The 922746-nt window shown below is 46.1% G+C and carries 974 protein-coding genes, 2 tRNA genes, 2 other RNA genes, 20 pseudogenes, 7 riboswitches and 8 other annotated features (2 of these 1013 cut by a window edge); of the genes and pseudogenes, 779 read left to right on the top strand and 219 right to left on the bottom strand.

Features of this window, described 5'->3' with window-relative positions; all coding sequences use genetic code 11:
* From menB to menC, 3 genes are all read left to right on the top strand, one after another.
* Positions 1–107, top strand: partial view of a 1,4-dihydroxy-2-naphthoyl-CoA synthase gene (menB, locus tag MKY62_RS16055; RefSeq protein WP_003184637.1) — the end only. It extends 712 nt beyond the left edge of the window; only the last 107 of its 819 coding nucleotides appear in the window; its start codon lies beyond the left edge, outside the window; the stop codon is at positions 105–107.
* Between the two features lie 77 nt (positions 108–184).
* On the top strand, positions 185–1621 hold the full coding sequence (locus MKY62_RS16050) for an o-succinylbenzoate--CoA ligase (RefSeq protein WP_003184634.1): 1437 nt from the start codon (positions 185–187) through the stop codon (positions 1619–1621).
* Between the two features lie 12 nt (positions 1622–1633).
* Positions 1634–2743 carry an o-succinylbenzoate synthase gene (gene menC, locus MKY62_RS16045; RefSeq protein WP_009329428.1) on the top strand — a complete coding sequence of 370 codons (1110 nt, stop codon included), beginning with the start codon at positions 1634–1636 and terminating at the stop codon, positions 2741–2743.
* A gap of 158 nt (positions 2744–2901) precedes the next feature.
* Here the strand turns inward: menC and MKY62_RS16040 are convergent, their stop codons facing one another.
* From MKY62_RS16040 to MKY62_RS16025, 4 genes are read right to left on the bottom strand one after another with little or no spacing between them, the layout of a single operon-like run.
* Complete coding sequence (locus MKY62_RS16040; RefSeq protein ID WP_003184632.1) at positions 2902–3093, bottom strand: hypothetical protein; 192 nt, start codon at positions 3091–3093, stop codon at positions 2902–2904.
* Positions 3094–3119: 26 nt separating this feature from the next.
* On the bottom strand, positions 3120–3281 hold the full coding sequence (locus MKY62_RS16035) for a DUF1540 domain-containing protein (RefSeq protein ID WP_003184630.1): 162 nt from the start codon (positions 3279–3281) through the stop codon (positions 3120–3122).
* A gap of 44 nt (positions 3282–3325) precedes the next feature.
* Positions 3326–4369 carry a cytochrome d ubiquinol oxidase subunit II gene (locus MKY62_RS16030; RefSeq protein WP_025806211.1) on the bottom strand — a complete coding sequence of 348 codons (1044 nt, stop codon included), beginning with the start codon at positions 4367–4369 and terminating at the stop codon, positions 3326–3328.
* A gap of 38 nt (positions 4370–4407) precedes the next feature.
* Positions 4408–5733 (bottom strand): cytochrome ubiquinol oxidase subunit I, encoded by a 1326-nt coding sequence (locus tag MKY62_RS16025; RefSeq protein WP_003184626.1) that lies wholly within the window; start codon positions 5731–5733, stop codon positions 4408–4410.
* A gap of 191 nt (positions 5734–5924) precedes the next feature.
* Between MKY62_RS16025 and MKY62_RS16020 the strand changes: the two genes are divergently transcribed.
* Complete coding sequence (locus MKY62_RS16020; RefSeq protein WP_003184624.1) at positions 5925–6170, top strand: type B 50S ribosomal protein L31; 246 nt, start codon at positions 5925–5927, stop codon at positions 6168–6170.
* A gap of 85 nt (positions 6171–6255) precedes the next feature.
* Here MKY62_RS16020 and MKY62_RS16015 read toward each other — a convergent pair whose 3' ends face one another.
* Positions 6256–7251 (bottom strand): zinc ABC transporter substrate-binding protein, encoded by a 996-nt coding sequence (locus MKY62_RS16015; protein ID WP_003184622.1) that lies wholly within the window; start codon positions 7249–7251, stop codon positions 6256–6258.
* A gap of 98 nt (positions 7252–7349) precedes the next feature.
* The gene (locus MKY62_RS16010) at positions 7350–8531 is read right to left on the bottom strand and encodes a GTP-binding protein (protein WP_003184620.1); all 1182 of its coding nucleotides are present in this window, start codon (positions 8529–8531) and stop codon (positions 7350–7352) included.
* A gap of 126 nt (positions 8532–8657) precedes the next feature.
* Here MKY62_RS16010 and MKY62_RS16005 point away from each other — a divergent pair, with 126 nt between their 5' ends.
* A complete protein-coding gene (locus tag MKY62_RS16005; RefSeq protein WP_003184618.1) occupies positions 8658–9227 on the top strand; it encodes a carbonic anhydrase in 570 nt (189 codons plus the stop codon).
* Here the strand turns inward: MKY62_RS16005 and yidD (MKY62_RS16000) are convergent.
* The gene (yidD, locus tag MKY62_RS16000) at positions 9224–9451 is read right to left on the bottom strand and encodes a membrane protein insertion efficiency factor YidD (protein ID WP_003184617.1); all 228 of its coding nucleotides are present in this window, start codon (positions 9449–9451) and stop codon (positions 9224–9226) included. The genes MKY62_RS16005 and yidD (MKY62_RS16000) overlap by 4 nt on opposite strands.
* Positions 9452–9588: 137 nt before the next feature.
* On the opposite strand from yidD (MKY62_RS16000), the gene MKY62_RS15995 reads away from it, so the two are divergent.
* Both MKY62_RS15995 and MKY62_RS15990 read left to right on the top strand, forming a co-directional pair.
* On the top strand, positions 9589–10062 hold the full coding sequence (locus MKY62_RS15995) for an S-ribosylhomocysteine lyase (RefSeq protein ID WP_003184615.1): 474 nt from the start codon (positions 9589–9591) through the stop codon (positions 10060–10062).
* Positions 10063–10193: 131 nt separating this feature from the next.
* Entirely contained in the window at positions 10194–10637 is a 444-nt protein-coding gene (locus MKY62_RS15990) for a FixH family protein (RefSeq protein WP_003184613.1), read from the top strand.
* Here the strand turns inward: MKY62_RS15990 and ytzI are convergent.
* A complete protein-coding gene (gene ytzI, locus MKY62_RS15985; protein WP_003184611.1) occupies positions 10631–10774 on the bottom strand; it encodes a YtzI protein in 144 nt (47 codons plus the stop codon). The two genes, MKY62_RS15990 and ytzI, sit on opposite strands and share 7 nt — an antisense overlap.
* 133 nt (positions 10775–10907) lie before the next feature.
* Here ytzI and MKY62_RS15980 point away from each other — a divergent pair, with 133 nt between their 5' ends.
* From MKY62_RS15980 to ytkD, 4 genes are all read left to right on the top strand, one after another.
* Entirely contained in the window at positions 10908–11345 is a 438-nt protein-coding gene (locus tag MKY62_RS15980) for a Dps family protein (protein ID WP_003184609.1), read from the top strand.
* Between the two features lie 151 nt (positions 11346–11496).
* Positions 11497–11901: a phage holin family protein gene (locus tag MKY62_RS15975; RefSeq protein WP_003184607.1), complete on the top strand. Its 405-nt coding sequence runs from the start codon at positions 11497–11499 to the stop codon at positions 11899–11901.
* Between the two features lie 47 nt (positions 11902–11948).
* The gene (locus tag MKY62_RS15970; RefSeq protein WP_003184604.1) at positions 11949–12272 is read left to right on the top strand and encodes a hypothetical protein; all 324 of its coding nucleotides are present in this window, start codon (positions 11949–11951) and stop codon (positions 12270–12272) included.
* Between the two features lie 194 nt (positions 12273–12466).
* Positions 12467–12943, top strand: a complete 477-nt coding sequence (gene ytkD, locus MKY62_RS15965; protein WP_003184602.1) for an RNA deprotection pyrophosphohydrolase — start codon at positions 12467–12469, stop codon at positions 12941–12943.
* A gap of 30 nt (positions 12944–12973) precedes the next feature.
* On the opposite strand, the gene MKY62_RS15960 is transcribed toward ytkD, so the two are convergent.
* Genes MKY62_RS15960 through MKY62_RS15950 form a run of 3 tightly spaced genes read right to left on the bottom strand, consistent with a single transcriptional unit; the run spans position 12974 to position 15518 of the window.
* A complete protein-coding gene (locus MKY62_RS15960; RefSeq protein ID WP_009329424.1) occupies positions 12974–13798 on the bottom strand; it encodes an ABC transporter permease in 825 nt (274 codons plus the stop codon).
* Positions 13761–14549, bottom strand: a complete 789-nt coding sequence (locus MKY62_RS15955; protein WP_003184598.1) for an ABC transporter ATP-binding protein — start codon at positions 14547–14549, stop codon at positions 13761–13763. Before MKY62_RS15955 ends, MKY62_RS15960 begins: the two co-directional genes overlap by 38 nt.
* A 12-nt stretch (positions 14550–14561) precedes the next feature.
* Positions 14562–15518 carry an ABC transporter substrate-binding protein gene (locus MKY62_RS15950; protein ID WP_223307122.1) on the bottom strand — a complete coding sequence of 319 codons (957 nt, stop codon included), beginning with the start codon at positions 15516–15518 and terminating at the stop codon, positions 14562–14564.
* Positions 15519–15661: 143 nt separating this feature from the next.
* Here MKY62_RS15950 and MKY62_RS15945 point away from each other — a divergent pair, with 143 nt between their 5' ends.
* Positions 15662–16462 (top strand): prolyl oligopeptidase family serine peptidase, encoded by an 801-nt coding sequence (locus MKY62_RS15945; RefSeq protein ID WP_003184595.1) that lies wholly within the window; start codon positions 15662–15664, stop codon positions 16460–16462.
* 24 nt (positions 16463–16486) lie between these two features.
* Positions 16487–16729 (top strand): DUF2584 domain-containing protein, encoded by a 243-nt coding sequence (locus MKY62_RS15940; RefSeq protein ID WP_003184592.1) that lies wholly within the window; start codon positions 16487–16489, stop codon positions 16727–16729.
* A gap of 40 nt (positions 16730–16769) precedes the next feature.
* Here MKY62_RS15940 and MKY62_RS15935 read toward each other — a convergent pair whose 3' ends face one another.
* Both MKY62_RS15935 and pckA read right to left on the bottom strand, forming a co-directional pair.
* The gene (locus MKY62_RS15935; protein ID WP_003184590.1) at positions 16770–17954 is read right to left on the bottom strand and encodes a dicarboxylate/amino acid:cation symporter; all 1185 of its coding nucleotides are present in this window, start codon (positions 17952–17954) and stop codon (positions 16770–16772) included.
* A 249-nt stretch (positions 17955–18203) separates the two neighbouring features.
* Positions 18204–19787: a phosphoenolpyruvate carboxykinase (ATP) gene (gene pckA / locus MKY62_RS15930; protein ID WP_003184588.1), complete on the bottom strand. Its 1584-nt coding sequence runs from the start codon at positions 19785–19787 to the stop codon at positions 18204–18206.
* 194 nt (positions 19788–19981) lie between these two features.
* Positions 19982–20119: riboswitch (SAM riboswitch) on the top strand.
* Positions 20120–20510: 391 nt separating this feature from the next.
* Between pckA and metK the strand changes: the two genes are divergently transcribed.
* Both metK and asnB read left to right on the top strand, forming a co-directional pair.
* A complete protein-coding gene (gene metK, locus MKY62_RS15925; RefSeq protein ID WP_003184586.1) occupies positions 20511–21713 on the top strand; it encodes a methionine adenosyltransferase in 1203 nt (400 codons plus the stop codon).
* Between the two features lie 229 nt (positions 21714–21942).
* Positions 21943–23841, top strand: a complete 1899-nt coding sequence (gene asnB / locus MKY62_RS15920; protein ID WP_003184584.1) for an asparagine synthase (glutamine-hydrolyzing) — start codon at positions 21943–21945, stop codon at positions 23839–23841.
* A 43-nt stretch (positions 23842–23884) separates the two neighbouring features.
* On the opposite strand, the gene MKY62_RS15915 is transcribed toward asnB, so the two are convergent.
* The 3 genes from MKY62_RS15915 to MKY62_RS15905 all read right to left on the bottom strand — a co-directional run bounded on the left by MKY62_RS15915 (position 23885) and on the right by MKY62_RS15905 (position 26298).
* On the bottom strand, positions 23885–25021 hold the full coding sequence (locus MKY62_RS15915; RefSeq protein WP_003184583.1) for a glycosyltransferase family 1 protein: 1137 nt from the start codon (positions 25019–25021) through the stop codon (positions 23885–23887).
* 58 nt (positions 25022–25079) lie between these two features.
* Positions 25080–25604 carry a phosphatase PAP2 family protein gene (locus MKY62_RS15910; protein WP_003184580.1) on the bottom strand — a complete coding sequence of 175 codons (525 nt, stop codon included), beginning with the start codon at positions 25602–25604 and terminating at the stop codon, positions 25080–25082.
* A gap of 142 nt (positions 25605–25746) precedes the next feature.
* A complete protein-coding gene (locus MKY62_RS15905; protein ID WP_003184578.1) occupies positions 25747–26298 on the bottom strand; it encodes a gamma carbonic anhydrase family protein in 552 nt (183 codons plus the stop codon).
* A 43-nt stretch (positions 26299–26341) separates the two neighbouring features.
* On the opposite strand from MKY62_RS15905, the gene MKY62_RS15900 reads away from it, so the two are divergent.
* Entirely contained in the window at positions 26342–27121 is a 780-nt protein-coding gene (locus tag MKY62_RS15900) for an alpha/beta hydrolase (protein WP_021837661.1), read from the top strand.
* 14 nt (positions 27122–27135) lie between these two features.
* Positions 27136–28215, top strand: coding sequence for a tetraprenyl-beta-curcumene synthase family protein (locus MKY62_RS15895; protein WP_003184575.1), 1080 nt, complete (start codon positions 27136–27138; stop codon positions 28213–28215).
* A 40-nt stretch (positions 28216–28255) separates the two neighbouring features.
* On the opposite strand, the gene gltP is transcribed toward MKY62_RS15895, so the two are convergent.
* From gltP to MKY62_RS15880, 3 genes are all read right to left on the bottom strand, one after another.
* Complete coding sequence (gltP, locus tag MKY62_RS15890; protein WP_003184573.1) at positions 28256–29506, bottom strand: glutamate-aspartate/proton symporter GltP; 1251 nt, start codon at positions 29504–29506, stop codon at positions 28256–28258.
* Between the two features lie 180 nt (positions 29507–29686).
* The gene (locus tag MKY62_RS15885) at positions 29687–30271 is read right to left on the bottom strand and encodes a class I SAM-dependent methyltransferase (RefSeq protein ID WP_003184571.1); all 585 of its coding nucleotides are present in this window, start codon (positions 30269–30271) and stop codon (positions 29687–29689) included.
* The gene (locus tag MKY62_RS15880; RefSeq protein WP_339613789.1) at positions 30268–31236 is read right to left on the bottom strand and encodes a TIGR01212 family radical SAM protein; all 969 of its coding nucleotides are present in this window, start codon (positions 31234–31236) and stop codon (positions 30268–30270) included. The genes MKY62_RS15885 and MKY62_RS15880 overlap by 4 nt, the downstream gene beginning before the upstream one ends.
* A gap of 152 nt (positions 31237–31388) precedes the next feature.
* On the opposite strand from MKY62_RS15880, the gene MKY62_RS15875 reads away from it, so the two are divergent.
* From MKY62_RS15875 to MKY62_RS15845, 7 genes are all read left to right on the top strand, one after another.
* Positions 31389–31661 (top strand): YtzC family protein, encoded by a 273-nt coding sequence (locus MKY62_RS15875; protein WP_003184568.1) that lies wholly within the window; start codon positions 31389–31391, stop codon positions 31659–31661.
* Positions 31662–31786: 125 nt separating this feature from the next.
* Positions 31787–31915 carry a hypothetical protein gene (locus MKY62_RS15870; RefSeq protein WP_016885611.1) on the top strand — a complete coding sequence of 43 codons (129 nt, stop codon included), beginning with the start codon at positions 31787–31789 and terminating at the stop codon, positions 31913–31915.
* 42 nt (positions 31916–31957) lie between these two features.
* Positions 31958–32350, top strand: coding sequence for a GntR family transcriptional regulator (locus MKY62_RS15865; protein WP_003184565.1), 393 nt, complete (start codon positions 31958–31960; stop codon positions 32348–32350).
* Positions 32343–33221 (top strand): ABC transporter ATP-binding protein, encoded by an 879-nt coding sequence (locus tag MKY62_RS15860; RefSeq protein WP_003184563.1) that lies wholly within the window; start codon positions 32343–32345, stop codon positions 33219–33221. Before MKY62_RS15865 ends, MKY62_RS15860 begins: the two co-directional genes overlap by 8 nt.
* Entirely contained in the window at positions 33215–34192 is a 978-nt protein-coding gene (locus tag MKY62_RS15855) for a permease (protein WP_003184561.1), read from the top strand. The genes MKY62_RS15860 and MKY62_RS15855 overlap by 7 nt, the downstream gene beginning before the upstream one ends.
* Positions 34193–34217: 25 nt before the next feature.
* Positions 34218–34916, top strand: a complete 699-nt coding sequence (locus tag MKY62_RS15850; RefSeq protein ID WP_003184560.1) for an ABC transporter ATP-binding protein — start codon at positions 34218–34220, stop codon at positions 34914–34916.
* Positions 34906–36237 carry an ABC transporter permease gene (locus MKY62_RS15845; protein WP_003184558.1) on the top strand — a complete coding sequence of 444 codons (1332 nt, stop codon included), beginning with the start codon at positions 34906–34908 and terminating at the stop codon, positions 36235–36237. Before MKY62_RS15850 ends, MKY62_RS15845 begins: the two co-directional genes overlap by 11 nt.
* 27 nt (positions 36238–36264) lie before the next feature.
* On the opposite strand, the gene MKY62_RS15840 is transcribed toward MKY62_RS15845, so the two are convergent.
* On the bottom strand, positions 36265–36945 hold the full coding sequence (locus MKY62_RS15840; protein ID WP_003184556.1) for a hypothetical protein: 681 nt from the start codon (positions 36943–36945) through the stop codon (positions 36265–36267).
* 131 nt (positions 36946–37076) lie between these two features.
* A riboswitch (SAM riboswitch) is annotated at positions 37077–37184 on the top strand.
* Positions 37185–37240: 56 nt separating this feature from the next.
* On the opposite strand from MKY62_RS15840, the gene MKY62_RS15835 reads away from it, so the two are divergent.
* The 5 genes from MKY62_RS15835 to MKY62_RS15815 all read left to right on the top strand — a co-directional run bounded on the left by MKY62_RS15835 (position 37241) and on the right by MKY62_RS15815 (position 43287).
* Positions 37241–38065 carry a MetQ/NlpA family ABC transporter substrate-binding protein gene (locus MKY62_RS15835; RefSeq protein ID WP_003184554.1) on the top strand — a complete coding sequence of 275 codons (825 nt, stop codon included), beginning with the start codon at positions 37241–37243 and terminating at the stop codon, positions 38063–38065.
* A gap of 119 nt (positions 38066–38184) precedes the next feature.
* Positions 38185–39366 (top strand): MFS transporter, encoded by a 1182-nt coding sequence (locus tag MKY62_RS15830; protein ID WP_003184551.1) that lies wholly within the window; start codon positions 38185–38187, stop codon positions 39364–39366.
* A 220-nt stretch (positions 39367–39586) separates the two neighbouring features.
* A complete protein-coding gene (locus MKY62_RS15825; RefSeq protein ID WP_016885609.1) occupies positions 39587–39916 on the top strand; it encodes a DUF4257 domain-containing protein in 330 nt (109 codons plus the stop codon).
* 102 nt (positions 39917–40018) lie between these two features.
* Positions 40019–40225: a binding site (T-box leader), on the top strand.
* A 112-nt stretch (positions 40226–40337) separates the two neighbouring features.
* Complete coding sequence (gene leuS / locus MKY62_RS15820) at positions 40338–42752, top strand: leucine--tRNA ligase (RefSeq protein WP_003184546.1); 2415 nt, start codon at positions 40338–40340, stop codon at positions 42750–42752.
* A gap of 127 nt (positions 42753–42879) precedes the next feature.
* Entirely contained in the window at positions 42880–43287 is a 408-nt protein-coding gene (locus tag MKY62_RS15815) for a VOC family protein (RefSeq protein ID WP_009329411.1), read from the top strand.
* Positions 43288–43292: 5 nt separating this feature from the next.
* Here the strand turns inward: MKY62_RS15815 and MKY62_RS15810 are convergent, their stop codons facing one another.
* Entirely contained in the window at positions 43293–44186 is an 894-nt protein-coding gene (locus tag MKY62_RS15810) for a LysR family transcriptional regulator (RefSeq protein ID WP_021837660.1), read from the bottom strand.
* A 128-nt stretch (positions 44187–44314) separates the two neighbouring features.
* On the opposite strand from MKY62_RS15810, the gene MKY62_RS15805 reads away from it, so the two are divergent.
* The 5 genes from MKY62_RS15805 (at position 44315) to MKY62_RS15785 (ending at position 49807) form a co-directional block, all read left to right on the top strand.
* On the top strand, positions 44315–45565 hold the full coding sequence (locus tag MKY62_RS15805) for an amino acid permease (RefSeq protein WP_003184540.1): 1251 nt from the start codon (positions 44315–44317) through the stop codon (positions 45563–45565).
* 31 nt (positions 45566–45596) lie between these two features.
* Complete coding sequence (locus tag MKY62_RS15800) at positions 45597–46484, top strand: acetylxylan esterase (RefSeq protein WP_003184538.1); 888 nt, start codon at positions 45597–45599, stop codon at positions 46482–46484.
* A gap of 17 nt (positions 46485–46501) precedes the next feature.
* Positions 46502–47266, top strand: coding sequence for an NAD(P)-dependent oxidoreductase (locus MKY62_RS15795; protein WP_003184536.1), 765 nt, complete (start codon positions 46502–46504; stop codon positions 47264–47266).
* Between the two features lie 146 nt (positions 47267–47412).
* Complete coding sequence (locus tag MKY62_RS15790; RefSeq protein ID WP_171003035.1) at positions 47413–48285, top strand: carbohydrate ABC transporter permease; 873 nt, start codon at positions 47413–47415, stop codon at positions 48283–48285.
* A gap of 16 nt (positions 48286–48301) precedes the next feature.
* The gene (locus MKY62_RS15785) at positions 48302–49807 is read left to right on the top strand and encodes an extracellular solute-binding protein (protein WP_003184532.1); all 1506 of its coding nucleotides are present in this window, start codon (positions 48302–48304) and stop codon (positions 49805–49807) included.
* Between the two features lie 233 nt (positions 49808–50040).
* On the opposite strand, the gene MKY62_RS15780 is transcribed toward MKY62_RS15785, so the two are convergent.
* Entirely contained in the window at positions 50041–52350 is a 2310-nt protein-coding gene (locus MKY62_RS15780; RefSeq protein ID WP_003184530.1) for a helix-turn-helix domain-containing protein, read from the bottom strand.
* Positions 52351–52565: 215 nt separating this feature from the next.
* Between MKY62_RS15780 and MKY62_RS15775 the strand changes: the two genes are divergently transcribed.
* The 11 genes from MKY62_RS15775 to MKY62_RS15725 all read left to right on the top strand — a co-directional run bounded on the left by MKY62_RS15775 (position 52566) and on the right by MKY62_RS15725 (position 59628).
* Positions 52566–53531 carry a sugar ABC transporter permease gene (locus MKY62_RS15775; protein WP_003184527.1) on the top strand — a complete coding sequence of 322 codons (966 nt, stop codon included), beginning with the start codon at positions 52566–52568 and terminating at the stop codon, positions 53529–53531.
* Between the two features lie 28 nt (positions 53532–53559).
* Entirely contained in the window at positions 53560–54681 is a 1122-nt protein-coding gene (locus MKY62_RS15770) for a glycoside hydrolase family 105 protein (RefSeq protein WP_003184524.1), read from the top strand.
* A complete protein-coding gene (locus MKY62_RS15765; RefSeq protein WP_003184522.1) occupies positions 54678–55172 on the top strand; it encodes a hypothetical protein in 495 nt (164 codons plus the stop codon). The genes MKY62_RS15770 and MKY62_RS15765 overlap by 4 nt, the downstream gene beginning before the upstream one ends.
* A gap of 19 nt (positions 55173–55191) precedes the next feature.
* A complete protein-coding gene (locus tag MKY62_RS15760; protein ID WP_003184520.1) occupies positions 55192–56469 on the top strand; it encodes a Gfo/Idh/MocA family oxidoreductase in 1278 nt (425 codons plus the stop codon).
* A 16-nt stretch (positions 56470–56485) separates the two neighbouring features.
* Positions 56486–57133 carry a YesL family protein gene (locus MKY62_RS15755; RefSeq protein ID WP_003184518.1) on the top strand — a complete coding sequence of 216 codons (648 nt, stop codon included), beginning with the start codon at positions 56486–56488 and terminating at the stop codon, positions 57131–57133.
* Positions 57134–57169: 36 nt separating this feature from the next.
* Complete coding sequence (locus tag MKY62_RS15750) at positions 57170–57529, top strand: DUF1992 domain-containing protein (protein WP_003184516.1); 360 nt, start codon at positions 57170–57172, stop codon at positions 57527–57529.
* 95 nt (positions 57530–57624) lie between these two features.
* Positions 57625–58014 (top strand): hypothetical protein, encoded by a 390-nt coding sequence (locus MKY62_RS15745; protein WP_025806233.1) that lies wholly within the window; start codon positions 57625–57627, stop codon positions 58012–58014.
* The gene (locus MKY62_RS15740; protein ID WP_003184514.1) at positions 57936–58742 is read left to right on the top strand and encodes a tetratricopeptide repeat protein; all 807 of its coding nucleotides are present in this window, start codon (positions 57936–57938) and stop codon (positions 58740–58742) included. The genes MKY62_RS15745 and MKY62_RS15740 overlap by 79 nt, the downstream gene beginning before the upstream one ends.
* Entirely contained in the window at positions 58739–58873 is a 135-nt protein-coding gene (locus tag MKY62_RS15735; protein WP_016885607.1) for a hypothetical protein, read from the top strand. Before MKY62_RS15740 ends, MKY62_RS15735 begins: the two co-directional genes overlap by 4 nt.
* A gap of 79 nt (positions 58874–58952) precedes the next feature.
* A complete protein-coding gene (locus MKY62_RS15730; RefSeq protein WP_003184512.1) occupies positions 58953–59270 on the top strand; it encodes a rhodanese-like domain-containing protein in 318 nt (105 codons plus the stop codon).
* 175 nt (positions 59271–59445) lie between these two features.
* Positions 59446–59628 (top strand): sporulation protein Cse60, encoded by a 183-nt coding sequence (locus MKY62_RS15725; RefSeq protein ID WP_003184510.1) that lies wholly within the window; start codon positions 59446–59448, stop codon positions 59626–59628.
* A gap of 35 nt (positions 59629–59663) precedes the next feature.
* Here the strand turns inward: MKY62_RS15725 and MKY62_RS15720 are convergent, their stop codons facing one another.
* Complete coding sequence (locus MKY62_RS15720; RefSeq protein WP_025806236.1) at positions 59664–61199, bottom strand: BCCT family transporter; 1536 nt, start codon at positions 61197–61199, stop codon at positions 59664–59666.
* 230 nt (positions 61200–61429) lie between these two features.
* Entirely contained in the window at positions 61430–62704 is a 1275-nt protein-coding gene (locus tag MKY62_RS15715) for an NAD(P)/FAD-dependent oxidoreductase (RefSeq protein WP_003184506.1), read from the bottom strand.
* 234 nt (positions 62705–62938) lie between these two features.
* On the opposite strand from MKY62_RS15715, the gene MKY62_RS15710 reads away from it, so the two are divergent.
* Together MKY62_RS15710 and MKY62_RS15705 are read left to right on the top strand one after the other, a co-directional pair.
* Complete coding sequence (locus MKY62_RS15710) at positions 62939–64567, top strand: polysaccharide biosynthesis protein (RefSeq protein WP_003184504.1); 1629 nt, start codon at positions 62939–62941, stop codon at positions 64565–64567.
* A 39-nt stretch (positions 64568–64606) separates the two neighbouring features.
* Complete coding sequence (locus MKY62_RS15705; protein WP_003184502.1) at positions 64607–65329, top strand: pseudouridine synthase; 723 nt, start codon at positions 64607–64609, stop codon at positions 65327–65329.
* Positions 65330–65449: 120 nt separating this feature from the next.
* Here the strand turns inward: MKY62_RS15705 and MKY62_RS15700 are convergent, their stop codons facing one another.
* Positions 65450–65671, bottom strand: coding sequence for a DeoR family transcriptional regulator (locus MKY62_RS15700; RefSeq protein WP_003184500.1), 222 nt, complete (start codon positions 65669–65671; stop codon positions 65450–65452).
* Positions 65672–66003: 332 nt separating this feature from the next.
* Positions 66004–67311 (bottom strand): NCS2 family permease, encoded by a 1308-nt coding sequence (locus MKY62_RS15695; RefSeq protein WP_003184498.1) that lies wholly within the window; start codon positions 67309–67311, stop codon positions 66004–66006.
* A 107-nt stretch (positions 67312–67418) separates the two neighbouring features.
* Between MKY62_RS15695 and pepV the strand changes: the two genes are divergently transcribed.
* The 3 genes and pseudogenes from pepV (at position 67419) to MKY62_RS15680 (ending at position 69622) form a co-directional block, all read left to right on the top strand.
* On the top strand, positions 67419–68810 hold the full coding sequence (gene pepV / locus MKY62_RS15690; protein WP_003184496.1) for a dipeptidase PepV: 1392 nt from the start codon (positions 67419–67421) through the stop codon (positions 68808–68810).
* A gap of 16 nt (positions 68811–68826) precedes the next feature.
* Positions 68827–69298: pseudogene (locus tag MKY62_RS15685) on the top strand (DUF2691 family protein).
* Positions 69299–69412: 114 nt separating this feature from the next.
* Positions 69413–69622 (top strand): hypothetical protein, encoded by a 210-nt coding sequence (locus MKY62_RS15680; protein ID WP_003184490.1) that lies wholly within the window; start codon positions 69413–69415, stop codon positions 69620–69622.
* Positions 69623–69768: 146 nt separating this feature from the next.
* On the opposite strand, the gene cysK is transcribed toward MKY62_RS15680, so the two are convergent.
* Entirely contained in the window at positions 69769–70701 is a 933-nt protein-coding gene (gene cysK, locus MKY62_RS15675; protein WP_003184488.1) for a cysteine synthase A, read from the bottom strand.
* 137 nt (positions 70702–70838) lie between these two features.
* Between cysK and thpR the strand changes: the two genes are divergently transcribed.
* The 5 genes from thpR to MKY62_RS15650 all read left to right on the top strand — a co-directional run bounded on the left by thpR (position 70839) and on the right by MKY62_RS15650 (position 76493).
* On the top strand, positions 70839–71444 hold the full coding sequence (gene thpR / locus MKY62_RS15670; RefSeq protein WP_003184486.1) for an RNA 2',3'-cyclic phosphodiesterase: 606 nt from the start codon (positions 70839–70841) through the stop codon (positions 71442–71444).
* Positions 71428–72369, top strand: coding sequence for a hypothetical protein (locus MKY62_RS15665; protein ID WP_003184484.1), 942 nt, complete (start codon positions 71428–71430; stop codon positions 72367–72369). The genes thpR and MKY62_RS15665 overlap by 17 nt, the downstream gene beginning before the upstream one ends.
* A 52-nt stretch (positions 72370–72421) precedes the next feature.
* Positions 72422–73342, top strand: coding sequence for a YegS/Rv2252/BmrU family lipid kinase (locus tag MKY62_RS15660; RefSeq protein ID WP_003184481.1), 921 nt, complete (start codon positions 72422–72424; stop codon positions 73340–73342).
* A 26-nt stretch (positions 73343–73368) separates the two neighbouring features.
* On the top strand, positions 73369–75501 hold the full coding sequence (gene pulA, locus MKY62_RS15655) for a type I pullulanase (RefSeq protein ID WP_003184480.1): 2133 nt from the start codon (positions 73369–73371) through the stop codon (positions 75499–75501).
* 188 nt (positions 75502–75689) lie between these two features.
* Positions 75690–76493: a phosphotransferase family protein gene (locus MKY62_RS15650; protein WP_009329393.1), complete on the top strand. Its 804-nt coding sequence runs from the start codon at positions 75690–75692 to the stop codon at positions 76491–76493.
* On the opposite strand, the gene MKY62_RS15645 is transcribed toward MKY62_RS15650, so the two are convergent.
* The gene (locus MKY62_RS15645; protein WP_003184475.1) at positions 76488–76766 is read right to left on the bottom strand and encodes a YtzH-like family protein; all 279 of its coding nucleotides are present in this window, start codon (positions 76764–76766) and stop codon (positions 76488–76490) included. The genes MKY62_RS15650 and MKY62_RS15645 overlap by 6 nt on opposite strands.
* A gap of 180 nt (positions 76767–76946) precedes the next feature.
* On the opposite strand from MKY62_RS15645, the gene trmB reads away from it, so the two are divergent.
* The 3 genes from trmB to MKY62_RS15630 all read left to right on the top strand — a co-directional run bounded on the left by trmB (position 76947) and on the right by MKY62_RS15630 (position 80299).
* Positions 76947–77588, top strand: a complete 642-nt coding sequence (gene trmB / locus MKY62_RS15640) for a tRNA (guanosine(46)-N7)-methyltransferase TrmB (protein ID WP_003184473.1) — start codon at positions 76947–76949, stop codon at positions 77586–77588.
* Positions 77589–77683: 95 nt separating this feature from the next.
* Positions 77684–78529, top strand: a complete 846-nt coding sequence (locus tag MKY62_RS15635) for an MBL fold metallo-hydrolase (protein WP_003184471.1) — start codon at positions 77684–77686, stop codon at positions 78527–78529.
* A gap of 72 nt (positions 78530–78601) precedes the next feature.
* A complete protein-coding gene (locus tag MKY62_RS15630) occupies positions 78602–80299 on the top strand; it encodes an NAD-dependent malic enzyme (protein WP_009329392.1) in 1698 nt (565 codons plus the stop codon).
* 36 nt (positions 80300–80335) lie between these two features.
* Here MKY62_RS15630 and MKY62_RS15625 read toward each other — a convergent pair whose 3' ends face one another.
* Positions 80336–80650: a PepSY domain-containing protein gene (locus MKY62_RS15625; protein ID WP_003184468.1), complete on the bottom strand. Its 315-nt coding sequence runs from the start codon at positions 80648–80650 to the stop codon at positions 80336–80338.
* Between the two features lie 136 nt (positions 80651–80786).
* Here MKY62_RS15625 and MKY62_RS15620 point away from each other — a divergent pair, with 136 nt between their 5' ends.
* The gene (locus MKY62_RS15620; protein ID WP_003184466.1) at positions 80787–81860 is read left to right on the top strand and encodes a M42 family metallopeptidase; all 1074 of its coding nucleotides are present in this window, start codon (positions 80787–80789) and stop codon (positions 81858–81860) included.
* A 52-nt stretch (positions 81861–81912) separates the two neighbouring features.
* On the opposite strand, the gene MKY62_RS15615 is transcribed toward MKY62_RS15620, so the two are convergent.
* A complete protein-coding gene (locus tag MKY62_RS15615) occupies positions 81913–82359 on the bottom strand; it encodes a YtoQ family protein (RefSeq protein ID WP_003184464.1) in 447 nt (148 codons plus the stop codon).
* A gap of 289 nt (positions 82360–82648) precedes the next feature.
* On the opposite strand from MKY62_RS15615, the gene MKY62_RS15610 reads away from it, so the two are divergent.
* From MKY62_RS15610 to motS, 13 genes are all read left to right on the top strand, one after another.
* Positions 82649–82969 (top strand): thioredoxin family protein, encoded by a 321-nt coding sequence (locus MKY62_RS15610; RefSeq protein WP_003184462.1) that lies wholly within the window; start codon positions 82649–82651, stop codon positions 82967–82969.
* A 19-nt stretch (positions 82970–82988) separates the two neighbouring features.
* Positions 82989–83798 (top strand): DUF1444 domain-containing protein, encoded by an 810-nt coding sequence (locus MKY62_RS15605; protein WP_003184460.1) that lies wholly within the window; start codon positions 82989–82991, stop codon positions 83796–83798.
* 18 nt (positions 83799–83816) lie between these two features.
* Positions 83817–84422 (top strand): YtpR family tRNA-binding protein, encoded by a 606-nt coding sequence (gene ytpR, locus MKY62_RS15600; RefSeq protein WP_003184458.1) that lies wholly within the window; start codon positions 83817–83819, stop codon positions 84420–84422.
* Positions 84423–84606: 184 nt separating this feature from the next.
* Entirely contained in the window at positions 84607–87285 is a 2679-nt protein-coding gene (locus tag MKY62_RS15595; protein ID WP_003184457.1) for a DNA translocase FtsK, read from the top strand.
* Positions 87286–87550: 265 nt separating this feature from the next.
* On the top strand, positions 87551–88849 hold the full coding sequence (murC, locus tag MKY62_RS15590) for a UDP-N-acetylmuramate--L-alanine ligase (protein WP_003184455.1): 1299 nt from the start codon (positions 87551–87553) through the stop codon (positions 88847–88849).
* A gap of 166 nt (positions 88850–89015) precedes the next feature.
* Positions 89016–89438: a DUF948 domain-containing protein gene (locus MKY62_RS15585; protein WP_003184453.1), complete on the top strand. Its 423-nt coding sequence runs from the start codon at positions 89016–89018 to the stop codon at positions 89436–89438.
* 3 nt (positions 89439–89441) lie between these two features.
* Complete coding sequence (locus MKY62_RS15580; protein ID WP_003184452.1) at positions 89442–89858, top strand: YtxH domain-containing protein; 417 nt, start codon at positions 89442–89444, stop codon at positions 89856–89858.
* 20 nt (positions 89859–89878) lie between these two features.
* Positions 89879–90205 (top strand): bacillithiol system redox-active protein YtxJ, encoded by a 327-nt coding sequence (gene ytxJ, locus MKY62_RS15575; protein WP_003184451.1) that lies wholly within the window; start codon positions 89879–89881, stop codon positions 90203–90205.
* 149 nt (positions 90206–90354) lie between these two features.
* Positions 90355–90804, top strand: a complete 450-nt coding sequence (locus MKY62_RS15570) for a hypothetical protein (protein ID WP_003184449.1) — start codon at positions 90355–90357, stop codon at positions 90802–90804.
* 210 nt (positions 90805–91014) lie between these two features.
* Positions 91015–92091, top strand: a complete 1077-nt coding sequence (locus MKY62_RS15565; protein ID WP_003184447.1) for a bifunctional 3-deoxy-7-phosphoheptulonate synthase/chorismate mutase — start codon at positions 91015–91017, stop codon at positions 92089–92091.
* Between the two features lie 316 nt (positions 92092–92407).
* Complete coding sequence (ccpA, locus tag MKY62_RS15560; protein ID WP_003184445.1) at positions 92408–93409, top strand: catabolite control protein A; 1002 nt, start codon at positions 92408–92410, stop codon at positions 93407–93409.
* A gap of 95 nt (positions 93410–93504) precedes the next feature.
* Entirely contained in the window at positions 93505–94323 is an 819-nt protein-coding gene (gene motP / locus MKY62_RS15555; RefSeq protein WP_009329389.1) for a flagellar motor protein MotP, read from the top strand.
* A complete protein-coding gene (gene motS / locus MKY62_RS15550; RefSeq protein ID WP_003184438.1) occupies positions 94313–95002 on the top strand; it encodes a flagellar motor protein MotS in 690 nt (229 codons plus the stop codon). The genes motP and motS overlap by 11 nt, the downstream gene beginning before the upstream one ends.
* Before the next feature lie 61 nt (positions 95003–95063).
* Here the strand turns inward: motS and MKY62_RS15545 are convergent, their stop codons facing one another.
* From MKY62_RS15545 to MKY62_RS15535, 3 genes are read right to left on the bottom strand one after another with little or no spacing between them, the layout of a single operon-like run.
* Complete coding sequence (locus tag MKY62_RS15545; protein WP_011198197.1) at positions 95064–96224, bottom strand: acetoin utilization protein AcuC; 1161 nt, start codon at positions 96222–96224, stop codon at positions 95064–95066.
* Positions 96221–96865: an acetoin utilization AcuB family protein gene (locus MKY62_RS15540; protein ID WP_003184434.1), complete on the bottom strand. Its 645-nt coding sequence runs from the start codon at positions 96863–96865 to the stop codon at positions 96221–96223. Before MKY62_RS15540 ends, MKY62_RS15545 begins: the two co-directional genes overlap by 4 nt.
* Before the next feature lie 21 nt (positions 96866–96886).
* Entirely contained in the window at positions 96887–97519 is a 633-nt protein-coding gene (locus tag MKY62_RS15535; protein WP_003184432.1) for a GNAT family N-acetyltransferase, read from the bottom strand.
* A 155-nt stretch (positions 97520–97674) separates the two neighbouring features.
* Between MKY62_RS15535 and acsA the strand changes: the two genes are divergently transcribed.
* The 3 genes from acsA to MKY62_RS15520 all read left to right on the top strand — a co-directional run bounded on the left by acsA (position 97675) and on the right by MKY62_RS15520 (position 101279).
* Complete coding sequence (gene acsA / locus MKY62_RS15530; RefSeq protein ID WP_003184430.1) at positions 97675–99393, top strand: acetate--CoA ligase; 1719 nt, start codon at positions 97675–97677, stop codon at positions 99391–99393.
* A 53-nt stretch (positions 99394–99446) separates the two neighbouring features.
* Positions 99447–99687: a binding site (T-box leader), on the top strand.
* Between the two features lie 47 nt (positions 99688–99734).
* Positions 99735–101000 carry a tyrosine--tRNA ligase gene (gene tyrS, locus MKY62_RS15525; protein WP_025806244.1) on the top strand — a complete coding sequence of 422 codons (1266 nt, stop codon included), beginning with the start codon at positions 99735–99737 and terminating at the stop codon, positions 100998–101000.
* Positions 101001–101132: 132 nt separating this feature from the next.
* Complete coding sequence (locus MKY62_RS15520; RefSeq protein WP_003184427.1) at positions 101133–101279, top strand: hypothetical protein; 147 nt, start codon at positions 101133–101135, stop codon at positions 101277–101279.
* A gap of 50 nt (positions 101280–101329) precedes the next feature.
* On the opposite strand, the gene MKY62_RS15515 is transcribed toward MKY62_RS15520, so the two are convergent.
* Entirely contained in the window at positions 101330–101749 is a 420-nt protein-coding gene (locus MKY62_RS15515; protein WP_009329380.1) for an Lrp/AsnC family transcriptional regulator, read from the bottom strand.
* A gap of 132 nt (positions 101750–101881) precedes the next feature.
* Between MKY62_RS15515 and MKY62_RS15510 the strand changes: the two genes are divergently transcribed.
* Entirely contained in the window at positions 101882–102643 is a 762-nt protein-coding gene (locus MKY62_RS15510) for an MBL fold metallo-hydrolase (RefSeq protein WP_026080842.1), read from the top strand.
* A gap of 495 nt (positions 102644–103138) precedes the next feature.
* Positions 103139–103576, top strand: a complete 438-nt coding sequence (locus tag MKY62_RS15505; RefSeq protein ID WP_003184421.1) for a DUF805 domain-containing protein — start codon at positions 103139–103141, stop codon at positions 103574–103576.
* Between the two features lie 289 nt (positions 103577–103865).
* Here MKY62_RS15505 and MKY62_RS15500 read toward each other — a convergent pair whose 3' ends face one another.
* A complete protein-coding gene (locus tag MKY62_RS15500; protein WP_003184419.1) occupies positions 103866–104096 on the bottom strand; it encodes a hypothetical protein in 231 nt (76 codons plus the stop codon).
* Positions 104097–104396: 300 nt separating this feature from the next.
* Positions 104397–104999 carry a 30S ribosomal protein S4 gene (rpsD, locus tag MKY62_RS15495; RefSeq protein WP_003184416.1) on the bottom strand — a complete coding sequence of 201 codons (603 nt, stop codon included), beginning with the start codon at positions 104997–104999 and terminating at the stop codon, positions 104397–104399.
* A 329-nt stretch (positions 105000–105328) separates the two neighbouring features.
* On the opposite strand from rpsD, the gene MKY62_RS15490 reads away from it, so the two are divergent.
* On the top strand, positions 105329–107029 hold the full coding sequence (locus MKY62_RS15490) for a GGDEF domain-containing protein (RefSeq protein ID WP_003184414.1): 1701 nt from the start codon (positions 105329–105331) through the stop codon (positions 107027–107029).
* A 13-nt stretch (positions 107030–107042) separates the two neighbouring features.
* Here MKY62_RS15490 and MKY62_RS15485 read toward each other — a convergent pair whose 3' ends face one another.
* Positions 107043–107537: a GAF domain-containing protein gene (locus tag MKY62_RS15485; protein WP_003184413.1), complete on the bottom strand. Its 495-nt coding sequence runs from the start codon at positions 107535–107537 to the stop codon at positions 107043–107045.
* Between the two features lie 128 nt (positions 107538–107665).
* On the opposite strand from MKY62_RS15485, the gene refZ reads away from it, so the two are divergent.
* Entirely contained in the window at positions 107666–108304 is a 639-nt protein-coding gene (gene refZ / locus MKY62_RS15480) for a forespore capture DNA-binding protein RefZ (protein ID WP_003184411.1), read from the top strand.
* On the opposite strand, the gene hisJ is transcribed toward refZ, so the two are convergent.
* The gene (gene hisJ, locus MKY62_RS15475; RefSeq protein WP_003184409.1) at positions 108297–109109 is read right to left on the bottom strand and encodes a histidinol-phosphatase HisJ; all 813 of its coding nucleotides are present in this window, start codon (positions 109107–109109) and stop codon (positions 108297–108299) included. The genes refZ and hisJ overlap by 8 nt on opposite strands.
* Positions 109110–109297: 188 nt before the next feature.
* On the opposite strand from hisJ, the gene ezrA reads away from it, so the two are divergent.
* Positions 109298–110992 carry a septation ring formation regulator EzrA gene (gene ezrA / locus MKY62_RS15470; protein WP_003184408.1) on the top strand — a complete coding sequence of 565 codons (1695 nt, stop codon included), beginning with the start codon at positions 109298–109300 and terminating at the stop codon, positions 110990–110992.
* 102 nt (positions 110993–111094) lie between these two features.
* Here the strand turns inward: ezrA and brnQ are convergent, their stop codons facing one another.
* Positions 111095–112432, bottom strand: coding sequence for a branched-chain amino acid transport system II carrier protein (brnQ, locus tag MKY62_RS15465; protein ID WP_003184402.1), 1338 nt, complete (start codon positions 112430–112432; stop codon positions 111095–111097).
* Positions 112433–112625: 193 nt separating this feature from the next.
* Here brnQ and MKY62_RS15460 point away from each other — a divergent pair, with 193 nt between their 5' ends.
* The 7 genes from MKY62_RS15460 to MKY62_RS15430 all read left to right on the top strand — a co-directional run bounded on the left by MKY62_RS15460 (position 112626) and on the right by MKY62_RS15430 (position 119886).
* The gene (locus MKY62_RS15460) at positions 112626–113771 is read left to right on the top strand and encodes a cysteine desulfurase family protein (RefSeq protein ID WP_003184401.1); all 1146 of its coding nucleotides are present in this window, start codon (positions 112626–112628) and stop codon (positions 113769–113771) included.
* A gap of 7 nt (positions 113772–113778) precedes the next feature.
* Positions 113779–114984, top strand: coding sequence for a tRNA uracil 4-sulfurtransferase ThiI (thiI, locus tag MKY62_RS15455; RefSeq protein ID WP_003184398.1), 1206 nt, complete (start codon positions 113779–113781; stop codon positions 114982–114984).
* Positions 114985–115095: 111 nt separating this feature from the next.
* Positions 115096–115308 (top strand): alpha/beta-type small acid-soluble spore protein, encoded by a 213-nt coding sequence (locus tag MKY62_RS15450; RefSeq protein ID WP_003184396.1) that lies wholly within the window; start codon positions 115096–115098, stop codon positions 115306–115308.
* Between the two features lie 133 nt (positions 115309–115441).
* A complete protein-coding gene (locus tag MKY62_RS15445) occupies positions 115442–117040 on the top strand; it encodes an acyl--CoA ligase (protein WP_031314684.1) in 1599 nt (532 codons plus the stop codon).
* A 25-nt stretch (positions 117041–117065) separates the two neighbouring features.
* Complete coding sequence (locus tag MKY62_RS15440; protein ID WP_003184392.1) at positions 117066–117494, top strand: MarR family transcriptional regulator; 429 nt, start codon at positions 117066–117068, stop codon at positions 117492–117494.
* A gap of 137 nt (positions 117495–117631) precedes the next feature.
* Positions 117632–119248 (top strand): MFS transporter, encoded by a 1617-nt coding sequence (locus MKY62_RS15435; protein ID WP_003184390.1) that lies wholly within the window; start codon positions 117632–117634, stop codon positions 119246–119248.
* A gap of 2 nt (positions 119249–119250) precedes the next feature.
* Entirely contained in the window at positions 119251–119886 is a 636-nt protein-coding gene (locus MKY62_RS15430) for an HlyD family efflux transporter periplasmic adaptor subunit (protein ID WP_003184388.1), read from the top strand.
* 61 nt (positions 119887–119947) lie between these two features.
* Here the strand turns inward: MKY62_RS15430 and MKY62_RS15425 are convergent, their stop codons facing one another.
* A complete protein-coding gene (locus MKY62_RS15425; protein ID WP_035334100.1) occupies positions 119948–120745 on the bottom strand; it encodes an NAD kinase in 798 nt (265 codons plus the stop codon).
* Between the two features lie 192 nt (positions 120746–120937).
* Between MKY62_RS15425 and sppA the strand changes: the two genes are divergently transcribed.
* The 15 genes from sppA to MKY62_RS15350 all read left to right on the top strand — a co-directional run bounded on the left by sppA (position 120938) and on the right by MKY62_RS15350 (position 134258).
* Entirely contained in the window at positions 120938–121945 is a 1008-nt protein-coding gene (gene sppA / locus MKY62_RS15420) for a signal peptide peptidase SppA (RefSeq protein WP_003184383.1), read from the top strand.
* Positions 121946–121960: 15 nt separating this feature from the next.
* Positions 121961–122479: an RDD family protein gene (locus MKY62_RS15415; protein WP_003184381.1), complete on the top strand. Its 519-nt coding sequence runs from the start codon at positions 121961–121963 to the stop codon at positions 122477–122479.
* Between the two features lie 121 nt (positions 122480–122600).
* Positions 122601–123284, top strand: coding sequence for a DUF2953 domain-containing protein (locus MKY62_RS15410; RefSeq protein WP_003184379.1), 684 nt, complete (start codon positions 122601–122603; stop codon positions 123282–123284).
* Positions 123285–123296: 12 nt separating this feature from the next.
* Entirely contained in the window at positions 123297–123755 is a 459-nt protein-coding gene (gene ytfJ, locus MKY62_RS15405) for a GerW family sporulation protein (protein WP_003184377.1), read from the top strand.
* A gap of 145 nt (positions 123756–123900) precedes the next feature.
* The gene (gene tpx / locus MKY62_RS15400; RefSeq protein WP_011198194.1) at positions 123901–124404 is read left to right on the top strand and encodes a thiol peroxidase; all 504 of its coding nucleotides are present in this window, start codon (positions 123901–123903) and stop codon (positions 124402–124404) included.
* A gap of 85 nt (positions 124405–124489) precedes the next feature.
* A complete protein-coding gene (locus MKY62_RS15395) occupies positions 124490–125476 on the top strand; it encodes a class I SAM-dependent methyltransferase (RefSeq protein WP_003184373.1) in 987 nt (328 codons plus the stop codon).
* A 229-nt stretch (positions 125477–125705) separates the two neighbouring features.
* The gene (locus MKY62_RS15390; RefSeq protein WP_003184371.1) at positions 125706–126893 is read left to right on the top strand and encodes an acetate kinase; all 1188 of its coding nucleotides are present in this window, start codon (positions 125706–125708) and stop codon (positions 126891–126893) included.
* Positions 126894–126991: 98 nt separating this feature from the next.
* On the top strand, positions 126992–127510 hold the full coding sequence (locus tag MKY62_RS15385) for a molybdenum cofactor biosynthesis protein B (protein WP_011198193.1): 519 nt from the start codon (positions 126992–126994) through the stop codon (positions 127508–127510).
* A gap of 192 nt (positions 127511–127702) precedes the next feature.
* Complete coding sequence (locus tag MKY62_RS15380; RefSeq protein ID WP_003184365.1) at positions 127703–128914, top strand: argininosuccinate synthase; 1212 nt, start codon at positions 127703–127705, stop codon at positions 128912–128914.
* Entirely contained in the window at positions 128911–130290 is a 1380-nt protein-coding gene (gene argH, locus MKY62_RS15375) for an argininosuccinate lyase (protein ID WP_003184363.1), read from the top strand. Before MKY62_RS15380 ends, argH begins: the two co-directional genes overlap by 4 nt.
* 74 nt (positions 130291–130364) lie before the next feature.
* On the top strand, positions 130365–130508 hold the full coding sequence (locus tag MKY62_RS15370; RefSeq protein ID WP_003184361.1) for a hypothetical protein: 144 nt from the start codon (positions 130365–130367) through the stop codon (positions 130506–130508).
* 178 nt (positions 130509–130686) lie between these two features.
* On the top strand, positions 130687–131448 hold the full coding sequence (locus tag MKY62_RS15365) for an SDR family oxidoreductase (RefSeq protein WP_009329371.1): 762 nt from the start codon (positions 130687–130689) through the stop codon (positions 131446–131448).
* A 34-nt stretch (positions 131449–131482) separates the two neighbouring features.
* Positions 131483–132169 (top strand): metal-dependent hydrolase, encoded by a 687-nt coding sequence (locus MKY62_RS15360; protein WP_339613782.1) that lies wholly within the window; start codon positions 131483–131485, stop codon positions 132167–132169.
* 116 nt (positions 132170–132285) lie between these two features.
* A complete protein-coding gene (locus tag MKY62_RS15355; RefSeq protein WP_003184355.1) occupies positions 132286–132843 on the top strand; it encodes a PadR family transcriptional regulator in 558 nt (185 codons plus the stop codon).
* Positions 132844–132935: 92 nt separating this feature from the next.
* Positions 132936–134258, top strand: a complete 1323-nt coding sequence (locus tag MKY62_RS15350) for a CBS domain-containing protein (RefSeq protein ID WP_025807568.1) — start codon at positions 132936–132938, stop codon at positions 134256–134258.
* Between the two features lie 28 nt (positions 134259–134286).
* Here the strand turns inward: MKY62_RS15350 and MKY62_RS15345 are convergent, their stop codons facing one another.
* Positions 134287–134589: a YtpI family protein gene (locus tag MKY62_RS15345; protein ID WP_003184352.1), complete on the bottom strand. Its 303-nt coding sequence runs from the start codon at positions 134587–134589 to the stop codon at positions 134287–134289.
* Between the two features lie 146 nt (positions 134590–134735).
* On the opposite strand from MKY62_RS15345, the gene MKY62_RS15340 reads away from it, so the two are divergent.
* A complete protein-coding gene (locus tag MKY62_RS15340; protein ID WP_011198191.1) occupies positions 134736–135680 on the top strand; it encodes a bifunctional oligoribonuclease/PAP phosphatase NrnA in 945 nt (314 codons plus the stop codon).
* Between the two features lie 115 nt (positions 135681–135795).
* Here the strand turns inward: MKY62_RS15340 and MKY62_RS15335 are convergent, their stop codons facing one another.
* From MKY62_RS15335 to MKY62_RS15325, 3 genes are all read right to left on the bottom strand, one after another.
* The gene (locus MKY62_RS15335) at positions 135796–135975 is read right to left on the bottom strand and encodes a hypothetical protein (protein ID WP_003184347.1); all 180 of its coding nucleotides are present in this window, start codon (positions 135973–135975) and stop codon (positions 135796–135798) included.
* Positions 135976–136087: 112 nt separating this feature from the next.
* The gene (gene ytrI, locus MKY62_RS15330; RefSeq protein ID WP_003184345.1) at positions 136088–136591 is read right to left on the bottom strand and encodes a sporulation membrane protein YtrI; all 504 of its coding nucleotides are present in this window, start codon (positions 136589–136591) and stop codon (positions 136088–136090) included.
* Positions 136588–136929, bottom strand: coding sequence for a YtrH family sporulation protein (locus MKY62_RS15325; protein WP_003184343.1), 342 nt, complete (start codon positions 136927–136929; stop codon positions 136588–136590). Before MKY62_RS15325 ends, ytrI begins: the two co-directional genes overlap by 4 nt.
* Before the next feature lie 139 nt (positions 136930–137068).
* On the opposite strand from MKY62_RS15325, the gene dnaE reads away from it, so the two are divergent.
* From dnaE to MKY62_RS15290, 7 genes are all read left to right on the top strand, one after another.
* Positions 137069–140413 carry a DNA polymerase III subunit alpha gene (gene dnaE, locus MKY62_RS15320; protein ID WP_011198190.1) on the top strand — a complete coding sequence of 1115 codons (3345 nt, stop codon included), beginning with the start codon at positions 137069–137071 and terminating at the stop codon, positions 140411–140413.
* A gap of 142 nt (positions 140414–140555) precedes the next feature.
* Positions 140556–141791 carry a malic enzyme-like NAD(P)-binding protein gene (locus MKY62_RS15315; RefSeq protein ID WP_003184340.1) on the top strand — a complete coding sequence of 412 codons (1236 nt, stop codon included), beginning with the start codon at positions 140556–140558 and terminating at the stop codon, positions 141789–141791.
* A gap of 360 nt (positions 141792–142151) precedes the next feature.
* Entirely contained in the window at positions 142152–143027 is an 876-nt protein-coding gene (accD, locus tag MKY62_RS15310) for an acetyl-CoA carboxylase, carboxyltransferase subunit beta (protein WP_003184337.1), read from the top strand.
* Positions 143012–143989: an acetyl-CoA carboxylase carboxyl transferase subunit alpha gene (gene accA, locus MKY62_RS15305; RefSeq protein WP_003184335.1), complete on the top strand. Its 978-nt coding sequence runs from the start codon at positions 143012–143014 to the stop codon at positions 143987–143989. The genes accD and accA overlap by 16 nt, the downstream gene beginning before the upstream one ends.
* 242 nt (positions 143990–144231) lie before the next feature.
* Positions 144232–145191, top strand: coding sequence for a 6-phosphofructokinase (gene pfkA, locus MKY62_RS15300; protein ID WP_003184332.1), 960 nt, complete (start codon positions 144232–144234; stop codon positions 145189–145191).
* Positions 145192–145215: 24 nt separating this feature from the next.
* Positions 145216–146973 (top strand): pyruvate kinase, encoded by a 1758-nt coding sequence (gene pyk, locus MKY62_RS15295; RefSeq protein ID WP_003184329.1) that lies wholly within the window; start codon positions 145216–145218, stop codon positions 146971–146973.
* A gap of 311 nt (positions 146974–147284) precedes the next feature.
* Positions 147285–147671, top strand: coding sequence for an FxsA family protein (locus MKY62_RS15290; protein WP_016885592.1), 387 nt, complete (start codon positions 147285–147287; stop codon positions 147669–147671).
* A gap of 40 nt (positions 147672–147711) precedes the next feature.
* On the opposite strand, the gene ytvI is transcribed toward MKY62_RS15290, so the two are convergent.
* On the bottom strand, positions 147712–148827 hold the full coding sequence (gene ytvI / locus MKY62_RS15285) for a sporulation integral membrane protein YtvI (RefSeq protein ID WP_016886356.1): 1116 nt from the start codon (positions 148825–148827) through the stop codon (positions 147712–147714).
* A 101-nt stretch (positions 148828–148928) separates the two neighbouring features.
* Between ytvI and MKY62_RS15280 the strand changes: the two genes are divergently transcribed.
* From MKY62_RS15280 to coaE, 10 genes are all read left to right on the top strand, one after another.
* Entirely contained in the window at positions 148929–149393 is a 465-nt protein-coding gene (locus MKY62_RS15280; RefSeq protein ID WP_003184322.1) for a DUF441 domain-containing protein, read from the top strand.
* A 422-nt stretch (positions 149394–149815) separates the two neighbouring features.
* Positions 149816–150934: a citrate synthase gene (citZ, locus tag MKY62_RS15275; RefSeq protein WP_003184320.1), complete on the top strand. Its 1119-nt coding sequence runs from the start codon at positions 149816–149818 to the stop codon at positions 150932–150934.
* Positions 150935–151101: 167 nt separating this feature from the next.
* Entirely contained in the window at positions 151102–152373 is a 1272-nt protein-coding gene (icd, locus tag MKY62_RS15270) for an NADP-dependent isocitrate dehydrogenase (RefSeq protein ID WP_011198189.1), read from the top strand.
* Between the two features lie 48 nt (positions 152374–152421).
* A complete protein-coding gene (gene mdh / locus MKY62_RS15265; protein ID WP_003184317.1) occupies positions 152422–153360 on the top strand; it encodes a malate dehydrogenase in 939 nt (312 codons plus the stop codon).
* A 343-nt stretch (positions 153361–153703) separates the two neighbouring features.
* A complete protein-coding gene (locus MKY62_RS15260; RefSeq protein WP_009329363.1) occupies positions 153704–154426 on the top strand; it encodes a response regulator transcription factor in 723 nt (240 codons plus the stop codon).
* Positions 154419–156164: an ATP-binding protein gene (locus MKY62_RS15255; RefSeq protein WP_003184312.1), complete on the top strand. Its 1746-nt coding sequence runs from the start codon at positions 154419–154421 to the stop codon at positions 156162–156164. Before MKY62_RS15260 ends, MKY62_RS15255 begins: the two co-directional genes overlap by 8 nt.
* Positions 156165–156419: 255 nt before the next feature.
* Positions 156420–159059, top strand: a complete 2640-nt coding sequence (polA, locus tag MKY62_RS15250; RefSeq protein WP_003184310.1) for a DNA polymerase I — start codon at positions 156420–156422, stop codon at positions 159057–159059.
* 18 nt (positions 159060–159077) lie between these two features.
* Positions 159078–159905, top strand: a complete 828-nt coding sequence (mutM, locus tag MKY62_RS15245) for a DNA-formamidopyrimidine glycosylase (protein ID WP_009329360.1) — start codon at positions 159078–159080, stop codon at positions 159903–159905.
* Positions 159906–160083: 178 nt separating this feature from the next.
* Positions 160084–160758 carry a sporulation membrane protein YtaF gene (gene ytaF / locus MKY62_RS15240; protein ID WP_255220632.1) on the top strand — a complete coding sequence of 225 codons (675 nt, stop codon included), beginning with the start codon at positions 160084–160086 and terminating at the stop codon, positions 160756–160758.
* 17 nt (positions 160759–160775) lie between these two features.
* Positions 160776–161381 carry a dephospho-CoA kinase gene (gene coaE, locus MKY62_RS15235; protein ID WP_003184302.1) on the top strand — a complete coding sequence of 202 codons (606 nt, stop codon included), beginning with the start codon at positions 160776–160778 and terminating at the stop codon, positions 161379–161381.
* A gap of 26 nt (positions 161382–161407) precedes the next feature.
* Here the strand turns inward: coaE and MKY62_RS15230 are convergent, their stop codons facing one another.
* Entirely contained in the window at positions 161408–162628 is a 1221-nt protein-coding gene (locus MKY62_RS15230) for a pectate lyase (RefSeq protein ID WP_238588258.1), read from the bottom strand.
* 515 nt (positions 162629–163143) lie between these two features.
* Here MKY62_RS15230 and MKY62_RS15225 point away from each other — a divergent pair.
* The 9 genes from MKY62_RS15225 (at position 163144) to thrS (ending at position 172193) form a co-directional block, all read left to right on the top strand.
* Entirely contained in the window at positions 163144–164166 is a 1023-nt protein-coding gene (locus MKY62_RS15225) for a glyceraldehyde-3-phosphate dehydrogenase (protein WP_003184298.1), read from the top strand.
* Between the two features lie 236 nt (positions 164167–164402).
* Positions 164403–164789: an adenosylmethionine decarboxylase gene (gene speD / locus MKY62_RS15220; RefSeq protein WP_003184296.1), complete on the top strand. Its 387-nt coding sequence runs from the start codon at positions 164403–164405 to the stop codon at positions 164787–164789.
* A gap of 181 nt (positions 164790–164970) precedes the next feature.
* Positions 164971–165363 (top strand): hypothetical protein, encoded by a 393-nt coding sequence (locus MKY62_RS15215; RefSeq protein WP_016885585.1) that lies wholly within the window; start codon positions 164971–164973, stop codon positions 165361–165363.
* Positions 165364–165378: 15 nt separating this feature from the next.
* Positions 165379–165837 (top strand): transcriptional regulator NrdR, encoded by a 459-nt coding sequence (gene nrdR, locus MKY62_RS15210; protein WP_003184292.1) that lies wholly within the window; start codon positions 165379–165381, stop codon positions 165835–165837.
* 116 nt (positions 165838–165953) lie between these two features.
* Positions 165954–167378 carry a replication initiation and membrane attachment family protein gene (locus tag MKY62_RS15205; RefSeq protein WP_003184290.1) on the top strand — a complete coding sequence of 475 codons (1425 nt, stop codon included), beginning with the start codon at positions 165954–165956 and terminating at the stop codon, positions 167376–167378.
* Positions 167379–167395: 17 nt separating this feature from the next.
* Positions 167396–168328 (top strand): primosomal protein DnaI, encoded by a 933-nt coding sequence (gene dnaI, locus MKY62_RS15200; RefSeq protein WP_011198187.1) that lies wholly within the window; start codon positions 167396–167398, stop codon positions 168326–168328.
* Between the two features lie 38 nt (positions 168329–168366).
* Complete coding sequence (locus tag MKY62_RS15195) at positions 168367–168999, top strand: TVP38/TMEM64 family protein (RefSeq protein ID WP_003184286.1); 633 nt, start codon at positions 168367–168369, stop codon at positions 168997–168999.
* Between the two features lie 76 nt (positions 169000–169075).
* A complete protein-coding gene (gene ytxC, locus MKY62_RS15190; protein ID WP_003184284.1) occupies positions 169076–169918 on the top strand; it encodes a putative sporulation protein YtxC in 843 nt (280 codons plus the stop codon).
* A 343-nt stretch (positions 169919–170261) separates the two neighbouring features.
* Positions 170262–172193, top strand: a complete 1932-nt coding sequence (gene thrS, locus MKY62_RS15185; RefSeq protein ID WP_003184282.1) for a threonine--tRNA ligase — start codon at positions 170262–170264, stop codon at positions 172191–172193.
* 31 nt (positions 172194–172224) lie between these two features.
* Here the strand turns inward: thrS and MKY62_RS15180 are convergent, their stop codons facing one another.
* Positions 172225–173037, bottom strand: coding sequence for an HAD family hydrolase (locus MKY62_RS15180; protein WP_003184281.1), 813 nt, complete (start codon positions 173035–173037; stop codon positions 172225–172227).
* A 252-nt stretch (positions 173038–173289) separates the two neighbouring features.
* Between MKY62_RS15180 and MKY62_RS15175 the strand changes: the two genes are divergently transcribed.
* The 3 genes from MKY62_RS15175 to MKY62_RS15165 all read left to right on the top strand — a co-directional run bounded on the left by MKY62_RS15175 (position 173290) and on the right by MKY62_RS15165 (position 176158).
* Positions 173290–173517: a DUF3923 family protein gene (locus MKY62_RS15175; RefSeq protein WP_003184279.1), complete on the top strand. Its 228-nt coding sequence runs from the start codon at positions 173290–173292 to the stop codon at positions 173515–173517.
* Positions 173518–173676: 159 nt separating this feature from the next.
* Positions 173677–175461, top strand: a complete 1785-nt coding sequence (locus tag MKY62_RS15170; RefSeq protein WP_003184277.1) for a sensor histidine kinase — start codon at positions 173677–173679, stop codon at positions 175459–175461.
* Positions 175436–176158 carry a LytTR family DNA-binding domain-containing protein gene (locus MKY62_RS15165; protein ID WP_003184275.1) on the top strand — a complete coding sequence of 241 codons (723 nt, stop codon included), beginning with the start codon at positions 175436–175438 and terminating at the stop codon, positions 176156–176158. The genes MKY62_RS15170 and MKY62_RS15165 overlap by 26 nt, the downstream gene beginning before the upstream one ends.
* 55 nt (positions 176159–176213) lie before the next feature.
* Here MKY62_RS15165 and MKY62_RS15160 read toward each other — a convergent pair whose 3' ends face one another.
* The gene (locus MKY62_RS15160) at positions 176214–177770 is read right to left on the bottom strand and encodes an alkaline phosphatase D family protein (RefSeq protein WP_003184274.1); all 1557 of its coding nucleotides are present in this window, start codon (positions 177768–177770) and stop codon (positions 176214–176216) included.
* Positions 177771–178006: 236 nt separating this feature from the next.
* Here MKY62_RS15160 and lrgA point away from each other — a divergent pair, with 236 nt between their 5' ends.
* The 6 genes from lrgA to MKY62_RS15130 all read left to right on the top strand — a co-directional run bounded on the left by lrgA (position 178007) and on the right by MKY62_RS15130 (position 180973).
* Positions 178007–178420: an antiholin-like murein hydrolase modulator LrgA gene (lrgA, locus tag MKY62_RS15155; RefSeq protein ID WP_003184272.1), complete on the top strand. Its 414-nt coding sequence runs from the start codon at positions 178007–178009 to the stop codon at positions 178418–178420.
* A gap of 23 nt (positions 178421–178443) precedes the next feature.
* Positions 178444–179127 carry an antiholin-like protein LrgB gene (gene lrgB, locus MKY62_RS15150; RefSeq protein WP_003184270.1) on the top strand — a complete coding sequence of 228 codons (684 nt, stop codon included), beginning with the start codon at positions 178444–178446 and terminating at the stop codon, positions 179125–179127.
* Between the two features lie 135 nt (positions 179128–179262).
* Positions 179263–179395 (top strand) — a sequence feature (ribosomal protein L20 leader region).
* Between the two features lie 67 nt (positions 179396–179462).
* Positions 179463–179981, top strand: a complete 519-nt coding sequence (infC, locus tag MKY62_RS15145) for a translation initiation factor IF-3 (RefSeq protein ID WP_111304963.1) — start codon at positions 179463–179465, stop codon at positions 179979–179981.
* A 17-nt stretch (positions 179982–179998) separates the two neighbouring features.
* The gene (rpmI, locus tag MKY62_RS15140) at positions 179999–180199 is read left to right on the top strand and encodes a 50S ribosomal protein L35 (RefSeq protein ID WP_003184267.1); all 201 of its coding nucleotides are present in this window, start codon (positions 179999–180001) and stop codon (positions 180197–180199) included.
* Positions 180200–180232: 33 nt separating this feature from the next.
* Positions 180233–180592, top strand: a complete 360-nt coding sequence (rplT, locus tag MKY62_RS15135) for a 50S ribosomal protein L20 (protein WP_003184266.1) — start codon at positions 180233–180235, stop codon at positions 180590–180592.
* A gap of 117 nt (positions 180593–180709) precedes the next feature.
* Entirely contained in the window at positions 180710–180973 is a 264-nt protein-coding gene (locus tag MKY62_RS15130; RefSeq protein WP_003184264.1) for a DUF1294 domain-containing protein, read from the top strand.
* Between the two features lie 16 nt (positions 180974–180989).
* Here MKY62_RS15130 and MKY62_RS15125 read toward each other — a convergent pair whose 3' ends face one another.
* Positions 180990–181391 carry a hypothetical protein gene (locus tag MKY62_RS15125; RefSeq protein WP_003184262.1) on the bottom strand — a complete coding sequence of 134 codons (402 nt, stop codon included), beginning with the start codon at positions 181389–181391 and terminating at the stop codon, positions 180990–180992.
* Between the two features lie 173 nt (positions 181392–181564).
* Here MKY62_RS15125 and MKY62_RS15120 point away from each other — a divergent pair, with 173 nt between their 5' ends.
* The 12 genes from MKY62_RS15120 (at position 181565) to cstA (ending at position 196179) form a co-directional block, all read left to right on the top strand.
* Positions 181565–182650 carry a M42 family metallopeptidase gene (locus MKY62_RS15120; RefSeq protein ID WP_003184261.1) on the top strand — a complete coding sequence of 362 codons (1086 nt, stop codon included), beginning with the start codon at positions 181565–181567 and terminating at the stop codon, positions 182648–182650.
* Between the two features lie 157 nt (positions 182651–182807).
* On the top strand, positions 182808–183770 hold the full coding sequence (locus MKY62_RS15115; protein ID WP_003184259.1) for a glycoside hydrolase family 43 protein: 963 nt from the start codon (positions 182808–182810) through the stop codon (positions 183768–183770).
* A 264-nt stretch (positions 183771–184034) separates the two neighbouring features.
* Complete coding sequence (gene araA / locus MKY62_RS15110) at positions 184035–185516, top strand: L-arabinose isomerase (protein WP_003184257.1); 1482 nt, start codon at positions 184035–184037, stop codon at positions 185514–185516.
* A gap of 14 nt (positions 185517–185530) precedes the next feature.
* Positions 185531–187222, top strand: a complete 1692-nt coding sequence (gene araB / locus MKY62_RS15105) for a ribulokinase (protein WP_026699137.1) — start codon at positions 185531–185533, stop codon at positions 187220–187222.
* Positions 187223–187237: 15 nt separating this feature from the next.
* Entirely contained in the window at positions 187238–187924 is a 687-nt protein-coding gene (gene araD / locus MKY62_RS15100; RefSeq protein ID WP_003184252.1) for an L-ribulose-5-phosphate 4-epimerase, read from the top strand.
* Between the two features lie 16 nt (positions 187925–187940).
* The gene (locus MKY62_RS15095) at positions 187941–189140 is read left to right on the top strand and encodes a sn-glycerol-1-phosphate dehydrogenase (RefSeq protein WP_003184251.1); all 1200 of its coding nucleotides are present in this window, start codon (positions 187941–187943) and stop codon (positions 189138–189140) included.
* A gap of 30 nt (positions 189141–189170) precedes the next feature.
* A complete protein-coding gene (locus MKY62_RS15090) occupies positions 189171–190448 on the top strand; it encodes an ABC transporter substrate-binding protein (protein ID WP_061576903.1) in 1278 nt (425 codons plus the stop codon).
* A 30-nt stretch (positions 190449–190478) separates the two neighbouring features.
* Positions 190479–191423: a sugar ABC transporter permease gene (locus MKY62_RS15085; protein WP_003184249.1), complete on the top strand. Its 945-nt coding sequence runs from the start codon at positions 190479–190481 to the stop codon at positions 191421–191423.
* Complete coding sequence (locus tag MKY62_RS15080; RefSeq protein WP_003184247.1) at positions 191423–192265, top strand: carbohydrate ABC transporter permease; 843 nt, start codon at positions 191423–191425, stop codon at positions 192263–192265. The genes MKY62_RS15085 and MKY62_RS15080 overlap by 1 nt, the downstream gene beginning before the upstream one ends.
* A 35-nt stretch (positions 192266–192300) precedes the next feature.
* Positions 192301–193809, top strand: coding sequence for an alpha-N-arabinofuranosidase (locus MKY62_RS15075; RefSeq protein WP_003184245.1), 1509 nt, complete (start codon positions 192301–192303; stop codon positions 193807–193809).
* A gap of 93 nt (positions 193810–193902) precedes the next feature.
* Complete coding sequence (locus MKY62_RS15070; protein WP_003184237.1) at positions 193903–194178, top strand: hypothetical protein; 276 nt, start codon at positions 193903–193905, stop codon at positions 194176–194178.
* A gap of 204 nt (positions 194179–194382) precedes the next feature.
* Positions 194383–196179: a carbon starvation protein CstA gene (cstA, locus tag MKY62_RS15065; RefSeq protein WP_003184236.1), complete on the top strand. Its 1797-nt coding sequence runs from the start codon at positions 194383–194385 to the stop codon at positions 196177–196179.
* Between the two features lie 31 nt (positions 196180–196210).
* Here cstA and sspI read toward each other — a convergent pair whose 3' ends face one another.
* Positions 196211–196423: a small acid-soluble spore protein SspI gene (gene sspI, locus MKY62_RS15060; RefSeq protein WP_011198181.1), complete on the bottom strand. Its 213-nt coding sequence runs from the start codon at positions 196421–196423 to the stop codon at positions 196211–196213.
* Positions 196424–196540: 117 nt separating this feature from the next.
* Between sspI and MKY62_RS15055 the strand changes: the two genes are divergently transcribed.
* From MKY62_RS15055 to pheT, 3 genes are all read left to right on the top strand, one after another.
* On the top strand, positions 196541–197287 hold the full coding sequence (locus MKY62_RS15055; RefSeq protein ID WP_339613780.1) for an RNA methyltransferase: 747 nt from the start codon (positions 196541–196543) through the stop codon (positions 197285–197287).
* Positions 197288–197648: 361 nt separating this feature from the next.
* The gene (pheS, locus tag MKY62_RS15050) at positions 197649–198683 is read left to right on the top strand and encodes a phenylalanine--tRNA ligase subunit alpha (protein ID WP_003184229.1); all 1035 of its coding nucleotides are present in this window, start codon (positions 197649–197651) and stop codon (positions 198681–198683) included.
* Positions 198684–198698: 15 nt separating this feature from the next.
* Positions 198699–201113, top strand: a complete 2415-nt coding sequence (pheT, locus tag MKY62_RS15045; RefSeq protein WP_003184226.1) for a phenylalanine--tRNA ligase subunit beta — start codon at positions 198699–198701, stop codon at positions 201111–201113.
* Positions 201114–201284: 171 nt separating this feature from the next.
* On the opposite strand, the gene MKY62_RS15040 is transcribed toward pheT, so the two are convergent.
* The 5 genes from MKY62_RS15040 to MKY62_RS15020 all read right to left on the bottom strand — a co-directional run bounded on the left by MKY62_RS15040 (position 201285) and on the right by MKY62_RS15020 (position 204851).
* A complete protein-coding gene (locus tag MKY62_RS15040) occupies positions 201285–201833 on the bottom strand; it encodes a hypothetical protein (RefSeq protein ID WP_003184223.1) in 549 nt (182 codons plus the stop codon).
* A 10-nt stretch (positions 201834–201843) separates the two neighbouring features.
* Entirely contained in the window at positions 201844–202380 is a 537-nt protein-coding gene (locus MKY62_RS15035; RefSeq protein WP_003184221.1) for a stage II sporulation protein M, read from the bottom strand.
* Positions 202337–203029 (bottom strand): ABC transporter ATP-binding protein, encoded by a 693-nt coding sequence (locus MKY62_RS15030; protein ID WP_009329341.1) that lies wholly within the window; start codon positions 203027–203029, stop codon positions 202337–202339. The genes MKY62_RS15035 and MKY62_RS15030 overlap by 44 nt, the downstream gene beginning before the upstream one ends.
* Positions 203030–203037: 8 nt before the next feature.
* Positions 203038–204480, bottom strand: coding sequence for a hypothetical protein (locus MKY62_RS15025; RefSeq protein WP_003184216.1), 1443 nt, complete (start codon positions 204478–204480; stop codon positions 203038–203040).
* A 71-nt stretch (positions 204481–204551) separates the two neighbouring features.
* On the bottom strand, positions 204552–204851 hold the full coding sequence (locus MKY62_RS15020) for a hypothetical protein (protein ID WP_003184214.1): 300 nt from the start codon (positions 204849–204851) through the stop codon (positions 204552–204554).
* 249 nt (positions 204852–205100) lie between these two features.
* Here MKY62_RS15020 and MKY62_RS15015 point away from each other — a divergent pair, with 249 nt between their 5' ends.
* A complete protein-coding gene (locus MKY62_RS15015) occupies positions 205101–205241 on the top strand; it encodes a hypothetical protein (RefSeq protein WP_016885570.1) in 141 nt (46 codons plus the stop codon).
* Positions 205242–205349: 108 nt separating this feature from the next.
* A protein-coding gene (locus tag MKY62_RS15010) for an IS3 family transposase (RefSeq protein WP_085959889.1) occupies positions 205350–206512 on the top strand; the annotation gives its coding sequence in 2 pieces (ribosomal slippage) (positions 205350–205626 and positions 205626–206512; 1164 coding nt in all).
* A 77-nt stretch (positions 206513–206589) separates the two neighbouring features.
* Here MKY62_RS15010 and MKY62_RS15005 read toward each other — a convergent pair.
* Entirely contained in the window at positions 206590–207393 is an 804-nt protein-coding gene (locus MKY62_RS15005) for a hypothetical protein (RefSeq protein WP_009329340.1), read from the bottom strand.
* Positions 207394–208140: 747 nt separating this feature from the next.
* Positions 208141–209082, bottom strand: a complete 942-nt coding sequence (rnhC, locus tag MKY62_RS15000) for a ribonuclease HIII (protein WP_003184208.1) — start codon at positions 209080–209082, stop codon at positions 208141–208143.
* A 149-nt stretch (positions 209083–209231) separates the two neighbouring features.
* On the opposite strand from rnhC, the gene zapA reads away from it, so the two are divergent.
* From zapA to MKY62_RS14935, 13 genes are all read left to right on the top strand, one after another.
* Positions 209232–209489 (top strand): cell division protein ZapA, encoded by a 258-nt coding sequence (gene zapA / locus MKY62_RS14995; protein WP_003184205.1) that lies wholly within the window; start codon positions 209232–209234, stop codon positions 209487–209489.
* Positions 209490–209497: 8 nt separating this feature from the next.
* The gene (locus MKY62_RS14990; protein ID WP_003184204.1) at positions 209498–210034 is read left to right on the top strand and encodes a CvpA family protein; all 537 of its coding nucleotides are present in this window, start codon (positions 209498–209500) and stop codon (positions 210032–210034) included.
* A 143-nt stretch (positions 210035–210177) separates the two neighbouring features.
* A complete protein-coding gene (gene polX / locus MKY62_RS14985; RefSeq protein WP_003184202.1) occupies positions 210178–211893 on the top strand; it encodes a DNA polymerase/3'-5' exonuclease PolX in 1716 nt (571 codons plus the stop codon).
* 16 nt (positions 211894–211909) lie between these two features.
* On the top strand, positions 211910–214267 hold the full coding sequence (locus tag MKY62_RS14980) for an endonuclease MutS2 (RefSeq protein WP_003184200.1): 2358 nt from the start codon (positions 211910–211912) through the stop codon (positions 214265–214267).
* An 18-nt stretch (positions 214268–214285) separates the two neighbouring features.
* Complete coding sequence (locus tag MKY62_RS14975) at positions 214286–214690, top strand: DUF350 domain-containing protein (RefSeq protein ID WP_003184198.1); 405 nt, start codon at positions 214286–214288, stop codon at positions 214688–214690.
* 210 nt (positions 214691–214900) lie between these two features.
* A complete protein-coding gene (locus tag MKY62_RS14970) occupies positions 214901–216580 on the top strand; it encodes an AMP-binding protein (protein WP_003184197.1) in 1680 nt (559 codons plus the stop codon).
* A 141-nt stretch (positions 216581–216721) separates the two neighbouring features.
* Positions 216722–217324 carry a TetR/AcrR family transcriptional regulator gene (locus MKY62_RS14965; RefSeq protein ID WP_003184196.1) on the top strand — a complete coding sequence of 201 codons (603 nt, stop codon included), beginning with the start codon at positions 216722–216724 and terminating at the stop codon, positions 217322–217324.
* Positions 217325–217326: 2 nt separating this feature from the next.
* Complete coding sequence (locus tag MKY62_RS14960; protein WP_003184194.1) at positions 217327–218103, top strand: enoyl-CoA hydratase; 777 nt, start codon at positions 217327–217329, stop codon at positions 218101–218103.
* A gap of 31 nt (positions 218104–218134) precedes the next feature.
* Complete coding sequence (locus MKY62_RS14955) at positions 218135–218908, top strand: electron transfer flavoprotein subunit beta/FixA family protein (protein ID WP_003184191.1); 774 nt, start codon at positions 218135–218137, stop codon at positions 218906–218908.
* A 49-nt stretch (positions 218909–218957) separates the two neighbouring features.
* Positions 218958–219935 (top strand): electron transfer flavoprotein subunit alpha/FixB family protein, encoded by a 978-nt coding sequence (locus MKY62_RS14950; RefSeq protein ID WP_003184190.1) that lies wholly within the window; start codon positions 218958–218960, stop codon positions 219933–219935.
* Between the two features lie 212 nt (positions 219936–220147).
* Complete coding sequence (gene trxA, locus MKY62_RS14945; protein WP_003184189.1) at positions 220148–220462, top strand: thioredoxin; 315 nt, start codon at positions 220148–220150, stop codon at positions 220460–220462.
* A 142-nt stretch (positions 220463–220604) separates the two neighbouring features.
* Positions 220605–222377 carry an excinuclease ABC subunit UvrC gene (gene uvrC, locus MKY62_RS14940; protein ID WP_016885566.1) on the top strand — a complete coding sequence of 591 codons (1773 nt, stop codon included), beginning with the start codon at positions 220605–220607 and terminating at the stop codon, positions 222375–222377.
* A gap of 64 nt (positions 222378–222441) precedes the next feature.
* Positions 222442–222621: riboswitch (Lysine riboswitch) on the top strand.
* A 149-nt stretch (positions 222622–222770) separates the two neighbouring features.
* Entirely contained in the window at positions 222771–224000 is a 1230-nt protein-coding gene (locus MKY62_RS14935) for an aspartate kinase (protein WP_003184185.1), read from the top strand.
* Positions 224001–224044: 44 nt separating this feature from the next.
* On the opposite strand, the gene MKY62_RS14930 is transcribed toward MKY62_RS14935, so the two are convergent.
* On the bottom strand, positions 224045–224488 hold the full coding sequence (locus MKY62_RS14930; RefSeq protein ID WP_003184184.1) for a YslB family protein: 444 nt from the start codon (positions 224486–224488) through the stop codon (positions 224045–224047).
* Between the two features lie 301 nt (positions 224489–224789).
* Here MKY62_RS14930 and MKY62_RS14925 point away from each other — a divergent pair, with 301 nt between their 5' ends.
* The 15 genes from MKY62_RS14925 to MKY62_RS14855 all read left to right on the top strand — a co-directional run bounded on the left by MKY62_RS14925 (position 224790) and on the right by MKY62_RS14855 (position 235285).
* A complete protein-coding gene (locus MKY62_RS14925) occupies positions 224790–225398 on the top strand; it encodes a succinate dehydrogenase cytochrome b558 subunit (RefSeq protein ID WP_003184182.1) in 609 nt (202 codons plus the stop codon).
* 33 nt (positions 225399–225431) lie between these two features.
* Entirely contained in the window at positions 225432–227195 is a 1764-nt protein-coding gene (gene sdhA, locus MKY62_RS14920; protein ID WP_003184180.1) for a succinate dehydrogenase flavoprotein subunit, read from the top strand.
* Positions 227192–227956 (top strand): succinate dehydrogenase iron-sulfur subunit, encoded by a 765-nt coding sequence (gene sdhB, locus MKY62_RS14915; protein ID WP_003184177.1) that lies wholly within the window; start codon positions 227192–227194, stop codon positions 227954–227956. The genes sdhA and sdhB overlap by 4 nt, the downstream gene beginning before the upstream one ends.
* Before the next feature lie 62 nt (positions 227957–228018).
* Positions 228019–228489: a thioesterase family protein gene (locus MKY62_RS14910; RefSeq protein ID WP_003184175.1), complete on the top strand. Its 471-nt coding sequence runs from the start codon at positions 228019–228021 to the stop codon at positions 228487–228489.
* 17 nt (positions 228490–228506) lie between these two features.
* Positions 228507–229205 carry an SDR family NAD(P)-dependent oxidoreductase gene (locus MKY62_RS14905; protein WP_003184174.1) on the top strand — a complete coding sequence of 233 codons (699 nt, stop codon included), beginning with the start codon at positions 228507–228509 and terminating at the stop codon, positions 229203–229205.
* Positions 229206–229380: 175 nt separating this feature from the next.
* Positions 229381–229605 (top strand): spore germination transcription factor GerE, encoded by a 225-nt coding sequence (gene gerE, locus MKY62_RS14900; RefSeq protein WP_003184172.1) that lies wholly within the window; start codon positions 229381–229383, stop codon positions 229603–229605.
* A gap of 163 nt (positions 229606–229768) precedes the next feature.
* Positions 229769–230212, top strand: a complete 444-nt coding sequence (locus MKY62_RS14895) for a MarR family transcriptional regulator (RefSeq protein WP_003184148.1) — start codon at positions 229769–229771, stop codon at positions 230210–230212.
* Between the two features lie 7 nt (positions 230213–230219).
* The gene (racE, locus tag MKY62_RS14890; protein ID WP_009329331.1) at positions 230220–231038 is read left to right on the top strand and encodes a glutamate racemase; all 819 of its coding nucleotides are present in this window, start codon (positions 230220–230222) and stop codon (positions 231036–231038) included.
* 151 nt (positions 231039–231189) lie between these two features.
* Positions 231190–232299: a GerMN domain-containing protein gene (locus tag MKY62_RS14885; protein ID WP_003184146.1), complete on the top strand. Its 1110-nt coding sequence runs from the start codon at positions 231190–231192 to the stop codon at positions 232297–232299.
* Between the two features lie 125 nt (positions 232300–232424).
* Positions 232425–233165 carry a ribonuclease PH gene (gene rph / locus MKY62_RS14880; RefSeq protein WP_003184144.1) on the top strand — a complete coding sequence of 247 codons (741 nt, stop codon included), beginning with the start codon at positions 232425–232427 and terminating at the stop codon, positions 233163–233165.
* A gap of 21 nt (positions 233166–233186) precedes the next feature.
* Positions 233187–233777 (top strand): XTP/dITP diphosphatase, encoded by a 591-nt coding sequence (locus MKY62_RS14875; protein ID WP_003184143.1) that lies wholly within the window; start codon positions 233187–233189, stop codon positions 233775–233777.
* 16 nt (positions 233778–233793) lie between these two features.
* Complete coding sequence (locus MKY62_RS14870) at positions 233794–234315, top strand: metallophosphoesterase (RefSeq protein WP_003184142.1); 522 nt, start codon at positions 233794–233796, stop codon at positions 234313–234315.
* A gap of 119 nt (positions 234316–234434) precedes the next feature.
* Positions 234435–234508: transfer RNA gene (locus MKY62_RS14865), tRNA-Arg, on the top strand.
* A gap of 133 nt (positions 234509–234641) precedes the next feature.
* Complete coding sequence (locus tag MKY62_RS14860) at positions 234642–234788, top strand: hypothetical protein (protein WP_011198176.1); 147 nt, start codon at positions 234642–234644, stop codon at positions 234786–234788.
* A gap of 113 nt (positions 234789–234901) precedes the next feature.
* Complete coding sequence (locus MKY62_RS14855) at positions 234902–235285, top strand: ArpU family phage packaging/lysis transcriptional regulator (RefSeq protein ID WP_003184139.1); 384 nt, start codon at positions 234902–234904, stop codon at positions 235283–235285.
* A 94-nt stretch (positions 235286–235379) separates the two neighbouring features.
* On the opposite strand, the gene MKY62_RS14850 is transcribed toward MKY62_RS14855, so the two are convergent.
* On the bottom strand, positions 235380–235511 hold the full coding sequence (locus tag MKY62_RS14850) for a Phr family secreted Rap phosphatase inhibitor (RefSeq protein ID WP_003184137.1): 132 nt from the start codon (positions 235509–235511) through the stop codon (positions 235380–235382).
* Positions 235508–236698 carry a tetratricopeptide repeat protein gene (locus tag MKY62_RS14845; protein WP_003184134.1) on the bottom strand — a complete coding sequence of 397 codons (1191 nt, stop codon included), beginning with the start codon at positions 236696–236698 and terminating at the stop codon, positions 235508–235510. The genes MKY62_RS14850 and MKY62_RS14845 overlap by 4 nt, the downstream gene beginning before the upstream one ends.
* Positions 236699–236892: 194 nt before the next feature.
* Between MKY62_RS14845 and MKY62_RS14840 the strand changes: the two genes are divergently transcribed.
* The 10 genes and pseudogenes from MKY62_RS14840 to MKY62_RS14795 all read left to right on the top strand — a co-directional run bounded on the left by MKY62_RS14840 (position 236893) and on the right by MKY62_RS14795 (position 245443).
* Positions 236893–238812 carry a T7SS effector LXG polymorphic toxin gene (locus MKY62_RS14840; protein WP_016885557.1) on the top strand — a complete coding sequence of 640 codons (1920 nt, stop codon included), beginning with the start codon at positions 236893–236895 and terminating at the stop codon, positions 238810–238812.
* Positions 238813–238828: 16 nt separating this feature from the next.
* Complete coding sequence (locus tag MKY62_RS14835; protein WP_003184127.1) at positions 238829–239284, top strand: YrhA family protein; 456 nt, start codon at positions 238829–238831, stop codon at positions 239282–239284.
* Positions 239285–239391: 107 nt separating this feature from the next.
* Positions 239392–239853: an SMI1/KNR4 family protein gene (locus MKY62_RS14830; protein ID WP_003184126.1), complete on the top strand. Its 462-nt coding sequence runs from the start codon at positions 239392–239394 to the stop codon at positions 239851–239853.
* A 475-nt stretch (positions 239854–240328) separates the two neighbouring features.
* Positions 240329–240685 carry a hypothetical protein gene (locus MKY62_RS14825; protein ID WP_003184124.1) on the top strand — a complete coding sequence of 119 codons (357 nt, stop codon included), beginning with the start codon at positions 240329–240331 and terminating at the stop codon, positions 240683–240685.
* A 110-nt stretch (positions 240686–240795) separates the two neighbouring features.
* Positions 240796–241722 carry a DNA (cytosine-5-)-methyltransferase gene (gene dcm, locus MKY62_RS14820; protein WP_003184121.1) on the top strand — a complete coding sequence of 309 codons (927 nt, stop codon included), beginning with the start codon at positions 240796–240798 and terminating at the stop codon, positions 241720–241722.
* Between the two features lie 127 nt (positions 241723–241849).
* The gene (locus MKY62_RS14815) at positions 241850–242098 is read left to right on the top strand and encodes a hypothetical protein (RefSeq protein WP_003184119.1); all 249 of its coding nucleotides are present in this window, start codon (positions 241850–241852) and stop codon (positions 242096–242098) included.
* 46 nt (positions 242099–242144) lie between these two features.
* A complete protein-coding gene (terS, locus tag MKY62_RS14810) occupies positions 242145–243005 on the top strand; it encodes a phage terminase small subunit (protein WP_003184117.1) in 861 nt (286 codons plus the stop codon).
* Complete coding sequence (locus MKY62_RS14805) at positions 243002–244297, top strand: PBSX family phage terminase large subunit (protein ID WP_003184115.1); 1296 nt, start codon at positions 243002–243004, stop codon at positions 244295–244297. The genes terS and MKY62_RS14805 overlap by 4 nt, the downstream gene beginning before the upstream one ends.
* Positions 244298–244300: 3 nt before the next feature.
* Positions 244301–244553, top strand: a pseudogene (locus MKY62_RS14800) (phage portal protein); the annotation flags it as partial.
* Between the two features lie 398 nt (positions 244554–244951).
* The gene (locus MKY62_RS14795) at positions 244952–245443 is read left to right on the top strand and encodes a hypothetical protein (RefSeq protein ID WP_003184110.1); all 492 of its coding nucleotides are present in this window, start codon (positions 244952–244954) and stop codon (positions 245441–245443) included.
* Between the two features lie 43 nt (positions 245444–245486).
* Here MKY62_RS14795 and MKY62_RS14790 read toward each other — a convergent pair whose 3' ends face one another.
* Positions 245487–245741, bottom strand: coding sequence for a hypothetical protein (locus MKY62_RS14790; protein ID WP_003184108.1), 255 nt, complete (start codon positions 245739–245741; stop codon positions 245487–245489).
* A 412-nt stretch (positions 245742–246153) separates the two neighbouring features.
* On the opposite strand from MKY62_RS14790, the gene gdhA reads away from it, so the two are divergent.
* On the top strand, positions 246154–247536 hold the full coding sequence (gene gdhA, locus MKY62_RS14785) for an NADP-specific glutamate dehydrogenase (RefSeq protein WP_003184106.1): 1383 nt from the start codon (positions 246154–246156) through the stop codon (positions 247534–247536).
* A gap of 42 nt (positions 247537–247578) precedes the next feature.
* On the opposite strand, the gene MKY62_RS14780 is transcribed toward gdhA, so the two are convergent.
* A complete protein-coding gene (locus MKY62_RS14780) occupies positions 247579–247806 on the bottom strand; it encodes a hypothetical protein (protein ID WP_003184104.1) in 228 nt (75 codons plus the stop codon).
* A gap of 456 nt (positions 247807–248262) precedes the next feature.
* On the opposite strand from MKY62_RS14780, the gene ilvE reads away from it, so the two are divergent.
* The 14 genes from ilvE to yihA all read left to right on the top strand — a co-directional run bounded on the left by ilvE (position 248263) and on the right by yihA (position 266777).
* A complete protein-coding gene (ilvE, locus tag MKY62_RS14775) occupies positions 248263–249177 on the top strand; it encodes a branched-chain-amino-acid transaminase (protein ID WP_003184102.1) in 915 nt (304 codons plus the stop codon).
* Between the two features lie 4 nt (positions 249178–249181).
* Positions 249182–249443: a binding site (T-box leader), on the top strand.
* Between the two features lie 158 nt (positions 249444–249601).
* Positions 249602–251326: an acetolactate synthase large subunit gene (gene ilvB / locus MKY62_RS14770; RefSeq protein WP_003184100.1), complete on the top strand. Its 1725-nt coding sequence runs from the start codon at positions 249602–249604 to the stop codon at positions 251324–251326.
* Positions 251323–251841 (top strand): acetolactate synthase small subunit, encoded by a 519-nt coding sequence (gene ilvN / locus MKY62_RS14765; RefSeq protein ID WP_003184097.1) that lies wholly within the window; start codon positions 251323–251325, stop codon positions 251839–251841. The genes ilvB and ilvN overlap by 4 nt, the downstream gene beginning before the upstream one ends.
* A gap of 23 nt (positions 251842–251864) precedes the next feature.
* Positions 251865–252893, top strand: coding sequence for a ketol-acid reductoisomerase (gene ilvC / locus MKY62_RS14760; protein WP_003184095.1), 1029 nt, complete (start codon positions 251865–251867; stop codon positions 252891–252893).
* A complete protein-coding gene (locus MKY62_RS14755; protein WP_003184093.1) occupies positions 252880–254436 on the top strand; it encodes a 2-isopropylmalate synthase in 1557 nt (518 codons plus the stop codon). Before ilvC ends, MKY62_RS14755 begins: the two co-directional genes overlap by 14 nt.
* 27 nt (positions 254437–254463) lie before the next feature.
* Positions 254464–255576, top strand: coding sequence for a 3-isopropylmalate dehydrogenase (gene leuB / locus MKY62_RS14750; RefSeq protein WP_003184091.1), 1113 nt, complete (start codon positions 254464–254466; stop codon positions 255574–255576).
* A gap of 33 nt (positions 255577–255609) precedes the next feature.
* Complete coding sequence (leuC, locus tag MKY62_RS14745) at positions 255610–257028, top strand: 3-isopropylmalate dehydratase large subunit (protein ID WP_003184089.1); 1419 nt, start codon at positions 255610–255612, stop codon at positions 257026–257028.
* A 12-nt stretch (positions 257029–257040) separates the two neighbouring features.
* On the top strand, positions 257041–257640 hold the full coding sequence (gene leuD, locus MKY62_RS14740) for a 3-isopropylmalate dehydratase small subunit (protein ID WP_003184088.1): 600 nt from the start codon (positions 257041–257043) through the stop codon (positions 257638–257640).
* 129 nt (positions 257641–257769) lie between these two features.
* Positions 257770–258777 carry a DNA damage checkpoint antagonist DdcA gene (gene ddcA / locus MKY62_RS14735; RefSeq protein WP_003184086.1) on the top strand — a complete coding sequence of 336 codons (1008 nt, stop codon included), beginning with the start codon at positions 257770–257772 and terminating at the stop codon, positions 258775–258777.
* 226 nt (positions 258778–259003) lie between these two features.
* Positions 259004–260278 carry a trigger factor gene (tig, locus tag MKY62_RS14730; RefSeq protein ID WP_003184085.1) on the top strand — a complete coding sequence of 425 codons (1275 nt, stop codon included), beginning with the start codon at positions 259004–259006 and terminating at the stop codon, positions 260276–260278.
* 268 nt (positions 260279–260546) lie between these two features.
* Positions 260547–261812 (top strand): ATP-dependent protease ATP-binding subunit ClpX, encoded by a 1266-nt coding sequence (clpX, locus tag MKY62_RS14725; protein WP_003184083.1) that lies wholly within the window; start codon positions 260547–260549, stop codon positions 261810–261812.
* Positions 261813–261994: 182 nt separating this feature from the next.
* Positions 261995–263650: an ATP-dependent protease LonB gene (gene lonB / locus MKY62_RS14720; protein WP_003184080.1), complete on the top strand. Its 1656-nt coding sequence runs from the start codon at positions 261995–261997 to the stop codon at positions 263648–263650.
* 218 nt (positions 263651–263868) lie between these two features.
* Positions 263869–266193 (top strand): endopeptidase La, encoded by a 2325-nt coding sequence (gene lon, locus MKY62_RS14715; RefSeq protein WP_009329308.1) that lies wholly within the window; start codon positions 263869–263871, stop codon positions 266191–266193.
* Positions 266190–266777, top strand: a complete 588-nt coding sequence (gene yihA / locus MKY62_RS14710) for a ribosome biogenesis GTP-binding protein YihA/YsxC (RefSeq protein WP_003184076.1) — start codon at positions 266190–266192, stop codon at positions 266775–266777. Before lon ends, yihA begins: the two co-directional genes overlap by 4 nt.
* Before the next feature lie 48 nt (positions 266778–266825).
* On the opposite strand, the gene MKY62_RS14705 is transcribed toward yihA, so the two are convergent.
* On the bottom strand, positions 266826–267311 hold the full coding sequence (locus MKY62_RS14705) for a hypothetical protein (protein WP_003184074.1): 486 nt from the start codon (positions 267309–267311) through the stop codon (positions 266826–266828).
* Positions 267312–267499: 188 nt separating this feature from the next.
* Here MKY62_RS14705 and hemA point away from each other — a divergent pair, with 188 nt between their 5' ends.
* The 8 genes from hemA (at position 267500) to ysxE (ending at position 276414) form a co-directional block, all read left to right on the top strand.
* Positions 267500–268861, top strand: a complete 1362-nt coding sequence (hemA, locus tag MKY62_RS14700; RefSeq protein WP_009329306.1) for a glutamyl-tRNA reductase — start codon at positions 267500–267502, stop codon at positions 268859–268861.
* A gap of 5 nt (positions 268862–268866) precedes the next feature.
* Positions 268867–269697, top strand: a complete 831-nt coding sequence (locus MKY62_RS14695) for a cytochrome c biogenesis protein (RefSeq protein WP_011198166.1) — start codon at positions 268867–268869, stop codon at positions 269695–269697.
* A gap of 39 nt (positions 269698–269736) precedes the next feature.
* Positions 269737–270678 (top strand): hydroxymethylbilane synthase, encoded by a 942-nt coding sequence (hemC, locus tag MKY62_RS14690; protein ID WP_003184068.1) that lies wholly within the window; start codon positions 269737–269739, stop codon positions 270676–270678.
* Complete coding sequence (locus tag MKY62_RS14685; RefSeq protein ID WP_003184065.1) at positions 270668–271459, top strand: uroporphyrinogen-III synthase; 792 nt, start codon at positions 270668–270670, stop codon at positions 271457–271459. The genes hemC and MKY62_RS14685 overlap by 11 nt, the downstream gene beginning before the upstream one ends.
* A gap of 3 nt (positions 271460–271462) precedes the next feature.
* A complete protein-coding gene (hemB, locus tag MKY62_RS14680; RefSeq protein WP_003184063.1) occupies positions 271463–272437 on the top strand; it encodes a porphobilinogen synthase in 975 nt (324 codons plus the stop codon).
* Between the two features lie 25 nt (positions 272438–272462).
* Positions 272463–273758: a glutamate-1-semialdehyde 2,1-aminomutase gene (gene hemL / locus MKY62_RS14675; RefSeq protein WP_003184061.1), complete on the top strand. Its 1296-nt coding sequence runs from the start codon at positions 272463–272465 to the stop codon at positions 273756–273758.
* Between the two features lie 148 nt (positions 273759–273906).
* Complete coding sequence (locus MKY62_RS14670) at positions 273907–275364, top strand: LysM peptidoglycan-binding domain-containing protein (RefSeq protein ID WP_063906779.1); 1458 nt, start codon at positions 273907–273909, stop codon at positions 275362–275364.
* A gap of 27 nt (positions 275365–275391) precedes the next feature.
* The gene (ysxE, locus tag MKY62_RS14665; protein WP_003184059.1) at positions 275392–276414 is read left to right on the top strand and encodes a spore coat protein YsxE; all 1023 of its coding nucleotides are present in this window, start codon (positions 275392–275394) and stop codon (positions 276412–276414) included.
* Between the two features lie 19 nt (positions 276415–276433).
* Here the strand turns inward: ysxE and MKY62_RS14660 are convergent, their stop codons facing one another.
* Positions 276434–276625 carry a hypothetical protein gene (locus tag MKY62_RS14660; protein ID WP_003184058.1) on the bottom strand — a complete coding sequence of 64 codons (192 nt, stop codon included), beginning with the start codon at positions 276623–276625 and terminating at the stop codon, positions 276434–276436.
* A 167-nt stretch (positions 276626–276792) separates the two neighbouring features.
* Positions 276793–277026: a binding site (T-box leader), on the top strand.
* A gap of 60 nt (positions 277027–277086) precedes the next feature.
* Here MKY62_RS14660 and MKY62_RS14655 point away from each other — a divergent pair.
* The 11 genes from MKY62_RS14655 to minD all read left to right on the top strand — a co-directional run bounded on the left by MKY62_RS14655 (position 277087) and on the right by minD (position 288787).
* Positions 277087–279729: a valine--tRNA ligase gene (locus MKY62_RS14655; RefSeq protein ID WP_003184055.1), complete on the top strand. Its 2643-nt coding sequence runs from the start codon at positions 277087–277089 to the stop codon at positions 279727–279729.
* Between the two features lie 81 nt (positions 279730–279810).
* Positions 279811–281109, top strand: coding sequence for a folylpolyglutamate synthase/dihydrofolate synthase family protein (locus MKY62_RS14650; RefSeq protein ID WP_009329287.1), 1299 nt, complete (start codon positions 279811–279813; stop codon positions 281107–281109).
* A gap of 112 nt (positions 281110–281221) precedes the next feature.
* The gene (locus tag MKY62_RS14645) at positions 281222–282001 is read left to right on the top strand and encodes an A24 family peptidase (RefSeq protein WP_016885544.1); all 780 of its coding nucleotides are present in this window, start codon (positions 281222–281224) and stop codon (positions 281999–282001) included.
* 203 nt (positions 282002–282204) lie between these two features.
* The gene (locus tag MKY62_RS14640; protein WP_003184050.1) at positions 282205–283236 is read left to right on the top strand and encodes an SPOR domain-containing protein; all 1032 of its coding nucleotides are present in this window, start codon (positions 282205–282207) and stop codon (positions 283234–283236) included.
* Between the two features lie 153 nt (positions 283237–283389).
* Complete coding sequence (locus tag MKY62_RS14635) at positions 283390–283962, top strand: Maf family protein (RefSeq protein ID WP_003184048.1); 573 nt, start codon at positions 283390–283392, stop codon at positions 283960–283962.
* A 54-nt stretch (positions 283963–284016) separates the two neighbouring features.
* Entirely contained in the window at positions 284017–284691 is a 675-nt protein-coding gene (gene radC / locus MKY62_RS14630) for a DNA repair protein RadC (protein ID WP_003184045.1), read from the top strand.
* Between the two features lie 87 nt (positions 284692–284778).
* On the top strand, positions 284779–285789 hold the full coding sequence (locus tag MKY62_RS14625; protein ID WP_003184042.1) for a rod shape-determining protein: 1011 nt from the start codon (positions 284779–284781) through the stop codon (positions 285787–285789).
* A gap of 30 nt (positions 285790–285819) precedes the next feature.
* The gene (mreC, locus tag MKY62_RS14620) at positions 285820–286728 is read left to right on the top strand and encodes a rod shape-determining protein MreC (protein WP_003184040.1); all 909 of its coding nucleotides are present in this window, start codon (positions 285820–285822) and stop codon (positions 286726–286728) included.
* Positions 286725–287243 carry a rod shape-determining protein MreD gene (gene mreD, locus MKY62_RS14615; RefSeq protein WP_003184039.1) on the top strand — a complete coding sequence of 173 codons (519 nt, stop codon included), beginning with the start codon at positions 286725–286727 and terminating at the stop codon, positions 287241–287243. The genes mreC and mreD overlap by 4 nt, the downstream gene beginning before the upstream one ends.
* Before the next feature lie 54 nt (positions 287244–287297).
* Positions 287298–287978 (top strand): septum site-determining protein MinC, encoded by a 681-nt coding sequence (minC, locus tag MKY62_RS14610; protein ID WP_011198163.1) that lies wholly within the window; start codon positions 287298–287300, stop codon positions 287976–287978.
* A 2-nt stretch (positions 287979–287980) separates the two neighbouring features.
* Positions 287981–288787, top strand: coding sequence for a septum site-determining protein MinD (gene minD / locus MKY62_RS14605; RefSeq protein WP_003184035.1), 807 nt, complete (start codon positions 287981–287983; stop codon positions 288785–288787).
* A gap of 44 nt (positions 288788–288831) precedes the next feature.
* Here the strand turns inward: minD and MKY62_RS14600 are convergent, their stop codons facing one another.
* Both MKY62_RS14600 and MKY62_RS14595 read right to left on the bottom strand, forming a co-directional pair.
* Positions 288832–289152: a metalloregulator ArsR/SmtB family transcription factor gene (locus MKY62_RS14600; RefSeq protein WP_003184034.1), complete on the bottom strand. Its 321-nt coding sequence runs from the start codon at positions 289150–289152 to the stop codon at positions 288832–288834.
* On the bottom strand, positions 289152–289580 hold the full coding sequence (locus MKY62_RS14595) for an SRPBCC domain-containing protein (RefSeq protein WP_003184032.1): 429 nt from the start codon (positions 289578–289580) through the stop codon (positions 289152–289154). Before MKY62_RS14595 ends, MKY62_RS14600 begins: the two co-directional genes overlap by 1 nt.
* A gap of 145 nt (positions 289581–289725) precedes the next feature.
* Between MKY62_RS14595 and MKY62_RS14590 the strand changes: the two genes are divergently transcribed.
* From MKY62_RS14590 to pheA, 9 genes are all read left to right on the top strand, one after another.
* Complete coding sequence (locus tag MKY62_RS14590; protein WP_003184030.1) at positions 289726–290517, top strand: M23 family metallopeptidase; 792 nt, start codon at positions 289726–289728, stop codon at positions 290515–290517.
* Positions 290510–291376 carry a M50 family metallopeptidase gene (locus MKY62_RS14585; protein WP_003184028.1) on the top strand — a complete coding sequence of 289 codons (867 nt, stop codon included), beginning with the start codon at positions 290510–290512 and terminating at the stop codon, positions 291374–291376. Before MKY62_RS14590 ends, MKY62_RS14585 begins: the two co-directional genes overlap by 8 nt.
* Before the next feature lie 69 nt (positions 291377–291445).
* Positions 291446–291520, top strand: a sequence feature (ribosomal protein L21 leader region).
* 12 nt (positions 291521–291532) lie between these two features.
* Positions 291533–291841: a 50S ribosomal protein L21 gene (rplU, locus tag MKY62_RS14580; protein ID WP_003184027.1), complete on the top strand. Its 309-nt coding sequence runs from the start codon at positions 291533–291535 to the stop codon at positions 291839–291841.
* 12 nt (positions 291842–291853) lie between these two features.
* On the top strand, positions 291854–292195 hold the full coding sequence (locus MKY62_RS14575; RefSeq protein WP_003184025.1) for a ribosomal-processing cysteine protease Prp: 342 nt from the start codon (positions 291854–291856) through the stop codon (positions 292193–292195).
* Positions 292196–292207: 12 nt separating this feature from the next.
* Complete coding sequence (rpmA, locus tag MKY62_RS14570) at positions 292208–292489, top strand: 50S ribosomal protein L27 (protein ID WP_003184023.1); 282 nt, start codon at positions 292208–292210, stop codon at positions 292487–292489.
* 225 nt (positions 292490–292714) lie between these two features.
* Positions 292715–293293: a sporulation initiation phosphotransferase B gene (locus tag MKY62_RS14565; protein WP_003184022.1), complete on the top strand. Its 579-nt coding sequence runs from the start codon at positions 292715–292717 to the stop codon at positions 293291–293293.
* A 32-nt stretch (positions 293294–293325) separates the two neighbouring features.
* Positions 293326–294612, top strand: coding sequence for a GTPase ObgE (gene obgE, locus MKY62_RS14560; RefSeq protein ID WP_003184021.1), 1287 nt, complete (start codon positions 293326–293328; stop codon positions 294610–294612).
* A 113-nt stretch (positions 294613–294725) separates the two neighbouring features.
* On the top strand, positions 294726–295169 hold the full coding sequence (locus tag MKY62_RS14555; RefSeq protein WP_003184018.1) for an ACT domain-containing protein: 444 nt from the start codon (positions 294726–294728) through the stop codon (positions 295167–295169).
* A 26-nt stretch (positions 295170–295195) separates the two neighbouring features.
* Positions 295196–296047: a prephenate dehydratase gene (gene pheA, locus MKY62_RS14550; protein ID WP_025805050.1), complete on the top strand. Its 852-nt coding sequence runs from the start codon at positions 295196–295198 to the stop codon at positions 296045–296047.
* A 43-nt stretch (positions 296048–296090) separates the two neighbouring features.
* On the opposite strand, the gene MKY62_RS14545 is transcribed toward pheA, so the two are convergent.
* Both MKY62_RS14545 and MKY62_RS14540 read right to left on the bottom strand, forming a co-directional pair.
* Positions 296091–296633 carry a transcription repressor NadR gene (locus tag MKY62_RS14545; RefSeq protein ID WP_003184015.1) on the bottom strand — a complete coding sequence of 181 codons (543 nt, stop codon included), beginning with the start codon at positions 296631–296633 and terminating at the stop codon, positions 296091–296093.
* On the bottom strand, positions 296602–297780 hold the full coding sequence (locus MKY62_RS14540) for an IscS subfamily cysteine desulfurase (protein WP_003184013.1): 1179 nt from the start codon (positions 297778–297780) through the stop codon (positions 296602–296604). The genes MKY62_RS14545 and MKY62_RS14540 overlap by 32 nt, the downstream gene beginning before the upstream one ends.
* Before the next feature lie 100 nt (positions 297781–297880).
* Between MKY62_RS14540 and nadB the strand changes: the two genes are divergently transcribed.
* From nadB to MKY62_RS14505, 7 genes are all read left to right on the top strand, one after another.
* On the top strand, positions 297881–299455 hold the full coding sequence (nadB, locus tag MKY62_RS14535) for an L-aspartate oxidase (RefSeq protein ID WP_003184010.1): 1575 nt from the start codon (positions 297881–297883) through the stop codon (positions 299453–299455).
* Entirely contained in the window at positions 299436–300275 is an 840-nt protein-coding gene (nadC, locus tag MKY62_RS14530) for a carboxylating nicotinate-nucleotide diphosphorylase (RefSeq protein WP_009327769.1), read from the top strand. The genes nadB and nadC overlap by 20 nt, the downstream gene beginning before the upstream one ends.
* A gap of 21 nt (positions 300276–300296) precedes the next feature.
* On the top strand, positions 300297–301406 hold the full coding sequence (gene nadA / locus MKY62_RS14525; RefSeq protein WP_003184007.1) for a quinolinate synthase NadA: 1110 nt from the start codon (positions 300297–300299) through the stop codon (positions 301404–301406).
* Between the two features lie 117 nt (positions 301407–301523).
* On the top strand, positions 301524–302576 hold the full coding sequence (gene safA, locus MKY62_RS14520; protein ID WP_003184005.1) for a SafA/ExsA family spore coat assembly protein: 1053 nt from the start codon (positions 301524–301526) through the stop codon (positions 302574–302576).
* A gap of 172 nt (positions 302577–302748) precedes the next feature.
* On the top strand, positions 302749–303384 hold the full coding sequence (locus tag MKY62_RS14515; RefSeq protein ID WP_003183997.1) for a YhcN/YlaJ family sporulation lipoprotein: 636 nt from the start codon (positions 302749–302751) through the stop codon (positions 303382–303384).
* 126 nt (positions 303385–303510) lie between these two features.
* A complete protein-coding gene (locus MKY62_RS14510) occupies positions 303511–304233 on the top strand; it encodes a YebC/PmpR family DNA-binding transcriptional regulator (RefSeq protein ID WP_003183995.1) in 723 nt (240 codons plus the stop codon).
* A gap of 147 nt (positions 304234–304380) precedes the next feature.
* Positions 304381–304707, top strand: a complete 327-nt coding sequence (locus MKY62_RS14505) for a hypothetical protein (RefSeq protein ID WP_003183994.1) — start codon at positions 304381–304383, stop codon at positions 304705–304707.
* A gap of 91 nt (positions 304708–304798) precedes the next feature.
* Here the strand turns inward: MKY62_RS14505 and MKY62_RS14500 are convergent, their stop codons facing one another.
* Positions 304799–304978 (bottom strand): hypothetical protein, encoded by a 180-nt coding sequence (locus tag MKY62_RS14500; protein ID WP_003183993.1) that lies wholly within the window; start codon positions 304976–304978, stop codon positions 304799–304801.
* A gap of 413 nt (positions 304979–305391) precedes the next feature.
* Here MKY62_RS14500 and MKY62_RS14495 point away from each other — a divergent pair, with 413 nt between their 5' ends.
* The 3 genes from MKY62_RS14495 (at position 305392) to MKY62_RS14485 (ending at position 306902) form a co-directional block, all read left to right on the top strand.
* Positions 305392–306102 carry a poly-gamma-glutamate hydrolase family protein gene (locus MKY62_RS14495; RefSeq protein ID WP_003183992.1) on the top strand — a complete coding sequence of 237 codons (711 nt, stop codon included), beginning with the start codon at positions 305392–305394 and terminating at the stop codon, positions 306100–306102.
* A 60-nt stretch (positions 306103–306162) separates the two neighbouring features.
* A complete protein-coding gene (locus tag MKY62_RS14490) occupies positions 306163–306627 on the top strand; it encodes a DinB family protein (RefSeq protein WP_003183991.1) in 465 nt (154 codons plus the stop codon).
* Positions 306628–306722: 95 nt separating this feature from the next.
* A complete protein-coding gene (locus MKY62_RS14485; protein ID WP_003183990.1) occupies positions 306723–306902 on the top strand; it encodes a small acid-soluble spore protein H in 180 nt (59 codons plus the stop codon).
* Between the two features lie 277 nt (positions 306903–307179).
* On the opposite strand, the gene MKY62_RS14480 is transcribed toward MKY62_RS14485, so the two are convergent.
* A complete protein-coding gene (locus MKY62_RS14480; protein WP_003183988.1) occupies positions 307180–307830 on the bottom strand; it encodes a protein kinase family protein in 651 nt (216 codons plus the stop codon).
* Positions 307831–308072: 242 nt separating this feature from the next.
* Here MKY62_RS14480 and MKY62_RS14475 point away from each other — a divergent pair, with 242 nt between their 5' ends.
* The 7 genes from MKY62_RS14475 (at position 308073) to yajC (ending at position 313082) form a co-directional block, all read left to right on the top strand.
* Entirely contained in the window at positions 308073–308594 is a 522-nt protein-coding gene (locus tag MKY62_RS14475) for an intercompartmental signaling factor BofC (RefSeq protein WP_003183987.1), read from the top strand.
* A 122-nt stretch (positions 308595–308716) separates the two neighbouring features.
* Complete coding sequence (gene ruvA, locus MKY62_RS14470; RefSeq protein WP_003183986.1) at positions 308717–309322, top strand: Holliday junction branch migration protein RuvA; 606 nt, start codon at positions 308717–308719, stop codon at positions 309320–309322.
* A 9-nt stretch (positions 309323–309331) separates the two neighbouring features.
* A complete protein-coding gene (ruvB, locus tag MKY62_RS14465) occupies positions 309332–310336 on the top strand; it encodes a Holliday junction branch migration DNA helicase RuvB (protein ID WP_003183985.1) in 1005 nt (334 codons plus the stop codon).
* Positions 310329–310529 carry a DUF2905 domain-containing protein gene (locus MKY62_RS14460; protein ID WP_003183984.1) on the top strand — a complete coding sequence of 67 codons (201 nt, stop codon included), beginning with the start codon at positions 310329–310331 and terminating at the stop codon, positions 310527–310529. The genes ruvB and MKY62_RS14460 overlap by 8 nt, the downstream gene beginning before the upstream one ends.
* A 40-nt stretch (positions 310530–310569) precedes the next feature.
* Entirely contained in the window at positions 310570–311598 is a 1029-nt protein-coding gene (gene queA / locus MKY62_RS14455; RefSeq protein ID WP_003183982.1) for a tRNA preQ1(34) S-adenosylmethionine ribosyltransferase-isomerase QueA, read from the top strand.
* A gap of 28 nt (positions 311599–311626) precedes the next feature.
* Entirely contained in the window at positions 311627–312772 is a 1146-nt protein-coding gene (tgt, locus tag MKY62_RS14450) for a tRNA guanosine(34) transglycosylase Tgt (RefSeq protein WP_003183980.1), read from the top strand.
* A gap of 46 nt (positions 312773–312818) precedes the next feature.
* A complete protein-coding gene (yajC, locus tag MKY62_RS14445; RefSeq protein ID WP_085959518.1) occupies positions 312819–313082 on the top strand; it encodes a preprotein translocase subunit YajC in 264 nt (87 codons plus the stop codon).
* Between the two features lie 196 nt (positions 313083–313278).
* On the opposite strand, the gene MKY62_RS14440 is transcribed toward yajC, so the two are convergent.
* Positions 313279–313662, bottom strand: coding sequence for a TIGR04086 family membrane protein (locus MKY62_RS14440; protein ID WP_003183976.1), 384 nt, complete (start codon positions 313660–313662; stop codon positions 313279–313281).
* Positions 313663–313817: 155 nt separating this feature from the next.
* Here MKY62_RS14440 and MKY62_RS14435 point away from each other — a divergent pair, with 155 nt between their 5' ends.
* Positions 313818–314468 carry a DUF421 domain-containing protein gene (locus MKY62_RS14435; RefSeq protein ID WP_003183974.1) on the top strand — a complete coding sequence of 217 codons (651 nt, stop codon included), beginning with the start codon at positions 313818–313820 and terminating at the stop codon, positions 314466–314468.
* An 8-nt stretch (positions 314469–314476) separates the two neighbouring features.
* On the opposite strand, the gene spoVB is transcribed toward MKY62_RS14435, so the two are convergent.
* Entirely contained in the window at positions 314477–316030 is a 1554-nt protein-coding gene (gene spoVB / locus MKY62_RS14430) for a stage V sporulation protein B (protein WP_003183973.1), read from the bottom strand.
* 117 nt (positions 316031–316147) lie between these two features.
* Here spoVB and MKY62_RS14425 point away from each other — a divergent pair, with 117 nt between their 5' ends.
* The 7 genes from MKY62_RS14425 (at position 316148) to dtd (ending at position 324932) form a co-directional block, all read left to right on the top strand.
* The gene (locus MKY62_RS14425) at positions 316148–316444 is read left to right on the top strand and encodes a post-transcriptional regulator (RefSeq protein ID WP_003183971.1); all 297 of its coding nucleotides are present in this window, start codon (positions 316148–316150) and stop codon (positions 316442–316444) included.
* A gap of 36 nt (positions 316445–316480) precedes the next feature.
* Positions 316481–318706 (top strand): protein translocase subunit SecDF, encoded by a 2226-nt coding sequence (gene secDF, locus MKY62_RS14420; RefSeq protein ID WP_003183969.1) that lies wholly within the window; start codon positions 316481–316483, stop codon positions 318704–318706.
* A gap of 153 nt (positions 318707–318859) precedes the next feature.
* On the top strand, positions 318860–319153 hold the full coding sequence (locus MKY62_RS14415; RefSeq protein ID WP_003183967.1) for a lipopolysaccharide assembly protein LapA domain-containing protein: 294 nt from the start codon (positions 318860–318862) through the stop codon (positions 319151–319153).
* A 71-nt stretch (positions 319154–319224) separates the two neighbouring features.
* Positions 319225–321573 (top strand): single-stranded-DNA-specific exonuclease RecJ, encoded by a 2349-nt coding sequence (gene recJ / locus MKY62_RS14410; protein ID WP_003183965.1) that lies wholly within the window; start codon positions 319225–319227, stop codon positions 321571–321573.
* A gap of 17 nt (positions 321574–321590) precedes the next feature.
* Positions 321591–322103 (top strand): adenine phosphoribosyltransferase, encoded by a 513-nt coding sequence (locus MKY62_RS14405; protein WP_003183964.1) that lies wholly within the window; start codon positions 321591–321593, stop codon positions 322101–322103.
* A gap of 170 nt (positions 322104–322273) precedes the next feature.
* Entirely contained in the window at positions 322274–324475 is a 2202-nt protein-coding gene (locus tag MKY62_RS14400; protein ID WP_003183962.1) for a bifunctional (p)ppGpp synthetase/guanosine-3',5'-bis(diphosphate) 3'-pyrophosphohydrolase, read from the top strand.
* 13 nt (positions 324476–324488) lie between these two features.
* Positions 324489–324932, top strand: a complete 444-nt coding sequence (dtd, locus tag MKY62_RS14395) for a D-aminoacyl-tRNA deacylase (RefSeq protein WP_003183959.1) — start codon at positions 324489–324491, stop codon at positions 324930–324932.
* A 27-nt stretch (positions 324933–324959) separates the two neighbouring features.
* On the opposite strand, the gene MKY62_RS14390 is transcribed toward dtd, so the two are convergent.
* Entirely contained in the window at positions 324960–326531 is a 1572-nt protein-coding gene (locus tag MKY62_RS14390) for an SH3 domain-containing protein (RefSeq protein WP_011198158.1), read from the bottom strand.
* Positions 326532–326673: 142 nt separating this feature from the next.
* Between MKY62_RS14390 and MKY62_RS14385 the strand changes: the two genes are divergently transcribed.
* The 5 genes from MKY62_RS14385 to MKY62_RS14365 all read left to right on the top strand — a co-directional run bounded on the left by MKY62_RS14385 (position 326674) and on the right by MKY62_RS14365 (position 331464).
* A complete protein-coding gene (locus tag MKY62_RS14385; RefSeq protein ID WP_003183953.1) occupies positions 326674–326838 on the top strand; it encodes a YrzK family protein in 165 nt (54 codons plus the stop codon).
* Between the two features lie 54 nt (positions 326839–326892).
* Positions 326893–327132: a binding site (T-box leader), on the top strand.
* 80 nt (positions 327133–327212) lie between these two features.
* On the top strand, positions 327213–328487 hold the full coding sequence (hisS, locus tag MKY62_RS14380) for a histidine--tRNA ligase (RefSeq protein WP_003183951.1): 1275 nt from the start codon (positions 327213–327215) through the stop codon (positions 328485–328487).
* 14 nt (positions 328488–328501) lie between these two features.
* Positions 328502–330280 carry an aspartate--tRNA ligase gene (gene aspS, locus MKY62_RS14375; protein WP_003183949.1) on the top strand — a complete coding sequence of 593 codons (1779 nt, stop codon included), beginning with the start codon at positions 328502–328504 and terminating at the stop codon, positions 330278–330280.
* 68 nt (positions 330281–330348) lie between these two features.
* A non-coding RNA gene (ssrS, locus tag MKY62_RS14370) (6S RNA) lies at positions 330349–330545 on the top strand.
* A 154-nt stretch (positions 330546–330699) separates the two neighbouring features.
* Complete coding sequence (locus MKY62_RS14365) at positions 330700–331464, top strand: tRNA threonylcarbamoyladenosine dehydratase (protein WP_003183947.1); 765 nt, start codon at positions 330700–330702, stop codon at positions 331462–331464.
* An 80-nt stretch (positions 331465–331544) separates the two neighbouring features.
* Here MKY62_RS14365 and MKY62_RS14360 read toward each other — a convergent pair whose 3' ends face one another.
* Positions 331545–332810: a replication-associated recombination protein A gene (locus MKY62_RS14360; RefSeq protein ID WP_003183945.1), complete on the bottom strand. Its 1266-nt coding sequence runs from the start codon at positions 332808–332810 to the stop codon at positions 331545–331547.
* Between the two features lie 638 nt (positions 332811–333448).
* Here MKY62_RS14360 and cymR point away from each other — a divergent pair.
* From cymR to MKY62_RS14255, 21 genes are all read left to right on the top strand, one after another.
* Positions 333449–333865 (top strand): cysteine metabolism transcriptional regulator CymR, encoded by a 417-nt coding sequence (gene cymR, locus MKY62_RS14355; RefSeq protein WP_003183943.1) that lies wholly within the window; start codon positions 333449–333451, stop codon positions 333863–333865.
* A gap of 20 nt (positions 333866–333885) precedes the next feature.
* Positions 333886–335025, top strand: coding sequence for a cysteine desulfurase family protein (locus MKY62_RS14350; RefSeq protein WP_003183940.1), 1140 nt, complete (start codon positions 333886–333888; stop codon positions 335023–335025).
* 105 nt (positions 335026–335130) lie between these two features.
* Positions 335131–336249: a tRNA 2-thiouridine(34) synthase MnmA gene (gene mnmA, locus MKY62_RS14345; protein ID WP_003183938.1), complete on the top strand. Its 1119-nt coding sequence runs from the start codon at positions 335131–335133 to the stop codon at positions 336247–336249.
* Between the two features lie 93 nt (positions 336250–336342).
* Positions 336343–336993: a tetratricopeptide repeat protein gene (locus tag MKY62_RS14340; protein WP_003183935.1), complete on the top strand. Its 651-nt coding sequence runs from the start codon at positions 336343–336345 to the stop codon at positions 336991–336993.
* A 50-nt stretch (positions 336994–337043) separates the two neighbouring features.
* The gene (locus MKY62_RS14335; protein ID WP_003183932.1) at positions 337044–339440 is read left to right on the top strand and encodes an ATP-dependent RecD-like DNA helicase; all 2397 of its coding nucleotides are present in this window, start codon (positions 337044–337046) and stop codon (positions 339438–339440) included.
* A gap of 88 nt (positions 339441–339528) precedes the next feature.
* The gene (locus MKY62_RS14330) at positions 339529–339993 is read left to right on the top strand and encodes a PRC-barrel domain-containing protein (RefSeq protein ID WP_003183930.1); all 465 of its coding nucleotides are present in this window, start codon (positions 339529–339531) and stop codon (positions 339991–339993) included.
* A 15-nt stretch (positions 339994–340008) separates the two neighbouring features.
* The gene (locus tag MKY62_RS14325; RefSeq protein ID WP_003183928.1) at positions 340009–340200 is read left to right on the top strand and encodes a hypothetical protein; all 192 of its coding nucleotides are present in this window, start codon (positions 340009–340011) and stop codon (positions 340198–340200) included.
* Between the two features lie 15 nt (positions 340201–340215).
* Entirely contained in the window at positions 340216–340347 is a 132-nt protein-coding gene (locus MKY62_RS14320; RefSeq protein WP_003183926.1) for a YrzQ family protein, read from the top strand.
* Positions 340348–340437: 90 nt separating this feature from the next.
* On the top strand, positions 340438–341496 hold the full coding sequence (locus MKY62_RS14315) for an AI-2E family transporter (RefSeq protein WP_003183924.1): 1059 nt from the start codon (positions 340438–340440) through the stop codon (positions 341494–341496).
* 350 nt (positions 341497–341846) lie between these two features.
* On the top strand, positions 341847–344483 hold the full coding sequence (alaS, locus tag MKY62_RS14310; protein ID WP_003183922.1) for an alanine--tRNA ligase: 2637 nt from the start codon (positions 341847–341849) through the stop codon (positions 344481–344483).
* An 83-nt stretch (positions 344484–344566) separates the two neighbouring features.
* Positions 344567–344833: an IreB family regulatory phosphoprotein gene (locus MKY62_RS14305; protein ID WP_003183920.1), complete on the top strand. Its 267-nt coding sequence runs from the start codon at positions 344567–344569 to the stop codon at positions 344831–344833.
* Between the two features lie 6 nt (positions 344834–344839).
* A complete protein-coding gene (ruvX, locus tag MKY62_RS14300) occupies positions 344840–345259 on the top strand; it encodes a Holliday junction resolvase RuvX (RefSeq protein ID WP_003183918.1) in 420 nt (139 codons plus the stop codon).
* A gap of 10 nt (positions 345260–345269) precedes the next feature.
* On the top strand, positions 345270–345554 hold the full coding sequence (locus MKY62_RS14295) for a DUF1292 domain-containing protein (protein WP_003183915.1): 285 nt from the start codon (positions 345270–345272) through the stop codon (positions 345552–345554).
* A 194-nt stretch (positions 345555–345748) separates the two neighbouring features.
* Positions 345749–346861, top strand: coding sequence for an endolytic transglycosylase MltG (mltG, locus tag MKY62_RS14290; protein WP_003183913.1), 1113 nt, complete (start codon positions 345749–345751; stop codon positions 346859–346861).
* A 147-nt stretch (positions 346862–347008) separates the two neighbouring features.
* Positions 347009–347671: an O-methyltransferase gene (locus tag MKY62_RS14285; protein WP_003183911.1), complete on the top strand. Its 663-nt coding sequence runs from the start codon at positions 347009–347011 to the stop codon at positions 347669–347671.
* A complete protein-coding gene (locus MKY62_RS14280) occupies positions 347668–348597 on the top strand; it encodes a peptidase U32 family protein (protein ID WP_003183909.1) in 930 nt (309 codons plus the stop codon). The genes MKY62_RS14285 and MKY62_RS14280 overlap by 4 nt, the downstream gene beginning before the upstream one ends.
* A gap of 14 nt (positions 348598–348611) precedes the next feature.
* A complete protein-coding gene (locus MKY62_RS14275; RefSeq protein ID WP_003183907.1) occupies positions 348612–349880 on the top strand; it encodes a U32 family peptidase in 1269 nt (422 codons plus the stop codon).
* Between the two features lie 4 nt (positions 349881–349884).
* On the top strand, positions 349885–350520 hold the full coding sequence (gene udk / locus MKY62_RS14270) for a uridine kinase (protein WP_003183905.1): 636 nt from the start codon (positions 349885–349887) through the stop codon (positions 350518–350520).
* 239 nt (positions 350521–350759) lie between these two features.
* On the top strand, positions 350760–351236 hold the full coding sequence (greA, locus tag MKY62_RS14265) for a transcription elongation factor GreA (protein WP_003183903.1): 477 nt from the start codon (positions 350760–350762) through the stop codon (positions 351234–351236).
* A gap of 54 nt (positions 351237–351290) precedes the next feature.
* Positions 351291–353045 carry a penicillin-binding protein 2 gene (locus MKY62_RS14260; RefSeq protein ID WP_003183901.1) on the top strand — a complete coding sequence of 585 codons (1755 nt, stop codon included), beginning with the start codon at positions 351291–351293 and terminating at the stop codon, positions 353043–353045.
* A gap of 58 nt (positions 353046–353103) precedes the next feature.
* Complete coding sequence (locus tag MKY62_RS14255) at positions 353104–353796, top strand: YrrS family protein (RefSeq protein ID WP_003183900.1); 693 nt, start codon at positions 353104–353106, stop codon at positions 353794–353796.
* 38 nt (positions 353797–353834) lie between these two features.
* Here the strand turns inward: MKY62_RS14255 and MKY62_RS14250 are convergent, their stop codons facing one another.
* On the bottom strand, positions 353835–354038 hold the full coding sequence (locus MKY62_RS14250) for a YrzA family protein (RefSeq protein WP_009327794.1): 204 nt from the start codon (positions 354036–354038) through the stop codon (positions 353835–353837).
* Positions 354039–354227: 189 nt separating this feature from the next.
* Here MKY62_RS14250 and MKY62_RS14245 point away from each other — a divergent pair, with 189 nt between their 5' ends.
* The 7 genes from MKY62_RS14245 to MKY62_RS14215 all read left to right on the top strand — a co-directional run bounded on the left by MKY62_RS14245 (position 354228) and on the right by MKY62_RS14215 (position 358905).
* Positions 354228–354869: a class I SAM-dependent methyltransferase gene (locus tag MKY62_RS14245; protein WP_003183896.1), complete on the top strand. Its 642-nt coding sequence runs from the start codon at positions 354228–354230 to the stop codon at positions 354867–354869.
* A 21-nt stretch (positions 354870–354890) separates the two neighbouring features.
* The gene (gene mtnN / locus MKY62_RS14240; RefSeq protein ID WP_003183892.1) at positions 354891–355586 is read left to right on the top strand and encodes a 5'-methylthioadenosine/S-adenosylhomocysteine nucleosidase; all 696 of its coding nucleotides are present in this window, start codon (positions 354891–354893) and stop codon (positions 355584–355586) included.
* A gap of 51 nt (positions 355587–355637) precedes the next feature.
* Positions 355638–356561, top strand: a complete 924-nt coding sequence (locus MKY62_RS14235; RefSeq protein ID WP_003183889.1) for a cysteine synthase family protein — start codon at positions 355638–355640, stop codon at positions 356559–356561.
* 1 nt (position 356562) lies between these two features.
* Positions 356563–357705, top strand: coding sequence for a bifunctional cystathionine gamma-lyase/homocysteine desulfhydrase (locus MKY62_RS14230; RefSeq protein ID WP_003183885.1), 1143 nt, complete (start codon positions 356563–356565; stop codon positions 357703–357705).
* Between the two features lie 88 nt (positions 357706–357793).
* A complete protein-coding gene (locus tag MKY62_RS14225) occupies positions 357794–358027 on the top strand; it encodes a YrhC family protein (RefSeq protein ID WP_011198155.1) in 234 nt (77 codons plus the stop codon).
* Positions 358028–358434: 407 nt separating this feature from the next.
* Positions 358435–358584 carry a YrzI family small protein gene (locus tag MKY62_RS14220; RefSeq protein WP_003183880.1) on the top strand — a complete coding sequence of 50 codons (150 nt, stop codon included), beginning with the start codon at positions 358435–358437 and terminating at the stop codon, positions 358582–358584.
* Positions 358585–358755: 171 nt separating this feature from the next.
* A complete protein-coding gene (locus MKY62_RS14215; protein ID WP_228767653.1) occupies positions 358756–358905 on the top strand; it encodes a hypothetical protein in 150 nt (49 codons plus the stop codon).
* Positions 358906–359001: 96 nt separating this feature from the next.
* Here the strand turns inward: MKY62_RS14215 and MKY62_RS14210 are convergent, their stop codons facing one another.
* A complete protein-coding gene (locus tag MKY62_RS14210; RefSeq protein WP_003183876.1) occupies positions 359002–359151 on the bottom strand; it encodes a YjcZ family sporulation protein in 150 nt (49 codons plus the stop codon).
* A gap of 276 nt (positions 359152–359427) precedes the next feature.
* On the opposite strand from MKY62_RS14210, the gene MKY62_RS14205 reads away from it, so the two are divergent.
* The 4 genes from MKY62_RS14205 (at position 359428) to MKY62_RS14190 (ending at position 367446) form a co-directional block, all read left to right on the top strand.
* Positions 359428–360033 carry a class I SAM-dependent methyltransferase gene (locus MKY62_RS14205; protein WP_003183874.1) on the top strand — a complete coding sequence of 202 codons (606 nt, stop codon included), beginning with the start codon at positions 359428–359430 and terminating at the stop codon, positions 360031–360033.
* 171 nt (positions 360034–360204) lie between these two features.
* Complete coding sequence (locus MKY62_RS14200; RefSeq protein WP_003183872.1) at positions 360205–363348, top strand: Ig-like domain-containing protein; 3144 nt, start codon at positions 360205–360207, stop codon at positions 363346–363348.
* Between the two features lie 263 nt (positions 363349–363611).
* Positions 363612–364187 (top strand): TetR/AcrR family transcriptional regulator, encoded by a 576-nt coding sequence (locus MKY62_RS14195; protein ID WP_003183871.1) that lies wholly within the window; start codon positions 363612–363614, stop codon positions 364185–364187.
* 34 nt (positions 364188–364221) lie between these two features.
* Complete coding sequence (locus tag MKY62_RS14190) at positions 364222–367446, top strand: bifunctional cytochrome P450/NADPH--P450 reductase (protein ID WP_003183869.1); 3225 nt, start codon at positions 364222–364224, stop codon at positions 367444–367446.
* A 24-nt stretch (positions 367447–367470) separates the two neighbouring features.
* Here the strand turns inward: MKY62_RS14190 and MKY62_RS14185 are convergent, their stop codons facing one another.
* Positions 367471–367854 (bottom strand): YoqO family protein, encoded by a 384-nt coding sequence (locus tag MKY62_RS14185; RefSeq protein WP_003183867.1) that lies wholly within the window; start codon positions 367852–367854, stop codon positions 367471–367473.
* A 148-nt stretch (positions 367855–368002) separates the two neighbouring features.
* On the bottom strand, positions 368003–369220 hold the full coding sequence (locus MKY62_RS14180; RefSeq protein WP_003183865.1) for an MFS transporter: 1218 nt from the start codon (positions 369218–369220) through the stop codon (positions 368003–368005).
* A 120-nt stretch (positions 369221–369340) separates the two neighbouring features.
* On the opposite strand from MKY62_RS14180, the gene MKY62_RS14175 reads away from it, so the two are divergent.
* Together MKY62_RS14175 and MKY62_RS14170 are read left to right on the top strand one after the other, a co-directional pair.
* Positions 369341–370240, top strand: coding sequence for a LysR family transcriptional regulator (locus tag MKY62_RS14175; protein ID WP_003183862.1), 900 nt, complete (start codon positions 369341–369343; stop codon positions 370238–370240).
* A gap of 77 nt (positions 370241–370317) precedes the next feature.
* Complete coding sequence (locus MKY62_RS14170; protein ID WP_003183861.1) at positions 370318–371274, top strand: ABC transporter substrate-binding protein; 957 nt, start codon at positions 370318–370320, stop codon at positions 371272–371274.
* A 42-nt stretch (positions 371275–371316) separates the two neighbouring features.
* Here the strand turns inward: MKY62_RS14170 and MKY62_RS14165 are convergent, their stop codons facing one another.
* Entirely contained in the window at positions 371317–372261 is a 945-nt protein-coding gene (locus tag MKY62_RS14165; protein WP_003183859.1) for a hypothetical protein, read from the bottom strand.
* A 107-nt stretch (positions 372262–372368) separates the two neighbouring features.
* On the opposite strand from MKY62_RS14165, the gene MKY62_RS14160 reads away from it, so the two are divergent.
* A complete protein-coding gene (locus MKY62_RS14160; RefSeq protein ID WP_003183857.1) occupies positions 372369–373196 on the top strand; it encodes a uroporphyrinogen-III synthase in 828 nt (275 codons plus the stop codon).
* A 310-nt stretch (positions 373197–373506) separates the two neighbouring features.
* Here MKY62_RS14160 and MKY62_RS14155 read toward each other — a convergent pair whose 3' ends face one another.
* Together MKY62_RS14155 and MKY62_RS14150 are read right to left on the bottom strand one after the other, a co-directional pair.
* Positions 373507–374172 (bottom strand): peptidase E, encoded by a 666-nt coding sequence (locus tag MKY62_RS14155; RefSeq protein WP_003183855.1) that lies wholly within the window; start codon positions 374170–374172, stop codon positions 373507–373509.
* Between the two features lie 19 nt (positions 374173–374191).
* Positions 374192–374569: a helix-turn-helix domain-containing protein gene (locus MKY62_RS14150; RefSeq protein WP_003183854.1), complete on the bottom strand. Its 378-nt coding sequence runs from the start codon at positions 374567–374569 to the stop codon at positions 374192–374194.
* Positions 374570–374725: 156 nt separating this feature from the next.
* Here MKY62_RS14150 and MKY62_RS14145 point away from each other — a divergent pair, with 156 nt between their 5' ends.
* On the top strand, positions 374726–375961 hold the full coding sequence (locus tag MKY62_RS14145) for an MFS transporter (RefSeq protein ID WP_003183852.1): 1236 nt from the start codon (positions 374726–374728) through the stop codon (positions 375959–375961).
* 32 nt (positions 375962–375993) lie between these two features.
* Positions 375994–376839 (top strand): aldo/keto reductase, encoded by an 846-nt coding sequence (locus MKY62_RS14140; protein ID WP_025805018.1) that lies wholly within the window; start codon positions 375994–375996, stop codon positions 376837–376839.
* Between the two features lie 33 nt (positions 376840–376872).
* On the opposite strand, the gene MKY62_RS14135 is transcribed toward MKY62_RS14140, so the two are convergent.
* Positions 376873–377400: a methylated-DNA--[protein]-cysteine S-methyltransferase gene (locus MKY62_RS14135; RefSeq protein WP_003183848.1), complete on the bottom strand. Its 528-nt coding sequence runs from the start codon at positions 377398–377400 to the stop codon at positions 376873–376875.
* A gap of 4 nt (positions 377401–377404) precedes the next feature.
* Positions 377405–377967: pseudogene (locus MKY62_RS14130) on the bottom strand (bifunctional transcriptional activator/DNA repair enzyme AdaA).
* Between the two features lie 216 nt (positions 377968–378183).
* Between MKY62_RS14130 and catA the strand changes: the two are divergent.
* A pseudogene (gene catA / locus MKY62_RS14125) lies at positions 378184–378833 on the top strand (type A chloramphenicol O-acetyltransferase).
* Between the two features lie 67 nt (positions 378834–378900).
* Here the strand turns inward: catA and MKY62_RS14120 are convergent.
* Entirely contained in the window at positions 378901–379161 is a 261-nt protein-coding gene (locus tag MKY62_RS14120) for a YrhK family protein (RefSeq protein WP_003183841.1), read from the bottom strand.
* A gap of 120 nt (positions 379162–379281) precedes the next feature.
* On the opposite strand from MKY62_RS14120, the gene MKY62_RS14115 reads away from it, so the two are divergent.
* The 7 genes from MKY62_RS14115 to MKY62_RS14085 all read left to right on the top strand — a co-directional run bounded on the left by MKY62_RS14115 (position 379282) and on the right by MKY62_RS14085 (position 387884).
* A complete protein-coding gene (locus MKY62_RS14115; RefSeq protein WP_003183839.1) occupies positions 379282–379746 on the top strand; it encodes a hypothetical protein in 465 nt (154 codons plus the stop codon).
* 396 nt (positions 379747–380142) lie between these two features.
* The gene (locus tag MKY62_RS14110; protein WP_003183837.1) at positions 380143–382929 is read left to right on the top strand and encodes a sigma-54-dependent transcriptional regulator; all 2787 of its coding nucleotides are present in this window, start codon (positions 380143–380145) and stop codon (positions 382927–382929) included.
* 201 nt (positions 382930–383130) lie between these two features.
* Positions 383131–383568, top strand: coding sequence for a mannose/fructose/sorbose PTS transporter subunit IIA (locus MKY62_RS14105; protein WP_003183836.1), 438 nt, complete (start codon positions 383131–383133; stop codon positions 383566–383568).
* Entirely contained in the window at positions 383568–384059 is a 492-nt protein-coding gene (locus tag MKY62_RS14100) for a mannose/fructose/sorbose PTS transporter subunit IIB (RefSeq protein WP_003183833.1), read from the top strand. Before MKY62_RS14105 ends, MKY62_RS14100 begins: the two co-directional genes overlap by 1 nt.
* Before the next feature lie 18 nt (positions 384060–384077).
* The gene (locus MKY62_RS14095; RefSeq protein WP_003183832.1) at positions 384078–384881 is read left to right on the top strand and encodes a PTS mannose/fructose/sorbose transporter subunit IIC; all 804 of its coding nucleotides are present in this window, start codon (positions 384078–384080) and stop codon (positions 384879–384881) included.
* 21 nt (positions 384882–384902) lie between these two features.
* Positions 384903–385730: a PTS system mannose/fructose/sorbose family transporter subunit IID gene (locus MKY62_RS14090; protein ID WP_003183830.1), complete on the top strand. Its 828-nt coding sequence runs from the start codon at positions 384903–384905 to the stop codon at positions 385728–385730.
* Positions 385731–385850: 120 nt separating this feature from the next.
* Positions 385851–387884: a glycoside hydrolase family 32 protein gene (locus tag MKY62_RS14085; RefSeq protein ID WP_003183827.1), complete on the top strand. Its 2034-nt coding sequence runs from the start codon at positions 385851–385853 to the stop codon at positions 387882–387884.
* 37 nt (positions 387885–387921) lie between these two features.
* Here the strand turns inward: MKY62_RS14085 and MKY62_RS14080 are convergent, their stop codons facing one another.
* Positions 387922–388716 carry an SDR family oxidoreductase gene (locus MKY62_RS14080; protein WP_011198151.1) on the bottom strand — a complete coding sequence of 265 codons (795 nt, stop codon included), beginning with the start codon at positions 388714–388716 and terminating at the stop codon, positions 387922–387924.
* 204 nt (positions 388717–388920) lie between these two features.
* Complete coding sequence (locus MKY62_RS14075; RefSeq protein ID WP_003183823.1) at positions 388921–389301, bottom strand: hypothetical protein; 381 nt, start codon at positions 389299–389301, stop codon at positions 388921–388923.
* Positions 389302–389609: 308 nt separating this feature from the next.
* On the opposite strand from MKY62_RS14075, the gene MKY62_RS14070 reads away from it, so the two are divergent.
* From MKY62_RS14070 to MKY62_RS14055, 4 genes are all read left to right on the top strand, one after another.
* Positions 389610–390497 carry a TSUP family transporter gene (locus MKY62_RS14070; RefSeq protein ID WP_003183822.1) on the top strand — a complete coding sequence of 296 codons (888 nt, stop codon included), beginning with the start codon at positions 389610–389612 and terminating at the stop codon, positions 390495–390497.
* Between the two features lie 397 nt (positions 390498–390894).
* Entirely contained in the window at positions 390895–392130 is a 1236-nt protein-coding gene (locus MKY62_RS14065) for a cytochrome P450 (protein WP_003183820.1), read from the top strand.
* A 425-nt stretch (positions 392131–392555) separates the two neighbouring features.
* Positions 392556–393383: an alpha/beta hydrolase gene (locus MKY62_RS14060; protein ID WP_003183818.1), complete on the top strand. Its 828-nt coding sequence runs from the start codon at positions 392556–392558 to the stop codon at positions 393381–393383.
* Between the two features lie 279 nt (positions 393384–393662).
* The gene (locus tag MKY62_RS14055) at positions 393663–395447 is read left to right on the top strand and encodes a phosphatase PAP2 family protein (protein WP_025805010.1); all 1785 of its coding nucleotides are present in this window, start codon (positions 393663–393665) and stop codon (positions 395445–395447) included.
* Between the two features lie 111 nt (positions 395448–395558).
* On the opposite strand, the gene MKY62_RS14050 is transcribed toward MKY62_RS14055, so the two are convergent.
* The 9 genes from MKY62_RS14050 to nikA (MKY62_RS14010) all read right to left on the bottom strand — a co-directional run bounded on the left by MKY62_RS14050 (position 395559) and on the right by nikA (MKY62_RS14010) (position 405353).
* Positions 395559–396353, bottom strand: coding sequence for an SDR family oxidoreductase (locus MKY62_RS14050; RefSeq protein ID WP_003183814.1), 795 nt, complete (start codon positions 396351–396353; stop codon positions 395559–395561).
* A gap of 17 nt (positions 396354–396370) precedes the next feature.
* Positions 396371–397378: an AraC family transcriptional regulator gene (locus tag MKY62_RS14045; RefSeq protein WP_003183812.1), complete on the bottom strand. Its 1008-nt coding sequence runs from the start codon at positions 397376–397378 to the stop codon at positions 396371–396373.
* Between the two features lie 313 nt (positions 397379–397691).
* Positions 397692–399047 (bottom strand): MATE family efflux transporter, encoded by a 1356-nt coding sequence (locus tag MKY62_RS14040; RefSeq protein WP_003183810.1) that lies wholly within the window; start codon positions 399045–399047, stop codon positions 397692–397694.
* A 56-nt stretch (positions 399048–399103) separates the two neighbouring features.
* Positions 399104–399940 (bottom strand): MerR family transcriptional regulator, encoded by an 837-nt coding sequence (locus MKY62_RS14035; protein WP_003183808.1) that lies wholly within the window; start codon positions 399938–399940, stop codon positions 399104–399106.
* Between the two features lie 312 nt (positions 399941–400252).
* On the bottom strand, positions 400253–401071 hold the full coding sequence (nikE, locus tag MKY62_RS14030) for a nickel import ATP-binding protein NikE (RefSeq protein ID WP_003183807.1): 819 nt from the start codon (positions 401069–401071) through the stop codon (positions 400253–400255).
* A gap of 41 nt (positions 401072–401112) precedes the next feature.
* On the bottom strand, positions 401113–401931 hold the full coding sequence (gene nikD / locus MKY62_RS14025; protein ID WP_003183804.1) for a nickel import ATP-binding protein NikD: 819 nt from the start codon (positions 401929–401931) through the stop codon (positions 401113–401115).
* A 15-nt stretch (positions 401932–401946) separates the two neighbouring features.
* Positions 401947–402780, bottom strand: coding sequence for a nickel ABC transporter permease subunit NikC (gene nikC, locus MKY62_RS14020; protein ID WP_003183802.1), 834 nt, complete (start codon positions 402778–402780; stop codon positions 401947–401949).
* A complete protein-coding gene (nikB, locus tag MKY62_RS14015) occupies positions 402777–403721 on the bottom strand; it encodes a nickel ABC transporter permease subunit NikB (protein ID WP_003183800.1) in 945 nt (314 codons plus the stop codon). The genes nikC (MKY62_RS14020) and nikB (MKY62_RS14015) overlap by 4 nt, the downstream gene beginning before the upstream one ends.
* A gap of 9 nt (positions 403722–403730) precedes the next feature.
* The gene (nikA, locus tag MKY62_RS14010) at positions 403731–405353 is read right to left on the bottom strand and encodes a nickel ABC transporter substrate-binding protein (RefSeq protein WP_003183798.1); all 1623 of its coding nucleotides are present in this window, start codon (positions 405351–405353) and stop codon (positions 403731–403733) included.
* Between the two features lie 289 nt (positions 405354–405642).
* Here nikA (MKY62_RS14010) and MKY62_RS14005 point away from each other — a divergent pair, with 289 nt between their 5' ends.
* Positions 405643–406692 (top strand): NAD(P)/FAD-dependent oxidoreductase, encoded by a 1050-nt coding sequence (locus MKY62_RS14005; RefSeq protein ID WP_003183797.1) that lies wholly within the window; start codon positions 405643–405645, stop codon positions 406690–406692.
* 75 nt (positions 406693–406767) lie between these two features.
* On the opposite strand, the gene desR is transcribed toward MKY62_RS14005, so the two are convergent.
* The 3 genes from desR to desE all read right to left on the bottom strand — a co-directional run bounded on the left by desR (position 406768) and on the right by desE (position 409676).
* A complete protein-coding gene (gene desR / locus MKY62_RS14000; protein ID WP_003183795.1) occupies positions 406768–407367 on the bottom strand; it encodes a two-component system response regulator DesR in 600 nt (199 codons plus the stop codon).
* Between the two features lie 17 nt (positions 407368–407384).
* Positions 407385–408497, bottom strand: coding sequence for a sensor histidine kinase (locus tag MKY62_RS13995; protein ID WP_003183793.1), 1113 nt, complete (start codon positions 408495–408497; stop codon positions 407385–407387).
* A gap of 120 nt (positions 408498–408617) precedes the next feature.
* Complete coding sequence (gene desE, locus MKY62_RS13990) at positions 408618–409676, bottom strand: fatty acid desaturase DesE (RefSeq protein WP_003183791.1); 1059 nt, start codon at positions 409674–409676, stop codon at positions 408618–408620.
* A 278-nt stretch (positions 409677–409954) separates the two neighbouring features.
* Here desE and MKY62_RS13985 point away from each other — a divergent pair, with 278 nt between their 5' ends.
* The 3 genes from MKY62_RS13985 to hxlB all read left to right on the top strand — a co-directional run bounded on the left by MKY62_RS13985 (position 409955) and on the right by hxlB (position 411674).
* Entirely contained in the window at positions 409955–410302 is a 348-nt protein-coding gene (locus tag MKY62_RS13985) for a winged helix-turn-helix transcriptional regulator (protein WP_003183789.1), read from the top strand.
* Positions 410303–410487: 185 nt separating this feature from the next.
* Positions 410488–411114: a 3-hexulose-6-phosphate synthase gene (gene hxlA, locus MKY62_RS13980; RefSeq protein WP_003183787.1), complete on the top strand. Its 627-nt coding sequence runs from the start codon at positions 410488–410490 to the stop codon at positions 411112–411114.
* 2 nt (positions 411115–411116) lie between these two features.
* Positions 411117–411674, top strand: a complete 558-nt coding sequence (gene hxlB / locus MKY62_RS13975) for a 6-phospho-3-hexuloisomerase (protein WP_003183785.1) — start codon at positions 411117–411119, stop codon at positions 411672–411674.
* 314 nt (positions 411675–411988) lie between these two features.
* Here the strand turns inward: hxlB and MKY62_RS13970 are convergent.
* Positions 411989–413323: pseudogene (locus tag MKY62_RS13970) on the bottom strand (gluconate:H+ symporter).
* A gap of 316 nt (positions 413324–413639) precedes the next feature.
* Here MKY62_RS13970 and MKY62_RS13965 point away from each other — a divergent pair.
* Positions 413640–414029: a tautomerase family protein gene (locus tag MKY62_RS13965; protein ID WP_003183782.1), complete on the top strand. Its 390-nt coding sequence runs from the start codon at positions 413640–413642 to the stop codon at positions 414027–414029.
* Positions 414030–414114: 85 nt separating this feature from the next.
* On the opposite strand, the gene MKY62_RS13960 is transcribed toward MKY62_RS13965, so the two are convergent.
* The 4 genes from MKY62_RS13960 to MKY62_RS13945 form a co-directional block, all read right to left on the bottom strand.
* Positions 414115–414978 (bottom strand): 23S rRNA (adenine(2058)-N(6))-methyltransferase Erm(D), encoded by an 864-nt coding sequence (locus tag MKY62_RS13960; RefSeq protein WP_003183781.1) that lies wholly within the window; start codon positions 414976–414978, stop codon positions 414115–414117.
* 595 nt (positions 414979–415573) lie between these two features.
* A complete protein-coding gene (locus MKY62_RS13955) occupies positions 415574–416398 on the bottom strand; it encodes a metal ABC transporter permease (RefSeq protein ID WP_021837598.1) in 825 nt (274 codons plus the stop codon).
* On the bottom strand, positions 416344–417051 hold the full coding sequence (locus MKY62_RS13950) for a metal ABC transporter ATP-binding protein (RefSeq protein WP_025808056.1): 708 nt from the start codon (positions 417049–417051) through the stop codon (positions 416344–416346). Before MKY62_RS13950 ends, MKY62_RS13955 begins: the two co-directional genes overlap by 55 nt.
* A 42-nt stretch (positions 417052–417093) precedes the next feature.
* Complete coding sequence (locus MKY62_RS13945; protein ID WP_003183774.1) at positions 417094–418047, bottom strand: metal ABC transporter substrate-binding protein; 954 nt, start codon at positions 418045–418047, stop codon at positions 417094–417096.
* A gap of 332 nt (positions 418048–418379) precedes the next feature.
* Here MKY62_RS13945 and hemB (MKY62_RS13940) point away from each other — a divergent pair, with 332 nt between their 5' ends.
* The 4 genes and pseudogenes from hemB (MKY62_RS13940) to MKY62_RS13925 form a co-directional block, all read left to right on the top strand.
* Positions 418380–419366 carry a porphobilinogen synthase gene (gene hemB, locus MKY62_RS13940; RefSeq protein WP_003183772.1) on the top strand — a complete coding sequence of 329 codons (987 nt, stop codon included), beginning with the start codon at positions 418380–418382 and terminating at the stop codon, positions 419364–419366.
* On the top strand, positions 419363–419608 hold the full coding sequence (yidD, locus tag MKY62_RS13935) for a membrane protein insertion efficiency factor YidD (protein ID WP_003183770.1): 246 nt from the start codon (positions 419363–419365) through the stop codon (positions 419606–419608). The genes hemB (MKY62_RS13940) and yidD (MKY62_RS13935) overlap by 4 nt, the downstream gene beginning before the upstream one ends.
* Positions 419609–420116: 508 nt before the next feature.
* Positions 420117–420959: a sialate O-acetylesterase gene (locus tag MKY62_RS13930; protein WP_003183768.1), complete on the top strand. Its 843-nt coding sequence runs from the start codon at positions 420117–420119 to the stop codon at positions 420957–420959.
* A pseudogene (locus tag MKY62_RS13925) lies at positions 420956–421030 on the top strand (PadR family transcriptional regulator); the annotation flags it as partial. The gene MKY62_RS13930 and the pseudogene MKY62_RS13925, both read left to right, overlap by 4 nt.
* A gap of 68 nt (positions 421031–421098) precedes the next feature.
* Here the strand turns inward: MKY62_RS13925 and MKY62_RS13920 are convergent.
* A pseudogene (locus MKY62_RS13920) lies at positions 421099–421472 on the bottom strand (iron chelate uptake ABC transporter family permease subunit).
* A 72-nt stretch (positions 421473–421544) separates the two neighbouring features.
* Complete coding sequence (locus tag MKY62_RS13915; protein ID WP_003183762.1) at positions 421545–421802, bottom strand: hypothetical protein; 258 nt, start codon at positions 421800–421802, stop codon at positions 421545–421547.
* Between MKY62_RS13915 and MKY62_RS13910 the strand changes: the two are divergent.
* The 14 genes and pseudogenes from MKY62_RS13910 to MKY62_RS13845 all read left to right on the top strand — a co-directional run.
* Positions 421800–421955: pseudogene (locus tag MKY62_RS13910) on the top strand (L,D-transpeptidase family protein); the annotation flags it as partial. The gene MKY62_RS13915 and the pseudogene MKY62_RS13910 sit on opposite strands and share 3 nt — an antisense overlap.
* Before the next feature lie 373 nt (positions 421956–422328).
* On the top strand, positions 422329–423036 hold the full coding sequence (locus tag MKY62_RS13905) for a DNA alkylation repair protein (RefSeq protein ID WP_003183759.1): 708 nt from the start codon (positions 422329–422331) through the stop codon (positions 423034–423036).
* 44 nt (positions 423037–423080) lie between these two features.
* Positions 423081–423677, top strand: a complete 597-nt coding sequence (locus tag MKY62_RS13900) for a methyltransferase domain-containing protein (RefSeq protein ID WP_003183757.1) — start codon at positions 423081–423083, stop codon at positions 423675–423677.
* A gap of 474 nt (positions 423678–424151) precedes the next feature.
* Positions 424152–424412 (top strand): metal-sensitive transcriptional regulator, encoded by a 261-nt coding sequence (locus MKY62_RS13895; RefSeq protein ID WP_003183755.1) that lies wholly within the window; start codon positions 424152–424154, stop codon positions 424410–424412.
* Positions 424413–424574: 162 nt separating this feature from the next.
* Complete coding sequence (locus MKY62_RS13890; RefSeq protein WP_003183753.1) at positions 424575–425057, top strand: DsrE/DsrF/DrsH-like family protein; 483 nt, start codon at positions 424575–424577, stop codon at positions 425055–425057.
* Between the two features lie 106 nt (positions 425058–425163).
* Positions 425164–425736 carry a sulfurtransferase TusA family protein gene (locus MKY62_RS13885; RefSeq protein ID WP_003183752.1) on the top strand — a complete coding sequence of 191 codons (573 nt, stop codon included), beginning with the start codon at positions 425164–425166 and terminating at the stop codon, positions 425734–425736.
* A 100-nt stretch (positions 425737–425836) separates the two neighbouring features.
* Positions 425837–426967, top strand: coding sequence for an MBL fold metallo-hydrolase (locus tag MKY62_RS13880; RefSeq protein WP_009327832.1), 1131 nt, complete (start codon positions 425837–425839; stop codon positions 426965–426967).
* A 31-nt stretch (positions 426968–426998) separates the two neighbouring features.
* Positions 426999–427226, top strand: a complete 228-nt coding sequence (locus tag MKY62_RS13875; RefSeq protein ID WP_003183749.1) for a sulfurtransferase TusA family protein — start codon at positions 426999–427001, stop codon at positions 427224–427226.
* Positions 427227–427280: 54 nt separating this feature from the next.
* Complete coding sequence (locus tag MKY62_RS13870; protein ID WP_003183747.1) at positions 427281–428063, top strand: sulfite exporter TauE/SafE family protein; 783 nt, start codon at positions 427281–427283, stop codon at positions 428061–428063.
* Between the two features lie 21 nt (positions 428064–428084).
* Positions 428085–428420 (top strand): thioredoxin family protein, encoded by a 336-nt coding sequence (locus MKY62_RS13865; protein ID WP_003183745.1) that lies wholly within the window; start codon positions 428085–428087, stop codon positions 428418–428420.
* A gap of 18 nt (positions 428421–428438) precedes the next feature.
* A complete protein-coding gene (locus MKY62_RS13860) occupies positions 428439–429521 on the top strand; it encodes a PAS domain-containing sensor histidine kinase (RefSeq protein WP_003183743.1) in 1083 nt (360 codons plus the stop codon).
* Positions 429496–430140 carry a response regulator transcription factor gene (locus MKY62_RS13855; protein WP_003183741.1) on the top strand — a complete coding sequence of 215 codons (645 nt, stop codon included), beginning with the start codon at positions 429496–429498 and terminating at the stop codon, positions 430138–430140. Before MKY62_RS13860 ends, MKY62_RS13855 begins: the two co-directional genes overlap by 26 nt.
* A gap of 160 nt (positions 430141–430300) precedes the next feature.
* Positions 430301–431500: an FAD/NAD(P)-binding oxidoreductase gene (locus MKY62_RS13850; RefSeq protein WP_003183740.1), complete on the top strand. Its 1200-nt coding sequence runs from the start codon at positions 430301–430303 to the stop codon at positions 431498–431500.
* Positions 431501–431572: 72 nt separating this feature from the next.
* Positions 431573–433006 (top strand): MBL fold metallo-hydrolase, encoded by a 1434-nt coding sequence (locus tag MKY62_RS13845; RefSeq protein WP_003183739.1) that lies wholly within the window; start codon positions 431573–431575, stop codon positions 433004–433006.
* A gap of 55 nt (positions 433007–433061) precedes the next feature.
* On the opposite strand, the gene MKY62_RS13840 is transcribed toward MKY62_RS13845, so the two are convergent.
* Positions 433062–433229, bottom strand: coding sequence for a hypothetical protein (locus MKY62_RS13840; protein ID WP_017474352.1), 168 nt, complete (start codon positions 433227–433229; stop codon positions 433062–433064).
* 113 nt (positions 433230–433342) lie between these two features.
* On the opposite strand from MKY62_RS13840, the gene MKY62_RS13835 reads away from it, so the two are divergent.
* On the top strand, positions 433343–434005 hold the full coding sequence (locus MKY62_RS13835) for a hypothetical protein (RefSeq protein WP_017474351.1): 663 nt from the start codon (positions 433343–433345) through the stop codon (positions 434003–434005).
* 661 nt (positions 434006–434666) lie between these two features.
* Complete coding sequence (locus MKY62_RS13830) at positions 434667–435977, top strand: hypothetical protein (protein ID WP_017474350.1); 1311 nt, start codon at positions 434667–434669, stop codon at positions 435975–435977.
* Positions 435978–436054: 77 nt separating this feature from the next.
* On the opposite strand, the pseudogene MKY62_RS13825 reads toward MKY62_RS13830, so the two are convergent.
* Both MKY62_RS13825 and MKY62_RS13820 read right to left on the bottom strand, forming a co-directional pair.
* A pseudogene (locus MKY62_RS13825) lies at positions 436055–436448 on the bottom strand (sigma factor-like helix-turn-helix DNA-binding protein); the annotation flags it as partial.
* A gap of 91 nt (positions 436449–436539) precedes the next feature.
* Positions 436540–437889: a hypothetical protein gene (locus tag MKY62_RS13820; protein WP_003183736.1), complete on the bottom strand. Its 1350-nt coding sequence runs from the start codon at positions 437887–437889 to the stop codon at positions 436540–436542.
* 55 nt (positions 437890–437944) lie between these two features.
* On the opposite strand from MKY62_RS13820, the gene MKY62_RS13815 reads away from it, so the two are divergent.
* The 3 genes and pseudogenes from MKY62_RS13815 to MKY62_RS13805 form a co-directional block, all read left to right on the top strand.
* Entirely contained in the window at positions 437945–438319 is a 375-nt protein-coding gene (locus MKY62_RS13815; RefSeq protein ID WP_003183734.1) for a UPF0715 family protein, read from the top strand.
* Between the two features lie 1250 nt (positions 438320–439569).
* On the top strand, positions 439570–440094 hold the full coding sequence (locus tag MKY62_RS13810; protein WP_003183733.1) for a GNAT family N-acetyltransferase: 525 nt from the start codon (positions 439570–439572) through the stop codon (positions 440092–440094).
* A 55-nt stretch (positions 440095–440149) separates the two neighbouring features.
* Positions 440150–440572: pseudogene (locus tag MKY62_RS13805) on the top strand (hypothetical protein); the annotation flags it as partial.
* Between the two features lie 186 nt (positions 440573–440758).
* Here the strand turns inward: MKY62_RS13805 and MKY62_RS13800 are convergent.
* Positions 440759–441061, bottom strand: a pseudogene (locus tag MKY62_RS13800) (sigma-70 family RNA polymerase sigma factor); the annotation flags it as partial.
* Positions 441062–441400: 339 nt separating this feature from the next.
* Here MKY62_RS13800 and MKY62_RS13795 point away from each other — a divergent pair.
* Positions 441401–441616 carry a YolD-like family protein gene (locus MKY62_RS13795; RefSeq protein WP_225315882.1) on the top strand — a complete coding sequence of 72 codons (216 nt, stop codon included), beginning with the start codon at positions 441401–441403 and terminating at the stop codon, positions 441614–441616.
* A gap of 243 nt (positions 441617–441859) precedes the next feature.
* Here the strand turns inward: MKY62_RS13795 and MKY62_RS13790 are convergent, their stop codons facing one another.
* The gene (locus MKY62_RS13790; protein ID WP_153915838.1) at positions 441860–442018 is read right to left on the bottom strand and encodes a hypothetical protein; all 159 of its coding nucleotides are present in this window, start codon (positions 442016–442018) and stop codon (positions 441860–441862) included.
* 20 nt (positions 442019–442038) lie between these two features.
* On the bottom strand, positions 442039–443196 hold the full coding sequence (locus MKY62_RS13785) for a stage II sporulation protein P (protein ID WP_003186689.1): 1158 nt from the start codon (positions 443194–443196) through the stop codon (positions 442039–442041).
* A gap of 730 nt (positions 443197–443926) precedes the next feature.
* Between MKY62_RS13785 and MKY62_RS13780 the strand changes: the two genes are divergently transcribed.
* From MKY62_RS13780 to MKY62_RS13770, 3 genes are all read left to right on the top strand, one after another.
* The gene (locus MKY62_RS13780; RefSeq protein WP_017474332.1) at positions 443927–444472 is read left to right on the top strand and encodes a thioredoxin-like domain-containing protein; all 546 of its coding nucleotides are present in this window, start codon (positions 443927–443929) and stop codon (positions 444470–444472) included.
* A 30-nt stretch (positions 444473–444502) separates the two neighbouring features.
* Positions 444503–444673: a hypothetical protein gene (locus MKY62_RS13775; RefSeq protein ID WP_003186691.1), complete on the top strand. Its 171-nt coding sequence runs from the start codon at positions 444503–444505 to the stop codon at positions 444671–444673.
* A 296-nt stretch (positions 444674–444969) separates the two neighbouring features.
* Complete coding sequence (locus MKY62_RS13770; protein WP_225315877.1) at positions 444970–446529, top strand: ABC transporter ATP-binding protein; 1560 nt, start codon at positions 444970–444972, stop codon at positions 446527–446529.
* Between the two features lie 491 nt (positions 446530–447020).
* On the opposite strand, the pseudogene MKY62_RS13765 reads toward MKY62_RS13770, so the two are convergent.
* Positions 447021–447323, bottom strand: a pseudogene (locus MKY62_RS13765) (sigma-70 family RNA polymerase sigma factor); the annotation flags it as partial.
* Positions 447324–447909: 586 nt separating this feature from the next.
* Between MKY62_RS13765 and MKY62_RS13760 the strand changes: the two are divergent.
* From MKY62_RS13760 to MKY62_RS13710, 11 genes and pseudogenes are all read left to right on the top strand, one after another.
* Positions 447910–447993 (top strand): annotated as a pseudogene (locus MKY62_RS13760) (TetR family transcriptional regulator); the annotation flags it as partial.
* Between the two features lie 120 nt (positions 447994–448113).
* Positions 448114–448419, top strand: a pseudogene (locus tag MKY62_RS13755) (zinc-binding dehydrogenase); the annotation flags it as partial.
* A 10-nt stretch (positions 448420–448429) separates the two neighbouring features.
* Positions 448430–449434 (top strand): NADP-dependent oxidoreductase, encoded by a 1005-nt coding sequence (locus MKY62_RS13750; RefSeq protein ID WP_098407874.1) that lies wholly within the window; start codon positions 448430–448432, stop codon positions 449432–449434.
* Positions 449435–449641: 207 nt separating this feature from the next.
* Positions 449642–449856, top strand: a pseudogene (locus MKY62_RS13745) (tryptophan--tRNA ligase); the annotation flags it as partial.
* A 167-nt stretch (positions 449857–450023) separates the two neighbouring features.
* A complete protein-coding gene (locus tag MKY62_RS13740) occupies positions 450024–450599 on the top strand; it encodes a TetR/AcrR family transcriptional regulator (protein WP_087635064.1) in 576 nt (191 codons plus the stop codon).
* Positions 450600–450709: 110 nt separating this feature from the next.
* Positions 450710–451558, top strand: a complete 849-nt coding sequence (locus tag MKY62_RS13735; RefSeq protein ID WP_087635063.1) for an alpha/beta hydrolase — start codon at positions 450710–450712, stop codon at positions 451556–451558.
* Positions 451559–451572: 14 nt separating this feature from the next.
* Positions 451573–452631, top strand: coding sequence for an alkene reductase (locus MKY62_RS13730; RefSeq protein ID WP_098407868.1), 1059 nt, complete (start codon positions 451573–451575; stop codon positions 452629–452631).
* A 342-nt stretch (positions 452632–452973) separates the two neighbouring features.
* Positions 452974–453759 (top strand): SDR family oxidoreductase, encoded by a 786-nt coding sequence (locus MKY62_RS13725; protein WP_087635062.1) that lies wholly within the window; start codon positions 452974–452976, stop codon positions 453757–453759.
* 328 nt (positions 453760–454087) lie between these two features.
* Entirely contained in the window at positions 454088–454840 is a 753-nt protein-coding gene (locus MKY62_RS13720; protein ID WP_087635061.1) for an SDR family NAD(P)-dependent oxidoreductase, read from the top strand.
* A 37-nt stretch (positions 454841–454877) separates the two neighbouring features.
* Complete coding sequence (locus MKY62_RS13715) at positions 454878–455030, top strand: hypothetical protein (RefSeq protein ID WP_255265631.1); 153 nt, start codon at positions 454878–454880, stop codon at positions 455028–455030.
* A 428-nt stretch (positions 455031–455458) separates the two neighbouring features.
* Positions 455459–456472: an NADP-dependent oxidoreductase gene (locus MKY62_RS13710; protein ID WP_087635060.1), complete on the top strand. Its 1014-nt coding sequence runs from the start codon at positions 455459–455461 to the stop codon at positions 456470–456472.
* Between the two features lie 267 nt (positions 456473–456739).
* Here MKY62_RS13710 and sigK read toward each other — a convergent pair whose 3' ends face one another.
* Positions 456740–457465 (bottom strand): RNA polymerase sporulation sigma factor SigK, encoded by a 726-nt coding sequence (gene sigK / locus MKY62_RS13705; protein WP_003183729.1) that lies wholly within the window; start codon positions 457463–457465, stop codon positions 456740–456742.
* Positions 457466–457699: 234 nt separating this feature from the next.
* Here sigK and MKY62_RS13700 point away from each other — a divergent pair, with 234 nt between their 5' ends.
* Positions 457700–457936: a hypothetical protein gene (locus MKY62_RS13700; protein WP_003183727.1), complete on the top strand. Its 237-nt coding sequence runs from the start codon at positions 457700–457702 to the stop codon at positions 457934–457936.
* Between the two features lie 75 nt (positions 457937–458011).
* On the opposite strand, the gene MKY62_RS13695 is transcribed toward MKY62_RS13700, so the two are convergent.
* The gene (locus tag MKY62_RS13695) at positions 458012–458491 is read right to left on the bottom strand and encodes a DUF1641 domain-containing protein (protein WP_003183725.1); all 480 of its coding nucleotides are present in this window, start codon (positions 458489–458491) and stop codon (positions 458012–458014) included.
* A gap of 21 nt (positions 458492–458512) precedes the next feature.
* On the bottom strand, positions 458513–461452 hold the full coding sequence (fdhF, locus tag MKY62_RS13690; protein WP_003183723.1) for a formate dehydrogenase subunit alpha: 2940 nt from the start codon (positions 461450–461452) through the stop codon (positions 458513–458515).
* A gap of 306 nt (positions 461453–461758) precedes the next feature.
* Here fdhF and MKY62_RS13685 point away from each other — a divergent pair, with 306 nt between their 5' ends.
* The 4 genes from MKY62_RS13685 (at position 461759) to MKY62_RS13670 (ending at position 464031) form a co-directional block, all read left to right on the top strand.
* Positions 461759–462130, top strand: a complete 372-nt coding sequence (locus MKY62_RS13685; protein WP_011198135.1) for a DUF2294 domain-containing protein — start codon at positions 461759–461761, stop codon at positions 462128–462130.
* A 31-nt stretch (positions 462131–462161) separates the two neighbouring features.
* The gene (locus MKY62_RS13680; protein WP_016885485.1) at positions 462162–462923 is read left to right on the top strand and encodes a GNAT family N-acetyltransferase; all 762 of its coding nucleotides are present in this window, start codon (positions 462162–462164) and stop codon (positions 462921–462923) included.
* Between the two features lie 161 nt (positions 462924–463084).
* Positions 463085–463798: an SGNH/GDSL hydrolase family protein gene (locus tag MKY62_RS13675; protein ID WP_009327860.1), complete on the top strand. Its 714-nt coding sequence runs from the start codon at positions 463085–463087 to the stop codon at positions 463796–463798.
* 77 nt (positions 463799–463875) lie between these two features.
* The gene (locus tag MKY62_RS13670) at positions 463876–464031 is read left to right on the top strand and encodes a hypothetical protein (protein ID WP_003183715.1); all 156 of its coding nucleotides are present in this window, start codon (positions 463876–463878) and stop codon (positions 464029–464031) included.
* Between the two features lie 116 nt (positions 464032–464147).
* Here the strand turns inward: MKY62_RS13670 and MKY62_RS13665 are convergent, their stop codons facing one another.
* Entirely contained in the window at positions 464148–464288 is a 141-nt protein-coding gene (locus tag MKY62_RS13665; RefSeq protein WP_003183713.1) for a sporulation histidine kinase inhibitor Sda, read from the bottom strand.
* 368 nt (positions 464289–464656) lie between these two features.
* Here MKY62_RS13665 and MKY62_RS13660 point away from each other — a divergent pair, with 368 nt between their 5' ends.
* The 8 genes from MKY62_RS13660 to MKY62_RS13625 are packed head-to-tail and all read left to right on the top strand — an operon-like array spanning position 464657 to position 469682.
* Complete coding sequence (locus MKY62_RS13660) at positions 464657–465175, top strand: YqeG family HAD IIIA-type phosphatase (protein WP_009327861.1); 519 nt, start codon at positions 464657–464659, stop codon at positions 465173–465175.
* A 3-nt stretch (positions 465176–465178) separates the two neighbouring features.
* On the top strand, positions 465179–466279 hold the full coding sequence (yqeH, locus tag MKY62_RS13655) for a ribosome biogenesis GTPase YqeH (RefSeq protein ID WP_003183708.1): 1101 nt from the start codon (positions 465179–465181) through the stop codon (positions 466277–466279).
* A 19-nt stretch (positions 466280–466298) separates the two neighbouring features.
* A complete protein-coding gene (gene aroE, locus MKY62_RS13650; RefSeq protein ID WP_003183706.1) occupies positions 466299–467135 on the top strand; it encodes a shikimate dehydrogenase in 837 nt (278 codons plus the stop codon).
* Positions 467129–467419: a ribosome assembly RNA-binding protein YhbY gene (gene yhbY, locus MKY62_RS13645; RefSeq protein ID WP_003183704.1), complete on the top strand. Its 291-nt coding sequence runs from the start codon at positions 467129–467131 to the stop codon at positions 467417–467419. The genes aroE and yhbY overlap by 7 nt, the downstream gene beginning before the upstream one ends.
* An 18-nt stretch (positions 467420–467437) precedes the next feature.
* Positions 467438–468007, top strand: a complete 570-nt coding sequence (locus tag MKY62_RS13640) for a nicotinate-nucleotide adenylyltransferase (protein WP_003183702.1) — start codon at positions 467438–467440, stop codon at positions 468005–468007.
* Positions 467997–468560 carry a bis(5'-nucleosyl)-tetraphosphatase (symmetrical) YqeK gene (gene yqeK / locus MKY62_RS13635; protein WP_003183701.1) on the top strand — a complete coding sequence of 188 codons (564 nt, stop codon included), beginning with the start codon at positions 467997–467999 and terminating at the stop codon, positions 468558–468560. The genes MKY62_RS13640 and yqeK overlap by 11 nt, the downstream gene beginning before the upstream one ends.
* Positions 468561–468573: 13 nt before the next feature.
* Entirely contained in the window at positions 468574–468930 is a 357-nt protein-coding gene (gene rsfS / locus MKY62_RS13630; protein WP_003183699.1) for a ribosome silencing factor, read from the top strand.
* On the top strand, positions 468927–469682 hold the full coding sequence (locus tag MKY62_RS13625) for a class I SAM-dependent methyltransferase (protein WP_003183697.1): 756 nt from the start codon (positions 468927–468929) through the stop codon (positions 469680–469682). Before rsfS ends, MKY62_RS13625 begins: the two co-directional genes overlap by 4 nt.
* A gap of 69 nt (positions 469683–469751) precedes the next feature.
* On the opposite strand, the gene comER is transcribed toward MKY62_RS13625, so the two are convergent.
* On the bottom strand, positions 469752–470573 hold the full coding sequence (comER, locus tag MKY62_RS13620) for a late competence protein ComER (RefSeq protein WP_003183696.1): 822 nt from the start codon (positions 470571–470573) through the stop codon (positions 469752–469754).
* Positions 470574–470656: 83 nt separating this feature from the next.
* Here comER and MKY62_RS13615 point away from each other — a divergent pair, with 83 nt between their 5' ends.
* The 3 genes from MKY62_RS13615 (at position 470657) to MKY62_RS13605 (ending at position 474315) form a co-directional block, all read left to right on the top strand.
* Positions 470657–471286 (top strand): helix-hairpin-helix domain-containing protein, encoded by a 630-nt coding sequence (locus MKY62_RS13615; RefSeq protein ID WP_003183693.1) that lies wholly within the window; start codon positions 470657–470659, stop codon positions 471284–471286.
* A gap of 68 nt (positions 471287–471354) precedes the next feature.
* Complete coding sequence (locus tag MKY62_RS13610) at positions 471355–471924, top strand: ComE operon protein 2 (RefSeq protein WP_003183690.1); 570 nt, start codon at positions 471355–471357, stop codon at positions 471922–471924.
* 3 nt (positions 471925–471927) lie between these two features.
* A complete protein-coding gene (locus tag MKY62_RS13605) occupies positions 471928–474315 on the top strand; it encodes a DNA internalization-related competence protein ComEC/Rec2 (protein WP_009327865.1) in 2388 nt (795 codons plus the stop codon).
* 24 nt (positions 474316–474339) lie between these two features.
* Here MKY62_RS13605 and MKY62_RS13600 read toward each other — a convergent pair whose 3' ends face one another.
* Positions 474340–474471 carry a YqzM family protein gene (locus MKY62_RS13600; RefSeq protein ID WP_003183686.1) on the bottom strand — a complete coding sequence of 44 codons (132 nt, stop codon included), beginning with the start codon at positions 474469–474471 and terminating at the stop codon, positions 474340–474342.
* 229 nt (positions 474472–474700) lie between these two features.
* Here MKY62_RS13600 and holA point away from each other — a divergent pair, with 229 nt between their 5' ends.
* Positions 474701–475744: a DNA polymerase III subunit delta gene (gene holA / locus MKY62_RS13595; protein WP_025804972.1), complete on the top strand. Its 1044-nt coding sequence runs from the start codon at positions 474701–474703 to the stop codon at positions 475742–475744.
* A 61-nt stretch (positions 475745–475805) separates the two neighbouring features.
* Here holA and rpsT read toward each other — a convergent pair whose 3' ends face one another.
* Entirely contained in the window at positions 475806–476072 is a 267-nt protein-coding gene (gene rpsT / locus MKY62_RS13590) for a 30S ribosomal protein S20 (protein ID WP_003183682.1), read from the bottom strand.
* Between the two features lie 204 nt (positions 476073–476276).
* On the opposite strand from rpsT, the gene gpr reads away from it, so the two are divergent.
* From gpr to deoC, 13 genes are all read left to right on the top strand, one after another.
* On the top strand, positions 476277–477383 hold the full coding sequence (gene gpr / locus MKY62_RS13585) for a GPR endopeptidase (protein ID WP_009327867.1): 1107 nt from the start codon (positions 476277–476279) through the stop codon (positions 477381–477383).
* Between the two features lie 118 nt (positions 477384–477501).
* The gene (locus tag MKY62_RS13580) at positions 477502–478707 is read left to right on the top strand and encodes a stage II sporulation protein P (protein ID WP_003183678.1); all 1206 of its coding nucleotides are present in this window, start codon (positions 477502–477504) and stop codon (positions 478705–478707) included.
* Between the two features lie 15 nt (positions 478708–478722).
* Complete coding sequence (locus tag MKY62_RS13575) at positions 478723–479046, top strand: YqxA family protein (RefSeq protein WP_003183676.1); 324 nt, start codon at positions 478723–478725, stop codon at positions 479044–479046.
* 145 nt (positions 479047–479191) lie between these two features.
* A complete protein-coding gene (gene lepA, locus MKY62_RS13570) occupies positions 479192–481030 on the top strand; it encodes a translation elongation factor 4 (protein WP_003183674.1) in 1839 nt (612 codons plus the stop codon).
* Between the two features lie 59 nt (positions 481031–481089).
* Positions 481090–482229 (top strand): radical SAM family heme chaperone HemW, encoded by a 1140-nt coding sequence (hemW, locus tag MKY62_RS13565; RefSeq protein ID WP_003183672.1) that lies wholly within the window; start codon positions 481090–481092, stop codon positions 482227–482229.
* Between the two features lie 80 nt (positions 482230–482309).
* Positions 482310–483341, top strand: a complete 1032-nt coding sequence (gene hrcA / locus MKY62_RS13560) for a heat-inducible transcriptional repressor HrcA (protein WP_016885483.1) — start codon at positions 482310–482312, stop codon at positions 483339–483341.
* A gap of 78 nt (positions 483342–483419) precedes the next feature.
* Positions 483420–484004 carry a nucleotide exchange factor GrpE gene (gene grpE / locus MKY62_RS13555; protein ID WP_003183669.1) on the top strand — a complete coding sequence of 195 codons (585 nt, stop codon included), beginning with the start codon at positions 483420–483422 and terminating at the stop codon, positions 484002–484004.
* A 23-nt stretch (positions 484005–484027) separates the two neighbouring features.
* Complete coding sequence (gene dnaK / locus MKY62_RS13550) at positions 484028–485866, top strand: molecular chaperone DnaK (RefSeq protein ID WP_003183668.1); 1839 nt, start codon at positions 484028–484030, stop codon at positions 485864–485866.
* Positions 485867–486048: 182 nt separating this feature from the next.
* Positions 486049–487176 carry a molecular chaperone DnaJ gene (gene dnaJ / locus MKY62_RS13545; protein WP_003183667.1) on the top strand — a complete coding sequence of 376 codons (1128 nt, stop codon included), beginning with the start codon at positions 486049–486051 and terminating at the stop codon, positions 487174–487176.
* A gap of 23 nt (positions 487177–487199) precedes the next feature.
* A complete protein-coding gene (gene prmA, locus MKY62_RS13540) occupies positions 487200–488135 on the top strand; it encodes a 50S ribosomal protein L11 methyltransferase (RefSeq protein ID WP_003183664.1) in 936 nt (311 codons plus the stop codon).
* Between the two features lie 23 nt (positions 488136–488158).
* On the top strand, positions 488159–488926 hold the full coding sequence (locus MKY62_RS13535; protein ID WP_003183662.1) for a 16S rRNA (uracil(1498)-N(3))-methyltransferase: 768 nt from the start codon (positions 488159–488161) through the stop codon (positions 488924–488926).
* Between the two features lie 2 nt (positions 488927–488928).
* Complete coding sequence (mtaB, locus tag MKY62_RS13530) at positions 488929–490284, top strand: tRNA (N(6)-L-threonylcarbamoyladenosine(37)-C(2))-methylthiotransferase MtaB (protein WP_016885482.1); 1356 nt, start codon at positions 488929–488931, stop codon at positions 490282–490284.
* 90 nt (positions 490285–490374) lie between these two features.
* Positions 490375–491046 (top strand): deoxyribose-phosphate aldolase, encoded by a 672-nt coding sequence (gene deoC / locus MKY62_RS13525; RefSeq protein ID WP_011198130.1) that lies wholly within the window; start codon positions 490375–490377, stop codon positions 491044–491046.
* A gap of 19 nt (positions 491047–491065) precedes the next feature.
* Here deoC and MKY62_RS13520 read toward each other — a convergent pair whose 3' ends face one another.
* On the bottom strand, positions 491066–492001 hold the full coding sequence (locus MKY62_RS13520) for a Na/Pi symporter (protein ID WP_003183656.1): 936 nt from the start codon (positions 491999–492001) through the stop codon (positions 491066–491068).
* Between the two features lie 185 nt (positions 492002–492186).
* Here MKY62_RS13520 and rpsU point away from each other — a divergent pair, with 185 nt between their 5' ends.
* From rpsU to MKY62_RS13345, 35 genes and pseudogenes are all read left to right on the top strand, one after another.
* Positions 492187–492360 carry a 30S ribosomal protein S21 gene (rpsU, locus tag MKY62_RS13515; protein ID WP_003183654.1) on the top strand — a complete coding sequence of 58 codons (174 nt, stop codon included), beginning with the start codon at positions 492187–492189 and terminating at the stop codon, positions 492358–492360.
* A 14-nt stretch (positions 492361–492374) separates the two neighbouring features.
* Positions 492375–492821 carry a GatB/YqeY domain-containing protein gene (locus MKY62_RS13510; protein WP_003183651.1) on the top strand — a complete coding sequence of 149 codons (447 nt, stop codon included), beginning with the start codon at positions 492375–492377 and terminating at the stop codon, positions 492819–492821.
* 144 nt (positions 492822–492965) lie between these two features.
* Positions 492966–494285 (top strand): nodulation protein NfeD, encoded by a 1320-nt coding sequence (locus tag MKY62_RS13505; RefSeq protein WP_003183649.1) that lies wholly within the window; start codon positions 492966–492968, stop codon positions 494283–494285.
* 23 nt (positions 494286–494308) lie between these two features.
* A complete protein-coding gene (floA, locus tag MKY62_RS13500; protein WP_003183647.1) occupies positions 494309–495301 on the top strand; it encodes a flotillin-like protein FloA in 993 nt (330 codons plus the stop codon).
* A gap of 29 nt (positions 495302–495330) precedes the next feature.
* Positions 495331–495780: a hypothetical protein gene (locus tag MKY62_RS13495; protein WP_003183645.1), complete on the top strand. Its 450-nt coding sequence runs from the start codon at positions 495331–495333 to the stop codon at positions 495778–495780.
* A 55-nt stretch (positions 495781–495835) separates the two neighbouring features.
* Positions 495836–496117, top strand: a complete 282-nt coding sequence (yqfC, locus tag MKY62_RS13490; protein WP_003183644.1) for a sporulation protein YqfC — start codon at positions 495836–495838, stop codon at positions 496115–496117.
* 17 nt (positions 496118–496134) lie between these two features.
* The gene (yqfD, locus tag MKY62_RS13485) at positions 496135–497331 is read left to right on the top strand and encodes a sporulation protein YqfD (protein WP_003183642.1); all 1197 of its coding nucleotides are present in this window, start codon (positions 496135–496137) and stop codon (positions 497329–497331) included.
* Positions 497328–498287: a PhoH family protein gene (locus MKY62_RS13480; protein ID WP_003183639.1), complete on the top strand. Its 960-nt coding sequence runs from the start codon at positions 497328–497330 to the stop codon at positions 498285–498287. The genes yqfD and MKY62_RS13480 overlap by 4 nt, the downstream gene beginning before the upstream one ends.
* Positions 498288–498451: 164 nt before the next feature.
* Positions 498452–500506 carry an HD family phosphohydrolase gene (locus MKY62_RS13475; protein ID WP_237562993.1) on the top strand — a complete coding sequence of 685 codons (2055 nt, stop codon included), beginning with the start codon at positions 498452–498454 and terminating at the stop codon, positions 500504–500506.
* On the top strand, positions 500503–500979 hold the full coding sequence (gene ybeY / locus MKY62_RS13470; protein WP_003183635.1) for an rRNA maturation RNase YbeY: 477 nt from the start codon (positions 500503–500505) through the stop codon (positions 500977–500979). The genes MKY62_RS13475 and ybeY overlap by 4 nt, the downstream gene beginning before the upstream one ends.
* The gene (locus MKY62_RS13465; protein WP_003183633.1) at positions 500957–501337 is read left to right on the top strand and encodes a diacylglycerol kinase family protein; all 381 of its coding nucleotides are present in this window, start codon (positions 500957–500959) and stop codon (positions 501335–501337) included. Before ybeY ends, MKY62_RS13465 begins: the two co-directional genes overlap by 23 nt.
* A 131-nt stretch (positions 501338–501468) precedes the next feature.
* On the top strand, positions 501469–501879 hold the full coding sequence (locus MKY62_RS13460) for a cytidine deaminase (RefSeq protein ID WP_003183631.1): 411 nt from the start codon (positions 501469–501471) through the stop codon (positions 501877–501879).
* On the top strand, positions 501860–502765 hold the full coding sequence (era, locus tag MKY62_RS13455; protein WP_009327871.1) for a GTPase Era: 906 nt from the start codon (positions 501860–501862) through the stop codon (positions 502763–502765). Before MKY62_RS13460 ends, era begins: the two co-directional genes overlap by 20 nt.
* 161 nt (positions 502766–502926) lie before the next feature.
* A complete protein-coding gene (locus tag MKY62_RS13450) occupies positions 502927–503070 on the top strand; it encodes a YqzL family protein (RefSeq protein ID WP_003183626.1) in 144 nt (47 codons plus the stop codon).
* Positions 503071–503107: 37 nt separating this feature from the next.
* Entirely contained in the window at positions 503108–503878 is a 771-nt protein-coding gene (gene recO, locus MKY62_RS13445) for a DNA repair protein RecO (protein ID WP_016885480.1), read from the top strand.
* A 332-nt stretch (positions 503879–504210) separates the two neighbouring features.
* Positions 504211–505098, top strand: coding sequence for a glycine--tRNA ligase subunit alpha (gene glyQ / locus MKY62_RS13440; protein ID WP_003183621.1), 888 nt, complete (start codon positions 504211–504213; stop codon positions 505096–505098).
* Complete coding sequence (gene glyS, locus MKY62_RS13435) at positions 505091–507130, top strand: glycine--tRNA ligase subunit beta (protein WP_009327872.1); 2040 nt, start codon at positions 505091–505093, stop codon at positions 507128–507130. Before glyQ ends, glyS begins: the two co-directional genes overlap by 8 nt.
* A 197-nt stretch (positions 507131–507327) precedes the next feature.
* Entirely contained in the window at positions 507328–507966 is a 639-nt protein-coding gene (locus MKY62_RS13430) for a helix-turn-helix transcriptional regulator (protein WP_025804968.1), read from the top strand.
* A 25-nt stretch (positions 507967–507991) separates the two neighbouring features.
* A complete protein-coding gene (locus tag MKY62_RS13425; protein ID WP_003183615.1) occupies positions 507992–508804 on the top strand; it encodes a pyruvate, water dikinase regulatory protein in 813 nt (270 codons plus the stop codon).
* Positions 508805–509068: 264 nt separating this feature from the next.
* Positions 509069–509560, top strand: a complete 492-nt coding sequence (locus tag MKY62_RS13420) for a YaiI/YqxD family protein (protein WP_003183612.1) — start codon at positions 509069–509071, stop codon at positions 509558–509560.
* A gap of 32 nt (positions 509561–509592) precedes the next feature.
* The gene (gene dnaG / locus MKY62_RS13415; protein WP_003183611.1) at positions 509593–511416 is read left to right on the top strand and encodes a DNA primase; all 1824 of its coding nucleotides are present in this window, start codon (positions 509593–509595) and stop codon (positions 511414–511416) included.
* A 206-nt stretch (positions 511417–511622) separates the two neighbouring features.
* Positions 511623–512744, top strand: coding sequence for an RNA polymerase sigma factor RpoD (gene rpoD / locus MKY62_RS13410; RefSeq protein ID WP_003183609.1), 1122 nt, complete (start codon positions 511623–511625; stop codon positions 512742–512744).
* Positions 512745–513100: 356 nt separating this feature from the next.
* Complete coding sequence (gene cccA / locus MKY62_RS13405; RefSeq protein ID WP_003183607.1) at positions 513101–513460, top strand: cytochrome c550; 360 nt, start codon at positions 513101–513103, stop codon at positions 513458–513460.
* 370 nt (positions 513461–513830) lie between these two features.
* Positions 513831–514265, top strand: coding sequence for a DUF5082 family protein (locus tag MKY62_RS13400; protein ID WP_003183606.1), 435 nt, complete (start codon positions 513831–513833; stop codon positions 514263–514265).
* On the top strand, positions 514265–514528 hold the full coding sequence (locus tag MKY62_RS13395) for a YwqI/YxiC family protein (protein WP_003183604.1): 264 nt from the start codon (positions 514265–514267) through the stop codon (positions 514526–514528). The genes MKY62_RS13400 and MKY62_RS13395 overlap by 1 nt, the downstream gene beginning before the upstream one ends.
* Positions 514529–514552: 24 nt before the next feature.
* The gene (locus MKY62_RS13390) at positions 514553–516562 is read left to right on the top strand and encodes a T7SS effector LXG polymorphic toxin (protein WP_016885926.1); all 2010 of its coding nucleotides are present in this window, start codon (positions 514553–514555) and stop codon (positions 516560–516562) included.
* Positions 516563–516578: 16 nt separating this feature from the next.
* Positions 516579–517088: an Imm6 family immunity protein gene (locus tag MKY62_RS13385; protein WP_003183600.1), complete on the top strand. Its 510-nt coding sequence runs from the start codon at positions 516579–516581 to the stop codon at positions 517086–517088.
* 318 nt (positions 517089–517406) lie between these two features.
* Complete coding sequence (locus MKY62_RS13380) at positions 517407–517742, top strand: hypothetical protein (RefSeq protein WP_003183595.1); 336 nt, start codon at positions 517407–517409, stop codon at positions 517740–517742.
* 232 nt (positions 517743–517974) lie between these two features.
* Positions 517975–518484, top strand: a complete 510-nt coding sequence (locus tag MKY62_RS13375; protein ID WP_009327873.1) for an Imm6 family immunity protein — start codon at positions 517975–517977, stop codon at positions 518482–518484.
* Positions 518485–519005: 521 nt separating this feature from the next.
* On the top strand, positions 519006–519410 hold the full coding sequence (locus tag MKY62_RS13370; RefSeq protein ID WP_003183588.1) for a hypothetical protein: 405 nt from the start codon (positions 519006–519008) through the stop codon (positions 519408–519410).
* Positions 519411–519678: 268 nt separating this feature from the next.
* Positions 519679–520338: a hypothetical protein gene (locus MKY62_RS13365; RefSeq protein WP_223307053.1), complete on the top strand. Its 660-nt coding sequence runs from the start codon at positions 519679–519681 to the stop codon at positions 520336–520338.
* Between the two features lie 222 nt (positions 520339–520560).
* Positions 520561–520785 (top strand): hypothetical protein, encoded by a 225-nt coding sequence (locus tag MKY62_RS13360; protein ID WP_003183583.1) that lies wholly within the window; start codon positions 520561–520563, stop codon positions 520783–520785.
* A 213-nt stretch (positions 520786–520998) separates the two neighbouring features.
* A pseudogene (locus tag MKY62_RS13355) lies at positions 520999–521723 on the top strand (endonuclease V).
* A gap of 155 nt (positions 521724–521878) precedes the next feature.
* On the top strand, positions 521879–522526 hold the full coding sequence (locus tag MKY62_RS13350; RefSeq protein WP_025804967.1) for a tRNA (adenine(22)-N(1))-methyltransferase TrmK: 648 nt from the start codon (positions 521879–521881) through the stop codon (positions 522524–522526).
* A complete protein-coding gene (locus tag MKY62_RS13345) occupies positions 522523–523644 on the top strand; it encodes a Nif3-like dinuclear metal center hexameric protein (protein WP_003183574.1) in 1122 nt (373 codons plus the stop codon). The genes MKY62_RS13350 and MKY62_RS13345 overlap by 4 nt, the downstream gene beginning before the upstream one ends.
* A gap of 27 nt (positions 523645–523671) precedes the next feature.
* Here MKY62_RS13345 and MKY62_RS13340 read toward each other — a convergent pair whose 3' ends face one another.
* Together MKY62_RS13340 and vrrA are read right to left on the bottom strand one after the other, a co-directional pair.
* On the bottom strand, positions 523672–524616 hold the full coding sequence (locus tag MKY62_RS13340; protein ID WP_003183572.1) for a 4-hydroxy-3-methylbut-2-enyl diphosphate reductase: 945 nt from the start codon (positions 524614–524616) through the stop codon (positions 523672–523674).
* 120 nt (positions 524617–524736) lie between these two features.
* The gene (gene vrrA, locus MKY62_RS13335) at positions 524737–525384 is read right to left on the bottom strand and encodes a VrrA/YqfQ family protein (RefSeq protein WP_003183571.1); all 648 of its coding nucleotides are present in this window, start codon (positions 525382–525384) and stop codon (positions 524737–524739) included.
* A gap of 256 nt (positions 525385–525640) precedes the next feature.
* Between vrrA and MKY62_RS13330 the strand changes: the two genes are divergently transcribed.
* Entirely contained in the window at positions 525641–526960 is a 1320-nt protein-coding gene (locus MKY62_RS13330; RefSeq protein WP_003183569.1) for a DEAD/DEAH box helicase, read from the top strand.
* Positions 526961–526971: 11 nt separating this feature from the next.
* Entirely contained in the window at positions 526972–527865 is an 894-nt protein-coding gene (locus MKY62_RS13325; protein WP_003183567.1) for a deoxyribonuclease IV, read from the top strand.
* 27 nt (positions 527866–527892) lie between these two features.
* On the opposite strand, the gene MKY62_RS13320 is transcribed toward MKY62_RS13325, so the two are convergent.
* Complete coding sequence (locus MKY62_RS13320; protein WP_009327878.1) at positions 527893–528147, bottom strand: DUF2624 domain-containing protein; 255 nt, start codon at positions 528145–528147, stop codon at positions 527893–527895.
* A 129-nt stretch (positions 528148–528276) separates the two neighbouring features.
* Between MKY62_RS13320 and MKY62_RS13315 the strand changes: the two genes are divergently transcribed.
* The 4 genes from MKY62_RS13315 (at position 528277) to MKY62_RS13300 (ending at position 531350) form a co-directional block, all read left to right on the top strand.
* Positions 528277–529161 carry a YitT family protein gene (locus MKY62_RS13315; RefSeq protein WP_003183563.1) on the top strand — a complete coding sequence of 295 codons (885 nt, stop codon included), beginning with the start codon at positions 528277–528279 and terminating at the stop codon, positions 529159–529161.
* Between the two features lie 143 nt (positions 529162–529304).
* On the top strand, positions 529305–530081 hold the full coding sequence (locus tag MKY62_RS13310) for an ABC transporter ATP-binding protein (RefSeq protein ID WP_025804964.1): 777 nt from the start codon (positions 529305–529307) through the stop codon (positions 530079–530081).
* Positions 530081–530941 (top strand): metal ABC transporter permease, encoded by an 861-nt coding sequence (locus MKY62_RS13305; RefSeq protein ID WP_003183557.1) that lies wholly within the window; start codon positions 530081–530083, stop codon positions 530939–530941. Before MKY62_RS13310 ends, MKY62_RS13305 begins: the two co-directional genes overlap by 1 nt.
* Positions 530919–531350 (top strand): Fur family transcriptional regulator, encoded by a 432-nt coding sequence (locus MKY62_RS13300; protein ID WP_003183555.1) that lies wholly within the window; start codon positions 530919–530921, stop codon positions 531348–531350. The genes MKY62_RS13305 and MKY62_RS13300 overlap by 23 nt, the downstream gene beginning before the upstream one ends.
* 70 nt (positions 531351–531420) lie before the next feature.
* On the opposite strand, the gene MKY62_RS13295 is transcribed toward MKY62_RS13300, so the two are convergent.
* Positions 531421–532005, bottom strand: coding sequence for a nucleotidase (locus tag MKY62_RS13295; protein ID WP_009327882.1), 585 nt, complete (start codon positions 532003–532005; stop codon positions 531421–531423).
* A gap of 133 nt (positions 532006–532138) precedes the next feature.
* On the opposite strand from MKY62_RS13295, the gene MKY62_RS13290 reads away from it, so the two are divergent.
* The gene (locus MKY62_RS13290; protein WP_003183551.1) at positions 532139–532510 is read left to right on the top strand and encodes a hypothetical protein; all 372 of its coding nucleotides are present in this window, start codon (positions 532139–532141) and stop codon (positions 532508–532510) included.
* 39 nt (positions 532511–532549) lie between these two features.
* Here MKY62_RS13290 and ispG read toward each other — a convergent pair whose 3' ends face one another.
* The 3 genes from ispG to MKY62_RS13275 form a co-directional block, all read right to left on the bottom strand.
* Positions 532550–533662 carry a flavodoxin-dependent (E)-4-hydroxy-3-methylbut-2-enyl-diphosphate synthase gene (gene ispG, locus MKY62_RS13285; RefSeq protein ID WP_003183549.1) on the bottom strand — a complete coding sequence of 371 codons (1113 nt, stop codon included), beginning with the start codon at positions 533660–533662 and terminating at the stop codon, positions 532550–532552.
* Positions 533663–533774: 112 nt separating this feature from the next.
* A complete protein-coding gene (locus tag MKY62_RS13280) occupies positions 533775–534080 on the bottom strand; it encodes a LysM domain-containing protein (RefSeq protein WP_025804958.1) in 306 nt (101 codons plus the stop codon).
* Positions 534081–534164: 84 nt separating this feature from the next.
* On the bottom strand, positions 534165–534923 hold the full coding sequence (locus MKY62_RS13275; RefSeq protein ID WP_003183545.1) for a DUF1189 domain-containing protein: 759 nt from the start codon (positions 534921–534923) through the stop codon (positions 534165–534167).
* Between the two features lie 157 nt (positions 534924–535080).
* Between MKY62_RS13275 and MKY62_RS13270 the strand changes: the two genes are divergently transcribed.
* The 9 genes from MKY62_RS13270 to pstB (MKY62_RS13230) all read left to right on the top strand — a co-directional run bounded on the left by MKY62_RS13270 (position 535081) and on the right by pstB (MKY62_RS13230) (position 544684).
* Positions 535081–535563, top strand: a complete 483-nt coding sequence (locus tag MKY62_RS13270) for a DUF456 domain-containing protein (protein ID WP_009327884.1) — start codon at positions 535081–535083, stop codon at positions 535561–535563.
* 184 nt (positions 535564–535747) lie between these two features.
* The gene (sodA, locus tag MKY62_RS13265) at positions 535748–536356 is read left to right on the top strand and encodes a superoxide dismutase SodA (RefSeq protein WP_016886720.1); all 609 of its coding nucleotides are present in this window, start codon (positions 535748–535750) and stop codon (positions 536354–536356) included.
* Between the two features lie 179 nt (positions 536357–536535).
* A complete protein-coding gene (locus tag MKY62_RS13260) occupies positions 536536–537822 on the top strand; it encodes an MFS transporter (protein ID WP_003183539.1) in 1287 nt (428 codons plus the stop codon).
* Between the two features lie 101 nt (positions 537823–537923).
* On the top strand, positions 537924–540044 hold the full coding sequence (locus tag MKY62_RS13255) for a penicillin-binding protein 2 (RefSeq protein WP_003183537.1): 2121 nt from the start codon (positions 537924–537926) through the stop codon (positions 540042–540044).
* A gap of 193 nt (positions 540045–540237) precedes the next feature.
* Positions 540238–541155 (top strand): phosphate ABC transporter substrate-binding protein, encoded by a 918-nt coding sequence (locus tag MKY62_RS13250; protein ID WP_003183534.1) that lies wholly within the window; start codon positions 540238–540240, stop codon positions 541153–541155.
* Positions 541156–541228: 73 nt separating this feature from the next.
* A complete protein-coding gene (gene pstC, locus MKY62_RS13245) occupies positions 541229–542158 on the top strand; it encodes a phosphate ABC transporter permease subunit PstC (RefSeq protein ID WP_003183532.1) in 930 nt (309 codons plus the stop codon).
* Positions 542158–543045 (top strand): phosphate ABC transporter permease PstA, encoded by an 888-nt coding sequence (pstA, locus tag MKY62_RS13240; RefSeq protein ID WP_003183530.1) that lies wholly within the window; start codon positions 542158–542160, stop codon positions 543043–543045. The genes pstC and pstA overlap by 1 nt, the downstream gene beginning before the upstream one ends.
* A 19-nt stretch (positions 543046–543064) precedes the next feature.
* On the top strand, positions 543065–543892 hold the full coding sequence (pstB, locus tag MKY62_RS13235; protein WP_003183527.1) for a phosphate ABC transporter ATP-binding protein PstB: 828 nt from the start codon (positions 543065–543067) through the stop codon (positions 543890–543892).
* Positions 543893–543904: 12 nt separating this feature from the next.
* Positions 543905–544684 (top strand): phosphate ABC transporter ATP-binding protein PstB, encoded by a 780-nt coding sequence (gene pstB, locus MKY62_RS13230; protein ID WP_016886719.1) that lies wholly within the window; start codon positions 543905–543907, stop codon positions 544682–544684.
* Between the two features lie 91 nt (positions 544685–544775).
* On the opposite strand, the gene MKY62_RS13225 is transcribed toward pstB (MKY62_RS13230), so the two are convergent.
* Positions 544776–545255: an endolytic transglycosylase MltG gene (locus MKY62_RS13225; protein ID WP_003183520.1), complete on the bottom strand. Its 480-nt coding sequence runs from the start codon at positions 545253–545255 to the stop codon at positions 544776–544778.
* Positions 545252–545602: a hypothetical protein gene (locus MKY62_RS13220; protein ID WP_011198121.1), complete on the bottom strand. Its 351-nt coding sequence runs from the start codon at positions 545600–545602 to the stop codon at positions 545252–545254. The genes MKY62_RS13225 and MKY62_RS13220 overlap by 4 nt, the downstream gene beginning before the upstream one ends.
* A 175-nt stretch (positions 545603–545777) precedes the next feature.
* Here MKY62_RS13220 and MKY62_RS13215 point away from each other — a divergent pair, with 175 nt between their 5' ends.
* From MKY62_RS13215 to MKY62_RS13145, 15 genes are all read left to right on the top strand, one after another.
* On the top strand, positions 545778–546275 hold the full coding sequence (locus tag MKY62_RS13215) for a hypothetical protein (RefSeq protein ID WP_003183503.1): 498 nt from the start codon (positions 545778–545780) through the stop codon (positions 546273–546275).
* Entirely contained in the window at positions 546272–547384 is a 1113-nt protein-coding gene (locus MKY62_RS13210) for a glycosyltransferase family 4 protein (RefSeq protein ID WP_003183501.1), read from the top strand. Before MKY62_RS13215 ends, MKY62_RS13210 begins: the two co-directional genes overlap by 4 nt.
* Before the next feature lie 103 nt (positions 547385–547487).
* Positions 547488–547637 carry a 50S ribosomal protein L33 gene (rpmG, locus tag MKY62_RS13205; protein ID WP_003183500.1) on the top strand — a complete coding sequence of 50 codons (150 nt, stop codon included), beginning with the start codon at positions 547488–547490 and terminating at the stop codon, positions 547635–547637.
* Positions 547638–547686: 49 nt separating this feature from the next.
* Positions 547687–548259 (top strand): 5-formyltetrahydrofolate cyclo-ligase, encoded by a 573-nt coding sequence (locus MKY62_RS13200; RefSeq protein ID WP_003183499.1) that lies wholly within the window; start codon positions 547687–547689, stop codon positions 548257–548259.
* Positions 548260–548308: 49 nt separating this feature from the next.
* A complete protein-coding gene (locus tag MKY62_RS13195) occupies positions 548309–548482 on the top strand; it encodes a hypothetical protein (RefSeq protein WP_003183498.1) in 174 nt (57 codons plus the stop codon).
* Between the two features lie 95 nt (positions 548483–548577).
* On the top strand, positions 548578–550116 hold the full coding sequence (locus tag MKY62_RS13190; RefSeq protein WP_003183497.1) for a rhomboid family intramembrane serine protease: 1539 nt from the start codon (positions 548578–548580) through the stop codon (positions 550114–550116).
* 76 nt (positions 550117–550192) lie between these two features.
* Complete coding sequence (locus tag MKY62_RS13185; protein ID WP_003183496.1) at positions 550193–551647, top strand: spore germination protein; 1455 nt, start codon at positions 550193–550195, stop codon at positions 551645–551647.
* A gap of 102 nt (positions 551648–551749) precedes the next feature.
* Positions 551750–551947 carry a YqgQ family protein gene (locus MKY62_RS13180; protein ID WP_003183495.1) on the top strand — a complete coding sequence of 66 codons (198 nt, stop codon included), beginning with the start codon at positions 551750–551752 and terminating at the stop codon, positions 551945–551947.
* A 24-nt stretch (positions 551948–551971) separates the two neighbouring features.
* Positions 551972–552946 (top strand): ROK family glucokinase, encoded by a 975-nt coding sequence (locus MKY62_RS13175; protein ID WP_003183494.1) that lies wholly within the window; start codon positions 551972–551974, stop codon positions 552944–552946.
* 181 nt (positions 552947–553127) lie between these two features.
* Positions 553128–555026, top strand: a complete 1899-nt coding sequence (locus MKY62_RS13170; RefSeq protein WP_003183491.1) for an LTA synthase family protein — start codon at positions 553128–553130, stop codon at positions 555024–555026.
* Between the two features lie 25 nt (positions 555027–555051).
* Positions 555052–555198 carry a hypothetical protein gene (locus tag MKY62_RS13165; protein ID WP_016885934.1) on the top strand — a complete coding sequence of 49 codons (147 nt, stop codon included), beginning with the start codon at positions 555052–555054 and terminating at the stop codon, positions 555196–555198.
* Positions 555195–556142: an iron-hydroxamate ABC transporter substrate-binding protein gene (locus MKY62_RS13160; RefSeq protein ID WP_003183490.1), complete on the top strand. Its 948-nt coding sequence runs from the start codon at positions 555195–555197 to the stop codon at positions 556140–556142. The genes MKY62_RS13165 and MKY62_RS13160 overlap by 4 nt, the downstream gene beginning before the upstream one ends.
* Before the next feature lie 141 nt (positions 556143–556283).
* Positions 556284–557408 (top strand): M14 family metallocarboxypeptidase, encoded by a 1125-nt coding sequence (locus tag MKY62_RS13155; protein ID WP_003183489.1) that lies wholly within the window; start codon positions 556284–556286, stop codon positions 557406–557408.
* Between the two features lie 54 nt (positions 557409–557462).
* Positions 557463–558572 (top strand): hypothetical protein, encoded by a 1110-nt coding sequence (locus tag MKY62_RS13150; protein ID WP_003183488.1) that lies wholly within the window; start codon positions 557463–557465, stop codon positions 558570–558572.
* Positions 558573–558587: 15 nt separating this feature from the next.
* Positions 558588–558902: an MTH1187 family thiamine-binding protein gene (locus MKY62_RS13145; protein ID WP_003183487.1), complete on the top strand. Its 315-nt coding sequence runs from the start codon at positions 558588–558590 to the stop codon at positions 558900–558902.
* Positions 558903–558962: 60 nt separating this feature from the next.
* Here MKY62_RS13145 and MKY62_RS13140 read toward each other — a convergent pair whose 3' ends face one another.
* The gene (locus tag MKY62_RS13140; RefSeq protein WP_003183486.1) at positions 558963–559136 is read right to left on the bottom strand and encodes a DUF2759 domain-containing protein; all 174 of its coding nucleotides are present in this window, start codon (positions 559134–559136) and stop codon (positions 558963–558965) included.
* Positions 559137–559291: 155 nt separating this feature from the next.
* Here MKY62_RS13140 and MKY62_RS13135 point away from each other — a divergent pair, with 155 nt between their 5' ends.
* The gene (locus MKY62_RS13135; protein ID WP_003183485.1) at positions 559292–559930 is read left to right on the top strand and encodes an MBL fold metallo-hydrolase; all 639 of its coding nucleotides are present in this window, start codon (positions 559292–559294) and stop codon (positions 559928–559930) included.
* Positions 559931–559967: 37 nt separating this feature from the next.
* Here the strand turns inward: MKY62_RS13135 and MKY62_RS13130 are convergent, their stop codons facing one another.
* Positions 559968–560213: a DUF2626 domain-containing protein gene (locus MKY62_RS13130; protein WP_003183483.1), complete on the bottom strand. Its 246-nt coding sequence runs from the start codon at positions 560211–560213 to the stop codon at positions 559968–559970.
* A gap of 208 nt (positions 560214–560421) precedes the next feature.
* On the opposite strand from MKY62_RS13130, the gene MKY62_RS13125 reads away from it, so the two are divergent.
* Entirely contained in the window at positions 560422–560799 is a 378-nt protein-coding gene (locus MKY62_RS13125) for a Spx/MgsR family RNA polymerase-binding regulatory protein (RefSeq protein WP_003183482.1), read from the top strand.
* Between the two features lie 62 nt (positions 560800–560861).
* Here the strand turns inward: MKY62_RS13125 and MKY62_RS13120 are convergent.
* Positions 560862–560933: transfer RNA gene (locus MKY62_RS13120), tRNA-Gln, on the bottom strand.
* Between the two features lie 107 nt (positions 560934–561040).
* On the opposite strand from MKY62_RS13120, the gene MKY62_RS13115 reads away from it, so the two are divergent.
* The 9 genes from MKY62_RS13115 to MKY62_RS13075 all read left to right on the top strand — a co-directional run bounded on the left by MKY62_RS13115 (position 561041) and on the right by MKY62_RS13075 (position 566252).
* Positions 561041–561880, top strand: coding sequence for an STAS domain-containing protein (locus tag MKY62_RS13115; protein ID WP_003183480.1), 840 nt, complete (start codon positions 561041–561043; stop codon positions 561878–561880).
* A 156-nt stretch (positions 561881–562036) separates the two neighbouring features.
* A complete protein-coding gene (gene comGA, locus MKY62_RS13110) occupies positions 562037–563101 on the top strand; it encodes a competence type IV pilus ATPase ComGA (protein WP_003183477.1) in 1065 nt (354 codons plus the stop codon).
* Complete coding sequence (comGB, locus tag MKY62_RS13105; protein WP_011198115.1) at positions 563091–564125, top strand: competence type IV pilus assembly protein ComGB; 1035 nt, start codon at positions 563091–563093, stop codon at positions 564123–564125. The genes comGA and comGB overlap by 11 nt, the downstream gene beginning before the upstream one ends.
* A gap of 13 nt (positions 564126–564138) precedes the next feature.
* Positions 564139–564432 (top strand): competence type IV pilus major pilin ComGC, encoded by a 294-nt coding sequence (gene comGC / locus MKY62_RS13100; protein WP_003183466.1) that lies wholly within the window; start codon positions 564139–564141, stop codon positions 564430–564432.
* 5 nt (positions 564433–564437) lie between these two features.
* Positions 564438–564875: a competence type IV pilus minor pilin ComGD gene (gene comGD / locus MKY62_RS13095; protein WP_009327905.1), complete on the top strand. Its 438-nt coding sequence runs from the start codon at positions 564438–564440 to the stop codon at positions 564873–564875.
* The gene (gene comGE / locus MKY62_RS13090) at positions 564859–565206 is read left to right on the top strand and encodes a competence type IV pilus minor pilin ComGE (protein ID WP_009327907.1); all 348 of its coding nucleotides are present in this window, start codon (positions 564859–564861) and stop codon (positions 565204–565206) included. Before comGD ends, comGE begins: the two co-directional genes overlap by 17 nt.
* Positions 565115–565603 carry a competence type IV pilus minor pilin ComGF gene (comGF, locus tag MKY62_RS13085; protein ID WP_011201694.1) on the top strand — a complete coding sequence of 163 codons (489 nt, stop codon included), beginning with the start codon at positions 565115–565117 and terminating at the stop codon, positions 565601–565603. The genes comGE and comGF overlap by 92 nt, the downstream gene beginning before the upstream one ends.
* A gap of 12 nt (positions 565604–565615) precedes the next feature.
* Positions 565616–565981 carry a competence type IV pilus minor pilin ComGG gene (gene comGG, locus MKY62_RS13080; RefSeq protein WP_003183459.1) on the top strand — a complete coding sequence of 122 codons (366 nt, stop codon included), beginning with the start codon at positions 565616–565618 and terminating at the stop codon, positions 565979–565981.
* An 88-nt stretch (positions 565982–566069) separates the two neighbouring features.
* Positions 566070–566252: a YqzE family protein gene (locus tag MKY62_RS13075; RefSeq protein WP_003183456.1), complete on the top strand. Its 183-nt coding sequence runs from the start codon at positions 566070–566072 to the stop codon at positions 566250–566252.
* Between the two features lie 23 nt (positions 566253–566275).
* Here MKY62_RS13075 and MKY62_RS13070 read toward each other — a convergent pair whose 3' ends face one another.
* Positions 566276–566563, bottom strand: coding sequence for a YqzG/YhdC family protein (locus MKY62_RS13070; protein ID WP_223307118.1), 288 nt, complete (start codon positions 566561–566563; stop codon positions 566276–566278).
* A 309-nt stretch (positions 566564–566872) separates the two neighbouring features.
* On the opposite strand from MKY62_RS13070, the gene tapA reads away from it, so the two are divergent.
* The 3 genes from tapA (at position 566873) to MKY62_RS13055 (ending at position 569050) form a co-directional block, all read left to right on the top strand.
* Positions 566873–567601 (top strand): amyloid fiber anchoring/assembly protein TapA, encoded by a 729-nt coding sequence (tapA, locus tag MKY62_RS13065; RefSeq protein ID WP_003183451.1) that lies wholly within the window; start codon positions 566873–566875, stop codon positions 567599–567601.
* Positions 567598–568182 (top strand): signal peptidase I, encoded by a 585-nt coding sequence (locus MKY62_RS13060; RefSeq protein ID WP_003183449.1) that lies wholly within the window; start codon positions 567598–567600, stop codon positions 568180–568182. Before tapA ends, MKY62_RS13060 begins: the two co-directional genes overlap by 4 nt.
* 73 nt (positions 568183–568255) lie before the next feature.
* Complete coding sequence (locus MKY62_RS13055) at positions 568256–569050, top strand: TasA family protein (protein ID WP_003183447.1); 795 nt, start codon at positions 568256–568258, stop codon at positions 569048–569050.
* Positions 569051–569154: 104 nt separating this feature from the next.
* On the opposite strand, the gene MKY62_RS13050 is transcribed toward MKY62_RS13055, so the two are convergent.
* The 4 genes from MKY62_RS13050 to MKY62_RS13035 all read right to left on the bottom strand — a co-directional run bounded on the left by MKY62_RS13050 (position 569155) and on the right by MKY62_RS13035 (position 572371).
* Positions 569155–569490 (bottom strand): helix-turn-helix domain-containing protein, encoded by a 336-nt coding sequence (locus tag MKY62_RS13050; RefSeq protein ID WP_025804940.1) that lies wholly within the window; start codon positions 569488–569490, stop codon positions 569155–569157.
* A gap of 33 nt (positions 569491–569523) precedes the next feature.
* Positions 569524–569700: an anti-repressor SinI family protein gene (locus MKY62_RS13045; protein WP_003183444.1), complete on the bottom strand. Its 177-nt coding sequence runs from the start codon at positions 569698–569700 to the stop codon at positions 569524–569526.
* Positions 569701–569890: 190 nt separating this feature from the next.
* Complete coding sequence (locus MKY62_RS13040; RefSeq protein ID WP_003183441.1) at positions 569891–570685, bottom strand: YqhG family protein; 795 nt, start codon at positions 570683–570685, stop codon at positions 569891–569893.
* A 6-nt stretch (positions 570686–570691) separates the two neighbouring features.
* A complete protein-coding gene (locus MKY62_RS13035) occupies positions 570692–572371 on the bottom strand; it encodes an SNF2-related protein (RefSeq protein ID WP_003183439.1) in 1680 nt (559 codons plus the stop codon).
* A 243-nt stretch (positions 572372–572614) separates the two neighbouring features.
* Positions 572615–572719: riboswitch (glycine riboswitch) on the top strand.
* 244 nt (positions 572720–572963) lie between these two features.
* Between MKY62_RS13035 and gcvT the strand changes: the two genes are divergently transcribed.
* The 6 genes from gcvT to MKY62_RS13005 all read left to right on the top strand — a co-directional run bounded on the left by gcvT (position 572964) and on the right by MKY62_RS13005 (position 580234).
* A complete protein-coding gene (gene gcvT, locus MKY62_RS13030; protein ID WP_003183436.1) occupies positions 572964–574058 on the top strand; it encodes a glycine cleavage system aminomethyltransferase GcvT in 1095 nt (364 codons plus the stop codon).
* A 30-nt stretch (positions 574059–574088) separates the two neighbouring features.
* Positions 574089–575435, top strand: a complete 1347-nt coding sequence (gcvPA, locus tag MKY62_RS13025; protein ID WP_003183435.1) for an aminomethyl-transferring glycine dehydrogenase subunit GcvPA — start codon at positions 574089–574091, stop codon at positions 575433–575435.
* Positions 575428–576885 (top strand): aminomethyl-transferring glycine dehydrogenase subunit GcvPB, encoded by a 1458-nt coding sequence (gene gcvPB / locus MKY62_RS13020; protein WP_003183434.1) that lies wholly within the window; start codon positions 575428–575430, stop codon positions 576883–576885. Before gcvPA ends, gcvPB begins: the two co-directional genes overlap by 8 nt.
* 363 nt (positions 576886–577248) lie before the next feature.
* Complete coding sequence (opuAA, locus tag MKY62_RS13015) at positions 577249–578496, top strand: glycine/proline betaine ABC transporter ATP-binding protein OpuAA (protein WP_003183433.1); 1248 nt, start codon at positions 577249–577251, stop codon at positions 578494–578496.
* Positions 578496–579350 (top strand): proline/glycine betaine ABC transporter permease, encoded by an 855-nt coding sequence (locus MKY62_RS13010; RefSeq protein WP_003183431.1) that lies wholly within the window; start codon positions 578496–578498, stop codon positions 579348–579350. Before opuAA ends, MKY62_RS13010 begins: the two co-directional genes overlap by 1 nt.
* The gene (locus MKY62_RS13005; RefSeq protein ID WP_003183430.1) at positions 579350–580234 is read left to right on the top strand and encodes a glycine betaine ABC transporter substrate-binding protein; all 885 of its coding nucleotides are present in this window, start codon (positions 579350–579352) and stop codon (positions 580232–580234) included. Before MKY62_RS13010 ends, MKY62_RS13005 begins: the two co-directional genes overlap by 1 nt.
* Positions 580235–580399: 165 nt before the next feature.
* Here MKY62_RS13005 and MKY62_RS13000 read toward each other — a convergent pair whose 3' ends face one another.
* Positions 580400–580786, bottom strand: a complete 387-nt coding sequence (locus tag MKY62_RS13000; protein ID WP_003183429.1) for a rhodanese-like domain-containing protein — start codon at positions 580784–580786, stop codon at positions 580400–580402.
* A gap of 186 nt (positions 580787–580972) precedes the next feature.
* Between MKY62_RS13000 and MKY62_RS12995 the strand changes: the two genes are divergently transcribed.
* The 3 genes from MKY62_RS12995 (at position 580973) to MKY62_RS12985 (ending at position 583538) form a co-directional block, all read left to right on the top strand.
* Complete coding sequence (locus MKY62_RS12995; protein ID WP_003183428.1) at positions 580973–581809, top strand: biotin/lipoate A/B protein ligase family protein; 837 nt, start codon at positions 580973–580975, stop codon at positions 581807–581809.
* 91 nt (positions 581810–581900) lie between these two features.
* Complete coding sequence (gene mntR, locus MKY62_RS12990; RefSeq protein WP_003183427.1) at positions 581901–582329, top strand: transcriptional regulator MntR; 429 nt, start codon at positions 581901–581903, stop codon at positions 582327–582329.
* A 333-nt stretch (positions 582330–582662) separates the two neighbouring features.
* Positions 582663–583538: a patatin-like phospholipase family protein gene (locus MKY62_RS12985; protein ID WP_003183423.1), complete on the top strand. Its 876-nt coding sequence runs from the start codon at positions 582663–582665 to the stop codon at positions 583536–583538.
* Here MKY62_RS12985 and MKY62_RS12980 read toward each other — a convergent pair.
* Both MKY62_RS12980 and MKY62_RS12975 read right to left on the bottom strand, forming a co-directional pair.
* Entirely contained in the window at positions 583535–583921 is a 387-nt protein-coding gene (locus MKY62_RS12980) for an SA1362 family protein (RefSeq protein WP_003183421.1), read from the bottom strand. The two genes, MKY62_RS12985 and MKY62_RS12980, sit on opposite strands and share 4 nt — an antisense overlap.
* A 38-nt stretch (positions 583922–583959) precedes the next feature.
* Positions 583960–584913: a DUF1385 domain-containing protein gene (locus MKY62_RS12975; RefSeq protein ID WP_003183418.1), complete on the bottom strand. Its 954-nt coding sequence runs from the start codon at positions 584911–584913 to the stop codon at positions 583960–583962.
* A 251-nt stretch (positions 584914–585164) separates the two neighbouring features.
* Here MKY62_RS12975 and MKY62_RS12970 point away from each other — a divergent pair, with 251 nt between their 5' ends.
* The 29 genes from MKY62_RS12970 to MKY62_RS12830 all read left to right on the top strand — a co-directional run bounded on the left by MKY62_RS12970 (position 585165) and on the right by MKY62_RS12830 (position 609336).
* Complete coding sequence (locus tag MKY62_RS12970; protein WP_003183417.1) at positions 585165–585701, top strand: YqhR family membrane protein; 537 nt, start codon at positions 585165–585167, stop codon at positions 585699–585701.
* 79 nt (positions 585702–585780) lie between these two features.
* On the top strand, positions 585781–586218 hold the full coding sequence (aroQ, locus tag MKY62_RS12965; protein ID WP_003183415.1) for a type II 3-dehydroquinate dehydratase: 438 nt from the start codon (positions 585781–585783) through the stop codon (positions 586216–586218).
* 15 nt (positions 586219–586233) lie between these two features.
* Positions 586234–587295, top strand: coding sequence for a Xaa-Pro peptidase family protein (locus MKY62_RS12960; RefSeq protein ID WP_003183414.1), 1062 nt, complete (start codon positions 586234–586236; stop codon positions 587293–587295).
* Between the two features lie 31 nt (positions 587296–587326).
* Positions 587327–587884 carry an elongation factor P gene (efp, locus tag MKY62_RS12955; RefSeq protein WP_003183413.1) on the top strand — a complete coding sequence of 186 codons (558 nt, stop codon included), beginning with the start codon at positions 587327–587329 and terminating at the stop codon, positions 587882–587884.
* 162 nt (positions 587885–588046) lie between these two features.
* The gene (locus MKY62_RS12950) at positions 588047–588328 is read left to right on the top strand and encodes a YqhV family protein (protein WP_003183412.1); all 282 of its coding nucleotides are present in this window, start codon (positions 588047–588049) and stop codon (positions 588326–588328) included.
* A gap of 91 nt (positions 588329–588419) precedes the next feature.
* Positions 588420–589343, top strand: a complete 924-nt coding sequence (gene spoIIIAA, locus MKY62_RS12945) for a stage III sporulation protein AA (RefSeq protein ID WP_003183411.1) — start codon at positions 588420–588422, stop codon at positions 589341–589343.
* Positions 589337–589852 carry a stage III sporulation protein SpoIIIAB gene (spoIIIAB, locus tag MKY62_RS12940; protein ID WP_003183410.1) on the top strand — a complete coding sequence of 172 codons (516 nt, stop codon included), beginning with the start codon at positions 589337–589339 and terminating at the stop codon, positions 589850–589852. The genes spoIIIAA and spoIIIAB overlap by 7 nt, the downstream gene beginning before the upstream one ends.
* A gap of 22 nt (positions 589853–589874) precedes the next feature.
* Positions 589875–590081: a stage III sporulation protein AC gene (spoIIIAC, locus tag MKY62_RS12935; RefSeq protein ID WP_003183409.1), complete on the top strand. Its 207-nt coding sequence runs from the start codon at positions 589875–589877 to the stop codon at positions 590079–590081.
* Between the two features lie 12 nt (positions 590082–590093).
* Positions 590094–590489, top strand: a complete 396-nt coding sequence (spoIIIAD, locus tag MKY62_RS12930) for a stage III sporulation protein AD (RefSeq protein ID WP_254926369.1) — start codon at positions 590094–590096, stop codon at positions 590487–590489.
* Positions 590490–590510: 21 nt separating this feature from the next.
* Positions 590511–591716: a stage III sporulation protein AE gene (gene spoIIIAE / locus MKY62_RS12925; RefSeq protein ID WP_003183394.1), complete on the top strand. Its 1206-nt coding sequence runs from the start codon at positions 590511–590513 to the stop codon at positions 591714–591716.
* An 11-nt stretch (positions 591717–591727) separates the two neighbouring features.
* The gene (spoIIIAF, locus tag MKY62_RS12920) at positions 591728–592357 is read left to right on the top strand and encodes a stage III sporulation protein AF (RefSeq protein ID WP_003183393.1); all 630 of its coding nucleotides are present in this window, start codon (positions 591728–591730) and stop codon (positions 592355–592357) included.
* On the top strand, positions 592350–593045 hold the full coding sequence (gene spoIIIAG / locus MKY62_RS12915) for a stage III sporulation protein AG (protein WP_003183392.1): 696 nt from the start codon (positions 592350–592352) through the stop codon (positions 593043–593045). The genes spoIIIAF and spoIIIAG overlap by 8 nt, the downstream gene beginning before the upstream one ends.
* Before the next feature lie 3 nt (positions 593046–593048).
* Positions 593049–593684: a SpoIIIAH-like family protein gene (locus tag MKY62_RS12910; protein WP_025804877.1), complete on the top strand. Its 636-nt coding sequence runs from the start codon at positions 593049–593051 to the stop codon at positions 593682–593684.
* 173 nt (positions 593685–593857) lie between these two features.
* Entirely contained in the window at positions 593858–594337 is a 480-nt protein-coding gene (accB, locus tag MKY62_RS12905) for an acetyl-CoA carboxylase biotin carboxyl carrier protein (RefSeq protein ID WP_003183390.1), read from the top strand.
* A gap of 11 nt (positions 594338–594348) precedes the next feature.
* Positions 594349–595701, top strand: a complete 1353-nt coding sequence (accC, locus tag MKY62_RS12900) for an acetyl-CoA carboxylase biotin carboxylase subunit (protein WP_003183389.1) — start codon at positions 594349–594351, stop codon at positions 595699–595701.
* A 47-nt stretch (positions 595702–595748) separates the two neighbouring features.
* Positions 595749–596132, top strand: coding sequence for an Asp23/Gls24 family envelope stress response protein (locus MKY62_RS12895; protein WP_031314658.1), 384 nt, complete (start codon positions 595749–595751; stop codon positions 596130–596132).
* Between the two features lie 292 nt (positions 596133–596424).
* Complete coding sequence (nusB, locus tag MKY62_RS12890) at positions 596425–596814, top strand: transcription antitermination factor NusB (protein ID WP_003183384.1); 390 nt, start codon at positions 596425–596427, stop codon at positions 596812–596814.
* A 16-nt stretch (positions 596815–596830) separates the two neighbouring features.
* Entirely contained in the window at positions 596831–597685 is an 855-nt protein-coding gene (gene folD, locus MKY62_RS12885; protein WP_003183381.1) for a bifunctional methylenetetrahydrofolate dehydrogenase/methenyltetrahydrofolate cyclohydrolase FolD, read from the top strand.
* Between the two features lie 76 nt (positions 597686–597761).
* On the top strand, positions 597762–599111 hold the full coding sequence (xseA, locus tag MKY62_RS12880) for an exodeoxyribonuclease VII large subunit (RefSeq protein ID WP_003183378.1): 1350 nt from the start codon (positions 597762–597764) through the stop codon (positions 599109–599111).
* Positions 599104–599364: an exodeoxyribonuclease VII small subunit gene (locus MKY62_RS12875; protein ID WP_011198110.1), complete on the top strand. Its 261-nt coding sequence runs from the start codon at positions 599104–599106 to the stop codon at positions 599362–599364. The genes xseA and MKY62_RS12875 overlap by 8 nt, the downstream gene beginning before the upstream one ends.
* Positions 599354–600244, top strand: coding sequence for a polyprenyl synthetase family protein (locus MKY62_RS12870; RefSeq protein WP_003183374.1), 891 nt, complete (start codon positions 599354–599356; stop codon positions 600242–600244). The genes MKY62_RS12875 and MKY62_RS12870 overlap by 11 nt, the downstream gene beginning before the upstream one ends.
* A gap of 233 nt (positions 600245–600477) precedes the next feature.
* Positions 600478–602379: a 1-deoxy-D-xylulose-5-phosphate synthase gene (dxs, locus tag MKY62_RS12865; protein ID WP_003183372.1), complete on the top strand. Its 1902-nt coding sequence runs from the start codon at positions 600478–600480 to the stop codon at positions 602377–602379.
* Positions 602376–603221 (top strand): TlyA family RNA methyltransferase, encoded by an 846-nt coding sequence (locus MKY62_RS12860; RefSeq protein ID WP_003183371.1) that lies wholly within the window; start codon positions 602376–602378, stop codon positions 603219–603221. The genes dxs and MKY62_RS12860 overlap by 4 nt, the downstream gene beginning before the upstream one ends.
* 165 nt (positions 603222–603386) lie before the next feature.
* A complete protein-coding gene (gene argR, locus MKY62_RS12855; protein ID WP_003183369.1) occupies positions 603387–603836 on the top strand; it encodes a transcriptional regulator ArgR in 450 nt (149 codons plus the stop codon).
* 31 nt (positions 603837–603867) lie between these two features.
* On the top strand, positions 603868–605598 hold the full coding sequence (gene recN / locus MKY62_RS12850) for a DNA repair protein RecN (RefSeq protein ID WP_003183366.1): 1731 nt from the start codon (positions 603868–603870) through the stop codon (positions 605596–605598).
* Positions 605599–605780: 182 nt separating this feature from the next.
* Positions 605781–607064, top strand: a complete 1284-nt coding sequence (spoIVB, locus tag MKY62_RS12845) for a SpoIVB peptidase (RefSeq protein WP_011198109.1) — start codon at positions 605781–605783, stop codon at positions 607062–607064.
* A gap of 289 nt (positions 607065–607353) precedes the next feature.
* A complete protein-coding gene (gene spo0A, locus MKY62_RS12840) occupies positions 607354–608154 on the top strand; it encodes a sporulation transcription factor Spo0A (protein ID WP_003183361.1) in 801 nt (266 codons plus the stop codon).
* 464 nt (positions 608155–608618) lie between these two features.
* Positions 608619–608822: an LCI fold-containing protein gene (locus MKY62_RS12835; protein ID WP_231082760.1), complete on the top strand. Its 204-nt coding sequence runs from the start codon at positions 608619–608621 to the stop codon at positions 608820–608822.
* Between the two features lie 130 nt (positions 608823–608952).
* Positions 608953–609336, top strand: a complete 384-nt coding sequence (locus MKY62_RS12830) for a serine acetyltransferase (RefSeq protein ID WP_003183357.1) — start codon at positions 608953–608955, stop codon at positions 609334–609336.
* 154 nt (positions 609337–609490) lie between these two features.
* Here MKY62_RS12830 and MKY62_RS12825 read toward each other — a convergent pair whose 3' ends face one another.
* Positions 609491–609823, bottom strand: a complete 333-nt coding sequence (locus MKY62_RS12825) for a hypothetical protein (RefSeq protein WP_223307051.1) — start codon at positions 609821–609823, stop codon at positions 609491–609493.
* Between MKY62_RS12825 and MKY62_RS12820 the strand changes: the two genes are divergently transcribed.
* The 3 genes and pseudogenes from MKY62_RS12820 (at position 609822) to MKY62_RS12810 (ending at position 611658) form a co-directional block, all read left to right on the top strand.
* A complete protein-coding gene (locus MKY62_RS12820) occupies positions 609822–610142 on the top strand; it encodes a hypothetical protein (protein WP_003183355.1) in 321 nt (106 codons plus the stop codon). The two genes, MKY62_RS12825 and MKY62_RS12820, sit on opposite strands and share 2 nt — an antisense overlap.
* 80 nt (positions 610143–610222) lie before the next feature.
* Positions 610223–610799 (top strand): annotated as a pseudogene (locus MKY62_RS12815) (N-acetylmuramoyl-L-alanine amidase).
* A gap of 133 nt (positions 610800–610932) precedes the next feature.
* A complete protein-coding gene (locus tag MKY62_RS12810) occupies positions 610933–611658 on the top strand; it encodes a glycerophosphodiester phosphodiesterase (RefSeq protein ID WP_003183351.1) in 726 nt (241 codons plus the stop codon).
* Positions 611659–611708: 50 nt separating this feature from the next.
* Here MKY62_RS12810 and MKY62_RS12805 read toward each other — a convergent pair whose 3' ends face one another.
* Positions 611709–611963: a DUF2627 domain-containing protein gene (locus MKY62_RS12805; RefSeq protein WP_003183348.1), complete on the bottom strand. Its 255-nt coding sequence runs from the start codon at positions 611961–611963 to the stop codon at positions 611709–611711.
* 153 nt (positions 611964–612116) lie between these two features.
* Here MKY62_RS12805 and MKY62_RS12800 point away from each other — a divergent pair, with 153 nt between their 5' ends.
* From MKY62_RS12800 to MKY62_RS12765, 8 genes are all read left to right on the top strand, one after another.
* Complete coding sequence (locus MKY62_RS12800; protein WP_339614143.1) at positions 612117–614183, top strand: sigma-54-dependent Fis family transcriptional regulator; 2067 nt, start codon at positions 612117–612119, stop codon at positions 614181–614183.
* Between the two features lie 126 nt (positions 614184–614309).
* Complete coding sequence (gene yqiS, locus MKY62_RS12795) at positions 614310–615221, top strand: phosphate butyryltransferase (protein WP_003183343.1); 912 nt, start codon at positions 614310–614312, stop codon at positions 615219–615221.
* Between the two features lie 3 nt (positions 615222–615224).
* Entirely contained in the window at positions 615225–616319 is a 1095-nt protein-coding gene (gene bcd, locus MKY62_RS12790) for a branched-chain amino acid dehydrogenase (RefSeq protein ID WP_003183340.1), read from the top strand.
* A gap of 38 nt (positions 616320–616357) precedes the next feature.
* On the top strand, positions 616358–617464 hold the full coding sequence (buk, locus tag MKY62_RS12785) for a butyrate kinase (RefSeq protein ID WP_009327926.1): 1107 nt from the start codon (positions 616358–616360) through the stop codon (positions 617462–617464).
* The gene (gene lpdA, locus MKY62_RS12780) at positions 617454–618875 is read left to right on the top strand and encodes a dihydrolipoyl dehydrogenase (protein ID WP_003183335.1); all 1422 of its coding nucleotides are present in this window, start codon (positions 617454–617456) and stop codon (positions 618873–618875) included. Before buk ends, lpdA begins: the two co-directional genes overlap by 11 nt.
* Positions 618876–618897: 22 nt before the next feature.
* Positions 618898–619890 (top strand): thiamine pyrophosphate-dependent dehydrogenase E1 component subunit alpha, encoded by a 993-nt coding sequence (locus MKY62_RS12775; protein WP_003183334.1) that lies wholly within the window; start codon positions 618898–618900, stop codon positions 619888–619890.
* Positions 619891–619902: 12 nt separating this feature from the next.
* The gene (locus MKY62_RS12770; protein WP_003183332.1) at positions 619903–620886 is read left to right on the top strand and encodes an alpha-ketoacid dehydrogenase subunit beta; all 984 of its coding nucleotides are present in this window, start codon (positions 619903–619905) and stop codon (positions 620884–620886) included.
* 23 nt (positions 620887–620909) lie between these two features.
* Positions 620910–622190 (top strand): dihydrolipoamide acetyltransferase family protein, encoded by a 1281-nt coding sequence (locus tag MKY62_RS12765; RefSeq protein ID WP_016886717.1) that lies wholly within the window; start codon positions 620910–620912, stop codon positions 622188–622190.
* A gap of 20 nt (positions 622191–622210) precedes the next feature.
* Here the strand turns inward: MKY62_RS12765 and MKY62_RS12760 are convergent, their stop codons facing one another.
* Complete coding sequence (locus MKY62_RS12760; protein ID WP_003183328.1) at positions 622211–623113, bottom strand: YegS/Rv2252/BmrU family lipid kinase; 903 nt, start codon at positions 623111–623113, stop codon at positions 622211–622213.
* Between the two features lie 181 nt (positions 623114–623294).
* Here MKY62_RS12760 and MKY62_RS12755 point away from each other — a divergent pair, with 181 nt between their 5' ends.
* The 6 genes from MKY62_RS12755 (at position 623295) to MKY62_RS12730 (ending at position 627221) form a co-directional block, all read left to right on the top strand.
* The gene (locus MKY62_RS12755; RefSeq protein ID WP_003183325.1) at positions 623295–623732 is read left to right on the top strand and encodes a BrxA/BrxB family bacilliredoxin; all 438 of its coding nucleotides are present in this window, start codon (positions 623295–623297) and stop codon (positions 623730–623732) included.
* Positions 623732–623905, top strand: a complete 174-nt coding sequence (locus MKY62_RS12750) for a hypothetical protein (RefSeq protein ID WP_003183323.1) — start codon at positions 623732–623734, stop codon at positions 623903–623905. The genes MKY62_RS12755 and MKY62_RS12750 overlap by 1 nt, the downstream gene beginning before the upstream one ends.
* A gap of 50 nt (positions 623906–623955) precedes the next feature.
* A complete protein-coding gene (locus tag MKY62_RS12745; protein WP_003183321.1) occupies positions 623956–624723 on the top strand; it encodes a transporter substrate-binding domain-containing protein in 768 nt (255 codons plus the stop codon).
* Positions 624724–624811: 88 nt separating this feature from the next.
* Positions 624812–625474, top strand: coding sequence for an amino acid ABC transporter permease (locus tag MKY62_RS12740; protein ID WP_003183320.1), 663 nt, complete (start codon positions 624812–624814; stop codon positions 625472–625474).
* On the top strand, positions 625467–626189 hold the full coding sequence (locus MKY62_RS12735) for an amino acid ABC transporter ATP-binding protein (RefSeq protein WP_003183318.1): 723 nt from the start codon (positions 625467–625469) through the stop codon (positions 626187–626189). Before MKY62_RS12740 ends, MKY62_RS12735 begins: the two co-directional genes overlap by 8 nt.
* Positions 626190–626261: 72 nt before the next feature.
* On the top strand, positions 626262–627221 hold the full coding sequence (locus MKY62_RS12730; protein WP_003183315.1) for an aromatic acid exporter family protein: 960 nt from the start codon (positions 626262–626264) through the stop codon (positions 627219–627221).
* A 141-nt stretch (positions 627222–627362) separates the two neighbouring features.
* Here the strand turns inward: MKY62_RS12730 and prli42 are convergent, their stop codons facing one another.
* Complete coding sequence (prli42, locus tag MKY62_RS12725) at positions 627363–627455, bottom strand: stressosome-associated protein Prli42 (protein WP_003183312.1); 93 nt, start codon at positions 627453–627455, stop codon at positions 627363–627365.
* A gap of 100 nt (positions 627456–627555) precedes the next feature.
* Here prli42 and MKY62_RS12720 point away from each other — a divergent pair, with 100 nt between their 5' ends.
* The gene (locus tag MKY62_RS12720) at positions 627556–629085 is read left to right on the top strand and encodes an acyl-CoA carboxylase subunit beta (protein ID WP_339613684.1); all 1530 of its coding nucleotides are present in this window, start codon (positions 627556–627558) and stop codon (positions 629083–629085) included.
* A 20-nt stretch (positions 629086–629105) separates the two neighbouring features.
* Positions 629106–630224, top strand: coding sequence for a tripeptidase T (locus MKY62_RS12715; RefSeq protein ID WP_003183307.1), 1119 nt, complete (start codon positions 629106–629108; stop codon positions 630222–630224).
* A 160-nt stretch (positions 630225–630384) separates the two neighbouring features.
* Here MKY62_RS12715 and MKY62_RS12710 read toward each other — a convergent pair whose 3' ends face one another.
* Positions 630385–631209 carry a membrane protein insertase YidC gene (locus MKY62_RS12710; protein ID WP_003183305.1) on the bottom strand — a complete coding sequence of 275 codons (825 nt, stop codon included), beginning with the start codon at positions 631207–631209 and terminating at the stop codon, positions 630385–630387.
* Between the two features lie 48 nt (positions 631210–631257).
* Positions 631258–631545 carry a hypothetical protein gene (locus MKY62_RS12705; protein ID WP_003183303.1) on the bottom strand — a complete coding sequence of 96 codons (288 nt, stop codon included), beginning with the start codon at positions 631543–631545 and terminating at the stop codon, positions 631258–631260.
* An 80-nt stretch (positions 631546–631625) separates the two neighbouring features.
* Here MKY62_RS12705 and MKY62_RS12700 point away from each other — a divergent pair, with 80 nt between their 5' ends.
* The 12 genes from MKY62_RS12700 to MKY62_RS12645 all read left to right on the top strand — a co-directional run bounded on the left by MKY62_RS12700 (position 631626) and on the right by MKY62_RS12645 (position 645311).
* Positions 631626–632882 (top strand): DNA polymerase IV, encoded by a 1257-nt coding sequence (locus MKY62_RS12700; protein WP_016885947.1) that lies wholly within the window; start codon positions 631626–631628, stop codon positions 632880–632882.
* Positions 632883–632968: 86 nt separating this feature from the next.
* Positions 632969–634378: an NADP-dependent phosphogluconate dehydrogenase gene (gene gndA / locus MKY62_RS12695; RefSeq protein WP_016886716.1), complete on the top strand. Its 1410-nt coding sequence runs from the start codon at positions 632969–632971 to the stop codon at positions 634376–634378.
* Between the two features lie 117 nt (positions 634379–634495).
* Complete coding sequence (locus MKY62_RS12690) at positions 634496–635281, top strand: SDR family oxidoreductase (protein WP_003183296.1); 786 nt, start codon at positions 634496–634498, stop codon at positions 635279–635281.
* 139 nt (positions 635282–635420) lie between these two features.
* Positions 635421–637082: an alkaline phosphatase gene (locus tag MKY62_RS12685; RefSeq protein WP_003183293.1), complete on the top strand. Its 1662-nt coding sequence runs from the start codon at positions 635421–635423 to the stop codon at positions 637080–637082.
* Positions 637083–637231: 149 nt separating this feature from the next.
* Positions 637232–637540: a PTS sugar transporter subunit IIB gene (locus MKY62_RS12680; protein WP_003183291.1), complete on the top strand. Its 309-nt coding sequence runs from the start codon at positions 637232–637234 to the stop codon at positions 637538–637540.
* 5 nt (positions 637541–637545) lie between these two features.
* On the top strand, positions 637546–637878 hold the full coding sequence (locus MKY62_RS12675) for a PTS lactose/cellobiose transporter subunit IIA (RefSeq protein ID WP_003183289.1): 333 nt from the start codon (positions 637546–637548) through the stop codon (positions 637876–637878).
* A 39-nt stretch (positions 637879–637917) separates the two neighbouring features.
* On the top strand, positions 637918–639234 hold the full coding sequence (gene celB / locus MKY62_RS12670; RefSeq protein WP_003183287.1) for a PTS cellobiose transporter subunit IIC: 1317 nt from the start codon (positions 637918–637920) through the stop codon (positions 639232–639234).
* A gap of 15 nt (positions 639235–639249) precedes the next feature.
* Positions 639250–640665 carry a glycoside hydrolase family 1 protein gene (locus tag MKY62_RS12665; protein ID WP_003183285.1) on the top strand — a complete coding sequence of 472 codons (1416 nt, stop codon included), beginning with the start codon at positions 639250–639252 and terminating at the stop codon, positions 640663–640665.
* 119 nt (positions 640666–640784) lie between these two features.
* Positions 640785–641498 (top strand): GntR family transcriptional regulator, encoded by a 714-nt coding sequence (locus MKY62_RS12660; RefSeq protein WP_003183283.1) that lies wholly within the window; start codon positions 640785–640787, stop codon positions 641496–641498.
* 246 nt (positions 641499–641744) lie between these two features.
* The gene (locus tag MKY62_RS12655) at positions 641745–642734 is read left to right on the top strand and encodes a TAXI family TRAP transporter solute-binding subunit (protein WP_003183281.1); all 990 of its coding nucleotides are present in this window, start codon (positions 641745–641747) and stop codon (positions 642732–642734) included.
* A 101-nt stretch (positions 642735–642835) separates the two neighbouring features.
* Entirely contained in the window at positions 642836–643354 is a 519-nt protein-coding gene (locus MKY62_RS12650; RefSeq protein WP_011198098.1) for a DUF1850 domain-containing protein, read from the top strand.
* Complete coding sequence (locus tag MKY62_RS12645; protein WP_009327932.1) at positions 643347–645311, top strand: TRAP transporter permease; 1965 nt, start codon at positions 643347–643349, stop codon at positions 645309–645311. Before MKY62_RS12650 ends, MKY62_RS12645 begins: the two co-directional genes overlap by 8 nt.
* Positions 645312–645346: 35 nt before the next feature.
* Here MKY62_RS12645 and zwf read toward each other — a convergent pair whose 3' ends face one another.
* A complete protein-coding gene (gene zwf, locus MKY62_RS12640) occupies positions 645347–646810 on the bottom strand; it encodes a glucose-6-phosphate dehydrogenase (protein ID WP_031314657.1) in 1464 nt (487 codons plus the stop codon).
* Positions 646811–647043: 233 nt separating this feature from the next.
* Here zwf and rnz point away from each other — a divergent pair, with 233 nt between their 5' ends.
* Entirely contained in the window at positions 647044–647967 is a 924-nt protein-coding gene (rnz, locus tag MKY62_RS12635) for a ribonuclease Z (protein WP_009327934.1), read from the top strand.
* Positions 647968–648086: 119 nt separating this feature from the next.
* Entirely contained in the window at positions 648087–648236 is a 150-nt protein-coding gene (gene rpmG, locus MKY62_RS12630; RefSeq protein WP_003183271.1) for a 50S ribosomal protein L33, read from the top strand.
* A gap of 33 nt (positions 648237–648269) precedes the next feature.
* Here rpmG (MKY62_RS12630) and MKY62_RS12625 read toward each other — a convergent pair whose 3' ends face one another.
* Positions 648270–649031, bottom strand: coding sequence for an alpha/beta hydrolase (locus MKY62_RS12625; protein ID WP_009327935.1), 762 nt, complete (start codon positions 649029–649031; stop codon positions 648270–648272).
* 116 nt (positions 649032–649147) lie between these two features.
* On the bottom strand, positions 649148–650218 hold the full coding sequence (gene namA, locus MKY62_RS12620; RefSeq protein ID WP_085959520.1) for an NADPH dehydrogenase NamA: 1071 nt from the start codon (positions 650216–650218) through the stop codon (positions 649148–649150).
* Between the two features lie 135 nt (positions 650219–650353).
* Between namA and MKY62_RS12615 the strand changes: the two genes are divergently transcribed.
* A complete protein-coding gene (locus tag MKY62_RS12615; RefSeq protein WP_011198096.1) occupies positions 650354–651958 on the top strand; it encodes a M20/M25/M40 family metallo-hydrolase in 1605 nt (534 codons plus the stop codon).
* 58 nt (positions 651959–652016) lie between these two features.
* On the opposite strand, the gene proC is transcribed toward MKY62_RS12615, so the two are convergent.
* Positions 652017–652838 carry a pyrroline-5-carboxylate reductase gene (gene proC / locus MKY62_RS12610; protein WP_003183264.1) on the bottom strand — a complete coding sequence of 274 codons (822 nt, stop codon included), beginning with the start codon at positions 652836–652838 and terminating at the stop codon, positions 652017–652019.
* A gap of 42 nt (positions 652839–652880) precedes the next feature.
* Positions 652881–653082, bottom strand: a binding site (T-box leader).
* Between the two features lie 145 nt (positions 653083–653227).
* On the opposite strand from proC, the gene MKY62_RS12605 reads away from it, so the two are divergent.
* The 4 genes from MKY62_RS12605 (at position 653228) to MKY62_RS12590 (ending at position 656687) form a co-directional block, all read left to right on the top strand.
* Positions 653228–654181 (top strand): MBL fold metallo-hydrolase, encoded by a 954-nt coding sequence (locus MKY62_RS12605; protein WP_011198095.1) that lies wholly within the window; start codon positions 653228–653230, stop codon positions 654179–654181.
* 9 nt (positions 654182–654190) lie between these two features.
* The gene (locus MKY62_RS12600; protein WP_003183261.1) at positions 654191–654973 is read left to right on the top strand and encodes an SDR family oxidoreductase; all 783 of its coding nucleotides are present in this window, start codon (positions 654191–654193) and stop codon (positions 654971–654973) included.
* 431 nt (positions 654974–655404) lie between these two features.
* On the top strand, positions 655405–656127 hold the full coding sequence (locus MKY62_RS12595) for a poly-gamma-glutamate hydrolase family protein (RefSeq protein ID WP_003183259.1): 723 nt from the start codon (positions 655405–655407) through the stop codon (positions 656125–656127).
* Positions 656128–656180: 53 nt separating this feature from the next.
* Entirely contained in the window at positions 656181–656687 is a 507-nt protein-coding gene (locus tag MKY62_RS12590) for a DUF3189 family protein (RefSeq protein WP_003183257.1), read from the top strand.
* A 151-nt stretch (positions 656688–656838) separates the two neighbouring features.
* On the opposite strand, the gene MKY62_RS12585 is transcribed toward MKY62_RS12590, so the two are convergent.
* Both MKY62_RS12585 and MKY62_RS12580 read right to left on the bottom strand, forming a co-directional pair.
* Complete coding sequence (locus tag MKY62_RS12585) at positions 656839–656967, bottom strand: hypothetical protein (protein ID WP_254926366.1); 129 nt, start codon at positions 656965–656967, stop codon at positions 656839–656841.
* 25 nt (positions 656968–656992) lie between these two features.
* Positions 656993–657253 (bottom strand): hypothetical protein, encoded by a 261-nt coding sequence (locus MKY62_RS12580; protein WP_003183255.1) that lies wholly within the window; start codon positions 657251–657253, stop codon positions 656993–656995.
* Between the two features lie 421 nt (positions 657254–657674).
* Here MKY62_RS12580 and MKY62_RS12575 point away from each other — a divergent pair, with 421 nt between their 5' ends.
* From MKY62_RS12575 to MKY62_RS12555, 5 genes are all read left to right on the top strand, one after another.
* A complete protein-coding gene (locus MKY62_RS12575; protein ID WP_003183253.1) occupies positions 657675–658163 on the top strand; it encodes a hypothetical protein in 489 nt (162 codons plus the stop codon).
* A 115-nt stretch (positions 658164–658278) separates the two neighbouring features.
* Positions 658279–658941 carry an ATP-binding cassette domain-containing protein gene (locus MKY62_RS12570; RefSeq protein WP_003183252.1) on the top strand — a complete coding sequence of 221 codons (663 nt, stop codon included), beginning with the start codon at positions 658279–658281 and terminating at the stop codon, positions 658939–658941.
* Positions 658919–659884 (top strand): ABC transporter permease, encoded by a 966-nt coding sequence (locus tag MKY62_RS12565; RefSeq protein WP_003183250.1) that lies wholly within the window; start codon positions 658919–658921, stop codon positions 659882–659884. Before MKY62_RS12570 ends, MKY62_RS12565 begins: the two co-directional genes overlap by 23 nt.
* A gap of 260 nt (positions 659885–660144) precedes the next feature.
* Positions 660145–661104: a type I pantothenate kinase gene (coaA, locus tag MKY62_RS12560; protein WP_003183248.1), complete on the top strand. Its 960-nt coding sequence runs from the start codon at positions 660145–660147 to the stop codon at positions 661102–661104.
* Between the two features lie 14 nt (positions 661105–661118).
* The gene (locus tag MKY62_RS12555) at positions 661119–661502 is read left to right on the top strand and encodes a VOC family protein (RefSeq protein WP_003183247.1); all 384 of its coding nucleotides are present in this window, start codon (positions 661119–661121) and stop codon (positions 661500–661502) included.
* A 50-nt stretch (positions 661503–661552) separates the two neighbouring features.
* On the opposite strand, the gene MKY62_RS12550 is transcribed toward MKY62_RS12555, so the two are convergent.
* Positions 661553–662791 (bottom strand): MFS transporter, encoded by a 1239-nt coding sequence (locus MKY62_RS12550; RefSeq protein WP_009327942.1) that lies wholly within the window; start codon positions 662789–662791, stop codon positions 661553–661555.
* A gap of 127 nt (positions 662792–662918) precedes the next feature.
* Positions 662919–663131 carry a YqzH family protein gene (locus MKY62_RS12545; RefSeq protein ID WP_003183240.1) on the bottom strand — a complete coding sequence of 71 codons (213 nt, stop codon included), beginning with the start codon at positions 663129–663131 and terminating at the stop codon, positions 662919–662921.
* 272 nt (positions 663132–663403) lie between these two features.
* On the opposite strand from MKY62_RS12545, the gene MKY62_RS12540 reads away from it, so the two are divergent.
* The 3 genes from MKY62_RS12540 (at position 663404) to MKY62_RS12530 (ending at position 665872) form a co-directional block, all read left to right on the top strand.
* Entirely contained in the window at positions 663404–664666 is a 1263-nt protein-coding gene (locus MKY62_RS12540; protein WP_003183238.1) for a UV-damage repair protein uvrX, read from the top strand.
* A 15-nt stretch (positions 664667–664681) separates the two neighbouring features.
* Entirely contained in the window at positions 664682–665020 is a 339-nt protein-coding gene (locus MKY62_RS12535; RefSeq protein ID WP_003183237.1) for a YolD-like family protein, read from the top strand.
* Positions 665021–665230: 210 nt separating this feature from the next.
* Complete coding sequence (locus tag MKY62_RS12530; protein WP_016886715.1) at positions 665231–665872, top strand: elongation factor G-binding protein; 642 nt, start codon at positions 665231–665233, stop codon at positions 665870–665872.
* A gap of 22 nt (positions 665873–665894) precedes the next feature.
* Here MKY62_RS12530 and MKY62_RS12525 read toward each other — a convergent pair whose 3' ends face one another.
* Genes MKY62_RS12525 through nikA (MKY62_RS12505) form a run of 5 tightly spaced genes read right to left on the bottom strand, consistent with a single transcriptional unit; the run spans position 665895 to position 671823 of the window.
* Positions 665895–667694, bottom strand: coding sequence for an MATE family efflux transporter (locus MKY62_RS12525; protein ID WP_003183232.1), 1800 nt, complete (start codon positions 667692–667694; stop codon positions 665895–665897).
* The gene (locus MKY62_RS12520) at positions 667694–668536 is read right to left on the bottom strand and encodes an ABC transporter ATP-binding protein (protein WP_003183230.1); all 843 of its coding nucleotides are present in this window, start codon (positions 668534–668536) and stop codon (positions 667694–667696) included. Before MKY62_RS12520 ends, MKY62_RS12525 begins: the two co-directional genes overlap by 1 nt.
* A 1-nt stretch (position 668537) precedes the next feature.
* Positions 668538–669359, bottom strand: a complete 822-nt coding sequence (nikC, locus tag MKY62_RS12515) for a nickel transporter permease (protein ID WP_003183227.1) — start codon at positions 669357–669359, stop codon at positions 668538–668540.
* Positions 669356–670297 carry a nickel ABC transporter permease gene (gene nikB / locus MKY62_RS12510; protein WP_003183226.1) on the bottom strand — a complete coding sequence of 314 codons (942 nt, stop codon included), beginning with the start codon at positions 670295–670297 and terminating at the stop codon, positions 669356–669358. Before nikB (MKY62_RS12510) ends, nikC (MKY62_RS12515) begins: the two co-directional genes overlap by 4 nt.
* Positions 670294–671823 carry a nickel ABC transporter substrate-binding protein gene (gene nikA, locus MKY62_RS12505; RefSeq protein WP_003183224.1) on the bottom strand — a complete coding sequence of 510 codons (1530 nt, stop codon included), beginning with the start codon at positions 671821–671823 and terminating at the stop codon, positions 670294–670296. Before nikA (MKY62_RS12505) ends, nikB (MKY62_RS12510) begins: the two co-directional genes overlap by 4 nt.
* 269 nt (positions 671824–672092) lie before the next feature.
* Between nikA (MKY62_RS12505) and MKY62_RS12500 the strand changes: the two genes are divergently transcribed.
* On the top strand, positions 672093–672305 hold the full coding sequence (locus MKY62_RS12500; RefSeq protein ID WP_003183222.1) for a hypothetical protein: 213 nt from the start codon (positions 672093–672095) through the stop codon (positions 672303–672305).
* Positions 672306–672450: 145 nt separating this feature from the next.
* Here the strand turns inward: MKY62_RS12500 and MKY62_RS12495 are convergent, their stop codons facing one another.
* A complete protein-coding gene (locus tag MKY62_RS12495; RefSeq protein ID WP_003183220.1) occupies positions 672451–673065 on the bottom strand; it encodes a triacylglycerol lipase in 615 nt (204 codons plus the stop codon).
* 567 nt (positions 673066–673632) lie between these two features.
* Between MKY62_RS12495 and MKY62_RS12490 the strand changes: the two genes are divergently transcribed.
* Both MKY62_RS12490 and MKY62_RS12485 read left to right on the top strand, forming a co-directional pair.
* Positions 673633–674001: an antibiotic biosynthesis monooxygenase gene (locus MKY62_RS12490; protein WP_003183218.1), complete on the top strand. Its 369-nt coding sequence runs from the start codon at positions 673633–673635 to the stop codon at positions 673999–674001.
* Positions 673998–674969, top strand: coding sequence for a bifunctional GNAT family N-acetyltransferase/GrpB family protein (locus MKY62_RS12485; protein WP_003183216.1), 972 nt, complete (start codon positions 673998–674000; stop codon positions 674967–674969). Before MKY62_RS12490 ends, MKY62_RS12485 begins: the two co-directional genes overlap by 4 nt.
* Before the next feature lie 15 nt (positions 674970–674984).
* Here the strand turns inward: MKY62_RS12485 and MKY62_RS12480 are convergent, their stop codons facing one another.
* Positions 674985–675182 (bottom strand): CDGSH iron-sulfur domain-containing protein, encoded by a 198-nt coding sequence (locus MKY62_RS12480; protein ID WP_003183215.1) that lies wholly within the window; start codon positions 675180–675182, stop codon positions 674985–674987.
* 108 nt (positions 675183–675290) lie between these two features.
* Here MKY62_RS12480 and MKY62_RS12475 point away from each other — a divergent pair, with 108 nt between their 5' ends.
* Positions 675291–675614 carry an iron-sulfur cluster biosynthesis family protein gene (locus tag MKY62_RS12475; protein WP_003183213.1) on the top strand — a complete coding sequence of 108 codons (324 nt, stop codon included), beginning with the start codon at positions 675291–675293 and terminating at the stop codon, positions 675612–675614.
* A gap of 13 nt (positions 675615–675627) precedes the next feature.
* Positions 675628–675867, top strand: coding sequence for a YqkC family protein (locus tag MKY62_RS12470; protein WP_003183211.1), 240 nt, complete (start codon positions 675628–675630; stop codon positions 675865–675867).
* A gap of 23 nt (positions 675868–675890) precedes the next feature.
* On the opposite strand, the gene MKY62_RS12465 is transcribed toward MKY62_RS12470, so the two are convergent.
* Positions 675891–676820, bottom strand: coding sequence for an alpha/beta hydrolase (locus MKY62_RS12465; RefSeq protein ID WP_003183209.1), 930 nt, complete (start codon positions 676818–676820; stop codon positions 675891–675893).
* Between the two features lie 156 nt (positions 676821–676976).
* On the opposite strand from MKY62_RS12465, the gene MKY62_RS12460 reads away from it, so the two are divergent.
* Positions 676977–677210 carry a YqkE family protein gene (locus tag MKY62_RS12460; RefSeq protein ID WP_003183207.1) on the top strand — a complete coding sequence of 78 codons (234 nt, stop codon included), beginning with the start codon at positions 676977–676979 and terminating at the stop codon, positions 677208–677210.
* Positions 677211–677252: 42 nt separating this feature from the next.
* Here the strand turns inward: MKY62_RS12460 and MKY62_RS12455 are convergent, their stop codons facing one another.
* The 4 genes and pseudogenes from MKY62_RS12455 to mciZ all read right to left on the bottom strand — a co-directional run.
* On the bottom strand, positions 677253–678173 hold the full coding sequence (locus MKY62_RS12455) for an aldo/keto reductase (protein WP_003183205.1): 921 nt from the start codon (positions 678171–678173) through the stop codon (positions 677253–677255).
* A gap of 73 nt (positions 678174–678246) precedes the next feature.
* A complete protein-coding gene (locus MKY62_RS12450; RefSeq protein WP_003183202.1) occupies positions 678247–678594 on the bottom strand; it encodes a DoxX family protein in 348 nt (115 codons plus the stop codon).
* Between the two features lie 5 nt (positions 678595–678599).
* Entirely contained in the window at positions 678600–679205 is a 606-nt protein-coding gene (locus MKY62_RS12445; protein WP_016885959.1) for a TetR/AcrR family transcriptional regulator, read from the bottom strand.
* Positions 679206–679316: 111 nt separating this feature from the next.
* A pseudogene (gene mciZ, locus MKY62_RS12440) lies at positions 679317–679433 on the bottom strand (Z-ring formation inhibitor MciZ); the annotation flags it as partial.
* Between the two features lie 76 nt (positions 679434–679509).
* Between mciZ and MKY62_RS12435 the strand changes: the two are divergent.
* From MKY62_RS12435 to MKY62_RS12425, 3 genes are read left to right on the top strand one after another with little or no spacing between them, the layout of a single operon-like run.
* On the top strand, positions 679510–680067 hold the full coding sequence (locus MKY62_RS12435) for an NUDIX hydrolase (RefSeq protein ID WP_025804832.1): 558 nt from the start codon (positions 679510–679512) through the stop codon (positions 680065–680067).
* Complete coding sequence (locus MKY62_RS12430) at positions 680064–681227, top strand: TIGR00375 family protein (RefSeq protein WP_003183196.1); 1164 nt, start codon at positions 680064–680066, stop codon at positions 681225–681227. Before MKY62_RS12435 ends, MKY62_RS12430 begins: the two co-directional genes overlap by 4 nt.
* A gap of 21 nt (positions 681228–681248) precedes the next feature.
* Complete coding sequence (locus tag MKY62_RS12425; protein ID WP_003183195.1) at positions 681249–681701, top strand: GNAT family N-acetyltransferase; 453 nt, start codon at positions 681249–681251, stop codon at positions 681699–681701.
* 272 nt (positions 681702–681973) lie between these two features.
* Here the strand turns inward: MKY62_RS12425 and MKY62_RS12420 are convergent, their stop codons facing one another.
* Positions 681974–682534 (bottom strand): GNAT family N-acetyltransferase, encoded by a 561-nt coding sequence (locus MKY62_RS12420; protein ID WP_011198089.1) that lies wholly within the window; start codon positions 682532–682534, stop codon positions 681974–681976.
* 216 nt (positions 682535–682750) lie between these two features.
* Positions 682751–684108, bottom strand: a pseudogene (locus MKY62_RS12415) (NCS1 family nucleobase:cation symporter-1).
* A 381-nt stretch (positions 684109–684489) separates the two neighbouring features.
* Here MKY62_RS12415 and MKY62_RS12410 point away from each other — a divergent pair.
* The 19 genes from MKY62_RS12410 (at position 684490) to MKY62_RS12320 (ending at position 699025) form a co-directional block, all read left to right on the top strand.
* A complete protein-coding gene (locus tag MKY62_RS12410) occupies positions 684490–684789 on the top strand; it encodes a PTS sugar transporter subunit IIB (RefSeq protein ID WP_003183185.1) in 300 nt (99 codons plus the stop codon).
* A 19-nt stretch (positions 684790–684808) separates the two neighbouring features.
* On the top strand, positions 684809–686155 hold the full coding sequence (locus tag MKY62_RS12405) for a PTS sugar transporter subunit IIC (protein WP_003183182.1): 1347 nt from the start codon (positions 684809–684811) through the stop codon (positions 686153–686155).
* A 113-nt stretch (positions 686156–686268) separates the two neighbouring features.
* Complete coding sequence (gene spoIIM, locus MKY62_RS12400) at positions 686269–686925, top strand: stage II sporulation protein M (protein WP_003183180.1); 657 nt, start codon at positions 686269–686271, stop codon at positions 686923–686925.
* A gap of 118 nt (positions 686926–687043) precedes the next feature.
* Complete coding sequence (fur, locus tag MKY62_RS12395) at positions 687044–687493, top strand: ferric iron uptake transcriptional regulator (RefSeq protein WP_003183178.1); 450 nt, start codon at positions 687044–687046, stop codon at positions 687491–687493.
* 120 nt (positions 687494–687613) lie between these two features.
* Positions 687614–687838, top strand: a complete 225-nt coding sequence (locus MKY62_RS12390) for a YqzK family protein (protein WP_003183175.1) — start codon at positions 687614–687616, stop codon at positions 687836–687838.
* 6 nt (positions 687839–687844) lie between these two features.
* Positions 687845–688735, top strand: a complete 891-nt coding sequence (gene xerD, locus MKY62_RS12385) for a site-specific tyrosine recombinase XerD (RefSeq protein WP_003183174.1) — start codon at positions 687845–687847, stop codon at positions 688733–688735.
* 193 nt (positions 688736–688928) lie between these two features.
* Complete coding sequence (gene deoB, locus MKY62_RS12380; protein ID WP_003183173.1) at positions 688929–690113, top strand: phosphopentomutase; 1185 nt, start codon at positions 688929–688931, stop codon at positions 690111–690113.
* A gap of 20 nt (positions 690114–690133) precedes the next feature.
* The gene (locus tag MKY62_RS12375) at positions 690134–690940 is read left to right on the top strand and encodes a purine-nucleoside phosphorylase (RefSeq protein ID WP_035316189.1); all 807 of its coding nucleotides are present in this window, start codon (positions 690134–690136) and stop codon (positions 690938–690940) included.
* A gap of 157 nt (positions 690941–691097) precedes the next feature.
* The gene (locus MKY62_RS12370) at positions 691098–692270 is read left to right on the top strand and encodes a D-alanyl-D-alanine carboxypeptidase family protein (RefSeq protein WP_011198088.1); all 1173 of its coding nucleotides are present in this window, start codon (positions 691098–691100) and stop codon (positions 692268–692270) included.
* 93 nt (positions 692271–692363) lie between these two features.
* On the top strand, positions 692364–692717 hold the full coding sequence (gene spoIIAA, locus MKY62_RS12365) for an anti-sigma F factor antagonist (RefSeq protein WP_003183167.1): 354 nt from the start codon (positions 692364–692366) through the stop codon (positions 692715–692717).
* Positions 692714–693154 carry an anti-sigma F factor gene (gene spoIIAB, locus MKY62_RS12360; protein WP_003183165.1) on the top strand — a complete coding sequence of 147 codons (441 nt, stop codon included), beginning with the start codon at positions 692714–692716 and terminating at the stop codon, positions 693152–693154. Before spoIIAA ends, spoIIAB begins: the two co-directional genes overlap by 4 nt.
* A 12-nt stretch (positions 693155–693166) precedes the next feature.
* Positions 693167–693934: an RNA polymerase sporulation sigma factor SigF gene (gene sigF / locus MKY62_RS12355; RefSeq protein ID WP_003183162.1), complete on the top strand. Its 768-nt coding sequence runs from the start codon at positions 693167–693169 to the stop codon at positions 693932–693934.
* Positions 693935–694101: 167 nt separating this feature from the next.
* Complete coding sequence (locus tag MKY62_RS12350; protein WP_003183159.1) at positions 694102–694722, top strand: stage V sporulation protein AA; 621 nt, start codon at positions 694102–694104, stop codon at positions 694720–694722.
* Positions 694712–695137, top strand: coding sequence for a stage V sporulation protein AB (locus MKY62_RS12345; protein WP_003183156.1), 426 nt, complete (start codon positions 694712–694714; stop codon positions 695135–695137). The genes MKY62_RS12350 and MKY62_RS12345 overlap by 11 nt, the downstream gene beginning before the upstream one ends.
* Positions 695138–695150: 13 nt before the next feature.
* Entirely contained in the window at positions 695151–695600 is a 450-nt protein-coding gene (gene spoVAC, locus MKY62_RS12340; RefSeq protein WP_003183155.1) for a stage V sporulation protein AC, read from the top strand.
* Between the two features lie 12 nt (positions 695601–695612).
* Positions 695613–696632 carry a stage V sporulation protein AD gene (spoVAD, locus tag MKY62_RS12335; RefSeq protein WP_003183153.1) on the top strand — a complete coding sequence of 340 codons (1020 nt, stop codon included), beginning with the start codon at positions 695613–695615 and terminating at the stop codon, positions 696630–696632.
* Position 696633: 1 nt separating this feature from the next.
* Positions 696634–696984, top strand: a complete 351-nt coding sequence (gene spoVAE, locus MKY62_RS12330) for a stage V sporulation protein AE (RefSeq protein ID WP_003183151.1) — start codon at positions 696634–696636, stop codon at positions 696982–696984.
* 6 nt (positions 696985–696990) lie between these two features.
* Positions 696991–697593, top strand: a complete 603-nt coding sequence (locus tag MKY62_RS12325) for a stage V sporulation protein AE (RefSeq protein WP_003183148.1) — start codon at positions 696991–696993, stop codon at positions 697591–697593.
* Positions 697553–699025 (top strand): spore germination protein, encoded by a 1473-nt coding sequence (locus MKY62_RS12320; protein ID WP_003183145.1) that lies wholly within the window; start codon positions 697553–697555, stop codon positions 699023–699025. Before MKY62_RS12325 ends, MKY62_RS12320 begins: the two co-directional genes overlap by 41 nt.
* Before the next feature lie 44 nt (positions 699026–699069).
* Here MKY62_RS12320 and MKY62_RS12315 read toward each other — a convergent pair whose 3' ends face one another.
* Complete coding sequence (locus MKY62_RS12315; protein ID WP_003183143.1) at positions 699070–699399, bottom strand: hypothetical protein; 330 nt, start codon at positions 699397–699399, stop codon at positions 699070–699072.
* A gap of 363 nt (positions 699400–699762) precedes the next feature.
* On the opposite strand from MKY62_RS12315, the gene lysA reads away from it, so the two are divergent.
* On the top strand, positions 699763–701082 hold the full coding sequence (lysA, locus tag MKY62_RS12310) for a diaminopimelate decarboxylase (protein ID WP_003183141.1): 1320 nt from the start codon (positions 699763–699765) through the stop codon (positions 701080–701082).
* Between the two features lie 238 nt (positions 701083–701320).
* Positions 701321–702181: a poly-gamma-glutamate hydrolase family protein gene (locus MKY62_RS12305; RefSeq protein WP_003183139.1), complete on the top strand. Its 861-nt coding sequence runs from the start codon at positions 701321–701323 to the stop codon at positions 702179–702181.
* Here the strand turns inward: MKY62_RS12305 and MKY62_RS12300 are convergent.
* Positions 702178–703074 (bottom strand): DUF1002 domain-containing protein, encoded by an 897-nt coding sequence (locus tag MKY62_RS12300; RefSeq protein WP_011198086.1) that lies wholly within the window; start codon positions 703072–703074, stop codon positions 702178–702180. The two genes, MKY62_RS12305 and MKY62_RS12300, sit on opposite strands and share 4 nt — an antisense overlap.
* 336 nt (positions 703075–703410) lie before the next feature.
* Between MKY62_RS12300 and MKY62_RS12295 the strand changes: the two genes are divergently transcribed.
* The 11 genes from MKY62_RS12295 (at position 703411) to MKY62_RS12245 (ending at position 713321) form a co-directional block, all read left to right on the top strand.
* Positions 703411–703848: a peptidylprolyl isomerase gene (locus MKY62_RS12295; protein WP_003183133.1), complete on the top strand. Its 438-nt coding sequence runs from the start codon at positions 703411–703413 to the stop codon at positions 703846–703848.
* A 230-nt stretch (positions 703849–704078) separates the two neighbouring features.
* Positions 704079–705209, top strand: a complete 1131-nt coding sequence (locus tag MKY62_RS12290) for a Rap family tetratricopeptide repeat protein (RefSeq protein ID WP_009327959.1) — start codon at positions 704079–704081, stop codon at positions 705207–705209.
* The gene (locus MKY62_RS12285) at positions 705199–705504 is read left to right on the top strand and encodes a hypothetical protein (protein WP_003183128.1); all 306 of its coding nucleotides are present in this window, start codon (positions 705199–705201) and stop codon (positions 705502–705504) included. Before MKY62_RS12290 ends, MKY62_RS12285 begins: the two co-directional genes overlap by 11 nt.
* Positions 705505–705662: 158 nt before the next feature.
* On the top strand, positions 705663–706100 hold the full coding sequence (locus MKY62_RS12280) for an Hsp20/alpha crystallin family protein (protein ID WP_003183127.1): 438 nt from the start codon (positions 705663–705665) through the stop codon (positions 706098–706100).
* Between the two features lie 126 nt (positions 706101–706226).
* Complete coding sequence (locus MKY62_RS12275) at positions 706227–708413, top strand: RNA ligase (RefSeq protein ID WP_003183125.1); 2187 nt, start codon at positions 706227–706229, stop codon at positions 708411–708413.
* A 262-nt stretch (positions 708414–708675) separates the two neighbouring features.
* Positions 708676–709020 carry a hypothetical protein gene (locus MKY62_RS12270; protein ID WP_003183123.1) on the top strand — a complete coding sequence of 115 codons (345 nt, stop codon included), beginning with the start codon at positions 708676–708678 and terminating at the stop codon, positions 709018–709020.
* 101 nt (positions 709021–709121) lie between these two features.
* A riboswitch (FMN riboswitch) is annotated at positions 709122–709272 on the top strand.
* A gap of 108 nt (positions 709273–709380) precedes the next feature.
* Positions 709381–710469 (top strand): bifunctional diaminohydroxyphosphoribosylaminopyrimidine deaminase/5-amino-6-(5-phosphoribosylamino)uracil reductase RibD, encoded by a 1089-nt coding sequence (gene ribD / locus MKY62_RS12265; protein WP_003183120.1) that lies wholly within the window; start codon positions 709381–709383, stop codon positions 710467–710469.
* Between the two features lie 11 nt (positions 710470–710480).
* The gene (ribE, locus tag MKY62_RS12260) at positions 710481–711128 is read left to right on the top strand and encodes a riboflavin synthase (RefSeq protein ID WP_003183118.1); all 648 of its coding nucleotides are present in this window, start codon (positions 710481–710483) and stop codon (positions 711126–711128) included.
* Positions 711129–711149: 21 nt separating this feature from the next.
* A complete protein-coding gene (locus tag MKY62_RS12255; protein ID WP_003183117.1) occupies positions 711150–712346 on the top strand; it encodes a bifunctional 3,4-dihydroxy-2-butanone-4-phosphate synthase/GTP cyclohydrolase II in 1197 nt (398 codons plus the stop codon).
* Between the two features lie 34 nt (positions 712347–712380).
* Entirely contained in the window at positions 712381–712845 is a 465-nt protein-coding gene (gene ribE / locus MKY62_RS12250; RefSeq protein ID WP_003183115.1) for a 6,7-dimethyl-8-ribityllumazine synthase, read from the top strand.
* 101 nt (positions 712846–712946) lie between these two features.
* Positions 712947–713321: a GNAT family N-acetyltransferase gene (locus MKY62_RS12245; RefSeq protein ID WP_003183113.1), complete on the top strand. Its 375-nt coding sequence runs from the start codon at positions 712947–712949 to the stop codon at positions 713319–713321.
* Positions 713322–713331: 10 nt separating this feature from the next.
* Here the strand turns inward: MKY62_RS12245 and MKY62_RS12240 are convergent, their stop codons facing one another.
* Complete coding sequence (locus MKY62_RS12240) at positions 713332–713853, bottom strand: DUF309 domain-containing protein (RefSeq protein WP_003183111.1); 522 nt, start codon at positions 713851–713853, stop codon at positions 713332–713334.
* Positions 713854–713973: 120 nt separating this feature from the next.
* The gene (locus tag MKY62_RS12235; protein ID WP_003183108.1) at positions 713974–714069 is read right to left on the bottom strand and encodes a YjcZ family sporulation protein; all 96 of its coding nucleotides are present in this window, start codon (positions 714067–714069) and stop codon (positions 713974–713976) included.
* 182 nt (positions 714070–714251) lie between these two features.
* Here MKY62_RS12235 and MKY62_RS12230 point away from each other — a divergent pair, with 182 nt between their 5' ends.
* The 20 genes from MKY62_RS12230 (at position 714252) to MKY62_RS12135 (ending at position 734307) form a co-directional block, all read left to right on the top strand.
* The gene (locus MKY62_RS12230) at positions 714252–715007 is read left to right on the top strand and encodes a segregation/condensation protein A (protein ID WP_009327962.1); all 756 of its coding nucleotides are present in this window, start codon (positions 714252–714254) and stop codon (positions 715005–715007) included.
* Positions 714997–715590, top strand: coding sequence for an SMC-Scp complex subunit ScpB (scpB, locus tag MKY62_RS12225; RefSeq protein ID WP_003183104.1), 594 nt, complete (start codon positions 714997–714999; stop codon positions 715588–715590). The genes MKY62_RS12230 and scpB overlap by 11 nt, the downstream gene beginning before the upstream one ends.
* A gap of 114 nt (positions 715591–715704) precedes the next feature.
* Complete coding sequence (locus tag MKY62_RS12220) at positions 715705–716196, top strand: YpuI family protein (protein ID WP_003183101.1); 492 nt, start codon at positions 715705–715707, stop codon at positions 716194–716196.
* Positions 716197–716348: 152 nt separating this feature from the next.
* Positions 716349–717503, top strand: a complete 1155-nt coding sequence (locus MKY62_RS12215) for a D-alanyl-D-alanine carboxypeptidase family protein (RefSeq protein WP_003183098.1) — start codon at positions 716349–716351, stop codon at positions 717501–717503.
* Positions 717491–718078, top strand: a complete 588-nt coding sequence (locus MKY62_RS12210) for a nucleoside recognition domain-containing protein (RefSeq protein ID WP_003183096.1) — start codon at positions 717491–717493, stop codon at positions 718076–718078. Before MKY62_RS12215 ends, MKY62_RS12210 begins: the two co-directional genes overlap by 13 nt.
* A gap of 4 nt (positions 718079–718082) precedes the next feature.
* Positions 718083–718619, top strand: a complete 537-nt coding sequence (locus MKY62_RS12205) for a spore maturation protein (RefSeq protein WP_003183094.1) — start codon at positions 718083–718085, stop codon at positions 718617–718619.
* A gap of 158 nt (positions 718620–718777) precedes the next feature.
* A complete protein-coding gene (rluB, locus tag MKY62_RS12200; RefSeq protein WP_003183092.1) occupies positions 718778–719512 on the top strand; it encodes a 23S rRNA pseudouridine(2605) synthase RluB in 735 nt (244 codons plus the stop codon).
* Between the two features lie 84 nt (positions 719513–719596).
* Complete coding sequence (locus MKY62_RS12195; protein WP_025804811.1) at positions 719597–720133, top strand: thiol-disulfide oxidoreductase ResA; 537 nt, start codon at positions 719597–719599, stop codon at positions 720131–720133.
* The gene (locus tag MKY62_RS12190; RefSeq protein ID WP_025804809.1) at positions 720133–721761 is read left to right on the top strand and encodes a cytochrome c biogenesis protein ResB; all 1629 of its coding nucleotides are present in this window, start codon (positions 720133–720135) and stop codon (positions 721759–721761) included. The genes MKY62_RS12195 and MKY62_RS12190 overlap by 1 nt, the downstream gene beginning before the upstream one ends.
* Positions 721762–721786: 25 nt before the next feature.
* Positions 721787–722962, top strand: a complete 1176-nt coding sequence (gene ccsB, locus MKY62_RS12185) for a c-type cytochrome biogenesis protein CcsB (protein ID WP_003183086.1) — start codon at positions 721787–721789, stop codon at positions 722960–722962.
* A 144-nt stretch (positions 722963–723106) separates the two neighbouring features.
* Positions 723107–723829, top strand: a complete 723-nt coding sequence (locus MKY62_RS12180) for a response regulator transcription factor (RefSeq protein ID WP_003183084.1) — start codon at positions 723107–723109, stop codon at positions 723827–723829.
* Positions 723826–725607: an ATP-binding protein gene (locus tag MKY62_RS12175; protein ID WP_003183082.1), complete on the top strand. Its 1782-nt coding sequence runs from the start codon at positions 723826–723828 to the stop codon at positions 725605–725607. Before MKY62_RS12180 ends, MKY62_RS12175 begins: the two co-directional genes overlap by 4 nt.
* A gap of 452 nt (positions 725608–726059) precedes the next feature.
* A complete protein-coding gene (locus tag MKY62_RS12170) occupies positions 726060–726761 on the top strand; it encodes a response regulator transcription factor (protein ID WP_003183080.1) in 702 nt (233 codons plus the stop codon).
* Between the two features lie 3 nt (positions 726762–726764).
* Positions 726765–728216, top strand: coding sequence for a HAMP domain-containing sensor histidine kinase (locus MKY62_RS12165; RefSeq protein ID WP_003183078.1), 1452 nt, complete (start codon positions 726765–726767; stop codon positions 728214–728216).
* Positions 728213–729346 carry a WD40 repeat domain-containing protein gene (locus tag MKY62_RS12160; protein ID WP_003183076.1) on the top strand — a complete coding sequence of 378 codons (1134 nt, stop codon included), beginning with the start codon at positions 728213–728215 and terminating at the stop codon, positions 729344–729346. Before MKY62_RS12165 ends, MKY62_RS12160 begins: the two co-directional genes overlap by 4 nt.
* A gap of 331 nt (positions 729347–729677) precedes the next feature.
* Complete coding sequence (locus MKY62_RS12155; protein WP_003183075.1) at positions 729678–730508, top strand: polysaccharide deacetylase family protein; 831 nt, start codon at positions 729678–729680, stop codon at positions 730506–730508.
* 34 nt (positions 730509–730542) lie between these two features.
* Positions 730543–731457 (top strand): LCP family protein, encoded by a 915-nt coding sequence (locus tag MKY62_RS12150; protein ID WP_003183074.1) that lies wholly within the window; start codon positions 730543–730545, stop codon positions 731455–731457.
* Between the two features lie 274 nt (positions 731458–731731).
* Complete coding sequence (gene sigX, locus MKY62_RS12145; protein ID WP_003183073.1) at positions 731732–732316, top strand: RNA polymerase sigma factor SigX; 585 nt, start codon at positions 731732–731734, stop codon at positions 732314–732316.
* The gene (locus MKY62_RS12140; protein ID WP_009327984.1) at positions 732252–733358 is read left to right on the top strand and encodes a GerMN domain-containing protein; all 1107 of its coding nucleotides are present in this window, start codon (positions 732252–732254) and stop codon (positions 733356–733358) included. The genes sigX and MKY62_RS12140 overlap by 65 nt, the downstream gene beginning before the upstream one ends.
* 124 nt (positions 733359–733482) lie before the next feature.
* Positions 733483–734307 (top strand): M23 family metallopeptidase, encoded by an 825-nt coding sequence (locus MKY62_RS12135; RefSeq protein WP_003183070.1) that lies wholly within the window; start codon positions 733483–733485, stop codon positions 734305–734307.
* Positions 734308–734355: 48 nt separating this feature from the next.
* Here the strand turns inward: MKY62_RS12135 and serA are convergent, their stop codons facing one another.
* Entirely contained in the window at positions 734356–735933 is a 1578-nt protein-coding gene (serA, locus tag MKY62_RS12130; protein ID WP_003183068.1) for a phosphoglycerate dehydrogenase, read from the bottom strand.
* A gap of 253 nt (positions 735934–736186) precedes the next feature.
* A riboswitch (FMN riboswitch) is annotated at positions 736187–736320 on the top strand.
* A gap of 155 nt (positions 736321–736475) precedes the next feature.
* Here serA and MKY62_RS12125 point away from each other — a divergent pair.
* Complete coding sequence (locus MKY62_RS12125) at positions 736476–737054, top strand: ECF transporter S component (RefSeq protein WP_003183066.1); 579 nt, start codon at positions 736476–736478, stop codon at positions 737052–737054.
* Between the two features lie 153 nt (positions 737055–737207).
* Here the strand turns inward: MKY62_RS12125 and MKY62_RS12120 are convergent, their stop codons facing one another.
* Positions 737208–737456 (bottom strand): ferredoxin, encoded by a 249-nt coding sequence (locus tag MKY62_RS12120; RefSeq protein ID WP_003183064.1) that lies wholly within the window; start codon positions 737454–737456, stop codon positions 737208–737210.
* 263 nt (positions 737457–737719) lie between these two features.
* Here MKY62_RS12120 and MKY62_RS12115 point away from each other — a divergent pair, with 263 nt between their 5' ends.
* From MKY62_RS12115 to fni, 17 genes are all read left to right on the top strand, one after another.
* A complete protein-coding gene (locus MKY62_RS12115) occupies positions 737720–738778 on the top strand; it encodes a helix-turn-helix domain-containing protein (RefSeq protein WP_003183062.1) in 1059 nt (352 codons plus the stop codon).
* Entirely contained in the window at positions 738771–740267 is a 1497-nt protein-coding gene (locus MKY62_RS12110; RefSeq protein ID WP_003183060.1) for an ATP-dependent DNA helicase RecQ, read from the top strand. The genes MKY62_RS12115 and MKY62_RS12110 overlap by 8 nt, the downstream gene beginning before the upstream one ends.
* Positions 740261–740905 (top strand): CPBP family intramembrane glutamic endopeptidase, encoded by a 645-nt coding sequence (locus MKY62_RS12105; RefSeq protein WP_003183057.1) that lies wholly within the window; start codon positions 740261–740263, stop codon positions 740903–740905. Before MKY62_RS12110 ends, MKY62_RS12105 begins: the two co-directional genes overlap by 7 nt.
* Positions 740847–741626 carry a LysM peptidoglycan-binding domain-containing protein gene (locus MKY62_RS12100; RefSeq protein ID WP_011198078.1) on the top strand — a complete coding sequence of 260 codons (780 nt, stop codon included), beginning with the start codon at positions 740847–740849 and terminating at the stop codon, positions 741624–741626. The genes MKY62_RS12105 and MKY62_RS12100 overlap by 59 nt, the downstream gene beginning before the upstream one ends.
* A gap of 67 nt (positions 741627–741693) precedes the next feature.
* A complete protein-coding gene (locus tag MKY62_RS12095; RefSeq protein WP_011198077.1) occupies positions 741694–742137 on the top strand; it encodes a YpbF family protein in 444 nt (147 codons plus the stop codon).
* A 78-nt stretch (positions 742138–742215) separates the two neighbouring features.
* A complete protein-coding gene (locus MKY62_RS12090; RefSeq protein WP_003183052.1) occupies positions 742216–743001 on the top strand; it encodes a metallophosphoesterase in 786 nt (261 codons plus the stop codon).
* Between the two features lie 153 nt (positions 743002–743154).
* A complete protein-coding gene (locus MKY62_RS12085; protein ID WP_003183050.1) occupies positions 743155–743739 on the top strand; it encodes a genetic competence negative regulator in 585 nt (194 codons plus the stop codon).
* A gap of 195 nt (positions 743740–743934) precedes the next feature.
* Entirely contained in the window at positions 743935–745209 is a 1275-nt protein-coding gene (locus tag MKY62_RS12080; RefSeq protein WP_003183047.1) for a Glu/Leu/Phe/Val dehydrogenase, read from the top strand.
* An 89-nt stretch (positions 745210–745298) separates the two neighbouring features.
* Positions 745299–746264: a YpdA family putative bacillithiol disulfide reductase gene (locus MKY62_RS12075; RefSeq protein ID WP_011198076.1), complete on the top strand. Its 966-nt coding sequence runs from the start codon at positions 745299–745301 to the stop codon at positions 746262–746264.
* 109 nt (positions 746265–746373) lie between these two features.
* A complete protein-coding gene (locus MKY62_RS12070) occupies positions 746374–747342 on the top strand; it encodes an asparaginase (protein WP_003183042.1) in 969 nt (322 codons plus the stop codon).
* 79 nt (positions 747343–747421) lie between these two features.
* Positions 747422–748090, top strand: coding sequence for a glutamic-type intramembrane protease PrsW (gene prsW, locus MKY62_RS12065; protein WP_003183040.1), 669 nt, complete (start codon positions 747422–747424; stop codon positions 748088–748090).
* A gap of 138 nt (positions 748091–748228) precedes the next feature.
* Complete coding sequence (sleB, locus tag MKY62_RS12060; protein WP_003183038.1) at positions 748229–749194, top strand: spore cortex-lytic enzyme; 966 nt, start codon at positions 748229–748231, stop codon at positions 749192–749194.
* Positions 749195–749210: 16 nt separating this feature from the next.
* On the top strand, positions 749211–750563 hold the full coding sequence (gene ypeB, locus MKY62_RS12055; protein WP_003183036.1) for a germination protein YpeB: 1353 nt from the start codon (positions 749211–749213) through the stop codon (positions 750561–750563).
* A 161-nt stretch (positions 750564–750724) separates the two neighbouring features.
* Positions 750725–750901: a YpfB family protein gene (locus MKY62_RS12050; protein ID WP_003183034.1), complete on the top strand. Its 177-nt coding sequence runs from the start codon at positions 750725–750727 to the stop codon at positions 750899–750901.
* Positions 750902–750980: 79 nt separating this feature from the next.
* Complete coding sequence (gene cmk, locus MKY62_RS12045) at positions 750981–751661, top strand: (d)CMP kinase (protein ID WP_003183032.1); 681 nt, start codon at positions 750981–750983, stop codon at positions 751659–751661.
* 217 nt (positions 751662–751878) lie between these two features.
* Positions 751879–753027: a 30S ribosomal protein S1 gene (rpsA, locus tag MKY62_RS12040; RefSeq protein WP_003183030.1), complete on the top strand. Its 1149-nt coding sequence runs from the start codon at positions 751879–751881 to the stop codon at positions 753025–753027.
* 15 nt (positions 753028–753042) lie between these two features.
* Positions 753043–754092: a type 2 isopentenyl-diphosphate Delta-isomerase gene (gene fni / locus MKY62_RS12035; protein ID WP_011198074.1), complete on the top strand. Its 1050-nt coding sequence runs from the start codon at positions 753043–753045 to the stop codon at positions 754090–754092.
* Between the two features lie 29 nt (positions 754093–754121).
* Here the strand turns inward: fni and MKY62_RS12030 are convergent, their stop codons facing one another.
* Positions 754122–754253 (bottom strand): YpzI family protein, encoded by a 132-nt coding sequence (locus MKY62_RS12030; protein WP_003183025.1) that lies wholly within the window; start codon positions 754251–754253, stop codon positions 754122–754124.
* A 72-nt stretch (positions 754254–754325) separates the two neighbouring features.
* Here MKY62_RS12030 and MKY62_RS12025 point away from each other — a divergent pair, with 72 nt between their 5' ends.
* From MKY62_RS12025 to ypjB, 37 genes are all read left to right on the top strand, one after another.
* Entirely contained in the window at positions 754326–754928 is a 603-nt protein-coding gene (locus MKY62_RS12025) for a hypothetical protein (RefSeq protein WP_003183023.1), read from the top strand.
* The gene (locus MKY62_RS12020; RefSeq protein WP_003183021.1) at positions 754925–755824 is read left to right on the top strand and encodes a YIEGIA family protein; all 900 of its coding nucleotides are present in this window, start codon (positions 754925–754927) and stop codon (positions 755822–755824) included. The genes MKY62_RS12025 and MKY62_RS12020 overlap by 4 nt, the downstream gene beginning before the upstream one ends.
* Complete coding sequence (locus tag MKY62_RS12015; RefSeq protein ID WP_003183019.1) at positions 755821–756015, top strand: hypothetical protein; 195 nt, start codon at positions 755821–755823, stop codon at positions 756013–756015. The genes MKY62_RS12020 and MKY62_RS12015 overlap by 4 nt, the downstream gene beginning before the upstream one ends.
* 162 nt (positions 756016–756177) lie before the next feature.
* On the top strand, positions 756178–757488 hold the full coding sequence (gene der, locus MKY62_RS12010; protein WP_003183017.1) for a ribosome biogenesis GTPase Der: 1311 nt from the start codon (positions 756178–756180) through the stop codon (positions 757486–757488).
* Positions 757489–757503: 15 nt separating this feature from the next.
* On the top strand, positions 757504–758544 hold the full coding sequence (locus tag MKY62_RS12005) for an NAD(P)H-dependent glycerol-3-phosphate dehydrogenase (protein WP_003183015.1): 1041 nt from the start codon (positions 757504–757506) through the stop codon (positions 758542–758544).
* 327 nt (positions 758545–758871) lie between these two features.
* Positions 758872–759075 (top strand): DUF2768 domain-containing protein, encoded by a 204-nt coding sequence (locus MKY62_RS12000; protein ID WP_003183013.1) that lies wholly within the window; start codon positions 758872–758874, stop codon positions 759073–759075.
* A gap of 22 nt (positions 759076–759097) precedes the next feature.
* Positions 759098–759814 (top strand): hypothetical protein, encoded by a 717-nt coding sequence (locus MKY62_RS11995; protein WP_003183010.1) that lies wholly within the window; start codon positions 759098–759100, stop codon positions 759812–759814.
* A 201-nt stretch (positions 759815–760015) separates the two neighbouring features.
* On the top strand, positions 760016–761494 hold the full coding sequence (spoIVA, locus tag MKY62_RS11990; protein WP_003183009.1) for a stage IV sporulation protein A: 1479 nt from the start codon (positions 760016–760018) through the stop codon (positions 761492–761494).
* 417 nt (positions 761495–761911) lie between these two features.
* Positions 761912–762190, top strand: a complete 279-nt coding sequence (gene hbs / locus MKY62_RS11985; protein WP_003183006.1) for a non-specific DNA-binding protein Hbs — start codon at positions 761912–761914, stop codon at positions 762188–762190.
* 206 nt (positions 762191–762396) lie between these two features.
* Positions 762397–762966, top strand: a complete 570-nt coding sequence (gene folE, locus MKY62_RS11980; RefSeq protein ID WP_003183004.1) for a GTP cyclohydrolase I FolE — start codon at positions 762397–762399, stop codon at positions 762964–762966.
* A gap of 27 nt (positions 762967–762993) precedes the next feature.
* Entirely contained in the window at positions 762994–763224 is a 231-nt protein-coding gene (gene mtrB / locus MKY62_RS11975) for a trp RNA-binding attenuation protein MtrB (RefSeq protein WP_011198073.1), read from the top strand.
* Positions 763225–763366: 142 nt separating this feature from the next.
* Entirely contained in the window at positions 763367–764143 is a 777-nt protein-coding gene (locus tag MKY62_RS11970; protein WP_003183000.1) for a heptaprenyl diphosphate synthase component 1, read from the top strand.
* A gap of 2 nt (positions 764144–764145) precedes the next feature.
* Positions 764146–764844: a demethylmenaquinone methyltransferase gene (locus tag MKY62_RS11965; protein WP_003182998.1), complete on the top strand. Its 699-nt coding sequence runs from the start codon at positions 764146–764148 to the stop codon at positions 764842–764844.
* A 29-nt stretch (positions 764845–764873) separates the two neighbouring features.
* Positions 764874–765836, top strand: coding sequence for a heptaprenyl diphosphate synthase component II (gene hepT, locus MKY62_RS11960; RefSeq protein WP_003182996.1), 963 nt, complete (start codon positions 764874–764876; stop codon positions 765834–765836).
* 124 nt (positions 765837–765960) lie between these two features.
* Positions 765961–766407 carry a nucleoside-diphosphate kinase gene (ndk, locus tag MKY62_RS11955; RefSeq protein ID WP_003182994.1) on the top strand — a complete coding sequence of 149 codons (447 nt, stop codon included), beginning with the start codon at positions 765961–765963 and terminating at the stop codon, positions 766405–766407.
* Positions 766408–766546: 139 nt separating this feature from the next.
* A complete protein-coding gene (locus tag MKY62_RS11950) occupies positions 766547–767314 on the top strand; it encodes a protein-glutamate O-methyltransferase CheR (protein WP_009327996.1) in 768 nt (255 codons plus the stop codon).
* Positions 767315–767385: 71 nt separating this feature from the next.
* The gene (gene aroC, locus MKY62_RS11945) at positions 767386–768558 is read left to right on the top strand and encodes a chorismate synthase (RefSeq protein ID WP_003182989.1); all 1173 of its coding nucleotides are present in this window, start codon (positions 767386–767388) and stop codon (positions 768556–768558) included.
* Positions 768558–769646: a 3-dehydroquinate synthase gene (gene aroB / locus MKY62_RS11940; RefSeq protein WP_016886706.1), complete on the top strand. Its 1089-nt coding sequence runs from the start codon at positions 768558–768560 to the stop codon at positions 769644–769646. Before aroC ends, aroB begins: the two co-directional genes overlap by 1 nt.
* Entirely contained in the window at positions 769643–770026 is a 384-nt protein-coding gene (gene aroH, locus MKY62_RS11935; protein WP_003182984.1) for a chorismate mutase, read from the top strand. The genes aroB and aroH overlap by 4 nt, the downstream gene beginning before the upstream one ends.
* 246 nt (positions 770027–770272) lie before the next feature.
* Positions 770273–771820: an anthranilate synthase component I gene (gene trpE / locus MKY62_RS11930; RefSeq protein WP_003182982.1), complete on the top strand. Its 1548-nt coding sequence runs from the start codon at positions 770273–770275 to the stop codon at positions 771818–771820.
* Positions 771792–772808 (top strand): anthranilate phosphoribosyltransferase, encoded by a 1017-nt coding sequence (gene trpD, locus MKY62_RS11925; RefSeq protein ID WP_009327998.1) that lies wholly within the window; start codon positions 771792–771794, stop codon positions 772806–772808. Before trpE ends, trpD begins: the two co-directional genes overlap by 29 nt.
* A complete protein-coding gene (trpC, locus tag MKY62_RS11920) occupies positions 772801–773559 on the top strand; it encodes an indole-3-glycerol phosphate synthase TrpC (RefSeq protein WP_003182978.1) in 759 nt (252 codons plus the stop codon). Before trpD ends, trpC begins: the two co-directional genes overlap by 8 nt.
* Entirely contained in the window at positions 773559–774215 is a 657-nt protein-coding gene (locus MKY62_RS11915; protein ID WP_003182976.1) for a phosphoribosylanthranilate isomerase, read from the top strand. Before trpC ends, MKY62_RS11915 begins: the two co-directional genes overlap by 1 nt.
* On the top strand, positions 774196–775422 hold the full coding sequence (gene trpB / locus MKY62_RS11910; protein WP_003182974.1) for a tryptophan synthase subunit beta: 1227 nt from the start codon (positions 774196–774198) through the stop codon (positions 775420–775422). The genes MKY62_RS11915 and trpB overlap by 20 nt, the downstream gene beginning before the upstream one ends.
* Positions 775391–776194 carry a tryptophan synthase subunit alpha gene (gene trpA / locus MKY62_RS11905; protein ID WP_003182972.1) on the top strand — a complete coding sequence of 268 codons (804 nt, stop codon included), beginning with the start codon at positions 775391–775393 and terminating at the stop codon, positions 776192–776194. Before trpB ends, trpA begins: the two co-directional genes overlap by 32 nt.
* A gap of 12 nt (positions 776195–776206) precedes the next feature.
* Positions 776207–777289 (top strand): histidinol-phosphate transaminase, encoded by a 1083-nt coding sequence (gene hisC / locus MKY62_RS11900; RefSeq protein ID WP_011198069.1) that lies wholly within the window; start codon positions 776207–776209, stop codon positions 777287–777289.
* Positions 777290–777342: 53 nt separating this feature from the next.
* Positions 777343–778458, top strand: coding sequence for a prephenate dehydrogenase (locus MKY62_RS11895; protein ID WP_003182968.1), 1116 nt, complete (start codon positions 777343–777345; stop codon positions 778456–778458).
* Between the two features lie 10 nt (positions 778459–778468).
* Positions 778469–779755, top strand: coding sequence for a 3-phosphoshikimate 1-carboxyvinyltransferase (gene aroA / locus MKY62_RS11890; protein ID WP_003182964.1), 1287 nt, complete (start codon positions 778469–778471; stop codon positions 779753–779755).
* 233 nt (positions 779756–779988) lie between these two features.
* Entirely contained in the window at positions 779989–781263 is a 1275-nt protein-coding gene (locus MKY62_RS11885) for a tetratricopeptide repeat protein (protein ID WP_003182961.1), read from the top strand.
* A gap of 68 nt (positions 781264–781331) precedes the next feature.
* Positions 781332–781871, top strand: a complete 540-nt coding sequence (locus MKY62_RS11880) for a ReoY family proteolytic degradation factor (RefSeq protein ID WP_003182958.1) — start codon at positions 781332–781334, stop codon at positions 781869–781871.
* Positions 781872–781952: 81 nt separating this feature from the next.
* Entirely contained in the window at positions 781953–782399 is a 447-nt protein-coding gene (locus MKY62_RS11875; protein ID WP_003182956.1) for a YpiF family protein, read from the top strand.
* A 146-nt stretch (positions 782400–782545) separates the two neighbouring features.
* Positions 782546–783052 carry a ubiquinol-cytochrome c reductase iron-sulfur subunit gene (locus MKY62_RS11870; protein WP_003182954.1) on the top strand — a complete coding sequence of 169 codons (507 nt, stop codon included), beginning with the start codon at positions 782546–782548 and terminating at the stop codon, positions 783050–783052.
* A 2-nt stretch (positions 783053–783054) separates the two neighbouring features.
* Positions 783055–783729, top strand: a complete 675-nt coding sequence (gene qcrB / locus MKY62_RS11865; protein ID WP_003182952.1) for a menaquinol-cytochrome c reductase cytochrome b subunit — start codon at positions 783055–783057, stop codon at positions 783727–783729.
* Positions 783730–783761: 32 nt separating this feature from the next.
* Complete coding sequence (locus MKY62_RS11860; protein ID WP_003182950.1) at positions 783762–784529, top strand: menaquinol-cytochrome c reductase cytochrome b/c subunit; 768 nt, start codon at positions 783762–783764, stop codon at positions 784527–784529.
* A gap of 35 nt (positions 784530–784564) precedes the next feature.
* Positions 784565–784714: a hypothetical protein gene (locus MKY62_RS11855; protein ID WP_016885970.1), complete on the top strand. Its 150-nt coding sequence runs from the start codon at positions 784565–784567 to the stop codon at positions 784712–784714.
* A 52-nt stretch (positions 784715–784766) separates the two neighbouring features.
* A complete protein-coding gene (locus MKY62_RS11850; RefSeq protein ID WP_025804778.1) occupies positions 784767–785351 on the top strand; it encodes a DUF1405 domain-containing protein in 585 nt (194 codons plus the stop codon).
* A gap of 74 nt (positions 785352–785425) precedes the next feature.
* Positions 785426–786226 carry a sporulation protein YpjB gene (ypjB, locus tag MKY62_RS11845; RefSeq protein WP_003182945.1) on the top strand — a complete coding sequence of 267 codons (801 nt, stop codon included), beginning with the start codon at positions 785426–785428 and terminating at the stop codon, positions 786224–786226.
* Positions 786227–786268: 42 nt separating this feature from the next.
* On the opposite strand, the gene MKY62_RS11840 is transcribed toward ypjB, so the two are convergent.
* Positions 786269–787141, bottom strand: coding sequence for a YitT family protein (locus MKY62_RS11840; protein WP_003182943.1), 873 nt, complete (start codon positions 787139–787141; stop codon positions 786269–786271).
* A gap of 137 nt (positions 787142–787278) precedes the next feature.
* Here MKY62_RS11840 and MKY62_RS11835 point away from each other — a divergent pair, with 137 nt between their 5' ends.
* From MKY62_RS11835 to MKY62_RS11750, 18 genes are all read left to right on the top strand, one after another.
* Complete coding sequence (locus tag MKY62_RS11835) at positions 787279–787617, top strand: nucleotide pyrophosphohydrolase (protein WP_003182941.1); 339 nt, start codon at positions 787279–787281, stop codon at positions 787615–787617.
* Between the two features lie 12 nt (positions 787618–787629).
* Positions 787630–788433 carry a 4-hydroxy-tetrahydrodipicolinate reductase gene (gene dapB, locus MKY62_RS11830; protein ID WP_003182939.1) on the top strand — a complete coding sequence of 268 codons (804 nt, stop codon included), beginning with the start codon at positions 787630–787632 and terminating at the stop codon, positions 788431–788433.
* A 19-nt stretch (positions 788434–788452) separates the two neighbouring features.
* Positions 788453–788866 carry a methylglyoxal synthase gene (gene mgsA / locus MKY62_RS11825; protein WP_003182935.1) on the top strand — a complete coding sequence of 138 codons (414 nt, stop codon included), beginning with the start codon at positions 788453–788455 and terminating at the stop codon, positions 788864–788866.
* Positions 788853–789560, top strand: a complete 708-nt coding sequence (gene bshB1 / locus MKY62_RS11820; RefSeq protein WP_223307117.1) for a bacillithiol biosynthesis deacetylase BshB1 — start codon at positions 788853–788855, stop codon at positions 789558–789560. Before mgsA ends, bshB1 begins: the two co-directional genes overlap by 14 nt.
* Positions 789560–790741: an N-acetyl-alpha-D-glucosaminyl L-malate synthase BshA gene (gene bshA, locus MKY62_RS11815; RefSeq protein ID WP_009328002.1), complete on the top strand. Its 1182-nt coding sequence runs from the start codon at positions 789560–789562 to the stop codon at positions 790739–790741. The genes bshB1 and bshA overlap by 1 nt, the downstream gene beginning before the upstream one ends.
* Positions 790701–791894: a CCA tRNA nucleotidyltransferase gene (locus tag MKY62_RS11810; protein ID WP_009328003.1), complete on the top strand. Its 1194-nt coding sequence runs from the start codon at positions 790701–790703 to the stop codon at positions 791892–791894. The genes bshA and MKY62_RS11810 overlap by 41 nt, the downstream gene beginning before the upstream one ends.
* Entirely contained in the window at positions 791879–792862 is a 984-nt protein-coding gene (locus tag MKY62_RS11805; protein ID WP_009328004.1) for a bifunctional biotin--[acetyl-CoA-carboxylase] synthetase/biotin operon repressor, read from the top strand. The genes MKY62_RS11810 and MKY62_RS11805 overlap by 16 nt, the downstream gene beginning before the upstream one ends.
* A gap of 249 nt (positions 792863–793111) precedes the next feature.
* Positions 793112–793945: a 3-methyl-2-oxobutanoate hydroxymethyltransferase gene (gene panB, locus MKY62_RS11800; protein ID WP_003182922.1), complete on the top strand. Its 834-nt coding sequence runs from the start codon at positions 793112–793114 to the stop codon at positions 793943–793945.
* A gap of 2 nt (positions 793946–793947) precedes the next feature.
* Positions 793948–794814 (top strand): pantoate--beta-alanine ligase, encoded by an 867-nt coding sequence (panC, locus tag MKY62_RS11795; RefSeq protein WP_003182920.1) that lies wholly within the window; start codon positions 793948–793950, stop codon positions 794812–794814.
* Entirely contained in the window at positions 794814–795197 is a 384-nt protein-coding gene (gene panD / locus MKY62_RS11790) for an aspartate 1-decarboxylase (protein WP_003182918.1), read from the top strand. The genes panC and panD overlap by 1 nt, the downstream gene beginning before the upstream one ends.
* A 137-nt stretch (positions 795198–795334) precedes the next feature.
* Complete coding sequence (dinG, locus tag MKY62_RS11785) at positions 795335–798127, top strand: ATP-dependent DNA helicase DinG (RefSeq protein ID WP_339613631.1); 2793 nt, start codon at positions 795335–795337, stop codon at positions 798125–798127.
* Between the two features lie 152 nt (positions 798128–798279).
* A complete protein-coding gene (locus MKY62_RS11780; protein ID WP_003182913.1) occupies positions 798280–798450 on the top strand; it encodes a YpmA family protein in 171 nt (56 codons plus the stop codon).
* Between the two features lie 9 nt (positions 798451–798459).
* Positions 798460–798945: a cell wall elongation/penicillin-binding protein regulator TseB gene (gene tseB, locus MKY62_RS11775; protein WP_003182911.1), complete on the top strand. Its 486-nt coding sequence runs from the start codon at positions 798460–798462 to the stop codon at positions 798943–798945.
* A gap of 21 nt (positions 798946–798966) precedes the next feature.
* On the top strand, positions 798967–800151 hold the full coding sequence (locus MKY62_RS11770; protein ID WP_003182909.1) for a pyridoxal phosphate-dependent aminotransferase: 1185 nt from the start codon (positions 798967–798969) through the stop codon (positions 800149–800151).
* A 149-nt stretch (positions 800152–800300) separates the two neighbouring features.
* A complete protein-coding gene (asnS, locus tag MKY62_RS11765; RefSeq protein WP_003182907.1) occupies positions 800301–801593 on the top strand; it encodes an asparagine--tRNA ligase in 1293 nt (430 codons plus the stop codon).
* A 74-nt stretch (positions 801594–801667) separates the two neighbouring features.
* Entirely contained in the window at positions 801668–802366 is a 699-nt protein-coding gene (locus MKY62_RS11760) for a DnaD domain-containing protein (RefSeq protein ID WP_003182905.1), read from the top strand.
* A 16-nt stretch (positions 802367–802382) separates the two neighbouring features.
* Positions 802383–803045, top strand: coding sequence for an endonuclease III (gene nth / locus MKY62_RS11755; RefSeq protein WP_003182903.1), 663 nt, complete (start codon positions 802383–802385; stop codon positions 803043–803045).
* A gap of 35 nt (positions 803046–803080) precedes the next feature.
* Complete coding sequence (locus MKY62_RS11750) at positions 803081–803545, top strand: YpoC family protein (protein WP_202604373.1); 465 nt, start codon at positions 803081–803083, stop codon at positions 803543–803545.
* A 20-nt stretch (positions 803546–803565) separates the two neighbouring features.
* Here the strand turns inward: MKY62_RS11750 and MKY62_RS11745 are convergent, their stop codons facing one another.
* Positions 803566–806253 carry a PBP1A family penicillin-binding protein gene (locus MKY62_RS11745; protein ID WP_003182898.1) on the bottom strand — a complete coding sequence of 896 codons (2688 nt, stop codon included), beginning with the start codon at positions 806251–806253 and terminating at the stop codon, positions 803566–803568.
* Positions 806254–806310: 57 nt separating this feature from the next.
* A complete protein-coding gene (gene recU, locus MKY62_RS11740) occupies positions 806311–806907 on the bottom strand; it encodes a Holliday junction resolvase RecU (RefSeq protein WP_003182896.1) in 597 nt (198 codons plus the stop codon).
* 80 nt (positions 806908–806987) lie between these two features.
* Here recU and MKY62_RS11735 point away from each other — a divergent pair, with 80 nt between their 5' ends.
* Positions 806988–807920, top strand: coding sequence for a DUF2515 domain-containing protein (locus MKY62_RS11735; RefSeq protein ID WP_026080760.1), 933 nt, complete (start codon positions 806988–806990; stop codon positions 807918–807920).
* Between the two features lie 32 nt (positions 807921–807952).
* Here MKY62_RS11735 and sspM read toward each other — a convergent pair whose 3' ends face one another.
* Positions 807953–808057 (bottom strand): acid-soluble spore protein SspM, encoded by a 105-nt coding sequence (gene sspM / locus MKY62_RS11730; RefSeq protein ID WP_009328007.1) that lies wholly within the window; start codon positions 808055–808057, stop codon positions 807953–807955.
* Between the two features lie 199 nt (positions 808058–808256).
* On the opposite strand from sspM, the gene MKY62_RS11725 reads away from it, so the two are divergent.
* On the top strand, positions 808257–808484 hold the full coding sequence (locus MKY62_RS11725) for a YppD family protein (RefSeq protein WP_003182890.1): 228 nt from the start codon (positions 808257–808259) through the stop codon (positions 808482–808484).
* A 57-nt stretch (positions 808485–808541) separates the two neighbouring features.
* Entirely contained in the window at positions 808542–808913 is a 372-nt protein-coding gene (locus MKY62_RS11720; protein ID WP_003182887.1) for a YppE family protein, read from the top strand.
* 32 nt (positions 808914–808945) lie between these two features.
* Here MKY62_RS11720 and MKY62_RS11715 read toward each other — a convergent pair whose 3' ends face one another.
* Positions 808946–809146 carry a YppF family protein gene (locus MKY62_RS11715; protein ID WP_011198064.1) on the bottom strand — a complete coding sequence of 67 codons (201 nt, stop codon included), beginning with the start codon at positions 809144–809146 and terminating at the stop codon, positions 808946–808948.
* A 179-nt stretch (positions 809147–809325) separates the two neighbouring features.
* Here MKY62_RS11715 and MKY62_RS11710 point away from each other — a divergent pair, with 179 nt between their 5' ends.
* Positions 809326–809769: a YppG family protein gene (locus MKY62_RS11710; RefSeq protein ID WP_003182882.1), complete on the top strand. Its 444-nt coding sequence runs from the start codon at positions 809326–809328 to the stop codon at positions 809767–809769.
* Between the two features lie 18 nt (positions 809770–809787).
* Here the strand turns inward: MKY62_RS11710 and MKY62_RS11705 are convergent, their stop codons facing one another.
* Positions 809788–810207: a hypothetical protein gene (locus MKY62_RS11705; protein ID WP_003182880.1), complete on the bottom strand. Its 420-nt coding sequence runs from the start codon at positions 810205–810207 to the stop codon at positions 809788–809790.
* Positions 810208–810382: 175 nt separating this feature from the next.
* On the opposite strand from MKY62_RS11705, the gene MKY62_RS11700 reads away from it, so the two are divergent.
* From MKY62_RS11700 to MKY62_RS11665, 8 genes are all read left to right on the top strand, one after another.
* Positions 810383–810889 carry a PTS glucose transporter subunit IIA gene (locus MKY62_RS11700; protein ID WP_003182879.1) on the top strand — a complete coding sequence of 169 codons (507 nt, stop codon included), beginning with the start codon at positions 810383–810385 and terminating at the stop codon, positions 810887–810889.
* A 104-nt stretch (positions 810890–810993) separates the two neighbouring features.
* The gene (locus MKY62_RS11695; RefSeq protein ID WP_003182878.1) at positions 810994–813261 is read left to right on the top strand and encodes a DEAD/DEAH box helicase; all 2268 of its coding nucleotides are present in this window, start codon (positions 810994–810996) and stop codon (positions 813259–813261) included.
* Between the two features lie 5 nt (positions 813262–813266).
* Entirely contained in the window at positions 813267–814580 is a 1314-nt protein-coding gene (locus tag MKY62_RS11690; protein WP_003182877.1) for a ribonuclease H-like domain-containing protein, read from the top strand.
* A gap of 241 nt (positions 814581–814821) precedes the next feature.
* Positions 814822–815091 (top strand): CotD family spore coat protein, encoded by a 270-nt coding sequence (locus MKY62_RS11685; protein ID WP_003182875.1) that lies wholly within the window; start codon positions 814822–814824, stop codon positions 815089–815091.
* A gap of 115 nt (positions 815092–815206) precedes the next feature.
* Positions 815207–815758 (top strand): DUF1273 domain-containing protein, encoded by a 552-nt coding sequence (locus tag MKY62_RS11680; protein ID WP_003182874.1) that lies wholly within the window; start codon positions 815207–815209, stop codon positions 815756–815758.
* 80 nt (positions 815759–815838) lie between these two features.
* Positions 815839–816135: a cell division regulator GpsB gene (gpsB, locus tag MKY62_RS11675; RefSeq protein ID WP_003182873.1), complete on the top strand. Its 297-nt coding sequence runs from the start codon at positions 815839–815841 to the stop codon at positions 816133–816135.
* Positions 816136–816187: 52 nt separating this feature from the next.
* Positions 816188–816574: RNase P RNA component class B (gene rnpB, locus MKY62_RS11670), an RNA gene on the top strand.
* 95 nt (positions 816575–816669) lie between these two features.
* Positions 816670–817821 carry a class I SAM-dependent RNA methyltransferase gene (locus MKY62_RS11665; RefSeq protein WP_003182872.1) on the top strand — a complete coding sequence of 384 codons (1152 nt, stop codon included), beginning with the start codon at positions 816670–816672 and terminating at the stop codon, positions 817819–817821.
* Positions 817822–817948: 127 nt separating this feature from the next.
* Here MKY62_RS11665 and MKY62_RS11660 read toward each other — a convergent pair whose 3' ends face one another.
* Positions 817949–818359 (bottom strand): hypothetical protein, encoded by a 411-nt coding sequence (locus tag MKY62_RS11660; RefSeq protein WP_003182871.1) that lies wholly within the window; start codon positions 818357–818359, stop codon positions 817949–817951.
* Positions 818360–818636: 277 nt separating this feature from the next.
* Here MKY62_RS11660 and MKY62_RS11655 point away from each other — a divergent pair, with 277 nt between their 5' ends.
* From MKY62_RS11655 to MKY62_RS11595, 13 genes are all read left to right on the top strand, one after another.
* On the top strand, positions 818637–818813 hold the full coding sequence (locus tag MKY62_RS11655) for a hypothetical protein (protein ID WP_003182870.1): 177 nt from the start codon (positions 818637–818639) through the stop codon (positions 818811–818813).
* A 108-nt stretch (positions 818814–818921) separates the two neighbouring features.
* Positions 818922–820841 (top strand): ATP-dependent DNA helicase, encoded by a 1920-nt coding sequence (locus tag MKY62_RS11650; RefSeq protein WP_003182868.1) that lies wholly within the window; start codon positions 818922–818924, stop codon positions 820839–820841.
* A 113-nt stretch (positions 820842–820954) separates the two neighbouring features.
* Positions 820955–822457 (top strand): carboxypeptidase M32, encoded by a 1503-nt coding sequence (locus tag MKY62_RS11645; protein ID WP_339613622.1) that lies wholly within the window; start codon positions 820955–820957, stop codon positions 822455–822457.
* 138 nt (positions 822458–822595) lie between these two features.
* Positions 822596–822695, top strand: a riboswitch (purine riboswitch).
* 118 nt (positions 822696–822813) lie between these two features.
* The gene (xpt, locus tag MKY62_RS11640) at positions 822814–823398 is read left to right on the top strand and encodes a xanthine phosphoribosyltransferase (protein ID WP_003182865.1); all 585 of its coding nucleotides are present in this window, start codon (positions 822814–822816) and stop codon (positions 823396–823398) included.
* Positions 823395–824711, top strand: a complete 1317-nt coding sequence (locus MKY62_RS11635; RefSeq protein ID WP_003182864.1) for a nucleobase:cation symporter-2 family protein — start codon at positions 823395–823397, stop codon at positions 824709–824711. The genes xpt and MKY62_RS11635 overlap by 4 nt, the downstream gene beginning before the upstream one ends.
* 84 nt (positions 824712–824795) lie before the next feature.
* Entirely contained in the window at positions 824796–825347 is a 552-nt protein-coding gene (locus MKY62_RS11630) for a GNAT family protein (protein ID WP_003182862.1), read from the top strand.
* Between the two features lie 41 nt (positions 825348–825388).
* Positions 825389–826486: a 3-oxoacyl-[acyl-carrier-protein] synthase III C-terminal domain-containing protein gene (locus MKY62_RS11625; RefSeq protein ID WP_003182860.1), complete on the top strand. Its 1098-nt coding sequence runs from the start codon at positions 825389–825391 to the stop codon at positions 826484–826486.
* A 7-nt stretch (positions 826487–826493) separates the two neighbouring features.
* Positions 826494–826997, top strand: a complete 504-nt coding sequence (locus MKY62_RS11620; RefSeq protein ID WP_003182859.1) for an isoprenylcysteine carboxylmethyltransferase family protein — start codon at positions 826494–826496, stop codon at positions 826995–826997.
* Positions 826998–827060: 63 nt separating this feature from the next.
* Positions 827061–827156 (top strand): Fur-regulated basic protein FbpC, encoded by a 96-nt coding sequence (gene fbpC, locus MKY62_RS11615; RefSeq protein WP_003182857.1) that lies wholly within the window; start codon positions 827061–827063, stop codon positions 827154–827156.
* Between the two features lie 143 nt (positions 827157–827299).
* The gene (locus MKY62_RS11610; RefSeq protein ID WP_003182855.1) at positions 827300–830860 is read left to right on the top strand and encodes a dynamin family protein; all 3561 of its coding nucleotides are present in this window, start codon (positions 827300–827302) and stop codon (positions 830858–830860) included.
* 74 nt (positions 830861–830934) lie between these two features.
* Positions 830935–831204 (top strand): YpbS family protein, encoded by a 270-nt coding sequence (locus MKY62_RS11605; RefSeq protein WP_003182854.1) that lies wholly within the window; start codon positions 830935–830937, stop codon positions 831202–831204.
* Positions 831205–831283: 79 nt separating this feature from the next.
* Positions 831284–831433 (top strand): hypothetical protein, encoded by a 150-nt coding sequence (locus MKY62_RS11600; RefSeq protein WP_003182852.1) that lies wholly within the window; start codon positions 831284–831286, stop codon positions 831431–831433.
* A gap of 81 nt (positions 831434–831514) precedes the next feature.
* Positions 831515–832405: a 5'-3' exonuclease gene (locus MKY62_RS11595; protein WP_085959521.1), complete on the top strand. Its 891-nt coding sequence runs from the start codon at positions 831515–831517 to the stop codon at positions 832403–832405.
* A gap of 10 nt (positions 832406–832415) precedes the next feature.
* Here MKY62_RS11595 and sspL read toward each other — a convergent pair whose 3' ends face one another.
* Genes sspL through MKY62_RS11580 form a run of 3 tightly spaced genes read right to left on the bottom strand, consistent with a single transcriptional unit; the run spans position 832416 to position 833694 of the window.
* Positions 832416–832562, bottom strand: a complete 147-nt coding sequence (gene sspL / locus MKY62_RS11590; RefSeq protein WP_003182847.1) for a small, acid-soluble spore protein L — start codon at positions 832560–832562, stop codon at positions 832416–832418.
* A 42-nt stretch (positions 832563–832604) separates the two neighbouring features.
* Positions 832605–833003, bottom strand: a complete 399-nt coding sequence (locus MKY62_RS11585; protein WP_003182846.1) for a reverse transcriptase-like protein — start codon at positions 833001–833003, stop codon at positions 832605–832607.
* A complete protein-coding gene (locus tag MKY62_RS11580; RefSeq protein ID WP_003182844.1) occupies positions 832993–833694 on the bottom strand; it encodes a queuosine precursor transporter in 702 nt (233 codons plus the stop codon). Before MKY62_RS11580 ends, MKY62_RS11585 begins: the two co-directional genes overlap by 11 nt.
* Before the next feature lie 75 nt (positions 833695–833769).
* Between MKY62_RS11580 and MKY62_RS11575 the strand changes: the two are divergent.
* A pseudogene (locus MKY62_RS11575) lies at positions 833770–834451 on the top strand (ribonuclease H family protein).
* Positions 834444–834629, top strand: coding sequence for a zinc-finger domain-containing protein (locus MKY62_RS11570; RefSeq protein WP_003182841.1), 186 nt, complete (start codon positions 834444–834446; stop codon positions 834627–834629). Before MKY62_RS11575 ends, MKY62_RS11570 begins: the two are co-directional and overlap by 8 nt.
* 83 nt (positions 834630–834712) lie before the next feature.
* On the opposite strand, the gene MKY62_RS11565 is transcribed toward MKY62_RS11570, so the two are convergent.
* Positions 834713–834979: a DUF2564 family protein gene (locus MKY62_RS11565; RefSeq protein WP_009328020.1), complete on the bottom strand. Its 267-nt coding sequence runs from the start codon at positions 834977–834979 to the stop codon at positions 834713–834715.
* Between the two features lie 159 nt (positions 834980–835138).
* On the opposite strand from MKY62_RS11565, the gene MKY62_RS11560 reads away from it, so the two are divergent.
* Positions 835139–835321 (top strand): hypothetical protein, encoded by a 183-nt coding sequence (locus tag MKY62_RS11560; RefSeq protein WP_003182837.1) that lies wholly within the window; start codon positions 835139–835141, stop codon positions 835319–835321.
* 55 nt (positions 835322–835376) lie between these two features.
* Here the strand turns inward: MKY62_RS11560 and cspD are convergent, their stop codons facing one another.
* Positions 835377–835577, bottom strand: a complete 201-nt coding sequence (gene cspD, locus MKY62_RS11555) for a cold-shock protein CspD (protein WP_003153604.1) — start codon at positions 835575–835577, stop codon at positions 835377–835379.
* Positions 835578–835861: 284 nt separating this feature from the next.
* Between cspD and MKY62_RS11550 the strand changes: the two genes are divergently transcribed.
* On the top strand, positions 835862–836551 hold the full coding sequence (locus MKY62_RS11550) for an AIM24 family protein (protein WP_003182834.1): 690 nt from the start codon (positions 835862–835864) through the stop codon (positions 836549–836551).
* Positions 836552–836600: 49 nt separating this feature from the next.
* On the opposite strand, the gene MKY62_RS11545 is transcribed toward MKY62_RS11550, so the two are convergent.
* Together MKY62_RS11545 and metA are read right to left on the bottom strand one after the other, a co-directional pair.
* Positions 836601–837752 (bottom strand): diglucosyl diacylglycerol synthase, encoded by a 1152-nt coding sequence (locus MKY62_RS11545; protein WP_003182832.1) that lies wholly within the window; start codon positions 837750–837752, stop codon positions 836601–836603.
* A 270-nt stretch (positions 837753–838022) separates the two neighbouring features.
* The gene (gene metA, locus MKY62_RS11540) at positions 838023–838931 is read right to left on the bottom strand and encodes a homoserine O-succinyltransferase (RefSeq protein ID WP_003182830.1); all 909 of its coding nucleotides are present in this window, start codon (positions 838929–838931) and stop codon (positions 838023–838025) included.
* A gap of 151 nt (positions 838932–839082) precedes the next feature.
* Between metA and MKY62_RS11535 the strand changes: the two genes are divergently transcribed.
* The 11 genes from MKY62_RS11535 (at position 839083) to MKY62_RS11485 (ending at position 849342) form a co-directional block, all read left to right on the top strand.
* On the top strand, positions 839083–840762 hold the full coding sequence (locus MKY62_RS11535; RefSeq protein WP_011201679.1) for a formate--tetrahydrofolate ligase: 1680 nt from the start codon (positions 839083–839085) through the stop codon (positions 840760–840762).
* Between the two features lie 15 nt (positions 840763–840777).
* Positions 840778–841257, top strand: coding sequence for a glutathione peroxidase (locus MKY62_RS11530; RefSeq protein ID WP_003182827.1), 480 nt, complete (start codon positions 840778–840780; stop codon positions 841255–841257).
* A complete protein-coding gene (locus MKY62_RS11525; RefSeq protein WP_003182825.1) occupies positions 841245–841916 on the top strand; it encodes an HD domain-containing protein in 672 nt (223 codons plus the stop codon). The genes MKY62_RS11530 and MKY62_RS11525 overlap by 13 nt, the downstream gene beginning before the upstream one ends.
* Positions 841917–841946: 30 nt before the next feature.
* A complete protein-coding gene (locus tag MKY62_RS11520) occupies positions 841947–843083 on the top strand; it encodes a conserved virulence factor C family protein (RefSeq protein WP_003182823.1) in 1137 nt (378 codons plus the stop codon).
* A gap of 329 nt (positions 843084–843412) precedes the next feature.
* On the top strand, positions 843413–845089 hold the full coding sequence (gene ilvD, locus MKY62_RS11515) for a dihydroxy-acid dehydratase (protein ID WP_003182821.1): 1677 nt from the start codon (positions 843413–843415) through the stop codon (positions 845087–845089).
* A gap of 91 nt (positions 845090–845180) precedes the next feature.
* Positions 845181–845615, top strand: a complete 435-nt coding sequence (locus MKY62_RS11510) for a BrxA/BrxB family bacilliredoxin (RefSeq protein WP_003182820.1) — start codon at positions 845181–845183, stop codon at positions 845613–845615.
* Positions 845616–845651: 36 nt separating this feature from the next.
* Positions 845652–846422, top strand: a complete 771-nt coding sequence (locus MKY62_RS11505; protein WP_003182817.1) for a class I SAM-dependent methyltransferase — start codon at positions 845652–845654, stop codon at positions 846420–846422.
* Between the two features lie 271 nt (positions 846423–846693).
* Positions 846694–847296 carry a YpjP family protein gene (locus MKY62_RS11500; protein ID WP_003182812.1) on the top strand — a complete coding sequence of 201 codons (603 nt, stop codon included), beginning with the start codon at positions 846694–846696 and terminating at the stop codon, positions 847294–847296.
* Between the two features lie 15 nt (positions 847297–847311).
* Positions 847312–847860 (top strand): phosphatidylglycerophosphatase A, encoded by a 549-nt coding sequence (locus MKY62_RS11495; RefSeq protein ID WP_003182809.1) that lies wholly within the window; start codon positions 847312–847314, stop codon positions 847858–847860.
* A 355-nt stretch (positions 847861–848215) separates the two neighbouring features.
* Positions 848216–848704 carry a dihydrofolate reductase gene (locus MKY62_RS11490; RefSeq protein ID WP_003182807.1) on the top strand — a complete coding sequence of 163 codons (489 nt, stop codon included), beginning with the start codon at positions 848216–848218 and terminating at the stop codon, positions 848702–848704.
* A 14-nt stretch (positions 848705–848718) separates the two neighbouring features.
* Positions 848719–849342 carry a hypothetical protein gene (locus tag MKY62_RS11485; RefSeq protein ID WP_003182806.1) on the top strand — a complete coding sequence of 208 codons (624 nt, stop codon included), beginning with the start codon at positions 848719–848721 and terminating at the stop codon, positions 849340–849342.
* A 40-nt stretch (positions 849343–849382) separates the two neighbouring features.
* Here MKY62_RS11485 and MKY62_RS11480 read toward each other — a convergent pair whose 3' ends face one another.
* Entirely contained in the window at positions 849383–850024 is a 642-nt protein-coding gene (locus tag MKY62_RS11480) for a hemolysin III family protein (protein ID WP_003182805.1), read from the bottom strand.
* 15 nt (positions 850025–850039) lie between these two features.
* Positions 850040–851041 carry a sigma 54-interacting transcriptional regulator gene (locus tag MKY62_RS11475; RefSeq protein ID WP_003182804.1) on the bottom strand — a complete coding sequence of 334 codons (1002 nt, stop codon included), beginning with the start codon at positions 851039–851041 and terminating at the stop codon, positions 850040–850042.
* A gap of 233 nt (positions 851042–851274) precedes the next feature.
* Between MKY62_RS11475 and ilvA the strand changes: the two genes are divergently transcribed.
* The 7 genes from ilvA (at position 851275) to ypmT (ending at position 856186) form a co-directional block, all read left to right on the top strand.
* A complete protein-coding gene (gene ilvA, locus MKY62_RS11470) occupies positions 851275–852543 on the top strand; it encodes a threonine ammonia-lyase IlvA (protein WP_003182803.1) in 1269 nt (422 codons plus the stop codon).
* Between the two features lie 92 nt (positions 852544–852635).
* Positions 852636–852887 (top strand): YpmP family protein, encoded by a 252-nt coding sequence (locus tag MKY62_RS11465; RefSeq protein ID WP_003182800.1) that lies wholly within the window; start codon positions 852636–852638, stop codon positions 852885–852887.
* A 147-nt stretch (positions 852888–853034) separates the two neighbouring features.
* On the top strand, positions 853035–853877 hold the full coding sequence (locus MKY62_RS11460; RefSeq protein WP_003182798.1) for a DegV family protein: 843 nt from the start codon (positions 853035–853037) through the stop codon (positions 853875–853877).
* Between the two features lie 17 nt (positions 853878–853894).
* Positions 853895–854476: an SCO family protein gene (locus MKY62_RS11455; RefSeq protein WP_003182796.1), complete on the top strand. Its 582-nt coding sequence runs from the start codon at positions 853895–853897 to the stop codon at positions 854474–854476.
* Between the two features lie 142 nt (positions 854477–854618).
* Positions 854619–855371, top strand: coding sequence for an SGNH/GDSL hydrolase family protein (locus MKY62_RS11450; RefSeq protein ID WP_003182794.1), 753 nt, complete (start codon positions 854619–854621; stop codon positions 855369–855371).
* 10 nt (positions 855372–855381) lie between these two features.
* On the top strand, positions 855382–855954 hold the full coding sequence (locus MKY62_RS11445; protein WP_003182793.1) for a YpmS family protein: 573 nt from the start codon (positions 855382–855384) through the stop codon (positions 855952–855954).
* A gap of 31 nt (positions 855955–855985) precedes the next feature.
* A complete protein-coding gene (gene ypmT, locus MKY62_RS11440) occupies positions 855986–856186 on the top strand; it encodes a protein YpmT (protein ID WP_003182792.1) in 201 nt (66 codons plus the stop codon).
* A 96-nt stretch (positions 856187–856282) separates the two neighbouring features.
* Here ypmT and MKY62_RS11435 read toward each other — a convergent pair whose 3' ends face one another.
* On the bottom strand, positions 856283–856987 hold the full coding sequence (locus MKY62_RS11435) for a DUF4397 domain-containing protein (RefSeq protein WP_003182790.1): 705 nt from the start codon (positions 856985–856987) through the stop codon (positions 856283–856285).
* Positions 856988–857082: 95 nt separating this feature from the next.
* Between MKY62_RS11435 and MKY62_RS11430 the strand changes: the two genes are divergently transcribed.
* Positions 857083–858414: an MATE family efflux transporter gene (locus MKY62_RS11430; RefSeq protein WP_003182788.1), complete on the top strand. Its 1332-nt coding sequence runs from the start codon at positions 857083–857085 to the stop codon at positions 858412–858414.
* 133 nt (positions 858415–858547) lie between these two features.
* A complete protein-coding gene (locus MKY62_RS11425) occupies positions 858548–859636 on the top strand; it encodes a diguanylate cyclase (protein WP_003182786.1) in 1089 nt (362 codons plus the stop codon).
* Between the two features lie 60 nt (positions 859637–859696).
* On the opposite strand, the gene MKY62_RS11420 is transcribed toward MKY62_RS11425, so the two are convergent.
* The gene (locus MKY62_RS11420; RefSeq protein WP_003182784.1) at positions 859697–859948 is read right to left on the bottom strand and encodes a hypothetical protein; all 252 of its coding nucleotides are present in this window, start codon (positions 859946–859948) and stop codon (positions 859697–859699) included.
* A 65-nt stretch (positions 859949–860013) separates the two neighbouring features.
* Positions 860014–860448 carry a MarR family transcriptional regulator gene (locus MKY62_RS11415; protein WP_003182782.1) on the bottom strand — a complete coding sequence of 145 codons (435 nt, stop codon included), beginning with the start codon at positions 860446–860448 and terminating at the stop codon, positions 860014–860016.
* Positions 860449–860822: 374 nt separating this feature from the next.
* Between MKY62_RS11415 and msrA the strand changes: the two genes are divergently transcribed.
* The 14 genes from msrA (at position 860823) to MKY62_RS11345 (ending at position 872215) form a co-directional block, all read left to right on the top strand.
* Positions 860823–861368 (top strand): peptide-methionine (S)-S-oxide reductase MsrA, encoded by a 546-nt coding sequence (gene msrA, locus MKY62_RS11410; protein WP_003182781.1) that lies wholly within the window; start codon positions 860823–860825, stop codon positions 861366–861368.
* Positions 861355–861810 carry a peptide-methionine (R)-S-oxide reductase MsrB gene (gene msrB / locus MKY62_RS11405; protein WP_003182780.1) on the top strand — a complete coding sequence of 152 codons (456 nt, stop codon included), beginning with the start codon at positions 861355–861357 and terminating at the stop codon, positions 861808–861810. The genes msrA and msrB overlap by 14 nt, the downstream gene beginning before the upstream one ends.
* A gap of 117 nt (positions 861811–861927) precedes the next feature.
* Positions 861928–862698, top strand: coding sequence for a GNAT family N-acetyltransferase (locus MKY62_RS11400; protein WP_009328051.1), 771 nt, complete (start codon positions 861928–861930; stop codon positions 862696–862698).
* An 80-nt stretch (positions 862699–862778) separates the two neighbouring features.
* On the top strand, positions 862779–862907 hold the full coding sequence (locus tag MKY62_RS11395; protein ID WP_003182774.1) for a YjcZ family sporulation protein: 129 nt from the start codon (positions 862779–862781) through the stop codon (positions 862905–862907).
* 139 nt (positions 862908–863046) lie between these two features.
* The gene (locus tag MKY62_RS11390; protein ID WP_016886699.1) at positions 863047–864282 is read left to right on the top strand and encodes an MFS transporter; all 1236 of its coding nucleotides are present in this window, start codon (positions 863047–863049) and stop codon (positions 864280–864282) included.
* A gap of 166 nt (positions 864283–864448) precedes the next feature.
* Positions 864449–865789 carry an aspartate aminotransferase family protein gene (locus tag MKY62_RS11385; RefSeq protein WP_003182770.1) on the top strand — a complete coding sequence of 447 codons (1341 nt, stop codon included), beginning with the start codon at positions 864449–864451 and terminating at the stop codon, positions 865787–865789.
* Complete coding sequence (locus tag MKY62_RS11380) at positions 865786–866478, top strand: CoA transferase subunit A (protein WP_003182769.1); 693 nt, start codon at positions 865786–865788, stop codon at positions 866476–866478. Before MKY62_RS11385 ends, MKY62_RS11380 begins: the two co-directional genes overlap by 4 nt.
* A complete protein-coding gene (locus tag MKY62_RS11375) occupies positions 866460–867113 on the top strand; it encodes a 3-oxoacid CoA-transferase subunit B (RefSeq protein WP_003182767.1) in 654 nt (217 codons plus the stop codon). The genes MKY62_RS11380 and MKY62_RS11375 overlap by 19 nt, the downstream gene beginning before the upstream one ends.
* Before the next feature lie 13 nt (positions 867114–867126).
* Positions 867127–868395: a peptidase gene (locus tag MKY62_RS11370; RefSeq protein WP_003182765.1), complete on the top strand. Its 1269-nt coding sequence runs from the start codon at positions 867127–867129 to the stop codon at positions 868393–868395.
* Positions 868396–868423: 28 nt separating this feature from the next.
* Complete coding sequence (gene ablB, locus MKY62_RS11365; protein ID WP_003182763.1) at positions 868424–869257, top strand: putative beta-lysine N-acetyltransferase; 834 nt, start codon at positions 868424–868426, stop codon at positions 869255–869257.
* Positions 869258–869355: 98 nt separating this feature from the next.
* On the top strand, positions 869356–870765 hold the full coding sequence (ablA, locus tag MKY62_RS11360) for a lysine 2,3-aminomutase (protein WP_016886698.1): 1410 nt from the start codon (positions 869356–869358) through the stop codon (positions 870763–870765).
* Complete coding sequence (locus tag MKY62_RS11355; RefSeq protein WP_003182761.1) at positions 870762–871043, top strand: YokU family protein; 282 nt, start codon at positions 870762–870764, stop codon at positions 871041–871043. The genes ablA and MKY62_RS11355 overlap by 4 nt, the downstream gene beginning before the upstream one ends.
* Before the next feature lie 107 nt (positions 871044–871150).
* On the top strand, positions 871151–871372 hold the full coding sequence (locus MKY62_RS11350; protein WP_003182759.1) for a YozE family protein: 222 nt from the start codon (positions 871151–871153) through the stop codon (positions 871370–871372).
* 162 nt (positions 871373–871534) lie between these two features.
* Positions 871535–872215: a hypothetical protein gene (locus tag MKY62_RS11345; protein WP_016886696.1), complete on the top strand. Its 681-nt coding sequence runs from the start codon at positions 871535–871537 to the stop codon at positions 872213–872215.
* Here MKY62_RS11345 and MKY62_RS11340 read toward each other — a convergent pair.
* Complete coding sequence (locus MKY62_RS11340; RefSeq protein WP_003182756.1) at positions 872208–872342, bottom strand: hypothetical protein; 135 nt, start codon at positions 872340–872342, stop codon at positions 872208–872210. The two genes, MKY62_RS11345 and MKY62_RS11340, sit on opposite strands and share 8 nt — an antisense overlap.
* Positions 872343–872464: 122 nt before the next feature.
* On the opposite strand from MKY62_RS11340, the gene MKY62_RS11335 reads away from it, so the two are divergent.
* The 3 genes from MKY62_RS11335 to MKY62_RS11325 all read left to right on the top strand — a co-directional run bounded on the left by MKY62_RS11335 (position 872465) and on the right by MKY62_RS11325 (position 873731).
* Positions 872465–872635: a YozD family protein gene (locus tag MKY62_RS11335; protein ID WP_003182754.1), complete on the top strand. Its 171-nt coding sequence runs from the start codon at positions 872465–872467 to the stop codon at positions 872633–872635.
* A gap of 109 nt (positions 872636–872744) precedes the next feature.
* The gene (locus MKY62_RS11330; protein ID WP_016886695.1) at positions 872745–873356 is read left to right on the top strand and encodes a phosphatase PAP2 family protein; all 612 of its coding nucleotides are present in this window, start codon (positions 872745–872747) and stop codon (positions 873354–873356) included.
* Positions 873357–873419: 63 nt separating this feature from the next.
* Positions 873420–873731 carry a YodL domain-containing protein gene (locus MKY62_RS11325; protein ID WP_031314648.1) on the top strand — a complete coding sequence of 104 codons (312 nt, stop codon included), beginning with the start codon at positions 873420–873422 and terminating at the stop codon, positions 873729–873731.
* 37 nt (positions 873732–873768) lie between these two features.
* Here MKY62_RS11325 and MKY62_RS11320 read toward each other — a convergent pair whose 3' ends face one another.
* The 3 genes from MKY62_RS11320 to MKY62_RS11310 form a co-directional block, all read right to left on the bottom strand.
* The gene (locus tag MKY62_RS11320; RefSeq protein WP_011198055.1) at positions 873769–873900 is read right to left on the bottom strand and encodes a hypothetical protein; all 132 of its coding nucleotides are present in this window, start codon (positions 873898–873900) and stop codon (positions 873769–873771) included.
* 70 nt (positions 873901–873970) lie between these two features.
* Positions 873971–874843 carry a TIGR03943 family protein gene (locus tag MKY62_RS11315; RefSeq protein ID WP_339613605.1) on the bottom strand — a complete coding sequence of 291 codons (873 nt, stop codon included), beginning with the start codon at positions 874841–874843 and terminating at the stop codon, positions 873971–873973.
* Between the two features lie 16 nt (positions 874844–874859).
* Positions 874860–875867 (bottom strand): permease, encoded by a 1008-nt coding sequence (locus MKY62_RS11310; protein WP_003182744.1) that lies wholly within the window; start codon positions 875865–875867, stop codon positions 874860–874862.
* Between the two features lie 209 nt (positions 875868–876076).
* Between MKY62_RS11310 and deoD the strand changes: the two genes are divergently transcribed.
* A complete protein-coding gene (gene deoD / locus MKY62_RS11305; protein ID WP_003182742.1) occupies positions 876077–876775 on the top strand; it encodes a purine-nucleoside phosphorylase in 699 nt (232 codons plus the stop codon).
* A gap of 33 nt (positions 876776–876808) precedes the next feature.
* On the top strand, positions 876809–877630 hold the full coding sequence (locus tag MKY62_RS11300; protein ID WP_003182740.1) for a M15 family metallopeptidase: 822 nt from the start codon (positions 876809–876811) through the stop codon (positions 877628–877630).
* A 35-nt stretch (positions 877631–877665) separates the two neighbouring features.
* On the opposite strand, the gene MKY62_RS11295 is transcribed toward MKY62_RS11300, so the two are convergent.
* Entirely contained in the window at positions 877666–877920 is a 255-nt protein-coding gene (locus tag MKY62_RS11295; protein WP_003182737.1) for a hypothetical protein, read from the bottom strand.
* A 94-nt stretch (positions 877921–878014) separates the two neighbouring features.
* Positions 878015–878725: a class I SAM-dependent methyltransferase gene (locus MKY62_RS11290; RefSeq protein WP_003182736.1), complete on the bottom strand. Its 711-nt coding sequence runs from the start codon at positions 878723–878725 to the stop codon at positions 878015–878017.
* A gap of 159 nt (positions 878726–878884) precedes the next feature.
* Between MKY62_RS11290 and MKY62_RS11285 the strand changes: the two genes are divergently transcribed.
* Positions 878885–880282 (top strand): S41 family peptidase, encoded by a 1398-nt coding sequence (locus MKY62_RS11285; RefSeq protein WP_003182733.1) that lies wholly within the window; start codon positions 878885–878887, stop codon positions 880280–880282.
* 44 nt (positions 880283–880326) lie between these two features.
* Here MKY62_RS11285 and MKY62_RS11280 read toward each other — a convergent pair whose 3' ends face one another.
* Both MKY62_RS11280 and MKY62_RS11275 read right to left on the bottom strand, forming a co-directional pair.
* On the bottom strand, positions 880327–881808 hold the full coding sequence (locus MKY62_RS11280; protein ID WP_003182732.1) for a sodium:solute symporter: 1482 nt from the start codon (positions 881806–881808) through the stop codon (positions 880327–880329).
* On the bottom strand, positions 881808–882011 hold the full coding sequence (locus tag MKY62_RS11275; protein ID WP_003182729.1) for a DUF3311 domain-containing protein: 204 nt from the start codon (positions 882009–882011) through the stop codon (positions 881808–881810). Before MKY62_RS11275 ends, MKY62_RS11280 begins: the two co-directional genes overlap by 1 nt.
* A 364-nt stretch (positions 882012–882375) precedes the next feature.
* Here MKY62_RS11275 and MKY62_RS11270 point away from each other — a divergent pair, with 364 nt between their 5' ends.
* A complete protein-coding gene (locus tag MKY62_RS11270) occupies positions 882376–882981 on the top strand; it encodes an alpha/beta hydrolase (RefSeq protein ID WP_003182727.1) in 606 nt (201 codons plus the stop codon).
* A gap of 44 nt (positions 882982–883025) precedes the next feature.
* Here the strand turns inward: MKY62_RS11270 and MKY62_RS11265 are convergent, their stop codons facing one another.
* Positions 883026–883646, bottom strand: coding sequence for a nitroreductase family protein (locus MKY62_RS11265; RefSeq protein WP_003182726.1), 621 nt, complete (start codon positions 883644–883646; stop codon positions 883026–883028).
* Positions 883647–883780: 134 nt separating this feature from the next.
* Here MKY62_RS11265 and MKY62_RS11260 point away from each other — a divergent pair, with 134 nt between their 5' ends.
* The 3 genes from MKY62_RS11260 to MKY62_RS11250 all read left to right on the top strand — a co-directional run bounded on the left by MKY62_RS11260 (position 883781) and on the right by MKY62_RS11250 (position 885197).
* Positions 883781–884101, top strand: a complete 321-nt coding sequence (locus tag MKY62_RS11260) for a winged helix-turn-helix transcriptional regulator (RefSeq protein WP_003182724.1) — start codon at positions 883781–883783, stop codon at positions 884099–884101.
* 5 nt (positions 884102–884106) lie between these two features.
* On the top strand, positions 884107–884853 hold the full coding sequence (locus MKY62_RS11255) for an SDR family oxidoreductase (protein WP_003182722.1): 747 nt from the start codon (positions 884107–884109) through the stop codon (positions 884851–884853).
* Between the two features lie 65 nt (positions 884854–884918).
* Entirely contained in the window at positions 884919–885197 is a 279-nt protein-coding gene (locus tag MKY62_RS11250; protein ID WP_003182720.1) for a hypothetical protein, read from the top strand.
* A 111-nt stretch (positions 885198–885308) separates the two neighbouring features.
* Here the strand turns inward: MKY62_RS11250 and MKY62_RS11245 are convergent, their stop codons facing one another.
* Together MKY62_RS11245 and MKY62_RS11240 are read right to left on the bottom strand one after the other, a co-directional pair.
* Positions 885309–886007 carry an expansin EXLX1 family cellulose-binding protein gene (locus MKY62_RS11245; protein ID WP_003182719.1) on the bottom strand — a complete coding sequence of 233 codons (699 nt, stop codon included), beginning with the start codon at positions 886005–886007 and terminating at the stop codon, positions 885309–885311.
* A 228-nt stretch (positions 886008–886235) separates the two neighbouring features.
* Complete coding sequence (locus MKY62_RS11240; RefSeq protein WP_003182718.1) at positions 886236–886688, bottom strand: germination protein GerT; 453 nt, start codon at positions 886686–886688, stop codon at positions 886236–886238.
* Positions 886689–886770: 82 nt separating this feature from the next.
* On the opposite strand from MKY62_RS11240, the gene rarD reads away from it, so the two are divergent.
* The 4 genes from rarD to bshB2 all read left to right on the top strand — a co-directional run bounded on the left by rarD (position 886771) and on the right by bshB2 (position 889088).
* Positions 886771–887703 (top strand): EamA family transporter RarD, encoded by a 933-nt coding sequence (gene rarD / locus MKY62_RS11235; protein WP_011198052.1) that lies wholly within the window; start codon positions 886771–886773, stop codon positions 887701–887703.
* A 74-nt stretch (positions 887704–887777) separates the two neighbouring features.
* On the top strand, positions 887778–888053 hold the full coding sequence (locus MKY62_RS11230) for a hypothetical protein (RefSeq protein ID WP_003182714.1): 276 nt from the start codon (positions 887778–887780) through the stop codon (positions 888051–888053).
* Between the two features lies 1 nt (position 888054).
* The gene (locus MKY62_RS11225; RefSeq protein ID WP_003182712.1) at positions 888055–888405 is read left to right on the top strand and encodes a YojF family protein; all 351 of its coding nucleotides are present in this window, start codon (positions 888055–888057) and stop codon (positions 888403–888405) included.
* Positions 888406–888422: 17 nt separating this feature from the next.
* Positions 888423–889088, top strand: a complete 666-nt coding sequence (gene bshB2, locus MKY62_RS11220) for a bacillithiol biosynthesis deacetylase BshB2 (RefSeq protein WP_003182711.1) — start codon at positions 888423–888425, stop codon at positions 889086–889088.
* A gap of 43 nt (positions 889089–889131) precedes the next feature.
* Here bshB2 and MKY62_RS11215 read toward each other — a convergent pair whose 3' ends face one another.
* The gene (locus tag MKY62_RS11215) at positions 889132–890490 is read right to left on the bottom strand and encodes an MATE family efflux transporter (RefSeq protein WP_009328059.1); all 1359 of its coding nucleotides are present in this window, start codon (positions 890488–890490) and stop codon (positions 889132–889134) included.
* Positions 890491–891621: 1131 nt separating this feature from the next.
* On the opposite strand from MKY62_RS11215, the gene MKY62_RS11210 reads away from it, so the two are divergent.
* From MKY62_RS11210 to odhB, 6 genes are all read left to right on the top strand, one after another.
* Positions 891622–892929 (top strand): peptidoglycan endopeptidase, encoded by a 1308-nt coding sequence (locus MKY62_RS11210; RefSeq protein WP_003182704.1) that lies wholly within the window; start codon positions 891622–891624, stop codon positions 892927–892929.
* Between the two features lie 109 nt (positions 892930–893038).
* Positions 893039–893632, top strand: a complete 594-nt coding sequence (locus MKY62_RS11205) for a superoxide dismutase family protein (RefSeq protein WP_003182702.1) — start codon at positions 893039–893041, stop codon at positions 893630–893632.
* 94 nt (positions 893633–893726) lie between these two features.
* Positions 893727–894617, top strand: coding sequence for a MoxR family ATPase (locus MKY62_RS11200; protein WP_003182700.1), 891 nt, complete (start codon positions 893727–893729; stop codon positions 894615–894617).
* 9 nt (positions 894618–894626) lie between these two features.
* Positions 894627–896540 carry a VWA domain-containing protein gene (locus tag MKY62_RS11195; protein ID WP_003182698.1) on the top strand — a complete coding sequence of 638 codons (1914 nt, stop codon included), beginning with the start codon at positions 894627–894629 and terminating at the stop codon, positions 896538–896540.
* A gap of 385 nt (positions 896541–896925) precedes the next feature.
* Positions 896926–899760, top strand: a complete 2835-nt coding sequence (sucA, locus tag MKY62_RS11190) for a 2-oxoglutarate dehydrogenase E1 component (protein WP_003182695.1) — start codon at positions 896926–896928, stop codon at positions 899758–899760.
* A 14-nt stretch (positions 899761–899774) separates the two neighbouring features.
* Positions 899775–901055 carry a 2-oxoglutarate dehydrogenase complex dihydrolipoyllysine-residue succinyltransferase gene (gene odhB, locus MKY62_RS11185; protein ID WP_003182692.1) on the top strand — a complete coding sequence of 427 codons (1281 nt, stop codon included), beginning with the start codon at positions 899775–899777 and terminating at the stop codon, positions 901053–901055.
* Positions 901056–901084: 29 nt separating this feature from the next.
* On the opposite strand, the gene MKY62_RS11180 is transcribed toward odhB, so the two are convergent.
* A complete protein-coding gene (locus MKY62_RS11180) occupies positions 901085–902065 on the bottom strand; it encodes a bile acid:sodium symporter family protein (RefSeq protein ID WP_003182690.1) in 981 nt (326 codons plus the stop codon).
* 214 nt (positions 902066–902279) lie between these two features.
* Between MKY62_RS11180 and MKY62_RS11175 the strand changes: the two genes are divergently transcribed.
* Positions 902280–903620 carry a sodium-dependent transporter gene (locus tag MKY62_RS11175; RefSeq protein ID WP_003182687.1) on the top strand — a complete coding sequence of 447 codons (1341 nt, stop codon included), beginning with the start codon at positions 902280–902282 and terminating at the stop codon, positions 903618–903620.
* Positions 903621–903844: 224 nt separating this feature from the next.
* Here the strand turns inward: MKY62_RS11175 and MKY62_RS11170 are convergent, their stop codons facing one another.
* The 3 genes from MKY62_RS11170 to MKY62_RS11160 form a co-directional block, all read right to left on the bottom strand.
* Positions 903845–904375, bottom strand: coding sequence for a hypothetical protein (locus tag MKY62_RS11170; RefSeq protein ID WP_003182685.1), 531 nt, complete (start codon positions 904373–904375; stop codon positions 903845–903847).
* A gap of 608 nt (positions 904376–904983) precedes the next feature.
* Positions 904984–905829: a superoxide dismutase gene (locus MKY62_RS11165; protein ID WP_003182683.1), complete on the bottom strand. Its 846-nt coding sequence runs from the start codon at positions 905827–905829 to the stop codon at positions 904984–904986.
* Positions 905826–907715, bottom strand: coding sequence for a prenyltransferase/squalene oxidase repeat-containing protein (locus tag MKY62_RS11160; RefSeq protein WP_003182681.1), 1890 nt, complete (start codon positions 907713–907715; stop codon positions 905826–905828). The genes MKY62_RS11165 and MKY62_RS11160 overlap by 4 nt, the downstream gene beginning before the upstream one ends.
* Positions 907716–907985: 270 nt before the next feature.
* Between MKY62_RS11160 and MKY62_RS11155 the strand changes: the two genes are divergently transcribed.
* On the top strand, positions 907986–908387 hold the full coding sequence (locus tag MKY62_RS11155; protein ID WP_003182679.1) for a cytidine deaminase: 402 nt from the start codon (positions 907986–907988) through the stop codon (positions 908385–908387).
* Positions 908388–908404: 17 nt separating this feature from the next.
* Entirely contained in the window at positions 908405–908941 is a 537-nt protein-coding gene (locus MKY62_RS11150) for a GNAT family protein (RefSeq protein WP_003182677.1), read from the top strand.
* Positions 908942–909126: 185 nt separating this feature from the next.
* Here MKY62_RS11150 and MKY62_RS11145 read toward each other — a convergent pair whose 3' ends face one another.
* Both MKY62_RS11145 and MKY62_RS11140 read right to left on the bottom strand, forming a co-directional pair.
* Positions 909127–910407: an MFS transporter gene (locus MKY62_RS11145; protein WP_003182675.1), complete on the bottom strand. Its 1281-nt coding sequence runs from the start codon at positions 910405–910407 to the stop codon at positions 909127–909129.
* A 90-nt stretch (positions 910408–910497) separates the two neighbouring features.
* A complete protein-coding gene (locus MKY62_RS11140; RefSeq protein WP_009328061.1) occupies positions 910498–911985 on the bottom strand; it encodes an aldehyde dehydrogenase family protein in 1488 nt (495 codons plus the stop codon).
* 268 nt (positions 911986–912253) lie between these two features.
* Here MKY62_RS11140 and MKY62_RS11135 point away from each other — a divergent pair, with 268 nt between their 5' ends.
* The 4 genes from MKY62_RS11135 (at position 912254) to MKY62_RS11120 (ending at position 914556) form a co-directional block, all read left to right on the top strand.
* Entirely contained in the window at positions 912254–912463 is a 210-nt protein-coding gene (locus MKY62_RS11135) for a DUF6501 family protein (protein ID WP_003182671.1), read from the top strand.
* 400 nt (positions 912464–912863) lie between these two features.
* Entirely contained in the window at positions 912864–913208 is a 345-nt protein-coding gene (locus MKY62_RS11130; RefSeq protein WP_003182669.1) for a PH domain-containing protein, read from the top strand.
* A 113-nt stretch (positions 913209–913321) separates the two neighbouring features.
* Positions 913322–913810: a TraR/DksA C4-type zinc finger protein gene (locus MKY62_RS11125; RefSeq protein ID WP_003182667.1), complete on the top strand. Its 489-nt coding sequence runs from the start codon at positions 913322–913324 to the stop codon at positions 913808–913810.
* 119 nt (positions 913811–913929) lie between these two features.
* Complete coding sequence (locus tag MKY62_RS11120) at positions 913930–914556, top strand: FMN-dependent NADH-azoreductase (protein WP_003182665.1); 627 nt, start codon at positions 913930–913932, stop codon at positions 914554–914556.
* 43 nt (positions 914557–914599) lie between these two features.
* Here MKY62_RS11120 and MKY62_RS11115 read toward each other — a convergent pair whose 3' ends face one another.
* The 4 genes from MKY62_RS11115 to MKY62_RS11100 form a co-directional block, all read right to left on the bottom strand.
* The gene (locus MKY62_RS11115; RefSeq protein ID WP_003182663.1) at positions 914600–915115 is read right to left on the bottom strand and encodes a DinB family protein; all 516 of its coding nucleotides are present in this window, start codon (positions 915113–915115) and stop codon (positions 914600–914602) included.
* Between the two features lie 120 nt (positions 915116–915235).
* Positions 915236–915700, bottom strand: coding sequence for a YndM family protein (locus MKY62_RS11110; RefSeq protein WP_003182661.1), 465 nt, complete (start codon positions 915698–915700; stop codon positions 915236–915238).
* Positions 915701–915721: 21 nt separating this feature from the next.
* Positions 915722–915847, bottom strand: a complete 126-nt coding sequence (locus MKY62_RS11105; RefSeq protein ID WP_003182659.1) for a hypothetical protein — start codon at positions 915845–915847, stop codon at positions 915722–915724.
* A gap of 101 nt (positions 915848–915948) precedes the next feature.
* Positions 915949–916554 (bottom strand): TetR/AcrR family transcriptional regulator, encoded by a 606-nt coding sequence (locus MKY62_RS11100; RefSeq protein WP_003182658.1) that lies wholly within the window; start codon positions 916552–916554, stop codon positions 915949–915951.
* A gap of 272 nt (positions 916555–916826) precedes the next feature.
* Here MKY62_RS11100 and MKY62_RS11095 point away from each other — a divergent pair, with 272 nt between their 5' ends.
* Positions 916827–919493: a phosphoenolpyruvate synthase gene (locus MKY62_RS11095; protein WP_003182655.1), complete on the top strand. Its 2667-nt coding sequence runs from the start codon at positions 916827–916829 to the stop codon at positions 919491–919493.
* A 192-nt stretch (positions 919494–919685) separates the two neighbouring features.
* Positions 919686–920159 carry an NUDIX hydrolase gene (locus tag MKY62_RS11090; protein ID WP_339613594.1) on the top strand — a complete coding sequence of 158 codons (474 nt, stop codon included), beginning with the start codon at positions 919686–919688 and terminating at the stop codon, positions 920157–920159.
* A gap of 83 nt (positions 920160–920242) precedes the next feature.
* Here the strand turns inward: MKY62_RS11090 and MKY62_RS11085 are convergent, their stop codons facing one another.
* Entirely contained in the window at positions 920243–920428 is a 186-nt protein-coding gene (locus MKY62_RS11085) for a type Z 30S ribosomal protein S14 (protein ID WP_003182651.1), read from the bottom strand.
* Positions 920429–921168: 740 nt separating this feature from the next.
* A complete protein-coding gene (locus MKY62_RS11080; RefSeq protein ID WP_003182649.1) occupies positions 921169–921792 on the bottom strand; it encodes a LysE family translocator in 624 nt (207 codons plus the stop codon).
* Between the two features lie 173 nt (positions 921793–921965).
* Here MKY62_RS11080 and MKY62_RS11075 point away from each other — a divergent pair, with 173 nt between their 5' ends.
* Positions 921966–922202, top strand: a complete 237-nt coding sequence (locus MKY62_RS11075) for a CotD family spore coat protein (protein WP_003182648.1) — start codon at positions 921966–921968, stop codon at positions 922200–922202.
* Positions 922203–922279: 77 nt separating this feature from the next.
* Here MKY62_RS11075 and MKY62_RS11070 read toward each other — a convergent pair whose 3' ends face one another.
* Positions 922280–922746 carry the 3' portion of a hypothetical protein gene (locus tag MKY62_RS11070; RefSeq protein ID WP_003182646.1) on the bottom strand. It continues 25 nt past the right edge of the window, so only the last 467 of its 492 coding nucleotides appear in the window; its start codon lies off the right edge, out of view — the gene reads right to left on this strand; the stop codon is at positions 922280–922282.

Genomic DNA, 922746 nt, shown 5'->3' with positions numbered 1-922746 from the left:
GAGATGCGACACTGCTTTATTACACAACAGATGAAGCGAAAGAAGGCCGCGATGCGTTTAAAGAAAAACGCCGTCCAGACTTCGGACAGTTCCCGCGTTTTCCTTAAAAATCGGAAGAGAGAAACAGCTTGGTGCGACTGAGCTGTTTCTTTTATCATTCAAGACATTTTTTGGAGATGATGATATGCTGATGGACCATCCGAATTGGCTTAAACAGCGAGCAGAACTGACACCTGACAGGATGGCTGTGATTCAGGGAGATCACAAGCTGACTTTTATTCAATTATTTCATGAAGCAAAAAAAACGGCCAGCCGGCTGAAGAGCTTTGGTCTGAAGAATGGGGATACAGCGGCTTTACTTCTCACAAACCGGATGGAGATGGTCATCGCCGTCCATGCCTGCTTTCTTCTCGGCGTTCGCATCGTTTTGCTGAATACGAAGCTGTCAATGGCCGAACGATCATATCAAATTGAACATTCTGAAGCAAAGCTATTGCTTACAGAGAAGCCTTTCATAGAAGAGCATAGAGGGGGACAGCCGGCTCGCGCTGTTGACATTGAAGACGTTCAAAACGCCGCTTGCCCGCCGGTTACAGAAATCGAAAGCATTCATTTGGACGATGCGGCAACAATCATGTATACGTCTGGAACGACCGGACGGCCGAAAGGGGTTATGCAGACATTTGCAAACCATTATTTCAGCGCGGTTTCATCCGCCTTGAATTTGGGGCTCCAAGAACACGACCGCTGGCTGATCGCCTTGCCGCTTTTCCATATCAGCGGCTTATCGGCGCTTTTTAAATCGGTCATTTACGGAATGACTGTCGTTTTGCATCAAAGGTTTGACGCGGAAGAAGTTCTTCGTTCGATCAAAGACCAGCAAGTAACGATTGCATCGGTCGTTCAGACGATGCTGTCGAGGCTTGCGGCAAAAGTCGACAGATGCCCCGGATCATTAAGGTGCCTGTTATTGGGCGGAGGGCCAGCACCGCTTTCTCTCCTTGAGGAATGCAAAAGAAAGCGGCTGCCCGTCGTACAGTCGTACGGAATGACTGAAACGTGCTCACAGATTGCGACCCTCGCCCCGGAATACTCGATTGAAAAGCTCGGTTCAGCCGGCAAACCGCTGTTTGCATCAAGCATCAAAATCGAAAAGAACGGAACGGAATGCCAACCCGGAGAACATGGTGAAATAACCGTAAAAGGGCCGACCGTTATGAAGGGCTACTTGAAAAATGAGGCGGCAAATAAAGACTCATTCAATGACGGCTGGTTTAAAACCGGTGATATCGGGTATTTTGACGATGACGGATTTTTATATGTGCTGGACAGGCGTTCAGACTTAATCATATCAGGAGGAGAAAACATCTATCCGGCTGAAGTCGAGGCCGTTCTTCTGTCACACCCCAATGTCGCGGAAGCGGGGGTGAAAGGAGTCGATGACAAAACTTGGGGAAAGGTTCCCCACGCCTATCTCGTCGCCGACAGCCCCGTTGATGAAGAGGAGCTGAGCGAATTTTGCAAAGAACGGCTTGCTTCATATAAAGTGCCTAAAGCATTTCATTTTGTCGATAGGCTGCCGAGAAATGCTTCAAATAAACTGATGAGACATAAATTGTAGAGGGAGAGCGCCATGATTCAAATCAAACAGCTGACATTGTACCATCTCAGCATGCGGCTGAAAAAGCCTTTTAAATCAAGCTTGGAAACCTTTCAGGATCGCAAGTTTATCATCGTTGAAGCTGCTGATCAAGAAGGTGTGACAGGCTGGGGGGAAGTATCCGCTTTTTCATCTCCGTGGTACACCGAAGAAACAACGGAGACATGCTACCACATGCTCAAAGATTTTTTGATTCCGGCTGTGCTGCGCGAATCATTCACACACCCTTCCGAAGTGCCCGAGGCGCTTCGCGGATTCAAAGGCAACCGAATGGCAAAGGCCGGCCTTGAAGCCGCCTTTTGGGACATTTACGCCAGGAAAAAAGGGATCTCTTTAAGAGAGGCGCTGGGCGGAGTAAAAACAGAAGTTCCTGCCGGAGTCGTCGTCGGTCTTGCCCCATTGGATGATATGCTTCAGGAAATTGAACAATATGTAAAAGAAGGATATCAAAGAATAAAAATCAAAATTCAGCCCGGGCAGGATATAGAGCTTTTAAAAGAAATACGCCGGCATTTTCCGAAGGTGCCGCTGATGGCAGATGCCAACTCTTCTTATGAATTAAAAGACATCAGCCGGATTAAAGAGCTTGACGCATTTAAATTAATGATGATCGAACAGCCGCTGGCTGATGATGATATCGTTGACCACCGCCATCTGCAAAAACATATCAAAACATCAATTTGTCTTGACGAAAGCATCCGTTCGGCTGCTGATGCGCGAAAGGCAATTGAGCTCGGCAGCTGCAAAATTATCAATATAAAGCCGTCCCGAGTCGGCGGTTTGACAGAAGCTCTGAAAATCCACGACATCTGCAAAGAACATCAAATGCCTGTCTGGTGCGGCGGCATGTTTGAAACCGGCATTTCAAGAGCCCATAATCTTGCACTGAGTTCTCTTCCGCAGTTTTTGATTCCCGGGGATCTTTCTTCATCCTCAAGGTATTGGGAAGAGGATATCGTAAAACCGGAAATCCGGATCGAGGGCGGCTATATTCAGGTTCCAACCTTACCGGGAATGGGATTTGAAGTCGATACTCATATTTTAAGAAAGAATTCATCTAAAATAGACGTTTTTAAGCAGTAAAGGCTGTTTTAAACGCCGATTTCCAGATTTTCAAGCTTTGTTAAATAGGCGGCCTCTCATGTATATTAAAGCTGTACATTATTCCCTTCTCGTTTGGACCGGCTTTCTAGCCGGTTTTTTTAACATAAAAAGAGCTGCCTTTATGACAGCCCTTTCCTTTAATCGCCCAAAAGCAAATCTTCGTGCACGATCTGTCCGATCACCCGGTCCGCTTGATCCGGCAGCCCGTCGAGACAGCCGTATTCATAATCCCATAAGTTCATGAAGGAGCGGGCGGCTTTTTGAAATGCGGTTTCATCCGCCCCGTGGATTTCCTGATAAAAAGCCTGTAACAGCGACTCTTTATTCACGACTGTCCCTCCTTCATTCATCCGTTTTAATGATGTTCAGGTTTAAAGGTTTTGCAATCCGTTTCTTCACTATTAGAAGCTTTTTCACCTTCAGCATGGCTGACGACATAGATGGCGTCGGCTGTGCATTTGTTACCCTCTTCCCAATAGGTGCAGTTGCTGACTTCACACAGTATTTTTTGCTCCATTTAGTTTGGGCCCCCTTTAAAAGTTGTACACATTTAGCTTAACCTTATTCATGCTGTTTGATGTACCGCTTGTCCTTCATGAACAATTTCCAGAAATAATAAAAGCCGGGGAATAAAATAATAAAACCGACGATGTAGGAGATGAACAGCGCCCTGAATGTCTCCGGTGCGGTGAAGCCCGATTGAATCGTGACATCAGGATAGACCATGTAAGGAAGGTGCGCCCTCCCGTACACATAGCTCGCCGTAAAATACTGCAGCGTAATGGCGATGACAGCCAGGCGCGGCTTTCCCAGCCGGTCGCTGTTATGTCTGTTTGGCAGAAACAGAGCCGCAAATGCGACGAGAAACAGCAAAAACGATAAAATCAGCCATGGAAGCCCGTCCATCATTTTTGTATAAAGCCAGCTGGCTTCCGTCCTCATGGTCATCATGATGCTGAACGACATGAGCAGTGCGAGCGGCCCGGTAATTAAAGCGTTTCGGCGGTAGACCTGATACGCGTCTTTTTCTCCGGCTACATTTGAAAAATCAGCCAGCAGCAGTGAAGACAGAAACAGCGTACTGAAAATGGCGAAGCCCATAAAAGAATAGGCATGAGGGCTTAAAAACAAATTGACAAAGTCCAATTGGTGGCTTCCGTCTACCTGGTATACGAAATTGCCGTGTGTCACAGGCAAGACAAGGATTAAAACAGCCGGAATGATAAAGCCGCTGATCCCTGAAACGTAAGTCAGCGCCCTTTCATAATCTTTTGCAGCGTGGGAGAAGACCAAAAATCCGCTTCGAATCGCCAAAAGCAATAAAATGATGCTGCCGGGAATCAAAAGCACAGTCCCCAGCACAAAAGTGCCGCCCGGGAAAAAGCTGAAAAGGGCTACGACGATTCCGACGATGAAAACATTGGTTACTTCCCAGGTCGGAGAAAGATAGCGGTTTGCAATATTGGTTGCTTTCAGCTGTTTTTTGTTCATATAAATCATCGACCAAAATCCCGCTCCAAAATCCATCGACGCCATAACGGCGTATATAAATATAAATCCCCAGACGATCGAAATAGCCAGCAGGGCATCTGTTGTTCCATCCAGTTGCATCATATGACTTCCCTTCTGTTTTTTTTGTGCATTCAGCTGCTTTTTAAGTCCTCTTCGACAGGATGGCGTTTAAAGTAATATTGCAATACGAACACCACCGCTGCTCCTAAAATGATATAGACGATAAAGAACAAAAGAAACAATATGCCGATCGAGCCGGAGGTGGTCACTACTTCCGACGTTTTCTGCATATGGTAAATGACCCAAGGCTGCCTTCCGGTGCAAGCGAATACCCAGCCAAGTTCGATTGCGAGCAATGCGAGCGGGCCGCCGGTTATGAACACGGCCAGCATCCAGCGGGGAAAGCGGTCTTTTTTCATGACTTTTCTCCAAATAAAACCCACAGCGGCATAAACAATCAAAAGGCTGCCGATAAAAACCATGCCGTTAAATAAGGTATGAATGAACAGGGGAGGCCACTCATCCCTTGGAAAGTCATTCAGCCCTTTTACGACGGTGTCAAAGCGGTTGTCGGCCAAAAAGCTTAAAGCCCACGGAATCTCAATCGCCCATTTCACCGATTGCGTCTTTTCATCAGTAAATCCGCCGATCGCAAGAGGAGCATGGGACTGGGTTTCAAACAGCCCTTCTGCGCCCGCCAGTTTTTCAGGCTGGTAGCGGTGAAGTAGCTGTGCGGATTCGTGCCCGCTCAGAGCCGTGACCAGAGAAAACGCTCCTCCGACAATCAGCCCGAGCAGCAGCGCTTTCCTATGAAGGGCGTAGACTCTATCATCGCCGCGGTTTCGGAGCATTTTGTAGGCGGCTATCGTCGCAATAATAAACGCACCTGTCATAAAAGCGGAGACGACAACATGTCCTGCTGTGGCCACAAAGCTTTTGTTGAAGAACGCCGTCCACGGCTGAACATCCGTAATTTCACCGTTTACAATTTTGAAGCCTTCTGGCGTTCCCTGAAAAGCGTGCACATTTGTAATCAAGATGGCCGATGCGGCTGCTCCGATAACGATAAAAATGACGGCTGTAATTCTCATAAGTGGAGTCAGCCGATCGGCTGCGTAAACATAAATGGACATAAATAAAGCCTCAATAAAAAAGGCGTAGATTTCAATTTGAAATGGAAGGGACATGACTTTTCCGATCACTTCCATGAATCCCGGCCAGAGCAGGGCTAGCTGCGTGCCGGCAATGGTTCCGGTCGGTATGGCGACCCCGAGCAACACGGCCTGCGCCTTCGTCCATCTTTTGGCCATAATGGCGTAGTGGGGATCTTTCGTTCTTTGATAGATCAGCTCGGCCAGCAAAATCATCAAAGGAATTCCGACACCGAGCGAGGCAAAAATAATATGGAATCCCATCGTTGTTCCGAAAAGGCTTCTTGCAAAAATCAAGTCATTCATCCGGAAAACCACCTTTCATTTACACCATTTTGCTTTTTATTGTTTACCGCCTTTTTTAGATTATTCTTCCTGTAGGAGGTTAAAATGGATAAAGGGATTAAGTATGGCAAATGAACATTCATTTTTGACACAGGGATTTGAAAGGCATATAATAAAACGTAATTATTACGTTTTGATAGGAGGAATGGCATATGAAACCAAATATTCATCCGAAAACTTATCAAGTGATCTTTCAGGATGTAAACAGCGGGTACCGTTTTTTAAGCCGCTCAACTAAAACTTCCGATGAGACGGCCGAGTGGGAAGACGGCAAGACGTATCCCGTTATAAAAGTTGAGGTGAGCTCTGATACCCATCCGTTTTATACCGGAAGACAGAAATTCAATGAAAGAGGCGGAAGGGTCGAACAGTTCAAGAAAAGATTTAATATGGATTAATAAATTAAAAAGACCGGATGTTTCCGGCCTTTTTTTTCGTCCATTTAAAAAACAAGCGCATGACATCTCATGCGCTTGTTCTCTGTTATTTGCTTGATAAAGCTTTTTTCAAGACGTCCAGGTTTTCTTTCATGATGGCGGTATAATCTTTGCCGCTTTCAATGTCTTCTTTTGTTACAGATTCAAGGTTTTTCATCGTCAGACTTTCCGCTCCGATTTCTTTTTTGATGATCTCGGAGATTTTGCTGCTGACATTGCTTTCAAAAATGATATATTTAATATTATGTTCTTTCGCTGTTTTAACAATGTTTTCAAGCTGCTTTTGTGAAGGTTCCTCAGTAGGCGAAAGGCCGAGAACGCTTATCTGCTTAATGCCGTAGCGTTTTTCCCAGTAGCCGTAGGCGGCATGTGAGACGAGAATTTCTTTTTTATCAGCTTTGTCGACTGTTTGTTTGAAGTCTTTGTCAAGCTGCTCCAAGTCTTTTTTTAATGACTCATAGTTTTTCGTAAACGTTTTTTCGTGTTCAGGTTCTAATTTTACGAGTTGGTCTTTAATGTTTTCGGCCATTTTTTCAGCAAGGACAGGATCAAGCCATGCGTGCGGGTCATGATCTCCATGGTCGTGATGATGATCGTGGCCTTCGGCTTCTCCGTGTTCGTGTTCTTCTCCATGTGCATGCTCATCATGTTCGCCTTCTTCTTCACGTGACAGAAGGTCAATGCCCTCCCCGGCTTTGACGATTTTGACGTCGCTGTTTTTAAGTGTGCTTACAGCTTTGTCTGCGAATCCTTCAACACCGACTCCAGAGTATATAAAGGCATCCGAGTCGGAAATTTCCGCCATCGTTTTTGAGCTTGGCTCGTAAGTGTGCGCTTCAACGTTTGGCGGGTAAACACTTTTAACGTTCACATATTCTCCGCCGATCTTTTTGGTGAAGTCTTCAAGCGGATAAATGGTTGTATAGATGTCCAGCGTGTCTTTATTTTCTTTTTGTTCACTGGAAGCTCCATTGCTTGAGCAACCCGCTGTTAATCCGGCAGCAAGAATGAATGCAGATGCTATTCCGAATGTTTTTTTCATGGTATTTCTCCTCTCAATGTAAAACTGAAATGGTTCCGATTTAATGGTCCTGTATCATTGTATCGTAATAATTACGATTTGAAAAGAGGAAATGATAGTTAAATATACTCAGGCAGTGAATCAAGTAAGGCCGACCAGTCTGAATTCATTTCTTTATCTGTAAGAAGGGTCTGATCCAGGGAGCGGATAATGTCTTCCTGATTCATGTCAATGCCGATAAAAACGATTTCCGTTTTCCGGTCTCCGTATGTTTCATCCCAGTCCGCTTTCAAATTAGGGTCCTCTTCAAACGCGAGCTTTTGTTCTTCCTCGGTAGACGCTGCAATCCAGGGGCCCGCGCTTTGGATCATCAGGGAAGAGCCTGCCTGGGACAGAAGGCCTGCTGTGTCATTTCGAGAAGCAAGCCAGAAGAAGCCTTTTGCTCTGATAATTTGCGGCGGCCAGTTTTCAAGCCAGCGCTTCAGTCTTTCAGGATGGAAAGGCCTTTGCTTTTGATAGACGAAAGAAGAGATTCCGAATTCCTCTGTTTCAGGTGTGTGCTCTTCATTCAGCTCTTTGATCCATCCCGCTGATTGACTTGCTTTTTCAAAATCGAACGATTTCGTATTCATGATGGCCGAAAGCGGCACTTTTGCGAATGCCGCAGAAATGATTCCGCAGTCCGGATTCAGTTTTCTCAGGGACCAGAACAGCTTTTCCTGCTCTTCTTCATTGAGTAAATCAGTTTTATTCAAAATGAGGACATCGGCAAATTCAATTTGCTCAATTAAAAGGTCGGCCACTTCCCGGCTGTCCGTTTCATCTGCCGCCTGCTTCCGTTCCAATAGGCTCTCGCCCGAAGCGAAGTCCTCAAAAAAACGGCTGCCGTCGACGACGGTGACCATTGTATCAAGCCTGCAATATTTGCCTAAATCAATATTCAGCTCCTCATCTTTGTACGTAAAGGTTTGGGCGACGGGAATCGGCTCGCTGATACCGGAAGATTCAATGAGAATATAATCGATTCCGCCGTTCTCCGCCAGCTTTTTGACTTCGATGAGCAGATCGTCTCTCAGCGTACAGCAAATGCAGCCGTTCTGCATTTCGACAAGCTTTTCATCCGTGCGGATGAGGTCACCTTTTTTCACGAGGGAGCCGTCGATATTAATCTCGCTCATATCATTGACGATCACGGCGATTTTCAAGCCGTGCGCTTCATGCAGGACATGCTGCAGCAGCGTCGTTTTCCCGGACCCAAGATAACCGCTTAAAACAGTGACCGGAATCAGGTTTTCCTTCATGTTTTTCACCTTCCTTAAAACGTAATTGTTTCGATTTGCACAAAGGAAATCTTACTGGACTTGTGAAAAAAATACAAGAAATATGTTATATTTAGATATAAAAAGCGTTTAGAAAGGAAATGAGCCATGAAACTTTTGGATAATATTCTACAGTTCAATCAACAGTTTGTTGAACGGCAGGACTATCAAAAATATCAAACAAGCAAGTTTCCCGATAAAAGAATGGTGATTCTGTCTTGCATGGACACAAGGCTTGTCGAGCTGCTTCCTCATGCCATGAATATGCGGAACGGAGACGTGAAGATCGTTAAGAGCGCGGGCGCACTCGTGGCTCATCCTTTCGGAAGTATTATGCGGAGCATTCTCGTTGCGGTATACGAACTGAACGCTGATGAAGTATGCGTGATCGGCCATTATGACTGCGGCATGAGCAAGCTGAGCTGCGACAGCTTTTTGGACAAAGTCGTCAAGCGCGGCATTCCAAAAGAACGGATTGAAACGCTTGAGTACTCCGGCGTCGATTTTGAACAATGGCTGAAAAGCTTTGATTCTGTAGAGGACAGCGTCAGGGACAGTGTAAGCGTTATTCGGAACCATCCGCTGATGCCGGAGGAAGTACCTGTTCACGGACTTGTCATTGATCCGGAAACAGGCAGACTGGATCTCATTGTCAACGGATATCCGGAAGAGCGCTAATCCTTTTGCTTTTTTTCCGGAACGGGATCTATTCCGCCGGGATGAAACGGATGGCATTTTAGAATCCGCTTGATGGTGAGCCATCCGCCTTTAAATGCGCCGTGCTTTTCGATCGCTTCAAGACCGTAATTGGAGCATGTCGGATAAAAACGGCAGGTCGGCGGAAGAGCCGGTGATATCCATTTTTGATAAAAGCGGATGAGCAGCAGGAATACGGTTTTCATGTTTTTCGCACCTTTTTTGTTTTGATCTTATTATAATATAAGCAAAAAACGCATAAAAAGGAAAAGCATTCACCTGAAAACTTATCGGTAAAGTATGATATAATACAAAAAGACCGATTAGAGGGGAGAGAGGAACCATGCCTTCAGTTGAAAGTTTTGAGCTTGACCATAATGCGGTAAAAGCGCCTTATGTCAGACACTGCGGCGTCCACAAAGTGGGAACGGACGGCGTCGTCAACAAGTTTGACATCCGTTTTTGCCAGCCGAATAAACAGGCAATGAAACCTGATACGATTCATACTTTAGAGCACCTTCTTGCATTTACAATCCGCACATATGCGGAAAAATATGACCACTTTGATATTATCGACATTTCGCCGATGGGCTGCCAAACGGGCTATTACCTGGTGGTAAGCGGTGAGCCGAAAGTGGAAGAAATCGTTGATTTGCTTGAGGATACGTTCAAAGAAGCCGTTGAAGTGACTGAAATTCCTGCGGCTAACGAAAAACAGTGCGGCCAGGCAAAGCTTCACGATCTTGAAGGCGCAAAGCGCATGATGCGTTTTTGGCTTTCGCAAAATAAAGAAGACCTGCTCAAGGTGTTTGGGTAAAATGATTGAAAAAAACCGGCTCATAAGAGAGCCGGTTTTCATTTTTTGTTCACAAAGAAAATAATGCCATTTATCCCTGAACTTTGCTACACTTTATATTGTAATACATATCATAGAAGAAGGGTGATAGGATGCGTTTTGGAAAATGGTTCATTCTCTTATGTTTAGCGGTCGGTCTTTCCGCCTGCAGCCAGGGGGACAAGCAGGCGGCATCGGATGAGGAGCCCAAAGTGCTGACGGCAAAACTGGCGGCGCCTGAATCGGCGGCCAAAAATGAAAAGGCTGTCATAAAAGCGACCGTCCTCTACGGGGAAGAGCCGGTTGCAGATGCCGATGAGGTGGAGTTTGAATGCTGGAAGGCCGGGAGCAAGGAAGATAGCGAGCTAATCAAAGCGAAGAATGAGGGAAAAGGCGTATACAGCATGGAAAAAGCGTTTCCTGAAGACGGCCATTACAAAGTCCAAGTCCATGTCACGGCGAAAAAACAGCATACAATGCCTGTTGCAGACATTAAAGTAGGGAAAGCGACGGATGAGACCGATGAAGATGAAAAAGAAGAAGCCCACCATCATTGATGGGGCTGTTCTTCTTCCCGCGACGGGAGGGGATCGACTTCATGCTTGAAGTCATAAGCTTTTGATGTTGTGACAAGCGATATGGACAGAACGGCGCCGGTGATCAGAATTCCTACAATAATCCAAAAGAGGATCATCACTTACCTCCGAATAGCTTTTTCCAACAGTTTACCATATCAGGCAAAGAAAATCATGATAAAGAGTAAAAGAAATGTTTCCTGCACAAGCTAAACGGGTAAATCAAAAGTAAACGAAAAGGAGGACGATCTAATGTCTGAAAAATTGAAAGCAACCGTCAACAAACAAGTCGCGAACTGGACCGTTCTATATGTGAAGCTACATAATTATCATTGGTATGTGAAAGGGAAAGATTTCTTTACGCTGCATGAAAAATTCGAAGAGCTTTACACAGAAGCGGCAGAGCATATCGATGATTTGGCTGAACGCCTATTGGCCATACAGGGCTCTCCGGTCGGAACGATGAAGGAATGCCTGGAAATGTCCGCGATTAAAGAAGCGGACGGAAGCGAGTCTGCTGAACAAATGGTGCAAAATATTTATAATGACTTTTTAACGGTGGCTGAGGAGCTGAAAAGCGGAATGGAGCTTGCCGATGAAGTCAACGATGAAACGACGGGAGACATGCTGCTCGCGATTCATCAATCGATCGAAAAACACAACTGGATGCTGAAAGCCTACTTAGGGTAAGGAAAAGCTCGGGCAATGCCTGAGCTTTTTTGTGTTTTCGTTCTTTTTAAAGCCTTTTTTAGAAATTGTCAAACAATTCATCCAAGCCTTTCAAAGTCTTTTTTCATAGGATAAGCTATGAAAAGTCTTTTTTGAAAGGATGTTGAAGCATATGTTTAAGGACTTAAGCATCTTTTCGCTCTTTACAATTGGTTTATCGGCCATCGGATTTTTGTTTGGCCGAATCGAATATTTATTTATGATCTTAATTACGCTGATGGGCATTGAATTTGTCAGCAAAAGCTTGAACGAATGTGTGGAAGATCGATTTACAATTAAGAGGCTGTTTACAAGGCTGGCGAAAAAATTGGTTACGCTCTTTCTGATATCCGTTGCCCACCTTTTTGATCAAATGCTGCAAACAGGCAGTTCGATCCGCGATTTTTCTATTATGTTTTATATTTTATATGAAGCGTTTCAAATCGTGAGCACGGCTCATTCGTTAGGAATCCCCGTGCCGCAGATGTTATTGGACATTTTAAATACCATAAAGGAAAAACTCCGGGGAAAGCCGTAACATTTTAAAACAACTGGTCATACTAACACGAAAAAGGATGATTGGCTTTGGAAAAAAAGACATACTATGTTTCGGTGCAAGATGGAATGATTTCGCAGAGCTCTGACGCTTCCCCGTGGGAATTTCAAATTTCGGCGACAGATGATGACATCATCATTTTAAGGGAATATTTTGATCAGCTGTATTCAGAAGACTGGGTCAACTTTTTCAGAGCTCACGTGCCTGCGGTCGAATATCACAATGACAGTGCAAATGATAAAATGGACGAACTGCGCAAAGACATTTACTCGATGCTTTACCGTCTGGGCAATGAAGAAACCAAGTCATTTATCAGTGAAAACGGCCTTGCCGAACTCAATTCAGCAGATTAAAAAATGCTGCTTTTGAAAAGCGCCCGCAGGCGCGGAGTCATCCAGCCTTGCCGCCTTCTCACTCAGGAATGGACAATGAAGTTCTTTAGGGAACGATAAAATTACTGAACTGAACTGGACAAAAACTCTACCGAAAGAACCAATATATGATATGATGAGTGGAAGAAGCAAGGAAACGGATAAGAGGGATTAGGATGTACGAATTTAAAGATTTTTACCGTAATACGGTTCAGCTTTCTTTTGAGAAGGAACCTTTTTCAAAAGAACCAAAGCATGTATGGGTGATCTGCCGTTACGAGGATCAATGGCTGCTGACAAATCATAAGGACAGGGGCCGTGAATTCCCCGGCGGCAAAGTCGAACCGAGCGAAAACGCTGAGGAAGCGGCTTTGCGGGAAGTGAAGGAAGAAACGGGCGCTGTCGTAAGAAAGCTGACCTATCTCGGACAATATAAAGTTCTTGGCAGGGAGAAAGTGATCGTCAAAAATATTTATTTTGCCGATATCGAAAAGATAGAAAAACAGCAGACGTACTATGAGACGAATGGTCCTGTTTTGCTGAAGAGCCTCCCGAAGGATATCGCAAAAAACAAAAATTACAGTTTTATTATGAAAGATTCCGTCCTGACGATCAGTCTTGAAAAGCTGAAAAAGGCCGGCATCATCAAATAAAAAGCCCTGCATTTGCAGGGTTTTTTCATGTTATACTCTGCCTTTCATCCACTTTCTTTCCAACAGCTCGACACCTTGATACATCAATGTTGCGAAGACGGCGATGATCAGGAGGCTCAGCATGACGAGGTTGAAATTAAAGACTTGAAAGCCGTAGATGATCATATAGCCGAGGCCTTGAGCCGATACTAAAAATTCTCCTACGATGACACCGACCCAGCTCAAGCCGACATTGACCTTCAGTGTAGATATGATCGTCGGAATGGAAGCGGGCAAAATGACTTCTTTGAAAATCTCGCGTTTCGTAGCGCCGAATGTTTTCATCACTTTTAAATAGTTTTCATCAATTTCTTGAAAGGACGTATAGACGACGATAGTCGTAATGATAACGCTGATGATGGCGCCCATTGCAATAATGCTCGTCAAGCTGGGGCCGATCGCAACGATGAGAATGGGACCCAGCGCCACTTTCGGCATCGCATTTAAGACGACAAGATACGGATCTAATATTTTGGAGAGCCTCGGGAACCACCATAAGAGGGCGGCTAGAAAAGTTCCAAGCAATGTTCCGGCCAGGAAGCCGAGGATGGTTTCAAATACGGTTACACCGATATGTCCCGGCAATGATCCGTCTCCCATTTTTTCGAGGAAAAGCGCCCAGACGGCTGAAGGAGAGCTGAAGATCAGCGGATCGATCCATGCCAGACGGCTTGCGGTTTCCCACAGCGAAAAGAAAACGATGAAAATCGCGATTTGAAAAAAGCGGACCCGCCTTTTTTCGGCCTGCTGCTCCTTTAAAAAAGCCTCATGAAGGAAGTCAACTTTTGGTTTCGGATGTTTGTTGTTCAAGGTCATTGAGCTCCTTCCATATGTTCTGAAAGAGGGGCTGAAATTCCGGTTCCTGCCTCGCTTCAAACGGTGTCAGCTTCCTGATCGGTTCAGGAACGGCAAATGTTTTATGGATAGTGCCCGGCTGCTTTGAAAATAGCAGAATCCGGTCGCTCATCGCTATCGCTTCACCGATATCATGGGTCACGAGCACCGCTGTTTTTTGATACGTCTTTAACGTGTTGAACACTAAATCTTCGAGGTTCAATTTTGTCTGATAGTCAAGGGCTGAAAAAGGTTCATCAAGCAGAAGGATATCGGGGTCGACAGCGAGAGTGCGGGCAAGCGCCGCCCTTTGCCTCATGCCGCCCGAGAGCTCTTTTGGATACTTTTTTTCAACCTCGTAAAGCCCGAATTTTTTCAGCAGGCCGAGAGCGGTTTCCTTCGTTTCCGGGCCTAGTTTTTTGGAAATGTGCAAACCGATTAAGACGTTTTCCTCAATGGTTTTCCAGGGAAATAAATAATCCTGCTGGAGCATATAACCGATGTGCCGATCCTTTCCATCAGGTGTGCGCCCTTCAACCAAGACGCGTCCTTCCGTGGGGGAAACGATGCCGGCGATGATCGATAAAAGCGTTGTTTTGCCGCATCCGCTTGGGCCGAGAAACGAAACAAATTCGCCTTTTTCGACTTCAATGCTGACGTTTTCCAGCGCCGCTGTTTTTTCCTTCAATGAAAAGTAAGTATGTGTGACATCCTGAACTTGCAGAAAAGACACTGCGGCCACCTCCTAGTAATTTTTTGTGACCTTTTCGGCGATCTTTGTATTGACCAGCTTTTGATGAGGGGTGCGCTTCGGCAGCTCGCCGGCTTCATCCATGATGGTTTGAAGCTGGTTCCATTCTTTTTCATCCAAAACAGGATCAAGAGCAAAAGACTGTTGTTGTTTATACCGTTCGATTGAAGATGCAATGATTGAAAGCTCGGTATCTTTAAAATAATCTTGAATGCTTTCGGCTGCTTCTTTTGCAGAGTGCGTCTCAACCCACTGTTGCGCTTTGTAAACCGCGCGGGTGAACTTTTCGACCGCTTCTTTGTTTTTCGTTAAATAGCTTTGTTTGGCCATAAAAGTTGTATATGGGATTCGGCCCGATTCTTTTCCGAAGGAGGCGACAATGCGGCCGATGCCTTCTCTTTCAAAAATGGATGCCTGGGGTTCAAATAATTGAACATAATCACCTGTACCAGATGCAAAGCTGTTTGCGATATTCGCGAAATCAATCGTTTGGATCAGATCCACATCCTTTTTAGGATCGATGCCTTTCTGTTTGAGGACAAATTCGCCTGCCATCTGCGGCATTCCGCCTTTGCGCTGGCCAAGGAACGTTTTGTCTTTCAAATCATCCCAGCTGAAATGCCCCGAATCGTTCCTGGAGACGAGGAAGGTTCCGTCCGTCTGGGTAAGCTGTGCAAAATTAATCACCGGATCGCTTGCGCCCTGGGCATTTACGTATATTGACGTTTCCGAGCCGACAAGCGCAATATCGGCGCCGTTTGACAGAAGGGCAGTCATCGTTTTATCTCCGCCCCAGGTCGTTTTCAGTTCAACATCAAGGCCTTCTTCTTTAAAAAAACCTTCAGATAAGGCGATATATAAAGGCGTATAGAAAACGGAACGGGTCACTTCCGCCAGACGGATCTTTTCGGTCTTTTGTCCGCCGCATGAAGCGAGGATAAACAGCATCATGATGAAGGATAATATGGTAAAAAAGAAACGCTTCAAACCGATTTCCCTCCTTTGATTTCGGTTATTTTCGGCATAAAATAGTTTATGTTATATACTAAACAGGTGTGAGGGACAGCTGCGGATTAAAAGAGGTGACGTGACGAATGTGGATAGAAAAAAGAAGGTTTCCATCGCCGAACAAAGAGGTGCGTCTGTTTTCCGTCACATACCTTTCACAAGGACTCAAGGTTAAGGGGCTTTTGGCCGAACCGGCCGCTCCCGGAAATTATGACGGGTTTTTGTATTTGCGCGGCGGAATTAAAAACGTCGGGATGGTCAGACCGGGCCGAATCGTCCAGTTCGCTTCACAGGGCTTTGTCGTTCTTGCTCCGTTTTACAGGGGCAATCAAGGAGGAGAAGGCGATGAGGATTTTGCAGGTAATGACCGGGAAGATGCTTTTGCCGCTTTTCGTCTTCTTCAGAAGCACGAACTGGTAAAGGACGGACGCGTTCACATTTTTGGCTTTTCCCGCGGCGGAATCATGGGCATCTTAACGGCAATCGAAATGAAAGCAGCGGCCGCTTCGTTTGTGTCTTGGGGCGGTGTCAGCGACATGGTCATGACCTATCGCGAACGAAAAGATTTGCGGCGGATGATGAAGCGGGTCATCGGCGGGACGCCTGAAAAGGTTCCCGAAGCGTATGAATGGAGGAAGCCTTTTGACGAGCTGGAGAAGATTGAAGCGCCCGTGCTTTTGATCCACGGAGCAAACGATGAAAATGTCTCCATCGAGCATGCGCGGCGTCTTGAGCGTGAACTTCTGCGAAGGAACAAGTCTGTGGATACGTGGTATTTCAGCCAATATACCCACTATTTTCCTCCGCGCGAAAACAGGCGGATTGTTAGAGAATTATCCCAATGGATGAAAAGCCGTCCTTGGACAAGTTATGGTAAACTAAAGTAAAAGAGAAAAGGAGGGGGACTTTAGGTGGGAATGCCAGTTGAATTTAACACGATGATTGTGACAAAAGGAAAAGAAACGCGGGTTGAGGAAAATGTGTTTACACTCGAGAAAGAAGGTTATCGGGTTTACCCTCTTCATGTGCCGCTTGAAGTCAGAAAGACCAAGCGGGGCGACATTACCGGCACCGCGAAGGCGGAGCGCCTTGAATGGTCAGACGGACGGACTCATTTAACATACAGGCTCGTATCATTAAATTCCACGAATTAAAAAAAGCCAAGGCGCGGATAGCGTCCTTGGCTTTTCTGTATTATGCAGGCACATTTTCCTCTTTTCCGATTCCTTTTTTGGAAGTCAGCCTGTGAATCAGCATGGTGAGAGCGCCGTCTCCTGTTACGTTCGTTGCTGTGCCCAAGCTGTCCTGGGCAAGGTAAAGAGCGATCATCAACGATACGCTAGTTTCATTAAAGCCGAGCATCGACTGCAACAATCCGGCAGCGGCCATGACGGCACCGCCTGGTGCACCGGGCGCTGCGACCATTGTGACGCCAAGCATTAAAATGAACGGCATCATGACCGAAAAAGTCGGCGTTTGACCGTTTAGAATCATCACGCCCATTGCACAGCTTGTCAGTGTAATTGTGCTTCCTGACAAATGAATGTTGGCCAGGAGCGGAACGGCGAAGTCAGCCACTTTTTGGCTTGCCCCCGTTTTTCTGACTTGTCTCAGCGTAACGGGAATCGTTGCCGCTGACGATTGTGTGCCGAGCGCGGTGAAGTATGCCGGTGCTACGATTTTCAACAGCGACAGCGGATTTCTGCCGTTTGCAGCACCCGCAACGGAGTACTGAATCAAGAGTATGACAAGGTGAAGCACGATAATCATCACGAAAACTTTCGCAAATACGGATAGAATCGTCTGCACCTGACCGCCGAACGTCATATTGGTGAAAATACCGAAAATATGAACAGGCAGTAACGGAATAATAATATATGATATCAGCTTTTCAACGATCGTTTGAAATTCATCAAACGCGTTTTTTAATGTTTTTCCGGGCAGATAAGCGATGCCGATCCCCATGATGAAAGCAAAAATCAGTGCGCTCATCACGCTCATAAACGGCGTCATTTCAATGGTGAAAAATCCTGCTTGCAGTACTTCTTCCGGATTTTTAAACTCCTGCAGCTGATGGCCGGAAATGATCGCGGGAAGAAGGTTTGAACCGACAAGGTACGCCAGGAGGCCTGCAAAAATGGTTGACGTGTAGGCGATACCTGCCGTAATGCCGAGGATTTTTCCGGCGCCGCTGCCGATTTGTCCGATGCCGGGAATAATAAAAGCGATAATAATAAAAGGAATGACAAATTTAATGAAGCTTCCAAAAATATCATTGAAAGTAGCTGCCGTTTTGACGAACCAAAGCGGAGCAAAGCTTCCGACGATAACACCAAGAACAATTGCCGTAATGATCCTTGGCAGTAATCCAAATTTCATAGATGTGTCCTCCTGAAATATACAAATGTTTTTATAATATTAACATATGAAAGATTTCTTTTGTTAAAAATAAAAAAAGTCTGTATTTTCAAATAATAATACTTGCAAATTGGAATCGTTTTATCTGAGGCGGTGCTTGACTGTCATCTTGATCATTGCCCAGGAAATGGCATCGGCCGCTGATAGGCGAAGAGGTTTTCGATAAACTGGATCAGCGCAGAAGATCTGCGCTGATGCAAGCAGGCTGAGTTAAACGAGCGGTCCTCCGGCTTTTTCGATGTTTTCCGTATTGGAGAACTTTTTGAAATTCTGTTTGAATGCTTTCGCCAGGTGGATCGCTTTTTCCTCGTATTCGTTTTCATCTGTCCAAGTTTTGGCCGGGTCAAGCACTTGATCAGGCACACCCGGAACGTGGACAGGTGAATGAAGTCCGAAAATGCGGTCAGTCCTCATTTCGGCTTTATCCAGTTCTCCTTCTATTGCGGCCTGAACCATCGCTCTCGTATATGCGAGGCTCATTCTTTCCCCGGTTCCGTATCCGCCGCCGGTCCAGCCTGTATTGACGAGAAAGACGCCGACCCCGTGCTCATCGATTTTTCTTCCGAGCATTTCAGCGTACACATGTGCCGGAAGCGGGAGGAACGGTGAACCGAAGCAGGTCGAGAATGTGGCTTCAGGAGTGGTGATCCCGCGTTCGGTGCCGGCGAGCTTGCTTGTATATCCGCTCAGGAAATGATACATGGCTTGTTCTTTCGTTAACTTGCTGATCGGAGGAAGCACGCCGAAAGCATCTGCGGTCAAAAATACGATGGTCTGCGGGTGCGCTGCGATGCTCGGCTTGACGATGTTGTCAATCGCGTCAATCGGGTAAGCCGCTCTCGTGTTTTCCGTGTAGAATGAGTCGGAATAGTCCGGCTCTCCGGTTTTGCTGTCAACCACGACATTTTCGAGAACGGAACCGAAGCGGATCGCATTGTAAATCTGCGGTTCTTTTTCTTCGCTTAAGTTAATGCATTTGGCGTAGCAGCCTCCTTCAATGTTGAAAACGCCTGTGCTGGACCAGCCGTGTTCGTCGTCGCCGATCAGCTTCCGCTTCGGATCGGCGGAAAGCGTCGTTTTGCCTGTACCTGACAATCCGAAGAAGAGAGCAGTTCCGCCTTCCTCGCCAATGTTTGCCGAACAGTGCATCGGTAGAATGTTTTGTTCAGGCAGAAGAAAATTCATAATAGAAAAAATCGATTTTTTCATCTCTCCGGCATATTCGGTGCCTCCGATTAAGATCGTCCGCTTCTCAAACGACACGATGATAAACGTTTCAGATCTGGTTCCGTCAACGAGCGGATCGGCTTTGAAATGCGGAGCTGAAAGAATCGTAAACGGCTGTTCTTCAGGTTTTTTATCATGTTCTTCAGGTCTGATGAACAACTGTCTTGCAAACAGGTTGTGCCAGGCGAACTCGTTGACAACAGTAATCGGAAGCCGGTATTTTTCGTCTGCTCCTGCAAACCCTTCAAATACATACAATTCATCGCGTTCCTTTAAATAGCCGAGCACTTTTGCGTACAGCCGGTCAAAGGCGGCTTCTGAAATCGGCTGGTTTACTGCGCCCCAATCGATTTTGTCCTTTGTGCTCGCTTCTTCCACAATGAATTTGTCTTTTGGCGAGCGGCCGGTGTATGTACCGGTTGTTGCCCGCACGGCTCCGGAAGATGTCAAGACTCCTTCTTTGCGCTCAAGGATCTTTTCAACCAAATGGGGAACGGATAAGTTCATCTGAACGTTTTCGCCCGTTAATAGCGTTTGTAAGTCAGTTGTTAAATCTACAGAATTCATAAAAAACCTTCCTTTGCGTGTTTTTTAATGTGTATAACATTAATGTAGAATTAGTATAACACATTTACTCTTATAGTCTATACCGTTTCTTCATTTTTCGTTCGGGTTTTTTCTCGTAGGACAAGTTCAAATTTATTTCGGCCGATATTGACATAACAAGCCATTTTAAGATAAGATATTTCATTGAGCGGATACTCTTATCCCGAGCTGGTGGAGGGACAGGCCCAATGAAACCCAGCAACCGGTTTCTCTTATTAATGGAAAAAAACAGTTTCTGAGACAACTACGGTGCTAACCTGATGCAAGGTGTTCAATACCTTGAGCGATAAGAGTGAAAGGCACGCAATACCAGACCCTTTCCTCACCGAATAGGAAAAGGTTTTTTTATTGCATAAATCGAGATCCAAAAATTGCTAAAAAAACTGCCTTCAGGAGGAAGGTACTGGGCGTTTTTCACAGGACGTGAAAGGTTTTAGCCGAGTATCAAGCAGGAGGAAGGTACTGGGCGTTTTTCACAGGACGTGAAAGGTCTAGCCGGGCAACCAGTCAGGAAAAATTCTGCTAAGGGGAATTTCGACTCAGAATCTCGTCAAGAATAGCATAATGGAAATTGTTTCAAAACGAGAGCGTATGAAGCCCGAGTATCGTCATATAATCAAGAGGGACGAGTTCCGTATCATACTTAAGATCACGGCTGATCTTCATATACAGGAGGAAACATAAATGAGCAAAAACCGTCGGTTATTTACATCAGAGTCAGTTACGGAGGGACATCCGGACAAAATTTGCGACCAGATTTCGGATAGTATATTAGACGAAATTTTAAAGAAAGATCCGAATGCCCGCGTTGCCTGTGAAACATCTGTGACAACCGGATTGGTGCTGGTAAGCGGTGAAATCACGACGTCCACATACGTCGATATTCCGAAAACAGTCCGCGAAACGATTAAAGAAATTGGCTACACACGTGCAAAATACGGTTTTGATGCCGAAACTTGCGCGGTCTTAACGTCTATAGATGAACAGTCTCCAGACATTGCAATGGGAGTCGACCAGGCGCTTGAAGCGCGTGAAGGAGCAATGAGCGACGCTGAAATTGAAGCGATCGGAGCCGGAGACCAAGGTTTAATGTTCGGTTTTGCCTGCAACGAAACAAAGGAACTTATGCCGCTGCCGATTTCGCTTGCCCATAAATTGTCTCGCCGTTTGACAGAAGTCCGCAAAGAGGAAATTCTGCCGTATCTGCGTCCGGACGGAAAGACACAGGTAACCGTTGAGTATGATGAGAACAACAAGCCGATTCGCATCGATACAATCGTCATTTCGACTCAGCATCATCCTGAGATTTCGCTTGAACAAATCCAGCGCAATCTGAAAGAGCACGTCATCAATCCGGTAGTTCCAAAAGAGCTGATCGATGAAAACACGAAATACTTCATTAATCCTACGGGCCGTTTTGTTATCGGCGGACCGCAGGGGGATGCCGGTTTAACAGGGCGCAAAATCATCGTTGACACCTATGGCGGCTATGCCCGTCACGGAGGCGGAGCGTTTTCCGGCAAGGATGCGACAAAGGTTGACAGATCTGCAGCTTATGCAGCGAGATATGTAGCGAAAAATATCGTCGCCGCAGGCCTTGCTGATTCCTGTGAAGTACAGCTTGCCTACGCGATCGGTGTCGCTCAGCCGGTGTCCATTTCAATCGATACATTCGGTACAGGCAAAGCGAGTGAAGAAACATTGATCGAAGTGGTTCGCAAAAACTTTGATCTAAGACCTGCCGGCATTATTAAAATGCTCGATCTTCGCCGTCCGATTTACAAACAAACGGCAGCTTACGGACATTTCGGCCGCCTCGATCTCGATCTGCCTTGGGAGCGCACAGACAAAGCAGATCAGCTGAAGAAAGATGCATTAGGAGAATAACAACCGCATAGCCGCTTTAATAAGCGGCTTTGTTTTTCGATGGCAAAATGCGGGCGGATGTTGAAACTTGAAAAATATCCAGATTTAATATTGATGTGATATTGCCAGATACAAATATTTTAATATGAACATTTTTCAAGTTTCTTGAAACGTTTTTCTTTAAACACTTGTCTAATCAAGAAGCAGACTTTGATTTCTGCACGAAATTTAAAAAATCGGAGGCAATACTATGTGTGGATTTGTAGGGGTATTCAATCATCGCCCATCATCCGAGACAGCAGCACAGGAAGAACTGATTAAACAAATGAATGAAATGATTGTACACCGCGGTCCGGACGATGATGGGTACTATCATGATGAGCATGTAGGCTTCGGATTTAGAAGGCTCAGCATCATCGATGTGGAAAATGGAGGACAGCCTCTGTCTTATGAAGACGACTCCTATTGGATTATTTTTAATGGAGAAATCTATAACTATATAGAACTGAAAGACGAACTTCTTTCTAAAGGATACGAGTTCAAAACCGATTCAGATACGGAAGTTTTGCTTGCGACTTACCGCCACTACAAACAGGAAGCCGCTTCAAAGCTGCGCGGTATGTTTGCTTTTTTAATCTGGGATAAAAAAGAGCAGCTTCTATACGGAGCGCGCGATCCGTTCGGCATTAAGCCGCTCTATTTTACGAAAACGGACGGCCACGTTTATTTTGCGTCAGAAAGAAAGAGCCTGATGGCTGTCGATGCTGACTTGGAATTGAATGAAAAAGCGCTTCAGCAGTATACATCGTTCCAATTCGTTCCGGAGCCTGAGACGCTGGACAAAAAGGTGCAAAAAGTAGAGTCGGGCCATCAGTTTACCGTCCGCCCGGGTGAGGATATTCAATTTAAAACATACTGGAAAGTTCAATTCAAGCCGGTTCAGACAGAAGAAGACAAGCTTGTTCAGGAAGTAAGAGACGCGATCTTTGATTCTGTAAAAGTTCATATGCGAAGCGATGTGCCTGTAGGTTCCTTCCTTTCCGGGGGCATTGACTCGTCCTTTATCGTGTCAGTGGCGAAGCAATTCCATCCCAACTTAAAGACGTTCTCTGTCGGCTTTGAACATGAAGGCTTCAGCGAAGTTGACGTTGCGAAAGAAACCGCTGATAAGGTCGGCGTGGAAAACTTCAGCGCGATCATTTCCCCTGAGGAATATATGAACGAGCTTCCAAAGATCGTCTGGCATCTGGATGATCCTCTGGCAGACCCTGCTGCGATTCCTTTGTATTTTGTCGCGAAGGAAGCGAAGAAGCAAGTTACGGTTGTTTTGTCAGGAGAAGGGGCAGATGAGCTGTTCGGCGGTTACAATATTTACCGAGAGCCGCTTTCATTAAAGCCGTTTGAGCGGATCCCGTCCCCGCTGAAAAAGATGCTTCTGCGCGTAGCTTCAGCGATGCCGGAAGGAATGAAAGGGAAAAGCTTTTTAATGAGGGGCTGTACTCCTCTTGAAGATAGATATATCGGCAATGCAAAGATTTTTGAAGAAGGCATGAAATCAAAACTTCTTCGCCAATATGACAGCAACCTGTCTTACTGTGACGTGACAAAGCCATATTTTGAAGAAAGCAGGTCCTACAGCGAAATCAATAAAATGCAGTATGTCGATATCCACACATGGCTGCGCGGCGATATTTTGCTGAAGGCCGACAAAATGACGATGGCCAATTCGCTGGAGCTTCGCGTTCCGTTTTTGGACAAAGTCGTATTTGAAGCGGCTTCCAAAATTCCCGAAGAGCTGAAAACGAAAAACGGCACGACAAAATATCTTCTTAGAAAAGCGGCGGAAGGCATCGTTCCAGAACACGTGCTAAACCGCAAAAAACTAGGGTTCCCTGTGCCGATCCGCCACTGGCTGAAAAACGAAATGCATGACTGGGCCGTGAACATCATTAAAGAGAGCGAGACAGATGCATATATCCATAAAGATTACGTGCTTCAGCTTCTTGAAGACCACTGCGCCAACAAAGCGGATAACAGCCGCAAAATCTGGACGGTTCTCATCTTTATGATCTGGCACAGCATTTTCGTTGAAAAACGCTTTGTACCGGAAGAGCTGAACCATCAGCCAAAAGAGGTCATTATTGTTTAAGCCAAAAAAAGAAGGTTTTCGATTAACCGGAAACCTTCTTTTTTTATGCCGTTTTTTCTGCTGATAAATCTGCAAGCACGCTTTCACATTCGGAGAGGAGATTGTCAAAGATCACGTCCCACGACTGGGTAAGGGCATAGCTTCTCGCTTCGTATGCCATCCGTTTTTTTAACGATGGGTTGGAGAGGACGCGCAATATATTTGCGGTGAATGCTTCCGGATTTCTAGGTTCGGAAAGAAAACCGTTTCTTCCGTTCTGTATAAAATCTTTCAGGCCGCCGGAGTCTGCCCCGATAACAGGCGTCCCACAGGCGAGCGCTTCAAGGGCGGAATTTCCGAAGGTTTCCGTCGGAGAAGGAAAGACGAACAAATCTGAGCTCGCATAGATGCTTGCCAGCTCTTCTCCTTTGACATAGCCGGCAAAAGTCATGTTGAGGGGAGCTCGCTTCTCAAGCTCTTTTTTTAACGGGCCGTCTCCGGCGATCAGCCAGTGGACGTCATCTTTCAAAGCGGGGTGACTTGCGATCTTGAGCAGCGTCTCCAAGTCTTTTTCAGGTGCAAGCCTTCCGACATAGCTGAGGATATAGGTTTCCTTTATGCCGTATCGCCTGCGGATGTGTTCGGTTTGATGCGCCGGACTGAACTGCGAGCAGTCCACGCCGCGCTTCCAGATGGAGAGGTTCCTGAATTGTTTGGCTTTAAGCTGCATAAATGTTTCGCGCGAAGGCACAAAAACTTTTCGAAAATCTTTATGAAACCAGAGCATATATTTCCATAAGAGTTTGGAAAACATTTGAAGATCATAATATGAAAGGTACTGGTCAAAATCGGTATGGTAAGAGCCTACGACGGGGATGTTCCATTTCTTCGCAAGCTTGAGCCCCGCCAGGCCGATATTAAAAGGAGTCGCGATGTGAATGAGATCGGGATGGAATTCGCGGAGTTCTGATTTCATTTTGATGAGATTAGGAAGAGCGATTCTGCACTCGGGGTATAAGAAGAACGGCATGCTCGTAAAACGGCGGATGCGGCTCGAAAATTGTGTTTCATGCGTGCTTTCCGGCGCAAATACTTTATAGGGCATCCCGTTTTTTTCAAGATAATCCGTATACCTTTTCAGCGTTCTGGCGCAGCCGTTCACATCTGGTGTGAACGTGTCCGTAAATATCGCAATTTTCATCGTTTCCCCTCCTGTTTGTGTGTGAAAAATCAGTGACGCTTTGGAAGAAACGGCCGGCTTAGAAGATCATCGCCGACAAGGTTCCGACTGAAATCCCGAGGGCTGTGCCTGCCAGAACATCCGATGGATAATGAAGACCGAGATAAATCCTGGAGAGCCCCACACTGACGCCAACCGGTATTAATAAAAGCGCGAGTATCGGAAAGAATATCATTAACGGTGTAATAACAGAAAATACAGCTGTCGTATGTCCGGATGGAAAAGAATGATCCTTGAGCGGATTTTGCAAAACCTGAGTTTCCTTTAGCGTTAAATACGGCCGCTTTCTCGGATACAGCTTTTTGATCAGCATGACTTGAAGGTGGCTGACCAAAAGTGCAAGGGCGCTGGCCATCCCCGCTGTACGAACACTTCCCGAGCCGAACAGCAAGAGAGACAGGCAGGCAGAAATCGTGCACATAGCCCCTCCCAAATGAGTTGAGGAACGAAAATAACGGTTGAGTGTTTTTTGATGAAATAATCTGTTCATACCGAGGAAAATCCGGCATTCAAAGTTGTAAATGCCAACCATCAGTTTATTCAAATGTCCTAACCCCCTTTACATGTATGGCTGCTTCATTTTTTATTGTAAAAAATGAATGTTTAGCAAATGATAAGTATTTGTAAAGATTTCGGAAAAAGAAAAAAGCCGCAGACGCGTGCGGCCGAAAAGGTTTTTGCTTAAATTATCGGTGGAAAAATGGTAAAGTTGTAGCAAAGCTAATCTTTTTTTGCAAGGATTTGTAGTATTGTCCTTTTTCAATATATTCTTTGCGTATTCTTTCTATTTCCTGTTTATCTTTGTCGGTTAACGGACGGATGACTTTGGCGGGCCTGCCGAATGCGAGGTGCCCGGACGGGATCTTTTTGCCAGGCGGGACAAGGCTGCCCGCCCCGATAAAAGCGCCTTCCCCGATCTCCGCTTCGTCAAGAATAATCGACCCCATTCCGATAAGGGCATGCTTTCGAATCACGGAGCTGTGCAATGTAACCTGATGGCCTACCGTCACACCGTCTTCAATCACGAGAGGGCGTTCAGGGCTTTGGTGCAGACAGGAAAGGTCTTGAATGTTCACACCTTTTCCAATTCTGACCGGGGCGACATCGCCGCGGATAACAGAAGAGAACCAAATGCTTGATCGCTCTCCGATTGTTACATCACCGGTGATGACCGCGTTGTCGGCGATAAACGCCGTTTCATGAATAACGGGTTCCGTTTTTTTATAAGGGTAGATCATAGGTTTCATCCTTTCATTTATAAAATTGTGTGAGGTGGTCAGCATGTGGTGCATGGAAGCGGAAAGACCTGTTGCTACAATCGTCATCATTCACGGTGCATGTGAGCATCACGGGCGGTATAAATGGCTGTCCGAAATGTGGCGTTCATCCGGCTTTAATGTCGTAATGGGGGATTTGCCCGGCCAGGGAACTTCGACAAGAGAAAGAGGACATATACGCTCTTTTCAAGAATATATTGATGAAGTGGACAAATGGGTCGCCAGGGCGAAAGCATTTGAACTGCCTGTGTTTATGCTCGGGCACAGCATGGGCGGCCTGATTGCGATCGAATGGTTTAAGCAGCAGCAAAGCGGCATTGCCGGTCTCATTTTATCATCCCCTTGTCTCGGGCTGCAATTAAAGCCGAACAAATTTCTGGACTTGATTTCCAAGGGGCTCAACGTTTTGGCGCCGTCTATGCGGTTTGAATCCGGGATCACGCCTGATAAAGCGACGAGAAACAAAGAAGTCATCGAAATGGACATCAACGATTCATTATATATCACAAAAGTTTCTGTCAGATGGTATCAAGAAATGTTAAAAGCGTTGAAAAGCGCGATGGAGCCGACGGACGCCTTTCTCAACATCCCGCTCTTTGTCATGCAGGCGGGCACCGACTGGCTTGTCGACAAAAAAATGGTCGTCAAGTGGTTTAACCAGCTTGCTTCCCACAATAAGACGTACAGGGAATGGGATGGCTTGTACCACGAAATTTTCAATGAGCCTGAACGGGAAGACGTTTTTAAAGCGGCCAGAGCGTTTGCGGAGCAGTATATAACATAATGGAGGTGCATTCTTTGGCAGTACCGGAGCATCCTTTTGGATTAATGGCTAAAGTATACAGAGAGGTTTTTCCCCTTGTTCATCAGGAATTGGACAAGTGGAAACGAAAAGCTGAAACGATTCAAAATCCCGAACTGAAAACGCAGGCGAAAGCCAGCATCAGGGATAAAACCTTTCACTGTGAAGGCGGCGGCATTATGGCCCTTCTTTCAGGAGACAAAATCGAGCAGTCGATCCGGTTTATTACGGCGTATCAGACGATAAGCGACTACCTCGACAATCTATGCGACCGGAGCACCTCGCTTGATCCGGATGATTTCACCATGCTTCACCAGTCGATGAAAGACGCGCTGACAGTCGGGGCTGAATTGAAAAACTATTACAGGTTCAGGGAAGATCAGGATGATCAAGGCTATTTGCACGACTTAGTGAAAACATGTCAAGGCGTGCTTGCGGAAATTGAGAACTATGATCTGATCAAGGAGCATCTGATTGAGCTTTGCAGCTACTATTGCGACCTGCAAGTTCATAAACACGTAGTGGAGCATGAGCGTGTTCCCCGGCTCGAAGCGTGGTTTGAGAATTATAAATCGGCTCTGCCGAAAATGGAATGGTATGAGTTCTCGGCCTGTGCGGGTTCAACGCTCGGCATCTTCTGCCTCGTATCGTATTCCGTCCGTCCCGATTTTACTGAATCGATGGCCGGAAAGATCCGCGACAGCTATTTTCCGTACATACAGGGACTGCACATCCTGCTCGATTATTTAATTGACCAGGAGGAAGATTTAATCGGCGGGGATTTGAATTTCTGCACTTATTACCCATCACATTCAGATATGATGGAAAGGCTCGAATATTTCATCGAAATGGCGGATGAACATTTGCGCGGGATTCCGCACGAAAACTTTCACCGTTTGATCAACAGAGGACTGTTAGGCGTTTATTTGTCGGATGACAAAGTAGCGGGCCAGAAGGAAATCGGCCGGCTTGCGAAAAAGCTGATTAAAGCGAGCGGCAAAACATCTTTCTTTTTCTATATTAACGGCAGGGCATACCGCAAAATTCAAAAAATGCCGTGGATGAAAAGCTCGTAAAGAAAAGCTCAAACCGTTTATCGGCTTGAGCTTTTGCCGTTTATAAGCTTTCCGTCCGGTATTGTTTTTCAAGCACAAAGCGCTTATTATACCGGAAGCTTTTTTCCCATTTAGAAACAACGATGCAGGCGACAGCATGACCCGGCACGTTCACGCCTGTTCGCGCCATGTCCATCACGCGGTCCACTCCCGCGATAATCGCGACTCCTTCAGCGGGAAGGCCGACTGCGTTGGCGGTAGCCAGAAGGACGACGAGCGAGCCAGATGGCACGGCGGCGATCCCTTTGCTTGTCATCACTAGCACGAGCATCATGAGCAATTGCTGGGAAATGCTCATGTCTATATTGAAAGCCTGCGCCAAAAAGATACAGGCGACCGATAAATATAGGCTGGAGCCGTCGCAATTCAGAGATAAGCCTGAAGGAACCACGAAGGAAACGACCCGTTTTGGGCAGCCGTATTTCTCCATGCGGTCCATCAGCTGCGGCAAGACTGTTTCTGTGCTCGTCGTGGAGAACGCGATCAGAAACAAATCCCAAATCATTTTCAGGACTTCGAAGTATTTAATTTTAAAAACAAGACCGACGATCGGAAATAAAACAAAAAGAACGAGAAACAGTCCGAGAAAAACAGTGCCGACTAATTTTAACATAGGAAGCAGGAGCTCGATGCCGTATTGCCCGACGGATGCGGCCATAAGAGCAAGCACGCCGATAGGCGCTGTGACCATCACCATCTGCGTCAGCTTGAACATGATGTTGGCAACAGATTCAAAAAACTTCATGACAGGTTCCGAGGCTTTGCCGATCCCGGCAGCTGCAACGCCGAACAATATCGCAAAGAAGATCACGGCGAGCAAATCATTTCTGGCCATGACGTCAACGATGTTGGTAGGAATGATATCGAGGATCATTTGTTTAATATCGACCACTTTTTCCGTGTAGCCCGAGAGTTCGTCGATATCCTTTTTGGCCAAATGGGAAAGGTCAAGGCCGACGCCGGGCTTTAACACATTAGCCAAAAGCAGCCCGAGTCCGAGCACGAACGTCGTAATCACTTCAAACCAAATAATCGTCTTGATGCCGAGGCTGCCCATTTTTTTCATGCTTCCGCTTCCGGCCGCTCCGATGACAATTGTAGAAAAAACGATTGGAACGACGATCATTTTAATCAGACGGATAAATCCGTCTCCGACGGGGCGCAGCGCCATTCCGAAATCAGGGAAGAAATGTCCGATAACTGCTCCAATGGCGAGTGCGATCAAAATTTGATAAGCGATAAATTTTTTCAAAGCGAAATCCCTCCGTATTTTCCATGAGTTTTCAATAATTTCGCGACAAAGAGTGAAACCACCTCCATTATTTGGTGTTTTTTAGAAAATTCCGAAATCTAAAGTGTTCATATTTTATTTTGATATCGCTTACATTATGTTTGAATGAAAAAAATCCTCCAAACGGAGGATTTCAGGCTGTCACTTTTGGACCGCTTCTTTCTTTTCGATCGCAATGATAAACGGCGGATCGTTTCGCTGGTTTAAATATTGGTAACAGAGGACACGGGCCGTATCCTGGTCGAGCGATGCACAAAATTCGAGCAGGGCGTCTTTTTCCCGCTTTCCTTCGGGATGGCCATGGTAGACGACAAGCACGATCAGCCCCTCATTTTTCAGGATTTTGAGAAGCTGCTTGATGCTGGCGATGGTCGAATCGCTTTTTGTCGTCACCGATTTGTCGCCTCCCGGAAGATATCCGAGGTTAAACACGGCTGCTGCCACCTTGCCTGAGATGTCGTCAGGAAGCGAAGTGGTGAGCTCATCATGGCTTTTTTGAATCAATGTCACCCGGTCTTTATACTCGTTTCCAAGTCTTTCGGCAGTATTCATAAGAGCTGCTTCTTGAATGTCAAAGGCATAGACATGCCCGCTTTCACCGACAAGTTCAGCTAAAAAGTGAGTATCATGTCCGTTTCCCATTGTCGCATCAATGACGATGTCTCCTTCGCCTGCGGCTGTTTTCAGCAGTTCTTTCGCATACGGGAGGATTTTCTTGAGCTTCATGTGGCCATGCCTTCTTTCGCCTTGTTGAACCATTTCCCCTGATGGCTGCCGCGCCTTTCCAATTCCCCGTTGATGGCGTTTAAGACTTCCCATTTATTGACGCTCCACATCGGTCCGACCATCAATTCGATCGGTCCGTCACCCGTAATCCGGTGAATGATCATTTCCGGCGGAAGAATTTCAAGCTGATCGCAAACAAGCTGGACATATTCATCTTGAGAAAGGAACGTTAATTTTCCTTTTTCATACTGCTTCACCATTGGTGTCCCTTTTAACAGGTGGAGCAGATGGATTTTAATCCCCTGCACGTCCAAATCGGCGACGGCTTTTGCGGTTTCCATCATCATGCTGCGGTCTTCGAGAGGCAGTCCGTTAATGATGTGGGAGCAGACCCGGATGCCGTGTTTCCTCAGCTTGTTCACGCCTTCCACGTAGCAGTCGAAATCATGGGCGCGGTTGATCAAATCAGCCGTCCGTTCATGAACGGTCTGAAGGCCGAGCTCCACCCAGAGGTATGTGCGTTCATTAAGCTCGGCAAGATATTCGACAACATCGTCAGGTAGACAATCCGGCCGGGTAGCGATTGAAAGGCCGACTACGCCGTCAAGGCCGAGGACGGTCTCGTATTTTTCGCGAAGAACGCTGACGGGAGCGTGCGTATTCGTAAATGCTTGAAAGTACGCCATGTATTTGCCGTCTTTCCATTTTTCATGCATTCTGTCGCGCACTTCATTAAATTGGGTAATCAGATCGTCGGCGCGGTTTCCCGCAAAGTCTCCGCTCCCTGCGGCGCTGCAAAATGTGCATCCGCCGTGTGCGACCGTACCGTCGCGGTTCGGGCAGTCAAAGCCTCCGTCAAGGGCGACTTTAAACACTTTATGACCGAAATGATTTCTTAAATGATAATTCCATGTATGATATCGTTTTTCACTGTTCGTATATGGAAAAGGGTTGTTCTGATGCAAACAAAAGGACCTCCTTTTAGTATCACGCATCCTAAAATTGTAGCAAATAAACAAGATAAGAACAAACCGATTCCCAATTATTTTCTTCAATGATCACAGCTGTGATGGCCAAACTAATCACGATGGATTTTTCCATTAAGGAGGGGTTTTCTTTGGCTACAAGACAATCCGTCGGAGAGCACATCCAAAGAAGCGAAGATGCTTATGATTATGCTTTATCTCAATTTGAAACTGCAAGCAGGCAGGAACATTACAATGAGACAGAGTACAGCGATGCGCAGCTGATGCTTGAAAACGCGGTCAATGAATTAAACAAGCTTTCGCTGTTTGCCAATGAGCAGCAAAGGGAGGAAATTCACCGCAAAAGGCTCCAGCTGCAAACCCTTCAAAACAATATGATTCTGCAGAGATCGTATGAAAGATGAACCCTTTTTGAAAGGGTTCATTTTTTTGAAAAAAGCGATTGACAAAAAAGGACGATGTCTATATTGTATTAAGTGTACTACATCGAGTAATACAGTTAACACACACATGTAAAGGAGCAATACTCATGAGTGATAAACATAAAAAAGTAACGCCAATGGTTGTCGTGGCGTTTATCATTGCCTGTTCGTTCTTGTTTGTACTTGCGAAGCTGGGCTTTATGATTCAAGAAAATTTGGGATATGTGTTTTTTTAAAAGTGAATAACGCTGAGATTGAACGAGAAAGAAGGGAGATAGATGATTCAAATCGATCCGAGAAGCTCAACCCCAATCTATGAGCAGATCATCCAGCAGATGAAAGAGCTGTGCTTAAAAGGGATAATCAAGCCTGGAGATAAACTTCCTTCTGTCAGAGAGCTTGCAACCATTATCATTGCAAACCCGAATACGGTCAGCAAAGCCTATAAAGAACTTGAACGGGAAGGGATTATTGAAACGTTGAGGGGAAGAGGAACGTATATTTCAGAAAACGCGAAAGTTACGCTTGATGAAGGGAAGATTGCGATGATTAAAGAGCAGTTAAAGCAGCTGATCATCGATGCGCATTACGCGGGGATCGACACCAAAAAGCTGCAGGAGTGGATGGCGGAAATCGACGAAGAAGTGAGAGGAGGCGAAGTGAATGATTGAGCTCAAATCTGTTTCAAAAACGATTGACGGAAAACAAATACTTAAAGACATCTCCTTTAAGCTGGAGGAAGGAGAGATTTTCGGACTTCTCGGAAGAAACGGCTCAGGAAAAACGACGCTTCTTCGCCTGATTCAGCAAATCCTGCTGCCTGATGAGGGAGATATCTTTTTCGGCAGCGTCAAGGTGAAGGATCATCCGCTCGTCAAGCGCAACATCGTCTATATGCCCGTTCAAAACACCTATTTCGAAAAATACAATTACAAACAGCTCGTCAATATTTTGCGTAACATTTATCCGGACTTTGATGTTACATATGCAAATGAATTAATGAACCGATACGATATTCCCGAAACAAAAAAGTACAGGGAATTGTCTACAGGATTGAAAAAGCAAATGTCGCTGATCCTGTCATTTGCGATCCGGCCGGCGGTCATCCTGCTTGATGAGCCGACAGACGGCATTGATGCCGTCACAAGACAAGACGTTCTTCAGCTGATGGTCGATGAAGTGGCTGAAAACAACACGACGATTCTCATCACATCTCACCGGCTTGAGGACATTGAAAGAATGTGCAACCGAATCGGTTTTCTCGAAGACAATACATTGTCGAACATCATGGATCTTGATGAACTGAAAGGCGATTTTATTAAAATTCAAATGGCATTTGAAGAAGATGTCAATTTAAAAATCAGGGAAAGGGAAATCCCTGTTTTGGACCACACCGGCGTCTTTTATACGGTATTGGTTCCGAAAGAAGACAATGTGAGCAAACAATTTCTTAAAAGTTTGTCTCCGAAAGTTTGGAACGAGCTTCCGGTCAGTCTTGAGGAAGTATTCATCGCGAAGTATGGAGGTAAGCGAAGATGGTAGACCGCGGACTTTTATATAAAGAATGGAAACAGCATTTCTGGATTTTTTTAGTTGTTTTTGCAGCGGTGTTGCTGAGTGAACCGCTTGCGATTTTGAATGATTATTTCCAGTACCAGGGATGCCTTGCAGAACAGAAAAAATTTCCCGATATAGAGTGCGTTTTATATAAAGATTATGGGGTAAGCGGGGCCATGAGAATGTTCTGGGTTGGCGGAGTCGCGCTTGCGATCAGCCAGATCGGGTTTGAACGGAGCAGAGGAACGCTTGACTTTACACTCGGCCTCCCTTACAAGCGCGGCGTCATTTTCAATACTAAATATTTCTTCGGCATTTCAATTCTTATAACAGCCCAGCTATTATCTTACTTGTTATCTTACGCTTTGATTATTTTGTATAACGTTGACGTTGTCTTTTTCCATGAGTATTTTATCGGGGCGGTTATCTTCTGCTTTATGGTCTACTCGCTTGTCATGGCGGCGGGCGCGATGACCGGCAATCCGCTGGCCCAGATGATCGTTGCTTTTTCAGCGTCGATTCTGCCGTATTTGCTGATCGGCCTTCCGCTGGCCAACTTACGAATCATCCTGGGTTTCTTTGGGCATGACCCTGCTTTCTTTTATGGTGAAACAGAACTACTAGATTATATAACGCCGATCATATACCTCAACAGTTTCGGCATTCAAGACGGCAGCCTGGCCTTTACGCTTATTCCGCTCGCCATGGGGATCTTGTTTTATATAATCGGCTATTTCTGCTTTATCAAACAGCAGCTTGAACGGAACGGACATTTTTTCCTTTGGAGAAAAATGGATCGTCCGATCCAGATTCTCGTGATTTTATTCGGCATCTGGGGATTCGGCACAGCCGCTGCTTCGAGTCTGTTCAGCTATATATTCGGTATGTTGATCGGTTCGGCAGTCGGATTTTTAATCAGTTACTTCTTGATTTTCAAAAAAATAAAACAGCTGTAATCATTAATGGAGAGGAGATTTACAAATGATCAGTGTAAAGCATATTCACCACTCGTTTAAAGTCGGCAAAAAGGGAAGGGAAAATGAAATTAAGGTGTTAAAGGACGTCTCGCTTACCGTTGAAAAAGGAGAAATCGCCTGTATTGTCGGACGGAGCGGCTCCGGAAAGTCGACACTGCTGAACTTGATTTCCGGCTACATCGCCCCGACAAAAGGGAAGATCATGATTGACGGCACGGATGTCACGAAGTACAGCGAGAAAGAATGGGCCGCATTCAGGCTTGAACATTTCGGCTTCATCTTTCAAAGTTTTCAGCTGATTCCGAGCTTGACGACTTTCGAAAATATCGAACTTCCCCTGACTTTAAAAGGTGTTCATCCGTCGGAGCGGAAGCAGCGCGTCAACGAGATGCTCCACCGCGTCGGCCTTGAAAACCACGCCGGCCACTATCCGAATGAGCTTTCAGGCGGACAGCAGCAGCGCGTCAGCATCGCCCGCGCTTTGATTTTGAATCCTTCAATCATTTTAGCCGACGAGCCGACCGGAAGCCTGGATTCCGAAACAGAGCAGGAAATCCTTGAATTCATTCGGCAGCTGAACAGGGAACGCGGCATTACATTTGTCATCATCACGCACGATGACGAGGTGGCATCGATCGCCAATACGAAATTTCATTTATCTGACGGCGTGTTAGAGAAAGGGGAAGAGACTGTTGAAGTTTAAGGACCAGTTGAAGTTCATTAGAAGAAATATGAGGAAAAACCGCCTGCGTGTATTCATGACCATTCTCGCAACAACGGTGGCCTGCGCGTTTTTAATCGTGCTCGCATCGGTCGGATTCGGACTGCAAAAATCAATGACTGAACAGCTGATGAAAGAGCAGATCGTAACCGAGATAAATGTTGTCGGAAAAGAAGGGCAAAGCGATCAAAAGGTTCAAAAGAAAGACCTGAAAGAATTTGAAAACCGCAAAGATGTGTCCGCGATTATCGAGCGCACAAACGTGTTCGCACCTGCTGAAGCAAAATTGGGCAACAGGACCAATAATCAAATGTCGAATATTACAATTACCGACATGGCCGCTGAGCAAAAAGCCAATATCAAACTCGATCGCGGCCGCGTAGCGAAAACACCGAATGAAATTGTCGTCGGCTACCATTTCGGGAAGAACCTCTGGACGAAAAAGGAAGCCGCAGATTATGAAAAGCAGATGGAAAATAATGCTGAGGAAGCAAAAGAGCCGAAAGGATACGAAGAAGATATTCTCGGCAAAACGATTGAATTAAAGATCTCAAAAATGGATGAAAAAACAGGAGAAGAAGGGGAAGCGAAAACATATGATCTGAAAGTTGTCGGAGTGACAAAAAAACCTTCGTATGAATGGGCGAGCGATTCAACAGTCTATGTCAGCAACGGCATGCAAAAAGACATCACCGGCTTTCTGAAGTCGGAAAAAGACAGCGGCATGATCGAAAAAACGCTTTCGGTTTACGCGGATAACTTTGAACATGTCGGACAGCTGACAACAGATTTGGAGGATGAAGGCTACTACGTCGATTCAATAACGAAAAAGCTCGATAGCATCAATCTTTTTTTCATGGCTTTTAAAATCGGTCTGATCTTTGTCGGAGTCATTGCCGTCTTGATTTCAGCGATCGGGATTTTCAACACGATGACAATGGCGGTTACAGAGCGGACGCAGGAAATCGGCATTATGAAAGCGATCGGTGCAAGCCCGAATGTGATCCGAAAAATGTTCCTGCTGGAAAGCGCCTATATCGGCATCTTAGGATCTGTTTTAGGTATTATCATTTCATACGGTGTCAGCTTTTTAGTGAACAAGATTATACCTGTCATTTTATCATCGGTTTCAGAAGGAGAAGCGAGTGCGGCAGAGCTCAGTATCACCTTCTCGCATATTCCGGTCAGTCTTGTCCTCATCGCGACATTGATCAGTGCGGGTGTCGCCATTCTTTCCGGCCTGAATCCGGCCATTAAAGCGACAAGAACGAACGTGCTGACAGCATTAAGAAGAGAGCTTTAGGAAAAAAGCCGGCGGTATGCCGGCTTTTTAACGTTTTGGCGGTCTGTACCCCGCATCACGCGCCTCCTGTTCTGTGCAGAACCAGCGAGCGACGTTTTTCGTGCGGTCATAATATGTACTGCCCGGTGTATGATAAATATGGTTGACGCTTCCTTTGATTTTGCACTCCTGTTTGCTTTCAGCGCTGCTTTTCTTGGCGGCGGGCGTGCTGTGTGACGCTTCGGCCTGAGCGGCGGCGCTCTTTTCTTTTACAGAGGTTTCGGCACTGCCGCTTTTTTCTTCAGCCTTGGCCAGTTTTTCTGTCAGCGATTTTGTTTTTTTCGTAAGCGAATCTTTTTCTTTTGTCAGTTTTTCGTTTTCTTTTTTTAATGTGTCATTCTCCGCTTTGACTGCCTTCAGTTTTTTGTTTGCCTGTTTGACCTGCTGCTTTAATGCGGTTTGCTCCTTTTGCAAAGCGCTGTGTTCAGTTTTCAGTTCCTGAAGCTCGGTTGTCAGATCCTCCGTTTTTTTCTCATCGGCGGCATATGTTTCCTCATCGTAATAAGGTGCAGAGATGATCAGGAGGAGAAGTCCGCCGGCAAAACAAGGATAAAAGAGTTTCCTGGAAAACCTTTTGCCTGGAGAAAAAATCCTTCTGATTAAATGAAATACAAGATAGCAGATGGAAAAAAGGAAGGATAAAAACCCGATCAGCATGATAGATTCCATGATTCGTCTCCTTTCTTAATTGATAACTATATTTTAGCTTAAAAAGAAAAAAATGTTTATACCGAAAAAACTTCTTGCAAATCTAAATATTCAAACGTAAAATAAAGAAATCATTTAAAAACCGAATATGCAGCTTATAAAGAGAGATGGAGGGACTGGCCCGGTGAAATCTCAGCAACCTGCAGCAGTGCAAGGTGCTAAATCCAGCAGAATGTCAGGCGCATTCTGAAAGATAAGTTGAACAACTCTTTCAGGCGGCTGAAAGAGTTTTTTTATTTTGAAGGAGGAGATCAACATGAACAAGTTATTAAAATGGACTTCTGCGCTGGGACTGGCCTTGAGCCTGGCGCTTCTGGCCGCGTGCGGAAACAATGCCGCAAGCGACGGCAAAACGATCAAAATAGGCGCCACTGCAGGACCGTATTACGATATGGTCAAAAAAGCGATTCAACCTGAGCTTGAGAAAAAAGGCTACAAAGTGGAGGTGATCGAATTCACCGATTATGTACAGCCGAATACTGCGTTAAGTGAAGGCGAGCTCGACGCGAATTTGTTTCAGCATGAGGTTTTTATGAAATCATACAATCAAGAAAACAATAAAAATCTTGCGGCTCTCATTTCTGTGCCGACTGCTCCGATGGGGCTCTATTCTGCCAAATATAACGACTTGAACGATGTCAAAAGCGGAGCGGAAGTGGCTGTTCCAAACGATCCGGCCAATGCTGCCAGGGCATTTTTAACCCTTCAGGATCAGGGGCTGATTCGGCTGAAAAGCGATGTCGACACATTGAAAGCCTCTGTGCAGGACATTGCGGAAAATCCGAAAAAGCTGACATTTAAACAGCTTGAATCCGCCAATCTTCCAAGAGCTGTCGATGACCTGGATATCGCGGCCGTCCCGGGAAATTTCGCTCTCTCCGCCAATATGAAGCTGCAGGACGCCCTAGCGCTTGAGAACATGCCCGACCGCTACCGCAACCAAGTGGTAGTGGATGAAAAAAACAAAGACAAGCCATTCGCCAAAGATCTCAAAGAAGCGGTAAAATCCAAAGCTTTCGAGGAGACGATCGATCGGGAATTCGCCGGTTTCGGAAAGCCGAAATGGATGACGCAATCATAAAAAAATTCCCCCTTTAAAAAGGGGGTTTTTATGTTGAAAATCGAAAACGTGTCAATTGAAAAAAATGGGCAAAACGAATAGAATCTAGAGGGAATGATAAAGAGAAAGAAGGAAACGCTATGCCGCGCACATTATGGCTTTTGGTCATCGGAATGTTTATCAATGTCACGGGGGCATCTTTTTTATGGCCGCTGAATACCATCTATATCCATCAGCATTTGGGAAAGTCGCTGACAGCGGCCGGATTTGTGCTGATGCTGAACTCAGGGGCAAATGTGCTGGGCAACCTGTTCGGGGGATATCTATTCGATAAAATCGGCGGATTTAAAACGGTTGTTCTTGGAATTGTGATCACGTTTGCGAGCCTTTCTGGCCTCGTCTTTTTTCACGATTGGTTCCAGTACATTCTTTTCTTAACGTTGGCCGGTTTTGGATCAGGGATCGTTTTTCCGGCATGCTATGCAATGGCCGGATCAGTTTGGCCGGAAGGCGGCAGAAAGCCGTTCAACGCTGTATACGTGGCCCAAAATGCAGGTGTGGCAGTTGGCTCAGCGCTCGGCGGAATTGTCGCTTCTTTTTCATTTACGTATGTTTTTCTCGCGAATGCGATGCTGTACGCCGTCTTCTTCATGATTGCGTTTTTCGGATTTAAACGCATCCGGTCTGAAAAAGCCATGCAGTCATCTGTTTTGGATCATGCCGATTCAGTCAGCGGGAAATCGAAATTTTCTGCGCTTTTGGTCATATGTACGGGCTACCTGCTCGGCTGGATCGCTTATTCGCAATGGTCCTCGACCATCGCTTCACATACCCAGGAGCTGGGGATATCTCTTGGGCAGTACAGCGTGCTTTGGACAGTGAACGGGGCGCTCATCGTTTTCGGTCAGCCGCTGATCGGTTTTTTTGTGAAACGGTTTGCCGAATCGCTGAAAAACCAAATCGTGATCGGATTTGTCATTTTTATGATGGCATACGGAATTTTGTTTGGCGCTGAACGGTTTCCGGCTTTTCTTGCTGCGATGGTTGTGCTGACCATTGGCGAAATGCTTGTATGGCCGGCTGTGCCGACGATTGCAAACCGTCTCGCACCGAGAGGGAAAGAAGGGTTTTATCAAGGGTTTGTCAACAGTATGGCGACCGGCGGAAGAATGATCGGACCGCTTTTTGGCGGAATGCTGGTTGATTATTTTAGTATGCAGCTTTTGCTCGCGGTTCTGCTCGCATTGCTGCTGATTGCAATAGGAACGGCGTTTTTATACGACAGGAAGGAAAAGCAGCTCTCCGCTCAGTCAGATGCATGAGTAATATAGAAAAAATAGGTAATTGTAATTATTCGAAAATGAATCGAAGGAATCAAGATTATCAACCAAATCTTCACATATAATGGAAGAAACAAGCTTTTTTTCTTCTCAGACAGAACACATTTTCTGTATGGTAGTATCGAATATCATCGCAAGGGGTCTAGGGGGGCTGCTCGATGGCCTGAAGTCGCTTGACTAAACTAAGGGCTTTAGGAAGGTGATGAAGATGCTGCATCAAGTTTTGGTTGCTTGTTTGATTGGAGGGATTATGGGGGTTCTCGGGCACGTTAAAAAAAGAGGACGACTCGAGAAACCGAGAACAACGAAACGATTCATTTACCTTGGATTTTTTGAAGATATTCTTGTCGGAATGGTTGCTTCTATTTTGCTTGTTTTATCTGCGGAACCTGATTCGGGAATTCAGCTTGTCGTGTTATCGATCATTGCCGGCTACGGCGGTGAAGCTGTATTGAGAAGCTTTGACTTTGTCAGAGAACAGCAGGCAAATGTACAGAACTCCGAACGGCAAAACAAATCTCCACACGATTAAGATCCTCACTCTTACCCTTTTTTCAGCACATTCCCATTGTATACAAACCTGCTTGCACTTATGAACAGAATTCTATAAAATACAGATAAGATTACGGTTACGGCAAGAACAGTGAAGAGGAGCAGTAAGAAGCCCATTTTGTTTCAGAGAGTTGACGGCTGGTGAAAGTCAATCAAATGAGCTTCCGAACTCGCCTCAGAGTTGCAGCAGTGATAAGCTGCTGCCGCGTATCTGCGTTACAGATATCAAGTGAGTGTGCCGCGTGCACACTAACAAGGGTGGTACCGCGGGAAATCTCTCGTCCCTTCTTAGGGATGGGAGAGTTTTTTTGATTTTAGAATAATCTGAATATAACGCTGCCAGTCCCGTCCATACTTGAAGACAAAGAAGCCGTACACATATTCAAAGGAGGTTTTTACAATTGAGCTTTGACCATCAAACAATCGAGAAAAAGTGGCAGGACTATTGGCTGAAAAATAAAACGTTTGCCACTCGTGAAGATAAATCCAAACCTAAATTTTATGCATTGGACATGTTTCCGTATCCGTCGGGCGCAGGCCTTCACGTCGGACACCCTGAAGGCTATACAGCAACTGACATTTTGTCCCGCATGAAACGGATGCAAGGGTACAATGTCCTCCATCCGATGGGCTGGGATGCATTCGGGCTTCCTGCCGAGCAATATGCGCTAGATACGGGAAACGATCCTGCCGTCTTCACCGAGCAGAACATTGACAACTTCCGCCGCCAGATCAGAGCGCTCGGCTTTTCGTATGATTGGGACAGAGAAGTCAACACAACAGATCCGGACTACTATAAATGGACGCAGTGGATTTTCTTAAAGCTTTACGAAAAAGGTCTCGCTTATGTAGATGAGGTCCCTGTAAACTGGTGTCCTGCGCTTGGAACCGTTCTTGCCAATGAAGAAGTCATCGACGGCAAAAGCGAACGCGGCGGACATCCTGTAGAACGCCGTCCAATGAAGCAGTGGATGCTGAAAATTACCGCTTATGCCGACCGCCTGCTTGAAGACCTGGAAGAACTCGACTGGCCGGAAAGCATTAAAGAAATGCAGCGCAACTGGATCGGCCGTTCTGAAGGGGCGCATGTTCATTTTGCGGTCGACGGCACCAATGAAACGTTTACGGTTTTCACCACGCGGCCTGACACATTATTCGGTGCGACATATGCCGTGCTGGCTCCGGAGCATGATTTGGTTCAAAAAATCACAACGCCTGAACAGAAAGACGCAGTCAACGCCTATATTGAAGAAGTTCAATCAAAGAGCGACTTGGAGCGGACAGACCTTGCCAAAACAAAGACAGGCGTCTTCACAGGTGCATATGCGGTTAATCCGGCAAACGGAGAAAAAATTCCGGTCTGGATTGCGGACTATGTCTTGGCTACATACGGGACCGGGGCGGTCATGGCCGTTCCTGCCCATGATGAGCGGGACCATGAATTTGCATCAGCATTCGGGCTGCCGATCAAAGAAGTCGTCAAAGGCGGGGATGTTGAGAAAGAAGCATATACAGGCGACGGCGAACATATCCATTCAGATTTTCTGAACGGTCTTGATAAAGCGGCTGCGATCGAAAAAATGATCCAGTGGCTTGAGGAAAACGGGAAGGGCGAGAAAAAAGTAACATACCGCCTCCGCGACTGGCTGTTCAGCCGTCAGCGCTACTGGGGCGAGCCGATCCCGATCATCCATTGGGAAGACGGCACATCGACTCCGGTTCCTGAAGAAGAGCTGCCGCTGATCTTGCCGAAAACGTCGGAAATCAAACCGAGCGGAACGGGTGAGTCCCCTCTTGCGAATATTAAAGAATGGGTGGAAGTGACAGATCCTGAAACAGGCAAAAAGGGAAGACGCGAAACGAATACGATGCCGCAATGGGCGGGAAGCTGCTGGTACTTCCTGCGCTACATTGATCCGAAGAACCCGAACGAGCTGGCTTCCCCTGAAAAATTAAAGGAATGGCTTCCTGTCGATATGTATATCGGAGGGGCGGAGCACGCCGTTCTTCACTTATTGTATGCGCGCTTCTGGCATAAATTCCTTTATGACATCGGGGTCGTTCCGACGAAAGAGCCGTTCAAACAGCTTTATAACCAAGGGATGATTCTTGGCGAAAACAATGAAAAAATGAGCAAATCCAAAGGCAATGTCGTCAATCCGGACGAAATTGTGGAGACGCATGGCGCGGACACGCTCCGGCTGTACGAAATGTTCATGGGACCTTTGGATGCATCGATCGCCTGGTCAACGACAGGGCTTGACGGAGCCCGCCGCTTCCTTGACCGCGTATGGCGTTTGTTTATCGATGACAATGGCGGGTTAAACGAGAAGATCGTTGAAGGAGCCGGCGAAACGCTTGAGCGCGTCTACCATGAAACGGTCATGAAAGTAACGGACCATTTCGAAGGTCTGCGCTTTAATACAGGCATTTCACAGCTGATGGTCTTCATCAATGAAGCATATAAAGCTGATCAGCTTCCGAAAGAATACATGGAAGGCTTCGTGAAATTGCTTTCTCCTGTCGCGCCTCATTTGGCTGAAGAGCTCTGGAACCGCCTCGGTCATGAGGAAACGATCGCGTATGAAGCATGGCCTGTCTATGATGAAGCGAAGCTCGTGGATGATGAAATTGAAATCGTCGTTCAGCTGAACGGAAAGGTGAAAGCGAAGCTGAACGTTCCAGCCGACGCGGACAAAGAACAGCTTGAAGAGCTGGCGAAAAACAATGAAAAAGTAAAAGAACAGCTAGAAGGAAAAACGATCAGAAAAGTGATCGCTGTGCCTGGAAAGCTTGTAAATATTGTTGCAAATTAATGGCGAAAGCCCCTTCAATCCGAAGGGGCTTTTTCTGTCATTCCGCCGAAAGGATGATAATATTTCAGACGATCGCTTCGTTTCAAATGATCCATGACCGCTTAAAATGGGAAAAAAGGAGATGATCATGATGCATTTTTCCGATTTTTCCGCCGTACAGGTCAGAATCGCCCGGCCTACAGACCGTTTTGACGAAATCGTTGCATTTTACGAAAAGGGGCTGGGGCTGAAAAAGCTTGGCGGTTTTTCCGGCCACCACGGGTATAATGGCGTCATGTTCGGCCTGCCGAATGTCCAATACCACCTTGAATTCACCTCACATATCGAAGGAAGCCCTTGTCCGGCACCGACTAAAGACAATCTGCTCGTTTTTTATATTCCTGATCCGGAGGAAATCAGGAGCATATTAAATAGGCTCGCTGACATGGGCTATGACGAAGTGCCGCCTGAAAATCCGTATTGGAAGGAAAAAGGGGCAACGGTGGAAGATCCGGACGGCTGGCGGATCGTGCTGATGAATACCGAAGGCATATAGGGATGTTATGTCTGTTCCCATTCTCTTGCCTTCCTGCGGACGATATCCGTAAAAGCCGCCATAGCAGGAGAAAGCCATTTGTTTTTATGATAAACCATTTGAGTGGAAAACAGGGCGTCGCGGACCAGCGTGCCCTGAAGCTTTCCTTCTTCGATATCAGTGCGCGTTGTGATCAAAGGAAGAAGGGAGACGCCCAAACCGCACATTACGCATTGTTTAATCGCTTCGACACTCCAAAACTCCATCGTATGGTCGGCAATGACTCCCCTTTGACGTAAATATTCCTCAAAAAAATCACGGTAGCTGCAGCCGTGCTCGGTATATAAAAACGTTTCATTTGCGTTAAAAGTCAAATCATCAAGAGCTTTTTGTCCTGCCGGGTGTTCTTTGGGAAAGATGAACACCATCGGCTCATTGACCAGCTTTTCAACATGAAGGTCGTTTTCTTTCCGGTCGTTGTCCAAAAGAAAAGCGACATCGATTTTTCCCTGTTTCAATTCGTCTCTCAGCTGCCAGCACGTGGAAGGCTTTAAAGTGACCGTGACCTGCGGATATTTGCTTGTAAATTCGTGAAGAATGGCGGGCAGCCTGTATACCGTTAAAGATTCCGAGGCGCCGATGATCAAGTTTCCCGACGGCTCCTGGTCGTTTTCCGGAATGTGCCTCGCTTTTTCATACAGCTCGACCATTTCTGCGGCATAAGGGAGAAGGTGCTTTCCCGCTTCTGTCAGCATCATTTTTTTCCCGAGCCGGTAGAACAGCGGCTTTCTTAATTCTTGTTCGATTGCTTGAACGTGCGAAGTCACAGTGGACTGTGCATATCCTAAATAATCGGCAGCACGGGTAAAACCGCCGATATCCACGATTGTTTTAAATGTTTTCAAGTGTCGGATCTCCATCTCGTCCATCTCCCTTTTTTATCTTATATCGAAAAATTCGAAGTTGCAGATCGATAATATCTATTTTACTGATGAATCGAACATGATTACAATCATTTTAAACGACTTTGTGAAAGGATTGTATTCGTATGAGAGAAAAAAAGCTTGGTCCTTTATTGTTAAGCGGGCTGATGACGGGGCCCATTTTAGGATCCGGAATCATTCTGCTGCCTCCGATGATTCATCAGACAGCTGGAGACTACGCGATTTTTGCGTGGCTGTTGATGCTGGGAATCGGTTTTTTATTTGCCTGGGTTTTTGCCAGATTAAGCGTCGAGTATCCGAATGATGCCGGGATTGCTTATGCGGCTGAAAAAGCGTTCGGGTCGCGTGTTAAAAAGTTGGCAGTCTTTTATTTTATCATGGCTGCGAGCTTCGGCCCCGCCGCCGTATTAATGACGGCCGGCGAATATATTCATTCTCTTGCGGCAGGCACGGCATTCCCTGCTGAACTGTACGGCTTTGTTTTTTTCATCTTTTGTATGGTTATCCTTTGCTTTAATCTTTCATTTGTCGGCATGGTTGCACTCATTTTTTCCACTGCCGCGGCGCTTATCCTGTTTGGAAGCAGCGCGGCTTCCGTGCCTTACTTCCGTGAGGGGCCTCTCGTAGACGGAACATTTCAGTTTACCGATTTTGGCCGCGGATTGCTGCTCCTGTTCTGGGCATTGGTCGGATGGGAAATCGTCGGCAACTACAGCATGGAAGTGAAAAACCGCGGGAAAACGATTCCACGGGCTGTCGTGATCAGCAGCCTGACGGTAACGGTCATATATTTGGCGACCGCGGCAGCTGTTCAGTGGATTGATCCTGGATTCTCCGCAAACGGACAATTGAAGCTGGCGATGATGCTGACGCCGTTGTTCGGATCTTTTGCATTGCCGGTGATCGCAGTGCTCACCGCTGTCCTCTGTATGTGTGCTTATTTTCAGGTGACAGGCGGAGCAGCCAGGCTGGTGGCCTCGCAGGCCGGCGGGCTGTTTGCCTACAGATCAAGGGGAAATCAGCCGACTGCAGCGCTGGGGCTTATATTTCTCATCCATACGATCGTTTTCGTCTGCCTGATGTTTCACTTTCTTAATGTTGAGACGCTGGTTCTGATCGCAAACGCCTTTTTCATCTGCAACTCGCTGTGCGGTCTTGCCGCAGCTTACAAGCTGTTATCAGGCCGCATTTACAAAAAAGTATGCCTCTTTCTCATGGGGGGCTTCACGCTGCTTCTTTTGTTTTCATCATCGTGGGTATTACTGTTTATCATGCTTGCCAGCGCATTGTTTGTTGTGAACTTCCGCCAACTTAACATCTGGAAAAAGGTAAAACGCCCTTTCAAATCGTATTAATGAATCAAACGAAAAAAGAAAGGGGAATACGATGCGCAGTCAACTTTTCAAACTGCTCGGCGATTTGCCGGGGAAAAAAAGCATTGATGCGAGCACTCTTAAAATCGAAGAAAAGTCATCTTTTATTCTCGAAACGCTTTTGCTTGATTTAAACGGAATTGAAGCGGTGCCGGCCTATTTTGCAAAACCGAAACAGATGAACGGCAAGCGGCCGGCCGTGCTTTACTGTCATTCACACGGAGGGCGCTACGAAAGGGGAAAGGAGGAGCTGGTTGAAGGAGCGGAGTACTTGCAAGCGCCGCCGTTCGCCGAGGAATTGACGGCTTTGGGATTCTCCGTGCTTGCGATTGATCATTGGGCTTTCGGAGACAGGCGGGGCAAAACGGAGAGTGAGATATTTAAAGAAATGCTTTGGACAGGGCGGGTGATGTGGGGAATGATGGTTTTCGACAGCATCAGAGCCATCGATTATCTGAAAATGAGGGAGGACATAGACGAAAGCCGCATCGCTTCACTCGGCATGTCGATGGGAGGTCTGATGGCCTGGTGGACCGCTGCATTGGATGAGCGGGTCAGCGTATGCGTTGATATATGCGCTCAGGTGGACAGCGAAACATTAATCAAGACGCAGAATTTGGACCGCCACAATCTCTATTCTTATGTTCCAGGGCTGGTCAAACACTTTTCAACCGCTCAAATCGAAAGCTTGATCGCTCCAAGGCCTCATTTAAGCCTGGTCGGAACCGCAGATAAACTGACGCCGGTTCAAGGGATTGACATTATTGAAGAAAAGCTGTCCGATGTGTATATAGAAAAAGGCGCAGGTGAACGCTATGAAGTGTTTCGTTCTCATTCAGGGCACCTCGAGACAGCCGGAATGAGGCATAAAGCGGTCGGTTTCTTAAAAACATGGCTGTAAAACAGGAGGCGATAACCGTGAAAAAGGTGACGATCGTCGGAGGGAACGGCACGGTCGGCCGCGTATTAGCGGGCGGATTGGCAGGCGAAGGGTATGAGGTGACAGTGCTGGATTTAAAAGAACCGGATGACAAACAGGCTGTCCGTTTTATCCGGGTGGATGCGACAGATTACAACGAAGTCGTCAAAAGCATTCCTGCACAGACGAATGCGCTGATCAATCTTTTGGCTGTAAAGCCGTCGGGCGATTTGCTTGACCGGCAGGAGTTTGCGAAAATGACGGATATCTTTTTTAAAGCGACATATACGATTTTGCGGGCGGCGGCGGAGCTCGGCGTGCCGAAAGTGGTATTTGCCAGCAGCAACCATGTGACAGATGTATATGAAAAGGGCGGCGATTCTCTGTTGGGGAGGCAGATCAACACAAATGACTACCCGCAGTCCAAAAGCTTGTACGGCTTGCTAAAATTGGCGTCCGAAAATCTCGGCTACCTTTTCTCGCACCAATTAGACGCCAAGGTTTCCGTCATCAATCTGCGGATCGGGACAGCTGCTGAAAATGAGCTAGAAACGCTGCACGCAAAACCGAGAAGCAAAAAAACGCTTTTATCCCACCCCGACCTCATCGGAATCTTTAAAGCCGCTATCGAATCCGGCAAAACATATGGTACATATTATGCTGTCAGCGACAATAAGGGGCGGCCGTGGTCGATCGATTCCGCCATTCGGGAACTGGGGTACAGGCCGCAAGTCAGCGCCTCTGACATCCTTGATGAAGACTGACGTATCATCTTCTAAGGTGATGATCTTTTTCTCCGCTTTCCTGCTCCTGCTTAAAAAATGATTATAGACGCTCTCCTTTCTGTCTGCTACATTTTAGACACGATATCGTAATATTTTGACAGCGCTTACAAGGAGGGGGAATAACGATCAGGCATTCTGCTGGAAGCCGCGTGTTTGACATATTGAATTATTCATTTTTAACAGGGTTCGGATTGGTTTGTGTGCTGCCGTTCATCCACGTTATTGCAGCCTCTTTTGCGACAGTCGAGGAGGTTATTTCGAAAAAGTTTATTTTAATACCGACGACTTTTTCGCTGGATGCGTACAGGTATATTTTTTCAACTGACATTGTGTACAGGAGCTTAATCGTTTCTATTCTTGTCACAGCCGTAGGGACGGCGGTCAGCATGTTTCTTTCCTCTTTAATGGCATACGGGCTGTCGAGAAAGGAGCTGATGGGAAGGCGCGTCCTGATGTTCTTGGTCGTGTTCACGATGCTGTTCAGCGGAGGGATGATCCCGACCTTTCTCGTCGTAAAATCGCTCGGATTGCTCGATACCTATTGGTCTCTGATTCTTCCGACCGCCATCAATGCGTTTAACTTGATTATTTTAAAGAACTTTTTTCAAAACATACCGTCAAGCCTCGAGGAATCCGCCAAAATCGACGGCTGCAATGACATCGGCATCTTCTTCCGCATCATTCTTCCGTTGTCTTTGCCGGCGATCGCGACGATTTCGCTGTTTTACGCCGTCACCTATTGGAATACGTACATGCAGGCGATTCTGTACTTGAGCGATGCGACAAAATGGCCGATACAAGTTTTGCTTCGCCAGATTGTCATCGTATCAAGCGGTATGCAAGGGGATATGACGGAAATGGGAGCAGCCGCGGCGCCGCCGGAACAAACGATCAAAATGGCGGTCATTGTCGTTGCAACCATACCTGTGCTGCTCGTGTATCCGTTTATTCAAAAACACTTTGCAAAAGGCGCTCTTTTAGGGTCAATTAAAGGATAAAAACGGAGGGGACAATATGGGGAAAAAATGGCTGATCCCGATTTTTGCGTTCGTGCTTTTGGCCGGCGGACTGCTTGGCTGTTCGAACAGCGGAGCAGACCAGGCTTCTTCGAAGGAGGAGAAAGTCGATTTGAACTCGCCTTTGGACTTGAGCTGGATGGTGATCCTTTACCATCAGCAGCCGCCGAAGGACACGGCGATTAAAAAAATCGAGGAACTCACCAATACTAAGCTCGATTTAATGTGGGTGCCTGATGCGGTAAAAGAGGACCGTTTAAACTCAGCGCTCGCCGCCGGAAACCTGCCGAAAGTCGTCACCATTCAGGACATTAAAAATTCATCTGTCATGAATGCATTCAGATCGGGGATGTTTTGGGAAGTCGGACCTTATTTAAAGGATTATCCGAATTTAAGCAAGATGAACAAGCTGATCAATAAAAACGCTTCAATCGACGGAAAGCTTTATGGCATCTACAGGGAGCGCCCGTTATCAAGACAGGGGATCGTCATCCGTAAAGACTGGCTTGACAACCTTGGACTCGATATGCCGAAGACAGTTGATGAACTTTACGAAACAGCGAAGGCATTTACAGAAAAAGATCCTGATCAAAACGGGAAAAACGATACGATCGGCTTTGCCGACAGAAACGATTTGATCTACGGCGCCTTTAAAACATTGGGGTCCTATATGGGCATGCCGACTGATTGGGAGGAAAAAGACGGCAAGTTCACGCCTGACTTCATGACAAAAGAGTACATGGATACGATGAAATATATGAAAAAGCTGTATGATGAAGGGCTGATCAACAAAGACTTTCCGGTGACGAGCAAAACGCAGCAGCAAGAAATGTTTTCACAAGGGAAGGCCGGCATTTATGTCGGAAATATGGTTGATGCCGTCAATCTAAGAGACCAGTCTGTCGATGATAAAATGGAACTTGAGATCATCAATCGGATCAAAGGGCCGGACGGAAAGGAACGCGTCTGGGCATCAGGCGGGCATAACGGAATCTTTGCCTTCCCGAAAACTAGCGTCAAAACAGAAAAAGAGCTGAAGAGGATTCTGGCCTTTTTCGACCGGATCGCCGAAGAGGATGTTTACAGTCTGATGACATACGGGATCGAAGGCGTTCACTATAAAAAAGAAGGGAATAAACAATTCAAACGGATCGACGAGAAACTGAAAGACTGGCAGGCGGAAATTCAGCCGCTCGTTTCTCTCGTCGGCATTGATAAGCAATATTTGAAAAATACGGGCGATCCGCTCCGCACAAAATATGAAGAGCTGACAGAGGACAATAACGAAATCATCGTCTCAAACCCGGCCGAAAGCCTGTACTCACCGGCCGCATCTGAAAGAGGCGATGAACTGCAAAAGATCATTGATGATGCCACATACCAATTCATTCTCGGCAAAATCAATGAAAGCCAGTTCGAGAAAGCGGTTGAAAAATGGCGCACGAACGGCGGAAATCAAGTCATAGAAGAATATGAGGAGTCATTTAAAAAAGCAGAAAAATAGAAGACAATCCCGGGGAGCCGGGATTGTCAGCGTGTCGACAAACCCTCGCATTCGTTGTCAGGCCTGCGCGTCGGTGCTCACGAATTCCAACATTCGCTGCGCTCCGATGCTCGGCCTTCCTAGACTGCAAGGGTTTTCATTCACGCTGAAAGGATGACAAAATCCCAAAACTAAAAGTCGTTTTGGGATTTTGTCAACAATGTAGACAATCCCGAGGAGCCGGGATTGTCTTTTTATGCCGAATGGTTTTTCAGCTCGCGGTATTTGCCGGGTGTGATTCCTTCCAGCTTTTTAAATGAACGGATGAAATTCTGCGGATTTTTGTATTTCAGTTTTTCGGAAATTTCTTTTACGGACATAGTCGTTTCCGTCAGCCAGTTTTTCGCGATATGATGCCTGTATGATGACAAGTATTCGCTGAACGATATTTTCATTTCCTTCCTGAAGATGCTGCTTAAATAATTGGGGTTGTAATGAAGCCTTCCTGCGATCGATTCGAGCGTCAAGTCCGTGTCGAATTCCTGCTGGATAATATGGACGATTTTTTCTGAGATGTTTTTGTATTGCGATTCTTCTCTGATGCTGAGTGTATCGATCATTTTAATGATAATCTGCGCGTTCAGCCAGCTTTCAATTTCCTCGATGGTCGTCAGCTCAAAGACGTCGTCGTACAGCATCGTATTTTCGTTCGGTTCAAAAATCTCGATTCCGAGCAAATGCATAAATTCAATCAAGTTGTTCAACAGCCTTGCAATCGCAATCTGGCAGTGATGCGGATTCATGTTTTCAGAACAAATCGACTCAAGAAGAAGGTGAAGCTGTTCGGCCGCTTGTTTACGGTTGCACGTTTTAATGGCTTCAAACAGTTCATTTTGAATCTGCTTCGGAAACTGGGTTAAAAACGCTTTGTTGCGGTCAAGGTGTTCATAGAAAATCACCGCGTGTTTTCCGGATTTCAGACGGTATGTCAGTGCTTCAAGCCCTTCCAAATAACCGCGCTTTGACATTGCAAGACTTGTAAATGGCTGGCTGATGCCGATGCTGACGAACAACCCAAGCTCTTCATGAATTTTATCCTTAATGGCTGATGCGGTATGCTCTAAGTCTTCCTGAAACCTTTCCAGCGGCTGTCCGCGATTCAGCATGATGATGGTCTGCGTTTTATCAATGACAACCGGCGGAAGGCGCTTATTCTTGGGCACAGATCGTTCGACAAGGCTGTTGATCGCAAACAGCAGGACATCAAGATCCTTTTTTTCGTATGATGTGTCTTTCAATGTATCAATTTGCAGTGTGAATACCGACAGATGGCTCCAATCTTCAGGGAAGCCGAGCCCAGTAAAGCGGTCTTTGATTTCTTCTTCGCTCAGCTTGCCGAGCAATAGCCTTGTTAAAAAATACTGCTTCAGCTGGGTGACCTGCTGTTCGACGCGCACCTTCAGATCATGGTTTTTATTTTTCATTTCTTTAATGTTCCGTTCAATCAGTTCAAATTCGTTTTTCGGTTTCTCTTGGACGGAATCGGCTCCTGGAGGAAAGCCGGAGACGGATTCGTATAAAACCTTGATCGGCCTGTAAAAATGGCGTGAACCAAACCAGGAGAATAAATATGAAAGCGTTAACAAAATGAGGCAGATCGTAAACGTGAACCAGCCGATTGATGCCGTCTGCTGATAGAGTTCCGGAATGGTCGTTAACGAAACGTATATCCAATTATTATAATCTGATTTCTGGTATGTAATGTTATAGGCGGTGTCGCTGACTGTTGTATCAAACTGGCCGTTTTTTTCTTGGTGCCGGCGGATCGTTTTGAAGTAATTTTCTTGTTTGATCGATTGCCCGATCATTGACGGGTCTGAGTGAAGGATGATCCGTCCGTTGTCATCAAGCACCATCATGCTGTTTGTTTTTGAATGATCCGGCATGCGCTTGACAAGCGAACAAGAAGGAATGCTCGCGATCGCAAGGCCTCTGTTTTCCATGCTGTTCAGGGGAAGCTGTTTGACCAGATTGACGTTGTACAGGCAGTTTCCCGAAGCCCCTTCTTTTGTGGCGACAAGGCCGTTGTTTTTTTCAAGCACCCAGCTGGAACGGCTTTTTAAAGCGTTGTAAAGCGAGAGCGTGATGGCTTGTTTTCCCTGATCTAAAGGGTATAAACCGGAGTTGTTGATATACCACTTTTTTTCTTGGCTGATCAGCGTGATATCCGACAGATCGGTATCGAATGTCTGGAGTTCGTTTAATTCCTTGTTGATTTGGTTATACAGCTGAAAGCGTTCTGGTGTAATGGTGCGGCTGAGCGTCTGAATTAAAGGATAGGAACGGACGTAATTGGTGAAGGAATGGTCAACCGTTTTTAAAATATGTTCAATATTTAGCTGTGTCTGGCTAACGGTTTGGAGCTTTTCGTTTGTAACGTTTTGTTCAATCGTTTCCGCTGATCTCTGATAGGAAAAAAAGCCGACGATGATGACCGGAATGGTGCTCAGAATGAGAAAGAAGGTCACCAGTTTATAGTAAAACTTATATTGTTTTCTCTTCATAAATTCCCCCCCAACAAATCTTCGTTTGAGTTGTTCATATATAATTAATCCGACTTTTGTGTGAATTTGTCAATAATCATTTTCTAACCATCGTTTCATTTTATTAGGTTTTGCCGGCTGCCGGGCGAGGTGCGGCCGATGTGATGATATGATTGTAGATTTATTTTTTCATGGTGGGATAAAGTGAAAGCAAACATCACGAAGGGAGGCCGTTTATGAAAGCAGCCGATGTCCAGACCGGAAAAAATCCGGCCCTTGTTGTTGGAAAAAAACGAAAGACGCGTTTTTGGGAAAAGCTTCTCCAGCAAAAATATTTATATTTGATGATTTTGCCGGGACTGATTTATTTTTTGCTTTTTAAGTATGTGCCGATGTGGGGGATTGTCATAGCGTTTCAGGATTACCAGCCGTTTCTCGGCATAACGGGGAGCGAATGGGTGGGCTTTAAGCATTTTGAAAGGCTGTTTACCGAACCGACGTTTTTTATGCTGTTGAAGAATACATTGATTTTGTTTTTTCTCAACCTTGTTGTATTCTTTCCGATACCGATTATTTTGGCGCTTTTATTGAATGAAGTCAGAGTCGCATTGTTCAAAAAGTTTGTCCAGACGCTGATCTATATTCCGCATTTTATGTCATGGGTCATTGTGGTATCGCTTTCTTTCGTCCTGTTGACTGTTGACGGAGGATTGATCAATGAGATTATCGCCTACTTCGGCGGAGAAAAGATCAATTTTTTGCTGAATGAAAGCTGGTTCAGGCCGATGTACATTCTTCAGGTCATCTGGAGGGAAGCCGGCTGGTCGACGATCATCTATTTGGCGGCGATTACAGCTGTCGATCCGCAGCTTTACGAAGCGGCGAAAATGGACGGGGCCAATCGCCTGAGGAGGATGTGGCATGTCACACTTCCCGCGATCAGAAGCGTCATCGTCGTTTTGCTGATCTTGAAAATCGGCGATACGCTCGAACTCGGCTTTGAGCATGTGTATCTGCTTTTGAATGCAACGAACCGCGAAGTGGCCGAAATCTTTGATACGTATGTATACACGGCCGGGTTAAAGCAGGGACAGTTCAGCTACAGTACAGCCGTCGGTTTATTTAAAGCAGCTGTCGGTCTCATTCTTGTCGTATTTGCAAACAGGATGGCGAAGAAATTTGGAGAAGAAGGGATATATTAATATTTTTTGATGAAAGGAATTGAATGACATGAATCAATCTCTCATCACAAAATCGCCTCTTTACATTGCTGAAGAAGCGGCCAAAACAATAATGAAAGCGTATACACCGAAAGAGCTGCCACCGGCCGGGCGCTGGCACTACCATCAGGGCGTATTTCTGTGCGGCCTGATTCGCCTTTGGGAAGAAACGGGGAAAGAAGCATACTTCAAATATGTAAAAGAATATGCCGATGATCTCATCGATGACTGCGGCAATTTTTATTTCAGGAGGGATGAGCTGGACGCTATACAAGCCGGACTTCTCCTTTATCCTTTGTACGAGGAGACGGTCGATGAACGCTACCGCAAAGCTGCAAAAAAGCTGAGGGGCCTTTTTGAAACGCTGAATCAAACAGAAGAAGGCGGTTTTTGGCATAAAGATAAATACCCTTACCAAATGTGGCTTGACGGGTTGTACATGGGAGGGCCTTTCGCACTCAAGTATGCAAGGGCGTTCAATGAGCCTGAACTTTACGATAAGGTCATCCTCGAGGAAAAACTAATGAGAAAGCATACGAAAGACTGCAGGACGGGATTATATTATCACGCGTGGGATGAAAAGAGGCAGATGCCTTGGGCCGACCCCGTCTCAGGCTGTTCTCCAGAATTTTGGGGAAGGTCAATCGGCTGGTACGCGCTTGCACTGAGCGACATGATCGAACTGCTCCCGCAGGGGCATAGCACAAGACAGGAGTGGACCCGGACGCTTCAAGAGATGGTCAAAAGCATTGCTGATTTTCAAGATGAAAGCACAGGGCTATGGCACCAGGTTGTCGATAAAGGCGGACTTCCGGACAATTGGCTCGAAAGCTCCTGCTCGTGTTTGTATATGTACGCGATGGCCAAAGGGGCTCGCATGGGCTATATTGATTCATCATATATTGATAGAGCGGCAAAGGCTTTCAAAGGACTCGTCGAAGAAAAAATCGAGATGAGCGCAAAAGAAGGCTTGCTTTTAAAAGATATCTGCGTCGGAACTTCTGCAGGGACATACGATTATTATGTCGGACGGGAAAAAAGCACCAACGATCTTCACGGTGTCGGCGCCTTGGTTATGGCTCTTGTAGAACTTGAAAAGACCGGCCGTTTTTCCTGCGGGGAAGCGAAGTGAAAAACTTCGCTTTCTCCGTCCTTCTAATAGCAGCAGTGCTTCTTCTTACCTCATGCGGAAAGGATGGTAGCCGGGGAACAGACGTATTGATTTTTTCGGATGCACCGGCTGAAGTAAAGGAAAACGTGCAGCGCGCTGTCGGGAAAGAACAGCTCAACATCACCGTTTTCCCGGCAACCCCGGAAAAACTCCTTGTTGAAATTGCGGCGAAAGAAGGAGATCTGTTTATCGTTCCAGAAGACATGTTTAAACCTTTTTACGATCCTGAAGGACTTCAGCCATTGAATGCTGCTTCGGAAGAAAAAGAGCCGTACAGCGCTCCGGGCAAAAACGGGGAAGTACAGCTGTATGCGGCTGTCATCGAAAAAGGAGAAAAACGTTTGAACGGCTATACGGTTCAGTTGAATACAGATATGGCAGCTTTCATACCGGTTTATGCGAAGAAAACCCCTGAAGCGACGGAACTCATCGAAGCGCTTCAAGCAAAATGAATGAAAGGGGGAGGAGCCGATGAAAAAATATGCGATATGCGGTCTGAGCGGCCGCGCTTTTAACATGTTTATCGAGCCTCTGGTGGGAAAATACGGGAAAGAAAACCGCATCGCTGCGCTCTTGGACATCGATCCGCTGAGGGAGGAAGTCTGCAAAGAAAGGTTTCCGGCGCTTCGCCCCGTCCCGTTTTTCGAAGAGAAAGCGTTTACCGAAATGCTTGACAAAATCAAGCCGGACGCCATTATTGTAGCAGGCCGTGATGATACGCATGTCCGCTATATATTGGGCGCTTTACGGGCAGATATTGACGTGATCACTGAAAAGCCGATGGTGACAACGGCACGGGATGCGGCAGCCGTGTTAAAAGCCGAAGCCGAGAGCAAAGGAAAAGTGACCGTTACGTTTAACTATCGCTACAATCCGTACCACCGCAAGATCAAAGAGCTGATACTTGACGGAAAGCTTGGCACGATTACGTCGGTTGATTTGAACTGGTACATCGATACGTATCACGGCGCAAGCTATTTTAAACGCTGGAACAGGATGAGAGCATTCTCAGGCGGTCTTTCCGTCCATAAGTCAACCCATCATTTCGATCTTGTCAATTGGTGGCTTGATCAAACGCCCAGCGAGGTTTTTGCCTACGGCGGTCTGTACTACTACGGACCCGGCGGCGAAATGAATCCTGAAAAAGGGGAAAACCGCTATTGCGGAACATGCCATGTCAAGAAGAAATGCCGCTATTATATGAGGTGGCAGGCAGGCGACCCGCAGGACGACCATGTCAAGACCAATGAAAGCCAGCATCTGCTCTATACCGATTACAGGCCTGACGCGTGTATTTTCGATGAAGAAATCGACATCGAGGATACGTATGCAGCCGTTTTGAAATACGGCAAAGGGGCGCTGCTGAATTACTCCGTTCATTTTTCAGCCCCGTATGAAGGCTACCGGCTTGCAATCAACGGGACAATGGGAAGGCTTGAAACACAGGAATATCATGCTCCGGCAAGAGTCCCATTTGAAGTTCCCGAACAGACCATCGATTATTATCCGCTGTTTGAATCGAAAGAAACGATTCGCGTCGTCAGGCAGCCCGGCGGGCATGGCGGAGGAGACCCGCTGCTTTTGGAGGAGCTGTTTGGCGGAGGAGACCCTTTGAGGAATTACGACATTCTGGCCGGTGCCGAAGCAGGCGCCTATTCAATTGCAGCCGGCGAGGCATTGTGGCGCTCCATCAAAGAAAAAAAGCCGATAGGAATCAGTGAACTTCTGCATACCCGGCAATATACATAAAGGGGGAGAGAAATTCATGGAACAAAACGTCTCCATGGGAAGGGTGCTGAGCTTTTGTGAATGGGTGCTGAAGTTTTTTTACGCCAATCTGCTGTGGTTTGTTTTTACTATGCTCGGCCTTGGCGTCTTCGGGTTTATGCCGGCGACGACTGCATTGTTTTCAGTGACGAGAAAATGGATCATGGGCAAAACCGATATTCCGATATTCAAAACGTTCTGGCAGGCGTACCGCGGCGAGTTTTTTCGTTCCAACGCCATCGGTCTCATTCTGGCGGCGGCCGGCATCATCATTTATGTAGATCTTGCTTTTATTTATCCGGATCATCTCCTATTGCACGTTCTCCGGTTCGTCATTATGGTTTTTGGATTTTTGTTTTTGATCATGCTGTTTTATATGTTCCCGCTGCTCGCCCATTTCGATTGGAAGAAGCGAATGTATTTCAAGTTTTCGCTGATTCTGGGCATATCGTATTTGCAGTATACATTAACGATGATGGCGGTCACTGCAATGCTTTATATCGCTTTTGCGTTTCTGCCCGGGATCGTTCCTTTTTTCAGTGCCAGTCTGCTTAGTTATGCGGTTATGTGGCTGGCATATCAAGTGTTGAAAAAAGCGGAAGCCGCAGAACAGAAGGAAACCGTCATAACGACAAGACACACTTAATCCTTTGTTTTAGGTGTGTGAAAGGAGCTGGCCCATATGGGTGAAGAATTTGAAAAACGATATCTTTACTGGATTGATGAAGCCGTGAAGGAGAGCGAAAAGAAAGACGATTTCAAGTCCCTCCCCGGTTATGGAAAACCGCTCAGCAAAGAGATGCTCGAGGGGGATGCGCTTTCGTCAACCCTTAAAAACGCCCGATATCTGCCGGAATGGCTGAAGCTGCAAAAGGAAATTAAACAAGAGATTGAAAAAGCGATCAAATCGAATCAGCGCGAAACGCTGATTGATGCCATCAACCAAAAAATTAAAAAATACAACCTCACCTGTCCGAACCAATTCCAAAAAGGCCTTGTTTCAGCCAAAAACCTCGAAAGTCAGCTCAAATATTGGAGCTGATGCCATTCCCTGCACTTATTCATAAAAATAATTGCCAATAACAATCATCTTATGTAAAATAAAGGTAATATTTATGCTTTTAAAAAGGAGAAAGGATGAATGAAGAAGTGGAAGCGAAAGCGGCATACGAAAAAGCGGCCTGGCTCCTGAATCAGTGGTACACCATGATCAAGCGCCATGAAGCGCTCCAGGCTGTATCTTTGAGGTACGAGATCCAAAACCTGCTTTCTAAAATGGAGAAAAGCGGAGATCTGGAGCTTTATTTTCAGCTGTTGGACTATCGCTGCAAATTGATGATGGAGCAGTTTCAGAATCAGCCGAGCTTTTCCGGAAAATTAAAAGGCAGAAGGAAACGGTTAAGAGCGCGGATGACATCATTCAGTACTATTTTTTCTTTTTTTCAGGCATGTATGAGTTTTATGAGAAAAACTATCTTGAGGCGATCAGCTGTTACAAGAAAGCGGAAGCGAAGCTGCATAAACTGACCGATGAAATTGAAAAAGCGGAATTTTATTATAAAATCGCGACCGCCTACTACCAAATAGACGATCATTTCAGATCGTTGAACTACTCCGAAAAAGCGCTCTCACTTTTCAGCAAGCATAAAGAATACATAGACAAAACGATCGGATGCGAAATGATACTCGGATCGGTGCAGTTTGAATTGTTCCGCATCAAACAAGCTGAGGAGCACTACGGGCGGGCGCTTGATCAGGCCGTTGCCCTTCAAAACCGGCGAATCATCGGGCTGATCTATCATAATATGGGACTGAACTATGCCAAATGCGGCATGCCGCTTTTGGCGGAGGAGCACTTTAGAAAAGCCCTTTCAATCGGTGTCCATGAGCAATCGGTTTTTGGCATTAACACCCTTTTCGAGCTGTCTCACCTCATGTACAAAAACGGTTCTCCCGAAGAAGCGAGACGTCTCTGCAAAGAGGGATTTACCAGATCGGCCGAATTAGGAGAGGATGAATACGCAGCGAAGTTCAGGCTGATTTTCGCCCTGTATGACGCTGGCCATCCGCTCGATATTGAATTTTCGCTTGAATATATGAGTGATAAACGGCTATGGCCGCATGTTGCTGAACTGACAAAAGATATTGCCGACTATTACATGAAGTCAGGCGACCATGAAAAAAGCGCGCTTTACCTGGAAAAATCGCAGCATGCGAAAAATCAAATATATAAAATGAAGGAGGGGATTATATGAAAAAAAACATTTGTTTTTTCGCCGTCATGCTTGTTTGCCTGATGGGGGGAAGCTTCACAGCTGATTCTGCAGCACAGGACGGATCGTTTCAGCCATTGGGAAAGTCGGTGTTTCCTGACAGCGGACGATAGAGAAAACATGCCGAAATAGAAATGGCCTCCCGACTTTTGCTATAATAGTCTCACCTAAAGGCAATTGAAGGGAGCAGTAATGATGACGATAAAAGAGATTTCGCCTGATGAACTGAAAGACAGGCTTGCAAAAGGAGAAACGCTGAACATTATCGACGTCAGAGAAGATGAAGAGGTGGCTGAAGGAATGATCCCTGAAGCCGTCCACATTAAAATGGGGGATATCCCTGAAAAACTCGACGTCTTTCAAAAGGATCAGCCTTATATTTTTGTGTGCCGATCAGGCAAACGAAGCGAAAATGTCTGCCTCTATTTGCAGGATAAAGGCTTTGATGTCACCAACATGGTCGGCGGCATGCTCGAATGGACCGGAAACACGAAGCCGAAAACAAAATAAGCGGATTTGACTTCTTATCTGTACAGGTAAGAAGTTTTTTTATTTAAAATGGAGCACCAAATGCCAGGTAACGTTCGGAGCGTCTGCTGCCAATGTTGAAGGCTCTTTTGCTAAGGATTTTAAGCATAACTTCGGCTGTGTGCGAATACCTTTCATTATAGAAAGGAGAGAGCGTATGCTGAAGGTGGCCGTATTTGATGAAGAACACGAAAAAGATTTGCAGCATGAAATCAATGAATTCTTAAAAAAGCTGTCGGAAGACCAGCTGGTCGATATAAAATATGACGTATCAGCCGCATGCGATCCTCAAGGCGAACAGCTTTACTGTTTTTCAGCGTTAATCTTATACAGGACATAAAAAAACAGCTCTTCAGAGAGAAGAGCTGTTTTCATTTATGCTTTTTTCACCCTCGGGCTTCTTGGCTTCTGGAATTTCTCGGCTTGTTTAATCTCTTTTCGTTCTTGTGACAGAGATTTATATAACGATACAATCATGAGAATCACGACGACTGAGAACGGCAGTGCGGCCAGGATGGCGGTGTTTTGCAGCGCCGATAGTCCGCCTGAATACAGGAGCGCCCCAGCCATTGCTGACTGGATGATGCCCCATGATATCTTGACCGAATTCTCAGGATTCAGTGAACCGTAAGTCGTTTGCATTCCGAGAACAAATGTTGCCGAGTCTGCAGAAGTGATAAAGAATACGGCAATGAGCAACAAGGCAACGATAGATGTAATCATAGCCAGCGGGTAGTGGTCAAACATTCCAAACAGCATCGTGTCTGTAGACAGTTTTGCAACGTTGAAAATCCCTTTTTGCTGAAGATCCATCGCTGAAACCCCGAAAATTGAAAACCATAGAAACGCCAGCACAGTAGGCGCAAACAAGACGGCAATCAAAAATTCCCTGATTGTGCGCCCCCTTGATACGCGGGCGATGAAAATACCGACAAACGGCGACCAGGAGATCCACCAAGCCCAGTAGAAAATCGTCCATGAATTGATCCATTCACGGCTGTCCGGATCATTAGGCGCAAGGCGGAAGCTCATTTGCACCACATTGGAGATATACGTTCCGATCGTGTCCGTAAACGAGTTCATAATTAACACCGTCGGTCCGACAAACAGCATAAAGATCATCAGGACGCCGGCCAGCACCATGTTCGTATTGCTCAAATACTTGATGCCTTTTCCGATTCCGCTCCAAGCGGAAATTAAAAACAGAACGGTGATGACTGCAATGATCGCCAGCTGCACCTGGAAGCTGTTCGGCACTCCGAATAGATAATGGAGTCCGCCGTTGATCTGCGTGGCGCCGATTCCGAGACTAGTCGCTACACCGACGACGGTTGCAAATACAGCGATGCAGTCAATCCCTTTTCCAAGCGGTCCGTTGACTCTGTCGCCGAAGACCGGAAACAGCGTCGCGCTGATCAAGCCAGGCGCGTCTTTTCTGAATTGAAAGTATGCGATGCAAAGGGCAACGATCGCATAGATCGCCCAAGCATGCAATCCCCAGTGGAAAAATGTATACCTCAGAGAATCTCTGAAGGCCTGGGCTGTTTCTGTTTCACCTGATGGAGAGCTAATGGCATAATGGCTGATCGGTTCAGCCGCGCCATAAAATACGAGACCAATGCCCATACCTGCGCTAAAAAGCATGGCAAACCAAGATAATCGAGAGAATTCAGGTTTTTCTTCAGGTTTCCCTAATCTGATCTTTCCAATCGGACTGAAGATCAAAAAGATGCTGAATGCGACAAACAGAGAAACCACCAATAAGTAATACCATCCGAGTGTGTTTGTAACATAACCTTGAATCGAAGTCGTTAACGCCTGAAGGTTATCCGGAGCAACGATTCCCCATAATACAGCTGCTGCTGTGATAACAATCACAATCCAAAAAACGCTTGAAATATTTTTCAAAATCATCCTCACCCTCTAATCATTTTTCGTCCTTACTCCCATCATTATGTTTAGTATGAGTTGCACATATAAAAATCATTCTCTCTCAGGAAGTTTGACCTAGCTTCCCCTATTACCCCACAATCAGGTGAAACAAAACTCTTTAACCGTAACATACTTTTCAAAAAAGGCACAAGTCTCAGCACTGGGCTGAAACTCTGCCATTCCACATTTGTCAAGGGTTTGGAGCAATTTTATTTTTTTCTCCGGCAAAGCGAAAATTCGCCTGCATTCAAGCCTGCAAGTCTGCCTGTGACAAGCGCGGATGTGATATTATACCCACCCGTATAGCCGTGAATATCGAGGATTTCCCCGCAGAAATAAAGCCCTTCCTTTTTTTTGGACGCCATTTTTTTAGGATCGATTTCTTTTACGGAAACCCCTCCGCCGGTCACAAAGGCTTTGTCAAGCGAAAGGGTGCCGTTCACGTTGACAGTAAACTCTTTACAGTCTTTGACGAAAGCTCTGAAACGGTCTTTGGAAAGGGAAGAGAAGGTTTCAGAAGGATCAATCTTGTTGCGCTCGAAAAGAAACAGCAGATACCTTTCCTGCATCCAAGGCTTCAGCACGTTTTTGAGTGATTTCTTCGGAGCGTCCTTCAATTCTTTATGCATGCGTTGAAAAAGCTGTTCCTCATGAATATCAGGGAACAAGTCGATTTTCAGCCTGACTTTTTCCTGCTTTTTCAACTCTTTGACGACAAATTGGCTGCATCTGAGGACTGCGGGTCCGGACAGTCCAAAATGGGTAAAAATCATATCCATTTGGTGGGTGATGACCGGCTTTCCTTTTTTGTTCAATACGCTGAGGGCGACGTTTCTCAGTGATAGGCCCTGCAATGTTTTCTGATTGATAAATGGCTCGTCAGACGTAACCGGAACCTCTGTAGGAAACAGTTCCGTAATCGTATGGCCGGCTTTTTCCGCCCATTCATAGCCGTCTCCGGTCGATCCCGTATGGGGGACGCTTTTCCCGCCGACAGCAATAACGACAGATCCCGCTGCAATTTCTTCACCGCTGCCCGTCACGATCCCGAACGCTTTTTCTTCATTGTATAGGACAGTTTTCACTTTTTCGTTTGTACGTACGCTTACATGAAGCTGTTCGAGCCTTGTTAAAAGTGCATCCACTACGCTTTGCGCCTTGTCGGAGACAGGAAACATTCTTCCGTGATCTTCCTCTTTCAGCTTGACGCCCAGACGCTCAAAAAACTTGATGATGTCCTCATTGTTAAATTCAGAAAAAGCGCTGTACAAAAAGCGTCCGTTTCCGGGAATATGCCGGATGATCTCATCAACCGGCAAGCGGTTCGTCACATTGCACCGTCCGCCTCCAGAAATGGCCAGCTTGCGTCCGAGTTTGTTTCCTTTGTCGATTAAGAGAACGTCCGCCCCCTGTTCACCGGCCGCGATTGCGGCCATCAATCCTGAGGGGCCTCCGCCGATGACGATGACATCAAAATACTTCATACCAATATCCTCAACTTTCCTGTCTTGTAAAGCCTGCATTCTGTGCAGGCGGGGCAGATTGCATCAGACAACAACCGCGCTCCATCTTCTTATTATAACGAAAGAACGGCATGATGAAAAAACGATAAAACAAAGCCATGTTAAAATTTAGCCATGTTATTATTACCTGAGTGGAGCGCCTGTATGTTAAAATAGAAAAGTTGAATCTATTGAAGAAAAATGGTGATTGGGAACATGTCAAGCAAACTGTTAAGAGGCACATTTGTATTAACGCTTGGTACCTATATTTCAAGGATCCTCGGAATGATTTATTTGATTCCGTTCGGAGCCATGGTCGGTGCCACCGGCGGTGCCCTGTTCCAGTACGGTTATAATCAATATACGATTTTTTTAAGCATTGCGACCATGGGGTTTCCGGCGGCCGTGTCCAAGTTTGTTTCGAAATATAACTCGATGGGTGATTATGAAACAACGAGAAGGATGCTGCGCGCCGGAATGTCGATGATGCTCGTCACAGGCATCATTGCTTTCTCCATTCTATATTTGTCCGCCCCGTTTTTTGCAGAGATGGCCCTTGGCGGAACAGAAAACAACGGGCTGACGCTTGAACATGTCGTGTATGTCATTCGCATGGTCAGTCTCGCGCTACTGGTTGTGCCGATCTTGGCGCTGATCAGAGGCTTTTTCCAAGGTCACCAGATGATGGGGCCGACAGCCGTTTCACAGGTAGTTGAACAAATTGCCAGAATCGTCTTTCTATTAACGGCCACTTACTTGGTGATCAAAGTATTAAACGGCGGGCTTGTCGTCGCTGTCGGCTATGCGACTTTTGCGGCTTTGATCGGAGCGTTCGCCGGACTGTTCACTCTTTACTTTTCCTGGCAGAAAAGAAAAGGGGCGCTCCTGGCGCTGAAGCCGAACCTTGTTCCTTCAGCCGATATTACGTACCGGCAAATGTTTAAAGAGCTGTTCAGCTATGCCGCCCCTTATGTCTTTGTCGGGCTGGCGATACCGCTTTACCAGTACATTGATACGAATACGTTTAATAAAGCGATGATTGCAGCCGGCTATCAAAACATCAGCCAGGATTTGATGGCGATCGTGACGCTGTACGTGCCAAAGCTTGTGATGATTCCGGTATCTCTCGCGACGGCATTCGGGCTGACATTGATTCCGGCGGTGACTGAAAACTTTACCAACAAAGATTTCCCTGCTTTAAACAAACAGATTGATCAGGCGATGCAGATCATTCTCTTCATCGTTCTTCCGGCATCAGTCGGTATGGCTCTTTTGTCGGGGCCGGTTTACACGTTTTTTTACGGCTCGGAAAGCCTGCTCCCTGAAATGGGACGAGATATTTTGTTCTGGTACGCGCCTGTGGCGCTGTTATTCTCGCTCTTCACCGTCAACGCTGCAATTTTGCAGGGGGTGAACAAGCAGAAATTTGCGGTTGTCAGCTTGATGATCGGGATTGTGATCAAAATCGCGCTTAACGTTCCGCTCATCAAGCTGCTTCAAGGCAGCGGGTCGATTTTGGCAACGGCGCTCGGCTATTCAGCTTCACTCCTATACGGATTTATCATGATTAAACGCCATGCCGGCTATTCGTATCGCAAACTGTTTAAACGGTTTTTGCTGATGCTGATCCTGACGGCGGTCATGGGCATCATTTTGCTGCTTGTCCAGGCGCTTCTAAGTATTTTTATTTCATACGAAGGCGGGCAGATCAGGTCTGCTGTCGTCATTTTCATCACAACCGCAGTGGGCGGGTCAGTTTATCTGTACTTGGCTTACCGTGTGAAACTGCTCGAAAAAATCTTCGGTCAGCGATTGAATCGCTTTTTCAAAAGAAAGGCCTCCTAAAAAGGGCTTTTCTTTTTATGTAAAAAAAGGGGTGTCTTCATGAGATTGGATAAACTGTTGTCAAACAGCGGCTATGGTTCGAGAAAAGAAGTCAAAAAAATGCTGAAAAACGGCGCGGTGCGCGTCAATGATCAATTAGTCAAAGACGCCAAAAAGCACGTTGACCCGGAATCAGACGACATCACGGTATACGGGGCACCCGTCATGTACCGGGAATTTATTTACTTAATGATGAACAAGCCGCAAGGAGTGCTGTCAGCAACAGAAGACAGCCGGCAGGAAACGGTTGTCGATTTGCTCGACCCGGAGCTGCTGAGGTTTGAGCCGTTTCCTGTCGGAAGGCTTGACAAGGATACTGAGGGACTGCTGCTTCTGACGAATGACGGACAGTTGGCACACCAGCTTTTATCTCCGAAAAAACACGTACCTAAAACGTATGAAGTCCATGTCAATAAGCCGATTGATCAAGCGGCACTTGATCAGCTTGAAAAAGGGGTCGATATCGGTGAAGGATATGTCACGAAACCTGCTGAAGCATCGCTTCTGGCAAGCGAAAACGGCGTAGAACGCCTGCTTTTGACAATAACGGAAGGAAAATTTCATCAGGTGAAAAGAATGCTGAAGGCGGTCGGCCATGACGTCATCTATTTAAAGCGGCTGAAAATGGGGGATGTCGATCTCGATGAAGAGCTATTGCCAGGGGAATACAGGGAGCTCTCTGAACACGAGCTTGCCGCATTGCAAAACAAAAAGACACTCTGATTCATCGAGTGCCTGAAATGGGTTTGTGGAGCATCGAACTTAACCAAGTTTGATGCTTTTTATGTTTGATGGCTTTCTTATATGATATTCAGCGCTAAAGTTCAATTTTTCAGAATACTGCTATGAGGAGATTTTCACTTTTTTTCTTGTAGTCTCCCATTTGCCTCTGCTGGGGCTGTGTACTAGATCGTTGTATGCCAACACATTCAGATCACGCTGGATTGTTCTCGGTGTAGTGCCAAATTCATCAACCAGTTCCTGGGTTGTAACGAGTCCCTTTTCTTGAATGAACATGTAGACTGATTTGATCCTGGTTAGCATTCGGTTTGTTGAAGGTTTCAAACAACCACTCCCTATCGTATGATCGAATGGACTTGACTACCACAACTTACGACTCCAAAATGCAGCATGGACGGTTAGCGACCATTTCTTGAAAATGATCAATAAATATTATACACGATCCCTTTGCCAAATATCCAGAAAAAAGGCGGAGCCAAATTATTGAAAAAACGAAAATCGCGAGCAGAACATGCAGTGCGAACACGTTTTTTTGATGAAAAAATTTAAACTTTTTCTTTCTTCATACGTAATAAAAGAAAGGTGGTGAAGATGATGAAGTTAAAAGTACATATTGAAAAAACCCCGTCTTTTTAAATAAGACGGGGTTCAGTTGATTAATGCCCTTCCAAAAAGAAAAGGTGTATGAAAAAGAGAACAGCAAACACGAAGACAAGCGGATGAATCTCGCGCCATTTGCCTTTCGCGGCTTTCACAATCGGATAAGCGATAAACCCGAGGGAAATGCCTGTCGCAATAGATGATGTCAGCGGCATTGTCAAGATGACGAGAAAGGCCGGAAATGCTTCGTCAAGTTCTTTCCAGCGGATGTTCGTCACGGCGCCGATCATCATGCTTCCTACAATGATCAATGCCGGCGACGTAATCGCTGCGATTCCGGAGACCGCACTGACAAGCGGGCTGAAAAACAGGGCCGCGCCGAAAAGCACAGCGACTGTTAAAGACGTAAGCCCCGTTCTTCCGCCTGCGGCCACCCCGGCGGATGATTCGATATAGGCGGTCGTCGGACTTGTCCCGAACATTGCACCGACTGTCGTCGCTGTAGAATCGGCAAGGAGGGCTTTTCTTGCATTCGGCAGTTTGTTGTTTTTCATGAGTCCGGCTTGCTCAGCGACACCGATCATCGTTCCTGTCGTATCAAAAATCGTCACGAGCAGAAACGAAAAGACAACCGAATAAAGGCCGTAGTGGATGACATCGCCAAAAGCGGCGAAAGGGTTTGTGACGATCAGTTTTTCCGGCAGATGAGGCATCGACATAATCCCTTTGGTAAACTCAAGCTGGCCGGTAAAAAAGGCGATCAGCCCGGTTAAGATCATACCGAAAAATAGAGCGCCGCTCACATTCATCACCATCAAAACGACAGAGAAAGCCAAGCCGATTAATGCCAGTATCACTCCGGGCGAGTGCAGATTGCCGAGTCCGACCAAATTGGCTTCGTTCGCGGTAATGATGCCGGCTCCTCTCAGACCGACAAAAGCGATAAACAATCCGATTCCGGCGGTAATTCCGTATTTTAAATTAGCCGGAATCGCTTCGATCAGTTGTTTTCTAAGAGGTGTTAGCGATAAGATAATAAAGAGAATGCCGGCCGCGAAGACTGTGCTGAACGCCGTCTGATAAGAAATTTCGCCGTTGGATGAGCCGACGACTGACACTGCAAAATACACGTTCAGTCCCATCCCGGGTGCAATCGCGATCGGAAAGTTGGCGGCAAGCGCCATCCAAAGCGTTCCGACGACTGCAGCGATGATTGTGGCAGTGAACACTTGATCAAACGGGACGCCTGTGCCGGAAAGGATACTCGGGTTGACCACGACGATATAAACCATTGTAAAGAAGGTTGTAATACCGGCGAGGATTTCTTTTTTGACTGTGGTTTGGTTTTCTTTTATGTTAAACATCATTTCCTCCAATAACGAACATTATAGCAAAACAATATCTATATTATTCGTTATCGGGTGTTTTTGCAAGGGTTTTTGGCTAAACTGAAAAAAGAAGGGGCGAAATTATGAACTGGGAACAGGAAGTTTTAAAAAGACGGAATGAGATCGTTGAGGATATTCAGGGTTTTTTAAAAATCAACAGCGTCCTTGACGAAGAGACGGCGGGTCCGGGACGGCCGTTTGGAAAAGGGATTCAAGAATGCCTGACAGCGCTTCTGAATAAAGGGGAGGAAAGCGGGTTTACGGTAAAAAACCTTGACGGTTATGCAGGCCATATCGAATGGGGGAAAGGCGAGGAGATTATCGGCGTGCTTTGCCACATTGATGTCGTTCCTCCCGGCGATGGATGGACGAGCGACCCGTTTGCAGCTGAAATAAGGGGCGGCCGAATCTATGCAAGAGGAGCGCTTGATGATAAAGGGCCGACAATGGCCGCGTTTCATGCATTAAAAATTGTCAAAGACTCGGGCCTCCCTTTATCAAAACGGATCAGAATGATTATTGGAACCGATGAAGAAAGCGACTGGCGCTGTGTGGAGCATTACTTTAAACACGAAGAAATGCCTTCGGCCGGTTTTGCGCCTGATGCTGATTTTCCGATTATCTATGCAGAAAAAGGCCTGATTGACGCAGCTTTAAAAATTGAAACTTATCAGGCGGAAACAGGTGCGGACTTAGTATTGGAGGCATTCCGGTCCGGCCGGCGCCTGAACATGGTGCCTGATGATGCGGAAGCCGTCCTGGCAGGGGCCGTCCCGTCAGAATTTGAAGAGTCATTTGCCCGGTTTGTAAAAGAAAAACGCGCAGAAGGGCGTATTCTTCAAGAAGGCGGCAGACTGACATTAACCGTGCACGGCAAATCGGCTCATGCCATGGAACCTAATAACGGAGTCAATGCCGGTCTCATTTTGGCCGAGTTTTTACATACACAATCCCTTGACAGAGCCGGGCTCCATTTTGTTCAAACGGTTAGCGGGGCTTTTGCCGGAGATACGAGAGGGAAAAAGATCGGCATCGGCTGCCGCGATGACATCAGCGGAGAGCTGACGCTGAATGTCGGCCGGCTGCAGTATGAACAAGGAAAAGGCGGGGAGGCCCATATTAACATCCGCTATCCTGTTACTGAAGAGAGCGGCCGGGTGAAATCCGGGCTTTCACAAATAAAGGGCGCCCGGCTCATCAGCTTTAAAGACAGCAAGCCACATCATGTAGCAAAAGACCATGAACTGATCAAAACGCTGCAGCGGGTCTATGAAGAGCAGACAGGGGAAACGGCACAATTAATTTCCATCGGCGGGGCGACATATGCACGATCACTGAAAGCCGGCGTGGCATTCGGCCCGCTGTTTCCAGGCCGTCCTGACGTTGCCCATCAGAAAGACGAGTATATGGAAATCGACGATTTGCTGAAGGCTGTATCGATTTATGCACAGGCCATTTATGAATTGGCGAAGTAGCAAAGAGAGTGATGGCATGAGTCATAAGCGAGGCGTTTTATTTGAAATCCCGAACGGGTACGGGCGCTTTCTTCTCGATATACTGAAGCCGGTTGAACCGGCCGATTTCAATTGGCTGCTTGCCGATGGCGAATGCTATCTCGTGGAACGGTGAATTGTCAGATGAAAATCTTTTTCCTCAAGATCCGCAGGTGATGACAGGAGAAGCATTTAAAAAAAGGCTGGAAGACGCAAGGTGCTATCTCATCTTCGCCGATCTGAAGGCTTTTCCGAAGGATGGCCATCCCGAAGATGTCAGCACATATGAATCATATATGAAAAGCAGCTGCGAGCTGATTGTGCTTACAGCCGATTCGAGTTTTGTCACGATATACTGCAAAGATCAAAAAAAACTGGAGCTTCTATATCAAAATGCAAAGGACTGCGGTTTCAAGCGGATTGAATATATAACGGATCACAACGATGCCAGAACAGGAATGCATGTGTAGCACAACATAGACGGCCGCTCTAGAGAGCGGCTTTTTTGCTGTTAAACATTGCTGTTTTCAGGGATAACGAATATAGTGAAGGTGCGTACAGGCGTCCGGGAGGAGAGGGGCTTTTTGAAGCAGGAAAAGGAATTGAAACGGTTTTATTCATTTTATTTTTGTTCTTTTTCGGTTGCGGGGCGTTTTATCCGCTTCTTTCCGTGTCGGCAAACCATAGCATTCGTTGCCAGGCCTGCTAAGTCGATGCTCACGAACAAAAGAGAAACGGCGGCTAACGGAGCGGGCGTCGTCCTGCCTGAACACTGCCGTCATCACATCCTGTGAAAACCAGCTCCAATGCTCGGCCTTCCTAGACTGCAAGGGTTGCGTTCACGCTGAAAGGATGAAAAAATCCCAAAACGTCTCTTAGCTTTGGGATTTTTTCAACAATCTGAGCCTGATTTCAAAACAGAAATCCAGGCTTTTCTCTCTTAATCAAATTGAAATAAATCGCTTGATAAATAGCGTTCCCCTGTATCGGCCGTCATGCAGACGACCACTTTGTCGGAAGGGAGCTTCTTGGCCGTTTCAACAGCAGCGAAGCAAGCGGCTCCTGAAGAAGGGCCGACAAGGATTCCTTCTTCCCGCGCCAATCTGCGCGTCATCTCATAGGCTTCTTCATCCTTGATCTTTAAGATTTCGTCATAGACGTTTTCGTTTAAAATGTTTGGGATAAATCCCGGGCTTGTCCCGACAAGCTTGTGTTTTCCGGGTTTGCCGCCGGATAAAACAGGCGACCCTGCAGGTTCTGCCACGTGAACGGTTATTCCCGGAAATAAAGCTTTCAGCTTTTCGCCTGTTCCGGTAATCGTTCCCCCTGTCCCTGCTGTTGCAACAAATGCAGCGAGCGGTTTGCCGATTTCTTCTATTGCCCGGGCAATTTCCAGAGCGGTTGATCTCCGGTGAGCCTCCGGATTGGCTTCATTATCAAACTGCATCGGAATAAAGCTGCCTGGTATTTGCCGAGCGAGCTCCTGCGCTTTTTTGATGCTGCCCGGCATTCTTTCATCCCCCGGCGTCAGGACGACTTCGGCTCCGTACGCTTTCAGAAGATTGATACGCTCCTTTGTCATCGTATCAGGCATGACAAGAATGGCTTTGTAGCCTCTTGCCGCCGCGTTCATCGCAAGGCCGATGCCGGTGTTCCCGCTCGTCGGTTCGATGATGGTTGAACCCGGTTTCAGCAGGCCTTTTTCTTCGGCATCCAGGATCATTTGATAGGCCGCGCGGTCTTTTACGCTTCCGCTCGGATTAAAAGATTCAAGCTTGATATAAATTTGGGCCGCGTTTTCGGGCTGAACGCGGTTCAACTTGACAAGGGGCGTTTCCCCGATTAATTCTGCAATATTTTGAACGGCTCTCACAACTGTGCACCCTTTCTGAAAAACATGATTCTGTCAATATCCTATCATAAGGCCTTGGAAAGTGGAAAATAGAGAGGTTATAAGTCCATATTTTTTGTTAAAATATAGAGAAGACGAATGAGGAGGAAGCCATACATATGTCAGTCAAACCGCATTACTTTATTGGAATTCCAATTCCGGCGGAGCTTAGTGAGCCGCTTTATCAAACGGTCAGCAGCCGTCCGGAATTTTCTTTTCATAGATGGGTGCATCCTTTGGACTACCACATCACCCTCGTGTTCCTCGGCTCTGCTGAAAAGGAGCAGCTGGCGATGCTTGCTGGCAGCCTCAAGCTGATCTCTGATGAGACGGCTCCGTTTCAGCTTGCGATAAAACGTTTCGGAACCTTCGGAAAGCCGTCGGAGCCGAGAATTCTTCATGTGGAACCGGAATACTCAGCCGCTCTCTTCCATGTGAGGGAACAGGTGAAGCATGCAGCGGATGAGGCGGGCTTTGAAATTGAAAAACGGCCTTTTCATCCACATGTGACGGTCGCCAGAAAGTGGAATGGATCGGCCTCTTTTAACGGACGCCTGGAGCCGCTTGAAGACGCGGTGTCTTTTACGGCCCTGCATTTCACCATCTTTCAAACCCATTTAGACAGGCTTCCCAAATATGAGCATCAAGCCGTTTTCCATTTCGGCGAACGGCCGGCTGCAGAAAAGCAAGATTCGGAGATGAACGCAGATGGCACAGATTATTAAAATACAGGACTGTATTTCAAGGTATGAACAGGATCCTTATCATTATATCAACCAGTTTATCCGCTTGAAAAAGCAGCGCTGGCAGTCAATTAAAGAGATGTCTGAAAAAAAGAAAGAAAGCTTTCATCACGATAAAGGAGCCGCCGGTGATGAAACGTTCGGAAAAAGAAAGAATACATTTACATTAAAGAGAAAAAAAGAAGCATCCGATATTAATAAAGGAAAAGAAGCCGATGAATGGTTTAACGGACTGGACGGAGAAACGGATGAAAGCTTGATCGCAAGAATTCCTGCGGCAGGGGAAGAACTCGTACCGTTTTTTAAGGAATACGTGTACGAGTTTCAGCTGAAATGGGCAAGCTCGACAATCTCTGACATATCCAGGCTTTCCCGGGAAATAAAAAGCGATAAAATCCTGCACATTTTGGCACAGCAGCTCCCGGATTCATATTTCATCATGTATCGGCCGGTGCTGCAGGTGAATCAGGCTGCGGTAGAGCTCAGCGTCTTGATTCTCACTCCCCTTGAAATCTACTGTATGTCATTTCTTGAAGGTGAGAGGGACAGCGCATTTATCGGTTCCAAAGATCGTTTTTGGAAAGAAAAAACGGTAAGGGGCAAGGAACGGTCATTGTTAAATCCGGCTGTCGAGCTCCTCAGGACAGGCAAGGTTCTTTCCGGTTTGTTAAAGGGATCGGGAGTTGAACTGCCTGTGCGCAAAGTCATCGTCAGCCGTACATCGTACATCGATTATCCGGAACCACCATACGGAATCGGCATTTGCGACAAGAGACACTGGAAAGAGTGGCTGGAGAAACAGCAAAAAAACTTCGCCCCGATTAAAAGCCAGCAGCTGAAAACGGCGAAAATTCTTTTGTCGCACGGCGTCTCCGACTCGGTGCGGAGGCAGGAATGGCTGAGCTGACCGACAGAACGTTATCCCGGCTTTTTCATACTATAAAATGGAGAATGGAATCATGAGCGATTGGTATATCATCATAAATCCAAAGGCGGGAAACTCGACGGCCTTCAGAGCATGGAAATCATTGCAGAAAGACCTCCAAAAGGCAAATATATCGTACCGCTCGTTTATGACTCAGCATCCCGGGCATGCTGAGGTGTTGGCAAGGCAAATATCAACGATGCAGGATGACAGGCTGAAGCGTCTTCTGGTGATCGGCGGGGATGGAACCGTCCATGAAGTGCTCAATGGTTTAGTCAGCTTGCGGGACATTCAGCTGAGCGTCATCCCGTCAGGCATAAGCAATGATTTTAAACGCGGCTTTGGCGTGAAAAAATCGAATGTCATCAAAGAAATGAAGCGAAAAGGGCAATCGCTGACCCGGACCTATGCCCTTGGAAGCTTTCATACGAAAGACAGTGATAATGAACTTTATTTTGCGAATCATCTCAGCCTCGGATTTGATGCATGCACCGCCAAGAAGATGTCAGCTTTGCCGAAATGGACGGCTGCTCTCAGGCTGAATCATTTGATTCATCCGCTGATTTTCTTTGTCACGGCGTTTACGTCTAAACCGTTTGTTCTTTCGTATGAAAACGGGGATGACAAGCGTACGTTTAAAAAAATCTGGTTTGCGTCGGTTTCAAACCATCCTTACTATGGCGGAGGAATGAAGATTGCACCGAATGCGAATCCGCGGGATGAGCTTTTAGACGTGATCATTATTGAAGACCTGCCCGTCTTGAAAAAAGCCGGCCTCTTGTTTGCGATGATATTCGGCAAACACGTCGGCAAAAACGGTGTTACGGCATTTAAGACGAAAGACATCTATTTTCATACGAATGAGCGGGTGCTCTTTCAAGCGGATGGAGAGGTGATCGGCTGGGCGCCCGTTTTCATTAAAACAGGGACTGAATCCCTTCGATTAAGAGCATAAATCTTTCGAATGAAGGAGAGACTGAAATGCCGGGTATCAGCCGCCCTTTTGAAGCTTATCTCGATGAAATGAGAACGATCACTGTTTTAGTTCCGAAGAGCCGTGCGTCAAGCTGCAGCCCTCCTTTTCTGCTTGAAGATGATCAAGGAGAGAGGATAGAGCTTTCGGTAAAAGCGCAGGTGGAGCTTGAGGAACAATTCAAGTATGTTCTTGAAAGCAGCTGCAATGTTCCATTCGGAAGAGTTCACAAAGTATGCTGTGAAGAAAGCGTCTGGACAGACCTGCAAATCGGCTCTGTTACGAGAAGCGCGGCGTTTGACAAGGCTTTTTTTTATGACGGCCGCCTCGGCGCTTTTTATTCAAAAGGAAGTACTTTATTTAGGGTATGGGCGCCGACCGCGAGTGCGGCAACGATCAAGCTGGAGAACCCTGATTCGCTTCAAACAAATACTTTTCAAATGATGCGCAGAAAAAAGGGCGTTTTTGAGGTAACGGTCGAAGGCGATCTAAACGGCTGGTCCTATTTATATGAGCTTTATGTAAATGGGAAGCCGTTATTGACAGTCGATCCTTATGCAAAAGCCGTTACGGCAAACGGGGAAAAAGGCGTTGTATTAGATCCAGAGGAAGTCAAGGTGGAAAAACACCGCGCTCCAAGACTTCACAGTCCGTGCGATGCGGTTATATATGAGGTTCACATCCGCGATTTCTCGATTCATGAAGACAGCGGTATGCGCCATAAAGGCAAATATGTTGCTTTTACAGAGGACGGAACTGAAACATCCGGCGGCTTCTCAACGGGAATCGCCTATTTGAAAGAGCTCGGCGTCACCCACATCGAGGTTCTGCCCTTTCACGATTTTGCCGGAGTGGATGAGCTGTCTCCTGATCAATCTTATAATTGGGGCTATAACCCCCTCCATTTTAATGCCCCGGAAGGAAGCTATTCGCTCGATCCGCAGAACCCCAAATGCAGAATCACCGAGCTGAAAACGATGATTCAGTCGCTGCACAAACACGGCTTCTCCGTGATTATGGACGCCGTATATAATCATGTGTACAAGAGGGAAACGTCCCCTTTTGAAAAAACGGTTCCCGGGTATTTTTTCAGACATAATGTATACGGTTTTCCATCCGACGGAACAGGCGTCGGAAATGACATTGCTTCTGAGCGGCTGATGGTGCGAAAATATATTCTCGATTCTGTCCGCTATTGGCTGGAAGAATATGATGTCGACGGCATCCGTTTTGATTTAATGGGCATTCTTGATATTGAAACCGTCCGCCAAATCAGTACGCTTGCCGAGAATATAAAGCCGGGCGTGCTTCTGTTCGGAGAGGGCTGGGATTTAAATACCCCGCTTGACAGCGGGCAAAAAGCAACATTGCAAAATGCCGGAAAAGTTCCGGCGGTCGGCTTTTTTAATGATCGGTTCAGGAACGCAGTCAAAGGGAGTACATTCGAGCTTAGCGACCGCGGATATGCTTTAGGGGACACCGGAAAAAAAGCGGCGCTTCAGCACGGTATTGCCGGTTCACCCGGATTCTTGCAGCCGGCACAGTCAATCAATTATGTGGAATGCCATGACAATCATACATTTTGGGATAAAATGGCCTTATGTTTTGAAGAAGATGCGGACACTAAACGGCTTAGGCAAAGGCTCGCGGTGTCGATCGTCCTGCTTTCGCAAGGCGTTCCATTTCTTCACGCCGGTCAGGAATTTTGCCGAACAAAGAATGGGGACAGCAACAGCTACAGGTCCGGAGATGACATCAATAAGCTTGATTGGGAAAAGCGTGCGGAGCTTTGCGAGGATGTCGAATATGTGCGCCAGCTGATCCGGCTGCGAAGAAGCCATCCCGCTTTTCGTCTGCAAAAAGAGGAAGAAGTCAAGGAGCATCTTTCTTTTATGGACGGTACAGGAGAGGTAACGGCCTACAAGCTGAAGAACATTGCAGCAATTGATCCCTGGAACGAAATCATAGTGGTGCATTGTCCGTTTGCAAAAAAGGAGACGCTTAAGCTGCCCGATCAGAAACAGTACTTGCTGCACTGCGATCCTTTTACGTTCTTCAATGGGAAGGTTCAAGCGGAAAAAAGGCTTCGGCTGAACGGCATCGGGACCTATGTTTTATACGAACCAAAAGGGATTTTTTAGTTTTGCTTGACGAAGTTTGGCGTCTAGCGCTAAAATTTAAAAGACGGCTATTGTTTAGCACAAATGACTCTCAATAGCCGTCTTTTTATTTGAATATAAAGAGACGACAATACAAGCAGTTTGCTGCCCGCTCTAGGGGGCAGATGCTTTTTAAAATCTTTTAATGAAATGATGGGTTGAAAATCGATATGAACTGGTTGGGACAATTACTAGGTAGCGAATGGGAGATTTCCCCCGCAGGAGGAGCTACAGGAGACGCATATTATGCAGAACATAATGGACAGCAGCTTTTTTTAAAGCGCAACAGCTCTCCTTTTTTGGCTGTCCTGTCCGCGGAAGGAATTGTTCCTAAGCTCGTTTGGACAAAACGAATGGAAAACGGGGATGTGATTACGGCACAGCACTGGCTCAAGGGAAGAGAGCTGAAGCCGAAGGATATGAACAGCCAGGCGGTGGCTGAGATGCTTCGGAAAATTCACAGCTCCAAAGAGCTTTTGGATATGCTGAAGAGACTCGGCAAACAGCCTTTTCAGCCAAGCTCTGTAATCACTCAATTGAAGCAGTTTATCCAGGCCCGGCAATATCCGATACCGCAGCTGGACCAGGCCCTTTTGTATCTGGAGCACCATCTTGAAGATGTACAGTCCGGAGAAAAGGTCGTCTGTCACTGCGATGTCAATCATAATAATTGGCTTCTTACAGATCAGAACCAGCTTTATTTAATCGATTGGGATGGAGCGATGATTGCAGACCCCGCGATCGATCTGGGGCCGCTTCTTTATCATTACGTTGAAGAGCGGGAATGGGGAAGCTGGCTCGAACGCTACGGCTCTTCTCTTACAGACAATCTCAGGCTGAGAATGGCCTGGTACGTATTGGCGGAAAAAGCAATGACGACACTCTGGCAAAAAGCGAAAGGCAATCAGGAAGGCTTTCACCAGGGGCTGGAACAGCTGCATGAATTAATGGAGCGTCTCGCCAGGTCCTCATGAAAATGAGTCGATATCTTCCACCCATTGCGTGAGATAATCCTGGTGCTCCTGAATGTGGTTGTTGATCGAAGCGGAAGATCTTCCCTTCTGGCTGTACAAATAAATGTCTTCCAAAACGCCTTTCAAGCCGGCGTCAAGATTCGTGTTTGCCATTAAAGACTTGATAATCCGCTCCATCTGTTCGCATTCAGCGACGGTTCCGGTGCAGTCTGCTTGATGGTCTGAGAGAATGTCTTTTAATAGATGAATCTGATTTTGCTGATTTAAGCCCATAATATTGGCACTTCCCTTCATTCTCGGAGTATATGGATTAAAATGTTCAGAAAGCTGTAATTTATACGCGAAAGACCCGGAGGCCGATCTTCGGTCTTTTTTGCTTTGGAAGAGGCCTTGCGGGATTCCTGCGTTTCATGGTATGTTGTAAGACGATATAACAGATAGAGGTGTAAGTACATGCGAATGCGTCACAAGCCATGGGCGGATGACTACCTGGCTGAAAACTCTCATATTGTGATCAGCGAGCCGTCTCAATACAAAGGGAAATGGCATTCCGTTTTTGGAAATGACAACCCGATCCACATCGAAGTAGGAACCGGAAAAGGGCAATTTATTTCAGGAATGGCCCTGCAAAACCCGGATGTAAACTATATCGGAATCGAACTATTTAAAAGCGTCATCGTAACCGCTGTTGATAAAGTAAAGCAGACAGAGGCGCCGAATGTAAAGCTCTTGAACATCAATGCCAATATGCTTTCAGACGTTTTTGCAGACGGGGAAGTCGACCGGGTCTATTTGAATTTTTCCGACCCGTGGCCGAAAAAGCGCCACGAAAAGCGCCGTCTGACCAATCATGCGTTCTTGAAAAAGTATGAGCAGGTGCTCGGAGGCAAGGGAGCGATTCATTTTAAAACCGATAACCGCGGGTTGTTTGAGTACTCCCTCACCAGTTTTTCCGAATACGGACTCGTTTTGACATTCGTCAGCCTTGACCTGCATCAAAGCGATTTTGAAGGAAATGTGATGACCGAATACGAAGAAAAGTTCGCCGCTAAAGGCCAGCCGATCTACAGAGTCGAAGCTGAATGGCGAACATAAAAAAACAGACTGCTTCCTGCAGTCTGTTTTTTTGCTTTCAAATGAAGCTGATTCAGGTTGCATTTTTTGCTACGATAGGAAGAGGAGGGATGATCATGGAAACTTTAACAATCGGACGAATCAAGCTGACATGGCTGAACGGAGGCGTCACGCACATGGACGGAGGCGCCATGTTCGGCGTTGTTCCCAAGCCGCTTTGGTCAAAAAAGTATTACGCCAATGAGAAAAATCAAATCGAACTTAGAACAGATCCTATACTAGTTCAGAAAGACGGCACGAACCTGCTGATCGATTCCGGTATCGGGCTCGGCAAACTGACGGATAAGCAAAAACGAAATTACGGAGTCACCGAAGAATCGTCAATTGATGACTCGTTAAAAGCACTCGGGCTCTCAACGGAAGATATCAAAGCCGTTTTGATGACTCATCTCCATTTTGACCATGCATGCGGATTGACGCGCTATGAGGGAGAAAGCCTTGTTTCCGTGTTTCCAAATGCGGCGATTTACACGTCTGCAATCGAATGGGAAGAGATGAGAAACCCGAATATCCGCTCCAAAAATACATATTGGAAAGAGAACTGGGAAGCGGTTCAGCATCAAGTGAGAACCTTCGACGAGAAGCTTGAAGTTTTGCCCGGAATCACGATGCATCATACAGGCGGCCACAGCGACGGCCATTCCGTGATCGTTCTCGAAGATGCCGGTGAAACGGCCCTTCATATGGCTGACATTATGCCGACGCACGCCCATCAAAATCCTCTCTGGGTGCTGGCGTACGACGATTATCCGATGACATCGATTGCCGCGAAGCAAGCATGGCAGGCGAAGGCCGCCGAGAAAAACGCCTGGTACATTTTTTACCACGATGCCCTTTACAGAGCATTAAAATGGGATGAAAACGGCGATATTGCAGAGTCAGTAAAAAGAGAAAGCCGCTAGCTATTTTGGTGAATGGTTTGCTTTGTTGTTATCCATTCTAAGGGTAACTAACTTTTGAAAGGAAGACGACGGGTGAGCCACAATAAATTAAATGAACAAGTGATCGAGACGCGGTTAAGAGGATTTGAAGTCCTTGCGACTCCCCTGTTGAACAAAGGGGTTGCCTTCCCTCCGGAGGAAAGGGATGCTCTCGGCTTGACAGGATTGCTTCCTCCCAAGGTGCTGACGCTTGAAGAACAGGCAAAACGGGCGTATAAACAGTTCCAATCACAGCCTGATGATTTGAGCAAAAACGTCTATTTAACGGCGCTTCATGATCGAAATGAAGTGCTGTTCTACAGGCTTCTGAACGACCATATGACAGAAATGCTGCCGATTGTCTATACCCCGACTGTCGGAACGGCAATACAGCAATACAGCCATGAATACAGAAAGCCGCGGGGGCTGTTTTTGTCGGTTAATGACCCTGAAGGCATGAAAACGGCATTTGAAAATCTGGCCGCTAAAAGAAGCCGGATCGATTTGATCGTGGCCACTGATGCTGAAGGAATTCTCGGAATCGGGGATTGGGGAGTCGGCGGCATCGCCATTTCGATCGGAAAGCTTGCTGTTTATACTGCAGCTGCGGGCATCGATCCTAACAGGGTCCTGCCAGTAGTCATTGATGCGGGGACGAACCAGGAAAGGCTTCTGAACGATCCGCTTTATGTCGGGAATCAGCATTCGAGGATCAGGGGCGAGCGTTATGAATCGTTTATTGATCAATACGTTCAAATCGCAACCGAGACGTTTCCGGGCGTTTTGCTGCACTGGGAAGATTTCGGAACGCAGAACGCGCGTCAGATTTTGAAAAAATACAAAGACAAAATTTGCACCTTTAATGATGACATTCAAGGCACAGGAGCTGTTACCCTCGCAGCGGTGCTTGCGGCCGTTAAAATATCAAAAATGCCGCTGAAGGATCATAAAGTGGTCATATTTGGAGCGGGGACGGCCGGAATCGGCAATGCTGAGCAAATTCGCGCCGCACTCGTTCAAGAGGGAGTGTCGGAAGAGGAATCATACCGCCGTTTTTGGTGTGTTGATCGGAACGGTTTGCTGACAGATGATATGAACGACTTGCAGGACATTCAACAACCGTATGCAAGGCCTGCTGACGAGGTAAAAGACTTCAGCCGGAACGGCCCGGGGGATGCAATTGATCTGCTCGAGGTGGTTAAAAGAGTGCAGCCTACCATTTTGATTGGAACCTCGACGGTATCGGGCGCATTTACAGAGGAAATTGTAAAAGAAATGGCAAAGCATGTGAAACGGCCGGCTATATTCCCGATGTCCAATCCGACGCCGTTATCTGAAGCAAGGCCTGAAGATTTGATCAATTGGACGGAAGGGCGGGCGCTCGTCGCCACAGGAAGCCCGTTTGCGCCTGTGGAATACAGCGGCACCCGTTATGCGATCGGCCAGGCGAATAATGCCTTTGTATTCCCCGGCCTTGGGCTCGGAACGCTCGTATCAAAAGCAAGACTGATTACGGACAACATGTTTTACGCCAGCGCGGCTGCGATCGCGGGTATGGTTGATACGGGCCGGCCCGGCGCCGCGCTTCTTCCGGAAGTTGAGGATTTGCGCACGGTTTCCGCAACCGTGGCAACGGCTGTCATCAAAGCAGCCATAGAAGACGGAGTTGCAGAAAACGAGCCGGACGATGTGATTCAGGCGGTGCAGGATGCGATGTGGCATCCGGTCTACCGGCCGATTCGCGCCATATAAAAAGATGCGGCCCTGATGGCCGCATCTTTTTTGATGCTATGCTGCTGTATCAATCACATCTACGATCATGCCTGTTTTTGCATCAACCATGACTTCGTACTGTTCGAGCTCTCCGAAAGCGGAACGCGTAATGCCTGTTTTGTACACCATGACGGTTTCGCCGTTTACGGTATAGGCTTCCGGAACGGTATATATCCATGAACCGTCGATCGGGCCTCTCTGTTTAAAAGCGGACTTGACGATGCGCAGCGCTTTTTCAGAAGAAATGTAAGGCTGCATGACATATTGTTTGACAACGACGGCCGCGGCAATGCCGATGCCGGCTCCAATAAGAAAGTGGCGCAGTTTCATCCTTTCAGCACCTCCAAAGCTTGTTTTTTTCATTATACAGAACATGTCCGTCCGTGTTAAGGATGGGCTCTCTTCTGGAAACACATCGCACACTTATGTAAAATGTAGAGAGATACATAAGAAAAGAGGGAAACAGATGAATCAGGAAACGAGAACGCTTTTTCAAACGCTTACGGAGCTCCCCGGCGCCCCGGGAAACGAACATCTTGTCCGTCGCTTCATGAAAAAAGAGCTTGAAAAATATGCTGATGAGATCATCCAGGACAGACTTGGAAGCGTGTTCGGCGTTAAACATGGACCTGAAGGCAGTCCAAAAATTATGGTGGCCGGCCATATGGATGAAGTGGGGTTTATGGTCACATCAATTACAGATAACGGCCTGCTTCGGTTTCAAACGCTGGGCGGCTGGTGGAGTCAGGTTTTATTGGCCCAGCGGGTGGAAATCCACACGGACAACGGACCGATCCCCGGCGTCATCGCGAGCACGCCTCCTCATCTTTTGACAGATGAGCAGAGGAGACGTCCGATGGATATCAAAAACATGATGATTGATATCGGGGCGGATGACAGGGAAGATGCCGAACGCATCGGTGTCAAACCAGGCCAGCAAATCGTACCGATCTGTCCGTTTACCCCGATGGCAAATGAAAAGAAGATCCTTGCGAAAGCATGGGATAACCGCTACGGCTGCGGACTCAGCATTGAATTGCTGAAAGAACTGCAAGGAACAGAACTTCCGAACAATCTTTACTCAGGTGCGACCGTCCAGGAAGAGCTCGGAACAAGAGGCGCGCAAACTGCGGCCAATATGATACAGCCTGACTTGTTTTTCGCGCTTGATGCAAGTCCGGCAAACGATTCGAGCGGCGACAAAAATCAATTTGGCCAGCTTGGCAAAGGAGTGCTGTTGAGGATTTTCGACCGGACCATGGTGATGCACAGCGAAATGAGAAATTTTGTGCTGGATACGGCAGAGACAAATGACATCCCGTATCAATATTTTGTTTCTCCGGGAGGAACCGACGCCGGCCGTGTTCACATCTCAAATGAAGGCGTTCCTTCGGCCGTGATTGGCATTTGTTCAAGATACATCCATACATCTGCTTCCATTATCCACGTTGATGACTACCTTGCTGCAAAAGAATTGCTGATCAAGCTTGTCAAAGCTTGCGACAGTTCTGCCGTCCAGTCGATTTTGCGAAATGAGTGAACAAAGAAACCCTGTGCTGCTTAACGCCCAGGGTTTCTTTTTGGAAAAACAACTACCGGCTTTCAAATACGTATGACAACGATTTAATTGCCTGATTTACAGTTTCCACAGTAATGTTCGCTTTGTTTGACAGTTCTTTTAACGGATGATGGAGTGATTCGGGTCGGATGATGATCAGCGGTTTGCCTTTGGCGATCGCGTATGATGCATCCATTGCCGTGTTCCATTGCTTGTATTTTTCCCCGAAAAGAGCGATGACAACATCCGCCTTGTTCATTAAAACGGAAGTTCTAAAATTGTTCAAATCCGAGGCTGCATCATCCTTTGCGATTGAATCAGCCTGCTTGCCCATAATTTCTTCACCGATGTTGTCGGAGCGCTCGTGATTTTCCATCGGTCCGACAAATGTGATCGGCAGCTTGAGCGATTTTGCTTTTTCCTTCACCTCTTCGCGCCAATTGCTATGTATTTCTCCGGCAAGATAAACGATAAATTCCATACATGCTCCTCCTGACTGTCATGGGATCACGGCGCGAGGCGCCTTAACGGATATTTTTACCCTATTACTTATAATGTTAAACGAGAATGGCTTGATAAAGCAAAAAAATTATGCTTATGATATGAAAGAGGTTCGGATCCTTAAGATTTTCCCTTTTTAAAACGGGTAAGATACATAAGAATCGTCCATCTTTTAAAAAAGCCGGCAGGCAGCAAAAGGCTGGCTATAGAGCCGGCAGTCTGGTATGATCCGAATGGATGATAAGAACTTATATTGGAGGCGTTGAGTGATGAAAACGATCGAGACGAATGAAGAATTGCAAAAAGTTGTGAAAGACGATTTATCCTTGTTGATGTTTTCGGCTGACTGGTGTCCGGACTGCCGTTTTGTAGAACCTTTTTTGCCCGAGCTTGAAGCGAACTATCCGGAATTTACATTCTATTATGTTGACCGCGACAAATTTATAGACACGTGCGCGGAGTGGGATATTTTCGGAATCCCAAGCTTCCTCGTATTTAAAGAAGGAAACGAAATCAGCCGCTTTGTCAGCAAAGACCGGAAAACGAAAGAGGAAATCGAGCAATTTTTGACCGATTCACTGAATAAGTAGCCGAAAGGAGAGTTCCTCTATGAAAATGACCTCAAGGAAACTTTCCGATATATTAAAAAAACGTTTGCAAAATGACAGCTGGTCCTTTCATTTCGACAGGGAAAAGGACAGCTTGAGAATCGAAGATAAAAACACTGGAAAAGGCATTACACTCGAGCTCCCGGGGATCATCGCGAAATGGGAGCAGAAAAAAGATGATGCGATTGACGAAGTCGTCTATTATACTGAGGAAGCGCTCAACGCCATGAAAGGCCAGTCGCAGGAAATGGAAGGACGGGAAAGCCTGATCTATCCCGTCATCCGCTCAACTTCCTTTCCCGAGAAGTCCAGCGCAGGCGTTCCCTTGGTTTTTGACGGCCACACGGCTGAAACACGAATTTACTATGCGCTCGACCTTGGCAACACATACCGTCTGATCGACGAAAAAATGCTTGAAAAAGAGGGCTGGACAAAAGAAAGGATTCGGGAAACAGCTTCCTTTAACCTTCGCTCGCTCCAGACCGTTGTCAAAGAAGACGAAGTCGCAGGCAATCACTTCTACTTTTTCAGAGCGAATGACGGCTATGACGCCAGCAGGGTGTTGAACGAATCGATTCTCGCAGAGTATGAGAAAAACGCGGAAGGGACCCTCGCCGTGTCAATTCCGCACCAGGATGTGCTGATTATTGCCGACATCCGCAATAATGCCGGATACGATATACTCGGGCAAATGTCGATGAGCTTTTTTGCAAACGGCACAGTGCCGATCACTGCGCTTTCTTTCCTGTATGAGGATGGAAAGCTTGAACCGATCTTTATTCTGGCTAAAAACCGCCCTAAAAAGAAATGATAGAAAGGAATTTTTCTCATGAACGCATTTTATAATCCAGAAGGCGTAGGCGATACGCTGCTCATCTCATTGAACGATATTCCACGTGAAGAGATCGCTTTTGAGCGGTACGGAGACGTCGTGAAAATTTTTCATAAAGACACAAAGGAAACAGCAGGCTATAACATTTTTAATGCCTCCTCATATTTGAGCATTGAGGAAAGCGGAGCTATTGCGCTTTCCGAATCCTTTGTCCAGGATGTGAATGAAATTCTGGTCCGCAACGGTTTGAAAGACGAGCTGACCGTCGACCTTTCTCCGAAGTTTGTGGTCGGATATGTTGAAGAAAAAGAAAAGCATCCGAATGCCGATAAATTAAGTGTTTGCAAAGTGAATGTAGGGAGCGAGACGCTGCAAATCGTCTGCGGAGCTCCCAATGTTGAAGCCGGCCAAAAAGTCGTCGTTGCCAAAGTCGGCGCCGTGATGCCTAGCGGTATGATCATTAAAGATGCGGAACTTCGCGGAGTGGCGTCAAGCGGCATGATTTGTTCTGCCAAGGAGCTGAATCTCCCAGACGCGCCGAAGGAAAAAGGCATTCTTGTTCTTGACGACGGCCGTAAAGCAGGAGAAGCCTTTACATTTTAACGGCATAAAATGAACAAAACTTTCGAATAGATGTAAAAAGAAGCCGCTGGGTAGACAAACTTGGCGGCTTTTTTATTCGGAGGGCGGACGCTTGGAGAAGGACTTGTCCTTTTCTGGGTGGGGAAGCAGTGGTATACTTAAAACCGTCCCCGAAAAATTTAAGGGAGTTAGAGAGTGATGATTCATGAGCTGGTTTAATAAAATGTTCAGCCTGTTTTTAGGCGATGATGAAGATAATGAAAAACAAAAAAAGCACATAGACGAATTTGAGGCGGATTCATCTTCAGAGGACGAAGAGATGCCGCAAATAACCGACGCAAAAGTCGTATATGAATATCCAAAAGGGAAATTCCGCTTTCCGGTTATACCTGATCAAAACACGCGGCCGCGGGAAAAGGACGACAGCCGCGAACAAAGGACCCGCCGCCCGGCGAGCCGATATTCAGCTTCTCAGCCGAAACCCGGCAATTCATATCATTATGAAGAGAAAGCGGCGGCGAAAAAACCTTTTAGGCCGTCCGTCATCCCATCACCGGTTTACGGCTTTCATGAGCAGAAAAGAGCCAAGCCGGAAAATCATACATATCGTGCAAAAAAACAAACTGAAGCGCGTGTCACGCTGTTTAACGAAGAAATTGAAAAAGAGCAGAAGTCTGCAGAACATAAGCAGCCGGTACGAGAAGAAGCTTCCGTGCAAACTGAAAAGAACGGCCGTCCGCTGATCAAAAGCGAGAGCCGCAATCCTGCATTGCGCGCCGAATTCGAAGATGTCCCGCAGGCATCCACGGAGATTCCAAAAGAAACGGAAATCCGTCCAGAGCGAATGACAGAAGGCGCGGGACTCGCAGAGGAAAAAGCGCTGCGAAATGAAGCTGTAGAAGAGACCGCCTCCGCATCACAAAACATAACGGAGGAAGACGCAATCCCCGCTGAGCAAACACCGGAACAAATCGAAAAGCTTTTGGATAAGATTGAGGAAACCGGAGAAGAGATGGTACTGGCAGAGGACGCAGAAGCCGCCACGGAAGAACAAGGGAAGACTTACGGTTCGGGCAAAACGCATCCCGACCCGGAAGCTTCAGTTCCGGAAGAGCCGCACACTCATGGCCGCGCCTCTGAAATAACCGTCCAGAGCGATGAATCTTCCCATAGGACAGATTCAAACACCCCGGCTGACGCTCTTGAAGAAACAAGCGGAAGCCGCCAGACTGGCTGGAGACAAGAGCAGGCGTCATGTTCACCGGAAACGGCAGCGCCAAGCGCGGGTGAACCCGAAAGCAGGCAAGAGAACCGGGAGACTACAAGGATAAACGAGGATCGGCCGGAAGCTCCGCGGAAGCGGGAAGCAGGAGCCGCTCCGGGATCGAAGAAAGGCTCTGTTCCGTTTAATGTCATGATGTTTGCCTCAGATAAACAAAAAGAAAAAGCGCCTCAAGGGTATCAGTTCCCGAATATGTCTTTACTTGATGTGCCGCCGGCGCAAAAGCAGGATGATCAGGACTGGATACACGAGCAGCGGGAGCTGTTGGACGTCACGCTTGAGAACTTCAATGTTAAAGCAAATGTCGTTCATGTCACCCAAGGGCCTTCTGTGACAAGATTTGAAGTTCATCCTGAACCCGGAGTGAAAGTCAACAAAATTACAAATCTGTCAGATGATATTAAACTCAGCCTGTCAGCGAAAGATATTCGGATCGAGGCACCGATCCCGGGAAAAAATACGATCGGAATTGAAGTGCCGAATCTGCACAGCAAAATGGTTTATTTACGCGAAATGATCAGAAGTTCGGAATTTAGAACGAATCCGTCTCCTCTGACAGCAGCTCTCGGACTCGACATATCCGGAAAGCCCGTCGTGGCTGATCTGAAAAAAATGCCCCACGGTTTGATTGCCGGTGCTACGGGATCAGGAAAAAGCGTATGCATCAACACGATCTTAGTAAGCCTGCTGTTTAAAGCGTCGCCTAGGGATGTAAAGCTTCTGCTTATCGATCCTAAGATGGTGGAGCTTGCTCCGTATAATAATATTCCTCATCTCGTCAGTCCTGTCATCACAGATGCAAAAGCGGCAACCGCCGCATTAAAATGGGTTGTCGAGGAAATGGAACGGCGCTATGAATTATTTGCTCATTCCGGTGTTCGGGAAATTGAGCGTTTTAATGAAAAAGTCCGGGAACAGAACATGGGTGAAAAACTTCCTTATCTTGTTGTCGTGATTGATGAACTTGCCGATTTAATGATGGTCGCTCCGAATGAAGTGGAAGAGAGCATCTGCCGAATCGCACAAAAAGCAAGAGCGTGCGGCATCCATCTTCTGATTGCGACGCAGCGGCCTTCAGTTGATGTCATTACCGGCTTGATTAAAGCCAATATCCCAACAAGAATAGCGTTTTCTGTTTCAAGCGCTGTCGATTCAAGAACAATTATCGATATGGCGGGAGCTGAAAAGCTTCTTGGAAAAGGGGATATGCTGTTCTTGGAGAATGGTTCAGGCAAACCGGTCCGCCTGCAAGGCAACTTTGTGTCCGACCGGGAGATTGATCGTGTCGTTTCACATGTCAGACGGCAGCAGGAGCCGAACTATTTATTTGAACAGGAACAATTGGTCAGACAAAATCCGGCCGGATTTGACCACGATGAACTGTTTCTTGAAGCGTGCGAATTTGCCGTGGAACAAAACAGCGCCAGCACTTCAAGCCTGCAGCGGCGCTTCCGCATCGGCTATAACAGAGCTGCCAGATTAATCGATATGATGGAAAGGGAAGGCATGATTTCTGAAGCGAAAGGGAGCAAGCCGAGAGAAGTCCTGATTACAAAGGCTGATCTGGAACAGTTAATAGAAAGTAGTTCACTTTTCGGCTAAACATGGTATGATAGCTGATGGGCGTGTTTTTTTAGAGCGCCGTATATTAAAGCGCCGCCAGCGGCGTTTTAATCCGTTTTTAAGAGCACTTCCGTGAAAGGGGTCAAAAAAATCCTTTCCGCAGGAGGTTTATTCGCTCTTGAAAATGCCTGATACTGAATATAATTATGACTTTGAAGAAAACGATGCGGCCGGGCTTTAGGTTGCAAATTGAAATAAGCGTCATATACTGGGAAGCAGATAGACGTTTGTTGGAGGTACTATTATGACTGTTTATCATTTTGTCGGAATAAAAGGGACAGGTATGAGTCCGCTTGCCCAAATTCTCCATGATAATGGATATAATGTCCAAGGATCGGATATCGAAAAGTACATTTTTACACAAACCGCTTTAGAGGAGAGAAATATCCCGATTTATCCGTTTGATCCGGAAAATATCAAGCCGGGAATGACTGTTATTGCCGGAAATGCTTTTCCCGACACTCATCCCGAAATTGAAAAAGCGCAAGCTGAAGGCCTGCCAGTCGTGCGGTATCATAAATTTCTCGGCGATTATCTGAAGAAGTTTACGAGCATTGCCGTAACAGGGGCACACGGCAAAACGTCAACGACGGGCCTTTTGTCACATGTCATCAAAAAAGCAAAACCGACTTCTTATCTGATTGGAGACGGAACTGGAAAAGGCTGCGAAAACAGCGAGTACTTTGTGCTTGAAGCCTGTGAATACAGAAGGCATTTTCTGAGCTATCAGCCCGATTATGCAATCATGACAAATATTGATTTTGATCATCCCGATTATTTCGCGAATATCGATGATGTATTTGATGCATTTCAGACGATGGCATTACAGGTGAACAAGGGAATTATCGCATGCGGTGACGACGAGTATTTGATGAAAATCCATGCGAACGTTCCAGTCGTATACTACGGCTTTGCCGAGGAAAACGATTTTCAGGCGAGAAATGTCATCAAAAATACTGAGGGCACAACGTTCGATGTTTTCGTCAGGAACACATTCTACGACACTTTCTATATACCGGCATACGGCAGCCATAACGTTCTGAACGCTTTGGCCGTCATCGCCCTCTGCCATTATGAACAGGTCGATGTCGACATCATTAAAGAAGGATTGCAAACCTTTGGCGGCGTTAAACGCAGATTTAACGAAAAACATGCCGGCAGCCAAGTGCTGATTGACGATTATGCCCACCATCCGACTGAAATCACGGTGACGATTGAAGCAGCCAGACAGAAGTATCCGGAACGGGACATTGTTGCAGTATTTCAACCGCATACATTTACGCGCACGCAGTCATTCCTGAATGAGTTTGCCGAAAGCCTCAAGAAAGCCGATTATGTATATCTTTGCGATATATTCGGATCTGCCCGGGAAAACGCAGGAAAGCTGACGATCGGTGATTTGCAGGAGAAAATTCCGCAGGCGAAGCTGATCGATGAAAATGACACATCAATTTTAAAGGAGCATGAAAATGCGGTGTTAATTTTCATGGGCGCAGGTGACATTCAAAAGTATTTAAGAGCATATGAAAATGTATTAGCATAACAAGAAAAAGGCAGTGTGAGTCAATCCGCTGCTTTTTTGTACATATGAAGCGGGAGTTTCTGTTAAAGGAATTCACCCGTGCGTATAGAAAAAGTAAATATAGAGGTTTACGATTTAAACAATTGGGTATACATCAATTGTAAGCCCTTAGCTGAAGGAGGATAAGATGATTATTATTCTGTATTTAAGCGCTGCACTCATCGCTGTTAGCTTTCTTATTTTGGTTATCTATTTATCAAAAACATTAAAATCGCTTCAAGTCACACTTAATCATGTTGCATCAACGCTGGAAGGTGTGGAAGGACAAATGAAAGGCATCACCGCTGAAACAACGGAGCTCCTGAATAAGACGAATCGGCTCGCTGATGATATTCAGGAAAAATCTTTGAAGCTGAATACGGTCGTGGATGCCGTTCAGGAAGTCGGCACATCGGTCAGGCAGTTTAACAACTCCATTCAGCAGGTTTCACAGTCCGTCACATCAGCCGCAGAGCAAAACCGTGAAAAAATTTCTCAAGTTGTCAGCTGGAGCAATGCAGCTTTGGAAATTTGGAATAGATGGAAACAAAAGAAGATGAGGGAGGAATAATAAATGAGTAAAGACGGAATGAATACTAAGGATTTTTTAATCGGCACGTTTGTAGGCGGAATCATCGGGGCGGCTGCAGCTTTATTTTTAGCGCCGAAGTCGGGGAAAGAGCTTCGCGATGACCTTGGAAATCAGGCCGTCGTTTTAAAGGATAAGACCGGAAAGCTCACAAGCGAAGCGAGGGAGAGAGGCTCTGAGTACGTCAGCATCGCCAAAGAGAAGACATCTTCGATTTCACAGCTTGTTGCCGACCAGTCTTCACAGATTATGGATAAAGTCAAAGACTTGCGAAGCAAGGGTGCCGAAAAAGCTGGTGAACTAAAGGAAGAAGCATCGTCTGCAATCGAAGAACAGGCTGAAGAAGCCAAAAATGAAATAGAAGATGAAGCAAGGAAAACAGCAGATACCGCTCAGAAATAACTGTGGAAAGGGAGATCACCGTGTCGAAACAGCTCATTCAAACAGAGGATGAATTTAAAAGGCTTGCAGAAAACAATGATACATTTATCTTTTTGAAACACAGCGTGACATGCCCGATCAGCAGGCGCGCGTTTGAAGAATTCGAATCATTCGCCAATCAGCATGAAGACATACCGGCTTATTATTTAAAAGTGCAGGAAAGCCGCCCGCTGTCAAACTATATCGCTGAGCAATACGGGATTAAGCACGAAAGTCCTCAAGCCTTCATTTTTACAAACGGGAATGTGAAATGGCATGCCTCCCATTCGCAAATTACCGCACAAGCACTTGCGGAAAACAGCAGATAATCCGCTGCTAAAAACGGCCAAGACGTATAGCGTTTTGGCCGTTTTCTATGTTGTTATGATGCTTTTGCCTCATGGAAATGCCTTTTTAGGAAAATGTATCGTTTGATCCATTGGTGTGCGTTATAATTAATAAAACGGGAGGTGATCAGTTGAACACTGAATTAAAGGACATGCTTCAATCCGTTCTAAAAGAAGAATTGAGTCCGATCAATCAGCGCCTTGATGGAATCGACAAGCGCTTAGACAAAATCGACGCACGCTTCGTTGAGATAGACAAGCGCTTCGATGAAGTGGACGCACGCTTCGTTGAAGTAGATAAGCGCTTTAACGCAATCGACAAGCGCTTCAAAGAAATAGACGGGCGCTTAAACAAAGTAGAAAACCGCTTAAACGCAATGGACAAGCGGCTGAATCGGCTTGAAACAGATATAGATGAACTGAAAAGAGGGCAGGAGAGGCTCCCGAAAACGATCATCGAGAACATCGGACAATTTACGGAGAACATTGTCGAACATGCCGATGATAAGGCGGCTGCCTTGAATGACAGGGTTTTTAGCGTCGAAACCGCAATACAGAGAATATACAGGTTATCAAGTTAAAGAATCAAACATGATTCTTTTTTTTATTCTTCCGATAAACACCCGCACAGCAAGGGATAAACTGCATATAATGCTTTATCACTTAAAAGCGTTTGGGTAATAAAGAATTTTTTCGTGACATTTTAAGAAACATTGTTTATAATAAACCCTAATCAATTGAATCATTCTTATTTTCATAGAGGGTGAAGTTAAAAGAAAGGATGGATTACCATGAGCAACACTGAACTTGATTTGCTGAGGCAGCAGGCGAATGAATTAAACTTGCAAATATTAAAGCTGATTAACGAGCGAGGAAGAATCGTTCAGGAGATTGGAAAAGCGAAGGAAGCACAAGGCATCAACCGCTACGATCCTGTCAGAGAAAGAGCGATGCTGAACGAAATTATTGAAAATAACGACGGACCGTTTGAAAACTCGACGATCCAGCATATCTTCAAAGAGATTTTCAAAGCCGGGCTTGAACTGCAGGAAGACGATCACAGCAAAGCGCTGCTCGTTTCTCGCAAGAAAAAGCCTGAAAATACAATCGTTGATCTGAAAGGCGAAAAAATCGGCGACGGAGAACAAAGATTTATCGTCGGTCCGTGTGCGGTTGAAAGCTACGAACAAGTAGCGGAAGTCGCAGCGGCAGCTAAAAAGCAAGGCTTGAAACTGCTTCGCGGCGGAGCTTTCAAACCGCGTACAAGCCCGTACGACTTCCAAGGCCTCGGCGTGGAAGGCCTGCAAATCTTAAAGCGTGTTGCTGATGAGTATGATCTGGCCGTCATCAGTGAGATCGTGAATCCGCAGCATATTGAAGAAGCCATTGATTACATCGATGTCATCCAAATCGGCGCCCGCAACATGCAGAACTTCGAGCTCTTAAAAGCGGCCGGTTCAGTGAAGAAGCCGGTTCTGCTGAAGCGCGGACTTGCCGCAACGCTGAAGGAATTCATCAATGCAGCGGAGTACATCATGTCGCAGGGCAATGATCAAATCATCCTTTGTGAACGCGGAATCAGAACGTATGAAACAGCGACTAGAAATACGCTTGATATCTCAGCTGTGCCGATCCTGAAGCAGGAAACTCACCTTCCTGTATTCGTGGATGTCACTCATTCAACCGGACGCCGCGACCTGCTTCTTCCGACAGCAAAAGCAGCGCTTGCGATCGGAGCTGACGGTGTCATGGCCGAGGTCCATCCTGATCCTTCTGTCGCGCTTTCCGACTCAGCTCAGCAAATGGATATCCCGACATTTGAAAAATGGTTAAATGAACTGAAGCCGCTCGTTCAAGTAAAAGCATAAGATTTGTTTATGGACCGCTCGCGAGCGGTCCTTTTTTTACGTTGTCATCAAAAATTGTCGAAAAAATTTCTTATTTTTAAGTAAAAAGCTGTTTATTCTTATTTAAATTAATTATAAAAATAAAGGGAACGTTTTCATATTAGGTAAAACCGTGTATAATTTCAGAGAGCCCCTTTTGTTTTGGCAGGTTATGAAAAATAATGTAAACTGGTGTTCTGTTTATTTTACATAAAGTTTTACATTTTGACATTTCTCTACATGAAAATGTTTATGCTATAGGAAAAGAAAAGTGTACCCAGTTGAAGGAGTGGTAAAAATGAGTAATGTGACAATATATGATGTAGCACGCGAAGCAAATGTAAGTATGGCAACCGTTTCCCGGGTCGTCAACGGGAATCCGAATGTCAAGCCGACGACGAGAAAGAAGGTGCTTGAAGCGATCGAGCGTCTTGGCTATCGTCCAAACGCCGTGGCAAGAGGGCTGGCAAGCAAAAAGACGACGACTGTCGGCGTGATCATTCCCGATATTTCCAGTATCTTTTATTCAGAGCTGGCGAGGGGAATCGAAGATATCGCAACGATGTACAAGTACAATATTATTTTGAGCAATTCCGACCAGAATATGGACAAAGAACTTCATCTTTTGAATACGATGCTAGGAAAGCAAGTTGACGGTATCGTCTTTATGAGCGGAAATGTGACTGAAGAGCATGTGGAGGAATTTAAGCGATCGCCAGTTCCGATCGTGCTTGCGGCATCTGTTGAAGAAAAAGGGGAAACGCCGTCGGTTGCGATCGATTATGAACAGGCGATTTATGATGCGGCAACCATGCTGATTGAGAAAGGCCATAAGCGCCTTGCGTTCGTCTCAGGACCTATGGCTGAACCGGTTAATCAAGCGAAAAAACTGCAAGGCTTTAAAAGAGCGCTTGGGGATAAGGGGCTGCAATTTAAGGAAGAGTATGTTGTAGAAGGCGATTATACGTACGATTCAGGAATGGAAGCGCTGGAGGCTTTAATGAAGCTGGATGAAAAACCGACAGCCGTCCTGTCAGCGACAGACGAAATGGCGCTCGGCGTTATTCACGCAGCACAGGATAAAGGACTGGCTGTTCCGGATGACCTTGAAGTGATCGGTTTTGACAATACAAGGCTTTCATTAATGGTTCGGCCGCAGCTGTCGACTGTCGTCCAGCCTACGTATGATATCGGTGCCGTGGCGATGAGGCTTCTGACAAAGCTGATGAACAAAGAGGAAGTCGAAGAGCATATTGTCCAGCTGCCGCATCGCATTGAACTCAGACAATCAACAAAATGATCATCATTAAATAAACGAGAAAGAAAGCAAGTGTTCACAGCTTTTTTCGTGAATTGCTTGCTTTCTTTTCCTTGAGCTGGAGAGATTATGAAAAAATGAAACGATTTGATTATCTGACACCGGTCGGTTTTATTCTGGGTATTTTCATTTTAGTGCTCGGCGTTGTCTCTGGAGCGGGGCTTTCCGGTTTTTATTCGTTTATCGATTTGACGTCTTTTTTTATTGTGACGGGTGGATTGTGTGCAGCTGTATTCATCAGCTTTTCCCCGAAAGATTTAAAAAGAGCGCCGGCTGTGCTGAAGCAGGTCTTTATTTCGGAGGAAGATGATGTGCGCGAATTGGTCAAAACCTTTGTCAGCCTGTCTGAACAGGCGCGCAAACAAGGAATTTTATCATTGGACGCCAATGTCAATGAAATGAAAGACCCGTTTTTGAAAAAAGGCCTGCTCCTTGCCATCGACGGATGGGATGAGGAGACGATCCGCAATGTGATGAACTCGGAAATTGCCGCGATGGAAGAACGACACAGAAAGGGGAGAAGGATCTTTGAAAAAGCAGGAGAATTTGCGCCTGCATGGGGAATGATCGGAACGCTTGTCGGTCTCGTCATGATGCTCAAAAACCTGAACAAGCCGGAAACGCTCGGTCCGAATATGGCAATCGCCCTTTTGACGACGCTTTACGGATCACTTTTAGCCAACATGCTGTTTATACCGATCGCCGCGAAGCTTGAAGAAAAGACGGAGAATGAAATCTTTAAGAAGCAAGTCATGATCGAAGGCATCATCGGCATCCAGTCGGGAAGAAATCCGCGAAATCTTGAAAGTCAGCTTGTCGTTTTCAGTTCAAAAGAAGAATGGACAAAAAAGCGGGCGGACCGCATGAAACAAAAGGACAGGTCTCATGAAGCTTAGACATGAACGAAGGAAGCGCGAGCAGGGCCGCAAATCGCCAAACTGGATCATCACGTTTTCGGATTTGATTACGCTCATCCTCGTGTTCTTTATTTTACTGTTTTCGATGTCGCAAATCGATTTAAACAAATTCAAAGCAGCAGTCGGTTCATTTCAAGACAGGGCCGACGGCAAATCCGCCGCAGAGTTGAAAAAAGACGCGGGCGATCAGAAGGCTGAAAAAACGGCTAAAAGCCAAGATGATTTATTAAAGAAAATCAATGACTATATTGAAAAAAACGAACTGTCAAGTTTGATTGCGGCCAAGCGTGACGAACGGGGCGTCATTCTCGTCCTTCAGGAAGCGGTTTTGTTTGATTCAGGGAAAGCGGATCTGAAAGACCAAGCTCACCCGCTTTTGCATAAAATCGCCGTCCTTCTCAAATCGGTGTCCAACCCGATTCGTGTGGAGGGGCATACGGACAGCCGCCCGATTTCGACTTACCGTTTTCCATCCAATTGGGAGCTTTCTGCAGCAAGGGCGAGCACTGTGATCGGCTACTTTACGTCGAAGGAAAAGCTCGACTCGTCGCGTTTTCTTGCCATCGGTTATGCGGATACAAAACCGGTCAGGGACAACCGCACTGAGAGCCATATGAAGGAAAACAGGCGCGTCGAGATTGTCATCGCAAAACAATAATGAGAAGAAAGCAAGGTCTTGCACAAAAGCAAGGCCTTTTCTGTGTGCCGCAATTTTCATATTAAGTGGTACGCTGGGCAGAGCGAATCGGATAAAGGGCTTTGGCAACGGTTTGTGCGTTTTTTTCCGTTATTTCGGTTTTTCTTGGAATTGGAGGATACAAATCTTCCGGGTCGGACCAGTTGGCAGGAAGCCGGACAGATGCCTGTTTCCCCCATTTTTTCAGCCATTTTTCAGGCATTTTCTCCTCTGGTTCCATCCCTTTCATTTCAAGCCAGATTCTTGCCCATGCCCTCGGTACGACGCGCCAAATGTCGTAGCCGCCTCCGCCGACAGCGATCCATCTTCCGCTGCAATAGGTGTGTGCAAGTTCGTGAGCGAGCTTTGGAATCTCTTCGTAAATCTTCATCGTCGTGCACAAGTGTGTCAGCGGATCGTAGTAATGTGCGTCAGCTCCGTTTTGCGACAAAATGACATCCGGTTTGAAAAACTCGGCTATTTCAGAAACAGCCGTCCGGTAGGAATCAAGAAAAGACTCATCTTCTGTGAAGGCATCGAGCGGGATATTAAAAGCATAGCCGTAGCCTTCGCCATGACCTCTTTCCTGAACCTGCCCCGTTCCCGGGAATAGGTAGCGGCCTGTTTCATGTATCGAGACGGTGCAGACGGAAGGATCATCATAGAACGTAAACTGCACCCCGTCGCCGTGATGGGCGTCTGTATCAATATATAAAACTTTCGCATGATATTTTTTCTGCAAGTAACGTATCACAACTGAACTGTCATTATAGACGCAAAAGCCTGAAGCCCTTCCTCTGAACCCGTGGTGAAGCCCGCCTCCAAGATTGAGGGCGTGTCTAGCTTTGCCCGTCATGACATAGTCTGCAGCCGTCAGCGTTCCGCCTACCAAAAGGGAGGCGGCTTCATGCATCCCGGCAAAAACAGGGGTATCCTCCGTTCCAAGCCCGTAGTTTTCGCTTTCGGCTGCCGGGAGCTTTCCCGCCCCTGCAAGCTGGACGGCCCTGATATAATCGCCCGTGTGAACAAGCTCGAGCTCGGTTTCTGTCGCTGCGCGCGGGGCAATCGTTTCTCCCGGTTCAAATGCGCCGACCGTGTTCAAAAGATCGTATGTTACATAGACTCGCAGCTGATTAAACGGGTGGTCTTGATGAAATTGATAGGTTTGATATGAGGGAGAAAAAATAAATACGCTGTCCTTCATGGCAAATCCCTTTGAACAGCCGGCCAAAGAACCTGATACCCTTTGGATTTTACGTCTTTGATGATAGAGGCGGGATTCATCGTTTGAACGCGAAACACGAGTATTTTCGAATCATCTTCATCACCGGGATATACGAGCACGCTCAATATGGCGATTTGGCGCCTGCTGAAGATGGCGCTGATATCAGCGAGGCTTCGGGCGATATGATCGGTTTTAATTTCGATTTGGGAGCCTGGAAAATGGGCTCCTGTCAGCTGAACGAACGTATGCAGCAAATCGGATTTTGTCACGATGCCGACAAGCTTTCCGTTTTTTACGATCGGGAGGCAGCCGATTTCGTGTTCAAAAAAGACGGCTGATATTTCTTCGGCAAAATCAAGCGGGTGACCGGTGATCACTTCTTTGGACATGATCAGTTCCACCGGCTTTTTTAAATCTTCGTTAGATCTGTTTTGGGCAAAGATACTCGGACTTGCTGTTTTGACGTCCCTGTCCGTGACAATGCCTATGACCGTTCCCCGTTCATTGATGACGGGAAGGTGCTTTATGTGGAATGTTCGCATGCGTTTGATCGCTTCTTCAATCGTATCGGTTCTGGATAGTGTCACAACATCCCGTTTCATGATTTTTTCAACAATCATATTCAGGTCCCCTTTGCTCCCTTAATACATAAAACGATTGTGGAATCTGAGTCTGTCAAAACGCTCGATCGATTCCTGACTGACCTCTTTTCCGATGCGTGCCATTAAACAGTTGGCGGGATGGGAGCTGATTTCCGGATCGTCTGTCGCAAACCAGACAAGTCCTCCGGCATTCATCATCTTCTCCATCATCTTTCTGTATTCCCAAACATCTTTGTTAGTCCCCTTTAGATCCCAATGCCAGTAATATTCAGTCGTGATGATAATATATTTTTCCATCTGCGGATCCATCATGCTGACCGCAAGCAGCGTCTTCCCGACAGAGTGACCTCTGAACGCCGGAATGACTTCGATGGCTCCAAGCTCGATTAAATTTTCCATGTTTCCTTCAGACCATCTTTCAAGCGGGTCTGGATAAACATATGTCACATAGCCGACAATGGTTTGCCGGAAACGGGCGATGATGATTCGTCCTTCGGGAAGCCCTGCGATTTCGATTAATGCTTCATGTTGTTTTTGTGATGGGCGAAAGGCTGTAAGCTCGTCGTGAAATTCATATTCTGCGAGTTTTTCGGGACTGATAGGGCCCTCTATCAGCACAGAGCCTTTCTCGGTCTGCAATTCTTTGGCATGATAAGTTTTGTGATGCTCCACGTATCCACCGCCTTACATCTTAGTTGAAGTCTTTTATACATAACATACCAAAATATTAAGCGTTTTCATAGGAGAGAAGAGTATTTTTTAAAAATTGAGAAAATAAAAAATCTATACTATAATATATTTTGATGATCGAACAAAGGGGGATGGGCATGGAATTGAAAGCGCTGCCAGCAGAAAAGGGAAATTACAACTTGAAAGACTATGATGAAACATACCGGACATTTGACTGGAAGGATGCCGAAAAGCATTTTTTATGGCACAAAACGGGAAAAATCAATGCAGCTTATGAAGCTATCGACCGCCACGCTGAGTCAAATTTGAAAAACAAAGTGGCATTTTACTACAAAGATCCGGTCCGCGAAGAAAAGTACACTTTCAGAGAGATGAAAAATGAAACCAACAAAGCCGGGAATGTCTTAAAGCAGCATGCCGATGTGGGAAAGGGAGACCGTGTGTTTGTTTTTATGCCGAGATCGCCCGAGCTTTATTTTATTCTTCTCGGCGCCATCAAATTGGGAGCGATCGTCGGGCCGTTATTTGAAGCGTTTATGGAAGGTGCCGTCAAAGACAGGCTTGCAAACAGCGGAGCGAAGGTCATCGTGACGACGCCGGAATTGCTTGAACGGGTGCCGGCCGATGAACTTCCGGATCTTGAATCAATCATTGTCGTTGGAGAAGGCGTAAAGGAAGAAGGACCTGTCATTGATTATTACGCGAAAGCGGCGGAAGCAGACACTGATCTTGAGATTGAATGGGTGGATCAGGAAGACGGGATGCTGCTTCACTATACGTCGGGTTCGACCGGCGCGCCAAAAGGGGTTCTCCACGTCCATAAAGCAATGATCCAGCATTATCAAACAGCCAAATGGGTTCTTGATCTGCATGACGATGACATCTATTGGTGCACCGCTGATCCCGGCTGGGTCACCGGAACGGTTTACGGGATTTTCGGTCCGTGGCTGAATGGAGCTACGAATGTTGTCGTAGGCGGCAGATTCAGTCCTGAGGCATGGTACGAAACGATTGAAAAAATGGAAGTGACGGTATGGTACAGCGCGCCAACGGCTTTCCGGATGCTGATGGGTGCAGGCGACGATCTTGTGAATAAATATAATCTAAGCTCCTTGCGGCATATTTTAAGCGTAGGGGAGCCGTTAAATCCCGAAGTCATCAGGTGGGGGCATAAAGTCTTCGGCAACCGGATTCATGATACTTGGTGGATGACTGAAACAGGATCGCAGCTCATCTGCAATTACCCGTGCATGGAAATTAAACCGGGATCAATGGGCAAGCCGATTCCCGGTGTAGAGGCTGCAATCGTCGACAACCAGGGAAATGAACTGCCTCCTTACAGAATGGGAAATCTCGCCATTAAAAAAGGCTGGCCGTCGATGATGCATTCGATCTGGAACAATCCTGAAAAATATAGCTCCTATTTTATGCCGGGCGATTGGTATGTGTCAGGAGATTCCGCCTACATGGATGAAGACGGGTACTTCTGGTTCCAGGGACGGATCGACGATGTCATCATGACATCGGGCGAACGCGTCGGCCCGTTTGAAGTCGAGAGCAAGCTTGTTGAGCATCAGGCCGTCGCTGAAGCAGGCGTCATCGGCAAACCGGATCCCGTCCGGGGTGAAATTATTAAAGCGTTCATCGCCTTGAGGGACGGTTATGAACCGTCAGATGCGTTAAAAGAAGAAATCAGGCAGTTCGTGAAACAAGGCTTGGCCGCACATGCCGCGCCAAGGGAAATCGAATTTAAAGATAAACTGCCGAAGACAAGAAGCGGAAAGATCATGAGACGCGTCCTGAAAGCATGGGAGCTGAACCTTCCGGCAGGCGATCTCTCATCGATGGAAGACTGATGTCTCATTGACAATGCAAAAATATTATGTTAAAAAAGATTTAGTCGAATATTCAAAAGGTGAAGACTGAGATCAGTAGAACGCATCCTTCCCTGTCTTAGAGAGCTGATGGCCGGTGAAAATCAGCACATATGGATGGTTTGAATTACACTCATGAACCGCTTTTGCGAAAAAAGCCTTCCGGGCTTTCTGTAGCAGAAGAACGGAAGCTTTTCCGTTATCAACGAGAGTGAAAAGAGCGCGGCCATGCGTTCTTTTAAGCAGGGTGGTACCGCGATTTTTATCGTCCCTTCGTTTTTGCGAAGGGGCGTTTTATTTTGGAAAAAAGGAGCTAATTGATGATGACACACATACTTGATGATTTGTCCTTCAGGGGACTGATTCAGCAGCAAACCGATGAAGCAGGCTTGAGAGAACTGCTCGATAAAGAGAAAATCAGCTTATACTCCGGATTTGATCCGACAGCTGACAGTCTGCATATCGGCCACCTGCTGCCGATTTTAATGCTTCGCCGCTTCCAGCTGGCCGGACATCGTCCGATTGCGCTCGTAGGCGGGGCGACGGGCCTTATCGGCGATCCGAGCGGAAAGAAAGCGGAGCGCACGCTGAACAATGAAGAAATCGTCCGCGAATGGTCGCAGAAAATCAAAAACCAGCTTTCGCGTTTCCTTGATTTTGAAGCTGAAGAGAACCCGGCGATCATGGCGAACAACTATGACTGGATCGGCAAAATGAACGTCATTGATTTCCTGCGCGATGTCGGCAAAAACTTCGGAATCAATTACATGCTTGCCAAGGATACGGTAAGCTCCAGAATCGAGACAGGCATATCTTATACTGAATTCAGCTACATGATCCTGCAGTCTCTCGATTTCTTGAATTTGTACAGAAACCAGGAATGCAAGCTTCAGATCGGCGGAAGCGACCAGTGGGGCAACATCACATCAGGTCTCGAACTCATCCGCAAATCCGAAGAGAATGCAAAAGCTTTCGGATTGACGATTCCGCTTGTGACAAAAGCAGACGGCACGAAGTTCGGAAAAACGGAAGGCGGCGCGATCTGGCTTGATAAAGAGAAAACGTCGGCGTATGAGTTTTATCAGTTCTGGATCAATACCGACGACAGGGATGTCGTGAAATACTTAAAATACTTCACTTTCTTATCAAAAGAAGAAATTGAAGATCTCGCTGAAAAAACAGAGACGGCGCCTGAAAAACGCGAAGCGCAAAAGCGCCTCGCCGAAGAAGTGACCGTTCTTGTACACGGCCGTGAAGCGTTTGAGCAGGCCGTCAACATCTCAAAAGCACTGTTCAGCGGAGATATCAAACAATTGACAGCTGAAGAAGTAAAAGTCGGCTTTAAAGGGGTTCCTTCCCTGGAGGTCGAGAAAGCGGATGAACTTCCTCTTGTTGAAATACTCGTCCAATCAAAGCTGTCTCCGTCTAAACGGCAGGCGCGCGAAGATATCACGAATGGCGCGGTATACGTTAACGGCGAGCGCCGCACCGATGTTGCGGACGTCCTCACCGCCGACGACCGCATCGAAGGACAGTTTACCGTCATTCGCCGCGGTAAAAAGAAATACTTCCTGCTGACTTATAAGTAATCAAAAAAACTCTTGCCAAACGGCAAGGGTTTTTTTGTGTCAACATGTTTAATGCATGTTCATTCAGGAAATGTCAAAAATATAGATGTAATAGGTAAAGCGTTTCCATCGTTGAAGAGGGAGGAATGTAGCATGAACCTGTTCATTGCAGCCAAAGAAAAATTTATGGAAGATTACCACAAGCAGCTGGAAACGGAACGAAAACAAGAGGTGCAGCAGTCGGCTGACGGATACAATCAATTGAATCAGACGGAAAATGCAGCAAAGCGGCTGAAGTAGAGGGTCTTTAGAGGCCCTCTTTTTTATCAATAAAACGGCCGGCAGTCTCTTTACCCACCCGTTTTATTGATAACGATCGACAGTTTATAATTTGCATGATGGTTTAAGTCTATTAAAAATTGGTCCAACTGTTGATTTGACGGAAACTTGCATTCAAGAAGATAACAGCCGTCTCCGCTGATTTTATAGTTATGAATGATGTATTTCTGCTGTGCTTTAATAAATGAAAGATAAGGCTTATGATAAGTGCTTTTTGTATAGATATTGATAAAAGCGTGAATAAAACACCCGAGTTTCACTTGATTCACTTGTATGGTATAACCTTCAATCACTCCTTGATCCTCTAATTTAGCAACCCTTGCTGAAGCCGCCTGACCTGTCAAATGAACTTTCTCTCCTAATTCCTTCATGGTCATCCGGCTGTTTTTTGATAATTCCTCTATGATTTGCTTGTCTGTATGATCCAGCATTTCATCAAATCCTCTCAAATGAACGTTTTTCAAAAATCAAGTCAAACGCTGTAAAGACTTGATTTTATCTATTTAAATGTTGATCGGTCATAGTATAAACTAATCGTAAATGAAAGGAAAGGCATGATAACTATGAATATTCAACAAATTCGAAATGCAACATTGGCCGTCAAATATGCGGGCAAAACATTTTTAATAGATCCGATGCTGGCTGAAAAAGGCGCTTACCCTCCTTTCCCGAACTCAGCAAGACAAGAGCAAAACAACCCTTTGGTCAGCCTGCCTGTGCCAACCGACGAGCTCGTCAAGAATACAGACGCAGTCATCGTCACTCATCTGCATTTAGATCATTTTGACGATGCTGCCAAAGATCTGCTTCCGAAAGAAATCAAACTGTTTGTCCAAAATGAAGCAGATGCTGAGGAAGTGAGAAAAGCCGGTTTTCATAATATAGAGGTCTTAACAAAAGATACGGTGTTTGAGGGGATTCAATTAATCAAAACAAAAGGCGAGCATGGGAGGGGAGAGATATTAAAGCTTGCCGGAGAAGTGTGCGGCGTTGTCTTCAAACACTCAAAGGAGAAAACGCTGTATGTGGCAGGGGATACAGTTTGGTATGAAGGTGTCCGGGAAGAAATCGCTGCGCATCAGCCGGACGTCATAGTCGTTAACGGAGGAGACAATCAGTTCTTTGAAGGAGGGTCTCTTGTGATGGGAAAAGAGGATATTGCTGAAGTCTATCAAGCTGCACCTAAGGCCACAATCATTTCCAGTCATATGGAGGCTGTCAACCATTGGACTTTATCACGAAAAGAATTGAAGAGCTTCATTCAGGAAAAAGGAATGTCCTCGCGCGTACTTGTGCCGGATGACGGCGAATCTTACACATTTTAATATATGACAGGTCAAAGCCGTAAAAAACAGACAGTGAACTTCTGTCTGTTTTTTAATTCTTCTTCGAGACCAGAGATGTAATCAATGCCTCCGGCGGGATTCGAACCCGCACTCCTTCCGTAAGCATAGGCTAGGGGAGAACACGCTTCCCTACGGACTTTCACCGACAGGAATTCCACCTGTCTCAGCTATTTGCTTTTCGGTGCTTCTGAAACCCTTGCCTTGCGACCCGTTCCTACAATGTTTAACGGCGCTCTTCCCTTCTAGAGCTACGGAGGCGAAATGAATGATTCATATTATACAGAAGCAATGGTTAAATGGAAACTGTATATTGTTTTTCCTATGATATGAATGTAAGCTCAAAGCCCATAGAAAAAATGTTCTTTCCGAACAGGCATCAAAACATCCCTTCAAGTAAATGGTCGAAAATGATATTTTATGGTATAATTCATATGTTTTTCGCAAATTTATAGATTTGGCAGTGGAGGAAATTGTATGAAGTGGTATTGGAGAGGCTTGAAGAATTATGCGAATTTTGAAGGGAGAGCAAGACGAAAGGAATACTGGTTGTTTCATGTATTTAACGGCATCATATGCTTTATATTATTTATCTTATCATTAATGGTAGTAAGTTTATTTATTTCAGGAATCATGACAGCAGAAGGATATGACAGATATCAAGTAGGATATATCATTGGGTATGGCGGGGGGTTCCTCGGATACATTCTCATCTTTATTTATCAGTTGGCTGTTTTGGTGCCTTCTTTGGCTGTCAATGTCCGCAGGCTGCATGATACCGGGAGAAGCGGCTGGTGGATTTTAATTGGCTTTTTGCCGATTATCGGTGCTGTCATTCTGCTTATTTTTTACTGTCAGGCTGGCGAAGCAAAAGAAAATCAATATGGACCAAATCCAAAAGTAAATGTATCGTAAATTGGCCCCCAATTGTTAGAAAATCATCTGGCGATTGGGGTTTTTTTATATACTGAAGCAGACCTGAATTTTTAATTTTATTGAGCAACCCTTCAATAATATCATCGGAGCTTTGTTCAATGTGCCAGCAATACCGAAGAGTGTTTGGCGGTATCACTCTCAGCAGCGATTGAGGATCGTATGGTGATACCGGAGAACAGTCAAATCGGCGAGACTAAATAAAAGCAGTCGCTGAAGTTCAGTTGTGGCTGCATCGCGACACGGATCTCGGTCCTTTTTCGGAAGCTTTTTATAAATAAATCGCACACCATCCCGCTAAAACCCCCATAACAAAGCAGTCGTTGCTGTCCATTTTTTTGCCGTGTTTAAGAAAGACATTCAAAGCCCAATTCAGTTTAGTGCCCTCCGCCGTCTTTGTAACCCATTTTTTGCTGATATTGTAGTACATGACTTTGAAAAGGGCGAATGCAACTGAACAGAATACGTAGAACAAGACAAACTTAGCAAAAAACAAAAGCATTTGTCGGCCACTCCTCCGCTTTCATTGTCTAACCAACGATTTAATTTTACCGAAGATGTTTAAAGGAGAAAAGGAGATGTTTGCTTGTGAGAAGGTACCTTACTCTTATGAGGCGGGTCTGTTTTATTTCGGCGGGCGAATTTCGAACCAGGATGAATGTGATCACAGATATCATTTGAAAGTGAATCATCAGATCTATCAGCAGCCAGAATCAACGGGGAGTAAACAAAAAACCCTAGAATCGTTGGGATGTCAACAATTCTAGGGTTTTTGCCCATGCTCTTTAAAGAGCATTTTCTATTAACGAGAGTAGAACTCAACGATCAGCGCTTCGTTAATCTCAGCAGGAAGCTCAGAACGCTCTGGAAGGCGAGTTAGTGAACCTTCAAGCTTTTCAGCGTCAAAAGTCAGGTATTCAGGAACAAAGTTGTTCACTTCAACCGCTTCTTTAACGACAGAAAGGTTTTGAGATTTTTCACGAAGTGAAATCGTTTGGCCAGGTTTAACTTGGTAAGACGGAATGTCAACGCGGCTTCCGTCAACAAGAACGTGACCGTGGTTTACCAATTGGCGTGCTTGGCGGCGAGTGCGCGCCAGGCCAAGACGGTAAACGATGTTGTCAAGACGTGACTCAAGAAGAATCATGAAGTTTTCACCGTGTTTACCGGCCATTTTCGCAGCTTTGTCAAAAAGGTTGCGGAATTGGCGTTCGTTCACACCGTACATATGGCGAAGCTTTTGCTTTTCTTGCAATTGCAAACCATATTCTGATAGTTTTTTACGCTGTCCCGGACCGTGAGGACCTGGTGCGTAAGGACGTTTTTCTAATTCTTTACCCGTACCGCTTAAAGAGATGCCTAAACGGCGGGATAATTTCCAGCTTGGACCTGTATAGCGAGCCATAATGTGACTCCTCCTTTGGTTTTATTTTTGTGAAAATAAAACCCATCTGTTCAATTCAGCCATGTCCATTTTGTTTTCATGTATCCTCGCTCCAGCAGCAAAGAGTTACACGATACACCTTAATAAATAAGGAACAAAATGAAACATAGAAGCAGAACAAAAAGGCTGCATTATTTCACACAAAGAAGATTATATAATGTCCGCCGGGCAAAGTCAACCATTCATGGATCGTCCCGAAAGGAACGGACTGTTTATAAGTATATAGTCCTGTTTTTGTGATATAGTCAGGAAAATAAAATACAAAAAACGGATTTTTTAAGGTGATGACCATGAATAAACAAACTGAAGACCTATATCTGTCTTTTCATCAAAAGCTGTTTCAATTTTTTTTAAAAAAGCCGGCCGTCTCGTACGACGACTCTGTTGCCTGGCTAAAAGCGGCAGCAGAGTCATTTTTTTCGTTTATATCTCTAACAGTGCAGCCTTCTTCAAGACTGCAGGGATCGAGAGGCGACGGTGATCCGATCAGCCGAGTGAGCGATTATCATACCATTATAACAATAGAAGAAAACAGCAAATATATAGAACTTTCATGTCAAAAGAAACATAAATTACCAGAACGTCTCGCGGAATCCATTCATCTGTTTTTGGTGCATTGTCTGGAGCTTGACGCATTATTTCGTGATGAGCTTAAGAAAACAAAGATTTATGAAAAGACGGAGCTGCTGCATGAGCTGATGGATCAGGAGCAGGTGCTGAAGACAATGCTCGAAAGCTTAAGGAGTGTGTTTCCTTTTTTAACGTATTGTCTTTTCTTGTCATACGATGAGGATCAATACATCAACCTCCCTGCGATAGAGTTGGATGTGCAAAGCGAATCGACCGATTCTTTTGCCTTGGAGGCATACTTATCAGGACAGGAGAAGAGCAAAAATGAAGCGGAAGTATACATTCCGATTAAAGGCCGGCAGGGAACGTACGGCGTTTTGAAAGCCTTTGGACCAGGCGCTGCCGATACGGCAGCGGATATATGCATTATTTCGAATGCGGCAGGGAAAGCATTTGAAAATTCACGGCTTTACGAACAGTCGCAGAATATGATTTCAAATTTGGAGCTGATTAATGAAACATCGCATCAGCTGAACCGGACGAAACGCCTTCCGGATATGATGAAGAGCTTGTCCGAAAGGCTGATCAGTTCATTCGGCGCCGAAGAGGTGGGCTTTTTTTATAAAAATCACTTAGGCAAGGAAACCCTGCTGCCGGAAAGCACTAGTTTTTTTCAGACGGATGAGGCCCTTCCATACATCCGCTATGTCAAAGAGAAGATATCAGAGGAAAACGGGGTGTTTGTCGGAAACGGTTCTTCGCTTTTTGGGAATGAAGGATATGCTTCATTAATGGGCGTTCCGATGCTGGAAAATAATGAAAACAAAGGATTTGTCATCGTGTTGAAAAAAAATGTCTGCTCCTTTTCGTTTGAGATGTTTAAGCTGTTTCAGACGCTGATCAGGCATTCCACGCTCGCCGTATCGAATTTGATGCTGCGCGACCGGCTGAAGTATCTTGTTCAGACAGACCGTTTGACAGAGCTCTACTCGAGAAGCCATCTCGATGAGAAAATCGGGTACAGTATGAAATTGGACGAGAGCGGCGTCCTTGTATTGATCGATATTGATGATTTTAAACAGATTAACGATACGTACGGCCATCAGAAAGGCGATGATATTCTTATACAAGTCGCCCGGGTGATCCAGCGAAACATCCGCGATCAGGATGTCGCAGCAAGGTGGGGAGGAGAAGAGCTTGCGGTATACTTGCCGAAAGCAAGGCTGAACGCCGGTGAAATGCTTGCCGAAAGGCTCATAATGCTTGTCAGGGAATGTACGGATCCGACGGTGACGATTTCGTGCGGGGTATCCCATTGGTCTCAGGATCGTCCGAAATCTTTATCCGACCTTTTTAAAGAAGCGGATGTCGCGCTGTACAATGCAAAGCGGAACGGGAAAAACAAGTTTATGACACATTAAAAAAGAGCCGGAATTACCGGCTCTTTTCGCTTAAACGCTCTCCAAGCTTCTCCGTGAACTTTTTCAAATAATACTCATCAGTTTCATCGAAGCGGTTTTTAATCGGGCTGTCGATATCGAGCACTCCGATGATGCTCCCGTCAACTTCAAGCGGAACTACGATTTCGGATTGGGACGCTGCATCACACGCAATGTGTCCGGGGAATGCGTTCACATCTTCAACGCGCTCGACCCGGCCGTTTGTATAAGCGGTGCCGCAGACGCCTTTCCCGAACGGGATTCTTACGCATGCAGGAAGTCCCTGGAACGGCCCGAGCACAAGCTCACCGTCTTTGGCAAAATAAAAGCCCGCCCAGTTGACGTCTTCCAATGATTGATACAAAAGAGCGGAAGCGTTTGCTGTATTGGCGATCATATCAGGTTCGCCTTCTGTCAGCGCATCGATCTGTTTGAGGAGAAGCTCGTATTTTTTTTCTTTACTGCCTTCTGTTTTTTCGACATGAAACATTATATTTCCCTCGCTTTTTCTTTGAAATGGCAAAAACGCGCTTGCCGTGATGCTATTTGTCGAGCGCTTTTTACAGGAACAACTCCGCTTGAAGTGGAATTGTTTTAAGTAAGAAGGGGTGAAACAAGATGGGATCAAACGCTACTCCAACCACGAAGGACAGGATCATCGAATCTGCCGTGGAACTGTTCAACCAAAAAGGTTTTTCAGGAACATCAGTCCGCGAAATTGCCCGAGCAGCCAATGTCAATGTCGCCCACATCTCCTATTATTTTAATGGAAAAGGCGGGTTAATGGAGCATTTAGTATCCCGTTTTTATGAAGGATATTTAAGAATCCTTGAAAAGGGCCATGAACGCCTTCAGGATGCAGGTGCAACGGATTGCCTTCTTCAATTGGTTTTTGATATTCTATCGTATCAGCATGAACATCGTCAATTAACTCGGTTTGTCTATCGCGAAGTCACGATTGATTCCACACTGAATCGTGAAGTGATGTCGACATATTTAACGAAAGAAAAGTACATTCTCCATCTGATCATTGAAAAGGGAAATGAGGACAACGAATTTTCCCGTTTTCCCCTTTCCCATTTTATGATTCAGCTGAAGTCGCTTTTAATGATGCCTTATCTGCAGCCTCAATATATTTCAGAAGTGCTTTATGTACAGCCGCACGAGCCGTACTTTTATCAGGCGTATTACAAGGAAGTCAAAACATGGCTTCTCAGTCTGTTGTACAGAGAGCGTCGGCAAGCCGCCGTTATTTAACAAAGCGGCTCTCAAAATGTTCGTAACCAAATCCGGCATCCTCTGCTTGGTGGGCGTCAGACCCAAAGACAAGCGGGATGTTTTTTTGTTCCGCTTCTTTTATCATCCATTCTTCCATATAGACGTTGCCTGCATAAGGCTTGCGGAGGCCGGCCGTATTAAAGTCAAGTTCAAGTCCGCGTTTTGCGGCTTCATCCAGACAGGAGGAGACCGATTTTCTAACGCTTTCCGACATCGTATACGGAAACAGCTTCACAAATTTTTTCGCAAGCGTGATGTGGCCGATTCGTTTTGGCTTAAATGCTCCCAACGGTGATACAATGGAAGAATAGATTTCGTCATAATAGGCGAGATAAACCTGCTCTGTGCTGCCGTAGCAGTCGATCAGCTGCTGAAACGCTTTTTCATCGTAGTCAAGACAGATGTATGAAGATCCAGCCGGCAAAAAATGAACGGACAGGATGCTGTCGTCAAGATGTGTGCCGTACTGATCGAGAAAAGCTTTCGTTTCATGTTCAAAGGCGCGGATATAATCGACTTCAAGACCGATCAAAATGTCAAGCTGTCCTCTGTATTCTTCCTTCAGTTCGGTCAGCCGTTCAATATAGCGGCCCAGCTGGGAGATCGGCATGGCGCTGTCTTTCTCCGGAGTCGGATCAATAAATGAAGGCGGAAGCGGCGCGTGCTCAGTAAAGGATACGGATTGGAAGCCTTTTTTGCACAATTCTTCTATATAATATCTGAATTCGTCTTTTGATCCGTGCGGACAAAAGGGAGAATGAACATGACCGTCTCGTTTCAGCATGATGTCACCCCGTAAAAAAATAGTCAGATGTTGTCACTTTGATGTAAAAAAATTAAAAATTCTGCTCAAAAAATGTTGGTTACATGGTATCATAAGAACAATGAAAACGATAGTTTAACTTCATTTTTACATAACAATTTCAAATATCATACCCTGACAGAACAAGATAAACAGCAAGGGGGCTCATTATGGAGTTTGTCATTGGCTTACTGGCGTTATTTTTAATCTTATTCGCTACGGGCTACTTATTCAGAAAAAATATATATAAAGAGATCGACCGTTTAGAAGCTTGGAAAATCGAAATCATGAACCGTTCGATTGTGGAAGAGATGTCAAAAATCAAGCATCTGAAAATGACGGGGCAGACTGAGGAATTCTTTGAAAGATGGCGCCGGGAATGGGATGAAATCGTCACCTCGCATATGCCCAAAGTCGAAGAGCTTCTGTTTGAAGCCGAGGATTGCGCCGACAAATACCGTTTTCAAAAATCGAAACAGGTGCTCGCGCATATTGAGAATCTTTTATCAGCGGCTGAGTCCAACATTGAAGACATCTTAAAGGAAATCGCCGATCTTGTCTCAAGCGAAGAGCAGAACCGCAAAGAAATCGAAGAGGTAAAAGAACGTTATACAAAAGTGCGGAAAAACCTTTTGGCATACAGCCACCTGTACGGAGACCTCTATGCGAAAATTGAAGCCGACCTCGATACCGTGTGGGAAGGCATTAAACAGTTTGAAGAGGAAACAGAAGGCGGAAATTACATAGAAGCCAGAAAGGTGCTGCTTGCCCAAGACCGTTTGCTTGAAGAGCTTCAATCATACATAGACGATGTGCCGAAACTGCTTGCCAGCTGCAAGCAGACAGTTCCGCAGGAAATCGCAAAATTGAAAGCCGGCTATCAGGAAATGATCGATAAAGGGTATAAGCTCGATCATATTCAAGTGGAGAAGGAGCTCGAAAACCTTTTGAAAGAATTGAAGCGCGCTGAAGATGCGCTTTTGGACGAGCTTGATTTAGAGGAAGCCGCCGCAATCGTGCAGATCATTGATGAAACGATCCAGACGCTGTATAACCAGCTCGAGCATGAAGTCGAAGCAGGGCAGGAAATTTTGGGCAAAGTGCCTGAGCTTGCCGCTGCATTGGAAAAGCTTGAAGCCTCCAAAAAGGATACCGAAGCTGAAACCGAGCTCGTCAAGAAAGGCTACAGACTGACTACCGGCGAACTGGAGAAGCAGCAGTCATATGAAAAGCGCCTTGAAATGATCGAAAAGCAGTTCGAACAAGTGAGAGAAAGGCTTGATCAGAAACATGTCGCCTACTCGCTGTTAAAAGAAGAGCTTGCCGATATCGAAAAGCAGATGGAAGCCGCGCAACGGGAGCATGACGAATACAGGGACATGCTGCAAATGCTGAGAAAAGAAGAGCTTCAGGCAAGAGAGCTTCTCAAGCAATTGAAGCAGACAATCAAGGATACGGCGCGCAGCCTGGAGAAAAGCAATGTTCCAGGCATCCCGGAGGCCATAACCGAAAAGATCCGACAGTCGCAGACGACTGTGCAGAAAGTGACAGAACAGTTGAATGAGCTGCCGCTGAACATGGATGCGGTGAACGAACGTCTTCAAGAGGCGGAACAGCTTGTCACGGAAGTGAAAACAAAGACGGACGAACTGGTTGAACTGGTTTTGCTGATCGAACGCATCATTCAATATGGCAACCGCTTCAGAAGCCAGGACCGTATCCTTTCCGAACAGCTGAAAGAAGCAGAAAACTGTTTTTACGCATATCAGTATGAAGAGGCTTACGACATAGCCGCCAGAGCGGTGGAAAAAGCGTCGCCTGGAGCAGTGGCCCGGCTTGAAGCGGACGCGAAGCAGCCTGAATAAAGCAAAAACCCGGCATGTAAAGATGTGTGCCGGGTTTTTTGTCTAAAGAAATGAAAGATAAAAAAACAGCCCTGTTTTAAACAGAGCTGTTTTTTGCAAAGGTCAGCTGACGTTCTTTAATTTGTCCTCCGGCAAAGCGATAAAAAATGTCACAATGTAACCGATCACTGCGCCGATAACAGCCGGAACGACCCAGCCGACACCCATGCTGAACAGCGGGATGTTCGCTTTTAAGATATCGTTAACCGGCCCCAGCGGGATTTTCGCCGCGTTTAATCCGTCGATGATGCTCAGAATTCCTGTCGGGATAAGGGCGCCGATATAGACCTCGCGCCGTTCATTAAACAGCTTATCAATGAATGAGAGCAAAACGACGACGATCGCAAGCGGATAAATCGCAGACAGAATCGGTACTGAAAACGAGATGATTTCTGTCAGTCCGAAATTGGCAATCACAAGGCTGAAAAGCGTCACAATGATGACAACTGCTTTGTAAGAGAGCTTCGGAATCAGATTTGAAAAATACTCTCCGCAAGAAGAAACAAGTCCTACGCTTGTCGTCAGGCAGGCGAACAAGATCGCGATGCCGAGCACGGCATTTCCAAGCGAGCCGAACAAATATGCGGAAGCTTTGGACAATATTTCGCCGCCGTTGTCGAGCGAACCGACGGTTTCAACGCTTGTCGCCCCTAAATAAGCGAGTGAAACGTAAACGAGTCCGAGACCGACTGCAGCGACTATCCCCGCTTTGATGCATGAAGCGGCGATTGACTTTGGATTTGTGACTCCGCGGTCTTTAATTGCCGTAATGACGACAATTCCAAAAACAATTGAAGCGATCGCATCCATCGTTTTATACCCTTCTAAAAATCCGACAAACAGCGGTGCGGATTGGTAAGCCTCTGTCACAGACCCGATGCTGCCCATCGGGGTGATAAACGCTTTGATGACTAAGATTGCGATTACAGTCAATAATATCGGTGTTAAAATTTTACCGATGCGGTCAACAAGCTTGCTTGGGTTTAACGCCAAGAAATAAGTGATCCCGAAAAAGATCAGGGTAAAGATGAACAGATAAAGACTTGACGAATGTTTTCCTAAAAACGGCTCAACCGCTATGACGTATGAAACGTTTCCCGTCCTCGGAATGGCAAATAAAGGTCCGATCGTTAAATAAATGCTGACGATTAATATCGTGCCGAAGACCGGGTGGGCTTTGTCAGCTAGGCCTTTTGCACTCCCTTTTAAAGCAACCGCGATGACGCCGAGCAGAGGAAGACCAACGCCCGTCAGCAAGAATCCGATGATAGCCGGCCAAATATTCTCTCCGGCAGCTTGACCAAGCTGGGGAGGAAAAATCATATTTCCCGCTCCGAAAAAGAGGGCGAACAGCATAAGCCCAATCGCCGTCGTTTCCTTAGCGGATAGTGAAGTTTTCATTAAAAAGAACCTCCTGGCATTTTGTTTAAATTTTCTGTCAATTTATTTTCGTGATATAATATGACAAAAGTCCAAAGACTATTATATTTTAAAAATCAGAGAAGTCAAACATTTATTTTTAATTTTCAATTACAAGTTGATATGATAACATATACAGTCATGAAAAAGAACGTTCATTTTAAAGGAGTAGATCATGATTTATCTTGATAATAGTTCAACAACAAAACCATATCCTGAATTATTACAAATTTATGAACAAGTAAATCAGCGCTTCTTCGGCAACCCGTCGTCTCTGCACCGCCACGGCGTTGAAGCGGATCAATTGCTTTCTGAAGCGCGGAAACAGATTAAATCGGCGCTTTCGCTAAAAAATCATGATATCGTGTTTACGTCCGGCGCTTCAGAAGCCAATAACATGGCGCTTAAAGGCATTGCTTTGGCACATGCGCAAAAAGGAAAGCATATCATTGCTTCCTCCATTGAACACCCGTCTGTGACGGAATCCTTGGAGCAGCTGAAGACGGCCTTCGGCTTTGAGGTTACATATCTTCCTGTCGACGGCCATGGCTTTGTTTCTCTTGAAGACTTGAAACAAGCGCTCCGCAAAGACACGATTCTTGTAAGCATCATGCACGTCAACAATGAAACAGGCGTCATCCAGCCTCTGGAAGAAATCGGGAAAATCGTAAAAGAAAACACAAGGGCATACTTTCACGTTGATCATGTTCAGGGCATCAACAAGGTTCCGCTGGACATCTCCGGGGCAGCCATTGACCTTTGTACAATCTCGGGTCACAAATTTCACGGCTTAAAGGGAACAGGAGCCCTCATTCTAAACGAACGGATCTCGCTTTTTCCTTTGATTTCCGGAGGAGAACAGCAGAACAACAGGCGTGCTGGAACTGAAAATACCGCCGGCGCCGTTACACTTGCAAAAGCGATCAATTTGTCAAAACAGGATTATAACCATTATATAGAAGAAATAAAGGCGGCAAAATCAGCTTTTATCAAGGAGCTAAAAGAGCTGAAAGGTGTTATATTAAATACGCCGGAAGAAAACAGCGCGCCGCATATCATCAATTTTTCCGTTCCGGGATTGAAGGCTGAGGTCCTTTTGCATATGCTAGAGGAGCGGGATATTTTCGTATCGACGACATCAGCATGCTCTTCAAAACAGCATAAGCCGAGCAAGGTGCTTTTAGAAATGGGAAAAGGTGAAGGTGCGGCCTCAAGCAGCATCAGAATCAGCATGACGTACCGGGATAATCATGAGATTGTCGGCCCGTTTATGACGGCCTTAAAAGAAAGTTTACACAAACTAAAAGGAATTATGAGGTAGAGGCACAATGAATGAGGACTACATTTTAATCAGATTTGGCGAAATTTCAACAAAAGGAAAGAATAGAAAGCTTTTTGTCGATCGCCTGAAAAGAAATATCAAAATGGTCTTGCGCGATTTCCGCAACGTCCGTTATGAATCAACACGCGACAGAATGACTCTCGTATTAAACGGAGAAGACGCTGAAGCTGTAATGGCTCGTCTGAAACACGTTTTCGGCATCCAATCGTTCAGTCTTGCCGTGAAGTGCCGGACAGATCTGGAAAGCATTAAAGAGACGGCGCTCGCTTCTGTTCAAGAACAATACAAGCCCGGGGATACCTTTAAAGTATCGACGAAAAGGGCTTATAAGCAGTTTGAATTAAATACAAATGAGATGAATGCCGAGATCGGAGGACACATTTTGCGCAACACCGACGATCTTACCGTTGACGTCCACTCCCCGGACATCCATTTGCGTATCGAAATTCGGGAAGATGCCACGTATTTGACATTCCGGGATGAAAAAGGTGCGGGCGGACTGCCGGTCGGAAGCGGAGGAAAAGCGATGCTTATGATATCCGGCGGAATCGACAGCCCTGTTGCCGGGTTCTATGCCATGAAGCGCGGACTTGAGATCGAAGCCGTTCACTTTTTCAGCCCGCCATATACAAGCGAGCGGGCCAAGCAAAAAGTGATCGATCTTACTAAGCGGCTTACGGCTTTTGGCGGAGACATCAAGCTTCATATCGTTCCGTTTACAAAAACTCAAGAGCTCATTCAAAAGCAGATTCCCGAGAACTATTCCATGACGGCGACCAGAAGGCTGATGCTCCAGATCGCCGACAAACTGCGCGAACGCCATAACGCGCTTGCGATCTTTACAGGGGAAAGCCTCGGCCAGGTGGCAAGCCAGACGCTTGAAAGCATGTATGCCATCAACGCGGTCACGAGCACGCCGGTTTTGCGCCCTTTAATCGGCATGGATAAGACGGAAATCATCGAAAAAGCGAAGGAAATCGATACGTACGATATCAGCATACGTCCGTACGAAGACTGCTGCACGATCTTTACGCCTTCTGCGCCGAAAACGCGTCCGAAAAAAGAGAAAATCGAACACTTTGAAAGCTACACAGATTTCGAACCGCTTATCAACGAAGCTGTGGAAAACACGGAAACGATTGTTTTGAGCAGCAAAGCGGAAACGAAAGATCAATTTGCGGATTTTTTCTAAAGGAATATTCAATCAAACATCTTTGTCTGTTTTTGCATACAATTACCAAACATTCTTTGTATGAAGTCATGTGTTTTTACACAATCTATACTCACAAGGAGGTGAGAACACATGGCTCAAAACAACAGACAAAGCAGTTCTAACCAACTATTGGTTCCTGGTGCTGCTCAAGCTATCGACCAAATGAAATTCGAAATCGCTTCTGAATTTGGCGTTAACCTTGGAGCAGAAACTACTTCTCGTGCAAACGGTTCAGTTGGAGGAGAAATCACTAAGCGTTTAGTTTCTTTCGCTCAACAGCAAATGGGTGGAACACAACAATAATTAAAATTAAAAAGCAATGGATAATGGGTGGGGTTTAATCCCCACTCTTTTTTATGTTCTGCAAAATAGGCATTTCGGAATACAATTGTATGAAAGGATTATGTATAATAAAAAGATGGCACAAGACAAGGAGATGGAAGGGTTGAGAAGAGAAGATTTGATTGCGCCGGAGAAGTATAATGCGGTTGATGAAATTGAAAAATTTAAATCTTCCCGCGATAAGACCGCATTGATCTGGGAAGATGAATCAGGGCGTCAAGTGTCATGGTCCTATGAAAAATTGATTGAAAAGGCTTACAAAATCGGCAGCATATTGACCCGTTCTGGACTGAAAAAAGGTGACAAGCTTATCGTGATGATGCCGCGGATACCGGAAACGTATGCCGTGTACATGGCCATTTTAAAAGCTGGAATGGTGGTCATCCCATGTTCCGAAATGCTTCGGGCGAAAGACTTGGATTACAGGATCAAGCATGCAGGCGTCAAAGGAGCCGTCGTATATTCAGCATTTCTTGATGCTTTTCTAGATGTTCGTTCAAAAGAGGCACTGTCGTTATTTGCCGTCGGAGAAAGCAGCGAAGGGTGGATCAATCTGCTCGAAAAAATGAATCAGGCCATTGCAGCGGATTTTCAAGCGGCGGATACCTCTCGCGATGACATCGCATTTTTATCTTACACATCCGGCACGACCGGTCAGCCAAAAGGGGTTGTACATACACACGGCTGGGCTTATGCTCACTTAAGAACGACAGCTTCCGCATGGCTTGACATTTCGGAAGGGGATCTCGTCTGGGCGACAGCAGGGCCGGGCTGGCAAAAATGGGTATGGAGCCCGTTTTTAGCAGTGCTCGGTAGCGGTGCAACCGGCTTTATCTATCATGGAAAATTCACGCCGGAAACGTATTTGCGGCTGATTGAGCGCCATCAAGTCAATGTGCTGTGCTGTACGCCGACAGAGTACCGGTTCATGGCGAAAGTCAATGATTTGTCCCGATTTGACCTGTCTTCTCTGCACAGCGCTGTTTCGGCCGGAGAGCCGTTGAACAGGGAAGTCATCGATACATTTAAAAAGCATTTTCATATTGCTGTGCGGGACGGATACGGACAAACGGAGAGCACGCTGTTGGTGGGGATTTTAAAAGGTATGAAAATCAAGCCTGGAAGCATGGGAAAACCGACGCCTGGAAACTTGGTTGATATTATTGACGGGAATGGAAAGAGCTGTCCCCCGGGCGAAACAGGCGATATTGCCGTTCACTTAAGCACGCCGGCTCTTTTTAAAGAATATTACAAAGATCAAGAACGAACGCTCCGACAAAGAAGAGGGGATTACTTTATAACAGGGGATAAGGCGCGAAAGGATGAAGACGGCTATTTTTGGTTTGAAAGCCGCAATGACGATGTGATCATCAGCTCAGGATATACAATCGGCCCGTTTGAAGTTGAAGATGCGCTGATCAAGCATCCTGAGGTCAAAGAATGTGCTGTTGTGGCAAGCCCTGATGAAATCAGGGGATCGATCGTGAAAGCATACGTTGTCTTAAAGGACCCATCCCGCGGAAATGAACACCTGACAAAGGAATTACAAGACCATGTAAAAGCCATGACGGCCCCTTATAAATACCCCCGGGAGATAGAATTCATCGAAGAACTGCCGAAAACGCCTTCGGCGAAAATCAAGCGCTTTGAACTAAGACAACGGGAAATCGCACTTAAAACGAAAGCTGAATAACCACACAAAGAGGAGGGAATATCCGTTGGGTCATGACTCACTCCGAAACATAGAGAAAGAAATCGCGCTTTTGGTCCGTCTGACGACGGCCTACAGCCCGCGCTTTGGAAGTCTGGACCGCTCGGAATATCTGCTGTTAAGCGAGCTTGATAAGCAAAGTCCTCTCGCCATCAACTCGCTGGCTGAAACCTTAATGCTGAATCTGTCGACAGCAAGCAGACAAGTTTCAGCCTTGGAACGGAAAAAGCTCATCAGACGTTTTCCTGATCCCAACAACGGCCGGATCAGCCTTGTGGAGATGACTTCGGAGGGCATTGATGCTCTGAAAAAAGTGCAAAAGGCCCGCTATCATGTATACACGGAGGTTCTTCAAGACTGGACAACAGAAGAACTGAACACGTTGGAAACCCATTTGATCAGACTGAATCAGGATTTTAAAAAGTGGAGCAAATAAGCGGCTAAAGGCTGGTTGGTCAGACGATCATCAGCCTTTTCTTTTTCTTTCGGTTGATTTATTGCGGGAAGGATGTATAATTTAACTTGCATAATACAACTTGTAATATGAAATATATAACTAAAGGAGGAGCGCTTATGAGTCAATCTGATGTGGCGATCCCGAGCTCTAAAAAAATCGGCATTCCGAAGTATTTGATCATTTCGGTTTTAACGATACTGGCCATTGGGCCGCAATATTTTCTTAATCTTTCCTATACGCTCAGTCAAGTCGTCATTCAAAACGGACTTCATTTGTCACCGGACGATATGCGGATTCCGTCCATTTTGACAAATCTTGCTTTTGCTCTCGGTGTTCCGCTTGGACGTATATTTTCAAGGAGGTTCGGCATTCGGAACAGCTACCTGACACTCATCACCTTATTTTTATGCGGCTCGCTGATCGACGCATTTTCAGCAGGCTTGTTTTCGCTTCTTATCGGAAGGGTGATACAAGGATTATGCTCCGGAATGTTATTTTTGACGATTCTTCCTGTCAAATTGATTTCGTTTCCGAACAAGGTCCGCAATTTGTTTTTCGTCATTAGCGGATTGTTCGGCGCTTCTGCCATCGGAGCGGTTTTTGGTTCCCTGTCACTCAGCGCGGATGCATGGCGCTGGGTGTTTATATTAAATATTTGTTCGCCTGTCCTTTGCCTTGTGATCGGCTTCTTCTCTTTGCCGAAACAAGCAGCGGAAGAGCGGGAGCATCATTCGATTGATAAGACGGGCGTTTTTATGCTCTCATTGCTCATGGTTGTTTTGACGGTGCCGCTTATCAATTTGCAGAAGACGGGTGTTCATTCTTTTTATGTGTGGCCGTTCTTTTTGGCCGGATTCATCATTTTGGCGTTGTTTGTCATTACAGACTTGCGCGCCCGGGAACCTCTTGTGCCGTTTCGTTCACTGTGGTCCGCAAAAGCTGTTTCCGGGACAGTCATGGCCGTTGCTTCACACATTGCACTCATTGTTTCCCTTGCCGTGATAAACGGATTTTTGAAAAACATTGCAGAGGCTTCTTTTGAAAGCATGACACGCTTTTATTTGTGTTTTTTCGCAGGGATTTTAGCTACTGCCGTGCTCAGCACGCTTTTGTATGATCATTTTGGCGCCGGATTGCTCGGCTGTATCGGCGCTTTGGAAATGATCATCGTCGGTATGGAATGGAGATCGGTTCAACCCGGTGTTTCGATGGAGTCGTTATATCTTCATGCTGTTTTGCTGGGCAGCGGCGTCAGCATGGTATTGGTATCGGGAGCGCTGGGCACGGCGCTTGCCGGAGATATTCACCAAGCTTCAAAACGCTCGGTTTCGCTTCACTTTATCCGCAATTTCGCCGGTGCCTGGGCTGCACCGGTGATCGGCTGGTTTGCTTCAATGAAGAATGCGGTGCACTACGAGATGATAAGAGGACATATCAGTGAAGCTGATCCTGAAATTCAGCTGGAATTGTCAAAAATGATTCGTGATTTTGTCAGCAGCGGGCTTTCTGTTGGTGATGCGAAGAACATGGCGGCCTATACGATTGTTGCAAATGCCAGAAAAGCTTCAGCCCTTGGCGCATATCACGATTTGTTTACGATACTGCTCTGGCTAAGCATCATCATGCTTGCGGCTTCAATTGGAAAGGCAGCGACCGGAAAAGGAAGATCGCTCGTTCAGAAGCGCCTTCGCCTGCCAGACCCTTCAGCAAGTCAACAAAAGGAGATAGGATAAACATGAGTAAAGGACGTTTGATGATCATCAATATGATTGGTATTATCGCAACTTTAGCGCTTGTCGCTGTATGCGGATATTACTATTATCAAAATAAACATTATGTCACGACGGATGAAGCAAGGGTTTCCGCAAATATGACAAAAATAACGGCGCCTGCTTCCGGAAAATTAAGCGGCTGGGATGCAAAAGAAGGCGACCATATATCAGACGGCGACAACCTCGGAAAAATATCGGACGGGCAGCAGTCGGTAGCTGTCAAAGCCATTTCCGACGGAACACTGGTCAAAAATACAGCCGTCAATCATAAAATCGTAAATGCGGGGGTTGTCATCGGTCAAACTGCCGATATGGATAACATATATATTACGGCTCATATTAAAGAAACGGAATTACGCGATATCGAAAAAGACGACAAAGTGGACATCAAAGTCGACGGGGACCCTGATACAACGTTTGAAGGGAAGGTCGAAGAGATCGGATATGCGACAGATTCGGTATTTTCAATGTTTCCGGAAATGAACCAAAGCGGAGACTATACGAAAGTCACCGAGAAAGTTCAAGTCAAGATTTCGATTCAAAATCCGTCCGCCAAATTGCTTCCCGGCATGAATGCGGAAGTGAAAATTTCGTTATAGGCATTCGCAAAAAAGAGCAAGACGATCGTCTTGCTCTTTTTTAATGAAAAGGTTTTCAAAATTATAGAAATGTGCGCCTTACTTTTTCCCAGAACGAATTATCTTTTAATTTAATGGTTTTGATCATCTTGCCGGAGAGGCTGACTTCGACTTCTTTCACATTCATCGTACTGAAGGCTTCGTTATCAAGGCCGATGATCGGATAGTCGTTCCCGTCCTGGACGATTTTTAATGTCAGCTTTCGATCCGCGCTTAAAATAAACGGCGAGCCGAGGGTTCTGTATGTGTTGTTGTTCAATGAAGCGAGCTCTGTCACCTGTATGCATGGAATCAGCGGATCAACGATTGCCCCATCAACCGATTTGTTATAAGCGGTGCTTCCGGTCGGAGTGGACACGATCATTCCGTCCCCCCGGAATGTTTCAAAATGAAGATCATCTATATAGACGTCCATTACAAATGTTTTAATAATGCTTGAACGGATGGATACTTCATTTAGACATTGAAAGCTGGTCCCGTCAACGGTTACATCGATCAGAGGATATTTTCTGACCTCGATTTGCTCCGAGTTTGTCGCTTCAATCATTTTATCGGTATCATATATATTAAAATCCGCATACAAATGAGCTTTCCCCTTTTTGGCCACGCCTACGTACAGGCAGTCATCCCTGAAGTTCGTCTTTCGAACAGCCTGCAAAAATGTCCCGTCGCCGCCGATGCTTGCGATAATATTGGCTTCATTGTGATGGTGAACGACGCGAAATCCGTGTTCTTCGGCAAGCGGTTTCAGTTTTTTGCACTGCTCGTCGGTTTCTTCGCTTTTTTTGTAAAAGAAATAAATGTTTCGGCGGTCTGTCACAATCATTCTCCCCTTTGTCTGTTAAGTTTAGATTTTTCTGCCATCTAACATATATGTTAAAATGACCTGTGACCCTTAGTTTACCATGTCCAAAAACTTCTTGTATATGAAGCGGCATCATAATGAACTTTTTCTCTTCATATACGTACTAAGACATGCAGCTTTTTTATTCAAAGGAGGAGAACAGACAAAATGAATGCGAAAAGATGGATCGCACTTGTCATCGCGCTGGGCGTTTTTGCGTTATCTGCGGTGATGAGCCTTTTGCTTGCAGTATTTGACACGATGGGGAATGACGGAAAGATGCAGTTTGGCCTCAATGACACCCAGGAAGAAACGGTGCTTGAACAAGGAAACAGCTCAAGAAAAATCGCCGTTCTTGAAGTGAACGGAACGATTTCCGACAATGGCGGCGCTTCAGGCCTGTTCAGCTCTGAAGGCTACAACCACAGATCGTTTTTGCAAATGCTTGAAAAAGCAAAAGACGATTCTGCCGTAAAGGGCATTGTTCTGCGCGTCAATTCTCCGGGTGGCGGAGTATACGAGAGCGCTGAGATACATAAGAAGCTTGAAGAGATCAAAAAAGATACGAAAAAACCGATTTACGTATCAATGGGATCGATGGCTGCGTCCGGCGGCTATTACATTTCAACGCCTGCCGACAAAATCTTTGCAGCGCCTGACACGCTGACGGGTTCACTCGGGGTCATCATGGAAAGCCTTAACTACAGCAAGCTTGCAGAGAAGCTTGGATTAAAAACGGAGACGATTAAAAGCGGTGAGTTTAAAGATATCATGTCACCGACGCGCGATATGACGAAAAAAGAAAGAGAAATCATGCAGTCAATGGTAGATGACGCGTACGAAGGGTTTGTAGATGTTATTGCCGAAGGGCGCGGCATGTCCGAAAATGACGTGAAAAAAATTGCCGACGGACGTGTCTATGACGGCCGCCAGGCGAAACAGAACCATCTCATTGATGAGCTCGGCTATTATGAAGATGCGGTCAAAGCGATGAAAAAGGACCACAAAAACCTTGCCGGCGCATCTGTTGTCAGCTATGAAGAATCAGCCGGCCTTGCCTCGCTGTTTTCAATGACTGCAAATAAGATGTTTAAAAGCGAAGCTGATTTCTTAAACATTAAAGAAGCGATTTCTCAATCCGGTGCACCGAGACTCATGTATTTATATGCCAAATAGGAGGGGACCGAAAAAATGGATGTGACTTATGATGGAAAGGATCATAATGAATTATCGCCGAATGTCGGCGTTTCCAGGGAAGAATCGGCCCCGCATGTAGAGCATGCCTATGCCGGTTTTTGGATCAGGCTGTTTGCTTTTCTGCTTGACGGGGTTGTTATCGGCAGCATCAACAACTTAGCGGTTTCACCCGTTTTCAGCCTGCTGAACCTCCCTAAAGAATCAGGGTTTTTCACCTTTTCGCTTTATTCTTTTGTGACGGCGGCAGTATTTTTTGCTTACTTTGTCCTGATGACGAAGTATTTCGGACAGACGTTGGGCAAGATGGTATTCGGGCTGAAGGTCGTGTCGCTTGTCCCGGAAAAAGGGCTGACATGGGATGTGGTCCTGTTTAGGGAGTTTATCGGCCGCTATATCAACAGTTTATATATTACGTATCTCGTAGCAGCGTTTTCGCCTAAGAAACAAGGGATTCACGATTTCTTTGCGGACACTGCGGTTATCCATGAAAAACTGTATCGAAAAAAAGACTGAGAGTTTTAAACCCGGCTGAAGACTGCCGGGTTTTTTTATTCCTTTGTATCGGCGGAATTCCGGCTATGTTTATTTTTCCAGTTTTCTTCCTATAATGCTTAGTATAAGAGGAAGTGAAATCATGATTTACATATGGATTGCGGGAGTATTCATTCTTTTGGCAGCATTGATGATAATGAAAATCCGCGTAGCGATCGAGTATCTTCATACAGACGATGACGACCGGCTGACCGTCAAAGTTCGGACGGCTTTTGGCATTCTGCGCATTAAAAGGGAGATTCCGGTGATTAAAATCAACCAGGAGGATATGACCGTTGATGTGAAAGAACAGACGAATTCGGCTCTGAAAAAAGATAAAAAGAGGAGAAAAATCGGCTATCGGGAAGTGTTCGATAGTACGAAGCAAATCAAAAAATTGGTGGAACAGATCATCAATATGCAGCCGATCATCCGCCGGTTTATGAAGCGGATTCACGTCACGAAGCTCGAATGGACCTCTGTCCTCGGCTTTCCTGACGCGGCTTTAACCGGGATTGTCACAGGCGGCGCCTGGTCCCTGAAAGCCGGCACGGTGGCTCTCTTGCATCAGCTTTTTTGCTTTGACAGCCAGCCGGAATACGAGGTGATTCCAGCCTTTAACAGCCGTTCCTCCAAAACGCATCTGACATGTATATTCCATTTTCGGGTTGGACATGCTATAACCGCAGCTTTCAGAATCGTGGTGAACTGGAAAGGGAAAATGCGCGGCTTATTTAAGCTGCCAAAAAATCTGTCAGGTTCAACAAAGAATGATTCATCAGTATAGGAGGAATAGAATATGGCTGAACATCCAATTCAAGGTTTGATGAAAACCGCAATGGAAAACTTAAAAGAAATGATTGATGTCAATACCATTATCGGAGATCCTGTGGAAACACCTGACGGCAGCGTCATCCTAACCGTCTCCAGAGTGGGATTCGGCTTTGCGGCTGGCGGAAGCGAGTTCGGCGGCAATAAACCGGCCGAATCCAAAGCGAGCGATGGAGACCGCGAACGAAAAGAATCGAAGCTCCCGTTTGGCGGGGGAAGCGGAGGAGGCGTATCGATTACGCCGATTGCTTTTTTGATTGTCGGATCATCAGGCGTTAAAGTACTGCATTTGGATGAAAACACGCACGTCATCGATAAGATTTTAGACTCAGCTCCGCAAACGATCGAACGGATTCAGCATATGTTTAAGAAAAACGATAAGCAGAAGCAAAATATGAACCGTCAAAACCAGACGCCTCCTTTTTAAAAGCCCCGGCTTTCCGGCAACAGAGTCCCAGAAGTTAACTGTTCCTGCAGCAGTTAACTTTTTTTGTCTCTGCCGGACTTAAGCTTTGCAGTTTGTCCTAAACTCTTTTATAGTAGAGTCATACATAAATGAAGGAGGAATGATGATGGCTTCAATTACATTTAAGGGAAACCCGGTGACACTGGTGGGTTCAGAAGTGAAAGTCGGAGACCAGGCGCCTGATTTCACGGTTTTGTCCAATTCGCTTGAGGAAGTCACACTTCAGGACATCAAAGGCAAACCGGCGGTTATTTCGGTGATTCCGTCTATCGATACAGGTGTTTGTGACGCACAGACCCGCCGCTTTAACGAAGAAGCCGCAGGCCTCGGTTCGGTGAAAGTGTATACGATCAGCGCTGACCTGCCGTTTGCACAGGCGCGCTGGTGCGGAGCAAACGGAATTGAAAATGTGGAAACATTGTCAGATCACAGGGAGATGTCTTTTGGGGAAGCATTCGGGGTTTACATTAAAGAATTGAGATTGCTTGCCCGCGCCGTATTTGTTTTAGATGAAAACGGAAAAGTTGTCTACACTGAATACGTCAGCGAAGCGACAAACCATCCGGACTACGACAAAGCCATCGAAGCTGCCAAATCACTCGTTAAGTAAATTCAACTCATAAAAGGGCTCCAGGTGTTCATCTTGCCGGAGCTCTTTTCATGGCTTTGATTTTTTGATAAGGAGAGACATCATCATGCAAAACTATCCAGTCGAAACGATTTATGAATGGCTTGACAAAGGAGCGGAAGTCATCGCACGCGATCGGCAGATCCCTTACATAGAAGGATTGGCGGAAGCCGGAGAGGCATTCTTTACAGGTTCTGCGGACCGCGGGCTTTCCGAAGAAGCCGAACAAAAGGTGAAGGATCTGATCGGCCGTGCGCGCTTTTCAGAGTGCAGTCATGAGTCGATACGGAAAGCCTTCCAGCTTGCCATACTGAAAGGCCAGAAAGATATTCCTCATCCGAACAGGCAGATGACGCCCGATACGATCGGATTATTTATCGGATATCTTGTGAACAAATTTATGGAGCGGAAAAAAGGATTGACGCTGTTTGATCCGGCGGTCGGCACTGGAAACCTGCTGCTTGCCGTTTTGAACCAGCTGGCTGAGGAAGCGGGAAAAGCGTTCGGCTCAGAGATTGATGACGTCCTGATCAAGCTGGCCTATGTCCAGGCAAACCTGCAGGAAAAGGAAATCGAGCTTTTTAACCAGGACAGCCTGCAGCCGATTTTTATGGAACATGCCGATGCGGTCATCTGCGATCTTCCTGTCGGATATTATCCTGATGACGAAAGTGCGCGCGCTTTCGAATTAAAGGCAGATGAAGGCCACTCTTTTTCACACCATTTGTTTATTGAACAAAGCTTGACCTATACGAAACCGGGCGGCTATTTATTTTTTATGATTCCGAACCATTTGTTTGAAAGCGGTCAAAGCGAAAAGCTGCGTACCTTTTTAAAGAACAATGCGCATATTAATGCAGTGCTTCAGCTTCCGCTGTCCATTTTCAAAGATGAAGCACACGCGAAGAGCATTTTGGTTTTACAAAAGCATGGGGAACAGGCGAAAGCGCCTAAACAGGTTCTGCTCGCGCAAGTCCCGTCATTCGCCAATCAGGATGCGATGCTGAACATGACAGCCAAACTCGACAGCTGGTTCCAGGCTGAAAAAAGATAAGCAGATCAGAGAAGATATATTCTCTGATCTATTTTTATATTCAGAAAATAATAATTTCTTAGTGAAAGCGTTAACATGTCGGATCGTGACTTGAAATGCACTCTTTTGAGTGTTTAAATGAGAAAGGCAGATATTTTTTGAATTTACTAAGAACGATTTTATACATATTTTTTATGTTCCGGGTTGAACATAATGTCACCGGACTATAGGTAAAAAGGAGCGTCATTTTATGTCCAAAATTATTGCAATCAATGCTGGAAGCTCATCACTGAAATTTCAACTGTTCGAAATGCCCAGCGAAAAAGTATTAACAAAAGGCCTTGTTGAGCGAATCGGGCTGGATAACGGCATCTTCACGATTTCCGTCAACGACGAAAAAAAGACTGAAACAACAGATATTCCGGATCATTCCGTAGCTGTAAAAATGCTGCTGGATAAACTGACAAAATTCGGCATTATCAAGGATTTAAATGAAATCGACGGAATCGGTCACCGCGTCGTACACGGCGGCGAAAAGTTCAGCGACTCCGTTTTATTGACGGATGAAATGATCCATGAGATCGAAGAGATTTCAGAGCTTGCACCGCTTCATAACCCGGCCAATATTGTCGGAATTAAAGCGTTTAAAGAAGTTCTTCCGAATGTTCCTGCCGTGGCCGTTTTTGATACGGCATTCCATCAAACGATGCCGGAACAATCTTATCTGTACAGTCTGCCATATGAATATTATGAGAAATTCGGCATCCGTAAATACGGTTTCCATGGTACATCTCATAAATATGTGACTGAACGCGCGGCAGAGCTGCTTGGCCGTCCGATTGAAGAACTTCGCCTGATTTCCTGCCACCTTGGAAACGGAGCGAGCATCGCAGCTGTTGAAGGCGGCAAATCAATCGATACATCAATGGGCTTCACACCGCTTGCAGGTGTAGCGATGGGTACGCGTTCAGGTAACATCGATCCTGCGCTTATCCCGTTCATTATGGAAAAAACGGGTCAAACAGCCGACGAAGTCCTGAACACGCTCAATAAGAAGAGCGGTCTTTTGGGTATTTCTGGATTCTCAAGCGATTTGCGCGATATCGTTGAAGCAACTAAAGAAGGCAATGAACGTGCGGAAACAGCACTCGAAGTATTCGCAAGCAGAATTCATAAATACATCGGTTCTTATGCAGCGCGAATGAGCGGAGTAGACGCGATTATTTTCACTGCCGGCATCGGGGAAAACAGCGTTGAAGTCAGAGAGCGCGTTCTTCATGGTTTGGAATTCATGGGCGTCTATTGGGACCCTGCCTTGAATAACGTCCGCGGAAAAGAAGCGTTTATCAGCTACCCGCATTCGCCTGTAAAAGTCATCGTCATTCCGACGAATGAAGAAGTAATGATTGCAAGAGACGTCGTCAGACTGGCACACTAAAAATAAAAAAACAGCCTTCTCTTTTCAAGGAGGGCTGTTTTTTTATACATTTTCCCCTTTATAATGAAAAAAGACTGTATAAAGGAGGCTGTATGGCCATGAGTGTTGAAGAGCATAAAAAAGAAGCGCCGGACTGCGTCAACTGCAAAGTCATTACCGTCAGCGATACAAGAACGGAAGACACGGATAAAAGCGGCCGGCTCATGAAAGAGTTTTTAGCGGAAGCCGGTCATGAGATCGTTTCCTATGAGATTGTAAAGGACGAAAAGGAAATAATTCAAAAAGCTGTGCTGAAAGGCTGTCTCGACGACCGGATCGATGCCGTCCTATTAAACGGAGGGACTGGCATTGCCTCAAGAGATGTAACAATCGAGTCGATCGTTCCTCTTTTTTCGAAAGAAATTCCGGGGTTCGGGGAGATATTCCGCATGCTGAGTTATACAGAGGATATCGGAGCGGCTGCGATCCTCTCAAGGGCTGCAGCAGGTGTTATTCAAAACAAAGCCGTATTTGCAACACCGGGTTCAAGCGGTGCCGTAAAGCTTGCAATGTCAAAGCTGATTGTGCCTGAGCTTGCCCATGTCATCAGAGAACTGAGAAAAGATATGAAAAAGTAAGGCCGGAAAGCCTTCCGGCCGAACGCTGAATATGCACTGAACTTCATTCATAAAAAATGAATGAAGTTTTTTTTATAAAAAGGTTGAAAAAACAAGACTTCCTTGTTAAAGTGTATACATATTAAATGTATTTTTATTAAATAAAACTTATTTTTATACAAAAGAGCACCGAGATGAGAGGAGTTTTTCGAAATGACGCAAAAGAAAAAAGTGGTATTAGCATATTCAGGAGGACTTGATACTTCTGTCGCGATAAAGTGGCTTCAGGAACAGGGATATGATGTAGTGGCCTGCTGCCTTGACGTCGGAGAGGGAAAGGATCTCGCCTTTGTTCAGCAAAAAGCGCTTCAAGTCGGAGCCTCTAATTCTTATGTTATCGATGCAAAAGAAGAATTTGCGAAAGAGTTTGCGCTGACCGCCCTCCAGGCCCACACGCTTTATGAAGGAAAGTATCCGCTCGTATCAGCCCTGTCCAGACCGCTGATCGCCAAAAAGCTCGTCGAAGTGGCTGAGAAAGAAAACGCGCAAGCCGTGGCTCACGGCTGCACAGGCAAAGGGAATGACCAAGTGCGCTTCGAGGTGTCGATTAAATCGCTCAATCCGGATTTGGAGGTGCTGGCACCTGTGCGCGAATGGAAATGGTCTCGCGACGAAGAGATCGCGTATGCAGAAAAGCATGGCATTCCAATTCCGATCAATCTTGACAGCCCGTATTCAATCGACCAGAACCTGTGGGGCAGAAGCAATGAATGCGGAGTCCTAGAAGATCCTTGGGCCGCGCCTCCTGAAGGAGCGTATGATTTGACGAAGCCTCTTGAAAAAACACCGGATACTCCTGATGTGATCGAAATCGCTTTTGAAGAAGGCGTTCCCGTATCCATTGACGGGACTCACTACCCGCTGTCAGACTTGATTTTAAAGCTGAATGAACTGGCGGGCGCACATGGAGTGGGGCGCATCGACCATGTTGAAAACCGCCTTGTCGGCATCAAATCGCGCGAAGTTTACGAATGCCCGGGCGCGATGACTTTGATTAAGGCGCACAAGGAGCTTGAAGATTTGACATTGGTAAAAGAAGTGGCGCATTTCAAACCTATAATCGAACAAAAAATGGCTGAAGTGATCTATAACGGCCTCTGGTTTTCTCCGCTTAAAGACGCGCTTTCCGGTTTCCTGAAAGAAACGCAGAAGCATGTCACGGGCGTCGTCCGCGTCAAGCTGTTTAAAGGCCATGCGATCGTTGAAGGGCGTAAGTCCGAATACTCCCTGTATGATGAAAAGCTTGCGACGTATACAAAAGACGATGCATTCGATCATCACGCTGCAGTCGGCTTTATCGAGCTGTGGGGACTGCCGACGAAAGTAAACAGCATCGTCCAAAAAAAGGAGCAGATTAAAGCATGAAAAAGCTGTGGGGAGGCCGGTTCCAAAAAACACCGGAAAAATGGGTCGATGAGTTCGGCGCATCGATCCACTTTGACAAAACGCTTGTAAAAGAAGATATCGCAGGGTCTCTCGCTCATGCTTCCATGCTTGAAAAATGCGGCATTTTAACCGAAGCAGAAGCGGTCAAAATAAAGGAAGGCCTGACATCCCTTTTGCACAAAGCGGAAAAAAACGAACTCGATTTTTCAGTCGATTGCGAAGATATTCACCTCAACCTAGAAAAAATGCTCATTGATGAAATCGGGCCGCTCGGCGGAAAGCTTCATACGGCCAGAAGCCGAAACGACCAGGTGGCGACGGATATGCACCTGTATTTAAAAGGGCACACTGAGCATATCATCGAGCTGATTACGGCTTTTCAACACGTTATGATCGAAAAAGCGGAAGAACACGTGGAGACGATACTGCCGGGATACACCCATTTGCAGCGGGCCCAGCCGATCTCGTTCGCGCATCATTTGCTGGCTTACTTCTGGATGCTGGAGCGCGATAAAGAACGCTATCATGATTCATTCAAGCGGATTAACAAGTCTCCTCTCGGATGCGGGGCGCTCGCCGGAACGACGTTTCCGATCGACCGTGAATATTCCGCAGACCTGCTCGGCTTTGATTCGATATATGAAAACAGCCTGGACGGCGTCAGCGACAGGGATTTCATCCTTGAATTTTTAAGCGCGAGCAGCATTCTGATGATGCATCTGTCAAGATTCTCCGAAGAAATCATTCTTTGGTGCTCGCAGGAATTTAAATTCATTGAGCTTGATGACACCTACGCGACGGGAAGCAGCATGATGCCGCAAAAGAAAAACCCGGACATGGCGGAGCTCATCCGCGGGAAAACAGGACGCGTATACGGTGATCTGATCGGACTCCTCACGATTATGAAGGGGCTCCCGTTAGCATACAATAAAGATTTGCAGGAAGACAAAGAAGGTATGTTTGATACTGTGAAAACGGTCGAAGGAAGCCTTGAGATTTTTGCCGGCATGATTAAAACGATGACAGTGAACAAAAATATGATGAAAAAAGCAACGGAGCAGGATTTTTCAAATGCAACTGAACTTGCCGACTATCTGGCGAAAAAGGGCATGCCCTTCAGAGAAGCGCACGAAGTCGTCGGAAGACTTGTCTTCACCTGCATCGAAAAGGGCATTTATCTCAGCGGCCTGCCGTTTGAAGAGTTCAAAAAGGCAAGCGGGCTGTTTGAAGAAGACGTCTACATCGTGCTCGACCCGCACCATGCCGTCGAAAAAAGAATGAGCGAAGGCGGGACGGGATTCAAAAAGGTGACAGAAGCCATTCAAAAGGCGAAGCAGTGTTTGAACAATTTTTAACACTTCCCGATTCGATTCATAACTGTGCGGCTTCATACGCAAAATAAATTTGTGAATCGAAAAGGGGTGTGGCAATGAAACAAGATCAGTCAAAACACGGATATATGTATGATGCCGACGGAGATAAAGAAACCGTTCAGCAGATCTCTGATGCTTATTTCAGCGGGTTTGTCGCGCACGATGACGCACAGCCGTTAGCTGACGCAGATAAACAATAGAAAGCTGGAGCCCGTAAGAGCGGGCTTCAGCTTTCTTCCGTCTGTCGATTGTATTCCAGCGGCGATTGAAACTTCCCGATGCTCCAAATGTGATATCCTAAGGGTTTTGTAGTAAAGTATAGGTAGATTAATGCAATCATTTGCGAATACCGAGAACCAATGCCTGGGAGGGAAAGATGTGCGCCATGCGTTAATTACTGCCGGTTCAAAAGGTTTGGGGCGTAAAGTGACGGAAGCCCTGCTTGAAAAAGGCTACTCAGTGACGGTGAATTACAGGCAAGACGAAGAAGCTGTCCGCCGCCTCAAAGAAAAATGGCGGTCATCCCTTGACCGTTTGCAGTTTGTTAAGGGTGATGTCACCAGGAAAGAAGACCTGCTCCGGATGGTGAATGCCGCTCTTGAGCGATTTGGAAAAATTGATCTTCTGATCAATAATGCCGGCCCATACATATTTGAACGAAAAAAGCTTGCGGATTATACTGATGATGAATGGTATGACATGCTTGAAGGCAACTTAAGCTCTGTCTTCCATCTGTTTAAAGCGGTTGTTCCGATCATGAGGCGCCAGCGGTTCGGCCGAATCATCACTTACGGATTTCAGGGGGCCGACCATGCGCCTGGCTGGCTGCATCGTTCCGCTTTTGGAGCGGCAAAAGTAGGGCTGGCTTCTTTAACAAAGACGATCGCCATTGAAGAAGCGGGCTCCGGCATCACAGCCAACATGGTCTGTCCAGGCAACATTGTCGGGGATATGAAAGAGGCCTCGATTTCAGAAGCGAGGGCGTCACTTGATGAGGAAACGCCGATCGGCAGGTCGGGAACCGGTGAAGACATCGCAAGGATCATCACTTTTCTATGCGATGAACATTCCGACTACATTACGGGAACAGTCATTGAAGCCACAGGCGGCTTGAATGTGATTAACCGTCATTCTCTCTAGACGTGCGAAATTAAAAAAATCAGGGGTGGATATGATGAAAGTGGCATATCATGGTCATTCAGTGGTAACAGTTGATACGGGAGATCATCAGTTGATCTTCGATCCGTTTATTACAGGAAACTCATTAACCGATTTAAAGCCCGAAGATGTCAAAGCGGACGTCATCTTGCTGACTCACGGACATAACGTTCATGTCGGCGATACCATCGAAATCGCCAAGCGAAACAATTCGCTCGTTGTAGCTCCGAATGAACTCGCGGTCTATCTAGGATGGAAAGGCCTGAATGTACATCCGATGCACATCGGCGGCTCCCACCAGTTCGATTTTGGAAAAGTCAAGCTGACGCAGGCTTTCCACGGATCGGCTTATACGGAAGAAGACAGCCAAAAGATCGTCTATACCGGCATGCCGGCGGGGATCCTTCTGACTGTGGAAGGAAGGACGATTTTTCATGCCGGCGACACCGGGCTTTTCTCAGATATGAAGCTGATCGGTGAATTAAATCATATCGACCTTGCCTTCTTGCCGATCGGCGATAATTTTACGATGGGCCCTGAGGACGCCAAACTGGCCGCAGAATGGCTCAGAGCGAAACAGGTTGTCCCGGTTCACTACTCGACGTTCCCCGTCATCGAACAGGATCCGCATGCATTTGCGGACAGCCTTCCTGGAGGCGTCGGAAAAGTGCTTGAGGTCGGTGAGTCAATCGAATTTAAGTAAATTTGTTTTAGAGGGCCCGAATCCGGGTCCTTTTTTCGGTTGAACCGGTTATGCGCCTATCAAAACATGTCCACCATGATATAATGTAGGAATCGGATTCATCTTGGAGGGTGATTATGAGGGTATTGAAATACGCGATTTTGGGGCTCCTTGATCATGGGAGTTTGAGCGGCTACGATATGACAAGCCGGTTTAAAGCCGAATTGGGCCAATTTTGGAGCGCCAAGCACAGCCAGATTTATCCCGAGCTGAAAAAGCTGACGGATGAAGGATTTATCGAATTTGAAACGGTGATCCAAGGCTCAAAATTAGAAAAGAAAATGTATTCCATCACAGAAGCCGGAAAGCGTGAACTTCACGGGTGGCTTACGGAATTTAAGCCGGTTCCAGATACGGTAAAAGATGAATTTATGCTGAAAGCTTATTTTATCTCTTCGATGGAACCTGATGAAGCGAAAAGGCTTTTTAACGATCAGCTTCAAAAGAGACAGGAAAAAGCTGCTTTTTTAAACACCAAGCTCGATGAATTGAAGCGCGAAGCGGGTGATTCAATAACGTTCCGCTCGCCTCATTTCGGCCATTACCTTGTATTGACCCGGGCGCTTGAGCGGGAAAAAGGCTATTGCTCATGGCTTGAAAAAGCGCTTCTCCTGATGGAGGATGATAAGGCTTAGGCGGGCATGATGTTGTGAAGGCGGATTGCGGTTCAATCGCACAACGATTTATAATAAATATATCTAGCAGTCAGAGGATGAAGGTGAAACGATTGGCGACAAAACACGAACAGATTTTAAAATATATTGATTCTTTGTCTGTCGGCGAAAAAATCTCCGTCAGGCGGATTGCCAAAGAAATGAAAGTCAGTGAAGGAACTGCTTACAGAGCGATAAAAGAAGCCGAGAATAAAGGGTTTGTCAGCACGATTGAAAGGGTCGGAACGATCAGGATCGAGCAAAAGAAAAAAGAGAATATTGAAAAACTGACATATGCTGAAGTGGTGAATGTCATTGACGGCCATGTGCTTGGCGGAAAAGCAGGGCTTCATAAAACGCTCAACAAATTCGTCATCGGAGCGATGAAGCTTGATGCGATGATGAGATATACCGGAGCGGGCAACCTGCTGATTGTCGGCAACCGAATCGATGCGCACCGCCAGGCTTTGGAAGCGGGTGCTGCCGTACTGGTGACGGGCGGTTTTGATACGGAGCCGGAGATTATTGAGCTTGCCGACAGGCTCGAGCTCCCGGTCATTTCTACAAGCTATGATACGTTTACTGTAGCGGCGATGATCAACAGGGCGATTTATGACCAGCTCATCAAAAAAGAAGTCGTGCTTGTTGAGGATATTTTGACTCCTTTAGAAAAAACAGTCTGCTTATCACCTCATGAAAAGCTGGAAAGATGGTATGAGAAAAACTTTGAAACTGGGCACGGACGCTTTCCCATCGTTGACGAGCAGATGAAAATCCACGGCATTTTAACTTCGAAGGACGTTGCCGGATATGACCGCAGTGTATTGATTGAAAAAGTCATGACGAAAAACCCGATTACAGTGATCGGAAAAACGTCTGTTGCTTCAGCCGCGCAGATGATGGTCTGGGAAGGGATCGAAGTGCTTCCCGTCGTTGACGAGCGGCAAAAGCTGATCGGCATGATCAGCAGGCAGGATGTATTAAAGGCGCTTCAAATGATCCAAAAACAGCCGCAGGTCGGAGAAAAACTCGATGACATCGTGACCGGCGGTTTCAAAGAATCGGACAATGACAAAAACAAGCCGGCTCCGGTCTATCAATACGAAGTAACGCCGCAAATGACAAACCACTTGGGGACGATTTCCTACGGCGTGTTTACGACGATTTTGACCGAAGCTGCAAACCGCTTTTTGCGGTCGCGCAAAAAAGGCGAGCTCGTGATAGAGAGCATGACGATTTATTTTTTAAAGCCTGTGCAAATGGAGTCTGTCATTGAAATAAAACCGAACATTCTCGAAGCCGGGAGAAAGTTCGGGAAAATGGATATAGAAGTTTTTCACCAGGGTGCTCTAGTCGGCAAAGCGATGATGATGGTTCAGCTGATGGAAAGAAGCTAAGGGACGCGGTCGGTGTCCCTCTTTTCGCTTATGCGTTCTCCCGTTCGTTTTCTTTCGCAAGCAAAGGGACATAGTGCTTATAGGCCTTGTAGCCGGCCCACATGCTCCCGAGCCCGGTCAGCATAAAAATAACGCCGATGACGACAGCCAGCGTGCCGCGGTTTAAAATCAGCTGATTGGCGCCGAAGAACATGATAAACAGGCCCAGACTCATGCTTGACTTGGCCGAATAGTATTCCCGTTCAACCGCTTTTTTGGTGCGCACATACCTTACTTTGAAGTACACATAAGCTATCGCTGAAACCACAATAAAAAAAACAAAAAACGGCATAATCGACATCCTCCATTGTAAGTTTTACAAACCCATTGTATACATAATCGGGTTCGCTTTCTACAATAAAAAGTCATAACTTTCACTTTCCACCAACAACAGATTATGATTTAATGGTTAAAAACAAAGTAAAGAAGGGGCGCGTCATGAAAAAAGAAATCATCAGAACCATATCATTATATGACACGATCATTATACATAGACATGTGAGACCGGATCCTGACGCCTACGGATCCCAATGCGGCCTTACGGAAATCCTGAGGGCAACCTACCCCGAAAAAAATATTTTCGCGGTCGGAGCTCCTGAACCTTCTCTCGCTTTTTTGTATACCCCAGATGTGATTGAAGACCCGGTGTATGAAAATGCACTTGTCATCGTTTGCGACACGGCAAATCAAGCGAGAATTTCAGATTCGCGCTACAACCTGGGCGACAAGCTGATCAAAATCGACCACCATCCGAATGAAGACCGGTACGGCGACCTTTTATGGGTGGATACGAGTGCGAGCTCGACGAGCGAGATGATTTACGAACTGTATTTAGCGGGTAAAGAACAAGCGGGATGGGCGCTTCCAACAAAGGGCGCCGAACTGATCTATGCCGGCATTGTGGGGGATACAGGGCGCTTCTTATTTCCGAACACGACAAAAAAGACATTGAAATATGCCGGAGAGCTGATCGAGTATCCTTTTTCTTCCCAGGCGCTTTTTGATCAATTATATGAGACGAAATTAAATGTTGTGAGGCTGAACGGCTATATTTACCAGAATGTTTCTCTGTCCGAAAACGGTGTTGCGTCGGTTTTCATCACCCGCGATATTTTACATCAATACAATATTACGCCGTCTGAAGCTTCACAGCTTGTCAGCACGCTCGGCAATATTTCGGGGATCAAAGCATGGGTGTTTTTTGTGGAGGAAGCCGATCAAATCAGGGTAAGGCTTCGTTCAAAGGGGCCGATTGTCAATGAAGTCGCTAAAAAATACAACGGCGGGGGCCATCCGCTCGCAGCCGGCGCTTCCATCTATGACTGGAAAGACGCTGATCTTGTCATCGCTGACCTGGAGCGTATATGCAAAGAAAACAAATAAGAGGGGAAGTCCCTCTTTTTTGTGCAGTTTAACTGCAAACGTTTGCATTACATCTTGCAAAAAAGTAAACAGCAGCAAAGTGTAAGCGGATCATTTTACGCACGACAGCTGCTGTTTATTCAGGTATAAACCATGATCCGATATCTGTTACATCCTCATAAACATGGATGTTTTGGGCCTTTAACTCTTTTTTGATAAGGGACGCGAGACTTTCAGTTTCCGCATAAGCCGAGTAGCCCAGCTTGATCCGGTTGACTTTATCTCTTGCCAGCTGATGGTAACTGTAAATGTACATTCTGCTTTCCTCCCTTTTTAAAAAAACTTACATATCGCTTACTGTCAGTTTAAATTAAAATATGGAAAAAAGCGACGAATGCATGTGAATCGTAAAAAAAAATCCATAATTTTTATTCGGAAAAAGAGATTTTGATTTCAACGGAAAGCCGCGTATAAATCGTCAGTTCGGTGACTTTCGCCTTGTACTTTTTATCGTTTATCGTATACTCTTTATTTTCAATCGTCCGCTTTAAAAGCTCCTTCGTCCGGTAGACGCTTTCGATATCCTTTGTAATGACATCTGAAATGTTATCCCGGATATGCTCCTCAAAGTTCATCATGTCCGGCTGTGACAGCTTGTATTGCTTGCCGTTGATCAGCTTGACGTCGACGCTTTGAATCAGCAGTTTTCTTTTATTGTCTTCATTCAGCTTATGCAGATCCTCGCGGTAAATGGTGATCTGGTCATTTAAATCATTGATGCGCTCTTTCTGTTCCCTGATCAAGACGACCTGCTTCTCCTGAAAGGTTCCGTATGTAAACAGGAACACGAACCAGCTGATGATGGCTCCGCACATCATTCCCGCAAAAAAACGCTGCCACCCAGGCTTTTTATAATATGGAGGGATTCTCATGAGGAAATATGCTCCTGTGTGAGCCAGTTGATGATCAGATAACCGGTCTGCGCTCCTCCCATCGCCGAAAGAATCAGGAGAAGCTGTTTTACGATGTCTCTCGTATTGCCTTCGATAATGCCCCTTTCAAAGCTGTAGACCGCATCAAACGTGCCGCCGATTGCCGCAACCAGCGCCCAGATTTTCAGGCGGTTTGCGAGACTTGTAATGATCGTTAAAGGCGGCTGCCCCGACAGATAGGCGCCGATCCCCCCGATTAAACAACCGCCGAGAAGCACTCCAAGCGCAATAAAATAACAGCTGATAAAGTTTGGGAAAAAGGGCTGTTCAGGATCCATTCCGATCACCTCACCTTATCACACTATATGGATAAAGAAAGACAAGTATGATTGTTGATCAAAGAAAGAACATTTGTTTCTCATTCGATCCCATCATATAATGAAAAGAGACGGCTCGAAAAAGGAAGGGGTGACAGAAATGCCTTTTGTTCACCTGCAAGTACATAGCGGTTACAGCTTATTAAACAGCGCCGCTTCCGTAGAGGATCTCACGGCCAAAGCCAAAGAGCTGGGCTACAGCGCAATGGCGCTGACGGATGACGAGGTCATGTACGGGGCGGTGGAATTTTATAAATCATGCAAAAAACGCGGCATCAAGCCGATTATCGGGCTGACGGCTTCTGTTTTAACAGATGAAAAAGAGCAGCTATCATATCCGCTCGTTCTTTTGGCGAAAACAAACAAAGGCTATCAAAACCTGCTGAAAATCAGCAGCGTGTTGCAGTCAAAATCAAAAACCGGCATCAAGGAAAAATGGCTCAAAAGCTATCATGAAGGCCTCATCGCGCTGACAACGGGCGGGACAAGCCATGTTGAAGCGCTGTTGAAAGAAGGGCTGATCGAAGAGGCGAAGGACGCTGCCCTCCGCTGCCTTTCGATCTTTGGAGAGGGCAGCTTCTATTTGTCGTATCAGCCGTACAAGGGAGACCCGCTTCTTTCTGAACGCATTTTAGAGCTAAGCGAACATACGGGAATTCCGATTGCCGCAACCGGCGATGTACGCTACATCGAAAAGGAGGACGCGGCAGCTTACACGTGTTTAAAAGCGATTAAAGCGGGCGAGAAGCTGAACGAAGACATGAAGGCCGAAGGAGATCTGCATCTTGAGCTCAAGCCGCCCGCTGAAATGCTGGACATTTACAGAGATCGTCCGGACGCGTTGGAGAATACAGTCAAAATCGCGGACCGATGCCAGGTGGACCTGAGCCTTGGCCAGACGCGCCTGCCGAAATATCCGGCGCCTTCCGGCAAGAATGCCGACGATTATTTGGCCGAGCTTTGCTTTCTCGGACTGAAAAAACGGTTCGAAGCCGCTCCGAAGGAGTATGTCGAGCGGCTTAAGTATGAGCTGAAAGTGATTCGCGACATGGCTTTCAGCGACTATTTTTTGATCGTCTGGGATTTCATGAAGTTCGCCCACGATAACGGCATTATCACAGGGCCGGGGCGCGGATCGGCGGCCGGTTCTCTCGTCGCTTATACGCTGTTTATCACAGATGTCGATCCGCTTAAGCACAAATTGCTGTTTGAACGGTTTTTAAATCCGGAGCGCATCAGCATGCCCGATATCGATATCGATTTTCCCGATACGAGAAGGGATGAAGTTATTCAGTACGTGAAAAATAAGTACGGGGCACTGCACGTAGCACAAATAACCACGTTCGGTACATTGGCCGCAAAAGCGGCGCTCCGAGACGTCGGCAGGGTGATGGGCATCAGTCCGAAAGAAGCCGACCAGCTGGCGAAGCTGATTCCCTCCAAACCCGGAGTGACGCTGAAAGAGGCGAGAGCACTTTCACCTGAACTTGACAAGCGCCTAAACGGCTCAAAAAAGCTTCAGGACATATTTAAAACGGCGCAGAAAATCGAAGGGCTTCCCCGGCATACGTCCATTCATGCGGCTGGCGTCGTATTGAGCGAGGAGCCGCTGACGAATATCATACCGGTACAGGAAGGTCATGGCGGCGTATATTTAACGCAATATTCGATGGGCTATCTCGAAGACTTGGGACTTTTGAAAATGGATTTTCTCGGCTTGCGCAATTTAACGCTCATTGAATCGATCAAAACGCTGATCGAAAAAAGCGAGCGGGTCACTATCGATTTCTCGGCGATTCCCTATGATGATGAACAGACGTTTAAGCTGCTGGCTGAAGGAGACACGACAGGTATTTTCCAGCTCGAATCAGCCGGCATGAGAAACGTTTTAAAAAGGCTCAAGCCATCGAGCCTTGAAGATATTGTCGCCGTCAATGCCTTGTACCGCCCGGGCCCGATGGAAAACATCCCGCTGTATATCGAAAGGAAGCACGGACGGGTTCCTGTGTCTTATCCGCACGAGGATTTGGCCGATATCCTGAAAGATACGTACGGCGTGATCGTTTATCAGGAACAAATCATGATGATCGCATCCCGGATGGCGGGTTTCAGGCTTGGAGAAGCCGACCTTTTGCGAAGGGCGGTCGGCAAAAAAAACAAGGAAATTCTCGATACAGAGAGAAATCATTTTATTAGTGGATGTTTGAAAAAAGGATATTCCGTACAGGCGGCTAATGAAGTATACGATCTGATTGTGAAATTCGCCAATTACGGTTTTAACCGGAGCCATGCCGTTGCATACAGCATGATCGGCTACCAGCTCGCTTATTTAAAAGCGCATTATCCCCTCTACTTTATGTGCGGCCTCTTGACGAGTGCGATCGGAAATGAGGAAAAGCTTGCTCAGTACATCTATGAAGCAAAAGGGAAAGGGCTGAATGTTCTAGGTCCTTCCATCAATAAGAGCGGCTATCCGTTTGTCGTGGAAAACGGGGCGCTGCGCTACAGTTTAAGAGCTGTTAAAGGCGTCGGGATAGCGGCTGTAAAAGAGATCTACAGAGCCAGAAAAGAAAAGCCGTTCGCAGATTTGTTTGATTTTTGTGTGAGGACTTCTGTGAAAAGCGTAAATCGGAAAACGATTGAAGCCTTAATTTTTGCCGGAGCAATGGATGAATTCGGTGAAAACCGGGCTACTTTGCTCGCTTCTGTCGATGTCGCGCTGGAGCATGCCGAATTGTTTGCAGGAGACAATGATCAGCTAGGCTTCTTTCTCGATGAAGGCTTGACAATCAAGCCGAAGTACGCCGAGACGGAGGAAATGCCGCTCGTCGACCTGCTGGCACACGAGAAGGAAACGCTTGGCATTTACTTTTCTGACCATCCGCTGAGCGTCCACCGCAAGAAACTGGACCGTGCAGGTGCGCTGCCGATTATTCAGCTGCTCGCCTCCGGCCGCAAAAAAGCGGCTCTGGGCGGACTTTTGACGAGGATGAAGACGATCCGCACAAAAACGGGACAGACGATGGCTTTTCTGGAGCTGAGCGATGAAAGCGGGGAAATGGAGGCGGTTGTTTTTCCTGAACAGTTCAGGCAGCTTTCCCCGATCCTGGAAGAAGGCGTATCGCTTTTTGCAGAAGGACGCCTTGAGACAAGGAATGAAAAACGCCAGCTGATTATTTCCGGGGCATCGCTCGTCGAATCGCTTCATGCGAAAAAGCAGCCGTCCGTCTATATTAAAGTGGAGGAAAGCCAGCACACCCACGATATTTTCAAGAAGATCAGCAGCATCCTGCTTGAACACAAAGGGGAAACGCCGGTCTGCGTCTATTATGAAAAACGGAAGCAGACGATGCAGCTGCCGGAAAGCTATAATATCAAGGCTGATCACGCTGCTCTATACAGGCTTAAAAGCGTTGTAGGTGAGAAAAATGTCGTGCTCAGATAGCAGGTATCCTGAGCATTTTTGATCAAAAATGCGGTCAGTTGTGTTATCATTTTTAAGATTCTGGGGTTCGTCTTACAAGAATCTTAAGCAGAAAACGAAGCAAAGTTTTTGGCAAAATTCCCTTGAAGGAGTGTTTGTTAACATGTCATTGAAAGAAAAAGCACTGCATATGCACAAAGTAAACCAGGGCAAATTGGAATCAAAATCAAAAGTGCAGGTTCGCAATGCGGACGATTTAAGCCTTGCATATTCTCCGGGTGTGGCTGAACCCTGCAAAGCGATTTACGATGATAACAGCAAAGTATATGATTATACAATGAAGGGAAACATGGTAGCAGTCGTCTCGGACGGAACGGCTGTGCTCGGCCTCGGCAATATCGGCCCTGAAGCCGCCCTCCCTGTGATGGAAGGAAAAGCGGTTCTTTTCAAAAGCTTTGCCGGTGTGGACGCTTTCCCAATCTGTTTAAATACATCTGATGTCGATAAAATTGTTGAGACGGTCAAGCTGCTTGAGCCGACATTCGGCGGCGTCAACCTTGAAGACATTGCAGCTCCAAACTGTTTTGTCATTGAAGAACGCCTCAAAAAAGAAACGAAAATTCCGGTGTTTCACGATGACCAGCACGGTACAGCAATCGTAACGGTAGCCGGTCTCGTCAATGCGCTTAAGCTGTCCGGCAAAACGATGTCTTCCGTCAAAGTTGTGGCGAACGGCGCCGGCGCAGCGGGAATTGCCATCATTAAGCTTCTTTATCATTTCGGCGTGCGCGACATCATCATGTGCGACACGAAAGGCGCGATCTACGAAGGCCGTCCGAACGGCATGAACGCAGTTAAAGAAGAAGTCGCAAAATATACGAACAAAAACCGCATAGACGGTTCGCTCAAAGACGTGATCAAAGACGCCGATGTCTTTATCGGGGTTTCCGTCGAAGGCGCTCTGACAAAAGAAATGGTTGAAAGCATGGCTGACAAACCGATCATCTTCGCCATGGCGAATCCAAATCCTGAGATCATGCCTGCCGAAGCGCATGAAGCCGGAGCAAGCGTCGTTGGAACGGGACGCTCTGACTTCCCTAACCAAGTGAACAACGTTCTCGCTTTTCCTGGCATCTTCCGCGGGGCGCTCGACGTCCGCGCGACACATATCAACGAGGAGATGAAAATCGCCGCGGTTGAGGCGATCGCGTCACTCGTTTCCGACGAAGAGCTGAGACCTGAATATGTCATTCCGGCTCCGTTCGATCCAAGGGTCGCACCAGCTGTTGCCAAAGCGGTAGCCAAAGCCGCGATGGAAACAGGCGTTGCACGAATCGATGTCGATCCAGAAGAAGTCGCTGAAAAAACAAGAAAGCTTGCAGTGATTGAAGGGAAATAAAAGTCCATTTTTGATCAGCGCGTGATTGCTCTGGCCTAAAGAGCCGTCACGCGCTGTTTATCGAATATGATGTTCGGTTTTTCCTCTTATTGGGGACACTTGTAAGGAAATATTCGGGCTGTGAAAATTTTTTTCAAATCGCTTTTCCGGACTTTTGTATCCGCTCTCAAGGCTGATATATCAATTTGTCAGTCTCTAACCGCATAAAGTGCGATTCGGCTGTTTGCCGGTCAAAAATGTCGAATTGAGGATGACACCGTTTGACAAAAAAAGTACAATAGTTTCGGTATAGTGATGTTCTAGTCTATAAACAGGACAGGCATACATGAAGAAAACCCTTCAGAAAAGGGAGGTAATCTTTTGTTAAAAGATATATTCAGCAAAAAGAAAAAAAAATACGCTTCCGTTCCCGCGGAATCAGCGAAGCAAGATGTACCGGAAGGGATCATGACAAAGTGCCCGGATTGTAAAAAAATCATGCTCACAAAAGAGCTGGATAAAAATTTAAGGGTCTGCATGAATTGCGGTTACCATCTTCAAATGAACGCGAAGCAGCGTATAAAAAGCCTGCTGGACGATGGCTCCTTTGAAGAATTCAATCAGGATATGATGTCTGAAAACCCGCTGGAGTTCCCGGGATACCTTGAAAAATTGCAAAAAGACCGGGAAAAAACGTCGCTGAATGAAGCGGTTGTTACCGGGAAAGGGACGATTGACGGATCTCCGGCGGTCGTGGCCGTGATGGATTCATCTTTCAGAATGGGAAGCATGGGATCTGTCGTTGGCGAAAAAATTACGCTTGCAATCGAAAAGGCAAGAGAAGAAAAAGTACCTTTCATCATTTTTACCGCATCAGGCGGTGCAAGAATGCAGGAAGGCCTTCTCAGCTTGATGCAAATGGCTAAAACAAGCTCCGCTTTGAAGCTGTTCAGCGAAGAGCAGGGCTTGATCATTTCAGTGATGACGCATCCGACAACAGGCGGCGTATCCGCAAGCTTCGCATCCCTCGGCGATTACAACCTTGCCGAACCGGGCGCGCTGATCGGCTTTGCCGGAAGAAGAATTATCGAACAAACCATCCGTGAAGAACTGCCCGAGGATTTTCAGACTGCGGAATTTCTGTTAAAGCATGGCCAGCTTGATTCCGTCGTTCACAGAGCTGACATGAAAAAAACGCTCGGCAGCATTTTGAAAATGCACCAAACTGGAGGTGATCTCGAGTGGCTGGAGAATTAGAATTTGAAAAACCGGTGGTCGAACTGCGTGAAAAGATCTCCGAATTGAAAAAGTTCACACAGGATTCCGATATGGATTTGAGCTCTGAAATTACGAAGCTTGAAGCTCGTCTTGAAAGGCTTGAAGAAGACATTTATACAAATCTGAAAGCCTGGGACAGAGTCCAGATTGCAAGGCACCCGAACCGTCCGACAACGCTCGATTATATCGAACATCTCTTTACCGATTTTTTTGAATGCCACGGAGATCGTTATTTCGGTGATGATGAAGCAATTGTCGGCGGAATTGCCAAGTTCCGGGGTCTTCCTGTGACAGTAATCGGTCAGCAGCGCGGCAAGGATACAAAAGAAAACATCCGCCGCAATTTCGGAATGCCGCATCCTGAAGGCTACCGCAAAGCGCTCAGGCTGATGAAGCAGGCCGACAAATTTAACAGGCCGATCATCTGCTTTATTGATACAAAAGGAGCATACCCGGGCAAAGCAGCTGAAGAGCGGGGGCAAAGCGAAGCGATTGCCAAGAATCTTTTTGAAATGGCGGGACTCTCCGTGCCGGTCATCTCGATCGTCATCGGGGAAGGCGGCAGCGGGGGAGCGCTTGCGCTCGGCGTCGCAAACCGCTTATTGATGCTGGAAAACTCAACTTATTCGGTGATCTCTCCCGAGGGAGCTGCTGCTATCCTCTGGAAGGATTCAGGACTCGCGAAAAAAGCGGCAGAAACAATGAAAATCACCGCTCCGGACCTTAAAGAATTGGATATTATAGATCATGTTATAAAAGAAGTAAGAGGCGGAGCACACCGCGATGTGGAGCAGCAGGCTGCCTACATCGACGAAGCGCTGAAAGGCGAGCTTAAATCCCTGCTGAAACTGGATAAGAACGAGCTGATCCAACAAAGATATAACAAGTATAAGTCAATTGGAAAAATTTCGACTGAAAACCAATATGTTGGGATAAAATAAATAAACGTGAGGCCTTTGGCTCACGTTTATTTTTTATGGGTGAAGGTGAAAAGTGAAAGGATTGTGTCTGCCGCCCGCGATTTTTCAAAGAGTTTGCTTAAAATTTATTTAAAAACTTTTTGTTTAATTGTATAATGAGTAAGGTTTTATAGGGATTTTCGGAAAACTTTCATCCCTTTTTCATTGTTTTAGCGGCAATGAACGTGTTAAGGTAAATTATATATGTTTTCGAGGTGAAAAAGATGAAACGTATCGGAGTATTGACAAGCGGCGGAGATTCCCCGGGAATGAACGCGGCGGTCCGCGCGGTTGTCAGGAAAGCGATCTACCATGACGTAGAAGTATACGGAATTTACAACGGGTATTCAGGTTTAATCAGCGGAAAAATAGAAAAGCTTGAAATCGGTTCTGTCGGAGATATCATTCACCGCGGAGGAACGAAGCTATATACAGCAAGGTGTCCTGAGTTTAAAACGGTAGAAGGACGGGAAAAAGGAATAGCGAATTTAAAAAAATATGGTATAGAAGGATTAGTCGTCATTGGCGGCGACGGTTCTTATATGGGAGCCAAAAAGCTCACAGAACACGGTTTTCCTTGTGTGGGAGTGCCGGGAACGATCGACAATGACATCCCAGGCACAGATCTGACGATCGGATTCGATACGGCGCTAAATACCGTTATCGACGCCATCGATAAAATCAGGGATACAGCTACATCCCATGAACGTACATACGTGATTGAAGTAATGGGCCGCCATGCCGGGGACATTGCTTTATGGTCAGGTTTGGCCGGAGGCGCGGAATCCATTTTGATTCCTGAAGCCGACTACGATATGGAAGAAATTATTGCAAGGCTGAAAAGAGGGCATGAGCGCGGCAAGAAACACAGCATCATCATTGTGGCGGAAGGCGTCGGCAGCGGCGTTGAATTCGGAAAAAGAATTGAAGAAGCCACAAATCTCGAAACTAGAGTATCGGTGCTTGGACATATCCAGCGCGGCGGTTCCCCGACTGCAGCAGACCGCGTATTGGCAAGCCGTCTAGGGGCATTTGCGGTTGAACTGCTTCTTGAAGGAAAAGGCGGACGTTGTGTAGGAATTCAAAATAACCAGCTTGTGCATCATGATATCATTGAAATACTCGAGCAAAAACATACAATTGATCAAAGCATGTACCGCTTGTCTCAAGAACTGTCAATCTAGTGTAAAACCCGAGGAGGAAGCAATATGAGAAAGACTAAAATAGTTTGTACAATTGGACCGGCCAGCGAAAGTGTTGAAAAGCTCACCCAGCTGATGGAAGCCGGAATGAACGTGGCGCGCCTGAACTTTTCCCATGGAGATTTCGAAGAGCACGGCGCAAGAATTAAAAACATTCGTGAAGCAGCCGGCAAGCTGGGAAAAGATATCGGCATCCTTCTTGACACGAAAGGGCCTGAAATCCGCACGCACACAATGGAAAACGGTTCGATCGAACTGGCAGCGGGTTCTCAGCTGATCGTTTCAATGGACGAAGCCATCGGTACGCCTGATAAAATCTCAGTTACATATGATGGGTTGATTCACGATGTGTCAGTCGGTTCAACGATTTTGCTTGACGATGGATTGATCGGACTTGAAGTCACTGACATAAACAAGGACAAGCGTGAAATCGTCACGAAAGTGATGAACAGCGGAACGTTGAAAAACAAAAAAGGCGTGAATGTGCCGGGCGTCAGCGTCAATCTTCCGGGAATTACGGAAAAAGATGCAAACGACATCGTATTCGGCATCGAGCAGGGCGTTGATTTCATCGCGGCATCCTTTGTGCGCCGTCCGTCGGATGTCCTTGAAATCCGCGAACTTCTTGAAGAGCACAATGCGGCAGATATTCAAATCATTCCAAAAATCGAAAACCAGGAAGGCGTTGACAACATCGATGCCATTCTTGAAGTATCAGACGGTCTGATGGTTGCGCGTGGAGACCTGGGTGTAGAAATCCCTGCCGAAGAAGTGCCGCTCGTTCAAAAAGAACTGATCAAAAAATGCAATGCGCTTGGCAAGCCTGTCATCACGGCTACCCAAATGCTCGACAGCATGCAGCGCAATCCGCGTCCGACACGCGCGGAAGCGAGCGACGTTGCCAATGCGATCTTTGACGGAACTGACGCAATCATGCTTTCAGGTGAAACGGCAGCGGGAAATTATCCTGTTGAAGCCGTTCAGACGATGCACAATATCGCTTCCCGTTCAGAAGAAGCGCTCAACCATAAAAAAATCCTTTCCGCACGAAGCAAGCAAGTCAGCATGTCAATTACGGATGCGATCGGCCAATCTGTGGCGCATACGGCAATCAACCTTGATGTGAATGCCATCGTCACACCGACGGAAAGCGGCCATACGGCGAGAATGATTTCCAAATATCGCCCGCAGGCGCCGATTGTTGCAGTTACGGTAAACGATGCGGTGTCAAGAAAGCTGTCACTTGTGTTCGGGGTTTTCGCAACAAGCGGACAAAACCACAGCTCCACTGACGAAATGCTTGAAAAAGCGGTGCAAAAATCACTCGATACAGGCATCGTACGCCACGGCGACTTGATCGTTATCACGGCCGGAGCTGTCGGTGAAGCCGGTACAACAAACTTGATGAAAGTGTATGTTGTCGGAGACGTGGTCGCAAAAGGCCAGGGCATCGGACGCAAATCCGCGTTTGGTGAAGTGGTCATCGCTCAAAACGCACAAGAAGCGGCCAAAAAAATGAAAGATGGCGCCGTTTTAGTTACAAAAAGCACGGATCGTGACATGATGGCATCCCTTGAAAAAGCGGCTGCGCTGATTACGGAAGAAGGCGGCTTAACAAGCCACGCGGCAGTCGTAGGCTTAAGCCTTGGCATCCCTGTCATCGTCGGAATGGAAAATGCGACTTCCATTCTGAAAGAGGGAGAAGACATCACGGTCGACTCCGCCCGCGGAGCTGTTTACAAAGGACGTGCAAGCGTGCTTTAATCGCTTATTGAAGAAGAAGGGAAGCTTTCCCCTTCTTTTAGATTTATGACAAAATCCTAAAACGTTTTTCAGTTTTAGGATTTTGTCATCCTTCAATTCAGCGTGATTGAAAACCCTTGCAGTCTAGGAAGGCCGAGCATCGGAGCGGAGCGAATGTTGGAATTCGTGAGCACTGACGCGCAGGCCTGACAACGAATGCGAGGGTTTGACAACACGCTGGAAGAAGGGAAGCTTTCCCTTCTTTTTTTGCAGGCGGCACAAGAAAATAGGGCGGCCGTTCGCTTCCAATTTAGAATTATGAGGTGAAAAAAATGAAGTTTTTCTTATTATTTCTCGTCATTTTTCCAGCGAGTGAAATCGGTCTGTTCCTCTTGTCCGCTAATTGGATCGGTGTGCTGCCGACCGTTTTGCTGATCATTTTGACGGGCTTTCTCGGGGCCGCTCTCGCCAAAAAACAAGGAATCGAAGTCTACTACAAAGTCCAGCGCGATCTTCAGTACGGAAAGATGCCTGGGGACGCGATTTTGGACGGGCTTTGTATTTTCATAGGGGGCATGCTGCTTTTGCTGCCCGGTTTTTTATCGGATATCATCGGTTTACTGCTGCTGCTGCCGGCAACGCGCGGCCGTTTCAAACCATTTATCTCCCGCAAGCTGAAGAGAATGTCTGAAGGCAGGCGGATCAACATTATCAAATAACCCGATAAGCGGCAGCCCGCATGGAAAAGCAGGCTGCCGCTTATTTTTCATTTCCTTTAATAAACAGCCATATGTCTCTAAAAATACCTGTTGTAAAGAGAGCCTGAATGAGAACGAGAAGGGCGGGGCCCATGACCAATCCGAGAAAGCCAAACAATTTGAAACCGGCAAACAGCGCGATTAATGTTCCCAAAGGATGAAGTCCGATTGACCGGCTTAAAATCTTCGGTTCGGCAAGCTGCCTGAAGACAAGTACGACGATGTACAGAATTCCAAGGCCGATCGCCAGCGGCAGCTGCTTGGCCGCTGCTAAATAGACAATCCACGGCACAAATACAGACCCGGCCCCCAAATACGGCAGCAGGTCGACCAGCCCGATCAGAAAAGCGATCGCCACAGCATGATTGACTTTCAACACGGAAAGCCCGATCAACACGAGCACCATGGTCATCGCCACAAGGGTAAGCTGGGCCTTCACAAAGCCTGCCAGCGCTTTTTTCAATTCCGCATAGACAGCCGCTGCACCCGAGATCAGCCGATCAGGAAGCACAGACCGCGCCTTGTTTTGTATTTTATGCAGATCTTTGCTGATAAAAAAAGTGGCCAGGAGCGAAAAGATCAGCACGGCCGCCATATTCGGCAGAAAGGCGAAAAAAAGGGGCACCGTCTCAAGAATTTTTGAAAGCAATAAAGCCGTGCCTGAAGCGAGTTCACTGCCCAAATTTTGGACCTGTGTAATGATCGATTCCTGCTGGGCGGCTTCAAGGCCGTCAAAAAAAGCGGCCAGCTGATTATACAGCGGCATGATCTGATCCGTAAAAAACGATTCGATATAAAGAGCGGCTTTATTAAACTGGAGGGGAAGTATTTTAGCCAAATAGGCCGTTCCAGAGACGATCTCGGCAACGACCAGTGTCAAAAAGCCGGCTCCGGCGGTCAAAAAGCCGAACAGAACGATTCCGACATTGACGCCTCTCGGGAACCCGGTCAGCTTATCGAGCCATTCCACAAAAGGATTGATCATGATGGCGAGAATAAGCGCAATCACAAAAGGATAGGTTAACGGAAAAGAGTAGTAGCCGACCGCTCCGCAAACAGCGGTCAAAAACAGCACATACACTGCCCGAAGCGCAGCTGTAAGATAGGATTGGTTCAATTCTGCATCCTCCTGATATTAGAAAGCATGTCCTTATTTCATTTTATTCTTGAGTCCTGTTATTATGAGAAAGGTCATAAAAAAATGGAGTTGAATACAGCATGTTTACTCAAGCTAATTTATTTTTGATCCTGCTTTTGGCCATCGCTTTAATCGCGAAAAATCAGTCGTTGATCATCGCTGTATCCGTCCTGCTTTTGATCAAGCTGATCGGCCTCGATCAAAAGCTGTTTCCAGCCATCCAATCCAAAGGGATCAACTGGGGCGTTACCGTTATTACAATTGCGGTTCTTGTGCCGATCGCAACAGGAGAGATCGGCTTTAAACAGCTTGGCGAAGCGATGAAGTCATATTACGCATGGATCGCACTCGGAGCGGGCATTCTCGTAGCATTGATCGCCAAAAACGGGATCACATTGCTTGCAGAAGACCCGCATATCACGACCGCTCTTGTATTTGGAACGATTTTAGCGGTCGCTTTATTCAAAGGCGTTGCCGTCGGCCCGCTGATCGGTGCCGGGATTGCCTATCTTGTCATGCAGGCCGTCCAGCATTTCACATCTTAGAAATGTGCGCGCTCCCCCTGTTTCAGGGGGTTTTTTAGTTTGAAAAAAACTTTCGCTACTAAAAAAATTTCAGCCCCGTATTTTTTTAAAAAAACATAATTAAATGTAAATAATACAGTTAAAACTACTAAGAATCTGTAAATAGAAGTCAGCTGGGCCAAAAAATAAGAAAAAAAAACTATAGTTAAACATTTAACAAATGTCTGATAATTGTTTATAATATAAATATGCTTAATCTTTATTAAGCATATCGGAGTATCGAACGGTATATAGAAACGCACGATTGTTTTATTTGAAAAACGATTTAATGTAAGCATTTTCTTTTTGGATTAAAGAAGATGTATACGTCATGCGTTGTTTTTGCTCCTGGGTTTTGGTTTAATTTTAAAAGGGGAAATTTTTAAAAAAAGGGAGAGATGAGTATGACAGCAACACGCGGCCTTGAAGGGGTAGTCGCCACTACATCATCAGTAAGTTCAATTATTGATGATACTCTTACATATGTAGGGTATAACATCGATGATTTGACAGAAAAAGCTAGCTTTGAAGAAGTTGTTTATCTGCTTTGGCATTTAAAGCTGCCGAACAAAGAGGAGCTTGCCGAGCTTAAAAAACAGCTTTCTGAAAATGCCGGCATCCCCAAAGAAGTCATTGACCATTTCAAATCCTACCCGAATGGAAAAGTCCACCCGATGGCAGCTCTTCGGACAGCCGTTTCTTTACTCGGGCTGTTTGACGAAGAAGCAGATCAAATGGATGCGGAAGCAAACTACAGAAAAGCGGTGCGTCTCCAAGCGAAGATGCCTGCGCTTGTCGCTGCTTTTTCAAGAATCCGCAAAGGGCTTGAGCCGATCGAGCCGAATCCGGAACTCGGCTTTGCAGCCAACTTTCTCTACATGCTGAATGGAAAAGAACCTTCACCTGTCGAAGTGGAAGCGTTTGACAAAGCATTGATCCTTCATGCGGATCATGAGCTGAACGCATCTACGTTCACAGCCAGAGTATGCGTCGCGACGCTTTCAGACGTTTACTCAGGGATAACGGCCGCAATCGGAGCCTTGAAAGGTCCGCTTCACGGCGGAGCAAACGAAGCAGTTATGAAAATGCTTTCAGAGATTGGCGAGGTTGAAAACGTAGATTCATATATCCACGCCAAGCTTGAAAAGAAAGAAAAGATCATGGGGTTCGGCCACCGCGTATACCGCCAGGGCGATCCCCGCGCAAAACATTTGAAGGAAATGAGCAGGCGTTTGACGAATTTAACGGGTGAAAGCAAATGGTATGAGATTTCAGAGCGGACTGAGGAAATCGTCACGTCTCAGAAAAAGCTGCCGCCAAACGTAGACTTTTATTCTGCGTCGGTTTATCATAGCTTAGGAATCGACCATGATCTGTTTACGCCGATTTTTGCGATCAGCAGGGTATCAGGCTGGCTCGCTCACATTCTTGAACAGTATGAAAATAACCGCCTGATTCGTCCGCGGGCTGACTACACCGGCCCTGACATGCAGACGTTCATTCCGATTGAAGAAAGAAGCTGACCGTTTGAAAAGAGGCTGCTCGAGCTTCGTTCGGCCGGCCTCTCAACGGCTTTTCTATGGAAGCAATGAATTAATGAATCTATGAAAAAACATGTTTGTCCCCCGCCAAACGGGGGAAACAAATGTTTTTCTATATTGAAGAATTACATATTATGGGAGGTTTTATTGTGGCACAAGGCGAAAAAATTACAGTCTCCGGCGGAGTATTAAACGTTCCAAACAACCCGGTCATCCCGTTTATTGAAGGGGACGGAACAGGTCCTGATATTTGGAGAGCGGCTTCCAGGGTTCTTGAAGCGGCTGTGGAGAAAGCGTATAACGGCGAAAAGAAAATCACTTGGAAAGAAGTCTACGCCGGGGAAAAAGCGTACAACAAAACCGGCGAATGGCTTCCGGAAGAAACGCTTGATACGATCCGCGAATACCTGATCGCGATTAAAGGTCCTTTAACAACTCCTGTAGGCGGGGGAATCCGCTCATTAAACGTAGCGCTCAGACAAGAGCTTGACTTGTTTACATGCCTGCGTCCTGTCCGCTATTTCACAGGCGTTCCTTCACCGGTTAAGCGCCCTGAAGATACGGACATGGTCATCTTCCGTGAGAATACTGAAGATATCTACGCCGGCATCGAGTATGCGAAAGGCTCTGAAGAAGTGCAAAAGCTGATTTCATTCCTGAAAAACGAGCTTGGCGTCAACAAAATCCGCTTCCCTGAAACATCGGGCATCGGCATCAAGCCGGTTTCTGAAGAAGGAACATCAAGGCTTGTCAGAGCTGCGATCGAGTATGCGATCGAGCACGGCCGCAAATCTGTGACGCTCGTCCATAAAGGAAACATCATGAAATTCACGGAAGGCGCCTTTAAAAACTGGGGCTATGAAGTGGCTGAAAAAGAATTCGGCGATAAAGTATTCACCTGGGCCGAATACGACCGCATCGCTGAAAAAGACGGCAAAGACGCTGCAAACAAAGCGCAAAGCGAAGCAGAAGCTGCCGGCAAAATCATCATCAAAGACAGCATCGCCGACATCTTCCTGCAGCAGATTCTGACACGTCCTGCCGAGTTTGACGTTGTGGCGACAATGAACCTGAACGGGGACTACATTTCAGATGCGCTGGCTGCCCAAGTCGGCGGAATCGGCATCGCACCTGGAGCAAACATCAACTATGAGACAGGACATGCCATCTTTGAGGCGACACATGGCACAGCGCCTAAATACGCCGGCCTCGACAAAGTAAACCCGTCTTCAGTCATCCTATCCGGCGTGCTGCTTCTTGAGCATTTGGGCTGGAATGAGGCGGCCGACCTTGTCATTAAATCAATGGAGAAAACAATCGCATCCAAAGTCGTCACATACGATTTCGCTCGTTTGATGGACGGCGCGACTGAAGTCAAATGCTCTGAATTCGGTGATGAGCTTATCAAAAACATGTCTTAAACGGCTGTTTTGGGGTAAAACAAACAACAATTAAAAGGGGTAGAAAAAATGGGAAAGAAGCGAAATAAAGTATCTGTCATCGGAGCGGGTTTTACAGGTGCAACAACTGCGTTTTTAACGGCTCAAAAAGAATTGGCCGACGTCGTATTAGTCGACATTCCGCAGCTCGAAAACCCTACAAAAGGGAAAGCGCTCGATATGCTGGAAGCGAGCCCTGTCCAAGGATTTGACGCGAATATTACAGGAACGGCAAACTATGAAGATACGGCTGGTTCAGATATCGTCGTCATCACGGCGGGGATCGCAAGAAAGCCGGGAATGAGCCGGGACGACCTCGTGGCTACAAATGAAAAGATCATGAGGAGCGTAACGAAGGAAGTTGTTAAATACTCACCTGATTGTATCATCATCGTTCTGACAAACCCTGTAGATGCGATGACATACGCCGTCTATAAAGAATCGGGCTTCCCGAAAGAGCGGGTCATCGGCCAGTCGGGAATTTTGGATACGGCAAGATTCAGAACGTTTGTCGCTCAGGAGCTCAACCTTTCCGTCAAAGACATTACAGGTTTTGTACTGGGCGGACACGGGGACGATATGGTTCCGCTCGTTCGCTACTCTTATGCAGGCGGCATTCCGCTTGAAACGCTTCTTCCGAAAGACCGGATCGATGCGATTGTTGAAAGAACGAGAAAAGGCGGGGGAGAAATTGTCAACCTGTTAGGAAACGGAAGCGCGTACTATGCGCCGGCCGCTTCCCTGACAGAAATGGTTGAAGCAATCTTAAAAGACCAGCGCCGCGTGCTGCCGACCATTGCCTACCTTGAAGGCGAATACGGCTATGAAGGCATTTATCTCGGCGTTCCGACGATTATCGGCGGAAACGGTCTTGAACAGATCATTGAACTTGAACTGACTGAAACCGAAAAAAGTCAGCTCGATAAATCCGTTGAATCAGTCAAAAACGTCATGAAAGTATTATCATAATAAACACGGCAGGAAGGCTTTATACAAGCCTTCCTGTTTTTGAATGCGAACCTTTTACATAAGACGGTATGAAAATCAAGACATAAACACGGGCTGTCAGCATATACCTAATCATAATCATCTGCCCGGACATTTTCATTCTTTTTGATGGAGGCCGCTGGCTGCATGGGGATTCCATCACTTAAAACAGCGGATTATGGCCGAAAAAGAGAGATTTTAAGCAAAACACTGAAAAATCAAATTGTCGAACGGATAGGCTTTCGTTAAAATAGGAGTGAAAACGTTTATTTAACAAAAGATAGAGAAAGAGATGTCGGGGAAATCTGAAGCCTGGAGGCATGTCATGAGCAAAAAGATATTAGTTGTAGATGATGAGGAATCGATTGTTACCCTTCTAAAATATAACCTTGAACGGTCGGGCTATCATGTGGTGACCGCCATGGACGGAGAGGCCGGCTTATTAAAGGCGATTGAAGAGAAGCCGGATCTGATCGTGCTCGATCTGATGCTTCCTAAAATGGACGGCATTGAAGTATGCAAGGAACTCAGACAGAAGAAGCTGATGTATCCGATTTTGATGCTGACCGCAAAGGATGATGAATTTGATAAAGTGCTCGGTCTCGAGCTGGGTGCCGATGACTATATGACAAAGCCGTTCAGCCCGAGAGAGGTGACGGCAAGGGTCAAAGCGATTTTAAGAAGAACACAGACGCTGTCCGTTCAGCCGGAGGAGACGGAAGAACCGGATGCAGGCGAGCTGATCATAGGCGAACTGAAAATACTGCCTGAACATTATGAGGTTTATTTTCAAAACGAACGCCTCGAGCTGACGCCGAAGGAATTCGAACTTCTCTTATATTTGGGAAGGCATAAAGGGAGGGTGCTGACGAGAGACCTTCTCCTCAACGCTGTCTGGAACTACGACTTCGCGGGCGATACGCGCATCGTCGATGTCCACATCAGCCACCTTCGCGATAAGATCGAAAAAAATACAAAAAAACCGGAATACATTAAAACAATCAGAGGTCTTGGCTACAAAATGGAGGAGCCGAAACTGAATGATTAAATTCCGGACCCGGCTTTTAGCTGCCCTGCTGACGCTTTTGATTCTCGTATTTGCTTCACTCGGTTTTCTGCTCGTTCACTTGTTTCACTCCTCTTACGATGCCAAACTGAGCAGCCATATTGAAAAAGAGGCCGCTTTGGTCGCTTCATTGGCAAATGGTGAAAACATGAAGTCTTCGGAGCAAGGAGCTATTTTAGAGAAGGCAAGCCGTGAACTGGACAGTCGTGTATCGCTTATTGATACAAAAGGTCAGGTTCTTTTTCATTTTGGGGGCCGCGCCGAAGAGCAATCCGTTATCAAGGAAGCGCTTGAGTCGGATTTAAACGGTGAAGGAGGAGGCTTCAGGATCAACCCTGATGACGAGTCCGTTTACCGTTACGTGCAGCCGCTCAAAGATGACGGGAATGTGAATGGATATATTCTGATCAGCACTCCTGTCGATTCATTGCAAGACATCAATCAAAAGATCTGGATTCTCCTCGGCGTGAGCCTTGGAACGGCCTTTTTAATCATCGCCGGGCTTGGGGCGAGAATAACCTCTCAATATACGAATCCGATTGAGTCTGCGACACAAGTGGCGATTGAGCTTGCCAAAGGAAACTATAAAGCAAGAACATTCAACGAAGATGAAACGATGCTGAGCCAGTCCATCAATATGCTGGCGCAGAACCTGCAGGACATGACAAGAGCCCAGGAAATGCAGCGCGACCGTCTGCAAACCGTCATCGAAAATATCGATTCCGGTCTGATCTTAATCGACGGAAAGGGTTATATTCACCTTGTGAACCGCGCTTATCAAAAGCAATTTCACGTAGAAGCCGATCAGCTTCTTTACCATTTCTATCACGAAGTGCTCGAACACGAAGAGATCATTAATCTCATTGAAGAAATTTTTATGACGGAAACAAAGGTCCGCAAAATGTTTAAACTGCCGATCAAAATTGAAAGAAGGTATTTTGAAGTCGACGGGGTTCCGATTATCGGCATCAATGATGAGTGGAAAGGCATCGTTCTCGTTTTCCATGACATGACGGAAAGAAAGCAGCTTGAAGAAATGAGGAAGGACTTTGTCGCCAATGTCTCCCATGAGCTGAAAACGCCGATTACATCAATCAAAGGGTTCACCGAAACGCTTCTGGACGGAGCGATGAACGAACGGGAGACGCTGTTGCAGTTTCTATCGATCATCTTAAAAGAGAGCAGCCGTCTGCAAACCTTGATCCAGGACCTGTTGGATCTGTCGAAAATCGAACAGCAAAACTTCACCCTGAATATTCAAAATTGCAATATCGGTGAAATCCTCGCCGAAATTGAGATGCTTTTGAAGAATAAAGCGGAGGAAAAAGGAATCACCTTGACACTGGAAAAGCCGGATAAGCCGGCCGTTGCTTCCGGAGACCCGCACAGACTAAAGCAGATCTTTTTGAATTTGGTGAACAATGCGCTCACATATACGCCTGAAGATGGAAGCGTGACGATTTCGGCTGATGTTCTGGAAGATGCAGTGCAAGTCAAAGTGAGGGATACGGGCATCGGGATCAAGCAGTCCGAAATCCCGAGGATATTTGAACGGTTCTACAGGATCGATAAAGACAGGAGCAGAAATTCAGGAGGAACCGGTCTCGGTCTTGCGATCGTCAAGCATTTAGTCGAAGCCCACCAAGGCGAAATCGACGTCGAAAGCGAGCGGGGAAAAGGCACCGAATTCACGGTCCGCTTAAAACGCGCATCCGAGTAGCTTCATTTAGCAAACTTTACAAAGGCTTAACAACTTTTAGATATATGGTTAAAACTTGGCTGATAGGATCATTAGTGAACCCCTTCATCCAAGGAGCCATATGGACGGACGCGATCAACAGCGCGTCCCTTTTTTTATTTTTCTGCGAAATCACTCTCATTTTCCTTTCAAAATGAACTTTGCTAAAATAAAATAAGCAAATATGATCACGAAGTTGAATGGAAGCTGACGAATCGGCTCCTTAGGAGGATAAAGATGACTGAAAGAAAAAAATTAGTATTGGTTGACGGAAACAGCCTGGCTTACCGTGCGTTTTTCGCCCTGCCTCTTCTCAGCAATGAAAAAGGGATACATACAAACGCGGTGTACGGTTTTACCACGATCTTAATGAAGATGCTTGAAGAGGAAAAACCGACCCACATGCTCGTCGCTTTTGATGCGGGGAAAACGACATTCAGACATAAAACGTTTAAAGAATATAAAGGCGGCAGACAAAAAACGCCGCCGGAGCTGTCAGAGCAATTGCCGTTTATCCGCGAGCTGCTCGACGCATATAGAATCTCAAGGTATGAGCTTGAAAACTACGAGGCCGATGATATTATCGGTACCCTTGCCAAATCAGCGGAAAAAGACGGATTTGAAGTGAAGATTTTTTCCGGCGACAAGGACCTGACACAGCTGGCTACAGAAGGAACGACGGTCGCCATCACAAAAAAAGGCATTACAGATGTCGAATACTATACGCCTGAACATGTCCGGGAAAAGTACGGACTTACCCCTGAACAGATCATTGATATGAAAGGGCTGATGGGAGACTCGTCAGACAATATTCCAGGCGTGCCGGGAGTCGGCGAAAAGACGGCGATCAAGCTTTTGAAACAGTTCCATACAGTAGAGGAGCTGCTGTCGTCAATAGACGAAGTCAGCGGAAAAAAACTGAAAGAAAAGCTTGAAGAATTTAAAGAACAGGCTTTGATGAGCAAAGAGCTTGCGACGATTACGACAGAAGCGCCGCTTGAAGTCAGCCTCGATTCCCTCGGATATGAAGGTTTTGACAGGGAAGCGGTCGTCAAGATTTTTAAAGATCTCGGCTTTCATTCTTTGCTCGAAAGGATTGGCGAAGAGGCGGGAGAGAAAGAAGAAGAACAGTTGGAAGAGATCGATGTCATGATCAAAACAGACATCACGGATGACTTGTTTGCGTCACCGGCTTCACTCGTAGTCGAACAGCTCGGCGACAATTATCACGAGGCGCCGATCCTCGGTTTTTCGATCGTCAACGAACACGGCGCTTTCTTCATTCCGGAAGAGACGGCCGTTCAGTCGGACCGTTTTAAAGAATGGGCCGAAGATGAGTCGAAAAAGAAATGGGTGTTTGATGCAAAACGTGCGGCGGTCGCTTTGCGCTGGCGGGGCATTGAACTGAAAGGCGCTGAGTTTGACGTTCTTCTTGCGGCCTATATCATCAACCCGGGGCACTCCTACGATGATGTGGCAAGCGTTGCGAAAGAACATCAATTACACATCGTTTCAGCAGATGAAGCGGTCTACGGAAAAGGAGCGAAACAGGCGGTTCCGGATGAGAAGGAGCTTGCCGACCATTTAGCCAGAAAGGCGAAGGCGATATCGCTGCTGCGCGAAAAGCTCCTTGATGAACTGGAAGAAAACGAGCAGCTCGAACTGTTTGAAGCGCTCGAAATGCCCCTCGCCCACATTCTCGGTGAGATGGAATCGATCGGTGTCCAAGTCGATGTCGACAGACTGAAAAAAATGGGTGAAGAACTGTCCGCTAAATTAGCGGAATACGAGAAAAAAATCCACGAGTCAGCAGGTGAAACCTTCAACATTAATTCACCAAAGCAGCTCGGTGTGATTTTGTTTGAAAAACTCGGGCTGCCTGTCGTCAAAAAAACAAAAACGGGCTATTCAACTTCAGCCGATGTGCTTGAAAAGCTGCGCGATAAACATGTCATTATCGAAGATATCCTGCACTACAGGCAGATTGGCAAGCTCCAGTCCACATACGTAGAAGGGCTTTTGAAAGTGATCAAAAAAGACAGCCATAAAGTGCATACCCGCTTTAATCAAGCTTTAACACAGACGGGAAGGCTCAGCTCAACCGATCCGAATCTGCAAAATATACCGATCCGCCTTGAGGAGGGCCGCAAAATCCGGCAGGCGTTTGTCCCTTCGCAAAAAGGCTGGCTCATATTTGCGGCGGATTACTCACAGATCGAGCTGAGGGTTCTCGCCCACATTTCAAAGGATAAAAATTTGATTGAAGCGTTCACGAACGATATGGACGTTCACACAAAAACGGCGATGGACGTTTTTCATGTATCAGAAGAAGAAGTCACCCCTGCGATGAGAAGGCAGGCGAAAGCAGTCAATTTCGGAATCGTCTACGGAATCAGCGACTACGGCTTGTCGCAAAACCTGGGAATTACAAGAAAGGAAGCGGCAGCGTTTATTGAACGCTATTTCCACAGCTTCCAGGGAGTCAAAGAATACATGGAAGAGACCGTTCAGGAAGCGAAGCAGCGAGGCTATGTAACGACTCTTTTAAGCCGGAGGCGGTATATACCGGAATTGACGAGCCGGAATTTCAATCTGCGCAGCTTTGCCGAACGGACGGCGATGAACACACCGATCCAGGGAAGCGCCGCAGATATTATTAAAAAAGCGATGATCGACATGGCGGACAAGCTGAAAGAAAAAAATCTCCAGGCCAAACTGCTGCTGCAGGTTCATGACGAATTGATTTTTGAAGCGCCTGAAGATGAAATCAAAGTGCTTGAAAAACTGGTTCCGGAAGTCATGGAACATGCATTGGAGCTCGATGTTCCACTGAAAGTGGACTGCGCTTCAGGGCCTTCATGGTACGATGCAAAATAGAGAAAAGGAAGTGATGATGTGCCGGAATTACCAGAAGTCGAAACGGTCCGGCGCACTCTTGCCGGGCTTGTAAGAGGGAAAACGATCGATGCGGTTGATGTCAGATGGACAAAAATCATAAAACGTCCGGAGGAGCCTGAGGAATTCGCAAGACTCCTGGCCGGCCAGACGATTCAGTCGATCGGAAGAAGGGGAAAATTCCTGTTGTTTCATCTTGATGACTGTGTCATGGTTTCCCATTTGAGAATGGAAGGAAAGTACGGGCTTCATCAAAACGATGAACCCCTTGATAAACATGTGCACGTCATTTTCAGGTTCACGGACGGAAGCGAGCTGCGCTACCGGGATGTCAGAAAGTTCGGCACCATGCATTTGTTTAAGCCGGGAGAGGAACTGACAGAGCTGCCTCTCAGGCAGCTCGGCCCCGAGCCCTTCAGCAGCGAATTTACAGCCGATTACTTAAGAGAGCGCCTGAAGAAAACAAACCGCTCGGTGAAAACCGCGCTGCTCGATCAGCGGACAGTCGTCGGACTGGGCAATATTTATGTCGACGAGGCTTTGTTCAGAGCCGGTATCCATCCCGAGGCAACAGCGAACAAGCTCACAAAAAAACAGACGGTTCTTCTCCATAAAGAGATCATTCAAACGTTAAAGGAAGCTGTTGAAGCAGGGGGAAGCACAGTCAGATCTTACATCAATTCACAAGGTGAGATCGGCATGTTCCAGCTCAAACTTTTCGTTTACGGCAGGAAAGACGAACCTTGTAAAAAATGCGGATCTCCAATTGAAAAAACAGTCGTTGGCGGAAGGGGCACGCATTTTTGCATAAAGTGCCAGAAAAAATGACAATCGCATAGAAGGACAAAAGCAAGCCGTATCATGGTTCAAGCTGTCGGTGCATACGCTCCATATAGCTGTTAAAAGCAAGCTTTAAAGTGTGATGTTTCTTTTTCGGGTGAACAACACACGGATGGTTTTCTTCTTTCATATATATAAGAAGCCTAGAAAGCTGCCTTTAGGCTGCATGACTTACACTGCTCGCATCAACAGAAAGGAAGAGCCTGATATGATGTTTGCATCTTTCTTGCTGCTGGCATTTGCCGTCAGCTTGGACAGTTTTTCAGTCGGATTTACTTACGGATTGCGAAAGATGAAAATCCCATTTAAAGCGATTTTGATTATTGCTTTTTGCTCTGGTGCCGTGATGTATATTGCCATGATGATCGGAACCCTTTTGGCGAAATTCCTGCCCGTTGTCGTAACAGAAAGGCTCGGAGCCGTCATCTTAATGGGAATCGGCGCATGGGTGCTGTATCAGTTTTTCCGGCCGGAGAAAGAACAGGATCTCGTCTTCTCTGAAAAAACGCTTATTAACCTTGAATTGAAATCGCTCGGAATCGTGATACACATTTTAAGAAAACCGACAAGCGCCGACATTGATAAATCAGGAATCATTACCGGTATAGAAGCTTTCCTTCTCGGTTTCGCCCTCTCTATTGACGCGTTCGGCGCAGGGATCGGCGCGGCCGCGCTGGGCTTTTCCCCTGTACCGATGAGCATTACGGTAGGCATCATGAGCTCATTGTTCGTATTTTGCGGAATACAGGCAGGCCGATTTTTATCGAAATGGAACTGGATGGATAAACTGACCTTTCTTCCCGGTATATTGCTGATTATGATCGGCATCTGGAAACTGTAAGAAGGAGGTGCAGGCCTTTGACATTGGTCATCGGATTAACCGGGGGGATTGCCAGCGGCAAAAGCACTGTCGCGCAAATGTTCCAGCAGTGCGGCATCACGGTCGTCGATGCGGACGTGATCGCGAAAGAGGCCGTTGAACAGGGGATGCCCGCTTATCAGAAAATCGCTGAGACATTTGGTGAAGGCGTGCTGCTTGAAACAGGCGATATCGACCGGAGAAAACTTGGAGAAATTGTTTTTGCTAATGAAGAAAAAAGGCTGCAGTTAAATGCAATCGTCCATCCCGAAGTGAGAAAAATGATGATCAAGCAGCGCGACGAAGCCATCCGGGCCGGTGAACGGTTTGTTGTTCTCGATATTCCGCTTTTATATGAAAGCGGGCTCGAACATTTGACAGATAAAGTGATCGTTGTCTGGGTTCCGATGGAGCTTCAGCTTGAGCGGCTGATGAAAAGAAACCGGCTTAATAAAGACGAGGCGCTGAACAGAATTCACGCCCAGCAATCTCTTGACGAAAAAAAGAAAAGGGCAGACGCGGTGATCGATAACAGCGGCAGTCTGAAAGATACAGAAGCGCAGCTTCATCAGCTGCTTGATACATGGTCAAATATTGAAAAGTGAGCGCAATGTCGCGCTCACTTTTTTGATTAGTCTTTTTTAAACTGGCTGTAATTCGCATAGTACAGAGCGGTGCGCTGCGCACCTGCGTACCGTTTGGCAAAAGCTTTGGCATTGCCGGCCTTCATCGTCCGATAGCTGTAGTTGGATGAAGGTGTCCAGCTTGTCTCAGGCGATTTCTGCCCCTTTATCGCCGGATATGACCCGACATCTTTAAACGCGCCGTCTCCGTAATCATCCAGTATGCCTTTCTCATTGCCCGTGCCGAAGTAATTGGCTTCAGAATATATTTTCGCCAATGTCGTAATCGTGAAGCCAAGGTGGTAATTGTTGATATAATTGTTTTTCACGTGATAATAGCCGTAACGCATCAACCCGGGCGCCCTGACATAGAGATTCTCAAAGCGATTGTGGCTGATTGTCATCCGCGGATAGCCATTATATATACTGTGGTATTGCTTGTCATCTTGAGGCCAGCCGAGAATCAGGCCGTACCTGTGGTCTGTGAATGTGCTGTGCGACAGTGTGACGTAATCGGCTTTAGCGCCGACGTATAAGAGCTTGTCGAGATCGTGGCCGTTTGCCGTATAGCTGTGGCCTTGGAATGTGACGTGGTCAATCCAGTAGTTTCTCGAATCGGTAATGTAAACAGGGATGTCATTGTTTTCATTTATGGATGCATCATGTGCAATGACCAGATTTTTGAAAATAACGTTGCCAGAGTCCGCTTTTGTTTTAAAGTAAATGTTATTCAGCTTATGTTTTTCATACGAGCCGATGATTGTTTTATTGGCGCCCACCGTTAATACCGTTTTGGCTGAAGCGCCGATATTGCTGGAGACGACAATCGTGCGCGGCGTTGAATCTTCAATATTGGCCTTCAGTTCGTCCAGATTATTGACATAGACGACTTTTCCAAGCAGGCCGCCGGTTGTGCCTGTTTTCTGCTTGCCGTTCGTTTCCCTTGCATAGCCTGCGAAACCTTCGAGCCCGTCGCTTGGAAGCTTCCACTTTTGGACGGAGCTGCCCGTATATTTGGCAAGCTTCACTCCGCTGCCGTCCAGTGTCAGTGCAAGGCTGCTGTTTTGTGCACTGACGATTTTATACGTGATAAAATCTCCGTTTCCGTCTTTGTCGGCCCCGATGATATTCCACAACTCTTCCTTCCGTGAATTGTCATAGTAGACCACAGCCGGATTATTGTCTGACAGTGCGTAATGGGCAGGGATGATAATTTTGCCGCTATCCATATTTCTGATTTTGAATTGTTTGCCGTCAGACGTATCAAGCCTCCATCTTTCTTCTTTTTCTCCGCTCGTCTGTTTTGCTGTTAGCGGTGCGTTGTCTTGATTCCCGGCGGGCGTAATATTTAAGCCTGATGAGCTTTCCAGCCTGATCATCTGTTCCGGATAATCTTCGTTTGCCGCAGAAGCAGCGACTGTACCTAATAAAAAATAAATGCCGGCCGCAGCCAAAAAAGAAATGATAAAAGATGCGTTTTTGATCAGTTTCATGGTTGTCCTTCCTTGAAGACACTGCCTTCTGTCGGTGAAAATTTAGCGCTGTTGCAAATTGTAGCACCAAAGGTGTATTTGAAATATATGCTTTAGGGCCGATTTTTTTTAGTCTTTTGTTCACGATTTCACAAAAGTGCGTAAATTTGCTGTGAAAGCAACAAATGGTATGGCTAATTAAAAATAATGTGTTATACTTATTTTGAATAAATCATGATGTGGAATGACATAAAATAAGGGGTGCATATTTGATGAAAGTGAAAGTTGCGATAAACGGATTCGGCCGAATCGGCAGAATGGTGTTTAGAAAAGCGATGCTTGATGAACAGATTGACATTGCGGTGATCAATGCGAGCTATCCTCCGGAAACGCTCGCTCATTTAATAAAGTATGACACAAATCACGGCCGTTATGAACTTGATGTAAAGGCTGGAGACGACTGCCTGTTCGTTAACGGTAAAAAGGTCATGCTGACCAATCAGAGGGACCCTAAGCTTCTTCCATGGGGACAATACGGGATCGACATCGTCGTGGAAGCGACGGGGAAATTCAACTCAAAGGAAAAAGCGGAAGCACATATTGAAGCCGGCGCGAAAAAAGTTATTTTGACGGCGCCGGGCAAAAATGAAGACATCACAATTGTAATGGGTGTCAACGAACGCGATTTTGATGCGGAGCGTCATACGATTATTTCAAACGCTTCCTGTACGACGAATTGTCTCGCTCCAGTCGCAAAAGTGCTTGATGATGCATTCGGCATTGAAAACGGCCTGGTGACAACCGTACACGCTTTTACAAATGATCAAAAAAATATTGATAATCCGCACAAAGACTTGAGGAGGGCGCGCGCCTGCGGATCTTCGATCATTCCGACAACGACAGGCGCCGCGAAAGCGCTGTCACTTGTCATGCCCCATTTAAAGGGTAGAATGCACGGCCTGGCCCTGCGCGTTCCCGTCTCAAATGTGTCGCTCGTTGACCTTGTGGCTGATTTGAAAAGCGATGTGACGTCGGAGGATATTAATGAGGCGTTCCGCATGGCGGCGGCAGGCTCCATGTCCGGGATCATCGATGTATGCGATGAACCGCTCGTTTCATCCGATTTTAATACGAATCCATACTCGGCGGTGATCGACAGTCTTTCGACAATGGTGCTTGAAAACAGAAAGGTGAAAGTGCTCGCATGGTATGACAATGAATGGGGATATTCGTGCAGGGTTGTCGATTTGATCAGATACGCGGCTTCAAGAATGAAACACCCCTCAGCTGTATAAAATAAGAGCATGGACGGATAAAAAAATAAATACCCCTTAACCATCAAATGATAAAACCGCCTTGCAAAAAATATTCAAACAAAGTATACTATTTTTCGTGAACTTCTAGTTCGTGAGCGCTTCGGCATTACTTAAAGGGTTAGGACCTCTCCGGACTAACTTTCCCCCGTGGTAATTGACCGGTTCAGTTGCTTGGAAATTCACTTTTTTAATTCTTGTTAAGGGGGGTCCATGCTATGGAAACAATGGGGCGTCACGTTATCTCCGAACTGTGGGGATGCGATTTTGATAAGCTGAATGACATGGATTTTATTGAAAAAACGTTTGTAAATGCGGCACTGAAGTCAGGTGCTGAGGTACGTGAGGTAGCCTTTCATAAGTTTGCGCCTCAAGGTGTAAGCGGAGTCGTGATTATTTCAGAATCTCACTTGACCATTCACAGTTTTCCTGAACACGGATATGCCAGCATTGATGTTTATACTTGCGGAGATTTAGATCCGAACGTAGCTGCCGATTATATCGCAGAAGAGTTAAGAGCGGAAACAAGAGAGAACATTGAAATACCGAGAGGCATGGGACCTGTTCAGGTGAAACAGGCCAAAGCCAAAGCACAGGCACTTTAATGCCGATAGAGGAGCTGGATGAAAAAGCGGACACCGCTTTTAAAATCCGCTCCTTTTTCTTTCCTCTCCCGAAAATCCCCAAACCATATTCCCCGGCATTCTCTTGCTGTTTTGTTTTCCCTTGGAAATCAACCATTTTTTTAATAAAATATAGAGAAGAAAGACAAAGGGGACAGGGGATATGAGTCTTTTTCAAAACATTCAACGGTTTTTTTCTACACACGCCGAAACGTCTGACCGCCATCCTTCGGAAGAGCTGAAGAGCCGCTATTATAAAGCGGCGTCAAAAGAAGCGCTCAATGCTGTAAAGGAAGTGATGGAAGGCCTTGACGGCTGCAAGGTGACATCGGTGTCGGAGGAAAGAGGAGAAATCAGCGCCGAAATTAAAAAAACGAGAAAAGCTTTTGTGGTGGCGACAGTCGTTTCGATTCGGCCTTTTGATACAGCGGTGGACTTTAATGTGTCAACTGAAACGTTTTTGCCGACCGATTTTGGCTACAGCCGCGGGCTTGTCTCGACGCTATACAGCGAACTGGACGGAAAGCTGCAGGAATCTGTACATTCAAACAATTGAATAGGAGCTGAAAAAATGAAATGTCCAGCATGTCAGCATAATGGGACGAGGGTTTTGGACTCCCGTCCGGTTGACGAAGGCAGATCGATTCGCAGAAGACGCGAATGCGAATCGTGCAACTATCGATTTACTACATTTGAAAAAGTGGAAGAAATTCCGCTCATCGTCGTAAAAAAAGAAGGAATCCGGGAAGAATTCAGCCGCGAGAAAATGCTCCGCGGTTTGATCAAAGCGTGCGAAAAGCGCCCTGTCGCCTTGAAGCAGCTTGAGGATATTTGCTTTGAAATTGAAAAAGAGCTTAGAAATCAAGGCGTTTCTGAAGTGAAAAGCGACATGATCGGAGAAATGGTGATGGACAGGCTTGCGAAAATCGACGAAGTCGCATATGTACGGTTTGCTTCAGTATACCGCCAATTTAAAGATATTAACGTATTTATCGACGAGCTGAAAGATTTAATAAAGAAAGAACGGTAAAGAGCTGTAAATTGATCCAGCTCTTTTCTCATGACAAAAACACAGTCGTGTGACATGAAAGCCTGAAAAAGGTGTAAAATGAGGACAAGAAACAAAGTGGAAGGTTGACAAAAGATATGAGTAATTATTGGAAAGATTTGCTTCCTGTCGATCCGTATGTTGTCAAAAGCAGCGGATTGCTGCAGGACTTGGACCGGCAAATTGTCACGCTATTGTATCAGCCTTTAATCGGCTCTTTTTCGTTCAGCTTGTTTCTCACGCTGTGGGGAGAGCTGGAGCAAAACAGAGTCTGGGGAAAAAGCTCGACTCACAGACAGCTGATGGCGGCGATGCAGACCAGCCTGAAGACGATTCACTCAGAAAAGGAAAAGCTTGAGGGGATCGGACTGTTGAAAACTTATATAAAAGAAACGGAACACGAACGTTTGTTTATATATGAATTGATTCCGCCGCTCAGACCGGACGAGTTCTTTCAGGACGGCATGCTGAATGTCTTCTTGTACAACCGCGTCGGAAAGGCGAGGTTTCAGCAGCTGAAAGAATATTTTTCCCACCCGTCTGTTCCTGAAGAAGCACGGGACATCACCCGTTCTTTCAATGAAGTTTTTGCATCTGTCCAGCCGAGCGAATGGAAGATGTCCGACGATATGATCGAAGCGATGGAGCTTCGCGAAGATCATGAATGGATGAAAGAAGGGAATAGCCAACCGGCAGCAGTCACAGACGGCGCCTTTGACTTTCAACTGTTTCTCGCCGGTTTATCTGACACGCTTATCCCGAGAAAAGCGCTGACAGACCAAGTAAAGGAAACGATTAAAAAGCTGGCCTTTCTCTACGGTATCGAACCGCTTCAGATGCAAAACGTCGTCATGTCAGCCGTTGACGAACACGATATGATCACGACAGAGGCGCTCAGAAAAGCGGCGAGCGACTGGTATCAGATCGAGCGCGGCGGCCCGCTTCCGGAACTCGTCGACAAAGTGCAGCCGATGAATCTCCGCGAACAGCCGAATCAACAGTCGTCCACAAACGCCAAGGAAGACAATTTGATCGCTTTGCTTGAGCAAGTATCGCCAAGAAAGCTGCTGCAGGATATTGGCGGCGGAGCGGAACCATCCAAAGCCGATCTGAAAATTATAGAAGAAATTATGCTTGACCAAAAATTAGAGCCCGGCGTCATCAATGTTCTGATTTATTATGTCATGCTGAAAACCGATATGAAGCTTTCGAAAAATTACACGCAAAAAATCGCTTCCCACTGGGCCAGAAAAAAAGTTCGTACGGTTAGAGAGGCCATGAAGCTTGCGAAAGAAGAAAACCGCCAATATCTTGAATGGGCGGAAGGGAAGAAAAAGACTTCCCGGAACAAGAAAGTCATCAGAGAAGAAAAGCTGCCTGATTGGCTTCGGGAAAGTGACGATGCTGACAGCAAACCGCTGGAAACAGAGCAGGCTGGTCCTGCAACCAGAGAAGGCTTTGACCAGCAGAAACAGAAGCTGCTCGAAGAAGTAAAAAAACTGAAAAACCATTCCGCTCTTTAATGTGAGGTGACAAGATGATGGAGCCGATTAAACGCGCTTTGCAAGGCGTGACGACGAGACCCGATTTTAAAAAACGCCTTGAAGATATGAAAGAAAAAGTGCTCTCTGACAAGGATGTTCAGGCGTTTTTAAACAGCCGCCAGTCAGAAGTGGATCAAGGAATGATCGACAGGAGCCTTAACAAGCTTTATGAATATACACAGCAAAGCAAAGCATGCCAAGACTGCCCGGGTCTGAAAGAATGCAAAAACCTGATACAGGGTTATCATCCAAAGCTTGTGCTGAACGGAAAAACAATCGATGTTCAATACGATAGGTGTCCGGAAAAAAAGAAAGCGGACGAGAGGGAAAGACAGAGGTCGCTGATTAAAAGCATCTATATTCAACAGGATCTTCTGAATGCTACGTTTGCCGATATTGACGGAGATGACCCGAGCAGATTGAAGGTCCTTCAGCTTGTGACGGGATTCTTGCATGACTATAACGAAACGGGAAAGGGAAAAGGCATTTACGTCTACGGGAAGTTCGGGGTCGGAAAGACCTTTATGCTGGCCGCCATTGCAAATGAGCTTGCCGCAAAGGATCATCCGTCCATTCTCGTCTATGTCCCTGAATTTGTCAGGGAGCTGAAAAATGCGATACATGATCAGTCGCTTGAGGAAAAGCTTGATATGGTCAAGTCTACGCCGATTCTGATGCTCGATGACATCGGTGCGGAGTCCATGTCAAGCTGGGTGAGGGATGAGGTGCTCGGCGCCATCCTTCAGCACAGAATGTCCCAGCAGCTGCCGACGTTTTTCTCTTCAAACTTTGATCCTGATGAACTGAAACACCATTTCACCTATTCGCAAAGGGGAGAAAAAGAAGAAGTAAAAGCGGCAAGGCTGATGGAAAGGGTGCTGTATTTAGCGACGCCTGTCCGGCTGGACGGGAAAAACCGGCGTCAGTAATCATTTGACACCGAGCTTCAATCACGGAGATGAAGAAGATGCGAAAAAGAACCTTGGCCAAATGGACGGTAATCGCCGTAATCGCGGCGGCCGGACTATGGCTGAATGCGAAATACCTGAATCTGAGCCCTGCTCATATAAGAGAAGGCGTCTTATCCTTTGGGATTTTCGCCCCGTTGATCTATATCGGACTATTGATGATCCGGCCGTTTTTGCTGCTTCCTGCTTCCGTTTTCGCCGTCAGCGGCGGCCTCGCATTCGGTCCGCTGTTTGGCTCTTTGTATTCTTTTATCGGTGCGGCAGGCGGTGCATTTTTATCATTCGCTCTTGCATACAGGCTCGGCGGATACTTTCAGCACATGCCGCTGAAGCTCGACAGCCTGCGGACGCTTTTGCGGAAAAACGGCTTTTTCTGCATTTTGCTCTTGAGGCTGGCGCCGATTCATTTTGACGCGGTCAGCTATGCGGCAGGCGTTTCCAAAGTGAAGCCTCTGTCGTTTGCCCTGGCGACGGCCGCGGGTATCATACCGGGCACCATTATTTTAAACGTGCTCGGGTCAAGCCTCTTGACCGGCGACATCCTAGCGATTGCGGTTACAGCCGCAATTTACCTGATATTCATTACAGTGCCGCTTTTGTTCAGAAAAAAAGTGCAGGCGCTCCTCGATTAAGGGCTCATCCTTTTTTACGTCTATTTTATTTGTCACCCCCATATACATGTAACAGATGTTGTTAGGGGGGACAAACATGCTTGAAATTACATTTGAAGATGATTATGATACAGCCGCGTTTTTGCATCTCCTTCGCAATGCGGATGCGAATCGGCATATCAGGATTCACGAAGCGCCAGGGAAGATCGGAATTGAAAAGACCCATTCCTCTGTCAGTATTCAGGCCTATATTGAGCCGGTTCTGACGAGATTTTTTACAGAATGCAAAGAAGATGAATACATGCTTTCGGTCATTGAAGGCGATTATTACTTTTTGGACCGGGATGAACAGCAGCAGATTCTTCAATTGGCCCACAGCATTATGGAGGGCGAACTTGAAGGGCTTCCTCTCAACAAGGACGACACCCCTCGCGAACATTTCATCATTCAGGAGCTCCAAGCGATCTGTCTTGAGGAAAACGTCTTTTCGATTCGGTCATTTATGACGTTTCGCCTTGCGAAGTATTATGAACGCCTCAGATCTTATGTGGAGGCGGCGATCGACGAGTATAAAATGGAGCAGGAATATCAGACATTCATTCAATCGCTGAGAGACTACGTCATGTCGAAAGAGCCGATGCTTGACCATGTCCACATTGTGCACGACGGTTACTTTGTATTGTGGGAATTAAAGTATATTTCTGAACGGGAACAAAAAAAATACATAGACAGGCGGTTCGTAAGAGAACACCCAATGTATATTGATTCCCATCTCCTGGCTCCGCTCGTATCGATTGCGCCGGAAAAAATAGACCTCTATACAGAAGACCGGGAACACGCCATGGTTCAGACCATTCAAAATATTTTTCAGGAGAGGGTGCGGATTCTTCCGCTTGGCGCCTTTCATCCGCGGGAAAACATTTTGGAAGAGCATTCTTGATTTTGCGTGAAAAACAATTTATAATACGGTATAAACTTAAAGATATCATGTATTGATAAGGACATGAAAAGATGAACACCGGTTTGACAGAGAGGGAGACCATGGCTGAAAGTCTCTTATGCCAAGGATCATTTTTTTACCGCCTTTGAACATCAGTTGTGAACGGCAATTTGTCTAGTAATGACTGACGGGACTTCCCGTTACAGAACCGAAAGCCGAGAGCGCGCCGGGTTTTTTGCGTTTTCGGGAAAAAGGGTGGAACCACGAATTCCGTTTATTAATCCTCGTCCCTTTCTTAGGGGGACGGGGATTTTTTATTTTGTAAAAAAAAGGAGTGACTAGGATGTCAGATATGGTAAAAATCAAATTTCCTGACGGAGCGGTTAAGGAGTTTGCAAAAGCGACGACAACAGAAGATATCGCGGCATCAATCAGTCCCGGCTTAAAGAAAAAAGCGATAGCGGGGAAATTAAACGGCAAAGAAATCGATCTGCGCGCACCGATCCTTGAGGACGGCGCCATCGAAATCATTACAGAAGGCAGCGAAGAAGCGCTTGAAATCATGCGCCACAGTACTGCACACTTAATGGCCCAGGCGATCAAGCGCCTGTATAAAAACGTGAAGCTCGGGGTCGGCCCGGTTATCGAAAACGGCTTCTACTACGACGTGGATTTGGAAGAAGCGCTGACTCCGGAAGACCTTCCGAAGATTGAGAAGGAAATGAAAAAAATCGTCGGGGAAAATCTGCCGATCGTAAGAAAAGAAGTCAGCCGAGAGGAAGCCAGAGCCCTGTTTGCCGAAATCGGCGATGATCTGAAATTGGAACTGCTTGATGCGATTCCGGAAGGCGAGACGGTATCGATCTATGAGCAGGGCGAATTCTTCGATCTGTGCCGCGGTGTTCACGTTCCTTCGACGGGCAAAATCAAGGAGTTCAAGCTGCTGAGCCTTGCGGGGGCATACTGGCGCGGAGACAGCAACAACAAGATGCTCCAGCGCATCTATGGGACGGCTTTCTTCAAAAAAGCCGAGCTTGAAGAGCATCTTCGCCTCCTTGAGGAAGCGAAAGAACGCGACCACAGAAAACTCGGAAAAGAACTGAAGCTGTTCGCCAATTCGCAAAAAGTCGGCCAGGGTCTGCCGCTTTGGCTGCCAAAGGGTGCGACCATCAGACGCGTCATCGAGCGCTATATCGTTGACAAAGAGCTCGCGCTCGGCTATGAGCACGTGTACACCCCTGTCCTCGGCAGCAAAGACCTGTATGAAACATCAGGCCACTGGGATCATTATCAAGACGGCATGTTCCCGCCGATGGAGATGGACAATGAAACACTTGTGCTTCGTCCGATGAACTGTCCGCACCATATGATGATTTATAAAAACGACATTCACAGCTACCGTGAGCTTCCGATCCGGATCGCCGAGCTCGGAACGATGCACCGCTATGAAATGTCAGGGGCTCTTTCAGGGCTGCAGCGCGTCCGCGGAATGACGCTGAATGACGCCCACATTTTCGTCCGTCCAGATCAAATCAAAGACGAGTTCATTCGAACTGTCCGCCTGATTCAGGATGTATACGAAGACTTCGGACTGGAAGAGTATTCATTCCGCTTGTCTTACCGCGACCCTGAAGATACAGAGAAATACTACGATGACGATGAAATGTGGAACAAAGCGCAATCGATGCTGAAGGAGGCGATGGACGAGATCGGCCATGATTATTACGAAGCTGAAGGGGAAGCGGCCTTCTACGGACCGAAGCTTGACGTTCAGGTCAAAACAGCAATCGGCAAAGAGGAAACTCTGTCAACTGTTCAGCTGGACTTCCTTCTTCCTGAAAAATTCGATCTGACATATGTCGGGGAAGACGGAAAACCTCATCGTCCGGTCGTCATTCACAGAGGTGTCGTATCGACAATGGAACGCTTTGTCGCTTTCTTAATTGAGGAGCATAAAGGCGCATTGCCGACATGGCTTGCCCCTGTTCAGTTCCAGGTCATCCCTGTATCGCCGTCTGTGCATCTTGACTACGCCAAAAAAGTTCAAGAGCGCCTGCAGCGTGAAGGGCTTCGCGTTGAAGTCGATACCCGCGACGAGAAAATCGGCTATAAAATCCGTGAAGCGCAGATGCAAAAAATCCCTTACATGCTTGTCGTCGGCGACCAGGAAGTTGAAAACGAAGCCGTCAACGTCCGCAAATACGGAGAGCAAAAATCAGAAACGGTTGCAATTGCAGACTTTATCAAAAAAGCCGTTGCTGAAGCAAAGAAATAAACAAGAAAAAAGCATGATTCCCGCCCGGGAGTCATGCTTTTTTGCTTAGCTTGTCCGCTGCTTGTCCGCGGAGGATATCGAACAGTTCGCTTAAATGGCTGATTTCGTGATCAGGTGCAACATCAGTTTCATTCTTTTTGCCTTTGCGGTTGACCCAGACGGTTTGGATGCCTGCTCTGGAAGCCCCGAGAATGTCGGTGTTCAAGTTGTCTCCGACCATCACGGCATCATCTTTTGTCATGCCGAGGAGGGTGAGGCAGTGTTCAAATATGCTTGGATCAGGCTTTCCTTTTCCAAATTCACCGGAAATCACGATTTCATTAAAATAAGGAGCAAGTTCCGGTACGCCTGCCAACTTTTCTTTCTGCAGGCTCGGATCGCCGTTTGTCAGCAAAAGAAGCTCTACTTTTCCTTTCAGCTCATCTAAAACGGCAAATGTTTCTTCATAAACAAAAGGGCTCTTTCGGCGCACTGCCGCAAAATATTCGCCGAGTTCTTCCCCGAAGGCGGGATCGTCGATGCCAAACGCCTTCAATCCGTTTGTCCATGCGTTTCTTCTGTATTCGGGAACAATTTTGTTCAGTTTTTGAAACCCTTCGCTGATCGGCTCGCTGAAGTTTGACCACAGTCCTTCAAATGGGTTGATGCCGATCATGACGGTGTATGGATATGTTTCATAAGACATGTAAAGCTTTCGCGCTGCTTCGCGCACGGCTGCTTCAAATTCTTCCGCATGGATTCCGTATTTTTCTTCAGCTTTAAGGCACGTTTTGGAAAATGCTGTGCTGACGCTTTTTTCATCCCAGAGCAATGTATCGTCTAAATCAAAAAATACGGCTTTCATCATCTTCTCCTCTGCCATTAATTTATAGAATTCTCTCATTTATTTTACAATAGATCAAAGGGATGTGAAAGAAATGATTTAAGAATGTGATGTAATGCAGTATCAAAGTATGAAAGCTTCTTGAATATGATAAAATGAAACGAAATCTATTGTTTGGAAAACGTTTCTAAGATCTATTTGATGATGGTGATGCTGGCCCATGCGCGGGAGGAAGAATCGTTTTATAGTTGAGGAGATGGAAGGAATGGTATTGTGAAAAAACGCTGGGTATTTTGGTGGATTTGCAACATATTGTGGACGGCCGTTTTTGTAATCGGAGCAGCTGTTGTTTGGCTGAGAGATGTTGATGGCGCTGGTGTTGCTCAAACACCTGAACTTAAATTAATAGCATTTATCGTTTTGTTAATTGCATTTATATTTCCATTCATCATTCAAGTTGTGTGGCTGATTGTTAATTTCAAAGTGGGAAGCAGCAAATAAGTAAACGGCGGCAGACAATTGCTGCCTTTTTTATTTTGCTCATGAAGCGGTTTTGGCCGTTAAAAGGTTTTAAAGCCATGCCGTCTCAAAGAGTGAATAAAGAGAGGTATGATAGAATAAGAGCAGATTCCGATTCAGAAAGAAAGCAAGGGGAAGTACATGGTCCAACTCATGATTATGATGCTGGAGAGAGTGGGGATCATCGTCATTCTGGGCTTTATGTTGGCCCATATGAAGGTGTTCCGTCAGCACCTACAGCATCCGGAAGGGTATAAGGGCAAGGGAGTTCTCATCTTTATTTTTTCCTTGTTCAGCATCATCAGCAACTATACAGGCATTGAAATCCGGGAGCGCGAGATTTTGAACAATGACTGGATTTTCGCAATCGACCCGTCAAGCTCGATTGCCAATACGAGAATTCTCGGCGTCGAAATCGGCGGCTTGATCGGAGGGCCGTTTGTCGGAGCGGGTGTCGGACTGCTCTCAGGCATTCACCGTTTTTCACTGGGAGGGACGACGGCTTTGAGCTGCGCGGTTTCTTCACTGCTGGCAGGTGTCATTGCGGGTTATATCGGCAGCTTTTTCAGGAATCGGCACCAGATGGTGACACCGCGGGTAGCCGCTCTTGCGGGCATTTGTATGGAGGGCCTGCAGATGCTTATGATTCTCGTGCTTGCAAAACCGCAGGCTGAGGCACTTGCGCTTGTTCAGATGATCGGCATTCCAATGACGATTGTCAACGGGACGGGCAGCTTTATTTTTCTATCGATCATTCAGTCTATTATCCGCAAAGAGGAACAGGCGCGGGCCGTTCAGACCCATAAGGTATTTTCGATAGCGGATCAGACGCTTCCTTTTTTCCGCCGGGGACTGAATGAGGATTCCTGCAAAAGCGCCGCTCTCATTATACACCGCATGACAGGGACGGATGCCGTATCGATTACGGATAGAGAGAACATTCTCGCTCATGTCGGAGATGGAGCAGATCATCATATTCCTTCGAAAAATCTGATCACCGGTTTATCGAAAAAAGTCATTCAAACCGGAAAGGTCATGAAAGTGAAGTCGCGCGATGAAATCGAGTGTGCGCACCGTTCCTGTCCGCTGCAGGCGGCGATCGTACTGCCGCTCTTCTCCAACCGCGAAACAATCGGCACGCTGAAGCTGTACTTCAAGCACCCGTCCGGTCTTAACCGTGTGACGGAAGAGCTGGCCGAAGGGCTTGCCATGCTTTTTTCCACTCAGCTAGAACTCGGTGAGGCTGAGCTGCAAAGCAAGCTTTTGAAAGATGCCGAAATCAAGGCGCTTCAGGCGCAGGTCAATCCGCACTTTTTATTTAATGCCATCCATACGATTTCTGCTCTGTGCAGGACAGATCCGGAAAAAACGCGAAAACTTCTCTTGCAGCTGAGCGTTTATTTTCGTTCCAATCTGCAGGGAGCCAGGCAGCTGATGATTCCGCTTTCAAAAGAGCTGAACCATCTGGAAGCCTATTTATCATTGGAGCAGGCCCGATTTCCGGGCAAGTATCATATTGATTTTCATATCGAGGACGGCCTTGAAAATATGGAAATCCCTCCTTTTATCTTGCAGCTGCTCGTTGAAAATGCGCTTCGCCATGCATTTCCGAGAAAACAAAAGGTATGCACGGTAAAAGTATGCGCTGTGAGAGAGCGGGACGGCGTTTTGATGAAGGTGTCAGACAACGGCAGGGGAATTAATCCGGAGATGCTTGGACAGCTGGGGCAGGCGCCCGCCCCTTCAAAGGAAGGAAATGGGACGGCGCTTTACAATGTGAACCAGCGGCTCACCGGTTTGTTCGGGCACCAGGCTGCTCTGCAGATTGCCAGCGAACTTGATAAAGGAACAGAGATATCCTTCAAGATTCCTTTTCAAACCGAAAGAGAGGGGAACAGAGATGCTCAAGGTATTAATCGTGGATGATGAAATGTTTGCGCGGGACGAGCTGAGATATTTACTAGAGCAGACTGAAGAAGTGGATGCGATTGACGAAGCTGAACATATCGAAGAAGCGTTTGACAAAATGGCGGATCGCAAACCCGATATCCTCTTCCTGGACATCGATCTGTCAGGGGAGAACGGTTTTGACATTGCGCAGCGGCTGAAAAAAATGTCGGCGCCTCCGGCTGTCGTTTTTGCGACCGCTTATGATGAATATGCGCTGAAAGCATTTGAAGTGGATGCGATTGATTATTTGACAAAGCCGTTTGATGAGGAGCGAATCAGACAGACAATCCACAAATATAAAAGGATGCGCCCCGGCAAACAGGAGGAGCGGCAGCTTGCAGGCCACCACAGGCTGGCTCTCAGCATTGACGAATCGATCGTCGTGCTCGATCCCGATGAAATCGTATATGCCGGGTTAGAAGGCGGACACGTCACAGTGAAGACTTTTGATCAGGCATACACGGTTCACGATACATTGGTTGTACTCGAACAAAAGCTTTCGCAGACGGCATTGATCAGGGTGCACAGAAGTTTTCTCGCAAATATGGATCATATTAAACAGGTCAAACCCTGGTTCAATTCGACATACAACCTCCTGATGAAAGACGGCTCCACGATCCCTGTCAGCCGTACATACGCGAAAGAGCTGAAAAAACGGCTGCATATGGTGTGAAAAAATGATCAGCGGCGGTGAAGGGCTTAATTCGTCTTTCACCGCCGTTTTTTAGCTAAAACATGCGCTGGAGCCCGGGGCGTCCTGCTTCAACGGCGAACTTGGCATAAGTTGAGGCTGGAGCGCCGGGACGTGTGATATAAGGAAGAACCTGAAAGTCGGCTTCGAGCTGCCGGGGCGTCAAGCGGCAGCGAACATAGCCGCGCTGTGCATTGTACAGTTTGACATGCGGGTTTCCGAGCCAGATCGGCGCCAAAGAATCGGTCTCGCTGCCGTCAGCGTCCGAAGATATCGAAGTTGTGATCAGCTCGGTTCCGATTGTCGCTGACCCCGCATCATCGAAGTCCGCTTTTAAGTCGGCGGCGGCATGTCTGTGGATATCCCCTGTCAGTACAACGGGGTTTTGGATGCCGTATGCCTTGTATGCGGAAAAAAGCCTGTCGCGGCAAGCGGGAAAGCCGTCCCACTGGTCTGTGCTGTACTCAACTCCAGGACCTGTGTCGCGGTCGATTTGAGCCAGCACGACTTGCTGGACTAAAAAGTTCCAAATCGTGTCAGACCGGCTCAAGCCGTGAAAAAGCCAGCGCTCCTGGTCAAATCCGAGTATGGAGCGGGATGGCTCAAGCCGTTCAGCCTCATTTGCCGGAAAATTATTGCGGTACTGCCGGGTGTCCAAAACATTGAATTCAGCCAGGTTTCCATAGCGGAACCGCCTGTACATCAGCATGTCAGGCCCCTTTGGAATCGATGTGCTGCGGATCGGGATATTTTCATAGAAAGCTTGATACGCCGCTGCGCGCAGCCGGAGAAAATCGTCCGGAGAAGCATTGTATTGCGAATGGATGCCGGCATAATTGTTTTCAACCTCATGGTCATCCATCGTCACAACCCAGGGAGCCAGCGCATGAATGGCCTGAAGGTCCGGATCTGTCTTAAAAAGAGAATATCTGAGTCTGTATTGGCTGAGGGTAACGGTTTTTGCGTTGTGGGTAGCGGATAAAGTCACATCGCGGAAAAGATTTTTAGCATTAATGGCATATTCATAAATATAGTCTCCGAGGAAAAAAACAACGTCCGGATGGTCTTCGGCCATATGCCGGTAAGCCGTAAAATACCCGTGGTACCAAGCTTGGCACGAGGCGAGGGCGAACGACATCCCCTTGATGTCGGCGTGCGGGGCAGGCGCGGTTTTTGTACGGCCTGTCCGGCTGATTTCCCTGCCCGCTTTAAACCTGTACCAATAATAGCTTCCCGGCTTTAAACCGTGCACTTCAACATGAACGGAGTGGGCAAGCTCAGCGAGCGCAGAGGACGTCCCGCGCTTCACCACTTTGTGAAAATGTTCATCTTCAGCTACTTCCCACTGAACAGGGACAGCTTTGTCAGGCATTCCCCCTAATCCGTCTTCGGCAAGCGGATCGGGGGCAAGCCTCGTCCAGATGACAAACCCGTCGGGATGCGGGTCTCCTGAAGCCACTCCAAGCTTGAATGGATAATCTGCAAATCGGGGCGCGCCTGCGGCGATTGAAGCGTCTTCAGGCATCAAGCCGCGCCTTGCCAAAGATGCAAATTCGCCAGACGGAACAAAGCGGCCTCCTCTTGAATGGTCCATGGGTCAGGGCCTCCTCATCAATTTCTCATTAACCACTATACGATCAGCTTAGCTTCATTAGCACATTCTGGAATTTAAATAATTGTGAAGAATTTGCAAAGCCGGAAGAGTGATTTGCATTTCAGCTTCCCATTTCTGCAATTGAGGGGCCGTATCCGGCAAGTTATTTTGAAAACGCTTTTTTGGGGAGGCTCTTTTTATATAATGAACCCAACACAGCCAAAGAGGTGAACGAAATGAAGGGTAAAAAAGAATACGGCTTTTTAACTCAGGCATTTATTTTTGCTGTTATGATGTTTATTTCAAACGGAATCGCCGCGGTTCTGCCCATCCCGATTCCTCCATCTGTCATCGGTTTGGTGCTGTTGTTTGCATTGCTGTGTACGAAAGTGCTGAAGCTTGAACAAGTTGAATCGCTCGGCACGGCGCTCACTTCGCTGATCGGCTTTTTGTTCGTTCCGTCGGGAATATCAGTGATGAATTCGCTCGGCGTCATGGAGAAATACGGATTGCCGATCGTCCTCGTGATTTTCCTGGCCACCGTCATTCTGCTTGCAGCGACAGGATTGTTTTCACAGTTCATTCTGTCTGTCGGCAAAAAGGACCGTCAAGACACACGAGTTGAACCAGCCAAAAAAACAGCATCTTGAATCAATAGGAGGTTCTTTACGCTATGACACCTTATTTCGGTATCGTCGTTTCACTGGCCGCATTTGGCACCGGCACTTTTTTATTTAAAAAATCAAATGGTTTTTTCTTATTCACGCCTCTGTTTGTCGCGATGATTCTTGGGATCGCGTTTTTAAAAATCGGCGGTTTTTCATATGAGGACTACAAGAGCGGCGGAGACATCATTAAGTTCTTTTTGGAGCCCGCCACAATTGCGTTCGCCATTCCTTTATATAAACAGGCGGACAAGTTGAAAAAGTATTGGCTGCAAATCCTTGGTGCCATTATTGCAGGCTCCGTCTGCTCGGTTGCCGTCGTCTATCTGATCGCAAACGCGCTCCATCTTGACGGAGCCGTCATGAAAAGCATGCTGCCCCAGGCCGCCACAACGGCGATTGCTCTTCCTTTATCAAAAGGGATCGGCGGGATTCAAGATATTACGGCCTTCGCCGTCATCTTTAACGCAGTGATCGTCTATGCGCTCGGCGCGCTTTTTTTGAAAATCTTCAAAGTGCAGCATCCGATCGCCAAAGGGTTGGCGCTCGGAACATCAGGACATGCCCTCGGCGTCGCCGTCGGAATTGAAATGGGGGAAGTCGAAGCGGCAATGGCGAGTATTGCAGTTGTCGTCGTCGGCGTCGTGACCGTGTTTGTCGTTCCGTTATGTGTTCAAATGATCGGCGGATAGAGCGGCTGAAAGAAAAATAAAAAAATAGCATTGCTATTTGAAATGTGTCCTGATATAATAGCAAATGTTGTGATAAATTTTATATCTTGACTTGCAGGATTTGTTTATGTAAGATGGATAATGAATTGAATATATATCAACAAGCAGAAGCACCCGCTTCTCACCTGATTGACACATTCTTGTAGTTGGCAGGTTAAACGTACATTTCTTATTTTTCTATGCAATGTTCGCAGTGTGGGTGTTTCGATGCCCGCACTTTTTGTTTGCCTGTGGAATGCAAAGAAACGGTCAAAATGAGTTGTGAAATCAATTCAAAGATTCTATGGAGGTGGCTCATTATTAGCAAAGATCAATTGGTTAATGAGGGTATCCGTGCGCGTGAAGTTCGTTTGATCGGACAAAATGGCGATCAGCTTGGGATCAAATCCCGCCAGGAAGCACTGGAAATTGCGGGTCGCGCAAATCTTGACCTTGTGTTGGTTGCAGCGAATGCAAAACCGCCTGTCTGCCGGATCATGGACTATGGAAAGTACAGATTCGAGCAGCAGAAGAAGGAAAAGGAAGCACGCAAAAATCAAAAAATCATTAACTTAAAAGAAGTTCGGCTGAGCCCTGGTATTGAAGAACACGACTTCAATACAAAGCTTCGCAACGCCATCAAGTTCCTGCAAAAAGGGGACAAAGTGAAAGCGTCCATCCGCTTTAAAGGCCGTGCGATCACGCATAAAGAAATCGGGCAGCGCGTGCTGGACCGTTTTTCAGAAGCCTGCGCGGAAGTGGCGACTGTTGAAACGAAGCCGAAAATGGACGGCCGCAGCATGTTCCTGGTGCTCGCGCCTAAAACTGAAAAGTAATTAAGGAGGAAACATCCATGCCAAAAATGAAAACTCACCGCGGATCTGCGAAACGTTTTAAAAAGACAGGTTCCGGGAAACTGAAACGTTCTCATGCATATACAAGTCACTTGTTCGCAAATAAATCTCAAAAACAAAAGCGCAAGCTTCGCAAAAGCGCAGTCGTAAGCGCCGGCGATTTCAAACGCATCAAGCAGCAGCTTGCCAACATTAAGTAATTTCGGAAAAGGTATAATTAGGAGGGAAATCTAATGCCAAGAGTAAAAGGCGGAACTGTTACACGCAAACGTCGTAAAAAGGTTCTCAAATTAGCAAAAGGTTATTTTGGTTCAAAACATACATTATATAAAGTAGCTAACCAGCAGGTTATGAAATCAGGAAACTACGCTTTCCGCGACCGTCGTCAGAAAAAGCGCGATTTCCGCAAACTTTGGATCACTCGTATCAATGCTGCAGCGCGCATGAACGGTCTTTCTTACAGCCGTTTAATGCACGGTCTTAAGCTTTCCGGTATCGAAGTAAACCGCAAAATGCTTGCTGACCTTGCTGTAAACGATCTGAACGCATTCAATCAGCTTGCAGACGCTGCTAAAGCGCAATTGAATAAATAATTGAAAAAAGGCCGGGCTCCGGCCTTTTTCTTTTGTTCTTCGAGCAGGATGTAAAACGATTCGGGGAGGCCGGCCGCAGCAGGCGCCCAAACCGAAAAACAAGGGGAAAATGAACAATTGACTCTCATATGGATATACATGATCCTCATAAACGGATACGGTTTTTTCTTAATGAAAGCCGATAAGCAAAAAGCGGTCAGAGGCAAATGGAGGGTGTCTGAGCGCCGCATCTGGCTCGTTGCGGCTGCTTTTGGCTCCGCAGGCGTCTGGTTCGGGATGATGCGGTTCAGACATAAGACAAAACACCTTTCCTTCAGGCTCGGCATTCCTTTTTTGCTCGGCGTGCAAGCTGTTTTGACCGGCTTTTATATGATGAATTAAAAAAGCAGACGAGGCTTTATTGCTCTTCTGCTTTTTTGTTTTTCCACTTTTGGATGTTCGAATCCCAGTCGATTTTGCAATCGGGATAGTGCTCTTTAATATTTTCTTCAAGTTCCGCGAAGTCTTCTTCCGTAAAAGAGCTGAGCTTTTTTTCAGGCGCTTCCGTCCATACAAAAATCGTATGGATGAACAGCGGATGGTCTTTTGAAGGAATGTGTTTTTCTCCTTCGAAAAGCACGCCTTTAAATGTCAGCTTGAGATTTTTGCGTGTATTCTTTTGTTCGTCCAAAACATAAAAGTGCTTTTTTGCCTGTGCTGATTTCAGCCTTCTGTCCGGGCTCCCCAAAAATTGAACGGCCCTGTACACGACGTAGACCAAAAGCGCCAGCAAAGCCAGTCTCAATATGATGACAATCATGTTAAAACAGAACCTCCCTTGAAAGTAATTTTGAGTATATCCCAATATATACGAACCAGTTCCCGCAAGGTTTCATTTTTTAACCAAAAAAGCTGTAAACGATATTGGTCGTATTGAAAAGGGATGTTTCTGTATAATAGTAAATGAGGGTTAATTAAGGAGGCTGTATAGAGATGGCAAAGCTTGATGAAACATTGATGATGCTAAAGGAATTAACTGATGCAAAAGGAATTCCGGCGAATGAAAAAGAACCCAGACAAGTCATGAAATCGTACATAGAACCGTTTGCCGACGAGGTTACGACAGACAGACTGGGAAGCTTAATCGCAAAAAAGACCGGACAGGCTGACGGACCGAAGATTATGATTGCCGGCCATCTTGATGAGGTCGGTTTTATGGTTACGCGGATCGATGACAGGGGCTATCTCCGCTTTCAGACGGTCGGAGGCTGGTGGAGCCAGGTCATGCTGGCGCAGCGTGTGACGGTCGTGACAAAGAAAGGCGACATCACCGGTATCATCGGTTCAAAGCCTCCTCATGTCCTGTCTCAGGAGGCGAGAAAAAAATCGGTCGATATTAAAGATATGTTTATCGACATCGGGGCGTCGAGCAGGGAGGAAGCGATGGAATGGGGCGTTCTTCCGGGAGACCAGGTCGTCCCTTACTTTGAATTTACGGTGATGAATAATGAAAAAATGCTGCTTGCCAAAGCATGGGACAACCGTATCGGCTGCGCGATCGCAATCGACGTGCTGAAAAACCTGAAAGGAGCCGATCATCCGAATGTCGTCTACGGCGTCGGAACCGTACAAGAGGAAGTAGGGCTGAGAGGCGCGAAAACAGCCGCGCATACGATCAAGCCTGATATCGCTTTCGGTGTCGACGTGGGAATTGCGGGTGATACGCCTGGTATTACCGAAAAAGAGTCGGCAAGCAAAATGGGAAAAGGCCCGCAGATCATACTTTATGATGCATCAATGGTGTCCCATAAAGGGCTTCGCGACTTTGTAACGAATGTGGCAGATGAAGCCGGCATTCCGTATCAATTTGACGCCCTCTCAGGCGGAGGAACAGATTCAGGATCAATCCACCTTACCGCGAACGGAGTGCCTGCCCTGTCGATCACGATCGCGACGAGGTATATCCATACGCACGCGGCCATGCTTCACCGGGATGACTATGAACATGCGGTAAAATTAATTACCGAAGTCATTAAACGACTGGATAAAGAGACGGTTCAAAACATTACGTTTGACTGATGAAAGAGCAGGCTGACAGCTTATCTTACAAGCTGTCAGCTTTTTTTGTTTTTTGGAATGTTAAAGACAGCGCTTACATATATAAACATTGTTCGAAAAATTGACAAAGAAAGGGAGGCATTGTTTTTTTCATTACAAGAACAGGAGTGTGAGCTGAATGAAAAATGTGTTGCGGAAAATGTCTTTGGCGGCCTTGATATTCGGACTGCTGCTGTCTTTTTCGATGCCTGAATCAGGCAAAGCGGCGTTTTGGGACACAAAAGGGGACAATTTCATCCATGACCCTTCTATCATTAAAGAGGGAAATACATGGTATACATTTGGAACAGGGCTCGGCACAGGGCTGCGTGTCATTAAGTCAACAGACGGGAGAAACTGGAGTGCTGCCCCGAGTATTTTTCCAACTCCATTGTCATGGTGGAAGATGTACGTACCAAATCATGAACCGCATCAATGGGCACCGGATATCAGCTACTATAACGGCCGGTATTGGCTGTACTACTCGGTTTCGTCTTTCGGTTCAAACACATCAGCGATAGGGCTCGCATCGACAGACCGGATTTCATCCGGCCAATGGCGGGATGACGGGCTGGTCATCAGGTCGACATCCGGCGATCAGTTTAATGCCATTGACCCTGATCTGGTCATTGACAAAGACGGAAACCCCTGGCTCTCATTCGGTTCCTTCTGGAGCGGCATTAAGCTGACAAGGCTTGATAAAAACACGATGAAACCGACGGGAAGCCTGTATTCGATCGCCTCAAGGCCGAATAACGGAGGAGCGGTTGAAGCCCCGAACATTACCTACAAAGACGGCTACTATTACTTATTTGTCTCGTTTGACAGCTGCTGCAAAGGGGTGGACAGCACATATAAAATAGCCTATGGCCGTTCAACGAGCATTACGGGACCCTATTATGATAAAAGCGGCAAAAATATGATGAACGGCGGAGGGACGATCCTGGACTCCGGCAATGACCGCTGGAAAGGGCCGGGACATCAGGATGTTCTGAACAACTCGATCCTTGTCAGGCATGCTTACGACGCGCTGGACAATGGTGTATCAAAGCTGCTCATCAATGACTTGTACTGGGATTCCCAAGGGTGGCCGACTTATTAACAGCAGATGACGGGCGGTTTCCGCCCGGTTTTTTTGTTCTGAAATCTGTCAAAAAAAATAAAAAACATACCGGAAATTAAATTGACAGTTTTTTTCATAATGATATAATGAAGTTGTTCGTACAAATATGTTTTTGATGTTAGTTGTACGTACATATAATCGCGATACAGTTTGAGATCAAGGTATGATTTATGTTTTTTTGTAAGCGTTTTAATAGTTTGCTATTCTACACAGACACCATAAAGACGAGGAGGAGGAAGCTATTTGATTCAGGCAAAGACGCATGTGTTTTGGTTTGTGACAGGCAGCCAGCATTTATATGGCGAAGAGGCGGTACAAGAGGTAGAAGAGCATTCCAAAATGATCTGCAACGGATTAAATGACGGAGATTTAAGGTTTCAAGTCGAGTACAAAGCGGTGGCCACTTCGCTGGACGGCGTCAGAAAACTGTTTGAAGAGGCGAACCGGGACGAAGAGTGCGCAGGCATCATCACCTGGATGCATACGTTTTCACCGGCCAAAATGTGGATTCCCGGCCTTTCCGAGCTGAATAAGCCGCTGCTCCATTTTCATACCCAGTTTAACCGGGACATTCCGTGGGATAAAATCGACATGGATTTCATGAATATTAATCAGTCTGCCCACGGCGACCGCGAATACGGTTTTATCGGAGCGAGATTGGGCATTCCTCGAAAAGTAATCGCCGGATATTGGGAAGACAGAGAAGTAAAGCGCTCGATCGACAAATGGATGAGCGCAGCGGTCGCATATATTGAAAGCCGCCATATCAAAGTCGCCCGATTTGGGGACAACATGCGGAATGTGGCGGTAACAGAAGGAGATAAGATTGAAGCGCAGATTCAGCTTGGCTGGTCTGTCGACGGATATGGAATCGGCGATCTCGTCACGGAGATCAATGCTGTATCAGAACAGAGTCTAAGCGAGCTCATCTCCGAATATGAGGAGCTTTATGAGTGGCCGGAAGGCGAAGCGGCAAGGGAATCCGTCAAGGAGCAGGCGCGGATTGAGCTTGGATTAAAGCGCTTTCTTTCGAGCGGAGGCTATACGGCCTTTACGACAACCTTTGAAGACCTCCACGGCATGAAGCAGCTTCCGGGTTTGGCTGTTCAGCGGCTGATGGCTGAAGGCTATGGCTTCGGAGGAGAAGGAGATTGGAAAACGGCTGCGCTTGTCAGGATGATGAAAATGATGGCCGGCGGAAAAGAAACGTCATTTATGGAGGATTACACGTACCATTTTGAACCGGGCAATGAAATGATCCTCGGCTCCCACATGCTTGAAGTGTGCCCTTCGATTGCCGAACACAAACCGAGAATTGAAGTCCATCCGCTGTCAATGGGTGCAAAGGATGATCCGGCGCGGCTCGTGTTTGACGGAATTGCAGGTCCTGCGGTCAATGTCTCCCTTATTGATTTGGGCGGACGTTTCAGGCTTGTCATCAATAAAGTGGAAGCTGTGAAGGTTCCGCATGATATGCCGAATCTTCCGGTGGCGCGCGTACTTTGGAAGCCTCAGCCGTCTCTGAGAACATCGGCTGAAGCGTGGATTTTGGCTGGCGGTGCTCACCATACATGCCTTTCGTACCAGCTGACAGCCGAGCAGATGCTCGATTGGGCCGAAATGTCGGGCATTGAAGCGGTGTTGATCAATCGTGATACAACGATTTTAAATCTTCGCAATGAACTCAAATGGAGTGAAGCTGCATATCGGCTTCGCAAGTTTTAAGGGGGTGAGGACTTATCCCTTACACAATCGGAGTTGACTTTGGAACATTGTCAGGGCGTGCAGTTCTCGTCGATGTCCGGACAGGTGAGGAAATCGCGACAGCTGTCAAAGAGTACACGCACGGGGTGATAGACCGGGAGCTTCCGGTCTCAAAGCGAAAGCTTCCGAGAGACTGGGCGCTCCAGCATCCGGCCGATTACATTGAAGTGCTGGAGGAAACGATTCCGAGCCTTTTGAAACAGTCAAAAGCGGATCCGAAAGAAATCATCGGAATCGGAATCGATTTCACGGCTTGCACGATTTTGCCCGTTGACGAGAACGGGACTCCTCTTTGTATGAGGGAAGAGTATGCGTCGGAACCGCACAGCTATGTGAAGCTTTGGAAGCACCATGCTGCACAGGAGCAGGCGAATCGCTTAAATCAAATCGCGGAAGAAAGAAATGAACCTTTTCTTCAAACATACGGCGGGAAAATTTCTTCCGAGTGGCTCGTTCCAAAAGTGATGCAAATCGCGGAAGAAGCGCCTGACATTTATGATGCCGCAGCCGAGATCATGGAAGCGGCCGACTGGATCGTCTATATGCTGTGCGGAACCAGAAAGCGCAACAATTGCACAGCGGGTTATAAAGCGATTTGGAACAATAAGAGCGGCTATCCTTCCGACGATTTCTTCGCAAGCCTGCATCCGAAGCTGAAAAATATCGTTCGGGAAAAACTAACGGAGGATATTTATTCTGTAGGCGAAAAAGCGGGCGGACTGACTGAAGAAATGGCCGGGAAGACAGGGCTTCTGGCAGGTACGGCGGTCGCTGTCGCAAATGTTGATGCTCATGTGTCGGTTCCGGCGGTCGGCATCACAGAGCCGGGCAAGATGCTGATGATCATGGGAACGTCTACCTGTCACATGCTGCTCGGCGAGGATGTCAGGATGGTGCCGGGAATGTGCGGCGTCGTTGAAGACGGGATTCTGCCGGGCTATGTCGGCTATGAAGCGGGCCAATCGTGCGTTGGCGACCATTTTCATTGGCTGATTCAACACTTTGTTCCAGAAGCGTATTTGAAAGAAGCCGAAGCCGAAGGGATTTCCATTTACGAACTGCTGTCTCAAAAGGCCGGCAGTCTCCAAATCGGTGAAAGCGGTTTGCTTGCATTGGATTGGTGGAACGGAAACCGTTCAACACTCGTTGATGCCGATCTGACGGGAATGCTGCTCGGTATGACCCTTGCCACTAAGCCTGAAGAGATATACCGTGCATTGGTTGAAGCGACTGCCTGCGGGACGAGGATCATTATTGAAACGTTCAGACAAAGCGGCGTGCCGATCGAGGAGCTGTATGCCGCAGGAGGAATCGCCGAAAAAAATCCGTTTATCATGCAGGTTTACGCGGATGTCACCAACATGGAAATCAAAATTTCCGGATCTCCGCAGGCGCCGGCTTTAGGTTCAGCGATATTCGGAGCGCTCGCGGCCGGAAGCATGAACGGCGGTTACGACCATATCGAAGAAGCAGTCGCACATATGGGCAAGATCAAGGATAAAACGTACAAACCAATTCCTGAAAACGTTTCCTTATACGATCAGCTTTATGCGGAATATAAGGAGCTTTACACGTACTTCGGAAAGCAAAACAATGTGATGAAACGCCTTAAAAAATTGAAAAACATCCAGTCCCTTAGTTCTGACCCCGGTAAAGCGATGGCTTAGAGGGAGGAGAAAACTGTGCTGGAATCTTTGAAAGAACAAGCATTAAAAGCGAATTTGCAGCTTGAAGAATACCGGCTTGTCACCTTTACATGGGGAAATGTCAGCGGTATTGACCGGGAGAATAAGCTGGTCGTCATCAAGCCGAGCGGTGTCAAATACAGCGATTTGAAAGCCGAAGATTTAGTGGTTCTGAATATGGACGGCGAGATTGTGGAAGGGGATCTGAAGCCATCTTCCGATACGCCGACACACCTCTATCTTTACCGGCAGTTTCAATCGATCGGCGGGATCGTCCATACGCATTCCCCGTGGGCGACAAGCTGGGCTCAGTCAGGGAAGGACATTCCGTCGCTCGGAACGACTCATGCCGACTACTACCACGGCGACATTCCGTGTACACGGGAAATGGATCCCGATGAAATCAGGAGTCAATACGAGCTGAATACAGGAAAAGTGATTGTAGAGACGTTCCGGCATCTTGACCCCCTGGAGGTGCCCGCCGTTCTCGTGAACAATCACGGGCCGTTTTGCTGGGGAAAAGACGCCTTAACTGCCGTACACAATGCCGTCGTCCTGGAAGAAGTCGCCAAGATGGCGTACCGCTCCCTGATGCTGAATCCGTCTCTTAAGCGGATTAAGAGCGCTTTGCAGGATAAGCATTATTTTCGAAAGCACGGGGCAGACGCCTATTACGGCCAATAGAGGAGGGAAGCTGCCAATGAATGACTTGATCTCTTATGTGAAAAAAACTTTGGGCGCATGCGAATGCGGAACCGTCCACCACCCGCTTACAGTCGAAAAAATCGCGATCGGCGACAATGCTGTTGAGCAAGAGCTGCCCGCTTTCGTGAAATCGGCTTCCTATAAAAAAGCCGCTGTCATTTATGATGAAACAACCGGACGGTTAGCCGGCAAGCGGATTGCCTCTCTTCTTGAGGAAACGGCTGAAACGGTTCCGGTGCTGCTGGAAGCTAATGAAGCGGGCGATGTGACGGCGGATGAGCAAACATTGGTGAGTGCATTGATCGGTGTACCGATTGATGCGGATGTACTAATTGCGGCCGGAGCGGGCACGATTCACGACATCGTCAGGTTTTGCGCCTATCAGCGCGGCATTCCGTTTATTTCAGTTCCTACGGCTCCGTCGGTTGACGGTTTTACTTCAGCCGGCGCACCGCTGATTTTAAAAGGAAAGAAACAGACGGTTCAAACGACAGCGCCGATCGCGCTTTTTGCCGATTTGGAGCTCTTGTGTCAAGCGCCGCAGAACATGGTAGCCGCAGGTTTTGGCGATATGCTCGGCAAGGTGACGTCGCTTGCGGATTGGGAGATTTCCCGCTTGCTTGCCGGCGAGCCGTATTGTCCGGCCGCCAGCCGGCTCACGAGGGAAGCGCTTGATCAATGTCTTGACCGAAAAGATGACATCGCCGCCAAGATGCGGGATGGGATTGAGAAATTGATGGAATCGCTGATCCTTTCTGGCCTAGTCATGCTGGTTCTCGACCATTCAAGGCCGGCTTCCGGCGGCGAGCACCATCTTTCCCACTACCTTGAAATGAAAGCGCTGGAGAACAATAAGCGGCAAGTGCTCCACGGTGCTAAAGTCGGCTGCAGCGCGATTATGCTGACTGACATTTACCGATCTCTTATCGGTGCAAGCCTGGGTGATCAACACGCTGAGCAAGCGATTCGCTCCGTTTATGAAAAGCTCCCTGACGGTAAGAAAATGGCAGAGTGGATGAGGCGTATCGGCGGGCCTGTATCATTCAAAGAACTCGATGTTGAAGAAGAGCTGGTGAGAGAAGCGCTCGCATACGCCCATCAGCTCAGAGACCGGTATACGGGACTGAAAATCATCAATCAATACGGCCTTTTGCCGGGGCTTTTAGGCAAAGGACCAGGCGTGAAAGGGGGTTAAAATGTGAAAAGGTTCCTTTCATCTATCTTTATGGTCACGGTCGCTGTATGTTTGCTTTTATCGGGGTGCAAGGCGAGTCCTGCCTCCGATCAAGCGGACGGCACCGAACTGACATTTTGGACATTCAACGGCCTTCATGAACAGTTTTATGCTGAGATGGTGAAAGAATGGAACAAAAAGTATCCCGAGCGAAAAATCAAATTAAATACAGTGGTGTATCCGTATGGACAGATGCATGACAATTTATCTATCTCGCTTTTAGCCGGGAAAGGGGTTCCAGATATTGCCGATGTTGAGCTGGGGCGCTATTCGAACTTTTTGAAGGGCTCTGACATTCCTCTTACCGATTTAACGCCGCTTGTGGAGGACGAACGCGACAAGTTTGTTGAAGCGAGGCTGACGCTCTACAGCAAGAACGGCAAGCTTTACGGACTTGACACACATGTCGGAACAACCGTGATGTATTACAACATGGAAATGATGAATAAAGCAGGCGTTGATCCGGACGACATCAAAACATGGGAAGATTACAGGGAAGCGGGCAAAAAGGTCGTCAAAGCTCTCGGAAAGCCGATGACGACGATTGAAACGACCGACCCGAATTCATTTCTGCCGCTGGTTTCCCAGCAGGGATCCGGTTACTTTGATGAGCAGGGGCGGTTGACATTAAACAATGAGACAAACGTGAAAACGCTCGAATTTTTAAAGACTTTAATTGAGAAAGACAAAATTGCCGTCACAACGCCCGGAGGCAATCATCACAGTGAAGAGTATTACGGATTTATGAACCAAGGCGGCGCGGCGTCTGTCTTAATGCCGATCTGGTATATGGGCCGTTTTTTGGATTATATGCCTGACTTGAAAGGGAAAATCGCGATCAGACCGCTGCCGGCATGGGAAGAAGGGGGAGACCGCTCAGCGGGAATGGGCGGAACGGCCACCGTGATTCCAAAACAGGCGAAACAGGTCGATCTGGCCAAGGATTTCTTGAAATTTGCCAAAGCGTCAAAAGAAGGCAACATCAAGCTGTGGACCGTGCTCGGGTTCGATCCGCTCAGATGGGATGTGTGGGACTCGGACGAATTGAAAAAACCAAATCAATATACAGAATACTTTCAAAACGGACAACACATCTTTTCCGTGCTTCTTGACATAAAGGATGAGATCAATCCGCTTTACCTTACTGAGGATTATGCGAAGACTTCCGATCTCGTCAACAGAAACATACTGTACGAAGCGCTCAAAACGAAGAGCAAAACACCGAAAGAAGCATTGGACAAAGCAGCAGCTGAAGTGAAAGGGCAATAGTCTTTCATTACTGTAAAGCGAGGCGATAACTTGAAGACTGTTAAAACAGATACAGTGCATTCGTTTCCGCCGGTGAGCAGAAAAAGAAAGATCAGACGTTTATTATATTCAGCAAAAGCCGCACCCTACATTTTTACAGCACCTTTTGTACTCTCCTTTTGCATATTTTTTCTTTATCCGCTTATCAGCGTCGTCATCATGAGTTTTCAAAGCATTCTCCCCGGGGAAGTCCGCTTCATCGGGACGGAGAACTATAAAGCATTAAACAATCCTACATTTTATACCGCACTATTCAACACCGTAAAATACACCTTTTGGACATTGCTGATTTTAATACCTGTTCCTCTTATTCTGGCAGTCTTTTTAGATTCTAAACTCGTAAAGGTTAAAAACGTGTTCAAATCGGCTTTATTCATCCCGGCTCTGACTTCAACCATTGTGGCGGGGATTATTTTCAGGCTGATTTTTGGAGAAATGGATACATCCCTGGCGAATTCGATATTGGCTAAGCTCGGAGGTTCGCCGTACAACTGGCTGAACAATGAACATACCGGCATGTTTTTAATGGTGATGCTCGCATCTTGGAGATGGATGGGGATCAATGTCCTGTACTTTTTGGCGGGCTTGCAGAACGTTCCGAAAGAATTGTATGAAGCTGCCGAAATCGACGGGGCAGGCACGTTCAAGAAGTTTTACCATATTACGCTTCCGTTTTTAAAGCCCGTCAGCGTCTACGTGCTGACGATCAGCATCATCGGCGGCTTCCGGATGTTTGAAGAAAGCTACGTGCTGTGGCAGAACAACTCTCCGGGCAACATCGGCCTGACGATGGTCGGATACATTTATCAGCAGGGGCTTGCCTATAACAACATGGGCTACGGATCGGCGCTCGGCATCGTGCTCTTGATCATCATTTTCATCTGCAGCCTCATTTCATTAAAGCTGTCTGGATCTTTTAAAAAGGAGGGCTATTAATGCGTCCTGCCGGAGGCCTCAACATTGCGAAAGCAGCTCTGTTTCTGCTGTTTGCGATATTAAGCTTTTTGTTTGTGTTTCCGCTCTTCTGCCTTGTACTCGGCTCGCTCAAGCCATCTTCGGAATTGCTGCGCTTCGGCCTGAATTTAAAGCTGAGCCCTGAAATCCTGAGCCTTGACAATTACACTTACTTGTTTAACGGAGGCAGCATTTATTTTCAATGGTTTTCGAACAGCTTGATTCTCGTGGTGATATCCACCGTGCTGACGCTCTTGTTTTCTTCAATGGTCGGATACGGGCTTGCCGTCTACGACTTTAAAGGAAAAAATCTCTTGTTCGTAGCCGTGCTCCTGATCATGATGGTGCCGATCGAAATTCTCATGCTGCCTTTATTTAAAATGACGGTTTCTCTTCATATTGTCGACACATACGCCGGTGTGATCCTGCCGTTTATCGTCTCGCCTGTAGCCGTGTTTTTCTTCAGACAGTATGCGCTCGGCCTGCCGAGAGATTTGCTTGATTCCGCGAGAATGGACGGCTGCACAGAGTTCGGCATTTACTTCAGGATCATGGCGCCCTTGATGAAGCCGGCATTTGGAGCGATGATCATTCTTCAATCCTTAAACAGCTGGAACAACTTCTTATGGCCGCTGATCGTTTTGCGATCGAAAGAAATGTTTACGCTCCCAATCGGACTGTCCGCTTTGCTCAGTCCGTACGGGAACAATTATGACATGTTGATTTCGGGTTCTGTGCTGGCGATTCTGCCCGTGATTCTCATCTTCCTGTTCTTCCAGAAGTACTTTATATCAGGTTTGACGGCGGGCGGAATCAAAGGCTGATCCACTATATATCATCTTGAAAGGAATGATTTAACATGACTGTACACAAAGCGAAGATGACGATTGACAAGGAATATAAGGTGGCAGAGATTGATAAGCGAATTTACGGCTCCTTTATCGAGCATCTCGGCAGAGCCGTTTATGAAGGCATTTATGAGCCTGATCATCCTGAAGCTGACGAATCAGGCTTTCGGAAAGATGTCATTAAACTAGTCAGAGAACTAAAGGTGCCGTTTATCAGGTATCCCGGCGGAAACTTTGTATCTGGATATAACTGGGAGGATGGAGTCGGACCTGTCGAACAGCGGCCGACAAGACTTGATTTGGCGTGGGCGACAACCGAGCCGAACTTAATCGGTACGAACGAATTTATGGATTGGGCAAAGCTTGTCGGGGCAGAGGTGAATATGGCCGTCAACCTCGGAACGAGAGGAATTGATGCCGCACGCAACCTAGTAGAATATTGCAACCATCCGTCAGGATCGTACTACAGCGACTTGAGAAAATCCCACGGATATAAGGAACCGCATAAAATTAAAACATGGTGCCTCGGCAATGAAATGGACGGTCCATGGCAAATCGGCCATAAAACAGCGGCCGAATACGGAAGACTTGCTGCTGAAGCCGCGAAGGTGATGAAATGGACGGACCCGTCGATCGAGCTTGTCGCCTGCGGAAGTTCGGGAAGCGGAATGCCGACATTCATCGACTGGGAAACGACCGTGCTTGACCATACGTACGAACACGTCGAGTACATCTCGCTTCACTCGTATTACGGCAACCGCGACAATGATCTTCCAAACTATTTGGCGAGATCGCTAGACATGGATCACTTTATCAAAACGGTCATCTCAGTCTGCGACTATATGAAAGCGAAAAAGAAAAGCAAGAAAACGATTCACCTTTCATATGATGAGTGGAATGTCTGGTATCACTCGAATGAAAAAGACAAAGAAGCTGAACGCTGGGCGAAAGCGCCGCACCTTCTTGAAGACATCTACAACTTTGAGGATGCGCTTCTCGTCGGCTGTATGCTGATTACGATGCTCAAGCATGCCGACCGCGTGAAAATCGCCTGTCTGGCTCAGCTTGTCAATGTCATCGCGCCGATTATGACAGACAAAGGGGGAGAAGCATGGCGTCAGACCATTTTCTATCCGTTTATGCACGCTTCCGTCTACGGCAGAGGAACGGTACTGCAGACGGCGGTATCGTCTCCAAAGTATGATGCGAAAGACTTTACGGATGTGCCGTACTTGGAGTCCGTGTCTGTTTTCAATGAAGAAGCCGAGGAATTAACCGTTTTTGCCGTCAACCGCGCAACAGACGCCGGCCTTGAAATGGAAGCCGATATGAGAAGCTTTGAAGGGTACAGTGTCTCTGAGCACATCGTTCTGGAACACGAAGATCATAAAGCGACGAATGAAAAAGACCGCAACAACGTCGTTCCGCACAGCGGCGGAGACGCCAAAGTATGTGACGGCAGGCTGACGGCTCACCTTCCGAAGCTTTCCTGGAATGTGATCAGAATGAAGAAACAATGATTGAAAAACCGGCCCGAAGAGGCCGGTTTTTTCAGATGAAAAAAAGGCTTCAGCAAATATGCCGAAGAATAAGTTAAAACGGGAGGAGGATTTATGAAGACGTTTTTTTCGGCTGCGTACTGTTTTTTGATGTACGCATTTTTAGCATACCTTTGGCTTCTGTTTATCACGGCGATCCTTGACCGGCCCCGGTTTCTTAATCACTCACTTTTAGAGGCGGGCGTCATCTTGATCGGCACCATTTTGTTTTTTTCGCTGTCCCACCATTTCTCAGCTTCGCTTGTCAAAACAAATGTCAATCGAATCGCGGGGACCGCCGCTTTTTGTCTAGTGATGGCCGTTCATTTTTTTATCGTTCCGTTATGCTGACAGAAAAAAGGCGGATATCCGATGATACCCGCCAATTACGCCTTAAAAAAGGCAGCAGATGAAGCTTGTGTCTATTTTATTCTTATTATTCCTATTAGTCAACTATGTTTTAATTATCGGGACTGAAAAAACGCGCAAAAGATGATTGCGCTTACAAAAAATATGAGCTATGTTAAAAAAGAGACAAAGGGGGGGAGGAATTGGATGAATGCAATAACAATTGTGATCGCTTCCATCTGTATTTTGGCGATCGCCTATCGTTTGTACGGAACATTTATGATGGTGAAAGTGTTGAAGGTTGATGACGACAAGCCGACTCCTGCCCATCTTCAGAAAGACGGCAAAGATTATGTGCCGACGAACAAATGGGTGTCTTTCGGCCACCACTTTGCGGCCATCGCAGCCGCGGGGCCGCTTGTCGGGCCGATCTTGGCGGCGCAGTTCGGCTACTTGCCGGGGCTGTTGTGGCTCCTGATCGGAGCGGTCATCGGGGGCGCCGTGCATGATATTGTTGTTCTATTTGCGTCGATGCGGAGGAAGGGAAAGTCGCTTTCAGAAGTGGCGAAAGAAGAGCTCGGGCCTGTTGCGGGATTTTGCACGGGGCTTGCGATGCTGTTTATTATTACAATCACGATGGCGGGGCTGTCGATGGTTGTGCTTCATGCGCTTGAACGCAATCCGTGGGGGACGTTCGCCGTTGCGATTACAATTCCGATCGCGATGGGGGTCGGCTTATTTTATAAAAAGACAGGCAACTTAAAATTAGCGTCTACCGGCGGATTTATTTTGCTGATGGCCGGTGTCTTCATCGGGCCCTCCATTGCAGAGACGCCGCTTGGAGACGCCTTGACGCTCGATACGAAAACGCTTGCTGTCGCACTTCCTGTCTATGCATTTTTTGCAGCGGCGCTGCCTGTATGGCTGCTGCTCGCACCGCGCGATTATTTGAGCAGCTTTATGAAAATCGGGGTGTTTATCGCTTTGATTGCCGGGGTTTTCGTTGTCAATCCGGCGATTCCGTTTCCGGCGTTTACCGAGTTCACGGGCGGAGGGGGACCTGTTTCGCCTGGTCCGGTCTGGCCGTTCATTTCAATTACGATCGCCTGCGGTGCGATTTCCGGTTTCCATGCGTTTGTCGGTTCAGGCACGACGCCGAAGATGCTTGACAAGTGGAGCGACATGAAATTCGTCGGCTTCGGAGCGATGCTCGTTGAGTGTCTTGTCGGCATCATGGCTTTAATCGCGGCAACGGCGTTGCAGCCGGGCGATTATTTTGCCATCAACAGTTCGCCAGAAGTCTTTCGGACGCTTGGCATGAATGTCGTCCATCTGCCTGAACTCAGCCGCGAAATCGGTCTCGATCTTGAAGGAAGAACAGGCGGAGCTGTTACCCTTGCCGTCGGCATGGCTTATATTTTCACGGATATTCCGTTTTTCAGCCATTTGGCCTCTTACTTTTTCCAATTTGTCATCATGTTTGAAGCTGTCTTTATTTTAACGGCGATCGATGCCGGTACAAGGGTGGCGCGTTATTTGATTCAAGACTTTTTCGGGGAAGTGTACAAACCGCTGAAAAAAACGGACTGGCTTCCGGGTTCGGTCGCAGCGAGCGCCCTTGCCTGTTTCATGTGGGGATATTTGCTGTACTCAGGCGATATCAGCTCGATTTGGGCGCTGTTTGGCGTATCCAACCAGCTGATGGCATCCGTCGGTTTAATTATCGGAGCGACGGTCATTTTAAAAATTGCGGACAAACGGCGTTATATGCTGACATGTCTCATTCCGCTCGCTTATTTGTATGTGACGGTCAACTATGCGGGATACTGGATGATCAAAAACGTTTATTTTAATGCGGAAGCTGCCGGTTTCAGCGTTTTAAACGGCATTTTATCGATCATTATGCTTGTGTTGGGACTTGTGATCATGGCTGCAGCCATTAAAAAATGGACGGAGATTTGGCGCGATCCGGCATTGCGGATGGAGCCTTCTATACCTGGATGATCAAATAAACCGGGGCCGTTTGGCCGCCGGTTTATTTCGCTTTTAATCCTTGTTCCAATGTCTCGAGCATTTCGGTTTTGTCTGATTCAGTTGCGTGCTGCCAGATGACCTCGAACAACACACCCAATCCCGGAAGCATTTTTTCTTCACCGCTTTGGATCGCATCGACGATCGTATGTTCAAGCTCTTCTTGCGAGTTCCCTGATACATTGGCAATAACGGCATGGCGCAAATTCAAATCCATCATTTTTCACTCCATTTCATCATCTGTTTTTCTATATTCTGCCTCGCTTTCGGGTTTATTATGTATCATTGATGAGATATAATGTGACTATTGCGAGACAAAAGGAGTCAAAACGATTTGAAACGAATTGAATCAGCCAAAAATCAAAAAGTGAAGGACTGGAAAAAACTTCATGCAAAAAAAGAGCGGACAAAAACGAATACTTTCTTAATAGAAGGCGAGCATCTCGTTGAGGAAGCGCTGAAGACACCGGGTGTTGTGAAAGAAATCATGGTCGCAGACGAAGCGGACTTCCCGGCTATGATTGATGAGTCTGTTGCCCGCTATGTTTTGAGCGCCGATGCTTTTTCAGCGATTGCCGAAACGGAGACACCTCAGGCGGTCGCCGCTGTATGCCGAATGACCGAAAGCGGACCTTTTCAATACGAAAAGCTGCTGCTAGCTGATGCTGTGCAGGACCCGGGCAATTTAGGGACGATCATCCGGACGGCAGACGCGGCGGGGATCGATGCCGTTGTTATCGGACAAGGGACTGTCGACCCTTACAATGCCAAAACGCTCAGGTCGGCTCAAGGCTCGCATTTTCACATCCCGATTTTAAAACGCGAGCTTTCAGAGCTGATTGAAGAGCTGAAGGGAAAAAGCGTCCCGGTTTACGGCACAGCGCTGCAGGGTGCCGTGCCATTTAGAGAAGCGGAGCCGTCGCAGTCGTTTGCGCTATTGATCGGAAACGAAGGATCTGGGGTCGATCCGGCCCTCCTCGCACAGACCGACCAAAATCTGTACGTTCCGATCTACGGAAAAGCGGAGTCGCTCAATGTGGCGGCCGCAGCCGCGGTCCTTCTTTATCATCTCCGCGGATAACCGGTTGCACAGGATCATGTAATTCACTATAATGAATTTAATATGTTTAAAAACAGTGATAGAGGCTCCGTTTTTTCACATGCCGCCATTCAGGGAGAAAATGCCTGAGACTGCAAGCATTTTTATGGCAGGCCGGAAAAACGCTTCACCTCTTGAGTTGTCACCGGGACCACGTCCCTCGAGGGATGTGTAAAGGTGAACCGGATTTATTCCGTTATGCCAATGAAGTAAGCAGCAAAGCTTTTTTGCTTTGTTTTAAAAAAGGGTGGTACCACGGCCACGATTCGTCCCTTTCATTATAAAAGGGGCTTTTTTTATTGCCTAAAAAACAGGTTGCTACATAAAAGGAGGAGTTTTTAAGATGCAGGAAGAGCTGAAACGGCTTGAAAAAGAAGCGGTTGAAAAAGTGGAAGCCGCTGGTTCATTAAAAGAAGTCAACGATGTCCGCGTTGCGTATCTGGGAAAAAAGGGACCGATCACAGAAGTGCTTCGGGGAATGGGAAAGCTGTCCGCTGAAGAAAGGCCGAAAATGGGGGCCTTGGCGAACGAAGTAAGAGAGAAAATCGCCGCGGCGATCGCCGAAAAAAATGCCCGCCTTGAGGAAGAAGAGGTGAAAAGGAAGCTGAAAGAGCAGACGATTGACGTGACGCTTCCGGGAAGCCCTGTGAAAACAGGAGCGCGGCATCCGCTGACGATCGTTATTGAAGAAATCGAAGACTTGTTTATCAGCATGGGATATTCGGTGGAAGAGGGGCCTGAAGTGGAAACCGACTATTATAACTTCGAAGCGCTCAACCTTCCGAAAGAGCACCCGGCCCGGGATATGCAAGACAGCTTTTATATTACGGAAGATACGCTGATGAGAACACAGACATCTCCTGTTCAGACGCGCACGATGGAAAAACATAAAGGCAAAGGCCCTGTCAAAATCATCTGCCCCGGCAAAGTGTACCGCCGCGACAACGATGATGCGACACATTCCCATCAGTTTATGCAGATTGAAGGGCTCTGCGTTGACCGTGATATCAGCATGAGCGACTTAAAAGGAACCCTGGAAACGGTCGCGAAAAAGATGTTCGGCGAAGAGCGCGAAATCAGACTGCGTCCAAGCTTCTTCCCGTTTACAGAGCCGTCTGTCGAAGTCGATGTTTCCTGCTTTAAATGCGGAGGCAAAGGCTGCTCCGTTTGTAAACAAACGGGCTGGATCGAAATTCTCGGCGCCGGAATGGTGCATCCGAACGTGCTCGAAATGGCCGGATTCGATTCCAAACAATATCAGGGATTTGCTTTTGGGATGGGCGTTGAACGGATCGCAATGCTGAAGTACGGCATTGACGACATTCGTCATTTCTATACGAACGATGTCAGATTTTTATCTCAATTTAAACAAGCTTAAAGAGGAGGACGCGTGATGTTTGTTTCATATAAATGGCTGCAAGAATACGTGAATTTAGACGGGATGACTCCCGAGATTCTCGCTGAAAAGATTACAAGAAGCGGAATTGAAGTGGAAGGCATCGAATATAAGGGAGAAGGAATTAAAGGTGTTGTCATTGGACATGTGCTGGAGCGCGAACAGCATCCGAACGCCGACAAATTAAACAAATGCCTCGTCGATATCGGCGAAGAAGAGCCTGTCCAGATCATCTGCGGGGCTCCGAATGTGGACAAAGGGCAAAAAGTAGCCGTCGCCACGGTTGGCGCGGTATTGCCCGGCGATTTTAAAATCAAAAAGGCTAAGCTCCGCGGGGAAGCGTCTAACGGCATGATCTGCTCTTTGCAGGAGCTTGGCATTCAAGGCAAGCTTGTGCCGAAAGAATATGCGGAAGGCATCTTCGTTTTCCCGGGCGATGCTGAAACCGGTGCGGACGCCCTTCAAAGCCTGGCGCTCGACGATGCGGTTCTCGAACTGGGACTGACGCCAAACCGCGCCGACGCCATGAACATGCTCGGCGTTGCCTATGAAGTGGCTGCGATTCTCGGCCGCGAAGTCAAGCTCCCTGAGACGGCTTATCAGGCAGGCGCCGAAAAAGCGGCGGACTATATTTCCGTCAAAATTGAAGATACAGAAGCCAATCCTTTATACGCGGCGAAAATCATTAAAGACGTCAAAATCGGCCCGTCGCCGCTTTGGATGCAGACGAAGCTGATCAACGCCGGCATCAGACCGCACAACAATGTCGTCGACATTACGAACTTTGTGCTGCTCGAATACGGCCAGCCGCTCCACGCGTTTGATTATGACCGCTTCGGCTCAAAAGAGGTCGTCATCCGCAAAGCGTACGAGAACGAAACGATAACGACGCTCGACGAACAAGAAAGAACGCTGACCACTGAGCACCTTGTCATCACAAACGGCTCTTCTCCGCAGGCTGTCGCAGGCGTAATGGGCGGAGCGGAATCAGAAGTCCGCGAAGATACTGCGACAGTGCTGCTGGAAGCGGCGTATTTCAACGGCCAGACCGTTCGCAAAGCATCAAAGGACCTAGGTCTTCGCAGCGAATCAAGCGTCCGCTTTGAAAAAGGCATCGATCCTGCACGGGTGCGCCTCGCTGCAGAACGCGCGGCAGATTTGATCAGCCGGTATGCCGGAGGAACCGTCTTGGAAGGTACGGTCGAAGAAAACCATCTTGACATCAAAGAGAATGTCATCCGCCTTTCCGTTGATAAAGTGACGAAGGTTCTCGGCATGTCCATCAGCAAAGAAGAAATGGTCAACATTTTTGAAAGGCTCGGCTTTGCAGTTGAAGACGCTGAACGTGAACTGGTCGTGACGGTTCCGTCAAGAAGAGGCGATATTGCGATTGAAGAAGATTTGATCGAAGAGGTCGCAAGACTGTACGGATATGACAACATTCCGTCGACACTGCCGGAAGTAACAGGCTTTGCGGGCGGACTGACACCTTATCAGGACAAGCGCAGAAAAGTAAGACGCTTCCTGGAAGGAGCAGGGCTTTCCCAGGCGATCACATACTCATTAACAAACGATAAAAAAGCGACGGCTTACGCATTGGAAAAATCGTTTAAAACGATCCTTTCACTGCCGATGAGCGAGGAAAGAAGCGTGCTGAGGCACAGCCTGCTCCCTAATCTGCTCGATTCGGTTGCATACAACTTGGCAAGGCAGGCCGATTCAGCTGCTTTTTATGAAATCGGTTCTGTTTTCTTGAAAGCCGAAGAACATACGAAACCGGTCGAAAAAGAACACGTCGCCGGAGCCGTGACAGGCCTGTGGCACAAAAACCTCTGGCAGGGCGAGAAAAAGCCGGTTGATTTCTTCGTCGTAAAAGGCATCGTCGAAGGTCTGTTGGAAAAGCTCGGAATCACCGAAGGCATCGAATTCGCTCAATCTGAAAGAAAAGAGCTTCATCCTGGGCGGACAGCCAATATTTTGCACAACGGCTCATTAGTCGGCTTCATCGGCCAGCTGCATCCGTCAGTTGAAAAAGAGCTGGACCTGAGCGACACGTATGTGTTTGAACTGGACCTGCACGAGCTCCTCCGATTGGATGTACCGGAGATCACGTATACACCAATTCCGAAGTATCCTTCTGTTACAAGGGACATCGCGCTTGTTGTAGACAAACAAACAACGGCCGGCCAGCTTGAGGACGTCATCAAAACAGCAGGCGGCAAATGGCTGAAAGAAGTCCATGTCTTTGACGTCTATGAAGGCGAGCACATGGAAGAAGGCAAGAAGTCCGTCGCCTTCAGCCTGCAATATTTGAATCCTGAACAGACATTGACAGAAGAAGAAGTGACAAAAGTCCACGACCAAGTGCTGAAAGCGCTGGAAGATAAATATCAGGCTGTATTGAGAGGATAAAGAAAAACCGGTCCCCGATCATTCGGGAACCGGTTTTTTTGCATTGGAAAAATTGTCGGCCTATTGTAAGTTTTAATTATTTTAGGATGGCAAGAATATTTATGTAAAATATTTTGAATTAAGTTGTATCGAATTCTCATATGTTATTTAATGAGTCTATACGAAGGTAATCTATGCAAGAATATCGGAGAAAATAGATATGGCAATAGAAAATAAAAACAATATGAAAAAAGAAAAAGAGTATTTAATTTTTAGTGAGTTTTCTTTCTTTTCTAGACATAAATAGCACCAAAAAAATAACGAAATTAAAGAAAAAATGTTTAAATTTCTTAAAAAAGGAATAGAAAAAAGACTTTCAGCATCTTTTAAGCCAAATAGATAAAAGACAATAACTAAGACACTGCCTACAAGATTGAAATAGTAGGAAAGAACACCTTTTGAAAAAATGTTTTTAAAGGAATCCTTTGCTCCAAAAATCATAATAGCGAGCCAAATGATTAAAGTGAAAAATAAAAGCTCAAGAAGGGGTTTTATCGCTTCGCCAATTACTGCTATTGTAATGCCAATCCATTTACTGATAGTAATAAGATTTCCATATTCATCTTCGTTTAATTCATGTAAGCTAGCATCGATCTCATTCATTTTTAAAATGGAAACACATAAGGCTGCAGCTCCAGATAATAGACAAATACATATCAAGTTGAATTTAGTCTTCTTCATATTGAACTCCTTATTTTAGTAATATTACGTAGTATTCGACAATAGATGCTAAGATTAGAAGGCCTACTGCACTTATCATTATTATTGTGTACTCTTTTACTTTCGGCTTAATCATTAGGTTTATTTCAGACTTTTTTAGAAATCTTAAAAAACGGGAAGAAATATCAAGAGATATTACATAAAAAGCAAGAAGGGCAAGGATTTCAAAGGGGCCGTGAAATAAGAGATATTGTAGTGATTTCCAAAAACCTAAAGACTTCTCATATGAAAAGAAAATTGCCCCTGAGAAATAACCGTTTAAAAACACTACTACACTAGATAGGAAACCAACACTGATTAATCCAAGAAAGAAAATAGTTAGTCCTACAATTAAGTTATTTGTAAAAATCTCTAAAGCGTTGGATATTTTAAAGCTATCATAGTAAGTCTCGTGTATTTCTTGAAATACAAAAAAGCTAAGAGAAAAACCGAAACCAAAAATAATAATGAACAAAATAGAGTATTTAGCATAGGTATTCAAGGAATTTTTTTTCAAGGCTGGCTTCATTAAATGTCTCCCCGGCTAATTTTTTTTCAGTGTGGATAATATTTCCGTTATTAATAAATAATATCTCATCACAAAGATCTGCTGCAAACTGTAAGATATGCGTGGATAAAATAATAATTCTATTTTGATTTCTAATATTAATTAAAATCTTTTTCATATCCGCCATGTTTTTTGGATCAAGTCCTGTAAAAGGCTCATCAAGCAAGATAACATCAGGTTGATGCAAAGTGGAAAGAATAAAAGACATTCTTTGACGCATTCCTCTTGATAGCGAAGATGCCATTTGGTCTTTTTGTTCTTTTAGACTGAACATGTCTAAGGTTTCAATGATTTGTTCTTGGGATAATGGTTTTTCAATTAATAAAGATTGGTACTTGATTAATTCATAACACGTTAAATTCTCAAATAATTTTGGATCGTCTTCTAGGTATCCGATTTTCTCTAAATAATTGGTAAGATGTCCATCAACGACTACCTCACCGCTATCCGGAGGAATGAGGCCTGCAATAATTTCTAATAGGGTCGTTTTTCCTGCTCCGTTTTTACCGAGCAATCCAATAATCTGATTTCGCCCGCAAGCGAATTCTAAATTCTTCATGCTAAAATTGGATTGAGGATATTCTTTTGATATATTTTGCAGTTTAAGCATATAATCACTCACTCGAATAAAGATTTTATTGATATGTAATTTTTGTTGATTGTTGATTTCCATATTTGCTTGTTTATGGAGTGCAGTAGCGTTATGATACATAACAAAGTGATAAAAATAACAACATACAAAACTTTGTTGTAAGTTGAAACAATGGCTAACCCTATTAGTAATCCAAATACTAAATTAAGAAAGATTTTGCTTAAAGTACTGGGAACTTGATAAATGTAATCCCATTTAAAATATGGAAACAATATAGTTGAAGTGAGACAGCTTAACCCCAAAGTAACAGCTATCATCAATAAGATAATGGATAATGCAATAAAATGATCCGGTTTTATATAAAAATTTGAAATCGCAGCATAGATTAAAACAAATAACACATGTGCTAAGACAGAGATTTTGGTTTTTGCTTTTATTTTGTTTTTAATAAAGTTTGGCTTGTGCTGATTCAAAGGTATAATAAGACCATCAATATCAAAAGAAACCAATGATTGAATCATGATAGAGATAAAGACTAACGGGAACAGCACGCTGAACATAAAGCTGAATTCGTTGGAAATTCCAGTGTCTGCAAATCGATCAGTGTTAAAACCATACAAAATGATTGTTAGTAAACCTGCTGATAAACTTAAAATAAATAATAAAACCGACCACCTTACAGGCGGGTTCCTATATAGAAGGATCAGCTCGTAATATAGAAGGCTTCTGCTCTCTCTAGACTTCTTCAAATTTGTATCAGTCTTGCTATTTAAATGATCATTAAAAATGGAAAGGTTTCTTAAACTTTTATACCACACTATAATTAACAGGATTGTTAAAGATACCATTATTGGTATAGATATTGAAAAAATTCGCATATTATTGATGTTTAGAAATAACAAATTATATTTGAGTATAAAAAAGATCCAAAGAATTAAAATTCCATTTGTGAAAAAGCCAATAATGCTTGAGACATTTATGAATTTAGGCAATACTAATAGCCTTATAAAATGAAGTCTAAGCAAATATCCTAGTATAGCGGACAATAAACCAATCACAGCAATCGCGAAGACTTCTTCCAAAGACTGATGAATGAGATAATATACAATCGATGAACCAACATAAAAAGATATTAAAGATAAAAATGAACTATAAAATTTACTAATATCTTTTCCTAATATAAATTGATCTAATTTGATTCCCAGAATGGCCATTTGTTTTTTGTCAGAGGAAAACATAACTCTGAAAATACTTTTATCAATATTTACAGTAAGGATAAACAGAAAAAAAGAAAGATGAATGATGACTAGATTTTTAATGATGTACCCAGCAAAGCTGCCAATTATTAAAGGGAAAACAACGAATGACAATATCAATACGAATAATGCAAGCCATTTGCTTTTAGTATTAAATTTTCGAATGTCGTTGGTTAAAAGAATTTTTGAATAAATTAAGTATTTATTATTCATTGAAAACCATCCTGACTTAAATGTGGAGGAAAGGGCATTTTAAATAATACCCTTTCCTAAATTAAAACTTATTAGTAAGCGATAGCATATCTAATTCCGTATTTTTTTGCATAGGAAAAAACTAGGGATGCAATCGCTCCGAGTCCAAAAGTCCCTAGAACCGCTGCAATTGCTCCAACAGTGCCAGCAGCATTTAAGATGGCACTAATTGAAGTAAGAGCCCATCCCGGAATCTGAGGATAGGTTGCTGCTAGGTCTGCAATCGGTAAAACTGGTGCTGTTGTTGCGTATAACATTGTGAAAAATGTAAGTGTAAAAAGTAGACCTAAGGCTAAAGAAGCGTTGATGCGTTGTTTTTTAGAAATTGTCATATTTTCACCCCCTTTGTCTCTTGTAGGGCTATTATTACACTTATGGTTATTTTAGTAAATAGAACGGATTATCTATTCTATTTTTATTGATATATAAATCAAAAGTTTCTTTTTAGAAAGGAATTACAATCTCATTTTCTTATTTTTATTGGTTGAATATATCGAATATACTGTGTTTAGATAGAATGTTAGTAGTTTAATATAGTCTTGTTAGGGGGGGCGATATCTCCTCTGTATAGAACGAAATTCATGACTCAATTCTCAAGAATTCTGGAAAAAGGCATTTATAGCCCGCATATTAAAATCCTAGCCAAGGAAGAAGTGACAAAAGTTCACGACCAAGTGCTGAAGGCACTTGAGGATACGTATCAGGCTGTATTGAGAGGATAAAGAAAAACCGGTCCCCGATCATTTGGAGAGACCCAAATAAATGAGACAAGGAAAAAACACCCCCTGAATCGTATTAATACAATATGATTCTTAGGAGGGTGTTTTTCTATGGGCACAAGAGTACATTACGCAGAAGAAGTAAAATGGGAAGTAATTAAAATGAAACAAGCTGGAATGACAAACAAAGAAATAATGGAACAACTGGGGATAAAAAATAAGACTCAAATTAAAACATGGATGCGATGGTACAAAACAGGCCAAACCTATCGATTTTCGCAACAAGTTGGAAAACAATATTCCTACGGTAAAGAATCGGAGGAAATGAGTGAGCTAGAAGAATTAAAACTAAAGAATAAACAGCTAGAGGCTCAATTGGCAATTATAAAAAAGTACCAGGAGATCGAAAGGAGTTGGAGCCACGAGTCATTGTCCAAGTTGTAGAAGAACTCTCAGCCACTTTTAAAATAATTGATATTCTTGGAGTATTAGGCATACCTAAGTCAACATATTACCGTTGGAAAAAGAAGTATAAAAAAGTTGAGCTAACTTCATTAGAAGAGCTAGTAATCAAGCTGTGTAAGAAAAACTTCTATCACTATGGTCATCGTAAAATTAAATCCATCTTAAACAGAAAGTATGGGATAAATGTAAACCGCAAAACTGTACAAAAAATTATGCAAAAGTTTGAGATTCAGTGTCAAGTTAAGAAGAAGCGACAAAAGTACATTTGTGGTGAGAGTAATATTATTGTGCCGAACACTCTCAATCGTAATTTTAAAGCAAGCCGATTAAATGAAAAATGGGTAACCGACATTACCTACTTACCTTATGGCTCGACTATGTTATATTTATCAACGATTATGGACTTATATAACAACGAAATAGTGGCTTACAAAATAGGTACGAGCCAAGATATTAACCTAGTATTAGACACATTGAGGGAAGCTGTAGAATTACGTAAACCAGTAGGGTTACTTCTTCATAGCGACCAGGGATCTGTCTATACTTCACATGCATATCAGAATTTGGCCAAAGAAAAAGGCATTACCACAAGCATGTCTCGAAAAGGAAACTGCCATGATAATGCCGTCATTGAATCCTTTCACTCCTCGCTAAAGTCGGAAGGATTTAACGCTCAAAGTAGAGCATCTATATCCAATTCTAAAGTAGTACAAATTGTAAATCAATACATGTATCGATATAATCATGTACGAATTCAGGCAAAATTAAACTACCTGTCCCCACTGGAATACAGGGGACAGGCAGCATAGGTGTTTTTTCTAAGTCTCATTTTAACGGGTCAGTTCACATTCGGGAACCGGTTTTTTATCTTCAACATGGTCATAAGCTATTGACGCTTCAGCATCCGTTCGATTTTCTCTTCATCGGAGTCTAAAGCTCCGTACAGTACACCGGGCATGCTGTATTGATTCCGCTTCCCTGCTGCAGTATAACGTAAAACAGGGGTGACCGTATAAAAATCATATTCGCCTGTCATATGAAAAGACGGGACGACGATGTGTTTGCTTTGTTTCGCTTGAATGGCGGTCCCCTTGTCAAATGTATACGCCATGACGCCGTTTAGATCGGTGATCTTTTCAAGGGAAATATCTTTTGCGAGATTGTTTTTCAGCCGAACGTCCAAGGACGGTTTTGGATATCCTGCAGTATATTGACCGGCAGGCGACAGATCGCCGCTTCGAACATTGTGATGGTTTTGAAGGGTGATCTTTCCGATTTGAAATGCTTCTCTATCACGTCCGTTAAAAGATATCAGCAGCTGATCCGCTTTTTCCGGTTTATCGCTTGAGACCCGGACATCTACGATGATGTTGACGAGCGTATAGCCTTTATGGCGAATCCCTGTTTCAACCTTGTAATCGCTGATTTGTATATGATTGTTATCAAAAGCGAGCGACGTAACCGTCTCACCGCTTAGAGGAACGCCGGCGTTTGCTTTTTGCAGGCCGAAAATGTTAAACGACATCGTCTCGTTTTCCATCATATGGCTGATGTAGTTTCGGGCAAAGAAAAGCCCGGTTTCTTTATTTTCGCTGGCCTCTGTAAAGTTCGCCTTGTTGAAGAAAATAAAGAGAGAAAATGCCAGAGCTGTGCATATGGTGAGCGTGATGATCCATTTTATTTTTGACATGGTGATTCCTTTCTGAGTCTGTCGATTTGTATGAGAAGGAATGCGGAGATATTCGCAATAATCATCCATAGAGGTCCAATGATTTCGCCATATAAAGAAGAGAAGGTTCAAACATTTCACAGCCGGTCAAAATTCAGCAGGGTGTCTGAATTTCAGTTTGCTTGAAAAAAGGTGTAGCAAATATATTAAAGATTAGCTCGATTAAGCTAATCTTTTTTATTTAGAAGAAAATATCCCAATTTAGAAAGTAAGTACAAAGTGAACACAATCATTAAAGTTCTTGAAATCACGAGATTCCATGAATGGCTAAGTCATATCCTGAAGATCAAAGCCTTTGTATTTAACATAAAATACATTGATATTATGAGAGCTGAAATAATTAAAAGAATGCCAAATGAACCTGATTTCTTCATCCAAATCCCCGCCTTATATCTTAGAAGTATCCAGAAACAAAGGAGTACACATTCAAAAGCCATCTGGTGTGCAGTAAGCTGAAAATTGAGATAATTGAATATGGGCCATATTAAAAGACAATATCATGAAGCAATTCAGCCTAGCGCTTGATATCGCTTTGCCTCTGTTGGAACAATTAAAGCCCCTGTATATGGGGCTTCAATTCTAAGTTTGTTCAATATACTACAATTAATTTGAATTTTCAATCCTTATTTTTCATTTATTGTTAATGTTTTAGTGAAATATGCGGGTCTAGTTGCAACGGACCCGCTTATCCAGCCTAGTCCGCACCGCTTACCGTTTCGACGCAATCCGCTTCGCCTTCTGCGTATTGGCAAAATGCAGCTTTGTGAATACCCGCAATGCGTCTTCGCCGTGTTTCTTGATCAGCTTGGCGCCGGCTTCATCGACGAGCGGGCCCGCTCCTTTCGGAAGCGTAATGCCGGCTTGTTTTGACAGCTTATCCATTTCCATTAAAAATGAATAGCGTGCAATGATCGAGGCTGCTGCAACTGAAAGATGGATGCCTTCCGCTTTTGTGCTGAAATATGTACGTTCTTTGACGGCGGTTTTGCCTGCCAGATGCTTGAAGTATACGGCCGGTTCGGCGAACTGGTCGATTAAAATCGCTTCAGGCCGGGTTCCGTCCAATTTTTTGAGAAGGTTGCCGATCGCCTGGTTGTGGAGAAGAGCTTTCATTTTTCCTTGGCTCATCCCTTTTTCCTGCATTTCATTATACTTTTCGTTTCTTAAAACGAGCAGGCTGTAAGGGACTGTCTTGATTAAGTCGCGCGCGATCTGAACGATTTGCGGATCTTTTAAGTTTTTCGAGTCTTTAACACCGAGTTCTTTTAACAGCGGAAGCTTCGCCTTGTCAGCGTATACGCACGCGACGGTGATCGGGCCGAAATAATCGCCTGTCCCGACTTCATCGGAGCCGATCACAGACATGGAACCGATGCCTTCAGGCGGCTGATAGACGGACGGGATGCTTTTTTTCGATGCGGGCTTTTTGGGAGCCGGTGTTTCAGCATCCGCCGTCCAGCGCTCCGCTTCCTTTTCCGCGTTTTTTCCTTGGAACAGCACCTTCCCCGACCGGTATGCTGTAATGGTGCACCCTTGGGGTTTGGCTTGGAAAACTGCGCCCTGTACGGAAAGTGAAGTAATGTCAGGCCCGTAGTGGCTTTGCATCCGTTCAATAACAGACGGGGGAACTTTTAAAACAGAATGTGACACGTTCTAATCTCCTTTATTAGCTTTAAATACGCTAAATCATTGTTTTCATAAGTGTATCATAACAGCGGAGGGCTCGTCTTTCCATTCAATCTGTAAACATGTTATGATATAGACTAGGATTCTCGCATAATTGGAATGGAGGAGAAACGTTGTCTGATGGTCAAAAAACGAAAACAACAGTTGACATCTACGGTCAGCAATTCACAATTGTCGGCGATGAGAGCAAGAGCCATATGAGGCACGTTGCCTCGATTGTGGATGATAAAATGAGAGAAATCAACGAAAAAAATCCGTATCTTGATATAAATAAACTGGCCGTTTTGACGGCTGTAAATGTGGTTCACGATTATTTGAAGCTTAAGGAAGAGCTTGAGAGATTAAAAGGACAAATAAAAGAAAAGGATTGAACATCACGATGTTAGATATCATCATTATCATTTTGCTTTTGTCCGGTTTGTTTATTGGACTCAAAAGAGGGTTTATCCGCCAGTTTATCCGTTTGGTTACGTTTATCGCAGCGATCGCTGTGGCCGCAACCTATTACGGCGACCTTGCGCCTAAGCTCGGCTGGATTCCGTCTCCCGACTTTACGGGCGGCCAGGCTGCGCTGGCGTTTGTAAACGGAAGCCTTGAAGGCGCTTATTACAATATGATTGCGTTTTTGATTCTCTTTATCCTGACGATTATCCTTTTGAGAGTTGCCGCATCGTTTTTGGATGCCGTCGCAAGCATACCGGTTCTCAAACAGATCAACCAAATACTCGGAGCCGTGCTCGGTTTTGCGGAAATCTATCTGTTCGTGTTTGTCGTTCTGTTCATCGGAACGCTTCTGCCGATTGATGTCCTGCAAAGCATGATGGCCGGTTCAGTCATGGCTGATTTGATCATTCATAAAACACCGTTTTTATCAAACATGTTAAACAATCTGCTGCATCAGTACGGATCTTTGTAAAAACTTCTCTGTTTGTAGGGAAGTTTTTTTTCGGGGCTCTTGAGAACCCCGGAAGCTGTCGGATATGCCTGTTTGTTGTAGGATCAGCCAAAAATTTGTATGATTGAAGCAGGATGAACGAGGGGAAACAAGAGGTGAACAACATGCATAAAAAAGATATCATCAAATTGCTTGAAACGATTGCGATATATATGGAACTAAAAGGGGACAACCCGTTTAAAATCTCCGCTTTCAGAAAGGCTGCGGCAGCTCTTGAACAAGACGACCGGAGCCTCTCGGAAATCGATGATATGACGTCCCTGTCCGGGATCGGCAAAGGCACATACGCTGTCATCAAGGAATATATGGACACGGGAGCATCCGGAACGCTGGAACGATTAAAGGAAGAGGTTCCGGAAGGACTTGTCCCGCTTTTGAAGCTTCCGGGTCTCGGCGGCAAAAAAATCGCCAAGCTGTATCAGGAGCTCGGCGTCTGTGATGCGGCATCTTTAAAAGAGGCCTGCGAACAGCAAAAGGTTCAGGGGCTTGCCGGATTCGGCAAAAAGACGGAGGAAAAAATCCTGCAGGCTTTGGGTGAAGCGGGAAAACGCCCTGAACGGTACCCGATCGCGGTCGCTTTGGCCGTCGCTGACATCATCGAAGAGCAGCTTGAAGGGCTCCCGGGCCTCATTAAGTTTTCACGGGCCGGAAGCCTGCGCCGCGCCAAAGAAACGGTGAAAGACCTCGATTACATTATGGCTGTCACTGATCCGGAACTTGTCCGGGAAGGGCTCTTAAAGCTTTCGAACATCAAGGAGGTCATTGCCGCAGGAGATACGAAAGTGTCTCTCACATTTGCGTTTGAATACGAAATCAGTGCGGATTTCCGGCTGGTGACAGAGGAACAGTTCCCAACGACGCTTCATCATTTTACCGGATCAAAAGACCACAATATCAAAATGCGCCAGCTTGCCAAAGAAAAAGGCGAAAGAATCAGTGAATACGGCGTCGAAACCGTTGAAACTGGAGAAATTAAAACTTTCTCAAGCGAAAAAGAGTTTTTCGCCCATTTCGGGCTTCCGTTTATTCCGCCCGAACTGCGGGAGACAGGAAGAGAAGTCGAGGACTACAGCGTTGACATCGGACTCGTTTCCGCCGAGGATATTCAAGGAGACCTTCACATGCACTCGGCTTGGAGCGACGGTGCTTTTTCGATCAGGGAAATGGCGGAAGCATGCATGGCAAAAGGGTACCGCTATATGGCGATCACAGACCATTCCCAATATTTAAAAGTCGCAGGCGGTTTGACGCCTGAGCGCCTTCGCATGCAGGCGAAGGAAATTGATGAACTGAATAAGGAATTTACCGATTTTCATATTTTTAAAGGCGTGGAAATGGACATCCTGCCTGACGGAACACTGGATTATGACGACGAGCTGCTGGCGGAAATGGATCTTGTCATTGCTTCCATCCATTCAAGCTTTTCACAGCCGCAGCATGTCATCATGAAGCGGCTTGAAACCGCGCTGCTGAATCAGCACGTTGACATTATCGCTCATCCGACCGGCCGTCTGATCGGAAGAAGGGCGGGGTATGAAGTCGATATTGACCAGCTGATCGAACTTGCGAAAAAAACGAATACAGCATTGGAGCTGAACGCAAATCCAGCGCGGCTCGATCTCAGAATGGAGCACTTGATCAAAGCGAATGCTGCCGGAGTGACACTCGTTATTAATACGGATGCCCACAACACAGCGATGCTTGATGATATGAAAACGGGCGTTACGGCAGCGAGAAAAGGATGGACGCCAAAGGCCAATGTATTAAACACCCGCTCCTTTGAAGAAGTCCAGGCATTTTTGTCGCGCCATCGATCTTAAGGAGGTTTAATGGACGTTGCAGCAAAAAGCGCTATCAGCACTTGAATTTCATAAAGTAAAAGAACAGCTCACAGAGCATGCGGCATCTTCTTTGGGGAAGGAAATGCTTTTGGAACTCAAACCTTCCCGTTCGCTCGAAGAAGTTAAAAAGCTGCAGGAAGAAGTCGATGAAGCAGGAACCGTCCTGCGTTTAAAAGGAAGCGCCCCTTTCGGCGGCCTTACGGACATTAGAAAAGCGTTAAGAAGGGCAGAAATCGGCAGCATTTTAAGCCCGGCGGAATTGACTGAAATATCGGGTCTGCTATACGCAGCAAAACAGATGAAGCACTTTCTTGAAGGCCTGTTCGAAGACGGGGTTGAGATTCCTTATCTTCATCAATATGCAGAAAAGCTCATACCGCTTTCCGAATTGGAAAGGGACATCAATTCGTGCATCGATGATCATGGGGAAGTGCTTGATCATGCATCAGAGACGTTAAGGGGAATCAGGACCCAGCTGCGGACGCTTGAATCAAGAATCAGGGACCGGCTGGAATCGATGCTGCGTTCTTCATCTGCGCAAAAAATGCTGTCGGATACGATCATCACGATTCGCAACGACCGCTTCGTCATCCCTGTCAAACAGGAGTACAGATCAAGCTACGGAGGAATCGTGCACGATCAGTCTTCTTCCGGTGCGACATTGTTTATCGAGCCTCAGGCGATTGTCGATATGAACAATGCGCTTCGCCAGGCAAAAGTAAACGAAAAACAGGAGATTGAACGGATTTTGCGCGTCCTGACAGAAAAGACGGCAGAGCACACAAATGAGCTCTTTCACGATGTCAAAGTGCTTCAGACGCTGGACTTTATTTTTGCAAAAGCAAAATATGCAAAAGCGACAAAAGCGGTTAAACCGGCTGTCAACGCTGACGGCTATGTCCGCCTGATTCAAGCCCGCCACCCGCTTTTGCCCCTGGATGAGGTCGTTCCGAATGATATTGAGCTCGGCGGAGAGTATACGACAATTGTCATCACGGGCCCGAACACGGGGGGGAAAACGGTGACGCTCAAAACGCTCGGGCTTTTGACCATGATGGCGCAGTCGGGATTGCACGTACCGGCGGAAGAAGGATCAGAGACCGCCGTATTTGATCAAGTATTTGCCGATATCGGCGATGAACAGTCAATCGAACAAAGCTTAAGTACGTTCTCGTCGCATATGGTCAACATCGTCGATATTTTGAAAGACATGACGGAAAACAGCCTTGTGCTTTTTGACGAGCTCGGTGCCGGAACAGACCCGCAGGAAGGCGCGGCCCTTGCGATCAGCATCCTTGATGAGGTGTGCCAGACAGGCGCACGCGTCATTGCCACGACCCATTACCCGGAGCTGAAGGCATACGGCTACAATCGCGAAAATGTCATTAATGCAAGCGTCGAATTTGATATCGATACACTATCACCGACATACAAGCTTTTAATTGGAGTGCCCGGCCGAAGCAATGCGTTCGAAATCTCGAAGCGCCTCGGGCTGCCTGATTACCTGATCGGCCGCGCAAAAGCGGAGATGACGGCCGAACATAATGAAGTTGATACGATGATCGCATCGCTGGAAGACAGCAAAAAGCGCGCAGAAGCGGAGCTCAAGGAGACCGAAGCCATCCGCGCGGAAGCTGAAGCCCTTCACCGCGACCTGCAGCAGCAGATCAGCGAATGGCAGGAGATAAAAGACAAGCTCTACGAAGAAGCGGAGCAAAAAGCGGCTGAAAAAGTCAAAGCAGCGATGAAAGAAGCAGACGACATCATCCAGTCGCTCCGCATGATCAAAGAAGACCATAAAGCATTTAAAGACCATGAGCTGATCGAGGCGAAAAAGCGCCTTGAAGAAGCCGTGCCTTCGTTTGAAAAAGCGAAAAAGCCGGCTCAGAAAAAAACGGACAAGCGCGAATTAAAACCGGGCGATGAAGTCAAAGTTTTAACCTTTGGCCAAAAAGGGACGCTGCTCGAAAAAACGGGTGCGGCCGAATGGAATGTGCAAATCGGCATCCTGAAAATGAAGGTCAAGGAAAAGGATCTGGAATTCCTGAAATCGGCACCCGAACCCGAGAAACAAAAAACGATCGCCGCCGTCAAAGGGAAAGATTATCACGTCTCGCTCGAACTCGACCTTAGGGGGGAGCGGTTTGAAAATGCGCTTCACCGGGTTGAAAAATACTTGGATGATGCGGTGCTTGCGGGCTATCCGAGAGTCTCGATCATTCACGGAAAAGGAACCGGCGCCCTCCGAAAAGGCGTCCAGGACCTATTGAAATCCCACCGCAATGTGAAAAACTCCCGGTTCGGCGAAGCGGGAGAGGGAGGATCAGGAGTCACCATTGTCGAATTAAAATAATAAAGGGAGTCTAAAAGGATGAAAGAGTTTTGGGAGAACAACCTTGTGGAAATCGCCGCGTACTACAGTGTTTCCGTTTTGTGTCTTGTGATATTTTTATCTGTGTTTGAACTCGTCACCACGTATAAAAATTGGGAGGAGATTCAAAAAGGAAACATGGCGGTTGCGATGGCAACAGGCGGAAAAATTTTAGGCATCGCCAACGTGCTGCAAAAATCGATCAGCCAGCATAATTCCCTGCTGCAAATGATGGGGTGGGGGCTGTTCGGTTTTATCCTGCTTTTGATCGGCTACTTCATTTTTGAATTTCTGACGCCGCGCTTTAAAATTGACAAGGAGATTGAAAACGACAACCGCGCAGTCGGCTTCATTTCATTCGTCATTTCAGTAGGCCTGTCATTTGTCGTGGCTTCGGGTATCTAAAGGGGATCAACATGGAGAAATTAGCGAAAGTCCTGTTTTTTACAGCTGGGGTATTTGTGGTTATCGGCCTGATTTATATGATCTTTTATGCTTGAAAAAAGGTGTCCTAAAAAAGGGGCGCCTTTTTAAAAATGAAAAAATATCATTACTTTCTGAATATTGTTTTGATATACTCAAATCAAGAATATATTGTTTAAAAGGGGGGAGCTTATGCCGACTGAAAAACCGTGGCTGCGTCATTATCCCGAACAAATTCCTCACGAGCTGCAATTTGAAGATCAAACACTCCATTCCATCCTGCAACAATCCGCCCAGCAGTTTTCAGAAAAAACAGCGATTCATTTTCTAGGAAAAAAACGTTCGTACCGGGAAGTTTACGAGGATGCTTTAAAAATGGCAGATTACCTGCTGTCGCTCGGCATTCAAAAAGGAGACAGAGTATCGATCATGCTGCCGAACTGCCCGCAGGCGGTTATCGCGTATTACGGCGTTCTTTTCTCCGGCGGCATCGTCGTCCAGACAAATCCGCTGTATACGGAAAGGGAGCTTGAACATCTGCTTCATGACAGCGGGGCAACCATCATCATTACGCTCGACATGCTGTACCCGGCGGCATATAAAATGAAAGCGCTAACAAGCATTAGGCACATCATTGCGACAAGCATAAAAGATTACCTGCCTTTCCCTAAAAATCTGCTGTACCCGATCGTTCAAAAAAAAGAGAATCAAATGTCCGTTGAGATCAATGAAAATGAGACGACCCACCTTTTCCGCACCATCATGAAACGCCCCGTTCCAAGCGGACCGCCCGGTATTGAAATTGATCCGGCCCACGACATTGCCGTCCTGCAGTATACCGGAGGAACGACAGGCACGCCAAAAGGCGTCATGCTCAGCCACCGCAACATACTAGCCAACATGGAGATGTGCGCCGCCTGGTTTTATCAATTGAATAAAGGGGAGGAGAAGGTGCTGGGGATCGTTCCGTTTTTTCACGTCTACGGAATGACGGCCGTCTTGAATTTCACGATCAGGCAGGGGTATGAAATGATCCTGCTGCCGAGATTTGACGCGCGCGCAGCGCTGAAAACGATCGATAAAGAAAAGCCGACGATATTTCCGGGGGCGCCGACGATTTATATCGCCCTGTTGAACCATCCCGACCTTCACCAATACGATCTGTCATCGATTAAGAGCTGTTTGAGCGGATCTGCGGCGCTTCCTGTTGAAGTCAAACAGCAGTTTGAAAAGGTGACGGGCGGAAGGCTTGTCGAAGGTTATGGAATGTCTGAAACGTCGCCGGTCACTCACGCCAATTTTATTTGGGATTTGAATAAAGCGGGCAGTATCGGGTGTCCTTGGCCTGGTACAGACGCTGCTATCTATTCGGAAGAAACCGGCGGTTTTCTCGGGCCTTATGAGCATGGAGAAATCGCCGTCAAAGGACCGCAGGTGATGAAAGGCTACTGGAACAATGATGAAGAAACCGCTCAGAGTCTAAGGGACGGCTGGTTTTTTACCGGAGACATCGGCTACATGGATAAAGACGGCTTCTTTTATATCGTCGACCGCAAAAAAGACGTGATCATTGCCGGGGGATACAACATCTACCCGCGCGAAATCGAAGAAGTGCTCTACGAGCATGAAGCAGTTCAGGAGGCGGTCGTTGCCGGCATCCCTGATGAATACAGGGGGGAAACGGTTAAGGCTTTTGTTGTGCTGAAAGATCATGTTACAATAACGGAGAAGGAATTGGACGAATATGCCAGATCGCGTCTCGCTCCTTATAAAGTGCCAAAAGTATACGAGTTCAGGGACGAACTTCCGAAAACGGCGGTCGGAAAGATTTTAAGAAGAGCGCTCGTTCAAGAGGAAAAGACCGGCGTCTGAAAAAGCAAAGTCTGCCGTCGATTTTGACGGCATGCTTTTGTGATGCGATTTACTTTTAGCTTCTTGACAAAGCGTCCATTTTTATTTACGATTAACTCATGAATGAGTATTCATTCATTAATTTGAAAGGAACGAAGCCAATTGAAACAAAAGAGACCAAAGTATATGCAGATTATCGACGCAGCTGTCATTGTGATTGCAGAAAACGGATACCATCAGGCGCAGGTTTCAAAAATCGCCAAGCAGGCCGGGGTGGCGGACGGCACCATTTATCTTTATTTTAAAAACAAAGAAGACATTCTCATCTCATTATTCAAAGAGAAAATGGGACAGTTTATCGAGCAGATGAGCGAAGAAATGACAGCGAAAAATTCGGCGACAGAAAAGCTTTCGCTGTTCATCAAAAAGCACTTTGAACTGCTCAGCAGCGATCGCCACCTCGCGATTGTCACCCAGCTTGAGCTGAGGCAGTCGAATCTTGAGCTGAGGCTGAAAATCAATGAGATTCTCAAAGGGTACTTAACGATCCTGGAAGACATCATCACCGAAGGAAAAGAAGCTGGAGAATTTAAAAGCACGCTTGACGTCCGCCTTGCGAAGCAGATGATTTTCGGTACGGTGGATGAGACGGTTACAACCTGGGTGATGAATGATCAAAAATACGATCTCCCAAACCTGGCAGACAGCATTCATGAATTGCTGATCCACGGGTTCAGCAGCCAAAAGACGAAGGAGGAGGAATAAAAATGGCAGCATTATCATACGCCGTAGACGGCCATGTTGCGACGATTACGATTCAGCACCCGCCGGCAAATGCGCTATCGACGCAAGTGCTTGAAGATCTTTCTGCATGCCTTGATGAACTTTCAGAACGTCAGGATGTCAGAAGCGTCGTTATTCACGGGGAAGGAAGATTTTTCTCGGCAGGCGCTGATATTAAAGAGTTTACATCATTGATGGACGGGTCTGATTATGCAAATTTGGCTGATAAGGGCCAGCAGATTTTCGAAAAAGTAGAATCTTTTCCAAAACCGGTGATCGCCGCGATTCACGGGGCCACTCTTGGAGGCGGTCTTGAGCTAGCGATGGCATGCCACATCCGGATTGCCGAGGAAAGCGCAAAGCTCGGCCTTCCCGAACTGAATCTCGGAATCATTCCCGGCTTTGCGGGAACGCAGCGCCTTCCCAAGTATGTGGGCACCGCCAAAGCGCTTGAAATGATCGGGACATCAGAGCCGATATCCGGCAAGGAAGCTTTTGAATACGGTCTTGTCACGATTTTGGCGGCGAATGAAGAAGAAGTGCTGCAAAAGGCAAAAGAGCTCGCACAAAAATTCGCTGAAAAAAGTCCGCAGACGATGGCTTATGTCATTGAACTCCTGAATTCGAGCAAAGTGTATTCGTATGAAGGAGGCCTCAAGCTAGAAGGGAAATACTTCGGCGAAGTGTTCCAATCCGAGGATGCGAAGGAAGGGATTCAGGCATTTCTTGAAAAGCGGAAGCCGCATTTTAAAGGGAAATAACAAACGTGAAAACAAAGGGGATGAACAGAACATGAACATTTATGTCTTAATGAAGCGCACGTTTGATACAGAGGAGAAAATTCAGATCGAACAAGGGGAAATCAACACGGACGGAGCGGAATTCATCATCAATCCGTACGATGAGTACGCCATTGAAGAAGCGCTCCAGTTGAAAGAGAAGCACGGCGGTGAAATTACGGTCGTGACAGTCGGCGAGGAAGAAGCTGAAAAAGAACTCAGGACGGCTCTGGCGATGGGGTGCGACAAAGCCGTTCTGATCAACATTGAAGACGACGTGGAAGAAGCGGACCAATATACGGCTTCAGCCATCCTTTACAACTATTTGAAAGACCGCGAGTACGACATTATACTCGGCGGGAATGTGGCGATCGACGGGGGATCGGGACAGGTTGCGCCTCGTTTGGCCGAACTGCTGGGCATTCCTTGTATTACGACGATTACAAAGCTGACGGTAAACGGCGGAGATGTTGAAGCGGAACGCGACGCCGAGGGCGATCTTGAAGTGATCCAAACATCGCTTCCAATCGTAGCGACTGCACAGCAGGGGTTGAACGAGCCGCGTTATCCGTCTCTTCCGGGAATCATGAAGGCAAAGAAAAAGCCTCTCGAGGAGCTTGAGCTTGATGATCTCGACATCGACGAAGAAGACGTGGCTGCGAAAACAAAAACGATCGAACGGTTCCTGCCTCCGAAAAAAGAAGCCGGGAAAATCCTTGAAGGGGAGCCGGAGCAGCAGGCGGCAGAACTTGTATCACTGCTGAGAAGCGAAGCAAAGGTCGTATGAAGCCGAAGGGAGAAATAACACGGTCATTAAAATACAGGGGGAAATGGACATGAGCAAAAAAGTTATCGTATTGGGAGAGTTCAGAGACGGTTCGTTGAGGAATGTGACTTTCGAAGCGATAGCCGCAGGAAAAACGGTTGCCGAAGGGGGAGAGGTGATCGGCGTACTGTTCGGTGAAAGCGTTTCAAGTCATGCGGCAGAACTGATCCATTACGGCGCTGACAGAGTGCTTACAGCCGAAAACCCGCTCTTGAAAAACTATACGTCTGACGGCTATGTTCAAGCCTTGTTGCCGATCATAGAACGCGAGAATCCGGACGTCATCATTTTCGGACATACGTCAATGGGAAAAGACTTGTCGCCGAAGCTTTCAGCCCGTATGGGAACAGGGCTGATATCGGATGCCGTCGATGTCGAAGTGGCCGGCGGCAACATCGTGTTTACAAGGCCGATTTACTCGGGCAAAGCGTTTGAACGGATCATTTCCGAAGATGAAACGATTTTTGCAACGATCAGACCGAATAATATCGCCCCGCTTGACAAAGATGAGACGCGGACAGGAGCGGTCGAAAGCATCGAAGCAGATATTCGGGACATCAGAACGGTCATCAAGGATATTGTCAAAAAAACGTCCGAAGGCGTCGATTTGTCTGAAGCGAAAATTATCGTAGCCGGCGGTCGCGGCGTCAAAAGCGAGGAAGGCTTTAAACCGCTGCAGAAGCTCGCCGATGTATTGGGCGGGGCGGTCGGCGCTTCAAGGGGAGCCTGTGACGCAGACTACTGCGACTATTCGCTTCAAATCGGCCAGACCGGCAAAGTTGTGACACCTGACTTATATATCGCCTGCGGCATTTCAGGAGCGATTCAGCACCTCGCAGGGATGTCAAACAGCAAAATCATCGTTGCCATCAACAAAGATCCGGAAGCTGATATATTTAAAATTGCCGACTACGGGATCGTCGGCGACTTATTTGAAATCGTTCCGCTGCTCACGGAGGAATTTAAAAAGCTGAGCGTCAGCACATGATCAAAAGCCGGCCTGAAATGGCCGGCTTTTGACATAGGCACATTTCCGCCTTCTGCAAAATAACATGGGATATGGACATTTTCAGAAAGGCTAAAATCCCGATGTGTAAAACTGTGCAGATAGGGAAACGTATAATCAAGCATTATGTTAGCGTGAACCAAAGGGAGATGCTATACTAAAAAGCATAATTTCACAATTGGAGGAATGAAAGAATGGCTATCGTAAAAGCAACTGATCAAACATTCTCATCTGAAACAAGCGAAGGCGTAGTTCTTGCCGACTTTTGGGCTCCTTGGTGCGGACCTTGTAAAATGATCGCGCCGGTACTTGAAGAGCTTGATCAAGAAATGGGAGACAAACTGAAAATCGTAAAAATCGATGTTGACGAAAACCAAGAAACTGCCGGCAAATACGGCGTGATGAGCATCCCGACTCTCCTCGTACTAAAAGACGGCGAAGTGGTCGAAACATCTGTCGGCTTTAAACCGAAAGAAGCGCTTGAAGAACTGGTCAACAAACATTTGTAAAATAGAAACCTGTGAAAAAGGCGATTCCAAAGGGATCGCTTTTTTCTTACAAGTCATCTTCTTTCTCCATTTGTGGCGAACGTACGGTCGGTCATGGTAAACTTAAATGAAGGAAAAACGCCGAAATAAGGAAGGATTTTTGATGAACAAAAAAATCAAAGAAAAGCTGGCCCTTCTTCCGGATCAGCCTGGCTGCTACTTGATGAAAGACAGGCAGGATACCGTCATCTACGTCGGGAAAGCGAAAATCTTAAAAAACAGGGTCCGCTCCTATTTCAGCGGGTCCCATGATGCCAAAACACAGCGTCTTGTCAGTGAAATTGAAGACTTCGAATACATTGTCACATCCTCGAACATCGAAGCGCTCATTCTTGAAATGAATTTAATCAAAAAGTACGACCCGAAATATAACGTGATGCTTAAAGATGATAAAAGCTACCCGTTCATTAAAATCACGAACGAGCGGCATCCGAAGCTGATTGTCACAAGGAAGGTCAAAAAAGACAAAGGCCGCTATTTCGGGCCGTACCCCAATGTCCAGGCTGCGAGGGAAACAAAAAAGCTGCTGGACCGCCTCTATCCGCTCAGAAAGTGCGCCAAGCTGCCTGACCGCGTCTGTTTGTACTATCATCTCGGACAATGTCTGGCGCCATGCGTATATGATGTGTCTGAAGAGACAAACAGACAGCTCACAGAAGAAATTACCCGCTTTTTAAAAGGCGGCTACAATGAAGTGAAGAAAGAGCTTGAAGCAAAAATGCTCGAAGCCTCGGAAAACCTGCAGTTTGAACGGGCGAAAGAATTCCGCGATCAAATTGCCCATATCGAGTCAACGATGGAAAAACAGAAAATGATGCTGAATGACATGGTTGACCGCGATGTATTTGCCTATTCGTATGACAAGGGCTGGATGTGCGTCCAGGTCTTCTTCATCAGGCAGGGCAAATTGATTGAAAGAGATGTCAGCATGTTTCCTTTATACAGGGAAGCAGACGAGGAATTTCTGACATTCATCGGGCAATTTTACTCCAAAAACAACCATTTTCTTCCGAAGGAAATTTTGGTGCCTGACAGCGTCGACAAGGACATGATTGAGGAGCTTTTGGACGTGAACGTGCGCCAGCCGAAAAGAGGAGCGAAAAAAGACCTGCTGCTCCTTGCCCATAAAAATGCAAAGCTCGCTTTGAAGGAGAAGTTTTCGCTCATTGAACGGGATGAAGAGCGGACGATCGGCGCGATTGAAAAGCTCGGAAAAGCGCTGGACATCTACACGCCATACAGAATTGAAGCGTTTGATAACTCAAATATTCAAGGAACGGACCCTGTTTCGGCCATGGTTGTATTTCTCGATGGAAAACCGCATAAAAAAGAGTACCGCAAATATAAGATCAAGACGGTTGAAGGTCCTGACGACTACGGATCAATGCGCGAAGTCATCAGAAGAAGATATACAAGGGTGCTGAAAGAGAATCTGCCGCTGCCTGATTTAATTTTGATCGACGGCGGAAAGGGGCAGGTGTCTGCCGCCCTTGACGTTCTGGAAAATGAACTGGGTCTCGATGTCCCTGTTGCCGGTCTGGTGAAAGACGATAAGCACAGAACATCCAACCTTTTGATCGGCGATCCCCTTGAGATCGTCCAGCTTGAGCGGAACAGCCAGGAATTTTACCTGCTTCAGCGCATTCAGGACGAAGTGCACAGGTTTGCGATCAGCTTCCACAGGCAGCTCAGGGGAAAAAGCGCATTTCAATCGGTGCTGGACGGCATACCGGGCGTCGGCGAACAGCGGAAAAAACTGCTGTTAAAACATTTCGGTTCCGTTAAGAAAATGAAGGAAGCGAGCGCCGAAGATATCCGCAAGCTCGGCATACCTCTGAAAACGGCGCAGCTGATCGAAGAGGCATTGAAAAAATAATGTTGAACTTTTAAAAAGAATCTGATAGAATTTGTACTAATTTCATAATAAGATCGTGTGATATGGTGAAGATAGAGGTGCGAACTTCAAGAGTAGGCTTGATGAGGAAGATGGATTCCGATGAAGAAAGCCGAAAGGGGAGCGTCGCCGAAGCGGGGAAAAATCCACTCGTTTTTCCTGCTGGCTTTACATTGAATAAATGTGAGGCTGTCAAGAAATCATTTCTTGGAGAGCTATCTCGTTGTTTAAGATCATCGGCATTTTTGTTGGTTAAAGCAATGAGGGAATTCTCTCGTTGCTTTTTTTGTGCAAAAAAAACCGTACAGGCCGCCGGTCAAGCTTTCCTCTTCATACATAAACAAACACGAACGAAAACAAAAAGGGTGGTATTTGATGGGTCTCATCGTCCAAAAATTTGGCGGAACTTCCGTAGGGTCAGTGGAAAAAATATTGAATGTCGCAAACCGCGTCATCGAAGAAAAACAGCGCGGTCATGATGTTGTCGTCGTCGTTTCGGCGATGGGCAAATCGACGGACTCCCTCGTCGCGCTTGCCAAGGAAATCACCGAGCAGCCGAGCAGCAGGGAAATGGACATGCTGCTGACAACAGGAGAGCAGGTGACGATTTCGCTGTTGACAATGGCTTTGCAGAACAAGGGGTATGATGCGGTTTCCTATACAGGCTGGCAGGCCGGCATCGAAACCGAAAATATTCACGGCAACGCAAGAATTACGAACATTGATACAGCCAAGCTGAAAGAGCGCCTGAATGAAGGGAAAATCGCCGTTGTCGCCGGATTCCAGGGCGTCACAGCGGAAGGCGAAATCACAACGCTCGGCAGAGGCGGATCAGATACGACAGCCGTTGCCCTCGCAGCAGCCCTGAAAGCTGATAAATGCGACATTTACACCGATGTGCCGGGGGTTTTCACGACGGATCCCCGCTATGTGAAAACAGCGCGGAAGCTGGCCGGAATCTCCTACGATGAAATGCTGGAGCTTGCCAATCTTGGAGCAGGCGTCCTTCATCCGAGAGCTGTTGAATTTGCGAAAAACTACCAGGTGCCTTTGGAAGTCCGTTCAAGCACCGAAAAAGAAGCCGGCACATTAATCGAGGAGGAATCATCAATGGAACAGAATTTAATCGTAAGAGGCATTGCATTTGAAGATCAGATCACACGCGTGACCGTATGCGGCCTGGCGAGCGGCCTGACGACGCTGTCAACGATTTTTACAACGCTCGCCAAACAGAACATCAACGTTGACATCATCATTCAATCGGTGACAGGCACAAGCAAAACGTCGATTTCTTTCTCAGTGAAAACGGAAGACTTAAAACGGACGGTTGAAGTTCTAGAAGAATACAAAGACGCGCTCGACTATGAACAGATTGAAACGGAAAACAGGCTTGCCAAAGTGTCGATCGTCGGTTCTGGCATGATCTCCAACCCGGGAGTAGCAGCGGAAATGTTCGCTGTGCTGGCGGAAAAAAACATCCAGGTCAAAATGGTCAGCACATCCGAAATCAAAGTTTCGACTGTCGTCAACGAAGGCGATATGGTGAAAGCCGTTGAAGCGCTGCATGATGCTTTTGAACTGTCGAAGCAGACAGCAGTCATTTAAAAAGAAAAAGGCGGGACTTTTGCAGTCTCCGCCTTTTTGCATAGTTATGCCGGGTCTTTCAAATCCCATTTCACCGTTAAAACCACTTTTCCGGCTCTTTTTTTCACCTGTTCATAAGATTCGGCAATTTGTTCGTTCATCAGCTGGATTTGCTCGGCGATAAACCCGGCTTCAAGCTGAAAGCAGGGCTCCTTTTGATACTTGAGGCGGTTTGAAACCAGCGGGCCTTCGAGTTCAAACTCAAGCTCCTGTTTTTTTGAATGGACGATCGCAAGCGTTCCCCAGCCTGCATCCTGAAAGAAAGCGGGAAGATCCTCCCGGGATTCAAGCGGGAACTTGCGGGCGAGCTTTTTTCCCGCCCAGTACATCATATCTGCGTAGTCTTGTCCCAGCATATCGGGAAGCAGCACTTCCCTGATCAACTCATAGCCATATGCGGAGACTTCCAGCTCTTTTAATTGCGCTAAGTTTGCTTCATATTTATTCATATCCAATGTCTCCCCTCTTTTCTCCGTTTATTATAGCTTAAATGGGGTGAAAGATTACAGCGGAGACATGCATTTAGGAAGAAAAAAATCTGATATATTTATATTTTGATAAAATAAAATTTTCAAAAATATGATTAAATTTTAGAAAATTTCAATTTATGTACGCGTTTTCTTGACGCCTATTTCTCATAGGAGTAAAATGAAATTGTCATAAAAACTTAACAAAGTGCGATATTTGAAACAGGACGGGGGATAGGAGACCTTTCATTTTTACTGCACTTTTCAACTAGGGGGTAAAGCAATGGCCGGGAACAGAGAGTTTGTTTATCGAAGACTGCATTCTTTGCTTGGCGTCATACCGGTGGGCATATTTTTAATCCAGCATTTGGTTGTCAACCATTTTGCGGCAAGCGGAGAAGAGGCGTTTAATAACGCCGCTCACTTTATGGAAAACCTGCCGTTCAGGTACGCTTTGGAAATCTTCGTGATTTTCCTTCCGCTGATTTATCATGCTGTTTATGGAGTATACATAGCTTTTACAGCGAAAAACAATGCGAACAGATTCGGCTTTTTTAGAAACTGGATGTTCGTTCTGCAGCGGATTACAGGAATCATTACCTTGATTTTTGTCAGCTGGCACGTGTGGGAAACACGGATTGCCGCCCAAATGGGGGCAGAGGTGAACTTTGACATGATGGCTGATATTTTGAGCTCCCCGATCATGCTCGGCTTTTACATTGTAGGTGTCCTCTCAACAATCTTCCACTTTTCAAACGGTTTATGGTCGTTTGCTGTCACTTGGGGAATCACTGTTTCTCCTCGCTCACAGCGAATCGCCACGTTTGTGACAATGGGAGTCTTTGTTGTGCTGTCCTATGTAGGGCTGAGAGCGATTTTGGCATTTGTGTAAAAGAACTAGATTACTAGAGGGAGTGGGGCAGGCATGAGCAATTCAAGCATCATCGTTGTCGGCGGAGGACTAGCGGGTCTGATGGCGACCATTAAAGCTGCGGAAGCAGGAACAAATGTAAAACTATTTTCGATCGTTCCCGTTAAGCGCTCACATTCCGTATGTGCGCAGGGCGGAATCAACGGAGCGGTCAATACAAAAGGTGAAGGAGACTCCCCATGGGAGCATTTTGACGACACGGTGTACGGAGGCGACTTTCTGGCGAACCAGCCGCCGGTCAAAGCGATGTGTGAAGCGGCGCCGTCGATCATTCATTTGCTTGACCGCATGGGCGTCATGTTTAACAGAACGCCTGAAGGGCTGCTTGACTTCCGGCGCTTCGGAGGAACCCAGCATCACAGAACGGCATATGCGGGGGCGACGACCGGACAGCAGCTCTTGTACGCGCTGGATGAGCAGGTTCGCCGCTTCGAAGTTGAAGGGCTCGTTTCGAAATATGAAGGCTGGGAGTTTCTCGGAGCCGTTCTTGATGATGACAATACGTGCAGGGGCATCGTCGCCCAAAACTTAACGACGATGGAAATCGAGTCGTTCCGTTCGGACGCAGTCATCATGGCGACCGGGGGGCCGGGCATCATCTTCGGAAAATCGACGAACTCGATGATCAATACCGGATCAGCCGCTTCGATCGTTTACCAGCAGGGTGCTTACTATGCGAACGGAGAGTTCATCCAGATCCATCCGACCGCCATTCCTGGAGACGACAAGCTGCGGCTGATGAGCGAATCGGCGCGCGGTGAAGGCGGACGAGTCTGGACGTATAAAGACGGCAAGCCTTGGTATTTCCTCGAAGAGAAATATCCGGCATATGGAAACCTTGTGCCGCGTGATATTGCGACGCGTGAAATATTTGATGTGTGCGTCAGACAAAAGCTCGGCATCAACGGCGAAAACATGGTTTATCTCGATCTTTCCCACAAAGATCCGAAGGAATTGGACATCAAGCTGGGCGGAATCATTGAAATCTATGAAAAATTCATGGGTGACGATCCGCGCAAGCTGCCGATGAAAATCTTCCCTGCGGTTCACTACTCAATGGGCGGACTTTGGGTCGACTACGATCAGATGACCAACATTCCTGGACTGTTTGCCGCGGGAGAATGCGACTATTCGATGCACGGCGGAAACCGCCTGGGAGCGAACTCGCTCTTGTCAGCCATTTACGGCGGCATGGTGGCAGGTCCGAAAGCCGTTGAATACATTCAAGGTCTCGAAACATCCGCAGAAGATCTGTCTTCTTCCGTTTTCGATGCATACGTCAAAAAGGAAGAAGAAAAGTGGGCTGACATAATGAAAATGGACGGCAATGAAAATGCTTATGTCCTTCATAAAGAGCTCGGCGAATGGATGACAGACAACGTGACGGTCGTGCGCTACAATGACAAGCTGCTGAAAACGGATGAAAAAATCCAAGAGCTTGCCGAGCGCTACCGAAACATCAATATCAACGATACGGCAAAATGGAGCAACCAGGGCGCCGTATTCACGCGCCAGCTGCACAACATGCTGCAATTGGCACGGGTGATCACGCTCGGTGCATACAACCGGAATGAGAGCCGCGGCGCCCATTATAAACCGGATTTCCCTGAACGTAATGACGAGGAATGGCTGAAAACAACAATGGCGAAACATGCAGGCGATTTTGAAGCCCCGAAATTCCATTATGAGGATGTCGATGTTTCATTAATCGCACCGCGTAAACGGGATTACTCGAAGAAAAAGGTGGCGAAATCATGAGTGAAAATAAGACAATCAAGTTTATCATCACTCGTCAGGATACATCGGATTCTAATCCTTACCAGGAAGAGTTTGAAATTCCATACCGTCCGAATATGAACGTGATTTCCGCTTTGATGGAAATCAGAAGGAACCCGGTGAATGCAAAGGGAGAAAAAACGTCGCCGATTGCTTGGGATATGAACTGTCTCGAGGAAGTGTGCGGCGCTTGCTCCATGGTGATCAACGGCAAGCCGAGACAGTCCTGTACAGCGCTGATCGACCAGCTTGAGCAGCCGATCAGCCTTGAACCGATGAAAACATTCCCGGTTGTCCGCGACCTTCAAGTGGATCGGAGCCGCATGTTTGATTCGTTAAAGAAAGTCAAAGCATGGGTGCCGATCGACGGCACATATGATCTCGGACCGGGACCGAGAATGCCTGAAAGAAGACGTCAGTGGGCTTATGAGCTGTCAAAATGCATGACTTGCGGCGTGTGTCTTGAAGCTTGTCCGAACGTGAACGATAAAACAAACTTTATGGGACCTGCACCGCTCTCGCAAGTTCGCTTATTCAACACCCATCCGACGGGAGCGATGAACAAATCTGAACGGCTTGAAGCGATTATGGGAGACGGCGGACTGGCCGAATGCGGCAACTCGCAAAACTGCGTGCAGTCGTGTCCGAAAGGCATCCCGCTCACAACCTCAATCGCTGCATTAAACAGGGATACGACCGTTCAGGCGTTTAAAAACTTCTTCGGAAGCGACAACACGGAATAACACGAAAAAACGCACCTCTTCAAACCGAAGAGGTGTTTTCATGATCAAAGGGGATGAAAACATTGAAATTGCCGGGATATATCGAAGAACCGTTTGACACATGGTGTCAGTCATTTTCTTTTTTTGATGAAGTTTCCGTCCGTTTTTCAGAAACGGACATGTTCGGTCATATGAACAATGTCACACCGTTTGTCTACTTCGAAGAAGCGAGGATTTCCTATTTCAAGCACCTGGGCGTCATGGACCGCCTTTCAGACGGGAAGAGCGCGGCCATTCCCGTCGTGGCGAGCCAGCAATGCGACTATTTTCAGCAGGTCATGCTTCATGAACGTTTAAAAATCGGCGTCAAAACAGCATCTGTCGGCAACGCCTCGCTCACCCTCCATTACGCAGCGAAAAATGGGGAAGGCGGCCTTTGCTTTACAGGACTGGCGGTTATGGTGCAAATTGCGAAAGATACGGGTAAACCCGTGAAATGGACAGACGAACAAAAAGCAAAACTGCTTGGCAATAACTCATTTCCTGAGAAATAATTGACAGGGAGAGGAAAATGAAAAAAGCGATAATCATCGGCGCGAGTTCCGGAATTGGCAATGCGCTTGCCAAGCAGCTGTCAGCCGGAGGAGTGGAGGTCGGTCTTGCTGCAAGACGGTATGAGCTGCTAGCCAAATTGCGCGACGACCTCCCTGGACCTTCATACATTAAAAAGATCGATACAGCCGACAGCGAACACTCGCCTATACTGTTGAAAGAACTGCTTGATGAGATGAATGGGGCAGACGCAGTCTTCATCTGTTCAGGTGTTGGATATTTGGAAAGCGAAATGGATTGGAGCAAAGAAAAGGAAACGATCGATGTCAATGTGACGGGATTTGTGTCCTGCTCGAACGTGTTGATGGAGCATTTTATCAAAAACGGGAGAGGGCATTTAGTCGGCATTTCATCCATCGCCGCGCTGAGAGGAAACGGAGGGGCCGTCACCTACGCCGCTTCAAAAGCATTCGTTTCAAATTATTTAAAAGGACTTCGTCAAAAAGTGAAAAAACTCGGTTGCGATGAAATTGCGGTCACCGAAATTCAGCCCGGCTTCGTGGACACGGCTCTTGCAAAAGGTGATCATCTGTTTTGGACGGCTTCGCCCGAAAAAGCGGCTGCACAAATCATCAGCGCTGTGCAGAAGAAGAAGACGCACGCATATATTACGAAGAGATGGCGGCTGATCTCCTGGATTTTAAAATGTCTTCCTTAGAAGTTCAGCCCTGAAACGATGCCTGTGTCATGATTTGAAAAATAGGTGTTTGAGGGAACCCTTTTCTCCGTCAGAAACGTCACCGACCTTGCGTATGTTTCATATGATATCACGACTATATCGAAACCCATTCGTTTCAGATCAGCTCTCACCTTAGCAAGGAGGGTTACAATACTTGAAGGAGAAAGAGTTTCAATCAAAGCCGCTGCTAACAAAAAGAGAAAGAGAAGTGTTCGAATTGCTCGTTCAAGACAAGACAACAAAGGAAATCGCAAGCGAGCTCTTTATAAGTGAAAAGACTGTACGTAATCACATTTCCAATGCAATGCAAAAATTGGGAGTGAAAGGCCGTTCGCAAGCTGTTGTTGAACTTCTTCGAATGGGTGAGCTAGAGCTCTAAATTGAGCCGGTGTTCCTTCTTGTATCAAGAAGGGAACCGGTTATTTGTTTTTTCAAGAGCAATTTGTATATTCATGTTGAAGTCTTGCAATTTGTGTAGAAAAGAAGGAAAATAGACTCAAGTGTTTTGAAAACAAAACAACGAGTCGAGCGAGGTAGAGAAAATGAATTCGAATGCTTCTTTGAATCACATAGCGGACATTGAAAAATCACTCCGCCATATTGCGGGCATCATTAAACAAAAAGGAAGAGAAATTCTCACCCAATATACGATTACCCCTCCCCAGTTTGTCGGTCTTCAATGGCTGTATGAATACGGGGATATGACGATCGGCGAGTTATCACAAAAGATGTACCTGGCGTGCAGCACCACAACGGATTTAATTGACCGAATGGAGAAAAACAACCTCGTTGAACGGGTTAAAGATCCGTCCGACAGGCGCGTAGTCCGCATTCATCTTTTATCGGAAGGAGAGCGGATCATCCAGGAGGTCATTCAAAAAAGGCAGGACTATTTAGAAGACATGTTAGAGGCGTTTTCCGAGGAAGAAACAGCCGCGTTTGAAAAATTATTAATTAAACTTCAGCAGGAAATGAACAGAAAATGAGGCGATTTTGTTGGATCAACCGATAGGAGTCATTGATTCGGGAGTCGGCGGTTTAACCGTTGCAAAAGAAATCATGAGGCAGCTGCCGAAAGAAAAAATTATATATCTTGGAGACACGAAAAGGTGTCCATACGGACCGAGGGACAGAAAAGAAGTCCTGTCATATACATGGGAAATGACAAATTATCTGTTATCCCGCCACCATATTAAAATGCTCGTGATCGCCTGCAATACAGCAACGGCCATCGCGCTAGAGGAAATCAGCAGGGAAGTTGCGATACCCGTCATCGGCGTGGTGCAGCCCGGAGCCAGAACCGCGATTAAAGTGACGGAAAACCAGCGAATCGGCGTAATCGGAACGGAAAACACGATCAAAAGCGGCGCATACGAAGAAGCGCTTCTTTCGTTGAACGGAGATTTAACGGTGGAAAATCTGGCTTGCCCAATGTTTGTCCCGTTTGTGGAAAGCGGCAAATTTTTGGATGAGACGGCTGATGAAATCGTCAGGACGTCACTGCACCCGCTCAGAGATTCATCAATCGATACGCTGATTCTCGGATGTACGCATTATCCGATTTTAAAAGAGCCGATTCAGCGCTATATGGGAGAGCGCGTCAACATCATTTCCTCCGGAGATGAAACGGCCAGGGAAGTCAGCACGATCTTGTCATACAACGGTTTATTAAGCAAAACGGCGGAACCGCCGGAACACTTGTTTTTAACAACTGGGGAGCGCGCCCGCTTCACAAAAATTGCAAACGATTGGTTTGGATACGAAGTGAAAAATGTGGAAAGCATTTCTCTTCAGGAGACCGCTGTAAAATAAAGCTGCCGCACATGCAAACGGCAGCTTTTTTCATGGCCTTTTCTTTTAAAGAAAAGGTTTTTTGTATTCAGAGGGATTTTTTTAAAAAGCGGTCTAATTCAAAAACGGGCTCGTATACATAATAGTACAAACTGCCTTAGGAGGGAAAAGTATGCTGAAAAAAGGAATGAAAGGAATCGCGGTTACGGTTACGGCCTCCGCGCTGCTTCTTTCCGGGTGCGGAATATTTCAGTCAGATCAAGCCTCAGAGGAGATAGATCCGCCGCAGGACATCACATATGTAAAAGAGGAGAAGGAGCAAGACAAAACAGACAAAACCAAAGATAAAACAGAAGACAAAGGCAGCAAAACGACAAGCGACGATAAAGCCGCTCAAACGGGCGATACGGTCATGAGAGAGCTTTATCTCATTGATAAGAACGGCTATGTGACAGCGCAGACGCTGCCGCTGCCAAAGCAGGAAGGGACGGCTAAACAAGCGCTTGAATACCTCGTTGAAGGCGGCCCTGTTTCAAACATCCTGCCAAACGGATTCAGAGCCGTGCTGCCGGCGGATACAACGGTCAATGTTGATATTAAAGAAGACGGAACAGCGATCGCTGATTTCTCAAATGAATTTAAAAACTATAAAGCTGAAGATGAGCAAAAAATCGTACAGGCGATTACATGGACGTTAACGCAGTTTAACTCGATTGATAAAGTGAAGCTCCGCATGAACGGCCATGATTTGAAAGAAATGCCTGTTAACGGCACGCCGATTTCAGAAGAACTCAGCCGCGAGGACGGCATTAACCTCGACACGGCGGGTGTGACAGATATAACGGCGACACAGCCGGTCACCGTCTATTATTTGGCTGAATCAGATAAAGGCACATATTACGTTCCGGTGACAAAGCGGACGTCTGCAAAAGAAAAAGATCAGGTGACGGCGGCGATTAAAGAGCTGACTGAAGGACCGGACAATAAAAGCGGCCTGCTCTCCGATTTCCAGGGCGACGTCAAGCTTGAAAACAAGCCGAAGATTGAAGACGGCCATGTAACCCTCGACTTTAACGAAGCGATCTACGGAAGTGCCGACGGCCAGAAAAAAGTGATATCGGATGAAGTGTTAAACAGTATCGTGTTGACATTAACCGAACTGCCTGATGTGAAAAGTGTGTCGGTTACCGTGAACGGAAAATCCGAGCTCGTGAATGAAAAAGGAGAAAAGCTTTCCAAGCCGGTTTCAAGACCGAGCAAGGTGAACACAGGTAGTTTTTAAGCCGAAATTTTTGATATACTATAGAAAAAGAGGTGAGCGATCAAAGCTGCCTCTTTCTTTATTCAGCTTTTTGGAAGAGCGGAATGATTGTGAAAGGTTTATGTACATACAATCGGAGGTAAAAAATGAGATACGATGGAAGAAAAAACAATGAACTGCGCCCTGTCACAATGGACCTCGACTTTATTACGCATCCCGAAGGATCGGTCCTGATTACAGTCGGCGGGACAAAGGTGATATGCAACGCGTCTGTGGAAGACCGCGTACCGCCCTTTTTGAGAGGAGAAGGGAAGGGCTGGATCACCGCGGAATACAGCATGCTGCCGCGGGCCACGAACCAAAGGACGATCAGGGAATCGTCAAAAGGGAAAATCTCCGGGCGGACGATGGAAATCCAACGGCTGATCGGAAGAGCTCTTCGGGCGGTTGTTGATTTGGAAAAGCTCGGTGAGCGGACGATCTGGATCGACTGCGACGTCATTCAGGCGGACGGAGGTACGAGAACTGCGTCGATTACCGGAGCATTCACCGCCATGGCGCTTGCCGTCGGAAGACTCGTCGAAAAAGGCGCGCTGAAGGAGATGCCGATCACCGACTTTTTGGCTGCCACTTCAGTGGGCATCGATAAGGAAAAAGGATTGATCCTTGATTTGAACTACCAGGAAGATTCTGCAGCTGAGGTTGATATGAACGTCGTCATGACAGGCGAAGGCCGCTTTGTCGAACTTCAGGGAACAGGAGAGGAAGCGACATTCTCAAGAAGTGAACTGGACGGGCTTTTAGAGCTGGCTGAAAAAGGGATCGCCGAACTCATCGAAAAGCAGAAAGAAGTGCTCGGCGACGTTGCATTATCTATTCAACAATAACATGAGAAAGGCTGATACACGATGAAGGAAGTCATCATTGCCACGAAAAACGAAGGGAAAGTCAGGGAATTCAAAGCGATGCTTGAACCGAGGGGCTACGATGTCAAATCTTTACTGGACATCGGCTATACACCCGAAATCGAAGAAACCGGGCAGACTTTTGAAGAAAACGCTGTGATTAAAGCGGAAACAATTTCGAAAGAAACCGGAAAAATCGTGATTGCCGACGACTCCGGCCTGTCTGTCGACTATCTCGGCGGCAGCCCCGGCGTATACTCGGCCCGCTATGCAGGAGAAGAGAAAAACGATCTCGCCAATCTGAAAAAGCTATTGAAAGAGCTCGAAGGGGTGGAAAAAGAAGACCGTTCCGCGAGGTTCAGATGCGCGCTCGCAATATGCATTCCCGGACAGGAAACGAAAACGGTCGAAGGTTCTGTGGAAGGGTACATTACCGAAGAGCCGTGCGGCACAAACGGCTTCGGCTACGACCCGGTTTTTCTCGTCAAAGACAAAGATCAAACGATGGCCGAGCTCTCAAGCGGCGAAAAGAACAAAATCAGCCACAGAGCGGAAGCGCTGAAAAAGCTGTCCGCTTTATTGGATCAAGCGTAAAGGAGGAGGGCCGATCATGAAGGTTCTGATTGTCAGCGACAGCCACGGCCTTGAAGACGAACTGGAAATGATCGCTGAGCGGCACGGGAAGGAAACAGATCTCATCATCCATTGCGGGGATTCTGAATTGGACCCTTCCCATCCCGCGCTTTCCTCTTACTTAACGGTAAAAGGAAACTGCGATTTTTACGGGGAGTTCAAAGACGAAATCGTCGTTCCCGCCGGATCGAGAAAGCTTTTTTTCACACACGGGCATTTATACGGCATTAAACAGTCGCTTTTAAATGTGTACTGCCGGGCTGAAGAGCTCGGCGCCGATATCATCTGTTTCGGCCATTCCCACATCGCGGGAAGCGAGCTGATGGACGGAAAACTGCTGATCAACCCCGGCAGCATCCGCCTTCCGCGGGTGCGGAAAGAAAAAACTTATGCTATACTAAACATTGACAAAGACAATGCAACGGTTCGCTATTATGACTTGGACGGCCGGGAAGTCGAAAGCCTGACGAACCATGTACAATTGCCAGCACATTCATGAGGAAGAATTTTTTTCTTCCTCGTGAAGAAAAAAATTCTAAAAAGTTGTTGACTTTATGTCCCGATCCGCATATAATAAATCTTGTCGCTGATAGTTAAAGCGAAACAAAACAACATCATGTCCCAGTAGCTCAGCTGGATAGAGCAACGGCCTTCTAAGCCGTCGGTCGGGAGTTCGAATCTCTCCTGGGACGTCACGTAATGGGGCGATAAAGCCCGTCATCATACGCTTTCTACTCGTTAAATGTAACGGTCAATGTATCGGTCAATTAAAAAACCGACGCAATTTTGAACCGTTCAATTTAACGAAGTAGGAGGCGTTTTTTGTTGACGAAAAAGAAACCGATTTTCACAATCGACGAAGATTTTTCCGATTTGACTACGGCGCAGAAGCCTCCGGTAAATACGCCGAAAAAGCGAGTGAGGGATCGAATTACCATCGAAATGAAATTATTTGAGAGAAACAACAATTAAGTCTGATGGATTCAGGAATTTATATTGGTCCAAGACGGAGAGCCTGCGGACACCAAATTGACGTTGTATATACGTTTATTTGGTGTCTAATTTGTTTTTAGGAGGGATTTAGCATGTCAGCTACACAACTGACTTTTCTGCCGCCTATAGACGAAAAAGAAGTCAGAAATACGATTATAAGGGAGCTAAAAAGATATAAGGCTTTAAAGGTTCAGCTTGAAAACCGGAAAGAACGGGAAGCGGCCGGGATGAATAACCTTTTCCCGCAGCTCAGGGATCAGCACTCTTTAAATGAATTGAAAGTTTGTCAGATGGACAGGGCGCTTAAACAAAGCCTTGATGGTGATGAATTAAAGATCATAAAGGCCAAGTATCTCTCTCCCCAAAAAATAAAGGACATTGAGATTTATATGGAGATGGGGTTGAAAAAGGACAAATGCTATCAGGTCAAACGGCGGGCCATTTACAATCTTGCGACAGCTCTCGGGATAATCTGAGGGCTGTTGTGAACAAAAAAGCAGACTCCCAGGAGTCCGCTTTATCAAAGTGTACTTTTTTAATCTTAAGGGCCGAACTGAATCACGTTATGATTTAACCAAAAAACGCATTTTCAGCAACTTTAAAGTCTCCAGTACCGAATTCAGCTTTTCCTTGAGTAGTAAAGTTTAAAATACCAGTTAAAAATACACCTGTTATTACTGCACCTAAAAGTAATTTTTTCATGAGACAAGTTCCTCCGTCCATGTTTGAATTTTGTCGCGAGCGACTACTCCTTCATCGAAGTATTTCGCCGCTAATTCATGATATTCCTTCTTTTTGAAGTGTCTTGCTGCAATGATAGCTAAATCTGCTACGTCTGACCAAAGCTTTTTGTCTCTTAGCATATTCAATCCTTTATCTAATAAGGTCTTATCCAACTCTTTATATATTGAGTGTATGGCTAATAACTTGGCTTCGTACGTTTTTTCGTTTATTTCTTTTGCGAGATTGAGGGCTTTTTGATACCAATGTGTCCCTTCTTCGAATAAACCTTTCTTGAATAAAACCCTTGCCAGCATATAAGAAGTTCTGATGATTGCGATTTTGGAATGTAGATTTTCAAAAATGTCGAGAGCTATTTCGAAGGATTCACGCGCTAAATCGAGTTTTTCTTGTCGTTCGTAAGCAAGACCGAGATTGTGATGTCCGAGTCCCTCAACGTAATTTTGTCGGGTATCAGCAGCCATTTTTATTGCTTTTTTATATACGGACTCAGTTAATTCGTATTGATGTAGATCCAGTCTGTTTGCCGCAATTATCATTTGAGTGGTTGCTGCCCTATTTTCATAATTTCCAAGGGCTAAAAAGCTTTCGAGCGCTTTTTCTGCGTGTGTTAACGAGAAAAAATTTTGGTGAATTTCATAATATGCAATAGCAATTTGATAATTGAATTCTGCTCGTTCTGCTTCGTCTGGTATTTTATTTATCCAATTTTCAGCAATGCGATAAAAATTAATGGCTTTCGTAAAGTTCTTTATGTAAAACTGATACAGCCCGCTGAAAAAGTAAAAGTAATACTGAAGCATGTCGTCCGTCTTCTTTTCTTCAGCTCTATACTTAAGACTTTTTAAGATGCTTCCGGATTCGTTATATTTTTCGATCAATAATTTATACCGAGAATCTATCATATTGAAATAAAGCAAAACATCTTGATTCTTCTCCATATTATCAATAGCCTTCTGAATTTCTTTCTTCATTTGAGTTGCTTTATGAACTTGCTGTAACTTAATTGTTGCATACCATTGATTCAACATATTCCCGACCTTTTCGGATCGTATTTTAACAACCAATTCCCACCATTCCTTTCGTATAATTGATTTGAAATATTCAAAAAAATAAGTATCCATTTCCTTTTTCTGCATACCTTTCATTTTACAGAAAGGATCATTTTTTTACAATGATTTTCCTTTTTTGGAATTCAAAAAAAGCCTGTCGACTGTGTTGGGTTTTAAGACCTGATCAATAAGATTCATTTTCATGGATAGACAGGATTTATTCACCAATTTCTTTCCGTAAAGTGGTAAAATCTATACTGATTGTAACTTTAGTATTAGAGGGGAATGCCATGAAGACTCTTGATGTCCATGCGTTGCACCATGCAATTGATCAAACGCTGGAACAATTAAAACAGCAGTCAGACGAATTATCCAAAGTCAAAAAAGCCGTAGAGGGCATTACATCACTTGATGATGCTTTAAAAGGAAAAGGCGGCGACGCGATCCGCGCCTTTTACGAGGAATGCCACACCCCTTTTCTACAGTTCTATGATACTTTCATAGAGGAATACAGTTCCACGCTGAAGAAAATGAAAAGCGCGCTGAATTCGCTGGAACCAAACCACAACGGGTTTATTTCGCAAAGCTTTCTTGAGCACGAGCTGGAACAAGGATTGAATGCGGCCGACCGCACTACGAAGCGTTTGGTTTCTAAAACAAATGCCACGATCGCAAAAGTCAGCCACATTGTCGATTTGCCTGATTTGAATGACAGCGGTTTTCACGAACAGAATCAGAAAGCTTTAAAGGAAATCAATCAGACAATTGAAAAGCTGCACGCCTTCGACCGCGAACAGACAAGCGCTCTTAAAACCGCTGAAAACGACCTGGAAACGATGCAGAGATACATAAGCCGGCTTGAAAAAATGTACACAGGCCCTAAAATTGAAATTACCGGTTACCAAAAAGGCTCGATTTTAAAGCCGGATGAGATGGATGCTTTGCGTGGTGGACAAGACACAGCGATGGGCGTCATGTTGGATAAGCTGGATAAGAGATCAAAGCTTGAAAAAGAGGCCAGCAAAATAGAACCTATGAGTCATACTGATACGTTGAAGAAAAAACTTGAAAAGTTGTATGATGATCCGGATGAGTTTCTCAAAGTTGCTAGAGAGATTGGATATGATAATCTTACATCTGAACAGATGAATTATGTTACTGCCATTGAAGAAGCTTATGAGTTCAGAGCAGATCCAATTAAAGGAACTCTGGAAGATGGAAAACATGTCTTAGAAAGTATGAAAGGCTTTGTGGTTGGAGGATATGAATTTGCAAAAGATACGATCCAAGGAACGATTGAAACAGGTAAAGCTCTTATTGGACAAGCAGACGACTTTATTAAAAACCCAAAAGCAACTGTAAATTCAGTACTTGAGTATGATTACAAAGCCGCTTTTGAAAGTATGTTGCAATCAATCGCAGATTCGTGGGACGAAAAAATGGTACATGGGGATTCATATTCTCGCGGACACTATATTGCTTATGCGATTGGGACGATATGGGGGTTGGCAGAGGCCGGTCCTACTGTCGTATCAGGCTCAAAAAGTCTTGGCAAAGCTGGCAAGGCTGCAGCCCAAACAGCAAAGAAAAGTGTTAACTCTGTTAAACAACATTTCAGCCCGCCTAAAAATCGCTATACTCCTGCATTAGAAGGGATGCTCCAAAGAGCGGGAGAGGCCCCTAATGTGAAAAATACGCCTTTGCTGAAGGAGCTGCTTGAGGATAAAAAGAAAAGTGTGCTTTTCAAATCAATCGATAAGAATGGTGACTTTGTGGGCTCCTTAAAAGGAGAACAGATCCATCTGAAAAATGTGAAAGTTAAAGAAATAAGCTATACTAAAAGAGATCCTGCAGAGACAAAAAAACTTAGAAGCACTTTTAATGGCTCTGTTAAAAAGAAGTTTTTAAAAAGCCTAGTTAATGACCCTCAAAAATTGAAACAGCTTAAGAACGCCGGTTTGTCTGATTCAGATATAGCAAGAATGCAGGATGGATTAAATCCAAAAGGTTGGCAAGTTCATCATAAACTTCCATTAGATGATGGGGGTACAAATTCTATGGATAACTTAATTTTAATGAAAAACGATCCTTTCCATAAAGCAATTACTAATGAGCAGAATGCTTTAACAAGAGGATTGACTCCTGGACAAACAAAGAAAATAAAAAACTGGCCAATACCAAGTGGGGAAATTTATCCTATTGAAAAGTAACGGGAGGGAAGTCTTAATGTGGAAAGCGCATTTAGAAGAGATTCGGAAAATAGAGAAAAAATATGGAGATGATCTCAATAAACCAGCCTCTATTGACGCCATAAAAGAACTGGAACAAAGCGTTCAAGAAAAATTTTATAGTGCAGTGCTACCTGAGGGATATAAACAGTTCCTCAGCGCTGTCAATGGACTTGATTTTAATGGGTTGGTGATATATGGGGTAGACAGTTCTATAAGTGAACATGAAGCAGATGAAGAAATACATGGACTTATAGAAACAAATGAACTTTGGCATGAGAATGATTGGAAAAAAAAGTATCTTTTCTTTGGAGATTCAGATGTCTCATTGTACTGTCTAGACACTGCCCAAGGGAAATATTTAGAATTAGATAAGCCTTCAGGAACCACAATGAGCGAATACGAAAATTTCAATTCAATGTTAGAAGAAGCGTTAAGAACAAGTCTTTCCTGAGCAATTGGCGCCTTTTCTCTTTTTGTGGTATATGGATTGTGGGGAAATTCTTTAGACTATCAACATAGTTGGCCAAGACACACTACCCGTAAATGCGGAGGTTAATTATGCAGAATATTCACTGGAGAAAGCGCAGTACGTTTAAAGAGGCAACTCCTGAGCAAATTCATAGTCTTGAAGAAACTCTTAACATTAAATTTCCATTAGATTATAAAGAATACATAAAAGAATCCAATGGATGCTCTCCAGTAGATAAACGTGTTGTTGTTATTGCGGGATTTAGAGAATCGATTAATAACCTGCTAAGCATTAGAGACCCAGAGAGGCCAATTGATCTTTATAAAACATTCAATAATGTTAAGGATAGATTAGTTGACAACATTATTCCCTTTGCAACTGATGCAGGAGGCAACTTATTTTGCTTTGATTATAGAAATTCTGAAACAAGCCCAACTGTGGTTTTTTGGGATCACGAAGAAGCATTTGAGAATCCAGAAGCAGCGGTAACCTATGTCTGTGATAATTTCACTGAATTAATTAACAGTCTAAGAGAGTATGAAGAAGAATAAAGGGAAGTTTTTTTATGATGAATTTAAATTTTTAGACCATCTTTACGTTGGTATAGCCTTCTCTGGATAGTAGAAATAATTATTAAGCACTTAACTTTGGTTGAGTGCTTTTTTTATGTTTCAAATCCGATAAAAATCCGACAAAAAGGGGGATAAAATGGGGGACTTTTTCTACTCCACTTTGTCATACGATAGAGACAAGAAAAACGAACGTGAATATCGAGTCCAAGAAGGAGAGCCTGCGGACACTGATCATTTGCACACGGATGTTGTGCAGCTGATTGGTGGCCGCTTTTTTATTGGCCAGAATGGGAGACGCACCTTTCCCTTATCAAGTGTGTACCCGGATGTATCGAATGATGATGAAGGTCGTCAGCTTCACAGGAGGAGCGGCTGGAGTCTATGCAGGATTGCGCGCGATAGTCGCGGGGAACGCAAGCGGTGAGATCCCGTTTGCACAGGAAGTCATTTTTATATGGCTTCCTATAATCTTTGCGTCCTCATGGAAGAAAATCCAAAGACTCTCCTGGTTTCAGTTGTAAATTTTGATGAGGCTGAGGAAAAAGCGCTCAACCTGGCTTTAAATAAGATCAGCGGTGACTGGGATGATTACAAACTTGAACAGGTTTTGGAAGACCTGCAGCACAATAATTTTGATCTATCCCTTACAGGCTTCTCAGAAAGTGAAATAGATGAAATCTTGGGAGAGCTGGCTGAGCATGAAGGCAACGAAGGAAAAATCAATGACAGCCAGGAATTAGACCTGGATGATTATGAAGATGATCATTTCCAACATACCTGCCCCAAATGCGGATTTTCATTTAATGAATAGATGATTACACGGAAAAGAAAGAGTACCGTTGGAAGTTGGCCGATTTAAAAAACATCAAGAAAAATGGCCTTAAAGTATTCAGCACATTCTCTTGCGGCGGGGGTTCCTCTATGGGCTATAAGCTCGCTGGCTACGATCTTTTGGGGAACTGTGAGATCGATCCGCAAATGATGAAGATTTACAGGAAGAATCATAACCCGAAATATCCTTTTCTTATGGACATCAGAGACTTTAACAAAATGGAAAATCTGCCTGATGAATTGTTCGATTTAGATATTTTTGATGGTTCCCCGCCCTGCAGCGTGTTTTCTATTGCGGGGGATCGGGAAAAGGCTTGGGGAAAAGAAAAAGCCTTTCGTGAAGGACAGGCCAAACAGTCACTTGATGATCTATTTTTTCATTACCTTGATGCTGTTGAAAGGCTGCGGCCAAAAATCTTTGTGGCCGAGAATGTCAAAGGAATGGTCAGTGGAAATGCAAAAGGTTATGTGAAGCTGGTGATTGAACGAGCCAAGGAAATTGGATATGATGTTCAACTGTTCTTGTTGAATGCTGCCACAATGGGAGTCCCGCAACGTAGAGAGCGGGTCTTTTTTATTGGCCGAAGGAAGGACTTGAATTTACTACCGTTTAAATTGTCCTTCAATGAGCCACCGATTGTATATAAAGAATTCAGAAGCGGCCATGGTGCAAGGCTTAAAGAAATATCAAAGCTTTATAAAAGATGGGTGAAGCGACGGCCGTCGGATAATAATGTGGGAGACATCACGAAAAGGATTGAAGGGAAAGAATCTAATTTCAATACGATTTTAGTGAAAAATAGCCTTGTCCCGCCTACTCTCGCGAGTGGTTCGGTCTTTGTCCGTTATGATGAGCCCTACTATATCTCTGAACGAGATATCATTTTGATGCAATCTTTCCCACTGGATTATGATTTTATGGACGCATCTGTTCAATATGTTTGTGGGATGAGTGTTCCTCCGGTCATGATGAAAAAAATATCGGAACAGATTTACAAACAGTGGTTTGAAAAATAAAAAAGAGGGTGCTGAAAAACACCCTCCCCTAACCAAGGCCATTGACCTGGTAAGAGCGTGATGAAGACGCGGCCGCGTTTGTGGGAATATCACGCTCTCATCTCTATTTTATGGGAGGACCAGGCAGATGGCAACAGAAAATACAAACATACGTTCCTGCGATGATAAAGAAAAAGAGAAACTGCTTCTCCTGCATAGCGCTGAATTGCTTGAAAACATCAGTCAATCTAAAGAGAAATACCGAAAAATTATTCAGGCAGGTATCACCCAATGGGTCAAAGATTTTCAAAGCGGCCATATTAAGGTGAACACTGTTGAAGATTTAAAAAAGCTCATCGAGCTCGATATACAGCTGCAGAAAGATGAAGAAATTTAAAAACAAACTCAAACTCAATTCAGGTTGCGGAGGTGGGTGAAATGTAATGGCGAGACCGCGTGATCCAAGACGTGACGAAGCGTTCCGTTTATGGAAAGAAAGCAGCGGAACCAAGAAATTAAAAGACATCGCAGATGAATTGGGCGTCTCAAGCAGCACCGTCCGCAAGTTGAAAGCAACAGGTAAATGGGAAGATGAATTCAAAAGGAGCGCGAATGGGAGCGCTCCTTTTCGTCCCGGCGCTCCAATAGGCAATAAAAACGCCAAAGGAAACAAGGGCGGGAATGCACCGCCTGGAAACGAAAATGCGAAAGGGAATAGGGGTGGTGCTGCTCCAAAAGGGAATAAAAATTCCGTCCGTACCGGCGAATATGAAACGATCATGTGGGACTTTTTAAATGAGGACGAGCGACAGCTATTTGGAGAAATTGAAACCGATCCGCTTTATCAAATTGATTTAACGATCAGGGAGTTGAGTCTTCGGGAGCGGCGGATGATGCAGCGAATAAATAGAATCCAGAACGGTTTATCTGAAAAGCAGCGCCGCGTGCTTCAGCAAATGCGCAAGGTCAAGGACATCGTTCAAACCCCGGATAAGAATGGACTAGTCAAACCTGTTCCGGTTATGAATGAGCGTCTTGTTGTGACTGAAATTGAAGAAACCGAGATGCGGGCTATTGATGATATTTTGAATATCGAGGAGGCGCTCACTCGTGTAACGGATAAACGGTTGAAAGCCATTCGCCAGAAATACGATATGATCCGCTTAATGGATGAGCAAGAATTGAAGCTCCGCGGCATCTATCTTTCAAACGAGACGAAACAGGCAGAGCTTGAACGCCTTACCGCCCGCCCTGTGGACAATTCTGTGAATATCACAATTACTCGTAAGGGTGACGGCAAATGACGGTAAAAGAAGTCAATCCGCATTTTGAAGATTTTCTCTTTGACTGGAACCAAAAATTTCAGCTGCTCGTTGGCGGTTACGGATCATCCAAAAGCTATCACATTGCTCTCAAGCTCATTTTGAAGCTTCTTGAAGAAAAACGGACAGTCTTAGTCATTCGTGAAGTGTACGACACTCATCGGGATTCTACATTCTCTCTTTTTGAAGGGATTATCAATGACTTAGAGATTGATCATATTGTGAGGTGTATGACATCTCCGATGCAAGTCAGGTTCCCAAATGGCAGCCGGATCATCTTCAAGGGGCTGGACAAACCGGCCAAACTGAAATCGATCAACAACATCTCAATAATATGGATTGAGGAATGTTCAGAGGTCAAATATGAAGGCTTTAAAGAGCTTCTCGGCCGTCTGCGGCATCCTACACTGCCGCTTCATATGATTTTTTCCACGAACCCGGTCGGGGAAGACAACTGGACATACAAGCATTTCTTTAAAGACGATCTGAACAATCGATTTGTCCTAGATGATAAGGAGCTGTACGAAAAGCGAACGATCGTCTTAAATGACACATACTATCATCATTCCACGGCGGAAGATAATTTGTTTCTGCCAGAAAGCTATGTAAGGCAGCTGGATGAACTGAAAGAATACGATCCAGACCTTTACCGCATCGCCAGGAAAGGTCATTTTGGCGTGAATGGGGTTCGGGTTTTTCCTCAGCTTGAAGAGTGGCCACACGATGAAGTAATGCAGGCCGTCTCGAACATTGACTGCCCCATCAAGCGGGTAGGAATGGACTTTGGTTTTGAAGAATCCTATAACGCCGTTGTCCGGCTTGCGGTGGATCATAAGAAAAAGTACCTCTATATCTATTGGGAGTATTACAAAAGAGGAATGACGGATGACAGGACAGCAGAGGAGCTCCAAGAATTTAAGAACACCCAAGAGCTTATCAAAGCTGATTCAGCGGAGCCTAAAACGATTCAGTATTTCCGACAGCATGGTTTCAATATGGTGGGAGCTCATAAGTACCAGGGTTCGCGCCTGCAGTATACGAAAAAGATCAAGCGGTTTAAAAAGATCATTTGTTCCGACCAATGCAAGAACACCATTTTTGAACTCAAGCCGCTGACCTATAAAAAGGACAAGCTGGGTAACATCATTGAAGATGAATTCAAGATCGATCCCCACACTCTTTCGGCCATCTGGTATGCCCTCGATGATTACGAGGTCACCGATCTGAAGGAGAAACCGAAAATCCGGCAGCGGCCAAATAGAGAGAGGAGGTAAAGCATGGCTCAACAATCTGTGAAAGCCACCGTGTTCAAGGCAAATGCCCCAAGTGAAACGACCAAACAGATTTACGAAGATCAATTCGACTATAAAGGAAATGACATCATCGAGCCGCCTTATAGTTTGAAGGAATTGAAAAGCACCGCAGAGTATTCAACGATCCTGCAGCAGTGCATCCATGCCTATAAGACCAAATATTCTCGGTTTTGGTTTTGATGTAGAGTACACCTTTGATATTAACGGAGATGATGTAAAACCTGGATTTTGCTTTTGGCAACAGGGGAACGAATGTCCACTTTTTAAACTTACGAATTAATTGGAAAATTGGGAGCGAGCGGGGAGCGGATTCGCTCCCAATCAGGTATTTTTCGTTCCTCCAGAAAACAAAAAAGAGCAAAGAACCTTGATATCATGGGCTTTCGGTTAAGTGGTGTCACATGCTGTCCATAAGGGTCATCGGCCTTCTAAGCCATCGGTCTGGAGTTCGAATCTCCCCTGGGACGTCACTGAAAAAAGCCTCAAACTTCTTGGCATACAAGGGTTTGAGGCTTTTGGTGTTGCAAAACAACAACATCCTAAAAATTCCCTTTCATCATTTCAAACAAAATGAAAAAGCTAAAGGGTGTGATCAATTTTAAGGAGGATGTTGTAATGACAAAACAACAGCAAAATCAGCAGCAAAAGCAGAAGCAACAAAAACAAAAGCATGAGCAGCTGCTCGGGGCCAACATCACAGATACCGAACTTGCTCAGGAATTCGGAAATATCCAGCAGCAGCTTGCCCAGCTGGAGCAAACTGTTAATCAAATGGGGTCACAGCAGCAGGGCCAAAGCGGCCAGCAGAGCTCTCAATTGAGCCAGGGAATCAATCAGCTGAAACAGCAAATTCAGCAGTTCAGCTCCCAATCTCAGCAGCAAATGCAGCAGACGGATCAGCAAATTCAGCAAAGCATTCAGCAGGCTGTCCAGCAGCTGAATCAGGCTCTTCAAGGGATCCAGACAAACCAGGCCATGAACCAAATGAGCCAGGCGCTTCAGCAGGCGCAGCAGTCATTTAACCAGCAAGGGCAGCAAGGACAACAGGGTCAGCAAAATCAACAAAACCAGCAGCAAAATCAAAATTTTCAACAGCCTCTACAATAAAAAGCTGTAAAGAGCCGTTTAGCACGGCTCTTTTTTATATCGGTCATTCCTCGTTTTGATCCTCTTCGTCATGGGTTGGATGCGCTCCGGGATATTGACGCGGCGTTCCTTGATGAAGATTGCGGAATTCGTATGCGAAATTGCTGTAGTATTGCTGGCCTTCCTTCCATGGCGTGCTTTTGTTCTCAACGGGCTCGTCTTTGCCCTGTGCAGCTCCATACGCACCTTCAGGAAATTCTTCAGCTGTTAAAAAGTTTCTTTGCGTTTCAACGTTCGAAATTTCTTTTTTGTCGTCCATCAGATCACCCCTGTTTTAGTTTTATTGTTGCCATGAAAAAGGGGAGCTATGTGTTTTCGTTTTGTATGCAGTAGGTTTCATTTTAAAAACGGGATAAGATGCTCATTCTCTGCCGGGAGTACAAGGGGGGAAATGCGCCGATCACAAAGAAAATAGACATTTTGTACAGAAAGAACCTGTCAGATAAAGTGGTATTTTATGGTTTATTGGTCCTTTTCTCCTCAGCTTTTAAGAGCTGTCCTTCTATCTTATGACCCGTCTATTCTCGCTTTTTGTTATACATCTCAATTCAGCAATGGTTTTATCTGTTTTCCAGATTGATGTAAATGGGGCATTGGTTGTAAAATTTACCATGAGAGAAAATCTTACAATGTTCGTTCTGCTTTTATTTTAGAAAGGGAGCTGAAAAAAGGTGCATACGCTAGAAAAAATGGAGCAAACAAATTTCCAGACGGCGAGAGATTATGTGACACAAGCATACGAGACAGTACAGAAGCGAAATTTTTACGAAAGCGAATTTCTTCAAGCTGTAAAGGAAATATTTGATTCCCTTGTCCCTGTATTGGCAAGGCATCCAAAGTATATCGAACACCGCATTCTTGAGAGGATCGCAGAGCCGGAACGGATGATCACCTTCAGGGTGCCGTGGGTCGATGATGAAGGCAATATCCGGGTTAACCGAGGGTTCCGGGTTCAATTTAACAGTGCAATCGGTCCGTATAAAGGCGGCATCCGCTTTCACCCTTCTGTGAACGCGAGCATTATTAAATTTTTGGGTTTTGAGCAGATTTTTAAAAATTCTTTGACCGGACTGCCGATCGGAGGCGGAAAAGGCGGGGCTGATTTTGATCCGAAGGGCAAATCGGACAGGGAGATTATGAGTTTTACGCAGAGCTTCATGAATGAACTGTACAGACATATCGGACCGGACACGGATATCCCTGCCGGCGATATTGGTGTCGGAGCAAGGGAAGTCGGGTTTATGTTCGGACAGTATAAAAAGATTCGGGGCCGCTATGATGCAGGCGTGTTAACAGGCAAAGGCCTTGAATACGGGGGCAGTTTAACGAGGAAAGAAGCGACAGGGTACGGTCTGGTTTATTTCGTGGAAGAAATGCTGAAGGATCAGGGGCTGCGCTTTGAAAACAGCACCGTTGTCGTCTCCGGTTCAGGGAATGTGGCGCTGTACGCGATGGAAAAAGCCGCTCAATTCGGTGCGAAAGTGGTGGCCTGCAGCGATTCTGACGGCTATGTCTATGACGAAAAAGGCATCTGTCTTGAGACGGTGAAGCGGCTCAAAGAAGACGGGAACGGAAGGATTCGCGAGTATGTCAGCGAGCATCCGGAAGCACACTATTTCGAGGGATGTACCGGCATTTGGTCTATTCCATGCGATATCGCGCTTCCGTGCGCGACCCAGAACGAAATTGACGAAGAGGCGGCCGAAGTGCTCATTTCAAATGGGGTCAAAGCTGTCGGAGAAGGAGCAAATATGCCGTCTGAAGAGGGCGCCGTCAAACGCTTTTTGGATGCGGGAGTTCTATTCGGACCGGCTAAGGCTGCAAATGCCGGCGGTGTAGCCGTTTCAGCGCTCGAAATGGCGCAGAACAGCGCACGGCTTCACTGGACGGCGGAAGAAACGGATGCGAAGCTCAGGGCGATCATGGCTGATATTTACAAGAGAAGCGTTGAAGCGGCTTCAGAATACGGACGGCCCGGAAATCTGCTCGACGGCTGCAATATAGCCGGATTTATCAAAGTGGCGGATGCGATGATCGCTCAGGGAGTCGTTTAACGGTAAAAAGAGAGAGCATGATGCCCTCTCTTTTTTTGTGCTTTATTCATTGTCTCTGAATCCACCGGTAAAGGCGTGTACAGCCGGAACGGAAATTCCCGGGTAGCCGATGCCGAATCCGAGCGTCGGAGTGGTGAACACCCCGCCGTACGGATAATAGGTATATGGCCCGTGTGCTGAAGGATTATAGACATAAGTAACCGGGTAGCCGAAGTATCCCGGGTATTGGCGCACGCGGGGAACAGAGTGCGCAGGAAATGTGCGGTACATCATATTCACCTGTTTCTTTTTGATTAACACCAGTTTATGTAAAAAATCGTAAAATGGAGTCTGTACATATATGTGGCAAAAAATCTAACCGGCGGGGATGAAATTATAAAAAATTGTCGGGATAAAATCTAACAAAACTGTATAAAACGCCAGTTTTTTTATGTAATCTTTATAGATTACATAAAAAATTTTAAATTGTTTTTCAATTTTACATTTCCTTTTATATCAATCATGTAAGCGTATACAAATAGATTGATTAATCAAAATTGTCTAATAATTTTAAAAAATACGGTTGACACTGTATGTAAAGGGGCGTAATATGAGTTCAAACAAAAGAACAAATCACTTGAAAACTTTTCATCTTTCCCGGGAATGACAGCGGGAAAACGGGTTCCCGCATCATGAATTTTTAATCGTTTAAAGCGTTCATTTACAACAGAAAGGTGTGCTTGAGGGATGGGGGACCAGAAAGACCAGTGGATCTTCCTAAACGACAAACTCGTTAAAAAAGAAGACGCTAAAATATCAGTCTATGATCACGGATTTTTATACGGGGACGGCGTGTTTGAAGGGATCAGGGTATACGACGGCAACATCTTCAGAATGCAAGAGCACATGGACCGCCTCTACGATTCTGCGAGATCGATCATGCTGGAGATTCCATATCCACAGGAAGAACTGACACAGCACGTACTCAAAACAGTCGAAAAAAACGGGCTGAAAGACGCTTACATCCGCTTGGTCGTTTCAAGAGGAGCAGGTGACCTCGGACTCGATCCAAACAATTGTTCAAACCCGAGTGTCATCATAATTGTCGAACCATTGGCAATATTCCCGAAACATTTATATGAAACGGGGATTGACATTGTTACGGTTCCGACAAGAAGGAACAGACCCGATGTGCTGAGCCCTAAAGTAAAATCGCTGAACTACTTAAACAATATTCTTGTCCGGATCGAGGCGCATATGGCGGGTGTGACGGAAGCGCTCATGCTCAATGATCAAGGCTATGTCGCCGAAGGGTCTGCGGATAACGTATTTATTTATAAAAACGGAAAGCTCTTGACGCCTCCGGGCTATATCGGAGCGCTTGAAGGAATCACCCGGAATGCCATCATCGAAATAGCGCGAGAGCTCGGCTATGAAGTGAAAGAAGAGCCGTTTACCCGCCATGACGTATACACAGCCGAGGAAGTGTTTTTAACCGGAACGGCTGCAGAAGTCATCGCGGTCGTAAAAGTTGACGGCCGCAAGATCGGGGACGGCAAACCGGGAGTCCACACAAACCGGATGCTTGAAAAGTTCCGCGAGCGCGTCGTCCGTGAAGGGTTAAAAGTCAGCCTCAAAGATCAAAGCTTAAGTGTCAGCTGAATAAAGATAAACGTTGAAGAGGATAAGTAGCAGCGGAAACGCCGCCTGCAGAGAGCCGGGATTGCTGGGAACCGGTGACGGCCTCCGCTTGTGAACTCCCCTCTGAGTGTCAGTCTGAACGATTTCCATGTTTAGTAGGGCTGGCCGGGTGAACATTACGAAGGTTCACTCGTTATTAAACCGGATAAGCGATTATCCATAAGGCGGCTTTCAAAAGCCGCGAACAAGGGTGGTACCGCGGAAAGAAAAGCCTTTTCGCCCCTTTGGCCTGCAAGGTGTGCAGCGTCAACAGTGGGCGGGAAGGCTTTTTTTAGCTGCAAAAGCAGATTGGATACATGCTTTGCGGCACATATATATTGATTATTTTTTGAAAAACAATTGTGAATGAACAGTGATGATGATCACTTGATAAGGAGGAAGAAAAATGGGGACGAATGTACAGTTGGATGCTGAAAATGCCCAATGTACACAAACAATGGCAGGGGCGTCAATGCTGATCGAGGCTTTAAAACAGGAAAATGTTGAAGTGATCTACGGGTATCCGGGCGGTGCGGTCCTGCCGATTTATGACAAACTCTACGGATCGGGAATGTTTCATGTGCTGACGCGCCATGAACAAGGCGCCATCCACGCAGCCGAAGGATATGCAAGGATTTCCGGGAAACCGGGTGTCGTCATCGCTACATCCGGACCGGGAGCGACCAACCTTGTAACGGGTCTGGCCGACGCGATGATCGATTCATTGCCTCTCGTCGTATTCACCGGTCAGGTTGCGACATCGGTTATCGGATCTGACGCATTCCAAGAAGCGGACGTCATCGGAATTACGATGCCGATTACAAAGCACAGCTACCAGGTACGCAATGCCGAAGATTTGCCGAGAATTATTAAAGAAGCATTCCATATCGCAACAACAGGAAGACCGGGCCCCGTTTTAATCGATATTCCTAAAGACATCGCCGTTGTAGAAGGAGAATTCCGCTATGACCACGACATTCACCTTCCGGGCTATCAGCCGACGAAGGAACCGAATTATCTGCAGATCAGAAAGCTTGTGGAAGCGGTCAGTGCAGCGAAAAAGCCGGTTATTTTAGCGGGTGCGGGCGTCTTGCACGGGAAAGCGTCAGAAGAATTAAAAAATTATGTCGAACAGCAGCAGATTCCGGTGGCACATACGCTGTTAGGCTTGGGAGGATTTCCGGCCGATCATCCGCTTTTCCTCGGGATGGCCGGAATGCACGGAACGTATGCGGCCAACATGGCTCTGTATGAAAGCGATCTGTTAATCAGCATCGGTGCCAGGTTTGATGACCGGGTCACAGGGAACTTGAAGCATTTTGCAAAATATGCGAAAGTCGCTCACATTGACATCGATCCGGCTGAAATCGGCAAAAACGTTCATACGCACATTCCGGTTGTCGGCGACAGCAAGCTTGTACTGACGGAGCTGATCAAGCAAAACGGCAAGCCGAGCGCTTCTGATGAGTGGAAAAAGCAGCTTGCGGCATGGAAAACCGAATATCCGCTCTGGTATGAAGAAAATGAAACAGAAGGATTCAAACCGCAGAAGCTGATCGAATATATCCACCGCTATACAAAGGGCGAAGCTATTGTAACAACAGACGTCGGACAGCATCAAATGTGGGCCGCGCAATTTTATCAGTTCCAAAAAGCCGACAGATGGGTCACTTCCGGCGGGCTCGGCACAATGGGCTTCGGACTTCCGGCGGCAATCGGAGCACAGCTTGCGGATAAGGATGCGACGGTTGTATCGATACTCGGCGACGGAGGATTCCAGATGACGCTGCAGGAGCTGTCTGTTATTCACGATCTGAACCTTCCGATCAAGGTCGTGGTCTTAAACAACCGCTGCCTCGGAATGGTCCGGCAATGGCAGGAAATCTTTTACGATGAGCGCTATTCGCACTCCAAGTTCACATCACAGCCTGATTTCATCAAGCTGTCTGAAGCTTACGGCATCAAAGGCGTCCGAATCACATCCGAAGAAGAAGCGGAAGAAAAGCTGGAAGCGGCGCTAACGTCGAATGAACCGATGGTCATTGATGTTCAAGTTGCACAAGCTGAAAAAGTATTTCCAATGGTTGCGCCTGGAAAAGGGCTGCACGAAATGGTGGGGGTGAAACCTTGAAAAGAATCATCACGCTGACGGTTTTGAACCAAAGCGGCGTCTTAAACAGAATCACAGGGTTGTTTACAAAACGGCATTACAACATTGAAAGCATTACGGTCGGCCACACCGAAACCGCGGGAATTTCCAGAATCACGTTTGTCGTTCATGTGGCAGATGAAAAAGAAACGGAACAGCTGACAAAACAATTAAACAAGCAGATTGATGTACTGAAAGTCACGGACATTACGAATCAATCGATCGTCCAAAGAGAGCTGGCGTTAATCAGGGTGGTTTCCCCTCCGTCGAGCAGGACGGAAATAAACGGCGTCATCGAACCGTTTCGGGCGTCTGTCGTCGATGTCGCAAAAGACAGCGTCGTGATTCAAGTGACAGGGGAATCGAGCAAGATCGAAGCCCTGATCGAACTATTGAAACCATACGGGATTAAAGAGGTAGCCAGAACAGGCACCACGGCCTTTGCGAGGGGAACTCAGCAAAAGCCGGCCTCTATTAAAACAATATCTATTGTATAAATCATAAAAAGGGAGAGATTGAAATGGTAAAAGTATATTATAACGGTGATATCAAAGAAAACGTATTAGCAGGCAAAAAAGTAGCGGTGATCGGATACGGCTCACAAGGCCATGCGCACGCACTGAACCTGAAAGAAAGCGGAGTGGACGTCATTGTCGGCGTCAGAAAAGGGAAATCCTTTGCAAAAGCAGAGGAAGACGGCCATCAAGTTTTCACGGTAAGAGAAGCGGCAGAACAGGCCGACATCGTCATGGTGCTTCTTCCGGATGAACAGCAGCAAAAAGTGTATGAAGCGGAAATTAAAGACGGACTTCAAGCTGGCAATTCACTTGTATTCGCCCACGGATTCAACGTTCATTTCCATCAGATCGTGCCTCCGGCGGATGTTGACGTATTCCTTGTCGCTCCTAAAGGACCGGGACATCTTGTCAGAAGAACGTTTGAACAAGGTGCGGGGGTTCCGGCGCTGTTTGCGATCTATCAGGATGTGACAGGGGAAGCGAAAGACAAAGCCCTTGCTTATGCTAAAGCGATCGGCGGCGCAAGAGCCGGTGTTCTTGAAACAACATTTAAAGAAGAAACTGAAACCGATCTTTTCGGAGAACAGGCGGTGCTGTGCGGAGGATTGACTTCCCTTGTCAAAGCCGGGTTCGAAACGCTGACAGAAGCGGGCTATCAGCCTGAACTCGCATACTTCGAGTGTCTGCACGAGCTGAAGCTCATCGTCGACTTGATGTATGAAGAAGGTTTGGCAGGGATGAGATATTCGATTTCCGACACAGCGCAGTGGGGAGACTTCGTATCAGGTCCGCGCGTTGTCGATGAGAAGGTAAAAGAATCAATGAAAGAAGTATTGAAAGACATCCAAAACGGTACATTCGCAAAAGAGTGGATCGTCGAAAACCAAGTCAACCGTCCGCGTTTCAACGCCATCAATGCAAGCGAAAACGAACACCAAATCGAAGTGGTCGGCAGAAAGCTTCGCGAAATGATGCCGTTTGTCAAGCAGGGCAAGAAAAAGGAAGCGGTGGTAGCCGGTGCGAAAAATTAACTTTTTTGATACGACACTCCGTGACGGTGAACAGTCGCCGGGCGTTAATTTAAACACGCAGGAGAAGCTGGCGATCGCCCAGCAGCTTGAAAAACTCGGGGTCAACATTATGGAAGCGGGCTTTCCCGCTTCATCCCCCGGGGATTTCAATGCAGTAAAAGAAATCGCAAGGACGATTAAAAACTGTTCGGTAACAGGGCTTGCCCGCTCTGTCAAAGGAGATATCGACTCGGCGTGGGAAGCGCTCAAAGACGGAGCTGAACCAAGGCTTCACATTTTTATCGCCACTTCTGACATCCACTTAAAATATAAGCTGAAAAAAACGCGCGAACAGGTTCTGGAACAGGCGGTCGCAATGGTGAAATACGCCAAAGAACGCTTCCCGATCGTCCAGTGGTCTGCCGAAGATGCGTGCCGGACTGATCTTCCGTTTTTAGCCGAGATTGTAAGCGAAGTGATCGCCGCGGGAGCGGATGTCGTCAATCTGCCGGATACGGTCGGTTATTTAGCGCCTGCCGAGTATGGAAATATCTTCCGCTATATTAAAGAAAATGCCCGCAATGCCGACAAAGTCCAGCTTTCAGCCCATTGCCACGATGACTTGGGCATGGCTGTCGCCAACTCTTTGGCTGCGATTGAAAACGGAGCGGATCAAGTCGAATCGGTCATCAACGGCATAGGCGAAAGAGCGGGGAACGCCTCGCTTGAAGAAATCGCCGTCGCCCTCCATATCCGAAAAGATTTCTACCAGGCGGAATCAACGATTCAGCTGAATGAGATTAAACGGACAAGTGATTTAGTGAGCAAGCTGACCGGCATGGCCGTGCCGCGGAACAAAGCGGTTGTCGGCGATAATGCCTTTGCCCACGAATCAGGCATTCACCAGGACGGCTTCTTAAAAGAAAAAACAACATATGAAATTATTTCTCCGGAACTTGTCGGCGTGAAAACGGATGCGCTTGTGCTCGGAAAGCATTCAGGGCGCCACGCATTTAAAGATAAGCTGCAAAACCTCGGATTCCAGCTTGGAGAAGAAGAAATCAATAAATTCTTCAACATTTTTAAAGAGCTTACCGGAAAGAAAAAGGAATTTACGGATGAAGATCTCATCTCGCTGATACTCGAAGAGAAAACGGCAGACCGCAAAATCGGCTATGATTTTATTTCACTGCAGGTTCATTACGGCACCTCCCAGGTTCCGACAGCAACAGTCTCCCTTAAAGATCAGGAAACGGATCAGGTCATCCAGGAAGCGGCGACCGGAGCGGGAAGCGTTGAAGCGGTGTACAACACGCTGAAGCGCTGTATGGATAAAGAAGTCCAGCTCCTTGATTACCGGATTCAATCCAACCGCAAGGGACAGGATGCATTCGCGCAAGTATACGTCAGGGTGATGATCGATGGAAAAGAATCGGGAGGACGCGGGGTTGCCCAGGATGTTCTCGAAGCATCTGCCAAAGCCTACTTGAATGCTGTGAACCGCTATCTCGTATTGAAGACGAATACGGAAGGATTGTCAAAACAGGCGGCTGTAGGATCATAACAGTAAGAAGGAAGGAGTTTGTTGAATTTGAAAAAACGAATCGCACTTTTGCCCGGTGACGGAATTGGTCCCGAAGTATTGGACGCGGCTGTTGATGTGCTGAAAAGCGTTGCTGAACATTATCAGCATGAATTCGAATTTGAATACGGCCTGATCGGCGGGGCGGCAATTGATGAGGCAGGAGCGCCGCTTCCTGAGGAAACTGTCGCCGCCTGCAAAGCTGCGGACGCCATTTTGCTCGGAGCTGTAGGCGGGCCGAAATGGGATCAAAATCCTTCTGAGCTGCGGCCTGAAAAAGGGCTGCTCGCCATCCGCAAGCAGCTCGATCTTTTTGCCAATCTGCGGCCTGTTAAAGTATTTGAAAGCCTTGCGGGAGCTTCTCCGTTAAAAACCGAATATATCGAAGGTGTTGACTTTGTCATCGTTCGCGAGCTGACGGGCGGCTTGTATTTTGGAAAGCCGAGCGAGCAGTACGTCAATCAGAACGGCGAGGAAGAAGCGGTTGACACGCTGTTTTATAAAAAGTCGGAAATGGAAAGGGTCATCAGGGAAGCCTTCCAAATGGCGCAGAGTCGAAAAGGCAAAGTGACCTCCGTTGATAAAGCCAACGTTCTTGAGTCAAGCAAACTATGGCGCAAGACGGCGGAAGAAGTGGCGAAAGAGTTTCCTGACGTCAAGCTTGAGCACATGCTCGTCGACAATGCAGCCATGCAGCTCATCTATGCGCCTGGACAGTTTGATATTATCGTGACAGAAAACATGTTCGGCGATATTTTAAGCGATGAAGCATCGATGCTGACCGGATCGCTCGGCATGCTGCCGTCGGCCAGCTTATCAAGCTCTGGACTTCATTTATACGAACCTGTGCACGGCTCGGCTCCTGATATCGCGGGACAGAACATTGCCAATCCGCTTGCGGCGATCTTGTCCGCGGCTATGATGCTCAGGACGTCATTCGGTCTTGAAGCTGAAGCGCAAGCTGTTGAACATGCAGTCGATCAAGTTCTCCGGGCAGGAAAACGGACGAAGGACCTGGCAAAAGGCTCGGAACATTGCACAACTCAATCGATTACAGGGGAAGTAAAAGCCGCGCTGGCAGACGACAATGCCATTTCAAACATCATGACCGCTTACGTTTAAGGAAAATGGATATTGGTAGAGGGAGGAAGAAAGATGATGCCTCGAACGATCATCGAAAAAATTTGGGATCAACACGTGATTAAAAAAGGTGAAGGGAAGCCTGACCTTCTCTATATCGATCTGCATCTGATACATGAGGTAACGTCGCCTCAGGCCTTTGAAGGCCTGAGGCAAAAGAACAGAAAAGTCAGACGGCCTCAAAATACGTTTGCCACGATGGACCACAACATTCCGACTGTCAATCGGTTTGAGATTAAAGATGATGTCGCTAAACGGCAGGTCAGTGCGCTCGAACGGAATTGCGAAGAATTCGGCATCCGCCTTGCAGACTTGTCAAGCGTAGACCAGGGGATCGTCCATGTCATCGGGCCTGAACTGGGATTGACGCTCCCGGGCAAAACGATCGTTTGCGGAGACAGCCATACATCCACACACGGAGCGTTTGGCGCGCTCGCTTTCGGAATCGGAACGAGCGAAGTCGAACACGTCTTGTCAACGCAGACGCTTTGGCAGCAAAAACCGAAGACGCTGGAAATCCGCGTTGACGGCAAACTGCAAAAAGGAGTGACGGCTAAAGACGTCATTCTGGCGATCATCGGAAAATACGGGGTTAAATTCGGTGCGGGCTATGTCATTGAATATACCGGCGAAGTGTTCCGAGACATGTCGATGGACGAACGGATGACGGTTTGCAACATGTCAATCGAAGCTGGGGCAAGAGCTGGATTGATTGCACCGGATGAGACGACGTTTGAATATGTCAAAACAAAAAAATATGCGCCAAAAGGCGAGGATTTTGAGAAAGCTGTAGAAGAATGGAAGAACCTGAAAACCGATCCGGGGGCGGTCTACGACCGGACGATCGTGATGGACGGAAGCGCCATTTCTCCGATGGTGACGTGGGGCATCAACCCTGGCATGGTGCTGCCGGTTGATGAAACGATTCCGGGGCCTGAGGCTTTCTTGCAGGAAGACGATAAAAAAGAAGCGCAGCGCGCATATGAATATATGGGTCTTGAACCATATAAAAAAATCGAGGACATTACAATTGAGCATGTCTTTATCGGTTCATGCACCAACTCGCGTATGACAGATCTTCGCCAGGCGGCCGAAATGATTAAAGGTCAAAAAGTCGCCGACGGCGTCAGAGCGATCGTCGTACCCGGCTCGCAAAGCGTCAAAATCCAAGCGGAAAAAGAAGGGCTTCACAAGATTTTCATCGAAGCGGGCTTTGAATGGAGAGAATCGGGATGCAGCATGTGTTTGAGCATGAACAATGATGTTGTCCCTGAAGGAGAGCGCTGCGCTTCGACTTCCAACCGCAATTTTGAAGGCAGGCAGGGCAAAGGAGCCAGAACGCATCTCGTCAGCCCGGCGATGGCTGCGATGGCCGCGATTCACGGCCGCTTTGTCGATGTCAGAAAATATTACCAAGAGACAACAGCTGTATAGAGGAGTGACAAGATGGAGCCATTAAAGACCCATAACGGAATAGCGGCGGTGCTAAACAGAATCAACGTAGACACGGACCAGATCATTCCGAAGCAATTTTTAAAAAGGATCGAAAGAACGGGATACGGCCGTTTTGCTTTCTTTGACTGGCGCTATCTGGATAACGGCGATCCCAATCCTGATTTTGAACTGAACCGGCCGGAATACAAAGGCGCTTCGATTTTAATCGCCGGCGAAAACTTCGGCTGCGGCTCTTCAAGGGAACACGCGCCATGGGCGCTTGACGACTACGGATTTAAAATCATTATCGCGCCGTCTTTTGCCGATATCTTTCACCAAAACTGTTTTAAAAACGGCATGCTGCCGATCCGCCTTCCTTATGAGGCGTGGAAAGAGCTTGCTGAACAGTATGAGTATCAATCTTTGACGATGACGGTCGATCTCGAAAAACAGACGATAACAGATCATGCCGGGCGGCAGATTGCCTTTGAGGTCGATCCGCATTGGAAAGAGATGCTGCTGAACGGTTACGACGAAATTTCTTTAACATTGCTCCTTGAAGAAGAAATCGAACAATTTGAGAAACAGAGAAGTTCTTGGCTGCAAGCATAAAAAAGCTGTCCGATGTAGATCGGAGGCTTTTTTTGCTGGCCGCAGCATACTGCCGCCGGTTCTTTCTTGTGTTTAGCGGGCCGGGTTGATACACTTGTTAAAAAATAAGTGCCTGAAAGGAACTTAGAAATGAAGCATGACAAGAAGAACTCGAAGATCATACCGTTCCCGAACGTAAAGGAGCGTTTAGTGCACAAAGGGATGGGTGCGCTCAAAGAAAAGAATTACCATGAAGCGCTCAGGCTGTTTTCTGAAGCGAAGCGCTATGATGATGAGGAATCTGATATTTATCTGGGAATGGCCATCTGCCTGCTTGAAATCGGCGAGCTTGAAGAAGCGAAAGGCATCTGCGAAAAAATGCTGAAGGAAGGCCACGGCCACTATTTTACCGTTTTACAAGTCTATATGACGATTTTAATCCAGCTCAGACAATACGAAAAAGTTAAAGAAACGATCGAAGCTGTACTCGAAGAAAACAAGCTTCCTCCTGAAAGCGCGGAACAGTTTTATAAACTGCTTGATTTCAGCCGCAAGATGACGGAAGACCCGGGGCCTGAGGACATCACCGAAGACCTTCCCGAGACGGAGGAGGTTGATCAGGAAAGGCTTTTGAATGACACGGAAGAGCAGGTTAAGCTTCTTCACGGGCTGAAGGACCGCAATCTGACAAGCTATATCGGCTTGTTGAAAACGATTCTGCAAAATCCGAGCGCACATCCTGTCGTAAAAACGATGATTCTTCAGCTTTTAGCCGAGTCAGACCATGAAAAGCCGACGCTTGTCGCAAAATTTGGCGATTCGATGACAATTAATCCGACAGAGACGGTCAAGCCTGATGACATGCCGATATTAAAGCATGTTCTGAGCGTGCTCGATGATACGCTGGGGAATGAAAATCCCACGCTGTACCAGGCGGTCGAAGAGCTGTGGAGAAGGCATATTTACGTCCTCTATCCGTTTCAGCCGAAATACTCAAACCGCGAGCTCTGGGCTGCTGCACTGCATAAAGTCGGATATGAGATGCACGGGATCGACATCGATAAAGAGGAGCTTCATATTCTCTATGAATTCAATGACAGACAGCTTGACGAAGCCTGCGCGCTGATCAAAGACATAGAAGAAATTTCTTATTTGTAAATGTTGAAAGCAGCAGGCATTGTGTTATAATATAGTGGTTGCATTTGTGAAAAACGGAAGTTGATCCGTTTGCCGCTAAAGATTCATTATTTATCTTTGTATACATAATGATGGCTGTCAGAAACACATGAGCTGCACTCAGTCGGCAGCTTGCGATGGACGTAGCCGTTTGCTTGTTTTAAAATGGAAAACCGACACAACCTGAATAGATTTTGGAGGGAAACACATGTCAGTAAAATGGGAAAAGCAAGAAGGAAACGAAGGCGTTTTAACGGTTGAGGTAGATGCCGATACCTTTAATAAAGCCCTTGATGATGCATTTAAAAAAGTAGTAAAGCAAGTATCCATTCCTGGATTCCGCAAAGGGAAAGTGCCGCGCGGTTTGTTTGAACAGCGTTTTGGCGTAGAGGCGCTTTATCAGGATGCGCTGGACATCCTGCTTCCTGTCGAATATCCGAAAGCGGTAGAGGAAGCAGGCATTGAGCCTGTTGACCGTCCGGAAATCGATGTGGAAAAAATCGAAAAAGGCGAAAACCTGATCTTCACTGCGAAGGTAACGGTTAAGCCTGAAGTGAAACTTGGCGAATACAAAGGCCTTGGCATTGAAAAAGACGATACTGCCGTAACGGATGAGGACGTTCAAAACGAACTTAAGTCTCTCCAAGAGCGCCAGGCTGAACTCGTTGTAAAAGAAGACGGCAAAGTTGAAGAAGGGGACACTGTTGTTCTTGACTTCGAAGGATTCGTAGACGGCGAAGCATTCGAAGGCGGAAAAGCGGAAAACTATTCCCTTGAAGTCGGTTCAGGCTCTTTCATCCCGGGCTTTGAAGATCAGCTTGTCGGACTTGAAGCCGGTGCTGAAAAAGACGTTGAAGTGACATTCCCAGAGGAATACCACGCGGAAGAGCTTGCGGGCAAACCTGCGGTATTCAAAGTGAAAATTCACGAAATCAAAGCGAAGGAGCTTCCTGAGCTTGATGACGAGTTTGCAAAAGATGTCGACGAGGAAGTTGAAACGCTTGCCGAGCTGACTGAAAAAACGAAAAAACGTCTCGAAGAAGCAAAGGAAAACGAAGCGGACGCTAAACTTCGCGAAGAGCTTGTCTTGAAAGCAGCTGAAAACGCTGAGGCTGACATTCCTCAAGCGATGATCGACACAGAGCTTGACCGCATGATGAAAGAATTCGAACAGCGTCTTCAAATGCAGGGCATGAACCTTGAGCTTTACTTCCAATTCTCAGGACAGGATGAAAACGCGCTGAAAGAGCAAATGAAAGAGGATGCTGAAAAACGCGTGAAATCCAACCTGACACTGGAAGCGATCGCCAAAGCGGAAAACCTTCAAGTCACTGACGAAGAAGTCGAAGAAGAGCTTTCTAAAATGGCTGAAGCATACAACATGCCTGTTGAAAACATCAAACAAGCAATCGGTTCTACAGACGGAATGAAAGAGGACTTAAAAGTTCGCAAAGCAATTGATTTTCTTGTAGAAAACCGTTAATATGTTTCATAATCATACTTTATATAAAACAGGGCGCGAATGTTTCGTGCCTTGTTTTATACAATTTTGACTTATCATCTTTTCTTTGGGAAAGGATAGATAATGTCGTTTTGATCAACATACATATTGAATATGCCGGACGGCAAACACAACGTTATCGCCTTTTTGGAAAGTGTGGTAAAATGCAATACATAATGGAACGAATGTTTTCAAGCGATGTTTCTTTTAACGAAGAAACAGGAATGACAAGGATATAAGGGGTGAAAGAATGTTTAAATTCAACGAGGAAAAAGGACAATTGAAATGCTCGTTTTGCGGTAAAACACAAGATCAGGTACGCAAGCTTGTCGCCGGACCAGGCGTATATATATGTGACGAGTGCATCGAACTTTGCACTGAAATTGTAGAAGAGGAACTCGGCTCTGAAGAAGAAGTGGAGTTCAAAGATGTTCCGAAGCCAAAGGAAATCCGCGAGATTCTTGATGAATACGTCATCGGCCAGGACCAGGCAAAAAAATCCCTTGCCGTGGCCGTCTACAATCATTACAAGCGGATCAATTCGAACAGCAAAGTCGACGACGTCGAGCTGTCAAAAAGTAACATTTCCATGATCGGACCGACTGGAAGCGGAAAAACGCTTCTTGCTCAAACGCTTGCCCGCATCCTGAATGTGCCGTTCGCCATTGCGGATGCCACGTCGCTTACTGAAGCAGGCTATGTCGGTGAAGATGTGGAGAACATTTTGCTTAAGCTGATCCAGGCAGCTGACTACGATGTTGAAAAAGCGGAAAAAGGCATTATCTACATCGATGAAATCGATAAAGTGGCCAGAAAGTCCGAGAACCCTTCGATTACACGCGATGTATCAGGCGAAGGCGTTCAGCAGGCATTGCTTAAAATTCTTGAAGGTACGGTTGCCAGCGTTCCTCCACAAGGCGGAAGAAAGCATCCTCATCAAGAGTTCATCCAAATTGACACAACCAACATCCTGTTCATTTGCGGCGGAGCTTTTGACGGAATCGAGCAGATCATCAAGCGCCGTCTCGGCCAGAAGGTCATCGGCTTCGGCTCTGACAACAAGCATGAAGACCTTGAAAAAGAAGCGCTTCTTTCCAAAGTGCTTCCGGAAGACTTGCTTCGCTTCGGGCTGATCCCTGAATTCATCGGCCGTCTCCCGATCATCGCAAGCCTTGAGCCGCTGGATGAAAAAGCGCTGGTTGAAATTTTAACAAAACCGAAAAACGCGCTTGTTAAACAATATAGAAAAATGCTTGAATTGGATGATGTGGAGCTTGTGTTTGAAGACGAAGCGCTCACAGAAATCGCTAAAAAAGCAATTGAACGTAAAACAGGAGCACGCGGACTTCGTTCCATTATCGAAGGAATCATGCTCGACGTGATGTTTGATCTGCCGTCTCGCGAGGATATTGAAAAATGCGTGATCACAGGCAAAACCGTCACTGACGGCGAACCGCCGCGTCTCATTATGAAAGACGGCACGGTCGTCAATAAAGACAAAAAAACTTCAGCATAATGCAGAGAACCTCCTGGCCTAAAGGAGGTTCTTTTTTTGCATCCGGAAACCGTCGGCATCCCGGAGCAGAGTGACGGCTTCAAAAGCAAAATAATCCCTTTCTGTACGTTTATTCCCTCCCTGATCAGGAAATACTATCTGACATACTAAAGATACGAAACCATTTCAGGAGGGACCATCAGTTGAGCTGGACGAGCATTGCACTTTTTGTACAACTATTTTTCGGGATCATCATCGGATTATATTTTTGGAATTTGCTCAAAAATCAAAGAACCCAAAAGGTTACGATAGACAGAGAGTCCAAAAAAGAGATGGAACAGCTCCGGAAAATGAGATCAATCCATTTATCAGAACCTTTATCGGAAAAGGTGAGGCCGACGGCTTTTAAAGACATCGTCGGCCAGGAGGACGGCATTAAAGCCCTGAAAGCCGCCCTTTGCGGACCGAATCCGCAGCATGTCATTATTTACGGCCCTCCAGGTGTGGGAAAAACGGCAGCTGCAAGGCTTGTCCTTGAAGAAGCGAAAAAGAACAAGCGCTCACCGTTCCAGGAACATTCCGCCTTTGTCGAGCTTGACGCGACAACGGCCCGTTTCGACGAGCGGGGAATCGCCGACCCGTTGATCGGTTCGGTCCACGATCCGATTTATCAGGGCGCCGGAGCGATGGGGCAGGCCGGAATTCCCCAGCCAAAGCAGGGAGCCGTCACGCATGCACACGGTGGAGTATTATTCATCGATGAAATCGGAGAGCTTCATCCGATTCAAATGAATAAAATGCTGAAGGTGCTCGAAGATCGGAAAGTTTTTTTGGAAAGCGCCTATTACAGTGAAGAAAACACGCAAATCCCCAAGCATATTCACGACATTTTTCAAAACGGGCTGCCGGCGGATTTCAGACTGATCGGCGCGACGACAAGGATGCCTGATGAAATCCCGCCTGCCATTCGGTCGAGATGTTTGGAAGTGTTCTTCCGCGACCTTGAAAAGCACGAATTAAAAACGGTCGCCAAAAAAGCGGCAGATAAGATTCAAAAGAAAGTCGCAGAGGAAGGACTCGACCTGTTGACGCGGTATGCGAGAAACGGCCGCGAAGTCGTCAATATGATGCAAATCGCCGCCGGAATGGCTTTGACTGAAGAGCGCGACGAGGTGACGGTTGAAGATATCGAATGGGTGATCCATTCGAGCCAGCTGACACCGAAATACGAACAAAAAATCGCCTCTAAACCGCAGGTCGGCATCGTCAACGGACTTGCCGTCCACGGGCCTAACAGCGGTTCGCTGCTCGAAATTGAGGTCACAGTCAATCAGGCGGCTGATAAAGGATCGATTAATATCACAGGCATTGCAGAAGAAGAGAATATCGGCAACCAGTCAAAATCGATCCGCCGGAAAAGCATGGCGAAAGGATCGGTCGAAAACGTCATGACTGTATTGCGGACAATGGGAGTCAAAGCTTCGGATTATGATATTCACGTGAATTTCCCCGGCGGTATCCCGGTTGACGGACCATCTGCAGGGATTGCAATGGCGGCGGGCATATTCTCCGCTATTCATAAGATTCCGATAGACCATACTGTCGCCATGACGGGTGAAATCAGCCTGAACGGCCGGGTAAAGCCGATCGGCGGCGTGATTCCGAAAATCAAAGCGGCCAAGCATGCGGGGGCAAAAACAGTCATTATTCCGCACGAAAATGTTCAGTCGATTTTAAAGCGGATAGAAGGCATACATATCGTTCCCGTCAAAACCTTGCAGGAAGTACTCGACCTCGTATTGGTCAACCCTCCTTCAGAAATGCCCGACGGCGTTCAAATGAAAAGAGAATCCGTTTAAATCCCCATCGTTTCAGATGGGGATTTTTTTCGGGGCGGTTTCTCCGAAGCCGGGAGCCGGCATGTTTTCTTAGCGGAGGACATCTTTTCCTTTTTCAGAACTGAAAGAAAGGGTATACTACAGGAGACCCTTTTTATTTCGCCGGGCTTACAATTGTACAGGAATAAAAAAAGTATATTATAATGGTTCATACTAAAGTTACGGAGGTGTCAGTCAAAATGGCAGATGAAACGAAACGAAACATCCCGCTCCTCCCTTTAAGAGGTTTACTCGTCTATCCGACGATGGTTTTGCACCTTGACGTCGGGCGTGAAAAGTCGGTTCAGGCACTTGAACAGGCGATGATGAATGATCATATGATCTTTTTGGCAACGCAAAAGGACATATCCATAGACGAACCGGATGAAGACGAGATTTTTACATTCGGAACCTATACGAAAATCAAGCAGATGCTCAAGCTGCCGAACGGAACAATCCGCGTTTTGGTGGAGGGGTTGCAGCGCGCCCGCATTCTTGAGTACCATGACTTAGATGAATATACGTCTGTAAAAATCGAGCGAATCGATGAAGAGACTGAAAAAGATGTTGAAGATGAAGCACTCATGCGCACATTGCTTGACCACTTCGATCAATACATAAAGATTTCGAAAAAAATATCGGCGGAAACATTTGCCGCTGTGACAGATATTGAAGAGCCGGGAAGAATGGCCGATATTGTCGCCTCCCACCTCCCGCTCAAGCTGAAAGACAAGCAGGAAGTGCTGGAAACGATCGATGTCAAAGCCAGATTGAACAAAGTAATCGACCTGATTCACAATGAAAAAGAAGTCCTTGAGATTGAAAAGAAGATCGGGCAGCGCGTCAAGCGTTCAATGGAAAGAACACAAAAGGAGTATTACCTGCGCGAGCAGATGAAAGCCATCCAAAAAGAACTTGGCGATAAAGAAGGAAAAACGGGCGAGGTCCAAAAGCTGACCGAAAAAATCGAACAGGCAGGAATGCCTGACAATGTGAAAGAAACCGCGCTTAAAGAGCTGAACCGGTACGAAAAAATTCCGTCCAGCTCAGCTGAAAGCTCTGTCATCCGCAATTATATCGAATGGCTTATTTCTCTCCCATGGAACGATGCAACAGAAGACAGGCTGGATTTAAAGCTCGCCAGTCAAATTCTCGATGAAGAACACCACGGCCTTGAAAAAGTGAAGGAGCGGGTTCTCGAATATTTGGCTGTCCAGAAGCTGACCCGCTCGTTAAAAGGACCGATCTTATGCTTGGCCGGCCCTCCGGGTGTTGGAAAAACCTCTCTGGCGAAATCGATCGCCAAATCGCTCGGACGCAAATTCGTCCGCATTTCCCTTGGCGGCGTGAGGGATGAATCTGAAATCCGCGGTCACCGCCGCACATATGTAGGCGCCATGCCGGGCCGCATCATTCAGGGGATGAAAAAAGCAGGCAAGAACAATCCCGTATTCCTTTTGGACGAGATTGACAAAATGGCGTCGGATTTCAGGGGAGATCCCGCTTCAGCGATGCTGGAAGTGCTCGATCCTGAACAAAACCATACGTTCAGCGACCATTATATTGAAGAGACATTTGACTTATCAAAGGTTTTGTTTATCGCAACCGCGAACAACCTGGCCACAATCCCCGGCCCGCTCAGAGACCGCATGGAGATCATCACGATCGCCGGCTATACGGAAGTGGAAAAGGTCGAAATCGTCAAAGACCATCTGCTTCCAAAACAGCTGAAAGAACACGGTTTGAAAAAATCCAATCTGCAAATACGGGAGCAGGCTGTCCTGGACGTCATTCGCTATTATACGAGGGAAGCCGGCGTCAGAAATCTTGAACGCCAAATCGCAGCGATATGCAGAAAAGCGGCGAAGCTGATCGTATCAGGGGAAAGAAAAAGAATTACGGTCACAGACAAAAACCTTGAAGACTATTTAGGAAAAAGAATGTTCAGGTACGGACAGGCTGAGCTCGACGATCAGATCGGCGTTGTCACAGGTCTTGCCTACACGACGGTCGGCGGTGATACGCTGTCCATCGAAGTGTCTCTTTCCCCCGGGAAAGGCAAGCTCATTTTGACCGGAAAGCTCGGCGATGTCATGAGAGAGTCGGCGCAGGCCGCATTCAGCTATGTCCGTTCAAAGGCGGAAGAGTTGAACATCAGCCCTGATTTTCACGAAAAACACGATATTCACATTCACGTGCCGGAAGGAGCCGTTCCGAAGGACGGCCCATCCGCGGGGATCACAATGGCGACGGCTCTTGTCTCGGCGCTGACGGGCCGACCTGTTTCGCGAAATGTCGGCATGACCGGCGAAATCACGTTAAGAGGCCGCGTTCTTCCGATCGGCGGCTTGAAGGAAAAGGCGCTCGGCGCACACCGTGCCGGCTTAAAGACTGTCATTATGCCGAAAGATAATGAAAAAGACATTGAGGACATTCCAAACAGCGTGCGGGAAGGCTTGACCTTCATTCCCGTCGCTCACCTGGACGAAGTTCTAAAGCATGCGCTAGTAGGAGAAGAGAAATGAAAGTAACGAAATCAGAGATTGTCATCAGTGCGGTGAAACCCGAGCAGTACCCTGAAGGGGGACTGCCGGAAATCGCCCTTGCAGGGAGATCTAATGTCGGAAAATCGTCATTCATCAATACAATGATCAACCGTAAAAACTTAGCGAGGACATCTTCAAAACCGGGCAAAACACAGACATTAAACTTTTATATCATTAACGATGTCCTTCACTTTGTCGATGTGCCCGGCTACGGATTTGCAAAAGTCTCCAAAACGGAGCGCGAGGCTTGGGGCCGTATGATAGAGACGTATTTGACATCCCGCGAAGAACTGAAAGCGGTCGTTCAAATCGTCGACCTCAGGCATGCTCCTTCACAGGATGATGTGATGATGTACGACTTTTTAAAGCATTATGAAATTCCTGTGATCGTGATTGCGACAAAAGCGGATAAAATCCCTAAAGGCAAATGGGAAAAGCATGCCAAAGTCGTCAAAGAGACGCTTAATATAGAAAAAGAAGACCGGCTCATATTGTTTTCCTCCGAAACGAAAAAGGGTAAACAAGAAGCATGGTCGGCGATCGAGCAAATGATCGCGAGATAAAAGAAAAAGCACTTGCGGGATTGATGCAAGTGCTTTTTCTTGAATAAACTATTTTCTTTTTAAGAATAATAAGAGCAGACTAACCGCGATAAAAGCGGCCGGCCAATAAGCTTCTACATATGCCGTCTCGATATTCACCGACTTCAGCCAGGCGGCAATTTGCCGGAAAAAGTAAAGATAGAGGGCGACCGCGATCATCAGCAGACTTTCATATTGATATTCTTTTGTCTTAAACGATTTGACAAGCAGCGCCGCACCGAAGATCAGCACGATGACCGCAAAATCATCCGCGCGGCTGAAATAGTCCTCTTTAAATGTGAAATAAACGCCGATCGCTGTCATTAAGAGCCCTGCAAAGGAATGGGCGGAATCGGCTTCCTTCTGTCCCTGATAAAAAAGAGCCAGTCCGACGAGACCTGCAAGTACAGACCATTCTTCCTGGCCGTCAAACAGGCTGATCCGGCCCGACCGCAAAAAGGCGTAGACAGCAACGGCTATCAACAGCAATGGAAGCAAAACAGATTTCTTTTTCAAAGTATCACCTTCTTGATGTAGTGAAAGAAATAGAAACACATTTTCTACTATATCACATCAATTTTTTAAAATCTGTTCACATTTTGGGAAGAGAAAATAGTGAATATATGTTATAATCGTTTTGAATAATAAATTCTATATTATAATCATTCTAATTTAGATAGATGTTGGGGGTGCAAGCAAGAGTTATGCATATACTTGTCGTGGGATTGGATTACAAATCAGCCCCTGTTGATATACGTGAAAAGTTAACCTTTCAGCCGGATGAGCTGGGGCAGGCGATGGCGCAATTGAAAGAAGAAAAAAGCATACTTGAGAACATCATCGTGTCGACATGCAACCGGACAGAGCTGTATGCAGTCGTTGATCAGCTGCACACCGGACGTTATTATATGAAAATGTTTTTGGCGAACTGGTTCGGATTAAGCAAAGAGGACATTTCGCCTTACTTGAAGTTTTATGAAAACGACGGGGCCGTTGAACACCTGTTCCGCGTATCGTGCGGATTGGATTCGATGGTTATTGGAGAAACGCAGATTTTGGGCCAAGTGCGTACAAGTTTTAAGCTGGCTCAGGAAGAGAAGACAATTGGTACCGTTTTCAACTATTTGTTTAAGCAGGCGGTCACGGTCGCAAAGCGCTGCCATGCCGAAACGGACATTGCTTCAAATGCTGTATCCGTCAGCTATGCCGCCGTCGAGCTTGCCAGGAAAATCTTCGGCGACCTTTCCGATAAACACGTGCTGATTCTCGGGGCGGGCAAAATGGGTGAGCTTGCGGTTCAAAACCTGCACGGCCACGGAATCGGACAGGTTACGGTGATCAACAGAACATTTTCAAAAGCGAAGGAGCTTGCCGGCCGTTTTTCAGGCGCGGCGAAAAGCTTGAATGAGCTGCAATGCGCTTTGATGGAAGCCGATATTCTCATCAGTTCGACCGGCGCCAGCGGCTATGTCGTCACAAAAGAGATGATCGAACATGTCAATAAGCTTCGCAAAGGCTGTCCGCTTTTTATGGTGGACATTGCCGTGCCGCGGGATCTTGACCCGGCTCTCAGCGAAGTGGAAGGCGTCTTCCTGTACGATATTGACGATCTTGAAGGGATCGTCGAAGAAAATTTGAAGGAACGCCAGGCCGTTGCCGAAGAGGTGGAGCTGATTATTGAAGCTGAGATCGTTTCTTTTAAACAATGGCTGAATACGCTCGGCGTCGTGCCGGTCATCTCGGCTCTCAGGGAAAAAGCCTTGACGATCCAGGCGGAAACGATGCAGAGCATCGAACGGAAGCTCCCTCATTTGAGCACAAGGGAGAAAAAACTTTTAAACAAGCATACGAAAAGCATTATCAACCAGCTTTTGCGCGACCCGATTTTAAAAGTGAAGGAGTTTGCGTCAGAAGCTGATGCCGAAGAAAAGCTTGCACTGTTCACGCAGATTTTTGATATTGAAGAAGCGGCTTTTCCTGACGGTGAGAGACAAGACGAACGTCAGCCGGTTCATGCGTTTAAGCGGCAAAATCCGCAGGGTTTGACTTCTATCGCGAGCGAGTGACAGACATGACAGACACATTGTTAGCAAGGCTTAACGAAGTTACAATCGTGTTGTACGCGTTCACCGTTCTCTTTTATTTTATAGACTTTTTACAGCACAACCGGAAGGCGGGAAAAGCGGCCTTCTGGTTGCTTTCTATTGTCTGGATTCTCCAGACGGTATACCTTTTTTATTTCATGCAGTACACAGATCAGTTTCCTGTTTTGAATAATGCGCAGGGGCTTTATTTTTACGCGTGGGTGCTCGTCACGCTGTCTCTCGTTTTGACGAAGCTTTTGAAAGTGGAATTTCTCGTTTTTTTCACCAATCTCATCGGCTTCTCAATGGCGGCGATCCACACATTTACTCCAACGGCTCAGCAGTCGGCGGAGCTTTCGGGCAGGCTCGTGTCCGAGCTCTTGATCATCCACATTACAATGGCGATTCTTTCGTATGGAGCATTTTCATTGTCCTTTGTCTTTTCCGTGCTGTATCTTTTTCAGTATCGCTTATTGAAAAAGAAGAAGTGGGGGAAATGGCTCTTGAGAATCGAAGATTTGTCAAAACTTGATCATATGGCTTATGTCCTCAATATCATCGGCGTTCCCATGCTTCTGCTGAGCCTGATTCTGGGGATTATCTGGTCGTATGTATCGCTTGAAACCCTGTATTGGGCCGATCCGAAAGTGCTCGGATCGATCGTGCTGCTTTTTTTATACGGATACTATTTATTTATCAGGATTGTCAAAGAGCTGCAGGGAAGGATCGCGGCCATGTGGAATGCCGCGTCTTTTCTTGTTCTTTTAATCAATTTCTTTTTGCTCGGCAGCTTTTCGCAGTTTCATTGGTTTAGTTAGTTAAAACGGTTGCCCGTGACGGATTGGGAGGAAGAAAACATGAGAAACATCATTGTAGGCTCAAGAAGAAGCAAATTGGCGATGACCCAGACAAAATGGGTGATCAAAAAGCTGGAGGAATTAAATCCGGATTTCACGTTTGAAATAAAAGAAATCGTTACAAAAGGCGACCGGATTTTGGATGTTACGCTGTCAAAGGTCGGCGGGAAAGGCCTGTTCGTCAAAGAAATCGAACAGGCGATGCTTTCCGGGGAGATTGACATGGCCGTTCACAGCATGAAGGACATGCCGTCGGCGCTTCCTGAAGGGCTGATGGTCGGCTGCATTCCAAAACGGGAAGACCCCAGGGACGTTCTCATTTCAAAAGGCCGTCAAAAGCTGGCTGACTTGAAACAAGGCGCAGTTGTCGGAACGAGCAGCCTCAGAAGAAGCGCACAGCTTTTGCAAATGCGCCCCGACCTTGAGATCAAGTGGATCAGGGGAAATATCGATACAAGGCTGAAAAAACTTGAAACCGAAGATTACGACGCGATTATTTTAGCTGCGGCCGGCCTGTCAAGAATGGGGTGGAAGGACGATGTCGTCACTGAATTTCTTGATCCGGAAAGCTGCCTTCCCGCCGTTGGGCAAGGCGCTTTGGCGATCGAGTGCAGAGGCTCTGATGAGGAGCTGCTGTCTCTCTTTTCGCGCCTGAACGACCGCTACACACAGCTGACCGTCACGGCTGAGCGCGCTTTTCTTCATGCGATGGAAGGCGGCTGCCAAGTGCCGATCGCAGGATTTGCAAAGATGGACGAAGACGGCGTCATCGAACTGACCGGTCTGGTGGCATCGCCTGACGGAAAAACCGTATACAGAGAAACCGTAAAAGGAAAAGATCCGGGGGCTGTCGGCAGAGAATGCGCGGCGGTCATGTCGGAAAAAGGAGCGAAGGCACTGATTGACCGGGTGAAACAGGAGCTGGAAGATCATGAAGCATGATCTTCCTCTACAGGGAAAGAAAGTGCTCGTCACCCGCAATAAAGCGCAAGCCCAATCCTTTAGGGAAAAGGTGGAGGCTTTGGGCGGAGAAGCTGTTTTAACGTCATTGATTTCGTTTCGGCCCGCCCTTCCGCCAGAGGCGGCCCAGCGCTTTCAAGCGGATCTTGAAAGCGCGGACTGGCTTGTTTTTACAAGCGTGAACGGGGCAAAATTCTTTTTTTCTTATTTAAAGGACGCCGGGGCCAGTGCTCCTCTCGCGTCCGAGGCGAAGGTTGCTGCAGTCGGTGAAAAAACAGCCCGGTATTTGCGCGACAGGGGTCTTTCTGTCGATCTGATGCCGGAGTTATACGTGGCTGAACATTTGGCGGAGGCACTTAAGCAAAATGCCGGACGTCATGACAAAGTGGTCGTTTTAAAAGGGAATTTATCCCGGGACGTCATCAAGAAAACCCTCTCTCCTCTCGGAATTCAAGTTTCGGAATGGATTTTGTATGAAACCGTGCGTGATGAAAGGGGAATTCTGGACCTGAAGGAAGCAGCAAAGCACGCGTCTTTTGATTTTGTGACGTTTACCAGTTCTTCGACGGTACATACATTCATGTCCATTCTGAAAGAGGAGAGCTTAGCGTGGGCCGAAAAGAACCGGACGGCTTTTATTACGATCGGGCCTTTGACAAAGAAGGCGCTGTCGGACTACGGAATTCCATCATATATGCCGGACGTCTATACAATCGACGGAATGCTGCGCGAAATGTGCCGCATTTCAAGAAAGGGAGAATGACTAATGGAAGCATCATTTCAAAGACACCGCCGCCTGCGGACGACAGCAGGTATGCGGAAATTAGTAAGGGAAACCGAGTTAAGAGCATCTGATTTCATTTATCCGATATTTGTTACCGAGGAAGAGAACGTCAAAAGCGAAGTTCCTTCTATGCCGGGCGTGTACCAGCTGTCTTTGGACCGTTTGAAAGAGGAGATGGAGGAAGTCGCAAGCCTCGGCATTCAATCTGTGATCGTCTTCGGCGTGCCTGAGCACAAAGATGATGTGGGAAGCGGAGCCTATCACGATCACGGCATCGTCCAAAAAGCGATTGCACAAATTAAACAGGACTTTCCTGAACTTGTCGTTATCGCCGATACGTGCCTATGCGAGTACACGGACCACGGTCACTGCGGCCTGGTGGAAAACGGTGAAATTTTAAATGACGAATCGCTTGTTCTTTTGGCAAAAACCGCTGTCAGCCAAGCCCGTGCAGGCGCTGACATTATTGCGCCGTCAAACATGATGGACGGTTTCGTTGCCGCTATCAGGGAAGCGCTTGATCAGGAAGGATTTACAAATGTGCCGATCATGTCGTACGCTGTAAAATATGCGAGCGCTTTTTACGGACCGTTCCGCGATGCTGCGGGAAGCAGTCCGCAGTTTGGCGACCGCAAGACGTACCAAATGGATTATGCCAACCGCAGGGAAGCTCTCCGGGAGGCAAAATCCGATGTGGAAGAAGGCGCCGATTTTCTGATCGTCAAGCCGACGCTTTCATATCTTGATATCGTCAGAGAAGTGAAGAACGAATTTAACCTGCCTGTTGTCGGATACAATGTGAGCGGGGAGTATGCTATGGTCAAAGCCGCCGCCCAAAACGGATGGATTGAAGAAAAAGCTCTTGTTCTCGAAATGCTGACAAGCATGAAGCGGGCTGGCGCCGATTTGATCATTACGTACTTTGCAAAAGACGCGGCAAAATGGATTTCGGAATAAGAATTTGAACTGGGGGTTTTAGAGGATGCGGAGCTATGAGAAGTCTAAAGCGGCATTCGAAGAGGCGCAACGAGTCATGCCGGGCGGGGTGAACAGCCCGGTCAGAGCCTTTAAATCAGTCAACATGGACCCGATTTTTATGGGGCGGGGAAAAGGATCAAAAATCTATGATATTGACGGAAACGAATACATCGATTATGTCCTGTCATGGGGACCGCTTATTTTGGGCCACAGCAATGAAAAAGTGGTGAAAGAGATTCAAAAGGCGGCAGAACACGGGACAAGCTTCGGTGCGCCGACAGAACTGGAAACCGAGCTTGCCGAGCTTGTCATCGACCGCGTTCCTTCCATAGAAATCGTCCGGATGGTGAGCTCCGGTACGGAGGCGACGATGAGCGCCTTGCGGCTGGCGCGCGGATACACAGGCCGTAACAAAATCGTAAAATTTGAAGGCTGCTACCATGGACACGGTGATTCCCTGCTGATTAAAGCGGGCTCGGGAGTAGCGACACTCGGCCTCCCTGACAGCCCCGGAGTTCCGGAAAGCATTGCAAAAAACACGATTACCGTTCCTTACAATGATCTGGAAAGCATGAAACTTGTCTTTCAAGAATTCGGAGATGACATTGCAGGCGTCATCGTTGAACCTGTCGCTGGCAATATGGGCGTCGTACCGCCGGTTAAAGGGTTCCTCGAAGGGCTTCGCGAGCTGACTGAGACGCATGGCGCCCTGCTGATATTTGATGAAGTGATGACAGGATTCAGGGTGGATTACAACTGTGCCCAAGGCTATTTCGGGGTGACGCCTGATTTGACATGCCTCGGAAAAGTGATCGGCGGCGGTCTTCCTGTCGGCGCTTATGGAGGAAAGGCGGAAATCATGGAGAAGATCGCGCCGAGCGGTCCGATCTATCAGGCCGGGACGCTGTCCGGCAACCCGCTTGCCATGACAGCCGGACTTGAAACGTTGAAACAGCTGACCCCTGAATCCTACCGGGAATTCTCCCGCAAAGCTGACCGCTTGGAAAAAGGAATTTCTGAAGCTGCAGAGAAAAATGGCATTCCGTGTACATTCAACAGGGCGGGGTCTATGATCGGCTTTTTCTTCACAAATGGACCGGTCATCAATTATGATACAGCGAAACAGTCTGACCTCGGACTGTTTGCCGAATATTATAAAGGAATGGCCGATGAAGGCGTGTTTCTGCCGCCTTCACAGTTTGAAGGGCTGTTCTTGTCAACCGCTCATACGGATGACGACATTGAGCATACGATTAAAGCTGCTGAACGCGTATTCGAAAGAATCAGCCGCTCCAGATAAAGAAAAGGGCTGCCGGACATTGCCGGCGGCTCTTTTTTGCATGGTGCCGAAAACGGCTGCTGATTTTTCTGTTCATATTCTGCCTGCTTTTCACATACATCTTTACTGACATCTAATTTTAAAAATTAGGTGAAGGGAGGATATCAGTTTGCCGCAAAACAATCGTTTGCAATTTTCTGTAGAAGAGTCAATCTGTTTTCAAAAAGGACAGGAAGTATCCGAATTATTATCGATTTCATTGGATCCTGACATTACTGTTCAGGAAGTAAATGATTATGTATCCATACGAGGGTCATTAGAGCTGACAGGCGAATACAACATAGATCAAACCCGGGAGTATGCAGAGCTGCCTGCGACAAGCCGATTTGTAGAAGATGTAAAGCTGAAAGGGGACGGCAGCGCAGAGCTGACGCATTGTTTCCCAGTGGATATCACCATCCCGAAAGACAAAGTCAATCATTTAAACGACGTATTTGTTTTTATTGACGCTTTCGATTATCAGCTGACAGATGCGAGGATGCTGACGATTCAGGCTGATTTGGCGATTGAAGGCCTCTTGAATGTGAGCGGTGAAGCGGGTGAAGAAGAACCGCGCACTATGCCTGCGGCCGTCCATCCGGAAGAGGAGCTCGAACCTGCCTACAGATCACCTTCAAACGACGAAGATCAGGGTGAAGAGAAAGAATATTTGATCCAGCTTGACAGACCTTACGAAGAGCAGGACGAAGAACAGGCGGAAGAACATGATACCGGTGAGGAAACGGTTCCGATTTACCAGTCGTTTCTCGGAAACGACACAGAGGAAGCTAAACCGTTTTTTACAGCGTCTTTGTCGGCGGCAGAGCGTACGAAGCGCGAAATAGAAAATCAAAAAGAAGCCTCTCTTGAACAGCCGGAAGAAGAATATAAGCTGAAAAGAGAGAAAGTGGAAGAGGAACCGGAAGAATATGAGCTGAAAAGAGAGAAAGTGGAAGAGGAACCGGAAGAATATGAGCTGAAAAGAGAGAAAGTGGAAGAGGAACCGGAAGAATATAAGCTGAAAAGAGAGAAAGTGGAAGAGGAACCGGAAGAATATGAGCTGAAAAGAGAAGAAGCGGAAGAAGAGCCGGAGCTGTCGCACAGCTCTTATCAACCTCACGAGGAACTGAAAGAGAACCCGTTCTACAGTGTTCCTCCTCTTCTGAAGGAAGACCAGAATGACAGGGAGCCTGAGGCTTTTGAGGTTGAGGTGACACAGGAAGCAGAAGCGATTGATGAAGAAGAGGAAGCCGGGCATACGATTGAAATCCCGGAATATTCGTTTCATGAGCAGACGGAGCCCGAAGAAGAAAGAGATGAAATGCAGGCAGCGGATGAACAGGAAGTGTCAGCAAAGGAAAACGACAACGCACTCTATTTGACAAAGCTGTTTACAAAGCAGGGAGAGGAGGAGTTTACTCGAATGAGGATGTGCATCGTTCAGCAAAATGATACGATTGATCTTCTGTGCGAGCGCTATGATATTAACGTCCAGCAGCTCATCCGGATGAATTCCCTTTCCCTTGACGAGGAATTAAAAGAGGGACAGATCCTTTATATACCGGATTATCAAAACAGCCATGCCTAATGCATTGATAAAAATGTGGTGAAGCCGATGGAAGGCATCCAGTCTGTTTTAAATGAGTACGGTCTTACGCCTGAATATATGGAGTCCGTCAGTTCAAAGGTGTGGAAAGTGTATACGGATCACGGTGTATTTGCTCTGAAAAAATTGGCGGCTTCAAGAAACACCCGCTTCACGGAACAGATGATCATGCTGGAGGAAAAAGGCTACAGGCAGTTCGTTCCTGTCTATCGAAACCGCACAGGCGAATTTTTAACGCAAGCCGGAGAAGATGTCTGCTATCTCATGCCCTGGCTTACTCTTGAAAGGGAGGAAGAGCGGGATCAAAAACACGAATATATGTTTAAAGAAATCGCTCTTCTTCACCAGCGGACGGAAAAAGAGCTCGGCGTGAGGCGGGAAGAAATACTCGGACACTATGAACGGACAAAACGGAAATGGGAACAGCAAAAACAGAAATATGAAGCATTCATCATGAAAGCGGAAAACGAATGGTATATGTCCCCGTTCCAGCTTCAGGCGGCCATGTATTTCAAAGAGACGATATCAGCTGCCGACTTTGCGATCGCCCGCCTTGAAGATTGGCATGAAGCCATGAGAGAAAAAGAGTCTGCCAGAATGGTCTTAAACCACGGGCACCTGTCCGTTCGGCATTTTCTCTATAACGATACCGGAACGGGTTACTTTACGAACTTTGAGAAAGCGGGACATGCGCCGCCTGCAAATGATCTCATCGTATTTTTTACTAGAATGTTTAAGACGAACCCCGTTATGTGCACGGAATGTGTAAACTGGTTTTATACGTATCACAATGTCTATCCTTTGCGGGAGGAAGAAATCAGCTTATTCCTCAGCTATATGGCTTACCCGGGGCCTGTATTCGGCGTACTGAACCGCTACGAACATGAGAAGGGGCTCGGGGAAAAAGAAGCCTGTACAAGGCTTTTAAAGGCGTACTGGCAAATGAAAAACGCTGAGCCGCTTGTGATGAGCATTCACGAGACGGAAGAAAACAGAAAACTGCAGGAAGAAACAGAGTCCCCATCATCATGATGCGGACTTTTTTTCGTGCTTAAATCCAGTCAAGGTGAAAGGCGCACGCAAGGAATATGAGAATGCCCAAAAGGAGGACATCAAATGTGGTAGGAAAGATGATCGTGCGGATGCCCTGGAATATCGTAATCGGGAGGACGACTTGAACAGCAACAAGCCTGACTTGCTTCAGCCACGGCTGGAATGAATATGTGTTGAATTTTTTTCGCATCTTATGCCTCCTCTCCTTTTCGTTACAGCATCATATGAGGAAAAGGAGCTTGTGTGCATGGCCCAATCTCGTATAAAACAACAGAAAAACGGAAAAGATGATTGACGAAAATGAAAAAGATTTAGTAATATAAGAAAAAGAAAAAGTACGTGCTGAAAAGTCAATGATCACCCGCTTTGAATGGGAAGAGTACAAAAACAGACGCTTGCAGAGAGGGAAGCCGGTTCGCTGAAAGGCTCCCAGTCAGTCTTTTTTGGAAGGTCGCCCAGGAGCGCAATTTCTCGAACAAAAAAGTAGAGAAATTCGGGAAAGTCCCGTTATCCCATTTAAGTGCGTGAATGCGTTTTTTTTGCATTCATGAAAAAAGGTGGTACCGCGAGAGAGTTCTCTTCGTCCTTTTAACAGGATCAAGAGGACTCTTTTTTATTGTTCAGCCGTTTAATACTGTTGGAGGTTTGAAAATGGATAATCAAGAACTGACGATGCCGACAAAATACGATCCGTCTGCAGTTGAAAAAGACCGATACGACTATTGGGTGAACGGCAAATTTTTCGAAGCGAAAAACGATCCAGAAAAAGAACCGTACACCGTTGTCATTCCCCCGCCGAATGTGACGGGTAAGCTGCACTTGGGGCATGCTTGGGATTCCACCTTGCAGGATATCGTGACAAGAATGAAACGGATGCAGGGCTATGACGTGCTCTGGCTGCCGGGTATGGACCACGCCGGTATTGCAACCCAGGCAAAAGTAGAAGCGAAGCTTCGTGAAGAAGGAAAAACGCGCTATGATCTCGGACGCGAAAAATTCCTTGAAGAAACATGGAATTGGAAAGAGGAATATGCCGATTTTATTCGCAGCCAGTGGGCAAAGCTCGGTCTCGGCCTCGATTATTCTAGGGAGCGGTTCACCCTCGATGAGGGGCTTTCTAAAGCGGTGCGCGAAGTATTTGTAAAGCTTTATGAAAAAGGGCTGATTTACCGCGGAGAATATATCATTAACTGGGATCCGGCAACCAAAACGGCTTTGTCAGACATCGAAGTCATCTATAAAGACGTACAAGGTGCGTTCTATCATATGCGATATCCGCTGAAAGACGGTTCAGGCTCGATTGAAATTGCGACGACCCGTCCGGAAACAATGCTCGGCGATACAGCGGTTGCGGTGCATCCGGAAGACGAGCGGTACAAACACCTAATCGGAAAAACGGTCATTCTGCCGATCACGGGCAGAGAAATCCCGATTGTCGGAGACGACTATGTCGATATGGAATTCGGTTCAGGCGCCGTCAAAATTACGCCTGCCCATGATCCGAACGACTTTGAAATCGGAAACCGCCACAACCTTGAACGCATTCTCGTCATGAATGAAGACGGCACGATGAATGACAATGCCCTTCAATATAAAGGCATGGACCGTTTTGAATGCCGCAAGCAGATCGTGAAAGATCTTCAGGAAGAGGGCGTGCTGTTCAAGATTGAAGAACATACGCATTCGGTCGGCCACAGCGAACGAAGCGGAGCAGTCGTTGAGCCGTATTTGTCAACACAGTGGTTCGTGCAAATGCAGCCGCTTGCCGACGCCGCCATCGAATTGCAAAAAAGCGAAGGCAAAGTCAACTTCGTCCCTGACCGTTTTGAAAAAACGTATCTGCACTGGATGGAAAATATCCGCGACTGGTGCATTTCCCGCCAGCTCTGGTGGGGCCATCGGATTCCGGCATGGTACCATAAAGAAACCGGTGAAATCTATGTCGGCGTTGAAGCGCCGGAAGATGCAGAAAACTGGGAGCAGGACAAAGACGTTCTTGATACATGGTTCAGTTCCGCTCTTTGGCCGTTTTCAACGATGGGCTGGCCTGATATCGATGAGGAAGATTTCAAGCGCTACTATCCGACGAACGTCCTTGTCACAGGCTACGATATTATTTTCTTCTGGGTATCGAGAATGATCTTCCAAGGTATCGAATTTACCGGAGAACGTCCGTTTAAAGATGTCTTGATCCACGGGCTCATCCGCGACGACCAGGGCCGCAAAATGAGCAAATCGCTCGGAAACGGCGTCGATCCGATGGATGTAATCGACAAGTACGGAGCGGATTCGCTGCGCTACTTCCTTGCAACAGGAAGCTCTCCGGGTCAGGATTTACGCTTCAGCTTTGAAAAAGTAGAGTCAACATGGAATTTTGCGAACAAGATTTGGAACGCATCAAGGTTCGCTCTGATGAACATGGACGGCATGACATACGAAGAGCTTGACCTGTCAGGGGAAAAATCCGTTGCCGATAAGTGGATTTTAACAAGGTTGAATGAAACGATTGAAACCGTGACACAGCTGGCCGACAAGTACGAATTCGGCGAGGTTGGCCGCCATCTCTACAATTTTATCTGGGATGATTTCTGTGACTGGTACATCGAAATGGCTAAACTTCCGCTTTACGGCGAAGATGAAGCGGCGAAGAAGACAACCCGCTCCATTTTAGCGTATGTGCTGGATCAAACGATGCGCCTCCTGCATCCGTTTATGCCGTTCCTGACGGAAGAGATTTGGCAGCATCTTCCTCACGAAGGGGAATCCATTACAGTCGCCAAATGGCCTGAGGCCGTCAAAGAATATACGGACACCGAGGCCGCGGCGGATATGAAGCTTCTCGTTGAAGTCATCCGCGCCGTACGGAACATCCGCAGCGAAGTTAACACGCCGCTCAGCAAGCAGATTGAACTTTATATTAAAACGAGCACGCCGGAAATCGCTGAACGACTTGAAGAAAACCGTTTGTACGTAGAACGCTTTACGAATCCGAGCCTTCTTCAGATCGGAACGGATATTCAAGCGGTCGATAAAGCGATGACCGCTGTCGTATCTGGCGCCGAGCTGATCTTGCCGCTCGAAGGTCTGATTAACATTGACGAAGAAATCAGCCGCCTTCAAAAAGAACTCGATAAGCTGACGAAGGAAGTTGAACGGGTTCAGAAGAAATTAAGCAATGAAGGATTTATGAAAAAAGCACCTGCACATGTCATTGAAGAAGAGCGGGCGAAAGAAGCCGATTATACGGCGAAGCGTGAAGCTGTAGAAAAAAGAATCGCCGAATTGAAAAACTGATAACACGAAAAAGGAGGTGTTTTCCAGGTCTTTCTAAAGCTGCTGGAAAACACCTTCATCAATTGAAGGGAAGGAATGCGCTTGTTCAAAACGTTTGATGAAGCACTCAGCTGGATTAACGGAAGGCTTAAATTCGGCGTGAAGCCGGGTTTGGAACGAATGGAATGGCTGCTGAGAAAGCTCGGGCACCCCGAGAAAAAGCTCAATGCGGTTCATGTCGCCGGAACAAACGGAAAAGGTTCAACGATCGCTTTTCTCCGTTCGGTATTAAATGAAGCCGGTTATACAGCAGGCACCTTCACATCACCGTATATCATCACCTTTAACGAACGGATCAGCGTTGACGGCGCCCCGATCTCAGATGAAGAATGGACGGCGCTCTTTAATGAGGTCGGGCCTCTTGTCCTTGAGCTTGAAAAAACCGAATTCGGAGCCGCCACAGAATTTGAAATTATTACGGCATGCGCATTTTTATATTTTGCTAAATACAGGCGGACAGATTTTGTTATTTTTGAAACGGGCTTAGGCGGCCGTTTGGATTCGACAAACGTCGTGAAGCCGATGTTAACGGTCATCACTTCGATCGGCCATGACCATACGGCGATATTAGGCGGTACATTGAAAGAGATTGCCGCGGAAAAGGCAGGGATCATCAAACGCGGCGTTCCTGTTATCACAGCCGTTCATCAGCATGAAGCGGCTGAGGTGATAAAGCGAAAGGCGATGGAGACAGAATCTGCTTTTATATCCCTTCACGAGGATTGCCAGCTGTACGGGGAGCTTTCATTGCCTGAGGGAGAGCAGTTTTCGTTGAAAACACCGTTACATCATTATGAAGGAATTGAAACAAGCCTGATCGGCACCCATCAGCGGCAAAACGCGTCTTTGGCCATACTTGCGGCCGAATGGCTGACAGCCGAAAAACATGCGGCGATCGGCGAAAAAGAGCTGAAACGCGGCATTCGTAACGCGGGATGGCCCGGCCGGTTTGAGAAGGTATTGAACAAGCCTCTTGTTTATATCGACGGCGCTCATAACAAAGAAGGGATGGAGCGGCTGGCCGAGACGATCTCCTCCCACTTCGCCGGGCGGAATATTCACGTATGCTTCAGCGCTCTTAAAGATAAGCCGTACAGAGACATGATCCGCAAAATCGAGTCGTTTGCGTCATCGATTCACTTCACATCCTTTGATTTCCCGAGGGCGGAATCCGCTCAAAAGCTGTTTGAGCAAAGTACCGCTGATTATAAAACATTTGATGAAGACATCGCCTCTGTTTTCCGGTATATCGAAGAAAAAGCTGAAGAGGAAAAAGCGGTGGTCGTTATCACCGGGTCGCTTTATTTTATTTCCGCCGTCAGGGCAGCTTTAACTGAATAAAACATAAAAATGCGCTTTTGGCCACCGGCTGACGGCGCATTTTTATGTTTTAGGAAAAGCGGAGGCGCTTCATATTTGCTAAAATAACAGCCGCTAGGCAGCAGCTTTTTTCATGAAATTTGATTCTGCGAGGTTGATAACGATGTTCATCTTTTACCTTTTTACGGCAGGTTTAGTGCTCGGCTCTTTTTTTAATTCGGCCGGGCGCCGCATTTCTGAAAAGATATCATTGATTGCTCCGCGTTCCCTCTGCCGCGTCTGCAAAAGGCAGCTGGGCTTCTCGGAGCTGATACCGGTTTTGTCCTATTTGATGCAGCGGGGGAGGTGCAAAGGATGTCAAACCCCGCTCTCGATCGTGTATCCGGCAGTTGAGCTCTCCGCCGCCATCCTGTTTGCGTTTGCCGGCATGCACGTTGGGCATGAGGGGGAGCTGGTGATTGTGCTTGCTCTTATATCTCTGCTTTTGATCGTCTTTGTATCTGATGTGACACACATGATCATTCCGGATGCTGTTCTTTGTTTTTTCCTGCCTGTCTTTGCCGTCGGACGATTCCTTGTTCCTCTGGAACAGTGGCACTCAAGTTTGAGCGGTGCGATGGCCGGCGGTATGCTGCCCCTCTTGACGCTGCTTTTGACGAAAGGGGGGATCGGCTGGGGAGACGTAAAGCTGTTTGCGGTAATCGGCATGGCGCTCGGCAGCCGCCTCCTCGTTCTCGCTTTTTTCCTCTCGGCAGCCGCAGGAACGGTGCTTGGTCTTATTGCACTCCTGGCAGGCAAACTGAAGAAAAATGAACCAATGCCGTTTGCTCCCGCGATTCTGGCCGGGACGCTGACGAGCTGCTTCTATGGCGAACCAATGATCGAGTGGTACCTTCAAACGGCATGGTGGTGAAAAATTTGACGAAACCTTTTTGGGCAAGACGACAAAAGTCTTGTTCTTTTTTTTTGAGGCTGTGATAAAGTGTGGACATTAAGAGGGACAGCCTTTAGGAGAACTCCTCCTTCCTTCTGGCTTCCCTCTGCCGAGCGTATAGAGAGCGGCCAAGCTGCCGCCTAAATCAATATAAAACAATTAACAGAAAGCGAGGGAAGCATATGAAAAAACGGAAAAGCAAGAAAAACTCAGCTAAAAAAGCGCCCGAACAAGACCCGCTTAAAGTGATGATCAACGGCAGAGAAGAGACTATCTACGGAAATGAAAAAGAGTTTTCCAACAGAAATGAAGAAAAGAAGTTTACCTTTTCGAACTGGGAAGAAAAGAGAAAGGCAGAACGGGAAATATCGGCTTCAAAAGAGGACGGCACACATGAAACAGGTGAATTTACATGGACGCCACCGGACGAAGAAGAAACCGTCTACAAAGACGATCCTAAAGTGGTGGCGCCTTATCAAAAGAAAAACGAGCCCAAAAACAACCGCAAAACGAAAACGTCTCTTACGTATCCTGTGAAGCGATTTGCCGCGACCATCGTCTTTGCTGTTTTGCTCGGGACGGGACTTGGTCTGTTTGCGCTGAATCTCGCAACGCATAAAGAAGGAGTGCCGGCTTCCGGCAGTCTTGGGGCGGATGCTGAAAACGGCCAGACCGTTAAAGCCGGTGACTCCGGTGCCGAGGAGAAAAAGAGCGGAGAAAAAAATAGCGGACAAGCGGGAGAATCTTTTAACAGCTTCGCCGTTCAGGCCGGAAAGTTTTCGTCTAAAGAAGGAGCGGATACGCTGGCCTCTCAAATCGCAGACAAGGGGTATGCCGCCGTGTCGATTGCCAAGGACGACGGGTTTTATGTAATCGCCGGAATAACGGGAGAAAAGCAGATGACATCTGAACTTGGCAAAATATTAATCGAAAACGATTTTGAAGCGTGGGGCGGAAAAGAGCTTCCGGTTGCAATCGAGTCCGGTTTGCTGGAGCCTTTTAAAGAAGCGGCTGAGCTGTCGGCAAAAGCGATTCTCGGCGCGGAGGTTACATCTCAAAACATAGCCGATGTCAAAGCTCAACTTGACGGGGCCCAATCAAAAGGATCTGAAGAGGTAAAGAAGAGCATACTGGAAGCCGTCAACCTTCTGGAGAAACCGACCGCAGCCAACGGCTGGAAGAGCCAGCAGCTATTGCTGGGCCAAATTAAATAAATAGAAAACCAGCAGACGTGCTGGTTTTTTTATTTTCGCGATTTTTGTCATTAAAAAGTTATTTTTCTGAAATTGTGGCGGCGGCGTTCTTTTGGTAGGATAAAACAGGTATCTTTTTTTCCTATGCAAAAACCTTTGAAAGGATGGCTTCTTATGACCCGACAGCTCATATTGGCTTCACAATCACCCCGCAGAAAGGAACTCCTCGATCTCCTGCAGATTCCGTACAGCATCGTTACGAGCAATGCGGAAGAAAAATTAATTCGAAACTTTTCACCAGCAGAAAACGTCAAATGGTTGGCGGAACAAAAAGTGCGTGCAGTAGCCGAACAATATCCTGATGCCGTCGTGCTTGGCGCCGACACCATTGTTTATTATGACGGAGCTTATTTGGGCAAGCCCAAAGATGCCGAAGATGCAGAACGGATGCTGAGCATGCTTTCGGGACAGACCCATTCAGTGCTCACCGGCGTCTGCATTAAGGACGGCGAAAGATGCGAAACATTTTTTGAGGAAACCGAAGTCTCTTTTTGGCCTCTTGAAGAAAAGGAAATCAGCGCTTACATCGCTACGGGAGAACCGTTTGATAAAGCCGGTTCATACGGAATACAAGGAAAAGGCGCGCTTTTTGTCAAACAGATAAAAGGAGACTATTATACAGTTGTGGGCCTTCCGATTTCCAAAACGATGAGAATGCTGAAAACGTTTGATCTCCACTCCTTTTGATGTACCGAACGAGAAGGGAATCAAAAGGGAGGGTTTATCATAAGCGATCTGCCATTGAAATTAAAAGATTTTCCTGATGAAGAAAGGCCAAGGGAGCGCCTTCTCAACACAGGCGCCGAAAGTTTGTCAAACCATGAACTGCTTGCGATACTGCTCAGAACCGGTACGAAAAAAGAATCGGTTCTTCAGCTTTCAAGCCGGCTGCTTCAAACGTTTGACGGCCTCCGTTTGTTAAAAGAAGCATCCGCCGAGGAGCTTTCAAGCATTTCCGGGATCGGCCGCGCAAAAGCCGTGCAGATTTTGGCGGCCCTTGAGCTTGGCCGGCGCATTCACAGTCTGGCTTGCAAAGACCGTTATGTGATTCGTTTTCCCGAAGATGCGGCCAATTTTTTAATGGGGGATATGCGCTTTCTCTCTCAGGAGCACTTCGTATGTGTGTATCTGAACACGAAAAACCAGGTGATCCACAAGCGCACGGTTTTTATAGGGAGCCTGAACTCTTCAATCGTCCATCCGAGGGAAGTGTTTAAAGAAGCTTTAAAGCGCTCCGCAGCTTCATTCATCTGCGTCCACAATCATCCGTCCGGAGATCCGGCTCCAAGCCGCGAAGACATAGAAGTTACACAGCGCCTTCACGAGTCCGGACAGCTGCTCGGAATCGAATTGCTCGATCATATCATCATCGGTGATCAAAAATTTGTGAGCTTAAAAGAAAAAGGATATTTGTAACACTTTTTTTTTCATTAAATTAAGCTATAATAGAATTTATGGGTTTTTGCTTAGGAATATTGTTTTAAGAAAGGAAGATACATACAAATGTTTGGAATTGGTGCGAGAGACCTTGGAATAGATTTAGGAACGGCGAATACGCTTGTTTTTGTGAAAGGTAAAGGAATTGTCGTCAGGGAGCCTTCTGTCGTTGCACTGCAAACAGACACAAAGCAGATTGTCGCAGTCGGAAATGATGCGAAAAACATGATCGGACGTACGCCCGGCAATGTCGTTGCCCTCCGCCCGATGAAGGATGGCGTAATCGCTGATTATGAAACAACAGCGACAATGATGAAGCATTATATTAGCAAAGCAGTTAAAAACAAAGGCTTATTTGCGAGAAAGCCGTATGTCATGGTCTGTGTCCCGTCGGGAATTACGGCTGTCGAGCAGCGTGCGGTTATCGACGCCACGCGCCAGGCCGGAGCGAGAGATGCATATCCGATTGAAGAACCGTTTGCAGCGGCGATCGGTGCAAACCTTCCTGTTTGGGAGCCGACTGGAAGCATGGTGGTCGACATCGGAGGCGGAACGACCGAAGTCGCGATTATTTCCCTCGGCGGCATCGTCACATCCCAGTCTATCCGCGTTGCCGGAGATGAAATGGATGAAGCAATCATTACTTATATTAGAAAAACATATAACTTGATGATCGGTGACCGGACTGCAGAAGCGATCAAACTTGAAATCGGTTCTGCCGAAGCTTCTGAAAACGGAGAAAGCATGGAGATCCGCGGCCGCGATCTTTTAACAGGCCTGCCGAAAACGATTGAAATCACTGAAAAAGAAATTACAGCGGCTCTTCGCGACACTGTGACCGCCATTGTCGATGCCGTAAAAAATACGCTTGAAAAAACTCCGCCTGAACTCGCGGCTGATATTATGGACCGCGGAATCGTCCTTACGGGAGGCGGCGCACTGCTGCGCCACCTGGACAAAGTCATCAGCGAAGAAACGAAAATGCCGGTTTTAATTGCGGAAGACCCTCTTGACTGTGTAGCGATCGGAACAGGCAAAGCTCTCGAGCAAATTCATCTATTTAAAGGCAAAAATTAAGGACACAGGGAATAGAAGAGGTGTATAATCATGCCGCAGTTTTTTACAAATAAACGGTTGATGCTTTTACTCCTTTGTATCATCATTTTAGTGGCAATGATTGGATTTTCGTTAAAGAATGACCGGAATGCAACTTGGCCCGAAAAATTTATTGGCGATACAACTGGTGTATTCCAGACGATTTTTCATACGCCCGCTCAATTTTTTGCGGGCTTCTTTGAAAATATCGAAGACTTAAAAAATACGTACAGCGAAAATGAGCGCCTGCGGAAAAAGCTCGACGGCCAGACACAATACGAGGCAAAGCTGCAGGAGCTTGAAAATGAAAATAAGTCTTTAAGAAAAGAGCTCGGCCATCTGAAATCAATTAAAGACTACACGCCGATTCTGGCGACCGTTATCGCCAGAAATCCCGATAAGTATGAGTGGTGGAACCTGATTACGATCAACAAAGGTTCAAAGCACGGCGTTGAGAAGGATATGGCGGTAACAGATGAAAACGGCAACTTGATCGGAAAAATCAAAAGCACAAAAGTGAACAATTTCACTTCCACCGTCCAGCTTTTAAGCGCAACAGACAGAAACAACAGAATCTCCACAGTTATCGCTGCAGATAAAGGCAAGAAAACGGTGAACGGAATCATCAACGGCTACGACTCAGATAAAAAGGCGCTTTCCATGGAAATCATCGAGCCTGATGAAGACAGGGAAGTGAAAAAAGGTGACCTCGTCGAAACTTCCGGTGCGGGCGGCGTTTTTCCTAAAGGCCTGACAATCGGAAAAGTGACAGAGGTTGAACCAGATTCCTACGGTTTGACGAAAATCGCTTATGTAGAGCCGGCAGCCGATATGTATAACCTTGATAACGTCATCGTCGTCGACAGAACGCTTGATACGGTGGATGTCGACAAGATGGACGATGAGGAGGAAGGGTCGTGAAACGCTTCCTTCTTCCCGTCGTCATGATGTTTGTTTTAGTATCTGACAGCGTCTATGCGGATTTTGTCAACTTGCCTTTTGTGACGGAAGAACAGCAGCTCATCCCGCGTTTTCTGCTGCTTGTCTTAGTTTTTATGACGGCTTATGTCAATCAGCCTTTTGCCATTACATATGGATTTATTTTCGGACTGTTATATGATATTAATTACACCGACCTTTTAGGTGTATATATGTTTGGTTTTGCCGGTATTTGCTATTTATCGTCAAAAGCGTTCAAAGTATTGCAGACAAACGCGCTGGTCGTCATTTTTATTTCGCTGCTCGCCGTCTGTGTTCTTGAATTTTACCAATATGGCGTGCAGATGCTGATACGTCCGGAAATTATGCCGTTCCATCAATTTGTGCTCGGCAGGCTCCTGCCCACGCTTGCGCTGAACGCCGTTGGCGGCCTTCTGCTCATTTACCCGTTCAAATGGTTTTTTACCAGTCTTAAGAAAGAGCTGAGGAATGAGTAAAAAGAGGATTTTATGAGCCGATGTCGAAAAGAGTATGATGTTGAGGTGAACACCGTGAAGACCCAAAAGCAGCAATACGTAACAATTAAAGGAACGAAAAATGGATTGACGCTTCATCTTGATGACACATGCTCTTTTGAAGAATTATTGTACGGTCTTCAGGATATGCTGTCACTCGAACATTATATGGATGGAAAAGGCCAGAAAATCAATGTTCTCGTTAAGCTCGGCCACCGCTATGTGACCGAGGAGCAAGAACAGATCCTGACCGATGTGATCACTGAGAAACAAAATCTGTTCATCCACTCCATTGAAAGTGAAGTCATGACCAAAGATGAAGCAAACCGCTTAAAAGCGGAAAGCGAAATTATTTCTGTCGCTAAGATTGTCCGTTCCGGGCAAGTCCTTGAAACGGAGGGTGATTTGCTTCTCATTGGGGATGTGAATCCGGGAGGAATGGTGAAAGCCGGAGGGAATATTTTCATCCTCGGCTCATTAAGAGGGATTGCCCACGCCGGTTTTAATGGAAATAAACGAGCTGTTATTGCGGCTTCGGATATGAGACCGACTCAATTGCGTATCAATCATGTGCTCAATCGCTCCCCAGACAACATCCAAGAAGGGAACGACATGGAATGTGCTTATTTAGATGAAAATGAGAATATGGTCATTGACCGCCTTCAGCAATTAGCTCATTTAAGACCTAGTTTAACAAGGCTTGAGGGAGGAATGTAAAATTGGGTGAAGCTATCGTAATAACCTCGGGGAAAGGCGGAGTAGGCAAAACGACGACGTCCGCAAATCTTGGCACCGCCTTGGCCATTTTGGGGAAACGGGTATGTCTCGTTGACACGGATATCGGCCTGCGCAATCTTGATGTTGTCATGGGCCTTGAAAATAGAATCATATATGATTTGGTGGATGTCGTTGAGGAACGATGCAAAATCCATCAGGCGCTTGTGAAAGATAAGCGCTTTGATGATTTGCTTTATTTGCTGCCGGCCGCTCAGACAAGCGATAAGTCGGCTGTTTTGCCCGAGCAGATGGTCAAGCTGATCCAGCAGCTCAAACAAGACTTCGACTACATTGTCATTGACTGCCCTGCAGGGATTGAGCAAGGTTATAAAAATGCGGTCTCGGGCGCAGACAAGGCGATTGTCGTGACAACACCGGAAATCTCCGCTGTTCGTGACGCTGACCGGATCATCGGCCTGCTTGAAAAGGAAGAAAATATTGAGCCGCCGAGACTTGTCGTCAACCGGATCCGCAACCACTTAATGAAAAACGGCGATACGCTGGATGTTGATGAAGTCATTCAGCACTTGTCGATCGAACTGATCGGTATTGTTGCGGATGATGATGAAGTGATTAAAGCTTCCAATAACGGGGAGCCTGTCGTCATGGACCCGAATAATAAAGCTTCAATCGCATACCGGAACATCGCCCGCCGCGTGCTGGGCGAATCTGTGCCTTTACAGTCGTTTGAAGAAGAAAATAAAGGCGTTTTCGCAAAGATTAAATCATTTTTCGGCGTACGCGCTTAACTGCAAAAAGCAATCTCCAAAGCGAGATTGCTTTTTTTGCAGTTTTATTGATCGTTTTCTACTTTATGCTTTAGCAAGGAAAGCTTATTGTCCCAATACATGTCGAAGTAGGCGAGCCACTGCTGCAGCTCGGCGAGAGGTTCGGGATGAAGCCTGTACAGTTTTTCTCTGCCCGCTTTTCTCCCGCTGACTAGGCCTGCTTCGGACAAAACTCTGAGATGCTTTGAAACAGCCGTCCGGCTCATCGGGAAATGGCTGCTGATATCTGTGACAGGCAATTCTTTGCCGGCGAGGAGCTCCAGCATTTTTCGCCGGGAGGGATCGGAAACGGCTTGGAACACATCATGTTTTGCGGCGGATGTCACTAGCCCTCAACTGCCTGACGCAGCTTTTGATTGACGATTGTTTCCCAGCCGCCATTCATCCGATTGCGGACATCCGCTTGCTTTTCTCCCGCTTTTGAAACCGTTTCTTCCGGCGCACCCCATCCTGAATGAATCAGGGTAAATTCGGTTTTTTCTGCAGAAAGCTCTTTCAATTCAAATGTGACGATCCATCCCGACGTATCCCAGCTGAAAGCGAGTCGATGCGGCGCATCAAGCTCGATCACTTTGCACGGGGAGGGGCCGAAAGGAGACTGCAGGGTGAATTCGCAGCCGATCTCCGGGCGGAAATCATTAGGCATAAACCAGGCGGCGATGCCTTCACTGGTGGCGACGGCCTCCCACACTTTTTCTATCGATGCGTGAAAAACAGCCTGTTTATGTATATCAGGCACTAGTTGATTGCTCATAATAGACCTCCTAGAAAAAAGTAAAACCAAATGGTTTCCTTTCTATTATATGAAACCTTTTAGTTTTATGTCAATGTTCCGTCATAATTCCCTGGGACAAGGCATATCATTGAACAAACGAACCTGAATGTAAAGGATGAGGGTTATGAGTCATAGAGCAGATGAGATTCGAAAAAGAATGGCCAGGAAAAGAAAGCGGAAAACACCGGACAAACAGCCCTTTTCATCAGACGGCAAAAAGCGGCCGCTCAAGCCGCCTGCATGGACAGCCTTTTCGGAAGATGAAAAAGGAGGAGACTTCCCTCCGCCTGAAGGAAGTTCCCTGCTGATAAACGGGAAGCACCCGCTTGTCAAGGCGGATGCGCTCATCTTGAAATGTCTTCTGTCGGCATGCCTTGTTCTTGTGTCCGCCATTGCCTACAAAGGCCAGTTTGAACCCGCAAACCAAATCAAACCGGTTATCAGCCAGGTGTTTACTGAAGAGTTCCAATTTGCGGCCCTCCAGAATTGGTATGAATCCAAGTTCGGCGATCCCCTCGCATTCTTTCAGCCGAAAGGCGCCAAACCGTCCGGCCAGGTCGAGGTGAATCAGGATCTCGCTGTACCTGCCGTAGGAAAGGTTCAGGAGAAATTCTCAGGGCAGGGCATTAAGGTAGAAACAGAAGACGAAACGATCCGCAGCATGAAGGAAGGCTATGTCATTGAAGTGGACAAAAATCCGGAAACAGGCCTGACGGTGGTCTTGCAGCATGCGGACAACAGCTATACCTACTACGGCCAGCTGAAAAAAGCGGATGTCGCTTTATACGATTATATAGATAAAGGAACGAAGCTCGGAACGATTGAGCAGGATAAAAATCAAAAAGGCATCTATTACTTTGCGATCAAACAAGGAGAGGAATTTGTTGATCCGATACAGGTGATCACATTTGAGTAAATGGACGGAGCTCTTCACCAAGCTTCACATTCATCCGCTGCTGTGGCTTGTCATGGCGATCGGTATCATGACAGGACATATTAAAGCGCTGTTTTGTTTAATGATCATTATTTTGATCCACGAGCTTGGCCACGCTGCTGCTGCCGTTTATTTTTCATGGAGAATTAAAGGCATTTTCCTGCTGCCTTTTGGAGGAACGCTGGAAGTCGATGAACACGGCAACAGACCGTTAAAGGAAGAGCTTGCCGTCATCGCCGCGGGGCCTGTTCAGCACATTTGGCTTCAATTTGCAGCCTGGCTTTTGGCGGTCAATTCGCTCATCAGCCCTCATATATTTGAAACGTTTACTTTTTACAATCTGACCATCCTCTTGATAAATCTGTTTCCTATTTGGCCGCTTGACGGCGGGAAGCTGCTGTTTCTGCTGTTTTCAAAACACCTTCCGTATCAGAAAGCGCAGCGGATGATGCTGGCTGTATCGTGCTTTTGCTGCGCTGTTCTAATCGCGGCGACTCTGCTGGTCTCCCCGTCGCAGCTGAGCGCTTGGGTGCTTCTCGTATTTTTGGCTGCATCCCTTTACCAGGAATATCGCAATCGGCATTACGCCCATATCCGTTTTTTGCTTGAGCGCTACTATGGAAATGAGAGGGAAGTGCGGCGACTCGCACCGATCACGGTGTGCGCCGAACAGCAGATTTATGAGGTCATGCTCATGTTTAAAAGGGGCTGCAAACACCCGATCATTATTGAGAAGGACGGACAAAAACTGAGCCAGCTGGATGAAAATGAAGTTCTCCACGCTTATTTTACAGACAAGCGCACGACTTCCTCAATGGAAGATCTGCTTCTGGTTTATTGACCATCCTTCTAAAAGACATTGACACTCGGGCTCTTTTCTGGTATATTTTTTAATGTTATGGATGTAGCACCCGTGCTACAACCGCTCAGCACAGGCGTTAAGTGCTTTCTTAGCCCCCTGTGACTGGCGAGTCTTAGTTTATTAGGAGGTGCAGAGATGTACGCAATTATTCAAACAGGCGGAAAACAAATCAAAGTTGAAGAAGGCCAAACTGTATACGTCGAAAAGCTTGCTGCTGAAGCCGGCGAAACAGTTACTTTTGACAACGTATTGTTTGTCGGCGGTGAAAATGTTAAAGTTGGCAGCCCTACGGTTGAAGGTGCTACGGTAACAGGCAAAGTTGAAAAACAAGGCCGCGCTAAAAAAATTACCGTATTTAAGTACAAGCCGAAGAAAAACCAACACAAAAAACAAGGTCATCGTCAACCTTACACTAAAGTTGTTATCGAAAAAATCAACGCTTAAGGCGTGTATGATATGATTCATGCAAAGATTACAAGATCCCGATCGAACAAAGACATCTTGGGCTTTGAAATGTCGGGACATGCGAATTTTGCTGAACATGGTCAGGATCTCGTTTGCGCAGGGGCGTCGGCGGTCGCCTTTGGAGCCGTCAATGCCGTAATGAAGCTGACGGGCATTGAGCCGGTCATTGACCTCGGGGAAGACGGCGGGTTTTTATCTTTCCGCTTCCCGGACGGTACGGATCGTGAGGCTTTTGAAAAGGCGCAGCTCCTTCTCGAAGGCATGATCGTCTCCCTTGACACGATCGAACGAGACTACAAAGGTTACTTAAAAGTAACGACGAACAAAATATAGGAGGTGAGCTACATGCTAAGATTAGATCTTCAGTTTTTTGCATCTAAAAAAGGAGTAGGTTCAACGAAAAACGGACGTGACTCTGAGGCGAAGCGCCTAGGTGCTAAACGTGCAGACGGTCAATTCGTATCTGGCGGTTCAATCCTTTATCGTCAGCGCGGAACAAAAATCTATCCAGGTGAAAACGTTGGGCGCGGCGGAGATGACACTCTATATGCAAAAGTCGACGGAACTGTTAAATTCGAACGTTTCGGCCGTAACCGCAAAAAAGTGAGCGTATATCCTGTAGCCTAACCTTTAAACGAAACTCCGGTCGTTCTGACCGGAGTTTTTTACATTCAGCACCATGACTTGCTTAAAACACCTTCCCGACGCCTAAATAAGGCCGGGTTTCCGCTCTGATTCTGCTTCGTTAAAGTATATAAACGTGTTTCATTTATACTGCCTTCTCTGTTATAATTCAAAGTACAAACTGAATCAGACTCCTAAAAGAGAGACCAAACGATTGGGAGTGCCAAAATGGAAGAAACTTCGAAAAAACGAGAAAAGAATATGGACGATAAGGCTTTGACCCATGAGCTTATCCATCTGCTCAGCCACTCAAGGCACGACTGGATGAATAAACTGCAATTGATTAAAGGAAACTTAACATTAAAAAAGTATGACCGCGTATTTGAAATTATCGATGAAGTGGTCATCGAAGCTCAGCATGAATCAAAGCTTTCAAACCTTAGAATCCCGCGCGCGGCGTATGAGCTGCTTACATTTAACTGGATGGCCCATTCGCTGACGCTTGAATATGAGGTGATCGGTCAAGTCAAGGATTTGTCAGCTTATGAAGAAAGGCTCGTCGTTCTCATCAGAAAGCTGTTTGGGATTTTTGACGATGCCGTTTTGAAAGGCAGCGACAATCATCTGACGATCACGCTGCAGACGGACGGTCCGGACGACCGCCTCGTCATCTTTCTCGATTTCCACGGCGTATTCACAAAGCTGACCGGTATCAAAGACTTTCATCATTCACTGGCCGACTTTTATGAAATCAAGCGGTTTGATGTAACAGACCGTGAGTGCATCGCCGAAATTCATATCAAGTAAAGCGGTTTTTTAGGAATAGAACGGAGGACATTATGTTTGTTGATCAGGTGAAAATATACGTAAAAGGCGGAGACGGAGGCAACGGTATGGTTGCTTTCCGCCGCGAAAAATATGTGCCAAAAGGAGGCCCTGCCGGAGGTGACGGCGGAAAAGGCGGAGACGTCGTTTTCAAAGTTGACGAAGGTCTCAGCACGCTGATGGATTTTAGATATCAAAGACATTTTAAGGCAGCGCGCGGAGAACACGGCATGTCTAAAAACCAGCACGGCCGAAATGCCGAAGACATGGTTGTGAAAGTCCCGCCCGGCACGGTTGTCATTGACGATGATACAAAACAGGTCATCGCTGATTTAACGGAGCACGGACAGGAAGCCGTCATCGCAAAAGGGGGACGCGGCGGACGGGGCAATACACGTTTTGCGACGCCTGCCAACCCGGCGCCGCAGCTTTCTGAAAACGGCGAACCCGGCAAGGAGCGCTATATTGTTCTCGAGCTGAAAGTTTTGGCAGATGTCGGTCTTGTCGGCTTCCCAAGCGTCGGAAAATCAACGCTCCTGTCTGTCGTGTCTTCGGCCAAGCCGAAAATTGCCGATTACCACTTTACAACGCTGAACCCGAATCTCGGAATGGTCGAAACGGAAGACGGCCGCAGCTTTGTAATGGCGGATCTTCCGGGACTGATTGAGGGGGCGCACGAAGGAGTTGGCCTCGGACACCAATTCCTCAGGCATATCGAAAGAACGCGCGTCATCGTGCACGTTATTGACATGTCGGGTCTTGAAGGGCGCGACCCGTATGAAGATTATGTGACCATTAATAAAGAGCTTGAACAGTATAATCTCAGGCTGACAGAACGTCCTCAAATTATTGTCGCCAATAAAATGGATATGCCGGATGCGGAAGAAAATCTGAAGGCTTTCAAAGAAAAGCTCACAGATGATTATCCTGTTTTTCCAATCAGCGCGGTGACCAGACAAGGCTTGAGGGATCTGCTGTTTGAAATTGCCGACCGTTTGGAAACGACGCCGGAATTCCCGCTCTACGACGAAGAAGACATGGCTGAAAACAGAGTCATGTATAAGCTTGAGGATGAGGAAGCGCCGTTTGAGATCAGCCGTGATCCTGACGGCACCTTCGTGCTCAGCGGAGCCAAGCTTGAACGCTTATTTAAAATGACGGACTTTTCAAGAGATGAGTCTGTTAAGCGTTTTGCCAGACAGCTTCGCGGAATGGGCGTCGATGATGCGCTTCGGGCCCGCGGTGCAAAAGACGGGGATACGATCCGTCTTCTCGAATTTGAATTTGAATTTATCGACTGATCATACCGGAGAGTTTGCCAAGCAAGCTCTCCGACTTTTAGCTGAAAGGAACGCCCTTCCTTTCGCAGGATCAATGTAAAGGAATCAGGGTTTTTAAAAGGAGAGAAAAGTCTGTGAAAGAGGAGACCTTTTATCTTGTCAGGGAAGACGTGCTGCCGGAGGCAATGCGGAAAACACTTGAGGTCAAAAAGCTGATTGAGCGGAAAAAAGCGGAATCTGTAGCTGAAGCCGTACAAAAGGTAGATTTGAGCCGAAGCGCTTTTTATAAGTACAGAGATGCGGTTTTTCCTTTTTATACGATGGTCAAGGAACAGATTATCACGCTTTTTTTTCATTTGGAGGACCGCTCAGGAACGCTGTCCCATCTGCTGCAAGTGGTAGCTGAATCGGGCTGCAATGTGCTGTCGATCCACCAGACCATCCCTCTTCAAGGAAGAGCGAATGTCACGCTCTCTGTCAGTACGAGAGGCATGGATGAAAATATCGATTTGCTGATGAACAAATTAAGAAAGCTGGAATTCGTAGAAAAGGTCGAAATACTAGGTTCGGGCGCTTAAGGGAGAGAATGACATATATCATGAGTATGAGAGTAGGTTATTTAGGTCCAGAAGCAACTTTTACGCACCTTGCCGTCTGCTCCTGCTTTTCAGATGCAGACCAGCAAGCATTTAACACGATACCGGCCTGCATGGATGCGGCGATGAACGGGGAGATCGATCTGGCTGTCGTCCCGCTTGAAAATGCGATTGAAGGATCGGTGAATCTGACAATAGACTACTTAATTCACGAACAGCCTCTTTATATTGTCGGAGAAATCACCGCTCCCATCCGTCAGCATTTGCTTGTGCATCCTACCAGAAAAGAGGCTTGGGAAGACATTCAGAAGGTTTATTCCCATTCCCATGCCATCGCGCAATGCCATAAATTTTTGCACAGCCGGTTCCGCTCCATTCCGTTTGAATATGCGACATCCACCGGAGCAGCTGCAAAATACGTGAGCGAAAATCCGGAAGAGAACATCGGCGTGATCGCCAATGAAATGGCAGCAGATACTTACGGATTAGACATCGTCAAAAGAGATGTGCATGACTATGAATACAATCACACGAGATTTGTGATGCTTCATCCGGATCGCGAGGCATCCCCTCCGGTCAACCCTCAACTCAAGGGAAGACCGAAAACGACTTTGCTGGTGACCCTTCCTTCGGACAGATCGGGAGCTCTCCACCAAGTGCTGTCGGCTTTCGCCTGGAGAAATTTGAATCTTTCTAAAATTGAATCGCGGCCGACAAAAACCGGTCTCGGCAATTATTTCTTCATTATTGATATTGAAATGGCCCTGGATGACGTGCTGATTCCAGGTGCAATAGCTGAGCTTGAAGCTTTGGGCTGCAAGGTGAAAATGCTCGGTGCCTACAACGCATATACACTATAAAAGAAAGGTCCTTTGCGCTGATAACGGCAAAGGACCTTTTCTTTTATTCGGGAATGAGGATGCCCGCTTTTTGCAGGGCGCCGCAAGCTTGTTCGATCTTCTCTTCATCATCTGCCTCCAATGTGTGGAGATGGATGCCGTTTGTCAGCTGAGACAGATAAGCGGCGTTTGTCGAAGAGATTTTTTTGACGAAATCCGCGACTTCTTTTCTTGTGCTGACCCTGATCGAAGCTGTTAAGTCTCCGTAGACCGGATGTTCAATCGTTACATCTTTCACCGTTACGCCAAAGTCGACGATCAGATTCAGCTCTTCTTCCGTTTTTTCGGGTTCGTGGTCACAGGCGATGATCCGCTGAACCGGCTGTTTTTTGCCGAGGGCTGACCGCAAATACATGTACCCTTGGCTTGTTGCGATGATCGGTTCGTTTTTTGCTTTTAATAAAGAAATATCCTGTACGATGACCTGCCGTGAAACAGATGCTCTTTTGGCCAGCTCGCTTCCTGTAAGCGGAGCCTCTGACTCCTTCAGCCAAGCCAGCAGCTGCTGGCGCCGCTCAGCTCCCGTAAGTTTTAATCCGTCTGTCAATCCGATGGTCTCCTTTCTCATTCATCATATCTTCAAGAACGTCCAACAGCCTATCAACATGTTCGCTTGTCGTATCGCATCCGAATGAAATCCGGACGAATTGAAGCGCGAGCTCCCTAGGGATCAAAAGGGCTTTCATCGTATTCGAAGGCTCATGATAGCCCGCTGAACACGCGCTTCCGGTAGAAATGCAAATTCCTCTCCGATTACATTCCAGCATAGTATATTGTCCTTCAAAGGAATGAAAAAAACAACCTATAATATGCGGCAGAACATGCGAATTTGCCGAATCGGGCACAGCAAGGGAGACGGGAAGCTTCCGGTCTTTTACTCCTTCCAGAAAACCTGCGCGCAGCTCCTGGAATTTGAGATGCGCGGCATCCATGCGGTTTATTGTCGACTCTGCAGCGGTAATGAAAGCGCCGATTCCGGGGACATTGACGGTGCCGCTTTTAAAGCCGTTTTCATGCAAAGTGCCCGGGTAGACGGGTTTCCAGTTTACACCCGGCCGAATATAGACAGCCCCAACTCCTTTTGGGCCGTATACTTTGTGGCTTGAGACCGATAAGGCATCAGCGCCGAGCTCATCAATGCGGACCGGAATCTTGGCAAATGTCTGTACGCAGTCGCTGTGCAAGAGCACGTCCCGCTTATGCAGGTAAGCCGAGAGCTTTGCCAGAGGCTGGATGACGCCTGTTTCTGAATTGGCATGCTGAATCGAAACCAGACCCGTATCCGGGCGGAGGTGCCGTTCAAGTATATCCCTTGTAATGATGCCTGAAGCATTCGGCTTCATCAAGTCGACATCAAATCCCAGCATCTCGAGATGCCGTTTCAAAATATGGATCGACTGATGCTCCATTTCTGTCATTAAAAAGCGCTTTTTCCCGGCGGGAAGTCCATTTAAGATGGAGTGAATCGCTAAAAAGTTGGCTTCGGTGCCTCCGCTCGTAAAATAAACGCCTTCTTCTTCTCCGGATAAAAGTTCTGCCATCCTTTGGCGGCAGCAGCGCAAAATGTTTTCGGCTTTCCCTCCTGCATCGTGCAGACTGCTCGAATTTCCGTATACGTCTGTGCTAAGTTTTTGAAACGCGTCCAAGGCTTCTTTTGATGCCGGTGTCGTCGCTGCATAATCAAGATAAATCACGGCGCTCGTCTCCCATTCTTTATAAAAAATACTTGAGTTTATTTTATCGATGTGTAAATATAGGTGTCAAGACACATGTAAACTTACAGGAGGAGTCGACATGTCTCATCAGACGATTATTGTTGTCGGAGCAGGTGCCGCAGCGTTGTCTTTTGCTGCATCCATTCCGCCGTCTTATGAAGTGGTTGTGATGACAAAAGCATCTGTAAAAGACAGCAATTCAACCCTCGCTCAGGGAGGAATTGCATCTGCTGTATTGCCTCGCGATTCCTGGTCGCTTCATGCGGACGACACGTTGTATGCCGGGTGCGGCCACAATCAAATCGAAGCGGTCCATGATGCCATTAAAGACGGACAGCGCCTTGTTGATGAGCTGATCCTTCAGCATTTCCCTTTTGATACTGACGAATCAGGAAAGCTGAGCCTCGGAAAAGAAGGCGCGCATTCGGTGAACAGAATTTTGCATGCCGGGGGAGACGCAACAGGACAGGAGTTGATCCGGCACTTAATCGGACGGCTCGGTCCGCACGTCGTGCTGAAAGAATACGAAACGGCGGCGGATTTATGGATTGAAGACGGACGCTGCTGTGGCGTCTGGACGAAAGACAGCCGTGGGAAGACGTTTCTCAGAAAAGCCGATTTTGTCGTGCTGGCGGCAGGAGGCTGCGGAAATCTATTTCAAATCAACACGAATAACCGTTCTGTGACAAGCGATGCGATTTCTTTGGCGTATCGGGCAGGAGCAGAGCTCGCAGACTTGGAATTCGTTCAATTTCATCCTACATTGCTTGTCAAAGACGGGCGCGCGCACGGACTTGTTTCAGAAGCTGTGCGCGGAGAAGGTGCTGTGTTGATTGATGAAAACGGACAGCGGGTGATGGAAGGCATACATTCTTTGCTGGATTTAGCGCCGCGGGACGTTGTATCTCGGGCGATACACCAAAAGCTTGCCTGCGGAAGCAGCGTATTTTTAGATATTTCCCGCATATCAGACTTTAAAAGCCGCTTCCCTACGATTTCTTCTCTTTGCGAAAAAGCCGGTATTTCCATTGAAGAGGGCCGGATTCCGGTTTCACCGGGCATGCATTTTTTAATGGGGGGCGTTTCTGTGAATAAATGGGGAGAAACGGCTGTTCCAAACCTTTTTGTGATCGGGGAAGCCGCTTGCACCGGCTTTCACGGTGCCAACCGTCTGGCAAGCAATTCTCTCTTGGAATGCATCGTCTTCGGAAGGAGAGCGGCGGAGCGGATTCAAGCCTGCCAAAAACCGGAGCCTGTCAGAGGCCAATCTCCTCAGCCTGAGAATGTGACGTATTCTGTTCCTTTGACAGATGTGAAGGATATTCAGAAACAAATGACAGATTATGCGGCGATCGTGCGGACGGAGGATGAATTGACGAAGGTGAAAGAATGGCTTGAGCGAATGCCGGTTCAAATCGTAAATGTGAAAGAAATCACAATAGAACAGCTCGAGCTAGCTCATTTATGGCAGACTGCCAAACAGATGACGGCCTCGGCACTGCTTCGTACAGAAAGCAGGGGCGGCCATTACCGTTCGGATTGTCCGGCGCCTGATGATAAAAACTGGCACGGCAAGCAAATCGTTCACACAAAAGGCGGGATCAAGATCAGACAAAACGAAGGGATTGTGAAATATGCAGCGGTTCATACTTAGGAACATGCTTAAGGAATTTTTCAAGGAAGATATCGGCCGGGGGGATCTCACTTCAGAAGCCGTTTTTGATGACAATCATCAATGCGAAGCTGTCATCACAGCGAAGGATGACGGCTTGTTTGCAGGAGAATTAGTGATTCTGGAAGGCTTTCGGCTGCTTGATGAAACGATCGCCGTCCACATGCTGAAAACAGATGGCGAAGCGGTTCGTAAAGGGGAAACGATCGCGCGACTCAAAGGCCGTGCAGCTTCCCTCATGACCGGTGAACGGGTTGTGCTGAATCTCATTCAAAGAATGTCCGGGATCGCCACATTAACAAAGCAGTCCATTATCAGGCTGAATGATCCGAATATCGCGATTTGCGATACGAGAAAGACGACCCCGGGCCTGCGCATCCTTGAAAAATACGCGGTCAAAACCGGCGGGGGCAGCAATCACCGCTTTGGATTGGACGGCGGCATCATGATTAAAGACAACCATATTGCCGCCTGCGGCTCGATTTCAAAAGCGGTTGAAAAAGCGCGGTCAGCGTGCGGCCATATGGTCAAGATCGAAGTGGAGATCGAATCTGAACAAGAGCTTCATGAAGCGATTGAGGCCGGCGCCGATATCATTATGTTCGACAATTGCCCGCCCGAGACGGTGAAAGCATTTGCTGAAATGACACCCGCCGGCATTATAACGGAGGCTTCAGGCGGAATTTCATTTGAAAATCTCCCCGCTTACAGGGGAACAGGGGTGCACTGTATTTCATTGGGCTACTTGACTCATTCGGCGAAAAGCCTTGATATCAGCATGAATGTTGATCTGAAAAAATAAGCGGGATTGGAGAGGGTACAGATGTCTATTTTAAAAGTGATTCATGACAGGAACGCCGGCATGATGCCGGAGGTGTATAAAGAATTGACTGAGGAAGAAATGGCCGGAAGGATTTTGAAAATCAAAAAGAAATTCGGAGCAAGGCTGTTTATCCCGGGGCATCACTACCAAAAAGACGAAGTGATTCAATTTGCGGACGCGACGGGCGATTCGCTCCAGCTGGCACAGGTCGCCCAAAAAAATAAAAAAGCGGAATATATCGTGTTCTGCGGCGTACATTTTATGGCGGAAACAGCCGATATGCTCACTTCGGACGAACAGATTGTCGTTTTGCCGGACATGCGCGCAGGCTGTTCGATGGCCGATATGGCCAATATGCGGCAGACAAATCGCGCCTGGGAAGAGCTGACGAAGCTGTTTGGCGATACGGTCATTCCCCTCACATATGTCAATTCGACAGCTGAAATTAAGGCTTTTGTGGGAAGAAACGGAGGAGCGTCCGTGACATCCTCAAATGCGGCGCGCATGTTGACATGGGCGCTATCGCAAAAGGAGAGGATTTTATTTCTTCCGGATCAGCACTTGGGACGCAACACGGCATTTGACCTCGGCATTCCTCTAAGCAGGATGGCGGTATGGGATCCAATTGCAGAAAAACTTGAGTATAACGGCGATATGAAAGACATAATAATCATTTTGTGGAAGGGGCATTGTTCAGTTCACGAAAAATTTACCGTGGCGAATATCAAAAGTGTTAAAGAGCGGGATCCGGACATCAATGTTATCGTTCATCCGGAATGCACCCACGAAGTCGTTGCGCTCAGCGATTTCAGCGGATCTACAAAAAAAATCATCGACTCCATTAATGAAGCAAAACCGGGGAGCAAATGGGCGATTGGAACAGAGATGAACCTTGTTTCACGCATCATTCAAGAACATCCTGATAAACAAATCGAATCCCTTAACCCTGATATGTGTCCTTGTTTGACAATGAACAGAATCGACATGCCGCATTTGCTGTGGTCGCTGGAGCAGATCGACAAAGGTGAACCGACAGGCGTGATCAAAGTGGATCAAGATATTGCAAAAGATGCCATTCTTGCGCTGAATCGGATGTTAACGATCCGTTAACTTTTTGGAGAACAAGTTTTTATCATAACCCCTCCGCTATGCGCATAAATTTGTGGAGAAGCATATTTGTTATTCTCATCTGTTCGTTCTCACGTTTTTGCATAGGAGGGGAAAACGTTGAAAATTCATATTGTCCAAAAGGGCGATTCTCTGGAAAAAATCGCGGAAAGATATGAAGTGGACTTTGAAGAACTGAAAAAGCTGAATTCGCAGCTGAGCAATCCAGACTTGATCATGCCGGGCATGAAAATCAAAGTACCGTCAGGGGGAGTGCCGGTCAAAAAAGAAGAACAGCTCAATATGCGAAAGGAATTACCGAAAAAACAGCAGGAACATCCATTTGCAAAAGAAAAGCCGAAAAGCAAGCTTGATGTTGAAGATATAAAACCGAAAGAAAAGCCTTCGGTTCCTTATGTTCCGCCTGTCCCGAACATCGGACAATCAAGTTTGCCTGAAGGCGACATTTCGAATTTGTATCAAAGCGTCAATCAGCTTCATCAGCCGTACGTACCTCCAAAACCTTATGAACATCAAGAGAAAGGCCCCAACATGTATAATCCATGGACAAATGAGGAGGAAAACCATATGGAAAATGTCAATTATCCGAATGTTCCGCAGCCGCCAAATGTCGGTGCAGCAGGTGATGAAAATAAGCAGTTTCACGGCATGCCGAATGTAGCTGCAGCGGGATATCATCACCATCCATATCCTTATCCGTTCTATCCTGGAGGCTGCTGGATTCCTGTTTCACCGGTGCTGCCTGGATCGGGATTGTGCCATCCTTGGTATCCATATCCTGCTCAAATGCCTTATATGCATCAGCCTAGCTATGTATCTCCTGCTGAATATGACGATGATGACAACATGGGGCATGACAATGCCGGTCATCACGGATACCATCATCAGCCGATGACTGCCCCGGCATATGCGCCTTACCAGCCGTTCCCGGGATTTGCACCGCCAAACGTCGGTCACGCCGGGGACCCTAATATGGCACACGGCAAAGAAGATGACTGCGGGTGCGGGCCGGGCCAATTCCCGGGAGGTTTTCCAGGTGCGGCGCCATATGGACAGATGCCGCAAATGGGAGCTCCGTACGGTATGGGGGGATACGGACAGCAGCCTGCAGGGGGACAGATGTTTAACAGACCGGAAGATGATGAAGACTGATTCGGAATGGGACGATGATCTATCGTTCCTTTTTTATTGTGGACCGCTATAAACATTTTCATGCTATTTAACGGGAATGTCTATAACTGTCAAGGGTAACTCTTCGCATCCCGCACATCCTAAAAAAGAGCGCAATGCTCAAATTCAGCGGTTTTCACGGGGGGTACTACCATTGGACAGCAAGCTGAAAGTGTTTTCGGGGATTTTGCTTTTGACAGCAGGTCTATCTGCATGCGGAACGAACGACGCTATAGATAATGGAAACAATACGCGCCCGATCGGATATTATTCAAATGATGCAGATCGTAATGCAGGTCTTGATAATGACGGTCCTGTTACAGAAATGCTTGAAAACATGAACGGGAGAAACGGTGCAACAAACGTAAACAATCGAGCGGGCAACGGCAATCCCGTTCCAACAGGCGATGGAACTTACAGCCGGGGAGACATGAATTATCACAACCATTTGGTGAATACGGCGGATACAGGCTATGACAGACCGGAAAACCGTAAAATCTCAAGGAATATCACTGGGCGCGTCAACAAATTGAATTATGTTGACGAAAGCCAGGCAGTCGTAACGAATGAAACGGTCATCATCGCCGTACGGTCTGATAAAAGGCTGACAAATAACGAGAGAACTCAAATTAGAAAAGCAGCCAAAACATTTGCCGAAGACCGGACCGTTCAAGTTGTCGAGGACGACGGCGCATTTACAAGGCTGCGCGAAATGAACGATGATCCTCAGAACATTAGGGATCGCGGAGACACGACGAATAACAATTTGAACCGCTTGCGGAACCAATAACAAGCAGGGAATTGCCGGGGATTCCCCGGCAATTTTTTATAAGCGCTCGGCCGATTCCTTTACAAAAACGGGGAAAACCGTATAAAGTGTACATAGAGACGAGAATTATTTTGGAGGTAGAAAGTTATGGCTGGCCATTCTAAATGGAAAAATATTCAGAGACGAAAAAATGCCCAAGATGCTAAACGCGGCAAAATTTTCATGAAGCTTGCCAAAGAAATATATGTAGCCGCGAAAGAAGGGGGACCAGATCCCGAATCTAACGCAAGTCTGCGTCTCGTCATCGATAAAGCCAAAAATGCAAACATGCCAAATGACAACATCGACCGCGCCATCAAAAAAGCTTCCGGCAGCCAGGATGGAAAAAGCTATGAGGAAATTACGTATGAGGGCTACGGACCAAGCGGTGTGGCTGTCATGGTCAAATGTTTGACAGATAATAAAAACCGGACGGCGACAAGCGTCAGAACCGCTTTCAGCAAAAACGGCGGCAGCTTGGGAGAAACAGGATGCGTTTCTTATATGTTCGACCGGAAAGGATATATTGCAATCGAACGTGAAGATCTTGAGATAGATGAAGAAGAGTTTATGCTTGAGGTCATTGATGCCGGTGCTGAGGAGCTTGAAACGAGCGAAGAGCTGTTCGAGATTTATACAGAGCCCGAACAGTTTGAAGAAGTGAAGAAAAGCTTGGAGGAGCGCGGCTACAAGCTGGCAACATCCGAAATTACAATGGTTCCGCAAACCTATGCAGAAGTCGATGAAGCGCTTCAGGAAAAAGTCGAAAAGCTCATTGACGTGCTTGAAGATGATGACGATGTGCAGGAAGTGTATACGAACGTTCATTAAAGAAAAGGGCGCCGCTCAAGATTAGCGGTGTCCTTTTATGCTTCATCAAACCATTTAGCAGCCGTATCAAGCTCCAGCGGAAACATGATTTGATTTTTGATCATATATTGTGAAGGAATCTGTCATCTATGAGAGGAGGATCTATAAATGGCTGAACAGCAAGGAAATGAGAAGCCTTTCACGGCTATGGGCGCCGGTGCGCAAGATCAGGAAACCGCTCAAATCATCGAGAGAGTCGGCAGCCTTATCACCGGATTTGGCGAATCCATCTATGAGCTGGTACAGAAAAACAGCGGCATCGATCTGAGAGAGGCTGACTTCACAAAAAGCGAGAATGCGGAACTGAATCAAGCGATCCAAAATATTATCAGCGAATACATTCAAAATCTCAACAATCTGAATGCCGATCTCAGCGGAAAGATCGGTGAATCGATCCAAGGCATCGTCACAAGCAAAGATCAAAAAGACGCTTAAATATTGGACAGCATGATAATATTGTCGGCAAAGCTGCATTCAGCCTTGTCGACAAGTTTTTTTTATACATACGAAAATTTTGCTGTAACGGTCAAATGCTTTTTTTCATCCCGCAGCGCCGGCATTCGCGCAAAAACTGCCCGTTTTTCACAGAGCTTTTAAAAAGGGTGTAATCGCAATTGTCGCACCGTCCGTGGCGGACATCCGGATATTGATTGTAATCATAAACTTTTGTCAGGTCGTAGCCTTTTGTTTCATATTCTGTTTCCATGTTTTATCACCTGCACTTTTATTGTCGGTTATAGGATAACAGAACGGGGGAGAAAAGAAAATATAACATCTGCCGGTGGCGGCCGCAGATGATTCTCACTTTTATCAAACCGTATACCCCGTTCCTGATAGAATGCTTCATTCTCAAGCTGGATGGGCTTTTGGGAAAAACCTGCAACCAGAGGAGCCCATTCTTATGAGATTTTCTTCTTAAAATTTATCGATCTTTTAAACTAAAGAAAAAGTATTGTTTTAATAAAAATATTTAAATTTTTATTTTTTATCAAACTTATTCATAATTGAACGCGTCATGTCTAAAGCGTAAAATAACTGTGTCACAAAAAAGCCAAATATACAATGAGGCATGGAGGACATGCCTATAAATCGAAAGGTAGTGTAAAAGGGGAATAACCAATGAAGAAAAAAGTACTCATCTACTTGGTGATCGCAGCAGTGATGATAAATGGTGTATACAGGTGGTCCGAAAAAACAACCCGGGAAAGCTATCAGATCCAGGCCGGGGACAAATACAAGAACTTCAAGGAATTGCAGGAAAACGAAAAAAGCGGCTATGACATTGATTATCACGAAAAAGCGGGAAGCGACTGTTTAATCTTTTCGCCCCATGGAGGAAGAATAGAAGGCGGAGTGAGCGAGCTTGTCCGAGCTTTTAATGATGATTATTCAACTTATTTATTCGAAGGAAAAAAGGATGAGAACAACTCCGATCTTCATATTACCAGCACAAACTTTGACGAGCCTCTGGCATTGCAGAAAATAAAAGAACACCGCTATACCATCGCATTCCACGGCTATTCGGGCGACCGTCCGCACACGCTTGTGGGAGGAACGGACAGAAAGCTGGCAAAAGCCATCGTCAAATCTCTGAAAAAGTCTGACTTTTCCGCAGAATTGGTCAAAGTGGACGGGAAATTTGCCGGAACTGCTGAGGAAAACATCAATAATGAAAGCCAGACAGGAATGAGCGTGCAGCTTGAAATCAGCACGGCTCAGAGGAAAGAGTTTTTCGAAGACTTTTCCTATAAAGAGAGGGAAGAGACAAAAACGAGAACATTCCGAAAATATGTCAAGGCGGTCCGCAAGGTGCTGCAGGACAGATGCTGAAAATGGAAACTCATGTTATTCTGTGTATGAACTGCTAAAACATGAAGGAGGAATAAAAGAATGGAACGGAAAGACCGCATCGTTCAGGAATTTATGTCCCACCGCCTTGTGACAGAAGAACTCATTCAAAAAATTGATGAAAAACATCTCGATTACAAACCGACTGAAACGTCGATGCCAGCAAAGGAACTTGTCACGCATATGCTGCAATCTTTCTATACCTTTGCTTCGGCGGCAAAGGAAGGGAACGGAGAGCCTTTTAAAAAGAAGCCCGAAGAAACAGGGACAAGCTTGAGCGAGCTTGCCAAAACGTATACAGAAAAAACAAAAACGCTGCTTGAATCCTTTACGGATGAAGAATTGGATCGTGAAGTCGATTTGACCGGCGTCTTCGGACGAAAAGTAGCCGGCGAACAGCTGCTGCAGCTCGCGATCGGACACGAAATACACCACAAAGGCAATCTGTTTGTTTATGTCCGTGAAATGGGACACACGGATCTGCCTTTGTATGTAAAGATTCATTGATCCTGAGAGCCCTCCTTGAAAGAAAACCGGTTAAAAAGGAATACGAAAGCACCCGGGAGTACACATTATGAGTAAAAGCTAAAGGAGGGTGTCAGGTGAATACGCAGCGTGCCCAGGAAATCGTCGAATCACCCGATATGGTTGATGTTACTTATAACGGCAGGCCGATTTATATTCAGCGTGTCGACGAACAAAATGAAACCGCAAGAATCTTTCCGCTCGGCCAGCCGGAGAACGAGCAGGAAGTGCCGCTCGCAAATTTGAAAGAACATTAAAAAGAAACCCCTTCTGAGGAAGGGGTTTTGTTTTGGATTTGCCTGCCACACAGCCATCAAAAAAACACCCGAAAGACCGAGTGTTTAATTTATAATTTTCGCAAGTCCTCTTACTGCCAGCCTCAGCACATAAAACAATGGCTCAAGCAAATCGACGAGATAAAGATAATCCCATTTGTCATCATTACGTTTATTTTTTTTCTTCAACGAATGTTTCTCCTTTCTTGACGGTAATGGGGTTATTTCATATACGAGCATGCTTCCTATAAGTTTCAGATTACGGGTGAAATTTGTTTTTTCTGGAGGCCCATTGTTTTTGAAGCCAGCTTTTTTTATAAAGATAAGCGATCAATTCCATCCACATCTTAGGAAGCCTCTGCGGGAAACGGCTTTTTTTGTAAAGGGTTTGATAGGCTGTTTTTAAGTCATCCCACTGCCTGCATTCTTTCGTCTGCAAAAATCTGGCGACATCGATGACTTTGATTGTTCCAGACGGCGTCAGTATCAGGTTTCGGAGGTGGATATCGGATGGATTCAATCCTTTCCGCCTCGCATCGTTCAATGCGCGGTCGACCTCGCAGATCATGTCATCATCGATCCGAATGCCTTTGTTTAAACACTCATAAAAAGTATATCCTTTAATATACTCCATTAAAATATATGATGGCCCTGTTTCATATATATCAGGATAATAATTCGAATCAGAAAGCTTTTTGTAAATCTCCGCTTCCCTTGCGGCGATGTTCTTAAATTCGGGAAAAAAGACTTTAAGAGCCATTTCCCTGCCGCCCTCTTCAGTCAGCTTAAAAACGTATGCGCTCCTGCCTTTCCCGATCAATTCCAAGTCATCGGGTTTTTGGATAAGCTTGTTGAACTTTTTTTTCGTATCATACTTTACGGCTTCTGCATAGGTATGCGCCTTTTTCACGCTGAGCTCACCTTCTTTTTAAGGGCTGGTCAAACGAAAAACTCTCTATAATGTTGTTTATACATGAGAATGGGCTGTTTTGCACCTTAAATGCTTTTGAGTTCTTCATATTGGTTTGAAAATGTAACATTCGTAAACCGGTTGTCATCTAAAAAGAGATCGCTTGCTTTTTTAGATTAATTTTTAAAAGCGTTGGTCAAACTAAGGATATGATCGTTAAGGCAAAAAAGAAGGTGATATTGATGTACAGCCGAAGCAAGTTCAAAATCGGTTTATTGCTTATTGGAAGTCTGCTGGCCGCGCTCAGCTTTCACCTGGAGGCCTTGGCCGAAAAGCCGGCTAAAGTTCAAATCCAGCTTGAAAAGGTTTATCTGGACGGAGACGTTGGAATTGAGAATAAAGTAGAGGCCGCTCGCACACTGGAAGACTTTAAAGCTGCTTATAAAGGGTGGCAGCTCATCGATCAGAAAAAGGGGTTTATTCTGTTTCGCAAACAGGTGGACGACATTTCTCCCCTCAGCAAAACAAACGGTTATATCGGAGTGACTGAAGATGGCGTGATTTCGACTTTTCACGGTCGCCCGGGCATCTTATCAGAACCCATTCAATCGTTTTTTCAGATTGATATAAAGCGGCTGGAAAGCCGGATGGCGGATGATCTGCGCAAAGGGATACCATACCGCACGAAAAAGGAATTTGAACATGTCATTGAAGCCGTAAAATCATCCGGAAGCCAACATCATGTAGAAGATATGAAGACATGACGCTGTTATGTCTTTTTTCAGCTGCAGACAGAAGCTTTTTTAGCGAACATATGTTAACTTTTTCATTCTAGCTTTGCCTGTTTTGTGTTACAATGAAGAGCAGTCAAAGAGGTGAATGAACGTTGATCGAATTCGTAAAAGGGACGATTGATTATGTATCGCCCCAATATATTGTCATTGAAAACGGCGGGATCGGCTATCAGATCTTCACGCCAAATCCGTTTATTTATAAGAAAAACAGCAAAGAAACAATCTATACATACCATTATGTAAGAGAAGACACGAATGCGCTGTACGGCTTTTCGACAAGGGAAGAAAAAATGCTGTTTACGAAAATGCTGAATGTTACGGGGATCGGCCCAAAAGGAGCGCTTGCGATCCTCGCTTCCGGCGATCCGGGAGCGGTGATTGAAGCGATCGAGAATGAGGACGAAGCATTTCTCGTCAAATTTCCCGGCGTAGGCAAAAAAACGGCAAGGCAGATCATCCTTGACCTGAAAGGGAAGCTTGCGGATGCCGTTCCTGAAATCGCTGCCGATCTGTTTAACCATGAAGAGCGGGAGCAAATTCATGAAGCGGCAACGGCTCTTGAGGAAGCGCTTGAAGCATTGAGGGCGCTCGGCTATTCCGATCGGGAAATTAAAAAAGTCCAGCCTCATTTGAAAAAGGAAGAGGCGCTTTCGACAGATCAATACGTTAAAAAAGCATTGCAAAAATTGTTAAAGTAAGGTGATATCATGGATGAGCGGCTTGTATCAAGTGAACTAGACAACCATGAATCAGCGATTGAGCAAAGTCTGCGTCCGCAAAGACTTGCTCAGTATATCGGCCAGGAAAAAGTGAAAGATAACCTCAAGGTTTTCATCGAAGCTGCGAAAATGCGGGAGGAAACCCTTGACCATGTCTTATTGTACGGGCCGCCGGGATTGGGAAAAACGACGCTCGCCGCGATCATCGCCAACGAAATGGGAGTCAATCTCAGAACGACGTCAGGTCCGGCGATCGAGCGCCCCGGCGATTTGGCGGCGATATTAACGGCTCTGGAGCCAGGTGACGTTTTATTTATAGACGAGATCCACCGCCTGCACCGTTCGATCGAAGAGGTGCTGTATCCTGCGATGGAAGATTTCTGCCTTGATATCGTGATCGGCAAAGGACCGTCGGCACGTTCTGTGAGGCTCGATCTTCCTCCTTTTACCCTCGTCGGCGCGACCACAAGGGTTGGGCTTTTAACCGCGCCTCTCAGGGACAGGTTCGGCGTTCTGTCGAGGCTTGAGTATTACACGCGTGATGAGCTTTCAGAGATCGTGATCAGAACGGCAGAGCTGTTTGAAGTCGACATCGATTCGCTCTCGGCTCTCGAAATCGCGAGACGGTCAAGAGGGACGCCGCGGATTGCCAACAGGCTTTTAAGGAGGGTCAGGGATTTTGCCCAGGTGCTTGGAAACAGCTCCATCACAGAGGAAGTGGCGGTTGATGCGCTTGAACGCCTCCAGGTTGATAAACTCGGGCTTGACCATATCGACCGCAAGCTTTTGATGGGCATGATCGAAAAATTTGGCGGCGGCCCCGTCGGCATCGATACGATTTCGGCTACTATCGGTGAGGAGTCTCACACGATTGAGGATGTGTATGAGCCGTATCTTCTTCAAATCGGTTTTATTCAAAGAACGCCGCGGGGGCGCATCGTAACCCCTGATGTTTACAGCCACTTTAAAATGGAGGTTCCGAACCATGACTGAATTTCCAAAGATTTTAATGGTGCTGGGCGCCGTCATTTTTGGCATCGGTTTATTCATGCAAGTCATCGGCAGGCTTCCCGGCGACATTTTTGTGAAAAAGGGAAACGTGACGTTTTTCTTTCCGGTTGTTACATGCATTGTCATCAGCATCATTCTGTCCGTCGTGTTTTCATTCTTCGGACGAATGAAATGATGCGATATTCAAGTCTATAGATAGAGTAAGGTGAAAAAAGATGAAAGTAGAATTATTCGATTTTGACTTGCCTGAACGCCTCATCGCACAGGTTCCTTTAAAAGAGCGGGATGCGTCCAGGCTGATGGTGCTGGATAAAAAAACAGGGGAGATCACTCACAGCACGTTTAAGCACGTGATTGATTTTCTGAACGCGGGCGATTGCATCGTTCTGAACGATACGAGGGTGCTGCCGGCCCGCTTGTACGGAGTCAAGGAAGAGACGGGAGCAAAGGTTGAAGTTCTTCTGTTAAAACAGGAGGAAGGGGACGTCTGGGAAACGCTTGTCAAGCCCGCAAAGCGGGTCAAGCGCGGAACTGTTCTTTCGTTCGGTGACGGCCGTCTAACGGCGGTCTGCACAGAAGAGCTCGAGCACGGCGGCAGAAAAATTGAATTCCGCTATGAAGGGATTTTTTACGAGGTGCTCGAGTCGCTCGGTGAAATGCCTCTGCCTCCTTATATTAAAGAACAGCTCGATGACAGGGAGCGCTATCAGACGGTTTACTCAAAGAAACAAGGATCGGCGGCTGCGCCGACGGCCGGGCTGCATTTTACGGAAGAGATTCTCGATGCGCTCAGGGAAAAAGGCGTGCATATTGCGTTTATCACCCTTCATGTCGGTCTTGGGACATTCCGGCCTGTCAGTGCGGAAAATGTAGAGGAACACGACATGCATGCCGAGTTTTATGAAATGTCGGAAGAAACGGCAGCATTGTTAAACCGCGTCAGACAGGAAGGCGGAAGGATCATTTCCGTCGGCACGACATCGACGAGAACGCTTGAGACAATCGCTTCCGAGCATGACGGCCGCTTCCGGGAAGCGAGCGGCTGGACATCGATTTTTATCTATCCCGGCTACACATTCCGGGCAATAGACGGGATGATTACCAATTTTCATCTTCCGAAATCGTCCCTCATTATGCTTGTCAGCGCGCTCGCAGGCAGAGAGCATGTGCTTTCCGCCTACCGGACCGCAGTGGAACACGAATACCGCTTCTTCAGCTTTGGAGACGCCATGTTGATCAAATAAAATTCAAAAAGATTGGAGGGCTCATAATTTGTCGCAGCAACCGATACGCTATGAGTTCATAAAAGCATGTAAACAAACAGGAGCAAGGCTGGGGAGAGTGCACACCCCGCACGGCTCTTTTGAAACGCCGGTGTTTATGCCCGTAGGAACGCTCGCCACCGTTAAAACGATGTCGCCGGAAGAGCTGAAAGAAATGGGTGCAGGCATTATTTTAAGCAATACGTACCACCTTTGGCTGAGACCGGGCCATGACATCGTCAAAGAGGCGGGGGGGCTTCATCAGTTTATGAATTGGAACCGCGCCATCTTGACGGATTCAGGCGGCTTTCAGGTGTTTTCCCTGAGCGAGTTCCGCAAAATCGAAGAGGAAGGCGTTCATTTCCGCAATCATTTAAACGGAGACAAGCTGTTTTTATCTCCTGAAAAAGCGATGGAAATCCAAAACGCCCTCGGCTCGGATATTATGATGGCGTTTGACGAATGCCCGCCATACCCGGCAGAGTACGATTATATGAAGAAGTCTGTTGAACGCACGAGCCGCTGGGCGGAAAGGTGCCTGAAAGCTCACAATCGCCCTGACGAGCAGGGGCTTTTCGGAATCGTTCAAGGCGGCGAGTACGAAAATTTGAGAAAACAAAGTGCGAAAGACTTGATTTCATTGGATTTCCCGGGATATGCTATAGGTGGACTATCCGTCGGAGAGCCAAAAGACGTGATGAACCGTGTGCTGGAGTTTACAACTCCGCTGCTTCCAGCGGATAAACCGCGCTACTTAATGGGTGTCGGTTCACCGGACTCACTGATTGACGGAGCCATCCGCGGAGTGGATATGTTCGATTGCGTGCTGCCGACAAGGATAGCGAGAAACGGTACGCTCATGACGAGCGAAGGGCGCCTCGTCGTCAAAAATGCAAAATATGAAAGAGATTTCAGGCCGATTGATGAGCAGTGCGACTGCTATACGTGCCGCAATTACTCGCGCGCTTATATCAGACATTTAATCCGCTGCAACGAAACGTTTGGAATTCGTTTAACTTCTTATCATAATCTTTATTTTCTGTTAAAATTAATGGGGCAAGTGAGAGATGCCATTCGTGAAGATCGTTTAGGTGATTTCCGGGAAGAGTTTTTTGAGCGCTACGGTTTTAATAAACCAAATGCTAAAAGTTTCTGACACATAAACGAAGAAAGCGATAAAGCCATTTGAAAGGGGTGAAAAAATAATGGAGATGCTTGGAACATTACTTCCGATTATTTTAATGTTTGCGGTTCTTTATTTCCTTTTGATCCGTCCGCAGCAAAAGCAGCAGAAGGCTGTCCGCCAGATGCAGGAGGAGCTGAAAAAAGGGGATAAGGTCGTAACGATCGGCGGCCTGCACGGCATCGTGGATTCAATTGACGAAAGCAAGGTTGTCATCAAAACAGGCGACAATACCCGTCTGACATTCGACCGCCGCGCAATCAGAGAGGCGTCAGCAGAATAGCCGAAAGATACATAAACATCGGAAATCGGGCTTTCACACGACGTGACGGCGGCGCTGTTCGGACGGGGACGTCCGCGCGCTATAAGCGCCGTTCCTTATTGTTTTAGGAAGCTGCATTTGTTTCTGATGTGAATGACGAAAGAAGCCTGCGGGCACTGGGAAAAGGGAGCGGACATCCGCTCCCTTTTTGCTGCCTTTATGCACGGCTCCCCTGCAGATTGACCCCGAAAACCCCGCCCAGCATGCTGACTCCCAAAAAGCCGGAATGATAGAGGAGCTGCTTCAAATTGAAGGCCTCTCCAAAGCCGAGATATTGAAACAAAAGCACCGTAAGGGAGAAGCAAAGCGCTGTCAACCCTCCGCTCAGCCACCCCTTTTCCTTCGATTTTCCTCCCGCAATAAAACCGCCGATGAACAAGGTAATAAAAGATATGGCGGTAATCAACCAGCTGAATGAACTTTCGGTTAATGATGTGAAGGTAAGGAGCAGCGAAATAAGCAGGCTTCCTGCAAACATCAAAGCGAAAATGACCACCAAGCTGTATAAAATCCCTTTGCCGACTTGTTTTGGTTCGTTCATCACGATCCTCCTTTCAAAATAGACGGGCTCGTCTTTTTAAATGTATTCTGCATGTTTCGCAAATAGACTAGCTCCCCCGACCTTTTATACATAAAAGACTCAAATTAACAAAGGCTATGTTTATGATCATGATAGGCGGAAGGAGGCGGGCCGTAATGGATGAAATCTTAGCTCTTACGTTTCGGACGATCGTTTTGTATTTCATCATCTTTATTTTGTTTCGCTTGATGGGGAAGAGGGAAATAGGCGAGCTGAGCATACTGGATCTTGTCGTTTTTATCATGATGGCCGAAATCGCGGTTTTGGCTATTGAAAATCTCGATGACCACCTTCTCCATACGATCATCCCGATTCTCGTTTTGACGCTGATCCAGGTTATATTTGCATATCTGTCATTGAAAAATCAAAAAATCCGCCGGCTTCTCGATGGAAAACCGACGATTATCATAGACCGCGGAAAAATTGATGAACACGCCATGAGGACACAGCGCTATAATTACGATGATTTGATGACGCAGCTGAGAGATAAGAATGTGGAACGAATCGGGGATGTTTCATATGCGATTTTGGAGCCGACCGGGAAGCTTTCAGTGTTTACAAAAGACGGGCCGAACAAAATGATCGAACTGCCGTTGATTGTTGACGGAGTTGTTCAGAAAGAAGAATTGGAAAAGATCGGGAAGGATCAAGAGTGGCTTGAGCAAAAGCTTGAAAAAAGAGGACACCGCGATCTTTCCAAAATTTCTTATTGCACTTACAATAAAGGTTCTTTTTTTATTGACATAAAGGATGAATTCAAGCCTTAAAAAGAAAGCTATGAAATCCAGCGGCCGAACAGCGGAAACCGCTGGATTTCTTCCTTTTTGACCAGCTTGAAGGCAATCAGAAGGAAAACGTAGAGACAGCTTGTAACCGCGATACATAAAAGCAGGCGCATCGGCTCGGACTGGGCTAAAAAAAGGTGTTCTTTCATCAGAAGGCTGCCCCACCCTGATATCAAAATGACGCCGAAGGATACGATATATTCTTTCAGGTTAATGCTGATGGGAAGCACTTTGCTGACGGTTGCAGCGTGCAGCAAAGTGACAAGGATGATTCCCGTCAAGATCGCAAGCGCAGCCCCCATAATGCCAAGCGAAGGCCGTGAAGCGAGAACAAAAATGAGACCGGTTTTCACAACGGCGCCGACCAAGCTGTTCATCATTGCCGCGCCGGCCAGGTTTAAAGCCTGCAGGACGGCCTGCAGGGGGCCTTGGAAATAGTAGAACAAAAAGAATGGAGCCATGATTTTGACGTAAATGGCGGCATTTGACGACCCGTACATCACGCTGACCAGCTCATCAGCATACGAAAATAAAATGACCGCTGATATTCCGCCGCTTAATAGGCAAAGCCTCATCGCCTGCTCAAGCCTGTATTCCACAACCTGCATTTTTTTCTGCTCGATTCCTTCGCTGATGGCGGGAACGAGCGCGGTAGACAGCGAATATGTGATAAAGCTCGGGAGGGTGAGAAGCGTCAGGGCAAAGCCGGTCAACTCCCCGTACTGGCTCGTTGCGGCGGAAGCGGCGACCCCTGCTATCGCAAGGCTTTGCGCTACGACAATCGGCTCAAAAAACCATGACAGGTTCCCGATAAAACGGCTGCCCGTCGTTGGGAGCGAGACGCTCATCAGCTCGAAAAAAGTCGTTCGCCCCGCTTTAAGCGATTGGAAAAAACGTTTTCTGATGCGGATTTTCTTTTTGTATTTAAAGGCGACGAACAAATAAAGGAGTGAAGCCAATTCGCCAAACACGGAAGACAGCATGGCGCCCGCTGCTGCATACTCGATGCCGAGCGGAAGGAATGCTGTCGTGCAGACGGCGACGAGCGATATCCGGACAATTTGTTCGAGAACCTGGGACACGGCAAGCGGCCGCATATTTTGCTTCCCTTGAAAATAGCCCCTCAGCACGCTGGAAACGGCAATGATCGGCACGACCGGCGTAACCGCCAAAAGCGGATAAAGCGTTCTTTTGTCTGTGAGCAGCGTATCGGCCATCAGCGGGGCGTAATTGAGAAACACCGGAGTGATGATGGCGCTGAGCGTCCCGGTGATCGCAAGAGACATCACTAAAATCTGTTTTGTCTTCCTATGGTCTCGGCGCGCTTCCGCTTCAGCGACCAGCTTGCTGATGGCGACCGGGAGGCCGAACTGGGTGAGGGTGACGGCCAGAAAAAAAGTCGGGGCCGCCATCATGTAAAGCCCGACGCCTTCACCACCGATGAACCTTGCGATGACAATCCGGTTGATAAAGCCGAGCATTCTCGTAATCAAACCCGCCGCTATTAAAATGAGCGTTCCTTTTAAAAACGTCTGCTTCGTCATTTCTAGAGTCCCCTGCCTTCTCAAACAACCTTTAATCATATACAATAAGATATGCGCATACATCGTCCAAGCATGACAAGTCTCTCTGAAAAAATGTGAAAGGAGCGTGGCTTTGGCATGGGCAAACATCCGGCTGATCTGTACAAGGATCATTTAAAACCCTTTCTTCGCAGCAAGACGGAAGAGTTTAGAATACTCGGTTATGACGATATTGAAATAGAGGAATTGTGGTCATACTTATTGAATAAGAAATGGAAGAACCGGAAGGATGTTCAAATTCACCAGCTGGCCGGTGACATTTTATCTGTGAAAATTGGCGAATTTATGAACTATGCAACCGTAGAATCGTTTAAAACGTCTAATTTACTCGACAGCAAAGAAGGGCAGGATATGCTCGATGAGCTGCTGAGGTAGCCGTTGATTTTGGTTGATTTAAGGAGGAAATACATAATGAAAAAAGGACGCTTGATTGCGTTTTTCCTTACCGTTCTCTTGATCGGTACAGGACTGGGAATGTTCACGAAGCCGGCTGCAGACAACATCAGCCTCGGCCTTGATCTTCAGGGCGGTTTTGAGGTTCTGTATGAAGTCCAGCCTGCCAAACAGGGCGACAAAATTGACAGGGATGCCCTCATCAGCACGGTTGAAGCGCTGAACCGCCGGGCGAATGTATTAGGCGTCAGCGAGCCGAACATTCAAATTGAAGGAAACAACCGGATCAGGGTTCAGCTTGCCGGCGTCGACAACCAGAACAGGGCGCGGGAAATCTTATCGACACAGGCTCAACTTACGTTCAGGGATACGAATGACAAAGAGCTTTTGAACGGTGCGGATCTTGTCGAAAACGGCGCCAAACAGTCGTTCAAGCAGGATACGAATGAGCCGATCGTGACGATCAAGCTGAAGGATGCCGATAAATTCGGCGAAGTGACGAAGAAAGTGCTCGATATGAAGCCGAACAACCAGCTCGTCATCTGGCTTGATTACAAAAAAGGCGACTCTTTTAAAAAGGAATCGCAAAAAGCGGATCATAAATACATTTCCGCTCCGAATGTCAGCCAGGTGCTGAATACGTCAGACGTGATGATTGAAGGCAACTTTACGATTCAGGAAGCAAAAGACATGGCGAGCATTTTAAATGCGGGAGCTCTTCCTGTCAAACTCGTTGAAAAGTATTCGACATCCGTCGGAGCGCAGTTTGGGGAGCAGGCTTTGAATGATACCGTGTTTGCGGGAATCATTGGTATTGCTATTATTTTCTTATTTATGCTTCTTTACTATCGCTTGCCTGGTTTTATTGCGGTCATTACGCTTTCGGTCTACATCTACATTACACTGCAGATATTCGACTGGATGAATGCGGTTCTGACCCTTCCGGGGATCGCGGCTCTTATATTGGGCGTCGGGATGGCGGTTGACGCCAACATCATTACGTATGAACGCATAAAAGAAGAGCTGAAGCTCGGCAAATCGGTCCGTTCGGCTTTTAAAGCAGGAAACAGAAGATCGTTTGCAACGATTTTTGATGCCAATATTACGACGATGCTTGCCGGAATCGTGCTTTTCATATTTGGTACAAGCTCTGTCAAAGGCTTCGCGACCATGCTGATCCTATCCATTTTGACAAGCTTTATTACAGCTGTCTTCCTGTCGCGCTTCCTGCTCGGCCTGCTGGTCGAAAGCCGCTGGCTTGACCGGAAAAAAGGCTGGTTTGGGGTGCGCAAAAAAGACATTTTGGATATCAGAAAGACAGACGAAAATACGGAGCCTCCGAACCCGTTTTCCAAATGGGATTTCGTCGGGAAGCGCAAATGGTTCTTTGCATTTTCGGGCGTTCTTCTGGCCGCTGGTCTTATCGTCTTGCTTGTGTTTAAGCTGAACCTCGGCATCGATTTCTCAAGCGGATCGAGAATCGAAGTTCAAAGCGATCATAAGCTGACAACCCAGCAGCTCGAAAAGGACTTTGAACAAGTCGGGCTTGATCCTGACTCGATCGTTCTTTCAGGCGAAAAAAATGATCATGGCGTCGCCAGGTTTGTCGGCGTGCCGAATCAGAAAAAGATCGCTGAAGTGAAAGATTATTTTAAAGACAAATACGGAAGCGAACCAAATGTCAGCACCGTATCGCCTACCGTCGGCAAGGAGCTGGCGAGAAATGCGCTTTATGCGGTGATCATCGCGTCAATCGGGCTCATTTTGTATGTCTCGATCCGCTTTGAATACAAGATGGCGATTGCGGCTATTACTTCATTGCTGTATGACGCGTTTTTCATCATTGCCGTCTTCAGCCTGACAAGGCTTGAGGTTGATGTTACTTTCATTGCTGCCGTGCTGACGATCATCGGCTATTCGATAAATGATACAATTGTAACGTTTGACAGGATCAGGGAGCATATGAAAAAGCGCAAACCGAAAACCTTCAGCGACTTGTCGCATATTGTGAATTTGAGCTTGCAGCAGACGTTCACGCGTTCGATTAATACGGTGCTGACTGTCGTCATTGTCGTCATTGCACTTCTCATCTTCGGCGCTGCATCGATTTCGAACTTCTCTGTTGCGCTGTTGGTCGGACTTTTGAGCGGAGTATATTCATCACTCTACATCGCAGCTCAACTATGGCTTGTCTGGAAAGGGCGCGAACTGAAAAAGCCGAAGCGCAAGCCTGCAGAAGAATAAATAATGGACTGCCCGCACTGCCGGGCGGTCTTTTTTTGATTTGAATAGAAAAAAAGTTGTTTTGGCGGCTTTCTATCGATCTTCTTTTTGTTTAAAATTGGAGCAGAGCGGGAAAATAACGCTAGAAAACGACGCGAATGGAGAGAGTATCTCATGAACAAACAATGGACGTTAATTGCTGCACTTATTTTTACATTAATTGTTGCTGTTTTCGCGGTCATTAATGTTGAACCGGTGAAGGTTGATTTTCTTTTTGGTACAGCAGAATGGCCTTTGATCCTGGTGATTTTGGTGTCGGTATTGATGGGGGCGCTTATCATCGGCTCGGCCGGCGCTTTCCAGATCATGCGGCTGAAAAAAGAGCTCAAGACGCTCAAGAAAGAAGAACGGGCAAAGCATCCTGAACTCGAAGCCGAACCGGCGGCGCCCGAAAATCAGAAAGACTAGAAAGATTGTACGAAATAAATTGAATCCCCTCATGCCGCTCTAGTATAATAGTGTGGTTGAGGGGTGAATTTATGTTAGCGTCAAAAATGCGTTGGGACGTGCAAACGCCCGACAAAGAAAAGGTGGAGCAGCTCGCCGGAAGGTTAGGCATTACTCCCCTTGCCGCCTCATTGCTTGTCATGAGAGGTTACGATACAGCCGACAAAGCATCTTCATTTTTATATGGCAATGATGCACGTTTTCACGATCCTTATCTGCTGAAAGATATGGAAAAAGCTGTACGGCGAATCAAACAGGCAATTTCAGATCAAGAAAAGATTATGATTTACGGCGATTATGATGCGGACGGTGTGACAAGCACGACTGTCCTTTTGCAAATGTTGAAAAAATGTTCAGCACAAGCCGATTTTTATATACCTGACCGCTTTAAAGAAGGGTACGGTCCGAATGAAGCGGCCTTTCGCGGGATCAAAGAATCAGGCTATTCATTGATCATTACAGTTGACACAGGCATTGCCGGCGTTCATGAAGCTGAAGTCGCTAAAGAGCTCGGCATCGACCTGATCATTACGGATCACCATGAGCCGGGTCCCGTTTTGCCGGATGCTTATGCGATCATTCATCCGAAACAGCCGGGCTGCGGCTATCCATTTAAAGAGCTTGCCGGCGTCGGTGTGGCATTTAAGCTTGCCCATGCCTTGAACGGAGAGCTTCCGGAAGATTTGCTCGACCTTTGTGCGATCGGTACGATTGCCGATCTTGTGCCGCTTCATGATGAAAACAGGCAGATAGCCAAGCGCGGCATGGAACAGTTCAGGAAAACGAAGCGTCCAGGATTAAAAGCGCTGGCGAAAATTGCCGGAGCGGAGATACATAACGCGGATGAAGAGACCATCGGTTTTCAAATCGCGCCCCGCTTAAACGCGGTCGGCAGAATTGAACAGGCTGACCCGGCCGTTTACCTCCTGAACACAGAAGACGAAAGAGAAGCGGAAGAGCTTGCTGAGGACATCAACGCCTTGAACAAGGAGCGCCAAAAAATCGTCAATCAGATGACAGAGGAAGCCGTTCAGATGATCGAGGAGGAAGGCCTTGACCAGCCTGTGATCGTCGTAGCGCGGCCGGGCTGGAATCCTGGCGTCGTGGGAATCGTGGCTTCAAAGCTTGTCGAGCGGTTTTACAGGCCCGCCATCGTCCTTGGCGTCGATGAAGAAAAAGGAATTGCCAAAGGATCTGCGCGCAGCATCAAAGGATTTGATTTATTTCAAAACCTTTCCGAGTGCCGGGATATTCTCCCGCACTTCGGCGGCCACCCGATGGCAGCCGGAATGACGCTCAACCTGGAAGACGTTTCGGCTCTGAGGGAGAGAATCAACCGTCAGGCTGAAGCGGTTCTGACCGAGGCAGATTTTATCCCCGTCCAAGACGTCGATTTGTGCTGCCGGCTCGAAGATATATCGGTTGACAGCATTGCCGAAATGAACTTGCTGGCGCCGTTCGGCACGGGAAACCCGAAGCCGTTCGTTCTTGTCAGCGACGTAAAAATTGATGACGCCAGAAAAATCGGCGCCAACAAGAATCATTTGAAGCTTGTGCTTGCAGACGACGGGAACAAGCTCGATTGCATCGGATTTTATAAAGGCGATATCGAAGAAGGAATCGTTCCTGGAGCAAAGATCTCGATTGTCGGGGAACTGTCGATTAACGAATGGAATAACAGAAAAAAACCGCAGCTGATGATCAAAGATGCGGCCGTCAATGAATGGCAGCTGTTTGATCTGCGGGGAAAACGGTCATGGGAAGAAAAAATATTGAAGCTGGACCCTGCGAAACGGGCGTGCATCTGCTTCCGCGAGGAAACAAAAGCAAAGCTGGCAGGGACAGGCCTTGAAGAAGAGCTGACCGTCATCAGCGGCCCTGAAGATGCAGAGCGGCTCGACCTTGAGAGCCGTTATGCGGTATTTATAGATATTCCGCAGTCGCTCGACATCTTTGATCATGTAATAAACGGCAAAAAGCTGGAGCGCATTTATCTGATTTTTTATCAATCAGACGAACATTTTTTCTCAACATTCCCAACAAGGGAATATTTTAAATGGTACTATGCTTTCCTCCTGAAAAGAGGTTCTTTTGACTTGCCGAAATACGGCGGAGAGCTTGCCAGACATAAAGGCTGGACAAAAGACACAATTGATTTTATGACAAAGGTGTTTTTTGAGCTCGGTTTTGTTACAATAGAGAATGGTGTTTTATCTGTTGTTTATCATGCCGAAAAGCGCGATTTAACAGATTCTGAAACCTACCGGGAAAAACAGCGCCTGATTGAATTGGAGCAAAAGCTCATTTATTCTTCGGCGGATGAGCTTAAACAGTGGCTGGATAAGCGGATGGCGGAAAAAGCCGGCGCTTATAAAGTATGAGGAGGACATGAAGACAGATGGATTTGAAGAAGTATGTGACAATTGTGCCGGATTACCCGAAGGAAGGCGTACAATTTAAAGATATTACAACATTGATGGACAAAGGCGACGTCTATCGCTACGCGACAGATCAAATTGTAACGTATGCGAAGGAAAAAGAGATCGATCTCGTCGTGGGACCTGAAGCGAGAGGATTTATCATCGGCTGCCCTGTCGCATATGCGCTTGGGGTAGGGTTTGCGCCTGTCCGCAAAGAAGGCAAACTGCCGCGCGAAGTCATCAAAGTCGACTACGGATTGGAATATGGAAAAGATGTCCTGACCATCCATAAAGATGCCATTAAACCGGGGCAGCGCGTCTTGATCACTGACGACCTGCTTGCAACCGGCGGGACGATTGAAGCAACGATCAAGCTTGTTGAAGAGCTCGGCGGCGTCGTGGCCGGAATCGCTTTCCTGATCGAACTGACATATCTTGAAGGAAGAAATAAACTGGACGGATATGATATTTTAACCTTGATGCAATACTAAACAAATTTTATACTATAAAAAGCACTCATAAAAAGCGGGTGCTTTTTTTCCTATTCATAAAAGTATTCCGGGGCCGGCAAAAGCCCTTTTGAATTTCTTCTCTTTACATCTGTGACATTTTTCTTGATAATAATTACAATACAGTTTTCAATTATAAAAAAGGTGATTCCATGGCGAACGAACAAGTATTAACCGCTGAGCAAGTCATTGAGAAGGCGAAAAGTTACCTTTCCGATGAACATGTTGCTTTTATAAAAAAGGCTTATCAGTACGCGGAAGACGCACATCGCGAACAATACCGCAAATCGGGCGAGCCGTATATTATCCATCCGATCCAGGTCGCGGGAATCCTCGTCGATTTAGAAATGGACCCCGCCACAATAGCGGGAGGATTTCTCCATGATGTGGTGGAAGATACGAGCGTAACGCTTGAAGATTTAAAGGAAGCATTCAACGAAGAAGTTGCGATGCTTGTCGACGGCGTCACGAAGCTTGGGAAAATTAAATATAAATCACAGGAAGAACAGCAGGCAGAAAATCATCGGAAAATGTTTGTGGCTATGGCTCAGGACATCCGCGTCATTTTGATCAAGCTGGCGGACCGCCTTCACAACATGAGAACCCTGAAGCATCTGCCGCAGGAAAAGCAGCGCAGAATTTCAAATGAGACGCTTGAAATATTTGCTCCGCTGGCTCATCGCCTTGGGATTTCAAAAATAAAGTGGGAGCTTGAGGATACCGCTTTACGGTATTTAAATCCGCAGCAATATTACCGGATCGTCAATTTGATGAAGAAAAAGCGGGCCGAAAGGGAATTGTACGTCGAAGAGGTCGTAAACGAAGTGAAAAGCCGCGTCGAAGAGGTCAATATTAAAGCGGACTTTTCCGGCCGGCCGAAGCATATTTACAGCATCTACAGAAAAATGGCGATGCAAAACAAGCAATTCAACGAAATTTACGACTTGCTCGCAGTCCGGATCCTCGTCAACAGCATCAAGGACTGCTACGCGGTTTTAGGCATCATTCATACGTGCTGGAAGCCGATGCCGGGCAGATTTAAAGACTATATCGCAATGCCGAAGCCGAACATGTACCAATCGCTCCACACCACGGTCATCGGTCCGAAGGGCGATCCGCTGGAAGTCCAGATCAGGACGTTTGAAATGCATGAAATTGCGGAGTACGGAATCGCTGCCCACTGGGCTTACAAAGAAGGCAAAAATGCCAATGAAGATTCAAGCTTTGATAAAAAGCTTTCCTGGTTCCGCGAAATTTTGGAATTTCAAAATGAGTCGAGCGATGCCGAAGAATTTATGGAATCTCTTAAAATCGATTTGTTTTCCGACATGGTATTCGTTTTTACGCCGAAAGGGGACGTCATCGAATTGCCGTCAGGATCCGTGCCGATCGACTTTTCGTACCGAATCCATTCAGAAATAGGCAATAAAACGATCGGGGCCAAAGTAAACGGCAAAATGGTCACCCTTGATTACAAGCTGCGCACAGGGGATATCGTAGAAATTCTGACGTCCAAGCATTCGTACGGTCCGAGTCAGGACTGGATCAACCTTGCGCAGACATCTCAAGCGAAGCATAAAATCCGTCAGTTCTTTAAAAAGCAGCGCAGAGAGGAAAATGTCGAAAAAGGCAGAGAACTGGTTGAAAAAGAAATTAAAAACCTGGACTTTGAAGTGAAGGACGTCTTAACAGCCGAGAATCTGCAGAAGGTCGCCGACAAATTCAACTTTGCCAATGAAGAAGACATGTATGCCGCTGTCGGCTATAACGGCATTACAGCCGCTCAAGTTGCAAACCGCCTTACGGAAAAAGAACGGAAGATCAGAGATCAGGAAGAACAGGTGAAAAGCGTTCAGGACGTAACGCCTGAAGTGAAACCTTACCAAGGGAAGAAACGCGAAGCGGGTGTTCGCGTCAAAGGCGTTGACAACCTTTTGATCAGGCTGTCAAAATGCTGCAACCCTGTTCCGGGAGATCCGATCGTCGGATTCATTACAAAAGGCAGGGGCGTATCCGTCCATCGCGAGGACTGCCCGAATGTTTTAACAAATGAAGCGCTCGACCGGCTCATTCAAGTAGAATGGGAGCATGAACCGCAGACCCAGCGGAGAAAAGAATATAACGTCGAAATTGAGATTCTCGGCTATGACCGCCGCGGTCTTCTTAATGAAGTTCTACAGGCAGTTAATGAGACAAAAACAAATATTTCATCTGTTTCAGGTAAATCGGACCGCAATAAAGTGGCGACGATCCATATGGCGATCTTCATTCAAAATATTAACCATTTGCATAAAGTAGTTGAACGGATTAAGCAGATCAAAGATATTTACTCCGTGCGCAGGGTGATGAATTAGGAGGAAAAGCGTCATGAGATTAGTTGTTCAGCGCGTCACAGATGCAAGCGTTTCGGTAGGAGGCGAGACTGTCGGCGAAATCGGCCTCGGCTTGATGGTGCTTGTCGGCGTGACGCACGAAGATACGAGCGAGGATGCCGCATATTTGGCGGAGAAGCTTGTCAATCTGCGAATTTTTGAGGATGAAGGCGAAAAGATGAACCTGTCGCTTTTAGATGTCGGGGGCTCCGTTTTATCGGTTTCTCAGTTTACCTTGTACGGCGACACGAAAAAAGGAAGACGGCCGAATTTTACAAAAGCGGCAAAGCCCGATCAGGCGCTTCAATTGTACGAAGAGTGGAACAGCATGCTTCGCGCAAAAGGCGTCACTGTCGAAACGGGAAGATTTGGAGAAATGATGGATGTCAAGCTGACAAATTCGGGTCCCGTCACGTTTATTATGGATTCGAAAGCATAAAAAGCTCCCGATTGGGAGCTTTTTAAATTAGTCAAAATAGTTTTCTAGACCGCTTCTGATGCCGTCTGTCACTCTTTCTCTGTAAGCGTTCGTGCTGACTACCGCTTCTTCTTGAGGATGGCTCAAGTAGCCGAGTTCAAACAATGCGGCGGGCTGTTTATTTTCTCTTAATACGAAGTAGTCCCCGAATAGTACGCCGCGGCTTGGCAGAGGCGAGTGCCTTTCGATCTCGGACTGCACGTCTGCTGCGAGCTTCCGGTCTTTGGACGGGCTGTAGTAATAGGCCGTATTTCCCCTGACGGACGCATTTGGAAAGCTATCATAATGAATGCTGATAAAAGCGTCGGCGTTTCGGTAATGAGAGGTCGCGACCCGCGACTGAAGGCTGACGAAAGAATCGTCATTCCGCGTCATATAGACGTTGACGCCATCGGCTCTCAGTTTCGCGGCAAGAAGCGTTGCCGTTTTGATGGTCAGCCGTTTTTCGAGCGTCCCCCGCGTTCCGATTGTCCCGCTGTCATGTCCTCCATGTCCGGCATCGATGACAACCGTTTTATTTTTGATTGTGCCTCCCGAGCTTGACCGCTTTGCCAAAGGCGGTGCTGCGCTTTTCGAATCTCCGGCTGAGCCTGCCTGGTCAACAGTCTGAACGACCCAGCTTGCGACATAAGCGGAATCGCCGTTTGACAGTTTGATTTCATACCAGTCTCCTTTTGTAGAGACGATCGGGTAAGACTCGCCTTTTCCCGTGCGTTTGACGATCGCTGAGGATGTCGAAGGCCCGCTTCTAACATTTGTGCCTTCATACACGATGGTGGCCTGCCGTTTTGCTTCGGAGCTGCTGCTTGTTTCCGAGGTTCCGCTGTTCTGTTTGTTTCCTTCGAGAATATAGTGGCTTGCGGCCCAGCCTTTTTGTCCATTAAATTCGATTTCATACCAGCCGTGCTGTTCGTTTAAAATCGTCACACTTGCATTCCGTTGGAGCGTGGCAATAATCCGGCCTTGATGGGAAGCTGTGCTCCTGACATTTAAGGTGGATACGCCGACCGTTCCCGATTTTGATGATGAAGCATGTGATGAAGACGATTGAGACTGTTTCGCGCCTGAACCTTGATTGACATAATCTGAATAGACCCAGCCTGTGATGTTCTGATAGGAAATCTTTATCCATTTTCCGTCGGTCTTTAGCAGGTCAGCCTGTTCTCCTTCAGGGAATACGCCTTGGACTTCATATGAAGTGCCGGGGCCTTTTCTGATTCTCAAGTTTGCTTCGGAAGATGTGACTTTTCCCGATGCGGAATCAGATCCGCTGGAGACTTGGCTCTTTTTCTTGATCAGCCAGGATACGACCCAGCCTTTTTGCCCGCCGTTCAGCTGGATTTGCACCCAATCCCCGCGTTCTTCAAGAATCGGATAGCTTTCATTCCTGCTGACGACGCTGACGATTTCGTGGCTCAGTCCAGGCCCGCTTCTGACATTGATTTCATCGGTGGCAATCACGGCTTCCCCGATGGCTGCAGAAGCTGTGTTTGACGATGTATAAAAGGCTGCTTGTGCTGCCAGCATCATCGATAGGATCAATACCGCTCTTTTTTTCATATTGATTCCCATCTCCTCCTTTCGGTAAAAAACTTGGAACACTACTTCTTCTTCTATATCGTATATTCCTTGCCGTTTTTTTAATAAAATGAAAATGATTTGTTTATACTATAGAAAAAAGATATCAAAAGGATGTTGCTGCATGAGGTATAATCAAAGAATGGGCAGGGCGATCCATGAGCAAGATGCCAATCTGCATCTAAAGGAGCATGCGGACCCGGAGCGCGCCGGCTTCATGGAAGAAACGGCCACTGAGCTGGGGCTGACGTCCAAAGAATCAATTCAGAATAAAAAGAACCGCAAATAGGGTTGACATGCAAACGTAACACTCGTATTATAATATAAATTAGTGTACATATGAGCTGAACTGAAGATGGAGAATAGTAGGCAAGAGTACGTGAAAAGAGAGGAACCGCCCTGGGCTGAAAGCGGTCTGCACGGTATCTTGACCGAATGAACACTCCGAAGGTTTCCCGCTGAAAGCCCGGCATAACATGCGAGCAATTAGGCGGCGGACGTGAACCTGCGTTAAAGGCATGAGCGGGAACGGATTTATCGTTCCAACTAGGGTGGCACCACGGGTATAACTCTCGTCCCTACTATTGGTTTTATAGTAGGTTCGGGGGTTTTTTTATTTCCATAAATGAGAAAAGCATTTAAGTCATGAGGAGGATTTTAAAAATGGGATTTAATATTCCAAGGGGAACACAAGATATTCTCCCCGGAGAATCGGAACGCTGGCAATATGTCGAAAAGATTGCGAGAGAAACGTGTCATGCGTATCAATATAAAGAAATCCGGACGCCTATTTTTGAACATACAGAACTATTTTCCCGCGGGGTGGGAGAATCGACCGATATTGTGCAAAAAGAAATGTATACATTCGCAGACAAAAAAGGAAGAAGCCTGACGCTTCGTCCTGAAGGCACTGCATCTGCAGTACGCTCTTTTGTGGAAAACAAACTTTTTGCAAATCCGGTTCAGCCGACGAAGCTTTACTACATTGGACCGATGTTCCGCTATGAAAGGCCGCAGACGGGCCGCTACCGCCAATTTTATCAATTCGGCATCGAAGCGATCGGTTCGAACGATCCGGCGATTGACGCGGAGGTCATTGCTTTGGCGATGAGTGTATACCGGAAAGCGGGTCTCAGCAACCTGAAGCTTGTCATTAACAGCCTCGGCGACAAAGAGAGCCGAACCGCTCACAGAGAAGCGCTGATCCGCCACTTTGAGCCGCGGATCGACGAGTTTTGTTCAGACTGTCAAAAACGGCTCCGGCAAAACCCGCTGCGGATTCTGGACTGCAAAAAAGACAGGGATCATGAACTGCTGAAAACGGCTCCGTCGATTCTTGACTACTTAAATGAAGAATCTAAAGCATATTTTGCAAAGGTACAGCAATATCTGACGGACATCGGCATTGCATTTGAGGTCGATCCGAATCTGGTGAGAGGGCTTGACTATTACAATCACACGGCCTTTGAAATCATGAGCAATGCCGAAGGCTTCGGAGCGATTACGACGCTTGCCGGCGGGGGGCGCTATGACGGCCTTACCGAGGAGTTCGGCGGTCCGAAAGCGCCGGGCATCGGCTTTGCGATGAGCATCGAACGCCTTCTCGCCGCACTGGATGCTGAAAATGTAAAAGTCGGAGCGGATGAAGGCATTGACTGCTATATCGTGACACTTGGCGACAAAGCCAAAGACTATTCCGTATCCCTTCTCTATAAACTGAGAGAAGCGGGGATATCCGCGGAAATCGACTATGAACAGAAAAAAATGAAAGGCCAGTTTAAATCCGCCGACCGTCTCAATGCGAAATATATCGCTGTTTTGGGCGAGGATGAACTGAACCAAAATCAAATTAATGTCAAAGATGGGAAAACAGGAGATCAACAGGCCATCGGCCTTGATGATTTCATCCGTTTTTTGAAAACAAACACTGAAAGTTAAAGGAGAGGACCGCTTTGTTTGGACGAACGTATTATTGTGGCGAAATAACGGAGAAGGCGATCGGAGAAACCGTCGTTTTAAAAGGATGGGTTCAAAAAAGACGCGATCTCGGAGGCTTGATTTTTATTGATTTGAGAGATCGTACCGGCATTGTGCAGGTCGTATTTAATCCAGACGTTTCCAAAGACGCCCTGGAAACAGCTGAAAGCATCCGCAGCGAATATGTGCTTGACATTACAGGCAAAGTCGTTGCCCGTGAAGAAGCAACAGTCAATCCAAACTTGAAGACCGGAAGGATCGAAATTCAGGCGGAATCGGTCGATGTGCTGAGTGCGGCCAAAACGCCTCCTTTTGCGATCAGCGACCAGGCTGCAGAAGTATCTGAAGACATCAGATTAAAGCACCGCTATCTCGACTTGCGCCGTCCGGAGATGTTCAACTCCCTGAAAATGCGCCATAACGTCACAAAAGCTGTCCGCCGCTTTTTGGATGACAACGGCTTTCTTGATATTGAAACGCCTGTTTTAACAAAAAGCACGCCTGAAGGCGCGCGCGACTATCTTGTACCGAGCCGGGTGCATGAAGGGGAATTTTATGCGCTTCCGCAATCTCCGCAAATCTTTAAGCAGCTCTTGATGGTGTCAGGGTTTGACCGCTATTATCAAATCGCCCGCTGCTTCAGGGATGAGGACCTGCGCGCCGACCGTCAGCCTGAGTTTACGCAAATCGATATCGAAATGTCATTTATGAGCCAGGAAGACATCATGAAGCTCTCAGAAGAAATGATGGCGCATGTGATGCGTGAAACGCACGGCATTGAAATCTCGCTTCCGCTTCCTAGAATGTCGTATGAGGATGCAATGAACCGATACGGCTCAGACAAACCGGATACGCGCTTCGGCATGCTGTTGACGGATGTGTCAGAAGCAGTGAAGGATTCGGACTTTAAAGTGTTCGCTTCGGCTGTGGCGAACGGCGGAGCGGTCAAGGCGATCAATGTAAAAGGAGCCGCTGCAAACTACTCTCGCAAAGATATCGATGCGCTTGGAGAGTTCGCTGCAAACTATGGAGCAAAAGGGCTGGCTTGGCTGAAAACAGAAGCGGATGGACTTAAAGGACCGATTGCGAAGTTTTTTGCCGGCGAAAAACAGGAGGCACTTGTTCAGGCGCTTGACGCCGCAGACGGGGATCTGCTTCTCTTTGTGGCCGACAAGCTCGAAGTCGCCAATGACGCGCTGGGAGCGCTTCGTTTAAAGCTTGGTAAAGAGCTGAACCTGATCGATGAAAGCTTGTTTAACTTCTTATGGGTTGTCGACTGGCCGCTTCTTGAGTACGATGCTGAGGAAGGCCGCTACTATGCCGCACACCACCCGTTCACAATGCCTGTCAGAGAGGATCTCAAGCTGATCGAGACGAATCCGCAGGACATGAAAGCGCAGGCTTACGACCTTGTCCTAAACGGCTATGAACTTGGCGGCGGCTCGATCCGTATTTTTGAAAAAGACGTTCAGGAGAAAATGTTTGGCCTTCTCGGCTTTTCAGAAGAAGAAGCGAAGGAGCAATTCGGGTTCCTGCTCGAGGCTTTTGATTACGGGGCTCCTCCGCATGGCGGAATTGCGCTCGGTCTTGACAGGCTGGTGATGCTGCTCAGCGGCCGTACGAATTTGAGGGATACGATCGCATTTCCGAAAACGGCCAGCGCAAGCTGCCTGATGACCGAAGCGCCAAGCGAGGTCGACAATGCTCAGCTTGATGAGCTGCACCTTGAAATCAAACGCAAAATTCGACAGTAAATTGTAAAATATACGGCTGTACATCCCATTGAAAATCAAAGGGACGTATGATATCATTTTTAACAAATAAAGTCCTGATGTGTTTGTTGTACACCTAGTTTTGACCGAACATTTTTTTACTTGGGAGTTCGATGTTTCCGAATGGAGCAAATGCCTCTTATCACTCGTGTGCTCAGGAGGACTTGCAAAGTTTGGAACAGAACACCCACCTGCCGAGAGCGGGATCAAAACGAAGGAATACGACAACGGCACAATCGGGACTTTTTTGTGCTTGAAAAGGCCGTTTTTCGGCCATACATAGGATAATCTATGAGGCGAAGCGAAAAAATATGACGGCAAAATGAAATAGACCGCTTGTTTAATCACCCGATTATGATAAGATACTATCGGTAACTGTTTATAAAGATGGAGTGAGATTCTTGTTACATCAGTTTTCACGCAACGAATTAGCGATTGGAAAAGAAGGTTTAAATATTTTAAAAAACAGCACGGTCGCCGTTTTGGGCGTCGGCGGGGTCGGTTCTTTCGCCGCGGAAGCGCTCGCCCGTTCAGGTGTCGGCAGAATCGTGATGGTCGATAAAGACGATGTTGACATCACGAATGTCAACCGTCAGCTGCCTGCTTTACTTTCAACGGTCGGACAGCCGAAAGTTGACTTAATGAAAGCGAGAATCGCCGATATTAATCCGGAATGCGACGTCATCGCTTTAAAAATGTTCTATACCGAAGAGACGTATGAACAGTTTTTTGCATATGAACCGGATTATGTAATCGACGCTTCAGACACGATTCATTATAAAATCCACTTAATGAAAGAGTGCCTGAAGCGCGGCATCAACATCATCTCAAGCATGGGAGCGGCCAATAAAACAGATCCGACAAGGTTTCAAGTGGCCGATATTTCAAAAACCCACACCGATCCGATTGCAAAAGTCATCCGGACGAGGCTTCGCAAGGAAGGCATTACGAAAGGCATTAAAGTCGTCTTTTCTGACGAAAGTCCGATCGTGATCCGTGAAGACGTACGCCAAGTCGTCGGAAATGATGAAGCGAAAATCCGCAAAGCGCAGATGCCGCCGTCTTCAAATGCTTTTGTTCCGTCAGTCGCAGGCTTGATTATGGGCGGCCATGTGATCATGGAGCTTTTGAAAGATATTCCGATCAAAAGGGTGAAAGATAAGTAATACAAAAACGACAGCAGAGGTGCTGTCGTTTTTGGTTTCAAGACAAACGGCCTCCTTAATGAAAAGAAACAGGCCGTTTATTATTTTTGTTTCATCAGCTTGTCGTATACTTGTTTCAGTGCGAGTTCAAATTTTCCCGTCTGCTTCGGCTGATAGTAAACTTTGTTTTTCAGCGGATCAGGCAGGTACTGCTGTTTGACCCAGCCGTTCTCGTAATCGTGCGGATATTTGTATTCCACACCTCTGCCAAGCTCAGCGGCTCCTTTGTAATGGGCGTCCTTTAAATGGTTCGGCACATCGCCGATCTTTCCGGAGCGGACGTCTGACAGCGCTTCGTCAACTGCAAGGATCGCCGAGTTCGATTTAGGAGACAGGCAGAGCTCAATCACGGCGTTGGCCAGCGGAATCCTCGCTTCCGGAAATCCGATTCGTTCCGCCGTTTGAATGGCTTGAAGCGTTCTTCCACCAGCCTGCGGACTCGCCAGCCCGACATCCTCATAGGCGATAACAAGCAGCCTCCGTGCAAGGCTTTCCAAATCCCCCGCTTCAATAAGCCTTGCCATGTAGTGCAGTGCAGCATTGACATCAGAGCCTCTGATTGATTTTTGGAAGGCGGAAATGACATCATAATGCGCGTCTCCATCTTTGTCATGGACAAAGCTTTTTTTCTGCAGGCATTCTTCTGCGATTTCCAATGTAATGCGTATCGCTCCCTCACTGTTTTCCTTTGTGGACAATACGGCAAGTTCGAGCGCATTCAAAGCTGAGCGGACATCTCCGCCGCAGCCGCGGGCCAAATGGTCAAGCGCCTCATCATCGACGGCAACGTCATACGAACCGAGGCCTCTGTGTTTATCTTCAAGCGCCCGTTTAATGGCCGTTTTGATTTGTTCAGGGTCTAACGGATGCAGCTCGAAAATCTGCGTTCTGCTTCTGATCGCCGGATTGATCGCATGGTACGGGTTGGCTGTCGTCGCCCCGATCATGATAATCATGCCGTTTTCCAAATACGGAAGGAGAAAGTCCTGCTTGCCTTTGTCAAGCCGGTGCACCTCATCAAGGATTAAGATAACCTGCCCCGACATTTTTGCTTCGGCGGCAATGGCTTCCATATCCTTTTTATTATTGATGACTGCGTTCAGCTTTCGGAAAGCGATGCTCGTGCTGCCGGCAATCGCCGTGGCGATCGACGTTTTGCCGATGCCCGGGGCGCCGTACAGAATCATCGATGAAAGGTGTTTGGCCTGCACCATCCGATGAATGATCTTTCCTTCCCCGACCAGGTGATCCTGGCCGAGAACCTCTTCGATTTTTGTAGGGCGCATTCGAAATGCGAGTGGTTTCATGATTGATCTCTCCCGAATGTATTCTTTTTATAGAGTAACGGAAAAAAGACGATTAGAAAAGAAATGAATATGGCAAGCTGAATATAAGGCCGAAAATGAAAGTTTATATAAAGTGTGCTATAATAACCTGTAATCTATCAGACGGACAAGGCCGGAACCTTGTCCCAACCGAGTTTTTAATATATAACAGACGCTTGAATCCGACAGCCGGCTTCCTGCCGGTGTTTCAATCTTGGAGATCGGCTTATGCCTTATGAGGATGCACCGCGGCGCTTTCTGCGCCTGAACGGGACTCGGCTTAAGGGCTTTTGTTTGCTGTGAGGAACGCCGAGCACCTTTGTTCTGGTGTGAAAAGGACTCGGCTAAGGGCTTTCACATCCTGTGAAAAACGCCGAGTACCTTCGTCCTGGTGTGAAAGGAGACTCGGCTAAGGTCTTTCGCGTCCTGCGAAAAACGCCGGTCACCTTCGTCCTGGTGCAAAAGGAGACTCGGCTAAGGTCTTTCGCGTCCTGCGAAAAACGCCGAGTACCTTCGTCCCGGTGTGAAAGGAGACTCGGCTAAGGTCTTTCGCGTCCTGCGAAAAACGCCGAGTACTTCGTCCTGAAGGCATGATTTATTATAGGTTAGAGGTGTTTATTTTGAAAATATCAACTAAAGGCAGATACGGGCTGACGATTATGATTGAGCTTGCGAAAAAGCATGGGGAAGGCCCGACTTCTTTGAAAAGTATTGCTCAGACAAACGATTTATCGGAACATTATTTGGAACAGCTTGTTTCACCTTTGCGGAACGCCGGGCTTGTGAAAAGCATTCGCGGGGCCTACGGCGGCTACATTCTTGGTGACGAGCCTGCGGCGATTACGGCGGGCGATATCATTCGCGTCCTGGAAGGGCCGATCAGCCCGGTGGAAGTGCTTGAAAATGAGGAGCCGGCAAAGCGCGAACTGTGGATCAAGATTCGCGATGCTGTCAAGGAAGTGCTGGACTCCACGACGCTTGAAGACTTGGCCAGCTATACAGAGGGCGAGCAGGAAGCGTATATGTTTTACATTTAAGATCGAGGTGTAATGGTAGGATGGAACGGATTTACTTAGACCATGCAGCGACTTCTCCGACTGACCCCCGGGTAGTGGAAAAAATGCTGCCTTACTTAACGGAAAACTTCGGAAACCCTTCAAGCATTCATTCCTTTGGAAGGGAGAGCCGGAAATGGCTTGACAGCACGAGGGAGCTGATCGCTCAGGAAATCGGAGCGCATCCCAATGAAATCGTTTTTACGAGCGGGGGAACCGAAGCCGACAATATGGCGATTCTCGGAAGCGCGCTGGCGAGAGAGAAGCAGGGCCGCCACATCATCACGACAAAGATCGAGCACCATGCCGTTCTGCATACGTGCAACAGGCTTGAAGAAATGGGATTTGACGTCACATATCTAGACGTCGACGAAAGCGGAAGAATCTCCGCCGAGCAGGTGAAAGACGCACTGCGAGACGATACCATCCTGGTGACGGTTATGTATGGGAACAATGAAGTGGGAACGATTCAGCCGATAGATGAGATCGGCGATCTGCTAAAGGACCATCCCGCGCTGTTTCATACAGATGCGGTTCAAGCCTTCGGTTTTTTGCCGATTGATGTGCAAAAAAGCCGTATCGATATGATGTCTGTCTCCGGACATAAACTTAACGGGCCGAAGGGAACAGGCTTTTTATACGTCAACGAAAACGTGAAGCTCAGCCAGCTTCTTTTCGGAGGAGAGCAGGAACGCAAACGCCGGGCGGGAACGGAAAATGTCCCGGGAATCGCGGGGCTCGGTGAAGCTGTTTTGCTCTCGGGTCGGGAAAGAGAAGAAAAATCGGATCTTTACCGCCGGTTTAAAGACATCATCACCCGTACGCTGGAAGCAGAAGGCGTCTCATTCGATGTGAACGGCAGCAGGCGGCACAGTCTGCCGCATATTTTGAATTTGTATTTCCCGGGAGTATCTGTTGAATCGCTGCTCGTCAATCTCGATATGGCGGGAATCGCAGTATCGAGCGGATCGGCGTGCACGGCCGGGTCTGTGCTTCCGTCTCATGTTCTCTCCGCCATGTTTGGCGAAGAAGACGATCGGCTCACGTCATCCATCCGGATCAGCTTCGGCTTTGGCAATACAGAGGAACAGGTTGAGCGCGCCGCGAAAGAACTTGCTAAAGTTGTTAAGCGTCTGTCATAAATTTCGGGAAGCCATGCTCCGAGCTAAAGATTCGCATCCTGCCCGAAAATGATGATATGATCTGAAAGGACAAGTTTTTGAATTGATTTATTGGAGTTGATGAAAATGGCGAAGCGGCCTGAAGATACACGGGTGGTCGTCGGAATGTCCGGAGGCGTTGATTCCTCTGTGGCGGCTTTGCTTTTGAAAGAGCAGGGCTATGATGTCATCGGAATTTTTATGAAAAACTGGGATGACACAGATGAGAACGGTTTTTGCACAGCGACGGAAGATTACGAAGATGTCATAAAGGTATGTAATCAAATCGGCATACCGTATTATGCGGTGAATTTTGAAAAGCAGTATTGGGAAAAGGTTTTTCAATATTTCCTTGATGAATATAAAGCGGGCAGAACGCCGAATCCAGATGTCATGTGCAATAAAGAAATTAAATTCAAAGCCTTTTTGGAGCATGCTTTGTCGCTTGGAGCCGATTATTTGGCCACCGGCCACTATGCGCGGGTCGACCGTACGGACGGGCGTGTTAAAATGCTCAGAGGGCTTGATGAAAATAAAGATCAAACCTATTTTCTAAACCAGCTGACAGAAGAGCAACTGAGCAAAGTGCTGTTTCCGATCGGGCAGCTTCAAAAAAGCCGCGTCAGGGAAATTGCAAAAGAAGCGGGGCTTGCGACAGCTGCCAAAAAAGACAGCACAGGCATCTGCTTTATCGGGGAACGGAATTTCAAAACGTTTCTCAGCCAGTACCTTCCAGCACAGCCGGGAGATATGCGGACGATGGAAGGCGAATTTAAAGGCCGCCACGACGGTTTAATGTACTATACGATTGGACAAAGGCACGGCCTCGGCATCGGCGGAAGCGGAGAGCCGTGGTTCGTCGTCGGAAAAGACCTTGAAAAAAACATCTTGTATGTAGATCAAGGTTTCGACAATCCGCTGCTTTTCTCCGATAAGATTACGGCGACAAACGTAAGCTTTGTGCATAAGGGCGTCTTCGGCGGCGAAGAGGAGCTCGCCTGCACGGCCAAATTCCGCTACCGCCAAGCCGATCATGAAGTCACTGTCAGAATGACCGGGACGGATGAAGCGGAGGTCGTCTTTAAAGAGCCGGTCCGCGCCGTGACGCCGGGACAAGCGGTTGTCTTTTACAAAGGCGAAGAATGCCTCGGCGGCGGAACGATTGATGATGTGTTTAAAGACGGACAACAACTTTGGTATGTATAAAACCGGGGCTCTGGATACACCCCGGAGCTTCTCGAACGGCTGCCGGCAATGTCGGCGGCCTTTTTAAAATAGTTCGTGAAAGGGAGAGGGCTTTTGGATTACAATCAAATTGGAATAGATGCAATGCAAAAAGGCGACTTTGAAAAAGCCGCTGAAGCCTTTACAAAGGCAATTGATGAAAACAGCGGAGATCCGGTGCCTTATATCAACTTTGCCAACCTGCTTTCTGCAGTCGGCGAATTGGACAGGGCGCTTAAGTTTTACGACAGGGCGGCTGCTTTGGATGAGAAAGCAGGAGCGGCTTATTATGGAGCAGGGAATGTCTATGTCATGAAAGAGCGGTATCAAGAAGCGAAGGACATGTTCGAAAAAGCGCATCGGACGGGCATGGAAAACAGCGACTTATATTATATGCTCGGAACCACGCTCGTGAAGCTTGAGCAGCCGAAGCTCGCAATGCCGTATTTGCAAAGAGCCGCCGAGCTGAACGATGCGGATGTCGAAGCCCGTTTTCATTACGCGATGTGCCTTGCCAATGAAGGGATGCTGGACGAAGCGATCACGGAATTTTCAAATGTAACGGAGCGCGACCCGTCCCATGCCGATGCATTTTATAATTTAGGCGTTGCCTATGCGTTTAAGGAAGATCGGAAAACAGCGCTCGACATGCTGAACAAGGCGCTGGACATTCAGCCGGATCATATGCTCAGCATTCGCGCCAAGCAGCTTTTAGAAGAAGCTTGATTGATCAAGGGCCGTCATGACCGATTTTGAATGGAGGGGGGATAACAGTGATGCAGCGCCATAACCCGGACCAGATCGAAATGGAAGAAGCTTCATTTGTAAAAGGAACGGTAACGGCTGTCATATATCATAATGAAACAAACCTGTATACCGTACTGAAAGTAAAAGTGGAAGAAACATCAGAGTCTTTTGAAGACAAAACCGTTTCTGTCACCGGTTACTTTCCTTTGATCCATGAAGACGATATCTACACATTTTACGGAAAAACCGCCTCCCATCCGAAATTTGGCCTGCAATTTCAAGCGGATCATTTCAAAAAGGAAGTGCCGACAACGAAAGAAGGCGTGATCCAATACTTGGCCAGCGATTTATTTGAAGGAATCGGCAAGAAAACGGCCGAGGAAATTGTCAATAAGCTGGGGGAAGGGGCAATCAACAAAATTTTAAGCGACGGCGCCGTCCTGTATGATGTCCCGAAGCTCTCCAAAAAAAAGGCGGATAAGCTTGCCGCTGCCCTTCAGCAGCATCAGGGGCTCGAGCAGATTATGATCTCCTTGAGCGAATTCGGCTTCGGCCCCCAGCTGTCCATGAAAATTTATCAGGCGTACGAAGCGGAAACGCTCGATAAAATCCGCGAAAATCCGTACCAGCTTGTCAAAGATGTTGAAGGAATCGGCTTTATCAAAGCAGACGAACTGGGCGGCAGAATGGGGATCTCAGGCAAACATGAAGAGCGGATCAAAGCGGCGATTTTATACACGGTTGAAGCGACATGCCTTCAAGAAGGGCATACGTACATAGAAACGAGACAGCTCATCATCGAGACGCAAAAGCTGTTAAACCAGTCAGCAGGCGATGAAAAAGTAACCGAGATGGATGTGGCGGACGCGATCATTTCCTTAGGGGAGCAAAAAGAGCTGTTCATTGAAGATGAAAGGTGTTATTATCCGTCCCTTTACTACGCTGAACAAAGCTTTGCCAAAAGGGTGCAGAAAATCGCCGGACAGACCGAATACGATGACCAGTTTCCCGAATCGGAATTCCTGCTCGCTTTAGGGGAGCTTGAAGAACGGATGAAAGTGCAGTACGCGCCAAGCCAAAAAGAAGCCATACAAAAAGCGCTGATGTCGCCGATGCTGCTTTTGACGGGCGGACCGGGAACCGGGAAAACGACCGTCATCAGGGGAATCGTCGAGTTGTACAGCGAGCTGCACGGCTTAAGCTTAAATCCGGCTGATTACAAAAAAGATGAAACGTTTCCGTTTGTGCTGGCAGCACCGACCGGCCGGGCCGCTAAGCGGATGAGCGAGTCGACCGGTCTGCCGGCCGTTACGATTCACAGGCTTCTCGGCTGGAACGGAGCCGAAGGATTTACGCACGATGAAGACAATCCGATTGAAGGACGGCTGCTCATTATTGATGAAACGAGCATGCTTGATATATGGCTTGCCAACCAATTATTCAAGGCGATCCCCGATCGGATACAGGTGATCATGGTCGGAGATGAAGACCAGCTTCCGTCCGTCGGTCCCGGACAGGTGCTAAGGGATCTGTTGGCATCGAATGTGATTCCTTCTGTCAGATTAACCGACATTTACAGACAGGCTGAAGGCTCTTCAATCGTTGAACTGGCGCACGAAATGAAACAGGGAAAGCTTCCGGAAAACTTGGCCGCCCCGACAAAAGACCGTTCTTTTATTCGCTGCCGCCAGCAGCAGATCAAAGAAGTCGTCGAAAAAGTCGTCAAAAACGCGCTGCAAAAAGGATATTCGGCCAGGGATATTCAGGTTTTGGCTCCGATGTACAGAGGAGCGGCCGGCATCAATGAGTTGAACGCCCTTTTGCAGGGCATACTGAATCCGCCGAAGCCGAAAGGCAGGGAAATGAAGTACGGAGATGTCGTGTACCGTACCGGAGATAAAGTGCTCCAGCTCGTCAACCAGCCGGAGCATAACGTGTTTAACGGTGACATGGGCGAGATCGTCTCGATTTTTTATGCGAAAGAAAATACGGAAAAAGAAGATATGGCCGTTGTCTCTTTCGACGGGAATGAAATCACGTTTGCAAAAAAAGATTTCAACCAGTTTACGCACGCCTATTGCTGTTCGATCCACAAATCGCAAGGCAGCGAATTTCCGATCGTCATCCTTCCGGTCGTCAAAAGCTATTACCGGATGCTGAGAAGGAACTTGCTTTACACGGCTATTACAAGAAGCAAAAAATTCCTGATTCTGTGCGGCGAAGAGGAAGCCCTTGAATGGGGCGTGAAAAATAAGGAATCATCAGAAAGGCAGACATCGCTTAAAAGACGGCTTCAGCAGGCGGCACATGAAGAGGATGAAGAGCTCATGGCGCTTCAAAAAGAGCTGCCATTCAGCGTCTATGACGCCAATATCGGGATGGAAGGCATTACACCTTTTGATTTTATGGAAAAGGAAGCAGAATAAGTGTTTTTCATGGAATCCATTTCATCGTATGAGTCGCGGCGCAACAGCAGATCATAAGAGTGTTCGTAAAAAGGTGGTTGATCACACTTTGAGAACATGCAATGAGCTGGAAGGACTCAATGTTTACGACAGACAGTCTTCTCTCCCGCTTGGGGTGGTAACGGATATCTGTTTTTCTCACGAAGGGACATGTCTCGGATTGATTATGGAAGAGAAGCGGCGCTTTTACAATCCCCGTTCGCTTCTTCCGCTTCCCGCGGTCACCGAAATCGGACGTGACGGCGTATACGTTGATTTCACCGAGTTCAAGCCGATGCAAGTTCCGAAGCAGAGTCTTTCTTATGACCAGATGAAGCAAAAAATGGTCAAAAACGGAGCAGGAGATACGCTGGGCATGCTGGAAGATGTATACTTTTCTTCCGACACGGGCATAATCGTAGCATATGAACTATCAGACGGTTTTTTTGCCGATTTGTCAGGCGACAAAAAGCAGATTCACTCATCTGGGGAACCGCTTGAAGTAGGCAGAAGCACAATCGTCTTGAACGAATAAGAGGTGTGTGTTCAAATGCTCGTTTGCCCGAATTGCAAAAGCAAAAACATCGGCAAAATCGGTGTAAATCAATATTACTGCTGGGGATGCTTTATTGAGCTGACCCTATCAAAAGGAAAAATTTCGACCCATCAAGTCGAAGAGGACGGAACATTGAGCAGCCTGGACGATCTGTTTACAGATGACGAACGAACGATCAACCTTTGAATGGAGGTTAGAAAGTTGAATCGTACAATGACTTCTCTCATTTCTTTAGGAGCCGGGGCTTTAATGTACTACATGGCGTCTCAGAACGATATGATGAACAAGCGAAACATGAGAAAGCTGAGAAGACGCGTCATGAAAATGTTTTAAGCAGAAAGGGATACCCTTAAAAGGGGTGTCCCTTTTTTTCTTAGGGAATAATTACAAGCAGAAATCAAAAGCTAACAAGGGGTGAAAAACATGCTGAAAAAACCGCTGCAGCTTTTAATGTGGGTCTCGATCTTTATGCTTTTGCTATTAACCGTCTATATCTTTTTGCAGCTGAGAATGATTTGGGAGCCTGTCTGCGTGCTGCTCAAGTCGATTCTGATCCCGCTGGCGATCGCGGTTTTTATCACCTATCTGCTTTTGCCTGTCGTGGAAAAGATACACCGGGCAGGCGTGCCGAGAACATTGAGTATTTTGCTGATTTATTTTCTGTTTTTTGCAGGTCTCGGCTACGCTTTTTACAAAGGGGTGCCGATCCTCATTAAACAGCTGACAGAGCTTTCAGAGGGAATTCCGGTTCTTGCCGCATCATACGAAAACATGCTGGATCAGCTGCATCATCATACAGACGGCTGGCCTGACGGCATGCACGACAGAGTCGACAGGTTCGTCAATCAGACGGAAGAATTCGTTGCAAGTTGGGTAGAACGGACGATACGAAGCATCCGATTCGTTTTTGATTATATGCTCTTGGCGGCGATCATTCCGTTTTTAGTATTCTACATGGTGAAAGATATTGATACGATGAAAAAGGCGGTATGGTATTTGACGCCTTCTTCATGGAGAGCAAGAGGCAGCGAATTCATCCGGGATGTCGATGATTCTCTCGGGGACTACATCAGAGGCCAGCTTTTTGTCTGCCTTGTCATCGGCTTGGGAGCGAGCCTGTCATTTTGGTTTTTTGACCTGCCCTATCCGCTGATCCTCGGCCTTGTCATCGGCGCGACAAATGTCATTCCGTATTTCGGCCCTGTCATCGGCGCGATTCCGGCTGTCATGGTAGCAGCCGCTTTATCGACGAGGCTCGTTTTCGTGGTGATCATTACGATTTTGATTCTTCAGTTTATTGAAGGCAATATCCTCGGGCCCCTTGTCGTCGGCAAAAGCCTGCATATGCATCCGGTTGTCATTATGCTTGGATTGCTGGCGGGCGGGGAGCTTGCCGGCATCATCGGCATGATTCTGGCTGTGCCTGTCATGGCTGTTATCAAAGTGATGCTCGTCCATTTTTTAGCGGCAAGAAAAGCGTAAGCGGCAGAAGTTTGACATAACGGCTTCCGTTGTCTATAATTTCGAAATAGACATACATACGTATCTCGATTGACGGATCCGAGTATACTGAAGCCCTGTTTTATAGAGAGAAGCTCCATAGCGGTGAAAGAGCTTTAACAGAAGATCAGTAGAAGCTAATCCTGAGTGCAGGCGAAAACCTGCCGTCTTCATCCGGCGTTATTCGGATATCAAGGTGATGGGCGTTTCGTTTTGTTACGCACATAATCAGGGTGGTACCGCGAGAGGAGCTCTCGTCCCTGTGTAAACGTTGTTTGCATGGGGCGGGGGCTTTTTAATTTGCATGTGCATCATTAAAGGAGGAAAAAATAATGAAGACATTAACATCCGCACAAGTGCGCCAAATGTTTTTAGACTTTTTTAAAGAAAAAGGGCATGCCGTTGAACCGAGCGCCTCTCTTATTCCGCATGAAGATCCCTCCCTGCTTTGGATCAACAGCGGAGTCGCGACGCTGAAAAAATATTTTGACGGACGGGTTGTGCCGGAGAATCCGCGCATCTGCAACGCTCAAAAATCAATCAGGACGAACGATATTGAGAATGTCGGGAAAACAGCCCGCCACCATACGTTCTTTGAGATGCTCGGCAACTTTTCGATCGGCGATTATTTCAAAGAAGAAGCGATCGAGTGGGCATGGGAATTTTTAACCGATCAAAAATGGATCGGCTTCGATCCCGAACGCCTGTCAGTCACGGTGCATCCGGAAGATGACGAAGCGTATGAATTATGGTCAAAAAAAATCGGCATACCTGAGGAACGGATCATCAGACTGGAAGGAAACTTCTGGGATATCGGCGAAGGCCCGAGCGGACCAAATACCGAAATCTTCTATGACCGCGGTGAAGATTATGGAAATGATCCGTCTGATCCGGAGCTTTACCCGGGCGGGGAGAACGAGCGTTACCTAGAAGTATGGAACCTTGTGTTCTCCGAGTTCAACCACAATCCTGACGGAACATACACACCGCTTCCGAAGAAAAACATTGATACCGGGATGGGTCTTGAACGGATGGTATCTGTTATTCAAGACGCCAAGACGAACTATGATACGGATTTGTTTATGCCGATCATCAAGGCGACAGAAGCCATTTCAGGAGAAAAGTACGGCACATCTGCTGAAAAAGATACGGCGTTTAAGGTTGTGGCCGATCATATCCGGACGGCTGCGTTTGCGGTCGGCGACGGAGCGCTTCCGTCAAACGAGGGGCGCGGCTATGTCATCAGAAGGCTGCTTCGCCGCGCTGTCCGCTATGCGAAGTCCATCAATATCAACCGTCCGTTTATGTATGAGCTCGTACCGGTAGTTGCCGACATCATGGCCGCTTTCTACGGCGAAGTCAAAGAAAAAGCGGACTTTATCGCGAAAGTCATCAAAACAGAGGAAGAACGCTTCCATGAAACATTGCACGAAGGCTTGGCGATTCTCTCAGAAGTTATTCAAAAGGAAAAAGCAAAAGGAAACCGCATCATTTCCGGGGAAGATGTCTTTAAACTGTATGATACGTATGGATTCCCTGTTGAACTGACCGAAGAATACGCCGAAGATGAAGGCATGGAAGTCGATCATGAAGGATTTGAGCGCGAGATGGACAAGCAGCGCGAACGGGCCCGGCAGGCGCGCCAGGACGTCGGCAGCATGCAGGTTCAAGGCGGCGCTCTCCGCGATATCATGACAGAAAGCGAGTTCATCGGCTATTCCGATATCAAAACGGAAACGAAAATCGCCGAGCTTCTTCAAGACGGAGAACTTGTCGATCTCGTTCAGGAAGGCCAAAAGGTTCAGTTCATTCTGGAAAAAACGCCGTTCTATGCTGAAAGCGGCGGACAAATCGGTGATAAAGGCTGGGTTAAAAGCGGTGATGCGGCTATTCGCGTCACAGACGTTAAAAAAGCGCCAAACGGCCAGCACCTGCATGACGGGATCGTGGAAAGCGGCGCAATTAAAAAAGGCATGAGCGTGACCGCAGAAGTCACGGAGCGGCTCAGAAAAGACATCGTCAAAAACCATACCGCGACACACCTGCTTCACCAGGCGCTGAAAGATGTGCTCGGTACGCATGTCAACCAGGCCGGCTCGCTAGTCACTGACAGCCGTCTGCGCTTTGACTTCTCTCACTTTGGACAGGTGACAAAGGAAGAACTCGAACAAATCGAAACAAAAGTGAACGAGAAAATTTGGGCATCGATTCCGGTTCAAATCGACTTAAAACCGATTGATGAAGCGAAAGCGATGGGAGCCATGGCACTGTTCGGCGAAAAATACGGGGACATCGTCCGCGTTGTTCAAGTCGGCGACTACAGCATCGAGCTGTGCGGAGGCTGCCATGTGAGAAATACGGCTGAAATCGGCCTCTTTAAGATCGTATCCGAATCAGGCATCGGGGCTGGCACCCGCAGGATCGAAGCGGTAACAGGGCAGGGCGCTTACGAAGAGATGAACGCCAAACTGGAGCTTCTCGAACAGGCGGCAGAAGTCCTGAAAACCAACGTGAAGGAAGTGCCGAAACGGATCGAAGCGCTCCAGTCTGATCTGAAAGAAGCTCAGAGAGAAAACGAATCTTTATTGGCGAAACTGGGCAATAAAGAAGCCGGAGAGATTTTGGAAAAAGTAAAAGAAATTGACGGAATCAAACTGCTCGCAGAAAAAGTGAATGCCAAAGATATGAATCACCTGCGCACAATGGTTGACGATCTGAAGGCGAAACTGGGCTCAGCCGTTATTGTTCTCGGGGCGGTTCAAAATGAAAAAGTGAATATTTCCGCCGGAGTTACAAAAGATTTAATAGAGCGGGGTTTCCATGCAGGCAAGCTTGTCAAGCAAGTCGCAGAAGCATGCGGAGGCGGCGGAGGCGGCCGTCCTGACATGGCGCAGGCGGGAGGAAAACAGCCTGAGCGGCTGGCTGAAGCATTGGCATCTGCGGAAGAATGGGTAAAATCCGTTTTATAAATAGCGATTGTGGTGTAGAATGGTGATTAGAAGGTAATCAGGCTGAAACTTTGCCTGCGAATTTGGGAAAGAGGTGCAAAACGGTGAGCTCATTTGATAAGACGATGAAATTCAACTTTTCCGACGATTCGATGGAAACCAATGTAAATGAAGTGCTGATAACCGTCCATGACGCGCTTCAGGAAAAAGGCTACAACCCGATCAACCAAATTGTCGGATATCTGCTGTCAGGAGATCCCGCTTACATTCCAAGGCATCGAGATGCACGCAACCTGATTCGGAAAATAGAAAGAGACGAGATAATCGAAGAATTGGTTAAATCGTACTTAGAACAGCATAAAGAGGCGTAAACAAGCATGCGAATATTAGGTCTGGATTTAGGTTCGAAAACGCTCGGCGTAGCGCTGAGCGATGAAATGGGCTGGACGGCTCAAGGGATAGAAACGATTAAAATCGACGAGGCGGGCGGTGACTACGGCTTGAACCGCCTTGCCGAATTGACGAAAGACTATGTAATAGACAAGATTGTACTCGGTTTTCCCAAAAACATGAACGGAACCGTCGGCCCGAGGGGGGAAGCGAGCCAGAAGTTCGCGGAAGTGCTTGAAGAAACGTTTCAAGTTCCCGTCGTGCTTTGGGACGAGCGCCTCTCGACAATGGCGGCCGAAAGAATGCTGATTTCAGCAGATGTAAGCAGGCAAAAGAGAAAAAAAGTAATTGATAAAATGGCGGCCGTGATGATCCTTCAAGGATATCTCGACAGCCTAAACTCATGAGGTGATTACGATGGAACACGGAGAAAAAAACATTACAATTGTAGACGATAAAGGGAATGAACAGCTGTGTGAAGTGCTCTTTACATTTGACAGCGACCAGTTTAACAAGTCATACGTGCTTTATTATCCGATTGAAGCACAGGACGATGAAGAGATCGAGATCCATGCTTCAAGCTTCGTACCGAATGAAGCAGGAGAAGACGGCGAACTGATGCCGATTGAAACAGAAGAAGAGTGGGATATGATTGAGGAGACGCTGAACACGTTTTTAGCGGATGAAGACGAAGAAGAATAAAGAAGCGGCTAGACTGCTTGACAAAATCCTAAAACGATTGAAGTTTTAGGATTTTGTCATTCTTTAAAGCGTGATCTGCAATTTTTCTCACCCGGCTGCCGACAGGCGGCTTTTTTTATTAAAACATTTTGTAATAAATTGCCGAATGATAACGAATCATGTAGTATATACCATGGGAGGAGAGGAGGACACCAATGTTTGAAGATCAGACAAAGAAACCGTTTATAAAAAGACTCCTTAAACATAAAATAAAGTTTTGGCTGACTGTGGTTGCGGTTCTGCTGATTTTAACCGCAGGCGCTGTTTCGCTCTACGTTAAATCGGCGCTCGAACCGGTCGATAAAAATAATGCAAAAACGGTCAATGTCTATATTCCGGAAGGATCGACCGTTACGTCCATCGCCGCCAAACTAAAAAAAGAGGACCTAATTAAAAACGAAAAAGTATTTATCGCTTATGTGAAATTTAAAAATGCCTCCGGCTTTCAAGCGGGGAACTTTCAGCTCAGCCAGTCGATGGATGCGGCAGGCATGATTAATAAGCTGACAACCGCTTCACATGTGCCGGCATTTAAAATTACCGTTCCTGAAGGAAGGCAGCTCCAGGAAATCGCAGACATCATCGCCGGACAAACGAACTACTCGGCAAAGGACATTATGAAAAAGCTGGATGACAGGGAATTCATCAGCCGATTAAAACAGAAGTATCCGAAACTGATCACAGACGACGTGTTGAACAAGAACATCAAGCATCCGCTCGAAGGATACCTGCATCCTGCGACATATCTATTTTACGACCCTGAGACGAAGCTTGATGCCATTATCGAAGCGATGATCAAACAAACAGATCAGCTGGCTGAAAAGTATGAAAAGCAGATGAAAGACAAAAAGATGTCCGTCCACAAAGCCTTGACGATGGCTTCGTTAATTGAAGAAGAAGCTACCGAAAAAGCGGACCGGCACAAAATCTCAAGCGTTTTCTACAACCGCATCAGCAAAAATATGCCATTGCAAACGGATCCGACCGTCTTATATGCACTGGGAGAACATAAAAACCGCGTCATGTACAAAGACCTTGAAGCGGATTCCCCATATAATACGTACAAACATACCGGTCTTCCGCCCGGGCCGATTGCAAACGCTGGAGAGACTTCCTGGGAGGCGGCATTAAATCCGGAGCAAACAGACTATGTTTATTTTCTTGCAAAGAAAAACGGGGAAGTCGTCTTTACAAAAACGCTTGAAGAACACAATAAAGCAAAAGCCAAATATATTACGAACACGCAGGACGAGGAAAAAGGAGAGTAAAAAATACTCTCCTTTTATTCGCAAATACAAAGGTTTTATGATAAAATATATCGGGTTGTTTATTGGAGAAAAGACAGTCAACTGCTTTAGGAGAGTGCTGAACACCTGACCTAAGGCTCTTTTTTATGAAAGGGAGGCCATCTGCCCGTGAAGATTGGACACGAAGAATTGACCGGCTATCTTGAAAAGCTGCTAAAGCCGCGGCCGGCTGAAATTATGAAACTGGAGGCCTATGCCGAAGAGCATGGCGTGCCCATTATGGAACCGACAGGAATCGAAGTGCTCCTGCAGCTTCTTTCATTCAAAAATCCGAAAAAAATTCTTGAAATCGGTACCGCCATCGGCTATTCGGCGATTCGGATGGCGCTTGCCCTTCCCGAAGCCGAGATTTTTACAATCGAGCGCGATGAGGACAGGTATCGGGAAGCGCTGAAAAACATCCGGTCATTCCAGCTTGAAAACAGAATTCACGTGTTCTTCGGCGATGCGCTCAGCGAGTCTGACCCCGTTCAATCGATGGCTCCCTATGATGCGCTGTTTATCGATGCCGCAAAAGGCCAGTATCAGAAGTTTTTCAGTATATATGAAAAAATGCTTGCCGATGACGGCATCATTTTTACGGACAATGTCCTTTTCAAAGGCCTTGTCGCATCAGAATACAATCAGATCGAAAGCAAGCGCATCAAAAAGCTTGTATCGAAAATAGATCATTACAATCATTGGCTGATGGAGCATCCTGACTACCACACGGCGATCCTGCCTGTGGGCGACGGATTGGCCGTCAGTCAAAAAAGAGGTGAACGGATATGAAAAAGCCTGAACTGCTTGTGACGCCGACTTCTGTTTCGGATATTAAGCCTTTGGCAGAGGCGGGCGCCGATGCGTTTATCATCGGTGAACAAAGGTACGGTCTGCGTTTAGCCGGGGAGTTTTCCAGAGAAGAAGTAAAAGAAGCCATCATTCAGGCTCATGAAAAAGGCGCAAAAGTATATGTTGCTGTGAACGCGATTTTTCACAATGACCGGGTTCCGGAACTGAATGACTACCTTTCATTCTTGGACGAGGCAGGCGCGGATGCGGTTGTCTTCGGCGATCCCGCCGTACTGATGGCTGCACGGGAATCAGCGCCGAACATGAAGCTTCACTGGAATACGGAAACGACCGCAACCAATCATTATTCCTGCAACTATTGGGGGCGCAAGGGCGCGAAGCGCGCGGTGCTTGCAAGAGAGCTCAACATGGACAGTATCGTTGAGATTAAAGAGAAAGCAGACGTCGAGATTGAAATTCAGGTTCACGGCATGACATGCATGTTCCAGTCAAAGCGCTCCCTGATCGGCAACTATTTTGAATACCAGGGAAAAGTCATGGATATCGAAGGCAAGAAAAAAGAAAAAGGCATGTATCTCCATGATAAAGAACGCGGAAATAAATATCCGATTTTCGAAGACGAAAACGGCACGCACATCATGAGTCCGAATGACGTCTGCATCATTGATGAGCTTGAAGATTTAATCGATGCCGGCATCGATTCATTTAAAATCGACGGAATTTTAAAATCGGTCGAATACATGACTGAAGTAACGGCCATGTACCGCGAAGCCATCGACCTTTGCATCGCAGACAGGGAAGCATATGAAGACAAGAAAGAACAATGGATCGAGCGGATCGAACAGCTGCAGCCTGCAAACCGCAGCATCGATACCGGATTCTTTTTCAAAGAAACAGTATACTAAAAGGAGGGATAGCCATGTCTGCAGTAAAAGATAAAATTTCCAAAATCGTTAATGGAAAACGCGTCATTACGAAAAAGCCAGAACTTCTTGCTCCGGCGGGGAATTTGGAAAAACTGAAAATCGCTGTCCACTATGGAGCAGACGCTGTATTTATCGGCGGACGTGAATATGGACTCCGCTCAAACGCAGATAACTTTTCAATTGAAGAAATGGCTGAAGGTGTCGAATTCGCGAAAAAATACGGCGCAAGAATTTATGTCACGACAAACATTTTTGCGCATGAAGAAAATATCGACGGACTGGAAGACTATTTGCGCGATCTCGAGGGAGCAGGCGTGTCAGGCATTATCGTCGCTGATCCCCTGATCATTGAAACGTGCCGCAGGGTTGCGCCGAAGCTGGAAGTGCATTTGAGCACACAGCAGTCCCTTTCAAACTGGAAAGCCGTTCAGTTCTGGAAGGAAGAAGGCCTTGAGCGGGTTGTGCTCGCACGTGAAACGAGCGCACTTGAAATCAGGGAAATGAAAGAAAAAGTGGATATTGAAATCGAAACGTTTATTCACGGTGCGATGTGTATCGCTTATTCCGGCCGCTGCGTGCTCAGCAACCATATGACGGCAAGGGACTCCAACCGCGGAGGCTGCTGCCAGTCATGCCGCTGGGACTATGATTTGTATCAGACGGACGGGACGAATGCACTGCCGCTATATGAAGAAGGCGATGCTCCATTTGCGATGAGCCCGAAAGATCTGAAGCTGGTCGAATCGATACCGCAAATGATTGAAATGGGCATCGACAGCCTGAAAATCGAAGGCCGGATGAAATCGATCCACTACATTGCGACAGTCGTCAGTGTGTACAGAAAAGTGATCGATGCTTATTGCGCTGATCCTGAAAACTTCGTCATCAAAGAAGAATGGCTGAAAGAACTGGACAAATGCGCCAATAGAGACACGGCGCCTGCTTTCTTTGAAGGAACGCCAGGATATGAAGAGCAGATGTTCGGCGTCCACGGCAAAAAGACAACATACGACTTTGTCGGACTTGTCCTTGACTATGATGAAGAGACAAAAATGGTCACGCTCCAGCAGCGGAACTTCTTTAAATCCGGAGACGAAGTCGAATTTTTCGGTCCGGAAATCGAAAATTTCACATGCAAAATTGACACGATTTGGGACGAAAAAGGCAATGTGCTTGACGCAGCCCGCCATCCCCTGCAGATCGTCAAATTTAGAGTGGACAACAAGATTTATCCTAGCAACATGATGAGAAAGGGGCAGTAATGGCATGGGGAAAAAACCGGTAGTTATCGGCATAGCGGGAGGCTCCGGATCAGGAAAAACGAGCGTCACCAGATCCATTTATGAACAGTTTAAAGGTCATTCGATCTTAATGCTCGAACAGGATTTATATTATAAAGATCAGAGCCATCTGCCGTTTGAAGAGCGGCTGAATACGAACTACGACCATCCGCTTGCATTTGACAATGACTATTTGATCGAGCATTTAAACGAATTGCTCGCGTACAGGCCGATCAAAAAGCCGATTTACGATTACAAGCTGCATACGCGTTCAGAGGAAGTCGTGCACGTCGATCCGAAAGATGTTATTATTTTGGAAGGAATCCTTGTTCTCGAGGATGAAAGGCTCCGCGACTTAATGGACATCAAGCTGTATGTCGATACGGACGCCGACCTGCGGATCATCAGAAGGATGCTCAGAGACATAAAAGAAAGGGGACGTTCGATCGATTCTGTCATCGAGCAGTACATCTCAGTCGTCAGACCGATGCATAACCAGTTTGTCGAACCGACGAAACGCTATGCCGATATCATTATTCCGGAGGGCGGCCAAAACCGCGTCGCCATCGACCTGATGGTAACAAAAATACAAACTATTCTTGAACAAAACGCGATTTTATAATAACATAGCATAGACAAACACAACTCTGACCATATTATGTATAGAAATTGAAGGGTTCTCATCCTGAGCCCTTCTTTAACTGTATAAGCACCATTTACCGGAGCCTTCCATCCGGTTTATATGATACTTTACAAATATGGGAGAGAAGAAGGGGACAAGGGTTGTCCTCATTCTTGTATATTCAAGTCTATACTCTCACATACAAGTGATGAGGAACCAACTAGAAGGAGTGAAGGAACATGGCACAAGAGAAAGTATTTCCTATGACAGAAACGGGAAAGAAAAAACTGGAAGAAGAACTTGAGTATTTGAAAACGGTTAAACGTAAAGAAGTTGTTGAACGTATTAAAGTGGCAAGAAGCTTCGGAGACCTTTCCGAAAACTCCGAATACGATTCAGCAAAAGAAGAACAAGCTTTTGTAGAAGGGCGCATCACAACCCTTGACAATATGATCCGCAACGCAAAGATCATCGAAGATGACGGTGCAAACTCAGACATCGTCAGCCTTGGAAAAACCGTTACATTTACGGAGCTTCCTGACGGTGAAGAAGAATCTTATACGATTGTGGGCAGCGCGGAAGCCGATCCGTTTGAAGGAAAAATCTCGAACGATTCCCCAATCGCGAAAAGCCTTCTCGGCAAGCAGGTTGGAGACGAAGTAACCGTTCAAACACCTGGCGGCGAAATGCTTGTAAAAATTGTGAAAATTTCATAAAATTTGTTTAGCAAACGATGACCTCGTCCACAATGTGGATGAGGTGTTTTTATAATGAAATGGCAAAAGCGTATGAAGTGGGTATCGATTATCATTTCGGCTGCTCTTTTATTTCTGCTGATCAGGCTGGCTGAAATTCAACTGTTTTTTACCGAGTCCTTTTCTAAACGGAATGTGAACTTAATCCAGGAAAGCGTCAAACAGCGCACGGAGGAAGTTCGGATTTCAGACGGGAGAGGATCTTTTTTAGATCGGAACGGCGAACATTTGTCCGTCAGCCAAAGACCGGCCATCGTCTTGTTCCCTTTTTTAAAAAATCAGCCGTGGCCGGCCAAAGAAGCAGCCGAAATTTTAAACATGACAGAAGATGAGCTTGGAAGCAAGCTGGACCATGCAAAAAAACCCGTGATTCTCACAAAACATGACGGAGCGTCCGTTTCAAAGACGGCTCTCGAAAAAATCAATAAACTGAAATATCCGGGCGTTTACGGCGTATACATAGAAGAAACAGAAAAGAACAGGCTGGCTTCGCATACGCTCGGTATGACCAATCAAGACCCGGACCTCCTCAGACGCAAATATCCCGATAAAGAGGGCCTCTCCATCAGCACGAAAATCGGCACCTTCGGCATGGAGCGGACGTTTGATGAATTCCTGCTGCCTGAACAAGACACAAAACTGTTGTATCATGTGGACGGATTGGGAAACCCTTTGTTCGGCATGGACGTCAAATATACAGCAGACGCAAATCCGTTTTACCCGCTGCAAGTCAAAACAACGCTCGATAAAAAGGTTCAGCAGGCAATGGAAGATGTACTTGATGACCATCAGCTCGATAAAGGCGGGGCGGTCCTGCTTGACATCGAGACGAACGGCGTGGTGGCGATTGCGAGCAAGCCCGACTTAAACATGGCTGCGCAAAAAACAAGGCAGAACTATATGCTGACTCCGGTATATCCCGGCTCGGTTTTTAAAACCGTGATTGCCGCTGCAGCGATTGAAAACGGCTTGGATCATCCGTCTAAAACCTTTAACTGCAATTTGAACCTGTACGGTGAGGCCGGAGAGGACAAAGGAAAGCTCAGCCTGGAAGACAGTTTTGCGGAAAGCTGCAACTACACGTTTACAAATCTTGCCGGACAGCTCGTAGAAAAAAACAGCTCCGTGATCGAAGATACTGCTGCAAAGCTTGGGCTGACCGGACGGGTCGGCTGGGAAGGAAAGCTGTATCATGAAGATGAGTTCAGACAGTTTTATCATGAAACTGCAGGATCAATCTGGGGGGATGAAAAGGACAAAAAAGTTAAAAAAGCTGTAGCCCAGACCGCTATCGGCCAAAAGAATGTGAAGCTGACTCCGTTGGAAATCGTCAACATGATGGCGACCATCGCAAGAGGCGGAGAGAAAAAACAAGTCAAGATCGCAGACCAGATCGAATATAAAAACGGCACATTGATGACGGCTTTTAAAGATCACGAGCTCCCAGGAGAGAAAATCGACCAGTATACAGCGCAAAAGCTGCAAAAACTGCTCAGAAAAGTTGTCACATCTGAAAAGGGGACGGGCCGGCGCTTCAGCGATCTTCCGTACGATGTAGCGGGAAAATCGGGCACAGCGCAGACAGGCAGGACGACAGATGACAAAAAAACGCTCTATCATAAATGGTTTGCCGGTTATTTTCCGGCGGACAAGCCGAAATATGCGCTCGTCGTCGTCCATATGGATACGCCGGATAGCAAGGCTGCGACAAATGCCGTATTTTATGATATTGTTAAAAAAGTATATGAAATTGAAAAGAACCAGACATAGAAGAATGCCTCAGGTGATGATAAAATAGGAAGCGAGGCAAGAGGGAAAAAGGAGTGCAATGAACTTGAGCGAAACAAGGGAATCTCGTTTTGAAAATCGTGATAAGCGCAGGAAAGCGAATCTTGTGCTTAACATTTTAATAGGCATCGTATTGGTATTAATCGTTGTCGTTGCCAGCAGTCTGATGATGAACAGTCCGAAGGAGCAGGCGCAGCAAGATGTCTCGAAAAACGATTCTGAACAGACGACAGAAGCGCCTGCTTCCGACAATAAGAAACAAACATCTGATGAAGATGTAAAAGATGAGGACAAAGGAAAAAGCGATTCTGCCGATAAAGAAGACAGCGATTCCGACTCAGACAAGAATAAAGAATCTGCTTCAGACGAGGACAAGTCAACATCAGATGATCCGTTTGAAGGAGCCGAAGTGACAGAAGGCGGTTCAAGCGCCAATGTTGAAAAAACGATCATCAATCCTGACTGGGAGCCTGTCGGCACACAACAGAGCGGACAGCATACCGCAACATATGATTCCTCTTCACAAGACTGGAAGGAAATGCTTGAAGCCATTTCATATGCGACAGGGGTTTCTAAGGATAACATGACGGTGATCTGGCTCGGAAACAACGGCAGCCCGCAAGATGCGAAAGGAACCATTCGGGCGAAGGACACTGGCGTCAAATACCAGGTAGCCATTACTTGGGTTGACGGAAAAGGCTGGAAGCCGACAAAAGTTGAACAATTGAAATAAAGAAAAAAGCGGCCGGTTGCTAAAACCGGGCGCTTTTTTTATGATTCGGCTTTAAAATGAACGACTGCGCTGTAGTGGATCCGTCCGTCAATAACCGCCGTATGGTGGGAAACCGAATGGACCCTCAGCAAAATCGCCTGGTTGTTTTCAATCTGCTGACTGATCTTTTTTTCAAGCTCCTCTAAGCTCAGTGCCTCAAAAAACTCAATTTTATCTTTGATCAGATCGAGGCCGAAGTTCATAAACCAATCCTCCATTCGTTTCAAGTCATTTTTTATTAAAGCAGAGAAGCGGCCGGGTGACAAGGGAAATATAACCAAGCCTTTTTTGTACCCAAAACGAATGACTTGTGGTAGGATAAGAACTAATCAATCGAATAAATCATACTATACTTATAGGAATTGTAAAAATAGATGGAGAGTGACGACAAAATGGGAAGAGAGTTCATTCCTTTATTTGAGAACTGGGCAAATTCTTATGATGATACAGTAGTTGGCCGCGATCTTCAATACAAAGAAGTGTTTCGCGACTACGACGGCATTTTGGATGATGTCGTCAGCCGCTCGGGGCATAAAGTTCTTGAATTCGGCGTCGGCACAGGCAATCTGACTGCAAAATTGCTGGCGGCCGGAAAGGCAGTCACCGGTGTAGAGCCTTCAAAAGCGATGAGGGAAATTGCCGAGGCAAAGCTGCCGGAGAATGCAGTGATCGTTGACGGAGACTTTCTTGACTTTCCGGACCCTCCGTTTTCTCCCGACACGATTGTCAGTTCTTATGCGTTTCACCATCTGACAAACGAAGAGAAGCGGGAAGCTGTGAAGCGATATGGAAAAATGCTCGGGAAGCATGGTAAAATAGTGTTTGCTGATACCGTCTTCAAGGATCGGGAAGCCTTCTCTGCCGCTGTTAAAAAAGCGAAGGAAAACGGGTTTCTGCAATTGGCGGAAGACCTTGAAACGGAACATTATCCGACGATTTCGGAGATGGAAACGATCTTTACCTCAGAACATTTCAGTATCGCCTTTCAAAAGCATAATGATTTTGTCTGGGTAATGGAAGCGGCAAAATTGTAATTTGAAGGGAAGTTTTAAGATATGAAAATCGCAGTTATCGGAGCAATGGAAGAAGAAGTCACGATTTTGCGAAGCAAACTCGAACAGACGAACCGGGAAGTCATCGCAAACTGTGAATTTACCAGCGGGTTTTATGAAGGAAAAGAGGTCGTGCTTTTAAAGTCCGGCATCGGCAAAGTCAATGCAGCCATGAGCACGACGATTCTGCTTGACCGCTTTAAACCGGACGTTGTCATCAACACCGGATCAGCCGGCGGCTTTCATCATTCGCTTAATGTCGGAGACATCGTCATCTCGACCGAAGTCCGCCATCACGATGTCGATGTCACGGCATTTGATTATGAATATGGACAGGTTCCGAATCTGCCGGCTGCATACAAAGCCGACAGTGCATTGATCCAAGCGGCGGAAGACGAAGCGTCTGAACTGGGGCACATTCAGGTTGTCAAAGGAACGATAGCAACAGGCGATTCCTTTATGAGCGATCCTGACCGCGTCGCATTCATCCGCGGCAAGTTTGAAGACCTTTACGCGGTTGAAATGGAAGCTGCGGCTGTCGCGCAGGTTTCTTATCAATTTAATACGCCGTTTGTTGTCATCAGGGCGCTCTCAGACATCGCCGGAAAAGAATCTGAAATTTCATTTGACCAATTTTTGGAACAGGCTGCCAAGCATTCGACAGATCTTGTGCTTCGCATGATTAAAAGAATCAATTAAAACAGGGGGAGGCTCCCCCTCTGTTTTGCACCTCTTGAAGGAGGAAGGAACATGAATGTGATCAAGGATATCACCGAATTGATCGGCAAAACGCCGCTTCTGCAGATTTTGGATTTTCGAATCCCTAAAGGCGTTAACATATATGCAAAACTTGAAATGATGAATCCGGGAGGCAGCATTAAAGACCGGCTCGGAGAAGTGCTGATTGCTGAAGCGATCGGTTCGGGAAAGCTGAAACCCGGTGGAACGGTCATTGAGGCAACAGCAGGCAATACGGGAATCGGTCTGGCTCTCGCCGCCAGAAAGCACGGCATTCGACCCGTTTTTTGCGTACCCGAGCATTTCAGCATGGAAAAACAGTCGATTATGAAAGCGCTCGGCGCTCGGATAGTTCATACCCCCAGAAGTGCCGGGATGAAGGGTGCGATTGAAAAAGCACTTGAACTTGAGAAGGAGATTCCCGATTCTTATTGCGTTTTGCAGTTTAAAAACCCAGTAAATCCATTGGCTTACTATAAAACGATTGCCCCGGAAATATGGAATGATCTTGGCGGCCGGATTGACGTCTTCGTCGCCGGAGCGGGGTCAGGCGGCACATTTGCGGGAACCGCCAAGTTTCTGAAAGAAAAAAATCCGTCCATTAAAACGGTTATTGTTGAACCGGAAGGCTCGATTTTAAACGGAGGGGAACCGCATGGGCATAAGACCGAAGGAATCGGAATGGAATTCATCCCGGAATACATGGAGGAAAGCTATTTCGATGAGATTTACACAGTGCTTGACGAAGATGCGTTTCGACTCGTAAAAGAAGCCGCGGAAAAGGAAGGGCTTCTGATTGGAAGCTCATCAGGCGCCGCGTTGTTTGCCGCATTGAAAGAAGCCGAAAAAGCGAAAGCCGGCACAAACATTGTGACGATTTTTCCCGACAGCAGCGACCGCTATTTAAGCAAAAAAATTTACGAAGGAGGAATATGATATGAAGCCAAAAACGAAAATGATTCACGGCGGAATTACAGGAGACGAAAAAACAGGAGCGGTATCGGTTCCTATCTATCAGGTCAGCACGTACAAACAGCCTCGCGCCGGCCAGCATACAGGATACGAATATTCCCGGACGGGAAATCCGACGAGAACGGCGCTCGAATCCTTGATCGCGGATGTTGAAGGCGGTGCAGCAGGCTATGCGTTCGGCTCTGGGATGGCGGCGATCACAGCCGTCATGATGCTTTTTAAAAGCGGCGATCACATCGTATTGACAGATGATGTATACGGCGGCACCTACCGCGTGATGACAAAGGTATTGAATCGCATCGGCATTGAAGCGACCTTCAGTGATACGAGCAGCATCGAAGACATCGAAAAAGCGATCAAGCCGAATACAAAAGCGATTTATGTTGAGACGCCGACAAATCCTTTATTGAAAATCACTGACATCAAGAAAACTGCTGAAACAGCGAAAAAGCACGACTTATTGCTGATTGTCGACAACACCTTCTACACGCCGTACTTTCAAAATCCAATCTCGTTGGGAGCCGATATCGTCCTCCACAGCGCGACGAAGTACTTGGGCGGACACAGCGATGTCGTCGGCGGACTTGTCGTAGCAGCCTCGAAGGAACTCGCAGAAGAGATCCATTTCATTCAAAACTCTACAGGCGGGATTCTCGGGCCTCAGGATTCCTGGCTCTTAATGAGGGGGATGAAAACCCTTGGCTTGAGAATGGAAGCCCATGAGCAAAATGCCCGGAAAATCGCGGCGTTTTTAGACGATCATCCCGCCGTCAAAAAGGTTTATTACCCAGGGCTGCCGTCCCATCCGGGACATGAGCTTGCCAAGCGGCAAAGTACGGGCTTCGGAGGCATGATCTCGTTTGATATCGGAAAAGAAGAGAACGTGGACCTTGTCCTTGGCCGTTTGAAATGGTTTACGATCGCCGAAAGCCTTGGTGCGGTTGAAAGTCTGATATCGGTGCCGGCGCGAATGACTCATGCTTCGATCCCGCCTGAACGCAGGCTGGAGCTTGGCATCACAGACGGATTAATCCGTATTTCCGCCGGGGTTGAGGATATTGACGATCTGTTGGAAGACTTGCAGCAAGCGCTGGCCCCTCTTTCTTAAAATGGCTGAATTTACATGTCTGGTCATCTGTCAATCTATGTTATTCTCAAATCATATCCATTATGAAACAAAAGCAGGTGATCATGACATGCAGAAGAAAAAAGTCAAATCGCTGATGGAAGACTATAAGCAGTTTGCTTTTACGCTTCTCAGCGTAAGCGCATTTTTATATATCGGATCTGTCATTCCGGGACAAGGTTTGGAAACAGGCCAAAAGATGACAATGATGCTCGCGACGTGCGGCTTTTTAGGAGGAGCTTTCTATTGTGTGAAGCGCTCGCTCAAATATAAAAGACAATTAGACGAAATGGAAGAATCATAAGCAGAGAGACTCCTGAAGGGGTTCTCTGCTTTTTTTTGCTCGATCAATCCGTCCATTTTTAAAAAAAACGGTTTACAAACAGGAATTTGATGGATATACTTACAAAGTAAACAAAAAGCAAAGGAGGTTGATGAACATGAAACCAGCACTGACTACATACATTAGACTTTGTGAATGCCAATACCATGATTCATCAAACCTGTGGGAGAGATTGTGCACTTCCTTAACCGATGCTTTTACAGCACAGCCGATACGTTAGGAAGTTAGGCATAATAATACGCTGCTCCTCCCGCAAGATAAAGACTCGATTCGTTTTTATCTGGCGGTTTTTGTTTGCGCCCGCAGGTTTGTCAGATGATCTGCGGGCTGTTTTTGTTTTTTAGCGAACTTGAAAGGGGGTGAGCGATGTGACCATTAATCTATTCTTCTTAACACTAACCATTGAGAGACGATTTAAAAGTCCGGAAGAGTACGAGCGAGAATACGAAATTGAACAAATGTACAATGAAATGAAAGATCTGCAGCTAAAATATCTTTACCTGAACAGCCAGCGCTAACTTAAAGCGCGAAAAAAAATAAAGGAGGAGATCATGATGATTTATAGAAGGGAACTGTTGGCACATTACACTCGGGAGAAGGACCAGGTTTAGCCGGGGCAAAACGAGTTCCGCATCTCCGCTTTTCTGCATAATATGAAGCAAGCAATTCAAGGAATGCAGGTGAAAAGCATGCAGAAAAACGGCAGAATGCCTTTTATCGGCCACGGGTATACATCGATGCCCCATTCTTTCAAGCACGGATACGGTAATCCGTACCGGCGCCAAAGAATGGAGATGGCGCGCCACTTCGGGTATTGGCCGCATTATTGGTATTATTGAGAAAGAGCAGAAAACGGTTTGTTTTCTGCTCTTTTTCATTTGAACAAACTAAATGGCAAAATGAAAGGGGAGCTTTAAAGCCCCCCTCCTGTTCATTTAGCAGACGTAACAAGCGCCGATGATAATTAAAAGAATGAATAGAACCACAACAAGCGCGAATCCGCCTCCATAGCCGTATCCGCCGCCGTATCCGCCAGGGTAGCCACCCCAGCCGCCGCAGCATCCGCCGCCGTAACCAAAGCCCATAAATAGCACCACCTTTTAGTGAAAATTCCATATATACTATGCATGGGATTAAGTTGTGGAAAGGGCGGATAGACCAATTCATTAAAAAAACAGTTTTCTTAAAGCGAAACTTTTCAAAGCTGAAGCCGTCTAGTTATGGAATGTAACAAAACAATGCAGTTATTTTTGCAAATGCTTTTAATATTCGGTTCATTGGCCGATATGAGTGGAGAAAGGCCCGTTTGTACGATTTGCAGCAAAAATCGGGCTAATTAGAATTAAAGCAGGTGTTTTAACGTGTTTGAACAATGGCTTGGAAAACAATTGCGGAGCCCGAGAGGCATTTTGTCGAAATGGGTCGCGTCATATATGGAAAACGGGAATCATGATATAAACGAATGGACCATCAACTTGATGGATATCTGTCCGCATGAGCGCATCCTTGAAATCGGAACGGGAAGCGGAGCGGCACTTTATCGGATTGCGGAGATGCTTGAGGGCGGCAAGGCCTGCGGCATAGACGCATCAAAAAGCATGGTCAAGCAGGGAATGCGGCGAATCCGTCATGTGAAAGAAGAAGGAAAAGCCGAATTAAAGCTTGGCCATGCCGAACAAATTCCTTATCCGGATCGTTCTTTTCATAAAGTATTTTCAGTCCACACCATTTATTTTTGGACGGATTTCAAACAGGCATTAAAAGAAATTTACCGTGTTTTACAGGTTGACGGCACGCTGTTTCTCGCTGTGCATCTGGAAGGGCAAATGAAAAAATCGAAAAAAACAAAAGGCTTTTCCTTATACTCAGAAGAGCAAATCAAGCAACTGCTTGAGGAAAGCCATTTCAGAGACATCACGGTACATATGAACAAAAATTACTGCTGCATTTCTGCGGTAAAATCATGAACTTTGTATGATCATCCCTTTCAATACGGAAGGGATTTTTTATGTTTGATAGAGTTGAAACTGGATCTTAAATATCATATTTTTGATTTTTAAAGAAAAGTATTCCATTAACATAGCAAACATGGTTTAATATCAAAGTGAACGTTTTTACTATATTTTCCGGAGGTATTTATGAACAAAAGGATCGTGAAAAGTTCAATTGTTTTCTTTCTCCTTGCCGCATTAATTTTTGGCCAGCTGCCTTTACCGAAGACAATGGCAGCCGAAGACAGCGTTCCGAATAACGAAACCACATTGACCAGCGCGTCCCCTGTTGAAGCTTCGTTTCAAAGCGATGACGAGGTGCATTGGTATAAAGTCAATCCTTCAAATCAGGAAATCGCAAACTATACGCACTTCCGCGTCAAATTGAAATCAGATGCAGAGCTGAACATTTCCGTCTACTCCAGCCTGGAAAATGCAACTGGTCATCAAACGTTTGACCGATACAACGGCTACTCCTATGAAAATAATCCTGCTTTAATCGATTTTCCGATTGCCTGGAAAGGTCCTTACTACATAAAAGTAGAAAATCACCATGATGAGGAAAACGAAACCACTTCAATTACAGATATTTCTTACACCATCAGCTATGAAGGCGTCACCCTGCCTCCGTCAATCCAAGAGGCAGAAGAAGAGTGTCCGGCAGAATTAAGCGTTTCCGAAAGGGAAACAGGCAAGGGCATATTAAAACAGTTAAGAACGATCAGGGATGAAGTTCTTTCAAAAACTGAAAAAGGAAAAGAGCTGTCTTCCCTTTACTATAAAGCAGCTCCATTCATCAGCGCAAAAATGCTCTTTAACAAATCGATGAGAGACAGTGTCTACAAAGACCTGGTGCAGCTGAAGCCGCTGTTTGCAGATGTCGCTAAAAACGGACAAGTGAGCGCATACTCGATTACGAATGATGATCAAAAAGCGATCAGTCGCCTGTACGAAACAGCTCGCGCGTCCGTTCCCGAGCCGTTGAAAAAACAGCTGGATCAAGTCGCGAAAGACATCGGCATCGAACAATTAACAGGCAGCAAAGTATCGGCTGTGCTTGAAAAAGCGGGGATGGCGACAGCTTCATCAAGCGCGCCCGAAAACCGTTACATCGTAAAATTGAAAGAAGGCAAAAAACCGGGATCTTTCAAATCTAAAGCCCAATCATCCGGCGTCCAGGCATTAGAGCCCCTCGGTAAAAGCAAAACGGCATTTAAAGATGTGTACGTTGTGGAAATGAAGGAAAGCCGTTCTTCCGGATTCAAAGCGGCGGCAAAGCAATATCAGGCGGCAGCCTCCAAGATCGCCAAGATGCCTGAAGTGGAATTCGTCGAACAGGTTCAGCAATATGAAGCACTGTCAAGAGACACCCAATATCCATATCAATGGTCGCTCAAAAATAACGGCAAAAACCGTGCTGCGAATGCTGACATACAATTTGAACAGCTTCAGAAGCTGATGAAAGGCAAAAAGCTGAAAGATACAGTAATCGCCGTCGTTGACACAGGCGTTGATCATACCCTTGCGGATTTAAGCGGCAGCGTCAAAAAAGACGAAGGCTATAACTATGTCGGCCGCACGGCGGATGCGATGGATGACAATGGCCACGGCACACACGTGTCAGGCATCATTGCAGCCGCGCAAGACAACCATTTTTCGATGGCGGGAATCAATGCTTATGCCAAAATTCTGCCTGTCAAAGTGCTGGATTCTTCAGGCAGTGGAGATACGGAACAGATTGCAAACGGCATCATCTATGCCGCCGACCACGGTGCAAAAGTCATCAATTTAAGTCTTGGCGGGCCATACAGCCGGGTGATGGAATATGCGCTTAAATATGCGGCTTCCAAAAATGTGACGATCGTTGCCGCCACCGGAAATGACGGAGTATCGGAGATTTCCTACCCTGCATCTTCGAAATATACGCTTTCAGTCGGGGCGACCAATAATCTCGATCTTGTCTCGGACTACTCCAATTATGGAAAAGGTCTCGATATGGTGGCGCCGGGAACCGATATTCCAAGCCTCGTTCCGGACGGGAATGTCACTTATATGAGCGGAACATCGATGGCGGCGCCGCACGTGGCAGCTGCAGCAGGACTTCTTTTGTCACAGAATCCGTCCTTGAAACCAAAGCAAATCGCAAGCCTATTGACCGAGACGACAGCAGATGTGGCATTTGAAGAGCAGGATAATCCCAACCCGGATTATGACCTGGATATAGAACCGGCTGCACAAATTCCCGGATATGACTTCGTCTCCGGGTGGGGAAGGCTGAATGTTTTTCATGCAGCCAGCGTTTTTGAGCTGAACATGAAGGTTCATCCCGTTTTAAACCGCCATACGGCAGTGACAGGCACAGCCAAAAGCGGTGTGACGGTCACAATCTTGCGAGGGAAGCAAGTATTGGGGACGGGCACGGCCGGAAAATCAGGCGCGTTTTCAGTGAAAATTCCGGCCCAGAAGGCGGGGCAAGTTCTTCATGTCGCGGCATCGGGCCATCAGGCGGAAACCTCGCTCAGAACCGTCGTGGAAAAAGCGCCGAAAAACCCGTCCGTCAAACGCATCACGAACAAAGATACTGCCGTAACGGGTAGAACGGCAGCCGGCTACACGATCAAAGTGAAAAACGCGTCCAAAAAAGTGATCGCGCAAGGCAAAGCGGATGCATCCGGAGCGTTTAAAGTGAAAATCAACAAGCAAAAAGAATATGCCGTTTTGTATGTCTCCGCATCTGCTGATGACCACAGAGAAAGCGGCGATGTCAAAATGACGGTGGCTGACGTCATCCCGCCAGGCGCCCCGAAAGTTTATCAGGTTTCCGATAAAAGTACGGTGATTCAGGGAAAAACAGAAGCAAACGCGCAAGTCAGCGCAAAAGCTAAAGGAAAGACGATCGCTTCCGGCAAAGCGAACGGAAAAGGTGAATACAAGCTGAAAATCAGCAGGCAAAAAGCCGGAACCGTCATCAGCGTAACAGCAAAGGATAAAGCCGCAAATATCAGCAAAGCGACAGATGTCACTGTGCTTGACAAAACCCCGCCGTCTGCGCCGAAGGTGAATCCGGTGACAAACAAGAGCACGGCCGTTAAGGGGAAAGCAGAAGCGAACGCCGCCATCATCGTCAAATCAGGAAAGAAAACGATCGGAACCGGCAAGGCCGATAAAAAAGGCGCGTTTTTTGTCAAAATAAAAAAACAAAAGGCAAACACCGTTTTAGCGGTCACTGCAAAAGATAAAGCCGGCAATACGAGCAAAGTGAGCAAAATAAAAGTCAAAAAGGCAAAATAATCCGATGGCGGAGGAACTGATGACATATCAGTTCCTCTTTTTTTCATCAAAATTAATATATAAGAATATTATTAAATCTGCACTGTCTATTTTCAATTTGTGATTTTCAGCTCATATCGCCAATTGGTCCTATTATCCCTTTTTTCATTTTCCCTTAAAAATTTTTATATTAAAAAAGGAATCTTCGGGTGTTCTGTCAAAAAGTGAATGTATTGGAAACAGCGGAATGAACGTTCATTCCGCTGACTTGGAGGGCAAAATCAATGGAATCGGAAAGCAAATATCAGAAGATTATCGAGGCTTCGCTCGTCCTTTTCGCGGACAGAGGCTTTGACGCCGCAACCATTCCGATGATCGCCGATAAGGCAAACGTCGGTGCAGGCACCATCTACCGCTACTTTGACAGCAAGGAAGCACTTGTAAACGTCTTGTTCCAAGACAGTGTGAAGAGATTTAAAGAAAAGATAGAGGAGGGCTATCCTGAAGATTCAGCAGGCATAAAAAAACAATTTCAGCACATTTTCCGCTGCCTTTTCGAGTTTTCTCAGGAAAATATCCATGCGCTGTATTTTTTGGAAATTGACAAGACCTCTCATTACTTGACTGAGAAAAGCCGCGAGGTCTTGAACGAACTGCTGGATTTCATCTATTTATTTTTTGAAAAAGGGAAAGCGGCCGGCATGATTCGCCCTTTGCCTTCCCACATTTTGTCTGCTGTTGTATTCGGAGCGTTCGTTCATATTCAGAAGTTGGTAAGAGCAGGGGAATTCGAGGACCCTACCGAACTGATGGAGGAGATTGAAGAATGTTCCTGGGATGCTGTTAAACATCATGGATGAAAAGCTTTTTTCCAAAACAGAAAGGATGATTTTCATGAACAAGTTAGATGGAATTCCAATCCCTAAAACTTACGGGCCGCTCGGCAACCTGCCTTTGCTTGACAAAAACAGGGTCTCCCAGTCACTTTGGAAAATCGCGGATGAGATGGGGCCTATCTTTCAATTTAAGTTTGCGGATGCGATTGGGGTTTTTGTGTCCAGCCATGAACTGGTTAAAGAAGTCTCTGAAGAATCCCGTTTTGACAAAAACATGGGGAAGGGGCTATTGAAAGTTCGCGAGTTCAGCGGAGACGGGCTCTTTACAAGCTGGACGGAAGAACCCAATTGGCGGAAAGCCCACAACATCCTTCTGCCGAGCTTCAGCCAGAAAGCGATGAAGGGATACCATCCCATGATGCAGGATATCGCCGTCCAGCTCATTCAAAAGTGGTCCCGTCTCAATCAGGATGAAAGCATTGATGTGCCGGACGATATGACGCGGCTGACGCTGGACACGATCGGCTTATGCGGGTTTAACTACCGCTTTAACAGCTTCTACCGTGAAGGGCAGCATCCGTTTATTGAGAGCATGGTCCGGGGTTTGAGCGAAGCGATGAGACAGACGAAGCGCTTCCCGCTGCAGGATAAGCTGATGATTCAAACGAAGCGCCGGTTTAACAGCGATGTCGAGTCGATGTTTTCTCTTGTTGACCGGATCATCGCTGACCGGAAGCAGGCCGAGAGTGAAAGCGGAAATGACCTCTTGTCGCTTATGCTTCATGCGAAAGACCCTGAGACCGGCGAAAAACTGGATGATGAGAATATCCGCTATCAAATTATTACATTTTTGATTGCCGGACACGAGACGACGAGCGGTTTATTATCGTTTGCAATCTATCTGCTCCTGAAGCATCCGGATAAGCTTAAGAAAGCGTATGAAGAAGCAGACCGCGTGCTGACCGATCCCGTCCCATCCTACAAACAGGTTCAGCAGCTGAAATACATCCGAATGATTTTGAATGAATCGATAAGGCTTTGGCCGACGGCACCGGCTTTCTCTCTTTATGCAAAAGAAGAAACGGTTATCGGGGGAAAATATTTGATTCCAAAAGGACAGAGCGTTACAGTGCTCATCCCAAAACTGCACAGAGATCAAAGCGTCTGGGGAGAAGATGCCGAGGCATTCCGGCCTGAACGGTTCGAGCAGATGGACAGCATTCCGGCGCACGCATACAAACCGTTTGGCAACGGCCAAAGGGCATGCATCGGCATGCAGTTCGCCCTTCATGAAGCGACGCTTGTGCTCGGCATGATTCTTCAGTACTTTGATCTTGAAGATCATGCAAACTACCAATTGAAGATCAAAGAATCGCTGACATTAAAACCGGATGGTTTCACAATCCGGGTGAGGCCGAGGAAAAAAGAAGCAATGACGGCGATGCCGGGCGCTCAGCCTGAAGAGAACGGACGGCAGGAAGAACGGCCTTCCGCACCGGCGGCGGAAAATACGCACGGAACCCCTCTTCTTGTGCTCTACGGTTCAAATCTCGGCACAGCCGAAGAGATTGCGAAGGAGCTTGCTGAAGAAGCGCGTGAGCAAGGGTTTCACAGCCGGACGGCGGAGCTTGATCAATACGCAGGCGCCATCCCGGCAGAAGGGGCTGTTATCATTGTGACGGCTTCCTATAACGGAAACCCGCCCGATTGCGCAAAGGAATTTGTCAATTGGCTTGAGCATGATCAGACAGACGATTTGCGTGGTGTCAAATATGCGGTATTCGGCTGCGGTAACCGCAGCTGGGCCAGCACCTACCAGCGGATTCCGCGCCTGATTGACAGCGTATTGGAAAAAAAAGGCGCCCAAAGGCTGCACAAGCTTGGAGAAGGGGATGCAGGCGATGATTTTGAAGGACAGTTTGAGTCATGGAAATATGATCTGTGGCCGCTTTTAAGAACCGAATTTTCATTGGCCGAACCCGAGCCGAATCAAACAGAAACAGACAGGCAAGCCTTATCTGTCGAGTTCGTAAACGCACCTGCGGCTTCGCCGCTGGCTAAAGCTTATCAGGTGTTCACAGCGAAGATATCGGCAAACCGAGAACTGCAGTGTGAAAAGAGCGGGAGAAGCACAAGGCATATTGAAATATCGCTTCCTGAAGGCGCCGCATATCAGGAGGGAGACCATCTCGGTGTGCTACCGCAAAACAGCGAAGTGCTGATTGGCCGCGTTTTTCAGCGGTTTGGGCTGAACGGAAATGAACAAATTCTGATTAGCGGCCGGAATCAAGCATCACATTTGCCTTTGGAGAGGCCCGTTCATGTCAAAGACCTTTTTCAACATTGCGTCGAGCTCCAGGAACCGGCCACAAGGGCCCAGATACGCGAGCTGGCGGCTCATACTGTTTGTCCGCCTCATCAGCGCGAGCTTGAAGACCTGCTGAAAGATGACGTCTATAAGGATCAAGTGTTGAATAAGCGGCTGACAATGCTTGACCTGCTTGAGCAATACCCGGCCTGTGAACTGCCGTTCGCCCGTTTTCTGGCGCTTCTTCCTCCGCTAAAACCGAGGTACTATTCGATTTCCAGTTCGCCGCAGCTTAACCCGCGGCAAACAAGCATCACCGTCTCTGTCGTAAGTGGCCCGGCGTTGAGCGGCCGCGGGCATTATAAGGGAGTTGCATCGAACTATCTCGCCGGCCTTGAGCCGGGAGACGCGATTTCGTGTTTCATCAGAGAGCCTCAGTCAGGCTTCCGGCTTCCCGAAGATCCTGAAACACCGGTGATCATGGTCGGGCCGGGCACCGGAATCGCCCCTTACCGCGGATTTCTTCAGGCGCGCCGCATCCAGCGCGATGCCGGTGTGAAGCTCGGTGAAGCGCATTTGTACTTCGGCTGCCGCCGTCCGAACGAAGATTTTCTGTATCGAGACGAGTTGGAGCAAGCGGAAAAGGACGGAATCGTCCATCTGCATACAGCGTTTTCCCGGCTTGAGGGCCGGCCGAAAACATATGTGCAAGATTTGCTCAGAGAGGATGCAGCCTTGCTGATTCACTTGTTGAACGAAGGCGGCCGCCTGTATGTGTGCGGAGACGGAAGCCGCATGGCTCCAGCTGTTGAACAAGCTTTGTGCGAGGCGTATCGCATAGTACAGGGTGCGAGTCGGGAAGAGTCGCAAAGCTGGCTGTCCGCACTTTTAGAAGAAGGGCGCTATGCAAAGGATGTATGGGACGGCGGCGTTTCCCAACATAATGTGAAGGCGGACTGCATTGCAAGAACGTAAACAAAAAGAGGCATTCTGAATTGATCAGGATGCCTCTTTTTTAGAGTTTGTTATTTTTTCATTGATATAGATGAAAAGGTTTGATCCCAAGAACAAAACGAGCAAAATATACACCCATTTTGCCGGCGTTTCCCAACCCTCGAAAAAAGGCAGAGAAGCAATGAATGTTTGTCCTTTCATGATGACAAACACCAATAACGCCACAAAGATGATGAGAGTGATTCCCTGTAAGATGAGCGTTTTTGCACTTCGTTTTTTCAAGTCGTCCCATACGTACACCAGCACGAATACGAGGGAGGCCGTTGAGATGATATCATTCGCTGTGCCGTTTATCTTGAGCCCAAACCTGAGAAAAAGATTTAAACATACAGATGCCAAAAATCCATAAAATCCGATTGTTTTAAGCAAGGTGATTCCCCCCCTCAAACCATTATAGAGGGAGATAAAGGAAAAGCCAACATGACAGGCTGTGTTCAATCATTCTAAAAACGGCTGATCTTCAGGAGGAATCGCCATGCTGGCTTTGATTTAAATATCGGCATGCGGTGAAGAAAGTTTAGCTTTTATTTCGGACCTGTGAATTGTCTTGCCGTTTGTTTCTTTTGGCTTCGGCAAAGAAAATGACCGGATAAGCGATCAAAAGCAGCCCGATAATGAATGAGATGATTCCCGGCCATTTAAAATGGGTCCAGAAGAAGCCTCCGAAAGACCCCGCTAAGCTTGAGCCGAGATAATAGCTCAGCAAATAAAGGGAGGAAGCTTGAACGCGCTGTTCGCCGGCCGTCTGCCCGACCCAGGAGCTTGCGATCGAATGCGACCCGAAAAATCCAAATGTAAAAACAGCGATTCCGGCAATTTTAAGAGGAAGCTGAGGCAGAAGCGTAAGCAATGCGCCTCCTGCGATAATGGCAATCCCGATTTTCAGCATCAACGGGCTGCCAAAACGATCGGCTTTCTTCCCCATATAGACAGAACTGAGCGTCCCCGCCAAATAAACGATAAAGATGAACCCGATGACAGTTTGAGAGAGTCTGTACGGAGGTCCCATCAACTGAAACCCGATATAATTGAACAGCGTAACAAAGCTTCCCATTAATAGAAATCCAAGTGAAATGATTGACAGCAGCCGTTTGTTCATCAAGACGGCGCCGTAGGCCAAGCTCGCTTTTTTCACACTTGTTTTTCGCTTAGCGGAGTGCTGCGGCCGGGGCAGCAAAATCCAAAACAAATAGCTTAATAGTACTGATAATGCCCCGATGATTCCTAGCGCCGCGCGCCAGCTGAACAAGTCTGTCAAAAGGCCGGTCAAAAGCCTTCCGCTCATTCCTCCGAGGCTTGTGCCGCTAATGTATAGCCCCATCATTTTGCCGAGCCCTCGCGGATCAAATTCCTCTCCGACATAAGCCATGGCGATCGCGGGCACGCCTGCAAGGAAAAAGCCAAGCAGCCCTCTCATCGCCAAGAGCGCCGCGAAGTTCGGACTAAAGGCGGTCAAGAGGCCGAGCACTGATGTCGCAAACAGGGATATTGCCATAATCGTTTTCCGGCCGAACCCGTCAGATAAAGCTGCTGCCGTGAGCAATGCAAAAGCCAATATGCCTGTTGAAATGGATAAAGTTAAGCTTGCAGCTGCCGCCGATATGCCGAATTCCTCCGCAAACAGAGGCATGAGCGGCTGTGTGGTGTAAAGTGTGGCAAATGTCACAAAACCGCTGATGAATAAGGCGATGCTCGCTTTGTGATAATCCTTCGAATGCGGCTGTATGTAGGTCATGGCAGCTCCTCTTTTCTAGAATGACAATCTATGTTTCATGGTACGCTTTCATTTGTGATGTGTCTAATTTATAATAACTATCATCATCATGCGTTTTATTTATGAAGGAGCGGATGAGCATTGGAACTCTATCAAATTGACCATTTTATTGCCGTGAGCAGGCATAAACACTTTACAAAAGCAGCCTTGGAACAACGGATTTCCCAGCCGGCTTTGAGCAGGTCGATCAAAAAGCTTGAAGAAGAATTGGGCGTCCCGCTGTTTATTCGAAAAACAAAATCGATCCGCCTGACAAAGTACGGCGAGCAGTTCCTCATCAAAGCGAAGCAGGCCCGCCTTGCCCTTGACGAAGGCGTTCAGCAAATCAGGGAAAGCGTCAATCCGAATGCCGGGGAAATCTCGGTATCATTTTTGCATACGCTTGGTTCGCGGCTCATGCCGCAGCTGATTGCCGAATTTAAAAAGAAATACCCGAATGTTGCTTTCCGTCTGTATCAGGCCGCAAATGAACATCTTCAGCACATGGTGGAGACGGGCGAAGCTGATATCTGCCTCAGCTCTCCGCCGCTTCCAAACGAGCATCTTGAATGGACGGTGTTGGATACTGAGCCGCTTTATCTGGTGCTTCCAGCCGACCACCCGCTTGCAGATCGGAAAGAAGTCGCGATCCGGTCGATTGCACACGAAGACTTTGTCTGTTTTAAGCCGGGCTATGGTCTTCGATATGTGTTTGATCAAATGTGCCGGGGACTGTCCATCAGCCCGAAGCTTGCTTTTGAAGGGGAAGAAGTGTCGACGATTTTGGGACTAGTATCAGCAGGGCTCGGTGTAGCAATCCTGCCGAAAACGGCGGAGCACGTCCATTCTCCAGTGGCATTTTGCCGAGTGTCAGACTACCGTTCTGAGAGGACGATCGGTCTCGCCGTCCTGAAAGACCATTATTTGTCGCCGGCGGCACGCAACTTTAAAGAATTTGTAATTGAATACTATCGCCGGAACGAACGGTCTGATCAGCCGTAACTCAAATAAGGACTTCTCAAGATGACAAATATCCTGTATATTGATAATGATAATTATTATCAATTGGAGGATTAAATATGACGAAAAAGCAATATTCTTATATATTCACCCTTTTACTCGCTTTCGCTGTATTTCTTTCAGGTTGTCAAAGCGGCCAGAAACAGGCTGCATCAGAGAAAAATGAAGAGAAAACAAGAGTGGTGAAAACCATCAACGGAAATGTCACTGTACCGGCTAATCCGAAGCGCGTCGTGACGATTGGCTATGCGGGAACCATGCTTGCATTCGGGATCAAGCCGCTTGGAGAAACGGGAAAGTACCTCGGAAGTCCTTATATTAAAGATCAAGTTTCAGGAATAAAGGATATCGGGGGAAAAGACGGTTTTTCAGTATCTGTGGAAAAAGTTCTTGAACTTAAACCCGATTTAATCGTATCGATGACGAACGATTCAAAAGAATATGAAAAGCTGTCAAAAATCGCTCCCACTGTCGTCTATCCGTTCGGCACATTTAAAGATGCACGCGATGAAATGAAAACGTTTGGCAAGCTGCTCGGCAAGGAAAAGGAAGCTCGGGAGTGGACGAAAACGTTTAATCAAAAAATGAAAGCCGCCCGCGCGAAAATTAAAGATGCATCTGTAAAAGGTGAAACGTTCTCTTTAATCGGCGCATATGCAAAATCTTTATATGTCTACGGGGCATACGGGTATCGGGGCGGAGAAGCGATCTATACGCAGCTGGGACTGACGCCGCCTGAATCTGTTAAAAAGGATGCCATTGATACAGCTGACGGATATAAAGCCATATCTTTCGAGGTCCTGCCGAAATATGCCGGAGACTACATATTTGTCGACGAATCATACAACGGAAAGCTTGATCAGGACAATCCGGTTTGGGCATCGCTTGACGCGGTGAAAAAAGGCAAGGTCTTTTTCCTCGATCCGGACAGATTTTGGCCGTATGATCCAAACGCTGTTCAGGCACAGGCCGAAGAAATCGCCGACATGATTTCCAAGAAAGCGAAAAATAAATAGAAAAGCGGGGAGCCGAAAAGAATGATCCGGCTTCCCGCTTTTTCATTTTTCATAATGCTGAAATTGAATATCCAGTGTCCGGAGATACGTTTGCAGGCCCGCATCTTGGATGGGGATGATATAGGCGGCTTCATCTGACTCATTATGGTGGGAATGCCATAATCCCGGCGGTGTAATGAAGGCTTTTCCGGTTACCCAGTCAATTCGTTTCGGATCAATGATTTCCTTTGTGGCCGGATCGATTTTGCTTCCGACTAATGTATACGTGCCGGGTGCGGCATAGGCGACAAAATCGAGAGCCACCGACTTGTGGCTGTGAGGAGCTTGATTGGAGCCGGGAGGCACGATGCCGAACATTGCCCACAATACATGGGTGATCGTCAGCGTTTGATCGAATATTTCATTGTTCAAGAGAACGGAAATGCGGTTGCGATAACGGGCGTCAGGAGCGGCGGCCGCTTCAGCCAATTTTGCTTTTGACTGTTCAGCGGTGTAGAGAGTTGGTTGAAAGCGGGATTCCGACGGCTTTACGCCCAAATAATTCAGGAGAGGTGAATCGGTGATGTAATAAATGGCTGCATCTTCTGCTGCGGTATGCCGGCTGCCTGAACCGGCAGGCAAAGTCAAAAAATCGCCTTTCTGCCAGTGAATCGTATCTTCGCCCGTTTCGGTTTTCCCTGCGCCGCTGACAATGTAATATAGTTCGCTTGTCGCACGGGGGGCAGTGTGTATCGTGTCGCCTGAACGAATCTTGATGAAGTGGGCGAGAAGGGAAGGGCTTGAAGCGGGATAATCCGTCTTCAGTTCTTCGGAAATGTCCAGCGGGATGATCCGCGTTTCACCTGTCTCATACAATTCAGGCCCGAACTCTTTCACAGGAACCGGGCTGATTATTCCGCTTCCAATCGGGTCAGAGGCAGTGGTATACTCGAAAAAACGGGCATGTTTCGTCAAATGCTCGGCTCGGGTTTCGAATTGAGAATGCATTGAAAAAACCTCCTGTTATTTTTAGATAATTCAATCATATCTCATTTGGAAGATGCTAGTAAACAGTTGCATTGACAAAAAACAGATTACGGAAAAGAGGGATTGCATTGGGAAAAGGATTGAACGGCAGAAGAATTGCCATCGGAGCATCGCGAAAAACGGATGAAATGAGCACGCTGATCAAAAAGCAAGGCGGGGTTCCCCTCATTCGCTCCCTTCAGGGTACCGTGTTTTTGGCCGAAAAAGAAGTAGGCCCTGATTTGCGTGCCTTCGTTGAAACGGGAGCCGACTGGGTGATTTTCACGACCGGAATCGGGACGGAAACGCTTGTCAGCCTAGCTGAGAAACTTGGGATCGGAGAGCGCTATTTACAAGCGATCCGCAGGGCGAAAGCGGCATCGAGAGGCTACAAAACAATCGCCGCTTTAAAAAAGCTCGGCATTACGCCCGTTGCGGCGGATGAAGACGGCACGACCAAGGGACTGATCGACTCGCTCCAATCCCACGATTTTTCCGGCAAACGGGTGATGGTTCAGCTCCACGGCGAAAACGCTCCGTCACTGCTTCAGTTTTTGGAAGAGAAAGGTGCAGACGTTGTTCCGCTTCTGCCGTATCGGCATGTTGCTCCAGACCGGGAAACCGTCGCTTTATTGTGCAGCGAGATCATCAACCGTGAAGTGGATGCGGTTTGCTTTACAACGGCTGTCCAAGTCCGCTCGCTTTTTCATTTCGCGAAAGAAAACGGCTATGCGGAGAAAATTGTTCAATCTTTTCAAGACAGCGTGTTGGCGGCCGCTGTCGGAAAAGTGACGGCAGAAGCTTTAAGAGAAGAAGGAGTCGAACGCCTTCTCGCTCCGGATCTCGAACGGATGGGAGCGATGATTGTGGAGCTGGCGCGGTTTTATGAAACGGAAGAGGGGATAAGAACACAGTAAGTGCGAAAGAAATCAGCAGATTGGGGTGTGGGAGTCTCCTTGGGGGCGTTGTGATGTTTTTTAAAGATGCAGACCCAAAAGGAAAAAAGCCGAAGATGCAGCTTGCCGTGCGGCTTTTATTTTCTGGGCCGTGATACTTTTTGGAAATAGTACTTTTGAATATTTTGATCATGAGCCGTTGATTGCGAATTTTTCTTTTTTGCTAGGCTTAGGCTTAGCCGTGTTTTTTCTGACGGAACGCCTGGTCAAACGGCTTGCATCCGCAAAAACAAGAAAAACGCTTCGCTGATGAGCCGAAGCGTTTTTTGCTTTATAAAACAAATTGATCTGAGACGAATACTGCGCCGTCTTCTTTAAACATACGGGCGGGCTTTGTTCCGATGACCCGGATGTCTGAAGTGCTTGCTGCGATTCCTGTTTCCTCTGGCAAGGCGATGACGGGAGTGCCAAAAGCATTCCTAAACCTTTTAATCAGCGGATCATGTTCAGCCTTGTAGTGGCACCAAACCGAATAGTCTCCGAGGAGCTTTAAGCCGTTAAAATCCCGCAATCCGCAAGCGTTGCGATCCATATAAGAGCAAGTCATAATGTTCTTTCCGAGAATGACGGCGCCGGCGCTTCCGCCGTAAATGGCGCCGCCGCTTTCGGCACAGCGCTTTAAAACCGCGGTAAAATGCGATTCGATGAATTGTTTTAGCAGACGAAACGTGTTTCCTCCGCCGATATATACGGCAGAAAACACGTCTAAATCGTGTACGGTTTTACCTTTGACATCCGTCCACATGACAATGTTTTTGATGCCGAGCGGGTGAAAGAGCCGGCTGATCCAGTCGAAGCCGTCATCATACCTGTCGGCGTCCATGGCAATCGGAATATACAATAATGGCTTATGAGGACAGATGCTCCGGGCAAAATGCCGATCCAGCTGTTCGGTTTGGTGTGCATCTCCGCCTCCGGAAAGAAACCATTTTCCCATCCTGACCTCCACTTATTTATCATGTTTCCTGTAATTGTTCATTCAGCACGCTGTCCTCCAAAACAGCAAATTTGTCTCCATACACTTTTGTAATGTGTTTTTCGCCCCAGGAGCACAGCGAATCCAAAATGTCTTTAAGCGTCCATCCGTATTCGCTGAGTTCGTATTCGACCTTCGGCGGCACCTGCTGGTACACGATCCGGTTGATGACGCCGTCCTCCTCCAGTTCGCGCAGCTGCTGGGTCAGCATTTTCTGCGTAATGTTCGGCATCAGCCGCTTGAGCTCGCTCGTGCGTTTTTTGCCGTGCGTCAAGTGACACAAAATCACGCATTTCCATTTCCCGCCGATCACTTCAAGTGTAGCTTCGACAGATATATTATACTTTTTCGGCTTCATGTTCTCCTCCAATCCATAGGTACCGAAAAGTACCTATCTCACTTTTTGGTTCCTATCACACTTAAAAGTGCGTACTTTTTTTCGCAGATGATATGTACCATAATATCATTAGCCGGCAGCCATTTGCTATACCTTAAAAAAGAAAGGAGAAAAAGAATGACCTCTGTTCATGATAAAAAACGCAGTATATTAGCGCTTTTAGCCTTGGCGGCCAGCGCATTTGCCATCGGCACGACCGAATTCATCAGCGTGGGGCTTCTGCCTTTAATTGCTGAAGACATGAATATTTCGGTGACGACGGCAGGACTGACCGTATCATTATACGCACTGGGCGTAACAGTCGGCGCACCTGTTCTGACGTCTGTCACATCCAGTATGCCGAGAAAAGCGCTGCTGCTGGTGATTATGCTCATTTTTATGATCGGCAACGGGCTTGCGGCATGTGCCGGAAGCATCGGTGTTTTATTAACCGCCCGCGTGATTTCGGCGTTTTCTCATGGCGTATTTATGTCAATCGGTTCAACGATTGCGGCAAGCCTAGTCCCGGCGGATAAAAGAGCCGGAGCGATATCGATCATGTTTACCGGGCTGACGATTGCAATGATTACCGGAGTTCCCATCGGCACGTTCCTCGGTCAGCAGTTCGGCTGGCGGATTGCTTTTGCGGCGATCGTCGCTGTCGGCGCACTGGCGTTTATCGCCAACAGCTTACTTGTTCCGGGCGATTTGCCGAAAGGCGTCCGAACGTCTTTCAAGAGCCAGTTGAAGCTTGTGACCAATGGGCGGCTGCTGCTTTTATTCATCATTACGGCGCTTGGTTATGGAGGGACATTTGTTGTCTTTACGTATTTATCCCCGCTGCTTCAGCATGTGACGGGCTTTAAACAGGAAGCTGTTGCCGTCATTTTGCTTGCTTACGGCATTGCCGTCGCGCTCGGAAATATTATCGGAGGTAAAGCGGCCAACAAAAAACCGCTTACTGCATTATTCTATATGTTCATCGCCCAGGCGGCTGTGCTTCTCATCTTAACGGCGGCTGCTCCTTATCAGGCAGCGGGCTTTATCGTCATCATGCTGATGGGATTTTTAGCCTTCATGAATGTCCCCGGGCTCCAGTCCTATGTGGTGATTCTGGCTGAACGGTTTGTTCCAGGGGCGGTTGATGTCGCATCAGCTGTCAATATTGCGGCGTTCAACGCCGGTATAGCGATCGGTTCTTATACAGGAGGCGCCATCACACAATCGATCGGATTGATTCACACTCCATGGGTGGGAGCTTTGATGGTGCTCGGCGCCGTCGTGCTGACAGGCTGGAGCAGGGCGCTGGAACGAAATGATCAAAAACAAAATGATCAAAAACAAAATCAAGCTTTAAAGGAAAACTGCGCATGACGCATACAAAATATAAGGAGGCCAATTAAATGATGACAGCAAAAAATTTGCAAGATCGAATCAAATTGAATAACGGGACAGCTATGCCTTGGTTTGGACTTGGCGTATTTAAAGTAGAAGAAGGGCCCGAACTGGTACAAGCCGTAAAAACGGCGATTAAACACGGCTACCGCAGTATTGATACCGCAGCCATCTACGGTAATGAAGAGGGGGTTGGGCAAGGAATCCGCGAGGGGTTGAAAGAAGCCGGCATTTCAAGAGAAGACCTGTTTGTTACATCAAAGGTCTGGAATGACGATTTAGGCTATGACGAAACGATTGCAGCCTATGAGGCGAGTCTCGAAAAGCTCGGACTTGACTACCTTGATTTATACCTGATCCACTGGCCTGTTGAAGGACGCTACAAAGCGGCGTGGAAAGCGCTTGAAACACTTTATGAACAAGGACGCGTAAAAGCAATCGGAGTGAGCAATTTTCAGATTCACCATCTGGAAGACTTGCTGAAAGATGCCGCCGTCAAACCGGCGATCAACCAGGTTGAGTATCATCCGCGGCTGACGCAGAAAGAGCTGCAAGCGTTTTGCCGTGCGCACGGCATCCAGCTGCAAGCATGGTCGCCGCTGATGCAAGGCCAATTGCTCAGCCATCCACTGCTGAAAGATATCGCGGACAAGTACGGCAAGACACCGGCCCAAGTCATTTTGCGCTGGGATTTGCAAAACGGGGTCGTTACGATTCCGAAGTCGACTAAAGCGGAGCGGATTGCCCAAAACGCGGACATATTTGATTTTGAACTGACCACCGAGGAAATGAAGCAAATTGACGCGCTGAATGAAAACACCCGTGTCGGCCCTGATCCCGATAACTTTGACTTTTAACAAAACGGCCCCGTTCGACATTCGAACGGGGCTTTAATTGAATTGTGCGGTTACACCGCCGGACTCCATCATCATCAGTTCTTTTTTCATATCCAATCCGCCCCGGTATCCCGTGAGCTGCCCGCTTTTACCGATAACCCGATGGCAAGGCACCACCATTAACAGCGGATTTGCGCCGATCGCCGCGCCTACTGCCCGCACAGCGGCCTGCTTTTCAATATGCTCGGCGATATCGGAATAGGAGCAAGTGCTGCCGTAAGGGATTTCGGAGAGCGCCTTCCACACTGCCAGCTGAAAAGGCGTGCCGGCAAGGTCGACAGGAAAGCTGAAATGAGTTCGCTTGCCGTTCAAATACGCCTGCAGCTGCTCGGCGTATTCTGCCAATCCTTTGTCATCCCGAATGAAAACTGGCTGTGTAAATCTTTTTTCAGCCCAAGCGGCCAAATCCTCGAAGCCTTGATTCCATCCCCCTGTAAAACAGAGCCCGCGGGCAGTCGCCCCAATGTGAATCTGCCAACCTCGGCAAATAAGCGTACGCCAGTATACGATTTGATCGTCCATATGTTTACCTCCGTTTCATTTGCCGGTACGACGTCGGCGATTGCCCAGTCTTCTTTTTAAACAAAGAGGCAAAATATTCCGCATTCGCAAAATGCCTACCATTGAAGCGATTTCTGCGATCGATCGTTCTGAATGAGCAAGCAAATCGACCGCTTTCTCAATCCTTTTCTGCAGGATGTATTCTGCCGGCGAGACGCCTTTGATTCGTTTAAATGTCCGCTGCAGGTGAAAAGGGCTGATATGGCACCTGTCAGCCAAAGCTTGCAGAGACAGCGGATCGCGATAAGATTCCTCGATGATTTCCACCACACGCTGTGCCAGCTCTTCATCCGGCAGCAGCGCCCCGGCCGGATTGCAGCGTTTGCAGGGGCGGTACCCTTCTGATAAAGCATCTTTTGCATTGAAAAAGATCTGCACATTGTCGATTTGCGGAACTCTCGATTTGCAGGAAGGGCGGCAAAATATGCCGGTCGTTTTGACCGCGTAATAAAAAACTCCGTCATAGGCGGAATCGTTTTCCGTAATCGCCCGCCACATTTCAGGCGTCAATCGTGATTTGCTGTTCATATCTTCACCCCGATCTATGTCAGTATAACCTATATGACAGCCGGAGGTGGAGAGGCGGAGAACGGCACAGCAAGAAGACAAAGAAGAAGAGAGACTGTTGCCTGGACCTCCGAAACGCGCTACAATTCATTTACAACACAGGATGGGGTGAGAATATTGCCGGAATCAGTGAAGCAGGCCTCCTAAAATAAAAATCTATATTTTAGGAGGTAAAACATGAATTTTCAAACAATCGAGCTTGACACATGGTATAGAAAATCTTATTTTGACCATTACATGAAGGAAGCGAAATGTTCTTTCAGCATCACGGCAAACGTCAATGTGACAAATTTGCTCGCCTTGCTCAAGAAAAAGAAGATCAAGCTGTACCCGGCTTTTATTTATATCGTATCAAGGGTCATTCATTCGCGCCCTGAGTTTAGAACAACTTTTGATGACAAAGGACGGCTGGGTTATTGGGAACAAATGCATCCGTGCTATGCGATTTTTCATCAGGACGACCAAACGTTTTCCGCCCTCTGGACGGAATACTCAGACGATTTTTCGCAGTTTTATCATCAATATCTTCTGGACGCTGAGCGCTTTGGAGACAAAAGGGGCCTTTGGGCTAAGCCGGACATCCCGCCCAATACGTTCTCAGTTTCATCTATTCCATGGGTGAGCTTTACAAACTTCAATTTAAACCTTGATAACAGCGAACACTTGCTGCCGATTATCACAAACGGGAAATACTTTTCAGAAGGCCGGGAAACATTTTTGCCCGTTCCCTGCAAGTACACCATGCCGTGTGTGACGGCTATCATGCCGGCGCCTTCATGAACGAGTTGGCACGGCTTGCCGCCGATTGTAAGGAGTGGCTTGTGTGACAGAGGAAAGGCCGATATGATTCGGCCTTTTTTATATGCGCTGCTTAGCGGTCTTACTGTGGTGTGTTTACTCCCGGCATTTGGAACGCCGGCTCTCAACAAACTTTCTGTAGTGAAAATCATGAACCAAACGGATCGTCGGCCTGATTAACAGCTGAAAGCTGCCGATCACAAACATCCATAGTCCCGCCGGCTTCAGTTCCTCGGAGAAAAAGCAGAAGCTCCCGACAAGGAATAAAAGGCCGATGAGAAAATCGTTTAATGTATGTAGAACTTTGTATCTTTTTTTGAAAAAGAGTTCATATCGATTGTTATTGTTTTGCGGCATTGCTTGATCACTCCAATCCTTTTATTTACCCTGCCGGAAGCCGGAGTGAAACGCCGGTATACATAGGATTTATGAATTAGGAAAACATATGGGGAAATAAACCATCCAGGAGTGAAAAATATGCGGTTATTCATATGTGCATCGTGCCTGTTCGGCTTGATTGTTCCGTCATTTGAAACGAAAGCGCTGACGTTTGAAGAATTGCCGGTTAAACAAGCTTCAAAACAATGGGAAGTTCAAATCGGTAAAGCCGAAGCCGGAAACGGAATGGCGAAACCGGAAAAAGGAGCGTTTCATACTTATGCTGTCGAAATCAAAAACATTGGACACGATGTGGCTTCGGCGGAAATTTTTGTCTATCGGAACGAGCCTAATTCTTCAACGAAATTTTCGCTTTGGAACATTCCTCACGAAAATCCGGTTTCTTTAGCCAAAAGCTTAAATCACGGAAGCTCTGTCAAGCACCGCAATCTGCTTATGGCAGAGAATGCGACCGAATTGGAAGTGGACATGATTTGGACGGAAAAAGGAAGCGAAGGCAGACTTTTAAAGGAAACGTTCATTTTCAAGGGAGATGAATCATGAAGAAAAAATGGCCGTTCATCGTCAACGGTCTTTTTTAATGACTTAGGCAGCCGATCGTTCGGCCATACGATATCGAAGCGACCTCGAACCAGCAGAGCTCGTCACAAAACATTTGCATTTAAAGAAAAATACAGGATGTTTTCACCAATATTTTTCTCAATGATGATACACTATTGACAAGCTGCTACTTTGGGAGGGTGTTTCCATAGATGCCGATGAAGCAAAAACACCAAATGTGTCATGAGAGCTCTCTCTAATCGATATAAAAGTAGGGTGAACCGGGGTTGTCAATCTGTAAAAGATCTTTTTTTATCCCGTGATACGCTTTTGGAATTCTGAATCTTCAAGAAAGTCCCCAGCCTTTTGCTGATCAATCGAGAACAAAGGATGATACATATGAAAAGAATAGATAAAATCTACCATCAGCTGCTGGATAATTTTCGCGAAAAGAATATCAATCAGCTTTTAAAGATACAAGGGAATTCGGCTAAAGAAATCGCCGGGCAGCTGCAAATGGAGCGTTCCAATGTCAGCTTTGAATTAAACAATCTCGTTCGGGCCAAAAAGGTGATCAAGATTAAAACGTTCCCCGTCCGCTACATCCCGGTGGAAATTGTTGAAAACGTCTTGAACATCAAATGGAATTCAGAGTTGATGGAGGTTGAAGAACTGAGGCGGCTGGCTGACGGCCAAAAAAAGCCGGCGCGCAATATATCCGCCGATCCCCTCGAGCTCATGATCGGGGCTAAAGGGAGCTTGAAAAAGGCAATTTCTCAGGCGAAAGCGGCAGTCTTTTATCCTCCGCACGGCTTGCATATGCTGCTGCTCGGGCCGACGGGTTCGGGGAAATCGCTGTTTGCGAATCGGATCTACCAGTTCGCCGTTTATTCTGACATATTGAAGCCCGATTCCCCGTTCATCACATTCAACTGTGCAGATTACTATAACAACCCTCAATTATTGCTCTCTCAATTGTTCGGACATAAAAAAGGGTCTTTTACAGGTGCGGGTGAAGACAAAGCAGGATTAGTCGAGCAGGCGGACGGGGGCATTCTGTTTATGGATGAAATCCATCGCCTCCCGCCGGAGGGGCAGGAAATGCTGTTTTATTTCATAGACAGCGGCACATACAACAGGCTTGGTGAAACAGAGCATAAACGAACGGCAAAAGTCCTGTTTATCTGTGCGACAACAGAAAATCCGAGCTCTGCATTGCTGAAGACATTTTTGCGGAGAATTCCGATGACCGTACATATCCCTTCGCTCAATGAACGGTCCCTTGGAGAAAGAGTGGAGCTGACAACGTTTTTATTGGGGAAAGAAGCAGAGCGGATCAAAAAAAACTTAAATGTGCACATCGATGTCTATAATGCACTGATTCATTCTGCAAAATTCGGAAATGTCGGGCAGCTGAAATCAAATGTACAGCTGGTCTGTGCGCACGGGTTTTTAAATAACCTTGACAAAGACGAGGTTGTTGAACTGACCGTCCGGGATCTTCCGGACGAGATCAAAGAGGACTGGATGTCCAGCAGCAAAAATATTGAACGGAGCAAAATGATTTCTGAATATGTCAACATTACAACGATCATCTCTCCGATTGTGGAAGATGAAGCAACGAAAATCGATGACTCCTTTAACTTGTATCATGTCATAGAAGAAAAAGCGAAAATCCTCAATAAAGAAGGCTTAACAAAAAAGCAAATCAATCAATATATATTAACGGATATTCATTTGCACGTCAGAAGCTTTTTTAATCAGAAAATGCTTCAAAACCACAGTTTACTCAAATTCGTTGAAGACGACGTGATTCAGATGACGAAAGAATTAAAGGGAGTCGCCGAACATGAGCTTGACTGCAAGTTCGACCGTAAATTCATCTATTTCCTGAGCATGCACATCGCCGCATTTTTAAAGCGCGGAAAGCAGATTGATGTCTTAAATTCGCAGGAAACAGATGAAATCAGGGAAACCCATGTGAAAGAATACGAGGTCGCACTCATTTTCAAAGATAAAATTCAAGCATATTTCAAAGTAACCGTTCCGGAAATCGAAGTCATCTACTTGACGATGCTCATTCAGTCGATTAAATCATGGAAAGAAAACAAAAGGACGGGCATTGTCGTGGCCGCCCATGGAAACAGCACGGCAAGCTCTATGGTTGAAGTAGCCACTGAACTGCTGGGAAGCACCCCGATCGCTGCGGTTGATATGCCTTTGACCGTTTCACCCTCGGAAATCGTCAGCTGCCTAGCGGAGAAAGTGAAGCAGGTTGATGAAGGAGAAGGCGTTTTAATGCTTGTCGACATGGGATCGCTTGCGATGCTGGAAAGCAGGCTTGAACAACAAACGGGCGTTAAAATAAAAACGATCAGCAATGTTACGACATCTATGGTGCTCGATGCCGTCCGCAAGGTGAATTATTTGAATTTGAATTTGCACGCCATCTACGATTCGGTTACAAAGGATTTCATCGATTTATGGGCCGATAAACCGCGGGTCTCAGGCAAAAAGAAGGCGATCGTCTCCATTTGCACAACAGGCGGCGGAACGGCGAAGAAGCTCGAAGAGATTTTAACATCAATCGTGAGCAGGACATCTGATGAACAAATCAGCATTTTGACGGTGCCATCGATCAAATTAGCAAGCCGCATCAAAGAAATTGAAAAAGCGTATGAGATTCTTGCCACGGTTGGCACGAAGAACCCTAAAATCGATGCTCCGCACGTCCCTTTAGAAGTATTGATTGAAGGGGAAGGGGAAAAAGTGATTCAGCAGGTGATTGCAACCGGCGATATCCCGATGAGCGGCGGATTATCCGGTGAAAATGTGGTTGTAAAGGAGCTTTGCGAAGACAGCCTGAAGAAGTATCTTGTCTTTTTGAATCCCTATCATGTGATAGACATGCTGTTGGAGTGGCTTCAGACGGTTCAAGACGAACTGCGTATGACATTCAGCAACGCTGTGCTGATCAAAGTCATCATGCATACCGCTTTTGCTTTTGAAAGGGTGATCAAACAGAACCCGATCGCTTTTCCGGAGGAGGAAGAGATGAATGATCAGCTTGAAAACGTTCTTCACATCACAGAGAAAACATTAAAGCCTTACGAAGAAAAGCTTGGTCTTGCGATCAGCGAAGATGAAAAAATGTTTATCGCGTCCATCTTTGCTGAAGAGTTATAGCTGTTTCCCATCGGCAATTTTTTCATGTAAACCTGTATTAAGTGGACCCCCATTTTAATACAGGTTTATTTTTATGCTTAAACGTGTTTCAAATATGAAAATAATTCGTCTTGAAATACAATGAAAGCGCTTAATACAGCTTTGTTGGCACGATACTTGCATTATAAATAAGCGAACGAAAAAAGAAAGGAGCAAATGTACATGATTACAGTCATTATCAGCGGCCACGGAAACTTTCCCATAGCATTAAAAGAATCTTCAGGGATGATATTCGGAGAAGAGGAGAGCCTGATCGCGGTGCCGTTTCTGAAAGGGGAAGGCATTCAGACACTGCAAGAAAAATATCATCAGACGCTGAAGGATGTTCCGGAGGAACACGAGGTGCTTTTTTTAGTGGATATTTTCGGCGGGACGCCATATAACGCAGCGACCCCTTACATCGCGAAAGAGCGGAGATTCGATATGGCAGCCGGAGTGAACCTGCCGATTTTGTTAGAGGCATTGAGCTTGAGGGAGCATATGCCGCTCAAACAACTGCTGAACCAGTTGAAAAAGATGAGCCGGGAATGCTTCCAAATATGCAGCGAGCAATTGGAAAAATTCAGTCAGTCCAATCAGGGAAGAGAGGATGAATTGTAATGAAAATCGTTTTGGCAAGAATTGATGACCGCTTTATTCACGGCCAAGTATTAACAAGATGGATCAAAATCCACGCTGCTGATCGCATTATCGTTGTCTCCAATGAGGTGGCACAGGACGAAATGAGAAAAACGCTGATCCTTTCTGTTGCACCTTCAAATGTAAAAGCCAGCGCCGTTTCGATTTCCAAAATGGCCAAAGCGTTCCACAGTCCGCGGTACGAAGATACGACGGCAATGCTGTTATTCGAAAATCCGGGCGACATTGTTTCCTTAATCGAAGCAGGCGTTCCGATCGAAACAGTCAATGTCGGCGGGATGCGTTTCGAGAATAACCGCAGGCAAATCACGAAATCGGTAAGCGTTACTGAAAAGGACATCAAAGCGTTTGAACAATTGCAAGAATTGGGCGTAAAGCTTGAATTGAGGCAGCTGCCGTCAGATTCGAGCGAAGACTTTATGCAGATGTTAAGAAACGCAACAAAATCCTAGAAGGAGGGTTCTAAAGGCATGTCAACGATTCAAATTATTTTGCTGCTCGTCATTGCAGCTATAACAGGTATCGGTAGTGTATTGGACGAAGGGCAGACACACCGTCCGCTGATTGCCTGCACTTTGGTCGGCCTTGTCCTCGGGGATCTGAAAACAGGCATCATTCTCGGCGGAACGCTGGAGCTGATGGCGCTTGGCTGGATGAATGTCGGTCTTGCAATGGCCCCCGATACGGCCATCGCTTCCGTGATTTCGACTATCTTAGTGATTACCGCCGATCAGGGAATCGGCGAAGGGATCGCCGTCGCGGTGGCTTTGGCAGCTGCGGGTCAGGCGCTGACGATTTTCGTCCGGACGATCACCGTATTTTTAATTCACCGCGCCGACAAATACGCAAAGGATGGCAATTTTAAAGGAATTGAAATTATGCATATAACTGCCATGGCGTTTCAGGCGCTGCGCGTTATGATTCCGACATTGATCGTGGCTCTGATCAGTGTCAGCGCTGTTCAGGCGTTTTTGGGAAATATTCCGGAAGTCATCACAAAAGGCTTGCATATAGGCGGAGGCATTATCGTTGTTGTCGGGTATGCGATGGTCATCAACATGATGAACATTCCGTATTTGAAGCCGTTTTTCTATATCGGTTTTTTGCTGGCCGCGTTTACCGATTTCAATTTAGTCGGCTTCGGCGCCCTCGGGCTCTGTCTGGCATTTTTATATCAGCAAGTGATGCAAAAAAATCATGCTCAAGGGGCGGTTGCTGCCGCCAGTGACGGCAGCATGGCCGCTTATGATGATGACGATGATCTGGATGCTTAAAAATTAAAGGAGGGACGAATAATGGGCACAGAAAAAAGATTAACGAAGAGAGAGATTTTCAGTATGTTTATCCGCTCAAACTTTTTGCTCGGATCTTTTAACTTTGAGCGTGTACAGGCGCTCGGCTACTGCTACGTCATGATTCCGGCGATCAAAAAACTGTACGGTCCGGGAGCAAAACGGAGCGAAGCGCTCCAGCGCCATTTGGAATGGTTTAATACACATCCGTGGCTGACAGCGCCGATATTTGGCGTAACCGCTGCGATGGAAGAAGAAATGGCCAACAATAAAAAGATTGATGCCAAAGCAATTAATGGAATGAAAATCGGCTTAATGGGCCCGTTGGCAGGCGTGGGCGACCCGATTTTCTGGGGGACGTTGCGCCCGGTTTTGGCGGCCTTGGGAGCGTCGCTTGCTTTAAGCGGAAACATCGCCGGCCCGCTTTTGTTTTTCTTTTTAATCAACGCCGTCAGATTAAGCACTAAATACTACGGATTAAAGTACGGCTATGTGAAAGGCATGGAAATATTGCAGGACTTGGTGGGGAACCGCATTCAAAAACTGACGGAAGGCGCTTCAATACTCGGGCTGTTTGTGATGGGAGCTCTCGTTTCCAAGTGGACCACAATCAATATCCCGATCGTCGTGTCGAGAATTAAGGATGATGCAGGCAAAGTCGATGTACAGACCGTGCAAAACATTTTAGACAGCATCATGCCTGGTGTGCTGCCTTTAGGATTGACATTGCTCGCTGCCTGGATGCTTCGCAAAGGGGTGAATCCTCTGCTCATGATTTTCGGTATTTTTATCATCGGGATTGTCGGCTATTGGGCAGGTTTTTTGGCATAACATGTTTTGGGTGTTCTTTTCTTAGCTTTTGAGAAGCAGGTCCATTCGGCCGCAAAAAAGGGGGCGGCTGTTTGGACTTCCTGCCTAAAAAACCGAGTGAAGAAGAGGGGGGGAAAAGTCATGAAAAAGAGAATGATTCAGATGGGGATCATAGGGGCTATGATGTTCCCGGAAGCCTTTTCCGCAGCTGCTGCCGACCCGGACTACTATAACGAGGATCATCGGCCCAAGTATCATTTCACGCCGGAAGCAAACTGGATGAATGACCCGAACGGGATGGTGTATTACGCGGGGGAATATCATCTGTTTTATCAATATCATCCATATGGCTTGCGCTGGGGGCCAATGCATTGGGGGCACGCGGTAAGCAAAGATTTAGTCAAGTGGGAGCATTTGCCGGTCGCACTGTATCCGGATGAAAAAGGAACGATTTTTTCGGGCAGCGCTGTCGCCGATCGGCATAATACTACAGGGTTTCAAACAGGGACGGAGAAGCCGCTCGTTGCCATTTATACGCAGGACCGGAGCGGGGAACAAGTGCAAAGCATCGCCTACAGCAATGACAAAGGCAGGACATGGACGAAGTACTCAGGCAACCCTGTCATTCCAAATCCGGGAAAAAGAGATTTCCGCGATCCGAAAGTCATTTGGCATGAACAGACAAAAAAGTGGGTGATGTTGCTTGCGGGGGGCGATCGAATTCTGATCTATACATCGCCTGACTTGAAGCGGTGGACATATGCGAGCGAATTCGGCGAAGGAGAGGGCAGCCATGGAGGCGTGTGGGAATGTCCGGATCTGTTTGAGCTTCCTGTAGAGGGCAGGCCGAATGAAACGAAATGGGTGATGCAAGTCAGTGTTGGAGACGGTGCTGTCTCAGGAGGATCAGGCATGCAATATTTCGTCGGCAGTTTTGACGGAACAACCTTTAAAAATGAAAACCCGCCGAATCGCGTACTATGGACAGATTACGGCAAAGACTTCTACGCAGCTGTCAGCTGGTCTGATATCCCGAAGTCAGACGGACGAAGGCTTTGGTTAGGGTGGATGAGCAATTGGCAATACGCAAACGATGTTCCCACTTCCCCGTGGAGAAGCGCAATGTCGATCCCGAGAGAAGTAAAATTGAAAGCGTTTTCCGAAGGGCTTAGAATGATTCAAGCTCCGGTAGCGGAGCTGCAGTCGATACGGGGAGCATCGCAAACGTGGAAAAACAAGATCATTTCGCCTCGAAACGGAAATTTGCTGAAAGGGCTGTCAGGCGATGCTTATGAAATCAATGCGGAATTTCAAGTAAATACCGGAGCTGCGGCCGAATTCGGCTTTAAAGTCCGAACAGGGGAAAACGAGTATACGAAAATCGGCTACAGCAAAAACAGCGCTTCACTGTTCGTCGACCGGAGCCAATCAGGAAACGTCTCCTTTAATCCGAACTTTAACACTGGAAAGCATGCGGCCCCGCTGGAACCGGTCGCTGGGAAGGTGAAGATGCGCATTTATGTCGACCGCTCTTCAGTCGAAGTATTCGGCAACGACGGGAGGCAGGTGATCACCGACATTATTTTGCCGGACCAATCCAGCAAAGGGCTAGAAGTATACGCATCAAACGGGTTTGTCAAGCTGAATTCCATGACGGTTCATCCTCTGAAAAAAGTATGGGGAGCGTCGCCCTTTCAATCAAATTTGACCGGCTGGACGACCGTAAACGGTGTATGGGCCGATACGATTGATGGAAAACAAGGGCGCTCTGAAGGAGATTCGTTCATTTTATCTTCAGCAAAAGCAACAGATTTCACATATGAAGCAGATGTCGCGATAAAGGATGGAAATGGAAGAGGGGCAGGGGCTCTCGTGTTTCGGGCCGATCAGGATGTTAAAAACGGATACCTTGCCAATGTGGATGCCAAGCATGACGTGGTGAAGTTTTTCAAATTTGAAGACGGCTCGGCCTCTGTTATTGCCGAACACCGCACACCGATAGAAACCGGCCGGAAATATCACCTGAAAACGGTGGCCCGCGGTGCAAACTTTTATATTTACCTTGATGATCAATTGGTGATAAGCGCCCGGGATTCAACGTTTGCCGATGGAGCCTTCGGTTTGAATGCATGGGATGCGACCGCAGTCTTCCAACATGTTTATGCCAAACGATGATCATGTGGCTGGAATGCCGGGCATTCCAGCCTTTCCTTTAAAAGACGCTGCGGACCAATCCGCCGTCCGCACGCAAGGCTGCACCATTGATCGGCGAAGAAAGCGGACTGCTTAAAAATGTGACAAAGTGCGCGATTTCTTCCGGCCGAATCAGCCTTTGTATGATAGAGGTCGGCCGGTTTTCTTTCATAAACCGCTTTTCCGCTTCTTCGACTGTCAGGTTTTCATCCGGATAGAGGGTCTTCAGCATCGTTTCAACGCCTTCGGTTAAGGTTGAGCCCGGCATGACCGTATTGACGGTCACATTTGTACCTGCCGCTAGCTCTGCCAGGCTCCGGGAAATCGAAAGCTGCATCGTTTTTGTTGCGCTGTAATGAGCCATTTCCTGTGACGGCATAACCGCGGCTTCGCTCGCAATAAAAATGACCCGGCCTTCTTTTTTCTCGATCATGCTTTGCAAATACCTCCGCGAGAGCCTTACCCCGCTCATAATATTCACTTCGAAAAAGCGGAACCAATCCTCATCCGGTATCTCGAAATATTCCGCCGGTTCAAAGATCCCTAAATTATTGACCAGAATATCAACATCCGGGAATGCTGCTAATAGGCTTTGACACCCTTTTTCAGTGCCAAGGTCATAAGGGGCCGCTTGAAGAACAGCCTCGGGAAATTGGCCTTTCAATTCGTCTATTGTTTGGTTGACCTTTTCTTGCCGGCGTCCGTTAATGATGACAGACGCACCTTCTTTCGCAAGTGAAGCGGCAATCGCTTTGCCGATTCCGGACGTCGATCCGGTCACCAACGCTCTTTTTCCCCGTAAATCCAAGTTCATCATTGATCCCTCCGTTTTCTTTTCATTATAAACAGAACAATGTCAAACAAAACATCAATTATGATTATGGAACAGAAGACACCAAAACGGAAGTACGCACTTTTAAGTCATATAGGCACTTTTTTGTGCCTATAGGTATAAGGAGGGAACTTGATCAAAAAAACCCGCCGGCTGTAAACGGCGGGCTTGCTGTTTATGGGAAATTCAATCATAACAAGTAACGGTGATATATGTATCATTCCCTTTAAACAGGACGAGTTCTGCTTGTTTATTCGCACCATCTGTAAAACTGCTGACATCGATCGCCGGACTGTTGCTTTTCGGTCCGACGTAGAAATTTTTTCTTGCGATTTCAGGCGTGCTTCCCGCCCCGTCAACTTCATACAGCGTAAATGTAAAGCCGTAAAAGCTGTTGTTGTGAAAATAAAATTTCCCTCCGCTTGATTTGATGATCGGAGTTTGCGACGTCATGCCGTATGTGCCGATATTATCCCATACACCGGCACCTGCTGCAGTCGCCGAAGAAAAAGGCAAAAGCAAACACGCCAAAGTGAGCAGTAAGGCACCGATTTTGCTGAATTTCATGGCTTGAGCCTCCTTTTGAAGTCATTACATGGGGGATTATATCATCATTGCCAATGAAACGAATGAGGCGTTACTCCCCGACGCCTTTTCTGCACGATGCATTTTTTGTAAGCAGCATCCATAAACTGTCTTTCATTAAGACAAAAGACCGGGGGATAGGCGCTCATTTTGCATGCATATGCTCTTTTTTGCTGGTGTCGATGAAAAATACAAAAAATTTATATTTTTTAAAATTCGCACTTTACAGGTAGGCATAGTATAGATTATATTTAACAATAAAAATAAACCAATTGAAGTGGGAGGCCAACATGAAAAAGCTGATTGTGTTTGTCTTGATAGGATTATTTGCGCAGCTGATAGATGGCGCCTTAGGGATGGCGTACGGGGTGACATCGTCATCATTGCTGCTTGCCTTCGGCATCGCACCGGCGGTTGCGTCAGCATCCGTTCACCTGGCGGAAGTCGTTACAACCGCGGCATCTGGTGTGTCGCATATAAAGTTTGGAAACGTCGATAAACAAACGGTCAAACGACTCGTCATCCCAGGATCGCTCGGGGCATTTCTCGGCGCTTCCTTTTTAAGCAACATTCCGGGTGAGCTTGCGAAACCTTATATTTCAATGTTTCTGCTTGTTCTCGGCGTGTATGTGCTCATTCGATTTCTATTCATGTTTAAAATAGGAGAGCAAAAAAACAATATCAGCCTTTCGGGAAAAAAAGCCGTTCCCCTGGGATTGATCGCGGGTTTTGCCGATGCAACCGGAGGGGGCGGCTGGGGGCCGATTGCCACTCCTGTTTTGTTATCCAAAAAAGGCGTCAGTGCGAGAAAAGTAGTGGGAACTGTTGACACAAGCGAGTTTGCCATTGCCGTTTCGGCAACGTTAGGATTTTTCATTTCGCTCGGCTGGGAAGAAGTCAATTGGCTGTGGGTTGGTGCATTGATGATTGGCGGAATTATTGCGGCACCGATTGCCGCCTGGCTGGTGCAGAAGGTGCATGCCCGATTAATGGGCGTTCTGGTCGGCGGGCTGATCATCCTCGTCAACACAAGAACGCTTATCCATTCGTGGATCGATCAAACAGCATTATATCCGGTTATTTATATTGGAATTATCGCAGTTTGGATATCAGCTATTGTCTATATTGTTGTAAAAATAAGAACAAGTGATCAAACTGCTCAAGCGTTCAATCAGTAACTCTGCGACGGCTTTAGGCTTTCATGGACGTCGCCGTCAACAAACGAATAGATTCCGATCGGACAACCGAAGGGCTCCTGTTAGACTGCCGTTCCTTAAAAAGGAACTGTTAACTAAGAGGATTTTTTATTTTTAAATTTACTTATAGCGAGATCGGCATAGCACCGGTCTCAGCTTGTTTTCATTCCTTTTTTACATCTCTCCGTCTCATTTCTATACAAGGAATGCGGAAGGTGTTCATTAATGAACACCTCCCGCTTGATTGCCGATTGAATGTGGATTTTCCTGGAATTATAATATTTGTGAATGAGTGGATGTGAACAGCCTAACGCATTATTTCGGTATACAATTCCGATGCAGGCTGTTATTTACAAAAACAGAGATGGAGGTTGGATGTATGTCTTCAAAACAAGAGGAGAGCTTCGCCATATTAACTGAGAGAGAATTGTCTTCTGCAGCATTTAAAGATGAGGCGTATGAATTTTACAAGCGATTACGCGCTTCCCGTCCTGTCTGTCCCGTATCGATGGGGGAGCTGGGCGAAGGCTGGCTCATTACGAGGTACGATGATGCGGTCCATATATTAAAGGATGCAAGAGTGAAAAAAAATTACGAAAATGCGTTTACCGAAGAAGAATTAGAGAACTTCTCCGCTCTGGAAAATGAAGAACCTTTATCAAAGCATATGCTCAACGCAGATCCCCCCGACCACGGCCGTTTGCGGTCTCTTGTTCAGAAAGCATTTACTCCCCGGATGGTTTTACAGCTCGAAAACAGAATCCAAAAAATAGCTGATTCCTTATTGGATCAAGTAGAACCGAATCATTCCATGAATCTTGTAGACGACTTCGCTTTCCCGCTGCCGATCATTGTCATCAGCGAGATGCTTGGTATTCCGCTTGAAGATCGGCAAAAATTCAGAGTTTGGTCCCAGGCGGTTATTGATTTTTCTGACACGCCCGAAAGCCTGGAGGAATACAAGTATAAAATAGGCGAATTCGCTGAATACCTGGAATATTTGGTACGCAAAAAAAGGGACGAGCCGGCTGAGGATTTAGTCAGTGCATTAATTCAGGCAGAAAGCGAAGGAACGAAATTAAGCATAGAAGAGCTGTATGCGACGATTATGCTTCTTATCGTCGCAGGACATGAGACAACGGTAAACTTAATAACCAATATGACCTTGGCCTTGCTGAACCACCCTGAGCAACTGGAAAAGCTTCGCCAAAACGCAGATTTAATCGACTCAGCCATTGAAGAGGCGCTCAGATTTTACAGCCCCGTGGAATTAACCACCCTCCGCTGGGCGGCCGAACCGTTTACATTGCACGGCCAGGAGATTAAGAGAAAAGATGTGGTCATCATTTCATTAGCCTCGGCCAACCGCGATTATATGGTCTTTTCGAATGCCGACCGCTTTGATATTGAAAGAAAGGATAACCGCCACCTAGCCTTTGGCCATGGCAGCCATTTTTGCCTGGGCGCACCGCTTGCCCGATTGGAAGCCAAAATCGCCATTCAAACCTTGCTGCGCCGCTTTGAACATATAGAGATTAAAGGCGAAAGGGAGCAGATCAAATGGAAAGGCAACTTTTTGATGAGAGCTTTAGAAGAGCTGCCATTATCTTTTTAAATGATGGGATTTGCGATCAGCTGTGATGTGCTATCTGCCATTTTGGCAAGAGAAGGTATGGAATGTTTTCATCTTGAAAATAGAACATCAGACGATGAGACGTTCATCTCTATCACAAGGCTCATAAAAAAATCGTACTCCCCGATATGACGGGGAGTACTCCTCTTGCCGGCTTAATCTTCTATTGTTATTCAGGTTCGCTTTCACGAATGCCTCCTCTCATATTTTCCTCGCAGGTTTACCGCACAACAGCTTTAACTTTCTTATTGATTTTAATATTTGTAAGTTTCTTGTTTCTGTTTATAATTAGAAACATATGTTAATGTTCCGGCACCTGTTGAAACCGCTTGACAGATGGGCATTCCCGGAATATTATGTGAGGCTCTTTAAAATATACTGGCTAAAGAAGAAAGGTGTTTTTTAATTTGAGAGGATTCATCAAATGGGCAGGATTGGCGATTCTGTGTATTGGCTTGTTTGCGTGTACTTCTAACAGGAATGCCGAAAATGTTCATTATGCAAAAGACGACAGACAAACATTGGATATTTATACACCGCAGTCAAACGAGGGCGAAAAACATCCCGTTCTCATCTACCTTCACGGCGGAGGATGGACAAGCGGCGACAAAAGCAGGGCTGCTTCGAAGCCGGCATTTTTTACGGATAACGGCTATGTTTTTGTATCTGTCAACTATCGGCTTCATCCCGATGTTCAGTATGATGAAATGGCTGATGATGCGGCCAAGGCCGTAAAATGGGTGATGGATCATGCGGACGAGTATCAAATCGATCCGTCAAAAATCAACGTCATGGGACATTCGGCAGGGGGACACTTGGCCGGATTAATTGCCGCAGATTCAACATATTTAAATCGTGTCGGCCTCACGCCGGCCGCACTCAATTCGATTGTTGTTTTAGATGGCCCCTTGGATATGAAACGATTCATCGAAGCGATCCCGTCTTATAAAGAAGTGTTTGGCACAGACGAAAAGGTGTGGACAAAAGCATCGCCGCTCTCATACATAAACAACTCAAAATTGCCGCCGGCCTATCTTGTGACCCGCTGGGAAGACCCTGCCGTTTACAAGTTCGCGGAAACCGCAAACAAAGCGAAGGCAACGGAATTTGTGTATCAAGTCAACAGCTTATCTCACAGTGATTTAAACAAGATGTTCGGCTCTCCAGATGCACCGGCAGAAGCGCAGAATCTGACAAAAGCGGTTATGGCGTTTTTAGAGAAGGAAAATAAATAGATCAAACGGCCGACTCGGCTTCCTACATGTACTTGCTGAAAGGATATAAACAGCTGTTAAACTAGCAGAGAAAGGCCGAAAATGTTAAATTCGGCCTCTTCTCACACTTGGCACCCCCTTACTCATAAGACATCGATCTGAAAATTCCCAAAATATAAACAAAACATTAATAAAATCAAGCCATTTGATTAACAAATTTACGATACGATCATATAGAACTTGATGATTGGGAAAAGCATTTTGAGAGAAGATTAAGAGCAAGGGAGATATGATGTGAGAATGAAACGATTAAGGATGAGGAAGCATTTACTGATAGCTGTCTGTACTTTGGCACTTCTTCTAAGTTCCCCGATTGTAAGCGATGCGAGCCCGGCAACTAAACCAACAACTGCAGATTCGCCGCAATCTTCCGGATTTTTCGTAGACCATTACAAAAATAATATCTCTGCCAATACGACGGCGGAATCCAATCCTGTCATCGGCCTGCTTTCCGAATTTAATAAACTTTGGACTCCCGGAAAGACATGGAATACCGGTACTAAACTGAACAGCAGGGTGCTGGATGCCAACATTCAAAAAGTCGTGGATATTGCTGAACGCCGCACGATGCTTGAGGAAAATGCTGCCTATTTTGATGATCGGCGGAGCCAGAGCTACAGTATAATTGACGGCCTCGGCAAGCTTGCCGGCGTCTATCGAATGAACGCGGGAGCGACGACAACGATCACCAGCATTCCGGCAGATGCCTCGATTAGAAAATACAATGATGAAGGAACCAATTCGGGCAGCACCAGCTCTGAACTTGGAAATGTCGTAAGTTTGGTCAATACTTTACGCGGCAACTATTCTTCATCGAATCCGGCTAAAAGCTATTTCAACTATCCCCGCCCGTTTCGCTGGAAAGACAATTCGATCATTGTTCCAACGCTTATCCCCGTCATCAATCCTGATCCGAACAAAGACGGAGGTTTTCCAAGCGGACACACGAACGCCGCATATCTCAGCGCTTTTGCTATGGCCTATGCGATACCGGAGCGTTATCAGGAGCTGCTGACTCGCGCTTCAGAACTCGGTCATAACCGGATTGTTGCCGGTATGCATTCCCCGCTGGACGTCATGGGGGGACGAGTAATGGCAACAGCTTTGTCTGCAGCAATCCTGTCTGACCCCGCAAATGAAAGATTGAAGAAAACGGCTTTTGATGAAGCCCGCCGTAAATTATTAACGCAAACCGGTACAGCTGAAGACAGATACAGCGATTATGAGAAGAATAAAAAACAATATACGGAACGATTGACATATGGATTTCGACAAATGAACAAAACCGCCAAACCAATGGCAGTTCCAAAGGGAGCCGAAGTCCTGCTGGAAACACGTTTTCCTTACCTTGACAAAAAGCAGCGCCGTTCGGTTTTAGCCACTACCGGTCTTCCGGCCGGCTACCCTGTTCTTGATGATCGAGAAGGATGGGGAAGGCTTAATCTCTTTTCCGCGGCAGATGGGTATGGGGCTTTTACCAAAAATGTTACCGTGACCATGGATTCCGCAAAAGGCGGCTTCCATACAGCCGATCGCTGGCGCAACGACATCTCCGGCACCGGAAAGCTGACCAAAAAAGGGACAGGCGCTTTGAAGCTGGAAGGGGATAATACATATTCCGGCGGTACACGGATTGATCAAGGAACACTTGAGGGCGGTTCGGAGACAGCTTTCGGGAGAGGTGATGTTGCACTAAACGGAGGCATCCTTAAGGAAGATGCGCCGGGAAAACTGATCATCGAAGGAGACTACAAACAATCTGCTAAAGGAATACTTGAACTTCAGCTCAGCGGCAAAAAAGATCAGTTGAAAATTAAGGGAAAAGCAAGATTGAAAGGGACATTGCGTCTCAATTTTACGGACAATTACGTACCGGCTGACGGATCGGCGATCATAACCTTCCGCAAGCGTCATGGATCATTTTCTTCCGTCGAGACCAGTGGATTGCCAAGCAAGTATAAAGTGAAGATCATCTATAAATCCAACAGTATTCAGTTGAAAGTTGAGCAAAAGGGGAGAAGCTGATCTGCAAGAGGATTCACTCAAAAGCTGCAAGCTGGCGCATACTGCCGCCAGCTTGCTTTTAGTTTTGATGAAATCACAGCCAGAATGGCTGTACATCTTGAATGGGGAATCTTAAAAAATAGTCGGCACCATTCCCCCGTCCATACGGATCGGGGACCCTTTAAATGCGGATGCATAGGGACTGCATACAAATGCAGCCAGTCTGCCGATTTCAATAGGCTTGATAAATCGCTGTATTTCGGATTGAGGCAGGTTTGTCGTCATAAATTTCTTCTCTTTTTCTGAAAAAGTCATCCCTTCATCGGGGTACATTCCCTCAATGATTTGCTTCACATTCTCAGAGAGCGTCGGCCCCGGCATGATCGTATTGACTGTCACTTCTGTTCCGATTGTTAATTTTGATAAGCTTTTTGACAATGATAATAGCATTGATTTTGTCATACAATACTGAGGCATCTGGCCTGAAGGCATCATCGCTTCTTCACTTGCGATAAAGATGATGCGGCCAAAATCACTTTTCAGCATTTTAGGCAAATAAAATTTAGATAAACCGTTTGCAGCCAGCACATTGGTGCGGAAGTATTTTTCCCATACTTCATCGTCAACGTCCTCATATTGCATCAGTTCATAAATGCCCATATTGTTTACTAAAATATCGATTTGAGGGTGTTTTTTAAATAAAGCTTCCCTTTGCCTAATATCCACAATATCAGCCGCGGCGTTTTGGGGAAAGGTGTCAGGAAAAGCTGATTTTATTTCATTGACTGTTCGTTCTGCCTCTTCCTCATTTCGTCCGTTAATGAGTACATGAACACCTTCTTTGGCAAGTTCAATAGCGATGGCTTTTCCTATACCTTTCGTCGATCCGGTAACTAAAGCTGTTTTATTTTTTAATCCCATATCCATTAAACATTTCTCCTATTCTAGTTAAATCCATTCAGCCGGGTCTTCTTACGCCAATTAGAAGGAGTCTCGCCTTCCCAAAGGCGGAAGGCCCGGTAGAACGAGTTCTGATCTTCATATCCGATCAGAATGGCCACTTCTTTAATATCGAGCGAAGGGTCTGCCAAGTACTCCCGCGCCTGCTCATGTCTGACTTGGATCAACAGCTGTTTGAAGCTAGTGCCTTCGTCAGTAAGCCGGCGCTGCAAGGTGCGGCCGCTCATTCCCAACTCGCTCGCAACAGTCTGAATGTCGGGGTGCCCTCCTGGAAGCGTGCGTTTCATGATCCACTTGACCGCTCCGCTGATTGAAAGGCTATTTTGCTGATCATTCAACGATTGATCCAGCACGGGAGTCAAAATCTCCAGCAACTCCGCGTTATACGAGACAAAAGGGCGGTCAAGATCTCCTCGATTCAGCGTCAGCCGGTTCCGAGCTGCACCGCTCCGGATGCGGCAGCCGAAGTATGCTTCAAGCGCCTGCATGTCGCCCATTGGGTGTGCAAACTCGACCGACTTCGCTGTCAACGGCTGACCTGTGCCCCGGCGCCCGAGTTCCAGAAGAAATGCCAGTGTAATGCCAATCAAGAGCGGCGGACCGGGTAGCTTATCATCCAACCATTCCAGTTCGATTGCGCAGTGCTCATCTTCTTCGGTGATACGCAGGCTTTCAGGAGGGCATAATTGTTTGTAGCGGGCCATTCGTTTTAGCGCGCCGCGGTAGTCACGGGCATGGTAAGCCGCTAATACGGCCGGAGGGTAATGTGCCGGCTCAAAGCCGGTCGCAAGCTTGATGATTCCTTTGGAAACGTCATCAACAAGGTCGGAATACGCCTGCCAGATCGCGAAGTATTGGGCGGCGGTGACAACTGGTTCAGTCATCACGGTGAGCGGCAGCCGGGCTTTTCGAAGCACATCAGGGGCGTTAATTCCTAATTGACGCAATCCTGCCCAAAATCCTGCCGGGAATTTAATTCGAGTATGAGACATCTTGAGCACTCCTTTAACTTTCTGCACCTTCGCTCGTTTGGTCGTCATTCTGTCCAGCCTTGTTGGCGGGACAGTTATAACTTTACCTAACCATTGTCGATCTGTAACTAGCAAAGAGCGACATTTAACTTGCCGATCACGCCGAACGTGTCAGCCCGCCATATGCGTACGAAGGCTGTGACAGGCAGGCGCCTTTAATCTATCATGTCCTTCGAATAGGAGGGGATTCAAACAGCACAAACATTTCTTTTCCTTGAATGGACAAATTAAGTTCTATAGGACAACAAGCGGGGAAAATCTCCCGGCTGTAAAATCATCCCTTCCCGATAGCGGGATTTCCTTTTCCCATCACATGTTTTCTTGCAATGAAAAAGAGGAGGACGGCAACAAAAAACTCGGAAAGCGGCAAGGATAGCCAAACTCCCGTGACGCCAATAAACTTTGGCAAAATCCAAAGCAGGATGAACAGGGACACGAAGCTTCGCAATATAATGATAACAACCGATGAGCCGGCCCGGCCAATAGATTGAAAGTAACTCATATAGACAAAGTTATAGCCAAGGAAGGTATAGCCGATAAAAAACAGGCGGATTCCATCGATGGCCAGCTGCTGGATTTCGGTTGATTCTATTCCGAATAAGCCTACAAGGAATGGGGCAGCCCCCCAGCCGATAACGAGCAAAAGTATGCCCAGGATTACGGCGGTCTTCTCCCCAATCTTCATGCTGCTTTTGATTTGTTCGGTTTCTTCAGCACCATGATAATAGCTAATCATGGGCTGAAGTGCCATTTCAATGCCGAAGAAGGACAGGAACATGAACCCGTGAAGGTAGTTAATGACCGAGAAGGCAGCGACTCCTTCCGTGCCTGCCAGGCTTGCCATTGCCAAGTTGTATCCTGTAACAAATACGAGGAGCCCGGCCTCTGCCAGAAAGCTTGGAAACCCGATGGCAAAGATGTGCATAAGGGATTTCCAAGACCACTGAAACGCCGGCCTTCTCAGTTGCGCTTGACGGTTGAAGAAGTGCAGGGATAATACAAGCAGTCCGGCGAATCCGCCAAGCACCGTTGAAATCGCAGCGCCTGTTACCCCCATGTCCAAAATCATGATCGTATAAAAATTCAGAATGATATTCACAATCGATGTCGTTGCAAGAGCCATCATCGAAAGCTTCGGACTGCCGTCATTCCTTACAAAAATACTTAAGACCTGTTCTAATGTAATGACCCAGCCGAATAAAAACATGACACTTAAGTACTCTATGACAAAAGAAGAGGTGTCGGAGTTGGCACCAAGCCATATCGAAATGGTTTGAATGTTGAGAATCCCGAATACTCCTAAAAGCACGCTGATGATAAGCGCCAAGAAGAGAGCCAATGAAAAAATGCTGCTGGCCTTCTTGGGGCGATTCTCCCCGATGCTGATGGAGTACTTTGTTGCTCCGCCTATCCCAATCCAAAGAGCGATGGCCATAATGAGTGAAATAACCGGATAGGAAAGGTTCACTCCAGCCAGTGCTGCGGTTCCAATGCCATTGCCTACGAACAGGCCATCAATTAAAATATTCGCTGACATCAGGATTAATCCAAGCGTTGCAGGGACGAAATATTTAAAAAACACTTGATTTACTGGTAATTTCATGAGCTGCTGATGTGTTTCTGTCATCATGTATTCCTCCTATAATGAGCTACAGGAGTATTCTAAACCTTCAAGTTACTTGAAGGTCAATCAAAACTCTTTGTTACCGGAATTTGGATTAAAGTGACATAACGAGCTGACTCCTTGATCACAGCATCATCAAGAAATGAGATTTCAACAGGGATTCCCGCCAGCTCGTATTCCTTCTCTTTCAGCTGGCTTAAAACGAGCTGATAACTTTTCCTGATGTCCTCGTAGGGACCAATATGGGGGTAACTCGCATACAACCCTTCGTTTAAATAGTCTTCACTGTCTTCCTCGTGCAGCAATTCAAATACGCCGATATATTTTACCGGTCCTTCTTGCTTCAAGCTCTCCATATCAACGATTGTTCCAATGTCTCCGGTGAAGAAGCCGTTATTCTCAATCGACTGGCTTGAAAGCGTTTCTTTATCCTTTAAATAAATGTCGTCGCCTTCCTCCATCAGGTCGACAGGCTTGTCAAAATACAGGTAGGAAATAGCCCGTTTTGGGAAATACTGAAATGTTAAAGCAGGATGTTCGGCAAGTTTTATTCCTTCTTCGATTGTGGAAATTTTGTTCTCGATTCTCGCCGCGTTGCGTTGGAGACGAAAAATTTCCGCTCTGACTTCCTCAAGCTTTTTCTTCAAAATTTCCATCGTTGTTTCCGGAGTCCTTTGATCTAACTGATGCTGAATATCTTTTAACGAAAATCCATTTTTCCTTAAAAAAATAATCGTATCCAGGATCTGAAATTGTTCAACACCATAATATCGATAAGATGTTTCAGGATCGGTATACTTTGGCCTGAACAGCCCGATTTCATCATAGTAACGCAGAGTCGATGCAGGCAGCTTGAAAAGTCTTGCTACTTCTCCTACACGGAATCGATTGTTCATCATGTTTCACCTCATCTGTTCGTTTTAGTGATATCACCAAATACAGAGCTATTCGGTTATCGGAATTATGTATTAAGTCTACTATTGACATTAGGTGAAAATACATGCCTGGTCAATAAGGAGGCCCAGTATCCCTAAGCAATCTGTTCGATGCAAAACAATTCTTTTTGCCAAACCAATCTATTGAGGATTTTTAAAAATAAATGAGGGCTCCATCATTGGAAGCCCTCATTTGCCATATTTTTTTCACTGCGAATAAAAAAATCTGTATACAGTTTGATTAAAGAAGCTCATTCAGGAAAGCTCCCGGCTAATTTATTGCCGAACCGCTCTTGTTCTGATCGAACGAAAGCGCGGGTGTTCTGCCAGTATGGAACGCTTCATTTCTTGTACAACCGGGTGGTCTGACTTTAAAAAACGATGTTTATCGTAAAGTCCGGCCAATTGGCCGTGGTCTAATACACCTAGTGTATCACTCAATTGATAGGCGGCTTTTAAATCATGTGTGATAAAAAAATAAGACATTCCGAAATCGTCTTTGAGCTCTTTTAATAAACCCAATATAAGCGTTTGGGTTACCATGTCCAGGCTGCTGACAGACTCGTCTAATACGATCAGCTTCGGCTTGAGCGAGACCGCTCTTGCAATATTAATCCGCTGCAATTGGCCGCCGCTGAACTGGTGCGGATATTTTGTTAAATCCTTTTCAGTTAAGCCTACTCTTTCCAAGAGCTCGATAATGGTCCGTTTTTTCTCAGCGATTGTGAGCCTTTCATAGTTTTCTAGCGGTTCTGCTAGAATTTGTTCAGCCGTCATTCTCGGGTTGACGGAAGAATAGGAGTCTTGAAAAACAGCTTGAAGGTCGCGGCGGATTTTCCGCCGGATTGACTGATCTGCTTTATAGAGATCATGTCCTTGAAAAAAGATTTGCCCCGATTGCGGCCGCTCCAAACCAAGCATCACTTTTCCCAATGTGCTTTTCCCGGCTCCGCTCGGTCCAACCATGCCTAAGCATGCGCCTTCCTCAATCGAAAAGCTGACATTGGAAAGGACTTGTTTCGATTGAATTTTCCACTTGAATAATTTGCGCGCTGTATAATGATGAGTGACTTCTTTCACTTGTAATAAACTCACTTGTTCACCCCATCTCAAATGCCGGCCTTCCTCATACTGACTCAAGTCGCAAGTTGATCCACCGGCAATGTCAACCGTGCACTTAATAGCTTCTTAGTATATTCATGCTTTGGTTCATCAAACAGCTGAAACACATCTCTATTTTCTACAATTCTCCCATTCTGCATCACAGCAACTTCATCCGCCATTTCAGCAATAACGCCGAGGTCATGAGATATAAGCAAAATCGCCGTGCCGAAGTCAGAACGCATGCCGTCTAAATATTTCAGCACCGTCTTCTGATTATACACGTCGAGCGCAGTGGTAGGCTCATCCGCGATGAGAATGGCAGGCTTTAAGCATGATGCAATTGCAATCATGACCCGTTGAAGCATTCCGCCGCTTAATTGAAAAGGATAAGAATGTAAAAGTTTAGCAGGGTGGGGTAGGTTCACATGATGCAATGCTTCGGTCGCAAGCTCTTTCGCCTGTTTCTTGCTAAAAGATGTATGAGAGCGAATCGATTCGGTCATTTGCTGTCCTATCGTAAAAACGGGTGTAAAAGCGTTCATCGGATTTTGCATGATATAGGCAATATCTTTGCCGCGGATTTTACGCATTTCCTTATCTGCTAATCCGTTCAATTCACGGCCTCGCAATGCAATACTTCCTTCCACCTTAGTTGTTTTTGGATCAAGCGTCTGAAGAATAGACATGCTTGTTACCGTTTTTCCGCAACCGCTCTCACCAATCAGACCAAGGACTTGGCCGCGCTTCAAATCAAAATTGATGTCTTGCACAAGGGTTGAATGTCCTTTTTGGTTGTTAACCTGTACATGCAAATCTCTGACTCGAAGCACCGTTGATTGTTCTGTTCCCAACTTCCTCATTCCTTTTTAAAATCGACGTTTGACACCGTATTGATCTGATAAGGCTTCGCCCAATAAATTGAATGTCACAACCACAATCATGATCATCACCCCTGGATAAATCATTAACTCGGGATTCGACCGAATATACGATTTACCTTCATGAATCATCGCTCCCCATTCAGCCGCCGGGGGCTGGACGCCCAAGCCGAGAAAAGACATAGCCGAGATATCCATAATGGCCCAGCCCATTTCCAACGTACCGATGACGACGAGGGGAGGGAGGACATTAGGGATGATATGATTTTTAATGATTTTCCATTGTGAAGATCCATTGATTTTTGCCGCCGCAATAAAGTTCTCCTCTTTCAGACTCAGCACCATTCCTCTGAAAATTCTCGCATAATAGACCCATTGCACAAGCATGAGGGCCAGAATGACTTGAGGAAGTCCGGGGCCGAAAATGCCCACGAGGCCAAGAACTAAAATTAAGTTCGGAAAGGCCATTACACCATCGCAGCATCTCATTAACAGCTGGTCAATCCAGCCGCCTTTATACCCTGAAATCGTCCCGACAATGAGGCCGATAACGAGGGAGGAAATGAAAATAAGCATCGCGAATCCCAAAGAAATCCGGGCGCCGTACAAAAGGCGGGATAAGTTGCATCTTCCCAGATGATCAGTTCCTAAAGGAAATTCCCAGGATGGAGGCTGCAGCTTATATACCATATGGACATCAGCAGGATGGTGCGGCGCAATCCAAGGGGCGAATACAGCGATAATAAAAAGGATGGTTAATATAGTGGTGCATACCGTAATCACTTTTTGGCCTTTGAATATCCTGCGTATACTTATCATCATCGATGCTGCCCTTCTTTCCTTGAAATGCGCGGGTCAATATACATTTGAATGAGATCAACAATTAAGTTGCTCAATATAAAAAAGGTAGCGGCTAAGAACACATAGCATTGAATGACAGGGATGTCCCGATTGAAAATGGCCTCAATAAAATAACGGCCAAAGCCGGGCCAAGAAAAAACGACTTCAACAATAATTGTGCCGGTAAGCAGCTTGCCAAGATTCATTCCCAGACCCGTAATCATCGGAGAAATGGCCATTCGCAATACATGTTTGGCCATAATGTTCAACTTCGCTATTCCTCTTATGCGTGCAAATTGAACATATGGTTCCTGCAGGTTTTCGATGACGCTTGCACGGAGCAGCCTTGTATACATCGCAATTAAAGGAAGCGCCAATGTCATAGACGGCAGTACGAGATGCTGCCATGTCCCAGCGCCCTCTACCGGGAAAAGGTCTAATTGAACAGAAAAGAAAAAAACCAGCATATACCCTAACCAAAAAGTTGGGATGGATGCCCCGAAAAAGGAAATGAAGCGGCTGATATGATCAACTGCACCATTTCTTTTGATTCCCGCTAAGAAGCCGAGCGGCACACTGACAAGCACCGCAATCAATAAACTCCCAAGCGCAAGTTCGACCGTTGCCGGCATTCGGTGTGCCACTTCGTCCCAAACCGGCTGGTTTGAAACATAAGATATGCCAAAATCAAGCTGGCATATCTTCAAAACAGAGTTTACATATTGAATAAAAAATGGCTGATCCAAGCCAAACTCATGTCTTTTTTGCGCTAAAATTTCATCAGTTGGCTGGATATGCGCTGCGGCTAAGTATGCTTCAGCTGGGTCAACCGGCGAGAGATGAATCATTCCAGTTGTCAGAAGTGCAGCTAAAAGAAAAACTGGAATAATCGACATGATTCGTTTCAATATATAGTTGCCCATAAAAGCCTCCTAGTGTTGCTGCTTGACGCGAATGCCTGTAAATGGATGTTCGTCACGGTTAGCAGGGAACGTAAAGTCGGTGATATTCTTTTGATATATCGCCGTCTTTTTAATGTAAGAAACAGGTACGATGGCTCCCTGGTCTTGAAGTGATTTTAAAATAGATGAGTAATGCTCCTGCCGCTCTTTTTCATCAGTCGTTTGAGGCACCTTTGCCATCTGTTTGATTAGCTCGTCCTTGTTTGGATAGGCTGAGATCGCTTCATTAAATCCGAATCCTTTGGACGCGACAATGTTTAAAAATGTATGCGGGTCATAAGGCGCACCATAGTTGCTAAAGAAGTTCATATCAAACTCATTTGCCTTAAACCGTTTGACTTGGGTTGCCAATTCTACGCCTTCAAGATTCAGCTTTACCCCGATCGCTGCCCATTCTGCCTGCAGCGTTTCAGCCATTGTTTTTTGAATGGATTCAGCTGAATCATACATTAAACTAAATTCAAGAGGCTTTCCGTCTTTCTCGCGCACGGTCTTGCCATTCGGAAGCTTCCAGCCGGCCGCATCTAATAACTCTTTTGCTTTTTCTGTATCATAGTTGATTTGCTTTACATCAATATCAGACGTGTATGGGAAGTCTGTCGGCAAAATATGATCTGCTTTTTCTTCTAACCCTGAGGTGATGCCTTTCACCATGGCTTCTTTGTCAAAACCGTATTGCAGGGCCTGCCGCACGCGCTCATCAGAAAGCTGTTCTTTTTTCGTATTCATGACGAGCTGTCTCGTCGCCACGGGTTCAGAAAGGCTTGTTTCATATTGACCTGTCGATTGCAGCTGCTTGTATGCATCCAAACTGATAACGCCTTCGCCGTAAATGAGGTCAAGCTCGCCTTTTTCAAATGCTAGCACCCTTGTTTCGGCATCTGGGATAACTTTCACTTTGATTTTCTCGACTTTTGGCTTTTCACCCCAATAATGTTCATTGCGTTTAAAAACCGCATATTCATCAGCTTTATGCTCTTCCAATACCCATGGGCCCGTACCAACCGGTTTTTCGACACCCTTTGATGTATCGCCGTCCTCAGGGAAGCCCGCTTCTCCCAAAAACCGGACCGGCCGTACAACGGCTAGTTCCTGAATGGTCGGGTAGTATGGTTCAGTCAATTTTAATTTAAATGTATGGTCATCGATCACTTCTGTTTGGGCTATTTTTGAAATAAACCCTAACCAGCTATGTAATTCAGTATGTTTTAAAATGGAGTCAAAATTCTTTTTCACAATTTTCGCATCAAACTTCGTTCCATCTGAAAATGTTACATTCTTACGCAAATGAAACGTATATACTTTACCGTCACTTGATATATCCCAAGATTCGGCTAAATGCGGTTTAAGCTTTCCTCCCGCTTCATAGGTAACCAAAGGTTCATATACCATCGACTGGGCAAATAATTGGGAAGGATTATACACATGCGGATTCATTTCGCCTATATCTCTAGGCCAAGCCATTGTGACCAAGTTTTCATGAGTTTTCTCTGTTGAATTTCCTGAGGTTGTACATCCGGCTAATAAAATAGAAAAGGCGAGCATTAATATAAAAATAATTTTAATTTTCAAACTAATCCTTCCGCTCATCATGCTTTGTTTCCTCCTAAATGAAGTTGATAATCATTTTCATTTTATGCAGGGGGCATACCCTTGTCAATGTAAGATATAGGAACTATCTAAATGCTGCGGAATAGGGAGCGGCGGCAACCCATGAAGAACGAGCGGAAAGGGGGAAGCGGCAAAATCGAAGTGGGCGAAGCATGAACTTTTTATTAAAATGGATTGTAAAAATGGAGCAATCAAAGTACACTTAATGATAATGATAATCATTTGCGTTTGGTGTTTGTGAACTCATGACATATACCGGGAGTGAAGAGCGATGAGCAGAAATGAATTGTTTGATGTGACCGTTATCGGCGGAGGTCCGGCTGGGTTATATTCCGCCTTTTACAGCGGACTGCGGGGAATGAAGGCAAAGATTATTGAATATCAGCCGATGCTGGGCGGAAAGGTTCACGTTTATCCTGAAAAAATGATCTGGGATGTCGGGGGATTAACGCCTATTTCCGGAGCCAAGCTGATAGAACAGCTGGTGCAGCAGGGGTTAACGTTTCATCCTGAAGTGCTGCTGAATGAGAAAGTCGAATCGATTGCCCGCAATGAAGAAGGGTTGTTTGAATTACATACGGCTGCCTCAGGTGTGCATCTTTCCAAGACGGTCATCGTTGCCGTGGGCGGCGGCATCCTCAATCCGCAAAAGCTTCAGATAGAAGGCGCAGAGCGTTTTGAAGTGTCCAATCTGAATTATACGGTTAAGTCACTGCAGCATTTTAAAGATAAAACGGTCATTGTATCCGGCGGCGGCAATTCGGCTGTCGATTGGGCCAACGAACTCGAACCTGTAGCGAAAAAGGTCTACCTCGCTTACCGCAAAGATGCGCTCAGCGGGCATGAGGCCCAGGTGGATCAGCTTCTGAACAGCTCGGTGAGCTGCTTCTTTCATACAGAGATTACCAAGCTGATCGCTTCGGAAGATCATGAGGTGATCGAACGGGTCGAGCTCACGAACGCTCAAACAGGTGAGGTGATGGAACTGCCTGTCGACGAGGTGGTTATCAACCACGGATATGAACGCGACACCTCACTTCTGGAGAACAGCCGCCTTGATGTTACCCGAGTGGATGACTATTATATTGCAGGTACTTCCAACTGCCAGTCTTCCGTGCCCGGTCTGTATGCGGCGGGGGATATTGTGCATTACGAAGGCAAGCTGCACCTGATCGCCGGAGCGTTTCAAGATGCGGCAAACGCGGTCAACAGCGCCAAGCGATTTATCGATCCCGAAGCGCACAAGAGTGCGATGGTGTCGTCGCATAATGAGGTTTTCAAAGAGCGCAACCGCGAGCTTGTCAAGAAGATGTTCGTGTAGATAAGGAATATTTTTCACCCGCGGGAGCGGCTGATTCGTCAAAGAGGATCTTGGACATATGGCAAGATCCTCTTTTTATTTAAACCAGCCTTTTTCCTTTGAACGAGTAATGGCTTCAATCCGATTTTTCACCTCAAGCTTTTCAAGAATCATTGAGATATAATTTCGCACGGTTCCGCTTTTGATGCTGAGTTCTTGGGCGATTTCTTTTGTGTTTTTTCCGTCAGCCACAAGTTCAAGCACTTCTTTTTCTCTATCTGTGAGGGGATTGGCCTCACTGTACATGTCTTCCATCAGTTCAGGCGCATAGATCCGCTTTCCTTTCATGACGCTGCGGATGGCGCTCGCAAGCTCTTCGCTTGGGCTGTCCTTTAACAAATAGCCTTTAACACCTGCTTTAATGGCTCGCTGAAAATAGCCGGGGCGGGCAAAAGTGGTTAAGATAATAATGTTGCAGCCTGTATCCTTTAATTCCTCAGCAGCTTCAAGCCCCGTCTTTCCGGGCATTTCAATGTCCATAATGCATATATCAGGCCGATGTTTTTTTGTGAAATCAACGGCATCTTGTCCGGTAGTGCCTTTGCCGACGACTTCCATATCATCTTCTAAGTTCAGAAGCGATCCTAAAGCGCCCAAGAGCATCTGCTGATCTTCCGCAATAAATATACTAATCATGTAAGCCATCCTTTTTTTTATTTTGAGTTGTTAGGAATTGACATGGTAAGCTTGGTGCCGTTTTTTGTATCAATGTGTAGGCTTCCGTTTGCAAATTCAAGCCGTTCTCTCATGCCAAGCAAGCCGTGTCCTTTTGAAAAGCACTTCTCTTCACCTTGAAACGTTCCATCGTCAGTCACTGTAATGACAACCTCCTTCCAGAGCTGCTGGATGTCAACGCGGCAGGTCTTAGCCTGGCTGTGTTTGACGACATTAGTGACAGCTTCCTTCAAGCACATGCTCAATATGTTTTCATTAAGCAATGAGATATTTTCCGGCAATTTATCTTCTTCATAGATGAACGCAATGCCGGCTGCTTCAAGAATTTGTTTGATGTTTATGATTTCATCCTTGAGCCGGATGCCTTTCATGGAGGATACGATTTTTCTGACTTCATTTAAAGAAGTTCTCGCAGTTTGCTGAACGCTTTTCAGTTCACGCGCGGCTTGATCGGGATCTTTGTAAATTAATTTTCTCGCCAAGTCGCTTTTTAAACCGATAAGAGACAGCTTTTGTCCAAGTGTATCATGGAGGTCGCGGGCAATCCGCTGCCGTTCTTCTAATTTTACCAAATTGGCAATCCGTTCATTAGCATACTCGAGCTTTTCTTCCAGGCGTTCACGCTCCTTGCGGCTTCTAATGCTGAACGGCAATAAAATCGCACTGATGAGGGTGATGACCACAAAGGGAATTTGTGTCAGAAAAAATTCCTTTTTTAACACGAGACTGAAGTTGGCAGCGACGGCTGCGCTTATTAAGTGGACGTAATATAAAATATGAAAAGGGGCCCGTTTTTTAATGTTCCCTATAAAATATGCGATAAAAAAAGCAAAATAAATATAACTGAACATCATAATCGAAGCGGTTGAAATGCCGATTAAAATAAACGCCCACAAATAAACGTCCCAGCCTTTTGAGACAAAAGCAAATCTGTATACCGCAAAAAATAAAAGCGTCAAAATGATGCCGACGACGATAACAAGTGTAGATGATGATTGCATGATAAAGTAGAAGGGAAGGATGAAAAATATTGTCCATATATACGGCGAGATCCCGTTCAGTTTTTGAAATGTAAAATGTTTTTTGAACATGTTATAACCTCATTTTCAGCTTTTCATCTTTAGAGTAACTTTACCATTGCCGGAGCCTGATTGCATCATCGGACAATAAAAAGGAAGTCTTCTTGTTGATATAAGAAGACCTCCTTATCGTCAGGCGTTCTTCCGCAGCTTCTGTTTTTTCGTTGAATCCGGCGAAGGATGGGAAGATGTTTGTTTCATGTCCCGAAAGGTTACAAATTGCTTTTTTTCTTCATCCCAAAGCCGGAACGCGAGTGATTGCAGGCTTGTTTTCAAAGTGATGGTCGGGACGTTTTTTAAAGGTTCGTGCTGTTCATGTGCGGTTTCAAGTTTATAGTTAGGCACCTTTGGACTGAGATGGTGAACATGGTGGTACCCGATATTGCCTGTAAGCCATTGAAGCAGTTTCGGGAGTTTATAAAACGAACTTCCTTCCACAGCGGCCTGAACATAGCTCCAATTTTCATCCGCTTCAAAATAAGAATCTTCAAATGTGTGCTGAACATAAAACAGCCAAACGCCGATCGAACCTGAGATCAGAAAGATCGGACCTTGTACGAGCAAAAATGATTGCCAGCCAAAAATCAGGCAGCAGACAGCAGCCAATGCCGCGATTGCAAGGTTGGTGAGGTATGTGTTCACACGCTCTTTCCGTCTTGCTCCTTTTTTGTTAAAGCGGTTTGTGATCAGAAAGACATAAATCGGTCCGAGAATAAACATGATAAACGGATTTCTGTAAAGTCTGTATGCGATTTTTGTGCGCAGAGGTGCGGCTTTATATTCATTTACCGTCAGCAGCCAGATATCGCCTGTTCCGCGTTTATCCAGGTTGCTGCTTGTCGCATGATGAATCGAATGGCTGTGCTGCCATTGAAGATAAGGAAATAAAGTCAGAACGCCTGTTAAAAAGCCAAGAATGTGGTTAAGGCGTTTTTGTTTAAAAAAGGAAAGATGGCAGCAGTCGTGAAAAATAATGAAAATTCTCGTCAAAAACCCTGCGGCAATCACCGTTATTCCTAATGTAAGGAGGTAGGAGACATCGAGGCTGAGGTAGGCAAGAAACCACAGTCCGAAGAAAGGAATAAACGTATTGAAGAGCTGAATCAGACTGTTTTTGGTATCAGGCTGGGCAAATGCAGCAACCTGTTTTGTTAACTGTTTTTGTTTGTGTGTGGTGGTTTGTTCAGTCATAGTAAAGTTATCCTCTCATAAATGGGTCTTAAGTTAAGTTTACGGCACAGAGAGATGTCTTTGTAGTAGCACACATCATGCTTCAAACATGACACTTGTCATGTTTCCTTCACCAAATGGATAAGAAGATTGACAATGACATGATGGGCAAATCCGCATGATGATATGGTGAATAATGGAATCTGCAAAAACGCGATGATTGATTAGTTAAACAAAGTTCTTTTACAATGATGTGATAGATGTTCATTGTTTAGTCATTTCATAAGGGGAGAATTCATATGTCACGAATGGAAAATAAAACATTTAATTGTGAGAAGGAGCTGACGCTCAACATTATCGGCGGAAAGTGGAAAATGCTGATTTTGTGGTTTTTAGGAAAAGAAGGTACGAAAAGGTTCGGAGAATTAAAAGCTTTGATGCCCGGCATTACGCAAAGAATGCTGGTGAATCAGCTGCGTGAATTAGAAGAGGATCATATTGTACATAGGGAAGTATATCCGGTTGTCCCCCCAAAAGTTGAATATTCCCTAACGAAACAAGGAGAAAGTTTAATGCCTATATTAGAGGCGATGTATGAATGGGGTAAAAATTATATAGAAACGAACTTTTCAAAAGATGATGAATAGAATGGTTGACTTTAAGATACTGTTTTGGAGACAGTATCTTTTTCTATACCATATGAGGAAAAGTATAGTATGTAAAAAAAAAGTGCGTACTATTAATGGAATTTTCCCCTTGTTATACTCTTGATGTAACAAAATATGAAAAGAATAATCCGCGGAATTCTTAATTCAAACAGGAGTGATTGTAAGTGGAATTACAGTTAGCATTAGATTTAGTCAATATACCGGAAGCCATCGAAGTAGTAAAAGAAGTAGAAGAATACATTGATATTGTAGAAATCGGTACGCCGGTTGTGATAAATGAAGGACTCCGTGCAGTGAAAGAGATGAAAGCCGCTTTCCCGAATTTGAAAGTGCTGGCAGACCTTAAAATTATGGATGCGGCGGGGTATGAAGTGATGAAAGCATCAGAAGCGGGAGCCGACATCATCACCATTTTAGGGGCTGCTGAAGATATGTCTATTAAAGGCGCTGTAGAAGAGGCGAAAGCGCAAGGGAACAAAATCCTGGTGGATATGATTGGGATTAAAGACATCAAATCGCGTGCTAAGGAATTGGATGAGCTTGGTGTCGATTATATTTGTGTCCATACCGGTTATGACCTTCAAGCCATTGGCCAAAATTCATTTGAAGACTTAATGACGATTAAAAATGTTGTGAAAAACGCTAAAACGGCTATTGCAGGCGGAATTAAATTAGACACACTGCCCGAAGTCGTTAAATTAAAACCTGATTTGGTTATTGTCGGGGGCGGTATTGCAAATCAAGACGATAAAGCTGCGGCAGCCGCAAAAATGAAGCAGATGATCCAATAAACATGAAGACTTATGATTATGTAAAAGCGATCATCGCAGAGCTTGATCATGCAACGTCTCAAGATCAATCGGAAGGAATAGAAGACTTAATATCCACTATCATGTCTTCTGAAAAAGTGTTTGTTTCCGGTGCAGGCCGCTCTGGTTTAATGGGGAAATCATTTGCTATGCGATTAATGCACATGGGGATCAATGCGTTTGTAACAGGGGAAACCGTAACACCGGTATTTACCGAAAAAGACTTGCTTATCGTGGGCACGGGATCAGGGAAAACGGAAAGTTTGCTTCATATGGCGGAAAAGGCAAAAGATATCGGAGGCACTGTAGCAACAGTTACGATCTCTCTAGATTCGCCGATAGCTGAAATATCTGACCTGATACTGCAGCTGCCCGGCTCCCCAAAAGATCAAACGACAGGCAATAAACAGACGATACAACCGATGGGCTCGCTTTTTGAACAGACTCTTTTATTGTATTATGACGCTATCACATTGCGAATCATGGAAATAAAAGGGCTGAATACTCATAACATGTATGGAAATCATGCCAACCTTGAATAAACAGGCCTTCATGTAAAGAAAGTCACCATCCGCTATCTCGGGTGGTGATCTTTTTTTAAACATATAATTTACATCTTTATTATGATTTTAAAATATGAATATCGTAAAATAAAATTCCGGTGGTACAGGGATTCTAAATGATATATGAAGAAAGGAGCTTATCATGCTTACAAGTTTTAACCTGATTGGGTTTATCCCTTTAATTGTTTTTGCAGCTTTGATCATATTCGGGTTGAGAAAGCTTGTACTTTCTTTAAGAAATAAGTAGAGTCAGAATGCGGTTCTTCGCAATTTCCGCTTCAACCGCATTCCATTCAAATCAATAACCCCGCAAACAGGACACAGCCAAGCCCGGTGACAGAAAGTACCGTCGTTAATAGCGTCCAAGTTTGAAAGGTTTCCTTCATACTCAGTCAGAAAAATTCTTTTACCATCCAAAAGCCTGCATCATTGACATGGCAGGCAATCACGCTTCCCGCGCCGGTTGCCAGCACCATCAAGGCCGGATTTACATTCCCTGTCGTCATGAGGGGAGCAACCATTCCCGCAGTGGTGAGCGCCGCCACGGTTGCAGAGCCTAAACACAGGCGGAGAACGGCAGCAATCATCCATGCAACAAGAAGAGGCGACATATTGGTTTGGCTGAACAGATCCGCAACATAATCACCAACGCCGCCGTCAATCAGCACCTGTTTAAACGCTCCGCCGCCTCCGATAATTAACAGCATCATGGCAATCTGTGAAATGGACTGAGATAAAGACTGACCAATATCCTGCATGGGAATCTTCCTCGCATATCCCATTGTATAAATGGCAAGCAAAAGAGAAAGCAGCATCGCACTCCCCGGTGTACCGATAAATTCAATGATTTCCTTGCCTTTCGAATCTCCTTTAAATACGAAAGAAAAAATAGTCGTAATGGCCATAAAGATAACCGGAAGTAATGATGTGACAACACTGATTGCAAAACCCGGTGTTTCATCTAGCTGAAATTCCTTTCTCGGCCCCAAAGCTGATAAATTTCCGCTTTTGAGATATGCATTCGGAAACCTCTTCATTGCGAATTGATTAAATAGCGGGCCGGCGACCACTGTCGTCGGAATCGCAATCATGATACCGAGCAGCAGCACCTGCCCGATATCGGCGCCGTAAGCGACTGAAATAGCGGTGGGAGCCGGATGCGGGGGCAGGAATCCATGAGTGACATTTAAGGCGGCTGCCATCGGAATTCCAAGGTAAAGAAAAGGCACATTTAATTCTTTCGCGATCGCATATACGATTGGAATTAACAAAACGAGGCCCACTTCAAAAAACAGGGCGATTCCGATGATGAACGAGGCAGTGACGACAGCGGCCTGAATTCTTTTTCTTCCGAATTTGTCAATGAGTGTAATGGCAATCCGGTAGCCGCCTCCTGCATCTGAAACAAGCCTTCCTAACATCGCGCCCAATCCGAAAACCAGAGCTAAGTGACCGAGCTGGCCGCCGATTCCCGCTTCTACAGAAAGAACGATTTTGTCGAGATCCATTCCAAGCCCGACCGCCACTATAAACGAAACGATGACAAGTGATACGAAAGTATTTAATTTGACTTTGATGATGAGAAACAGCAGAATCAAAACACCCATCACAACGATGAAAATCGGCATGGCATAACCTCCGGGGAAAAAGTCAATTTGACCGGAACACTAAAAACGTTTTTCAATCATATTAAAAAACACCTTTTGATCATATTGATGTCATATTTTGATAAACTATTATGTATATACTAGTCTCCTGAAGAATGGGTGTCAACTCATTTTTAATGATGAAGACCCTGTATTTTCTATTCTGATAAACGAGATGAATGAATGATCAATTGTTGAATATATTTTGGTTATGTGTTATGTTTTTATCAAGTTAACAGACATCATTTCTTGTTATTTTGCTAACGAAATTTAAAATGATCAAAAAGGGGATAAACAAATGCCATTACTACGTTTCGATCTAATAGAAGGCCGTGATGAACAAGCATTAAAAAAATTATTAGATACCGCACACGATGCGATGGTAGAAGCGTTTAACGTTCCGGAGAAAGACCGCTATCAAATTGTCCATCAGCATCCGGCGAATGAGCTCATCATCCAAGATACAGGTTTGGGATTGAATAGATCAAAGGATCTGGTTGTGATCAGCATCACCAGTAAAACAAGAACAGAAAGTCAAAAAGAGAAATTGTACGCTTTACTTGCTGAAAAGCTTGAAGCGGAATGCGGCATTTCACCTGAAGATGTCATGGTGTCCATCACAGAAAATGGAGATGCCGATTGGAGTTTCGGCCTCGGCGAGGCGCAGTTTTTAACTGGAAAGCTGTAAGCGGGCAAAAGGAATGTTGACAGGGACATCTGAATCCCTCCAGAAAAGCTTAAGCTGCTGACGAGACGTCAGCAGCTTTTTTTCTTTATATTTCTCCGGGTTTTCGCTTATTTGCTCTTGGCCATTTGTGGTGCATCACATATTGAGTCATCGTGTTAAAAATAACCGCCCATTGGTTTTCGGTGAGCGTTCCAACGGTTTTTTCATTGTTAATTTTTAGACTTTTTCTTAAGTGTTTCATTTGACGCGGAGTAAAAATTCCGCGTAAAGCAACACAGAAAGGGGCTTGCGGCTCCTTTAGCGCATATTCGGCAAGCCCAAGAAACGCAATGTAATGTTTATGTGATAGAGGCGCGTCTTTTTTTCGTGTTATTCTGACCATTGCCGAGTCCACTTTTGGAGGGGGAGAAAAATGCTCTTTCGATATTTCTCTGACAATGCCAATATCAAACCACATTCTCCAAGCTAAAACATAGGAATTTTTAATGAATTTTGATGTGAAACGTTTAGCAGCCCCTTTTTCCATTACGATGATCCCTTTTTGAAATCCGCTTGCAGGATTGTTCAAGAGCATTTTCATGATGGGAGTTGTGATGGCATAGGGAATATTAGAGACCACCACAAACTTTTCTTTTGGTAAATGAATCTTCATGATATCTTGATGAATAATTTTCGTATTTGGATGCTGTGCTGTTTTACGTGTGAGTATAGCAACGAATTTAGAATCGTTTTCCACTGCCAATACCTTACCGGCTTTTTGACTTAGCATAGTTGTCAAAGCACCTTTTCCCGCTCCTAACTCTAAAACCGTATCGTCTATGCTAATATTTGCCCGATCCACAATTTCTTCAATTAATTTTTTATTATGCATCAAATGCTGTCCGGAAAAATTCGGATATTCCCCGCGGTTTAACTTTTTTCCTCTGTACTTATGATTTTTTTTCTTCATGTTTCCTCTTCCTCTCATCATAAAAAATCACAGGCGGTCTGCCTGTGATTCAGAGTAAAGGGAAGAGCCATCCTTTAAGGATGAATCCGCGGTATTTCCATAACCAAATAAGCCTTTCTCAGCCGTTAGAAAAAAAGGATTAAACAAAAAAGAAAGGCAGAACGATCCGCCTTTCTACAAGTTACAAATTTTATATGCAAATTGAAGATTATTAAAAAAGGACAGACTGATCCCGTTTACTCTGCATACACAAACAGAGCCTTTGAACGTATTTAATTACTGGTTCAAAGTTGGGAAACGCAGTCTCATTGAGTGTGTCATTTTTTAATAATCCTCCTGAAAAGTTAAAGTTACGATCTCATTGTAGGGCATTCTTTGGAAAACGTCAACAGCTGGAATTTTCTCGTCCCTTACGAATATCGCAGGAGGCCATCAGGCAAGGCATGTGTGAAGAAACGGGAGTCAACGAAACGTCTTCATCAGCGGCCGGCGATGACATGTCGTTTTCAGACCCAAAAAAGCCGCCATGTTTTGATTGGCGGCTTTTTGAAGACTAATCAATCGGAATTATAATCAGATCAAGAAGCAAGGTGCATTAATGTCGAGTTCTTTTAACCAGCAAAGCGGCCTTCTGTATTATAAATCCCGCTATTAAAAATACGACTAGCAGCAATGTGATGGTTGCTCCCGGAGGTGTACCCCACTTATAAGAAGAGGTAAGACCAGAGAGAATACTTAAAAGAGCAATGATGATAGAAACCGAAAAAACAGCTGTAAAGCCTTTGAACAGCCGAATGGCAAATGCCGCTGGAAGCACTAATAATGCCGACACAAGCAAAACTCCGATTGTTGGTATAATCACAGCGACTGTCATTCCAACTAAAATGCTGAATGAAAGAGAAAGCAGCCGAACATTTACTCCGCTTGTTTCGGCTGTATCCTCGTCAAAAGTCATTAAATAAAGCTGTCTTTTAAAAATAAAGAAATATAATAAGACAAGCAGCGTAATTCCGCCCATAATGTAAAGCTGTTCAATGCTGATCGTTACAATAGAGCCAAATAAGTATTGCTCAATATTCGTCGTCATTCCACCCTCAGTAACACTTAATAAAAAGAGAGCAAAAGAAAGACCAGCAGCCATTAAAATGGCAATGGAGACCTCGGAATACGTACGGTAAGCTCTCCTCATATATTCAATGCCTACGGCTCCAACTGTTACAACTAAAAAACTTGATAACGTTATATTCGTATGGACAAAGAAACCGATGGCGACGCCAGCGAGTGAAATATGAGATAGAGTATCGGCCATGAGAGCCTGTCGTCTGAGGACAAGAAAGACCCCGAGTAATGGAGCTATAATCGCAATTAAGCATCCTGCATAGAAGGCTCTTTGCATGAATTCCAAATCAAACATTTCCATCTGCTGTTCTCACCCCTCTCTAAACGAATAGTTTTTGTTAAATATGGCTCCGCTTCGTCTTGGTCATGGGTAATCATGATAACGGTTTGATGATGTTGTTGTACTTGCCGGTCCATCATTTGATAAAAGGACCGGCGGCTTTCAACATCCATACCTGTTGTGGGTTCGTCCAGGACAAGGATGTCAGGTTCTGAAGCCAAAATTCTGGCAATACAAACTTTTTGTTTTTGTCCTCCAGATAAATGGCCAATTTTGCGATGACGAAATTCCCACATTCCGACCATCTTCAGGGACTCCTCTATTTTTTTATGATCTTGTTCCTTTAATTTGCTAAACCAGCTTCCTTTCTTGTACCGCCCTGAGCGCACAAGCTCGAGCACAGTACTCGGGAACCCTGCATTAAAAGAAGCAATTTGCTGTGGCAAGTATCCGATTTTCAAACGTTCCCCGCCAGGATTGGCTGCACTGATGTTCACACTTCCATGCCAAGGCTTTAACAAACGAAGCATAAGGCGAAGAAGCGTTGATTTTGAGGCCCCGTTAGGGCCGGTAATCCCGACAAATTCTCCGCTATTAATGGTGAATGTTATATCTTCCAATAGAGGTGTATGCTCATAGCCGTACATCACATTGTGTAATGAAATAAGTTCCAATATCATTCTTACCTTTCCATCAAAAACAAGTTGCGTGTCTCATCATTGAGATAATGACGATTCTAACTGTTTTAAATTATTTTTCATTAAATCAATATAGTCCAGCCCTTGTTTTTGCTCTTCTTTACTTAGTCCTTCCAATGTATGGAGCACTTCAGTTTTAGCTCCAATTTCATCTGCTAATGTTTTCGCAACTTTCGGAGAAGCGAGTTCTTCAAAGAAAATGGTTTTAATATGGTGTTTCTGTGCGAACTTTTTTAATTCTGCGAGTTTAGCTGCACTTGGCTCTTGTTCAGGAGAAAGACCCGCGATAGGCACTTGTGTTAATCCATATTGCTTCGTTAAATATCCGAATGCTGCATGCTGTGTAATGAGCTCTTTTTTTGGAACATCTTTTAATGTTGACTTATATTCTTGCTCAAGATCCTGTAATTTCTGCAAAAATGCATCGCGATTCTTTTCATAATAATCTTTATTGTCCGGGTCTGCTTTTTCAAGCGCTTTTGTGATATTTTTTACTTCCTGCTGGGCAAGGACAGGATTTAACCATACATGGGGATCATATGTATGCTCATTTCCGGAATCTTCATGTTCTTCTTCCTCTTCTCCGTTTCCTTTCATCAGTTCAATGCCTTTGCTTGCTTTTACAAAAGCAGGGCCGTTTTTTCCCACGCTTTTTTCAATAGAAGGTTCCCATGTTTCCATATAAGGACTGTTATAAACCAGGACATCTGATTCCCCGATCTTTTGAACATCTTTTGGGGAAGGGTCCCATTCATGAGGCTCAACAGTAGATGGAATTAAAAGGTCAACATCTGCTTTATCTCCCGCAACTTGCTTTGTAAACTCATACATTGGGTAAAATGTTGTGGTGACCTGTAATTTTTGATGATCTGATGAGGGGCCGTTTGCTTGTTTTCCCTCATTTCCAGAACATCCTGCAAATAGTGAAAGACAAGTTGCCGCAATCAAAGCAGTTGTCATCTGTTTTTTCATGTTTATTCCTTCTTTCTTAAAAAGTATTCATTCGTTCATTACCATTACTTGTGGTTGATCATTCAGATCAATAACACTTAACTTAATGAACTAATTCTATATTAAATCATAATCATTACGATTTGTGAAGTGTTTTTAATTGTTCAGGGTAAGATCGGCAGTATCACAACCTTTTAAAAAATCTAAACAGGGCGGGACAGACCGAACAATCATCATGAATTGCTTCTTTCTCTTAACATTGAAATGATAGATGTGATTGTTTATACTTTAAATTGTAAATCGTAACAATTACGATTTAAAAATAACTCATGTAGAAAAGTGGTGCAATAACATTGAATCAATCATTCGCATTCTCACGGCATCGCAGACTGCGCTCAACGCCGGGTATCCGGGATTTGGTAAGAGAAAATCGGCTTTCCGCTAACGATTTCATATATCCTCTATTTGTCCAAGAGGGTAGGGGGTTAAAAACAGAAGTACCTTCCATGCCGGGCGTTTATCAACTGACATTAGATTTATTAGAAGAGGAAATTCATGAGTTAAGAATACTCGGAATTAAAGCGATTCTTCTCTTCGGAATTCCAAGCTGGAAAGATGATTTGGCAACGTCTGCTTATGCGTCAGATGGAATTGTTCAACGAGCGGTTAGGCAAATCAAGGCTTTAGATTCTGATTTGGTCATCATTACAGACACATGTATATGTCACTATCAAACAGAAGGCCATTGCGGCATACCTGTAAACGGCAGGATCGATAATGACATGTCTTTAGATATACATGTAAAAGTTGCCGTATCTCAGGCTGAGGCAGGGGCCGATATTCTGGCGCCCTCAAGCATGATGGATGGATTTGTGACGTATATCCGGCATGCGCTGGATGAATCGGGTTATAAAGACATACCGATCATGTCGTACGGTATTAAATATGCTTCAAGCTATTATGTGCCATATCGCGATGCCGCGGATAATTCGCCCGCTTTCGGTGACCGCCGGACCTATCAGATGGAGCCGGCAAACCGTTTGGAGGCTTTTCGTGAGGCTCAGTCCGATATTGAAGAGGGAGCGGATATTATGATCATTAAACCTGGTCTGCCTTATTTAGACATCATCAGGGATATGCGAAATTCTCTCCAGATTCCGCTGGTTTCGTATCAAGTAAGCGGAGAATATGCCCAAATAAAAGCCGCATCGCAAAACGGCTGGATTGACGAAAAAAATACAGTGTTGGAAAGCATGCTTGCGATGAAGAGGGCCGGTGCGGATCTTATTGTTACATATTTTGCAAAAGATATAGCAAAATTTCTTCGGGAGGAATCATGAAACGGGCAGCGATCATATTCATTCGATTCTACCAAAAGGCGATATCCCCTCTTTTCCCGCCGACTTGCAGATTTTATCCAACATGCTCCAACTATGGGCTTGAAGCGATTCAAAGGTTCGGGTTTATCAAAGGCAGTTATCTGCTTATTAAACGATTACTGAAATGCCACCCTCTTCATCCGGGAGGCTTTGATCCTGTTCCAAGCAAAACAGATCAAAAAAGGGAAGGGGATTCAAATTAATATTGTAGGATGATCTATTGATCGTTTTTCCTTGCAGGGCAGGCAGGGGAAGTTGACCGCTTTCCTGAAGAACTCCTGCACATTCAGAGCAGTAAATGAAAAGGCTGCATAAAGATGACCGGGTGTATGTTTCAGCAATACACCCGGTCATCTAATTGTGTATTTTTATACGAGAAATTTCGTTATTTATCAAGACCTAAATCAAAAAAAGTCATAAAAAATAAGGAGTTATATATATTTTACATGACTAATATGTATAACTCCTTTAGTTCTTGTTCAATAATCGCGCCCGATTGTGGAAGATCGTTATTCAACTAAAGCCCCCGATAGTTGAATAAGAAAAGCAAAAGAACTTGCTATTTCACAAATATATCCACCAAATTTTCATATTAGTTTGTTTTTCATACATACTGATAAAAAATAAAACCTTGTTAAAACTTTACAAGACAAACTGAATTGACTATAGTCTAATTAGACCAAAATATTGATGTAAAGAAGTGAAAATTAGATGATAAAGTCTTTTTTAATGTTGGGGCAGTCGAATATGGCAGGCCGTGGATTTTTGAATGAAGTAGACCCTATCTATAATGAAAAAATAAAAATGCTGCGCAATGGGCAGTGGCAGATGATGACAGAGCCGATTAATTACGACCGTCCGGTTTCCGGCGTTGGCCTGGCGGCATCTTTTGCAGATGCATGGTCGAAAGCTCATCCCGATGAAGAAATTGGCTTGATCCCTTGTGCGGAAGGTGGCAGTTCATTGAATGACTGGCATCCGGAAGGCATCCTTTTTCAGCATGCTTTGTCCGAAGCCCGCTTCGCCCTCCGCTCCAGTCAAATTTGTGGAATCCTTTGGCACCAGGGTGAGAGTGACAGTTATCGTTCGCTACATGAAACTTATTACGAGAAATTAACCCTTATCATCGAGACGCTAAGAAACGAGTTGAAACTTGATGAGGTACCGTTGATTATTGGAGGGCTTGGTGACTTTCTTGGGAAGACCGGTTTTGGACAGCACGCGACCGAATTTCGACAGGTTAATGAACAATTGCTGCGTTTTGCTAATGAACAACAGAATTGTTATTTTGTTGCTGCGGCAGGTTTGACTGCGAATCCTGATGGCATTCATTTAGATGCAGCTTCACAACGCAAATTCGGTTACCGCTATTTCGAGGCTTTTTCGAAAAAGTACCATATCCTGAAACCCATTTCGGGAGAGGAGCAATCACTGAAAGTGAATGGTGACTATTCTAAAACAGAACAGATTTACCTTCACAGCATGGATTTGGCTTCGGGTAAAATCACGTACGCGGAATTCGAGGCGCGGATGGCGATGGTGATGAAACCATAATTCCCTTACTTATCCTTGGCTTGCTAATCCAAAACCCCGGAGCTCACGGCTATGAACTTCTGGCCTGTTTGTTGGACAATCAAATAATATACAATTATTTAACCGATTTATAAATGAAAAACTCCCCAATCTAAATTCTTTAATAGATTTGGAAATGATAGGACTTTTTCTCGCATCCTCTCCAACGATCAAGTTTGGCAATGTGAGGGCCGATTAAACCAATAAAGCCAATTGCTCCAACAATCGAAACGGCCCCTGCGGTTAAAAGGGCAGAGATGAAAAATAAAAGAGCATTTGTTTTCTTTAAAGAAAGGCCCAGGAGCACAGCTGATTCTGTTCCAGCCTCCAGGCATTTGCGATTCCCGCTGTCAACAATCCCGCAATGAGCGCAGGAACTGCAATTGGCCATAAAAGGTTCAAGCGAATCCAAATCCTTCCATTCAGTGATCCGATCGTCCACAATAAAATGCTTCCAAGCGCTTCTTGATGTCTAAGTAAAATAAATGAAGTCACAGCTTGCAATACCGCTGAAATTAACCATGCCGTTTAACAAAAAGACAGACGACATCTTCTTGGTATAAGCGCTTAATACATAAACGAAAACAGCCGCCAAAATTCTGCCGATGCATTAAAAAAATGGAAGAAAAAATGAAAGCTGCAAATGAGCAGGTCCAAATGTAATCCGCTCGAAGACGGACTTCCGTCTCTTAAGGTATCGTGAACACCGCCAATCCCAATCACCAAATCCGGTTCATATTGATAAATGTTCTGAAGATTAGGTTTATAAAACGTGCCGCCGATTAATGGGATCTGATGGTCTTTCCCATAAAAATTCGTCTTCATAGCGTACCATTCAACAAAGATAAAAAAGTCATTTAAAAGGAAGCAAAAAAATTAGGAAAAAAAGCTTCCCATGGATGTATCAGGCTTGCGATTCCAGATGCAAAATGGATGTATGAAAACATACCTGAAAAAACAAAAGCTGTGATCAGCTGATTTGGCTCGTTTTATTGATCAAGTTAGGAGACTCTTTTTTTAAGAGTCTTCTTTTTGCAAATATCGGTGGCATTCGAAATTGACGCATGAAGAGAAAAGGCGGTCAAAAACACCCCCTTTCTGCTTGTTAAAATGTTTCATATAATAAACATAAATGATATGCAGAGGAAGTTTAGTTTTGATCAGACTTAGGAAACAAAACAACCGCTAAAAAAGATGAGGATCATACATGGCAACTGATCTTTTCATGCTGATGTAGCCGTTGATGGAGAGCATTAAAACAAATAAAGTGGATTTGTAATGATTAGATGAAGTGAAAGAGCATGATAATGGAGTTAAAGTAATGAATTTAATTTAAGAAGGAAGTGAAAGCATGGATCTTGAAACGGTTATGAAAGAACTGGAAGCGCTGGGTACGGAAAACATGAAAAAAAGATACATAACGAATGGTGCACACGAACCGCTGTTTGGCGTGGCTACAGGCAAAATGAAGCCGCTCGCAAAGAAAATCAAGAAAAATCAGCCCTTGGCGGAGCAGCTTTACGCTACCGGGAACTACGATGCCATGTATTTTGCCGGCATTATTGCTGACCCAATGACAATGACTGAAGCGGATTTTGAGCGGTGGATCGATGCGGCGTATTTCTATATGCTATCTGATTATGTTGTTGCCGTAACTTTGGCAGAAACCGATTTTGCGCAGGCTGTTGCTGATAAATGGATCTCAAGCGGTGAAGAGCTTAAAATGTCGGCAGGCTGGAGCTGTTACTGCTGGCTTTTAGGTAATCGACCGGACGATGAATTTAATGTAGCTAAAATTGCCAGTATGCTTGATCAGGTGGAACGTACGATTCACGATTCTCCAGATCGAACAAAATCGGCTATGAATAATTTTATCTACACAGTCGGGATTTCATATTTGCCGCTTCATGAAAAGGCGGTTGAAACCGCAAAAGCAGTAGGCCCGGTCGAACTCAGGCGGGGCAAGAAAAAAAGCAGTATCCTGAATGCTTCCAAAAATATTCAAAAAGATATTGATAGAGGCCGTCTCGGTTTCAAACGGAAATATGTAAGGTGTTAGCATAGTTTTCAGTAAACCATCTAAAAATAAATAGGAAGTGGAATATGGAAAATAACGTTTTTGAACAGATCGCAAAGCGATATGATACAGAAGAAAGAATTGAATTAGCTAAAGTGATCGTGAATGAAGTAAGACCGGAATTGCGAAACAGTCAATCAAAATCTTTAATTGACTATGGGAGCGGTACGGGTCTCATTAGTTTAGAATTATCAGATTTAGTACATTCTATTTTGCTGGTTGATTCATCCAAACAAATGCTGGAGGTGGCGAAAGCTAAAATTTCTCGCAAAGGAATCGCCAACGCAAAGACGCTTTATTCAGATTTCACCCAAGAAACTCCTGAACTGAAGGCAGACATCGTTTTAATGTCACTAGTCCTTCTTCATATTCCGGATACAAATAAAATTTTACAAGAACTGTTCGGCATTTTAAATGATGGCGGCAAGCTCATAATTATTGATTTTGACAAAAATGACAAAATACAACATCCGAAAGTTCACAGCGGTTTTTCGCACGAAGAATTGAAAAAAAGATTATCCGATATTGGATTTAAATCAACTGAAATGAAGACATTTTTTCACGGCCGGCGTATTTTTATGAATCAAGATGCTTCAATGTTTATATCCAGCAGCATAAAGTGATTTCTTGTTTTTTTAAAATGAAATAGGAAAAGCCGGAAAATGACCCGGCTTTTTTCATCACTTCTTTTTCTCTGGACGGTAAAACTCATCATGCATTTTCGATCAACGCCCGTTTCTCGGGTTCGCGAAATCTAAGCTCCTTCGCGGTTTCGCACTGCGCTTTTTTTCTTAATTCAGTCCGAAACGGCCGACGGTGACTTCTTTTGTCGATGTTTTTTTGTTTTTAAAGATGGCGCTTATTATACTTTTGCAGAACTAAAAATTTGATTTATCCTCAGCAGTTCAGTATTATACGCATAGGGGTATATGTATAGGCGGGCGATGGTCCATTAGGATAAAGCTTGTCTGGACAAAAAGCCATCACTGGTCTTAACGAATGTGACAGAAATGCAGGACAGTTCATATCTGCGTAGTAACGGTTTGCGGAAAAGTTGAAGGATATGTCATCATCATAAGGAAATAGGAGGTTATGTGATGGAATACGATAATCAATTAAAAAATAGGATCAAACGAGTTGAAGGTCAAGTTCGAGGGATATTAAAGATGATGGATGAAGGAAAAGAGTGTAAAGAACTCGTAAGCCAAATGTCAGCTGTTCGTTCTGCATTAGATCGGGCCATCGGTGTTGTTGTAAGCAGTAACTTGGAGAAATGCGTCCGCCTTCAAATTGAAAGAGGAGAAGATACCGAAGACCTCATCCAAGAAGCCGTTAATTTATTGGTTAAAAGCAGATAATGTTTAGATGGCTGTTGTTTATGATACAGCCTCTATATACCCCTGGTTAAAAGAAATTTTGCTGTTTTTATACCCTTTAGGGTATAAAAAGCTGACTTATATTTTTTTTAGTTTTTATATACCTGTACGGGTATAAGTATACAAAAGTGGGAGAGTTGTTATATGTCAGACCAAAAAGAAAAAACGACCATTGTTTTATTTAGCGGTGACCTAGATAAGGCGATTGCCGCTTTTATTATTGCAAATGGCGCCGCTGCTTATGATCATGAGGTAACAGTTTTTCATACTTTTTGGGGGCTTAACGCTTTAAGAAAAGATGAACCGGTGCCAGTCAAGAAAGGGCCGCTTGAAAAAGCGTTCGGCTTTATGATGCCCCGTGGTTCAAAGAAACTCGGATTATCCAAAATGAATTTTGCCGGTATCGGGCCTAAAATGATCAAACATGTCATGAAAAAGCACGGCGTACTGTCTCTGCCTCAACTGATTGAAATGGCGCAAGAACAAGGAGTTAAGCTTGTTGCCTGTACAATGACAATGGACTTGTTAGGCTTGCAAAAAGAAGAACTCATCGACGGCCTTGATTATGCAGGTGTTGCCGCTTATCTAGGCGATGCCAACGAAGCAAAGGTGAATTTATTTATATAATCTCCAAATTGAACGGTTGCTTCTTCGGGAATGCAAAACAGGAAATCCTGAAGCAGCCAAATGGAACAGTGATATAAAACAGAAAATGAATATGGAGGGATGATTGATGAACATCAAAACTGATCGCGTATTAGATGCAAAAGGGCTTGCTTGTCCAATGCCCGTCGTAAAAACGAAAAAAGCCATGAATGAGTTAAAACCGGGGCAGGTAATTGAAGTGCATGCTACTGATAAAGGGTCTCTTGCTGATATACGGGCATGGGCAAAGGGAAGCGGTCACCAGTATCTCGGGACGACAGAAGACGGAGATATATTAAAGCATTATCTTCGAAAAGCGGGTCACTCTGAAATAAAGAAAGTAAAAACGTTTCCTTATACGATTCAAAATGAAGAGCTTCAAAAAAAGGTAGAGGCGGGCGAGCGGCTAACAGTAGTTGATGTTCGGGAACCTGCAGAATACCGTTTCGGCCATATTCCCGGAGCGATTTCAATTCCATTAGGTGAACTTGAAAAAAGAGCGCACGAACTGAATAGAGACGGGAAAATTTATGTTGTTTGCCGTACGGGTAATAGAAGCGATCTGGCAGCTAAACAGCTTGCGGATAATGGCTTTAAAGATGTTGAAAATGTTGTCCAAGGTATGGCGGAGTGGTCAGGCCCTGTTGAAAAAAATCAATAAAAGAAAAATTGGAGGAATGATTTGAATGGCCGTAAAAGTTGCAATCATTGCAACAAGTTCTGATGCCATTTGGGCTCTAACATTTTAAGGAGGTTTAAATGTGAATTTTACATTCGTTTCACCAAAAGAAGTAGCTGAAAAGCTATTAAGAAAAGAATCATTTTTTATTTTAGACGTACGAAATAAAGAGGCCCTTAGTGATTGGAAAATCGAGGGAAGCCGGGTTGAACATTTAAATGTTCCGTATTTTGATTTAATTGATGGTATAGAAAAAATTGATGGCCAAGTTCCTAAAGATCAAGATGTTCTAGTCGTTTGCGCCAAACAAGGGTCTTCAGAGATGGTTGCACAGCATTTAGTGGATGCCGGTTTTGAAAGAGTGCTGGTACTTAAAGGCGGTATGAAGGCGTGGAGCAAATTTTTACATCCAGTCAAAATCGGAGACTTGAAAGAAGGAGGGACGATCTATCAATTCGTAAGAATGGGGAAAGGCTGTTTATCCTATTTTATCGAAACCGACGGAGAAGCAATTGTAGTTGACCCTGCTCGTTCTGTTGATGCATATATAGATTTTGCGAAAGAGAGAAACGTTACGATTAAACATGTGGTCGATACACACTTACATGCGGATCATATTTCGGGCGGACGTTTACTGCGTAAGCGTACAGGAGCTGCATACTACCTGCCGCCAAAAGATGCGGAGGAAGTGCTATTTTCATATGAACCGCTAGTTGAAGATGAAAATATTTCTGTAGGAAGCGCAGGTATGAAAGCAGAACCTATTTACTCACCTGGACATACGATTGGTAGCACCTCTTTAATGATTGATAATCGCTATTTGTTAACAGGAGATATTTTATTTGTTGAATCGATTGGCCGGCCGGACTTAGCTGGAAAAGCCGGGGATTGGGCAGAGGATTTGCGTAACACATTGTATGTAAAATACAAACAAATATCAGGTGACTTGATTGTTCTTCCAGCTCACTTTTCGACAGTCAGTGAATTAGGCGATCAGGGGCAAGTCCAAGCTAAGCTGAGTGATTTATATAAAAAGAATGCCGGTTTAAATCTGGATGAAAATGAATTCAAAGGGGCTGTATCAGAAAATCTGCCGCCACAGCCAAATGCATATCAGGAAATCCGTCAAACCAACATGGGCAAAATAATGCCTGATGCTGACAGGCAAAGCGAGATGGAAATGGGACCGAACCGTTGTGCGGTTCATGGATGAATATAGATTTGAAGATAGGGAGAGATAAAAAATGAAATCAGATAAAGTAATAGATGCTAAAGGATTTGCGTGCCCGATGCCAATTGTGAAAACAAAAAAAGCGATGGATGAATTGCAATCCGGAGAAGTGTTAGAAGTACATGCCACTGATAAAGGGGCAAAAAGCGATCTAACAGCATGGGCGAAGTCAGGCGGTCATGAGTTGCTTAAAGATACAGAGGAAGATGGTATATTAAAGTTTTGGCTTAAAAAAGGTTAAATGTGATAAAAGGGGGCTATTCCCCCTTTTTATTGATGGAAAGGAGGAAAGGTAGTGGACATATCTTTTATTCTTCTTATATTTTTCATCGGATTCATTGGCTCTTTTATGTCCGGAATGCTTGGTGTCGGGGGAGCAATTATTAATTACCCGTTGCTATTATATATACCTGCTTTATTAGGGTTTACAGGCTTTAACGCACACCAGGTTTCAGGTATAGTGGCAGTCCAGGTTTTTATTGCTGCATTTTCCGGTGTGTGGGCTTACCGGAAAGACGGTTACTTAAATAAAGAACTGATCTTCATCATGGGGTTAAGTATTTTGCTTGGAAGTCTAATCGGCGGCTATGGGTCACATTTTTTCTCCGAAGATGCCATAAACATGGTTTACGGATTATTGGCGATCATTGCAGCCATCATCATGTTGATTCCAAAGACAGGAACAGAAGGTAATCAAAGTGATCACATTCGCTTTCCAAAGATATTAACCTCAATCATGACTTTTGTGGTCGGTTTGGCTTCAGGTATAGTCGGTGCGGGCGGAGCTTTTCTGCTTGTTCCGCTCATGTTAGTCATTATAAAAATACCTGCACGAATCACAATCGCAACATCACTCGCAGTTACATTTATTTCATCGATTGGAACAACAGCTACAAAGCTCGTCATTGGACAGGTGCCTATTATGCCGGCTTTGGTTGTAATGGCTGCCAGTCTGATTGCATCCCCGCTAGGTGTTTTCATTGGCAAGAAAGTGAATGCTAAAGTTCTTCAAGGTATTTTGATATTCGTTATTTTTCTTACAACAGTGAAAATTTGGGTTGATATCTTACTGTATTGACCGTCTTGAAGGAGGAATTGGATGAAAGAAGCTGCAGAACTAACTTCAATGGTGTCAATTGAGAAATTTATAACTGATCATCAATTAAGTTTTATATATATATCAAGACCTCAATGCACAGTCTGTCACGCTGTTCTGCCTCAGCTTAGAGCACTGTTGGCCCGCTTTCCAAAGATCAAATTAGGACATATAAATGCTGACATAGTGGAAGAGGTTGCCGGCAGGTTTTCAGTCTTCACAGTTCCTGTGCTTCTTTTGTTTATTGAGGGAACCGAATGTCTACGAGAAGCGCGTTTTATTCATTTTGAACAGCTTGAACAGAAGTTAAAAAGAGTCTATCAGTTGTACGAGGAATAGATAGCTAAGGGAGGGTCCATGATGTGTCAAAACCCGGCTCGGTATACAGAAGAAGGAATGTCAAATGAAAGCGGCTATTTAAGGCAGATCTTCGACCATTTGCAGGATGGGATCATCATGATGGATCAGGAACGCACAATTCTGGTGATTAATCCGTCCGCAGAGAAGATGACGGGATGGAAACTAGGGGATAAGGTTCCGTACTGTTCCTACTGCCAAACGAGAAAACTGGAAGCGGGAGAAGAGCGTTGTTATTTGCTGGCCAAGCGGGAAATTCCTTATTTTCTCTCCTCGATGCCCACCTATGAAGGGCGATTCGTCGACATGGAGATGAGTACGGCTGTCATTTCCGAAAACGGCGATCAAATGGAAGTTCTTTTGGTCCTGAAAGATTTAACAATGAAGAAAAAGGAGGAAGAAGCGAAGATCTCCAAGCTGGTTCTGCAAAAAACGTTAGAGGCCCAGGAAAACGAACACAAGCGGCTTGCCCAGGAACTGCACGATGGTGTAGGGCAATCGCTTTATTCGGTTTCAGTAGGCATTCAAGCGATTCAATCGCGCATGGAGCAGGAAGAAACATTTAAAGATTACATGCAGGACATCATCGATGAACTGGAAAAAGCAATCCAAGACGTCAAGCTCTACTCTCTCCAGCTGCGCCCGCACAGTCTCGATCAATTGGGGCTGATCCCTGCTGTCAAGCATCTTGTTTCCAGCTTAAACAAGACGCATCAGGATGTTTCTATTACGTTTGCCTCAAGCGATATCAGCAATCGCTTGCTGCCGATTTTTGAAATCAATTTGTACCGCATCATTCAGGAGGCGCTTCATAATGCCCTGAAATATTCGCAGGCGACACTTATTGAAGTCATACTTTACAAAGAAGACGGCGAGCTCGTTTTGATCATTCAGGACGATGGCATTGGTTTTGAACGCGGGCTGACAGAGGAAGGCCTGGGGTTCAAACATATGAAAGAGAGAGTCGATCAGATGGATGGAAGTCTTCGAATTCACTCTGCACTTCAGAGTGGCACGACGATTAAAGTGAAAGTACAGGACAAGGAGGGGAAGGAGAGTGATCAGGGTATTGCTGGTCGATGACCATATGATGATTCGCAAGGGCATCCGTGTCCTTTTGGAAGGCTTTTCTGGAATTGAAATTGCGGGAGAAAGCAATAATGGCAACGAAGCCGTTCTTAGCGCCGGACAGTTAAAGCCGGATGTCGTGCTGATGGATTTGTCGATGCCGAACGGGTTGGACGGATTCACAGCGAGCAGTGAGATCCGAAAGTTGAATCCTTCTGTTAAAATCGTGATTTTGACAATGCATGATGAGGAAATTTTTGTCCAAAAAGCAATAGAGGCGGGGGCGCATGGCTACGTCTTGAAAAACAGCCATTATCGGTTGCTTTATCAGGCGATTGTCGAAGTGTACAGGGGCAATCTCTTTTACAAAACATCTGTATCGCAAGACATCATTGATCAATGGCTCAATTCAGAGCCCAAAAAGCCGACCTCTGTATTAACTGTCCGCGAAAAGGAGATTCTCAGATTCATTGTGCTGGGTTATGCCAATAAGGAGATTGCCGATAAACTCTCAATCAGCGTCAAAACCGTCGAAAACCACAAAACGAATATGATGCAGAAGTTAGATCTGGACTCGAAACACGAATTGATTCAATATGCGATCAAAAATAAATATCTCGATCTGTCGTTGTAACATACGGCCCCTTAACCCCTGTCAGCTTGTGAAGACGGAGCTCACATAAAAGTAGGGGAGTTCCCCTATACAGAAAAAGGAAGATTGATGTTAACTTAAAAAAAGAGAGACGCATCATTAAGAAAAACAGCAGCTTTCTATAAACATAAGGGGGTTGACCATGGCAAGACATGCTCGTTATTCCATTGTCATTGTAGGAGCCGGGACTGCTGGCATCTCTGTCGCCGCCCGTCTCGTAAGGATTTCTAAAAAACTCAAAGGACAAATTGCCATCATTGACCCGCAAACAAAGCACTACTACCAGCCTTTGTGGACATTAGTTGGAGGCGGCGCAGCGAAGAAGGAAGAGTCCGAGCGAGATCTGGCTTCTTTAATTCCCGCTGGTGTCGACTTGATCGGCGATGCTGTAACGGAGTTTCGGCCGAATCAGAACACACTTCTTACAAAACAAGGAACGATCGTTTCCTATGATTATCTTGTTGCAGCAGCCGGTTTGCAAATCGATTGGGACGGGGTCAAAGGCTTGAAAGATGCGGTCGGAAAAAACGGGGTTTGCAGCAACTATTCATATCATACGGTAGACAGCACTTGGGAAAACATCCGCAATTTTAAAGGCGGAACCGCCATTTTCACTCATCCTGATTCTCCCGTAAAATGCGGGGGAGCTCCACAGAAAATTATGTACTTAGCAGACGACTATTTCCGCAAGTCAAATGTCCGCCATCAGTCGGAGATTATTTTTGCATCGGCGAAATCGATCATTTTTGATGTCACCAAATACGCAAATGCGCTCGAAAAAGTCGTCCTGCGCAAGGATATCCAAACGATGTACAAGAGAAACTTAATCGAAATTCGGCCTGATTCAAAAGAAGCCTTGTTCGAACATTTGGAGACGGGGGAGCAGGAAGTATTCACATATGATCTTCTTCATGTGACTCCACCGATGAAAGCACCTTCATGTATAAAAGAAAGCGCATTGGCGGATGCCGGCGGCTGGGTCGATGTTGATCCGTACACTCTGCAGCACAAAAAGTTTGCCAATGTTTTCGGAATTGGAGACTGTTCCAACCTGCCGACCTCCAAAACAGGGGCGGCGATTCGCAAACAGGCTCCGGTTGTCGTGCGAAATCTAATGTCCTTGATAAAAGGCTCTTCATTAGATGCAAAGTACGATGGATATACCTCGTGCCCCTTGGTTACAGGGTACAACAAACTCGTGCTGGCCGAGTTTGACTATCACAAGGTGCCGCAAGAAACGTTTCCATTTGATCAGTCCAAGGAACGATTCAGCATGTACCTGTTAAAAAGAAGATTGCTTCCCATCATGTATTGGAATGGCATGTTAAAAGGACTGATGTAAGACAGGACAAAGCATGATGCGAACTCAAAAAAGGATATATTGCGATAAATGTTTCAAGAGGGGGAATACAACATGTTATTGCGCTATTTTTACGATAAAAAACTGGCCCATGCATCCTATCTGGTTGGCTGCCAAAAAACAGGGGAAGCCATTGTGATTGACCCCGGCCGCAATCTAAAACCATATTTGCAAGCAGCCAAGGAAGAAGGGCTAAACATCACAGCGGCCGCAGAAACCCATATTCACGCCGACTTTGTTTCCGGTGCCCGCGAACTCGGCGCTACACATCAAGCGAAGCTGTATCTTTCCGATGAAGGAGACGCAAATTGGAAATACCAATATGTCGATGAATCGAAACATCAACTTGTGAAAGACGGCGATCGCTTTTCCATTGGTAACCTGATGTTTGAGGTTATGCATACTCCCGGCCATACCCCGGAAAGCATTTCTTTCCTGTTGACGGACGGCGGAGGAAATGCGGATCGTCCAATCGGCATCTTTACTGGAGATTTCGTCTTTGCAGGCGACATCGGCAGACCCGATTTGCTTGAAAAGGCGGCGGGGATTAAGGGAACGTCAGAGTCGGGGGCAAGAGCGATGTTCAAGTCCCTCATGAAGTTTAAACAGCTCCCGGATTACTTGCAGGTTTGGCCGGCTCACGGCGCAGGGAGCGCTTGCGGCAAGGCATTGGGAGCCATTCCAACTACGACTGTCGGCTACGAAAAGATGTTTAACTGGGCAATGGCTTACACCGATGAAGAGGAATTCGTAAATGCCTTGCTTGATGGACAACCAGAACCGCCGAAGTATTTTGCTGAGATGAAACGAGTGAATAAAGAAGGCCCTGCATTGCTCAAAGATCTTTCTGCCGTTTTAGAGATTATGTCGATTGAACAAGTGAAAGATTTGCAGGGGAAAGAGCAAATTGTGGATACCCGCTCCTCCCGGGAATTTGCTGAAGGGCACCTCAAAGGCACGATCAACATTCCATTCAACAAGGGGTTTACAAACTGGGCAGGCTGGCTCATCGACTACAATCGTCCTGTGTACTTCATAACGTATCCGGCTGAAGTGAACGAACTCGTGGAAGCGCTGCGCTCTGTAGGCATTGACAATATTGCAGGGTTTATGGATCGTGACAAAATTCTGGAAAGCGGTGCTTTTTCACTTGAATCGTACGCGGAGATCATACCACTGGAGATCGCAAAATTAGTGGAAGACGGATTCGTGCACGTGCTTGATGTTCGCAATCTGACTGAATGGCAGGAAGGTCATATTCCGAATGCGCAACACATCATGCTGGGAACGCTCCCAGAACGGCTCGATGAAATTAGAAGGGACTGTCCGATTCTTGTGCAATGCCATTCCGGAGCCCGATCTGCAATAGGGGCCAGCATCCTGCAAGCTAACGGCGGTTTCAAACAAGTATTGAGTTTAAGCGGCGGCATTGTCCAATGGCAGAAAGACGGGCTTGCCATTTCAACCCCTTGCAGCGAATTAAAATGAAAGAAAGTTTCTCTGCTCAAGCGCATGGAATAAAAAGTAAAGAGGCCGCTATGTCTTACTCCCGGCCTCTTGACTGATAGTATTTCCGCTTTTCCTTCTCCGTCTGATCACTCTTCTGAAACATATCCGCAGCGCCCGATTCTTCGTTTTTCTCTTTCTTCGAATCAAGGCCGACGATGACTGTTTTTCCCGTCCGTCCACGATGAAATACATTTCGTTGCATACAAAAAGCGATTTGTTGACTTTAGGAAATTGACATTGACAAAAGTATTGTGCAAAATACCCCCTTTTTATAAAATGAAAAGTAATTATTTGGATATTGAAGGGGGAGAGTGTGTGAAAAAGAAAATGTGTTTTTTAATAGTGCTGCTTTTTGCAGGTGGTTGTTTTGTGACTCCATATGACTTTGTCTCGGCTGAAGAGTTTGTAGACCATCAAACTGACAGTGACGATCTATATTACTCAGGGAAAAAGACAAGGGAAATGGTAAAGGATGGGCCGATGCATTTTACGCTGGAAACAACATACCATGAAAATGGAATCGTTGAAGCCATTGTTATGGAAAATAAACATACGACTCATATTCAATATAACCCCGCAACGGGCATGACTATATTAAACGGTGTCACATTAGAAACAAAGAAAGAATTTGAAATGGGTTTGCCAGCGTACAAAGAAGTATACATGGGCACTGTAACAAATAATGTTCCGGCAGGCACTTTGGTTGGAGCGGCAATTTCTTTGACGAGTATATGGACCAGGGTTCCTGCGAGCAGAGTAAAACAAACAGTTTTAACCCTAACTTCATTGGCTGTAGGAGAGACGCTTGATAAATTAATAAAGGTAAAAATCAAGCAATATAGAACTTCGAAGCCTGTGAAAGATGGAAGCATGTGTTACAAACAATATAAATATAAGCATAAGTCCACTTGGTACTATAAGAAAAAACAAAGTAAACAACAAAGCTCAAGCTGGTTTTTACAAAGTAAGCCCTGTTAAGGAGAGAGAAAATGAGCAAATGTCCGATATGCAGGAAACCGTTTACTTTTAGAGAAAAATATAAGCTTATTAGAACAAAAACGCCAACTTGCCCCAGATGTAAAAGTCCACTAAAGGAAACAACAGCTTCAAAATTGCTTTTTGGTTTAATTTTTATTTTGCCAATACTTTATTTTATGTCTTTTTGGAGCGGATGGGATTCAATAGTAAAGTGGTTTTCTCTTTTTATTTGGATTGTGTTTTGTTTATATATTTTGCAACCTGTACTTTATCGTTTTGATAAGACAAAAGCTTAAGTTATTAAGCTAAGGAGAGAGAGTAAAGCAACTCCCAAAAAGGAGTTGTTTTTTATTGGTGAAATAACAATTGCTTTTTATCATATTTTATTAAAATTTGTTGAATTGTGTTCGTGTTATTTTTAATCATATATAACATATTTGCTGAATATTTGTTTTGATAATCATAAATCAATATTTTTTGAGAGCGAGTGTTTTTACGTGAGGTGCGGAATGAAAAAGATCATAAAGGTATTTTGTATTGCCGGATTAATAAATTTGGGCAATTGTGTTTATATAATTAGAGGATTTTTTGAAGAAAAAAGAGTGAATTACCTTTTTTTGATGATAGAATACTATGTAATAGCATAAATAAGGAGGATTCTATGAAAAAGAAACTTTTATTTATTGGAGTGCCAATTGTGGCAATCCTTGCAATCATTTTATTTATTTCAGGCAGATCCCCTGAACCTTCAGATCTCGCAAAAGAATTTGAAGAAAAAATTAAACAGGAAGATGCTAAGGGATTATTGAAACTTGTTAAAGTTGACAATGGAACGAAGTGGGGAGAAAAGGAAGCCGAAAGTATAATCAAGTATTTAAAAGATGATGAGTCTGATTATAAAGATCAAATCATGCTATTAAATGCACAGGCCAGTTACTACGAATCAGATGGAAAAGCCAATAATATAATTTCGCAGCAATATCCTGGGGAAAGCATATCTAATATTGGTCCTTTTTATATTAAAAAGGATAAAGGGATTTTTGGAGGCGACAAATACGTTTTAAAGGCCCGTGGTTATAAGTTAGAAGTACATGCAGCCAAAGGAGCTAATGTTACTTTTAACGGTGAAACAGTTGATATGCAAGGTAAGGGTTCCAAGGAGCTAGGTGTTTTTGGGCCAGGGGTATATACCATTAAAGGCAGCAAAAAATATGATTATACAACGGTTGATGATAAAACAGAAGTGACGCTATTTGATCCTGAAAAATTTGAGGAAACCGCCAGCCTTAATTTTAGCGGTGATACGGTTTCTGTAAACTCTGACATTCCGAATACAAAGGTACTGGTTAATGGGAAAGAATCAGGAGAATCTATTTCCGAAAATACGGTGTTTGGCCCCGTAAAAGACGGTATTAAGCTTCAAGGATTAGCTGAATTTCCATGGGGGGAAGGAAAAAGCGAGGCAGTCACAGTCCAATCAGAAACTACGGAAGAATATAACCTTACACCTAACCCAATTGTCAACGATGAGATGAAAGAAAAAATAAAATCGCTGATCAATGATTTTGCTAAAAATAGAAATGAAGCTAAAGCGAAAAAAGATGCAAATAAGCTTAAAAATGTTTCAGACAGTTTGAAGAAAAGCTACATAGATGTAATTAAGAATTATGACAAAGAAAATTACTATGAAGGTAAAGCTTTGGGTACTCGCATTGACTTTTCTAAGGTGACTTACGAAAACGGCAGTGGGGGAAAACAGTTGATCCATGTTCCTGTGGAATTTCATCTGAAATCGAGAGAGGTTTATGAATTTATGGATTCAGAGCTTGAAGAAAATTTCGATGAAGAAATCGTAACATTACAATACGATGAAGAGAAAAAAAGCTGGATTATCGAAGGTGAAAAAGATGACTATGAGTCATCGAATAATGATTATATGGCAAGCAAAGATGTAGCCAAAACAACTTTTTAAGATGATTAGCCCTTCATGATTGAAGGGCTAAATTCTTTTCTGCTTGTTTTTTTTGTTTTTCTTTCTTAACCCTTTCCTTATCGATAAAACTCATGGAACATCTACATTAAAATCGCGTTTTTCAATCTTAGAAACATAACTGCATGTGATCCCTAGTTCTTTTGCAATTTCCTTTTGTATTTTTTCTATTTTTAACTTAATCCCAAATCCTCCAAATATAACTTATTTTTCACGCTCATCTAAAATATTGATGGTCTTTTTATTTTGCTAATTCCAGATTTAACTGAATTGTGGAGATAAAATCCTCATTTTAGACTTCAGCATATTAATCAGCGATACTTCCTTTTCTTCTTGATCTTGGCCGATGGGTTCGTACAGTGAAACATCCTTTTGAGTTTTCTTCCGGGTTCTAAGGTGCATCAGAATTTCGTTTTCTATACACAGCGCGGCACACAACAAAGTAGCAAGTTCTAGTTGTAACAAAGGAAGAAAAACCCCTTCTATTAGTAAGGATAAAAAAGTTCCTTATTCTAATGGAAGGGGGAGGGCGTACTATTAAACTCTAAAAGAGTTCAGTTTTCCAAGACTTTTTAGGAGCGAAGAACCACAAATTCCAAAAGTCATCCTTTGACTTAACTGCATATCTGTAGATTGTTGTTGACTTTGAAGCGGATGGAGCACTTAAATAAAATTCATGGTTCGGAGCCTTGTCATGTTTACCTGAAATGGATGCCATACTCTTCGTCAGCATTACATTATAACTGTAGTCAATCTTTGGATAATAGCTTCCGAATGGTATTCCAACTGCATGTGTTACAGTCCAATGGAGGTAATCGCTTTTTTTGCTAGTGATATGCAGCTTTATTCCAGAGCTACTGGCGGTTTTTCTTTCGATGATTTTTTTGCAGTTCGGGTCGCTACATCTAACAGATTGACTGACATCTTTAAACAGGGTTATGCTTGTCGGCGAATGGAATTGTGTATTAACCATCGCCTGTGTTCTGAATTTACTTGATGTATCTGAAAATCCTCTATTATCCCCCTTTAAATATGTTTTCGAAATCTCTGGTTTAGGATCTGCAACTGTTTTGTAAGGAATGAAAGTTTTATAATCCCATCCCTTCATATTATCCTTTGGTAGCTTTCCTTGTATTGAAAAGTTTTCGTCAGTCGTTACATCAGCTAATACAGAATCTTTTGATTCTAAGTATGATTCTTTGTTTTCCGGCATATCTACAACTGCAGAGAGGGAACCTTCAACACTCATGATTTTAGATTTTTCTTCTTCTGAAAGATTTGAACCCGATTCTTGTATCTTTTTCTCGATCTCTTTTTTCTTTGCTTCAGGCGGGTCCAAACTAACTTGGATAGAGTAGTTGTATTTTTCACCTGATTTCACATGGTAGTCTATAAACTCTTGATTTGTTGTTTCACCTATTTTTTGATCGTCTCTATAAACCTCATATACTCCGTCTTTGTCAGGGAGTTCATCCCATGAAAGCTGAACGCTTTCAGCATCAGCTATAACATTTAAGTGACCGTTTTGAATTTGGTAAGCCATTAAATCTTCGGCATAAGATTCTTCAGATGAATTTAAAGCTTTTTCTCCTAAATCATTGGAGACGTTTAGAGTAACCACTTTCTTTAACTTATCTTTTTGAAAGATCCCTATTTTATATTTATCTCCAATCGTTGACACATCATCACTGTATTCGTTAGAATCACCTTCGTAAACTGGTGCGCCATTTTTGAAAAACTTGTATTCGTCTCCTTTTTCGTTTACCTTTAATGTAACATGTCCATTTTTTACTTTTGTTTCAATATCAGGGATCTCTTTCGCATAACCTTTAGGTATTGAACATAAACAAAGAAACAGAATTAGCAAGAAAGATAGAACAAAAAACTTTCTCATGGGAATTCCTCCGATCTTTGAAAAAATTGATTTCAAGAGAAAGGGAGTTTGATTAATGCGTATTTTTGGTGGGATTATTAGTTATTTATGTACAGTTGTTTTTTCAGTTGTATCAGCGGCAATTGTCTACACGTTGATGTTCTTAGAAGGGTTTGGTTTTTCGTCTTTTGGAGCGATAAGTTTGTTTATGTTTGTTGCTTATTTAATCTTTGCTACACCGATACAAATCTTTCTAAATCGCAAACCAAAAAAATTTCATGGATGGTATTTGGTGACTTACTTTATAGTTTCTCTTGTCGTTTGTGGGGTTTTAGCCTTATTGACTAATTACGGTCTGACTGCTTTTGTTTCGTATAAACTATATCTTTTTAGTTTTCTTTTGGCATTAATTTATTGGTTTTGGGACTCTGTTTTTAGACAAAAGAAATAGAGCACATAAGATTAAGTCAAATTTCACCCCTTTACTTTTTATTTGTGCGAGTCAATTGTACCACACGAAATTACAATTTCAAGAAAATATACATATTTTTTAGAAATAAACCTTTTTTAGGATTTAACTGTTCTTTGTTAGATCAGTTCAGTGATAAACAATACACTTTATGATGAACCATAGGGTTTCTTCATGTGCGGGTCAGCCAACGGATATGATCACAACCGATAAAGCGAAGACCTAGTCGTCCGTTGCTTGGGTGATCAACTATCATCACATTTTGTTTCTCCAGCATCAGCACACCTTACGAAAACATACGTTAAAAATGGAGTTAATCCGGGATATCTAGGCAGTAGAAGCTCAGCGACTTATCGAAAAAAAGTTATTAGGAAATTTAAGTCTGACAATGCTGTCAAAGTATCAATAAAGGGATGGCAACAAAAACAAACCGATGATAATGAAGCTAAGGTGACTTATTACCTTTACCAGGATGGATCAGAAGTAAACCATGTAACTGTACTGAGAGAATATAACTGAATCACGCAATTGGTATTACAAAGCCTTCAGCAATGTTAAACCTGGTGTTGAAAGAGAAACCTATGCGGAAAACAATTCCTCAGGAGGTGTTGGATTAGGATTAGATGCTTATTGGGATACGGCAGAAAAATAAAACTGACGTAAGGATAATCCACGTCAGTTTTTTAGTATTGAGAGAAGGGGACTCAGAATCTAATCCTGTTACTATACTATGTAAAGGCATCAGACCCGACACTATCCTACTTTTATACTCGAAGGAGTGAAGAGTTTAGTCGGTGTTCCGGTTTTACAAAGTATTCAGTATCTCTTTGAGTCCATTATTTTTCCAATGCTCAGACTGTCGAGTATCATTTTTGATTAACCTTTCAATTTGTTTAGGAGATAAAATTACAATATCCTTGACTGCACCAGATCTGATTGCTTTACGGAGAGCAGATATGTCAAGTTCTATTATATTTTCACTATATCCCTTTGCACACCGCCTTTTTCAGTACCATCTTTATCAAATCGATTTATCGGAATCCATGCCTCTTGTATTACTGACAGAAATGGTAATAGTATGTTAATTGTCGGAGAAAGGTGGTATGGAAAAAGTACTTTATCCTTAGAGTTCCTTCTGAACAATTGTTATATTCAGATTTTAACCATTTAAGAGAAGCCGCCGATATTTGCGATATCCTTTTTAAGGAAAATATTAATTATAGGAGGAAAAAATGATTTTAATAAGAAAAGCCAAATCGTCAGACGCTAATTCAATTGCCAATGTTCATGTGGAAAGTTGGAAAACCACATATCAAGGAGTATTGCCTGATGACACGTTATCTAAGCTCTCTGTCGAAAATCAGGCAGAGCTTTGGAGAACTTCATTAAGTGATCCTCAAAATCAAGATATTGTCTATGTTGCACAAGAAACCGACGGTAAAATTATAGGCTTTGCTTCCGGAGGTCCAAACCGTGATCATCTTAGCAAATATAAGGGTGAAGTTTCCGCGATTTATCTGTTGTTACAGTATCAGAAAAAAGGAATCGGATCTCGACTAATGAAGGCGATTGTAGAGGAGCTTGTAAAGAAAAACATAAAATCATTATTGGTATGGGTTTTAGCCGGTAATCCATCGATAAATTTTTATGAAAAGCTAGGTGGAAGGCAGAGCACAACAAAACAAATACAATTCGGTGAAGGTTATTTCAAAGCTATTGCTATCGGCTGGACGGATATAAATGGTTTTTTGTTATAAAATGATCTACGTGTTATTATATGCTCCCCTAAAGGTAGGCAGATGAAATAAAAAAATCTGTTTGGTTGCTTTGGGAATCGGGATGCTCGTTACCAGGCCAATGATCGGAAAAATGATTGATAAGATTGGTGCGAAATCCGTGGTTATGATCAGTCTTGTTTTTCCGCTTATCTTAATCACCGATAAAACAAGTTTGATCTGGATTTCCATCGTATTGTTCATCCGCTGCACCAGTATCGGGGGGAATCTTCCGTTGGCGAGTGACGCTTATACAGGGCTTGACAGAAAACAACTTCCAGAAGCAGGTGTCGGTATTAATAATATTGAAAACCCTGGTTCAAGCTTCGGTTCAGCTGTGATCGCAACCGTTGGCGCAACTGTCATGGAAGGATTGCAACCAACGATTGCGAATAGCTTAAAAGGTTATCATGCCGGGTTCTTAGTTTCTACAATTGTCCTTGCCATAATCTTCATCCCACACATAAAAAAGCCAAATAAACAAATGCTCACTGGTGAAGTTTACACGCTCCAAGAGCATTCAAAATTGGCTGATTTATTCCATACGGGGAAACTTCATCAAGCAGAAGACGCGCCCGTTACCCAGCCAAATTAGCTCGCATAAAAAGAGGCCGGGTTTATATAATTCCGAGCCTCTTCATCGATCTCACTTCCCCTTCGCCTTCTTCCTTTTCTCCTTCTCCGCCCGGTAAAACTCATGAAACATCTTCATCAGCGCGCGCTTCTCAATCCGCGACACATAGCTCCGCGAAATCCCAAGCTCTTTCGCAATTTCGCGCTGCGTTTTTTCTTTCTTCAAATCAAGGCCGAAGCGGCCGACGATGACTTCTTTTTCTCTGCCGTCAAGGATGTCGATGTATTTTTTGACTTTTTCAAGCTCCATGTTGAGCTGGATGGTGTCGATGACGTCTTCGTTTTCTGATTTGAGGACATCAATGAGGCTGATTTCAATGCCACTCACAGGTTATCCGTTTTTGTTGTATTAAAGTAATAAAGAATCTTTAAGTTTAACGTAAGTTTTTGGGCATGCCGAGATGTGAAAACAAAGAAATTTCAGTTTCTCTTTCCAATATTCGGGAGACGATTTAATCAAGCTCGATCTATTTCGCCCTGATCAAGAAAAAAGTGAATACTTGGGTACGTTATGGACGGTTTCAGAGAACGGTACGGCTCGTCAGCACTTCTACACGAAGTTTCTTATACAAACGCCTGAACCGCACGATTTAGATTAAAGCTAGAAAGGAAAATTGTGTATGCTGCGGGACAGAGGAGTATCAAATGGGTGTCAATGATGTTACCGGAACACGTTGAATTGATCAAAGAATATCATGAAGGTCTTGATAAGGTTAAAAAGCCGGTTTTAGATGAACAAAAATATGACGAACTCAATAATAAAGTAATCCGTGATGCGATGGAAGAGAATAAACTTTTGCAATTTTTCTTTTATCAGATTTCAGAAGAGAGAGAAGATAAAAGAGTTGACTGGACATATCCATTATATTGATACCTTAAAGTGAGAGCTATGAGCCTTACAGATTAAAGATGTATTATAAGTAGATAACATTATCGGGATCGAATCAAGCACTCTCTTCTAAAGCTCTTATCCAAGTATAGGGCTGATTCACTTGTGTTGAATAAAAGGAATTGATAGCTGTTCAATTTCAGAAAGGTCAATTAAGTTTTCTAACCAGGACTTAATTGACCAAAACAGAGAGAGGGTCAAGGTAATAGATGGGACACAAAGTATTTATTCTTTTAAGAAATTTTCGGCTAAACAAAGCCCCCCCATTAAGACACCAGCTACAAAAAAACCAATCGTAATTTTCCAATCAAAAAGGAAGTAAGAAAACAAAGTACTGATAAAGGTGTAAATTAACCAAATTAAAGGTGGGCTTTTTTGTTTCAAGATCATCCATCCCTTTCAGCTCAATATTTTTCAGCATCGTTCTGTTTCCAGAAATAATCAGAAAAAACGCCTGCAAAAGCCTCCATTGAATTGTCTAGCTCTTGCATATTGTTATCTACTCCACCAGCTTCTAATAAAATAGAGTGCTTGGACAAATCTTGATTATAGAGGCCATTCCCTGCATCTCTCCCTTTCGCTAGTACACCTCTGCTTATTCCAGGGTATTTTTTTTCTAGTTCTTTATGAAGATTTTTTGCAAATTCTAGATTTTCTTCGTAGTTAGGATTTGCTTTGCCTATAACAAAAACCAAGCGAGCATAACTCTTACCTTTTATATTAATCGTAGTTTTCTCTTTTCTAAGTGCATCTCTATGAATATCGATTGCATATGTTAAATCTTTATTTGTTGCAGTTGCTTCTTTAACAAGTGAACGGGAATAGCGATATGATTGATTGGCGTTCCATCCTCTATTATGAAGTTTTTCAGTTGCATTTACAGTACTTTGTTCAACACCAATTCCTTTACTTTCTAGGTTTTGTTTTAATTTTTTCCCCACCCCTATAACATTAACTCTTTCATCAGAACTAACTGCATCATCTGGCGTATTTGCATTCTTAAGAAGAGGAAGGAAGGATTCCCAGCTGTGAGTATGATAAAGGTAAACAACTTTTCTTCCGTTAGTGGTCTGAGAAGGTTTTGGGTTCGAATCTTTATTTTCTTTACTATCCTCTGTCAACATTTCTTGTGAAACTTCTTTTTCTTTTAGCAATACTTCCATTGGGGGTGAAGACTCTTCAGGTAGAGTAGTGAAATCTGTCCCTTGTCCAGCGACTTCAATTTTCGTATCAAATTCTGAAAACCCCGGAATTTCTTTTCCTAAGAAGGTTCTGTAGTCATCGGGTTTTACATTGGTCATTAACTGAAAAGCTAACTTAGTTATTGAAATGTCCTTTAATGGATTTTGATTTGCTGCAAAATATTTATTTTCACTGGCTAGAAAATAGTGAAAAACCTTTTGAGAATCGGTTTCTCTTAATGCAGTATTCATAAAGTCCGCTGAGATTCTAATTGAAAGAAACGTTGTCATCAATCCTATGATTATAAACAAACCAACAAAGGATAAAATCCCTGCTTGAATATAAAGGAAGACATATCTCTTTTTTCCCTTTCTTTTCATAATGCCCCTCCTAAAAAACGATTTCCTTGTAAGTATATGAAAGAGTAAGAGGGAATAGAATCATAAATAGACAAGTTTCAAAAAACAACCCTTTTCGAACCAGATTTCCCTTTTATTTTTTTTATATGAAAAAAAAGGATTTTTTGTAGTCTTGAAGAAATGAATACAAAGAACTTATTTCTTTGCTGAAAGGGTGGGATTGGATGGAGTTAATTTTTTTCATACAATGTTTCTTTAGTGTAATGTTCTCAATCTCTTTTATCGTTAAATTGAAAAACATTAGCGGTTTCATCGAAACAGTCTCTTCCATAATAAGCAATCTTTTTGTTGTAAAAATTTCCGCATACTTTTTCCTTATCTTAGAGGCGTTAGCAGCGATAACAATAGCATTTAATACTACCAAGCTTTTTGGTGAAGTGATCATTTTGATGTTATTGCTGGCATTCTTAATTAGCAATCTATTGGTTCAATTTAAAAAGCAGAAAATCAAATGCAATTGTTTTGGGAAACTAAGTGAAGAATTTCTTGGTGACAAGGTTTCATATTATCGTATAACAGTTTTAGGTCTGTTACTGGGAACTCTAATTTTTTTTAGAAGGTCCCAAACAGGTATTGAACTCGTTCCTCTTAATACGACTCTAAATCTATTCTTATCAAGTATTGCTGTCATGCTTACATACTTTTTAATTAATACTTACATACATTTAATGTATATGAGGAGGAATAAATATTGAGTGAAACAATTCTAATGATCTCCCTGTCTTTTTTAGTTATAACAGTTGCATTCTTGGTACTGCAACTTTATAGGAATATGCTAAGAACAAAGAAGCAACAGGGATTATTAAAAAGTGACGAAGGACTACCGAAAGGAGAAACTTACCCAATCACCACATTAAAAACGATTGTGGGGCAAGAAGTGACTATCTCAAAAAAGACACGAGGAGTTATATTGATCTTCACTTCATATGGATGTAGTGGTTGTAAGAGAGTTTACCCATTTCTTGAATTACTTAAGAAAGAGTATCCCAAAATACAATTTGAACTAATAATGTTAGCGAACAAGAAACAGGCACAAGAAACTATATCTTTATATAATTTAGAAGATTGGTCAGTATCAATAATCGACCATGAACACTTACATACCCTTGGAATAACCGGTTTTCCTTTTTCTTACTTAATTTCAAATGAAGGAAAAGTAATCGAAAAGGGTTTGATAAATTATAAAAAAGATATTGACTTTTTAGTATCTATGTTACAAGTAAAAAAAATATCTTAATATATTCAGAACTTGAAAGGGGGTGAAAAAATGGAGAACGAAGAACTTAATCTTGATTTTGCACCTCAAGATGCAGACTGCTGGTATATTTATTGCTCCACTAACACTTGTGGAGCAGCAAGACAAGCTACAATAGAATATTGTAATGGACCAGATAGAGTGCCTTATAAACAGCATTGTGGATGTGGGTACTTCGCGTAAAATAAAGGGGGTCGGGTATTAATCCGATCCTCTCTTAAGAGGTTAAAATTGTGATTACATACTTTTTGAAATCTTTTCATTTAATTTTCAAAACTAATAAGCTATGGATTTTTGGTTCTCTATTTATTCGTATCTTGAATGGATTGTTTCCTGTATGTGAATTATGGATACTTACTAGACTTGTTAACGAAACAGCAAGTATCATAACAGACAAAAAAGACAACGTTTTTACATTACTCCTCTTATTATTTATACAATTAATAATTATGATATCTAGGTCTTCTTGTGTTCATATAATGAATGTATTAGACAAGGATATGGAATTAAAATTGAATCTTAAGTTGGGAAACATGATCATTGAAAAATCCTTGAATTCCCCCTTTTTTTATTTTGACATGCCTGAGTTTTATAACCATCAATTTAGGATTAACAACTATGGGCACAGTTTTTTAAGGCCGATCAGCAACTCTATGCATGTACTGCAATTATGTATAACAATTGTTTCGTATATAGGCTTTTTGTTCTTTATTCATTGGGGACTTGTGGTCTTAGGGATCCTAGCTTCAATTCCTGCCTTCATCATCCAGTACAAGTTTGGTTACTCAAATTTCAATTTAAATAGGCTCCAATCCGGATTAATGAGAGAAGCGAGCTATATCAATTCCTTATTTAGAAACAAACAAAGCATTAAAGAGATCAAATTATTTAGATCAGGGAACTTTTTAATTAATAGATGGAGGAAGCTCACCACATCAAACAATAAAAAAATCTTAAAGCTCTTTTTTAAACAAAATTGGGCAAACATAGGATTGGACTCTCTGACCGCTGTTCTTTATTCCATGTCTGCAGTTTTAATGGTCTGGCTGTTGAAATTAGGAAAAATGAATATAGGAAGCTTTGTATCAACAGCACAAGCAATTCAGGGACTACAAGGAACTGTTAACCAAACATCACATTTATTAGCTTCCCTTTTCGAAAGCAATCTTTATATAAAAGACTTCTTTGATTTTATTGAATATCAAAATGAAGATGATGCAAAAAAAGAAAAGTTAGAAAAAAATATTGCAAATAAATCGGATACAGCAAATATCTCACTTAAGCATGTTTACTTTAAATATCCACTAAGCAATGGTTACTCTCTGAAGGACATTAATTTGGAAATAAAGGATAAAGAAAAAGTTGCGATTGTAGGTCATAATGGTTCAGGAAAAACTACATTGATTCAATTGATTATCGGTCTATATAAACCCACTGCCGGAAACATCTTTTTAGAAGGAAAAGATTTATGCCAAATAGACGAAAATGAGTTAAGTGAGTATGTTAGCGTTGTTTTCCAAGACTTTGTTAGATATGCCTTGTCAGTTAAAGAAAATATTGCTTTAAGCGATATTAGTCAAATAGACAATCTAAATGAAATTAAACAGACTGCATTTTTAAGCGGAGCAGACAGCTTTATAGAGGCATTGCCTAACGGTTATGATACGACTTTGGGAAAAGTTCTCCCGAATAGTATTGATATCTCAGGAGGTCAGTGGCAGCGGATAGCTCTTGCTAGATCAATTTTCAAAAAATCAAAATTGATAATACTGGATGAGCCAACTGCTGCTCTAGATCCTAAAACAGAGGCCTATGTCTTTGAGAAATTTAGAGAATTGACCGAGAATAAAACAGCTATTTTTATTTCACATCGATTAGCTTCGGTTAAGATGGCAGATCGAATTATTCATTTAAAAGATGGTCAGATTTTAGAAGAAGGCAGCCACAAAGAGCTTATGGCGTTAAAGGGTGAATATTATAATATGTATATGACCCAAGCTAAGTGGTTCGATGGGCAAAGAGAGGAGGTTATCTCCTAAGTTAGCTGCAGCTAGACAGGCAGGCCAGTCTATTTCCTGCAGTTATCAAAATGAGAACTGAAAATGAAACGAAAACCGGCTTCGATCGATGACAGTGGGCTGTCTCAGTACAGGGTTAAGGGCTTGATGATGACTAATTTCATAAAGGTCAAATAAGTTTTCTAAACCAAACTCAATTGACCTTTAGCAATGTTAAAGCCTATTATTTTGGGGGAGAGGTGCTATAATACTTTTAAATTTAACCCGTTATCCTTAAAAATAATGGGAAGAACTCGATTAGAGTATCCCCCTCACCATATAAAAATTAATTTAGATTAGCTAACATTTTTGTGTTGGCAATGTTCCTGCTTGAGTGAAACTTACCATACTGTTAGTGTGGTGGTTGGTTCAAACGTTACTTTTTAACAGGCTTAAAAGTGGTTAGAAGTGGGGGAGTTTTTAAAGCATCCCCCACTTACATTTTCTGAATTAGAACCGAAACACAATGAATTTCACTTCCTCTTCGTCTTCTTCAGCTTTTCCTTCTCAGCCCGATAAAACTCATGAAACATCTTCATCAGCGCCCGTTTCTCAATCCGCGACACATAGCTCCGCGAAATCCCGAGCTCTTTCGCGATTTCGCGCTGCGTCTTTTCTTTCTTCAAATCAAGGCCGAAGCGGCCGACGATGACTTCTTTTTCTCTGCCGTCCAGAATGTCGATGTATTTTTTGACTTTTTCAAGCTCCATGTTGAGCTGGATGGTGTCGATGACGTCTTCGTTTTCCGATTTGAGGACATCGATGAGGCTGATTTCAATGCTACTCACAGGTTATCCGTTTTTGTTGTATTAAAGTGATAAAGAATTGACTGTTTTTGTTCAGGGAGCTTAGCGCCACCGGTTAGACTTATAGGTAATATATTTTTACTAGGTTGAGGCAACTCGAATTAATTAAAAAAGATACCGAGAAACCGAGCTATATTAGTATCTTTTTTTGCTATTACTTTAGAGTTATTAAATCTCTCTAGGAGTACCCATGACATGACATAAATGACATTACAGAACTGATTTGAGTAGAAATAAGAAGGAGCGATATTCGTAAAAGTAATAGCACATCTAGCCAATTTTGAAGTTTTTGCCCTTGGTCTTAAAATATATAAAACACATGATTAAGTTCTAAATTCTTTACCGATCGTTCTCGAATTTGATATACTTGAAACAGGTTAGATCTAACTGTTTTGCTACTCAAATGAGAATGATCATTCTTTAATTGTTTAAGAATGAGGGAGGGATGAATGCATCAATGATTCTCAGTCCTTTCTCAGAATAAAGAGGTAATACGTTAAGGTGGGATTAGATGACTAGAAATAAAGAATTTTGAAAAAAAGCATTAAGAAAAGCAATGGAGCTTTTCTGGGAACAGGGTTATGAAAAAACATCCACGCAAGACTTGATGGACAATATGGGCGTTCACCGCAGAAGTATCTAGGACACATTTGGCGACAAACATACTTTATTTATGCGAGCCTTAAGTCACTATGTAGAAGTAATGGAAGTAAGAATGTGAAAACAGAATTAACGGATAAGCAGGCTATACGAAAATTATTTGTCTCTCCGTACAGGACCAAATAAACGTTTCGGAAAAGACAGAAATTTTCCATTTTGGGAACAAAAGCTATTTTGCCTTGCTGGCGCAAAGTATGACCACAAAGCCAAGAATCACGAAGTAGAATACCATTTTATCTTCGTTCATTCTGACGGCGCACAACTTAAAAAGATTACCAAAATCATTGAAGAAAACAACATTGTACCAGAGATTTATCCAACACTATTTACCATAGACAACGTAAATGAAGCGCTAAAACTAGTAGCAAATGGACGACCAAAAGGGAAAGTGATAATTAATTTTTAAGGGGGATATGATGAAAGCAGTCCAAATACACAGCTACTCGAAAAAGCTAGAAGCTCACATCAACGATGTGCCTATTCCAAGAATAAACAAACATCAAGTGTTAATCAAAACAAATGTGGCGGGCGTTGACCCACATCTTACATTGGCGATTACTGGAAAAGTGCGCATTTTTGACCACTATGATTTCCCGTTGACACTCGGAAATGAACTTTCAGGTGTGATTGAATCGGTTGGTGAAGCGGTGACAGACTTTAAAAAGGGCGACAGAGTATATGCGCTAATGCCACTAGATACAATGGGTGCCTTTGCAGAATATGTTGTGGCTGATGCAAATATCGTTGCGAAAATGCCAAAACAGTTTACTTTTGAAGAAGGGGCTGCCATTCCATTATCGGCTCTGACAGTTGTTCAAGCATTCGATGTACTGAACGTGAAACCTGGCGCAAAACTGTTCATTCCTGGTGGAACAGGCGGATTTGGGCAGATTGCCATTCCGTTTGCGAAATCAAAGAAGCTTTTTGTAGCTGTCAGTGGTAGTGAATCAGCTCGTCATTTAGCGCTATCCATTGGTGCTGACCAGTTCATCGACTATCACAAGCAAGATTATGTTGAGGTGCTGAAAGATTTCGATTACGTGATTGATACTCGTGGTGCAAGTGAGTTCAGGAATGAATTACGTGTTTTAAAACCTGGCGGAAAATTATTGTCATTGAATGCTGGTCCAAATGCACGTTTTGCAATTCAGCATGGCGGATTTTCAACGTTGCAGAGGCTTCTTTTCGGTGTGATCGGCATGCCGTTTGATATAGCGGCACATCTTCAACGGAAAACGTATGATTTCTTATATGTTCAGCCAAATGGCAAACAACTAAAAAACATCACCCAGTGGATTGATGAAGCGGGCATCAAACCGACCATTGATTCGACATTTGCTTTTTGGCAAGTGAACGAAGCTATTGCCAAAATCGCAAAAGGGAAAGCTCAAGGAAAGATTCTTCTGATTATACAAGAGTGAGAAACAACATAAAATTGATAAATCGAACTATTTTAGTGATGGGCGGGACGTCAGGTATAGGCTATGCATATGCGAAAAAGTTTCTTGAAATGGGCAACACGGCGATTGTCACTAGTCGCTCGAAGTAAAACATTGACCAAGCAATCAAAGATAACCCTAATTTAATCGGCATTGCTGCAGATGTCAGTCAAGTGAAGTCGCTTGACCAGTTGGGGTTTATCTTCTATAACACCGAAAAGTTTAATGAATAGGGCTCATGCATACAACGCAAAAGTAGACAAGAACAAAGAAGAAGGATTAGATGTGGATGCCGGTGTGAACATGGGGTGATATACCTAACTCATTTTAATGGCTGCTGATATTCTCCTGTTGCAGTAAGATTTTGTGTTCCCGTTGGAAAAGACCAAATTCAACATGAGGAGCCAAATTTATTGGTGAATTTATAATTCTTTACTTATCGTTCTAAAAAGGGTATTATGTAATCATGGTTTGAATTTCATGTGTTTATATTAGAACGCTCATTCTATAATGGATTATGACGTTTGTTTTTGTTAGTATTGGTTCATCGATTTTTTTAAGGAGAAATAAAATGGCTAGAAGTAAAGAGTTTGACGAAAAAGCAGTATTAAGAAAAGCAATGGAGCTTTTCTGGGAACAGGGTTATGAAAAAACATCCATGCAAGATTTGGTGGATCATATGGGGATACACCGCAGGAGTATATATGACACATTTGGCGACAAGCGTTCATTGTTTCTAGCTTCCCTTAATCACTATGAAGAGCTCATCGCCAATGAGATGGAAAGCATAATTAGCAACACTTCATCCATTAAACAGGCGATACGTGATGTTTTTATTTTCGTACTGAATTCCATTGAACAATACCCAAAAGGTTGTCTATCAGTAAATGCAGCGATTGAATTATCTTTGTTGGACAAAGAAATTGGACGCATAGTTACAAAAATGTTTAACCGTACTGAAGATATGTTTAATAACCTTATAAAACGGGGCCAAACTAGTGGAGAGATATCAAAAGAAATCGATTCTGATAACATATCTCGTTTCTTACACAACAATTTGGTAGGTATAAGAGTGCTAATAAAAACTAATTACAGTAAAAAAGAATTAGAAGGCATCATTACTCTAGCACTTTCAGTGTTGGACTAGCTTTCTTTTTTTACCCTATTTAGAACGTTCGTTCTAAAATTAACATGAAACAAACCATCATAATGCATACTTATAAAATCGTTTTTTAATTTCTAAGGAGGAACACAAAAATGTCAAACTTTAAAATACCATCAGAATCAGAATTTATTGAAGCAGATGGAACTCGTTACGCATATAGAAAATTTGGTACACAAGATGGTAAACCACTAGTATTTCTTGTTCACTTTAGAGGAACGATGGAAAACTGGGATCCAGACATGCTTGAACCTATTGCAAATAAACGCCCAGTAATCTTATTTGACAATAAAGGGGTTGGTGAGACCGATGGACTAACGCCTACTACAATTGCTGATATGGCAAAAGATACAGCAACATTTATAAAAGCTCTTGGATTAGAACAAGTTGACATTCTTGGTTTTTCCATTGGTGGTATGGTTGCACAAGAGCTAGCTTTACAAGAAGGAGATTTAGTAAGAAAAATTATTATGGCAGGTACTTCGCCTGAATCTGGTATTAATCCAAATCCAGAGATTTTTGAAAGAATGAATCGTCACGGCGGAACGGAAGAAGATGGAATAAATGATTTTATATTCTTTTTCTACGCACAAACCGAAACAAGTAAATCTGCAGGAATGGCTTCACTACAAAGAATTTTTAATCAGAAAAAAGTAAACAGTTCAGAACAAGTAAAAGAGGCACAATTACAAGCCATTGCAAAATGGGCTAAACAAAAATCTAATCATGATTATGAATGGTTACAAAACATCAAACACCCTGTACTTGTTACTAATGGTGTTAATGATGTAATGGTACCGACTAAAAACAGTTACATCTTAGCAGAGAAATTACCCAAAGCACAGCTGATTATATATCCTGATTCTGGTCACGGGCATCTGTTTCAATTTCCAGAACTATTTGCAGAACACGTAAATTTATTTCTTGATTCTAATTCTTATTAAAAAGGAGTATTCATATGAGCAGATTATTTGAAAAAGTTCGTATTGGAAACATTGACTTAAAAAATCGTATAGGTATGGCTCCGATGACTAAAAATAGAGCTTTACCAGATGGTACGCCGAGCGATTTAGTAGCAGAGTACTATGGTCAGCGTGCTTCAGTCGGTTTAATTATAAGCGAAGGAACCCAACCTTCAGATGATGGGCAAGGTTACACGAATACACCTGGTATTTATACAGAAAATCATATTAGAGGGTGGAAAAAAGTAACTTCTAAAGTTCATAGTGAAGGCAGTCATATTTTTATTCAGCTTATGCATGTGGGACGTGTATCACACCCTGATAACACACCTCACCACCGCCAAGCAGTTGCACCGTCAGCTATTGCACCTGGTGTAGAAATTTTCACGGCAGAAGGAATGAAAGATATTCCAACACCAAGAGAACTGAGTGAGCTTGAGATAAAAGATGTTATCAATGAGTTTCGTTTAGCAGCACGTTCAGCAATTGAAGCTTGTGCAGACGGAGTTGAAATTCACGGAGCGAATGGTTATCTGATCCAACAATTCCTTAGTGAAAACTCCAATCATCGTCAAGATGCATACGGTGGTACGATTGAGGGGCGTTCTCGATTCGCTATTGAAGTAGCTAAAGCAGTTGTTGATGAAATAGGAGCAGAAAGAACAGGCATCCGTTTTTCTCCTCAAGGAACACTGCAAGGCATTGATGAGGGGGAAAATAGCCTTGAGATGTATCGCTATTTAATAAGTGAATTAAATAAGCTTAACCTTGCATATCTGCATTTAATGCACTTTGGAAACGAGCAATTCCTAAAAGATGTGCGTCAACTTTGGGATCAAGCACTTCTTGTTAACCGTCCAGGTCGTCCTCTAGATCAACTTTCGTCTGATGTAGATAATAATCTTGCAGATGTTGTCACAGTAGGCACTTGGGTACTAGCTAATCCAGACTTTGCAGAACGGATTCAATCAGGTGCTCCCCTAAACGAACCTGATAAAAACACGCTCTATGCAGGAGGAAAAGAAGGTTATACAGATTATCCTTTCTTAAAATAATTTATTTAATATGAATATCCCATCTAGGGAAGGGGTATTCATATTCTTTTTTCTTAGGTTCGTTATGAAAAGATACATGTGAGTTAAATAGAAATGTGGAGGATGTAAAGAAAGCTTTAGCGATTGAAAACTACGGTAAAAAACCAAATTTTTTAGACTTCCCTAAGCCCAAAATAAATAATGACGAGGGTCTTAGTTGAGATATATGCGGCAAGTATAAATCCTCTTGATACAAAAATTCGAATTATGGATAACCTACATCCATAGTAACAACTCGCAGTAAGAAACGCTGTAAAACGTTTTAAAGGTTTAATTAAACTAAAAATGGAGGTGTGCTGTAAAATGAAAAAAACTGTTCTTATCACCGGGGTATCGGGTGGAATTGGCAAAGAGTTGGCGGATCGTTTCGCGAAGGGAGGATATAATTTGGTGCTGGTGGCGCGTAGCGAGGGTAAGCTTTTGGAGCTCGCGAAGGAATATCGGAAAAGATATGGTAGTCAAGCGACGGTCATCGCCAAGGATGTGGCGTCACCCGGCGTGCCGGAAGAGATTTTTGCGGAGCTCAAGGAGAAGGGGATCGTCGTCGACTATCTTGTCAATAATGCCGGCTTCGGTTTGTACGGGACGTTCTTGGAGACGCAGTTAGAACAAGAGACGAATATGATTGACGTCAATATCAAGGCTCTGACTGTTATGACGAAACTGTTCTTGCCGGATATGGTCAAACGGGGCCAAGGAGGCGTGATGAATGTGGCTTCGTTGGTTGCTTTCTTCCCGGGACCTATGATGTCGGTTTACTACGCAACGAAGGCGTACGTGCTGTCGTTCACCGAGGCTTTGGAGAACGAACTGAGCGGTACAGGGGTGAATGTGACGGCACTATGTCCGGGACTGACGTCAACCGGCTTCGTTGATCGTTCGGGTATTGGTGAATCGAAGTTGTTCCAGCGTGGTGCTATCATGGAGGCCGGGCAGGTGGCTGAGGAAGGGTACCGAGGCTTCTTACGCGGCAAGACGTTCATAATGCCAGGGGCTCGAAACCGGTTCATGGCATTCCTTCCGCGGTTGATGCCGCGCAAAATGGTGACCCGTATGGTCAGATCCACACAGCAAAGAACAGGGCATTGACCTAATTGAGGGTGACCAGGAGTGAAGTGGCAGTTGATTATGATCTGCCATCTGGCCAAGATCTCGTAATGGAATAAATCGTTTACTAAAAAATTTACAGAGACTTTTATAAAGACGGAAACCTTCTTATTTGATCTACTGAAATATGGTCAAGAACAAGGAGAAATTTCTAAACACTATGATATCAAAGGGCTTTCTCAATTTATTCATAATTCACTCGTAGGAATACGAGTATTAGCAAAAACAACAAATGATAAAAAAGAATTAGAAACCATTATCGGTTTGACTTTGTCAACCCAATCTGAAATATTTTTAAGGAGAGAATAATATGAAGTACACAGTTATTACAGGAGCTAGCTCAGGTATAGGATATGAGACAGCATTAGCATTTGCTGCTCGTGGCAAAAACTTAATTATTGTAGCTAGAAGATTAGATAAATTAGAAGGGCTTAAATCAACCATTCAGAATCTAAATCCTGATTTAGATGTTATTATTCGTACAAGTGACCTATCTGTCACAGATCAGGCATATACACTGTATAACAGTTTAAAGGAGTATCAAATTGAGACTTGGATTAATAATGCTGGGCTTGGTGAAACCTCTTCTGTAACAGATCAGAATTTAGATAAAGTAGAAACCATGTTACGCGTTAACATAGAATCCTTGACAATCCTTTCTACACTATTTGTAAGAGATTATGCTGATGTAGAGGGAACTCAATTAATTAACGTATCCTCAGCACTTGGATATGTAATTGCTGTTGGCAGTGTTGCTTATTCTGCTTCTAAATATTATGTTAGTGCCTTCACCGAAGGGCTTGCAAAAGAACTTGAACTGAAAGGTGCGAAAATGAAGGCAAAAGTTTTAGCACCAGCAATGACGGAAACAGAATTCGCAAAACATGCAAATGATATGAAAGAGTTTGATTACAAAGCAAATCTCCCTATGTACCACACAGCTAAGCAAATGGCAGGTTTTATGATGGAGGTTTATGACAAAGATGAAGTGGTGGGGGTTGTAGATGAAAACTATGAATTCAATTTGAGAAAGCCCATCTATCCAATACTAGAAAGCCTTTAAATCTAATTTATATATATGGTAACATAATCGTTTGGCGATGGCACCAATGACACGTAGCAGAGCGCAAGAAGATGGTTCATCAGGAGAACTAAGTTCCCTTTATTATGCTCAAAGAGCATCTATGGGATTACTTATTAGTGAAGGTACACAACCTCCTGATGGTACCAGTCGGTGCATGGTCATTAGCTAATTCAGATTTAGTAGAACGGCTTAAAGAAGGTGCTCCATTGAACGAAGCAGACCCTACAACATTCTTTGGTGCCGGAAGCAAGGGTTGTACGGATTATCCTACATGAAAGAATTAGAATCTCAGAAAGGATAAGTATAACTTATGGCAAATATCAAGGTTCCACAAACAGTATGGGATTGGAAGTGACTCTCTATTTTTGTAACGAAAAAGAGGGAATAAAAAGTAGTTTTTAAATTGAACCTACAAAATGGACAGTAATGCTTAAAAATGGCATGCAACTGAAAAATGCTTGACGCATGAATTGCGCTACACTGGCAGACGTATACTGCATTCGGTCGCTATGGGCTGATGAACTTTAACGTCTGTTCCACCGACTGAGTGCGGGAACACCGGCTGTAATAATCTCAAGGAAGGATGCTAATGAAAAAATGAAAACACTCATGAAAGCAGCTCAGATAACCAAGTATTCAAAAAATATCCATGCCAAAGTCAATGACATTCCAATTCCAGAAATCGATGAAAACGAAGTCTTGGTAAAGGTCAAAGCTGCGGCAGTCAATCCACTCGAAATGTTAATTATTACAGGCAGCGTGAAACTGATTCAAGATTATGAATTCCCATTAACGCTTGGTAATGAATTGACAGGAGTTATCGAAAAAGTCGGAAAAAATGTGACAGAATTTCACGTAGGAGATGCCATCTATACACGTCTCCCCCTCGAAAAAATTGGTGCTTTTGCGGAATATGCCGCAATTGATGCTGCCGCAATTGCACCCATGCCAAAAAATTTGTCTTACGTGGAAGCCGCTGCTGCACCACTGGCTGGACTCACAGCGTATCAAGGTCTACATGAAGAACTTGAGGCACAGTCTGGTAAAACGGTTTTCATTCCAGGTGGATCAGGCAGTTTTGGTCAAATGGCTGTACCAATCGCAAAGGCAATGGGCCTAAATGTCATTGTTAGCGGTAGCTCAGAAGCGCGCGAACGCACTTTGGAAATGGGTGCAGACCAATATTTGGATTATACAATAGAAAACTATGTTGACTTGTTGTCGGATGTGGATTACGTGATTGATACACTGGGACCTAAAGAATTTGACAGTGAATTGAGTATTATCAAACCGGGCGGAAGATTGCTCTCTCTTCGTACAGGACCAAATAAACGTTTCGGAAAAGACCGAAATTTCCCATCGTGGAAACAAATGCTGTTTTCCCTTGCTGGCGCAAAGTATGACCGCAAAGCCAAGAAACAAAACGTGGAATACCATTTTATCTTCGTTCGTTCTGACGGCGCACAACTTAAAGAGATTACCAAAATCATTGAAGAAAACAATATTGTTCCAGCAATTCATCCAACACTATTTACCATAGACAACGTAAATGAAGCGCTAAAACTAGTCGCAAATGGACGACCAAAAGGGAAAGTGATTATTCAATTTTAAGGGGAATATGAAGAAAGCAGTCAAAAAGTTGAGATCATTTATGTAAAGGATTTTGAAAGGCAATAATAAGTGTTACAAACCGCGAGTTCTGCTGATTAAGAAATGGACAACCACAGCTCCTTCAGTTGCTGCCAAAGCAAAAGGCTACGATAGTGGGCTAATGGGTGGATTTAACCAACTGCTCTTGTTGAAGCGCTGAATATTCCAACTCGATTTATACCAGTAGTAATGAAAAGAAGCCGGAATTTTAGACCGGCTTCTATGACATTATTTCCCCTTCGCCTTCTTCCGCTTCTCCTTCTCCGCCCGGTAAAACTCATGAAACATCTTCATCAGCGCCCGTTTCTCAATCCGCGACACATAGCTCCGCGAAATCCCAAGCTCCTTCGCAATTTCGCGCTGTGTTTTCTCTTTCTTCAAATCAAGGCCGAAGCGGCCGACGATGACTTCTTTTTCTCTGCCGTCCAGGATGTCGATGTATTTTTTCACTTTTTCAAGCTCCATGTTGAGCTGGATGGTGTCGATGACGTCTTCGTTTTCCGATTTGAGGACATCAATCAAACTGATTTCGTTGCCTTCTTTGTCCTGGCCGATCGGGTCATGGAGTGAGACGTCTTTTTTCGTTTTTTTCAATGCGCGCAAATGCATGAGGATCTCGTTTTCTATACAACGCGCCGCATAAGTGGCGAGCTTAGTTCCTTTTCCGGCTGAATAGCTTTCGATTGCTTTGATCAGCCCGATCGTTCCGATGGAAATCAGGTCTTCTGCATCCTCGCCTGTGTTTTCGAATTTTTTGACGATGTGGGCGACCAGCCGGAGGTTATGTTCGATCAGCATGTTTCTCGCGTGTTCATCCCCCTGGGCCATCAGCTCCAAGTACTTTTTTTCGTCACTGCTTGACAGCGGTTGTGGAAAGGCATTGTTTTTCACATATGATACTAAAAAAACGAGTTCCTTGATGACATAACCGAGCGCTGCAAAAACACCTGTCATTAACGGCACCTCCACAAAATGTATGTAGGCAGAAGCCTATATGTAAATGTATGTGGGAGGGGGGATGTCTGTGTCTGTACCCGGCAAAATTGCCGGACTGCCAAATATTCCGGCGTTCTGTTCGGCATGAAGCCGCTTGTTTTCGCCGGAAAGGGCGACCGTTGCAATCGCTTCCATTTTTTAGCCGTTTACAAAAGTTAACAAGAGCGGGATAATAAAGGTAAGGGGGTGAGGGTGCCGGACGGTTCACCATATCGTAAACGCTATCAACCAGCCGGTCCGGTGCGGCAGATGAAAAACAAACGTCTGTTCATACTTTCGTTGATTGTGTTGAGCGTGGTCATGATCGGAGTTCAGGAAACCTTCCCAAACCTGCTGACGACAGGGTTAATGACTGTCGTTATTGCGGCGGCAGTTTTTAATATTTTAAAAGAATCGCTGAATAAAAAAGATGAAACACACAGCAAATGAGGCGACAGAAAGCGACGGTGCTTCTATCGCCAATAGGAAAACCGGCTCAAAGTGGTGAGCCGGTTTTCTTATTTGTTATTCTTTCAGCGCTTTTCCCATGCCTTTTAAAAATTGCAGGCCGAAGCCGACGGCCCGGTTGATGTCCGGATCGTTCATGGCTTTCAGCAGATCGAGGACTCCGGTTTTTTTATCGCTTTTTAAAAAGTCCTCTCCTTGTTTTGTGCCGGCGACGATGCTTTCTACAAGTTTCCCCATGACTTCCGGTTCGGCTTTGGAGAGAGCGCCGCCTGCTGCAATGGCTGTATTCATCAGGTTTTTGGCCGGCTCTTTGGACAGCTGGCCGAGGACGATTTTGGCGATGTCTTCCTTCGCGCCGATCATGCTGTCTGCGGCATCAAGGATCCCGAGGCCGTTCAGTTCGCCGAGAAGCTTCATCGTTTTTGAAACGGCGGCTTCCTGTTCAGCCAAAAGGGCTTTGAGTTCTTCGAGTTTTTCAAGCTTTATTTGCTCCTCAGATTTTTCTTCTTTGCGGATGGCGGTGATGGGAGCTGCCATGTGTGATGACCTCCTTTTGATTTAGTCTGTTAAATGAACGTACCCCGGACGCTTCCATTTCCGCTCGACTTCAGCCCCGTTTTGCGGATGGCGTTTCTTATTGCGCGGATTTGTTTTCGGAAGCGGCGGTTCTGCACATCCGCCGAGCACTTCCATACGAACCTTGGTCTGCTTGTAAGCCGGTGTATTGGTGCGCGCATCTACTGCGGGACCGGTCAAGAAATTGATCGCCGATTCTTTATCTGTCGAGTTCATCGGCAGATAAAGTTCGTTCGCTCTGACCCGGTCTGTCACAAGCGCCGTTAATTTTACGGCGCCAAACGGCGAGATCAGCCTGACCTGCGATCCGTCGCAGATGCCCCGTTCTTTGGCGAGCTCAGGCGAGACTTCCACAAAGACGTCCGGCACTTTTGCCTGGATGCCTGCCGATTTGTTTGTCATATTGCCTTCGTGAAAATGCTCCAGCATTCGGCCGTTGTTAATGTGAAGGTCGTACTCCTCAGGAAATTCGGCGGGCTCTGCCCAGTCTGCGATGGCAAAGCGCGCTTTCCGGTCAGGAAAGTTAAAGCCGTCTTCATACAAAAGAGGCGTGCTTTCTCCGGTCAAGCTGCCCCACAGGAAGCTGTTCCATCCTTCAATTGCGTCATAATCCGCCTTGGAGAACAGCGGAGACAGGCTTGCCATTTCTGAAAAAATGTCGCCAGGGTGGCTGTAACTCCAGTCAGCTCCAAGCCGGTTTGCGATGTCTTGAATGATAACCCAGTCCGGCTTCGCATCTCCGAGCGGCGGGAGCGCCTGATACAACCGCTGGACACGTCTTTCCGTGTTTGTAAAAGTTCCATCTTTTTCAAGAGAAGCTGACGCAGGCAGAACGACGTCGGCGTATTGAGCTGTTTTCGAAAGGAACACATCCTGAACCACAAGGAATTCAAGGCTTGATAAAATGTCATGGACCCGGTTTGCGTTTGAATCGACTAAAGCCATATCTTCTCCGACGATATACATGGCTTTCATTTTGCCTTCTTCAACGGCGTGAAGCATTTCAATGTTGTCAAGTCCGGGCTCCTCGTCGATTGTTGTGCCGTAAGCTTGTTCGAACTTTTTCCGCGCTTTGTCATCTGTAATGTGCTGATATCCCGGAAGCCAGCCGGGAAGCGTCCCCATGTCGCAGGCGCCCTGGACATTGTTGTGGCCGCGGAGCGGGTAAGCTCCTGCGCCCGGGCGGCGGTAATTCCCGGTAGCTAAAAGCAGGTTTGAAATCGCTGCGGACGTGTCGGAACCGCCCGTGTTTTGGGTGACCCCCATTCCCCAAAGAATGCATGTACCGTCGGCGTCGCGGATCATCTCAGCGATTTGAATCAGCGTCTGTTTATGGATGCCTGTAATTTTTTCTGCATATTCAAGGGTGTATGTCTCAAGAGATTGCTTATATTCCTCAAAGAAATTGACGTTTTCATCGATAAACGCCTGATCGTGCCAGCCCTGGTCGATCATATACTTTGTCACGGCCATCAGCCATACTTGATCAGTTCCTTGCCGCGGTCTGATGAACAGATCCGAGCGTTCGGCCATTTCGTTTTTGCGAAGATCGGCGACGATCAGCTTTTGTCCGTGAAGCTTATGGGCGCGCTTCACGCGGGTCGCCAGTACCGGGTGGCCTTCGGCCGGGTTGGCGCCGACGATGATGACGAGGCCTGCTTTCGCGATGTCTTGAATGGTGCCTGCATCGCCGCCCATGCCGACCGTGCGGAACAATCCGTCTGTTGCCGGAGACTGGCAGTAGCGCGAGCAGTTGTCGACATTGTTAGTGCCAAATACTTGCCGCGCCAGCTTTTGCATTAAGTAGTTTTCTTCATTCGTGATTTTTGAAGACGAAATAAATCCGACTGCGTCTTTTCCGTTCTGCTCCCGAATCGAGCCTAATCTGCGGGCAACGTAGTCAAGCGCTTCTTCCCAAGTCGATTCGACAAATTCGTTATTTTTGCGGATCAGCGGTTTGGTTAAACGTTCTTCCGAATTGACGAAATCCCATCCGAATTTCCCTTTCACACACGTCGAGATGGCATTGACTGGAGCTTCTGAAACCGGCTGAATTTTTAAGATGTCACGGCCTTTTGTCCATACTTCAAATGAACAGCCGACACCGCAGAACGTACAGACGGTTTTTGTCTTTTTGGTCCGCTGTGAACGCATCGCCGCCTCGACTTCTGAAACGGCAAAGATGCTGCTGTATCCCGGCTCTACATCTTTGACAAGGTCGATCATCGGCTCCATGACATCCGGTTTGATGCCTGTCATGAAACCGGCTTTTCCAAGCATTGATTTTTCCATTAACGCATTGCACGGACAGACCGTGACACACTGCCCGCAGCTGACGCATGAGGATTCGTTGATTGATACGCCTTCATCCCAGATTACCCGCGGCCGTTCAAGCTCCCAGTCAATCGAGAGCGTCTCATTGACCTGCAGGTTTTGGCAAACTTCAACACATTGTCCGCAAGCAATGCACTGATTCGGATCATAGCGGTAAAAGGGGTGTGACATATCGACGGCGCAAGACGGGTCTTCTTTAGGCGTGTAAGGGTATTTCTGGTCTTCGATTCCCATCATTTCTGCCGTATTATGTAGCTTACAGTTCCCGTTGTTGTTGTCGCATACCGTACAATAGAGCAAATGATTTTCGAGCAGGCGGTCCATTGCTTCTTTTTGTGCAGCTTTGACCCGTTCTGCTGACAGGCTGATCGTCATTCCGTCTTCAGCCCGCAGGGAGCATGCCCGTTTTAATTTTCCGTCTGCTTCCACAATACACGTATCACACGTTTGAATAGGATCCGTCTCTGGTACATGGCATATTTGCGGGTGTTCAAACCCGTTTTTGTTCAATATGTCTAAAACGGTTGCCCCGGCCACTGCTTCAAATTCTTTGCCGTCTATCCGGATACTGATTGGCTTTCCGTCCATCTTCATTTCCCTCCATCATGTTCAAAATCAAAAAAGCCATGTACATATATACCGATTTCCGGCGCGGGAAATCGGTATAAACATACATGGCGGAATAGTTTACTAGCAAAGCTTACTAACAGACCAATCCTATATTGTCAGATTCGATAGATTCATAACACGACGGTATTACAAATCCATCAGCCCGGCTTTAATTATAAAGTGATATTGATTATAATTCAATAGAATAGGAAAATTTTAACCAAGTGAAATGTCTAAGGGGACATCGAGACAGGTGTAAGGTTTTAAACGGAAGGGGTATGCATGATGTCTAAAAAAATCCATGAATTCAACGATATGATTCGCAAGCTTCGAAAAGAGCTGTTTGGCAAGGGGCCTGAACGGATACGAACGGTCTTTGTCGACAATATGGCAGTTTCGACACTGTACGGCAATTTGACGGCGAGCGAGCAGTTTATCGCAAGCACGCCGGAGGGAAGGGAAATGGTGCATGCGGCAAGGACGACCCTGATTCAGAAACACTACTCCAATCACGTGCCGGAAGGAATGGAGGAGCTTATCGGAGCGAAGCTAGAGCACCTTTTTACGGACATCAAAATTCAGGAGGATATTGCAGTGTCTGTTTTTATCTTTGACCGCAATATTGAAGGCGTCGCCGAATCAGCCGGCGGGGCTTGATGATCTGTCTCAAGTTCGAGGGGGAGTCATGATGATTGAACTGAAATCGAGTGAAAAACGAAAAGCAAAGGCTTTGTTAGCGGAAGAAAGCCCGACATTCGCGCATGCGATAGCCGAAGGAATCATCGAAGGAAACGTCTATGTCGATGATTTCCTCACACCGGCCACTGCTCTTTTTCGAACATCTTCCGGGATTTATTATGTCGCTGGAAACCCTCCGGACAGCGGAAGAAGCGAGTGGCTCCATTATTTAAATGAACAGAGGAGCGGAGCGCGCTTTACCGTGTTTTCGGCTTCTGAAGAGTGGGACGCTTTTTTAATCGGGGGGCTTGGCGATCCTCTGCAGCAAATGGAGCGCGTGTCATTTTTCCTCGGAAAAGAGGAGCGTGATTGCGGCGCAGCATTTGCCGGGGTAGAAAGATTTACTGAAGATGACCTTCAAAAAAGCGCGAATTTTACTGAAAAATACGCTGATGAGTATTGGGGAGGGGCCAGCCGTTTTTTGAAGAACTGTTTCGGGTTTAAAGTGTTGCATGGAGGTGTGGTCGCAAGCGAATGTGTCACCATTTTTTGTTCGGAACGCTTTGCCGAAGTTGATATCGCAACACACCCGGATTACAGGGGGCGGGGATTTGCAGTCAGCTGCGCCAGCGCCTTTATCGCACATGCAATAAAGAACCGTTTGAAACCGCGTTGGGATTGCGACCGGCAAAACCGCGCATCGATCCGCCTCGCTGAAAAATTAGGTTTTCGACCTGTCAAAACTTATTCTTTATTTGTCGGAAAACCGTGAACCAATACGAATGTTTTTAAACAGGGGGGACAGGTTAAAGGCATAGCAAGGACTGGATGCGGCAGGATGACAAAGAGTTCTCCCGTTGAAAGTGCGGCTTCTCTCCTATATGATCGTAGTATTGGCTTTTGGAGGTGGAACGAATGAAAAAAAGCTTGGTGATGGTTCTCGTTTTTCTGCTTCTGCTTTCAGGCTGCGGAGAGGACGATCCCAGAAAAGTCGTAGCATTTGGAGACAGCAATACACGCGGCTCAAATTGGCAGTTTCGCGATTATCCAAAAGCGGAAAAGTGGGTCAATTTACTTCAGACTTCCCTTCAAGGGCAGTACAAAATAAATAATGCAGGAATAGGCGGAGAAACGACGGAAGACGCCAGGTTTCGGTTCAGGAAGGATGTGCTGGACAAGCAGCCGGCATATCTTTTTATCATGTTCGGAACAAATGATGCAGCAATTCTTACGAAAGGGCTGCCGCGCGTATCCAAAAAAAGGTTTAAAGAAAACCTTTATTATTTTGTTAAAGAAAGCCGCCGCCGCGGGATAGAGCCGGTTTTAATGACGTGCCTGCCGATCGTCGAAGGAAGCGGGGACAACATCTTTTATTATGCAAGATACCGGGCTTCTTCGTTTGAAAAATACGGTGGAGCGCGTAAATGGCACGATTCCTATAATGACGTCACAAGGGAAACGGCGCGGGAACTTGATGTTCCGCTTATCGACAACTGGAAAAACATCGTGAAAAAAGCGGGCGGAGCTACAGATGAAAAGCTGATCCATTCGGGGTTTATCGACCCATCGGGAAATCACTTAACCCCAAAAGGCGCGCGAATTATTTTTGAAGGAATTAACAAAAGCAAAATCATAAAAACGTCTTGATTTAAGTAAAAGGCCTAGCCATTTCTCCTTTTTCTTCATAGGCTGTTACTATAACAGACCAAAGGAGGAATGATGCGATGGGATATCCTTTTCCCGCTGGTCCGTGTTCGTACCCGGCTTATCCCGGATATGCAGGCGCCGCATACGGATATGCGTTCGTTGTCGTCCTTTTAGTCGTCCTGCTGGTCATCGGCGGGTTCTACTGGCTTAGTCCTCGCGGATTCTTCAAATAGCACCTCTTTTATAGAGAGGTGTTTTTTCATGAAAAACAGTAGTAAGCGTATTATTCAAGTGATATAATATCAACCTAAGTGAAAAAAAGCGGCAAGAGCGCCCGGGAGTGCTTGAGCTATGAAGAGACGGAAAGCAGATGACCGAGCGACCTTCTTTTGATTTCGGTTTCAATCAGCTCGATGAATTCGCGGTTCAAATTCATCTCATTTGCTTTAATGTATGATTCTATTAAAAGTTCATCAGACAGCTTTTTCATACTCGGTACCCATTTAATGGGGAAGACACCTCCTCATGAAAATTGGAATAACCTGTTTGGAATAAGCATAAAATGTTAAGTTATATGATCTTTGTTTGAAGTACCTATAATCTATCATGAATATTGGGCGAGAACAATCGTTCTGTTATCCACACCAAAAAGTGGATAACTTGTGGGTATCATGTTTATAATTTAATAAAAGGTCGATGAAATATGAGTGGATACTGTGTGTAATTTTATCCACACCTGTTGAAGAATCCTATTATATGTCGAAAACTTTTCGGACAGCCGATTTTTTAAGACACTTTTAGATTTGATTCGACACATTGAAAAAAGAAGCAGTAATTGAAAGGAAAGGGTGCGGCTTTGTGTTAAAAAAGTTTTTTTTGCCGGATGAATTTGTAAAAAATATTTTTCATATTACCCCTGAAAAACTAAAAGAGCGCAATGTAAAAGGGATTATTACAGATTTGGACAATACGCTTGTAGAATGGGACAGGCCGAGTGCTACACCGCGTCTTATCGAGTGGTTTGAAGAGATGAAAGAGCACGGGATTAAAGTGACAATTGTCTCTAATAATAATGAAAAACGCGTCAAAATATTTTCTGAACCGCTTAATATTCCGTTTATTTACAAAGCGAAAAAACCGATGGGCAGAGCTTTCAGAAAAGCCGTTAAAAATATGGGTCTTAAAAAAGAAGACGTCGTTGTCATAGGAGATCAGCTCATGACAGATGTGCTTGGAGGGAACCGCAACGGGTTCCATACCATTCTTGTCGTGCCTGTGGCTGCTTCCGACGGCTTTTTTACGCGTTTCAACCGCCAAGTCGAACGCAGAATTCTCAGCGCTCTAAAACGGAAAGGCCATATTCAGTGGGAGGAATAATGAATGGAAAAGGTAGTTTGTATCGGATGCGGAGTCGCCATTCAAACCGAAGATAAAAATAAACTGGGCTATGCGCCTGAAGCATCGCTGTTAAAAGAAGACGTCATCTGCCAGCGCTGCTTCAGATTGAAAAATTATAACGAAATTCAAGATGTTTCACTGACGGACGATGACTTTTTGAAGATTCTGCACGGCATCGGGGAAACGGATTCACTCATCGTGAAAATCGTCGACATCTTTGATTTCAACGGAAGCTGGATCAACGGACTGAACCGCTTTGTCGGAGGTAATCCGATCTTATTAATAGGAAACAAAGCAGATATTCTCCCTAAATCAGTCAAGCGCGAGCGCCTTGTAAACTGGATGAAGCGCGAGGCGAAAGAGCTTGGCTTAAGGCCTGTTGATGTGCTGCTCGTCAGCGCCGGGCGCGGGCAGGGGATGAAAGATGCGATCGACGCGATCGAACATTACAGACAAGGCAAGGACGTGTATGTCGTCGGATGTACGAACGTCGGGAAATCAACGTTCATCAACCGGATTATTAAAGAGGTTTCCGGAGAAGACGACATTATCACGACATCCCAATATCCGGGGACGACGCTTGATGCGATTGAAATCCCTCTGGATGATGGATCTGCGATGTATGATACGCCGGGAATCATCAACCATCATCAAATGGCGCACTATGTCGCGAAACGCGATCTGAAAATATTGACGCCGAAGAAGGAGCTGAAGCCGCGCACCTTTCAGCTGAACGAGGAACAGACGCTGTTTTTCGGCGGATTATCGCGGTTTGATTATGCAAGCGGAGGCAGGTCTTCGTTTGTATGCTATATGCCGAATGAACTCAAGATCCATAGAACAAAGCTTGAAAACGCGGATCAGCTGTATGAAAAGCACGCTGGGGAAATGCTTGCTCCCCCTGCAAAAGAAGATCTTGACTCGTTTCCGGCGCTTGTCAAACATACGTTTACGATTAAAGAGCCGAAAACGGACGTTGTGTTCTCGGGCCTTGGCTGGGTAACGGTCCAGGGGGCAAACCAAAAAATTGTCGCCCACGCCCCTAAAGGCGTTCACGTGTTTTTGCGCAGATCTCTAATATAAGTGCTAAGGGGAGAGAGTTATGAAACCGATATACGGACTGATTGGCAATCCGGTGGCCCATTCCATGTCTCCGGACATCCATAATGCGGCTTTGAAGGATCTTTCTTTAGAAGGGCATTATCACGCTTTTCGCGTGGAAAACGAAGATCTTGAAGATGCTGTGAAAGGTATGCGGGCCCTTGGCATTCAAGGGTTTAATGTGACCGTCCCCCACAAAGTATCGATCATGAAGCATCTCGACCGTATTGATGAAAGCGCCGAAGCTCTCGGGGCGGTAAACACTGTCAGAAGAGAAAAAGAAGGGCTGGTCGGATATAATACAGATGGAGCAGGGTTTCTTAAATCGCTGAAGCCATCCCTTGATCGTCCGCTTTCTGAGCTCTCGATACTGTTGATCGGAGCAGGCGGTGCGGCGAGGGCGATATTTACCACTCTGGCAGCCGAGACGCCCAAGCGGCTTGATGTGGCGAATCGTACGCCTGAAAAGGCATTAGCATTCACTCAGCGTTTTGATGGAGAGGCACGCGCCTTGTCACTGCAGGAAGCGGAAGCAGACTTGTCAGCATATGATATCGTGATTCAAACGACGTCGGTCGGGATGCATCCGAATGTCGAAGCTGCCCCGCTTTCATTGGCGAATGCGAAAGAAACGTGCCTTGTATGCGATATTATCTACAATCCGCTGAAAACGGCCCTGCTGCATGAGGCTGAAGCAAAAGGCTTGAAAACATTGGACGGAGTCGGCATGTTCATCGGCCAGGCAGCCCTTGCTTTTGAGCTGTGGACAGGACATGAGCCGAATATGGAAAAAATGAAATCAATTGTGTTGCAGCAACTAGGAGGAAAATCATGCTAACAGGAAAACAAAAACGCTATTTGCGCCGGGAAGCGCATCATCTGTCACCGATTTTTCAAGTCGGCAAAGGCGGAGTCAACGAAAATATGGTCAAACAAATCAGCGAAGCTCTTGAAGCAAGAGAATTGATCAAGGTGAGCGTGCTGCAAAACTGCGAGCAGCCTAAAGAGGAAGTAGCCGAAGCGCTGGCGGGCGGAGCGCGCGCCGAACTGGTGCAGACGATCGGAAACATTATTGTGCTGTATAAGGAGTCAAAAGAAAATAAAAAAATTGAGCTTCCTTAATGCTTAAAGGTGGTAATCATGAGGAAAATCGGGATTTTTGGAGGGACATTCGATCCTCCGCACAACGGGCATTTATTAATGGCAAATGAAGTCCTGTACAAACTGGATCTTGATGAAATCTGGTTTATGCCCAACCAAATTCCGCCGCATAAACAAAAAAACTCGTTTTCACTAAGTATGCACAGGGTTGAAATGCTGAAGCTCGCCATTTCGGGGAAAGAGCAATTTAAACTGGAGACGATCGAACTCGAAAGGGAAGGCCCTTCTTATACATTTGATACCGTTCGCCTGCTGAAAGACCGATACCCTGATCATGAGTTTTACTTTATTATCGGCGCGGATATGGTGGAATACCTGCCGAAATGGTCAAACATTGACAAGCTTGTCAACATGATTCAGTTTGTCGGGGTGAAGCGGCCCGGCTTTCAAATTGAGACGCCGTATCCGCTCGTTTTTGTCGATGTGCCTATTTTTGAAGTGTCATCATCTTTGCTCAGGGACCGCATTAAAAATCGGCAGCCGACAGATTATTTAATACCTGACGAAGTGAAGGTCTATGTGAAGGAGAATCGTTTATATGAAACGTGAGGAAGCCTTAGCCTGCGTGAAAGAACAGCTGACAGAACAGCGCTACATCCATACGGTCGGCGTGATGGAGACGGCTGTCAAACTTGCTGAACGGTTTGGCGCAGATCTGAAAAAAGCCGAAATCGCCGCGATCTTTCATGACTACGCCAAATTTCGCCCAAAAGAGGAGATGAAACAAATCATCCTCGACGGAGGCGGGCCGCTTGAAGTGCTCAATTTTCATCATGAACTTTGGCATGCGCCGGCAGGAGCAGCGCTTGTCAAAACAGAGGTCGGAATTACGGATGAAGACATCCTGTCAGCCATTCGGTTCCATACATCTGGAAGGCCCAATATGACTCTTCTTGAAAAAGTGGTTTATGTAGCGGATTATATCGAGCCAGGCCGCCGTTTTCCGGGGGTTGAAGAGGTTCGGACTCTCGCTGAGGAAGATTTGGATTCGGCGCTCATCCAGGCATTGAAAAATACGATTACCTTTTTAATTTCAAAAAATCAGGCCGTTTATCCGGAAACGGTCGCCACATATAATGCTTTAGTAAACGATAGACATTAGGAGGAATTACTGAATGGATCAAGCTTCAATTTTAAAAATTGCCGCAGAGGCCTGCGATGATAAACGGGCGGAAGATATTATCGCCTTGAATATGCAGGGGATTTCCCTCGTGGCTGACTATTTTCTGATTTGCCATGGGAACTCTGACAAACAGGTTCAGGCCATTGCCCGGGAAATTAAGGATCAAGCTGAAGAAAATGGAATTGATGTGAAGAAAATGGAGGGCTTTGACGAAGCCAGATGGGTTTTAATCGATTTGGGCGACGTCGTTGTCCACGTTTTCCACAAAGAGGAACGAGGCTATTACAACCTTGAAAAGCTGTGGGGAGACGCGCCGATTGAAGACCTTTCGTTCGGAGTTAATGAATGATCTATAAAGGATTTTCCAGTATTTATGACAAGCTGATGTCTCATGCTCCTTACGATCAGTGGGTCAGCTGGATTGAACAAACGATCGGCGCGCAGCAGAAAGAACGTATACGGGTGCTTGATCTGGCGTGCGGAACGGGTGAAATATCTGTCCGCCTGGCTGAAAAAGGCTATGATGTCACAGGAATCGATATCAGCGAAGACATGCTTGCCCAGGCCCAGTACAAAGCAGCCGTCAGGCAGCTCGATATTCAGTTCTTTCAGCAGGATATGCGCGAACTTGCCGGGCACGGACAAGAGTTTGACGCGGTTGCGATCTGCTGTGACTCGCTGAATTATCTAAAGAGCGAAAAAGACGTTTTCAATACTTTTAAAAACGTTTTTTCTCTATTAAAAGAGGGCGGTCTTCTTCTGTTTGATGTTCATTCCGTTTACAAAATGGATGTCATTTTTCCGGGAAGTACGTATGCCGATCAGGATGAAGAAGTGAGCGTCATATGGCAAAGCTATGCGGGGGAAGAGCCTCATTCAGCTGTTCACGATTTGACCTTCTTTGTACAAAATAGAGACGTATACGAAAGGTTTGATGAATCGCATGAACAGCGGACTTTCCAGACGGAAAAGTACATCAGTTTATTGCGGCAAGCCGGATTTGAGGTGCAGTGCATCACTGCTGATTTTTCAAAATTGGAGCCTAGCGCAGAGTCGGAACGTCATTTTTATACAGCAAAAAAAACAAAAACCATCGTTTAATCGTAACGATGGTTTTTCATAATGCATTTTTCCTTTGTTGAGATCTCAGTACATTCGTGAAACAATGAATCAAACGGAAAATTGCTTCTTGACTAGAGCGATATCTTCTTCATACTTCAAATGGGTGTTTCGGAACATCTGGCGGAACATATCCTGAACACCGCTTTCCAGCGCCTTAATTCCCTCACCGGTTACACCGCCTTTAACGCAAACCTTTTCCTGCAGGGCGGGCAGTGTGTAAAGGCCTGTTTCGAGGAGCCTTCCCAAACCGACCAGCATCTCTTTCGTCATTAAAATAGCGTCCTCTTTTGACACGGATGTTTCTTCGACAGCCGCCTGAATAAACTCCTGAACCAAATAGCTGACAAAGGCAGGGCCGCAGCTGACAATGTCTGAGGCGACCCTCGTAATCCCGCTTTCGATTTCGAGAGGGATTGAGATCTTGCTTACTAAAGCCGTCAATTTTTCTTTTGCCTCAGCTGTGCAGCTTTCTCCGAAAGTCAATAATGACACGCCGGACAGCGCTCTGTTCGTAATGCTCGGGATCACTCTTGCCGCCTGGCAGGAGACGATGGCTTCCAGCTGTTCGACCTGCACCGGACTCGTAATGGTTACCACAGTCTGATCGCGGGTGAAGACGGGTGAAAGCCGTTTTAGCAAAGGATAAATATCCAGCGGCTTTACACAGATAAACACGGCATCACTTTCCGTAATCACTTCTTCCGGCCGTTCTGCAACCTGAATGTCTGGGAATCGTTTTTTTATGTTTAACGCTTTGTCGATCGTTCGGTTAGTAATTGTTAAAGATGAGGGAATGACCGCTCTGGATTCAATCAACGCCTCAATTAAAATGGTCCCCATATTTCCTGTCCCGATAAAGCCGATATTCAATCGTTCTCCCCTCCTTTGAACCTGTATCTTTTAAACGATATGAAGGCTTCAGTCAAAATATGTATGAAAGCAGGTGAGCAGGTTTGACAGATTGGCTAAAACAATATAAATGGCATGCTGCGGGAGGCGTTGCACTCGTCTTGATCATCAGCGCTGCCTTCATGCTGTTAAGCGGAAAGCGTGAAACTTCATCCGGCCTCTCCATTCCCGAGGAGGCTTCTGCACAGACGTATGACAAGAAGGAGGAGGTGAAACGGGAAAAAAGCGCGGGAAAAGAGGCGGTTATCATCGATTTGAAAGGCGCTGTGAAAAATCCGGGCGTCTATCAAATGAAAGAGGGAGACAGGGTCCACGATGTATTGAAAAAAGCAGGCGGCACCGAGAAAAAAGCGGATCAAAAGCAAATTAACCTTGCAGCCGTTTTGCAGGACGGTATGGTGGTTTACATTCCATTTGAGGGGGAAGAGGCTGCTGATTCTTTCTCGAAAGCGGGTTCAAGGGCAGATGGCGCTTCCGTCGATATCGTCAATATCAATACGGCTTCCTCTGAGGAGCTTCAGGCGATTCCCGGCATCGGCCCTTCAAAAGCGGAAGCGGTTATCGAATACCGCGAGGAGAACGGACCGTTTCACACGGTAGAAGACATAACAAACGTTTCGGGAATTGGAGAAAAGTCTTTTGAAAGAATAAAATCTGCAATCACGGTAAAGTAAATTGACGTTTGCGGATCATCATATGTAAACTTAGGGAAGTCGACATCGTATTTTTGGAGGGAAAACAAGTGGAACGGATTTCTTGGGATCAATATTTTATGGCGCAAAGCCATTTGCTGGCGCTTCGCAGCACGTGTACAAGGCTTGCTGTAGGAGCGACGATTGTCAGGGATAAACGAATTATAGCGGGAGGCTACAACGGATCGATCGCCGGAGGCGTTCACTGTGCGGATGAAGGCTGCTATATGGTGGACGGGCACTGCATTAGAACGATTCACGCCGAGATGAACGCGATTCTTCAGTGTGCAAAATTCGGTGTTCCGACCGAAGGCGCTGAAATATATGTCACACATTTTCCGTGCATTCAATGCTGTAAATCGATCATTCAGGCAGGTATTAAAACGATATACTATGCGAAGGATTACAAAAACCATCCTTACGCGGTTGAACTTTTCGATCAGGCTTCTGTTAAAGTGGAGCAGGTAGAGCTCGATGAGATGATTATCGACTTGAAAAACCAGGAAAAGTTGGCGTTTGTAGCCGATCTGATCAAACAGCTGGCTGATAAAGGCCTTGAGGAAGAGGAGATCAGGAAAATACACGAAGAGGCCAACAAACTGTTTACAAGCTACGTGTAACCAATGGACAGACATCGCATCTTCCCGTGCGGAGCGATTTCAGCGGCAGCCGGAATCGCCTCCGCTCACTCTTCTCTTTATCTCTTCCTCGCCGTCGGTTTTTTTCTGTTCTTTATCCTCTGTTTCTTCAAAAAACAAATACTCCTTTTCGCTTTATGTGCAGCGGTTTGTATTTTATATTTTACTTCTTTTTACGTGATCGACCATTTCAATACAACGATTTATCATGAAGGCAAATTTCACACGCTCGCTTCTGTTCAGGATATTCCCGTAATAGACGGAGACCGGCTTTCTTTCACAGCCGAAACAGATGAGGGAGAAGCTTTGAAAGCGGGATATACGCTCCGGTCTCCACAAGAAAAACGGGCGCTCTCAGCTCTTCAGCCGGGCAGCCTCTGTGTCATGCAAGGTGAATTAAAAGAGCCGAAAAAAGAGACGGTTCCTGGCACTTTTAATCAAAAAGAATCCATGTATCAAAAAGGGATTCACTGGATTTTTGCAGTTCAGTCTATTACAAGCTGCAAGCCGGGCGGCGGCCTGATGCCATCTCTATTGAAAATCAGAAAAGCGGGCCTTGATTTTATAGAGGAAAATATGGCGGACTCGGCTGCCGGTATTGGAAGAGCGCTAATTTTCGGAGACCGGTTTCTCATTGAACAAGATGTCCTGGACGGCTATCAGCGTCTTGGAATCATTCACCTTTTAGCGATTTCCGGGCTTCATGTCGGTCTGCTCTCAGCCGCTCTGTTTTACATATTTATTCGCTTCGGCGTCACGAGGGAATGCGCAAAATGGCTGCTCGTGATCGGCCTTCCCGTTGCCGCAGTTTTGACCGGAGGCGCCCCGTCGGTGATGAGAGCGGTTTTCATGTCTGAAATCTATCTGCTGGCATCACTGTCTAAAAAGAACTTCAAAAGTGCCGATGTGATCAGCATTGCCTGCCTCGGACTGCTGCTGTATCATCCTTATCTGTTATTTCAAGCCGGATTCCAGCTTTCTTTTGCTGTATCCTTCGTTTTCATTCTTTCAAAGGAGATATTGACCAGGCCGAAAAGCCGAATCTCTCAGCTGCTATTGGGGTCATTTTTGGCTCAGCTCGCTTCCCTCCCGATTCTGCTTTTTCATTTTCAAGAGTTTTCATTTCTCAGCACATTAATGAATCTATTTTTTATACCTCTTTATATTTTCATCATCATGCCGCTGTCTTTCGGAAGCCTGCTTGCTTTCATATGTTTTCATCCCTTGGGGGAGGCGGCAGCCGCCGTTCTTGACCGTCTGCTTGTGTGGAGCCATCAGGCTGTTAAAACGGTGTCTGCCGCGGATGTTTCGGTCTTTTCTGCGGCTAAGCCGCCGGATCTTTTGTTGTTTTTCTACTTCACAGCCATTTTTCTGTTTTTGCTGTTGCTGGAAAAAGAGATGTCGCTTCGTGCGGTCATGATTCCGTCCGGCCTGCTTGCTGCTGTGTTTGTGATTCACGCATGTCTTCCTCAGCTTGCAGGTGAGGGAGAGGTTACAATGCTTGATATCGGCCAAGGGGACAGCATGTATGTCAGCGCTCCCGGTCAGAATGGCACGGTCTTCATTGATACGGGAGGAACCGTATCCTTCCGGAAAGAGCGGTGGAGAAAGCGGAAGAAGGATTTTTCATTGGGGGAGAGCGTGTTAATGCCTTTTCTGGCAACCAAAGGGGTCAAGAAGCTCGATGCTTTAATTTTGACCCATGCTGATCAGGATCATATCGGTGAAGCGCATGTGCTGATCCAAAAACATAAAGTGAAGCAATTGATCGTGCCGAAAGGCTTCGCAGCCGAACCGTCTGATGAAAAGCTGCTTCGCCTTGCCTTGAAGGAAGGCGTCGAGGTGAATGTAGCCAAAAGAGGTGACATCCTTCATATTGGCAATCTTGAATTTTATGTTCTTTCACCGAAAGAGGCGGACAAAAACAGCAAAAACAATGGTTCCCTCGTATTGTGGATGAAAGCAGGCGGATTTTCGTGGCTGTTAACTGGCGATTTGGAGAAGGAGGGCGAAAAGGAGATGATGGAAGTGTATCCGAATCTTAAAGCGGATATTCTGAAAGTCGGTCACCATGGAAGCAAAGGTTCGACGGGTGAAGAGCTGATCAAGCAAATTGAGCCGAAAACCGCCCTCATTTCGGCGGGGGAGCACAACCGCTACGGGCATCCCCACGGGGAAGTGCTGGACATCCTAAACCGCCACGATGTGAAGGTGTTCAGAACGGATCGGCACGGTTCGATTCAGCACCTATTTCGAGGCGGGAACGGAACGTTTTTGCTACATCCTCCATATGATAAAGTACATTCCCCGCAAGAAAAAATGACTGCTGAAAAACAGCAGTCGTCAAAAAGCCGCTTGCCTGACGGAGAGTAAAGCGGTGTCCATGACTTGGCTTGATTAAGCGGCCAGATGTATAACAGTAGCGATAATAAACATTGTAGCGAAAAAGCCAAAAGACACGATAAAACCGACACCTGAATCTACAAGATCGTTACGTTTGCTTTGCACGTCTTTTTCAAATTCATTCACAATTTACCCCTCCTATTGATATCCAGTATAATTCAATTCTTTGCAAAAATCTAGGAGCTTCATGCAACCGTTTTCTAAAATTTATGAACATCGTCTTCTATAAACTGACCCGGGGGTTTATGGAAGGCGTTTATTATAAATGAGAGAGCGGGTGACTCCGCTTCTCTCTTTACTAATTGCAAAACACGCTTTAGGATAGAAAGGAAGGATGAAAGAGGGGAAAGTGCAGATGACGGTATTTGATGTTTGGAAAAGCTTGAAAAAAGGCGACATTCATCCTGTTTATTGCTTGTACGGGAAAGAGACGTATCTTCTGCAGGAGACGGTTCAAAGGATCAGACAAGCCGTTGTTGATGAAGAGACGAAAGACTTTAACTTCTCGATATTTGATCTGGAAGAAGACGCGCTCGATCTTGCCGTGGAGGATGCGGAAACCTTTCCGTTTATGGGGGAAAGGCGTCTTGTCGTGGCGAAAAACCCGGCGTTTTTAACAGCTGAAAAAAAGAAGGATAAGCTTGAGCATAATCTCGGTGTACTGGAAGCTTACATTACGCAGCCGGCACCTTATTCCGTGTTTGTTTTGCTTGCGCCTTATGAAAAGCTCGATGAACGGAAAAAGCTGACCAAGCTCCTGAAAAAGCATGCGCACATGGTGGAAGCGAAGGAATTAACCGCCAAAGAAACGGCTGACTTTATCGCAGGCCTCGCGAAGTCGGAAGGCAAACAAATTGAACCGGAAGCGGCGGAGGAGCTTGTCCTGTTATGTCATGCAAGTCTGTCAGCCATTGCCCAGGAGGTTAAAAAGCTCAGTACATATACCGGTGACCGCGGAGAGATCACCATAGAGGATGTCAGAAAGCTTGTAGCGAGAGGGCTTGAACAAAATATTTTCGAACTGATCAATAAGGTCGTCAATCGGAAACGTACAGAAGCGCTGCAGATTTTCTACGATCTATTAAAGCAAAATGAAGAGCCGATTAAAATGATGGCGCTGATTGCTAATCAGTTCAGGCTGCTGATGCAGACCAAATATTTTTCTGACCAGGGATACGGACAAAAGCAAATCGCCTCAAACCTTAAAGTGCACCCGTTCAGGGTGAAGCTGGCGATCGAGCAGGCGAGGCTTTTTTCAGAGCAGGAGCTTAGGAACATTATCGAGCAGCTCGCCGTGATGGATTATGAAATGAAGACAGGCAAAAAAGACAAGCAGCTCCTGCTTGAACTGTTTTTGCTGAAGCTGCTGCAGCCTCATGAAAAAAACGGCCTCCTTTAAAGAGAGCCGTTTTTTTCATCCTTCACGCAAGCAAAAAAGCTTGGCATAGCCAAGCTTTCTATTATGCAGAAAGTCCGTTCACTTTTTTCGCTAGGTTTGATTTGTAACGAGCGGCGGTGTTTTTGTGGACAAGACCTTTTTTAGCTGCTTTATCGATTTTCTTTGCTGCTGCAGATAGAGCTGCTTTCGCTTTGTCTGCTTCGTTGTTGCTTACGAAAGTTTCAACTTGTTTCATAGCAGTGCGCATTGCAGATTTGATTGTTGCGTTGTGCGCGCGGCGCTCGTTGTTTGTTTTTGTGCGTTTGATCGCTGATTTAATGTTTGGCAATGTGTTTCACCTCCTAAGACATAACCTCTGTTCCTTTTCTATAGGTTAGATCTCAACAATAGAACAAATTGTATTCTATCAAACACACCCTTAGATTGCAATATAAATGTAAAGTATTTTTATTTGAAAGCTCCGCTTCGCGGGAATGTTTGCAGACCTTGTGGGCACACTAACACCAGTTATGTTTTTGGAGGGAATGCAAATATGGAGAAAAAGAAGCTCGATTTAAGTCAATATGCAGTCCGGACAGACTTAGCCGTGGAAGCGAGGGATCTGGCAGAGGAAAAGGAAGCTTCTCCAAAGAAAGAGCTGAAAGGGTTTACAGTCAAAGAATACGAAAAAGACGGGATCAAAATTCAGACGATGGATATTGATGAAGAAGGAGCGAAGCTGTCGGGGAAAAAAGCCGGCCGCTATTTAACCTTTGAAACACAAGGGATCAGACAGCAGGATTCCGTATTGCAGGAAAAAGTCGTCGATGTCTTCGCAAAGGAATTTTCCTCGTTTCTCGATTATTTGGGCATTCCGCGGGATGCCAGCTGCTTAATAGTCGGGCTCGGCAACTGGAATGTCACGCCCGACTCGCTCGGCCCCCTAGTGACGGAGAACCTTCTCGTGACGAGGCACCTGTTTCAGCTGCAGCCCGAAAATGTAGAGGAAGGCTACCGTCCGGTGAGTGCGCTTTCCCCGGGAGTCATGGGCTTGACCGGAATTGAAACGAGCGACATTATCCAAGGGGTGATCGATCGCTCAAAGCCCGATTTTGTCATTGCCATTGATGCGCTGGCATCAAGAGGGATCGAGCGTGTGAATTCTACCATTCAAATTTCAGACAGCGGGATACACCCCGGGTCTGGTGTGGGGAATAAAAGAAAAGAGTTAAGCAAGGATACGCTCGGCATTCCGGTCATCGCCATCGGTGTTCCGACAGTGGTCGATGCCGTCACGATCACGAGCGACACGATTGATTACATGCTGAAGCATTTTGGAAGAGAGATGAGAGACGACAGTCCGTCCAGGTCGCTCGTTCCCGCGGGGATGAGCTTTGGGAAAAGAAAGGTCCTCACCGAAGAAGACCTTCCCGATGAAGAGCACCGCAAATCGTTTCTCGGTATAGTCGGAGGCCTCGCAGAGGATGAAAAAAGGCAGCTGATCCATGAAGTCCTCGCTCCGCTCGGCCATAACTTAATGGTGACCCCTAAAGAGGTCGATACATTTATCGATGATATGGCAAATGTGATTGCAAACGGTCTGAACACAGCGCTCCATGAAAATGTATCGCAAGACAATAAAGGAATGTATAACCACTAAGATCAAGGCGGCTGGCCCGGCCGCTTTTTTTCATGACATTTAGCATTGCCGGAACTTGTTCTACTTCCTCTATCTTGTACATAGTCTATTTACTAGACAAGCTCTGGAGGGATTTACAATGAGAAAAAGAGGCAGGAATCGTCAGTTTGTGCTGGCTGTAAATGGAAGAAGCGCGGTTAAGACAGTATTCTTATTTATCGTCAGCCTGCTGCTCGTTTTTATTTTATCAGGCGTGCTCACATCGCTGCGTCCTGAGTTAAGGCCGTCTTCATCGTTGTACCGGGTGGCTGATGAACTGAAGGGCGAGACCTTTGGGCTCATTTTGGGAATGGAAAACCACTACTTTGCATCAGAATTGCCGGAACCGAATAAGCGCTTTGAGCTTTCCCCCCTCGTCCTGAAGCTGGCGACCAGCATTAATTTGAAAGATCCGCGAAGTTTTCTCGGACGGGAGCTTCCGGGATTCTCTCATTTTGACTCGGAAATCCTCATTGCCGGGCAAGGGACGGATTATACGAATATGCCGTCAGAATCTCCGCCGCCGACTGAGGTCTTAAAAGAGGAGAGAGAAGCGAATCTTGCAGAGCTTGAAGGGAAACAGAAAAAGAAAACAGACGGGGAAAAACCTCCTGAACAATCGACGGGCGGCCGCAAAGTCGTATTTATCTACAATACGCACAATACGGAATCGTATCTTCCCTTTTTAAAAGGTGAGGCAGATCCTGATCGGGCGATTCATTCGAAAGCAAATGTTACGCTTGTCAGCGATATGCTCGCAAATGCGATGAAATCGCAGGGCGTCGGGGCGATGGTGGATAAAACCGATTTTCAGGCGAATTTGCGGAAAAAAGGCTGGGCCTATGCCCGTTCCTATGATGAATCAAGGCCGGTCGTCAAAGAGGCGATGGCCCAGAACAAAGACTTGCAGTATTTTATCGATATTCACAGGGATTCGCAACGGAAGAAAGCGACAACCGCGACTGTCAAAGGAAAAAGCTATGCACGCGTTGCGTTTGTGCTCGGCAAGAAGAGCTCTAATTTCGAATCGAACTTAAAGCTGGCAAAAGAGCTGCATGAACGGATGGAAAAAAAATATCCCGGTTTGAGCCGCGGAGTTATATCTAAGGGAGCTGCCGGGGATAATGGCATATATAATCAGGATTTAAACGAAAGATCCGTCTTAATCGAATTTGGCGGCGTAGATAATAACCGCGAAGAGCTGGAGCGGGCTGCAGAAGCGATGGCGGATGTATTCAGCGAGATGTACTGGAATGCTGAAAAAGTTGATGCAGACTCCGGTGAAGACGATAAGAAAAAACAATAGAGGCAGGTGATCGAAGTGGCTTCTTTTATGGGAAAATGCATATTGGCTTGCGCTGTCATGTTTTTCGGCGTTCTTCTCGGCATGCAGCAGGCGAACAACGGAATGATTGAAATGAAAGGGTACGAGGACCCTGATTTAAAAGCAGCGCTCAGCATATCTGAAGGGGATGCGAAAGAGGCGTCAGTCCTCGGCCATCAAATCGATTTGGAGGAAAAACAAAAAGAGCTGGAACAGCTGGAAGCTTTCAACCTCTTTTCCTCGGCCGGCCGAGCCCTGGCCGATTCGGTCACAAACACAGCCCGTTCATTGTATGACTGGATAAAGGAAAAAACGGAATAGGTAAAAGAAAAAACGAGCCGGATGCAGGACTCGTTTTTTCTTTTTCGGGTTTAGAAAGCATATGTGACTTAGCATTGAATCTTCACAACCCTATTGATATAATCTAAGCTAGCGCATATTGCGTTTCATAGTAGGAGTGATTAGTGTGACAGATAAAGAAAAACGATTACAAAGGCAGTCGAGAATCCGAAATTTCTCTATTATCGCCCATATCGACCACGGCAAGTCAACGCTTGCGGATCGAATCTTGGAAAAAACGGCGGCAATCACTCAAAGGGAAATGAAAGAACAGCTCCTCGACTCAATGGATTTGGAACGTGAAAGAGGAATCACCATTAAACTGAACTCCGTACAGCTGAAATATCAGGCGAAGGACGGAGAGGAATATATTTTTCATCTGATCGATACCCCGGGACACGTCGATTTTACGTATGAGGTTTCGAGAAGCCTTGCCGCATGCGAAGGCGCGATTCTCGTCGTAGACGCCGCCCAGGGAATCGAGGCGCAAACGCTGGCAAACGTTTACCTTGCGCTTGACAACGACCTTGAAATCCTGCCGGTCATTAATAAAATCGACCTTCCGAGCGCAGAACCCGAACGCGTCCGCCAGGAAGTCGAGGATGTTATCGGTCTTGACGCTTCAGAAGCCGTCCTTGCTTCAGCAAAAGCAGGCATCGGAATTGAGGAAATATTGGAGCAGATCGTTGAAAAGGTTCCCGCACCAAGCGGAGATCCGGAAGCGCCGCTTCAGGCGCTGATCTTTGACTCCCTGTATGATGCTTACCGCGGGGTCGTCGCCTATATCAGAGTCGTGCAAGGTACCGTAAAAGCCGGTCAAAAAATCAAGATGATGGCGACCGGAAAGGAATTTGAAGTCACTGAAGTCGGCGTTTTCACACCGAAGGCCGTTCCGGCTGACGAACTGACTGTCGGCGACGTCGGATTCCTGACGGCCGCAATCAAAAACGTCGGAGACACTCGTGTAGGGGATACGATTACGAGCGCGGAAAACCCTGCACCCGAAGCCCTGCCAGGCTACAGAAAGCTGAATCCGATGGTTTATTGCGGCCTGTATCCGATTGATACAGCGAAATACAACGACTTGCGGGAAGCGCTTGAAAAACTTGAGCTGAACGATTCAGCCCTGCAGTACGAAGCGGAAACGTCCCAAGCTCTCGGATTCGGCTTCCGCTGCGGTTTCTTAGGGATGCTCCACATGGAAATCATCCAGGAGCGGATTGAACGCGAATTCAACATCGATTTGATTACGACGGCTCCGAGCGTAATCTACGACGTGTACATGACAGACGGTGAAAAAATCGTCGTCGATAACCCGTCAAACATGCCTGATCCGCAGAAGATCGACCGGGTGGAAGAACCGTTCGTCAAAGCGACGATGATGGTGCCGAACGACTTTGTCGGAGCGGTCATGGAACTGTGCCAGGGCAAGCGCGGCCAGTTTATTGATATGCAGTACCTTGATGCGAACCGCGTCAGCATTGTCTACGAAATTCCGCTTGCGGAAATCGTCTACGAGTTTTTCGATCAGCTTAAATCAAATACGAAAGGCTATGCGTCATTTGATTACGAACTCATCGGATATAAACCGTCCAAGCTCGTGAAAATGGATATTATGCTGAACGGCGAAAAAATCGATGCCCTTTCCTTTATCGTTCACCGCGATTATGCTTATGAACGAGGAAAAGTTATCGTCGAAAAGCTGAAAGAGCTCATTCCGCGCCAGCAGTTTGAAGTGCCTGTCCAGGCAGCCATCGGTACAAAAATTGTCGCCCGTTCAACCATCAAAGCAATGCGCAAAAACGTTTTGGCGAAGTGCTACGGCGGGGATATTTCCAGAAAGCGCAAACTGCTTGAAAAGCAAAAGGAAGGAAAGCGAAGAATGAAACAGGTCGGCTCTGTCGAAGTTCCGCAGGAAGCCTTTATGGCAGTCCTGAAAATGGACGACAGCGGCCCGAAATCATAATCATGAGCCGCCGCAGCGTAACACACTGCGGCTTCTTCCTGTAAAAGAAGGTGAAAACAATGAAAGCAGCATATATCCATATTCCGTTTTGCGAGCACATTTGCCATTATTGCGACTTCAACAAGTTTTTTATTCAATCTCAGCCCGTTGATGAATATTTGCGTTCCTTAGAGAAGGAAATGGCCAATTCAATGGAGGCAACCGGACATCCGGAGCTGAAAACGATCTTTATCGGGGGAGGAACGCCGACATCGCTGTCGGCAGCTCAGCTCGAACGGCTCCTGGATTCCATTCATCGCGTTTTGAAACCGTCCGAAAGCCTTGCTGAATTTGCAGTGGAAGCCAATCCCGACGATTTATCAGCTGAAAAGCTGGATGTTTTAAAAGCTGCCGGTGTAGACAGGCTGAGCTTTGGCGTGCAGACGTTTGAAGACGAGCTGCTGAAAAAAATCGGCAGGGTTCACGAGCAAAAAGACGTACTCGTTTCGTTTGAAAGAGCGAGAAAGGCGGGGTTTGATAATATCAGCCTTGATCTGATGTTCGGTCTGCCCGGACAAACCATCGGCCACCTCGCTTCATCGCTCGATACGGCGCTTGCCCTCGGTGCTGAACACTATTCGGTTTATTCGCTGATCGTCGAACCGAAAACCGTTTTCTACAACTTGATGAAAAAAGGCCGGCTTCACCTGCCGCCGCAGGATCAGGAAGCTGAAATGTACGAACTCGTTATGCGGAAAATGGAAGAAGCGGGCATCGGCCAATACGAAATCAGCAACTACGCCAAAAAAGGATATGAGAGCAAACATAATCTCACATATTGGAACAATGAGGATTATTTCGGTTTTGGCGCGGGCGCACACGGTTATATCAATGGTGAAAGAACGGTAAATGCGGGCCCTGTCAAACATTATATCGACCTGATTGAACAATCCGGCTTTCCTTATAAGGAAAAGCACATGGTCACAAAAAATGAACAGATTGAAGAAGAAATGTTTCTCGGTCTTCGAAAAACTGAGGGAGTAAACAAAGAGCGCTTTTTCGAAAAATATGGAAGATCTGTTGACGATCTCTTTCCGAAGGTGCTCCATTCGCTGGAAGAAACAGGGTTGATTGTGAACACGAACAAAAACGTGTTTCTAACACATAATGGAAAACTGTTGGGAAATGAAGTATTTCAGGCATTCCTGGGTGAGTTATAATTGACATTTTGATTTCGGTTTGGTAATTTTGATATACAATTAGCACTCAGTTGTGCCGAGTGCTAACAGGGGTGATATGGATGTTAACAAATCGTCAGCTGTTAATCTTGCAGGTTATCGTCAACGATTTCATTCGTTCAGCTCAGCCGGTAGGATCAAGAACGCTTTCCAAAAAGGAAGATATCACATTCAGCTCGGCAACGATCAGAAACGAAATGGCTGACTTGGAAGAGCTCGGTTTTATCGAAAAAACCCACTCGTCTTCAGGCCGGATTCCTTCTGAAAAGGGCTATCGCTATTATGTCGATCATCTGCTTTCACCTGGAAAGCTGTCAAAAACGGACTTAAACATTATTCATTCGATTTTCAAAGAAAAAATCTTTGAACTCGAAAAAGCCGTGCAGAAGTCGGCCCAAGTGCTGTCCGACCTGACAAATTATACATCGATTGTCCTCGGTCCGAGACTGAGTGAAAACCATCTCAAACAGATCCAGATTGTACCGATTCAGCCCAAGAAGGCCGTTGCCATTCTAGTAACGAATACCGGCCATGTGGAGAATAAAACGATTAATTTCCCGGCGGAGGTCGATCTTTCCGATCTCGAGAAGCTGGTGAATATATTAAATGAACGCCTTAGAGGCGTGCCGATCTCAGAACTGAAAGACAGGGTTTTCAAAGAGGTTGTCATCTTCTTGAAGTCGCACATTCAAAATTACGATACGATTTTGCACGCGCTCGGCGCAACGCTGGATTCATCTGTTCAAACCGACCGGCTGTTTTTCGGCGGCAAGATTAACATGCTGAACCAGCCCGAATTTCACGATATTGACAGAGTGAAATCGCTATTGTCGCTCATTGAGAAAGAACAGGAGATTCTCCGGCTCTTTCAGTCGACTGAGTCCGGAATTACCATCAAAATCGGCAAAGAAAACGACTATGAAGAGATGGAAAACTGCAGCCTGATTACCGCAACATACACGGTCGGCTCAAAACAGATCGGCTCCATTGCGGTCATCGGACCGACGCGCATGGACTACTCCCGCGTCGTCGGCTTGCTTCAGCACGTATCATCTGACTTGTCAAAAGCGCTGACAAGTTTGTATGATGGGTAAGGCAGTACCTGAAAACAAACAGAAGGGAGGAATCCCTTCTTTATCATGAAACTCATCCTTTAAGGGAGGTGAACACAGATGGCAGAAGAAAAACAAAACGAAGAGCTAAACGAACAAGAGGAACTGAACGAGACAGAAGCGGAGACAGCCGAAGCTGAACAAACGGCTGCTGAAGCTGATGCCCCGGCAGAAGAAACTCAAACAGAAATGCTTGAAAAACAACTAAAAGAACTTCAAGAACGTCTTGAAGAAAAAGAAAATAAACTTTTACGTGTTCAGGCGGACTTTGAAAACTACAAAAGACGCGCACGCCTTGATCTCGAGGCTGCTGAAAAGTACCGCTCCCAGCGCATCATCAGCGATTTGCTGCCGGCGCTTGACAACTTTGAGCGCGCACTTCAGATCGATCCTGACAATGAGCAGACGAAAAGCCTGCTTCAAGGAATGGAAATGGTGCACCGTCAAATTTTGGAGGCTCTTAAAAATGAAGGAGTTGAACAGATTCCATCAGTCGGAGAGCAATTTGACCCGAACATGCACCAAGCTGTTATGCAGGTTGAGGATGAAGCGTACGAATCAAACGCAGTCGTTGAGGAACTGCAAAAAGGCTATAAACTTAAGGACCGGGTGATCCGTCCTTCTATGGTAAAAGTCAATCAATAACTACATAGCAGGAGGTAAAAATCATGAGCAAAGTAATCGGAATCGACTTGGGAACAACGAACTCATGCGTTGCAGTGCTTGAAGGCGGAGAGCCGAAAGTCATCCCAAATCCAGAAGGAGCCCGCACGACTCCTTCAGTTGTCGCATTTAAAAACGGAGAACGCCAGGTGGGTGAAGTGGCGAAACGCCAGTCCATCACGAACCCGAACACGATCATGTCGATCAAGCGCCACATGGGCACTGACTATACAGTTGAAATTGAAGGCAAAAAGTACACGCCGCAAGAAGTGTCTGCCATCATCCTTCAGCATTTGAAATCATATGCTGAAAGCTATTTGGGCGAAACCGTGTCTAAAGCCGTGATCACAGTTCCTGCATACTTCAACGATGCAGAGCGTCAAGCGACTAAAGATGCCGGTAAAATCGCCGGACTTGAAGTTGAGCGGATCATCAACGAGCCGACTGCAGCTGCGCTTGCCTACGGTCTGGATAAAACGGAAGAAGATCAGACGATCCTCGTCTACGACCTTGGCGGCGGTACATTCGACGTTTCCATCCTTGAATTGGGAGACGGCGTATTCGAAGTTCGCTCTACAGCGGGTGACAACCGCCTTGGAGGAGACGACTTTGACCAAGTGATCATCGATCATCTCGTCTCAGAATTCAAAAAAGAAAACGGCATCGACCTTTCTAAAGACAAAATGGCGCTTCAGCGCTTAAAAGATGCTGCTGAGAAAGCGAAAAAAGACCTTTCCGGCGTATCTTCTACGCAAATTTCCCTGCCGTTTATCACAGCGGGTGAAGCAGGTCCGCTGCACCTTGAATTGACACTGACCCGCGCGAAGTTTGAAGAGCTGTCTTCACACTTGGTAGAGCGCACAATGGGTCCTGTACGCCAGGCTCTTCAAGATGCGGGACTTTCTGCAAGCGAAATCGACAAAGTCATCCTTGTCGGCGGATCAACACGTATTCCTGCCGTTCAGGAAGCGATCAAAAAAGAAACTGGAAAAGAAGCGCATAAAGGCGTCAACCCTGACGAAGTCGTAGCCCTTGGTGCAGCAATTCAAGGCGGCGTCATCACAGGCGATGTCAAAGATGTTGTCCTTCTGGACGTAACTCCGCTGTCACTTGGTATCGAAACGATGGGCGGCGTGTTCACGAAGCTGATTGAGCGCAACACGACAATCCCGACAAGCAAGTCCCAAGTGTTCTCAACAGCGGCCGACAACCAAACAGCGGTTGACATCCACGTGCTCCAAGGTGAGCGCCCAATGGCTGCCGACAACAAAACGCTCGGACGCTTCCAGCTTACAGATATCCCGCCGGCTCCTCGCGGCGTACCGCAAATCGAAGTGTCATTTGACATTGATAAAAACGGTATCGTCAACGTCAGCGCGAAAGATCTGGGCACTGGCAAAGAGCAAAACATCACGATCAAATCTTCTTCAGGCCTTTCTGACGACGAGATCGAGCGTATGGTGAAAGAGGCTGAAGAAAACGCCGAAGCAGATGCGAAGAAAAAAGAAGAAATCGAGCTTCGCAACGAAGCGGACCAGCTTGTCTTCACAACTGAAAAAACGCTGAAAGATCTTGAAGGCAAAGCCGATGAAGCACAGGTGAAAAAAGCGAATGAAGCAAAAGACGCGCTAAAAGCTGCGATCGAGAAAAATGACCTTGATGAAATCAAGGCGAAAAAAGATGAGCTGCAAGCGATCGTTCAAGAGCTTTCAATGAAGCTTTACGAAGAAGCCGCAAAACAGGCTCAGGCTCAGCAAGACGGCGGAGCTGGCGCTAAAAAAGCCGATGATAATGTCGTGGACGCTGAATATGAAGAAGTAAACGACGACAAAGATCAAAAATAATCGAAATAAAATGTGCTGTGCTTACCCCGGTTTGCACAGCACATGACCTTACAGGCGATGAAAGTCAAAGTCAGGATCTCTTGACTTTGACTTTTTTCTTCCTAAAGGACAAAAGGAATTGAAAAAACATAATTTGAAATGATACAATCTAATTTATGTGAGAAAATCGGGAGTGTGAAGAGATGAGTAAGCGTGATTACTATGAGGTGCTTGGGGTAGGTAAGAGCGCTTCTAAAGATGAGATTAAAAAAGCTTACCGCAAGCTTTCTAAAAAATATCACCCGGACATCAACAAAGAAGCCGGAGCGGCTGAAAAATTCAAAGAAGTCAAAGAAGCCTATGAAACACTTTCTGATGACCAAAAACGGGCCCATTACGACCAGTTCGGCCACACCGACCCAAATCAAGGATTCGGAGGCGGAGGTTTCGGCGGAGGCGACTTCGGCGGCTTTGGGTTTGACGATATTTTCTCAAGCATTTTCGGAGGCGGCGCAAGGCGGAGAGACCCGAATGCCCCGAGGCAGGGTGCCGATCTGCAGTATACGATGACACTGTCATTTGAAGAGGCAGCCTTCGGAAAAGAGACGACGATCGAAATTCCGCGTGAAGAAACGTGCGAAACATGCAGCGGCTCCGGCGCAAAACCGGGAACAAAGCCGGAAACATGTTCACACTGCGGCGGATCAGGCCAGCTGAACATGGAGCAGTCAACACCGTTCGGAAAAGTTGTCAACAGAAGAGTATGTCATTACTGTAATGGAACGGGTAAGCAAATCAAGCACAAATGTTCAACTTGCGGCGGCACAGGAAAAGTGAAAAAACGCAAGAAAATCAATGTCACCATCCCGGCGGGTGTGGACGACGGCCAGCAGCTTCGAGTAGCCGGACAGGGCGAACCGGGGATCAACGGCGGTCCGTCAGGTGACTTATTCGTCGTTTTCCGCGTCCAAGAGCACGAATTTTTCGAGCGCGATGGAGACGATATTTACTGCGAAATGCCGCTGACATTTGCACAGGCTGCCCTTGGGGATGAAATCGAAGTGCCTACTCTTCACGGAAAAGTAAAATTAAAAGTGCCGGCGGGCACCCAGACGGGCACCAAGTTCCGCTTAAAAGGAAAAGGCGTTGCCAACGTGCGCGGGTACGGACAAGGCGATCAGCACATCGTTGTCCGCGTCGTGACACCGACGAATTTAACAGAAAACCAGAAAAATATTCTCCGCGAATTTGCAGAAGTGAGCGGAAATATGCCGGATGAACAGGAAATGAGTTTTTTCGATAAAGTAAAGCGCGCCTTTAAAGGCGATTAATGATTGGATGAGGAGTTGGTAGTATGAAATGGTCCGAAATCTGCATTCACACGACACATGAAGCGGTTGAGCCCATCTCGAATATTTTGCATGAAGCTGGTGCGAGTGGAGTAGTGATTGAAGATCCGCTTGATTTAATTAAAGAGCGTGAGAATGTATACGGAGAAATCTACCAGCTCGATCCCAATGATTATCCTGATGAAGGAGTCATCATCAAAGCGTATCTTCCGATCAACAGCTTTTTGGGGGAGACCGTAGAAGGAATCAAAGAAACGATCAATAATCTGCTGCTGTATGATATTGACCTTGGACGCAACAAAATCACCATCAGCGAGGTTAACGAAGAAGAATGGGCGACAGCATGGAAAAAATATTATCATCCCGTGAAAATTTCCGAGAAGTTTACGATTGTTCCGACTTGGGAAGAGTACACACCGGTTCATACGGATGAACTCATCATCGAGATGGACCCGGGAATGGCGTTCGGAACAGGCACCCACCCGACAACCGTCCTTTGCATACAGGCGCTTGAAAGGTATGTGAAAGAAGGGGATTCGGTCGTGGACGTCGGAACGGGAACCGGCATTTTGAGCATTGCTTCAGCCATGCTTCGCGCCAAACAGGTTGAAGGATATGATCTCGATCCTGTAGCCGTTGAAAGCGCCCGCTTGAACTCCAAGCTCAATAAAGTCAGCGATCATATCGAGATTAAGCAAAATAATCTGCTTGACGGCGTCGAAGGCGAAAAAGACATCATCGTCGCCAATATCCTGGCCGAGGTCATCTTGCGCTTTACGGATCAAGCATACAGCCTGTTGAAAGACGGCGGCTATTTCATCACTTCGGGGATCATCCAGCAGAAAAAACAGGAAGTCAAAGATGCACTGGTGAAAGAAGGCTTTACGATCGTTGAGGTTCTTTCAATGGAGGACTGGGTCAGCATCATCGCTAAAAAATAATCGTTAGTAGGTGTGACAAGCGTATGCAACGATATTTTATCGAACAATCAAAACAAGAGGTCACAGCCGCACCCGCATTCTCGATCAAAGGCGAAGACGTTCATCACATTGCGACTGTGATGAGGATGTCTCCCGGAGATGAGGTCATTTGCTGTGCAAAAGACGGCCATGAAGCGAAATGCCGGATCGAGTCCGTCACTAAAGAAGAGGTTTTATTGAGCGTTATCGAATGGACGGGGGAAACACGCGAACTGCCCGTCCAGATCCATATTGCAAACGGCCTTCCAAAAGGAGATAAGCTGGAATGGATCATTCAAAAAGGGACAGAGCTCGGTGCAAGCTCGTTTATTCCTTTTCAGGCATCGCGCTCCGTTGTTAAACTTGATGAAAAAAAGGCAAAGAAAAAACGGGAAAGGTGGGCGAAAATCGCCAAGGAAGCGGCAGAACAGTCCCACAGAAACGCGATTCCCGATGTGGCGCCGGTTCACACGTTTCAACGTTTGCTTGAGAGCCTTGAGGACTTCGATAAATGTGTCGTTGCATACGAAGAGTCATCAAAGCAAGGCGAGACGAGCCGGTTTCAATCCGTGCTCAAAAGCCTTTCTGAAGGATCATCCGTACTCATGGTGTTTGGTCCTGAAGGCGGATTTACAGAAGAGGAAATTGAGGCGCTAAAAGAAAAAGGTGCCCTCGCCTGCGGGCTCGGTCCGCGGATCTTAAGGGCGGAAACAGCTCCGCTGTACGCGTTGGCGGCAGTTTCTTATCATACAGAGTTATTAAGAGGTGAATAACAATGGCAACCGTTGCATTTCATACACTTGGCTGCAAGGTCAACCATTATGAAACAGAAGCAATCTGGCAGCTTTTTAAAGAAGCCGGCTACGAAAGAAAAGAATTTGAAAGTTCGGCGGACGTATACGTCATTAATACATGCACCGTCACAAATACGGGTGATAAAAAGAGCCGCCAGGTGATCAGACGGGCGATCCGCCAAAATCCTGACGCCGTCATTTGCGTGACAGGGTGCTACGCCCAGACTTCCCCGGCGGAAATCATGGCGATCCCGGGCGTTGATATCGTCGTCGGTACACAAGACCGCGAAAAAATGCTCGGCTATATTAAGCAGTACCAGGAAGAAAGACAGCCGATTAACGGCGTCAGCAATATTATGAAAGCGAGAGTGTTTGAGGAGCTTGATGTTCCTGCATTTACCGACAGAACGCGTGCTTCTTTGAAAATTCAAGAAGGCTGCAACAATTTCTGCACATTCTGCATCATTCCGTGGGCGCGCGGCCTGCTTCGTTCCCGCGACCCTGAGGAAGTCATTCGCCAGGCGCAGCAGCTCGTTGATGCCGGCTATAAAGAAATCGTTTTGACCGGTATCCATACCGGCGGTTATGGAGAAGATATGAAAGACTACAACTTTGCGCAGCTGTTGAAAGAATTGGACAGCCGTGTGAAAGGTCTGAAAAGAATCCGTATCTCTTCAATCGAAGCGAGCCAAATTACAGACGAAGTCATCGAAGTGCTTGACCGCTCAGACAAGATCGTCAGACACCTTCACATCCCGCTTCAATCCGGCTCAAACAGCGTTTTAAAGCGGATGAGAAGAAAGTATACGATGGAGTTTTTCGCCGACCGGCTGACAAAACTCAAAAAAGCTCTTCCGGGGCTTGCAGTCACCTCTGATGTGATTGTCGGCTTCCCGGGTGAAACGGAAGAAGAATTCATGGAGACGTATAACTTTATCAAAGAACACAAGTTTTCCGAGCTCCACGTCTTCCCGTACAGCAAACGGACCGGAACCCCTGCAGCACGCATGGACGGCCAGGTTGACGAAAACGTGAAAAACGAAAGGGTTCATAAACTGATCGCTCTTTCAGACCAGCTTGCGAAAGAATATGCATCAGACTATGAAGGCGACGTTCTGGAGATCATTCCGGAAGAGCCGTTCACGGAAACGGGCGAAGGCAACCTGCTTGTCGGCTACACGGACAACTATATGAAAGTCGTTTTCGAAGGTTCAGAAGACCTGATCGGCCAGCTTGTTAAAGTGAAGATCTTAAAAGCCGGCTATCCGTACAACAAAGGACAGTTCGTCCGCGTCGCGGAAGACGACGTCCGCGAAAACATCCGCTTATCGTCATAAATCATCAATTCAGCCGGTTCACAAAAAAGGTGTTCCGGCTTTTTTTGCGAATATCTTAAGCAAACAACCACCTAAAAAGGAGTCAGGATGATGACAAAACAAATTGCGCGAATGATCGATCACACTGCATTGAAGCCAGATACCGTCAAATCCGAAATCGAAGCGCTTTGCAAAGAAGCGCGTGTTTACGGTTTTGCCTCCGTTTGTGTCAACCCTTGCTGGGTGAAGCTTTGCGCCGAGCTTCTTAAAGAGTCAGAGGTGAAAGTATGTACAGTTATCGGCTTTCCTTTAGGTGCAGCGTCTCCGGAAACAAAAGCCTTTGAAACCAGGCAGGCGATTGCAGACGGTGCCGGTGAAGTTGATATGGTGATCAACATCGGTGCACTAAAAGACCGCGATACGGGAACAGTGGAACATGACATCAGGGCGGTGACAGACGCGGCCGACGGCAAAGCTCTTGTAAAAGTCATCATAGAGACGTCGCTTTTGACGGATGAAGAAAAAAGGCTGGCTTGTGAACTGGCCGTAAAAGCAGGCGCCGACTTTGTCAAAACATCGACCGGTTTTTCCGGCGGCGGTGCGACAGTCCGGGATATAAAACTGATGCGGGAAGCTGTCGGACCTGATATCGGCGTTAAAGCTTCAGGTGGCGTCCGCGATAAGGAAAGCGCACTTGCCATGATTGAAGCCGGAGCGACGAGAATCGGAGCGAGCGCCGGCGTGTCGATTGTCAAAGGGTTAACAGCGGATGAAGACTACTAATCAAACAAAAACCAGGCGTTTATCGGGCCTGGTTTTTGTTTGGAATGAGAAACATGATCAGCGAATGAAACAGATTTGAGAGCGGCAAAAACAATAGGGACGTGACGACGTTGAACAGCAGGCTGAAATGGGCAATCTGCTGGGCGGGGCTTTCGGACAGTCCGGAGATAAAGCCTGTGATTGATGAGAGCAGAGGGTATACAGCTGCTACACCAATGACATTAAACAGAACATGGGCATAAGCTGTTTGCCTGGCTGCAGCTCCGCCTTTGAAGGATGCCATCACGGCCGTAATGCATGTCCCGATGTTGGAGCCAAGAACAACGCTCATCGCTTCGGTCAATCCGACGACACCTTGATCCATAAAGCTCATCAGGATGCCGACACACGCCGAACTGGAATGAATCATCGCGGTCAAAACGGTGCCGATGAACAAAGCGTAAAGCGATGAATCTTCGGCAAGCTGCACGATATAAGCGCCCGAGTCTAGCTGTGACAACGGCACGGCAAGCCGGCTGAAACCGCTGATACAGAAAAAAATAACCCCCAAGCCGATCATGCTTACGCCGACTTGCCGAAAAGGGGATTTTCCGGCAATGAAAAGAGCTGCACCTGCGGCCAAAAGGGCAAAAATCAAAAATTCCAGCTTCACCGCCAAAAATTCCGTTGTGAAAGTGGACCCGATGTTTGTCCCTAAAATGAGCGGAATCGAACGTTTAAATGAAAGAGCGCCTACTGAGACAAACCCTATGACGATCACCATAAATGCCGAGCTGCTTTGCAAAATCCCCGTAAATATAATACTGACCAAAAAAGCTTTCACCGGATGATCCGTGAAAAACAGCAGCCGCTTTTCGATTTTTTCAAATGTTAGTGAAATCAGGCCTTTTCTCAGCATGCTCATGCCTTTGAGAAAAAGAACGATCAATAATACGAACAAGATCAAGATCATCATCAGTTTTTCGAACAGCCTCCTTTATAAATATATACAGACAAGCTGCCGAAATCATGACTGAACAATAAAACGATTCTCCTTGGTTGACCTTACCGGAGGCTTATATTATAATGTCAAAGTACATGTTTATATGTATGTCTTTTTTTAAAGCAGTCGATTGGTGTATTCGGAGGGAGGGAAAGAGAATGTCAAAAACGGTCGTTAGAAAAAACGAATCGCTTGAAGATGCTCTTCGTCGCTTCAAACGCAGTGTATCAAAGACAGGTACTTTGCAGGAAGCAAGAAAGCGTGAATTTTATGAAAAACCTAGCGTAAGACGCAAGAAAAAGTCTGAAGCTGCAAGAAAGCGCAAATACTAAAAGAGGGTGGATTTATGAGTCTTCTTGAGCGGCTGAATCAAGATATGAAGCTCTATATGAAAAACCGTGAGAAAGACAAACTGACTGTCATTCGCATGGTCAAAGCTTCGCTTCAAAACGAAGCAATCAAGCTTAAGAAAGACAGGCTGACCGATGATGAAGAACTGACTGTTCTTTCTCGTGAATTAAAACAGCGTAAAGACTCCCTCCATGAATTTTCAAACGCTAATCGTTCAGATTTAGTAGATAAAGTTCAAAAAGAGTTAGACATTCTGGAAGCTTATATGCCTGAACAGCTGACGGAAGAAGAGCTGCTCGACATCGTCAACGAGACGATCGCCGAAGTCGGGGCTTCTTCAAAAGCGGATATGGGCAAAGTGATGAGCGCTGTCATGCCGAAAGTCAAAGGCAAGGCGGACGGCGGTCTCGTCAATAAGCTTGTCAGCAAACAACTGTCTTGAGAAAAAGACGCCTTTTAAGCAATTAAAGGCGTCTTTTTTTGTGCGTGTTCATACAATAGAAAAGTAGTAGAAAGATGAAACCTTTGCTACATGTATAACGTATGTAATGTTAATGATAATAGGGGAAGGAGGCCTCATCCATCATTGCTGCTGAAAAAATTTAGAATTTTTGTTGCTCTGGCCTGCGGTTTTGTTTTATTCTTATTACTAGGCGTTCATTTGACCGTGAAAGCGGATGGAGATACAGTGTATGTCATTCCGATCGAAGAAACCGTTGAAAAAGGGCTTTCAAAATTTCTTGAGCGCTCATTTCAAGAAGCGGAAGATATGAATGCCAAACATATCATACTCGATATCAATACCCCCGGCGGAGCGGTCGACGCAGTCCTTGACATGGCTGATACGATACATAACTCCGACATTCCGGTGACCGCTTATGTGAATAGAAGGGCTCTGTCCGCAGGCGCTTACCTCGCCTTGAATGCAGACGATATTTATATGGCGCCCGGCGGAAAAATGGGAGCTGCCGCGATCATTGACACGCAGGGAAATGCCGCTGACAAAAAGTCGGAATCGCTGTGGCTGGCTGAAATGGAAGACGCAGCCAAAAAAAACGGACGTGATCCGAAATACGCTCTCGCGATGGCCGATGCAGACGTCGATGCTAAAGAAGTAGGGGCGCCAAAGGGCGAGCTGCTCACATTAAGCCCTGACAAAGCGCTGAAAGTCGGCTATTCCGAAGGCACAGTTTCGAGCCTTGATGATCTTTTGAAAAAGCTGAATTTGAAGGATGCCAAAATCGAGCGTGCCGAGGTAAGCTTTGCCGAAAAGGTGGCCAGGTTTATCACGCATCCGGTCGTGATTCCGATTCTTCTTTCAATCGGAAGCCTCGGGCTGATTGTGGAGCTTTATTCTCCTGGTTTTGGGATCCCCGGCTTTATGGGACTCACCGCATTGCTGCTCTTTTTCTACGGTCATCTCGTCGCCGGGCTTGCCGGAATGGAAACGATCCTTCTGTTTGCAGCAGGCATTATTTTAATCATTTTAGAGATTTTTCTGCCGGGCGGAATAGCAGGGATTGCCGGCCTGATCGCAATTGTTGCGAGCCTCTTTTTAGCTTCGGGAAGCTTTAAGGTCATGGCCGTCTCCATTTTGATTGCAACTGCTGTTTCGATAGCGGCATCCATTCTATTGACAAGGGTGTTGGGTAAGCGTATGAAATTTTTTAAAAAATTGATCTTAACCGACTCGACAAGCACAGAAAGCGGATACGTGTCAAATGAAAGCCGGCGCGATTTAATTGGCAAAATCGGCGTCACGTATACACCGCTCAGACCGTCCGGAACGGTCATCATCGACGATGAACGGCTTGATGTTGTATCTGAAGGCTCGTTCACCGCAAAGGATAAGAAAGTGAAAGTGGTTAAAGTGGAAGGCTCACGCATTGTTGTGAGAGAATTATAAATTACATTTTTAGGAGGAATATAATGGATCCGTCAACACTGTTTCTTTTACTTATTATCGCAGCCGGAATCATCCTACTAGCTGTCTTCTTTACATTCGTCCCGGTCATGCTGTGGATCTCGGCTTTGGCCGCTGGTGTTAAAATCAGCATTTTCACACTGATCGGAATGAGGCTCCGCCGCGTCATTCCAAACCGCGTGGTGAACCCGCTCATCAAAGCGCACAAAGCGGGACTTGATGTTGCCATCAATCAGCTGGAAAGCCACTATCTTGCAGGGGGTAATGTTGACCGGGTCGTCAACGCGCTTATCGCTGCCCAACGTGCAAACATTGAACTTACATTCGCCAGATGTGCGGCCATCGATTTAGCGGGCCGTGACGTGCTTGAAGCCGTTCAAATGAGCGTTAATCCGAAAGTCATCGAAACGCCGTTTATTGCCGGTGTAGCAATGGATGGTATCGAAGTGAAAGCAAAAGCGAGAATCACGGTTCGCGCTAACATCGACCGCCTTGTCGGGGGAGCGGGCGAAGAAACGATCATTGCCCGTGTCGGCGAAGGGATCGTTTCGACAATCGGTTCTTCCGATAATCATAAAAAAGTGCTTGAAAACCCAGATATGATTTCACAAACCGTATTGAGCAAAGGGTTGGATTCAGGTACAGCGTTTGAAATTCTATCGATCGATATCGCTGACGTTGACATCGGCAAAAACATCGGAGCGATTCTGCAAACCGACCAGGCTGAAGCCGATAAAAACATCGCCCAGGCGAAAGCGGAAGAGCGCCGCGCCATGGCGGTTGCGCAAGAACAGGAAATGCGCGCCCGCGTCGAAGAAATGCGCGCCAAAGTCGTCGAAGCCGAAGCCGAAGTGCCGCTTGCAATGTCTGAAGCTCTCCGCAGCGGAAAAATCGGCGTCATGGACTACCTCAATATGAAAAACATCGACGCCGACACTGACATGCGCGATTCTTTCGGAAAGATGACGAAAGACCAAAATGAAGAGGATCATAAATAAACAAGCCCCTGTAAAAAGGAGGGAGCTCATTGCTTGATATCCTGTTCGACAATCCGATTATCATGGCGGCCATCATCGCAGCCATTTCCTTCATATTCAACAAGCTCGGAAAAAACGATGAAAATGAAGAAGCGAAGCGAAAACCGGCGCCTGAACAGCAGAGGACGCAGACGCCGAAGCCGAAACAGACGGCGCAGCACCGTCCTGCAAAAAATAAAAACCAGCGGCCGGCAGCGGCAGCTGCAAACAGCGCAGATATGGAAGCAGAGCTCCGCAGAATCAAAGAAGATGCCGAGCGTTCCATGCCGGCCGTTGAACGGACCATTAAAAAGCAGAGCAGCCGGGTGATCAACCGGAAGCAAGAGCTGCTCGACATGAATAAAAAAACAATAGTTCAAGGCATTGTCCTCAGTGAAGTATTCGGCCCTCCGCGGTCGAGAAAGCCGCATTACACAATGAGGCGCCGGCCTAAAATTTAAGTATTAGAACCCCCTTCTCACTCATACATATGAGATGAAAGGGGGTTCTTTTTTTATGGCGCAAAGAAAAAACCGCATCAAAGCGTGGCTGACAAGAACACTGGAAATTCCCCCTGATGTCATGATGGATCTTCCGAGAATTACGATGATAGGAAGACTTCACATATATATTGAAAACCACAGAGGGCTTTTGCTTTTCAGCGATACGGAAGTAAGGCTGATGCTCAAACAGGGGCAGTGCATCATTCAAGGCAAAGACTTTGTCATCAAAACGATTTTGCCTGAGGAAATTCTGCTTGAAGGCACGATTGAGCTTGTCCGCTATATCGATTCATAAGTCGGGGGGAAAGAAGCGTGAAGAATAAATGGCTTTCTTTTTTTTCAGGAAAGATCCAGCTTAAGATAACGGGAAAAGGGATCGAACGGTTATTAAATGAATGCACCAGGCGCAACATCCCGATGTTTAATGTAAAGAAAAAGAAAGACGCCGTCTTTCTTTATATTCCGCTTTCTGATGTACATGCCTTCCGGAAGGTCATCAGAGGCTTCGACTGCAAGTGCAGGTTCATCAAACGAAAAGGGTTTCCTTTCCTCGTGCAGAAGTCTAAACGGAATAGCGGCTTCACTTTTGGAGTTGCTGCATTTTTTATCATCATGTTCCTATTGTCCAACATGCTTTGGAAAATTGATATTACAGGAGCCAATCCAGAGACAGAACATCAAATCAGACAGCAATTGGATCAAATCGGCGTCAAAAAAGGCCGCTTTCAGTTTTCAATGCTGACCCCGGAAAAAATTCAGCAGGCGCTCACAAAGCGGGTCGAAAACATCACTTGGGTGGGCATTGAGTTAAACGGCACCGCCCTTCACATGAAAGTCGTTGAAAAGAATGAACCTGACAAAGAAAAATATATCGGTCCGAGGCACATCGTCGCCAAAAAAGGGGCGACCATCTCGAAAATGTTCGTGGAAAAAGGCGAGCCGCTCGTCACGGTGAACCAGCACGTTGAAAAAGGGCAAATGCTCGTTTCCGGGCTGATCGGAAGCGAAGAGGAAAAGCAAAAAGTCGGAGCAAAAGGGAAAATCTATGGTGAAACCTGGTACAAGTCAACAGTAACGGTTCCTCTTGAGACATCATTTGACGTTTTTACGGGTAAAGTAAGGACAAGTCACAAGCTATCCCTCGGATCATTTTCCGTGCCGATCTGGGGCTTTTCATTTAAAAAAGAAGACTTCTCGCGCCCGAAGACGGAGACCGAAAAACACTCGCTGCATTTTATGAATTTTAAGCTTCCTGTCGCTTATGAAAAGGAGCATATGAGGGAGAGCGAACAAATCAAAAGGGTGTACTCGAAAAAAGAAGCAGTTCTTGAAGGAATCGAAATGGGAAAAAGAGACATCAGGAAAAAAATCGGCAGAGACGGGAACATTATCAGTGAAAAAGTTTTGCACGAAACGAGCGAGAATGGTAAAGTTAAATTGATCATCCTTTACCAGGTTATTGAAAACATTGTTCAAACAACACCAATTGTTCAGGAGACTAAAGAATGACAGAACACTTACTTGCGATTCATCAGCAACTGGAAAGTCCGAATGAGGCTCAAGCGCTGTTTGGGAACCAGGATTCCCATTTGAAGTTGATGGAGGAAGAGCTGAACATTTCAATTGTCACGCGCGGAGAAACCGTGTATGTGACAGGAGATGAAGAAACGTTTGAAATCGCGGACAGCCTGCTTGCCTCTCTCCTAAATCTGATCCGCAAAGGAATCGAGATATCCGAACGCGATGTCTTGTATGCGATCAAGATGGCGAAAAAGCAGAAGCTTGAGTTTTTTGAAAGCATGTATGAAGAGGAAATTACGAAAAACGCCAAAGGAAAACCGATCAGAGTCAAAACCATCGGTCAAAGAGAATACATCGCCGCCATGAAAAGGCACGACTTAATCTTCGGCATCGGCCCAGCAGGAACGGGGAAAACCTATTTGGCTGTCGTAAAGGCCGTTCATGAACTGAAAAACGGACGCATCAAAAAGATCATTTTGACAAGACCAGCTGTTGAAGCAGGGGAAAGCCTCGGATTTTTACCGGGGGATTTAAAGGAGAAAGTCGACCCTTATTTAAGGCCGCTGTACGATGCGCTCCATGATGTGCTCGGAACGGACCATACGGCACGGCTGCTTGAAAGAGGAACGATTGAAATCGCGCCGCTTGCTTACATGAGGGGGCGGACGCTTGACGACGCATTTGTGATTTTGGATGAAGCGCAGAATACGACACCGGCACAAATGAAAATGTTTTTGACGAGATTGGGTTTTGGATCTAAAATGGTCATTACAGGCGACATTACGCAAATCGATTTGCCAAAGGGCGTCACATCAGGGCTTGCCGTTGCAAAAAAGATGCTCCTTGATATCGAGGGCATTTCAATTGTTGAACTGGATCAGACGGACGTGGTCAGACACCCGCTTGTCGCCCGTATTATTGAAGCATACGAAAAGTCAAAATAACTCCGAATGGCCCGATCGCCCGTTATCGGGTCATTTTTTAGTTTCCCGCGGGAAAAGAGGTGCTTTTGTTGAAAAAGAAAAAAAGAGGCGGAAAGTTTCGGCTTATCCGCTTGAATAACGGGGGCTTCCTTCCCGTCATTCTTTATGCGGCTTTATCCGCGCTGATGTTCATCCTGCTGTTTTTCCATGTGAGGCCGGAGTCCCTCGACCTCGATTTATTTTCGATCAGCGAGAATACGATCTATGCGCCGGCGACAGTTGAAGACCAAAAGGCAACGGCTAATAAAAAGCAGGAAGCGAGAGAGGAAGTTCCCGACCAGTACACTTTGAAAAAAGAGTACTCTGACAACAGGGTCGACCTTGTCTCATCGATTTTCGACATCATTAAAGAAGTGAAAAAAGAAAGCGCAGAAAAAGAGAAAAAAGACAAGCAGGCCCCATCTGAAAAAGACCAGATCAAATCTGTTGAAGAAAAGCTGACTTCCGATGTGACGGACTCGCTGTCACAGGATTCAGTCAAACACCTGCTGAGGGCCAGCGACGGAGAGCTTTCCATGACGCAGGATTCGGTCATCACCGCCGTCAATGACGTGATGAGCAAAGAAATCCGCGCAGGAAAGCTCGATGAAGCGAAAGAACATGTAACGAAAGAACTGAAGGGCAATTCGATACCTTCAAAATTAAAAAACGCCGCTGATGAAATCGGACGCTTTGCGATCATTCCCAATTACGTATACGATCCTGACAAGACGGAGCAGAAGCGTCAAGAAGCGGCTGACAGCGTACAGCAGGTACAGATCAAGCAGGGGCAGATACTCGTTGAGGAAAATCAGCTGATCGACAGGGAAGTCTATCGAAAGCTCGAATTGACAGGGCTCTTGAGCGGAGCCAACATCTTCAAACCTGTCGGCGGACTGCTGCTTTTAATCGCGCTTTTCATCTCAGCTTTGGTTTACTATTTCGAAAAGCAATACAGCAGCCGGATTCCGAAAAACAAGTCGCTCATGCTGTTTTCGTTGATCACAGGGATCGTTTTAATCGTCATGGAAGTGATCAGCCTGTTTCAGCAGCTTGAAATCGGCCATATCGGCTATCTCGTGCCGATTGCGATGGGCGTGATGCTCATTAAACTGCTGATCAATGAAAGGCTGGCGATCCTGTCGAGCATGATTCTTTCCATTTGCGGAAGCATGATGTTTAACCAGGGTGTGACAGGCACGTTCAACTATGGAATCGGAACGTATTTCTTAATCAGCTCGATGGCGGGTATACTGTTTTTAGGGAAGCATAACGCGAGGGCGAAAATTCTCCAGGCCGGTTTATTTGTCTCTCTGATCAACATCGTTGTTCTGTTTACCCTGCAGCTGATTCAAAACACGGCGCAAACCGGGCTTGAGATGGGTACATATCTTGTCATGGGGGCGGTGTCCGGCATCGGATCGTCAGTTCTTGTTCTCGGACTCATGCCGTTTTTTGAAAGCGGATTTGGCATCCTGTCCACGATGAAGCTTCTCGAGCTTTCAAATCCGAATCATCCGCTGCTCCGCAAAATTCTGACGGAAACACCGGGCACATACCATCACAGCGTTATGGTCGCGAACTTATCTGAGGCGGCATGCGAAGCGGTCGGAGCAAACGGGCTGCTGGCAAGGGTCGGCGCCTATTACCATGATATCGGCAAGACAAAGCGGCCCCAATATTTTATAGAAAACCAAATGAATATTGATAACCCGCATGACAAGCTTTCTCCGCAGCTGAGCAAAAACATTATCATTGCCCATGTGACGGACGGCGCCGATATGCTGAGGGATCATAAAATGCCGAAGGAGCTTGTCGACATAGCCGAACAGCATCACGGCACATCGCTGCTCAAGTTTTTTTACTATAAGGCGAAAGAAAAAGGCGATAAGACGACTGAAGAAGAGTTCCGCTATCCCGGTCCGAAGCCCCAGACAAAAGAGGCGGCGATCATCTCGGTGGCCGACAGCGTCGAAGCGGCCGTCCGCTCAATGCATAACCCTAATCCCGAAAGGATTGAAAAGCTGGTGCGCGGGATCATAGCGGATAAGCTGCAGGACGGGCAGTTTGACGAATGCGATTTGACTTTAAAAGAGCTCAATACTATCGCGAAGACGCTCTGCGAAACGCTGAAAGGCATTTTTCATTCCCGGATAGAATATCCGGAAGCTAATCCTAAACAGAAGGTGAAACATACATGAGTTTAATTCTAGATATCACAGACGAGACCGGACGCGTCCCTGAAGACCGGCTTGCTGAAATTGAAAAGCTTCTTCAATTCGCAGCGGCGGAGGAAGGCGTCGCAGACGGCGCCGAAGTCTCGGTTACGATCGTCAACAATGAAGAGATACAAAAAATCAACAAAGAGTACAGAGGCAAAGATTACCCGACTGACGTCATTTCATTTGCCCTCGAAGAAGACGGCGAAGGAGAGGTTGAAATTATCGGCGCTGATATGCCGCCCGTTCTCGGAGATATCATCATCAGCGTCGATAAAGCCCGGGAACAGGCCGAAGAATACGGACATTCACTGATGAGGGAGCTGGGTTTTCTGACGGTTCACGGCTTTTTGCACCTCCTCGGCTATGACCATATGACAGAGGAAGAAGAAAAAGAGATGTTCACTAAGCAAAAGGAAATTTTGAATCGATATGGGCTCTCAAGATCCTCATAAACAAAACGAATGGCGCCGTCTGAAAATGAGTTTTTCAAACGCCTTTACAGGAATTATCAAGACGTTCATATCAGAGCGCAATTTTAGAATTCACTGCGGAGCCGCCATCCTCGTGATCGCCTGCGGCTTTTTCTTCAGGCTGACGCTGATCGAATGGACCGTCATCTTGATCCTGATCGGCGGAATGCTCGCCTTGGAGCTGATGAATACGGCTGTTGAGCATACGGTCGACCTCTTCACAAAAGAGAACCACCCGCTTGCAAAAGCTGCAAAGGACGCGGCAGCCGGGGCGGTTTGCGTGTTTGCAGCCGTTTCGTGTATGATTGGGTTACTTATCTTTTTGTCAAAATTGTTTTGATGCCCGCCCTTCGTCGTGCGCTATTCTTACAAAAATTTTACATTTGCGATTTGGGCGTGAAAAAGAAGCCATTTTTATGTAAAATAAAAGTGTTAGCGGTACCATCACTGCTATAGGAAGGAATACACACATTGACTAAACAAGAATTGATTGCAGAAGCTTTAAAAGCAAGGGAATTTGCATATGTTCCGTATTCGAAATTCAAAGTCGGCGCTGCACTTTTAACCGAAGACGGCAAGGTGTACAAAGGCTGCAACATTGAAAATGCTGCATACAGCCTGTGCAACTGCGCCGAGCGGACAGCGCTGTTCAAGGCTTATTCAGAAGGGGAAAAATCCTTTAAGATGCTTGCCGTTGCTGCGGATACGCCGGGTCCGGTGTCGCCGTGCGGCGCCTGCAGACAGGTGATTTCCGAACTTTGTTCGCCAAACATGCCTGTCATCTTAACCAATCTGAATGGCCAAGTCAAAGAAATGACGGTTCAAGAATTACTGCCAGGAGCATTTTCATCGGAGGACTTACATGACACAGGAAAGCTTTAAATCAGGATTTGTCTCGATTATCGGACGACCAAACGTAGGAAAATCTACTTTTTTGAATCGCGTAATCGGCCAAAAAATCGCCATCATGAGCGACAAACCGCAAACAACAAGAAACAAAGTGCAAGGTGTGCTGACAACCGATACATCCCAGACGATTTTTATCGATACGCCCGGCATTCATAAACCGAAGCATAAATTGGGCGATTTTATGATGAAGGTGGCGCACAACACTTTAAAGGAAGTCGACTTGATCTTGTTCATGATCAATGCGGAGGAAGGCTACGGAAAAGGCGACGAATTTATCATTGAGCGATTAAAAGGAGTCAAGACGCCGGTATTTTTGATCGTCAACAAAATTGACCGGATTCATCCGGATGAGCTTCTTGTGCTGATCGATGAGTACAGAACCAGGTATCCGTTTCAGGAAATCGTTCCGATCTCCGCCCTTGAGGGAAATAATATCGATACGCTTTTAAAGCAAATTGAGGATTATTTGCCGGAAGGTCCGCAGTTTTACCCGAGTGACCAGGTGACCGATCATCCGGAGCGATTTATCATTTCTGAGCTGATTCGGGAAAAAGTGCTGCATCTGACAAGGGAAGAGATCCCTCACAGCATTGCGGTCTCGATCGAGTCCATTCAAGAACGGGAAAACGGTTCTGTGTATGTGAGCGCGACCATCGTCGTCGAGCGAGATTCGCAAAAAGGGATCGTCATCGGAAAAAGAGGCAGCCTGCTTAAAGAAATCGGCAAGCGGGCAAGAACCGATATCGAGGCGCTGCTCGGGTCATCGGTGTTTTTAGAGCTGTGGGTTAAAGTGCAGAAAGACTGGCGCAACAAGATGTCTCAGCTTCGTGATTTTGGATTTAGAGAAGACGAGTATTAACGGACAGAACTTGACCGCGGTTTAATCGTGACAATATCTCTCGAAATCAAAGATATATTAGAAAAAATTGTTTAACATGAAATGGAGGATACAAGGTCAAGATAATCTTAAGAACTTGGATGTTTAAATAGCTAGTTATAAACAGAAAGGTGGGGCTTTTTATGTTGAATTTTACTTGGAATGTATTTTCACAAACAGGAAGCGTTGACACGTACCTCCTTTTTAAAGAATTGGAAAAGGAGAACCTGGAAAGACCCGAAGTACTTGAAGAAGAGCTAGCGCAAATTGACTTTCCAATTTTGTGATCATGCTTGACCCCTCCAATTTTTGGATGGTGCACATATGCTGACGAAATGTGAAGGTATCGTCCTTCGTACAAACGACTATGGTGAAACAAATAAGATCATTACGCTATTGACGAGAGAACACGGGAAAATCGGTGTGCTGGCAAGGGGCGCCAAAAAGCCGAACAGCCGCTTGTCAGCGATTTCCCAGCCGTTCCTTTATGCATCTTTTTTATTCCGCAAATCATCCGGCCTCGGCACATTGGAGCAGGGCGAGATGATCGAAAGCATGAGGAATATCCGCGAGGATCTGTTTTTAACAGCTTACGCGGCCTACATCGCTGAATTAATCGACAAGGGAACGGAGGAAAAGAAACCGAATCCGTTTTTATTTGAGCTGCTGCTTCAGTCAATGAGGAGGCTGAATGACGGTACAGATCCCGACATTATCGCCAACCTCATCGAAGTCAAAATGCTCAGCGTGATGGGGCTGTATCCGGAGCTGGATGAATGTGTGCACTGCAAAAGCAAAGACGGCACATTTCATTTTTCGATCCGCGACAACGGCTTTATCTGCCACCGCTGTTTTGCGAAAGATCCATACAGGATACCGCTGTCTCCCGCATCCGCCAGGCTGTTGAGACTGTTTTTTTATTTTGACCTGTCAAGGCTCGGAAATGTCTCGGTCAAACAGGAGACGAAGGATGAGCTGAAAAGGGTTATTCAGACGTACTATGACGAGTACTCAGGGATCTACCTGAAATCGCGGCGCTTCATGGAACAAATGGACAATATGAAAAAGATGCTGGACGATGAAAACAAAAGTTGACAACCTCTTCATCTTTTTATAAGATCATGACATGAAGATTGGATTCAATAATGATGTTGCGTTGACGGAAAGAAGTAATTGCGCACAGCCTCATTGAAGCGACTCCGGGGCGGTGAAAGCCGGGGATGAGAGCGCAATGAAAGGCATTCCCTGAGCAACTTTTAAAAAAGAGGCTGAGACATTTCCTCTCAGCAATTAGGGTGGAACCGCGGGAGAACTCTCGTCCCTATGTTTGTGGGTAAAACAAGCATAGGGACGGGAGTTTTTTTCTGCCCAAACCAGCCCTATGCCAAAAATTAAACTTGAAAACACGTTTTGTGGAGGTGCTTCATTTGAATATTCAAGAAATGATTCTGACCCTGCAAAAGCATTGGTCCAATGAAGGATGCGTACTTTTGCAGTCGTATGATGTAGAGAAGGGTGCAGGCACGATGAGCCCATATACATTTTTGCGGAGCCTTGGGCCTGAGCCTTGGAAAGTCGCTTATGTGGAGCCGTCAAGGCGCCCTGCGGACGGAAGATACGGTGACAACCCGAACAGGCTTTATCAGCACCATCAATTTCAGGTGATCATTAAGCCGTCTCCAGACAACATTCAAGAGCTTTATTTAGATTCATTAAAAGCCCTTGGAATCGACCCTCTGGAGCATGATATCCGCTTTGTCGAGGATAACTGGGAAAATCCGTCGCTCGGCTGCGCCGGGCTTGGCTGGGAAGTATGGCTTGACGGCATGGAAATTACCCAGTTCACCTATTTTCAGCAGGTCGGCGGGCTTGAGTGCAAACCGGTTTCCGTGGAAATCACATACGGTATCGAACGCCTTGCTTCTTATATCCAAGATAAAGAAAACGTCTTTGATCTTGAATGGACGAACGGCTATACGATAAAAGACCTGTTCAAGATGGCTGAATACGAGCATTCCGTCTATACGTTTGAGACATCTGACGTCGACATGCTGTTCGAATTGTTTGCAACGTACGAAAAAGAAGCAAATCGCCAGATGGATCAGGGACTTGTCCATCCTGCATATGATTATGTTTTGAAATGCTCGCATACGTTCAACTTGCTTGACGCAAAAGGGGCGATTTCCGTCACAGAGCGCACAGGATATATCGCAAGGGTGAGAAACCTGGCCAGAAAAGTGGCGAAAACGTATTATGATGAACGCGAAAAGTTGGGTTTCCCAATGCTGAAGGAGGAAGAGGCTTCACATGAGTAATCAAGATTTGCTTTTAGAAATCGGATTAGAAGAAATGCCGGCGCGCTTCATGCATGACAGCATGACTCAGCTGGGTGAGAAGCTGGAAAGCTGGCTCAAGGAAAAAAATATTGCCTTTGGTTCCGTCAAGCTGTATAACTCCCCTAGAAGACTGGCCGTTCTTGTCGAGAACGTGGCGGAGAAGCAGGATGATGTGAAAGAAGAAGCGAAAGGACCGGCAAAGAAAATCGCCCTTGACGAAAACGGCGAATGGACAAAGGCGGCCATCGGCTTTTCACGGGGGCAAGGAGCAAGTCCGGAAGATTTGTATTTTAAAGACATCAAAGGAACGGAATATGTATTTGTGCAAAAATTCCAAAAAGGCCAGGATACGTTTTCATTGCTTCCTGAGCTCCGCGATTTGGTGACAAGCCTCCACTTTCCGAAAAACATGCGCTGGGGCAGCGAAGATTTAAAATATATCAGGCCGATTAAATGGATCGTCGCGCTGTTCGGAAGTGAAGTCGTTCCGTTTTCAGTCGCTCATGTCGAAACCGGACGCACAACGCAGGGACACCGCTTCCTCGGAAAAGCAGCCGACTTGAGCGCACCTTCTGAATACGAAGCGACACTGGAAAGCCAGTTTGTGATTGCCGATCCGGCCAAACGGAAGCAGCTGATCGTTAAGCAGCTTGACGAACTGGCTGCTGAAAAGTCTTGGGACATTCCGAGAGACGAGGATCTGCTGGATGAGGTCAACCATCTGGTTGAATATCCAACGGTACTGTTCGGTTCTTACGAAGAGGAATTTCTCGCAATTCCTGAAGAGGTGCTCGTGACAACAATGAAAGAGCATCAGCGTTATTTCCCTGTCAAAGATGAAAACGGCAGCTTGCTTCCTTACTTTGTGACCGTCCGCAACGGAGACAGCCGCGCCCTTGAAAACGTGGCGAGAGGGAATGAAAAAGTGCTGAGAGCAAGGCTTTCAGACGCTTCCTTCTTCTATAAAGAAGATCAAAAATTAAACATTGACGAGAATGTGAGAAAGCTCGAAAAGATCGTTTTCCATGAAGAACTGGGGTCGCTCGGAGATAAAGTGAGACGCACTGAGGCGCTTGCTGAACGGATCGCTGAAGTCATCGGTGCCGATCAAGAGACGGTGCAGCTGATCAAGCGCGCTGCACACATTTCAAAATTCGACCTTGTGACACACATGGTTTACGAATTTCCTGAGCTGCAGGGCATCATGGGTGAAAAATATGCGCGGATGCTCGGTGAGAAAGAAGAAGTTGCGCTCGCAGTCAATGAGCACTATATGCCGAGACAAGCCGGAGGACAAACGCCTTCATCAATCGCCGGCGCCGTCGTCGCATTGGCGGACAAACTCGATACGGTCGCTTCATTCTTCAAAATCGGCGTCATTCCGACAGGATCTCAGGATCCGTATGGACTGAGAAGACAGGCGAGCGGCATCGTCCAAATCCTGCTTGACCGGAACTGGGGCATTTCATTCAAAGAACTGGCTGCGTTTGCCGGACAGGAAGCAAACAGCGAACTGCTCGAATTCTTTAAACAGCGCCTCAAATATGTATTAACAGCGGAAAACATCCGATACGACGTCGTGGATGCCGTGCTCGAAAGCACGAACCTTGAGCCGTATTCGGCTGTCAAAAAAGCCGCCGTCCTTGAATCGGCTGCAGCCAAACCGGAATTTAAAGAAACGGCTGAAGCGCTGGCAAGGGTTATTTCGATCAGCAAAAAGAGCGAAACGAGCGCCATTGACGCTTCACTGTTTGAAAACCCTCAAGAAGAGGAGCTTTTCAAAGCTTATGAGGCGTGCAGGCAGCAAATAGAGACCCTTTACCAAGCAAAAGATTATGAGGGCGCCTTCAGTGAGCTGTCCAAGCTGAAAGAGCCGATTGAAGCGTATTTTGATCATACGATGGTACATGCCGAAGATGAAAGATTAAAAGCAAACCGCCTGGCGCAAATGGCAAGCTTGGCGGAGCTGATCCGATCTTTTGCAAACATCAATGCCATCATTGTAAAATAAACACCGCAGAAGACGGTTGCTGACAGGCTGGCAATCGTCTTTTTGCTCAAATCGATTTTTCACATCCTTGTCAAATACCGCCTGTCTTTTTCATAGAATTCAATTGTAATTGCTGTTATTTTAGTCTTCATATGCGTTATAATATGTTATCGACTTTTATACATAACGAACGAATTGTGAGCTTCGGCTTAAAGGTGGTGAGTACGATCGAACTAAATAAACGTCAGGAGCATATTTTGCAGATTGTCAAAGAGAACGGGCCGATTACCGGAGAACATATCGCGGAAAAGCTGAATCTGACGAGGGCTACCCTTCGTCCGGATTTGGCAATATTGACGATGTCGGGATTTTTGGAAGCAAGGCCGCGGGTCGGTTATTTCTACACGGGAAAGACGGGCACGCAGCTCTTGGCTGATAAGCTGAAAAAACTGCAGGTGAAAGACTTCCAGTCCATTCCGGTGGTCATTCATGAAAATGTCTCCGTTTATGATGCGATTTGCACGATGTTTTTAGAGGACGTAGGAACGCTTTTTGTCGTTGATGATAATGCCATCTTAGTCGGTGTACTTTCACGAAAAGACTTGCTCAGAGCCAGCATCGGCAAACAGGAGCTCCCTTCAATACCCGTCCATATCATTATGACGAGAATGCCGAACATTACGCTTTGCAGGCGCGACGATTTCATTTTGGACATTGCCAAGATGCTCATCGAAAAACAAATTGACGCACTGCCTGTTGTAAAAGATACAGAAAAAGGCTATGAAGTTGTGGGAAGAATTACGAAAACGAACATGACAAAAATTTTAGTCGGCTTATCTGAAAATGAAATCATGTAGAGTGAACTTCAAATGGAGGGATATCATGAGTAATCGGACGATTTATGTTGTATCAGACTCTGTCGGCGAGACCGCTGAGCTCGTAGTCAAAGCGGCTATCAGCCAGTTTAACGGTTCATCCGAGCAGACAAATATCAGGCGGATTCCTTATGTCGAAGACCGCGGAACAATAAAAGAAGTGATCTCGCTGGCAGAAGCGGACGGCGGCATCATCTGTTTTACGCTTGTTGTCCCGGAGATTCGTGAATTTTTAATCGCCGAAGCCGAAAAGGCGAATGTCGTGTATTACGATATCATCGGCCCGCTGATTGAGAAAATGGAGTCGGTCTACGGCTTCAGTGCGAAATATGAGCCGGGCAGAGTCCGACAGCTGGACGAAGATTATTTTAAGAAGGTAGAGGCCATCGAATTTGCGGTTAAATATGACGACGGCAGAGATCCAAGGGGCATCTTAAAAGCGGATATCGTGCTGATCGGCGTGTCGAGAACGTCCAAAACTCCGTTATCCCAATACTTGGCGCATAAACGGTTAAAAGTGGCAAACGTTCCGATCGTTCCCGAGGTGGACCCTCCCGAAGAGCTCTTTACCGTTGATCCGGCTAAATGCATCGGGTTAAAAATCAGCCCGGATAAACTGAACCATATCCGCAAGGAGCGCCTGAAATCGCTCGGCCTCAACGACAAAGCCATTTACGCTAATATCAACCGCATCAAAGAAGAGCTTGAATTCTTTGAAAAGATCGTCGGCCGCATTGGCTGCAATGTCGTAGACGTATCAAATAAAGCGGTGGAGGAAACGGCCAACATTATTCACAACATGATGACAAAAAGGGTCTAAGAATAAAACTCAGGACACCCCATCCTGGGTTTTTGCTTTGATGGTTTTGGGAAAAGTGAAAATGATAGCATCTTTAACCCATTTGTATTATAATAAAAAATTGTGATAAAATAATTAACTTTTAGGTTTAAGCTTAGTACAGAACGAATAAACTATTATGGGTATCGTGTCAAGAATTTCCCGAAAAAAACTTTCGACAAATTCTTATAGATCGATTAATTTTGAAACCTGTGTGATTTTGCCTGTATTTATAGCAGGAGATTGATGGAGGGATGGAGAATTAGTCTTCTTGAAAAAGAAAGGACGATTTTTGTCGATGCAGACGCATGCCCGGTGAAAGATGAAGTGCTCAAAACAGCGGCGGATTTCGACGTAAAGGTGGTATTCGTGGCTTCATTCGAGCATTTTCAAATCACAAGGAAAGAAGAAGAGAATTGGACATATGTCGATCCGCACAAAGAAGCAGCGGATCTGTACATTGCCAACCATGTTCGACCTGGTGATGTCGTCGTCACACAAGATATCGGGCTGGCATCGCTTTTGCTTGGCAAAAAGGTCTATGTGATGTCGGAGAGAGGCTATCTTTTCGAAGAGAACTCCATCGATCATGCTCTTTTCCGCCGTCACGTCGCACAAAAATTGAGAAGAAGCGGACGTTACACGAAAGGCCCGAAAAAACTGGTCAAGGAAGACCGGGAGCGATTTGTCAAAGAGCTGCAAAAAATCTTGTCGAAAATTGAAGGATTTACGTACTAAGCAGCGAATTATGTACGACGGAGTGTTGGAACATGGGCAATCGTATACCAGACGAAATTGTAGAACAGGTGCAGAAATCAGCTGATATCGTAGAAGTTATCGGAGAGTACGTCCAGTTAAGAAAACAGGGGCGTAATTATTTTGGGCTTTGTCCTTTTCATGGTGAGAACACACCATCTTTTTCCGTTTCAGGAGAAAAACAGATTTTTCATTGTTTTGGCTGCGGAGCGGGAGGGAACGTTTTTTCATTTTTAAGACAAATGGAAGGCTATTCATTTACCGAGGCTGTCTCTCACCTGGCGGACAAATATCAAATAGATCTGCCGGAGCAGGTCGCAGCTGTATCAGCATACAGCACAGGCAGTTCGGATGAACAGAAAATGGCGGAAGCTCATGATCTGTTAAAGAAATTTTATCATCATTTGCTCGTCAATACAAAGGAAGGCCAGGCAGCGCTCGATTATTTGCTTGAAAGAGGCTTTAAGATGGAGCAGATCGAGCAGTTTGAAATCGGATGCGCGCTTGACTCGTGGGATTTCATCACGAAGTTTTTGGAACGGAGAGGTTTTGATCTTGCGCTGATGGAAAGAGCTGGACTCATCATCAGACGCGAGAACGGCGACGGATATTTTGACCGTTTCAGAAACAGGATTATGTTTCCGATTCATGATCATCACGGCACAACGGTCGCTTTTTCCGGAAGGACGTTCACCGGGGAGCAGCCAAAATACATGAACAGCCCGGAAACGCCGCTTTTTCGAAAAAGCAAGCTTCTCTATCATTTCCATCAGGCCCGCCTTCACATTCGGAAAGAAGAAAGGGCCGTCCTTTTTGAAGGATTTGCCGATGTCATTTCAGCCGTCACCTCCGGTGTGAAAGAATCGATCGCCACGATGGGTACATCGCTGACGGAAGAACATGCGAAGATCATCAGGCGAAATGTCGGAGAGGTCATACTGTGCTATGACTCGGATCATGCCGGTTATGAAGCCACGCTGAAAGCGGCGGAGATTCTTCAGAAAAAAGGCTGCAACGTCAAGGTGGCCATGATACCTGACGGGCTGGATCCCGATGACTACATCAAAAAATTCGGCAGCGAGAAATTCAAAAATGATGTAATAGGGGCCAGCGTTACGATGATGACGTTTAAAATGAACTATTTCCGCAAGGGCAGAAACCTGTCTGATGAAGGAGACCGTTTAGCCTATATCAACGATGTACTGAAGGAAGTCAGCCTTCTCAGCGGTCCTTTGGAACAGGAAATATACATCAAACAGCTGGCAAATGAATTTTCAATCTCATTTGAATCCTTGAAGGATCAGCTTTCCGTATTTGAAAAGCAGGCTGCAAGCCGCAGCAGGGAAAGCAGCCGCCAGGACTCTAAAGAGCGGCAGGCGGCCGTATCGCGCGCCCCTCGGAGAAAGACGGGGCTTCGGCCGGCTCATGAGAATGCGGAGCGGATGCTCCTGGCCCACATGATTCATGACCGGGACGTCATTCGAAAGGTTTTGGAACGGGTGGGCTTTGAATTCAACCTTGATCAGCACCGAGCGATTGCCGCTTATTTGTACGCCATGTATGAAGAAGGAGCGGACATTTCCATCCAGGAGCTCTTTAAGAGAGTCGAGGATCAGGAACTTGGCCAGCTTCTGACAGATATCTTAATGCTTCAGGTGAACGAAGAATTAAGTGAAGCGGAATTATCTGATTATGTAAAAAAAGTGTTGAATTATCGAAATTGGTCAATGATAAAAGAAAAAGAAGCTGCAAGGGCGGAAGCCGAGAGGCAAAAAGACTTTATCAAAGCGGCGACTTTGGCGCAGGAAATTGTTAAGTTGAACCGTTCGCTGAAATAAACCGTTATATATAATAGGAAAAGCTTTTGGCAATGAATCCTAACGGAGGAGCAAAAGCTGCTTGTCCTAATCAATATATTGTCAATTTATGATTTGCTTTCCCGTGAAGCCGTAGATGAGAGAGAAGGCTTTACTCGTGAAATAGGAACAAAAAAGCGGGATGCTTTTAGAATTCGTCTGTAAGTTTTGGAAGGAGGGATCCATGAATGGCTGATAAACAAGCTCACGAGACCGAAACTGAATTCACATTTGAACAGGTGAGGGATCAATTAACAGAAGCCGGCAAAAAGCGCGGAGTGCTCACATATGAAGAAATTGCAGAGCGCATGTCCAGCTTCGATATCGAATCAGACCAAATGGATGAGTATTATGAATTTTTAGGAGAACAAGGCGTTGAATTAATTAGCGAGAACGAAGAAACTGAGGATCCTAATATTCAACAGCTGGCCAAGGCCGAAGAAGAATTTGACCTTAACGATTTAAGCGTGCCTCCGGGCGTTAAGATAAACGACCCTGTCCGCATGTACCTGAAAGAAATCGGACGGGTAAACCTTTTGTCTGCAAAAGAAGAAATCGAATACGCAAAAAAAATCGAGGAAGGCGACGAAGAGTCGAAGCGCCGTCTCGCTGAAGCCAACTTGAGACTTGTCGTCAGCATCGCAAAACGGTATGTCGGCCGCGGAATGCTTTTCCTTGACCTTATTCAGGAAGGAAACATGGGCCTGATGAAGGCGGTGGAAAAGTTTGACTACCGCAAAGGATATAAGTTCAGCACATACGCGACATGGTGGATCAGACAGGCGATTACAAGGGCGATTGCCGACCAGGCGAGAACGATCAGGATTCCTGTTCATATGGTTGAAACCATCAACAAGCTGATTCGTGTTCAAAGGCAGCTCCTTCAGGATCTCGGCCGCGAGCCAACGCCTGAAGAGATTGCGGAAGATATGGATCTGACGCCTGAGAAAGTCCGTGAAATCCTAAAGATCGCTCAGGAACCGGTTTCACTCGAGACTCCGATCGGTGAAGAGGACGATTCACATCTGGGAGACTTCATTGAGGATCAGGAAGCGACTTCTCCATCAGATCATGCAGCATATGAATTGCTGAAAGAACAGCTTGAAGATGTGCTGGATACATTGACAGACCGTGAAGAAAATGTGCTCCGCCTTCGCTTCGGCCTTGATGATGGTCGTACAAGAACATTAGAAGAAGTTGGTAAGGTGTTCGGGGTAACAAGAGAACGAATTCGTCAAATAGAAGCTAAAGCACTTCGTAAATTAAGACATCCAAGCAGAAGCAAACGCTTGAAAGATTTTCTCGAATAAACTTGAACGGGTCAGGAGATCCGTTCTTTTTTTCACAAAAGAAATGAAAGCGCTATTATTGGTAACCCGATTATATTTTACTTAATTTCTTTCGAATTTGCAAATATCCAAAAGTGTATTTTGAGTCATTATAACCTTGAGATCGAAGGAAAAGCCCTTTATAATGGTTGTTGTAACCGTATTCAAAAACTGGTTTTTAAATGGGAAATAAACAATCGCTTCATCGTCCATTTTTTTGTCTAAAATGTGAACTTCATCAGCTTTTGTTTCATAACCGGTTTACTTTTTGTAAAATTAAAGTAGAATTAGAATTGTTTACATAAGGGGCAGGGGCAAATTAAAAAGGGGGATGTAAAATGAACCGCAATCCATTGATACCATTTTTGTTAATCGCCATTATGGGCATAGGACTGGTTTTTATCTTATCTATAAAAGGCCTTTATGACGCAAAAGAAATTGCAGGCGAAGGGAATAAAACAGCTCAAGAAGACAAAGCCGATGCTTCGCCTGAAGAAATTTACAAAGCGAACTGTGTAACCTGCCACGGCGAGAATTATGAAGGTGTGTCAGGCCCTAAACTGAAAGGCGTCGGGGACCGGATGGATACAGGTGCGATTAAAGAAAAGATTGAAAAAGGCGGCAACGGAATGCCGGGAGGACTGGTCCCGGCGGAAAAGCTTGATGATATGGCCAAATGGGTGTCAGAGATTAAATAGCTTTCCCAGATTGGCTAAAACCGTTTAATCACTTAAAGGATTCGCAAAGAAAGCTTTGAAAAGAGCTTTCGGGCGAATCCTTTTTCTGTTTTCGTTCAATGAGGCTCTTGCTAGACAAAGAGTCGCCTCGATAGGGTGATTTGCACTATTCCAGCATCTGCGATTCCATCCTTTCAGGCGGTGCGGCGCTATCGAAAGTAGGTCTTTATTACTTTTTCTGGAGGATTCACTCATCTTTGCAAGGGAAAAAATAAGCAATCCACCCTATTTAAGTAAGATTGCATCTATTTTACTATTATATAAATGGAAAAAATGCAGCGGATGCCCTGTTGTCATCCGTCTATTTGAGTATTTCCCTGAGGTGAATCAAATGAGTCATGCGAGCACATTGAATCATATCCACAGCACGATTAACCAAAAGCTGGCCGATGTAGAAAGGCGGATTGAACGAGTTAAAACAGCAAAAAAGGAGATTGAGAAAGAACACGAAACCGGGATTGTCGAGATCAGGCAAATCTTGCACCCTCATCTGAACAGCCACTGGACAGGGGACTTCGCCAACGATTTTGATGGCGAACGGGATGAGGCTCATACATCTATGTACAACATCGTGAACGGAAAGTACGAAGGCTATATTTCCCAGCTGGAGAGAAAAATTTTTGCGCTCGAAGTTGAAAAGCACAGCCTTGAATTGGCGGGAGCGGCAGCTAAAGAGGCGGATCATTTGCTTTCTCTGGGGGAAAAAGCGGTTGATCAGTTGAGCGATAAAATCCGCTCAATCAAAAACAGTTGGAGCTGGTTTTAATGACGACAATCAAGCTGAAACATGAAACGGTCATCAAAAAGCTGGAGGCCGTAAGAGCGGCGATTGATGCCCTAGACCTGCCAAACCCTCCGAAAGCTGCAGGGAAAAATAAATTGACATATACGACAAAGTGCCACGAACGCGAGCAGAACATTCATCAGATGGTGGCCGATTACAAAAAAGCCGTACACAAAAACATAAAGGATACGAAGGAAAATGTCGATTTGCTGAAAGAGCAGGACAAAGCAATCGCCAGAAAATAGCCTGAGGTTAGAGAGGACAATTCAATGAAAGTATTTGAAGCGCATTCTTTAATTGAAGCAGCGAATAACCGCAAGAAACAATACGAAACCTTTGAGGATCAACTGCAAACGCTCAAAAAAGCGTTTCTCGGAGTCGCCGATTTAGGTGATGATTTTCAGGGGAAAGGTGCGGATAACATTAAAGACTTCTACAAGGGACAGGCCGAGATCGTTGACAGCTGGTTAAAGCTTGTTGAAGCGCAGATTGCTTTTTTTAATGGTGTATCAGGTGACATAAAAGACAAAAAGCTGTCCGATTCTTATGTGGAAGTCTCTTTTTTGGATCATGAACTGAAAAACGCTGATTTGAAAGCGACGGAAATCGTCTCGGGGCTCAAGCTGGAAATGGATAAAATCATCGCAAGCATCAGCGATATCGTTGATTTGGACAATTGGACGCTTGACGATTATATTGATAAAATGTCTAAAGCGCAAACAACTCGGCAAAACACCATCGACGCTGTGAATAAACTGGATGAATCGCTCAAGACCGAATACACAAACTTACAAGCGCTCGACAGCGCCGTGCTCGGCAAATATTCCGGGCTGATGGAAGCTACAAGTCATGGAAAAACCGCCTCACCGATGTATTTTAGCTTGAAATCGTTCCACTCAAGCGAGATCTATAAAAATACGATAGAAGTCGAAAATCAAGCCGCCAATTATATTGAATTCAAAAATGAACAGGCAGAAGCGCGCAGGCTTCAAGAAAAACAAGAAGAAGAAGCGAACAAGCCTTGGTATTTAAAAGCGCTTGACGCTGCCGGAACATTTGTCGGAGAAGTCAGCGGGTATTATGATTATAAGAGAGCCGCTGAAGGCGTCGACCCGGTCACAGGAGAAAAGCTGACAGACGGCCAGCGTGTCGCCGCCGGAGCAATGGCGGCAGCAGGATTTATTCCGATCGTAGGGTGGGCAGGCCGAGCCTTCAAAGGCGGAAAAGCCATTTATAAAACAGGAAAAGGACTCATCGCCGCTGATCACGCGCTTGACGCCTACAAAGCCTCAAAAACGTTGAACGTCTTGAAAATGACGGAAATGGGCGCCTACGGCCTTGTCGCTTCAAATGGGTTCTCAGAAGCCGTCACGGGCAAGGACATGTTTGGAAACAAAGTTTCTGAAGAGAGGCGGAAACAAGGCCTGATCGAAGCCACCTTGAGCCTCGTCGGTGCAGGTGCTGTCGCAAAAACGGCAAACCACGGCGCTCAAACATTGGCCAAAACGGCCGGCAAAAACATTCCGCTCGCCAAATCGCCAAAAGCAGCTCTGGTGCAAAAAGGAAACAACATCCTTGAAAAGGTGAAATCCTTCCAAGTCCCGACAAACGTCCGCGTCTACGTCGAACAGCCTGCCTCCGCAACAGGCCACCGCATCGGCACCCCAATTGTCCGCGTGAATGTTGAAAAAACGCCGGTGAAAGAGTTTGGAATTGTGAAGATGGTGAGTGGTGGGGGGAACGTCAGTAAGGGAGCCAGGACTGGTAGTAAAATAGATGTTGGAAAAGCTGATTTAGGTGTTCTGCGCCAAAAATGGAATGTTCCTAAAACTGACACTGTTGCGGTTGGAAAGACAGATGTGGAAGGTTTGGAAAATTTAGTATTTGAGGGTGGATCCCCTAAAGTTAGAAAAGAAGCCGGGCTTCCCGATTTAGACTCAGTAATGCCAGATAGACCTATAAAATCTCCAGGAAAAATCGCAAGTGCAACAAGACATGCTGAAGAAGGCGTGTTAAATGATTTTATAAGCAAAGTAGAAGCTTTAGGAAAAAATCCTGCTGAAATAACAGGAACATTAAAAATTCACCAATCTAATCCTAAAGGGGTTTGTCCAACCTGTATTCAAGGACTAAATAATCCGAATGTACCAGCTGGAGTATTTAAGCAATTTAGCGAGATGTTTCCTAATTTGACGATAGAAGTAACTTCTGAGACTATTCAAGGAATCAAGCCAAACGGAAGATTGAATTTAGTTATTAAAAATGGTGAATATATTTAATTGAGGAGTGTAGTATATGTTTCAAGAATGGGAAGAATTGAATGATGATTTAAAATCTGCATATTATTTAGGACTTTGTGAAGCAATAGTTCCTACATTAAAACAATCAAATGATTTCAATTTTATAAAAGAAGCATTAGATGCCTGCTGGAAGTGGCTTGAACACAAGAATATAGAAGCAGACGATCTTTATACTTACCTGGAAAATTTAGATGACACAGGGATTTTAACTTTAATGCAGCTTGAATCAAATGAAGATGATCTAGATGCTTGGATATGTATTGCTGATGCAATATCTTATACAATTTACAAAGCATATAAATATCAGAAAGATGAGTATTTACCTGAAACCATCGAATCTATTGATTCTTACGAGTTATTTGAGGAATTTCATAGTCACTTTAGTTTATTATCTAAAAATCCAGGTCAAAAAGAAAAAGCTTTTTTGAAGTTTTTGAAAAAAGAGGGGGAGAAAAAAATTTCCAGGGAGAGCATTCAAGATTTTTTACTTAATAGTGTAGAATAAAAATAAGAAAGTTGGGATATTCCAGCTTTCTTATTTTATCTAATGGATGGGAATATCAAGAATTTTAGAAAAGTGGAAAAAATAAAAAGCTCCCTATTTGGAACAGAGGCGGTGAAGCAACCGAAGAGTTATTGAAAAGGTGGTTATCTAAATGAATTTTGGTAAGAACACTCAATTAGTCGAAGAAGTAATGAGCTTTATTCGTAATAACAAGATGTTTTTCAATGAGAACTTTAATGTCCCTAATTTGCGAGTCATTAATAATTTTAGTGATGCCCAAAATTTTGCCTGGTCACAAGATTTAAAGAAGTTGATACAGTGTGGGAGCATGTTAAGTCATTAGAAACTGAAAATATTGCAGAAAAGATATACGATTTAGATTTAGCTACTCAGCAAGATGAATTATACGAGTATTTCGGTGACTATGAAAATTACTCTGAACATTTTCTTCCGTTTGATTATGTAGATATTCATGAGGAGATTGAAGGAGACCTCACAATGTGTGCTTTAAATCGGTTGGTCAATGGAAAAACAAATAATTTTTATGAAAAGGTTTTTGAGTTATATAAAGAAGGCGGATGGCCTTGCGGTTGGAAGGGAACATATCCTAAAGGGGAATTTATTGTGTTTGTCCCATCTAACAGCAATGAATAAGAAAAAATAAATATAATCATTTCAAGCCTTGATTAGCTGTATGCTTTTCAAGGTTTTTTAGAAATTTGATACAGGTTAGTGTTGACAATGAGTTAATGTATATAAAGGTAAATGAATTACAACGAAGTTCAGCCTATCACTTCCTACAGGTTTGAGCATAAAGAAAAGCGTCTTCGTAGAACAGCCGACCACATCGGCACTCCAATTGTCTGCGTGAATAAGGGAGGGTATCATGAATAATATATTTTTGGACAATTTGCAAAATAAAGTTAAAGTAGGCTTTGTTTTAACAGTTGCCGAAAGAGTATTTTCTGTAATCAGCAAAGATGATGAAAGGCATCCGGAAGGAAGAGAAGCATTGGACAAATGTTGGTTATGGGTTGAATCTCATGCCGTTACTGGTGATGACTTATACGAGCTAATTGATAACGCAGACTTTACAGGAATTTCAGAATTTGCTGAGGAAGAAGAAGACTCGAATATTGCCAGGCTGTGGTCGCTACTAGTTGATGCTGTCGCTTATACTTCTTGGGAAGCTTATAAAAAAGAAAAAGTAAAACATTTGCCACAAGCGTTAGAGGGTATAAATAAAGATAGCATTACCATCTTTTTAAATAGTACGGTGGAAACTGGTTTTATCACATCGAAAGAGGTTGAAAAGATAAGAAAGGGCATTGAGGTTTATCAGAGTGCAAAAGAGGAGATCCCCACAAATAGAGAAGCGTTTATAAAGTTATTTTAATTATGAAAGAACTCAATCGCAAGTTAAATATATGTTTAATAACCGCTCCTAAAGTTAAGAATAAAGCACTTGATTGCCAAGCACAGGGGATACGATTCTTATATGGAAGACCCTTTTTTGGATCATGAAGTGAAAAACGCGGATTTGAAAGGGGCGGAAATTGTCTCGGGGCTCAAGCTGGAAATAGATAAAATCACCGTAAGCATCAGTGCTACCGTTCATTGGACAATTGTACGCTGGACGATTATATTGATAAAATATCTAAAGAGCAAACAACTAGGCAAAACACCATCGACTAAAAGTAGAACTCATTTTGATGTAAATTCAACTGTCATATTAGAATCGCAAAAGGCCACTATATTTTTAAGGGAAGTACAGTGGGTCCCGCTCAAAAAGAGTACACCTAAAACTCTTAGGACATGCTCAACTAACTCATGCTGAATCTCATGCAGGGCTTATGAAAGACACGGAAGAGTAACAAGCCAATAATAATTGAGGCTACCAAATAAGGTGGTATTAATATGATCACGTATAATGGACCGGTTGAAGAACCAATTGAAAACCCGAATGATGATTTTATAAGAAGTATTGTATTTGAAAAAGGCGAGGATTATTGGAAGCAAGGAAGCGGGGATTCATGTTTTGAAGTAGAGGGCTGTGATGAATGGTTAATTTTCTTTTATGATGAACCATATGGGTTCTTTATAATGAGACATCCAGACTACCTCGTTCCAATGAATAAAAATGTTGAAATAGAAACGGTGGAACATTTAGTAGGTGGGGAGCCAATGAAGGTTCCGTCTTGCAGCTATGTAGATCGTGGTTTAGCTTACCGTATAATTAATGAGTTTACTACCACTAAATCAATGCCGATTTTTATAGAATGGGTAGATTTGTATGAAATAGACTTTGACCATGGATTTTGATCTATATAGAATTATTCATATTTCATTTTGTCATACATAAAAGACAAGAAGACGATCATGATTATTGCTTGCTCCAAGTAGGAGAGCTTGTGGACACAGTCCTTTGTATTCTAGTGTCGGCAGTTTGGTCTGGCTGTGAAATAGAATGATCTCCGTCAGTCATCTAATGCAAATAGTAAAGTACTGACACATTATTTGTATAAAACTTGGTAATAAAACAAATAAGAGGACAAGACCTGAACTCAAGAGACGAATATACAAATCAGGAGTGAACGATTTGTCTAATTCCATAAAATCATTAGAACCTATAAATATACCGTGCGGCTGGTTCGTTAAATATAATGACTTAACCGACACACATGAAAAAGTTGAACCAAATACCAAATTATTAGAATTAGAAAAACAAAGATATCATGCTGCGGTCAAAATCATTAAAGGCCAGGATGAATATCTTATTCATATTTATGACAATCATAGAGAAACGATTGACACAATCAATGTTGAAGATCGCAGGCAGCTAGTAAAAGAGCTGGAACGGATCATTTGGAAAATAGAAGCGGCGGCATTTGGAGGGAACTTTTTCATTTTTGAAGGGCCTCCTGACTATTTACGTCTTAGAATTCCTCAAGGATGGACCGTCTCTTATAATAAACTAATTGATATCGATCCAGATCAGTTAGAGGAGGACAGTGATGACTGGTTTAACTTTACGTCATCATTACTACAGTTGGAGCATAAAGAAAGCCGCTTGATTTTAGATGTCGGCTGGTACGTGGATATTGAGCCTTCAGGCACTTTTTATATGCTATTAATTAAGAATTTGGACTGGGAAAACCCGTTAGAAGACATGGAAACGAGAAGACCGGAAAAATTAGTGGACCACATAGAAGCCGCCCTTCAAAAAGCAGCCGAACATCAATATAAATAGCCAGCCGATGCTTTGTTTGACTTCAGCCCCTCATTATTAATCGATTTTAGTCAGAAAAAGTTGTATTCCATGTACCTAGAACCAGCATGTTATGAAGAATATATACCAAAATCATTGGATTGGAGTTTATGAGGACTTTACAAGTCTAGTTCCTACAAATTAAAAGTATTGGATAAATCATAAAGGGAAAAGTTTATTTTAAAAAAGATAGGAGAGTTTCTAATGAATAGTAATGATACGGTAACCATGTTGAATGAGGAATTTGAGAATGATCAGACAGGTGAAAAGGTCGAAGGCATTACGATTATCGTAGATGGACAATTTAAACAAGTTTTAGATATCATTAAAGCCAAAAGCGACAGTTACCAGAATTACACTGAAATCATACGGGACGCCCTTTTTGAAGGTGTAAACAGCATGACGATGAAGCTGAGAAATAAAGAATAATAATGAATGATTAAAACATCACCCGATTTACAAAAAGACAAACAGAGCTCCCGAATTTTTGCTTGTTAAGGGGCTCTTTTTTTACAATGATCATTCTATAAGACATCTTGCTGTCCGGCATCGGAGTGATGTCCCGGTAATGAACTGAACAATTTAGATATGATCTAGATAAAGGCGTTCAAAAAAAGGCATGTAGAAAGTTGGTTTTTAAAGATGAACATCAACAATATACACGATTTTAATTTAAACCAAGAAAATGACTTCTTAACGATACAAACAAAACTAAAAAAACATATCAATCTAGAAAACCCCATCAGTAAAGACGCTCTGCAAACCTGTGCGGGGGTTGATTTAGCTTATTGGGAGAAAGATGGTGAAGCATTTGGTGTCTGCAGCATCATCGTGCTGGATTTTCATACGAAGCGTGTCATTGAAAAAGTACATTGTGCAGGGAAAATCGCCGTGCCTTATATCGCAGGGTTTCTTGCTTTTAGGGAGCTGCCGCTTATTATTAAGGCAGCTAAAAAGCTGACGATTGAACCGGATGTTTTTTTATTTGACGGGAATGGCTATCTCCATATTAACCATATTGGATTGCGACACATGCTGCGTTTTTTCTCGAAAAGCCAACGATCGGCATTGCGAAAACTTACTTGAAAATAAAACAAACTGATTTTGTGATGCCTGATAATAAATTCGGCGCTTATACAGATATTGTGATTGATGGCGAAGTCTACGGACGTGCGGTGCGGACAAGGCAAGATGTCAAACCGATATTTCTATCATGCGGACATTTGATTGATTTAGACAGCAGTTATGACATCGCGATGAGCTTAATCAATCGAGAAAGCAGGCTGCCGATTCCGGTTCGGCTCGCGGATCTTGAGACCCATACTTTACGTGGATATTACAGAGAGAATCCAAAATTGACCGAGTAGAATGTTGATTTGCTGTTCCAGCTTGGAAAGTAAAGCGATTTTTTATATGATAGTAAAAGTAAAATGAATCTAGAAAAGTAGTGATGATTGTGAATGAATTGAAGTTATCGAAAAGGCTGCAGACTGTGGCGGAATACATAACAAAAGGGGCTGTTGTGGCTGATATCGGGTCTGATCATGCGTATTTGCCTTGCTATTGTGTGCTGAATCGCCTGGCAAGCGCCGCGATCGCCGGAGAAATCACAGATGGTCCGTTTCTTTCTGCGAAACAGCAGGTTGAGAAACTGCAGTTAAGTTCGCTCATATCCGTCAGGAAAGGAGACGGGCTTGAAGTGATTGAAAAGGGCGAAGCCGATGTGATCACGATTGCCGGAATGGGTGGCTCGCTCATTGCTCACATTCTAAAAACGGGCAAGGATAAGCTCTCAGGTAAGGAGCGTTTGGTTTTACAGCCGAATATCCACGCTCACCATATTAGAGAGTGGCTCTACCAGGAAGGCTATGCACTGATCAATGAAGAGATCCTTGAAGAAGACGGCAAGTACTATGAGGTTCTCGTGGCTGAAGCGGGCGATCGGGATGCGGCTTACGATGGGGTTTCCTTTGCGGCAGGCATGCTTGTCGGCCCATTTTTGGTCAAAGAACAAAATGATGTTTTTATCAAAAAATGGTCGCAGGAGCTGAAACATACGGAAAACATCTATCGACAAATTGAAGCGGCTCCTCCGAGTGAAGAAAATCGACAAAAATTGCTTGAGCTGTCAGAACGGATAGAGATCTTAAAGGAGGTACTTAGAAGATGACAAAAACGATAAACGGGCATGAAATCATTCAATTGTTTGAACAGTTCTCGCCTAAGTCTTTAGCCGTTGAAGGAGATAAAATCGGCCTGCAAATCGGCACGCTGAACAAAACGGTGGCCAATGTCATGGTCACGCTTGATGTTCTCGAAGAAACGGTTGATGAAGCGATCGCAAAGAACGTTGATTTAATTATTGCGCACCATCCCCCTGTTTTCAGGCCGCTGAAACATGTCATCACAGATCAGCCCGGCGGAAGGCTGATCGAAAAGTGCATCAAGCATGATATCGCGGTTTATGCGGCTCATACGAATCTCGATGTCGCTGACGGCGGTGTCAACGACATGCTAGCGGAAGCGCTGGAATTAAAGAACACAAAAGTTCTGGTTCCAACCTATGAAGAGCCGCTGAAAAAACTTGCCGTCTATGTCCCGAAAGATTATGAAGAACAGGTACGCACAGCTCTTGGAGACGCTGGAGCCGGCCATATCGGCGCCTACAGCCACTGTGCGTTTTCTGCAGAAGGAGTCGGCAGCTTCAAGCCGCTATCTGAAGCTGATCCGTTTATCGGCAAGCGGGGCGAGCTTGAACGGGTCGAAGAGGTAAGAATCGAGACCGTTTATCCGGCGGGTATTGAAAAATCCGTGATCAAAGCGATGAGTGAGGCCCATCCGTATGAAGAAGTGGCCTTTGATATTTATCCGGTCGAGCAGAATCCGCTTCAAAAAGGGCTGGGCCGCATCGGTGAATTGAATGAAGAGATGACACTCGAAGCGTTTGCCCGATATGTGAAGGAAAAGTTGGAGGCGAACGGAGCGCGGATGGTGGGCAAGTCTGATGCGAAAGTGAAGAAGGTCGCCGTATTAGGCGGTGACGGCAACAAATACATCCATCATGCAAAACGTATGGGCGCTGATGTATATGTCACGGGAGACCTGTATTTCCATACGGCGCACGACGCCATGATGATCGGGCTGAATGTAGTTGACCCCGGCCATTATGCTGAACAAATCATGAAAAACGGGGTTGCAAAAAAGCTGACAGCGATGTGCCGGGAGAAAAAATTTGATGTCTCGGTCTTTCCATCGGATACGAATACGAATCCGTTTACGTTTGTATAAAAAACAAAACCTGAAGCTATTAGCGCTTCAGGTTTTTGCTTTTACTTTAGGCAAGATTTTATGCAGCGGTACTTCGTGACTGATCTTCCATGTGGACGGATCTTCATGATCGAATTGCTCTAAAAAGCGGATGACTTCCTTTGTAATCGGGGTCGGTGTCGATGCGCCGGCCGTTACAGCGACGGTTTCTACGCCGTCAAGCCATTCCAGCTTTAATTCGCTTAAATCACCGATCCGGTATGCTTTCGTGCCCGCGATTTCTTCGGAGACCTGGGCGAGGCGGTTTGAGTTATTGCTTTTCGGATCGCCGACAACGATCGTCAAATCGGCTTTTTTCGCTTGTTCGGACACCGCTTCCTGACGCACTTGGGTGGCCAGGCAAATCTCCTGGTGGAATTCAACATCCGGATATTTTTCTTTTACCTTTTCCATAATATCGTGGACATCCCATTGGGACATCGTCGTTTGGTTCGTGACAATCAGTTTCTCCGCTTCAATGTCCAGCCTTTCCACATCTTCTTCGGTTTCAACAAGATGAACGATATCCGGGGCGACGCCGACCGCTCCTTCAGGCTCCGGGTGTCCTTTTTTTCCGATGTAGATGACGTGATAGCCTTCGGCTTTCATTTTCCGGATTAAATCGTGTGTTTTTGTCACATCAGGGCAGGTGGCGTCAATCGCGACAAGACCTTTATCCTCAGCTATTTTGCGGACTTCGGGCGAAACGCCGTGAGCGGTGAAGATCACCGTTCCTTTGTCGACCTGATTCAAAATCTCGAGCCTGTTCGGGCCGTCAAGCGTATAAATGCCCTCTTTTTCAAATGCGTCTGTGACATGTTTATTGTGAACGATCATTCCTAAAATATAAATAGGTCTCGGCAGACTTTTATCGAGAGCCGCGTTTTTTGCGATGACCATGGCGTCGACGACACCGTAGCAATAGCCGCGCGGCGATATTTTAATTACGTTCATTCTTAGTCCTCCTATAAAGAAGTAAGAGCCGGGCATGATAAAAAGCCGTAAAAAACGGCTTATTTTTGCAGTCTCTATAGACCTCATTATATCTGATCCCGCAGGAGATATCAAAGAATGTTATATATACAGTTTAGGTTTAGATCCTCCGGTTTTTCTTTTTGCAGACGGAGGGGCTGAACGGCTCTGTTTTTTTCTGATTTCTTCGGGTTTGGATTTTTCGGGTTTTTTGGATGACACTTTAATTTCTTCTTTCTTTTCGCCGCTCGTTTCGGTCTTGTGTTCCGGTTCGTCTTTTTGTTGTTCGCCGTCTTCTGCTTCCGTATCATCGGAATTCAGCTGTCTGAACATTTTCACCATTCCGGGGAGATTGCGGACGAGCGGTCCGTATTGCTGAATCATCGGTGTTACTTGCTGGGCTACGCCGAGCGCTTTTTGAACATTGCCGAGCATATTTGAAATGGTAGACGGATTGGCCAGACCCTGAATGCCTCCAAGGCCGCTTCCGGTTCCGCCGAGACCCGCTCCTGTTCCCCCGGATGCGGCAGATCCGGGAAGAAATTTCGAGAGCAACCCCTGAATCCCTCCTCCTCGCGCGCCTGCTTGCTGCTGGGCGGCGCCCATTGGCTGAAACATCTGCTGCAGGCCACGCTGCTGCGCTTGAGGGGGCTGCATTCCCATCCCCGGATGTCTCGGCATCAAGGCTCTGCCGGGCCTTTGCGGCGCCTGCGGTCTTGGCTGATTTCTCATCGGCTGTTGCTGAAACATACTTGTACCTCCTTTCAAAATCCTTCTCTTGATAGGGTATGCACCAACGGTGGCAAAGTGCCTTTGTCCGCCGGCCCGATTAGGGCGGGGGTGATGGTTTTTTTCTGCAGGATCAGTTATAATTTAATGATGGACATGATATCAGCCTTTTTTTTAGCAGTGCGGCATAAAAAAGGATACATAAGCGCACAATTCAGCCATATAGGATAAAGCTTGGAGCGCCGGAATAACGGCTTTCCAAGAAGGAGTTGGGAAAATGAAACAAACGAAATTTGAAATGTACGATTTAAAGCCGTTTATTATAGAGGCTGTTCACCACTTGGGATTTTATGAGCCGACTGATATTCAAAAGCGGTTAATCCCTGCGGCGCTGAAAGGAGAGAGCGCGATCGGGCAGTCGCAGACAGGTACGGGAAAAACGCACGCCTATCTGCTCCCGCTTTTAAGCAGGATCGATCCTGAAAAAGAGTTCGTTCAAGTCGTGATTACGGCTCCGACAAGGGAGCTGGCCAACCAGATTCATCAGGAAGTTCTGAAAATCACCAAGTTTTTAGGGCCTGATGAAGCGATTCGTTCGAAATGTTTCATCGGCGGTACCGATAAACAAAAATCGATTGACAAATTAAAAACGCAGCCCCATCTGGTGGTAGGTACGCCGGGGCGAATTGCAGACCTGATCAGGGAGCAGGCGCTCGATGTTCATAAAGCCGGTTCGCTCGTTATTGACGAGGCGGACTTAATGCTTGATATGGGATTTTTGGAAGATGTCGATTTTATCGGGTCGCATATGCCGGAAGGCTTGCAGATGCTTGTATTTTCCGCAACGATTCCCGAAAAATTAAAGCCTTTCCTGAAAAAATACATGGCCAATCCGAGGTATGCACATGTTGAGCCGAAGCACATCACGGCTGAAAAAATCGAACACGTGCTGATACCTTCCAGGCACAGGGATAAAAATGAGCTGCTGCTCGAGGTCATGACCCATTTAAATCCGTATTTGGCGATTGTTTTCGCCAATACAAAAACAACGGCCGACGAGATCGCCGCTTATCTGACGGACAAAGGGATGAAAGTCGGACTTCTGCACGGGGGGCTTACGCCGCGGGAACGAAAAAAAGTGATGAAGCAAATCGGCGATCTGGAATTCACCTATATCATAGCCACTGATTTGGCTGCAAGGGGAATCGATATTAAAGGCGTCAGCCATGTCATTAACTATGAACTGCCTGATGATCTTGACTTTTACGTTCACCGCGTCGGCCGTACAGCGCGCGCCGGAACATCCGGAACAGCGATGACGTTTTATGATACATCTGATGAAGATGCACTTGTGAAGCTTGAACAGATGGGGATCGTGTTTGAAAACATGAGGATTGAAAAAGGCGAGTGGAAAAAGATCGATGACCGCAAGCGCCGTCAGAACCGAAAAAGAACGCCTGATGAAACGGATGAGGTCGCCAAGCGGCTTGTGAAAAAACCGAGAAAAGTCAAGCCTGGATATAAGAAGAAAATGCAGACGGAAATCCAAAAAATAAAAAGACAGCAAAAAAGAAAGCAATTTAGAAAAGGAAAGTAGGGGAAACAGTTTTGTTGAAAATCGGTTCACATGTCTCAATGAGCGGAAAACATATGCTGCTTGCGGCCAGTCAGGAGGCAAGCTCCTACGGCGCCAATACATTTATGATCTATACGGGAGCGCCGCAGAACACGCGCAGGAAAAAAATCGAGGATTTGAATATTGAAGCGGGAAGGGCTCACATGGAAGAGAACGGCATCTCTGATATCGTCGTTCATGCCCCGTATATTATCAATATTGCCAATACAACGAATCCGGCCACATTTGAGCTCGGTGTCGAGTTCTTGCGTTCTGAAATTGAAAGGACGTCGGCAATCGGCGCCAGACAAATCGTTCTTCACCCGGGAGCTCATGTAGGCGCAGGCGCAGAAACGGGCATTCAAAAAATCATCGAAGGATTGAACGAGGTCATCGACCCGAATCAGAATGTGCAGATCGCTTTGGAAACGATGGCCGGGAAAGGTTCAGAATGCGGGCGGACGTTTGAGGAGCTTGCACAGATCATCGACGGCGTTACACACAACGAGCATTTATCCGTCTGCTTCGATACATGCCATACCCATGACGCGGGTTACGATGTAGTATCCGACTTTGACGGTGTCTTAAACGAATTCGATAAAATTGTCGGAATCGACCGTTTAAAAGTGCTTCATATTAATGACAGCAAGAATGTCAGAGGTGCGAGAAAGGACCGCCACGAAAACATCGGATTCGGAGAAATCGGTTTTGATGCGCTCCAATACATCGTTCACCACGATCAGCTGAAAGATATTCCGAAAATCCTTGAAACGCCTTATGTAGGAGAAGATAAAAAGAACAAAAAGCCGCCTTACCGGTTTGAAATTGAAATGCTCAAAAATAAACAGTTTGATGAAGAGCTGCTTGAAAAAATCAAGCAGCAATAAAAAAAGGGGGGCACACCAGCTCCCCTTTTATGATACGTATTGAGCAAACAGCTGGTTCAATAGCTGCACCGCTTCTTTTGAAGTGACCGCTTCCACTTGCTTGAGCAGTTTATTGCGTTCTTCTTCATTAAAAATATTGATGTTTTTTCCTTTCACAAGCTTTTCCACTTCAAGCGCCTGTTTTCTTGTTACTTGAATTCCGTATTGTTTAGCGTACTTCAGCACCTCGTCAGCCGTGACCTGATTTAAACGCTGCAGCACGATCTTTTGAAATAAAATCACGTCCATTCCTCCCCTCTGAACTAATGTATGGCGTAAAATTAAAAATGTGTCATTTTTTTATTTCAGTCTGTTAAATGATATGATAGTGATAAGGAACGGTTTGGCCAGTTTGTGAAAAGGAGAGACAGAATGGCAAAGACTCAAAAACAGCATAAAAAAGAATCAGCGGTCAAAAAAGCGTTTAGGATCGTCATGATTCTTATCGGGGCTGCCTGTGCTGCCGCCAGCATCGAATTATTTCTAGTGCCGAATAACATCATCGACGGGGGCATTATCGGCATTTCATTAATATTGGACTACCTCTTTAAAGATAACCCGTATATCAACTTCGCTCTGCTCGTCGTCGTTCTCAACATCCCGTTTATGTTTTCAGGCTACAAACACATCGGAAAAACGTTCTTAATTTCAACACTAATCGGAATCGTCAGCTTGTCAATTATTGAAACACTGTTGCATCATGTAGAAGGGGTTACGACTCAGCCCGTCCTGGCAGCCGTATTCGGCGGTCTTCTGCTCGGATTCGGCGTAGGGCTTGTTATTCGTAACGGCGGTTCTATGGATGGAACTGAGATACTCGGCATTTTGCTTACGAAAAAGCTGCCGTTTTCTGTCGGCGAATTTGTCATGTTCGTCAATGTCTTTATTTTTGCATGGGCGAGCTTTGTGTTTGGCCTTGAGCAGGCTATGTTTTCGGTTATGACATATTATATTGCGATGAAGACGATTGATGCCGTCATTCAAGGGCTTGAAGAGACGAAAGCGGTCATCATCGTTTCAGATCAATACGAGGAGATTTCCGATTCGCTGCTGCATCGCCTCGGCCGGGGAACGACCAAGCTCAAAGGGAAAGGCGGCTATTCCGACGAGGACACAGAAGTGATTTATGCCGTTGTGACCAGGCTTGAAGTGACGAAGCTGAAATCGATTGTCTTCGATATTGATCACAATGCTTTTATAACGATTATGGACACGCACGAAACGCGCGGAGGAAAGTTTAAAAACGCCATCCATTAGGCTTTCATTTACTTTTTTAAAGTTTATATGTATAATTTAAAGATGAACTGGTCAATCGTGAAAATGGCTTGCTGCTTTTCGGCTGCCATTTTCTTTTTGTGCGATAAATCGTAATGATTCTGGAGAATTTGAAGGTGAACGAATTGAAACAACCTATTATTGAAATGAAGCATGTATCATATTCCTATGATCATCGCAATGTGATAGAAGATATAAATTTGCAAATTGAAGAAGGGACTTTTCTCGGCCTGGTTGGTCCAAACGGATCGGGAAAGACAACATTGCTGAAATGCATTTTGGGGCTGATTAAGCCGCAGACAGGCGAACTTAAACTGTTTGGCGTTCCTCTCAGAAAATTTAAGGACTGGAGCAAAATCGGCTTCGTATCCCAAAAAGCAAACAGCTTTAACACCGGTTTTCCCGCTTCCGTTTATGAAGTGGTGGCAAGCGGTTTAACCGCAAAGCTCGGCTTATTCAGACGCATGTCCAAAGCCGATAAGCAGAAGGTGGATGAAGCGATCGAAGCTGTCGGCATCACGTCCCTGAAAGACAGAAACATCGGCGAGCTTTCGGGAGGACAGCAGCAGAGAACTTTCATCGCGAGAGCGCTGGTGAGCGAACCGAAGCTGCTCATTCTTGACGAGCCGACGGTTGGAGTCGATCAAAAAACAGTTGAAGGGTTTTACAAGCTGCTGGAGAAATTGAATCATGAAAAAGGCATTACGCTCATTCTTGTCACCCATGATGTCGGCACGGTTTCCGATAAAGTCACACACGTTGCCTGCATGAATAAGCATCTTCATTTTCACGGCAATACAGAAGAGTTTGAGTCCATGACAGATCAAGACTTGTCTCAATTTTACGGGCATGATGTTCAAGCCATCAGCCACAATCACCATCATCATGGAGGACACGAATAATGCTGACACCTTTTTTTCATTATGAGTTTTTGCAAAACGCTTTTATTTCAGGAATATTAATCGGCCTCATCGCGCCCTTGCTCGGCGTATTCATCGTTGTCAGGCGGCTGTCGCTGATCGCAGATGCGCTCAGCCACGTCTCTTTAGCCGGCATAGCAGCGAGCCTGTATGCAGGCAAACAGTTTGCAGTGTTCGCAGGAGTCAGCCCGATCTATTTCGGAATGGCGTTTTCCGTTGCCGGCTCTTTAATCATCGAGAGGCTGAGAACGGTTTATAAACATTACCAGGAGCTGGCGATCCCGATTATCATGTCGGGGGGAATCGGCATTTCCGTTATTTTTATTTCGCTTGCCGACGGATTCAATACGGATCTGTTCAGCTATTTATTCGGCAGCGTCAGCGCTGTTTCACGGGAAGACATGCTGGTGATCGTCGGCATTTCCGCAGCCGTTTTGATCGTGGTGTTTTCCCTTTTTAAAGAGCTGTTTCTTCTGTCGTTTGATGAAGAGCATGCAAAAGCTTCAGGGATTTCCGCAAAGTGGATTCATTTTATTTTTATTTTGATCGTTGCGCTTGTTATCGCCGCCTCAATGAGAATCGTCGGTACGCTTCTCGTTTCAGCGCTGATGACGCTCCCTGTCGCTGCGAGCATGCGCATTGCCAAAGGATTTAAGCAGGCGATTTTCTTATCGATCCTGTTCGGTGAACTTTCCGTCATCGTCGGCCTTGTGCTTGCCTATCATCTCGATCTTGCACCGGGGGGAACGATCGTGATGCTGTCGATCTTTATCCTGATACTGTGCATCAGTTATAATAAAGTCAAAAGGAGGATTCGCCGTGAACGTACAGGAAGCGCTTGATTTACTGAAGGAAAAAGGATATAAATATACAAGCAAACGGGAGGATATGCTTCAGCTGTTTAGTGATTCAGATAAATATTTAACGGCGAAAAATGTCCTTTCCGCTTTAAATGATGATTATCCGGGGCTAAGCTTTGATACAATCTACAGGAATTTGTCGCTGTTTGAAGAACTCGGCATTTTGGAAACGACTGAGCTTTCCGGTGAAAAGCTGTTCCGTTTTAAATGTTCTTCTGCTCACCACCACCACCATTTTATTTGCATGGTGTGCGGCAAAACGAAAGAAATTGAGCTATGTCCGATGGAAAAGCTGACAGACGATCTTGACGGCTATCAGATCAGCGGCCATAAGTTTGAAATTTACGGAACCTGCCCGCGCTGTGAAGAAGAAAGCACGGAAGCGCAGTAAAGGGAGCGGCATATGGCGGTTAAAGCCATATGCCTTTTTTTAACGCAAAAAGCATGTAAGATAAAACCTCTTACATGCTTTTTGCGGCTTTAAGCGTTTTCTCGTTCTTTTTCAGCCATTCGGCGGCTTCAAGCCAGCTGTCGACTCTGACGATGTTTGAATCGGTCGGAAGCTGATTGTACGGCGTATTAAACAACAGAACAGGAATGCCTGCTTCTTTTGCGATCATGGTTGCATTCCCGTGGTGGTCTTCAAAGAAAACATCGATCTCATGTCTGAAGACGGCTTCCAATTTATCGTGACCGCCGACAAGTTCTATATGGTCATAATGAATGTCGCGTTTCTCGAACCAGTCATAGGTGATATCCTCCAGGTGATGTCTTCTTGCTGTAATATATATCAGCTTATGCTGCTTTTTCAGCTCATCCAGCGTCTGTTTGGCATATTGAGCCAGCAATGCTTCCTGATAGATGCGGGGCTCGTTTTCGTTCATCCATTTCCAAAAATCTTCTTGAGATATATTCAGCAGCTTTGTCAGGTCATATTCCTTAATATCTTCCAATGTAATGGAGAGGCTGAACGACTCGTTCAAATAGGGAACAAAAGTATCCTGGGCAGTGATCGTTCCATCAATATCGATTCCTAAATGTAACATGTCCACACTCCTTATCATCCATTCCTCCAGTGTATCATAATCTTTTAACATTTACAGTAAAGTTTAGCAAACATGAATCGGGCTAAAATGCTTAAACTATAAATGCTCCTGGATTAAAGAGGGGGGATATCGAATGGAAAGAGATCAAAATGTTCGCGATCGTAACCGAGCAGGTTATGATGCTGACTTAGTCGATGCGACTTTAGATAATGATGAATTTTTAGAAGAAACAGCAGCAGAAGTTGCCCCGACCTATCGTACGGATAACGGGGACAACGGCGAAGCGCGTAACGATGCCGATGCTGCCGGCGGACGTGTAACCGGATATATTGCGCTTGCGCTTTCGATTATTTCCTTGTTTATGCTTCCAGTGCTGTTAGGAATTGCAGGGATCATTGTCGGTTATATAGCCAGAAGACAAGGAGCAGCTGGCTTAGGAGCATGGGCAATGGGTATCGGTGCAGTTTCCTTGGTGCTTGGCATATTCATCACCCCGTTTTTCTAACGGAAAAAGCTTGACGGATATCCGTCAAGCTTTTTTTTATTATGTGTTTAATTTTTCTTTTTCTGCCGCTTGTTTGGCATAATGCTCTTCGGCGAGCTTGTCGATTTCCTTTTTCAATTCCTCGACCATCGTTTCTTCAGGCACTTTCCGGACGATTTCGCCTTTGCGGAACAGAAGTCCTTCGCCGCGTGCGCCGGCGATCCCGATATCGGCTTCGCGCGCTTCTCCGGGACCGTTGACGGCACAGCCGAGAACGGCAACTTTGATCGGCGCCTTGATTTTCGCGATGTAATCTTCGACTTCATTGGCAATGCTGATCAAATCGATTTCGATCCGGCCGCAAGTCGGGCAGGAAATCAATGTTGCCGCATTGGAAGCGAGCCCGAAAGATTTCAGGAGCTCCCTGGCGACTTTTACTTCTTCGACCGGGTCCGCGCTTAAAGAAATCCGCAATGTATTGCCGATTCCTTTTGAAAGGATCGCGCCGAGACCCGCGGCGCTTTTCACTGTACCGGCAAACAGCGTTCCCGATTCGGTGATGCCTAAATGAAGCGGATAATCGAAAGCTTTAGCCGCTTTTTCATATGCCTCAATTGCCAGGTTTACATCAGACGCCTTCATGCTGACGATGATATCGTGGAAATCGAGATCCTCAAGAATTTTAATGTGGTGCAGGGCGCTTTCGACCATGCCGTCTGCTGTCGGATAGCCGTACTTCTCAAGGATTCGTTTTTCCAGAGAGCCTGCATTGACGCCGATCCGGATCGGAATGCCCTTTTCCTTCGCTGCGTTGACGACCGCTTCAACCTTTTCGCGGCGGCCGATGTTACCCGGATTGATGCGGATTTTATCGGCTCCGCCTTCGATCGCTTTTAATGCCAATTTATAGTTGAAATGAATATCCACGACAAGAGGGATGGATATCCGCTTTTTGATCTCTGGAATGGCGTCGGCAGCCCGTTCATCAGGACAGGCGACGCGGACGATTTGACATCCTGCTTCCGCGAGTCTGTTGATTTCGGCGACGGTTGCTTCAACGTCATGTGTTTTCGTTGTTGTCATGCTTTGAATGACGACTTCGTTATTGCCGCCTATTGTTAAAGGTCCCACTTTAACGGGACGCGTTTTTGTACGATGTGTGATTTCACTCACTTAAATTCGCTCCTTAAGTATAATTCGGAGGCGGTTGCTCCTTTTCTTATACCAAATCGTTTACAAGTCTTATTGTAACAGCCCGTTCATGAAACTGACAAGAAATTAACACTTAATCAGGATAAACGGGAAACTTGTAGGTGACACCTGCTTGAATGCGGCCCGCCTCAACATTCGGATTCAGCTCTTCAAAATCTTCGGCTATTTTGTCAGCCGGAACGGCGCTGCTCCCGATGATTGAAAATACCGTTTGTCCGGGCTTTACCGTAACGGACTTATATTGCAGGCTTGCAGCCGGAGCTTCCGCTGCCATGGTTGAAGCCGGTAAGGCGTTTTGAGGGATGGTGCCTGATTTCAAGTCATAATAAACAATGAACAGGGCGAGCAAAATCGAAAACAGCACAATGACACGTTTCATCTGATTTGTCCCCATTTCGTGCATTTTTTATTATGTTACGCTTGTCCCTCTTCCAACATGACAACAAATTTGCTCCTGCCCGCTTTACCTCGCTGCTTTAGAAGCCGGCGTTTCTTTAATGGCGAGAAACAGCATGATAAAGTTCACAAACCAGTTCAGGAGGAACTGACTTGGAACCACCGCCTCCAGCGCGTCCATAATTGCAAAAAACACGGTTGCGAGGGTGATGGAATAAGCAGACATTACCCAAAGCTGCTTATAGGAGAGCATTTTCTTCTGCCCGTTGCGAATGATCAGCCCGATGACGGCGAGAACCGAGACATCAATGAATTTTCCGGCTGCCGTCGCCAGGAACAGCAGAACGCACAAGACGGGAACAATCACCGCTTTATTTTGATCAACTAAAGAAAGAATATCATCCTTAGACATGTCCTCGGGAAGCATTGTGTACGGCATTTCCTGGACTTGGCCGTCAATGGCGATGACGAACTTATCTTTCAGGATGCCGACGGAATTGCGTTTGTCTTCGATCTGTTTTGTTTCATAAGAGCCGCTCGGATCAAAAACGATGACAAATCCGAATGACTGTGATTCAATCGCTTTCTTTGCATCTGTTTGCAGTGTGCCGTCTTTTATGGAGAAAGCGGGGAATTCTTTCACAGCTGACTGAAAGCTGTTCATCGTATTCACCACTCCGCTGCTGATATGGTAAAGGTTCGGGAGAGCGGCGATCACGCTGAGCAAAAATACGTATAAAATCGTTTTTCCTATGCCTTGGAAACGCATTTTCCCAATAGCTTGAGGGGAATATGTACTTTTAAAAAATCGCTGAAATAAATTCATTCGGTTTTCACTTCCTATTTCTATAATGTATCTGCATTATTGTATCGTCACAAAAGGACGAATACAAGAAAACTTATCGATCAACAGGCGCTCTGGAAGTTTCCTTTCAGAAAAATGGGTATAATATGAAGCATCACAATCGATTGGAGGGATTCGGATGGATGTTTTGTATTGGATCATCATTGCGGCAATGTTCGTCATTGCTTTCATCGGCCTTGTCTATCCCATTATTCCGAGCGTCGTTTTCATCGTAGCCGGCTTTGTTCTATACGGATTTTTATTTACATTCGGGCATTACTCCTACCTATTTTGGATCATTGAAGGCATTTTTACAGCCGTATTGTTTGCCGCCGACTATATTACAAATCTCCTCGGCATTAAGCGCTTTGGCGGCAGCAGGGCAGCGATATGGGGCAGCACGATCGGCCTTCTGGCCGGACCGTTTGTGATACCGGTGGCGGGCATTATTTTGGGTCCGTTTATCGGGGCCTTGGCGGGTGAGGTGATTGTCCATCAGAAGGATTTAAAAACGGCGGCCAGAATCGGAATCGGTTCATTGATCGGGTTTATTTCAGGCGTTTTTGCGAAAAGCGTGATTCAGCTGATAATGATCGGCTACTTTTTATATACCGTGCTCTAAAATTTTCCCCTGCATGTTTAAAAAGAAGGGGAAAAGGATAAAGTTTAGTGAGCGCTTGAAATGCATTTGTGATCATTTTGTGAGCATTTCCATTGAAACAAGCCTTTTCTTTTGATAAATTGAAAGAGGAAAGGCTTGCTAAAGGCGGCATTTCAATACATACAATATTAAGGAGGAATTGATAATGGCTTACAAACTTCCAGAATTACCTTATGCTTACGATGCGTTAGAACCTCACATCGACAAAGAGACGATGAATATTCACCATACGAAGCACCATAACACATATGTTACAAAATTGAACGAAGCGGTGGCAGGCAAACAGGATCTTGAAAGCAAATCTGTTGAAGAGCTTGTTGCAAACCTTAATGCAGTACCGGAAAACATCCGTACAGCTGTCCGCAACAATGGCGGAGGGCATGCCAACCACTCATTGTTCTGGAAACTTCTTTCTCCAAACGGAGGAGGCGCTCCAACTGGTGAATTGGCAGAAGCCATCAACAGCAAATTCGGCAGCTTCGATCAATTCAAAGAAGACTTTGCGGCTGCAGCAGCAGGCCGTTTCGGCTCCGGCTGGGCATGGCTTGTTGTCAATAACGGAGAGCTTGAAATCACAAGCACGCCAAACCAAGATTCTCCTCTTTCAGAAGGCAAGACTCCTATCTTAGGTCTTGATGTATGGGAGCACGCATACTACCTGAATTATCAAAACCGCCGTCCAGATTACATTAAAGCATTCTGGAACGTCGTTAACTGGGATGAAGTTGCACGCCTTTACAGCGAAGCAAAATAATCCAGCTTGAGAAAAGAGGCCCGCGAGAAGCGGGCCTTTTTATGTTGTCCGCGAAGCGGAGCGTCTGCTGAAAGACCGGCGAAAAGCCGGTCTGTTTGTTTTTCGTTTCTTTTGCTCTGAAGTACATAACTGACTTTTGATGAGACAGACTAATGGTGATCAGTAAAGGGGAGTCAGTTATGAGCAGAATCAAAAACATAATAGGCGATGTGGAATTAAACAGGGACCTCCTGCTGCTGCTTGCAGTCGGCGGCCTTTATTCTCTTAGCATTGCCCTTTCCAATACGTTTGTGAATGTATATCTGTGGAAGCAGTCCGGACAGTTTGTCGATTTGGCCATTTATAATTTGTCGATCGTCGTGATGCAGCCGATTATCTTTATGTTCGCCGGCCGCCTTGCCAAAAAAATCGACAGGGTTTTTATACTCAGGTTTGGCGTTTCGTTTTTAGCTGTATTTTATTTAACTGTGCTGTTGGCGGGGGAAAATGCGGGATCACGGCTGGTGCTGCTCGGAAGTGTGCTCGGAATTGGCTACGGATTTTATTGGCTTGCGTTTAATGTCCTGACATTTGAAATCACTGAGCCGGACACGAGAGATTTTTTTAACGGGTTCCTCGGCATTTTAAATTCCGGCGCGGGAATGATCGGTCCGATTGTTGCCGGCTATGTCATTTCGAGGCTTGCCGACAACACGGGATACACGGTGATTTTCAGCCTGTCCTTGGCTTTATTTTCAGTGGCCGTCATTACGAGCTTTTTTTTAAAAAGGCGTGAATCGCGCGGCCGCTACATTTTGAAAAAAATCTGGACGGAACGAAATTCAGACCCGAATTGGCGCAGCATTACAAATGCTCATTTTTTTCAGGGGCTGAGAGAAGGGATTTTCGTTTTTTTAATCAATGTCTTTGTCTTTATCACGACAAAGAGCGAGTTGGCATTGGGGAAGTTCGGCTTGATTAATTCAGCTGTTTCTTTTTTTGCATACTATTTCGCAACGCGGCTTATTAAAAAGGGAGCGCGCAAAAAGGCGATTTTAATGGGCGGTCTCGTCCTGTTCGGCGCTCTCTTTCTGATTTTGTTTCATATGACGTATGTGACGCTTTTGCTGTATGCTGTTGCGATTGCGATCGGCTATCCGATTTTGCTCGTACCGTATTCATCGCTCACATATGATGTGATCGGTAAAGCGAGGTATGCCCGGAAAGCGCGGATCGAATACATTGTCGTCAGAGAAGTTTTTTTAAACATCGGACGGATTGTCTCGATTTTGGTTTTTTTGCTGCTCGTGTCGCTTCTGAAGGAGGACTTGGGCATTCCGGTTTCTCTCGTTTTGCTGGGGGCAGGCCACACGCTGATCTACTATTTCGTCAAAGATATCCGTCTGACAGAGCCCGCCCGCGAAACGGTCGGAAAAGATGCGCATAAACAAACAGCTGAACCGAATTATTTAGAAGGAAAAAGGTAAGCCCCAAGGGAAAATAGTAGAAAAATGCCGAAAAAAACTTTACAATATATTTGGCACCTTTTCATAAGGTGTCTTTTCTTTATTTCAAAAAGGTGATGCTAATGATGAACAAAAAAATGAAAAATGAAAAACGCAAATCGCTCCCCATCAGATTGAACATATTGTTCCTTCTCGCTTTTATTATTTTCACCATCGTCGTCGTGCGCCTCGGCATGGTGCAGATCGTCTTTGGCGAAGACTATACGAACGAAGTGCAGAAGCAGGAAGAAGTCGATGTCTCGACAAGCGTTCCGCGGGGGAAAATATATGACCGGAACTTGAATACGATCGTGAAAAATAAACCGATGAATGCCATTACATACACAAGGACATCTTCGACCTCTCAGGAGGACAGGCTCAAAATAGCAAAAAAACTTGCAGAAATGATCAAAATCGATACAGATAAAATAACGGAGCGCGATAAAAAGGACTACTGGATTTTAACGCGCCCGAAAGAAGCCGAGAAGCTCATCACCGATGAGGACCGGAAAAAAGTCAAGGACGGCAAGCTGAAGGAAGACGATTTATACCAGCTGCAGCTTGACAGGATCACGGAAGATAAACTGAATGAATTGACAGATCAAGATTTGAAAGTCTTGGCAATCAAGCGTCAGATGGATTCTGGATACGCGCTGACTCCGCAGTATATTAAAAACAAAGGTGTAACTGCAAAAGAAATGGCGGTTGTCAGCGAACACCTGGACGAGCTCCCGGGAGTCGATGTGACGTCTGATTGGAAGCGGGATTATCCTTATAACGGTCTGCTCAGAACGATGATCGGCAGCATATCCGATTCAAATGAAGGGCTTCCGAAAAGCCTGCTTGATCATTATTTGTCGCTCGGCTACAACCGGAATGACCGCGTCGGAAAAAGCTACCTCGAAGCCGAATATGAAAATGTGCTTCAGGGACAGAAAGAGAAAGTGAAAAATATTACCAATAAATCAGGGGATATCGTCGATACGGAAGTCATTTCCGAGGGGAAAAGCGGAAAGGATTTAGTCTTGACGATTGATGTTGATATGCAAAAAGCGATTGAAAAAATTGTCGAGGATGAACTGAAGTCTGCCAAAGCCAAGCATAGCGCTCCGCTTCTCGACCGCGCATTCGTCGTTATGATGGATCCGCGAAACGGGGAAGTGTTATCGATTGCCGGCAAACAGCTTAAAAACGAAAGCGGCAAATTAAAGGTTGACGACTATGCGCTCGGCGCGATGACGTCTTCTTATGCGATGGGCTCGGCTGTCAAAGGGGCCACTGTTTTAACAGGTCTGCAGACGGGAGCCATTAATTTAAATACGACTTTTCTTGATGAACCGCTCTATATCGGAAAAGGAAAACCGAAAAAATCTTGGGCGAGCAACTTGGGAACACTGGGTATCCAGGGAGCTCTTGAAAAGTCTTCAAACGTGTTCATGTTTAAAACGGCGATCGCCCTTGGTAAAGGCCAATATAAGGCGCATCAGCCGCTCGACCTTCAAACAAAAGCATTTGATACATTCAGGTATTATTTCAGCCAGTTCGGCCTCGGCGTCAAAACCGGAATCGATCTGCCAAATGAAGCTTCAGGCTACAAAGGATCTCAAAGACTGCCCGGTTTCCTGCTTGACTTTTCCATCGGACAGTATGACACATACACACCGCTGCAGCTGGCTCAGTACGTATCAACGATTGCCAATGGGGGATACCGCATGAAGCCGCAGCTTGTGAAAGAGATCAGAGAGCCCGATTCGAAAAAAGGAATCGGAGCCGTTACACAGTCTGTGCAGCCTGAAGTATTGAACAAAGTGGACATGAGCGATGAATATATAAAAGAAGTCCAGAAAGGATTCAGGCGCGTAATGACAAAAGGTACGGCAGCGGGACAGTTTGCCTCTGCTTCATATAAACCAGCTGGAAAAACAGGAACGGCCCAGTCTTTCTATGACGGACCGGACAAATCGAAAACGGGAACATCGACATACAATACAACGCTTGTTGCCTACGCACCTTACGATAATCCGGAAGTCGCTATTTCCGTCGTCGTTCCTTGGGTTTATAATGACTATGGCCAGAGATATTCGATCACAAACGAAATCGGCCGAAAAGTGCTTGATAAGTATTTTGAACTGAAATCAAAACAATCAAAAGAAAATACTGTCGAAAAAAATAAAGACAAAATCGAAAAAGAAGCTACAGAATAGGACTTTTTCATTAAAACACCTGCATTGAACCATGCAGGTGTTTTTTTTGTGCGCCCGTTCTTTTCGTGCGCATTCTATACAAAGTTCAAGCTTAATTTACAAAACCTTAATAATTCATTTAAACAAGATTAATACTGAAAAGTTACGCTATACCCGTAGGACAAATTACACATTTACGCGGGAGGATTAAGAAGTGAAACCATTTAAAAAAATCACACTGATGTTCATCATGTCCGTTTTAGTTGTCTTCGCAGCAGCTTGTGGAAGCAGCAGTACAAACAACAATGCAGACGAAGGCAAACAAAGCGATAAAACAGAGAATAAGGCTTCAGGTTCTTTGACGATTTCGGGTTCTTCGGCGATGCAGCCTCTTGTCTTAGCAGCGGCTGAAAAATTCATGGATGAAAATCCTGATGCCGATATTCAAGTTCAGGCTGGAGGTTCTGGTACAGGCCTTTCCCAAGTGGCTGAAGGCACAGTCCAAATCGGAAACTCCGATGTCTTTGCCGAAGAAAAAGAAGGCATTCCTGCCAAAGAACTTACCGATCATCAAGTTGCGGTTGTCGGAATGGCAGCTGCCGTTAACCCTGAAGTAGGCATCGATGACATTTCGTTAGAAGATCTCAAAAAGGTATTCACAGGTAAAATCAAAAACTGGAAAGAACTAGGCGGGAAAGATCAAAAGATCACCCTTGTCAACCGTCCTGATTCTTCAGGAACCCGCGCGACTTTTGTCAAATATGCACTTGATGGAGAGACTCCAGCTGAAGGAATCACGGAAGATTCTTCAAACACAGTGAAAAAGTTAATCGCTGAAACGCCTGGTGCAATCGGATATCTTGCGTTCTCGTATATCAAGGATGATACTGTCACTCCGCTTTCAATCGACGGCGTTAAGCCGACAGCCGAAAATGTACAAAAAGGCAAATTCCCGATCTGGGCTTACCAGCATTCTTATACGAAAGGCGAACCTGAAGGCTTGGCGAAAGAATTCCTCGACTATTTGATGAGCGATGACATTCAAAAATCCATCGTGACGGAGCAGGGCTACATTCCAGTAACAGACATGGAAGTAAAACGCGACGCGGATGGAAAGCAAACTGATAAATAATGACAATAGAAGGCGGGAAAGTGTGCTCCTGACACTTTCCCTCTTATGACTTGTTCTTATAGGAGTGTAAAAAATGGTTCAAAAAATAGAGAAACTGTCCGCGAAAGAGCGGCTGATCAGCTCCAAGCATAATCGCAAAATGGATGAAATCCGCGGGAGGATTTTGGTTGCGTCGTGCGCCTTTATCATGATGGCGGCGGCGATTTCGATCACAATTTTTCTCGGAAATAAGGGGTTGCAATCTTTTCTGGCCAATGGTGTAAGTCCAATTGAGTTCTTAACCAGTCTAGATTGGAATCCAACGAACGAAAACCCTGAATACGGAGCACTTCCGTTTATACTCGGATCTTTTGCAGTGACCCTTCTTGCATCTTTGATTGCTGCACCGCTAGGAATAGGAGGTGCGATTTTCATGACGGAAATCGCGCCATCATGGGGCAGAAAAGTGCTGCAGCCGGTTGTCGAATTGCTTGTTGGCATTCCTTCCGTCGTTTATGGATTCATAGGCCTTACAGTGTTAGTGCCGTTCATTTCACAGTTTAAGTCAAGCGGATCGGGCCACAGCCTTCTGGCGGGAACGATCGTCCTGGCTGTCATGATTTTGCCGACGGTCACTTCGATTTCAACGGATGCGCTCATGTCGCTGCCGAAAAATCTCCGCGAAGGATCATACGCATTAGGCGCAACCCGCTGGCAGACGATCCGCAAAGTGCTGATACCGGCAGCGCTGCCTTCGCTTCTGACAGCCGTCGTCTTGGGAATGGCGAGGGCGTTCGGCGAAGCGCTGGCCGTGCAGATGGTCATCGGAAATTCCCGAAATCTGTTTGAGAGCCTTTTAGACCCTGCGGGGACATTGACAACGATCATTACGTTGAACATGGGCCATACAACATACGGGAGCGTGGAAAACAATACGCTCTGGTCAATGGGGCTTGTCCTTCTGATCATGTCGTTCTTGTTCATCCTGCTCATCCGCTATCTGTCATCCAGGAGGAAACTGTAATGAACAGCAAAGTAACAGATCGTTTAGCAACCGGTGTTTTTGGATTGATTGCTGCGGTAATCGCCGCTATTCTTGTCGGTTTGTTCGCTTATATCATCATCAATGGTGTTTCGCATATCAGCCTCAGCTTTTTAACTTCGCGTTCAAGTGCGCTGTCAAGCGGCGGAGGAATTCGAGATCAGCTGTTCAACTCGTTTTATATTCTCGTGCTGACGATGCTGATCACGGTTCCCCTGGGAGTCGGCGGGGGAATTTATATGGCGGAATATGCGCCCGCAAACAAATTGACCGATTTTATCCGTGTCTGTATTGAAGTTTTGTCATCCCTTCCTTCGATCGTTATGGGGATGTTCGGCATGCTGATGTTTGTAAATCTGACCGGATGGGGGTACAGCATTATCGGAGGAGCGCTTGCTTTGACGATTTTCAACCTGCCTGTCATGGTCAGGGTGACAGAAGATGCGATCCGCTCCGTACCTAAGGAGCAAAAAGAGGCTTCCCTTGCTTTAGGCGTGTCCAAATGGCACACGATTAAAACGGTATTGATTCCTGGCGCGGTGCCGTCCATCATCACAGGCGCGATTCTTGCGTCGGGCCGTGTATTTGGCGAAGCTGCCGCTTTGCTGTTTACAGCCGGACTAACCACGCCGAGACTGAATTTTGCCGATTGGAATCCGTTTTCTGAGACATCGCCGCTCAATATTTTCAGACCGGCTGAAACGCTGGCCGTTCATATTTGGAATGTAAACACACAGGGGATCATCCCCGATGCTGAAGCGATCGCAAACGGCGCATCCGCCGTTCTCGTTCTGTCCGTCTTGATCTTTAACCTGGCAGCCCGATGGCTCGGCTCTTTTATTCATAAAAAGTTAACGGCAAACAAATAAGAAGGAAGGATGAAATCATATGGCTCAGGTTCAGATGCCGGTTTTGGAAACCGTGCGCGACAATATCGGAATCGCTCCGTTCCCTGAAGCGAAAGAGCATATTTTAGAAGTGAAAAATTTAAATATTTACTATGGAGAAAAGCGGGCCGTCAACGACATTTCCATGCGTATTGACAAACATGCGGTCACGGCTTTGATCGGTCCGTCAGGCTGCGGAAAATCGACTTTTTTAAGAAGCATCAACCGGATGAACGATCTGATTCCATCAGCCAGAACATCCGGAGAAATACGGTATGAAGGGCTTAACATCCTTGATTCCAATATCAATGTCGTCAATCTGAGAAGGGAGATCGGCATGGTATTTCAGAAGCCGAACCCCTTTCCAAAATCGATTTACAGCAACATTACCCACGCATTAAAATATGCGGGCGAACGGCGGAAATCCGTGCTTGATGAGATCGTGGAAGAAAGCTTGACGAAAGCCGCGCTGTGGGATGAAGTGAAAGACAGGCTGCATGAGTCGGCTCTTTCGCTGTCAGGCGGGCAGCAGCAGCGTCTCTGCATCGCCCGGACGCTCGCGATGAAGCCCGAAGTCCTGCTCTTGGATGAGCCTGCTTCAGCGCTCGACCCGATTTCAAACGCGAAAATAGAGGAATTAATCGTCGGTTTAAAAGAGGAATACTCGATCATCATTGTCACGCATAACATGCAGCAAGCTTCAAGAATTTCCGATCAAACGGCGTTTTTCCTTAACGGAGATTTAATCGAATACGATCGTACGGAAAAGATTTTTATGAATCCTTCAGAAAAAAAGACAGAGGATTACATCAACGGCAGATTTGGATAAGGAGGGGCCGGTATGAGCGCTGTAACAGCTGTAAAGCCAGAAGATGTATACCAGATCAACGACTTGAATTTATGGTACGGCGAACATCACGCATTAAAGAACATTAACTTGACAATACCCGAGTACGAAATTACCGCCATCATTGGACCGTCAGGGTGCGGAAAGTCGACATTCATTAAAACGCTGAATCTCATGATCAATATGGTTCCGAATGTCAATATGACCGGAGAGATCAGCTACAACGGAACGAACGTACTCAACAGCAAAGTCGACCTTGTCGAGTTACGGAAAAAAGTCGGCATGGTGTTTCAAAAAGGAAACCCGTTTCCCCAGTCGATCTTTGATAATGTCGCATACGGACCAAGAATCCATGGATTGAAAAACAAAAAAGAACTGAATGAGAGAGTGGAAAAGGCGCTTGTGGATGTAGCGCTGTGGGATGAAGTGAAAGACCGTCTTCATTCCCAGGCGCTCGGACTTTCCGGGGGGCAGCAGCAGCGCCTCTGCATCGCAAGGGCGCTGGCCACCAATCCTGACGTTCTCTTGATGGATGAACCGACATCCGCCCTTGATCCCGTTTCAACTTTGAAAATCGAAGAGCTGATGCTCAAGCTGAAAGAGAAATATACAATTGCCATCGTCACGCACAACATGCAGCAGGCCTCGAGAATTTCCGATCAAACGGCGTTTTTCCTGATGGGCGAGCTGATTGAGTGCAATGATACGGTCAAAATGTTTTCAAGTCCTGACGATCATCGGACGAAAGATTATATAACAGGCCGGTTCGGATGAGAAAGAGGCTGCCGTTTTAAAGCGGCAGCCTCTTTTTTCACCGGCGGCGAGACAATAAAAAAAGCAGGCTGATTCGTTCCAGCCTGCTTTTTTATTTGGACAGCGTTTTGACGATGTTTTTCAAGCTGTCACCGCGCTTCAGTTCGTATTTACCTGCGCGGATTTTAGATTCGTTTCCGGTCTTTTTCACATAATCTTTGAAGTCATCGGCGGAAGAAATTACTTTTCCTTTTGCAAGGAGGTCTGCTATCTCAGCCGTGCTCATGCCGCTTTTGATTTCAAGCTTGTACTTGGAACCTTTTTTCGCATCATCCTGCTCTTTTTTGTTTTGAGACGCAGCATCCTGCTTCAGCGCGGTCTCTTTATAGTGGAGCAGCTGTTGGTATTCCTCGCGTTTCAGCGAAACCTGCTGATTGTCCTTTAAATAGGTTTTGACATCGGCTTCGCTGATGTTTTGAGCCTCCTTGGAAGCTTCAGCTTTTCCGTTATCCGTCAAATAAAATGCGCCTGCAAGAACGGCGGTAGCCAAAATCATTCCTCCGGCAAATGCTTGTACACTTTGTCTGGTCATACAAGCACCCTCTCATTGTCTTTAATGATCGCTTTGACATCTTCGACAGATACGTGCTCAGCTTTTGCGATGGCGTCTACAGACATGCCGTTTTGATATTTTGAAAGAATCTGCTTCGCAATATGCTGGCTGATTCCGGCATTCGGTCTGCGGACGACCACATTTGAATCGAGGAGCTCTTCCTCAAGCACGGTCATCTTCTTTTTCAGTTTATAGATTTCCTGCATGGCGGACAGCTGAAGGGTTTCCAACTCCTGTTCAACTTCCTTGATCGGTTCTCTTTGAAAATATGAGAATGCAATCAGCGCAATACTGACAACGAGCAGCGCAATGATAGCAATTTCCACGTTCATCACCTTCAATTCTAATTTTCTCCTTCTTTTTTATACCATAAAAACGCTTGCTTCAAAAGGAGTTAATGCAAAAAATAAAAATTTTGTCGAAGAATTTTATTTTCGTTGCGCCTGCGGGGCCATTTCCAATAGGATAGATACATAACAAGGCTTAACGGGAGGGCGCGCGGTGAAAAGGACAATCATCGGGAAAAAACCTTTTCAACATAGTATTCGAGGCGATTCTTCGTTTTGTAACGATATTTTAAAAATAACTTCGCCGGATCATGAAACCGTTCGGCTGAGCTGGGAAATCTCAGAGGCTGCGCTTTCAGCGGCTGAAGCGGTGCTGTTTGAAAATATTAGAGACGTCGAAAAGCAAATCCTTCTCTTTTGCGTAAAAAACGGAGAGCGCAGCGCACGGACGATCCATACCGGTGCATTTAAAGGGGAGGCCTCGGTTTTCCCCGCTGCAGGAAACGCTTTCTACAAAGCGGAATACCGGATATACAATTCGCTCAACATGTCACTGGCCGTTCTCTCATCCGACTGCTTCTACCTTGGGGAAAACGGAATCCATTCAAACAGCAGCTGTTTTCAGCATCAAGACAATCAGCAGGATTGGACGACTCAATTTTCCGCATATACGAGATATTCTTTAATAGAAGGAAAGGAGCGGCCCCGTTGATCAACGTATTGCTGCTGTCGCTGGAAAATCCCCTTTCATCGAAGAGCGGAGCGGGGCGCTATGTGAAAAGCCACCTTGAACTATTGCGGAACGAAGTCAGCTTTACCGTCTGCACGACGGCTGCCGGGCAAAACAGCAATGGATGGGAAACGCTGGAGATTCCGCTTGATTTAAAAGCGTTCGCTTCTTTTGAAGAGGCGGTAGCCGCCATGAATTTTCAGATGATCAAAATCGTGCTGGAGCATAGAGGACAATTTGATTTCGTCCATGCAAACGATGGTGTCACCGCGCCTGCCGCCGTTTATCTCAGCGAGGTGCTGGCGGTGCCGCTGATTTCCACGGTGCACGGCCTTGAAAGCGGCCGAAAAAAGGCAGCAGACGGATATGTCCACCCATACAGGGCAATCCTCGAACGGCTTCTGGCTGAAAAAAGCGATCAAATCCTCGTGCTGAGCAGCATGATGAAGTCAGACATGCAAAAGGCGTTTTCGCTTTCTTTTGAGCAAATCCGGGTCATTCCACATCCGTGCATAAAAAGCCGCACGGTGAAAAAACGAATGAAAAGCGCGCCCTACTTTTTTTCCTACGGAAGATTTGTTCCGGAAAAAGGGTTTATCGAATTGCTGCACGTCTTTCAGAAGCTACGCAGCCGGCGTCCTGATCTTGAACTTGTCATTGCCGGGGAAGGGCCGCTTCAAAGCGGGATCGAGACCATAGCAAAAGAATTGGGCATTAAGGACAGTGTGACCATTCTTCCTTTCCTTTGTGAAGAGGAAAGAGAGAGCTGGCTGGCATTTTGTGAAATGGCTGTTTTTCCAAGTTCTTATGAGCCGTTCGGCATTGCTGTTCAAGAAAGCATGGCCGCCGGCGCTGCCGTCGCTGCCGGAATCAACGGGGGCTGGAACGATTTCGTTATCGATCGGGTGACCGGCTTTCGAATTGATTTTAGTGATCCGCATAAGGCTGCAAATGCGCTCGCAGAAATTGTCGGCAATAAGGAGCAGCTGCTCAAGGTCGGACAAACGGCAAAGGCTTATATATTTGATTTGCATGATCCTGGATATGTAAAAAATATGTTTTTGCATCATGTATATCATACGTCTTTTTAACAAACCGTGATAAACTAAAAAAAACGCCTGGCATTCCTGCATCATAAGTGGTATTATAGATAAGTCTGAACAGAAATGATATATAGTTTGGAGGGAAAAATAAATGCGCGTTAATATTACTTTAGCTTGCACTGAATGCGGCGAGCGTAACTATATTTCTACAAAGAACAAGCGTAACAATCCAGATCGCGTTGAATTCAAAAAGTATTGCCCACGTGACAAAAAATCAACATTACACCGCGAAACAAAGTAAGCAGCAGGGATTTTCCTGCTGTTTTTCTGTTTTTAAGGGGGAAAGAGATGTGAAGCGTTCTTTACGAAGCGAGGTCAGAAAGAGGCTGGCTAACATGCCGGAACAGGAGTTTCACCTAAAGGCGGAAGCGATTCACCGGAAGCTTTTCCAATCAAAACAGTGGAAAAAAGCGTCTGTTATTGCCCTTACGGTATCCAGAAATCGCGAAGTACCGACAAAACCGATTATCGAACAGGCCCGGCTTGAAGGAAAAACGGTGTGCATTCCGAAATGTATGCCTGAAACAAAAAAGATGCACTTTCGCAGCTATCAGGATGAAAGCGATCTTGAAGTCGTGTATTTTGGCCTGCAGGAACCGGTCGTACACAAAACCGAGCGGATGGAACCCGAAGACATCGACTTCATCCTTGTGCCGGGAATTTGCTATGACCGGAGAGGATACAGAATCGGCTATGGAGGCGGCTATTATGACAGATACCTGGCCGGCTTTACAAAAGATACCGCGTCGCTTGCTTTCGAGTGCCAAGTGATCGGTCATGTTCCAAATGAGCCGCACGACATCCCGGTCAAGCAGGTTTTGACCGAAGACGCCGTTTACAACTGCCTCGACACTGCTGAATAATTATTAAAAAATGAGACACGATACGGTTATAGGTTATAGGAGGGATCATATGAGAAAAGTTACGTTTATTGTAGTAGGCGTCATTGCAGCCCTTGTATTTTTTCAAAACCGTTATCGTGTTATCAATTTCATTCTTGGTCAAAACCAAATCCGCCACTATTTCATCCATTTGATGATGAGAATTCCGTTTTTTCGCAATAAGTTTATCCAGCAGGCATTCTGAATCCCGTTTGAAAACGGGATTTTTTAAAGCTCTTAAAAGACGCAGAGTGTCGCGTTTCCTGTTATAATGAACAAAAACAATTGTGGAGCGTCGGTATGTATTCAATCGATTATTTGTATTGGAATTTCATCGGGAACCTTTTAGACAGGGATTTTGAGCTTGTGCAGGCACCTGCTTCATTCGGAGAAGCCTGGCTTGAAGCGAGGGGGAGCGCGCCGTATGATTTGGTTCGCGTTTTCCGGAAGGATATCGACTTCAGACAGGATCTCGTCCGCGACCTGGAATCTCTTTATGAAAGGGCGGAGCGCCTGAGAGCAGCATCAGGTCAGCGAAAGCTCTCGATATTGAATGTCTATTTGTCGCAGGAAGCGCCTGTAGATGAGTGGGAAGATGTTGTCGGTCATCCGGTCGCAGATAAGCGGATCAGCATCGTGCCGGTTTTTATTGATAACGCTTCGGCTGAAGAAGGATTACGCAAACTCGCCGTGGCTTTAAACATGGAGCCGGATGAGCTGACAGGCCAAATGCAGGATGCCGGATACGAAAATGTGGAAGAGAAGAGAGCCGAAGTATTGGCAGCGGCTAAAGCAAGAGAAGAAGAAAGGCGGCGGGAAGCGGCTGTATTTGAGAAAGGCAAACCGATGTTTACCTGGATTTTCGCAGTGCTTCAAGTCTTCATGTTTCTGCTTCTGGAAATGTCGGGCGGCAGCCAGAATACCGAAACGCTCGTCCGGTTCGGGGCGAAGGAAAACAGCCTCCTGTTAGCCGGGGAATGGTGGCGGCTAGTCACGCCGATCGTTCTTCATATCGGATTGGTCCATCTCATGTTTAATACATTTGCATTATTGTCTGTTGGAGCCGCAGCAGAAAGGGTGTTTGGATCATTCCGCTTTCTTGTCATATACATATCAGCCGGGATTTTTGGATCGATCGGCAGCTTTCTGTTCAGTCCGTATCCGTCTGCAGGGGCTTCGGGAGCCATCTTCGGTTGCTTGGGAGCCCTTTTGTACCTGGCTTTTTCAAACCGGAAAGCTTTTTTAAAAACGATCGGAACAAATATCATTGTGATCATCATTCTGAACCTCGGCCTCGGTTTCACCATTTCAAATGTTGACAATGCTGGCCATATCGGCGGATTGATCGGCGGTCTCCTGACGGCCTTGGCGGTCGGAATCCCCGGAAAAAAAAGGCCGCTCCAGCGGCTGGCAGGCTGGGTCCTCATCTTTGTCATCGGAGGAGGGGCCCTGTACTTTGGGACACATTCGGCTCCGGTGCAGGAAAATGCCATGCTGCATCAGGCGGCGAAATGGTATGAAGAGGGAGAGTATGAAAAAGTAAAGGATGCTTTGAAGGAAGCGGGCTCAAAACCGGACGCTTCCAGCGACACTTTAAGGCTGCTCGCTTATTCCGAAATTCGGCTCGGCGAGTATGAAAACGCCGAGAAAAGGTTTGAGGCCGTCGTTGAAAATGATCCATCGGACCACGCCTCTCTCTATAGTCTTGCCTGGCTTTATACCCAAAGAGGCGAGCTTGCCAAAGCCGAGCAGTCCATTGAAAGAGCGTTGGCAGAAAAGCCTGATGAAGAGATGTATAAAAAGCTTCGGGACGAAATAAAGAAAGAAAGCGCCCGGTAATCAAGTATGAAAAGCTTCCGTTATGTTAAAAATGGTCTTTAGAACAGACTCATTTGACGGGAGCTTTTAATATACAATGAAAAAAAAGCATGCGGTCCAAAAAAATTTAGCGAAAAATGTTGAATATTTAAATGAAAAGCTTGGTGTCGACAAAAGCTTCGACATGATCCGGCTTGATGTCGTTTATGCTGATAGAGACATGTCGCTTTATCTTGTCGACGGCTTTGTAAAAGATGATATTATGCATCATTTGCTTAAAAATCTCTCAAGGCTCACACCTGAAAATCTGGAAGACGATCCGCTTGAAAAGCTGATCAAAACGCATATCCCATACATCGAAATTGATACGGAAGATGACCTCGACAAAGCAGCCGACCAGGTGCTGTCCGGGCCGGCTGTCCTCCTTGCTGACGGAGTTGACCATGCGATTATTATCGATGCGCGGACGTATCCGGCAAGAAATCCGGAGGAACCCGACAATGAACGCGTTGTCAGGGGTTCAAGAGACGGCTTCGTCGAAACGATCGTGTTTAACACCGCACTGACGAGACGAAGAATCCGCGACCGTTCCCTCAGAATGGAGTTCCTGCAGGTCGGCAGAAGAAGCAAAACGGATGTCGTCATCTGTTATTTGGAAGATATCGCCGACTTGGAAAGTGTAAAAAAGCTGAAACAATCGCTTGAAGCGATCGACACGGATGCTTTGACAATGGCGGAAAAGACGCTGGAAGAATACATCGGCGGCCGTCATTGGAACCCTTATCCGACGGTCCGCTATACAGAAAGACCTGATACTGCGGCCGTTCATTTGTACGAAGGGCACATTCTCGTCTTTGTGGACGGCTCGCCAAGCGCGCTGATTACCCCTGTTACTTTTTGGCACCATCTGCAGCATGCCGAAGAGTACAGAAACAAACCTCTTGCGGGTGCTTATTTGCGAATAGTCCGTTTTATATCTGTCTTGGCATCGATCTTTTTGCTGCCGCTGTGGTTTCTGCTTTCCGTCCATCCCGATCTTTTGCCGGACGCCCTTGAATATATAGGGCCTGAAAAAAAAGGAGCCCTTCCGCTGCTTGCGCAATTCATCATTATTGAAATCGGCGTCGACATGATGCGGATGGCTGCAATCCACACCCCGTCGTCTCTTGCTACGGCTCTCGGACTCGTAGCTGCTTTAATGATCGGCGAAGTGGCGGTGCAGGTCGGGCTTTTCTCGCATGAAGTCGTCTTGTATCTCGCTGTCGCAGCCATCGGCACGTTTGCTACGCCGAGCTATGAGCTGAGCATAGCGAACAGGCTTGCAAGAATCGTTCTCCTGATCGCCGCAGGTGCATTCGGACCGATCGGCTTTGTCATTGCGATATTCTGCTGGGTGATTTATCTCGTCAGAATGAAGTCGTTTCATGTGCCGTATTTATGGCCGTTTATTCCTTTTGACTACAGAGCCTTCCGCGATATCGCAATTCGCACGCCGATGCCGCTGAAAAACAGAAGACCCTTATTTTTGGATCCCCAGGATCCCGACCGCTGAATGTCTGTTTTCCGGCAGGAAAACAGGCTTTTTTTTTTTGCTTGACGCCGGACAGCTTTATGAATACTCTAATGTTAGACCTTTAAAGAATGGTGAAATCAGATGAAAACAGCCTATGATGTACAGCTTTTGCTGAAGCAGTTTGGATGTTATGTTTACTTTGGAGATCGCGAGCTTGAACTTGAATACATGATGGACGAACTGAAGGAAATGTTTCTTTCAAATTTGATAGAAAAAGAACAATGGGTTCAAGGTGTTTCAATTTTGCAGAATGAACTCACAAATATAAAGAGAAAATAAAACAGGGATTAGAGGGGGATCAGTATGAATGACAGCTGGCTGGTCGGGGTCGACCTTGGAGGAACAACAGTAAAACTCGCTTTTGTAAGCGCTTATGGCGAAATCCTGCACAAGTGGGAAATCCCGACCGATAAATCAGGGAAAACGGTTACGGTAAGCATCGCGAAAGCCATCGACAGCAAATTGAACGAGCTCGGCAAACCGAAGCACATCTTAAAATGGATCGGCATGGGCGCTCCCGGACCCGTCAATACGGAGACCGGCATCGTTTATAAAACGACGAATATGGGCTGGGAAAACTACCCGTTGAAAGACCATCTGGAAGCAGAGACAGGGATAGCTGCGGTCATTGAAAATGACGCGAACATCGCAGCTCTCGGCGAAATGTGGAAGGGAGCGGGAGACGGCGCGAAGGATTTGATTCTTGTTACATTGGGAACGGGCGTTGGAGGCGGCATTATTGTAAACGGGGAAATCGTCCGCGGGCAAAACGGAGCAGGCGGTGAAATCGGCCACATCTGTTCTGTTCCAGAAGGCGGAGCGCCGTGCAACTGCGGAAAAAGCGGCTGTATCGAAACGATCGCTTCGGCTACCGGCATCGTCAGGATTGCCAAAGAAAAAATAGAATCTGACCATCGAGATACAAGCTTGCGTGAATGTCTGGACATAACGGCGCGCGACATCTTTGAAGCCGCCAGAAAAAACGATCCTGTTGCCGGCGAAGTCGTCGATTATGTGGCGGGTCATTTAGGAATGGTCCTCGCTAACTTGGCGAGCTCGCTTAATCCTTCAAAGATCGTAATCGGCGGAGGCGTGTCAAAAGCGGGAGAAATCCTGCGCTCCAAAGTTGAACAATCTTTCAAGCGCTTTGTATTCCCGCGGGCCGGCGAGGCGGCTGAGATCGTAATCGCTTCACTTGGAAACGACGCAGGCGTGATCGGCGGTGCATGGATCGCAAAAAACCAATGGCTGAAAAGCCAGGCGCAGCCTGTTTTATAAAGCATTTTCGGACCGCTTTGCAGCATTGTTAACACTTTTAAGCCAATGTGAAAAATGATTGATTTTTTTGTACAGACAGGTTAAGATATGATTTAGTAATTTTAGCGATTTTTCTAAAATAAACAATATGTGGAAATGCCGTTTGCAGAAACATGCGTCTTGCTGCATAGGGAGGTTTGGAATGCGAAAGTCATTTTTTTCAAAAATTTCGTTTTTGTTAATCGCGACATTGCTGATGTGGCTGAAAACGTATGTCGTCTACAAAACAAGCTTCAACATTAAAATTGAAAACTTCATGCAAGAGTTTATATTGTTCATCAATCCTCTAAGCTTTTTGCTGTTTATATTCGGAATCGGCCTGTTTTTTAAAGAAAAAAACAGAAACCGGTTTATTATCGGGGCAAGCATCGTCCTGACGTTTGTCTTGCTTGCCAACATGATTTTCTACCGTTTTTACAACGACTTTTTAACCATTCCTGTTTTGTTCCAGACGAATAATATGGGCGATTTGGGAAGCAGCATCAACTCTTTGTTTATGCCGGCCGATTTGCTTCTCATCGTTGATATTGCCATTTTAATTTGGCTGTACAAGCGCCAGCCTGCCAAAACAGGCGGAAAGGCGACAAGAAAGGAGCGCGCGGCTTACTATCTATTTGTCGCTGCCGTTTTCTTTTTTAATTTAGGGATTTCTGAAACAGAAAGACCGCAGCTTTTGACAAGATCGTTTGATAGGGAAGTTCTTGTGAAAAACATCAGCCTTTACAACTTCCATATCTATGACGGGCTGATCCAGTCGAAGCAGTCTGCGCAGCGTGCGCTGGCCGACAGCAACAGCCTCACGGAGATTGAAAACTATGTCAACGCAAACCGCACGGACACCAACAAGGATCTGGCCGGGATCGCCAAAGGACGGAATGTGATCCTCGTTTCTCTGGAATCCACCCAAAGCTTTGTCGTAAACCAAAAGTTAAACGGCAAAGAGATTACGCCGTATTTAAATGACCTGATTAAGAAAAGCTACAGCTTCGAGAATTTCTATCATCAGACAGGCCAAGGCAAAACGGCTGATTCCGAATTCATTGTCGACAACTCTCTCTACCCTCTTGGAAGGGGAGCGGTCTTCTTTACAAATGCAGGAAACGAATATACGGCAATGCCTGAAATATTGAAGAACCACGGCTACTATTCCTCGATTTTCCATGCGAACAACAAAAGCTTCTGGAATCGGGATATTATGTACGAAACGTTTAAATACGATAAGTTTTACGATATCAAATCCTATGATGTAAACGAAGAAAATTCAGTTGGATGGGGATTGAAAGATAAGGAATTTTTCGAACAAACATCAGAGCTGATGAAAGAAATGCCTCAGCCTTTTTATACCCGTCTGATCACGCTGACAAACCATTTTCCGTTTGAGCTTGATGAGGAAGATAAACTGATCGATGAATTCGATTCAAAAAGCCGTACGTTAAACAGATATTTCCCGACCGTCCGCTATCAGGATGAAGCGCTGAAACGTTTCATTGAAAAGCTGAAAGAAGACGGCCTCTACGATAATTCTGTTATCGTTTTATACGGTGACCATTACGGGATTTCCGAAAACCATAACGAAGCGATGAGCCAATTCCTCGGCAGAGAAGTAACCCCTTTTGAGGAAGTGCAGCTTCAAAGAGTCCCGCTTGTGATCCACATTCCGGGAGTGACGGATAAAGAGCCGAAAACCATTGACACGGTCGGCGGCCAAATCGACATTCGACCGACTATACTGAATCTTCTCGGAATCGATTCAAGCGATCAGATCCAGTTTGGAAACGACCTGTTTGCCAAAGACAAAACGGAGTTCACAGTGCTCCGCGACGGCAGCTTTATTACGAAAGACAAAGTATACACAGACGGCATATGCTATGATAAATCGACAGGCGAGCCGTCTAAAGATAAAAAAGGCTGTGAGCCGTACATTGAAAAAGCCAAACAGGAGCTTTCATACTCAGATCAAATCATTTACGGCGACTTGCTGAGGTTTTATGACAGCGAGCGCTTAAAAAAGCAATCTGACTCCAAGCCAAAAGACGAGTAAGCTTCTTTTTAGGCGGAGAAAGCTGATGCAGCAGGCCGGATATCGTTCCGGCCTGTTTTTAATGACAAGAGGCCGTCATAAAAATCATGATCAAACCGATGCCGGTTATGATATAATTGATAATGATTCTCTTTATCGGGTGATCAAACAGGAAAGAAGGTATGAAGAGTGAATATTAAAGGTAAGACGATCGCGGCAGCGTGTTTTGTACTATTATTGATCGCAGCATTGACAGCATGCGGCAATCAAACAGAGAGCAAAGATTCTTCTTCTAAATCAAAAAGCGAAGAAACGATTACATACAAGGCTGAAAACGGAACGGTTAAAGTGCCGAAGCATCCGAAGCGGGTGGTTGTCATGGCTGACGATTATTTCGGCTATTTCAAGACACTCGGTCTCAATGTAGTGGGCGCCCCTGACAGGGTTTTCAAGAATCCTTATTTCAAGGGGAAAACCGATGGTGTGACAAACATAGGTGAAGGAAATTCTGCTGAAAAGGTTATTCAATTAAAACCGGACTTGATTGTCGTATGGACGACCCAAGGCGCTGATATCGAAAAGCTGGAAAAAATCGCTCCGACGGTCGCGTTGAAATATGACAGTCTGAATAGCACTGAACGGCTGAAGGATTTCGCAAAAATGACAGGCACTGAAGATCAAGCGGAGAAATGGCTGGCTGAATGGGACAAAAAAGTTGCGGCGGCCAAATCAAAAGTTCAAAAAGCTGTCGGGAACAAAACGGTTTCCATTATGCAAACTAACGGTAAAGAAATCTTTGTATTCGGCGATCAATTCGGAAGGGGAGGAAGCATTGTTTACCAAGATCTCGGCTTAAAGGCGACAAAGCTGACAAAGGAAAAAGCAATCGACGAAGGCCCGGGCTACACGAGCATTTCCTTAGAAAAGCTGCCTGATTTCGCTGGAGATTATATATTTATAGGACCTTGGGAATCAAGCGGAGACGACAGCGCCGTGCTTAATACATCCATTTGGAAGAACCTTGGGGCGGTCAAAAACCAACATGTCTATAAAATCGACCCTGTCGGCTTCTATTTTTCCGATCCGATTTCATTAGAGGGCCAGCTCGAATTTATTACAGAAAACTTAACAAAATAGAAGAACTTCCGCCTTGTCAGGCGGAAGTTTTTTTGCGCGCGAAACCGGGGTGAACCCTCATTGAAAAAGCGATTTTCAAGTGCAAGCCGGGAGAGTTTTTAAACGAGCATTCCTCATATGCTATTGTGGGAGGGATCATTGATGGCATTCATCAACATCAAACCGGAGTTAAAGCAGAATATGGAAAGACTGTCTGACATTCTGAACATACCCGAACCGCTTTTAATCAGTGCAAATGCAAATGTATCCGCGGACGAACTTTATTTTCCGGGAGTATCTTTTCATGCAGGAAAAAACGTTCAAGCAGCAGAAACATATGAACAGCTGCAATTATTGGCGAATCAATACACGTTTGAAGATGAACAGTGGCTGACAAAAACAGCCGTTTACGATTCAGCAGAACTGAAAAAGGAAATTGGCAGATTGACGGAATGCTTTCCGTTTGTTACTTCCCGTATCATCGGCCGCTCAAGCATGGGCCAGCCTATATATGAACTGCTCCTTGGAGCTGAAAATGCCGGAAAAAGAACGCATATGAATGCCTCTTTTCATGCCAATGAATGGATCACCACTTCTGTTTTGATGAAATGGCTCAAAGAATACTGTTATCATTTATGTACAGGCCAGACCGCTTTAGGTTTTTCGCCGCTCGATATTTTTTCATCAACAAAGCTTTCCGTCGTGCCGATCGTTAATCCCGACGGTGTTGACCTTGTACTTAACGGCCCCGGTCATCTTGGGATCGCGAGAGAAGCGCTGGATGAGATGAACGAGCATCAGCCGGATTTCCGGGAATGGAAAGCCAATATAAACGGAGTGGATTTAAATAATCAGTTTCCGTCTTTCTGGGAGATCGAAAAACAAAGAAAACCGCCTAAATCCCCTTCCTACAGAGACTACCCCGGAGATGAACCGCTGACAGAACCGGAAGCGGCAGCGATGAGGGATTTAATCGCAAACGAGCCGCCTGACCGGCTTGTGGCGCTTCACACACAGGGGGAGGAAATTTATTGGGGATACAAGGGATTGGAGCCTCCTGAATCAGCTGATGTGATCCAAACATTTGAGCGCCTGAGCGGTTATAAGGGCGTCAGATATATAGACAGCTATGCAGGATTTAGAGATTGGTTTATTCATTATTACGGAAGAGAAGGATATACTGTTGAACTTGGCAAAGGAAAAAATCCTTTACCGCTGAAACAATTTGACGATATATATTGTAAAAGCAGAGGAATACTTTGGGCATCCTGTTTTTTTGAAAGCTGAAACTTTTCACGGTGAAAATCGTAAATTAGACAGCCAAACATTTATGGAGGGAGAATGGCCGGTTTGAGAGTTTCATTATTGATTATTGCCGCTCTGATGGCCGTGGCTGCGGCTGGTTGCACGCCGCAGCATCAAGAAGGATCAAAAAGCGTTCATCATGAGGAGCCGGAAGGGAAAAGAGAAAGCGGTGCAGCAGTAAAAGATAAAAAAGTGATAGCGCTGAAGGACCGGCACTTTGATGAGACGGCAGGATGGCTTGATAATGAAACCGTTATATACACCGCAACCGATCCGGTCGGAGGAAGTGAAATCAAATCATATGATATATTTAAAGGGACGGGCAAAACGATCTACAAGACAGATGACAGGCTGATAGCGTCGGAAGTCAACAGTGAAAAAGGCATGATTCTTATCCAAACCGCCGGAAACGGCTCTGAAATGAAGTTAACTTTGCTTAATTTACAGGGGAAACAGCTGTTTGCAAAAAAATTTCGCACGCATGAGTTGCAAGTGGACTGGAATCGATTCGATCCTTCTCTTTTATATGTCACAACATTCACGAAAGACTGGAATTATGAATCAAGCCTAATTGATGCAAAAGAAGAGCAAACGGAAAAAAACATCGCACAGGCCGCCTTTATTCATTGGACTTCCGCCGACACTTTTGAATATATCAAATGGAATGAACGGGACCGGGAAAAGCCGGCTCCTGTTTATTCCTACAGCACAGCGGACGGACGGGAAAAGAAGCTCGCAGGCGATGCCGTACTTCTCGATATTGTAGGCGATATGCGGCTCATCGTAACGCCTTCATCCGATCAGCGCCAGGGCACCTACATATTTTCAGACGTTTCTTCATCGGAAAAGAAAATCTCTTTCAAGTTGCCGCTGTTCTCGGAATATGGCAGCCTGTCACCGATGGAATACGGTTATGACCCTCGGCATGAGCTGTTTTATACGTATCAGCCAAATGAGTCGGGCTCCTTGTATGATCTGATTTCCGTCAACCTCAAATCAGGCAAGCGGGAAGTCATTCGTGAAAAAGTGGAAATGCTTCCGATTACCTTATCTCCTGACGGGGATTATGCATTGTACGGCTATACTCAGGATCAAATCATTTCACTCAACTCAAAAACAGCAGCGCCCCTTGTGACCAAAGAATAGAAAGGAGAATGGACAGTGGCCATAGCAGACGTCACCATCATACCGATCGGTACCGAGACTCCGAGCGTAAGCGCGTATGTAGCGGAGATTCAAACCATTTTGGAAGGATTTAAAAAAGAGGGCAAAATCAATTATCAGCTGACACCGATGAATACTTTGATTGAAGGGGAACTAAGCGATTTATTTCAGGTGATTCAGACGATTCACGAAGCGCCTTTCCAAAAAGGCATCCACAGAGTAGCGACAAATATCAGGATTGACGACCGCCGTGATAAGAAAACGACGATGGAGGGCAAGCTTGCAAGCGTTCAGCGTCATTTCAGTCAATAAGAAAGACAGCCTTGTTCCGAAATAACGGAATAAGGCTGTCTTTGTCTAAAGGCATCGGGTTTAGTGGACTGTCGGATACCCGCTGTTAATAATTGTCATGACGGTAAACCATCCGAACACTAAAAAAGCCGCCCCGCCGAACAAGATGCCAAGAACGTTGATTTGTTTAAGAGAACGAAGAACCCCAAGAGCAGATAATATCGTGACTAGACCGAAAATGATCACGAGCAACATCAATATAAACCCCCTTCGCTTGGATCCCCTGCAGTATATTTCCAATTTTATTTTAACCGTTTTCATCAAATTTGTCGAGGACAACATGATTCATTGAAAGTTTCTCACAAAACCTTCATAATGGAACAAAGAAAGATGAATCTGAGGTGAAAATAATGAAATGGAGAAGAATGCCTTTAGGGCCTATCCAGACGAACGCTTATATTTTATCCAATGATGACGGCACCTGCTTAATATTTGATCCAGGCAGCGAATCAGGGAAGCTGAATGCATACATAAAAGAAAACGGGCTGAAACCTCTTGCCGTATTGCTCACTCACGCTCATTTTGATCATATCGGAGCTGTGGACAATGTCAGAAAAGAATGGAACATTCCTGTATACGTGCATAAAAATGAAGCTGAATGGCTGACTGATCCTTCATTAAACGGTTCAGCGCTGCTTACAGGGCAGACGATCACAGCAGAAAAAGCAGATCATCTGATCGAAGAAGAGGGAGACCTTAAAATCGGCCCTTTTACGCTCCGCATGCTCTTTACGCCTGGGCATTCTCCGGGCAGCGTCTCGTATTATGCCGAAGAGGAAAACCTGATCGTTTCCGGCGATGTTTTGTTTAAAGGAGGGATCGGGCGTACAGACCTGCCGGGGGGCAATCAAAAGGTGCTGATGGACAGTATTCATCAAAAACTGCTGACACTTCCGGAAGAGACGCTTGTGTTAAGCGGGCACGGCCCCGAGACGGACATTGCAACAGAACAGGAACAAAACCCGTTCATCAACGGATTTACTTTGTAAAACATAAAAAAAGACGATCCATCTGGATCGTCTTTTTTTAATGGCCTCCCTGTCCGGGAACCATAATGAACACAGAATAATATGTAAATGCGGCAAAAAAGATTGTCAAGTAAGCACCGAAAATATAAATGTACATCCGCTCGGTCAAGTTGAGATACGATAAGAACACAAAAAATACAGTTTGACCGAAGAACAGCAGTGATGCATCTTTCATATTTCCTAAATAAAACATGACCGCAAAGATACCTGTCCAGAAACCTAACACACGGAACATGCGATTCATTTATATCCCTCCCAAAAAGCCCCTTTGATTTCATTATAAATCAATTTATCTTAAAATGTAAACATTTTCATTTTGGGAAAAACAATTCATTTTTTACAATTTTGTGATAAGGAATTTAAAAAATAACCTGTCACGTGTTTAAACGGAAAACATCACGGGTACTGAAACATACAAAGACAAAGTCAGTACATTTAAGGAGGAATCATTCATGGAAGAGCTGACCTTTTATTCATACCCGAGCTGCACATCATGCCGAAAAACGAAACATTGGCTGAAAGCGAACCAGGTTGATTTTACAGAACGGCATCTTTTCAGGGAAACGCCGAACCAGGATGAATTGAAACATATTTTGTCTCTCACGACCGAAGGAATCGATGAAATATTGGCGACAAGAAGCCAGGCATTTAAAGAGTTAAATCTTGATATTGAAGAATTAACGGTAAGCGAAGTGCTGGAATTGTTAATTCAAAAGCCAAAGCTGCTGAGACGCCCGATTATCGTAAACGGCGATAAGCTGGTCGTCGGATACAATCCCGGCGAACTCTTAAAATTAAAAAAACACACCTTACACCGTTCTGTTTCCTGAAAAAAACGAAGATTGCTGACATATTGCATGTTCAGCATATCTTCGTTTTTTCGCCTGTGTAACTGGGCTAGCTGGATTCGAACCAGCGCGTCACGGAGTCAAAGTCCGTTGCCTTACCGCTTGGCTATAGCCCAATGCGCTTACATATAGTGTTGACAATCGATTTCGTTTTATACATAGCATTCAAATCAGTTGGTCATTAAGCGATTGATTTAAAGGGAAAACAATGAGGAGGATTGACATGGAAAACAAGCATGCAGCCCTTTATGAGTATCTGGTCAAACAGGCGGACAGAATCACAGATGAATGGCTGTCCCGAACAGCGTCTGAAAAAGAAAAAACGGCACAGCAATACAAGGACTTTATACTGGCTGTTTCAAAGGTATTTGCCAAAGATGAACAGGCGCTATGCTGGAATAAAGCTTCCGGGTGCGCCAAGGAAATTGCCTACGACAGGGCTGTCAGCCAAATTCCGGTTACCGAAAGCATAAATGGTTTTAAAGTGTGCCGTGAACTTTTAATAGATGAGATCGAGCAATTTTCAGATGAACATGCACCAGACAGTTCGAAAAAAGATTTTTTTATCTGGAATAAACAGCTTCACTTAATGATGGATGAGGTCATAGAGCAGTTTATTCTTGAATATGAGCATACGACAAAGAGCCAATTGAAGGCGCAGACCGAGATGATTCGCGAACTGAGCGCACCGGTCATACCGGTATCAGAGCACATCGGTGTGCTGCCGCTCATTGGTGAAATTGATACTCACAGGGCAACGGTGATCATTGAATCTGCGCTCACGCAGTGTGCTGAGCTTCATCTCTCGCATCTTTTTATTGATATTTCCGGTGTTCCTGTTGTCGATACGATGGTCGCCCATCAGTTGTTCAAAGTCGTAGACAGCACAAAGCTGCTTGGCGTTGAAACGGTTCTTTCGGGTTTGAGACCGGAGATTGCCCAAACAGTTGTGAAGCTCGGCATGGATTTTTCACATATTAAAACAGAACAGAGTCTTGCTAAGGCGCTTTGCAATAAAGGCTTCTGCATCCATGAAGACGGCAAGGCCGAAGAGCAGGTTTAAATTTCTATTTCAGCGGCTTGAAGTCGAATAAAATAGTCAAATCGGTATTCGGAGATTCCGTTTTTGTTACGTATTCGGCTTGATTTGCGCTTTTTATGGATTTGATGCTTCCGATGGTTTTCGTATAAACTGCGCTTAGAAAGGAGGCGCAATGGTTTGTACACGATCGAATCATTAAGCGGAAGATTAATTGACGAGGCATATAGAATGAAGGCGTCAGACATTCATATTGTTCCCGGTGAAAAAGAGGCGGTGGTACGCTTCAGGATTGATGACGAACTGTTTCAAAAAGACGGATTAACGAGAAATGAGTGCTCTAGACTCATTTCTCACTTTAAATTTCTTTCTTCGATGGACATTGGCGAGAGACGGCTGCCGCAAAGCGGGGCTTTAACTCTTTATATCAACCGTGAGCCCGTTCATTTAAGGATGTCCACTCTGCCCACCATCCATGATGAAAGCTTGGTCATCAGGCTTCTTCCCAAGATGAGCAGCAAGCCGCTCACAAAGCTCTCATTGTTCCCGAGTGCAACATTCAAGCTGCTGTCTTTTCTGAAGCATTCCCACGGATTAATGCTTTTCACCGGCCCGACAGGCTCGGGAAAAACGACAACACTCTATTCTTTAATTGACTACGCCAAGCGGCATTTTAAGCGAAATATCATTACGTTGGAAGACCCGGTCGAATCAAGAAGCGAAAACATTTTGCAAGTACAAGTGAACGAAAAAGCGGGCATGACTTATTCTGCGGGGTTGAAGGCGGTGCTGCGCCACGATCCGGACATGATCATCCTAGGGGAAATTCGCGATGCCGAAACAGCCCAAATCGCAGTCAGGGCAGCTTTGACGGGACACCTTGTTCTATCGAGCATGCATGCGAAAAATGCTAAAGGTGCGATATACAGGCTGCTCGAGCTCGGCGTTGATATGACAGAAATTGAACAAACATTGGTCGCAGTCAGCGCCCAGCGTCTTGTCGATATCGTCTGTCCGTTTTGCGGCGACAGCTGCACTTTGTATTGCAGATTGTCGAGACCAGTTAGAAGAGCAAGCGTCTTTGAACTTTTGTACGGAAAAAGCCTTAATCTCTGCATCGAAGAAGCAAAAGGCAGATGCGGTGGCATCAAAACAGACACCTTAAAAATGCTGATCCGCAAGGGAATAGCACTCGGATATCTGCCGTCGAAAACTTATGAACGCTGGATAGGCCATGAAGATTAAAATGAAGTGGCCTGTCCGGGAACAGGCGGACCTTCTGAAAAAACTAGGAGACATGATGCAGAGTGGCTATACGATTTTGGATGCTTTAAGTATGCTGAAATTGCAATTGAATGAAAGACGAAGAGCGGATCTGACATTTGCGATGGAGAAGCTGACAGAAGGGTGTCCTGTGTTTCAAGTTCTTGAAATGATTTCCTTTCACAAGGATGCTGTCACCATTGTTTACTTTGCCGAACAGCACGGGAATTTGCCATTTGCCTTTAGGCAGAGCGGAGAGCTGCTTCACCGCAAGATCGCTCAAAGCGAAAAATTAAAGAAAGCCGCCAGATACCCCTTGTTTTTAGTTTTAACGGTCTGCGTCATCATCTCTATTATGAAATCAGCAATAGTTCCGCAATTTTCCGCCATCTATGAATCGATGAACGTTGAAACGTCTTTTGCAACGACTCTCATCTTTTATGTTTTCGATCACTTTTATCTTTTTTTCGCGGGACTGCCGCTGGTTGCCGCAGCTCTATCCCTCTATTATCTGTGTTCATTCCGCCATAAACCTCCAGAAGACAAAATGGCCTTTCTCATTACAATTCCCTTGCTGGGCCAAACCTTCAAACTATTCAACAGCTATTTTTTATCGCTCCAGCTGAGCAATCTTTTGCAAGCGGGTCTGTCTGTATATGACAGTTTAAAAGCATTTGAAAGCCAGCCGTTTTTACGATTTCATAAAAATGAAGCGAAGCGCTTGATCGAGCGGCTGAAACAGGGGGAGAGTCTGGAGCAGATGCTGGCCGGACATCCGTTTTATGAAAATGATTTAGCAAAGGCTGTTGCACACGGCCAACTAAATGGGCACTTATACAGAGAGCTGTATTCATATAGTCAGTTTTTGATTGAGCGGCTTGAAAGAAAGGCCGAAAAATGGACAGGCCTGATCCAGCCATTGATTTACGGGCTAACCGCGGCGATGATATTAATTCTTTATTTGTCCATGCTTTTGCCAATGTATCAAATGATGAACCAGCTATAAGGAGGACGGAACTGTGAATGAAAAGGGATTTACACTGATAGAAATGTTAGTCGTCATGCTCGTTATCTCCATCCTGCTGTTGATCACCATTCCGAATGTGACCAAGCATAACCAAAGCATCCAAAAGAAAGGATGCGAAGGATTAATCAATATGGTTCAAGCGCAGATCACGGCCTATCAGATGGATCATGACGGGAAAACGCCGAACAGGGCGGAGCTTGAATCTGAAGGTTACATAAAAAAGAACTTAAAGTGTCCGAATGGGAAAGCAATTAAAATTTCAAACGGCAAAGCACAGGCTGATTGACGGTTATGAATCAAAAAGGATTTACGCTTTTGGAAAGTTTAACTGTATTGATGATCGGTTCTATTATGTTCTCTCTTCTCTTTGCTCTACTGCCTCCCATTTATGAAAAAAGAATCGTTCAGCACTTTGTCTCACAGCTTGAAGAGGATTTGCTTTACGCTCAGCAGACGGCTCTCGTCCGCCATACGACGGTTAAGGTGCAGTTTGACTTTGCCGGCTGCCGCTATATCATGAAGCATTCGGACGAAGGCTCATCGCCTGAACTGGTCAGGACATACAGCTGCAATATCGCAATCAAAAAGTCGACGCTCAAACCAATTCTTACTTTTAATCCAAGCGGTGTTCCGAATCAAGGGGGAAAGATCGTGATCGATACACAGCATGCCTCTTTTATACTGACGATCTATTTAGGAAGCGGAAAGATTAATGTTCAAAAAAAATAAAGGCTTTACAACGGTTGAAGCTGTTTCCGCATTCGGCATATGGGTAATGATCACCATGTTATTGATCCCTATGCTTCATCAGCTGTCATTGCAGCGCGAAGCGTCCGAAAAAGAAGAAGAGACATATCGCATATTGGAGGAAAAGATCAGCCGCTACACGCTGACCGGACGGTTCCAGGCTAAAGAAGCTGTGCTTTACCGGAATACATCTTACTTTATTGAATGGAAGGAGAAGGGAGATGATTATGAAGTATGCATCTCTATTAAAAAAAGAGACAGCCAAAGGCACTGTTTCACCATTTTGCGGGCAAAGGGGATATACCCTTCTTAATATAATGTTTTCCTTAATGGTGCACATGTTCGTTGCAGGTACGATGGCCTCGATATTTCATCTGTTTTTATCCCCGGAAAGAAACGGTTCGGATATTCACCCCCGTGAATGGACGATTACTGCCGAGCAAATATTGAAGGAGTCTAGGAATTCGATTGACATAAGAAGTGCCGGTGATCATCAGTCACTAGCGATGACAAACCGCCAAGGTGACACCGTTCGCTATGAGCAATATCAGACAGTTATTCGAAAAAGGGTCAATGGAAAAGGTCATGTGCCTCTATTACAGCATGTCAAAAAAATGAGGTTTATGATTGAAAATCACCTGCTGATCCTTGAAGCGACAAGTCTAAGCGGCAAATCATACCGCACGTCTATTCCGCTCTATCATATGTAAAAGGGTGATCACGTGAAAAATTCAAAAGGATTCATTTATCCCGCTGCTGTTTTCGCAGCTGTGATTTGCATGCTCTGCGCGAGTCACTCAGCCGCTTTATTAACGAATCAGCGAACGTTTGCACAGCAAACAAAAGAATTTCACATTCAGCAAAACCTTCTCCAAAATGGAATTCTCCATGCCTTGTCCCATATTCACGAAGAGACAAAAGAAAAAGTTCAAAAACAGCATGGCTTGATATCGTATTCTGTCAGCCCGGCTCATCAGCAGCTCACACGAGTCCAGATTCAGGTAACGACAGCTTCCGGCACAGAAACAAGCGCTCAATTTCAATATGATTTAAGAAATCAAAAAATCACGCAGTGGAAGGAATATTAAAAATTGTGTGTCCAAATCATGAAGAATGTATAAAAAAAGATTCGGATGACAACACTTCAACTGACAGAACTCCCCAAGAGGTGATGCGATGAAAACGAACGATTATGTTAAATATATGACGGAACAGCTCGTAAAATATATGGACACGCCTAAGCAGGAAAGAAAAGAAATGAAAGAAAAACGTAAAGAATTAAAGCCGCCGTCCAGGATATATCAATGGTTCGGCATTCTTCCCCTTGGCTGTATCATGTTTTTTAAAAAGCATAAATAAGCCGCTTTGCACTGCAATGCGGCTTATTTATATTCTTCCACAACGACGACTTTGTTAATTTTGTGTGTCGCAGGTTCAAATGAAATTGTGACAAACACTCCGAAATTTTTATTTCCTTCACTCAATGTGACATGGTATTGTTTGACCGCTTCATCGGCCCGCTTTCGATCCCATACTTTTTTCGTGAGGCGCACTTCTGCTTCCGGATATCTCTTTTTTGCTTCCTCAACCGCTTTTTCTTCCCACTTAGACATGCGGGCTGTTTCGTAAGCTGCCGCATGGGCATTGAGCGGCCCAATGCTAGAAAGCAGTAAAAAAGAACATAATATGACATTTTTCAGCACGGGTCATCATCCTTTCTATCCTATTTTTTCCTTGTCAACAGTGTTTATACAAAAATTAAGAAGAAATTGTGTACACTATAAAGAACTACAAACTTTTCAAAAAGATGAGAATTTGAGAGGTTTTTTGAGGAATTAAACGAAAATGTTCTTTAGAACGAACTTAATCGACTTTTTTGACAGTTTTCAAACGGCACACTTGTTCTTTATACTCTAACTATAAAGTTCTTTAAAACGAACGGAAACAAAAGCCATTACATACTCGCTAGGAGGGTAGTCATGTTCCGATTATCTCGAACTAGGAGATGCCGAAAAAGAGCCGGAAAAAACATTATCGTTTTTCAAACGCTGCTGATCATATACCTGTTAATTGGATTGGGGAGTCAGCTGTCACAGCATACAAACGCATCATTTCATGATGTGGAAACATACAGCATGACAATGAAAGCGGCCTCAACTTTTCCTCAAGATGAGAAGCAGTGGGACGGGAGCGATTTGAAGCTTCAAAAGCAGACGAAGACGAAAGGAACGGTCTGTGCACCGCTGACATTGTTTGCAGAATATAAAAACCGCGGCAGTCAAATCGCCGACTCTGAATGGAAGTGGGAGCTTCATAAACTCGGTCATTCCAAAAAGCCGCTAGAGGACGGGACTGTGATCGATAAAGGCGTGTTCAAAAAAGAAGCCGAAAGCAGCATCTACCGGATAGAGTCAAAGCGGGCAGCAAAAGGAGGGCTATACGCTTTTAAATTGATCAGACCTGAAGGCCATCCAGATGTTAAAAAGGGCAAACCTTTCATTTGGTCAAATGTAATGGAGCTTCAAGACTGCAAAGAAGAAACACCGAAGCCTCCTAAAAAAGCTTCAGCAAAACCAAAGCAAACTGAACAGACTCAAACAACGCAAAAGTCTGAGCAGGATATAGAGGAAACACCAAAGGACAGTGAATCCGTAGATAAAGAAAATAGAAAAGAAGATAATTCATTAGAAAGCGGGGAAGCGTCATGAAACATGTGATGAAATGGATCAGCAATTTCTTATATGTGATTATTTTCACAATCATCATCGCCGCGGTCATCGTCGTGATTTCGACAAAGTCGTCCGGCGGGGAGCCGCAGCTCTTCGGCTATCAATTGAAAACGGTTTTATCCGGATCGATGGAGCCGGAGTTTAAAACAGGTTCTGTGATTGCCGTTCAAAAAGTTGAAAATCCCGGGTCTTTGAAAAAGGGAGATATCATTACATTCATGCAAGACGAAAACACCATGGTTACCCACCGAATTATCGGTATAACAAAAAATAAATCAAATCTCATGTTCAAGACAAAGGGTGACAATAACCAAAACCCTGATTCCGATCCGGTACTGGCGGAAAATGTTGTCGCTAAGTATTCGGGCATTACGGTTCCGTATGCCGGGTATTTGCTGGACTTTGCAAGTAAACCGATCGGCACAGCCATTTTGCTGATCGTGCCGGGACTCTTGTTGATTCTTTATGCAGTAATTACTGTATCCGCGGCTTTAAGAGAGATTGACCAAAAAGCTAAAGCAATTGAAGCCGCTGGAAAAGATCAATCAGTTTCCATGTAATCTTCGTTGGTCACCTGAACATTCAGGTCTCCATAAATACAGATTTTCTTAATTATAAAAGGAGGAGTTATCAATGGGTACAAAGAAAAAACTAGGATTAGGCGTTGCGTCTGCTGCGCTTGGACTGGCATTAGTAGGAGGAGGAACTTGGGCTGCGTTTAACGACATCGAAACAACTCAAGCAACTTATGCAGCAGGTACGCTTGACTTAAATGCGAAAGATACATCTGCAAGAGTGAACTTGTCCAACTTAAAACCAGGCGACAAATTCACTAAAGATTTCGAGTTCAAAAATGACGGATCACTTGCGATTAAAGAAGTGCTGATGCAGGTTGGCTACAGCAATTTCGTTGACGGAAACGCGAAAAACGGCGGAAAAAGCACAGCGGAAGACTTCCTGAAACAATTTAAAGTCAGCGTTCTGACTGTCGGAGTTGAAGGCGGTAACGGCTATCCTAAAAACATCATTTTAGATGAAGCCAACCTTTATGATCTGTACAATATGTCCGCGAAAAAAGATAAGAACGCATATGAAAAAGTGAAGAAAGCCATTGAGCCAGAGTTCCTGCATGACAATGGCAAAATCAATGTAGCGACAATCAACGGAAAAACTGCGCCTGAATACGACGGCATTCCGAAAGACCCATATGACTTTGATAAAGTTCAATTGGTGATTGAGTTTGTAAATGACAAAACAACAGACGCCAGCGGCAGAATGGTACAGAACAAATATCAAGGTGATTCTGTACAGCTTGACTTCTCATTCGAAGCTACTCAATGGAACGGCTTGACAATCGACGGCAAAAAACATGCCGATGAAAAAGGTTATGTGAAAGAGAACGAAAGAGCGCACAGTGAAGATAAATAATGGTGCAATTTAAAAAACGGATCTTTATGATCCGTTTTTTTATGTTCATGAGGAATCGGCTTATTCAGCGTAAAAAATGCCAAAGGGAGTAAGATGTGTTTCCCTTACTCCTTTTCCTGTCTTCTCTTCCACTTTTGATAATCTAAAAATTCTCGAAATTGTTTTTTAGAAACCCCTGATGCCATAGCGTCACGAACTAGATTTTCCCATTCACTATCTAATTGACCATCGTATTCGGTTTCATCTTTCTCATCGAGCAGGGTATGAACCGAGACGTCCAGAACAGCGGAGACTTTTTCTAGAAATTGAATGGAGGGGTTTGTTTGCAAGTTTCTTTCTATTGAACTTAAATAAGACTTCGCTACCCCAGCCTTTTCAGCTAGTTCAGATAGTGAGTAGCCTTTTTCTTTTCGATATTGTTTAATACGCTGGCCAATCAATGTCATCACCTTCCTTTCGATATTATAGCACATTCAGAAAGGATTTATTGAATGACTTCTTTCAATTGATGTGGAAGGATTTGAAGACTTCTTTCCCAAATTGAGAAAAATACGTATTTCCTCTGGACTAATGCCTTGTTCAAGAGCGTGTTTAATCAAGTCTGTCCACTCCTCATCCAATTCTTCTTTCTCATTTTTATCTTTATTCATACATTTCCCCCCCAAAATACTTGATTATGTATTTCAGACAACCATGTTGTGATAAACAAAGATAAACCTCAAGGCTCAACACTTTTCCAAGCTTGTCCAAATGCTGTTACGAAAGTTTCTCTTTTCTCTTTAGTTCTATTATAATTCCAGCTCTCTGAATAAAAACAAGAACGATGTCGAATTGGAAAAATTATCCTGAATTTTTTTTACGCAGATAAAATAATCCCCCGTTTTGAACTTTAATATCGATTTTAGGCTCGTAAAGCGTTTGGAGGGCCTTTTTCTCAATTTCGTATTCCTCCGGTTTTTCTTCAGTATCCTCGTAAAATTGGTTTAAGAGTGCCAGGTCGTTATTCCAACGTTTCAGGGAAGCTTCAGCCCAATCAAGCGGTTCGCTTCTGGCCGCCTGTTCGATATAGCGCTCAAGCCGTTTTATGCCGCTTTCCGGCTTAATCAACGGCGACATCGTATAACAGTAGTCAGAGATCTGTGAGGAAAGCTCGCGTGCTTCCATTTGCTCTTGAAACGATTCGGTCAGCTGGCCGCTGATTAAGTGAAGGCCAAGGGACAGAAGCTTATCTTTTTTCATGTCGGACTGGTACGAGATCGTCACATTCATGCCGAGCCAAGGTTCCAGAGGGATATGAGCCCCTTCGGAACGGATTTTCTCATAAAGGCGAATAAATTTGCCGTTTTTTTGCACTGCCTGGAAAATTTGAAAAAGTCTTGGTGATCCAAAATGAATAAACTCCCCTTCGATATCGGAAGGGGCCTCGTCTTCATTCGTGATCAGCGTGATTTTCATCGGATTCGGCTCTCCTCCCGTCTTTTCAAGCCAGTGCCAGTAAAACGGCCTGTTCATGATTTGTTTATCGACCTCAACCGTCAGCTGCACGGTCATGTGGCCTGGACTTTTGTCGGTGATCGTGCAGCCGTTTGCGGTGAAAAAACGTTCTAAAAACAGGTAGATTTCTTCCTGACGCATTTGAATTTAGCCTCCTATCTGTGTATGGTTTGAAACGTCTTCATTTCCGTAAGAGATGAAAGAGGTTAAGTTTTCCATTTTGATTTTCATTTCCTCGTCTGTCGCAGAGTAAAAAAGAATATCGTGGAGGTGCTCTTCAAAATTGCCGACCTCGATTTTTGTTAAAATATCATCCAAGTCTCCGACGACTTTTTCGAACAAATGAATCTTTTCATAAAGAAGCTTTAAAATATGTTCTTCTACGGTATGCTTTGTTGCCATATTGTAAATGTAGACATCGCGTTCCTGGCCGAGCCGGTGAATCCTGCCGATTCTTTGTTCGAGGCGCATCGGGTTCCACGGAAGGTCATAGTTGATGATTTTATTGCAAAATTGAAGGTTGATTCCTTCGCCGCCTGCTTCAGTCGCGATCAGAACTTGCACTTTGCCCCTGAACAAATCTTTCATCCAGTCTTTCTTTCCTCTTTTAAATCCGCCTCTGAACGGTACGGAACTGATGCCGTTCTGCTGGAGGAACCATTGCAGATAAATCTGCGTCGCCCTGTATTCGGTAAAGATGATGACTTTGTCATCGAGTTCTTGAATGAGTTCAACGACTTTCAGCGCTTTTGAATTTTGTGCGACCTCGTTGACCTTTTCGATCAAATGGTGGATGACAGGTTCAGAGATTACCGGCGCTTCGCGGTCCTTTCGGTCAAGCATGTTTTTCAGCGTCATATAGACAGCCTCCCTGCTTGAACAGCATTCGCGCTCCAATGTCATGATTGAGAACATGCTTGATGAATGCTGATGATTTGTCTTCAGCTTTTTAATCTCGTCATACAAAGCCTGTTCTGTAGGCGAAAAGGAAATAGGCACGGTTTCGACATGACGCTTTGTCCAGGTGATGCCGGTATCATGCCGCCTGTTTCTGATCATGACTTTATTGATAAGGGACTTCAAGCGCTCGTGTGCTTCAGCTGAATTGATCTGTTTTGTATAATCTTTGTTGAAGTTGCTTTCATTTCCCAAGTGTCCGGGTTTTAGCAGGGAGACGAGATTAAATATTTCGTCGATCTTGTTTTGGATCGGCGTCGCCGTCAGCATCAGACAGTATTTTTTCTTTAAGCTGCGGACAAACTCGTAATTTTTTGTTTTATTGTTTTTCAGTTTGTGAGCTTCATCAATAATCACCACATCGTACTGGATCGACAAAACCGTCTCTCTGTGCGGCGACCGCTTTGCCGTGTCAAGGGAGGAGACGACAACATCGCATTGCTCCCATACATAGCTTTTTTTCTGTTCAACGGCCGGAATTAAAAACTTTTCCCGAAGTTCCTTTACCCATTGCGAGACGAGCGAGGCGGGGACAAGGATTAATATTTTCTTGGCCAGCCCGCGAATCATGTATTCTTTTAATATCAGCCCCGCCTCGACTGTTTTGCCGAGGCCCACTTCATCCGCCAAGATGGCTTTTCCGTTCATCTGTTCGACCACCTTCCGGGCGACTTCGAGCTGGTGGGGAAGCGGTGTGAAGCCGGGGAGGTGGTATGGGGCCTGCAAGCCTTCAAACGTCGGAATCGCAAGCCTTTTCTGCACTTCACAGGAAAGCTGGTAAAGCTCCCAATTCGCCCACGGGCCGTCTTCATCAAGATGCTTTTTGAACTGTTCCGGCCATTCGTTGTCGAAATGAATGTCTGGTCTCATCGTCATGCCGCCTTTCTCTTCTGAGATTCAAATGTTCTTTTTTAAAAGGAAATCTTGCGTGAAAAAAACGGATTTTACTAAGAAATAAACAAAACACGAACGTTCTTATTCTGAAATAATAAATTGTTAATGGTTTTTTCTGTTGCCCAATCGTTGTGATGATGGTAGGATATTTGTAGATCATCAGTAAAAAAATCGTAAGCTTTATATAGTATGTCCATGAAAAGAAATGAATATGAGCGAATGACGGCAAGGGGAGAGACCGGCAGAGGGAAACCTAAAAGCGGCGCCGAAGGAGCAAGCTGGGGAAACAGTGAATCTCTCAGGCAAAAGAACTCTTGCTTGACGCAACTCTGGAGAGAGTTTGTATCATATTATGTTTTGCAAACCACCAAAGGGGACATCTTTGCTTTTGATGCAAAGTAAACTTTCAGGTGCCAGGACAGAGAGCCTCCAAACTGACAAAGGGGCTTCTCTGTCCTTTTTTGTGCCGTATAAAGCGGCGCAGCCATCCTGTTGATGTTGAAATCTTTCTTGTTTTCTGATGATTGGCAAACTTGTTTTTAGTTTGAAAAGCGAAGGGGGAAGCAGAATGCTTAAACGTACGCCTTTATTTGACCTTTATAAGGAATATGGCGGGAAAACGATTGATTTTGGCGGCTGGGAACTGCCAGTCCAATTTTCTTCTATTAAAGAGGAGCACGAAGCCGTCAGGACGAAAGCGGGGCTTTTTGACGTCTCACACATGGGAGAGGTCGAAATCACAGGAACGGACAGCCTTCCGTTCTTGCAAAAGCTGTTGACAAACGATGTTTCGACGCTGAAAGAAGGCGGCGCCCAGTATACGGCTATGTGCTATGAAGACGGCGGAACGATCGACGATCTCCTCGTCTATAAAAAAGCGGCCAATGTCTATATGCTCGTCATTAACGCAGCCAATATCGACAAGGACGTCGATTGGATGAACAAGCATATAAAGGGTGACGTGTCGGTTCGAAACGTATCTGACGAGATTGCGCTCCTTGCCCTTCAAGGGCCGAAGGCCGAAGCAATTTTAAAACAGGTCGCAGATCATGACCTTGCAGAATTAAAGCCGTTTATGTTCCGGGATGATGCAGCGGTTGGCAGCGTGCAGGCGCTTGTGTCCAGAACGGGATACACGGGAGAGGACGGCTTTGAGATTTACTGCCGGAATGAAGATGCAGCCTGCATTTGGAAGCTGCTCCTTGAAACGGGCAAGGATTCGGGATTGGTGCCGTGCGGCCTCGGGGCTCGGGATACGCTGAGGTTTGAAGCGAAGCTGCCGCTTTACGGACAGGAGCTCTCAAAAGACATTACGCCGATCGAAGCCGGCATCGGATTTGCCGTCAAAACGAACAAAGCCTCGGATTTCATCGGAAAAGCCGTCCTGGCAAGCCAAAAGGAACATGGAGCGGACAGAAAGCTGGTTGGCCTTGAAATGATCGATAAAGGCATTCCAAGACACGGATACGCCGTCTATTATCAAGGCGAACAAGCAGGCGAGGTGACAACCGGCACACAGTCGCCGACTTTAAAGAAAAACGTCGGCCTCGCATTGCTGAAAAAAGAAGCCTGCGCCCTCGACACCGTAGTTGAAGTGGAGATCAGAAATAAACGTTTGAAAGCCAAAATCGTGAAAACCCCATTTTACAAACGGCAGCCGTAAGTTTGCCAAGACCTTGAAAGGAGACTGAAGATGAAGCACCGTTACCTGCCAGCTACAGATCAGGATAAAAAGGAGATGCTTGAGGCAATTGGAGTCGAGAGAATCGACGAGCTATTCTCCGATATACCCGAAAGCGTCAGATTTAAAGGGGAATACCAAATTAAAAAGGCAAAGTCCGAGACGGAGCTTACAAAAGAGCTGACGAAACTCGCGGCTAAAAATAAAGATACAGTGACGTACGCCTCTTTTTTGGGAGCGGGCGTATACGATCATTACCAGCCCGTCATCGTGGATCACGTGATTTCGCGGTCGGAATTTTACACGGCCTACACACCGTATCAGCCAGAAATTTCTCAAGGGGAGCTCCAGGCGATTTTCGAATTTCAAACGATGATTTGCGAGCTGACGGGCATGGATATCAGCAACTCGTCGATGTATGACGGAGGAACGGCGTTAGCCGAAGCGGCAATGCTTGCTTCAGGACATACAAAAAAGAAAAAAATCGTCGTTTCGGAAACCGTCCATCCCGAATCGCGCGAGGTTCTAAAAACGTATGCGAAAGGACAGTACATCGATGTGGTAGAAGTCCCTTCCAAAAACGGAACAGCGGATCTTGAGGCTCTTGATGAAGCCGTCTGCGAAGATACAGCAGCAGTGATCGTCCAATATCCCAACTTTTTCGGGCGAATTGAGCCGCTGAAAGACATTAAACCGATCGCCCATAAAGGGAAAAGCATGTTCATCGTTTCCGCCAATCCGCTGGCTCTCGGGCTTTTAACACCGCCCGGGGCGTTGGGCGCTGACATCGTTGTCGGAGATGCCCAGCCGTTCGGAATCCCTGCTGCTTTCGGCGGTCCGCACTGCGGATTCTTTGCCGTCACGAAAAAATTGATGAGAAAAGTGCCTGGCCGTCTAGTCGGTCAGACGGAAGATGAAAACGGGAAAAGGGGATTCGTTCTCACCCTGCAGGCCCGCGAGCAGCATATCAGACGGGATAAAGCAACATCAAATATATGCTCCAACCAGGCGCTCAACGCGCTTGCTGCGTCAGTCGCCATGACGGCGCTCGGAAAAAAAGGCGTCAAGGAAATCGCATGGCAGAACCTGCAAAAAGCGGCTTACGCAAAAGAAGCAGCTAAACGGGCCGGTCTTGAAGTCGCGTTTGAGGGGCCGATGTTCAACGAGTTTGTCATCAGACTCAATGAACCTGTCGAAAAAGCGAATGAACGCCTGCTTGAGAAAAATATTATCGGAGGCTACGATCTCGGCGCTTCATATCCGGATTTAAAACGGCACATGCTGATCGCCGTGACAGAGCTCAGAACAAAAGAGGAAATCGATACACTCATGAATGAATTGGGGGATTGCCATGAATAATCAGGATCAATCGCTTATTTTTGAAGTATCAAAAGAAGGGCGGGTCGGCTACAGCCTTCCTGAGCTTGACGTCCCTGAAACAGATGTGACAGACGTCATTGACGAAGCGTATATCAGAGACGAACCGGCAGATCTCCCCGAAGTGTCCGAGCTTGATATTATGCGCCATTATACGGCTTTATCTAGGCGCAACCACGGAGTGGATTCGGGATTTTATCCGCTCGGTTCGTGCACGATGAAGTACAATCCGAAGATTAACGAAAAAATCGCGAGAATCCCTGGATTTTCTGCGATCCATCCGCTCCAGGATGAAGCGACCGTGCAGGGTGCGCTGGAACTTTTGTACGACTTGAGCGAGCATTTGGAAGAGATCACAGGAATGGATGAGGTCACCCTTCAGCCGGCTGCCGGCGCGCACGGCGAGTGGACCGGGCTGATGATGATCCGCGCGTTCCATGAGGCAAACGGCGATCATAAAAGGACGAAGGTTATTGTTCCTGATTCGGCCCACGGTACAAATCCGGCGTCTGCGACTGTTGCCGGATTTGAAACGGTCACCGTCAAATCGAATGACGACGGCCTTGTTGATCTGGAAGATTTAAAGCGTGTCGTAGACGAAGAAACTGCCGCGTTAATGCTGACCAATCCAAATACGCTCGGCCTTTTTGAGGAAAATATTTTAGAAATGGCTGAAATCGTCCATAGTGCCGGAGGAAAGCTGTACTATGACGGAGCGAACCTCAACGCCGTACTCAGCAAAGCAAGGCCGGGTGACATGGGATTCGACGTCGTCCATTTGAATCTTCACAAAACCTTTACGGGACCGCACGGAGGCGGAGGACCTGGGTCAGGTCCTGTCGGCGTTAAGAAGGAATTGATACCGTATTTGCCGAAGCCGGTGCTTGTGAAAAAAGACGGACGCTATACTTTTGACCATGACCGTCCGCATTCGATCGGCAGGGTGAAACCTTACTACGGAAACTTCGGGATCAATGTGAGGGCATATACGTACATTCGTTCAATGGGGCCGGACGGGCTCAAAGAAGTGACGGAAAACGCCGTTTTAAATGCGAATTATATGATGAGAAAGCTTGCTCCTTACTACGATCTGCCGTTTGACCGACACTCCAAGCACGAATTTGTGCTGTCGGGAAGGCGCCAGAAAAAGCTGGGAGTCAGAACGCTTGACATTGCAAAGCGCCTTTTGGACTTCGGCTTCCATCCGCCGACCATCTATTTCCCGCTCAATGTCGAGGAATGCATCATGATTGAACCGACAGAAACAGAGTCGAAAGAAACGCTCGATGCGTTTATCGATACGATGATCCAGATCGCAAAAGAAGCGGAGGAAACGCCTGAAGTCGTTCAGGAAGCACCGCATACAACCGTTGTGAAACGCATGGATGAAACAAAAGCTGCGCGGAAGCCCGTGCTGCGCTATGAAAAATGATAAGAAAGCCGGCGGATCGATTTCGCCGGTTTTTTTTATGTGAAAAATAATATCTTTATGTAAGCGATTTACTGATTGAATGAGAAGGATGTCTCCCGTATTAAATAGTAAATTCATCAAATTTAAAAGTAAAAATAAAAATTACTTTGCAAAACGCGATAGTTTCAATGTTTTCTAGTGAGATAATGGTTTAATTCACCTTGAAAGAAGAGGATTATGGAGCATTTAGAAGGATTCGCAAGGGTGGAGAGTGACAACGATGAATATGAAGGTATGATACAAAATGATAGCGAATATGCCGTTTGTCTCATATGTTACATAAATGTTACGGTATATTAGATTGCTTCATACGGGAGGAGAAATATGAATTCAGACGAAAAGCGAATCAAGATAAAAGTAGAAAAAGTGTCCAAAGTGTTTGGAAAGAATACAAAGAAAGCAACGCAGCTGCTTGCCGATGGCAAAACCAAAAAAGAAATTCTGAAAGAAACCGGGGCGACCGTCGGGGTGAACCAAGCAGATTTTAGCGTGTATGAAGGTGAGATATTTGTCATCATGGGTCTATCAGGGAGCGGTAAATCAACCTTGGTGCGGCTTTTAAACCGTTTGATTGAACCGACTGCAGGACATGTGCACATAGATGGTGACATGATAACAAATATGTCCAAAGACCAGCTTCGGGAAATCCGCCGAAAAAAAATCAGCATGGTCTTTCAAAAATTCGCTCTGTTTCCGCACAAAACAATTCTTGAAAACACAGAGTACGGATTGGAACTGCAAAAAGTGGATAAAAGAAAACGCCGGCTAAAAGCTATGGAATCATTAAAGCTTGTCGGGCTTGAAGGGTATGAACAGCAATATCCGGATCAGCTGAGCGGCGGGATGCAGCAGCGCGTCGGGCTTGCCCGCGCATTGACGAACGATCCGGACATTCTGCTGATGGACGAAGCGTTCAGCGCGCTTGACCCCCTGATTCGCAAGGATATGCAGGATGAACTCCTCGATTTGCATGAATCAGTAGGAAAAACGATTATTTTCATCACCCATGATCTTGATGAAGCGCTGAGAATCGGCGATCGAATCGCATTGATGAAAGACGGAAACATCGTTCAAATCGGTACGCCGGAAGAGATCTTAATGAACCCGTCGAACGAATATGTTGAAAAATTCGTTGAAGATGTCGACTTATCTAAAGTGCTGACGGCCGGCCACATTATGAAACGGGCTGAAACCGTGCGCGTAGACAAAGGGCCGCGCGTTGCACTGACGCTGATGAAAAACCTGGGGATCTCCTCGATTTATGCTGTTGACAAACACAATAGGCTCCTCGGCTCCGTCGATGCTGAAACAGCGAAGAAAGCAGCCGAAAAAAGCCAGACGCTGGAGAGCGTCATCTCAAGAGAAATCACAACCGTAGAAGAGAATGTTGTCCTGACGGATATCTTTGAATTGGTCTCGGATGCCAGCATTCCGATTGCTGTCGTCGATGAAAAACAGCGGATGAAAGGGATCATCGTCAAAGGCGCATTAATCGGAGCGCTTGCCGGAAATGACCGGTATATTAATGCTCATGAACCAGCCCATGAAGCTGTTATTCAGGAGGTGAGATAATGTTTACTTTATCATCGCTTCCCCGCATTCCTTTAGCCGATTGGATCGATCAGTTTGTTGACTGGCTGACGGTGTCGTTCGGCGGTGTATTTAACGGAATTGCCAGCGGAGTGGAATCGTTTGTTGATGAGATTGTCCAAGGGCTGGGTTTTGTTCCGCCGGTTATGTTGACCGTTATTTTTGCCGCGCTCGTCTGGCTGATCAGCAAAAGAGGCATTGCGCTGTTTACTTTAATCGGATTTTTTATCATTGATTATTTAGGATATTGGGACGCCATGCTCCAGACATTGGCGCTTGTCGTCACATCCGTTCTGATTTCTGTCATTATCGGCATTCCGGTCGGAATCTGGGGCTCCCAAAAGAAAACGGTTCGGAGAGTCGTTACGCCCATCCTTGACTTAATGCAGACAATGCCGGCATTCGTTTATTTACTTCCGGCCATCTTCTTTTTCAATATCGGGGTTGTGCCGGGTGTTGTCGCTTCCGTTATCTTTGCGATGCCTCCGACAATCCGGATGACGATCTTAGGGATCCAGCAGGTGCCTGAAGATCTGATTGAAGCTACAGAAGCATTTGGTTCAACGACAAGCCAGCGGCTCTTTAAAGTTCAGCTGCCGCTCGCGACGAAAACCATTCTGGCCGGTATCAATCAAAGCATCATGCTTGCTTTGTCAATGGTCGTTATTGCATCAATGGTAGGCGCGCCCGGACTCGGAGAAGAAGTTTACCGGGCTGTGACCCAGCTGCAAACGGGTACCGGTGTAGAAACCGGACTTGCGATTGTTATTATTGCGATCGTACTTGACCGGGTTACACAAAATATAAAATTGAAAAAGAGCAGGGGGAATGCATAATGTGGAAAAAGATAGCGGGAATCGGCACTGCAGCGGTACTCACATTGGGTCTGGCTGCCTGCGGAAGCAGCAATAATAATGAAAATGCGTCAGTAGGAGATCAAGTCAATTATAAAATTACCGGCATTGATCCTGGAGCGGGCATTATGAATGCGACGGACCAGGCGCTCAAGGACTACGATCTCAGCAAGTGGACTGTAACGTCAGGATCAAGCTCAGCAATGACAGCCGCATTGAAAAAAGCTTATGACAAAAAAGATCCGATCATCATTACGGGCTGGACGCCGCATTGGATGTTTGCAAAATACGATCTGAAATATTTAAAAGATCCTAAAGGTTCCTACGGCGATGCCGAAGAAATCCATACTGTTACGCGCAAAGGATTCAAGGACGACCATCCGGGCGCAAACAAGCTGCTCAGCCAATTCAGCTGGACAGAGGATGATATGGGAGAAGTCATGCTTGCCGTTCAGGAAGGCAAAAAACCGGAAGAAGCTGCAGCAGACTTCGTGAAAAAACATCAAGATCTAGTTAAGAAATGGACAAAAGGCGTCGATAAAGCGGACGGTGAAAAAATTAAGCTCGGCTATGTGGCATGGGACAGCGAAATTGCGAGCACGAATGTCATCGCAAAAGTTCTTGAAGACTTAGGATACAACGTTACGCTCAGCCAAGTAGAAGCAGGCCCGATGTGGACTGGCATTGCAAATGGAAGCGTCGATGCTTCACTTGCTGCATGGCTGCCGCAAACGCATAAAACATATGCTGAAAAATACAAAGGCAAATACGAAGATATCGGTACTAGCATGACAGGCGTAAAAATTGGCCTTGTCGTTCCGACATATATGAAAGATGTCAATTCAATCGAAGACTTGAAAAAATAACGAACAAAGCCGGCGAACCCATCTCGCCGGCTTATTTTTGCCGGAAAGGGATAACCGCTCATCACCCGAATCCTCCCGGATGCAAAAAAAACATCCTAAAACGTTAAACCGCTTTAGGATGCTGGACTCAACTGAAGCCTTCCATAGCAGAGACAGCTTCGGTTATTAATTTTTCGTTTTAATTTTTCCGCCCCATTTTTTGAACCCGCCTTTCAGGTTGTAAATCTCCTTACAGCCGTGTTTGCGGAGCGTTTGGGCGGCCCTTCCGCTTCTGACGTTGTTTTGGCAGTACAGGTAAACCGGTTTGTCAGGCCGGATTTCGCTTTTTCTTTGCTTAAGCTGTGAAAGCGGAATGTTTCTCGCACCCAAAATGTGGCCGCCTTCATACTCATTCGGCTCGCGCACATCGATGAGCTGCGCTTTGCGATAGCCTGCCCGGAATTCTTCTTCTGTCAAGGTTTTCATAATGCGCTGCTGATAGATGTATGAAGCGACCGCGTAGATGATGAGCGCGGCGCAAATCAAGAGAACGACAATGCTGCTGGTAGACAATCTGATCCGACTCCTTTTTGAATTCGTCCCGCCTAAGTAAGTATGCGGGAGATTTTTAACGATATGTTAAGACAAGTACTATTATAGTAAAGCCTCAGAAATCTGTCATCTGATTCGCCGAATTTATTTTCAATTTTAAGAGGGAATGGTAGACTTATTTTATACCAAAGAAAAAGAGGGTAGGTTATGGAAAAAGAAACATGGCGTTTTATCGATTCGGGACGACGGGATCCCGCTTTTAATATGGCGCTCGACGAGGCGCTCCTTTTTTGGCACAGCGAAAATAAGATTCCGCCGACCATCCGCTTTTACGGCTGGAATCCGCCAACGCTTTCAGTCGGCTATTTCCAAAATATCGAAAAGGAAATCAATCTGGATGCCGTCAAAAAACACGGTTTGGGCTTTGTGAGAAGGCCGACCGGAGGAAGAGGCGTGCTTCATGACCAAGAGCTGACCTACAGCGTCATTGTGTCTGAAGAACACCCGGAAATGCCGAAGACGGTGACGGAAGCGTACCGCGTCATCTCTGAAGGTATTCTTGAAGGCTTCAGAGAGCTGGAGCTTGATGCGTATTTCGCCATACCGAGAACGGAAAAAGAGAAACAGAGTCTGAAAAACCCGAGATCTTCCGTCTGCTTTGACGCCCCGTCGTGGTACGAGCTCGTTGTCGAAGGCAGAAAGGTCGCAGGAAGCGCCCAGACAAGGCAGAAAGGAGTCATTCTTCAGCACGGTTCGATCCTTCTTGATCTGGATGAGGACAAGCTCTTTGATTTGTTTATTTACAAAAATGACCGCCTCAGAGAGCGCATGCAGAGAAACTTCAAACAAAAAGCGGTCGCCATCAATGAGCTGACGAAAGAAAAAGTCACGATTGAAGAAGCGAGCGAAGCTTTTAAAAAAGGGTTTGAAAAAGGGCTTAACATTCATTTGGAGCCTTATGAACTGACGGAAGAGGAAACGGAATTTGTCGAAGATCTCGCCAGGACGAAGTATGCGACAGATGAATGGAATTATAGAAGGTAATCGGGTGAAAACGTTATCCTGTTGCTTGTTTTTTGCATGCACATAGTGTAAACTTGTTATGATTTGAATAGGTGTAATTTGGAGGGATTCGATGACAACACCGAGTATGGAAGATTACATAGAACAAATTTATATGCTGATTGAAGAAAAAGGATATGCAAGAGTCTCAGATATAGCCGAAGCTCTGGCCGTCCATCCCTCCTCGGTTACAAAAATGGTTCAAAAACTCGATAAAGACGAATATTTGATTTATGAAAAGTATCGCGGCCTCGTGCTGACGCCTAAAGGAAAGAAAATAGGCAAGCGTTTAGTATACAGACATGAATTATTGGAGCAGTTTTTACGAATCATTGGTGTTGACGAAGAGAAAATTTATGATGATGTTGAAGGAATCGAACATCATTTAAGCTGGAACAGCATTGACCGTATCGGAGATCTTGTGCAGTATTTTGAAGACGACAGCAAAAGAATCGACGATTTGAGAAGCGTCCAAAAAAGAAACGAACAGGAAAATCAATAAAAGCCGCCGGGTAACGGCGGTTTCAGATTGTTGACAAATCCCAAAACGACTTTTTGTTTTGGGATTTTGTCATCCCTTTCAGCGTTATTGAAAACCCTTGCAGTCTAGGAAGGCCGAGCATCGGAGCGGAGCGAATGTTGGAATTCGTGAGCACCGACGCGCAGGCCTGACAACGAATGCGAGGGTTTGTCGACACGCTGAAGCCGCTGGGTAACGGCGGTTTTTTTCTTTTCGTATCATTTTTTCCGGATGCCGCTCGTTGTCTCATGGTCTTTTTTTTCTGTCCGTTTCTTAAAATGATGTAGAGCCATCTTTTAAGGGGGGGAGATCGCGATGTACATCGACGGGGTTTTTTCAGGCGGCGGCATGAAAGGGGTTGCGCTTGTGGGAGCATACGAAGCGCTTGAAAAACGGGGCTTCCGATTTAAAAGGCTGGCCGGAACGAGCGCCGGTTCGATCATTGCCTCATTTATCGCGGCCGGCTATACAAGCGCGGAGATCCGCCAAATGATGGAGGAATTAAATGAAAGCGAGCTCCTTGACCCGAGGTTTTCACTCTTGCCTTTGAAATTGCTGCAATGGGCATCGATTTATTGGCGGCTCGGTTTATATAAAGGAGATAAATTGGAAAACTGGATTTCCGAAAAGTTGAAAGCGAAGGGCATTTCAGTGTTCGGGGATCTTGAACAGGGAAAGCTGAAGTTGATCGCTTCCGACTTATCGAACGGCAAGATGCTTGTGCTGCCTGACGATTTAAACAGGTACGGTTTGAATCCAGGGCGATTTTCCGTCGCCAGGGCGGTCCGGATGAGCTGCAGCATCCCTTATTTTTTTGAGCCGGTGAAGCTCAAGTCACCTCTCGGAATCAGCGTCGTCGTAGACGGCGGAGTTCTGAGCAATTTTCCGATGTGGCTGTTTACAACAGAAAAAAAACGGCCGGTATTGGGCATCACGCTGATGCCCAATGAAAAAGAGAGGCCGAAGAAAACGATTAAAAATGCGTTCGAGCTGTTCGGGGCGCTGTTTGAGACGATGAAAGAGGCGCATGACGCCAGGCACATTGCCACGAAACATGAGCGGAACATCATTTTTTTGCCTGTTGAGGAAGTTTTGTCGACTGAATTCGCGATGTCGGCAGAAAAAAAACTAGCTCTAATCGAGCTAGGAAAAAAACGAACAGAATTATTTTTGAAACAGTGGACGTTTTAAAAGAAAGCCCTGTTTTTCTTTTTGCTTTTTTTGCCTTCAATCACTGTCAGCTGGGTCTGGCTTTTTTTCTTCACCAATACCGGCTTCGATTTATTGATAGACGGTACGCTTCTCAGGTGATTGACCCTGCCTTTTACAGAGCGTTTTTTATGATCCTGAAAACGCTTGTTGGATTGTTTGGCTGCTTTCTTAAAAGCGGCTCCCTCACTGCCCATATTGCGATTGGAAATGCGCCTGATCACGAAATAAATGATGGCGCCGACCGCGGCAAAAACAAGCAAGTATTGGAGCAGGCGGCCCGGACTTGTGACGGCGAAATAAACAAACCCAAAAATTCCAAACGCAATAATTAAAGCTGAGACAGGATGTACGCGTTGCTTCATAACTGTCCACCTCCCAAAAAATTAACCAATTCGTTACATTACATTACGATATTAGAAGGTTCCTTCTGTTCGTCCTCTGCTTTGGTTTCCATATGAAGAAGCTCATTGAAGCTTGCGATTGCCACTTCCACCTGATCGTCAGACGGCTCTTTCGTTGTTAAAAGCTGCAGCCATAAGCCCGGGTAGCCGAGCGCCTTCAATACAGGGATGTCTCTCAGTTTGTTTGTCAGCTGCAGGACTTCAAATGAAATGCCGAGAACGACGGGTATCAGTGCGAGTCTATTCAAAATACGAACCCAGAGAGGGTCAGTAGGAACAAGCAAGTAAACAAACATGCCCACGATGACGGTGAATAGAATAAAGCTGCTTCCGCAACGGTAGTGCAGTCTTGACTGCCGCTGAACGTTTTCAACCGTGACCGGCAGATTTTGCTCGTAACAGTTTATGACCTTGTGTTCTGCTCCGTGATATTGAAAAACTCTTTTAATAAAAGGAGTGCATGATATAGCGTAAATATAGCTTAGGAGAAGGAGCAGCTTAAAGAAGCTTTCGATCATAATCTGCGCGACGTCCGACTGAAAGACCGGACGGGTGAGCTCCGCTAAAAAAACGGGCACGAGCGTAAAAATAAACTTGCCGAACAAAAAAGACAGGACGCCGACTGCGGCGAGACCAAAAATCATTGTCAGATTGGACGGCTTCTCTTCTTTCAATTGATCGTCTAAAGAAGGGTCGAGGTCATAGCGTTCGCTCGAAAAATTCAAGTGCTTGGTGCCGTTAGCGCTCGCTTCAACAATCGCGATAATCCCTCTGAGAAAAGGAATTTTCTTTAATTTTTCAAGCGTCGGATTGGTTTTCCGAGGCAGCTTGAAAAATTCAATGCTTCCGTCTTTTCTGCGGATCGCGGTTACATAATGGCGCCTGCCGCCGAACATGACGCCTTCGACGACAGCCTGCCCTCCGTATGCGGGCTGTTTTGTTTGATTTGACATTTGCATCAACCTATCTGTATCAATCTATGAGTACATTAACCATTTCCTTACACCTATTGTACAGGAAAAACGCTGAAACCTCTAGATTGACGGGCTCAAAAATTTAAGAAATTCGAACCTCTTACAAAGCCAAATCTAATTAAAGTATTCCCTTTTTCATGCTTTTTACACTCGGATTTTAAAAATCTGGGAAAGCTGATGTTGCCGCGGCTGTTTTTGGACATACTGGAAATGGAGGTGATCTGGACTGTATGGGTAATGAAGACAATCAAAAACAGCCGGAAGAGCTTGAGCAGAATAAGCGTGAAACCCCGATGACTTTCACCGGAAGGGTGATCATGACTGGCTTTGTCGGCGGAGTGCTCTGGAGTGCACTCGGTGAGCTGGCGTACCTTTTTAAGTTCTCCGAGGTCAATGCGAACATGATTCTCCAGCCTTTTGTCATCGGCGACTGGAAAAACGGATTTCTCGGAACGTTTATCAGCATACTCTTGATCGGAGTGATTTCCATCGGGGCTGCCTTGCTTTACTACGGCACTTTGAAGCAGGTCAGAGGCATGTGGGCAGGCATTGTCTATGGAGCCGTTTTGTGGGCTGTCGTGTTTTACCTGTTCAATCCGATGTTTCCCGATGTTCAGACAGTGGCTGAATTAAAGAGGGAAACGATTGTGACGACGCTGTGCATTTATCTGCTTTACGGTTTATTCGTCGGCTATTCCATTTCGTTTGAATACAATGAGCTCAATTCTGAAAAACTGACGCGCGCCCTTGGAGAAACAAGAGAATAGTGCCTGATCAGGAAGCAATATGATAAAATGTTCACTGTAAGTGGACATTTTTTTGCGTGATGAGAAGGGGGAGGCAGAGTTGCCGCATATTTTAATTTTGAACGGACCGAATTTAAACCGGCTTGGAAAACGCGAACCCGATGTATACGGGACAGACACATTAACCGATTTGGAACAAAGACTTTTTCAATTTGCCGAAGGCATTCAGACAGAATTGACTTTTTTTCAGTCAAACCACGAAGGGGACCTGATTGATGCTCTTCATGAGGCAGAGGAGCAATACGATGGAATCGTCTTGAATCCGGGGGCTTTCTCGCATTACAGCTATGCCCTCCGCGATGCGGTGGCTGCAATCAGCATACCGGTGATTGAGGTTCATCTTTCAAATCCTCATGCAAGGGAAGAGTTCCGGCACCGCTCGGTCATCGCTCCGGTTGCAAGAGGCCAGATCACCGGACTCGGCTTTGAAGGTTATAAGCTGGCCATCTCTTATTTTATGAACACAAATAACAAATAGGGGGACTAGTGGACAATGAAACTAAACAAATTGAGAGAGCTTTTCGGCGGTTTAGGCATTGACGGTATATTGGTGACGAGCGGCGTTAATTTGCGGTACATCACCGGATTTACCGGATCTTCAGGACTGGCGGTCATCTCAGACGATCAAGCAGTCTTTATTACGGATTTCCGCTATACAGAACAGGCGAAGGATCAAATCAAAAGCTTTGACATCGTTCAGCATGCCGGCGGAATCGTTCAAAAGACCGCCGAAGTGATCAAAGAGATGGGGATAAACAAAATCGGTTTTGAACAGGATAAAATGACATACGGAACGTATGCCGCCTACAAAGAGCAGCTTGGCGCAGCTGAACTCGTTCCCGTTTCTCAATCTGTGGAAAAGTTGCGCTTGATTAAGTCAAGTGAAGAGATTAAGATATTAAAGGAAGCTGCAAAGATTGCAGATGATGCATTCAGCCATATTCTGACGGTCATCAAGCCCGGCATCACCGAAATTGAAGTCGCCAATGAGCTCGAGTTTTACATGCGGAGCCAGGGAGCCGATCATTCGTCCTTCGATATGATCGTGGCGTCAGGCGTACGCTCAAGTCTGCCGCACGGAGTGGCAAGCGGCAAAGCGATCGAGAAAGGCGACCTTGTGACGCTGGACTTTGGGGCTTACTATAAAGGTTACTGCTCGGACATTACGCGTACAGTCGCGGTAGGAGAGCCGGATGATGAGCTGAAACGCATTTATCAAACCGTGTTTGAGGCGCAGGCTATCGGCATGCGGAGCATCAAGCCGGGAATCACCGGGAAACAGGCTGACGCATACACAAGGGACTACATATCTTCACAAGGCTACGGCGATTATTTCGGCCATTCAACAGGCCATGGCCTCGGCATGGAAGTTCATGAAAGTCCGGCGCTTTCAGCACGTTCTGACCAGATGCTTGAAAAAGGCATGGTTGTAACGGTTGAACCGGGAATTTACATACCGGGCAAAGGCGGGGTCAGGATAGAAGATGATATTGTCCTGACAGAGGAAGGAAACGAATCCCTTACCCATTCCGCGAAAGATTTAATTATTTTATAATCCGTTTGATTGGAGCAATAGGAGGATAATCATGATTTCAGTAAACGATTTTCGCACAGGTTTAACGATTGAAGTAGACGGAGGGATTTGGCGCGTTGTTGACTTCCAGCACGTTAAGCCGGGAAAAGGCGCGGCATTTGTCCGCTCAAAATTGAGAAATCTTCGCACAGGTGCGATTCAGGAAAAAACATTCCGCGCAGGTGAAAAAGTGGCCCGCGCCCAAATTGAAACAAAAACGATGCAGTACTTGTATGCCAACGGCGATCAGCACGTTTTTATGGATACGACATCTTACGAGCAGCTTGAGCTGAACGAGAAGCAAATCGAACACGAGCTCAAATTCCTGCTTGAAAATATGTCTGTTCAGATCATGATGTATCAGACAGAGACGATTGGAATCGAACTTCCGAACACGGTCGAACTGAAAGTTGTTGAAACAGAACCGGGCATTAAAGGCGACACAGCCTCAGGCGGAACAAAACCAGCAAAAACAGAAACAGGCCTTGTCGTCAACGTGCCATTCTTCGTAAACGAAGGAGATACGCTTGTTGTCAATACTTCTGACGGTTCTTACGTATCAAGAGCATAAAGGTAACAGCGGGAAAGAGCCGGCTTCATTGAAGCCGGCTCTTTTTTTGCTGTCTGAAATCTTTTACCTCTCACATGCCAAATAGAAAAATCGGAAGACTACTTTTTCAAAGGAGAGCATAGAGTGTAAAAAAAGAGGAAGTGTTACTGGAGGTTTAAGATCATGAAGCTTTTCTTTGGACAAGTCAATCCGACGGTTTTGACAATGGCGGCGTTAAGGGTGGTATCATCTTTGATCGAACTGACGGCGGCTGTTGTGATGCTTTTGACAAACGACGTCAGAAAAGCTGTGGCGGTCAACAGCGTACTGGCCATGGTCGGGCCGCTCATCTTTATTATTACAATGACAATCGGCATCTATCAGATTGCAGGGCAGCTTTCTTACGCAAAGCTGATTTTGATCTTTATGGGAGTGGTTTTGATCATCGCGGGGATCTATAAATAGCGACACATGATAAGAGAGGGCGACTTGTCATAATGTCTTCCTTTGATCATACATTTTTATAGAAGACAAGCAAAAAGAGGAGGGAGTGTTTTTGCACCACATCACAGAGATTCTCCCCGATACGATCAAACGCGCGCTCAGCGGTCTTGGCGACCATGAAATCGATCAGATAGAAGAAATTCGGGTTCGGACAAGTCGTCCGCTGGAACTGGTGAACAAAGGAAAGCCGCGCTTTCTCCCTTATGTGGCGACGCCTGAAGACTCGGCGCTTCTTTTAAACAGATTGGGAAATTACAGCATGTATACACTGGAAGAGGAATTGAAAAAAGGATATGTCACGATCAGAGGCGGACACCGCGTGGGGCTTGCCGGCCGGGTTGTCGTCGAAAACGGGGCCGTCAAAGGAATCAGAGAAATATCATCATTTAATATTCGCATTGCCAAAGAAAAAATCGGCATTTCCAAACCGTATGTCCCCCATTTATTTCAAAACTCGTGGCTGAACACGCTGATTATCGGTCCGCCGCAAACCGGAAAAACAACACTGCTCAGAGACCTCGCCAGGCTGATCAGTTCGGGAAGCGGCAACGCCCCTGCCAAAAAAGTGGGGATTGTTGACGAAAGGTCTGAAATCGCAGGCTGTGTAAACGGCATACCGCAATATCGGCTCGGCGACCGGGCAGACATCCTTGACGCCTGTCCAAAAGCGGAAGGGCTGATGATGATGATCAGATCGATGAGTCCGGAGGTAATGATCGCCGATGAGATCGGGAGAATGGAAGACGCAGAAGCGCTCTTGGAAGCGGTCCACGCGGGGGTGACTGTCATCGTTTCGGCTCACGGCTACACATATGCAGATCTCGCCAGGCGTCCATCATTGAAAATGCTTCAAGAGCACCGGGTTTTTGAGCGAATCGTGGAACTTTCCAGAAAGAACGGTCCCGGCAGCCTGAGCCGCATCCTAAATGGGAACGGAGAGCCGCTCGGGGCAGCAAAGAGGATGTTATCATGCTGAAGCTTTTAGGTGCCGTGCTTATTTTGGCAGCAGCCACATGGACAGGATTTGAAATGGCGAAGCCTTTCAGGGAAAGGCCGAAGCAAATCCGCCAGCTGTTGGCCGCTTTGCAGTCTTTGGAGGCTGAAATCATGTACGGGCATACACCGCTCCGTCAGGCATCAAAACAGATCGCACACCAGCTTACCGAGCCGGTAGCCTCTTTGTTTCAGACATTTGCAGAACAGCTTGAAAAAGGCAGCGCTTCAGCAGGGACGGCATGGGAAGACAGCCTGGAGAAAGTATGGCCCGAAACGGCTCTTAAAAAGAAAGAATACGAGATTTTACGGCAATTCGGCGAAACGCTGGGCCGTCATGATCTGATTTCTCAGCAAAAACATATCAAACTGGCGTTAACCCATTTAGAGACAGAGGAAGCTGAAGCAAATCTCGCCCAGGCGAAAAATGAAAAAATGGTCAAAAGCCTTGGATTTTTGACGGGACTGCTACTGATTCTTCTATTGATGTAATGAAGAGGGGAGCATACACGAAATGGGAGTAGACGTAAATATTATTTTTCAAATTGCCGGCGTCGGGATCGTCGTCGCTTTTCTTCACACCATACTGGATCAAATGGGGAAGAAGGAATATGCCCAATGGGTCACGCTTTTAGGATTCATTTATATATTGTTCATGGTGGCAACTGTTGTCGATGATCTATTCCAAAAGATAAAAGCTGTCTTTCTATTTCAAGGATAGGGGGGCTCACTCATTGAAATCGTTCAAATCGTAGGACTGGGAATGATCGCCACCTTCCTCAGCTTGATTGTGAAAGAGCAAAAACCGACGTTTGCTTTTTTGATTGTCGTTTTTGCCGGCTGCACGATTTTTTTATTCTTAGTAGATCAGGTCTACGAAATCATTCGGATGATTGAAAAAATAGCTGCCAATGCCAACATCAACATGATGTATGTCGAAACGATTTTGAAGATTATCGGGATTGCTTATATTGCGGAGTTTGGCGCCCAGCTGACAAAGGATGCCGGACAGGGTGCGATTGCTTCGAAGATCGAATTGGCAGGCAAAATCCTCATCTTAGTCATGGCTGTGCCTATTTTAACCGTGATTATCGAAACGATCATCGGACTCATCCCTTCCATGTCTTAGTCAGAAAGGAGGATTTCCTGAGTGAAGCGTTTTCTGTTCTGGCTCTTGGTCATCGGAATCGTATGCTTTGGAGCGCATAATGTACAAGCTTCGCCAAAAGAAGCGGAGCCGGCTGGGGAAACCGCTGCAGAAGAATCGGCAGAAGCCATTGCAAGAGAGCAGGCTGAAGGTTTGGAACTAGACCGGGTCGGGGAGTTCTGGAACAACATTTTGACAGAGTATGGGGGACACCTTCCCGAAAGTCAAAAAGGAAGCCTGCTTGAATTTGTCAAAGGAGAAAAGCACTTTTCGCCTGAGGAATGGGGCAAAGCGCTGTTTTCCTACTTGTTCCATGAAGTGCTGGCTAACGGGAAACTGCTGGGGACGCTGATCCTGTTGACCATCTTCTGCGTCCTGCTTCAGCTTTTGCAAAACGCGTTTCAACAAAGCACCGTCAGCAAAGTGGCGTATGCAATTGTCTACATGGTGCTGATTATTCTTGCGCTCAACAGCTTTCGGGTTGCCGTCACATATGCGAATGAAGCGATTCAGACGATGACAAGCTTTATCCTGTCGCTCGTACCTCTGCTTCTGGCGCTGATGGCGACTTCGGGGGGAGCCGCCTCAGCCGCATTCTTTCATCCGGTCATTCTTTTTCTCATGAACACGAGCGGCTTGTTTATCCAATATATCGTGTTGCCGCTTTTATTTTTATCAGCGATTTTAAGCATTGTCAGCACGATGACGGACCAATATAAAGTCACACAGCTGGCCCAGCTCCTCAGAAATGCGGCGATCGGCACGCTGGCTGCATTTTTGACCGTATTCCTCGGTGTCATCTCGGTTCAGGGCGCCTCAGCCGCAGTGACGGACGGCATTACTTTGCGGACGGCAAAATTCATTACCGGAAACTTCATCCCCGTATTGGGCCGCATGTTTACCGAAGCGACAGACACGGTGATCAGCGCGTCTCTCCTGCTGAAAAACACCGTCGGGATACTCGGTGTGGCAATCTTAATTTGCATCGCAGCCTTTCCCGCGATCAAAATCCTTTCCCTCGCGCTCATATACAAAATTGCCGCGGCGGTTCTCCAGCCTCTCGGAGGCGGCCCGGTTATCAGCTGCCTGGATGTCATCAGCAAAAGCGTCATCTACATTTTCGCGGCCATGGCCATCGTTTCGCTGATGTTTTTCTTAAGCTTAACCGTGATCATTACAGCGGGGAATCTGACGATGATGATGAAGTAGGGAGGGATGAGATGGAATTTCTGACAGAGTGGCTCACGAATATTATTCTATTTATTCTGATGGCGATCGTCATCGATATGCTTCTGCCGAATTCGAGCATGCAAAAATACGCGAAAATGGTGATCAGCCTGCTCTTGATCGTTGTAATACTGAACCCGATCTTCTCTTTATTCAGGACAGATCCGGATGTGATTTTTGAGAAGCTTACAAAAAACGGACAAGTTCAGTCAAACGAAATAAAAAATCAGCTGAATTCAGAAAAAAAAGAAATACAAGCCTCACAACAAGCATATATCTTAGAACAGATGGCTGTTCAATTGGAAAAGAACGCAGAGGGCAGGTTTACAAGCGACAAATACAAGATAGACCGAGTCGAGGTCTCTTCTGACAGCCAGCTGAAAACAGAGAAAGACCTCAGTAAGCATGCGGAAGTCTCGGTATTCTTGAAACCAGCATCGGAAAAAACGGTCCAAGCCGTCGCTCCTGTCGAGATCAATACGGACCGGAGCTACCAGTCCATGCAGGAAAGAGAAAAGAAAGAGACGGGGGAAGTCAGAGAACAGCTAGCAGGCATCTGGGAAATAAGCCCCGACAAGATTACAGTTCATATCGAAGGGGGAGAACGAAGCGGCAATGAATAAAAGAACCTGGATCGAAAAGCTGATCGGCCACCTGCTCCCGAAAGACGAGAAAGGCGGAAAAAAGCTGACGAAATATCACTACTTTCTGCTGCTTTTTGTTCTCGGCGTTTCCTTCATGCTCGTCAGCCAGATCTTCTCTTCCGAACCTTCCCAAGAGCCAGCGGCAGATCAGCCGGCGGCTTCACAAAAAGCTACGTCTGAAAGCACCGTACAGAGCGGTGAAGGAGAAAAAGAAGTGTTCAAGCCCGCCTCAGATGACAAACCGAAGGAATCGATCCAAGATTACGAACAGGAATATGAAAATCAGCTCAAAGACATATTGGAAACCATCATCGGCGTTGAGGACGTGTCAATCGTCGTCAATGTTGATGCAACCTCATTGAAAATATTCGAGAAAAACAGAAAAACCCAGGAAACTTCAACGAATGAGACAGATAAACAGGGAGGCAAGCGGACGGTGTCTGAAATGTCTTCAGACGAAGAAATCGTCATCATCAAAAACGGAGATAAAGAGACGCCTGTCGTCGTTCAGACGAAAAAGCCCGATATCAGGGGTGTTCTCGTTGTCGCTCAGGGAGTCGACAACGTTCAAATAAAAAAGACCATTATTGAAGCAGTGACAAGGGTTCTTGATGTTCCGAGCCACCGCGTCGCTGTTGCCCCTAAAAAAATGAAGGAGGATTCATAAATGATGCTGAAAAAACAAACGGTTTGGCTTTTAACCATGTTAAGTCTCGTCGTTGTACTGAGTGTCTACTACATTATGTCGCCCGAAGGAGAAAATGTCGTCACGGTTGATGACAAGGAACAAGTTGCCGCTGAAAAAGAAAAACCGATGAAAGAAGAGCCTGCCAAGGATGGCAAAGATGATACCGCGCCTGCTAAAGACAAAACTGAAGGGAAAGATACAAAAGATAAAGAAACGTCTGCGAGTGAGCAGAACGGAGAGGTTGTCACAGAGGAATCATCGGGTGATGAAGATTTATTCACAACATACCGCATGGAAATGGACGATCAGCGCAGCAGGGAGAGGGAGGAATTAACCGAAATCGTCAGAAGCGATAAAGCGACGGCAAAAGAAAAAAGCGAAGCTTACGACAAGATGACAGAGCTCAGCGAAGCTGAAGGAACGGAAAAGACCCTTGAAACCCTCATCAAAACAAAAGGCTATAAAGACGCCTTGGTCAACGCCGACGGCGATAAAGTCAATATTACGGTGAAGGCGAAGGAGCACTCGAAAGCCGCTGCCACCGATATCATCGACATCGTCGCAAAAGAAGTGAAAAACTTAAACGATGTGGCTGTAACGTTCGAGCCAGCAGATTAAACCTATCCCGCTTGCAAAAAGCGGGATTTTTTTATGCCTAAGGCCCCTGTTGGTGCAGGGCGTCCATGATTGTAGTTGAATTCGGCATTCCTCTCCTGTAAGATGAATATAGTATGTACTTTTAGTACTAACTGATAAATGCGTAAAATCTTTTTCATTAGGAGTGCGATAGCATGTTAAACATTGATGAAATCAGACAGTTGATAAAATTAATTGATGAATCTTCGATAAATGAATTTACATACGAAAACGAAGGATCGAAGGTTGAACTGAAAAAACAAAGCGGAACCGTGCAAACCATTCAGCAAGTGGCTGCGGCGCCTGTTCAGGCACCGGCTCCGGAAGCTCAGGCCAAGCAAGCGCCTGTTCAGGATGCGCCTGCAAAAGAAGAAGCGGCAAAAGAAGGCGGAAACTTCCACAAGATCACCTCTCCGATGGTTGGAACGTTTTATGCATCTTCTTCGCCTGAAGCCGACCCTTACGTAACAGTCGGCTCGAAGGTAACAGAGTCCTCTGTCGTCTGCATTGTGGAAGCGATGAAGCTCTTCAATGAGATCGAAGCCGAAGTGAAAGGCGAGATCGTTGAAGTATTAGTTGAAAACGGCCAGCTGGTTGAATACGGACAACCTTTATTTTTAGTAAAAGCAGAGTAAGGAGCAATAAGATGATCAAAAAGCTATTAATTGCGAACAGGGGAGAAATTGCTGTCAGGATTATCAGAGCTTGTAAAGAACTGGGGATTGAAACGGTAGCCGTCTTTTCCGAGGCCGACAGAGAGGCGCTCCATGTTCAGATGGCTGATGAAGCATTTTGCATCGGACCTAAGCTTTCAAAAGACAGCTACTTGAATATAACGAACATCGTCAGCGTCGCCAAAATGACCGGTGCTGATGCGATTCACCCCGGCTACGGCTTCCTGGCAGAAAACGCCGATTTTGCCGAGCTTTGCGAAGAGGTAAATGTAACCTTTGTCGGGCCGACAGCAGACGCGATTTCCAAGATGGGGACAAAGGATGTTGCAAGGGAAACAATGCAGCAGGCCGGTGTTCCGATCGTACCGGGCTCCAAAGGAATTATTGAAGATATTGAAGATGCGGTTTCATTGGCCCGCGATATAGGGTATCCTGTCATTATAAAGGCAACTGCCGGGGGCGGCGGAAAAGGAATCAGGGTCGCCCGGACGGAAGAAGAGCTGATCAACGGCATTAAAATCACTCAGCAGGAAGCTGCCACCGCTTTCGGCAACCCGGGTGTGTACATTGAAAAATACATTGAAGATTTCAGACACGTCGAAATCCAAGTGCTTGCAGACACACACGGAAACACGATTCATTTGGGGGAACGCGACTGCTCAATCCAAAGAAGGCTCCAAAAGCTGCTTGAAGAAACCCCTTCACCTGCTCTGGATGAAGGAATCAGGGAGCAGATGGGGCAGGCCGCTGTCAAAGCGGCTGAAGCCGTGAAGTACACGGGAGCGGGAACGGTAGAATTTATTTACGATTACCGCGAGCAGAAGTTCTACTTTATGGAAATGAACACGCGCATTCAGGTTGAGCATCCGGTAACAGAGATGGTGACGGGCGTTGATTTGATTAAAGAGCAGATCAGAGTGGCGTCAGGCGAAAAATTAACCCTCACCCAGGATGAAGTCACCTTTAACGGATGGGCAATCGAATGCCGGATTAATGCGGAAAACCCTGAGAAAAACTTCATGCCTTCTCCGGGAAAAATCGAGATGTATCTGCCTCCGGGAGGGCTCGGCGTCAGAGTGGACTCCGCGGCTTATCCGGGATACTCGATTCCCCCTTATTACGACAGCATGATTGCCAAAGTCATCACTTACGGAAAGACGAGGGAAGAAGCTGTTTCAAGGATGAAAAGAGCGCTGAGCGAATTCGTCATCGAAGGCGTTCATACGACGATACCGTTCCATCTGAAGCTGCTTGAGCACGAAACATTCGTAAGCGGAGAATTTAATACGAAGTTTTTAGAAATATATGATGTAATGGGGTCGTAATTTTAACGGAGGTGAACATATTGAAAGACGACAACAGCTTATTGGAAATGAGCCATGAAGACAATCATTTGGGAAAAGTGGAAATCGCTCCGGAAGTGATTGAAGTCATTGCCGGAATCGCAGCTTCCGAAGTTGAAGGCGTAGCTGAAATGCGCGGCAATTTTGCGACAGGTGTCGTAGAACGGTTTGGAAAAAAGAATCACGGCAAAGGCGTCAAAGTTGATTTGTCCGATGACGGAATTATCATTGATGTTTATTGCGTGATGATGTTTGGCGTGTCGATTCCTAAAGTTGCGAATGCCGTTCAGGATAATATCCGCCAGACGCTTCTCAATATGACAGCTCTTTCGATTAATGAAATCAATATTCACATCGTTGGCATTCAATTCGATTCAAAAACGCACGAGGTGGAAATCGATCAAGAGATGTAGTGCGGTGAAGTGGAAGAACCAAGGGGAATGACGGCCCTTTGGTTTTTTCATGTTCCGTTTTAAAAAATGACGTTTAAAAGCATCTTTCCGCCGATATCGATCAAAAATAAGATGAACCGGAGAGTTTGTTGAGAAGTTCGAAAAACGAATGATAATAAACGATTGTTCCTTATTATTCGGTTATTGACGATAAAACCGCGATTTTTGCATGCGGAAAGACTAAAAATATGATATGATCTCTTTGTGGCTTAAACGGCAAGCAGCAAAGAGGGTAAAAGGAGAAAAAGAAAGAATGAAAAGAAGAACAGCAAGAGAAAAGGCTTTGCAGTCACTATTCCAGATTGATGTCAGTGATATAGAACCGAATGAAGCGATGCAGCATGCCTTGGACGGGCAGGAAAGCGATGCTTTTTTCGAACAGCTCGTTTACGGGGTCTTAGAGAACAAAGAGAAAATCGATGAGATGATCAAGCGGCATCTCGTCAATTGGAAGCTTGACAGGCTGGCGAATGTCGACCGCGCGATTTTGCGTTTGTCCGCCTACGAAATGATCTTTTTAGATGACATACCTGTCAACGTCTCTATGAATGAAGCGATTGAACTGGCAAAGCAATTTGGTGATGACAAGTCGGCGAAGTTTGTAAACGGTGTTCTTTCTAACATTAAATCCGATCTTGAATAATCTAGGAGGAGAGCAAATGACAGCAACCATCATCGACGGGAAAGAAACAGCAAAGGAAAAGCGCGGGCAGCTGGCCAAGGAAGTTGAAGAGCTGAAAAAACAAGGAGTTACCCCGGGACTGGCCGTTATTTTAATTGGTGATGATCCGGCGTCTCTTTCATATGTACGGGGAAAGAAAAAAGCAGCTGAAGCAATGGGGATTCGTTTTCAGCTGGATCATTTCGATGCAAGCTTCACTGAACAGGAGCTTCTTGAAGTGATTGACCAGTACAATCAAAATGACGACTTTCACGGAATTCTTGTCCAGCTGCCTCTTCCGGATCATATTTCCGAACAAGCGGTGATCGAGAGAATATCCCCTGAGAAAGATGTTGACGGTTTTCATCCATTAAACGTAGGGAAGATGCTGCTTGGCGAAGATACGTTTCTGCCTTGCACGCCTGCGGGGATCGTGGAGCTTTTAAAGAAAACCGAGATTGACCTGTCGGGAAAAGAGGTTGTTGTCGTCGGACGAAGCAATATCGTCGGAAAGCCGGTAGGGCAGCTGCTCTTGAACGAAAACGCAACCGTTACGTACTGCCATTCAAGAACGGCCGACATTACGGCTCATACAAAAAAAGCCGACATTCTGATTGTCGCTGTCGGAAAGGCGAATTTCATCAAAGCGGATCAAATTAAAGAGGGAGCCGTCGTCATCGATGTCGGCGTCAACCGCCTTGACAACGGAAAGCTCGCCGGTGATGTCGATTTTGAAGAAGCGAAGGAAAAGGCTTCCTATATTACACCTGTACCGGGCGGTGTCGGTCCGATGACGATTACAATGCTGGCCCACAACACGGTTAAATCAGCGAAGCGTACAATTCAACTTTAATGTACAGCCGTTCATCCGCCTGGTCTCGCGCCGGCGGATGAACGTTCTTGTGCCTTCTTAGAAAGGAGACTGTGCCATGAGTGAAATATCATTTGTCACGGTCACGGCTTTGACAAAATATATTAAGCGCAAATTTGACGTGGACCCTCATCTTGAAGATATTTGGATCAAGGGCGAGCTGTCAAATGTTAAAATACATAGCAGAGGCCATATTTATTTCACACTGAAAGATGATAACGCCCGCATCCAATCCGTCATGTTCGCCAGACAAAACAGGAATCTCGCCTTTACCCCTGAAAACGGGATGAAAGTATTGGTGAGAGGCGGCATTTCGGTATATGAACCGAGCGGCAGCTATCAGCTTTATGCAAAAGAAATCCAGCCGGACGGCATAGGTGCGCTTCATCTCGCGTATGAGGAACTTAAGAAAAAGCTATCGCAAGAAGGCTTATTTGATGAAAAATACAAGAAACCCATCCCCGCGTTCCCATCCGTCGTCGGTGTTGTCACGTCTCCAACTGGAGCGGCTGTACGCGATGTGATCACCACCATTAAAAGAAGATATCCCCTTGTAAAAGTGATCGTCCTTCCTACGCTCGTTCAAGGAGTAAACGCGGGCGAGTCCATCGTAAGCAGCATTGAAGAGGCTAACCGCAGAGACTTATGCGATGTATTAATCGTCGGTCGAGGAGGAGGATCGATCGAAGAGCTGTGGGCATTTAACGAAGAGGCCGTCGCCAGGGCCATTTTTTCTTCTGACATTCCGATCATTTCTGCCGTCGGGCATGAAACGGATTTTACAATCAGCGATTTTGTCGCCGATTTGCGCGCGGCAACCCCGACAGGAGCGGCCGAACTGGCCGTACCTAATATGCTTGATTTGCTGGAGCGTCTGAAAACGCTCGAAGCGAGAATGACAAAATCGATGCAGCAGGACTTAAAAAAGCGGCAGGAGCGGGTGAAAAACCTTCAGTCCTCCTATGCCTTCCGATACCCGAAGCGGCTATATGCCCAAAAGGAACAGGAATTCGACCTGATATTCGACCGTTTCCAAAAACAGCTGGCGATGACCGTCGACCGCAAAAAACAAAAACTGAACGAACAGACATACAAGCTGGAGATGCTTCATCCCGAGGAGCAGCTTAAACAAGCGCGAAAAAGGCATGAAGAGCAAACAGTCCGGCTGAAGCGGAATATGAAAGTGCAGCTGAAGCAGATTCACTCGCAGTTTCAAACGGTTCTTGGTAAACTGAATGCATTAAGCCCTCTCCAAGTGATGGAAAGAGGGTACAGTTTGACATATAAAGAAAACGAATTGATTAAAAGTATTGAACAGGTTCATGAAAAAGACGAGATCCGCGTCACATTAAACGATGGGACGCTGACCTGTGAGGTACTGCAAAAGAGAGGCGAAACAAATGGCTGAAGAAAACAAAACAAACCGGGATGACCTGACATTTGAAGAGGCGATGAAAGGTTTGGAACAGATCGTATCAAAGCTTGAAGAAGGGGACGTGCCTTTGGAAAAGGCGATCGACTATTTCCAGGAGGGGATGGCTCTTTCGAAAATATGCCACGAAAAACTGCAAAATGTCGAAAAACAGATGGACTTCATTTTGCGGGAAAACGGGGAATTAGCTCCTTTCAGTGTTCGGGAGGAGGAAAAAGGTGACCGGTAAACTTGAAGGATTTTTAAAATCGAGAAAAACAGTAATTGAAGAGCGCCTTCCGATGTATATTAAAGACTTGCAAGCGCCGTCCATCCTCAAGGAATCCATGCTGTACTCATTGGAAGCCGGGGGGAAACGGCTGAGACCGATATTGGTTCTTGCGCTTCTTCATGCGTACGGAAAAGACGAAGAAGCCGGAATTCCAGTCGGATGCGCGGTTGAAATGATCCATACGTATTCATTAATCCATGACGACCTCCCTTGTATGGATGACGATGACCTCAGAAGAGGTAAGCCGACAAACCACAAAATTTACGGGGAGGCGACGGCCATTCTCGCGGGAGACGCCTTATTAACCGAAAGCTTCAAAATGATCACTTCCAATATGCCTTCTGATGTATCCGCTGAAAAGCGCATCAGACTGGTGAACGAGCTGATTTCGGCAGCGGGGGCCGAAGGCATGGTCGGCGGTCAGATTTTAGATATGGAAGCGGAATCAAAGTCTGTATCTCTTGATGAACTGCAGCGAATCCACGAAGGAAAAACGGCTAAACTCCTCAGCTTCAGCGTCATTGCGGGAGCCATTCTTGCAGATGCATCTGAAAAAGAGATCGAAAAGCTGCGCGAATTCAGCCATCATATCGGCATCGGCTTTCAGATCAGAGATGACATTTTGGACCTTGAAGGCTCGGAGGATAAGATCGGCAAACGGATCGGATCCGACGCTTCAAACGGAAAGTCGACGTATCCGTCGCTCCTTTCGCTTGAGGGCGCCAGCCAAAAACTTGATGAACATATTGAAAAAGCAAAACAGCTGATTTCAGAGCTTCCGCTTGAAAAAGAGCTTATGTACGAGTTCTGCGATATGATTGCCGCTAGGGATCATTGATACAGGGCTTCCATTTGAGCATCAAAGGCTTATTGTGATAAAATGTAGAGAGTTGAACTCTAAAACGCCGCGCCGTTATCACGTTGTGTTAGCGGCTGTTTTTTCAAACGAAGCGTCCGCATATGCAAGTTTGCGCATGGGGATGAATTCATCATATAATAATTCAAGCTGAAAACCTAAAACGAAGCAAGGCGCATACTTGCAGAAATCATGCTGAAAGTGAGTTGATCCGATTGGATCTGTTATCGATAAAGGACCCTGCATTTTTGAAGAACCTTTCAAATGAAGAACTGGAAAGCTTGAGCGCTGAAATTCGCCGTTTTTTAATTGAAACGCTTTCTGAATCCGGAGGGCACATTGGTCCGAATCTCGGCGTTGTCGAGCTTACCATTGCATTGCATAAAGAATTTGACAGCCCGAAAGATAAGTTCTTGTGGGATGTGGGGCATCAATCGTATGTTCATAAACTGTTGACTGGCCGCGGAAAGGACTTCGCCACGCTGCGCCAGCATAAAGGGCTGTGCGGTTTTCCAAAGCGGAATGAAAGCGAACATGATGTCTGGGAAACGGGCCACAGCTCGACTTCTCTCTCCGGTGCGATGGGGATGGCGGCTGCGAGAGACTTAAAAGGCACAAACGAATATATCATCCCGATCATCGGAGACGGTGCACTGACCGGCGGCATGGCTCTTGAAGCGCTTAACCATATCGGCCATGAACAAAAAGATATGATTGTCATTTTGAATGACAACGAAATGAGCATCGCTCCAAACGTCGGAGCGATTCATTCCATGCTCGGAAGGCTGCGTACAGCCGGAAAATACCAATGGGTCAAAGATGAGCTCGAGTATTTGTTCAAGCGGATTCCTGCTGTTGGCGGAAAGCTTGCCGCTACAGCCGAACGGATTAAAGACAGCCTTAAATATCTGCTCGTATCCGGGATGTTCTTTGAAGAGCTTGGATTTACGTATTTAGGGCCTGTAGACGGCCATTCCTACGATGAACTGTTTGAGAACTTGCAGTATGCGAAGAAAACGAAAGGCCCGGTACTCCTCCATGTTATTACGAAAAAAGGAAAAGGCTACAAGCCTGCGGAAACTGATAAAACCGGAACATGGCACGGAACCGGCCCATATAAAATCGATACCGGTGACTTTGTCAAACCGAAAGCTGCTGCACCATCATGGAGCTCGCTCGTAAGCGAAACGGTCAGGAAGCTTGCCCGCGAGGATGAACGGATTGTGGCCATTACTCCGGCCATGCCTGTCGGTTCAAAACTTGAAGGGTTTGCGAGCGAATTTCCGGAGCGCATGTTTGATGTCGGCATTGCGGAACAGCATGCGGCAACGATGGCGGCGGGACTTGCGACACAGAATATGAAGCCGTTTCTGGCGATCTATTCGACATTTCTTCAGCGCGCCTATGACCAGGTTGTCCATGATATCTGCCGGCAAAATCTAAATGTATTTATCGGCATTGACAGAGCAGGTCTCGTCGGCGCCGACGGGGAAACACACCAGGGCGTGTTTGACATTGCTTTTTTACGGCATATTCCGAATTTGGTTCTCATGATGCCAAAAGACGAAAACGAAGGCCAGCACATGGTCAACACGGCTGTCAAATACGACGACGGCCCGATTGCCATGCGCTTTCCGCGCGGAAACGGACTCGGCGTCAAAATGGATAAAGAATTAAAAACGATCCCGATCGGAACGTGGGAAGTGCTGCGACCTGGGACAGACGCGGTCATTTTAACGTTCGGCACCACCATTCCGATGGCGCTTGCTGCCGCGGAGGAGCTGCAAAAAGAAGGCCGTTCGGTCAGAGTGGTAAACGCCCGTTTTATCAAGCCGCTCGATGAAAACATGCTGAAGGAAATCCTGAACGAGGGGCTTCCGATTTTAACGATCGAAGAGGCTGTGCTTCAAGGCGGATTCGGCAGCTCGATCCTTGAGTTTGCCCATGAACATCAGTCTTACAGTCCGATCATTGACAGAATGGGGATACCTGATCAATTTATTGAACACGGCAGCGTCGCCAAGCTTCTGGAAGAGATCGGAATGACAAAAGAAGACGTCATCAGACGAATAAGACTTTTGACGCCCGTAAAGACTCATAAAGGAATTGGATCATGACAGGAAAAAAAGAACGGCTCGACGTTTTATTAGTAGAAAGAGGGTTAATGGAAACGCGGGAAAAAGCGAAAAGAGCCATCATGGCCGGCATTGTCTATACGAATGAAAACAGACTGGACAAGCCGGGCGAAAAGGTCGACCGCACGATCCCGCTGACCGTTAAAGGAAACCCGTTAAAATACGTCTCAAGAGGCGGATTAAAACTTGAAAAAGCATTAAAGGAGTTTCAGCTCTCCGTTCAAGGCAAGCTGATGATTGACATCGGCTCGTCCACCGGCGGCTTTACAGACTGTGCGCTGCAAAACGGCGCTCTTTGCTCATATGCCGTTGATGTCGGTTATAATCAGCTCGCCTGGAAGCTGAGGCAGGATGAGCGGGTTGTTGTGATGGAACGCACCAATTTCCGGTATTGCACACCTGCCGATTTTACGGAAGGGCTGCCGGAGTTCGCGACGGTCGATGTCTCTTTTATCTCACTGAAAATCATCCTCCCTGTGCTGAAGAACATTTTAGTGCCGGGAAGCGACTGCATCGCTCTCGTCAAACCGCAGTTTGAAGCAGGGCGGGAATCCGTCGGGAAAAAAGGGATCGTCCGCGATCCCCTCGTCCATAAAGCTGTGCTTGATGACATCAGCCGGTTTGCGGCTCGAGAAGGATACGACTGCCGAAACGCCTCGTTTTCTCCGATTACCGGCGGCGACGGCAACATCGAATTCCTTCTCCATTTGCATTGGGACGGAGAGGCGCAATCCGGAACGCCGATAGCGGAAGAAACGATCAATCAAATTGTCGAAGAGGCTCACAAGACATTAAAAGCGAAAAAACCGGATCAGCGTGATTAAAAACCCTTGCAGGGCCGTACGGCGAATGCGAGGGTTGGCCGGCACGCAAAAAGGAATAATAGTGGGCTATTATTCCTTTTTTACTGCAAACATGTACTTTTCCGACAAAATCATTTAACATAAATGTATAAACATACACAATTTGTGTATAAAACGAGGTGTGAAATGAACAAAGGTCAAAGGCATATTAAAATCAGGGAGATTATCACCGCGAATGAAATTGAAACGCAGGATGAGCTTGTCGATATTTTAAAGAAAGACGGCTATAATGTGACGCAGGCCACCGTCTCACGGGATATTAAAGAGCTTCATTTGGTGAAGGTGCCGACAAACAACGGTTCCTACAAATACAGCCTGCCTGCTGATCAGCGCTTTAATCCCCTTTCCAAATTAAAAAGATCGTTAATGGACGCATTCGTCAAAATCGACTCAGCCAGCCATCTGATTGTGTTAAAAACAATGCCGGGAAACGCGCAGGCGATCGGGGCGCTGATGGACAATTTGGATTGGGAAGAAATCATGGGAACGATCTGCGGAGATGATACCATTTTGATCATCTGCCGGACGCATGATGATACGAAAGTCGTACAGAAGAAAATATTGGAGCTTTTATAAACGAAGGCCTGAAAAGAGGTGTCATGAAAGCTTGTTAGCTGAATTATCGATCAAAAACTTTGCGATTATCGAAGAATTAACCGTTTCTTTTGAAAAAGGGCTGACGGTTCTAACCGGTGAAACAGGTGCCGGAAAATCGATCATCATCGACGCCGTCTCTTTGCTTGTCGGAGGCCGCGGATCGTCCGAATATGTCAGGTATGGCGAAAAAAGGGCCGAATTGGAAGGGCTTTTCCTCCTTGACGGCGGCCATCCGGTTTTTGATTTGTGCACAGAGCTGGGGATTGAAGCCTCGGACGACATGATCGTCATGAGAAGAGATATTAACGCAAACGGCAAAAGCATCTGCCGCGTCAATGGAAAACTTGTCACCATTGCCGCATTGCGGGAAGTCGGCAGACTGCTGCTTGACATTCACGGGCAGCACGACAATCAGCTGCTGATGGAGGACGAGCACCATCTTCAGCTTCTGGACAGGTTCGCAGGAGAAGAAATCGAGAATGCTTTAAAAGCGTATCAGGAAGTTTACAGCCGCTACATGGATGTCATGAAGAAGGTGAAAGAGCTTTCTGAAAGCGAGCAGGAAATGGCTCACAGGCTCGATTTAATACAGTTCCAGCTTGACGAAATCGAATCAGCAAACCTTGAGCCGAAAGAGGACGAGCTTCTTCAGGAAGAGCGCCGTCAAATTGCAAATTTCGAAAAAATATACGAAGCGCTGCAAAATGCCTATAATGCGCTTCGCAATGAGCAGGCCGGGCTTGACTGGGTCGGCATGGCTTCAAGCGAGCTTGAAAACGTCTCAGGCATTAATGAAGGGCTCAATAAAGTATCTGAATCGGTAGCCAACGCTTACTACATTCTCGAAGATTCAACCTTTCAGATCAGAAATATGCTGGATGAACTCGAATACGACCCCGAGCGCCTCGATTATATCGAATCGCGTTTAAACGAAATCAAACAGCTGAAACGCAAATACGGCGCTACTGTCGAAGACATCCAAGCTTATTCGGCTAAGATAGAGGAAGAAATCGACCGGATCGAAAACCGGGACAGCCACTTGCAGGCTTTAAAATCACGACTCGAATCAATCGGCAAGGATGTGGCGATTGAAGCAGCCAATGTGTCCGAAATCAGAAAAAAATGGGCGGAAAAGCTGGCCAAACAGATTCAGCAGGAATTGAAAGATCTGTATATGGAAAAATCGACATTTGATACGGAATTTCATGTGAAAAAAGCGGAACGGGATGATGATGCACCCGTCGTCAACGGAATGCCTGTTCAGCTCACAAAGCACGGCATTGACACCGTTCGTTTCCTGATCTCCACAAACACGGGAGAACCGCTTAAATCCTTGTCAAAGGTTGCTTCAGGAGGAGAGCTCTCAAGAATCATGCTGGCGATGAAAAGCATTTTCTCCGCTCAGCAGGATGTTACATCGATCATTTTCGATGAAGTGGACACTGGTGTAAGCGGAAGAGTCGCGCAGGCGATCGCTGAAAAAATACACCGCGTCTCTATCGGCTCTCAAGTTTTATGCATTACCCACTTGCCGCAGGTGGCCGCGATGGCTGACACCCACCTTTTGATCACGAAACAGTCGAAAGACGGGAGAACAACAACAAGCGTCACACCTTTGTCAAAACAGGAAAAAATAGCGGAAATCGGCCGGATGATTGCCGGCGTTGAAGTAACGGATTTGACGAAGCGCCATGCGAAAGAACTTTTAAATCAAGCTAAGCTAGTCAAAACCAGCGGATAAGCTGTTCATTTTTTGAACAGCTTATTTTTTTGTCGGCATTTTCTTATACAAACTCTTTCTTATCATTTTATCCAATGTTTTTCTTCCGTTCACAGTTATAAATCGCCGTCCGGAAGGCAAAAGTAATGAATGTAGCGAAAGAAATTTATATGGTGTGGGTTAGGTGCGAGGAGAGTGAAAAGGTGGATGTTGAAAAAATCAGAAAAGCTGTGGGTATAATTCTCCTTGTTTCTTTAATAAGTGTAGGATTTTACAAACCGGTGAAAGAATACATTGTAATACCAAAAAATTTGAACATTTTTGAGACGGGTACCCGTGCGGTTGAAACGAGCTTATCCGTCAGTACTCCGAAAGATGGATCATCAGAAGCATTCACATTGAAAGAAAATCAAAACGAAGTGGAAATAAAAGGCGAAAAGAATGGAAAGGCAGAACTCGTCTATGACTTTGCCGGATTTCCGGTTAAAAAAACGAAAGTAAATGTCCTGCCTGATTTGAAAGTGGTTCCCGGCGGGCAGTCCATTGGTGTAAAACTTCATTCCGTTGGTGTATTGGTCGTGGGTTTTCATCAAATCAATACCTCTGAAGGCAAAAAATCGCCCGGTGAAGCAGCCGGAATCGCGGTAGGCGACATTATCACCGAAATCAACGGCACGAAAATCGAGAAAATGAATGACATTACCCCTTTTATTCAAAAGGCCGGAAAAACAGGAGAAACCTTACATCTGTCGATAAAAAGAGATAAACAGGAAATCAAAACGAAGCTCGTTCCGAAAAAAGACCAGGCTGAAGACAAATACAGAATCGGCTTATATATCAGGGACTCTGCCGCAGGAATCGGCACAATGACTTTTTTCGAGCCGAAATCGAAAAAATACGGAGCGCTTGGCCACGTGATTTCAGATATGGATACGAAAAAACCGATCGTTGTTGAAAAAGGACAAATCGTGAAATCGACCGTCACCTCGATTGAAAAAGGAACAGGCGGAAATCCCGGAGAGAAACTGGCTCGTTTCGCATCAGAACGAAAAGTGATCGGCGATATCAACAGAAACAGTCCATTCGGGATCTTCGGAACGCTTCACGAGTCAATTAAAAACCGCATCGCTGACAAAGCCATTCCGATTGCATTTTCAGATGAAGTAAAAGAAGGCCCTGCCCAAATTTTAACGGTTATTGAAAACGACAAAGTCGAGAAATTCGATATTCAGGTCGTCAGTACGACACCTCAGAAGTTTCCGGCCACAAAGGGCATGGTGCTGAAAATCACCGACCCGAGGCTGTTGAGTAAAACAGGAGGCATCGTTCAAGGGATGAGCGGAAGCCCGATCATCCAAAACGGAAAGATCATTGGCGCCGTAACCCACGTTTTCGTCAATGATCCGACGAGCGGGTACGGTGTGCATATTGAATGGATGCTGTCTGAAGCGGGAATCGATATTTATAAAAAAGAAAAAGCAAGCTGACTGCCGGATTCCTCCGGCAGTTTTTGATTTCGCCTTTTTTTCTTGGGCGTTGTGCGTTAAAATGAAAGAAGAAAAGATTTTTCGACAAATTCACGTTCCCCGGTTTGTCAAGTCGCATTTTAAGTCGAAAAATCGAGAAAATCAGAAAAAAACAGAGAAAAAGCTAGACATACCACTATTATTGGAAAAATCCTTTTTAAAAAAAGGGAATAAAGTGGTGCTGTCGAATTAAACATATTAGAAAAAGAATGATGAAATTTATCAACATACACATTGGGGAGGAAGAAACGTGGAGAAAATTAAAGTATGTGTTGCTGATGATAACAGGGAGCTTGTCGGCCTATTAAGCGAATATATCGAGGGACAGAGCGACATGGAAGTGCTTGGTGTCGCATACAACGGACAGGAATGCCTTTCTTTGTTTAAAGACAAGGAGCCCGACGTGCTTGTGCTGGATATAATCATGCCTCATCTCGACGGATTGGCCGTTCTTGAAAGGCTGAGGGAATCGCAGCTTAAAAAGCAGCCGAATGTCATCATGCTGACGGCGTTCGGCCAGGAAGACGTGACCAAAAAAGCTGTAGATTTAGGCGCGTCGTATTTTATTTTGAAGCCTTTTGACATGGAGAATTTAGTCGGACATATCCGCCAGGTCAGCGGAAACGGATCTCAATTGACACACCGTGCCCCGTCCTCTCAAAGCAGTGTGCTTCGGCCGCAGCCTGAATCGCCGAAGAAAAACCTGGACGCCAGCATCACGACCATCATCCACGAAATCGGCGTACCTGCTCATATTAAAGGCTATTTGTACTTAAGAGAAGCCATCTCCATGGTATATAACGACATCGAACTGCTCGGCAGCATTACAAAAGTGCTTTATCCGGATATCGCCAAAAAATTCAACACGACTGCAAGCCGCGTCGAACGGGCGATTCGCCACGCCATCGAAGTCGCATGGAGCAGAGGCAACATCGACTCGATTTCGTCACTTTTCGGCTACACAGTCAGCATGTCAAAAGCAAAGCCGACCAATAGTGAGTTCATCGCGATGGTCGCAGACAAGCTGAGACTGGAGCATAAGGCTTCTTAAACGTTGATATGACGCAGTTTTAACGAAGATTTAACCGTCGAATTTTCGACCTGTTTCTAACGAATAGTTTATCGTAATTCCGATGAATTTTTCGCCCATATTGCGATGAAATTGTGCTACGATCCGAAGGGTTTAATACAGTATTTGAAGGCCTCGTTTTTATAAACGAGGCCGTTTTTTTGCCCGCAAATGTACTGTTTGCGATGTAAGATCAAAAAGGTGAATCATTTCAGCACAGTGTGTATTGTGTAAAGTCATCCTAAAAGCTTATCTATTGATTCCGAAATATTGTAATTTGTACACTTTTTGGACATACCTGCATGTTATATGATGAAATAGAAATGAAATAAATGGAAAAGGAGTTGTTTTAAAATGAAGGTCAATAAATTATTAACTGGTACGACTCTGGCTGTTGGTTTACTTATTTCTCAGCGCCGGTATTTGCTGCATCGCATTCATCTGAGGTGATTGCACATCCGACTGCTCAATATATCAATTGTCCAAGTGACTTGCCAAGCTCATTCAAAAGCAGTAAATCATCAAAATGTGTAAAATCATCTTCTGGAGTTTTCAGTAACAAATTTTCTGATAGCGATGGAACATGGTATTTCAAAGGGAAATTTTACAGTAATGTTTTTAATACTTGGGTTGGTTTTTATGAAGGATGAACCAAAAAAGGGGGGCTCCCCCTTTTTTTTGTTTTCCTTTTAGTATCAAGTAGGAAATAGATGGCGGAGAATGTAAAACTCTTCGAAGAGCCGATCTCGAGTTAAAAGTATGAAATAAGCGGGTGGTATGATGATCTTTACGAAAACAGATCTTCGCTATCCGGTGAATTTTTTCGGGCCAGGGTTGAGGATTAACCATTACGGATTGCTCATCGTAAACAGCAATGCAAAAATAGGTGCAAACTGTGACATTCATCAAGGGGTTAATATCGGACAAAATCACGCTCGCCGCGATGTTCCCACAATCGGAGACAATGTCTGGATCGGGCCGGGGGCAAAGCTCTTTGGCGACATTCACATTGCTGACGGCATATCAATTGGCGCAAACGCCGTGGTCAACAAATCTTTCACTGAGGAAAATATTACAATAGCCGGCATGCCTGCCAAAAAGATTAAAGAGGCGCCGTCAAATAAAGACCGGAAGCAAGCTGTTCAGCGGCAAATACAAGCATGAGAAATGGAGCAGCGCTGCTGATCATCCGCTATGAAGGCCTAAATGTAAAAATGATTTAAAAAGAATATTTGATCTTGCATTCGTGCAAGTTCTGACAAAAAAACTACATAGCGCGGCAGCCAGTTGTGTTTCCGTCTATTTCTCAAAGTTTGTCTCACGCTCGGAGCATTGCTGTCATAGACTGGATCATATAAAGCGAAAGCCGAATAAAACGTCTTTTTTCATAAGAAAAAAGACGTTTTTTTATACAAAAAAATAAAAATGATGAAAAAGATCTGATTTCTTCCAGTTTACAGCCATTTTTCGCCTTGGGTAGATCGTTTTTCACAGACGTTTTTACGCGGATGGCTTCTAACAATTCGGAAATCCTTGGGGAATTGGACGGGGAAAGCGGGCGAAAACCTGCTGCTGCGGCTTGCTTTACAGCCCCGGGTATTAAAGATAAGGTACGGGGTGTAAAAAATTCAGCGGGTGAGGTGGTCGACATGAGGAAAGGAGTCATCCTTGTTCTGTTCGCTATGCTGTTATTGGCAGGCTGCGGCACAACGCAGCATAATGGGCAAAGCGGTGATGAGAGCCGAAAAGGAACAGGCGAGGAAACGCTCGTGAAAGAAGGCACCTTTGTCGGTTTGGCGGACCAGCATACCGTCGCCGTCAATATTGACGGCAAAGAAACGATGTTTCAGGTCCCTCCCGAAAAACGGGACAAATATAAAGGGATCGAGGATGATACAAAGGTGGAAGTGGAGTACACGAAAGCAGAGGACGGAACATTACAGCTTGAAGATATGAAAAAGAAAGAATGATCGTTTGCAAAAAGGGATTGTAGGAGGAACAAATCGTGAAACTGTTAATAAAGAGTTTTGTTTTGCTGCTGTTTTCGTTTATGGCGGCTTTTCCAGCTGCTTTTGCGGCTGAGCCGCTTTCCGGGAAGACGGTATATGTTGACGCAGGTCACGGGGGTGAAGACAGCGGTGCTGTCGGAAACGGGCTGCCTTGAGAAAGATGTCAACCTTGAAGTGGCAATGCTGATTGATGAAAAGCTGAAAGAAGAAGGAGCCGACACAGTCGCCTCAAGAACGGATGATACGTTTTTGACGCTGGAAGACCGGGTGGCCAAGGCGAGCAAAAATGCTTCAGACTTGTTTATCAGCATTCATGCAAACTCGGCCGTCCCTGAAGCGTCCGGTACAGAAACATATTTCGATTCCACGTATCAAGCCGCTGACAGCGAACGGCTGGCATCTGACATTCAAGAGCGGCTTCCGGATGCGCTGGGCACTCGGGACAGAGGTGTAAAAGAATCAGGGTTTTATGTCATCAAAAATTCTCAAATGCCGAGTGTTTTAGTCGAACTGGGCTTTATCACAAACAAAACTGATGCAGATAAACTCGAAAGTCCGGAATATCAGGAAAAAGCTGCAGACGCGATTGCTGACGCTGTCGTATCTTATTATGAATAATAGAAGGGCCCTGGTATATGACCGGGGTTCTTGTGTTATGTTTATGTTAAAAAAGGCCTTATGTGTGGAAAGAAAACAGTAAGACCTTCATAATGGGTTATAAACTTGCAATTCTTGTAGAGGTGAACCAGAAATGACGAAAATATTTGCACACAGAGGGGCTTCAGGCACTTTTCCCGAAAATACAATGGCGGCGTTTAAGCATGCGGCGGCCATTGGTGCCGACGGCATCGAATTGGATGTTCAAATGGCAAAAGACGGACGTCTTGTTGTCATTCATGATGAAAAGCTTGACAGGACGACTTCACTGAAAGGGTATGTGAAAGATCTTACATATGAGGAAATAAAACATGGAGACGCAAGCCACCGTTTTGCCGAAAAAACCGGTTCTGTCCCTGTGCCGACCCTTGAAGAAGTGTTTGAGTGGGCGGCAGATGCTGAATTTCTTCTTAATGTTGAATTGAAAAACAGCATTATCCGCTATGAAGGGATGGAAGAAAAAGTGATGTCGATGATTGAAGCGTACGACCTTCAAGACCGGATCATTCTTTCATCATTCAATCATGAAAGCCTTGCGTTATGCCACAGACTGAATCCAAGTATTGAATTGGCTGCGCTTTACATGGATGTCATCTACAAGCCGGAGGAATACATTGAGATGATTCCGGCTTCAGGATTTCATCCGTATCGCCGTTCAATGTCGGATGACACGATCAAAAACGCCCATTTGAAAGAAAAAGCGGTCAGGCCGTTCACCATCAACCGTGAAGAGGAGATGAAAAAGCTGATTGCTGCGGGAATAGACGGTTTCTTCACCGACTTTCCCGAAAAAGCGTTAAAATTAAAGGCCGAGATGTGAGATGCAAAAAGCCGCAGATATTGTCTGCGGCTTTTTCTTGTTCACAGATATCACACCTCGCGGCCGCTCTGCTTTTTTCTGAAACGGGGGCTTACTTGGTTGCGTTTTCTGTCTCTGTATAGAATAAATCCGCCTAACAAATAAAGGCCGCCTGCGAAGCATATGAACCCCGCCAGCCCCTGAAGCCAAAGGATCTGAAACGGGCCGATCAAAATGCCGAAAACCGTGTCGCGCATCAATTTAATTCCGAGAGCAGCCAGGCCTCCCGGGATCAGCAAAACGAGCAGTGCGATCATTCTCCCCATACACGAATCCCCTTACCAAAGATTTACCTTTATTGTCTATTTGAAAAAAAAGTTTGTCAAGAAAGGAAAACATGATAACATAGATGTTGTGCAAATTGTTGCAAGAGAACGTGAGAGTGTGCAAAATTTTTCATACAAAGGGGTAAAGGGATGATGCAAAAAGTACTGATCGTTGGTGCTGGAAAAGGGGGGACCGCCCTCTTGGATTTGCTGCTGAAAACAAAGACGATGCATATCGAGGCGGTCATCGATAAAAATCCGGAAGCTCCCGGGCTTTTCGTCGCGCAGAAAAACGATATCGAAACGGCACTCGACTGGACGCCATACATCACAGAACAGATCGACATCATCATTGAGACGACCGGAGACGCCGGCGTGTTAAAGCAGCTGATGCGAAAAAAGCACGACAGAACGATCGTGGTGCCGGGATCGCTCGCTTATATCATCTCTCAGCTGATGAATGAAAAGCAGCAGCTCATCCAAATGTTAAAAGAGCAGACGTATAAACACGACCGTATTTTCAACTCGATGAATGACGGCATGATTTTTATCGACATTAACGAAGAGATCATTTTGTTTAACAAAATGGCGGAGGTTATGACCGGAACAAAGCGCAGCGAAGCGATCGGCCAGCATATTCAAAGCGTGATCCCGACGACGAAGCTGCCGCGTATTCTCAACACGAGAGAGCCTGAGTATCATCAAAAACAATTTCTCCATCCGAACAGGCAGATTGTCACGACCCGAATTCCGATTATTGATGACGGAGGAACGCTCCTCGGGGCGCTCAGCATATTTAAGGACATTACCGATGCGGTCGAGCTGGCTGAAGAGGTGACCAACCTGAAGGAAGTCAGAACGATGCTTGAAGCGATCATTCAATCTTCCGATGAAGCGATTTCGGTCGTTGACGAAAACGGAAACGGAATGATGATCAACAGGGCATATACGAAGATGACAGGTCTGACAAAAGACCAGGTGATCGGGAAGCCGGCTAATACCGACATATCTGAAGGCGAGAGCATGCATTTGAAAGTGCTCGAAACGAGGCGCCCTGTCAGAGGGGTCAGAATGAAAGTCGGCCCGAATAAAAAAGAAGTGATCGTCAATGTTGCGCCGATTATCGTCGACGGCATTTTAAAAGGGAGCGTCGGCGTCATTCACGACGTATCTGAAATTCAATCGCTCACAAACGAGCTGAACAGAGCACGGCAGATTATCCGTACACTTGAGGCGAAATATACATTTGCCGACATCATCGGGTCAAGCGAGCAGATGCTCGTCGCGCTGGAACAGGCGAAATTGGGGGCGAAGACGCCTGCGACGATTTTGCTGAGAGGCGAATCGGGAACGGGTAAAGAGCTTTTTGCCCATGCCATACATAACGAAAGTGACCGAAAGTATAATAAGTTTGTCCGCGTCAATTGTGCGGCCATATCGGAATCACTGCTTGAATCAGAGCTTTTCGGCTATGAGGAAGGCGCTTTTTCAGGTGCGCGCCGCGGCGGGAAAAAAGGATTCTTTGAAGAAGCGAACAACGGAAGCATTTTCTTGGATGAAATCGGCGAGCTCTCGCTAAACACACAGGCGAAGCTCCTCCGCGTTCTTCAGGAAAAAGAAATCGTCAGAGTCGGCGGGACCAAACCGATCCCTGTGAACGTCCGGGTCATCGCGGCGACTAACGTCAATATTGAAAAGGAGCTCGCTGAAGGCCGGTTTCGCGAAGACTTGTACTACCGGATCAATCGCTATCCGATATCGATTCCGCCGCTCAGACAGCGGAAAGAGGACATTGAAGCCTTGAGCAGGCATTTGATAGGGAAGATCAACCAAGAGTACGGGCGCAATGTAAAGGGGCTTACGAAAAACGCCCTCAAATCGCTAAAAGCGCGGAAGTGGCCGGGGAATGTCAGAGAGCTTGAAAATGTCCTCGAGCGGGCGATGATTTTTTTAAAACCGCAAATGGAATGGATTGATCTAGAACATCTTCCTGAAGCGGACCGTCCGAGAAAAAAGGTGGAAGCCGGCGAAGCTTTCCCTGAAATTGAAGATGAAAAGCTGTCTGATGCGGTCGAACGGTTTGAAGCTCATATCATTAAAGAAACGCTTGAAAAGCATCAATATAACAGAACGAAAACGGCAAAAGCTCTTGGAATCAGCATTCGCAACCTCTATTACAAAATGGATAAATACAACCTTGCAAAAGATAGCATGCAATAAATTGCAAAAACGAGTGCAAAATCATGCAAACTGTAAACAGGTTCACAGTACCGAACCGCTTTTTTCATACTGGCACGAAACTTGCATGATATAGTGGGCGGATGTTTGCTTAGAAAGGTGGGTACTATGAAGCTGAAACAACTATTGCAAAAAGCGGCGGAGCTTGACAATAAAACGGTCGCCGTCGCACATGCGGAAGATGACGAAGTGCTGCAAGCGGTCAAACTTGCGGTCGACAAACAATTTGCCCGGTTCTTGCTGATCGGGCACAGAGAAAAACTTAGACATATGATGACAGAGCAGAATATTTCAAAACGGCACGTGGATATCATTCATTCGGAATCGCCGGCGGATTCTGCGAGAATTGCCGTTCAAGCTGTCAAAAGCGGCAATGCGGATGTTCTTATGAAGGGGAATGTCCCGACAGCTGTGCTATTAAAAGCCGTTTTGAATAAAGAGTACGGGCTTCGTTCCTCGCACGTGCTGTCACATGTAGCAGCATTTGAAGTCAGCGGGTTTGAGAGGCTGATTTATGTAACAGATGCGGCGATGAATATCAGCCCCAAGCTTGATGAGCTGAAGCAGATTTTAGAAAACGCAGTCGGCGTGGCGAGGTCGGTCGGCGTGCAAATGCCGAAAGTCGCTTGTCTTGCCGCAGTGGAAACAGTGAATCCCGCGATGGAAGCGACATTGAATGCAGCTGCCTTGACGCAGATGAATCATCGGGGCCAAATCAAAAACTGCGTTGTTGACGGGCCTCTTGCATTGGATAACGCGATATCGCCGCTTGCCGCCCGGCATAAAAACATTTCCGGGATCGTAGCAGGCGAGGCCGATATCCTGCTTGTTCCTTCAATTGAAACAGGCAATGTCCTTTATAAATCATTGATTCATTTTGCGGGTGCAAAAGTGGGAGCCATTTTAGCAGGGGCAAAAGCACCCATCGCCTTGACAAGCAGGGCCGATTCCGCAGAAAACAAGTTGTATTCGATTGCTTTGGCGCTGTGTACGTCTGAAGCACGACATGAGGAGGAATAAAAAATGGAACTATTTCGATATATGGAACAGTATGACTACGAGCAATTGGTATTTTGCCAAGATAAACAGTCCGGTTTAAAAGCGATCATCGCGATTCATGATACGACGCTCGGGCCGGCTCTCGGCGGCACAAGAATGTGGACATACGAAAGTGAAGAAGCCGCAATTGAAGATGCGCTGCGCCTTGCGCGGGGAATGACCTACAAAAATGCGGCGGCCGGACTGAACCTCGGAGGAGGCAAAACCGTTATTATCGGAGATCCGCGCAAAGATAAAAACGAAGAAATGTTCCGCGCTTTCGGCCGCTACATTCAAGGCTTGAACGGCAGATACATCACAGCCGAAGACGTCGGTACAACCGTTGAAGATATGGACATCATTCATGACGAAACCGATTTCGTTACAGGCATTTCACCTGCTTTCGGTTCATCAGGAAATCCTTCTCCGGTAACAGCTTACGGGGTATATAAAGGGATGAAGGCGGCGGCGAAAGCGGCATTCGGAACGGATTCGCTTGAAGGCAAAACCGTTGCGGTTCAAGGCGTCGGAAACGTGGCCTACAACCTGTGCCGGCACCTCCACGAAGAAGGCGCGAAACTGATCGTGACCGACATCAACAAAGAAGCAGTTGAACGTGCAGTCGCCGAATTCGGCGCCCGCGCCGTCGATCCGGATGATATTTATTCGCAGGAATGCGATATATATGCGCCGTGTGCGCTCGGAGCGACAATCAACGATGATACGATTCCGCAGCTGAAAGCCAAAGTGATTGCCGGGGCAGCCAACAACCAGCTGAAAGAAACCCGCCACGGTGATCAAATCCACGACATGGGCATCGTTTATGCCCCGGACTATGTCATCAATGCCGGCGGCGTCATCAATGTCGCTGACGAGCTTTACGGCTATAATTCGGAGCGCGCGCTGAAGAAAGTCGAAGGCATCTACGGAAACATTGAACGCGTCCTTGAAATTTCGAAGCGCGACCGCATTCCGACATACTTGGCCGCAGACCGTCTGGCGGAAGAACGAATTGAGCGCATGCGCCAATCGAGAAGCCAATTTTTGCAAAACGGCCATCACATTTTAAGCAGACGTTAAAATCATAACCCCTATTCTCTATTGGAGGTTTTAATTCAATGCAGGTACAGGAAAAACGTATTCTCGTCATCAATCCGGGATCTACATCTACAAAGATCGGCGTTTTTCATGATGACCGTTCGATTTTCGAAAAATCAATCCGTCATGACGAGGCTGAGCTACAGCAATATCAGACCATTATTGATCAATATTCGTTCAGAAAACAGGCGATACTCGAAACCCTGCATGAACAGGGAATCAATATTTCTAAATTGGATGCCGTTTGCGCCAGGGGAGGGCTGCTTCGACCGATTGAAGGCGGCACTTACGAAGTCAATGATGCGATGATTGTCGATTTGAAAAACGGCTATGCGGGGCAGCATGCATCAAATCTCGGGGGCATCATCGCCAGGGAGATTGCCGACGGGTTAAATATTCCCGCTTTTATCGTCGACCCCGTTGTTGTGGATGAAATGGCTCCTATCGCAAAAATTTCCGGCACCCCGGCTATTGAAAGGCGCAGCATTTTTCACGCGCTCAACCAAAAAGCAGTCGCAAGGAAAGCGGCTTGGCAGTTTGGGAAGCGTTATGAAGATATGAAAATGATCATCACCCACATGGGAGGCGGCATTACGATCGGCGTCCATTGCCGCGGCCGGGTGATCGACGTCAACAACGGCCTCCACGGGGAAGGTCCGCTCAGTCCAGAGCGGGCCGGAACCATTCCTGCGGGTGATCTGATCGATATGTGCTTTTCCGGCGAATATACGAAAGACGAGCTGATGAAAATGCTTGTCGGCGGCGGAGGGCTTGCCGGCTATCTCGGCACGACGGATGCGGTAAAAGTTGAGAAAATGATCAAGGAAGGCGATCAAAAAGCTGCGCTCATCTATGAAGCGATGGCTTATCAAATCGCCAAAGAAATCGGGGCGGCCAGCGCCGTCTTAAAAGGCGAAGTCGATGTCATTATTTTGACAGGAGGACTGGCATATGGAAAATCGTTTATTTCCTCGATCAGACAATACATAGACTGGATTTCGGATGTCGTCGTCTTTCCAGGAGAAAATGAACTTCAAGCATTGGCTGAAGGTGCATTTCGCGTATTGAACGGCGAAGAAGAGGCAAAACAGTATCCGAACCAGAGGAGGGAAAGTCATGGCAACTGAATACGATCTCGTGATTCTTGGAGGGGGCACAGGCGGCTATGTGGCCGCCATCAGAGCCTCGCAGCTGGGGCTGAAAACAGCCGTCGTTGAAAAGCAGAAGCTCGGCGGCACGTGCCTTCATAAAGGCTGCATCCCGTCGAAGGCGCTCCTTAGAAGCGCGGAAGTATACAGGACAGCAAAAAAGGCGGACGAATTCGGAGTGGTCATTCCTGAAGTCGGACTGCGGTTTTCTCAAGTTCAAAGCAGAAAACAAAAAATAATTGACCAGCTGCACAACGGTGTCAAACACTTGATGAAAAAAGGAAAGATCGATGTTTACGAAGGAATCGGACGGATTCTCGGGCCGTCGATTTTTTCCCCGATGCCTGGGACGGTTTCCGTTGAGATGGCGAACGGGGATGAAAATGAGATGCTCATACCGAAAAACGTCATCATCGCTACAGGCTCAAGGCCCAGGTCGCTGCCAGGGCTTGAGCTTGACGGAGAAAACGTTCTGTCATCAGACGAAGCGCTTGAACTTGAGCAGCTTCCGGCTTCCATGCTGATCGTCGGAGGAGGTGTCATCGGGATCGAGTGGGCTTCCATGCTGAACGATTTCGGTGTTGATGTCACCGTCATTGAGTATGCAGACCGGATTTTGCCGACTGAAGATGCCGATATTTCTAGGGAAATGCAGGCGCAGCTCGCGAAAAAAGGCATCACAATGATCACGGGAGCAAAAGTGCTGCCCGACACATTGGAGAAAGGCGATGCGGTCAGCATTCAAGCGGAAAAAGACGGAGAAAAACAATCCTATTCCGCTGAGAAAATGCTCGTATCGGTCGGAAGGCAGGCAAATATTGAGGGTATCGGTCTGGAAAACACGGATATCCAGGTGGAAAACGGCTTTATCGTGACAAACAGCATGTACCAGACAAAAGAATCCCACATCTATGCGATAGGAGATGTGATCGGCGGCCTTCAGCTTGCACATGTAGCTTCTCACGAAGGGATTACGGCCGTTGAGCATATTGCTGGTGAAAACCCGCACGCCATCGATTATTCGCTTGTTTCAAAATGCATCTATTCAAGCCCTGAAGCCGCATCGGTCGGCTTGACAGAGGGTGAGGCGAAGGCGCAGGGGAAAAGCGTTAAAGTAGGCAAATTTCCGTTTCAGGCGATTGGCAAAGCGCTCGTGTACGGTGAGACGGACGGCTTTGTCAAAATCGTCGCCGATCGCGAAACAGATGACATTTTGGGCGTTCACATGATCGGCCCGCATGTGACAGACATGATATCTGAAGCCGGTCTGGCAAAGGTGCTTGACGCCACCCCGTGGGAAGTCGGTCAAACGATCCACCCGCATCCGACGCTGTCGGAGGCGATCGGAGAAGCCGCCCTTGCCGTGGATGGAAAAGCGATTCATTTTTAGAAAGCATGAAGGAGTGAAAAAAATGGGCAATAACCGTCATGAAGCAGTGGGATTAACAGATGAACAAGCAATCGACATGTACAAAACCATGCTTTTAGCCAGAAAACTCGATGAGCGGATGTGGCTCTTAAACCGTTCAGGCAAAATTCCTTTTGTCATCTCTTGTCAAGGACAGGAAGCAGCCCAGGTCGGAGCGGCTTTCGCTTTAGACCGGGAGAACGATTATGTGCTTCCGTATTACAGAGATATGGGCGTTGTGCTTGCTTTTGGAATGACGGCAAAAGATTTAATGCTGTCGGCGTTTGCAAAAGCCGAGGATCCGAATTCAGGAGGAAAGCAGATGCCAAGCCACTTCGGCCAAAAGAAAAACCGGATCGTCACGGGCTCTTCGCCGGTGACCACGCAAGTTCCGCATGCGGTGGGCGTAGCGCTTGCCGGAAGGCTTGACAAGAAAGACATTGCAACTTTTGTGACGTTCGGCGAAGGCTCTTCAAACCAAGGGGACTTCCATGAAGGGGCAAACTTTGCCGCCGTGCATAAGCTTCCCGTCATTTTTATGTGTGAAAACAATAAATACGCGATCTCGGTTCCTTATGAAAAGCAGGTAGCTTGCGAAAACATTTCCGACCGCGCCGTCGGTTACGGCATGCCTGGCGTGACCGTTGACGGAAATGATCCGCTTGAAGTCTACAAAGCTGTTAAAGAAGCAAGGGAACGGGCCGGAAGAGGCGAAGGGCCGACATTAATCGAAACGATATCATACCGGCTGACCCCGCACTCCAGCGATGATGACGACCGAAGCTACAGAGAGCGCGAAGAGGTGGCGGAGGCGAAGAAAAATGATCCGCTTAACAAATTCGCACAATACTTAAAAGAAGCAGGTCTTCTGGACGACCAGTCTGAGAAGCAAATATCGGATGAGATCACAAACATCGTCAATGAAGCAACAGATTATGCTGAACATGCACCTTATGCAGATCCAGAAGATGCGCTGCGGCATGTTTATGCGGAGTAAGGGGGAAGAACAATGCCAGTTATGTCATATATAGATGCTGTCACTTTGGCTTTGAAAGAAGAAATGGAAAAGGATCCCCGCGTCTTTGTTTTAGGGGAGGATGTCGGCAAAAAAGGCGGTGTATTCAAGGCGACAGCCGGTCTTTACGACCAGTTCGGCGAAGAGCGGGTGATGGACACGCCTTTGGCGGAATCCGCAATTGCCGGCGTCGGAATCGGGGCCGCCATGTACGGGATGAGACCAGTCGCTGAAATGCAGTTTGCTGATTTTATTATGCCGGCTGTCAACCAGATTATTTCGGAAGCGGCAAAAATCCGCTACCGCTCCAACAATGACTGGAACTGTCCGATCGTCATCCGCGCACCTTACGGCGGAGGCGTGCACGGCGCGCTGTACCATTCACAGTCGGTTGAAGCCGTGTTTGCCAATCAGCCCGGCCTGAAAATCGTCATGCCTTCGACGCCTTATGATGTCAAAGGGCTTTTGAAAGCGGCCATCCGCGATGACGACCCTGTGCTGTTCTTCGAACATAAACGGGCATACCGGCTGATCAAGGGCGAAGTGCCGAGTGACGACTATGTGCTGCCGATCGGAAAGGCGGACGTGAAGCGGGAAGGCGAAGACATTACCGTCATCACATACGGATTGTGCGTCCATTTCGCCCTTCAGGCTGCCGAACGGCTTGCCAAAGACGGGATTTCCGCACATATCCTTGATTTAAGAACGGTATATCCGCTCGATCAGGAAGCGATTATTGAAGCGGCTTCCAAAACGGGCAAAGTGCTTTTGATGACCGAAGATACGAAGGAAGGCAGCATTATGAGTGAAGTGGCCGCGATCATTTCAGAGCATTGCCTGTTCGATTTGGATGCGCCGATTAAGCGGTTGGCGGGCCCTGATGTCCCGGCAATGCCGTATGCTCCTACAATGGAAAAATTCTTTATGGTCAATCCGGATAAAGCAGAAGCAGCGATGAGAGAATTGGCTGAGTTTTAATATAGCGAAGGAGGACACATCGTATGGCAGTGGAACAAATGACAATGCCGCAGCTCGGGGAGAGCGTGACTGAGGGAACCATCAGCAAATGGCTCGTCAGCGTCGGAGATCACGTCAACAAATATGATCCGATTGCTGAAGTGATGACGGATAAGGTCAATGCTGAAGTCCCTTCATCGTTCACGGGAACGATTGCCGAGCTAGTCGGGAAGGAAGGCGAAACTCTGCAAGTCGGAGACGTCATCTGCAAAGTCGAAACAAATGAAGAAGCGAAACCGGAGGCTGAGGCTGTTTCCAAGCCAGATCAAGAGGAAGCGGAGCCGGCCAAACCGGAGGCGAAAGATACAACTCAGAAAAAACGTTATTCCCCGGCGGTGCTGAGACTTGCCGGAGAGCACAACATCGATTTGGAGCAGGTGGAAGGTACAGGCGCCGGCGGACGGATCACAAGAAAAGACATCCAGCGCATCATTGCTTCCGGAGCTGTTCCTCAAACTGATGCAGCGCCGGAAAAACAGCCGGGTGCAAATGCCGCGGGAGCGATTGAACCTGATCAAAAACCGGCGCAAGCCGCACCTCAAGCTGCACCGCCTCAAAGTGCGGCCGGAGACGTTGAGATTCCTGTAACTGGAATCCGCAATGCGATTGCGACCAACATGGTCAGAAGCAAGCATGAAATCCCTCATGCCTGGACGATGATGGAAGTGGATGTCACAGGTCTTGTGAGCTACCGCAACAAAATAAAAAACGAATTCAAGAAAAAAGAGGGCTTCAGCCTGACCTTTTTCGCGTTTTTTGTCAAAGCAGTCGCACAGGCGCTGAAGGAATTCCCGCAAATGAACAGCATGTGGGCCGGAGATAAAATCATTCAGAAAAAAGACATCAACATCTCAATTGCAGTAGCGACTGAAGATGCGTTATATGTTCCTGTCATCAAGCATGCCGATGAAAAAACGATTAAAGGCATCGCAAGGGAAATCTCCGAACTGGCTCATAAGGTCAGAAGCGGCAAGCTGACCAGCGGGGATATGAGCGGAGGTACGTTTACGGTCAATAATACCGGTTCGTTTGGATCGGTTCAGTCGATGGGGATCATCAACCATCCGCAGGCTGCCATCCTGCAGGTTGAATCGATCGTCAAGCGTCCCGTCGTCATGGAGCACGGCATGATCGCGGTCAGGGATATGGTGAACCTATGCTTATCCCTCGATCACAGAGTGCTTGACGGCCTCATTTGCGGCAGATTCCTTGCCCGTGTGAAAGAGATTCTTGAACAGATCGATGATCATACGTCCATCTATTAAAAAAGCCGGCCCGTTTAGGGTCAGCTTTTTTCTTTTTCTAAGGGGGTGAGCATGCGGAGGTGCCCGTTTAGCACCTCGATTGAAGCCGGCGTTTTTGTGCAGATTTCGCCGTCTGTATCGGCTTCCATGGGAAGGGCGGTTTCAATTCGAACGGTTTGCCCCTGATAATAGGATAGCTCGCCTTTAAAGGAATCCCATTCGGGATCATCCATTGCAAAAAGCTCTTTCAATGCAGCCAGATTCGTATTCCGGCAGACGAGAATGTCCGCTTTTCCGTCGTTGATGCTCAGCTGCGGAAGGGGGATCTTGTTCGTTCCGATAAAGGGGCCGTTCAGCACGACAACCATGACCGCTTCGTCAGCAAACTCTTCTCCGTCGATCGACAGACGAAAAGAGAAGGGCTCAAGATTGGAGATTGTCCGCAGTGCGCTTGTAAAATAACTGATTCTCCCGAGCAGCGCTTTTTCCGTTTGATTGATATGGCTGGAAGCTTCCGTGATCAATCCGATGCCCCAAAAGTTGAGACAATAATGATCATTCGCTTTTAAAACATCGACCGGGACGGGACTTCCATTGACGAGCGCTTCCGCCGCTTTCTCTATGTTCTGGGGAATGCGGAGCGCCCTCGAAAAGTCGTTACATGTACCGCCAGGGAGGATGCCGATATCTGGCTTGGTTTGAAGCTGACTAATCCCGTTAATGCATTCATGCACCGTCCCGTCACCGCCTAAGATAAACAACTGCCCGATATCCTCCCCGATCTCCAGGCAAAATTCGAACGCATCGCGCTTTTTTCTCGTCGGTTTCACGATGAGTTCGTCTATAGCTTGTGAAAGAATCGGTACGGCAGCACCGAGTGTTTTTTCAACATTTTTTTGCCCTGCATTCCCGTTGTAAATCAGCATTGCTTTCTTTCGGTTCATAAAGTACTCCTTTATTTATAGGGTCTTTACTTATTTTTCCCCGGGCTGCCCGTTCCGTAAACCTGAAGGAACACGAATCGCCTGATTTGCGGTCCGGGCGGTTTCAAAGTATCATTAGAACAGATGAGCAAACAGCGGCTTTAGCATCATGCTATAAGCGCTAAAAAGGAGAGATCTTAAAGTGAACATGGATTTTAATCTGTTTATGAACGATGTCGTACGCCAGGCCAGACAAGAAATAACGGCTGCCGGCTACACCGAATTGAAAACGCCTGAAGAGGTCGATGAAGCGCTCACGAAAAAAGGCACTACGCTTGTCATGGTCAACTCCGTCTGCGGCTGTGCAGGGGGGATTGCAAGACCTGCCGCGCACCATGCGGTTCATTACGATAAGCGCCCTGATCATCTCGTCACCGTTTTTGCCGGACAAGACAAAGAAGCGACGGCAAGAGCAAGAGAATATTTTGAAGGATATCCGCCTTCTTCTCCGTCATTCGCCCTTTTGAAAGACGGCAAGATTTTAAAAATGGTGGAGCGCCATGAAATTGAAGGCTATGAGCCGATGGCTGTCATCACCAAGCTTCAAGGACTGTTTGAAGAATACTGTGAAGAAGTATAATGGAAAAACTGCCTGCCAAAACAGATGGCAGGCTTTTTTTGTGTATAAAAATGCTTTTTGTATGCAATCAGAAAGATAAAGACACAGGCGTTCAATTGGTATTTAAAGGCTTATTTAAAGGTTTTTTAGTTATTTTTCAAAATGGTATTGCATCCGCCTCGGAAAATGTTTAAAATACATAACAACGAATAAATATTCAAACAGGTTCAGGGGGATACGCAACATGAAAAAATGGATGTTACTGGTAGTGACAGCATGTGTCACATTTGCATTGACTGCTTGCGGGACGAGCAGCAGCTCTGATGATAAAAAAACATTGGTGATGGGAACTTCTGCCGATTACCCGCCTTTTGAATCGAAAGACGGGGATAAGATTGTCGGTTTTGATGTTGATCTGGCCGAAGCACTGGCTGAAAAGACGGGCCATGAAATCGAAGTGAAAGACATGGACTTCAACGGCTTGGTGACCGCTCTTAAAACAAACAAAGTCGACATTGTGCTTTCAGGAATGACGCCGACGCCTAAACGCAAAAAACAGGTCGATTTTTCAAATGTCTACTATACGGCTCACAACATGATCGTTACAAAAAAATCAAGCGGCATCAAATCGCTTGACGATCTGAAAGGAAAAACGGTCGGCGTACAGCTTGGCTCCATCCAGGAAGAAAAAGCAAAGGAGCTCACGCCGGATTACGATTTAAAAGTTGAAAACCGCAACCGCATTTCGGATTTAACTGAAGAAATCAAAGCGGGCCGCTTTGACGCTGCAATCATTGAAGATATCGTTGCCGAAAAATATATTAATAAAAATGAAGAACTGGCTGGCTACAATCTGCCGAAAGAACCGGATGAAAAAGCCGGCTCCGCGATCGCCTTTAAAAAGGGAAGCGATTTGACCGAGAAGTTCAACAAAGCGCTTGAAGAAATGGAGAAAAGCGGAGAACTTGATAAACTGAAAGAAAAATGGTTCGGCGGAGAAACAAAAAAGTAAGCGTAAAAAGTTCAACTTTTTGTTGAACTTTTTTTTTCTAAAGCGATGTACGCCTCTTTGATCATGAGGCGGGAGAGGGAGAGTCATCATGAATTTTCTTGATTTTTCTAGTACAGTACCCGAAATGCCTTTCATCCTGGAAGGCTTGGGCGTTACCTTAAAAGTGGTCGCGGCTGCGGCCGTGCTTGGATTTTTGCTGGGGGTTTTGATTACGCTTTTAAAAATCAGTTCGATCAAGCCCCTCGCATGGATTGCAGACTTTTACACTTCCATATTCCGGGGGACACCGCTCGTTCTGCAGCTGATGATCGTCTATTACGGACTGCCTCAGGTGCTGGGCTTTGATATTGATGCTTATTGGGCGGCCGTCATCGCATTCGGCTTAAATTCCGCTGCTTATGTATCAGAAATCATCAGAGCAGGAATCAATGCGATCGACAAAGGGCAAAAAGAGGCAGCGATGGCTCTGGGCGTCCCGTATGCAAAGATGATGAAGGATCTCTTGCTGCCGCAGGCCTTTAAAAATATCATGCCCGCGCTGATCAACGAATCGATTACACTGACAAAGGAATCGGCTGTTGTCACCGTCATCGGACTCGGCGATATAATGAGGCGAAGCTATCAGGCGGGAGCTGCGATCTACAGCCCGCTTGAGCCGATGCTGTTTGCAGGCCTCATCTACTATGTGCTCGTTTTGATCCTGACGTTTGTCGGCAAAGCGATTGAAAGGAAGCTGAATGTCAATGATTAATGTTCGCAATCTCTCAAAATCTTTCGGAAAGCACGAGGTGCTTAAACATATTTCCGTTTCCTTTGAAAAAGGCGAAGTAGCCGCAGTCATCGGCCCGTCGGGATCAGGCAAGTCCACGTTTCTGCGTTGCTTAAACCTGCTCGAAAAGCCGACGGAGGGCAGCATTTTCATTCAGGATCAAGAGATTACAAGCCCGAAAACAAATGTGCTGAAAATCAGAGAGAACATCGGCATGGTCTTTCAGCATTTTCACTTGTTTCCGCATAAAACGGTTCTTGAAAATATTACGTATGCACCTGTCCATGTCAAAAAAGAAAGCAAACAGGCGGCTGTGAAAAAAGCGGAAGAACTGCTTGAGAAAGTGGGGCTTCTCGATAAAAAAGATGATTATCCGAACCGTTTATCAGGGGGACAAAAGCAGCGCGTCGCGATTGCGAGGGCGCTGGCGATGAATCCGGATATCATGCTGTTTGACGAACCGACATCAGCTCTTGATCCCGAGATGGTCAAAGAAGTGCTCCAAGTGATGCAGGATTTGGCGAAAACCGGGATGACGATGGTGATCGTGACGCATGAAATGGGATTTGCCAAAGAAGTCGCCGACAGAGTGCTTTTCATGGATGAAGGAACCATTGTAGAAGACGACGATCCTAAAGCGTTTTTTTCTTCTCCAAAATCGAAAAGAGCTCAAGACTTTTTAGAGAAAATACTATAAAATAAGCTGAAGAAGATGCTGATCTTCTTCTTTTTTATTCACTAAGACTAGCAGAAAAGATTGGGGTTAACGATGTTTAAAATAGGTTATCGCACATTAAAAACAGCGCTTGGAACAGCATTGGCCATCTATATCGCACAGCTGCTCGGCCTCCATAATTTTGTGTCGACAGGGATCATCACGATCCTCTGTATTCAAGTGACGAAAAAACGGTCTCTTCAGGCATCATGGGCACGGTTTGCGGCATGCATACTTGCGATCGTCTTTTCATGCGCATTTTTTGAGCTGATCGGCTATCATCCTGCTGTCATCGGTCTGATGCTGCTGTTCTTTATTCCGACAACCGTTCTTCTGAAAATAAAAGAAGGAATCGTCACAAGTTCGGTCATCATTCTTCACCTTTATATGTCGGAAGGGATCACCCTTTCTCTCGTTTGGAACGAATTCCTTATCATCATTACGGGAATCGGCGTAGCCCTGCTGATGAATCTGTACATGCCGAGCCTCGATAAAGAGCTCAAACAGTATCAGCAGAAAATAGAAGATAACTTTGCCAAGATTTTTGAAGAAATCGAACGGTATTTGCTGACCGGGGAGCAGGATTGGACGGGAAAAGAGATTCCTGAGACGCACCGTTTGATCAATGAAGCGAAGACCCTGGCATACCGCGATGTGGAAAATCATTTTCTCAGGCACGAAAACCTCTATTATCACTACTTTAAAATGAGAGAAAAGCAATTTGAAATTATCGAAAGGGTTCTGCCGAAAATCACGTCGATTTCGATGACGGTTGAACAGGGGCAGATGATCGCGGCGTTTCTCCATGATTTAAGAGGAGCCATCCATCCCGGAAATACGGCTCATAAATTTTTGAAGCGGCTCGTGAAAATGAGAGAGGAAATCGAAGAGATGGAGCTGCCGACGACACGAGAAGAATTTGAAGCGCGCGCTGCTCTTTTCATTTTTCTCGGCGAAATGGAACAGTATCTTGTGATTAAGAGTTACTTTAAAGGTATTAAATCTCCTGCATAACCGCATGAGTTTCTCCTTCATTGGTCAATCTAATGAAACAGGGAGAAGCTTGTGCGGTTTTTTCTATTCTTCCCGGAAGCCTGAGCCCGAAAAAAGCAGGCGTTTCTCCGAAAAAAGAATCGCCTGCTTTCATGATCTGTATTAAAAAATCATGCTGATTCCGGTAAGCAGAGTGGTCAGCACCATGACGCCGATCATTAAAATAACCATGAACTTGATGAATTTTCGAGACAAGCTTTTCACCTCTGTTTTTTAATCTCCCATTATTTTATACTGCTTTTTTTCATCGGACAAGTTTCGTTCTTGGAATCAAATAGAGAAGGGGCAGAACGTGATGAATATGTTTGAAAGAGTCGACGATTTAAACAACAGCCGCCAAAAAGCTTCGCTCGGAGGCGGCCAGGAACGGATCGACAGGCAGAAGCAAAAAGGCAAGCTCACCGCCAGAGAACGAATTGATCTTCTGCTTGATGAGGGGACGTTCACTGAACTGAATGCCTTTGCCAGAAGCCGGCAGTCCGGCGGCCCGTTAGGCGACGGGGTTGTCACGGGATTCGGAAAGATCGACGGGCGGCCCGTTTATCTATTTTCCCAGGATTTTACCGTCACCGGCGGAGCGCTCGGAGAAATGCACGCCAAAAAAATAGCGGCCGTCATGGATCTTGCCCTCAAAAATAAGGCGCCGTTCATCGGTCTGAACGACTCAGGTGGTGCGAGAATTCAAGAGGGTGTGCTATCATTAGATGGATACGGTCATATTTTTTACCGAAATGTCCTTTGCTCAGGCATCATTCCGCAAATCTCTGTCATTCTCGGCCCTTGTGCGGGCGGCGCGGTTTATTCCCCCGCTTTGACCGACTTCGTTTTCATGAGCGAAAAAACCGGACAGATGTTTATTACCGGTCCGAAAGTCATCAAAACGGCGACAGGCGAGGCTGTCAGCTCCGGTGAATTGGGGGGCGCCTATATACATAATTCAATCAGCGGGAATGCCCATTTTTCCGGGGATTCCGATGAGGCCGTCCTTCATGAGGTGCGCAAGCTCTTGTCCTACATCCCCCAGAATCACGAAGAAAAGCCTCCCGCCAAGGCGAGAAAGGCGAAAGATCATGAGATAAGGCCTGATTTAATGACGATCCTGCCTGAAGACGGTCAGCGTCCGTATGACGTCAAACAGATCATCGCGGAAATCGCAGACGGCGGAACATTTTTTGAAGTGCAGTGCCATTTTGCCAAAAACGCGGTGATCGGTTTTGCAAGGATAGCGGGGGAAACGGCGGCGGTCGTGGCCAACCAGCCGAAGTATTTAGCCGGAAGCCTCAGCATGGATGCGGCTGACAAAATCGCCCGGTTTATCCGTTTTTGCGATTCCTTTCAGATCCCGATTTTGACTTTGGTTGATTGTCCCGGTTTTCTTCCGGGAATACGCGAAGAGCACGGCGGGGTGATCAGGCACGGCGCCAAAATCCTTTACGCGTATGCGGAAGCCACTGTCAGCAAGGTGACGGTCATTTTAAGAAAAGCATACGGCGGAGCATATGTCGCTTTAAACAGCAAGGCGCTTGGAGCGGATGCCGTGTTTGCGTGGCCGAATGCAGAAATTGCAGTGATGGGCGCCTCGGAAGCTGCAGACGTGCTGTTTGCGAAGGAAATCGAACGGTCAGACGACCCGCGGGCCGCCCGGGAGGAAAAAATCCGGAAGTGCATGCAGGCTTCAAGCCCTTTTACCGCTGCAAGATACGGCATGGTTGACGATATCATCGATCCGAAAGAGACGCGGAAGAAGCTGATCCAAACGTTTGACATGCTGAAGAGCAAAAAAGAAATCCGGCCGGACAAAAAGCATGGAAATATACCGCTTTAAAAAATGGAGGGGAAACTAGCATGAATAAAAAACGCTTGTTAGAAGAGTTTTTAGAACTTGTGCAAATTGATTCCGAGACAAAACATGAAGCTGAAATCTGCAAGGTGCTGAAAGAAAAATTTGCGGCGCTTGGAATGGATGTCGTGGAAGATGACACAAAGCCAAAAACCGGGCACGGAGCAGGCAACCTCGTGTGCACGCTTCCGGGAACGAAAGAAGCGGACACGATTTACTTTACATCCCACATGGATACGGTCGTACCCGGAAAAGGCGTAAAGCCGGTCATTGAAGACGGATATGTCAAAACAGACGGCACAACAATTTTGGGAGCCGACGACAAAACAGGCCTTGCAGCGATGCTAGAAGCCGTAAAAGTGCTGAAAGAAAAAAACATTCCGCACGGAACGATCCAATTTATCATTACGGTCGGTGAAGAATCGGGGCTTGTCGGAGCGAAGGCTCTAGACCGTTCGCTGATCAAAGCCGATTACGGATATGCGCTTGATTCCGACGGGAAGGTCGGCAATATTATCGTGGCAGCGCCGACACAGGCGAAAATTAGAGCAACTGTCTATGGAAAAACGGCTCATGCCGGTGTAGAGCCGGAAAAAGGAGTCTCAGCGATCACGATCGCTTCAAAAGCGATTGCCAAAATGCCGCTTGGCCGCATCGACGAGGAAACGACGGCTAACATCGGCCGCTTTGAGGGCGGAACGCAAACCAATATCGTCTGCGATCAAGTCGACATTCTTGCTGAAGCCCGTTCGCTTGTTCCGGAAAAAATGGAAAAGCAGACGGAAAAAATGAAGCAGGCGTTTGAATCGGCAGCCGCCGAAATGGGGGGCAGAGCCGAGGTGGAAATCGAAGTCATGTACCCGGGCTTTAAATACAAAGACGGTGATCTTGTCGTTGAAATTGCCAAAAAAGCCGCCGGGAAAATCGGCCGTCCGTACGAGCTGTTGACGAGCGGCGGAGGAAGCGATGCGAACGTCATCGCAGGCCACGGCATTCCGACTGTCAACCTTGCAGTCGGATATGAACAGATCCATACGAAAAACGAAAAAATGCCGATTGAGGAACTTGTCAAAACTGCAGAAATGGTCGTTGCCATTATTGAGGAAGTAGCGAATCGTTCATAAAGGCGGGGTTTTACAGGGGAAGTTGCCGTTCGTTTCAGCTCTTAGAGCGGCGTTCTCGAACAAAAGAGCCGTCTCATTATTCTCATCAGCCCTTTAGTCGCGATTGAGAAGATTAAAGGGAAACGCAAAAAAGCTTGCGCCTTTAAAGGCGCAAGCTTTTTTATTTTGTAGCCGATTCAGCAGGCTGAATGGCTTTTTTGTTTTTTTGGTAAACTTGATGAAGAACGACCGATTGAATCGTCAGAAGCAGTCCGCTTGTCAGCCAGTACAGCGGCAGGGCTGCAGGGACATTGATCGAAAAGATCGTCATCATTACAGGGAAAAAGAAGCCCATGATTTTGGCGGACTGCTGAGCCGCCGGATTTGATTGGGCGTTCTGTGCGTTCAGCTTTTGAGACACATAGAACTGGATAAAATACATGAACCCGGCGCTTAAAGATACGATAATATCAGAATGCCCGAGGTTAAACCAGAGAAAAGAGTGCGAAGCAATTTCAGGCGTCGAGCGGATCGCATAATAGAAACCGATCAGAATCGGAAACTGAATCAGCATCGGCAGACAGCCCATCGCCAGCGGATTGATGTTGTGCTTTTGGTAAAGCTGCATCATCTCCTGCTGGATTTCCCTCTGCTTCACGGGGTCTTTCGTCTTTTTTAACCTGCTTTGAATCGCATCCAGCTCAGGTTTGACAAGCGCCATTTTTTCCTGCATCGCCCGCTGCTTTTTATACTGGTTGGCAAACAGCGGAAAAACGAGAACCCGGACGATGATGGTCACAAAAATAATCGACAATCCGTAGTTTCCGTGGAAGATTCCGGCGATTCCCTTAATCAGCTCTGAAAAAGGCACCACGACATAATGGTGGAAGAAGTTGTCGCTTCCTCCGGTGCTGCCGGTGGCTGCCGAAGCTTGTTCACCTATAAACATAGTCATGATCAAAAACATTGCAGTCGCAAACAATTGCTTTAGTTTCGTGTTCAACACGTTCTCCTCCTTCTAAATAAGGGCCCGTATGCCGGACGCCCTTCACGTTTAAATTGAAAGAAGAAGGAAACGGTGGTCTTCATCGTCGTTCGATGAAGCTTTCATGCGAATGACTTTACTTATCCATACCGTAATGCGATGATATAGGATGATGAGAAAATCGACTGCAGAAACAAACTGTATTGCATGATATTCTTCAAACCGTTTCGTTTTCCAGCTGTCTCCCGTACTGCAATCCTTCAGGATCAGGGCGATACCGATCGCCGTCAGTGCGGGGAGGACGATTGTGAAAAACTCAATCAGAAAAAAAGCATCGTTGAAAGATTCAAGAATCATCTTTTATCACTTCCGTTTCATTTAACATCTTACTATATGAAAGCCGGGATGTCTAATCAGAGTGCCAGGAGGGAGCCGTTTTGTCTGCTGATAAACAAAAGGGGAGAGTCATCTTTCATATCGATATGAACAGCTTTTACGCGTCTGTTGAAATGGCGTATGACCCTTCGCTGAAAGGCAGGCCGCTAGCCATCGCGGGAAATGCGAAGGAGCGGAAAGGAATCGTCGTCACGTGCAGCTATGAGGCGAGAGCACGCGGCGTCAAACCGCCCATGCCGCTCTGGGAAGCGAAGCGGCTCTGTCCCGAGCTGATCGTCAAGCCGCCGAATTTCGACCGCTACAGAAGCTCTTCAAGAGAAATGTTTCAAGTGCTCAGGGAGTACACGGACCTTGTCGAGCCTGTTTCGATCGACGAAGGGTACATGGACTTAACGGATACGCCATACAGAAATCGGGCATGCGAAACGGCGAAGGAAATTCAGGAGCGCCTTCAAAAGGAACTGCTGCTTCCGTCAAGCATCGGGATCGCTCCGAATAAATTCCTGGCCAAAATGGCTTCGGATATGAAAAAGCCGCTCGGCATTACGATTTTGAGAAAGCGTGAAGTGCCCCGGATTCTTTGGCCCATGGACATCAGCGAGATGTACGGAGTCGGCCGGAAAACCGCCGAAAAGCTTAAGACGCTCGAGATCGAAAAGATCGGCGATTTGGCTGCCGCAGATGAGTATGCTTTAAAGCGCCTCCTCGGCATCAACGGCCCCCGTTTAAAAAGAAGGGCAAACGGCATCGACACAGGAGAAGTGAATCCCGACAGAATATACGAATTCAAAAGCGTCGGCAATTCCTCGACCCTCCCGCATGACAGCACAGATGAGAAAGAGCTGTTCGGACTGATTGACAAGCTTTCAATCTCAGTAAGCGACAGGCTGAAGCGAAAAGAGGTCATGGCAGCAAAAGTTTTCATCATGATCCGATTTGCGGACTGGACGAACATAACAAGAAGCAAGCCCCTTCTGAATCCGACCGATTCAAAAGACGACATTGCGAAGGAAGCGAAAGCCCTTTTCAGGCAGCATTGGCACGGAAGCCCTGTCAGGCTTTTGGGCGTGACGGGAACAGACCTCGTCAATCGAAAGGAAGCCGTCAAACAGCTTGATTTGTTTTCCTTTCATGAGGATGCCAAAGATGAGCCGATCCAAAAAGTGATGGCCGAACTGAATGAAAAATATGGAACAGACCTCATCAAAAAAGGGGTCAGGATTGTGAAAAAAGAAAGCAAAACGAGCGGAACAAGCTTTAACAAAGATTTTTTCCAAGACGAGAGACAAGATCAATAGCTTGAAAATGTAGGTCAAAGTGTGGTAATTTCAATTTAAATAAAAATTAAACTATAATGCTAAACGCTTTAGAAGGGACGTTAGACATGGCAAAACAACAAATAGGTGTAGTTGGTTTAGCAGTAATGGGAAAAAACTTGGCTTTAAACATTGAAAGCCGCGGGTTTTCAGTTTCTGTCTACAACAGATCAAGCGAGAAAACCGAAGAGTTTCTGAAAGAAGCCGAAGGCAAAAACGTTGTCGGTACATACAGCATTGAAGAGTTTGTTGCATCTCTTGAAAAACCGCGCAAAATTCTTTTAATGGTCAAAGCTGGAACACCGACAGACGCAACGATTCAATCGCTTCTGCCTCACCTTGAAAAAGGCGACATTTTGATTGACGGCGGAAATACATATTATAAAGATACGCAGAGAAGAAACAGGGAGCTTGCCGAAAGCGGCATTCACTTCATCGGCACCGGCGTTTCCGGCGGTGAAGAAGGCGCTCTGAAAGGGCCGTCTATCATGCCAGGCGGACAAAAGGAAGCCCATGAGCTTGTCAAGCCGATTCTTGAAGCTATTTCTGCCAAAGTGGACGGCGAACCGTGTACGACATACATCGGTCCTGACGGCGCCGGCCATTATGTAAAAATGGTTCATAACGGCATCGAATACGGCGATATGCAGCTGATCTCAGAATCCTACTTTATTTTGAAACACATTGTCGGTCTGTCATCAGATGAGCTTCACGAAGTCTTTTCCGAGTGGAATAAAGGAGAGCTTGACAGCTATCTGATCGAAATCACAGCTGATATTTTCACGAAAAAAGACGAGGAAACCGGCAAGCCGCTCGTTGACGTCATCCTCGATAAAGCAGGTCAAAAAGGCACAGGAAAATGGACAAGCCAAAGCGCCCTTGACCTGGGCGTTCCGCTTCCGATCATTACGGAATCTGTTTTCGCCCGCTTCATCTCTTCCATGAAAGAAGAGCGCGTTAAAGCGAGCAAGCTTCTGGCAGGACCTGAAGCGAAACCTGCCGCTGAGAACAAAGAAGAGCTGATCGAAGCGGTCAGAAAAGCGCTCTTCATGAGCAAAATCTGTTCTTACGCCCAAGGCTTCGCTCAAATGAAAGCCGCATCAGAAGAATACGGCTGGGATTTGAAATACGGCGATATCGCGATGATTTTCCGCGGAGGATGCATCATCCGCGCAGCGTTCCTGCAAAAAATCAAAGAAGCGTATGACCGCGATCCAGAGCTTGACAACCTGCTTCTTGACCCGTACTTCAAAAATATCGTTGAAAGCTATCAGGGAGCTCTCCGCAAAACGATTTCTCTTGCGGTTGAACAAGGAATTCCTGTACCTTGCTTCTCAAGCGCTCTCGCTTACTTTGACAGCTACCGCACTGCAACCCTGCCGGCCAACCTGATTCAGGCGCAGCGCGACTACTTTGGCGCCCATACGTATGAGCGTACAGATAAAGAAGGCATTTTCCACACTGAGTGGATGAAATAAGATGTAAAACCGCAAGCTGAAAAGCTTGCGGTTTTTTTGATTTTCGGAAGGATGCATGTTTAAGCGGTTGTGTGGAAACCTACTCAAAAGTGAGTTTCAATAAGGAGGAATCAACCCATGTATCCAAGTTTAGAGGGAAAAACGGTCGTTATCACAGGGGCGGGTACAGGCCTTGGAAAAGCGATGGCACTGCGCTTCGGTGCTGAAAAGGCCAATGTAGTGATCAATTATTTCAAGGAAGAAGAAAATCCCGAAGAGACGGTGGAGAAAATAGAAAGCAGCGGAGCGCGCGCGATTGCCGTTCAAGGAGATGTCTCAAAAGAAGATGATGTGAAAGCGCTGATCAGACAGGCTGTTGATTCATTCGGTTCCGTTGATGTGATGGTGAACAACGCCGGGGTGGAAAATGAAGTACCTTCTGAGGATTTGTCTCTGGAGGACTGGAACCGCGTCATATCAACCAATTTGACGGGGATGTTTCTAGGATGCCGGGAAGCGATCGGCTATATGCTCGACCATAATATTAAAGGCTCGGTCATCAATATGTCCAGCGTCCATCAGCAAATCCCGTGGCCGCATTTTGTCCATTATGCGGCAAGCAAGGGCGGGGCAAAACTGCTGACGGAAACCCTTGCTTTGGAATATGCTCCGAAAGGAATCCGGGTAAACGCGATCGGCCCCGGTGCAATCGATACGCCGATTAACGCCGAAAAATTCGCTGATCCCGAATTGAAAAAAGGCGTTATTGAATTGATTCCGATAGGGTATATCGGAAAGCCGGAGGAAGTCGCAGCCTGCGCGGCCTGGCTAGCATCTGAAGAAGCAAGCTATGTGACAGGCCTGACGCTGTATGTAGACGGCGGGATGACAAAATACCCGGGATTCCAAGCGGGAAAAGGGTGAAAAGAAGGCGGGATGCCTTCTTTTCATCATAAGCCCATGAAAATTTACATAAGATTAATAGAAAGCAATAGTGCTGTTTACATAGCAATGATAGTGTAGGTGTGTCAACAAAAAGCGGTTATGGAGGGAGTACATAAGAATGGGTTTCTTACGCAACAGAATCGTCGGCATTACACTGGCAGGAGCAGTCGCTTTAGGATCGGCGGGAACAGGCAGTGCGGCAATGGAAACAGCGAAAAAAAAGGAAGAGCCGAAGGTCAAAAACGTGATCATGATGGTCATGGATGGAACAAGCTCTTCTGCATCAACTTTGGCACGCTGGTATAAAGGCGAACCGCTCGCAATGGACCAGATCGTCAGCGGCGGTGTCCGGACGTATTCGGCAGAATCGGCGATCACTGATTCTGCACCTGCAGCAACTGCGATGGCAACGGGACGAAAATCAAATTCTTCCTATATCGGTGTGCTGCCTTCAAAAGTGAACACACCAGGAGTCGAGAAGGTCCGTGAAAAAGATCATTACCGGCCTGTAGCAAACGTGCTGGAAGGCGCAAAACAGAAGGGGAAAGCAACCGGCATCATTGCAACATCTGAAATTCAGCATGCCACGCCTGCCGGCTATTCCGGCCATCATAAAGACCGCAATAATTTTGAAGTGCTCGGTGAACAGCAGGTTTATCAAAACATGGATGTTGTCCTTGGCGGAGGAAAAGAATCGCTTCAGCCGGGTACAAAGGATAAAAGCCGCAAAGACGGTGAAGACCTTGTAAAAGTGCTCAAAGATAAAAAGTACGATTTCGTTGAAACGAAAGATCAACTCCTCAAGTCAAAATCGAAAAAAATCTGGGGCGCCTTCTCACAGCGCGATCTCGCGTATGACATGGACCGCCGCGCAACGCATCCAGAGCAGCCGACTATTGCAGAGATGACGAAAAAATCGATTCAGACGCTTTCTAAAGACAAGGACGGTTTCTTTTTATTCGTGGAAGGAAGCAAGCCTGACTGGGCAGCGCATCAAAACGATCCGATCGGCATGATCAGCGATGTATTGGCGTTTGATAACGCGGTGAAAGAAGCGCTTGATTTCGCTAAAAAAGATAAACATACAATGGTTATTGCCGTCTCGGACCATGGCAACAGCGGCATCTCCATCGGCAACAGCAACACGACGAAAGGCTATGACACAACACCGGTATCAGCCTATGTCGATCCGCTGAAAAAAGCTAAAATGACGGTGGAAGGCGCAACTGGCAAATTAAAAGACGACTTATCGAATATCGAAGAAGCGGCGAAGCTTTACGGACTTGATGATTTAACGCCGGCAGAGAAGAAACAGCTGAAAAGCGTGAAAAACAAAAAAGAAGCGGCTTCATTATTTACCAAGCTGCTCAGCAACCGGGCCAACATCGGATTCACAACAGGCGGTCATACGGGTGAAGACGTCTTCCTGTATTCGTATGGTCCAGAAAAGCCGCAGGGTCTCGTCGAAAACACCGATATCGCCAAAACGATGGCAAAGGCAATGGGCTTCAACTTAGACAAATTAACAAACGAATTATTTATCGAAGCAAAACAGGCATTTAAAAAAGCCGGAGCCAGCGTAACGATCGATCAAAAAGATCCGGCTAACCCAGTTCTTGTCGCAGCGCGCAAAAAAGCAAAAGCCGAAATGCCTGTGAACAAAAACATTATCAGAATCAACGGGAAGGAATACGAACTAGACAGCGTGATTGTTGAAAGCAATGGATCCTTCTACGTGCCTAAAGAAGCAGTTCAGCTATTCAAAAAATACGCCAGATAATTTATTTGAAAACCCCTCTGGAAAGAAGAGGGGTTTTTTATTGTTCGAAATAAATACATACATTTATTTTTAAATGTCTAGACATTTAAAAATAAAAAGATATAATAATAGTTGTGTGAAAGCGCTTTTAATAAAGGGAGGAGATCACCATGAAGAAAATTTTACTCGCATGCAGCTCTGGAATGTCGACAAGCCTCCTTGTCACCAAGATGCAGGAATACGCGCATTCAATCGGTGATGAGGCAAAAATTTGGGCGGTCGGACAGGACCAGGCGAAAAAAGAGATGGCAGAGGCAAACGTCGTTCTCATCGGCCCGCAAATGAGCTTTTTAAAAGGCGAGCTGCAGAAGGAAGCTGAACAGTACGGTATTAAGGTTGATGTGATTGATATGCTGGCTTACGGAATGGCTGATGGAAAGAAAGCTTATGAACAGGCGCTAAGCCTGATCGGGGATTGACGATAATGGAAAAATTAAAGCTCGATGAATTAACAGGCGAACAAATTTGCTTTCAGCTCATTCTTCACAGCGGAAACGCCCGCAGCAAGGTTATTCAGTCCATCAGGGAATACCGCGACGGCAGCGTTCAGAAAGCAGAGGAGCTGCTACAACAGGCAGAAGACGATTTGCAGCAGTCCCACGATATTCATTTTCAAATGATCCAAAAAGAAGCGGGCGGGGGAAAAAATGAGTTCTCTTTGCTGCTCTTGCATGCCGAGGACCATTTGATGTCGACGCTCACGATGAAGGAACTCGTTTCTGAATTATTGGAATTGTTCAAAGAGAAAAGTCTATGATTCGCACTGCATGGCAAAATCGAAGGGGGATAAGAGACCATGTTTGAAAAATTGAGCAACCTCTTGGTGCCGATTGCCGGGAAGCTGAATAATAACCGGTATTTAGGCGTGCTGAGGGATGCATTTATGCTGGCTTTTCCGCTCACCATTTTCGGATCGATCATTGTCGTTTTAACCAATTTGCCGTTTCTCAATAAAATGATGAGCAAATCCGCGCTTGAAACGTTCCAGTCGGCTTTAAGCATAGCGCCGAGCGCAACGATCAGCATCATGTCCGTTTTCGTCGTATTCGGGATCGGGTATTATTTGTCCAAAACTTATGAAGTCGAAGCGGTTTTTGGAGGAGTCGTCGCTTTGGCATCGTTCCTTCTGCTGACTCCGTTTGTATTAAACGGCGAAGGAGGGGAAGTGATTCCGAACGTCATCCCGATTGACAGGCTCGGTGCGAAAGGGATGTTCCTCGGAATGATTACCGCCTTTACATCCGCTGAGATTTTCAGATTTTTTGTCCAGAAAAACTATACGATCAAAATGCCTGCCGGCGTTCCGCCTGCTGTAGCAAAATCTTTTGCCGCGCTGATTCCGGCGGTGATGACCTTGTCCGTCTACTTGGTGATCAATATCCTTGTAACCCAAGTGTTCAATACGAATATGCACGATTTAATTTACAACCTGGTGCAGGCTCCGCTTGTCGGTCTTGGAAGCGGTATCATTCCGACCTTGATTGCCATATTTTTCACTCAGCTGCTCTGGTTTTTCGGACTCCACGGACAAATTATCATCAACTCCGTTATGGATCCGATCTGGAATACGCTTTCGATCGAAAATTTGAATAGCTATACCGCAACAGGAGAAGTGCCGCATATTATCAATAAGCAGTTTATGGAAGTCTACACCGTCGGAATGGGCGGAACCGGCATGACCTTGGCCGTGATTATTGCGATCCTGCTGTTTATGAGGAGCAAGCAGATGAAGCAGGTCGCAAAACTCGGAGCAGCCCCGGGAATTTTCAACGTAAATGAACCGATCATTTTCGGTCTGCCGATCGTCATGAACCCGCTCATTTTTATTCCGTGGGTCATCTCGCCGATGATCGTCACTTTGATTACGTATTTCGCGATGGCGTCCGGGCTTGTACCGCCGCCGACCGGGGTCACGATTCCTTGGACTGTGCCGATCTTTATCAGCGGAATGATGGCGACCAATTCGCTTGCCGGCGGCATTCTTCAGATTGTGAATTTAGCCGTTGTCTTTATGATCTGGTTCCCATTTTTGAAATTCATCGACCGGATGAATATGAAAAAAGAGCAGGAGATCAATGAAGCGGAACAAGAAAAGACAACACTAGGACTTTAAAAGGAGATTGATGACATGTCAAAAACAGAACCGCAGCTAGAACAAATTCAATACCGTTTTCCAAATGGCTTCTGGTGGGGGTCGGCGGCTTCCGCCACTCAGACTGAAGGAGCGGCGGCCGAAGGAGGCAAAGGAAAGAACATTTGGGATCACTGGTACGAAAAAGAGCCAAACCGATTTTTTGACGGAGTAGGCCCTGAGAAGACTTCGCGTTTTTACGAGACTTACAGAGAAGATATTCAGCTGATGAAAGAGCTTGGCCACCACTCTTTTCGTTTCTCCATTTCGTGGGCTCGTCTGTTTCCTGATGGAAAAGGGCGGCTGAACAAAGAAGGAGCTGCCTTTTATAACCGAGTCATCGATGAACTGCTTGCGGCTGGCATCGAGCCTTTTGTCAACCTTTATCATTTTGACATGCCGCTTGCGCTCCAGCAAATCGGCGGATGGGAAAACAGGCAAGTCGTCGATCACTTTGCTTCATACGCGGAAACGTGCTTCAGGCTGTACGGGGACCGAGTGAAAAAATGGTTTACCCACAATGAGCCGATCGTTCCTGCAGAAGGCGGCTATCTATACGATTTTCACTATCCGAACATCGTCGACTTTCAAAAAGCCGTCCAGGTCGCATACCATGAAATTCTTTCAAACGCTAAAGCTGTCGAAGCTTATCGCAGACTCGGGGGCGACGGCAAAATCGGCATCATTTTAAATTTAACGCCGTCCTACCCGCGAAGCCAGCATCCGGCAGATGTAAGAGCATCTGAAATAGCCGACGCTTTCTTTAACCGATCGTTTCTTGATCCCGCCGTTAAGGGTGAGTTTCCGCAGCTTTTAACAGATATATTAAAAGAAGAAGGCTATTTGCCTGTCATGGAAGAAGGAGACTTGGAGCTGATCAAAAATCACACTGTCGATCTGCTCGGCATCAATTATTATCAGCCGAGACGGGTGAAAGCGAAGGAGCACCTGCCTCATCCGGACGCGCCTTTTATGCCGGAACGGTTTTTTGACCATTATGAAATGCCCGGACGAAAAATGAACCGCCACCGCGGCTGGGAGATATATGAAAAAGGAATCTATGATATTTTAATCAATGTCAAAGAAAACTACGGAAATATTGAATGCTTTATTTCTGAAAATGGGATGGGCGTTGAAGGAGAAGAACGTTTCCGCGGCGAAGACGGCATGATCCGCGATGACTACAGAATTTCGTTTATAAAAGAACACTTAAAATGGGTGCACAGAGCCATTCAGGAAGGAGCGAATGTCAAAGGCTATCATCTTTGGACCTTCATGGACAACTGGTCATGGACGAACGCCTATAAAAACCGCTACGGATTTGTATCTGTCAACCTTGACAAAAACGGCGAACGAACGATTAAAAAAAGCGGATACTGGTTTAAGAAAGTTGCCGAGAACAACGGTTTTTAAAAAGGGACTCGGGCTAAAAGATGGTCAGTTGGGCCATCTTTTTATTTCCGCATTAAAACCGATATAATGATAAAGAAGGTGTTACAGGCTACAGAATCCTTAGTAATGGTGGTTAAAACATGAGAAAATACGAATATATTTCAAACGAAATGAGGAGGCGGATTCAGGAGGAATACTATCCGATTGATCAGCCCATACCTGATGAGCTTTCTCTCGCCAAGGAATTTTCCTGCAGCAGAATGACGATGAAAAGAGCCCTCGATATTCTTGTGTCAGAAGGCATGCTGTACCGTAAGCGCGGACACGGCACCTTCATTGTAAAATCATCGATTCAGCAGCTTCCCGTCAGTGTAACAGACCGCGAAAACCTTGGGCTGACCAAGCTTCTTGCCAACAAACAAATCGAAAGCCGCATCATTCAATTTGACGTCGAATTCCCTTCAGATGAAGTGGCAAAGCAATTGTCAATCGAAAAGACCGTTCCGGTGTATCATATCATCAGGCTCAGAAAGGTTGAAGGCGAACCGTATGTCATTGAAGAAACGTATATGCCTTCGAACGTCATCTCTGAATTAAATGAAGACGTCCTTCACGGCTCCGTTTACCGGCACATCACCGAGACGCTGAAACTGACAATCGCCGGATCGCACCGGAAGATCAGGGCGGATAAGTCGAGTGCACTCGACCGAGAGTACTTGGAATGCGCCCCTGACGATCCGGTTCTTGAAGTCGAACAGGTCGCTTTTTTAAATACGGGGGAACCGTTTGAATATTCTTTTGCAAGGCATCGCTATGATAAGTTTGTGTTTTCGAGCGTCCATATTCGGAAATGAAAAACCTGCATAACCGCGGGTTTTTTTGTTTTGTCATAGAATCTTCCAGCACGCTTGTCCTCCGAAGGGATTATGGACTAACATCGCTGTAGCGGACGAGAATTTCAGAGGCCGTGCGCATATTCAGAACGAGCGGCTCATAAAATTAACTAAATAATTAGAAATAAAACAATATATTGACAACTAATACATTTTTCATGGTACGATAGGATTGTTATTTGTCCATCAAGCAAAGGGGGAGAATGAATGAAAAAGTGGAAAAGCCTATCATGGATGGTATTGCTGCTGACGCTCGTCATGGGATTGGCTGCGTGCGGAAGCAACAATGCATCAGGAAATAAGGACGGCGGATCTGCGTCAAAAGGATCAGGAAACTACAGTCTGCTGACAGGGGGAACCGGCGGTACATATTATCCGCTTGGCGGTCAGTTTGCAAACCTTTGGGAGGATGCCACAGGAGACAAATTTACGACGCAGACTACAGGGGCTTCTGCTGAAAACATGGCAACTCTGCAAAAAGGGGAAGCTGAAGTCGCTTTTTCCCAGACTGACATTGCCACTTATGCCATAGAAGGCAAAGAGATGTTTAAAGAAAAAATTGAGGGAATCAAGGCGATTGCCGCCCTGTATCCTGAAACTGTACAGATTGTGACAACAGAAAAAAGCGGAATCAATTCGGTTGAGGATTTAAAAGGCAAAACGGTTTCCGTGGGTGCTGCGGGAGCAGGGGTCAACATTAATGCCAAGCAGATTTTGGAGGTTCACGGGATGTCTTTTGACGACATCAAACCGCAAAACCTGTCTTTTGAAGAATCAACCGACGGCATTCAGTCAGGCGCTATCGATGCCGCATTCATCACGGCTGGAACGCCTACAGGCGCTGTCGAAGGGCTTTCCGCACAAAATAAAATCAAAATTATAAACATTGAAGAAGACAAGCAGAAAAAGCTGATTGAAAAGTATCCGTTCTATGCGGAGGATACGATCAAAAAAGGAACCTACGGCATCGGGAGCGATGTGAACACGGTCGCTGTCAAAGCGATGCTCGTCGCATCCGACAAGATGGATGAGGACACCGTCTATAAAATGACGAAAGCGCTGTTTGAAGCCGATAAAATCAATCATGCGAAAGGCGAGTTTATCAAGCCTGAAACCGCGCTTGAAGGATTGGGCGATATCGACATTCATCCGGGAGCGGCTAAATACTTCAAAGAAAAAGGGATCGAAAAATCGTAAAACCAAGGAAGATAAGCGATGAATAAGCCCGGGCAATCGATAGACCGTTGCAATGAAACATCGGTCTATCGTTTTTCTATTCGGCAGGGGATATGGAAAAAATGGGGAAATTAAAAATCATAAAACGGCTTGTGCCGGCGCTGATCATTGCCGTTTTTGCAGCGGCATGCCTGATTCCTTATCAGACCGCCGTCGTGTTCGAGAAAGAGGACAGCGGCGAGATCATCGCTTTTCTTCCCCTCCAAAAGAAGAAAAGCTTTGATGTGGTCTATACGCATTCCATCCATCGGACAGAAGTGATCGAATCGTATGTGTGGGAAAAAGGGATGATTCGGCAGACCGCTCTGACCTATCATGATCCGGCCGTCGGAATGCCCGCAAACGCAGAACAAGGTGAAAGGCTCGACATCAAAAACGGCGTCTACACCATTTCGAACATGAAGAGGACCTTTCCGTTCATCGATATGCGGATCGGCAGGGTGAGGGCGAATCACAGGATCAAGTATTCAGGCGCTGAACATGAGTTAAAGCGGTACATCCGTCCCGGCACATGGACAAGGATGAGTGTCCGAAAACTAAATGTCTTGCAACAACTGAGGGGAGTGAAGATCAATGACTGAGCAGCTTTCGGAAAAAGATCAGCAGGAACTGCTGGAGAAATACGATCCTGAAGCGGGAACGAGAAAGCTCAAAGGATTGACAGGGGCCATTGCATTTGCCGGCCTGCTCGCTTTTTCTTTGTTTCAATTATACACAGCCATTTTTGGCGTTTTTCCGGCTCAAATTCAAAGGTCCGTTCATTTAGGGTTTGCGCTCGGTCTGATTTTTTTGCTGTTTCCGGCGACAAAAGGTTTGCGGAAGACCGGCAAATTCAAAGTCGCCTGGTATGACGCAATTTTAGCCGTGTTAGGAGCAGGCGTCGGCGCTTATTGGGTCGCCAATTATGAAACGATTGTGGGCGGGATCGGATTGATCACGGAAACTGACTTTTATGTCGGGCTGTTGGCCGTCCTGCTCGTATTGGAAGCGACGAGACGGGCTGTCGGACTGCCGATTACGATCATCGCCGGCCTGTTTCTTTTGTATGGCCTTTACGGCTCGTATCTTCCGGGCTTTTTGTCTCACAACGGCCTGACGATGGAACGGCTCGTTCAGACGATGTATTTTACGACGGAAGGAATCCTGGGCACGCCGCTCGCTGTGTCCTCGACTTTCATCTTCCTGTTCATCCTGTTCGGTTCTTTTCTTGTCAGGACAGGAGTGGGGCAGTATTTTAATGACCTTGCCGTAGCGATCGCCGGACGAAGCACGGGCGGACCGGCAAAAGTCGCGATTTTTTCAAGCGCCCTTCAGGGAACGATCAGCGGCAGCTCTGTCGCCAATGTCGTCACTTCCGGATCGTTTACGATTCCGATGATGAAAAAACTGGGCTATAAAAAAGAATTCGCCGGTGCAGTCGAAGCTTCCGCATCTACCGGCGGACAGCTGATGCCTCCGATCATGGGAGCCGCCGCCTTTTTAATGGTTGAGTTCATCGGCGGAGGCATTACGTACTGGGATATCGCGAAAGCCGCGGCGATCCCGGCTGTTTTATACTTTACGGGCATCTGGATCATGACGCACTTTGAAGCGAAGCGCCTCGGCCTGCGCGGACTAACGAAAGAAGAAATGCCGAACCGCAAGGAAGTATTCAAAAAGATTTATTTGCTGCTTCCGATCATTTCGGTCGTCGTTTTGTTAATGTCGGGCATCACGGTCATGCATGCCGCTTTGTATTCGATCGTTCTGGCGATCCTGGTCGGTTTGTTCAATAAAGAAACGCGAATGGGCGTTAAAGGGATTGTGCTGGCTCTTGCGGAAGGAGCGAGAATGGCGCTTTCCGTTGCGGCGGCAACGGCAGCTGCCGGCATCATCGTCGGAGTCGTCACAAAGACGGGTCTCGGCCTCAAACTTGCAAACGGCCTGCTCGATTTGGCAGGAGGCGCATTATTGCCTTCGCTCTTTTTGACAATGATCGCCGCTCTTGTTCTCGGAATGGGGTCGCCGACGACGGCAAACTATGTCATTACGTCGACGATTGCCGCGCCAGCCTTGATTTTGCTGAATGTTCCTGATCTGTCGGCCCACTTGTTCGTGTTTTATTTCGGCATCGTAGCTGACATTACGCCGCCCGTTGCTTTGGCAGCATTTGCAGCTGCGGGGGTTGCGGGAGGAGAGCCGATCAGAACGGGGATCAATTCAGCAAAGCTTGCGATTGCCGCTTTTATCATCCCGTATATATTCGTCCTGTCTCCGGAGCTTCTCATGATTGATGCGCATTGGTATGAAATTCTCTGGGTGGTCTTTACCGCATTGTCCGGAATGATCGCCATCGGCGCTGGCATGATCGGATTCTGGATGAGAAAAGTGTTCTGGTTTGAAAGAATACTGGCGGCTGCCAGCGGTCTTCTGCTGATTTATCCAGAAGGCTATTCCGATATGATCGGCCTCGGCATATTCCTTCTGCTGTTCGTCCTTCAGCTGATGTGGAAGCGGGACAAAAGCCATCCGGAAGAGATGCAGGCCTTGAAAGCATAAAAAAACAGCCTTCAATTGTGAAGGCTGTTTTTTTATTAAAGCGGCCACCAATGAAAGCCGTCTTTTGCGAGCAGGTCGTCAGAAGCTTTCGGCCCCATGGAGCCCGCCTTATAGTTAGGGGAAAGGGTTTTGTTTTCCTCCCAGTTTTGAGAAATCGCATCAACAAAACTCCAGGAAAGCGCAACTTCATCCCAGTGGGCAAAGTTTGTCGCGTCTCCGTGCAAGCAGTCCAAAATCAGCTTTTCATAAGCTTCAGGCGTGTTGATGCCGTCCCCGCAGTTATGGCAGTAGTCGAGCTTGATCGGCTGGGCAAAAGTGCCGCCTCCAAGCTTCCTTGCGTTTAAATGAAGGGTGATGCCTTCATCCGGCTGAATATGAATCACCAGCAGATTAGGGTGCATCGTGTTGCCGTTTCCGTAATAAAGATTCATCGGAATGTCTTTAAATTGGACGACAATCTGCGTTGATTTTTTCTGCATCCGTTTGCCTGTCCGGATGTAGAACGGCACACCGGCCCATCTGAAGTTGTCGATCAGCAGTTTGCCGGCAACGAACGTTTCCGTATTCGAATCTTTTGCTACGTTTTGCTCATCGCGATAAGCCGGAACATGTTTTTCGTCGACGACTCCTGCGTCATACTGGCCGCGCACAAAAAATTGGTCGACATCGTCTTTTTGAATCGGACGAAGGGCTCTGAGAACCTTCACTTTTTCGCTGCGGATCTCTTCCGTGTTCAGCTTGATCGGCGGTTCCATCGCAAGCAGCGCCACCATTTGAAGAATGTGGTTTTGCACCATGTCTCTAAGCGCACCCGATTTTTCATAATATCTCGCTCTGTCTTCCACACCCAAATCTTCACTTGACGTAATTTGAATGTTCGAGATGTATCTGTTTGTCCAAAGCGGCTCAAAAATCGCGTTGGCAAAGCGGATGACTTCGATGTTCTGCACCATTTGCTTTCCTAGATAATGGTCAATCCGATAAATTTGATCTTCTGTAAAAGCTTCACGGATTTCCTGGTTCAAGGCTTTTGCGCTCGGCAGATCATGCCCGAAAGGCTTTTCGATAACGAGCCTTGACCAGCCTGTTGTTGAAGTGACACCCTCTGATTTTAGGAACTTTGCAATCGTTCCGAAAAATTCAGGAGCCATCGCTAAGTAAAACATCCGGTTATTCGGAATATCATATGTACTTTCCAGCTTCTCTATAAGTTCGTTTAATTCCCGGTATGAGCCGGAATTTGTAACATCAAAAGGATGATAGTAGAAGTGAGATGTAAACTCGTCCACATCCTTTTCGTTTAACGGAAACTTCGAAACCGATTGCTGTACGGTACTGCGAAAGTCTTCATTTGTCCAAGGGCGTCTGCCGACTCCGACAACCGCGAATTCATTCCCGATTTGTCCGTTTTCGTAGAGCCTGTGGATAGAAGGATATAGTTTTCGTTTTGCCAAATCCCCTGTTGCGCCAAATATTACGATAACTGCTTTTGGTTCCATTTGATCTTTTTTCAATTAAACGTACCTCACTTTATTCGAAGCATAAGTTTATTTTCTTCATTTTAAAGCTAATAATCCCTTAAAGCAAACATTTGAGATCGAATCGTATGAAAACTTTACTGAAAACGGTCAGGGTATTTAGTTGCATAGCCCGACGCGAGGCCGGCGTTTCTTTTTTCCAAGACTTCCTGTATGCTTGTGATAGATGAAGTTTTTAGCAGGAGGAAAGGATATTGGAGTTATTATTTTTAGGAACGGGAGCGGGCATCCCCGCAAAAACGAGGAATGTCACATCCGTTGCATTGAAGCTTTTAGAAGAAAGGCGGTCTGTTTGGCTGTTTGACTGCGGGGAAGCCACACAGCATCAAATTCTACATACATCGATCAAACCTAGAAAAATTGAAAAGATTTTTATTACCCATCTTCACGGCGATCATGTATACGGGCTTCCGGGTCTTGTCAGCAGCCGATCTTTCCAGGGAGGGGAAGGCCCGCTGACCGTATACGGACCGCAAGGAATCAAAACGTTTCTTGAAACGGCGCTTGACGTATCGGGGACGCATGTCACATATCCGCTTGTGATTAAGGAGATTGGAGAAGGGACAGTCTTTGAGGATGACCAGTTTATCGTGACGGCCAGAAGCGTATCTCACGGCATTCCCGCTTTTGGGTACCGCGTGCAGGAAAAAGATGTTCCGGGCGCCCTTGACGCTGAAGCACTGAAAGAGATCGGAGTCTCGCCGGGCCCTGTTTATCAAAAACTGAAAAACGGGGAGACGGTCACATTGGAAGACGGCCGGACGATTCATGGGGCAGACTTTATCGGACCGCCAAAAAAAGGGCGGATTGTCGCCTTTTCCGGGGATACGAGGCCATGCGAGAATGTGAAGAGGCTTGCCGAAAAAGCCGATGTTCTCATCCACGAAGCAACATTTGCGAAAGGCGACAGGGAGCTCGCCGGAGACTATTATCACAGCACTTCAGAACAAGCTGCTGAAACAGCGCGGGAAGCCTGTGCAAAAAAACTGATTTTAACCCATATCAGTGCAAGATACCAGGGGGAAAACGTGCTTGAACTGGTCGATGAAGCAAAAGCGATCTTTCCTGATACCGTGGCAGCTTTTGACTTTTATGAGCATGAGATCAAAAGAACTTAATGGGCAGTTATAAAGCTTCTTTGTTCCGACAATCCGGGACGGGAAGCTTTTTTTGTTGACACGGTTCTAAAATGATGTATAATAAAGCGTAATGATTACGTTTTATTAAGGAGGACAACATGAGAGTAAAAATTACATTGGCGTGCACCGAAACAGGGGACCGCAATTATATTACGACAAAAAACAAACGCACAAATCCGGATCGCCTGGAATTGAAAAAATATTCTCCGCGTCTGAAAAGGCACACGATTCACCGTGAAACAAAATAACTAAAACCAGCAGACTGTCTGCTGGTTTTTTGTTTAATTGGCGGCTTGATAGGCGTATGTTTGCTGCTGTGCCGCATACCACACATCATAGATCGCAAGCTGGACGATGTGCGGCTCATCATGATGGATCAAATGCGAGCTGTTTTTCGCCTGAATCCAGCCGCTTTGATGCGATAGAGACAGCAGTCTGCTGTGAAGCTTCAGCCATTCTTGATGAGCTTGCTTCGCCGCCTCCGTCCTTTTTCCCGCCGAGAGGACGAGCAAAGGAACCGAACCGAGGTGTTTCTTTTCCTGCTTCAGCATGTCCAGGCTTTGTTTAAAGTCCTCATGGGACCCTTCGATCGAAAACTGTTTGACATAATCTTCTTTTAATGTGTCCGGAAGTAGCGGCAGCACTTTTTCCTCCTGATCTTCACAAGCGGGATCAAGCAGCACCATGCCGATGACTTCATCGCTGTACCGGCTTGCAAACAGCCTTGCAATGACGGCGCCGAACGAATGGGCGACAAACAGGTAGGGCGGTTTGACGTCTGCTGCTGCAAGCAGCGCTTTTAGTTCTTTCACCATCTGATCCGCTGTTCGTTTGCTGGTGCTCGGCCCGCTTTTGCCAAGGCCTGCACGGTCGTATGCAAACAAGCCGAGATCTTCGTCTATATCGGATAAAATGGGCTGCCAAGTCGTTGAAGAAAAACCGTAGCCCGCTTCAAAAATAATCGTTGCGTTCTTTTTTCCTTTTCTCTGCTTTGTATAAAACATGCACCCTTCAACAGTATATATTCTTTCCGTTATGGTCATAGAGGTCATCCTCTCTTTGTATATGGTGTTCTATTAGGAAAGACGCACAAACAAGGATGTTCGTTTCTCACGAGTTGAAAAAAAGAAATATCCCGCCATAAGGCGGGATATTAAGTTTACCAGGCTCTGTCGTACTGAACAGGCCCTTCAATTTTTGTGTTCAACTGTTTGGCAGCGGTTTTCGGCCAGTATGGATCTCTCAGCAGCTCCCGTGCAACGAAAATGAGATCAGCGCGTCCATTTTGGAGGATTTCCTCAGCTTGAAGGCCACTAGTGATCAATCCGACAGCTCCTGTCTGAATCTCGGCTTGAGCGCGAATTGTATCGGCGAAGCCGACTTGGTAGCCTGGGAAGACGTTGATATCAGCAGGCACAACAGCACCGGAGCTGACATCGATCAAATCAACGCCCTGTTCCTTCATCCATTTGGCGAAACCGACATAATCGGCGACATCAAGGCCTTTTGTTTTGTAGTCTGAAGCTGAAACGCGTACGAATAATGGTCCGGCCCAGACTTCTTTTACAGCGTCGATGACTTCGCGAAGCAGCCTGTAGCGGTTTTCCGGTGAACCTCCGTATTCATCCTCGCGTTTGTTGGAAAGCGGTGATAAAAATTCGTTGATCAAGTATCCGTGGGCTCCATGAATCTCGATGATGTCAAAGCCGGCGGCTTTCGCGCGTTCAGCTCCTTTTTTGAAAGCCTGAACGGTTTCTTTTATGTCCTCTTTTGTCATTTCAACAGGCGTTCGCGAATTTTCGTCGAAAGGAATCGCTGAAGGTCCGTAGATTGTACCTTCGACCTCGGCTTTTCTTCCGGCGTGCGCCAACTGAATCGCCGTTTTGCTGCCGTACGTCTTGATTTGTGACGTCAATGCAGCAAGTCCGTCAATATGCGCGTCATCCCATATGCCCAGATCCTGGTCAGAGATTCTTCCCTGCGGAGTGACGGCGGTAGCTTCTACCATGATTAGTCCGACTTGTCCGACGGCGCGGGAGATGTAGTGGGTCATGTGGAAAGGCTGCACTTTTCCATCCTTTTCATGGGAGGAATACATGCACATCGGCGACATGACAATCCGGTTTTTTAGTGTAACTCCTTTTAAACTCCATGGTGTGAATAGTTTTCGATTACTCAAATTTTTTCGCCTCCCGTAAGTTTTCGCCTCGATTATACCAATTCTGCCCATTCTCGTCATATAAACTGCTCAAGTCATTTCCATATGTAAGAATGTTCAGTACAATAAAGTTGTACACATTCTATTTTTTACTAAATATGATATCACATACATTTGCGGAAAACAGTGAAAGAGGGGGCTTGCTTTGTGAAGTGGCAGACAGTGGAAGAACTGAAACGGCTGCTCATTTCTCTTGTTCAATACGAAAGCATCTCAGGCACGGCCGGAGAAGTGGCGCTTGCGAAATATATGCATGATGTCTTAAAGGACCGTTCGTACTTTCAAAAGAATCCTGAATACTTAAAGCTTCACCCGATGGAGGATGGGCGCTATTTTTTAACCGCCCTCGTCAAAAAGGAAAAGAAATCAAATACGGTGCTCCTCTTGAGCCATTTTGACGTGGTCGATACGGCAGACTACGGAGAATTCAAACATATGGCATGCAAAGTCCCGGAACTCATGGACCTATTAAATGATAAAAAAGAACTTTTGCCTGAACGGGTCAAAAAAGACCTGGAAAGCGGCGAATGGCTGTTCGGTAGGGGAAGCATGGATATGAAAGCGGGTCTTGCTGTTCAATTTTCTATGCTGGAACGGGCGATGAACGGAGAATTTGACGGAAACCTTCTATTAATTACGGTTCCGGACGAAGAAGTCAACTCGCAGGGGATGCTTGAAGCAGTACCTGTACTGAAAGCTTTAGAAAAAGAATTTGGCCTTCATTATACAGCGTGCTTAAACTGTGAGCCGATGTTTGAAAAACATCCGGGTGATCCGAAGCAGTACGTCTATTCAGGCAGCATCGGCAAAGCGCTTGCCGGATTTTTCTGCAAAGGGGTTGAGACGCATGTCGGCGAGCCGTTTGCAGGGGTGAATGCGAATCTAATGGTGTCTGAGATCAACAGGCTGCTCGAATTAAACGTCGACTATTGCGAAGAAGCGGACGGAGAGGTGACGCCTCCCCCGGCCAATCTGATGCAAAAAGATCTGAAGGAGGCCTACTCGGTTCAGACTCCTCACACAGCGGTGTCGCTCTTTAATGTGCTGATGATGCAGCGTTCCGCCGCCGAGCTCCATCGCATGCTGCTCGACACAGCCAGGGAAGCGGCCGCCAATATTCAAACAAATATCGAACGTAAAACGGCCGAATATCAGCGGTTTGAAGCCTTCACGCCAATTAACCCGGCCGTTTCCGTGATGACGTTTGAGGAGCTGTGGAACAAAGCACAGGAAAAAGCCGGGAAGCCCGAGGCGGAACGCATCCTCAACTTTGCATTTGCGAACAGGGGGGAGCTTGGAGACCGCGACTTTTCAACGAAAATCGTCTCTGAATTGGCTTCACTCTGCAAAGAAGATGCTCCGATGATCGTTCTGTTTTACAGTCCGCCGTTTTATCCGGCTGTTTCTTCAAAGGACGATCCTCTGATCCGAAAGGTGATGAGAGAAGTGAAGCAGTATGCGGCCGACAGGCACGGAATTGAATTTACAGAAGTCCAATATTTCCCCGGCCTGTCCGATTTAAGCTACCTGCAGCTGCAAAAACAGTCAGTCGATGCGTTCACATCCAATATGCCGCTTTTTCATCACGGCTATTCACTTCCAAAAGGACGCGAAAACGCACTGTTTGTGCCGGTCATCAATATCGGGCCGGCCGGCAAAGATCCTCACAAATGGACGGAACGTCTCCATGTGCCGTTTTCATTTGGAAAGCTGCCAGATATCCTCCGGCTCGCGATACACAAGCTTCTCTAAGATACGGGACCGCTTGAAGAAAAATCGGGAACGAGCGAAAACGCTGTTCCCGACTTTTTTAAATTTTGGCGGCAAACATATCCCTGAGTTCCGCAGAACGATTCGCCGCTTCTTTGACGCAGGATATGACGGTCTGTTCAAATTGATGGTCGTCAAGCATCCTAAGGCCTGCTTCCGTTGTCCCTCCGGCGCTTGTGATCTCTTTCCTCATGACAGAAGGATCTCTGCCGGTTTCAAGCATTTGAGCCGCTCCTGCCATCATATCGATAATCAGCTGTTTCGCCGTTTTTTCAGGAAGCCCCAGCTCGGCAGCCGACGCCTGCAGGGCTTCGACAAACCGATAAACAAAAGCGGGCCCGCTTCCGGCTACGGCTGTCACAGCATCAAGGGCAGATTCCTCAACGATTGTAACGCTGCCGACCGTCGCAAAGAGGTCAGCCGCTTCCTGCATCTGCTCTTTCGTGACAAGCGGGCTTGCCGCAAAGGCTGTGGCTGATTTTTGAATGGCGGCCGATGTATTCGGCATGGCTCTCACAACAGGCAGCTCAAGCCCGGCATAGTGCTGGATCGTATGAATCGGAATGCCTGCAAGAACAGAGATCAGCAGCTGTTCTTTTCGCAAATAGGGGCGGAGTGCGGCTATTCCTCCTGCCGCGTCTTTCGGCTTCATCGCCAAAACGAGTGTATCCGACCGGGCGGCGACTTTTGCCGTATCTGCTTCTCCGCATACCCCGTAAGTCTCGCTTAATTCACGAAGCCTGGCCGTATTCGACTGATTAGTAACGAATATCGCCTCAGGTTCCATTGCACCGCTTTTGACAAGCCCCTTAATCATCGCTTCAGCCATCGAACCGGCTCCGATAAATCCTATTCGTTTCATTTTGATTCCTCCTTCTAAAAACAAAAAAACCTTTCCGTCTTCGCAAAGGACGAAAAGGTTTCGCGGTACCACCTTCATTAGCATATACATGCTCAGCTCTTGCCCCGTAACGCGGGATACGTTTAGGTTTGCCTAAGCGCTCTGAGGGCAGGTTCAACAGGCAAGCGGGCTGTGAAATCTTTCAGCCGTGGATTTCACTCTCTTTAGCCATTGCTCGTTTACTATTCCTCTTCATCGCGTCTTCATTCATTCACCTTCATATATTTGTTGTTCATTATGCTATGAGGAATGCTGAAATGTCAACAGGCATTTGAGGCAAAAATGACATGCGCGGGAGAAAAAGGTAAAATATGATCAACATCAATTCGCAGGATGAGGAGAATAAAACGATGAAAGACGCAAGAATCATTCCTATTGCACTGCCGACTCCGTTTGCAGTCGGAGACGTCAACATTTATTTGCTCAGAGGCGAGGCGCTCACTCTGGTGGATGCCGGGCCCAACACAAAGGAGGCGGCAGCCGTTTTGAAGAGCGAGCTGGCCGAACAGGGACTGTCATTAAGCGATATCGACCAGGTCGTCCTGACCCACCATCACGCTGATCACGCCGGACTGCTGAACGAATTCCCGGCAGAGGTAAAAATCATTGGCCATCCGTTCAATGAACCGTATATCAGTCAAAATCCCGATTTTATTGAAAAACAAAAGTCCTTTTTTACATACCTGTTTCAACGATTCGGCGTTCCCGGCGATATGAAGCCGCCAGGCCATACCATAAAAGCGTCGTACCGGTATTCATGTAATCGGACATTGACAGAGACCGTTTCAGAAGGTGGGCAAATTGAAGGGCTTGACGGGTGGCGGGTTCTTGAGACGCCCGGACATGCCGCTTCGCATATTGTCCTTTATAATGAAGAACTTGGAAGCATGCTCGGGGGAGACTTGCTGCTAAAGCCGTCTTCTTCAAATCCGCTTCTGGAAGTGCCGCAAAAAGGAGGGAAACGCCCGACTCCGCTGCTGGATTACCTGGAATCTCTCGGCAGGCTGCAGGAGCTTCCGCTTCACATGATTTATCCCGGCCATGGGGAGGAAATCACAAAAGTGAATGAGCTTGTCGCCAAAAGGCTGGAAAAGCAGCGAAACAGAGCCGAAGAGGTGTACCGCATCCTCTCTGAAAAACCGCATTCACCTTATCAGATATGTCGAAAACTGTTCCCTGCAGTCTATGAAAAAGAGCTGTTCTTAACACTGTCAGAAACGATTGGGCAGCTTGACGATCTGGAATCCCAGGGGAGGATCGGAGTTGATGCGGCCGATGGAATCGATTACTATTATGCAAAGTAGGTGACGAACATGGAGCAGAAGTTGAAAGCGCACAAAGTGATGATTACAGGAGCTTCAGGAGGGCTTGGCGAACGGATCGCATATCATGCTGCAGGGGAAGGAGCGGAGATCATTCTGGCTGCGCGCAGAAGAGACCGCCTCGATGCTTTGAAGCAAAACATCGCGGATAAAACCGGCGCAAAGTGCCGTATAATCGTATTGGACGTCAGCCGGACGGATGAAGTTGAAGCGGCGTTTCAAGAGGCCGGTCCGGTTGATATTCTTGTCAATAATGCGGGGTTCGGCATTTTTGAAAGCGCGCTTGACGCTTCCCTTGAAGATATGAAAGCGATGTTTGAGGTCAACGTATTCGGTCTGATCGCCTGCACGAAAATGGCACTCCCGCATATGATCAGGCAAGACAAAGGCCATATTATCAATATCGCTTCACAAGCGGGCAAAATAGCGACGCCCAAGTCAAGCCTTTATGCGGCAACAAAGCATGCGGTGCTCGGATATTCAAACAGCTTGAGAATGGAGCTTGCAGAAACAGGGGTCAACGTGACAACGGTCAATCCTGGACCGATTCAAACAGACTTTTTCAAGACGGCAGATAAAAAAGGCGATTATGTAAAAAGCGTCGGGAGATGGATGCTAGATCCGGATCGGGTTGCTAAGAAAATCGTCTCGGCAATGATGACGAACAAGCGCGAAATCAATCTTCCAGGCTGGATGAACAGCGTCAGCAAACTCTACCAGCTTTTCCCTTCGCTGGTTGAACGAACAGGTCGAAGCGCTTTCTATAAAAAATAATGGTTTCTCGAAGAAAGGAACGGAATCATCCGTTCCTTTTTTGTTTGCATTTTTTTAGCGATGCCCCCTGCAGAGAGGCTCAAAATATCATATAAAAACAGGGAGACTTTGTCCCTCTGCAAAACCCGGCATCGAACCTCTGCTTCCTTCTTTAAGCGCTGCTTGATCTGATGGCACCTGTCCAGCCTGAGGCAATTGATATAAAAATACGGCACGCCGAAAGATTCCGTGCTTCCGGGAACACGTGCCGGCCGCTGATGAAAAATAAGGTAAAGGTCGCTTTCGTTTTGCCGTTCTTCTTATATAAAATGGCAACTGGGTGACGAAAGGGAGTAATATTTTACCATTTATTGAAATTCTCTCATCCCGGCCGAAACATGATATCACGTGATACTCGCAACAAAATACACGATAAAAGGAGTTTCTTAACGGTGCAGGAAGAATGGAACCCATTGATGAAAAATCGTTGCATCATCTGGTTAGTCACGGGGATTTGCTTAACGGTCATCTTTCAATTTCCGCTGAAAAGCGTCGCTTCATCCGCAGACAAATACGCCAATTTTGCCGAGCTTGCCGAACATGAAACAGAAGGAGAAGATTACCAAATCGAATACACAGACATGGGCACCGAACTGTTGATTCTTTCACCGCACGGCGGAGGAATCGAAGGAGGTGTCAGTGAACTTGTCCGCGCCTTCAGCGCCGATTATTCCACTTATTTATTTGAGGGAATCAAACCCTCGCAAAACTGGGATCTCCACATCACAAGCAATCATTTTGATGAACCTCAGGCCCTCAAAGCGGTCAAAGAGCACAGCTATGTGCTGGCTTTTCATGGATATCATGACATCGTTGAACATACGCTTGTGGGGGGAACGGATACAGGAGGGGCGAAAGCGATTGTCAGAGCGCTGCTGAACAAAGGTTTTTCGGCGGAGCTGGTCAGCCCGAGCCACCGGCTTGCAGGAGGAAATCCTGAAAATATCAATAATCAATGCAAAACAGGTCAAAGCATTCAATTGGAAATCAGCACGCCTCAACGAGAGGCTTTTTTTTCGGAGTTCGGCCTGTGGACGCGGGCAAGTTCTAAAAATGAGACGTTTCAAGCGTATGTCTCAGCTGTTAAAGAAGTTCTGGAAACGAGGTATAAATAAGCATTGTATATTTGGGCCACATTAAAACCAAAGACATGAAGAGGGTGAGCAGGTTGATCTATATATACAATTGTTACGGCGGCACTCATTCATCTGCACTTGCCGCTGCTTATCATCTGAAAAAGCTCCCATTCAGCAGAAAACCAACAAGAAACGAAATTTTAAGCACCGACTGTTTTAATCAATTAAGTCCGAAGGAAATGGGAAAATTAATCTTTCACGGACTTGATGAAGAAGGCAACCAGGTGTACACGATCGGCAGAGGATCGTCAAAAGCTGTCATTCCAGCCATGCGAGGCGTTCTCGAGCTGTTTGAAAAAAACGGGAAACTTCAGGAGAAAGTCATTTTTTCAAACACGTCTCCGACTGTGCCAATAGCGATGACATTCGGCGGTTTATTTTCGAGGAGGCTGAAAATCGATCCGATCGGGGTTCCTTTGCTGGTGCTTGGAGCGCAGCAGGCATACCAAGACATCATCAAGCTTGTGCAGCAAACAAAAAACCATGCAAAAACGACTTCTTCGATGATCGAGGTACTCGATAACGGCTTTAAAGGATAGTGGCCGAAGGATGAATATAAGGAATTTATTTGAAAAAACAAGGCGTTCTGATCGGTGGGATGCCTTGTTTAATAGGAATGCCTTTTTCCAATGAATAGAGGGGAACACAGTTTCATTGCAGCGGTTGTTGACTTTTAAAAAAGATCGACATTCACAGAACGGAAAGCGGGAGGCGCATCAAAACGCCTCCCGCTTGCTTGCGCTCTAAAGCCCGCGTCTGTAAAAGAATCAGCCGCTCGTTCACGCTCTGTTCTCCAAAAGCGGATCGAAGCATGTTCATATTTCAGACGCCAGCTGCACGTTGTTTATTTTTTGACATAGCAGCGGTCTTGGTACATCGTTTCACATTTTTCGCGTGTGACATCTGTTTTACCATTTATTACTCTGTAAACATCGACATATCTCTCGCCATTTATTACCTTATATTCGTATTGCGCACCGGGATACTTGTCCCTCACCCATATTAATTCAGGCAGTGTATCCGCACTTACGGGCAATCCAGACACTAACAAAGCACCTGCAAATGCAACCGCTCCGACTGCTTTTTTGATTTTGTTTTGAAACATCCCTAACGACCTCCTAAAGATTGTTTTTTTGCCTATGACATCATAGGCATGTACATCCTATCACTCGGCTGGAGAAAAAAATGTCTAATTGTGTAGAAATTCAATAAAATTCAAAAATAATACACAAATTTACATTTTAATCAGAGGTAATAGGTGTTCGCCTAAGAACACCCTCGGGAAAAATGGTAAAATAAGAGAATTTGATTGAAGGTAAGGAAAAATATGTTATAATTTTACGAGAGGGAGGAGGGGATAGTTTCCAATAGGTAACGATGAAATGGTCCATTTTGCTAGGAATCTATTTTTTCATCCATTAAAATAAGAGAACTCGGACCTTAAATTGTTTTGGATGTGGCAGTAGCTTATGGATGGCAGCTGAAGACGTACATACAAATATTTCAAAAACACGGAGGGAAACGAAATGAAAAAAGCGATTTTAGGGTTTTCTTTGTCTGCGGCGCTCCTGGTTCCATCCTCATTCGCTGCGGCTGCTGGGGACGGGCAGCTGACAAGCGAGCAAAAGGAACTGCTTGAAGCCAAGACAGAATACGTTCAATCACTTCCTGAACAGGCATCCGTTCAAAGCGGTGTGACGGCTTATGCAGGAAAAAGGCTGACAATTAAAAGAGGAAGCTTCCTCGCCTGGTCAAAAGATTATATCGACTGGTACTACAACGGCAAAAAAGTATCGAAAAGCAGCGGATCGCAGGATGTCGGCTACGTCTTTCCGAATGTGGTGAGGGCAAAGGGGATTAAAAGGTATTATAAGTCATCAGGGCTTCACAAATGGAGAGCGAAAAAAACGCTGAGCTTCGGAACCGTTACACCGTGGGGAGATGTTGAATTGGCCAGCTCAACCTTTACAGACAGAAGGTGGGTCAATAAAAAAGGAAAATACGGAAACGATTAATTTACTATAAGCCATTTCATACAACGCTGCTAAAAGACTATTTAGAAATTAATGGCAGCGTTGTATAATGGAGAATGTTGCAACACCATCCTGATGCGAGAAAGGATTTTTCAAATTGATCAAAATCGATGACCTGACGAAATCTTATGGAAGCAAATCGGTATTCAACCGTCTCAACATGAATATTGAAAAAAACAAAGTCACCTTTCTGATGGGAGAAAACGGCGCCGGAAAAACGACGCTCTTGAAATGCCTGCTCAAGCTTGAACCTTTCGAAGGCGGCATACTGTACGACGGCGAGCCGCTTGAAGCAGTCAGGAGCAAAGTCCACGTCATCTATGACGATTCCCCGTTTTACGATCATCTGAGCGGCTATCAAAATATCAAACTACTGATCAATAAACCTGCCGGCAAAGAAGAGCTTGAACAATTGTCGCAAAAGTTTCTCGGCAGGGAGCTGCTGAAAAAAAAGGTCAAGACCTATTCATACGGACAAAAGAAAAAGCTGGCCTTAATGATCGCTGCATTAAACAAACCGTCATTCTTGTTTTTGGATGAGATATCAAACGGGCTTGACTACCGGTCCATGATGGAGCTTCAGGAGCTCATCAATGACTGGTCAAGCAGGATGACGATTGTTGCCGCCGGCCATCAGTTTGAGTTTTATTCTTCAATCGTCGATCAATTATACGTGTTGAAAGACGGTTCAGCTATCCACATAGACAATTTTAAAACGAATGGAGCAGAATTGGGCGATGTCTATAAAGAATATTTATAATATTTTCAAGAAAGAGCTTGCATTTCAATCGTATTCTAAATTGCTCATCATTTTATTGCTTCCTCTATTATTCATTTCATCCGGATACATATATGTTCACTATAAAAATACAATGGACAGCTACCAGCAGTTCAAAAAGACTGAAAATGAATATAAAGAACTCGGCATCGATATTAAGCAGGCGCTGGAGTCGCCCGTCAAGGTGAAGGAAGGTGAGCTGAAAAGCGAGGATGGCGACGGAGAGATCGTCGAAAATATTTTAAGGTTCGACTATGAGAATTTCGTCTTGTCCCTCCATCACCTGGAGCCGAAACAGTCAGTCACTATGACGCTTGAGCTGATGGGCTTCATCATTTTTCCCTTGGCTTTCACGCTGTATGCCATCTATATCTCCTCATACGACATCAGATTCAAGACGATGAAAGTGAAAGCGGTCAGCCATGATTGGAAATCCGTTCTGTTTGCCAAACAGTGTTCGGTTTACATGGTGATGGCTGCCGCCGTGATCGCCGTTGTATGTACGGCATATGTGTCAAGCCTCGTCTTTTATTCCCTTGCTTCAAGGGATATACCGGTCGGCGAGTTCACAATACCCGCTGTTTCAAAAAGCAATATCCTGCTTCAGCTCGCTGTCGTTCTGGCGGTCAGCTTCATCTTTTCGACGATCGGATTTTATTTGGGCGTCCTCTTCAGAAGCTTTATTACGCCTGCTTTGCTTTATGTCGTTTACAGCCTGCTGATCCCTGCTTTGGGCAGGTTCGATTTAAAAAACCTGCTGTCTAATCTCGGGCATGCGGTTTTCAGTTTCAGCGGCGGCTTTAAACTGTTTACACCGGTGAAGGTGGACATGATTCCGGTCATCATCATTTTAGCCGCATCCGTCGGCTTGCTGTCTGCGGTCACTTATTACATGGCGCACAGGCAAAGCAAATATGTCGTTTGAAAAAAGAGTGCGGGCGCCTGCGCTCTTTTTTCTTTTGCAAACGAAGGACACCCGTTGGCTCAGGGTTGACAGGAAGGAGAGCCATTCGCATCCGCCATGCAAGGAAACCGGACCCACCCGTCTCTGGAGGAAGACGGTTTTTTTGATTGAAACGTTGTTCCTCGTAAATATTCGAAAAATTCTATATAATAATAAAGCGGTCTCAGAATTCATGCACTTTTTTAAGTAAACAGCGTTTGAACAGAGGGCAGGTGAGAATAGTGGCGAATCAGGATTTGAATTTGCACACGTTATATACGAGTCATACCCGTGATGCCTGGGCAAATCTCGGCGGGCATATGTCGGTAAAGATGACCGAAGAGGAAGTAAAGAAGCTTGAAGGTTTAAATGACTATCTGTCTTTGGAAGAAGTCGAAACCGTTTATGTTCCGCTGGCGAGGCTGCTTTATTTACACCGGGCAACTCAATATGAACGGAACACCCGGGTAAACGGTTTTTTGAATCATCCTCACGCGGCCAAGATTCCGTTTATCATCGGGATTGCCGGAAGCGTCGCGGTTGGAAAAAGCACGACGGCCCGCATCATTCAGACTGTGCTCTCCCGTTTGCAGGAACGGCTGAAAGTCAGTCTGATCACAACCGACGGTTTTCTTTATCCTAATGCGGTTCTGACAGAAAAGCAGATGATGTCGAGGAAAGGGTTTCCCGAAAGCTATGATGTCAAAGCGCTGCTTGAGTTTTTGAACGATTTAAAATCAGGAAAGGAAATTGTCCACGCACCCGTTTATTCCCATCTAACGTATGACAGATTGGAAGGGGTTTATGAAACGGTAGAACAAGCGGATATCGTGATCATCGAAGGCGTTAATGTGCTGCAGACACCGACGATCGAAGACGACCGTACAAAACCGCGGGTTTTCGTTTCCGATTTTTTTGACTTCTCGATTTATGTGGATGCCGAAGAAGACCTCATTATCAAATGGTATCTTGAACGCTTTCGCATGCTCAGGGAGACGGCTTTTCAAGATCCGAGTTCTTATTTCCATAAATTCAAAGACCTCGCGGACGAAGAAGCGGACCATATGGCAAAGTCAATATGGGAGACCGTCAACCGTCCGAATTTGTATGAGAACATTCTGCCTACAAAATTCCGGTCTGATTTAATCTTGAGAAAAGGCGAAGGCCACAAGGTGGAAGAGATTTTGGTCAGACGGGTATAGAAGAGGAGGCTTGCATGATCCATCATATTGAACTGTACGTTTCAGATTTGGAAGCGTCGAAGCGCTTTTGGGGCTGGTTTCTCGGGGAGCTCGGCTATGAGGTTTTTCAACAATGGGAAGGCGGCATCAGCTGGAAAGCAAACGGCGCCTATCTCGTGCTTGTGCAGGCGAAAGAGCAGTTTATCAAAGCGGGTTATCACAGGTGCCGCGTCGGCTTAAACCATCTTGCTTTTTACGCGGCATCCAAAGAGCAGGTCGACGAAATGACAATGAAACTGAGAGAGCGGGGATGCCGCATTTTATATGAAGACAGACATCCGTTTGCCGGCGGAAACGGGCATTATGCCTTGTATACCGAAGATCCGGACCGCATCAAAGTTGAACTTGCTGCCCCTTGAGGCGGGCGGCAGCCGAAGGCCGGCCTTTGTTCGAGCCGGCCTGTTTTCAATTAATGCTGCATCGTTTTTTTCGAACTTAAATTGACTTTTGCTTCATCCATTTTGAGTTTCCGGTAGGCTGCTACCAGGAAAGGAACGCCGCAAATGGTGGCAGCAGACAGGATTGCAAAAGTGAAAAACGGTTTTTCCGCTCCAAAGGTGTCCAGCAGCATTCCCCCCGCCCAAGGGCCGACCACGCTTCCAAGCTGGGTGAAGCCCATAGCCCCAAAGTAAGTGCCTTTCAGCTCAGGCCGGGCAATCCGGTCGACCAGTAAATCCATCATCGAAAAGAGAAGCACCTCCCCGATCGTAAACACGATAATGATCAAGACAATGGACCATAGATCATGGAAAAAAGAGAGGCTGAACAGGCTTCCACTAATCAGCACATTTCCTGCAATCAGCGATAAAATCGGTGAAAACCGTTTGGCGATATGTACGATCGGGTACTGTACGGCAAGAACGGCCAAGGCATTCAGCGTCAGCATCATGCCGAACACTTTCGTCCCGTCTTCAATGAACGGGCTGGCCGCCATGTATTGTGCAAGCGTCGATGTGAAGTGGGAATATCCGAACAAACAAAGAATCGAACCGATTAGCGTAATCGTAAATACCCGGTCTGTTTTTGTCACCTCCAGCGCGTCCCGCACTTTTATACGCTTATTACGCTCAGCTGCCGGTACGGTGTGGTGTTTAAATTGAATGACCAGCACCGCCGCATAAATAAAATAAATGAAAGCCGCAATGAAAAACGGCAGCGTCGTTTTGGAAGATCCGAGATACAGGCCTAAAAGCGGGCCGAAGACGACGCCGAGGTTGATCGCGGTATAGCGGAGATTAAAGACGAAAAGGCGCGTTTCGGGTTTGGATACGTCTGAAAGCAGCGCTCTTGAAGTCGGTTCAAACAAAGCGCGGCATAATCCGTTTAAGGCATTCATGATAAAGAATGTCCAGACATGATCGGCGAGTGCAAAACCGGCGAACACGAACGTCCAGCCGAAAATCGAGACGAGCATGATGGTTTTCCGGCCGAACCTGTCTGATAAGTACCCGCCATAAAAGCTTGCCGCAATTCCGATCAGAGAGCTCGCTGCAATGACAGCTCCCGCAAAGCCGGAAGAGGCGCCTTTCACTTGTGTCAAATAAATTGCTAAAAAAGGGATGCTCATGGCTGTTCCCATGCGTCCGAAAATGGTTCCGACAATAATGGTCCAGCTGAGCGGGTGGATGTTCTGCCATTTTTGTTTCATGATAAACTCTCCGTTACGTTTTTATTTGTTTATCATACATGAAACAGATGGCGGTGAATAGAGGAATTTCTAAATGCTGGGTGATAAAAGGCTTCCTGTACAAAGGAAGCCGCAAAGAAAAATCGTTTTATGATGAGAACAAGCCTTGATTTGTGACATAATCATAGATGACATCCTCGATATGGGCATGCAGCCCTTCATTCGGCTCCTCGATCCGCCTTTCCTGCAAAGCCAGCTTCAGGATTTCTTTTTCGCCGGGGCTGAGCGGATCGGTTGCAACATTGCGTCCGTACTGCTTCAGCGCCTGTCCGAGCATTTTTTCAATCAGTTTCTCATCCATTTGTCTTCTCCTTTAGGAGCGCTTTTTCTTTTATCTTACTAAGAAAAACTGATGTTCTCAAGAGAGCATTCAATTTGAATCATCAAACTGAATAAGGCGAAATTCCGAACTGGAATGGTCAACCATGTCACCTTCTTTCCAAAGAAGGTGTTTTTTATTGCTTTCCGCCAGGATTTTCTTTGGATAAAATTACGCCTGGAAATCGAACGTATATTCGGAGTATAGTATTCATACACTAATTGTGCGAACATCAGTTCTTCTGGAGGGAGAGTATGGATTACAGTCAATATCCGTCGCGTTCGGTTTTGTGCGTTGATATGCGGAGCTTTTATGCAAGCTGCGCCGCAGTCCTGCTCGGACTTGACCCGATGACTTGCTTCTTGGCGGTTGTCGGAAACACGGAGCGGCAGGGAAGCATCGTTCTCGCTGCTTCTCCGGCTCTGAAAAGAGAGTTCGGCGTTCAAACGGGAACAAGGCTTTATCAGCTGCCGGATGATCCGCGCATCAAGCTGGTCAATCCGAAGATGGGGCTGTTTGTCCGTGTTTCTACAGAGCTCACCCGGCTGTTCTGCCGCTATGTGCCGCCTGATGCCATTCATACGTACAGCGTGGATGAAAGCTTTATTCAGGTGGACGGTGTTGAAAGCATGTGGGGAGACGCCCGAACGATTGCGATGAAAATTCAAGATGATATGGAAAGGGAGTTTGGCCTTCCCTGTGCTGTCGGAATCGGACCGAATCTGCTGATGGCAAAGCTGTGCCTTGACCTTGAAGCGAAAAAATCAGCAGGCGGGGTGGCCGTTTGGGGCTACGAAGACGTGAAAACGAAGCTGTGGCCGCTGTCTCCGCTGCGCCGCATGTGGGGAATCGGCTCCAGGCTGGAAAAGACGTTAAACCGGATGGGGATTTTTACAGTCGGCCAGCTGGCGCACTATGATCTCAGTCGGCTTGAGAAAACATTCGGGGTGATGGGAAACCAGCTCTATTATCACGCTTGGGGCATCGATCTTTCAGCGATTGGAGCGCCGCTCATGGAGGGGCAGGTCAGCTATGGAAAAAGCCAGATTCTGCTTCGCGATTATCCGAATCCGGAGGAAGTCAAGCATGTCATTCTTGAAATGTGTGAGGAAGTGGCCAAAAGGGCGCGCGCCCACCGCCAGGCGGGCCGGACCGTCAGTCTCGGCATCGAATACAGCCGCGATGAGCTTGGCGGCGGATTTTACCGTTCAAAAACAATGGAAAGCCCTTCAAATGTCACGCTTGATCTTTACCATACATGTCTGGCACTGTTCGAGCGGTTTTATGCCGGCAAAACGGTTCGGAAAATTTCCGTCTCTTTGTCCAATATTCAAGATGACACCAATATGCAGCTTGATCTTTTTCGCCCCGATCAGGAAAAGAAGCGGCAGCTCGGGTATGTGATGGACGGCATCAGAGAACGGTACGGCTCAACAGCGCTTTTGCGGGCCGTTTCCTACACAAACGCCGGGACGGCCCGTCTGCGGTCAAAATTGGTCGGAGGCCATCAGGCATAGAAAGGAGAATCATTTATGCTTCGCGACAGAGGCAGTATCAAATGGGTTTCCATGATGCTGCCTGAGCACGTGGAATTGCTCAGGGAATATCATGAAAGCTTTCAAAAAATCAAAAAACCGATCCTGGATGAACAAAAATATGAAGAATTCAATGAAATCATTTGTGAAGCGATGGCAGAAAACAGGTTTTTGCAATTTGCTTATTACCGGCAGGGGGAAGTGAAAACGCTCGCCGGCCGGATTCACTATGCTGACGCTCTGAAAAGGGAGCTGCGGATCGTAAGCCGGGCGGATGAAATTTGCATTTTAAAGATAGAGGATATCATTGAGATTGAATACGATTGTCGTTTATAATGGAATCAGTATTCGGAGGTGGATAAAATGGTAAATGACATTCATTTGCCGACTGCAGCGTCTCATGCAAAGCCTGTTATCTTGAAAGGCGATACTTTGCATGAGGCGGGGTTATAAACAAATCGCCTGACAGAGCAAGGTATCATTTCTGATCATCCGGCTTTGCACCTTATTTTAAAATATAGATCTATAAATAAGGAGCTGGCAGAAATGAAGACACCTTTTATCAGAAATGACCAATATAATTTTATTAAGTTTCAAACGGACAGCCTCGTCCAGGGACATGCGAACATCAATGACGAAAACGTCCTTGACGCTTTGAAGTGCAATGCGCTGGATCAAGTGTTCAACCTGTTTCTTGATCTCAGCAGCGATCAAAAGTCTTTGCTGGAGAAGCTGGCAGAAGTGGAAGACAGCGGTGAAGCGGTGCGCTTTTTAGCTGAATTAAAACTTCATGTGATTCCATTTCAGAATGTAACGGTAAAGACTGCTAAAAAGCTGTTCTCTAAAGTGAAAAAACTAAAGACGCCCGAATTTGAGCAGATGGATTTCAGCGGATATTCCTACCTGGGATGGAACGATGCAGGATCAGGCAGGAAATACATGATTGTGGACGTCGGCGGAAAGCTGACCGGAATCCACGGCACCATCAAATCCAGCAATAAAAAAGGAATCTGCTCGATATGCAACAGGACCGAAGAGATCGGACTGTTCATGGCCCGCGTGAAAAGCGGGAAAGAAACCTATACGGACAGAGGCAATTACATTTGCTGTGACAGTGAAAAATGCAATCAAAATTTGATGACGCTGGATCATCTGAACCATTTCGTCGCACAATTAACGAAAGAATAAACGTAAACACCCCGGCTAAAGCTTAGCCGGGGTGTTTTAATGATTTCGGTCTTTGGCCTGCCTCTCTCGCAGCACTGCGCTCTCCGAAAAGCCGGGTGGTCAGCCCGGGAACAGCCATGCATAAGAATACGGAACGCCCAAGGCTGAATAAAAGAAAAGCGAGCCACAGCCCATGGTTTCCGAAAGCGGGGACAGCGGTAAAAAAGGCGGCCAGGAAGACGAGAACAGCCAAAAACATTGAATTTCTGACCGGGCCTATTTCGGTGGCGCCTGTGAAAATCCCGTAAAAAACGAGTCCGAAACTTGCGGCCAAAGGAAAGAGAGCGATCCAAACATCGTAAGTTTTCGCTGCTTCCAGAACGCTTTCAAGCGGTGTAAACAATGGAAGGATCGCATTTCTCAAGAGAAAGTAGCCGACTGAAAGCAGCGCGGCCGAGATCAGCGACCACTGGATCGAAAGGGAAAGCGTACGGGAATAGAGATCCCGATCCATTCTTCCAACGGCTTTCCCGGCAAAGATGCTCGATGCATTGGCAAACCCGTCAAAAACATAAGCCATCAAATAATGAATTTGAATCAAGATCGCATTTGCGGCTAAAATTTCAGCGCCGAAGCCGGCTCCTTTAGCCGTAAATAAATTGAAAACCGTCAAAAGGCACAATGTCCGAATCAATAGATCTCGGTTGACAACCATCATTTTTTTAAACGGTTTCGGGTCGAATAAAAGCTTGACGGACGGCAGCTTAAACGGCATGGCGGCATTCGTTTTCACAAGCCAGCAGCCGATCAGGCAGCCCGTCACATCCGAAATCAAAGTGGCTAGAGCGATGCCGTATACTTCCATGTGAAAGACGTAGACAAAAACGATGTCAAGCACGATATTCAAGACGTTCATCGAAATCTGCAAAAGCAATGTCACTTTGATTAGAGACATTCCCATCAGCCAGCCGAGAATGCAATAGCTGATTAAAGCAAATGGAGCTCCCCAAATCCTCAGCGAAAAATACTGCGAGGCGAATTCAGCGGTATGGCGGTCGGGCTGTATGAGCGTCAGCGCTGCGTATTCAAGCGGTTTTTGCAAGATGATGAACATCAGTCCGGCAAACAGCGCGATGAAAACGGGCCGGGCAAGGGCCAAAACGCTCTCTGATCTGTTTTGGGAGCCGAGTGCGGCCAGATCGTGGGAAATAAATAAATAAGAAAGGCCCATAGCATCCTGCAAATCTTTGAGAAGATCCAGGATCTTCGCCTGACTGGTGACATCCAGGCTTGCTGTAGGCTCATCAAAGATGATTAAAGACGGATGAGTGCTGATGGCTCTGGCGATCAAGGCCCGCTGGCGCTGCCCGCCGCTTAATTCGTGCGGATAGCGGTCAAGGAGGCGCGAGGGAAGGCCGACCATTGAGAACAGACGCTCAGCCGTCAGACGGCGGCTGCCTCGGAAGTCCCTTAAAAATGACGGCATGTCTTGTTTGGAAACATCAAGCGGCTCCATAACTGAATCGATAATATTGAGCTTTGGATTGAATGATGCAGCTGGATTTTGGAAAACAGCCTGCAGTTTTCGACGCAGTCTCCGGGTCTCTTTTTTGTTTATGCCGGTAAGCGGATGTTGATGAAGCCTAATCTCTCCGTGATCGATTTTTTCGAGCAGCAAAAGGCAGCGTGCGAGGGTGCTTTTCCCGCTGCCGCTCTCGCCGGCGAGCCCGAGGCATTCGCCTTTTCGAATGGAGAATGATACGTTGTCAACCGCTTTGTGGCCGCAAGCGTAATGTTTTGTCAGATTGCTGACAAAAAGAACGGTCTCTGCAGAATGGGTCATCACGCACCTCCTGTTCCCGCCAGCACCGCTTCCTTTGTTTCAGGCGGGGCTGCCGTCAGCCTTGGCGGAGGATTTTTCAGCGGCGGGATGGCCGCGAATAAACACCTCGTATATTCATGTGCCGGCTGTCTAATTAAATCAGCGGTTAAGCCGCTTTCGACGATTTCTCCGTTTTGCATGACGGCGGTTTGATCGGCGTATCTTTTGACAAGCCGCAGGTCATGAGTGATAAAAAGGATGGCGCAGTTTGTTTTGGCGCGCATCGCGGCGAGCTGTTGCAAGACGTCCGCGGCCGTGATGCTGTCTAAAGCCGTCGTCGGTTCGTCTGCGATGAGAAGCTTGGGGCGGAGCACCATCGCTTGAGCAATCGCGGCCCTTTGCAGCTGCCCTCCGCTCAATTGAAACGGGTAGCTTTCATATACTCTGTTTTCCGGCAGAGAAACCTCCCGAAAAGCATGGAGAATCGCTTCTCTTCGCTTATTCTTAGACCAACCTGTATGCGTTTTGACCATTTCGTCAATTTGTTTGCCGATCCGTATAAAAGGGGTGAATGCTCCGTGACAGTCCTGAAAAATACAGGCGATATCCTTTCCGCGCACGCGTCGGAGTGCTTTGCGTCCGGCTTGAAGCATCTGTTGGCCTTCAAATATCACGTCTCCGCCGGTCACCGTTAGTCCGTCCGGAAGCAGCCCGGCTATGGCCGAAGCGGTCAGGCTCTTTCCGCTGCCGCTTTCCCCGAGCAGCGCGAACCATTCCCCTTCATGAATCGAGAAGGAGGCATTTTTGACAATGGTGTGCTGCCGGGAGCTGATTGATAAGTCCTCAATGGATAACATCGGCATGCTAAGAAACTCCTTTCTTGTGTTTGACGTCAAACCTGTCCCTTAAACGATCACCGTACAGGTTGGACAACAGAACGATGAACATGATCGCAAGACCGGGAATCACCATAAGCTGAGGCGCATGCAAGAAGTAATGTTTTCCGTCGTTCAGCATGGCGCCCCATTCCGGGTATGGAGGCTGAGCATCCAGGCCGATATAGGACAGGGCAGCAATCATTAACACCGTTTTTCCGATATCAAGTGTCGCAAGTACGGAAAGGTTGCCGAGAACATGGGGCAGCAGGTGCTTTTTTAAAATCGCCCCGGAGCTTAAACCGGTAAGCTCGGCCAAGGCGATGTAATCTTTTTGTTTTTCCGAAAAAACCGTGCTGCGGACCAGCCTTGCATAGCCGACCCATTTGACAGCGACGACGGCCAATATTAAGTTCATCAGCCCCGGACCAAGCAAACCGCTTAAAACAATCGCGACAATATAGTCCGGAAAAGCCATAACCGCGTCAACAATTCTCATCATCATCCGGTCCAGCCGTCTGCCGAAAAACCCGGAGACAAGCCCGACAGGAACACCTATGAAAACGGAAATCAGAATCGCGCCCAAGGCGGTGCCGACCGTCGCTTTCGCACCGGCGACCATCCGGGAAAATATATCTCTGCCCAAATGGTCGGTTCCGAGCCAATGCTGCATACTGATCGGCTGAAGACGGTTGGCCATATCTGTGCGGAGCGGATCGAACGGCAAAAAGAAGGGGACGGTGAACAGCGCCGCGGAAAACAGCAGCACAAACCATAGTCCTGTTTTAGATCGAAATACGTTTTTTCTCATCGGCGACCAGCCTCCTTTAAGCGAATTTCCGGATTGAGGTACCGATAAGAGAGGTCGACTAAAAGATTGATCAGGACAACCGCGATCCCCATGAAAAGAATGTACCCCTGAATGATCGGATAATCACGCTGAACGATGGCATCAACGACAAGCTTGCCGACGCCGGGATATGCAAACAGGACTTCAATAATCACCGTGCCGCCGAGCAGGCTGCCGAGGCTGACCCCGAATATCGTGATGACAGGGACAAGACAATGGCGAAACGCGTGAAAGAAGAAAATTCTCGCCTCGCTGATGCCGCGTGCCCTGGCAGATCTGATGAAATCCTGACCAAGGCTTTCGATCAGGCTTGACCGTACAAGGCGGACATAAACGCCCGACATCGCGATCCCAAGCGTGAGAGAGGGGAGAATCAAATGTTTAAACGTTCCGGCTCCCATCGACGGCAGCCAATTCAGCCTGACGGAAAAGAGATCGATCAGTATCAATCCGAGCCAAAAGCTCGGGAGCGCGGCTCCCACTAAAGCGAGCAAGCGGCTGAGATGATCGATCCACCGATCCCGGTATAAAGCGGAAAGCGTTCCGACCGGCACGGCAATCAGCAGCATAACGAGAAGCGATGCGCCGGTTAGAAGCAATGTCGCCGGGAATTTCCGGCTGAGCTCGTCGATGACGGGTTCGTGTGTTGTATAGGATTTTCCCAAATCAAATTGGAAAAAGCGCTTGAACCAGTTCCAATATTGAATATAAACCGGTTTGTCCAAACCGAGCTCCTCTCTGAATGCCTCGATCTGCTCGTCCGTTACCGCAACATCATCTACGCGAAGCATCTGTTTCACCGGATCACCGGGAGCCGCTTTCATAAACACAAAGCTGATAAATGAAAGCAGGAATAAGAACAGGACCAGTTCAAACAGCCGCTTGGCGATCTGCTTCATTTCGTTTTCACATCCAAATCTTTCGTCAGCATATAATACTCACTTTTGCTCGTTTCCCAATTTAATACACCGTCTCGGTAGGCTGTGATGTTTTCGGGAGTCACGATAAAAGAGTTCAATGTCTCCTTCTCGATCAATTCAGCTGCTTTTTTGGCAAGTCGGTTCCGCTTCTCTTTGTCGATCGTGCGGTTGAATTCCTTAATCCATTTGATCAAGGTTTGATTTTCGATGCCGCTGTAGTTTAAAGCGCCGTTCGGCATATAGGCGGTGTTCAGCAAATAGCTGGCATCGCCTCTTGGCGCGGTCATTGAGCTGTATGTCGCTAAATCCCAGTCATCGTTTTTCGCCAAATATTCATCAATATTTTCGACTTGCTGAATCTTAATCGAAATGCCCAATTCCTTCGCATTTGATTCAAGAATTTGCGCGATTAAAGGCAATTCCGGACGAGACTGATAGGTTAGCAGTGTAAAAGACAAGGCTTTTCCGTCCTTTACGGCTTTACCGTTTTCAAGCTCGTAGCCGGCTTTTTTCAGCTCAGCTTTTGCAGCCTGAAGTCCGCTCGGCTTTTGAACCGTATCGGAGGAAAATGGGAAATCGGCTAGGAAGGGGCCGTCTGCCGGCTGAGCATGTCCGTTCAAAATGCTTTCAGCGATTTCTTTGCGGTTCAGTAGTGCGTCGAAGGCGCGGCGCAGGTGGCGGTCAGCAAGATGATCCTTCTTTGTATTGTAAAGAATCTGGTGAACGCGCAAGCTCGGTACCGAATCAACGGTAATCGACGAATCTTTTTGAATTTGGTCAATATCCTCAACGCTCGGTCTGTAAATGATATCGGCATCTTTTGATTGGAGAGCCATGACGCGGGCGTTTGCGTCTTCATTAAACGAGAATGTGACGTGCTTCAGCTTCGGTTTGCCGTCCCAATAATCGTCATACCGTTCTAACTCTATTTTATGGCCGGCCTCAAAAGAGGAAACTTGGAAAGGTCCCGTTCCGACGGGCTGTTGAGAAATGTTTGCTGCGCTGACGTCAATGATCGATGTGTTTGGATGAACCAATTCTGAAGGGAATTCGGGAAACGGCTCCTTCGTTGTAATCGTCAATGTTTGTCCTTCAGCCTTTATTTCCTTGATTTTTAGGGCGTTCTTCATGGCTTTACTCTCGCGCATCGTCCGTTCTAAAGACGCTTTTACCGCTTTGGCATCCGCTTTTTTACCATTTTGAAACGTCAGATTGTCTTTAAGGGTGAAGACCCAAGTTTGTCCGTCTTTGCTTTTCCAATCTTTGGCAATCCACGGTTCGATGGAAAGGTCCGCACTGATTTTGACGAGTGTTTCACTGATGCCGGCGCGGATAGCCGTATAATTGACATCAAGATTCGGGTCAAGGGTTTGACTCGGAATATTGAAAAGAAAGGTGAGTTTCTTCTCTTCCCCTTTCGCTGAGCCAGCGCCTCCGGCGGAGCAGGAAGCGAGAATGAAGAGAAAAATAATCGGTATGATCATGCGTTTTGCTATGTAAGCCATAAGTTATACCTCCAAGTAGTAATGATTTCGATTTACCTCATAATCATAGGGGATATTCTCATTGTTGTAAACAGGAATATTTGCCTTTATATGACGAAAGTACGAAGACACATTTTTCGGATCCCGTCCGGCTTTTCCATATAAAATAGGTCTGTAAAAAAGAAAGCCCGAATAATTTGAATCAAGGGAGTTAATGGAACGATTTACAGAGGAAAAAAATATGCTGTTAATAAGATGTTCAAACAGCAAGTGAAAGGAGCCAAAAAGTGATGATGATTACAGTAAAAATACGCCATACTGCTGAAACCGAAGGCACAGACATAGGTGACTTCACTCCTGCTGAACTCGAAAGCATCGTCCAGACGATCAGAAAATACGGAGCTTGGCTTTCACCTGATGCCGACACAGATGATTATAAATTTACATTCCAAGACGCTAAATACAATCTCGAACAAAGAGTCTTTGAAATCATAGTGGAGTAATCACATATCGAGGGGGTTGACGGACACTGAATGAACGGTCGGAATAGGCGTTTATTTAGAGTCCTTTTTATTTTGGCAAGAGGGGTGACAATTCCGATCAATGAGGAGCCTTGAAGAAGTTAAGCTCTTCAAGGCTCCTTCAATCTTATTTCCCGCTGGCGGTCAGCCCGTCTTTAATCAAGGCATTTACTTTGCTGCTGAACAAAAGACCGACATGGCTTACGCCTGAGATTTGCACATTGTTTGCACCATCAAGTTTGGAGAGGCTGTTTAAGACGATATAGTCGCTTGTGCTGTAAATCGAAGTGTATGAGATTTTGTCATTCTGAGGCGCCGTGTTTGTAACGAGACGATTAGCGCCCCCAAGGGTGACGACATGTCCGACTTTATCCGCACCATCCAGATTTTTAATATAATAGAGCGTATTGGCCCCGCCCATGCTGTGGGCGACAATATCGACTTTTGATGCTCCTGTTTGATTCAGCACACGCTTGATGTATTCGGATAATCTCGGAGCATTGTTTATATTATTTCCCGTTTTATCGATAAAGTTGATGGCGTAAAGCTCACTGCTTGTCCAGCCTTGAGATTGTAAATACGATTTAATGCCGATGAAGTTATAATCGGCTCCGCCGATGCCGTGGACCATGACGACCGGATTGTGGGAAGCGGCGGAAGCTGCTGAAGGCCGGAACGAAAATACGGACACAACAGACAGCATGCAAATCAATAGAATAGATAAAAATGAATGACGACGCATAGTTTTTCCTCCTAAAAAAGTAATAAGTTCACAACAACGACAATTCTATAAAACGAAAATATGAAAACGAAGTGTAATTTTATCTATTTTTCATACCCGAAAAAAGAGCAGTATATGAAACGTTTTTTTACCGCTGCGCGCCGGTTCTCTTATAGGGTAAGGAGAGTGAAGCTTTTCTGGGAGAAAGCAAATCGGTTTGTGCTGTTGAATTGGAACTAAGGAATTTTTCCTATTAATCTACTGACGTACGTATTAAAATGGTAAATTAGGATCGGGAAACGGTATAATAAGGAAGCATATCCAATACTGCAGAACACTTTGGCGGATGGTCAGGTACAATGTTGAAAAGAGCGGGTGGATCTTGATGAAAACATGGGCTTTGAAGCTTCTCTCTCATGTGCAGCGTGTGCCGGCTGCAAAGCGGTCCGCTGCATGTCAACAATGTGCCGATTGGTTATCACCAGGGATTTTCGATGGAAAAAAGTGTCCAAGGTTTTCGAATGATGGCAGAACGGATCAGGAGTAAGTTCTGGTTATCAAAGAGCTGTGAATCAAAGGGGGATGAATATGATTTCAAAAACGCCGGAGCCGCCGTATTACGCGGTGATTTTCACATCGGTCAGAACGAATGGGGATAACGGCTACAAAGAGACGGCTGAGAACATGCTAAAGCTTGCCGCAGAACAGCCCGGCTTTTTAGGAGCAGAAAGCGCAAGGGACATGAACGGAAAGGGAATAACGGTCTCCTATTGGGAAAGCCTTGAAGCGATTGAAAAATGGAAGTTTCACGGCGAACACCGGCAGGCGAAGGAAAAAGGCCGAACAGAATGGTACTCTGACTTTGCCGTACGGATTGCAAAAGTTGAAGACGCCAGAATTTCGGAGCGTTCCGGCCGGCCCCCGTCAGATGGCACCAGCGGGGAGGAAATGCAATGATTCAATTGTTAAACCAAAAAGATCCGCATACAGCCCGCAGCATTGTAAATGTTCAAAGGCCGGCTTATGAAAGAGAAGCGGAGATCATTCAATTTCAGGGCATTCCGCAGCTGAATGAAACGGTTTTTGATGTAATGGATTCACGAGAAACTTTCATCGGCTCGTTTGAGGGGGAAGAATTAGCCGGAATCGCTTCCTTCATACATACAGCTGAAAAGCTGACGATCTGCAGGCTGGCCGTTCATCCGGTCCATTTTCGAAAGGGGATTGCAATGGCCCTGCTTCGTTATATATTGATGGTGAAGGAAGCCGAATCGTTTGAAGTGACGACGGGTGCGGGGAATGAGCCGGCAAAAGCGCTGTATCGGAAATTGGGGTTTTCTGAAATTGAACAGTATGAACCTGAAAAAGGGGTTGTTCTTTCAAGGCTTACGCTGCAAGCACCGAGAAAGGTTAAAGTCGTCTCCTATAAAGAAGAATGGAAGGGCGAATTTTTCAAGGAAAAAAAGCAGCTTGAAGCGCTTTTCCGGAATGAAGTCTTGCATATTCACCACATCGGAAGCACGTCAATTCCGGGAATGAGCGCCAAGCCTATCATTGACATACTGATCGAAGTGAAAGATCTCGGCTCCGCCGCCGGCTTCGAAAAGGGGATGAAAATGCTCGGCTATGAACCGAAGGGGGAAAACGGAATTCCGGGAAGAAGATTCTATCAAAAAGGGAGACGGAAGCGTACACACCATGTCCATCTGTATGAAAGCGGGCATCCCGATATCAGACGGCATCTCGCGTTTCGGGATTATTTAATCTCCCATCCGGAGCGGGCCGAAGAATATGCTGCACTGAAGATGAAGCTGGCGGAGATGTTTCCGCTTGACATAGCAGGCTATATTGACGGCAAAAGCGGCTGGATAAAAGAGACTGAGCGCTTGGCTGAACAATGGGAAAAGGCTGAGGAGGACAGATAAAGCCCCCCTCCTGCTTCAAGCTCTGACACAAGAGTCGAACATTCCTTTATGGCTTCCGTCACAGTAAGGCATTTTCAGCGATTTTCCGCATCTGCACAGCGAAAAAGCCGGTTTTTCAGGGAAAGGATTTCCTTCCATGTCGATCAGTTCGACGTCTCCCGTGACCCGGAAACCGCCGTTGTCCATCACTTTAATCTGCACTTTTTTGGACATCATTCCACCTCCGAATCCCTTCATATTTATGCCTGACAGCCGGAAACGATGCGCTTTTTCCCGACCCGTGGTACAATGTCCGTAAACATAACAAAGAAGGATGATATCATGCAGCTTGAAATCACTGCTCAGGCAAGACAAGCCATTCAACGGGCAACAGAGCCTTATCCTGATAAAAAGATCCAGCTCCGCTATGATTCCGAGGGATGCGGATGCGCGGTCAGCGGTGTGCCGGTCTTGTGGCTGACGGACGAATTATCGGGAAGTTGCGAGCCCCTTGAGACAAACGGGCTTCCGATTTATATTCAGTCATCGCAAAAAGTCTTTTTTGATGAAGCGATGACCATCGACTATTATGAGAAAGCGGGTGCGTTGATGCTGAAGAGTCCGGCACAGGTGCTTTCTCCCAGAATGAGTATTTTAGTGAAATAGGGTGGCGTTCGATTTGAATCAAAAGGTAAAATCTTTAAAGCAAACCGCTCAAAATAAAACATGGGCGTCCTTTTTACATCAAAATCATCCGTATACACTCCTTCATTGGTCAATCGGAGGGACAGAGTCCGTCAAAAAGGATGTCTGGCTTCTTCAGGATGAAATGACCTTTGAAACAAAGGAATTTGATACAATTGAGACGGCCATCTCCTGGATCGGCGATCATATGAGCGACATTACAGATATCCTGTAGCACCAAAAGAAGGCGGACGAGACTTATGCTCGTTCGCCTTCTTTGTGCCGGTTTGTGATTTCTTGAAGAAAGTCCCGCACCGTGTTTTTGTAGCTGTTTCTGTTTTGGGTGTAGCTCATTGCGTGCGCTCCTCTTTCAGCAATATAAAGCCGTTTCTTCCCCGGTTTTTTCTCGTAAAGCATTTCGCTTGATTCAGCCGGGATATAGTCGTCGTGCTTGCTGTGAATGAACAGCACCGGTTTTTTGATCTTTCCGACGACGGATAAAGGGGAGACATCACGGATGCGGTAGCCGTCCCGCCATCTCAAAAAGAGGCTGGCGAGCGGCAAAATGAAAGCTCCTGGAAGATGAAAATCTTCTTTCAGCCGGTAAATGAGCTGATCCTCAAATGTGGCAAACGGACAGTCGGCCACATAAAAATCAGCCTCGGCGTCATCCATTCCCGCGTAAAGAAGGGTTGTGACAGCGCCCATCGATTCGCCGTGAATCCCGATCAGCGCTTGTTCGCCGTGTTTTTCCCTCAGCCAATTGACAACCGTTTTCAAATCGTTTTTTTCATAATATCCGTAGCTCGTCGTTTTTCCGCCGCTTGCGCCGTGCCTTCTGTGGTCATATATGACGGCGTTCCAGCCGAGATCCAGAAACAGATTCATATATTTGATTGAATTCAGCAGATTCATCGTCACTCCGTGGCAGATAATCACGGTGTTTTTCGTTTTGTGCGGGTGCACGTAGTACCCTTTAATATTGTAGCCGTAAGAAGAAGCGAGGGTGATTTCTTCCTTCGGGAGAGCGGCGAAAGCTTTTTCGTCATAATGGCCGTCGGCAGTTTCCCGCTCAATAATGTATTGGTCGGTCCGTTTTTTAATGTACATGATTTGATTCGTAAAATAGATTCCGAGCGCAGCAATGAACAGCAAAACCGCTCCGATAGCAGCCAGCCAAATCAACATTTGTTGTATTCTTCCTTTCTTAAATGCTTCTCTCTTTATCATACCACACAACCATTGAGATTTGCCGAGGGGGGCGGCTCCCAGAGTGACGGCTTGCCTGAACTTTTAGATTCCTGATAAACTATCATCACAAACAGGGAGAACGGAGGACAGGAAATGGGAAAGAAAAAACAAGACCCAAATACCCGGCAGCTGCTGAAAGATGCACTCGCCGACGATTTGAAACATAAGCTTCAGCAAATGAAAAGCGAATTGAAAGAGGAGGACGAGAAAAGAAAAGAGCGTGAGAAAGAACGGCTTATCAAGGAAAGACAGGAAAGGGAAAAAAATAAAAGCTTTGAAGAACTCCTCAACGAAAGCGGACTTGACGACTGGAGGAAGTATAAGTAAAGAAGCACCGTCTGCCAAAGAGACGGTGCTTTCTTATTGAATTCATTCGCGATGCGCAGTGTACACGTCGCGTTTTGTATAAAAGCGGAGCGCTTTGATTTCCTGTTCTGTCAGGCTGCGTCCGCCGACAGATTCAACGTTTTCCCGAAGCTGGGAGAGTTTGCTCGCCCCGGGGATGACCGCGCCGACAGCCGGCTGGGCGAGAATATACTTCAGCGCGGTTTCGGTTGCGGATAAATCAGGCGCTGTTTTTTCAATGTCCGCCTTTGTTTTGATGAGTTCATCGTAGGAATATGATAAATAGCCGCTTTTCTTAATCGATGCGTTTGCATCTGACAGGGGTTTTTCTGTCAGAATCCCTTTTGCCAGAGGTCCTCTTGCAATCACGCTGATTCCATGTTCTTCAAGGAGAGAAAGCCATTCCTCAGGCCGTCTGTCCAACAAGCTGTATTGCATCATGACTGTGACGATGTTTGATTTTTTGACGTATTCCTTTATGACGTTCGGCCGGATCGAGGAAATGCCGTAATGGCGGATGACGCCTTCCTGTTTTAACTCTTCAAAGGCCTCAATCGTTTCGTCGATGTTATCTTCGATCGTTCCGCCATGCAGCTGATAAAGATCGATATAGTCGGTTTGCAGCCGCTTTAAGCTGCGTTTGACGGCTTCTTTTATGTATGCTTTCCGGGGATCCCAGAACCAGCCCGGTTTTCCTTCCTCCCAGCGGTTTCCCGCTTTTGTGGCGAGGATGACATCTTGGCGCCTTGATTTGATCGCTTCACCGACAATTTCTTCGTTGCGTCCAAAATCGTACAGGTCGGCAGTATCCAAGTAATTGATGCCGAGTTCCAAAGCTTCATCCAGAATTGACAGTGCGTGCTTTTTGTCCGTTCCGAGAGACATGCAGCCTAGGCCGACTTCACTCACCTGTAAATCGGAATGTCCGAGCGTCCTTTTTTTCATAAGCCTCACTCCTTTTTTTCTTACTTTGACCGTAATACAAAGGAGCGAAGTTTTCAACCCATCGGCATCGGGATCAGAAGTACAGCTCGACGATGATCATGCTTAGGGCGCAAATCAAACAAACCGCGGCAGGGATGGCCGTGAAAAAAGGCTGCCGCGCCCGGACCAGGTGGGCATGGATGGCTCCTGTCATAAGCAGGGAGAATAACAGCCCCGAACCGACAGCCAGATGCACATTCCAAATTCCGCCGATCATGCCAAGCGCTCCGGCGATTTCGAGACATCCTGTAACAGAAAGAAACCACAGCGGATATTCATAATGGCGCCAATGTTCGACTTGAAAAGGAACGTGCAGCACCTTGATTACGCCTCCGGTCAGCATAAATGCCGCCAGCCCTGCTTTTAAGAAAATAAATGCCACTGTGTTCACTCCGTTTCTGGATGCTGCGGATTTACGAGCATTCCGTGGATCAAAAGATCCGTGATTTGTTTTGCGAGACTTGAGGGGTCCTTTGATCCGTCAAGCAAATAGATATCGGCAAGGTGCTCAATCATGCCTGTCAGACATTCAGCAACGGTCTCCATTTCCAGGTCGGATCGGAAGTAGCCGAGCTCCTGCTCTGCTTTCAAGTTTTCTTTCAAGGCGAGCGTTAAATCTTTTTTCATTTCGCCTGCTTCAGGGCTGAGAAAAAAACCGATGCGAGTCAAATCCGGGTCCTCTGCCAAAAATCGAAATACAGCCTCTACAGCGGCCGTTACCCGTTTTGATACGTGTTTTTTCTCGATTCCTTTCTCTAAATGGAACGATTCGATCAGATTTTTTAAGTTCGCGTGAAAGCCATTGATCAGCTCGTCATAGATGGCGTCCTTGCTTGGGAAATATAGGTAGAAAGAAGGCTGAGTCAGTCCAGCTCTTTTCACAATCGTACTCACTTTTGTCTCATGGAATCCCCGGTTTGCAAATTCGTTTGCAGCGACCTCGAGCAGCCGCTTCCGGCTTTGTTTGCCTTTGCGGCCCTTTTCAATTCCCACATCCATCCGCCTCCAAATAATAATACTTGTGAGTAACATTACTCACGAGTATTATTTCATGCAGTCCTTCTTGATGTCAATAAAATTAAGCTTTTGCAGGCGATTTTCTTTTTCAGAAAGCCAATCTTTCACATAGTGATGCGTTCGTCCGTATTCCTTCAGCTTGGCGCGGATTTCCCATGCTTTCCCAGACATGACGATGCGGTCATTCAGGCGGTAGACCTTCATGGCGCGTCCCCCTTTCATGGTGTATGATAAAATGTATGGGATCTAAAGCCAGAGCAGAACTTAGGAGATGATCAAACTGAAGCATTTAGAGGAGAAAACCATATCAAAGGAAAAGCTTTTTTCAGGCAAGGTGATCGATCTTTATCTTGAAGATGTCGAACTGCCGAACGGTAAAACGGGAAAGCGCGAAATCGTGAAGCATCCGGGCGCTGTAGCGGTGCTTGCTTTAACTGATGAAGAAAACATCATCTTAGTTAAGCAGTACAGAAAAGCGCTTGAACGGACGATAGTTGAAATACCGGCGGGCAAGCTTGAAAAAGGGGAGAAACCCGAATATACCGCGCTGCGGGAGCTTGAGGAAGAGACGGGATACACGGCGGCGAAGCTTGAGAAAATCACCGCTTTTTACACATCGCCGGGCTTTGCGGACGAACTGGTGCATCTGTACCTGGCTGAAGAGCTGACGCCGCTTGAAGAAAAGCGCGAACTTGATGAAGACGAATTTGTTGAAGTACTGGAGGTGCCGCTTTCAGGCGCGCTGAAACTGATGGAAACTCAGGACATCTATGATGCGAAAACGGCTTATGCCGTGCAGTATCTGGAGCTGAGAAAGGCCCTGCAAGCAAAAAAATGAAAGAAATATTCGCAGACATGCATATCCATATCGGGCGGACGGAATCAGGCCGGCCCGTTAAGATAACGGCTGCCAGAACGCTAACGCTCGACGAAATTTTGATTGAAGCAAGCGAACATAAAGGGATGGAACTGATCGGCATTATAGATTGTCATTCACCCGAGGTGCTGGCCGAAATTGAAAAAGGGGTGTCTTCAGGGCGTTATACAGAGCTTGAAGACGGCGGAATCAAGTATAAAGATACCGTGCTTTTATGCGGGTCTGAATTGGAAATCAATGATGACAGATGCCGCGGCCCGATTCATGTGCTTGCCTTTATGCCGTCGATCTCCGCAATGAAGCAGTTTTCCGGCTGGCTCTCAGAAAGGGTGACGAATATCCACCTGAGCTCCCAGCGCATCTATGAGACGGGCATCGGTCTTCAGCGGAAGGTGAAAGAGCTCGGCGGCCTGTTCATTCCCGCGCACATTTTTACGCCGCACAAGAGCCTGTACGGAAAAGGAGTCGAATTTTCGCTGAAAGAAGTGTTTGACCCGAGGATGATTGATGCGGTTGAACTCGGGCTGAGCAGCGACACCGATATGGCTTCACACGTATCCGAACTGAATCCTTATGCATTTTTGACCAATTCGGACGCCCATTCTCTTGGAAAAATCGGCAGGGAGTATAATAAGCTACACATCAAACATGCCAGCTTTCAAGAGTTTTCGCTTGCTTTAAAAGGACAAGAGGGGCGTAGCATTGCCGCGAATTACGGGATGAATCCGCAGCTGGGCAAATATTTTCAAACCGCTTGTGAAACATGCGGCCGTCTGCAGGAGGCAGATGAAACGTTGTGCAAAGCGTGCGGCAGCCGAAAGTTTACAAAAGGCGTCAGCACGCGTCTAATGGAGCTTTATGATCAGGATGAAAGCCCGGTCAAGCGCCCGCCGTACGTTCACCAGGTTCCGCTGCAGCTGATCCCCGGCATCGGCCCGAAAACGATTCAGAAGCTGAAAGAGGCTTTCGGCACTGAAATGAATATACTTCACCGTGTAAAAGAAGGCGATCTAAAAGAAACCATTCGTCCGCAGACGGCAGAGCTCGTGATCAAAGCAAGGAACGGGGATTTAGAGCTGAAAGCCGGAGGCGGCGGAACCTATGGAAAAGTGCAGAGCTAAAGGGGGCTTTAGAGAACAGGGATGGAGTGGAAACTAAAATCGTATGAGGAATTGTCGAAGGAAGAGCTGTATCGCATCATCAAGCTCAGAATAGACGTCTTTATCGTTGAACAAAACTGTCCGTATCACGAGCTTGATCACTTGGATGAGCGGGCGCACCATTTATTTCTGAGCCAAGAAGGAGAGATCGCTGCGTATTGCAGGCTGTTCCCGAGCGGCACAGCATACCCCGAGGCATCAATCGGCCGGGTGATCGTCCGCAAAGAAGACAGGGGAAAGGGATATGCGCAGGCGCTTCTTGATAAAGCGATCCGCTTTTTGGAAGGCGAGTGGGAAGAGACAAAGGTCAAGATCAGCGCCCAGAATCATTTGCGTTCCTTTTACGGCTCCTTCGGATTTAAAGCAATCTCAGACGTCTATATGGAGGACGGCATTCCGCATGTGGATATGGTCAGAACGGAAGAAACCGTATGACTTGCGTTTAGAACCCCGCCTTTCTATAATAGTGAGGTAAAAATTTGACAGGAGAGTGGGGAACATGGCCAAAAGCAAGGCAAGGAAAAAGCGCGAGCACATGTTGAGAAACACAGGCAGAGATGCCGCCGCATCAAGAGGCAAGGCGCCGGACTTCGGCACGCACGTCAGAAAAACGAAAAGCAGGCGGGAAGAGCTTGCAAAGCTGCATATGAAACATAAACGAAAGAACCCTTATGATTTGCTTCATGAAGATCATAAGGGTTCTTTTTTTAGAAGATGCGCGAATAAATGCATGTGTCCCGATATTCGCTCAAATCGTTCGAAAGGTCATCGCTTTGTAAAACGGCTTCAAGCTCGAAACCGAGGCGCTCCGCCATTTTTCTGCTTTTCGTGTTCATGCTGTCACAACATATCTCAAGCCGCTTGGCTCTGACGTGTCTTCTCGCGAAATCAATGAGACCGTTAAGCGCTTCTGTCATGTACCCTTGTCCGGAAAATTCGGAACTGCGCCAATAGCCGATTTCAAACCGTTTCGCTTTCCAGTCCATGCGGTGAAGACCGGTGCTGCCGACGAATTTTCCCGTTTCTTTATGGAAAATATGCATCCGCAAATCGTTGCGCAAAATAAAATCGGCCTGTGCCCGCCTGACGTTGATTTCTACACGCTCTTCCTCGGGGATCTCCCTTGCAAACGGCATCCACGGCTTTAGTTCTGAAAACGAAGCTGCAATAGCATCATATACTGCCTTGCCGTCACCGGCGCGCGGTGCTCTGATCAGCAGGCGCTCTGTTTCGAAGCTGTCCGGAAAATCGAGCAGTATCGGATTCATAAAGTATTCCTCCCGCAGGTGTTTTTCATGAAATGTTGCCACCGCAGGCGACGTGATCCAAAAGGCCTGTCCGTCGAACTCGGCGCCCGTTTGCATCATTGCTCTCCATCGACCAGTGGAAAATTTTTGATAATATGAGTCTATCATAAGCTGCCTTTGAAAAAAAGAGGTAAGAAGAAAAGGCATTTTTCACTAGCGAAAAATCCTTTTTCGATATTACCCGCTTATTTTTCTTCCGCCGCCTTCGTATTGAGCCGTTTCATTTGAAATGGCAGCCGGCGGATGGATGCGCATTAAAAAGATATAGGCGAAGGCAGCGATCAGCACGCCCGAAAACCAGGAGATGTCATAAAGCGGCTTCATGGCGGGGATGTAAGAGCCGATGAGAGATATAAGCGCTCCGAGAGCTACCGCAGCAAAAGCCCTGTAATTATAGCCTTTATAATACATATACTGTCCTTTTGCGGAATAGAGATCTTCGAGGCAGAGGGTGCGCTTCCGGATGATGAAATAATCGGCGAGCATAACGCCTGCGACCGGGCCCAATATTCCGCCGATCGTGCCGAGAAACGAAAACACACTCGCTTCATTCTCCATCAGCTTCCATGGAAAAGTGAACAGGGCCAAAACTGCTGTCAAATAGCTGCCTCGCTTGAAATCGATGTATTTCGGCAAAAAATTGGCCAGATCATAGGCAGGCGAGACAATATTTGCCGCAACGTTTACCGAAATGGCGGCGATGCAAAGCGTAATGACCGAAAGAGCGATCACGTACGGATTGTCAAAATGGGCGAGAATATCGACCACGTCCCAAATCGGCTCCCCGAAGGCAGCCTGTGAGCCGGAGGTGACGGTGATGCTTGCAGAACGAATGTGCCCGGCAAACCGTAAAACTGTCCTCTGATTTGTTCTTTTTGGGAGGCTGCAAACCTCGTAAAATCGGGAATGTTCAAAATGAGCGTCGCCCAAATGCCGATAATCCCCGTCACACCGGCAAGAAATGGCCAAATTAATTCGCTGAATGTCTGAAATTTTCCCGGCTGCGAATAAATCGGACCGAGCCCCCCTGCAATATCGACCGCCCACCACACCATCCCGCCAAAGACGAGATAAACGAGCGGGCCGGCCCAGACTTCAAACCTTCTAATCGACTCCATTCCGTGATGGAGGACGAGAAGATGAATCCCCCAAAAGAAAACAAATGACAAAAGACCCGGTAAATGCAAACCAAATAAGTTCCAGTCGCCGCCGATGTCTTTCCAGCCGCTCCATACGTTTAAGATCAGGATGTTGATCGCCGTGCTTCCCGCAAACGCTTGAATGCCGAACCACATAATCGCTACGAAACCTCTGAGGAGCGCCGGTATATTAGCCCCGTAGATCCCGAAAGAAGACCTAATTAATACTGGAAAAGGCACGCCGTATTTTGCGCCGGCATGTCCATTCAACGCGAGGGCCGCGTAGAGAACAATCGAAGCGACGGCGATAATCCCAAGCACTTGCCACGGAGAAAGTCCGATCGCAATCAGTCCGCCAACCGTTGCATAAGTCGGGATGTTATGGATGCAGCCCATCCAGATCGATGCGAAATTAACCGCTTTCCATGTGCGTTCCTCCGGCTTCAGAGGCTGCAAGTCGCTGTTTGAGAGCGTGAGGTCTGTTTGAATTTTTTCTTGATGGACAGGTTTCATGTAATCCCTCCGGATTTTTTAAGGAAAAATATAACTCATTATCCTGAAAAATTCATTAGATAAACTAAACAAATGTTTCAAGGCGTTTGTTGAGGTTGACTAAACGAGCCGTTTGAAACAGCTATAAAAATATTGATTTTTATGAAACAGTTGTCTATCTCGATCATAGGATAAAAGACCAGGTTGAAATGTTTCTCCGCATCATAATGAAAGCGTTTTCTTTGCGGCGGAGGAAAAGATGAATCCAAAGGGGGTCAATTGATAATGAAGAAAATTTTATTGGTTTGTGCGGCCGGCATGTCAACGAGCCTGCTTGTCAGCAGAATGAAAAAGCATGCAGAGGCGCTGAACGAAGAGGTCGACATCATTGCTCTGCCTGTATCCGAAGCGGGGACTGCCGCGTCAAGCGCGGACGTCGTATTGTTGGGGCCGCAAGTCAGGTACCAAAAGTCACAGGTTGAGGCGAGCGCAGGAGACACGCCGGTCCAGGTGATCGACATGCGAGACTACGGCACCATGAACGGCGAAGCTGTGCTGCAAAAAGCGCTGCAGCTGATGAAATAAAAAAGGAGGGGAGATAGGGATGAGCGGGTTTATGGAGAAGTTTGAGCGGAACGTGGAGCGGTTTTTGGTTCCCGTTGCTGCAAAATTGAATTCACAGCGCCATATATGTGCGATCAGAGATGCTTTTATTCTATCATTTCCGATTATTATGGCAGGATCGATTATCATTTTATTGAATTTTGCCATTTTATCTCCGGACGGGTTTATCGCCAAAATTTTATTTCTTGAAAAGATATTTCCGAACTTGGCTGATTACCAGTCGGTCTTTACGCCCGTACTGCGGGGGTCGCTCGATATTATGTCCATATTTGTCGTGTTTCTCGTCGCCCGCAATTTAGCCATCTCAATGAAAGCGGATGAACTGCTTGCCGGATTAACGGCTGTATCCTGTTATTTTATCATTTATTCACCGTACCGCCTGATCGAAAACGAGAGCTTTTTAACGACGAAATGGCTCGGCGCCCAAGGACTGTTCGTCGCCTTAATCATCGGAATCATCGTCGGTGAAGTGTTCAGCAGGCTATCAAATGCCAAGCGACTGCAAATTCATATGCCTCCGCAGGTGCCGCCTGCGGTCGCCCGGACATTTAAAGTGCTGTTTCCGATCATCTTCATTACGATTGGTTTTGCGATATTAAGCTTTGCGCTGATGTCCCTGTCGAAAAACGGTCTGCATGAATTGGTGTATACTGTGCTGCAGGCGCCGTTGAGAGAGATGGGAACGAATATTTTCACCGTTGTTTTTCTTGGAATCGTCGCCAACTTTTTATGGCTGTTCGGCATTCACGGTCCGAATACGATTGCGGCGATCAGAGAAACGATTTTTGCAGAAGCAAACCTTGAAAACCTCGGTTTTGCCGCTAAAACAGGCTCTGCATGGAACGCTCCGTTTCCTGAAACATGGGCGCTGAATGACGCCTTTGCGAACTACGGGGGATCAGGCATGACGCTGGGGCTTTTGATCGCGATATTCATCGCTTCAAAGCGGCGGGATTATAAAGATATCGGCAAGCTTTCGATCGGGCCGGGAATATTTAATATCAATGAACCTGTCATTTTCGGACTTCCGGTCGTGCTCAATCCAATCTTCATGATTCCCTTTATTATCGTTCCGGCAGTCAATACTGTCATCGGCTATTTGTTCATCAAGTTTCAGCTGATTCCGCCGATCGCATACGCTGTTCCGTGGACAACGCCAGGGCCGTTGATTCCGTTTCTCGGGACCGGAGGAAACTGGCTTGCGCTCGGCGTCGGCTTTCTCTGCCTCGCCATTTCAACGATGATTTATCTGCCGTTTGTGATGGCTGCCAACAAGACTGTGAATACGGACAGGGAGCATTCCGCGGAAAACAGGAAGGAATCATAACTTTAGACGGGGCGCCTTTTACGGGCGCCCGTCTTTTTTTAAAAAAAGTCATGCGGCTCTCTTTTCTCTCATACAATCTATTAAAATCAAAAGCACGTCTGGGAGGAAGATACATGCGGAAGCCCACAATCAAAGAGCTCATCTTTCAACATATGAAGGACCATCTGTCGATCTATTTATTTGTTTCTGTGCTGTTCTTAATGGGTGTGATTTTCGGCGCGGTCATCGTCAACAGCATGACGATCGGTCAAAAAGAAGATTTGTTCTACTATTTGAATCAATTTTTTGGACAGCTTTCCGAAGGAAAAGCAGCCAGCTCAAAGGAAATGTTTTTGCAGAGCTTTCTTCATAATATGAAATATTTAGGCTTAATGTGGATTCTCGGGATATCCATCATCGGTCTGCCCGTCATTTTTATCATGGTCTTCTTAAAAGGGATCGTCGTCGGATTTACAGTCGGCTTTTTGGTCAATCAAATGGGAATCAACGGCTTTTTCCTGTCTTTTGTCTCCGTGCTCCCGCAAAATATTCTGCTGATCCCGGCGTACTTGATCATGGGCACCTGCGCCATCGCCTTTTCGATGAGGCTCATCCGCCAGCTTTTTGTTAAACGCAGCCTTGCAGAAGCACCTGTCCATTGGTTTGGCCGCTACGCTTTTGTACTCGTCCTGATTCTCGCAATGTCTCTTATATCCTCTTTCTTTGAAGCATACCTTTCGCCAGTGTTGATGGAAAAGCTGACAGAGTACGTCTTGCCGAAACAGCATTAATTTATAATGATTATTAAAAAATATTCATTTTGTTTCTCAATTTATAATGATTATAGTTGGCTCTCTGCGCTTGTTTTGTTATAATAAGCTAGGTAATGCGGCGTAGGAGGGAAAGTCAATGGAAACACGTATTGATCGGATTAAAAAGCAACTGCATTCTTCCAGCTATAAACTCACCCCTCAGCGCGAGGCTACTGTAAGGGTGCTGCTAGAGAATGAGGAAGACCATTTAAGCGCAGAAGATGTATACCTCCTCGTAAAAGAGAAATCTCCTGAGATTGGTCTTGCGACAGTATATCGGACTCTTGAACTGTTAACTGAATTAAAAGTAGTGGATAAAATCAATTTTGGCGACGGTGTGTCAAGATATGACCTCCGCAAAGAAGGTGCCGCCCATTTCCATCACCACCTGGTTTGTATGGAATGCGGTTCGGTTGTTGAAATTGAAGAAGATTTGCTTGAAGACGTGGAAGAAATCATTGAAAAGGATTGGAAATTTAAAATAAAAGACCACAGGCTGACGTTCCACGGCATCTGTCATGACTGTCAGCAAAAGGAATCGGAATAGCCTAAACCGGAGAGAACCCTTTCAGCCATGAGCGGGTTCTTTTTTGATTCAGACGTATAAAACTTGTCTCATTTGGCATAAGTTTTAGTAATCGAATCAAAAGAAGGGACCTGAAACCGTATGAAAATGCTGAAAACGGCCGCCGATATGATCAAGGTGTTTGTGCTGTTTACCGGTTTTACCGTCTTGTTTTATTATGCTATGATATGGATAAATTCAGAGTATGAAAACTATCATCGGTATGATAAACCTGAAGGAGCAGCCCTCAAGGTCGCCTCGATGGAAGAGGACGAGCAGGGCAGCTGGTTTAACCGGTTAATCTTTTTTTATTTGAACGGGGAGTAGGATAGCGTGAAAGTTCATATTAAAGACTTTATCCACTACGCCGTTGTTGAACGGGGGCTTTCCCACAACACGGTTGTGAGCTATGAACGGGATTTGAACAGCTACGCCGCCTATTTAGAGGAGCAGGAGCAGCTGAACTCTTTTGACCAGGTGACAAGGCTGCACATCATCCAGTTTTTGAAGCATTTAAAAGACGCCGGAAAATCCGGAAAGACGGTCGCGAGGCATCTCGCTTCCATCCGCAGCTTTCACCAGTTTCTGCTGAGGGAAAAAGTGACGGCCCAGGACCCGTCCGTCCATATTGAATCGCAAAAAACGGAACGGACCCTTCCGAAGGTGCTGTCATTACAGGAAGTCGAAACGCTTTTGGATACGCCGAAGCTGACGGGGCCGTTCGGCTACCGCGATAAAGCAATGCTGGAGTTATTGTATGCGACAGGAATCCGCGTCAGCGAGATGATCGCATTAAAGCTGTCCGATGTCCATTTATCGATGGGCTTTATCCGCTGCTTCGGGAAAGGAAGAAAGGAGCGGATCGTTCCGCTCGGCGAAGCGGCGTCACATGCGGTCGGCGAATATCTGTCAAAAGCGAGGGGCAAGCTTTTGAAAAAAAATACCGAAGACGCCCTGTTTCTGAATCACCACGGCAGACAAATGAGCCGCCAGGGGTTTTGGAAAAATTTAAAGAAAATCGCTTTGGAAGCGGGAATTAATAAAGAGCTGACGCCGCACACGCTGAGGCACTCATTCGCCACACACTTGCTCGAAAACGGAGCCGATCTCCGGGCCGTTCAGGAAATGCTCGGACACGCCGACATTTCGACGACGCAAATTTATACGCACGTGACGAAAACAAGGCTGAAAGATGTGTATAGGCAATACCATCCCCGTGCATAGCCTGAAAGGACAGGCGGTAGCACGGTTTTTCATGTTGAGGGAGTAGCAAATTGCGGGAAGTTTCTCACTATTTCCGTTCGTATTGTCAACTGTTGTGTAAACGGTTTATACTTGGCTAATAGCGGTATTTTGGTTTTTTTATGCCAAGCGTGACAGCCTATAGCTGACAGAAAGAAAAAAAGGAGGCCGACAAATGCCTGCATTTGATTATAACCGCGTATTTTTAATTGTAATGGATTCCGTTGGAATCGGCGAGGCGCCTGATGCCGAAAAATTTAATGACAAAGGCGCAGATACATTGGGCCACATTGCCGAACACATGGGAGGCATCAGCCTGCCGAACATGGCAAAGCTCGGGCTCAGCAACATCCGTGAAATCAAAGGCGTCGAAAAGGCGGAAAAGCCGCTTGCCTATTACGGCAAAATGAAAGAAGCCTCAAACGGAAAAGATACGATGACTGGCCATTGGGAGATTATGGGACTTTACATAGACAAACCTTTCCGGGTGTTTCCCGAAGGTTTTCCGGACGAATTGATCCACGAACTTGAACAGAAATCCGGAAGAAAAGTGATTGGAAACAAGCCTGCATCAGGCACTGCGATTTTGGATGAACTCGGTGCGGAGCATATGGAAACCGGCGCGCTGATCGTCTACACCTCAGCAGACTCCGTTCTGCAGATTGCCGCACACGAAGAAGTCGTGCCTCTCGAGGAATTGTACAAGATCTGCGAGATCGCGCGCGAGCTGACGCTTGACGAGAAATATATGGTCGGACGCGTTATTGCGAGGCCGTTTGTCGGCAAGCCGGGCGAATTTAAACGGACGCCGAACCGCCATGATTATGCGCTGAAGCCGTTTGACAGAACCGTGATGAATGAATTGAAAGATGACAGCTTTGATGTGATTGCGATCGGCAAAATCTCCGATATCTACGACGGCGAGGGCATTACGGAATCGCTCAGAACGAAATCGAATATGGACGGGATGGACAAGCTGGTGCAAACGCTTGACAAAGGTTTTACTGGGATCAGCTTTGTAAACCTCGTGGACTTTGATGCGCTGTTCGGACACCGCCGCGATCCGGAAGGATACGGAAAAGCGCTCGAAGAGTTCGACGCGCGCCTTCCTGAAGTATTTGAAAAGATGCGCGAAGATGATCTGCTCATCATTACCGCCGACCACGGCAATGATCCGGTTCACCATGGCACTGATCATACAAGGGAGTACGTTCCGCTTCTTGTATACAGCAAAAAACACGAAAAGCCTGGGGCGCTTCCGCTCGCAGATACATTCGCGGACATCGGCGCAACGATCGCCGACAACTTTAAAACGAATATGCCAAAGTACGGAAAAAGCTTTTTATCCCTGCTGAAATAGGAGGAAACGACGTGAAACAGATGATTGCAAATGCCGCAGACTATATTAAAAGCAAAACGGAAATCAAACCTGCGGTCGGCCTGATATTGGGATCCGGCCTTGGCGTGCTTGCCGATGAGATAGAAGACGCCGTCCGCATTAAATATGAAGACATCCCGGACTTTCCTGTTTCCACTGTTGAAGGGCATGCCGGACAGCTTGTCATCGGCAGACTTGAAAATGTGCAAGTCGTCGCGATGCAAGGGCGTTTTCATTTTTACGAAGGGTATTCCATGGACAAGGTAACCTTCCCTGTCCGTGTCATGAAAGAGCTGGGGATCGAGACTTTAATCGTGACCAATGCCGCAGGCGGCGTCAATGAATCGTTCCGTCCCGGCGATTTGATGATCATATCCGATCATATCAATTATATGGGAACGAACCCGCTGATCGGTCCAAACGATTCCTCGCTCGGCGTCAGATTCCCGGATATGTCGTCCGCATATGATAAGGAACTGCGCCTCTTGGCGAAAAAAACAGCCGAAGAATTGAACATCAGCGTACAAGAAGGGGTTTACACAGCCGTTACAGGACCTACATACGAAACGCCTGCCGAAGTGCGGTTCCTCAGAACGATCGGATCGGATGCCGTCGGCATGTCGACGGTTCCGGAAGTCATCGTGGCAAAACATGCGGGCCTTCGCGTGCTCGGCATTTCGTGTATATCAAACGCGGCAGCCGGAATCCTCGATCAGCCGCTCTCCCATGATGAAGTGATCGAAGTCACCGAAAAAGTAAAAGCCGACTTCTTGCGGTTTGTTAAAGCGGCAGTCGCCAAAATCGGCTAAAACTACAGCGAAGTTGAAATATGAGCCAGTGCAAGTTCAAATGAGAGCCTGCATTGGCTCTTTCTTTTTGGTCGTTGAGAAATTTTTTCCAACCGATCCGTATAAATCCAACCGGATTGGAAAAAATAGAGAGGATTACGAAATGGAGGTCTGGGTGATGAAACGTCATTTATCCAAATTGCTGATTTTTACGATAATCCTGATGACTGCGCCGTCGGCGCTTGCAAAAGAGAGCGCAAAGAAACCGTCGGAGCTTGCTGATGACGCAAAATCTGCCGTTTTAATCGAGCGGGATACCGGTAAGGTGATGTATGACAAGAACAGCCGTGAAAAGCTTCCTCCGGCCAGCATGACAAAGGTGATGACCATGCTGCTGATCATGGAGGCCCTTGATGAAGGCAAAATCAAAATGAAAGACAAAGTCAGAACAAGCGAGTATGCCGCTTCAATGGGGGGTTCGCAAATTTTTCTAGAGCCCGGTGAAGAAATGACGGTTGAAGATATGCTGAAAGGGATCGCCATCGGATCGGGTAATGATGCCTCTGTTGCAATGGCAGAGCATATTGCGGGGTCTGAAGAGGAATTCGTCAAAAGAATGAATGAAAAAGCTGCTGAGCTCGGCCTCAAGGATACGTCTTTTCAAAATACGACAGGTCTGCCTGAAGAAGGCCATTACAGCACAGCCTATGACATGGCGCTCATGGCGAAAGAGCTTTTAAAATATGAAAACATCACGAAATTTACGGGAACGTATGAAGACTATCTGAGAGAAAACACTGATAAAAAATTCTGGCTCGTCAACACAAACCGCCTCATCAAATTTTATCCAGGTGTTGATGGAGTCAAGACCGGCTTTACAAATGAAGCAAAGTACTGTCTGACAGCTTCAGCGAAAAAAGGAAACATGCGCGTCATCGCTGTCGTTTTTGGAGCCAGCACGCCGAAAGAACGAAATGCCCAAATCACAAAAATGCTTGATTTTGCGTTCAGCCAATATGAAACGCATCCGATGTATAAACGTAACGAAATCATTTCCGATTTGAAGGTCAATAAAGGCCGTGAGCAAAAAATAAACCTTGTCACATCAGAACCGATTTCCCTTTTGACGAAAAAAGGCGAAAATATCGAATCTGTTAAAAAAGAAATCAAACAGAAAGAAGATATCCAGGCCCCTGTCAAAAAAGGCACAGAGCTTGGGACGCTCGTTTTGAAAAAGGATGGAAAGGTGCTCGCTGAAAGTCCTCTTGTCGCTGAAAAAGATATGGACAAAGCGGGGATGTGGACGATGTTCAAGCGGACGATGACCCACTGGACGAAGTGGAGTGAATAATGCCGAACGGTCACTAGTTTTGTCACGGTGAAGGAATTTATAAAGTCTGAAGCGAAACACTCATTATCCGATTTAAACCAAGGAGGAATGAGGATGAGCCTCGGAATCGATATTCACGTCAAAGAATCCGTATTATGCATTCGGTTGACAGGTGAACTCGATCACCATACAGCAGAAACCTTGAGAAAACAAGTCAGTGACCATCTGGAACAAACCGACATTCGCCATATTGTCATGAATCTTGCAGACCTTTCGTTTATGGACAGTTCAGGGCTTGGCGTCGTGCTCGGCAGATATAAGGAGATTAAGCAGCTCGGCGGAGAAATGATCGTCTGCGCCATTTCCCCTGCTGTCAAACGTTTATTTGATATGTCCGGGCTGTTTAAAATCATTCGCCTTGAGCAATCAGAGCAGCGTGCACTTGAAACGTTGGGGGTGGCGTCATGAAAAATGAAATGAACATTCAGTTTACAGCGCTCAGCCAAAATGAATCGTTTGCACGGGTGACAGTCGCTGCTTTTATCGCTCAGCTTGACCCGACGATGGATGAACTGACCGAAATTAAAACGGTCGTATCCGAAGCGGTCACAAACGCGATCATTCACGGTTATGAAAACTCAGGGCAGGGAAACGTATATATTTCCGTCACTCTCGAGGACCATATTGTCTATTTAACGATCCGCGACGAAGGAGTCGGCATCCCTGATCTTGAAGAAGCGCGCCAGCCCCTGTTCACGACAAAGCCTGAACTCGAGCGGTCGGGAATGGGCTTTACGATCATGGAAAATTTCATGGATGATATTTCGATCGACTCCTCACCTGAGATGGGAACCACAATACACTTAACAAAGCACTTATCAAAAAGCAAAGCGCTTTGCAATTAAGGGAGATTTGTTATGGATGTGGAGGTTAAAAAAGAAAACCAGAACACTCAGCTTAAAGACCATGAAGTGAAAGAACTGATTAAAAACAGCCAGAACGGCGATCAAAAAGCAAGGGACCTCCTCATAGAAAAAAACATGCGTCTTGTTTGGTCTGTCGTTCAGCGTTTTTTGAACAGAGGCTATGAGCCTGACGACCTCTTTCAAATCGGCTGCATCGGCCTCTTGAAGTCGGTGGACAAATTCGATCTTTCCTATGACGTTCGGTTTTCCACCTACGCCGTTCCGATGATTATCGGCGAGATTCAGCGGTTTATCAGAGATGACGGAACCGTCAAAGTGAGCCGCTCGCTGAAAGAACTCGGCAACAAAATCCGGCGGGCGAAAGACGAGCTTTCCAAGTCAAACGGCCGGATTCCGACCGTTCAGGAAATCGCCGATTATCTCGAAATCAGTTCAGAAGAGGTCGTGATGGCCCAGGAAGCGGTCCGCTCTCCCTCGTCCATTCATGAAACGGTTTACGAAAACGACGGGGACCCGATTACACTTCTGGACCAAATCGCCGATCAGTCGGAAGAGAAGTGGTTCGATAAAATCGCTTTGAAGGAAGCCATCAAGGATTTGGATGAACGGGAAAAGCTGATTGTTTATTTAAGGTATTACAAAGACAAGACGCAATCTGAAGTTGCCGACCGCCTCGGCATATCCCAGGTGCAAGTCTCGAGGCTTGAGAAAAAGATTTTAAAGCAAATCAAAAACCAGATGGACCATTTTGAAAGCTGAGGCTGCTCATGTTGCAGGCAGCCTCGGATGTCCGATGAAAAACCGGACGCTCTTGGGAGCGTTCCGGTTTTTTTGTGTGGTAATTTATGGTCTTTTGCGCCTTTCTGAATGATAAATGGGATGTACTTCATACTACAACTATAACCATCATATAGGAAGTGACCCAGATGGAACGTCAAGTTTTTATCAGACTCCGCCACCGGCTTGAGGCAGATCCGGATGAATTGATTTTGCTCGGCCATATCGCACAGGTAGCGGGTGACCGCCGATACAAAGAAAAGCTTGAACGGCTGCCTATTTATCAGGTCAGCAAAGCGGATCAAAGCATGGTGGTGCTGGACGTGATGAAGGTGATTGAAGCTGTACATAAATCGTTTCCTGACCTTGATGTCCAAACCGTCGGCGGTTCTGAAACCATCGTGGAGATCCAATATCCGAAAAGGGGTCTGTCGCCCGTGCTTTTCATCGCCGTCTGGCTGCTCTTGTTCGTCGGTGCCGGCCTTGCCGTCATGAACTTTCATGAAGATGTCAGCATGAGGGAAGTGCACATCCTGCTTTACGAAATGGTGACGGGCAAGGTGAACCGCTACCCATACCTTTTGCAGGTTCCGTACAGCATCGGTCTCGGCCTCGGCATGATCTTGTTTTTTAATCATTTATTTAAAAAACGGTTTAACGAGGAGCCCAGCCCCCTGGAGGTCGAGATGTTTAAATATCAGCTTGATTTGGACCATTATGTGGCCATGCACGAAAACAAAGAAACGACAAAGGATATTCATGATCATTAGCGTGATATTTATCATCTTTCTCGGACTCGCAGGAGGGGTTGCTGTTGGATCCGGCTTTGTCGCTTTTCTTACCGTGCTTGGCATTATCCCGAGGCTGACTCAGCTGACGAAAACAAAAGGATTTATCCAGGCGTATGAATGGGCTGTCATTTTAGGCGCGGTTTTCGGAGGATGGGAATCGCTGAACATGTCCCGCTTTTTTTTATCCAAATGGCTGCTTGTTCCGATCGGCCTTTTTGCGGGCGTTTTCATTGGAATGCTTGCAGCGGCGCTAACAGAAGTCTTGAACGTGCTGCCGATACTGGCGAAACGCATCGGGATGGGAGACCGGATTTTGATACTTTTAATGGCCATTGTTTTCGGCAAGATTCTCGGATCGATGTTCCAATGGCTCATTTTTGTTCATTTGTCATAAAAGGAGGATTATGATGTCAAGTTTGAAAGATAATTATCAATCGAAAGTTAAAGCGTATCAGCCTTCACCGCCTTATGTCCTGAACTGTATCAAGGCATTTCTCGTCGGTGGTCTGATTTGTACGATCGGCCAGGCTTTCCAGAATTTTTATATGGCTGTGTTCCATTTTGATGAAAAAACGGCCGGGAACCCGACGGTTGCCACGCTGATCCTGATCTCCGCTCTGTTAACAGGCCTTGGCGTCTACGACAGAATCGGACAGTTCGCCGGCGCTGGTTCTGCCGTTCCGGTTACAGGGTTTGCCAACAGTATGACGAGCGCAGCGCTTGAGCACAAAAGCGAAGGCTACGTCCTCGGCGTAGGTACAAACATGTTCAAGCTTGCGGGAAACGTCATCGTGTTCGGTGTTGTGGCCGCTTATATTGTGGGGATGATCCGCTTTGCCTTTGACAAGCTGTTTTAGGAGGAAAACATCATGAAATTAACAGGAAAACAAACATGGGAATTCGAGAACCCGCTGTTTGTTAACTCAAGCGGAACAGCGGTCGGTCCCAAAGAAAAAGAAGGTCCTCTTGGACACTTATTTGACAAAAGCTATGATGAAATGCACTGCAACCAGAAAAACTGGGAAATGGCAGAGCGCAAGCTGATGGAGGATGCGGTTCAGTCCGCGTTATCAAAACAAAATCTTAAAAAGGAAGACATCGATATCTTTTTGGCTGGCGATCTGCTCAACCAAAACGTGACAGCCAACTATGTGGCGCGGCATTTGAAAATTCCTTTTCTCTGCTTATTTGGAGCATGCTCGACATCAATGGAATCGATCGCGATCAGTTCGGCGTTGATTGACGGGGGTTTCGCAAAGCGCGCCCTAGCGGCAACCAGCAGCCATAATGCTACGGCAGAAAGGCAGTTCCGCTACCCGACGGAATACGGGGGGCAAAAACCGGGAACCGCGACTTCGACAGTGACCGGAAGCGGAGCGGTCGTCCTCAGCCAGCAGCCCGGCGGAATTAAAATTACAAGCGCAACTGTCGGAAGGGTTATCGACTTGGGGATTACCGATTCGCAAGATATGGGGTCGGCGATGGCACCCGCTGCTGCGGATACGGTCAAGCAGCATTTGGAGGATCTGGGACGCACCCCTGATGATTACGATCTGATCTTAACCGGCGACCTTTCAGGCGTCGGCAGCCCGATTTTGAAGGATCTGTTAAAAGAGGAAGGAATCAATGTCGGGACAAAACATAATGACTGCGGGCTGATGATCTATACGCCTGACCAGCAAGTTTTTGCAGGTGGAAGCGGATGCGCTTGTTCCGCGGTCGTCACCTTTGCCCATATTTTCAAAGAAATTGAAGCGGGAAGGCTGAACAGAGTGCTTGTTGTCGCGACAGGCGCCCTTTTAAGCCCGACGATCATCCAGCAAAAAGAATCGATACCATGCATTGCCCATGGCGTCGTATTTGAACGGGCCGAAAGGGGGAACGCTTAAGATGGAGTATGTCATTGCTTTTATTGCAGGCGGGCTGATTTGCGTCATCGGACAGCTCTTGCTTGATATCTTCAAAATGACGCCGGCTCATGTCATGTCAACTTTTGTCGTATCTGGAGCGATCCTTGACGGATTCGGCATTTACGACCGTTTTATCGAATTTGCCGGTGCCGGGGCTACAGTCCCGATTGTCAGCTTCGGCCACTCTCTTTTGCACGGCGCGATGCACCAGGCTGAGAAACATGGCTTTATCGGAATCGGCATGGGGATATTTGAACTGACATCTGCCGGTATATCTGCCGCTATCTTGTTCGCTTTTCTTGTTGCCGTGATTTTTAAACCGAAAGGATAAAGGAAAATGCCAGCAAAACGCAAGGTCATTTTGGTCACAGACGGCGATATATACGCTGCAAAAGCAATCGAATATGCAGCAAGAAAAACGGGTGGCCGCTGCATTTCCCAATCGGCGGGGAATCCGAGCGTTAAAACAGGACCGGAGCTTGTAACCATGATCCTGCAAACCCCTCATGATCCTGTATTCGTCATGTTTGATGATTCCGGACTTCAAGGTGAAGGCCCGGGAGAGACAGCTATGAAATATGTAGCGATGCATCCCGATATCGAGGTGCTCGGAGTCATCGCCGTCGCTTCAAAAACTCATTATGCAGAGTGGACGAGAGTCGATGTATCAATCGATGCAGAAGGCGAACTGACAGAGTACGGCGTCGATAAACACGGGGTCAAAGAGTTCGATGTCAAACGAATGAATGGTGATACAGTCTATTGCCTTGACCAGCTGGATGTTCCGATCATTGTCGGAATCGGTGATATCGGTAAGATGAACAGAAAAGACGATGTGGAAAAAGGTTCGCCGATTACAATGAAAGCGGTCGAGCTCATTTTAGAAAGGAGCGGGTATCATGAGTGCTCAAAAGCAAGAGAAGACGAACGTATTCCTTGATCCTTCTAAGAATGAAGCGTATTTCAAGAAGCGGGTCGGCATGGGAGAAAGCTTTGACCTTGGCGTACGGAAGGTCTTTATTCTCGGACATGAAGTTCAGCTTTATTATGTCAACGGATTGTGCGACACACAATACATCATTCACCTGTTAAGAGAACTGGTGCATCTGAATGATAAAGAAAAAGAATCGGGCGAGGTCGAAGACATCGTCGAAAACAGGCTTTTGAACCAGCAGGTTTCAAAAGCGGAAACGCTTGATGAAGCTGTCGACCAAGTGTTGTCAGGACTGGTTGCCATCATCGTCGAAGATGCGGGCTTTGCTTTTATCATCGATGTCAGAAGCTACCCGGGCAGAACGCCGGAAGAACCTGATACAGAAAAAGTCGTACGCGGTGCAAGGGACGGACTCGTCGAGAACATCATCGTCAACACAGCCCTGATTAGACGCCGGATCAGAGATGAGCGCTTGCGCTACAAAATGCTTCATATCGGTGAACGCTCTAAAACAGACATCTGCCTCTGCTATTTGGAAGACGTTGCAGATCCCGATCTTGTTGAAGTATTAAAAAAAGAAATTGAAGATGTGAAGATCGACGGGCTGCCGATGTCGGATAAATCGGTAGAGGAATTCCTGGTCGGCCAAGGCTACAATCCGTTTCCGCTTGTCAGGTTTACGGAAAGGGCAGACGTAGCCGCAAGCCATATTTTAGAGGGGCATGTCATCGTGATCGTCGATACGTCGCCAAGCGTCATCATCACACCGACCACTTTGTTTCACCATGTTCAGCATGCTGAGGAATACAGACAGACGCCGGCTGTTGGGACGTTTTTAAGGTGGGTGCGGTTTTTCGGTATTTTGGCCTCCACCTTTTTGCTGCCGCTTTGGCTGCTGTTTGTCATTCATCCGTCGCTCTTGCCTGATAATTTATCGTTTATCGGGTTGAATAAAGACACCCATATTCCGATTATCATGCAGATTTTCCTGGCGGATCTCGGCGTCGAATTTTTAAGAATGGCCGCCATTCATACGCCGACGGCGCTTTCGACTGCAATGGGCCTGATCGCCGCTGTATTGATCGGCGATATCGCGATCAATGTCGGCTTGTTTTCTCCCGAAGTCATTTTATACGTTTCCCTCTCGGCAATCGGAGCCTACACGACACCAAGCTACGAGCTGAGCCTGGCGAATAAAATGGTGAAGCTGTTTATGCTGATATTGGTGGCGCTTTTTAAAGTGGAGGGATTTGTCATCGGATTAACGATCTTAACTATAGTGATGACTTCGATCAGGTCATTGCGAACGCCTTACTTATGGCCTCTCCTCCCGTTCAATGGAAAAGCGTTTTGGCATGTTCTCGTGCGCACGTCCGTTCCAGGGGGAAAAGTCAGGCCGAGCATCGTTCATCCGAGAAACCGCTCCAGACAGCCGTGAAGCCGGCATTCGAAGAGGCTTTTCCCCGGGGAAAAGCCTCTTTTTCAATAATCGAATTCCGGTCTTTGAGTACCGATGCCTCTGTATTCATTGGCAGAGATCGCGACTGCCCGGAGGCTGCAGATGTTGTTCTGTCTTCTGATCGGATAGACGACATACAGCATTTCGCGGCCGTACGGGTCAATCGTTGACGAATGAAGGAAAACCTCAGTTCCTCTCCGCCAAAATCTCGTATTCGCCGGAGCTGTAATAATCTGCCCTTCATAAGGCTCATAAATTCTCTGTTCATAATGCGCAGCCGGCTGATAAGGGGCGTATACATCTTCAGGTGCATAGCCGGGAGCGGGGGTGTAGGGATAACGATTTGGATACATATGATAACCTCTTTCCCACTTCGTTTTTTGGTTTTCATCTTTAAGATTATATTCAGGTAAATGCCTATTTGTATGGGCGAAAATCTCAGCTTTTCGGCTCTTTTTTTATTGAATGGACGTTGTGTATGCCTATTTCTATCAAGCGCTGTTTTCTGTTATTCTATAATCAATAGAATGGATTAGTTGTTTAGGGAATCATTTCCTTTATAAATCAAGAAAATTTGGACAAATGGTGGTTTAGTTTTTAAAACGAAATGTTATAATACAACATAAGAATCGCACTATCATGAAGCCGGAAGATGCATCGGGCAGCAACCGGAGCGCCCCTTGCACCTTTGTCGATAGAGAAAGAGGGAATGACAATTGTTTTTACACGGTACTAGCAGACAAAATGAAAGAGGGCACCTCGAAATCGGCGGTGTCGATGTTCTATCATTGGCAGAAAGATACGGAACACCTCTTTATGTATACGATGTCGCGCTGATTAGAGAGCGCGCCCGAAAATTCCAGAAGGCATTCAAGGAAGCCGGTTTAAAAGCGCAGGTAGCGTATGCAAGCAAGGCGTTTTCATCGGTTGCCATGATTCAGCTTGCCGAACAAGAGGGGCTGTCTCTGGATGTGGTATCGGGAGGAGAGCTTTTCACTGCGATCAAAGCAGGGTTCCCAGCTGAGCGGATTCATTTTCACGGAAACAATAAGAGCCCTGAAGAACTAGCCATGGCGCTGGAGCATCAAATCGGCTGCATCGTGCTCGATAACTTTCACGAGATCGCCATTACAGAAGATCTTTGCAAGCGATCAGGACAAACTGTAGACGTTTTGCTCAGAATCACTCCGGGAGTTGAAGCGCACACGCACGATTATATTACGACGGGGCAGGAAGATTCCAAATTCGGTTTTGATCTGCATAATGGACAGGTCGAACAAGCCATCGAACAAGTCCTCCGCTCGTCTGCGTTTAAGCTCCTCGGCGTGCACTGCCACATCGGTTCGCAAATTTTTGATACGGCAGGATTTGTCCTTGCAGCAGACAAGATTTTCGAGAAGCTTGCGGAATGGCGGGAGACTTACTCTTTCATTCCGGAAGTGCTCAATCTTGGCGGGGGCTTCGGCATCCGCTATACAAAAGACGACGAGCCGCTTGCAGCTGATGTTTATGTTGAAAAAATCATCGAGGCGGTCAAAGCAAATGCCGAGCATTTCGGCTTTGACATCCCTGAGATTTGGATCGAACCAGGCCGGTCTCTCGTCGGTGATGCGGGGACTACGCTGTACACGATCGGTTCTCAAAAAGAGGTGCCGGGCATTCGCAAATATGTAGCCATCGACGGCGGCATGAGCGATAATATCAGGCCGGCGCTTTATGAGGCAAAATATGAAGCAGCCGTCGCCAACAGGATGAACGATGCTTGTCATGATACCGCATCAATCGCAGGAAAATGCTGCGAAAGCGGAGATATGCTGATTTGGGATTTGGAAATCCCCGAAGTTCGCGACGGAGATGTGCTCGCCGTTTTCTGCACCGGTGCGTACGGCTACAGCATGGCCAACAACTACAACCGCATTCCGCGCCCGGCCGTCGTCTTTGTCGAGGACGGGGAAGCGCAGCTCGTCATTCAGAGAGAGACGTATGAGGATATCGTCAAGCTGGATCTGCCGCTGAAATCGAAAGTCAAACAATAAAAAAATGGAGATTCCCTAAGAGGGGGGTCTCCATTTTTAATTCAAGCACGAAAAACACTTCCCGGTGATCGGGAGGTGTTTTTTGTTAAAAAGATCATGACATGCATAGAACAGCGACCGGGCTAATTGTATATAATATTGTGAATTTAACAAAAAATTTACAAAGGAGATGATAAAGGCAATGACCAGGGTGAAAAGGATGAGATTTGCTGATTTGTTGGATTTAGAGGCGGAGTAGATGAAACCGGCCAAAGTATCCCTACTCCACCGATTGCTCCAGTGCCTGAAGCAATGTGTTGATTGTAACACAGTAAATCGTTTTACAGCAATAAACATTTTTGTGAATATTTTATTGATTTCGGCTGTGATCTCATTCCCATATTCTGCTGCGGCCCATGGCGCAACACAGTCCGGCGATCAATATTCAAGCTTTGAAGAATTGGAGCGGAATGAAGATCCAGCTTCTTACCGAATTACGGAGAAGAACGCAAGAGTGCCGATGCTCATCATGGCCATCCATGGAGGCGGCATCGAACCCGGAACGAGCGAAATCGCCAATGAAGTGTCCAAAAACTATTCCCTGTACTTGTTTGAAGGGCTGAAATCATCAGGCAATACGGACCTTCACATTACAAGCACGCGTTTTGACGAGCCAGCGGCGCTCGCAATTACTGCAAGCCACCAGTATGTCATGTCGCTCCACGGCTATTACAGTGAAGACCGCGATATTAAAGTAGGCGGCACAGACCGCGCTAAAATCAGAATATTGGTTGATGAGCTGAACCGCTCGGGGTTTGCCGCTGAAATGCTGGGGACAGATGACAAGTATGCCGGAACCCATCCGAATAACATCGCCAACAAGTCGCTTTCCGGGCTGAGCATTCAGCTTGAAATGAGCACGGGTTTCCGCAAATCTTTATTCGACCGGTTTACACTAAAAGACAGGGCGGCGACGCAAAACGAAACGTTTTACCGATTTACAAAGCTGCTGACAGATTTTATTCATGAAAACTATGAAGAAGACGGAGGGGATTTCCCCTCTGCAAAAATAAAACACCCCCTTCAAGTGAAAAAGGAGGTGTTTCGGCGGTTGTGTTAACCGTTGGACTCTGAGGTGCCGCCGCCGGTGAATACGGAAACGATGGCGTTCCACAGAGACACAAAGAAGTCGATCAGTTTTTGAAGAAAGTTTTGTCCTTCTTCAGAATCCAAGAATTTCGTGATTTTATCCTTTGCTTTGTCAAGCTGGTCTCCAACCTGGTTCCAGTCGATATTAATATTTTTCATGTTATTAAATAAAGATATAAGAGAGTTTTTCTGATCTTCTGTGAGTGTCACGCCAAGTTCGGAAGCAGCCGAATCAATCGTTTTCTCCAATTCCTCTTTTGACTCGGGAACTCCGTTTTTCGAGATTTCTTCCTTGACTTTGGCCATCAGCGCTGACGCGTTTTCACTGCCGATTTTCTCGCCAAGCTCTGAAGTGGTGACAAGCTCTTCATTCGCGACCTTTTTCACATCTTCGGAAATTTTTTCGCCCGAAGTCGTTTCATACGCTTTCATCAATCCGGTTAAAGCGGCTGTGCCTGACACTTCAAACGGAGCGGTGACATAGACTTTGGCGTCTTTTACACCGGCCGTCATCAGCGCGTTCAAATACATCTCATCTGTAATTCTGCTGATATTGTGTGTCTGAACTTCCAAACCGGTGCCTTTTTTCGCTACGGTAATTGAAGAAGAAGAAATCGCTCTTGTTCCAATTTGTGCTTTCGGTATATAATCCCCTAAATATTTATGCTCCTCATCATTTGTCACCTCGATGATGGTCGCATTTTCAGGCGCATTCATTTCTTTTAATACTTTTTGTCTGTCCTGGCTTGACAAGTCTTTCCCCAGCGTGACGATGACATCACCCACTGCGGCGTCAGCGAAGCTGACCTGCGGGAAAATGAGCAGACACAATGCTGTAAAGATTCCTAGTATCGATTTTTTCAAGCTCAATGCCCTCCTTAAAAATGCAGGCTTCAGGCAGAATTGCTGTACTTTTAAAGAAGCCTGCCGGAACGGAAATAATGCGTTCCGAAATATAGACGGATGAAAGATGAGTGAGGTTTCAAAGAAAAAAAGAGAGAATTTTCTCTTCAAGTCAAATGCCCTCCCGGCATCGTATCTCGCCGCTCTTTTATCATTCATGATTTTCACAGGCGATTCAACCTTTTTTTAAAATTTTTTACAAAAACGATACAAGAGCGGCGTTTATTTCGGTCGATTGGCTCTCTGCTTCTTCAATATGATATAATGACCCTTGTGAAATGAAAGGAGAGAATCAAGATGGCTAAAAAAGGATACATACAACTGACAAACGGCAAAAAAATCGAGTTTGAACTATATCCGGATGCGGCGCCGGGAACTGTCGCCAACTTTGAAAAACTTGCAAACGAAGGGTTCTATGACGGGCTGAAGTTCCACCGCGTCATCCCGGGCTTCGTCAGCCAGGGAGGCTGCCCGCACGGCACCGGAACAGGCGGACCTGGATATACGATTAAATGCGAGACAGAAGGGAATCCGCACAAACACGAAGCCGGTTCTCTCTCAATGGCTCACGCAGGAAAAGATACCGGAGGCAGCCAATTCTTTATCGTCCATGAGCCTCAGCCGCACTTGAACGGCGTTCACACCGTTTTCGGAAAGGTCACATCAGGCCTTGATGCCGTCACTTCAATGGAGCAGGGACAAGGCATGGAAAAAGTCGAAGTATTTGATGCATAATCAGAGAGCGCAAAAAACAGCCCGCTTAGCCGGGCTGTTTTTTTGTCTGTAACGGTGTTTATTTTCCAGGTGCAACAGGACTTGAGGCCGATTCTTCGTCCACATCCTGATAGGAAATAACGATGCTAATAAATAAAATAATTGTGAAAAAATGACCCTTTATGTAAAATATATTCAAGTGAAGAGCTAGATAGAGAACGCAATCTGTAAAAAAGGAAGGGGCGTAAGGGGTGAGCGTAAAAATCCCATCGACGGCAGTCGGCGTAAAAATTAATGACTGGTATAACGCGATACGTAAATTCAACGTCACGGACGCCGAAATGCTGAAGGCAGAAATTGAGCGCGAAATTTCTCAAATGGAAGAGGATCAAGACTTATTATTGTATTACGCCTTAATGGAATTCAGACACAGAATCATGCTTGATTACGTAAAACCTTTGGAAGAAGGCGAAACCCCGCCTGACTTTTCTGAAATATTAAAAGATATCGAAGATGAACAAGGAAAGCTGACAGGCCTGCTCGAATATTATTTTAACTTTTTTAGAGGGATGTATGAATATAAAAACCATGATTATATTAAAGCGATCTCTTTTTACAGGCGCGCCGAAAAAAAGCTGCTGCACGTCGAGGACGAAATAGAGAGAGCCGAGTTTCATTTTAAAATGGCTGAAGTGTTTTATCATATGAAACAGAGCCATGTGTCGATGAACTATGCGCTTCAAGCGATTGAAACCTATCAGGCGCATGAAACCTACACGGTTCGGAGAATCCAATGCGAGTTCGTCATCGCAGGGAACTATGACGATTTAGAGTCGAATGAAAAAGCGCTGTCACATCTTGAAAAGGCGCTGAAGCTTTCACAGCAAGAAGGCCAGCTCATATTGGAAGGACACACCTATTACAATTTGGGAAACTGCTATTATAAGATGGGGGATTTCGATCAGGCAGCCGAGTACTTCAACAGGGCTGCTGCGATTTATCAAGAAGAGTCATCAGATATTCTTCCAAAAGCGTTTTTCAGTCTTGCACTTGCATATTTCAAGTTGAAGCAGCTGGAAAAGGCGGATGACGCGTTAAACAAAGGAATTGACATCGCCCGCCGATCAGACGATGCGATCTACCTTTCAAAATTTCATTTTTTAAAAGCTTTGTATGTTGATGATGACGGCAGGGCTCCAATGCTGGAGACATTTCAGCTGCTCGGGTCAAAAAAGATGTATCCCGATATTGAGGACTTGGCATTGGAAGCAGCTGAATACTATAATGAAATTGGGCGCTTGAGCGACTCTGTTTATTTCTATCAAACGGTATTCAGTGCTCGAAAACAAATGAAAAAAGGGGACTGGTCGTATGAAATCTAAACTGTTGTTAACCGCCGCTGCTTCAGTAGCAGGACTTTCTTTGGCAAGTGCTGCGCTGATGACGCAAACAGATGGTGTGAAGGTCGCCGAGAGAAACGTCACATCCGCGCCAATGCAAATCGCAGAGAGAAATGTAACATCAGCACCGGTGCAAGTCGCTGAGAGAAATGTAACGTCCGCGCCAGTGCAAATCGCAGAGAGAAACGTAACATCCGCACCGGTACAAGTTGCTGAGAGAAACGTAACATCTGTCAAAACGTCACCGATTCATATCGGAGAACGAAACGTAACATAATATTTCAGTAAAAGAGCAGTGCTTGGTCTATATCAGCACTGCTCTTTTTATGTCCGCTAAAAAGCCTCTTCTTCCCTGAGCTTGACCTCATATTGGCATGCATAAATCAAAGCGTACAAGAAATCATAAGGTTATGAAAACATGAAGGAGGAAAGAAAATGCCGTTAGTACCTTACGAACCATTTAAACATTTGAATACGATCAGAAGAGAGTTTGATCGGGTGTTTGCCGATTTTCCGGCAAACTTTGGAGGAGAGCACGGCTTTGGCGATATCAGGGTTGATGTGCATGAAGCCGGGAATGAAATCGTCGCCTCCTGCGATATCCCGGGCCTTGAAAGCAAAGAAGATGTTCATATTGAGGTTGAAAACAATATGCTTCATATCAGCGGAATCATCAACAGGTCAAGCGAAGTAAAAGAGGAAAACATGCACCGGAAAGAACGATTTACAGGCCGTTTTCACAGGGCAGTCGCGCTTCCTGCTCCCGTCAGCCGTGAAGGAATAAGAGCTTCTTATAGGAACGGCGTGCTTGAAGTGAGAATGCCGAAAGACAAGCCCGACGAAAAAAAGAGGATAGATGTGGAATTTCATTAAGGACACAAAAGGTCCCCTTTATGGGGATCTTTTTTATTTGTTTTTGAAACAAATAGCAAAAAATTACGTATATTCTTGGAAGGAATGCTAAAATTAACTCATCAGAACTGAATAAGGAGATCAACAATGAGGACTTTAGTACTGCTTAGAGGCTGCCCTGGCACCGGAAAATCAACCTGGATCAGGGATCATCAATTGAATCAATATACGCTGTCTGCCGATCAGCTGAGGCTGATCCATCAGTCACCAGTGTTAAATTTGGAAGGGAAATACGACATTTCCCAAAAAAATGACGGCAAGGTATGGAAGCTTTTGTTCAGCCTGCTTGAAGAAAGGATGGAGAGGGGAGAATTCACGATCGTTGATGCCACACATGCAAAACAAAGCATGATTTCCGGCTATAAAGCTCTCGTTTTAAAGTATCGCTACAGAGCGTATGTGGTTGATTTTTCCAATGTTCCGCTTGAGACCGCCCTGTTGAGAAACCGCGAGAGGGCTGAGCATAAGCGGGTGCCAGACAGCGTGGTTCACGCCATGCACGAGCGGATTTTATCCGAACCGGCGCCTTCCTGGACAACAGTGATCAAGCCGGAAGAATTTGCCGATGCTATGCAGTATAAGCCGAGGCGGCTTGACAGCTACAAAAAAATACATGTCATCGGGGATGTGCACGGCTGTTTTACGGTGCTTGATTCCTATTTGAAAGGCAGACTCGAAGATGACGAGTTATATATTTTTACAGGCGATATGGTTGATAGAGGAATAGAAAACGCAAAAGTCGTCCAATTCCTTCTCCGTATCAAAGACCGCAAAAATGTGATTTTGCTCGAAGGAAATCATGATAAATATTTAAAGCAATACGGGCATGACGAAGTAACAAGAAGCAGCGTATTCAACAAGAAGACAAAACCAGAATTAGACGAAGCAGGTTTTGACAAGAGAGATATCAGGGAACTGGCCAGGCGCTTCCACCAAATTGCCTACTTCACGTATGGACAAGACACTTACATCATCACGCACGGCGGCATTTCCGCGCTCCCTGACAACCTTCTGTTTACGGCTACCAGCCAGCTGATCAACGGTGTCGGCGGATATGAGACAGATATCGACCATGTCTTTACGAAAAATATGGAAGGGCGGAACATCATTCAAATCCACGGGCACAGAAACATGTTCCGACTTCCAGTGCATGCAGCTGCAAAATCATATAACCTGGAAGGGCAGGTGGAGCACGGCGGGCATTTAAGAGTTGTCACCATTGATCGGTCGGGAATTCAAACACACGAAATAAAAAATGATGTGTTTAAAACTTCCGCTCCTCCGCTTACTTCTCATCACGCGCACGAGGAGCTGACGGTCGAACATTTTCTAAAGCATTTGGACGAACATGATTATGTGTCTGAGCAAAAACTAGCCGGCGGCATTTCCTCTTTTAACTTTACGAGAAAGGCTTTTCAGGAGAGAAAATGGGACAGCGTCAGCATGAAGGCAAGAGGGCTGTTTATTAATAGAAACACGAATGAAATCGTCAGCAGAAGCTACAACAAATTTTTCAACATCGAGGAGCGTCTGACGACGAAAATGCATGTTCTCGTTAACACGCTGCGCTTTCCGGTCACCGTCTATGATAAGGCGAATGGATTTTTGGGAACGGTCGGCTACAATTCTGAAACCGATGAGCTTGTCTTCACCTCAAAATCCTATACATCAAGCGGACAAAAAGACGGCCATGCGAAATGGGTGGAAGAGCTGTTTTACAAAACGTTTGACGCATCTCAAACAGAGGCTATGAAAGAATATGTGAAAAAACGCAATGTTTCGTTAGTGTTTGAAGTCGTGCTGCCAGAAAAAGATCCGCACATTATCGAGTACGAATCGGACAAGCTTGTCCTTCTCGACATTGTCAAGAGGCAGATGAAATATGAAAAGCTGCTGTATGAAGACGTCCTTCGTTTTGCGGAGACATTCCGCGTAGAATGTAAGCAAAAAGTCATTACTTTTCATCAGTGGACCGATTTTTATAAATGGTACCTGTCTGTGTCAAATGACCCGTCGATTGAAGAGGAAGGATATGTGATTGAAGACTCGGCAGGATTTATGACAAAATTAAAACTGCCTTTCTATCAATATTGGAAGTTCATCCGCGGAATCAAACACAGACTCGGCGCGGCTGCTGCTCGCTCGCCCCAACACGAGGCACTGTTCCATTCCGAGCATGTGAAGTTTCTCGCCTGGGCAAAAACAAAAGACAGCGAGTATTTTAAAAATCAGTCTGTTATCGCCATCCGAAACGACTTTTACAACGAAACCTGAAGCGAAGAAGACAGAACAAACGGTTTTTTGAAATGTAGTGATTTAGACTCGATTTTTAAGCTTGTTTTCGCAAACACCCCTAAATCAGAATGTACATTCGTAGGTTATAAGTAGTATTTCGTCTGAATATGAAACGATTTCCCTTCATTTTGCGTTATACTTAAAAACCACATATTTTCCGTCTGAATCGAACATGTTTTATTTCATCATTCATAGGAAATAAACATAGGATAGTTCAGAACGTGTTCTGGAGGTTTTGATCATGGGGAAAATAAAATTCAAGCTCACGGTTCTGCTCGTTTTGGCTGCCGTACTGGCCGGAGGCTTTTATTATTTAAAAAACGGAAGCGTTCAGGATGTCTCAACGGCGCTCAGCCAAACCGTCTCATCTGAGGAAAAGAACTATACCATTTATCAATATAAGATCACCAAAATTGACGGGACTGAATACCACGGGGTATCAGATAACGGAACGAAGATCATTTTCAATGCGAAAAATCTTAACCAGGATCTGTCCGACATTAAAGAAGGAGACAAAGTAAAGGCCTACTTCTCTAATGCCAACAGAATCGACGGATTAATAAAAGTCGTCAAGGTGGCAGAATAAAAACCCTCTGTTTTTCAGAGGGTTTTTCTGTGCAAGCAGTTTTCATTGCAATTTTAATATGCGGCCGCTATAATTACGCATAAGGACAAGTAAATATCGATTGTATCCTTCGGGGCTGGGTGAAAATCCCGACCGGCGGTAATAAAGCGAGAGACAGCTTTAGAGCCCGTGACCCGCTGTGCTTCGTGCAAAGCGGTGGATTCAGTGAAAAGCTGAAGCCGACAGTGAAAGTCTGGATGGGAGAAGGATGAAGAGACTATGTAAAAAATAATGAATAAGCATAGTTTTATTTCTCATGCACAAAAACAACCCCCGGATCAACATCCGGGGTTATTTTTTTGAAAGAAGGGAGGGAAATTCATGACGGATGCGCATTATATGAATCTTGCATTGGAGCTGGCGAGGCAGGGCGAAGGCCAGACCGGGGCCAATCCGCTTGTCGGAGCGGTTGTCGTCAAAGACGGCGAAGTGGTCGGAATGGGAGCCCATTTAAAATACGGAGAAGCACATGCAGAAGTGCACGCCATTCAAATGGCAGGCCGCCATGCGGAAGGAGCCGTCATCTATGTGACGCTTGAACCGTGCAGCCATTACGGCAAAACGCCTCCTTGCGCGGAACTGATTATTCGTTCCGGTTTGAAGCGGGTGGTCGTGGCTGCGGAAGATCCGAATCCGCTCGTTTCCGGAAGAGGAATCGAGATGCTGAGAAGCGCCGGGATCGAGGTGGAAACAGGCGTTCTCAAAGAACAGGCGGAAGAGCTGAATGAAAAGTTCATGCATTTTATGCGGACAGGCCTTCCGTATGTGACATTAAAAGCCGCTGCAAGCCTTGACGGCAAAACCGCCACCGCAACAGGCGACAGCAAATGGATTACTTCTGAAGAAGCGCGGATGGATGCTCACCAATACCGAAAAAACCACCAGTGTATTTTAGTCGGATCGGGCACAATAAAAGCAGACGACCCAAGTTTGACATGCCGTCTCCCCGGTGCGGTGAATCAGCCGGTGCGCGTCGTTCTCGATACGACGCTGTCAATCCCGCTCCAGTCAAAAGTGATTCAGGATAAAGAAGCGCCTACTTGGATTTACACGACGTCCAAGGCAGATCCCGAAAAGGTTCGGAACGTGGAAAAAGAAGGTGTGCAGGTAACCGTGCTCGATGCGGATGAACTTCAGGTGCGCGACGTGCTTCTGCACCTTGCAGACCGCGGCATCGCTTCAGTCTTTGTCGAAGGAGGCGCAACGGTTCACGCAAGCTTCGTCAAAGAAGGACTCTATCAGCAAATAATCTTCTATCTTGCCCCTAAATTAATCGGAGGGCTGCAATCTCCCAGCATCCTCTCCGGTGAAGGCTTTCAATCGATGAAAGATGTCCCCTTACTGCAATTCACAACCATTACCAAGGTCGGCCAGGATATAAAGCTGGCAGCAAGACCGATAAAAGAATAAGGCGGTGACATATGTTTACAGGCATCATTGAAGAAGTCGGAACGATTTTGGACATGAAAAAGGCGGGAAGCGCCATGTCTTTAGTCATTCAATCCAACAAAGTGATCGAAGATGTGAAGCTCGGCGACAGCATTGCTGTCAACGGAGTCTGCCTGACCGTAAATGAGTTCGGTTCCAGCAGTTTCACGGCGGATGTCATGCTTGAAACGCTGAAAGCAACATCACTCGGCACATTGAAAAAAGGAAGCCGCGTCAATCTTGAACGGGCGATGGCGGCAAACGGCCGCTTCGGCGGGCATATGGTTTCGGGGCATGTCGACGGCACTGCATCGATCGTTCGCATAGAAAAAGCGGCAAACACCGTATACTATGATTTAAAACTTGACCCTTCACTGGCCAAAATGCTTGTGTTAAAAGGTTCGATCGCCGTAGACGGCGTCAGCCTCACCATATTCGGACTGACGGAGGATCAGGTAACAGTCTCGCTTATCCCGCACACATTGGATGAAACGATTTTTCCTGCAAAAAAGGTCGGAAGCATCGTCAACATCGAGTGCGATATGATCGGCAAATACATTTACCGCTTTCTCCACCAAACAAAACAAGAAAAACAGGCACAGGCATTGACTGAAGCATTCTTTAAAGAAAACGGGTTTTAAATGAAAGGAGGCTGTGCGTCTATGTTTCACACAATTGAAGAAGCGATTCGCGATTTGAAGCAGGGAAAAGTCATCATCGTAGTCGATGACGAGAACAGGGAAAACGAAGGCGATTTCGTTGCGCTGGCGGAATACGCAACACCCGATGTAATCAACTTTATGGCTTCGCACGGAAGGGGGTTGATCTGCGCGCCGCTCAATGAAGAGATCGCTTCCCGGCTTGAGCTCCAACCGATGGTGGACGAAAATACCGATTCTCACCACACAGCATTTACGGTCAGTGTCGATCACCGCGATACAAAGACGGGGATTAGCGCTCAGGAGCGGTCGCTGACCGTCATGTCGCTGATCGCTGATCACGCGCATCCGGGTGATTTTAAAAGGCCGGGGCACATTTTCCCCCTGATCGCGAAAAAAGGCGGCGTTTTAAAAAGAGCCGGACATACGGAGGCGGCCGTTGACCTTGCAGAAGCGTGCGGGTCCGCGCCGGCCGGCGTCATCTGCGAAATCATGAATGAAGACGGCACGATGGCAAGGGTGCCTGAACTCAAAAAAATAGCCGATCAGCACGGCTTGAAAATGATCACGATTAAAGATTTGATCGAATACCGCTACAGCAAGGGAACGCTGATCAACCGGGAAGTGAAAATTACGCTGCCTTCCGAATTCGGTACCTTCAAGGTTTACGGCTATACAAACGAAATCGATGACAAAGAACATATAGCACTCGTCAAAGGCGACATACCTTTCGGTGACGAGCCTGTGCTTGTCCGGGTACACTCAGAATGCCTGACGGGCGATGTTTTCGGCTCTTACCGCTGCGACTGCGGCCCGCAGCTTGCCGCTGCGCTCGCGCAAATCGAACAAGCGGGCCGGGGCGTACTCCTGTATTTGAGACAGGAAGGAAGGGGAATCGGCTTAATCAATAAACTGAAAGCTTATAAGCTGCAGGAAGAAGGATACGACACCGTACAGGCTAACGAAAAGCTCGGTTTTCTTCCAGACCTTCGCAACTATGGGATCGGCGCCCAAATCTTAAGGGACCTCGGCGTGAAGCAAATGAAGCTGTTAACGAACAACCCGCGAAAAATTGCAGGTCTCGAAGGCTACGGCCTGACGATCGCAGACAGGGTGCCGCTGCAGATGGAGACAAAAAAAGATAATGAAAAGTATCTAAAAACGAAAAAATCAAAATTGGGGCATATGCTTCATTTTTAAACTAAAATCAATCACAAAAAAGGACGGGATTCATATGAATAAAATAGAAGGTCATGTAATTGGAACAGATTTGAAAATTGGGATCGTTGTGTCAAGGTTCAACGATTTTATTACAAGCAAACTTCTAAGCGGCGCAGAAGACACGCTGTTGAGACATGGGGTCAAAGCTGATGATATTGATGTCGCCTGGGTTCCCGGCGCTTTCGAAATTCCGCTCATCGCCAAAAAAATGGCTGAAACGAAAAAATACGACGCAGTGATTACGCTGGGCACGGTTATCAGAGGAGCGACAAGCCACTATGACTATGTCTGCAATGAAGCGGCTAAGGGGATTGCAGCGAGCAGCATGTCAACAGGCGTTCCGGTGATCTTCGGCGTATTGACGACAGACACGATCGAGCAGGCGGTCGAACGCGCCGGAACAAAAGCCGGAAATAAAGGTGCAGAAGCTGCCGCGGCAGCGATTGAAATGGCGAACCTGACCCGGTCGCTTCAATAATTGCCGAAAAAGAGTTTAAAAAGGTTATAAAAATGTTTATAATGTGATGTGAAGCGACTAGCCTTCGTTAGATCCACATTTTGATATATTGAGGGGTATTTATGTTAATTCGTTATAAAAAGTCATTCGAAAAGATTGCGATGGGGCTCCTTTCGTTTATGCCGAATGAGAAGGACGTCAAGCAGCTTCAGCAGACAATTAAAGACTATGAAACGGACACTGAAAGGCAACTGTTCCTATGGAAAGAAGGCGAGGATATTGTCGGCTGTGTAGGAGTAGAGAAAAGAGAAGAAGAAGTCGAGATCAAGCATATCAGTGTAAATCCGTCTCACCGTCATCAGGGAATCGGCAAAAAAATGGTGTCGGCTATTTCGCCAATATTTGCACCTAAACCGCTGGTTCCGAATGAATTAACTAAAGGATTCTTTGAGCGCTGTCAGGATCATGAAAATGAAGACATCACATATAACCAATGAGCAGAGGCTTCTAGCCTCTGCTCTTTTTTCGCCGCTTGATTTGTTTATCCCTCTCGGCAATTACTTCAGTCCGGTCCCTCAGCCGGTGTTTATCAATGATAAAGGCGTCTGGTGCAGCGTTTGCTCCCCACTCATATGACTTTTTCTCACATTGTTTCCGGCATGCTTTGATCAATGCTTCATCTGCGATCGGGAGCATGATGCTTTCATAAGGGGAATGGGCTTCGATTTTTTGGTGAGTCCGCCTTAACAGTTCGATGAAGCGGCTGTAATCCAATCCGAGCGATTCAACTGCGTCTTTTTCGGACGCCAGGATGCGAATGCTGTTCGCCATTAATCTCTCCGCGCCGGCAAAATTGTTTCTCCGCTGATGATAGAGCGCGACAGCCAGCTGAATCAACCCGACCCAGTGTAATTTCCGCTCGCCGGGAGGGTCCTTTTTCCAATGGTCTTCTAGAATTTCGTGGCACTCAAAATAATCCCTTGCCCCGTGGAATTCGGCGAGGTAATCGATATAAGCTTGGGGATACATCTGACATCCTCCTTTAAGTTTCCGTTAAAGTGTATCATAAGAACGGAACGGAGGAAAAACGGCTGATATATCCAGGCTGTGAAAAAAGCGCCCGGTAACGAACGCTTCTCATCTTTTATGTTAATAGATCCATGCCGCTCCAACAATAATCAACAAAATAAACAGAACGACAATCAAAGCAAATCCTCCGCCGTAGCCGAAGCCTTTACCTCCCATGTTGTTCCCTCCTCAGATTTAAGATTTTACACGGTATTCTATGCAGAATACACTCAAACCGTATAGGCGGATGCCAAAGCTTCTTAAATTATATTGGACTTCATGCAGACGCGTAATTTATACTAAAGGGTAGCCAGTTTTAGCCGGCTTAGAAGCGATTTTGAAAATGGTGAGAAATGAACATGGAATATCAGGTGAAAATCGAGGCGTTTGAAGGGCCCCTGGATCTGCTGCTGCACTTAATCAACCGCCTTGAAATAGACATTTATGACATACCTGTTGCGAAGATAACCGAGCAGTATTTATTATATGTGCACACGATGCGCGAACTTGAGCTCGACGTGGCCAGCGAGTATTTGGTGATGGCTGCGACCCTTCTCAGCATCAAAAGCCGAATGCTTCTTCCAAAGCAGGAAGAAGAGCTGTTTGACGAAGAGTTTCTCGAGGAGGAAGAGGATCCGAGAGAAGAATTGATTGAAAAATTAATAGAGTACAGAAAATACAAAAGTGCCGCGCAAAATTTAAAGGAGCGCGAGGAAGAGCGGCAAAAAGCATTCGCAAAGCCGCCGAGCGATTTAAGCGACTACGCCAAGGAAATCAAACTCAGCGAGCAAAAGCTGTCCGTCACCGTTTACGACATGCTCGGGGCGTTTCAAAAAGTGCTGAACCGCAAAAAAATCAACCGGCCGTCTGAAACAAGAATTTCAAGACAGGAAATACCGATAGAAGAGCGAATGACGCAAATCGTCGACTGTTTGAAATCGTCCCGCAAAAGGATGCATTTTATGGAACTGTTCCCGTATGAACAGAAAGAGCATCTCGTTGTGACGTTTTTGGCGATTTTGGAGCTGATGAAAAACCAGCTGATCATCATTGAACAGGAACACAACTTTTCAGATATTTACATAACAGGGAGTGAAGCGATTCATGACGCTTGATATCGTGAATTGGAAAGCCATTGTCGAAGCGCTTTTGTATGCCGCCGGCGACGAGGGCCTGACAAAAAAACAGCTATTATCCGTTTTGGAGGTCGATGAAGCCGAGCTGCTGGATATTATGCTTGATGTCAAAGAAACCTATGAAAAAGAAGACAGGGGCATCGAGCTTGTCGAGTATGCGGATACGTACATGCTTTCGACCAAAAAAGAATTCGCCGTCTATTTGAAAAAGCTGATCGAAGCCCCTTCAAAAGGGCTTTCTCAGGCTGCGCTCGAGGTTTTGGCCATCGTCTCTTATAAGCAGCCGATCACGAGAGCGGAAGTTGAGGAGATCAGAGGGGTCAAATCTGAACGGATTCTTCAGAGCCTGGTCGCAAAAGCGCTGTTATGCGAAGTCGGACGGGCGGATGGACCGGGCAGGGCGATCTTGTACGGTACAACAGAAACATTTCTGGAACAATTCGGCTTAAAAACGCTTGAAGAGCTTCCGCCGCTGCCCGAAAATGTAGAAGAAGACGGGGTTCAGGAAGAAGCCGATCTGTTCTTCGAAAACTTTAACCAGACGTTCGAAGATTTAAAATAGATTCACCTTAAGGATCGAAGTATGATAATATATATTATCGTATTTTTTATGTTTAATTTCATTCATGAAAGAATACGATTGTAACAAAGCGATGAGGAGAGGGTGCCGACACCAATGGGAAAATCTATGGCAAGAGCCCAAACCGAGCAGGCAGGCGAATTTTTAGCACAGACCGTTCAGACGCTGTGCGATTATTTAAACGAAACGACGCTTTCATCCCTTGAAGCCGAAGAGCCCGGGAGAAGAGATTATTATCGCGATGTCCTCAGCAACTTGAGAAAACTGGCGGTTTACTGTGAAGAAGGGCTTGCGGCCTGCCGAATCAGGCTGCAGCAGGATCCTTTTCAGGAGGCTGCAGCCGAAAGGACGCTCTATCAGGTCTATCATCGATGCATAGAAGAATTTTTTACACCGAAAAAAGATACTTGGTACGAAGACAGCAGAGCGGCCTACACGGGAAAAAACGCCATTTGCTTTCACGAACCAGCGCCGGCCTCATTAAAAAATTTGATGGCTTCGCTTGAAACAGGATATCAATCGATGAGAGAAGAATTGGAATACTATGCGACTGACTATCGAATGAAGATGGTTCAGCCGAGATCATAGCTTAAATGAACCGTGAGCCGGAACTCCCCCTTTCATGAAAGGGGGGTTTTTATCTTGCTTTAGATTTTTCTCGGGAAATCATCCAATTGGTGTTCATAACAAAAAGACAAGCGCATAAACTTGTACAAACAACCACAAGGACGTGAGAAAAAATGCGCTTTTTTCTAAAACAAGCGGCAGCAGCCATCATGATATGCTCTCTTTTATGCTCTTCATACGAAACCGCTCAAGCACAGCCCTCCCTTCATATCAGCGCAAAAAGCGCGATTGTCATGGACGGGCAATCCGGACGGGTTTTGTTTGCAAAGGATGAGCATGAAAAACGGCGCATTGCAAGCATTACGAAGATTATGACAGCCATTTTGGCCGTGGAATCGGGCAAATTGGATGAGACGGTCACGGTCAGCGACAGAGCGGTCAGGACAGAGGGATCATCGATCTATTTAACAAGCGGGCAAAAGGTGAAGCTGAAGGACCTTGTTTACGGTTTGATGCTGAGATCGGGAAATGATGCAGCCGTTGCGATTGCCGAACATGTGGGCGGAAGCCTGGAAGGCTTTGTCTACATGATGAATCAAAAAGCGGCCGAGCTCGGCATGGAAAACACCCTGTTCCGCAATCCGCACGGACTTGATGACCACCCTGATCACTATTCCTCGGCCTATGATATGGCGCTTTTAACAAAATATGCGATGACAAATGAAACGTACAAAAAAATCGCCGGAACGAAACGCTATAAAGCAGAAACGATGCAAGGCATCTGGAGAAATAAAAACAAGCTTTTAACAGGGCTTTACAAATACAGTACAGGCGGGAAGACGGGATATACAAAGCTTGCAAAGCGTACGCTCGTCTCCACTTCATCGAAAGACGGAACCGATTTGATCGCCGTCACAATCAATGCCCCTGACGACTGGAATGATCATATGAACATGTTCAACTATGTATTCGGCCACTACAAAACATATATCATCGCCAAAAAAGGCGAGATTCCGAAATTAAAAGACTCTTTTTACGGAAATAAAGCTTTTATTAAACGGGATGTCACATATCTTTTAAACGAAGAGGAAAAAGAAGATGTGAAGGTTGATATCGAGCTTCTTGAACCGAAAAAATCATGGCGTAAAAACAAAAAAGAAATCCCGGACATCATCGGAGAAATGAACGTCATGTTCGACGGAAAAACGATTGCAAGCGTACCGATCTATTATGAAAACGAGCGAAACAAAAAACCGAAAAAATCGTTTTTCGAGACCTTTCAATCCGTATTCCAAAAAGCGGCGGGCGGTTCATCATGGTCAATATAATCTGGGTCGGCTTAACGGTGATCGGTCTGGTGTTTGCGCTTTTCAACGGAACGGTTCAGGAAGTTAATGAAGCTGTATTTAAAGGATCGAAGGAAGCCGTCACGATTGCGATCGGACTGATGAGCGTCCTTGTTTTTTGGCTGGGGCTGATGAAAATCGCTGAACAGTCCGGGCTTCTCGAAAAATTCAGCAGGCTGTGCCGGCCGTTCATTTCAAAGCTGTTTCCCGAGATCCCTCCGGATCATCCGGCGATGGGATATATTTTATCCAATTTAATGGCCAACTTTTTCGGATTGGGCAATGCAGCGACACCGCTCGGTATTAAAGCGATGGAACAGATGAAGGCGCTCAACCGGAACCGCAGGGAAGCGAGCCGCTCAATGATCACCTTTCTGGCGGTCAATACGTCAAGCATTACCTTGATTCCGACGACCGTCATCGCGGTCAGGATGACATATGATGCAAAGGCGCCGACAGACATCGTCGGTCCGACCATTTTGGCGACTTTAATATCGGGGATCTTTGCGATCTTCATCGACCGATACTTTTATTATAGAAGAAAAAAGAAGGGGTGAGCATTTGGAATTCATCAACTGGCTTTCTCTGGCCCTTATCCCGTTTATCATCGCCACGATTCTGCTATACGGTACATTCAAAAAAGTTCCGACTTATGAAGCGTTTGTTGAGGGGGGGAAGGAAGGAATCCAAATTGCATTTTCCATTATCCCTTATTTAGTCGGTATGCTTGTAGCGATCACGGTTTTCCGGGCTTCAGGGGCGCTCGATTTTTTTATGAATCTTTTAAAGCCCGTGTTTTCCGCCGTGGGAATTCCGACGGAAGTGGTTCCGCTGGCTCTGATCCGGCCGATTTCGGGAACGGCAGCGCTCGGCATGACGACCGATTTGATCGCCGTTTACGGGCCCGATTCGTTCATCGGCCGGCTGGCCTCTGTCATGCAGGGATCGACAGACACGACTCTGTACGTTTTGACCGTCTATTTCGGAGCGGTCGGAATCAAGAAAATGGGGGATGCTTTAAAGGTGGGACTGCTTGCTGATTTAGCGGGGGTTATCGCGTCTGTAATTATTGTAACATTGCTGTTTGGAAGCGCCTGATCAACAGGCGCTTTTTGCTTTTTAGCCAAAACTGTTTTACTTTTGAGGTGAGAAAGGATACATTTAAGGGCGGAGTGCTACTTTCCTAAGGAAGAAGGCGCCTCGCAAACTTGTTTGTTGGTCTGGAAAAAAGTAAGATAATACATGAGGTGAAAGATATGGAACGACTTCAAAAAGTAATCGCCCACGCCGGTATCGCATCGAGGCGGAAGGCGGAGGAGCTTATAAAAGAAGGGAGAGTCACGGTCAACGGCAAAACCGTCAGAGAGCTTGGCGTTAAAGTATCAAGCTCCGATCGGATTGAGGTAAACGGCATCCAGCTTGAAAGCGAAGAACCCGTTTATTTTCTCCTGTATAAACCGAGAGGGGTTATATCAGCAGTTAAAGACGACAAAGGCCGGAAAGTTGTGACCGACTTTTTCACCGAGGTGGAGGAGCGGATTTATCCGATCGGAAGGCTTGATTATGATACGAGCGGCCTCTTATTGCTAACGAATGACGGGGACTTCGCCAATAAATTGATGCACCCGAAATACGAAATTAATAAAACGTATGTAGCAAAGCTGAAAGGCATTCCTTTAAAGGAGAATTTAAAAAAACTTGAGCGGGGCGTGCGCCTTGAGGATGGAAAGACAGCTCCTGCAAAAGTGAAGCTTTTGTCGCTTGATAAGAAAAAGCAGACAAGCATCGTCCAAATCACGATCCATGAGGGGCGAAACCGCCAGGTCAGGAGAATGTTTGAAGCCATCGGACACGAGGTGCTCAAGCTGAAAAGGGAAGAGTATGCTTTTTTGAACCTGGCGGGCTTGAAAACAGGGGAAAAAAGAGAGCTTACGCCTCATGAAGTCAAAAGGCTCAGGGCATTGGCAGAACACGGTAAAGCGGCTTTCTAAATTTTCACACAACCTTCAAAAAAGGCAAATGGCAGTCAGTCTTGAGATGATATAATGATACTGAATGTCTACATGAGGGGGCGGATTATGAAAAAAAAGCGTTTTTACATTCGGACAGGCATCCTCCTTGTGCTGCTTGCAGCGCTTGGCTACACGCTGTACAGCGCCGTGTTTCAAAACACGGAGAGTGTGGCGGTGGGGGAAAAAGCTCCCATTTTTTCGCTGGAGGATGTTGACGGCAACCGTCTCAAACTGGACGAACTAAAAGGCAAAGGGGTATTTTTAAACTTTTGGGGAACATGGTGCGAACCATGCAAAAGAGAATTTCCTTATATGGCGAATCAATACAAGGTGTTTAAGGATAAAGGGGTGGAAATCGTCGCCGTCAATGTCGGCGAATCGAACCTCGCCGTCCGAAACTTTATGAAAGACCACGGCGTCAATTTTCCGGTTGTGCTTGATAAAGACAGGCAGGTCCTTAACGCATATGATGTCACACCGCTGCCGACCACGTTTTTGATCAACCCTGACGGAGAGATTGTCAAGGTCGTGACGGGCGAGATGACAGAACGGATGATCCACGATTATATGAATATGATCAAACCAGAGGGATCGTCATGATGAAAGAAATCAAATGCGAATGCGGCCATGTGAATCCGGCGGGTACCGTTTTGTGTGAATCGTGCGGAAAGCCGCTGGTCAAACAGGATGCCAAACTCCTTGACATGCGGTATGACGGAAGTGCGAGACGCTCTCAAACCTATAATAAAACGATCGTAGATAAAATATGGAATTTCTTTTCGTCTGTAAAGGTCGGCGTCTGGCTGATCGTCATTACGCTGACAGCATCCGCTTTTGGAACGATATTTCCGCAGGAAATGTTCCTGCCGCCGGGTGCGCAGGCTGATACATACTACAGCGAACAATACGGGCTTCTCGGACAAATCTATTATGCTCTCGGTTTTCACAATCTCTACGGTTCATGGTGGTTTATTATTCTGGTTGCCTCAATCGGCATTTCGCTTGTCATCTGCAGCCTTGACCGGGTCGTTCCTTTGTACAGGGCTCTGAAAAACCAGGGCGTCACGCGAAATCCGAACTTTATGGAGAGGCAGCGCCTATTCAGCCGGACGGAAGCGGACATGTCTGAGGACACAAAATCGCAAATCATCGGTAAGCTGAAGAAAAAACGATACCGCGTCAAGGAAGAAAACGGCAACCTATTTGCCGAAAAAGGCCGTTTTTCAAGGTGGGGCCCATATGTTAACCATATCGGACTGATTATATTCCTCATCGGGGTCATGCTCAGATTTGTCCCGGGCATGTATGTCGACGAAACCCTTTGGATCAGGGAAGGGGAAACGGTGCCAATTCCGGGAACTGACGGCCATTACTATTTGAAAAACAACCGGTTTATAAAAGAAATGTACGACAGTGAAAAAGAAAAAGAAGTATTTTCAGAGGCGATCACCAAAGCTGGTGACGGGACTGTCGCAAAAACATATCAAACCGATGTTGAACTGTATGAAAGAAAAAATGACAGCCTGCCGGGCGAAGCGCCTGAATTGAAGAAAGTGAAAAACGGCAAGATCAAGGTCAATGACCCGTTGAAATTCGGTTCATATGCACTCTATCAGCTGACATACAAGGAAGGCGAGCTCGACAGAATGGTGTTTCAGCTGATTGAAAAAGACAGCGGGAAATCCTTCGGCAAAGTGGCAATCGACCTCTTGGAGCCGAAACCGGAATATGATCTTGGTAACGGTTACAAAGTTCATATAGCAAGCTACCTGCCGGACTTTTATTTTAACAAAGACGGGGAACCGAGCACGAAAACGAGGAATCCGAACAATCCGGCATTTGTATTCCAGATCACCGCACCGGATAAGCCTAAAGGAGAAAAAAGTTTCGTGGCGATTCAGGAAACAATCGAAGGTTCTGACGACAATAAATACAAAATGAAGTTTGACCATGTCGAAACGAAGAATCTCTCAGGCCTCACAATTAGAAAAGATTTGACTTTGTGGGTGCTCATTGTCGGCGGTGCCATCTTTATGATCGGCGTCATTCAGGGGATGTACTGGCACCATAGAAGGATCTGGCTCAGAACGCTGGACGGGCATGTGCTCGTCGCCGGACATACGAACAAAAACTGGTACGGGCTGAAGCAGGACTTGAAGGCCGCGCTCGCGGATACGGGGATATCCGAACCGGCCGATCAAAAAGAACTGTCAAAGGAAAAAAAATAAACGGCCAGCATAGGGAGGGGTTTTCATGGCAGAGTTAAGCGGCAATTTATTGTACGCGGCATTTCTCTTGTATCTCTCAGCGGTCTTCTTTTTTGGCGGCTCCATCAGGAGCAAGGCTTCAGACCGGAAGAAGAAGAACCGCTGGGCATCGATCGCAGTGTTGATCACGATCATCGGATTTGTATGCCAGTTTGGATATTTTATTGCGAGATGGATCGTTTCCGGACACGCGCCGGTCAGCAATCTCTTTGAATTTACAACTGCTTTCAGCATGATGCTCGTCCTGGCGTTCATCATCATCTACTTTATTTACAAGCTGTCTGCATTGGGACTGTTTACGCTTCCCGTTGTCCTGCTTTTGATCGCATATGCCAGCATGTTTCCGACCGATATCACACCGCTGATTCCGTCGCTTCAAAGCAACTGGCTGTATATTCATGTCACGACTGCAGCCCTCGGGCAGGCGATTCTCGCCATCAGCTTTGTCGCCGGCGTGATCTTTCTGCTCAAGCATGTGGATCATTCAAAGCCGGGCAAAAAAACGTTCTGGCTCGAATGTGTCATGTTTATGCTTGTGACAACGCTCGCGTTTATCCTTGTGACGACCTCATTCCGCATTGGGGGCTATGAGGCGCAGTTTAAGTGGATTGATAAAGACAACCAGGAAGACGTCATGATTTACGAGCTTCCCGCTCTTATCGGCCCGAATAAAGGAGAACTTTTAACGGAGGAGAGAATGGAGCCGCTTGTCAATGTGCCGCCCATTTTTTCAGGCCGGAAGCTGAATACCGTTCTCTGGTCGTTTGGAACCGGCGCCTTGCTTTACGGTGTCATCAGGCTGATCATCAGAAAACGCATCAGTCAGCTTCTTCAGCCGCTCGTGAAAAATGTGAACCTTGACCTTGTCGATGAAATCGGCTATCGCTCCGTTTCGATCGGCTTTCCGGTTTTTACGCTTGGCGCGCTTATTTTCGCGATGATATGGGCACAGCTGGCGTGGAGCAGATTCTGGGGCTGGGATCCGAAAGAAGTCTGGGCGCTGATTACATTTTTGTTTTATGCAGCTTATCTGCATCTCAGGCTTTCGAGAGGCTGGCACGGCGAAAAATCGGCGTGGCTCGCCGTCATCGGTTTTGCCATTATTATGTTTAATCTTATTTTTGTAAACCTTGTCATCGCCGGGCTTCACTCTTATGCATGATCCGTGCGGTGCAGGAAGGTCCGGGCTTTTCACCGGGCCTTCCGCAGCTTTTTGTTTTAAATTGAGGAAAGGCATTCTTGGCTTGGCTTACAATCGCTTTTCTAATAAAATGAATGTAAGAAGATTCAAATCAGGAGGTTTACGATGGAACAGACGAAAGAGACAAAAATATTAGTAGTAGATGATGAGGCAAGAATCAGACGACTTTTAAAAATGTACCTTGAAAGGGAAAACTACAAGATCGAAGAAGCCGAGAATGGCGATGAAGCCATCGACAAAGCCCTCGGCAACGATTACGATTTAATCCTGCTCGATTTGATGATGCCGGGAACCGACGGCATTGAAGTATGCCGCCAAGTACGCGATAAAAAAGCCACTCCGATCATCATGCTGACGGCGAAAGGCGAAGAAGCGAACCGGGTGCAGGGCTTTGAAGTCGGAACCGATGACTACATTGTGAAACCTTTCAGTCCGAGGGAAGTGGTGCTGAGAGTCAAGGCGCTCCTAAGAAGATCATCGCAAACCTCTTACCTGAATACGGATACAACGGCAAAAAATGTGCTTGTTTTTTCTCACTTATCCATTGATCACGATGCTCACAGAGTCATGGCGGACGGAACGGAAGTCAGCCTGACGCCGAAAGAATACGAACTGCTTTACTTTCTGGCCAAAACCCCTGATAAAGTATACGATCGTGAAAAGCTGCTGAAGGAAGTATGGCAATACGAGTTTTTCGGCGACTTGAGAACGGTCGATACCCATGTTAAACGTTTACGTGAAAAATTGAACAAAGTCTCGCCGAAAGCTGCGAAAAAAATCGTAACAGTATGGGGCGTCGGGTATAAATTTGAGGTCGGAAACGAATGAAGTTTTGGAAGAGCGTAGTCGGTAAACTGTGGTTTACCATACTGCTTTTGGTTTCATTTGTCTTATTTATCCTTACGTTCTTTCTGCTCGAGTTTATTGAAAACTACCATGTAGATGAAGCGGAAGCTGATTTGACAAAGCTCGCCAGCAAGGTGGCCGTCATCATGGAAAACCATAAAGACCAGGAGACAGCCAGATCGATTACATGGGAGCTTGCCGATGAACTGACGAGCATCGCCGTCATCAAAAATGAGAATGAATATTGGTATTCACCGCGGGAACATCAAAAAGTGGCTTCCATCACATTAAAAGATATTAAAAACGATCCAGATCTGAACGAAGCGCTTCGCAAGCATCAAAAAGTGCAGAAGAGGACGGTTATCTCCAATCAAAAGAACGATCAGCTGATTGTCGGCGTACCCTACGGGAAAGGCGAAGATGAAGGCATGGTGTTTCTTTCTCAATCGCTTCTTGCCGTCAAGGATACGACACAGCATACGACGAGGTATATCCTCTTTGCCGCTGCGATTGCGATTGTGTTAACGACGATTTTCGCTTTCTTCCTCTCAAGCCGGATTACCTACCCGCTCAGAAAAATGCGGCAGGGTGCCCAGGACTTGGCGAAAGGGAAGTTTGATACGAAGATTCCGATTCTGACCCAGGATGAAATCGGCGAGCTGGCGATTGCCTTTAACCAAATGGGGCGCCAGCTGAAGTTTCACATTACGGCACTCAATCAGGAAAAGGAGCATTTGTCGAATATCTTAAGCAGTATGGCCGACGGCGTGATCACCATTAATATCGACGGGACAATCCTTGTGACAAACCCTCCGGCTGAACGCTTTTTACAGGCTTGGTATTATGAGCAGAACATGAATGTAAAAGAAGGCCATGAACTGCCTCCCGAAGCGCGAGAGCTTTTTCAAAACACCGTCAGCACGGAGAAAGAGCAGATGATTGAAATGACCCTGCAAGGCAGAACATGGGTGCTGCTCATGAGTCCGCTGTACAATCAGTCCCATGTACGCGGAGCGGTTGCCGTGTTGAGGGATATGACGGAGGAAAGACGGCTTGATAAGCTGAGAAAAGATTTTATCGCCAATGTCAGCCATGAGCTGAGAACACCGATTTCGATGCTTCAAGGGTACAGTGAAGCGATCGTTGACGACATCGCAAGCTCTGAGGAAGAAAAAAAGGAAATCGCCCAGGTCATCTATGACGAGTCTTTAAGAATGGGAAGGCTTGTGAATGATTTGCTGGACCTTGCCAGAATGGAGGCGGGGCATATTTCCTTAAATGTTGAACCGGTGGAGCTCCGCGAGTTTTTTGAGAGAGTGTTCAGAAAGTTTTACGGAGTGGCCGGGGACAAAAATATTACGCTTTCTCACAATCTTGATCTGCATGAAGCAAAATTTGTGTTTGATCCGGACAAAATGGAGCAGGTTTTAACCAACCTGATTGACAACGCGATCCGCCATACAAATGCCGGGGGCACCGTTCATGTCGATGTGCAGTCTGCTGAAAGCGGGCTGAAGATTGCCGTGAAAGACTCCGGCAGCGGGATTCCCGAAGAGGATCTGCCGTTTATTTTTGAACGCTTTTATAAGGCCGATAAAGCAAGGACGAGAGGAAAAGGCGGGACTGGCCTCGGGCTTGCGATCGTCAAAAACATCGTCGATGCACACAACGGATCGATCACCGTCCACAGCATGCTGAACGAAGGTACTTCCTTCACGTTCTACATTCCAAGAAATAAGCAGGATGATGGCCAAATTTGACGAAGAATCTTGTTCCATACGAAACAAAGAGCACCTGTTCATACAGAACAGGTGCTCAGTTATTTGAGGGCAAAATGTATCCAATTTGTAAAATTTCTGTATATCCTGAAACGTTTATGCCTTTGTAGCCGATGAAAGAGTGAGAATTTCAGGAAGACAGATGAGCGTCTAAGAGGAGATGAAAGAAGAATTTAGGACAACCGCAAACTTTATCATAGTGAAAACCGCATATGGAAATGGCCGCTCCCGTTCTGGTAATCTATACAAGGCGGTTCGCTTTTTACTGCACACACTAAAGTCCGCCAGCCATTCCCAATAAGAGTGGGATGACTGAAGGGCTGTCAAATGAAGACTTTGGTTTGGATTTATGTATAATCTCTATAGAAGGATGCGAGAAACAAAAGAGATTTTTTAGATAAAATAAGCATGAAACAGGGAATGAGTGATGACTGATGGAAAAAACAAAAATACTGATTATTGAAGATGATGAAGCAATTGCTGATTTGCTTTCATACGGGCTGACGTCCGAAGGCTTTGAAACGTGCACGGTCAATAACGGTTCTTCAGGAATGAGGAAACTAGATCAGTTCAAACCTGACCTTCTGCTCCTCGATTGGATGCTGCCGGACTGCAGCGGATTGGATATTTGCAAAAAAGTGACCGAAAGCTGTAATATTCCAATACTGATGATTACCGCAAAATCAGATATCACGGATAAAATACTGGGGTTGGAATTCGGGGCCGATGACTATATTACAAAGCCGTTTGATCTGCGCGAAGTTGTCGCGAGAATACGCACGATCCTTCGGCGTCTGGAACAAGCCCATCATGTGAACGAACGGGAAACGGAAAAAGTGGATGAGATCCGGTTTAAAAATATTGTGATCGTTCCGGGCGAAAGACTGGTGAAAAAAGACGGGGCAGCCGTCGAATTAACTCCAAAAGAATATGATCTGCTAATGACTTTGGTTGACCATCGGGGAAAAGTTTTTACCCGTTCAGAGCTTTTGGAATTCATCTGGGGATACGATTTTTTCGGTGACACCCGTACAGTCGATACCCATATTCAAAGACTCCGCAAAAAGCTTGATGCAAGCGACTTGATTAAAACAGTGTTCGGCATCGGATATAAATTCGAGAAGCAGGAGGAGTAGAGAGTGTTACGGACCATCAAGGGCAAGTTTATTGTTGGCTTTTTTCTGATTTTTTCTCTCTCTTTCCTTGTGCTCAATCACACGGTTAAGAACGTCATTTGGTCGAGTAACGAAAAAATTGTAACATCGGATTTAGTCGAACTGAAAAAAAACAGTACCGTCTATGTAAACCAAGCATTTTTAATCAATCACTATAAAAACAATGAACTTTATTTCGGTGATATGGCCGATGAAATGGTAGATAATTTAAATCACTCCACAGGAAGCAATGTCGGTGTTTATACAGTAGATGGCGCATTGTTGTCTTCTTCTGATCAGAAGGTGTTTTCCAGAGGGAGTGATGAAGATCTTCAACAGGCGATCAAAGGAAAGACTGCCTATCATATCACCTATAACCGGAATAAAGCAAAAGTGTTTTTCTCATATCCGGTTGTCATTGAAGGCACAAAAGTAGGCATATTACGCTTTTCGAAAAATTTCGACCTGCTGTATAAGCAGAGCGGAGAGATTCTGGATATTGTTTTTTATATCGCGCTTGCAATATTTGTGGCGGCGTTCCTTTTCTCCTATATCCTGTCCAGACATATCACGATTCCGCTCGTCAAGCTGACAGATGCCACCTCACAAGTCAAGAAGGGTAAGCTGGATATGGATATCCACTTTAATAGAAAAGATGAGATTGGCCAGCTTGCCGTCAACTTTAACGATATGATCAGCAGGATTCGGGAACAAATTTTAACCATCGAAAGGGATCGCGACCGTCTAAAAGAACTTAACGAACAAGAAAAACGGTTTTTTGATAATATGACGCATGAGCTGAAAACACCTCTGACTTCCATCCAAGGATATGCTGAGATCATAAAAGATAAAGGGGAAGCGGACCGGAAATTTTTTGATAAAGGAATGAACCACATTGTCGAAGAAAGCCGGCGCCTGCATAATTTGGTGATCAAGCTTCTTGAAGTATCCCGGGAAACGTCCAAGAGTGCTCAATTTGACAGGATCGACGCAGGCGAAATTTTAAAAGATGTTTGCGAGTCGATGAAATTTCGGGCAGAACGGTATAAGAAAAGGATCACCTGTGACATTGAAGATGGCCTGTACGTTCTTGGTGAGGTGAGCAGGCTGCGCCAGCTTTTTATCAATCTGCTGGACAACGCCATCAAATACAGCTTATCTCATTCGGAAATCATCATTAAGGCCGAAATCGTTGGAGAAAACATTCTTTTTACATTCAAGAATCCAAGCGATCCATTGGAAAATGACCAACACACCAAAATGTTCCAACCTTTTTATTCAGTCAATCAGAAGATTAAGGAAGAAGGAAGTGTAGGTTTGGGATTAAGCATTGTGAAAACAATTGTTGACGAACACGGAGGAACAATCGAGATGTTCTACAAAGAAAACCACACAGTGATTCAAGTTGAATTAGCTTACGCAAAGGTTGAGAAATGATGAAAAACAAACCGTTTATTATATGGGCAGGAGTGCTGCTGTTTCTGATCATTATCGTGTCCTGTTATAATGTCGGAAAAAGATCGGAAACGATTATTATCCCAAGCGGGGAAGAAAATCATATCTATGACCAGAAGACCCGCCCTTTTCAAGTCAATACGATCTATCGTCTTCCAAAAGTCGGGCAGCTGCTCGGGTGGTCTTCACCGGATTCCGTTGTCGGTTTTTTCAAGGGAGAAGGGACATCCGAACGTACAGCGCACAGTCTTCAGCGCCTTTCCTCCCCCTATGAAAAAGCTGAAATCGTAAAAGGCATTGAAAGCAACACGTCCAACCTAAAAATGTCTCCAGACGGAAAGCGTATCGCCGGAGTCACTTTGTCATTAAGTAAGGCATCAATGCAGCTGTTTTCGCCGGCGAGCGGGAAAAAAACAGAAATCGCCAGCACCTCCGCCAGCAATGAGGTCTATGTCCAAGATGTTTCATGGTCAAATAATAGCAGATACGTTTGCTATCTTGTTTTAGATGTCGGGCAGGGGGATGAGACCGGCCTTCGTGTTTATGATACGGCTTCCGGAACGCTTAAAACGTATTCATTGAATGATTTTGCGGAGAAGGATTCGCTTACCGGAGTTAACATCTCCGATAATGGACGAGATTTGCTGTTTACCGTGTTGCAGCGTTCCGACGAGTACGGGATCAGAATGGGAACCATTGACGGCAGCCGCATTAAAATCGAGGACAAGCGTCTGGACAGCCGCGGCGGGCCTGTTTGGTTAAACAATGATCAATTTGTATTCCTGGACACCGGGGAAACCCTGTGCGAATATGATCGCAGAAACGGAGAGCTTTCTGCTCTGCTCGATAAAGTAACTGTTTTTAAATTCTCAAACGACTTTAAGAAAATCGCTTACTCTTTAAAGGATGAAGACAATATCTATGCAGGTAAGCTTCAGGGGAAAAATATCCTCTATGAAGAACCGATATACCACGGCACCATCCCTTCGGAAATATTTTGGAGTCCGGACGGCAACAGCCTGCTTGTTAACGCTCAATACCAGTACCCTGCCATGGAGAGTGCATCCGTGCGATTTTTAGAAGAGCAAGCTTATATCATCACATTTAAATAATTGTTCGTTCTCCACTTTAATATCAGGCAAAAAAACCTTATTTCGGCATTTAACCGAAATAAGGTTTTTCTTTTGTAAAGACTTCTTTCACTTTTTTTGCAGGGTAATTAGCCTGATTATCATTCCTCAAAAAATGATGTTTTTCTTCTTTTTGTGACATTTTGTTTACAAGTTGGTCGAACTTCTGCGATATCTTCCTCTTATATTTAAAGAGCATCCTTCTTATAGAACTTTGTCTTCAAAAATAGCAGCTTAAAAAATTGTCACTTGTGAGTGACGAGTTTAAAAGAAACCTAGTGATTGTTAATTAAAGTCTAAGGAGTTGGAAAAAGTGTCAAATTCACCAAAAGAAGATCATAAATTGAGCGCACTAGGAAAATTAGTGCTAGGTATGTTGATTGTATTCGGTGTGACTTTGTTATGCATTTCTTGGAATGCGCTTGCCGGCCCAAAGCAGGAACCGATAAAAGAAAATTCCGCGGCTTCAGCATCGGTGCCGGGAGGCAAACATAAAGCAGAGAAAAAAGAAAGTAAGCAAACAGCGCCGGAAATCGGAAAGGTCGTCTATTTGTCATTTGATGACGGTCCGAATCCTGCGGCTTCAGATAAAATCTTAAGTTTGCTCGATAAGTATCATGCGAAAGCTACATTTTTCATGTTAAAACCGAATATTGAACAAAATCCCGATATTGTGAAGAAAATGGTTGAAAACGGCCATTCTGTCGGCTCTCACGGAGTGACGCATCAAGTATCGAAAATCTATAAATCTCCTGAAAGCTTCGCGGCAGAAATGAATGATACGCTTAAAGCCATCAAAGAAACGACCAACGTTGACACACATTTGATCAGATCGCCTTACGGATCAAAGCCCTATATCACCGGTCCATTTCAAGAAGTCATTAAGCGCGACCATTTTAACCTTTGGGACTGGACTGTTGATTCAGAGGACTGGAAATCTGCAAATACAAACGGTCAATTCGTGAATAATGTGATTCAGCAAGTCAATAACCTTTCCGGTGTTGAGCCGCTAGTTGTATTGATGCATGAAAAACCGACAACTGCGGCCCATTTAGAGAAACTATTGAAATACTTCCAAGAAAACGGATATGAAATGAAGCCCATTCATGATTCGATAAAACCGGTTCATTTCAGATGGAATTAAAAAATATGAGATGCATCAACAAGGAAGGGATACTATGGTAAAAATGAGAAAAGGAAAACTAAAGATGAAAAATGTGATATTGTTTGTCCTCGCGCTAGTGATAACGATCGGCAGTGTGGTGTCATACGGGATTTACCGTACAGTCGCCAAATCAATAAATGGAATGTACGAACCTCTTCATCGGGATGCCGAGCAGAAGGATACTGCTCCGCACGATCCTATATCCATTCTTTTATTGGGGATAGATGAGCGCCCCGGTGATAAAGGACGCCCGGATTCTATGATTGTAATGACTGTTAACCCGAAGACAAAGAAAACGACAATGACCAGTATTCCGCGTGATACAAGGGTGTTTATCAAATCAAAAAATAAATTTTCGAAAATGAATTCGGCTTATACGTATGGCGGAATTGAAGGAACCGTTGAAACTGTAGAACAATTTTTGAACATTCCAATCAATTATTATATCAAAATCAATATGGATGGGTTTAAAGATATAGTAGATGCGATTGGCGGCGTAACGGTGGATAATCGGATTGATTTCACCCTTGAAGGCGTGCATCTGTCAAAAGGGAAGCAGCATCTTGACGGCAAAACAGCATTGACATATGCCCGGATGAGAAAAGACGATCCCCGCGGTGATTTTGGGCGTCAAGAGCGTCAGCGTGAGATTATCAACGAAATTATTCATGAAGGTGCACAATTAAAATCATTAACAAACTATCAGGAGATTTTGGCAGCATTAGAAAAAAACATCAAAACAAACTTAACACTGGACAAGATGATCGATATTCAAAGTTCTTATAAAGAAGCTGCTAAAGATATTAAGCAGGTAGAAATTGAAGGTGAAGACAAAAAAGTTGACGGCTTATGGTATCACCTAGTGACTGACGAAAAGAGAATGGAGATTTCCAAAAAGCTTCGCCAACAATTGGACTTAAAGTCATAAACGGATTGAAATCAGTTCATTTCAGCGGATCCGCAACGCTCCGGTCAGGAGAACGAAAGCCTTGTAAGGGCACAGCTTAGTGAAAATGTGGGCTCCTATAACCTTGGCACCTGTTCATTTAGAACGGGTGCTTTTGTGCTTGTTAAGTTAAAATTAAGCTTAACTTTCGCAAAACCCCCTTTCCATTTTCATATGTTCGTAATATAGTTGTAATAGTTGTAATGTAACCTTTTAAGATTGACAAACGACAATAAATTGAACGGAGGGGTTTCAGGTGGAAGAAACCTTTCAGAAAATATATGATCAGTATCATCAGGATTTATTTCAGTTTTTATTTTATATGGTAAAAGACAAAAATCAGGCGGAAGACTTAGTTCAGGAAGTATACATCCGCGTCCTGCATTCTTACGAAACATTTGAAGGCAGGAGCAGCGAAAAAACCTGGCTTCTTTCGATTGCGCGGCACGTTGCGATCGACTGGTTCAGAAAGCAGCAGACGATCCGCCAGCGGATTTTGGGGACGTTTGACTGGGAGAAACAAGATGTAAAAGACCGCAAGCCTCTGCCTGAGGACATCGTGATGCAAAATGAAAACCTAAAGGAAATTTTCGAGGCCCTAGACAAGTGTACGCTTGACCAAAGATCAGTTATCGTCTTGCGTTTTATTCAAGGATATTCGATCAGTGAAACAGCAAAAGCCTTGAATTTTTCCGAAAGCAAGGTAAAAACCACTCAGCACCGCGGTCTGAAAGTGCTTCGTAAACAGATGGAGCTTTTGAAGGAGGATCCAAAGAATGAAGAAGTCAGAATGGAACGAAGAACGGCTGAAGGCGTTACTAAGCCAACTTCCAACGGTTAAGGATAATCGTTCGGCAAATCAGATCTATCAAAAGCTGATTCTCGCACCAAAGCGTAAATCACCGAAAAAACGGGTCGGCGCATTTGCTGCTACAGTTTTGGTTCTCTTTCTTCTGATGCTGATCACTCCCCAGTTAATCGAACAGATCAGATCTCAAAACAGCGCCGACGCCAACATTTCTTCTGACGGAAAATTGGTGCAGACGGAGGCTGATGCTGCCAAGTCTGAACCTGCAAATACGTTTGTCGTCTCACAGAATCAAAAAGACGACTATATCACCTTCGCTTTCCTTGACGAGTCCAAGTCTGTCGTTGTCCCGGTAAGCCTCGAGAAAAGCACTGGCATGACAAATCTTGAAGATGCGCTTCACGCTTACAGCCGGCTTGGAGTGGACCAGTTTACATCATTTGACACAGCTTACCTTGATAAGGTGAAGTTCAAAGAGCAGAAAAACAATAAAAAACTGAAGATTCAAGTTGATGAGAAAATACCGGAGCTATCAGTCGAAGATTTCGAACGGCTGAAAAATGTGATCAACGAAACCTTTAAATGGGGATCGTATGATTCTGTTCTGTTTATTTCCAATGATAAATCGGGTGTTGAATTTGAAACATTCGGAATGCTCGCCGATATGGCGATTATGCACCAGACGCAAAAATGCTACTATTTATATGAAAGCTCAGACGGGCGCCGGTTCCTTGCACCTTCAAGCGAATCTTACGAATCGGTGCAGGAAGCGATTAAGATGATGAAAAACGAAGAAAGCGGCACTCATTTAAAACCCATTTTATCCGATGATACGCCGATTGAAGATATTCAAAAGAATGGAAAAGAACTGATCATTCAATTTTCTTCCTCCGCGAATATTGAGAATAAACCCGAAGATGTCTTGATGGTGGAAGGCCTTCTATTGACCGCGAAAGATTTCGGCTTCACAAAAGTGAAATTTAAAAACGCATCCATAACCAAGGTCGGCGCCTATGACCTGTCGAAATCTGTACAGGTTCCGTACGCACCGAATCCGATGACGATAGAAAACTAAAAGACTCCCTGTGCGGAGTCTTTTTTTAATGTATAAATTGTATTGATTTGGAAGTATACTAAGCTGTCTCCGAATAGGGGGCAATTTTACCGAAGATGCATGTAATAGGAGGATATGGAAAACCTTGAAGAAACTCAGACATCAAAACTTCCTGTTCGCGATCGCATGGCTTTCGGGATTGGCGCTTTTCGTCAATGCCCCGGGGGCGGAAGCCTCAGAGTGGATTGAACCGATTAAAGGAGAGATCACAGATCAATTCGGTACGAGAGGCGGAAAGCATAAGGGGCTTGACATCGCTGCTCCCGAAGGGGAAGCAGTAGCGGCAGCCGCAGACGGAACGATAAGCAAATCGTATCAATCCGACTCCTACGGCCAAGTGATATTTATTAAACATGACAACGGATATGAAACCGTTTATGCCCACTTAAGCAAACGCCTGAAAAAGGAAAAGGAGCGGGTGAAAAAAGGCGAGCAAATCGGAATCATCGGCAATACGGGAATATCGACCGGAACCCACCTGCATTTTGAAATGCATCACGGTTCATGGACTGAAGATAAAAGATATGCAATCAATCCGCTGACGGTGCTTCGTGAGGAGGCGTTCCGGCAAAATTCTATCCACGTTCATCAAAACGCCGGGACAATGAGCGGTGCGGTGACCGTTCAAAAAGGGGACACGCTCTGGAGAATCAGCAAGGATAGCGGTATATCCATCGAGGAGATCATGAGAATAAACGGGTTGAAACATTCAAATCTCAAGGCCGGCCAAACACTCCGCCTTCATGACGATGAATCGAAGACCGGTACATATGTAGTGCGGAAAGGGGATACGCTTCATCATATCGCCGAAAAAATGGGCGTAACTGTACAGCGCCTCAAAGAATGGAACGATTTGAAAGGAGAGCGGATTTATCCCCGCCAGATGCTTGAGATCAGGGAGAATTCCTAAAAAAAACGGAACCTGAAAGGAATTCTTTTCAGGTTCCGCAGCTTCTGTTTAAGGAAGGTCGATGGCTTTAACAGACACGATATCCGGGATGTTTTTCAGCTCAGCTAAAATATCGTCCTCAAGGTGGCGGTCAAAGGAAAGCATCATGATCGCTTCTCCGCCTTTTTCTTTTCGGCCTACCTGCATAGTGGCGATATTGATGTCATGGTCTCCTAAAATTCGTCCGACATGGCCGATAGCCCCTGGTTTATCCTGGTGGTGAATGTAGACAAGGTGTCCAGCCGGATAAAAATCAATATCAAAGCCGTTTAAGGCAACGATGCGTTCGCCGAAGTGCGGAATGTACGTCGCTCTTAAAGAGAATGTTGTTACATCTCCCGTGACAGTCACAGAGATGCAGTTTTCATAGCCTGACTCATTGGAAGAAATTTTTTCGCTGAAGCTGATGCCGCGCTCTTTCGCAACGGTGCCGGCATTCACTTCGTTAACGGTAGCCGCGACCCTCGGCTTCAGAAATCCGGCCAAAAGGCTTTTCGTAATAAATGACGTTTCAAGTTTGGCGATGGAGCCTTCATATTGGATGGCTACATCTTGAACAGGCTCATTCATGCACTGAGACACAAGGTTTCCGATCGTATTGGCAAACTGATGATAAGGCTGGATTTTTTCGAATGAATCCTTTGTCATGGCCGGAAGGTTGATCGCGGACATCACAGGGTTTCCTTGCGCATACTGAAGGACTTCTTCGGACACTTGTGCAGCGACATTCAGCTGGGCTTCTTTTGTTGAGGCGCCCAAGTGAGGAGTCGCGACTACAAGCGGATGATCGATCAGTTTTGAATCGACCGGAGGCTCGACTTCGAATACATCCAAGGCAGCGCCAGCGACATGTCCGCTTTCCAGAGCTTCCAAAAGCGCTGCTTCATCGATGATGCCGCCTCTTGCACAGTTAACGAGACGAACGCCTTTTTTCGTTTTTGCGATGGTTTCTTTGTTCAAAAGTCCCTTCGTTTCTTTCGTGAGCGGGGTATGAACCGTAATGATGTCGGCGCATGCCAGAACTTCTTCAAAGCTGTTCGCGTTAACGCCGAGCTTGCTTGCCCTTTCTTGGGTCAGGAACGGGTCAAATACATGAACGGTCATACCGAATGCTTTTGCGCGGCTCGCGATTTCGCTTCCGATGCGGCCCATTCCGATGATGCCGAGCGTTTTTCCGTAAAGCTCTGAACCGACGTAAGCCGAACGATTCCACTCCCTTGATTTCACGGAGATGTTTGCCTGCGGAATATGTCTCATTAACGCTGAAAACATTGCAAAGGTATGTTCAGCGGTTGAAATTGTATTCCCGTTTGGCGCGTTTACGACGATAACACCGTGTTTTGTCGCCTCGTCAATATCGATATTGTCGACGCCGACACCTGCTCTGGCGACGATTTTCAGCGAAGTCATCTTTTTAAACAGCTCTTCGGTTACCTTCGTGGCGCTCCGCACCAAGAGCGCGTCAAACGTATGAAGCTCGTCTTCCGCTTCCGCAACATTCTTTTCTACAATTTCAATAAAATCTGCTTCCATTAATGGTTTGAGGCCGTCGCTGGACATTTTATCTGAGACCAATACTCGAAACATGTAAGATTTCCTCCTAAATAAGCGTCATAAATATCTGATAATTTACCATATTCCATAAAGAGTGTCAATGAGTTTCACGCGGAAAGACGAAAATTAAAAATGAAATAACTGTGAATGTGCGGTTTTTAGTGTGCGGAAAAAGTGAGTTTACCGAAATATCGTGCAGGATGTCCCAAAACAGCGCAATAAGCTTTGCACCTGTACATTTTTTCACAATTAATTTATAATAATATCAGTATTAAAAATAAATAAGATCAATCTTCGGGGCAGGGTGAAATTCCCTACCGGCGGTGATGAGCAAGCGCTCTAAGCCCGCGAGCCTTTTTATGGGCAGGATTCGGTGCGATTCCGAAGCCGACAGTATAGTCTGGATGGGAGAAGATGGAGGTTCCGCGCGTTTTGAAATGAACATTTTCAAACGTTTATTTGACCTGTCTGTAAAACAGCCCCGCTTTTTCAATAAAGCGGGTTTTTTGTTTAGGACAGGGGAAAGAACCATTCCTCTTTTCGTGAGATGTGATCGAAAAGGAGAGAGTGACAAAATGAAACACAACAAGGTGAGACGTCTCGTCTCTATCAGCATGCTGAGCAGCATCGCATTTATTTTAATGATGCTGAGCTTTCCGATCCTGGGGGCATTCCCGTATTTAAAAATCGATTTCAGTGATATCCCGGCATTGCTCGCTGTTATTTTGTACGGTCCGGGAGCCGGGATTGCCGTTGAAGCGATCAAAAACGTGCTGAATTACTTTATTGCAGGAAGCGCCTCGGGCGTTCCGATTGATCAGGCGGCTAACTTCATTGCCGGAACATTGTTTATCCTGCCGGCAGCTGTACTGCTGAAAAAATCAAGTTCTGCCAAAGGGTTTGTCACAGCTCTTTTCGCAGGGACGCTTGTGATGGCCGTTTCGATGAGCATTTTAAATTATCTGCTGTTTCTGCCTGCCTACACTTGGTTTTTAAATGCTCCAGCGCTGACTGGAGAGGCGCTCAAGACAACAGTTCTGGCCGGAATCCTGCCTTTTAATTTCATTAAAGGCATCGCTGTGGCCCTCGTGTCCACGCCGATTTTCCTTTCGCTGAAACCGCGGCTGAAGGAAAACGTCCGCATGGCCAAATAAATAAACATGACAATATCGGGTGCATGTTCCCGGATATTGTCAGCTGCAGAAGAAGCCGGATGTCTTTAGCCGGCTTCTTTTTGCTTGTTGGTAAAGCCGTGCTTATCTCATAAAAAAACATCCGGCACTTTGTGCACCGGATGTTTTTTGGCTTTATTCGTGTTTAAGCGGGTCGCCTTCGAACGGCTCATCCGCAACTTTGATCGAATCTGTAGGACAGCCTTCAAACGCGTCCATCATGTCTTCTTCTAAGACGTCAGGGACTTCGACGACACCCTGATTGTCGTCAAGGGTGACAAATGCGATTCCCTCATCGTCGTAATCATAAATATCAGGAGCCGCAGCACCACAAGCTCCGCATGCGATGCACGTATCTTTGTCTACAATTGTATATTTTGGCATGAATAAAAAACCTCCCAGATTGTTCTTCGTTGGAACAAATGGTTTAACCCTCTATCTATCCGATATGAAACCTATTCCCATTCCTTATTGTAATGGTGTTAATCTTACATTTCAACTCAAAAATATTGAGAATGCTTATCACACAAGGGTTCTACTGCTAACATACCCCTTTTATATGAGTTTAAACGTCGATTTCTCCGCAAAATCTGTTAAAATAAAAGGAAGAAATGATCGAATGTTGCCGGAAGATTGCAGGTGATGATATGCCGGTTCATTTTTTTGACGCGATTGTGCTTGACATTCTGTCATCCATGAAGGGTGAGCGTTCTCCAAGCGCGGTCTATCATTTATTAAAAGGAAAAAGGTCGTCACAGACGATACAGGACGCCGGTTTATTTGCCGTTTCAAAATACTTCGGCTTTTGTTCGGCTCTGTCGAGAGAGCAGGTGGCAGCCAGCGTTCAACGATTGAAGCAGGAGTCTTTGGTCAGAGAAAAAGCGGAAAGCGGCGCTTACACCGTCACCGAAAAAGGAGAAGCGGAACTTGCCGGCTTTTTTGCCCTTTATCCGTGGCCCCGCCATTTTCACGGCGGCTATTATCAGGCGGCAGCCAAAGTGATGTGGGCAAGGATGTCGCTTTTGATCCAAGTGCTCTCCAACAAGCTTTACCGCGAACGCGTGTATTTGCCGATCGTAAAAGATTATCAGATTCAGAACTGGGTTAAACAGTATTTAAGAAACCGGAATGCTGCTGAAACAGCGGCCCAGTTTCACCAAGAGCTGAAAGAGAAGCTGTCTGTTTTAAATCATGATGAACAGGCCGCTATTTTTGTTCACTCCCTGACATCCAGAACAAAAGCGGGCTATACATTCAGACAGCTTTCCGAAAAAATGAACCTTGATGAGTGGTACATATATGCACTGTTTTGGGATGTTCTGCACCATTTTATTCAATCCGCCCAAAATGGTGAAAGTCCGCTTTTTCAAACGCTCATTCATGACATTCCTTTGAATGATGGTCTGACACAATCGACGAGAAAAACGCTCTTTCTTATAAAAGAAGGGTATACAATAGACCGGATCGCAAAAATTAGAAAGCTGAAATTGGCGACGATCGAGGATCACATTGTGGAAATCGCCATTCATGATCCGTCTTTTTCCATCGATCAGTACGTGTCGAAAGAGGAACAGAAAATTATTGCCGATTATGCGATAGCGAACCAAACCAATAAAATCAGACAAATTAAAGAGGGACTCGGCGGCCGATACAGTTATTTTAAAATCCGCCTGGCCCTGTCGAAAACGGTGATCAGGAATGGATAAACTTCATCAGGCGCTCCGCAGGTATTTTGGTTATCATGCTTTTAAAAAAGGCCAGGAAACGATCATCAAAAGCGTGCTGGAGGGACGGGACACGGTGGCGATGCTTCCGACAGGAGGCGGGAAATCGCTGTGCTATCAGCTCCCAGGGCTTTTGTTAGACGGCACCGTCCTGATCGTCTCGCCGCTTTTGTCTTTAATGGAAGACCAGGTGCAGCAATTGAAGATGCGCGGAGAGAAGAGAGCTGCCGCCTTGAACAGCGCTTTGACACACCAAGAAAAAAATGACGTATTAAACCGGCTTCACCGCCTCAAATATCTGTACATTTCACCAGAAGCGCTTCAGTCCGGCCAAATGCTGAAAAAGCTTCAATTGCTCAATGTCAGCCTTTTTGTCGTTGATGAAGCCCACTGCATCTCACAATGGGGGCATGATTTCAGGCCTGATTATTCGAAGCTTGGAGACATCAAGGCGCTCCTCGGTCATCCCGTCACTCTGGCGCTTACAGCAACGGCAACCGAAGCGACATTAAAGGACATTTCGGAAATCCTGGGGCTTAAAGCCGCCAATTATTTGATTCATTCGGTCGACCGTCCGAACATTGCGCTTCATATTGAAAAGCTGAGGGATACTGCTGAGAAGACGGAGCGGCTGACAGGGCTGGTTCAAAAGCTGCAAGGTCCTGGCCTTGTTTATTGCCCGACGAGAAAATGGGCTGAAGAACTGGCTGACAAGCTCCGTAAAGAAGCAAACTTGAGAACGGGATTTTATCATGGCGGGATGGAGGCAAGCGACAGGATGCTGATCCAGCAGCAGTTTATCCGCAATCAGCTTGATGTGGTCTGCTGTACAAACGCCTTCGGTATGGGAGTGGACAAGCCGGATATCAGATATGTGATCCACTTTAGCCTCCCGCAGACGATTGAGGCGTATCTGCAGGAAATCGGACGTGCCGGCAGGGATGGAAAGCGGAGCGTCAGCATTTTGCTGAAGGCTCCGGGAGACGAGGAAATCCAGGAGCAGCTGATTCAAATGGAAGCCCTCTCCCAAAGCGATATCGGCTTTTTATACGAAAAGCTTGCAGGAGTGAAAGATGAACGCTGCCGGCGGGAAGCTCTGCAGCTGGCCGGTTTATCGGAAACGCAAGCCCGCCATTTTCTCCATCTTTATGAGAAGGTGCATCATCTGGGCGGCGATGGCCGGGCGGTCATTCAGAGGGAGATGGACAGCCGCAGGCAGCTCAAATTGAAAAAAGCGGCGGGATTCGCCGCCGTCACCGAAACAGAAGGGTGTTTCAGGGAAAGCTTGCTCGCTTATTTTAATGAACAAAAAAAGCCGCCGAAAACGGATGAAACAGCGTGCTGCACATCCTGCGGTTTAAGTCTTGAAGCATACGAAGTCAAAGGAGACCGTCCGTCTATGAACAAATTGACAGCGTGGGAAGAAGAATTGGATACCATATTTGCCGCCAGCTGTGATCGTGTATGCTGAAAAAACAGTCGGAAATCATACGTCGCCTGTCAGACGGGGAAATGCTGAAACAGCTCTATTTTTCCCAGACGCTGATGCTTTTTACCGCATTATTGATGGGCATCTTTTTATTTGATGATGCAGACGCTTTTCTATCGCTTTGGAATCCATCGGACTTGAGCATCCTGAAGTACGGGGCGCCGCTCGCGGCTCTCGTGATCATCGCCGACCTGATGGTGATGAAATGGGCTCCCAAGCATATGTATGACGATGAAGGGATAAATGAAAAGCTCTTTCGTGAACGCTCGTATCCGCATATCGTGATTCTTACCCTTTTCATTGCATTTGCAGAGGAAATATTGTTCAGGGGCGTTATCCAGACGCATTTCGGTCTCTGGGCGGCGAGCATTATTTTCGCGATATTGCATTTTCGTTATTTAAAAAAATGGCTGCTGTTTGTAATGGTGGTGTCCATCAGCTTTTTGCTCGGATTGAGCTTTGAACGGACAGGGAATTTATTTGTTCCTGTCACGGCACATTTTTTGATCGATGTTGTATTTGCGTGCCAGATTCGTTTTCAACACGTAAGGAGGAGTTCACATGACGGAGATGTCAAGAATAGAGAGGAAGAAGAGGGAACAGGAGAAGGCCAGCGCTGAAATGAACCGGGAGGCGGCCGCGGCTGTTGAACTGGAGACACTTGATGAGGAGATTCCTTCCAGACGGACTTATCATAAAAAAAAGAAGTCCAGCAAAAAAAAGAATAAAGACAGAAATCCACTATTCACGTCTCTTGCAGTCATGTTTGTTTTCATTCCGATCATCGTCTTCGTGGTGTTCATGTACATGCTGAATCAAGGAGGCGATACCGACCCTGATCAATATGATAATGTGTTTTATGAAAACAAAGGTGAAACGGGAATGACGAATGAAAATCAAAACGGTGAACAAGAAGCGGATCAAAAGGCGGCTTCGCAGCATACAGCCGCCGCCCTTCAAGAAGAAAAGCTGAAAGAGAGCAAACAGCCGGAAAATAAAGAGGATGAACCGTCAAAAAAAGACGAGCAAAAGCAAAAAGAGCGGCCTAAAGAGGCAAAAAAAGCAGATGAGCAGCCTGTCGCTGCAAAGAAGCCCGCCGCATCGAAGCAGCCTGCGGAACAAGAGAAGAAAACGGCAAACGCGCCTCAAACGCCGCCAGTTCAGCAAGCACCGCAGCCCAAAAAGGTGCTGAAGCACACGGTTGGCGAAAAAGAGACGCTTTTCCGGATTTCGATGAAATATTATAAGAACCGGTCAGGAGAGGAAAAAATCCGCAACTACAATCAATTATCAGGCAACAATGTCTACGCCGGCCAGGTCCTGGATATCCCGATTTATTAACAGTGGCATGATTTTGCCCGCGAATACATATACATTGTACTAACAAATAGGACAAGGTGTGAGGACTGTGGGAAGCGAGCTTGAAGAGCTGGACCGTTTTACGGACGAACCGACGAAACAAATGCTCCGCGCCTTAATTAAAAGGAAGAAAAAGTACGAAAACTATGCCAGACAGACATTCAGGTGGCAGGCGGTGGCGGCGATATGCGCGGTTTCGTTTTGTGTGTTTGCAGCGTCAAAGGGGATTGGGCAAAACGGCTTCCTTTCCGGCTTGCTGAATGACTCCGTCTATCTGCTGTGGATCTTGTCGGCCGCTTTTGCATACAGCACCGCTTACTATTTTAAAAAGAAGGAAGAAAAAGCAGAAGGGGAATATCATAAGCTGAGATGCGAGATTATTCAGAAAAGCACGGATCTATGGCCCCAGCCTGAAGAGTGGAAATCAAGGGAAACGGTTTTTAAGATCATGAAACAGCAGTATGACATTAATCTTTATTTCGAAAGCAAATAAAAGACGTTTTCTTGTTAAAAGAAACGTCTTTTTGCATCAAGCCGTCTTATCATAAACAAAACAGATTGGAGAATGCACATGATCTATTGGCTCAGTCTGGCTTCGGCCGCTTTCATCGGCCTTGCTGCTTTAGTGTGGAAAATGTCAGCCATCGCGCGCGAAAACCGGGTGTTGAAGGCTGAATTTTCACTCGGGCGCCTGAAAAAGGAATTGAATGTCTTTTTTATTTCAGATATTCATAGGCGGACAGTCAGCGAAGACATTATTTGTGAAGTGAAAGAACGCGGGGTTCAGCTCGTCATCATCGGCGGCGACTTAGCAGAGGGCGGCGTCCCTTATACGAGAATTGAAGAAAATATCAAAAGGCTTTCAAGTTTGGGAAAAACGTATTTTGTATGGGGAAATAACGATTATGAAGTTGATCAGGAAAGGCTGCTGGAAATATTCAAGACATACGGTGTAACGCCTTTGCGCAATGCTTCGGTATTGCATGACCATCAAGGACAAACTGTCAATATTTGCGGAGTGGATGACATCAGACTCGAATTGGATGATTACCCGGCAGCTCTCGGCGGCGTGCAGCCGGGTTTTCCGACTGTCCTTGTGTCACATAATCCGGAGATTCATCATCAAATACAGGAGGCGGACGGTATTGACCTGATATTGAGCGGTCATACCCACGGAGGACAGATTCGCTTCGGCAGATTCGGGCTCTGTGAAATCGGAGGAACCGGCACTGTTTTCAAGGCTCCGTACTTGATCAGCAACGGCTATGGAACGTCGAAGCTTCCTCTGCGGCTCGGAGCGAGGCCGGAAACCCATCTGATCAAGCTGGTTCCGGGCCCCCGTATGGAAGGAAACTGATGCTTTTTCACTGAAAAAAAACGAAAAGGCGGCATTGTGCTTGTCTTCCTCTCAAACACAGTGTAAACTGGTATCAAAATTAAGAACCTATGACTCATCATCTCCATATAATAAGATATATGATGTGTGCAAGAAGAGGCAGGAGGGAACGTTATGCGGCTTGAGCGTCTAAATTATAATAAGATCAAAATCTTTCTGACACTTGACGATCTGACAGACCGGGGGCTGACGAAAGAAGACCTTTGGAAAGACTCATTTAAAGTTCAGCAGCTGTTTAAGGACATGATGAACGAAGCGAATACAGAGCTCGGGTTCGAAGCGAATGGCCCAATCGCTGTTGAAGTGTATTCTCTTCAAGCACAAGGAATGGTCATCATTGTCACAAAAAATCAGGAAACAGATGAAGACGATAATGAGTATGATGAGGACTATATTGAAATGCAAGTCAAACTTGGCGAAAGTGTTGACATTATATATGAATTTCAAACGTTTGAGCATCTGATTGAACTTTCCAAAAATCTGGACCGCATCGGTATTCAAGGCGGGACAGTCTACCACTATGAGGGCAGGTATTTCTTAAGTCTCGACGATTTTGACTCCCTTGAGGTTGACGGCGTGATTTCGATTTTAGCCGAATATGGGAATCCGACGACTTTAACGATTTACAGGCTTCAGGAATACGGAAAGAAAATCATGGAGAACAATGCCGTTCAGACCATTCAGACATACTTTAAATAGCCCGCATTCAAAAAAGATATTCTGCTGTGTTAAACAGCAGTTTTTTTCTGCCGAAAATAAGAATATAACAAAAATGATTTTTCTTGAATATTTTCACGAAAAATGGTTGATTGTTCTTTGCATGATTAGTGCAAGGGTGTATACTATTCTCTGAAAGGACAACATGCCAGAAAGACTTTAGGAGGTTAACTTATAATGGTAGCCGATCAAAACACCGGTCATACTGAAGAAAACACACATGACGTTTTGAAATCAACGCAAACGGTGATACATAAGGCGCTTGAAAAATTGGGATATCCTGAAGAGGTGTATGAATTACTAAAAGAACCGATTCGTTTTTTAACGGTGAAAATTCCGGTTCGCATGGACGATGGATCTGTTAAGATTTTCACGGGCTACCGAGCCCAGCACAATGATGCAGTAGGGCCGACAAAAGGCGGCATCCGTTTTCATCCGGGAGTTACAGAAAAAGAAGTTAAAGCGCTTTCTATTTGGATGAGTCTGAAATGCGGCATCATCGACCTTCCATATGGAGGCGGAAAGGGCGGGATCATCTGTGATCCGCGGGATATGTCCTTTCCTGAACTGGAACGTTTAAGCAGAGGGTACGTTCGGGCGATCAGCCAAATTGTCGGACCGACAAAAGACGTACCGGCTCCCGATGTATTTACCAATTCTCAAATCATGGCATGGATGATGGACGAATATTCAAGAATCGACGAATTCAACTCGCCGGGCTTCATTACCGGCAAACCGCTCGTTTTAGGTGGTTCTCACGGCAGAGAATCTGCGACAGCAAAAGGGGTTACAATCTGCATTAAAGAGGCGGCGAAAAAGAAAAACATCGACATTGAGGGAGCTTCTGTCGTCGTGCAGGGGTTCGGAAATGCGGGAAGCTACCTTGCGAAATTCATGTATGACGCAGGTGCAAAGGTTGTCGGCATTTCTGATGCATACGGCGGCCTGTACGATCCTGAAGGGCTTGACATCGATTACCTGCTTGACCGCCGAGACAGCTTCGGAACGGTCACAAAGCTGTTTAATGACACCATTACAAACAAAGAACTGCTGGAGCTGGAGTGCGACATTCTTGTGCCGGCTGCCATAGAAAATCAAATTACCGCGGAAAACGCCCATAACATCAAGGCGAAAATCGTTGTCGAAGCTGCCAACGGCCCGACGACGCTCGAAGCGACGAAAATTCTTTCCGACCGCGACATTCTTCTTGTACCGGACGTGCTGGCAAGCGCCGGCGGTGTAACGGTATCCTATTTTGAGTGGGTGCAAAACAACCAGGGATTCTACTGGACTGAAGAAGAAGTTGAAGAACGTTTGGAAAAAATGATGGTCAAATCGTTCAACAACATTTACGAAATGGCGCACAACCGCAGAATTGACATGAGGCTTGCAGCCTATATGGTGGGCGTCCGCAAGATGGCGGAAGCATCCCGCTTCAGAGGCTGGATATAGGCTCAAACATTTGCAACAACCCAAAAAATCTCCTATCATAAAATAGGAGATTTTTTGATTTGCCGGATATGACAGGAGATGAACGGAACATGAAAGAAGAAAAAGTGATCATTATCGGCGGCGGCCCCTGCGGGCTTTCAGCAGCTATTCACATGCAAGAGATCGGAATAGATGCACTCGTCATTGAGAAAGGAAACATCGTCAACAGCATTTATCAATATCCTACTCACCAAACCTTTTTCAGCTCAAGCGAAAAACTGGAGATTGGCGATGTGGCTTTTATTACTGAAAATCACAAGCCGGTCAGAAATCAGGCGCTTTCTTATTACAGGGAAGTCGCCAAACGAAAAAATCTACGGATCAACGCGTTTGAGAAAGTTCAATCCGTAACAAAAACAGAGAATAACCAATTTATCGTGGAAACATCAAAGGACACGTATTTGTCTTCTTTTTGCATTGTCGCAACGGGATATTATGACAATCCGAACTATATGAATGTACCGGGAGAAGACCTTCCAAAAGTATTTCATTATTTTAAAGAGGCTCATCCGTACTTTGATAAAGATGTTGCAGTTATCGGGGGCAAAAACTCAAGCGTCGACGCGGCAATGGAGCTCGTTAAGGCGGGCGCAAGAGTGACCGTATTGTACAGAGGGAACGAATATTCCTCCAGCATCAAACCGTGGATCCTTCCGGAATTCCTTTCGCTTGTCAAGCACGGAAAAATCAGAATGGAATTCCGGGCGGTCGTCAAAGAAATTACGGAAGACGAGCTGATTTTTTCTGTCGACGGAAAAGAAACCAGGATCAAAAATGATTTTGTATTTGCCATGACCGGCTATCATCCAGATCATAGCTTTCTTCAAAAAATGGGAGTCAAAATCGACGCAGAGTCGGGCCGTCCTTTCTTTAATGAAGAAACGATGGAGACGAACGAAGAAGGCATCTTTATCGCCGGCGTTATTGCGGCCGGGAACAACGCAAATGAAATCTTTATTGAAAACGGCCGTTTTCACGGCGGCTTAATCGCAGCTGAAATTGCTAAACGGATATAAAAACCGGATGTTTTATGATTTGTATCAGGCAAAAGAGAGCATATTCTATATATAGATGTGCTCTCTTTTTTATCGGCACACAGATCAACGCGAAAAGGGGCATCTTGACATGAATAAAAAAGTAGCTCTCATTACAACGGGAGGAACGATCGCCAGCCGGAAAACCGAAAGCGGCCGGCTTGCGGCAGGGGCGATCAGCGGCCCTGAATTAGCCGAAATGTGCAGCCTGCCGGAAGATGTACAGATCGATGTCTACCCGGCGTTTCAGCTTCCAAGTATGCATATAACATTTCAGCATTTATTAGAGCTCAAGCAAACCATCGAACGCGTGTTTCAGGACGGCGGCTATGACGGCGCGGTTGTAACGCATGGTACGGACACGCTTGAAGAAACCGCCTATTTTTTGGATTTAACAATAGAGGATGAGAGGCCGGTCGTTGTCACAGGTTCACAGCGAGCACCGGAACAGCAAGGCACAGATGCATATACAAATATCAGGCATGCCGTATATACAGCTTGCAGTCCGGATATAAAAGGAGCCGGCACGGTTGTTGTTTTTAACGAAAGGATCTTTAACGCGCGCTACGTTAAAAAAGTGCACGCTTCGAATCTGCAGGGTTTTGACGTATTCGGTTTCGGCTACTTAGGGATCATTGATAACGACAAAGTATACGTTTATCAAAAGCCGTTAAAGCGGGATGTTCACCAGCTGCAAAGGCCGCTTCCTGCAGTGGACATCGTCAAATGCTATCTTGATGGAGACGGCAAGTTTATCAGAGCCGCCGTCCGCGAGGGTGTCGAAGGGATCGTCCTTGAGGGAGTCGGAAGGGGGCAGGTGCCGCCGAATATGATGGCTGATATCGAACAAGCTTTAAATCAGGGCGTTTATATCGTCATCACGACGAGCGCAGAGGAAGGCGAAGTTTATACGACCTATGACTATGCAGGCAGCAGCTATGACCTCGCGAAAAAAGGGGTCATTTTAGGCAAGGATTATGACAGCAAAAAAGCGAGAATGAAACTCGCCGTCCTTCTTGCAAGCTATAAAGAAGGCATAAAAGACAAATTCTGCTATTAGGCGGCCTGTTCTTTTTCAATTTCAAAACAATCCGAATCATGGTAGGATAGAATGAGATGAAAAGGAAAGAGGTTTCCTCATGTTCGGAATTATCTCAGCAGGCCTAGCTCCCGGAATCGCACTGTTAATGTATTTTTACTTAAAGGAAAAATATGAATCCGAGCCCATTCATATGGTCATCCGCCTCTTTATACTGGGGGTTTTGCTCGTTTTTCCGACGATGTTCATCCAGTATGTATTGGAAAAAGAACACATTTCTGAGGGCAGTTTTGTCGTTTCGTTTTTAACTTCCGGCTTTTTGGAAGAATTTTTAAAATGGTTTTTGCTGATGGTCAGCACCTTTCAGCATATCGACTTTGATGAACACTATGACGGAATCGTATACGGGACAAGCCTTTCATTGGGGTTTGCGACGCTTGAAAATATATTGTACCTCATCGGAAACGGGGTGGAGTACGCCTTTATGCGCGCTTTGCTTCCGGTTTCCAGCCATGCTTTATTCGGAGTGATCATGGGCTTTTACATCGGCAAAGCCCGTTTTTCGGATAGCAAAACAAAGATGAAATGGCTGCTATGCTCGCTTTTTATTCCGGCTTTGCTTCACGGTCTATACGATTATATTCTGCTCGCCTTAAAAAACTGGATCTATTTTATGCTGCCCTTTATGGCGTTTCTTTGGTGGTTCGGCTTGCGCAAAGCAAAAAAAGCCCGTTCCGTCAAAACCGGCGGGCAGCCTCTTCAGCAATAGCCGCCTTGTAAAAGGGCGGTTTTTTTATTTTTCTTGTCAGGCATATTTGCCTAAAGATGAAACAGAAAGGAAAGCGTGTATAAAATCTGCCTCGCTACAAAAGATATGGTTACAAAAATGCTGGAGGAGGCTTAAAACATGAAGTCGAAAGGTTCTTTTTGTTTGAATGTCATTTTATGTACCATTATGGCAACCAGTCTTTCACTTCCATTCAGTCAAAAAAGCGCTGCCTTTTCTGAACAGGTAATACAGCGGGGGGCGACAGGGGATGATGTGATTGAACTGCAGGCAAGACTTCAATACAATGGCTATTACAATGGCAGAATTGACGGAGTATACGGGTGGGCGACATACTGGGCCGTCCGCAATTTCCAAAATCAGTTCGGCTTAAGGGATACAGACGGCCTGGTCGGGCCGAAAACAAAACGATTATTAATCAATCATACTAAATATTACAGCGACTACGTGCACAGACAGCTTCGAAAAGGAAACCAATTTACACATTACGGCGGGCTGCCGCTGAAGTATCAGACGAAGCCTTCAAAAGAAGTGCAGCAGCAGGCGAGAAAAAAGGCGGAAGCAAGACAGCGGCAGGGCGCACAACAGCGGGGTACCGCCCAAAAACAGCCGCAGCAAAAGCAGCAGGCCGCTCCTGCACAGCCGAAAAAACAAGCACAGCCAAAGGCTGCACCTAAACAAGCCGCGCCTAAAAAACAGGATGCCGTTGCAGCCAATATGCCGGGCGGATTCTCGAACAACGACATTAATCTGTTGGCCCAAGCGGTTTACGGTGAAGCGCGCGGAGAACCGTATGACGGCCAGGTTGCCGTTGCAGCTGTTATATTAAACAGGCTCGATAGCCCTACGTTCCCGAATACGGTGGCGGGCGTTATCTTTGAACCGCTTGCATTTACAGCTGTCGCGGACGGACAGATTTATATGACGCCGGATGAAACGGCGAAAAAAGCCGTTCTTGACGCCATCAACGGCTGGGATCCATCAGAAAATGCCACTTACTATTTTAACCCTGACACGGCCACTAGCTCATGGATTTGGGGCAGACCTCAAATTAAAAGGATCGGTAAACACATTTTCTGTGAATAAAAGCGAGGTGCTATAAATGATCAGAGGAATTTTAATCGCCCTTTTAGGTGTCGCCATCGTCGGAACAAGCTATTGGGGCTATAAAGAACATCAGGAGAAAGACGCCGTTTTGCTTCATGCCGAAAACAACTATCAAAGGGCATTTCACGACTTAACTTATCAGGTGGATCAGCTGCATGATAAAATCGGGAGCACGCTTGCGATGAACAGCAAAAAAACGCTGTCTCCCGCTTTGGCGGAAGTCTGGAAAACGACTTCTGAAGCGCATAACAATGTCAGCCAGCTGCCGCTGACCTTAATGCCGTTTAACAAGACCGAAGAGTTTTTGGCAAAGGTCGGAGATTTCAGCTACAAAGCAGCCGTGCGCGATCTTGACAAAGAGCCGCTCAATAAAAAAGAGTACGCTTCTTTAAATCAGCTATATGAAAATTCAAAGGATATACAAAATGAACTGCGTAATGTCCAGCATTTGATTATTGACAAAAATTTGAGATGGATGGATGTAGAACTTGCGCTCGCGTCCGGCCAAAAACAAAGCGACAATAAGATTATTAATGGCTTTAAAACCGTTGAAAAAAGCGCAAGTGCATTTTCGGATACGGATTTAAGCGCGACAGAGATGACGAACACGAAAAAAGAGCAGCAAGGGTACGACCATTTAAAAGGCAAGAGAATAACCGAAAAAGAAGCGCGCAAGATTGCCCAAAAATTCGCTCAGGACAAAAATTACAATATCAAAGTGTCGAAAAGCGGCAAGAAAACGAACAGGGATGTATACAGCATCAGCATGCAGGACCCTGATCAAAAAGCGGATATTTATATGGACATTACCGAAAAAGGCGGATATCCGGTTTATCTGATTCAAAACAAAAAAATTAAAGATGAAAAAATCAGCTTAAACGATGCGTCAAACAAAGCCCTTCAATTTTTGAAAAAAAACGGCTATAAAACAGAAGACCTGAAGATGGATGAAAGCTCGCAATACGACGGCGTCGGGGTGTTTTCATTTGTTCCGGTCCAGGACGATGTCTGGCTCTATCCGGACAGCATCCGCATCAAGGTCGCACTTGACGACGGCGAGATTACCGGGTTTAATGCAAAGGATTTCTTAATCTCCCATAAAAAAAGAGACTTGCCGAAGCCCAAACTAACGCCTGAAAAAGCGAAAGCAAGCCTGAATCCCAACGTAAAAGTTCAGGAGACGCGCCTTGCTTTAGTCACGAACGAGCTTTCACAAGAAGTGCTCTGCTACGAAATTCTCGGCACGATTGAAAACGATACATTCCGCATGTTCATCAATGCCAATGACGGCACGGAAGAGAAGGTTCAGAAAATGAAAAGCGCAGAACCGATATACAACGACTTGTAAAAACGATAGATCAAAGGGAAAAGGCGATAACATGCCTTTTCCTTTTTAGCATTTGGAATAATTCGCCCTAAACATTTCCATACTGAACATATGGGCGGAACGTCCGCCGGTAAATTGAAAATGCCCGGGGCCATAAATTTTCCGGGCAGCGGAGGAATAATATGAAAACAATCGAACGGTTATTATTTAAGATACTCGTCGTACAGACGGTCATTTTAATCAGCGTGCAGCTTCTTTTTCATTTCTCCAAGGCTGAGCCTTATCTGTCAAAGGTCGTGCAGTATGAAGGCGTGAACAACATGAAAATCGGCGAATGGATCGAGACATTTAAGCCGTAATTCACGCTAAAATCTCCCCTTTTTCGCCTAATACATGATACAATCCTATAAGGAGTACCAGATAGCAAGGAGAGGAATTATGGAAAAGAAATTATGCATTGCAATAGACGGCCCTGCGGCAGCCGGAAAAAGCACCGTGGCGAAAATCGTGGCCAGAAAAAAGTCGTATATTTATATTGATACGGGTGCCATGTACAGGGCGATTACGTATCTAGCGCTGGAAAAGGGCGTTGATTTAAACGACGAAGCGGCGCTGACGGCCTTGTTAAAAGAATCTGCCATCGATCTCACGGTTTCGCCTGAAGGAGAGCAGAAGGTTTATATCGCAGGCGAAGATGTAACAGAGGCGATCCGCACGGATAGCGTGAGCAACCAAGTCTCCATCGTCGCCAAATACGCCGGGATCCGCGAAGAAATGACGAAAAGGCAGCAGCAGCTGGCTGAAAAAGGCGGAGTCGTCATGGACGGCCGCGACATCGGAACCCACGTTCTCCCGAATGCGGAAGTGAAAATATTTCTCTTGGCGTCCGTCGAGGAGCGGGCAAAACGCCGCTTTGAAGAAAACGTCAAAAAAGGGTACAATGTAAATTATGAAACGCTTGCAGAAGAAATCAGGCGCCGTGACAAACTCGATTCAGAGCGCGAGATTTCCCCGTTGAAAAAAGCGGACGATGCGCTTGAAATCGACACGACTTCATTGACGATCGATGAAGTGGCCGAAAAAATTCTGCAGATTGTAGACAAAAAGGCTCAAAAATAAAAAATCCGGGCAAATTACTTATTGTCTGCATGTTTTGACTTGACAAACACAGGCTTTTATTAGAAGTTAGTAATAATAAATCATGTTTTAGAACATTCAAATATCCATTTTTGAATGGTTCTTTAATACATATCGGCTGTCCGGAGCGGATATCATTTCGTCCGGAATAACCGTTTTTACAAAAGCTGTGTAGGTTTGGACCAAGGAGGTTATTGAAATGACAGAGGAAATGAATCAAATTGATGTTCAAGTACCAGAGGTTGGAGATGTGGTGAAAGGTATTGTAACGAAAGTTGAGGACAAGCATGTCGATGTTGACATCCCCAACTGCAAGCAAACCGGAATTATCCCAATCAGTGAATTATCAAGTCTTCATGTTGAAAAAGCATCAGATGTCGTCAATGTTGACGATGAGCTTGAATTAAAAGTGACAAAAGTGGAAGACGATGCATTGATTTTATCAAAACGTGCTGTTGATGCAGACCGCGCTTGGGAAGACCTAGAGAAAAAGTTTGAGTCAAAAGAAGTGTTTGAAGCCGAAGTAAAAGACGTCGTTAAAGGCGGTCTGGTCGTCGATATCGGCGTGCGCGGATTCATTCCCGCATCGCTTGTAGAGGCGCATTTTGTCGAAGATTTTACAGATTATAAAGGAAAGACGCTTACTTTAATCGTCGTTGAACTTGACAGAGATAAAAACCGCGTGATTTTATCACACCGTGCGGTTGTAGAAAAAGAGCAGTCAGAAAGAAAACAAGAATTTCTTCAAACGCTGGAAGCAGGACAGGTGCTTGAAGGAAAAGTACAGCGCCTGACAGACTTCGGTGCTTTCGTTGACATCGGCGGCATTGACGGTCTTGTTCACATCTCCCAGCTCTCGCATTCACACGTTGAAAAACCGTCGGACGTCGTCGAAGAAGGCCAGGATGTCAAAGTCAAAGTGCTGTCCGTCGACCGCGACAATGAACGAATTTCGCTATCGATCAAAGAAACGCTTCCTGGACCTTGGTCCAACATCGGTGAAAAGGTGAAGCCTGGAGACGTATTGGACGGAAAAGTTCAGCGCTTGGTGAGCTTCGGTGCATTTGTCGAAGTGCTTCCTGGAGTTGAAGGCCTCGTCCACATTTCGCAAATCTCCAACAAACACATCGGAACGCCTCATGAAGTGCTTGAGGAAGGCCAGGACGTAAAAGTGAAAGTGCTTGATGTCAATGAAGAGGAAGAGCGCATTTCTTTAAGCATGAAAGAGCTTGAAGAAAACACCGATAAAGCAGAGCAGGAAGATTACCGTCAGTACCAGGCGAAGGAAGAGTCTTCAGGGTTCCAGCTCGGTGAAATGATCGGAGACAAACTGAATAAATTAAAGTAAAATTTGGTGATGATGGTGACGCGAGCAAAAAGAAAAAAAGAACACATTGATCATGCCCTGTCCACCGGACAGAAACGTCAGACCGGGCTTGATGATATCACATTTGTTCACGTCAGCCTTCCGGAAACGGAATTGTCACAAGTTGATACTTCAACCAAAATAGGCGAACTGTTTTTAAGTTCGCCTATTTTTATCAATGCGATGACAGGCGGAGGCGGGAAGGCGACGTTTGAGATCAACAGGGCTTTGGCGAGGGCGGCTGCACAAACAGGCATACCGGTCGCTGTCGGCTCGCAAATGTCCGCTTTGAAAGATCCCGATGAGCGACCTTCATACGAGATCGTCAGAAAAGAAAATATGAAGGGGCTTGTATTCGCCAATTTGGGGAGCGAAGCGACAGTGGAACAGGCCAAGCGGGCGGTCGACATGATTGAAGCCGATATGCTTCAAATTCACCTCAATGTGATTCAGGAAATCGTCATGCCTGAAGGCGACCGCAATTTTACAGGACGCCTGCGCCGGATTGAAGACATCTGCCGGAGTGTCAGCGTACCAGTCGCCGTAAAAGAGGTTGGCTTTGGGATGAGCAGGGATACCGCGGCCCGGCTTTTTAACGTCGGCGTTCAGGCGATCGATGTCGGCGGTTTCGGGGGAACGAATTTTTCGAAAATCGAAAATTTGCGCAGGGATAAAGCAGTTGAGTTTTTCGATCAATGGGGCATATCGACAGCAGCCAGCCTGGCCGAAGTCAGTTCGATATCCGGCGATCGGCCGATTATCGCATCCGGCGGCATACAAGATGCCCTTGATTTGGCCAAATCGATAGCGCTGGGCGCGTCTGCGGCTGGGATGGCAGGCTATTTTCTCAAGGTGCTGACAGCTTCGGGAGAAGAGGCGTTAGCCGCCGAAATCGAGAGCCTGATAGAAGATTTCAAAAGAATTATGACCGTCTTGGGTTGCAGGACGATTGAACAGTTGAAAAAAGCGCCGCTCGTCATCAAGGGCGATACATATCATTGGCTGAAAGCGAGGGGTGTTGACCCCTTTGTTTACAGCATGCGTTAAAAAAACCGGCTTCTCTTGAGCCGGTTTTTTTACGGGTTTCGCTTGCGCGCGTCCTCCGCACTTTCGAGAGAGGCGGCGCCATTGTAGCTGATCGACTGGTCACGGTCCGATTCGGTTCGCTTCTGCTGTTTCAGCTTCTTTTCCTGTCTGTCTTTTCCCAACGCTGTTCCCTCCTTATCGCACGTTTAAAAAATCTTAAGTCGCTCCATACTGAAAATGGAGGACGAAAACATATGGAAGAATTCTATTATTATTGGTCAATGTGGTTTTTATGGGTGCTGACGACTTTTATCCTCGAGAAAAACAGGTTTCGCTTTTATGCGTCAGCATTTATTTTGCTCAACATCATTTTAAGTATGTATCAGGTCAGGCTCTTTATGTATTTTAATGCCGCCTATTTGTCGTTTTATATCGGAGCCTTCATGCTGTGCGGTTTTTTGAGGCTTCATAAAAGTGTCAAGCGGCTGCTGCTTCATCTCTCGATGGTGTCCGCCTACGGTTTTTTGTTTCTGTTTGCATTATATGACCCTGTTTGGTTTATCCTAAAGCCTGAATGGCTGATCATCATCTTGTTTGTCATCATGACAGCAGCTTTTGAAAGAAGCTTCGCCGTCCGTCTCGGGGTGTTTGTGCTCGGGATGTGCCAGGGGGAGCTCTTGTATACATTCGTCATCAGAAAGCTCTATGGAGACATTGCAGCGGGCGGTTATTCATGGCTGTCAATGTGCGCTGCGGGGATCGTTCTCGTTTACGGAATATCCCAGTATGAACAGCTGATGCATCAAGTCTATCATAAATTGAAGCGATTGAATAAAGGAGCAGCAAAAATGTCATGAGCCAATATACTTATCCGATCATCTTGGGAATTGTCGCAGGTATTGTTGTCAGAGTATATATGCTCCGAACCGACTACCGCCAGTACCCCACTTATCTTCATGGGAAAACGATACATATTGCGCTGGCTTTGATCGCTGCCAGCATTGGCGCGATCATTATTCCGTCAATCTTGAAATCGGATTATACAGCGATTACGTTTTTAACGCTGGCTGCAACCCAATTCAGGGATGTCCGGAACATGGAACGGGAAACATTGACGCAGCTTGACGGCTATGAACTCGTTTCAAGAGGCAGCACGTATATCGAAGGAATCGCGATCGCCTTTGAAAGCAGGAATTACATTGTCATTTTTACATCGCTCCTGACGACCCTCGCATACATTCTGTTTTCATCGGTATGGGCAGGCCTTGCTGCTGCTTTGATCTGTTTTATCGCGGGCAGAATCTTAATGTCCGGAAGCTTTATTAAGGATATCGCCGATATAGAGTATAAAAAGCCTCATTTTGAAGGGGCCGGACTTTATGTCGACAATATTTACATTATGAATATCGGGCTTCCCGAAAAGCGGAAGCTGATTTTGGAACACGGCATGGGGTTTATTTTGAAGCCGAAAAATTTTAATTCCGCAGTAACGATTGCCAATCTCGGGCAAAGACAAGCGATTTTATTTGACGTTTCAAATGTGCTCGGCGTGTATCGAGATTCTGGAGAACCCTCTCTTTCGCCGCTTGCGAAAAGGGATTTGAATGACGGGCGGGTCGCGGTTTTTGTCCTTCCGGTCATCAAGGACAAAGAGACGGCGATCAGGGTCATCGGCGATGTTCCGACGCTGGAAAACGCCATCCGCGTACCGATGGAATTCATTAAAGAAAAGCACAGCAAGGTGATAAAATGAGCGAATCAATCGAAAAATTCATTCTCGCCGTCGTCACAACGAGGCGAGACAGAGTGATCGGCGGGACGGCTGCATTTTTCTGCGACACCCCCGAGGAAATGAACACGTACGCCAAAAACCTTGAAGCCATTCTCGACGGAATCGCCCACGGAATAGGAGATGACCTTTATTTGATTGTGAAACATTTTTAATTACAGTTGTGATCTCTTTAGAAATTGATATAATATATGAGTTAAGCCCTTCTGTATGGAATAAGAAGGGTTTCTTTCTTCAAACTGATTTTTTGAAAAGAGAAACAAATGATCATTCATTTAAAGATGGAAAAGCTTTACTGAATTGAAAGGAAGGGTACTATGGGAAAACCTGTCGTAGCCATAGTTGGAAGACCCAATGTGGGGAAGTCCACGATCTTTAACAGGATCGCGGGCGAAAGAATTTCGATTGTGGAAGATACACCTGGCGTGACGCGGGATCGGATATACAGCTCTGCCGAGTGGCTGAATCACGACTTCAACCTGATTGATACAGGCGGAATCGAAGTCGGCGATGAGCCGTTTTTGGCGCAGATTCGCCATCAGGCCGAGATCGCCATGGAAGAAGCAGATGTGATTATTTTCATGACGAACGGCCGCGAAGGCGTCACAGCCGCTGATGAAGAAGTGGCAAAAATTTTATACCGTACAAAAAAACCCGTCGTTCTGGCGGTTAATAAAGTGGATAATCCTGAAATGAGAGCAAACATTTACGATTTTTATGCCCTCGGCTTTGGCGAGCCGTTCCCGATTTCAGGGACGCATGGCCTTGGTCTCGGCGATCTGCTTGACGCGGTCAGCGAACATTTTAAAAACATACCCGAGACGAAGTATGAGGATGAAGTCGTTCAATTTTGCCTCATCGGCCGGCCGAACGTCGGAAAATCCTCCCTTGTAAACGCCATGATTGGAGAAGAGCGCGTTATCGTCAGCAATATTGCGGGAACGACGCGCGACGCCATTGACACGAGGTTTACATACAATCAAAGAGACTTTGTCATCGTGGATACAGCCGGGATGAGAAAAAAGGGGAAAGTGTATGAGGCAACTGAAAAATACAGCGTCCTCCGAGCTTTAAAGGCGATCGACCGTTCAGAAGTCGTCTGCGTCGTCTTGGACGGCGAAGAAGGCATTATTGAGCAGGACAAGCGGATTGCCGGCTATGCGCATGAAGCAGGAAAAGCTGTTGTCATCGTCGTAAACAAATGGGATGCAGTCGAAAAAGACGAGCGGACGATGAAAGAATTTGAAGAAAAGGTTAGAGACCACTTTCAATTTTTGGACTACGCGCCTGTTTTGTTTATGTCCGCTTTGACTAAAAAGCGCATCCATACGCTGATGCCTGCGGTCATGACGGCGAGCGAAAACCATTCGATGAGGGTGCAGACCAATATTCTTAATGATATCATTATGGATGCGGTGGCTATGAACCCGACGCCGACGCATAATGGAAACCGGTTAAAAATTTATTATGCGACACAAGTGGCTGTGAAGCCGCCGACATTTGTCGTATTTGTCAATGACCCTGAGCTGATGCATTTTTCTTACGAACGCTTTTTGGAAAACCGGATACGCGACGCCTTCGGATTTGAAGGAACACCAATCAGGATTTTCGCAAGAGCAAGAAAATAAAGAGGTGTAGTAAAAATGACAAAAGTATCGATTTTGGGAGCCGGAAGCTGGGGAACAGCCTTGGCGCTCGTTTTGGCGGACAACCAGTACGATGTGTGCATATGGGGCCATCGTGAAGAACTGATTCAGCAAATCAATGAACATCATGAAAACAAAGATTATCTGCCGGGTGTCAAACTTTCTGAAAACGTGCGTGCCACAACAGATCTTGAAGCTGCAGTGGCTGATGTCAAGACGATCATTGTCGCCGTTCCGACAAAAGCGATCCGCGAAGTTTTGGCACAGGCTGTTTCCTTCATCAACCAAAAGGCGATTTTTGTACATGTTTCAAAAGGAATTGAGCCTGACACACTGCTTCGAATTTCTGAAATGATGAAAGAAGAAATTCCGGCTGAATTAAGGGAGGACATCGTCGTTCTGTCCGGACCGAGCCATGCGGAAGAAGTCGGTTTAAGGCATCCGACGACAGTAACGGTATCTGCCGACAGCAGCATTGAATCGGCCCAGGCGATCCAGGATATGTTTATGAACCAGAATTTCCGCGTGTATACGAATCCGGATATGATCGGCGTAGAGATCGGCGGCGCGCTGAAAAACGTCATTGCGCTTGCCGCGGGCATTACAGACGGTTTGGGATACGGAGATAATGCGAAAGCCGCGCTGATTACAAGGGGCTTGGCAGAAATCGCCCGGCTCGGCACAAAAATGGGCGGAAATCCGCTGACATTCTCGGGTCTTACTGGAATCGGGGACTTGATCGTCACCTGCACAAGCGTCCATTCACGAAATTGGCGAGCCGGTAATATGCTGGGTAAAGGCTTCAAGCTGGATGAAGTTCTGGAAGAAATGGGGATGGTCGTCGAGGGGGTCCGCACGACAAAAGCCGCTTATCAGCTTTCAAAGAAATTTGATGTAAAAATGCCGATCACCGAAGCACTGCACAAAGTATTGTTTGACGGCGAAAAAGTTGAGACGGCAGTCGAATCATTGATGGCAAGAGTCAAAACACACGAGATGGAAGATCTTGTGAACACATTCGAAAATCAAATGAAATGACCGCCCCATCATCAACTGCTTTTATACTCTCCTCTAAGTTCGTTTTAAAAAAACCAAAACATTTTGGAGACTTAGGCAAGAGAGGATACATTTGTCCGAAGACTTGCATAAAATAGAATCGAAGTCTGGAAGAGCTGTATCTTACAAATTGGGTTATATAGTCACAATCATTATGCCTGAAGCAAAGCCCCCCTCTTTGCTTCAGGCTTTTTTTTGCGGCTTTTTCCGTTTCGAAATATTGGAAAAGCTGTTGAACTTCTGGTTTTTCTTATATAAAATGAAATATAACGCTTACATCACAAGAAAAGGTAGAAGGAGGGCTTCAATGTGAATGTCGGTCTGTTAAAAATGTGGTTTGCCTTGGGATCAATGGGCCTGATGTTCTTAGCGGTGATTGCCATATACATAAGCAGATATAAATTTAAAAACCGTTTTTTAAAAATTATCACGTCATTTGTCGCCTACACATGTATGCTCATCTCCGGCGTGATCGTCTTTTTTGTCGTCTTCAGCGGCCCCGTCAACGAATAATGCATAAAAAAGGAAGATTCATATGAAAATCGTAAACGTTCTGCTCGCTATTTTATTGACCGCAATCATGTTAAGCGGTTGTTTGTACCCTGAAGAAAGAAAGGCGAAAAACAGCGCACCGCATCAGCACCAGCTCAAAGAAGTGCAGGCGGCCGTTGATGAATTCAGGGAGGCGACGGGAGGGCTTCTGCCGATTAAGACAAGGGATATGGGCGTGCCAATCTATCAAAAATACCCTATCGATTTTAACAGGCTGTCCCCCCGGTATATGGCTGAGCCGCCGGGCACATCCTATGAAAACGGCGGAGAGTACTTGTACGTTCTTGTCGATGTGGAAAAAAAGCCGACGGTCAAGCTCATTGATGTAAAAATGTCGGAAATGATCAGGGAGTTAAAGCTTCGGGTCGAAATGTATAAAGATCAGCACAAGTATCCGCCGTATAAAAAAGTCGTATCCAAGAACTTATTCATGCTTGACCATGAAAAGCTCGGACTGAAAGAGGCGCCTTCTGTCACGAGTCCGCTTTCGGGCACCTCGCTGCCGCTTCTCGTCGATGAAAAAGGCGACATTAAAGTGGATTACCGGATGGATTTGGCCAAGCTGATGAAGAAGTCGAAAAAAACGGTAAAGCCGGGCGAGGAAGTCCAAGATTTGATGTGGGAAGAGACGCCTTTCGTTCCGGCGTTTTCGGTAAAGTACACAGTGAATGACAAACAGGAACCTGTTTTTCTCGAATAGAATATCGGTCAAAATGCAAGTATCAGTCATGAACCTTTCTCCTCGGCATACAATGAGGAGAAAGGTTTTTTCATGTATGCCGAAAAAATTTCCCTAAGCTGTCATATTGAAATAGGACAACGTCATACACTATAGTGTCCTGTTTTTGATTGATGAAGAAGTAAAAAATTGAAAAGGATTGGAAGTCCGGGAGGGGATCACTTGGAAAAGGTCGATATTTTCAAGGATATCGCTGAACGAACAGGAGGCGATATATACTTAGGTGTCGTAGGAGCTGTACGTACAGGAAAATCTACGTTTATCAAAAAATTTATGGAGCTAGTGGTGCTCCCGAATATCAACAATGAAGCAGACCGGGCGCGCGCACAAGATGAGCTCCCCCAAAGTGCCGCTGGCAAAACCATTATGACAACTGAACCGAAGTTTGTTCCGAATCAGGCAATGTCAGTTCATGTCAGTGACGGACTCGATGTGAATATAAGGCTTGTCGACTGCGTCGGCTATACTGTACCCGGGGCAAAGGGATACGAGGATGAAAACGGGCCGAGAATGATCAATACTCCTTGGTATGAAGAGCCGATTCCGTTTCACGAAGCTGCCGAAATCGGCACGAGAAAAGTCATCCAAGAGCACTCCACAATCGGTGTTGTGATTACGACTGACGGCACGATTGGAGAAATCGCCAGACAGGATTATGTCGAGGCTGAAGAACGGGTGATCGACGAGTTGAAAGAGGTTGGAAAACCGTTTATCATGGTCATCAATTCCGTAAGGCCGTATCATCCGGAAACAGAAGCGCTCAGGCAAGAATTGATGGAAAAGTACGACATTCCGGTGCTGGCGATGAGCGTTGAAAGCATGAGGGAAGCGGACGTTCTGAGCGTTCTCAGAGAAGCGCTTTACGAATTCCCTGTGCTCGAAGTCAACGTCAATCTTCCAAGCTGGGTGATGGTATTAAAAGAGAATCATTGGCTCAGGGAAAACTATCAAGATTCCGTTAAAGAAACCGTCAAAGATATTAAAAGACTGAGAGATGTCGACCGCGTCGTCGGACACTTCAGCGAATTTGATTTCATCGAGCGCGCAAGCCTCGCCGGAATTGAAATGGGCCAGGGGATCGCGGAAATCGATTTATACGCGCCGGATTACCTGTACGATGAAATTTTGAGGGAAGTCGTCGGCGTTGAAATCAGAGGAAAAGATCACCTCCTTCAGCTCATGCAGGATTTTGCCCATGCCAAGACCGAATATGATCAAGTCTCAGATGCATTGAAAATGGTGAAACAAACCGGCTATGGAATCGCAGCTCCCGCATTAACCGATATGAGCCTGGATGAACCGGAAATCATCAGGCAGGGTTCAAGATTCGGAGTCCGGCTGAAGGCGGTGGCGCCGTCGATTCATATGATCAAAGTCGATGTAGAAAGCGAGTTTGCGCCGATCATCGGAACAGAGAAGCAGAGCGAAGAGCTTGTCCGCTATTTAATGCAGGACTTTGAGGACGATCCGCTGTCAATCTGGAATTCCGACATATTCGGAAGAAGCTTGAGCTCGATCGTCAGAGAAGGGATTCAGGCGAAGCTGTCACTCATGCCTGAAAATGCGAGATATAAGCTGAAGGAGACGCTGGAGCGCATTATCAATGAAGGCTCAGGCGGCTTGATTGCGATCATCTTATAAAAGGGAAGGCCTCTTATCATACGGGAGGTCTTTTTTTATGCCTGAAAACAGGCTGAACGGGCGCGGTGAAAGGGGGTTGGACGGCAAGGGCTTGCGGCTGGAAATATAGGAAAGATTATGATTAAAAAAGAAAAAACAGGAATATTTGTTCGTTTTATTCTGCTTAAACCTTGACGAATAAGGGATCATCGCTTTAAAATGCTTGATATGGCTATTCAGATGTGTTAATCTACAAACAGAAAATCTTCACTTTACTGGACAAACGTTCCTCTCAAAGTGAAATTTTCGCTGGAAGCCGTGAAATGCCTTTTCTATATTTATTTGAAATTTCTGTTCAAACAGGTATAGAAACAGGTTGAACTGTGAAGAAATGATGATAATCTATTGATTGATACCTTTTGGGAGGAGGTGAAAGGCATGAACAAGACAGAACTAATCAATGCGGTTGCAGAAGCAAGCGAACTATCTAAAAAAGACGCTACTAAAGCAGTTGATTCTGTTTTTGATACAATTTTAGATGCACTTAAAAACGGTGAAAAAATTCAATTGATCGGTTTTGGTAACTTTGAGGTTCGTGAGCGCTCAGCTCGTAAAGGACGCAATCCTCAAACAGGTGAAGAAATCGAAATCCCTGCAAGCAAAGTACCTGCTTTCAAACCAGGTAAAGCGCTTAAAGACGCTGTAGCAGGAAAATAATTGTATGTATATGCCGTTTTCGCGCGTAATACATACCATGTTGTTTCTTCACAGGAAAGCCCCTTTTCAAAGGGGCTTTTCATAATTTAAAGGCCTTTTTTAGACGGATAACATTTTGCCGGCAAAAAACCTTTCATTTTGCTTTTATAAGCTGAAGTGTGCTAGAATCTGAATTAAATGTATGCGTTTCTGGAGGATATAAAACAATGAGAGAAATCAACAAAGACCAAATTGAACAAGCCGTCCGGCAAATATTGGAGGCGATCGGAGAAGATCCGAACCGCGAGGGCCTTCTTGATACACCGAAAAGAGTCGCAAAGATGTACGCTGAAGTATTTGCGGGTTTAAACGAAGATCCGAAAGAGCATTTCAAAACGATTTTCGGCGAGGATCACGAAGAGCTTGTTCTTGTTAAAGATATTCCTTTTTATTCAATGTGTGAGCACCATTTAGTTCCTTTCTACGGGAAAGCCCATGTAGCCTATATCCCTAAAGGCGGAAAAGTGACAGGACTCAGCAAGTTGGCGAGAGCCGTTGAAGCGGTGGCAAAACGTCCGCAGCTTCAGGAGCGGATTACGTCAACAATTGCCGACAGCATTGTTGAAACGCTGACTCCGCACGGTGTAATGGTGGTTGTTGAAGCCGAGCATATGTGCATGACGATGCGCGGCGTGAAAAAGCCGGGTTCAAAAACTGTCACTTCAGCTGTAAGGGGAACGTTTAGACAGGATGTGGCTGCTCGCTCTGAGGTGTTGGAGCTTATCAAAACATCATGATTAAAAATGAGAAGGTGTGCGATGAACATGACCAATAATCAATCGAATGATTTTGTCGTTATCAAAGCCGTTGAAGACGGCGTCAATGTGATCGGACTGACAAGGGGGACGGACACGAGATTTCATCATTCAGAAAAGCTTGATAAAGGAGAAGTGATGATCTGCCAGTTTACCGAGCATACCTCCGCGATCAAGGTCCGGGGCGAGGCCCTTATTCAGACGGCAAACGGCGAGATGAAGAGCGAATCGAAAAAATAGCAGGCTGGCTTTTTATGCCCGTCCGCGTGGCATAAGACAATATCTTTCAACATATTATGGTATAATTAAACTTTCTCCGCTCAAAAAAGATACATAATCAATCAAAAGAAAAACTGCGAATTTTGGGACAAGGGTGATATCTTTGCAAGACATCTACGGACAATTATCTTATTTGAAAATCAAGCTGAATCAAAAGCTTTCACATCCATATTTGGCGAAGCATCTGACTGCGCCGAAAGTTGATGAGGATAAGCTGTTTCTTTTCTACGCTCTGTTTGAGGAAACGGATTTAAAAGAAGCTGACAAGGAAAGTTACATCTTAACGGCGATGCTTGTTCAAACAGCCCTTGATACCCATGATGAAGTCACGACCGCAGCTTCAATTAAACAGGACGATTATAAAAACCGCCAGCTGACCGTATTGGCCGGTGATTACTTCAGCGGCATGTACTACTCGCTGTTATCGGGTATGAAGGATATTTATATGATTCGGACGCTCGCTGCGGCCATCAAAGAAATAAACGAACACAAAATCAGGCTTTACGACCATTCCGCAAAAGATGCAGACAGCCTGAAAAAAAGCGTCAGCATAGTGGAAGCTGCACTTTTTCACCATCTCGCCGACCACTTTTACCTGCCTCACTGGAAAACAGCCGCCAATGACTTTCTTGTCTTTAAAAGGTTTGCGGCCGAAGAAAAAGCTTCAGATTCCCGGCTGCTGGAGACGATCATACAGAAAGAGTTTCCGGAAGGACAGGCTTCATGCGGACAGCTGGCTGCTGCGGCTTATAAAGAAGCCAAGCTTGCGATCAACCAGTCGCTTGCCAAAAAGCCCGCCGTCCAAAAATGGCTTCTGAAACGCCTGCAGGAAATTCGGCCTGAAAAACGAACTTATCATCAGAAAGTGGAAGAAGGGTAATCATGGTGCAGTCAAAAGAACAGCGCGTACATGGCGTGTTTGAAAAGATTTATAAAAATTATGACCAGATGAACTCCGTCATCAGCTTTAAACAGCATAAAAAATGGCGCGACAAAACGATGCAGCTCATGAACGTTCCAAAAGGAGCCACAGCGCTTGACGTCTGCTGCGGGACGGGAGACTGGACGATCGCGCTCGCTGATGCGGCAGGAGAGACAGGGGAAATCAAGGGCCTTGATTTCAGCAAAAACATGCTGAGCATCGCCGAACAAAAAACGGAAAGCTACAGCCAGATCGAATTGATCCACGGCAATGCGATGGAACTGCCCTTCCCGGATAATACATTCGACTATGTCACCATCGGCTTCGGGCTTCGCAATGTTCCCGACTATTTAACCGTATTAAAAGAGATGGCGCGCGTGGTAAAACCCGGCGGCCAGGTTGTATGCCTTGAGACGTCCCAGCCTGAAATGTTCGGGTTCAAACAGCTATACTTCCTGTACTTCCGCTTCATTATGCCTATGTTTGGAAAGCTCTTTGCCAAAAGCTTCAAGGAGTATTCATGGCTTCAGGAATCGGCCAGGGAATTTCCTGGTATGAAAGAGCTTGCCGCGTTGTTTGAAGAGGCTGGATTAAAAAATGTTCAATATCATCCGTTCACAGGCGGCGTAGCGGCAACACATGTCGGCTGGAAGCGATGATGACTACAGAAATACTCGGGTGAATCGATATGAAATTGACAACGTTTTATTCTTTTTTGAATGACGATATTGAATTAATAGAAAAAGAGCTTGAAAAGACCGTGCACTCCGACTATCCATTGCTCAGTGAAGCGAGCCTGCATTTGCTGCAGGCCGGAGGCAAGAGGATTCGTCCCGTGTTTGTCCTGCTTTCCGGCATGTTCGGCGAATACGACATCAGCAAAATTAAAAATGTTGCCGTTTCGTTGGAATTGATACATATGGCTTCGCTCGTACACGACGATGTCATCGATGATGCGGAGCTGAGAAGAGGACAGCCGACAATCAAAGCGAAGTGGGATAACCGGATTGCGATGTATACAGGTGATTATTTGTTCGCTCGCTCACTTGAAGCGATGACAAAAATAAACGAACCGAAAGCCCATGAAATCTTGTCCAAGGCGATTGTCGAAGTCTGTCTTGGAGAAATTGAACAAATTAAAGATAAATATAATATGGAGCAAAATCTCAGAACCTATTTGAGAAGAATCAGGCGCAAGACAGCACTTCTAATCGCGTCGAGCTGCCAGCTAGGGGCCATTGCTGCTGGTGCGGGTGAAAACATTCATAAAACGTTGTACTGGTTTGGCTATTATGTCGGCATGTCCTATCAAATTATTGATGACATCCTCGATTTCACCTCAAGCGAAAAAGAGCTTGGCAAGCCTGTGGGCAGCGATCTGCTTCAGGGGAATGTCACGCTTCCCGTATTATATGCACGGAAATCGCCTGAGCTAAAAGCGCGCCTGATGCTGGTCAACAGTGAAACCACTCCAGAACAGATCAAGCCAGTGATCGAAGAGCTGAAGAAAACGGATGCCATTGAACAATCGTTCAGGGTCAGTGAAATGTATTTAAACAAGGCTTTCGAACTGCTTGAAACGCTCCCGAAAAACCGGGCGCGGACGGCACTGGGCCAAATTGCGAAATACATCGGCAAGCGAAAGTTCTAAAAAACGTCAAATGAGTCGAAAGTATGAATATTCTCCACCCTTTATTGATTAATTGTTTGAAAAATGCTATATTTCTGTTGTAGTGTTGAAAGCCTATACATATTAGCGGGGTGGAGAATCGACTATGGAAAAAACCTTTGTGATGGTAAAACCTGACGGCGTTCAGCGTCAGCTGATCGGCGAAATTTTGTTAAGATTCGAACGTAAGGGCTTACAATTAATCGGAGCCAAGCTGATGAAGGTCTCAGAAGAGACGGCAGGCGAGCATTATAAAGAACATAACGGGAAACCGTTTTTCGGCGAACTTGTCGACTTTATTACTTCAGGCCCGGTATTCGCCATGGTATGGGAAGGCGAGGACGCAATCGCGGTCGCCAGACAGCTGATCGGGAAGACGAACCCTAAGGAAGCGCTTCCAGGTACAATCCGCGGAGACTTCGGCATGTTTGTCGGAAAAAATATCATTCACGGTTCAGATTCTCCTGAAAGTGCAGCACGCGAAATCAACTTGTTTTTTAAAGAGGACGAACTTGTTGAAGACGAGAAATTAATGAATCAATGGATTTACTAAAAATCAGCTGAAAAGCTGATTTTTTTATATGGAATAGAATGGCTGCCGGCGGGCGGGCTTTTTTCTTTTAAAGATACAAATTTAAAAGAAAACAAGCTATAATTGTACTCATATCAGCACGACGATTAGGAGAGAAAACATGGACAATTACAGTTTCTTCGTTGATAAATGGAAAAAAATGACTGATGTGGATTTGGCATTGTACAAAGAGGCGCAAATGAAAAGAAGACTGACGTCTCTATATGAGAAAAAAGGATACGGCGATTTCCGCGAGTTTGCGCTCGCTTTAGAAAAGAATGAAGCTCTTCTGCAGGAAACATTGGACAGAATGACAATCAATGTTTCAGAATTTTACAGAAACTATAAGAGGTGGGAGGTTCTCGAAAAAACGATCCTGCCGCTTTTAAAGCCTGCGAAAACGCTGAAAGTTTGGAGCGCGGCTTGTTCAACCGGGGAAGAGCCTTATACATTATCAATGATTTTAAGCAGACAGAAAGGCCTCACAGACTATCAGATTATCGCAACAGATATCGATGACAAAGTCCTTCAGAAAGCGAAAGAAGGCGTATATCAGGAAAGGTCCCTGCAGGAAGTGCCGAAAGAGATGAAAGAACTTTATTTTACGCAAGACGGAAACCGCTTTAAAGTCAAAGACGAGATCAGGAAAAACATCCGCTTTCAAAAGCACAATTTACTGGCTGATCCGTATGAGAAAGATTTTGATATCATCGTATGCCGCAATGTGCTCATTTATTTTACGGAGGAAGCAAAAGAAAAGATCTATCATAAGTTCAGCGGCAGCCTGAAGAATAAGGGGGTTTTGTTTGTCGGAAGCACGGAACAGATCTTCAATCCGGAAAAATACGGTTTTCAATCGACAGATACGTTTTTCTATCAAAAAAGTTAGCTGACTTTTTATAAAGGGTTATGTTATAGTTTTACTTAAAAGCGTTAATGTGATGAAGGGAGAACGAAAGCATGAGGTATTTAACAGCCGGTGAATCTCACGGTCCGCAGCTTACGACAATTATCGAAGGAGTCCCAGCGGGGCTTTATATCACAAAAGAAGACATCGATTACGAGCTTCAAAGACGTCAAAAAGGCCACGGCCGCGGACGCCGGATGCAAATCGAAAAAGACCAGGCGCGGATCACAAGCGGTGTAAGACACGGGCGTTCTCTTGGATCGCCGATCGCTCTCGTCGTCGAAAACAATGACTGGAAACACTGGACGAAAATCATGGGTTCAGAGCCGATCACGGCTGAAGAAGAAAGCGAAATGAAACGACAGATTTCAAGGCCGAGACCGGGGCACGCCGATTTGAACGGCGCGATCAAATACGGGCACAGAGACATGCGCAACGTGCTTGAACGTTCATCTGCCAGAGAAACGACCGTCCGTGTAGCGGCAGGAGCCGTCGCCAAAAAGATCCTTTCCCAGCTCGGCATTCAAGTGGCCGGCCACGTGCTGGAGATCGGCGGAGTAAAAGCTGAAAAAACAAATTACGAATCTATCGAAAACTTGAAAAAAGTAACCGAAGAGTCCCCTGTCAGATGCTATGACGAAGAAGCGGGCAGGAAAATGATGGACGCGATCGATGAAGCAAAAGCAAATGGGGATTCGATCGGCGGAATCGTCGAGGTGATAGTTGAAGGGGTGCCGGTAGGAGTCGGCAGCTATGTCCATTACGACCGAAAACTCGACAGCAAGCTTGCAGCCGCCGTACTGAGCATCAATGCTTTTAAAGGGGTTGAATTCGGCATCGGCTTTGAAGCCGCACGCAAAAACGGCAGTGAAGTCCATGACGAAATCATCTGGGACGAAGAAAAAGGCTATACGCGGGCAACAAACCGTCTCGGCGGTCTTGAAGGCGGAATGACAACGGGAATGCCGATTGTCGTCAGAGGTGTGATGAAGCCGATTCCAACGTTATACAAACCGCTTAAAAGCGTTGATATCGAGACAAAAGAGCCGTTTACAGCGAGCATCGAGCGTTCCGACTCCTGCGCTGTCCCTGCCGCAAGCGTGGTGGCTGAAGCGGTTGTTGCATGGGAAATCGCAAATGCGATCGTCGAGCAGTTTGGCGTTGACCAAATGGACCGGATCGCTGAAAATGTTGAGAAAATGAGAAAGCTTGCGAGGGAGTTTTAATGAAATCACTTCAAATCGAAACCGCTTCTTTGTCCTACCCGGTATTCATCGGGGGAGGCATTAGAAAAAACGCGGCAGAGCTTTTGTCATCCTTGAACCTTCCGATGACGAAACTGCTTTTGATCACCGACGAAGAAGTTGATAAACGCTATGGAGAAGAGCTGTTCAGTCTTCTCCGCAGCAAATGGCCCGTCAAAAAGGTTGCGGTGCCAAGCGGCGAGCAGGCCAAATCCATCGATATGTTTATGAAGCTCCAGACGGAAGCCATTCAATTTCGCCTTGACCGCTCGTCATGCATTGTGGCGCTGGGCGGCGGTGTTGTCGGCGATCTTGCAGGATTCGTCGCTTCAACTTTTATGAGGGGCATCGATTATGTGCAATTCCCAACGACTCTGCTGTCTCATGACAGCGCAGTCGGAGGGAAAGTGGCCATTAATCACCCGCTCGGAAAAAACTTAATCGGCGCTTTTCATCAGCCGAAGGCGGTGGTATATGACACCGAATGCCTGAGCACGCTTCCGGAAAAAGAAATGCGTTCAGGTCTTGCGGAAGTCATTAAGCACGCATTTATCCGTGATGAATCTTTCTTGAACGAATTGCTTAAACTTGATTCAATAGAAGCGATTACGACCGGCCAGCTCAGTGAAATGGTTTACAAAGGCATTTCGATTAAAGCGGAAGTTGTCTCACAAGACGAACGCGAACAGGGAATCAGGGCCTATTTGAACTTCGGGCATACGCTTGGCCACGCCGTTGAAGCCGAATACGGCTACGGAGAGATCACCCATGGCGATGCCGTCGCTTTAGGCATGCAATTTGCTTTGTTTGTCAGCGAGAAGGTGCTGAATTGTCCTGTTGACCGTACGAAAATCGCCGCCTGGCTGAAAAATCTCGGCTATCCGGAAAGCGTGAAACGCGAAGTTTCAACAGAAGCCCTTATCAATCGAATGATGAACGATAAAAAAACACGCGGAGGCATCATTCAGTTTGTCCTTCTGGATAAGATCGGCAGTGTGCGGCTGCACTCCTTTAAAGCCGAAGAAATCGAACGATGGCTGAATATGTGGAGATTGGAGGGAGACAAATGATGATGCGCGGGATTCGGGGAGCGACGACCATTGACCGGGATACAGAAAAAGACATTACGGAGCGGACGAAGCAGCTGATCGGAAAAATGATCGATGAAAATCGACTCAAACCTGAACAAGTCGTACAGATCTTAATTTCTGCTACTTCCGATATACACGCTGCTTTTCCCGCGAAGGTCGTCAGAACGTTTGACGGCTGGCAGCATGTGCCCGTCATGTGCATGCAGGAAATGGATGTTGAACACGGCCTTAAAAAATGCATCAGAGTGATGATGACGGTTCAGACGGATATGCGGCAGGATGAAGTCCGCCATGTTTATTTGGAAAATGCAGTAACGCTCAGACCTGATTTATCATTGACAAAAAATACTGAATTGTAATACGATTGTAGAAACCTTGAAATACACAGGAGTGTGTATGGGGTTTTAGTTTAGAAAAGCTGAGTATGAGACTAGGGTAGATTGAGAATGAGTTGAGATGAGCTGAGTTGAGACAAAACGTTTATTCATTCTACCCAAAAGACGCTGTTCTTTTGGGTTTGTTTCGTTTTCCCCTCGTCAATTCAATCATTTGTCCTCTAAAGGCCTTCTTCTCATTCTCTCCGCCTGAAAGGGAGTGAGAGATAGTTGAGTCTGCAAACCGATTTTGCCTCTTTTTCAGAGGATTCTTCACACTTTAAAACGATACCGATTATTGAGAGTTTTTCCGTCGATACGCTGACGCCCGTTCAATTGGTCGAGAAGCTGCAGGAAGACATCGTCTATTTGCTGGAAAGCCAGGATGAAACCTCTGCATGGTCAAGATATTCTTTCATCGGCCTTGACCCCTTTTTGACGATCAAAGAAGAACGCGGCCGGTTTCACGCCTGCGATCAAAAGCAGAAGAAGCTTTATTCGGCTTCACAGTTAAAAGACGTTCTCGAATGGATGTCGGAGACGTATTCGATCAAAGCGCCTGAGCTCGACATCCCGTTTACAGGAGGAGCGGTCGGCTATTTAAGCTACGATTTAATGCCGCTCATTGAACCGTCCATCAAAGGGCACAGCAAAGAAACGGAAATGGCAAAATGCCTCCTGTTTGTCTGCCGGACGATGATCGCTTATGATCACGAACTGAAAAAGCTGCATTTCATCCACTATACAAGGCTTGAAGGCAGTGAAAATAGGGAGGAAAAGCGCCGCATTTTCAAAAAGGGGAAAGAAGAGCTCAAGCAGCTTACACACAGGCTGTCAGACCGGAAAACGCCGAAAGAGCTGTTTCTTCCGCAAGGACGGCACACGGCCCCCAGCTTTGAAGGGATTCAATCAACATATGAGAAATCCCGGTTTTTGGCCGATGTCGATCGCTTGAAAGAATACATTAAAGCGGGAGACATTTTTCAAGGCGTCCTTTCGCAAAGGTTCGACATTCCGGTGAAGGTCGGTTCTTTTGAGTTATACAGAGTGCTGAGAATGATCAACCCGTCCCCGTACATGTACTACATGAGGCTTCCTGACCGCGATCTCGTCGGAAGCTCGCCCGAACGTCTGATCCATGTTCAAAACGGCCATCTTGAAATCCATCCGATCGCCGGCACAAGGAAAAGGGGCGGTGATCAGGCTGAGGATAAGCGGCTTGAAAAAGAACTATTGGCTGATGAGAAAGAAAAAGCGGAGCATTACATGCTTGTCGATTTGGCGAGAAATGATATCGGCAGAGTAGCTGAGTACGGGTCTGTCCAAGTGCCCGAGTTTACGAAAATCGTTTCCTTTTCGCACGTCATGCACATCATTTCGATCGTAACCGGCACTTTAAAAGCGGGTGTCCACCCGGTTGACGCTTTAATGAGCGCATTTCCGGCCGGAACTTTGACCGGCGCTCCGAAAATCCGCGCGATTCAGCTTTTAAATGAGCTTGAGCCCGAACCGAGGGAAACATACGGAGGATGCATTGCTTATATCGGATTTGACGGAAATATCGATTCGTGCATCACGATCCGGACGATGAGCGTGAAAAACGGAGTGGCGTCCATTCAGGCCGGGGCGGGCATCGTAGCCGACTCCGTGCCTGAAAAAGAATGGGAAGAGACCTGCAATAAAGCAGGGGCTCTGTTAAAAACGATTCAAATCGCAGAAGAAACGTTTCTCGAAAAGGGGGAGGACGGCAATGAACGAACTGCTGAAATCATGCGTTAACGGACGGACACTGAATGAAACCGAGGCACACAGCATCATGCGCGACATGATGACCGGCTCGCTGAGCGCTGCGGAAATCGGAGGCCTCCTGTCCGTTCTCGCCTACAGGGGAGAAACGGCTGAAGAGATTACGGGATTTGTCAGAGCCATGCGGGAGCAGGCGCATACAATAGACGGACCGGAGCATGTTGTTGATACGTGCGGAACCGGAGGAGACGGAAGCTCCACCTTCAACATTTCCACAGCGGCTGCGATCATCGCTTCATCAGCCGGGGCAAAAATCGCAAAACACGGTAATCGATCCGTTTCTTCAAAAAGCGGGAGCGCTGACGTTCTCGAATATCTCGGCGTTTCTATTCAGACGTCGCCTGAAGAAACGATTAAGAGCATTGAACGCCGAAATATGGGATTCCTGTATGCGCCAAGCTATCACTCTTCCATGAAGCACGTGGCAGGCGCGAGGAAGGATCTGGCTTTTAGAACCGTATTCAATCTGCTCGGCCCGCTCAGCAACCCGATGAAGGCCAAACGCCAGGTGATCGGCGTCTACTCGATCGAAAAAGCAAAGCTTATGGCCCGCGCTCTTGAAGCGTTTGAACCGGAGCACGTATTGTTTGTTTCGAGCCGGGACGGTCTTGATGAACTGTCGATCACATCGCCGACAGATGTAATTGAACTGAAAGGCGGCAAAACATACGAATACACCGTCGAGCCGGGCGATGTTGGACTGCCTCTCGGAAGGCTGAGAGACATTCAGGTGGCGACGCCTGAAGAAAGCGGCCGTCTGATCGTCGATATTTTGAAAAACCGCGGTCCGGACTCGGCTGTTCATATCGCAGCGTTTAATGCCGGAGCCGCTTTATACGTCGCAGAACAGGCAGCGGATTTAAAAGAGGGCGTTGCGCTCGCTTTAGAAGCTGTTGCTGGCGGTGAAGCGCTCAATCAGCTGGAGCGATTAAAACAGAAAGAGGAAGAGTTGTATGCTTAATCAAATTATTGATAGAAAACGAGAAGACATCCTAAAGATCAAGCTGCCGGAAGATTTAAAACTGCCAAAGCGGTCATTTAAAAAAGCGCTCCTTTCTCCGAACCGGTTTGTCGCTTTAATTGCGGAGGTGAAAAAAGCTTCTCCGTCAAAAGGCGTGATTCAGGAGGGTTTTGAGCCCGTCAAGATCGCAAAACAATACGAACAGGCTAAAGCCGATTGTTTGTCTGTTCTGACAGATACACCTTTTTTTCAAGGGAAGAACAGTTATTTGTCAGATGTGAAACGCTCGGTTTCCCTGCCTGTGCTGCGCAAGGATTTTATCATTGATTCCATTCAGGTTGAAGAAGCGGACCGCATCGGAGCGGATGCGATCCTGCTGATCGGTGAAGCGCTTGAACCGCAAAAGCTGTTTGAACTCTATCAGCAAGCCGTTGAAAAAGGCATGGATGTGCTCGTCGAAGTACATGGCGAAGAGACGCTTGAGGGCATTTTAAATGTCTTTACACCCGAAATCATCGGCGTAAACAATCGAAATCTAAAAAACTTTGAAACGACCGTCGGACAAACGGAGCGAATGGCGAAACTCGTTCCGCCGGGGACCGTTCTCATCAGCGAAAGCGGCATCGGAAAATCGGAAGACCTGACTTTTGTAAAAACGTGCGGAGCCCAAGCCGTGCTTGTCGGCGAATCGCTGATGAGAGAGACGTCACAGCTGAAGGCTGTCTATGCGTTATTCGGAGAGGACGGCTGATGAAGAAACCGAGTCTAAAATATTGCGGGATTCATTCATTGGAAGATTTAAAGGTGACAGCCCGCTCGAAAGCCGATTATCTCGGATTTATTTTCGCCGAAAGCAAACGGTCGGTAGACCCGGCGGATGTGAAACGGTGGTGCGGCGAAACGGATACGCCAGGTAAAAAGCTTGTCGGCGTTTTTGTTAATGAAAACATGAGCCGAATGGCTGAAATCGTAAAAGATGCAGGCTTGGACGTGATCCAGCTTCACGGAGATGAAACGGCGGCAGACATCAAGCGGCTTAAAAGCATGACAGACTGCGAGATATGGAAGGCGCTCCCTCACGGGAATGATACCGTACAGAGCATGGCTTCTTTCGCACCTTACATCGACGGGTATGTCATCGACTCGTCTGTCAAAGGGATGAGAGGGGGAACGGGAGTTTCGTTTTCGTGGGACAGCGTCCCGCTGTATATAGATGCAGCCCAAAGAGAAGGCAAGCGCCTGTTTATCGCCGGAGGCGTGAACCCGGACACAATCGCAGATCTTTTAAAGCGGCGTCCGCCGGGAATCGACTTGGCAAGCGGAATCGAAGAAAGAGGCAGAAAAAGCGAAAAGCTGATCAGCCTTTTAGAAGAAAGGATGTTCGAACATGTATTCATATCCGAATGAACAAGGCAGGTTTGGTGATTTTGGCGGGAAATTCGTCCCGGAAACACTCATGCAGCCTTTGGAAGAAATCGAAAAAGCGTTTCTTGAACTGAAAGACGACCCTTCATTTCAAAAGGATTATCAAAAGCTTTTAAATGACTACTCAGGCAGGCCGACGGCTTTGACGTTCGCAGACCAGCTCACTAAGCAGCTGGGCGGAGCGAAGATTTACTTAAAAAGAGAAGATTTAAACCATACAGGCGCCCACAAAATCAACAATGCCCTCGGCCAGGCGCTCCTGGCCAAGAAAATGGGAAAAACAAAGCTCATTGCTGAAACCGGTGCAGGCCAGCACGGTGTGGCGGCGGCGACTGTCGCCGCGAAGTTCGGCTTATCATGCATCGTCTTCATGGGGGAGGAAGATGTTGCCAGACAATCGCTGAACGTGTTCCGGATGAAGCTCTTGGGAGCGGAGGTCGTCCCGGTGTCAAGCGGAAACGGGACATTAAAAGATGCTACAAACGAAGCGATCCGCTACTGGGTTCAGCATTGCCAGGACCATTTTTACATGATCGGTTCCGTCGTCGGGCCGCATCCGTATCCTTATATCGTCCGCGAATTTCAACGGATGATCGGCGAAGAGGCGAAAGCGCAGTTTTATCAATTGGAGCAAAGCCTCCCCGATAAAGTTGTCGCCTGTGTCGGAGGCGGAAGCAATGCGATCGGGATGTTCAGCGCGTTCATTGAAGAAACTGTTGAACTGATCGGAGTCGAAGCTGCGGGAAAAGGTGTTGACACACCTCTTCATGCGGCCACGATCACAAAGGGTACAAAAGGCGTCATCCACGGTTCTTTGACCTACTTGATTCAAGACGAGTACGGACAGATCATCGAGCCTTATTCCATCTCAGCCGGACTTGATTATCCGGGAGTCGGCCCCGAGCACGCCCATCTTCATCAAACAGGGCGCGTCACGTATGAATCTGTCACAGATGATGAAGCGGTCTCGGCATTAAGGCTGCTGACAGAGACTGAGGGCATTTTGCCGGCTATTGAATCCGCCCATGCATTGGCAAAAGCATTTGAAATCGCTAAAGAACTGCCGAGAGAGAAAAGCGTTCTCGTCTGCCTTTCAGGCAGGGGAGACAAAGACGTCCATACCTTGATGAAGGTGTTGGAAGAAGAGGTGAATCAAGATGTTCAATCTGAAAAAACAGCCGTCCGATAAGCTATTTGTTCCGTTTATTACAGCGGGAGACCCGCTGCCAGAAATCTCGATCGAGCTGGCAAAATCTCTTCAAGAGGCGGGAGCGTCCGCCCTTGAACTCGGGGTTCCGTATTCTGATCCGCTCGCTGACGGCCCGGTGATTCAGCGCGCATCAAAAAGGGCGCTTGACAACGATATGAACATCGTAAAAGCGATCAGGCTTGGCGGTGAAATGAAAAAAAACGGCGTCCATATTCCGATTATTCTCTTTACGTATTATAATCCTGTGTTACAATTAGATACAGATCACTTTTTCGCTTTACTGCGACAAAATCAGCTAGACGGACTCCTTGTACCGGACCTTCCTTTTGAGGAAAGCGTATATTTGCAGCAGCAGTGTAAAAAACACGGGATTACCTATATTTCGCTGGTCGCGCCGACAAGCGAATCGCGCATTCAAAAAATAACGCAGCAGGCGGAAGGTTTTGTGTATTGCGTTTCTTCGCTCGGTGTCACAGGTGTGCGCAATGAATTCGAAGATTCTGTTTCTTCATTTATCAGGTCTGTTAAAGGAATGAGCTCCGTCCCGGTTGCCGTCGGGTTTGGGATTTCCAGCTCCAAACAAGTGGAGATGATGAATGAACTGGCGGACGGCGTTGTCGTGGGAAGCGCCCTTGTCAGAAAGATCGAGGAGCTGAAAGACGAACTCGTCGCCCCTGAGACAAGGGAACAAGCCTTAAAGGCGTTTGAGGCATACGCTAAGACATTTAGCGGATCGTACATGGTAAAATGAGGTGACAGAATGTTGCAAATTAAAGAACAGTTAAAACAATTAACGCCTTACCAGCCGGGCAAACCGATTGAAGAGGTCAAAAAAGAGTTCAACCTCGACCGGGTCGTCAAGCTCGCTTCAAATGAGAATCCTTACGGCTGTTCAGAAGCGGCAAAGGAAGCCCTCCAGATTGAGGTGCAGCAAATGGCTCTCTATCCTGACGGCTATAGTGCGGCATTGAGAACAAAGCTTGCCTCCCATCTCGGCGTAAATGAAACGAACATCATCCTGGGAAACGGAACGGACGAAGTCATTCAAATTATTTCCCGTTCTTTGTTGGACCCTGCCTCAAACACTGTAATGGCGAATCCGACATTTTCACAATACAAGCACAACGCTGTCATCGAAGGAGCGGAAGTCAGAGAAGTCGGCCTGCTCGAAAACGGCTGCCACGACCTTGATGCAATGCTGAAGGCGATCGATGAACAGACGAAGGTTGTCTGGGTTTGCAGCCCGAACAATCCGACCGGAACGTATGAATCCGGCCGCAACTTGATCCGTTTCCTTGAAAAAGTGCCGGAACATGTCCTTGCTGTCGTTGATGAAGCTTATTACGAATACGTAACGGCTGAAGACTACCCCGAGACCATCCCGCTTCTGGAGCGCTTTCCGAACCTGATGATTCTCAGGACGTTCTCAAAAGCCTACGGTTTGGCGTCTTTAAGGGTGGGCTACGGGATTGCTTCTGAACAGCTGATTCAGGCGATTGAGCCGGCGAGACAGCCGTTTAATACAAACCGGCTCGGCCAGGCGGCCGCGCTTGCCGCCCTCGGCGATCAGGCATTTATCCACGACTGTGTGAGAAAAAACAATGAAGGGCTCAAACAGTACTACGATTTCTGTGATGAGCACGGGCTAAATTACTATCCTTCACAAACGAACTTTGTGCTGATTGATTTTAAACGGGATGCAGACGAACTTTTCTCAGAGCTGCTGAAAAAAGGCTATATCGTCAGATCCGGGAATGCGCTCGGCTTTCCGACGTTCCTTAGAATATCGGTCGGTACGAAGGAACAGAACGAAGGCTTTTTGAAAACGTTAGCCGGCATGTTGTAAGAGGTGATGATTCAGTCACCTCTTTAGTCTATTGATGAACTAGGTGATAAAAAATGACTCAACCGAATGAAACGATTTTGTTGGCCGGTTTGGGCTTAATCGGCGGTTCGATCGCCCTGGCCATCAAAAAGGAACACCCGGGCAAACGGATTATCGGGTTTGACGTGTCAGAAGAGCAGGCAAGGGCTGCACAAAAGCTTGGCGTAATTGATGCTCCGGCCGCTTCTTTTTTAGAAGGGGTGAAAGAAGCGTCGACTGTTTTCTTAGCGGCGCCGGTCGAACAGACGCTTCACATGCTTGATGAGCTTGCCGCTTCAGGCATCAAGAAAAAGCTGCTCATTACAGATGTCGGCAGCACGAAACAAAAGGTCGTCAGCCATGCCGAAAAAGTGCTGCCGGATGACTACAGGTTTATCGGAGGCCATCCGATGGCAGGCTCGCATAAATCGGGCGTCGCTGCCGCCAAAGACTTCCTTTTCGAGAACGCGTTTTATATTTTGACGCCATCCGGCTCCGCCGGCAAAGAAGCGGTTGCTTCTTTAAAAGATCTGCTCAAAGGAACAAATGCAAAGTTTGTGGAAATGTCTCCTGCTGAACATGACGCTGTTACAAGCGTGATCAGCCATTTTCCGCATATCGTGGCGGCGAGTCTCGTCCACCAGACCGTCAAATTCGAAGATCAGTACCCGCTCGTCAAGCGTTTTGCCGCAGGAGGCTTCCGCGATATCACGAGGATTGCCTCAAGCAGCCCGGCGATGTGGCGCGATATTCTCTTGCACAATAAAGATAAAATATTGGAGCGGTTTGACGAATGGAAACAAGAGCTGGACAGAATCCAGTCTTTTGTCGAAAATGAAGATGCAGACGGGCTGTTTGAATTTTTTCGGCAAGCCAAGGAATACCGCGACGGTCTGCCTTTGCGGCAAAAAGGCGCGATTCCTTCCTTTTACGATCTTTATGTCGATGTCCCGGACCATCCGGGGGTTATTTCGGAAATTACGGCGATCCTCGCCGACGAGCAAATCAGCATTACGAACATCCGGATTATCGAAACAAGGGAAGACATAAACGGTGTTCTCAGAATCAGCTTTCAATCCGATGAAGATCGAAAACGCGCCGAAAAATGCATCCAAACCCGCGCAAAATACGAAACATTTTATGCTGATTGAGGTGGAACACATGAAAAGAGGAAAAATCAGTTCACTAAAGGGAGAGCTTCATATTCCGGGAGATAAATCCATCTCCCATCGTTCTGTTATGTTCGGAGCCATGGCAGAAGGGAAAACGGTCATCAAAAACTTTTTGCCAGGAGCCGACTGCTTGAGCACGATCGCCTGCTTTCGGAAAATGGGTGTCGAAATCGAACAGAATGGCAGTGATGTCACCGTCCGCGGCAAAGGGCTCGATCAGCTCGCTGAGCCTGCCGAGCTCCTCGATGTGGGGAATTCCGGAACGACGATCAGGCTGATGCTCGGCATTTTGGCGGGGCGTCCGTTTCACAGTACGGTTGCCGGCGATGAGAGCATCGCCAAAAGGCCGATGAAGCGTGTTACAGAACCGCTTCGAAAAATGGGGGCGAAAATCGACGGCCGCGCCGGAGGGGAATACACACCGCTTTCTGTCCGCGGCGGACATCTGAAGGCGATCGATTTTCAGTCGCCTGTTGCAAGTGCGCAGATCAAATCGGCCGTTCTGCTTGCGGGTCTGCAGGCCGAAGGCACCACAACGGTGACGGAGCCTCATAAATCAAGAGACCATACGGAACGGATGCTGTCTATGTTCGGCGTCAGCCTTCGGGAAGATGAAACGAGCGTGTCCATTGAGGGCGGGCAGCAGCTGAAAGCAGCAGAAGTCTTTGTGCCGGGTGATATTTCATCAGCTGCGTTTTTCCTGGCAGCAGCATCGCTTGTTCCTGGCAGTGAAGTCGTGCTTCGCAATGTCGGACTCAATCCGACCAGGACGGGAATCATCGATGTCTTGAAAGAAATGGGAGCCGATCTTGAAATCGAAGAAAAGGACACAGGAAATACCGAGCCGTACGGCGATCTGAGAATCAAAACGTCCTCTTTGAAGGCAGCCGAAATTTCGGGCGATTTGATCCCGCGCCTCATCGATGAAATACCGATCATCGCGCTTCTAGCAACACAGGCTGAAGGGACGACGGTCATTAAAGATGCGGCTGAACTCAAAGTAAAAGAAACGAACCGGATCGATACCGTCGCCTCAGAGCTGAAAAAAATCGGTGCGAACATCGAACCGACGGAAGACGGGATGAAGATTCACGGCAAGACGCCTCTTACAGGCGGCGCGAAGGTCTCAAGCCATGGGGACCACCGGATCGGAATGATGCTGGGGATCGCCGCCTGCATCTGCGAGCAGCCGATCGACATATTACAGCCCGAAGCTGTGAGCGTCTCATATCCTTCATTTTTTGAACATATCGAAAAGCTTGCAGAAAAAGCCTGAAGCATTGTGCTCAGGCTTTTTCTGCCCGGAAAATCATGAAAGCCGGGCATTTGCTCATAAAACGAATGTTTTCGGCATAGCTTGTCTTAACAGAATCAATCTGCTTCCATACAGCTGTGCGGGCAACATATTTGCCGGAAACCGCCGCGTGAATTATGATAGTAAGTAACTCACCGCGATATGCCGGCTGATACGGCCGGTGATGAATTGACGAAAGAAAGGGACGTTTAGATTTGAATACTTCTATTCAAGAAGCCATAAAATTAGTTGAAGCAGGCCACCCGGAAAGCGGATTGAAAAAACTTGCTGATATCGAGTCTGACCTTCATGATGAAGACAAAGCCATAGTAGCCCAGCTGTATTACGAATGGGGAATTGTCGATAAGGCTATCGCCATCGTGACTGACCTCCATGAACTGTATCCGGATGAAACAGAACTGACATGCTTTTATGCCGAACTCCTCATCGAAACCGATCAGGAAGAAAAAGCGCTCAGCGTGCTCGAAACGATTCCGGAAACAGACGAGGCGTACCCGCAGTGCCTGCTTTTAATGGCTGATCTCTATCAGATGCAGGGTCTGTTTGAAGTCAGCGAGCAAAAGCTGTTAAAGGCGCAAGCCATTTTGCCGGATGAGCCGGTTATCGATTTTGCTTTGGGAGAGCTGTATTTTACTCAGGGAGCTTACGGCAAAGCGGTCCGTCAATTCAAAAAAGCGGCCGAAGAAGAAGCCGTCATCGGCGGCGTCAATGTGTACCAAAGGCTGGCGGAATCATTAAGTTCATCCGGAGCGTTTGAAGAAGCGCTTGAATGGTATGAAAAAGCCGTCAAGGAGAACCCCGAGCCCAACACACTGTTCGGCTTTGGTTTTACGGCACTGAAAGCGGGGTATCCTAAAACTGCGATTAAACAGCTGACAGAGCTGAAGGAAATGGATCCCGCTTATTCTTCGCTTTACAAGCCTCTGGCCAACAGCTTTGAAACAGAAGGGCTTTATGAGGAAGCATTCGAAACGGCAAAAGAAGGAATCCGTGTCGATGAATTCAACAAAGAGCTTTATCTTTCTGCTGCAAAAGCAGCCTTAAAAACGAAAAGGCATTCGGAAGCGAAGGAGCTGCTTCGTGAAGCGCTGGCGCTGGATCCCGGATATCTGGAAGCCGTTCATACACTGCTTGCCCTGTTTCTTGAAGAAGAAGACGATGAGAGCATCATTGAACTCGTTCGGGAAGTGCGCAAATACGGAGAGGATGATCCGAAGTTCAGCTGGCATCTGGCATCGGCGTTCGCCCGGACCGAAGCGTACGACAAAGCCCGCGAGGAATATGAGAACGCATTTTTGCACTATCGGGATGACGCCGATTTCCTTTACGAATATTCCATGTTTCTGCTTGAAGAAGGACGGCGGAAAGAAGCGCTGCCTCTGCTGAAAAAACTGGCAGAGCTCGACCCGGCAAACGAGGAAGTCCAGGAGACGATTTTCAGAATCGAAGATGAAAATTCCTTTGAATAAGCAGGATATGATCGGTTTGTGTGGAATTTATAAAGTAATACACAAGATGCGATAGAGGAGGGAATAACATGCAGACCCCTGTTTCTGTCAATGAAAAAAAAGATTTTATCCGCTGGTTTCTCAACCATTATCAGCTGAAACGAAGAGAGTGTGTATGGATTCTGAATTATTTAATGAGCCATGACTCGCTGATGGAAAAAGTGCATTTTGTCGAGCAGGCCGAATTTTGTCCGAGGGGCATTATCATGTCTACCCACTGCGTTGAGGAAGTGCCTTTTCGTTTTTATAAAGAAAATGTCATGACGACCGATGCAGAAAAATCATTTCATGATATCAGGCTGAATAAGCAGCAGGATCTCTTTATCCAGCTGAACTTCCGCTCAGCCTATAATTCTCCGGAATATGCGGCTGTACTCGAAGCCAATCCGCATATTCCGAAAGACCTATATGAAAATGAAAAAGATAAAATTGTCGCTGAACAGATTTTGGAGCATTCCATTGCCACTTTTCAGAGACAAAAGCTGCTGCGGGAAATCGACGAAGCGCTTGACCGCCAGGATAAAGAAAGCTTCGAAAAACTAGCTAAACAACTGAGCCAGCTGCGATAATCCGCTGCCAATCAAGCCTTGCCGAAAGCAAGGCTTGTTCAGCTCTGAGAAAGCGCTGTCAAAACGGGGAGGACGAAAGCCGTGAAATGGAATACGCACGATGCGGATGTTTACTTGAACGCGAAAGAATACATCGATACAGCTGTCATCCCTTTAATATCGGTTGATCTTGGAGATCAGTTTAAATCGGCCGTATCAAAAGGGGAATTTACGTCTATACTTGCAGAAGAACTCGAAAGGCAGCTGAAGGGCAGAATCTACCTGTTTCCGCCCTGTACATATTTAGAAGCGGATGAAAAATCGGCGCAGCATATCGCCGATTTAAAAGAAATGGCCGAAAAACATTTTCGCCACATCGTTTTTTTAACGACGGATGAACGCTGGAAGCAGATGCTCGACAGCGAGCAAAAGCTGCTGTGGGTTCCGGCGATTCCTCTCGAACATATGAAGGATTCGTTAAAGCAGAAGCTGCTGGAAGATCAAATTGAGCAAATATTGAACATTTTGTTACAATATTGGAACTCTTGATAAAAACACTTACATTTCCTTTGTATAATGATTTTGGGAATGTTGACCTTCCTAAAATATTGATATATTATGAGGGTGTCCTAGTTTCATGAATTTTTTTCTATTTCAGTTATATTGTAGCTGGGGACTTGAGGGGGGATATGAAGATGAGCGAAAAAAGACATCGGGTATCCAGACGTCAGTTTTTAAACTATACGCTGACCGGAGTCGGCGGCTTTATGGCGGCGGGGATGCTCATGCCTATGGTTCGCTTCGCGCTCGATCCGGTTTTAAGGCCGACTGAAGATCAGGACATGGTTCAGGTTGTCAGCGTTGATGAATTGACAAATGAACCGCAGCGCTTCGATTTTAAAATCAAACAAGTGGATGCCTGGTACGAATCGGAAGAATCGAGATCGGCGTGGGTTTTCAAAAGTGGGGACGAAATTGTAGCTTTATCACCGGTTTGTAAACATTTGGGGTGTACGGTCAACTGGAACAGCGATCCTAAAAATCCGAATAAGTTCTTTTGTCCGTGCCATTACGGACTTTATGAAAAGGATGGTACCAACGTGCCCGGAACTCCGCCGCTTGCTCCTTTGGACCGCTATGAGCAAGAGGTTAAAGACGGCTACCTTTACTTAGGGAAAGCCAAGCCGAGGAAGGATGGGTGATCATGCTAAACAAAATTTATGACTGGGTGGATGAAAGACTTGATATTACGCCGCTCTGGCGGGACATCGCCGACCATGAAGTTCCTGAACACGTAAACCCGGCTCACCATTTTTCAGCTTTCGTGTACTGCTTCGGGGGATTGACGTTTTTCGTGACGGTGATTCAGGTGCTGTCCGGCATGTTTTTGACGATGTACTACGTTCCGGATATTAAAAATGCCTGGGAATCTGTTTATTATTTGCAAAATGAAGTGGCGTTCGGACAGATTGTAAGGGGAATGCACCACTGGGGTGCAAGCTTGGTCATCGTGATGATGTTTCTTCATACGCTCAGGGTTTTCTTCCAGGGGGCTTATAAGAAGCCGAGAGAGCTGAACTGGATTGTCGGCGTTTTAATCTTCTTTGTCATGCTTGGTTTAGGTTTTACAGGCTACCTTTTGCCTTGGGATATGAAAGCTCTGTTTGCGACAAAAGTAGGTTTGCAGATTGCTGAGGCGACGCCGCTGATCGGCTCGGAAATTAAAACATTGCTTGCCGGTCATCCGGATATTGTCGGCGCTCAGACGTTGACGCGCTTTTTTGCCATACACGTCTTTTTCCTGCCAGCCGCTCTGTTCGGACTGATGGCTGCACACTTTATCATGATTCGCAAACAAGGAATTTCTGGGCCGCTGTAAACGAGCGACTCAATTGAGAAGGAGGGGATGGCATGAAAAGGGGAAAAGGGATGAAGTTTGTCGGTGATTCACGGATCCCGGCGGAAAGAAAACCGAATATTCCAAAAGATTATTCCGAATTTCCAGGGAAAACGGAAGCGTTCTGGCCGAATTTCCTGCTGAAAGAATGGATGGTCGGAGCGGTTTTCCTTGTCGGTTTTCTCGTGCTGACCATCGTGCATGAGCCTCCGCTCGAGCGGATGGCAGATCCGACCGATACCGGCTACATACCTTTGCCAGACTGGTATTTTCTATTTCTTTACCAATTGCTGAAATACGAATATGCTGCCGGACCGTATACGGTTGTCGGCGCGATTATTATCCCGACAATTGCGTTCGGAGCGCTTTTATTGGCGCCGTTTCTTGACAGAGGCCCTGAAAGAAGGCCGTTTAAACGCCCGGTTGCCGTAGGGTTGATGCTTTTGGCGATTTCAGCGACGGTTTTCTTAACGTGGCAGTCCGTTGTCACTCACGACTGGGCCGCTGCTGAAGAGCAGGGTAAAATCAAGGAAGAGGCCGATATTGATACGAGTGCGGAAGGCTATAAGATTTATCAGGAGCAGGGCTGTATCTCGTGCCACGGAGACAACATGCAAGGAGGAGCGGCAGGCCCGTCTCTCGTTGACAACGGCTTGTCTCCTGAAGAGATTGCGAAAATCGCCAAGGAAGGAAAAGGCGAAATGCCTGCCGGCGTTTTTAAAGGATCTGACAAAGAGCTTAAAGAACTGTCTAAATTCATCTCCGAAACAACGGCGAAATAAAACGGTTGTCAAGTTGATGAAGGCAGGCTATACTCTTGATAGAGCTGAAGCTGACGGCAAGTCAGCCTCTCGGGCTGTCGACAATGTCGATGGCCTTTTCAATTTTGACCGCTGCTGACAGTGAACCGGCACGGAAGCTGGAAAGGCCGCCGCTTCTCGACAGGTGTTCTGCGGTCAATCTGTGAAGCTGACCCGGCGGCGGCTTTTTTTATTTAAAGAGACTGTGAGTTGATTGCTTTGAAACTGATTTCCTACATGCTCGCTCAAAAGCCGATGCTTCTGCTGCTTTTGATCATTAATTTCTTCGGTACGGTTTACGGGTATTATTGGTACCTTCCGCAGCTGACGAATACGCCAGCGAAGTTTCTGATCTTCGTTCCCGACAGCCCGACGGCGACCTTGTTCTTTTTATTCGTTCTCATCGGACTTTTATTGGGAAGGAATGCTCCGCTTTTTGAGGCGCTTGCGCTTGTTACGCTTGTCAAATACGGGCTGTGGGCGGTTGTAATGAATGTTCTCGTGCTTGTGGTGACCGGAAGCCTTCATTGGACGGGGTATATGCTGATCGCGTCGCACTTCGCAATGGCTGTGCAAGGCGTGCTGTACGCCCCGCATTTCCGGTTCAAAGGGTGGCATTTGGCGCTTGCGGCTGTTTGGACGCTGCATAACGATGCCATTGATTACTTGTTTGGAATGATGCCGAATTATTCTATGCTCGATCAATATATGCCGCAGATCGGCTATTTTACATTTTGGCTCAGCATCGCTTCGATCGGTTTGGCCTACTACCTTGTCTTGTCCCGAAAAGCTTTTAAGCTGTAACACTGCTTCACAATCTTGGTCTAACCTTGTCCCTCTCTTCATACGCTTTAATAGAAGGAGTGGGAGGGACCGTAATGATACGAAAGGTGATCCTTTGCATGATGCTTGCGCTTGTTTTTCCTGCGGCCGGTTTGAAAGCGAAAGAATCATCGGCTTTGCAGGAATTGACGGAACTGTCGGATACGGTATTCCAGCTAACAAGGCAGTCTCAATATGAGGAAGCGGTACAAATTCTTCAATACTTTGAAAAAAGGCTGAAAGCTGCGGAGAAAGACGGGACAGAGGATATGATGACAGGCTCGGAAATCCGCCAGGTCAGTCTGGCCTATCATGATACGCTGAAAAGTCTGGAAAGCGAAGAGGTCGCACACCAGGAGAAATTTAAAGCCGCCGCCCAGTTTAGAATGCTGATGGACGCCATTGAATCAGATCATGATCCGCTGTGGAGCAGTTTGAAAAAGCCGATCATGGATTCTTTCAGCGCTTTGAAAGCCGGGATTCAGAAAGAAGACAACTTGACATTCAGGGAAAAGTGGAATCATTTTTTATCCTTGTATGATACGATTTATCCAAGCTTAACGATCGATGTTTCGCCAAAGCAGTTAAAAAGCGTCTCCAACCATATTGCAGTCGTGGAAAACGGAGGCTTCCAGCAAATGACGGAAAGCAGCAAGCTGGAAAGGCTGACGCTTTTGGAAAAAGATTTGGAAGATGTGTTTGATCAAGTAGAAGAAGATGATGCAGACCCTTCCCTGCTATGGGTCATCCTGACGACGGGAAGCATTATCCTCTCGACGCTGACATACGTCGGTTTCAGAAAGTATAAAGCCGAAGAGGACAGGCGCAGAAAAAGAGAAAAAGATTGGCCGAAATAAGAAGCTCCGCTGATCGCGAGCTTCTTTTTTGCTGACCTTCAATCAGCGGGTGATGGGATTTTTGTTCTCATCAAGCGTAAAACCCTCTCCCAGCACGTCGTGTACGTCGCTTACGGCTACAAAAGCGTGCGGGTCGACCGAAGTAATCACATTTTTCAGCTGGAAAACCTCATTTTTCGGAACGACGCAGTATAAAATGTCCCGCTCCGTCTTCGTATAAGACCCTTGACCTTTTAAAACTGTGACGCCTCTTTCCATTTCTTCAATGATTTTGCGCTGAATCTGGTCGTTCTTTTCAGAGATGATGGTGGCGCCTTTTGCGGCATAACCGCCTTCCTGCATAAAGTCGATGACCTTTGAGGCGACAAATACGGCAACAAGCGTGTACATTGCTTCCTTATAGGAAAGGTAAAAAATAAGGGATAATGTAATGACGCAGGCGTCAAACACAAACATGGCTTTGCCCATCGGCACTTGAAAATATTTGTTGATCAGCCGCACGATAATATCAACGCCGCCCGTTGTTCCGCCGTATCTGAAAATAATGCCCAATCCGGTGCCGATAAACACGCCTGCAAAAAGTGCCGCGAGCGCAAGATCGTTTTGAAGCGGCATATGAATCTGGAAGCGCTGAAAAATCCATAAAAACACCGACAGGCTGACTGTGCCGAGAATGGTGTATGAGAAGACCGTTCTGCCGAGGAGTTTCCAGCCGATGAAGAAGACCGGGATGTTCAGCACCAGATTGGATATGGAAGGATCGATATTAAACAGGAAATAAAGCAGCAGGGTAATGCCGGTAAAACCGCCTTCCGACAAGTTGTTCTGCATATTAAAATGAACGAGTCCAAAGGAAAAAACAGCGGCGCCTGCTAAAATAAACAGGACGTTCTTCATTCTGATGTCTCCGAACATAAAAAAACTCCTTTCCTTCCATAAGCTGGCGTTAATATTATAGTGTATCCGTTTTAAAACAGCAAACTCGTCTTAAACATTTGTCAAACTTATTTGAATTCGCTAACATGTAAGAGATGACAGGAGGTTTTGCCAGCATGACGAAAGAAAAAACGATGAAAGATATACAGCGTGAAGTCGACGAATATATCGGCCAGTTTAAAGAAGGCTATTTCAGTCCGCTTGCCATGATGGCCAGACTGACGGAAGAGCTTGGCGAACTGGCGAGGGAAATCAACCATCATTACGGAGAAAAACCAAAGAAAAAAACCGAATCGGAAAAAAAGATCGAAGAAGAAATCGGCGACGTATTGTTCGTTTTAGTTTGTCTTGCGAATTCGCTTCATATATCATTGGATGAAGCGCATGATATGGTCATGGAGAAGTTCAACACCCGTGATAAAGATCGCTGGACAAGAAAAGAAGAAGGAAAGTAGAGGAGAATCAAGATGCAAAAGGATACCATTAAAATCGCAATAGCAGGACCGCGCGGAAGAATGGGAAGCGAAGCGGTCAAACTTGTTGAAGATACCGCACATTTTGAACTTGTCGGTGCAATCGACCGTACATATAACCGTGAAAAGCTGTCAGATGTGATGACGTCAAGTTCAGATGCTGTCATTTACACCGACATCACGGAATGCTTTTCAGAAACGTCTCCGGATGTTCTGATTGATTTGACAACGCCGGAAATCGGCAAGCTACATACAAAAATCGCGTTGGAGCACGGCGTCCGTCCTGTTGTGGGAACGACAGGATTTTCTGAGAGCGACTTGAACGAGCTTATGGAACTGACCGATGAGAAGGGAATCGGAGCTATCATCGCGCCAAACTTCGCGCTCGGAGCCGTGCTGATGATGAAGTTTTCGCAAATGGCTGCCAACTATTTTACCGATGTTGAAATCATTGAACAGCACCATGATCAAAAACTTGACGCGCCAAGCGGAACGGCCTTGAAAACGGCGGAAATGATTTCGGCTGTTCGCGAAGCGAAAACGCAGGGGCACCCGGATGAAAAGGAAATTCTGCCGGGAGCAAGAGGCGCCGATCAAAACGGAATCCGTCTCCACAGCGTTCGTCTGCCGGGATTGATTGCCCATCAGGAAGTGATGTTCGGCGGAGACGGCCAAACCCTGAAAATCCGTCACGATTCATACAATCGCGCATCTTTTATGTCTGGTGTGAAACTGGCTGTTGAACAAGTGATGAAAATCGATCAGCTTGTCTACGGCCTTGAAAATATCATAGAGTAACAAGAAGGGGGAAATCGCTTTGAAAATCGCCTTAATTGCCCATGACCGAAAAAAACAGGATATGATTCAGCTGACGACCGCTTATAAAGACATTTTAAAAAAGCATGAGCTGTTTGCGACAGGAACGACCGGTTTAAAAATCACTGAAGCGACAGGGCTGCCCGTCGTGCGCTTTCAATCGGGGCCGCTTGGCGGTGACCAGCAGATCGGCGCTTTGATCGCGAAAAATGACATCGATCTTGTGATTTTTCTGAGAGACCCGCTGACGGCCCAGCCGCACGAACCTGACGTGTCAGCGCTTATCCGCTTGTCTGACGTTTATGCCATTCCGCTCGCCACCAACATGGGAACTGCGGAAATCTTGATCCGTTCTGTCGAGGAAGGCGCGTTTGAGTTCAGAAACATTGTCCACGGCAGGGATCGCGATGCTTGATATACTTGCTTTCGGTGCACACAGCGATGATGTAGAAATCGGCATGGGAGGAACCATTGCCAAATATACTAAAAAAGGCTTTCAAATTGGAATCTGCGATTTAACCCAGGCTGAACTGTCTTCAAACGGAACAGTCGAAACGAGAAAAAGCGAAGCGGCGCTGGCGGCCGAAATTCTCGGCGCCAGTCCGCGGATTTCCCTCACGCTGCCGGACAGGGGGCTGTTTCCCAGCCAGGCGGCGATCAGGGACGTTGTTGCCGTCATTCGGAAACATAAACCGAAGCTTGTCTTTGTCCCTTATCCAAAGGACCGGCATCCCGATCACGGGCACGCAGCGGAAATCGTCGAAGAAGCGGTCTTTTCCGCTGGTATACATAAATACGAAGATGCAGAAAAACAGCCGGCCCATAAAGTCCAAAACGTGTACTACTATATGATCAACGGTTTTCACAAACCTGAGTTTGTCATCGACATTTCTGAAACGATCAATCAAAAAAAGGATGGCCTTGCTGCTTATCAGAGCCAGTTCACCCGTTCCCGGCAGTCGGTTGAAACACCGCTGACAAACGGATATATTGAAACGGTCGAAGCCAGGGAAAAGCTTTTGGGAAAAGAGGTCGGCGTCGCATACGCGGAAGGGTTTTTTTCAAAGCGGACTCTTCTGTTAAACAACGATTTATTTGGGGGCGGATGATGAAACAGTTAAAAATCGGAATCACATGTTATCCGAGTGTCGGCGGATCAGGAATTATCGCCACCGAGCTCGGCAAGCTGCTTGCGGAAAAAGGACATGAAATTCATTTTATTACATCAAGTGTTCCGTACAGGCTCAATAAAGTGTATTCCAACATCTATTTTCACGAAGTCGAAGTCAATCAATATGCCGTTTTTAAGTACCCGCCGTATGATTTGGCTTTGGCCAGCAAAATGGCGGAGGTGGCAAAGCGGGAACAGCTTGATGTTCTGCATGCCCACTACGCGGTGCCTCACGCGATTTCCGCTTTTTTAGCGAAGCAAATGCTGAACGGAAACATTAAAACGGTCACAACGCTGCACGGCACAGATATAACCGTGCTCGGCTATGATCCGTCTTTAAAAGACCTGATCAAGTTTGCGATCGAATCGTCTGACCGCGTTACCGCGGTTTCTTCGGCTCTTGCCGCGCAAACGTATGATTTGATCAAACCGAACAAAAAAATTGAAACGATCTATAATTTTGTGGATGAGCGCGTGTATTTAAAAAAACAGGAGCATCATTCGCTGAAAGAGCAGTACGGCATTGCACCTGATGAAAAAGTGATCATCCACGTATCCAATTTCAGACAGGTGAAGCGCGTACAGGATGTCATCCATGTATTCAGCCGCATTGTCAAACAAATGAAATCGAAGCTGATTCTCGTCGGCGACGGGCCGGAAATGACCGTGATCTGCCAGCTTGTCAGACAGCTCGGATTAAAAGACGACGTTCTTTTCCTTGGCAAACAAGACAGCGTAGAAGAGCTTTACGCCATCAGCGATTTAAAGCTGCTTTTGTCCGAGAAGGAAAGCTTCGGTTTAGTGCTGCTTGAAGCGATGGCCTGCGGCGTTCCGTGCATCGGCACAAATATCGGGGGGATTCCCGAGGTGATCAAAAACGGAGTATCCGGTTACTTGGTCGATGTCGGAGATATTGAAGGTGCAGCTAGTAAGGCGCTTCATTTACTGACTGATGAAAGCCTGCAGCGCCAGTTTGCGGAAGCGGCGCTGCAAAGCATCAAGGAACGCTTTTCTTCCAACAAAATCATCGCGCAATATGAAGAAATTTATCAACAATTAACAGACTGGGAGTGTGACAATGGAGGATCTCTTTTTGAAGGCTCTTCCTCTCCTTCGTGAGCTGAAAAAACACGGCTGGCAGGCCTACTTTGTAGGCGGAGCCGTCAGGGATGCCCAAATGAACAGAGATGTCGGCGATATTGATATCGCTACAGATGCATCCCCGGAAGAAATCGAAGCCATTTTTCCGAAAACCGTTGATGTCGGAAAGGAACACGGAACCATCATCGTCCTCTTTGAGGGAGAATCCTACGAGGTGACGACCTTTCGCGCAGAGCTTGAATATGAGGATTACAGAAGGCCGAGCGGCGTTCAGTTTATCAAATCGCTGAAGGAAGACCTGAAGAGGCGGGATCTGACGATTAATGCGATGGCGATGGATGAAGAAGGCAGACTGATCGACTATTTCGGCGGGCTCCGCGACATACGGGAAAGATTGATTCAAACGGTCGGCGACCCGGCGGAGCGTTTTCACGAAGATGCGCTTCGCATGCTGCGGGCGCTCCGTTTTATGAGTCAGCTCGAGTTTGAGCTTTCTCCAAATACAAAAAAAGCGATTTGCGAAAACCGTCCGCTCCTGGCCCATATTTCTACAGAGCGGAAAACGGTTGAATTCGAAAAACTTTTAAAAGGAAAAGCAGCAGGCCGGGCTCTGGAAGCAGCGGCTGAAACAGGGCTTTACAAGGAGCTTCCGGGGCTGGACGGCAAAAAGGAGCGCGTTCTGGCTGCCCGAGCTTTTCCTTTTTATCAACTTCAAAAAAGTGCCGATATATGGGCGGCTTTCATTCACATGATATCGATCAATCCCGCTGAAGCGCACCGGTTTTTAAAAGGGTGGAAGCTTCCGGGGAAAGTCATCAGACAGGCGCTCCATACGGCTGAACGGATCGATCAAAAATGGGATGCCGTCTCGATGTATGAGGCGGGGGAAGAGACGCTGCTGGCCGCATCTGCCATTCGCAGCTTGAGGGACAAGCAGGCAATCGATGAAGAGCAGCTGGCTGAAATCAGACAGTCGTACCAGGCGCTTCCGATTAAAAGCCTGAAAGACCTGGCGGTATCTGGAAGCGATCTGCTGAATTTCAGAAAGAAGCCGGCCGGAAAATGGGTGTCCGATGATTTGAAACGGATTGAGCGGGCCGTGTTAAACGGGGAGCTTGCCAATCAAAAAAAAGCCATAGAGGAGTGGCTGGATTCATGCAGTCAAATTTAAGAAAGAAACTCATTCAATTGTTTACCGAGGCAGACGGCGAATTCATTTCTGGCCAGAAAATCAGCGAAGAGCTCGGATGCTCAAGAACCGCCGTTTGGAAGCATATCGAAGATCTGAGAAAATCGGGATATGAACTTGAAGCGGTCCGAAAGCTCGGCTATAAAATGATAAAAAAACCCGACAAGATCACTGAAGATGAAATCAGGCTCGGGTTAAAAACGAAAAAAATGGGACAGACGATCCATTTTCAGGATGTCGTTTCATCAACTCAAAAAATCGCCCACGAACTTGCAAACAACGGTGCGCCCGAAGGAACGATCATCGTTGCCGACAAGCAGACTGAAGGAAGAGGAAGAATGGCGAGAGCATGGCATTCCCCGGAAGGAAACGGCATTTGGATGAGCATCATTTTAAGGCCTGAAATTCCCGTGCAAAAAACGCCGCAGCTGACGCTTTTAGCCGCTGTAGCGATCGTTCAGGCAATCGAAGAGCAAACCGGCATCGCAGCCGAAATTAAATGGCCGAACGATATTTTGATCAACGGCAAAAAAGTGGTCGGGATCTTAACGGAACTGCAGGCGGAAGCTGATCAGGTCCATTCCGTTATTGTCGGAACGGGGATCAACGTCAATCAGCTTGCAGCCGACTTTCCGGAGGAATTACAAGAAACAGCGACAAGCCTTCGTCTCGCAAGCGGTGAAAAAATCGACAGAGCGGCTTTGGTCCAAACAATAATGTCGACGTTTGAAAAAAGGTATGAAGACTATCTCGCCTACGGTTTTGAACCGATCAAGCTTTTGTGGGAAAGCTATGCTTTGACCCTGAACCGCGAATTGACGGCCCGGACGCTGAACGGAACGTTTCACGGCAAAGCGCTCGGAATCGACGAAGAAGGCGTATTGATCCTGGAAACGAGTGACGGCATCAAAAAAATATACTCCGCTGATATCGATATTAATCCGTCATAGTTGGAACGATCCATGCGTTTTTGGTATACTTCGGATGGGCAGTATCCTCTGGGAACTGCACCTGGAAAGCATGCAACTTATAAAAAAACAGTCTGCCTTGATCCAAAAAGGACTGGGACAGAGGGATGATTCTTGCCGAACACGGACGATACGAAATCCTTCTCCTTGCCGGAAGGTTTTTTTGCTGTCCGAAAAGATGCAGATGCAAGCACGGCAGCTCATCTCCTCTGAAAAAGAGGAGGAGAAAACATGAAGACAAAAACTGACTTTCTAAAAATGAAACAAGAGGGAGAGCCGATCGTCATGCTGACTGCCTACGATTATCCGGCGGCAAAGCTTGCCGAACAGGCCGGCGTCGATATGATCCTTGTCGGCGATTCACTCGGCATGGTTGTACTCGGCCTTGACTCGACCGTATCTGTTACGGTTGCTGATATGATCCACCATACAAAAGCTGTCAAACGCGGGGCAAAAGATACGTTTGTTGTGACGGATATGCCTTTTATGTCATATCACTGCTCTTTGGAAAGCGCTCTGAAAAATGCCGCGGCGATCGTTCAAGAAAGCGGGGCAGATGCTTTGAAGCTTGAAGGCGGCGACGGTGTGTTTGAGACGATCACGGCTTTAACACGCGGCGGAATACCTGTTGTCAGCCATTTAGGCTTGACTCCTCAATCCGTCGGTGTTTTGGGAGGCTATAAAGTTCAAGGGAAAGATGAAGAAAGCGCCGGCAAGCTGATTGAAGACAGCAGGCGCTGTGAAGAAGCAGGCGCGATGGCGCTCGTTCTGGAATGCGTCCCGGCAGCGCTCGCTGAACGGATTTCAAAGGAGCTCACAATTCCTGTCATCGGCATTGGAGCAGGTGCTGGCACGGACGGACAGGTTCTCGTTTACCACGATGTTGTCGGACACGGAGTAAGCCGGACGCCTAAATTTGTCAAGCAGTATGCACAAATCGACCAGCCGCTTGAACAAGCGCTTCGGGGATATGTTGAGGATGTCAGAAGCCGCGTGTTTCCTGAAGATGCTCATTCGTTCCGTATCGATCAGCAAGTTCTTGAAGGATTATACGGAGGGAAATAGGCATGATTCAGATCTATACAGCAAAAGATATACAAAACTTAACGAAAAATTACCGCAAGGAAGGCAAAACCATCGGTTTTGTGCCGACAATGGGCTTCCTTCATGAAGGTCATATGTCGCTAGTAGAAAAAGCGCGAAAAGACAACGATATTGTCGTGATGAGCATTTTTGTCAATCCTATGCAGTTCGGTCCGGGAGAAGACTATGAAGCGTATCCGAGAGATATTGAAAGAGACCGTCAGCTTGCGGCCGGCTCAGGAGTGGACGTCTTGTTCACTCCTGAGCCTGAAGAAATGTACGGCCAGGAGCCGACGGTTACCGCAAGCGTGAAAAAGCGGACGGATGTCCTTTGCGGCCGTTCAAGAGAAGGGCATTTCGACGGTGTCGCAACAGTGCTCACAAAGCTGTTCAATCTCACGTCTCCGACAAGGGTTTATTTCGGCATGAAGGATGCCCAGCAGGTTGCCGTCGTCGACGGGCTGATCAACGACTTTTTCATGGATATCGAGCTGATCCCTGTCGAAACAAAACGGGAAGAAGACGGGCTTGCCAAAAGCTCAAGAAATGTCAATCTGCGAGCTGAAGAACGGCAGGAAGCAACCGCTCTTTACCGAGCTCTTCAGCGCGGCGCCGAGCTGATCCGCAATGGAGAGAGAGACCCGGAGGCCGTTAAGCGGGAGATTCGGAGCATTCTGGAAAAAACGAGTGGTGTTATTGATTATGCCGATATTTATTCATATCCCGATCTGGAGATCAGGGATCCATTGACTGGAAAAGTCATCATAGCGGTTGCCGTTCAGTTTTCCAAAGCCCGCTTAATTGACAATATCATCGTCGATATCCCGGCAGATCAAAAGGAGGATTTGTGATGTACCGTACGTTAATGAGCGCAAAACTTCACAGAGCGAGAGTGACGGAAGCCAATTTGAACTACGTCGGCAGCGTGACAATTGATGAAGATTTGCTGGATGCTGTCGGAATGATGGCAAATGAAAAAGTGCAAATTGTGAATAATAATAACGGGGCCCGGCTGGAAACGTACATTATTCCCGGTGAAAGGGGCAGCGGCGTCGTTTGTTTAAACGGAGCTGCCGCCCGCCTTGTCCAGGTTGGAGATGTCGTCATCATCGTGTCTTATGCGATGATGTCTGAAGAGGAAGCAAAGACCCATAAGCCGAAGGTTGCCGTTTTGAACGAGAGAAACGAAATCGAGGAAATGCTGGGTCAGGAGCCAGCCCGTACCATTCTGTAGCCCCCTTGCCTTTAGGGGGCTTTCATATCGTTTGGAAAGAGCGAAAGAGAAGAAGCCGGTTTTGAAGCTTTTCCCCCGCGCCTTTTTAAAACGTGTTACACTTTTGTCGAAGGTATCGAAATTGAGGTGTCCATTGAATGAACAATCAACGATATGTGGTCATTGATGTGGAAACGACAGGGAATTCGCCGAAAAAAGGCGACAGAATCATTCAAATTGCAGCGGTTGTGATTGAAAATGGACAGATAACCGAACGTTTCTCCAAATATGTGAATCCCAATCAGCCGATTCCCGCTTTTATTGAGCAGCTGACGGGCATTTCGAATGAAATGGTTGAAAATGAAGAACCATTTTCGGCGATTGCCGAAGATATTTTTGAGCTGCTTCATGACAGCTGTTTTATCGCTCATAACATTCATTTTGATCTTGCTTTTGTCAAGCATGAGCTGCAGCTGGCCGGCTTTGGTGAGATTGAATGCAGCGTTCTCGATACGGTGGAGCTTTCGAGAATCGTCTTTCCGGGTTTTGACGGCTATAAATTGACAGAGCTGAGCGAAGAGCTTCAGATTCGCCATGAAAACCCGCACAGGGCTGACAGCGATGCGGAAGTGACCGCTTTGATCTTTTTACATATGATGGACAGACTGAAAAGGCTGCCGATTCCCGTTTTGAAATCTATCAGACGTCTATCCTGGCATTTGATCAGCGACGCGCAGGAGCTTTTTGACGGCTTGATTGCTGAAAAAGGCGCCGATGCTGAACTTGAGGCCGGCTTTACGAAGGTCGGTTCTTTTGTGATCAGGACTCCTGAAGTCGAGGATGAAGAGGCCGGCCATAAGAGCCGGGTTCCGCAGACAGAGCCGCTCATTTGGGAAAGAGACGGCGGGCTTTCTTCATTGGACGACCGGTTTGACAAGAGAGAAGGTCAGACAAAAATGATGCGGGAGGTCTGGACCGCTTTTCAAAATCATGAGCATGCGTTAATAGAAGCCGCTACTGGAATCGGAAAATCGCTCGGATATCTCGTGCCGGCTGCAATTCACGCCAAGCAAACAGGCAAACCGGTCGTGATCAGCACATATACGACATTGCTTCAGCAGCAAATGATAAACCGCGATATCCCGCTTTTGGAAAAGATTTTTCCATTTCCGGTAAAAGCCGCGGTTTTAAAGGGCCGCTCCCATTACTTATCCATTCGCAAGTTCAAGCATATTTTACAGGAAGATGATGACAATTATGATAGCGTCCTAGCAAAAGCGCAGATTCTCGTCTGGCTGACAGACACGGAAACGGGCGATTTATCCGAAATTAATCTCCCGTCAGGCGGAAAGCTTTTATGGGACAGACTGGCATATGATTCGCATTCATATGCAGAAAGCAGCAACATGAGGAAATTGTGTTTTTATGAAAGAGCCAAAGCGAGGGCCCAGAAGGCTGATATGATCATTACCAATCATGCGCTTCTGTTGACTGACGAAACCAATCAGCGAATCCATACCGGAGATGCCGATATGTTCATTATTGATGAAGCCCATCATTTTGAGCGCGCGGCGGGCGAGCAGTATGGAGCTAGAGCAGACTATGTCTTTCTCCACAAAAGATTGATGAGGCTCGGCACCCTCAAGCAGAGGGGTATTTTGAAAAAAGCCGAACGGCTCTACCGGTCGGCAGGCATTTCATCAGAATCCTTTTTCCAAATGGACGAATGGCTCGCTCAGCTTCTTGAAGAAAGCGATCTATTCTTTACGGCTGTTCATTCTTTTGTCAAGAGGAGGAAACCAAGAAACGATCTAAACCGTCTCTTATATAAGATCGGCGAAACCGGTGAAAGCAGAGCATGGAGCAGGCTTGAAGAAGGCGCACGAAGACTGTGTTCCATGCTGTATGACATGCATCGGCTGTTTATGGATCAAAAGAAAAGCCTCGCTGAAAAACAGGCTTCTTTCACAAGCCGTCAGGCGTTTTTGTTAGAGGAATACGATTCGTGCATGAACGACCTTGAAGAATATCGAAAGACGCTCGGCCGCTTGATGTTTGACCCTGTTGAAGATGAGGTCGTCTGGATTGAAATTGACGCGAAGGGCGCAAAAAACGCCGCTGCTATTTACGCTCAGCCGCTTGATACAAGCGAAATTCTGGCCGACCGGTTTTTCACCGAGAAAAAAAGCGTTGTCCTCACATCGGGGACGCTTGTCGTCGAGAACTCTTTTGACTATATGATCAAAAAGCTTGGTTTAAGCGATTTCTATCCGAGGACCTTGCAAATCGAGTCGCCTTTTTCTTATGATAAACATATGAATATCATGATTCCGACGGATGTCAGCCCGATTCAAAACGATCCGGGAGACTATATTCAGGATGTCTCGCGTTACGTCAAGGCGCTTGCAAAACAGAAAGATGCCAAAGTGCTCGTCCTGTTTACGTCTCATGATATGCTGGGAGACGTCTACCATACATTGAAAAATGAGGAAGACTTTCCTTGCCAGCTCCTTGCACAGGGGATTTCCGGCGGAAGTCCCGTTAAGGTCATGAAGTTGTTTAAATCGTATCCTCATGCGGTTCTTCTCGGAACGAACCATTTTTGGGAGGGCGTTGACTTTCCGGGTGATGAGCTGACGACGCTGATCATCGCAAGGCTTCCGTTCAGACCGCCTGACCATCCGGTTGAATCAGCAAAGTGCGACCGGGCAAAGAGAAGGGGAGAAAGTCCGTTTCAAGCGGTATCTCTGCCGGAAGCTGTCCTGGCCTTCAGGCAGGGAATCGGCAGGCTGCTCCGCTCAGAGAAAGACAGCGGAACGGTCGTTATTCTTGACCGCCGCATCCGAACCTCTTCCTACGGCACGGTGTTTATGAAGGCTCTGCCCCCTGCAAAAGTCATGGAGCCTACTTTCCTTGAGCTTGAAGCCTACATAGCCGGGAAAAACGGCTAAAAGCCGCATAAAGCGGCTCTTAAATGGTGTGGATTAAGGTTTTATTTTTTAGGCTGTTTATTTAAACGGATATCCCGTTGTAACAACTAGTATGGCTTTTGCTACAAAGAGTATGAATTACAATTATTGTTTCGTTCGGAGGTATTTGAAAAATGGAAAACAAAATCGAAATTCTATCTACTGTAAGCGTCGAGCACTCAGAAGACCTGTATAAAATCGTTGATCTTTTGAACCGTACGCTCAAACGCGATGATCTCATGTTCGGCCTCGCTCTCGATGAAGAAGACCAAAAACAGGCCATTTTTACGATTTATCGTACTTAGGAGCAGAAAATGGGCAAAAAAACATTAATTTTCATACTGATATTTGGTATTATCTTTTTAACAGCACTTCTTGCGGGAGCGAATGTCTACCGTACGGCAATGGATCAGAAAGAAAACGGCCACGAGCAGGCTGCCGAAACAGCCAGGCAGGAAGCCGGCTTAAAACAAGTTGACAGCGTGGAGACGTTTGTCGGTAAAGAAAAGCAGTACATTGTTACAGGGGCAGACAAAAAAGGCGACAAAATGTATGTTTGGGTGCCTGCTGACAAAAAGCAGAAAACGCTTTACAAAAAAGCATCAGCCGGCATTACCGGCCGCCAGGCTGCAAAAGCTGTTCAGGATGAGGGCCTGATGTCTGAGCTTAAAGAGGTGCACCTTGCAAGGGAAGGCAATGTTCTATTGTGGGAAGTTACATACTTAAATAAAGATGGGCAGTACAGTTTAAGCTATGTGGACTTTATAAACGGAAAAATTCACAAAAATATTACGCCTTAGACGAAACAGGGGGAAATCGAGTTGAATCTAGCTAAAAGAGTATCAGCGTTAACACCATCTGCAACATTGGCAATCACTGCAAAAGCAAAAGAATTAAAAGCGGCAGGGCACGACGTCATCGGTCTTGGGGCAGGTGAGCCGGATTTTAATACGCCTGAGCACATCATTGAAGCGGCTGTCCGTTCGATGAACGAAGGACATACCAAATACACGCCTTCCGGCGGTCTTGCGGCGCTGAAAGACAGCATCCGCGATAAATTCAAGCGCGATCAGGGAATTGAATACAGCCAATCGGAAGTTATTGTGTGCACAGGTGCAAAGCATGCTCTTTACACCCTATTTCAAGTGCTCCTCGACGAAGGGGACGAAGTGATTATTCCGACTCCGTACTGGGTCAGCTATCCTGAACAAGTCAAGCTTGCAGGCGGCAAACCTGTGTTTGTGGAAGGCCTTGAGGAAAACAGCTTCAAGATTTCTCCGGAGCAGCTCGAAAAAGCCGTCACAGAAAAAACGAAGGCTGTGATCATCAATTCCCCAAGCAATCCGACAGGGATGATGTATACGGAAGAAGAGCTCAAAGCTCTCGGTGAAGTATGCCTTCGACGCAACGTTTTAATCGTATCTGATGAAATATATGAAAAGCTGATTTACGGCGGAAAAAAACATGTATCCATTGCACAGCTTTCTCCAGAACTTAAAAACCAAACCGTGATCATCAACGGGGTTTCCAAGTCACACAGCATGACCGGCTGGAGAATCGGTTATGCAGCAGGCAGCGAACCGATCATTAAAGCGATGACGAACCTAGCCAGCCACAGCACGTCAAATCCGACATCTGTCGCTCAATATGGAGCCATTGCCGCTTACAATGGGCCAAACGAGCCTGTTGAGGAGATGAGAAAAGCTTTTGAAGAACGGCTGAACAAGGTGTATGAACTGCTTGTTGACATTCCGGGATTAACATGCCTGAAGCCTGAAGGAGCCTTCTACTTGTTCCCGAATGCAAAAAAAGCGGCAGAATCGTGCGGCTTTTCAAGCGTTGATGAATTCGCCGAAGCGCTTTTGGAAGAAGAAAAGGTTGCGATCGTTCCTGGTTCAGGGTTCGGCGCACCGGACAACATCCGTCTGTCGTATGCGACATCCCTGTCACTTTTGGAAGAAGCGGTTGAACGCATCCGCCGCTTTGTCGTGAATCGCAGCCGCTAGAAATTAAAAAGCGTCCGCAGGCGGACGCTTTTTTCATGCACACAACCTGCATTGACCTGATCGATTTAAAAAAGGTATAATATACGTTATGGACGTCAGAAAGAATGATGGCTTGACCGAATTCTTTCGTGTTTTGGAGGGAAACGATAGTGAAAACAACAATAAACCAAGTGTACAAGCATGTTGGTGAAGAAGTAACAATCGGCGCTTGGATCGCCAACAAACGTTCAAGCGGCAAAATTGCGTTTTTGCAGCTTAGAGACGGGACAGGCTTTATCCAAGGAGTCGTCGTCAAAGCGGAAGTGGACGAAGAAACATTTCAAACCGCTAAGTCTGTAACACAGGAAACATCATTATATGTAAAAGGCGTCGTCAAAGAAGACGAGCGTTCGCCTCTCGGCTACGAGCTTGCTGTGACGTCGCTTGAAGTCATCCATGAAGCGACAGATTATCCGATTACACCTAAAGAACACGGAACAGAATTTTTGATGGATCACAGACATTTGTGGCTCCGTTCAAAACGGCAGCATGCAACGATGAAAATCCGCAACGAGATTATTCGCGCTACATACGAATTTTTCAATAAGGAAGGCTTTGTTAAAGTCGATCCTCCGATTTTGACGGGAAGCGCACCCGAAGGAACGACAGAGCTTTTTGCGACAAAGTATTTTGACGAAGATGCCTACCTTTCGCAAAGCGGCCAGCTTTACATGGAAGCTGCTGCAATGGCTTTAGGAAAAGTCTTTTCATTCGGACCGACTTTCAGAGCTGAGAAATCAAAAACGAAGCGCCATCTGATCGAATTCTGGATGATCGAGCCGGAAATGGCTTTTGTCGAATTCAACGAAAACCTTGAAGTTCAAGAGAACTATGTCTCTTTTATCGTCCAAAGCGTGCTTGAAAACTGCAAAATAGAACTGAATACGCTCGGCAGAGACACTTCCAAGCTGGAGCTTATCAAAGCGCCTTTCCCAAGAATCACGTATGATGAAGCAATTCAGTTCTTAAAAGAGAAAGGCTTTGACGATATTGAATGGGGCGATGACTTCGGCGCTCCTCACGAAACGGCGATTGCTGAAAGCTATGACAAGCCGGTATTTATTACACACTATCCGACATCATTAAAGCCGTTTTATATGCAGCCTGCACCTGACAGGGAAGATGTCGTATTGTGCGCTGACTTGATTGCGCCTGAAGGCTACGGCGAGATTATCGGCGGATCTGAACGGATTCATGATCTCGAGCTTCTCGAAGCGCGCCTGAAAGAGCACGGTTTAGAATCGGACGCTTATCAATGGTATGCAGAGCTGAGAAAATACGGCTCAGTTCCGCATTCAGGGTTCGGACTCGGACTTGAACGGACGGTTGCCTGGATCTGCGGCTCTCCGCACGTCCGCGAAACGATTCCGTTCCCAAGACTGTTAAATCGCTTATATCCTTAAGAAAAAAGTCTCCTGATTGCAGGAGACTTTTTCACAGTCATCCATGATATACTGGAAGGTAAGAGGTGTATCGAATGAAAAAACAGCACTTTATTAAGATGCAGGATATGGGAGCTGTCACCATTCCGAATCTGCTCTTTATGAACTATCGGGAGCTTGGCTTAAACGAGACAGAATTCATGCTGCTCTTAAACATTAAAATGCATGTTGAAAGAGGTTCTTTTTTTCCGACGCCGGAGGAATTAAGCAAGACGATGTCGATTGAAACCGAAGAATGCATGAATATGCTGAGAATGTTCATTCAAAAAGGCTTCATCTATATAGAAGAATGCGAAGACCAGAACGGCATTAAATTTGAAAAATATTCGCTCGAACCTCTCTGGGGCAAGCTGTTTGAGCTTTTAGAAATGGCCGAGCAGAAAAAACTCGCCGAACAGAATGAAGGCGAACAGAAGAGCCTTTATACAATCTTTGAAGAAGAGTTTGCACGACCGCTTTCTCCGCTGGAATGCGAGACGCTCAGCATCTGGCTTGACCAGGATCATCACGATGCACAGCTGATCAAACAAGCTCTCAAAGAAGCCGTCATATCAGGAAAATTAAATTTCCGCTACATTGACCGGATTCTGTTTGAGTGGAAGAAAAACGGCGTTTCAACAGTCGAACAAGCCGTAAACTACAGCCAAAGATTCAGGCGGAAGACCGCTCCGCGGCAAAATGAGCAAAAGGAGTATACAAGACAGGTTCCTTTTTACAATTGGCTTGAACAATAAAGTGAAAGGTGAAGACATGCTAACAAAAAAACAGATCGAGTTTTGTTTAGACACAATCGGTGAAATGTTTCCGGATGCAGAGTGCGAATTAGTCCATGACAATCCGTTTGAACTTGTCATCGCTGTCGCTTTATCGGCCCAGTGCACAGACGCGCTTGTCAATAAAGTGACGAAAACGCTTTTCCAAAAATACAAAAAACCTGAAGATTATCTTGCAGTTCCGCTTGAAGAGCTGCAGCAGGACATCAAATCGATCGGCTTATACCGCAACAAAGCTAAAAATATTCAAAAGCTGTGCAAAATGCTTCTGGAAGACTACGGAGGTGAAGTGCCGAGAGACCGCGATGAGCTGGTGAAACTTCCGGGTGTCGGAAGAAAGACCGCTAATGTCGTCGTTTCCGTGGCATTCGGCGTTCCTGCCATTGCCGTCGACACCCATGTGGAAAGAGTTTCAAAAAGGCTCGGCATTTGCAGATGGAAGGATTCGGTCATGGAAGTTGAAAAGACGCTGATGAAAAAAGTGCCTGAATCAGAGTGGTCCGTCACTCATCACCGCTTGATTTTTTTCGGCCGCTATCACTGTAAGGCGCAAAGACCGAAATGCGAAGAATGCCCGTTGTTTTCTCTGTGCAGGGAAGGGCAAAAACGATATAAAAAAGGGCTGGTGAAGCTGCTGTGACAAGCGTTTCACTGTTGGACGAATACGAAAAAACGCTGCGGAAGAAAAGGCCGGAATCCGGCGAAAGGCTTGCGGTACTTTCTGAAAATCCGCTCTGCTATGATTTTTTTCAAGACGCAGGAGAGGACAAGCCTTGGGAGCATGCGGAAGAATGGGTCCCGCTTCTGTTTGCAGAATGGGAACGCACAAAAGAAAAGCTTCTGCCCGTCTTTAAAACGAGAAAATCAAGGTGCAGCCAGGATGACATGCTCAACGGGGTGTGCTGCTTGATCGCAAGCCTCCACTGGACGATGGGGGAGCCTGTCAAAAGTCTCAACTGGGAGATCATCACCCGGAAGGATTTTGGAGCAAAGCCGATGAACTGGACGGAACGGCTCGAGTTCATCCTGCTGAAACCGACGCAGTACCATTGTTTTATCCAGCTTGACGAATTGTTTACGGAAATGAAAAAGCAATTTTATAAATATGTTGCCATGAATCATAAAAAAGCCACTCACTAAATTGTGAGTGGCTTTTTTGATCAATTGGTGCCGGTTGATTGACCGTTGGAATTTGTTTGTTGATCACCTGTGTTGGCGCCTTGATCCGGATTTTTGTTTTTGTCTTTATCTTTATCTTTATTTTGATCGTTGTCTTGATCATCGGCGTCATCATCTTTTCTGCCGTTGTTTTGGTCTGAATTTCCCGGATTTTGATTGTTTTGATCGGAATTTCCTGGATTTTGATCATTCGGCTGATTTGAATTGCCGTTATTTTGTTTGTCTTTGTCCTGATCATCATCAGCATCCTGCTTCTTCTCGTCATCGTCTTTCTTTTCATCGTCCGTTTTTGACTCATCCTCATCAGCCGCGTTGACTTTAAGCGTTACAGAAGCAGGGTCGCTTTCACCATCTTCGGTAACGGCAGTGACTTGGAATCTGTAGACGGATCCTTCTTTTGCATTCGGTATGACGGCTTCTTTCGCACTGCTGTTTTGAATTTCGCTGTATCCGCCTCCGTCAACAGACTGTTTGACTTTAAAGGATACATCACCGTCTCCGGAATATGACCATGAAAGCTTAATGCTCTTTGATGCTTCATCATACTCTGCGCTCAAACCTGACGGCTTGTCGGCATCTTCTTTTTCTTCATATTTTTTCGAAACGGTCGTCGGCTGTGTGCCTTTTACAAAGTACTCAGTGACTTTTTTATCGCTAGGCGTGTTGCTGCTGGCGAGCACCGGCGGGTTCGAGCCTTTTAGAACGGTCGCTTCAACGACGCTGTCAGGCTTTTCAAATGAGCCGCTGCCGTTGTCCACCTTGGCAATCAGTTTTTTGAATAGGAGCTTGGCGACTTGCTGTTCGCTCTGGCTCAGCGAATTAAAGCCTTCTTTACCGGTCCAGACCGCTGCGGTATATTGCGGCGTATAGCCGACGAACCATGAATCTCTCGCTCCGTTTCGATTTATGCCGTGTTTTCTAATGTCGTCCTCGGTAAAGTTCGTCGTACCCGTTTTACCTGCTACAGTGACGCCGGGGACTTGAGCCGCTGTTCCTGTTCCTCGCTGAACAGCGCTTTTCAGCATATCCGTTATCATAAATGCGGTATAATCGCTCATGGCAGCCTTTGATTCAGGCGTCAAATCAAGCTTAGTGCCGTCATTGAATTCCACCGCGGTAACAGTATGCGGCTCATTGTAGTAGCCGTTGTTGCCGAAGGCGCTGTACGCTCCGGCCATTTGCAGAGGCGACACACCATTTCCGAAGCCGCCGATTGCATAAGCTTCCACTAAGTCATCTGAATTTATGTTAAGGCCAAGGTTGCCTGCAAATTTTACAATATTGTCTTTGCCGGCTGCCTGGAACGCTTTTAAAGCCGGGATGTTTCGAGAATCGACCAGCGCCTCTCTCATCGATATCCAGCCTCTGTAGCTTCTGTCATAGTTGTTAATCGGATCTCCAGTTGAATACGTGTATGCTTCATCTTTAATCTGTTCATACGTCGACCATTTCTTGTTCTCAATGACAGGGCCGTAGTCAAGGATTGGCTTAATCGTTGAACCGGGTTGACGTTTAGTATCTACTGCATAGTTAAAGTCGCCTGCTTTCCGGTCGCGTCCGCCGCCGAGCGCGCGGATCTCTCCGGTTTTCGTATCGAGCAGGGTGAGGCCGGCCTGCATTTTTTCGGTATACTGAATAGAATCGCCGTCCATCAGCTCATCCACATAATCCTGTGCGTCTGTATCAATCGTCGTGTAAATCTTCAGTCCGTCCGTTCCCGGAGTGACGTTCGCTTTTTCTTTCACTTCGGCGACGGCCTGCTCGATAAACGCGCTGTATTTGTTGGACGTTGTTTTTGCGTACTCTTTCGGAGATACAAGGCCTTTTGTGACGGCTACTTTTTTCGCTTTGTTGTACTCTGCGTCAGAGATAAAGCCGTGTTTATTCATCAGGCTCAGCACGACATTGCGCCGTTTCTCGGCTTTTTCCGGATGTTTGATCGGGTTGTAGTTATTCGGGCTTTGCGGCATGCCGGCAAGCGTTGCGGCCTGCTCGACCGTTAAGTCGTTTAGATCTGTAACCCCGTAGAACTGCTCAGCCGCTTTTCCGACACCGTAGGCCTGCGGCGAGAAGTAAATCCGATTTAAATACATTTCAAGAATTTCGTCTTTTGAGTATTTTCTTTCCAGCTGGAAAGACAGCCAGACTTCCTGGACTTTCCGTTTCAGCGTTTTTTCATGTGACAGAAGGGAGTTTTTGACGACCTGCTGTGTGATCGTACTTCCGCCTTCAGAACCGAATCCGCCTTCGAAGTTTGCCAGAAGCGCTCCTCCGATCCGGATCGGGTCGACGCCGTGGTGGTCATAGAAACGGGCGTCTTCCGTTGCAAGAAATGCGTTTTTGACGGAATCCGGGATGTCTTTAATCGACACGTACGTCCGTTTTTCCGAACCGATTTCGGCGATTTCTTTTCCGTTTTTGTCATAGATGGTAGAAGAGTACGGTGTCTTCAGTTTTGCTTCATCAAGGGACGGCGAGTCCGCTACCATCACCGCAAAAGTGACGCCCCCGGCAATCAAGCCGATAACACCGATGATTAAAATGGATAAAAGAATTTTCTTAAACAATCCTGCTTTTTTCTTTTTCTTGGGTTTAGAATGAGTATTAGACCTGCTTTTGCCCTGCTGGGCTTTTCGCCGTTCCTGGCGGCTGTTAAATTGATCTGACATAACATCTCAACCTTTCGTAGTTAAACCTTTCCGCTCACATGACTTTAAAATCATAATTTATGATGGCGAAAAATACAACTGATCAATAATCTTAATATAATCAATTCTTGGCGAGTATCCAAGTGAAATGGGGTGAGCGGCTTCCTGAAGCTCGTCTTTTCGGATCGATTTTCTGCCGTTTTGCTTTTTCCGCTCCCAGAAATAAAATAATTTTTCTGCTTCCAAAAAATAAATTTCTTCAAAAGCGGATATGATAACAAAACAAATGCCGTCTTGCGCCACAACCTGCTTCATATGCTCGATCTGATGATCGTGGAAATTCTGAAGCGGGAACGAGGTTCGGCTCTTTGTTTCTTTCGCTTCAAAATCGATGTAGCGGCCTTTATAAACCCCATTATAATCAGTAGTTGACGACTGCTTGAAATATGCTTCTTTGATAACCGCAGCGCTTCGCTTCGGATAATCGACCTGGACAATCTGTACAGGTGTCGGTTTTTTATGGATGACCGCAATCGAATGAGATTGATAATACATATTCGTTTCATTCAGGTCATCTTCGAGGGTCATGCCGCGATTGGAATACGACGGCTTCTTTTGCAAGGATGAGGCAGCTGTTTTCGGCTGATAGGATTTGCCGTTCGGGTAACGAATCACTTTCTTCATCCTCCTTTTACAAAAAATCTGGATACTAACGGAAGTGGCTGATCTTGCACAACACTTTTTCCGCGGCGGAGCTGACGAGCCGCATTCAAGAGCTGACCGCAAAACTGAACAAGGACAATATCTCACGGACAAATGCCTACAAACGCTACTTTGACCGCCATCCTGAAATCAAGTGGTCGCTTTTGGCTTCATTTGTTTCCCGGAATGCCGGCTGGTCGATGACCGATTTAAAAGGGCGCTTATTCGAGCTCGGACTTACGGCTTTTCAGCAGAAATGGCTGTTTTTAGCGTATGAGAGAGCGAACTGGCTGATCTTTTCAGACGCCTATCCGCAGCTCCTGCTATACCATTGGTCCAAGCAGCTTGGCCAGCCGCTGTTTCATTTGCTCTCCTCATTTGGCGTGTCTTCATTTATGAAAACGGAGTGGGAGCGGTTCTGGCATGAGCGCGATCAAAAGCGGCTCATGTACGCTCTCATTATAAATGAACAAAACACTATCCAAACTCCTATTATACAAAATCCTTTGTTTAAAAAGAATGTTTTTCAGACGATTCCTTTTCAGCTGTGTGAATGGTTTCACTTCAACACGGTCATTTTCCCGACGGTTGAAGGCGTTTTTTACGGTGTGTCTGTCAAACGCTTCACCAGTTTAAAGGAAAGGATCAAGCTCGGCAAGCAATTAAGCGAGCTGCTGTTTTCGCCTGAGCTTTTCCCCGGTTTTTTTCATTTTACATCATGTGTTCCGCATACCGGGTCGCGCTTTGATATGGAGCGCTGGGCAGGGGTTAAAATCAGAACCTCGCCGTTTTTGAGAACGTGTTATCCCGTTGTTGCCCATTCATTAGACGGATTAAAATGCGATTGGTTTCGCGGAGGAAAGAGGGAGGCGATGTTCAAAGATGAAAAACTGCCGAAAACGATCGAAATCACCGATTGGTATTTTCAAAAAAGAAGGCAGCTGCAGGCATTGTTTTCGCTGGAGCATTGGCTGAATAAGAGGTGAAAACAGAAAAAAGCAAGGGTTCTCCTTGCTTTTTAAGTAGACGGGCGGTTAGGTCCGCCTAATTTCTTATCCAGTGTGTCTGTTTGTTTAGCATCTGGTTTTGTTTTCGCAGGTGATTTCTTTTTATTGTTTTCCACAGCGGGCACCTCCTTACCTTTTTAGATTTTGCAAAAAAGCGCTGATCATACCATTTTTCGCAAGATCACTTGTCGAAAGCGGCGCGTTTGGCTGGAAAATGAGTTTCTTTGGCGGTTTGCTTCTAGTTTTGTCAGCTGTGGAGGAGAGAGTGCGCATAAGGGAGAATGCATAGAAGGCCATCAAAAAGGAGGGAAGCAAATGAACGGATTTGCAAGCAAAGACTCGGTCCTTCAAATGCTTTTGGAAACGGAATCAGACATGTCGTCTGCGGAGAAGGCTTTGACAGAAGCCGTACGCCGGACGGAGCAGGAAAAGCAGTCTGCCTGGAACGAACGGCTCGATCTGATTGAAAAAGAGCTGGCAGAACTCAGCTCATGTTTAAACAGCACGTTAATGGGAGTGGAGCCCGGGGTAGAGACGGCTTAAGCCGGATTCGTTGTAACGGCCGTCTTCCTTTGGTACGATAAACCCGAGGTGAAAAAATTGGATACACAATCTCTTCTTATACAGACACAGGATTTAATCCGCCTTGTAAAAGAAGCGGAAGAACGATATAGAAAGGGAAAAGAGGAAGGGACGGAATACGATTTTTTCGAGGTTGTCAAACCTTCTGTCGAGAGGTTCGAACAAACAGTGAAAAGCTGGCTGGCGGAAAGCCTGTCTTATATCAAGGCCAATCGGCCAAAATACATTTACGAAGAACAGCTCAACTCGGTTGAGGAAAATGCGAATGAAATTTTCATGCAGTCCTATTTCTGCAAAATTCATAAAAAACGCTTTAAAGATCTGACGGAATCCGTCCTCTACACGCTCAAAAACGTAGAAGACGATATATTAAAAGAAGACCGGGCCTAATCCCGGTCTTCTCTTTTTATGAGGGCTGTTATTTAGCTGGCGTCCGTATTCATATCATAAGCAGGGTGCTGTGCGCCATTCGCTTCAAGAACTTTCATACTTGTGCGAAATTCGTTTAATGTCAGATGTCCCTGGATATACAAAAACTTAGCGAAATCCATCAGTTTGTTCATGCAGTCTGTCTCATACTGTTTCATCTCGGCAAAACAATTTCTTAAGTATGATACGTTCATATGGTGCATCCCCTCTCCTTTTATATTAATAATATAGTACCATAACAATTCGACTTTTTTCTGTTTTTCAAATATTAAAATTTTCGACACTTTTTGACAAACTTGTGACAGAACCTTTGGAACGAGAAATGCCTCTATATCATACACTTATAAAAAAGGGCTATAGGAGGAGAGGAAAGATGGAAGAGAGGAGATCCGCCGTATATCCTTATTCCGGCCCTGGTGCGCATATTCAAGCCTATCAGCAAAACCATCAGGCCTATCATCCCGTTCAGCCGTACTTCAGCCAGGAAAGCGTTCCGTACGCCCATCCTGCACAGCGGCCGCAGCCATATCAGCAGCCGATTGAGCAGAATTTGGACCCGTTTTCAGTCTATCATCAGCCTGTTCAGCAGCAAATGCAGCCGCTTCCGCCGTTTCAGGGATTTCCTTATCAGCATCCATACCCTTCGCCGCGGCCTAATCTCCATCAGCCGTCACAGTTTCAAAGCTTTCTGTCGCAATTCAAAAAAAAGAACGGGCAGATTGATTTCAGCAAAATGATGGACACCGCAGGCCAGATGGTGAGCACGGTCAATCAGGTCGGAGCGCTTGCCAAAGGGTTTATGGGATTCTTCAAATAAAAAAAGCATGGATGAAGGTCATTCATGCTTTTTTTGCTCCGAAAATGAGACCGTGAGGACATTTCGGTTCCACGACGTCTTCATTGTTTCTTCACGGACAGGGTATGGGAGCAGAACGGTTCTGGACAGGCTTGTAAATGATGAAGAACCGCCGCTTTCTTGTTTCTCCTTCAAGGCGATATGAAGATACCGTGATTTCGCTTCAATCATAATATCTCCATTTTGAAACGATTCAGGAACGGCGATATCGACGTAAAGCGCCCCATCATCCTCTCTGATATTCATGGAAATCGTGGAATTCTGAAGCTGGTCTGATATGAGTTTTTGGAATGAATTTAAAATATCGTGGAAAGGCGAGTTGTAAAACAACTGTTCAACAGCTTCTTGAATTTCGTCCTTTTTGCTGAGCGAGTGATTGTCGTTTTCCTTAAAATCCATTCTTCATCACCCTCGATTTTTTATTTTCAGCTTATGCAGGGGCTCTTCATATGGTTATTCATTGATGGGAATTTGAAAGTGTGGTTAAATAGTGGGGAATCCAACGATTTGGTATTTAACCTGTTCCTCTTTTAATAGCCATCATAAAGAGGCGTTTTGAAAGGAGCCCACTGTATTGCTGAAAAAATTATTCGGTATTGGTCAAAAACAAGATGAAGTGAAAGAAGAAACCGTTTTTTCACCGGTTGACGGACAAGTTTTGGAACTTTCAAAAGTTCCTGACCCCGTTTTCTCTCAAAAGATGATGGGTGACGGAATGGCTGTCGAGCCTTCCGCGGGCGAGATCGTATCGCCTGTCGACGGGGAAGTGATCCAGCTGTTCCACACAAAACACGCCATCGGCATTCGTTCATTGTCCGGCGTGGAGCTCTTGATTCACATCGGTCTGGAAACCGTAGCAATGGAAGGCGAAGGTTTCACAGCCCATGTCAAAGAAGGAGACAAAGTAAAAGTCGGCGATCCTTTAATAACATGCGATTTGGAACTGATCAAGGAAAAAGCGAGCAGCACAATTACGCCGATCGTCATTATGAACGGCGATGTGTTGGAACGCGTCACAAAACATGAAGAGGCAGCAGCGAAAAAAAGCGAGACAAAGCTCATGGAGCTTAAAGTAAAGTAAAAGAAAAAAGCAGAGAGCGCTTCTCTGCTTTTTCATTTTGTCAGGAAATCACCTCTTTCAGAACGAACGGACATTCGCTAAAATAGAAGGGAGAGGTGACAGCGTTGTTTCAAAAACGAAATTTGACAGATATGATTCAGCTTCTGAAAGAAGACCAAGCTTTCAGCAGGCAAATTGTTCATTGGCATACAATCGAGGGAAAAGAAGCGGATTACCGCGATTTTCCTGAAGGTTTAGATAAGAGAATCGTGCATGCTTTACAGCAAAGAGGGGTAGAAAAGCTGTATTCCCATCAGGCCGACGCATTTCTGCACAGCGCCGCCGGCAAAAACGTGACGCTTGTGACGCCGACGGCATCTGGGAAGACGCTTTGCTACAATCTGCCCGTCATTCAGAGGATCACAGAAGACCAAGATGCGCGCAGCTTATACCTTTTTCCTACTAAAGCATTGTCGCAGGACCAAAAAAGCGAACTGAATGAATTAATCGATGAAATCGGTGCGTCGATCAACTGTTATACATATGACGGAGATACGTCGCCTTCGATCAGGCAGAAAGTCAGAAAAGCGGGCCATATCGTGATTACAAATCCAGATATGCTGCATTCGGCGATCTTGCCTCACCATACAAAATGGGTGTCATTGTTTGAAAATCTGAAATACATCGTCATCGATGAGCTTCACGTATACAGGGGAGTCTTTGGCAGCCATGTAGCCAATGTCATCAGACGGCTGATGCGGATTGCTGAATTTTATGGAAGCAAGCCGCAGTTTATCTGTACATCCGCGACGATCGCCAATCCATTGGAGCTCGCTGAGACGCTCACGGGGCAGCCGATGCACCTGATTTCAAACAACGGCGCCCCGTCGGGAAGAAAGCACTTCTTATTTTACAACCCGCCGATGGTCAACCGTTCCCTTAACATCAGAAAAAGCGCGACCCTTGAAGTGAGAAAGCTCGCATCCGAATTTCTAAAAAACGGCATTCAGACGATTGTGTTTGCAAGAAGCAGAGTTCGGGTGGAAATTATATTGACATACTTGCAGGAAGTGATGAAGCCGATTGTCGGCCCGCATTCGATTCAGGGGTACAGGGGCGGCTATCTGCCGAACGAGCGGCGCGTCATTGAAAAAGGCCTTCGCAGCGGGGACATCAAAGGCGTTGTCAGCACGAATGCACTCGAACTGGGCGTTGACATCGGACAGCTGCAGACATGCATCATGACCGGTTATCCTGGAACGATCTCAAGCGCCTGGCAGCAGGCCGGCCGCGCCGGAAGAAGGCACAACGAAGCGCTGATTGTCATGGTGGCAAGTTCCGCCCCGCTCGATCAGTACATCGTACAGAATCCGGACTATTTCTTTAAACAAAATCCCGAGACTGCCGTCATTAACCCGGACAACCTGGTCATTCTCGTCGATCATATCAAATGCGCGGCCTTTGAACTGCCATTCAAAAGAACGGACACATTCGGCGGTATCGAAATTGAGGATATTCTTGACTACTTGGCAGAAGAAAGGGTCCTCCACTTAACCGGGAATACGTACCACTGGATGAATGACGCTTTTCCCGCGCACGGCATCAGCTTAAGATCGGCTTCTCAGGAAAATGTTGTGATTATTGATCAGTCAAGACGCGAGAAGGCGAAAGTAATCGGGGAAATGGACAGGTTCAGCGCCATGACGCTTCTTCACGATGAAGCCATTTATTTGCATCAAGGCATCCAATACCAGGTGGAAAAGCTTGACTGGGAGGAGAAAAAGGCGTTTGTCCGCGAGGTTCAAGTTGATTACTATACCGATGCCAATCTTGCCGTCTTGCTGAGAGTTCTCGAGGTTGACAAGGAGAAAAAGACGGAAACCGCAGCGTTCGGTTTTGGGGATGTGACCGTTCAGGCAAAAGCGACGATTTTTAAGAAAATAAAATTTGAGACGCATGAAAATATCGGTTCAGGACCGATTCATCTGCCTGAAGAGGAGCTGCATACCAATGCGGCTTGGGTGCAGGTGAACGATAGTGAGCGGCAAAATTGGAATGACATCAAATTGGAAGAGGCTTTGCTTGGGACTGCAAACGTTCTTGGGCATGTAGCCGCCTTAAAAGTGATGTGCGATCCATCTGATCTGCATGTTTTTCCGCAAATCAAAGCCGTTCATAACGAAAAGCCGACGATCTTTTTGTATGATCGCTATCCCGGCGGAGTGGGTCTTTCACAAAAAGTGTATGAACAAATGCCCGAGATCATCAGTGAAGCGCATCGGCTGATTTCAAGATGTCCGTGTGAGTCAGGATGCCCTTCCTGCATAGGAGTGAGCGGCGGCGATCAGACAAAAAACAATGCTCTGCGCCTTTTAAAAGGCTGGAAAGGTTGAGCGGAATGTCTTTAAAACGAAAACTTAATCGCTATAAGCATCACCTGGGAAATCAAGCGAAAGAAGAAAAAACGGAACCTCCCGCAGATAAGCTGACTTCCTTGTCCGTCAGTTTTGAAAAAGAATGGGCCGAACTCGGTGTTAAACCATATGTGTTTGAGGAATGCTATTGCCTGATCAGGGAAGTCGTTTACCCGTTGACTCATGTTCATGGTCATTACGCGTTTTCTGAGCTGCATGAGACGGTTAGGCGATGGAACAACAGCGCCGTTTCCCATTCGCTTTCAAGCAAAGGGTACACACCGAGCCAGCTCTTCTTCTTTGATACGGAAACGACCGGTCTCGGAGGCGGGGCCGGCAATGCGATCTTTTTGCTCGGCCATGCAAGGGTGTATGACGACCGCGTAGTCGTCAAACAGCATCTGCTGCCAAAGCCGGGGTACGAAGCCGCCCTCTATCACAGCTTTCTGAGTGAAGTCGATATTCAGTCTCTTGTCACCTATAACGGCAAAGCGTTCGACTGGCCCCAGGTGAAAACGAGGCACACGCTGATCCGCGACAGGGTCCCAAAGCTTCCGGATTTCGGCCACTTTGACCTGCTGCACGGATCCCGCCGCCTTTGGAAGCATAAATTTGACCGCGTTTCCTTAGGGACGGTGGAAAAGGAAGAGCTGGGCGTTGTAAGAACTGAAGATACGCCGGGCTATCTGGCGCCGATGATGTATTTTCATTTTTTAAAGGAGGAACGGCCGGAAATCATTGAAGGCGTTTTGCGCCATAATGAGCTTGACGTGCTTTCTTTAATCACTCTTTACATCCATTTATCGAAGAAAATCCTCACTCCGGAGCAGACAGCGGAAGCAAACGAAAAGTACGCGATGGCAAAATGGCTCCTCGCCAACCGGGAGACAGAGCTTGCGACAGCGCAATTGCAAGAGCTTGAAAAAAAACCTTTTGAACATTCTGAACGCGCATCATTCGATTTATCCATGCAGTATAAAAAACAAGGCATGCTAAAAGAAGCCGCAGCCCTTTGGCTGAAGCTCCAAAATGGAGAAGACGGAAAAACCGCCTGGCGCGCAGGCATCGAACTTGCCAAATACTTTGAACATCGAAAGCGGGATATTCGGGCCGCTCTTGAGGTAGCGGAAAACCTGCTGGAGCAGCACGGTTCACAAAAGTTTGAGCTGACCGAAAAAGAAATGGCCGGCCTCTTGAGAAGGCGCGAGCGGCTGGAAAGGAAATACGGACGAAATATTCCCCGGGCAAGCGCAGAAAACGACGATCTTCGAAAGCCAAACATTTCAAGCACGTTATGAATTGTAGAAACCGATCGCTTCTTGTAAAATAGCGTTAGAATCGTTTGAAGGGAGCGTCGATATGTATAAGGGGCTGTTTTATCTGTTTTTTGTCGTCGTATTGTTTATCGTATTGATCATGACGAATTTCAAGGAAAGCTTTATGGCTTACTTTTAAAATAGGTTTTTATATTAGTACATGTTTACCCCCTGCTTCATAGTTTAATAGTGTATATAGAAGCTTAAAGAAAGGGGAATTTTCATGCACTGTAAACCGCATGTAATGGCGCCGATTGTTCATCCTACTCAATGCTGCTACAACCATACGCACAGCAAAACCGTCGTACCGCACATTCACCCGCAGCACACAACGAATGTCAACCATCAGCATTTTCAGCATGTTCATTACTACCCGCAAACTCAATCAGCTGTCAACAAGGCGTCACATCAGCACTTCGTGAGCCCTGGAGCAGGAATGATGCCTGGGCCTGGAGGGATGCCGGGACCTGGAATGGGCATGGGGCCTTACTAAAAAGGTTTTTCGGAAGTTTTGTCAGGATGAACGAGCGCCGGATTGAACGTGACTAACAGAATATTTTTAAAAAAATGGGGCGGAATACGGCCCCATTTTTTAGCAGGTGATCATAATGAAAGTATTGGCCGTTACAGGGTACAAGCCGTTTGAACTCGGGATTTTCAAACACGATGACAAGGCCCTGTTCTACATAAAAAAAGCGCTTGAAAACCGGATGATCGCTCTCCTTGAGGAAGGCCTGGAATGGGTCCTTATCTCGGGCCAGCTCGGGACTGAACTATGGGCGGCGGAAGTCGCGTTTTCGCTGCAGGAAGAATATCCCGACTTGAAAGTGGCGGTCATCACTCCGTTTTTGGAACAGGAAAAGAAGTGGAGCGAGAAAAATCAAGAGCAGTATGAAGCCGTGCTCGCAGCCAGCGATTTCACTGAAAGCTTGACACACAGGCCGTACGAAAGCCCGGTGCAATTCAAACAAAAAAACCGGTTCTTCATCGAAAAGGCGGATGGCTTATTGATTCTGTACGATGAAGAAATCGAAGGCTCGCCTGTGTATATGCTGAATGAAGCAAAAAAGGCTCAGGAAAAACGCGATTTTCCGATCTACACGATTACGATGGATGACTTGAGAGTCACTGTTGAAGAATGCAGCTTTTACGAAGAGTAAAAAGTGCAAGAGAAAATTTGACATTGCACACGTTTTCTGAAAAAATATAAGATGATGATTCACGATATGAGGTGAAAAAGATGCTTGCTGATAAAGTGAAGCTTTCTGCTAAAGAAATTTTGGAAAAAGAATTCAAAACAGGAGTCAGAGGCTACAAGCAGGAAGACGTTGACAAATTCTTGGACATGGTTATTAAGGACTATGAAGCCTTCCATCAGGAAATCGAAGAATTGCAGCAGGAAAACCTGCAGTTGAAAAAACAGCTTGAAGAAGCCAACAAGCGACAGCCGGCTCAATCAAATACGACCAATTTTGATATTCTAAAACGACTTTCCAATTTGGAAAAACATGTATTTGGAAGCAAATTATACGATTGATGAAAACCGCTTGCCCTTTAGAACAAACTAAGCTATAATAGTGGATGTCTTAACGTTCGGGTAATCGCTGCAGATTTTACATCTGTAGAGGAAAGTCCATGCTCGCACGGTGCTGAGATGCCCGTAGTGTTCGTGCCTAGCGAAGTCATAAGCTAGGGCAGCCTTGCAGAAGGCTGACGGCAGGAAAAAAGCCTACGTCCTTTATGGATATGGCTGAGTATCCTTGAAAGTGCCACAGTGACGAAGTCTCACTAGAAATGGTGAGAGTGGAACGCGGTAAACCCCTCGAGCGAGAAACCCAAATTTTGGTAGGGGAACCTTCTGGACGGAAATGAACGGAAGGAAGGACAGAGTTGACTCTGTAGATAGATGATTACCACCCGAGTACGAGGCTTAGCAGCCGACGGCAGTACGACGGAACAAAACATGGCTTACAGAACGTTACACACTATTATGATGATGACAATGTATAAGCTCTCCGCAGGTAGGAGAGCTTTTATCATGTAAAAAACATACATAAAAACAGGTGATATAATGAAAACCTATACATTAATCGCAACAGCGCCGATGGGAATTGAAGCGATCGTCGCCAAAGAGGTGCGCGACCTTGGATATGATTGTACAGTTGACAACGGTAAAGTCGTGTTTGAAGGCGATGCCCTCGCCATCTGCAGAGCCAATCTGTGGCTGAGAACCGCTGACAGGGTGAAAGTGCAGGCTGCCGAATTTACAGCCAAGACCTTTGACGAGCTATTTGAGAAGACAAAAGCGATCGACTGGAGCGCCTATCTTCCTGAACACGCGTCATTCCCCGTGACGGGAAAGTCTGTTAAATCAGTGCTCGCAAGCGTGCCGGACTGCCAGCGCATCGTCAAAAAAGCGATCGCCGAGAAGCTGAAATCAGAATATCAGACACAGGGCGAGTGGCTTGAGGAAACAGGGCCGGAATACAAAATTGAAGTCTCTCTTTTAAAAGACAAAGCGGTCATAACGCTTGATTCATCCGGAGCCGGGCTTCATAAACGGGGATATCGAACCGGCCAAGGGGAAGCGCCGCTGAAAGAAACCCTTGCTGCAGCTTTGATTCTATTGACAAATTGGACGCCTGACAGGCCTTTCGTCGATCCGTTTTGCGGTTCGGGTACGATACCGATCGAAGCCGCTTTGATCGGCCAAAATATCGCCCCGGGTTTCAACAGGGATTTTGCATCTGAAAGATGGGAATGGATCGGTAAAGAAGTGTGGGATCAAGCGAGGCTGGAAGTCGAAGAAAAAGCGAATTATGATCAGCCGCTTTCAATCTCGGGGTATGACCTGGATCATCGCATGATCGAAATCGCCAAGGCAAACGCCGAGGAAGCTGGACTCGCCGATTTCATCGAATTTAAGCAAATGCAGGTAAAGGATTTTCGGACGAAAGAGGAATACGGCGTAATTGTCGGAAATCCGCCGTACGGGGAACGCCTCGGTGAAAAGAAAGCAGTCGAAGCCATGTATAAGGATATGGGCAAAGCATTTGCCGAGCTTGATACATGGTCTGTCTACATGCTGACATCAAACGAGCGTTTTGAAGAGTGCTACGGGAAAAAAGCAACGAAAAAACGGAAGCTCTTTAACGGTTTTATTAAGACGGACTATTACCAGTATTGGGGGAAAAGGCCGCCAAAACCGAACAAAGAAAAGTGAAGTTTAAAGGCTGCCATGTAAAACGGCAGCCTTTTTTCTTTCCATAGCCGGAACCGCTGAACGGCGTATTGAATTCGCGCCCGCTCGGAGTTAGCCCCTTAAAAGCGCATGGCAAAACATCGACTCACTAATAAATCCATGAATCATTTTTCTTTTTATAAGACGAATCATAGCAATTTTTGCGCGGCTCATAATAGCAGTCTTTTTTGCAAGGCTTGTGGTAATCATAGTCTTTTTTACAAGGCTCATGGTAGTAGAAGTCCTTTTTGCAGTAATCGTAATCCTTTTTGCAAGGCTTGTGGTAATCGTAGTCTTTTTTGTAATCCTCATGGTAGTCATAATCCTTTTTGCAATAATCGTAATCCTTCTTGCAAGGTTCATGGTAATAGAAGTCTTTTTTGCAAGGCTCGTGATAGTAGTAATTCTTCTTGCAAGGCTCATGATAGTAAAAGTCCTTTTTGCAATAGTCGTGATCCTTCTTGTAAGGATCATAATCATAATCCCAATAATCTTTCTTTGCCGGTTCATAATAATACATGTACTCTCCACCTTTAGTCTATAAATTTTAAGTCCCTACAGGATATGATAGAAAAATGGAATAGACTGGGTTTTTATGATGGATAAAGAGCACATTGTCTAACACAGTCCTTGTTATCTGGTGTTAAGCTTTTTGTTTGACTGAAAAAAGGGTGTTTGACCGCTGCGAAAACGGTCCGCCCTAAGAGTATAGAAAGAAAAAACATAAAATCAGCCTGTATAAAAACGATTCATCCTGCATATACTCGGGATTATTCGATTTGAAAAGAGGTGATTTCATGTTGAACAGCGATCATATTCAAATGATTCAAAAAGCGCTGGAGACGTCAGAAAGCCAGCTCGAGGACATTGGCGAAGAGCGCCTTACATATGCAAAGGAAGAATTGAAAAACGCGATCAGCCATATGGAATCGACAGATCATCCGTTTTTGACGCATTCGATTTACCGGAAATAGTTGAGAGAGGCTTCCTGCTCCTTTTTTCAAATCTTTCTTGTTGAATTTCTTGAATCATAGTGATAGGATAGAAGTTCTGAAAACTCGATAGTTGGGGGTTGGAGCAGGGTGACAGCATCTCGTCTGCCTTTTTCATTAACAAAAACAAAAAACTTTTATGAAGAACTGAACAATTGGATCGGTGATGTATTTTACGATATTCTTCCTGAAAAAGGCTTTGATTTGCGCGATGAGCAAATATTCATGGCTTTTCAATTAGAGCGGGCATTTAAGGAAAAGAAGGTCATGTTTGCGGAAGCCGGCGTCGGCACCGGAAAAACGCTCGTCTATCTTCTGTTTGCCTTGAGCTATGCCAGGTATACGGGCAAGCCGGCGGTCATCGCCTGCGCGGATGAGACGCTGATCGAACAGCTCGTCAAAAAAGAAGGCGACATTTATAAAATTTCCGAGCATTTAGGCCTGACGATCGACGCAAGGCTCAGCAAGTCGCATGATCAATATTTATGTTTGAAAAAACTGGAGAAAACGATGCAGCGCTCTGATGATGAAAAATGGCTTGACCTTTACGAAAGTCTGCCGTCTTTCGTTCACGAATCGCAGGGCATGCAGGCTTTTTATCCGTACGGCGACCGAAAAGAGAATTCGTCTTTATCAAACGATGAGTGGTCTGAAATCGGTTACGACTCTTTTCAGGACTGTCTTACATGTGATATGAGGCACCGCTGCGGGCTCACACTGTCAAGAGACCATTATCGAAAATCAACCGATTTCATCATCTGTTCCCATGATTTCTATATGGAGCACGTTTGGACGGAAGAGGCGAGAAAGCGGGAAGGCCAGCTTCCGCTTTTGCCGGAGCACAGCGCAGTGGTTTTTGATGAAGGGCATCTGCTCGAGTTTGCGGCCCAAAAAGCGCTGACATACAGGGTGAAACAATCCACGCTCGAAATGTTCCTTGAGCGCCTGCTCGGCAATGACATCAGAGAAGAATTTGCAGAGCTTGTCGAAGAAGCGCTTCGCGCCAACGACGAATTTTTCGGTTTGCTTACGGAAAATGCCGAAAAAGCAGAAGGCTCTGAGCGCATGCGCATCAAAGACGATACCGATGTGAAAAAAGCGGCCGCCGAGCTGTATGATTTGCTTGAAAAAATCGGAGAGGCGCTCGTTTTTGAGGGCGAGCTGTACACGATCGACCAGTACGCTTTAACTGTTGTCGAAGAGTATTTAGAACAGATGGCTTACTCCCTTTCGCTCTACAGGAAAAATGCGATCAGCTGGCTTGAACAAAAAGAGCTTGAGTCGACATTCGTCGTCATGCCGAGAACCGTCTCTGAAGTTCTCGGAGAAAAGGTGTTCTCCAAGCAGATTCCGTTTATTTTCTCATCGGCGACATTATCGGAAAACGGATCGTTCGATTATTTGGCGACCAGCCTCGGGATCCGCGATTACTTATCATTTACCGTCGATTCGCCGTACGATTATGAAGAGCAGATGAAAGTGTACATCCATCAAATCGAGGAAAAAGAAGCGAAAGAAAAAGCGGCAATCCGTGCAATCAAAGAATCTGGAGGGAAGACGCTGATCCTGTTTCCGTCTTTTGAAGAGCTTCTGTCCTTCAAGCGCCGGACTGCACAGGAATCATTTTCGTTTCCCGTTTACTTTGAAGGGGATGAAGAAATCAGTACAATCGTTGAAAAGTTTCAAACGGTAGAAGAATCCGTCTTGTGCTCTGTCCATCTATGGGAAGGGCTCGATATTCCCGGAGACCCGCTTCAAAATGTCATCATCTGGTCGCTCCCATTTCCGCCGCATGATCCCGTGTTTGAAGCGAAGCGGAGCGGCGTGGAAAACGCCTTTCGCGAAGTAGACATTCCTTACATGCTGCTAAGACTTCGCCAAGGGATCGGACGTCTGATCAGATCAAACAGCGACAGCGGCACGATCAGCATTTTTGCGGGCGATGAAAAAGAATGGAATGTGATAAAAGAAGTCGAATCTGTTCTTCCTGTTCAGCCAGTCTATGTATAAGAAAAGCGGACATCCCGCTTTTCTTTTTTTGGCTGCATAAAAGTTGACTTTCGTAAATATTTCCATTAGTCTGATTACAATTCGCATCGTATACGGGAAGAGGAGGATGAATGATGTCGATCAATACATATGAAAAAGAGTTTTTAGAAACATTAAAGAAAATCAGCCGGTATGAGCAGGCGATTAATGTCATGTACTGGGATATGAGAACGGGCGCGCCGAGAAAAGGGGAGGAAAGCCGCGCTGAAGCTATCGGCCAATTGTCGGCAGACGTCTTTCAGATGAGAACGTCCCCGCGGATGAAAGAGCTTTTGGATACCTTAGCCGGGCAAAAACAAGATCTGCCTTTTGATACACAGAAAGCGGTTGAAGAAGCGAAAAAAGAGTACGATTTAAACAGCAAGATTCCGGAAGAGGAGTTCAAAGAATATACGACACTGACTTCCAAAGCGGAATCCGTCTGGGAAAAAGCGAAAAAGGCGTCCGATTTTTCTCTCTTTGCTCCGTATTTAGAAAAAATCATCGACTTTAAAAAACGGTTTATCTCATACTGGGGATATGAAGGCCATCCTTATAACACGCTTCTGGACCAATACGAACCAGGCGTTACAGTCGAAAAGCTCGACGCCCTTTTTTCTGAATTGCGGGAGGCTATCGTTCCGCTTGTGCAAAAGATTGCCGCCAGTGATAAAAAGCCTGATACGGGCTTTGTTCACGATCATTTCCCGAAAGAGCGGCAGCGCGATGTTTGCCACTTCTTCTTACAGGAGCTGGGCTATGATTTTGAGGCGGGGCGCCTGGATGAGACGGTTCATCCTTTCCAGGTGACGATCAGCCAAGGGGATGCCCGGGTGACCACAGCATACAATGAAAACGATTTTCGGTCGGCTGTTTTCGGAACAATTCATGAATGCGGCCATGCCATTTATGAACAGAACATTGATGAAGCGCTGGGCGGAACCAATTTATCAGACGGCGCATCAATGGGCATTCATGAATCTCAATCCCTTTTCTATGAGAACTTTATCGGCAGGCATCAAAGCTTTTGGACGCGGTATTTTGATAAAATAAAGGAAGCAAGCCCTGACCAGTTTGCAGGCGTTACTGCCGAAGGGTTCTACAGAGCCGTTAATGAATCAAAGCCGTCGCTGATTCGGATCGAGGCTGATGAACTGACATATCCGCTGCATATTATGATGCGCTATGAAATTGAAAAAGCGATTTTCAGCGGCGAAGTATCGGTCGGAGACCTTCCAAAACTATGGAATGACAAATATGAAGCATACCTGGGCATTACGCCTCCCGACGATGCTAAAGGAATCCTGCAGGATGTCCATTGGTCCGGCGGAGATTTCGGTTATTTTCCTTCATATGCGCTTGGATATATGTATGCGGCTCAACTGAAGTCAAGCATGCTGAAAGATCTTCCGGAGTTTGACCGTCTGATTGAAAACGGCGATTTTCAACCGATCAGAAAGTGGCTGACAGAGCATGTACACATCCACGGCAAAAGAAAAAAACCGCTGGAAATCATTAAATCTGCGACAGGCGAAGAATTAAACGTCCGTCATTTAATCCGCTATCTGGAAGAAAAATATACAACACTCTATTTGTAAAAGAAAACCCCTCCCGTCTGTATGGGAGGGGTTTTCGGGTCAGAATTTTCTGTTAAATACGAACGTTCAAATGAAAAAATGTGTGCAGGTTCGTCTTTTTTTGTTTTATCCCTTTTCATTCGGAACGAAAGTTGATATAATTTGATACATTATATCACTCATATAATCGCGTGGATATGGCACGCAAGTTTCTACCGGGCACCGTAAATGTCCGACTATGAGTGGGCGATAAGAAAACGAACGTCTTTTAGTCAAACTGACGGAATTCGTCTTTTTAAGCATTGCCCGCTCGCATTTCAAATCCGAGCGGACAATGCTTTTTTTTATGAAGGGCAATTGATGAACGGAGGGGTTTAATGGAAAAGCTAAAACGAAAAATTGCAGAGCAGGGCACGGTGTTGTCTGACGAAGTGCTGAAAGTTGATTCATTTTTAAATCATCAAATCGATCCGGAATTAATGCTTGCTGTGGGTGAAGAGTTTGCTTCGCTTTTCCGGGAGGAAGGCGTCACAAAGATTGTGACGATTGAATCCTCAGGCATCGCACCTGCCGTGATGGCCGGCTTGAAGCTGGGCGTGCCGGTAGTATTTGCAAGAAAGCGTCAATCGCTTACCTTGACGGAAAATCTGTTGACGGCTTCTGTCTATTCATTTACAAAGAAAACGGAAAGTACGGTTGCCGTATCAGCCAGCCACCTTTCAAAGGATGACAAAGTTCTGATCATCGACGATTTTTTGGCAAACGGACAAGCAGCTAAAGGGCTCGTTTCCATCATTGAACAGGCCGGCGCTAAGGTGTGCGGAATCGGAATCGTCATCGAGAAATCATTCCAGACGGGCAGGGAGGAACTTGAAAATCTTGGAATCAGAGTCGAATCCCTTGCGCGTATTGCCTCTCTTGCCGGTGGAAAAGTTACCTTTTTACAGGAGGTTGGGTCATGAAACTTACAGCCGGTAAAACTGTTTCATTAAGCATTCAGCACGTCCTTGCCATGTATGCAGGAGCCGTTGTCGTACCGCTGATCGTCGGCGGCGCTCTCGGTCTGACGCCGGCTCAGCTGACATACCTTGTATCTGCCGACATTTTGATGTGCGGTGTGGCGACGCTGCTGCAAGTTTGGAAAAACCGCTTTTTCGGTATCGGTTTGCCTGTTGTATTGGGGTGTACGTTCACAGCCGTTTCTCCGATGATTTCGATCGCCTCGACATATGGTATTCCAGCGATCTATGGAAGCATCATAGCAGGTGGTGTGATTGTCGTCATCATTTCTTTTTTCTTCGGAAAGCTTGTTAAGTTTTTCCCTCCCGTGGTCACAGGATCTGTCGTCACGGTGATCGGTATCACCTTGATTCCCGTTGCGATGAACAACATGGCCGGCGGTGAAGGCAGCAGCGATTTCGGCGAGCTGTCCAATCTTGCTTTAGCTTTTTCCGTTTTACTAGTCATCGTCCTTTTATATCGTTTTACATCAGGATTTATCAAGTCAATTTCCATTTTAATCGGCTTGATCGCAGGAACAGCCGGCGCCGCTCTAATGGGAAAAGTTGATTTTACAGAAGTCGCAAACGCTGGCTGGGTGCAGATGATTCATCCGTTTTACTTCGGCGCCCCTGTTTTTGAAGTTACCCCGATCTTGACGATGTCCCTCGTGCTGATCGTCAGCCTTGTCGAGTCCACAGGCGTCTACTTTGCATTGGGCGATTTGACGGACCGCCGCCTGACAGAAAAGGATTTAGGAAAAGGATATCGCGCCGAAGGGATTGCCGTGCTGTTGGGCGGGGTTTTCAACGCCTTTCCTTATACGGCGTATTCGCAAAACGTCGGTCTCGTTCAGCTGACAGGAGTTAAGAAAAACAGCGTGATCGCGCTTGCCGGAGCTTTTCTCATTTTGTTGGGGCTGTTTCCGAAAGCCGCTGCTTTAACGACGATCATTCCTAAACCTGTGCTCGGCGGCGCTATGGTAGCGATGTTCGGCATGGTGATCGCCTACGGGATCAAAATGCTGAGCAGGGTTGATTTCGGCAAGCAGGAGAACTTGTTGATCGTAGCGTGTTCAATCGGAATCGGCCTCGGCGTGACGGTTGTACCGCAAATGTTTCAAAACCTTCCTGACGCCGTCAAGCTTTTGACAGAGAACGGAATTGTTGCGGGAAGCTTTGCCGCCATTCTCTTGAATGCGATCTTTCACATTCATCCGTTTTCTCGTCATGCTGAACAGCCTGAAGCAGTTTCTGCTGAGAAATCTGCCGTTTAAAACCTCACGGATTGTGAGGTTTTTTTGTTGTGTTTTCTCATTGCGGATAAGCCATACTACCGGTATGAAGAGGAGGCGTAACGAATGGAAACTGTGAATGAGCTTGTCGAACGAATCAGGACGAAAGACGGCGGTGAAGCTGTCATCCGTCCCGTCAAAATGGCGGATGCCCCTGACATCATCGAGGCGGTGAAAGATGTGATTCAAACGGGCGTTTACATCCAAAAAGAACGGCCGCGCACACTTGAGGAAGAGCGTGCATTTATCAGCGATATGATGAAAAAAGACAACATGTATGCGGCGGTTGAAATCGATGGTACGGTGTACGGAATTGCCCGGGTCATACGCGGCGAACTCAAAATGAAGCGGCACACGGGTCTGTTCAGAACTTGGCTCCACAGCAAGGCGCAGGGGCTTGGGATCGGCAGGGAAATCATGTCCTACACCCTGAAATGGTGCAGGCTGCATCGCCTGCATAAGCTCTGCTTGACCGTTTTTTCCGAAAATGAAGCAGCGCTGTCGCTCTATAAGAAAAGCGGCTTTATCGTTGAAGGGGTTCAAAAGGAACAGGTTTTGTCGGACGGGAAATATGAAGATGAAGTGCTGATGGCCTATTTTTTCAACGGGTCCACATAAGGCCGCCAAATTCGGGAGAAGCTGTAAACAGAGGTGGTGTTATGGCCTATGTCATTTCGGCGGGGACAAGCATTCCGCGCTGCCATGTCGACCAGAAGGAAGCAGCCGTTTTTGCGAGGGAGATGTTCAAAGATTCATTTAAAGACATTGATCGTCTGCTGTCAGCTTTTCAAAATGGCGAAATCGCTTCACGGCAATTTGTCATGCCTTTGGATTGGTACAAAGAGGCCAAGAGCTTCAAGGAGAAAAATCAAACGTACATTGATATGGCTGTCAGACACAGTGCTGAAGCCGTTTCGAATTGTCTGTCGGACGACCGTTTTTTGAAAAAAGAAATCCCTTGCGGAAAAATTGACGCGATTTTTTTTATTTCCTCTACAGGCATCTCGACTCCCAGCATTGAAGCGAAGCTTATGAACATTCTGCCTTTTTCAAAACGGGCGAAGCGGATCCCGATCTGGGGGCTAGGCTGTGCAGGAGGGGCTTCAGGTATAGCGCGGGCATTCGAATACTGCAAAGCGTTTCCAAAAGCCCATGTCCTTGTGATTGCGGCGGAGCTGTGCAGTTTAACGTTTCAAAAGGATGATCAATCGAAAAGCAATCTTATCGGCACATCTTTATTTGGCGATGGAATCGCCGCGCTTTTAATGTGCGGCAAGGAAGCGGATTTCTCAGAAGCCAGATTTGAGGTTCTTCCGGAAGTATTGGGCTCACAATCCAGCACCTTGGAAGATTCGGAAGAGGTCATGGGATGGGAAATCAATGACAACGGTTTTCGCGTCGTTTTTTCCAGGGACATTCCGACATTGATCAAAACACACTTAAAGAACGATATCGAAGCATTTCTGAATAAAGAACATATCGCTTTGGAGAACATTCAAGTATTTCTGGCCCACCCTGGCGGAAAAAAAGTTCTCGACGCTTATATGGAAAGCCTTGGCTTTTCCGAAGCGCACATCGACTGTTCACGAAAAATTTTGGCCAGGCACGGCAATATGTCATCGGCCACTGTGATGCATGTTTTAAAGGAATATTGCTTGCATGGCGGCCCCGTGCCGGGAAAATACGGTCTCTTAGGGGCGCTCGGACCGGGCTTTTCATCGGAGCTGCTGCTCTTGAGATGGACAAAAAGAGAGTGACTGACACATGTTTTGGACGATTTTAAGCATTTTTGCCGCCCAGCGCCTGCTTGAGCTGGCAGTCGCGAAGTTCAACGAAAAAAACGCTCTGAAAGAGGGAGCGGTCGAATACGGGAAACGTCATTACCCTTACATCGTCGCGATGCATGTTTCGTTTTTCGTATCTTTGATTTGGGAAACGACCGCTTTTCAACGCGGAACCCTTCCGATGGCGCTTGTCGTATTGACAGGCCTCATCTTCACGCAGGTTCTCCGGTATTGGGCGCTCTTTTCACTGGGGAAATGCTGGAACACGAAAATCCTTGTCATCCCTGGAACGAATCTTGTCCGAAAGGGGCCCTATCAATGGATTAAACATCCGAACTATTTGGCGGTCGCTCTTGAATTTCTGCTTTTGCCCCTGCTTTTTCAGGCATACGCCACCGCACTTTTATTTACGGTGCTCAACGCTGCTGTCATGTACATCCGCATTCGTACGGAAGAACAGGCATTAGAAAAATTACACCATTGAAAATGATTATCATTTCATTTATAATGATGATAAACATTCTCATTATAGGATGGTGAGTCGCGTATGACGATGTTTTTTCTACTGGCGGCCGTCAGTACATACAGTTTATTGATTGGATATGTCTTAAAAGGAATCGCAGGAGCGAATCCGCAAAAATAAATAGATACACGTGCTGAAGCTGCCGAAACCGGCAGCTTTTTCTCGTTTTTCTTTCCGATTGTGAAGAAAAATACAGCAAGGTTGTGTAAAATGGGAGAAAGGGCTAAGATGGCAAACAACAACGCATAAAAGGGGTAGGAAACATGGCACAAATAAACACGAAAGACGATCTGATGAAAAGAGCCGGAGCGGTTTTCGGGGAGCTCACAAAAAACGGGGATGACAAGCGGTCGGCGCAGCTTGCGGGCATCATCCGAAAATGGCTGAGAAAAGAAGTGTACATCGCGTTAACCGGACACTATTCAGCAGGGAAATCATCGCTTTTGAACGCGCTGCTTCAGGAAGACGTCCTGCCGACAAGTCCGATTCCGACGAGCGCCAATCTCGTGCTGGTCCGCCGGGGAGAAATGAAAACAACACTCCATACGGTCGATGGAAGATACGCTCAGATGGACGGCTCTTATGATAAAGAAAAAGTGCAGGCGTACTGCAGGGACGGCCAGATTGAAATGGTGGAAATCGGGGGGCCTTTTTCAGGAATAGCGCCTCAGGCCGTCTTAATCGACACGCCTGGAATTGATTCTACAGACGATGCTCATTTTCTATCGGCGTCTTCGATTCTTCACCAGGCGGATGCCTTGTTTTATGTCGTGCACTACAATCATGTCCATTCCGAAGAAAATGTGAAATTTCTTCGATCAATAAAAGATAAGATACCCAATATTTTTTTCATCGTGAACCAGATTGACCGCCATGACGAAGCTGAAACAGACTTCCACGCCTATAAAAAGCAAGTTCTAGATATGCTGCTGAAAGAAGGGATCAGTGAAGAACACCTCTTTTTTACATCGGTCACCGCAGCCGATCATCCGCTCAACGAATTCAACCGGCTCCGTGCTGAGCTGGAAAGACTGCAGCATCAATCCGAACAGCAGCTGCAGGCATATACGGAGCAAAAAATCAGCAGCTTGATTCATGAACATATCAAAATGCTGATCAGTGACGAAGATACGGCTCTGTCTGAAGAAACCGCTTCCTTAAGAGAAACCGTCGAGACTTTAAAATCACAGCTTGCCGATTTGACAGAACAGGAAAAACGGGCGGAGGAACAAATCAAAAAAGACATCCAAACGATTGCCCAAAACGCAAATATAACGCCGTTTGAGATGAGAGAGCTGGCCAAATCGTATTTGGAATCAATCGAAAAGGGCTTTAAAAAAGGAATTCTTTTCAGTAAGGCCAAAACGCTTGAAGAAAAACAAAAACGAAAAGAAGCTTTTCTTGCCGACGTCCAAAAAAGGGTTCAAGCCGAAATCGATTGGCATGTCATTGAAGCAATCAAGGCATTCATGAAATGCTTTAACGTCCAGAATGATGAAATGCTTCGGGAAGTTCTTCAATTTCGGACCGTGATAGATGAAAACGACCTGCTTCGTTCCCGGAAAAAAGGGGCTGAGCTTACACCGGAATACGTGCTGAACTACACGAAAGAACTGGCTGAAAACATCAGAAGAAAGGCGAAGAGACAAGCGCAGCCGCTCATCGACCAGCTCAAAACCTTTATTAAAGAAAGAAGCGTCCTGCAGGCGGAAGCGATAAAAGCTGAATATGATGCGGAACAAGCGAAGCTCGCCGAGCGCGAAAGACGGTTGATTGAGCAGCAGAAGTCATATGAAAAAGCAAACCGTCTCTGGGATCAATGGGAACACGGCAATCAGAGCGATCTGCCGGCGAATTGGTATGCCGCCGAAAGAAAGCCCCTTGAAAAAACGCTTGATGCGAAGCGAGCGGAACCGGTCCGTGCACAAGGGGAAAACAGCAGCCGTAAAGACGAGGCTCTTCATCCGAAAAAGGGCGTTTCTGAGTACATTGAGCACTTTTTCGAACTTGCCCGGATTTTGGCGGATATCCCGGCTTTAGAAAAGCAGAGAAAAGCATTCCTGCACAAAACGGAGCGCCTTCATACAAGGCAGTTTACCCTGGCGCTCTTCGGCGCATTCAGTTCCGGCAAATCGTCTTTTGCAAATGCGCTTTGCGGGCGGAAAGTGCTGCCGTCATCTCCGACGCCGACAACGGCAACGATTAATAAAATAACAAAACCGTCGGGAACCAAAAGGGACGGGACAGCCGAAGTCGCTTTTAAAACGGAAGGGGAAATCACAGCTGAACTGGATCAGCTTTTAGATGGAAAAATGGCTTCAGCAAAAGGCTCCGCTTTTGGCGAAAAACTTAAAAACCTCTTGAAAAAAGAGGAACTGCACGATGATGAACGGCTGCTGATCAAGAACTTCCTCAAGGCTTATGAGCGTTATGGTTCATATATCAATGATCAGGAAATCCTGACGATTTCCGCTGACGATCTGCATCCGTATGTCGCTGAAGAACAAACGGCCTGTGCCGTCCGCGAAGTCACCGTTTATTTGAGCACACCGGTCACGGAGAAAGGAATAACAATCGTCGATACACCGGGAGCCAGCAGCATGAATAAACGGCATACTGAACTTGCGTTTCAATACATGAAAGATGCTGATGCCCTGCTTTACTTAACATACTACCAGCATTCATTTTCCAAAGCGGACCGGTCGTTTTTGCGCAAGCTGGGGCTCATTAAAGACGCTTTCAGCATGGATAAAATGTTTTTTATTTTAAATGCGGCTGACCTCGCGAAAAGCCCGGTCGAATTACAGACGGTTGAAGACTATGTAAGGGGAGAGCTCTTGAAAGAAGGCATCCAAAATCCGCACCTGTACCATGTATCGAGCAAGCAGGAGCTCAACAAAAAAACTTCGCCGTACAACGACTTCAGCAGGCTAAAGCGGGAGCTCGACGATTTTATCGAAAACGGTTTGGCCAGAACAGCTGTCGAAGAGCTGCTTGATGAAGGCAAAAAACTGTGTGAAACCGTCTTTCAGCTCCGCGGTTCACTGCACCGTTCCGCTGAAGAAAAGGAAGCGGAGCAAAAGCGCGTCGCAAAAGCTTATCAAGAGGCTTTGGCTGCGATTGAAGAAGCAGAGAAGGGGTCATCAATCCTTCAAATGACGGAAAAGGATGTGGAAGAGCAATTTTACCACATGAAGCAGCGTCTGGCCTTTTTTGCACACGATTTATTTAAAGCTGCGATACACCCCGGGCTTCAGAACGGAGATTGGCGCGCCAATCTGCAAACCGCTTTGAAAAGCTGCTTAAAGGAGTATGAATTCGAATTTTTGCAGGAACTAAAAGCGCTTGATATCAGAATGGAAAATTTGATGCTGAAATTTGCGGGCGAACAATGGGCAAATGCCGTAAAAGAGCGGCTTGCCGGCAATCCTTATTTTTCGGTTCATATCCAGGCTGACCGGCCTGAGACCGAAAGCTGGGAAACGACTGAAGCGTCAGCGGATGAAGGGGAGTTTACAGATGAACTGAAAATGTTCAAAACACCTAAAACGTTTTTTCAGCAAAATGGCAAAGCCCGGCTTGTCGAGGCGTTTACTGCAAAGCTTTCGGCGATCACGGACAATTGGATTCAACGTGAAAAGCAGACATTTTTAAACCGCTGCAAAACGAGCGCCGGTCAATTACAGAAAGCGGCTGTTCTATCCGCAAAAGCTCAACTCGAAGAACAAAAAGAAGCATATTTTCATGAGGCGCTGGAGAGCGCAGAGCGCGAAAACATTGAAAAAGCGCATGCCTTGGCAGGCGAATGGCTCCGCTCATGTTGAATCAGATTGATATTGGTATGGATATCTGGCTGGCAGGCATGATAGACTGAATAAAAAAAGAAGGGAATTAGACGATGACAAACGTTCATGAAGCGATTACAGCACATTCAAAAAAACAGCACCAGCACATCAAGCAGTTCGTGCGTCTCGAACAGGAGAGGGAAAAAGCAATCGATGATGTGGTCGATAAGTGCCGGCGTAACGAAGCATTTTCAACCGACCTCATCAACCAAATTACAGTGCAGATGAACGAATTGGCCAAAAAAGGCATCGTTCCCACAAGACGGCTCGTCTCGAAGGAAATGGTTGCCGAATACGTCAGCCGAAAATATCCGCAGGCCTAGCTGGTGGATCCTTCCGCGTGTGGCGTCATGTGTTTTTGCAAAACATAAACCATGACCCGCCCGCTGGAGGTGAAGTGTAATGGGAAGAACAAAGCTTGGCAACGCGAATGCACAGCGAAACAACAACGCTAAAAAGAAGAACGGCTTTAACACTGAATTTGCGACTGAATCCTATTCGCAAATGGAAGCCGCAAAATTAATCTCAAGCAAAAAACAGCACCAAAAATAGAAACAGCGTCGCTAGACGCTGTTTTCATCATTTTTGCTCCTGTGGTACAATAAGTGCATTGTATGATGAAAGGAAGTTTCCATAATGAACAAGAAGCTGCTGCTTGTAGACGGGATGGCTTTATTATTCCGGTCTTTTTTTGCGACTGCGGTGCACCGCAATTTTATGCTGAATGACAAAGGCGTGCCGACAAACGGGGTTCACGGTTTTTTAAAGCATCTGTTAACCGCTGCGTCTGCGTTTGAACCGAGCCATGTCATCTGCTGCTGGGACATGGGAAGCAAAACGTACCGAAACGATTTATTTAAGGACTATAAAGCGAACCGGAGCGAGCCGCCTCTAGAATTGATTCCGCAATTTGACATGGCGAAGGAAGCGGCGGAAGAGCTCGGGATTTTAAATATCGGCCTTGCGGGCTATGAAGCCGATGACTGCATCGGCACCCTGACAGCGATGTTCAGCGAAGAAGCGGACATCACGATCGTCACCGGTGATAAAGATTTACTTCAGCTTTTAACAGTCAATGTTAAAGTTGCCCTGCTTCAAAAAGGAATCGGCAATTATAAGGTATACACAGAAGAATCATTCAGTGAAGAGACAGGTATCGAACCGAAAGCTTTGATTGACATTAAAGCGCTGATGGGCGATACAAGCGATAATTATCCGGGTGTAAAAGGCATCGGCGAAAAAACGGCCTACAAGCTGATCAAGGAATATTCGACTGTTGACCGGCTGCTGGAAAACATCGGTCAGCTGACGAAGGGCCAGCAGACGAAAATAACCGAATGTCTAGAAGATCTGAAGATGTCCAGAATTCTTGCAGAAATTAAATGCGATGTACCGCTTTCCTGCTCATTGGACGATGCGGACTTCACCTTGATGCATGACAGGGCAAAGGAGATGCTGAGACTTCATCAAATACGGGGAATCGAGCCGCTGCTGATGAAATTCGAAAAAAGAGAGATCGGATAAACCGATCTCTCTAATGTTTTGTATTGCTTTTTTTCGCCCGGTTTTCAAGCTCGGTTTTTGGGTCTGTATGACGGTTATCCCGGTTCAATACAATATCACCCTGGGGCGTGACACCGCCTGTCAGACGGCCTCTTCCTGCTGAATGCTGTTTTTCCACATGAACCACCTCACTCGTTATGATGTGCAGCGGGAATGGAATTTACTCGGGTTGGTTCAGCAATATCGCTTTTTTCGCAAGCTTGTCAGCCGCTTGATTTGACTTCGAAGGAATCCACTTGATAAAAAATAAATCAAAATCCTTTTTTAAGCGGATGATAGCATCCAGATAAGGCTTGAAAGCCTGATTTTTGACAAACTCCGAATCCGCCGTGCGCTCGACGATCTGCGAATCGGTCCGAAACGAAACGATCCGGTAGTTTCGTTCGGCGCACAGCTTCATTCCTTCGATCAGCGCCATGAATTCTGCTTCATGGTTGCTCAGTGAGCCGGCGGGAAGGGAGAAGGACTCGGTCTTCTGGCCGTCTTTGATAAAAATGCCAAGTCCGGACGGTCCGGGATCCCCGGCGCTTGCTCCGTCAATATACACCTCAACCGGCATTGTTTTCGCTCCTTTCATCCAAAGGGGTGATCCTTTTAGCGGCATAAGCGTACGGCGCTGCGAATACGGCTACAACGAATTTCAAGACGTATGTCGTGATAAAAATCTGAATCCATACATCCAGCGGATAAGCGCCCATAAACGCGACGCTCGTAAAAATCAACGTATCAAGCAGCTGGCTTAAGGCTGTACTGCCGCTGTTGCGAAGCCACAGTGCCCGGTCGGAAGGAAATAACCTTCTGATTCCCGAATATACATAAACATCAAGCGTTTGGCTGATGATATAGGCGAGCAGGCTGCCGAGGGCCACGCGGGGCAAGAAGCCGAATATCGTCTCCAGCGCAGGCTGTGCGATGTCTTCGGGATGCGGCTTGAATAGGAGCGCTCCCTGCATGACGAGCGTCAAGGTAATCAGAATGAAAAAACCGATTGAAACGGCTTTTTTCGCTTCTTCCTTTCCGTATCTTTCATTGATGACGTCGGTCGCAAAAAACACGCTTCCGTACAGGATGTTGCCGAGCGTCGCAGTCAAACCGAACAGCTCGACCGTTTTGACTACCTCGATATTGGCGGCGGCTGTCGCAAAACCGATCCAGACAAATAAACCGGTCTTGCCAAATCGTTTAAAAAAGAAGAGAACAATGATAAAATTAATGATCGCAAAACTAATCCATAATATTTCGTTAAACAAGAACGGGTACTTCCTTTCTGAATAAACTGTTTTGATTATAGCATAACAAGCCATAATTTGAATAAAGGTGATTTTGTGAAACTGAGAGCAGGAATGAAAATCAAGATTAAAGGGTCTTCACCCATTCAATTTACAGCCGATGAATGGATCGAAGTGAAAGAGGCAGTGGCGGCGGGGCGTCAGCTTTCTCAAAGCCCGTATGTCACTGAACTTGAATTCGAAGATGAGAAGGGCAGCTTTTGGACCCTGAAAGAACTGGAAAAGCTGAAAGAAGAACTTGCGGCTGAACCGGATGAGATCACCGTGTATTTTGACGGCAGCTATGATAAAGAAAGTCAGCTCGCCGGTTTAGGCATTGTGATTTATTACTCCCTCGGCGGGGAAAGGTATCGATTGAGAAAGAATAAGAGCTTTCGGCTGACAACGAATAACGAAGCGGAATATGCGGCTCTCTACGAAGCCGTTAAAGAGCTTAGAGACCTCGGGGCAAGCAGGAACTCCGTCGTCATTAAAGGGGATTCGCTCGTCGTTCTGAATCAGCTTGAAGGCAGCTGGCCATGCTATGATCCCGTTCATTCGAAATGGCTGGACAGAATCGAAAGCCAGCTTCAAAAATTAAAGCTCACGCCCACCTATATTCAAATCAGCCGTAAAGACAATAAGGAAGCGGACCAGCTCGCAAAAAAAATGCTTGAGCATACCATTGTGGAAAGCACAATCAAACTAGATGAATAACGGAGATGAACGTTTTGGATAAGAAAGAGATCTTTAAGGAACTGACACATTTGCAGGACACCTACTGTGAAGGGTGCTTCATCAAAAAACACTTCAGAAAAGAATACGGAAAAACGTATGCCCACGCATTTTGCATTTCAAAATGTACGGTCGGAGAAAAGCTCCGCACCTATGGAGACGTGCTGACAAACAAAAATTGATCCCCGAAAATTCCCCTATAGGCCATAATCCATGCAATCTGGGGTTTTCGGGCCACGCTAAAAAACCGCGTTCAGCGGTTTTTTTAATGCTGTGATTCATCAAGCTGATGCTGGCAATCATTTAGTATGTTGAGCTGTTCGTTTAAAAAATCTTCATCCAGTGCGGCTAATTCCTCAGCCTGTGACAGCTGTCTGGCATCTTCAATGGATTGATACGCCGATTTCAGCAAAGTGGAGCTCTTTTGCCTCGTTGCCATTCCCGTCGTTTTTTGAGCAGTTTCTACGGCAATTTCAAGCTGCTTGCGCTGATTAAATCCGGTTTCGAGATCATCGCGATGGTCTGATTTCATGATCATACACCTCCGACAAGTATTTTTTCTAAAAAAGGCATTTTTATGTGTAAAATAGAAAAAATAAAGTAAAATTAATCCGATATAACTATTGAACCTAAAAAATATAAGTCTTTATTACTAATTTAGGTAATCATAAAAAAAGGAGTCTGAGGAACAGTGGAAAGCAATGAACTGCAAACCGTTCTTCACAAGACATTTGTGGAGGTATATAAAGATCTTGAACAGCTCGTTGATATCGCGAAAAAGGGGCGTCCATCTCTCGAGAAGAACATTGAGGAAATCGAGCAAAGGCTGAAGCAAAATATACTGGCGATCGAAATTCAGCTGAAAATTAAATAGGAGAGGCAGAAATTGCCTCTCCTCTTATTTGAAGTCTCATTTTGTCTTGATTTTGTTAAAGCTTCACAACGTTAGATGCTTGAGGTCCACGATTACCTTCAACAATTTCGAAAGAAACTTCTTGTCCTTCTTCTAGAGATTTGTATCCTTCACCTTCGATTGCAGTGAAATGAACGAATACATCGTCTCCGCCTTCAACTTCGATGAAGCCGAAGCCTTTTTCATTGTTAAACCATTTTACTTTACCGTTTTGCATATTGCTTAATCCTCCTAGTACTGTAGCACAATGTGCTAAAAAAAATTTTCATCATCTAACGGTGTTCTGCTAAATGATGGTTTCACTATACACTATCCATGGATGCTTCGTCAAGCTGTCAAGAGAAAAAAATGAACTTTAATGCTTTTTTTAGGAATTTCTTTGAAATCGTTTTCAATTTATGGTTATTCATCATCATTTTTCGCAAAGCGGGTGAAACATTTTAAGCGTCGGTCCGTATATAATAAAACCAATATCAGGAATGCGAACAGGAGTGTTTAGAGATGAACCGTTATTCAGTTGATGAGTTTGTATCCAAAACCCAGCAGGAAGACAAAGGGGAGGGGCTGTTTGAAATGGAAACGCCCCGTCTCTTGGAAGTCAATCTCGACGGAAAAGTGTGGGCAAAGGCCGGTTCAATGGTTTCCTATAGAGGAAGAGTCAAATTTAAGCGAGAAGGGGTATTTGAACACGGAATTGGACGGATGGTGAAAAAAGTGTTCAGCGGCGAAGGGGCTGCCCTGATGAAAGCGGAAGGAAACGGAAAGGTGTATCTAGCGGATCAGGGAAAGAAGATATCCATCTTAAACTTGAAAGATGACTCCATATTTGTAAATGGACATGATCTGCTCGCATTTGAACCGTCGATCCATTGGGACATTAAACTGATGAAAAGAATTTCCGGCATGCTGGCCGGCGGACTGTTTAACATTAAGCTTGAGGGAACTGGAATGGCTGCCATTACAAGCCACTACGAGCCGCTCACTTTGATCGTAACCCCGGAAAGCCCCGTCTATACCGATCCAAACGCAACGGTTGCCTGGTCTGGAAGCCTTCAGCCTGAATTTGTGACAGATGTTTCTTTTAGGACGTTCATCGGCAGGGGAAGCGGGGAATCCATCCAAATGAAGTTTTCAGGGAATGGGTTTGTCGTTGTACAGCCATTTGAAGAAGTTTATTACTCGGAATCTTAGCATCAAAAAAACACTTGCAGAGCAAGTGTTTTTTTGAATCGGGCGTTTTTTAGGACAGCGCCCGGACAGTCTGTTTTTTGTTCATGATGATTTCAGACTGCTCGATAATGTCCGTCAGGATGACTTCTGATGAATTGGATAAATGCAGGCTTTTAATGTTTTTCTTCATTTCGTTTAATTTTTTCTCATCAGCCAAAAGGGAAGAGACTGACTCAAGAATCTCCTCATGCCTGTTGACGACGATGGCAGCCCCTCTGTCTTCGAAGAACAGGGCATTTTCCTTTTCCTGTCCGGGAACAGGCTTGTAAAGGATGACGGGAACGCCGATTGCCGTGGCCTCCGTCAGGGTGATTCCGCCCGGCTTTGTGATCATGCAGTCTGCCACCCTGAACAGCTCGTCAATTCTTTCGATGTAACCGAGCGTTCTCAGCTTGTTTGGATAAAGGGCTTCAATGTCTTCCAATGAAGATTTCAGCATCGTATTTTTTCCGCACACGACAACGACTTGAACATCCTCTTTCGTCACCAGAGATTCACACAGTTCTTTTACGTTTTTAAGAACCCCGTGGGCGCCTGCCATGATCAGCAATATCTTCTTGTCGGGAGACAGCTGATACTTCTCGTAGATTTTATCTTTGTCCATTTCTTCTTCAAACTGCCTGCGGATCGGAATGCCCGTGATCTTGACGTTGCTAGGGTGAGTGCCGATCTCGAGCAGCTTTTCCTTCACGTAATCAGTTGCTACGTAATATTTATCAATATGTTCGTGGACCCAAATTTTATGAAGACAGAAATCCGTCATGACGTTAAAAGTCGGAATGACTTTTCCCATTCTCCGTCTGTATTCGGGCACGACAATCATTGGAAACGTATTGATGATAATGTCTGGCTGATGTTTTTTAACCAGTTGGTCCAGCCGTTTATTTCCCATTTTGAAATAAATATTAAACTTCCTTTTATTGTAAATTTTATCGACTCCATAGTAGAAAAGGCGATAAAACTGTTTGCCGATTGAGAAGCTTTTCAAGTAGAGATACTGCGTAATCTCTGACACAATCGGATTTGATTCTTGATACAAATTCGAAACAGTTACATTCTTAAAACCGAGCCTTTCGCACTCTTGGTAGAGCGTTTTGGCTACTTGAACATGGCCATTTCCGTAATTTGCAGTCAAAATTAATATATTTTTATTGGTATTCAAGCATATTCACCTCAATTAATTCAAACAGCAAGAGCTAAAATGGTAAAAAAACAGGAGTCAAAGTCCACTCATACCATACCATAAATATTATTTTAATTATAAATGAAGAACAAAAATTAAGGTATTTTTAAAGTATGGATCGGCAGGAAAGCGCTGGGTTCCTTATTATTCCCGCTTTCGCGGCAAAGCCGAATCCCCATTGTGGAAGACTAACCCAACTGTATTTTAACACATTTTGAATGTCTTGCATCAGACCAGGGCATGAGAATTTCATTTCCACTCATACGGCGTTTCCTGGTAAACGTAGTAGTTCAGCCAATTCATGAACAAAAGAGTCGCATGGGCTTTCCAGCGGTTTACAGGTACCGCGCCATCCGGCCCTTCTTTAAAATAATTCACCGGCGGATCAATCTCCATGTTCCTGGCTAAATCCCTTTCATACTCTTCTTTAAGAGTATCTGTATCATACTCAGGATGTCCAGTTAAAAAAACTTGTTTTTCATCCTTTGAAGCAATTAAACAGACGCCCGCTTCATCGGATATGCTGAGCACTTTTAAATGGGAAACGGCTTTAAGGTCATCCATATTGATATCTGTATGCCTGGAGTGCGGGACATAGTAGAACTCTTCAAAGCCTCTGACCAGTCTTTCATTTTTCTCCATTATTCTGTGTTCAAAAACGCCAAATGTCTTTTTCGGCAGTTTGACTTTGCGAATGCCGTAGTGATGATACAGTCCCGCCTGCGCTCCCCAGCAGATGTGAAGCGTTGACGTGACATGCGTTTTGCTCCAGTCTAAAATCTCCCGGAGTTCTTCCCAATAGGATACCTCTTCGTACTCCAAATGCTCGATCGGCGCACCGGTAATAATCATGCCGTCGAATTTTCGGTCCCTGATTGAAGAAAAAGTTGTATAAAACTGTTCCAAATGCTGCCTTGGTGTATGTTTTGGCGTGTGTGTAGACGGTATTAAAAAAGTGAAATATACCTGTAAAGGAGAATTCCCGAGCATCCTGAGCAGCTGTGTCTCGGTCTTGATTTTCTGCGGCATCAGATTAAGAATCACAATATTTAAAGGTCTGATGTCCTGATGAAAAGCCCGTTTTTCATCCATGATAAAAATATTTTCACTTTCAAGAATCTGCTTTGCTGGCAAATTGATAGGTATGTTGATAGGCAACACGCCACCTCCGGTTTTCTCCGCTGATTTTTCTTCATTATAGGAACTTTTTGGCGATATTTCAATGTGTGAATTGTGTTACAATAAAAGAAGTGTGTGAAAAATATGGAAAATCATCGTGTGATGAACCAAAAGGAGGCTCCTCTTGCAAATGAAATCCCATTTATCAGACATAGAAATCGCACAAAGAACGGAATTAAAACCGATTACCGAAATTGCACGGAAACTCAATATAAATGACGAAGAAATAGAGTGTTTTGGTTGCACAAAAGCGAAAATTTCTTTGAAAATTTTTGAGCGTTTGAAAGAAAAACCCGATGGCCAGGTGATTTTGGTAACCTCCATCAACCCGACACCGGCCGGCGAAGGGAAGTCGACTGTCACCGTCGGATTGAGCCAGGCGCTCTGGCAGATTGGCAAAAAATCGATCGTGGCGATGAGGGAGCCTTCACTCGGTCCGACAATGGGCTTGAAAGGCGGGGCTGCCGGAGGAGGGTATTCCCAGGTTCTTCCGATGGAGGACATCAACCTTCACTTTACGGGAGATATGCATGCGATCACAGCTGCAAACAACGCTTTGGCGGCTTTCATAGACAATCATATTCATCAGGGAAACGAATTAAACATCGATATCAGAAAAATCGTCTGGAAAAGGGCGCTTGATCTCAATGACAGGGCGCTGCGTGAAACCGTTGTCGGCCTGGGCGGAAAAGCGAACGGATTTCCCAGGGAAGACGGCTTTGACATTACTGTCGCTTCGGAAATCATGGCCGTTTTATGCCTGGCCAGAGACTTGGCCGATTTAAAAAAGCGCCTGGCTTCGATGATCGTCGCCTACACAGTCGACGGACAGCCGGTAACGGCCGGCATGCTCGGTGTGCAGGGAGCGCTTGCCCTCCTGTTAAAAGATGCTATCAAACCAAACCTTGTTCAGACTGTTGAAGGAACACCGGCGCTCGTCCACGGAGGACCGTTTGCAAACATCGCCCACGGGGCAAACAGTCTGATCGCGACAAAAACGGCTGCGAAGCTGGCTGACTATGTCGTGACTGAAGCGGGATTTGGCGCTGATTTGGGGGCGGAAAAATTCATGCACATCAAAACGAGAGCCGGCGGGTTCACACCGGGGGCGGTCGTGATCGTCGCCACCGTCAGAGCGCTGAAAATGCATGGCGGAACGCCTCTCGCCGATTTGAAGCAAAAAGACCTGGAAGCATTAAAAAGGGGAATTGCCAACCTTGCGAAGCATATCGAAACGATAGATGCCTTCGGTCTTCCATACGTTGTGGCTGTCAACAGATTCGTACAGGACACGGAGGACGAGCTTGAGGCCGTTCTTGGCTGGTGCAGAGACAACGGACATCCGGCTGCACTTTGCAATGTTTGGGAAGAGGGCGGAAAAGGCGGGACTGATCTCGCAAGGGAAGTCATTCATGTCATGGAGCAAAAAGACAACAGGTTTTCCTATTTATACGAATTAACCGACTCGATCGAAGACAAATTAGCCAAGATCTCCCGCACCGTTTATGGCGCCGAAGGGGTAGAGTTTACCGAAAAGGCGAAAAAACAGCTGCTTGAATTGAAAAAGAACGGGTTGGACGGACTGCCTGTCTGCGTGGCGAAAACTCAGTATTCTTTATCAGATGACCCGGGTAAAATCGGCAGGCCGCAAGATTTTAGCATCACCGTCCGCGAATTAAAACCATCTAGGGGCGCGGGATTTATCGTCGCTTTGACAGGCAGTATTTTAACAATGCCGGGGCTGCCGAAACACCCTGCCGCGCTTAAGATGGATGTCGACGAAAGCGGCAGAGCCAAAGGTTTATTCTAAAAAGGAGGGACCGTCATGTCCATTTACGATATCAGCGTCAAGACGATTAAAGGCGAGGACACGACACTGCGGCCGTATAAAGGCAAAGTGCTGCTCATCGTCAACACCGCCTCGAAGTGCGGATTTACACCTCAATATCAGCAGCTTCAAGACTTGTATGAAACATATAAAGACCGGGGGCTTGAGATTCTCGGCTTTCCCAGCAACCAATTCATGAATCAGGAGCCGGGCGATGAAAAAAGCATTGAAGAATTTTGCAGCGTCAATTACGGTGTCACGTTTCCAATGTTTTCGAAGGTGAATGTAAAAGGGGATCAAATCCACCCGCTGTTCCGCCACTTGACGAACAAGGCGAAGGGCATGCTTGGAACAAAAGCGGTCAAATGGAATTTCACAAAATTTCTCGTCGATCAAACCGGAGAAAACGTTGTGCGCTTTTCACCGCAAACCAATCCAAAGGAGATGGAGGAGACCATTCAGAAATGGCTGGGCTGAATCAGGAACAAACAGAACAGATCCGCTTGATGTCCGAATGGGTAAAAGAGAAGCTTTCTGCCGAAGGCACAGGTCATGACTGGCTGCATACCGAAAGGGTGAGGAACGTAAGCCTTCAGATCGCAAAAGAAGAGGGTGCAGACCTGTTTATGACCGAAGCTTGCGCACTTCTCCATGATGTGATTGATGAAAAGCTGTCCGATGAGCACCGGGTTCCGCTGCAGGAGCTGAAAAGGCGCCTGTCCGAAGAATGGAAGGTCGATCCGGAAACGGTTGACGGGATTTTTGCTATCATCACAAGAATTTCATTCAGAGACAGAGAGAAATATAAAGACGAACTTCTTTCAAAAGAAGGAATGGCTGTCCAGGATGCCGATCGGCTTGATGCGATCGGCGCCGTCGGGATCGCCAGGGCTTTGATGTATGCGGGTGCAAAGGGCCATCTCCTCTATGGGGGCGGCAATGCACCTACTGCAGTCGGCCACTTTTACGAGAAGCTTCTCCTTTTAAAAGATTTGATGAATACAAAGACGGGACGGATGCTCGCAGAAAAAAGGCATAAGCTGATGCTCGAATTCCTCGGCGAACTGGAAAATGAATGCGCCTTCTCTAGAGAAAGCCGCCTTGATAGATCAGGGCTGGGGGTTATGGTAGAATAAGACCGGATCTTTAAACAGAGGGGGACAATGATGAAAATTAAATCGATAGAACCGACACCGAGTCCGAATACAATGAAGGTGATTTTGACCGAGGAACTGCCGGGTGGAAAAAGCAATAATTATAAAAAGGATCATGCGGAAGGCGCACCTCCCGTCATCCAGGAAGTTTTAAACATAGACGGAGTAAAAGGCGTCTATCATGTGGCCGATTTTATCGCTGTCGAGCGCAATGCGAGATTTGATTGGAAAGACATCCTTCCTAAGGTGCGCGCTGCATTCGGAATGGATGAAGCCGAAGAGGCGGAGGGCCGTTCCGAAGAAAAAGAATCGTTCGGCGAGGTTAAAGTTTTCGTGCAAATGTTCAGCGGAATACCGATGCAGGTGAAATTGACCGACGGCGAGCGCGAGGAGCGCTTCGGCCTTCCAGAACGTTTCCAGGAAGCGATCTTGAAGCTTAAAACCGCGTCTTCCAACGTCGTGCTCGAACGGTCTTGGAAAGAGCAAGGCGTCAGATTCGGCGATTTTTCAGAAATCGGCCGCGAAGTAACGGAAGAGCTGGAGGCGGCTTACGATGAAGAGCGCCTGCGGAAGCTGACGGAATCAGCTGCATCAAGCGATGCTGAGGCTAAACGTACGGCTGTGCAGCGAAAGTCTTACCGGGTAACGCTTGAAATGATGGATGAGGAAGATTGGCAAAAACGCTATGCGCATCTTGAACAAATGGATCCTACTGAAGAGGATATTCCAGTACTCGAAAAAGCGCTCAATGACCCGAAAACATCGATCAGAAGGCTTGCTGTCGTTTATTTGGGCATGATCGAAACGCCTGCGGTGCTTCCCCTTTTATATAAAGCGCTCGAAGACAAAACCATCACGGTCAGAAGAACGGCCGGCGATTGTCTGTCAGACATCGGCAACCCGGAAGCGATTCCGGCGATGATCAAAGCGCTGAAGGATCCGAGCAAGCTTGTGCGCTGGAGAGCCGCCATGTTTCTGTACGAAGTCGGCGATGAAAGCGCGCTTCCCGCTTTAAAAGAAGCTGAAAACGATCCGGAATTTGAAGTCAGCCTTCAGATCAAAATGGCGATCGAACGGATCGAATACGGTGAAGAAGCAAAAGGCTCCGTATGGAAGCAAATGACGGAAAGCCGCAAAAAAGACAGCTGACAAAGACGCTGGAAACAGCGTCTTTTTTTATGCTTCAAAAGCGGCGATCGATCCGGGAATTCTGAAAAAAGTCACGCGTCTTGTAATAAAATATCACTTTTTCTATAAAAATATTTCGAATATTGTTGAAAAACAAGCTGAAAATATATATAGTAGTTAGCAATCATATGGAATGTGGAGGTTCTGATTCATGGGGAATGATTTACAGATGAAGATCAAAACAGCCGTCATCTTGCGGATCAGTCCGGCAAGCGGTTAACAGACAATTTTTAAAACTGAATATTCAGAATATATAGAATGTAAATACGAAGATGTTTAGGAGGATCACGATGACAGGTTTACGCAGTGACATGATTACAAAAGGGATCGACAGAGCGCCGCACCGCAGTTTGCTGCGCGCGGCTGGGGTAAAAGAAGAGGACTTCGGCAAACCGTTTATTGCCGTTTGCAACTCATACATCGATATCGTACCGGGTCATGTCCATTTGCAGGAGTTTGGAAAAATCGTCAAAGAGGCGATCAGAGAGGCCGGCGGTGTTCCGTTTGAATTTAATACAATCGGGGTCGACGACGGAATTGCGATGGGGCACATTGGAATGAGGTATTCTCTCCCGAGCCGCGAAATCATCGCAGATTCAGTGGAAACGGTTGTATCGGCGCACTGGTTTGACGGAATGGTATGTATTCCAAACTGTGATAAAATCACACCGGGCATGATCATGGCGGCAATGCGGATCAACATTCCGACCGTGTTTGTCAGCGGGGGGCCGATGGAAGCGGGAAGAACGAGCGACGGACGAAAAATCTCGCTTTCCTCTGTATTTGAAGGCGTTGGCGCTTATCAATCAGGCAAAATCGATGAGAAAGGACTCGAGGAGCTTGAACAGTTCGGCTGTCCGACTTGCGGATCATGCTCGGGCATGTTTACGGCGAACTCGATGAACTGTCTTTCTGAAGCTCTTGGCATCGCCATGCCGGGCAACGGCACCATTTTGGCGACATCGCCCGACCGCAGGGAATTTGCCAAACAGTCGGCCCGCCAGCTGATGGAGCTGATCAAGTCGGATATCAAACCGCGCGACATCGTGACCGAAAAAGCGATCGACAACGCGTTCGCTTTAGACATGGCGCTCGGCGGATCAACGAATACGATCCTTCATACGCTTGCGATCGCCAATGAAGCGGGTGTAGACTATTCGCTTGAACGGATCAATGAGGTAGCGGCAAGGGTTCCGCATTTATCGAAGCTTGCACCGGCTTCCGATGTGTTTATTGAAGATTTGCATGAAGCAGGAGGCGTATCGGCAGTCTTAAACGAGCTGTCGAAAAAAGAAGGCGCGCTTCACTTGGATACGCTGACTGTAACGGGGAAAACGCTTGGCGAAAATATTGCCGGACGCGAAGTGAAAGATTACGAGGTCATTCATCCGATCGATCAGCCGTTTTCAGAGCAAGGCGGACTCGCCGTCCTGTTCGGCAACCTGGCTCCTGACGGTGCGATCATTAAAACGGGCGGCGTCCAAGACGGGATTACCCGCCATGAAGGACCTGCGGTTGTCTTTGATTCACAGGAAGAAGCGCTTGACGGCATCATCAACCGTAAAGTAAAAGCGGGAGATGTCGTCATCATCCGCTATGAAGGCCCTAAAGGCGGACCGGGAATGCCTGAAATGCTTGCGCCGACTTCACAGATCGTCGGAATGGGCCTCGGCCCGAAAGTCGCCTTGATTACCGACGGCCGCTTTTCAGGAGCCTCCCGCGGTCTTTCGATCGGCCACGTTTCACCGGAAGCAGCCGAAGGCGGCCCGCTTGCTTTCGTAGAAAACGGCGACCATATCGTTGTCGATATCGAAAAGCGGATTTTAAACATCGAAATCTCCGATGAGGAATGGGAAAAAAGAAAAGCAAACTGGCCCGGCTTTGAACCGAAAGTGAAAACGGGCTATCTCGCCAGGTATTCAAAGCTTGTGACATCTGCCAATACCGGCGGCATTATGAAAATCTAGCGGTTTTTTCGCCCGGCGTTTGAAATTCAGCCCCCTCTGTAGTATCCTTGAAAACATCAGTAGTCAAGGTTTATAGAGGGGGCTTTTTAATATGTCAACAGCTTATGAAGAATACATGCGCCAGCTTGTTCTTCCGATGCGTCAGGAATTGGTGCAGGCCGGCTTTAAAGAGTTAACGACCGCGGAAGAAGTGGAGACATTCATGGAAGACGCAGAAGGCACGACTTTCGTCGTCGTCAACTCAGTCTGCGGATGTGCCGCAGGGCTGGCGCGACCGGCAGCCGTTCAGGCCGTCTCCGGAAGCGAAAAAGGGCCTGACGAGACCGTTACAGTTTTTGCCGGACAGGATCGTGAAGCAACGGCAAAAATGAGGGAATACTTCGAAGGATATGAACCGTCTTCACCTTCAATGGCACTGCTGAAAGGCAAAGAAGTCGTTCATTTCATTCCGCGTGAACAGATTGAAGGCCGTGAAATGACGGAGATTATGAAAAACATTACGGACGCTTTTGAAAAACATTGCTAAAATGCCCTTTGAAGGGCATTTTTTACGGAGAAAAACATGATTGTCACAACAAGCTACAGACCGACTGAAAGCACGATTTTAACAGCAGAAAAAATCAGCCGGACGCTCGGCGCCCGCTTTTCCGAGCGGAGAAAACGGCCGATTCGCCAAATTCGGCAAACAGAGCAGGATGATGTTCTCGTGGTTGGAAAAGAGCGCTTTGAGCTGTATCATTCAGAAGGTGAAAAGTTCTTTTTCCATCCGAACTCTGCGATGTTCCGGGCCAAGCGTATGTTAAGAGGCGAACCGGACCCTTTTGTCGAAGCTGCACAAGTTGAACCGGGGGACAAGGTGCTCGATTGCACGCTCGGTCTTGGATCAGACGCGATCATTGCGAGCCTTGCCGCAGGCGAACAAGGCGAAGTGCGCGGAATTGAAAAAAGCCCGCTTCTCGCTTTTCTTGTCGAGGCGGGGCTTCAATCGTGGGAGACCGGCCTTGACGTTTTGGATCAGGCGATGAAAAGGATTCGGGTTCATTCAGGCGACAGCATTGATTACCTGCTGGAACTTGATGATGCTTCAGCAGATATCGTCTACTTCGACCCGATGTTTGATGATGGAATCAAAGAATCAGACGGCATCGCCCCTTTAAGAAAGTGGGCGCATTCCGAGTTTACGCTTGACGGCGCTTTACATGAAGCCCTTCGGGTCGCCAGAAAAAGAGTGGTTCTGAAAGACCACTGGAAGAGTCCGCGCTTTGAAAAATACGGATTTTCCGTAAAAAAACGCAAAACGGCCCTGTTTCATTACGGTGTCCTCGAAAAATGAAAACCCAAGGTATATACCTTGGGTTTTTTTAATCTGCGATTTCCATGACGATAAAATAAGCGAGGGTAATTAATGAAGCGGCTATAAAAAGACCTTCAACCATGAACGATCACTCCCAAATTTGGAATTTTCATCTTTGATTGTAAACGTTTTATCGCTAAAAGAAAAGGCGTTTTGTAGATCAGCATCTCCACTTTATGAATGACTGAAAATTCAACCTATGATAGAATAAGAGAAAACGAAAAAGCGATCAGAAGGGAACTAATCAGTCATGAAGATGTGGATGAGAAAAGCGCTTGTCGCATTATTTACAATTGCAACGTTCGGCCTTGTATCTCCTCCTGCGGCATTGATGGCGGACAAGCCGCAGGAGCATCAGAGCGTGAAAGAATCCGGATATACGGCTGTTTATCAAAAGCAAGAAGAGCCCGAGCTTGATGAAGACGGCGAATCCAAATCTTCATTTGACACCTACAGGGATGAACTGCTCAATGAAGCTGAAGATCTATCATTCGTAAAATTCGGCAGCAGGATATCGCCGGTCATTGAAGACGAGTACAGGGAAGAAGTGCTTCCAAAGATCGAGGAGATCATCGTCAGCCATCTCATGACAATGCAGGACAATGACGCTTACCAGGATCTTGTCATTTCCAAAACGCCGACGGCGGGGAAGTCGGAGAGAATCTTCCACGTTTACAATCGGAAAACGGGGGAAGATGTGCTAAGGTTCCATGTGCGCAGGGACAAGCCGCCGCATAAAGGGTACTGGTTTAACTTTCATTACCATACTGCCGAAGACGGCTTTCAAAAACATCACGATCTCGGAAGCATTTACTGGGACCGCAATACACCGCCTAACTGGATGAGTCACTAAAGGAGATTGATGCAGATGAAGAAGTATACGATGAATGAAATGGTGCACTTAACGAAAAATATGCTGAATGAGCGCGGGGTTGCGATTGAGGATATCGCGCTGATCGTACAAAAGCTGCAGGAAAAATACCATCCTGATCTCCCGCTTGATGTATGCATTGAAAATGTCGAAAAGGTCTTAAATAAGAGGGAAATCGTTCATGCCGTTTTAACGGGGATAGCGCTTGACCAGCTGGCCGAGAAAAAGCTGTTGCCTGAACCGCTTCAATATTTGGTCGAAACGGACGAACCCCTTTACGGGATCGACGAGATTATCCCGCTATCGATCGTAAACGTCTACGGTTCGATCGGCTTGACGAACTTCGGCTATCTGGATAAAGAAAAATTCGGCATCATTAAAGAACTGGACGACTGTCCGGACGATGAGGTTCATACGTTCCTTGATGATATCGTCGCAGCTTTGGCGGCAGCGGCGGCAAGCCGAATTGCCCATTCGCATCAGGATCTTGAGGATGAAGTGCAGGAAGAGAGAACAGACGGACAGAGCGTTGCGAAAAGCCGCTGAAAGACTCGCCCGTCCCCGCCATCAGGCGGGTTTTTTTATGCGGCATATTTTACGCCTTTTCTCGAAAAATGTCTTGTTTTCGAAAGGTTAAACAAGATACACTACAAAAGGATGAAAAAAATGAAACATCATGCGGATATGTGCCGTCATATGTAAGAAAACCGGAATTGAACAAAACGGGGAATGAGACAAATGCATTCGGGCGGCCTGATCAGAATGAAAACCTCGAAGAAAGGTTCCTCTCATCACAGCTTTAACCTCCATCTTCATGCATCATGTTCACAGATGATCACACAAAAAGATGAGCATCATCCGGCATTATTTCGCTACAAACATCATAAGGAGGCATTAAACAATGATCTCATTGATTGCTGCAATGGACAGAAACCGCCTGATCGGCAAAGACAATGATTTGCCATGGCATCTGCCGCAAGATTTGAAGTATTTTAAAGAGGTGACGAAAGGGCACGCCGTAATCATGGGGAGAAAGACGTTCGAGTCCATCGGCAGACCTTTGCCCCACCGCGAGAACATCATCGTCACATCCAATAAAGAACTGGATATCCCGAATTGTCAGGTGATGCACTCGGCAGAGGAAGCGGTGCGGTTTGCGAAAAACAGAAACGAAGAATGTTTTGTCATCGGCGGTTCAACACTATACACGGAGATTCTGCCTTTTGCGGACAAGCTGTATGTGACAAAAATTGATGAAACCTTTGAAGGGGACCGGTACTTTCCTGAATTCAGCGAAGCTGAGTGGGAAATCGTTTCGAGGCGGAAAGGCCTGAAAGATGACAAAAATCCTTATGACTACGAATTCCTCGTTTATCAAAGAAAAGGATAGAGGAGAGGATTTTCATGTTGCGCTATTGTTTTTTATGGATTTATTCGGCCTATATGCTCATCAAGCATATCAAGCTTCTGCAGGCGCTGCAGACACTTGATCCGCGCCTTTCGTATGCCAATCAGATGGAAGCTGTCTTTGATAAGCCGAAAGCTTTTTTGCGAGGGTGCATCGGCTTAACCGGTTCAACCGTTTCCATCCATCAGAACGGAAGATCGCCGGCTGGCCCCGTGCTTTATGTGCACCCAAAGCTCGGCCTGTCAGAGCTTGCCGTGCTGCTTGGACACCTTGACAAAACCGCTTCGTTTTTTGCTGATCCGCGCGCCTTTCGTTATCCGCTGATCAGCGGCTGGCTCAATAAAATGGCCGCGGTCAGAAAAAGCGCCGACAAGGAAGCATCGCTAGAAGAAGTGGAAGAGATTCTCCGGAAAGGCCAAAGCTTTATTATGTCTGAAGATGACGGACTCGATTACAAATCTTTATCCAAAAGGCTCGGCATTCCGATCGTTGCAGTCGAAACAGCCGGTACGGAAGACATGAAAAAAGGCACGTTGTTCAAGAGGCTGAGACCTGTTGATATCGATTTGACGATCCACCCGGCATACGTCATGACTGAAAACAAACAGCTTCGGGCATAAAAAAACCAGGCTCCCATAATGGAAGCCTGGTTTTCGCCGTTTACGATACAAACGGCACTTTTGCCACGTAGAAAAGCACGCAGAAAAACATTGAGGCGCTGCCGCCGAGCACGAAAGTGTGCCATATCGCATGATGATATGGAATCTTTCTCCATAAATAAAAGATGGTTCCGACAGAATACAAGATTCCCCCTAAAAGCAGCAGGGCGAACCCTTCTCCGGTCAAGGCCGTATAAAGCGGCTTGATCGCAATGATCGCCATCCAGCCCATCACAAGATATACCAGTGTGCTGACAACGATAAACCGTTTCACAAAAAAGATTTTAAACACAACCCCGCCAATCGCAAGCCCCCAAACGACAGCAAGCATCGTATAGCCTAGCGCGCCTTTCAAAGGTCCGAGGAGCAGCGGTGTGTATGTCCCTGCAATCAGTACGTAGATGGCTGAGTGATCGATGATCTCCAGAATATCTTTTGTTTTTTGGTGCTGAATGCTGTGCAGAAGGGTCGAACTTAAATACAGGAACAGCATGGAAGCGCCGAAAATTGAAAAGCTGACAACATCAACCGGACTTCCGTAGCGGATCGCAAATATCACCAAAAATACGATGGCAGGTATTGACAGGAGGACGCCGAGTCCATGGGTTATTGCATTAGCAATTTCTTCTTTAATCGTGTACATACCAAGACACCCTTTCTAATCTTGAATAATGTGATGCTTTAAAGAGCTTAAAAAGCGGAGGCCTTCAAGCGTGATTTTTGTCCCGGCTCTTCCGCGGCCCTTTGTAATAAACTCTCTTTTTTCCAAATAATCCAATCTGCTTCTCACTTGCTGGGGTGTAAGCTCCGACTTGCCGCTTTTGCTCAGCTCGGACAGAACCCTGCGGCTGGCAGGCTCTCCTTTTTCATTTAATTGCTTGATTGCATCGAGCAAAAACGCAAACTCCTCTTTTTCCATTAAGGTAAGTGATGCCGAAGCCGTTTTTTTGTCCTTAGGCTTCTTTTTTTTGATTTGTTCTCTTAACGAGGGCGGTGTGTCGTAAAGCTGAATCGTTTTTCCGTCTGAGACGGTTATCATATAATCCGTCATGTTTTTGAGTTCTCTGACGTTCCCCTCAAACTCATGCTGCTCTAAAGCTTTCCAAACGACCGGTTCGACATATATGTCATGATCCCCGCTTTTTAAAAAATGATGCACGAGAAGGGGGATGTCGCTTCGCCGTTCACTAAGAGAGGGAAGCGGAAGGTCGAGCACATTGAGCCTGTAGTACAGGTCCTTGCGGAATTCGCTGCTATCAATCCGTTCAATGAGAGGCATGCTTGAAGAGGTGATCAATCTTTTTTGCATCCCTTTTTCAATGGCTGCCAAAAGCCTGCCCTGGAGATGCAAGGATAGACCCCACACTTCGTCGAGAAACAAGGTTCCGGGCTCATTCAGCTCTGAAAGAAAAAAATCTTCAGCCGTTTCATCTTCATCCAGCGTGCTGCAGCTTACATGTGTGAAGGGATCATCCTTGAAAGATGATCCGGAATGAATGGCTTTGGCGAACAGCTCTTTGCCTGTGCCTGTTTCCCCATGAATCAGAATCGGATGGGAAGATGCTGCAAATTGTATCGCTCTGTTTTTCGTTTGCAAAAAGGAATCGCATTCCCCGATCAGCTCGGAGAAACCTACGGACGGATATGTGTGTTTAATCATGGCGGCTCTCCTTTTGGTTCTAATTGGTTATATTATAACACCCAATTAGAACAAATAAAGAGTTTTTTGAAAAAAAGTGCATGTGGCCTGCACATTAAGAATCGAAAAGAACCCCGTATATATTGAGAAAGTGTATAATATTCTGTAAATAACAAAGAATTGCCCTTTAAATTTTGAATATTCATGATATAATGGCGTATTAAATAAAGCTTTATACAGAAAGGATCTTATACATGAAACCGTTGCTTAAAGAAAACTCTCTCATCCAAGTCAAAGACATTTTAAAAGCCCACCAAAATGTAAAAGATGTTGTTATTCATACCCCTCTCCAAAAAAATGAGAGGCTGTCCGAGAGGTACGATTGCAACGTATATTTAAAAAGAGAAGACCTGCAGGTTGTCCGCTCTTTTAAACTGAGAGGCGCCTATTATAAAATGAAGCAGCTTTCAAAAGAAACGACGAAAAACGGGGTGGTCTGCGCCAGTGCAGGAAACCATGCGCAGGGAGTCGCTTTTTCCTGCAAACATCTCGGTATTCACGGAAAGATTTTTATGCCGTCGACGACCCCGAGGCAAAAAATTTCCCAAGTCGAATTGTTCGGCAAGGAATACGTCGAGATCATCCTGACAGGCGACACGTTTGATGATGCTTATCAAAGCGCAGTCGCCTGCTGCGAGGAAGAAAAGCGCGCATTTATCCACCCGTTTGACGATCCTGCCGTCATGGCTGGCCAGGGTACGGTCGCGGTCGAAATCTTAAACGATATCGAAACGGAACCCCATTATTTATTCGCAAGCGTAGGCGGAGGGGGTCTGCTTTCAGGAGTGGGAACCTATATGAAAAACGTGTCCCCGGATACAAAGCTGATCGCGGTTGAGCCTAAAGGCGCGCCGGCTCTTTTTGAATCAAACAAAAAAGGCGAAGTCGTCATCCTTGAGAAAATCGATAAATTTGTCGATGGAGCCGCTGTGCAGAAAATCGGCGAAGAGACATTTAAAACGCTTGAAACCGTTGTCGATGATATTTTGCTCGTTCCTGAAGGAAAGGTGTGCACCGCGATTCTTGAGCTGTACAACCAATGCGCGATTGTCGCCGAACCTGCGGGAGCGCTGCCGATCGCCGCTTTAGATCTTTACAGGGATGAAATTAAAGGGAAAAATGTCGTATGCATTGTGAGCGGAGGAAACAACGATATCGGCAGAATGCAGGAAATCAAAGACAGATCGATGATGTATGAAGGACTCCAGCATTATTTCATCGTGAACTTCCCGCAAAGGGCGGGAGCTTTGCGCGAATTTTTAGATGAAGTGCTCGGGCCGACCGACGATATCACCCGGTTTGAATATACGAAGAAAAATAATAAAAGCAGCGGCCCTGCGCTCGTCGGCATCGAATTGAAGCAGCGCGAAGATTACGAGCCGCTGATCGCAAGAATGGACAGGAAAGGCTTCCGCTATGTCGAAGTCAATAAAGATGAAGGGCTCTTTCATTTGCTGATTTAAGAAATTTTTTTGAAAACAAACCTAAATCACAGACAACGGCTTCAGAGATTATGTATAATAAAGAAAATATCTCATAAATGAGGATTGATAGCTTGTTACTTAAAAGCCTGGAGTTCAAACGTTCGGATGGACAGAAGGTGAAGGTGACGGAAATACCTCTGCTGAAGGAGGACGACCCGCATTTTTTTATGGCCAATCTGAGGCTTGAAATCTTTTTAAAGACGCTCTATTGCTCAAAGCGGAAAAAAAACGTCTACTCCTTTAGGGACTACTTAAAGAGAGCATTGAAATGGCAGGATTACCTGGCCATTTATCAACATGATGAATTGAAGCATAATGCATAAATATTTATGGCATTCTTTGCCGGCCCATGAAGAGAGCCTAATCCGCTTTAAAAGAGCGGAAGACGGCATCCGCCGGCAAAGAATTTTTCATGCGGATTTGGCCTCACTAGAAAATACACCATTTGAACCGACAGGATGTGAAGGGAATTGACAAGCATTAAAATTGTAACGGACTCGACCGCTGACTTGAGCGAAGAACTGCTCAGAAAATATCATATTTCCGTTCTTCCGCTCTCGATATCGATCGACGGCACTGTATACAGAGACAGATTCGATATTCAGCCGGACGAATTTATTGAGAAAATGGAGAGCGCCGCAGAACTCCCGAAAAGTTCACAGCCGCCTCTAGGCGCTTTTATCGAACTGTATGAAGAGCTGACCGCTGACGGAAGCGAAGTGATCAGCATCCATCTCTCAAGCGAATTGAGCGGGACATACCAGACTGCTGTAAGCGCTTCAAATATGGTCGGCGGGAACATTACGGTGATTGATTCCATGTATATTTCAAAAGGCCTCGGTTTTCAGGTCGTGCGGGCCGCCTTGCTGGCCGAAGAGGGCATGACGGCCGAAGCGATTGTAAAAGACTTGGAGAACTTGCGCGACCGGACTTCCCTCTATGTGACAATTGATCATTTTGACAACTTGATCAAAGGCGGCCGCATCGGGAGGGGAAAAGCGCTGCTCGGCTCATTGCTCAAGGTTAAGCCGATCGCGAGGCTTGAGGACGGAATCTATACGCCTGAAAAAAATGTCCGGAGCAGCAGTCAGCTTATCCGTTATTTAACTGGTCAATTTGTTTCAGCGGTTAAGGGAAGGACGGTACAGGCGATCGGAATCGCCCATGCCGATGCGCTCGATCTCGCCCATCGGCTGAAAGACTCCTTGCTTGAACATATCCCGGGAATCGATATTGATATTGACTACACCACACCGATTATCTCGGTTCATACCGGAAAAGGAGCGATCGGTTTTACCTTTTACACCGATTGAAAAAGGGGATGGAAGGATTGAAAAACGTTTTTGGCATTTTCCTTGCAGGTATTCTCACAGTGTTTCTTTCGTCCTGCGGAACTAGCAAGATTGATAATCCTTTGAACTATGATGTACAGTCTTTTTCTTTTCAAAATCAAGACGGGAAAGCGGTGACTCTTGAAAGTTTAAAAGGCCAGGTGTGGGTGGCTGACTTTATATTTACGAACTGTGAAACGATCTGTCCGCCGATGACTTCACATATGGCTGAACTGCAAAAACAAATGGAAGAGGAAAACCTGCAGGCCCGCATCGTCTCATTCAGCGTTGATCCCGAAAATGATACGCCTGAAAAATTGAAGAAATTTGCGGCCAACTACCCGCTCAGTTTTCAAAATTGGGACTTTTTAACCGGATACTCGCAGGAAGAAATCGAAAAGTTTGCGCTGAAAAGCTTTAAATCAATCGTGAAAAAACCTGAAGATGAGGATCAGGTGATTCACCAATCGTCATTTTATCTAGTCGATCAAAACGGCAAAGTCGTCAAGGATTATGACGGTGCAAGAAATACGCCGTACGATGAAATCATCGCCGATATTAAGACGCTGGAAAACCGTTGATAAAAACGGGCGACCTGCCGCTAAAGCCTGTTTCCTGAACACCGGAAAACAGGCTTTTTTTTACATCGGCCAAATGATTTTCAAAAGAATCAAAACATGGTACACTTTTTTTTAGGTTATCAAGAAGGAAGGGGCATCATTATTGAACATACGTTTTATTACAGTCATGATGGCCCTCGTCTGTCTGCTTTCAGCCTGTACGGAGTGGAATGCGGGCGTTGAAAAAACATCGGTCTCCCCTAAGCGCGATATCGTGATTGCAGCGGTGGGCGATTCTCTGACAGAGGGGGTAGGCGATCAAGAAAAGAAAGGCTATGTCGGCATGGTGGCCGATGAGCTTGAAAGCCGGAGCGATGTGAAGTCCGTAACGGTCAAAAATTATGCCGTTAAAGGCTCCCGGACTGATCAGCTGCTTGAAAGATTAAAAGACAAAGAAGTACAAGAGGGCCTGAAAGATGCAGACTACATTTTGTTTACAATCGGGGGCAACGACCTGATGAAAGTCGTCCGCCAAAACTTCGCGCACTTAACGCTCACACCTTTCCGTGCTGAACAAAAACTGTTTGAAAAGCGGTTTTCGAATATTTTAGCGGAAATCAGAGAGCAAAACGCCAGCGCTGAATTGATTTATGTCAGCATGTATAATCCGTTTAAGTTTACGCTGTCTGAACTGCGGGAAGTTGACCAAGTCGTAGACGAATGGAATGAAGGCGCGGAAAAAAGGCTGAAGAAGGTCTCCAACACGAAAATGGCGGATATCGCTGATATTTTTGAGGAATACAGCGATGAAAAGAAGATTGCAGAAGACGAGTTTCATCCTAATCAATACGGGTATTCTTTAATAGCGAAACGCGTTTACGAACAAATTAAAAACGAAGACCTCCCAGCAGAATAAGGTGAAAAAAATGAAGAAATGGAAGAGCTTATTTTTAATTTTAGCAGCAGTCAACGTCATGATACTTGCCGGGATTTTCATTCTCATTTCCCTGCCCGGCGGACAAAAGGAGCCGCCGCGTCCGACTCCGAGCGAATATCAATTGAACGTGACGAGCACGAAAGATTCATTGGCCGCATTCATCAACACGTACTTGGAAAAGGAGTCTTCGCCTGATCTTGACTATCAAATCGAAATCGATGATGAATTCCATATCGTCGGTGCGATCCGCGCCTTTTCCTCGACAGTCGATGCGAGGGTGTCCTTTCGGCCGACGGTGGAAAAAAACGGAGACGTGGTCCTTGACGTGACGAGATTTTCGATCGGCAAGTTGAATGTTCCGATATCGATGGTGCTCAACTACATGGATCAATTTTATGACCTTCCTGATTTTGTACACGTTCGTTCAGACGCTAAAGAAATTCAAGTTCGTCTGTCAGAGATGCCGCTTAAAAACGGAATGTATGTGAAAGCAAAAGACATTGATTTAGAAAAAGATCAAATCGAATTTGTTTATTACAAGCCTGCACAAACAGATTCATAAATCGTGCAGCGGGGTTTACAGGGGTGAACATATGGAACGTATCTACACATATTTCAGCTTGTTGTCTATGTTGTTTTCACTGTACTTCGGCGGTCTCGCCGCCTTCAGTTTCGTTGATGAAAACATGGACAAGATGTATTTGAACATCGGGTATTGTGCGTTGTTTTTAAGCATTATGATTTTTACTCTTGATGCAAAAAAACACAAAAAAACTGACCATCACAATCAATAATTGCCGGCAAAATCCTAAAACATGAGATCGTTTTAGGATTTTGTTGTCCCTGCATTCAGCAGACTGTAAAAGAGACATCGGGTCTCTTTTTTTTCGCTATGAAGGCGGAGCTTTGACGGGAAACGGCGCCGCTTTTATTTCGAGAGAAGGAGAGCCGTTGACGAAACCGAGGCCATACAACGTTGTGGATTCGCCGGCATGAAGCGTGATCCTCGGGGCCTTCAGCAGGACTGCTGTTGAACCGGCCCCCCTCAGCTCGACGTCCATTTTCTGTGAACGCACCGGGATGTACCGGGTAACAGATTGAAAGGGGACGCCGGAAAACAGGACAGGTCCGTTTTGCACTGCAAAGTCAAGAGCGGGAGAGTCCGGCGAGAGATGGACGCATCGAATGCTGCGGCTTTCCGGATCAGCCGCAGGCTGGTCATACATTCCGACGGGAACGAGCTTTGCGGCTGTGCCTGTGACAGCAACCGTGCAGTACCGGCCGTGGATCAGGTGATACTGTACCGTAAGCAGGGGACCGTTCGCCCAGCCTCTTCGAAAAACGTCGATTTGAATACGGCCGGCAGGAAACCGGACATAAGAAGATAAATCTGTATAGGAGACGTTTCGAAAAACGGATATCCCGTTTACGAAAACGTCGAGATTGTCGGTATGAGGAGCCGCGTGGAGCAGTCTGATCATCACTGCTTTTCCGCTGTTTCGAAAATAAAAGGGCGCCTCGGCAGGCAGAACATCATAGCGGCTCCCCTGGAAGCCTTCCGCCATATAACGGGCATTATGAACTGCAGAGAACATCTTGTCACGCCCCTTTGCATGCTTTCTGACATCATATGAGGCTGCGAAGCCATCGGTCACATGTGATCAAGACGACAGATGAAAAGGAGAAAACAATGAAAACGGACTTTACATACGGAAATGTATTTAAACAGCTGGTCTATTTTTCCGGACCGATCATTTTAGCCAATCTTTTGCAGATTTCATTCCAATTCGTCGACAGCTTGTGGGTCGGAAATCTGCTCGGAGCAAAAGCTCTTGGTGCTGCGGCCGTCTCAGGAACGGTTTTCTTTACGGTGCTGTCGTTCGTATTGGGCGTCAACAATGCGGCGCTGACGATTCTTGCGCAGCAAAAAGGAAAAGGGGATAAAAAGGGACTGGCATCATATGTAAACGCGTTTGTCGTTCTGATGACGGCGATGAGCGTATTGCTCGGGGTTATCGGCTATTTTTTCACAGAGCCTTTGCTCTCGCTACTTCAAACGCCTGGCAATATGATGGATTTGGCCGTAAGCTATTTGAGGATTCATTTTATCGGGATTATATTTTTATTCGGCTATAATTTCATCAGTACAGTATTAAGAGCGGTCGGCGACAGTCAAACACCTTTGCGTTTCGTCCTGTTGGCCGTCATCCTGAACCTGTTCATGGATCCGCTGTTTATCTCGGTATTCAACCTCGGAATTGCCGGAGCGGCCTATGCAACCGTCGTGTCCCAAGGGATTGCTTTTATTTACGGAGTGGTCTATACGGTGAGAAAGCAGCTTGTTCCATTTTCAAAGCCGGCGCTTCCATCGCTGGCAGAGACGTCCGTCATTTTGAAGCTCGGAGTGCCTGCCGGCTTGCAAATGATGGTGATTTCAGGCGGCTCGATGGCGATTATGAGCGTTGTCAATTCATTTGGAGAAAGCGTCGTGTCAGGGTTTGGCGCGGTACAGCGGCTTGACAGCCTGCTGATTCTCCCAGCGATGGCCATCGGCACGGCTGTCAACAGTATGGCTGGCCAAACCTTCGGAAGCGGCGACATGGAGCGTACGAAAAAAATCGCCAACTACGGCGTCATTTATGTCCTGCTGTTTATGGCTGCCGTCAGCACCGCGATATTTCTGACAGGCTATCACGCGGTCAGGCTGTTTATATCGGAAGCCGATTCAGCCGCATTCGGGGAAGAGTATTTAAAAACGATTGCTTTTTTCTATCCGTTTATCGGAATTAACTTTGTGTTGAACGGTGTTGTAAGGGCAGCCGGAGCGATGTTTCAAATTTTGGTGCTGAACGTGATTTCTTTTTGGGCTTTGCGCTATCCGTTTACATATCTATTTTCAAAGTGGCTTGGCGAGAACGGCATAGCGCTGGGCATCGGAATGAGCTTTATGCTGAGCAGCCTGACCGCCTTTTTATATTACCGCTACGGGAAGTGGAAGCACCTCGTTCTATTTGAAAAATGAAAGCAAGCTCCTCCGGCAAGCCTCGGAAACCAGATCCCGCCGGGCGTCTGAAGAAAGGAACAAAAATGCTTTTAACGTCTTAATAATTGACGATATATACAATATAAAATGAGTTTGGCGCTGGGGGCTTGTCATGTTTTTAATCGATTTATTTTTGAATTTGTGCATTTTAATTACTTCGCTCTTTATTTACACTCAGCTAAAGTGGAATATTTTTTCCCGAAAAGCTACAAACAAACAACTTGATTGGATTGACGGCATTCTTGGCGGGGTGCTCGGAAATGTGCTTATGTTCTTTTCGATCCAGGCAACCGATGAGACGATCGTCGACTTGCGTTATGTCCCCGTCATGATTTTGTTTTTATTTACGGGCGCCTTTCCGGCCTTTATCTGTTCTCTGCTGATTATAGGAGGAAGGTTTGTTTACGGGACGAATACATCCTCGATTGCAGCGCTTATAGGTATGATCGTGATATTCGCAGGATATTATCTCATTCTTCGGATCATGGATAAAGACGCCGGCACTTATCGAAAGACATTTGCATTAGTTATTTTTGCCAATGTGGCGATTTCAATTGTGATCTTGATGATCCTTCATGATTTCTTCTTAATGAAAATGTTATTGACGTGGTTCTGGATTTTATCTACTATCGGCGGCTTTACGTCAGTATACATCGTCTCATATTTAAGAAAATCTCATTTTCTGTTAAAAAAGTATGAAGAGGAATCGTCGATTGATTATTTAACGGGATTGAATAATGTCCGGCAATTTGATGCGATATGGAATGCTCATATTTCAAACGCAAAAGAGAAGAACGAGAAACTGTCTTTGCTTTTGATCGATATCGATTATTTCAAAACGATTAATGATACGTACGGACATTCAAATGGAGATGCGATTTTAAAAGAATTAGGAACGATTTTAAAAAAGTCTGCCCGATCGGAAGATATCGTATCAAGAAACGGCGGAGAAGAGTTTTCGGTCATATTGCCGAACTGTTCCCATTCGCAGGCTGCAGAGATTGCTGAGAGGGTGCGCAAGGAAGTGGAGACACACACTTTTTTCATTTCTCATTCAAAAAAGATTCATATTACGGTTTCGATTGGAGTTGCGGCATTTCCGGAGGTGATTCACAGTACGGGAGAGCTGATTGAAAAAGCCGATCAATGTTTGTACAGGGCTAAACACCTTGGGAGAAACAGAGTGTGCACCTCCGTTTGAACTCGCATTCAGCTGAATGAAAAAGGATAGATGAAACGAGGTTCATCTATCCTGTCTTTTTTATGTTCGTTTATCGAATTCAGCAAGTTTGATAAAAGTCTTCTCATCCTCAATTAATCCGCACGCGCCGCACTGCACTTTTATGGCAGGGCCGCTGTACGGCAGGTGAAAAGGCGAAAGCTCGTCATCTGAATACGTTTCCACTATTTCCCCTGTTGCCGGATCAATCTTAACGGATGTCGGGGACTGTTCGATTAAGTTGAACCGTGTTCGGTTTGTTTTGCAGTTTGGACAAAGGTAAGGAGCAGTCATAGGTCAGTACACCTCTTTTTTATTTTAAGGTGCACGGATTCAGGCCAATTTATGTAAAGTCCGGATTAGCGCTGTTCCCGTTTTTTGTCCAATTTGCTGAACAGTTCAATCAGCGTTTTCAGCTCTTCATCACTGTAGCTGCTGAACCGCTTGAAATAATATTCCGTTTTCTTTTCTTCGAAATATCTGATAATTTCTTTTCCTGCGTCTGTCAGATGGATTTTGATGATCCGTCTGTCTTCTTTTGACCGGACTCTCGTGATCCAGCCTTTTTCAACCAATGCATCGGTTACAGCTGTGATATGGCTTGCTGAAACGCCTAAAATCGTTGCAAACTCCGTGACTTTCTTTGGACCTTGCTCGCTCAGCAGGCGGAGAATCATGAATTCATTGCGGGACATCTCTTTTTCGAGCAGCTCATTTATCTCATCACGTATCTGTTTAAATACTGTGCGAAGCAGTGCTTCCATATCATACATCATTTGTTCTCTAACTTTCAAAATTTCGCCCCTCCATATAATTAGCAAATTTCAGCTTTGTTTAAAAAGGAATGACCGAATCAGCATGATTATCATTTTTCATGAACATGATATCACTATGATACCATAATTTTTGCTTTTCAAGTGTATGTTTCAGAAGATTTTTAGTTCATTTGACCATCAATTGAACAACGGTCTATGGCAATTATATATGAATACAGCTGTTTCTTAGAATATGCCGATGGCAATGACATATTATTGTCATAATTTTCTTTTTAGCCAGCGGCTGATGAATGTGTTAAAAGTTGTTTCCTGTGAGCGGGAGCGGGCTTAAAAATGAGCATGCTGTGATATAATGGTTCCCAACAAGTGTTGAAGAGAAGGAGGCAGAACAGATGGCTGAAAAACGCGAACTCGCCACATTTGCCGGAGGCTGCTTTTGGTGTATGGTCAAGCCTTTTGACGAACAGCCGGGCATTCTAAAAGTCGAATCCGGCTATACCGGCGGCCATACGGAAAATCCGACCTATGAAGAGGTGTGCAGCAATACAACGGGACATAGGGAAGCGGTGCAAATCACATTTGATCCCGATGTCTTTCCATACGAAAAACTGCTGGAACTCTACTGGCAGCAAATCGATCCCACTGACAGCGGAGGACAATTCGCAGACCGCGGAGAGTCTTACCGGACAGCGATTTTTTACCATAATGACAAGCAGCGGAAACTCGCTGAAGAATCGAAGAAAAAGCTCGGAGAAAGCGGCATCTTTAAAGATCCAATCGCGACCGACATTCTGGAGGCCGGGCCATTTTATCCGGCTGAGGAGTATCACCAGGACTATCATAAAAAGCACCCTGAACGCTACACACAGTATCGGATCGGAAGCGGAAGGGAAGGATTTTTACAACAGCATTGGGGGCGAAAGCATGACGAACAATAAAGAAGAACGGCTGAAACAGCTGACCCGGATGCAATATGAAGTAACGCAGAAAAACGGGACGGAGCCTCCATTCCAAAACGAGTACTGGGACCTGCATGAAGACGGGATCTATGTCGATATCGTTTCAGGGAAGCCGCTGTTTTCATCGCTTGACAAATTTGACGCACACTGCGGCTGGCCAAGCTTCACAAAACCGGTCGATGCCGGAGAAATCGAAGAAAAGCTGGACACTTCACACGGCATGATTCGGACTGAGGTGAGAAGCAAGTCTGCCGATTCCCATCTTGGACACGTGTTTCCGGACGGACCCGGACCGGACGGCCTGCGCTATTGCATCAATTCAGCCGCCCTCCGGTTTGTGCCGAAGGACGACCTTGAGAAAGAAGGATACGGCGAATATGTCAAACTGTTTGAACGCAAGAAATCCGGAGAGGAAAGCTGAGGAGAGCAGCATGCAAGATGATCCTTTTTTCAAAGGGTCATCTTTTTTTAGAGGATTTTCTGCTCTGAAAGCGAAAAAACATTACAATAGATCATCTTGAGAAAAGAGGCAGCCGTTGTGACATCCATTTCAAACACAGAAGACCGTTATTTAATGCTGACATGCAGCAAAAAAATTGAATCCCATTATCATATATACACAGATGAGGAGATCCCGCAGATGTTTTCCTCTCATTTTCTGCAGCTGCAGGACGATTTTCCGCTGACAGAGCTGTACTCCCTGCTCGTTCGGACACCCGAAATTTTAAAACGAAATTATGTTCATGTGAAAAGCTCTTATAAGCGGGATCTGCCTTTTACGATGAAAAAGTCGCTCTTTGATCTTGGCTATATTCTTGATGAAGAATTGTTTTATTCCATCAGGCTTGCAGATTGGAAAGGAGATTCCCCTGGTGTACGGGCAGAGTGGGGGACGGAGAAATCGCTCATTGACGGCTGCCGCATGATGCAGGCTTATGATACATTGTCTATCAATGAAGCGTTTGCGAAGGAAAAGCTGCTGCGCAAGTATCCTTTTTATGAGGAAGGCATCATTCAGCTGTGTGTCTGCTACTCGGAAGAAGGCGAACCGATTGGATGTGCTGAGCTTTATCTCGATCACGACGAAAACGTTGCTAAAATCGAAGAAGTCGCCATTTTGGAGCCATACCAGCGGAAAGGCTATGGATCGGGCCTTATCAAGCAGATGCTCACCGCCGCCAAACAATCGGGCATGGAATCGTGCTATCTTGTAACTTCGGGAAGCGATCAGGTGAAAACGTTTTATGAAAAGCTGGGCTTTCAGCAGAAGGAAAAGCTCACGACAATATTTAAATATTTGTTCGTATAAAGTAGGCAGGTGCACATACCAATTGGGACTTGGCCTGCATAGGCTGGGGTGTAGACTTTATACGAAAGGATGATAAGCCTGTGCATTACTCCCATTATTGCTGTCCTACTGGAGGATACGGCTACGGGTTTCACGGAAGAAACACATTTGTACTCATCGTTGTCCTCTTTATTTTGCTCATCATTGTCGGTGCGGCTTTCATTTGCTAGCTAAAAGCCCGACGCCCGGCGCTTGACATGCTCACAAAGCCTTCCATCCGGAAGGTTTTTTTTGTTTTTGTTGTAAAATTTTGCATTCGTATGTAATATGGTCATGAGGTGAAAATATCGGACAAACGGGGGAGAAACTTTGAAATATGCTTGGGTCATAAAAGGGGACTTTTTCAGACTGTGGTCTGGAACTTTTTTATCGCTCTTTAGTTCGATTCTTTTCTATTATTCATTGGTATGGTGGTCCTTATCTGAAACCGGGAGCGCCCTTTCGGGAAGCGTCGTGATCGGCATCGGGCTGACTGTCTCGATTTTGGTATCGCCGTTTACAGGCTGGCTGTCCGACAGGTTTCACAGGGGAAAGCTCATTGCGGCTTCGGATATGATCATTTCAGCTGTATTTTTAATGATCGGATTTTTGGCGCTGTCAGGCATGAATTCGGTTTTTTTGCTGGCCGCTTCAAGGGTGATCGTATCGGCATGTTTGACCGCAATCGAACCCGCTGCAAGATCGCTCTTGCCAGATACATTGAGAAAAGAACAAATTGAAAAAGGAATCGCATTTCAAGAAGTGCTCACACAGCTCATCCAAGTGATTGTTCCGCTTGTCACAGGGGTTCTGTTTTCCTTTTTGCATTTTGGCTGGTTATGGGTGCTGTGCGGAAGCCTTTCCTTCTTGTCGATCTTTTTGGAGTGGAGAATCAAAGATGAAAGGGGCAGCCAAAAGCGTATTCCTTTTACCAATAAACAATTGTTCAGCGGTTTTACAAGCTTGTATCAAAATAAGCCGCTCAAGTATTTGTTGTATGGGACGAGCATACAGCAGCTTGTATTCAGCGGTTTTCCGATATATATCGTCATTTGGACTTCGCTGCTTTTAAAAGATCAGGCCTGGCTGGGCGGCGCTTTCCAATCATTTTGGGCGTGCGGGACGCTGTGTGCGGCGCTTTTCTTGTCCTTTATCGCAAAACCGGAGCACGCAAAAGCAGCTGTGCCTGCTTTAATGCTGATTTTCGGCCTGCTTTTGTCTCCTCTCGGCTGGATTGATCATGTCGTGCTGGGCGCTGTGATTTTGATCGTCATCGGAATGATCAGCGGCGTCGTCAACATCTATATTGAAGGTTACTTGCAAAGGGTAACGGAAGGTGAAAATAGAGGCAGATCGCTGGGCGCTTTCTTTGCGGTCAACAGCTCTTTTATGCCGCTCGGCTATGCTGCCGCAGGGATGTTGTCGGAGGCCGTCAGTCCGGAATATTTATTCCTCATCGTCGCACTGCCCGCGCCGTTCGCTGCGTTTTCAATGATGAGATCATTTTATTTATGGGAAAAACAGACGAAGGAAACGGTCGCTTTGCAGGATGAAACGTCAATATAAACCAGCGCGCCCTGAAAAAAAGGAAGGACATGTCCTTCCTTTTTTTGTTTGCGAAAACGGCGTTTGCTCCGAAATCAACCATTTCCGCGTGAAAAGAGAATGCCGCCTTTTCCCGACTCATATAATGTAAAGAAAAACCTCTCATTGGGGAAGGGGGGATGTTTTCATGTCGTTTTTGATTAAGCCGGATCTGCACGCAAGCTATCCGGTCGTTCAGTATGCAAAAGGAAGCTGGATTGTCGACCATTCCGGAAAGCGTTACCTTGACGGTTGTTCGGGGGCTGTTACCTGCAATCTCGGGCACGGTGTCCAAGAAGTGATTGAGCCTCTCAAAGAGCAGCTTGATGCTGTTTCATTCGTCTACCGTTCGCAGTTTACAAGTGAGCCGGCCGAACAGCTTGCCGAACTCCTGGCTGAATGGCTGCCGGGTGATCTGAATTGGTCTTTCTTTGTCAACAGCGGATCGGAAGCAGTTGAAACCGCCATGAAAATCGCCGTTCAATACTGGCAGGAAAAAGGACAAAACGACAAAACGATTTTCCTTTCAAGATGGAACAGCTATCACGGAATTACAAATGGAGCCCTGTCGCTGTCGGGATTTTATGAGCGCCGCTACAGGTTTACGCACATGCTGCACAAGTATCCCGCCGCTTCAGCGCCAAACTGCTACAGATGCCGGCTTTCTCATCCTGAATGCCAGGAAGCGTGCGTGAAAGAAATCGAGCTCGCCGTTAAAAGGATCGGAAAGCAATTCATCGCGGGCTTCGTTGCCGAACCCGTTATTGGGGCTGCTGGAGCAGCTATTACGGCACCTGCTGGCTATTATAAAAAAGTAAAAGAAATATGCGAAGATAATGAAATTCTCTTTATCGCGGATGAAGTCATGAGCGGGATCGGCCGAACCGGCCGGATGCTGGCGATTGAACATTGGGGTGTGACTCCGGATATTGCCGTACTCGGCAAGGGGCTGAGCGCAGGCTATTCACCGATTGCCGCAGCGGTCATGTCCGACGGCATGATGGAAACGGTCAAAAACGGCTCAGGGGCCATCATGAGCGGGCATACGTACAGCGCAAACCCCTTTTCAGCCCGTGCTGCGCTCGCCGTTCTCCGCTACATCCTGAAGCACGATCTTGTCAAACAAGCCGAGATAAAAGGGGAAAAGCTGAAAAGAATGCTGAAAGAAGTTATGAAACAGTCGAGCATTATTGGCGACGTTAGGGGCAAGGGACTTCTTCTCGGGATTGAATTTGTCGCCGATCAAAAAAGCAAAAAGACATTTCCTTCTTCAATGCCGGTGTCGGCTCTCGTCATTTCCGAAGCGAAAAAAAGAGGACTGCTTCTTTATCCGTCCCAGGCGGGTATTGACGGCGGCGGGGGAGATGCGGTCATCATTGCGCCGCCTCTTACGATATCGGACAAAGAAATGGAAGAGCTCATTGAAATATTTAAACATGCCGTATATGAGATTGAAAAACAAGCGGAAAAGGTGATGCGCGAAAGATGACGATGCCGAACAAACGTATTGCTGTTGAAGATGCCATTGCCGATTTGAAAGACGAAGCGACCGTCATGTTTGGCGGATTTGGGGGAGTCGGTTCACCGCCTTCTTTCATCCGGGCGATTTTGAAAAAAGGCGTAAAAAATTTAACGGTCATATGCAATGATGCAGGATTTCCCGGCATCGGGATCGGCCCATTAATCGTCAATAACCGCGTAAGGCGGCTGATCGCTTCTCATATCGGTTCAAATCCCGTTGCGGGAAAACAAATGACCGACGGTTTTCTCGCCGTTGAATTTTCTCCGCAAGGTACGCTGGCCGAACGAATTCGTGCGGGCGGCACAGGTCTTGGCGGCATTTTGACCGATATCGGGATCGATAATGACATGGTGCGCCAAGGAAAGAATATCGTTTCATTAAACGGACGCGCATACCTTGCCGAGGAAGCCTTGAGTGCGGAATACGCTTTCATTTATGGAAAAACCGCCGATGAATTCGGCAATATCATCTACGACAAAACGGCTCGCAACATGAACCCGCTTATGGCGATGGCTGCTGATCGGACATTTGCCGAGGTCGAGCGGATCGTTCCCATTGGAGAGCTCGATGAAGAAGAAATTGTAACACCCGGTGTTTTTGTCGAAGGTGTAGCTGAAACGGAAGGGGTGAACTGGAAATGGGTTTGGGAGTCATAGAGCGGGAGAGAATCGCGAAACGGGCGGCCCGCGAAATCAAAAGCGGAATGATTGTCAATCTGGGCATTGGCATTCCGTCTTTAGTTCCCAACTTTTTAGACCCGGGCACTTCCGTAATGATCCAATCTGAAAACGGGCTTCTCGGCATCGGCGGATCGCCTGAAAAAGGAAAGGAAGATGAGAATCTTTGCAATGCGGCAGGCTGGCCTGTCACCGTAGTAAAAGGCGCTTCTTATTTTGATTCAGCTCTGTCGTTCGGCATGATCAGAAAGGGTGCGATTGATGTCACCATTCTTGGTTCTCTGCAGGTCAGCCAGTCAGGAGATCTGGCCAACTGGATCGTCCCAGGCAAAAAGGTTCCTGGAATGGGAGGGGCGATGGAGCTTGCCCAAAAGGCGAAAAAAGTCATTGTCGTGATGAGCCATACCGATAAAAACGGTGCACCCAAACTTGTCGCTGACTGTACTCTGCCGCTGACAGCAAAAGGCTGCGTCGACATGGTAATTACAGAAAAAGCCGTGATCACCATTGACAGCGGCGGTTTTGTATTACAAGAGCTGATGAATGAAGAGGATCTTGATGATGTGCTGCGGCTGACGGAGGGAAAGATCCGGATCGACGGGCCGCTTTCGTAAGAGGAGGAATTGGATGGAGAACATAGAGAGAAAAGTGTGCGATTGGATCGATTCGCATGAGCAAAAAGCGATTCGCCTTTTGAAAAAACTCGTCGGAGAAAAAAGCACGATGGGCCGAGAATTTAACGCCCAGGCCGTCGTCCTGGAGAAATTGAGGCAATTCGAAGCTGAAATCGATGTCTGGGAGCCAAGCATAAAGCAGTTGGAACAGCATCCGCTGTTTAAATCAGACAGAACAAGCTTTAAAGAAAGCCCGAATATTGCGGCTGTTAAAAAAGGAAAGGGCGGCGGGAAATCGCTGATCTTAAACGGACACATCGATGTCGTGCCTGAAGGAAACAGAAAAGACTGGGAGACGGAGCCTTTTCAGCCGGTTGTGAAGCAGGGGCGGATATACGGCCGAGGCACAACTGACATGAAAGGCGGCAATACCGCTCTTTTAATCGCGATGGAAGCGCTGGAGCAATGCGGGGTTCAACTAAAAGGAGACCTTATTTTTCAAAGTGTCGTAGACGAGGAGTGTGGCGGAGCCGGGACGCTTGCGGCCGTAATGAGGGGCTACAAAGCGGACGGCGCTTTGATTCCCGAGCCGACAAATATGAAAATGTTTATTAAACAGCAGGGCTCAATGTGGTTCAGAATCACGGTCAAAGGACTTTCTGCGCACGGCGGCACAAGATATGAAGGCGTCAGCGCCATCGAAAAAAGCATGCTTGTCATTCAATCGCTCCGCCAGCTTGAACAGGTCAGGAATAAGAGAATAACAGATTCTTTGTATGACAATATCCCGATTCCGGTCCCGATCAACATCGGCACGATCAACGGAGGCGCCTGGCCTTCGTCGGTTGCCGACACGGTGACACTGGAAGGAAGGTGCGGAATCGCTCCGAACGAATCCCCTGAAGCCGTCCAGTCCGAGCTTGAAAACTGGCTCAACGATCTTCAGTACCATGATGAATGGTTTAAGCACTATCCTGTTGATATAGAATGGTTCGGCGCCATGTGGCTTCCTAACGATTTGGCTGAAGACCATGAACTGACGAAAGTGCTGAAATCCGCCTATCAAACCATCACGGCAGAGGCTCCGCTCATCGAAGCTTCCCCGTGGGCGACAGACGGCGGAATATTGTCGCACGCCGGAGGCACCCCTGTCATCGTCTTCGGGCCGGGAGAAACGAAAATGGCCCACCAGGCAAACGAATACATTGAAAAAGACGCCCTGATCCAGTCAGCCAAGATCATCAGCCTGTTTATTATGAATTGGTGTGATTATGAAAGGTGAAAAGATCAGCCGTTTCGGAGGTTAAATCATGGTGAAAAAATGGAGCAATGACAGCTGCACGCTTGAAGCGGATGTCGACTTGTTCAGCAAAAGGATCAGAATTGTCAATTATGAAGGCAATGTGTGTTCATTTTTTCCCGACATACTGAAAGAAGCAAAAAAACATGATATAGGGAAAATTATCATTTTCACCAAAACGACTGACAGAGACGCATTGCTTGAGCGGACGTTTGAACCGGAAGGGAAAATCGACGGATACTTTAACGGGCATGATGCTGACGTGTTCGTAAAATATGTAAAAGAAGACAGGCGAAAAACCGCTGACTGGCTTATGCAGGATCAAATGCTGGCAGAGCTGTTCAGCACACCCCGCATCGCCGAGATCCAAAACGCTTCCTTTAAAATCAGGCGGGCCGTCTCTGTTGATGCGCCTGTTCTCGCCGACCTCTACAACAGCGTCTTTCCTGTATATCCCGCACCTGTTTCAGATTCGGCATATCTCAAGGAAGCGATGGGAAAGGGGGCTGTTTACTACCTCGCTTTTGACGGCGAAAAAGTCATTGCATCAGCAGGCGCAGACGTTAATCCCGCTTTGGGGAATGCGGAAATAACCGACTGCGCCGTCCTGCCGGAATACAGGGGCTTTTCATTGACGAGGCGGTTGATTGCCGAGCTTGAAACCGACTTGAAACAATCGGGCATCTTTTGCGTTTTTTCAATCGCAAGAGCGGCTTCTTTCGGAATGAACGCCAGTCTTTATCATTTATCATACTCATACAGGGGCCGGCTTTTGAACAACTGCCTCATTTATAGAAGCATTGAGAATATGAACATCTGGTGCAAAAATTTAAGCCGGTCTTAAAAAGTGGTCTTCCGCGGGTTTTACATTTGAAGAGACACTTTTCATGCCGGTCACATAACCTGAAAAGTATAGGGAAAATGCTGATAGGGGGATGGAAGATGGAAAACGGTCTGTTTAAGCCGAAAAGGCACTGGAAGGATATTGAGCTTTGGAAAGATGTTCCCGAGGAAAAATGGAACGACTGGATATGGCAGCTGACCAACACCGTCAGAACGCTTGAAGATTTGAAAAAAGTCGTCAATCTTACGAAAGAGGAAGAAGAAGGGGTGCGAATCTCCACAAAGACGATCCCTTTAAATATCACGCCGTATTACGCCTCACTGATGAATCCGGATGATCCGCGCTGTCCGATCAGAATGCAGTCGGTGCCGCTCGCAGAAGAAATGCACAAAACAAAATACGACCTTGAAGATCCCCTTCATGAGGATGAAGATTCGCCTGTCCCCGGCTTAACCCACCGATATCCGGACCGGGTTTTGTTTCTCGTCACTAATCAATGCTCGATGTATTGCAGATACTGTACAAGGCGGCGTTTTTCCGGGCAAATCGGCATGGGCGTGCCGAAAAAGCAGCTCGATCAGGCGATCGGCTATATTCGGGATACGCCTGATGTCAGGGATGTGCTGATATCAGGCGGGGACGGCCTCCTCATTAACGACCAGATCCTTGAATATATTTTGAAAAACCTCCGCGCCATTCCGCACGTGGAAATCATTCGGATCGGCACAAGGGCCCCAGTCGTCTTCCCGCAGCGGATTACCGACAAGCTATGCAGCATTTTGAAAAAGTATCATCCCGTCTGGCTGAATACGCATTTCAACACGAGCATTGAAATCACGAAGGAAGCGAAGGAAGCCTGTGAGAAGCTGGTCAATGCCGGGGTGCCGGTCGGCAATCAAGCCGTTATTTTGGCAGGCATTAATGACAGCGTTTCCATTATGAAAAAGCTGATGCATGATTTGGTGAAAATCAGAGTCCGTCCGTATTATATTTATCAATGCGACTTGTCTGAAGGAATCGGCCATTTCCGAGCGCCTGTATCAAAGGGGCTTGAAATCATTGAAGGCTTGCGCGGCCACACGAGCGGCTATGCAGTGCCGACCTTTGTCGTTGACGCGCCGGGCGGAGGCGGGAAAATCGCCATCCAGCCGAATTACTTGATTTCGCAAAGCCCCGATAAAGTCGTGCTCCGCAATTTTGAAGGCGTCATTACGTCGTATCCTGAGCCTGAAGACTATGTTCCGGGGAGAGCGGACGACTATTTTGCCGAAATCTTCCCTGATGTGATGAAGGAAAAAGAGGAGATCGGCATATCGGCAATCTATGCGGATCAAGCTCTTTCATACACACCTGACGGCTTAAAACGGCTCGAGAGAAGGGAAAGCTACTCCAAGAGGCCTGATCATGAAACATTGAAAAGCCGCCGGGCAAAGCGCGATGAATTGAAAGAAAAGAAATTCCTTGCCCAGCAAAAGAAAGAAGGCGAAGCTGAGGGGCATGCGCAATGAAGAAGTGTGAATGGTGCAATGAAGAAAAAGCCGCGGCAGCCCGCACGGCGGTATATTGGGAGCTTCCCGACGGGACGAAAGCGATTGAAATCACCGACACACCTGCGGTGGAATGCGAAGGTTGCGGGATGGTCTATCAGGAGGACAGTGTCACCTGGGAAATTGAAAATCAGCTGCTCTTGATCGATACAAAAAAACTGCCATCGTCTGTTTCATATGATGCGCTGATGAAAACAGAGCGCATATTGAAGCGGAATTACTTTGACTTTTCCTCATGAAGCCGGCTTTTGCCGGTTTTTTTTTGCGTGTTTCAACGGGTTTTTTGTTTGTATTTTTTCAGACGGGCTGTATAATAGAACATCAAAAGAGGACAGGAGGGGAGACCGTGAAGTCTTTTTACCATTATTTAATGAAATACCGCCATCCGAAACCGAAGGACGCGATCAGCGAATTCGCGAACCATGCTTACCTTGATCACGGATTTCCCAAGGCATCAACTCATTACGATGAAATCAGCTCTTACCTTGAGCTTAATGGGGATTATTTATCGTCAATGACGACATTTGATGAGGCTTGGGAACGATATATTTCGGAAACAAAGCGATAAAAAATCCGCAGTTGTTCAGAACTGCGGTTTTTTTGCGTTCGTTCGAGCCGGCCGGGCTTTTCGGAAAACTCATCGGGCTTTGTAGCCTTAGCCCATGCGAATTGACAGCACTCAGCATACGATAAGCGTAACACGGAAGCTTCAAGGCAAGGGGGAATCCAAATGAAGTCAAACGCGCCTAAATTCAAAGTCGGGGATGTTGTCGTCGTCGTGATGTACGGGACGGTCGGAACGATTACAAAAGTTCATAAAATCGATAAGCATTTTTTGTATGAAGTTAATCATAATGAAGTGCTTTATTTCGAGACTTCTCTTCAACTTTACAAAGATTATGACGGGGTCATTGTCGATACGGAAAAGCTTGACATTGAATATGAATTTTTAATCGGAGATGTCGTCTATGTAAAAGATTACGGCAAAGAATTGTTTAAAATCACCGGGCACAGAACGGAAATTTGGAGATATGTGGAAGGCGGCTGGGAAGATATCATTTACGAGCTGACCCGTTTGAAAGACGGAGAATGGCTTGAAACCGAAGAAGAAGATTTAACGCTCGTGCTTAGAACCTACGAAATGGACCAGTTCGTCCATCAGCTTCTGTTTGTTCATTATGTCGGCGAAGCCGGACAAGAGCTTGATGAACCGATATCTGAAAAAGTGTTTCTGCCATTTTCCGGTGATTCCGAGGAGCAGGATCATGAGCGCAACATGGCAGTTGCTGTCGTGGATGAACTGCTTGATATCTACAATGACTATAAAGTATTGTATGAAATGTTTCAGGATGCGGAATATAAAGATATGATGGAGTTTGTGTTAAGCAGCCTGAAAGAATATTTCAAATGATAAACAACAAATATAAGAAATAAGGAAAACAGCCGAACACAATAAGAGCGAACATGGCTTTCAAGACCTTCCCCAATACCAGGTCAAACCCTTCTCCGTCAAGTGCTTCAAGCGTTTTTTGGATCATTTTCTTTTCCCCTTCCGGCTTTTGTCTTGTTACAACATGTATATGAAAGAGGACAAACATTATGACAAACCGGTTATAAAACCGAATGCCAGCTCATACATCAGAATAAGGAGGCGATCACAATGAAAGAAATTGAACTGATGATAGATACAGAAGAAATCGCTGATTTTTTTTATCTAGAGCTGACAAGAAGAGGCTACATACCGAACGAGGACGAACTGTTCGAAATTGCCGATATCACCTTTGATTATCTGATTGCAAAATGTATGATAGATGAGCATATAGAGGATTGAAAATGAGGACCGGGGCGGACCTGCTCCGGTTTTTCCTATATATTTGCCCGGCAGGGGAGCCGGGTGTAAAATGTTTAAAAACAATGTCAAGGAGGCACTGACTTTTCTAATGTATAAAGCACTATTTTCAGCAGCTGTCTTTGTCATCATGGCCATTCTTATCCGCATCCCGGCGGTTCAATCATTTGATGTGAGCGTGATACAGGCTCTCGAGTCTGTCAGGCATCCGGTTTTCACAGCGGTTTTTAAAGCGCTGACAGAGCTGGGGTCAAGCGGCTTCATGCTGCCGCTGATGCTTGCTTTAACCCTGGCTCTCGCCGTCTATAAAAAAGCAGCGGCATCACTGTATCTTTATTTGCTGTTTTTTGTTGAAAGAACGGCCAATGAAGCCTTAAAAGGCTGGATTGCCAGAGAGCGGCCCGCGATAAACCCGCTCGTGCACGAACCGTCATACAGCTTTCCGAGCGGCCATTCGATGAATGCGGCGAGCATGTACCCGTTTATCGCATTTCTCCTTTTGCTCTGCATTCCTTTTTTTCAAAAACACAGCCGCGCGGTTTACGTATGGACGGGCCTTCTCGTCGGACTCATCGGAATCAGCCGCATGTATCTCGGCGTTCATTACATGACTGATGTTATCTCAGGATTTTCGCTCGGTCTCGCGCTGTTTTTCATCTTCAAAAAAATTGGCGAAAAGTACCCGCTTGTTCGACAAAAGTAGTCAAAGGGATTGAGCCCCGAAGCGCCAATTTTATAAAAAAAGGAGGGATCTGTATTGCCGTTAATGTTTCAACTGTTTAAAAAAAAGCTGATACCTTATGATGTGACGATTTTTCAAACGCCTTGCTTTGGTGAAGATAAGGGATACGAGATGGTTTACAGAACGGAAATAAACGGCAGAACCCATGAAGATGTGCTGGAACGGACGTTTTCCACTTTCAATGTTTATGACACGGTGCCGAATGATTATAAGGCGAGATTTCTTGCAACTGGCGACATCGTTTTAATCGATGAAGGAAGAAAGGGAAAAACCTATTATAAACTGCTGTCTACGGGGTGGAGCAAAATCAACCGCATTTTGCTGCAGTCTTCGTAAGAAGTGAAAAACTGCGGAAGCGCTGTCCGCAGTTTTTTTATGTTGTATTTTTTCTTTTTCTGGCGCTGTATTCCTTTTCATGCGCATCCTCTGCCGCGATGACGTCCTTTGTCGGGATGTGGTTGTTTTTTTTCAATCCGGTGACTCTGTTTCGCTGTTTTTTGCCCATCATTTATGACCTCCTTCCTAAAAAATAGGATGACTAAACGCCCCGTTATTTATCCAGGAGAAAGCTGTCTTTAATCTGTCATACTAATCGCGGCCGGATAGACATACGGCTGCTCCGGCTCGCTGATCTCCTTCCATCGCTTCGTGCGGATGATCGGGATGACAGAGCCGTTATAAGACGCTTTGCCAAGCGTTCCTTCCAATTCAATCCATGTGTCAGGCTGCAATTGCTCAGCACCGTTCCATTCGGCGAGAAATCCGATCAGGCTGGCGTCTGCGATGCAGTGCGTGATCATAAATCGGGACAGCACGAGCTGGCGTGCGCTCAGCCCCGCTTCCTTATGGACGAAGCCTTTGACCGTGATCTCCTTTCCAATATAGTGATCAAGATTGCTTGTCACTTCATCATAATAGTCTCCAAACATGTCGTCATTCATGACAATCCGCTTTTCCTGTTTAAACTGATCCATCTTCCTGTCATACGCCGACTTCGTCATCGCTGAATCGGCGAGTCCTTGCTGAATCTCCGGTGTCATGACATGTTCCTTTTCGCCTTCAGTTTGAGGGGCGATCTCCGTTTTGGTGAGCATCGTCCCTTTATTGGCGGCGACAGACGAATTCAGTACAGCCGGGGAAAGGGTGAATCCGGTGATGAGGGGAAGAGCGATGACGGCATAATGCATCAGCCTGATGAAAAAGGGCTTTGACTCGCCATGATCATGCCCGCAGCCGCAATCCCCAGCGCGGTCATCCTTCACCGTCCAGATCCTGGTCAGCTGAATGATGAACAGAAACGCGAACACACCTGCGGCGATGAGGCTGGTGTAATCGTATTTAGGATTAATCAGCTTATCAATTTCCCCTGTGTAATGGAGCTTGAAAATAAAGACGGAAAAGGCAGCCAGCACAAGTGCGCGCAAAAATTGCCGAAGCTGAAAAACCATTGGTAAAACCTCCTTTCTACAGCAAACTGACAACTTTGATACAAACAAAGACAACAACGGTGATCAGGACAGACAAACAAATGACGAACTTCGGCTTAAACGCATGCAGCATCATGACCGTATTTTTTAAGTCGAGCATCGGCCCGTAAACGAGAAAAGCAAGGATGGATGAGGAAGGAAACAAATTGGTGAAGGAAGCGCCGATAAATGCATCCGCTTCAGAGCACAGCGATAAAAAGTAAGCCAGCCCCATCATGACCAATGCCGAGTCAAGCATGCCCCCTCCGAACACAAACAGCGATTTTAACGGGAGGTATGTTTGCACAAGCGCTGCAACTAAAGCGCCGATAATCAGAAACCTCCCCATATCAAAGAATTCGTCAACAGCATGTTTCAGCATATCAAAGAGCTTTTCCGAAAAAGGGGATGGTCTGCCGGAATGGGCGCAGTGTGCAGCTGTCTGCCGGCTTTCCGTTTTCAGCTGGCTCGAGCGGAACATCATGCTGATCGCAAAAGCGATGATGACCGCTGCGGCAAAACCGACGGCAACCCTTAAAACGGCCATTCGCAAGTCATTGCCAAAAGCCATATAAGTGGATAAGACGACAATCGGATTGATCAGCGGACCTGTCAACAGAAAGCCGACGCCTGCATAGATGGGAACGCCTTTTGACACGAGTCTTCTCACGATCGGGACAATCCCGCATTCGCAAGCCGGAAAACAAGCGCCGAGTAAACAGCTGACAATCACTCCTGAAAACCTGTTTTTCGGAAAAAGGGAGCGAATATGCTCTTCAGTCACAAAGATCTGGATGAAACCGGCGATTAATACTCCGATTAACACAAAGGGAAGGGCTTCGATTAAAATGCTGATGAAAATCGTATTCAGCTGCAGAACGGAAGCCGGAATCTGGAAGGGGAGGCCTGAGGCGAGCGACCCGCCGGCTGACACAAGGCATATCAGAACACCGATGACAACAAGCCCGGTAAAGTCGATTAAATAACTGTTAAGTGAACGAAACATCGCTTTTCCTCCATCCTGAAATAGCTAATCGTAATGATTCTTTTTTAAAGGTATGCCTGTCCTTTTTTAAACATGACAAGAAAAAGAATGATGCCGAATCGGAGCAGGGCTTTATTTTCTTTTTCCGCGATGTTGGTTTATAATACATATGCGAGTGGATGTTGCAATCATCATCACCAATCAGCTTTAAAAAGGCAGGAGGAATAATCATGAGCGTACATATTGGCGCAGAAAAAGGACAAATTGCAGAAACGGTGCTGCTTCCAGGAGACCCGCTGCGCGCAAAATATATCGCTGATACATATTTGGAAAACGTTGAATGTTATAACGAAGTACGGGGAATGTACGGGTTTACCGGCACTTATAAAGGAAAGCGCGTTTCCGTTCAGGGGACGGGCATGGGTGTGCCGTCTATTTCAATTTATGTCAATGAACTGATCAGAAGCTATGATGTGAAAAACCTGATCCGCGTCGGATCGTGCGGTGCGATCAGAAAAGACGTCAATGTAAGAGATGTCATTCTTGCGATGACTTCATCAACTGATTCACAAATCAACAGAGTGGCATTCGGCTCGATCGACTTTGCGCCCTGCGCGGACTTCGGCCTGCTAAAAGCTGCTTATGACGCTGCAAGTGAGCGGAACATCCCGGTTACGGCAGGGAATGTGTTTACGGCGGATCAATTCTATAACGACGACAGCCAAATTGAGAAGCTTGCCAAACACGGAGTGCTTGCGGTCGAGATGGAAACGACGGCGCTTTATACATTGGCTGCGAAATTCGGCCGAAAAGCCCTCTCCATTTTAACGGTCAGCGATCACGTCATTACCGGCGAGGAAACAACGGCAGAAGAAAGACAGACGACCTTTAATGATATGATTCTGCTGGCTCTGGATACTGCTTTGTAAAAGCATACATGCACTGAAAAAGGATGGATTCGAATGAACGGAAAGTACAAATACGTGACGATTGCTTCATTGCTGAGTGCAGCGGTCCTGCTTGGCACAGGATGTACCATGACCGAACAGAAGCAAAATGACACGGCTAAAACACAGAATACTGCAAATGCAAGCAAGGATGCAAAAGACCAAAAGTCAGACAGCAGCCTGGAAGATCAGGACTTCATACTCGAGAGCAAGTACTTTAATCAAATAAAAGATGTAGACGGGCTGCCGACGATTCAAAATCCGGAAAACATAATGGCGCTTGTAAATAAAGAATACGCGCTTCCCGGCAACTATGCACCGAGCGACCTGACAGTGCCTGATGTCGCGTTTTCTTTTACCGAGGATATCGACAAGCGTTATATCAGAAAAGAAGCCGCCAAAGCGCTTGAAGAGATGTTCAGCGCCGCTAAGAAAGAAGGCTATGAACTCGTTGCAGTGTCCGGCTACAGATCCTATGACAGACAAAAAGCGATCTATAACAACGAAGTCAGCCAAAAGGGAGAAGAAAAGGCGAAAGAAGCTGTGGCATATCCGGGCCAAAGCGAGCATCAGACAGGACTTGCGATGGATATTTCCAGCAAAAGCAACGGCTTCGCCTTATCAGAGGAATTCGGCAATACGAAAGACGGACAATGGGTCGAGAAGAACGCCTACAAATACGGCTATATCATCCGCTATCCGAAAAATAAAGAAGACATCACGAAATATAAGTATGAACCTTGGCACCTGCGCTATGTAGGAAAAAAAGCGGCTAAAGCCATCCAAGAACACGACTTGACGCTTGAAGAGTATTTTAAACAGGTGAAAAAGATATAAAAATGAAAGGGCCGATATCAATCGGCCTTTTCATATTACCAAAAAAACAAGCCTGCAAGAGCCACACCGGCAATTAGACCGAGGCCAAGTCCGTATACAGGGCCCCAACCCCACCAGCCGCCGTAATATCCGTAGGCGAACCCGCGGCCTCCCCGTCTGATCATCGGGGCAATATATACTTTGCTTGGTGAAACACGGACGATTCTTCCGACATGGACGCGGCCTCCTTTGTCGGTGATTCTCGCAACTCTGCCAATATTTTGGTGGCAAAACCTATAATATCGGTCCACTTGAATGCTCCTTCCATCATCTAATCTATTCCTAGTCAGCTTATGACGGATTTAATAGAAAAGGTTGGACGAAAGAAGGAGGACAAATGATGATTTATAGATGTGATATAAAAATAATATGATCGAGAGAGTCCCGGTATTTTTCCAGGTAATGCAGGTGTTTTTCCATCGTTTCATAGTCTTTGTCGGAAATTGCAGGCGACAGATCCATTTCAACGGCGTCATCCGGGTCTCCTGCATCTTCCAATACGACAGGAATGATGTCAATCTTTGAAAATCCTTCTTCTCGAAGGACATTGACCCACTCATCCTCGTCATATAATGCGGTGAATCCGTAAAATTCCGTGATTTCTTTTTTTGCTTCGTCTGTCAGTGCGTTTCCTTCCTTAAGGCAGACTTCGATCGCGACCAGCATCCCTCCGGGTTTTAAAATCCGCCGGATTTCCTGTAAAGCAGACCGGATATTTGTGAAGCTCAGCACAGATTCAGTTAATACACAGGCAAAGCTTTCAGACTGAAACGGCATTTCCTCAAGTGGAGAGCGGACAGCCGGAATGGAAAGCTGTTCTTTTTTAAAACGCTGTCGGGCTTTATCGATCATGACCGGGTCGGCATCAAGGGCAGTGACAGGAAACAGAAGCTGACCCAAATAAGCGGCGGTCTGGCCGGTTCCGCAGCCTGCATCAAGAATCGGCTGCTCAGGGTCGATGCCGGCTTTGGCGAGCACTGCCTTTGACAGGGACATCCCGCCGGGATGAGCGGATGAGACGCCGAAGCTGGCGAGCATGTCTAAATAATCGCTCAAATTGAGATCCCTCCTTTTTTGTATGCATATGCAAAAGCGGAATAATGGTTGAAAACGATCGAATGCCAGCATCCCGGAAAAATCGGTATTTAAGTGATTCGAGTTGACGAATAAAGATTCGTCCATGATAATATGGTAAGAAGAAAAGGTGGTGTTCGTTTGAAACAGCAGTTGAAACTCTTTTTGGCTGTATTGATTACGGCCGTCGCCGCCTCCGCACTGACGCTTTATCTGGTGGGCAAAGGCAGCGGCGGTTCAGTATATTCCGCTTCAGATTCCGAGAAATTCGAAAAGCTGATGGCGGCGTACGACAAAATCAAGAGCGACTATTATCAAAATGCAGACGATGAAAACCTGACTGACGGCGCGATTAAAGGGATGCTTGGAGCTTTGGATGATCCATATTCTACATACATGGATAAGAAAGAAGCTAAAAGCTTTGAAGAAAGCATTACATCTTCTTTTGAAGGAATCGGCGCCCAAGTAGAAGAAAAAAATGGACAAATTCTAATCGTCGCGCCTATTAAAGGATCTCCCGCAGAAAAAGCCGGCTTAAAGCCGCATGATGAAATTCAGAAAGTGGACGGCAAAAGCGTAAAAGGCAAGACCGTCAACGAAGCGACAGCGATGATCCGCGGCAAAAAAGGCACGAATGTCAAACTTGTTCTCAACAGGGAAGGCGTCGGCCAAATCGATGTTACGATTAAGCGCGATACGATTCCGATCGAAACGGTTTATTCCAAAATGATCGACGGCAATATCGGTGAAATCCAAATTACGTCTTTCTCTGAAAATACCGCAAAAGAACTGACAAAAGCCATTGATGACTTGTCTGAAAAAGGTGCGGAACGATTCGTGCTGGATCTCAGAGGAAATCCAGGCGGGCTGATGGACCAAGCGATTATGATGAGCAACATGTTTGTCGATAAAGGCAAAACCATCATGCAGGTTGAATCCAAAAACGGAAAAAAAGAAGTGTACAAAGCTGAGAAGGAGCGAAAAGTGAACAAGCCGACCGTTGTTCTCGTCAACGGAGGAACGGCAAGCGCCGCTGAGATCATGGCCGCAGCACTTCACCAGTCTTCAGGCATCCCGATCGTCGGTGAAAATACGTTTGGGAAAGGGACGGTTCAAAATGCGGAGAGCTTCTCCGACGGATCGACCGTCAAGCTGACGATTGCCAAGTGGCTGACGCCGAATGGGGACTGGATTCACGAAAAAGGAATCAAACCTCAATATAAAGCGGAGCTCCCAAGCTATGCCAAACTGCCGTACCTGGATTCCAAAAAAGAGTATAAGGCAGGCAGCACCGGAGACGAAGTGAAAGCCGCCCAGCAAATGCTTCAAGCGCTCGGCTATAAGCTGAATGCGACTGGAGCTTTCGACGCACAGACGGAAGCTGCCGTTAAGGCTTTTCAAAAAGACCAAAAGCTGAAAACGACAGGCATCCTAACGGGCGAGACGACAATCAGCCTGACAAGCAAGCTGCAGGATAAGCTTTCCGACAATGATACGCAGTTGGATAAAGCGATTGAGATCTTAAAAAAAGAGAAATAAAAGAAACCCTTGCGCTCACACGGAGCACAAGGGTTTTTTGGTGATCAGGCGCTTTTTTGCACATTCTTCTTAGTATGAAACAAATAGTTGATCACAGAATTGTGTTTTACATTTTTCACAAAAAACGGATTCAACAAGACAACAGTCAAAAGGTTGGCTGCAAGGCCCCAGAATCCTTCGTAAATGCCGAAAGTGGCCCCTGTCAAATAAACGGTAAATGTAACGGCAAGGCCGATGAGAAGACCGATGATCGTCGCTTCCTTCGTCTGGTTTTTCCAGAACAGGCTGATGACGATGGCCGGGAATATCTGCACCATGCCTGAAACGCCGAGAAGCTGAAGCGTGACAAGCGCTGCGGGGAACAGCATTCCAAATAAAAGGGCCAGGCCGATGACGACAAATACCATTGAGCGCGTAATGATCGTCAGTTTTTGCCCCGAAACGCGGGGATTGATCAAATCGCGGTATAAATTGTTGGCGAATAGATTAGACGCCCCGATCGCCATGATCGAACACGGGATCAGACTTGCCAGGGCAATTGTTGAATAGGCGAATCCTTGCGTGACGCCGCCGTAGGAACTTTGGATTAAATACAGCAAGGCAAATCTCGGATTAATGTCATCGGGAAGTACGAGAAATGCGATAAAGCCTAAGAAAATGACTAAGATCAATACGATATTGTACAGCGGCAGAAACATGCTGTTTTTTCTGAGCGCATCCGCGCTGTTCGCCGTGAAGACGCCTGTCGCCGCATGGGCCCACATGAACAGGGCAAACGCGGAAACGATCGATGCCGTGATGAACCAGGCGATCCCGCGCGGTCCGTCAGAAGGGATCGTCAGCATATGCGGCGCTTCATTTGCAAGCTTGTCAATCATCGGCGTCCAGCCGTTAAAATGGATGAGCGGCAACGAAACGACCATAAACAGCATCATCACCCAAACTAAAATATCTTTAATAATGGCGGTATATGTAGGACCTTTGATGCCGCTGAAAAACGTATAGAGCGCGACAAGGATGAATGATATGATCACGACGGCATTGACGTTAATAAACCCTGTACCCGCGACTTGAAGCGTATCCTGGATTCCGCTGAGCTGCAGGCAGATATACGGGATCAGCATCAAGACGCCGACAATGGCAACAAGCGAAGACAGCAGCTTGCTGCTGAAACGTTCCCTTGCGTAATCGGCCAGCGTCGTCAGCTGATGTACTTTCGCCACCTTCCAAATCTTCGGCAGAAAAAAGTACGCGATAAAATAGGCCAAAACCGAATAAGGGATCGCGAAAAAAGCAACGCTTCCGCTTGTAAAAGCGGTGCTTGTCAATCCTAAAAACGTGTAGGCTGTATACAAGTCGGCGCCGACGAGAAACCAGACGAGCAGCCCGCCGAACCGCCTTCCGCCGACCGACCATTCTTCAACCGATTTCCGCGACTGTTTATTGCTGCCGGCGATAAATCCGATACAAACTACGGCCAAAATGATGCCGGCGGTAATGAGGAGCGCTGTTAGATTTCCCTGCATCACTCATAACCTCCGTTTCTTTTCTCAAATCTGTAAATCGCAAATGTGATCAGCGGTGTCAGCACAATCCACAGCACCAGCCAAAAATGAAAAAACGGAAGTCCGAAAACGATCGGATCGATCCGGTTTACAAACGGCAGCAAGGCAAGCTGTCCGATAAAAGGGATGATGAACAGAACCCATTTGAAAAGCTGTTGATTCACCTTTTTTCCTCCTTAAGCCATTTTGATGTTCATAATCATATCAGTTGTCAGATTTAATCACAAGATAATTATTAGAAAAAAGTGATTTTTTAAATTATTTAAACAATAGTTCTGTCTTGCATATTCGAAAACATAACTTTACAATAATTAATATCTTGAATTCAAGATAAAAAGATGATGATGGAAACAGAAGGGGTGCACCATATTGCAGGAGGCTCCAAAGTAATGTATGGGAAAGAGACAGTGAACAGGGCTCTTTGATTGATGAACAGTTGGAGAGTCTCTTTCGGTGAATTGAAGCTTTCCGAAATGATTGCAGGCCAATTGAAGGCATACTTCCAAAATGGAAAAGGAGTGAAAGGAAATGAATTATATATATGAAAAAGGGGACTCTGATCTCACCCTGTTGTTATTGCATGGAACAGGGGGAAACGAACGCGATCTTCTGCCGATCGGCAAGATGATTGATCCCGATGCAAATTTGCTCGGGGTCAGGGGAAATGTGCTGGAAAACGGAATGCCCCGTTTTTTCAGGCGGCTGAGAGAAGGGGTGTTTGACGAAAAAGATTTGATCGAACGGACGGATGAATTAAAAACGTTTCTAGATGAAGCAGCCAAGGAACTTCACTTTGACAGAAGCCGGGTGGTCGCAATCGGCTATTCAAACGGCGCCAATATCGCGGGAAGTCTGCTGTTCCGTCATGAACATGTACTGAAAGGGGCGATTTTGCATCATCCGATGGTTCCGTTTAGAAATCGCAAGCTCCCTGATATGACAGGTCTGCCCGTGTTTATCGGGGCCGGCAAAACAGATCCGCTCTGTCCGCCGCAGGAATCAAGCGAGCTTGCCGGCTATTTCACAAACGCCGGCGCCAAAGTGCTCCTTCACTGGGAAGGCGGAGGCCATCAGCTGACACACGGCGAAATTGAAAAGGCGAAAATCTGGTATGAAAAGCATATAAAAGCATAAAAATAAACCTTAGTCCTTTTTTGGGACTAAGGTTTTTAACATGTTTACAGCCATGTAGATACGTCAGACACATCGAAACGATTGCTTTTGTGCGCAGGTTTGACCGGCTTTCCGACCGAAATCAGCATAACCGGTACATAGCGTTCATCGATGTTGAATTCTTTCACAAATGCTTCCTTGTCAAAGCCGCCCATTGCGCATGTGTCATAGCCCATTGCTTTGGCTGCGATCATCAGCTGCATGGCTGCTAGAGATGCGTTTGTAAACGCGGCGTCTCTTGCAAATCCGCTGTTTTGATAAGCGCCGTTGATTTGTCCGAGCAGCGTGTTTTTGATTTCTTCAGTCATATAGCCTGCTTCTGCCAGAGGGCCGTATACGGCTTCACCGTTCAGATTCGCTTGTAAGTCCCCGAGCACCGCTACGACCGCAGAGGCCTGACTGACTTGCTTTTGGTTGAACGCGATCGGAAGGAGCCTATCTTTTGATTCCTGGCTGTGAAAGACTGTAAAATGCCAGTGCTGCAGATTCCAGGCTGACGGAGCCTTTGTGGTGATGCTCAGCAGCTTTGTCAGCTCCTCTTTGGAAATCGAAACGCTTGTGTCATATTCTTTAATCGAAGTACGCTCTTCCAGAATGTTGAGAGCGGTGTTTTCTTGTGAAGACATGTGACTTCCTCCTTTGGGCTAAACGTGTTATGATAGAGTTAGATAAAAAGTTAGAAACTTACTTTTTGTAACTTTAATGAGTATTTTAATGGCACACATTATATTTGTCAACTGGATATGGAGGGGTGAGAGAATTGGGGTTTACAATGTGTCCTAGAATGGAAGCCGCCTTTTCTTTACTCGGCAAACGATGGAATGGACTGATCATCCATGTATTATTGGATGGACCTAAACGATTTAAAGACTTGACTGAAATGATACCGATGATCAGCCAGAAAATGCTGGCTGAACGTTTAAAAGAGCTCGAACACTGCAAAATAGTCGAGCGTCAAGTGCTCCCGGAAACGCCGGTAAAAGTGATCTATCAATTGACAGACAAGGGAACGGCGCTGGAGCCTGTCCTCAAGGAGATACAAACCTGGGCCGAAAGCCATTGTGATCCGGAAGGGAGCTGACCGGATTGAACAGTAAAGAAACTGTCGTCATTACAGGCGGGGCAAAAGGCATTGGAAGAGACCTCGTGGCCGCCTATGCTCAAAAAGGTTTTATCGTCGTATTCGCCGACGTATTGAAGGAAGAGGGTGAACAGCTTGAAAAAGAGCTGACCGCTTCCGGTGCGCGGGTCCAATTTGCACCTTGTGATGTAGCTTCTGAAGAAGACGTGAAACGGCTGATGCAGGAAGCTTCCCGAAACGGCCGTTCGATATCGGCGCTCATCAATAATGCGGGCCGATCAGTTTGGAAGTCCCCTTACGACTTGACGGCTGAAGAATGGGACGGCGTCCTGAATACGAATTTGAAAGGCGCGTTTCTTTGCGCAAGAGAAGCGGCCAAAAGAATGAAAGAGGCGAAAACAGGCGGTGCCATCGTCAATATCGCTTCGACAAGGGCATTTATGTCCGAACCGGACTCAGAAGCCTATGCCGCGTCAAAAGGGGGCTTAATAGCTTTGACTCACGCATTGGCCGCGTCTTTAAGCAAAGATTCAATCGTGGTCAACAGCATTTCCCCGGGCTGGATTGAAACCGGTGATTATACTGCCCTGCGGCCTATTGACCACGCGCAGCATTTGTCAAACAGGGTCGGCCGCCCACAGGATATCGTCAAAGCATGCTTTTATTTGACCGATCCGGACAATCGCTTCGTCACCGGTACAAACATAACGGTGGACGGCGGAATGACAAAAAAAATGATTTATGAAGAATAGCCCAAACGTTTCCCGACTTTATGAATACCTTTACTATAGGCAGACATAAAGGAGGATAAAAGCCAATGAACCCTCATATGCTTTATTCGAGATCAGGTCCTGCCGGATACCCGGCCAGATTCCCGTTATTCTGGGGTTTTGGAGCGCCGCTTGTCGGCGGATTGCTGGGCGGATTTCTCGGAAGCGCGATTTTTAACTACCCAAGACCTTACGCTTACCCGCCGCCATACCCGGGACCTTACGGCGGCGCGCCTTATTACGGCTACGGGGCAGCTCCTGGGGCTTTTCCGTACGGAGGTGTTCCGGGCGCAGCTCCATACAGAGGAGCAGGACCGGGCTATTGATCAATAAGCCAATTGTTGCTGGCGTCTAAATGCCGGATGTCAATATGAAGCGGCGGCCAAAGCCTGCGAATCTTTTCGCCTTTGGCCGCCGTCTCATTCTTTCCGGATTGATCAGTCAGGGAACTGTACTTTTCCCGGTACGGTATATGCGCTTGACGTCCCGTTTTCCGGAAGCTTTTTTATCGTGTCTTTGACGACTTTTCCTCGGATATCTGTGATCCTGACTTTAAGCGGACTTGTCCCGAGATTGGTGCTGACGAAATGGTTGTAATCCGTTTTCTCCATGTTGATCCACTTTCCGTCTTTGTAATATTCCATTTTCATGACGGGATATTTGTGGTTTCTGACTTGGATCGCCGCCCACCATTGGCTGCTGCCTTCTTTGATCCGGTAAGTGAAATTGCCGGTAATCGGCGCTTTGACTATACGCCATTTAATGTCGATTTTGCCGTCTTTCATATCGCCGATCTCGCGAAAAGCGTTCGGTGAAAGGTCAAGGGCTCCCGGCGCTCCTTCAGGATACAGATCGGTAACATAGACGGTCGTTTTTCCTTTCGGCCCTTCAACCCGCAGATAGGCGCCGGCAAGAGCAGCTTTCACACCGCGGTAATTCATATCTGTCGGATTTAAAGCGGTGATCTTCATATTGGACGGAATAGGGTCCAAAAGCAATGCGCCGCCGGAGTAGCCCGACCCCGTATAAGTGGCATAGCCCGTATGCAGTGAGTTGTACGCAGCGGAAGCTTGAGGCGAAAAACAAAGGATTGTCAAAAACATTGCTGTGATCAATATGCTGATTTTCTTTTTCATATACATCCTCCTGTTTTATAAATTGAGAACCATTATCATTATAAGGACAAATCGACAACAGCCGAAAGAGGAAATAGTTACAGAGACTTTTTAAGGAATAATGACTAACACTGTCAAAATTTAAAGGCGCGGCCGAATGTCAGGCAAATGAGATGATCATCCTTGAGGAGTAGTGTTAAGATGATACAGGAAGAAAAAAAACAGCCTGCTTTTTCAAGCTGGCCGTTTTCAAAACGTGATGTCGATTTCAGACAGGTTAAAGTCCTCATTTTTTAAGAACATCACTTCCAAAATGCCGTCTTTAAATATTGCTTTCGTACCCTTTCTGCGCACTAGAGAGGGGAGAACGACTTTTTCCTGCCGCCCTTTTTCAGGGTAGTTTTCTATGATCAGGGTTTGTGAAGTATGTTTAATTTTCAGAAGGTTAAGCTGTTCTTTGGTGAGCGGTATTTTAACAAATACATGGCTTGTCGTTTCAAAAATATCAATCGGATCAGATTCATCTGCCGCCGATGTTTCTTTTGAGAGAGGGTCACGAAAAGGAAATTGAACTGCATACCCCGGTCCGAAAACGCTTTTCATCATGTGGTGGATATATTGCTCCACATCTTTCGGGTCAGCGTTTTTTAATCCGTCCTTGGAAAACTGCTGAAATGGAAAAAAGCGTTGCCAATCAAACACGATCACACTTCCTTTCACATAGACGGTACAGTATATGCAAAAAAGTGCGGAAAGTGATGAAGAAGAAAGGAAAGAAACAGACATGAATCATTCATCTCAAACGAAAGGAATCATTTACACAGCGCTTTCTTATTTGCTGTGGGGGCTCCTTCCTTTATATTGGAAAGTGCTCGATCAGACGGCCGCGCTCGATATTCTGGCGCACCGGATTATCTGGTCATTTGTTTTTATGTGCGGGGTGCTTCTCGTTTTGCGGCAGTGGAAAAACGGAGTCAAAGCATTTCGCTCGCTTTCGGGAAACCGAAAGGAATTTGTTCCGCTCATTTTGTCGTCCGTTCTGATTTCGATCAATTGGTATGTCTACATATGGGCCGTCAGCAACGGCTATATTCTTGAAGCGAGCCTGGGCTACTACATCAATCCGCTCGTATCGATCGTTCTCGGAATTGTCTTTTTAAAGGAAAAGCTAACGCGGATGCAGGGAGCGGCAGTTCTTCTCGCTGCCCTCGGCGTGCTTATTTCAGCTTTTCAGTACGGGTCCGTGCCGTACATCGCCCTGATGCTCGCATTCAGCTTCGGGCTCTACGGACTGGCGAAAAAGCGCACATCGCTCTCAAGTGCCATAGGACTTACTTTGGAAACGATGATGATCGCTCCGGTTGCAGCGATCTACCTGCTGTTCTTCAGCCATCCGGAGAAGGCTCAGGCAGCCTCAGGGAGCATCGGCATGATGGTGCTGCTGTTTCTGGCGGGGGTGCTGACCGCGATTCCGCTGCTTTTATTTGCGGAAGGTGCAAAGAAACTGCCGCTCTATCAAGTCGGCATTTTGCAATATATCGCTCCGACCATTACATTATGTTTAGGCGTTTTCGTCTACCATGAACCGTTCAACAGCAGCAAGGTCTTTACGTTTTCCTGCATATGGGCGGCGCTGATATTGTTTACACTTTCGCAATTTCAATGGAAGAGACCGGAGAAGGTATTTTTAAAAAGAAAAAAATCCTTTCATCCGTAAGCCCTTTTTCTTTTCAAGAAACACCGATTATGTATAATTAAACATTATTGAAGCAATTCGGAGGTTGTTCCGTCATGGCAGATGAACTGGAGCTTTTCCAGGCATATAAAACCCTTTGGAAAAACCGGACGATGGAGGGGGAAGGCAGGGAGGCGCTTCATCAGGCGGTTGATGATGAGCTGAACGACCTCGGCACCCATCCAAGGCTCAGAAAGACGAAGCACGAAAAATACTATCAATCAATCCGGCGCATCGTGAATTCACAATTGGAATCAGAAATGAAGCTCAAGCTGATTGAATGTCATACGGAACGATTGGAGTTATTAACAAACGAAGAAAGCAGGGAGTAACATGAAAGCAATAAAAAAAGAAGATGTGCAGGCTTCTTTGGAAACATTTTTAAATCAGCCTGTTTACATTCATTTGGAAACGACAACCGGATCGTATTCCGCGCATAAAGATGAGCAGAACATGACCGTGGTGGCATATATCAGAAACGCGAAGGTAGCCTGCTCCCGGGCCAAAATCACGGGCGAGGGACCATTTCGCGCCGGTTTGAAAACCGAAGACGGCTGGATCTACGCCGAAGGCCTGACGGATTATACGGTTGACGATGAAGGAAGGTTGCTTCTTGCCGGCTATTTGCCGGGCGGCAAACTCGCCATTTCGCTTCAAATCAGCAAAAAGCCATTTGCAGTCTAAAAAGAAGGTGTTATAAGATGAAAAAACATTTACTCGTGATCCTGCCCCATCCTGATGATGAATCTTTCGGAGTCGCCGGCTTGATCGCCTTAAACCGAAAAGAAGACATTCCTGTAACATACGCTTGCCTGACGCTGGGCGAGATGGGAAGAAATATGGGAGACCCGCTTTTTGCCAACAGGGAAACCCTTCCGCTGCTCAGAAAGCAAGAGCTGATCGACGCCTGCAGGGAAATGGATGTACAGGATTTGCGCATGCTCGGATACCGCGACAAAACGCTCGAATTCGAGGATGAAGAAAAACTGGCCGATCAAATTGAGGCTGTCATCGATGATGTAAACCCGAGCCTTGTTGTGACGTTTTACCCCGGACACGGCGTTCATCCTGACCATGATGCATGCGGTGCCGCGGTCATCAGGGCATTATCGCGGAAAAAGAAAGAGGACCGGCCGCGCGTCTTATGCATGGCTATCACTCACCACAGGGAAGAGGTTCTTGGCAAGCCTGACGTCGTTCTTGATATCAAAGAAGTCGCGGATATTAAAATGAACGCTTTAAAAGCGCATAAATCCCAAACAGGCGGCCTTTTGAAAGAAATAGAGAAAAAACTCGCCAATGGCGAGCCGGTTGTTGAGACATGGTTTGAAAAAGAAGCATTTTGGACCTATCAATGGAATGATTAACATGATCAAAAAAGGTGTCGGGCATTTGAGCCCGGCACCTTTTTTACATGCTTTGAGTGTGAATATAGCGGTTTTGAATGCGTTTGAGCCTGAAGAACAGCCCGACTGCACCGGCCGCTAGCCCCGTGATCAGCCCGATCCAGTATCCGAAAGCTCCGAATGAAGTATACGTTCCGATTACAAAACCGACCGGAAGCCCGATAATCCAATATGAGACGAGAGCTGTGACAAGCGTGTAGTTGACATCTTTATATCCTCTGAGCGCTCCTTGAATCGGCGCGGCAATGGCATCTGACAGCTGAAAAAACAACGCATACAGCAAGAAGTCCTTGGTCAGAAGCAGGACATCCCGGTCAGCCGCGTACAAACCGGCGATCTGCTCTCTGAACAGTAGTATGATGAGTGCGGTGAATAATGAAAAACCGACCGCTATTGAAATGCCGAGATAGCTGTAGGCCCTCGAGTCTTTAAACCGTTTGGCCCCGGCTTCAAAGCCGACGACAATCGTCAGCGTCATCGATACGCTCAATGGAAGCATGTAAAGAAGCGAAGCAAAATTCATTGCCGCCTGATGGGAAGCGATCGTGACCGTGTCAAAGTGGCTCATCAGCAAGGTGACAGCTGCGAATATACTCGTCTCAAAGAAGATGGCGAAACCGATCGGGATGCCGATCTTCAGAAGTTTCATACTTTCAGCAAAAGAAAATGAATAGAATGTTCCAAAAATCCTAAACTGGTGAAACGGCGTCTTTTTATGAACGATGTATAAAGAGATCAGACAAATGCACCAATATGTGATAGCGGAAGCCAAACCGGCTCCTGCTCCTCCAAGCTTTGGAAACCCGAAGTTCCCGAAAATAAACAAATAGTTCAAGACAAAATTAATGGGCAAAGAACAAAGCGTAATCAGCATCGTCACCCGCGTTTTCCCGAGTGAATCAATAAAGCAGCGCATCACATTGTAAACAAACAGCGGCAATATGCCTAGCCCGATGCAGATTAAATATTGCTTTGCGATGACAGCTACCTTCCGTTCAAGATCGAGATTCTCCAGCACCGGATCAATCAGAAAATATCCGGAAACGATGACGGCAAGGCTGATGATTCCGGCCACATAGATCGATTGAATAACAGTATAAGGGACATCCTTTTGCCGCTTGGCACCCATCAGCTGGGCGACCATAGGTGTTACAGCCGTCAAAATGCCGGCAAGCCCAGTATAAACGGGGGTCCATAAACTCGAGCCGATTGCGACGCCGGCGAGGTCGGCGGCGCTGACTTTGCCTGACATCACCGTGTCGAGAACCGTAATGAGCGACAGTCCCGCTTGCGTAATCAAAATCGGAATTAAAATCGTTAAAAACTGTCTTGCTTTCTCCCGCAAATCCTTTGTTTCCCTCATATCAGTTCCCCGTTTCTTTTGGATAACGAGAGAAATTATAACACGTTATGTATAAAATGCAATAAATGTCTGTTCAATCTTTTTTCGTCTGTTTTGTTTTTTTAAACATTTGCACATAAATAAAGGAAAGAGAAAGGATCCCTAAACACGTACATAAATATTGACATATTTTTTGAATGGCCAAGAAGATTCACCTCCATATCTTAAAATGCGCCATAAAAGGAGGAAACATGCATGAAAGCTGCGGTGATAAAACAGAACCCTTTTTTACATGTTTTGATAGTATATTAGATCTATTAATATATATAAATGAGTGAGCATTAAGTTTTATGTTTCTGTATATCGTTATATTAAGATAGGAAATAAGAATCTATAGGTGAAATAGTAAAACGCCGTTCGATCTAAAAAAAAGATACTCCCAATTCCGGATGTTGGCAAAAAAAATGTATGATATAGTCAATTTATGGTTTCGTGGAGGAATTTGTGCTGAAATGTAGAATTGTATAAATGATCCTGATCTTTGCTTTTCGATTAGGCAATAGATGAGGATAGATCGGCGATTTCCGGAAAAATAAAGAATATGAACACGCAGTTTTCACACCCTCAACATGAACGCTGGCTTGCCTACCTGTTTCCGTTTGATCCGAGAGAAAGAGAAATCGGCAGTAAAACGGCACGGAAATCCGCATGTTATGGCGTCTATTCTGGCTGTTTCGGCACATGCAGCATATCTGGTCAACTCCCTTCTCGCTGTTTTCACCATGAACCTCTGATTTTAAAACAACTGATCATCGTATTTCCGAAAACTTGAAACTCAAAACCTTTGCAAAAAAGCATCCGGCACCTCGAGTACACAGAAAAAAGTGTTGATTTTTGTCAATATGTCTATCAGTCTGTATTTTTAATGAGAAATTTGTAAAAAAACAAAAAAGCTATTAAAAAAATATAAAATAGACCGATACAAATCGTGAATTGCATTTTTTGCTTAAGAGTATAAAAGGGGGATTTCGGCCAAAGGCATACATATGGTGATCAGATCACCCGCCTGATCGGCTGGATAAAGTCTTAAGCAATGGCAAATGTAATGGCATACATAGAGAGAACGAAAATGAAACGGGAGGTTAAGAGGTTATGAAGAAGAAGATAGCAGCAGGTTTGGCGGCCTCTGCGGTAGTTGGAACTTCATTGGCGGCGTCACCGGTCGAAGCCCAAACCATCAAGGTGAAAAGCGGAGACTCACTGTGGAAGCTTTCAGCTGAGTACAATACGAGTGTTTCGGCACTTCAATCAGCCAACAATCTTTCATCGACGGTTATTTATGTCGGACAAACTTTAAAAGTTCCGGACGGCAAGTCGAAAAGCAGCTCACAGACAAAATCCGCAAGTTCCAGCTCAAGTTCAAGCGCTGCCAAGTCCACTTACACGGTGAAATTGGGAGATTCCTTGTGGCTGATTGCCAGAGACTACAAAACGACCGTACAAGAGATTAAAAACTTAAACGGGCTGAGCAGCGATATGATTTATCCGGGACAAAAGCTGGTTATTAAAGGAAGCGCAAAAAGCGCCGGTTCCAGCTCTGGATCAAGCTCCAAATCATCCGGCTCATCATCCGGCTCACAAAGTGCAAGCAGTTCAAGCAGCACATACAAAGTCAAATTGGGCGACTCTTTATGGAAAATTGCCAATAGTTTGAATATGACAGTCGCCGAAATTAAAACGCTGAACAACTTGAAGTCGGACACGATCTACCCGAACCAGGTCCTTAAAGTGAAAGGAACAGTTTCCAGCGGAAGCAAACCATCTTCTGGTTCGTCTTCAAGCTCTTCATCAAGTAAAACGAACACAGGCAGCAGTTCAAAAACGACCACTTACACGGTTAAACCGGGCGATTCTCTGTGGAAAATCGCGAATTCGATGAAGGTAACGGTACAGAGCATCAGAGAGGCTAATCAATTAAAAACAGATGTATTGCAAGTCGGCCAGAAGCTTAAAATTTCTGGTGCATCGTCTTCAGGGTCATCTGGCAGCCCATCTTCCAGCTCGCCGAACTCTTCAGTTTCAACCGGCACTTCGACAAGCGCAAAAGTCGAGCGGATGATTGCAGAGGCAGAAAAGCATATCGGCGTGCCTTACAGATGGGGAGGCAACAATCCTTCCGGTTTTGACTGCAGCGGATTCATCTATTACACGTTGAACAAAGTTACATCTGTCTCAAGGCTGAGCGCAGCAGGATACTGGAACATCATGTCGCCAGTCAGCCAGCCTTCAAGAGGTGATTTTGTTTTCTTCTCAACATATAAAGCGGGCCCTTCACACGTCGGCATTTATTTAGGAAACAACAAGTTTATCAATGCCAACGATTCCGGCGTCACCGTGAGCGACATGAACAATTCCTACTGGAAGCAGCGCTATCTCGGCGCAAAACGGTATTCATTTTAAAAAAGCCATTTTATATGGCTTTTTTTTGCGTGGTTTCAGGATGGGAAGGACAGGTTTAATGCCCCTCTTCATTGTCTAAACTGAAAAGAAAAGCGAAGGGGGAAGCTGTTTGAGAACATTACATTACATATTGCTCGCATGTATGTCCGTTTGTTTGGCAGCTGCATGCACACAGCAAAAAGAAATCGAGCAAAAAAATGCCGAACAGGAACATAAAGAAACTTTTGAAACGATGACACAGCCATTAAAAGTACCGCTGATCAAACGCGACGGGACGGAGACCGGTTTTATAGAAGTGTATGAATCTGCTGCAGAAGGCCTTGATATTAGAGTGAGCGCCCATGATCTGCCGCCGGGCATGCTTGCTTTTCATATTCATGAAACGGGCGTTTGCAAAAAGCCTGATTTTGAAAGTGCGGGTGCTCATTTCAATCCTGATCAAAAGGAGCACGGCTTTAACAATCCAAAAGGGCCGCATGCCGGTGATTTGCCGAATATTGAAGTCGGAGCAGACGGCAAAGTCGACGTCATCGTCAATGCGCCGGCAGTCACCCTCGATCAGAAAAGCAGGTTCAGTCTGCTGGATCATGACGGAAGTGCTTTTATTATTCACGAGCATCAGGATGACGATTTGACAAATCCATCAGGTAACTCCGGAGCCCGGATGGTTTGCGGAGCGCTGACGAACAGCGGAAAAAAGTGAATCGGCGCCTGGAAGCCGTTTATATTGAGGGCAGCGCGTCTTTTCTAGTATACTTAAATATAGAAGACGCTTTTAGAAAGGAATTTTACAACACATGAAATATGATCTGCACGAACTAGAGCTGCCTGAAAAGATAAAAGAGCGGCTGATTCAGTCTGCCGCTAAACCTGTTGACGCGGAATACCAATCATTGATTGGGACGCCCGGCTATGAAGCGGAAGACAGCGCCATTCTCTATGACGCGATGATCGCGTTGTCACTCGGAAAAAACGTTTTGTTAAAAGGTCCGACAGGTTCCGGAAAAACAAAACTTGCCGAAACGCTCTCCGCTTATTTTCAAAAACCTATGCACAGTGTCAACTGTTCTGTGGACCTTGATGCAGAGGCGCTTGTCGGTTACAAAACGATTGAAAACACCGGCGGGAACGCCTCTATTGAATTTGTCGAAGGTCCCGTGACAAAAGCAATGAACAACGGCCATTTCCTATATATTGACGAAATCAACATGGCGAAACCGGAAACGCTGCCGATCTTAAACGGGGTGCTGGATTACCGGAAAATGATGACCAATCCGTTTACAGGGGAAGTCGTCAAAGCGAAAGAGGGATTCGGCGTAATTGCAGCAATAAACGAAGGGTATGTCGGAACAGTCCCATTGAACGAAGCGCTGAAAAACCGGTTTGTGATCATCGACGTGCCATACATTAAAGGCGACCTGCTGAAACGGGTGCTTGAAACACAATCCGAACTAAAAAATCAGAAGCTGCTGGACCGGTTTGTCACCCTGTCATCGGATTTAATGACGCAAGCCCACAACGGACAGGTATCTGAAGAGGCTGCTTCCATCAGAGCGCTTCTCGATACTTGCGATCTGTCGACGTATATTCCGCCGCTGCGAGCGATCGAACGGGGCATCGTTGAAAAGCTTGATGATGAACGCGAAAAAGCGGCGGTCCGAAATATTGCCCAAACTTTGTTCGAATGAGGGTTTTTTATGAAGTTTATTAAATTCAATGACAGCAAGATTGACTCTTTGCTATTTATGGAGCTGACAGATCTGGCGAAAACGCTCGCGAAAAGCGATCAGGTTGAAGTGGAGTACGGGGTTCAGTCTTATTACAATCCTTTTGAGAAAAAGATCTACATGAGCCACTTTTGGAAAGACAGGAACCACCGCGATATGGTAGACGGCTTGAAGAGCGATGTATACTTGCGGTCAATCGGCTCCCGCTACAGCTCGATGAAAGATTTTTCCCGCATGCTGGACTCGGCTCGGAAATATCAGTTTAAGAGTTTGGCAAAACAGTTGTTTATGCTTTTTGAGGATATCAGAATTGAAGAGTCCATCAAGAGGGAGCGCCCCGGTACAAAGCAGGTATTTTCAAACCGGAAATCGATGTACCGCAAACACTTTGCGACACAGCTGACGCTGAATCTGGAGCGGAGCATTTTTACAGATGCTTTGTTTTGCGCTGTATATCTTAAGCTGACCGCGGAGTCGCCGCTTGAAGAGATACCGGCTATCCATGAATCGGTCGATCCGATGAAGGGGTTTATAGAAGCCGAGCTCGCCCGCGTATTCGAAGCGCGTTCAACTGCTGACATCGTTTCGTTTGTAAACGGGTTAATGGAAGGTTTTGAAGAAGTGCTCGAAAAAGATATGCTGAATACGTACTTCTTTTTTCCGGAACTTGACTACGAACAAGTTGACGAAGAAGCGCTCTTTCAAGATTTAAAAGCAAAACCGAAGCTGAGCGAGGATCTGACGCTGGAAGAGAAAAGTGCGGGTGACGAGGAAGTTCATGAAGAAGAAATGCCGACTTGGCACAGAGAAACGGAAGCTCCGGCCAAAAGCTTTCTCCAGTTTGATTTGGAGCACGGCGCAAAATCCGATATTTCCGGCGGCGCTTTAAGAGAAGGAGAAGACGGCGACCAAGCGCTCGGGTCTGTTCAAGGAACGGCGAAGCAGACGAAAAGGAAAGACTACTCAAAACTTGAATCGCTTGAATCTGTTCAAGATGAACCGAACGCCGGAACAGCCCAAGCCGGTAAAGAAAACCGCTATGCCTTTTCGGTGATGAAGCCGCCGGAAAAACCTTCGAATGAAGATATATTAGACTACCAGGCTCAAGCCAAAACAATCGAATCATATCAAAAACGGCTCAAACAGATGATTCAAAAAACGCTTGAGCATAAAAAAACACTCCCGAGAACCGATTTGCATGCAGGCAGATTGAACAATAAACTGCTCCGTTACTTTACAGAGCGCAATCCGCGCCTGTTCTATAAAAAGCAGGAGCCGTCAACAGAAATCGACGCCGTTTTCACATTGCTCGTCGACTGTTCGGCAAGCATGCATGACAAAATGGCGGAGACGAAACGGGGCATTGTGCTGTTTCATGAAGCGCTTAAATCAGTTGCTGTCCCTCATCAAATCGTCGGTTTTTGGGAAGATACAAACGATGCGACAGAGACGAGCCAGCCCAACTACTTTCATACGGTCGTTTCTTTTGCGGATTCCTTAAAAGCAGGAGCCGGACCGCACATTATGCAGCTTGAACCGGAGGAAGACAACCGGGACGGATATGCGATCAGACAGATGACGAAGATGCTTGTTCAAAGAAGCGAAGCTCAGAAGTTCCTGATCGTCTTTTCAGATGGAGAGCCGGCCGCATTCGATTATGAGCAAAACGGGATCGTCGATACACATGAAGCGGTGATGGAAGCGCGGAAACGAAATATCGAAGTCATCAATGTATTTTTATCAAACAGCGAAATTGAAGAATCGCAAATGAAGACGATACAGGACATGTACGGAAAGTACAGCCTTTTTGTCCCAGACGTCGATCAGCTTCCCGATGTTCTGTACCCGCTTTTAAAAAAGCTGTTGAACAAAAGTATAGGATAGATATGACAGATGGCAGCAATACTCGCGGCCATCTGTTTTTTATCGTGAAAACACAGTGAAATAACGAAATTTTTATTATTTTTATCAACTTAATTTTTTAAGGAGCACATCCGGATGTTAAAAAATAGACGGCCAGGGGAAATATGTGAATAAATAAAGATCAGGTCCTGAAAGAAAGGGATCTGAAAGTTCGAAATTATAAATTTTTTTATTTTTCAAGACGATTTTTTAATTTTATTTGAACAATCTGTGTAGAAACAAATGAGAAACAGTGGTAAAATGTACGTGGAAGCGTTTTTATTACATATTTCTGGGCGCAAGGTTCAGAAGATATATTAAGATAGTGAATCATTCACTTGATTATTAGGTTGGGGGTAATGTTCAAATGTTTCAAAATAGTATGAAACAAAGAATGACTTGGGAAGAATTTCACGGTCCGAACCTCGGCTATGTGCTGGAGCTTTACGATCAGTACGTCAAGGATCCAGAAAGCTTGGATGCTGATTTAAAAGAGATGTTTGACGAACTTGGAGCTCCCCCGGGCGATATTAGGGCCGCCTCTCAAAAAAACGAAGAGGCAGATTTCACGGCTGGATCTATTCAAAAAATCGCATCAGCGGTAAAACTTGCAGAAGATATTAGAACCTATGGCCATTTAAACGCTTCCGTCAATCCACTGAGAAAAACACAAGAGAAACAGGAGCTTTTTCCTCTTGCTGAGTACGGGTTAACTGAGCAGGATGTGAAAAAAATCCCGGCGTCTGTCATATGCAAAGATGCCCCTAAAGAAGTAACGAACGGTTTAGAAGCCATCCAGTACTTAAGAAACACATACAAAAAATCGATTTCTTTTGAATTTGACCATGTGCACATTTTTGAAGAGCGCAACTGGCTGATGAAAAAGATCGAATCCGGGGAATTATTCACCCCGAAATCGAAAGAAAAACTGGTAGAAGTTTTAAGAAGGCTTACAGAAGTGGAAAGCCTTGAACAGTTTCTCCACAAAACCTTTGTCGGGCAAAAACGCTTTTCAATAGAAGGACTTGATGCGCTTGTGCCCATGCTGGATGATATTATCGCCAAGTCCGTTTCGGCAGGTACGACAAACGTCAATATCGGAATGGCGCACAGGGGCCGCCTGAATGTTCTTGCGCATGTGCTCGGAAAACCTTATGAAATCATTTTTTCTGAATTCCAGCATGCGCCGAACAAAGATCTCGTTCCGTCGGAAGGTTCGACCGGGATCAATTACGGCTGGACGGGCGACGTAAAATACCACCTCGGCGCCAACCGCCAGATTCAGGATGAGCATACGAAAACGGCGCGCATTGCGCTCGCGAACAATCCGAGCCACCTTGAGTTCATCGATCCGATCGTTGAGGGATCGACAAGAGCCGCCCAGGAAACGAGAACGGAGAGCGGCTATCCGGTTCAAGACGTCAAAAAATCGATGGCGATTCTGATTCACGGCGATGCGGCATTCCCAGGGGAAGGCATTGTCGCGGAAACGCTGAATTTAAGCCAGCTTAAAGGGTATCAAGTGGGCGGAGCGATTCACATTATCGCCAATAACATGATCGGCTTTACGACGGAAAGCAATGAGTCAAGATCGACGAAATATGCAAGCGACCTTGCGAAAGGTTTTGAAATTCCGATCGTCCACGTCAATGCTGATGATCCCGAAGCATGTCTTTCAGCGGTTCAGCTCGCTGTTGAATACCGCATGACTTTCAACAAAGACTTTTTGATCGATCTGATCGGCTACCGCCGTTTTGGCCACAATGAAATGGATGAGCCGTCCGCAACGCAGCCGATGCTGTATGATGCGGTCAGAAAGCATCCGACCGTCAAAAACATCTTTGCTGAAAAGCTGATTCATAAAGGGATCGTCGATAAAGAAACCGTCGGCAAAATCAAGGACGCTGTCCAGAAGCGTTTAGAAGAAGCCTATCGCAAAGTGCCGGCCAAAAAGGAAGACATGACGCATGAAATCGTACTTCCAGAGCCGGTCTCCAACGGTTTTCCTGATGTTGACACATCGGTTGATTTTGAAACTTTGCGCAAAATCAATCAGGAGCTTGTTTCATGGCCGGAAAACTTCAACGTTTTCGATAAGCTAAAACGAATCCTTGAAAGGCGCGCCAAAGCTTTCGAAGATGACCGAAAAGTCGACTGGTCGCTTGCAGAGGCGATGGCGTTTGCGTCGATTTTGAAAGACGGTACGCCGCTAAGGCTGACCGGGCAGGATTCAGAACGCGGCACATTCGCACACCGCAACCTTGTCCTTCACGACAGCAAGACAGGGGACGAATTCATCGCGCTGCATCACCTTGCCGATACGAAAGCGTCATTTGCGGTTCACAACAGCCCGCTTTCTGAAGGGTCCGTCCTCGGCTTCGAATACGGCTATAACGTGTCTTCGCCGGAAACGATGGTGATCTGGGAAGCGCAGTTTGGAGATTTTGCAAATGCGGCGCAAGTTTACTTTGACCAGTTCATTTCTGCAGGAAGAGCGAAGTGGGGTCAAAAATCAGGGCTGGTTGTTCTCTTGCCGCACGGCTATGAAGGGCAGGGGCCTGAGCATTCAAGCGGAAGAACAGAGCGATTCCTTCAATTGGCGGCGGAAAACAACTGGACTGTCGCCAACCTGACGAGCGCTGCCCAATACTTTCATATTTTAAGAAGGCAGGCGAAGATGCTCCTTCGCGAGGAGATCCGCCCGCTGATCATCATGACGCCGAAAAGCCTGCTGAGAAATCCGAATACCGTGTCAGAAGTGCAGGAGCTCAGTAACAGCAGCTTTAAGCCGGTCTATGAAATGTCAGGACTTTCCCATCAATATGACAAAGTGACGCGCCTCGTCCTTTCAAGCGGCAAAGTTTCGATTGACATCAGCGACCATTTCAATAAAATGGAAGGTGAAAAGGATTGGCTGCACATTGCACGGGTTGAAGAGCTGTATCCTTTCCCTGCAAAGCATATTAAAGCGATCTTCAGCAAACTTCCGAATTTGGAGGAGATCGTCTGGGTACAGGAAGAACCGCAAAATATGGGCGCATGGAACTATATCGAGCCTTATTTAAGAGAGGTAGCTCCAAAGGACGTGAAGGTCCGCTATATTGGCAGAAGAAGACGTTCAAGTCCGGCAGAAGGGGATCCGACGGTTCATAAAAAGGAACAGGAACGCATTGTATCTGATAGCTTGACTCGCAAAAATTAAGGGGGAACTATAAAATGGCGGAAATTAAAGTACCTGAATTAGCGGAATCAATTTCAGAAGGAACGATAGCCCAATGGCTGAAACAACCGGGAGATTATGTAGAGCAAGGGGAATTCCTGCTTGAGCTGGAGACTGATAAAGTCAACGTGGAATTGACGGCAGAGCAGTCCGGCGTTCTTCAGGAAGTGCTGAAAGATTCCGGTGACACGGTTCAGGTCGGCGAAATAATCGGAACGATTTCAGAAGGCGAAGGAGAAGGAGGCAAATCAACGGCTCCGCAAGCTGACGCTCAAGAAAGCGCCGGCGCTTCGGAAGAGAAAGCAGCCTCGTCTGAAAAGACAGCCGAACCTCGCGAAGGTGCGAGCGATGAGGCGGATACAGCCAAAACAAGAACTATCGCTTCTCCGGCTGCCCGAAAGCTCGCCCGGGAAAAAGGCATCGATTTATCGGAAATCCCTACCGGTGATCCGCTCGGAAGGGTCAGAAAACAGGATGTTGAATCTTATCAAAAGAACGAGCAGCCGCCAAAAGCTCAGCCTGAACCAAAACGCGCAACACAGGCGCCGGCCGCTAAACAAACCGAAGATGCTGGTAAACCTGTAGAGCGTCAAAGAATGTCCCGCCGGAGACAGACGATCGCCAAACGCCTCGTTGAAGTTCAGCACACCGCCGCTATGCTGACGACATTCAACGAAGTGGACATGACGGCGGTCATGAACTTAAGGAAGCGCCGAAAAGATCAATTCCTGGAGCAGCATGACGTGAAGCTCGGATTCATGTCATTCTTTACAAAAGCTGTTGTCGCCGCGCTGAAAAAATATCCGCTCCTCAACGCGGAAATTCAAGGCGACGAGCTTGTGATCAAAAAATTCTATGACATCGGAATCGCTGTTGCTGCGCCGGATGGCCTCGTCGTACCGGTCGTGCGCGATGCGGACCGCAAAACCTTTGCCGATATTGAAAGGGATATCGGAGAGCTTGCGAAGAAAGCGAGAAACAACAAATTGTCGCTCAACGAGCTTCAAGGCGGGTCCTTTACGATCACAAACGGAGGAACGTTCGGTTCATTGTTATCGACTCCGATTTTGAACAGCCCGCAAGTTGGTATTTTGGGCATGCACAAAATCCAGCTGCGTCCTGTAGCAATTGATGAAGAGCGCTTTGAAAACCGCCCGATGATGTACATTGCATTATCGTATGACCACCGGATCGTCGACGGAAAAGAAGCGGTCGGCTTCCTGGTTACGATTAAAAATCTGCTTGAAGATCCTGAACAGCTTCTGTTGGAAGGTTAATCATAAAAAAGCTTTGGCCGTAAGTACGGTCAAAGCTTTTTATTTATCATTTGCGGGGCAGGAGAATGATTGTCATTCTTCTGTTTATTTGTTTTTTTGGCCCAGTATGTCGCAAGCCATGAACCTGAAAGATTATGCCAGACGCTGAACACAGCGCTCGGAACAGCTGAAAGCGGGGAGAAGTGCGCCGTCGCCAATGCCGCGCCGAGACCCGAATTCTGCATGCCGACCTCAATGGACACGGCTTTTTGCGACGCATAATCCATTTTAAAGCACTTTGCCAAAACAAAGCCGAGGAAAAGTCCGAGGCCATTATGAAGAACAACTACCGCAAAAATCAGCAGCCCTGATTGAATAATGTTTTCCCGATTGCCTCCGACGACTGCGGAGACGATGGCGACGATGCCGAGAACGGAGACAAGCGGGAGCACCTGTACAGCTTTTTTCACTTGTTTTTTAAAGAAAAATTGAACGATCAGCCCGGCGATAATCGGGAGCAGCACCGCCTGTAAAATCGACACGAACAGAGAGCCCGGAGATACCGGAAGCCATTCCTTCGCGAAAAATAAAATGAGAAACGGCGTTAAAAAAGGGGCAAGCAGTGTGGAAAGCGTTGTGATCGCCACAGACAGGGCGATATTCCCCTTTGCCAGAAATGTCATGACGTTTGATGCTGTTCCCCCGGGGCAGCATCCCACTAATATAACCCCCACTGCTATTTCGGGGGGGAGAGCGAGTCCATAGGCCAGTCCAAAAGCGAGCAACGGCATCACCGTATATTGAATCAGCACACCGATCAGCACATGCAGGGGACGTCTCAGCAGCTCTTTAAAATCGTCCGCTGACAATGTCAATCCCATGCCAAACATAATCACGCCAAGCAGAATCGTAATATAAGGGACGATCCAAGTGAACTGCGACGGAAAGGCAAAGCCGAGAATCGCAAATAGAATCACCCAAATGGCGAACGTTTTTCCTGCAAATTGACTGATTTTGATCAAATAACTCATAAGTCCAGCTCCTCACATCTGTAGAAAATGTAACATTCTCTTATTATAATTAATATTCTGAATAATTCAATACTAGTAAAATAAAGAATTATTTAACATAATATTATTATGTAAACTGAAAGAAATGTTTGAAAACCTTGACGAATTCGTTTATGCTTTTTAAAATGATAGTTTGTAGCCATGTGCAATTAGACCGAGAAGAAGAGGTGCTTAAGTGGAAAATAAACAAAATATATGGTCATCAAAGCTTGGATTTATCTTAGCTTCGGCCGGTTCGGCAATCGGGCTCGGCGCGATATGGAAGTTTCCTTATGTTGCCGGAACAAGCGGCGGCGGAGCATTTTTACTTATGTTTATTCTTTTTACTTTATTGATTGGGCTTCCTTTATTAATGGCGGAGTTCATTATCGGCAGAAAGACTCAAAAAGATGCGGTTGAATCCTATAAGGAGCTTGCTCCCGGCTCGCTCTGGCACTGGGTTGGGCGCCTCGGCATTATCACGTGTTTCATTCTGCTGTCTTTCTATAGTGTTGTCGGCGGCTGGATCATCATTTATATTGTCAAAGGGCTGACCGGTGAACTGTCAAGAAGTACGGATTATGCCGGTCTTTTCGGGGAGACGATTGCAAATCCGTATCTCGTTCTAGGGAGCCAGTTTGCATTTATCATCATAACGATCCTTGTTGTTGCAAAAGGAGTCAGAAGCGGAATAGAAAAGGCGAGCAAGTTTATGATGCCTGCTCTGTTCATTATTTTTCTGCTTTTGATCGTTCGTTCGCTCACACTTCCCGGTTCAATGGAGGGCTTGGAGTTTTTCTTAAAACCTGATCTTTCACATATCAAAGCCGAAACGGTGCTGTTTGCGCTTGGACAATCCTTTTTCTCGCTAAGCGTCGGTGTTTCCGTGATGGTAACGTACAGCTCTTATTTATCGAAAAAAGAAAACCTTGTACAGTCAGCCGTTTCAGTGACATTGCTCAATGTATCTGTAGCGATTCTTGCCGGGTTTGCGATTTTTCCGGCCGTTTTTTCATTCGGATTATCTCCTGATGCCGGCCCGATGCTGTTATTTAATGTGCTGCCGTCAGTCTTTCATAAGATGCCTTTAGGAATCATCTTTTTATTGGCGTTTCTGCTCTTATTTTTATTTGCTACACTGACGTCTGCATTTTCAATGCTTGAAATCCTTGTTTCTTCCTTGTCAAAAGGGGATCCTAAGAAAAGACAGGCTTTCGCTTGGGCGGGAGGAATTGCGATTTTCCTATTCGGTATTCCTTCAGCATTGTCATACGGCGTGCTTCAGGATGTGTCGATTTTTAATCTATCCATTTTTGATGCGGCGGATTATCTTGTCAGCAATATATTAATGCCGCTCGGCGCTTTGCTAATTGCCGTTTTCGTGCCGCTCAAAATTCCGAAAGACGAGCTTTTTGCCGAATTGAAAGAAGGCTCTAAAATCAGCAGAAAATGGTTTGCAGCCTGGCTTCTGCTGATCCGCTACGCAGCTCCAATCGTCATTATTGTCGTCTTTTTGGATGCTATCGGGGTATTTTAAGAATAAATTGTTTTTAAAAGGCCGGACCATCCGGCCTTTTTTCATGCAGACAGTTGCGTGTCGCTTAGGTCAGCCGCACTTTCATTTCTCGGCGGTATAACCGGCAAGAAGTGTGTGATGAAAGGGGGGAGAGGAAGGGAAAAAGCGGTTGTTTTTCTGGTCAGAAATTTAAAAAAGCTTGCCGGTTTACCGGCAAGCAGAAGAGGGGGATACATGGACTTTGATTAAGGTTTACGGAATGTTACTGTTTGGCCGTTTCGATCAAACCAGCCTTTAAAGGCCCAGTTAATCCAGCCGCCGTCTCCTTGGTTTGTAAATTGTCCGCTTTCAAATACCCAAATGCCGTAAATCACGCCATGATAGTTGGCAGATCCATAAAATTTAACTCCTCTTAAACCATTGTGATAGCCTTGGCTTAAGTTGAACACCATGACATTGTATCTTTGCCCTGCAGAATAAAAAGCGGTTTCCATGCAGTTTTTGACGAAACCGCTGCGGTTATTGCTTTGAACGATAGCGTCTCTAATCGAGTTTCCGATTCCTAAGAGGTCGAGGCTGATGCTGAGATCAATAGCGGAAGTTTTAAACTGCTGTTTTTCCTCGTTCAATGACTGATTGAGAGATGTAGGTATAGACATAGAAGGCAAGCTTGTAACAGAACTGTCCGTATGTTTTGATTCTTTCGCTTCCGATAAGTATGGCAGACAAGTCAAACCGAGCATTAAAGCTGTAAAGAAAGCAAACATTTTTTTCATGATTAACCCTCCTAATATAAATTGCTATTTTTCAAAAAACTGACCAGCTGAATCAGACAAACATCGACAGTTTGTTTCATCTATTACCTCCCTTCTCATAGAATAGCTTAACGATTTTTGGAATTAGAAGAATGAGGAAAATAGACTATTTTCCAAATAAATCAAAAAAATGTTCACATTTCATACTTAAGGCTCGATTTTGGGATATATTGATAGAATTTGCAGTCGGTATTTTATTTGCGGCCCTTTTCAAACAGCATGTCCGAGAGGGCGAATGGCAAGGGATTTCTCTGCCGACTATTTGAAAATCCTCAAGATAAACTGGGATATATAAACATTTATTGGTTATCTTCTTATATACAATAGAGGGTTGAAGAGAAAGCATAGATGCGCACGACCTATGTCGACGGCTGCCAGGCGTTTTAGAAGCATTCATGTAAGGAAAAGCGCGAGAGGATTTTAAGGCACGGCTTATTCATCTCTGATGACGGGGAATCCGGAGGAGAAATTTCGGCGACATCAGGCCAATGTCCGGCGCAGCAAATGGGCATGATCTGCCGAAACGCAAACAGGACTTCAACTATTGAAGTCCCGCCAGCGAATTTGAATCAGAACGGCTCCCATAAAACGCGCTTTGCTGACGCAAATCGCCTTTCAGGCTCTCTCCAGTCAACGACATTCCACCAATTATCGACGTATTTTGCCTTTTCATTTTTATATTGAAGGTAATATGCGTGCTCCCATACATCGAGCGGGAGCAGGGGGATCACATCCCATTGGCTCATCAGCTGATGTTTTTCTGCGATCAGAATTTCCAAGCGGTGCGAACGCGGCGCCCAGACGAGGATCGCCCAGCCGACGCCTTCCACTTTTTTCGCCGCTTCGGAAAAGTGTTCTTTAAAGGCCGAATAGCTGCCGAATGAACGGTTGATCATCTCCAGCAATTCGCCTGTCGGCCGTCTTTTTCCTTTTGGGTGCATCGCGTACCAAAATATCGTATGCAAATAGTCCCCGGCTCCGTGGAAGGCGAGCTCTCTTTCCCAATGGTTAACGAGGTCAAACTGTTTGGTTTGCCTCGCTTTCTGCAGTTCTTTTTCAGCTCTGTTCAAACCGTCGACATAGCTTTGGTGATGTTTTGTATGATGAAGAAACATAATTTCTTTTGAAATATAGGGCTCAAGGGCTGAATACGAGTAGGGCAGGCTTGGCAGGCGATGGCCTCCGATCGGCACTGTTCTGAATGGCTGCCGGCCTGCTTGAGACGCATCACTGCGGGAGATGGCTTGATACACGGCTTCTGCCTGCTCATACCATTCCTGTTCGGTCGCACGAGGATCATCCAATGATTGAAAAAGTTTTTCTAAATGGCTTTCTAAAGAAGGATCATCTTTCATCTGGTCTTTCAGGTCTTTGGCCCATGACGATATTTTTTCTTTGTAAGCATCTCTGTTCAATATGTCTCCCTCATTTCCGCTTTTTTAATAAATGCGCTTGAAGCGAGCAATGAAAACACAAAAGGATAACTGTGATAGCGGATGTAGAATTGGTTCGGCAGCCCGATTCCCGTCGGGTATTCGAGTCGCTCACGCGAGCTTTCGTGTTCATCGATGAGAAAACGGATCCCTTTTATGATCTGTGGGTCATCCGGACGCTCATATTGCAAAAGCGCCTCCAGCGCCCATGAAGATTGAACAACTGTTCCAAAGTGAAGAGGGACAAAACGCTTCGCTTCACAGCTTTTGCAAGATTCTCCCCAGCTTCCGTCTTCACGCTGGATCGATTTTAGCCAGGAGATCGCTTTTTTGACAGACGTCTGGTTGGCGGAAACCCCGACAGCTTTCATACCGGTGAGTGCGGCCCATGTACCGTAAATAAAGCAGACGCCCCATCTGCCATACCAAGAGCCGTCCGCTTTCTGATGATGATCAAGCCACCTGAGGGCGCGCCGGACCGCAGGATGGTTATCTGTGAACCGCCCTTTAAGCCCGAGCAGATGAAGAACGCGTCCGGTCAAGTCTGCCGTTGACGGATCGACTGCTGCCTCAGCGGCAGATTCGAGCGGCAGATTTCGAATAAGCGGATGGTCAACATCTTTTTCAAATGCCGCAAACCCTCCGTCCTTGTTTTGCATGGATAAAAGCCAGGCGAGCCCCCGGTTCCATGCATCCGGACGCCGTTGAAACGGAATAGCTTTTAATGCCGCAGCGGTATCGTCCAAATCGGGATTGTTTGTATTGATGTGTGAAAAACCCCACCCGCCAGGGACCGCTTGAGGATTTGAGACAGCCCAGTCCGCTTTTTTCACATGCTGTCTTTTGAGAAGGTAGTCGGCTGCCGATGAGGTGGAAGAATGTTGTTCAGGCACTCCGGATTCCTGCATGGCATAGCTGATGAGGGCCGTATCCCAGACGGTGGAAGTTGAGTTTTCCAAATGGGCCCCTTCCTTTCCGCATGATGAAATAAGACTTTTGATTCCGCTGACTGCTTTTTTGACAACGGGGGCGTTTTTAGATATTCCCATCGCAAGCAGGCTGTAAATCATGAACATGGTCGCGCTCGCATAGCTGTATAGCGTTCCGTCTTCTTCGATTCTGTCCAGCATATATTTTTTGCCGGCCTCAAATCCGAGCTGATGGACGTAAGCCGGCCATTGAAAGAGCTGTTTCCATTGCAGATTGAAAGAATAGAAGGTTCTTTCGTCAAAGGCGCGGATGTTCAGCCATTCGAGAGGGTTTTTTGACATGGCTTCATCCAGGTGCCGAAGCGAGCCGATTTGGTTGTTTTTTAAAGAGAATCGCCGATTAAACGTAATGGCCATGGGGACAAAATGAATTCTTGCGTATGTGCTGAAATGGTAAAAATGCAGCGGGAAATAGGACGGGATCAGCAAAAACGAGAGCGGAATATAGGCTCTCGGCCATGGATACAGACCGTTGGCGGCGAGCATCCACTTCGTCATAAAGTGGACGCCCTTCAATCCGCCTGCGTCCTTAATAAAAGCTTCGGCTTTCTGCATATGCGGAGCTTTCCGGTCATAGAGCCCCGAAGCCAGCATTCCGGTATAGCCCTGGACTGTCGCGGTCAGATTGCCTGCTCTTTCATCCGGGTGATTGCGAAACGCGCCGTCTTCGCTCTGCCTTGAACGGATTCGTTCAGCAAGACTTGCGATGAGAGAAGAGTCCTGATCGCCGAGTGATGTCAGCATCAGAATGAAAAAACTGTCCGTCATCACGGGCCCTTCAAAACAAAACCGCCACGAACCATCAGATCTTTGTCTGTTTTGAAGCTCTGCGAGCGTCTTTTGCCTGAAAGCTTTCACGTCTTCTAGTATAGATCGCAATCTTCTCATCTCCTTCATCTTACTGTATTCATTTGGGAAATGTGTCATGCCAATCGGGTGAAAACAGAAGAACATAGATTTTAAATAAGTGATGAGGATACAGTCGTCAAGTCAGCATGGGCACGCCGCGCTTTTATTAGGCGGTGGGCATCATCAGGGAATCGTGAGTGTAGTGATTTGTCTTTAATAACTTCATTTACCCCCGTTCCAACATCAGGTATTGTATAAAGAGAGACTTTAGATTAAACAATGGTTGGGAGATGTTGATGAATGAATATTGAACAGATGCTGTATGACACCGCAGTCGAATTGATCAAAAAGAGGTATCCGACCGGATGGGGCGGGGCAGCCGCCATGTATACCGAGGACGGAAGAATCTTAACGAGCGTAGCCCCGGAAGTAATCAACGCTTCAACAGAATTATGCATTGAAACGGGCGCCATTCTCGAAGCCCATAAGTATCAGGCGAAAATAACGCACTCTGTTTGTGTTGCAAGAGACGACGAACATTCCGAATGCAAGGTATTAACGCCGTGCGGGGTATGCCAGGAAAGACTTTTTTATTGGGGTCCTGATCTTAAAGCAGCTGTAACTGTACCGGATGGGCGCCTGGTTTATAAAACTTTAAAGGAAATACAGCCATACCATTGGTTTGCCGCGTATCAAAAGTAGCAGGGGAGGGGCGTTCGATGTTCAAGAGCCGCAAGGTTTATCTCAGACCTGTTGAAAAAGGCGATATGGAGAGCTTTTACAAAGCCGTTCAAAATGAAGACATCAGGTATATGACGGGCACGACGCGCGAATATACGATGGAAGACCTTTATGAGCACTATGAGAGAATCACGAGTGATGAGACGCGCTATGATTTTGCCGTCTGCTTAAAGGAGGACGATCGTTTGATAGGCGATCTGTCCATTATGGACATTGACCGGAGGAATCGAAAAGCGGGGTTTAGAATTGCTTTGCACAGCCCCGCTTATTTGAACAAAGGCTATGGGATTGAAGCGGTGCGGCTGGCCATGCAGCTTGCTTTCGAAAGGCTCGATCTTAACCCCCTCCAGCTCGAAGTCTTTTCACACAATATCCGCGCGCTGAAAGCATATGAAAAAGCGGGATTTAAAATGGAAGGAAGGATCAGGGAGGCTCTTTATATGAATGAGCAGTACTCGGATGAAATCATTATGGGGATATTGAAGCGGGAATACGAAGAGCTGATGTCCCGCTGAATCGGAGGACGCGGGAGCATTTGATTTTTTGATCGCCGCTTTGTTTGTTCTTATTATTCAATCTTTGCTGAACAGCTGCAAATGCCGCCGAAGACAGGCCGCCGCCGATCAGCGCCGCTGTGCTTCTTTTATTTCAAAAACGATCACTCCAAATATCCCGTTAATGAGAAAAAACCGCAGCAGCTTCATCCTTCTATTTTCCCTTTCGTCTGCTGCCTTGCAGATTGGCTGTACGTTCTTAAATCCCGGACGAAAAATGTGGCAGCGGCTGTTCCGGCATATAATACAGCGGCAGCGATAAATACGCTTCGTACCCCGATCAAGTCTGCCAAAGCCCCCATGATGGCGATTGTTATGATAGACCATGCAGTCAAAATGGTATTTTTGGCGGCGGTAACCGGTGCACGCTCTTCATCTGTCAACGTATCTTGAAGGATAACCGTCTGGCTGACGTCTCTTACTTGATAAAGCGGACCCATCATGATACAGAGGATGACCGAAAGGAGGGGATTTGACGAATAGGCGAATAAAAGCGTTGTGATTCCCATTGAAACAGAACCCAAGACAATCATGAGGCCAAGCCTTTTTTTGAGCTGGTTGGAAAAGAGCACAGCGAGAATGCCGCCCAAAATCGCTCCCAAAAAATAACCGGCATTGATGAATCCCCACCAAGCCTCTCCTTTATTTAGCGCCTCTTTAGTAAAAGCCAGCAAAACGGCGGAAGTCCAGACTGCATTTGCTAAACCTTCCGACATGTCCATCATCGTAAGCAGCAAAACGGTTTTCTTCCTGTAAACAGTGCGCCAGACCGATTGTGCGCGGGCTTTTTGACGAGGGATAATCGCTTTTTTGAAATCCGGCAATCTGATTAAAAGCCCTGATATGAAAAAGAGTGCTGCTGTAAACACTGTCAACGTATAAGTCTGGGCCAAAACGGTTAAAAAGCCGCCGAGACCCCAGCCTGCCGCCTGGACAAACTGGTTGACCGTTACGATGCTTCCCGATGCAGCCACGTAATCGCGCTTTTTAATGGCTTGGTACAGTAAACCTAACTGTGCGGGAGTATACCAGGAGCCGACAAAGCTTTGCAAAAATAGCAGCAGATAAATGATATAAGAGGGTAAGCCAAGCGATTGGCATAAGCCGATGCATAATGCACAGACCGCTCTGAACCATGTTGACCAGGCCGCTGTTTGCAGCAGATCGAGACGCTGAATAGCAAAAGCAGCGATCGCTCCGCCTAATACACTGCCGAACGAGGATAAAGCCAAAACCAGACCGGATCCGAATACAGAGTTCGTTTCCTTAAATACATCGACCATGACAATGATCGTCATCAAGATTGATCCGACAGCCTGCGCTGTTTGCGACGCCCATATGTATCTAAAGTTTTTTTGTTTCCAGATGGTTATGCCAAGAGAGGAAGAATACACGATTCTATCATTCCAGTCGACTTGAATTGTCATCTATTTTACCATATGTATCTATAAATGTTTATTTCTATAAAAAAGAAAACCGCCCTGATCGACAGGGCGGCTGCAGAAGCTCATGTCGAGTTATTCGCCTGTATGAATCCAGACGCTCTTAACCTCTGTATAGTTATCCAGAGCGTATGAGCCCATTTCACGTCCGAGTCCAGACTGCTTGTAGCCGCCGAATGGGGATGCGGCGTCAAAAGCATTATAGCAGTTGACCCAAACGGTACCGGCTTGCAGACGGTCGGCGATATAGTGGGCGTTTTTCAAATTTTCCGTCCATACGCCCGCAGCGAGGCCGTATTCGCTGCGATTGGCCCGTTCGATGACTTCATCAACCGTTTCATAAGGAATCGCCGCCAAAACAGGACCGAAGATTTCTTCTTTTGCTATTGTCATCTCATCCTCGACATTTGTGAATACAGTCGGAGAAACAAAGTATCCCTGTTCATAAGGGCATGTTCCGCCGGCCGCGATTTTCGCACCCTCCTGGCGTCCTTTTTCAATATACGAGAGGACGCGTTCATGCTGTTCTTTGCTGACAAGCGGTCCCATTTGCGTGTCTTCATGAAGGCCCGCACCTTGGCGGAGCGATTTTGAATAAGCGGCCATTTCATCAACGACTTTGTCATATTGGTCTTTATGGATGAAAACGCGCGATCCCGCACAGCAAACTTGGCCCTGGTTGAACATAACGCCGGTTAGTGCGCCTGGAATCGCTTTCTTCAGGTCGGCGTCAGGGAGGATGATATTCGGCGACTTTCCGCCGAGCTCAAGGGTAACACGTTTGACCGATTTGGCCGCTTTCTCCATTATCTTTTTGCCGATTTCAGTTGACCCTGTGAATGCCAGTTTGTCGACAAGGGCATGGTCGGTCAGAGCTTCTCCGGCCGTCTCCCCAAAGCCAGGGATGATGTTGATGACGCCTTTCGGGAAGCCTGCCTCATCGATCAGCTCAGCTAAATACAGAGCGGAAAGCGGCGTTTGTTCAGCCGGTTTTAAGACAACCGTACATCCGGCTGCAAGGGCGGCTCCCATTTTCCACATAGCCATCAGAAGCGGGAAGTTCCAAGGGATAATTTGCCCGACAACTCCGACAGGCTCATGCCGTGTATAGTTAAAATAAGGTCCGTTAACAGGAATTGTCTGTCCGGTTATTTTCGTCGCCCAGCCCGCATAATAGCGCATATGTTCAATTGACAGCGGAATATCGCCTGCGGTCGTTTCGCTGATCGGCTTTCCGTTATCCAGCGTTTCAAGCTGAGCCAGTTCCGTTTTATGTTCCTCCATCAGATCGGCGAGTTTGTACATCAGCCGGCTTCTTTCGGCAGGGTTCATCGTCCGCCACTCACCGCGGTCAAAGGCTTCCCGCGCAGCTTTTACAGCTTTGTCCACATCCTCGGGACCTGCTTCATATAACGTGGCGAGCGTTTCACCAGTCGCCGGGTTTGGGGTCTCAAACGTTTTGTTTGAGGCGCTGGCTACAAATTCCCCGTTAATATAGAGCTTCTTTGTTCCCTGCAAAAATGACTCCAGCTTCTTACTGACCTGCATCGTTAATGAACTCATGTTTGTCAAACAAACCTCCTTTAAAATTTTGGTCTGTCTTCAGGTGAGTTGTCTTGGTGCTGGTTTGTCTTTTAGTTCGGTCATTACGCGGATGAAAGAGGGATATATTTCTGATTTTGGAACTATACACCACCATTCTATAACAGGGAATGAAACCAAATCAATATTCATGTTTGGCAAAAACCACATTCGCCGACAGAGCGCATTGCATTTCGGCGAAAAAACGCTACAATGGAAACTATACACGTATGAAAAAGGAGACATCCACATGATTCATGAAAAATGGCAGAACAATAAAACCATTAAAAAAGTAAAGTGCATACATACCGATGCCAAAAAGTATATCGTCAACAGAGCGCTGACCGTCGGTAACATATACGAGGTCAAAAACGAAACGGGAGAATTTTTGTTTATCATCGATAATACAAACAAAGTCGGCGGCTATTACAAAGAATACTTTGAAGAAGTAAAAGCCTGAATTCATTCGCATAAAGTTTCAACAAAACCGAACACTTTCATAAAAAATCGGCTGGCTGAATCGGAAGTGTGACCAAGTGCCGACGTACATAAAAGGCATAATAACGTCAGAGGAGAACCGCAGAAGCAGAACATCTTGCTGCGGTTTTTTGCTGTATCCGCTATGCACCTTTTGATTCATAGCAAACGAAAAATAAGCTGAAAAAACTGATGAAAAGTTGAAACCTCACGCGTCCGCCGGGCGTATTAATTGATAGTAAAAACAAACATATAGAGTTAAAGAAATGTAATCTGCTCGTAATTGTTTATAAATCAGGGTTATCGTATCCTTATTATTAACTGACAGCATACTTTGCCTTGTGCATAAACATAAATTGGACACATAGAAAGAGGGGTTTTGATTGGGCGTTTTTTCAGCAAGCAAAACAGCAGACGGCAAAAAATTTGAACCGCTGCTTATAGAAGGAGAAAAAATTGAATCGGTTTGCAGACTAAGAATGGATCAAATATGTTTTACGAACAAGCGGATTATTTTTTTTGATAATAAACTGTTTTCTAAAAAGAAAGTCCGCGTCTTCCTGCCTTACAGATCGATTGAAGGCTTTGCGATTAGAGAAGTCAGCATGTTCAATCCAGACAGTTCTCTTTCTCTGATGACCAGCAGCAAAATCTTTGATCTGGAATTTACGAAGGATACCGACATGCTTGAAATTCAAGCGCTGTTATCAAAATACTTATGTGCATAATCTCAACAGGCTGTTCAAACGCTCCTTTGCGAATGAACGGTCTTTTTTTGCGGAGAAATGCACGTTTTCCCTTTTGGCAATCGGGTAATGAAAAAGAAAGGAGGATGATCAACATGCCATTGACAGAGGAACAAAAACAGCACCTTTACGATAAATTAATCAGCTTAAAAAACGAAATCACAGGTACAAAGTCTGAGGTGCAGCCGATGAATGAAGAAACAGGCGAATTGTCAAACGGTATTGACAATCATCTTGCCGACCATGCCGGCGTGTATACCGAACGAATGAGGGACCAGGCTTTCCGGCAATCGGACGATGCTTTGCTGAAAGAGATCGAAGACGCTTTAAATAGGATGAAAGACGGCACATACGGCACGTGTGAAACAACGGGAAAAGAAATCCCCTATGAACGCCTTGAAGCGATTCCATATGCGCGAAGAACCGCCGAAGCTCAAGCGGAAGCAGAAGCAAGACAAGAAGACCGCACAGAGAATGATCGGCAATTTACACGGCAAATGAAGGATTTGACGAATAAAGAAACGATGGACCAAAAACATTCATACGTCTATGAACGGCTTGACCAGGAACAGGACTCCAAATAAAGCGCCCAATGGGTGCTTTTTTTGGTTAGAAAAATAAATGAGTTGACTTTCTATTTAAATGAAAGTAACATACTATTTGTAAGTAAATATTAAAACGTTAGCAACGGGAGGAAAATAGAATGTCTAAAGTATTGTTTGTTAAAGCTAATGACCGTACAGCTGAAGAAGCTGTATCTGTAAAACTTTATAAAGCGTTTCTTAACAGCTATAAAGAAAATCATCCAAACGATGAAATTGTAGAGCTTGACCTTTACAGAGAAAACCCGCCGTACCTAGGCAGAAATGCCATTAACGGGACATTTAAAGCAGGAAAAGGCATGGAATTGAACGAGGATGAAAAAGCTGCCGCCGCTGTAGCGGATCGTTACTTAGACGAATTCGTCAAAGCCGATAAGGTTGTTTTTGCTTTCCCATTGTGGAACTTCGCCGTTCCAGCTGTACTTCACACTTATGTGGACTACTTGTCCCGCGCAGGAGTGACGTTTACATACACTCCTGAAGGACCTAAAGGCCTGATGGGAGATAAGAAGGTTGCTCTGTTAAATGCAAGAGGGGGCTTCTATTCTGAAGGACCGATGGCTGCAATGGAAATGTCGTTGAACTACATGAAAACCGTCATGGGCTTCTTCGGTGTTCAAGACTTGCATACCGTTGTCATCGAAGGACACAACGCTGTTCCTGACGACGCTCAAAAAATTATTGAAAACGGCTTAGCAGAAGCTAAAAAGCTTGCAGCATCATTTTAATTGTGAAACCCTTGTTCCAAAGACGGAACAAGGGTTTTTTTATTTATGTCGTTTGCTTCAGGCTTAATAAATAATAAATATAGTCCGTTGGCACACCCGCTTCACCCATTTGTCTCAGCATCGCTGAAATATTGCCTCTGTGATAAGTGCCGTGGTTGACTACGTGATGAAGGATTTCGCTAATAGGCGTTTTGATTTCGCCTAATATTGGATGGGCAATCGTGATTTCACCATCGGGGTCTTCAAGATTTTCAAAAAACGCTTCATATTGAAGCGCCGTGTCATGAAAGATGGAAATGAAGTCATCGATCTTTTTCCTCTTTAATCCTTCTTTCAGACGCATGCCTGTTTCCTTTGCTTCCTCGTAAGCGGCTCCGGATATGATCTTCAGCCATAAGGCGTCAGCCACGCACATATGGGTAACAACCTCAGATACAGTTTGAAAAACGCTTTTGATTTCCCGGGTGAACAGCTCTTCAGGCAGGCTTTTCAGGTGGGTGAGCACCCTTTGATTCGCCCAATTGTGATAATCTAAATGCTTTAATGCGCTATGTGTCATTTTTTGTCCTCCTCACTTTTTTATATCAATTCGTGAAAAAGACGGATATTCCTTTAATCAATGAAAAATGCCTCTGGTCATAAACGTAAAAAAACCTGCCGGGTCGGCAGGCTTTCATGCTTATTCTTCGTCCTGTTTTTTAGAGGGGGTAACCGGATAAAGCTCCTCTGATGATTCGCTTTGATACTGCAATGAACCAGGCTTTTCTCTGTTTTCCCGTTTTCCGTTTTCTGTTTCGTTCAAGACGTTGGCTTCCATATAGCGGTGGAAAAAATATTCGAACACTGTGACGCCGATCGCTGACACGATTGAAGCTGCAGCAAGCGTACCATACGGGGGATTATTTTGCATGGCGAGAATCACCCAAATCAATACGAGTGAAAGGCCAAAATCTCCCATTGTCGCGGTTGTATTGTTTGTTCTCGGCAGCAGCAGAAGATCTCCGACCAGATAGGATATCACACCCAGAAACAATGTCAAAACAAACATTTCACCGAATGGAACGCCAAAAAACAGAGTTAGGACCACATATAAAAGGACAAGGCTCACAATGAATTTTAAACACAATGCTCTTACATGCTTCATTTCGTTTCCTCACCTTTCAGCTTATTTTAAAGCATTCCTGTTTTGTTGCTGTTTATTGTTTTTGTCATCCTGCTGGAATGCGCTTTCTGTTTCGTGATCGTTTTTCAGCTGCTCAAGGCTGCTGTTTTGAATACCTTTCTTCTGCATGGTCTCACCACCTTTTTCACTATATTTTGGATTGTTTTTGATTTCTTATACATAACACGAAAAAAGCAAAAAAGAGGGTTATCCCTCTTCCTGAAAGCCGGTCATTTTTTTCTCAGCCCTGCCGCATATGCAGGGCCCATTCCGGTTATTTTTGATAAAATCAGCGCCATATCATGCGGCGTCTCTTTCATCCCGTTCTCAAGCCATTGCTGCATAACGCTGATATGAGCGCCGGTTATGTAGGAAATCAAGTAGTCTTCCGGTACAATCGGATCCGTTCTGATCGCTGTTTTCAGCCGTTTTAAATTGCTGATCAAAACCGATTTGAATTTTAAACGGAAAGAACCCGGGCCTTTAGGGCCTAAAACTGCCTTCATAAAAACTTCGTTTTCTTTTATATATTGAAAAATGTCGACGACGAATGTCAGCGGATGGTCAATCACATCCTGATTTAATACATCCATTGAGTGAATCGAGCGTTTAGCAATTTTATTGATCTCTTGGATGATTTCCTCCTCGCTTTGGTCCAGCAAATCGTATTTATCTTCGTAGTGCAAGTAAAACGTGCCGCGGTTAATATCGGCTTTCTTCGTAATGTCCGTAACGGATATCTCTTCAAACGCTTTATTTTTCATCAGTTCAGAGAGTGCGTCTCTAATCATTTTTTTCGTGCGTTTTACCCTGCGGTCTTTTTTCTGCTCAGTCATTCAAATCCTCCTGACGGTTCATGAAAATCAACAATTTCCATCTTTGTGTTGAGAACTTAACATTTGCCGATTGATTGTTCATTGCGTTCTCCTTTTGCGCAATTATAATAAACATGATGAATATTAATCAACATAGTGTTTATTTTATTCGTATAAAGAAGGTATGCCGCGTTAGGCATCTGTTCATGGTTTGAGCTGAATATTGATGCATGTCACGCTGGAAAATGCGGTGTAAAGTTGCTGCAAAAAGCGGATTTTAAGGAGAGGATAGAATGGAGAAATACGTGCTGTATTTCAATGAAATCGATCAATTTGACTTGCCCTCTGTCGGCGGGAAAGGGGCGAACCTTGGGGAAATGACAAAAGCGGGCTTTCCCGTTCCTCAGGGATTTTGCATATCAACTGAAGCCTACCGTGCGTTCATACAAACAAGCGGCATCATCGACAGTCTGTTCGATCAGCTTGAACAGCTCAAACATGATGATCTTGAACAGATTCGGACTGTGGGGAAACAAATTCGTGAGCATCTTGCTCAGATCTCCATGCCTGACGAGATCAAATCGGCGATATTGGAGGGCATAGATACGACCGGCAAAGATAAAGCCTATGCCGTCCGCTCCAGCGCAACGGCTGAAGACCTGCCAGATGCTTCATTCGCGGGACAGCAGGACACCTTTTTGAACGTCTGCGGGAAAGATCAGCTTCTTGAAGCGGTGAAACAATGCTGGTCCTCGCTGTTTACAGACAGGGCGATTTCCTACCGAGCGAAAAACGGTTTCGACCACCGCTCTGTCTTTCTTGCGGTTGTCGTTCAAGAGATGGTTTTTCCCGAGGTTTCCGGAATTATGTTCACGGCGGATCCGATCACGGGGCACCGCAAAACGGTATCCATCGATGCCAGCTTCGGCTTGGGTGAAGCGTTGGTGTCCGGCGTCGTCAGCGCTGATCTGTATCAGATTCGGTCTGGTGAAATCGTTAAAAAACAACTCTCTAAGAAAGAATCGGCCATTTACTCCGTACCAGAGGGAGGAACCGTCCAGAAAACCCTCTCTCCGGAAAAACAACAAACACAGGCTTTGCCGGATCCAAGAATCATTGAATTAGCAGAACTGGGGCGCAAAATCGAGGCTCACTATGGCAAGGAACAGGATATCGAGTGGGCTTTTGCCGGCGGCAGGTTTTACATTCTTCAAAGCCGGCCAATCACATCCCTTTACCCGGTCGTACGCTTTTTTGATGATAGGCCGCACGTATTGATTAATTTTGGCTACATCCAAATGATGACCGATCCGCTGAAACCATTGGGTGTATCGGTTATCAGCCAAGTCCTCCGATTTTTAAAAAAAGATCCTTCGGCACAGCCGATTCTTCGCGAAGCGGGAGGAAGAGTCTTTGCCGATATTACGGGTGCTCTCTCCCTCAAATTCGTCCGAAGCCGGCTGCTTAAAGTATTGAGCGGCATGGATCAGTTGATGGCATCAGCTGTATCGGAGGTAGTCAAGCGCAAAGAACATCAGCTATATTCCACATCCACAAAAGGCATTTTTCATATTGCCGGGAATTTGGCGCCGATTTTGATTCCGGCAGCATTAAAAGTTGCCGGAATCCTGCTCATGAGAAATCCGGATAAAGCCGAGAAAAAAGCGGAATTGATCATTGAAGCGATCGTGACGGACACCGAAGAGCAGCTTAGCCGGACTTCCGGTGCTGAGACGATCCGCGTCATCCAAAAAGGAATGGGAAACATGTTGCAAGACGTGCTTTCAAAAGTCGCTGTGTATGTCTTGAGCGGAATGATTGCAGCCGGATTGCTCGAAAAAAAGCTGAAAAAGAAGCTGGGGGACGAGAAAAGCGCTATTTTGCTGGGGAAATTGTATAAATTCCTGCCCCATAATGTCACAACGGAAATGGGTCTAGAGTTAGGAGATCTTTCCGATCAGGCGAGAAAGTATCCTGCTGTCATTGACTATTTCAAGCGTGCAAACAGCGAAAATTTTATGGAAGAACTGCTCAAAATCCCCGGCGGCGCCGAAATGAAACGCAGTTTAGACGATTTTCTCAAAAAGTACGGGATGCGGTGCGTGGGAGAAATCGATTTGACAAGGCCGAGATGGGCCGAGGCCCCGGTTCAGCTCGTTCCGTCCATACTCAGCCATATTCGGACGATTGCCGCCGGGGAACACAGAAGGAAATTTAAACAAGGTGAAACCGAAGCGGAAGAGGCAAAAAAGGAGATCATCTCTCAATTTCGTTTTCCAGAAAAAAAGAGAGTCTCCCGGCTCGTTCATATGTACCGAAGCTTGATGGGAATGCGGGAGCATCATAAATTTACACTTGTAAAACTGATGTTTTTATACAAAAAAGCGATTCTTAAAGAAGCCCGCACCCTCGTTGGAAAAGGGATTTTGAATTGTGAAGAAGATGTCTTTTACTTTACGCTTGAGGAGCTTATCGCCCTATTGGAGAATCGCGGCATCGGGGATATTCCGGAATTGTTAGCAGACAGAAAACGGCAGCATACGTCCAATCAAAAGCTCACATCTCCACGCGTGATGACGAGTGAAGGGGAGATCATCACAGGAAAGCTGCGAAATGAAAAAAGTCCTGAAGGCGCTCTCACAGGTACCCCTGTTTCCGCGGGAATCATCGAAGGGACCGCCAGAGTTGCAAAGAGTCCTGAAGACGCGAAGCTGAATCAAGGGGACATATTAGTGGCGCCGTATACTGATCCGGGCTGGACTCCGCTCTTTACTTCAGCGGTCGGACTGATTACGGAAGTAGGCGGCATGATGACCCATGGTTCAGTAGTGGCAAGGGAATACGGCATTCCTGCTGTCGTCGGGATCGACAAAGCGACAGAAATCATAGAAGACGGCGCTTACATCCGAGTCGACGGAACAAACGGGTTTGTTCAAATATTGGACGGCAACGGCTCCTGAGTTATTTTAAATAAAGGCTTTATATAGGAAAATTGATATTTGATACCTATACGAATCCTTGATATAACCAGAATGGGAACGTGCGTTCGATATCGTTGTCAAGGCGAGCAAAAACAAGGCGGTTATTGATAGAAGAAGCGAATCAGATATTATAGAGATAATATCATTTCCAAAGAAATTGAGGAGAAATGGATGTCGCAAAATGGAATTGTTTTAGTAGCCAGTGTATCTATCTTTAGTGATGATAAAGTCTTGATGATAAAAGAGAATAAACCTACTTCTGTTAATATGTGGAATTTTCTGGGCGGACGTATCGAATATGGAGAGGACATTCTCTATTCAGCCCGAAGGGAAGTTAAAGAGGAAACTGGATTCGACGTAAATCTGATTGCCACTACAGGTGTTTATAATTTTATCAGTAGTACGAACAATCAAGTTATTTTATTTCATTTTATCGGCGAAGTTACTGGAGGTTCTTTAAATCTCGAAGAAGATGAAATTTCAGACAGCAAGTGGATAACAGTAAATGACCTTGTAACATTTGAAAACGAAGGCTTACGAGAACCGAATGAAATAAAGCAAATCACTGATAGCTTATTAAAAGAGAATTTACACTCAATTAGTGTGTATAATGAGCAACTGATTAAATCGTTCTTATTGAGCTGAAGGGATGTTGAACAAAAGTATTAATATTAAAATTTAACAGAGCTAAATAAAAAAAGCCAGCCTCTTGGGCTGGCGAAATCGTTTTACCAGCTTGCTTTTTTAACGCCGGGTATATGCCCTTTGTAAGCAAGCTCGCGGAAGCAGATGCGGCACAATTTAAACTTCCGAATCACGGAATGCGGTCTGCCGCAGCGTTCACAGCGGGTGTACTCTCTGACTTTGAACTTTTGTTCCCGTTTTTGCTTGACAATCATTGAAGTCTTGGCCATCTCTTTTACCTCCTTTTACATTTATCGATTTATATAAATAAAAATAGATTTTATTTTTGTAAACAATTTATTATAACATTTAAAATATCATTTGTAAATAAATTGAAAAGACTCGCTGTTCGAGTCTTTTTTGCTGATAAAAAGCGAAGACTTTATAGCAGATATGCCAATCAACGATCCCGTTTTACCTCAGGCAAACGGCATTTTCTATCAAAAAAGACCCAGACCTATCGTTTGACTGATCTGCCGTCCCTAGATCAATGAGTCCGCTTTATTCGATCTGATCATTTAGATTGAGCGGAAAATAACCGATTTGCATCATTACGCAGCGGCTGTAAATTTGTATACTGGCATCAAAGAAAGGGGGGAGTATAGAGAAAAACGGTATTTAAATTTTTGTCTCATTGTCTGGCACTCCACTATGCAATGAAACGAAGAAGGAATCAAACATAGTAAGAAAGCGCTGTAGAATTTGACAGCCTTGTGATCTACTCCAGCTGAAGAACAAATCAATTCGTTTCCGCAACACCATTTCCCGCCCAAACGATCAAACTTGAAAACGAAAACGGAATGCAGGGCTGTTCATTTTCACTGAACCTCGATGTTTTAAGGATGAGATGCCGCCGTGTCATTGAGACCGTTTACTAACGAAGACGACGGCGGAAATGGTAAACGCGTCACATTTATAAGCAATAAAATCGGGAAAAGGTGTGCAGGCTGCATACCTTTTTTCAGCGGTTCTACCTTTGGCTGACCGCTATTTTAAGCCCGATCAAAGCGAACAAAGACCCTTCCAGCAAATGAACTTTTTTGGCGGCTTGCGGATTTCTGCGCAGCCGGTCTCCGACTTTTTCCGCAAACAGGCTGATCATCACAAAGATAGCGAACGCTTGAATCAAAAATAACATGCCGTAAACAAGCATTTGCGTTGTCACATTGAAGGTGCCGGGGTGGATAAATTGCGGAAGAAAGGCAAGGAAGAACAATGAGACCTTCGGGTTTAATAGGTTCATCACCACGCCTTTTTGATATAAAGCCCTGCGGTTCAATGAATCTTTGGCTTCAACGTTGAAACCGGCGCTTTTTTGCCGAAAAGACTGGTAAGCTAAAAACAGCAGATAGGCTGCACCTGCATATTTTACAATCGAGAAGGCGACAGCTGATTGATAGATCGCAGCAGAAATGCCTGCTGCAGCCGCCGTGATGTGGACGATTAGCCCTGTGCATAGTCCGGATGCGGTTGCTATACCCGCCGATTTTCCCTTTGATATGCTCTGTGCCAAAACGAACAGGTTGTCAGGGCCCGGCATAAGTGTTAGCAGTACGGCCGCACCCAAAAAAGAAACGATCGATATCGCGTCCATCTGTCCAGCTCCATTTTCAATAGTATTTTTATTATTATAGCATCTGAGAAACACTTTTTAGCAAAAAGGCGGGGAAAATGGACGGATTTTTAGTTTCTTGTATTAGTACAAGTTTGTGCTAATCAACATAATCTGATAGTGAAGAATGAAACCTAAGGAAGGGAGAAGTGCTTATGTCTTACTGCAAACCGCGCGTTCTGCCGCCAGTTGTGCATCCTACTAGATACTGTGAGGATCACAGATTCTCTAAAACGATCGTTCCTCACATCCATCCGCAGCATATTAAAAAAGTGGATCATCATAAATACGAACATGTTCACTATTATCCGCACTCTTATTCAAGCTATAAGCCGGTTTATCATGACCACTCTTACTGCGGTAAACCTTGCGATCGCTACGAAAAATACTAACCTTTCCGGAAGAAAAAATTCTTCACATGAAAAAAGGCCGTAGAAGCGTCCCCATGGAGCTTTTACGGCCTTTTTGGTTAGCTCCTGCATCCTTGCAAATTCCCACGCAAAACAGCTTCGCCGGCCTTTTTCGTCTTCGAATTGAAAGGGCGCACTTCGACTTGGGTATTCACAGTCAGCTCTGATGATATTTCGTCAAATTTGCCCGCCCAAGGACTTCCGCCAAACCAGCTCGGCGCGTCTTCTTGGACTTGATGCATGGTGAAACGCCAGCTGATCTGGTCAGGTATCCGGGCAATTCCTTCAAATTGATCATAATCTCCAAATGAAGCAGGGTCCGGAAGCCAATCAGCGTAGATGCCGACACTCTGCCTTTCCCTGACAGGACTCCCGGGGGCTTCGGTATACGGTTTCTTCACTTTCGCAATTAAAGCCGTTCCGCGGGCATTGGGAATATCTCGGACTGGATCAAGAACGACGCTGCATGGATAAGGTACTTGTGCGTAGGCCGCTGCCGCAGGCAGAATGAGGACAAACGATATCG

The organism is Bacillus sp. FSL R7-0646, from assembly GCF_037969865.1.
GTDB classification, from domain to species: domain Bacteria; phylum Bacillota; class Bacilli; order Bacillales; family Bacillaceae; genus Bacillus; species Bacillus licheniformis.
This window is presented reverse-complemented; position numbering and strand designations above follow the sequence as displayed.

Coding starts and splice junctions, on each gene's coding strand:
- mltG (WP_003183913.1), top strand. CDS start 345,749: ATGTTTGAAGATCAGACAAAGAAACCGTTTATAAAAAGACTCCTTAAA.
- hbs (WP_003183006.1), top strand. CDS start 761,912: ATGAACAAGACAGAACTAATCAATGCGGTTGCAGAAGCAAGCGAACTA.
- MKY62_RS14405 (WP_003183964.1), top strand. CDS start 321,591: ATGGATTTGAAGAAGTATGTGACAATTGTGCCGGATTACCCGAAGGAA.
- MKY62_RS15415 (WP_003184381.1), top strand. CDS start 121,961: ATGGATGTGACTTATGATGGAAAGGATCATAATGAATTATCGCCGAAT.
- mdh (WP_003184317.1), top strand. CDS start 152,422: ATGGGAAAGAAGCGAAATAAAGTATCTGTCATCGGAGCGGGTTTTACA.
- MKY62_RS14120 (WP_003183841.1), bottom strand. CDS start 379,161: ATGCCGCAAAACAATAACAATCGATATGAACTCTTTTTCAAAAAAAGA.
- MKY62_RS12410 (WP_003183185.1), top strand. CDS start 684,490: ATGAAGAAAATTTTATTGGTTTGTGCGGCCGGCATGTCAACGAGCCTG.
- MKY62_RS12760 (WP_003183328.1), bottom strand. CDS start 623,113: ATGAACCGAAAGAAAGCAATGCTGATTTACAACGGGAATGCAGGGCAA.
- MKY62_RS12810 (WP_003183351.1), top strand. CDS start 610,933: ATGACGAAAATATTTGCACACAGAGGGGCTTCAGGCACTTTTCCCGAA.
- MKY62_RS11340 (WP_003182756.1), bottom strand. CDS start 872,342: ATGATCCAAAAAACGCTTGAAGCACTTGACGGAGAAGGGTTTGACCTG.
- MKY62_RS15340 (WP_011198191.1), top strand. CDS start 134,736: ATGAAAAAAGAAATCATCAGAACCATATCATTATATGACACGATCATT.
- spoVAD (WP_003183153.1), top strand. CDS start 695,613: ATGAAATTAACAGGAAAACAAACATGGGAATTCGAGAACCCGCTGTTT.
- MKY62_RS13360 (WP_003183583.1), top strand. CDS start 520,561: ATGAATAGTAATGATACGGTAACCATGTTGAATGAGGAATTTGAGAAT.
- MKY62_RS11860 (WP_003182950.1), top strand. CDS start 783,762: ATGAAAAGGGGAAAAGGGATGAAGTTTGTCGGTGATTCACGGATCCCG.
- MKY62_RS16015 (WP_003184622.1), bottom strand. CDS start 7,251: ATGAAAAAAACATTCGGAATAGCATCTGCATTCATTCTTGCTGCCGGA.
- MKY62_RS12555 (WP_003183247.1), top strand. CDS start 661,119: ATGATCCATCATATTGAACTGTACGTTTCAGATTTGGAAGCGTCGAAG.
- MKY62_RS14180 (WP_003183865.1), bottom strand. CDS start 369,220: ATGACCTACATACAGCCGCATTCGAAGGATTATCACAAAGCGAGCATC.
- MKY62_RS12405 (WP_003183182.1), top strand. CDS start 684,809: ATGAGCGGGTTTATGGAGAAGTTTGAGCGGAACGTGGAGCGGTTTTTG.
- MKY62_RS14095 (WP_003183832.1), top strand. CDS start 384,078: ATGTCAACGATTCAAATTATTTTGCTGCTCGTCATTGCAGCTATAACA.
- MKY62_RS13135 (WP_003183485.1), top strand. CDS start 559,292: ATGAAATGGAGAAGAATGCCTTTAGGGCCTATCCAGACGAACGCTTAT.
- MKY62_RS15915 (WP_003184583.1), bottom strand. CDS start 25,021: ATGAAAATTGCGATATTTACGGACACGTTCACACCAGATGTGAACGGC.
- MKY62_RS13740 (WP_087635064.1), top strand. CDS start 450,024: ATGGCTAGAAGTAAAGAGTTTGACGAAAAAGCAGTATTAAGAAAAGCA.
- nikA (WP_003183798.1), bottom strand. CDS start 405,353: ATGATGAGCGGAAGGATTAGTTTGAAAATTAAAATTATTTTTATATTA.
- MKY62_RS15760 (WP_003184520.1), top strand. CDS start 55,192: ATGAAAAAATATGCGATATGCGGTCTGAGCGGCCGCGCTTTTAACATG.
- MKY62_RS14425 (WP_003183971.1), top strand. CDS start 316,148: ATGGGCAAACATCCGGCTGATCTGTACAAGGATCATTTAAAACCCTTT.
- MKY62_RS14855 (WP_003184139.1), top strand. CDS start 234,902: ATGTCAGCTACACAACTGACTTTTCTGCCGCCTATAGACGAAAAAGAA.
- nikB (WP_003183800.1), bottom strand. CDS start 403,721: ATGGGCAACTATATATTGAAACGAATCATGTCGATTATTCCAGTTTTT.
- MKY62_RS13670 (WP_003183715.1), top strand. CDS start 463,876: ATGGGATATCCTTTTCCCGCTGGTCCGTGTTCGTACCCGGCTTATCCC.
- ytpR (WP_003184458.1), top strand. CDS start 83,817: ATGAACGCATTTTATAATCCAGAAGGCGTAGGCGATACGCTGCTCATC.
- msrB (WP_003182780.1), top strand. CDS start 861,355: ATGACGAACAATAAAGAAGAACGGCTGAAACAGCTGACCCGGATGCAA.
- MKY62_RS12715 (WP_003183307.1), top strand. CDS start 629,106: ATGAATAAAAAACGCTTGTTAGAAGAGTTTTTAGAACTTGTGCAAATT.
- MKY62_RS13730 (WP_098407868.1), top strand. CDS start 451,573: ATGAGCAGATTATTTGAAAAAGTTCGTATTGGAAACATTGACTTAAAA.
- folE (WP_003183004.1), top strand. CDS start 762,397: ATGAGAGAAATCAACAAAGACCAAATTGAACAAGCCGTCCGGCAAATA.
- aroB (WP_016886706.1), top strand. CDS start 768,558: ATGAAATCACTTCAAATCGAAACCGCTTCTTTGTCCTACCCGGTATTC.
- comGE (WP_009327907.1), top strand. CDS start 564,859: ATGTTCAAAAAAAATAAAGGCTTTACAACGGTTGAAGCTGTTTCCGCA.
- MKY62_RS15170 (WP_003184277.1), top strand. CDS start 173,677: ATGGTCCAACTCATGATTATGATGCTGGAGAGAGTGGGGATCATCGTC.
- MKY62_RS14195 (WP_003183871.1), top strand. CDS start 363,612: ATGGAATCGGAAAGCAAATATCAGAAGATTATCGAGGCTTCGCTCGTC.
- MKY62_RS15355 (WP_003184355.1), top strand. CDS start 132,286: ATGAGGGTATTGAAATACGCGATTTTGGGGCTCCTTGATCATGGGAGT.
- proC (WP_003183264.1), bottom strand. CDS start 652,838: ATGAAACGAATAGGATTTATCGGAGCCGGTTCGATGGCTGAAGCGATG.
- MKY62_RS13900 (WP_003183757.1), top strand. CDS start 423,081: ATGGAAAATAACGTTTTTGAACAGATCGCAAAGCGATATGATACAGAA.
- MKY62_RS14245 (WP_003183896.1), top strand. CDS start 354,228: ATGGGAAGAGAGTTCATTCCTTTATTTGAGAACTGGGCAAATTCTTAT.
- MKY62_RS14495 (WP_003183992.1), top strand. CDS start 305,392: ATGAAGAAAAAAGTACTCATCTACTTGGTGATCGCAGCAGTGATGATA.
- MKY62_RS11805 (WP_009328004.1), top strand. CDS start 791,879: ATGCAGTCAAATTTAAGAAAGAAACTCATTCAATTGTTTACCGAGGCA.
- MKY62_RS12530 (WP_016886715.1), top strand. CDS start 665,231: ATGAAGACACCTTTTATCAGAAATGACCAATATAATTTTATTAAGTTT.
- MKY62_RS11210 (WP_003182704.1), top strand. CDS start 891,622: ATGAAGAAGAAGATAGCAGCAGGTTTGGCGGCCTCTGCGGTAGTTGGA.
- MKY62_RS13605 (WP_009327865.1), top strand. CDS start 471,928: ATGGACAGACATCGCATCTTCCCGTGCGGAGCGATTTCAGCGGCAGCC.
- MKY62_RS11880 (WP_003182958.1), top strand. CDS start 781,332: ATGCAGACCCCTGTTTCTGTCAATGAAAAAAAAGATTTTATCCGCTGG.
- MKY62_RS15205 (WP_003184290.1), top strand. CDS start 165,954: ATGAGTAATTATTGGAAAGATTTGCTTCCTGTCGATCCGTATGTTGTC.
- MKY62_RS15040 (WP_003184223.1), bottom strand. CDS start 201,833: ATGAAGAAGACTAAATTCAACTTGATATGTATTTGTCTATTATCTGGA.
- MKY62_RS15785 (WP_003184532.1), top strand. CDS start 48,302: ATGGGGAAAAAATGGCTGATCCCGATTTTTGCGTTCGTGCTTTTGGCC.
- ypmT (WP_003182792.1), top strand. CDS start 855,986: ATGGAACGTATCTACACATATTTCAGCTTGTTGTCTATGTTGTTTTCA.
- MKY62_RS13130 (WP_003183483.1), bottom strand. CDS start 560,213: ATGAATCGCATGTTCCGTGTGTTAGGTTTCTGGACAGGTATCTTTGCG.
- MKY62_RS13060 (WP_003183449.1), top strand. CDS start 567,598: ATGAAACATGTGATGAAATGGATCAGCAATTTCTTATATGTGATTATT.
- MKY62_RS13810 (WP_003183733.1), top strand. CDS start 439,570: ATGATTTTAATAAGAAAAGCCAAATCGTCAGACGCTAATTCAATTGCC.
- MKY62_RS11100 (WP_003182658.1), bottom strand. CDS start 916,554: ATGACTGAGCAGAAAAAAGACCGCAGGGTAAAACGCACGAAAAAAATG.
- MKY62_RS11225 (WP_003182712.1), top strand. CDS start 888,055: ATGAAAGCAATAAAAAAAGAAGATGTGCAGGCTTCTTTGGAAACATTT.
- fdhF (WP_003183723.1), bottom strand. CDS start 461,452: ATGGACGGAAAGCCAATCAGTATCCGGATAGACGGCAAAGAATTTGAA.
- MKY62_RS12215 (WP_003183098.1), top strand. CDS start 716,349: ATGCGCTTTTTTCTAAAACAAGCGGCAGCAGCCATCATGATATGCTCT.
- ruvB (WP_003183985.1), top strand. CDS start 309,332: ATGGATGAGCGGCTTGTATCAAGTGAACTAGACAACCATGAATCAGCG.
- MKY62_RS11170 (WP_003182685.1), bottom strand. CDS start 904,375: ATGAAAAAAATGTTTGCTTTCTTTACAGCTTTAATGCTCGGTTTGACT.
- MKY62_RS12625 (WP_009327935.1), bottom strand. CDS start 649,031: ATGACCATAACGGAAAGAATATATACTGTTGAAGGGTGCATGTTTTAT.
- MKY62_RS12160 (WP_003183076.1), top strand. CDS start 728,213: ATGATGAAAAACAAACCGTTTATTATATGGGCAGGAGTGCTGCTGTTT.
- pulA (WP_003184480.1), top strand. CDS start 73,369: ATGCCGGGTATCAGCCGCCCTTTTGAAGCTTATCTCGATGAAATGAGA.
- MKY62_RS14905 (WP_003184174.1), top strand. CDS start 228,507: ATGAAAAAAGCGATAATCATCGGCGCGAGTTCCGGAATTGGCAATGCG.
- pheS (WP_003184229.1), top strand. CDS start 197,649: ATGCAGGAAGAGCTGAAACGGCTTGAAAAAGAAGCGGTTGAAAAAGTG.
- MKY62_RS15815 (WP_009329411.1), top strand. CDS start 42,880: ATGATGCATTTTTCCGATTTTTCCGCCGTACAGGTCAGAATCGCCCGG.
- MKY62_RS11725 (WP_003182890.1), top strand. CDS start 808,257: ATGAACGGATTTGCAAGCAAAGACTCGGTCCTTCAAATGCTTTTGGAA.
- sleB (WP_003183038.1), top strand. CDS start 748,229: ATGAAGTCGAAAGGTTCTTTTTGTTTGAATGTCATTTTATGTACCATT.
- cccA (WP_003183607.1), top strand. CDS start 513,101: ATGAACCGCAATCCATTGATACCATTTTTGTTAATCGCCATTATGGGC.
- MKY62_RS15905 (WP_003184578.1), bottom strand. CDS start 26,298: ATGATCTACCCTTATAAAAAAACGGAACCCGTTATTCATGAAACGGCG.
- MKY62_RS14960 (WP_003184194.1), top strand. CDS start 217,327: ATGGCAGCATTATCATACGCCGTAGACGGCCATGTTGCGACGATTACG.
- MKY62_RS16050 (WP_003184634.1), top strand. CDS start 185: ATGCTGATGGACCATCCGAATTGGCTTAAACAGCGAGCAGAACTGACA.
- yqiS (WP_003183343.1), top strand. CDS start 614,310: ATGAAGCTGAAACAACTATTGCAAAAAGCGGCGGAGCTTGACAATAAA.
- MKY62_RS16005 (WP_003184618.1), top strand. CDS start 8,658: ATGAAACTTTTGGATAATATTCTACAGTTCAATCAACAGTTTGTTGAA.
- MKY62_RS11320 (WP_011198055.1), bottom strand. CDS start 873,900: ATGGGCAAAAAACAGCGAAACAGAGTCACCGGATTGAAAAAAAACAAC.
- MKY62_RS12765 (WP_016886717.1), top strand. CDS start 620,910: ATGGCAGTGGAACAAATGACAATGCCGCAGCTCGGGGAGAGCGTGACT.
- MKY62_RS11500 (WP_003182812.1), top strand. CDS start 846,694: ATGAAGATGTGGATGAGAAAAGCGCTTGTCGCATTATTTACAATTGCA.
- MKY62_RS11705 (WP_003182880.1), bottom strand. CDS start 810,207: ATGGATTTTAAGGAAAACGACAATCACTCGCTCAGCAAAAAGGACGAA.
- udk (WP_003183905.1), top strand. CDS start 349,885: ATGGGGAAAAAACCGGTAGTTATCGGCATAGCGGGAGGCTCCGGATCA.
- motP (WP_009329389.1), top strand. CDS start 93,505: ATGAAACGATTTGATTATCTGACACCGGTCGGTTTTATTCTGGGTATT.
- MKY62_RS15710 (WP_003184504.1), top strand. CDS start 62,939: ATGTCAAGCAAACTGTTAAGAGGCACATTTGTATTAACGCTTGGTACC.
- MKY62_RS15230 (WP_238588258.1), bottom strand. CDS start 162,628: ATGGATAGCGGCAAAATTATCATCCCTGCCCATTACGCACTGTCAGAC.
- MKY62_RS15950 (WP_223307122.1), bottom strand. CDS start 15,518: ATGATGCTGTTTATCCTCGCTTCATGCGGCGGACAAAAGACCGAAAAG.
- mreC (WP_003184040.1), top strand. CDS start 285,820: ATGCCGCAGTTTTTTACAAATAAACGGTTGATGCTTTTACTCCTTTGT.
- MKY62_RS14040 (WP_003183810.1), bottom strand. CDS start 399,047: ATGATGACAGAAACACATCAGCAGCTCATGAAATTACCAGTAAATCAA.
- citZ (WP_003184320.1), top strand. CDS start 149,816: ATGACAGCAACACGCGGCCTTGAAGGGGTAGTCGCCACTACATCATCA.
- lon (WP_009329308.1), top strand. CDS start 263,869: ATGGCAGATGAAACGAAACGAAACATCCCGCTCCTCCCTTTAAGAGGT.
- MKY62_RS14055 (WP_025805010.1), top strand. CDS start 393,663: ATGAAACGATTAAGGATGAGGAAGCATTTACTGATAGCTGTCTGTACT.
- dnaE (WP_011198190.1), top strand. CDS start 137,069: ATGCCTTTTGTTCACCTGCAAGTACATAGCGGTTACAGCTTATTAAAC.
- MKY62_RS11245 (WP_003182719.1), bottom strand. CDS start 886,007: ATGAAAAAGAAAATCAGCATATTGATCACAGCAATGTTTTTGACAATC.
- MKY62_RS12115 (WP_003183062.1), top strand. CDS start 737,720: ATGCCGGTTCATTTTTTTGACGCGATTGTGCTTGACATTCTGTCATCC.
- MKY62_RS13865 (WP_003183745.1), top strand. CDS start 428,085: ATGAAAGAAGCTGCAGAACTAACTTCAATGGTGTCAATTGAGAAATTT.
- refZ (WP_003184411.1), top strand. CDS start 107,666: ATGGGATCAAACGCTACTCCAACCACGAAGGACAGGATCATCGAATCT.
- MKY62_RS12015 (WP_003183019.1), top strand. CDS start 755,821: ATGAGCGAATCAATCGAAAAATTCATTCTCGCCGTCGTCACAACGAGG.
- ribE (WP_003183118.1), top strand. CDS start 710,481: ATGTTTACAGGCATCATTGAAGAAGTCGGAACGATTTTGGACATGAAA.
- MKY62_RS15070 (WP_003184237.1), top strand. CDS start 193,903: ATGAAGACGTTTTTTTCGGCTGCGTACTGTTTTTTGATGTACGCATTT.
- hemC (WP_003184068.1), top strand. CDS start 269,737: ATGAGAAACATCATTGTAGGCTCAAGAAGAAGCAAATTGGCGATGACC.
- MKY62_RS14925 (WP_003184182.1), top strand. CDS start 224,790: ATGGCCGGGAACAGAGAGTTTGTTTATCGAAGACTGCATTCTTTGCTT.
- MKY62_RS13785 (WP_003186689.1), bottom strand. CDS start 443,196: ATGAAAAGAAAGGGAAAAAAGAGATATGTCTTCCTTTATATTCAAGCA.
- MKY62_RS11605 (WP_003182854.1), top strand. CDS start 830,935: ATGACAAACGTTCATGAAGCGATTACAGCACATTCAAAAAAACAGCAC.
- MKY62_RS11145 (WP_003182675.1), bottom strand. CDS start 910,407: ATGACAATTCAAGTCGACTGGAATGATAGAATCGTGTATTCTTCCTCT.
- nusB (WP_003183384.1), top strand. CDS start 596,425: ATGAAAAGAAGAACAGCAAGAGAAAAGGCTTTGCAGTCACTATTCCAG.
- MKY62_RS12220 (WP_003183101.1), top strand. CDS start 715,705: ATGGGAAAATCTATGGCAAGAGCCCAAACCGAGCAGGCAGGCGAATTT.
- MKY62_RS15325 (WP_003184343.1), bottom strand. CDS start 136,929: ATGGATCCTGAACAGCCCTTTTTCCCAAACTTTATCAGCTGTTATTTT.
- MKY62_RS12550 (WP_009327942.1), bottom strand. CDS start 662,791: ATGAAACAAAAATGGCAGAACATCCACCCGCTCAGCTGGACCATTATT.
- rpsD (WP_003184416.1), bottom strand. CDS start 104,999: ATGGCTCGCTATACAGGTCCAAGCTGGAAATTATCCCGCCGTTTAGGC.
- MKY62_RS15610 (WP_003184462.1), top strand. CDS start 82,649: ATGAAAACGATCGAGACGAATGAAGAATTGCAAAAAGTTGTGAAAGAC.
- MKY62_RS15735 (WP_016885607.1), top strand. CDS start 58,739: ATGAAAAAAAACATTTGTTTTTTCGCCGTCATGCTTGTTTGCCTGATG.
- mtaB (WP_016885482.1), top strand. CDS start 488,929: ATGGCAACCGTTGCATTTCATACACTTGGCTGCAAGGTCAACCATTAT.
- MKY62_RS11660 (WP_003182871.1), bottom strand. CDS start 818,359: ATGTATTATTATGAACCGGCAAAGAAAGATTATTGGGATTATGATTAT.
- MKY62_RS13115 (WP_003183480.1), top strand. CDS start 561,041: ATGGAAAACAAGCATGCAGCCCTTTATGAGTATCTGGTCAAACAGGCG.
- leuC (WP_003184089.1), top strand. CDS start 255,610: ATGATGCCTCGAACGATCATCGAAAAAATTTGGGATCAACACGTGATT.
- MKY62_RS11215 (WP_009328059.1), bottom strand. CDS start 890,490: ATGAGGGAAACAAAGGATTTGCGGGAGAAAGCAAGACAGTTTTTAACG.
- MKY62_RS13375 (WP_009327873.1), top strand. CDS start 517,975: ATGAATAATATATTTTTGGACAATTTGCAAAATAAAGTTAAAGTAGGC.
- MKY62_RS14895 (WP_003184148.1), top strand. CDS start 229,769: ATGAATTCGAATGCTTCTTTGAATCACATAGCGGACATTGAAAAATCA.
- MKY62_RS12255 (WP_003183117.1), top strand. CDS start 711,150: ATGTTTCACACAATTGAAGAAGCGATTCGCGATTTGAAGCAGGGAAAA.
- MKY62_RS14510 (WP_003183995.1), top strand. CDS start 303,511: ATGGCTGGCCATTCTAAATGGAAAAATATTCAGAGACGAAAAAATGCC.
- MKY62_RS12675 (WP_003183289.1), top strand. CDS start 637,546: ATGGAAAAATTAAAGCTCGATGAATTAACAGGCGAACAAATTTGCTTT.
- mntR (WP_003183427.1), top strand. CDS start 581,901: ATGACAACACCGAGTATGGAAGATTACATAGAACAAATTTATATGCTG.
- MKY62_RS12235 (WP_003183108.1), bottom strand. CDS start 714,069: ATGGGAGGTAAAGGCTTCGGCTACGGCGGAGGATTTGCTTTGATTGTC.
- panB (WP_003182922.1), top strand. CDS start 793,112: ATGAAGACAAAAACTGACTTTCTAAAAATGAAACAAGAGGGAGAGCCG.
- MKY62_RS13345 (WP_003183574.1), top strand. CDS start 522,523: ATGACAAAAACGATAAACGGGCATGAAATCATTCAATTGTTTGAACAG.
- MKY62_RS12665 (WP_003183285.1), top strand. CDS start 639,250: ATGTCAAAAACAGAACCGCAGCTAGAACAAATTCAATACCGTTTTCCA.
- MKY62_RS11915 (WP_003182976.1), top strand. CDS start 773,559: ATGAAGAAACCGAGTCTAAAATATTGCGGGATTCATTCATTGGAAGAT.
- nikC (WP_003183802.1), bottom strand. CDS start 402,780: ATGATGATAAGTATACGCAGGATATTCAAAGGCCAAAAAGTGATTACG.
- MKY62_RS11310 (WP_003182744.1), bottom strand. CDS start 875,867: ATGTTTCGTTCACTTAACAGTTATTTAATCGACTTTACCGGGCTTGTT.
- MKY62_RS11630 (WP_003182862.1), top strand. CDS start 824,796: ATGGAAACTGTGAATGAGCTTGTCGAACGAATCAGGACGAAAGACGGC.
- MKY62_RS12210 (WP_003183096.1), top strand. CDS start 717,491: ATGGTCAATATAATCTGGGTCGGCTTAACGGTGATCGGTCTGGTGTTT.
- MKY62_RS11370 (WP_003182765.1), top strand. CDS start 867,127: ATGGAGAACATAGAGAGAAAAGTGTGCGATTGGATCGATTCGCATGAG.
- MKY62_RS13305 (WP_003183557.1), top strand. CDS start 530,081: ATGCTGACACCTTTTTTTCATTATGAGTTTTTGCAAAACGCTTTTATT.
- MKY62_RS11115 (WP_003182663.1), bottom strand. CDS start 915,115: ATGACACATAGCGCATTAAAGCATTTAGATTATCACAATTGGGCGAAT.
- MKY62_RS14050 (WP_003183814.1), bottom strand. CDS start 396,353: ATGGATATGGGATTAAAAAATAAAACAGCTTTAGTTACCGGATCGACG.
- MKY62_RS15430 (WP_003184388.1), top strand. CDS start 119,251: ATGAGTAAAGGACGTTTGATGATCATCAATATGATTGGTATTATCGCA.
- MKY62_RS16020 (WP_003184624.1), top strand. CDS start 5,925: ATGAAACCAAATATTCATCCGAAAACTTATCAAGTGATCTTTCAGGAT.
- MKY62_RS13150 (WP_003183488.1), top strand. CDS start 557,463: ATGGCCGGTTTGAGAGTTTCATTATTGATTATTGCCGCTCTGATGGCC.
- MKY62_RS12995 (WP_003183428.1), top strand. CDS start 580,973: ATGGAAAAAGAAACATGGCGTTTTATCGATTCGGGACGACGGGATCCC.
- MKY62_RS14080 (WP_011198151.1), bottom strand. CDS start 388,716: ATGAACTTGGATTTACGGGGAAAAAGAGCGTTGGTGACCGGATCGACG.
- MKY62_RS14165 (WP_003183859.1), bottom strand. CDS start 372,261: ATGCATTCTCAATTCGAAACCCGAGCCGAGCATTTGACGAAACATGCC.
- tapA (WP_003183451.1), top strand. CDS start 566,873: ATGTTCCGATTATCTCGAACTAGGAGATGCCGAAAAAGAGCCGGAAAA.
- MKY62_RS12825 (WP_223307051.1), bottom strand. CDS start 609,823: ATGTCGACCACCTCACCCGCTGAATTTTTTACACCCCGTACCTTATCT.
- MKY62_RS13985 (WP_003183789.1), top strand. CDS start 409,955: ATGTCACGAATGGAAAATAAAACATTTAATTGTGAGAAGGAGCTGACG.
- MKY62_RS13165 (WP_016885934.1), top strand. CDS start 555,052: ATGCAGCAGGCCGGATATCGTTCCGGCCTGTTTTTAATGACAAGAGGC.
- tig (WP_003184085.1), top strand. CDS start 259,004: ATGTCAGTAAAATGGGAAAAGCAAGAAGGAAACGAAGGCGTTTTAACG.
- nadB (WP_003184010.1), top strand. CDS start 297,881: ATGTCTCATCAGACGATTATTGTTGTCGGAGCAGGTGCCGCAGCGTTG.
- MKY62_RS13170 (WP_003183491.1), top strand. CDS start 553,128: ATGCGAAAGTCATTTTTTTCAAAAATTTCGTTTTTGTTAATCGCGACA.
- cmk (WP_003183032.1), top strand. CDS start 750,981: ATGGAAAAGAAATTATGCATTGCAATAGACGGCCCTGCGGCAGCCGGA.
- MKY62_RS15770 (WP_003184524.1), top strand. CDS start 53,560: ATGAATCAATCTCTCATCACAAAATCGCCTCTTTACATTGCTGAAGAA.
- MKY62_RS13930 (WP_003183768.1), top strand. CDS start 420,117: ATGATAAAGTCTTTTTTAATGTTGGGGCAGTCGAATATGGCAGGCCGT.
- sucA (WP_003182695.1), top strand. CDS start 896,926: ATGTTTCAAAATAGTATGAAACAAAGAATGACTTGGGAAGAATTTCAC.
- MKY62_RS11195 (WP_003182698.1), top strand. CDS start 894,627: ATGAAGTTTATTAAATTCAATGACAGCAAGATTGACTCTTTGCTATTT.
- MKY62_RS12805 (WP_003183348.1), bottom strand. CDS start 611,963: ATGGGGAGAATGATCGCACTGCTCGTTTTGCTGATCCCGGGAGGCCTG.
- MKY62_RS11840 (WP_003182943.1), bottom strand. CDS start 787,141: ATGTTCGGAGACATCAGAATGAAGAACGTCCTGTTTATTTTAGCAGGC.
- sdhA (WP_003184180.1), top strand. CDS start 225,432: ATGAGCAATTCAAGCATCATCGTTGTCGGCGGAGGACTAGCGGGTCTG.
- dapB (WP_003182939.1), top strand. CDS start 787,630: ATGCAAAAGGATACCATTAAAATCGCAATAGCAGGACCGCGCGGAAGA.
- MKY62_RS15605 (WP_003184460.1), top strand. CDS start 82,989: ATGAAAATGACCTCAAGGAAACTTTCCGATATATTAAAAAAACGTTTG.
- sigK (WP_003183729.1), bottom strand. CDS start 457,465: ATGACAGGTGTTTTTGCAGCGCTCGGTTATGTCATCAAGGAACTCGTT.
- rluB (WP_003183092.1), top strand. CDS start 718,778: ATGGAACGACTTCAAAAAGTAATCGCCCACGCCGGTATCGCATCGAGG.
- MKY62_RS13390 (WP_016885926.1), top strand. CDS start 514,553: ATGAAAGTATTTGAAGCGCATTCTTTAATTGAAGCAGCGAATAACCGC.
- MKY62_RS12320 (WP_003183145.1), top strand. CDS start 697,553: ATGAGTGCTCAAAAGCAAGAGAAGACGAACGTATTCCTTGATCCTTCT.
- ilvB (WP_003184100.1), top strand. CDS start 249,602: ATGGGGACGAATGTACAGTTGGATGCTGAAAATGCCCAATGTACACAA.
- ezrA (WP_003184408.1), top strand. CDS start 109,298: ATGGAGTTTGTCATTGGCTTACTGGCGTTATTTTTAATCTTATTCGCT.
- MKY62_RS12230 (WP_009327962.1), top strand. CDS start 714,252: ATGGAATATCAGGTGAAAATCGAGGCGTTTGAAGGGCCCCTGGATCTG.
- MKY62_RS14200 (WP_003183872.1), top strand. CDS start 360,205: ATGAACAAAAGGATCGTGAAAAGTTCAATTGTTTTCTTTCTCCTTGCC.
- MKY62_RS13290 (WP_003183551.1), top strand. CDS start 532,139: ATGGAAAGAGATCAAAATGTTCGCGATCGTAACCGAGCAGGTTATGAT.
- MKY62_RS15860 (WP_003184563.1), top strand. CDS start 32,343: ATGATTGAGCTCAAATCTGTTTCAAAAACGATTGACGGAAAACAAATA.
- MKY62_RS15125 (WP_003184262.1), bottom strand. CDS start 181,391: ATGATTGTCATCATATTGAGACTGGCTTTGCTGGCGCTTTTGGTCTAC.
- uvrC (WP_016885566.1), top strand. CDS start 220,605: ATGAACAAAAAAATCAAAGAAAAGCTGGCCCTTCTTCCGGATCAGCCT.
- argH (WP_003184363.1), top strand. CDS start 128,911: ATGAAAAAGCTGTGGGGAGGCCGGTTCCAAAAAACACCGGAAAAATGG.
- MKY62_RS14065 (WP_003183820.1), top strand. CDS start 390,895: ATGTCTTCAAAACAAGAGGAGAGCTTCGCCATATTAACTGAGAGAGAA.
- MKY62_RS12110 (WP_003183060.1), top strand. CDS start 738,771: ATGGATAAACTTCATCAGGCGCTCCGCAGGTATTTTGGTTATCATGCT.
- MKY62_RS14115 (WP_003183839.1), top strand. CDS start 379,282: ATGCGGTTATTCATATGTGCATCGTGCCTGTTCGGCTTGATTGTTCCG.
- MKY62_RS13750 (WP_098407874.1), top strand. CDS start 448,430: ATGAAAGCAGTCCAAATACACAGCTACTCGAAAAAGCTAGAAGCTCAC.
- MKY62_RS11870 (WP_003182954.1), top strand. CDS start 782,546: ATGAGCGAAAAAAGACATCGGGTATCCAGACGTCAGTTTTTAAACTAT.
- mtnN (WP_003183892.1), top strand. CDS start 354,891: ATGAAAATCGCAGTTATCGGAGCAATGGAAGAAGAAGTCACGATTTTG.
- pckA (WP_003184588.1), bottom strand. CDS start 19,787: ATGAATTCTGTAGATTTAACAACTGACTTACAAACGCTATTAACGGGC.
- MKY62_RS13315 (WP_003183563.1), top strand. CDS start 528,277: ATGGCAAAGACTCAAAAACAGCATAAAAAAGAATCAGCGGTCAAAAAA.
- MKY62_RS14990 (WP_003184204.1), top strand. CDS start 209,498: ATGTTAGATATCATCATTATCATTTTGCTTTTGTCCGGTTTGTTTATT.
- sdhB (WP_003184177.1), top strand. CDS start 227,192: ATGAGTGAAAATAAGACAATCAAGTTTATCATCACTCGTCAGGATACA.
- argR (WP_003183369.1), top strand. CDS start 603,387: ATGAACAAAGGTCAAAGGCATATTAAAATCAGGGAGATTATCACCGCG.
- MKY62_RS13960 (WP_003183781.1), bottom strand. CDS start 414,978: ATGAAGAAAAAAAATCATAAGTACAGAGGAAAAAAGTTAAACCGCGGG.
- MKY62_RS14280 (WP_003183909.1), top strand. CDS start 347,668: ATGAAAAAGCCTGAACTGCTTGTGACGCCGACTTCTGTTTCGGATATT.
- MKY62_RS13035 (WP_003183439.1), bottom strand. CDS start 572,371: ATGAGACCAGACATTCATTTCGACAACGAATGGCCGGAACAGTTCAAA.
- MKY62_RS12605 (WP_011198095.1), top strand. CDS start 653,228: ATGAAAGACGCAAGAATCATTCCTATTGCACTGCCGACTCCGTTTGCA.
- serA (WP_003183068.1), bottom strand. CDS start 735,933: ATGTTTCGAGTATTGGTCTCAGATAAAATGTCCAGCGACGGCCTCAAA.
- MKY62_RS12775 (WP_003183334.1), top strand. CDS start 618,898: ATGGGCAATAACCGTCATGAAGCAGTGGGATTAACAGATGAACAAGCA.
- era (WP_009327871.1), top strand. CDS start 501,860: ATGACACAGGAAAGCTTTAAATCAGGATTTGTCTCGATTATCGGACGA.
- pheA (WP_025805050.1), top strand. CDS start 295,196: ATGAGAGTAGGTTATTTAGGTCCAGAAGCAACTTTTACGCACCTTGCC.
- MKY62_RS12540 (WP_003183238.1), top strand. CDS start 663,404: ATGGATTACAGTCAATATCCGTCGCGTTCGGTTTTGTGCGTTGATATG.
- pstC (WP_003183532.1), top strand. CDS start 541,229: ATGGTTCAAAAAATAGAGAAACTGTCCGCGAAAGAGCGGCTGATCAGC.
- MKY62_RS15165 (WP_003184275.1), top strand. CDS start 175,436: ATGCTCAAGGTATTAATCGTGGATGATGAAATGTTTGCGCGGGACGAG.
- MKY62_RS12370 (WP_011198088.1), top strand. CDS start 691,098: ATGAAACGTCATTTATCCAAATTGCTGATTTTTACGATAATCCTGATG.
- ilvE (WP_003184102.1), top strand. CDS start 248,263: ATGGGGGACCAGAAAGACCAGTGGATCTTCCTAAACGACAAACTCGTT.
- MKY62_RS11420 (WP_003182784.1), bottom strand. CDS start 859,948: ATGACTGCTCCTTACCTTTGTCCAAACTGCAAAACAAACCGAACACGG.
- MKY62_RS11685 (WP_003182875.1), top strand. CDS start 814,822: ATGCACTGTAAACCGCATGTAATGGCGCCGATTGTTCATCCTACTCAA.
- MKY62_RS15755 (WP_003184518.1), top strand. CDS start 56,486: ATGGAACAAAACGTCTCCATGGGAAGGGTGCTGAGCTTTTGTGAATGG.
- MKY62_RS12485 (WP_003183216.1), top strand. CDS start 673,998: ATGATTCAATTGTTAAACCAAAAAGATCCGCATACAGCCCGCAGCATT.
- MKY62_RS12350 (WP_003183159.1), top strand. CDS start 694,102: ATGGAACGTCAAGTTTTTATCAGACTCCGCCACCGGCTTGAGGCAGAT.
- obgE (WP_003184021.1), top strand. CDS start 293,326: ATGTTTGTTGATCAGGTGAAAATATACGTAAAAGGCGGAGACGGAGGC.
- MKY62_RS12005 (WP_003183015.1), top strand. CDS start 757,504: ATGACAAAAGTATCGATTTTGGGAGCCGGAAGCTGGGGAACAGCCTTG.
- MKY62_RS13140 (WP_003183486.1), bottom strand. CDS start 559,136: ATGTTGCTCGTGATCATTTTCGGTCTAGTCACGATATTATCTGCTCTT.
- MKY62_RS13845 (WP_003183739.1), top strand. CDS start 431,573: ATGTTATTGCGCTATTTTTACGATAAAAAACTGGCCCATGCATCCTAT.
- MKY62_RS14005 (WP_003183797.1), top strand. CDS start 405,643: ATGAGCAGAAATGAATTGTTTGATGTGACCGTTATCGGCGGAGGTCCG.
- MKY62_RS11635 (WP_003182864.1), top strand. CDS start 823,395: ATGAAACTTACAGCCGGTAAAACTGTTTCATTAAGCATTCAGCACGTC.
- MKY62_RS11140 (WP_009328061.1), bottom strand. CDS start 911,985: ATGAGTTCATTAACGATGCAGGTCAGTAAGAAGCTGGAGTCATTTTTG.
- MKY62_RS14335 (WP_003183932.1), top strand. CDS start 337,044: ATGCAGCGCCATAACCCGGACCAGATCGAAATGGAAGAAGCTTCATTT.
- MKY62_RS12980 (WP_003183421.1), bottom strand. CDS start 583,921: ATGAAGCAACGCGTACATCCTGTCTCAGCTTTAATTATTGCGTTTGGA.
- nikA (WP_003183224.1), bottom strand. CDS start 671,823: ATGGCTTACATAGCAAAACGCATGATCATACCGATTATTTTTCTCTTC.
- MKY62_RS11080 (WP_003182649.1), bottom strand. CDS start 921,792: ATGGACGCGATATCGATCGTTTCTTTTTTGGGTGCGGCCGTACTGCTA.
- MKY62_RS15410 (WP_003184379.1), top strand. CDS start 122,601: ATGATTTACATATGGATTGCGGGAGTATTCATTCTTTTGGCAGCATTG.
- MKY62_RS12285 (WP_003183128.1), top strand. CDS start 705,199: ATGAAATCTAAACTGTTGTTAACCGCCGCTGCTTCAGTAGCAGGACTT.
- MKY62_RS13735 (WP_087635063.1), top strand. CDS start 450,710: ATGTCAAACTTTAAAATACCATCAGAATCAGAATTTATTGAAGCAGAT.
- MKY62_RS11780 (WP_003182913.1), top strand. CDS start 798,280: ATGGAAAACAAAATCGAAATTCTATCTACTGTAAGCGTCGAGCACTCA.
- MKY62_RS13720 (WP_087635061.1), top strand. CDS start 454,088: ATGAAGTACACAGTTATTACAGGAGCTAGCTCAGGTATAGGATATGAG.
- rpoD (WP_003183609.1), top strand. CDS start 511,623: ATGGCTGATAAACAAGCTCACGAGACCGAAACTGAATTCACATTTGAA.
- spoIIM (WP_003183180.1), top strand. CDS start 686,269: ATGCGGAAGCCCACAATCAAAGAGCTCATCTTTCAACATATGAAGGAC.
- MKY62_RS15120 (WP_003184261.1), top strand. CDS start 181,565: ATGGCAAAGCTTGATGAAACATTGATGATGCTAAAGGAATTAACTGAT.
- MKY62_RS15445 (WP_031314684.1), top strand. CDS start 115,442: ATGGAAGGGTTGAGAAGAGAAGATTTGATTGCGCCGGAGAAGTATAAT.
- MKY62_RS11135 (WP_003182671.1), top strand. CDS start 912,254: ATGATTCATGAAAAATGGCAGAACAATAAAACCATTAAAAAAGTAAAG.
- MKY62_RS13770 (WP_225315877.1), top strand. CDS start 444,970: ATGAATGTATTAGACAAGGATATGGAATTAAAATTGAATCTTAAGTTG.
- MKY62_RS14935 (WP_003184185.1), top strand. CDS start 222,771: ATGGGTCTCATCGTCCAAAAATTTGGCGGAACTTCCGTAGGGTCAGTG.
- sppA (WP_003184383.1), top strand. CDS start 120,938: ATGAATGCGAAAAGATGGATCGCACTTGTCATCGCGCTGGGCGTTTTT.
- trxA (WP_003184189.1), top strand. CDS start 220,148: ATGGCTATCGTAAAAGCAACTGATCAAACATTCTCATCTGAAACAAGC.
- MKY62_RS13295 (WP_009327882.1), bottom strand. CDS start 532,005: ATGTTACATTTAGGAATCGATATTGATGGAACGATCACTGCCCAGGAT.
- MKY62_RS12580 (WP_003183255.1), bottom strand. CDS start 657,253: ATGTTTCAAAACAAAATCAAAAAAGCAGTCGGAGCGGTTGCATTTGCA.
- dinG (WP_339613631.1), top strand. CDS start 795,335: ATGAACAATCAACGATATGTGGTCATTGATGTGGAAACGACAGGGAAT.
- zwf (WP_031314657.1), bottom strand. CDS start 646,810: ATGGAACCAAAAGCAGTTATCGTAATATTTGGCGCAACAGGGGATTTG.
- MKY62_RS12860 (WP_003183371.1), top strand. CDS start 602,376: ATGACAGGAAAAAAAGAACGGCTCGACGTTTTATTAGTAGAAAGAGGG.
- dnaK (WP_003183668.1), top strand. CDS start 484,028: ATGAGCAAAGTAATCGGAATCGACTTGGGAACAACGAACTCATGCGTT.
- MKY62_RS15850 (WP_003184560.1), top strand. CDS start 34,218: ATGATCAGTGTAAAGCATATTCACCACTCGTTTAAAGTCGGCAAAAAG.
- MKY62_RS15180 (WP_003184281.1), bottom strand. CDS start 173,037: ATGAAAGCCGTATTTTTTGATTTAGACGATACATTGCTCTGGGATGAA.
- MKY62_RS11625 (WP_003182860.1), top strand. CDS start 825,389: ATGGCCTATGTCATTTCGGCGGGGACAAGCATTCCGCGCTGCCATGTC.
- MKY62_RS13875 (WP_003183749.1), top strand. CDS start 426,999: ATGAAATCAGATAAAGTAATAGATGCTAAAGGATTTGCGTGCCCGATG.
- nth (WP_003182903.1), top strand. CDS start 802,383: ATGCTAACAAAAAAACAGATCGAGTTTTGTTTAGACACAATCGGTGAA.
- menC (WP_009329428.1), top strand. CDS start 1,634: ATGATTCAAATCAAACAGCTGACATTGTACCATCTCAGCATGCGGCTG.
- MKY62_RS15505 (WP_003184421.1), top strand. CDS start 103,139: ATGAAGTGGTATTGGAGAGGCTTGAAGAATTATGCGAATTTTGAAGGG.
- MKY62_RS11495 (WP_003182809.1), top strand. CDS start 847,312: ATGAAGAAGTATACGATGAATGAAATGGTGCACTTAACGAAAAATATG.
- MKY62_RS15335 (WP_003184347.1), bottom strand. CDS start 135,975: ATGTACATTTACAGTTACCATCAGCTGGCAAGAGATAAAGTCAACCGG.
- hisS (WP_003183951.1), top strand. CDS start 327,213: ATGGGATTTAATATTCCAAGGGGAACACAAGATATTCTCCCCGGAGAA.
- MKY62_RS13685 (WP_011198135.1), top strand. CDS start 461,759: ATGTCTAAAAAAATCCATGAATTCAACGATATGATTCGCAAGCTTCGA.
- MKY62_RS14830 (WP_003184126.1), top strand. CDS start 239,392: ATGCAGAATATTCACTGGAGAAAGCGCAGTACGTTTAAAGAGGCAACT.
- MKY62_RS12545 (WP_003183240.1), bottom strand. CDS start 663,131: ATGGATGAGAAACTGATTGAAAAAATGCTCGGACAGGCGCTGAAGCAG.
- acsA (WP_003184430.1), top strand. CDS start 97,675: ATGGAATTGAAAGCGCTGCCAGCAGAAAAGGGAAATTACAACTTGAAA.
- MKY62_RS14695 (WP_011198166.1), top strand. CDS start 268,867: ATGACAGACACATTGTTAGCAAGGCTTAACGAAGTTACAATCGTGTTG.
- MKY62_RS12025 (WP_003183023.1), top strand. CDS start 754,326: ATGGAAGAATTCTATTATTATTGGTCAATGTGGTTTTTATGGGTGCTG.
- panD (WP_003182918.1), top strand. CDS start 794,814: ATGTACCGTACGTTAATGAGCGCAAAACTTCACAGAGCGAGAGTGACG.
- MKY62_RS15665 (WP_003184484.1), top strand. CDS start 71,428: ATGGCACAGATTATTAAAATACAGGACTGTATTTCAAGGTATGAACAG.
- MKY62_RS12245 (WP_003183113.1), top strand. CDS start 712,947: ATGTTAATTCGTTATAAAAAGTCATTCGAAAAGATTGCGATGGGGCTC.
- MKY62_RS15635 (WP_003184471.1), top strand. CDS start 77,684: ATGGAAACTTTAACAATCGGACGAATCAAGCTGACATGGCTGAACGGA.
- MKY62_RS13255 (WP_003183537.1), top strand. CDS start 537,924: ATGATGAACAAAAAAATGAAAAATGAAAAACGCAAATCGCTCCCCATC.
- MKY62_RS12480 (WP_003183215.1), bottom strand. CDS start 675,182: ATGTCCAAAAAAGTGCAGATTAAAGTGATGGACAACGGCGGTTTCCGG.
- MKY62_RS12070 (WP_003183042.1), top strand. CDS start 746,374: ATGAATAAAAAAGTAGCTCTCATTACAACGGGAGGAACGATCGCCAGC.
- MKY62_RS13420 (WP_003183612.1), top strand. CDS start 509,069: ATGGAGGGATGGAGAATTAGTCTTCTTGAAAAAGAAAGGACGATTTTT.
- MKY62_RS14850 (WP_003184137.1), bottom strand. CDS start 235,511: ATGAAAAAATTACTTTTAGGTGCAGTAATAACAGGTGTATTTTTAACT.
- ysxE (WP_003184059.1), top strand. CDS start 275,392: ATGGAAGGCATCCAGTCTGTTTTAAATGAGTACGGTCTTACGCCTGAA.
- MKY62_RS13400 (WP_003183606.1), top strand. CDS start 513,831: ATGAGTCATGCGAGCACATTGAATCATATCCACAGCACGATTAACCAA.
- MKY62_RS11835 (WP_003182941.1), top strand. CDS start 787,279: ATGACGAAAGAAAAAACGATGAAAGATATACAGCGTGAAGTCGACGAA.
- tpx (WP_011198194.1), top strand. CDS start 123,901: ATGGCTTCAATTACATTTAAGGGAAACCCGGTGACACTGGTGGGTTCA.
- MKY62_RS15385 (WP_011198193.1), top strand. CDS start 126,992: ATGAGTGTTGAAGAGCATAAAAAAGAAGCGCCGGACTGCGTCAACTGC.
- MKY62_RS15935 (WP_003184590.1), bottom strand. CDS start 17,954: ATGAAATTTGGATTACTGCCAAGGATCATTACGGCAATTGTTCTTGGT.
- MKY62_RS13425 (WP_003183615.1), top strand. CDS start 507,992: ATGAGTAATCGGACGATTTATGTTGTATCAGACTCTGTCGGCGAGACC.
- MKY62_RS15980 (WP_003184609.1), top strand. CDS start 10,908: ATGTCTGAAAAATTGAAAGCAACCGTCAACAAACAAGTCGCGAACTGG.
- MKY62_RS11095 (WP_003182655.1), top strand. CDS start 916,827: ATGGAGAAATACGTGCTGTATTTCAATGAAATCGATCAATTTGACTTG.
- hemW (WP_003183672.1), top strand. CDS start 481,090: ATGAAAGCAGCATATATCCATATTCCGTTTTGCGAGCACATTTGCCAT.
- yqeH (WP_003183708.1), top strand. CDS start 465,179: ATGGAAAAGGTAGTTTGTATCGGATGCGGAGTCGCCATTCAAACCGAA.
- MKY62_RS11565 (WP_009328020.1), bottom strand. CDS start 834,979: ATGAAATCAGACCATCGCGATGATCTCGAAACCGGATTTAATCAGCGC.
- MKY62_RS11265 (WP_003182726.1), bottom strand. CDS start 883,646: ATGTCTTCACAAGAAAACACCGCTCTCAACATTCTGGAAGAGCGTACT.
- hrcA (WP_016885483.1), top strand. CDS start 482,310: ATGTTAACAAATCGTCAGCTGTTAATCTTGCAGGTTATCGTCAACGAT.
- MKY62_RS15835 (WP_003184554.1), top strand. CDS start 37,241: ATGAACAAGTTATTAAAATGGACTTCTGCGCTGGGACTGGCCTTGAGC.
- deoB (WP_003183173.1), top strand. CDS start 688,929: ATGCCTGCATTTGATTATAACCGCGTATTTTTAATTGTAATGGATTCC.
- MKY62_RS13915 (WP_003183762.1), bottom strand. CDS start 421,802: ATGAAGACGAATTTTTATGGGAAAGACCATCAGATCCCATTAATCGGC.
- MKY62_RS11445 (WP_003182793.1), top strand. CDS start 855,382: ATGAAGAAATGGAAGAGCTTATTTTTAATTTTAGCAGCAGTCAACGTC.
- MKY62_RS15510 (WP_026080842.1), top strand. CDS start 101,882: ATGAATATTCAACAAATTCGAAATGCAACATTGGCCGTCAAATATGCG.
- MKY62_RS14955 (WP_003184191.1), top strand. CDS start 218,135: ATGAACATTTATGTCTTAATGAAGCGCACGTTTGATACAGAGGAGAAA.
- pheT (WP_003184226.1), top strand. CDS start 198,699: ATGTTTGTTTCATATAAATGGCTGCAAGAATACGTGAATTTAGACGGG.
- MKY62_RS15740 (WP_003184514.1), top strand. CDS start 57,936: ATGTATGAGTTTTATGAGAAAAACTATCTTGAGGCGATCAGCTGTTAC.
- MKY62_RS12520 (WP_003183230.1), bottom strand. CDS start 668,536: ATGCCGATGTTATCCATTGAGGACTTATCAATCAGCTCCCGGCAGCAC.
- gcvPB (WP_003183434.1), top strand. CDS start 575,428: ATGAATAATCAGGATCAATCGCTTATTTTTGAAGTATCAAAAGAAGGG.
- spoIIAA (WP_003183167.1), top strand. CDS start 692,364: ATGAGCCTCGGAATCGATATTCACGTCAAAGAATCCGTATTATGCATT.
- thrS (WP_003184282.1), top strand. CDS start 170,262: ATGTCAGATATGGTAAAAATCAAATTTCCTGACGGAGCGGTTAAGGAG.
- MKY62_RS15485 (WP_003184413.1), bottom strand. CDS start 107,537: ATGTTTCATGTCGAAAAAACAGAAGGCAGTAAAGAAAAAAAATACGAG.
- MKY62_RS15260 (WP_009329363.1), top strand. CDS start 153,704: ATGAGCAAAAAGATATTAGTTGTAGATGATGAGGAATCGATTGTTACC.
- MKY62_RS14350 (WP_003183940.1), top strand. CDS start 333,886: ATGGAACGGATTTACTTAGACCATGCAGCGACTTCTCCGACTGACCCC.
- MKY62_RS13815 (WP_003183734.1), top strand. CDS start 437,945: ATGCGTATTTTTGGTGGGATTATTAGTTATTTATGTACAGTTGTTTTT.
- MKY62_RS12740 (WP_003183320.1), top strand. CDS start 624,812: ATGAATTTTCTTGATTTTTCTAGTACAGTACCCGAAATGCCTTTCATC.
- MKY62_RS12120 (WP_003183064.1), bottom strand. CDS start 737,456: ATGCCAAAATATACAATTGTAGACAAAGATACGTGCATCGCATGCGGA.
- xpt (WP_003182865.1), top strand. CDS start 822,814: ATGGAAAAGCTAAAACGAAAAATTGCAGAGCAGGGCACGGTGTTGTCT.
- metK (WP_003184586.1), top strand. CDS start 20,511: ATGAGCAAAAACCGTCGGTTATTTACATCAGAGTCAGTTACGGAGGGA.
- MKY62_RS11510 (WP_003182820.1), top strand. CDS start 845,181: ATGTCAACAGCTTATGAAGAATACATGCGCCAGCTTGTTCTTCCGATG.
- dcm (WP_003184121.1), top strand. CDS start 240,796: ATGGGCTATAAGCTCGCTGGCTACGATCTTTTGGGGAACTGTGAGATC.
- MKY62_RS14415 (WP_003183967.1), top strand. CDS start 318,860: ATGAACAAACAATGGACGTTAATTGCTGCACTTATTTTTACATTAATT.
- MKY62_RS12140 (WP_009327984.1), top strand. CDS start 732,252: ATGAAGAAGTCAGAATGGAACGAAGAACGGCTGAAGGCGTTACTAAGC.
- MKY62_RS11965 (WP_003182998.1), top strand. CDS start 764,146: ATGGTGCAGTCAAAAGAACAGCGCGTACATGGCGTGTTTGAAAAGATT.
- MKY62_RS13180 (WP_003183495.1), top strand. CDS start 551,750: ATGAAAACAGCCTATGATGTACAGCTTTTGCTGAAGCAGTTTGGATGT.
- MKY62_RS12425 (WP_003183195.1), top strand. CDS start 681,249: ATGGAGTGGAAACTAAAATCGTATGAGGAATTGTCGAAGGAAGAGCTG.
- MKY62_RS11995 (WP_003183010.1), top strand. CDS start 759,098: ATGAAAATCGTAAACGTTCTGCTCGCTATTTTATTGACCGCAATCATG.
- MKY62_RS14400 (WP_003183962.1), top strand. CDS start 322,274: ATGGCGAACGAACAAGTATTAACCGCTGAGCAAGTCATTGAGAAGGCG.
- MKY62_RS13885 (WP_003183752.1), top strand. CDS start 425,164: ATGAACATCAAAACTGATCGCGTATTAGATGCAAAAGGGCTTGCTTGT.
- MKY62_RS12690 (WP_003183296.1), top strand. CDS start 634,496: ATGTATCCAAGTTTAGAGGGAAAAACGGTCGTTATCACAGGGGCGGGT.
- MKY62_RS14390 (WP_011198158.1), bottom strand. CDS start 326,531: ATGAAAAAAAGAGCGGTATTGATCCTATCGATGATGCTGGCAGCACAA.
- clpX (WP_003184083.1), top strand. CDS start 260,547: ATGTTTAAATTCAACGAGGAAAAAGGACAATTGAAATGCTCGTTTTGC.
- accB (WP_003183390.1), top strand. CDS start 593,858: ATGTTAAACATTGATGAAATCAGACAGTTGATAAAATTAATTGATGAA.
- MKY62_RS12090 (WP_003183052.1), top strand. CDS start 742,216: ATGATCTATTGGCTCAGTCTGGCTTCGGCCGCTTTCATCGGCCTTGCT.
- MKY62_RS15825 (WP_016885609.1), top strand. CDS start 39,587: ATGAAGATGCTGCATCAAGTTTTGGTTGCTTGTTTGATTGGAGGGATT.
- comGB (WP_011198115.1), top strand. CDS start 563,091: ATGAAGATTAAAATGAAGTGGCCTGTCCGGGAACAGGCGGACCTTCTG.
- MKY62_RS13330 (WP_003183569.1), top strand. CDS start 525,641: ATGAAACAAACGAAATTTGAAATGTACGATTTAAAGCCGTTTATTATA.
- ablA (WP_016886698.1), top strand. CDS start 869,356: ATGGAAAACGGTCTGTTTAAGCCGAAAAGGCACTGGAAGGATATTGAG.
- terS (WP_003184117.1), top strand. CDS start 242,145: ATGGCGAGACCGCGTGATCCAAGACGTGACGAAGCGTTCCGTTTATGG.
- MKY62_RS14930 (WP_003184184.1), bottom strand. CDS start 224,488: ATGAATAAATATGAAGCAAACTTAGCGCAATTAAAAGAGCTGGAAGTC.
- MKY62_RS13040 (WP_003183441.1), bottom strand. CDS start 570,685: ATGCGTCAGGAAGAAATCTACCTGTTTTTAGAACGTTTTTTCACCGCA.
- MKY62_RS11335 (WP_003182754.1), top strand. CDS start 872,465: ATGAAAGAAATTGAACTGATGATAGATACAGAAGAAATCGCTGATTTT.
- MKY62_RS11745 (WP_003182898.1), bottom strand. CDS start 806,253: ATGTCAGATCAATTTAACAGCCGCCAGGAACGGCGAAAAGCCCAGCAG.
- MKY62_RS12970 (WP_003183417.1), top strand. CDS start 585,165: ATGGGTAATGAAGACAATCAAAAACAGCCGGAAGAGCTTGAGCAGAAT.
- rpsA (WP_003183030.1), top strand. CDS start 751,879: ATGACAGAGGAAATGAATCAAATTGATGTTCAAGTACCAGAGGTTGGA.
- spoIIIAB (WP_003183410.1), top strand. CDS start 589,337: ATGCTGAAGCTTTTAGGTGCCGTGCTTATTTTGGCAGCAGCCACATGG.
- thpR (WP_003184486.1), top strand. CDS start 70,839: ATGTCAGTCAAACCGCATTACTTTATTGGAATTCCAATTCCGGCGGAG.
- rpmG (WP_003183271.1), top strand. CDS start 648,087: ATGAGAGTAAAAATTACATTGGCGTGCACCGAAACAGGGGACCGCAAT.
- MKY62_RS12050 (WP_003183034.1), top strand. CDS start 750,725: ATGAAAACAATCGAACGGTTATTATTTAAGATACTCGTCGTACAGACG.
- MKY62_RS13055 (WP_003183447.1), top strand. CDS start 568,256: ATGGGTACAAAGAAAAAACTAGGATTAGGCGTTGCGTCTGCTGCGCTT.
- MKY62_RS15595 (WP_003184457.1), top strand. CDS start 84,607: ATGAGCTGGTTTAATAAAATGTTCAGCCTGTTTTTAGGCGATGATGAA.
- MKY62_RS11950 (WP_009327996.1), top strand. CDS start 766,547: ATGGACAATTACAGTTTCTTCGTTGATAAATGGAAAAAAATGACTGAT.
- MKY62_RS11680 (WP_003182874.1), top strand. CDS start 815,207: ATGAAAGTATTGGCCGTTACAGGGTACAAGCCGTTTGAACTCGGGATT.
- MKY62_RS13370 (WP_003183588.1), top strand. CDS start 519,006: ATGATCACGTATAATGGACCGGTTGAAGAACCAATTGAAAACCCGAAT.
- yhbY (WP_003183704.1), top strand. CDS start 467,129: ATGCTAACAGGAAAACAAAAACGCTATTTGCGCCGGGAAGCGCATCAT.
- MKY62_RS14565 (WP_003184022.1), top strand. CDS start 292,715: ATGGAAGAAACTTCGAAAAAACGAGAAAAGAATATGGACGATAAGGCT.
- MKY62_RS11665 (WP_003182872.1), top strand. CDS start 816,670: ATGAAAACCTATACATTAATCGCAACAGCGCCGATGGGAATTGAAGCG.
- MKY62_RS12375 (WP_035316189.1), top strand. CDS start 690,134: ATGATTGCAAATGCCGCAGACTATATTAAAAGCAAAACGGAAATCAAA.
- MKY62_RS12650 (WP_011198098.1), top strand. CDS start 642,836: ATGGGGAAATTAAAAATCATAAAACGGCTTGTGCCGGCGCTGATCATT.
- MKY62_RS13840 (WP_017474352.1), bottom strand. CDS start 433,229: ATGCAACGAAATGTATTTCATCGTGGACGGACGGGAAAAACAGTCATC.
- pstA (WP_003183530.1), top strand. CDS start 542,158: ATGAACAGCAAAGTAACAGATCGTTTAGCAACCGGTGTTTTTGGATTG.
- deoC (WP_011198130.1), top strand. CDS start 490,375: ATGACAAAACAAATTGCGCGAATGATCGATCACACTGCATTGAAGCCA.
- MKY62_RS13905 (WP_003183759.1), top strand. CDS start 422,329: ATGGATCTTGAAACGGTTATGAAAGAACTGGAAGCGCTGGGTACGGAA.
- MKY62_RS12295 (WP_003183133.1), top strand. CDS start 703,411: ATGGCTAAAAAAGGATACATACAACTGACAAACGGCAAAAAAATCGAG.
- MKY62_RS11325 (WP_031314648.1), top strand. CDS start 873,420: ATGTTTCAACTGTTTAAAAAAAAGCTGATACCTTATGATGTGACGATT.
- cspD (WP_003153604.1), bottom strand. CDS start 835,577: ATGCAAAACGGTAAAGTAAAATGGTTTAACAATGAAAAAGGCTTCGGC.
- MKY62_RS13005 (WP_003183430.1), top strand. CDS start 579,350: ATGTGGAAAAAGATAGCGGGAATCGGCACTGCAGCGGTACTCACATTG.
- MKY62_RS11270 (WP_003182727.1), top strand. CDS start 882,376: ATGAATTATATATATGAAAAAGGGGACTCTGATCTCACCCTGTTGTTA.
- ilvC (WP_003184095.1), top strand. CDS start 251,865: ATGGTAAAAGTATATTATAACGGTGATATCAAAGAAAACGTATTAGCA.
- MKY62_RS14440 (WP_003183976.1), bottom strand. CDS start 313,662: ATGAACGAACCAAAACAAGTCGGCAAAGGGATTTTATACAGCTTGGTG.
- rph (WP_003184144.1), top strand. CDS start 232,425: ATGAGATACGATGGAAGAAAAAACAATGAACTGCGCCCTGTCACAATG.
- MKY62_RS11690 (WP_003182877.1), top strand. CDS start 813,267: ATGTCTTTAAAACGAAAACTTAATCGCTATAAGCATCACCTGGGAAAT.
- MKY62_RS15885 (WP_003184571.1), bottom strand. CDS start 30,271: ATGAAGCTCAAGAAAATCCTCCCGTATGCGAAAGAACTGCTGAAAACA.
- MKY62_RS15215 (WP_016885585.1), top strand. CDS start 164,971: ATGAGTCTTTTTCAAAACATTCAACGGTTTTTTTCTACACACGCCGAA.
- MKY62_RS14435 (WP_003183974.1), top strand. CDS start 313,818: ATGGATGAAATCTTAGCTCTTACGTTTCGGACGATCGTTTTGTATTTC.
- ccsB (WP_003183086.1), top strand. CDS start 721,787: ATGGCAGAGTTAAGCGGCAATTTATTGTACGCGGCATTTCTCTTGTAT.
- dnaJ (WP_003183667.1), top strand. CDS start 486,049: ATGAGTAAGCGTGATTACTATGAGGTGCTTGGGGTAGGTAAGAGCGCT.
- ccpA (WP_003184445.1), top strand. CDS start 92,408: ATGAGTAATGTGACAATATATGATGTAGCACGCGAAGCAAATGTAAGT.
- prmA (WP_003183664.1), top strand. CDS start 487,200: ATGAAATGGTCCGAAATCTGCATTCACACGACACATGAAGCGGTTGAG.
- MKY62_RS14275 (WP_003183907.1), top strand. CDS start 348,612: ATGTCTGCAGTAAAAGATAAAATTTCCAAAATCGTTAATGGAAAACGC.
- MKY62_RS15585 (WP_003184453.1), top strand. CDS start 89,016: ATGATTATTATTCTGTATTTAAGCGCTGCACTCATCGCTGTTAGCTTT.
- MKY62_RS12685 (WP_003183293.1), top strand. CDS start 635,421: ATGGGTTTCTTACGCAACAGAATCGTCGGCATTACACTGGCAGGAGCA.
- yidD (WP_003184617.1), bottom strand. CDS start 9,451: ATGAAAACCGTATTCCTGCTGCTCATCCGCTTTTATCAAAAATGGATA.
- rplU (WP_003184027.1), top strand. CDS start 291,533: ATGTACGCAATTATTCAAACAGGCGGAAAACAAATCAAAGTTGAAGAA.
- polA (WP_003184310.1), top strand. CDS start 156,420: ATGACTGAAAGAAAAAAATTAGTATTGGTTGACGGAAACAGCCTGGCT.
- MKY62_RS12600 (WP_003183261.1), top strand. CDS start 654,191: ATGGAGCAGAAGTTGAAAGCGCACAAAGTGATGATTACAGGAGCTTCA.
- queA (WP_003183982.1), top strand. CDS start 310,570: ATGAAAGTAGAATTATTCGATTTTGACTTGCCTGAACGCCTCATCGCA.
- MKY62_RS13860 (WP_003183743.1), top strand. CDS start 428,439: ATGATGTGTCAAAACCCGGCTCGGTATACAGAAGAAGGAATGTCAAAT.
- MKY62_RS14150 (WP_003183854.1), bottom strand. CDS start 374,569: ATGAAGCCGAAAAAGTATAATATATCTGTCGAAGCTACACTTGAAGTG.
- MKY62_RS15450 (WP_003184396.1), top strand. CDS start 115,096: ATGGCTCAAAACAACAGACAAAGCAGTTCTAACCAACTATTGGTTCCT.
- MKY62_RS15900 (WP_021837661.1), top strand. CDS start 26,342: ATGTGGTGCATGGAAGCGGAAAGACCTGTTGCTACAATCGTCATCATT.
- MKY62_RS15435 (WP_003184390.1), top strand. CDS start 117,632: ATGAGTCAATCTGATGTGGCGATCCCGAGCTCTAAAAAAATCGGCATT.
- rsfS (WP_003183699.1), top strand. CDS start 468,574: ATGGATCAAGCTTCAATTTTAAAAATTGCCGCAGAGGCCTGCGATGAT.
- MKY62_RS11385 (WP_003182770.1), top strand. CDS start 864,449: ATGTCGTTTTTGATTAAGCCGGATCTGCACGCAAGCTATCCGGTCGTT.
- gpsB (WP_003182873.1), top strand. CDS start 815,839: ATGCTTGCTGATAAAGTGAAGCTTTCTGCTAAAGAAATTTTGGAAAAA.
- ddcA (WP_003184086.1), top strand. CDS start 257,770: ATGAAGCATGACAAGAAGAACTCGAAGATCATACCGTTCCCGAACGTA.
- ribD (WP_003183120.1), top strand. CDS start 709,381: ATGACGGATGCGCATTATATGAATCTTGCATTGGAGCTGGCGAGGCAG.
- MKY62_RS12170 (WP_003183080.1), top strand. CDS start 726,060: ATGGAAAAAACAAAAATACTGATTATTGAAGATGATGAAGCAATTGCT.
- MKY62_RS15660 (WP_003184481.1), top strand. CDS start 72,422: ATGAGCGATTGGTATATCATCATAAATCCAAAGGCGGGAAACTCGACG.
- aroC (WP_003182989.1), top strand. CDS start 767,386: ATGAGGTATTTAACAGCCGGTGAATCTCACGGTCCGCAGCTTACGACA.
- ytaF (WP_255220632.1), top strand. CDS start 160,084: ATGACTTACACTGCTCGCATCAACAGAAAGGAAGAGCCTGATATGATG.
- MKY62_RS11330 (WP_016886695.1), top strand. CDS start 872,745: ATGTATAAAGCACTATTTTCAGCAGCTGTCTTTGTCATCATGGCCATT.
- MKY62_RS11430 (WP_003182788.1), top strand. CDS start 857,083: ATGAAAACGGACTTTACATACGGAAATGTATTTAAACAGCTGGTCTAT.
- ruvX (WP_003183918.1), top strand. CDS start 344,840: ATGCGAATATTAGGTCTGGATTTAGGTTCGAAAACGCTCGGCGTAGCG.
- MKY62_RS15840 (WP_003184556.1), bottom strand. CDS start 36,945: ATGGAATCTATCATGCTGATCGGGTTTTTATCCTTCCTTTTTTCCATC.
- MKY62_RS11655 (WP_003182870.1), top strand. CDS start 818,637: ATGTTGAACAGCGATCATATTCAAATGATTCAAAAAGCGCTGGAGACG.
- nrdR (WP_003184292.1), top strand. CDS start 165,379: ATGAAATGTCCAGCATGTCAGCATAATGGGACGAGGGTTTTGGACTCC.
- MKY62_RS14825 (WP_003184124.1), top strand. CDS start 240,329: ATGGCTTCCTATAATCTTTGCGTCCTCATGGAAGAAAATCCAAAGACT.
- MKY62_RS12830 (WP_003183357.1), top strand. CDS start 608,953: ATGATCTTTACGAAAACAGATCTTCGCTATCCGGTGAATTTTTTCGGG.
- MKY62_RS15730 (WP_003184512.1), top strand. CDS start 58,953: ATGATGACGATAAAAGAGATTTCGCCTGATGAACTGAAAGACAGGCTT.
- MKY62_RS12240 (WP_003183111.1), bottom strand. CDS start 713,853: ATGTATCCCCAAGCTTATATCGATTACCTCGCCGAATTCCACGGGGCA.
- MKY62_RS12720 (WP_339613684.1), top strand. CDS start 627,556: ATGAATATGTTTGAAAGAGTCGACGATTTAAACAACAGCCGCCAAAAA.
- MKY62_RS12895 (WP_031314658.1), top strand. CDS start 595,749: ATGAGCCATGAAGACAATCATTTGGGAAAAGTGGAAATCGCTCCGGAA.
- mtrB (WP_011198073.1), top strand. CDS start 762,994: ATGACCAATAATCAATCGAATGATTTTGTCGTTATCAAAGCCGTTGAA.
- MKY62_RS12100 (WP_011198078.1), top strand. CDS start 740,847: ATGACGGAGATGTCAAGAATAGAGAGGAAGAAGAGGGAACAGGAGAAG.
- polX (WP_003184202.1), top strand. CDS start 210,178: ATGCATAAAAAAGATATCATCAAATTGCTTGAAACGATTGCGATATAT.
- lpdA (WP_003183335.1), top strand. CDS start 617,454: ATGGCAACTGAATACGATCTCGTGATTCTTGGAGGGGGCACAGGCGGC.
- MKY62_RS15025 (WP_003184216.1), bottom strand. CDS start 204,480: ATGAATAATAAATACTTAATTTATTCAAAAATTCTTTTAACCAACGAC.
- rarD (WP_011198052.1), top strand. CDS start 886,771: ATGAATCATTCATCTCAAACGAAAGGAATCATTTACACAGCGCTTTCT.
- MKY62_RS14105 (WP_003183836.1), top strand. CDS start 383,131: ATGATTACAGTCATTATCAGCGGCCACGGAAACTTTCCCATAGCATTA.
- MKY62_RS15225 (WP_003184298.1), top strand. CDS start 163,144: ATGAAAGTGAAAGTTGCGATAAACGGATTCGGCCGAATCGGCAGAATG.
- MKY62_RS12305 (WP_003183139.1), top strand. CDS start 701,321: ATGAAACCGGCCAAAGTATCCCTACTCCACCGATTGCTCCAGTGCCTG.
- MKY62_RS15800 (WP_003184538.1), top strand. CDS start 45,597: ATGCGCAGTCAACTTTTCAAACTGCTCGGCGATTTGCCGGGGAAAAAA.
- MKY62_RS14575 (WP_003184025.1), top strand. CDS start 291,854: ATGATTCATGCAAAGATTACAAGATCCCGATCGAACAAAGACATCTTG.
- MKY62_RS13450 (WP_003183626.1), top strand. CDS start 502,927: ATGTTGAATTTTACTTGGAATGTATTTTCACAAACAGGAAGCGTTGAC.
- MKY62_RS13260 (WP_003183539.1), top strand. CDS start 536,536: ATGAGCAGAATCAAAAACATAATAGGCGATGTGGAATTAAACAGGGAC.
- MKY62_RS11375 (WP_003182767.1), top strand. CDS start 866,460: ATGGGTTTGGGAGTCATAGAGCGGGAGAGAATCGCGAAACGGGCGGCC.
- hxlB (WP_003183785.1), top strand. CDS start 411,117: ATGAAGACTTATGATTATGTAAAAGCGATCATCGCAGAGCTTGATCAT.
- MKY62_RS15030 (WP_009329341.1), bottom strand. CDS start 203,029: ATGCTTAAACTGCAAAATATATCAAAAGAATATCCTCAATCCAATTTT.
- MKY62_RS11090 (WP_339613594.1), top strand. CDS start 919,686: ATGTCGCAAAATGGAATTGTTTTAGTAGCCAGTGTATCTATCTTTAGT.
- qcrB (WP_003182952.1), top strand. CDS start 783,055: ATGCTAAACAAAATTTATGACTGGGTGGATGAAAGACTTGATATTACG.
- MKY62_RS15090 (WP_061576903.1), top strand. CDS start 189,171: ATGGTCACGGTCGCTGTATGTTTGCTTTTATCGGGGTGCAAGGCGAGT.
- MKY62_RS11610 (WP_003182855.1), top strand. CDS start 827,300: ATGGCACAAATAAACACGAAAGACGATCTGATGAAAAGAGCCGGAGCG.
- MKY62_RS13995 (WP_003183793.1), bottom strand. CDS start 408,497: ATGTTCAAAAAACATTTTACATTTCAAAAACTGAACGGGATCTCGCCG.
- MKY62_RS15395 (WP_003184373.1), top strand. CDS start 124,490: ATGCAAAACTATCCAGTCGAAACGATTTATGAATGGCTTGACAAAGGA.
- efp (WP_003183413.1), top strand. CDS start 587,327: ATGATTTCAGTAAACGATTTTCGCACAGGTTTAACGATTGAAGTAGAC.
- MKY62_RS13270 (WP_009327884.1), top strand. CDS start 535,081: ATGGATGTTTTGTATTGGATCATCATTGCGGCAATGTTCGTCATTGCT.
- MKY62_RS13125 (WP_003183482.1), top strand. CDS start 560,422: ATGGAAGAGCTGACCTTTTATTCATACCCGAGCTGCACATCATGCCGA.
- MKY62_RS12180 (WP_003183084.1), top strand. CDS start 723,107: ATGGAACAGACGAAAGAGACAAAAATATTAGTAGTAGATGATGAGGCA.
- MKY62_RS14500 (WP_003183993.1), bottom strand. CDS start 304,978: ATGGAAACAGAATATGAAACAAAAGGCTACGACCTGACAAAAGTTTAT.
- MKY62_RS11505 (WP_003182817.1), top strand. CDS start 845,652: ATGATTGTCACAACAAGCTACAGACCGACTGAAAGCACGATTTTAACA.
- MKY62_RS14230 (WP_003183885.1), top strand. CDS start 356,563: ATGAAGCCAAAAACGAAAATGATTCACGGCGGAATTACAGGAGACGAA.
- MKY62_RS15095 (WP_003184251.1), top strand. CDS start 187,941: ATGAATGACTTGATCTCTTATGTGAAAAAAACTTTGGGCGCATGCGAA.
- hemL (WP_003184061.1), top strand. CDS start 272,463: ATGCGGAGCTATGAGAAGTCTAAAGCGGCATTCGAAGAGGCGCAACGA.
- MKY62_RS15035 (WP_003184221.1), bottom strand. CDS start 202,380: ATGAAGCCAGCCTTGAAAAAAAATTCCTTGAATACCTATGCTAAATAC.
- ytkD (WP_003184602.1), top strand. CDS start 12,467: ATGTACGAATTTAAAGATTTTTACCGTAATACGGTTCAGCTTTCTTTT.
- MKY62_RS15960 (WP_009329424.1), bottom strand. CDS start 13,798: ATGACCTTGAACAACAAACATCCGAAACCAAAAGTTGACTTCCTTCAT.
- pyk (WP_003184329.1), top strand. CDS start 145,216: ATGAGAAAGACTAAAATAGTTTGTACAATTGGACCGGCCAGCGAAAGT.
- MKY62_RS13010 (WP_003183431.1), top strand. CDS start 578,496: ATGTTTACTTTATCATCGCTTCCCCGCATTCCTTTAGCCGATTGGATC.
- MKY62_RS11710 (WP_003182882.1), top strand. CDS start 809,326: ATGGAAGAGAGGAGATCCGCCGTATATCCTTATTCCGGCCCTGGTGCG.
- MKY62_RS15745 (WP_025806233.1), top strand. CDS start 57,625: ATGAATGAAGAAGTGGAAGCGAAAGCGGCATACGAAAAAGCGGCCTGG.
- MKY62_RS14840 (WP_016885557.1), top strand. CDS start 236,893: ATGAAGACTCTTGATGTCCATGCGTTGCACCATGCAATTGATCAAACG.
- ypjB (WP_003182945.1), top strand. CDS start 785,426: ATGATACGAAAGGTGATCCTTTGCATGATGCTTGCGCTTGTTTTTCCT.
- MKY62_RS15520 (WP_003184427.1), top strand. CDS start 101,133: ATGAACCTGTTCATTGCAGCCAAAGAAAAATTTATGGAAGATTACCAC.
- MKY62_RS12465 (WP_003183209.1), bottom strand. CDS start 676,820: ATGTTGATTTGGCTGGCTGCTATCGGAGCGGTTTTGCTGTTCATTGCT.
- pstB (WP_016886719.1), top strand. CDS start 543,905: ATGAGCGCTGTAACAGCTGTAAAGCCAGAAGATGTATACCAGATCAAC.
- hepT (WP_003182996.1), top strand. CDS start 764,874: ATGAAATTGACAACGTTTTATTCTTTTTTGAATGACGATATTGAATTA.
- alaS (WP_003183922.1), top strand. CDS start 341,847: ATGAAGACATTAACATCCGCACAAGTGCGCCAAATGTTTTTAGACTTT.
- yidD (WP_003183770.1), top strand. CDS start 419,363: ATGAAACGGGCAGCGATCATATTCATTCGATTCTACCAAAAGGCGATA.
- MKY62_RS11200 (WP_003182700.1), top strand. CDS start 893,727: ATGAAATATGATCTGCACGAACTAGAGCTGCCTGAAAAGATAAAAGAG.
- MKY62_RS11760 (WP_003182905.1), top strand. CDS start 801,668: ATGAAAAAACAGCACTTTATTAAGATGCAGGATATGGGAGCTGTCACC.
- MKY62_RS14870 (WP_003184142.1), top strand. CDS start 233,794: ATGAAGGTTCTGATTGTCAGCGACAGCCACGGCCTTGAAGACGAACTG.
- MKY62_RS15775 (WP_003184527.1), top strand. CDS start 52,566: ATGAAAGCAGCCGATGTCCAGACCGGAAAAAATCCGGCCCTTGTTGTT.
- MKY62_RS12280 (WP_003183127.1), top strand. CDS start 705,663: ATGCCGTTAGTACCTTACGAACCATTTAAACATTTGAATACGATCAGA.
- MKY62_RS14155 (WP_003183855.1), bottom strand. CDS start 374,172: ATGGGAAAATGGTTTCTTTCCGGAGGCGGAGATGCACACCAAACCGAA.
- MKY62_RS11250 (WP_003182720.1), top strand. CDS start 884,919: ATGAACCCTCATATGCTTTATTCGAGATCAGGTCCTGCCGGATACCCG.
- MKY62_RS12535 (WP_003183237.1), top strand. CDS start 664,682: ATGCTTCGCGACAGAGGCAGTATCAAATGGGTTTCCATGATGCTGCCT.
- namA (WP_085959520.1), bottom strand. CDS start 650,218: ATGGGCAGAATTGGTATAATCGAGGCGAAAACTTACGGGAGGCGAAAA.
- MKY62_RS14595 (WP_003184032.1), bottom strand. CDS start 289,580: ATGAGCAATCAACTAGTGCCTGATATACATAAACAGGCTGTTTTTCAC.
- spoIIIAF (WP_003183393.1), top strand. CDS start 591,728: ATGGAATTTCTGACAGAGTGGCTCACGAATATTATTCTATTTATTCTG.
- MKY62_RS13640 (WP_003183702.1), top strand. CDS start 467,438: ATGAGGAAAATCGGGATTTTTGGAGGGACATTCGATCCTCCGCACAAC.
- dnaG (WP_003183611.1), top strand. CDS start 509,593: ATGGGCAATCGTATACCAGACGAAATTGTAGAACAGGTGCAGAAATCA.
- aroH (WP_003182984.1), top strand. CDS start 769,643: ATGATGATGCGCGGGATTCGGGGAGCGACGACCATTGACCGGGATACA.
- MKY62_RS12585 (WP_254926366.1), bottom strand. CDS start 656,967: ATGAACATGCTTCGATCCGCTTTTGGAGAACAGAGCGTGAACGAGCGG.
- speD (WP_003184296.1), top strand. CDS start 164,403: ATGGAAACAATGGGGCGTCACGTTATCTCCGAACTGTGGGGATGCGAT.
- holA (WP_025804972.1), top strand. CDS start 474,701: ATGACGGTATTTGATGTTTGGAAAAGCTTGAAAAAAGGCGACATTCAT.
- cstA (WP_003184236.1), top strand. CDS start 194,383: ATGAATGCAATAACAATTGTGATCGCTTCCATCTGTATTTTGGCGATC.
- vrrA (WP_003183571.1), bottom strand. CDS start 525,384: ATGTTTCAGCAACAGCCGATGAGAAATCAGCCAAGACCGCAGGCGCCG.
- MKY62_RS12430 (WP_003183196.1), top strand. CDS start 680,064: ATGAAAGAAATATTCGCAGACATGCATATCCATATCGGGCGGACGGAA.
- MKY62_RS11645 (WP_339613622.1), top strand. CDS start 820,955: ATGTCGATCAATACATATGAAAAAGAGTTTTTAGAAACATTAAAGAAA.
- MKY62_RS13465 (WP_003183633.1), top strand. CDS start 500,957: ATGGGCTCTCAAGATCCTCATAAACAAAACGAATGGCGCCGTCTGAAA.
- MKY62_RS12325 (WP_003183148.1), top strand. CDS start 696,991: ATGCCAGCAAAACGCAAGGTCATTTTGGTCACAGACGGCGATATATAC.
- hisJ (WP_003184409.1), bottom strand. CDS start 109,109: ATGCTGAAACGAGACGGTCATGTTCATTCTCCCTTTTGTCCGCACGGA.
- MKY62_RS12960 (WP_003183414.1), top strand. CDS start 586,234: ATGAAACTAAACAAATTGAGAGAGCTTTTCGGCGGTTTAGGCATTGAC.
- tseB (WP_003182911.1), top strand. CDS start 798,460: ATGGGCAAAAAAACATTAATTTTCATACTGATATTTGGTATTATCTTT.
- MKY62_RS15380 (WP_003184365.1), top strand. CDS start 127,703: ATGACGCAAAAGAAAAAAGTGGTATTAGCATATTCAGGAGGACTTGAT.
- MKY62_RS15995 (WP_003184615.1), top strand. CDS start 9,589: ATGCCTTCAGTTGAAAGTTTTGAGCTTGACCATAATGCGGTAAAAGCG.
- MKY62_RS14140 (WP_025805018.1), top strand. CDS start 375,994: ATGACAGCAAAAAATTTGCAAGATCGAATCAAATTGAATAACGGGACA.
- MKY62_RS11345 (WP_016886696.1), top strand. CDS start 871,535: ATGAAGTCAAACGCGCCTAAATTCAAAGTCGGGGATGTTGTCGTCGTC.
- MKY62_RS11155 (WP_003182679.1), top strand. CDS start 907,986: ATGAATATTGAACAGATGCTGTATGACACCGCAGTCGAATTGATCAAA.
- MKY62_RS15975 (WP_003184607.1), top strand. CDS start 11,497: ATGTTTAAGGACTTAAGCATCTTTTCGCTCTTTACAATTGGTTTATCG.
- trpB (WP_003182974.1), top strand. CDS start 774,196: ATGTATTCATATCCGAATGAACAAGGCAGGTTTGGTGATTTTGGCGGG.
- ypeB (WP_003183036.1), top strand. CDS start 749,211: ATGATCAGAGGAATTTTAATCGCCCTTTTAGGTGTCGCCATCGTCGGA.
- MKY62_RS15780 (WP_003184530.1), bottom strand. CDS start 52,350: ATGAAGAGAAAACAATATAAGTTTTACTATAAACTGGTGACCTTCTTT.
- MKY62_RS14490 (WP_003183991.1), top strand. CDS start 306,163: ATGGAACGGAAAGACCGCATCGTTCAGGAATTTATGTCCCACCGCCTT.
- MKY62_RS13275 (WP_003183545.1), bottom strand. CDS start 534,923: ATGAATTTATTTCAGCGATTTTTTAAAAGTACATATTCCCCTCAAGCT.
- ytfJ (WP_003184377.1), top strand. CDS start 123,297: ATGGCTGAACATCCAATTCAAGGTTTGATGAAAACCGCAATGGAAAAC.
- MKY62_RS13945 (WP_003183774.1), bottom strand. CDS start 418,047: ATGAAAAAACAGATGACAACTGCTTTGATTGCGGCAACTTGTCTTTCA.
- MKY62_RS14875 (WP_003184143.1), top strand. CDS start 233,187: ATGAAGGAAGTCATCATTGCCACGAAAAACGAAGGGAAAGTCAGGGAA.
- MKY62_RS12460 (WP_003183207.1), top strand. CDS start 676,977: ATGGGAAAGAAAAAACAAGACCCAAATACCCGGCAGCTGCTGAAAGAT.
- MKY62_RS12080 (WP_003183047.1), top strand. CDS start 743,935: ATGGTAGCCGATCAAAACACCGGTCATACTGAAGAAAACACACATGAC.
- MKY62_RS13185 (WP_003183496.1), top strand. CDS start 550,193: ATGAAAAAAAAGCATGCGGTCCAAAAAAATTTAGCGAAAAATGTTGAA.
- MKY62_RS15615 (WP_003184464.1), bottom strand. CDS start 82,359: ATGGAATTTATCGTTTATCTTGCCGGAGAAATACATAGCAATTGGCGC.
- nadC (WP_009327769.1), top strand. CDS start 299,436: ATGCAGCGGTTCATACTTAGGAACATGCTTAAGGAATTTTTCAAGGAA.
- MKY62_RS13195 (WP_003183498.1), top strand. CDS start 548,309: ATGAGAAAAGTTACGTTTATTGTAGTAGGCGTCATTGCAGCCCTTGTA.
- MKY62_RS14685 (WP_003184065.1), top strand. CDS start 270,668: ATGAAGCATGATCTTCCTCTACAGGGAAAGAAAGTGCTCGTCACCCGC.
- MKY62_RS11620 (WP_003182859.1), top strand. CDS start 826,494: ATGTTTTGGACGATTTTAAGCATTTTTGCCGCCCAGCGCCTGCTTGAG.
- MKY62_RS15650 (WP_009329393.1), top strand. CDS start 75,690: ATGAACTGGTTGGGACAATTACTAGGTAGCGAATGGGAGATTTCCCCC.
- MKY62_RS11300 (WP_003182740.1), top strand. CDS start 876,809: ATGAACGGAAAGTACAAATACGTGACGATTGCTTCATTGCTGAGTGCA.
- MKY62_RS15020 (WP_003184214.1), bottom strand. CDS start 204,851: ATGACAATTTCTAAAAAACAACGCATCAACGCTTCTTTAGCCTTAGGT.
- gcvPA (WP_003183435.1), top strand. CDS start 574,089: ATGAAGCACCGTTACCTGCCAGCTACAGATCAGGATAAAAAGGAGATG.
- MKY62_RS14790 (WP_003184108.1), bottom strand. CDS start 245,741: ATGGACGACAAAAAAGAAATTTCGAACGTTGAAACGCAAAGAAACTTT.
- MKY62_RS13895 (WP_003183755.1), top strand. CDS start 424,152: ATGGAATACGATAATCAATTAAAAAATAGGATCAAACGAGTTGAAGGT.
- MKY62_RS12975 (WP_003183418.1), bottom strand. CDS start 584,913: ATGTCAAATCAAACAAAACAGCCCGCATACGGAGGGCAGGCTGTCGTC.
- MKY62_RS15645 (WP_003184475.1), bottom strand. CDS start 76,766: ATGGGCTTAAATCAGCAAAATCAGATTCATCTATTAAAAGACATTCTC.
- MKY62_RS12345 (WP_003183156.1), top strand. CDS start 694,712: ATGATCATTAGCGTGATATTTATCATCTTTCTCGGACTCGCAGGAGGG.
- bshB2 (WP_003182711.1), top strand. CDS start 888,423: ATGAAAAAACATTTACTCGTGATCCTGCCCCATCCTGATGATGAATCT.
- MKY62_RS14145 (WP_003183852.1), top strand. CDS start 374,726: ATGACCTCTGTTCATGATAAAAAACGCAGTATATTAGCGCTTTTAGCC.
- MKY62_RS14460 (WP_003183984.1), top strand. CDS start 310,329: ATGACTGAATTTCCAAAGATTTTAATGGTGCTGGGCGCCGTCATTTTT.
- MKY62_RS12565 (WP_003183250.1), top strand. CDS start 658,919: ATGTCTATAAAGAATATTTATAATATTTTCAAGAAAGAGCTTGCATTT.
- MKY62_RS11475 (WP_003182804.1), bottom strand. CDS start 851,041: ATGATTAAACACACATATCCGTCCGTAGGTTTCTCCGAGCTGATCGGG.
- rplT (WP_003184266.1), top strand. CDS start 180,233: ATGCCAAGAGTAAAAGGCGGAACTGTTACACGCAAACGTCGTAAAAAG.
- MKY62_RS11180 (WP_003182690.1), bottom strand. CDS start 902,065: ATGAGTTATTTGATCAAAATCAGTCAATTTGCAGGAAAAACGTTCGCC.
- spoIIAB (WP_003183165.1), top strand. CDS start 692,714: ATGAAAAATGAAATGAACATTCAGTTTACAGCGCTCAGCCAAAATGAA.
- MKY62_RS14590 (WP_003184030.1), top strand. CDS start 289,726: ATGAGTCATAGAGCAGATGAGATTCGAAAAAGAATGGCCAGGAAAAGA.
- MKY62_RS14645 (WP_016885544.1), top strand. CDS start 281,222: ATGAAATTTGATTCTGCGAGGTTGATAACGATGTTCATCTTTTACCTT.
- MKY62_RS14090 (WP_003183830.1), top strand. CDS start 384,903: ATGGGCACAGAAAAAAGATTAACGAAGAGAGAGATTTTCAGTATGTTT.
- MKY62_RS11150 (WP_003182677.1), top strand. CDS start 908,405: ATGTTCAAGAGCCGCAAGGTTTATCTCAGACCTGTTGAAAAAGGCGAT.
- MKY62_RS11530 (WP_003182827.1), top strand. CDS start 840,778: ATGTCCATTTACGATATCAGCGTCAAGACGATTAAAGGCGAGGACACG.
- MKY62_RS14210 (WP_003183876.1), bottom strand. CDS start 359,151: ATGGGCTTTGGTTACGGCGGCGGATGCTGCGGCGGCTGGGGTGGCTAC.
- spoIIIAG (WP_003183392.1), top strand. CDS start 592,350: ATGAATAAAAGAACCTGGATCGAAAAGCTGATCGGCCACCTGCTCCCG.
- MKY62_RS13820 (WP_003183736.1), bottom strand. CDS start 437,889: ATGAGAAAGTTTTTTGTTCTATCTTTCTTGCTAATTCTGTTTCTTTGT.
- MKY62_RS15005 (WP_009329340.1), bottom strand. CDS start 207,393: ATGTCAAAAATAAAATGGATCATCACGCTCACCATATGCACAGCTCTG.
- MKY62_RS12175 (WP_003183082.1), top strand. CDS start 723,826: ATGAAGTTTTGGAAGAGCGTAGTCGGTAAACTGTGGTTTACCATACTG.
- MKY62_RS15855 (WP_003184561.1), top strand. CDS start 33,215: ATGGTAGACCGCGGACTTTTATATAAAGAATGGAAACAGCATTTCTGG.
- MKY62_RS13535 (WP_003183662.1), top strand. CDS start 488,159: ATGCAACGATATTTTATCGAACAATCAAAACAAGAGGTCACAGCCGCA.
- MKY62_RS14135 (WP_003183848.1), bottom strand. CDS start 377,400: ATGGACGATCAAATCGTATACTGGCGTACGCTTATTTGCCGAGGTTGG.
- MKY62_RS15195 (WP_003184286.1), top strand. CDS start 168,367: ATGCGAAAAAGAACCTTGGCCAAATGGACGGTAATCGCCGTAATCGCG.
- hemA (WP_009329306.1), top strand. CDS start 267,500: ATGCATATACTTGTCGTGGGATTGGATTACAAATCAGCCCCTGTTGAT.
- brnQ (WP_003184402.1), bottom strand. CDS start 112,432: ATGAAAACTTCACTATCCGCTAAGGAAACGACGGCGATTGGGCTTATG.
- MKY62_RS14625 (WP_003184042.1), top strand. CDS start 284,779: ATGTTTGGAATTGGTGCGAGAGACCTTGGAATAGATTTAGGAACGGCG.
- MKY62_RS13715 (WP_255265631.1), top strand. CDS start 454,878: ATGGCACCAATGACACGTAGCAGAGCGCAAGAAGATGGTTCATCAGGA.
- MKY62_RS13280 (WP_025804958.1), bottom strand. CDS start 534,080: ATGAAACGTGTCATTGTGCTGTTTTCGATTTTGCTCGCCCTGTTCATT.
- spoVB (WP_003183973.1), bottom strand. CDS start 316,030: ATGACGAAGCAGACGTTTTTAAAAGGAACGCTCATTTTAATAGCGGCG.
- MKY62_RS13955 (WP_021837598.1), bottom strand. CDS start 416,398: ATGGAAATGTTTGATTTGGAATTCATGCAAAGAGCCTTCTATGCAGGA.
- ilvD (WP_003182821.1), top strand. CDS start 843,413: ATGACAGGTTTACGCAGTGACATGATTACAAAAGGGATCGACAGAGCG.
- MKY62_RS11480 (WP_003182805.1), bottom strand. CDS start 850,024: ATGTACACGATTAAAGAAGAAATTGCTAATGCAATAACCCATGGACTC.
- MKY62_RS12495 (WP_003183220.1), bottom strand. CDS start 673,065: ATGCGTCGTCATTCATTTTTATCTATTCTATTGATTTGCATGCTGTCT.
- pstB (WP_003183527.1), top strand. CDS start 543,065: ATGGCTCAGGTTCAGATGCCGGTTTTGGAAACCGTGCGCGACAATATC.
- deoD (WP_003182742.1), top strand. CDS start 876,077: ATGAGCGTACATATTGGCGCAGAAAAAGGACAAATTGCAGAAACGGTG.
- sspI (WP_011198181.1), bottom strand. CDS start 196,423: ATGGATTTGAATTTGCGCCATGCCGTTATTGCCAATGTATCAGGGAAC.
- MKY62_RS13340 (WP_003183572.1), bottom strand. CDS start 524,616: ATGAACGTAATTAAAATATCGCCGCGCGGCTATTGCTACGGTGTCGTC.
- MKY62_RS15695 (WP_003184498.1), bottom strand. CDS start 67,311: ATGTTTAACATAAAAGAAAACCAAACCACAGTCAAAAAAGAAATCCTC.
- MKY62_RS11380 (WP_003182769.1), top strand. CDS start 865,786: ATGACGATGCCGAACAAACGTATTGCTGTTGAAGATGCCATTGCCGAT.
- murC (WP_003184455.1), top strand. CDS start 87,551: ATGACTGTTTATCATTTTGTCGGAATAAAAGGGACAGGTATGAGTCCG.
- aroE (WP_003183706.1), top strand. CDS start 466,299: ATGAAACCGATATACGGACTGATTGGCAATCCGGTGGCCCATTCCATG.
- MKY62_RS15805 (WP_003184540.1), top strand. CDS start 44,315: ATGAGAGAAAAAAAGCTTGGTCCTTTATTGTTAAGCGGGCTGATGACG.
- MKY62_RS14845 (WP_003184134.1), bottom strand. CDS start 236,698: ATGAAAGGTATGCAGAAAAAGGAAATGGATACTTATTTTTTTGAATAT.
- MKY62_RS12150 (WP_003183074.1), top strand. CDS start 730,543: ATGGTAAAAATGAGAAAAGGAAAACTAAAGATGAAAAATGTGATATTG.
- MKY62_RS13965 (WP_003183782.1), top strand. CDS start 413,640: ATGCCATTACTACGTTTCGATCTAATAGAAGGCCGTGATGAACAAGCA.
- MKY62_RS15565 (WP_003184447.1), top strand. CDS start 91,015: ATGAGCAACACTGAACTTGATTTGCTGAGGCAGCAGGCGAATGAATTA.
- folD (WP_003183381.1), top strand. CDS start 596,831: ATGACAGCAACCATCATCGACGGGAAAGAAACAGCAAAGGAAAAGCGC.
- MKY62_RS15490 (WP_003184414.1), top strand. CDS start 105,329: ATGAATAAACAAACTGAAGACCTATATCTGTCTTTTCATCAAAAGCTG.
- MKY62_RS14100 (WP_003183833.1), top strand. CDS start 383,568: ATGAAAATCGTTTTGGCAAGAATTGATGACCGCTTTATTCACGGCCAA.
- MKY62_RS11085 (WP_003182651.1), bottom strand. CDS start 920,428: ATGGCCAAGACTTCAATGATTGTCAAGCAAAAACGGGAACAAAAGTTC.
- MKY62_RS15390 (WP_003184371.1), top strand. CDS start 125,706: ATGTCCAAAATTATTGCAATCAATGCTGGAAGCTCATCACTGAAATTT.
- MKY62_RS15315 (WP_003184340.1), top strand. CDS start 140,556: ATGTCATTGAAAGAAAAAGCACTGCATATGCACAAAGTAAACCAGGGC.
- MKY62_RS11425 (WP_003182786.1), top strand. CDS start 858,548: ATGTTTTTAATCGATTTATTTTTGAATTTGTGCATTTTAATTACTTCG.
- MKY62_RS12125 (WP_003183066.1), top strand. CDS start 736,476: ATGAAACACAACAAGGTGAGACGTCTCGTCTCTATCAGCATGCTGAGC.
- ndk (WP_003182994.1), top strand. CDS start 765,961: ATGGAAAAAACCTTTGTGATGGTAAAACCTGACGGCGTTCAGCGTCAG.
- MKY62_RS12390 (WP_003183175.1), top strand. CDS start 687,614: ATGAAAATGCTGAAAACGGCCGCCGATATGATCAAGGTGTTTGTGCTG.
- gcvT (WP_003183436.1), top strand. CDS start 572,964: ATGCTTAAACGTACGCCTTTATTTGACCTTTATAAGGAATATGGCGGG.
- MKY62_RS14190 (WP_003183869.1), top strand. CDS start 364,222: ATGAACAAGTTAGATGGAATTCCAATCCCTAAAACTTACGGGCCGCTC.
- MKY62_RS11715 (WP_011198064.1), bottom strand. CDS start 809,146: ATGAACGTATCATACTTAAGAAATTGTTTTGCCGAGATGAAACAGTAT.
- gpr (WP_009327867.1), top strand. CDS start 476,277: ATGGAGAAAAAGAAGCTCGATTTAAGTCAATATGCAGTCCGGACAGAC.
- recJ (WP_003183965.1), top strand. CDS start 319,225: ATGTTAGCGTCAAAAATGCGTTGGGACGTGCAAACGCCCGACAAAGAA.
- MKY62_RS12275 (WP_003183125.1), top strand. CDS start 706,227: ATGAGGACTTTAGTACTGCTTAGAGGCTGCCCTGGCACCGGAAAATCA.
- rpmA (WP_003184023.1), top strand. CDS start 292,208: ATGCTAAGATTAGATCTTCAGTTTTTTGCATCTAAAAAAGGAGTAGGT.
- MKY62_RS13775 (WP_003186691.1), top strand. CDS start 444,503: ATGGAGAACGAAGAACTTAATCTTGATTTTGCACCTCAAGATGCAGAC.
- ilvA (WP_003182803.1), top strand. CDS start 851,275: ATGAAACCGTTGCTTAAAGAAAACTCTCTCATCCAAGTCAAAGACATT.
- MKY62_RS15705 (WP_003184502.1), top strand. CDS start 64,607: ATGAGATTGGATAAACTGTTGTCAAACAGCGGCTATGGTTCGAGAAAA.
- leuD (WP_003184088.1), top strand. CDS start 257,041: ATGGAGCCATTAAAGACCCATAACGGAATAGCGGCGGTGCTAAACAGA.
- MKY62_RS15620 (WP_003184466.1), top strand. CDS start 80,787: ATGAATCAGGAAACGAGAACGCTTTTTCAAACGCTTACGGAGCTCCCC.
- MKY62_RS15460 (WP_003184401.1), top strand. CDS start 112,626: ATGATTTATCTTGATAATAGTTCAACAACAAAACCATATCCTGAATTA.
- MKY62_RS12315 (WP_003183143.1), bottom strand. CDS start 699,399: ATGTATCCAAATCGTTATCCCTACACCCCCGCTCCCGGCTATGCACCT.
- MKY62_RS15810 (WP_021837660.1), bottom strand. CDS start 44,186: ATGGAGATCCGACACTTGAAAACATTTAAAACAATCGTGGATATCGGC.
- MKY62_RS13510 (WP_003183651.1), top strand. CDS start 492,375: ATGAGTCTTCTTGAGCGGCTGAATCAAGATATGAAGCTCTATATGAAA.
- MKY62_RS13475 (WP_237562993.1), top strand. CDS start 498,452: ATGTTCATCCTGCTGTTTTTCCATGTGAGGCCGGAGTCCCTCGACCTC.
- MKY62_RS14505 (WP_003183994.1), top strand. CDS start 304,381: ATGGCTGAACAGCAAGGAAATGAGAAGCCTTTCACGGCTATGGGCGCC.
- rpmG (WP_003183500.1), top strand. CDS start 547,488: ATGCGCGTTAATATTACTTTAGCTTGCACTGAATGCGGCGAGCGTAAC.
- MKY62_RS15370 (WP_003184361.1), top strand. CDS start 130,365: ATGAAACAAGATCAGTCAAAACACGGATATATGTATGATGCCGACGGA.
- MKY62_RS12085 (WP_003183050.1), top strand. CDS start 743,155: ATGCGGCTTGAGCGTCTAAATTATAATAAGATCAAAATCTTTCTGACA.
- MKY62_RS13665 (WP_003183713.1), bottom strand. CDS start 464,288: ATGAAAAAGCTGTCTGATGAACTTTTAATAGAATCATACATTAAAGCA.
- MKY62_RS12730 (WP_003183315.1), top strand. CDS start 626,262: ATGTTTAAAATAGGTTATCGCACATTAAAAACAGCGCTTGGAACAGCA.
- MKY62_RS13520 (WP_003183656.1), bottom strand. CDS start 492,001: ATGATGATCTTGATCTTGTTCGTATTATTGATCGTTCTTTTTCTCAAA.
- ytzI (WP_003184611.1), bottom strand. CDS start 10,774: ATGATCCTCTTTTGGATTATTGTAGGAATTCTGATCACCGGCGCCGTT.
- MKY62_RS14975 (WP_003184198.1), top strand. CDS start 214,286: ATGAAAGAGTTTTGGGAGAACAACCTTGTGGAAATCGCCGCGTACTAC.
- sigF (WP_003183162.1), top strand. CDS start 693,167: ATGGATGTGGAGGTTAAAAAAGAAAACCAGAACACTCAGCTTAAAGAC.
- MKY62_RS15750 (WP_003184516.1), top strand. CDS start 57,170: ATGGGTGAAGAATTTGAAAAACGATATCTTTACTGGATTGATGAAGCC.
- ytrI (WP_003184345.1), bottom strand. CDS start 136,591: ATGAGAATCCCTCCATATTATAAAAAGCCTGGGTGGCAGCGTTTTTTT.
- comGF (WP_011201694.1), top strand. CDS start 565,115: ATGATTATGAAGTATGCATCTCTATTAAAAAAAGAGACAGCCAAAGGC.
- MKY62_RS13385 (WP_003183600.1), top strand. CDS start 516,579: ATGTTTCAAGAATGGGAAGAATTGAATGATGATTTAAAATCTGCATAT.
- MKY62_RS13395 (WP_003183604.1), top strand. CDS start 514,265: ATGACGACAATCAAGCTGAAACATGAAACGGTCATCAAAAAGCTGGAG.
- comGD (WP_009327905.1), top strand. CDS start 564,438: ATGAATCAAAAAGGATTTACGCTTTTGGAAAGTTTAACTGTATTGATG.
- MKY62_RS11280 (WP_003182732.1), bottom strand. CDS start 881,808: ATGCAGGGAAATCTAACAGCGCTCCTCATTACCGCCGGCATCATTTTG.
- MKY62_RS11120 (WP_003182665.1), top strand. CDS start 913,930: ATGTCTAAAGTATTGTTTGTTAAAGCTAATGACCGTACAGCTGAAGAA.
- MKY62_RS12820 (WP_003183355.1), top strand. CDS start 609,822: ATGAGGAAAGGAGTCATCCTTGTTCTGTTCGCTATGCTGTTATTGGCA.
- MKY62_RS13680 (WP_016885485.1), top strand. CDS start 462,162: ATGATTGAACTGAAATCGAGTGAAAAACGAAAAGCAAAGGCTTTGTTA.
- dtd (WP_003183959.1), top strand. CDS start 324,489: ATGAGATTAGTTGTTCAGCGCGTCACAGATGCAAGCGTTTCGGTAGGA.
- aroA (WP_003182964.1), top strand. CDS start 778,469: ATGAAAAGAGGAAAAATCAGTTCACTAAAGGGAGAGCTTCATATTCCG.
- MKY62_RS13225 (WP_003183520.1), bottom strand. CDS start 545,255: ATGACCAGACAAAGTGTACAAGCATTTGCCGGAGGAATGATTTTGGCT.
- MKY62_RS12660 (WP_003183283.1), top strand. CDS start 640,785: ATGAGAAAATACGAATATATTTCAAACGAAATGAGGAGGCGGATTCAG.
- MKY62_RS11895 (WP_003182968.1), top strand. CDS start 777,343: ATGACTCAACCGAATGAAACGATTTTGTTGGCCGGTTTGGGCTTAATC.
- MKY62_RS13625 (WP_003183697.1), top strand. CDS start 468,927: ATGATCTATAAAGGATTTTCCAGTATTTATGACAAGCTGATGTCTCAT.
- MKY62_RS11535 (WP_011201679.1), top strand. CDS start 839,083: ATGAAATCCCATTTATCAGACATAGAAATCGCACAAAGAACGGAATTA.
- MKY62_RS16035 (WP_003184630.1), bottom strand. CDS start 3,281: ATGGAGCAAAAAATACTGTGTGAAGTCAGCAACTGCACCTATTGGGAA.
- MKY62_RS12910 (WP_025804877.1), top strand. CDS start 593,049: ATGCTGAAAAAACAAACGGTTTGGCTTTTAACCATGTTAAGTCTCGTC.
- thiI (WP_003184398.1), top strand. CDS start 113,779: ATGAATGAGGACTACATTTTAATCAGATTTGGCGAAATTTCAACAAAA.
- MKY62_RS15715 (WP_003184506.1), bottom strand. CDS start 62,704: ATGAAGTATTTTGATGTCATCGTCATCGGCGGAGGCCCCTCAGGATTG.
- MKY62_RS14795 (WP_003184110.1), top strand. CDS start 244,952: ATGACAAAACAACAGCAAAATCAGCAGCAAAAGCAGAAGCAACAAAAA.
- MKY62_RS14385 (WP_003183953.1), top strand. CDS start 326,674: ATGAGGTATAATCAAAGAATGGGCAGGGCGATCCATGAGCAAGATGCC.
- desE (WP_003183791.1), bottom strand. CDS start 409,676: ATGACTGAACAAACCACCACACACAAACAAAAACAGTTAACAAAACAG.
- MKY62_RS14780 (WP_003184104.1), bottom strand. CDS start 247,806: ATGTACCGCACATTTCCTGCGCACTCTGTTCCCCGCGTGCGCCAATAC.
- MKY62_RS14225 (WP_011198155.1), top strand. CDS start 357,794: ATGCAGAAGAAAAAAGTCAAATCGCTGATGGAAGACTATAAGCAGTTT.
- MKY62_RS13580 (WP_003183678.1), top strand. CDS start 477,502: ATGAGAAAAAGAGGCAGGAATCGTCAGTTTGTGCTGGCTGTAAATGGA.
- MKY62_RS15540 (WP_003184434.1), bottom strand. CDS start 96,865: ATGATTGTTGAAAAAATCATGAAACGGGATGTTGTGACACTATCCAGA.
- MKY62_RS12190 (WP_025804809.1), top strand. CDS start 720,133: ATGAAAGAAATCAAATGCGAATGCGGCCATGTGAATCCGGCGGGTACC.
- MKY62_RS15545 (WP_011198197.1), bottom strand. CDS start 96,224: ATGAAGGACAGCGTATTTATTTTTTCTCCCTCATATCAAACCTATCAA.
- MKY62_RS14315 (WP_003183924.1), top strand. CDS start 340,438: ATGCTGAAAAAACCGCTGCAGCTTTTAATGTGGGTCTCGATCTTTATG.
- MKY62_RS11110 (WP_003182661.1), bottom strand. CDS start 915,700: ATGAAGCATGTAAGAGCATTGTGTTTAAAATTCATTGTGAGCCTTGTC.
- MKY62_RS14215 (WP_228767653.1), top strand. CDS start 358,756: ATGCAGAAAAACGGCAGAATGCCTTTTATCGGCCACGGGTATACATCG.
- MKY62_RS13480 (WP_003183639.1), top strand. CDS start 497,328: ATGACAGAACACTTACTTGCGATTCATCAGCAACTGGAAAGTCCGAAT.
- MKY62_RS11435 (WP_003182790.1), bottom strand. CDS start 856,987: ATGTTCTCTGCAGTTCATAATGCCCGTTATATGGCGGAAGGCTTCCAG.
- MKY62_RS13795 (WP_225315882.1), top strand. CDS start 441,401: ATGATGTTACCGGAACACGTTGAATTGATCAAAGAATATCATGAAGGT.
- panC (WP_003182920.1), top strand. CDS start 793,948: ATGATTCAGATCTATACAGCAAAAGATATACAAAACTTAACGAAAAAT.
- ybeY (WP_003183635.1), top strand. CDS start 500,503: ATGAGTTTAATTCTAGATATCACAGACGAGACCGGACGCGTCCCTGAA.
- MKY62_RS14075 (WP_003183823.1), bottom strand. CDS start 389,301: ATGAAATTCAGCAAAATCGGTGCCTTACTGCTCACTTTGGCGTGTTTG.
- MKY62_RS12750 (WP_003183323.1), top strand. CDS start 623,732: ATGGAAAAACTGCCTGCCAAAACAGATGGCAGGCTTTTTTTGTGTATA.
- MKY62_RS12490 (WP_003183218.1), top strand. CDS start 673,633: ATGATTTCAAAAACGCCGGAGCCGCCGTATTACGCGGTGATTTTCACA.
- MKY62_RS11810 (WP_009328003.1), top strand. CDS start 790,701: ATGGAGGATCTCTTTTTGAAGGCTCTTCCTCTCCTTCGTGAGCTGAAA.
- MKY62_RS15080 (WP_003184247.1), top strand. CDS start 191,423: ATGCGTCCTGCCGGAGGCCTCAACATTGCGAAAGCAGCTCTGTTTCTG.
- MKY62_RS15360 (WP_339613782.1), top strand. CDS start 131,483: ATGAAAGTGGCATATCATGGTCATTCAGTGGTAACAGTTGATACGGGA.
- buk (WP_009327926.1), top strand. CDS start 616,358: ATGCAGGTACAGGAAAAACGTATTCTCGTCATCAATCCGGGATCTACA.
- sodA (WP_016886720.1), top strand. CDS start 535,748: ATGGCTTACAAACTTCCAGAATTACCTTATGCTTACGATGCGTTAGAA.
- MKY62_RS13075 (WP_003183456.1), top strand. CDS start 566,070: ATGAAAACGAACGATTATGTTAAATATATGACGGAACAGCTCGTAAAA.
- MKY62_RS15075 (WP_003184245.1), top strand. CDS start 192,301: ATGACTGTACACAAAGCGAAGATGACGATTGACAAGGAATATAAGGTG.
- mnmA (WP_003183938.1), top strand. CDS start 335,131: ATGGCGAAGCGGCCTGAAGATACACGGGTGGTCGTCGGAATGTCCGGA.
- MKY62_RS14045 (WP_003183812.1), bottom strand. CDS start 397,378: ATGTCTCATACTCGAATTAAATTCCCGGCAGGATTTTGGGCAGGATTG.
- MKY62_RS15865 (WP_003184565.1), top strand. CDS start 31,958: ATGATTCAAATCGATCCGAGAAGCTCAACCCCAATCTATGAGCAGATC.
- MKY62_RS11230 (WP_003182714.1), top strand. CDS start 887,778: ATGGCAGATGAACTGGAGCTTTTCCAGGCATATAAAACCCTTTGGAAA.
- MKY62_RS12645 (WP_009327932.1), top strand. CDS start 643,347: ATGACTGAGCAGCTTTCGGAAAAAGATCAGCAGGAACTGCTGGAGAAA.
- MKY62_RS15345 (WP_003184352.1), bottom strand. CDS start 134,589: ATGCCGTTTTTTGTTTTTTTTATTGTGGTTTCAGCGATAGCTTATGTG.
- MKY62_RS13695 (WP_003183725.1), bottom strand. CDS start 458,491: ATGGCAGCTCCCATCACCGCCATCCGCAAAGAAGAAAAATCTGAGGAG.
- MKY62_RS15725 (WP_003184510.1), top strand. CDS start 59,446: ATGCTGAAGGTGGCCGTATTTGATGAAGAACACGAAAAAGATTTGCAG.
- scpB (WP_003183104.1), top strand. CDS start 714,997: ATGACGCTTGATATCGTGAATTGGAAAGCCATTGTCGAAGCGCTTTTG.
- spoIIIAC (WP_003183409.1), top strand. CDS start 589,875: ATGGGAGTAGACGTAAATATTATTTTTCAAATTGCCGGCGTCGGGATC.
- MKY62_RS14070 (WP_003183822.1), top strand. CDS start 389,610: ATGAAAAAGCTGATTGTGTTTGTCTTGATAGGATTATTTGCGCAGCTG.
- MKY62_RS14250 (WP_009327794.1), bottom strand. CDS start 354,038: ATGAACTTCGGCCTCGATCTGATCAAAGATAAAATTGAGTTTTTTGAG.
- MKY62_RS13045 (WP_003183444.1), bottom strand. CDS start 569,700: ATGAATAAAGATAAAAATGAGAAAGAAGAATTGGATGAGGAGTGGACA.
- pfkA (WP_003184332.1), top strand. CDS start 144,232: ATGAAACGTATCGGAGTATTGACAAGCGGCGGAGATTCCCCGGGAATG.
- MKY62_RS14360 (WP_003183945.1), bottom strand. CDS start 332,810: ATGAAACCACTCGCATTTCGAATGCGCCCTACAAAAATCGAAGAGGTT.
- ytxC (WP_003184284.1), top strand. CDS start 169,076: ATGCTTGAAATTACATTTGAAGATGATTATGATACAGCCGCGTTTTTG.
- nadA (WP_003184007.1), top strand. CDS start 300,297: ATGTCTATTTTAAAAGTGATTCATGACAGGAACGCCGGCATGATGCCG.
- odhB (WP_003182692.1), top strand. CDS start 899,775: ATGGCGGAAATTAAAGTACCTGAATTAGCGGAATCAATTTCAGAAGGA.
- MKY62_RS12105 (WP_003183057.1), top strand. CDS start 740,261: ATGCTGAAAAAACAGTCGGAAATCATACGTCGCCTGTCAGACGGGGAA.
- tyrS (WP_025806244.1), top strand. CDS start 99,735: ATGACACACATACTTGATGATTTGTCCTTCAGGGGACTGATTCAGCAG.
- lrgB (WP_003184270.1), top strand. CDS start 178,444: ATGACACCTTATTTCGGTATCGTCGTTTCACTGGCCGCATTTGGCACC.
- MKY62_RS11490 (WP_003182807.1), top strand. CDS start 848,216: ATGATCTCATTGATTGCTGCAATGGACAGAAACCGCCTGATCGGCAAA.
- MKY62_RS11105 (WP_003182659.1), bottom strand. CDS start 915,847: ATGCAGAAGAAAGGTATTCAAAACAGCAGCCTTGAGCAGCTGAAAAAC.
- MKY62_RS14295 (WP_003183915.1), top strand. CDS start 345,270: ATGGAACACGGAGAAAAAAACATTACAATTGTAGACGATAAAGGGAAT.
- MKY62_RS13830 (WP_017474350.1), top strand. CDS start 434,667: ATGAAAAAGAAACTTTTATTTATTGGAGTGCCAATTGTGGCAATCCTT.
- greA (WP_003183903.1), top strand. CDS start 350,760: ATGGCACAAGAGAAAGTATTTCCTATGACAGAAACGGGAAAGAAAAAA.
- MKY62_RS15160 (WP_003184274.1), bottom strand. CDS start 177,770: ATGGACCATTCAAGAGGAGGCCGCTTTGTTCCGTCTGGCGAATTTGCA.
- MKY62_RS15990 (WP_003184613.1), top strand. CDS start 10,194: ATGCGTTTTGGAAAATGGTTCATTCTCTTATGTTTAGCGGTCGGTCTT.
- MKY62_RS12745 (WP_003183321.1), top strand. CDS start 623,956: ATGAAAAAATGGATGTTACTGGTAGTGACAGCATGTGTCACATTTGCA.
- MKY62_RS14815 (WP_003184119.1), top strand. CDS start 241,850: ATGGCAACAGAAAATACAAACATACGTTCCTGCGATGATAAAGAAAAA.
- MKY62_RS14475 (WP_003183987.1), top strand. CDS start 308,073: ATGTACAGCCGAAGCAAGTTCAAAATCGGTTTATTGCTTATTGGAAGT.
- xseA (WP_003183378.1), top strand. CDS start 597,762: ATGAGTGAAATATCATTTGTCACGGTCACGGCTTTGACAAAATATATT.
- MKY62_RS14635 (WP_003184048.1), top strand. CDS start 283,390: ATGACCCGACAGCTCATATTGGCTTCACAATCACCCCGCAGAAAGGAA.
- MKY62_RS14110 (WP_003183837.1), top strand. CDS start 380,143: ATGAAAAGAATAGATAAAATCTACCATCAGCTGCTGGATAATTTTCGC.
- MKY62_RS12770 (WP_003183332.1), top strand. CDS start 619,903: ATGCCAGTTATGTCATATATAGATGCTGTCACTTTGGCTTTGAAAGAA.
- MKY62_RS14255 (WP_003183900.1), top strand. CDS start 353,104: ATGAACTTGAGCGAAACAAGGGAATCTCGTTTTGAAAATCGTGATAAG.
- nikC (WP_003183227.1), bottom strand. CDS start 669,359: ATGAGAAAAAACGTATTTCGATCTAAAACAGGACTATGGTTTGTGCTG.
- ablB (WP_003182763.1), top strand. CDS start 868,424: ATGGTGAAAAAATGGAGCAATGACAGCTGCACGCTTGAAGCGGATGTC.
- MKY62_RS14170 (WP_003183861.1), top strand. CDS start 370,318: ATGACGAAAAAGCAATATTCTTATATATTCACCCTTTTACTCGCTTTC.
- MKY62_RS14655 (WP_003184055.1), top strand. CDS start 277,087: ATGGATAATCAAGAACTGACGATGCCGACAAAATACGATCCGTCTGCA.
- MKY62_RS16010 (WP_003184620.1), bottom strand. CDS start 8,531: ATGAAGGAAAACCTGATTCCGGTCACTGTTTTAAGCGGTTATCTTGGG.
- MKY62_RS14260 (WP_003183901.1), top strand. CDS start 351,291: ATGAAATGGCAAAAGCGTATGAAGTGGGTATCGATTATCATTTCGGCT.
- MKY62_RS15580 (WP_003184452.1), top strand. CDS start 89,442: ATGAGTAAAGACGGAATGAATACTAAGGATTTTTTAATCGGCACGTTT.
- MKY62_RS14835 (WP_003184127.1), top strand. CDS start 238,829: ATGTGGAAAGCGCATTTAGAAGAGATTCGGAAAATAGAGAAAAAATAT.
- MKY62_RS14660 (WP_003184058.1), bottom strand. CDS start 276,625: ATGCGAAAAAAATTCAACACATATTCATTCCAGCCGTGGCTGAAGCAA.
- trmB (WP_003184473.1), top strand. CDS start 76,947: ATGCGAATGCGTCACAAGCCATGGGCGGATGACTACCTGGCTGAAAAC.
- MKY62_RS15015 (WP_016885570.1), top strand. CDS start 205,101: ATGACTCAATTCTCAAGAATTCTGGAAAAAGGCATTTATAGCCCGCAT.
- MKY62_RS12500 (WP_003183222.1), top strand. CDS start 672,093: ATGATGATTACAGTAAAAATACGCCATACTGCTGAAACCGAAGGCACA.
- fur (WP_003183178.1), top strand. CDS start 687,044: ATGGAAACACGTATTGATCGGATTAAAAAGCAACTGCATTCTTCCAGC.
- MKY62_RS12655 (WP_003183281.1), top strand. CDS start 641,745: ATGAAAAAGTGGAAAAGCCTATCATGGATGGTATTGCTGCTGACGCTC.
- der (WP_003183017.1), top strand. CDS start 756,178: ATGGGAAAACCTGTCGTAGCCATAGTTGGAAGACCCAATGTGGGGAAG.
- gndA (WP_016886716.1), top strand. CDS start 632,969: ATGGCAAAACAACAAATAGGTGTAGTTGGTTTAGCAGTAATGGGAAAA.
- MKY62_RS14235 (WP_003183889.1), top strand. CDS start 355,638: ATGAATGTGATCAAGGATATCACCGAATTGATCGGCAAAACGCCGCTT.
- MKY62_RS11585 (WP_003182846.1), bottom strand. CDS start 833,003: ATGCCGGTTGAGGTGTATATTGACGGAGCAAGCGCCGGGGATCCCGGA.
- pepV (WP_003184496.1), top strand. CDS start 67,419: ATGAACTGGGAACAGGAAGTTTTAAAAAGACGGAATGAGATCGTTGAG.
- MKY62_RS12455 (WP_003183205.1), bottom strand. CDS start 678,173: ATGAAAAAAAGGACGCTCGGACATTCCGATTTACAGGTGAGTGAAGTC.
- MKY62_RS11485 (WP_003182806.1), top strand. CDS start 848,719: ATGTTGCGCTATTGTTTTTTATGGATTTATTCGGCCTATATGCTCATC.
- trpC (WP_003182978.1), top strand. CDS start 772,801: ATGCTTAATCAAATTATTGATAGAAAACGAGAAGACATCCTAAAGATC.
- MKY62_RS14950 (WP_003184190.1), top strand. CDS start 218,958: ATGAGCAAAAAAGTTATCGTATTGGGAGAGTTCAGAGACGGTTCGTTG.
- spoVAE (WP_003183151.1), top strand. CDS start 696,634: ATGGAGTATGTCATTGCTTTTATTGCAGGCGGGCTGATTTGCGTCATC.
- yihA (WP_003184076.1), top strand. CDS start 266,190: ATGAAAGTAACGAAATCAGAGATTGTCATCAGTGCGGTGAAACCCGAG.
- MKY62_RS11125 (WP_003182667.1), top strand. CDS start 913,322: ATGCCATTGACAGAGGAACAAAAACAGCACCTTTACGATAAATTAATC.
- MKY62_RS13725 (WP_087635062.1), top strand. CDS start 452,974: ATGAAAAAAACTGTTCTTATCACCGGGGTATCGGGTGGAATTGGCAAA.
- MKY62_RS12950 (WP_003183412.1), top strand. CDS start 588,047: ATGAAGCTTTTCTTTGGACAAGTCAATCCGACGGTTTTGACAATGGCG.
- MKY62_RS13710 (WP_087635060.1), top strand. CDS start 455,459: ATGAAAACACTCATGAAAGCAGCTCAGATAACCAAGTATTCAAAAAAT.
- MKY62_RS14640 (WP_003184050.1), top strand. CDS start 282,205: ATGAAAAAACGGAAAAGCAAGAAAAACTCAGCTAAAAAAGCGCCCGAA.
- trpA (WP_003182972.1), top strand. CDS start 775,391: ATGTTCAATCTGAAAAAACAGCCGTCCGATAAGCTATTTGTTCCGTTT.
- MKY62_RS15625 (WP_003184468.1), bottom strand. CDS start 80,650: ATGAAACTGCGCCACTTTCTTATTGGAGCCGGCATCGGCATTGCCGCG.
- MKY62_RS12735 (WP_003183318.1), top strand. CDS start 625,467: ATGATTAATGTTCGCAATCTCTCAAAATCTTTCGGAAAGCACGAGGTG.
- bshA (WP_009328002.1), top strand. CDS start 789,560: ATGAAACAGTTAAAAATCGGAATCACATGTTATCCGAGTGTCGGCGGA.
- MKY62_RS15870 (WP_016885611.1), top strand. CDS start 31,787: ATGAGTGATAAACATAAAAAAGTAACGCCAATGGTTGTCGTGGCGTTT.
- MKY62_RS14805 (WP_003184115.1), top strand. CDS start 243,002: ATGACGGTAAAAGAAGTCAATCCGCATTTTGAAGATTTTCTCTTTGAC.
- asnB (WP_003184584.1), top strand. CDS start 21,943: ATGTGTGGATTTGTAGGGGTATTCAATCATCGCCCATCATCCGAGACA.
- fbpC (WP_003182857.1), top strand. CDS start 827,061: ATGACGATGTTTTTTCTACTGGCGGCCGTCAGTACATACAGTTTATTG.
- motS (WP_003184438.1), top strand. CDS start 94,313: ATGAAGCTTAGACATGAACGAAGGAAGCGCGAGCAGGGCCGCAAATCG.
- MKY62_RS13850 (WP_003183740.1), top strand. CDS start 430,301: ATGGCAAGACATGCTCGTTATTCCATTGTCATTGTAGGAGCCGGGACT.
- prsW (WP_003183040.1), top strand. CDS start 747,422: ATGTTCGGAATTATCTCAGCAGGCCTAGCTCCCGGAATCGCACTGTTA.
- MKY62_RS15115 (WP_003184259.1), top strand. CDS start 182,808: ATGAAAAATGTGTTGCGGAAAATGTCTTTGGCGGCCTTGATATTCGGA.
- MKY62_RS14885 (WP_003184146.1), top strand. CDS start 231,190: ATGCTGAAAAAAGGAATGAAAGGAATCGCGGTTACGGTTACGGCCTCC.
- MKY62_RS15290 (WP_016885592.1), top strand. CDS start 147,285: ATGAAGTTTTTCTTATTATTTCTCGTCATTTTTCCAGCGAGTGAAATC.
- MKY62_RS12475 (WP_003183213.1), top strand. CDS start 675,291: ATGCAGCTTGAAATCACTGCTCAGGCAAGACAAGCCATTCAACGGGCA.
- MKY62_RS14970 (WP_003184197.1), top strand. CDS start 214,901: ATGCCGACTGAAAAACCGTGGCTGCGTCATTATCCCGAACAAATTCCT.
- MKY62_RS15945 (WP_003184595.1), top strand. CDS start 15,662: ATGTGGATAGAAAAAAGAAGGTTTCCATCGCCGAACAAAGAGGTGCGT.
- MKY62_RS13675 (WP_009327860.1), top strand. CDS start 463,085: ATGGTTCTCGTTTTTCTGCTTCTGCTTTCAGGCTGCGGAGAGGACGAT.
- MKY62_RS12270 (WP_003183123.1), top strand. CDS start 708,676: ATGGGGAAAATAAAATTCAAGCTCACGGTTCTGCTCGTTTTGGCTGCC.
- msrA (WP_003182781.1), top strand. CDS start 860,823: ATGGCTGAAAAACGCGAACTCGCCACATTTGCCGGAGGCTGCTTTTGG.
- MKY62_RS16025 (WP_003184626.1), bottom strand. CDS start 5,733: ATGAATGACTTGATTTTTGCAAGAAGCCTTTTCGGAACAACGATGGGA.
- MKY62_RS12680 (WP_003183291.1), top strand. CDS start 637,232: ATGAAGAAAATTTTACTCGCATGCAGCTCTGGAATGTCGACAAGCCTC.
- MKY62_RS11075 (WP_003182648.1), top strand. CDS start 921,966: ATGTCTTACTGCAAACCGCGCGTTCTGCCGCCAGTTGTGCATCCTACT.
- spoVAC (WP_003183155.1), top strand. CDS start 695,151: ATGTCAAGTTTGAAAGATAATTATCAATCGAAAGTTAAAGCGTATCAG.
- MKY62_RS13190 (WP_003183497.1), top strand. CDS start 548,578: ATGTATTCAATCGATTATTTGTATTGGAATTTCATCGGGAACCTTTTA.
- MKY62_RS11315 (WP_339613605.1), bottom strand. CDS start 874,843: ATGGTTTTTCAGCTTCGGCAATTTTTGCGCGCACTTGTGCTGGCTGCC.
- MKY62_RS15500 (WP_003184419.1), bottom strand. CDS start 104,096: ATGCTTTTGTTTTTTGCTAAGTTTGTCTTGTTCTACGTATTCTGTTCA.
- MKY62_RS12875 (WP_011198110.1), top strand. CDS start 599,104: ATGGCTGAAGAAAACAAAACAAACCGGGATGACCTGACATTTGAAGAG.
- MKY62_RS11525 (WP_003182825.1), top strand. CDS start 841,245: ATGGCTGGGCTGAATCAGGAACAAACAGAACAGATCCGCTTGATGTCC.
- secDF (WP_003183969.1), top strand. CDS start 316,481: ATGAAAAAAGGACGCTTGATTGCGTTTTTCCTTACCGTTCTCTTGATC.
- desR (WP_003183795.1), bottom strand. CDS start 407,367: ATGATTAGTATATTTATTGCGGAAGATCAGCAGATGCTCTTGGGCGCT.
- MKY62_RS11550 (WP_003182834.1), top strand. CDS start 835,862: ATGAACCGTTATTCAGTTGATGAGTTTGTATCCAAAACCCAGCAGGAA.
- yqfC (WP_003183644.1), top strand. CDS start 495,836: ATGGCGCAAAGAAAAAACCGCATCAAAGCGTGGCTGACAAGAACACTG.
- MKY62_RS13890 (WP_003183753.1), top strand. CDS start 424,575: ATGTCAGACCAAAAAGAAAAAACGACCATTGTTTTATTTAGCGGTGAC.
- MKY62_RS15255 (WP_003184312.1), top strand. CDS start 154,419: ATGATTAAATTCCGGACCCGGCTTTTAGCTGCCCTGCTGACGCTTTTG.
- rpsU (WP_003183654.1), top strand. CDS start 492,187: ATGTCAAAAACGGTCGTTAGAAAAAACGAATCGCTTGAAGATGCTCTT.
- yqeK (WP_003183701.1), top strand. CDS start 467,997: ATGAAACGTGAGGAAGCCTTAGCCTGCGTGAAAGAACAGCTGACAGAA.
- celB (WP_003183287.1), top strand. CDS start 637,918: ATGTTTGAAAAATTGAGCAACCTCTTGGTGCCGATTGCCGGGAAGCTG.
- floA (WP_003183647.1), top strand. CDS start 494,309: ATGGATCCGTCAACACTGTTTCTTTTACTTATTATCGCAGCCGGAATC.
- rpmI (WP_003184267.1), top strand. CDS start 179,999: ATGCCAAAAATGAAAACTCACCGCGGATCTGCGAAACGTTTTAAAAAG.
- MKY62_RS12985 (WP_003183423.1), top strand. CDS start 582,663: ATGTACATCGACGGGGTTTTTTCAGGCGGCGGCATGAAAGGGGTTGCG.
- grpE (WP_003183669.1), top strand. CDS start 483,420: ATGGCAGAAGAAAAACAAAACGAAGAGCTAAACGAACAAGAGGAACTG.
- MKY62_RS15280 (WP_003184322.1), top strand. CDS start 148,929: ATGTTTACTCAAGCTAATTTATTTTTGATCCTGCTTTTGGCCATCGCT.
- MKY62_RS11600 (WP_003182852.1), top strand. CDS start 831,284: ATGGGAAGAACAAAGCTTGGCAACGCGAATGCACAGCGAAACAACAAC.
- MKY62_RS11355 (WP_003182761.1), top strand. CDS start 870,762: ATGAAGAAGTGTGAATGGTGCAATGAAGAAAAAGCCGCGGCAGCCCGC.
- MKY62_RS13155 (WP_003183489.1), top strand. CDS start 556,284: ATGGCATTCATCAACATCAAACCGGAGTTAAAGCAGAATATGGAAAGA.
- nikB (WP_003183226.1), bottom strand. CDS start 670,297: ATGAAGCAGATCGCCAAGCGGCTGTTTGAACTGGTCCTGTTCTTATTC.
- MKY62_RS12800 (WP_339614143.1), top strand. CDS start 612,117: ATGCAAAAAGTACTGATCGTTGGTGCTGGAAAAGGGGGGACCGCCCTC.
- MKY62_RS14325 (WP_003183928.1), top strand. CDS start 340,009: ATGCTCGTTTGCCCGAATTGCAAAAGCAAAAACATCGGCAAAATCGGT.
- bcd (WP_003183340.1), top strand. CDS start 615,225: ATGGAACTATTTCGATATATGGAACAGTATGACTACGAGCAATTGGTA.
- MKY62_RS12420 (WP_011198089.1), bottom strand. CDS start 682,534: ATGAATCCGATACTGCTCGATTTTCCGGACAGCTTCGAAACAGAGCGC.
- MKY62_RS12705 (WP_003183303.1), bottom strand. CDS start 631,545: ATGATTCTTGAATCTTTCAACGATGCTTTTTTTCTGATTGAGTTTTTC.
- MKY62_RS12075 (WP_011198076.1), top strand. CDS start 745,299: ATGAAAGAAGAAAAAGTGATCATTATCGGCGGCGGCCCCTGCGGGCTT.
- MKY62_RS12525 (WP_003183232.1), bottom strand. CDS start 667,694: ATGACCCATTCTGCAGAGACCGTTCTTTTTGTCAGCAATCTGACAAAA.
- MKY62_RS12575 (WP_003183253.1), top strand. CDS start 657,675: ATGAAAAAAGCGATTTTAGGGTTTTCTTTGTCTGCGGCGCTCCTGGTT.
- MKY62_RS14035 (WP_003183808.1), bottom strand. CDS start 399,940: ATGATGAACAATCGATTCCGTGTAGGAGAAGTAGCAAGACTTTTCAAG.
- MKY62_RS14085 (WP_003183827.1), top strand. CDS start 385,851: ATGAAAAAGAGAATGATTCAGATGGGGATCATAGGGGCTATGATGTTC.
- ribE (WP_003183115.1), top strand. CDS start 712,381: ATGAATAAAATAGAAGGTCATGTAATTGGAACAGATTTGAAAATTGGG.
- dnaI (WP_011198187.1), top strand. CDS start 167,396: ATGGAGCCGATTAAACGCGCTTTGCAAGGCGTGACGACGAGACCCGAT.
- MKY62_RS11520 (WP_003182823.1), top strand. CDS start 841,947: ATGAAAATTAAATCGATAGAACCGACACCGAGTCCGAATACAATGAAG.
- lrgA (WP_003184272.1), top strand. CDS start 178,007: ATGAAGGGTAAAAAAGAATACGGCTTTTTAACTCAGGCATTTATTTTT.
- MKY62_RS12020 (WP_003183021.1), top strand. CDS start 754,925: ATGAGCCAATATACTTATCCGATCATCTTGGGAATTGTCGCAGGTATT.
- accC (WP_003183389.1), top strand. CDS start 594,349: ATGATCAAAAAGCTATTAATTGCGAACAGGGGAGAAATTGCTGTCAGG.
- MKY62_RS15515 (WP_009329380.1), bottom strand. CDS start 101,749: ATGCTGGATCATACAGACAAGCAAATCATAGAGGAATTATCAAAAAAC.
- hemB (WP_003184063.1), top strand. CDS start 271,463: ATGGAAGCATCATTTCAAAGACACCGCCGCCTGCGGACGACAGCAGGT.
- MKY62_RS15830 (WP_003184551.1), top strand. CDS start 38,185: ATGCCGCGCACATTATGGCTTTTGGTCATCGGAATGTTTATCAATGTC.
- glyS (WP_009327872.1), top strand. CDS start 505,091: ATGAGTAATCAAGATTTGCTTTTAGAAATCGGATTAGAAGAAATGCCG.
- MKY62_RS13175 (WP_003183494.1), top strand. CDS start 551,972: ATGAATGACAGCTGGCTGGTCGGGGTCGACCTTGGAGGAACAACAGTA.
- trpD (WP_009327998.1), top strand. CDS start 771,792: ATGAACGAACTGCTGAAATCATGCGTTAACGGACGGACACTGAATGAA.
- recO (WP_016885480.1), top strand. CDS start 503,108: ATGCTGACGAAATGTGAAGGTATCGTCCTTCGTACAAACGACTATGGT.
- opuAA (WP_003183433.1), top strand. CDS start 577,249: ATGAATTCAGACGAAAAGCGAATCAAGATAAAAGTAGAAAAAGTGTCC.